This is a genomic window from Lysinibacillus sp. Y5S-8 (assembly GCF_036894365.1).
Taxonomy (GTDB): domain Bacteria; phylum Bacillota; class Bacilli; order Bacillales_A; family Planococcaceae; genus Lysinibacillus; species Lysinibacillus fusiformis_D.
The window spans coordinates 1388769-2311514 of the sequence record NZ_CP145889.1 but is presented as its reverse complement, the minus strand read 5'-3'; the positions used below and the strand labels follow the sequence as shown (position 1 = coordinate 2311514).

Here is a 922746-nt window from a genome sequence, read left to right as displayed (position 1 = left end):
ACAGATGAGCAAAAGCAAATCGCAGAGGCCTCAAAAGAAAAGCTTGCCAATAGTGGACGCTTTGATAAACCTATTGTAACCAAAATTCGCGATGCTGAACGCTTCTATCCAGCAGAAGACTATCACCAAGATTATTATAAAAAAGAGACGGAACACTATCAGCAAGATCGTGCCATTTCTGGCCGTGATACATTCATAACAAAGCACTGGGAACAATAATGAAAAGAGGTGTCTCACAATGGAGAGACACCTCTTTCTACGTAATAAGCACTATTACACGGAAGCTTCTAAAAACGATTGTAATGCGTCAAAGAATTGCTTACCGTACTTATCAAATTTTACCTCACCAATACCGCTCACCTGTCGTAAATCCTCCAGTACGGCTGGCTTCTTATCACATAAATCACGCAATGTTTTGTCAGAGAACACTACAAATGGTGGCACCTTTTCTTCATCTGCAATCTCTTTGCGCAATACGCGTAAATGTTCGAATAAAGGATCGTTGTCCACCAGCTTCTTCACTGCGACAGCTTCCTTGCGCATAACCTGTCGTTTGCCAAGCAGTACTTCCTTGCCATTCGCTGATACATATATGGTTGGGAATGTCCCATGCTTCACAGCAAGTAAACCTTCCGCAATTAAAAATTCAATAAAGTTCGAAACATCCTTTGAGGCATATTTTCCTTTTAAGATGCCATAGGTCGATAAACGTGCAAAGCCAAATTCCGCTATTTTTTGATTTTTAGAGCCAATCAACACCTGAGCCACCATGGTCTTGCCGAATTTTTGTCCCATGCGTACCACACAGGCTAACACCTTTTGTGCATCCTCAGTCACGTCTGTCACTGCTCGCCCATCATTGCAATTACTACAGCGCCCACAAGGCTCCTCTGGCTCTTCAGCAAAATAGGATAAAATCGCATTTTGTAAGCAGCCCTCTGTATGGCAATAATCGACCATCGTTTGGAGCTTGGCTAATTCTTGGGCTATACGTGCTTCATCCTGTGTTTGTTCAATTAGAAAACGCTGTGTTTGGACGTCCCCAGAAGCATATAATAAAATACAGGCACTCGGCAGACCATCACGTCCTGCACGACCCGCTTCTTGGTAATAACTCTCCATATTACGAGGCATTTGATAATGCAACACAAAGCGCACATTACTTTTATCAATCCCCATACCAAAAGCATTCGTTGCTACCATAATACGTGCTTCATCTTTTAAAAACCGCTCCTGCTCAGCTATTCGCAAGTCCTCTGACAGACCCGCATGGTATTTCGCAACCGCTTCACCAGAACGACTCAGCATGTCATAAATCGCGTCTACTGCTTTTCGAGTGGCTGCGTAAATAATGCCGACTTCCTGTTTATTTTGTTGTACATAATTTTTTACATAACGTTCTTTATTTTCACCAATTAGTACGGACAGCGCCAAATTTTCACGTGAAAAGCCTGTCATGACTGTCGCTTGCTCATCAATCGTTAGTAATTGGCGAATATCATCACAGACAGCTGGTGTCGCAGTGGCTGTCAGCGCTAAAACCGCGGGCTTTTGTGGCCATAGTGTAAACAGCTTTTGAATGGAGCGATAGCTTGGTCTAAAGTCATGCCCCCATTGCGAGATACAGTGTGCCTCATCTACCGCTATTAACGGCACAGGTAAATAGGATAGTGCTTGCAGAAAGGATACACTTTCCAATCGCTCAGGCGCAATATAGAGAAGTTTTAAATAGCCTGCGCTCGCTAGTTGCATTGTTTCATCTACTTCCTGTGCCGACAACGTACTGTTAATATAGGCGGCAGGAATGTTCGCCGCACGTAAAGCCTCCACCTGATCTTGCATCAGAGATATAAGGGGGGAAATGACAATAGTTAACCCATCTAGCATTAATGCCGGAATTTGATAGCAAATGGATTTCCCTCCACCAGTTGGCATGACACAAAGGCTCGACAGCCCTCTTAATGTTTGTTCTATAATTTGGGCTTGTCCTTGGCGAAAGGCTTCATAGCCAAAATGATGCTGTAGCATTTGTCTTGCTTGCTCCATGCAAAGTTCACTCCTCGTTTGTTAGACGAAGTAGCATGTACTCGCCCTGTTCATTTTTTTCGATTTCATACAGTATGATGGAATGGGCAAGTGCCTCCTGCCCTGCAGCATTCGTCAAAACATATTCCGTTTTGGCACGTAGAATAAGATGCTGGCCTTCTATACGAATAGCTTGAATATCCGTATTAGAGAAATGGATCTTGGCTTGTTTGGAAGCATAATAAGCAACCATGCTATTCAAGGTCTCTTGTAAATCCTCTGTTCCGACAATTGGTTTCATGACACTCGCATCCTGAATGGCCACAGCCGCCTTTAAATGCTTATGGAACGTATCTAAAAATAGCTTGATTTCATCTGTATTATACGCAAACACATTCTCACCATATTGCTCAATTGCTTGCTGTACAGCTTCTTTGTCACCTTGTTCTATATAGGGATATAAATTTTTGGATTGGGACAATCGTACACTTGCTTTCATACCATCTTCAATCCATTTATCCACGAATAATTGGATTTCCTTCATCGGCAATATGTATGGCTGGGACTCTCCTTGCTGTTGACGATTAAAATATAGTCCGACAATGGCTCCGTTTTCAGCCTCCATCACAGGACTTCCTAAAGGCATAGCTTGTTTCACATCTATATAATAGGCCGCTACCTTATCTTGATATTTCTGAATCGTGTAGGGCAAGCCATTCACATAAACGGCTAGCTGATTCAGCTCACCTTCATACGTTTTTGGCACATGCACATTCGCTTTATACGTTACTTGCAGAAGTGCTAGATTATGAGCTGTTGACATGACATGTACATTTGCTGCCATTAGCTTGTCCTGACCAAACTGAACAAGGGCCGTCGGTTTGGAAGCAACTAATGCACCATTTGTTAAAATATACAGCTGATCGTCCTGCTGCTTGATAATAATACCTGCCCCAACACCATACTCTCCGATGACTTTGACCTCTGGGACAATTTTTTCCTCTTGCTTGGTCACTGTCCCCTCAGTTTGAACCTCCGCATTTTTACTTTGAAACCAGCCTGTGCCTATTTGACTGTCACAGCCTGTAACGAGGAAAGCTGTCGCTCCTAACACGAGCATTTTTTTATACATACCTTCACCAAAACTTTCTATTCATCATTCTCTATTATCTATCATAATCAAGGATTTGTGATGTTTCAAGTTTACATAATATTATTATTTTTATAACAATGTTAGGGAAATGCGACAACACCGCTAAATATATTTCATTCTACCTATTATTATTTATGAAATACGAAATTTGCTATGAGGATTGGAGGATAACTGGACCTAAAAATAATTTTCACTAAAAAAGACATGCGCATTGCTTCACATGTCTTCTTCGATTATTTTTTTCTTAACAGTCCTGTCGATACGATAATGCCCACCATCAACAGTAAAAAGATGATATAAGTCCATGTATGATTGCCTGTGATATCATAGCAAACCCCAATCATAATGGGAATAATCGCACTCAGCATAAAGCCACCTGATAGCACCATGGATGACCAACTATTAGCCTCCTGATCATTTTTGGCTTCATCCAGCGGTAACAATAAGCCAATTGGAAATAGACCACTTAGAACAATGCCGATTAATAAAACAGCAAGCCATAAATAGGCACCTGACATAAGCCATAATAGCGTGAAACCAATTAATCCCACAAAGCCTAGTGCCAGTATCCATGCCATTCGACTTGACCATTTTTCCATGAGCATCGGCACTGCAATATTGCCGATCATTTGCACAATAGACATAAACGTCAGCATAGCACTTGCTGTTTCTAGTGATAAGCCTTTATCCTGCAACAGCGGTGTAAGCCACGCCATCATCGAAAAAAACAGCGAGGTTTGTAAGCCAAAGTACAGTAAGATTGCCCAAGCACGTCCAGATGTCCAAGGATTACGAGCATATTCAGTCGTCGTTATCTTCAGAACTTGTTTATTTTGCTGTGATGGTATGGCCCATAACCAAATAACTAGCGCCCCTAATGCAAGTAGAGCCCATATCCCAAGAGCGACGGTCCAGCTATTGCCGAACCTTTGATAAAATGTCACCGTTAAGGCCGCACTTAATGTAGCACCTACGCCAATGCCGAAGGAATAAATGCCAATAACGGTCGTAAAACGCTGTGGAAACTTTTTCTTAATAAAGGCATTTAAAATAGGACCAATCATCGCAATGGCTAAGCCTGCCGCAAAGCTTGTCACAATGAGCAAAGCATAGCTTTCTTGTAAAAGGCGTAGCCCATTGGCAAGGACGAGAATAGCCACTAAAAATGTTATGGCGGATTTCGTGCCAACCTTTCGCTGAAGCGGTACAGCCAATGGTGCAAATAACCCCATACAAAAAACGGGGATGGATGTCAGAAAACTCATACTTGTATTGGAGACATGTAAGGATGTCATCAGTACATTATAAAGTGGGCCAATCCCTGTTACTGCCGGTCTCATATTGAGTGCAACAAAAAATATACTGATGACCACTAGTATAAGTGAAAGGGTCCATTGTTTTTTTGCCATTTGTTCAATATCCTCTCTACTGCCACTCAACATTCATTGCTGAAAGAGTTTGTTTATTTATTCCTCTCTCCTTTTACCATGTTTTCGATAGACGGTCAATCTTGGGACAGTTTCTTGAAAATGGCTGTTTTTTATCTTGATTCAGTAGGTGTCACATATTTTCAGGTAATTCAATGCCCAATAAGGCGAATGATTCTTTTAAGACAATCGCAATACATGAACAAAGTGCTAGACGTGACGCTTGATATTCATCATCCGCTAATATTTTCTGTTGGGCATAATATTTATTCAATAAACGGGCCAATTGTAAGGCATATTTCGCTATTTGGGACGGGTCAGCCTGATCAAAAGACGTAGCTACCACTTTCGGAAACTGCTCCAGTAATAAAACAATCGCCCAAGCCTGCTCTCCTACTGGCTGGAAGGTTATCACTTCAGCTGGGGCGTTTGCTTTTTCTAAAATGGAGCAAAGACGGGCATACGTATACTGTACATAAGGACCTGTTTCACCTTCAAAATTCATCATTTGCTCGATCGAAAATTCAATATCATTGAGGCGATGGTATTTCAAATCATTAAATATAACAGCGCCAACCCCAACTTGCTGGGCTACTCGCTCCTTGTTAGGAAGATGGGGATTTTTCTCTTCGATATTACGCTTCGCCGTCGCAATGGCCTCTGCTAGCACATCTGCTAATAACACCACTTTGCCTTTACGGGTCGACATTTTTTTGCCATCCTTGAGCATCATCCCAAATGGGACGTGCTGTAGATTTTCGGCCCAAGCATAGCCCATTTTTTCGATGACTTGAAAAAGTTGTTTAAAATGGAGGGACTGCTCATTGCCAACAACGTAGAAAATCTTTTCTGGCTGGTAATGCTGTTGGCGATACAGGGCGGCAGCTAAATCGCGTGTCGCATAAAGCGTGGCTCCATCTGTTTTCGTCATTAAGCATGGAGGCATTTCCTCCATCTCCACAACATACGCCCCATCTGATTCCACTAGGAGCCCTTTTTCTTGTAGTTCTGTCACAACAGGTATCATTTTGTCATTGTAAAAGGCTTCTCCTGTAAAAGCATCAAAGTGAATTCCTAACAACTCGTATATTGATTGAAATTCTACTAATGATACATCTCGGAACCATTGCCATAATGCCAGTGCCTCTGCATCGCCATCTTCCAATGCTTTAAAGGCGGCACGTGCCTGTTCAATCAGTGCTGGGTCTTGCTCTGCCTCTTCATGAAACTGCACATAAATCTTTAATAGCTCCACAATTGGTGACGCTGTAATGGCTTGCTTATCACCCCAATATTGATAAGCCACAATAAGCTTACCGAACTGTGTACCCCAGTCCCCTAAATGATTGATGCGAATCGCTTGATAACCATTTTTTTCTGCCATATTGGCTAAGGCATTCCCAATGACTGTTGAACGTAAATGCCCCATCGAGAATGGCTTCGCAATATTAGGAGATGAAAAATCTAGGACGACAGCTCCCATCCCCGTTTGATTAGTTCCATATGATTGTTTTGCTTGCATGATGTTGCGTCACTTTTTGTTGATCTAGAAAAATATTGACATAGCCTCCAACAGCTTGCACACGCTGGATATTGTCATTGTTTAATTGACTTGCTATATCCGCTGCAATAGTTTGTGGTGACTTTTTCCATCTTTTGGCTAAGGTAAAACAAGGGAATGCCACGTCCCCAAGCTCCGAGCTTTTTGGTTTTTCTAATAATGACGCAATATCATCTGCTGTTAATTGATGATTGACTACTTCTGCCATACTTTCAGCGATTTGTTTATTCATCTTGATCCTCCTCCTGTCCAAATAAAAAAGCCCCCGTCTCTAAAATTAGAGACGAGAGCATCATAATCCCGTGGTACCACTCTAGTTGCCATTTAATATGACCACTTTCCATTGTTAACGAGGTGACGCCCCGCTATTCTCTACTACTTGTTCGAGAATCTTCTCCAAAGTGCGCTTCATTCATGGTTTCTGCATTAGGCTCACACCAACCCTAACTCGCTTGCCAGTTGTCCATCAATTACTCTCTTCTTCATTGAATTTTTATATGATTTTGACATATATTACAGGACTTCCTTATTGGCGTCAACCATTTTTAAAATATAATGTCGGTACTTAGCAATTGACATATCGAGATAATTCGATATATCATTGCGATATGGAACCAATTGAAATTTTCAAAGCGTTATCAAACGAGACTAGGCTAAACATCTTACAGTGGCTGAAGGAACCTGAGAAACATTTCCCAAAAGTGAGTATCGAAGGAGGCGTATGTGTTGGTGATATTCAGGAGAAAGCTAAAACTTCTCAATCAACCGTTTCTCACTACTTAAATATGATGCAAAAGGCTGGACTTCTCGAATCTTTTCGTCATGGTCAATGGACATATTATAAATTAAAAGAAGAAACGATTCATCAAATTGCCTCGTTTCTTGTATCAGATACCCAAAATGATTAAAATTGGGTTTCTGTTTAAAATGTCATATCGATTATTCACGATAAATAGATACGTTATAGTTATTAGGTTTCTTATACATTTGCACAATACATCGAAATTTCTCGATATATTGATATAAAGGAGTGATGTTTTTTGATTATGAATAAAGAAAATGCATTTAGCAATAAACATAAAATTTTAGCCTTCACATTAACCTTATTAACGTTTGTCATGGGAACAAGTGAATTTGTTATTGTAGGATTATTAACGGAGGTCTCTACAGATTTAAGTATACCAATTGCCACAGCTGGTTCCTTGATTTCTGGATTTGCTATCGCCTATGCGATTGGTACACCCATCTTAACCGGTTTTGTTAGTAGATTTGCAAAATATCCACTCATGTTAGTATTGATTTCCCTCTTTATACTTGGAAATATTGTAAGTGCCCTCTCTAGTTCCTATGGTATTTTAATAACTTCCAGAGTTGTTACGGCTGTTGTCAGCGGCGTACTTACAGCATTAGCCATGTCTATAGCGAATGATAGTATGCCAAAAGAAAAAAGATCCTCTATCATTGCTTTCATATTTGCGGGCTTTACCATTGCCAACGTCATGGGTGTACCTCTAGGAACAATGGTTGGACAATGGAGTAATTGGCACATGACATTTTGGTTAACAGCAGCTTTAGGCGGGATTGCCTTTATCATCAGCATGTTTGTGCTACCTCGAAATATCAAAGCAACAAAAAGTTCACTATCAGAGCAATTAAGTTTATTTAAGCAACCTAAAATCATTCTAGCATTCTTCATTCCTGTTTTTACGATTGCTGGAACATACACAATCTATACTTTTATTACGCCAATTTTACAACAAAAACTTGGTATTGAAACGAAATACATAGGTATTGTTCTCTTAATCTATGGCTTCTTTTCAATCTTTAGTAATCTTTTAGCTGGCAAAATTGCTCAGCATAATGGTTTAGGTAAATTGCGCTATACGTTCATTATTCAGGCCATTATCTTATTTACTCTGTATTTTACGATGTCCTCTATGTGGTTAGGGCTACTGACTATTATGTTAATGGCTGTCATGCTATATGCTGTTAATGCAACTGTCCAACTCTACTTCATGGATTTAGCTGAAAGATATTCTCCCTCTGCAAAAGACTTTGCATCCTCATTAACCCCTGTAGCTGTTAATGTGGGGATTGCATTAGGCTCTGCAATAGGAGGATTTGTCGTAGCTTCTGGCAGTCTAGACAAACTTTCGTGGGCTGGTGGAATCTTAGCGCTCATAGCCTCAGTGTTAACATTTATGAGCTATAGATTAAATCAAAAGGTTGCTTGAAACGAAGGGAGATCCCTGACTGAGTGAGGCTGCCCATAGTGGAAATCAACGGCTTTATATTATTGTAAAATAAAAAAACTGTAGGCAAACGCTCAAATTTTTCGAGCTTGTCTACAGTCTGAAACATTCCTCAAGAAGAGGAATGTTTCTTTTCTACATAATGAATGACATCAGCCATGATGGCGTACATCTCTTTTAATTTTAATTTCTTATTGTCTGAAATTTTCTTTGCTACTTTTTCAGTGACAATTCCTTTTTCCATTAATGTATCCCAGCTAGTCGTATTGGATTCACCAATGAGGACGTCAGCCAAATATTGAGCCATCTCATCACGTTCAATGGCTTCTTCGCCATTATTATAAACTTTATTGATGACAATTTCGAGCTGATCACTCATACCTGCTGCACTTTCTCCACCAGCTCGTAGCATACTCTCTTTTAACATTTTAGCAAACTTTATTTTTGTCGCCTGGCTGTCCACTTTTAAATCATTATCATAACCACCCACCACTAGGCCATAGTTAATGAGTGTTTGAATAGCTTCATCATACCATTTCCCTTGATATGGGTACTCCATAGAAAATGAATCAACGTAGGCTCCCTGTTTGTCGAGCTGTTTTCTTAACGTAGCAATTAACTGTTTATCCTTGCTCATATCTCTAAAGGCTACATCTTCTTTCATGGCTAGTGCAGCCGCAGTCCCTGCCGCTTCACCTGTCACCATCCCTGTCGGAACAATGCGCGCACTACCTGCCGCCAGTGATGAATACCCTGCAGAGCGTCCAACCACCAATAAGCCATCAATATCCTTCGGTACTAATGAACGGAAAGGAATAGCATACTGCTTTGGCGCTGCAATGACATACCCATAATCATGCGGCGTTTGTGCTTGCACATCGACTGGATATGAAGCAATCCCAATGCTATCCCATTGGTCACTATTTTTCCACAGGTCAGCCATCGTTAATTGATATTCCGCCCAAATATGTCTCGTTTCTCTTACATAAAGTTCCTCTGGATAGCTAACAATTTCAGCCTTTTCAAACCCTGGAAAATTCGCTTGTAAATATTCTAGAATGTGTAACGTTTCTTTCTTTCCTGCGACAATAGCAGCTTGTTTCGAATTGTCATTTAAGCCATCAATACCAAAAATCTGTAATGCATTAATAAAATATTCATCATCTACACGAGCTAAGTTTAACCCTCTTAATCTTGTACCCTCTTGCAAAGGCTTGTATTCATCATGGAGCTTTGTAAAGCCCCACATCACGGTATGATTCAAATTAGCACCGCCAAATACATCGGATTTAGCCGCTTTTTTTACTTCATCCCAATCGACATTTTTCAAATGTAGCATTAATGTCACAGCCATGCGTTTATCTTTTATGCCAATATCTTCTCCTCCCACAAAGAAAGGAACATTGGACATGGTCGCAAAATCAGCATCCTGCGTGGCATCTATAAATGATTTCCCTGTCACTACATATGTACCGTACTCATTTTTTAATTCCACTGACGTTAATTGTTGTTGATGAACATTCGCTTTCACGACCTCGGTTTGCACCGACAAGGTTAAATTAGGTTCTTCATCGATCAGTTTTTTAAAGGCAGCCTTAGCACCAACAATGCCAAACGCATCTTTCCCTGTCACCAGCTCATGCCATTCCTTAAAAATACCTTCACTAATTGAGTTGTTACGACCATCACGCGGAATATCAAGGAAATTCAACATACCATATGTAAATAATCCACCTAACTCTTGTCGTTTTTCTACCAGTAAAGTTTTAGCACCACTTCGTGCCGCAGCCACTGCCGCAGCTACCCCCTCAGGTTCACCACCAATGACAATGACATCATACTCTGTCTCTATATTTTTGATTGGCTCTGGCTTTTTATACTCATCCACTAATTTATTGTATGCCATAGAGTTCGTCATTTCTTTTATAAAATAGTAGCTTCCAAACCCAAGTAAAACTACTATTACACAAGTGGCTGTCCATAATAAGCCCTTACCCATAAAGTACCTCCGATAACTAATATTTCCACAAACATGTTTATTTTATCATCATTTCCGCCTCTTGGAAGAGCTGAATGTCCTATTTTCATGTGCATCCATATGAAAGCATGTCTGTAAAGCTAACTAAAACGCCTCATCTACGGAATTCTTTGGTTTGAAGGGATTCACCTAAACTCATGAATGTAATCATTTTTTGAGGATTGGGTGTTTTTTGTCCATCTGTTAGACAATGCTAGTTGCGAAAACTGGGATGATTGAAAGGAACGATCGGCTAATCGGGGATGACGTGCATACACACCTGTGATGATCAGGACGCTGTTTCCTTGAATGTAAACAATCAGCATTATTTTAGTTGATAGCTTTGTGAAGAAGCAAACAATATCCATGTGGTAAATGATGTCATTTTTCTATTCTTTTGCAAAAACAGTTAATCACACTACAATGTAGACGTCTCATCCTAAAAGAAAGTTACAGCAAGAAAAATTTTAAAAATGTATCTTTATTCAGTTTTTGTTTAACAAAAACTATTGAAAGAACGCCAAACCTTGATTTAATAATGTTTATAGACTATGGAACATATTTCATGCTATACTAGAGCCATTGTGAAAAAAGGAGGAACTTGCATGATTCAAGTTAGTAATGTAGGTCTTCGCTATGGCGATCGTAAACTATTTGAAGACGTAAATATAAAATTCACACCAGGAAATTGCTACGGTTTAATTGGGGCAAATGGTGCTGGTAAATCAACATTTTTAAAAATCCTTTCTGGTGAAATTGAAGCCCAAGAAGGTAACGTATCCATGGGCAAAGACGAACGTTTATCTGTCCTAAAACAAAACCATTTCGAATACGATGAGCATACAGTGCTCGACACAGTTATTATGGGGAATAAACGCCTCTATGATGTAAAAACGGAAAAAGACGCTATCTATGCAAAGGAAGACTTCTCAGATGAAGATGGCATGCGTGCAGCCGAGCTAGAAGGTGAATTTGCCGAGCTAAACGGTTGGGAAGCTGAATCAGAAGCTGCAACATTATTAAACGGTTTAGGTATCTCAGATGATCTTCATTACATGCTAATGGGCGATCTTGAAGGTTCTGACAAAGTCAAAGTTCTACTTGCACAGGCACTATTTGGTCAGCCTGATGTCCTTTTACTCGATGAGCCTACCAACCACCTTGACTTAAAGGCGATTCAATGGTTAGAGGAATTCCTGATTAACTTTGAAAATACAGTCATCGTAGTATCCCATGACCGTCACTTCTTAAACAAAGTATGTACACATATTGCGGATTTGGACTTCTCTAAAATCCAATTATATGTAGGTAACTATGATTTTTGGTATGAATCTTCTCAATTAGCGCAAAAAATGGCGCAAGATCAAAATTCGAAAAAAGAAGAAAAAATTAAAGAATTACAAGCGTTTATCGCACGCTTCTCTGCGAATGCTTCTAAATCAAAACAAGCAACATCTCGTAAAAAAATGCTGGATAAAATTGAGCTCGATGATATTAAGCCATCAAGCCGTAAATATCCATTTATCAACTTCCAAATCGGTCGTGAAATCGGTAATGATGTACTGACAGTAGAAGATTTGACAGCAAGTCATGAAGGCGCAACATTATTCAAAGACATTCGCTTCTCTATGAACAAAGAAGACAAAATCGTTTTACTTGGTAGCCCAATGGCGAAAACAGCCCTTCTTGATATCTTAATGGAAGAAAAAGAAGCAGATGCTGGATCATTTAAATGGGGTGTCACAACATCTCAAAGCTACTTCGAAAACGATCATGACAAGTACTTTGAAGGTTCTGAGAAAACATTAGTGGAATGGCTACGTCAATATTCTCCAGACGATGAAACAGAAAGCTTCCTACGTGGTTTCTTAGGACGTATGCTCTTCTCTGGTGAAGAAGTGAAAAAATCCCCTGCTGTTCTATCAGGAGGCGAAAAAGTTCGTTGTATGTTATCAAAAATGATGCTTGCGACAGCAAACGTGATTTTACTTGATGAACCAACGAACCACCTTGACCTTGAATCCATTCAAGCATTGAACGAAGGCTTAATTCGTTTCAAAGGTGCCATGATTTTCACATCACATGACCATCAGTTTATCCAAACAATCGCCAACCGTGTCATCGAAATCCGTGAAGATGGCTCAATTTTAGATAAACAATTAACATATGATGAATTCTTAGAGTGGAAAGACAGCCAAGGCTTAAGCTAATTTCCACCAAAAATCCTCTACCAGCGTTAGGTAGAGGATTTTTTTGTGTAGCGGATGCTGTCATAATTTATAGAATGCTATTAAGATACAAAAGATGATTTAAGATAAGAAAGATTGAAACAATTTTTTGTTTAGGTGATAATAAATAGTTTTGATTGAAACCTTGAAAAGCCCCTGATACAGCCACTCCCCCATGACATAGAGATTTGCTTGTCCTGCTGATAATTCTCTACCTCTTCCAATTACCATAATATAGCTTTTGATTGATTTATTATAAGAAAGGCTTATTGAATGAAACGATTTCTTAGGAGGGGCAAAAATAAAAGAATGGTAAGAAGCTAAATGCTCCTACCATTCTTTTCATCAACGATTACTCGATTTTTATTCCTCAACCTTTTTAAACGCTAGTACGGCATTATGACCCCCAAAGCCAAAACCATTGGATAACGCAATATTGACAGGTTGTTGCAGTGCCTTGTTCGGCACATAGTTTAAATCACACTCTGAATCTGGTGTTTCGTAATTAATGGTTGGCGGAATGATGCCTTCCATTATACTTTTCAATGTAATAATGGCTTCGATGCCCCCAGCCGCTCCAAAGAGATGCCCTGTCATTGATTTTGTAGAGCTCACCTTTAAGTGATAGGCATGTTCGCCAAAGACACTTTTAATTGCCTTTGTTTCAGATTTATCGCCCTCTGGTGTACTAGTACCATGCGCATTAATGTAATCGACAGTCGATACATCTATATCGCCCATTTTTAAGGCTAATTTCATCGCATTGGCAGCGCCCGTATAATCAGGTGCTGTAATGTGGTAAGCATCTGTTGTGACACCATAGCCTACAATCTCACCAAGAATCGTTGCGCCCCTTTGTTTGGCATGTTCATATTCCTCTAAGAACACGATGCCAGCTCCTTCTGACATGACAAAACCATCTCGCTCACTGTCGAAGGGACGGCTTGCTTTTGCTGGCTCATCATTTCTGGTAGACATTGCTTTCATTCGTGAGAAACCTGCAAAGCTAAGTGGATTGATGGGCGCCTCTGCTCCACCTGCTAAAATGCCATCCGCATAGCCATGTCGTATAGCTAAGAAGGCTTCTCCAATCGCTTGGTTTCCTGTTGCACAGGCTGAGACAGGTGAAAAGCTTGGCCCTTTAAAGCCTGTTTGTATCGCTAGTATTCCCGCAGCCATATTGCTAATCATCATTGGCACCATGAATGGGGACACCCTCCTAGGTCCATTATCGAGCATTGCCTGATGATTCTCTAAAATCGTCTCAATACCGCCAATGCCTGAGCCAACATAAACACCTAGACGCTCCTTATCGATCTGCTCCATATTTAAATTGGCTTGCTCTAAAGCTTGTTGAGAAGCGGCAACTGCATATTGCACAAATAAATCATACTTACTGATTTCTTTTTTATCCATATACTGTGTTGCGTCAAAATCCGTAATCGTCCCTGCAATTTGCGTATTAATACCGCTGAATTGCTCTCCTTGAATTTTTTGAATTCCTGATTTCCCAGTTTTTATATTCTCCCATAGGGCTGAAACTGTATTCCCTAATGGAGATATAACACCATATCCAGTCACAACGACTCTTCGTACCATGCACATCTCTCCTTCTTATTTAGAAAATTATTTTAATAACGCCTTTAATTGCTCCAGCATTTTTACAAAGAACGCTTCTCCTAAAACGCGTTTATATTGTAACGCACCCTTTGTACTAGAAATAAGCAATATGGCTAGAGACTCTAAATCATCCGTCGCTTGGAGTGCACCCTGTTGTTTGGCTTCCTTCAATAGGGCTACAAAAACATCGATTTCCATTTGACTAAGCTGCTGTAGCTTGTCTTGCATCAGTTGTGGTAATTCTTGATAATCTGCCTGTAAAGCTGAAATAGGACAAACACCCTCTTTTTCTAGGCATTTTACTCGTTGCAAAATAAAAGCGAAAGGTTTTTCCTCCACTGGTATAGCGGAGTCTTGAATCGTTTTATACGTCCCTTCTAGCCCTTGTTGAATCCTTTCGCAAACCGCAACCCCTAAGTCTCCTTTCTTTTCAAAATGATAATGAATACTTGCCTTCGTAACGCCAAGCTCTTTAGCTAAATGGTCATAACTAAATGATGTGAAACCTTTTTCCTGAATATGCTTCAATGATAATTCTATAATTTGCATTTTTCTATTTGTCATGGTTTTATACTAACTTACTAGTAGGTAAGTGTCAATTTTTAGAAATACAGCAGATAAACGATTTATCTGCCGCTTGCATAATTATTGCATTTCTTTTGTTGGTCCCATCACAGCAGGTACTGGTAAACCAGCTTGACGTAGCAAAACCGTCATTTGTCCACGATGATGTGTTTGATGGTCGATCAATACACGTAATAAAGCCCCTTTTGGCATTGGCGCTGTAAAGCCGTTGACTACCTCTAGTAAATCTTCGTTAGAAAGCTTTGCCACTTCCTCTTTAATACCGTTGGCAACATTTTCATAGGCTGTCACAATGTCAGCAGCTGTCGTTGGTACGGGATCTTCTTGTGGAATCATTGGCACTTTTAAGCCTGCCAGATAACTAAAATAGCCTGCAGCCCCAACTAAATGCCAGCCTAGCCAGCCAAGTGTACTGTGGCCCTCCACAATATTTTGATTTAGCTTATCATCTGTTAAAGCCTGTAATACTTGCAGTGTTCCTTTAGATGCATTCGACCATTCCTGTAAAAAATCATCAATTTGTCTATACATATCTTTGCCCCCACTTTTCAACTTCATTTCTATCATAGTTAATTTTCCCATTGGAGACAAGTTTCTGATTATAGTTTACATAATATTATTATTTGTATTCATCTCATATCACTCGTATAACGTCTCGCATTCACGTATAATGAAAGAAAATAGCGAAGGAGTATGCCTATGAGACACTATGTCCTAGTATTTTCTCTTGCATTTTTACTCACTGGTTGTAATGAAGAAGTAAAAGTAGAGCCCACACCAACTGCGGAAGACAAACAGCCTGTTGAACAGAAACACACATCGCTTCTCTCCTATTTTCCACCTAATGGGTCTACGGCCTATTTTCAAGGAGAAGGAAATGAGTTTGCTAGCTTCACACTGCGTACAACCTATCTCGATCCACAGCATATTGCACAAATAGAGGATAATGGTGGTGTGACTCTCTTAAAAATCTATCGTATAACGGATACAAATATTGACCTTGTCTATCGGGAACCAGTTGACAGCAATCCAAGTTTGCCAAGTGCAGCAGAGGCAGCTTCTTATCCTGTACTGGAAACAATTCTTCAAAAGCCATTACAAGTTGGGACAAGTTTTCAAGGCTGGACCATTCAATCAACGACCGCCACTGTTGATACAGGAACAAATATTTATCAAGATGTAATCCAGCTAACCCGCTCTAAAGATCAAATGACGACGACCAAATATTTTGTGAAAGATATAGGCCTAATTCGCATAGAGGATACGATGGAGGCAGATCAAGATGAACCATTTGTTGTAACATCCACCTTGCAAAAAATAGAATAGTTTGATGATAACAGGCGTCCAGCTTGGGCACCTGTTATTTTAGCTTAGGGGGTCTTATATGAGTGACATACATAATGCAACATCCAAGCAAGAAGAATTGACGGAAGAAGAATTCATTGAGCTCGTACTCGAAGAACAACAAAAAGCATTAGCACAAGAACGAGAAGAACGGTTTCATGGAAAAAAGCCCAAAAAACAAAAACCTCTTGTGCGCTGGATGGTGTGGGGCATGGCAATGGTCCTATTTTTCAATACATTTGCCTTAGTTTTTCAAATTTATTCCATTCCAGCGATTGAATTCATCAAAGTTTCAACTCGACTCTCGGCACAAGAGGATATACAAACCTATAAAAAGGCAGTCGTTGAAATCTCAACTGGCTCTAGTAAAGGCACTGGTTTTGCCATTTCTCCTGACGGGCTTATTGTCACCAATGCCCACGTAGTAGAAGATGCCAACTCATTATCTGTTGTATTTCCGGATGAGGGATTGATGGAGGCAACGTTAATCGAGAGCTATCCAGCAGTAGATTTAGCTCTAGTACAAGTGGAGGCCGAGCAACTCCCCTATCTCCCACTAGCAGAAGATCCACCTTTTTCTGCGGATGAACATATTTATTTTATTGGTAACCCTCTCGCCTTTACAGGTATTGCTAATGAAGGGACATTACTAGAATCCATTCAATTAGAGGATTGGCAGGAGCCCGTTATGATGCTGAAAGCCCCGGTTTATCGAGGGAATAGTGGTAGCCCTGTAATCGACCAACAGGGGAAGGTCATTGGCATTATCTTTGCGACGATGAAACATGAGCCGATTGGTCGTGTCGGCCTGTTCGTACCCGTTCAACAGCTCCATCATTTACTAGAAGCGCAACATAAAAAATGAACCTGCTTACCACAGGTTCATTTTTTTTCGGGCATAGAGTTTACATAATAATATTATTTATCCTTACTTTCTTGCTTCACAAACTGAGCGATGGGCGATTTCACAGGGATCTTACTGACTACCTCATCACTCACTTCTGCAACTTTTTGTAGCACATGTAACAGCTTATCATCCCCCGTCCAATGCTTTTCCACTACTTCCGGCCCCAATTTATTAATGATCGTATTGATCACAAAAGTCGCCAGCACCACATCATCTAAGTAGCCACCAAAGCCTAATAGTCCCTCTGGCATCAGATCAATCGGTAGCACAAAATATGCAATAGAAGCCCCTATTAAAGCTCGACTTTTCTTATCTACACCCGCATCGGTTACTGTTTTAATTAATAAATGAAATAAATCAGGCACAAACATTAAATAAGGCGTAAATTTATTCTTTTTCCCCTTCTTCGATCCAAGAAAAGCTACTAATTTCATGCGCAACTTCTGATAAAAATCTTGCTGCTCCTGTTCCTCAGGCAATTTTTCTACATTCTGCAAATCCATCTACCTCCTTCATTATTACAAACAATCTAGAATTTTTCCCATGGTATTCGCTACTATTAAGTGCAGTCTTTTCTCTACTTAGCTCGGTTGCTCCTTCGATTTTGCGGGCTATCCGTTACTTTGCTCATTCTATCCACTACTTTCATAAAGCTATCCTTCGCTTTACGCAGTCTATCCGCCACTTTTGCTATTCTATCCACCGCTTTGCTCAGACGAACTCCAATTTTGCGGGCTATCCTTCGCTTTGCTCATCCTATCCACTACTTTCATAAAGCTATCCTTCGCTTTGTGTGGTCTATCCGCCTCTTTTGCTATCCTATCCACCGCTTTGCTCAGATGCTCTCCATTTTTGCAGGCTATCCTTCACTTTGCTCATTCTATCCACTACTTTCATAAAGCTATCCTTCGCTTTGTGTGGTCTATCCGCTACTTTTGCTATTCTATCCACCGCTTTGCTCGGATGCACTCCAATTTTGCAGGCTATCCTTTACTTTGAAGATTCTATCCACTACTTTCATAAAGCTATCCTTCGCTTTGTGCGGTCTATCCGCCACTTTTGCTATTCTATCCACCGCTTTGCTCGGATGCTCTCCATTTTTGCAGGCTATCCTTCACTTTGCTCATCCTATCCACTACTTTCATAAAGCTATCCTTCGCTTTGTGTGGTCTATCCGCCACTTTTGCTATTCTATCCACCGCTTTGCTCGGATGCTCTCCATTTTTGCGGGCTATCCTTCGCTTTGCTCATCCTATCCACTACTCTATATATAACCTAAATGATGATTTGTAATCCCTTAAACTTTTAAATGCTACAAAAAAAGACATCCTATTTGCATAGGATGTCTGGGTTTAACGAAAGTATTTTTTAATTACTGAGAATTAAAGTTTAGTTACGTTAGCAGCTTGTGGTCCGCGGTTGCCATCTACAACTTCGAATTCCACTTTTTGACCTTCGTCAAGTGTTTTGAAACCTTCGCCTTGGATAGCTGAGAAGTGTACGAATACGTCGTTTTCACCTTCAACTTCGATGAATCCAAAACCTTTTTCTGAGTTAAACCATTTTACTGTACCTTGTTTCATTTAAGAAAACCTCCAAAAAATAAAAGTGAACAATATGTAATTTCTTCAAGGAATGAAAAAAATTCACATATTACAAAGAGTACCGAACTAACGCGATCACTTTTTGTAATATGTGAATTCATGTTTCCGGTGAAGCAATTAAATTGTTAACCTAAGTATAACCGCCATTCATAATTTTGTCAAATAAAGAAATTGTTTTTTTACTTTATTTCAAAATCTTTTTACAACTCTCCGATTTTACAGGCAATAATGCCATGATAAACTTGTGCATCGTCATCACAAGCCTCACAATAGAAGCTTTCGTCATCAGACCAAAAAGCCCAATACTGCCCTTCTTTCGTCATTTCATTGTCATGAGAGGAACGAAAGTGTGCTAATTTTTGCTGTAATGCACTTTCAAAAAGCTCCTTCGTTTCAAATGTATCTTGTGTTTGAATAAAAGCTTCCCAGCCTTCAAATTTCCACCAAGGCTCGTAGTCCGCTTTCATGTAAATAATTGTATACATATTTGCCCATTCCTTGCTGTCATTAGATAATTTCATTTTAGCAAACACATCTGAAATGTCTATTAAAACCACCTGAATTATGCTATTATTACCTTATTATACATACTTTTTGGGAGGAATTTTTATGTTTTCAAGTATTCGACCTAAAGCAGAGTTAGAAGAGCTTCTAAAACGTGGTACGGATTTGCATGCAACAGGCCGATTCCATCAAACACTGGCATTCAACCATTTTCATTCACAGGATGAGGAGCATTTGAGGACACTCTATCAAAAGCTAAAAGATATTACCCCCTCCATGAATGCCATTTTTCATCATTATTTAAGCGAGATATCCCCTACCTCTCAATTAACCATTAGTGAAGAAAATATCAATCAATACTTAACACAATTTTTCTTAGCAACACGTGATGATAATTATGTAGACGAAACTGTCAAATTTTTCAATCTATTTCGCAAGCACCAATATGAGCCTGGTAAACTAATTGTCGTATTTAATCAATTCGCATTCTATATTACGACATATATTTTACACAATTTTGGTATTAAGCCGAATAAGGCATTTCAATTTATGAAATCATTCCAATCCGCTGTCAATGTCGATCAAGAATTATTAGTGGAAGTCTTGACGGAGCGCATTATTGAAAATGTAGTGGGCGAAGTATCCTCTTTAATGGATGTTAATGCCAAAATTATGTACATGAAGGATTTGGTCTTTAGCTTAGATAAACAAAATGAGGAAATTCAATCCTCCACTGCTGCAACAGAACAGATTGCCGCTTCTATTAATGAGGTAGCGCGTATGTCTTCTCATATATCTGAGAAAACGACTGAATCTGTTGACCATGCAACGCAAGGGAAAAATGCGATTGAGCATGCCTTATCGGAGATTTTTAAAACGGAAGAAACGTTTACTTCTATCGTAGAATCATTTTCAGAATTGCAAAAGCGGGTGAATGATATTGAGCAGGTTGTCACGTTAATCAACCAAATTGCAGATCAAACGAATTTACTTGCTCTCAATGCCTCCATCGAAGCCGCACGCGCAGGTGAACATGGAAAAGGCTTTGCGGTCGTAGCACAAGAAGTACGAAAGCTAGCTGAAAACACGGTCTCTGCGCTAAGCGAAGTATCTGCGAATGTTCACCATTTAAAGAGTTATTCCAATGATGTGTCTCATTCCATTACGGAAACGACAGCCATCATTAAAGAAGCAACTGTCGAGGCAAAAGATTCATTACCATTATTAAATGCCATTGTGCATGCGATTGAAGGCATTAATTTAGATGTTACAAATACAGCAGCCATTTCACAACAACAAGCAGCTGCGATTGATGAAGTCTCTGCGAGAATGATTGAAATTTCAAGTTTGCAGGAAGATATTCGTGATTATAGCCATAATACATCCAGCGACATTCATTTATTAGGGAAAGAAATTAACCGTTTCCGTAATGATATTATTGCCAACAATAATGTGCAGCTTTCATCTATTGCTCTTTTACAATTATCGAAGGCTGATCATATTTTATGGAAATGGCGCATTTATAATATGTTCCTTGACCTAGAAAAAGTGGAACCAAGCGATGTTTCTTCCCATCGAGATTGCCGACTTGGCAAATGGTACACAGCGCCACGAACAGTAGAACGTTTCGGTCATTTACAGGACTATCATGAGTTGGATGGCTATCATTTACGTGTTCATGAATCAGCGAAGCTTGCTGCAGAAGCCCATAAAGCTGGCCATATCGAGCAAGCCGATGTCCATTTAAAGGAAGTAGATGAGGCATCTAAGCATGTTCTTTATTATATTAATAACTTAATTGCCTATTTAGAAAAAGAACGTGTCATGCAATAAACGGAGAGGCTCATCCCTCTCCCCCCATTAGCTAGGAGGTATTCCCTTGAACAAACGAGCAAGTATCAAATTTTTTGGTGATGTTTACGGCACAGGCTACCGTTTTTTCATCAAACAAAAAGCTATTGAATTAGGGTTAAAAGGCTACTGCCGATTGAATAACGCAGAGCAAATTGAAGTGGAAGTGGAAGGCTCTGAAAAAGCGCTTAATGAATTCCTCCTTTTTGTCCAAAAAGGCGTCAGCCCTCAAGCAGATTCCAATTCATTTTCATTAGAATTGTTTGATGAGTTAAAAGGATATGTACGTATGGAGTCAGACATTGTTTAGTCTGGCTCTTTTTTTAACGGTGTTGTAAAACTAAGGTTTATCAGGGTTTTGGCACTTTTAATTATAAAATGAATACGGTTTATCTTAAATGACGTTGCTGGGGGCAAGTTTATTAGGATTGGGGTTAATTCCCAAGTCCTTTTATTTTACCTTCCACACTCTTTTACATCGGTCGGAAATTGAGCATATCTATTTTACTCACTTTCTATAAAATAGGCCGGCTGAAAATTCAGCCACCAATTACTTCTGCTCAAAAATGAGGAGACGTCAAATTTCACGTCTCCTCATCTTTGAAGAATCCTGCCGAAAAGACAGTTACCTTATTAGGACAGTCCACTTTTGGTTTGACCGCCCTCAATTTGATGAAGGTTGCTAAATTTTGAGCAGGCTCTTATAGGTCGGCTGATTTTTCAGCTCACCTTTCTACTTCATATTTAGCGAATCATCAAATTGACGAATTGCGCCACTTCGAAAATATAGGATTTGCGAACAATACGGAAATTCCGTATCAGTAGTTAAAAACAAAAACGAAAAATAGGACTGGGGAAAAGTTACCTCACCTATTTGAATTATAGTGAGAGGACTGCACAATTTTGTGCAATCCCCATTTATGTGTTAAAATATTATTTAGATTTTTATTTAGTCGATGTTAGCGCATCGGTTTTTTTTATTTTTCCTCACTTTTAATCACCGTTTCAAATAATTTATCAGCATGAATATTAAGGGTTTTAACTTCTTCTGACATGTCCTTAAATAAAGGGTTGAATCCCGTATCAATCAAACGTACTGTATCTCTTAATTCTTCAATCGCAAGACGAGCCATACCTGGTTCTTTATGCCAACCTTTGTATACCATATCGTCAAGTTTTTCTATCAATCGTGCTACAGCACCCTGCACAACCTCTAATTGAATCATTTGTACTGATAAGTTATAGACATTGCAACTATTCTCATATACCAATGATTTTACCTTCGTCGCTACTTGTTCCATTCTGATTCCCTCTTTCATTCTTTATTTGTTTGCTACTGCATTTAAAAGTATTTGCTTATTATGGTCTTACATAGCACACCATTCTTTTGCCGTAACGTTCACTCTCTAACCCTTTTCTAAATGTCGGCTATTTCTAGTCCATTCACCGACTGACTATTGATAGTCATAAAACAGATTAATATCAACTTCATTGTATAATTAATTTAGGCGGGATTTATTTTGATAAAAATTATGTTTGACAGAAAAATTAAAGTTCCGCAATTAGTGGAGAAAAGTGTATTAAATAAGAATACTTTATACGCTTTACAAAAGAATGAAGTGACACGAATTGATTTAAATACTATGGAAGCCTTATGTGTAGCTTTAGATTGCGACATCTCTGATTTAATCGAATACACTCCAAATAAAAAGGGTGCCCAATAATTCGGGTGTCCGCTATATTTAGTAATATCAATGGAGGAAAAACTATGATTAAAATTCAAATTGATAATAATAGGGTTCAGGAATTACTTAAAGAAGTTATAAAAGAAAAAATAAATGAACATTCGAATGATTTGCTATTTTGGGATTCCAATGAACTTAAACGTAGAACGTGTATGAGTTGGAATAGCATTCAGGGAAATTTCTTCCATGATAAAGATTTTCCGAAAGCGAAAATTGGAGGCAAATGGTATTACCCTGCTAAGGACTAAGGAAACAGAGGAGTTTCTATATAAAATGGTTAAAAGAAAAAATGTTTTTTAAATGACATGAAAGACTTTTGTTTTTACTTTCCTTATACTAGTATCAGCTCAATTCTGTATTCGATAACCAGTTTTCTATGGTAATCCTATGAAATAAAATACGACCACGCACTTTTTTATGTGGAATTTCATTTCGACGAACCATAGTGTAAATCGTTGTATTGCTTATTTGTAATTCCTCTGCCAATTCATCTACAGTCATTGTCTTTTTTTATCAGGATTAGCAATAATATTTTTCGCTGCCTGTATTGGCCTTAGTCCTAAATCATCTGGTATCTGCTAACTCTAATTTTAAATATTGTTTCATATGCAAACTCCAATTGTTTCTTTATTATCATTGCCAATTTCTAAGCTGTATAAAAAAGAAAAAACACTCTCGACTGATCGTGCAGTTGAAAGTGTTTAACATATTTTTATTGTAGAAGTTGTATATCATAAATTTTTAACGTTAAAAGGATCTGTTAAATCCTTACCAGCGTTTCTTACTAAAAAATCATCAAGTTCAATAGTTGATTACTTTCATTCGACCAAGTTTTAACCCTATAAGTTGGCCACTTTTAATAAGTTCATAAACCTTATTTCTATTGCATTTAAGTCTTTTAGCTACTTCTGCAACTTCTAAAAGTTCGTTTATGAAAGATCACCTCTTTTAAATATTATTTTACAATCTAATCTGTTAATTTCAACCAACAATTGAATACTAATACAATATTTTATGCTTTTGTAAGCTCCATTGTTCATCCCTCCTTAATTCATATCAATAGTTTTTGATGAGCTCTAGCTTGAAAAGAAGTATCGTGTATTTTTTGCTCAATTTCCGTCAGTATTATTTGTAAAGCTCAATGTTAGATTTACAAACTAATAAAACTCTATTTCCCTTTTATATCTCCTGATCTGTCGTATCTTGTCGTTATTTTTGTTTTTATTATTCATATTTTTTAGTTTTTATATGATATTATATTTACTATAAAAGGGAATGGAGGGATAAAAATGAAAAAGAAAATCGGTTTTGTAATATCTGCTTTGTGCCTTTCTGTATTGGTATTAGGAGTAGCAGCTCCTTCTGCATCTGCAAGTTCAAAATGTCCACCCGGTGAATGGTGCTTAGAAAGACCCTAAATTCATTTAATAAACAAGTAAGAGGAACAGCCAAAACTAATTGGCTGTTCAGACTGTAGACAAAAGCCATCGAGAAGTTCACTCTCGATGGCTTTTGTCATTTTTCTTTCGCTTTCATTTTCAATATTTAGTAAATCACTGCCGATTCCAACATACTCTTCGAGCATAGTTGCTCTCTTAAGCTACTTGCCACGTCTAAGTAGCCAGTTTCTTTAAATTCATGGCAGCAAAAGTAAGCATCGCCTGCATGGACAATTTTTTCAGACCTCTTAAGGTTGTCCATCGCATACCATGCTTTTCCTTTGCATCCGCAAAGACACGTTCAATCGTTTCTTTGTGCTTTGCATAAATCTGTTTGATGTCATAGGAATGGCGTAAATGTTCAGCTTCCTCCACATAAGACTCCCAGATATGGCGTTGAATGAGTTTTTGATGATGCTTACTTTCTGTACATTGGGAAAGGCTTGGACACTTCGCACAAATCAAAGGATTCGATTTATATTGCCGATAGCCTTCCTTCGTCGTTGTCGCATACTTCAATATCTGCCCTTGTGGGCAAAGATAACAATTATAGTGCTCGTCATATATTTCCTAAAAAACAATGGGTATATTAGATGAATGGAAAAAAAGACAAAAACAAGATTACTTTAAATTAGGCTATAACACATTAAAACCAGACCAACTTGTATTTAGTAATAAGTACAACGAATATTTGCAGCTAGCCATTCCACAAAAATGGATGCTGTCGGTCAAAAAAAAATGAGTTGGAGAAAATCTCCCCTCATGGCTTAAGACATACTCATTGTTCATTGATGTTTGAAGCAGATGCTACTATCAAAGAAGTCCAAGAACGTTTAGGGCATAACAATATCAATACAACTTTAAATATCTACACGCATGTAACCAAAAAAGCAAAAAGTGAAGCAATTCAAAAATTCGCCAACTACATTAATATCTAGTTAGTTTTGAATACGACTTAATGAACTTTCATGAAACAATAAAACTTGAAATTCCCTTGAAATACAAGGCTTTCAACACTCATTGAGCCTAGATGAAACTGTGTTGTCAGACATTGTTTAGTCTGGCTCTTCTTTTTTGTACTGATATACCGGACGTCAAAAAGAGTAAAGAAAGCATTCCCTTTTTGCCCTACATTGATTTGAAACATTTCCTAAAACTAGTAACATCTTTTCATTTGAGTGTTACTTAATGTTCGTAATAGTCAGCAACAAACTAATCATATATTCCCCATTCAAATAAAAAATAATGACTATCAGATTTTCCAAATATATAATCATATGTATATCCCTTTTTTATTTGAATAATTTCGACATTATTCAATCTAGTTAACAGTTCTTTTACAATGGCCTCTTGAGCATTAAGGTATGCTAACTCATTTTTAAATCTACTGATAAAATCATCTTTGTTCACTAACTCCATATAACTGTATTTTTTTGGGTAATACTCATTAATCCAGCCCATTTCTAACGCCGTTATCCATTGTTCATCTGAAGGGTCTGGGTCATCATTAATTCTCCATTCCTCTCCATCAAACAATTCCTTTTTAAAGATCGCTGAAAATGCCTCTTGAATAGTATCAAATTGACTTTTTTCTGCAAATATTAAATCGACTTGCATAACATAATTATCTCTAAATTCATATACATCAAATGATAAATTCGATAACCTTACATTAGCAATTTGTCTCGCAAATAAAGTGTGATCATCAAGCAACTCTTGAATATCTTTCTTCATCAAATAATCTCCATACCTTTCTTCCTATTTCTATTAAATTAATACTACACCGCATTATTGTAAGAACTATAAAGGACAACAAAAAGCCACATCCAGACCTCTGACGATTATGTAATTTTTATTTTTTGAATCGTCGCAACATAGATAGATGCTTCATTGATTTTCACATATTGATTTTTGGATTCCTTCAAATATCCCTCTTTGCATAAGTACGCTTTTAGCTTTGATTTTTTCTCAAAGATCTTTTCTATCACCTTTTGCTCCCATACTTGTTCATCTATATTTTTAGTAATCGACATCATATAAATTTTTGTCATGCTCTTTCCCCCTTTAACTATTTTACGAATTTATTTGGGTAAAGTTTCAATTTAAAAAAGACGTGCCCTTGAGCTAAGACATATCATTTTGTTCCCATTCATAATGTTTTGGGGTTGGGTCGAACGGATGCTACAGTTTTAGTTAACGCTTGAATGGTTATTAGTACTGATAATTCGCTTTATTTTGAGGGTGAACCGCTCATGCCAATGCCACAATCGTTCATTAGGAGGACAAAATCGACGCATTTGGAGAAACAATTCACTTATTCTATGTATTATCATTGAGAAAGTTAACAAATAGCAGTAAAATTTATGTAAGGGATTATTTTTCAATGAAACTTTATGTCGATTATTTCGTATAAGAAGATAGACATATTGAAAAGCAAGGAGGATGAAACAATGCTTAGTGTCGGACAGTTTTTTTCTAGACATTCTGCCAGCTTTCTTATTTCGCTTACGACCGTTTCTATCGCAGCAATTGCGGCAAATCCTGGATTCTTCCTTGGTGGTTTACTGTTTGCGGGTTCCTATGCGACGAGTACAACGTTGCTGAAACATAGACAAAAAAAGAAAGTCATGCAAATAGCAGGTATTACAAAAGAAGAATTCAAGCATATTGAAACACAATTATCAGCAGCTAATAAGCATATTCAAACATTAAGTCAAAACTATTTACGCGTACGTTCTGTATCTGCGTTTAAACAATTACTTGAAATGACGCGTATTTCTAAAAATATCGTCAAAATTGTGAAGACAGACCCACGAAAATTTTATAATGTAGAGCCCTTTTTCTATGCACACTTACCTTCTGCTGTGGAATTAACAGATAAGTATACAATGCTTTCGAAGCAGCCTGTTAAGGATAAAGAAATTCAATTAACATTATCAAAAACACGTGAAACGCTAACTGATTTAAATGATACGATTCAAATTGATTTAAAGGACGCGCTTGCTAATGATATTGATACCCTACAAATGGAGATTGAATTCGCAAATCGTTCCAATCTTAGACGTAGAGAACAATTGGATTGGCGAGGGGACGATAAATGACAGCAAATGAACACGCATTTCAACTGAATACCATACCAGGACTTTCTCCACTAGTCCAATCCTATTTAGAAACAACTCCACAAAATGAGGCGATGGCGACTTATGAAACGCTATCGCCTCTTGCACAAAGTCGTGCCTTACTTTATGCTAGTCAAATTGATTTAACAGATTTTGAATCATTGCTGTCCCTTGGGCAAGATTCACAGCGAGCCCTGTCTCAATTTGCTGATCGCATGCTTGCGCAAGTGAAGCAAAAGGACGTCTCAAAAATCGGTCAAATGCTTGATTCCTTAATGCACACGTTAGATCGAATAGACCCGACGGCTTTAGAACCAAAGAAACAAACCTTTTTCAAAAAAATCTTTGGAAAAACAGAGCCGACTGTGAAGCAAACATTAACAGAATTTGAGCGTATTAGTATTCAGGTGGAACGTATTGGCGTTCAGCTAGAGCGTGCACAGCTTCAGTTGATCAAGGATGTCGAAAACTTAGAAGCACTTTATGCTCATAATCGTGGATTTTTTGAGGAGCTGGCTACTGCCATTGCAGCAGGTCAAATGAAAAAACAGCAAGCCATTGAGGTTGAGTTACCCACACAAATAACGAGTGTTCAAGCAACGAAACAACCGCTTGCTATTCAGCAGCTCAATGACTTTGCCGCACAAATTGAAAGGTTGGATCAACGTATTTATGATTTACAAGTATCACAGCAAGTAGCGCTGCAAACGGCTCCTCAAATACGCATGATTCAACAGGCGAATCAAACGTTAGCGGAAAAAATTGAATTTTCGATTGTCACTTTGATTCCTCTTTGGAAAAATCAGCTGGCGATGATGCTTTCTATGCATATGGATCATCACTATGCACAGCTAGAAGAACGATTAGCTCAGGCACATGATCGCTTCTCTAGTCCATCGTTTGAACAGCAGGTTTCGAAATTTAAAGAAACGCAGCGAGAACTGCAAACCGCGATTAAAGATGTGTTTGCCCTGCATACAGCAACTGAACAAGAAAAACAACAGCTACAAGATGTGGCAGGTGCCAGAGGCTATCAGCGCGATTAACAAAAAAAGGGGTGGCTCAGCACATAATCTGAACCACCCTGTTTTATGTTATTCAAAATAATCTTTATAGTAGCCACCGACATTACCTGTATTATCGATGATAAAAATGAACTCTTCTGTTTCATTTTTTACTTCATATTCTTTCCCTACTGTTAATACATTGGACACTAAGTATTTTGATGCATTTGTATGTTTGCAAGTTATCGTGCGTAGTGTTGGCGCATCTTTCCATTTTAAATGTAACATATTCTCTCTACCTCTCTTTACTAGCCTAAGCTAATGTCTATTGCTTATTTTATAATATTTTTGGGCTTTTGTGGAGAAAAAAGAAAGACTATAGCTATTCTATCCAAAAAAAATGACTATTTGAGGTGTTATGATGAGTTTTGGTGGTGTACCGCAATGGTTTTTTATTATTGCTGTAGCATTTGCAATCTGCTTTGTTCTTTATGCAGAATGGAATTCTAGAAAATAAGTGAGTCCAGTAAATCGGACTCACTTTTTTTATGCTTATTTTAATGTCCGCTTTAAAAATTCTTTTGTCCGTTCATGCTGAGGGTTTACTAATACTTGTGATGGTGGGCCTTCCTCGACAATGATGCCTTTATCCATAAAGACGACACGATCTGCCACCTCTTTGGCAAACTCCATCTCATGTGTCACGATTAACATTGTATTTCCCTCAGTAGCTAACTGTCGCATCACCTTTAATACCTCACCGACCATTTCTGGGTCTAATGCCGATGTCGGTTCATCAAATAGCATGACATCTGGATTCATTGATAATGCTCGAGCGATAGCCACACGCTGCTTTTGCCCCCCTGAAAGCTGACGAGGCTTGGCGTTCACAAATTGATCCATACCAACGATATTCAAATATTTAAGCGCCGTTTCTTCTGCTTCTTTCTTTGATCGCTTCAATACTTTGATTTGGCCCACTGTGCAATTGTTTAACACATTGTGATTGTTAAATAAATTGAATTGCTGGAATACCATTCCTAGATGTGTACGATATTCTTGAATATTGTGCTTATCATCTAAAATATCTTCCCCTTTATAAATAATTTGACCACCACTTGGCGTTTCTAATAAATTGATGCAACGAAGTAATGTCGATTTACCAGAACCAGAAGAGCCAATTAAACAAACGACTTCGCCTTTTTCTACTTGGAAATTTACATCTTTTAACACTTGGTTACGTCCAAATGATTTACTTAAATGTTCAATCTTAATCACTGCCATTTGTGCGTCCCCCTATACAGCTTCTTTTTGTTCTTTTTGATAGGCATCAGGTCCATCTAGACGTTTTTCAACATAGAGAAGGATGCGAGATGCGGTAAATGTCATGATAAAATAAAGAATACATGCGACAAAGAATGATTCAAAATAACGGAAGTTGTTACCTGAAATTGATTTTGTTTGGAAGAATAATTCCGTTACCCCAATGACATTTAAGACGGCTGTATCTTTAATATTCATAATTAATTGGTTACCTGTCGCTGGTAAGACATTACGTGCTACTTGTGGTAAAACAACATGCAGCATGATTTGGAAGTGATTCATACCAATTGCCGATGCTGCCTCGTATTGACCATTATCAATCGAGACAATACCACCTCGAACAATTTCTGCCATATAGGCCCCTGTGTTAAGGGAAACGACTAAAATACCTGCTGTAATAAAATGCATATCGATACCAAATGCGATATCTAGTCCGTAGTAGACTACCATAGCCTGTACAATCATTGGTGTACCACGGAAAAATTCAACATAGCATGTCAGGATAAAATTAATAAGCTTTAAGCTATAAAATTTTAAACCTTTTTTACGAACTGGAATCGTATGCATAATTCCAATGAAAAATCCGATGAATGCACCAATAATTGTACTAATAATCGAAATCAGTAACGTATAATACGCACCTCGTAAAAACATTTGCCAGTTGTTTTCAATAATTGAAAGTATCCATTCAAGACTCATGATGTTCCTCCTAACAATGTCATGTTGCTTGCTTATTTCCTTCGTGTCCTAGCTATTTCTACTATTCTATGATTTGTTACGCTAGGACATTATCATTATGTAGAGAGGTTCTCATTTTGATAATGATGAAATGATCATGCACGGACCAGCAACTAGCCCGTGCCTTGTCATTATTGTGCTGCTGGTTGTTGAGAAATCGCTTCTTCCATAATAGCTTGACGATCGTCTTCCGAAATACCTTTTAGGATTTCGTTGATTTTTTCACGGTTTGCATCGTCTTTACGTAAGCCTACAGCAATCGAAGTATTGGAAAGATCCGTATCAAAGCCTTCTTCAAATGCAACATATGTGAACTTATCGTTGGCAGCAGCAGCGGAAATACCTTCTGGACGTTCTGCTACATAGCCATCAATTTTGCCAGCCTCTAAAGCGACACGCATTGAGGGGAAGCTTTCCATTGCTGTTTGTTTTTCTACACCGTTAATTTGATCAATAACGTTATAGTTCGATGTATTTAATTGTGAAGTAATTTTAGCACCAGAGAAATCTTGAATCGATTTTGCATTTTCATACTTGCTACCTTTCTTAATAACCATAACGAAATCAGAAGTATAGTAGTTTTCTGTAAAATCAATCGTTTTCTTACGCTCTTCAGTTGGTGACATACCCGCGATAATGGCATCAATTTTGTTAGATTGTAGCGCTGGTACTAATCCATCCCATTCCATTTTGACAATGACTAGCTCTTTGCCTAAGCCTTCAGCAATTTTTTTTGCCATTTGGACATCGTAGCCGCCTGCATACTCTGCATTATCAGCAATTTTCACTGCACCATTAGCATCACCTTGCTGTGTCCAGTTAAATGGTGGATAGCCAGCCTCCATTCCGATTCGGAATTCACCGCCACTTGCTTCCTTGTCAGCACCAGCATCACCTGAACCGCCATCCTTTTTGTCGCTAGTGCCACATGCAGCTAGCACAATTGCTGTCATGATAGAGATCATTACTAACAACCATTTTCTTTTCATAAAAAACTCCCCTTTTCTGTAAAAAAATAAGACAACTGTAATAAAAAAGACCTAAGTATATTGAACTTAGGTCTTACCTTGTATGACAGTTGCCCAAATCCTCACTATAATTTCCATTTTCCGAGATAGCACAACCTAGTAAATCTGGAAATCCATTTACTAGGACAGTCCTGCACTTATTCACTGCAGACCCAGCATAAAAGTACGAGCTCCTTTTATACTTCGGCGATATTTCCTTCTTCATTGCGTCTTCGCTTGCTTGAACTCAACAATGAACTAATAAATACCGCGCCTCTACCTCACTGGTAAACGTTAGTGAGGTTTGTTTATTTAATTGATATTTAGATACTACTATAAAACTAGTACACTCGTCAAGACAGTTTTAACATTTTTCTGACTAATGACAATATTAGGATATTGTTCGTTCTCTATTCATTTTAAATCGTTAAGCTTCCATCGATATTTCTGAAAATTACAACAAATTTTTATTATAGAGTATGTGCTCTATGTGAGAAAAGTTGTGTTTATTTCTTTTTTGCTCCTCTAAACGATATAACATTAGTACTCTTTCAAACATAGAATCGGTCAAAATCTTTCGTCATGCATAAAAAAACCCTGCTGAACATTGTTCGCAGGGTTGAATGGCATTATGAATTTAATAGTAAATCTTCAGGATTTTCGATTAATTCTTTAACTGTTTTTAAGAATCCTACAGAATCTTTTCCATCGATGATACGGTGATCGTAAGAAAGTGCTACATACATCATTGGACGGATTTGAACTTCACCATTTACTGCAACTGGACGGTTAACAATTGAGTGCATACCTAAAATACCAGCTTGCGTACCGTTCATAATAGGAGTTGACATTAATGAACCGAATACACCACCATTTGTGATTGTGAATGATCCACCAGCCATGTCATTTAAGCCTAATTTTTTATCACGAGCTTTTGTCGCTAAGTTAGCGATATCTTTTTCGATTTCTGCAAAGTTTTTGCTGTTTGCATCGCGTACAACTGGTACAACTAAACCTTCTTCAGTTGATACAGCAATACCGATATCAAAGAAGTTATTTAAATGAATTTCATCGCCAGAGATTTGAGCGTTTACGTATGGGTATTTTTTTAGTGCCGCAACAACAGCTTTTGTGAAGAATGACATGAAACCAAGTTTGATGTCGTTTGCTTTTACAAACTCTTCTTGTTTACGTTTACGAAGTGCCATGATATTTGTCATGTCAATTTCGTTAAATGTTGTTAACATTGCTGTTGATTGTTTCACTTCTAATAAACGTTTGGCAATTGTTTGGCGACGACGGCTCATTTTTTCAATTGTTACACGGTCAGAATTAGCTGCTGGTGTAAATACTACTGGGCCACCTGAAGTTGCTACTGATGTAGGTGCTGCTACTGGTGCTACAGCTGGAGCTGTACCATGAGCTGCTACATCTTGTACACGTACACGTCCTTGTGGATCTACTGGAGATACTGCTGCAAGGTTGATACCTTTTTCACGAGCAAGACGACGTGCTGCTGGAGATGCGATTACTCGCTCACCAGACGTTTCTTCTACAACTGGAGCAGATGCTACTGGTGCAGATGCTGCTTGTGGCGCTGCTGGAGCCGGAGCTGCTTCAGCTGGAGCCGCTGCTGGTGCAGGTGCTGCGCCTTCGCCTGCTTCTACTACTGCGATAACTTGACCAACTAGTACAGTATCGCCTTCTTCAGCTAAAATTTGTGTTAATACACCTGCTTCTTCAGAAATGATTTCAGCGTTTACTTTATCTGTTTCAAGTTCAACGATGAATTCACCTTTTTCAACGCGATCGCCCACTTTTTTTACCCACTGTGCGATACTACCTTCTGTAATCGATTCTGCTAATTCAGGGACTTTAATTTCAGCCACTTTCATTTCCTCCTTTGATTAACGTGCATGACGCACATAAAAGGGCTACTGCTTAAGGGCAAGTAGCCCGGTTTTTTCAAAAATTTATATGTGATTATTTAACCTTCACTGGCTCAGCAACTGCCGCTTCAATTAATGCTGCTTGTGCTGCTTTATGAGAATCTGCATCCCCTTCAGAAGTTGAGCTCATTGCAGGACGACCTACATAGCGAAGTTTTTTACCTTCTGAAAGTTCATATAATGTTTCTAATGCATAATTCCATGAGCCTTGGTTTTTAGGTTCTTCTTGTACCCAAACAATTTCTTTCACATTTGGATACTTAGCAATAATACCAGCAACTTGCTCTTTTGGGAATGGGTAAAGTTGTTCTACACGAATAATGTGTAAATGATCGAAGCCTTCTCCGTCTTTTACGCGATCCGCTAAGTCGATCATCACTTTACCAGTTCCTAAAACGATACGCTCTACAGCTTCTGGTTTAGCGCCTAAACCTGGTTGTTCAATCACTTCTTGGAATGAACCATTTGCTAATTGTTCAGCATTAGCCGCTGCTAATGGGTGACGTAATAGTGATTTTGGTGATACGACTACAAGTGGACGTACCCCTTCTGTACCCAATAACGCTGCTTGACGGCGTAATAAGTGATAGTAGTTACCTGCGTTTGAACAGTTCGCTACAAACCAGTTATTTTCAGCTGACATTTGTAAATAGCGTTCCATACGGCTTGAAGAGTGCTCTGGACCTTGACCTTCATAACCATGTGGTAAAAGGATCACTAATCCAGATTTTTGGCCCCATTTAGAGCGTGCCCCTGAAATAAAGTTATCAAACATCACTTGTGCCATGTTCGCAAAGTCACCGAATTGTGCTTCCCACACTGTTAAGACATGACTATTTTCTAGGTTGTAGCCATACTCAAAGCCTACTACCCCCGCTTCAGTCAGTGGAGAGTTGTGTACTGAGAAGGATGCACTCGCACCAGAAATATGATGAAGCGGTGTGAAGACATTCCCATTGTTTTTATCGTGAAGTACTAAGTGACGTTGAGAGAATGTACCACGTTGAGCATCTTGACCTGTAAAACGTACTGGTGTGCCGTCTTGGATAATTGTCGCATACGCTAACGTTTCTGCATGGCCCCAGTCAATTTTTGCTGATGCATAGGCATCACGACGTTTTTCTAAAATTTTGCCAAGCTTTTTCTGTGGCTCGAAGTTTTCTTCAAACACTAAAAGCTCTTCATTGATTTTTTCTAAACGTTCCGCACCAACTGCTGTATCAATTTGTGGGAACTCTACTTTTAATTCTGCTGGCATTTCTAAATGATGATGATCATCTTTATCTGCCATTTCTCTTACATGGTCATAGGCTGCTTGCATTTCTGCATAGATTGCTGTATCTAAGGCAGCTACATCTTCAGCAGATAGAAGACCTTCAGCCACTAATTGTGCTCCGTATAAAGCACGCACTGTTTCATGTTTAGAAACCAATTTGTATGTTTCTGGGTTTGTCACAGTTGGGTCATCTGTTTCATTATGACCATGGCGACGGTAACCAACTAAGTCTACAATAATATCTTTGCCGAATTTTTGACGGTAGTTAGCAGCAAAACGACCAACTTGCGCTACTGCCTCTGGGCTATCTGCGTTGACATGGACTACTGGTACCTCATAACCTTTTGCTGGGTCAGAAGAGTACACAGAAGAACGAGAATCATAATGCTCAGTTGTGAAACCGATCATATTGTTCGCGATAATGTGGATTGTACCACCTGTTGTAAAGCCTTCTGTTTTAGCAAAGTTTAAAACCTCAGTCACAATCCCTTGACCTGGGAATGCAGCATCACCGTGCACTAAAATACCTAAGCCTTTTGTACGATCGTGTACCGCTTGCCCTGGTTTAGACGTATCATCTTGTGTTGCACGAGTAGCTCCAAGTACAACTGGATTGCCAACTTCTAAGTGTGATGGGTTGTAAGCCAATTTAACATTCATACCCGATTCACGGTTGTAAGAAGCACCCATATGGTATTTCACATCACCTGTCCAACCTTTTGTAATTTCAAGGCGGCCATGCTCAGGCATAAATAACTCATTTGAAACATGTGCAAAGTCAGAGAACATCATGTCATAAGGTTTGTTTAAGATGTGTGTTAAAACATTTAAACGACCACGGTGTGCCATACCAATACGTACATTTTCTACATTTTTGGCTTCTGCTATTTTAACGATTTCATCAAATAGAACGATTTGCGTATCTAAGCCCTCACCAGAGAAACGCTTTTGCCCTACAAAAGTTTTATGAATAAATTTTTCGAAATTTTCAACGCGAGTTAAACGATCTAATAAGGCTTTCTTCTCTTCAGAAGATAATGCTTGTTTAAATGAGCCTGATTCAATTTGCTTTTGAATCCAATCACGTTCTTCTGTAACTACTACGTGACCGTATTCAAATGCCACTTTATCTGTATAAACAGCTTTTAGATAGTCGATTGCATCCTTACCATTTTTCACGTTTGCTGGCACATCTTTGAAGAAGATTGCTGCAGGAATTTCAGCTAAATCCGCAGCGCTTAAGTTGAACGCGCTTTCTTCAATTTGAGCTGTTTGTAGTTCACGGTTTTTCAGAGGATAAATATCTGCCGCTAAATGACCGTGTGAACGGATTGCGTCTGCTAATTTCACAGCGGCTAACACTTTTTTGTAATCGCCAGCAGGAGCCGCTGCTGTATGACTAACTACAGCTACTTCACCTTCTACTACTACTGGTGCACCAAATTGTTGGAATAAAGAAACTAACTCCGGTTCTACTTCTTCAGGAGACTGTAAGAATAAGTCGTATTGCTCCATCACATATCCTAGGTTAGGACCAGAGAAAGCTGACCATGGAGAACTTACAGTTGTAACGTTGTTCGACATGAAAAATGACCTCCAAATTTTGCCTTTCGGCAGTTCCATTAATTAAATTACAATTAATTATATAATATTTAGCCGTTCTTTAAAAGAAAGTTTCACACTACTTTTCCATATTTTAAAGAACGTTTTTTCCATCTCAATCTTACTACTCTTCACAAAAAATACAACTCTTTTTAGCAAATTAAGCAATTTTTTTCGCAAAGGATAGAATAATGAAATAAAGCGTGAATTTTTCTTAATATTTTAGCGGTATTCTTAGCGAGAAAACGGTTCCAATATTAACCTCACTCTTGACTTCTACTGTCGCATTGTATTTTTCAAGTAACATCTTCGAAATGCTAAGTCCTAAGCCAGTTCCACCAATTTGACGATTTCTTGCTTCATCCACCCGATAAAATCGATCAAAGATAAACGGCATATTGTCTTCTGCTATTCCTATACCATTATCAGCAATTTTTAAACATGCAATTTTTCCAGCAGTTGTAAGAGAAATTTCAATCTCAGGAATTTTTTCACAATAACGAATTGCATTCTCTATTATATTACGAACGATTTGACTTAGTGCATTTTCGGTAATAAATAACGGACCGATTTCGCCATTTTTCGACAGCGATATTCGTGCTTGTGGATGGACAAGCTGTAGCTCCTCCATGACGGCTTCTATTACTACTAGTGCATTTGCCTCACTTGCCTCATCTTTTTCCTCACGTCGTGCAAGCTCTAATAATTCCTCAATCATTTTGCGCATCCGAGCAATTTCCGTTAGTGAAGTATCAATGGATTCTTCTAAAATGGCTGGATCATCTTTGCCCCATCTTTTTAGCAGGGAGAGATGCCCTTCAATGGCTTGAATCGGTGTTCGCAGTTCATGGGAAGCATCTGCGACAAATTGTTGCTGCTGGGTAAAGGAAATTTGCAGCTCATTCATCATCGCATTGTACATTTTTAACAGATCACCAATCTCATCCTGTGATGTATAGGTTAGCTGGATAGGCTGATTAAATCCTTGGTCTACCACCGTCTTCATGGATGCACGCAATTCATGTAATGGCTTCATTAAATAATTGGCCAAATAATAGCCAATGGAGCCTGATAGTATCAATGCCCCTATACCCGCTATTAGCATCGCTGTCAGAAGATAATGCATAAGGGATTGAAAGCTAGTCAAAGGATGAATAACTTGGATATAGCCTTGAAAAAAGCCGATCCTTATCGGTTCATTGATGACGAGTACATCCTTCTTATCGATGGTCATTTCCAGAACTTCTTGCATCGATTGTAGCGGTGCAGCAGCTGAAGTATCATTGATACGTAAAATATCCACTCCATCTCTATTAAATATTCTGACCGTTTCATCGCGATCGGCAATGGATTTGAGCAAACCTGTATTTTGTTGTATTTGCTGAATGGTAACATTAGGACCTTGTGATTCTAAAAAGGAGATAATATCGTCACTTGTACGTTTGACCTTACCTTCCTCATCGTTTAAGAGCCATGTATGAAGCGAAAGATAAACGACCATACAAATAATTGTAAAGCTAATAAAGATGACACTACTTGATGTCAGCATCCATTTTTTTTGTAAAGATTGGTGACGTATATAATTTTTTAATTTATTCATTCACGCATCACATACCCAACACCACGAACAGTTTCGATATAAGCGTTCATATCACCAGGGAGCTTTGTGCGTAAATGTCTGATATAAACGTCTACTACATTGGTCTCGATATCCGTATCATAGCCCCAAACTGACGTTAAAATATGCTCCCTCGTACACACTCTATTTTTGTGCTCGATTAATAGTTTTAGTAAATCATATTCTGTCTTTGTTAGGTCAAGTTTATTCCCTTGAACAAAAACTTCATAGGCTGCCACATCTATTTCAATATCTCGTAAACATAAAGATTCGCTGCTAGTAGGCTCTGATGTGACACGACGTAAAATCGTCCGTATTCTAGCAAGCAGCTCTTCAATAGCGAAAGGCTTGACGATATAGTCATCGGCTCCTGCATCTAAGCCCGCTACACGGTCCATTACAGCATCTCTCGCCGTTAATAAAATAATTGGCACCTGTGACTGCGTTCGGATACGGCGGCAAATTTCAATGCCATTAATGCCTGGCAGCATCACATCCAATAAGAGAACATCAAAATTTTCCGTAGTGGCCAAAGCCAGTCCATCCCGTCCATCAAACGCTGTTTTCACCTCATAGCCCTCATGCTGTAATTCTAGTTCAACAAAACGCGCAATATGCTTCTCATCTTCTACCAACAATATCTTCTTAGGCATTGTATCACCTTCTATTCTAAAATAACGATATAGGATATTTATCCCTCTCACGTTCTAGCATAACATCAAACAAAAAGTCTGTCTCACAAGGGAAACCTTGTGGACAGACTTTTTTATTGTGCTCCCGAAATGGAAAGATTATTTTTTCCCAACTCTTTTGATCTATATAAAGCTCGGTCAGCTAAATCCATTAACTCATCCAAAGTTTGTGCATGATCTGGATAATAGGCAATACCGATTGAGGCTGTAGGAGTAAAATGATGATCTTCAATCATCCAGCCTTCTGCTAGTTCATCGCGGATTCGACGAATAATATGCATAATTTGGTCATGTCTTTTATCAGCTTCTCTCGTTAAACCTGTTAGGATGACGATAAATTCATCGCCACCAATTCGAATGACCATGTCATGACTTCGAACCGTTTGATTTAAGGCATTACCAAAGCGCTGAATAAACGCATCCCCTGTGTCATGACCAAAACGATCGTTGACTTCTTTAAAATCATCGCCATCTAGATAGAGCATGGCAACACAGGTTTGATTTTCAGCTGCTTTAGCCAGTATTTTCGGAAACTCTTTTTGTAAATAACGTCGATTAGGTAGCTGTGTTAACGCATCATGATAGGCTAAATAGAGCAAATCATTTTCTCTTTCTTTGCGATGCGTAATTTCTCGAGACACCATCATAATTTGTGAAACCTTTTCACGTTCAGGGTCATGTACAACCGTGACATTGCCCTCTGTCCAAATCGGTGTACCGTCCTTCGCCTTTAGTAAAAGCTCAAACTGTGTTTCTGGCTGACCTGTAAAATTGTTTAAAAATGTTTGCCATTCGTTTTTACTTTCTTGATCTAAAATATCACTGTAAAACTGCCCAAGTAGCTCTTCATTTTCATACCCTAAATAAATCCCATAGGATGGAGACGCATAAAGAATAATACCATCCTCATTCGTAATCACGATTAAATCATTTGTGTTTTCCGTAATGAGTCGGAAAGTACGTTCAATATTTTTTAATTCTGTGAACATTTTTTTCTTATCTGTAATATTATAGTTAATGGTTAAAATTTGTTCGACTTTACCGAACTCATTTTTTAACGGCACAATGGTTGCCTCCACCCAATAATCGGCATGATATTTTGTGCGATAGCACAGTTCTCCTCGCCAAATCTCCATTGTATCCAGCTTGCCTTCGATTAATTGTAAAAAATTTTGTGCATTGAACCTTGGCTCCATTAATGAATAGGGCTGACCTATTAATTCCTCCGCAGTGTAGCCAGAAGCCTGTAAAAACATATCGCTTGCTTCCGCAATATAGCCTTTATGGTCCAATACAGCAATGGCTGTAGCTGAATTTAAGGCAGACTTAAAAACTTCTAATCCATGAGACTTCGAACGTAATTCTGCTTTTTGTAAAGTAAATTGAGTAAAATCCTGCATGATTAAAAAGATAGCAAACGAATTATCATCCTGCATTACAGGCGATAAGGACATTAAATACATGCGCTCCTGACCTTCTGACGTAAACAGCTTAATCAGCTTTTTATCAAGGTTTTCTCCTCTTGCTGCTTTTTGTAAACAAGCTTCAATGTGTTCAATCTCTTCTTTCGGGATGATCGGTAAATCAACAAACAATTTTTGCTTGACAGTTTCATTATCTAATTGGAAATCTTCTATAAAGCAAGAATTCACTTCGTATACCATACCTTCGGCCGATAAAATGACCGTGGAGAAAAAGGCATGGTCAAACATGGACCGCATAAATAAAAATTTATCCTCAATATTGCGGTCATAGAGAATTTCCTTTGTGATGGCTAATATATAGTCTTCATTATTATATTTCAACGGTCTGACAGACGTTTCGTATTTATGAACCTCCGACTGAAAATACGCATAATCTACATAGTCAACCTGATTATGCTCCCTAATCGCTTGATCGTAATTTTTCTGAATGGTCGAAAAAATGCGCTCTGAGGTAACGCTTGAAATCATTTTTCCAATCGCCTCATTTGATAACAGGTCACGAGCTGCTTGGTTTAAGCGAATATATTGATAATCATCCTCTACTTTTTTCATGAGAAAAGCAAAATCTTTGCCAATAAATAATGAATTAAAAAAATCTTCGCTTAAAAGATACTCCATGCTGTCACCTCCAGAAAAGCCATTGCAATCATGATAAAAATGCTAGTATGTATGTTTTGTTCGATTTTATATAATACTACTATTATAACATAAAAATCAAAAATTACCCTTACAGAATAAGATAAATTATATCCTTTTTAGGATATTTTTTGATATATTACCTATTGTAGAAACATTTAAATCCTACTAAAGAAGTGTATAAATGATTAATATTAGATAAAATTGATAGGATAGACTTAATGCTAAAAAACAACAATATTTTCGCCAATGCCTCTTCTTTTGTCGGAATTTACTGACTACTAAACTCAAATTTTGTTTTTTTCGAGCAAAATGATTGCATCAAACAGCTTTCGTGTTATATTATATTTAAAAAACTAGCCTTTTTTCGGTATGGTCGAAATCAGTAAGACAGCGGGAGATTATGGAATATCATAGTTATAACGTCTAGTTCTTTGGGTTTTAATTCCAGTACGAATTTTAGTTTTCTTCTTTATGCTTCAACGGAATTGTTTTAACTACCCTAGTAAAGGAGGCGTTTCGTATGCTTAAACATCGAGACCTGCATGAATGTACAGAGCTTTATGAGCTATTATCACACCCTTCTGTATTCCCTTTTGTCCGTCAGAAAGCCACATCCGCTGATGAGTATTGGTTTATGACAAAACAACTGATTGAAGAGGAAGCGAGAGGACTCGCTATCTCCAGGACCATTACTGATGATTGGGGTCAACCAATCGGCACCATTAGTATTCACGATGTGGAGGACGGTGCAGGCTTTTTAGGAACGTGGATTGGACTCCCTTACCAGGGTAAAGGCTATAATCAAAAGGCAAAAATGCTATTTTTGAATGAGTTATTTTTTGATTATAATTTCCATACGGTATTTCTCCGTATACGAGTTGAAAATTTAAAATCACAGCGTGCCGCATTAAAGCTACCTTATGTGGTGAGTGCCAATGAAAGTCATCCGACTTTATTAGAACAGGTCAATAGCGGTGAAGCTCAATTTAATTTATTCAAAATTCAAAAAGATTTATTCTACTTAATAACAGCACATCAAATGCAAGAAGGCGAAGAGCAAGCCATGTAATGTGTCATATATAATAAGAAGCTATAAGGTTTTGTCATCTTTGACCTGCCTCATAGCTTCTTTTCTTTTTTCAAAGAGCCTTTATTTTTTGTAGTGCAAAATTAATGTTGCCATTTCGTCTGGTGTTTTTGGTTTTTGCGTTTTTGACATCTTCTCGACCATTTCTGCCTTACACTCTGTTAATGTATGAACCGACTTCATAAAAGATTCCTTTGTTAATTCTTCTTCCTGCAACACTTCCGCATAGCCCTGTTTTTTAAACAAGTTGGCATTTAAAATTTGATCCCCACGGCTTTTTTGTGCAGAGAGAGGTACTAATAGCATCGGTTTGTGAAGCGCTAAAAATTCAAAGATGGAGTTAGAGCCTGCTCGTGACACGATAAAATCTGCTGCATGCAATAGATCAGGTAACTCTGTTGTCACATATTCAAATTGCTTGTAGCCAGGCATTGTCTCTAGTGCTTGGTCATAGTTCCCTTTCCCACACAAATGAATAATATGAAATTGCTTTAAAAGCTCTGGTAAGTTTTGACGCAATGCCTCATTTAGGACAACAGAGCCTAAACTTCCGCCCATCACTAGTAAAACAGGCTTTAATGTTGAAAAGCCACAGAATGATAACCCTTTTGCCCGTTCGCCCTCAAACAACTCCGGACGAATAATGGAGCCTGTGCAAGTTGCCTTTTCTTGTGGTAAATGCTTTAGTGTTTCTTCAAAAATCGTGAACACATGAGAGGCAAAAGGCAGGGCAATTTTATTGGCAAGACCAGGTGTCACATCAGATTCATGTATAACAACAGGCACACCTGCCAGTTTTGCTGCCATAACAACAGGTACTGAAACAAAGCCACCCTTTGAAAAGACAACCTGTGGCTTTACTTTTTTAATAATACGAAAAGCCTGCATCATTCCAGCAAGCACTTTAAATGGGTCTGTAAAATTTTTCATTGAGAAATAACGACGCAATTTACCACTCGCAATGCCATAAAACGGAACATCGGGGAAAGCCTCGCCTATTAATTCTTTTTCAATACCTTGTTCTGAACCAATATAGTGGACATCATAACCAAGTTCAAGTAAAGACGGGAGTATCGCTTGATTTAACGACACATGGCCAGCTGTCCCACCACCGGTTAAAATGATAGTTTGTTGTTTCACATTAATTCTCCTATTCCTTAAAAACCATTGTAGTCCGCACTACTTTTTGTTTACAGTGTTCTATTTTACTATATGCTGAAGAAAAGATATAGATGAAGCACGAAAATTTCAAGCTTTTCTCTCTTTACATATGCTATACTTGTTCATTATGTTCACGAAGGAAGTATCAAATATGTACCAAACATCCACAATTAAGGAAAAATATGCACTACTTTTAAAAATGATTGTTCCCATCTTAGTAACACAAGTAGCCATTTATCTTATTTCATTTTTTGATATTTTGATGTCCAGTCGCTATGGGACGGCCGATTTAGCAGGTGTCTCGATCGGCTCCTCCATTTGGATGCCGATTTATACAGGACTATCGGGTATTCTCCTTGCCATTACACCGATTGTCTCACAGCTAGTCGGAGCGAAAAAAGAGATGGATGCCAAAAAGGCCGTTCAGCAAGGCATTTATGTAGCCATTTTGCTGGCAATCATCATCTTCACAGGGCTCTTTTTTGGCATCGATTGGATACTTAGCAAGATGAATTTAGAATCTGCTGTACATAGCATTGCAAAAGGCTACATCTATGCGATGTGTGCTGGTCTTTTACCTTTATTCTTATTTTTTGTCATGCGTTGTTTCATTGATGCCCTTGGGCAGACACGTGTCACAATGATTATTACATTACTGACAACGCCGATTAATATCGTCCTTAACTACATTTTTATTTTCGGTAAATTCGGCGCACCGGAGCTTGGCGGGATTGGTGCAGGTGTCGCAACAGCAATTACGTACTGGCTCATTTTCTTGATCACTGTATGGATTATCGCCAAACGAGTACCGTTCGAACGTTTCCGTTTGTTCCACCATTGGCCGAAGCTGGAATGGCTTCGATGGAAGGAAATTTTACTGATTGGTGTGCCAATTGGTATCTCCTTATTTGCAGAAACAAGCATTTTTTCTGCCGTTACCATGATGATGAGTCATTTTAGCACAGAGATTATTGCTGCTCATCAAATTGCCTTGAATTTCACCTCCCTGCTCTATATGGTGCCGCTTAGTATTTCCATGGGCGTTACCATATTAGTAGGCTTTGAAATTGGTGCTAGTCGCATGCGGGATGCTCGTATTTATAGTTATCTATGTGTCGGCACAGCCATTTTATTTAGTTTTATTTCTGCTTGTATCTTATTTATTTTACGTGAGCCTGTAGCCCATATGTATTCAACAGATCCAATAGTACTTGAGTATGCTGTACAATTTTTAGTTTATGCAGCCATTTTCCAGCTATCGGATGCGATTCAAGCGCCCGTACAAGGGGCATTACGTGGCTATAAGGATGTCATGATTACATTTATGATGGCAATTATCTCGTATTGGATCATTGGCTTGCCAGTGGGCTATACCCTTGCTACGCATACTGATTTTGGTCCATTTGGATATTGGATTGGACTTGTTGCTGGTTTAACAATGGGCGCAATCACCCTACTTATTCGTCTGCTAATTGTTCAAAAAAGAGTGGCCGTCTAACGACAAAAAATCGCTTTTCTCCCTCCTGAGAAAGGCGATTTTTTAGCGTAAAATACCTGTACGAATGATTTTTATTTGAACAGATGGCACTAGCTGTAACGAAGCATACTCAGTATGCCAGTCCTTCTTAAACATCTTCGGGTGATAAGCGCGAAGGTAGCGGCCAATTCCTAATGCATCAGACTTTTGCTTCTGAAGAATATGTATAACCTCCTCAAATTCAGCCTGCACATGCTCTTGAATCATTTGTTGAACATCCTTAAAAATGGGTTCTTTATACAAATGGTTTTGGGCGAATTCTTCGATTTCCACCTCGATTTGGTAATCCAGCGTTATTCTTTTTAGTTCCTCATTCACTGTCCATTTACGCTTTATCTGGATGATATTTGCTGTAATCGGCATTTCTTTCCCGTCATGCTTCCACATATAGCTCATGCGTGCTTGTTTATTAGATCGATCCATTAAGAGAAGCATGATAAGAGATTGTTTTGGTGTTAATACTGCGCCTGTAAAAGTTGGACCTGAAAACAAGGCTAACCCAGCCGCCACAGCATGTTGTTTATCCTCACTTAGCCGAATATAAGGAAGGACGATATCAATGGTCTGTTCAAATAGCATGGAGCCAACCGTCTGTAAATTTAATTTCGGAAAAAAGGTATTTTCCTCTGTGCTTTCGATAAAGCGTTCATAATAAGATCCAGCACCTCCTGCTAAATCCTTTGTTAAGTCCATATATGGTTGGACATCCCCTTCTGTTATCGCTACTTTAATGGAAATTGGATTTTGAGGATCACGAAAATAAATGTCCAAAACATCATTAAGTGGCTTTCTCGCCGTTTGATCGGCTATTAGGATGGTTGACAGCTCCGATAAATCTAACGTTTGCTCAACTTTCAAATTGGCATTAGTGCGCACATCTCTCGGTGAAATCCCCTCCGCTTCGATCACTTCGTTTTGCTGTGTTGTTGTATTCGGATAGGCAAAATAACCTCTGTAATCCCCAACATAGCCATCCACACCAACGAGCGTCACAACAGAAGCGTTTTTATAAAGGCGTTCATCCCAGCAGCCCGCTAATAGTAATACAGATAAAATGATCATACTCCCTTTACGAAACACGTTTTCCCCTCCATTTATTCCAACACATAATGATCATTGGTAGTAAAAAAGTAAACACAAATAATACATAGTGTAAAGAATTTTTGATAAACTCAATGCGTTGAAATTGCATCACAAAGAGCGGCAGAATTGCCAGTAAAAGATGGTAGATGACAATACTCCGTTTCGGGTGCTTCCTCCTTTTTGAAAAATACAGCACTCGAAAGGACAGACCAAATATCATGACCGTGACAATAGACCATGATAGCCAAATATAAACGAAGAATATATCAAGCCGTTTAACAAAGGTCACTTCCTGGGATTTTAAAACATACATAATTGGCTCTGGGATTAAATTGATTTCATCTAGGGCAAAGAACATTTGCGTAAAAAGCACAGAAATCAAATAAAATACAAAAATGACCAATTGGTAAATTAATAAAGGTTTCCCTTTCACTTGTGTATCTGGTTTTAGAAACGGTCGATAAAGAAGGTACATTTCAATTCCAAAAAAAGCATAGGTACTATGAATCAAGCCCGCCATGATTTGTTTCGTATTGCTCCATTCAACGGGAAAAAGATTACTCCACGTTAAATCTGGAATCGCCAGCATTAAAAAAATCACGAAGAGAAAAATAATCGGTATGAGCATAACACCAATGTTGATGACCGTTTCTGGTCTTACGAGGTTGGCGTACAAGGATAGCCCTACAATCATCACAACCACAAACCATTCAGGTGTTTGTGGTAATACCCATGTGGCTAAAACATACCCCATATAGGCTATCAATACAGCGGTTAAAACTAACCAATAGATTTGATAGACCCAGCGAAAAAATCCGTTTAAATAGAAATACGGATAATACTGTTCAAACAAAAGTAACAGGCTATAATGAATGACACTCGCTAAAATAAAAACAACCCAAGCACTATGTTGACTGTTAATGATTAATGGTGTTTGGAAGGCAATGTAGACAACACCTGTTTGAATAATAAATAGTAGTAAAAAAAATTGCGCCTTGGATAAAGAAAAATTCATGGCGTATCCTCATTTTTTAGCTGCTCATCCTTCGGTGGTTGAAAGGAAGTGACTTGTGCTGTCGGTTTAATGAATGGCCAACGTAAAAAAATTTTATACACCGCTTTTGGCTGAAAAGGAACGATGGGTGAAAAATACGGCTGTTTGAGAGATGTTAAACTGATAAGATGAATGAGTAAAATAACAATCCCTACGACAATTCCTAAAAATCCAAACAAGGAGGCCAGTACCATAAACGGAAAGCGTAGCATGCGTATGGTACTATTCAATTCAACAGATGGCACGACATAGCTTGAAATAGCCGTTAAGGCAACGACAATGACCATTAAATTTGACACTAATCCCGCACTAACAATGGCATCGCCTATTACTAATCCTCCGACGATTCCAATCGTTTGCCCTACTGATTGTGGCAAGCGAATACTCGATTCTCGAATGAGCTCCATAATAATCTCAAGAATGAGCGCTTCGATTAGAGGTCGATAAGGAATATCGTTGACATCGTTTTTCACTTGGTTACTTAATTCTAAGGGCAGTACCTCAAAGTGAAAGCTAATCACTGCAATATAAAAAGCTGGTAAAAAAACCGCCGTTACAAATGATAGTAAACGAACCATTTTATAAAAAGAACCAACGACAACTCGACCATTATAGTCATCAGGTGTTTGATAGAAAGAGAAAAACGTCACGGGACCAATTAAGGCAGACGGTGAAATATTTGTCATGATCACGACCTTGCCCTCCACTAAATTGGCTACCACACGATCTGGATGCTCTGTATGTAATAATTGTGGAAATGGCGATAACACCGAATCCTCTAAAGCATCACTTAATTGACCAATACTATAAAAATAGTCGATTTGAATCGCTGCAATTCGCTTTTCGATCTCCTGTAAGGTCTCAGGCTGTATAACGCCATCCATATACAAATAGTAGGCTTTTGTTTTGGTTTGATGGCCAATCGAAAAAGATTTCACAATAAGGGCTGGGTTATTCACTCGCTTTCGTATCAAGGCTAAATTGGTGTCTGCACGCTCAATCAACCCCTCATGCGAGCCTCGAAGAATATGTTCGTTGTTCGGCTCTTCGAGATTTCGACGCACCTCATTCATGATGCTAAGTGTCAGCATCTCTCCCGTTTCAGGCAATATCACGATTGTTTCTCCTTGACAGACCCTTTCAATCGCTTGCGGTAAGGAAAAATTTTGCAATGTCGTAATTAAGGTTTCACTCCAAAAAGGTTTATCTGTATCTAAACGGGCATAAATGGTATCCAGTACTTTTTGTACTTCCTTCGCATCAACTAGAGAAGCATAAAAGCATAAAATAGCCGTATCCCCTTCATGCCAATCTACTTGTCTGACTGTCAAATCCGAGGAATGGTAGAATGCTTTTTGTAGGCTTTTCATCATATACTCCACTTTATCCATAAAACGCCCCCCTCTATTGGAGAGTATAAACATTTTTCTCCATTTTCAAACGCTTGCACAGTGGGATTCATAGCCATAAAAAAGATGCCCGTTAAAACAGAGGGGCATCTTTAAATGGATTATTTTTTAAAATAAGCTTCAATATCTTCATAGATAAAGGGCGTCCCCTCTATTTTTTCATGCTGATTATGCAAAGCTGTCATACGATTGATGATAGGGGCTAATTTCCCCTCATTCTCCTGCGTTAAATTGAAGGCTACTCCATATGAATAAATTTGATACTTTTCCTCTAATGTCCATCTAAATGTACCTTCTATATTAAATGGCTGGTTCATCAACACAAAGTTAAATTGAAACTTCATCGTTTGATTAATTGGTAGCTTCAGTGTAGAGCGAATCTTCATTCCCCCTAAGCTAATATTTTCAATCACGATTGGCGTATGACCGATAGCAAGCTTTTGCTGGTTCATTTCGATAATAGTCATAGAGCCCTTCACATAGGCTGGGAAATGAAAGCGAAAATACTTGCGACGCTCCACAGCTGGCTTGTGCTGGACAATCGCTTTCGGCGGTTCTAAGAAGCCTTTAGCTAGCATTTTTTCAAAAGCCTTCGCAGGAACTGCTTTTGAATAGATGCTACCTTGTAGATAATGACATTCATGCTGCTTTAAAAAAATATATTGATCATAGCTTTCGACCCCTTTTGCCACTACTTGAATACCTAGCATTTTTGCTAAATAGATTGTTGTTGAGATAAGCCCATTTTCAATAGGATGATCATGGCGAATTTGCCGAATAAACGCCTCATAGATATGAAGCGTTGTTGGCTGAAACGTGCGCAATGATTCTAACGATGAATAGCCTGTTCCAAAATCACCAATAGCAATTTTGACACCAAGTTCTTGCAACTCCTTTAATACCGTCATAACACTTGCACTATTTTTTAAAATGGTCCTTTCTGTAATTTCTAATTGTAAATAATGAGCAGGGATTTCATTGAGCTGCAATTGCTCTTGAAGAAATGGGACAAAGCCCCTTTTCATCAAACGAATAGGTGAAATTTTGATGTTAATCGTACGCAGTACATGCCCATCTTGCTTCCATTTCTGCAAGAAAGCACATGCTTTTTTAATGACCCAATCTGTAATAATATGGATCATATGATTTTCTTCCGCTAAAGGGATAAATTCACCAGGTGACACAAGCCCCCATTCTTTATGATGCCAACGAATTAACGCCTCTGCCCCATAAATATTGCCTTTTTGTGGCTCTACCAATGGCTGAAAATATAGCTCAAACTCTTCATTTAACATCGCTTGACGCATATCACGATCTAGCACGTATTGCTTATAGGAAGTAATATCTTCTGTAAAGGCATAAATATGAAAGCGATTGCGCCCTTGTTGCTTCGCATAGCACAAAGCAGAGTAAGCATTTTCTAATAAGATATTTCTCGCTCCACCTTCCTCAGGATAAAAAACAATGCCAATGCTAGCAGAGAGATGCAATTGATAGTCTTTAATCGTCAGAGCGGTATCAAAGATTTTCAGTAAACGATTAGCCGATGCGTAAATATGCTGTTTACTCACATATTTTTTCATTACCAAAATAAAATGCTGGTGATCTAGGCGTGCCAAGTAACTAGTATCATCGAGAAGCTTGGCAAAATGCTGGGTCACCACTCGAAGAAGCTCATCACCGATTTGTGAACCTAATGCATTATTTAGCACATGAAAACGATTAATGGAAATATAGAGAAGGGCAAATGGCTCGCCTGCCGAACAGAGCGTGTCCACTTTATCATGCAAGCTCAATTGATTTGGTAAGCCTGTCAATTCATCGTAGTACACTAAATAATTGAGCTTCTTTTCTCGTTCAACCTCCTTTGTAATATCCGTTACTAAGCCAAAAATTTGATTTACTTCTCCCTCCTCATCGAGTCTTGGTACAATTTGCTCAAGCAACCATTTTGTTTGGTTTTCACCTGAAAGAATACGATAAATCACTTGGTAGCTCTTGCCCATAGCAAGATAATCGGTGTACGCTAGTACCTCCTCGCGATGTGCAGGGTGAATCATGTTAATCCATACTTCGGCGTCTTCGTAAAGCTTCGCTAGTGGAATGCCTAAAATTCCCTCTAGCCCTTTTGAGGCAAAAAGCATTGTTCCTCGAATGGAATCTCGCATCCAAATCCCCGCATCTAAATGATTAAAAATATAATGATAGTTGGCGAGTGTATCATTTAATGCCTGCTCAAGCAGTTTAAAAGCTGTATGATCCTTTACAACCCCAACCATCTTAAAGGGCTTATTATCCTTCCAAGTTACTTCTGCGGCTGCTTGTAAATAACGCAAATCATGAGTTTCACCATGGTATATTCGAAATTCACTATTCAAGTTGATGCCTTTTCGGGCATTGTTAAATGCATCGTAGGTCTTTTCATGGTCATCTGGATGGATGAATTGGAAAGCTCGATCAATACCGTCGTTTTCTGAACGGCTAAAGCCAAAAATTTGATAAAAATTATCGGAGCAATACAGCTTGTCATGCTGAATAAAGTATTCCCAGCTCCCTACTGCGGCAATATGCTGAGCATAATTTAAATGCTTTTCATGAAGCAATAATTGATGCTTCATCGCAGAATAGGTGGACATATCTTCAATAATTAAATAAAGCCCCTCTGTCTGATCCTCACCATTTTTAATCGGTATAAATGTTAGTACAAGACTTAGCTGTTGACCTTGATGCTGTAGCCTTTCTATATCAATTTTGACCGATTTCCCCCGCAATGTTTGGTTGAATGCTCTTTTTAGCCGCTTATAATCAGGGACCGTCAAAATTCGCTTAAAATCCTCTGCATGGCTTGGTCGATAGTGTAATAGTTGATAGAGTGCCTCTTGATTTACATAAATAATTTCTCCATCCGCTGCAAAGACAATCATCATATCAGGGTGATACTTCGCAAAGGACATGGCATATGAGAATAAACGATGATCTTGAACTGTAGCCAGCGCTATCGCCTGTGTACTTTCTTCTCTTGCAAAAAATTGCTTTAATAAATTCGGCTTTTTCATCAACCTCACCCTTCCCTACTTTTTACCTACTACTAATTTAGTAATTCCCCAAAAACATAGTTTAAAAACTATCATTTTGATGGTTAGACGATAAAATTTAAAAGTTGGATGATAAAGGTTGATATATGAGTGATGAAGACTGTGATTTGCTCAATAATTAAGCAGTCCATTAGCATTTAAACTTTTGCAAATAAAAAAAGATACCCGATAAGCCATTAGAGACTTATCGGGTATCTTTTGTGTAAGAAGTGATTATTTTTGAATAAATTGTTGTGTCCAGTAGTTACCTGATTTCACGTAACCTACACCGATGTGCGTAAATTTACCATTTAAAATGTTCGCACGGTGACCTGGTGAGTCCATCCACGCTTGTACTACTTCTTGTGGTGAACGTTGACCTTGAGCAATGTTTTCTCCAGCACCTTTATAAGTGATGCCTAAAGCTTTCATACGATCAAATGGTGAACCGAATGTTGGGCTTGTATGTGAGAAATACTTGTTTGTTTGCATATCTTGTGATTTTTCACGAGCTGCAGCCATTAATTTCGCATCTGTTTGAAGTGGTGATAAACCAGCTTTTGTACGCTCAGCGTTTGTTAATTTTACTACTTCCTGTTCAAATGCGTTCACATCTGAAGTTGTTGTTGATGGTGTTGAAGTAGCTGGTGGTGTTGCTGGCTTTTCGTTTTGTGATGGTTGATTATTATTTGGCGTTGTTTGTGTATTATTATTTGTTGTTGGCACCTCTTTAGATGGTGTAGATGCCTGTGGTAATTTGATATTCCACTTATGATTGTTTGACCATTTATAATAATAAACTTTACAGTTCGTTGATTGCTGTACAGAATCCCCTTCTGTTGTATTAGCAGCAGCAGAAGCTATTTGAATTGGAGCTGCTAAAAGAATTGTTGCACAAATTGCAGTGAGTGTTTTTTTCATGTTTGCAATTCCTCCTTCTCTGCAACTAATCGTAAAGGATGATTTTCATAAAAATCTTACCAACATTTGCTAACGTCTCCAACGAAGAAAGAAATGCGCGAAAAATCGCGTTTTTTTTATACTATTTTTTACTAGTTTTCGCCAATCTATGAAATACTTACGTTTGAAAGAGGGTTGACACCCCTCTTAAACTCGTTACTATTTTCGAAAATACGCAATTAAAATGAATAAAAAATGATGGTTTTATGCACTAGATTCTCAGCCTATTTTCTTACCTTCAATTATGGAATAGACCTAGAGATAGCTAGTGTCGCGTGTTTATTACTATTTAATATTACAGTTGTGTTACAAAGGCATTACAATTCATTTACATAAAAATAAAATAACCTGCGTAAAGCTACATATGACGTACATATGCAAAATTTCGCAGATTATCATTTTTATTCATTGTCCCCCAATGATAGGTAAAGAACTGACATTTTCTCCAATAATGACAAGTTTTGCTGGCATTTTGATATACTCAGGGAGCCATTGGACCATTCCATAAGCATATTGAAACAGCATCGGATTTTTAATGCCCTCAATCGGCACATAGCCCTTCATACGATAAATCGTTTCTGGTAATGTACGAATCCAATCTTCAAATTGCTCCTGTGTAAATTCGCTATCTGTGAATTCCACTAAGCGTGAGCCAAGCTGCATGGAGGCTATTGGCGCTTTGACAATGCCAGCTTTATCAACCTGTGCCGTTGCCTTTAAGCCTTCAAGTAAGTGAAGTGGAACTCGCCCATTCGTTGTTTGCAAAATAAAAGCATGTGGGTTTAAGCCTTGGAGTTCGTAGACCACTTGTCCTTGCTCTGCCTCTGTTAATAAATCTGTTTTATTTGCTAATAATAAGTGCGCATGTCGAATTTGCTCCATAAATAAAGAGCGTACTTGCGGTGTTAACGTATCACGGTGCAGCCAGAGCTTGGAATCAGCCACTGTAATAATGCCTTTGACATTTAACTGATCTGCAAAAAGTGGTGAATACACAGCGTCTAATGCTTCCACAGGATGAGCAGCTCCCGTTGTTTCAATAATTAATACATCAAAATCACTATCTAATAGAAGAGATTGAATTTGTGCCTCCGTTTTTTCAGCACCTGAACAGCAAATACAGCCCTCCAGCATCTCCTTGAGCGGGATATCTTTCTCCACTGCCTGTGAGTCAAATGGCAGCTTTCCTAGCTCATTCATAATAACTGCAGGCTTTAGATTCTTTTCTTTTAATTGGCGAATGACATCCGTAAGCATGGATGTTTTGCCACTCCCTAAAAAGCCACTAAATAGGTATACATCTTTCATCATTTTTCCTCCTATAAAAAAAGCTGTCGCAAATGCCGTGAAAGACGACCGTTGCGACAGCTACATTGTTAGTTTGTTGTGTCCTCTGTTTTTTCGGCTGTTCCTGAAAGAAGCTCTTTCGCTTTTAATAACTGAGGATCATCGGCTTTCATTTTTGCACGTAAAGCATCCATTAACGCATACGTTGTATTGCCTGTTAAAATACCTGTTTCTTCAAGGTTATTTGCTGCTTGTAGTTTTTCTACAGCACGTGCAGTATTGTCATCGAAAATACCATCTACTTCACCAGGCTCATACCCTAGCACTTGAAGCATCTCCTCTGCTGCTTTTACAGAGTCCGACTGTAAGCCGGTCTTCATTTCTAAAGAGGCATTCAAGTAAGGTAAAGTAGCATACGATGGATAACCAACTTTGACATCAGGCTCAATGCCTTTTTCGTTAATCCAGTTCCCATTTGGTGTTAACCATTTACCTGTTGTAAATTTCAGATTAGAGCCGTCTTTTAATGGTGTTACATTTTGGACAGTCCCTTTACCGAAGGATGTTTCACCTACAACTTTGGCACCGACAGATTCTTTTAATGCACCTGCTAAAATCTCAGAGGCAGAGGCACTACCACTATCGACAAGTACTGTAATTGGTAGGTTATATTTTTTACCTGCAATGGCATTTGTAATCTGAGGCTCTGCATCTTTTTCTTGTACCTGAACAATCGCTTTTCCTTCTGGTACAAAGAAATTAGAAATATCGACAGCAGCCGTTAAATAGCCACCAGGATTTTGACGTAAATCTAACACAATGCCCTTCATTCCTTTGCCTTCATACTCAGCAAGGATTTTTTCAAGCTCTTTCGTTGTTTGTTCACTAAATGAGGTAATTTGAATATGGGCAATATTGCCATCGAGCATTTCCCCATAAACTGTTTCTACTGGGATTTCATCACGAACAATGGTCATGTGAATAGCCTCTGTGTTTTCGCCGCGTTTCACCGTTAATTTCACTGGTGTTCCTTTCTCACCGCGAATTAAAGCAACCGCTTCTGTTGCACTCAAGCCTTGAATGCTTTTCCCATCAACCGTTAAGATGATATCTTTTGGTAATAAGCCTGCCTTTTCTGCAGGAGAATTTTTGATAGGTGACACAACTGTAATATAACCATTACGCTCTTGGATTTCCGCTCCAATTCCTTGGAAGCTAGAAGATAAACCAGAATTAAATTGATCTGCTTCTTCCTTTACCATGAAGTCAGAATAAGGATCGCCTAATGCATCGAACATACCATTAATAGCACCATCGACTACTTTTTCATCATCAATATCTTGGTAATAGTTATTTTTCAGTAAATCAAATGCTTCATATAATTTTGTAAATTCCTCACGTTCAGTCGGAACTTTCACTTCTACTACTTTCTTATCACCAAACGTTAACGCAAAAATCGTTAACCCTGCCGTAATAAGGATTGTAAAGAACATTAGCATGATAAATTTAAACGGTTTCAGTTGTATAAATTGTCCTGCCGGCTTTATTTCTGCTGGAGTCGGCTCCTGCTGCTGTTCTGTACTTTCATTTTTCTGTTCATCCATCTTGATTGTCACCACTCTCATATACACTAACTTGTTGTCACACTACTACCATCTTAACAGGTTATCCAGAAGACGAAAAGAAAAAGACTGCCAAAACTTCATGACAAACCTTAACCTATCATGCTTCATCCTATCTAGCATCCTAGCACCTATTTACCCCATCATACTGTTAAGTTTAGGTATATAATGGTACTGCCTTTTAATTTTACTCATTTCCTAGTTGCAGTCAACCAAAAACTCAAAGAATCATAGAAATGCTATAAGAATATAACGTACAAGTGACGAAAAAAGTTGCAGCTCCTCAGCAACTATTCATTCTTTTTTTGCCATTTTTTATAAACGGAATGAACAGTTAATCGACGGAAGGAAAGCAGTTGCCCTTTATATACGACTGAAAAATTACCATACAGTGTAGGCGCTTTTTCCATCAGCTCATCTCTTGAAGCTCAATCAACTTAGGCTATAACCCTAACTTTCGTGCAGCCATTTGAATGTTTCCGTCGCAACGTCTACATAGGGACATTGAAAAAATCGTAAAAAGTTTTAAAAGTTTGCCAATCGCTCCTGCCCATTCTCTCTAGCAACGCACTATCCATTTCAACAAGCTCTACATTTGCCCATGCTATTTTCCCCAATAATTTTGCTGAGCTAACATTACCATTTTAGCGAATCATTCAAATGCCTCGTGAATCGCCTTTTCCATTGTTGTCGCATATGATGCAAGTAATGACAATTGTAAGGAGGCAGGAAAATGGGAAGAAATAATAAACAGAACCAGAACAATGATTCAATGGATATTTATATTGCAAAGTTAGCCTATATCGGCACAGCCATTTCAACTTTAGGGGATGGCATTCAGACCATCGCAGCTGGTCTAGCTCTAGAGGCACTACAAAATGCGAAGAACGATTCTTCTCCAACAAATAATGGTGATCAAACAGCCAAAGTCGATAACATGCAGAAACAAATCGATTATTTAATTGCTGAGCTAAAGCAAATCAAAAAAATGTTAAAATAACCTTTACATAAAGAGTAGCGTGGAAGCCAAATACCTACCACACTACTGTTTTTTTATCTTTTGATGAGTCCTTTGTAGTTCCATCAATTCAGAAACCGTCACAAACTGGTAGCCCTGCTTTTCAAGCTCTGGCAAGATTTGCTCCAATGCTTTGACGGTTTGGGCTCGGTTTCCGCCACCATCATGAAACAGCACAATATTGCCAGCCTTTACGCCTTTTAAAACCGTATTAACGATGCGATTGACCCCTGGATTCTTCCAATCGAGCGTATCCAAATGCCAGGACCACATAACGACTTTATAGCCTTTTTTGGCAATCGCCTCTATCATGGCATCGGTATATTGCCCTTCAACGGGTCGAAATAAGGTTGGCTGATAGCCCGTAATTCCTGCAATTACCTCATCTGTTTGTTGAATTTCCTTCATTAAATTAGGTACATTTGTTTTTAAAGGGTGTGTAAAGGTATGATTGGCCAATTCATGCCCTTCTTCATACATTCTTGCTATCAATTCGGGATTTTTTTCTGCATTTTGACCAACAATAAAAAAAGTAGCTTTCGCATTGTATTTCTCTAATACATCAAGAACATCCGCTGTATAGGTACGATGTGGACCATCATCAAACGTTAAGGCAATGATTTTTTCCTCTGTTTGGATTTCCCAAAGAATTTGTCCCGCTTCCTCATAATACTTTCTGCCCTTATTTTCAGAAGAACTTACTTTGACATAAAAAAACGACACCGTGATCAAACAAAGTGGTAGTAAAAACAGTAAAAATTTTTTCACATTTTCACGTCCCCAAATAATTTTCGTACTTTATTATTTGTGGATTTCATAAAAAAATGCTTATGTTTAGCTTTATTTCATTAAAATTTATCATGACGTATGTTTTCCAGCACTCATATAATTTTTTGTTGAAGCTTGTCCGAAACATTCAATCACACCACGGTGTATTTGTCGCAGACGCTTCACTTTCGCCGATTTCAGTTTTTTCTAGATAACGAATAGAGTTACCCGCAGATCGTTACATCTTGTGACAAGCTCACCGTTATTCCCACGTGGCGCTCACCCGCCAAAAAGCATTCATTGCCCCTATAGAGAAGGGAGTCTTCAATTGAATCATGAGGACAAGATTGTAGTACGTCATCAAGCAAAGTCAAGACAAAAACACTATGCATGAAACTATCATTTATAAAAGGACCTCCTTTTACTGGCCAAAAGCAAAAACAAGGTCTGTTTCACAAACGATTTCTCCATTCACTGTGGCAACCCCACTTCCTTTACCGACTGTCCCTTTCACACGGTTGATCACTACCTCAAGCCGTAGCTGATCACCAGGCTTTACTTGTTTTTTAAAGCGACAATGATCAATGCCCGCAAGCAAGCCTAACCGCCCCTCATTCCCTACCTTTGTCAGCATAATGGCTGCACTGACTTGCGCTAACGCTTCCACAATGAGCACACCTGGCATGACAGGATAATGTGGAAAATGTCCCTGAAAGAACTCCTCATGGATTGTCACATTTTTCAATCCAACTGCACGCTTCCCCTCCTCTAATTCCAAAATACGATCTACTAAAAGAAACGGATAGCGATGTGGTAATATTTCTTGCAATTGTTGACTTGTTAACATATTGATTCCTCCACAGCATTTTTATAACCTTATTCTAACACCAAATATTAGTACTTAGTAATAAAAAATGAAGTTAGTTAAAAAATGACTGTCCGACAATTACAAATAGAAAAATGGCCGTACCAAAAGAAAGAATACTAATGGCAGATCGTTTGGCTCTTTGCCACTCTCTCATACCAATGAGTAAAAATGTACAACCTAACAATATGAAAGTAACTGGTAAGAACGAAAAATCTTTTGTAATAAGACCATACATACTCGTCACCACGATTGGGATAAATATGAATAGTTGTAGACAATAGGACCATTTCATGCCGATCATCTCCTCGCTAAATCATTTTCTGAATTTTTTTTCATTCCTTTTTCAATATTTCTTTATCGACAGCCCTATAGTCGCTGGAATATAATATTCCATGCATTCACCTTAGATTGATTAGTTTATTAGAATAGGAAGGTTTCGCATGTTATCTTTTATCGCAATAGTACTTTTATTATTTTTAATCCCAGGTCCTGCTGTTATTATCACGATTACACAAACATTAAAAAGTGGGAAAAAGAATGGTATTTATACCGCTTTAGGCATCGGTCTTGGAGATTTAGTTCATACGTTAGCGGCTGTTTTAGGTCTTTCTGCTATTTTGATGAAATCAGCTACAGCCTTTGAGGTAGTGAAATATATTGGGGTGGCCTACCTTGTTTATTTAGGTATTCAGATGCTCCTCACAAAACCCAAAAAAATTGAACAACCAACTGTGGAACAAAGCCCTGCTAGTACATCATTCCGCCAAGGCTTTTTAGCAGAAATTTTAAACCCGAAGACAGCTTTATTTTTCCTTGCCTTCTTACCACAATTTGTACAGCACAATGAGCAATCTGTCACAAGCCAATTGCTAACATTAGGCATCACCTTTGTCGTGATGAGTGCTTTGTATACAATACTACTAGCGATTATTACAAGCTTCATTGGCGAAAAAATCTTTACGAAAACAAGTGGTAGCTCACGTTGGCTTGAAAAAACTGTTGGTTTTGTCTATATCGGTCTCGGTGTCCGTTTAGCACTACAGACACAAAGTAGATAATCTGGAGAGGAACACAAAAGAGTGTTCTTCTTTTTTTTGCAGGAAAATGGAGAATTCAAAAGCATGAACTATTTTAAATGGTTGCTTCGTTTCTGGATGTTCGAATGAAACCGTGATACTTTCAACATCTGGTTTTTCATCGGAAGGCTTTTCTGTTTGTGCACAGGCACTAAGCATGAAGCATAGCATCATTAATACGACAAAACCCTTTACATAATTCATCCTTTTCATCCGTCCTTTTCATCAATAAATAATTTAACCATGCTAACATTCATGAACGATATGCCTTGACGCTCGACAGTTTGTGTTTGAATGATTTGGTATCCTTTTCGTTCAAAGAAGGGTCTCGCTGTAAGACTAGCATCTGTGAAGATATGGGTAAGACCAAGCTTTTTTGCGTCCGCTTCTAGTAAATCTACTAAGGCTGCTGCAATCCCCTGTCTCTGAAAATCCTTATGGACATAAAGACGATCTAAATAACCTTCCAGCGTCATATCCCCAAAGCCAACAATTTGATCATGCGCCCTTGCGACATAGGTCTTATTATTTCTTAAAGTCTTTTGCCAAGCCGCTACGTTAACTCGCTGCATTGCTAACGGTGCCCAAGCCTCCAATTGTGCCTGTGAATAATCTTGAGCGTTCACACTATGTACAGTTTCGTAAAATAATTGCAGAATTTCTTCTAATCATCGTCATGATAGTTTGTAAAATCAAGCATCTATACACCCCTTTTCTCGCAATCTATTATACCAATTATATGATATTTATGTAAAATTATAGAAAGCTTATAGATCAAAGTAATCTATAAGCTTCTCTTCGTTTTACTGTTTCGGTGTATTGGCTGTCAGTGGATTCGCATTGGCGACTAGTTGTACAGGCGTCGTCGTTTGTTGAAAGCTATCCTTCTGTCCTTGATTTGATTTCCCATAGCCTTTCATGGCAGCAAACAGTGCTGCACCAACAATACCCCAGGTCAATAATTTCATTTAAAAACCTCCCTTCACCGTTAGTATTCGAGAACAATTACGGAATATAGCTGTAAAAAATTAGCTACCAATAGCCAATAACTATGGTAAAATATTGAAGATGCTAAAAACTCGAATACAGGAGGTTGACTACCATGAAAAAAGTCTTCACTGGACTATTGTTAACATCTATGTTTTTTGTGGCTTTTCCGGCTGATGCTGCCACTACACAAATTAAAATAGATGACGTAGTAGTAAAATCTGATACAGCACCTGAGCAAAGAAGCAATCGAATCATGGTGCCATTGCGTGTGATCAGTGAAAATCTAGGTGCGCAAGTGCATTGGAAGGATTCACAAATTACCCTTGCCATGAATAAAACATTGATTGTATTAAATCTCAACAACAAGACTGTCATGAAAAATGGCAAAACAGAGCAATTGGATGTGCAGCCATACATGAAAAATAATCGTACCTATGTACCGATTCGCTTTATTGCGGAAACATTTGGCAGTCAGGTCCAATACAATCAAGGTACAGTCAGTATCACTTCTGAACCACTACTACTTGACAATAAAAAAATAAAAGCCCTTCGCTATGAATATCAAATGACAATGGGTGGTGTTATTCAAGACATTAAAGGCAATGCTTATCATAAAGCGCTTTATCAAGTTTTCCAGCAAAAAGGAAACAAAGTAGAGGAACCTAAAGAATATTCATGGCAAATTAATTTAGACATACCTGGTTCCTATTCTAAACGTGGGCAATATCGTTTTATGAGCGATGATACGAACACAGTCAAACAATTTGATATTTATTCATTAAATACTGGATTCCCTGATGAACTATTACAAGGTCATCCCCATCATCTACTGCATGATGTGTTTGAAGATAGCTGGTATATTTTCACAGATCAAGCAGTTCAATCTATAGAACAGCTTATAAACAATGCTGCCACTAATGGCTTTAGTACCATTATTAGTAATACAGTAGCATAATTTTTTGTAAGCGATGTTCAACATATTCTGCATGAAAATGGACAAAATATTCATATCTACATCGAATATATGGAGGTTTGCCTCATGCAGAAGCTACTGTTATTAAGTTGCGTGCTATTATTCCTCTTAGCTGCCTGTTCTGCGGAAGAAGCTCCGCCTAGCGAAGAAGCGGAAGCTAAAGAACAAACCGTCAATGCGCAGCCACAAGAAAACCTGAATACTTTGGGATATGACCAACTCCCAGCAAAGGATGAATAACGAGAAAAGTAGATAGCATCCAAACACGCTTCTATAAAATTCTATCGTTGTATAACCTAAAAAGTATGCCACAAGTATCGTAGAAAACCCTTAATAGGTCATCCTGAAAACTAAAAAAACAGCAAGTTTGAGCCTAAAACTCACACTTGCTGTTTTCTTCTATAGGTAACACAGTAGAATATTTAATTTCCCTCAAGGATAAGTTCGTTTGAATTCTAGAAACCCCTAGCTTATTTAATTTGCGGATGAATTGATCTAATTCTTTGCGATCTCGAATGACAACCTTTAATAAATAATCATACGCACCTGTTAAACAATGACATTCCATGATTTCGGTCATCGTTTTTAAGCTGTCCTCCAATTCCTCGATTTCCTTCGCTTGGTGAATATTAGTGCTCATAAAGACATAGCACAGTAAATCAAATCCTAGCTTTTCTTGATTTAAAATAGCCACTTGCTGATCGATATATCCTTCTGTTTCAAGGCGTTTGACCCTTGTATGGGTAGCTGGCGGAGACAAGTTTACTCGTCTAGCCAATTCTGCATTACTGAGTTGCACCTCTCTCTGCAAAATCGCTAAAATTTGAAGATCCACACTGTCTAATGCTTTATTTTTAATCTCCTCCATTGTTATCTCTCCTTTTGATTATTATTCGGCAAGTACATATTAGACTCTATTTCAGAATATTCTTCTGAAATTTATTGAATTTATTTTAATTATTTCAAATTAGTACACTTATACAAAATATTATACAGCCAAAACCTCAATAATGCTATGATTCTTAATATACATAAAATCATAGGAGGGTTACATACCTTGGTCAAATTTTATATGGGCTTAATGCTCGTCACAAGCTTACTTTGGGGAGGCAATTTTGTTGTGGCCAAGACGCTTGTGGCGCATGCCTCTCCGATGACTTTAACGATGGCAAGATGGTTCATTGCGGTGATTGTCCTTGTACCATTAGTCTGGTGGAAAGAAAAGAAGCTAGTCCCTGCAAAAGCAGCGCTTGTGCCGTTATTGTTAATGGGTATTACAGGTGTCGCCTTGTTTAATATTTTTCAATTTTTAGCGTTGGAGCGAACAACATCCACGAATGCAGGGCTTATTTCAACGATGAATACGATGTCCATAGCTCTTTTTTCATTTGCTTTTCTCAAAGAAAAAATAAATGGCTTGCAGCTTTTGGCTATGACTCTTTCTTTCATGGGGGTGGTTCTCGTCCTTTCGAAAGGAGATTTGCAGCAGTTACTGGATTTTCAATTGAATATAGGGGATTTATGGATGGTAGCTGCGGTTTGTGTCTGGGGACTTTACTCGGTTTGTAGTAAGTGGGCTATGAAAACAACCTCTCCATTAATGGCCACATTGTATGCGGGAGTGTTTGGTGTTCTTACTCTTGTTCCGTTCACCAGTATGGAATTCACCTTCTCTAATATCAATCCATCTTTCATACTTTCTCTTCTGTATACAGGAATTATCTCTACTGTCGTTTGTATGGTCTTTTGGAATATGGGCGTACAGCAATTAGGAGCCACAACCTCTGGCATTTTCCTAAACTTCAATCCGATTTTCACTGCCCTGCTCGCGTTCTTCTTTATCGGAGAAAAGCTGAGTTGGCTTCAAGGCATTGGAGGACTGATCGTTATTATGGGCTGTTATTTATTTACGCACTTTAAAACCAAAATGCCTCAGAATCAAATTTGTCATTAACATAAGATGCCTTCCCCTCTCAGTATTCGCTGAGGGATAAGGCATCTAATTGATTAGTTGTTTTCTTTGGTAATACAACAAATGAAACAGCAGTTCCTTCATGTAGCTTGCTTGTTATGTGTAAGCCTTGACCGTAATGCTGTTGCAGACGTCTATGGGTATTTGATAAGCCAATACTTCTGGATGGATGTTTGTTCGGCTGTAGTAGCTTCGCCAATTGCTCTTCGTCCATACCAACGCCATCATCTGAGACACTAATTTCGATATGAGTACCACAATCAATGAGACGAATGTGAACGGTTCCCCCTTCAACACGCTTTAAAATACCATGCTTTAATGCATTTTCAACTAGCGGTTGAATGGTTAGCGATGGAATCCATACATTTGTCGCTGTATCTAAGTCCCATACGACGCGAATACGTTCACCAAAACGTTCCTGCTGAATATAGAGGTAGGCTTGAATTAACCGAAGTTCATTTTCTAATGGAACAAGCGCTTCTACGTTTTGAAAATTATAGGATTCTCTTAAAAAATCACTTAATGCCTCTACTAATTTAGCTGTCCGCTCACTGTCCAATTCACTTAACGTTAAGATAGCATTTAATGTATTAAAGAGAAAATGGGGCTCGATTTGCGCCTGAAGCCACGCTGCCTCCATACGATGTCGTTCTTGAATAGATCGCTTCACCTTTGTTAATGCCTCAACGCGAGATCGAAGCTCTAAGGCATCAACAGGCTTGACGACATAATCATTGGCCCCTGCTGAAAAGCCATTTTCAATATCATGTGGCTGACTACGTGCAGTTAGTAATAGTACGGGTAAATCCGTCATGAAGAATTGCTTACGGATGATTCGTACTAATTCATAGCCATTCATTTTCGGCATCATTACGTCTGAAATCACTAAATCCCATTCCTGGGACCGTATATATTCAAGTGCCTGCAAACCACTTGTCACCGTGACGACATCATACTGCTCATTCGCCAAGAGGGTTTCCACCACTCTTAAATTGATGGGCTCATCATCCACTACTAAAATTCGTGGCTGATTCCACGCATCTCCTACATCGTTCATTCCATCTTGCTGTACCTCAGGGCTTTCCTGTTTTTGATGAGCCTGCTGTGCAAGCGTTACCTCTTGAGCTTCCGCTTCGTCAGATAGTGGTAATGTGAAGGTAAAGGTGGTGCCTTGTCCCACCACTGATTGTACGTCCAATGTTCCCCTTTGTAGTTCAATCAGTCGCTTACAAATACTAAGCCCTAGCCCAAATCCGCCCTCTACTATCGTCTTACTGACAGTACCTTGCTCATATGGCTCAAATAATCGCTGCATGGTTTCCTCATCTATGCCAATGCCCGTATCTGCCACCACAATCTTCGCCATGCTAGCCTCGGTATAGCCCGAAATTGTAATAGTACCTTCATTAGTAAATTTCACGGCATTATGTACCAAATTAAAAATAATTTGGATTACCCGATTTTCATCTGCCAATACTTTTTGAAAGTCTGCTGGAATTTGCTGAACAAACTGAACCGGCTTTCCTTCAATCATAAAACGTAGCATATCGAAGACGCCAGCCACGATGGTATGAATGGAAACCGTGGTCAGATGCAATTTTTGTGTATTATCCTTTAGGCTCATCACATCAAGTAAATCGTTCAATAAATGCGACATTCGTTGCCCAACAGACAGCACCGTTTCTAAATCATGGACGCTTTTATGACTAAGTGCATGGGACTCGCGCTCTAAAACAGCCTTGGACATATTGATAATACTATGCAGCGGATTGCGTAATTCATGGGAGGTGCTTGCCAGAAATTCATCCTTTAGTTTATCTGTCTCTTGCAATTTTTGGGCAAGGTCTTTTGTATCCGCATGCACTTTTGCATAATCTTTAAACCACAATGTCGCTAAACAAGCAATGGTCATTATCAAATCAAAGGGATATGAAATCACCTTGATTCCTGAAATCAGTAGCAAAATATCCCAAAGAATACTATTGATAAATGCAAGGATTGCTAAAAGTAGAAAAACATGCTGACGGATATCTTTGAGCGCCTTTCCTAGCATCATCATCATGGTGATCACAATGGGAACGCCTAAAATGACAATATAAACACTTTGTATCGACACTACATATCGTGTTGGTAGTACAATAGCCAACACAGCTGCACAGGCACATACAAGGGCAAATCCCTGCTGATAACGGTGAAAATGGCGTGGTAGCCATGGATCGATACATTGTAGCAGGGAATAGCCAATGCCAATCATCGAAAGGTGAACCAATATAAACCCCCAATCATAATTGATTGGAAACCAAAATGAGAGAAGCTTATCGTCACTCCCTAATAGATAATAAAACATGATACTGACGGTTAAGAGTGAAAAGAACAATAAAGGTCTTTCCTTATTTCCAACCAAATATAGGATGATCGAGTAAATGGCATGTAAAAGTAAAACGACTGCCACTAATAGCTGCATGGTGATAGACAATTGTGTTTCGCGATAGATAACATCTTCATATCCGAATTTTATAGACCGCACAATTCCCCCATTACGAGGATCTTGAAAGTTAGCCACTTGCACAACAATGTCGATTTCACTTTGGCCCTTTGTGTCAAAAGAAGCTGTAAATGGAACATTTTTGGCCATCGTTTGCGCTCGATTTTCACCTAGCTCCCCAGCCTTCGCAACTAAACGATCATTTACATATATTTCTGCTGCACTACGAATGCTAGGCACCCTTATGCTAAATGTTTTTGTTTCTTCTGGATTAACCTGTATTTTCAAATGATAGGAGCCGTAGCCATATGGCGTCAGCTTACCTTCTTGAAAAATTTGGTCCCAACCATCTGGAACCTGTATGTACGTGGGGGGAGAAGGTGGTTGATTACTATCCATCAACCAGTGAGAGGAATAAAATGTCCATTCACCATCCAGCGTCAAAGCATTCTGTTGAAAATCAAAATCCCGTACATCGATTTGCCCTTTTTCTGCGTAGGGTTGGTCTGGCTGAGTAAATAAATGCAACCACAATATGCGTGTGCTCGTTAACAAAATAAAAAATAAGAGAATAATGATCGCTATTTTTTTCTTTTTCATAAGTGAATCTCGTCAAAGGGCAACATAGTATTTCTCCTTTGCGAACGCCACCTCCTAGGTCTTGATCGAGTAATGATCTTACAACCTTCCAATTCTACCAAGCACATCTCTACAAATTCTGAACAAATTCTTAATATAGTCCTAATCGAATAACGGGCTCTGATTTGGTTGAGCCATTTCGCTAAAACATTTCATATACTTCCACAACCCTTTCTATCCAATGCCTGTAAGTAAAGTCGGGTTTTTAGAACTTTTTGCCATAAAAAAAGCAGCTACTCCGATAAGGAATAGCCGACTTTTAATTTGAAGCTTTAAAGGTATAAGAGCAGTTAAATCAAGCCTACACAAGATATTACATGCTTTGAGGCGGAATGATGCCTGTTACAAGTAAAATAAAGAACACCAAACCAATGAGGAAAAATATGAACGAGGCTTTAAAAATGGGACCAAGTTTTACCTGGAATCGTTCTCGCTCATGAATGATTCCTGTTTGTGCACTAACCTGAGATGCATAAAGCCTAGACATGGCTCCACCACTGCTGGAAAAATAGAATGTGCCTAACGTAAAGGCAATACCAGTGAAAAACATCACTTCTATAAATCGGACAGAGAACATTGTGGCAATCCAATAGGTTAACGCTATCTCCACAATCCAGGCAATAACCATCATAATAAAGTGTTTCCGACGCATTTTTAGGAGCTCCCTTCCTTGTTCTTTTACTAGTTTTACGCATGTCTATTGGGAAAAGTTTCATTTTTTCTGAATGTATTGTCAATAAGAGATTAAGAAATCCCTTGTTTAAGAACATAAACTATAAAACGGTGTTATTTTCAGCACACAAAAAGACCAGAAACTCTCGAAAAATAGAGTCCTGGTCTTTTTGTGAAAAGTGAAACTTACTAGTTTGCTTTAGTTTTTGTATTCTACTATTACAGTAGTCGTGTCAGCTTTGAAAAGGTGACAGGTTTTTGAAGGAATTTTGAAAAAAATTAACCCTTCACGTTATCATACTTCTCTTATTCTTTGAACCGTTTAAAGTTTAACTCCTTCAAAAATGCGATACCGTAAAAAACAAGCAAAGTAGCAATAATCGTTTTCTTGTATAGAGAAGCAACATCCCTACATAAAGTACGAATTTGCTAGCTTAACGCTTCTTGCGTAAACTCGTGAACAATAGATAAATAACGATGAACAGGGCGAGGATTCCTAATGCTTTATAAAGATATAAGGCAATGTTTGCTTTACGTTGATACGTATATTCTCCATCATTCACCGCTTTAAGGTATGCTCCTTTGTCAACTTGTACCGAGATGGCGACCTTTGTATCGGTTCCCTTTATCGCAAAGTACTTGGTTCCTTTTGGATATGCATTTGAAAAATTGCCTCCATGTTGCTCCATATCTGAATACTTCGTTACCTTTCCTATTTCATTCTCAACTGCGTGCACTTTCTCGTCCGTTACTTCATATATATAACCATCCCAAACTACGAAAGGATAAACCCAAGTTGTTGCGACAGTGTTCACAGGTATTATTACGAGACATACTATACAAAACAAAAACATGCGCAGATAGCCCTTCATCACATCACCCCTTCCATCATCTTACATATTAGACTTAGCCTAGCAGAAAAAGTTACACTGCCATTTCTATTGACTTCTGTTTAGGTGAATGCTAAATTTACTAAAGCAGTAATTTACTAAATTACTAAATGCGAATAACAAGGAGTGCTTAACAATGAAAATTCCAACACATTTAAAACATAAACCTGTAATCATTGCTGAAAACTATGCCAATATCGATGGGCGTACAGCTTATCAAACTGATACACAAGGACTTTCACTTGGGTTGGCACAATGGAATGATCGAGGAAAGGTTGATATTTCTGCGAAGGTTTGGCGACATACAGGTGGCAAATGGTCACGTCAGTCAGAAGAACTACCCCTCCATCGTGTGCTTGACCTCGCTATTCTAGTATGTGAGACACAACTTTATTTTAAGGATGCATACCGCTACGAGCACTTATATGATGAAGCAGACCCTGTTATTAATCGAGTAGGCTTACAGGGTGATGCTATGACTGTGGAAGTTTGCACAGAAAATGAACAAATTAAAGAGGATATTCAGCTTTTTCAGCAAGCATTAAATAATGATGGTGAGCTAATCGGTGAACGCCTTCGCACACTATCACGAATCTTAAAAGAAATGGGTTATTAAAACTCAAGAGGATTTTAACGATGAATGAACAAATGTTACAGGATGATAAAAAACTACGAAAGGCCTTTTTTAATTTCTTAATCCCGGTGATGCTAGCGAATGTACTGCAATCTGTCGGCCAAGTATTTGCGATGTTTATCGTCGGGCGCAATTTAGGTGTAGATGCACTCGCTGCCATTTCCGCATTTTTCCCGTTTTTCTTCTTTTTAATGGCCTTCGCAATTGGCATAGGTTCGGGAAGCTCTATTTTAGTTGGGCAAACGTTTGGGGCTGGTCATCATGAAAAGATGAAAGAGGTAGTTGGGGTAACCCTTGCCTTTACTACAATTTTATCGATTATCGTGGCGCTCTTTGGCGGCTTTTTCATTGAATGGATTTTACGCTTTATGAACACACCAACAAATATTTTAGACATGAGTATTAGCTATGCACAAATTTTATTTTTCACATTACCCATTATGTTTTGGTATTTAGTGTATACAACCTTTATGCGCGGTGTCGGTGATTCGAAAACACCCTTTCTCTTTTTAGTAATTAGTGTGGTGTTAAATATCGCCTTCCTCCCACCGCTGGTATTCGGCTGGTTCGGATTACCCGCGTTTGGTTTAAATGGTGCTGCCTATGCTTCTGTGTTATCAAACTTAGTGACCATGATTTTATTATTAGCTTATTTGCATAAAACAAAGCATTTACTACGTTTTGATAAATCCATCTTACAGCATTTTAAATTAAAGAAAGATATTTTAACATCATTATTAAAACTAGCGATTCCATCAAGTATAAGTATGGTTGCCATTTCAGTTGCAGAAATTGCCGTTATTGGTTTTGTCAATGCCTATGGATCTGACGCCACTGCTGCTTATGGCGTTGTCAATCAGGTAGCTAGCTATGCACAAGTACCTGCAATGAGTATTGCCATTGCTACATCCGTTTTCGTAGCACAGGCTTTAGGAGCGAATTCTACAGAAATGATTAAAAAAATTCGTCAAATGGGTGTGCGTATTAACTATCTTTTAGGTGGCGCAATCATTCTCATCATGTATCTATTTGCAGAGCCGATTTTGGCTTTCTTTATCGATTCACATGATACTGTGCTCATTGCCAAAAATTATTTATATATCGCCTTTTGGAGCTATTTAATATTTGGACATACGCAAACCGTTTCCGCTACGATGCGTGCCACTGGTGTCGTACTATGGCCGACCATCTTCTTAGTCATAACGATTTGGGTTGTGCAAGTGCCATTAGCGTACTTCTTGTCCCACCATACGTCACTTGCATTAAACGGTGTTTGGTTAGCCTATCCAATTACCTTCTGCGTCCATTTCATTATGCAATATGCCTACTTCAAGCTAGGCTGGCAAAAGCGAACATTAAAAGCGATGCTTAGCGAATAAATGACACGGGACATGCAACAAATGCATGTCCTTTTTGTATCCAACAAAATAACCAGGCACTCAGAAATTGAGCCCTGGTCATTTTGTGAAAAGTGAATGTTACTATTTTGCTTTAGTTTTTTTGTATTCTACTAATAGAGTAGTCGTATAGCATTGCGAAAAGTTACAACCAATTTAAAATTTTTTTAGTTCTTTCCTGCAAATAGCGCAAACCATCGTCAGTTGATAAAAATTGACAAACACCAAAAAGGCGTTGGTATTTATGAATAGGATGCAAATAACAATCCTTTTGTAAGCTTTCATTCAGCTCTCTTATCTAAAGAGCTTTTAAATACTTAATCTTCCATTCAACACGAGAACGGCTGAACCCGCTATCGCTACTGTTTCGCGTTGGGGTGTTACGTATAAAATACCACCCCGTTTGGATAGCTGCTTGCTTACTAGCTGGTTTTTCAATAGTTTTTCACACCAGTATGGCCCAAGTGCGCCATGACTAGACCCATTAACATGATCTTCGTCAATCCCTTGTGCTGGAGAAAAAAAGCGGGATACTATATCAATGCCCTCTTCCCTCGACCTACTGGTCACACATATCCCCCTAACAGGAAATTGTTCCATCGCAGAAAAATCTGGTTCGAAATGTGCAATAAGGTCTTCATTGCTTAGTTCCACGATATAATCCAATTCGGTACTCCCTACATAGATCGGTTTACTTCCTAACCAGTCTTCCAATGCTGGAGGACACACTATTTCATCAATTGAATATTTTTTGATGGTAATTTCCACTCGCTCCTGTTGCCATCTTGCCTGCAACGGACCATTTGTTGATTGAAATGTGATGGTCTGATGCTTAGGCACGATCCCCTGCTGCCAGAGCAGAAAAGCACTAGCAAGGGTGCCATGACCACAAATCGGGATTTCTGTCTCTGGGGTAAACCATCTTATCGAAAAATCAAGCTGTTTGTTTTCAATAAAGACCGTTGTCGGGACAGGTACCTCCTGTGCAATTTTTTGCATCGTCTCCTCAGAAACATCTGCATCTACAAAACATATTGCTGCTGGATTCCCTTTATATAGCTCTGTTGTAAAGGTATTAATTATAGAATAGGAAATAGTCGTCATCTTATTCACCTCTTCTCTCATCATAACGCAAACAAGCAAGTGCTGAATATACACACTCAAACAAATAATCATTTTATAAAATAACCACCTTTTGTCTAAGCTAACATTATAAAATACAATGGTAGAGCTTTTGAGTGGAGAAACGATGAAACCATATTTCAAAATTTTAATGATTATTGGATTGACGACCTTACTCGCTGGATGCTGGGATATTACTGAACCACAGAGAATGTACTATATTAATGCAGTAGGTGTAGACTATGAAAACGAAGAATATGTTGTCTATTTACAGGTGATTAATTTTGCCGATGTTGCGAAATCGATTCAGCCCAGTGCAGATGTGGCTCCTGCGGAGGTGGGTCGTGCCACTGGCAAAACAGTAGAAGAAGCGATTTACAAATTATATCGCTCCTCCGATCAGGAAATATTTTGGGGTCATATGAGGTTTCTTCTCTTTTCAGAGCGGGCCATGGAAAATGAACATTTTATTCCAGTCATTGATACATTGATACGTTTTCGCGATACAAGATACCAAATTTGGGTGTACTGTACAAAAAATCCGGTAGATGAAGTGCTGCTTGTCACACCCATCCTAAGAAATTCTTTGTCCTCATCAAAATTAAGTAACCCGATTAACCCAACTGAACAAGAAACCTTTGTTGAACCCAAAAATATAAGAGATATCGTCATTGGTTTAAATGAACCAAGCCATGAAGTGACCATCCCATATGTGTCCATTAAAGAAGATTGGCAAACAGATGAGGATCGAACAGAAGAAACTTATTTTTCAGGGGTTGGTGTCCTATCAAAAGATGGCTTTAAAGGATTTTTGCAAGACAATGCAGCAAGAGGCAATCAATGGATGCATAACTATACAAATCGCGGTGAAATTACCTTCCGATTAAACACAAATGGTCAGGAAGAATTAACCGTGAGTATTGAAAAAATTCATGTCGATGTGAAACCACATGTCAAAAAGGAAGATGTTTCATTTGAAGTCGAATTAAAAATCAATGCGACCATTAATGGCTTTAAAGGAAAAACAACGGAAAAAGAGCTGGAAAAACATATAATCAAACAAGTGAAAAAGGAAATCCATGAAACCTTCAATGAAGGCTTAAAATTAGGTGTTGATATCTATCGATTATCAGAGTCTCTTTATCGGGACAACGTCAAAGCATGGAAAAGGTTAGAAAAGGATGGAAAAATTCCATTAACAGAGGATTCTATCAGTAAAATTCATGTGGAAGTAGCCAAAATCAATCCAGGTCGCAAAACATTCACAGAAACTATAAAAAAAGACCAGAAGCCCTAACTTAGGGAATCTGGTCTTAAAAAAATTTTTATTTTATGAGTGAATACATATATGTATCATGTGGCATATTGTTTTGATGCATATATTTTTTTAATAATCCTTCTTGTTCGAAACCTATTTTTTGCAATAGTAGCTGAGAAGCTTCATTTTCTGTAAAAACAATAGCCCCAATACGTACTAAATCCATCTCTTCAAAACCATAGGAAATGGCTCTTTTCACAGCTTCCTGAGCATAGCCCTTTCCCCAATAGTCAGGAAATAGTGCGTAGCTGATTTCTGCTCTCCGATGCTCCATTGACCACTCTTGAAAGCCAAGTGTACCAATAATTCCTTCTTGTTCTTTTAATGCAATACCCCATTTAATACCACGTTTTTCGGTAAAATTGTTTGCAAAATTTTTAATGATTTGTTGCACTTGTACTAAGCTCGTTAAGGGTTGTTGCCCATAATGGCGCAAAACTTCAGGATTCGAAAAGCAATCAAGAAGAGCTTGTGCATCAGGACTCCCTAATTCTCTTAACACTAATCGTTCAGTTTGTAATATAGGAAACATAGCATACCTCTTTTATCATAGATTTGTTAAACAAATTTTTTTCGACGAACTATTCCAATCTCCATTTCCATTTAATGGAACTTAAAAGAACAAAGCTAATTATCATGTTCTTTTGCTTGCCTATTCCTACAAGCTCTCCTCATCTTCTTTTGCATAAAATCTTACTTCATGTCCACAATAAGTTCTAAATCAGTCTACTTGAGGTGAGAGATATGGAGCATTTTCCGCTAATACATACAAATTTTTGGGATGCTGTCATTGCAGTCCCTGTCGTGATGATTGTTACGCAACTAATTAAAAAATTGGGTCATATCAAACCTTTTTGGGTTCCAACCATTGCATTAATCGTCGGCTTATTCATTTCCATTTTCATCAGCCATCGTCATAACCTTCTTGCTGGGCTTTTTATGGGCTGGTTTTATGGCTACGCAGCCATTGGTAGTTACGCTTCATTGAAAACATCTTATATTACCTACAAACAAAAGAAAATCAAAAAACAGAAACATAGCACTCCATAAGAATGTAGCGATTGCAGGAATAGAGACAAAATAATATACTAATATTAACAAATTTGGGGCTACTTATTAAAGTAGCTCCTTTTTAATCAGTTTGCACAATAATCCTTTGATTTTTAATAAGGATAAGAAAGGTTGTTCAGCTATGGAAATGTTTTTTTTCTTTAGTAATTTTTATTTAATGCCCCTCTACGCTTTTTTGTTTAGCTATTACCTTATTAAGCTACTCAAAAAATTCAGTAAGGGACAATACACGACAACGACTGAATCGAGGATTGTCATAATAACCTTTATATTAATTGTTTGGAGTATTAGTTATACACTCGCAAGCAGTCAATAGCTTCATAGGTAATGAGAAGAAAAAGCACTTACACACAAGGGCAATATTCGACCAATGGCTATTAAACATTAGAGCCTATGTGTAAATTTGTTTCCACATAGGCTCTATTTATTTTATAAGGTTTGAGCTGATAATAATGCTGCTTCTATGCCCTTCATGATGTTCATAGCTCCACTCGATTTATTTGAACAGACAACTACTTTGGTTGAGCAGTCAGGATAATAAGCTGAATGGAAGCACACACCTGGATCGTATCCCATCACATGATATTTTAAAATAGATTGTTCACTGTTCTTCTTAATCCATACACCATACCCGTAACTATCACTTTCATTCATCTCAACATGAGGCGTTAGCAGTTGTTTTGTGACAGCTTCACTTAAAAGGTCAAAGTTCATCAGCGCATCCCACAGCTTTGACATATCCTTCGCCGTTACAAATGCTCCTCCATCCGAACCTCCTTTTACAGGTAAGGAGTAGATATTTGTTTTCCATGTACCATTCGGGTTATCTATGTATCCTATTGCAGTATTAGATGGTAGAGAATCTAATGAGAAATAGCCCGATTCCTTCATATTCGCTGGCTCAAATACATTTTTTTGAATGTAGTCAGAAAAGTTCATACCAGAAATATGTTCAACAACTAAGCCTAATAAAATATACCCGGCATTGTTGTAATGAAATCTCTCCCCTACTCTATATTTCATCGGCCGATCCTGAAATAAAGGTAAGAAATCACACAATGTTCGAAGTTGATACATTGGATTTTCAACCCATAATTCTTCAAAATTCTCCATTTCTTCCTCATCAAAATAATCTGCAATTCCTGAGGTATGCGTTAGCAGATGTTCAATAGTAATCTGCTCATCCAAATGCTTAAAATGATGGTTTAAACAGTCACTTACTTTACTATCCAAAGAAAGCCTTCCTTTTTCGATAAGCTGACAAATAGCAATTGCAGTAAAAAGTTTACAGCCAGATGCAATACCAAAACGCGTTTTTGTGTTATTTTCGATTTGCTCCGAGCGATTTGCATAGCCAAAGCTTTGATTGACTAAGGCAGCCTTCTCTTGATTTTCTACTAGAATTGTTCCTGAAAAATCAAGATTCTGTTGTATGTCCACTATAATATTTTGTAATTTTGTATGCATAGTCATTCCCCTTATTTCTCCAAATTAACTAAATAATAACTTCTCTTACTAAAACAATACTCTACTACTGTTACCTTGTCGAGAATATTCGCATAATTATGAGGAGAAGGATGTGCATACTGAGGAATGGCTAAAGAGTCAATTGCTGGTATCCTATCTTTACAAGCACAGAAATGATTACTAGTGATTATTGAATTCACTATGCTTTTACATTCTCTTTAATCTATTGCAAATCAAGTCGTCTTTGTTATATGTCGATTGTCTATAAAGACATGAAGCTTGCGCTGAATATACCATTCCATCACGAATAAATTTGGCACCCAACATAACCACGCGATGACGGCATAACTATACTGGAAATTTTCAAAGCCAAATAATACAGTACATAAGGGGAGGTAGATTCGCAATGTCACTGCCGCAAAGGTTAAAGCATAATTTCTTAGCATCCATTTTTGATGTCCTTGGATGTTTCTTTGTTTAATGTTAGCCAGTGCTTGAAACATCGTGATGAGCCAGCCTATAGATAATAAAGCGAAGCCTAGCTGTGCTACCCATCCCCCAGTTGCGTGAAATGCTAAATAAAGTCCTGCCACACCACCGAACAAAATACTAATCATGTAGATGCTACCTAATCGTTTATGACGTTTCACATTTTTCTCTCTTAAGGTGGAGGACAATGTAAAAGGGCCGATTACGAGGGCTAACACACCAAAAATGATATGAATGTAAAGCATACTATACCAAAAGGAATTCAATGTAGCGCTAAGCATGAGCTTTAATTGAACAAACCCAGCCTGTTGTGCATGGAATACGATATATTGAACGACCGAATAGCCCGCTATCATTGTCGCCAAGCCACTTACAATGAACCACCATTTTTTTCTCATTCTGTAGCTCCTTTCTTTTGAAACCTAATATTGCAATTGACTACGTTCTGACATAAAAGTGGTCTGGAAAGTAGCCGTTACAGACTACTAGTAGTGCAGTTGTAAAGGCAGGCAAAACGCTCCACACCTGGGTATTTTTCACCTAAGCTTGTAATGTGAAACCCAATATTTTTATAAAAATGGACAGCTTCTTCGTCCGTTTCTGCATAAATCGTAGAAAATGAATAGTGTTCTTCCAAATATCGAATCATCTCACGTCCAATCCCTTTTCCACGATTCGTTGGTGATACGGCAAGATGTTTAATTTCACAGTGATTTCCATCCCTCTTTGCGATTCCAATACACCCCACCATGTCTTGCTCGATGCTATAGCCATATAACACTCTTTCTGGACTTTCCATATATAATTGGTACTCTCTATCTACTTTCTTTTCTGAGGTGGCATAGGATAATAGTACTTTCACTTCGGGTTGGATGTTGCTTGATTGAATTTGTTTCATAAAACGCTACCTCTCTATTTTAGTTAACCTATCAGTAGTCCTTGAATAATGTGTCAATTACTATCATATTCTACCATTTTAATTGTCACCTATTTTATCTATACGAAACCGTTGCTTATCTAATGAATTCAGCTCCTGACCAACCGTCTCTCTCCATTAAAAGCACCTCCATCTAACTACTTCTAAACATATTTAAAAATTCCTGTTACAATGATCGTAAAAATAGAAAGAAAGTGCATGATGGATCTATTGTTTGTCATTCTTATTTTTGCTGGGATTTTGCGATATATGATTCGATTAGACGAGTCAACCATAATATTCTGGAGCAAACGGAAGAAATAAAGAAGTTACGGCAGGAACTGAAAGACAAGATTAAAAAAGTAGAATGACTACTATTTTTGCTTTGGATAATCAATCGAATTGGCGATATCGATTAGGACTTTAGCCGTTACTTGATTTGCCACATCTCGATCAATACTAAAGACATATTGCCAATCCTCTCTTTCAAACACGAGTAAATGAAAGCCAATTCGTGGATTTTCAATATAGACTGCCTCACTGCCATTTTTTAATGTAAATACATCCGTAATATATTTTTTAAATGGCATTTTATGTTGAACTGGTCGAACCATGATTTTGAAATGATTTTGTGGCAATTGTTCACTAATCATTACCACCTCCAACTGATCGTTATTTTCCCCTTCTAGATCACTAAACCTTCCCACATGATGCGTAAAGCTAATGGGCGGCACTCGTAGGGGTAGTTTCAGTTCTTTATTATAGTGTTGTTCGAACTCTTTTAAGGCTACCTCTACTGTTTTATAGCCAATTTCGGGAAGAAACTCTTCTAAAGGTTGTGGAGAATTCTTTTCTTTGGCAGAAACGAAGTTAAGAATGGAAACATACGTAAATACGGCAGTAATCAGTAGTCCTATAAGAATACGTTTATTCATTTTACCGCTCCTCTATCCTGTTTAGGTCTATGTTATCCTACTGAATCGGAATTATGCCTTTTAGCTTTTGTACCTATTACATAAGAAAGGCTTGAGGATAAAAAATTCAAACGCAGATCACACATTAATATAGTGTGGTCTTATTGTTAAAAATTGAAGTAAAGTAGCTAAGTGTCGGTACAACATTATTCGCGTGAAACATCTTTTCAAGCGCTGACTTTGTGACCCATTTAATCGCTATCACTTCATCCTCTTGAAGTATCGTTTCGCTAATTTCAAAGCTTTGGTCAAATAACCACACATCGTAAAAATCATTGAAATGATCCCGGCGTTCACTCTTTATTAATTGTCCATTAGCCCTCAATAAATGTATCCCTATTTCCTCTTTCACTTCAAGTATACCCCCGTCCAGACTGCTTTCACCAGCTACTATAGAGCCACCTGGACATTCCCATAAATGAGGATAATGTTTATTATGATGTCTTTTTGTTAATAGGAATTCTCCCTTATTATTACGAATCCAAACGTGCACAACGATATGGTAATCTTCAGCTGCTAATATTGTCCCTCGTACATGACGCTTATTTGTTTTTTTGCGGTTTTTATCGTAGATATCCCAGACTTCCATCTAGCACCTCATTCCTGAATTTGAACAAGCACATACTGCTTAGTCCACATTTCTGTCGTAACAATGGAACGTTCTCCATTTTTTTCGAAAAACAGCCCGCTCCCCTCCTTTTCAAGAAATGCCCAACCCTCATTTGTCATCATTTGCTGAATGTCCTCGTCCAGCTTCTGTATTCCTCTAGCTGACATGTACCAAGTTACATTTTTATCATTGAAGAGCGCCACTAAATCAAAGGGAAATGTATTTAATTTTTGTATGGCTTCCTTTGATGTGAGGTAGTCGACTGGCAAAGGAGGGTAAAATAATTTATTACAATAAATAAAGATTGCACTTACTGCCAAAAGAGTTGCTACTAGTAAGCCTATTTTTTTCATCATCTCTCCTTCGGTAATATTTTGGTTGCTGCAACATCTCTCTACACTTATGAATATCTTTCTCTGTTATTCAATACATTCTACAAGATTTATTTCTCCTCACCCTTTAACACGGAATAATCGTTTTATTCATTGTACCGTAAATCTAACAACAATAAAGACCACTCATCACGAGCGGCCTTTAATGATTTATGTCATTCTCATTGTTTATTAGTCAACATTTTTACTACTTCTTTGATTTGCAGCTCTAATGATATTGGATCATTGCCCCAGAATAAATCTGGGTCCAGCTTGAACACTCGGTCATTCTTCACGGCGTCTAGTGACTTCCAAAGTCCCTCACTCTCACCCCATACTTCTGAGATTAAATCTCCCTGATCGATGAAAATATAATCGCCAGCATATTCAGGAATGACTTCGTACGAAACTTGTCGATAGGACTCTTTTCCAATCATTTCCTTCTGTTGTTTCGCTGGTGGCTTTAATTGAAGATGTTTGTAGATGGCTTCACCACCCCTATAGCCTCCGTCACCATAAATATAAAATCCTTTATCTACTACAAAAACGCCCATAAGTGCAAAAGTATCGTCGGGTTTAATAATGTTCGCAAGCTGTGCTCGTGCTTCCTCTGCGGTCTTATCTAAATGCTTAATCCATTGCTCGGCTTCATCTTTTTTGTCCAAAGCATCGCCCAAAAGACGCATTATTTCATAAATATCACCTGAAGAGCTATAAGGGAGCGCAAGCGTAGGTGCGATTTTCTCATACTGCTGAAGAATCTTTTCATCACCCACCCAAGTGATGATTAAATCCGGTTTCAGCTGAACGATTGTCTCCAATGATCTTTCCCCAGTTGTTTCAATGCCATCAATCTGATCTTGAATTACTTTGTTCTCCAAATCCCATTGGGTAGACCCGATTGGCTTGATACCTAACACAAGTAATTCTGGTAAATAGCCGTCTGTTACAATCCGCTTTGCTTGACGTGGTATTTCAATATCACCACGTTGTGTTTTGATTATTTTTGTAGCTGATTCTGTTGTTTCAGCTATTTTGGAAGTGTCCTTATTAGTATTGGAATCGGCGCTGTCATTGGCATTGCCACAAGCCGTCAGTATAGCGAGTAAAGCAAGAAATACTATTGATTTTAACACCTTATGTAAGTACAAGATTGTACCTCCTTGTTTGATAATGATTATCATTCGCGATGATATATTCATTATAGAGGCAGTCTTGTACAAGGACAACGCCTATAAATTGGATGTTACATAGGGAAAATTGTTGGATTTAACCTTGATTAGTGAACAATTTTACCATTACATCAAGTTGAATCTCCAAAGACAGACCATCATCAAACCAAAATTCATTAAGCTTAAGTAAGTGTAACTGGCAGCCTTGTTCATACACTAACTGTTGCCACACGGAACGCTGCATCAGTTTGGTGCGGAAAGATTCTGTATCATCGGTTGGTACAATCAAAAACATATGATTGGCCGCATACAGGGGCAAATCCTGCTCTTTAACTTTCAGATGTTTACCAGGTTGAAGTACCTCCTGTTGAATGGCCTGAGGAGCTCGTAGTCCTAATAGCTGGTATAAAGTGTAGGCGGAGCGCACCGATAGATAAGGGATCAGCCATAAGTTATCGTGACTTAATTCAAAGATACCTGCTGTTGAGCCTGACTGAAGAAATGGTGTGATGACTTTTCTTGCCTCTATGGCGGACTGCTGTAGCTGCGCAATCCAATCTTCAGCCTCTTGTGTTCGCCCAAGGAGTGTCCCAAGCAGTCGCACCTCTTCAAGCTTGTCTAACTGTCCCCATGGAATCGTCAGAACAGGAGCAATTTGTTCGAGTGCTTTCATTACTTCAGGGTAGTTATAAAAATAAGTTGGTGCCACGATTAACTCCGGGGCTAGTTGATGTATCACTTCTATTTGGTCAAAAGATTCTATCTCTACTATGTTCGGCAATCGTCTGTGCAATAGCTGGGATGATTGAAGCAGCTCTCGTGTTGTAGCGAGGGGCTGAATTCCCAATGCGAGTAATGCCCCGAGAAATTGTATACTAACGATACGGTTGCTATGCTTCCTCTTGCGAAAGCTGCTAGGTGAAAGATGAACATACTTGGTGAAAGTTTTTCCCAAATAGGAGCCGTCTGCAAAGCCAGTTTTCAACGCAATATCCTGCAATTTGTCATTTGTTCCAAGTAGCATAAGCTTCGCTTGGTCAATCCGAATTTGATTCACATACTCAGCAAAGCTCCACCCTGTTTCCTTCTTAAACAGCGAGGAGAAATAGCTTTCGTTAAAGCCTGTCATGTTGGCCATAAAAGAACGTGTTAGCGGTGCTTCAAAATGTTGTTTGATATATGTAACAGCCTGCTGAATAGCTTGATCGTTCGTCACAAAACTGTTATCAATACTCTTTCTTTCAAAAATCGTATCGAGGAACTCGTGCAGAAGCAAATGGAGCTTAGGGGCAGCATTTAGTTTCTGCGTTTGTGAAAACTGCCCTATCAAATTTTTCAGCAGCCCTTCCGCATACCGAGGAAATTCCATGACCTGCCCATGCGCAGGTAAATGGGCTGTATCAATCACATATAATAACGCTTCTTTCTCACGTTTAGCCAATCGATAACTATTAAATGAGATGCTGTAAACAGGCGCAAATCCTTCGCTAGTGCTCGGGACGATATGGCTGTCCTTCTCTGGGTACAAAAGCAAGACGAATTGCCCTTTTCCTATACGACAAGTACGTTGCTCTGCTCGAATGACTATCGGTTGTGTAGGAATGATAATCAATGGAAATAACCCTGTCAGCGTAGCGGGACTCAGCGTTCCCTCGTCCGCTAGAAGTCTTAAATCCAGAAGCTCATATGTTAGCATTTTCCTAGACCCTCCCCTGTCATATATAGTGTTGAATATTATTTTAAAACAACTAAACTATAATCTACCATAAAAAATCCAAAAGGCTTTTAAAATCGATCAGCTTTGCTTATATATACTGAAAGAAATCCCTTCACCTAATAGGCAAATGCTGATTTTGGAAGTTTATCTTTATCACTTTCATCAAACCATCCTATACAAACACCACATTTTTCAGAAGTATTTGAATTAGGTAAACGTACAATAAGCCCAATTCTGTACGCATATAGTATCACTATATGTTAGGGAGGGTGTTCGTGTGGAGAAAAAACATCGATCTTTAAAAAAATTCAAGCTAAAATCAAACCCAAATTGTCATTGCCGTTGTTGCTGTCCTTGTTGTCGTTGTAAATGTAAACCACCATTTTTACCGATACCACCAAGTTGTAACTATCTCGTATATGTGACAGACGCTGGTCAGCTAGTATCGCCTGATAATAGAGTATCTGTAATTGATACGGCGACAAATACGATAGTCGCAAACATACCCGTAGGATCTGCTCCTCTAGAAGTAGCGATTACACCAAACGGAGCATTTGGTTATGTTCCAGCGCTCTTCTCGGATAATGTTACGGTCTTTAGTACTGCCACAAACACACCAATCGCTACCATTCCAGTAGGGGTTAATCCTTTAGGTGTCGCCATTTCACCGAATGGAACACTTGCTTATGTATCCAATCATGGATCTAACACGGTTTCGGTCATCAATACAGCCACTAATACTGTAACCGCAACTATCCCAGTAGGGCTCCAGCCTCAAGGCATTGCTTTTACTCCAAATGGCGCGTTTGCTTATATTACAAACGAAAATTCAAATTCAGTATCTGTTATCAATACAGCTACGAATACGGTGGTCGCTACAATCCCTGTCGGCATTCGCCCAAGGTCCATTGTTTTCACATTGAGTGGACAATTTGCTTACGTGACAAATGAAAATAGCAACACTGTATCCGTCATTAATGCTGTAACCAATACAGTAGTTGCTACAATCCCTGTGGGAACAGGACCTGTAGGAACAGCCATTACACCAGATGGAACACTTATTTACGTTGTCAATAAAGGTAGCAATACGGTTTCGGTTATCAATATAGCTACCAATACAGTGATTGCTACAATTCCTGTAGGATCATCTCCTGACCAAGTGACGATTTTGCCTGATGGAACATTTGCCTATGTCACGAACCAAGTGGACAATACAGTGTCTGTTATCGATAGAGCGACCAATATGGTCATTGCTACAATCCCTGGATTTAACGGTCCTACTGGTATAAAAACGGGCACCATCTGCAACTAGCTTTTGACACCCTTGGCGAACAATAAGTAGCAAGTCATATTAAAGAAAAAGCAACCTACTTCAACGCCATCTTATCAAATGGTCTTCTAGAGTTGGTTGCCTATATCATGATGTAATGAGCGAATGCTAAAACGTTGAATGCTCATCTAGTTTTGGAATAGCAGTAAGTCTCATTCGTTTCATATTTACCATTTATATACTATTTTAAGTTCCTCTATGTTACCATCTATAATAGACAAAATGTTTATTTAGCAAATAAGCAGAATGACTAAAATCATTTATCAATAAAATTAGAGGGTGTGCAATTAATGGGGTTCTTTGATAGGTTTTTAAAAAAAATAGAGGCTGTTAATAAAGAAGAAGTTGCTGTTGCTGAACTTGAATCCGAGTTTTATTTAGAGTCTGCACTGGATGAAGCAAATCAATTTTGGGTGGAAATAGCACAAAATCTTATCGTGAACGCAGTTAAGGCAACTGATAACACTGTAGAACGTGCCTTTATATTAATAGATATGGGCGAACATCCATCTTTCAATATTTTTTACCAAATCGATGGGTGTCTAGTGATGTGGAATGAGCTTGAAAATCCTATTATGACAGAAAAAATTCAAAATGAGTTACTACCTCAAGCTTCTGATGTTGCTATCTCAGTAAATGATAAATTCACTCAAGTTGACCATCCTCGCATTTCATTTGCTGAACTGCAATTTGAATGGGCAACAGGGGCTTGGTTTTCTCATATCATTTGGGAAGATAATGACAATGTTAAGTTAGACAAAGCAGAAATTTTAAGTAAATGGTTCAACACTTTGAGTGAGGAAATAACCATGAAACCATTAGACAGTGATTCTAAACTTTCTTGGTATCCTTAAAGTACATCATTTTTTAAGAGGCATACGATTTTCATTAATCTTAGGACTTGTGAGTATGAGTCAACCTTATTGCACACAAGTTTTTTTATTATGCCTTCACAATTTAATAAGGATGCAACTATCGCCCTCAAATGGCTTTATAGCCTCATTTAGACAACCTGTGTCAAAGGTTTTTCTGCTCTTGATTCAACCGCTAAGGGGTTGTGATGGTTGTTATAAGTTAACTAAAATTGTAGCGATTTAGACCTTATCCTATTGTTAAATTTAACTCAACATCCATATTTACATATATGTTACAATTTTCATATCATCTTTTTAAGAAATAATACATTTGGAAGTGAAAAAATGAAACAAATTATGATTTTACTATGTTCAATTTTTTAGTAGCTTGTAGTGCTTCGAATGAAAGTATTAAAAAACAAAATATTGAAACCGAAAAAGAAACGATCTCTAATAGTTTGCCAAATAGCAAAGAAGTATATGATTTTGCTCAAAGAAAATTTGATGAAGTTACTAACTATGGGGAAAATTATGAACCTGAAATTCATGATGAATTAATATTAAAAGAGACAGCAACGCATTTCAATATTGATTATGACATGGCAAACACTCTCTATATGAAAGAAGAAATGGGATCTAACAATCATGCTTTATTTGAACCTAAACAAAAATTTATAACTATGGACTTGTTCAAACAGATTCAAACAGGCATGACATATGAAGAAGTAAAAGAACTAACGAATTTGGAAGGAACTTTAGTTCCAACAAGTTCTGATGAAGAAATAAGTGAATATAAATATGAAGCAGAGGGAAATGCTTCGGTCACTTTAATTTTCTCTAATGATATCTTATTTACTAAAAGCCAATCAGGCTTAGCAAAACCCGAAAAGATCACAATAGATCAGTATAATCAAGTTGTGAAGGGAATGTCTCTCGAAGAAGTAGAATCCATTTTAGGTATAGGTGAATTTGGAGGAGATATGACTACACCCAATGCTACAACAGAGACCTATTGGTATGAAGGAGCTAGTGGCGGTTCTGCTCAATTAATTTTTTATAACGGTACATTAGGCATGAAAGAAGAATTTGGTCTACAATAATGAGTTTTCTATTATTTAAACAGGACTTGCTAATGTGGGTGTATCCCAGTGCAAGTCCTTTTGTTATGCTCGCACACGCCCTCTCTCACATATCAGTCCATAAACCGCTTGCCCTGTCAATCCAATAAAGCCATTAATGCAAGGTTTTACTGTAACTAACTATCCATCTTAATGCAATGCTGTTCTGTGGCACTTGAAAAAGAAGAAGCATACCAGCTTATTGATACAACGGTTATTTATGGTAAAATTAGGTGGTATTTAGTTAATAATTTTATTCAAAAGGGGATTTAAAATGAAGAAACCGATTTTATCAATCGCTGTATTTTTACTAAGTTTTTTCTCATTACTCATTTCGCTTAAATTATTTTGGAATTTAGGTATTTATGTTGATGAGTATGGTACAAGCCCTTCTGTTGTTAGTGGTGGAGAATTTTGGCATTCCATGGATTGGTTAAGATTATTTTCACTGCTCCTGCTGTGCATAGTATCGTTTATCAGTATTTTTAGTACGAATCAAAATAAGAATCATTAAAGTAAAAAAACATTATGAAAAAAGGAGGAATAAAGGAATTATATGAATTTGTTTAGAGGAAGTTGGGGTATATTATTATGCTTATATGGTGTGGCTTTATTTATCAAATATTTCCAGAATGTCAGTGAAGGATGGAATATAATCCTTCATGCTTTATCTGGGAGTTTATGTCTTTTAGGAATTTTACTAATAATTAAAGCGATAAAAATGAAAGCGTAATCAGAAGTTACTTTCAACCTATCCAAAAATTAAAATAGCAGTCGTTACAGACAAGTCTTTTTGTAATGCTTCCTCAAATCACTTCGATTTAAAAAGCCCATTAGGCTCTGATTTACTCAGTCACCTAATAGGCCATTCATATAAATCTTTAAAGGTTAATCCTTTGAAATTTAGTCCAAACAATAAACCCTTGGTAAGCTTAGTCTTGAATCGCTGCGTCTAACGCAACCACGATCATGTCATTGAACGTTGTTTGACGTTCTTCAGAAGTTGTTACTTCGCCTGTGATAATATGATCACTTACTGTTAGAACAGCAAGTGCTTTACGGCCGAATTTGGCAGCTAATGTGTAAAGGGCTGCTGATTCCATTTCTACAGCTAGCACACCATATTGTGCTAGTTTTTCGTTTTGGTGCTCATCTGAGTAGAATAAATCTGCTGTGAAGATATTCCCTACTTGTAAGTTAAGACCAGCCTCTTTACCTGCGTTGTAAGCTTTTAATAATAAGTCAAAGTCAGCGATTGGTGCGAAGTCGATAGCACCACCCCAAATGATTTGGTTCATACGTGTATCTGATGTTGCGCCTTGCGCTAAAATGACGTCACGCACTTTAACATCCTTTTGAATTGCACCACAAGTACCTACACGAATTAATTTTTGCACATCATATTCTTGCATTAATTCTGTTGCATAGATAGAAATAGATGGCACACCCATACCTGTTCCTTGTACAGAAATACGTTTACCTTTATACGTACCTGTATAACCAAACATATTACGTACTTCATTGTAGCAAATTACATCTTCTAAAAATGTTTCTGCAATGTATTTTGCACGTAATGGATCTCCTGGAAGTAAAATTGTGTCAGCGATTTCACCTTTTTTTGCATTAATATGAATACTCATACTACAATCCCTCTTTTCTGTCAGTTATCACTATAAATAATACTGTGTTTCTGTCATTTACGCAATGCTAGACGTCTAGCAACTAAAAATATTTATCTTGATTCAGCGACGCAGTTCAGAACATGAAGCGCTTAGGTTAACTTCTACTCTTTTGCCCGAAAAATCTGGACGCCAATTCGCCGAGGCATCATCGATCTTTTCATACAATCAAGCTGATTCCTCATAAAGCGCCCATAAAGTATCGAATGTTTCGATTGTTAAGTTTTCCGTAGCGTAGGATTCAATATAGTCGGACAGCTCATGAAAGTCTGTGCTCTGTTTTGGAAAATTATGCTCCTGAAACATTTCCTCTGCAAAGCGGACTTTAGGGTCTGACCAATCACCTCCTCGGAATGTTAATACATACAAATAAAAACTTTTTTTCATGAAACAATTTCCCCTTTTTAAAACAATGGCTTTTCGCTAGTGTATCAAAAAAAATAGCTTTCGTCATAATTCCCACTACTAAGATATTCTACCTATTTATGCTTTTAGAACTATTTTCTCGGACAATCCTGACTTTAGTCATGGTTTATTTTATCTGAAAAATTTAAATTTTTAGAAATAATAATAGAAATATCTAGTAAAATAAGATAAAATTGAAATCGATTATTGAAAAAAATAGGAAGGTGATGGCGATGAAAAAAACTCAAAAAACTCGTAATACAGCGAAAAAACGCCCGTCTCTCTTTATGCTTAGCTTTTTGAGGAAAAGGCAAGCTGCTACAAAAGAGGAACCCGGGAACAATCCCCCTCCTATTAAAGTAAAACGACAACGTTTTTACCATTTAATTCGGGGCAAAGTGCTTATTATGTTTGCACTGCTTATTGTGATTAACGGTATCATGGGTATATTGTCTTATGTCAATATACAAAATTTGCAGCAGCAAATGGAAGACTTTACGAAGAAAAACGTTCAAGAGCAGTTAACCGTCAATCAGCTTGCGTATGAAATTGCTCGACTAACAAATTTAGAACAATCCTATTTAATTACAGGTAATGGTATTTATTCTACTTCTTATCATATGAAAATTGATACTATTAACAAAAAGCTGTCTGCCTTAAAAGAACAATTTCAAGAACGACAAGTAGAGCTAAGTCATATGCAGGCCATCGAGCAATATTATAAAAATTACCTAGATTATTCAGACAAAGTCATGACGATGCGCGACGAACTCGGACTTGAACAAGCCCGTAAGCTCATGATGGGTGCCACTGGGGAAACGATGAAAACACATATCGATAACAATATTGAATCTATTAATGTGGTCATGGACGAGTCGAATAAAACCAAATTATACAAGCTTAATCAACAGGTCAATCTTTCCATTACTACGTTCTTTATCGTGTCAATTGTTGGCTTTTTAGCAATCATCATTTTTGGTTATATGCTCTTTAAATCACTTAAACGAAATACACAGGCCATTAATGACTCCATCCTTGATATTGCACAGGCAGGAGGCGATTTGACAAGACGTGTAAAAGTACGTAATCGTGATGAATTTTCAATCATTGCGGCCTCGACGAATACATTAATCGAGTCAATTTCCAATTTAATTCGCCGTGTCAGTGAATTAGCGGATCATGTATCAAGCAGTAGCCAGGAGCTGATGTCGTTAGCTGATGAAAATGCACGAACGATTCAGGATATTGCGGATGCCACAGCTGATATTGCCAGTGATAGTGACAATACGATTTCAAGTATGAATAGTGCCCAACAAAAGATGAGCGACTTAGAGCATGCCGTCCATCAATTAAATGAACAAGCAAGTGCCGTCCATCGTGCCTCTGTCGCTATGCAGCAAGCAGCCGATGAAGGCAGTCGCTCTGTGGAACAATCCTCGCTTGTTATGCAATCCATTGAAGAAACGATGGCTTCCACAACGTCCACGGTCGAAGCATTAGGTCGTAAATCTGCCGACATCACATCGATTATCGGCACTATCACAGCCATTTCTGAGCAAACAAATCTTCTCGCATTAAATGCGGCCATTGAAGCGGCACGCGCTGGCGAACATGGACGAGGCTTCGCAGTTGTAGCAGATGAAGTTCGCAAGCTTGCAGAGCAATCACAAAGCGCAGCGAAGGAAGTAACAACGATTGTGACGTCCATCCAGCAGGAAGTTACGTCAATCATTGCCCAAAATCATGAAGGGGTAACAACTGTTATCCGAGGCGTGGAAGTAACAAATGAAACGAATCAATCCTTAGCCAATATTTTAACGCATACAGAGGAAACAACGACGATTATCGCAGCTATGGTAGATAAAATTGCGACTACACTTGACTCTAGCAATGCAGTAGCAAGTGACTTCGTGCATGTCAATGCCTATGCCGAGCAATCAGCAGCCAACACGGTAACCTCAGCGGCAGCCGCAACACAGGGCTCCGCATCCATGCAGGAAATCAACGCAGCAGCCACCGAGCTCGCCCAACAAGCAGATAGCTTACGTAACCTAGTGAGCGAATTTAAAGTATAAGCCACTCGAAGGAGGATCCAGCATTTTGCTGGTTCCTCCTTCATTTTGAGAGGCTGTCCTTTCAATTTGAAGACTCGATCATTCAAATAAAGGATTCTCGGTTGAAATGGTGGGCTATCCTTCATTTTGTTGATTCTATCCATCAATTTATGAGTTCTATCCATCGATCTGTGAGTTCTATCCTCTACTTTGCTGGTTCTATCCACCAATCTGAGCGTTCTATCCTCTACTTTGCTGGTTCTATCCACCAATCTGAGCGTTCTATCCTCCACTCTGCTGACTCTCCCCTCATTTTGTAAGGCTATCCTCCACTTTATTGGTTCTATCCATCAATCTATGGGTTCTATCCTCTACTTTGCTGGTTCTATCCACCAATCTGAGCGTTCTATCCATCAATCTATGAGTTCTATCCTCCACTTTGCAAGTTCCTCCTCATCAGTAAATTCATCACCTTAAGATAACAACAAAAAAATCCTAGCAAGAGCTACCTTGCTAGGATTGGATTATTTAAATAACGATTGATACTCGCCATAGCCTTCTTTTGCTAAATCTTCTTTGGGGACGAATCGGAGCGCTGCTGAGTTAATGCAGTAGCGCAAGCCTCCCTGCTCACTTGGACCGTCTGGGAAGACATGTCCTAGATGGGAATCCGCTTCTTTACTGCGCACCTCCACACGACGCATGCCGTGGGATGTATCGAAAAGCTCGGTTACTTGCTCTTTTTCAATCGGCTTGGTAAAGGCTGGCCACCCACAGCCTGAGTTGTATTTATCGAGTGAGCTGAATAATGGTTTCCCTGAGACAATATCTACATAGATGCCTTCTGCAAAATGATCATCGTATTCATTACGGAATGGGGGCTCAGTGCCATTTTCCTGTGTTACGTAATATTGCATATCTGTTAATTCTTTTAAACGTTGTTCTTTACTCATGTTTATTCCCCCAGTGATGCGCTTGGAACGCTCTGCGACCGGATCCAATCGAATAGCGCTCATAGTGCATTGGATTTTTCTTATAATAATGCTGGTGATAATCCTCCGCCGGATAAAAGGTGCTGGCTGGCAGGATTTTTACCATGATTGGTTTATCAAATTTCCCAGACGCTACTAAATCTGCCTTCGAGCGTTCTGCTAACTCACGTTGTTCCTCATTATGATAGAAAATGGCCGTTGTGTAAGACTCTCCACGGTCAAAAAATTGCCCCCCTGCATCAGTTGGATCAATCAATGTCCAAAAAATCGCAAGTAATTGCTCGTAGCTATATAATTCATCATCAAAAACGATTTGTACAGCTTCTACATGACCTGTCGTTTCAGAGCATACCTGTTCATAGGTAGGATTGACAACATGTCCACCTGTATAGCCTGATAGCACTGAGACAATGCCAGGTGTTTCGTCAAAGGGCTTGACCATGCACCAAAAACAGCCCCCTGCAAAGGTTGCGTATTGCTTTGCCATTGTTTTCACTCCTTATTCACCAGGAACAATAATTTCCAATAGAATTTTATCATTTGGTAAGTCTAATTCTTTGGCACGGACACGTGATCCTGAAGCGATGTTGATGCGAGATAAATCGATATAGATTTCCGCTTCATTCGGATCCACCGTAATCCATGAAGGAAATTCCACCGAATCGCGCATAATTTTCATAGTCGTTTCTGGTGGAATTTTCAGTAGTCCAACATTCATTCTAGTCTGCTTTAAAATAATATTGCCTTTGTCATCTACAATCGGTTCAAAATTCATGGAAATCGGAACTTCCGTATAAAATGCCGTTAGGGTACTTCGTAATTGAATATCATTGCCAATTGTAAAATCAAGCGGTAAAGGTGAGCCCTTCGCTGCATCCTTTAAATACTTTTTCGATATCGATTCTAATTCCTTTGTTGTTGTTTGCACAACGAGTACATTCCCTTTGCTTTCACTTTCACCTGCTGAACTCTTCGCAACGTTGACGCCATCCACTGGTCTAGTTGCTAAAAAAACGACGAGGAGGATTGCAAAAAGCACTGTGCCTGCTAAGGCGAAAAACGCGACTTTCCATTTATTCATTTTGTCACTCCTCGAAGCCTATTGCCTTGTTAATCTTTTTTTCCATACCACACTGCTCCATTGCTGCTAATATACGCTCTGTCATTTTTTCATATCCCTTTGCATTCGGGTGGAAAAAATCTGTATGATAGACGAGCTCTTCATTTGAATCAAATAAATCTTCTACTGATACATAGCAAGCATTGGAATCCTTGCTTGCTACTTCTTCAATCACATTATTCCATTCTGTGATAATTGTATCAAATTCATTCGCCTCATTGGTTACGATTGAAAATGGATTATAAAAACCAATGAGTAGTATGGGCACTGTCGGATTTTTTGCACGAATGCCTTCTACAATTTTGCTGTAACGTTCTTTATATGCTCGCAGTTCCTTATCAAAAGCGTCCCGCTTCAAGTTAAATAAATCTTGCTTGACGACCTTCATGACATCATTGCCACCCATTGTTAAGGAAATTAGCTGTGCTTCTTGCAACTCTTCATCATAATGCCCTTTTTTCACTAATTTTAGTAGTTGATCACTGCGTCTACCTCGTTTGCCTCGATTATCAACATCTACATCTGAAATCGAGGGCCATGCGAGCAATGAATCTGCTAATCTTCCAACATAACCGTCTTGACTATACTCATCACCGACACCATCTGTTAACGAATCTCCAAGTGCCAAGTAATGTAGTTGCTTTGCTTGTTCTTCATCAATTTGCGATAAATCCTCTGCTGATGGCTCAAAAAAATGTTCAAATATTTGTGTCAACATATTCTTAGAGGGTTTTTCCTCATCCTCTGTTTGTTGCTCATCCTGCGTCATATCTTGCTCCGTCCCTGCTTGCTCACCGTCGGGTTCTGCTTGCGGATTCGGTTCATCGATTGATATTGCACAACCACTTAGTACTAAGACGGTCAAACACGACAACATAAATCGCCAAATGTCCATTTGACCACCTTCCATCCCTTTCTATTACTTCTATTATAGAATAGTTCATGCCGCAATGAAAAGTGACTAACCCTTAGTTCTCCATAATTTTGTGCTCCCGCCAAGTTTCTTCACTGGGTAATGTGGCTTTGTGATAAGAATAGCTAGTGTTTGTTCATGATTGGTGGTGAAGTGTTTTTATTTCGAGTAAAGTCGCTCACCTTTGATGGCAGTATTCTCATCTGATTCGAAGTCGTTCAGCTTTGAGGCAAATGCGCTCATTCCTCATTCGAAGCCGCTCAGCCTTGAGGCAAATGCGAAGCTACTCTTCTTTAGCGGTAAAGCGCTCTTATTTAGAGTGTAGTCGTTCAGCCTTGCTACAAAACGCCCATCTCTCGAGTGTGTCCAATATGATCTAAGCATGAAAAAAAGCCACTACAATTACTTATGTAGTAGCTCCTCACTATTATTCTGCAAAATAAATAAAACCGATGGCTCCTGGGCCTGTGTGTGTCGAGATGATTGGGGATGTGAATGCAATTTCTACATCGTTAAAACCCGTCTCTTCGATTAAGGCTTTTAATGGATTGCCCATCGTTAATAGGCCATCTGCATGAGAAATGCCCACTGCCTTGACTGTTTTTCCAGCTGTGTCTTCTTGGAATTGTTTAAATAAGTAATTGACTACCTGCTTATGGCTACGTACTTTTGATACAGGGTTGTATACGCCGCCTTCAAGGTTGGCAATGACTTTGATGTTTAGCAGTGAACCGATAAAGCCCTTTCCTTTACCAATTCGACCGCCTTTAATTAGGTTTTCAAGCGTATCTACAATAACATATAGATAGGTATTGTCACGTACTTTGTCCAGACGTGCCACAATCTCCTCTACGGTTGCGCCCTCATCACGCATACGGATAGCTTCACGTAGTTGAATAGCGAGACCAATCGCTATAAAGCGTGAGTCGATGACCGTTACATCCGCGTCTGTCATCTGTGCCGCTTGGCGTGCCGATTCCACTGTTCCGCTCATACCACCTGTCATATGGATGGAGATAATTCGATCCCCATCTTTCCCAAGCTCATCATATAATTCTTTAAATTTCCCTGGTGCTGGCTGTGAACTTTTCGGTAAATTTTTAGCATTTTTCATTAAGCCTAAAAAAGACTGTGGCTCTAAATCCACACCATCTGTATATGTTTGACCATCAATTTGAATCGTTAAAGGCACGATATGTATGCCATGTTGTGCTACTTCTTCTTTTGTTAAATCACAAGTTGAGTCCGTTATTATATGAATTCGTCCCACTTCGACACATCCTTTTACTTCATTAAAATTTATTATATAGACTAATGAATCATTATGTAAACATGACATTTGTCATTAGGTAATGCCCTGTCCTAACTTGCATGTAAACGCTACCTTGGATACTATAGCGTTTTCGCCCACCTATTGTCTATCAATGCCCCTCAAAGAATATGACAGCCTTATGACATTTTTGATATGAAATATATGACAAATGTAAATGTTCAAGAATAAATTATTGGGGTATAGTAAATACATGAACGAAAGGAGTGTTTCAAATGGTGGATTCATTTGACTATAAATCATGGAAAGAAGAGCTATGGAATGCCATTACACACGGTATTGGTTTCGTTATTAGTATTCCGGCACTGGTTGTCTTATTGTTAGCAGCCGTCCAAACAGGAAATGCACTACATATTACAACCTTTAGCATTTTTGGTGCGTCTGTCATCATTTTATTTTTAATGTCTACATTGCTACACAGTATGCCAGGAAAATATAAACACTTTTTCGCTATTTTGGACCACTCGTCCATTTATATTTTAATTGCTGGCACCTATACGCCGTTTTTATTAATTGCCGTTGGTGGCTCACTAGGCTTGACGTTATTATGTATTATTTGGTCACTGGCTGTGCTCGGTGTGCTGTTTAAATGTTTCTTTATTAATCGTTTCGAAGTACTTTCCTTAATTTTTTATATTGGTATGGGCTGGTTAATTATTCTCGCCATTAAGCCCGTTTATCTCTACCTAGGGTTTTATGGCTTTGCTTTGCTGCTAGCAGGTGGGCTGTTCTATACCATTGGAGCAATGTTTTATGCATGGCGCTCCCTACCCTACAACCATGCGATTTGGCACCTTTTTGTACTGGCGGGCTGTGCTTCTATGTATGCTTGTGTCTATTTCTATTTATAAAAAAAGGCTCCCTTCATAAGGAGCGTTTTTTTATGGATTCTCGTAAAAGCGCAATGGCTTCCTTTACCTCTTTGTCATTCTCTTCATCATTCAATTTATGCCTAGCATGCAGTAAAATTGGCCTCAGGGATTCAACAGAACGCCCAAATCCATTCATCCACTCATAGCGAGGCACCATCCAAGTATGGAAGTGGTGTGTCGTATCTTCATTGTAAAAGTAATAAACATATTCTATACCCAATACTTCCCTTTGAGCCTTTCTGATTGTTGTTAAGAGGTTAATATAGTCCATTTTTTCATGTTCTTTTAATTCATCAAAGCCATGAATATGACGCTTTGAAGCTAAAATGACTAATCCCTTTATGGGGTACGCTACATCCTGGTGAGCGTGAAAATAATCCGTTTCAACGACAACACCTCCATTGGGTTCAATTTGTCCACTTGTGATTGCACAGCTCAAACAATCAACATGAGCCATTTCTCCACTCAATAATGTTATTTTTCCCATCGAATCTCCCCTAAATGCAGAATAAGCACGGTCTACTAAAACCGCGCTTGTCTCACCACTATTTACGTTCAAAAATTTGATATTGGAATGTATAGCCTTCTGGTGCTGTTTCAGGCTTTTCTGATGATATTTCAATAAAATCCTGCTCATAGCTTGGGAAATAGGTATCTCCTTGGAAGGCATGATTAATTTTTGTAATATATAAACGATCTGCCTTCTCCATTACTAAACGGAAAATTTGCTCACCACCAATAATCATGATTTCACGTACATCTCCAGCTTGTGCTAATGCTTCCTCTAAGCTTGTCACGATTTCAATACCATCCGCCTGATAGTTCTCATCGCGTGTAATGACAATGTTGCGACGCCCTGGAAGTGGACGACCAATGGATTCGAATGTTTTACGTCCCATTATCATCGGCTTACCCATTGTTTTCTGTTTAAAATACTGCAAATCTCCTGGTAAATGCCAAGGCATCCCGTTGTTATAACCAATGACATGGTTGTCATCATGTGCCACAATTAAAGAAATCATACTGTCCCTCCAAATACTTTCATCTCTTTTATTATAAACATAATGAGCGTATTTCACCTCATTTATGAATGAATTTTCTTTTTATAAAATTAAATCCTATTAAAATTATACGAATAGTTTATAATAGAGATATCCAATGTCACAATAAAGGAATGATGAAGATGACTACTTTAAGAAAAGAAGCTGTTCATTATATTGAAGCCCAGCATACGGGCACACCTTATTACCAAGTTACTCCACAGGAAGCAAGAGCAATGCGCACAGCTGCGCTTTGGCAATCACCACACAGACCAAAGCTAGCATCCATCAAAGATTACAATATTACGGTGCGAGATGGAGCTGACATTACACTTCGTCTCTATACGCCTGTCCTTGACAAAACATTACCTGTCATTGTTTATTACCATGGTGGTGGCTGGGTTTACGGCAATTTAGAGTCTGTCGATGCAGGCTGTCAGCTATTAGCAGACCAAGCACAGGCGATTGTCGTATCAGTAGACTATCGTCTAGCACCAGAATACCCCTTCCCAACTCCCTTATATGATGCCTACGATAGCTTAGTATGGGTGGCTGATCATATCAAAGCCTTTGGTGGAGATGTCAAACGCTTAACGGTTGCTGGGGACAGTGCAGGTGGTAATTTAGCTACCGTTGTTGCTTACTTAACTACTACATTGGGTGGTCCAGCGTTACAAGCTCAAGCACTAATCTATCCCGTGACAAATGTCAACTTTACAACGGAATCCTATCAGCTTTTTGGTGAAAACTACGGCTTAGATGCACAGGGCATGCAGTGGTTCTCTCAGCATTATACAGATGAAGCAAACTTTACAAACCCGCTCGTGTCCCCTCTTCAGCTAGAGAATGTTCGTAACATGCCTAAAACAATCATCATAGCTGCTGAGGCCGATGTTCTCTATGATGAAGGACTAAGCTATGCAGAAAAACTAAAAGCTGGTGGCGTTGTAGTAGAACATGTCACAATGCCAGGTTTAATTCATAGTTATTTCAGTAAAATGAATTATTTTGAAGATGCCACAAACGAAACGGTAGCAAAAATTGTGGAATTCTTGAAATAAGTTTGGCTATCCAGCTCAAACAGTGCGATAATAGAGCAAAACGTTTTTTAAAGGATGACATGATGACACAAACAATGACATTACAAATACAACTGCCCTATTCCGAGCAATTAAAAAAAGGCTATCCACTTATTTCAAAGGATGCGGTCGATGCAAGACGCCTACCTGCTGAGCAAGGTACGTTTCTCAAGCTCATGGATCACCATAATCGTTTTATTGGTACAGGATACTACGGTATTCAAAATAAAGGGATTGGCTGGGTGCTAACAACTGATGTGAACGAAACAATCGATAAGACTTTTTTCATGAAAAAATTCAAAAAAGCCATCGACAATCGTGCAGCATTTTTCAACAATGAAAACACAACAGCCTTTCGTGTATTTAATGGTGAAGGAGATGGCATCGGCGGTCTCACGATTGACTTTTTTAATGGCTACTACATGGTGAGCTGGTATAGTGAGGGCATTTACTCCTTGAAAGATGTCGTATATGAGGCGCTTGCTGAGACGGTGAACTACCAAGCTATTTATGAGAAAAAACGCTTTGATAGCAAAGGGCAGTATATTGAACAGGATGATTTTGTGATGGGCACGCCTGGTGAATTTCCAATCATGGTGAAGGAAAATGGTATGACATACGCAGTTCATTTAAACGACGGAGCGATGACGGGGATTTTCCTAGATCAACGCGAGGTACGTTTGGCTATTCGTGAGCGTTATGCAAACCATGCAAACATGCTCAATACATTCTCCTATACAGGAGCATTTTCAGTGGCAGCTGCTCTAGGAGGCGCCATGAAAACAACAAGTGTGGATGTAGCTAAACGCAGTCTTGCCAAAACCATTGAGCAATTCAGTGTGAATCAAATTGATTATGAAGCACAGGATATTAAAGTAATGGACGTTTTCCATTATTTTAAATATGCGCAGCGTCACGCCTTACAATTTGACCTTGTTGTATTAGACCCACCTAGCTTTGCCCGTACGAAGCAAATGACATTTTCAACAGCAAAAGACTACCCTAAATTACTGAAGGATGCCATTGCTATTACCGCTAAAAATGGCATCATTGTCGCTTCCACAAATAATGCTAGCTTTGGTATGAAAAAGTTTAAAGGCTTTATTGACCAAGCATTTAAAGAAACCCGTACACGCTATAAAATTGTAGAGGAATACGGTTTACCAAAGGATTTCCGTGTTTCACGTGAATACCCTGAATTTAATTATTTGAAGGTCGTCTTTATTCAAAAAATGGATTAACAGGAATTCAAGACAGAATCATTTCTTTATGATTCTGTCTTTTTATATAAAAAAGTGACCTAAGAAATTCATTTCTTAAGTCACCCCTGAATACTACTTATAGATAGTTCACAAACCAATCGCGAATATATTCAAGTCGATTGATTCTTAAAGTTGGTTTTCCGCTCCTTGACAGTTCATGATTGGACTCAGGGAAGCGCACGAATTTTGTTTCTTTTTTACGATGCTTTAAGGCGATAAATAATTGCTCCGCCTGCTCAATTGGACAGCGATAGTCTTTTTCAGCGTGTAAAATGAGCAATGGTGTTTCGATATTATTGACATATTTTAGCGGTGAATGATGCCAAAGCTTTTCGATATCGTCAAGTCCCGCAAGAATTTGCCAATCTGTAAAGTAATACCCAATATCACTGACACCGTAAAAGCTAATCCAGTTCGAAATAGAGCGCTGCGTCACAGCTGCTTTAAAGCGATTCGTCTGGCCAACAATCCAGTTGGTCATAAAGCCGCCATAGCTCCCACCTGTCACCCCGAGACGGTCTGCATCAATAAAATCATAGTGCTCCAGCACATAGTCCACAGCCGCCATTAGATCCTCATAATCATTGCCACCATAATCACCACGCACTGCATCAACAAACGTTTGACCATAGCCATGACTGCCACGTGGGTTCGTATATAGCACCGCAAATCCTTGTGCAGCCAGAATTTGGAACTCATTAAAATAAGTATTGGCATACATCGCATGTGGCCCGCCATGAATTTCAAGCACTAGAGGATATTTTTTCCCTTCCTCATAACCGACTGGCTTCATGATCCAACCGTTTACCTTCCAGCCTTCTGCTCCCTCAAATTCAATGGCTTCTGGAACAGCTAATGCTCTCGTCTTTAAAAATTCTTCATTGATGGACGTCAGCTGTTCTTTTTCACCCGTTTTTAGGTTGATGAAAAATAAATCGCCAGGATTCGTCGTTGTACTAATGGCTACGACTGCTTGATCATGTTGTGCATCAAGTGAAAAACCATAGACATATTGATCATCGTGAATAGCTGGATAGATTTCACCATCTATATTTCCGAAATAAATCGCAGCATTACCGTGATCTGTTACTTGGAAGTAGAAGCTATGATTATCATTCAACCATTGAACACGTGGTGACACCACACCTTGAAGAAAATCGCCGATTGCAAAATCACCAATAGGGGCGTCAAATTCACTTGTTACACATGTCAGCAGATTTTGTTGCAAATCATAGAGCCATAGCTTTGCTTGTGTAGCATTTTCAAATTCTCTTTCACTACCTACGAAAGAGATGAAGCGGCTGTTTGGAGACCATGACGTTTGGTAATACATACCTGTTCCCTCTGTTAACGGACGCGCTTGCTTTGTTTCTACATCTAATAAATAGATATCGCTCTTAAATGAAAAATCTGTATCCTCTGCTACATCAGCTAAGTACGTCATATATTGACCATCGGGTGACCATGTACCAAGATGGACATGATTGTTTCCTTCCGTCACTTGCTCTAACTCGCCCGATTCCAAATGGACGATCGCAATTTGACTAAACTGCTCCATATCCAAAAAGCCTGCCGCATCCGATTTATGTTTCATCTTGTCTATTTCTAAAGGCTTTAGTTCTTTTTCTTCTTTCTTCTCATCCGTTACCTTATCCAAAATCGTTTCATCTTTACCTAGCTTGATAGAAAAGGCCAATTTCTTGCCGCATGGTGACCACACAGGTGATGTCACACCATTTTTACAATATGTCACCTGCTTTGCCTCTCCGCCTGCTTTTGAAAGAACATAAATTTGCGACTTGCCTGTTCTTGTGGATAAAAACGCAACTTGACTACCATCAGGTGACCATATAGGAGAACTTATTCTATCCTCCCCAAATGTCCATTGCTGTGGTGTTTTGTTCTTCATGTTTATGTAAAACAAATTCGAGACATAATCTTTTTTCTTCTCATCAATACGTGTCTCAACATAAACTACCTCAGTCCCGTCAGGTGAGAGCTGTGGATCGGCTACTGATTTCAAGTGGTAAAGATCTTCTGGTTGAATCCCTTGTTTCGATGTCATGTTCTTGCTCCTTTGTATTGTCATTTTCTGTACTCTACTACAATACTTCGACACCCTAAGTAATATTCCTGCTAGTTAATTGATTTTTTTACTAATTCCCAATATTCGGTTGATTTTGTTCTACGATAAAATTTAAAAAAGGGTTCATTCGGACGAGCATGTTCCTTATAAAGGTTCATCATTTGTAGCAAAAAATCTTCAATGTGCTCGACACCTACCTTTTTCGCAAATAACGTGCCCGCCTGCGCCTTTGCCCCCATCGGTACAGCGCCTAAATAAACATCAAAGCTCTCCTGCTGATAAACAAGTCCAATATCATCATAGACTGCATTGTAGCAGGCTGACGCACAGCCATTGATGTTAACACGTACTCTTGCAGGTACCTCGATCCCCTCTAAAGCATGATAAAGCTGTTCGGTTATCGGAGCAGCCTCCATCTTTTCACCATCACAAAAATCACAGGCCTTCATGGCGATGATGGGTCCTGATGGTGCAACATAAAGACCCACTTCTCGTAAGGCTTGCATAGCCTCTGTCACGGCACTCGTTGGAACGGACACTAAAATACTATAGGAGGCCGAATACTTAATCGCCCCCTTTTCGCCAGCAATCTCTGCTATTTTTTGAAATTGTGCAGGCGTATAATGCTTATTAATAATACCCGGGCTGACAGCTAAGCGTGTAAATTCGCCATGACGATTAAGTGTTTCAAATGTTTGATCTGGTACGTTTTTCTGAAATGCATTCATTGATATCGCTCCTTATGAAAAAGGAGCTAGCACAATGCTAGCTCGGAATTTTAAAAGTTATCAGGATAGAAGCCCTTCGCTAAAATTTCAATAGCCTCTGCCGCACGAACGCCTTCAGACGCAGCTGACAGTGGTAGGATGACAAAGCGATCACTTTTAACAGCTTCCATCTCCTTTAATGCTGGATCATTTTTTAAAAATTGAATCTTTTGTTCGGCCGTTGTTTCACCATAATCGATCACGACAACTACCTCGGGATTACGGTCTACCGCATCTTCCTTCGACACGGTTGTCCAGCCTGATTCCACATCACCAAAAATATTTTGACCACCAGCGATTGACACTAGTTCATTCATAAAGTTTTGACCAGCTGTAAAGACATCCTTTTCACCGCTATCAAACACGAGAACACGTAATTTCTCACTATCTTTTGGTAATTTAGCTTGAATTGCCTCCACATCTTGCGTCATTTGCTCAATTAAGGCTTCTCCACGATCCTCAATACGGAAAATTTTTGCGATATTACGAATATCAGTGAAAATATCCTCTAGTGTTGGCTTTGTCATATTGGAAGCCGTATGTAAATACGTATGAATGCCTAATTCCTCAAGCTCTTCCGGTGTTCCAACACCCTTTTCACCAAAGCCACTCTTCCAGCCTGCATATAAGAAATCTGCCTCGGCATCAATTACTTGCTCCTTCGTTGGGTATTGATCAGAAAGCACAGGCACTTTATCGTATGCTTCTTGTAGGGGCTCGTAGATTTTATCATCTAAGTAAGCTGTCCCTACCATGGAATCCTCTAAGCCTAGCGCTAGCATAATCTCTGTCACATGCTGATTTAAACTAATCGCTTTTGTAGGTGCTTCCTTATATGTTTGAGTTGTTTCATTATTGTCAATGGTTACTTCCGTTGCTGCCTCAGATGGCTCAACCTTCTCACCTTGCGCTGCTGATTCAGGTTTGTCCTTTGCATTACAAGCCCCTAAAACAGCGACCAAGGCAATGACCATCACCAGCCATAAACTTTTCCATTTCTTCATGTCCTTTTCTCCTTTGTTGTTCATCTATAGAAAGAAATCAAAGACTTCTTTGCTACCAGGATTCGTGGGAAGGGCATAAAAAAACCCTCTTGTCGCCAAGAGAGTAGCATAGTGAAAAAACGGTACATTACCTTTATCACTATCCCCATCCTCGTGGTTCTTAGTCAAAAAACACATACTGGCAGGTATCCTGGCTTAGGTTCATCATCTATACGCCTTCCCATAGTTAAACTACAGTGGCATGCTGTACAGACTCCCCATTTACAGTTGCGGGACAGCATCGGAATTGCACCGATTTCCCTTTTAAGCAAATGACAAATGCCATTTGCACCAATACGTTCTATAATGGTTAATACTATTGATAGACTAGCAGAAGAAAATTTGTAGCTCAATCAGTAGTATATTGCTAAATATATAATCATCATTATATTAGCACTATTTCGACAAAAATACGAACTATTTTACAAGAAATATATAGGCTAGTATTCTGTTACAATGAAGAGATAGCTATAGATAGAAACGAGGATATGTTATGTACAAAACAATTGGTGTACTTGCGCATGTGGATGCAGGTAAAACAACCTTCTCTGAGCAAGTACTTTTTCATACACAAAGCATTCAAGCTCGTGGTCGAGTTGATCATCAGGATACCTTTCTCGATCATCATGAGCTAGAGCGCAAGCGTGGTATTACCATTTTTGCCGAGCAAGGTCGCATGAACATAGGCGACGATACATACACGTTGATTGATACACCAGGGCATGTCGACTTCTCCCCTGAGATGGAGCGTGCCATTCGTGTGATGGATTATGCCATTGTTATCATTAGTGCGGTCGAGGGCGTACAGGGTCATACGGAAACCGTGTGGCAGCTTTTACGCAAATACCATGTCCCAACATTCTTCTTTATCAATAAAATTGATCGCGAAGGAGCCAATGTGGAGGCCGTTATGACACAGCTCCGCAAGGATTGTTCCCAGCAGGTGCTGTTCGTCGATGAACCGCTTCGTACTGATTATGTTTCAAGCAGCATCATGGAATGGTTGGCTGAGCGTAATGAAGAGCTGCTCGATGCCTTTTTGAATGAGTCATTAGAGCATGAGCAGTGTCTTACTCAGCTACAGACCATGATTCAAAAGGAATGTGCCTTCCCCTGCTTTACAGGCTCTGCCTTAAAGGATGAGGGCATCAAGGAATTGCTTGCCCAGCTCCCTCTATTAACAGACACCCATTTTGAAGTGAATGCACCGTTTGAGGGGGAGGTTTTTAAAATTCGTCATGACGGCCACCAGCGTTTAACATTTATGAAGGCTGTCAAGGGAGTTTTACATGTTCGGGATGAATTTTCGTTTGAAGAAGTGACAGAAAAAGTGACTGAAATTCGCCTCTATAATGGCAGTCGCTTTGATACCGTCCAACAGGTTGAAGCGGGAGAGATTTTTGCTGTTAAAGGACTTAGTCAGGCCAATATTGGAGATCGCATCGGCACTACTATGCTGTCACAGCCCTATGAGCTTGTCCCAACGCTACAGGCAAAGGTTCAATATGAGGGCCATCAGCATATCAAGGAAGTGTTACAAATTTTCCGTTTACTAGAAGCAGAAGAGCCTTCCTTACGTGTGGTTTGGCAGGAAAAGTTCCAGGAAATCCATGTGCACATTATGGGCGTTATTCAGTTGGAGGTACTGATAGAGGTGTTAATGAAGCGTTTTTCATTAACGGTCTCCTTTGGCGAGCCCCAAATTTTATATATGGAAACCATTGCGACGACGGTGACAGGCTATGGTCATTTTGAGCCCCTCAAGCATTATGCAGAAGTTCATTTACTAATGGAGCCCAATCCACGAGGAGTAGGTAATACATTTAGCAATGCCTGCCATGCGGATCATTTATCAGTAGGCAACCAACGCCTTGTTGAAAAGCACCTGTTTGAGCGTGATCATCATGGCTTACTCACAGGCTTCCCTCTGACAGATGTTCATTTTACACTGCTAACAGGTCGCGGACATAATGAACATACATCGGGCGGCGATTTCCGAGAAGCTAGTTTCCGTGCGCTACGTCAAGGACTTGAGCAAGCACAGAACATCCTGCTTGAACCCTATTATCGCTTTAAAATGAAGGCTTCGAACGACTTTATCGGCCGCATGATGAGCGACATACAGCAAGCTGCTGGCACATTCGATGACCCCATCTTATCCGAAACAGATGTTGTGCTAACGGGACGAGCACCCGTTGCCACCCTAATGAGCTATAGCACAACCTTTGCGGCCTATACCAATGGTAAAGGCGCACTCACACTCCAATTTGATGGCTATGATGTATGTCATAATGCCGAGGAAATTATTTCGCACATGGGCTACGATAAAAATGCCGACCCAGAATACAGCTCCTCCAGCATCTTTTGTGCAAAGGGCAAAGGATATTCTGTTCCTTGGCACGAAGCACAAGCAGCCATGCACTTGTCTGTAAGTAGGTGATCCTGCCCGCGCGAAGCCGTTTGCTTGCGCGGGTGTTTACTTGCTTCGAGCGAGAGTATTTCATCTGTTTCCGCGAGTATTCGCTGTCCGAACGAGAGTATTTCATCTGCTTCCGCGAGTATTCGCTGCTCGAGCGAGAGTATTTCATCTGCTTCCGCGAGTATTCGCTGCTCGAGCGAGAGTATTTCATCTGCTTCCGCGAGTATTCGCTGCTCAATCGAGAGTATTTCATCTGCTTCCGCGAGTATTCGCTGCTCAATCGAGAGTATTTACCCCCTACCCTTCAAATAAATAAAAACAAGCCCTCCGTTTGATGGAGGGCTTGAGTTTATAATGCGCCTACTGCTTTCTTTGTAGGGCTGTGCACAAGGTATGCAGGCTCGACAATCACGTAGTCATGCGTGTTTGTGAAATCAACTAGCACTTTACCAGGATAACTTTTTAAAATTTGCAGTTGATCAATTAATTGCAGCAATAGCTCGTGACCGTTGCCACGTGGATGCCAGTTGAAATGGTAATCATTTAATGCCTGAACCGCTTCAATAAATTGGGCATATTCCTGCTGCACAAAGGCTATTAACTTATCATGTTGAGGCGCTAAATCATGGATATATGTTTCATAAAAACGCATCACAATCGAGCATAATACATCATTGACACGTGCTGCACTTAAAACAGGCTTTGGCTCCAGTGACAGACGGTCAAGGTTGGGCTTGGCACGTGTGGAATCAATGCGTGTAATTAAATGGTATGGCTCCCCGTTAACCTCATAGACAATCGGGTTAGTCGGCATATACATCATAAAGCTATTGGTCTTCGTTTTCAGTTGATCGGTTACCGCTGCCTTCGCGAAAAGATGCCCGTCCACATCCCCATTTTGTATCCAAATAATTTCTTTATTATATAAAATTTGCTCAAAGAAGCGATCATTGCGGATCAGCTTCGTTGCTAATAATTGGTCAATCAATGATTCGACCGCCATTCTTGTTTTCGCTTTCTTGGCAACTTCTGTGCGTGGCTGCTTACAAATGTTCATATCTAAAGAAGTCATACATGCATCCCCTTTGCGTACATAATGTCAAAACAAAAAGGACTTCCTACCATTTTTGAGGAAATCCTTCGCTTATCTTCGTTCATCACCCAATGCCAAACAAACCCTAAGTATGTGTAAATGAGCCCGCTTGCGAACCCCTTCATTTACTTTGGGCGTTTGACGTACCGTGACGAACAGAGCATTCTGTTTTGTCAACATGCCACCTCCTATTCCTCGTAGGTTACTGGTGTGTACTCGTAACAGGCAGGTATCCTGACTCATGGTCATTGCCACTTTTCTCCTTCCCATCATTTGACAGTGGTTGCTGAAAAGTCGCTCACATTTACAGTTGCGGGACAGTGTCGGATTCGCACCGACTTCCCTTTTAAGCAAATTGCACGCAATTTACACCTATTACTACACGCTATTCAGTTGGTAAGGAAATTTGCGAAAATTCTCTATTCCTTAGCTAATCATTGTAAAGTATTGTATGTCCAAAGTCAATTTATGCTAAAAAATACTAATTATTTCAAAATACTTCCATGTAAAATGGATGCATAAAAAACTAGGTTTTCCTCATGTCACACTGAGCATCGCTTTAATTGCTTTCTGTAAAGTGATAATAAAGTTATTTCTAATCAAAAAATATAAAAATTATATTATAAGAAGGCTCTTTAAAGTTGTTTAAATCTTGTTGAACTAGCCCCCGTTAGTTCAACAACTTCTTGAAATCAATTCTTGTGTAGGTTTTATTATAGGTCGTACCAACATCATTATAAAATACAGCTTTTTTTAAATATGGGTCAGAGATAGGTTCGTAACCGTGTTTGCTAATTAACTTTATCATTTTGGGATTTTCTATCAGGTCAACACTCACAAATATTTCAGAATGTCCTAAACTCTTTGCAATATTTTCTCTATACCTCATTAAGTTTGAACCTATACCATTACCACGATAATCCTCTTTTACATATAGGTCACTTAATTTAGGAAGCAAAGTACCTTTTAATTTAAGAACTCCAAAACCAAATATAAGTGCGTCTTGTTCAGCAATTACCAAATATAATTCCTTTTTTGCAAATTGCTTTAAATAATTCGTGAATAGATCTTTATTATTTCTACTATCACATAAACCCGATAAGTCGTTTTCATTCGCTAATCTGATTATGTAGTTCATGGTTACTGCCACTTCCCTATTCTTTAATAAATCACTATTATAAAATTCCTTCTTCAACAATCTGCACCGTTCGTTTAATAAACAAAAGGACGGTCAAGCGGCTTTTATTTTAGAATTTTCTCTATCTATTCTTAATCCCTCTCTACCATTTAGATATTGAAAGTTAAACTATTTAACAAAGTGGTTAAATTTGAGCCCCATTATTTATTCTTCACTTATATATGTATTGAACTGACCTCGATGTTATTGAAAAGCGACTGCTCTATTGAACGATTGCCCCCGTTAGTCTAATAAGAAGTTTTATGTGTGACGTATAGTAACTTTCCCTTCTTTATTTTCTTCGTGGTTCCATTCAACTTGAATCTCAAATGTTCCATCTTGAAAAAATAAAGGAAATCTCCTCCGTATCGATGGCTGCATAGGAAGTTTATATGCGTTCTCTATATCTACCCAAACCGCTTTCCCTTCTGGAGCATCTTTCAAGAGTTCACCCTCGAAATCCTTTGTTATGTAATTAAATATCATATATCTATCTTTTGCGACTGGATTAACATATTCATAAAGCCCTTTATAAATAAGGTTTCTAACTTCTAACCCGGTTTCTTCCCTTACTTCTCTGATAGCACTTTCTACAATACTTTCAGGAAATTCAACTTTACCACCCGGTGGAATAAAACCTTTGAAATTGTCGTGCTGTCTATCCAGAAGTAAAACCTTCTCTTCACTTTGAATCATACACACAGTCCATATTTTATAATTAATAGAATTACTCATAATTCACTCCATACTTTTTAAATAAATATTACCATATATGTGTCCTTCTTAGTTAAACAACTTCATTATCTCTTAACACCTTCTCTACATCATAGAAAATACATATGCCCGCATCTCTTTGTTGATTTTTAAATGTCCTGTAATTCTTTTTTTCGTAATCGGAACTGGAATCCCTTACACCCTTCACAAGGTAATTTCCTCATCTTTATCATCCTTTCTTTGCACAACAAAAAAGCCTCGCAAAATTGCGGGCTTTTAGTACCATACACTACGTCCCCAAAACATACTGTGCTAAAACACTTTGCACTTTGTATATATTCGTCGCCTTGTTGAAGTTTTTTTGAATCGGTAACGAACTGCCTGACACCCATATTTTGAGCTCTGCATCTAAATCAAATGTCCCGGCTGTTTCTACTGAAAAATGAACGATATTTTTATAGGGAATGGAATGATATTCGGTTTTCTTGCCAGTCACCCCTTGCTTATCGATAAGGATTAATCGTTTATTCGTAAAAATAAACGTGTCTCTTATAATTTTATAGGCATTTTTGATTGTTTCGTTTGGAATCAATAAATCACGGACCTCCTCCTGTAATTTTTCTAAATTCACCTCGCTCGCATTGCCGATTAATCCATCAAATAAGCCCATCTCCTGGCCCCTTTCATTGTCATTTATTTAATGTATTACAAAGAAGATAGCGCTACGACAGGAAATAATGGTTTTATTGAGTCTATAGAGGCGAAGCATTGCACGTAATCATAGGCTTGCTTTATAGTCTCTACTAGCTATTGTTTAGGCTGTGATGAAGAGAGGAAGCTGGTTAAGGTTAGCATCTCTTTTGGTAAGGTAAATAGCGATTTTTTTAAAGAGTATGGGAATGAAGAATCACTCATATTATTCCAAGAAGCGATTGCAACGGCAGTCAAAAATGAAGGTGTTGTCAATATGGCTTTACCTCAATTTGGTTAAGTGAAAAAGGGCAAATCAGTAGCTGAATGTAGGTTAAGAATACGCATACAATCTACACGATCTATAAGGATTTCACTAAGAAATTAATTGCATTGGTCCGCCAATAAAAAACACTTCCCATTCTAATGACAGGAAGTGCATTTCAAATTACTTATCTATCGCCTGAAACAACCTTTGTGCATAGCTGTCTGTGAAGGCAAAATCATCTTGTTCTTAGATAGCTATTTCAGGGCTAAAAAACCTTGAAAATATGTTTTTCTTGCTTAAACCTGAAATTGATTTGTTAGCTTTTGTAAATTATCAGCTTGTACGCTTAAATCCTGTGTCACATGATTGACAGCTTGCATTGAGGCTGTTTGCTCATCCATTGAATGTAAAACAGCCTCTGTATAATGCGATAGCTTACCCATACCATTAGCAATCGTTGTCACAGAGGAAGCTACTTCATTGGCACTGCTAGAAAGCTGTTCAGCTGTTGTTGAAATATCCTCAAGCTGGCTCGTCATTTGACTAACATGCTGTGAAATCGTGCCAAAGGATTTTGTTGCTTCATCAATGACATAGACACCCTGCTGAACATTTTTTAAATCCTCCTCCACTGAGGATGCTACCTGTTTCGTGTCAGTTTCAATGCCCACTACTAAGTCCACGATTTGTGCAGCAGAATGCTTGGATTGCTCTGCTAATTGACGCACTTCCTCTGCCACAACTGCGAAGCCTTTCCCATGTTCTCCAGCTCGAGCTGCTTCAATGGCGGCATTCAATGCCAATAAATTCGTTTGGTCCGTAATAGCTGTAATCATCTCAGTCATCGATTTAATATCTGTCATTTTATTGGATAATTGCTGCATGAGTCCGCTCGTTTTTTCGGTTGAAGAAGAAATAAATTTCATTTGTTCCTTCGCCACATGTAAAATATTTGCTCCATTTCCTGCAATCTCATTGGCATCTTTTGCATGATCAAACACATCCTGAGTGGCTACCGTAATTCGTCCGATTCCATCGACAGTTTCTTGCATAGCATTAGCACTATCATTGGCAGATTGTGCCGCTTGCTTCAAGCCCTCTGACGTTTTCTCCATTTGTTGATCGACTTCTTCCACAGCTACCGTAATTTCATTGGTACTTGCGGATAATTCTTCGATGCTTGCTGATAAATCTGTAGAGCTGTGCGCAATTTTTTGTGTCATTGTGCGTAATTGTTCCTGCATCTCTAAAAAGGATTGCGCTAGCTGAGAAATCTCACTCTTGTCACGAACCTCGATGACAACTGTATCTAATTGGCCTGCCGTAATGCCCTGTGCAGCCTCCGTTAACTGTTTGATGGGCTGTATCACTTTGTAATGAACATATACGGTGTAAGCTAATGTAATGGCTATTCCAACGATGGTTAATACAGTAGAAAGCCATTCTAATGTCGTTACATTGGCTAAATCAATAAATAGAATAATAATCATTAAGACATTTAAAACCGCAAAGCCAAGTAAACTCTTTTTTCGCAAACTCATTCCAAATTCCTCCAACTAAAATATGTCTTCCATACCATTATTATAGTTGAAAAATCCTAAAAATCATAAGGATACGCTCTCTTTTATAAGAACAAAGACACAATTCCATTGATGGCTGCATAAAAAAAAGACTATAGACAGCTCGTAAAGCATGTCTACAGTCTTGATGTTGGAATTATTTTAAATTCATGATACTAGAGCCAGCAATACCAGGGTGTGTCATTTCATATGGATCTAATATTAAGTCTAATTGTTCGTTTGTTAAGACACCTTCTTCAATGCAAAGCTCACGAATAGAACGACCTGTTAGAATTGCTTCACGCGCAAGACGTGCTGCTACTTCATAGCCAATATGTGGGTTGACAGCAGTTAGTACCCCTACACTTTTCTCTACGTATTCTTTCATGCGTTCTTCATTTGCTTCGATGTCTTTTAAGCAATTTTCCGTAAACGCACGGAAAACATTATTCATAATGCTAATGGACTGAACTAAGTTAAACACTAAAACAGGCTCCATTACGTTTAATTCTAATTGTCCAGCTTCAGATGCTAGTGAAATCGTATGGTCATTACCAATCACTTGGAAGGCAACTTGGTTCAGTACCTCTGGCATAACTGGGTTGACTTTACCTGGCATAATCGAAGATCCTGGTTGACGAGCTGGTAAAAGGATTTCTCCTAAGCCTGCACGAGGGCCTGAAGCCATTAAACGTAAGTCATTAGCAATTTTAGACATATTAATCATACAGATTTTTAAAGCGCCTGATACTTCTGTATAAGCATCTGTATTTTGTGTTGCATCCACTAAATGTGTCGCACCTTTTAATGGTAAACCAGAAATTTCAGCAAGATGCTCATCAACGGATTTAATGTAATCTGGGAAGGCATTTAAACCTGTTCCAACAGCCGTTGCACCCATATTCACATCATATAAATTTGGACGTGTTTGACGAATGCGTACGATATCACGGTTAATCACGCGGCAATAAGCTTCAAACTCTTGTCCTAAGCGAATTGGCACGGCATCCTGTAAATGCGTACGACCCATTTTAATGACATGTGCAAATTGCTCTGCTTTTTGATGGAAAACCGATTGCATATAATCCATCGTTACTAATAATTCATCTATTAAATTTAAAACAGCGATATGAATAGCTGTTGGGAACGCATCATTTGTTGATTGTGACATATTAACATGACTGTTTGGGCTTACTGTGTGATAGTCACCTTTTTCTTTCCCTAAAATTTCTAGGGCACGGTTGGCGATGACTTCATTAGCATTCATATTGATGGATGTACCTGCTCCACCTTGGATTGGGTCTACAAGAAATTCTGCATCCCATTTGCCATCAATTACTTCTTGTGCTGCTTCGACAATTGCCTCACCAATTTCTTTTGATAATAGGTGTACTTCCATATTACTTAAAGCCGCTGCTTTCTTCACAATCCCCATTGCCTTAATAAGGGAAGAGTGAATTGTGTAGCCTGTAATTGGGAAGTTTTCCGTTGCACGTAATGTTTGAATTCCGTAATAAGCCTCTGCTGGTAATACGCGCTCACCTAAAAAATCTTTTTCTATACGTTGTGTTGACATCATTGTCGTCTCCTTTTATGTAATACTCACACTTGATAGTAGCTAATAAAAGTCGTATTGTAAACAGTCATTTTTCTGTAAACGAAAAAAATCCTTCAAAAAAGCAAAGAAATCGCTAAAAACCGAGCGCATTTCCTACGCTCGGTTGCATTTATTATTTATTCGATGTCACTGTAAAACGGCTATTTACATGCTGTGGATTTTCTAATTCATCTACGACAGCAACCGCATAATCAGCATAGCTGACATAGCTTTCACCAGCGTCATTGACTAATAAATGGTCAACACCTGCTGTGTAGTGACCTGTACGTGGTCCTTCTGGATCAAAAAATGCTGATGGACTGATAAATGTCCACGTGATAGATGATTGTTGTAAATCCTCTAGATTTTGTCCTTGATTTTGCGCTGTCGCTAAGTACATTGCTGGGAAATCTGGTGTTTCCATCACACGCACTTTTTTCTCTGGATCCACAAATAAACTACCTGCACCACCTACAACAACTAATTTTGTAGCAATCCCTTTGAAAATCGAAATCAAATGACGACCCACTTTTACATGTAACTGTTCTTGTCCTGCTGGCGCACCAAATGCATTCACAACGACATCAAAGCCCTTCACATCTTCTGCTGTTACATCCAAGACATCTTTTTCAAGCACTGGAATAGCGGCTGTCACTTTAGCTGCTGAACGAACGATAGCTGTTACGTCATGACCTCGTTGTAACGCTTCCTCTACTATTTTTTGTCCTGCTTTCCCTGTTGCACCAATTACGGCAATTTTCATTATTTATTCCTCCTCAAATTTAGTTGTAACTATTTTAGTTACAGGTTAGATACAAAAAGACCATCTCCGTCTAAGCACGAAGTTGATCCAGCACATCCTGTAGCGTCTGTGCTTGTAATTGCTCCTCCATTGCCTGCCAAACAGATGTATATACACCTTCCAATGTATGTTGGATTTTCCGACCTACTGCACACGCTGGGTTTGGCTCATCATGAATCGCAAAAAGCTGCTCTGGCCCATTAATCGCCTGATAAATAGCTAAAAGTGTTAAATCCTTTGGCTCGACTAATAGCTCATAGCCAGCCATGCCCGAATGTGATGACAGTAAGCCAGCCTTTTTTAGAACACCAATCATACGTCTTACAACAACGGGATTAGTATTCACACTCCCAGCCATATAGTCGGACGTGAGTAAGCTTTTATCAGATGTTGTAGCAATGAGAGAAAGAATATGGATCGCCACCGAAAATCGACTGTTCACCATATGTATCACCACCTGTTGTAACCATTATAGTTACAGGTGCAAAAAAAAGCAAGCCCTTTTTGTCACCTGTATTTATTTTCTCCGTTTTGTTACATCAGATACGCCGTTTATATTTTTTTCACATATATCACTAATTCCTGACGTATTTGTCCATTGTCATCATAAAAATCTAAGTTATGAAATTCATATTTGAAATGACCGACTGGAAATGTCACACTTTCTCCCTGAGTTGCAGCCAATATACCTGCCACATCATGTGACACCGTATGTAATAACTCTTCTCCAGAAAATGAATCGACAAAAATTACATTCATAAAAAAACACCTCCACAGCCATTATAGCTTAGAAGACGCTTACATTTATAGTGTTTCTTTATAGCCTTTCAAACGAATTTCTTCGATGATTTGCATCATTTCGTGAATTTGCTGCTGTGATAATTTCTTCGTGTTACAAGAACACACCTGTTGTGTAGCACCCTGTTTTTGCCGTTGATGACTCGGCTGCCGCTCACATTCATCTGCTTGAAGTACTATTGTATTTTTCACAACTTTCACCTCTACACGATAATGGACTGACTCGCTCCAAATAATGCTAGTAATCCCATAATTACTATAATCAACTACTATTCGTCCAGTCATCCAACTGCTTACCTATTTAGTAAAACAAATCGTTAGACCTAGTGCTTCGTTTAAAAAAAACAGCAACCAAGACGGCTGCTGCTAGGATTATACGGCAATCGGTGCTTTAATAGCTGGATGCGGATCATATCCCTCAATGGATAAATCCTCAAGCTCTATATCAAAGATCGATGTTTTAGTTGGATTGATGTGCAATGTCGGTAGGTCCTTTGGCTCCCGTGATAGCTGTTCTTTCACTTGTTCCACATGGTTCGCATAAATATGAGCATCCCCAATGCTGTGAATAAATTCGCCAACCTCTAGTCCACACTCATGTGCAATTAAATGCGTTAATAAAGCGTAAGAAGCAATATTGAACGGACAGCCTAATAATGTATCTAAGCTTCGTTGCATTAATTGACAGCTTAATTTACCATTCGCCACATAGAACTGGAACATCACATGACATGGCGGTAATGCCGCTTTACTGCCCTTTGCCCCCGCATTGATAACATCCTCAGGATTCCACGCATTCACAATCATACGTCGTGAGTCAGGATTATGCTTAATTTGATCAATAACATCCTGTAGCTGGTCAAGGCTCTCGCCATCAGATGTAGTCCAATGACGCCATTGCTTGCCATAGACATTGCCGAGATCGCCGTATTGCTGCGCAAAGTCGTCATCCGTTAAGACACGCTCACAAAATGAAGCCAGCTCTTTTTGATACAAGGCATTAAACGACTCATCCACTAAACAGCGGCGGCCAAAATCGGTCATATCAGGTCCTGTATAGGCATCTGATTCCACCCATTTTTTAAATGCCCATTCATCCCATATATGATTATTATGTTGCAATAAATAACGGATATTCGTATCCCCTTTAATGAACCACAATAACTCACTCGCTACCAGCTTAAAAGGGACACGCTTTGTCGTTAAAAGTGGGAAACCTTTGCTTAAATCAAAGCGCATTTGGTAACCAAAGACACTGTATGTACCTGTCCCTGTCCGATCTTCTTTTTTCGTACCATTTTCTAATATATGTTGTAGTAAATTTAAGTACGCCATTTCTGGATGCATCATTTTTGTTCAACAACTCCTCACTTTTGCTGTTGACCATTATACCATTACATGGCGGATTTTCGTATGTCAAATGTTGAATAAAGCTGTCATCAGCCCGAATGATAGGAATTGTTATTGAGCTCCCGTGAAATTTCACTCTCGGTTGTGACGAAAAAAGTGGGCAGTAAAATAATATTCAATAAAATCGGTCCAACGATGACTAATAAATCAATGCCAGGGCTAAAGTAAAGCCCGAATGCCGTAATCAAGCCCGATAACACGAGGAATACGATTTGGGCAACTATAATCAAAATCGGTAACAATTGATACAGATAATTAAGTTTACGGAACTGGTGCATATTGTCTGGATTTTCGATGATTTTTCTTTTTAAACGCCTAGACAAAATCATGCAAGCAAGCAGTTGGACCGCCATAAAGCAAAAATAAATGATGCTGTATAATAGCAATTGACTTTTTTGTATCGTGCCATCAAAATGACCAACCCTCTGGTTTAATAAATCATTAACCGCTCCCTCATAAACATATTCACGCTCACTTAAAACAGTAAAAGGCTCCATAAAGCCAAACGCTGTCCAGTCCTTTGTATTGACAGTCCAACTCGATAATTTGCTCGCTAAAATACGCAATTGAATGGGATCTTGCTCCCCAAACATTCCTACTAAATTACGATATGGGATTGCTACTTTTAGCTGGCCATCTCGCTTTTCTTGAAATAAATCCTGAATATAAAAGGTATAGGCAACATCCGATTTATTGGCTTCGTAACGGGCCTCTTCAATGTTCCAATGACTAGCTAAGGAAGCTTGAATACCGTTTTTCATGTCTGTATAGGGCATATCCTTATGTAAATGCTTCGGAATCTTATAGACAAAATGATGATCACTACCAATGAGACCGATTTCTACCTCGACTTTATCTTGATTCACCATTTTGGCCTTCGTGGTCAATGGAATGGTAATCATAGCGATGAGGAAAAAAAGAATAAATGTACAAATGCCTTTTTTCACGCAATAGACCCCCTGTTCGTCACAATAATTAAATTTACCGTATCATAGCCATGTCCGAAAACACTATTTCGTTATTCCGAAAAGGCAATAGTGGTTTTCCGAAACACGTTATTTCGGTATTCCAAATTTATCAATAATTAGCGATAATATATAGGAGATTATTATCATACACAAATTTGAGGTTTCCCAATGAAAAAATGGACATATTTTATTTTTCTTACATATTTAATACTTGGCATTTATGTATTAGGCGTTACGATCAAAACACCCTTTATTAGCCTCACTCTCGATATGACAAACGGTCAACCAGTCATTATAGATAGCTACTATCCTCACTGGGCTGCGCAAAAAAATATTGAAAAAGGCGATATCGTTGTGGCCATTGATGGACAACCAGCGATGGAGAATCGCTTTGTTCAGTTATATGCCATCATTCGAAGTGCCAATACTTTAACGATTCAAAAGTCTGATGGGACCATTGAAAGCATTGCTGTTAAGCACAGTGATATGCCAGAAGAATTATATTTGCAAATTCTCTTTCCGATCTTTTATTTTCTTTTAGCTTTCAGCGTTGCACTTTATGTCTGGCGACGCAATCAAGATAACATCCCGACATTTTTATTGGTCTTATTTTTATTAACCTGCTCCATGGGCTATATAAGCACTGGCGCTTCGGCAAGAGGCAATCTGATTGGAATGATTACCATTGGCATTAGCATTGTGCTATGTTTAGTGCTCTTCATCCATTTTTTACAGCATTTTTTCCGTTACTTACAAATCAGATGGACCTATCCTCACAGCAAATGGCTTTATGTTCTACCGTTTATCATTCCTGGCTGTTCTCTTATTGAAAGCTACGTGCCAGCTTTACGTGAAATAATGCCTATCTTGAACTTAAGCTTATTTGCGGTTCTTGTGCTTTATGCTATTTATATTTTATTAACAAGTTATTTACGCACGAAATTGGCGAAAATTCGCTTGATTGCCATTGCTTTTATTGTACCGTTTTTACCCTTTTTATTATTTTTCGTCACACCTGAAATTTTAGGGCATAGGCCATTACTACATGCCGAAATTGCTGCGTTATTTCTATTATTTATACCGTTCTCGTTTCTGTTCATTCAGGTAAACGAACGATTATTTGATATTGAATACCAATTATCACGTTTGCGCTATTATTCCACACTGGCCTTTTTCAGCGCTCTGTTATCGACTGCGGGGATTGCCCTCTTATTCTTAGGTCAATTATCCATCGTCCATGTCACAAGTATATTTTTACTAATTTTCATGGTGATCATTGCTAGCTTCTATATTAAAGAACGCATCGATTTTAAGTATAGAAAAATTATCTTTTCTTCTACTGGAAATTATGTACATAATCTATATGCAGCAGTGCAACGTATGGGCAAAGCCAAAAACCAACAAGAGTTATTGGATCGTTTTAAATATGAAATTACCGAGAAGCTAGGCACAACTGCCTTCCATATCTGTACGATAACAGAAGAAACCCCTTCTCCAAAGTTTGGTAGTAACTATACCCAATTGTTGTTGCACGATGCTGGAGATGAAAAAATTTTACTAGAAATACGACATGCCCTTCAAAAGGAAGAGCTTCTTTGGTTAGAATTGCTGGCACTGTATGTATCGATGTTTATTAATAATTTACAGCAAATTGAAGATTTAGTACGCGAAATTCAGCATATGAAAAACACCAGTGATACGCCGCTTCCTTGGCTCGATAAATTGCTATGGAATATTATTGAGAAGGAAAAGAGTATTTTAGCACAGGAATTACACGATACCATTTTGCAGGAGCAACTGCATTTAGCCAGAGAACTCGATGTTCTTGCTAGCTCTCCTACTATTCAAAAGGAGACCGTACTAGCTATTCGGGAACAGCTATTAAATGCAACAAAAGACTTACGGGAATATTGCGAGAACTTAAGTCCCCCACTCCTGGATACCTTTGGCTTACAAATGGCCTTAAAAAAACTGATTCAAAAGGTAAAAATACGTGCTGACTTTTTATTAGACGCTCAAATTGACCGGGTGCACTTCCAGGATGTCACGCTCCACCTTGTGGTTTATCGCCTCGTTCAGGAGCTTTTCAATAATGCAATCAAGCATGCCGAAGCAACCGAGGTTTCACTAAAATTACAGGCAATGCCTCAGGGCTTTATCCTTCAATATGATGATAATGGAATTGGCTGTGACATTGACGATTTAATTCAGTCCTCTGCTTCAATGGGCATTAATGGCATTCGTGAACGTGTCCGTGCTTTTAATGGTGACATCACCATTCAATCGAGCCACAAGGAAGGCATGCATATTTTTATACAAATACAAGAGGACGGTGATTCATATGATGAACATACTTATTATAGATGACCATCCTGTCGTTTTAGATGGTACGAAAACATTGCTACAGGATTTAGCCAATGTTCAAATCAAAACGGAGCAGGATAGTGCCGCCGTTTTACCAAGAATGGAGACGGAAAGCTTTCAATTATTTCTTATCGATATTAATATGAAGCCTATTAACGGCATTCAACTATCAGAAATGATTAGGAAAAAGCAACCTGAGGCACTTATTATTCTTTATACAGGCTACGAGCTTTCTGATTACTATGAGCTGTTAATTGAAAAAAAGATTGATGGTCTATTATCAAAATTGGCGACAAAGGAGCAGGTCATCCAAACGATTCAGGCAGCTCTAAGAGGCGAAATATTACTGGCAGCTGATTTCTTAGACTTTGTCCAGCAACGAGCCAACCTACCTAATGTTCAACAAGAGGTATTACTGAGCGACAAAGAACAGGAAATTTTACAGCTCGTTGCCCAAGGCTGTACGAATAAAGCCATCGCCTCTGCTATCGGCGTCACACAGCGCACAGTAGAAAATTATTTATCGAAGCTATTTGTGAAACTAAGTGTTGAATCACGCGCAGAGGCTGTGATTGTTGCCAAGGAAAAAGCATGGATAGATTAGTGAGACGCTATCGTTATATTACTAACAGATGACAAATGTAAATTTTTTCTTACTAAAAACGGAATTTACTGGATATACAAACAATTCTGTACTATAATATAGTTAATAATTACATTACTTCATTGCGATGATTAAAAACGCAGATTCAACTGGTATAAGAGCTTTTGAAAACGTTTTTATATGTGATGGAAGCAATTGATTGTTGAATTTTTTTGGGAGGGTGTTTACATGACACAAGGTACAGTAAAATGGTTTAACGCAGAAAAAGGTTTTGGCTTCATCGCAGTTGAAGGTGGCAATGATGTATTCGTACATTTCTCAGCGATTCAAACAGATGGCTTCAAAACTTTAGAAGAGGGCCAAAAAGTTGAATTCGGAGTAGAAGAAGGCAGCCGCGGACCTCAAGCAACGAATGTAGTGAAACTATAATCTTCACTTAACATAGACGTGCGTATAAAAAGAGACATCCATTTTCGGATGTCTCTTTTTTGTTTGTCTTATGATTGCACAGGTACAGACATTTCTCCCTGATGGGCAATTGGAAACTGCCTAGCAAACAGCACCGTATCTACGGCAGTGCCCTAAACAAAAAGACAATGCCCAACCATGAAACCACCAGTTTATAAAATAAGCACTGTTCCACCAAAAGCGCCATTCACTGAACAACAAGCAAGAAATTATCCACTATGCCTCTTGAGCAGCCGATCTAATGGAACTGTCAACTCCACAGCATAAAAAAACAGCGGACATGACATCTAGTAACTAACAATATTCAATTTTAGAAAATAGGACACGGTTCCCTCATTAATTTCAGCACTATTTATATTTTTGGAGCTGGTTTTCTAAACGCTTTTCATACACTTTGGAGTCGCTCTGAGTACTTGACACACTCTTTAGAGCGATTCCCTCATAACTAGGATCACTTCATTCCCACAACGAGAATCATGTCACCCAAAACCCCTCCATAAAATCAAATGAAAGGCTCAGCTCACCCCGCCTACGCATAAGAATGTAAGCCGGCAATCACTAAATTGACAAACACTTGGTTGAACACAATAATGCCGAAGCCGATAATGGCTAACCAAGCCGTTTTCTCCCCTTCCCAGCCTTTGGATAGGCGGAAATGAAGAAAGGCTGCGTAGAATAAAAATGTAATCAATGCCCAAACCTCTTTAGGGTCCCAGCCCCAATAGCGACTCCAGGCAATTTGCGCCCAGATCATGGCGAATAAAAGACCGCCTAATGCAAATAATGGGAAGCCGATGACGACAGCGCGATAGGATATTTCATCCATTAATTGTGGCTGTACACGGCTTGTCCATGGTTTTAATACGGCACTGATCGATTTTCTTGTAATCAATCGAATCACACCATATAAAATCGTGCCGACGATAAATGCCCAGACAATTGAATTTAATTTCTTGGCATCTATTTTATTCGTTATTTCTACTATGCCTATTCCTTCACCATTTTTTGTGACTGCACCCTTGTTAACAATCAAGGGCATCATGGAGTAAGTAGCTTTTTCTTGCTGTCCTTGTGAATTGTCAAATTGAACTTGCACCTCTTCTGCGGCAACGCTGAAAACTGTTGATACACCAATAAAGCCAATCACGACAACTAAACAATACAAGACAAATTCTAAACTATATGTACTGATGGATTTTTTGGAAACATCCAACGTTCTTAGTAAATAAATCAAACCTGTGGCAAAGGATACCGATAAAATGGCACTGGAAAAAGCTACTGTCATGACATGAATGGTTAACCAGTGACTTTGTAGGGATGGCACAAGGGGTGAAACCTCCTTTGCGAAAACGCTTCCATAGCCAAGGATGATTAATGACACAGGAATGGTAAATAAGCCGACGACGAGCTGCTTATATAAAAAATGGATAATCAAATAACTTCCTGTGAGCATAATGCCAAAGAATGTCATAAATTCATACATATTACTCACGGGGGCATGGTCAACCGCCACCCACCTCACAACAAAGTACACAAGCTGTAAGGCAAAAGCTACAGAAGTGAGAAGCAGACCTAGCCTGCCGAACATTTTCCTCTTTGATTTGACAGCAAGTCCTAATGGCACAATTGCTATAAGCAAGAGAATAAAGGCAATAAATAAGGCATTGCTACTAATGGATAATAAGCTTTCTTGATTCAATCGAATCCCTCCAACGTCTCTATTTCGGAATTTGCTTCCAACTATTAAGAACGTTATAGATTGCAAGAAGTGTCATCTTTTCCCTTTAAATCAATTTATTTTTTTGAATTGTTACATTTTTATGACATTAGAGGAAAACAAATCTATCCATAGAAGGTATTAAATCAGCCTGTCATATGCTGGACTTCACTCCCATTCGCAAATGGACATTGGTGGATACTATAAACAGAAGTAGTGACTCAGTTGCTGCAAAGAATAGTGATAGTGAAGAAAAAAACAATGTAGGAAGCTCGGAGAAACTGCTCGACTTAGTTAGGCTGGACATCAATTAATTTTCATTAGTGCTCTCTAAAAAAATAAACCATCTAATTTGTAAATAGATGGAAATTAACTGTTATCAAAAATGATATGCCTCTATCTACATCTTACTAAAAATTGTAATAAAAGTCTATATCTTTTTATTGCCACATGAGACAATTGTAATGCGCACACTTGACATAACGTTATGTTTCACAAAATGGAGGTTATTAATGAAACAAAATATCTATGATAATCAGATTTTTTTCAACCAATACAAGGCTTTACGAGAAAAAACGTATAACTATAATTGTCTTTTGGAGCAACCCACTATGAAGTCCTTACTACCACCATTAACGAATTTACAAATACTTGATATTGGCTGTGGCATGGGTGAATTCGCACAATATTGTCTGGACCATCACGCTAAGCATGTGACCGCCTTAGACGTTTCGAGCAATATGTTAGCTATTGCCAAACAGAAGCATGCTCATCCACACATTGACTATCAGCTGCAAGCCATAGAGGATTATAAAGCGCCTTCCAATAGCTTTGATTGTATAACCAGCTCCCTTTCTCTTCATTATGTCCAAGATTTCGATAAGGTAATTAGTCAAATTGCGCAAATGCTTCGGCCAAATGGGGTATTTATTTTCTCTGTGGAGCATCCTATTGCTACGGCTCGTCACACAATGGAGGATAATTGGATTTATGACGATAGCCATAACCGTTTGCATTACGCAGTGGATCATTACCATGAAGAGGGCTTACGTCAGCAAACATGGTTGGTGGATGGCGTTGTCAAATATCATCGCACGATAGCAACGATGATTAATACCTTAATTACGCACGGGTTATCCATTGACAAAATCATTGAACCTATCCCAAGCAAAGAGGCCATTCAACGGCTTCCTTCTATTGAAAAGGAGCTACGCAGACCATCCTTTTTATTTATTAAAGTCAAAAAATAAACAAAAGCCTCACCCTATGCTTGTGGTGAGGCTTGTTTCATATAAATAATTTCTGGGTCTCCCTCATCCAAGTTGTCAATAACTCCACTTTTGACAAAGCCTAAATGGTGAAAAAGTTGTTGCATCCGCTTATTGGACTGATTTGTAGAGGAGAAAACTTTTGACGTTTTAGCCATTTGCATATAAGCCTTCATTAAGGCAGACGCGACGCCTTTTCTGCGCTCTGACGGCTTAACAATGACTAAGGAAATAAAGCTATAGTCAAAAAAGTCATTGGTAAATAGCAGAAACCCTGCAATATTATCGGTGGATTGGTATAGCAGACAGCGTTTCTCTTCGATTGCTTGCTGAATTTCTTCCGTTCTGGATGCATCTCCAATCACTTCTTGATCGATTGTGCAAAGTGCTTGTAAATGCTCCATTCTTGCTTCTTTTATATGGCTCAATTTTGAGTCTCCTTCATATAATAGCTCATTACTTTTAGCTCCTCTCGAATCCCCTTTGCCTGTCTGCCTTCATCCACAAAACCGCACCTCTTATAAAGTTTCTGAGCTGCTATATTTGGCACATTTACACCTAGCACTAGCTCATTGATATGTGGAAAATGCTTGCGAACAAAATCAGGTAATAATTGGAGTGCCATCTTAGCATAGCCTTTGCCCTGCTCATAATAATCCGTAGAAAAGGAGCGAATTAACAACGCCTGTTCATTGAAAGAATAAGGCTTCGCTCCTTCTTTTTCATGTAAGACAAAAAAGGTGACTAGCTTGTTACTGACCAGCGCTAAAATGGCATGTCGACTATTATCCTGCTTCGCAAGTTCAATACTATCTTTTGGGGACTTTGTATAACGTAGCTGTTCTTCTGTTAGGGTGTATTGTTCTACTAAAGTTTGTGCTTTGTCCTCATGGAACATGAGCAGCATGGTCATTCGAATTCCTCCTCGTAAATAGCAGTGAATTCATAACCTCCCTCTACAAGTTGCTGTAAATAATCTTCAAAGGAAGCGGCAATTACCTCAAAACTATCTGGGTCATGCACATAACGGACCACTTGCCCAACTTGTCCGCCTTCCTTTGGCGAAAAATCAATATACAGGCTAGAGGTTCCACCATTATTCATGCAATCAGCAAAGCATAAACGTTCATTTATCGGCACATGCATATTAATCTTGTCATTCACTTCGACATAATCTAAAAAATCTTGATAACGTTCATAAATCGTTTCACGCTTGTCATGATAGTCTGCCACGATTTGCTCCACTGACTTTAAATAATACGGATAATCCCCTAAATCAGAGCCAAGCACAAGGGCACAGATTGTTTCTTGGCCATGCCGACAATAATAAGTACCATTGACATCCCGTAATAGCTCCAGCAATGATTGCGGGCAAAGCGGAAATATCTCTAGCAATGATTCAATATGTGCGTCAGTTGCACCATTTGCCTGTTGCAATTGTTGTTGTTCTTCTTCAGGTAAGTGCTGTAATAAATTTTTAAAATAAGTGGTACGCATGGTAATCCCTCTTTCTCGTAATCTATGACATATTTTAGCATAAACATCTACCATTCTCTAAATGCTACCTGCTACTATGTAAGTATTCATAAAGAAGGCATTGTGCCGATGAGTGCAAACGTAGTAGAGGGGAAGTTACCAACACGAGGTTCTTCCACAAAGTCGAACATTATTAGCAATATTTCCTCTGGTGAAAAGATTTGTTAATGAAGACTCTCCCAGCGTTTAGAAACGCATCATAGCGCTCCCTATTTTCCAAGGATAAATCCGCTACACAGCTATATCGTCTGCATGTCATATACGATGATCGGTTCCTGTGAAGGCAACTCCCTTTTACATACGGCTAGTAAACTTGAAAAAATACGATATAAACATGTTTTTCACCATACTCCTCATCACCTCAAGCCTCTCATTTATTATTCCGTTAATTTCAAAAATTCTCAACATTTCACCATACAAAATGAAATGTCCACATTTCTAAACAACATCAAAGGGAATTTGCTAAAATGTGACAAGATATGAATAACACGCTGAATTATCGGAAAATTCGATCTCTAACAGCAACTTTTTGCATAGTATAAAAGGTTTAAAGTTTCTCATTTTTTCTCTTAATACTTTCTAAATTACAGCAAGCTAAAAACCCCACCATTTTCCACTGATAGGGCTTTAAGTCTCATATTCAATTCAATAAAGGGAGGAATTATTAGTATATTTTATCTATTATAGATAAAATTTTTCTTTAAAATCAAATAGGATGAAGGTTCTTATCTATGACTAAATTACGAATTTGAGAAACGATACACAATATGACATTTTTTTTAATATAAGTGATATACAATGAGAAAGTTGAATCGAGGTCATAAAAAATGTATTTCAAGAATATGGATAAAAAAATTAGGAGGAAAATATCTTGGTAAACTTATTACTTAAACAATTCTTGAAGGCGGAAATTGAGATCAAACGTAGAATTATGTATAAAAAAGCAAAGGATCTTGGTTTCACCCACCCTACCGTGGTAGATTACAGTCAAGAATTGGATGTCCTACTTAATAGATATTTAAAACAAGCACAAGCTTCCTAATCATAACGAGGCATATATATAGAAGAAAGAATAGATAGTGATAAAGCCAGACCAACTTTCTTTGGCTGGTTTTATCCAGGATGATACATGCATTCCCTCTAGCCAGCGTTTTTATGTATAGAGTAAGAAAAACTGGGCGATGTTTTTGATAAGAAAACATTTGGAGGTTGAACGATGCACGTATTTTTCTTAACTTTTATGGTTGTTTCCAAAATAATATTGCCACCTCAACATTCAGTAGACCATACAACACCCACACTTTGCACACCAACTGAAATAAACACACTATATCAATATCCAAACAACCAATTTCAATCGTTTCGTGATGAGGACGAATTTTATCAGCAGCTTAATCGTGCAATTTATGAGGAATATACCAATGCTTCATTGAATATTCGTCAAAAGATGGCTTTTAAAGATGTAGCAAATGCGACACAGAGCTTTTATTTACAAACAGATGGTAAACAGGAAACAATAGACCTCTCTCAACATACTTTTATTCATCCCAATCGACAAGTTTATTTTTTAGCATCCTTTCAGCACAATACCGATGAGACCTATCGCAAATTTCTTGTCATCGACGCTGAAACCCAGGAAATTTTACTGGGACATTCGCATTTTCAAGAAAGTACCAAGCACCTTTAATTCATTGTATGCACATCATGTAGATTCTAGTAGTCATTTCAAAAAATAGAAATAAATAATTTTAATAATTGAAAAGCTTGCTTCGAATGTTCTTCATTCAAAGCAAGCTTTCTTTTCTATAGCTGACTATTAAGATAAACTTTTTTGTTGGATGGCTGTCTTTATTTCATCTCGTAACTGCTGTAGTGTTTTGTCAGTGGAATCTTGCTGACCATGTCTACGTACAGCTACACTTTGATTGGCAACCTCTCGATCACCAATAACAATAATATACGGTATTTTTTGCAATTGGGCTTCGCGTATCTTTTTACCAAGCTTTTCTTGACGATCATCTAATTGCACACGAATTTGTTCCTGTTGTAAAGCTTCTACTACTTGCTTAGCATAAGCTTGATGCGCGTCTGCTACACCAATCACTAGTACTTGCTGTGGTGCAAGCCAAGTCGGAAACGCCCCGCTGAAATGTTCAATTAAAATACCTAAGAAGCGGTCAATCGAGCCAAACACTGCCCGATGAATAACAACAGGTCTTACTTTTTCATTATTTTCATTAATATACGTTAAATCAAATTTCTCCGGTAGCTGGAAATCGAGCTGAACCGTTGCACACTGATGACTGCGCTGGATGGCATCCTTAATATGGATGTCAATCTTCGGTCCATAGAATGCCCCATCGCCCTCATTAATCGTATAGGCAATACCTAAATTCTTGAGGACATTTTCCAGTGCCCCTTCCGCTTGATCCCACAAAGCCAAATCACCCATATAATCATCTGGTCGTGTCGATAATTCAATCGTATACTCGAAGCCAAAGACGTTGTACACTTCATCAATAATGTTTAATGCCAAGGCAATTTCATCTTCAATTTGCTGTGGTGTTACGAAAATATGGGCATCATCCTGACAAAATGAACGTACACGTAATAGACCATTCAAGGCTCCACTAAATTCATGTCGGTGCACTTGCCCAAATTCCGCCATACGAATGGGTAAATCTCTATAAGAGTGTAAGGAATTTTTAAAAATCAGCATATGACCAGGGCAGTTCATAGGCTTTAAGGCAAAGCTCTGATCATCGACCTGTGTAAAATACATATTATCCTTATAGTGGTCCCAATGTCCCGACTGCTCCCATAGACGTTGGTTCATCATCAGTGGAGTCCGTACTTCTCTATAGTCATACTTCGCTTGTAGATTGCGCAAATACGATTCCAGCTCATTGCGTAAAATTTGACCGTTTGCTAAATAAAAAGGCATGCCAGGTGCTTCCTCTGAAAACATAAATAACGATAGTTCTTTGCCTAGCTTGCGATGATTCCGTTTTTCCGCTTCCTCCAAAAATACAAAATGATTGTGCAATTCTTCTTTTGTGGCAAAAGCTACTCCATAAATACGCTGGAGCATTTGATTGTTGCTATCGCCACGCCAATACGCACCTGACACCTGCATTAATTTAAAGTGCTGCAACTTACCTGTCGATGGAACATGAGGGCCGCGACATAAATCGTAAAACTCTCCTTGCTCATAAATCGTTACCGTCTCATTCGCAGGTATTGCATCCAACAGTTCTAGCTTTAACGCATCATGCACAAATAATTGTTTGGCTTCTTGTCGTGACACTTCGCGCCTGTGAATCGGGACATTTTCCTGCACAATTTGTTTCATCTTTTTCTCAATTCGCTGCAAATCACTCGGTGTTAGCGTATCTGCAATCTCTATATCATAATAAAAACCATTTTCAATCACTGGTCCTACCCCAAATTGGGCATGGGGGTAAAGTCGTTTAATCGCCTGAGCTAATAGATGGGCTGTTGAATGGCGAATAACCTCGATCCCTTCCTTTGAGCTTGCATCGTACAATGAAATTTGAGCATCTTCTGTAATCGGGCGCGTCAAATCAACGATGGTTCCATTAACACTTCCTGCTACTGCCTTTTTGCGAAGCTCAGGACGAATAGCTTGCGCAATATCGGTTAGTGTCACACCTTTTGTAAAAATTTGCTGTTGACCATCTGGAAATTGAATGTGAATATCTTGATTTGACATGTTCTCTACTCCTTTTTTGTTATAAAATCATTTACGCCTCGGGGTAATTGTGTCCTCATTTTTTCAAGCAAGCTCGAAAAGCTACTCTTCAAAATCTAGGACATCCGCCAGAGGCTTTTTATCTTGATTCCATTTCCCTTCGGGAAGGGCCTTCTATATCTGCCGCTATGCTTTCGATACAAAAAATATTTGCTGAATCAAAATAAAAAAAACACATAACCGCCCCTAAGAAGGGACGAGTATGTGTTTATTACCCGTGGTTCCACCCAAATTCCCACTAGTTTATGCGCTAGTGGCTCATTGACTTTGCTGTAACGTAGCAAAATACGGTGCAAGTTTCCAAGCACAGCTCCAAGGTAGTAAGATGGGATCACAACATTAGGAAGCTTGCAGCCAGTGCTTCCCTCTCTGAAAATGGTTAATCGAATCTCTTGTCCTTATCATTGCTTATTTCATTTTTGTATGAAATTGTTAATTACTATAACGAATCATGGATTTTTTGTCAAACATGAAAATAAAAAAATTTAGCGATTGCCTGACAATGGGGAGTCTGGTCGTTGGACGCAGTAGGTGCAAATGCGGATCTTCACATGCCTCCTCAAGCCATTCATTACAGCTTGCACAAAAATAACTATCGAACGTGTCATCATAAATAATCTGACTTTGACATGTCGTGCATTTTTTGTTTTTTTGAATAGATCCACTAATCTCCAATCCATTTTTGATGACAACATCCTCGCGTTGTTCAATTCGCATATTTTTATTATCTCCTAATGATTTTTCACTTCTAAAGTCTCGCTATCAGATTGCCATTGCACATGAACCATTGGCTTTGTCTCTCGTTTAAAAATCTTCTCACTTTCTTTCTTTGTGAAGGAATAATAGCCATCTTTATTTAACTGAACATCGCTTAAACTTTGGGATTCTTTTGTCCCCTCAATCGTGATTTCTAAAGGTCCTAGATCATCATGATTCCCTAGATAAAATAAGCGTAAGCCCTCATCACCATTACTGTGATAGATCGCTTTCCAATGCTCACTTTTGGCAATATAGTGCACCTCTTGCTCAGGGCTTTGACAGGCCGCTACTAGAATGACTACGATGACCAATGGAAAAAGCCATTTTTTCATTGAACATTCCTCCTAACCATGTATGGTGACAGCCCATCCTGTAGGTTTTTCCTCAAAGACATCTTCGTATTGTGTAAAAACAAAATCAAATCCTTGGATGTCTTCTGGCAAGGGTGGCGTCACAATAAATGTACTGCTTTCATGCCCATTCGAGCCTCTTGTACCTCTAATTTGGCATTCATAGGACTCATCAATGAATAGACCAAGATGTTTTCGCTCTAATTTTTGTTGAATCGTTTGCTCTGGTTCTTGCTGCTCATCCCAATCAACTAATAACTGCATAATACTGGCATTTTCATATTGACGAATAGAAGAAAGCGTATACAATCGCCCTCCCTTTTCTACCGTTTGTAACACAGGGATATAGTGACGGAAGCCTGTTGGTTCTACTTTTGGATTATAGTATTTTTCTCTTCTCATTAAGTGAAATAACATAGCTAAAAAAGTGTGATCGAAACCATATTGCTGTGCCTATTCCGAAATGATTTCATCTGAGGGAAAACCTGGGGTATGACTGCATACCTCTTTACGTTGCTGTAAAAGTGCATATATTTGCTCATCGATTGCGACTAGCTTTAAGTCATAGCTATTGCTTGAACATTTGGACATCCATATCCTCCTTCACCCTACAAGTCCTTCCTCTTTCTATACGATATTCCCACCATTTGGTTCCATAAACGGCCTAAATTTACTGTTAAGCACCAAAAAAGCTATCCAATAAATTGGATAGCTAATGGACTACCACATCATTGTGCCAGCTGGTCGAGTCTGCTAATTGATAGGTAACCATATTGGCAGTGACAGCTAGTACAACACCTGCTCTGGACATATGAGAAGGATTCGGCTTTTCCAGTACAAGGACAACATAGCCCTCTCCTCGACCTTGTTCATCAATAGCATTCATCGCATTGATTTCAAAGGTAGAATAAGACTGCTCGTTCGTTGCATAGAGAAGTTTTTCCTCACGATAAACACCATGCTCTTTTAAGTTATAGCTGACAGGCATCCACCCTTCAGACCACTCAATACTACCTATGATGTCTCGTTTCCTTGTGACAAGACGACCAATGGAATACGCAAAATATATTTTCATAATTGCTTGATTGTCTTCATTTCTCCCTTCACAGGTGGCTGTCACGTCAAGCATAATATCATTTTTTGAAAACTTTTTCATAAACACTAAAGCCACAGTGATAACACAGATAAATAGTACTATACCACAAATGATAAATGCCATTAGGTCCCTCCTAGTATCACAATTGCTGTTACTATAAGATTACCATGATTTAGGAGGGATAGGTGCTTTTCATCAAACAATCTTAGGAATTGACACAGGCATAAAGGATAAGACAAAATTTGCTCTGCAATTGGTTATTTGTTTGCTTGTAGCTCAGCAGTTAGCGTAAAGGGTATTTTTAAATATTCATATTGAATCGTTATTTTCCTGATATCAGGAGCTTGGACTTGAACCGCATAATGCTGAGGCTCCTTGCCAATGGCTTGTGGATCTATGTATTGCCGAGGTAAAATCGTACGCTGTGATAACTTATGAAAGGATAGATGCTCATTTCCCTCTAGCTTAGTTTCCGCCTCAAATGGTTCTGACTTACTAATGACAAGCTCTGTACTCTCAGGAAGCCGGTCATTGACAAATAGCTGTGTTAGCTTTATATCACGCAAGCCCTTATTCTCAAGTGCAATGATTTTGACTGCCTCATTCCCCTGCTTACTTGTATAGCTTTCGATGGCGAGCGGTGGATTACTTTTGAGATAAATCATAAAAACAGCTCCGACCACAAGCACACTCAGTACTAAAATAAATAGTATTTTTTTCATGCCTTCCCTCTCTTTCCTCATCCACAGTATAACAAAAAACAACCTGACTTATTGGAAGTCAAGTTGTTTTTGTAAACGTATTTCATCTCGTATCGGAATGCCGTCATCGCCGATTAGTGGGATAGAAGGCTTATAGACCCTCGCTTTTTCAACTGCATTACGCAGTATTTCTATTAAACAATACCCTCGTTTTTGATAGAACTTTAAGGCATGTAAATTATCATTTGTGGTAATTAAAGAAATGTTTGCACAGTCTTGTTCCACCGCTGTCTGTTCGACAGCTTTCACAAGAGCTGTCCCAATGCCTTTGCCCTCGACTGTACTATCTAATGAAATGATTTCACAGTCCTTTTCTCGTATGATGTAGGTGATCAAACCAATCATTGCTTGTTGCTCATTTACAAAAACAAAGCCGTCTAATTCGCTACAATTATAGATACCACTGGAAATGACCATCTCGGTCGAACCCCAATGCTCCTGAAAAAATTGGTTTACCTCTTGTTTTGGCACTTGATGAATAGCCATAATTGTCATATAAAACTCCCCCTTTTACATCGAAATATGAAAAACACCTGCAATGGCCTTTTGAATGCTTAGGAACACAGCCCATGACAGCACACCGAGACCAATGGCGAGTACAATATGCATCGAGGATTTCATCGCCATATAAATAACAAAAAGCATACACATCGTTGCTGGTAAACCAACGATTACACCCACTGTAAAACGCTGAATATGCTCACTTGGCTCACTTTGCACCGTTAGCCAAATAATACTTAAAATACTGACCAATGGTAATGCGGCAATAATTCCGCCATAGGTAGGAAACCTTCGTGCCACCTCTGTCACAATACCAATGATGGCTGCTGAGCTCAGGATTTTAAAAAATGTATACATTATTTTGCCACCTCACTTAGACGTCGAAATGCCTGGAGGATGGCTTGCTGTTCTTGTTCAGTTAGCTGATTAAGGGCTTGCTGTAGCTTAGCATCATCTAACTCCGAGTTTTTCTTCAGCACCTGTAGACCTTCTACTGTTAAATGAAGTATCACTTTACGCTGATCGTCACGCCCCCGTTCTTTCGTCACCCAGCTATGACGCTCTAGCTTTTTCACATGCTCTGATGCTGTATTATGAGAAATATTTAATAATCCTGCAATATCACGCACCGTGACTTCCTCTTCCTTTTGAATCATCTGTAAAATACGTACGCTTTGATGGGAAATAACATCCTCATGTGTTGTATGTAGATGATAGAATATCGTTGTAAAATAGTCATTTATATCTTTAATCATCGTGCTAACTCCTTTAATATATATCGATTAATGCGATTATATCGTATAAAGCGATATATTAAAAGATAGCTTATTAAAGTTTATATTTTCAGATATTTCTTTTGAATAGATTGAGTGAGACACGCCTTCTCAGAAATATTCTCTCTATTTTTTGTCCCCATCTACCTTTCTGCATATTTTGCTAAATAGGATGAAGAGGTACTTGTACACAAACATTTTCCACAGTATTATTACTCTATTCTGAATTTAATTGAGGGCATCCTATGCTATACTTTCTCTATTTTTTAGTAGGTGGCACCATTATGGTGTTAGCGCTGCTACTAAGCCAATCTAAGTATTTTTGTCAGGCATCATTACAGCCTTGCCCATTCTCACGCTTATTAATAGGGGTATGCAAATGAAAAATAGGAAGGAAGATACCTTTCATACCGCTTACAAAACACCGTTTTTGGAGCGGTTGGCATGCTGTTATTTACTATGCTAGCCTTTCTCTTAACAAGCTGGTTTAAATCAGGCATTTCTGTCATGAGCACACTCGCTGTCTATGCTATCTGGCAAATATATTTTGTCGATGTTTGCTTAACAGGGAAAAGGAGCTATCGAATGGATAGCTCCTTTTATCTGGAGAAGAACTGTCATTTTATCTCGTAATAGCTTTTATCACAAAAACTCCACCACAATGCGATAGTGGATAAAATCTAAGCTGACAAATATCCTGTAACGAGGCTTTTAGCTCCTCATGGACAAAATAAAATTCATCATCATCCCAGTACCCCTTGCTGTCTTGACGGCATTGTTCAAGTTGTTCTCTTGTTTCAAAGGCAACATCGCCAATTAATATTTTACCAGTTGGCGTTAGGTGCTGTAGTAATTGTGTGATATACGTAATCTTCTGCTCATCTGTAAAATGATGAAGCGCATACGTACTAACAATGGCATCGTATGATTGCTGTAATAGCGCTGGTGGCAAGCCTTTCGTTAAGTTCCACTCGATTAAGTTGGCCTGTGGCATTTTTTCCTTCGCAATGGCGATCATATTGGATGAGAAATCGAGGCCATTGATGGCGTGCCCATGTTCATAAAGCTTTGCTGTTAATACACCTGTCCCAAAGCCAATATCTAAAACAGTGGAAGCGGGAACCTCCATTACTTCATTAAAAATTTTATTTAAAATCGCTTTATAGCCTGCAAATGGATATTGATTATTTTCTTCACTTAGTTGCACGGTTCGATCATATCCGTCCGCCCATAAATCAAAGCCTTGTTTATTGAGTATCATAATGCCTCCTACAATTGATAAATTCTCCAAGTAAGCGTTGTTTTACATGCAGTCATCTGTTTCATAAAAAGTCCCCCTCCGTCAATCAATTTAGACCATTATACCAATTTTCTACCTATCAAACAATTCAGAAAATAAGTAGAGCTTTAGCATTTATCAAAATGTCAAAAGATGTTATAATAATCGTAGTTTTCTTTCAAGGAGGAATCGACATGAACGCATTCACTTGTAATGCTTGCTCTAGAACGTCTTCTTTAGGTCAAAGAGGTCTAGATTAAGTTATACAAATAACCTAAAATTGAATGATCTCTTTAGGCCAAAAGTTTATAAAATAGCCTACTAAACAGGAGAGATTTCAAATGGAACAACAAACAACTCAGCCGTTTTTAACGGTCGCTAATTATCATTTACTAGAACAGCAATTAAATAAAATTTTACATGCTCTTACGACAACGAACGATAAAAACGTCATCCTAGCAGTTCGTGGCCTTGTGGATACAGAGGTAACGACAAAATTAGATTTATCAGCAACGGAAACAAAGCTGATTGAACAACTTTTTGCTATAACAGATCGGGCGCAAGGGGATGCCTTTTTAGAACAATTAAAGCCATATGTCATCCCGTTCAAGCCAGTGACAGCCAGTACGCTTAAAACCTTATTTAAAAAGGAGAAAAAGCTAAAGCTGCCAAATCTAGAAACACTCGATTTTCAGCAAATTTGTTATCTTGCATGGGATGACCCTGGCACACATCGAAAATACGTCGTCCTCGATCAAAATGGACAGCTAGCAGGTATTAAAGGCATATTTGCCAACAGCACTGTGCGCGGCATTTGCGCCATCTGTAATCGTCATGCAGATGTTGGCTTATTTACTACCTCGATCAAAGGTCAGGTCGTTGGCACATTTACCTCCCATAGCAATTACATTTGTGCGGATAGTAAGACGTGCAATGAACATGTTACAGATATGAATAAAACCGTCGAATTTTTCGAGCGCATTACGAAAAAATAGCGATTTATTAAGGGCAGAAATGTTGTGCAAGCAACATTTCTGCCCTTCCTTATGCCACAAGACAGCTATGAGTCTACACTCACATTCACCTGGAAATCCACCTTTAAGTAAGGATAAAAGCCTTCTCTCCAGTTCCTTAGTTCTTGATAGGAGAGCTGATTACGAAAGAGTTGTCCAAATCCGAAAATCTCCACCCCATTTGCTTGGGCTTGTTCAAACATATCATAAAACCGTTTTTCCATAAGCTTTGTTAGCTCTTTCGTGATTTGGTCATTTGGCACATCTTTTTTTCTCTCTAAAATATCGATTTTTAATTTTAAATGACTTGCCACAACGGGTTTATTATTCTTCAAGGAGGCTTTATTTTTAATGGAGCTGTTGACTACCATAATACTCGCTAAATCAAGGCTTTCGATTTTCCCCTTTGCATTTGCGTTTTGAAATAGCTTACTTAGCTGGCTTTCATCTGAATTAATTCTTGCCATTAATTCACCATTTTTCAACACCATAGAGCCTTCATAGACTAACACTGTATCATTCCCAGCACGAACAACTGGAACTGTAATATCTTTTGTATAAGAAAATAGACTTCGGTATACTTCCCAAATATGAATGCTTGTTATCTCAGGTGCCCACCCTGCCCCTTTGTTAAAGTAATTGTAAATGGAAGTCGCATTCACCCCTAATTTATCGTTAATGTTGGAAAGGACTTTGTCGATTTTATCATCAGTTATGGTTAACAATGCTCTCGATGGGATTTCCTCTGAATCCATTAAAAATTTTATGAGCTCCCTTAATTCCGCTTGATCGGCAGCCAAGTTGCTTTGAATGACAATTAATTCTATATGGGAGTAATCCACTGCTTCTTCAGAGTTTGTACGAACTTGCCCTAGCACCTTTAAAACCGTATCAGCTTTGCCTGTTACAATTCTTGATACTTCATTTTCCTTTTGTGTAATGGGGATTTGCAGCGTCACATGATAGTCCTCATTCTCCTTAGCAATACCTATAACCAAAGGTAGTAATCTTTTATCGATATCTTTCACATCCCAGCATCCGCCAAGAAAAGGTAATAGCAAAAACATACATATAATGAGCGTGCTACAAGGATGATTTTCTTTCATTGTTCGTCACCTTTCTCTTTATCACAACGCCATAGATATATACCGTTACAGGGATCATAAGCATAAAATAAACTTGAGCCCCTCTATTCAACAAAATCAATGTATTTGTCCAAACTTGATTCGGAATAAATAATCCTGCAGTATATCCAATAAGTGAAAAGATCATAATCCACCATGCTGATTTTACGTGAAGCCTGCTGAATAATTTCTGCATAATTTGACTAATCATCCAAAGCATCACAGCATTAAAAATTAACATAAAGCCAATTGAAGAAATACCAAAGAACATCGTTTGGCGGTTAAAAGCTAGCCAACGAATATCAACTGAATCCATCGCTACTACAAAGGGTAAGGACATGGTAACAACTGTTTCTTGTCCAAAAATAAAAAGTGGTATATAAACAAAGGCTAAGTAAACCATGATGACAGAAAACCAGGCTATAAAAATATCTCGAAATACCAATGGTTTTTTAGAAACCATAAATCCTAAAAATAAAAATGCTGAAAATCCAATGAGATAGTAAAAATGGATATCTAGTAAGAACTCAAACGATGAATTTCGTATTGGGAATCCATTATGAAAATCAAAATTTACTATGGAAGAAACAATGATAAACAGTATGAAAGGTGTAATCATAAAAAAAATAAATACGGAAGATCGCAATATTGTCCCTAAGCCTTTTGTTGCCGTATAAGCCGATATAAAATAAAGCAATAAGGCTATTGGCCAATGCGGTGTTCGTAATAAAAATAAGGAATTAATTACCTCTGTATAGGTACGGATATTAAGCGCAACAAGTACCGTTAAATTCAGGACAAATGGTAGCAGGATGATGCATGCAACCAACCGTCCCATTTTTAAATAAATATCAATAATATCTTGATTAGGAAAAAAATTCAAACCTTTAATGTAGAGTGAAATTAACATTAATTGCAATACACCCTGACACAAAATGACTAACCAATGCCCCGCGTCTGTCAACGAATAGATGAGATCAGGGTAAAGCAGAAAACCAAAGCTTAAATGGATAATAAAAAAAACTATACCAATTTGAAACCTATGGGTCACTTAGTATCTCCTTCTCTTTTCAAGCGAAATGTCGTATACGGAATATTAAATGAAGTTAAACTCGCCAAATAAATGCCAGTAAGTGCTAAACCAGTAAATATACCAAGAATGCCGAAAATAGATGCTAAAATTAAAATAGGATATTTTAATAAACGAATGTATAACGAATTTTGAATACCTGCTACGACCGAGCTTGAAATAACAATGGCTGTAATGACAATTACTAATAAGGTACTGACTAATTTTGCTTCAACCATTGCTTGGCCTAATATAACGCCTCCTACCATTGAAATGGTCGGTCCAATACTTTTCGGCAGTCTTACAATCGCTTCCAATATTAAATCAATTAATACGACCATGATGATCGTTTCAAGCAAAGCAGGAACAGGAATCCCTTCTCTGCTTTTTGCCACAAATAATGCAAGATCAAATTTGAATATCTCAGGATTGACAGATACTAACGCGACATACAATGCAGGCAGAATGAGTGTCAGTATAGCGCCTACGACCCGAAGAACGCGAAGCATAACTGATAGCACATACGGGAAGTTTCGATCATTCGCAATACTAAACATGTCTGGCAATAGATGTGGAAAAACTAGGGCGAAAGGGTAATTATCTAAGAAAAGGACAATTCTATTCTTTTTTAATGCATGAATGGCTTGTATCGGCACTTCTGTCGGGAAAAAATGACTAACAGGACTCCCTCTCCGAACACCAAAATGCTTGTTCAAATCATCAATGGATTCAATATCCGTGTCAATTTCTTTTAACTGCTGATTGACTTTTTCAATAAGATCACTTGATGCTCTTCCATTGATATATAACATGGACAAATTACGTTTTTCTAGCTCGCCCACTTGAAAGGTACAATGAGAGAGCCTTGCCGTTTTCAGCCTTTTTCGAATAAGTCCAACATTTACATGAATATCTTCAACAAATGCATCCATAGAAGCTTGAATAGGGCTTTCATTTTTCGGTTCTTCAATACTTCTTGTTAAATTGATGGAAATAGGATCGACTATCGCATTTTGGCGTCCTCCCTGAGATAAGACGATCAATTTCCCCTCCAACACAGCATTGACAATTTGTTCAATATCCATATCAAGTTGATCACTAAGGTTTGTAAAAAGCTCTCCTACTGAGGCAGATGAAGCAGCCATTTGCCGAATGTATAGATTGGACTTGGCAAAATCAATCAATGTTTTAAATCCCATAAGATAGATGGTTGTTTGATCTATTAGCTCCTCCTCCACGAAAAAATCATCATGATCTGCAAACTTAGAGCTCAGTTCCATCATCATATTCTCCATTAGAGTACCCCACGATCAATCAAATTTTCTTTTATTTTGAGAGTTAAACTATATTTTTATACAAAAACTTATTTCTACATTCAATATACAGAAAGCGCCTATAACTATTATGTCGGAAACAACAAAAAACCACTCTTCAAGGAGTAGCTGTCATCGCGAGTAACGGTTAGAATTCGGTCTATAAATTCCTTAATATCATCCGCTAATCTGTATACAAAGTTTGTCTGTCAATACACCATTTTGCATTTCGTCATAATGAAATGGATAATAATATCCTTCTATATCTCTTCTGGCAATTCCCGTGTAAAGGCGATGTGGGCTTACTAGTTATGTAAAACAAAATGTAGCAGAATCACATTCACACATATTTTCAATTCTGCCTCTCTATCCATTACTTGTGCTTGTCTAAAATCGTTGAGTTCCTTTTCTTCTACATGAATTATTTTTGCGATACTTGCTGTTGAAAATATGTAATCCTTAATGAGATCATTCAAGAGCAATGTTGCTCTTTCTTTTGCATCAAAACCTTGAAAACCAAAACATAACTTGGCTAATTTATGCTCTATTATTTCCTGCTGGTCAGCCATAATATTCCCCTTACCATTTAGCAAACTTTCCAGCTCATTTATCGGTAAACCAACTATTTTGGAAAGCTGAAGATGATTGAAATTAAATTTTTCAGCTACTTCTTGTAGTTGTTCTTTCAGGTAATCAAATGGGGATATATTCGTGACAAAAGATACTTCTGCCCTATTCTTAAATTCTGGCATCGTCCTAACTCCTTTACTTTTAGTCATATCCATTATATACCACATAAAAGTGGGGCAATGCATAAAATCAAGACGCTATTTAATCGAGAGCAACAGCGGAAGTATTAATAGAAAAATAGAGCCAGTAACTAAAATGTAAGTGATTTTTCTAGGTAGTTTTTGTTGCTTTGGGCCATCATAAAAACCTGAAAATTGTAGTTTATTACGATAGAGGACAAACAATAAAAAATATATGGCGATTCCTCCTAGCCAGCCTCCGTAAGTACCATCGACATTTATTCGTAAAGTAGTATAAATAAGCCTTTCGCCTCCCCACAGCAAGCATCCAAAAATGAGAAAAATCAAAACAATTCTTATTAATTCTAACAATACTTTTATTGTGGTTAACCATAATCCCCTTACTTTCATCACGACCTTTCTACATAAAGCTGTAATGTAAAATGCAAATAATATTTCCTGAATTAGTAATTGCAACGCCCTATTAATTTGGCCAAGGATAGACGAAAAAGACCAACTTTTGAGAAAAAGCTAGTCTGGTCATTATGCTTTGTTTGGACTTTTCATATAAAGCCAGAAAAGATTAGCGATTTCTTCCGCTTCATATTTATAAATCGTGTCAGAAAAAGAACTACGAAATGGTTGGATAATGAGTTCTAAAACGCTTATGCGCGGCTTTTCTCTATTCATTTCATCCAAAAGCAACGCCGTTAGTTCCGCTGATTTTTGCTGAAGCTCAACCGTCGATATTTTTTTATAAAACAGTTCTAGTTTCTTTTGAATTTGATCGTTTGTGATCGGCTTGTACGCTGAATCCATTTCAAGCAAATACATATCATTTGGTTCTAATAATATTTCTCCACTCTCAATCATTTCTGGAAGAAAACTTTCTACATACTTTATCGATCTGTAGACTACCTTTTTTATATCGATTGTTGTCTTAGTTGCTAAATTCCAATAAAAGGATATATACTGGAACGTACCAAAAAATATGATTGCACACTCATAATAATAAGGCTTTCCATCCTCTCCATAAATATTATAAAATCTATTTTTTAGCCATGTAATTTCATAAAAACGGTGTTCAGCAAGAATTTTTTGCAACTCTTCATCATGCAAAAAAGAGATTTCTCGAAATAAAGGCATTAAGTTATATTTTTCTTTAATCCTTAAGGAAGCAATTAATTGTTCAACTAAAACTTCTATATCATCTATTTTCTTGCCGACTAGAATTTCCTCTTTTAAAACATTTCTTTCTAGACGATTTTGTTCGAGCACAGCTGAAAGACATTCATTTTTGGATGAAAAATAGTTATAAAATGTCCCCTTTGAAATATTGGCTTTATCTAAAATATCTTGAACCGATGTATGCTGATACCCTTTTTCAGTAAATAATTGCAATGTTGCTTCGATGACTACTTGCTTACGATCTTTCATACATTTCTCCCATCTCAAAACACAATAACGAATATATTCCAATTATACTAATAAAACAAAATTTCTCAAAATCTAGCATAAGCTCTAACATGAATGCTACTAGGAGACAATTGGAGAAATCAAGGCACTGACTAACAGTATGAGTTGCACAAGTGGAATCATGGATGCATCTGTTGCACTCTGCAATCTCTTGCTCGTATGCCTTTATTTTATAATTTTGACCACTAAATAGGCTGCTGTAATTAACACTTGATCACTTGCATCCCTCTTGATTCCGTACATGGCTATCTTTGCATGAATATAGCTACTATTATCACCCATAAATGATCTGTAGTAGCTACCTGTTATCCTTTTAACATCATTTTGCTCTGCATTATGTTATAATGTCATATGACTAAACCAAAAAGAGCATTAACCGATTTGAGCTGTAGCGTGTAACAACGCTACAGCTTTTTAATTTTAGACAGATTTTTTACTCATCATTGGCTCACCACCTGTAATACTAAATATTTTTAAATGCACATTCTGTTCAAAGTAGTTCACTCAATCATTTCTTTCAACTTCCTCTCTAAACAAGAATCATCAAGGAGAGTGAAGAAGTAATAAACGAATAAAAAATTCATAGTATAGTAACGAATCATACATTAATAACAATGCCAAAATATAACAAGGGGTATGGCTATGAGTATTGAATTCATTACACTAGCACCAACATTATTGCATGTGTTTAAAGCAGGAGAATCGAATCCCAAAAAAGAAAGGCGCATTGTTTATGGGCAAGCTACATCAGACGTAAATGGTATAGCTACGTTTTATTTTACAGACAATGCATTAGCTAATGGCAATCCGCTATTATCAACGATTGACTATGCAGTGGCAAGCGTCTATTCTACAAATTCATCGATAAATGCAAGACCGAGAGTACAAATGAGAGAGAAAAATAGTACTGGAAAATATGTCTCTGCTAATATTACAAATATTAGTGGTGTCACAGTATTAGGAATTAGTGTATTAGGTTCTGAGAATCCAGTAAGTGGCGTTATTGTAGATTTTATGGTTCTAGGTAGTTTTGAAAGTTAGGAGAAAGCGACATATAACAATAAAGTCGTTTAAAAATGTAAGTTTTATTGAACAATTGCGCCCGATCGTAATATAAGGTTAGCCAGATTTTTCTTGTTGACCTTTTTGTGGAAGATTGGTTTTCAACTAAATTCCCCTTACTTTAAGTACAAAAATTCTCAAGCATATTAAAATTCCATAAAGATTCAGTTTTCATTTAGATTTTCCTTTAAATTGTCCTTACATTTAATAATTCTAAACCATTTCTGAAATCCCTGTCTTAATAATAATTATGTTTTTTGGCTTTAAGTCTTCTATATCTTCTATTTGCTACTCCGAAAAAATCAGGTAACTAACAATGTAAAGCAGCAAAAATTTTTTCTAGTCATTAACACAATCAGTAAAACTAGGTAAATATACTTACAAAGTAAATAAAAAATTCTTAAGGAGGTCGAATGAAATGATCGTTATTGTTAAATTGATGTCATTGGTAGTTACAACTTCAGTAAAAATGAAAATTACACATTCGACCAGATCGAAATGGATCGCTTAAGGTTTTTTGTAAATAAGCATACCCATACCGCGGGGAGAAGTGTGCCCCTGCGGTATTTTTGTGCCTTTTTTCACCATAGGGGAGTCTCTCTACGGTTTTTTTCATTTTCATGGGAATTTAAGGAGGTGATAATAAATGATATTAAATATTTTTGCTCTCACGATAACTATTACAAAACGTAAGATCTCTCTTGAGCAAGCACTTCATAATGAAAATGTGAAAAAAATCTTTGAAGAGAACCGAAGAAAAGTAGAAAATTATATTCGTATTCGTCAATATTAATTTTGTTAATTAAAAAACATGAAAGGTGGGAATTGAAATGATTTATAAGATCAAAAGACATCATGCAGTTTTATGGCTGGAGAAAGACACAACCACCAGATGAAGTAATAAAAAGTGACAATATAGCTGTTTAATTTTATAATCTCAATAAAGCTAACCCGTTCTAATCTAGGACGGGTTGCTTCAGGGGATATTTTGCACTTTTTTAAGCGTTATTTTAAACATACAACTTGATGTAATTTAAGAAAATGCGGAATTACAATGTTAGGGAAATTCTAATTCTAAAAAGCGTAAATCCTCGATACTAAAATTGAATTTAGCAATGTTTAGCTTCATTCCATTATTCTGCCCCGTTAGCCATCCATGTAGCGCAAAAACAGCGCCCTTTAATGGAATAACTTATATTTATCTTCGTGCAACATTTTTAGAACAAAAATTAGCATTTGATCTACTTTTGATGACATGCAATAAAAAAATCCAAATTATATATAAAATCCATAAATGTGACCGCACTTCAACCACTCGTTACCCCATAAAAATTGATGAACATGGTTTAGCTTTATAATAAAGATGATTCAAAACATGCTCATTATATAATTTTATGGAATCATTCTTTTATAAAAAAGTTTGATCATTTCTATAATATTTCCTCCATTAAAAAACGCTTTAATGGCGGAATAAACCAATAAATCCCTCAGCCAATTTCATGGATTGGGACAACCCCTTAATCCTTTAACTGATAGAAAACCTGTTTAATTTTGCCTCAGTGCCAAGTATCGTAGTATTAAGCTCATTCCCTCGGCTATCTTGTCCCCTTCTGAAATAGAGACTCCGTAAAAAATTTTTGCTGTTCACGCGAGCAATCACCTGACTGCGACTTCTCGGCAAACTGCAGCATTGCGCTAAGCAGCTAATCCAATCAGCGATTTCTTGATGAGGAAGTAACTCTTTGTCAATCATCGTATCCACGATATTGACCAACCGTTCATCATCCTCATCACTAAAAATATGTATTCCATTATGTAGCATGCCAGAAATAGCGACAAGAACCTCACGCAGCATTGCAACGCTGCTCTCCTCGCACTGCACCAACTCAACAAAAACATCTGCACCGTGTGATGCGCCGTGAGCCCAGCCTCCTACTGAAAGGTAGCCCCGCAAATCCTTCTCCTCATTGTAATAACGGAGCATTGCTTGCATTAATTGCTCAATTTCTTCTTGATTTAAAAATGAATTCTGTCTGTGGCGTTGTATAATCAAAGCGATAGGCAAGGCAGAAAACGTCCTTGTAAAAACTGACTGATCATCCTCGCTGCCAATATTATAGAACAAATGGTTCTCATCCGTCAGAACAGTTAAGAGACTACGCAACTCCTCTTCACTGAACCTATCTTGACGCTTCTTGCAAGCTCGGGTTTCTCAAGGGAGCTGATGTACATGAAAAACCGTTCCAAATCTTACACTCGCCATCAACGAAAGCGAATCATCCAAAAAAAGTTAACGATTTTAAAAACTGTCTTTCAAATGGAAGATGAGTCCCTGCCTGTACACGGAACATTAAGTAAAGGAAAGGTTCACTGTTCCTGTAGGATATGTCGTTATGAGCAGTATCATGGTATCCCTAAAGCGAAATATAAAATGAACTGGCGGGCCTTGCAGGAGGAAATAGACGATTAAGTCTATTTCCTTTTTCATCTTCTATTTATATCACTGCACTCTTATTCTCCTAGTACTACACAATTTCTTTCACTTGTTCATACTCCGTTCATATTGTCGTCACTGTGAGTACATCTTCGTCGTTTAGGCTTTCCTTAGGGCTCTTAAAGGTAGCCAAAACGATAGAATGAAAATACGAGAGGTGAAAAAATGGACTTGAACACAACAACAGGCAAAAAAACAGCTAATAAGATGAAAAAAATGTTGATCATTTTACTTAAAATTTTAGCAGCATTAGTTATAATAATTGTCGTTTTTATAGCCATTGTTTTTGTCATTGATAAGATCAGTAGTAAATTAGAAGCTGGAAAAATAAAACCTTATGGTCAGTATGTAACAGTAGATGGGAAAAATATGAATGTTTTGATTCAGGGACAAGGCACAGAAACAGTCGTGCTACTACCAGGTTTGGGGACAGGAACACCAGCACTGGATTTTAAGCCGTTAGTAGAAGAGTTATCGCCATTTTACAAAGTTGTAGTGATTGAGCCTTTCGGTTATGGATTAAGTGATATAACCGAAAAAGAACGGAGCACAGAAAATATTGTAAGTGAAATCCACGAAGCCTTACAGATTCTTAAAATTGACCGCTATATTCTAATGGGTCACTCCATTTCGGGCATTTACGCACTAGATTATGTGAATAAATATGAAAACGAAGTGAGTGCATTTGCCGGGATCGATAGCAGTGTTCCAAGGCAATATGGTGATAAGGTTGTTGAATCTCCGATACCTAATTCTGTAATTACACTACTCAAAGAATCAGGTCTAGGCAGATTGATAATGAAACTAAGTGCTGACCCATATGCTGCACTACCAGTTGATGATGCAACAAAAGAACAAATGAGAATTCTTTCTTACAAAAACTTTAGAAATCCAACTATTGTGAATGAAATAGAAAATAGATCTCCTAATTTTAAAGCAGCTGAAAATTTAACATTCCCAAAAAAACTGCCTGTTATTTTCTTTTTACAACCGAATAGTGCAGCGATTGAAGGATGGTCAACACTACATGAAGAACAAATAAAGGATTCTGTACATGGAAAAATGATGACATTTCAAGGAACACATTATTTACACCATACCAAATCAAAAGAAATCGCTGAAAACTTCAGAGCATTTATCGAAGAAGTAAAGTAAGACAGTAGATAATTTTAAAAATGAAAGTTTATTTGTAACTAGTTGATCTCTCAATTACGTTATCTATACACGGTCTATTAGCCTCCTGCATAATCGAATCACCTACACTACCCGCTTGCCTTAGGTAAGTTCCATACTGTGCCGTTTTTGGCCCTGTAACCATTTCTACAGGGTCTGTTTTTTTTGATTTGATGAAACCATTTTCTCAGAGTGTTCATTAGCATTAATCTTTGGAATCATTCATATTAGGAGAGTTGTTGGTTTTTCCCTATTTCAACTATTATAGTCGAAATTCCTAAATTTTCAGATGGATGGATACCACCTTCAGTACCTACACTAAATTGGCTGTTTAATCATGTGTATACGCATGAAGCATATCATGTTGAACAAATCTCGCTTATCGCCCGCATTAATGGATTTCAAAAGCCATTATTTTAACGATGAAATCATCACTTTAGATTCATTTAAAAAATTTAAGGAAATCAAAAAATGATGATTTTGGGGTACATATATTTCACTACCTCCCCCACTATATATATCTTTAAAAGACTATGACAAAAACATTTACTACAAACGTTGATATATCAATGTTTCCAAATAAAAAAACACTCGCATTGTAAACGAGTGTTTCACATCTTTTATGACAACCATTTAGGTGGTGTGTTTTTTTCCCAATAGATATCGCCAAGGTTGTGGTGTACCATGAATTCGTCCTCGGCACTGTGATAGTGGAAGTTATAGTAGTAGCCTTCCTGTGGTCTTTTTTCTGTACGCACATGGAAACGGATTACATCTGCTCCGTTTTCATTGTTAATGACATTGAAAATTTTTTCACCATAATGACCACTTGGCTTTTCAGAGATTGTTAATGATGCAGCGCTTTGATCACCAAGATTAGCCACTGTCATCGCAATTGCTTCCTCCATTTTGGGGAAGATGATGCTGTCGAATTCATTGCTAATTTTCGGACCGACTTTTGTGCCAAATTTTATGTACGATTGCTCTCTTGCTGCATCTAGGAGTAAGGCATTATAATCGATCTCTTCTTCTTGAATTTGTATCTGTTCGTCTTGATAATCATCATGCTCAGCAGCAACAGCAGTGCTTGTCCTCGGTTCAGGGCCGATGGATGCACGGTTCGAAGGATTGTGATCAAATGCTTCCCAAATTTCATGTGTAGGCGTTATTAAACCAAATGTTAAAAACGCAACCATGATAACTATACTTTTTTTAACCCACGTTTTCATTTTTTGTCACCTACTCTTTATGTACAAATTGGTAATTCTCCTATTATTATATACGTTCTCGCCATTAAAAGGTTTCATATTTCTATAATTCATTGTACAATATTTATGAATAATGTGTCGGTTTTTTAAAGGAGGTACAAATCATGAGCATCGTAATGGGTATTGGTCTTTTATTAATGTTAGGTTACTTATCATCTTTATGCTTCACGGACTAATTTTTATATTTTGTAATATGTACCCTACAAAGCCCTCAAAAGCCTGTTATTTGCAGCTTTTGAGGGTTTTCATTTTTCTTTACAATGCATATTGACGCAAAATAATGCACAAAGTTGGGGCTAGTCACTGTTAACTTAGCGAAATCTGAATCATGCGTACTAATAAGAATTTGTCTATTCTCTACTACCATTAAATTAGACATAACATCAATGAAAGAGCACGCATTAATATCATCTAAGTTTTGGAATGGATCATCGATACCTATTAAACTTAATTTACTCCCATTTTGAGATTTATTTAACGCTAAAAATATACTCATAGCTAAAATTGTTGATTGTGCTGCACTTAAAGTAAAACTAGCGTTTACAATATCCATTTCAATGTCTTCAGGCTCTATTTGTTGATCTTTTAAAAGAATGAATAATTCATTTCCATTATATTATAAAAAGGAGTAGCAAATTGTTACTCCTTTTGTCTATATTATTTATCAATTTCAAAATTTTGTTTTAAAAAGGACTAATTCTTCCTCCGCCTTCACATTGATTATCTCCCCCACCCTGACAAAGCGCATAAAGGAAATAGTAACCTGAATGTGGCGCTGGATAAGTCTCACTCTCATTTCCATTAGCTGGAGCATAGACAAATGGAGTAATTTTTGTAGTACCATTATAAACAGCAAAGGCAATGTGTTGTATACCAGGAGAGACATTTTGCCATTCATATTGAATTGTTTCCCCTTTACTAAAATACACGGTCTTAGAAGATACTTCTTTATCCATACCATAGTTTAAAAATGTGCTTGCACACCTAGTTTCGTTGGGACTGCAATAAAAATAGGCATCAGCTTTTTTAACCCTAGTAAGGACATTGCTACAAACTTGTAAACGAATTTCATATTATTCCCATCTGTGTGTAATTGAGATAATTTTTTATTTTTTCACCTTATATTTTTGAGTTCGACACAATATTAATAAACCCTTTAAAAAATGTCAATAATATAAATAAATATAACTACAAGGATGATTAAAATGAAAAAAATATTTGTGTTACTTCTATTTTCATTATGTATAGGAATGATAGATGTAAAAGCAGAAGTTATAAATGATTTAGAGGAAATTTATTTAGAAAGTGAAGATAGCTATACAGAAGTAAATACGGCAGTGAAAGAAAGTGAGGAATTTTTTAATAAAAAAATTGCATTACCAACTCGCCTTCCTTCAATTGCTTTCACACACAACTTTGGTAGGTTTAGTAATTTGTCAATCCCCAAATTAGAAATAGATTACTTAGATGAGAAATCAGGTTTTACGCATTATAAAATAGATATTGCATCTAATGAGTATAAAATGACGCTACCTAAAGATGCTAAAACGGTAAGTTTGGCAGATGGAAGTGAAGCTTTTTACTTCAGTAGAAGAAATTTCACTATGTTTGTTATCGAGAAGAATTAATTCCAATATACATTTACAATGGACAAAGAAAGTGCAGAAAAAATTACAATTGACGGTATGGTGAAAATAGCCAACTCAATGAGATAATTTGCTGCCTGTCCTACCCTATATACGTCGGGGACGGTTTATCGTTTCACAAAAAACACACTCCTGGCATTAGCCGGACTTGGTTCAGCTGATGCTCGGGGCGTTATTGATTTAAAGACTTCATAAAAAAAAGTGAAAAAGTTTGTTGTAACTCCTCAGCTTTCTTACTTCTATTTTGCTCATAATAAGGATTCACATAGAAAATACAATCTTCTATATTTGATGATTCATCCATGATCAAAATACCTTTATCTTCCTTTTTCTTTAAAGCCAATAATACATCAAATGGTCTTGTTCTTCTTCTAATGCCGTTAGGAAAATAATGGGTATATTAGATTGACTACGAATCATTTTGGCTACTTCAAATCCATTTAGATTTGGCATCATCACATCAAGAGGAATTAAATCAAAGGGTTGAGTATTTAATTTCTTTATTCCCTCCATCTGACGCCACCGCTAAAGTATAATTTTGTGTCTTCAAAAACTGCTTAATTAATTCTTGAATTTCTAAATCATCTTCTATTACAAGAATCTTGTAGTTCATTAAGATCTCCCCCTAGTTAGCCATTATAACCACGCAATCTGTAGTTTATGTGAAGATACCTCGTTTTTTCTAAAAAAATATAAATGAACCCTACGATTATAGTCATACTTAGATTTCATAAAAATAAGTTCCATCACAGGACAAAATTCCCCCAAATATCCACAGGCTTAATCTTGAATCTGCTGATTTTTTTGGAGGAATGTATTTTTCATCATGACGTGGAATTTTTATAATATGGAACTCTTTCATCTTCGTATAATCATTAAAGAAAAGGAGATGTTGCCCCCTGCTAAATATGAGTGGATTCTGCTAATACTGAATGTATGTTTGAAAAAATTTATTTTCATATCACCTTGATCGTCCAACTAAATTCGACCTATTTGGCGTCAATATGGAGAACGTGGAATTCTTATCTAGAGATATAATAAGGGAGTTTATGTGAGTCAATAGAAACTAAAACATGTCCACTTAGATTAGATGGCATCAAACAAGAGGAGTATCATTAGGAGGTGGTATAACATAAAATGACCAACGTTTTACAACCAATACAATTTGTTATTTTTCTCAGTTAGTTTTTAGCACATTTCGTTTTCATTCCTACCATTTGCACAGTGGTCGAACGTGAAGCATGGATAAGTGACTTGGCCAGTGTAATTCCAATATTCCTTTTCGCATTACTACTATTTTTTCTGACTTATGCAGTCCTCCGACTTCAAGATTTGACTTTCATCCAGCACGCATTTCTCCCTTTTGAAATCAGTTTAATTTCACCACCTACTTGTAAATCAGTTAAAGCTTTACTAATTGTACTTTCGGCTATATCAGGATAAATACTTCGAATGTATTCTTTTGTAAAGGGTTGTTCTTGATTAAGAATAAAATTCTGAATTCGCTCTATCTTAGTATGTCTGCATATAGAATCCCGTATTCTGTTATGTAGATTTTTATAAGCCTCTAAAATAATAGATAAGAATGTTTTTAACCAGAAGCTCATATTATGCCCATTACAATACCAATTTACTGATGATTGATAGACGGCTTCATAGTATTCTGCCTCTCTTTTCTTGATATATTCATCTAAACAAACATATTTAACAAATGTATGTCCGCTTTTTACTAGTAATAATTGCATTAACATTAGCATTAATCTACCATTACCTTGACTAAATGGGATTATACAATAAAGATTGAATATAAAACGAGCTATCAATATAAGTGTAGGTAACTCTTTTTTACGGTTTAATACATTGTACTGGTTGCATAATTGTTCTACAGCCATTGGGATATTTTCAGGAGGAAGAGGACGATAAACAATCGTGTGCATCCCCTTCTCCGGAATTCCCGGGATAGAGAATGGCTTTTGGCGCCATTTTGCACCGTCAGAGGTAATAAAATGAACTAATTGAAAATGCAATTCTTGTATAGTATCTGGACTAATAGAGAAAGCACTAGATCTTTCATGTACAAGTGTCAGCGTTTCATAATAACAAAATATCGCATCTTCTGAGATCGATTGGGGTATCATATCTTCTAAAATAAGTTCTTTTAATCGCTTATTAGAAACTTTTATATCCTCATATACAGAAACATAGTTTTTTATATATTGTAGTGGCATCGCTTTTGCAAGCCTAGTAAACATATCAGGTCTTTGCTCTTGATAAGCGGTCAACTTTCCTTTATATTCACTAATTTCACTAACTAAGTTTATTACTTGTTGCTCACCACTATTTATATATTGATCTTCGAAAAAATTTCTCATGTTGTTCCTCCTTTCTTGGAAATCATGTTGCTTTTCCTTTGTTACAATCATACAGATTATTATTTTCAATTGCGAATCTTCATTAAATTAAACAAAAATACTAAAAATAACATCGTTTATTATTCTATATTGGTTCATTCACTGTATAAATGTAGCGCAATTAGAAGATAAATACGCATAATTCTTATCGGTCCATTCGTTTAAATATTAAAATGTCACAAAAAATAATTCATATGCTTAAGGCAAGAATATCGAAGTATTTCTTCCAGGGTAAATTTCACAAAAAATGAAGTCAACCTGAACCATAAGGATTGATTTAGTGTTTTCCAAGAGCGTTTTGTTCACAAAGTAAAAATATGTTGCGGATTGGTTGGGACGTATATCTCGTATAACAAACGAAGGTATAGTGGTTACAGTTGATAACGTTAGAGGAGGTAAAAAGGATGCAATAAAATGATTGATGGTAGTATCAATTGTCACAATTTATTAATTTTTACCTATCATCATACGTTAGTAAGAAATTTGCAAAAAGCAGACGAGTTATCTATACATAGGAAATTGCGACAAGGGAAGGCTCTAGAAAGCAACTTTTAATGGGTTACTTTCTAGAGCCTTGTTAGGAATCTGTAAAGGGATTAAATTCATTTTAAATAATAGAGGAAAAACGAGATTATGAAGAAAACAATATTTTTCAGCTACTTAGCTTAAATAAGTCAGTTCTTACACTACAATATCTATTTTGTTTTGGCAGCTTCCAGAATCCAATTAGCTAAATTGTCTATTTGCCCTTCTACAGCAATTGGGTCTCGAAACCATGACTGGCTTTCAGTCCACAAGAATACTTTTCCATCGCGAATCGCAGGCAGGTTACCCCAAATCGGATCAGCCTGTAGTTCCTCCAATGTCGATTCTGTTGTTAAAACCAAATAATCTCCAGTATATTCAGGAAGCAATTCCAGTGAAAATTCATAAAATGATTCAGCTAGCATATGTTCGGGAATCGTAGCAGGCGGATTCGCGCCCAATATTTCATACATGATTCGCCCACCTCGTCCAGACTTCGGTCCGAATAAGAATACCTTTCCATCATACTCCTGCATGATGGAAACGGTCTCTCCCTCATCAAGTACAGCTTGAACTTCATCATGTAACTTACTTGTGCGACTCTCAAAATCGGTAATCCATTGTTCAGCGACATCCTTTTTGTCTAATAAATCACCGAAATATCGCATTTCCTCCTGAATACTTTCAAAGCTATTATAAGGCATAGCCACTGTTGGCGCGATGAGCGAATATTTGTCCACTGTTTCTTCTTTATTAATATTTGTAATGATTAAATCCGGTTTCAAATCAACCAGTGCTTCTAACGAATCTCCCACATTAGTGACACCGTCAAGCATCCCTTCTAAATACGGACTTTCCATCAATAAAAAATCAGATGCCACTGGTTGGACGTCTAGTGCCAACACGGTACCTAAAAATGCCGATGCTGCTACACGTTGTGGATGCGCAGGCACTTCCACATCTCCGAGAGAAGTCTTAATTGTTCGCATTTCGATATTGGCAGGTGCTTCTGCATTCACTTGATCAGACTTTGCTGCGCCACTATTTCCCTTTGCCCCTTCTGATGATGTCCCGCATGCCGATGTAACCATTGTTAGACACAATAGTGTCATCGCTAACATATTTTTTTTACTCATTGCCATATCATTTCCTCCATCTAGCATTAATTGATAATGAATATCATTACCATTTAAATGATACATGGCTGGATGTGGAGCAACAATGGATAAATCTGTCCAATTCATAGTATCTTTCGAACCTACAAACTGGTATTGCCTGCGATATTCCCCTGGAGTTATACCTGTTTGTTTCTTAAACATACGGTTAAAATAGACTGTGTCTGGATAACCAACATAAGCAGCTATTTCTTGTAGTGTCGCTTCGGTATCACACAACAAATTTCGTGCCAAGTCTATGCGTAATCGAATCGTATAATCAAGTGGGCTGCATCCCATCTGCTCTTTAAATTTCCTTGAAACATACTGTGGGGTGTAATTCATTTGATGGGCCAACTGCTCCATGGAAATCATTCCACGATAATTCCTTGCGATATAGCGGACAACTTGTTCAGCCAACGTTGGGGCGTGTGCAAGCTCCATCCGCTCCTGTAACGCTGCATGGACGAAACGGATGAACTCCCCCTTGGCCTTCAACCTTCTTAATTCATGGACATCCTTCATGTCTTTCTCTTTGTCTATTTGCCCATTGTCTATTTGTTGCCAATCGCTCAACATTGTTTCTAGCCTCTCCAACATAACGAGCGGTTCGGATGGCGACACTGCCCAACTTTTCATAAATGGATTGTCTGTTTGCATTATCATATGAAACTCCCGCAATGCTGAAGCTGGCAAAGAAGCATTGTATAAAATCATGTAGATGTCAAGAAAGTCAGTAGATTGAACCGTTATCCGCTGCCCCTTGCCGATATGTATTAAATGAAACCGTTCGGATAGCCATACTTCATCGTTTACCCACAGCTCAGCACGTCCATTTGCCACAAACATAAACGTGCTTGCTGGTGTTACATAATTACGAATTTCGTCACCACGCCCAAGTCGTCTTACCCGAATGTCCAGTACACGAATGACGACTTGATTCCACAGTTGAATTTCTTCGCTTATATTCATAATATTGCCACGAAATAAACGTTATTGATCCTGTCCATTAGATTGCTCCTTCCCATAGATCATACAGCTTCAATGATTATCATTCTCATTCAGATTTACAACATAACAAATACTATTTGAGGATGTCAAGGTGAGCAAAAATACTTTATCTAACTATACCTCTTGCAAAATTTTCTCCGCCTCAGACATATTTTTTGTCGGCTGCACAGCAATTCGCCTGTTTGAACAATCTCTTGAACACATAAGCTAGCCAGCTTTATCCTATTCTTCACCTAATCTCATTGTGATTCTAGAAGAGAAAATTCATCAGTCATAATAGATAAATCCGCTCTCCTTTTTAGTTTATAATGTCTCCTTCTTAATGCATTGATGCGTTAGATAATAACTAAAATGTTTATTCTATCCCCATATAACTACTTATACTACGTAGAAACCCGCGAACAACATAATGTCCGCGGGTTTCTATCGTTATTGCCAAGCCTGATTGTCAAAGTGCCACTGCTGGAAAAATTCATGCTCAGTCAATAGCACTTCATGAATTGGGCTGAAAAATTGTTTTAGTACGCCTGTTAATTCGAGTGTAGTGTTTAGCTCAATTGTAAAATGATGACGCTCAAATAATGCTTCTATATACGCCTGTAAGATACGTCCTTCTATGTTTTGCGTTTGCAACAATTGATTGACTTCCAACATTGCTTTCGATGTTTTCTCTAAGGCTGGATATTGATACATTTCGATAAATTTTTGTGCTATCACGAATTCCGTTGGATATGTATAAAGCACAGCCACCTCGCTGGCTAGTAAGGTTGGAAACATAATGGTTTTCGGTGTCACTGGCACACTTTCTTTATAGGTTATTCTTACTTCTATGTATGTTGTTGTTTGGCCTAATGTAGCTGGTATTGTGAAATGAATACCGTCTTCTGTTAAAGCACTCTCTATTTTTTCTGCGTTCCACTCAATGCCATCCTCTGGTACTGCAATCGAACAAATTTCTTTCAATGCTTGTTTCACTATTTCCTGTTGACGAGCACTCGGCTTCGCTAGCAGTGTGATTTCTTTTGTGGGCTTCACCAATCCCTCTGTTAATGCAAATAATAATAAATCCCCTGCTAAGTAAAATTGATCATTATATGATGAGACAGATAAACGATAAAGGAGCCTTTCTTGACAATAAAGTGATACTAGCTGTTCCCTATTTTCTTGCCGTGCTGCAGCCATTTCTGTTATTTGTGTAAACACATTCGTGGATGGTGTGCTCATTGTTTCCATAAATATCCCTCACCTTTTTGATTTTTCAGTTTTTTTATGTCGAAATTTAGATTCTTACTAAAATTCATGCTTTTATTATCACTTATTTAAGGTATAGAGTAAACGGTAATGTATACCAAAAAAGCCTGTCGTAGCTAGAGGGACGACAGGCTGGGAAAATTAGACAAGGGGCAGCCTCGCTATTGCGAAACTACCCCTTTAGTATTTATAGGTAACATTCTCGTAAATTGTAAAAGTCTCAACCCAATCGTCTGGGGAATATTATCTTGAAACCAGATTCGTTTCATCACCGCGGTAAAATTCCACTGTGTGCCTTCTAACTTAAGCAACGCAAACCCTACCATCTTTTGCGTCCTTGCAGCCCCAAAGCATGCGCCAGTGTGAATAAGTTTCTACAAAAACAAAAAGCAGAATGCCAGATTACAGAAATATGCTACCTAAAATAGCACGTCTCTTATTATAGCACAGTGAATTAAATAAGTAAAATATTTTATACAAAATACAATTTCACACTCTTTTTTCACTCTTTACTCTTTCTAATTAATATACCTAAAGGCTCATAAAAATTTCTCTTTAGAAAGGATCATATTTTAAATAACCAATGTTTTAGCTTTCCCCAAATGAACTGCCCATATTATCAAGCCTAATGTCAGTTAGTGAACTAGTATCACGAAATACTAATTTCTCCCGTTCTTCATTTCGTATATTTTAGTATAATGAGATTTTTTGTGAAATGAACAAAAAGCCCCGAATAGTGGCGTTTTCTTTTTAGCTAAGATTTTCATAAAAAAGTTTCATTCTTAACCTTAACTTATTTAATAAGGAGGAATTTCCTAGATGAGAATTAAGTGGTGCGTTTTTTTAAATGATTCTTCTGGAAACATGTGGAGCGGAGCATGAACAGCTCGAATAATACCCTTATGAATGTTCTGACTATTACAATTTGGACATGTCTTCAATTCCATAACAATCCCTCCATAAGCTTTTATATATTCTATTATAAACTTTATTAAGTCTTCATAAATAACCATCTCAACAAAAAAACTTAATGGAAAATTTGCGCAAGCTAAAATTGTTGAAAGGCTTGCTCTATCCGAGGATCATGGAGAGCGATATTCAGTAGCACTCACACATTTCAGATATTCTGATGCATTATAATGTCCTCTACTACTTCACTTCCGCAAAAATTAAAATGACAAAAGATGCCCAAGTCAGACATTTCGAACTGTTGGACATCTTTTGTCATATATTCTACATCTATTGGAGCTTAGTAGACTTCTAGCACACCATAATGAAACTTCGCGGTTACTCTCGTCAATTGCTGGAAACCGTACTGTGCAAACCACTCTGAACGAAAATGTGCCTTTAATACCACCCGCTTTTTCGCTACACGCTTGGCCTCATAGACCCATTCATCTGTTAATGTAACATGCTCACCCGCGAGCCGTAACGCCTGAAAATTATTCGCCTCTTCGATGACCTCCTCAAACATCGGGTCCATATAGACCACATCAAATGCCTTGTCTGGCAAGGTTTTTAAATAAGCAATCGCTTCAGCCTGAACTACCTCGATTCGTCGCATACAGGCGGTTAATGGTAACTCGGACGTATCATAGGTTTGCATCCCCCGACTGACAATAAACGCTACATTTGGATTTGCTTCCAGCCCTACTACACGGCCTGTCTCCCCCACGCTATAAGCCGCTAACATAGCATCTGCCGCAAGACCTAATGTACAATCCAACAACGAATCACCCTGTTGAAGCTGTGCCGCTTCCAAAAAGGGCTCTGCCTCACCACGGGCAACACGCTTTAGTCGAAATGCTGCAGAATTCGGATGAAAGAAAAAGGGCTCCTGTGCCCCATAGGCATAATATTCATAGCGATTCTTCCCCGCCACCATCACATGTGCCTGCAACTCCTGTGAAATCTTACGAACAGAGCGCTTTTTCCGTGGCTCGAATGTAGCGCCTAATGTTTGACACGTAAAAGCAGCGAGCGCCATCGATACTTCGTCTGGTCTGCCCGCTGTCGTCACAATCGTTTTTAGTTCTCGCATGTTTGCTCTAACACGCCAGTTAAATGAGAGACAATTTGCTCCACAGGGAATCCCTCGATTTGTTCACGTGGAATAAAGTAAGCCAATTCCCCGTCCTTTAAAATCGCCATAGATGGTGAGCTCGGTGGCACCTCTTCAAAATAACCGCGCATTGCTGCAGTCGCCTCTGGATCCTGCCCTGCAAACACCGTCACAAGATGGTCAGGCTTCACCGCAGCAATTGCCTCACGTGCTGCTGGACGAGCAAGTCCTGCCGCACATCCACATACCGAGTTAATGACCACTAACGAAGTCCCCTTCGTCTCTGCCATAAACTCATTCACCGCATCAGCCGTTGTCAACTCGGTAAACCCAGCCTCCACTAGCTCCTCACGCATCGGCTTCACAACCTGCTTCATATATTCATCATAAGCGTTCATGCTTTTCCCCTCTTTCCTATGTATTCGCAAACCTTATTATAGCAAGGTTTCGTGTGAATGTACAAAGACATGCTTTTTGTTTGATTTAAAGGGTTTTCGGGGGAAGTACGAATTTTTTGTGTAACGGATAATGGTTTTATTTAGGGTCGTTACACAATCATATTAACTTTTTTCATGAAAATAAAAAAAAGCCCCGGCTCAAAATTTGAAGTAACCACATAAAGTTAGAAACGGTTATTTTATTTGGGTATGGGTTCGATATTGTATCAGACACATGCCTTTTAATTTTGCCTTAATAAAGGTGGAATTTTCACTTGCCTATACTTTCTGGTTCTTCGTTTCCTTTATATCGATATGCAATTACAGTACATCCTCTTTCCGTAGCTTCAAAATACCTAGGATATGCAATCATACAGATATGCCAATCAGGAATAGCCTGTAATCAAGCTCTCGTTTATATTTTCAATAACTTTCATCTCATCCACTTTGTCTGTGTCAGGAATCGGTTGTGCTAACTTCATAGTATCTCTCCTTTCTTTTTGAGGAAATAAAAAAGATGACGACAAATGACAACAGCGTGTGCTACTATGATTTATTGTCCTCCAGAGGGTTGGTAGAGATATCAAGTATCTGTTGATTCCATATTTGTAATTAGCATTCTTTCCTTAAAAGAATTAGCATTTCTAATGTAGTTCAAGTACGTTACTCTTCTGCTATCCGTAATGTGTCTAACAAAATATAAAACAAACAGACCTATTAATAAAAACAGCGAACTCCATAAGAGTCCTTTAAACCCTTTTGTGTAAACTTGATCAAATAATCGATTAACTTCTTCGATGCCCTCACTATTCTGGATTTTAGCCTCAATTAATTTTATAGAGATACTATTAAAATAACCATATAACCCAGCAAACCCCACTCCTATAATTGAAAAAAGTATTGCATAAAATGAAATATTTATACTAAAAAAATCTTTACTAAATCTTAATGAATTCTCAGATGATGATGTAAGACCCTTTTCAAGATAATCTAATTCAACAACAGAGTGGTTTATTGCAATTTCTTCAATAAAATTCATCTCATCAATCATAGTTTTGCCAAGTAAACACTCTTTTTTTAATTTTCTCATGTAAGTGTAAGAACAATCTGAATTAATTTTAAGACGCTCTATCTGTTCTCTATCCATTTTTTAATATTCCCCCAAATTAAAATTTTTTGCTGATGAAATTAATTATAAAGTTTGCTTTGGCTTTCTCTAATAATCTCACTAACTAATCCTTTGTAAGTTCCAATCCCCTTCTATTTTTGGTTGACTCTAAAAAATGATAATAATTACCATTGATAGTGAGATTCCTATTGCAGTCTGATTAAGCATTTCTACAGTTTTCTTGAGCAATATTGTTGTAAAAAAGCTAGTAACAATCGTGGTACCCAAAAATTTCATACTATTAAAAATAACTATGTTGACTACTTCATTCAAGGTAGAATTTAAAAAGGTAAGAATCAGATCTTTACTTTTTTTCAATAAGTCATAAATATACTTTTCTCAAATTCTAAAGACATCCATTGATAAAGGCTCTTTTTCTTACGTCCCTTTTTTAAATCATTTTTTCTGACCTATTATTAAACTTGCTTACTCCTTGCACCATCAGTAACGCAAAATAAAGTGATATTGAAAAAGACAGAATACTTATTAATATTTTTTAATATCTTCATTAACTATATTTGAAATACACCGTATAGAAAAAGTCATAAAAAGGTAAGACACCAATTTGAAAATTATTCTAAAACTTTTTACCCTCATCCCATGTAGCTCGCTTCACTCACGGAGTGATGATCTTTGTCTCGGCGTAGACAGGGAGCTCGGCTACCCTTGCCACACCTTTCGAAAGAATTGTGACACAAGTCCCAGGTAGTTCTATTATATCAAGATAAAACTTTCCATCAACCCCCAGTATATAACTTTTATCAGATATAAGCTTACGTCTTTTTGACGTTATTCTTTGTTCTTCCCATCAAAATTCGTCTACAATTTGCTTAAATGACTCACCCCTTTCAAATGAAAAAGGAGGACAATAAATGGCAACAGCGTGTGCTGCTATCAATTGTTGTCCTCCAGTTTGCCAGTAGAACTTGAATTAATTAGTTTTAAATCCTAATTCTTTCACAGTAAATGTTCTGTTTTCATTTTCCCGATGTTTCTCAAAAAATTCATTTTCGATCCCTGTAAGTAAAGTTAAAAAGATTTGATCCACTTTTAATTCGTCCATAATCTCAGATACTGTGTATAATCCATTATCAAAAAGCAGTTGTAAAATACTCTTTATTTTTGTAGGTCGGTTTATTGGAATTTCTCTATCTAAAGGCTCAATAACTTTATAACCATTTTTATTTATGGACATATAGAAATAACGATATTTTTGATAATCAATAATGTTTAATTTAAAAGCTCTTGAAGCAATTGCTTGCAAAGATACCAGCCACTTTTGCTTTATATCAATGTAAGCATCTGGATTAGATCTTTTGACTATGGTACTACAATCTTTTCTAAATTGCTCTTCAGGCAATAAAAATGCAGATGCAAAATCATTCGCTTCATCCTCAAGAAGTTTGTATGCTTTTTTATCTTGCATAGTAAATTCGACTTTATAATGTAACAGTAAATGACCTAATTCATGTGCCAAATCAAAGTTTCTTCTCACAGCTGACTTCTTTATCGTACCTAGAAATATATAAGGTCTATTTTCTTCACTCCACAAACTATAGGCATCAATAGTTTCCCCAATTTCTTTTTCAAATATAAAAATCCCAGATTTTTCTAACGAAAATAGTAAATTTTTATTAGAATTAATATCCATTCCAATCTTTTCACGGGCTAATGCAGCAACATGATTTATCTGGGTATCTCTTTCCATATTCGAATTATTTCGCAAAAATGAAATTGTTTCATTTCGCAATTCCAACAATAAATTCTTTGGATAATTGATTTTAGTTTCAATTTTTTTTAGAAATGAATCAATAAACCTCACATGCATCGATTCACTTTGAGATTTATTTAGTGAATTAATAGTTTCGGAACGATATGCAATATGCTCTACATTAATATTATTCATATTCGTTTTTTTTAGCAAATCATCATTGTAAAAATATGAAGATTTGACTTTAAAAGTTGTCTTTAATTTATTTACTACCTCCAGTTTTGGAGACACATACCCATTCTCATACTGCCAAATAGCCTGTTCAGTTACACCAATTTTTTCCGCTAGTTGATTTCTGCTCAAGTCATTTAGTATCCGTATATTGGTCAAACTTTTCCCTACGAACACAGAATATACCTCCTTGGTTTTATAACATCAACCTTGGTCTTCCTTATCTTTCTCATCATCTTTTAATTCAATATCGAATTCTTCTGCATCACCTTTTAATGCAATATCGAATTTGAAGGCATCATAACTCTCATCTATATTTGTAGATAATGCATCTTTTAATTCATCATCAATAACAACATTATTCCAAGGAGTAACATATTTAATTAAATCATCAATTAGATATGCTTTATTATTAACAGGATTAGGCATCAGAAGAGAAATTTTAGAAATCAATTGATTTTCATCAATTTCATAAGTGATGATATAAAAACGATCGTATTTTGAATTTGTTTTCTCAATTTTAGTAGTATCTAGTTTACCCCAAAAAGGTTCTTCAATTAATTCTAATTGGACGGAATCACTAGAATTTTCTGTTTCAATGTTTCCGAAATCAATATCTAAATTAATTTCCATTAATTTAGTCATATAAGACATTTTTGTACTACGTGTCACACCCCTAGCATCTTTTCCTTGATCAACCTGCTCTTCATTGAAATATTTTGCATTTTTCATTATGAACATTATCTTCTCTTCATCTTGATTGAATTGCAAATATTGCCAAGTTAATCCTGCTTTAGCTAATTTACTTTTCACACCATAAGATTCACAGGACTTAGCTACTTGATCATCGATATGGTTCCCCTTTACCCAAGCGTAGGCACTACTTACTTTCATTGATCGAGATTTCTCTCTCCTAACTTCAAGATACTCACGGTACCCCTCCATTAACCCATCAACAATTTTTTGATTTAATTCATCTACTAACTTGTAATTTTCCAACTAACATACACCCCCGTATTTTTCTTTAAATAAATCAATGATATAATTTTATTAAAGAAAATATGATTTGTATACGTTTTTTTTAAAGTTTAGATGCTACTAGCACTTTTTTCTTCTATTCTCCCCAATTTTCCTTTCAGTAAACTATTTACTATTTGAGAAAACCCTAAGCTAAAACTCCTCACCCTCATCAAATTCAACTCGCTTCACCTTCCCTTGATAAGTGACAATCTCCATTTTAGCGTGTGCTGGAAGCACTGTGAACTTACGGATACCGTCTAAGAGTTCAATGACTCAACTCTCATGCAGTTCCATGATATATAGTTGTAGGATTGATTGAGATATACCCTGTAGTATCGAAGAAAAAAATGACGTTAGAGGAAGTTACCACTGAAGAAACAGCAAAGCTTTATTTAGAAATAGATGAACTGAAGGATTTTTTAAGCTATGTGGTTAAGCATCGCAATATTATGCATTTATACAATCGTATTCACAGGCATGCGACCAGGAGAAGCTGGTGTTTTAAAGTATGAGGATGTCGATTTAGAGAAGAAAATTATTCACATCAGCAAAACAGTATATGCGAAAAAAAGCATACGAGACGACTTCTCGATCACTCCCAAAAAACATTTGGAAGTATCTGCTCCGTTCATATTGATGATATTGTAGTGGAGAAATTAAAGCTGATCTATCAAATGGCGTGAAGATCGTCAATGGGTAGTATTCGGTGACAAAGAAGGCATCCCTCTGCTGTCAAGATGCTTAATCAAACCGTCCGCCGACTGGCACACTCACCGATATCAATAAACAATTTCGTACCTACATACTCCGCTACACACATATAAGTTTGTTGACAGAGGCTCGTTTCGATTTGAATTTCATTATGAATCGAGTTAGGCCACAAAAACTCTTAAACAACGACTAAGATATATTTACATGTTCGACTGGAATGCGGACTAATGCTTCGGAGAAATGCATATTTTGTTCACCAAACTCTTAAAAATTTAAAAGAGTACTACTCATATTACCTTCAGACTGTAGACAAAAGCCGTTGAAAGTGAACTTCTCGATGGCTTTGTATTTTTTCTTTCTCTTTTATTTTCAATATTTCACCATATTCAACATACTCTTGGAGCAGGGAAGCTCTCTTAGACCGCCTGCCACGTCTAAGTAGCCCGTTTCTTTAAATTCATGACAGCAAAAGTAAGCATCCGCAAAAACACGCTCAATCGACTCTTTATGCTTTGCATAAATTTGTTTGATGTCAGAGAAATGGCGTAAATGTTCAGCTTCCAGTTTATCACCTCAAAAATTTACTTTTCAACACCATATGTAGATGGAGTACTTTATGTAGAAGTTGATTGAAACGAAGAGCGGGCGCCTCCTGCAGGAAAAGTGGGAAACATCTGCTCGTAGTGGAAATCAACGACTTTACTTTATTTCATTGTAAAAGAAAAAAGACTGTAGGCAAACTCCCAAATTTTTTGAGTTTATCTACAGTCTGAAAGGACATGTTTGTTAGCATATCCTTTAAAACAACCCGTATATGTAAAATATATACTATATTGGATATTGTATATTCTTTTTGTAACGTTTATAGTTATATTTACGCAAGTCAAATGTACTTATGTTTATTAGGAGGTTTACATAAATGGGATTTCGTTTCAGAAAGAGCGTTAAAATTGCCCCAGGGGTTAAATTAAACTTAGGTAAGAGAGGTGCCAGTGTCACATTTGGTAATAAGTATGCTCGAACAACATTTGGAAAAAACAGAACTACCCTTTCCAGTTCAATCCCTGGAACTGGTATATCCTATTCTAAACAGATTACAAAAAGAAACAAGCGCCCACAAAGGATCGCATATGAAACTACCAATAATACATTACCTGACATAACGCCAAACTTACAAGAAGTCGAAAAATACAATGCTTACATTAATATGTTAACTTCTGTTCATTTAGAAGCAGAAAATGATGTTAACTGGCATTTAGTTGCTGAAGAAGACTTATCACATTTATTGAATGAAGGTCCCAACGTAACCTCTGTTATGAATGAAATAGCAAACTATAAGCCGACACTTCGCGATAAACTTTTTAATCGAATTACTGCTAAGAAAACGATAATTGAAAATAAATTACCTGAAGCTAAGGAGTTAGATTTTGAAATCTATCAAAAAAAGCAAAGATTAAAGGATGCTGCTCTTCAAATTTTGACTGGTAATAGTGATGCATGGATTCTTGCTATAACTGCATATGCGCCATTTGAAGATATTGAAAGCTTTGGAAGCAAAATAAGTTTTGATATTAATAATAATGAACTAATAGTAACTTTAATGGTTGGAAATGAAGAAGTAGTTCCTACTGATGTCTTAACCCTAACGGCAACAAATAAACTTTCTCGAAAAAAAATGACGAAAACGAATTATTTAGCTCTTTACCAAGACTATGTGTGTAGTTGTGTCATTCGAATTGCTAGGGAGATATTTGCAATCCTCCCTATCGATAAGGTACTTATCCATGTTTATGATTTCGGACAAGCTGACCCCCCTCCAAAGAAAGGTTGTATACTTTCAACACGAATATACAGAGGTAATCTAACTAATTTAGAATTTGAAAGTATAGATTGTTCTGACACTATTGAAACATTCGAACATAATATGAAATATCTTAAAACTAAAGGTTTTAGACTTGTGGAGGAATTGAAATGAATGGTTGTTTAACTTTAATTATTATATTAATTGCTCTAGCCATATTTATAAATTTCCCTTTATTTATAGTAGGTTTTGTTCTAATATGCTGGGGAATATATGAATACAAAATTAATAAAAACCTAAAAGCTAAATCTAAATTAATACCAACTATTTTTACACTCGGCTGTATATTATCTTTTTCAGGTTGTGCATTAAGTTTGACCAATGACACTGAAAAAGAGCATGCAGAAAGTACAAAAAAAGAGACTAAGAGAATTGTGGAGCAAAACGAGACGAAACAACCAGAAACGACCCCTGTAAAAAATACAATTGATTCACCTAATTCTAAATTGGATTCAAAACAAGAATCAGAGTCTACTACTCAAATGGAAAAGATAGAAGAAAAGAAAGAAGTTGAAGAAGAGCCCGTAGTAAGTACTGAACAAAATAAGGGAACAAATGATTCAACTAACTCAACTCCCAATCCAGATACAATCGGAACTACACCCGGTACTAATACTCAAGAAACTGTTAATACAGTTACAACGCCAAGTACTCCTCAAAAAGAGTACTTTAAAAACTGTACTGAGCTGAGAAAAGTTTATCCACATGGGGTACCTTCTGACCATCGTGCTTATGCATCTAAGCACGATCGTGATAAAGATGGTTGGGCCTGTGAAAGATAGTTGATTTAAACAAAATAATCCAGTATTCATTAGACTCATTCCAAATAAAATTCTCTTTTTTCAGTGCTAATCTGTATTTTTTAATATATTAAAAGAGTGAAATATTTTTTTCATCAAAATAAAAAACCCAGCCTCAAATCAATTCAATAAATGTACATATTTGTCTATAAAATATGTTCAAACACTAAATTATTCCTTATTTTGTTCGATAACAAAATGGATTCATAAATTATTTAATAGAAAGGAGTAAATTCAATTATGATCTCTTCTCAATTTTCAAACATGCAATATTTAATGGCACGCCGGTCTTCATCTAAGTATTATGGGTTAACAAAACAGACTGGCAATGAAGCTAATAACACCTCTACAAAGGGTCAAGAGAGAATTAACAGTGTGAGTAAAATTATTGAAGAAAGCAAAACCTCTAGACTCTCTGCTAAACAGATTGAAACACTTAAAAGTGCTGCTAAGGATGGTTTGTTAGGCTCTAGTGCAAAAACATTAGGACCATGGGGGAAATACAATCTCCAAAAAATTTTATCAAACACTAAGCACAATTCAACATTAAACGCTTATCGAAATTCAATCTAATTTTATTAGCATTCAAACACCCTCCAAATAATTAGAGGGTGTTTTTAAATTTACAAAATGGAATTTCTAATTTTCAAACCCTCTTTGAATAGCCTACATATGACTTGATTAATTAATTACCCAGTCTCATGTGTGCGGGTTTCAGGAAAAATGAACGGCGATATGCTTGAATTGGTGTCGTTCCACACCTGTCTTATTGATTAGATCCCCAAAACAGAAATGAACTGGGTTGTTGACCTTTTTTGCATGATCCAAGATTGAAATTCCGTTATCATGGTAATTAGCTGTTGGACATTAGTATCATAGTTTTCTATGAACTCCTGCTCTGAATAGCCGTATAGAAATCCTATAACCTCTTTTAATGAATTAGGATTGGGCTTACTATTTAAAAATTGTTTCATTCTTTCCAATTCCTGATTGATTAAATCCCATATACCCATCTCTATTTCATTGAAAGCAAAATAATCGAATTTCTTGTAATGCTTGTCGATCGCAGGCAAAATGTATCCGAAGTTGTCTTCGGTAAAGTAAATAGAAGAACTATTCCAGCATTCGCCCCTGTATTGATCTGGCAAAATCTCGATATAACATGAACCTTCGAGTGAATTCGTATCATAAATTATTTCAATCATTAAGCCTGCTCCCTCCCATTAGTGAAAGTAAAATTTATTGAGACTCTCTGATTATATCTGGTAATCTGAAACTTTCACTATATAAAAAGAGTCACTTTCCATTCAGTGGTCCTTTCACCAATTATTTAAAATTTTTCTGGTTTTACCACTTTAAAGGAAGCTACTTCCCCACAGTTTTTACAGAAAGTCATCAAAAGTGGTGACCCTACTGCCATTATTGCTCCTATAGGTCTTATATTACCTTGACTCGTAGTACCACCAACCTGCCCAGTTGTAAAGGTATCTCGACCGCAAACCTTGCAAACTAACTTTTCATCTTCCATTATCTCACCTCTTTATGTAATTAATGTAAATTATAACATAAATCACTCCATCTCGTTACACGCTCTAGCTAACGCTGAGGATCGTGTCAGTCCATTCAAAATTTCAACATTATGTATATAATCAAATGGAAAAGGACCAAAACGTTCTTATTATTCAGTTTGTTATTACTTGTAGGGTGTAATGTGAAAACTGAGTAACAATGTTTGCATTTCCTGATGAATGGTGACGGGACAAGGGGCAAATAGTGAAGGGAATAGACAAGAAATAGGACGTGCTGTGAACATCGAATTAAAAATGCCATGCAAAACGCCAACATTTTAATAGAACTTCAGACAGATGAAGGACCATTATATAAACTGGAAGGATTTGATTAAGGAAGGTTTTATTTATACGATATGTATTATTTGAATGAAGAAGTGGTTCCTGCTTTAATCGAACTGATTGATTCTTGAAACAACCCTACTTCTTCCGTTAAATCAAGACAAAGCTTTGAATGGACACATAGATTGAAAATAAAAATAGCCCGATTAGCAACCAACCATAGACTGTTCTCTGTTTTTGACATTCTTGAATGCCTAAGGTGAACAAGAATAAGCCTAAGAACAATATCATGAGGTAATTCAGTTGTAAATCACTTGTGATTATTCCATAAGCAGCGAGAGAAATACCAATGATTGAGAAAATAATTTTCAAACAATTTAACATTACTTTCCACCTCCTTTTTTAGTTTATCATACAATGTAAGATAACTAGATGTTCATGACACTTGAGAGGCTATTATGTAATATTGTTTCCTTACATTAGATGCTGACGTGAACCTCCTTTCCCATAGAAAAAGGCATGTGCTCGACCGTATATCGAACACATGCCTTTATTTCTTAAACTCGTAATGAGCCACGAAAGCCCCTTGCTGCGTAGTAGGATTCTGCTCCATTGTGATATATAAAGATCGTGTCATAGCGACGGTCGCAGAAGATAGCACCGCCGAGTTTTCGAATGTTGTCGGGTGTTTGTACCCAGCTCGATGTTTTTAAATCGAATTTGCCAAGCTCTTGTAGATGTCGATATTGTTCTTCTGTTAGAAGCTCAATGCCCATATCCTTGGCTACGTCCATCGCTGTATTTTCTGGCTTATGATTTTTTCTGGCTTCCCATGCTTCACGGTCGTAACATAAACTTCTGCGACCTTTAGGGCTTTCCACAGAGCAATCATAAAAGATGAACTCGTCTGTATTTGCATCATAGCCCACTACATCTGGTTCACCACCCGTAGTTTCCATTTCATGAAGCGACCATAGCTTCTCTATATTAGCCTCTAGCTTAGCCTGTACATTAGCCCAGTCAAGCCCTTCATGACGAGACGTATTTTTCTCAAAACGAACTTGCAAAGTATGGATTAGTTCCTCGCGTTGCTCTTGTGATAATTCCTTCGTTGTCATTATTGTCTTCCCCCTCGCTTATTTGAATGACAAGCCTTCTTCTTCCAATGAAGATCTCATAATGGGTAAGGAGGCTGGTCCAATTCCATGTATTTTTAATATGTCCTTTTCCGTATACGTAGATAGCTTTTTCAACGTGTCAATGCCTTCATGTACTAAAGCATTTCTTGCAGGTGCACTGAGTTTTGAAAGGAAGCCACTAATTGGTTTGTTTTCTTGATTACATGTAGGGCAACTTGGACAATCCGTGCTTTTGTAAAAGATATGTCCTTTTTCACATACTCTTAACTTTTTTTCTGCAGCCAAATTAAGTCCTCCCATCAAATCCTGCATCTAATTCTAACATACTTTACAACTCTAACTCGATTGTCAATACTATGTTTAGCATTTTCTAATTGCATACTCAGTTTCGACACCATTTTAAATAAAAATGTAAAATCTTTAGTTAAATTAAATAGCATTGGCTCTGAAAACAGAATAGAGGGCTTCAAAAAAGGCACTATTTCGCATAAGAATAGTGCTTTTTACTGTATTACTGTCTCTTTTCAACAAACAACAAAATGAGTGTTGCCAATGGACCTAATACAAGAGAAAGTAAAAACCAATTTAACCCCGATCTATTCTTCCCTTGTGCAAGTCCAGCATTTATCAACGCCAATGTGCCCCAACCTGCGAAATATTGGTTATCCATCTTCTGTCCTCCTGTTTCACTTAACTATGCTACATCTCTTCACAAATTTAATCATAACATATCCAAATAACATGCTTCCTGAAAGGTGTCAAAATTGTATGTAATGCCTCAACCATTTGCCATCACCGTGAGCAACGCTTCATCCAATAATTTTAGTCATCAACTTTGGTGTTTAATGAGACTCGCTCCTTCCTCAGTGGGTGAAAGTAAGATTTCACGCTTATCTAAAGGATTCTTATTTCTACGTATAAAGCCTTTAGTTTCAAGCGTCCTAGCAATATCTGAAATCATCATGATGTTTAACTTTGTGAATTCAACAAGTTTTTTAATTTATGAGCTCTCCGTGCGTGTGGAGGTAATCACATGTAGCTAATAGTATAAACTGTGCATATGTCAAACCGCCCTTGTTGAGTTCTTTTGTAATGTGTCACTTGCCATAATAAAAAATCCGTACTGTCCTTTGGGTCATTTAACTTAGTCTTTGGCGAATGATTTATTAACCAATCTCCTTTTAATGGAAAAAATCTCTTCTTACAAAACTGTGCAAACCCACCTTTTTATTACTATATAACGCTCAATTTGACTCTGGTGTTGCCTTAGTCATAATCAATTCCTCCATACATCAAATTAGCAAGTGCACTTATCAATGATAATAAGCACACTTATTATTATCAACAAGATTCAACTCCTTACTGCAACAGTAAAAAGGGAAGAAAACACATCTAGCATTTTATTACTTCATAGTTTGTCGACTTCAAAAAAGGCCACATCCTCAGTAGAATGTGACTTACTAAAAGTATATATGTAAAAACCTCAAAGAAGCATACCCCCGTTCAAAGTAGGAACGGGGTTAATAGTAAAACTGTATCAAAATTTTTTCTTTAACAATAGCATCCGTTTAAGCAGAATACTTCACAAGCTCTAGCTTTTCTCACGCAACTTAATTTCTTTTGGTTTTCTGCGTTTTAGCGAATACATAACCTGATAATCCTAGTGACGCGCTAATAACATAGCATTTATAATTATTTTTTTGTAAGTATTTTTCAAGTTCATTCGTATCTTCGTAACCAATCGGCCAAGCGTATAATTTATGTGATTCAAACTGCTCTCTGTTCTCTACGAAAAATGTATTCAAATCCATTTCATCAATATCGAATAAAATACTTCCTGCCATTACATGGTCGAAATCATGCGCTAAGTAATTCTCGAATGTAACAGTTACAATGTCATCTGCCATTGTTTCGATATGTACTAGCAATTCATTTTCTAGAAAATTTACTGAGTATCCAACTATCACACCATCGTGAATAGATATTGTCATTCACTTCCTCCTTAAAACGGTTGCGTTGTTTGAAAAAGAAATTAGCATTACCTATGGCAATCTCATGATACTTTAGCTAACGCACCCCATTAGTGTAATATCAATTTATTTTCTATCTCTTATTTCTTCTAGTATTTCTATTACACGATTGTTTTGTTTTTCAATCGATTTTAACCTTTTTTCAATTATGCTTGAAGAGAAAAATACAATTAGTACAATAGCTATTCCAATGATTAAATCCATTTCTATTCCCTTCATTTATATCTTGGTTTATCGTTTCTTACTACCACATACGTTTCAAAGCTACTTGCTAGTTCAAGTATTCTGCTCCATAAGTTTAAGAAGAACAGAGGTGTTAATTAAACAGTAGCCGATTTCAATACCATTAATCACTTTTTACACAATCAGTTTTCGGTCATATTACACGTGTAATATTTCATAACAGCCTGAAAGGTTAGAATGAAACTAATCAAAGTCGATAATAAAAGTTCCATAGTTTCGAGCTGATTAAATGGCAGTCCATGTCGTATAAACATAAAAAAACCACCTCCCAACGCATTACAAGCAAATAAACCTCCCCAGATTGCCGCTTTCGTCCTTTTATAAACGTTGTCGCCTCTTAAATATCTCATATACAAGAAACAAACAACACCGATCCCTATGATCAACAGTGATGTCTGAGCAAAGGAGGATGTCACAGTCATCGGCTCTTCCCACGACATATCCACATAGAGAAGGTTACCAAAGTGAATCATGTTGAAAATCAATAGACAAATCAGCACACAAAAAAAGAATAAGCATTCGGCTATCATCATAAACCATTTCATTATTTTTAACCCTTCCCTTCTATTCTAATAACCTTACATCCTCTTTATTTTCTAGAAAGCTACAAAAAGGGCAACAATGGTCTTTTGTTATAAAAATCGCTCGGTACATATCAGCCCAAAATATAGGTTCCTTACATCGTTCACACTCTGCATAATAATGTGGTAATAAAGCTTCTTCTAATAAGACATCCCATTGTGGAGCTGTTAAGCTTTCAGGGCCATTTGTAATGACCAGCATAATGACCTCCAGTATTTCTCCATCGTAAATTCGACGGGCATTCACTAGCTCTTTCAAATAAGTGATACAGCTAGATGATTCGTTTATGATTCGCTGTTTTAACTTTTTTCGTTGCATATTCTCCCTCTTTCAATTTATTAGTCATTCGACAAACAAAGGATTTTTCCTCTATTTATGTTTTATATTGTCATATAAATCTCTAGCAAATGAAAAGAAAAAAAGCTTTCATAGGGTAAATACCATTTCCCCTTTCTGCATCGATACATATTATAAGTTGTAGAAAGGGGGGATTTTCAGTGGGATACAGTGGAAACGTAGGTAATATCAACAACAGCTGCTATTATGGCGGCGACTCTGGCGGTGGCGGCTATTACGGATCAACATTCGTATTAATCGTCGTGTTATTCATTTTATTAGTTATCGTTGGCGCTTCTTTCATGTATTAATCATCCCAACTAGCACCTAGAACACCCTTTTACACGATATTAAGCCGTGTAAAGTTATTCTAACCATTTTATAAGGGTCGCTTTTACCAGCCTAGTGACCCTTTTATATTTCAAACAGACGTGCGATAATGAAGAAGAATTAGCTTTGTAACAATATCCCACCTAACTGAAAGGGCAAATTAAGGTGAACCCTACATGTTGAGAGTAATTAAAGTATTACTAGGAATCGCATTGATTATGGTTGGTCCTATGTTGATTGCCATTACGGTTGACGATACGATATGGCTCAAAAATATATGATTAAGAATCATTGGTGTCCTGTCCATTTTACAGGGCGTTCATTTAGTACATAGACAATTTCATCCGCAGGCATACAAAAGAAAACCCAGGAACTCAAAATAAAGAGCACTTGGGTATGCTTGATGATTTAGAAAAAATTATTCCTTCTCAAAATATTTTAGATCTAATTGAATAAGAGTTGTATTCATATCATAAAAATTTCCCGACTTAAATTTTTCCTCATGAGTAAATCCTTTTTGATTTTGAATAAATGCTAACCACTCCTTTTCTAACTCACCGCTATTCTTTCCATAAACTTCCTCTATTTTTTTTGCTAAATCTTTCTCATTGTAGATCTGTTCAAACTTTTCTAGTCTGTAGGTATCAATTAAATATTTTGTAAATGAAGCCGCATGTGTGTAGCTCAGCTCCATAAGGATTTGATTCTCTTTTATATTTGAAAGTTTTGGGCGAAAATAGGCATCATCTTGATTTGGATCAATTAATTTACTAATAGGAATTAACTTGTCTGAATCCATATAATGCTTCATGTATTTTTCAAAATATAATTTATTTTTTCCATATTGATCCTCCATATAACTCGCAAAACCCTCTTGCGTAAAATAGCCATGGTCAGATCCAAAATTATTGCCATAACCAAGTAAAGAATGTGTCATTTCATGGACAAGTGGATATATATCTTCTTTAACGCCAGTTAACTCGATTTTTGATGCTAAGCCCCATGATTGACCGTCTTCTTTAAGATAAATAGTTATCTTGTCAGATGGCACATAGGAAGGAAGTATGTATGGATTGCTGAATGTTATCATACGCCGTAAGGATTTCATCTTTTAAGATAGCTACTTTTTCTTTTGGAACGTTGATATCATTCTTAATCTCAAAAGTTATTTTGCCATCCTTTGTCACCACAATATTTTCATCGTTTTTTTCTTGTATTTGATCTTTAGGTTGAACGGTTACCGCTGTACAGGCTGTTAATAGCAAAGTACATAGAAGGATTGTGCCATGTTTACCTCCTAAAAAAGTATTTTCCAGTTTATACGAGACTTAAAATCCAAAAGTTTCATTTTAAAAAGAAAAATAAGGAAAATTAGACAAAATTATTTATAATATTATTAGACAAGGCAACAAGGAGGACTCCATGAGCAAAAGTAAATGTATCCATTACAACCCACGCTATGGCTGGGATTTAAATGATGATGCACATTTGGAAATGTGGTTATTTGCTAAAGCACAACGCAAACAAGTAACCATTCTTAGCTATGGATGTGACTTAGATCATCACACCATTAAAAAAATTGTTCGGCATTATCTCACTACGAAAAAACCTGACGCAGCAGAAGACACACTAGAAATAAGATATGATACATATGATGCTAATTCAAATCTTCATACAGAGAATCAATACTATTTTGAAACCTATTTCATCAGTGAAAACACATTAGCTGCTTTTGTCCAAGCGCTACATCGATTGCCTGGTACACATATTCGCTGTGAATTTAATGTGCGGGGACATTTTGAAGTGAACCTAAATGGTGTAGAATTTTCTACACGTGTATTAAAAGCTCTTGATTTTCCATCTATGTACAAGGAAGATTTAATCGGACGCTATCTTTTATTTATCGATACAGAATCACCTGACAATGAAATGATTCGTCACAAAATACACTTGCTCCCCAAAGAGTTGCAAAGTCTTTCTCTTCCTTTAGATAGCTCACCGCTACAGCGGGAACTATTCGTAAAGGAATGGATAACAGCCATTCTTCGATACGAAGTGTAAATTTTAGCTTACTCAGGATGATGGTCTATAAAACCAAGTAATCTTATCATATAAATAGTAGTGTTAAGCGAATTCGTTTAACATGGCACCTCCCGATTTGTTACTAAGGGGCACTTCTATCGAGTGTCCCTTCTATTTTTGGAATATTGCACACTTCATCGCCATCCATTACGATAGGCTTTATTCTTCATTATGGGGTGTGGATTTATGTTAGAAAATAGCTTTGATTTTTTAGCAAGTGTCTCTATTGGTCAAACAACTTTATATACAAGAAAAATGTACCGTAATATAGCAAGGCTATAGTACTACGATTGGTTTCACGACATTTACCTTCATGATCAATACCGCAGCCTATTTTTTGCGAATCGCCATGTCAGAAAATACCTTCAAAGTAATGCCCGGGTCAAGCGAATGATGAAGAATAAGCAAGAGCAAGAAAGGTTTCTCCAATTTTTACATAAGCAATCGAAGGGCATAAGCAATCGAAGGGACGGGGACAAAAGAATTGTAAGCAATGAAAATCCCGAACTATGACAAAACACTCCATACCTTAAGTGTTTTGTCATAGTTCGGGTGTTTTTTTCTTAGCTAATGAGTGTCAAAATATCCTTTGGCTCCTGTAGCACGTAATCTGCATTCTCAAATCCAGTAGTGGTTTTGGCTCCCCAGAGGGCAAGGGCAAATTTGGCTCCGGCTTGCTTGGCACATTGAAAATCATAGATAGAGTCGCCAATATAGATAGCATCTTCTGGTGCTACCTGCAATGTGTCCAGACATTTTAAAAGGGGCTCTGGATGTGGTTTATGCTTTTCCGTATCACTGGCACTAACAATATGTTGGAAATAACCACTTAGCCCAAACGGATCAAACTCATCTGCAACCTCTTGAGCTGTTTTAGAAGTCACAATGCCCATTTGTAGCGGTGTTCTTGCTAACTACTGGATGACCGCCTCTAGATTTTCAAAGACGGCCACCTCGTGTGAAAAATCAAGAACCGCCGCCGACCATTTCTGATGAACAGCCTCTATGTTGTCGACCTTGAGCCTCTGTAAGGCATCTTTCCCTGGGATACCTAAAGCAAATCGTAGTGCCTCAAATGAATACTCTTTTTGCGTTTCTTCCCGTAACGTTCTTTGCAATGACTGTAAAATCGCTTGTTCAGTATCCAAAATCGTTCCGTCTACATCAAAAATAATTGCTCTCAACATGAGTGTTCCTCCTAGTTAAAGCACGTTATTTACATACATGCATAATTGCTGATATAGTTCCGCTGCATAATCCTTCTGACCACGAATATATTTCTCTTTTAAATTATAAAAACAAATTTCAAGATATTCCTTATCATGATGCTGTTGAAACGGTTTCCTATCCTTTACTGGTCCCAAGCCATCAAAGTAACGATTCATTTTTTCATATGTTCTAATTTGATAACCGCGCTTCTTCATTTCCTCCATGACTTTTTCGGTATACACATACAGGTCCTCTTTAGGGTATTCGTAGACATAATTAATCAAAATATGCTGGTCTTCTTTAGCGAATATGCTATTTAGCTCTCTCCACTGTGAAAGTAGCTGCCCTTTCGGTAGATACTCGATTAAATCTACATGCCATAACCTCATTTGCCTCTCCTCTTCCCATTAATCAATCCTATCAATATGTTTTTTATTATGAATATTATATTAGCAAGGTCAAGGAATTGGATTCAAATGGCGCGTCGAACTTTCCTTAAAAAGGAAAACTAAATATAGCATGTTCATACTAGATCTGCATAATTCTTATATTAAAAAGTCATTCCCCCCATTCAAAATGTTCTTTTATTTTTCCCCGATTTTTCGTTACCACGCTTAAAATTACCCGTAATTTTAGCTAACAATAACTGGATTTCCTTTGTTTGACCCTTCACTTTATGAATTTTTGCTAAAAGACGCTCAGCCTCGTTCTCCTTCACAATTTTAATTTGTTTACCTTCATAATAAATAACAATAGTCCCTTTTTTTGTGATTTGATAAGTAAATGGTTCTTCGTTCAGCCTATTTCGTTTATCTATCTCGCTCACAACTCCACCCCGATTTCTTTCATTCAACGAAACTCTACGTTGATTTAAATTAAACCTTTAACACAACTCCTTTTGGTTTACTATCAAATAGCAGCAACTGAGCAATCTTTATTAATAGATAAGTTCCTCTCTGCTTGTTTTTGCCAGTAAACTCTTCACCATGCCCATTACCAATATGTTATTATTTACATATATTACACAATTACGAGATTTTAAGGCAACGAAAAGCTAATTTGTAATGCATAGGGAAATGATTCCTTTACTCAAGAGGAATTAGGCTGTTCTATGGTAAATGGGGGTGACAGGGCTTCATAAGTTTGTTTTTATTTAAGAACACTTCCAGCAAGGAGTCTCTCCACCATGATGGCTAACCAATATTTCATGAATGGGGTAGCTTTTACTAATTATTTTTTCACATCCACCGCACTTGTTTTCTTTATCCATGCTTTTACCCATATTGGACAATCCATATTATTTCGCTACTCCATTGTACTTTTTAAAAGAGCATCCCTACTATCTATGGATAAGATGGACAGGTAATATTTTATTTATCGTAGGCATTGTATGGATTCCATTTACTAAAGAAACGGATAAAAAATATGAAAATACTTAGCAGGTCTTATCCCCCTTCGAGTAGGCCTTCATCTAGCAGAAGTGAACCTTCTGCTTTTTTTGCTACAAATACTCCTACTATTCCATGATTACTATTATAATAATGTGATAAAATCAGATAAAAAAAGAAGGTCTTTGTATGTTAGAAAAATTAAATAGATTTCTCCAAAAATACATAGCGCTCCTGACACCATTCAGTTTAATTGTAGGTGTGTTCTTAGAAAGCGTTGGACATCATTTATTATTCCTTGTGTCATGGTTATTTGCATTCATGACATTCTCAGGAAGCTTATCCATGAAATTTAAAGATGTAAAGATTTTTACCAAGCATCCTGCATTCATTTTATTCTCCATCATTTTTCTTCATCTCTTGATGCCTTTATGGGCTTATTTTTTATCCACCGTTATTTTCAATGACCATTTGTTGACGGTTGGCTTTGTCTTAGCTGTCGCTCTCCCAACAGGTGTAACCAGTGTGATTTGGATTAATATTTGTAGAGGCAATTTACCGTTAGGCCTATCGATTATTTTAATTGATACGTTACTCGCTCCATTCATTCTTCCCTTCATACTCTATATCGTGTCGGGTGAAAAAATTGAATTGGATGTAGCCTCACTGATTGTGAATTTATTGCTGATGATTGTGTTACCTACGATTTTAGGCATATTGGTGAATGAGCTTTCCAAGGGGGAAATACCTAAAAAGTATGGCAAAAAGCTGGCTCCTTTTTCAAAGCTATGTTTATTTGCGGTCATCATGATTAACAGTAGTGCAATCTCGCCCTATTTAAAAAATATAAACTTACAACTATTTTTCGTCATACTTTTAGTGTTCTTGCTTGCTGTGTCAGGCTATGTTTTTGCTTATCTAATTGGTCGGACGCTTTTAAAAGACGCTCCTCAAATGGCGACCTTTGTCTTTACGGGCGGTATGAGAAATATAGCTGTCGGGGTCATTGTTGCCACAACATACTTTCCAGGTAAAGTCGCTATGCCTGTTGTGTTTGGTATGCTCTTTCAACAGGTGCTAGCTTCTGTTTTTAGTAAGTTGGTGACAAAAAGCTCCGTTGTATAAAAAGTTTAACTAGATAAGAACACTGTTTTATTGACGGTGTTCTTATTTTAGGTTTGCACTTATACTAAATAGGAAAATCTTTTTATTTTACATTTGAAGGGTGTGCTGATATGTCATTCAATTTCCACATTACATCACCAAAAATACCTACTAATCTTAAAAAGGCAAATTTTCAGGATATTTTTTATGATGAAGAACCGTATTTAACAAATGGCATGATTGCTGATACGGTCATTGATCACGAAGAAGTTGAACGATTCATTGTATCTAAAGTTATGTTTAAAAATGTCACATTCATCAATTGTACCTTTAAAAAAATTGATCTAACGGATGTCATTTTTGAAAACTGTGATTTGTCTAACTCAAACTTAAGTGAAGGCATCATTCATAGAGTGGCTTTTAAAAACTGTAAATTATTAGGGTTGAATTTTACTGAAGCTAATCTTGGCAATGTTTCATTTGAAAATTGTATTGCAAACTTATGCAATTTCCCTGAAGTGCGTTTTAAACAAGTATTATTTGATCACACCTCCCTACAGGGTACAAATTATTATGATTGTTTACTAAATAAAGTGGCGTTTCATGAAAGTGATTTAAATGATGTTGATTTTTCTCAAACTTCCTTAAAAGGGATAGACATCAGTACATGTAAATTTAAAAGACTTCAAGTAACTCCTGAAAGTTTAAATGGCTGTGAAGTATCTTCTGAACAAGCGATTGGCTTTGCTTCATTACTAGGCTTGAAGGTTAAATACTAGTTTAAATGCTTAAAAGTTCAGGAAAAAAATGGAGCGCTTATCCTTATTCATGGATAGCGCTCACTACTTTTTCAGTTTTATCCTGCACTTTTTAGAATTCTTTCCTCCTATTTGAGGGCTATCCCTCACTTTGAGCGTTCTATCCGCTACTTCTTTAGTTTTATCCTACACTTTTAGATTTCTTTCCTTCTATTTGAGGGCTATCCCTCACTTTGAGCGTTCTATCCGCTACTTTTTCAGTTCTATCCTGCACTTTTAGAAGTCTTTCCTTCTATTTTGAAGGCTATCCCTCACTTTGAGCGTTCTATCCGCTACTTTTTCAGTTCTATCCTGCACTTTTAGAAGTCTATCCTTCTATTTGAAGGCTATCCCTCACTTTGAGCGTTCTATCCGCTACTTTTTCAGTTTTATCCTGCACTTTTAGAATTCTTTCCTTCTATTTGAGGGCTATCCCTCACTTTGAGCGTTCTATCCGCTACTTTTTCAGTTTTATCCTGCACTTTTAGAATTCTATCCTCCTATTTGAGGGCTATCCCTCACTTTGAGCGTTCTATCCGTTACTTTTTCAGTTCTATCCTGCACTTTTAGAATTCTATCCTTCTATTTGAGGGCTATCCCCCACTTTGAGCGTTCTATCCGCTACTTTTTCAGTTCTATCCTGCACTTTTAGAAGTCTATCCTTCTATTTGAGGGCTATCCTTCACTTTGAGCGTTCTATCCGCTACTTTTTCAGTTTTATCCTGCACTTTTTAGAATTCTTTCCTTCTATTTGAGGGCTATCCCTCACTTTGAGCGTTCTATCTGCTACTTTTTTAGATTTATCCTGCACTTTTAGAATGCTGTTATAAAAGAAACTACAAGAAGTTACCTTGCAACAATTGAATTGCCTGAAAATCAATATGCCTATCAATTTTTAGCCGGATTTGGTCATAAAGTGAAGATTATAAAGCCACAGAGTTTTATTGAGAAATATGTAAACTTTTTGGAGGGAGCAGTAAAGCTTTATAAATAAAGTGTTCATAGATTTTCTACTCCAGAAATGCGCCCTTTCGTTGAAAAAATGCATCTACTTTGAATCCAAGTTGAATGATTGTCATGATCGTTTCTCAACAACTTTTAGAAATTTATCTAACATGATGCTTTATTGATAATCAATAGAGGATAACACCTAGGAAGAAATGATATAGATTACTTTTAATTTATTCGAGTCAGCCCTATACTTAAGTAACTAAAAGGAGGTTCGAAAATGAAACATAATCCTTTGCACCAATGGCAAAAAGAACATAATAAACGGGTCAAAGATTTCCATAAAAATCACGCATTAACAATAGAAATTGGCGAGAATGGAAATGGGTTGTTAGCTAGGTGGGAAAGATTTCTATATAACAAGGGAAAAGCTCTTTTTAAAGCTGTCAAATAATTTTTCAGCTGTTCTTTTTTGATTTTAAAATCCCTAATATCTTTCTATTGTTCATTCGTTTGCTGTATCTGCCGCAAAAGCCTCAACCTTTTTATGGAAAACGACAAATTGGTTTGTAAGGCTTCCGGTGGTGATGCTAGCACTTATGGCAATGTTAAACCTATTGGACCCTATTCGGCAGGATTCCCATTTATTTTTTGCTTTTGTAAGGATTGTGGAGAAGTAGCTTCCATTAAAGAAGTTCAAATAGTTTCGTCCTGAAGCTGTAGCGTGTCACAACGCTACGGCTTTTTTATTAGAAAATCGATAAAAAGATCGGTAAATGTGTATCTCGTCTAATTGGGAGATCATCTCTTTGGTAAGCTTCATGTACAAATTGCGGCATTCAATACTCCATCTGACAAAGCCCACTGTTTTTCCTTCTACTACAGCGAAAACTTGATATGTACTTCATTAAATACTTTATTTGAAGAATTGTTCATTATGTTTCTTCCACCCTACAGATTGATAAACCTTTTTTATCCTTACCATTTCTAGAGAGACACCGTTGTATAGACAGTGTTTTACTGCCTACTATTCTCTGTTTCTCCATATCAAATAAGGCACTGCCTTCATATAGATTAATTCTCCAACTAACTCCACCATCGTTTGTGTCACGATTACTGCTGCGGCGATAGTTGCCCATGATGCTGGTAAAGCTAATGCCAAAGGAAGAACAACAAGAGAGTTCCTTGTTCCCATACTAAAGATAAGTGCTCTCCCTGCTCCTGTATCCAATTTGAATGTCAATCCGATCAATCGGGAAACCACGGGCATGATAATTAAAAATAAAATATAGATGGGCATGACACGTACAATGACATCGAAATCACTGTAGACCTTGCCAATTTGGGACGCAACGACCACAATTAATACAAGTGCCATAAACGGTACTGGCAACCATGCTGTACTCTCTAAAACTTTTTCACCTCGCTCGTTCTTTTTAGCCCATAACTGTGTGATAACGGCAATAATCAACGGTAGCACGATTAATAATAGAAATGCTTCTAAAAAGGGTTCTACTTGAACGATTCCTACCATCTCTTCCCCTATAAATAACCATAGATACAAAGGAAGCAACATCATTTGTACGACAAACAATATTGGTGTGGCAGCTAACATTAATTTCTCATTGCCCTTCCCTAATTGCGTAAAGACGATGACATAATCAATACAAGGTGTCAATAAAACCAAACAAACGCCTAATAAAACAGGGGCTGATTGCGGAAACAATGCTGTTAAGATCCAAACAATCATTGGGACTGCAATGAAATTCCCAACTAATAAGGCACCCATAAATTTAAGATTTGAAATAGCTTCACGTAGCTTTAAAAATGGAATTTGAGCAAACATGCCGTACATTAAAATCGCTATTAATGGTGAGATCATCCAGTCTAAAGTAGCTCCGAATTCTTCATTTGTGAAACCTAATAGCCCACCGATCATTAAAGAAAAAACATAAATCCAAATTTGATGGTTTTCTAGCTGTTCCCTCGTCATACTCACTGCTTACTCCTCCTAATTGATGATCCGTCTTCCTCTACGGGAAGAAACCTTCCATCAGTATAACATGACAGATTGCTGTTCTACTTTTCTGAAAACAATCCATAAGCATATGACCAACATGCTATACTATTCAATAAAAGGGAATATAAAGGAGATGAAGGAGGCTAAGACCATCTTGTTAGATCAATTACTAGCGAATGCCAATGATTGTAGCTGGTATCTCTCATCCTCTGAAGCAGTGGATGGACTATCTGAAAAGGAGGCATTTTGGAAGCCAGATGCTACTAGTCATAGCATTGCTGAAATTGTCCAACATCTTATTTATTGGAATGAAACATGGCAATGTCGGTATAAGGAAAATCAAGTTCATGCCTGTGTACCCATCAATGATAATGCGGATACTTTTCTAGTTAGAGATGGGGACACTTTCTTTTCATTAAAAGAAAAGTTGTTAAACATATTACTCCACTGGCAAGAGCTTCTTGAGGAGGAGCAGCTACTGTCAATTGCCAATGGCTATCCAGTGCAGGCTGAATGGTGGGCCATCATATCGAATGCCGCCACTCATAATGCCTACCATATTGGACAATTAGCTTATATTCGTAAAATGGAAAAATAGGAAGCAAGTAAAGACAATGGAGGTGATTTTTTGACTGATAAGAATAGAGTAATACTTAGCTCGGTTAGTGGTTTGGCATTACTGACATTAGGAGCCTACAGAATCTTTACAAATAACTTAGCAGCGATGTCCCTACTAGTTGCCTATATGTTCTTGATTGGTGGAATGATTGGCTTTGTTTGTAGTGTTGTAAAGTTGTCTAGAATGGCTTGAATTTTGCATTACTTTTTTAAACAATCATAATCGCCACTATGAAAGTAATTAGGATTTCCTTATACTTATAAAAAATGACAAGAGGATGGTGTAATAAATATGATGTTTGCTCCATTATTTGAACAGGACGTACCAGCAATCCTTCTTCCTTAACGGTAGAAGCTCTTTTTCTCCGTTAAGGGCATAGGTATCTATGAAAACGGAGGAAAAAAACATGAGAAATAAAGGTATCGGCGCCATCTTTTTATCGCTTGCTGCGAGTATTTGGGGTGCCATGTATGTAGTAGTTAAAGTAGTGGTGGAGGTTGTGCCACCATTGGAGCTTGTTTGGATTCGTTATTTGATTGCGGTGATAGCACTCGGTATTATCGGCATCGTGATGAAGCAATCTTGGACAATCGCTAAAAAAGATTGGTTGATTATTTTTCTTGTTGGTCTCATCGGGAATACGATTTCGATTGTCACGCAAGAAATGGGGACAATGCTCTCCACTGCTCAAATGGGGGCGATGATTACTGCTACAACCCCTGCTTTTATGGTTGTCTTCGCTCGTTTCATTTTGCAGGAAAACATTACGATTAAAAAATGCTTGTCGATCGTCCTCGCGACCATTGGCGTTGGGATCATTGTGGGCAACGGCCAAATCGATATTACACAGCAATTAGGTGGATTCTACTTACTAGTCGCTGCTTTAACGTGGGCATTCATGTCGGCATTAGTAAAAAAAGTGCCTAGCCACTACTCACAAATTGTTGTGACAACCTATTCATCTATGGTAGCTGTGATTTTGTTGACACCTTTTATCCTGCCAAGATTAAAGGATTTGGCGCTAACAACTATTTTGCAGCCAACGATTTCAGGCGGCTTGCTTTACTTAGGCATTGTTTCTACAGCGGGTGGCTTTTTATTGTGGAATAAAGGGCTTCAATTAATGAATGCGTCAAGTGGCGGCTTATTTTTCTTCTTCCAGCCCATTGTTGGCACATTTTTAGGCTGGCTCTTATTAGGAGAGACGATAGGACTGTCCTTTTGGCTAGGCTCCCTGTTCATATTGAGTGGTGTTTTTATCGTGATTCGAGATGAATAAATGGACGTGCGTTTCTATTTTATATAGAGACGCACTTTTTATGTTGACATCTAGACGCTACCTTAGCTAGTCATGTTGACAATTGCAGGCTCATATATTGCAAAAGCCTAAAGGAGCTGATACTGTGATTACCTTTTTCGATAACTTAAAAGAACTCGCTTTGTTAGTCATATTAATTGCCAGTATGGTATATCGTCGACAGCTAAAATTAACGAAATGGCAAAGAACACTAACAATTGGTGAATGGACCATGTATATCATGCTTTCGATTGCCTTGCCTCTTTATGCGGTACTTTATATTGCTTTTATTTTGGGCACATAGCAAAATAAAACATCCTATGCTATTTGGGGGAGGATTTTTATGTTTCAGACAATGGACCATTTTTTACATTCTTGGACAGGTGAAGCTGCTGCTACACAAAAATTACTAGATTAGCTGACGGTTGAATCGCTTCAGCAAACCATAACACCTTTGGTCGCATTGCTTGGAGGAGATTACTGCACATCGAATCCTATTCTGATAAAACGTTCAAGTAATGATGAAGCAGTATTTGCATAAATTGATTTAGACTTAAACATTTCTATACAGGAAATAAAGAATTATGCTATAATACATGAGAATACTCAAAGGGTATCAACCAATTCTGAACTGTAGCGATTAACTTCGCTGCAGGTTTTTTTATATGTTGACGAGCTGAAAAAAGAGAGCAATCATTTAAAAGAAAATGAAAGGGCTCTCTTGTTTTATGTTTCTTTATCCTTCTTCCCCCATTGATAGGGCTTATTTGACCAATTCCACATGAGAATCAACAGATAGATGAAGAACATTAGGCCGATCATCATCATGACATTTTCTCCCCATATAATCGATTCTTGTTTTCTCCATTGATTGATTGTTCTAACAATGAAATAGGTACAAGGATAGATAAAATAATTTATTTGGTCTCGTCTCAATCTCACACCTCTATTATCCGTCTTACTGGTCAATCATTGTCACAAGCTTGTTCATCGTTTTCCAATTGCGCACCGTTGCAGGTATCTCCAGCTTGTGTAGCTGTTGACCCAGCTTGGCATTACGGATGCTCTCGTAAAATAACAGATAAACGTCTCTGCCCTTGATGAGACAACGCTCTTTTTCACTTTCGTAGGCTAATAACTTCCCAGCATTCACTTCAGTGGGTGCAACTGGTAGCATGGCGACATGGCGACTTTCCCCTGTAGCTGCGGTACTTGCCTCAGCCATATCTTGCTCTGAAAACGGACAATTATTGACGATTGATTGCAGTTCTTCGGCTGTTCTGATTATCACGATACTTGTGATATTGAAAACTGTTTGAATGGTTGCTTGTATTTGCTGTTGTAGGTATACCTCAGACTCACTTGATTCAAACAAGATATTGCCGCTTTGAATATATGTCCGAATGTTTTGTAATCCCAGCGGTATAAGCGCTTCTCTTAATTCAGCCATTTTCAATTTATTGTGTCCACCTACATTAATGCCTCTTAAAAATGCTATATATTTCGTCATGCCATTCCACCTTTCCTTTCATCCTCTAGTATAGCAACCTCTAGGGAATAATAGGAAAAAACTGCACCCTTTTATTCCAGGTGCAGTTCAATGATTAGGCTAATTGGTGAATGTCCTCTATCAAGCGATCCACTTGTTCCTTTTTTGTCGCCCAGCTTGTGCAAAAGCGCACAACGGTATGGTTGTCATCAAAGGTTTCCCAAGTAGAGAAGGAATATTTCTCAGCCAATGCCGTCAGCATGTCGTTTGGTAAAATCGGAAACTGCTGATTGGTTTTCGAATCATAGCGCAATGCAAAGCCTTTGTCGATAAACGCCTGTCGAATTAGCATCGCCATGTCTACAGCATGATGAGAAATAGCCATATAAAGGTCTTCTTCAAATAGGGTTTCAAACTGAATGCCTAATAAACGTCCCTTAGCAAGCAGCCCTCCTCTTTGCTTCATCATGTAGCGAAAATCCCTTTGGTACGCAGGATTCACTATTACGACCGCTTCGCCAAATAATGCGCCCATTTTCGTGCCACCAATATAAAAAACATCACAAAGCTTCGCAATCTCTGCTAAGGATAAATCGCTATCTTGCGCTACAAGCCCGTATCCTAATCGCGCCCCATCTAAAAATAGCGGTAAGCCACATTCTCGACAAACCTCACTTAAAGCCGTTAATTCCGCCTTGCTATACGTCGTGCCATTTTCTGTAGGATGAGATATGTACACTAAGCCCGGCTGCACCATATGCTCATGCGTGCTATCCTGCCAATGAGCATCATAGCATGCTTTCACCTGTGCTGCCGTTATTTTGCCATCCTCGCTCGGCAATGTCAGCACTTTATGACCAGTGGCTTCAATCGCACCTGTTTCATGCACCGCAATATGTCCCGTATGCGCGGCAATAACCCCCTGATGAGGACGCAAAATAGACGAGATAACAATTGTATTCGTTTGCGTACCACCGACTAAAAAGTGAATATCTGCTTGTTCTGCTGCAATTGCTTTTTTAATATAAGCTCTTGCTGTTTCCGAATGCTCATCCATACCATAGCCAGGTGTTTGCTCTTCATTTGTCGCCACTAATCGTTGCAAAATCTGTGGATGTGCACCTTCTGCATAATCATTTTCGAATCGTATCATATTAAGTCCCTCCAAATTCTCTCTATCTATTACTCTATCTTACGCCATGTTGCCCCATCTTCGCCATTTGTTTGTTCTTATGATAGGGTGATGCTTCTCATTGTGGTGTCCCTTTGTTCGACCCAAATGAATCGTCATTTTATCAGTCGAGACACAGCGCCATTAATAGCTATATTCATCAGCATTCACCGATGATTCTGCACAATTAATAGAGATTGTAGAAACAAATGCTCCGAATATTGATTATTTACTGGCTCCTCTATCATTCATACCGCGTCCTGTGTAAACATCAAGTACTCCTTTAATACTATCGCTCCGAGTGTCAATTTGGCTAACTAGATGATTGATGCAGAAACAAGACAATTAAGATAACCTTACATATGAATAAAGCTGGAGACCAGTCTACTACCGGTTTCCAACTTTTTCATGGTAGATGCTTATGCTCCGATTTTGAGACGGTTCCTGACAATTCGGTTATTTTATAACACGCTTTTGGCTGCGTTTTCTTGTGATTTTGTCTTTGAGCGGAATTACGAGGAAATATAGTAAATTACCTAAACCATTCCTTCATTCCCCTGATGAGCCACATGATGAATCACTAGTGGATGCGCTATAATCAGCACAATGATGGCTTTCCTGTGAGGAAATCTGTGCATCATTTGTTAGAAAATCGTTTGTTGGGTGACTATGGTGTGATTGTTCGCTCGATTTATTGTACGGTTGATTGAGCATACTGACTATACCGACGACAACGATGATCCCAATAAACAAAATAAATAAAGTCATTTTATATCAACTCCTCTCAACCATTTTATATATTATACCATTTATTGTTATTGTTTACAGTATACTATGGATTGTTTCTGGATTTTTTTTATTGCTAATGTGTTTTGTAGAAAGGTATCGGTCTTATGTATTTTATGTAATGATGGTATCGATTCTCTTTGGCATTGGTCTAATGGCCATGAAATGAAGGATAAAATAACACCACAATCACGATGATTGTGGTGTCAGTATTATGATTGCGATTTACGTGTTGCAGATTTTTTCGAGCGAGTACCTTCGTTCGAATTTTTCTTTTGCTCTTGTGTTAAAGCATTTTCTTCACGCACATCTAAATCATCTGGACTTAAATCTGTCGCTAATTCTGCCAACTCTGACTGACGTTTATATTGCTTGCCCTTCGACAAAATGATCACCTCCAAGTAGTCTTACATTGCCCTATTTGATTTGATCTATTCCCAGTACAGTATGAAATGATTATTTCTAGCTAAACTAATTTCACTGTCTGCTGGTTCAAAAGATGGTCATACAGTTGCTCATATAATTTATGGTAGGTCGCAAGGCTATGCTGCTTGGTATAGTCAAAGTCCTTGTCAGAAACGAAATGATGTGCACAATTAGAATCCATGCGGTTTGCTCAAATTGAATATTCCTTTCATGTTCTTCAATGAGCATCAATAGAAGGTGTTCTTGGCGGTACATTTCTTTTATAGAATGTTGTTTTTTCATTGTAAAGATTTCAATTGTACGAGAAAGCGATGCCTAGTAGAATTCTTTTCATTGATAACTTTTAACACGCCAGAAAATCATATACAGTCCCCCTTTCCAATATAATCTATAACATGTCATTGATAAGGAAAGAAGGGCGATGGAATAATGACGATTATCACAAAGCCATCCATTGGCTTAACCCAATTTACAGACTTCACGATGAAGGGAAGTACAGCCAAGACGAAGTTTGTGAAAGATATTAAATATCAGGGAGATTATCATCCAATTAAAGATTATTGGAAGGCATTACGTGATGGTTTAAAAAAATACCATGAACAGGGTTTGCCTGACGATTATTTACTCGATATGATCGATAATGCCCTCCCTGCACGGCAAAAAAATTATCAGGATGTCGTAAAAGCTTATTTAAAATTTTTAAAAAATAAAAATGTTCAATGGTTTGCACCAGGTAAAGCTAATTGGTATAGTGATGCATTAACGGTGCGTTCCAATCCTGAACTTGGTTTAATCATCGACGATATCCCCTACTTGATTAAGCTGTATTTCAAAGGTAAAAATGAGCGCATTGATAAATATAAATGCCAATCTGCCTTAACCCTCCTGAAAAACTCTCACTACGAAATAGAACACCCTGACACTATTAAACATGCCATTTTAAACGTGCAAAAAGGTCGCCTGCTGACTGAAGATCAATCGACGGACGATCATCGAATTGCGCTGGAATCCGATGCAGCTCAATTTATGTTTATATGGAATAGGCTCTAGCCTAAGCAAGCTTCAACCAAGCTAAATCTTCCCAAAAGGCAGTCATCTAACATAAAATCATTATTATTACGCGATTTTATCTGTATCCTCCATGACAAATGAGCGTTTGTTATAGGATAATGGGCTTGTGTCTATTAAAGGTAAAGGAAGTGCTACTCGATGAATGCAGAAATGGTGATGCAGGAGCTGGAGGCTCTAGGCAAGGAACGGACGAAAAAAATGTATCTGTCAAATGGTGCACAGGAGCCACTGTTTGGTGTGGCAACGGGAGCCATGAAGCCTATTGCGAAGAAAATCAAAATCAATCAAGCTCTAGCAGAAGAACTTTATGCTACAGGTAACTATGATGCGATGTATTTTGCAGGCGTTATTGCTGATCCCAAAGCAATGACTGTGGAAGATTTTGGTCGTTGGATGGATGCGGCTTATTTTTATATGCTGTCTGATTATGTTGTAGCGGTTACGTTAGCGGAAGCACCTATTGCACAGGAGGTGGCGGATGCATGGATTGCCAGCGGTGAGGAGCTAAGAATGTCAGCGGGCTGGAGCTGCTATTGCTGGCTTTTAGGAAATCGCAAGGATAGCGAATTTTCTATGAGCAAATTAGCCGACATGCTGGAAGTGGTAAAAAATACAATTCATGATGCACCAGCACGCACGAAATCTGCGATGAATAATTTTCTATACACAGTGGCCATTTCCTATGTACCACTTCATGAGCAAGCCATTGAAACGGCACAGGCAATTGGTCCAGTGGAAATGAAAAGAGACAACAAAAAAAACACTACGCTAAATGCTTATGAAACGATTCAAAAGGAAGTAGAGCGAGGCAGACTTGGTTTTAAACGAAAATATGTAAGATGTTAAACATCGTGTCTAATAAGACATCCCTCCCACAAGGATGGATGTCTTTTTTAGATAAAAAACAATGAATTTTAAAATCAAGGTACCGTAACCAGTGAGGTGCTTTGAATGAAACAGAAACAAAGGGCAACCATTTTCTTAAAAATTGTCACTATTCTGCTAGGTATTTCTGCTTTAGCTTTAGGGCTATTTTGGTTACCTGACATGGCTAGTTGAGACGCAGTAGCACATCCCGAATCTGCCTATTTGTCCTATCTTTTTTAATCTATGTGTCTGCTCTATGTGTTCCCTACTACATTGCGTTATATCAAGCTTATCGTCTCTTAATCAACATCGACCAGCATAAAGCGTTCTCGGCATCGTCTGTAAAGGCTTTGAGAACTATCAAATATTGTGCATTCACGATTGTTCTCTTTCTTGCACTGGCATTGCAGCATCTATCATCATGTTTACTGACAAGGAAGACATAACTGGCATTATGATGCTGGCACTCATTTGCATCTTTACCTCAAGCATCATTGCGATGTTTGCGGCTATTGTGCATCAACTATTACAAATAACCGTTGAGCTACAATACGAAAATGGATTAACGGTCTAATCTAATACGACTCGACATAATCGCTTACGCTGCATCTACATTTTTTCGAGTTGCTCGAAAATCAGTGCCATCCGTCAAGGGCACAGGATATTGGTTTGCCATAAGACATGGTTTTATTGAGTTTCAACAACCGCTGAAGCAAAATAAATTGGCACTAACAATTAAAAGTTGTTAGTGCCAATTTATCGCCTATACACGTAGCTACTACTTCCGCTGTTTCGAAAATTCTTCGTAAAAGGGCTTCATTTTATACGCCACATGCCTATTGCTCTAGTCCCCTCCAACTTTTACAACTATTTTACTATAAAAATATATCAAAATTTACTTTTTAACAGTATAATAATTACATATTTCAATAATAGGAGGGTATTTATGAAGAAATTGGTTTTATTAATGGCGATGTTTACATTATTTCTCGCTACAGCCTCTATTGCGGAAGCACATCCTGGGCGTTTAGATGGCAATGGTGGGCATAATTGCTCGGACAAGTCCAAAGCGAAAGGGCTTTGTTCAGGCTACCATTATCATAATGGAGGGTCCTCCTCAGGTGGTCAAAGCCAATCTACACCGACACCAAAAGCAACTACAGCCCCAGTGTTGACAAAAGTAGCTGTCTATTTAAATAATGTAAAGCAACATTACACGCCTGGCGCTTATATGAAAAATGGCACAACATTAGTGCCGATGAAGGCCATTTTTGAATCACTTGGAGCAACAGTTGCTTATGAAAGTGCAACGAAAAAAGTAACGGCAACAAAGGGCAGTAAAAAAATTGTGCTTGGTGTGGGGAATAAAATGGCTTATGTTGATGCAAATGGTACTACATCCACTATCGCCCTCAGCCATCCAGCTGAAATTTATCAAGGAACAACGATGGTCCCTCTAAGATTTGTCAGTCAAGCACTTGGTGCAGATGTAACATTTGATGAGGCAGCATTGATTGTTTATATCTCGACCAATTAATGGATAGGCTTTACAGCAGCATTCCTCAGGATGCTGTTTTTTATTGTTGCTTAAAGTCAAAATCGTACTTCTTATTGATTTTCCCAGCAATGGTTTCTAAAAATGATGCCACTGTCATATTCTCGACTTCATTTGTATACCATGCTAGTTTCGCACCATAGTTCTTTTTATTATAATTCACTTCTAAGGGCCAGAAATTTTCCGTTTTATAAGTATAATCAAACTTCACATATAATTGTTTCCCCTCTGGACATTCCATTATCACCTTGTACAATGGTTTTTTTCTTTCTTGCTCAAATTTCACTTTTTTTATTTTCGTTAACATCAAAACCCCTCCTCTCTTCTACTACATTCGACAAAACTTTGAAAAAACCTTTATTTAATGAAAAAGGATAAAGCTCGCTTTTGCCTGCAAGCCCTATCCTGCCCAGTTAATTCGCTATAAATTTATCGTAATAACGTTTAAGCATTGTCGCCATTTGTTCCCGCGTGAGAGCGCCTGCCGGATTCATGTTCTGACTGCCATCGCCTCGGATAATTCCTTCGTTAACGGCCCATTCCCATGCCTCTTTATGAGATGCTCCTACTTCTCTGCTTGCTTGTAGGCTAGCTTTTTCAGCTAATAAGCTTTTTAACGTCGCAATTTCTTGTTTCAGCTCATTATATTGTGACACTGTTAATCCCTCCTCAAGTCCATTTTTAATATCTAGCTGGAACTGTGCTTCTGAAATCCCCATACTTTTTAAATAGGCAAAAGGATCTTTGTGTGTGGTACCTCCTAGATTTTCCGTAATCCATCGATGTGACTTAATGCCGTTACCATTGCCATCTAAAACAGTTGGGACTCCTGCCTCTATGGCAAGCTTACGTAACAGCCAAATATACGCTGCATAATCCTTTTTAAACTGTTCCTTATTAGCAGTCCGTGCCAGCTCCACCTGGGCATAGCTATATGGATTTCCTTTTGGACCACAGCCATATTGCACACGATTCACAGGGGCTACTTGTACGATTCGTCCACCACCGCCTACCCAGTGGGATACAAAAGCATTCGCTTTATTTCTATTCATATAGGCAATCTCGTTTTCCAATGCGTTTGGACCAGTATTGCTGCTATTACCTGATTCATGCGCCACCACATATTTTACAGCCGTGAGCGCTTGATTCGGTAACCCTGACATGATCTGTTTTTCAATAACATAACTCATACTACACCACCCTTTCCTATCATTTTTTTGTGAATGACAGCTATGTTATTCATTTCTACTATTTGTGATGTTCAGGGAAAACGATAATTAATCAGAGGTATTCCTTACGAGGCTTAACAGGTTCTTTTCTTGCATACGACTATTGCTATCATTTCACCTCTCTTTCTGAGTGTGAATGATACAAAGACATTCACTTATAGTTAATAAATGCTCCCATACCAGTGATTTCTAGTTAATTGTGCTCTTTTACTATTTTTTATATATGATTTTTTACCCCTTCCTACTATCCAAGACATTGACAAAGATTACTTCCTATAATATTTTGTATCTTCTAAAATATTGAAAGTGAGGGGATGACATGTGCGTATAGTAGATATATTTCAGCAATTACCAAGCTTAGATGGTTTTACGCAAATAACCAAAGTCCACAAAGGCTATTCTTCTGATACTAAGTATCTCGTAACTGTGGGAGAAACGCGCCATTTTGTACGATTAGCAGATGTAGCGCATCGTGAAAAACGCAAAAATGAATTTATGTTGCTACAAAACAGGGTGTAGAAACGCATAAAGCGATTGACTATAAGGTGCTGCAAGAAGCCCATTTAACCGCAACGGTTGTTCGTTTTTTAGAAGGAATACCCGCGGATGATGTCATCCAGCAATTCCATCTCGGTCTTGCTGCTGGGCAACAATTGAGAAAAATCCATCAAGTGAGTGCTCCACCAAGGCTCAATTGGGAGGCGACACAGCGCAAGAAATTCTCTGCTTATTGGAAGGGCTACTAGCAAGGTTCCTATCACATACCACAGGAAGCAAAACGATGAAGCTTTATTGAGGCACATCTGCCACTGCTAAAACAACGACCTATGACCCTTCTTCATGATGATTTCCACCTTGGTCACATCATTTGCCAACAGCACTCATATAATGGAATTATCGATTTTAACGGCTACGACTTTGGTGATCCTTATCATGACTTTTATAATCTTGCCTTATTTAGTAGACGTCACAGCATCCCCTACTGCATCGGGCAAATCAATGGCTATTTTTCGGCTACTCCAGACGATACATTTTGGCAGCTTTATGCCTTATATGCGGCAATGACGGTCTTTTTTACCATTGTTTGGACACGCCAATATGACCCACGTTCTTTTGACGATGCGTTAGCAAGAATTCACTTGATATTACAGGGTCATGATGACTTTTCATCAACCAAGCCTTTATGGTATTCGGACGATTTTACGCTCTCTAATAATGCTAATATTTTTTGACGTTCCGCTGCAAAATCCATTGTTGGCTGTTGATCACATAGTACTTCCTCTTCATGACGCTGATGAAACCACTTCGGAATGATTTCTTGACGTCTGTTAACTTGCTGCCGTGCCATCTGTTGCTTGCGTGCCTGAAATCGCTGCTGCTCGATGGCTATATCTGCCATGCTTTTTATTTTTTTGCTGTACCAATTTTGCAAGATCTTTTCTACATAGCGCCAGCGTAATACATTGTGTTCCACGGCTAGCTTCATCGCATGTATAACCATTTCCTCCGTACAAATAGTAAGCCAATGACAGATTCTCTCACCAATATGGGCAGTTTGTGCACCAAAGCCTTGTTGTGAAGTGCTCCCCGTCAAGTAGACAGTGGAAATAATAAAAATACTTTATGCGGCTTGATCCCTGAATTCCAAGGGGCTCAAGCCGTTTAATTTTTCTTGATAGCGCTCTAAATTATAAAACGAAATGTATCCTACAATTGCTTTTTTAAGCGCTTCATATGTATCATATTTATTTAAATAGTATTTTTCGCATTTGAGCGTACCCCAAAAAGCCTCAATTGGTCCATTATCGATACAACGTCCCACTCTAGACATACTATGTACCATCCCGGCATCATCTATCATCCGTTTGAAAAATTTTGAAGTATATTGATAACCACGATCGCTATGAATAAGTGGATGCTCATCCTCTTTTAATTTTTGTATAGCTGGTATCATCGTTTGAAAAACAAGTTTGTTGTTATTCGAATGTCCTAATACATAACTTACAATCGAATTATCGTATAAATCAATAATGGCGCTTAAATAAGCCTTTTTGCCATTTCCATATTTAAGCTCCGTGACATCTGTACACCATTTTTGATTAGGTTGATCTGCTTTGAACTCGCGACTGAGTATGTTTTCTGCTACATAATCTAGATTCGATTTACGATATTTTTTTCGTTTTCTACGGATCACCGATTTTAATCGACACATTTTCATCAAACGATAAATACGTTTTTTATTTACCATCGGTAAATCTACTTTTTCCCGATGGCGATTGATTGTAAGTGTGATGCGTCGATATCCATAAATCCCATCTACTTGTGCATAAAGGTACTGAATTGATTCTAGAAGCTGTTCATTCTCGATTTCTCGTGCTGATGGATGACGGTTCAACCACTTATAATAAGCAGCACGTGTAACACCGGCAATTTCACATAATAAAATGATTGGCAATGCTTCCTTCGCCGCTAGTTCTTGAATGACAATATAACGGTTATGTATACGACTTTTACTTAACGTCGCCTCCTTTCGATTTCCTCTAACTTTTTTAAGAAGAGATTTTCTGCACGTAATCGTTCATTTTCGCGTTCCATACGTTGGATTTCTAAACGAAACTTGTCTTCAGTGCTTAACTCTTCTTCTAACTTTGTACGGCCACGGCGATCTTGTAAACCTAATTCCCCGGATTTTTCGAATTTTTTTACCCATTGATATACTTGTTGGTAAGAAATCGCATATTGTTCAGCTGTTACTTGATAATTCTTTTCGTTGGCAATACAAGCTTGTACTATTTCAATGCGCTCCTGTACTGTTGTTTTTCTTCCTTTAGTCATAGTTTGGCTCATTCCTTTACTCGAATCTTTTAATTCACTATGACTAGTATACTTTTTAATCCAATTTCGCAAAACGGATGTGCCAGAAAGTCTATATTTTCTAACAGTTTCTCTTAATGAATAACTTCCTGAAATATAGTCTTGAACAGCTGCTAGCTTTATTTCTTTCGGATATGTATTATGATTTTCACTTCTATTAAGACTTTCCTCTCCAAAAAACAAGTAATTATTTTGCCAATCTTTGATTGTTCTTGAATCAACTTTATACAACTCGGCCACCTCATTAAGAGTGAAATGGCTATTTTCATAGAAATTTAGAATTTCTAATTTTTCTTCTTTTGAAAAGCTGTATTTTCTCATAAAAAAACCTCCCCAATAGGCAAACAGATTTTATTTTTTAATCTGTCTACTTATTGGGGAGCGTATCATTGCTCGTAAAAGTGATAGACAGAGGGTGCAGATTGTTTATCATCATCTATATTTTTTAGTAATTTATTATTTAGTAATTCATTATTTAGTAGTGTGGGCTTTTCCGTTTGTGGTGCTGCCGTTGACGGATTTCCCGTTGACGGCATGGCAGCAAGTGCCGGAGCTTCATATACGAGAAACTCCACCTTACCGAACTTACCATCTTTTGTTCTCTCTTGAATTTTTTGAAGATAACCCGTCTGTATCAGCTCGTCTACAATTCGTGCAGTCGCTTCTCGTCCACATTTACTGCGGGTTGCTAAATCGGCAAGACTGAAAAACCAATCATCTGGTAAGGACAGCATATAAGTAAGCAGCCCCTTCGCCTTCCAGCTTAATTGATCATCATTTAAAAACCCCTTGTCCAAGACAACGAAATTCTCCTTTTTGGCTACTCTATAAATCATTATGATCCCCTCTTTCTGTCAAATTCCCTTTCTTATTATATAAAGGGAATTTTTCGAAAAAGGGACATAAAAAAGAACATGCCACAACAGCATGTCCGAATTTTATTGATAAAGCTCTTGATAAACGATTACTTTTAACGCAGCAAGCTCTTCATCCGACAATTTTCCTTCAACCATTTGCAGGGCTTCTTCTTGTGTCATCGAGCCATCTTGCAATTTCACACGAATGTCGTTTAAATCCGTAATTCCCACTTTTTGAATTAATACTTTGGTCGCCTCTTCTTTTGTCGTAAACGGCAATGTACTGCTATCGACCGTTTTTGCCTCCTCCATATAGGCTTTCAATTGAGGGTCATTTTCAATGGCATTTTTGATTTCTTCCTTTTGTCCACTGCTTTCTAATTCCGTTGACAGGGTATCTACAATTTTTTCAGAGGCAAATTTTGTGCCGAAATGCAACACACCATACCCAGCCACGCCAAGGAAAATAATAATCACTACTAGAAATTTAATGAATCTCAAATTCTCACTCCTTTACCCACGTTCATCATACTATATGGAGCAGGTCGTTGAGAAATAATTCTCCCTAGAAATTATGTAAAAAAACCCCATCAATCGATGAGGTTTACTTCACATATTTCAAATACTTTCGCACAAATTCCACAATGTACAGAACTTCCTCCTCTGTCATCGTCAGAAGCTTACAAACACGTTGGAGCCTAGCAGGTGATGTTATTTGCTGGCGAACTTGATGAATATACATATATTTACATTTACGTGGATTTACTTTATCTCGTATTTGCTTGTAGCGAAGATAAGCATAACGTGCAAAGGCATTGAGCATCTCCCGCTCCTGCTCATCACGCTCTTTCTTTCTGGCAGCCTCATCAATGATGTCCGTGTCAAATGTCCGTGTACCATCTGTTAATTGCATAGTACCACCTCTCTATTACAAATGTACTCATCCACTATTAAATGCAATAAAAAAAGCCACACCTAGGGTAGATGTGACACGTTTTATGAATTTTATATGTCCGATTATTAAGAGCGCTTCCTTCGTTGATCTCGCTTCTTCAACATATAGCGCGTGATCCCAAGTGTGATTACAATTTCATTAATTAACAGGAATTGAAAACCATTTGCATGTGCATTGCGCCAATCATAAATACCCCAAATAATTAGTGTCAAAAGAACAACAGCAAGTGTGTATCTAGAAGCTTCTGGGTAATAATCTTTGTCTTCATCCATAGCACGCGACATCCTTTCTATTAGAGGTGAGTAGATTCTTATTTTGATGGATAGAACGCTTTTTTTTGAGCGATAGAACTACTCTAAGTGAAGTGTTCATCTAATCTGGTGGATAAAACGCATATATCGAGCGATAGAAACCTTTTTTTTGATTGATAAAACTTCTCTGATTGGATTGTTCATCCAGATTGATGGATAGAACTCTAAATGTAGTGGATAGAACACATATATTGAGCGATAGAAACCTTTTTTTGATTGATAGAACTACTCTCAGTGGAGCGTTCATCCAAACTGATGGATAGAATTCAACATGTGGTGGATAAAACGCATATATTAATCGATAGAAACCTTTTTTTGATCGATAGAACTACTCTCAGTGGAGCGTTCATCCAAATTGATGGATAGAATTCAACATGTGGTGGATAAAACGCATATATTGAGCGATAGAATACTTATTTTGATGGATAAAACTCTTTTTTCGAGCGATAGAACTGCTCTGGTCGGAGCGTTCATCTAGATTGATGGATAGAACTTAAAATGTAGTGGATAAAATGCATAAACTGATCGATAAAACGCTTTTTTTGATTGATAGAACTACTCTAAGTGAAGTGTTCATCTAATGTGGTGTATAGAGCATGTTGATCGAACCTCTATTTTGATCGATAGAACTACTTTGAATGGAGTGTTCGTTCAGACTGATGGATGCTTCAGAGATAATAGGCGAAGATGGCTACAATAATGTTGGGTAAGGCTAATAGTGACGCGTTAGTCATCATGCGATTACGTTCGTTTCTAGCTTCTTTTGTTTCTGTAGCGAGATTGGCTCGTATTCTATCTCCGCTCGCTATCGCTCCTGACATTACTATCGAGACAAAGATGAACACTCCGCCTAGTATCCCTGAGAGCAAATGCGCTTGCTCGGTACCCCATATGAAGATGGAACATACAACACCTAGAATCGATAATATCGTGCCAATGCCTACATACTTCATTTTCAGCCCCCCTTATTTTATTATACGGCTAACATCTCCTATTTGTTTCAATAATTCCAAAAATTACATGCATTATATAAATGAGAGTGGCCATCCTTTTACGGGCGTTTTTGCAGGAGACTTTCTGTACTTTAACTAAACGCTCCTTTATTACAAAAATACGCTATTTGATTGATGCTTAGTATAGTATAATCGCCAAACGTTCATAGTAAGTATGGTGTGAAATTCACACCGAATCATACGACGGAGGGATCAATTTATGAATGGAATTCGTGAAGGTTTAATCCCTACTATCCTAGGGTCGGCTGTTACTGCTGCTGGATATGCCATGAAGCAAAAGCATGGCTCTAACAAAATGGTGGCCAATACCATCTTTGGTTTTGGGCTAGCACACATTGTGTTAGGAGCTATTGACCTGGTAGAGCATCGTCGTTAATAAGAGAAGAGCACTGCACGTGCTCTTCTTTTTTTGAATATTTTTCTATTCAATGATAGTATTGTCATAAAATAAGAAGGAGTATGATTATGGCTACCATTGAAGATTTTATAGCACTTGATATACGAATTGGCACGGTTTTAGAGGCAGAGGAATTGCCAAAAGCGCGTGTTCCTGCGATTAAAATGACCATTGACTTTGGTGAAGAGCTTGGCATTAAACAGTCTTCTGCACAAATTACCAAGCGTTATACACCGGCGCAAATGATTGGGAAGCAAGTAGTGGCGATTGTTAATTTTCCTCCCCGTCGTGTCGCTGGTTTTAAGTCTGAGGTGTTAGTTATTGGTGGAGTGCCTGTAGAAGGCGATGTGATCCTGTTAACACCTGATCAGCAGATACCAAATGGCACAAAAATACAGTAAAGAGCCTTTGCATTACGCAAAAGGCTCCTTTTTATAAATGGGGATCCATATTTCACTTGTAAATGTTGGTGAGGAGAAATCGGTGCTTGCATGGCGTACGATTTCAGGGCCAGCTACTTGCTCATAGCCAGATGATGGGAACCATTCGGCATAGATGCGGCCCCACATTTCCTGTAGTGTTTGCGGAAATGGTCCGACCGCTTCAAATACGGCCCACGTACACGCAGGTACATCCAACTCTGTAAAGTGGTGGGTAACTTTTTCTGTTGTGGCTACTCCGATATAATGGTCGAGTTCCCCCTTTTCTTCCATTCTCCCTTCTGAAAAGTTGGTGGAGGCTTGGATTATCCCCTTTGGTTCGATATTGGACAGCTTTTTCAGTTGCTCAATGTCCGCCATTGTCAAAGAGCGAGCCAGCTCTGTTATTGCTTGATTTTCTCCTTGAAAAACAATTGGTACTCTTTTCATGAGTCCGATAATGTGAAATGCTTCTTTTTGCTCGAGTCGGTAATTCATTTCACTACCTCCTTTAATAGTAAGTTGGAAGGTCATCCGTGGAAAAGCTTTTAAGATTTGACCACTTTGCCTCGCCTCGGAAGGTGTGATGCCGTGCATTTGCTGAAAGGCTCTTGTAAAAGCATCTGCGGAGCGATAGCCATAACAAATGGCAATATCAAGGATTCTCCTAGAGGAATTCGACAGTTCTAGAGCGGCAAGTGTCAACCGCCTACGACGAATATACTCGGACAACGATACTCCTGCTAGAAAGGAAAACATTCGTTTAAAATGATAGTCCGAGCAATAAGCTATTCTTGCAGCCTCTTTTAAGTCTATTTCTTCTGTTAGATGAGCTTCAATATACGCTACTGCCTCATTTAATCTTGTTAAAGAATCCATATCCATCACCTTCCTTATCACTACCTTAACAGGCATAACAATACGACATCCGACAATTGATGCACCATTTAGTCGCCTTTCAAAAAATAATCTATCGAACAGGCAAATAACTAACTTTCGAAGCTATTTTCTCATATATATAATAGTGTAAAGCTAATTTTTTAGCCTTACACCTCCTGACTTGATACTTAGGGTCACTGCTCGCACGGTGGCCCTATCCATTGTAACCAGCAATAGCTTGCGTGGGAATATTTGTAAAAAATCCTTATAATAGAAGAAATCTTGATGCAATGTAATTTTTATAAATTAATCAATACATACCCATACTTCTATTAATTTTTAAATTTTCTGTATATACCATTTACTACTATTATTAAATATAGCCAAGCGATCTTTTTTCAAGCATACTATGCGCTTTATTTAAGGGGATTTTTGAATATTCAGGGGCGTTTTAGCATCGTATGTACTGTAGTAGGATGATTTTCAATCCTAATATGAAATGACCAAGAACCTAGATTCTTGGTCATTTTTTGTTAGCGATAATTATGATGTGTTGGTTTAAATAGTGCTTCATCGGCGTTGCGCACAAGTGAGAAATGATCCACATTGTAATGGCCATGTAAAATATCGTTATGATGTGCAATAATAGCTTCCGGTGATAAACAGTCGGAGCCGTTAGTGGAATGACCTTCTGCCACTAATGTGACATCAAAGCCATGAACGGTTGCTGTTTTTACTGCTGTATCCACACAATGCTCGGTTTTGCAGCCCATCATCACTAAATGTTTAATGTCATTGGTCTGTAGATAGTCCAGTAAGCCCGTTTTGTAAAAAGCATTCGTTGCCAGTTTATCAAAGAAGACAGCTGTCGTTGGAACTTGGATCGCTGGATGTACTTGAAAGCCTTCCCCTTCGCCACCTGCTACATCTTGGTCACGGACAAAAATAATATGTGCCTGGGCTTCGGCGGCCTTCTGGATGACGGCATTGATTGTCTCAAGTAATTCGTTTTTCTGATAGACGGCTTGTTCATCCTGATTACCCTCGATTAGTTCTTGCTGTGCATCAATCACCACTAGTGCTTGCTTCAAAAGCATCTCTCCCTTATTGTTTGCTAACAATATTTTACCATTAATAGTCAGTTAGTTATACTATTTTTTAACCTTGGAAACGGTTATGCCATCCCCAATTGGGAGAAGGATGGACTCAAGCTGTGGATGATTAGCGATCGTCACATTGAATTTTTTCATGATGGCTGTATAACGCTTTGGTGTAGCCTCAGGGTCTACTACACTGCCCCCTGCAAGGACATTGTCTGTCACAATTAATGCACCAGGGTTTGCCAGCTTGATGCACGCCGTTACATAATTTTCATAATTATCCTTATCGGCATCAATAAAGAACAAGTCAAAACGTCGTCCATCTGCTACTAGCTTTTCCAGACTGTTTAATGCAGGGCCCGTCAAATAGGTAACCTGCTTCTCAAAGCCTGCCTTGGCAAGATTTTTAGCAGCAAGCTGTGCATAGCTTTCATCTAACTCTAATGAAGTCAATGAGCCTTCTGCATCCAATCCTCTTGCCAAACAGATGCCACTATACCCACCGAGCGCACCGATTTCCAATAAAGCCTTAGCTCCTGTAATCGATACGAGCATCGTCAGCAGCTTCCCCGAGGATGGTGACACGGAAATGGCAGGCATACCTTTTTCTGCAATGGAGGAAATAACATCCTCTAACAGCGTATCCTGCTGATAAAATACCGTATCAATATAATTATTCATTTGTTTCATGCACATTTTCCTCCTGTAGACTGTCAGCTGCTTCCGTTGTTTCACCTTCCTGAATGTCAAATAGCTGGCTAAATTCTTGGATGACCATGTCAATCGCTTTTAATTCCCCTATCAAAATTTGCTGAATCGATTGAAACTCAGGCTGCTCTAATTGCTGTTTAATCGTTGCTCGCTTAACATGTAGCATTTCTAAAAATGAAATGGCCTTGCCTCGTCGGAATGTTTTCGCTCCTCGCTGTGCTGCACCATCCATGCCTCTATGACGTCCTCCACGGTGATGTCCTTCTCGCATATGTTCTCTAAATCCAGAACCTCTCATTATAAAAACCCTCCTTTTGTATACAAATGTATACATTTATTTAAACCAATTGTATACATTTGTATACGAAATGTCAATTAACATATTGCTTTGCTAGTCAGACATATGCTAGAAAATAGGCAGGTGGAAATGGAGGTCAGTTGATTGAAAAGGATTATAAAATATGTTTTGGGAATCGGTACTTTATTGATACTGTCAGGCATATTTTTGATTGGGGCACAATCTCACTATAATCAGCAGGAAATTAAGATTGCTAGTAAGCTATGTCTTGAAAATGGAGGCCAGCCAAAAATCGTACGAGATTATTTGGCATTGAATTATTCCTTTTCATGTCGAAAGGACTGAGGTTGTACATAATGCGGGCAGTGGTATGCTAGAAATTCAAGAAATTTTAATCTATTTCTCGGGCAAATGGCTAGCAAACAAAATTACTTTTTCATATGTATAGTAGTGTAAAGCAAATCTAGCCTTTCCAAAGCTCTCCTGTTTTGAGGTCACTTTCCCCTGAAGGTGGCCTTTTTGCCATTAAAAAAAGACGTCATGTAGACGCCTTTAATGTTTGATCGATATCCTCAATCAACCTATCCACTTGTTCCTTTGTGATCTTGATGACATATAATTCTGTCGTTTCGATTCCATCATGGCCTGTTAGGTGTTGAGGATATTGACAGTTATTTGATATTTCTTTGTCCATACAATCACCTCTTCAATGATATATTCGACATAAAGTATAGCAAACCTTCTATAAAAAGGAAAATATCAGTATATTTTTTCACTCATCTTGAATATTGGATTGACTGTTGATATGAAAAAAAGTTAAAGCAATAAGTTCATTTAGACTATTTGCTTACCAAATTTCGCAATTTTTTTGAGATAGAATGTACCCATAAAAACTAGAATACTTCCATAAACTTTCAGCATCACATTTCTAACAGGCGCCTCTTCAATCGTTGTACTGAGGAATGTAAGTCCCACGACAATGATAACCATACCCATGATGGTATGAATAATTTTCATCTCTCATTCCCCTTTTTAATACGCAATACCTACCCGTGTCTTCAAAAATTCCTCACTAAAGATTTGTTGATAGGCAAAGTCTGCAGTATCTGCTACTGAAATTTGAGTACCACCCTCTGGCAAGAAATCACGTTCGATTCGGTAGCTCCCTGTCAAAGCCCCATTAGGTAGATAAGTAGGACAGACAATCGTCCAGTCCCTATCAGACTGCTGTAATTGTTCGAATACATGTTGGTGCTCCTGTGCGGCAAACGTGGATTTTTGTTTAGATTCAGTCGATTGATAGCGGAGAATCGTCGGTGTAACACGACTTTGTAAAATCCCTGCTGTTCCAATTGTAATGATTCTTTTCACCTGTTGTTGTGTCATCGCCTCAAGTATTAACGGTAAACTGGCCGATAATGTATTGCCACCATCTGTATTTAATGCACTGACCACCACGTCCACATTAACCATTGCCTGCTCAACATCCTGCCTATTTAAAACATTTCCTTGAATAACACGCAGTTGTTGATGATGTTGCTGTATTTTATCAGGGTCACGGACCAATATAGTGACCTCGTGCTGATCCTTTAATGCCAGCTCAACCATATGGCTACCTACACGTCCACTCGCCCCTAATACTAAGATTTTCATTAATCTCACCTCTTTTCTAATTATAGCATGCTTTAATTTCCCTTTATATGTAAAAGGAGACACCTATCCAATGTGCCCCCCTCTCGGCTCATTTAGCCTCTAGTAGCTGGACATTAACCATAAATAGAGGGATATTGTTTTTTCTGGCTAGCTCATCGATGATGGATTGAATCTCACTTTCTGTACTTACATCAATTTCTTCGCCATTGTGTAATTGAATCGTGATGACCTGATGTTCTGGCGAGTCTATTAAATAGCCAACAGTACTATCAGGGGCGTAGCCTACCTCTCGTATCGCCTGCAACACCTTTTTCGTAAAATCTGTAGTCTGTAATTTTTCGCCAAGCTCCTCTGCATAGGGAGTTGAGCTATTGGCACTGGTCGCTGTGGTTAAAGGCTGCCTTTGTACAATCAGCAATGAGATCACTACTATTAAGCACATGAAAAGAAAGAAGATTTGCAGTATTCTCTTCATACATTCACTCCATTTCTTCATGAAATTAACAGGCAGAAGTCTAGCAATCTTTTATCCTGAAAACTGTTAGGGTTATCACAATTATCTATGGCTATCTCTCTCTTGATTTTTCAAAAAATAATTTTAAGCTGTCACAAGGGGCAATTACCAAGAAGTATCGTTCATCACTTCATAGATTATAAGTGTAAAGGTTAGCGCTACCATTACTAAAAAACTAACAAAAAGGGAGATTAAAAAATGCAAGATAGTAGATTTAGCCATTATATGAATTGGAATAAGAAAAAAGAAAAGTGCTGTGAACAGTATGTAAAATGTAATTGTCATTTACAGAAGAAATGTGAGCACAAAGTAGAAGAATGCAAGTGCAAGCATAAATATGACCAATATAAATGGGAACATAAACGGGATGGATGCAAGTGTTGGCAAAAAAATGTGCCATGTCAGCGGGAACAAAAGCATAAGCACTGCCATTGCAAAAAAGAGGAAAAATACTGTAATGAAGAAGATTATTACTACGAGGCGGAGCATGCTAAAGATCACCACTGTAAAGGCTGTATTTGTCATCAATTAAAATGCCTGTCTACTGGTGCTTTCGTAGATGTTATTTTAGCAGGTGGCGGTAGCTTTGCGGGTATTTATTTTATCAGCTTAGATCCTAAAACTTGCTGTGCAACATTCTTTGAGGTAGCCGGTGCAGCCGCGTCACCACTCATCATCGATTGCCAACAAATTATCGCCATTAGAAGCGCCAATCTGGCGTAAATGTTCGAACGCCCTATTGGATACCAATTCATATACTATAAATCCTACCACTACTAGCACATTTGATCTTCTGCCAGGTTATTTGACTCAAACCTGGCAGAATACATTTTTTTCTATTATGCATTCACAATCACTTTGACAATGGGCTCTAGTTTTCCTCTATTGACATCGCCAAGATAATCAACATCTACTACGACAGCTCGTGGCTCAAAACGTTGAATACATTCTATGAGGCGAGTTGTGTTCAGCTTCTTTATACGTTGGAAGGGTTTACGAGTTTCACACTTGATCGCATATTCTCGAAGCGGACAAGGGATCGTAAACGTTGATAAAATAAATGCTACATTTTGTAAAATGCCTTCCACTCCCGTAGCATTTCCATTAACATTACTTAAAGCCGTTACTTGATGTGTCATACTATCAACCTTTCTTCTACGTTCATACAGTTTAATTGGCCTTGGAAAAAGAGCACTTTGTTATTTATGCGGGCAAATCAAAAATTATGAACATTTGTTTTTATGTACCCTCAGTTATTTTTATTCAAACAACCTCTTCGTTGATAGTTTGACAGACAAGCTTAGCGAGTAATGGCATAGTATACAACATACAACCAACTAAAACAGCCATGGATGATTGCCCAAATAATCGAATGATGGACACTCCATGAAATCGTTATCGCTAAAACTGAACCAAAACCAATGCCATTTTTTACGACCGTTTTATGCTCCACTTTTTTCACCTTCTTTGTTCTTTTCACCTCTCCATCTTGCCAGCGCAACATGTTTTCCTCCTATCGTCAATGATGTTTATGCATGAGCGAACAAGGGCATCCTGAAAGAAAGGATGTGATGTTATGACCGTTTTCATGCTGGCTACCACTATTGTGATCCCGAGCCTTATGGTTTATCTACAGCTCAAATGGGCGACTTTTCGCCTGCTGTTCAACATAGTAGGAATCATCGCTGCCATACTTTTCAGCACGATTGCTGCTACTTCTATAACGCACATTATTGTTGAGGATGCGGTTTTTATGACAACGATTCATGCGGTTTTCTTAAACCCTCTTTTTCTATTGACAGGAGCGTATCTCGGCTTATACTTGATTAACCGAATCATCGATTGGACTGTTCGTGAAAAAGGCAAGCCCTCTTCCCTTCAGTAGAAATCGCAATAGACGCGCCAAGTCTGCGTTGTTGGATTGTAGAAAAAATAAAAATTGCCATGATCCACAATGTTCAATCGTGCCTTCGCATCCGAGGCAATTTGGAGGACAAATGGTGTATCCTCTCCAAAATCATAGCCACTCTGACAGAAGCTTGGGTAGCCACCGATTTTATGAAGCGGATAAAGGTCTTCTACGATATCCTCAAAATATTCCAGCTCCTCTTCACGCTCCAAGGTCAAAATATCTTCTTCTATTTGAAGCGGTATACCTCCCCCATCCCATACTGGATAGTCATTCGTAATAAGCTTTGGTTGGAGAGGAAATGCACGAATGCCATCATGCTGCCATTCACGCTTTACTAAACCTTCCAATGTCGTGTATGTTCTAATATGAAAATAAGGACTAAGATCATCCTCCATTAGATGATCCAAAAGACGTTCATCAACAAACAGTGTGACTAATTGAAAAGGTTTTAGCGCTGCTGGTACATAGGGTAGATCTTTTAAAAAGAAGGTAGCAAGCGGCTGATAGCCAGATGGTGGTTGTTCCTCCTCTGGTAAAGACCAGCCGACATAGCCAATCCAGCTTTCCAATAAATCATGTGTCGGTCGAATACCACCTGTTTGAAAAATCGTGGCCTGCTTTGCTAGTTGCGCACGAATATATTCAATTGTCATGCGCTAGCTCCTTCTGGCGACAGCAGCAGTCCGTTGTATGATCATTCACCATGCCAACTGCCTGCATAAAGGAATAGCAAATCGTGCTACCGATAAATTTAAAGCCGTCCTTCTTTAATTGCTTGCTCATACGATCACTAATTTCTGTCGTCACAGGTACATCTTTTATAGATGCCCATTCATTCATCAATGGCTGGTGATCAACAAAGCCCCAAATATAGTCAGAGAATGAACCGTATTTTTCCTTGATTTGTAGATAGGCTTTCGCATTTGTCACCACACTAGCAATTTTTAATTTATTGCGCACGATTCGTGTGTCTTGCTGTAATGCCTGTAGCTTGTCCTCTGTATAATGTATAATTTTTTCCACATCGAATTGATCAAATGCCTCACGGTAGCCTTCACGCTTTTGTAAAATCGTCCACCAGCTTAGCCCTGCCTGTGCTCCCTCTAGACAAAGCATTTCAAATAAATGCTGATCCTCATAGACTGGCACTCCCCACTCCTTGTCATGGTATGCCACATACAAAGGCTCATCTAACTTGACCCAATCACATCTTTTCATTTTATTCCCTCCATTTTATGTATCTCTTACTTAATGGCTGTCATACAGAGCCACCCTTTACTCGATTTTTCCGTCACATAGACTGTTTGAAAACCCGTCCGTTCTAATAATTGCTTCATTGCAGTTGGTGTTTGATAAGCTTCCATATGGTAATTCATTTTATATAGCTCTGCTATAATAATAAATTTCCCTCCGTTTTTCAGCACCCGCCATACTTCCTTGACATCCTGTTCCAATGATGGCCAAAAATAATGTGTTTGAAAGGCTGTAATGGCATCAAAAAATTGATCCTCGAATGGAATGCTTGTCACACTCGCCTCTTTAACCATCACTTTGCCACTGGCGACACGTGCTTCATTCAGCTTGATGGATTCCTTCACTGCCTGCTCAGAAATATCTATACCATAGATTATACCATTTGGATTCAAATTGGATAGAATTTGAAGTATTTTTCCGCCCCCGCATCCAATGTCTAACACACGATCCCCATCATTGATGGCGCCTTGCCGAATGAGCCATGCATACATACCTCGATGGGCAATATTCATCATCCGTAGCATCCATGAGCCAATCCAGCCATTAGGTTTTTTCGCTTGTTCAATTAACGTTTGTAAGAGTGACATTCAGTAGATTCCCCCTTTTTCAGTACTGGTGTTAAAATAGAAAATGTAACATTAGTGGAAGCTCTTACTAGTTTGTACGTGCTAAAAATCGTTTCGTTTCATTTTTTTCCAGGGGGGGATTTTATGATCAAGCAAGCAACACAACAGGATGCTCTAGCAACAGCCACATTAGCCTTACTGCTTTGGCCCAATCATTCACTAGAGGCATTTGCCGAACAGATGGCTCAGCTCTTAAAGGAAGACAACGCCGCTATTTTTCTTGCCTATGACCAGGATAAAGCCATTGGATTTGCTCAATGCCAATTGCGAACGGATTATGTAGAAGGTACTAACTCTAGCCCCGTAGGCTATTTAGAAGGTCTTTTCGTCATGGCAGATTATCGACAGCAAGGCTATGCAAGACAGCTTGTAGCGCACTGTGAGCAATGGGCAAAGAACAAAGGCTGTCAAGAGTTTGCTAGTGACTGTGAATGGCACAATGAAGAAAGTTTACGCGTCCATCTACAACTCGGTTTTACAGAAGCCAATCGCATTATCTGCTTCACAAAAAAATTATAAAAATGGCTGACAAAAAAATCACAGGTGCTTTGTGCAGCTCACCTGTGATTTTTCGTTGCTTTTTAGTTTAGATATGTATTGTTGGAAATATTTCGTTCGCGCTCATCTATGATTAAATGGATCATTAATGCGAGTTGTTGTTCGATTCGCATATTGTTTAAATGTAAGATATCAGCAATCACATTCTTTTGCTTTTCTGCTAACTCAATCCCCTCTAGCAGCAACATAATTTCTTCTTTTGTCAGCCCAAACATACTCATATCACCCCAATATCTCTGTCATTTTATTATTGTAAAATCATTACACACATTTCGCAAATAACGTATAATTATCTTATCCCATGAACCATTTTTACTAATTATAGGATAAAACATCGTAAATAATCAATCTCTTATCGATTATTATTTAATAATTTTTTTACATTTTATTTATACTTTATTATTTTTATCATAACTTTTACAAGGATTTGTATAGCTTTTCCATTAAAATATTCAAAATATTACAGAAATCGCAGGATGACATCTATTCTATTATAAAAATAATCATGCATTTTGTCGAATTATCATGTTTTTTTGCACAAACTCAAGGTTTTTTAACTGCGCAAACATATTCCTTTACCCACTTTTCATATGAATAAAACCTATTTTCTCCATTCCATAAAAAAAGTAATTTCAAAATTGAAACTACTTATCTTATTTGTATAATCGGCTTTTATATTATTTTTTTAATATCATGTTTCGGGATTTCTATCTTATTGTCTTTCATCACCTGCATACCCTCAATTGAGGAAACCTTGGACGCTGCATCCTTTTGCCATGTCCCTGTATGAACTTGCCCTTGCACAAATAATTGACTATTTTCCTGGACCACAGCCGGAGCCTTTACTGCATGAATATCCGTATGACGCATCTCCATTAATGATTTATTGGACAATGCTAAAAATGGTCGAGCTGCCTCATCCACCGTACAATGTTCAATACGTCCCATTGATTGATCTGACCAAATCATGGCATAAGGACTTTCTTGACCGTCTTTAAAATAGCTATGAGCTACTTCAAAAATGGCATCAATACAAGTAATGCCATTTCCTTGCATTTGTTCAAAGGTACAATACTGTGTAAATAAACGGGCATTGTTTATATAGATGTGATGGCTTTGCAGCTCTCGAATCATTGTATGCTGCATCATAATCTTGGCATGATCATTGCCATAAATACCACCCGATTGTCCGAATTGAATGGTAGATTGACGAAGCTGAAGTCCACTGGCATCCACAATGATATGGAATTGCTGATGATTTTGGATTTGACATTCCGTCAACGAAACATCTGCTTCATCGACAACCGCTACACCCACAGCCATGCCATTTCGGATGTGGCATTTACGAAATTCTACCTGGCTATTTTCAATCAGAATCTGTGCCTTCACATGTCGATAAAATTGACAATCATATAACTTCGCTTCCGTTTTTTCACCAAGGTAAAGACCGTGACCTTGCCCATCTGAAAAGATTGAATCAGCAATCATTAGCTCACTACGATGGACAACCATATTCGTATCGAGATGCTCTTTTATTTCACAGCCATCCATCCGCAAAGTCGTGCCGTCAAATAGCTGAATTCCTACCCCTTGCCCCTGATGAACCAGACAATTCGTCATAGCCATTTCACTCGCTGCTGCAATGATTTGTGCCTTGGCATGCCCATGAATCTCACAGTCCTCCAGCATCAGCTTCACATGACGAATGGCAAAAATACCATGCTTTTTCCCCTCCAGCAGCATACAATTCGTCAACGTCAGCTCACAATTTTGGGCAATGATTTGGGCCTTCACATGATGCTCAAATGTCGTGTCAACGAGGATCACACTTGAACCATTTGCCACCCGCAGCCCAAAATGATTTAGCGATGTCGCCAGCACAGCACAATTTTTCATCAGCAAACTACCATAGCTCACCATCATCTGTGTCCGAATCAATTGCTCCTCAATAATACAATTTTCTAACTGTAAATCCCCTTTGATATATAGCCCCTGACCTTGCCGAAACCGTAAATTCCGCATATCCACATGGGTTTGATAGCGAATAAAAACGCCACCCTTGATGGTCACATTCCCAACCCCATACAACGTCAGCCGCTTGGAAATATCCAAGCTCTCCTCATAAATTCCATCCCGAATCTCAATCATATCGCCAGGCATTGCCTCTTCAATTGCCTGCCCGATACTTTGATACCGATGCATAATACTCCTCTTCACCACAAGTACAGCCATTTGCACACTCCTTAGCCTAAAAAATGATCGTACCCTATTTATATACCGAACATGCTTATGGTTATTCAATTTTGTACAAAATTGCTGCAATATGCATGCATTCACATGAAAGGTTTGACATTTTAATGAATGTGTACGGTTTTTGGGGAATAAAAAATGAACAGCGATTGTAGGTCAACTGACCCCACCTTTTGCTGTTCACCTTTTTTATTTATCTGTGATGGCTATTTAGTTTTAAAGAATAGCACACTCTTTATGCAGTAAGTGACCGATTCACTCAGGCAGTTACGAGGGGCAGGAGATTTCAATCGACACTCTCCATACAGAGAGTGACCAAGAGGCAGTTATTGCAACTGAAAGAGCTATCATTTCAATCCACACTCTCCATACAGAGAGTGACGTAATTTAGTTATTCCAAATCCTCACCTTGTAGCTATTTCAATCCACACTCTCCATACAGAGAGTGACGTTTTCAATCATTTGCTCTAAAGCTAAAATAAGGATTTCAATCCACACTCTCCATACAGAGAGTGACAAAACTCCACTGATTGAAATAAAGCTTGCTATTAATTTCAATCCACACTCTCCATACAGAGAGTGACGGGACGTTTACTAAATGATGATGGCGTACCATATATTTCAATCCACACTCTCCATACAGAGAGTGACCAACCTATTACTTTGAAAAAATCAAATCTAATTGTATTTCAATCCACACTCTCCATACAGAGAGTGACGAAAATCAAATGTTCGCAGACACTGCACCTCGTATTTCAATCCACACTCTCCATACAGAGAGTGACCGTATCCGGATTGTTCGATCCCTTCTAACGTTTATTTCAATCCACACTCTCCATACAGAGAGTGACGGTCGTGTCAGACCTGTGTTACCACCACCAGCAACATTTCAATCCACACTCTCCATACAGAGAGTGACTCTTATATGGTCTTAGATAAATCCAAATAGCCTTTGATTTCAATCCACACTCTCCATACAGAGAGTGACCTACGGACAAAGCCTGCTAGACGGGTGTTTCAAATTTCAATCCACACTCTCCATACAGAGAGTGACGTATTAACAGATGTAGCCGTAGTCGGTAAGCTTTTATTTCAATCCACACTCTCCATACAGAGAGTGACACTTATACCACTTTAGATGGTAATGTATCTATCAATATTTCAATCCACACTCTCCATACAGAGAGTGACACTGGCGAGGATAGTTTTATATAAAGGATTATTAATTTCAATCCACACTCTCCATACAGAGAGTGACAGCGAAATTTCATTAAAAAATATTATTTTTAATATAATTTCACTAAATTATTTAAATATGATCTTTCTTTCTACTCATCAAGATAGTAATTTTGATTAAACTCTTAACAAAAATAGGTGCGGATCTTCTAGGGATTTTATGTTTGCTTTGCATCCGCACCGAAATGATATTTATAAAATTATGGTGTCCTCCACATTAAACGTTTCTTTGGCACCAATGTGCATGACTTTTGATTTGTAGTTGTTGCCAAGCTGATAAAAGCGTAGGCTATCCAAATCTACATCAATAATTGCCTGAAGTTCAAGTTGAAGTTGCTTAAATTGTGTTGCATCGACTACACATTCAAAAACGGAATTTTGAACACGTAGGCCATAATTTTCACAAGTTTTTGCTACTTTGCGTAATCGTTTTTGACCAGCAGCCGTTTTCGTGACTACATCATATGTGACTAATACTAGCATGATCAAACCTCACTTCCATAAAAAGGGTGGGTATTCTTCTAAATCACCTCGTAGATATCGTGCAAGTAGTATAGCTTGCGCATGTGGTACAAGACCCCAATTTATTTTTTCATTTAAGTAGGGATGTGTTAAGCTTTCTTGCTTTCGTTCTTGCCAAGCTTTGATAAATTTTTTGCGACCCTCATCTGTTAGCAAGACAGCACCATTTTCTTTTTGTACAAAATCAATTGGCTGCATAATCTTCTTATTAATAAGTTTTAACACAAAGCGATCGGCCATAACACTACGCAATTCCTCCATCGTATCAAGTGCAAGTGAAGCACGTCCTGGGCGATCACGATGTAAATATCCTACGTATGCATCTAATCCTACCGTTTCCAATGCAGACGCTACATCTGAAGCGAGTAATGTATAAGCTAGGGATAATAAAGCATTGACATGGTCTGTTGGAGGGCGTCGATTACGATTTTTAAAAACAAACGTCTCTTTTTGTTGTAATATCATTTGATTAAAGAGCTTAAAGTAAGCTGTTGCTGCCTGCCCTTCCAACCCTCGTAATCTCTCTAAATCCTCTGCCTGTAACACTTCTTTCATTGTGGTAGTAAAATCACGAGAAACCTGTTTAAAAACAGGAACATCTAATCGCAACGGATAATCACGGGCCATACGCTCTACTATCCATTTCTGGTTAGAAATTTTAGCAAAAATAAAATTACGAGCAATTTTGGCGCTTTCCATTTCACTTTCTGACAACCGATATTGTGTTTTCCGAAGGATTACATTTCCTTTGCTTTCTCCAACAATCCGTGCTAAAAATTTTCCAGACCGCGATAAAAAAGTTAAATTAATATTCAGTTCTGCACACGCATGCATTAATTTCGGACTTGCTCCTGCATATCCAAATGTACAGATGGCTTCAAAATTGTGTAAAGGAAATCTCCCTAATTGCTGTTCTTCCTGTGTAATGACCACATTTTCTCCTTTTAAAGATAGATAAATATCAGGGGTTGTAATAAATAGCGTATTTAATAATTTCCGCATTATAAATACCTCTCCATATAACGACGAACAGTTGTTGATGTCATTAACTCTGGTAGACATAAATTTTGTAGCGAGCAACTCACACAATGTTTACCAGTTTTAACTTTTGGTGTATGCTTCCGCTCGAAATAGCGATGCATCTCTTTAAACATAGACCTCACATCTTCCTTCATCTCATTCGTAATTTCGACTTTTACACGACGCTTTATTTCATCGTAAAATAAATAGGCAAAGGGAATCTCACAAACTAACATTTCCTCTAGACAAATAACTTGTGCCACTAGTTGGACAATATCTTCCTGTCCTTTCTTTTGTTTGCCACGTTTATATTCAATAGGTATAGGCAAATAACAGCCTTCCTCACCCTGGATAGGTACACCATTTGGATGTTCAAGAAATTCCACCACATCACATATGCCATTTGTTTTTAAAGAATGCGAGCGAATAGGCATCGCTCGCACAATTAATTTATTTCCACGTTTTTCACGCAAAAAGGGTTGATCTGCTTTTTCATGTACATGCTGACCCTCAATTGTCAAAACATTTTCAGCCCACTGTTGTTCAATGTGTATCAGCGCCCATTGTCTAGGACAAAATTGAAAATGTTGAATCCCTGACAGCATTAAATAGTCAGCATCATCATTTTCCATCCAACTCATAAACTTCTAACCCTTCTAAAGGTTCTACAGAAATTGTTAAATCACTTAATGACTGTCCTTCTACATGTAATGAGCGATGAACTTTGGCAGATGAGTATTGGCCAAGCTTAGAATTATGCTCCCACCAAATCACCTTATGTACTTCCAATGAGCCCTCTGGTCGGGCAGAAGAGGCATCATTTTCAAATAATGAAATCAGTGCTTCTTTTAATTTTTCAGCATCTGCATTCGAAAAGCCTGTTTTTTCTGCTAATTGTGTATTGATGCTGCCAAAAAATTTGTAAATTCCAAAGTCTACACGGTGCTTCATTCCCATTGTATCAGAGCCTTTTTTATCACCCGTCACTGAGTTAACACTTTTCGTAATCTGAATACTTGTAATATCAATTGGTGCAAGGCTCAATGCTGTATGGATAGAGACTGGTCCACGTACGCCAACTGATAGCGAATCCCCTTTAAAAGCAAAGACTTGTCCAAATGCCCTTACATCAAACCATGTCTGACTTGCAATCGTAGCATACACATCGGCATTTCCCTTTTTATCTGCTTTAATTTTTTTCAACTCGGGAATGGCTTCTGCCCGATCATTTAAACTTTTAAAACCATCGTTATTACGATCATCGGATTGGACAAATATAGCCTCTCCCATATCTTGAAGCCGATTGCGCAATTTCCTCTTTATACATACATCTGATACTTCACCGTAGCCATCATAATTTTGACGTGGTCGATTCCCGTTTAGTGGATCTCCGTTAGGGTTAGCATTTTGTACTGAAAACACTACTGCAAAATCAATTTTATGGTCTAATGTTGTCATGGATTATTCCTCCTCATTCTTCTCTTTTTTCGAATACAATGCCTGTCGTTGACTGTAGTAACCAAGTAAATATTTCCCAGTAAGTGGTGTATCAGTGAAGTCTTGAACCTCCATTTGAGCACCAATTTCATCTATAAGCTTTGTATAATAAATGCTTTTTTCTCTTAGTTTCATTTGGTAGGGTTGTAGGTTGCGTTGAATTGTAGCCCAAGTTCTTGCAGGATGGCGAGAGAATGCATTCATATAACGTAAAGCATTTGTTGGCCGATTTTCTTCCTTACCTAATGCATTACGCTCTAACACATCTGCAACTGCAAGCAAGCGACCAAATAAATAATCACGATCCGAATTTTTCGTATCAAGTGCCACTGTGTAAACCTCCTTATCTTTGTCATCGTAATGTTTTTTCACAACAGAACAGGCGACACCAAGTGCTTGCTCCCACTCCCATGATTGATCATAAAACTGTGGATTTGAAGCTCGTACTATAGCACTTCGCACAATATCCATCGGAATTTTCCGCCCATCCAGCACGCATGGCAACATCCGTTCCATAACCCCTTTAACGACTTTATCACTTGGTCTTGGTCCATAAGCAGCATGTGCAATCGTATAAAAAGAAGGCGCTCCGAAGTATCGTACCCACTCATCATTCTTTTTCCTTGTATGTTGCCAACTACAATCCTCGTGCCATTTTAATAGCCTAGTAAAATAGTCTTTGATATCTAAATCTCGATAATAAAGTACTGCTAGACGTCCCGGCGTTGCTGCATCTAGCGTTAAAATATAGACTTTTTCATCCTCATATTCTTGAATATTCATGTTCTTTTTTATACCACTAATGATTTGACTATGCTGGTCTGCCAGTATTTTTTTAGAATCTTCACTTTGGATAAGCAGTGTATCACGTTGCTCTAACAAAAAATTTAGACCTTGAAAAACGTCACTCGATAAATCATTCGAAACCTCTGGCATATCTGGATTTTTTGATCCCCAAACAAGAAAGATACGACCGTCTACTTGCTTACCTTGTCGTTCAATCAACCATTTCAAGGCATTATGTGCTTTTTGCGAGACTTCATAGCTAATATTAGCCGCCTCAAAGCTATTCTTAAATCGTCCACGATAAGTAAAACCTGTGCTATCATTTGCGGAAATTAACTTTGCTTTATCCCCTGAATTTCTCAATTTATTAGGATGGCGAACAGTAAAAGGCTTGTATTCACCTGTCACATAGCATAGGTCATTATCTTGTAATTTCGTTTGATAGAAATGACTGTATGCATCGTAGATTTCCTTATTTCTCCAAACTGGATCTATGACTTTCTCTGGTACATGTACATTGAAACGAACAAAGGCACTTTCTTGAGCCCCTGCTAACATTTGAAATATCAATGGTTTATCTCCATCTTGCTTTGTATCCCATTTCGAACGCAATAACCCTGACTCTGTAACATGTAGTATTGAGCGTTCCACAAGATCTTGAATAAGTGTCCCCTTTTTTACATATTCATAAATGGCTTGTACATGCGGATGACTATAAGCGGATGTACACCATTCACCAAGCTGCTCTAAATAGCATAAATGGGCATCACGCTTATCCTCTTCTTGAGTGTAAGTGACATAATCACCTGCAACATACATCAACTTATCTTGCAACATATGCGACACATAGTTTTTTCCTGAACGGCTACCAGAGCTTTCCGTAAACGGTAAAATGGTATTGATTTTTTCGATAACCTTCGCATCATATAATGTTCCATCTAAGGTAATCACCATTTCAATATGTGCCGTTTGCGTTGTATGAGAAATCGGCAGTAATGTATATTCGATTTCTTTCTTATCTTTCGCTTCTTTTGTAAAAACCTCTCCCGCTTGTGCTTCATGTTCCTCATATGTTATATACAAAGCACGTAAATAACTCATTCATCCACCTCCAGTTCCGCGTATTCTTCACCCACCGCGGTCATTGTTTCACCTAATTTAAATGATTTTGCTTGCATTTCTTTGATTGGACGAACAAGTGAACACTTTTCTGGGCGAATAAAAGTAATATACCCTTTTATCATTCGAGGCTGCCAAAGTCTTGTTTCTAGCAAATTGCGTCCCGTTTCATCAGGATAATTTAAACCATGCACCATCGTACCAAAATGTACTTCATCATAGTCATCATAATACCCTTCCCCAGTTCCGTATTTACACGGCTCGACATAGGCCTGACATTCCCTTGTGCCTAGAAAAACATCACGACGCCCCCCTCTTTCGACACAACGCTTAGCAATGTTATGATGTTTAAATTCATTGAAATCCTGCTGTAAATCTGAACGATTAGTATTGAACTCAAAATGCGCCCTTACTTGATAACGTACGTCACGCAAATAGCTGTAATTCGCCAATGTATTACCTCCTGCCATATCAATAGGGCGTACACCCTTTGATTCCATACGTATCGCATTCATGACACGGATTTCATCGATATACCAAATAATGGACGGTTTCCAATATACGGATTCAACGATCCCCTTTAGCGTTTGGTAGCTAGGAATTTGTGTCGTCATTTTCTCACCACCTAGCTTCATGAGTGGATCTGTAAATAATGCATAAGCACCATACACCTCAAACTCAATTTGATTGCGTATTTTTGTCATGTTCTCACCTCCTTATACTCCTTAAAGAATATTGTAAAAATTACCTTATAGATTTTAAGGGAGATCCACTATAGGAGGAATAGTATATCTCTCACCTAAAACCTTAGATAATTTCGAATTATCTAACCATGCAGCTCACTACCTGAAAAGCAATGAGCTGCTTTTCACTTTCTACACAATAAAATCCGTTAGCTGTGCTTCTCCCTGCGTACTAATGCCATACCGTTCATCATAAGCAGCATCTTTTGCTGCATAAATCGTTAATGAACCAAAATGTACAACAATCAACTGATTATTTTGCTTTAGAGCTTCAAACTCATGCTTAAAAACATTCACACTGTACTGCTGGGCTTTCTTCAAAAATAGTGGATAATCTGGAATTGGCTCACCACTCGTAAGCTGGGTTATAAGTTCTTCCCCCTCCCCATATGGTACAAGTATCCCTTGTGTCTTTGCGTCAATCACCTCAAAGTGTGAGGAAGCGGTTCTAAAGCTCGTTAGTATTGCTAATGGATTTTGTCTACCTTGTCCCTTCAGATAATTTTTATTCCAGTCCGTATCTACACGAAATAAAAGCTCATAAATAGAGGTTTGTAATGCTGGAATTGGATAATTTAACTTAGATTCAAACACTTGATAGAAGTTATTAAAATAATGTATCATGGACGCAGTCGACAATAGATTTCCCTCAAATAATGTAGGATCATGTTGTAAATCCTTCATGATGTAGTTGGCACATTCACCACCCTTTTTAATAGTAGGTAGTTTACTTAAAGATTCTTCTGCATGATTAATCACATAGACATCTCGTAACGCCACTTCACCATGACGATTGCATCGTCCAGCAGCTTGCGCAATGGAATCCAACCCTGACAATGAGCGAATCACACAATCAAAGCTGATATCAACGCCTGCTTCAATCAATTGCGTACTAATACATATGATTTTATCCTTTTTTCGTAGCTTCTCTCGCATCTCCTTTATTTTTTGCTTTCGATGTGCAGGACACATACCTGTGCTCAAATGTACGGCTTCAATATCATCATAAATAAAATGTTCAAATAAATCTTTTACCGCTTTTTTTGTATTTAATATGACTAATACATTGTTATTTTCGGTCAGTTTTACTTTAAGAAAATCGTACAATTCATCGGTACACCAGCCTTCGTTTTTTAACAAAGGCTTTATGGTCGTCCGTTGAAAAGCTTCTACAATCGAAGGTAAATTCTCCATCAGTTCCCCATCTATCTTTATATTATGACGTACATATTGGAGTGCTGGCTGGGTAGCTGTACAAAGTAACGATGTCGTTTGACATGTGTTTTTTAGAAAATTTAAGGCCTCATTAAATAAAGACACACAATGTATAGGCACAGCCTGCACCTCATCAAATATTAATATACTGTTCGCTAAGTTATGTAATCTTCTGGCACTACGTGATTTTCCACTATAAAAGGTCTCTAAAAATTGCACCATTGTCGTAAAAACAATGGGTATATCCCAATCGTCCTTAGCGGCATCTAATCTTCTTGTAGCCTGATATTCCCTGAAAGTCAAACCTTCAAGTTGTTCGGATTCTTCAATAACATTACTATGATGCTCCAAAACATAATTTTCTGCATGTAATACATCACGCACTTCTTGAGCATTTTGTTCAATGATTGTAGTAAAAGGCACGATATAGATAATGCGTTCTTTTTGTTGAAGCTGTGCATGTCTTAATGCAAAACGTAGACTAGCTAATGTTTTTCCACCACCTGTAGGCATGGAAAGTGTATAAATACCTGTAGGAAGAGCTGCCTTTTCTAAACAAGTCTCTGACATATGTTCACGTAAACGGGTAATCTCATTTGGTAAAGCTTGGCGTTGTTTTTCAACCAGTTCATTATTTAAATGTTGTTCAAATGTTGACCAAAGAACAGAAAAATCGTTATTAGAACACTCTTCCTGTTTTTCAAAATCTCGTGAGTTTCGACGATCTGCATCAATTAATGCACTAAATATATACATTGTGAGATAACTTGTTAACTTTTGCATAATACCAGCGGCTTCACTTGTAGTTTTCACATTTTTCAGTCTATTATTGAGATAAGTTTGCAATTCATCAACCGCTTTTTGAACATACATCTGCATATAATCAAGGTCATACATATGATGTAAAAAGTCTTGCTTCACTTGTGAAAATGAAATATCCTTTTCAGTCGTCCATCTTTTTACAAATGGCGATTGACCCTCACTGTCTACCATATCGAGTAATTGCCCATGATGTGTAAAAATGGCATTTGCCACACATTCCGTTAAAATCCGTGCTACTGGCCCACCTTGATGAAAATGCTCCAGTAAAAATTTCCCTCCTGCTGTAGAATGATCCACACTCCCCCGTTTTGGAGGATTATCGGGATTAGAGAAAGCTTCGCGAATATATTCCTGAAACGCTCTGCTAAACTTTCCCATATCATGTAACATTCCTGCAAGGCCAGTGACATGTGAAAGACCAATTTTCTGTCCAATTCTTTCTGCCAAAACTTGAACCTCTTTTAAATGATCCACCAACCGTTGCTCTGCACCATCACTTGATCGAATATGAGCAATAATATCTAAAGTAGTCATCTAATCCGCCTTTCTCTTGTATGTGGAATTGTAATATTTGAACAATTATACCAAACTTTCGACCGGATGTCTAAATACCCACAAAATATGGTTAACTCTTTTTCTACATACATAAGAAATGTTGTTGTTAAAAAAAACACATTTAATTTCAATTCATATTCTTCATACAGAGAGTGACGTAAAGTATTGGCATTATCAAAAGCACTTCACAAAATTTCAATCCAAATTCTGAGTGCTGTTTGCCAATATCATTCCATAAAATTTCAATCCACACTCTCCGTAGAGAGAGTGACGAATCAATAGAAAGCTTGTCCCAGTATTTTAAGAATTTCAATCCACACTCTATACAGAGAGTGACGTGTAATTTCCCCAAGTCACAAATCCATTCACATTTCAATCCACACTCTCTATACAGAGAGTGACATGCTTCAAGTGCTGGCTTTGCATTGATTTCTAAATTTCAATCCACACTCTCCATACAGAGAGTGACGATGTTTTTCAACGCGCCACCCTTTATAAATCTCATATTTCAATCCACACTCTCCATACAGAGAGTGACTTATTGAACGTGCCGCTCACCAGTATAGAGGTGAATTTCAATCCACACTCTCCATACAGAGAGTGACCCAACTGCCACAAACGTGTAATATTATGCTCTAATTTCAATCCACACTCTCCATACAGAGAGTGACCAGCGATAGTAGTAGACACAGGTTATAAAAAATTAATTTCAATCCACACTCTCCATACAGAGAGTGACTCGAGATTTCTTAGCTACGGTTGTCCTGGCTTTTATTTCAATCCACACTCTCCATACAGAGAGTGACAGCATTCTACATCCAAGAAATTAAAGGTGGAATGATTTCAATCCACACTCTCCATACAGAGAGTGACGTTTTCTTCTTACCAACTTTATGACCTGACATAATTTCAATCCACACTCTCCATACAGAGAGTGACTGCGAAAATAAATAAATTCTCAACAAAATATCCTTAATATTAATGTTTATAAATAAAAAATAGGTATTAATAATCAATACAGTTCTGTCCAAGCGGCATTTTCATCAATATTTTTGGTGCGAATCATGCTATGAAATCATGTTAGCTTACTATCCGCACTTTACTTTATTATAGCAATCATTTCCTTTTAAAAAAACCAACAATAACCGAATTTCCTCGATCATTGCTGGTTCCGATAAGTTGCTTTATTTTTTTCGTTTCACAAAAACAATAGCAAAAATGGCTGCTAGGACTACTAGGATGGCAATCATCCATACTGTATTTGAGTTGGATGTTGTGTCATCTGCTGCAGCTGTTTGTTGTTCTTTTGGCGTGGCATTCGATGACTGCACTTCTTTGGCGTCCTCTTTTGCTACTTGTGCGGAGCTAATTTGCACATATTGTAGAGTAGCTTCATTCGAGGCTGCTGCTTCGTGTTCATGGCTGTCGCCGTGCCCTTCGGCATGATCCCCGTGACTTTCTTCTTGACCACCGTCATGACCATGATGATGATCTCCTGCTGTTGTAAAAATAGAGCGTTCCAGTTGTTGACCTACCCAGCTTTTGGCATCTGTTGAATCAGCAAAGATGCGCGGGTGTCCTGACAGCATGTATGTTTTACCACCAATGATGATCCCTGTTTCGTCACCTGTTACGACATCTTCAATAGTACCTGTTGGTCCTTCTGCAAAGCCGCCCATTTGAATAAGCGTATGACCACCCATATCAAATGTTAGGTTCTCTGTTAAGAACGCAATGTACTCCTCTTTTGTCATGGTTGCATCTGGATTCGCTAGCTCTAGTTTATGATGAAAAAGGGCAGTATTAATTTCTTTGTACGTAAGGTCCCCCTCTAAGGAAGAAACGTAATCCTCTTTTTGTGCTGCTTGTGCTAGTTCATCTACAGTCGATCCTGCTAGGCCAAAGAAGCCACCTACCCAGCCTGCAAAATCCTTGCGTGATAAGTTGTCTGTTGGGTTTAAGGCCATATCTTTGCCATTGTACCCAAGAAGCCCGATACTGTGTAATACCATAATGTCCTGAATATTGGAGGCTGTTTCAGGGACATCTGTGAATAGTGTACTTTTATCCATCGTATGGGCATAGGCAACTGGTGCCATGAATAAAGTACTCATTAGTAATAAAAGTAAATATTTTCTCAAAATGATTCCACCTTCCAATGCAATAGTATACAGCGTAAATGTGTTGGAAGTTTGAAATCAAGCTCAATTTTCTATAGTTTGAATCGACGAATGAGGCCATTTAATTGTTCGGCCATTTCTGCTAAATGCTCGGCACTATGTTTCATTTCCTCCATAGAGCTTGCAGCCTGTTCAATGGTCGCCGATGTTTCCTGAATACCTGCCGCTGACTGTTCAGAGACAGCCGCAATATCATCGACAGATTGGTGAATCGTGACAGTATTGTGAACAACCCCGTGCAATTCTGATGACATCCCATCAATGCTTGCTGCAATGGCATCGATCGCATCTGCAATACGATAGAATGTTGTATTGGTCGTGGCAATTTGCGCTGTGCCTTTTTCTACTTCCCCATAGCCTTGCTCTAATGAGGAGGTCACTGTCCTCGAATCATCCTGAATGGCTCCTACAATGGCTGTAATATCATCAACGGAGAAGGCCACCTGCTCGGCTAATGTGCGAACCTCATCGGCTACCACCGCAAAGCCCTTTCCTTGTTCCCCAGCTCGGGCTGCTTCAATCGCTGCGTTCAGTGCTAATAAATTTGTCTGTGCCGCAATATTTTGAATGACCGCTACAAGCTTAGAAATTTCTTGTGTTTGTTTACTGAAACCAGTTACCTGATCCACCGCGTTCTTTACCATCTGCTGAATCGCTTCCATTTGCTTTGTGGAAGAGGTCATGGCATCTCTACCTTCTTCTGTTAAAGCTTTGACTTCCTGCGAATATTGTTGAACGTCTTTACTGCCGTCATGAACAGTCGTTACTTTGACAGCAAAGTCGTTTATGGAGGAAGCGACATCTGCTGCATGGTTTGCCTGTCGTTCTGTACCGCTGGCGATTTCTGTAACAGTATGGGCAACTTGTTCTGTACCTGCTTTTACCTCCGTGGTTGACTGCAAAAGCTCCTCACTGTGAGCCGCTACCTCATCCGACACTGTTTGAATATGTTTCAAGAGTTGATTTAAAATATCTGCCATTGTGTTGGTCGCTTCCATCAACTGGCCCACTTCATCCGTTGATTGAATAGGTAAAGGGGGCTCGCTTAAATCCCCCTTCGTCATTCGTTGCATACGCTCTGTTAATGTAATAATGGGTCTTGAAATACCACGGGCACTTAGTAGTTCAATCATCACGGCTAGCAGGACAATGAAAATACCTACGACAATCGCAATTAGCTGTTTATTTTCACCAGCAGTAATCATGTCCGTGCCTACCTCATTAATGGCTTGCTTTCGTTGCGCCGCTAACCCTTCATAGCCCTCACGAATCGCGGTTGCCGTGTCATCCATTTTCGTTAAATTTTGGATAGCAAGCTCGGTTTGACCCTTGTCATATACTGCAAATACTTGTTGTTCAATATAACGATTCCATTCCTTTGCCATTTGCGCATATTCCCCGAATTCACCTGAGGTTGTGAGTGCTGATCGTTTTTCCTCGTTGTCGGCTGCCTTCGCCACATTATCTTGGAAAATCTCTTTATATTTTTCATTACCAGACAGTACATAGCCTCTAACTGCCGCTATTCTTAAATCGATTGTTTGTGCTTGCTCAAAATCTGCAATTAATAATTGTAATTCTTGCTGAACAATTTGTTCTGTCGCATTGTTGCTTTGTGTGATGGCATAATAATTGTACGCAATGTAGCCTATCATGATGGCGATGACAATACTAAAGGAAAAAACAATGCGTCGACTGATTGTTTTGAACTTCATCTGCAAAAACTCCTTATTTTCCATATCTATTCCATAAATAGTAATCTACCATTTAACAAGAAGGATTGGTGGCTTTAGGAATTTTTACTAGATTTCCAGAAATAACTTGGTCAATATAGTGTTTTTTATAGCATCTTTCGTCTTGAGTATATTGAACTACGATCAATCCCAAGCATTAAACATAACGTCGCCAATCGTTTGGCTATTAAAATAAGCGATGTACTGCCATTCCGTCACTGATAAGCTATGTAAAGCCTGATCCTTTGATAGTAATGTCGTAAGAGTAGTCGCTTCTAAGCATTTACGCATGGGAAAATATTTGTGTAGCCGAGGCTTTGATAAAAATGTAAAGGGAAGCTCCTCATCCTGCTTGGCAAACGCAATATAGGGCATATATCGATGATGAAGAATTGTCAGCTTCTCCCCATCTAAGTCCACCATTGCCTGCATATAGACAAAGGGAGGTTCATCGATAAATTGTCTTACTTTTGCTCGCTGTTCACTTGTCACTAAATGGTACACCATTGACTGAAACGTACGCATATCCTGCTCGATTAAATGCTCGGCATCAAAACCAGTAATTCCTTTTGTTAAACGCAAACCATCACTCCTTTTTAGTTGACTCTATAAGGACCTTCTCGTTTGAACTAGTCATTTCCTGCCAATCTACCTTATTTCTTTCAATATGATAATCAATTTGTAAAAAAGGAATCCCCAATATCGTCATCCGATGCGAAGCGGTCAATGATGCCATTTTCTTTATGATGCTCCCCCTTGCTTTCTCCCCAGCCACTAACCTGTAAACCTGGTATGATCTTCGTTTCATAGGTAAAACGCTGTGGCTCCTCAGATGCTCTTTTCGGTATATATGTAATGGATGTAAACCGTAAATCCCATTGCTCATGCAGCTGAGGATTTTGTGTATAATCCCATGCTTTTTCTATAGGAGCATGGATGGCTATCTCGACATAAATAGGTTTTTTGCTCATAAACTCACTCCTTTTTTTCGATTAAACCACTATCATTATAGCAGTAAATTGATAACCTTCTATTAAATGGGTATGCTTATTAAGTTTCTTCCTAAAAATAAAAAACTTGAATCGAAATGACGACTTGCCGAGTCTAATAGTCGAAAAGGAGGCGATTTTCATTACAACCACGCAACAATCTCTTGTAGCCTTAGCCCAACATGGCGATGAGCAAGCTTTTTATCAGCTTATTGAGCAGGAGCAGCATAAACTTTATCGTATGGCCTATGTCTATGTACAAAATGAAAACGACGCCGTAGAAGTTTTTCAGCAAACGATTATTCGAGCCTTTGAGGGCTTAGCACAATTAAAGGAGCCGCACTATTTTACCACTTGGCTAACCCGCATTATGATCAATTGCTGTAAAACCTATATAGCCAAGAAAAAGAAGGTTCAGCTTGTCGAACCACAAACCTTAGAGGATTTAAAAAGTACATCTCCTACATATATCGAGGAAGAGCTGGATTTATGGCAGGCTCTTTGCCAGCTTGAGGAAAAGTATAAAACGGTGTTATTGCTACGATTTTATCAGGACTACTCCGTCAAGGATATTGCAGCGATTTTACAATGCCCTGAAGGCACCGTCAAAACACATATTCGCCGTGGCTTGCAAGCATTACGACAACAATTAAAGGGGGCATATCTTGATGAGTGGGTTCAATCCGTTGAAAGAAGTCATTAATGCAATACCCATCCCGGAAGGACGTTTAACGGAAGTGTTACGTGTTGAAGGGATGTCCAAAATTTATCAGCAAAAGCATCACACCGTGAACGCCTTAAAAAATATCCATTGCACCATTTATCAAGGAGAGATGGTGGCCATTATGGGGACAAGCGGCTCTGGTAAAAGTACCCTACTGAATATGATTAGTGCGATTGATGAACCAACAGACGGGGCATTATTTTTATTTGGTAAGGAGGCTCAGGATATATATCAAGAGCCCAAAGCATCGCAATTTCGTAAAGAAAATATCGGCTTTATCTTCCAATCCTTTCATCTGTTAAAAGATTTATCCGTGGAAGATAATATTGCACTCCCCCTTATTTTAAATGATGTTTCTAGTAAGGAAATTAAAGTGCGCGTGCAGCACATGATGGAAAAACTGAAAATCGACGCTTGGGCAAAGCATCGACCACATGAGCTATCCGGAGGACAAAAGCAACGGGTTGCTATTGCTCGTGCCATTATCGCAAATCCGCCTATTTTGCTAGCTGATGAGCCAACAGGAGCGCTGGACGTCAATACGACGGATGAGATATTGGAGTTGCTTGTTGAGCTACAAAAAAAGAGTCAACAAACGATTTTACTTGTCACTCATGACCCTTATGTTGCTACCTATGCCAATCGGGTGTTGTTCTTCCATGACGGTGCGATTGTAGACTCCTATCAAAACCAGCGAAATGAAGAGGATTTGGATTGTATTTTAATGAAATTTAAGCAGGCTACGAGGGGGGAGCGATAATGTTTACAATGCGTGCCGTTGCCCTAAAACTTTTTCGTGCTGCTTGGGCAAATGTCCTAACGAGTATTAGCATTATAACCATCTCCATTTGCCTTGTGATGACGATAAGTGTCTACGCTTTAAACGCCCATAATCAAATGAAGGCTGACATCCAAGCCTTGTACGGAGAAATGGATATAATGGTCGGCTATAATCCAGATCAACATCAGCTGTTAACGACACAACAAATAGAGTTACTTTCCAGCCTAGCAGGTGTCACCCAAGTGTCTAATGTATCTTTAGCTCACACAAAGGTTGAGCAAGAAAAAAGCACAACCTTTTATACCGTTGGCGTAGAAAATGATGACCTTGTGAAAAGCCGCTATCATTTTGAGATGAATCTTGGTCCGAACGATGCCATTATTTCAGAAAATGTGGCACGTATTTTCAAGAAGAACGTCGGAGACACCATTCATATTCAAACGAAGAATTTTATTGTCCGAGAAATTTTACCAACGATGAAAGGTACGGATAGCCCTACTATCATATTGTTGCCAAATACCATTGTGAAAACATGGATGAATAATAGTCAGCCACAAACTGCTGGTATGTTTGCACTTATTAAAACAGAGGATGGCCTTGCTAAGGCAGTTGGCACAGAAATCAAACAACTTGATGAAACTTTTCGTGTAGATGTCATGAGTGATTATGATTTGTTTAAAATAAATTTACAAAGCTTGATGATTTTTATGATTGTCCTAGCTGTCTTTATTTTACTCATTGCAAGTGTTTTATTACTGTCCACTTTCCAGCTATTATTTTATAAAATTAAAGAACAGCTGATGATTTTACGTGCTCTCGGTGCATCAGTGCAGCAAGTTAGGCGCATTGTCAAACTACAATTATCACTTATTATTTGCTTTGGGGTTATGCTCGGGACAACGATGAGCTTACTGGTAATAAAAATTTGGCTACCACAATTGATTAGCCTCTTACATTTACCAAATGCTAGAACAGAGCTTCCTCTTCCTTTTGTGATTGTGATCGCGCTTTCGAGCTTCTTGATTCTTCAGGTAATGACACAATGGCAAGTAGCAAAAAGTGCCAGATTATTGCCATTACAAATCGCAACAGACAACGAAAATTTACGTCTTCGTTGGACCAAATGGAAAACGATCATGGTTGGCATTGGAGGAATTATCGCTGTTTTGTTTTTGTTGCAAGCACAACTGACAGGAACAGGAAGCAATCAAGGAGCACTATTGATTTTAATCGGAACACTATTGATTTGTGGGATTTTACTTTTATTCATCCCCTATCTGTTTACAGCCCTCCTTCAGGTTGCATTAAAGCCGATTCGTGCAGTGCTTGGCAAGGAAGCCTATTTAGCGTGCCAGCAAGTCATGCCACAAGTACGCAAAAATAGGCCGATTGTGCTCAGCATTATTGGGTTAATGGTCATTTTAACCTTTGGTAGCTCGTTAATGAAAACGTTACAGCATAATGACCTAGCCTTCACCGAATCACAATACGAAACCGCTGTAAAAATCAATAATGAATTAAATGATCCAACCCTTACGCCCGCAGTTATTAAGGAAATGGAGGCCTTGCCAAGCGTACAATATGCTTATGCACAAAGTAATAATGCGTACATTGCCCTGCAACTCGGCGATGAATGGCTACCAGAGAACTATACAACCATTGATATCCAGAAATTTGGACAATTAGGGAAGTTGCCAAAAATCGAGGGCCCTTTACAGGATGGACTGTTAGTGACAAAAAGCTTGGCGAATCGTCATCATTTATCGGTTGGTGATCGTATTACAATAGGCTCCTATGATGTTGCTGCACAGCAGGATCGGCCAACAGGTGAATTACAAATTATAGGAATTATTGATGCACCTCTTCACTACGCAGAATTAATCGTGGATTGGTCATCCTTCCTCACTTCTCAGGACCACACAATCATTGAAGACATTATGGTCGAAACGACCAACCCTGAGCAAGCATTGTCTGACCTGTCATTCTTAGAAGAGCGCTGGCCAGCCTTGAAATTTACGGATAAAGTGACCATGATGGAGCAGTCCCGTGAAATGTTCTTCCAACGTTGGAGCCTATTTGTCGGCGTCTTTGTACTATTAATTGTCGCTACTGTCCTTGGTGTACTGCAAACATTACTGCATACCATTTATACCAAACGTAGTGACTATGTCATTCAGCGATTGATAGGCTTATCACCAAATGGTTTAATAAAACTTATTTTGACGCAAGTCCTATCGTTTGTGCTATATGGCCTCACTGTCGGCACGTTTATTGGGCTTATTTTAACAAGAATGCTGGGATTCATTGATGACAGCTCTCCGATGTCCTATGACTACTTAACATTAGGCATAACAAGCAGCGCCTTTTTAATAGCAACACTTATTGTCTTTACGCTCCAAGGCTATTGGATTAGCCGACAAAAGTTAGCGAATGAAATCGTGGAAATCTAAATAACAACAGCCCTTCTATTCAGAGGGGCTGTTGTTCATGTTGTTGAAAAAAGGTGATGTCAATAGCAGAAAAAGAACCTTTGGCAAGGTGAGCGGGTGATTTCCGTTCCGCCAGCGTCCTTTCCAGGGGGCGTCCGATGAGCCGTAGTGAACAAAATAGCCCATTATTTGTATGATGAGAGAAAGGATAGGCTCTTATTTTTCATGTGGAGAAGTGATGAGTGACAACACCCTTCCATAAAGAGTAATGAATACTTTCACTTTAGTTGAAAACCTTTGCTAAAAAGGTACCATTTTTGTGGGTTGAAGTGGAAGGCTACTTGACTCCCGCTCGCCCACAGGAAAGCAAGTAGCCTGCAACGGAAATCCTTTTTCACCTTTCACAAAAATGCTATGGATGGTTTTGTTTTTCAACACTATGACAACGAGGCTGGGACAAAAGTGTTTTCAGCCAACAAAAAACCGAACTATCCAATGAAACGCTCATGAAGTGTTTCGAAATAGTTCGGTTTTTCTATTTATCATGTTTTGTTAATTTAGAGTTCATTCGGCTTTAGGAAGGAACCATTTAGTTATGTCCCAGCCTCCTTGTCTTTGCTGTTCAAAATTCAGATTTTGAAGGGTTCTCATATTCGTTTCATCTCTTTTTCGACGAGGTGCTCATTCCATCGAAGGTTATGGTTTTTGGCAAGCAAAATTATAACCACCGATTTTTCTAGCCTCCGTCGCATTGGTTTGTCCATTTAAACCAGCATCATCTCTTGAGTCAATGATGGGGTTGCCACCCTGTGCAAAGCATTTATTCATGTAATTCATTTTTTCTTTATGTGTCAAGTATCGGTCCCAGAAGAAATAGCCTATGAAAGAAACCAAACCAATTCCGGCAAGCCATGCGATAACAGCATATGGTGTTACTTCTCCATCTTCATTCTCTTTATAAAGGATTGTACCATCGTAATTTTCCATGTCTAGCCCAAAGGTTAAAAGTTTATGGTGAACCTCATTAGGAGATAGTGATTCGAGAGATTCGTAATAATTTAATTCTTCATCTGAGAAATGATATAATTCCTGGGCAGCTTCTTCATCAAACTCTAATGTTTGTGTAGCCAAATTATAGTAGATGGATTCGGCTAAAGCACTTTCTTTACGTCCAAATTCATTAGCATTCGCAAAATTCGGAAAAATTGTAGCAACAATCAACGTAACAATCAAACCACAAATAAAAAATTGAAGCTTCTTCATCACAGCAAACCTCCTTGTTTTATTTATTTATGTTAAAATATTACATTAATGGATAATGTAATATTAACTTCATTATACATAATATCCAGATAAATGTTTAATATATAAAGAAAGTGAGGTGTTTTTTTGTATTTCTCAAATATACAATTATTAATGCTTGTATTTGCCTTTATTATTGCGATTTTCAGTGTGATTAAGGTGTATCAAATAAAAAAAGAGTATTTGATTAAACACAGAGAATTAGAGGTGGAATACGAAAGAATCCAACTGGAGAAACAAAAACAAAAGATCCTTTAATTTAGAAAGAAACATGCACCTCAGTCATTAGATTTTCCCTAACGATTGGGTGCATCTATTGGTTTTATCCTAACAATTGAGAATGACATTGGATGAAAAGGTGAAAATTCTAATTATGAGATAGGGACATCTTTCTAGCTATTCAATTAGCGCACCACGCTTGTTGAACAAGATACTTTGCTTACCCTTCAACAATTGCAAGATATTTTTTGATTTGTCCTTCAGATTCAACAATTAAAATATCTCCTCGTTCTTTGGTAGAAAAAATCTTTGTACCAACAGGAAGTTTATTCGACATCTCATCTCTAAAATCTGTATTAGCATCATTTTTTGTTTTTATTTCACTGATTTGAACATCTTTTGTTAAAGACAATTCTTCAACCCAATCAATATTAGTTTTGTAGATAACTCCATCATACTGGAAAATATCAGCATCAGAATCTAATGTTAAAACTTCTTCGGCATCTATACTGTCAATTGATACTGTTGTAGTTCCTCCTTGAATATTGCATCCTGTAATCATGAATAAAGCTAATGCGATCAAACCATAGAATAATTTTTTTATTTTCAATCCACCCACCTCTTTTATATAGACACCAATTGTCTACCAAAAGTTACATATTCAACTAAACTGCTTCGTTAGTTGAACTAGAATCCGTTCCACAACTCTTACGTTTTGGCCCAATACGAAGTCCCGTCAATACGATGAAATAGCATGAAGCCGTTTTTTCAATTTTTAAAAATGCCTAGTGAAAAAATAATGATAATTTAAAACTTCATTTTTTGAATTAGCTCGTCTCTCCAGTCTTGCAATTTTTCGATAAAACCTCTATCACTAGAACCAATTACAATATCGCCACCATAGCAGACAGAATCGTTTCTGTTCATTGTTATGAATTGCACATCAGGTTTTCAAAATGCTCTATTCAAGGGAAATTTTGATATTGGATGCACGCTCGAATCCCTGCTATAATCAACACAAGAACAAGCATTCGTGTAGAGGGGTTCAAAAAGTTAAGAACATGTTTAAATGGGGGGAACAATCATTTTGAAAAAGTTTCGTGGGAAAAAGCGTTATTTCCGTAACTTATGGCAAGAAACAATAGCAGAGCAATATGATTTAGACTTTGGCAAAGAAGATTGGTTTGATTTGTGGCACACCCATCTTGATTTTTATGGATTGGGGAATACTAGTTTGAAAATACGAAGAGCGCATATAAAAGCCTATATAGCCTTACATAATAGTTTATTAGAAAAGCTTGAAACACTCGGAAAACCATATCAATTGTGGATTGAGTTAGTAGATGAAGATTGTGGTTTAGATTCAGTCTATATTCATACGCCCAATCCTAATGAAGACAATTTTCCACTAAAAATAGAAAATATCAATTGGAATTGCCCTGTCCCAAAATACTTCAAGGATTTAATAAACCTGAATGAATTTCATGTAGGACACTTTAAGCGGGAATCAAATAACTGCTATTTAATCCTGTCTAAAAATAATGTGGTTACATTGTAAAATTTGTTACTTCATAAGAATAGGAAACCTGTAAAAATTAGGTTTCCTTCAAATTTTATCAAAAGCTATTGCATGTTTTTAAAATAATTATGTATTCTGTTGAAAACCCCTTCAATATAGAATTATTTTTCACAAATAGTCAAAAAAGGCATTCTGGTATGACCTGCAACATTCCTCCATTAGCATTTATTCCAAAAAATCTATTATCTCCTGTATGATTTCATCTTGGTCCCGGCCTAATGTCATCAAATGTTTAGCGTTTTCAAAGCCCCTCTTCTGCTTAGTGGAAGAGTGAACATGTTGATAAATCGTTTCAGCGCTTTGTGCATACGATGCATCGTCGTGTTCACCGTAGTAGATAGCGATAGGAACGGTAATTCTATCAAGCTGCTGCATTGTTGCTTGGATAAACTGTTGAAATGCGCTCATAGCATCTAACGCCATGTTGTGAAATGGCTCCATTTCCTGTGAAATTTGAGACGCTGATTTGCCCTCTATCGTTTTATAATTGTAGGCATAATTAATTATTCTTTGTTTTAATTGTGCTGGCTCCTTATCAATTGGTACTGATAAGACAATGATTTGTGATAGCTTTTCGAATTGGGCAAGCTTTAAAGTAAAAATGCCACCGATGGATAAGCCAATGACCGAAATCTTCTGATAGCCTTCATTCAATAAAAATTGGTGGGCATTGACTACATCCTGCCACCAGTCGTCTACCTGATAGTGTAATAACTGTTCTGGGGTATGACCGTGTCCTCGGTATAACGGTGCATAGCAAGTGTAGCCTTGTGCATGTAATGAAGTGGCTACTTTCTTCATATCTCTTGTATGACTCGTAAAAGAATGTAAAAGTAATACGGCATGCTCGTTTCCCTGTAAATAAATTTCTTTCGCTGGTAGTATCTTCAGCACACAATCAAGCCCTTTCTCGAATTAGTTTATGCCCCCACAAACAATACTGCCTGTCCTATCGCAATAAAAAAGGCTTCCTCCTGGATGGGACTACTGTCTTCAATTTCTAGCGTAATGTCAAAATGCGTCTCACAGAAAGTAGCTTGCCAACGTGCGATAGGCTGCTCATTCACTGTAAATACAGACCAGCCCTCCATTTCTTTGTTGAGCTTGATTTGCTGTTCACCATTTGTAATCAGTAAATCAGGAATCATGACTTGCCAGCCATCATAGGCAATCATATAGTCTTTGCCTGACACCAAATCCTTGCCTCTGAAATGTACGCGCCCACGACGGGATACTTTTTTACACGTAAAAAGTGGTCGACCGTTGCGATCATTGACATCAAAGCGAACAAAATAACGATAGTCCATTGTGCGGTCAAATGCTTTTTTTAGAGCATTGGAATAAACACGTTGAACAGTGGACGATACCTCCCCCGCTTCATTGATAATTTGGATGGCCTCTGTTGACTCGATGGCTGCTGGTTGCTTGTATGTATAAATTTTCACGACTTTCGCTCCTTCAAAACAATAACTTTCTTAAAGCTACCATAAAATAAGCGCCAAATACAAAGGATGTATTTGACGCTCCTATTATTGTACTGGTACTTCTACTGTAAATGGTTGGAACTTCACTTCTTTATAGGCTGATGGATTGAATGGGATATGTGTTTCTTTGCCATCAGCGTCTATTTGAACGCTCCCACCTCCTGATGGAATGGAAACATAAGGCGTAATGATTAATTTTTCAACGTGTTGTGCTATTGGATCAAAGGCTTTCGTGCTGCTTAATTTCCACAACCCATCATCAAATTGTGCTTTTCCACCGCCCGAATGAGAGGCAATCTCTCTGCCTTGCCCATCTGTTATGAAAAATTCTATAGATGCTGGTGGGTTATCGAGGATTCCGTTCATCGTTGCTTCATAGTCAAGGGAGATCCCTGATGGACTGAAGGAGATGTTGGATATATCAAGCTCAATGCCATCAACCTGCTGTCGATGGTTCACAGGAACATGGACAATCTCTGTAATCTTTTCAATGGGGGTCGAAAACATCCATTTTTCTCCCTTTTCTCCTTCTAGTGTTAAGCCCAAATGAAAGGAGTCTGGCATTTCCTCAACCTGTTTGACATCAAACGTCGCAATACCTGTCCGAACCGTAGGACTTAACCTATGTTCAGAATAGCTACCTGAGCTGACAGTTGGTTGGGCGCCATTAATGGTAAATTCCAAGCCTGCTCCAAAATATAGTTCACTCAATTCCTGCTCAGATTGCATCGTTACCCCAACCGTTATACGAGAATCATCATAAAGCACCTCATCTACTGTGACCGAAATCCCATTGATGGTTTGTGTTTCGCCAACAGCTTTGGTTAGCCCCTGTTCACTGGCTTGTTTTAGCCCAGGCAAGCCTGAGTCATTGAATACGGAACCGATAATTGGTAGCTTGGACAATGTGCTCGCAAATGTTGGTGATACATAGGCTGTGCCAATGGTTAAACTAAAAACGGCAACAGTACTGGCAATAAATACGAATGGTTTACGCTTGCTTCTTCTTTTCATTTGAATTGGTTTACCTTGTGCTTGTTGAATACCTTGTGCAATCGCTGCTCGTACCTCATCTCGTGGAAATTCAGGTAGGGTCACTGACTTTTTCATTGAACATTGCACTCCTTTCTAATTGTCGTTTTAGCTGTTTTTTACCACGATGCAAATAGGTTTTGATGGTGTTCTCAGGCTTTTCCATCATGTCTGAAATTTCTTTAATCGGCAAATCGCGATAATAAAATAAAATGAGCGCCATTTGCTGGGAATGGTTTAATTGTAGGATAGCTTCTGCTAAATCAATAGGATTCCCGATGACTTGCTCCTGTTCATGTAACCGATCTAATAATTCCCTCTCCTCATAGGGAATCATTTTCTTGCCCTTTTTCAGCAAACGATAGCATTCATGAATTAAAATGCGGAACAGCCATGTCGAGAAAAATGCTGGATTTTTTAGTTGATGAACGGTTAAATAGGCTTTACATGCCGCTTCTTGAATAGCATCTAGCGCATCCTCTTTTTGACCAACATACGATAGCGCCGTGTAATATAGTTTTTCTTCCTCTAGCACAAGTAGCTGTTCAAAGGCTTCCTTCTGCCCCGCAATCGCTTGTTTAACGATAGATAAATCATGTTCCATACTTGTTTCCCCTCCTTCCATATTTAGAGTCTTTTATCCAAGCAAAAGGTTTCACTTTGATTTATTTATTTATTTGGTCATACAAAAAGTAGACTACTGCATTTTAAGTAGCCTACTACATTTTCCTTTATTGATCTAATTTAAAGGTAATATCTCCGACACCCAATTCCGAATGAACCTCCAGCACAACATCTGCCTTGTCATAGGCTTCGTTGACATAGACACCCTGGCCTTTTGATACAAGACCCTCTATATTTGAAGATCCGATGCCCTTCTCTGTCGTTAATTTGACACCAACCTTTGATGGTAAAATAACGGTTGTTTGACCGACGCCTGTTTCAATCGATGTCTTAAAGCTTTTTTTCCAATCGCCACCTAAATTAACCGTTACATCACCGACACCTGCATCAATATCAAGCTTTTCCAGTTGGAGCCCCTGTAAATCTAGGTTTGCAAGGGATGCGCCTGTTTCAACTGTCAAATCCATCGGGATACTGTCATTCAGTTGGATTGCCCAAGTGTTTTTAATATTTGAGATCCCTAGCTTTGTAGAGCCTTTATGCTGAATATCCACTTCTCCCGTATCGCCGTGGACATCATAGTCTACCTGTGGGGCTAGCTTTTTAATATTATAGTCGGCCTTGCCCTCTACCCATTCCTTCGCACCGCTCGATACTGTCAGTTCACCGACACCTAGATCAATGTCTACCTCTAATGCTTTCACTTTATCCTTTTCTACCAAGATGGCCTCCTCTCGCATCTTGTTGTTTGGAATAAAGGAGAAACACCCCGATAAGACCAATACAGATGTACCCATTATGACACCTAAACCAACTAATTTTTTCAACATGATTTCCTCCCGCCATATAATCTACCAATAATTTCATTATATAGGAGTCAATCTTTTAAAATACGACCCTGCGCTCGAAATTTATCTAAGACCTAAGACGTAGGGTTCGCTACTGATAAGGGATATCTCCCCCTTCCAGCAATGCCTTTAAATTAGCCAGCGAAGCCTCATAGCCTGGTGAGTTAAAGCTTACAGTTGTCCTCTCGTGCTGTTGTGCTAGCGTAATGGCAATCAGCGTTTCCGGCACCTCTAAGTAAAAGGAAAACTCCTCATGTTTTTTTACGTGCTGAATCGTGAGCTGCATAGGTAGCTTTTCAGATAGCTGATTATGCGCATTGGGCATTAACGTAAACGTCATCTTTTCACCGGCTGCTAGATTAGGGATATCCCAGGTAGAGCCTGGTGCATACCATTGCGAGAGGAGTTGTTCCTCTGTAATCGCTTGCCACACGCTATCCATTTTCGCATCAATCCAAATCGAACTGGTCATTCACCATTACCACCTTTTTCTGTTTTCCATTATTTTACCGAATTTTCAAGCAATAGACTACTTTGGGATGTTCGGTATAAATGAAATGCCCCAATGATGATGAACATGGCCATGAAATCCAAGGCTATTTGATGACTTGAGAAAATAGCAACTAATAAGCCATACAACGTTGGTGCTAAGACAATAAAAAATTGATTAATCGTTAAAGCTGCACTCACAGTAAGTCCCACAGCTTGAGGATCGGAATGCTCGGTGACACAGGTAATATATAAGGAATACCAGCCGAGTGCTAAAAAACCAAACACACCACAAAAAATAATCATCAAGCTCTTCCCATGTATGACAAAGGGCAAACAGCCAATCATCATAAATGTGGCAACCATGACAAGCACTAACAATGACGCACGTTTATGAGCGAAATATTGGTCACCCAGCCAAGCAAGCACGATTCTCCCTAGCATGCCTCCTAGCAAAATCAAACTTAAATAGCTCCCTGCCTCTGTTAATGTATAGCCGCCCTCTTGATGTAAATAGCTCATAAAATGAGCAATGATGACCATTTGTAAGGACATCATGACAATGCCGACAAAAAATAGAGGATAGAGCGCTCGATTATGTTGAATAGCCACCATCTTCTCTTTAAAGGAAATAGGATTTGCGGCAACGATTACGTGCTGTTTTGGTTCATGATACAGCAGTAAAAATAAGAGTCCCCCACCTATCGCCACTAAGCCCTGTACCAAATGCACAGCGGACAGATGGTGCTGTTGATATAAATACGTTAGTACAATAGAAGAAAGTGCCCCACCAATGGGGATACCTGTCTGGCGAATACCAATAGCAAGCCCACGATGCTTATCTGGAAACCACTTCACAATAGCGGTACTGCCGCCAGTTTGTGCACTACCATACCAGATACCAACAACTATTAATACGAGTAGCAATGTCGTATAATGGTTCACAGGTATTAACAGGAAGGCTGACAGGCCCAGTATAATGGAGCCCCATCCAATAATCCGCTTTTCTCCTTTTTTATCCATAAGATAGCCAAATAACAGCATGGAGAAAATCGGCCCTATATTGACGGCTGAAACAATCAGTCCAGTTTGAAAGGACGTTAAGTGCCATTCCATTTGATAAAAAGAGGCAACTGGCCCCATCCCATAGGTGACAAAGGTTGCAGCTGTCTGTGACAGTGTAGCCACTAATAAAATAACCCATTGATAATATGTATGCATGTTAACCCTCCATCAGGTTGATACCGCTTTATTTATGCAGTATACCTTGTCGCTACCTAGAGTTTACGTTGACTGATAGCATACGTAAAATGGAGGAAAATGATAGCAGCTATCAAAAAATTTAATAGGTGTGTGACGAACAACATGAACATTGAAGACATTGCCTTAAAAATAGAGCTTTTAGAAAGGCAAAACTTAAGTAAATCCGCTGAAATCACCAATTATACACAATCTGCCTTAACTTCGAAGGTAAAAAAAATAGAAAGTGAAATTGGACAGGAGGTCTTTAAACGAACACCACAAGGTTTAAAGCTGACGGAGGTAGGCAGCCATTATTTACAATTTTTAAAACAGGTTGCCCAAAACTATGAAGAATTTTTACAAATGATCGGACCTACTCAAACGAGCCTCCATTTTGGAACTTCTCATACAACCATTAAAATTTATGGTGCATCCATTATGAACGAACTCCAAACGAGTCATAGCCCAATTGATGTCGATTTCACTGTCGAATCGAGTACATCTTTAAATCACAAAGTACACAATGCTGAGCTGGATTGTGCACTGACTAGTAATCCAACTAAACAGTATGCCAATTTAAACTATGATTTAATTGCGTCAGAAACATTTGAAGTCATTTCAAGCCCTTCTCATGTCATCGATTTTGAGCAACGAACGCCAGTAACACTACTCGTCTTAAGTAAAGGCTGTATGTATACACATGCATTGGCACAATGGCTCACAATGAAGCAAGTTCCTTTTACAATGAAAGAAATTAAATCCGTTAGTAGTATTCTTGATTTTCTAGAAATTGAGCATACGGTGGCGGTCTTAAATACGAAATTATTGGCACTTTATCATTGCCCTGACCTGCACTTTTATGACATGGATGATCTCAATAAAGTAATTGAAACGGTCTTTATTTATCATGAAAACGACAGCAAGCTTTCCTCTATTATGCAATTAAAGCAGGTAATAGAGTCCTTGCTTGAAACAGAATAGTATCGAATAAAGCAAGGCTTTGCTAGTCCTTGCTTATTCTATATTAATGAAGGTGTTAGAACGAATAATACGTGGATGCTGTCATTGCTTTTATTGAGGAAACGATGTCGAACATTCGGCGGGATCCGCACAACATCCCCTTCCAATAGCTCATACTCTTCTCCTTCTAGCTCTACATAACCTTGCCCCCTCATCATCACTGCTATCTCTTCTTTATCCTTGTGACAATAGTGACTTTCCGTGGTCACAGCGTGTGGATTTAATTCCATCATGAGCATGTCAATTCGAGCTTTCATAAAGTCAGGTGTTAATACATCATAGACAATATGATCCTTGTTTTCTCGATATATTTTTTTGCGGTTGTGCTTGCGTGAAATAAGTGTACTTGTATCGATATCATGAATAAAAAGTGTAAACAATGGGACATGTAGAGCCTTGGCAATTAACTCCAGCACACTTAACGATGGATTCGCTTGTCCACGTTCGATTTGACTAATTAAAGAAGTACTAATTCCTGCATAATCTGCAAACTCTCTAATGGTCATCCCATTTTTCTTCCGATAACTGAGTACGGTTTGTCCTAATTGATGATACTGCATGGCACGACCCCTTTTTTATCATAATGTGTATTTTTCGAGTTTTGTGCTGATATTCTAAAAACCCTATTTTATTGAGGAAGACTACACTATAATAGGTTAGGCAATATTATTAATCTTGTTTATTATTATAAACAAATACATAGGAGTTCATCATGTTTTATTACATCTCTTTATTTTTTGCTGTCTTTGCATTATCGACTTCAGCTATTTTTGTCAAGCTTGCCGATGCGCCACCAGCCATTACGGCCTTTTATCGATTATTTTTTGCGCTACTAGTACTACTTCCCTTTTTATTAGCGCAAAAGGGATTGCGACAGGAAATGACGAGCCTCTCCAAAAAACAGTGGGGACTGGGCATTTTATCAGGATTATTTTTAGCCTGTCACTATGTCTTATGGTTTGAATCATTAAACTACACATCGGTGGCTAGTTCAACGGTCATTGTGACGCTACAACCTTTATTCTCTTTAGTGGGAAGCTATTTTTTATTTAAAGAACGTTTTTCTAAAGGAGCAATTGTTGGCTGTTGTGTAGCCATTATTGGTTGTTTCATCATCGGCTGGCAGGATTTCCAGATTAGTGGACAAGCTCTTTATGGCGATATCCTTGCCTTTATAGCGGCAGGTATTATTACGGCCTACTTTTTTATCGGACAATTTGTTCGCAAGGATTTATCACTTGTTCCTTATTCGATCATTGGCTATGGAAGCAGCTCCATCTTCTTAGCGGTATACGCCCTCTTTATGCAGGAATCGTTCTTCGACTATTCAGCATCCACTTGGTGGTCTCTTGTAGGATTAGCCGTTATTGCAACGATTTTTGGGCAAACCATTTTTAATTGGCTATTGAAATGGTTAAGTACAACCGTTATCTCGATGAGCATTTTAGGCGAAACGATCGGTACATGTATATTAGCTTATTTTATTTTAGATGAGATGATTTCTATTCAACAAGGGATTGGCATTATCGTCATTTTACTAGGACTTGCGCTCTTTTTACTGCAACAACGAAAATCTCATTAAGACTAACAACGGCAAAGGCTGCCGTTGTTTTTTTATTGCGGGGACTTTTGGGCAAAGCCAAAGGAAGTCCCCGTGTCGTTTGATTGTAATGAAACGTCGATGTTCAATGTTTTGGCAATGTCCTGTATAATTTTGAGCCCAAGTCCTGCATGATCGGCATCAGGCTTGAAGCCGACTCCATCATCACACATGAACACTTGACCATTCTTTATCGAAACCTCTAGCTGAGTTGCTTGGGCATGCTTTAATGTATTTTGGAAGACATTATCAAATAAACGTTGTAGCCATAATTCATTGCTAATCCAACTAGCATGTGGGTCGTCACGGTGAAAATGCAGGGCCATGTTTTGCATGCGATATAAATAACGCCACTTCTTCATCATCGTTTCTAGTAGCTGTGCAAGCTGGATTTCCTCCTGGACAACAAAGGCATTTTCACTTGTATCAAAGGCTTGTAACTGAAATGCATTTGTTAAATTCGTTATATAGTGGATTTGTGCATTTAAGGATTCCACCAATTTCGGCTACCCTTGTAATTGATCTTCTAGAAAAAATAACTGTAAACGTATGGCCGTCAAGGGCGTATGGATGTCATGTCGTAATTTTTGCAGCAGCTCTTTTTGGAGCTCCTGCTGCTGCGCTAGCTCTAACTCTCGGTAAGTCGTCCGCTCAATTAAGAGATTGACAGACTGCATAAGCTGTCCTATTTCATCCTCACTACTAACTGTTAACGTATTTGGTATTCGCTCATTACTAGCTAATTCCCGTATCGTTTTATTGAGCATCGTGATTTTTGACAATAAAGAATGGATAGTTGTTGAGAATAATAATGCTAACAGTCCTAATGACAGCACAAACGCTACGAGCATAATAGGATAGGCAAAGGATTCATGAAACGGAATGCCTTCATTTTTCAATTTAAAGACCTTGTCATAAACAAGAGCTATAGCCACACTAATGCTTAATAACACAATTGGTACACTAGCAATCGCCAAAAATAATAAAGTACGGTATTTCGTTTTTAAGGTCATTTTTTGATGTAGGTATTCAAACGATACCCTTCTCCATAAATATTTTGTATAATGCTGCCTGCTGGATCATGTAGCTTTGCTCGAATCTTTTTAATATGGACATTGAGAAGATTATGATTGCGTTCATCCAGTGGCCAAAGATAGTCGAAAAAATGCTCCTTTGTTAACACTCTGTCTCGATTGTCAAATAAATAAAAGAACATTTTCCGCTCTGTCGCTGTCAATGCAATTTCATCATGAAGATTTTGATTAAACACTTTACGCCGCTCCCCATCAATAAATAAATGCTGGATTTGCGTCAATGTACCATATTGCTGTCTCAACATTTTTTGCATCCTAAGCAAAAGCTCACGCGGGTCAAATGGCTTTGTCAGATAATCCTCCCCGACCGTTAAGCCCTCTAGCTTACTATCGATATCATTCCGTGCCGATAGAAAAATAATGGGGATATTTAAGCCTAATCGTTTAATATTTTTGCTTAATTGATAGCCATCCTCTCCTGGCAGCATAATATCCATAATGACTAAATCCACTTGCTGAATGAGTGACATAATGTCCCGACCATCTGTTTTCCAAATCGCTTCATAGCCTTCTCGCTGTAGTATTTTTTGTAGCAAATCCCCAATCATTTGATCGTCTTCTACAATTAAAATGGTAAATCCTTTCATATTATCGACCTTTCTTATCAGCATTCGTTTTCATAAATGTCATGGCTAGTTGATAGATTTCATCGGGTTGATAAAGATAAATACTATGTGTGCCACTGACCTCTTCCACCTGTGCATAGATGAATTGCTGTGCAAAGTCTGCATAATCCTGCCTTTTCTGCTTCGTATATTGCGAATCTTTATTGTCCTCTGCAATGGCATCAATCAGCAAGATCGGCGTGTTTTGCGGCTTTGGAAGCTGTTCTGATTGTAAACTATTTTCATAGACCTGTAACAGCTCATTTTTCATATCCTCATTAAAAAATTGTCTAAAGGACAATGCCTGATACCTTTTCTTTTCCTCTGCTGTTAAAAAGGCCATTTTCAATACTTGCGGATTATAGACCTGTGATGGCAGAAGTCGGTGTAAGCCCATTCTAGTTGCTAGACTCATCCCCTTCACCATCCATCTATCGACGGTTCCCATTGGATGCTTTACATATTGACTAGGTAAACCAATGTCCAGCGCGATGATTCCCTTTACTTCCTCGGGGTATTTTTGTGCCCAGTAAATGGCTTCTAGCCCTGAAATGGAATGTGGTACGAGTATATAAGGAGGCTGAAGACCACTTTGTAGCAGTGCCTCTCGTGTTTGCGCTAGGATTGTCTCAATGTCTCTTGCATCATGGGCTACATCACTATAACCATAGCCAGCTCGATCCACTACTGCTATTTGATGGTGCTGTGAAAACTTACTGTACAGCCCCTTTAACTCATACACTGGGGCTGCAATGCCTGAACCTGCCATAAATACATATGTATCCTCGCCAACTCCCTCCTGATAGACATTGATTTGATGACCATCGACGTCTACTAGTGTGCCATTATTTTGTAAAATAGCAGATTCCTTCTGTACTAAATGATCATGGTAGATCCAAACGACCACCATTCCAAGCATGATTAATGCTCCTATGTATACCAATAATTTCTTTAATTTCTTCATACGTAGCTCCTCTCCATTCATACTTGCAAGGATATACGTTAAAAATAAATTTCTAATTAATTTTTGGAGAAAAATTATAGTTGCACACTTCCTAAAATGACTCAGCCATCTGACCTCGATTGAATATCGACACCAGATGGCTGCATAGTCTTTTTAACCTGTTACTCCATATGTTTTTCTATGAATTTGATTGTTGTTACAGTACTTTGAATGATTCATTATAAGTACCTGTAGTCCAAATGGCCACTTTATTCCAATAATAGGACACTGTTAAAGCATTTGGACTAGCGATCTCTAAATATCATCTGTTTACTTTTTCAGGAATATCCCAGAAAATTGTAATTAACTTCTCTGTAATATCTAGTATCACTGCTCTTACCACTTCCTTTTATTTAAATACAATGAAGGCCGCAATAAGGTTACACCCTCTTTTTGTTAGTATTTTTAGACGTATCCTGTATATATACGTTACAGTGATTCCATAAAAAAACTGCCTACATTGAGATAGGCAGCTTTCTTAGTATTAAGCATCTGGATAGTTTTTTTGTACAAAGTCGATGGTTTGTTGTATAAGGGCTTTTAGGATGTCTTCATCCACATCCGCAAGCTTATTAATATACACGCAAGCTTTCCCTGTTGTGTGCTTGCCAAAATGCTGTAATAGCTGCTCTCGCTCATCACCTGGGGCAAAATATAGGCTAATTTTTGCTTTGCGTGGGGAATAGCCAACACGGGGTGCATCCCCTTCATGGCCTGTTTTGTATTTGTAATGATAGCTACCAAAGCCGATAATACTCGGTCCCCACATTTTGGCTTCATAACCTGTGACCTCTGTAAAAATGTCCAATAACCGAAAGGCGTCTTCTCGTTTTTGTGGATGGTCCACATTTTCGATAAATTCAATGACACTTGCATCTGTTTCTTTCGTTTTTAATTCATACATGTCTATCCCTCGCTTTCTGGAAGATGTACCGTTATTATTCCCTATTCTACCTGCTCTAACAATAATTTTTGCTGGAGATGACGGTAAATGCCCTCCTGCTGCATTAACGTTTGGTGATTACCTTGCTCGACAATTTCCCCCTGTTGAATGACGAGGATTTGATCCGCATTCTCGATGGTTTTTAAACGATGAGCTATGACAAAACTTGTGCGTCCCTGCATTAAATGCTGTAAGCCTTTTTGAATATCGACCTCTGTTTGCGTATCCACACTCGACGTCGCTTCATCCAAAATTAAAATATCAGCATTCTCTAAAATAGCACGAGCAATGGCGATGAGCTGGCGTTGTCCCTGACTTAAATTAGCCCCACCTGCCTGCACAGGTGTATCGTATTGGGCTGGTAAATATTTAATAAAGTGATGGGCATTCGCAATTTTCGCTGCTTCCACGACCTCTTCATCTGTGGCATCTAGCTTCCCAAAGCGAATGTTTTCACGAATGGTGCCAGAGAACAAATACGTATCCTGTAAAACTACGCCTACTCTTTGGCGAATGGTCGCCATTTGATAGTGTTCGATATTGTGCCCATCAATCAAAATTTCCCCTTGATCGACGTCATAGAAACGCGTCAGTAAATTAATAATCGTCGTTTTCCCTGAGCCTGTTGGACCAACAAGAGCGATGGTCTCTCCTGCCTTGGCATGGAAGTGAATATTTTTTAACACAGGCTTATTTGGCTCATAGCTAAAAGATACTTGCTGGAATATAACATCTCCTTTGAGCGATGCTGCCTCGATGGCATGAGGCTGATCTGCTACCTCGGATGGTTCATCTAGAATCTCAAACACACGCTCTGCACCAGCAATGGCCGACTGAAAGGTGTTTAACAAATTCGATAACTGATTAAGCGGACGGAAAAATTGCCGTGTATACGTCACGAAGGCGGCAATGATCCCAACTGTAATGATGCTCTTCACGGCTAAAAAGGCACCAGTTCCGATAACGACAGCTAAGCCCAAGTTATTCATAAAATTATTAATCGGTCCTAATAAGCCAGAAGTAATTTCTGCTCGTTGGGCGGAGTTTCGCAGATTTTCGTTTTGCTGATGAAATGTATCAATCGTTTGCTGCTCCTTCCCAAAAAGCGTGAGGACCTCCGCACCCGTAATCATTTCCTCAATATAGCCGTTCAGCCTGCCAAGATCCCGTTGCCTTGCTGCATAGTTTTTACTACTGCGCTTAATAATTTGCTTGGTTGTGAACACAATAAGCGGAATAATAATCAATGTCACAATTGCTAATTGCCAGCTCAATGTGAACATCGCGATGCTGACACCAATGACAGTTAAAATAGATGACACGATTTGCGTCACACTTTGTGCAAGGGCCGTATTTAAATTATCAATATCATTTGTGACACGGCTCATTAAATCGCCCAGTGCACGCCGATCAAAAAATCGTAATGTGAGCGTTTGAAGCTTATGAAACAGTTCCAGCCGCAATGTCCGAATTGTTTTCATCGCCACATGAATCATGACATAGGTTTGCAGCCATGTCAGAATAGATGCTACCGTAAAAATAACAGCTAAGACGATACCTAAACGGATCGTGCCGTCGATATCCTTTTTCATAATATAATCATCAATAATATGCCCAATCAAATAGGGCCCTGCTAGACTTAAAAAGGTAGAAGCAACGACAAAAAAGATGGCTAAAAACATCCCTACTTTTTGCTGTTTGACATAATGCCATATTCGGAACAGTGTTGCTCTTTGATTTTTCGCCTTCTCAGATGGTCCTCCGATACGTGGGCCACGTCCAAAATTCATTTGCTTTGGTTGATTTTGACTCATTCTTGTTCACCAGCCTTTTGCTGCGACGCATAAATGGCTTGATAATGCGTATTGGCTTGTAGTAACTGCTGATGGGTTCCTTGCCCAACAATGTCGCCATCCTCTAAGACCAAAATCACATCAGCCTGCTGTATCGAGGCAATTTTCGACGCTACGATCAATGTCGTTGTGTCTTGATACTGTGTGGCAATAGCCTGCTGCACATGCTGCTCCGACGCACTATCGAGCGCGGAGGTAGTATCATCTAGCACTAGAATGGCAGGCTTGCGAATAAATGCACGACTTAAAGCAAGGCGCTGCTTTTGCCCGCCCGATAAATTTGTAGCTCCCTGTGACAATTCATGGGCTAAGCCTTTATCAAGTCGCTCCACAAATTCACTCGCACAGGCCGCCCCTATTGCCTGTTGTATTTCCTCGGCTGTCGCTTCATCCTTGCCGAGCCGAATATTTTCTTCAATCGTTCCAGAGAACAATAACGCTTTTTGGGAGGTAAAGCCGATATGCGCACGTAATGTAGCGAGGGCATACGATTTTAGTGGTCTGCCATCTAGGCGAATTTCACCATCTGTTGGATCAAATAAGCGAGGAAGCAGCTTTACTAGTGTTGATTTACCACTACCTGTTTTTCCAATGATGCCTACCGTTTGCCCAGGCTTTACAGAAAACGAAATTTTTTTGAGGACATCCTCTGCTGTATCATAGTATCGATAGCTCACCTGATCGAAGTCAATCGCACCTTGTATGGATGCAGAAACCGCCTGTTCCGATTCCTTCACCGCTATGTCTTTATTTAAAATATCCACAATCCGTTCTCCTGAAGGCAATGCTCGTGCAATTTGCATTAGCACCATACTAGAAGACATTAAACCATTTAAAATAATCGTTAAATAGTTAATAAACGCCAGAATGACCCCAACTTTCAAAGTACCCGCCTCTACCTTAATGGCCCCAAGCCAAAGTGCAGCTACAATGCCCAGATTGACAATAAACATCGTAAAGGGCACAAGTACCCCTACGATTTGCTCTGCAGTGATGAAACGCTTTGTCAGCGCCTCATTTAATTCTCCAAATTGTGCCACCTGCTGTGTCTCACGACGAAACGCTTTGACCACACGAATACCCGCCAAATTTTCCTGTAGCTTCGTATTGACCCCATCAATCGCCTCCTGAACACGGCGATACAGCACACCTGAATACTTCGTAAAAAAATACATGGCGATCATCAACAACGGCACGATAATGAGAAGGATGGAAAAAAGCTCACGCGCTGTCACAAACACGATAATCACTGCTCCGATAAAAAGCAACGGCCCACGCACAAAAATACGTAGCGTCATCATAAACGCGCGCTGAATACTTTCCACATCACTTGTTAAAATCGTAATCAGCTTCCCTGTCGTAAACGCATCCCGCTCCTTGGCTGAATACGTCATCATCTTCTCATAAAGAGCCTGTCGAACATCCGATGCAAAATGAATCGCAGCCTTCGAGCTGTAGTACGAGCAACCGACTCCACCAATAAGCCCCAGCACTGCGCTGCCAAGCATCCAGACAAACATAGTCAATACATAACGATTATCCCCATTGGCAATCCCTGTATCAATCATATGCTGCATGATGGTTGGCTGAATTAAATCCATCGTCACCTCTAGCACCATCAATAACGGCGCAATCAAAGTGAAAAATTTATAAGGCCCCAAATACTGCCCTAACTGTTTAACTACCTGCATACATTCGTCTCCGTTCTATTTAAATCCCATTCGTTCCTCATTATAACTGAAAATCATTCCCATTTGGCAATATTTTTTCGGGTCTCGTAATATTTACAACCCTATCAATCATGTAAGTTAGGTAGCTATCTAGCATATTTTTAGCCAGTTAATATTCAGTTCATTGATGTCATGTATGATCTGTTTGTAGATATAAGGGGAAATTCCATGGGAGCATCACTAGCAACGAATGTCGAGTGGGCAATTGAAGCCAATCGTTTGGTTAAGCTTTTTGGAAATAATCGTGCTGTTGATGGTGTCGATCTGAACGTACGGGCTGGAAGTATCTACAGTGTGTAGTGATGGTTGCAATCTTGGCACCTCTCACAATACGTGCTTATATGCGCAGGACATAAACCTTGAAAATAAAAGCTTTGTAAAAAATAAGGGAACGCCCGGATGTGGACGTTCCCATTGTTATGCCAATAAAGCTGCGTTTTCCTGGCCATGCTCCTTGCATTTACTTAGGATGACCATTGCTCGAAGCAAGCCCTGTTACAGTGTAGTGATGTGTAGTTTTTCGAAGCTTCGCAGGAAAAGTTTTTGTGCCTGTTGCTCTTTATCAGGATCAATGCCTAGCAAAATGACCGTGCAGGGCCCTGCGGATTTTGTACAATCAACAGAACTTTCAACACGCTGCCCCCTAAATAGACGGGCGAATTCTCCTTGCAGCCCCTTTGATCCAACGGGCCATACTTGCTGAACCATTTCCGCTCGCCATGCCTGAAAAATTGGCTGCAACTGTGCAACATCTTCAGGCTGCGCCAACACTTCCTCGCCCACAAGTGGCAAGCCATAGGTGTACCAGCTAAGCTGTTCATGGTCAAATGCACAGCGCTGTTGGCTCTCCCCTAGCATCGTAATAGCTAAACCTGATTGCAGTGTGGGCATATTGGATTCTGTACTGCCTGCAATGGCTGGACATGTAAGACCCGCCTCTTCAAACACTTGCTGAATGCCTTTCTCATAGCGTGACCACGCGGCATCACCAGAAAAATTAGCAAGCAGTATTTGGATGGGCAATGCCTGCGCGGCAAGTTGCTCTAAAAACGATACACGTGCCGTCATATAGGCTGTCAATTGATCGGATGCAGACACAATATCCTGAGGTTTTTCTCCAATGGCTGCCGCATTATCCATTGTCGCAACCAACGAGCCTACTTTCATCGCATTTCTCACTGTACACGACCTTCCTTACGCACAAAAACCTTTGACAAAACGGGCATAACTACAGCGACAATCACTAAATTGATTACCGTTGCCATCAAAATACTCCCTAACGCTCCCCAGAAAAATGCTGGGCTAATAATAAAATAAAACGGAAGTGGCGCCACAATGCCGTTTAATACTAGGGCAACGGGCCATTTCCAAAAATGCATGCCTTTTTTATGCATCACACCAAAGATCCAGACAACTATCAACATTTCTACGGCAATCAGTAGATGTAGAGGACCTAGTGGAAATCCAGCCGTGAGCGCTGTAATAAAATGACCAATCAGCCCAGCGACACCTGCTAGTAGCGGTGATAAAAAGACAACCCCTAAAAAGGCTGGAGCCGAGTCTAGAGCCGCCGTTGAAATAAATGTTGGCACTTTAATCATTGCCCCTACAGCACAAATGGCCGCTACCATTGCCGTCAATATCCATTTCCTTAATCTTTGTCGTTCCATGCCTTCTCCTCTTTTCTATTGAGTGTTTACCTTATTTCAGTTGTTCAGCCAATCCATACCAAATTCGTACAACTTGCTCTGCTTCCTTGAACAAAGCTTGGTATAAACGACCACATGTATCTCTTAGTAGACGTCCTTGCTTTTCCATCGGCACAACACCACGCCCCATATCCGTGACAATGAGCACTAATCTACATTGTTGTTCCAATGTCTGTACTGTTGCTAGCACCGTTTGAACCACTTGTTCATCTTCCTCCAAATTTTGTGTCACAAGCCATTTTTCTAAATTTTTTATGACGAGGACATCACAGGCTGGTGCCACCTCTGGTAATTCGCCATCAAGCATTACCATCTGATGCTGTTCATACAAACCCTTCACATAGTCGGTTTTGCCGTTATAGGCGCCTCCGATAAAGACATGCATCTTGCTCCCTCCTCCCAAGCCTTTCTTGAAAACGTTAAAACAAATTGTTTGTCATGTGGCACTTGATAGGACCAAAAAGGCTGCTCTGTTGGGGCAAAAGCAACGAGTAACGCACGAATGACCCCGCCATGAACAACTAAATAATAATGATCCTCATCCTTTGGTAAATGGTTGAAGCCGTCTACAACACGCGTTACAAAATCATCAAACGCTTCGCCTTGTGGTGGGGGCGTGTGAATCGGATCGTCAAGCCATGCACAATAATGGGCATTCATTTTTAATTCCTCATAAGTTTGCCCTTCAAACGCACCAAAGTTTGTCTCACGAAAGCGTGGCTCTGTCTGGTAGCTTGCATTCGGAAAATAATGAGCCGCTGTTTCTCGGCAGCGTAGTAAATCACTGCCATAAACCTTATCGACATTCGCATCTACAACAGCAAGCTCGGTTGTCGCTGCTAATGGTGCGTCCGTCCAGCCAAGATAGCGCTTTTCTAAATTTTCTTTCGTTGGTGCATGCCTCATTAAGCACACAGTAACAATGTCACCCATAGCACAACCTCCATTCCTTCAATCGATGCACCTAGTAAATCACCTGATACGCCACCAAAATTGCGCAACGTAAATTGGCGAAAAATAAAAAGCGCAATGGCTAAAACGATTACTAATACAATGGGTAGCAGAGAGAACTCAGTAAAGACAAATACAGCCGTCATAGCTAAGAGGAGCGATAACAACAACCATATTTGCAGTAGCTTGGCATTAATATGAGACTTAAAAAAATAGGCAAGACCTTTTTCCTTTGAGCAGTGGAGTGACATAAAATAAAAGCTCATACCCACCCTAGTTAGAAATGGCACAAATAACACCATCCATAAAGCGAATTGCTGCTGTACAAATAGCTCATGTAGAATGACAAATTTACCCATTAATAAAAACACGACAGACAATACCCCGAATGCCCCTACACGAGGATCATCTAAAATCTCCAATCGTTTCTCTCGATCTCGATAAGAAAAATAGGCATCGCCCATATCGATAAAGCCATCTAAATGTAAACCACCTGTCCATAAAGCCAATAGCCCTATGACAATAAAAGCTAGCATCACTTCACTGCTTGCGGTCCACTGCGTGAGACTATAAAGCACGGCTGCCACCGTCGTCCCCATCAAAGCCCCTATCCACGGTAAGCAAGCGAACATACCTGTGATGGTGAACCTCGTTAATGGTAGCTCTTTATGTACTGGCAAAACCGTAAAAAATTGAAATGCCAATAGCAGGCTATGCCAAAAATTTTTCATCGTCTTGCCCTCTTTCTCGATTTATTTCCACCTCTTCACAATACCGTCATTCATCTCATAGGCTTCCTGTGCCATTGCAACGAACCATTGATGGAATTGTCCGAGTGTTCGTCGGTATAATTCTACTTCATCACTATTATAAGGTGGCTCATCAAACAGTTCATTAGAGACAACAAAAAAAGTCACGTTCTTCTTTAGTAGTGACTGAATAGCCTGTTTAACAATCTGTAGCTTATTTTCTAAACACCCAGGCTGTTGTACACACGGTGTCCCACTGTCATAGCCTTCATAAAAAGCATTGGTCAGCCAAGTTGTGACGCAATCCCACAGCACCACATCCCCATCTTGAAGTGTCTCAAACACCTCTGCTATCGCATATGGGGCCTCCACCGTCAGCCATTGGATGGGCTGTGCCTGTCGATCTGCCTGATGACGATGAATCCGCTTCTCCATTTCACGATCTACAGCAAGACCAGAAGCCAAATAGATCAAGCGTTTTGCAGTACTAAACTGCGCTTGATATTGCTGCATCGCTGCTTGCTCAGCAAAATGAGATTTACCACTACGCACACCACCTGTAATAAAAATGAGTGGCATTTTCAGGCACCTCCTATTGTAAATGATGCAAATTACCGATATCTTGGACAAGCCATTGTTGAGCTTGTCGTTCAATCACTGTTACACTCGTCCCATGAATATATGGCGCTGTCCACAGCTCACTAATGCTACGCTGTAAAATAGCGTTGATAATACATTTAATGGTGACGGCATGAGAGACAATGAGGATCGATTCATCCCGATATTGGGCTGCTATTTTTTTGAGTGTAAACATCGCTCTTTCTGTCACAGCGCCGAAGCTTTCGGTATGAGTAGCAACAAACTGTGCTGGATAGTTTGTATATAGCTCATAATCCAGCTTATTCGTCGCCATTATCTCCTCAATGGTATGACCTTGCCATTCCCCTAAATAGATTTCTCGTAAATCATCTTCATAGGCAATAGGCAGTTGGCGATTGGCTGTGAGAATAGCCATCGTCTCCCTCGCACGACCACTTGAGCTACAATAAGCAGCAGCAAAAGGGATCTGTTGCAGTTGCTCGTGTAACCGTTCAGCCGCTGCCCTACCGTTTTCTGTTAATGATGAATCCAGCCACCCTTGTAGTCGTTGCTCTTGATTCCATTGTGTTTCCCCATGTCTTACTAGATAAAAAGTTGTCACTTTTCTCTCCCCTTATTTGCGCTAAACCAAGCTTGCAGACAATTATGTAAAGAAGTCATGGCCGCAATATCTTTTATTCCAATACGGAACCATTCACCCTGTAAACCTTGAAAATTTTTCGTATGACGCAGAACAATACCTTGTGCTAGACAATAGGTGAAAAAGGTATCTGCCTGCTGTGTTTTTGGTAGTGAGAAGCACACATAATTTGTAACGCTATTGGTTACTTGACAGCCGTTTTCTTGTAAATAACGATGCAGCCATTCTCTTTGCGCTGTCGCATAGCTAATGGCTTGCTGACAATAATGCTGTTCATCTAAACAGCTCGCACCAATAACAAGCGCAAAGGCATTTAAATTCCAATGCGGCAGCATGTCCTTTAAAGTGCTCACAATGGAAGCATGTGCAACTAAATAACCTAGACGTAAACCTGGAATCGCATACATTTTAGTCATCGAACGTACGACAATGACATGCGGTTGTTGTGCACTATTATGAATTAGCGAATACGCCTCATCTACCCAATCCATAAAGGCTTCATCAATGACAAGCTCACAGTTAACGGCAGCTCCGTGCTCTATTAAGGCAAGTAAATCTTCTTTTTTCGGCAGGACACCCGTCGGATTATTAGGTGTACAAAGATAAACGGCGTCTGCCTCCATCATTTCATGCTGTAGCTGCTCCATAGGTAATGTGTACTCGATGAAGTCTGTCACCAAAACGGGCACAATATCAGCACCCGCTGCACGCAATGTTCGCTCATATTCAGAAAAAGTCGGATGCACAATGATGACACGCTTTTTCGCATAGCGTCTTGCTAGCACACTAAAAAGCTCTGAAGCCCCGTTACCTAATAGAATCGTATCCTTTGCCACTTGATGAAAAGCTGCAACCTTCGTTAAAAAGGGCTCTCCATCAGGATCTGGATAACGTTGAATTAGCGGATAAAATGTACGCCACCGTGCCTCCACAAAGGATGGCGGTCCCGCGGCATTCACATTTTCACTAAAATCATACACTACTTCAGGCATAGTTAAGCCTAATTGCTGATACACATTATGCGGATTTGCTCCGTGATTAGGTAATGGCATAAATGAACACCTCCACTGCTAGCATGACAAGCGTAAAGAGAACTGTGGCAACGCGCATATGAAGAATAGATGTAGCAATATGCTCCTTCGTTAAAGGAACTAATTTTTCTCCCATAATTGCTCGATGAGAGACAACACCCTTATACGTATTTTTTCCACCTAGCTGTACACCGAGCTGCACAGCCGTCGCTGCCTCTAAATAGCCACTGTTTGGACTTGGATGCTTTTTCGCATCCTGTGCCCATCGCTTTAAACGCTTGCCAAGCGAATAATTTGTTTCATTTTTTGTGCCCAGCACGATAAGCAAGCCTGTAATACGACTTGGAATAAAATTCAGCACATCATCAAGCTTGGCAGAGAACATGCCAAAGTCTTTGTATTTTTCATTTTTATAGCCGACCATCGAATCTAATGTATTGACAGCCTTATAGCCCCATAACCCAATTGCCCCAAATAAAAAGGCATAAAAGAGCGGTGCTGTCACGCCATCGCTTGTATTCTCAGAAACCGTTTCTACCACACCACGCACAATTTCATCTTCATCCAGCTTTTCGGTATCACGTCCAACAATCCACGACAGCTTGACACGCGCTTCCGCAAAATCACCTTTGACAAGCGGCTCATAGACAGCCATAGCCGCCTCCCTCAAGCTACGCTGTGCCAGTCCAATCCCAATGAGAAGCCCTTCTACTAGAATGCCAAAAATGATACTTACCTGATAACTAAGGAGCAGAATCAATGTCACCATAAACATGGTCGTCCCAACAACAGCAAGTGCCATCACCATCCCACGCAGCTTTCGCCATTTGCCCTTATTCCATAGAGCTGTTTGCGATTGAATCAAATGTCCAATCCAGCGTACAGGATGGGGAAGCTTTGGAGGGTCTCCTACTAATAAATCGAAAACAAGCCCTATGATACAGGCAATTACGATAGCAATCATCAAGCTCTCTCCTCTTTATCTTTTTTGTATTTCCGCACAGCCTCACGCATCGTTTCATAGACGCCATAGCCAATGACCTTGCCGAGCATCGTAATGGGGCCTGCATACTGATGGTAGTCCCCTTCTTCTGTGGAGGCAATTAGCAAGCTATCGGTAGAAGTACCTGTAGCTTGCGTACCTGTTGTTGGGTCTGTAATAGCTTCATCCACTAACGCCTTCACCTTGGCTTCTGTTGTTGAAATCATTGCCTGAAATAGTGCTTCATCCGATAGCTTTCCGTTGATGAGCACCCATGTATTAATCGTCCCTGCATGGTACTGCTCCTCCCGATGAAAAGCACGTGTAATATCGACCGCATTACCTAGCCCCGCAGTAATCATAATGACAAGTTGGATTCCTTCAAATGTAAAGTCGCGAATGGTCGCAAATTGGGCCTGAACAGCCGTCATCATGGCTACAGTGTTATGGAGCGGAAAGCGCTGTGCCTGCAAAAATTGCTGTAATTCCTGATGGGGTTGCCGTTCATCATAAGTAATGGGTACTGTTCGATTCATGAGATGCGTATAATGTCCAAAGCCTGGATTATGCATGGCGGAGGATACGACCTTCAGAGGTGAAGCTGCTTGAAGGGCAACATAATGATCAAATAGTTGAATATGGTCTTTCGTCAGTATAGGCATTTCATCGCCTCCTCGCACGAGATAGTTACGGAACATAAAAAAACAAATTCTTACAAAGAAGAATTTGTACTGTCGATTCTTTATTCAAATTTGAACCTTCTGAACGTATGTACAGAATAACAACTTCATAATACTCAAATTATTTATTTTCTTTGAAATTGTATCATAACTTTGGCTATTGTCACAATTCCAATTTCAAGGCGTTATTGTTGCTTTTGTTTGAGATTTTTAAAGCGGATCACAGAGCCTATAATAATAAAGACCCAGCCAATGCCAATGTAAACAATTTTCATTGTTTTGGTCGATGACGGTAAAATATCCATAATCGTTAAACAGACAAAAAGTATCCCAAGGATGGAGAAAAGCATCCCAATTGTTAAATTCTTCACGAAAAACCCTCCCAACTTATGTACGCCCTCGATTTTACCGTATTCTAAGCAAAAAGAAAACACTAATCCAAGCAAGAAACACTTGGATTAGTGATGATTGTGTCATTTTGCTTTCGCATGGGCAAAAAACTCTTCATATAACGCTTGTAAAATACGGTTTTCATATTCCTGAAGGACCCCAAATACGAGGCTGACTTCAGAAGAACCTTGATTGATCATTTCAATATTTGCGCCAGTTTCTGAAATCGCTGTGGCAGCACGGGCAGCTAAACCTGTATTATGACGCATCCCTTCGCCAACAATCACGATCATAGAAAAACCGTGACGCATTTCTACATACTCAGCATGTAGCTCTTCTTTCACACGACTAATAATACGTGCTTCATTTTCTGGAGTTAGTTGATTTGAACGCATGATGACAGAAATATCGTCTAAGCCAGACGGTGTGTGTTCATAAGAAATATTCTCATCTTCTAAAATTTGGAGCAGCTTTCGTCCAAAGCCTACTTCACGATTCATCAAATATTTAGAAACATATAAAGTTGAAAAGCCACTGTCTGCCGAGATTCCTGTAACGGGACGACCTGTTGCAGGACGGCTTGGTACGATACGAGTACCTGGGGCTAATGGATTATTTGTATTTTTTATGTTAACGGGCACCCCAATCTTGTAGACAGGCATTAACGCTTCATCATGGAACACTGAAAAGCCTGCATATGATAATTCGCGCATTTCGCGATACGTAATTTCTTTAATTTCCACTGGATCATTGACAACTTTCGGATTCGCAGAGAACACACAATCCACATCCGTAAAGTTTTCGTACAGCTCCGCTTCAACGGCTGCTGCTAAAATGGAACCTGTAATATCAGAGCCACCGCGGTCAAATGTTCGCAATACGCCCGCTTTAGTGTAACCGAAGAACCCTGGGAACACAATAATTTCTTTTGTATCTTTTAAAGGGGCTAAATTAGCATACGCTTCGGGTAAAGCAAATGTGCGTTCAGGCAAATCATTGACCACTAAACCTTCTTTTGGACTAATGTAGCGTGCGGGCATACCAATGGCATTAAAGTAAGCTGCTATCAGCTTGGCATTATTATCTTCACCTGCTGCTTTAATACTATCGATGAATAATTCCACGTTCGTTTTGTCACCTTGTACACGTTCACGTAAATCTTCCGCAATTACGTCACAAATGGCATGGTCTAATCCCAAACCATCTGCAATCGCTCGAAAACGATTCACAACAGTTTGCAATTTTTCTTCCGTATTCTCATGTTGTAACGCTGCATTTGCTAATTGTATTAATAGGTCTGTTACTTTTATATCGTCATCAGAACGTTTCCCTGGTGCTGAAACGGCAACAATCTTACGTGCCGGATTAGATTTCACAATGTTTGCCACTTTTTGAATTTGTTCTGCACTTGCTACAGATGTTCCACCAAATTTACACACGATCATATCTATCAAATCCTAACTTTTCAAATTAATTGTATTCCTCCAAAAAACAATTGAATGTACACAGTGTACAAATTATCGTTTCCTACGTCAATACAATTTAAAAAATTCACGCAATTTATCGAGAAATATGGACAATTTTCGTACTGTTTGATTTATTATACGGATTTCGCATGAAATAGTTAAGGTTTTTATGAATTTTTTTTCGTGACATTCACATATTCGTGAAATTTTCCATTTTGACTTTCTTCTATATAATGAAGAAAACGCTTACTCCAACTATGATATGCACAAACAGCCACTATGTTTGTGCTATTTTGTATGTAAAAAAGGCGACTTGAGCAGAGTTCTAACGCTTGATTTCGGAGGAGTTATCGCTCATTCACAGAGTTTCTTGCCCTTCCGCGAGTATTCCTCCACCCTCCGCGAGTATTCCTCTACCTTCCGCGAGTATTCCTCCACCTTCCGCGAGTATTCCTCTACCTTCCGCGAGTATTCCTCTACCTTCCGCGAGTATTCCTCCACCTTCCGCGAGTATTCCTCTACCTTCCGCGAGTATTCCTCCACCTTCCGCGAATATTCCTCCACCTTCCGCGAGTATTCCTCCACCTTCCGCGAGTATTCTATTAATCATCGAAGTTCTCGCTCAATTGCTTGGATGCAACACTCTTTCGTGAGCAGCTGCCTTCTTCTACATAAAAAACTAGGCTCACGTTATGTGATGCCTAGTTTTACTTGTGCTATTGGATTACATGGCTGTCCAGCCGCCATCGATCACTAGCTCTGCGCCTGTCATGAAACGAGATTCGTCAGATGCTAGGAAGACTACACCATAGGCTACATCTTCCGGTTCACCGAAATATGGTAGTTGTGTGTAAGTTTGATAGAATGGCAGTGCGCCCCCCTCTACCATTGTTGGTGCTGTCATCGGTGTGACGATAATGCCTGGGTGCACAGAATTCACACGAATTTTATCTTTGCCGTATTCGATGGCAGCCGATTTAGAAAGTACACGTAGCGCACCTTTTGCTGCTGTATAGGGGCTTGTACCAGCCATCCCAACGATTCCGCCAATGGAAGAAATATTGATGATTGAACCGCCGCCCGCTTTTTGCATTTCAGGAATCACGTATTTCATACCAATAACACAGCCATTCAGGTTGATATCCATAATTTTATTCCATTCAGCCATTTCCATGTCAGCCATCGTTTTTGGTGATGAAACGCCTGCATTGTTGACAAGAATATCGACTTTGCCGTAAGCCTTTACAGCCTCCGCAATTACTGCTTTCCACTCGTCTTCTGAAGTGACATTATGTGAAAGCCCCATAATCTCTCCACCATTTTCTTTAATTTCTTTAACTAAGTTATGCAATGGCTCGATTTGCACATCTGTTGCAATTACCTTTGCGCCTTCTTGTGCGAATAATTTTGCTTCGGATGCACCCATACCCATTGCTGCTCCTGTAATAATTGCTACTTTCCCATTTAAACGACCCATAATAAAAACTTCCTTCCTTCTATATAAATGAACAATTCGTGAACATGTTAACAACTAGTTGTATTATCGACACTGTGTCGTTAATATAATTATAACTCGCTATTTAAAAAGGGCAAACAACACAAAAACCTATTGTGATGCTTACACAACATTCTCAATAAATCTGTTGTTTAAATAGAAAATTTGATACAAGGAGCATAAAAATGTCGAAAAAAATGGACCCCCGCGTCATCCGAACACGCCAATTATTTAGAGATGCACTGGTGGAATTAATTGATGAACAAGGCTATGAGAAGATTACAGTTCAAGATATTGCACAACGAGCTACATTAAATCGTGCCACTTTTTATTTACATTACCGTGATAAGCTGGACCTTCTCTATCAAAGCTCAGAAGAAACTTTGCATGAGCTTGTCAGTAGTATTCGTCCAAACTTTGAGGAGAAGAAGGATTTTGATTTATTACCAAATTATGACCAGCCTCACGAGACATTTATGCATTTATTTGAACAAATAGCGCTGAATAGTAAGCTTTATAAGGTTTATCTCACGGAAAAGAATATCTCTTATTTCTCTGATGGTTTGAAAAACATTATTATCAATTTCGTCTCAAGTGGCATTCAAATTATGGAGCCTAACGATCAAAAGCTAACAGTGCCCCGTGAGATGGCTGTACGGTTTTATGCCGCTGCCTTTCTTGAAGTAATTGTTTGGTGGTTGGAACATGATATGCCGTATACACCAAAATTTATGGCGACTCAGCTCATGCGTATTACCATTAAAGGGCCTTATATTGACAACCCCTTTGAAAAGTAAAGTAGATTTGGGTATAGGTTAAGCCCATACCCATAGGACTTGCTTATGCGCCATTTAGTAATCTTTCATCAAACATTAATTGTATTTGAATGCCGAACGGGTCTTCGATAATGCCATAAGCTTTACTAAAAACGTTACTGGATAACGGAACAATAATTCTTATTCTTTCATCGGACGTTAAGCTCTTGTAAAAATGCTCAATTTCTTCTAGGTCCGCACTCTGTATACATAATGAGGAGTGGTTTCCTACTACATAGTGTTCCATAACATCCATTGTAGCTTCTGCTAGCATTAGCTTTGTTTTGCCAATTAATAAAACAGCATGTGCTATATGCTGTTTATTTTCTTTTGTAAGACGCATCGTCTTGTCACGTTTTGCCATATCCTCATATGTCACAAGCAACAGTTCCTCCGCATTCAAATGTTCTTTGTAAAATTGGACAGCTTCGTTTGCCTTTCCATTCATGGATAAAAAAATAGCGACTTCAAGTGTGGCACTCATCGTATCAATCTCCCTTAGTAAAATAGTTAGATAATAACTCCATTGATATTACCTAACCCTTATTTTAGAATATAAAGGTATCAAAACATGACACCTTTTAAGGAGATGACCATGAAAAAATCAGAACGACTTAATGATATGATCAGATACTTAAATGGTCGGGAATTTTTTAATTTAACGGATTTAATGACTACCTACAATATTTCTAAAAGTACAGCGCTACGTGATGTTCATTCTTTAGAGCAGTTAGGCATGCCGATTTTTGCTGAACATGGAAGACATGGACGGTATGGCATCTTAAAAAACAGGCTATTGTCCCCTATTATTTTTACATTGGATGAGGTGTATGCTTTGTACTTCGCTATGCTAACATTAGAATCTTACCAATCAACACCTTTTCATCTAAGTGTTAATCAATTAAATGAAAAATTTGAAAGCTGTCTGTCTAAACATCAAGTAGAACAGATGCATCAAATGAAAAAAGTCCTGCAATTTGAAGCTAACCAGCATCATCATATTAGTCTTTTTTTAGATAAGATTTTAATGAGTATTCTTCATGAATATAGCTGTCAATTTCAATATCAAAAAAATAATGAGCAAAAAGATTACTATGTTCAATTTTTCAAAATATCTGCTAAATTTGGGCAATGGTATGTAACTGGCATAGAAGTGGATACGAAGAAGGTGAAAGTTTTCAGATGTGATAAAATAACGTCCATTAAAGTAATAGATAGTAGCATGCACTTTTCTCTAGACACACTAATCAATCGGTCATTAGAAATGGATCAACCAAAGAAACGTATTGCATTTGAGGTAGAAATTTCAGCACAGGCAAAGGATATTTTTTATAAAGAACATTACCCTTCTATGACACTAGAAATGGGTGATAAAACTGTAATTAAGGGCTTTTACAACCCAGGAGAAGAAACATTTATCGGCAATTATTTTATGAGGTATGGTCAGCATATTATCTCCGTGAAGCCCAAAGCATTACAACAAATAATCCAAGACCAAGTAGAGAATCTCCTTCATCACTATCAAAAATTAACCTCACATTAGCCCATAAAAAAACCCGAACTATATGATTTGACTAGCTCGGGTTTTCTGTCTATATTGCTCGATACGCATAAGACCGTTAGCAAAACTATAAAATGAATTCAATTGATCAGTTTTTTTGCGCCATAGATCATAAAGCTCTCCCACTTTTACTTTTCATTAAACTCAAATTCAATTTTCCCTTCTACCAAACGGAGTGACGCATTAAATTGTTTGCCATTCTTTGATTTAAACCCTTTCATCATAGCTGTTTTACCAATCTTACATAAATCATGAATGTTCTTCTCCGTTAGTTTTTTTCCTAATAGCCTTCCTGGAAACGTTTGCTTACAACCATTTTTATAATTCGAACAACCGTAAAAACTTTTACGCAAACCTATTTTTCCTACTTTACATGTCGGACACATCACAATATCTTTCACAACAGCTGGTTTAAACTGCTCCGCTTCAATTGTAAGTGACTCTAACTGTTTAGGCACTTCCGCTATTAATTGATTAATAAACTTGCCGATGCTTTCAATAAAATGTTTGGCTGACCCTTCTCCATGACCAATTTTATGTAAATAAATTTCCCATTTTGCTGTCATCGATGGACTTGACAGTAATGTTCCTTCAATTGCTCGACATAAAAGCGCCCCCTTAGGCGTAATACTCACAATATTTTTTCGTACTTCAATAAATCCATGCTTTTTAATCGTCTCGATAATGCCACTACGAGTTGCTTCCGTCCCAATACCTTCAATCGACTTCAGCACCTCGATTTCCTCTTCATCCTCAACCGATTTACCACATGTTTTCATCATCGTAATGAGTTGACCTTCTGTATAAGGCTTAGGAGCCGTTGTCGTGCCTTCTAAAATAGAAACCTTACTTTGTACCATCTCCTCTTGGAAAACAACAGGTAACGACTCTTCACGCTCCTGCAACTCTTTCTCACTTGAAAACAATTCTTGCCAACCTTTTACAAGCTCTGTTTTCCCTACCGTTTTAAACGCAACGTTTTTGACATTCGTTATGATCGTTTTTTCGTCGTATTGATAATCTTGGTGAAACATAGCGAGTGTCGTATTGACGATTTCAAAATAAATATTTCGTTCATCCGCATTCATGGATTGTAACGCTTTTTCTGTCGGCACTTTTTTCGTTGGGATAATAGCATAGTGCTCCCCAACGTTGGCACTATCGACGTAGCGTTTGTTATTCCCTCGGTTGATTGCATGAAATGACTTTCCCACGAGCTGCTGATAGTTGGCCAATGAGTCATTTAAATAGGCAAACTCATGATGTGTAATGAGCTGAGAATCGGTACGTGGATAAGAAACGAGCTTTTTCTCATAAAGTGATTGCGTAAGTTTCAACACATGCGATGGACTGTATTTCCAACGCTTATTGGCAGCAGCTTGTAATGTTGATAACGCATGTAGTTTAGGTGGTGCAATCCGCTTCATTTTGTTCGTTACACTTGTAATTAGACCCGTATCCTGCGGTTCAATCCCATGCTGTTGCAATAATTGCACAGCCTCTGCCCGCTCTTTTGTTTTTAAATTTGCCTTCCCTTTATATACACCATTTTGTGCTTTGAAAACCCCTTCAATTTCATAAAATTTTTCAGGCTTGAAATGTTCGATTTCCTGCTGTCTTTTATAAATTAAATAGACGGTTGGTGATTGCACACGTCCGATGGAGATACTGCCCCTAAAGCCCTTTTTTTGTAAAAGTAGCGTATAGAGACGACTACAGTTCATCCCTACTAACCAATCGCTAATTTGACGTGTTTTTGCTTCTTGGTACATGAGCAAATCACGCTCATTACTTTGCATATGATTAAAACCTTTTCGAATTTCCTCAACCTCTAATGAATTGATCCATAATCGTTTAACAGGCTTGTTGACTTTCGTCATTTTTAAAAGGGAGTAGAAGATATTTGAACCCTCACGTTCACTATCGCAGCCATTATAAATCATGGTTACTTGCGGATCATTAAAGATTTTTTTGACTGCATGAAATTGTGTATACATTTTAGAGACAACTTTATCTTCAAATTTTTGTGGAATGATCGGTAATGATCCCAGTGACCATTTCTCCCATTCCTTCTGATATTCTTTTGGTTCCTTTAATTCAACAAGATGACCCACTGCCCAGGTAATGACTGCACCATTAGGAAAAGTTGAACAAGGTTCCAGTTCAATAAATGTTTTCTCTTTTTTCTTTATTTTAAATGCATCTGCATAAGCCCTTGCTTGAGATGGCTTCTCTGCCAAAATGGCGATTTTCCCCATTGATCATCACATCTTCTTTAAAATAGTTTCGTAGCTTTTCTATAAAAACATAAAACTCAACTAATCAGATTAGTTGAGTTGATGGTGAATACCTTACTACTATTTTACTTTAAACAATTAAAAATATCACTTATTAAAATCTATGAACTAAAAGGACCCTTCAAATCGAGGAATCAGGCTGCTGTGATTTAACCAACTCAGCAGCCATATACCCCATCAGTATAAACAGCCTTACACTATATTTGCACCAACTGCAACGCCTTCTTAAGCTCTTGACTATCTTTTGCTAATACGCTCATCACATTCGATCCAAACCATTCCAATGATGCATCTACCTCCATCGTTGAAACTGCTTCTGCTAGGAATTCACCGTAATCAATGGCACCTTCAAACAAAGGAACCATTCCTTCCCTAGACCCTGCCGCCGCATACACATTGTTTGGTGAAAAAACATTTAGTTGAGCACGTGAGGCAATATTTTTCAAGTGAAAATGTGAGATATAAGGACGTAGTTGCTTCATGGCGACAATCGGGTTCATTCCTGATTCCCATATATGTAAAACGTCAAAGTTCACTCGTAGGCTGGAGTGATTCGTTTCTTCGAGTAACTGCATGGTTGAAGGTAGATTATCTGTTAATGTATTTGGATGAGTTTCTACCAGCAATTTTTGTCCTTGTGACTCAAGATAATCACAGAGCATTGTAAGTCTGACAATAAGTTCTGCCCTTTCTTTCTTACTCGTGTCTGAGCTGCCTTGCTTTCCTACAAATGTACGAATCTTATTTGTTCCCCAGCGCTTGGCAAGTGCAGATAATCTTTCTGTTTCAGCCATCATCTCCGAAACGGGTGCATCTAATGGCAAATAATCACTAAGCATGCTCGTTTCCAAACCGTAGGAGCTTAGCCAATCTGCTCCATAATGAAGTTCATCTGCCAAGTTCTTTGCATGAATACCCCAGAGCTCGATTCCTTGAAAGCCTTGTGTTTTTGCAAATTGAGCTAATTGCTCCATCGAGTGGAGATGGTGCCGAAACGAGATTGTACAAATTGATAGTTTCATAACATGACCTCTTTCTTGTGCTGTAATGTTAACCATGCTTGAAAACATTCTTGTAATCCTTGCTTGATTTTGAACTCAAGCTGATTTTGTTCTTCTAACTTCACAAATATATTTTCTGCCAATAACAAATCTTGCGTCATCGCCAGCTTCATCGCTCGATACTGAATCGTTGTATAGCCAGTCACTAGACGCTCAATTTCATCACACCATGTGTCAAAGCCTTCCTCTTCTCGCCCAAGTGCTTCCCAAAAAAATGCAAATGCATGCTCATATGCATACTTTCTAATCGCGATAACTGGCAATTGCTTTAAGGCAGTCGGTAGTTTTGACAGACGTTCTTTTCCTGCGATAGACTTTTTCATAATTTCGGTAACGGCATCTGTCAACGGATTACAATCAAGCTTGATGCATGTATTAAAATAGGCTTCAACCGTCTCTGTAGTAGGAGCAATAATCGTCTCAGAATCAAAGTAATAGCCACCTTTGACAGTTGGCTCTTGGATTGCAGCTAAAATTCGCTCCTTCGGTAAAATTCCTTCCCAGCGAAAATCAGGGTCATACATAAACCACTCTTCTTCATTTTCGGTCGATTCTAGCATCACATAATGAGGGAATGGACGTTGATGAAATTTATTCTCTCGCTCTGGCAGCATCGATAAATCCAGCATCACCATCACATGCTGATGTGGCGATTTATTCTCTACTAGCCCCAGCAATTTGTTTATATTTTCTTGTTTAGACTGCTTTTCGTCATACCATTTGTAAAGCTTGATGCCATAGAGCATTTCATACCATGTTTGAAAGAAATCATGATCGATTTGATCAGAATGGTATCTTAGCACACCATTATCAAGCACATCAAAATCTGCGTCCCATACCCCAAAATAGTAGGGCCTATGATCGACACCTTTCGTTTTCTTAATAACCTCACAAACACAGCTTACAAAACAATGAACTTTTATCATTTTTGGCCTCCGATTATTCTACCTTTTGCTGTTTTTCTAAAAAGCTTGCTAATGTTCCTACTGTTTTGAAATCTTTAGGAACGAGAACCTCATCGGGGATGGCAATGCCAAGATCCAGCTCTATATGAAGAATCAGTTGAAGGACCATAATGGAATCCATATACAAATCCTCATTTAATCGGGCATCTTCATTGAAAGAAGACAGTGTCGGCAACTCTAATGAATTGTCCATAATATCATAGATGCTCTGAATCAATTGTTGTCGCGTCATACTGGTATGCCTCCAAGTTTTTTTCTACTTATTTTTCCATTAGGCAGCTTTTCAATTTCTTGAACAGGCAAAAACTCTATTGGAACTTGATGTGGAGCTAGAAATTTTCGGCACCATTCTCGAAGCTCCATATTATCGATTGGTTCAGTAGACACATATAGTGCACATACCCGCTCTCCTGATAGGTTATCTTGTTTCTTATATACAACTGCTTCGACTATTCTTGGGTCATCCATTAACACGGTTTCCACTTCTTGCGGATACACATTCAAGCCTGCTACATTAATCGTATCATCTATTCTTGCTAGAAAAGAAAGAACATTATCTTCTATATAGCCAAGATCTTTCGTATAAATCGTTTGTGTAGACAATTCAATAATAATTTCGCTCGGTGTTTGTTTGTCACCGGCTGTTACCTTCACATGAGGAAGAGGGTAGCCCATTTCTTTCGGATCTTCCACATTAGGGTGAATCGCAACACAGCCTGCTTCAGAGCAGCCATACTGCTGGAGTACTTGGCGAGATTTCTCCCTTAATGTTGTCAGCCAGCTATGCGGCATCAAAGTTCCTGACGTCATGACACGATCAAATTGTTCACCCATCGGTAATAATCGACTTAATGTATAAAGTAACGCTGGGGCCCCATAGAGTATGTGTTGAGGATATTCTTTTAACTTTTTCAAAATATATTTAGGGTTATTATTCGTAATAATAACTGGCTTTGCTCCCCTTCTTATGCAAGCCAAGACACCACAAATGAAGCCATAGGAATGAGTTACTGGACAAGCAACAACCGAATTTGTCAAAGAATCGACAGGTAACATCGTCACATAACTTTCAATCTCTTTTTCCACGGAACTCCACGTTCGTTCAATACATTTCGGAGCGCCTGTCGTGCCTGAGCTCATTTGAACTAATACGCCCTCTTGGTTATTGCAATGATTTGATAGTTCAATGAAAGTATCAATCGATTGGAACAACAGCAGATGACTACCTGCTGAAGAAGCAAGCCGCACAGCTCCCTCTTTCGGCGTTGCTGAATGGATGGGGACAACTGATCCCCCTTTTTCGCGAATGTATAAACAAAGAGCTATATATTGGAAAGTATCATCCGTACAAATAGCTAGTCTGCGATTGTTACACTCCCTTAAATGAGGTAAGCTTCCATATATTTCAAATTGCTTCTCAATATCTTCTACTGCATAAAATTGATCATTGACATAAAACATCATCATTTCTCCTTTTTATCCGCTTGCGCCAACGTATTGTTGACGATATGTCGAAAATTACCTTCCTCTTGATTTTGAACTTTCTTAGTTAGCAAAGATTCAACATAAATATGTGTGCTAGTATGCTGAAGCTGTTCATGTCTTGCACATAACGATGGAAAGCGTTCCAAGTGCTTCTGTAAGCTGTCCTTAACTTGACACCAAAAATGTGTTTCTGCAAAGTCATACTGCTCCTCTAGCAAATACGATAGTTCACTTAAATGAAATACGAATAGTGTATCCATAATTAACTCTCGTAAAGCCTCTATAGAAGACATCCAATAATACTGATCGACAGGTGCATCTTTAAAACGTTCGTGTATCGTTGCAAAGTCTGGAACGAGGCTTCTGTCTGCAATGAATTCTTCCATATATTCGATACTGTCATGGAAATCCCTCAGTACAACCCGAGTCGGCCACCCATTTTGATGCAATAAAATCATGTTTTGCGCATGTGCCTCCACCGCAATACCATGAGCGACCAGCAAGTGCCACACAGGAATAACACTCACTTCGATCAAGCGTTTTACCCACTCCTCCGCTCCATATCGGGAAAGCCAATCATCAATAAATGGACGCCCATCTCTCTCCATCATCATTAGTACTGTAAAAGGAACCGCTTCCTCTTCATCCTTCATATACAAGCGCACACTTTCTCGCCATATGGTACCAAGCTGACCTTCTAGTTTGCTACTATGCTTTTGGGCATTCGGTTCAAAAATAATACCTGCATATTCTTCCAGTACAATAAGCGATGCTTCCTTTTGTAAATAGGCATCTAATTGAATCACCTGTTTAAGCCATGATGAAATAGGAGGAGCGGCACAAACAGCATGAGAATGTAACTTTCGCAAGGAAGAAGTATTCACCATATTCATTGCAAATTTTAATTGCGCCTTTTCAGGGTGTGAAACATTCCATAATGTTCGTACTGATTGGGTTGCCCTATAGTAATCTCCTTTCACATTTAGAGGGATTAAATCTTTTTGCTCAATTAATCCAGCTAGTTCCATTTTCAGGTTATGCCATTGCCAAGGATGCACAGGGAGGAACGTATAGTCGTCAAATTTTCCACCGAAAATCGCAAGCTTTGCTAGAAGGTCTTCCCACAGCAAATGTCCTAGCTCTCTTTTCCAAAAGCTCTCTTCCTCAAGAACTGTGATTCGTACGTAGCTTCTTCTCACCGCAACCCATTGAAGGGTAAATGATTGCTTTGCCTCAGGGCCATAGTTTTTATGGTCGTCAATTGTAAAACCGGTTCTAGATTTGAAACAAGGATGATAGGGATGCCCTTCCATGATTTCTGATTCTAATTCTTCATAGCTCGAATTTCTTCTCGACATGGGCATTTGGAGATGACGCTCATTCCATTGACAAAGCTTACTCGTTAAATGAAGTTCTTCCAGTAAACGAACCTTGTCTTTACGAGTAGAAAGTAATTCATCTACTAGATCCTCAAGCGTAGCTTCTAGTAACATCTCATCTTTTCCTACTAGAAAAATACTATCGCCCTTTATTCGGATGCGATCAAAGGCCATTCTTCGGCCTTCACAACGATAGGTACATTTCTGTCCAACAAGAATAAAAATAGAAGACCATTTATCTAGAGGTGTTTCTTCATATTTGATTAATCCTTCAAACATCATTGCTTCTACAAGCTGCTGCCTTACACGTAGCTCTCCTTTTTTAGTAACTAAAGGCTGTAGCTGCTTCATATTCTGCCTCCTCATACTGAACAACGAACGGATTTGGCACTTTCGTATATACCGCTTGTTCAAGCTCGGCTTCTAGTTCATCTACATCATGAAATCTTGTTAATAAATTTGCTTTGAACGCAAGCTCCTCTTGCTTTAGAATGTTACGAATAAATGCCTTCCCGAAACCTGTAAATTCTTTTTCTAATAAGTGCAGTTGATCGATAGACCACTTCAAAAGAATTTTTTCATCGATTAGCTGATCGGCTCCAAATCGGGAAATAACGGGAAACAATTGATTCATAAATAAATAATATGTAAATCTATCATGAATAAGGGCATCTTCGTAAAATAGCTCTTCTGTTTCATGTAAAGAAGGCTCTATTGAAAGAAGTACTTCTTTATATGTTTTTGATAAGTAATAACCTTGGTTATCACGATAATAATAAGTCGTTGGATAACTGGAAGAAATGTTTAACAAACTATTTTGCTGGTGTGCTTCGAGAGCTATTCCATTCTCATCGTATAATCTTAATAACGATTCAATAGAACATTTCCAATAAGCTTTAAACCAATCTAAGCTTACGCTCTCTAATGATCGGAATTCTGATTGAGCGATTTTCATGATGAGCTGACATAATTTTGATTTTTCTTTTGGTAGGGGCTCTTGCAAAAGCGTAGCGATCATGCAGATTCCTTCATCATGTCCTTCAGGAAATACATTTGAGCGAAAAATAACCTCAAACCCTGATTCCGTCTGATTTGGGAACTCTACAGTCATATAGGCTGGATCATCAATCATCCGGAAAGATGGATGGTTCTGTAAGAAATCAATCTTATTCATTAACCGAGCCATAACAATTCCAGCTTTTAATTCATGCGTTCTAGTCACCCGCAATGAATTCGTTATTTTTACTGGAATTGAAAACTTATACATCATTTCTTCATTTGTGCTATATACCGTTCTTATCGAGGAGGTTGCTGTATAAAGTGCCCCAAGTGCACCTTCGTATTTTATCCATCCTTCAGCAAGCGCTTTTTTTACATGCGGTTGCTGCAAAAGCCATTGTGCTTGAAGCGGGTGCATCGGAATGAGGCAATCCTTCTCTGACATCACAAAATCAGGTTGTGATTTTGTTAAAGACTGAGAAATGAGTTCACTTGCACTTTTTTCTAATACAGAGGACTCTTTCACATTTTTACGGTCGACACGAAAATAGTGAAGCTGAAAAGAACCTTGTAACTCTGGAGCAAAACTCGTTTGCTGCCAATCTGACATCCCTTGTCTGCTTTTAGGTGTCGGATGGAGCCAATGTCCAAGTAAGAGTGATTGCTCAGCTTCAATAAACGTACCGTTAGCTCCATTTTGTTTCTTATCTTCCAAACGCTTTTCAATATAATTTGTCATCGTTTGATAGCTCTCAATTATGCGAAGAATGAGTTCATCAAAATGGGAGGAAAGTTCATGACATCCATCCTTCTTAGCCATAAAATGGAGTTCCTGAATAAACGTGATGAGTGTCGTTAATTTATCTTCGACAAGCCATTGTTTTTGTTTCGCACAATACTTCAACGAGACACCAAATTTATGTCTTCCAACAAGAGATTTGTATTCCATGCCAAATGCAAAACGTGTGTTTTGTAATGGCAACTCGATTTCTAATATATATTCCTCTGTCATCAGGATAGATAGTCGCTGTTCTTTTACCCATTCCTCCTTTCTGACCCAGTGTCCGCTACTCACCTCTCGTATATAACAATTCATAAACGCTTGAAACGTTGCATTTTCTGCAATCTGTTTAGCCATCTGTTGCATTCATTAACCATCCTTTCACAGAACCTTCTCCCTATCAAATGATAATTATTATCATTCACTGTTAAAAAAATGAGTCTTCCAAATTAAAAAGACTGATGAGATGATAAGAAGTAAATGGAAACAATTGAATTGTTGACAAAGATTGATAATGATTATCATTTTCAACAATAATTACATATTATAAGAAAGACAGAAATGACTCAACCGTCTAAAGACCTATATGGCAATTTAAACCATCGAAATAGGTAAAAGTGTAGAAGCGCTTGCCTTTTATTGGAGGATATTAAGAGGTTATTAATATGTGGTACTTTAAGAGGGGAAAATATTACAAGGAGATAAAAAGAATTTTCCCATATGTGAAAGGTCTATATGTTATGAATGTTCCTAGCCTTTTACGTAATATGCAAAAACCCTTTCTTATCAACGAAAGGGTTTTTGTCTGTTTATAGAGTTAAATCATTATCAAAATTTCGCTCATATCAGAAAGGTGGATGAGATGCTGAATAATTATCAACTTTCTAGCACCCACATCCTCTTTCCCTCGGGTCTATCTTGAACTTATAGTAAAAATTACCTATCCTCAATTTCCCATCATTATCTCTGGCATCATAGAGCTCTGAAAGATGAATAAATGTCCTAGAAATCAAATAGCCATCCTGTTTTTATTAGATATGTACAGCATCCATAATATTTTTCGCTACAGGTGGCTTCTCTGATAAAATAAGTTTCATGTATGGCAACACCCCTCACTCACTATTCGAATATTCGTTCTAAATCACAGAAAAAGGAACATACATTACTTGCTGTATGTCCCTCTCCATCTTTATTTATACATATTGAATACGTTTTCGATGTCAGTATTGAGCTTGTTGATATCAACTGCTGTCACGGGTTGATTGACAAGCTGATACTTTTGTTTTAGCTGCATGATTCGACGGACACTCTCATTAATGCGCTCCTCTGTTATGTCTCCATCATGGACGGCTGCCTTCACAGCTTTTATGGCTGATGCGACATTCGTGTACTCATGGGCGATTAATATAATATCACTGCCAGCCTTGATTGAATCTACAGCCGCTTGACCGATAGCAAAATGATTCGTGATAGCTTTCATCGTCATATCGTCTGTCATAACAACCCCATCGAAGCCTAGCTGCTCCCTTAACATACCTGTGATAATTTCCTTCGACATCGATGAAGGGTATTGTGGGTCAATCTTTGGTAATAAAATATGAGCAACCATGACCACATCGGCACCGTTATCAATGGCATCTTTAAAGGGTATAAGCTCCAGTTGCTTTAAATCGGCCAAACTTTTCGTCACCTTTGGCAATTCTAAATGGGAATCCACGGAAGTATCACCATGCCCTGGGAAATGCTTGATTACTGGAATTACTTGCTTGGACTCTAGCCCTTTCATTGTCTGAATGCCTAATTTGCTGACAATATCGGGATGATTCGAAAACGAGCGATCTCCGATAATCGGATTATTCGGATTGCTATTAACGTCTAGTACAGGGGCAAAATCAAGGTTAAAGCCAAATGCCTTTAATTGTTCCCCTAGCAATTGACCCACTTTAAATGACAATTGGGATTGATTGATATCCCCAATGCTTTTATTCGTTGGGAAGTTTTTTAAAGGCCCTGGTAATCTAACCACCTTCCCACCTTCTTGGTCGGTTCCTATGAAAAGGGGCACCTGATTATTGGTATTGGCAGCCATTAAGTCATTCATCAATGTGACTGTTTGCTGAGGGGTTTCAAGATTATTACCATAAAGAATCAAACCGCCCACTTTGTCATCTTGAATGAGGCTTGTTGTGTCCTGCTGAAGCGTCGTCCCTGAAACACCTGCAAACATCATTTGACCAATTTTTTCGTCCAATGTCAGCTGCTTGACCGTATCAGCTGCTTGTTGCTTTAATTCAGTATAGACCGAAATATGATGAACGACAGGATTAGGATCACTGTCAGTCGGTTTTGGTAAAATCCATTTTAATTGATAGTCGGCATTCACTTGGTAGACAAGAATGATTTGATTGGTCGTTGTATCCTGATAATAACGAACCTCATCGGGTTCACCTAACTTATTTTTAATATCTGCTAAATGAATTTTCTTGATATCCTCTTTAAATGAACGAATATCAAAAGCATGTGAACCTTGAAAGCCAATCGTCACATCCTGATAAGCTTCGTATCGTCCATTCACTGACTCCGTAACTTGCTGAGGCTCCCCCCATTGCTGATGAACTGCTTGTTGATCCGCCTCACCTGCTGCAAACGGCACATAAGGTACTCTTCCTTCTAGTGCTAAACTAGCTATGTCCTGTAGGATGACCTCCACATTTTCTGACACACCCTCTTGTTCAGATACTTCCTCTTGGACTGGGGATGACTCAGAATTTCTTGTCGTTTGTGTGGCTGGCCGCATTTTTGTGCCGAGAAAAAAGAACAAACCCAGTAATATCAGCACGAGAACTAGGAGCAAACCACGTCTTCTTTTATGCATGCAAAAACCTCCTTCACCAAACAAAATGGCGACTTCGAAACAAATCTATCAACTAACGTTATCATAACTGCCACTTGAATTCAAAGCTCACGCTATGAACAGAATCACAGCCTTCTATAGAAAATATTATCGTAAGCTAGCAAAAATGCAAAAGAAGATGTTAAAATATTCACATAAAGGGGGAAGCAAAGCATGGGGAAATTAAGTAAAAGGAATATATTGTGGATTGTGCCTATCGGTATTTTAGGGGTATTTTGGTACTTTTATGGCCCACAAAAGGATATTACAAACAATGAATATATTACATATGTACAAAACTATACGTATGAAAATAGTACAAAAACATTAGAGAGTGCCTTTGCCGCTGCCTGTGAAAATCCATATTGGGTTTATTTTGAAACACAAAAGGGACAGGACGTCGTAGAGTTCAAGGGGGATTGCCCCGTTGACAATGAAATAGCCAAGGTCAATGTGCAATTTCTTGTAGACAATGCCATCACAAGTGTCCAATCTGGTGCAATGCTTATTGATAGTAAAATGCAAGAGGAAACAGATCGCGATCAATTTTTACTGGTACTTGTTCAATAATACAATGTAGCAGGAAGGGAACGGATAAAATACGCGAATTGGTGGATAAAACAGACAGAGTAACGGATAACGCGTTAAAAGTAGCGGATATATCGAGTAACTAGAAGGATAGCTCTATGAAAGCGGTGCAATATTTTGATGCTGAAGTCTCAACTATACAACAATAAGATCTTCTATTCATCGATGTATGTTGCAATGTTTTCTCCCCTCTACAGATAAAAACCCATGCATGTACATGCATGGGTTGAGCTGCTATTAACTATTTCTTGAGGATTTTAAAATAGTTCGTTCAATCAGTCTTATTTCATTATTTAGCTTGGCAATTGCCGCTTCGATTTGTTGATAGCGCTCCATTTGGTTGACTTTCTCTGTTGATATTGAATCCTTTAAAGCGGCATGCCCTGCGTATAAGCTCGCTAGTAAATCTAGCTTTTGAAAATAAGCTGTGCTATATTGCTCCATAACACCCAGCCCCTCGTCAGATACTTTTTACACGAACAAATGAATTGGTGTTCATATTAGTACTATAGCCGAAAAAAGCAGCATCGAAACTCAGCCTAAATCATTATTTATCATCCTTTTTTCACTAAATATTATTCTTTTAAAATAAAAAAGTGGCATTATTCTTCCTTTTTTAATAAAGAATAAATAAATGTATCATAGGCTTGCCCATTTTGATACATATAGTCTCTTAGGATGCCTTCTTGTTGGAACCCTAGCTTCATCAGTAGTTGACTGGAAGCTTCATTTTCTAAAAAGACAACAGCTCCAATGCGATTCAAGTTCATGTCCTGAAAGCCATAGGCTATCACTTTTTGCCCGGCTTCTTTTATATAACCTTGTCGCCAGTAATCGGGATGAATTTCATAGCCAATTTCTGCTCGATGATGCGCAGCCGACCATAAATGGAAGCCAATCGTACCAATGACTTCATTCGAATCCTTGCGTTCAATGCCCCAACGAATCCCTCTTTTTTGTTCAAAGTTTTTAGCAAATTGCTTAATAGCCTGTTCAGCCTGCTGTGTATCGACAAAGGGTTCCTGCCCATAATAGCGTGTTACAGCCTCATTCGAAAAGCAGCGGAAAATGGCTGGTACATCCTCTAAAGTTAGCTCTCTTAACCTAAGTCTTGCCGTTTCTAAAACTGGAAACATTCCCTTCTCCTCCTCTACCATACATTACCATTTCTCTAATCCACCTTCAAAATCCTTTTTGACACTAGCTCTATCTCTTAAAAATTGATAAGATTAGCAATTATTACTATAAAGGTATTATAAAATAGCTTATAATAGTAATCAGACTATGCACTCCTACTACATGCATATCCATTACAGCTCAGCTGCCGTATTTTTCTTTATACCATTTCTGCTGAGTATAGATAAAGGTGATTTTCAACATGACATCCTATGAACGTATACTTATAATGGTCCCGCCGTTTCCCTAGCTACGCTATCTACTTGTAACGAACAAAGTAGATTTTGCTTGTAGGAGGGCAATATGTTGAAAAAACAGGCAGTACCATCTTTATTATTAATGATTGTTCTTGTGGCATTTCCACAAATTAGTGAAACGATATACACACCATCTCTACCGGATATTGCCGCTGCACTTGGTGTATCCAATAGTTCTGTCCAATTAACTTTAAGCATCTATTTTATTGGCTTTGCATTAGGAGTTTTTTGCTGGGGATGGATTTCTGATTTCATTGGCCGTCGACCTGCCATGTTAGCCGGTCTCCTTTTTTACGGTATAGGGAGCTTGCTCTGTGTTTACGCAGAGACGATTCCTTTTCTAATTGCAAGTCGATTTATTCAAGCGTTTGGGGCTGCCACTGGCTCCATTATTACACAGACCATTTTGCGTGAAAGCGTAGCAGGTAGCCAGCGACATGCTATGTTCGCACAAATTTCAGCTGTCATTGCCTTTACCCCTGCGGTAGGGCCGTTGATTGGTGGCTGGGTCGATCAAGCACTTGGCTTTCGAGCAGTGTTCTTTGTCCTTGTGGTGATGAGTATCTTGTTGTTCATGTATACTTATTACAGACTTCCTGAAACAACAGATCCAGCCGCAAGACAACGAATAGCGATTTGGCCTGTCGTCAAACGCATTGTTGCTTCGCCAACCGTTCTTGTCTATGGACTACTGATTGGGGGCATCAATGGTGTACTATTTAGCTACTATGCCGAAGCACCCTTTATCTTCATTGGGCATTTTCAGATGTCACCAGGCCTATACGGTTTTCTTGGCATCATCGTGGCACTGGCTTCTATCCTAGGGGCCATGATTTCAAAAAGACTGGTCATCAACCATCCACCGCAAAAAATCATTCACCTCGGCTGTCTGGTGATGCTTTTGGGTGCTGTGCTGTTGACTATCGTTTGTTTGATGCCACTGCATGCAATACTCGTAGAAATCGGCATCTTGCTGACCGTTTTCGTCCTACTGCTCGGCTCTGGCATGGCACTTCCTAATTGCCTAAGTCTTGCACTAGTAGACTTTCAGGATGTTATTGGGACAGCAGGCGCGATTTTTAGTCTCGGCTATTATCTATTAGTCAGTGCCATCACAACGGGTATGAGTTTACTACACAACGGTTCTTTATTAACAATGCCACTCTATTTCTTAGGTCTATCCCTGACGATGTGGCTTTGTGGGAGAAAATTTATACGATAATTGATGAAAGCGGGCATCTTATCGTCAGCATAAAAATGAGCCACCTTAAATAATTAAGGTGGCTTCTCCTATTGACGACATTATTGAAAATAATAATCCAATACTTCCTGTGCCGAATGAAAAACCTTATTGCTTTGCGTTTTATAAAGAAATGTTGGATTCGTACAGGCTTTTTCTAAACTTTTGGCTTGCTTTAGCTTATCGGTCATTTGCTCGATAATATCCGTGTAGCCATCGAGTTGATTAGATATTTTCGGTAGCATCATGGGTGACATGTCCAAAACAATGGATACTTGATCCTCAGCATAGCTATTTAAATTGATAAAAAAGCATTCTTCCAAATGCTTGGAATGTTTATCTACATTAATGACGGCTTCTTGATAATTGGCAATTACACCTGTGGATGTATTCGTAACCTTAAAGCCCTGCTTTGTTAAATGTTGTTCGACCATCTTTAAAAACTGCTCTACCTTTTCATCTAATTGCGGTGTAACAGTCTTCTCAATTAAATCATCACAACGCTGATAAATCGTATCGATTTCAGCCTGTTTTTCGACAAGTAGTTTAAAATTGGACATTGAATACACGCTTGATCTCCCCTTTTTACTAAGGTAGACATTCATGAAGCATTTTAGTCATGACCACGAAAAATAACTATCCAAAGGAGATACCTATGATTAGAAATTCTGTAAAAGCCATCATTATCGTTGATGGCAATATATTGCTAATAAAAAATCAAGATGACGAGGGCTATTTTTATCTTTGCCCAGGTGGTGGACAAGAGCATGGCGAGACATTCCCTAAAACACTGCAAAGAGAATGCCTCGAAGAAATCGGCTCCGCTGTTCAGATTGGAGAGCTTCTTTTTATCCGAGAATACATTGGAAAAAATCATGAGCATGCCGCCTTTGACGCAAATGTCCACCAGGTAGAATATTATTTTCACTGTCAATTCAATGGGCAAGTTTGTCAGCCAACCAATCCAGATCAACATCAAATCGGCACACAGTGGATACCTATAGAAGAGCTACACACTTATAGATTTTATCCTAAAGCATTCATCCGCCCTCTACAGCACTTTATCCAAGGACAACAAACAGCGATTTATTTAGGAGATGTCAATTAAAGCCGGCTTCTACCGCCATTGACCGCTCTTACACTAGACTTTTCACCATCGTATAATAACTACTCCCTGGTGGATAATCTTTAATTTCTCCTACCACTTGATAGCCTTGTGCCTCATAAAATGTGCGAGCTTGAAACTCGTAGGTTGTCAGCAGAGCTTTGGTAGCACCCATTTCCTTTGCTACTAACTCTGCCTTGGCTAGGAGCTTTGCGCCAATTCCTTTTCCACGATACTCTTCACTAAACCAAAACTTATGTATTTCCACCCATCCCCAGTAGACTTCAGCCGTTATACCACCTATCCATTGCTGCTGTAAATCTGTGACTATCAATTGCAATGGTTGGATTGCCCCCTGCTGTCTACTTTCACGATGATAAGAGGAATGTTCATTATTATAGGCGCGAATTTTTTCACTTAAAAAATTCGTAAACGCTTCATGCTGTTCATGTAAAACCTCAACTTGATATTCCATCGAGTTCCTCCTAGTCCTGATAGCGTTTTACTAGCTTGTCTTGATGAGCCGCAAATATTTCTTCTAATGGAATATCATATTGATTGGCAATGACAATAAGATTGCCTAGTACATCCCCTAGCTCTTCAATAAGCTCTTGTTTATGTTCCTCATAGGATTGTGTTTTTTCATCTGGTCGATCTCTACCAATCTCGATCGCTCGAATGGCTCTCGCTACCTCACCAGTTTCTTCTGCCAAGAAGCCAATACGTGTAAAAATATTGAGCTCTGACCAGCCTCGTGCTTCATAATAATCCTTTACCCAACGTTGAAATTCATTTAGTTCCAATTCCTTTTCCTCCATTTCCTTCCTCTTCAAAATAAATTATACTATTATTTGTGCCTCAGCCAAAGCCCTTGTTAAAATCTATGCTATTCATGGGAAGCTTTGGGGCAGCTTGATACTGTCAATGCTAAAGGCGTGGTGTTTTGACGCTGTTCCCTCAGTTCAACGGGGTTTACACTGCTTTTGGTACAAAAACAATTATTAGGAATTTAATCAGTTATGGAGGAAATCTACTATGAACAGTATTGCTGTATTTTGCGGATCAAGTCTTGGCGCCTCTGATGCTTATCGTGAAGGTGCGATTCTACTAGGAAAAGAATTAGCTAAAAGACAAATTACCCTTATTTATGGTGGTGCTTCAGTTGGCATCATGGCTACAGTAGCGAATACCGTGCTACAAGAAGGTGGCAAGGCTATAGGGGTCATTCCTACATTATTAGAAGAACGTGAAATTGCTCATCAGCACTTAACCGAGCTGATTGTTGTGAACACGATGCATGAACGGAAAAGTAAAATGATGGAGCTAGCTGATGGCTTTATTGCCCTTCCTGGTGGTCCTGGTACTTTAGAGGAATTTTTCGAAGTATTTACTTGGAATCAAATAGGGCTGCTTCAAAAGCCTTGTGCGATTTTCAATATGGAAGGCTATTTTGATTTATTAATCTCATTTTTTGACCATATGCAAAATGAACAATTTTTAAAAGCTCAAAATCGTGAAGCATTAATTGTCGCTGAAGACGCTGCAACGCTTTTAGATAAATGTGAAAGCTTTGTTGCTCCGGCTGTGAAAACCTATGAATTAAGCAAATAATGAAGTGGTAAGGTTGGCCCTAGGCGGGCTGATCTTACCACTTTGAAGTTTTTGACAACATTATTCCCCCACTTCCAAAATTAGCTTATCATTAATTTATATTGGCGCAAGAACTGGGAGGCAACCGCTATTCTTAAAAAAGATGGATTTGGTTATTTTTCGGATTACTATTTACTATCATTTTATCGTAGACCACTAATATGATGCTATATCTGAAATCACTACTGTATTAATTTCAGATACGAGGGAAAAATCGTATTATACTGATCCAGCGGAAACAGCGCAACTGATCTTGATATTAGATAACCTCGTGATGAAAAAGAAGTTCATTCCCTCATATAGATGCTTATATCATTTTTTCTTTAGCGAATCCAGAGGAACGCTATACAATAATTTTTGACTATGAAAGAAAGATCATTGGCATTATCGTAAATAAGAAGAATAGGGCGCAATACATTCTTGAGGACAATGCTGATTTATTTTTATTTGTTCAAAGCTACTTCAACGAATAAGGAGGTCTTCTTCGAATTTGTTCGATTTTCTCCTTGTTTTATTGATCCACCTTTTTTTCCCGCCTTTTAACAGCGATTACCGCAATAAGGACCATCATAAGCTTTATTACTACCACAATGACATACAAACTGAATGAGAGTATGGCTGGTAATAAAACGACCCACCACGACCAAGCAATCACATCTGTTAGCTTTAAAACGACAAAGACAATGGTCAACACTTCTGCAATGCCCATCTTTTCACCACCCTACAACCTTTCTTGACTATGTAGTAACTATATCCCTTACGATATGGAACAACGTAGGAAAAAATTTCACTATTTTCTCTAAATGATATAACAGGAGGTCGTACTATGACGAATATTTTTGTAAAAAGTGAGTTTGCTCCGTTAAAAAGAGTTGTAATGGCTCAATCAGAGTTTGCTTTTCCCGCTACAGGCAATCCAACAGATGACGAATTTTTAACAGAAGAAACGCTAGCCCTTTATGCAGGCGTTGATACGCTCGGTAAAAACTTCAAAGAGGTCTTTCCAGAAAGACAGCAGCAATGGGAATTAGAACGAGCAAATTTTAAAAAAGTACTTGAAAAATATGGTGTGGAAGTACAGACGCCACGACTTTTAACAGATTATGAAAAAGAGCTAGGACAAGAGGATGGCTATAGCAATTTCTTTGTTCGTGATCCCTTTTTCACTATCGGTCATTTTTTAATTGAAGGCTCCCTTCGATTTCCTCATAGACGGAACGAAATCTTGCCAGTGCGTAATCTTTTAGCTCAGGAAGCAAACGATAACCAATGTTTCTATGTGTCCATTCCAAAGCCTGATATTGCAGACGGGCTGGATTCTGAGGCTGGCCCATTTTTAGAGGGTGGCGATGTGTTAGTTCTAGATAAAACGATTTTCGTAGGAAATTCAGGGCTAGCCTCCAATAAAAATGGCGTGCAGTGGCTGCATAATTTAGCCAGACATTTTGATTTTACAGTGGTCGAGGTTCCACTTCATCCAACGATTCTCCATCTAGACTGTGCACTTAGTTTGGTAAGGGATGGTCTGATGATTGTCTGCGAGGATGCTTTCTTAGAGGGAATCCCCGAACAGCTGAAGGATTGGGATAAAATTCATGTTTCCCTAGAAGATGCCTCACGACTTGCAACAAACGGTCTCCCTATCAATGAAGAGGTTTACATTACAGATAAAGAATTTACATGGATTGGCGAGCAATTAGTACAAAGAGGTGTCACAGTAGAATACATTGATTTTAACATCTCCCGAAGCTTTGGTGGTTCTTTTAGATGTAGCACACAACCACTATTACGGACAAATGCATAGACATTATCCATCTCCCCTAAAAAATAATATGAATAATGAACAAGCTGAAATGGCACATTATTTGTAGGAGGTGGACAAAAAAATGGCTAGAATTATTGGTGTGGAACAATCATTATCTAATATCGAAGATGCTTTAAAAGCAAAAGGCTATGAGGTCATCCAGCTTCGCAATGAAGAGGATGCCAAAAAATGTGATGCTTGTATCATTACAGGTCAGGACAGAGACGTGATGGGCATTAGTGACCCTGTCATGGCAGGCCCTGTCATTGATGCGGATGGCTTGTCAGCAAATGACGTCATTCAGCGTGTCGAAAAATATTTCCACTAAAACAACAAGTGCTGTCACCATGTCACATTGACTGGGGTAGCACTTTCTTTTGTCATTCTCCTACATATTCTGTACTTATAATACCATGCGTTCTTGTCCAAACTACTATACATGAACTATAAAAAGTAGGGAGACATATGAGTCAAAAAAATATTGTGATTGTTATTTTAATGCTTACGACTACACTACTCATGTCAGGCTGTTGGGATGTTACAGAGCCTCAACGAATGTATTACGTGCAAGGTGTTGGGGTTGATTATAAGGATAATGAATATACTGCGTACTTACAAATTATCAACTTTGCCAACGTAGCGAAAACAGAACAATCTAACCCTCAAGCCTCACCTACAGAAATTGGTCAAGCGAAGGGAAAAACAATAGAAGAAGCGATTTACAAATTATATCGTTCCATGGACCAAGAAGTATTTTGGGGGCATATGACCTATCTTCTTTTCTCAGAGAATGCGATGAAGGATGAGCATGCCATTGCTGTAATCGATACTTTTTTACGCTTTCGTGAGACTAGATATCATATTTGGGTCTACTGTACACAAGACCCAATCGAGGATGTTTTATTAGTTTCTCCTTTATTAGAGAAGTCACCAACTGCCGCGAAATTAAGTAATCCTAAAAATACGGCTAAGCAGGAGTCTTTTGTAGAACCTGTTAATTTGCGACAGCTAGTGATTGGCTTAAATGAGCCAAACCATGAAATGAAAATCCCTTACGTAACTGTCAACGAAAACTGGGAAACCATAGATGGTACCAAAACAGAAACTGTTTTTGCAGGTGTCGGTATCCTCTCAAAGGATAGTTTTAAAGGCTATATTAAAGGTAAAGCCGCTCGCGGTATTGAATGGATGAACGATGAAACAAAGCAAGGGGAAATCACCGTTAAATTGGAAAATAACGAGAAAAGTGATTTCTTAACTGTCGATATTCAAAAGTTAGATGTCAATGTCAAACCAATCGTCCAAAACAATCAAGTCCAATTTGAGGTGTACTTAAAATTCAACACAATTTTAAATGGCTTTAAAGGGAAGCTGACACCCGATCAAGTAAGAAAAAAAGTAGAAAAAGCAGTCAAAGATGAAATTATGGCTACCTTCGAGGAAGGCTTGAAAATGGATGCGGATGTCTTTCGCTTATCAGAATACCTCTACCGCGATAATGTAAAGGAATGGAAGAAACTAGAAAAGGATGGCAAAATTCCATTAACGAAGGATTCCATCCGTAAAATCGATATTCATATTAATAAAGTAAGCCCTGGCCGTAAAACATTTGAAGAGACCATCGCCGAATAATGGAAGAGACCACCCTTCTTGGCGTGGTCTCTTTATCATGACAATATTTTTTTCATTTGTTCAAGGACTGCTCCCCTACTGATGCCTCCGTGATAACAAATCACCGCTTCAAGGTAGATATCTAGGCATTTCTGTAAAGACTGACGAGCTTCTTCTACGTCCAATGCAGTTGGTTCATGAACGCCCTCAATATGACCGTCTACACTATACATCGCGTCACCTGCCACCAATGTTTTACTCTGTGTTAAATACAGGCTAATATGACCTGGTGTATGCCCTGGTGTATGAATAACACGAATCCCACCACAAAATGGTAGTTCTTCGCCATCACTCAACACCACATCCACCTTACCCTTCGGGGGGTTCTCTAAATGTCCATCTTTTACTAGCGGAAGCTCTCCTTGAATATAAGGCTTGCCGAGAGCATGTGCATATACTTGAACATGTGACCCACACACCTGTAATAAATCAGGTAGACAGCCGATATGATCCACATCCTGATGCGTTAAGATAATCGCTTTGAGCTGATTTAATGACACACCCACCTGTACTATCGCCTCATGCAGCTCTTCCATTTGTCCAGGAAAACCGGTGTCAATTAACACCGCCATGTCCTGGTCCCACACCAATGTAGGATGAATCACAAAGCCCTGATAATGGAGTTCCAGCATTGCTATCCCGTTCGCCATTTGCATGACACGCGCCTCCTTCACCGTTTCTTATAAATTATGGCATCTAGCTAGTTTCTGTTTTTTAATCAGGATTCCCTGCTTGCTTTCTTTATTTTTATCATTAGGAAATGAATCATAGTAAAAGGACCAGACATTTGAGACTGGTCCCTATTATTATATTACTGGTTCATTTTCTTATTGGTAATGTAATCGCAGTATACTAACAGGACAACAATAAGAAAGCTTAAGCTAACAAGACGGAAAATCATTGCTATACTAATCCATTCTGCTAAAATCCCTAAGAAAAATGCACTAACGCCAACACCAACATCAAAGCTTGAAAGAAAAGTAGCATTGGCTGCACCGCTTTTGGCTTCACTTACTTTTTGAACAGTCCATGTTTGTAAACATGGCATAACGGTCCCATAACCTGCACCGAATAAAATGGCTGCGAAAATAAGAGTACTATTATTTGTTGTATAGGACAAGACAATTAGTGATAAGAAACCAAGTGTTGCTGACACAATGATAATAGACCATGGTCCATTCTTATCAAACCATTTTCCTGTAAATGGACGTAATAAAGTGGAAACAATTGCGTTGATAAAAAAGAATAGAAAAATATGATCTAATCCCTTTTGCTCTCCGAAAAGGACTAAAAATGTAATGACGGCTCCAAAACCAAGCGTCGTCACTACAGTCAATAAAGACTGAAACCATACTTCTTTTTCAAAAATCGCTTCCATAAATCGAAATGGCTGCTTGTCAAATTGTTTAGGTGTAGCTGAATGAATAAATGGAAGCATTATGACCGCAAATAAACAGAGTAATGCAGATGACCAAATCAGCGTATGGAAGGAAAAGGAATTATATATAAGGATACCTAAACTTGGTGCAACAATAGCTCCGACTGTTGTTGAAACCGAGAAATAACCCATTCCTTCTCCTAATCTAGCTTTAGGAATGATATCTACAGCCATTGTACTATTGGCTGTAGTAGAAATCCCCCACGCTGTTCCATGGAAAAACCGTAACAATAGGAAAATCCAAATCGTGCTAAGAAAAGGATATAATATTGTAATCATCAGCAACATGATGCCTGCACCAATAGCTAGATTTTTTCGCTTATGATCGATTAAATAATAACCTATAAAAGGTCTTATTATAATGGCGCCTAGTGTAAATACCGTCGTTACCAAACCTACTTGCATAGGAGTGGCGTTTATACTTAATAAATAGGCTGGTAAGATAGGCAGTAACATTTCAAATCCTATAAAAATGAAAAAATTACTTATAAATAGAAAAAGAAATGATGTAGTAAAAATGGGTTGTTTTTTCATAGTTAAAATTCCTCGCTTCTAATTGTTTTGCTAAATTAGAAGCGCTTGGAACACTGAAACATCCCTTAATTGCCTTAGTTTTTTCAGCAATTAGCTCACCCTCTCTAAGTTTAATCACAACAAAAAAGACGCCATAAAACCGGCGTCTAGGCATTACTTTGTATCGTTTTTAAAATACGTTTTTCACGAATGACATACAAAGGCAAAAAGCTTCCGGTTACTGAGTTCTATATGGTGTTTTTCTAAAAAATCACAGACTGGTCCCTTTGAACAGTAATCATCTAATTGTAAAAATGTCTTTACTTCAACGGCAGTTCTTCTGAAAACAGTTTCCATCACATTTTGCCTCCTCTCTAAAAATCGATGAATAGCTTATTATAATTTAATACAAGTAACTCATAAAAGCAACTACAGCGTTTTTATTTACGGTTACACGGCATGTTTTATCGCTGCACAATATAGCCCACCTTACGAGGTACGACTACATTTTTCTTTTCCACACTTTTGATAGCTTCATCTACGGTCTTTGGTGTTCCCAAAAGCTCAAACATAGACATTTGTTTACTCATCTACATCCTCCTCTATTATTTCAAAAGGAATACGTTCTCTACTATTTGTATATGTTGAACGAATCAATTTTATACTATAAAATTGTGTTCCCACACAGAGTGCTAGAGTAGTGATGATAACGAGTAAACTGTAATGTAGAAGCATTAATATCCACAATCCATCCTATCTGGTTCAGCTAAGGTTGCGACTGTTTGGAGTGGCTAACTGTTTAACTTTTATGCTTTAGAAACGCTAATACATAAGCGATCCAAATGACTGTAAAATGTAGCGCAAGGAAGGTCCATCCAGTAAAAAAAATAGAATTGGAATAAGTGTTCAACAATGGCATTTCAGCTATTTTCGTAACTAACTGATTATGTTCAAACACGAACACTCTTAGCTCTTGTGCTTTTTTCAAAGTCAATGAATAGACAATACTTGGAAACAGAAAGGATAGCACCATCATGCTGTAAAATGGCATCGTCTTCATCGTTTTTAGAGCCAGTCTATTGGCAAGTTTATATGTACCCATAATTGAAACAATGAAGAACGGTGTGAAAAATACTAAGGGAAAGAGTCCTGGATTACCATTACTTATACCATTGGAGCTTCCTATCACAATTGGTTCAGCGAAAACATGTATAAGACTAAAAATGATAGCCGTTATGATTAGGCTGGTAGAATAGTAAAACCATGATAATTTACTCATACTTTTCCCCCTCCTTGACTATTTATAAAGTTCTTTCATTGTTTCCATCCAATAATTTAACCTGCACATTGGACGAACCTCCACCATAAATAGGATGGGGAACTTTTGATAAAGCGAGTAATTTCTTCAGATGAATCGATTTTTCACGATTGGCCTCGATTGTCACATGATATGGACCTGCTCTATTCATAAGTGATGATATACGCACATCTTCTTTCGAGAATTGGCTATCTAAAAATACTAAATCAAATGACACAGCTTCATTGCTTCGATTATGTAAGACAAAGGTACAATCCCCATTCATTAAATCTTTGCTCACCATCTCAAAATCACAGTTGCCATCCCCTTTGTATGAAATGGCCATGATACCAGTAGCAAAGGTTTCTTGATACGCCATTATGAGAAAATGGGGTAAAAATGAATAGAGTAACACTACGAAAACGATTGTTGTAAGGTGATATTTGTTTAGGCTCCTAGCTAGTAAAATTATCGCAAATATAAATAAAATCGAGCCAATGATGCCGAGCAACACATAGCCATCTTGTGTTTGTATAGGAAAAGACATAAAAGAAGATTGGGCATGCATCACTTCATTAGAAGGATATGGAAAAAAAAGACACATACATATACCTAAAATTACGATTGAACTAATAAGCGCCCTTTTATTATTAATCATTTTCTCCCCCCTCTCCAGAAAGTGTTTTGAAATTGTGTGGGCATTGCGAAGTCTCCTCACTTGTTACCAGTGCTATAACCATTAAGTGATGGTTAGATGATTTCTTATGTAACATATTCTCTCTCCCTTTTATACCTAAATATTTACATATACCAAATTTACCATATATACCCTAAATAAGGAATAAAGCCTTTTTAGCTCTAAACAAATGAAAAAATTGTTTTACCTTCTACACACCAACCGAAGTTAATAAGTCAATCCGTCTCAAGGCGGAGAGGTAACACCGTCTAAAGTGTGTTTCCAAAAACAAACAAAAACAATATAATAAAACCATAAAAGGAAATTATAAATAGGAAGAGGATGTTCATTTTGTTTATGAAAATTATATGGTGGGTTATAAATATTGTATGGTTATTGATTTTTTCTGGCCTCGCAGTATTTATTGGGGTAAGAAATGTTGATGCTGCTGGGATGGTGCAGACTCCTGGCATTAAAATGGTCTCATTCGTTATTTTGGGCATCGTGTTTCTAGTTGTTATGCTCATTCAGCTCATTTTTCTATATTTTATTAGGAAAACCACCGCAAAGGTCTCTTGAAGAAGTGCTGGATTGTCATCCCTAAATGACATAAAAAGAAACGAGTGGCTATTTTAGCACTCGCTTCTTTTTCTTTCTCACCTTGTCCCACACAATTCTCTAAAATTACAACCTCGACAATGCCATTTTTCTTGCGTTTGTTCAAAGTCCTCGAAATCGACAGGCTCGTTGGAAAAGATATCGGCTTGGTATTTTTTCATTGCTAAGACACTGCGTTGAAACGTATGCAAAATATTCTCCATATCGTAGGCAGTAAACCTATATTTCTTCCGTTTTCCCGTTAATAAATATTCGTTATAGACCTCGATTTGTTCCAAGGATACACGGTATTTTTGCTGAACATAGTAGGCGTAGAGTGCTAATTGCTGGCGGTCATCATCAGACTCCCCGCCCGTCTTCCAGTCAACAATAATCCATTTATCTGCTAGTTCATCATAATAATGAAAGTCCATGACGACGAATACTTGGATGCCGTCTATTTTCATCGAGCGGAATTGCTCTGGTTCCCCAATACGGAGAGCGCCCTTTTGTGCCGTAATTTGCTGGAATGTTTCGCTCATCAAAAAATGGTCAAACATAAGCTGTAAACGTTCTTTATAGTCCTGCACAAGCTCAGAAGAAAGTGTGCCGTAATAATAAATTTCCTGCATCATATAGTATTTATTCGGCTTTTGCCTCCAAAACTCCACATGGCGTGTAGAATCAATAAAGGCTGCATTAAGCTGTCCACGTGCCCCTTGCATCAGCTCCTCTAGTGTAGAAGCTTTCCCTGTCTGTAGATAATCATTAATGGCCTGTTCAATATATCGGTGGACAATTTGCCCAAATAAAATAGGCATCGATTGTAGCTTTTTTAAGCGATACACCAGTTGATGGTAAGGCTCTACATTATAGCTGAGCCATCCGTTATGTGAAAAATAATATTCATAGCCATATTTGCGAGCGCAGCTTGTCAATGTTTTATGACGCGAGAGTGACCACGAAAAGGTTGGGTATGGTGTTATTTCAAACAGGACAATCGCCTCCTAAAGCTGATGGATAAAATCATAAAGAAGCTGTACAATCAGCACAATCGTTACAATCCGCAATAATAGCTTCACTTGATTCGCATTCACTTTTCTCGCAAGCACGAGCCCAATTTGTGCACCAATCGTTGAGCCAATCATCAAAATAAGTGTTAATGGCCATTCAATTTTTCCCGTCGCAATATACGTAATCGCCGCTCCTGAGCACATGGCAAATACCCCCACCCGTGAGAGCCCTACTGCTTTGATATAGGAAATCTTCTCATGTGCATATGTATAAAGAGCTAATGTGCTACTGCCGGGGCCAAACATACCATCATAAAAACCAACCCCAAGAAGGATTGGACCGTTTTTTCGATTCATTGTAAAGCATTCCTTGTCACCAAAATCAGCTCCACCCATAAAGGACATGATGAGTGCAAAGCCTAGTAACATAATGGCAATGAATGTCAATGTTTGACTACTCATGAACGAAGCGAAAAGTCCACCAAGTGTGCCTCCAATCAAGGATACAAGTAGGACAGCACGCATTTCTGTCCAGGCTAATTCTTTTCGTTTATAAATCGTATAAAAACTGGAAAAGGCACTCACCATATTGGACACTTTATTCGCGCCAATAGCCGAATGGACGGGCACGCCCATAAGCATCATGGTAGGCAAGGTAATTAAGCCGCCACCACCCACTAATGTGCCCACGACATTCCCAATGATGCCAATTAGTAAAAACAACAAGTATTCCATAGTATCCTTCTTTCTCTAACACAAAAAGCAATCATTCTATGTTACAGTATAACAGATTAACATTTTGAATGATGAGAAATGAGGGGCAAGGATGCATACACAACAAAAAACACCCACACCGCGCTTTTGTCACCAGTTGACTGTTATAGCGGCCACTATTTTTGGAGCTGGCATCACCGCCACCCTAATCCAATATTCAAAGCTCCCTGCAACGATTCCTGTCTTACAAAGCTTTACGAATGAGCAAGCCCAGTTTGGACCGAAAATTGCGATCTTTTATTTACCCTTTATCGCACTTATGCTATTTTTACTTTTACACTATTTAGAAATGAAAGCTGCCTACCCTGTCATGCGCAAAAATAAAGCAACCCTGTCCCATAGACAGCGACAAAGTGGCATTATGACGTTTTGTCTCATAAAAAATAGTATTTTATTGTATTTTACTTATTCCCTCTTCAATGACCTGACAGTAGCACTAGGTCACGAGCGTATTTTACAGCAGTGGCATGCCTACCTATTTCTTTTCGTGTTAGGCATCCTCTTTATTGGTGGCATCGTACGAGGCATTTTGTTGGAAAAGAAAATGCGATAATGTATCTCTTTATATAAGAATAAATTTGGGAGCATGTTGTTACACATGCTCCACCGAGACCTTAATTATTCAATGGAAGTCATTAATTCAAAATAGTCTTTTTTTTCATGCGTTTGATAAAGATTCAACCACGCCTGTAATGTTTCTGGTCTAAAGACGTCAAGCAGCCTCAAAACATGGACAGCAAATTCCAGTGGGGCTGTACCTGATGCCGTAACTAAATTTCCATCCGTTATAGCAGGGCCTTTCTGAAAATGTTTATCCCCTATATAATGTGGACAACACATTTTCAAGTATTCTAAATCATTGCTTGTATGTTTTCTTGAATCTAGCAAACCAATCTTTGCGAGACCCACAGTTGCGCCACATATTGCAGCTATGATAATTTCTTCGTTCAACGCTATGGATACTTTCTTCAATAGAGGATCATGAATAGACTCAAGCCATGTATTGCCTCCTGGAAGAATTAAGACATCCGTACTATTCAATTGACATTCATCAATGGAAATAGTAGGAAGTATTGTGATTCCTCCCATCGTAGTAACAGGACTTCTATCAATACCTACCGTAATTACCTCAAAAGCCGCTAATCCTTTTTTAAAATACCTTCCAGAATTCAGTTCAGCAATTAAATAGCCTATTTCCCAGTCTGACATCGTATTAAATACATAAAGATACACTCTTCTTGTATGCATAATAACCACTCCTTTTAAATGAATTTACGCTTATTATAAAAAAACTTCACTGACATTCTCCGTCAGTAAAGTTTTCAACTTGATAAAAATTAATTAGCTCATAAAGTACGTCAATCATTTTTTGCTTTAAGCTTATCGGTTCTACTATTTGTATTGATTTTCCATATGGTAATAGCAAATAAGGAACATATTTATGTAACGCTTCTTCCTCTACTAGAAATATCGCTTTCTTTGAGGTCCGTTCTTTGAGGTGATCCCTTAAAAACCAATGCTGACTTATGTCATCTACCGCATCCGTCTTACCACAAATGATGAAAGGCGTAAGTTCCCGTTTATCTTCTACTTGTGGTAGAATGCTTTTCATAAAAAAATCACTTGCCGAGAAAGGTTGTGGTCGCTGGAAGGTAATGGCTGTTTGGTTCATATTGATAATGCGGCTTACTTTAAAATTACGGATCTCCTTCCTTAAATGACAATAGGCAATGACATACCAGCTATTATTCCAATAAACTAAGCCATACGGGTTAATCAATCTATGTTTAGGTTGTTCTTCATTATTTGTACGGTACTCCATTTCAACAGATGTTTCGTTTACTATACTTTCCTCTATTTTTTTCAATATCGGCTCCATAGATGATTGAGCATTAGGGCTTACAATCTCGAATCCTTCTAAATGTTGCTTAATCATTTCTTCTTGCTCTTGATTTGAAAATTTTGTTAGCTTTGATGTTGCACTGTTTAATGCCTCATCTAAAAAATAACCAGCTTCTTTTGCAAAAATAGCAGCATGAAGTAATGCCGCTTTCTCATCAATCTCAAATAGAAGAGGACTTTTAATAAAATTATTCAACAGGGTATACCCTCCTTTATGACCTGCTTCTGCTATAATCGGTACACCACTGGCAGAAAGTGCGTCAATATATCGGTATACTGTCCTTATATTCATCTCTAATTTTTCAGCTATTTCTTTCGCAGTAATTTTCCTGCCTGAATGCAGCATCCATAGAATCTGCATCATATTATCAATTTTAGACAATCATTGTCACCTCATAGAATCATTTTTTCATTTATTGTAAGCTACACGAAAACAGGCTACTCGATACCGTATGTACTGGTTACCAAGTAGCCCAACTATTATTGAATGACCAAATCTTCTTCTATTTGCTTGAAATTATGTATAAGACCATATTTCTGTATGCCACGAGCGTGTTCTATGCTCACATCTGCAAATTGGCGAAACTTTGCTTGATCCTTTACTGTATAAGCATAGACTGCTTCGATTGCGGGTTGCATCCACGGCTGTGTTAGCTTATCACTTCTCATGTCAGCTGTTCTGCCTTCGAGAGCAGCGATATAACAATGTGCATAGCTAGCTAAAGGTTCTTTGCCAATTTTTGTTGCCGCTACTTTCGCGTCACCTAAGTTCTCTTCCATGATTGCTTTAATAAATTGATAATTATACTTTACGGCAGGTTGCCTGTAATAGTCGATGATAGCATCAACTGCACGAATCTGTTCTTCCTTCGTCTCATAAGCATTGGCATAAAGTGCAGCAAAGATGGGTTCTTTTCTATGTTTTTTCACCCATTTATCCACCTGCTCCATATTGTTGGTGCGATATAAAATATGTATATGACGATAAATTACCCCTATTGCGAATAACGCAAATATCCCGAGTGAGATGGATAGTCGAACACCGGCTAATGACAGCGTAATCGCTAAGATAATAACCGCTCCATAAAAGAATGTTAGATTTACAATTTTCATATTGCCTCCTACTGTAATTTTCTACGCATTTTACGAGAAAAAATATAGCCTGCCCCTATAAAAAAGATCAAGGCCATCACTTTCATGATTGGAATAATAAACAGCTTGCTAATAAGGAATACAACGATAATATAGTAGACAACCATAGCTAGTAAAAACAATGTTAGCTTATTCACGAGGCTCACTACCTTCCTTTAGAGCCGCTTCAATCGCCGCTAACGCTTGTTTCAATTCTGTATAACCCGCTGCCTGTAATGCACGAATTGCTGGTTTGGCTACTCCCTTAGGCCATTCTGTCATGCTTGCACGTCCCTTCACGAAAAAATCTTCTCTGCCCTATTATGCAAGCGTCCGCCAAGAAATGCAAATAAGTCAAAATGTCATCATGATAGCTTTGGCAACATAGAAAAACCTGCCGCTACCAAATGCGCGATACTATGAAGCCTTCTGTCATCCGTTCATTCATCTATCATATGACATAGCCCGCAAATGCTGTCATAAGCACGGCTAACAAGCTCACATGAACGGGAAGTGTCGCCCACAACATAGCTCCATGGACACAGCCAAACACGATGCCCTACATGAAATTGCTCATTTGAAAACCAAAAGGCTTCGCCAATCCCTTCAATAAAAAGCGATTTCTTTGTCCTTTCAATCATTTTCATTTATACTCAATTACAGATAATAAGGGTCTGCAATATATATAATAAAGCAATGGAGGCTATATCGATGGATAAACTATCAACACATTTATTAGAAAAGGCACGTACATATGAGCAAAGTACTCGTACTTCGGTGCCTGCCTATGACACATTATTTGCCGTGGCTCAAGCCTATTTCCGTTCTCATTTAGGTGAACAAGAGGCATCCCTGCTAGTTGTGGGGGCTGGCGGTGGCAATGAACTTTCCGCATGGGGACCAACGAACCCTCAGTGGACATTCACAGGCATTGACCCAGCTGAGGAAATGCTCCAAATCGCTCAACACAAGGCCGTACAACTCGAATTAGAAAGCCGAGTTCGACTGCTACAAGGAACTATTGAGAGCTTGCCACAAAACACGCCAAAATTCGATGCGGCCAGCTGTATCCTCGTCCTTCATTTCATTGTAGATCGTCAGGAAAAACTACATCTACTACAAAACATTCACGATCAATTAAAGCCCGGAAAACCGTTCGTCCTTGCTTGTGCCTACGGAGATCGAGAAAGTGACGAACTACAAGATCGCATCAAAATCTGGCAAAGTGTCTTTTTAGACGCTAGCTACACAAAAGAGAAAGTAGAAAATATGGGCAAAGTCATCATGAATATCTCTTTCATTTCCGATCAAGAAATCCAACAATTATTAAGTGAAGCTGGATTCAAAAACATTACCCGCTTTTTCTCCTCTGGTCTTTTCGCAGGCTGGATGAGTCTTGCCTAACACAAGGTCCCGCCATGTCTAAGTAGACATGGCGGGGTGTCTACTCCAGTTAGAGCACTTTCGTCCTTTTATGAGCAATCCCACCACCAACCATACAGCTTAATTACCAATAAATACTATAATAATAGACATTGTTATCAATCGTCATGCCCATCTTTTCATAGAGCTTCTGTGCATTGATGTTATCCGTTGCAGTTTCAAGCATCATGTAACGAGCATTTTCCTGCTTACAGTAGACGTAGCATTGTTCCATTAAAGCCTGTGCCACCCCTTGTTGTCTGGCTTGTTTGGCGACAAATAAATCGTTTAAGATAAACGCTTTTTTCATGGCTACGGATGAAAAGAGAGGAAATAATTGAGCGAACCCTACTGCCTCATCCTCCTGATACGCAAGAAAAATAATGGACTCTGCCCGTTCTATTCGCTCACGTATAAATTGCTCCGCTTTCTGTATATCAGACAGTTGCCCATAAAATTCCCGATAGGCATTAAATAAAGGCGCAACTTCCTCAATGGTTGCCTGTGTCACTGTACAAATTTTCATGTTTCGATTCCCCATTTCTTTTTCATTGTCCTTCTTATATGATGGTAGTAAATAATCTGACATTCCAAAAGAAACAATTTCAAATATTTCAACATGTCAAGGTGGTATCATATGGATGACTTTATCTTTCTATTAACAGAAAAAGAGGCTAAATATAAACAAGTGTATCAGCAAATGAAAATACTCATTACACAAGGAACACTTCAAACAAACGATTCTCTGCCCTCCATTCGAAAATTAGCAGAAACGTTACAGGTTAGCCGTAATACAACGTTAACTGCTTACGAACAGCTTGTAGCTGAGGGATATATACGTGGAGAAGGACGCAAAGGCTATTTCGTCAATGCATTAGAGCCAGTTTTCTTGCAGGAACAGGAACAGGAACAGGAACAGGAACAGGAACAGGAACAGCCAGTTCTATCACAGCCAACCAGCAACACAACATCACTGCTTGTAGATTTTCGTGCTGGGGCTGTTGACCAGACATATTTTCCTATGAAAACATGGCGTCAATTAGCCAATCAAGTATTACAGGAACCATCATGCTATCAATATGGAGAGCTATTTGGAGATCCCTTGCTCAAGGAGCAGCTTGTACCGTATTTACTACAAGCAAGAGGCGTATCGACAACGAGCGAAAATATCATGATCGGCAGTAGCACACAGCAAATGCTACTGTATGTGGGCTTTTTATTAAAAGATCATTTTCCAAGTGTTCTTTTAGAAGACCCTGGCTATAATGGGGCGCGTGAGGCCTTTCAGTTACATCGTTTTGTCATAGAGACATTGCCAGTAATGGAGACAGGGGCACAACTTGATATACTTAAACATTGTCAAGCACGCTTATTGTATGTCACCCCTTCACATCATTTCCCATACGGTGTGTCCATGACCATTCAGCAGCGACAAACCTTAATTCAATGGGCGCAGCAAGTCAATGGCTATATTCTTGAGGATGATTATGATGGCGAATTTCGCTATACACAACAACCATTTCCTGCCCTTGCCTCGATCGACCCTTCAAAGGTAATCTATCTCGGCACCTTCTCAAAATCGTTTTTACCTGGTGTACGATTAAGCTATATGGTATTGCCGAATACGCTAGTACAGCCATTTAAAGAGCGCTTTGCTCATTTTGAACAAAATGCCTCGTCCCTTCATCAACGGACAATGGCCCAATTCATGGCACAAGGGGAATGGACACGTCATATTAAACGAATGCGCTTGACGTATAAACAAAAAATGCAGCACCTTGTTCAGGAGCTGCAACGACAATTTGGTCCACAAATAGCCGTGTTGGGCGAGCAATCGGGGCTTTATATAGTAGTGAAGGTCAAGTCTCCCCTTTCAGAACAACAGCTCATCCAGCGAGCCGAGACTTATGGTGTGAAGGTTTATCCAACAAGCCCGTTTTTTATTAATCAAACAAGTGAGGACCCATTGCTACAATTAGGATTTAGTAAGTTAACAATGGAAGAAATCAAACTGGGTGTCGAACGGCTAAAAGAGGCATGGCAGCCATAACTGTCAACGTTATGGCTCTCCCCCTCGCGCACTAAAAGGCTTAAAAATAATCAATAAATGTTGGGATACCCACTGGTAGGACAGCTTCAAGCAACGCAATTTCCTCAGCACGACCCTGTAGACGTTCAATTTTTTCTAAATAATTTGGGCGTTTATAGCCTAACAGCATCGTAGCCAATGTTTGCACAGTTAAATGAACAGCATTATCGTTTAACGTCTCACTTACCTTTTGCACAGACAGGTTTCCATCTTTCATTTTAATGATGAATGTACCATTATTCCACGCCACAACGCGATCACTGACAGCAAGCTGAAGCTCGAAATCCTGACCGACAAATGGATAGCGTAGTAAAAACTCTTTGACATCGACAATTCTCGCCATGAAATAAGGAGAGACCTTTTGAATAATCTCGCTATCCTCTAATAAAAAGGCCACAGCTTCATTTCCCGTTGTTTTCCCGTAAACATTATAAACCATCGAGCTATGTGCCGAGACAAAGTTCCATAAGCCTTTACGAGCCTCTTCCTGTAAATAAACGATTTCATCAATGTAATAATTTTCCTCCATTATACGGTAGAACATATAGCCCTGCGCTACATCGTCTTCATCATAATAGACCGCTGCCTGTAGTTGGACATCGCTATCAATGAATTTCTCCTCCCAGAAATCCTCCTGAAATTTTTCATTCCACGCAATACTATTGCGCACCATCACTCCGTGCGTTTTCTGTGCGTAACGTGCGTAAATATCTACAACATCCTCATGTTTGGGATCAACACGACGAATTTTTCCATTGAGTCCCGCATAATGCGGAAGCTGTGTATCCTTCACCTGAAACTCTACAATATCGCTCATAATTTCCCATCCCTTTTTGCGATAATAAGGGATAGAATATGGAAATAAATAGGAAATACATTGTCCTTCATTTCGCATACTTTGCAGGCTTTCAATAATCAAGCTCTCCATTAAGCCATGCCCAGAATACTCAGGGTATGTGCCAACTGCTGTGATGCCGCCCATTTCATAAATTTTGCCATGTACATTAACCTCAAAAGGTAGACTTAAAATTTGGGATACAAGCTGTTTGCCATCAAACCAGCCAATGGCATGCCCTTCATTAAACTGCCTACTCTTGGCATTTACAAAACGGCGATCCTTGTGAATGGACATAGACATCTGAAATACATAATTCAGTAAATCAATGGACTGTGCCATTTCGTCTAATCGAATTTCTCGCATGACTAAGCCTTTTCGTTGATTCATAATTCCCTCTCCTCATCAAATAACTCACGTAAAATGGATTGCGGTGCATCTAAAAAACGTTTAGTGACGATGTAATGAATGGTATCCTCATAGCGAATCGATTCAATCTCTCCATCATCAAAACTATATATTGTAGCATTAGGATAGCCCAGTAAAATGGGCGAGTGTGTGGCAATAATAAATTGGGCTTCATGCTCTAGATCCTTGATAATTTTCAGCAGGCTTAGCTGCCTCGTTGGAGACAATGCTGCCTCAGGCTCATCCAATAAATAGATAGCTTTGCCATTAAAACGATTCATAAATAATGCAAGAAACGATTCACCATGAGATTGGTGGTGCAACGACTTCCCACCAAAAGCGTTATATTTCCTTGGATCTTTTAACAAATCAATATGACTGGCAAATTGATAAAATGTTTCTGATCGTAGAAAAAAGCCATTCGAAATTTTTGGCATCCACGACAAGCGGATATATTCACCCAGTGAAGACTCTGCCTTATGTACGTCATATAAATTCTGGCGACCACCACCCGCCGTATTAAAATCGCAGCGATCTGCAATTGCTTCAAGTAATGTTGATTTCCCCGACCCATTTTCTCCAACAAAGAACGTCACATTTGTCGGAAACTCCAGCTCATATAAATCCTGCAAGCTTGGGATATTAAAAGGATACATTTGTTTATTCGGAATCGTGTCCTGTAATACCTTACATGATTTTAAATACATCTCGTTTCCTCCTTTCTCTTATTATAACGAACATCGCCCTAGCTGAAACATAATACACCTATCTCACGAGTCAAAAGAAAAATAAGAATAGTCAATCAAATCATAAACACATTATATTTATCTAAAAGAACCCACCTGAATCCCTAATCAAATCATTGTCTGAAATAGCTTACGAAATCCTTACTATCCCTTCATAATCCTATGATATATTTCCCGAGAAATAAATAAAGGATATGTCGAAAGTTGCAATTCTCATACGTAGAATTATGTCATATTTTTGATTTTCAAATAAAATAAAACCTTTTGTTGGTGAAGTATTTCAGAATGAACCACGCTTTCTTCACAACAATTATTGGTTTTCCTAGCAATTGGTTCATTGCAATGATTTTATTGCGCAGAAATTTCGGGAGATTACTTATGGGGAATGCTTTATGAAGCATGGTTCTCTCACTTTATGAGCAATTTGGAAATCTCGGTGAGCGAGTCCCTTCAATTGATGAACGCTTGTAGAAGTTCCAATCTAATCAACCACTTCACCAAAAGTTCTATCTACTATGCCCCACTCATAAATTGAGTAACATCAAATGTTAGAAGGAGAAGAGCGATGTTTGTGACTCATTTTTATGAAAACAAGACGTCTGTTTTAAGCCAATTGCTCGTTAAACTGCCTACAGTGGAAGAGGATATTCGAATTAAAGGGCGCAAAGCCAAGGTGATAGAGGTACTTCAAATCGATGACCATAATTTTCAGGTAAAGGTTTTATTTGAAAAAATCCCTAAAAAACAACCGTTGAAAGAAATCGGAAAGAAAAAGAGATAACGCCTCAAAGCGCCGTTTATTTCTTAGAAATTCGGGAAAACCAAAGATAACGATTGCGAATTATTCTCATCATTAATTTCTTCAAGAAAAACCGTTGACTTTTTAATTGATAACAATTATCATTATCAGTAGATTATTTCTTTTCTCCAAATTGCTTAATTCAGAATCCCCCTCTTTTTTGAATAAGCATGTATCAAACGGATATTCTTACATCAGACTAAGAGTATCCGTTTTTATCTGTATATTAGGAGAGTTTTACATAATAAAGGAGCTGTTTGAACATGGATTATCGTATTGAAAAAGACACAATGGGTGAAATTAAAGTACCTGCTGATAAAATTTGGGGTGCGCAAACACAGCGCAGTAAAGAAAATTTCCAAATTGGTACAGAGCAAATGCCGATTGAGCTTGTGCAAGCCATGGCTATTTTAAAGAAAAGTGCTGCGATTGCGAACAACAAACTAGGCAAACTTTCTGATATTAAAACGAATGCCATCGTACAGGCTGCAGATGAAATTTTAAATGGTCAATGGGACGATCAATTCCCACTTGTTGTTTGGCAAACAGGTAGCGGTACACAATCCAACATGAACGTGAATGAGGTCATTGCCCACCGTGCAAACCAATTATTAAAGGACGCTGGCGAAGCTGATATTGTTCATCCAAATGATGATGTCAATAAATCACAAAGCTCAAATGATACATTCCCAACAGCATTGCATATTGCAGCTGTGTTAAAAGTGGAAGATTACTTATTACCACGACTTCGTCTATTAAAATCAACGTTAGAAGACAAAGCAGCTCAATTTAAAGACATTATTAAAATTGGTCGTACGCATTTACAGGACGCGACACCTCTTACATTGGGTCAGGAAATTAGCGGCTGGGCAGCCATGCTAGCAAAATCCGAGCATATGATACTCCAAAATATTGACTATATGAAGGAGCTTGCGATTGGTGGCACAGCTGTTGGTACTGGTATCAACGCTCATCCTGAATTTGGTGATCGTGTAGCAGCAGAGATTAGTGAACTAACAAGCAAACAGTTCACATCGGCTGCGAATAAATTCCATGCCTTAACAAGCCATGATGAAGCTGTTGTTGCTCATGGTGCATTAAAAGCATTAGCAGCTGATTTAATGAAAATTGCTAATGACGTTCGCTGGCTTGCGAGTGGCCCTCGTTCTGGTATTGGCGAAATCACAATTCCTGAAAACGAACCAGGCTCATCGATTATGCCAGGTAAAGTAAACCCTACCCAAAGTGAGGCTATGACTATGGTTGTCACACAAGTAGTCGGCAATGACGCGACAATTGCCTTCGCCGCTTCTCAAGGGAACTTTGAACTAAACGTCTTTAAACCCGTCATTATTTACAACTTCTTACAATCGACTCGCCTATTAGCCGATACAATGAAATCATTTAACGACCATTGTGCTGTAGGAATTGAGCCTAACACAGAAGTACTAGATCATAATTTACAAAATTCATTAATGCTTGTAACGGCATTAAATCCATACATTGGTTATGAAAACGCAGCAAAAATCGCGAAAAAAGCGCACAAAGAAGGCACTACTTTAAAAGCAGCAGCTATCGCAAGTGGTTTACTAACAGAAGAGCAATTCGATGAATATGTAGACCCAGCAACGATGATTTATCCAAACGTAAAATAAAATGAATGCAAGTTGATATATCAAAGTTTTAGATCATGTCCCCTATTTTGAGCCTCGGCTAGAAAATACGGTGTGATTGCACAAGAAAAAAGATTGGAGCTAAAAAGCTTTAATCTTTTTCTTTTTGAAGCCCATCGTTACTCTTTAATGATTTGCCGTTTTCTATAAAAAATTAGAGCTATACTCGTAACAATTAAAACAAACACACTAGCAATCAAAAAGAATAAAGATAAAATTCTCTTTTCTCCCCAGTTGTTAAATGCTTGTGAGAAGCCAATAAAAGCCATCAAAAAAGATAGTACCAATTGTAGCTTTGAAAATGCTTTAAACAATAGCATACCCACCTTCTTTTTCACCTGATAATGTGAGGTATTAAATGCAGATGGAAAATAATAAACCGTTGGAATGTGAGTCGGTGCCCTACCAACAGATGTAACTTAACTGTAAAAACTGATTTAACCTGTTAAGCTTTTGGAATTGGCCCTACTTAGTCAATTTCTTTTTAAGTAATTTATTATTAGATATAGCAACTTCTATAATATAAATCATACATATTGCTAAAAATAATAGAGACCAATTGATTTTTCCATCCAGTAAAAGCGTATAAATAACAGAAATCACACAGTATAATAATATAATACTAGCAATAACTATGCCTTTTTTATTCTTCATTTTCTCAACCACCTTCTCTTTTCTACAAGCTACTAATATCAAAATATCCTAACTTCATTATACAATATTTAACCATTTTTGGTATTATTAAACATGTTTTATTTGAGCATCGATAATGAAAAAAACACCTGCCGAAGCAAGTGCATTTTAAAACATCAATCCAAAATTGGGCACATTAATAAAAGCATTGTTCTCCAGAGTACACGCTTAAATGTTCAATGGCTAATGCTATTGCACCTTCCTCCGTTTCAACTAAAGTCAAATCTTTTTTTATTGGACGCCAATACTCATATCCATACTCTTCTTGCCACATAAATACTTCTATAGTATAGAAACCATCCTTACGTTTAATAATTTGAATTTTATATTGGTTACTCTGAGACATTATTTCCTTTATCAATTGTTCCATCCATTCACCAACTTACTAGTATTTCTTATACAACTTCTCTACACTGTCATCCTTTAGCTCGCTCGCCTACATTGTATAGCGCTTTCTTTTTCAGAAATCCCCTTTTGTATTGTCACTTTATTTATTTTCACTCCATTTTCTGGCGTATCAGTCAACATGATATGGATTCTATCAAAGGGAACATCACCATGATGTGCACTATAATTTAACGCACTTGCATGAACAATATGTCTCCTGGTATTGCCATCTATTGGCTCAACTTTATCGATTTTTGGACACATGATAAAATCTGCGTAAGTTTCATCGAGATAGGAAAAATATCTGCTATATAAAGTTTCTTCAAGCAACTCATCTTTTGGTGCCCCAACACTTTCATATTTCCAGCCAACTAAGAGCCAATCATAAAGTTCTACTGATTTCAATCGAAGCTTTTTATTATTACTTATATAGATAACCTCACCATCTGCAATCGTGCATGTTTTTACTTGGTTTTGGGATACACAATTATAAGCTGGTTCAATAACTGCAACATCTCCGTTTTTTAGTTTTATTTTCATTATCGAGACGATGGAAGTTTGATTTAACTCTAATTCATTTGCTCCTTCGGAAGGGCTTGATGTATTTATCCAGTTAACAATCTTATCGATAATCACTTCCTCATATCCATCATTTTCCTTAAATAAACGAGTTTCCCCGTTTAAACGACTTATTTGAATAAATGAAACATCTACTTTTTCCAATTTTGATTGAATACTCGCCTTTACTAATAGCAATTGCATCGGGAAAAATAATCCAAAAATCACCATGACTAGTATGACTAACCTTCTCAAGAATTATCGCCACCTCTAATGTAAATTTTGTAAGTATTTTTCCCTTATATTATAAATAAATACTTAAGCAATCCATCAGATTCCGATACAAAACAGAACGTCATTCAATAGCCTTTCTTGTTCCTCTAACCTATACTGAGCCTAAGCAACTCAATGCTCTTTAGTTAACGTCCCTGTTAGTATATTTTCACTCCTATATACTATTTTCGGAAAATTTGATAAATTAATAATAAGTAATTTTTAGAAGGTTACAAAAGAGGAGGCTATCCCAATGAGTAAAAAGGAACTCTTGCAAAATGGAGTCAATCAAGTTTTTTTCGAAGAAGAATGGTACCCACCATTATCAGAAGCATTAAAGAATCTCACTGCTGCACAAGCATGTTGGCAACCAGAAGGAAAGGCAGCTAATACGATTTGGGAAAATACTAACCATTTACTAACCTTTAAAGAGCGCTTACTTTCTCGCTTACATAAAGATGACTCATTTGTTGCTCCACAAAATAATGATGAAACGTTTGTCCAAAGTGGAGCGAATGATGAGGATGCTTGGCAAGAAACTGTGAAGCGAACACTTCATGTACATGATGCCTTACAATCTTCATTAGCATCCCTTCAAGAAGCAGAATTGGATCAACCTAGTCCTTCTCTTCCAGTTTGGCAACAATATCTAAATATCCTTTTGCACGATGCTTATCATACAGGACAAATTGTACAACTTCGTAAACTACAAGGTTCATGGCCAGACAAGCGCTCCTATTTATAAACGATGCTTAAAATTGCTTGACTATTGCATACAACAAAGCGATTTAAAAGCAGATCTAATTGTTATATCAAATAAAATCCCAATTTCCTAGTGTTCAAATTGAGAAATTGGGATTTTTTATTAACCCATAATAGCGCCTTATGGAATAACTAAAATATGACCTCAAAAATTTATAAAAGGCATCTAGGATGTTAAGTCACACTTTTTATAAAAGTTAGTTGCTTATAACTGCAAACTCATAGTAATCGTCCTAATGCTAAATCCCAATTTTTCATACAGTTTAATTGCTTGATTCCCTGCAAATGCACTTAGACGGATTTCTGAATATCCAGCTTGTTTCAGATGATCAATACCTGCTCCCATTAACATTTTGGAAATTCCATTCCCCCTAAACTCTTCTATAACAAATAATTCGTAAATAAATCCATTCATCCTATCAGTAAATTGGTCTTTGCTAGCCCCTATAAGAATCCAGCCAAATAATTTATCGTTTTCTGTTGCTATTAAATAATAGCTTCCCTTTTCCAAAAGTGGATTAACAAGTTGATCAATTTTTTCTTTCGTAGGTTCCACTTGACCTAATGTGCCATCAAAAACAGCTTGTGGAGAAAGAGATAATACCTTTTTTAGTTCAAAATCGTTAGGTTTTCTAATATCCATTAATTGAATCCCTCCTTCAATATCCTTTTAGTCAACTTAGCATAATTACCCATTATTTTCCTTATAAAGGAAATGATTCACTTGAATACTTCTTGTACTAACCTGCGCCATAAATATATTCATATACTTTGATATCAGCTGTACTGTAATCAACAATTACATCCTAGTAATTGTCTGAATCCATACCAAAAGTCAGAAAAAAATCGTCACCTTGTGTTTCAGTCTTTTTTTTCAATAAAATTCATGCATAAATATCCCCCTCTTATATTTAATTCATTTTTATGTAGGAACTAACTATTTTAACATATATTGTTCATTCATTTATTTAAATATTTATAATTTCTTTACTGAACAATTCTGCACCGTTTGTTTAAGTAGAAAAAGGCTCTACTCCTTATTGAAGTAAAGCTCCCGTAAGCTTAAGTATTTTCTTTCACAATCTTTTGCTTGGGGTTAATCCGATTTAATAACCTTTTGTTCAATTCCCATAACGCCGTTTTGTTGCTATCCCATTTCAAAAGCGTTACTGCCTCTTCAAAACATAACCATTTGTAGTTGAGGTGCTCTTTTGATAATGATATAGCTTTTGTAGGAACTTCAACACCAAAAGAAAATTCTTTTAATACATAAACATCTTCTTCCCAAAGAAAGTTCCCAACCACATCTTCTACTGGTAGTGAAGACATAGAATCTAATTCAATATATGGATAATCTCTTGTAATACCAGCCTCTTCAAATGCTTCTCGTTTAGCTGATTCAATAGAAGTCTCTCCCTCTTCTCCACCACCAGCTAACCCCTGCCAATATCCATCATCACTTCTCTTAAAAATTGCATATTCAATAGATTTATCAGTGATTATATAAGGAAATACCAAAACTTGATAAGGTGCCCTCATTGCTTATCTCCTCCCAAAAATAGCCTTAAAATAAATTTGCCCTGTCTTCAACCAAGCTGCTCCGTTAATTCAGTTAGCAGATAGATATTTATTGAAAGCTATTAATAATTAAATTGAAAAAAACCAAACATATTCGGTAATATAAAAATCAAAAATAGCCCTGTAAACGAGAAGGTTATAAATCTTTTTCTATCTATACCAACTCTTAATTCCCAGAGTCCCAGACATACTAAATACAAACCTAACAACATACTAATCATTGGTAATATCACTAAATAAATATCCATTTCATTTCCTCCTTTTAATTATATATATATCTTTGAACTGACATAGTCCCTTTACTTTAATACGTCTGAAATGAATATAAGTTCTAATTTTAAGTAAATTATCCTTTTAAAATTAACAAAAATCTTAAATTAATCTGCGCCGTTAGTAAAAAAGCGTCTCCACTTGTTGGAGAAACGCACCCGATCGTTGAAGCTTTCTATTAGCTACTTTTACGAAGTCATTTAGAAAACAAGCCACATCCATGAATTATTTCATCAGTGGTAGCCAAAGTTGCTTCATAAATCGTCTTATTATACCTTTTCATATAGGATTGAACAGCCTTGTATCCTACTGCATAGCCAGCACAGAAAGGAAGTCCTACAGATTGATACCCTTCTTGGGCAGCAATTTCATCACCAAACATATAGCTACTCACTTCAGCAAATCCTTTAATGTCAAGGACTTCGCCTATGACTTCCGTTGAGTACTCTAATTCTTCTTTATCCATGCTAGTAACCCAAGGCCCTAATTGCTCTATTCCGTATAATTCTTTTGCAAATGAATCAGCCAAGCCTTCTATAACAAGATAGTCTCCCACTGATACATTACCATGATCCCAATCAAAATAAGAAAAACGAATGTTGTGATGAAACTCATGAGCAATGACTGCGGGAAGTTTCGGTAAATTATAATCAGTGGGATAGATATTCACAGTAATAAACCCAGGAATACCTCCGAATCCTGAAAATCCTTTCTGTAGCTTTAATTTATCAGCGTCTGCAACATACAAGCCAAACGTTATTTCATCAGTATTTACTTTCAAACCCGACTTACTAGCGTTTTCTATACAATTTTTAATTGTATTTACCACTACGGTATATACGTTATTTTCTTCTAAGATGGATAACCCTTGTTGGATTTGTTTATTGTTTGTAACAGCTGCATACCCAAGCATTTTTGTAGCCATTAAAACATCATAACCATTTTCTTGTTTCGCCTTTATAGGAACATTGATTAATTTCCACATTTCCTCAAATGGTTTCATCATTGTATAACGGAAATAATTTTTTCTTTCTTCTAAATTTGTAATCGCAAGTAACTCTTGATATTGATTTAATGTGTCGATTACTTTATAAGGCATACCCATGTAATCACCTTTTTCGCAAATATTTAACATGATAGTTTTGAAGCAGCTTTGTGCTCTCCATAAGATTCTCCTCAGAATTGGTAAGATCTAAATGAATTGATATGTTTTCTAAGTTGGCAATCATTTCTTAATAAAGCCTAATGAAGGCTGTTGGCCAATTCAATCTTTAAGTTTATGACCTGCTAGCTTCGCTGAAAGAATGAGTACTATTTTTCTATGTTTGACTTTAATAAAACTAACTGGCTGTTATCATTCTTCTCTGCTTTTAATAAACCCAAATTCGAATCATATCGTATAGAGCGTTCAGTAATCCCTGTTCTTTTGTAAAGCTCTCCCGTTGTAAACAGCGTAATTCACCTCCATTCATTAAAACTAAGGTATTACGTTACATTAGTGTCAATTGTATTTGCGAAAAAACTGAAATTTATTTTTCCCTCGCCTTAAACTACTACCCATTCAGCAATCTGTCCCTTCCCCTAAAGAAAAGGCACAATTCTTTTAGCAGAATCGTGCCTGGTTGTTAAATTTTATTTTTAAGGGAGAACTGTTGATTGCTTTGGCTAAAGCGTTTCTATTATTCAAAAGCTGTAACAGCGATGCTCCATACAATTAATACAAAAGAGATTGTTAACCAAACTGTGTTAGCAGTAGTTGGTTGTTCTTTTTTTACTTTCTTTATTATTTCTACAAGATTTAGACAAAATATAATTGCTAAAATCGGCATTAAATAAATACTAATGAACACAAATACTATCATATATGAAACGTTCACCTCCAAAATAATCATACCAAATTCTAACAATTTTATTTAACCTTTATTGCACGATTATTAAACCAAACTGCTCTGGCAGTTTAATAATATCTAAACTCGTTTTATTTTAGGCTGGTTTCGTAAAGATTGTTGCTTTTTTATAAATCAATAAATGTGCAGTATAATAGAAACAGGTAGATTGAAATATCATATTTGACAATATATTAAAGATTAAGAAAGGAATGATGATCATGACGAAATTATCTTATAGTGGTTTAAAATATGGAGAAAGTGATGTGGAAATAAAATTATTGGTGGATGTACAAAATGATTGGTGCGAGATAACGCATACTAAGAAAGTGTCACAAGTAATGAATAAATCAACTGGGGAATATATCACAGTAAATCGAAACACCTTGAAATGTGAGATTGTTTCATAATACGAAACAAATAAACTTTTTGCAACTAACTATACCGATATACTAACACAATGTAGACAAGACAAGCTATCTGAGAAACGAGTTTCACGAATGTCTTTGAGTATCTTTGCAATATCCTAGCATTCTTCGGGAACGATTTTATTCCGATCGACTTCCAATAAACAATTCTAATAAAGGGTGAGGCTTTTCGCTTCAATCTTTATTAGAATTGATTTTTTATTGTAATCAAATATTTTTCATTCATTTCGAGCTGGTCGATTGGGAGCTGGTCTAGCAGGAGCTCGAATTTCTTTTCGCTATCCTCCCCTTCTTCCCCCTTCCAGCAAATGTAGATTTCGCAATAATCCCCTTTTGGCAGAAGTTTTTTCAGGAAGTTACAAACAAGAAGAAATGTGCTTTTGGATTTTTCGTAGTTATGTGGCGAATGCACTTTATTGTCGTTATGCATTTGCCAAATGGGACTCCCTTTTGCTTCAAGCTCATATAGGTATGGCGTTGTAAAATGTTGATGCTGAAGCATTTGACGCTCTTCGCTACTAAGGAACAAATCTGTTATTTCAACTACATCTCCCATATCGTCGTCATTTATTGCAGCTTGGAAATTTAATCCTATGTAGGTTGCCATGCTCATTTCATTCATTCTCCTTATCAAAAACACCCTGTAAATGTACAGGGTGTCAGCAACGTAGCTGTTGGTATCGTAAAAAGATGTGCTTTTGTGTACGATTTTCTAAATTCCTTACCTGTGTCACCATGCCATAGGTCACTCTCTGAAGCAATGGCTTGAAGGACATAGGCTTCAAGCGACGGGTTGTCCGCTTCTTTTTGTGAGGCTTGCTACCGTACCATGTTAACGGTAAAGGCTGATGCTTTGATGGTTTGATATTGCGGTGGTGTTTTTTGTTCAATATACAATGTTGTGTAATATGCATCCGCAATGACAATCAAATAAATAATGAATAATAATCGTTTTGTTCAATGGTTCAAAAAATATTTCTCCCTTTTTTAAAATCTGCTATTAAAACTTGTCTACTTAATCATACGAGCAGCACGAAAAAAGGTTTCAACATTTTATAAGGGAGACAAATTTTCGTCCCCCCTTACGTCTGCAAACTTCTGCCACCATCATTTTCCCAACGGTCAATGTCCCAATGATCCTCTTCTTTTTCTTTGCTACTTGCCATTGTACTCAATTGAACGAATGACATTTTGTCCCTCACCCTTTTCAAGCGTTCTTCTCTATTTTATGAAGGGGAGGAGGTTTTCGTTCCTCGTAAAAAAGGCTTAAATTGAAAGCCTAAGGCAATCGCTGCTCCTATACAGCTTGAGAGGCAGCCTATGATTAAATACAGATTAAGCGTAGATTCCCCTATGACAACAGAAGCAATCCCGCCAATCACAGGGAACAACGCAACCATGTAGCCACTCTTCGCCCCGCCAATTTTTTCTACTAGCTTTAAATAAAATAGCCAGGCAAGAAATGATGCGATGATCGTTAAATACAGTAGGGCTGATAAATAGGTAATGGATGTAGGCAAGACGATCTTTTGTCCTTGCAGCCAGACAATACCACACATGACTACACTGCCGACTGTAAAACCAATGGCATTGGCATAAATGGGGTCAATCTGACGCTTTGCATTTCTTGCAGAGCTTGCATCCCCGATTGCTGTTAGGACCGTACCGAGTAAAGCAATTAGGACCCCTTTTAAATCAGCCAAACCTGAAAAACTATGTAAAGTGGGATAGATTAACACCCCAACACCGATTACCCCTAAAATACCACCGATTAAAACGCGACGATGTAATGGTTCTTTCAGAAATATTCGAAGAGCGATGGGTGTTAAAATTACTTTTAATGAAAAAATTAAAGTGACAATCGCAGCAGAGCTCAACATCGTCGCATAATATAGAGCTAAATAACTGAAGGCAAAATTACAAATACCAAAGACGATCATAAACGGAAAATCGTGCCGCTGTGGCTTACCTTGTGGTTTCATCAACCAAGCAAGTAGGCCAAATAAAAAAGCAGTTATAACTAAACGATAGGTTAAAGATAATTCTAGACTGACTGGGGTTCCTTGAATCTTTACTGCAATAAAATTAAGTCCCCAGACAATTAAACAAAAAATATACATAAAATTGGTCATATCTGTTCCTTCTTAACTAGGGTTGCCATCTACCCATTATGATTGTGTGGTAGTATTTACCATCTAAAAGGCATTTATCATTTTTCAAAATACCTTCTACTGTAAAGCCCCATTTTTCATAAAGCTGTATAGCTTTTTCATTCGTTTCTAGCACTTCTAATGCCATTTTCCGTACATCATTGGCATCTGCCCAATCAATAGATACTTGTAGTAAAGCTTTTCCAATGCCATAGCCCCAAAAAGCCTTCCTAACACCGACGCCAAATGTTACTTTATGGGCAAGTCTCTTTAATGGAGATCCCTCACATCTGGAGTAACCAACGATTTGATCACCTACAACCGCTACTAAACACAGATTTTTCGGACTTTCTGTATCCTGCTGAATAAGCTGCTCGAAGCCCGCTTGATCAATCAATGCCTCCCCCTGCTCTCGGTCGAAGTTTTCTGTTTCACCGTCCAATTGCAGGCGCAGATCCGATAAAGCTTGAGCATCCTCAAGTTGTGCACAGCGAATAATATAGTCTAGCTCTTTTATATGAAATGCTTTTTGGTCAATGAGCATTTGGGAACTCCTCAACTGGCTGAATTTTCACAAAGCGATTACGCCATACGGATTCGTGATGCTGAATAATCTGAGGTGCTGCGAGTACTTGACTATTTAAGGTGCTATGTGCATCTTCGACTAAAATATTATGATGGTAGCCATGACTAAAAGCGCTGCGAATCGTCGTATCAAGACAAAACTCTGTTTGAGCACCTGCGAAAATCAACTGATCAATGTGCTGTTCGTTCAAATATTGTGCAAGCTCCGTTTGATAAAAAGCATCCCAAGTTGTTTTTTGAATCACTTTATCTTGTGCCTGTCTAAGCAGTCCATGATACAGCTCCCACCCTGGCTGACCCATTGCAAAATCAACATCATTGGCCTCTGTATGTTGAATAAAAATAATGGGGACTTCGTTATGACGTGCCCATGTGATTACCGTATTGATATTTTGAATAATCGTTTCATCATTCCATAGATTTTGTTGGCTATCCAAAAAGAAAGCCTCTTGGATATCAATAATAATGAGTGCTTGCTTCATCACGTTCTCCTTTATGCTTCGACTTTAACTTTATTATTGTACAGAAAACTATCTTCCATTAAAAGAAAATAATGATAAATAGAGGCACTTCAACAAATTAATAATGCTGAAGTGCCTTTACCCATCTATGTATGTAACCATCTAATACATGCCACTATTAGATGGCGTCATGCTCTTTCCTTATCTAATATATGCTAATGTTCGATAAACTTGGTGAACCGAATGGCTAAATGCTTGCTGTTCCTCTTCGTTTAAATGCAATTCAATCACACTTTCAATACCATCTCCGCCCAGTATGACAGGTACACCGATACAAGCATTGTTTACTTGATATTCACCTTGTAAATACGTAATGATTGGCAATACTTTACGTTGATCCTTGACAATCGCTTCAATCATTTGGACAATGGCTGCTGCTGGGGCATAGTATGCACTGCCATGACCGAGAAGTGCCACAATTTCGCCTCCACCTTTTCGCGTTCGTTCCACTATTTGTTCAATGTCTGCTTGGGGTAATAATTTTTCTAATGGGATCCCTCCAACATACGTATAACGCACAAGTGGCACCATCTCATCTCCATGACCACCCAATACAAAACTCGAAATATCCTCCACAGCAAGCTGAAGAGCTTGTGCGATAAAGGTATTAAAGCGTGCGGTATCTAAAATACCCGATTGTCCCATGACACGATTTTTTGAAAAACCAGTTGTTTCGAGACAAACATAGGTCATAGCATCGACAGGGTTGCTTAAGACTATAATATAACTAGCTGGTGCATAAACTTTTACTTGTTCACTTACAGCGCGGACGATTGCCGCATTGGTATGAATTAAATCCGCCCTTGACATGCCAGGTTTTCTTGCAATGCCTGCAGTGATGATAACAATATCAGCGTGTGCTATTTCCTCATAGTGTGAAGTAGCTGTCACCTGTACATTGAATTTTTCTATCGGTCCAGCTTGGAGAATATCTAGTGCCTTCCCTTTCGCTGCATTTTCTAATTCTGGTAAATCAACAAGCACAATATCTCCGATCTCTTTTTGTGCGACCATGAAAGCTATAGTTGCACCTGTATGGCCAGCGCCAATTATCGCGATTTTGGGTCGCCTAAAGCTCATCTGCCTCACCCTCCTAACGACATAGATTCAATGTTAATAATGCGACTACTTGTCTGCTGGGACATCCTTTATAGATGGTTGTTCTTTTTCTTGTGACTTTTGTCGAGTGGTTGTTTTCTGGACTCCTCTACCAATCGTTTTTGCTAGCTGTTTTTCACCAATAATCGTTGTAAAAACATCATTTGCAGCTCTAGCAATTACGTGAGCGCTTAGCAGCTTGCTCGTTCGTGCTGCCGCCTCTTTGCCAGCCTCAATAGCAGCCTGCACTGCCCCCACATCTCCCTCTACAATAACAGTTACAATACCACCGTCCACTAACTCATGTTTCACTAATTGTACATTCGAAGCTTTTAACATGGCATCTGCCGCCTCAATAGAGCCAATCATGCCATACGTTTCAATCATGCCCAAAGCTTCTTTCACTGTGCTCACCTCACGATTTCTCTGTACCATCAATAATACCGACAACGATCGCATCAATCGGACAAATACTTGTTGTTGAAAAACTTCGTACTGCAGCACTGCCCATCGTTACAATCACTTCATCCCCAACCCCTGCACCTATTCGATCAGCTGCAACAATTTGCTCGTTACTTAATTGACCATCCAGTTTTTTTGGTTGGATAATGAGTAATTTCAGTCCTTGTAGCCCTTCCTCTTTACGCGTTGCCCATATATTACCGACGACTGTTCCTATCCGCATGAATCCTCATCCCTTTTCGTGAAACTGTAGTTCTATTCCTAATTTTTCCACGGTCTCTGTCGCAAGCGCTGTCAATCTAGCATTTTTTGGGACCAACACTGTCTTTCCTTGATAATGGCTTAGATCTTTTGCTGTAATAATTTTTTCATTCATTTCAATTGCCGTACTGGGAAGCTTATGCAACGACTTTTCTTCCATCTTGTCTGTTATTAATGTACCTGTTACGCCTTGTTGTATAAAGCCAGCATTAGCTTCATCCGTATCAATATGCATTTCTAATTGATAGTGATGTGCCACACGAATTTTCACTTGCTCAAAGGTAATAGGACGTCGACCTTGCACCTTTACAGAGACGAATTGACCGTTTTGAACCCCTAAATACTGTGCATCATCTGGTGTCATATGAATATGGGCCTGCGCTATAATGACCCCTTCCTGTAAAACGAAGCTTCCTCTTGGTCCTACCAAAGTACAGCTAGCTGAGCCCTCAATATCGCCAGATTCTCGTAGAGGTGGTTGAATACCTAGTGTAATAGCATCGGTATGACTAATTTCTACTTGTGTCAACGTGCGAGCTGGACCTAATATACGTACATTTGTAATGCTTCCTTTTGGTCCCACTACCTGAACTGTTTCATTTGCTGCAAACTGACCAGGTTGCGTTAGCACTTTTTGAACGGTCAACGATGCGCCCTTGCCAAAGAGATGCTCGACATGCTCTTGTTTTAAATGGATATGTCTTGCAGAGATACCTATCGGGATTTCATTCTGCTTAAGAGCTGCTTGTTTCTTAGGTAGTAACTCGGCTATAACATCATTAACAATTTGCATGATTGCCTGTTCATTCATAAAGCCACCTCACTAATTATTGCCCTTTTAGCATTGCTTCCAACTCTGCATGTGGTCGTGGAATCACATGCACAGATAATAGCTCCCCAACACGTTGTGCTGCTGCTGCACCTGCATCTGTTGCTGCTTTCACAGCCCCCACATCCCCACGGACAAGCACAGTGACAATTCCTCCACCGACATGTACTTTACCAACGATATTGACATTTGCGGCTTTCACCATGGCATCCGCAGCCTCAATAGAGCCTACTAAACCCTTTGTTTCAATCATCCCTAAAGCTCCTAAATTCATACGTTGTCACTCCTTCTGTTAAAATGCTTCTGCATCTTCTGGTAATGTTTGACCGCCATCAATAATAATTGATTGACCAGTAATAAAACCTGCCTCCTTGCTACTTAGGAACAAGGCAGCATAGGCAATATCCTCTACACGGCCAAGACTGCCGAATGGAATCGCCTTTTCCATCTTCTGTAAATATGTTTCACCAAGTCCATCTAAGCCTTCTGTTGCAATATTTCCTGGTAGCACGGCATTAACCGTAATATTAAAAGGTGCTAATTCAAGAGCTGCTGTCCGCATAAATCCTAATTGTGCTGCCTTACTTGCCGCATAATGAGTCCATCCTGCATAGCCAGTCACCGGGCCAGTTATGGATGAGGTAATAATGACCCTACCATAATTCGCTTTCTTTAAATACGGCATGCATGCTTTGACAGCAAACATCGTTCCTCTGGCATTAACATTTAACACTTGATCCCACTGTGCTGGCGTCATCTCCTCAAGTTTCACGGAAGGAAAAATACCAGCATTGGAACATAAAATATCGATGGCACCGAAAGAGCTAGCAACTTCAGCAGCCATTCTTTCAACAGATTCATAGTTTTCAACATCCACTGAGGCTGCTGAAGCTGACAAACCTTGAGCTTGTAGTTGATGCGCTAAATTGGTGGCAGCCTCTAGCCCTCTTGCAGCAATCACCACATGAGCACCTTGTTGAGCAAATACAGTTGCAATACCCTTCCCAATTCCTTTACTACCGCCAGTTACTATAACAACTTTTCCCGTTAAATCGACCTTCAACTAGTTCATCCACCTTTCCTTTTTAGCATTTATGCACTTGGTTTTTTCGCAATTTCTGTTACTAAACCATTCACTGCGACATCTGGTCGTAAAATAGTCGTAGAAGCAATCCATTCGTTTACTGCTTTGGCAATTTGCGTACCAATGGTTATTGCTTCTCGAATGGCTGCTGTATCCCCTTCAATAGCGATCGTTACAAGGGCCAAATCGATGGTTTCTTGTCGGAGTATTCGAATATCTGCAGCTTTTAGCATGGCATCTGCGATGAGAATTGAAATCGCCAGCCCTCTTGTCTCTACAATACCAATCGATTTCGTCATGTAACAACACTCCTGCTAATGTCTTTGTATCGTAATCCCTTTTTCCTGAATTACTTCTTGTGCTAGTGGTGTAAGTTTTGTATGGGCATGCAATTTTAGCTGTTGCCCTTTGTATGATTGAAGCATGTCTGCCGTCAGATAGTTTGCTACTATATCCGAACGAGACGTTTCCTCTTGTTGCTTTAGTACACGAATAAGCTGTGCAAATAACTGAATACTACAGCCAAACTCCTTTAAACGTTCTATATGTTGTAGCAACATCTCCATATATGCATTTGGTTCTTTTGTAGATATAATGGCAGATAATTTTTCATCAGGCACTAATATAGCTGTTTTATTATTGATCAATAACTCAGACAGGTACAAGGATGTCGGAGAATTGGGCAAACCTTGTGCACTGCTGACAATAAATGCCTGATCTACTTCCAGAAAAACGATTGCATCATAAAACAATTGAGAGGAGCTAGTAGTTTCATTCATTTGCCACTCCTCGATTTGGAAATAGTTTCTTAATATTTCCAGCTGTTTTTTAGAAATTGTTGTATGTGGATGGACAATGAATAACCTCTTATGCTTCGTATTCATCAGAGAGGTAACTACTTCTTCAATGATTCTCTGTAATTCCTTTACATCCATACTTGTCACTCCATTTTTATGAGTTTACCAATTGAATGGGTATGAATGGCAGCGGCATTTGCTTCATCTGTATCTACATGCATCTCAAGGATAAATTCTGGCGAGATACGCACTACAACATTCATTAGTTGTAGTTGACGTACCTTCCCAGAAATCTCGACTGTCACAATCTCCTTGTCTTGTACATTGAAGGTAGCTGCATCTGACACTGCCATATGAATATGTGCTTGCGCAATAATCAATCCTTGCTTTTTATGGAGTATCCCATGAGGCCCAATCAAAGTGATGGATTCAGACCTATCTAAGTCACCCGACATACGAATTGGCGGTGTCACACCGAGCTTTATGGCATCTGTTTGACTGATTTCCACTTGTGTTTCAGTGCGAAAAGGGCCTAAAATCCGAACATTGTCAATTTGACCTCTGGGCCCTTTTATCGTTAAGATATGCTGTGAGGCAAACTGACCTGGTTGGGAAAGCTCCTTCCAATTCTGTAAAATCGCCTCTCTACCAAATAAATGATAGAAATCCTCCTCATTTACATGACAATGGCGAGCAGAAATCGCAATTGGAATATTTAAATTCATTGTATCAGTGGCATGCACTTGATTGTTTGACATCGCAAGCCCTCACTTTCACTTAGGTAAAATTGCGTATAATTCCGAATGAGGGCGTGGAATGACATGTACTGATAGTAGTTCACCTACACGACGTGCCGCTTCAGAGCCTGCATCCGTAGCTGCTTTCACGGCACCAACATCACCTGTCACCAGCACAGTAACAATGCCTCCACCGACATGCACTTTCCCCACGATATTGACGTTAGCTGCTTTCACCATGGCATCTGCCGCTTCAATTGATCCTATTAAACCTCTTGTTTCAATCATGCCTAAAGCTCCATTTATCTCTACACTCATTTCATATTCCTCCTCTAATTACGTAACTTTGTTAGTACTTGCTCTATGATTTTTTCAATGGTTGCCATATCAATCAGTGCTCCTTCATTCGCTTGAATCGATGTAGCCAGTAAATTTTGTGGCTGTTGTGGCTGTGGAATGGTTAATTCTTTTATGCCATATGCCACTCTTTTTTTATTCAATAAATGACGAGCAGAAATATTATCACTCGTAATATTTCCTCCATATGCCCCACATCCTAATGTAAAGGAAGGCGTTAAACTTGTAGTGCCACCCGCAGCTCCAATAGATGCTAAAGTATTCACTAAAATTCTAGATACTGGCATTTGAGCAGCAAACGCTTTGACAAAATGTTCGTCCTGGGCATGAATAGCTAAGCTATGTCCTCTCCCTCCTACATCGAGCAATTGACGACAAATCTTTACAGCTTCTTCTTGCGAATTAGCGGTATAGAGACCTAAGATAGGGGATAGCTTTTCCATTGAAAACGGAAATTCTTTACCAATTTCATGTTCCTCCGCCACTAGTACTCGTGTATGTGGAGGTACATCAATGTTGGCCATTTTAGCGATTACAGTTGCTGGCTTTCCGACAATTTGGCTATTTAATGTACGAGCCACTGGCGAAATCACCTTTGCCAATTTTTCCTTGTCCTGTCCACTTAGTAAGATCGCCCCATTGTCTGCTAAAGCTTCCATCACCTGTGCTTTTACCTCTTGATGCGCAACAATGGCTTGCTCTGTAGCACATATGGTGCTATTATCGAATGATTTACTATCAATAATTCGTTTCGTTGCCTCTTTAACATTTGCTGTCCGATCAATATAGACAGGGACATTACCAGGACCAACACCATAGGCTGGTTTCCCCGAACTATAGGCTGCCTTGACAAGCCCAGCCCCACCAGTCGCTAATACAAGCTGTACATCTCGATGGCGCATTAATTCCTCAGTACTTATTAGTGTTGGATGGGTGATCCATTGTATAAGCCCATCTGGTGCACCTGCACGACTGGCTGCCTGCTGACAAATTTTCAATGCCTCAATGGTGCAGTTTACTGCTGTTGGATGTGGACTAAAGACAATGGCATTTTGCGCCTTTAAAGCAATTAATGTTTTAAAAATGGCTGTTGCGGTTGGGTTAGTTACAGGTGTCACCGCTGCAATAACACCAAATGGATAAGCAATTTCAACCTGCTTTGTCATCCTATCCTCCTGAATAATACCAACTGTTTTCTCTTGTCGGATGGATTCATAAACACCTTGAGAAGCCAACTCATTTTTCATTTTTTTGTGCTCAATGATCCCCATCTTTGTTTCCGATACAGCTAATATCGCAAGATTTTCTGCTTGTTGATAAGCATCATGGGCAATTGCCTCGATAATTCGATCTACTTGCTCTTGTGTAAAGCTTGCATACTTTTTTTGCGCAATCGAAGCTGCTGCTATCCCATCCCTTGCCTCCTGTATGGAAAGCAAATCCTGGTCCTTTACCATATGACGAACCTCCCGTCATGTAAATTTTTTTAGAGCGATTAAGTCGTTTGTATTTGTTGTAGTGCCAATGAATTGCTGTTGCTGGTGCAAACTTTGCCAATGTTGTAGTTCATGTGTAGATAATGCTTCATAAACATGGACTTTTGGTTGTTGCTGCTGACCGTGTTGTTCTTGTATCAACTGAAATGATTGCCATTCCTGCAACTCTTCGCTTGTTAATGTTGAATAGGCTTGCTCAGACTGAGTGGCCTGTGTTAGTTTTTCCAATACCAATTCTGTAATTTTGGCAATTAGCTGATTGTCCATTTGCTCACTCCTTTTCACATAACATTGTGATAACAGATTCATCATACGCATCAATAATTTTTGTAGCATCAGGCAAATAGTCCTTCGGGTACATTGCTGTAGGGATTATGCCAATCGAAAAACACATCCCAGCATTTTTGGCAAAGAGCATATCTGCATTTGAATCGCCAATCATCACGGTTCGCTCAAGTGGTATTTGAAATTGTTTCTTTGCCACATAAGCTAAGTCTGGAAAGGGTTTACTGTAAACAGCTTGGTCACTTCCTAGAACAAATTCAAATAAGGTTAACAACTCTAGCTGTTGTAAATGTGATTTGGCACGTGCCGTTTGATCAGCTGTGATCACCCCTAATTTCATACCTTTATTTTTCAAGGTTATTAAAAGAGAGCGAATACCAGGTAATGCCTGCACCCTACTATTCTCTTGCTGAGATGTGGCTAAGTTGGAGGCTGTTCTCGCAAGTGTCACACCTTTGCTCCAAGAAATTCCTTGCTGATAGAGTAAATACGCCATAATCGTTTCAGCTTCTTGTATACTTCCAATCGCTAAAGGACTTGTTGGATCAATAGTGGTTCCATCGTTGTTGACACCTATATTTTTTAAAAAGGTTTGTAAGGAAAAATGTATTTCGAAATCAGAATTTTCAGTCAAATTAGCATATAAATTTTTGGCCCATGCTATCCATAAAGCATCCATCTCAATAATGGTTCCATCCTTATCAAAAATGACCCATTCCACTTGTGTCATAGTAGTACCCATCCCTTTTATTCTATTCTCGTATTGCTTCTGTCGATGGTACTGGAGCTTGTACCTCTACATGTGCTAAAGCATCCTTTGCAAAGCGTTCCTCTGGTGCATCCTCGTTAATGCGATGTCTTGCCCAAACCCAATAATAAATACTCGCCATAGCAAAGACAGCTAAACAAACAATAAAAAAAGTCAAATTCGCAAAGAAGCTTGCAAAAATAGCAATCACAGCCAGCACGAGTGAGAAAATTGGTGTAAAGGGATAAAGTGGTGTCTTAAAAGAACGTACTAAACTAGGTTCTTTTTTACGCAGTATAAGCACCGATAAATTCATCGTAATATAGGATACTAAGGCACCGAATGTAGAAATTAAAATCAAATCATCTGGATTAAACAAAATAACTAACACTAACCCGATAAAACCTGGCAAAATAATGGCCATATAGGGCGTCTGACGCTTTTTATGCATCTTCGATAAAATGCTTGGTAAATAGCCTGCTCGTGATAGTGCATACACTTGTCGAGAGTAAGCCAAAATGACACCAGAAAAACTTGCAATTAAGCCTACTAAACCAACCGATGCCAATATTTGAGCTAACCAATAAGTATTCCCAAAGGCTGCCGCAATCGCTGCTGGCAATGGATCTTCAGCGACTGTCATAACATCAATACCAGCCAGTCCTATTGCAACAGTTGTTGTCAAAATGGATAAAATCAGCAATGTCACCATACCTGAAATCAAACCTCTTGGCATATCCTTTTGCACATCTCTCGTCTCCTCAGACAGCATAGGCAACATCTCAATTGCTAAGAATAACCACATCGCATACGGTAATGCAGACCATATCCCTTTAAATCCACCTGGTATTAAAGCACCATTCTCAGGGAATAAATTTCCAACGTTAATTTGCGGTAAACCAACAAAATACATTAATACTAATAATCCTAATGCGATAAAGACAAGCACCATTTCGATCGTAGCATATTCCTTAATGCCAATAATGTGAACGCCCATGAAAAGAGCGTACATAAAGGCTGCTGCTACAACTGTTGGTACAGCTGGGAATAAAAAGCTAATATACCCTCCAATACCGATGGCAATAATTGGTGCAGCAATGACATATTGGAGAACAACACCGATCCCTGTAATAAAGCCGATATAACGCCCCATCGCTCGTCGAGCAAATGAGTAGGGGCCACCTGCATAAGGTAACATCGTCGATAATTCAGAAATGCCTAAGGTCATCGTTAAATACATAATCGCCATAAATAATGTTGCAATGAGCATTCCTAAAAAACCAGATTGACTTAAACCAAAATTCCAGCCAAAGTAGTTTCCTGAAATGACAATGCCAACGCCAATTGTCCATAAATGAATGGGTGTAAGGGCTTTCTTTAATACGATGATTTCATCCTTTTTCGAAGACATGTTATTCGCCACCTTTTTATCGTTATTTAGTTGTTACAGTTCCGATACTTTTCTAAATAAGCTGTTACTAAGGCATCACTTTGAAGTGTATAGTTTTCACCAAGTAAGCGCGTAGTGTCATTATCACGGCTACCAATCCAAGAAATAAGCTGTAGTCTTCTCATTAATATAAATGTCGGAATCATCTCTTTCTCTTCATCTGTTAATGTCCTAATTTTGCTATAGCCCTTTATCCATGAAGCGATCAAATCATCCAGATAAGGCATATGCTCAATAAAGCTAACAGATGTTGCTACATCATATAAAAACCAGCCAAAACCACAATCATCAAAATCGATCACCTTGATTTCATCCCCGTAAATGAGTAAATTGGCTAAGCGTAAATCAGCATGAATCAGACCAAATCGTGTTTTACTTTTTCCAAAAGCCTCTAACTTCTTTTGTATGACGAGTGAGGCTTCTTCGTATAAAGCGATTCGTGATGGTGTCATCCCAAGTCCATCCTGCCATCTTGCCCATTTTGGACATTGTCCTAAAATTGTGTCATAATCCCACGTCATGCGTTGAAAAGCATGGTAATAATCGTGCTGCTCGATTGTATGCTTGTGAAATATCGCTGTTATTTCACCTAATGTTTCAAATTGTTGAATTAGATTTTCTTCATTGTTTTCATCAGGAGCATTACCCTCCAAAAATGTAAATAATGTGCTATAATAAATTGTGTCATGATACTGATGAGCATGTACGTAGTCACCGTCATCTGCTCGAATGGGTAATGATACATCAATAGGAGATTGCTCATGGAGCGAATTTAACCAGGCAATCTCCGCTTCTATCTCTTCTTTTTTATGATAGTTAGGTCGACTAATTCTCAAAATATATTTTTCGCCCTGTGTGTCTTCTACGAGATACGTAGCATTTTCTGAATAATCAATCATTTTACAAGATGCTTCTACTAAACAACTAAACTCCTTCAACGCATCGTTAGCTGCTTGATGAAAATTGGAAAGTACCACTTCTAAATCTATGAAATCCATGTGACCCATCTAGAAAACCCCCTTGTTTACTAAAATGATAAGCTTTCTCCCCATTTAATGGCGCGCAAATTTAACAAGTTGTGCTGCTTCCTTAATACCTGCCTCACATTTTTCAAGCAATTCATCACAATACGCTTTGTCACATAATAACCCTGGCTTAAATTGTAAAACACGTGTATCAAGCATAGAATAAATGGCCCACACACCATGCTTGTACAAGGAACTCATCACATATTTTGCCCCTTCAGGATGATTAAACTCTAAGCCCATAACAACGCCAAGCTGACGAATCCCCACAAAGAAATCAGGATATTGTTGTTGAATACGCTCTAAGCCACTACGAAGATAACGCGCAACATATTCTACATTTTTTACCACTTCAGGTCGTTGCGAAATTTCTAATACTTTCATCGCCACTACACAGCCAAGTTCCGCACCACCAAAAGTAGAAATATGTGCCAGACCATCTTCCACCATCCAACCCCCTGCTCGTTCATTGACCACTGTTGCCGCAATTGGATAAATGCCTCCACTCAGCCCCTTTGCCGTCACCAAAATATCTGGCTTCACACCATAATGCTCAATGCCCCACAGCTTACCTGTCCTCATTAAGCCCGTTTGCACTTCATCCGCAATATATAAGGCCCCATAGCGCTCGCAAAGCGATTTGACACCAGCTAAATAATGGGCATTTGGTAATGGGAATCCATAGGTAGCAGGAATCGTTTCGATAATGACGCTTGCTACATCTCCTTGCGCAAGTTCATGCTCCATCGCAGCTAGGTCATTGAATGGCACATGAACAAATTCATGTGGGCTACCTTCACTTAAAAATGGCTTAGAATAGCGGTCATTCCCAAGTGAAACTGCAAGACCTGTGTGCCCATGATACCCATTTTTAATAGAAATCGTTTTTTTACGCTTCGTAGCATAACGGGCACATTTTAAGGCAACATCAATCGCTTCGCTTCCTCCGCTGGAAAAAATCGAGTATGTTAAGCCATCCGGTGTGCAGGCTACTAATTTTTCTGCTAATTGAGCACGTGCAGTTGATGGAAAATGATGGTTACCAATATCAAAATAATTTGTTCCTTCTATTAATGCTGCAATGACTTCAGGATTACGGTGCCCCAAGTTATACGTGCCGCCATTTAGATGAGCATTCATTAATTTTTTACCATCCACATCGTAAAAATAATAGCCTTCTCTTTTTCCTATGACGACATCTACGCCATCGATTTGCCATTGTTTTGTTTTTCCTGGATTCCACCAGTCAATTGATTTTTGCAAGGTTGCTTGTTTGTTCGCAAAGTAATCCATATTTTCCACCTTCCTATACATTGACTTCATCCCAAATTTCACTTGCTATTAATAACTCAACTTTTTTCTGTGCTAGGCGTTCCTGCCATTGTCTAGAGCTTTTTTGATCTGTGATGACCATGGAAACGTCCTCTAAATGACAAATATGTGCAAATGTAGAGATACCAAATTTCGTATGGTCAGCTAAAATAATCGTATTTTCAGCACGTTCGATTAATTTTTTGGAAATTGCTGCACCAGTAATATCATAATCTGTAATACCATCCGCTAAGGAAATCCCACCAGCAGCAACAAAAGCTTTATTAGCCTTTAATTGATTGAAAAATAAATCAGCTAATGGACCACCCATAAACTTTTGGCGATGTTCATATTCACCTCCTGCAAAAAGCACCTTGCCTTGAAAGCATTCTGCTGCTAATGATAGGACTGGGAGAGAGTTTGTTACTACTATTACATTTGGTTTATCACTTAAAAAACGCACGACTTCGTAAGCTGTTGTACCATGACCAATAAAAATAACGTCTCCATCCTCCACAATACTTGCCGCAGCCTTACATATCCGTCTTTTCTCTAAGTTGTTAAGTGACGTTTTCTGCTCAAAAGTCCGTTCATACTTTTCTTTCGCCTTTACGGCACCTCCATAGACTTTGTGTAGGAGCCCTTCCTTCTCCAATCGATCCATATCTCTACGTATAGTCTCACCTGATACGTTCAATAGATGTTCGGCATCACTTACCTTCACTTTTCCTTCTAAATCTAAAATATCTAAAATTACTTTTTTACGTTCCTCAAATGAAAGGGACATACACAATCACTCCAAACACAAAATATAATCCAACAAAATCCACAAATCATTTCTGTATTTATGTGGATTCATTTTGAATTTTAAAGAATAGTTAGATAATTGTCAATACTACAAACATTATATTTATCTAAATAATGATCATTTTTTCTCCTTTAAACTATATTTATCTACAAAAATATAGTCCCCTAGTTATTTCACTATAACTTGGGGACTTATTTTCACTTCTTCAAAATACAATATCAATCCAAATTAATCCAAACACTCTTCACTTCTGTATAATTTTGCAGAGCATAGGAGCCCATTTCTCTGCCGATGCCTGACTGCTTATATCCTCCAAAAGGAGAAGCAGGATCCGTCATATTATAGCAATTAACCCATACGGATCCCGCCTTTAATTTTGCAGCTAATGAATGCGCGTTTTTTAAATTCTGTGTCCAGATACCTGCCGCTAATCCAAAATTAGAATTATTCGCTCTCTCTATGAGCTCTTCCATACTATCATATTCTATAACAACGACTACAGGTCCAAAGATTTCTTCCTGTGCAATTGTCATTGTATCTGTAACATTCGTAAAAATAGTAGGCTCTATAAAATATCCACTGTCAGCAGATTTTCCACCACAGGCTACTATTGCTCCCTCTTGAACACCTTTTTCAATATAATTTTTAACACGGTTTAACTGTTTTTCAGAAACAAGCGCACCCATTTGTGTATCAAAATTTAAAGCATGGCCTTGTTGGATTTTTGAAGCATAGTTCACCATTTGTTTGATAATCTCCTGAGACTGGCTACGATGAACAAATACTCTTGATCCAGCGCTACAGACTTCACCTTGATTGGCCATGATACCTGAAAGAACTCCTGGAATGGCTATACTTAAATCAGCATCCTGTAAAATAATATTTGGAGACTTTCCACCAAGCTCTAAAGTCACACGTTTCATTGTCTCAGCAGCCTTTTTCATAATGCTTTTCCCTACCTCTGTAGAGCCGGTAAAGGCAATTTTATCAATTTTTTCATGTACAACTAGTGCCTCACCTGCCACCAGGCCAAAACCAGGAACGATATTAATAACCCCTGGTGGAAAACCTGCCTCTGTCACTAATTGAGCAAAATAAAGAGCAGACAGCGGCGTTTGTTCGGCTGGCTTAAGCACAACGGTACACCCAGTTGCTAATGCAGGTGCAATTTTCCAAGAAACCATCATAAACGGAAAATTCCAAGGGATGATTTGCCCCACTACACCTACTGGTTCATGCCTTGTATAATTTAGAAAATTACCCGCAACAGGCAGGACTTGGCCCATATTTTTAGTTGCCCAACCAGCAAAGTATCTAAATTGCTCAACAGCATTCGGAATATCATTACCCAAAACTTCATTAATTGGCTTACCGTTATCCAAGGCATCAAGCTGAGCAATTTCCATTTTATGTTCTTCAATTAAATCCGCTAGTTTTAGCATCAATAACGCTCTTTGAGCAGCGTCCAGCTTTGACCATGATCCACAATCAAAAGCAACTCTAGCTGCTTCGACCGCTGCGTCTATGTCCTCTACTTGCGCTTCATATACATCTGTTATTTTATCTCCAGTGGAGGGATTTATTGTGTCAAAGGTTTTACCTGCTCTAGATGGAATAAATTCACCATTAATAAATAACCCCTTTGTTTCCTCTAAAAAAGCTTGCACCTTAGGTAACAATTCAATTGCTTGTGGTAGTTTCATCTCTAGCATACTAAAACCTCCTTGTTAAATTGATTGATCTAAAATATGATATATATCCTGTCGAGACATTTTACGGGGATTTGGCACCATGTACTGAGCGTCATGAAAGGCAATATCGACTAAAACATCAATATCCTCTTTACGAACCCCAATGGCACTTAATTTCTCAGGAATTCCAGCTTCTTTTGTCAAATTCTTCACATATGCCACTGCTGCTTTCGCTGCATCCTCTACCGAGAGGCCTTCTATATTGACACGCAATGCCTCTGCAATATCTTTAAATTTCTCAGGATTAGCCATCCAATTGTAATCTAATAGGTAGGGTAATAGGATCGCATTGACAATGCCATGCGGAGCATCATATTGCGCACCAATAGCATGTGAAATGCCATGAACCATTCCTAAGCCTGAATTAGCCATCCCTAAGCCTGTAATAGAACTAGCTAATAACATGCCATGCATCGCCTCTGTATTTTCACTATGAGCTATAGCAGGCAATAGTGATTTGCCAATCACTCGCACTGCATGTAAGTTAAGTGCATCCGTAAAATGTGAGCTCCAGATAGATACATAGCCTTCAATAGCATGTGTTAAAGCATCCATACCTGTTGAGGCAATGAGGCCACTTGGCATTGCACGTAATAGATTAGCATCCAATATGGCAGCTCTAGGAAATAGATCCTCTCCAAAAACTAATTTTTTTGTTTTTAAGCCATCTGTTTCATCCGTAATAACTGCTGCATTGCCACTTTCACTCCCTGTTCCTACGGTTGTAGGAACAGCGATGATGGGAAGTGCTTTTTTAGTATATTGATCGAAACCATAGTAGGCGGAAATAGAGCCCTCATTTGTTAATACGATCGCCAAGGCTTTTGCGCTATCTATGACACTTCCTCCTCCTACAGCTACTAAAACGGAAATGCCTTTTTCTCTATACATATTGGCAGTGTGGTCAATACTTGCAACATCTGGATTCGGTTTGACCTCGTCATAGATCAAGACTTCTATTTCCTCAGGGATTTCCACAAGCACATTTTTTAATATACCAGAGTGCTTAATACCTTGATCTGTCACCATCAAAATGCATTGAGCACCGATTTTCTGTAAGGCAGCACCTAAATTTTTAATAGAAGAGATACCCGTAAAAATCTTTGTTTTCGCATTAAAAACAGTTTCTGAATAAGCATTCATATTTAATCCTCCCTATCAAGTTAAATATCTTTCTGCAAAAGCACGATAAAATTCAATAGCATCAAAAAATTCGTTCATTTCAATATGTTCATTTGGCTGGTGTGCTAAATTTTCATTGCCAGGGCCATAGATAATAATGGGTGCATTCGTAGCCACTGAAAAAACGGAACCATCTGTATAATAATTAACGCCCTGTTCCATTAAGTTCACATTGAACAATTCATTTTTCACCTGTTTCAATTGTGCTAATAAGTCATAGCTGCTTGAATAATCAATTGAATCTAAATCATGCATCACGTTGATCTTTGCCTTGCAGTCATCGTTCATTTTTTGAATGTCTCTAATAATTTCTTTAATATCCTCTACTATTTCTTGATGGGATAGTAAGGGGGTGGATCTAATATCTATACGAATAGCACAATAATCTGGTATTACATTGGTAGTGACACCCCCTTTTATCGTACTAATGACAAGAGTTGGCCGACCTAATAAAGGATGTTCTTTCACTTTTCTAAATGAATAGGTCTGCAAAGCACTTATAATTTTATGCATATGCGCAATAGCATTTATGCCATTTTGAGGCATTGAGCTATGTGCCGTTTTACCAAAGGTTTCGATCTCCAGCCATAAGACACCCTTATGGGCACAAAAAATCTCCCCACTACTCGGTTCTGCAATAAGAATGGTACCTGCCTTTTTGACAATATCTGATTCAATGGCTTGTTTTGCTCCTATGCAATCAACCTCTTCTCCAGCTGTTCCTAAAAACAATAGATCGCCTTTTAAAGGAATCTTTTTTTCCTTTAAAATAATCATCGCCTCTAGTAAAGCAGCTACTCCCCCTTTCATATCTGCCGTTCCCCTACCATACATTTTCCCGTCAACTATATCTGCCGAGAAAGGTTCGTAATGCCAAGGTACATCACCAACAGGAACTGTATCCAAGTGACCACTAAATAACAAAGACGCGCATTTTTCTTTTTCATTACTTAATAACTTTACAATGATGTTTGCCCTCGCCTCATCAATCATTTGGATATCTACTTCTAAGCCGTAGCTAGTACAATGCTCAGCTATTTTATGGGCTACTACTAGCTCATTAGCAGGTGGATTGACACTGTTTATTTGTACTAATGCTTGTAAAAATTGTGTCGCTCTTTCCTTATCGATCAAAAAAACACCTCCCTCCCTTGACCGTTGTCACACTAGACATGTAGCCGATTTTGCAGCGATTCAAATTTCCAAAAATACCCTCAAGCTACAGATTATAAAAATGAGTGAAAATTACAAAAATTTAATGTATCATACTAGTAATCTCACCTTTCACTTACTATAGCATTGTATTTATTGGCTAAGAGCCAAAAAAATGCTTCCATTTTTTTATAAAATAAAATGACTTTTGCGTTGCTCTGCACATCCATGATCATCTTTTCATCAAAACATTTATGAGGTGATTAACTTGCGGATAAAAGATATTATGCTTTTACAACAATTTAAAAATGCCAAGATACTCGCTGGACACGATTTACTGGGAAAGGAAGTAACCGGGGCTACAATCGTAGATGCACCAGATGGCTTTTCTTGGGTTGAACGAGGAAATTTCATTCTTACAACTGGTTTTCCATTTCTTTCAAACAAAAAAAGTTTAGATGAAACATTAAAAAATTTAATTGTGACGCTCTCTGAAAAAGGAGTCAGTGGCTTAGGTATCAAAATTGGTCGGCATATCCCATCTATTTCTTTAGACGTGCGAAATTTTGCCGAGCAGTATGAGATAATCATGATCGAGCTGGACAACCATATTGCTTGGGCAGATATGATTATCCCCATTGTCAACCACATTAATAATGAACAAAGACTTGAGTTAGAAAAAGTAAAAAATATTTATGAAGCGTTTCAATATTTTTTATTAGCTCAATCTGATTTTCAACAATTACCGCTTTTAATCGACAAATTGACTTCCAACAAGGCAACTATTTATTTACATTCCATTGATAAATTTTATAGCTCTTTTGAATTGACACCTATGTATGAAGAAATCACTTCAAATATCATCCATATGATTAAAACGAAAAACCTAACAAAAGAAAGTTTCCAGGGACTTCCCATCCAAGTGTATGTCAAGCCGATTTATGAAAATCGACATCTTGAAGGCTGTATTATTCTTTGGGACTGTGAGGATATTCGTGCCCCTTGGAAAAAGGTAGCGATTTCACAAGCAACTGCGATTCTATTAACGGAGCTTCAAAAAATAAAAAGTATTATTTCACTCTCTCAGCAAAATAGAAGTAGCTTTTTATTAGATTTATTTCATGGGAAATTTAATAGTACAGAGGAGATTATTCGCGTTTCAAGAGAGGTAAATTGGGATTTGTCACATCATCCATACAGATTACTGTTAATTGAATTAAAATTCCCTGATTATAACAAACAGGATACACTTATATTAACGTCACAGTTTATCTTTTTATTAGAAAAATATACATTAACCAAGGTAGGCTTTGATTCCAATAATTATTTAGTTATGCTGTTAGATACTACGTCAGAAATTAATGTTGAATTTATTTGTAAAAAAATCGATTTCTTATTAGCTAAGTATAATGTCCACAACACTTATTTTGGAGGATTCGGTCGGGCCTATCCTTTACATTCCATTGTAAAAAGCTACAATGAGGCATTAATTTCCTTACATTTTGCACAAGCGAAGAAAAATCTGCTGTCGAAAGTAGTAAGTTTTGAACATTTAAACTTCGAACGAATTCTTTTCTCTAATCAACCAATAAAAGAAGCTTCCTTTCTTCAGCAGGAATACTTAATGCCCTTAAAGGAATTTGATGAGAAAAAGACAGCAGAGCTCTACAATACACTGAAAGTATTTATATTTAATAATGCCGATTTTAATAAAACAGCTGAACAGCTATTTGTTCATAAAAATACGGTCCGTTATCGACTTAGTTTGATTAAAGAGATCTCAAAGCTCAATCCTGAAAAACTGCAAGATCAAATTTTATTTTATATTGGCTTCTTACTTGAGGAGCTTCAACTACCTACCTATCAATAATTGCCATAACAAAAACAGTCTATTTTTATGCCATTGATTAAAATAGACTGTTTTTAGATTTTTTAAGTCGCTGTATAGCCGCCATCCACCGGTATTAATGCGCCTGTAATAAAGGATGCTTCATCAGAGGCTAAGAAGGAAATGGTATTGGCGATTTCTTCTGGTCGACCTAATCGCCCTAATAAATAGGCATTTTCATAGGCCTGGCGAATGGTCTGACCACCGCCATCCCCGTCGATTAGTTGCTTTGCCATATTTGTATCAGTTAAGCCTGGACATACAGCATTCACACGTATACCATACTGCCCAAGCTCTACTGCCGTACTTCGTGTAATACCCGCCACTGCATGCTTTGTCATGATATATAAATTATGATTTTTGGTACCGATCATGCCTGAAATAGAGGCCAAATTGATGATGGAACTGCCCTCTTGTCCTTTTAAATGTTGAATGGCATATTTTGTGCTTAGCATCACACCTTTAATATTGATGTTAGAAATTCTTTCATAGGTGATAACATCAAATGTTTCGGCTGTATTATTGACAAAAATGCCTGCATTATTAACAACTGTTGTAATATAGCCATATCTTTTCACTGCTTCATCATAAAGCTTTGCAATATGCTCTTCATCGAAGATATTACATACTACCGAATGAACATCAAAGCCACTTTGTTGCAATTGTAGAAAAGCCTCCTGTAATTTCTCCACATTCAAATCTGAGATAACTACTTTCGCTCCTTCTTGCCCACATTTTCTCGCTGTAGCAAAGCCAATCCCTTGTGCTGCTCCTGTAATAACGACAACTTTCTCCTGTAATCTACCTACCATTGGTTCCCTCCTTACATTGTTAAGTAACCTGCATCAACAGCAATATGTGAACCTGTTATATTATTGGAATCATCTGAAACTAGGAAAAGTGCTGCATTAATAACATCTCTTGGTGCAATAAAATCTTGATTTGGAAAAACATGATGATTTCCAAATGCAGGTGTTGCTTCGTCTCTGGTTGCTCCTTTTTTATTAGCCAAACGATCATAAGTTGCTTGATTGTTTGCCATTGTGGTGTCAACAGCGGTTGGACAAATTGCATTGACATGAATGTTGTAGGGACCGACCTCCATAGCTAATGATTTAACAAAACCTAAAACACCATGTTTAGCTGCTACATAGTGTCCTACATTTTGACCACCTCTTAAACCATTTACAGAAGAGACACATAAAATCTTGCCTGCTTGTCGTTCAATCATATGAGGAATGACGTGCTTGCAAGTTAACCATGTTCCCTTTAAACAAATATCAAGCATATCATCCCATTGCTCCTCTGGCATTTCCCATAATTTGTTATACGAAAGGATACCAGCATTGGTCACGAGAATATCTATTTTTCCAAAATGAGCAATTGTCTTGTGGACAGCTTCTTCCAGCTCTTTAGTATGCCGAACATCTGCTATAAATCCTAATGCATCCACACCCCTACTCTTTATCTCATTGACAGTTTCAGTTAATTCTCGTTCACCTGCCATTTCATAGGCAACACTCTGTAGGTTTCTGGCAATATCAGTGATAACAATTGCTGCCCCTTCTTCTGCAAATTTCAATGCATAGTCCTTTCCCATCCCACGTGCTCCACCCGTTATAAAGGCTACTTTTCCTGCTAATTTTCCCATATAAGCTCCCTCCTAAAACGTTTCCTCAATCCCACACCATTCCAAAGCTGTTAATGCATAAGTTTTTGCTGCTTTTATTAAATCCTCTACCAATACGTATTCATTCGCTGCATGAGCTACTAATATACTTCCAGGACCATATATAATAGAAGGAATTCCTCTTGCATTTAAAAACGCTGCATCTGCAACCGCTGCAAAACCATGTATCATCGCTTCCTCTCCCGTTGCTTCCTTATGAGCACGTGTCGTTGCTTGAACAATCGGGTGATCGATAGATACATTAAATGCTGGCCAATGCAATAAAAATTCAATGTCTGGTGGATTATTTCGCAGCCACAAATCATTTTGTACGGCTCTTTCTACATGTGCTAAAATTTCTGCTTGTACTTCCTCAAAAGATTCTAAAGGGTGATGCCACACTGCATATTGAATCGTACAATAATCTGAAACCACAAACGGTAAATCAACATCGTAGGACTTACCGTGAATAATGCCTGGATGAATGGAAAAATGACCTGGTTCAAAAAGATCATGTTTCTTTGTGAATCCCCATTCTTCCTCTAATTGTTGAAGTACTTGTACGACATACATCCCTTTTTCTACCGCGTTAATCCCCACCTCGCCATGCTTACCTCCTGCACGAATAAACTCTCTCCTCACAGAAGCATGTGTGGTTTTACCTTTAACTGTAATATGCATACGAATAACACCTGGACTTACAGGTACAACTGCTAAACTTTGTGGTGGCCCAGAAGGTTCAGATACTATCGCTGCATCTGCCTTATAGCCTCTTTCCACTGTCGCAGTTACGCCTAATTCATGATCCATCGTCTCTTCACCAACAACTGTTTCTAGCAATAAATCTCCTTTTAATTGAATGCCTAATTTTTTTAACGCTTTTGCAGCCATTATTTGAGCTGCTATCCCGCCTTTCATATCACAGGCCCCACGTCCATATAGTTTGCCATCTTCCACTCTTCCAGAGAATGGATCTTCAAATTTCCAGTCAGTGTTTGGACCTGGTGGTACTACATCTATATGACCATTAAAAATTAGTGACTTTCCATTACCTGTTCCTTTGATCACTCCCACTAGATTTGGTCTTTGTGCCTCCACTTCCCACATATCAACTTCATCACAGATTTCTTCAAAAACTGGCTTTAGAAACGCTTGGACATTCTTTTCGCCACCAATCACTTCATTTTTATTAACGCCATCATAATTCGGGTTGACACTCGGAATCTTTACCATATTACTTGCTAAGAGAATGATTTCCTCACGCATCTCATCAATAACCTCAATAAGCTCTTGCTTTATTTTTTCGGTAGACAATACATTTGTCATATTATTCCTCCTTGTTTACTCGTTTTTAGAACTGACATTTACCATGGAAGAATTAATTTCAGCAGGATTGAGTGGTACAGATTTTTTATTTCTTCTTGCGTTTTCAATATCTTCCCAAAGATTTTCTACATGTGCTTCTATTGGCTTTGCATAACCAGCAATAATCATAATGATCGTTGTCGTGATTAGGCCATATACACCAGCAGACCAGCCTAAATTTGTAATAAATGCAGGTTCTGTTACAGTGAAGGTCATCGAAACGATTGTTCCAATTATCATACCTGCAAGAGCTCCCTCTTTATTCGCACGTTTCCAATATAAACCTAAGATAACAACAGGGAATATCATGATAATTCCTTGATAAGAAAGCAATGCAATATTTATTAATGCCCCAACATCAACTGTTGCAAGGACGGCACATATTGCACCGATCATCAATACTGAAATTCTAGCTATTCTCATGGCCATTTTTTCAGAAATATCCTTCTTAATAACTGTAGCTACATCACGAGAAATGGAAGTTGACATTGCTTGAATGATGCCGCTTACCGTTGCAATACTTGTTGCCATTATGACAGTGGACATGAGCGCAAGTACGATTGGCCCAACCTCTCCGGCAGCCCACATATAGGCTTCCTCAGGATTATTTCTTGCCGTATCATTCATATATAAAATATTACCCAATAGTTGGAATATCACATAGAATATTCCACCGATAATCGGTGCTAATAATGCAGACTGTTTAATGGAACGAATACTATTTGAGGCAAATAATTTGTTATAAACCCATGGCCACATGAAACCTCCCAATCCACTTGTAATGATAATGGAAGTCCAAAATGCAGTAGGCAATTCCCAACCTGGTCCAGGGAATGTTAACGTTTCAGGATGACTCGCAACTAAAGAATCCATTCCTGCTGCAATACCACCAGAAAATTTAAAAATCATATACAGCATGACACCCGTCCCAATAAAAAACATAAATGCTCCTTGGAAAATATTTGCTGTAATAACCGATTTCATTCCACCTAAAGACACATAAGCAAGTACAACAACAATCCCAATAATCATACCGACTACAGGACTGATTAAACCATTAGTTGCGTAATTGAAAATCACTCCTTGTGTTATCCATTCCATTAATAGCCATGGTGCAGTAAAGACGATTCCAGCCATTCCAACAACTAAACGCACCATGCTGCTTTTATAGCGTAAATCCATAAGCTCTGCTTGTGTACCAATATGGTATTTCTTTCCCCAGATATATGTTTTTTCTGCAACTAAATACATGGAAAGCATCGTTAATGTTGCATAAGTCAATACATACAAACCAATAAAACCATAACCAACCGAGTATCCTGCAAACGCAGTAAATGTCGCGCCTACATACCACGTGGAAAAGATGGCTAATGAAATCGCTATCATACCAAAGCTGCCTCGTGCTGTTGCATACTCTTCAAAAGATTGAACACCGAAATTTTTGGCATTAATCGCAAACACAATTACAAAGAAGATCACAATAAAGATAATCGATAACATTAATCTTCCCCCCTTAATTCTTGCAATTGTGTTTTCGATAAAGGTTCAATATCAATATCTAAATCACCATACTTAGCATCTACAAAATACCAAGATATTAATAATATAAAAATGAAAATATTTAATAAGAATTGCCAAAAATATGAAAATGGCAAACTTAAAATACGTGGCTCAATTTTATTACTAAAATCAAAAACACCTGGAAAACAAGCTAATAATATTAACATAATAAAGCAAGCAGTAAAAAATAAATTTCTCTTCCCTACTGATCTCAAACAATCTCACCTCTTTTGATATCTCTTATATCAGTAATTTTTGCTTTAAAGCATTTAATCAATAACCGGTTAATGAACATCATATTTTCAGGTGAATAAAAAGTCAACTTATTATCTGATTTTTCAAAATCTTTTGAATATAACAAAAATCAAGTGACTCCTTTTGTTTATTCTCCAAAACTTTTTATAATTCTTTCCATTATAAAACCCCTTTATGGTAAAAAACATAAAGGGGTTTGAAGCGTTTATTTCATTAGTTCTTCTACTAATTCAACAGGTACATATGTTTTACCAGCTTCTAATAAAGCTGGTGCTACTTTAAATTGGCGAAGCGCTTTATTGTAGCCATATTCCTTTTGACCACGAGTAATGGTATAGGAAACGGCACCTTTCGAAACAATAGCACCCTTTGGCGTAACTTCTACTTTAAAGCCAAGTTCTTCTGCGATTAATCGTAGTGGCACCATTTTCGTCCCTTCTACTTCATAAAAGTCTTTCTTGATGATTTCTTGAACAGCTGAATCGGATGGTGCTGGTTCAGGAGTTGGCTCTAGGTCCACTTCAACCACCGGCTCTTCCTTCTCGATCGTGTCCAACACGATGACCTTTGAAGGTGGTGTCTGAGCAGGAATACTCATCGTAGCAATTGTGTAGAACACGGCTAAATGCTGCTCTTTTAAATCATCCAGTTTCACATCTTTACCGGAAGCACTTACTAATTTAGTGTCTTCTCCAACATTTAATTTTAAGTTGTTGTCTGTATCGATCAAATCTTTATTGAAGAAATCAACTTCCACGCTACCCATTGCTTCTGTTTCAACAATAATCACTTCTGGGTTATACTGCGGTGGATAAATCGCAAGCATAGGTTTTTTCGCATAAGAGTAAGCCGACACCTTATCCCCTTTTTGAGGCTTGACTTCTTTTCCTGTATTATCGAAAATAAGTGACTCTTTATTGGCGATTACAATATTCGTATTGTCGCCGTCTATTACTGTATAGTACGTTCCGTTTTCACGAACATCTACATTTTCCACTGTACCCGTTACTTTAATAAAAGTCGGCTGCACTTGTTGCACCGAAGTTTCTGCGTTTACCACAGCCTCACCTTCGTTAGCTGATGCAGTTGGAGCTCCGATCGCGCCCCCTAATAATAATGCTGACATAGCAAATGGTACGACTTTCGTCATTTTCATAAAAAAGCATCTCCTTCATTTCATGAATTCATAGAAGTAGTCGCCTCAGCATGAAAAAGGTTACAATCTGACCAATTTTTTTATTTTAAGCGAAGTCACACTGCTCTTGAACGGTTGCGTATGATGAAGAGCTTATGGTGTTCGCTTTGATTTGAGGGCATCTGGGTGTTCGCTTTACTTTCGCGGGTTGTCGCTTGCCTTCCGCGAGTATTCGCCTTCCTTCCGCGAGTATTCACTCTCCTTCCGCGAGTATTCGCCTTCCTTCCGCGAGTATTCACTCTCCTTCCGCGAGTATTCACTCTCCTTCCGCGAGTATTCGCCTTCCTTCCGCGAGTATTCACTCTCCTTCCGCGAGTATTCACTCTCCTTCCGCGAGTAATTCACTCTCCTTCCGCGAGTATTCGCCTTCCTCTGCGAGTATTCACTTCGCTCGCGAGCATTCACTTCGCTTCCTCAAAAGATAAATCGCAGTCGATTGAGGATGCGCTGTAAGAAGTATTGATGTTCGCTTTGTTGTGCTCTTAGCTCGCGGGCGACGTCGGGGTGGTCAGTTATGACGCCGCTGACGTTTTTTTCAATAAAGGTTTGCAAGGAACGGTCGTCATTGAGTGTCCAAACAAATAAGTCAGTTGGGTGCTGCTTTAATTCCTCAATAAGCTGCTCGGTTACCCAGGATTCCTCTAATGCGATAAAATCAACATTTTCCTCCATTGGTCCGATGTTGAGTGCATAGACAATGCCAACTCGCAAATTGGGCACCAATTTTTTTAATTGCGCCATTTTCTGTACATCAGCGGATTGCACATAGTAGGAATCCAGCACCTTGTATTGACGTAGCTTCTCGACTAATTTAGGTAAAACATCTTCCGTTTCTTGGCCGTGCGCCTTTAATTCGATTAATAACGCCACATCTAACGCTTTAGCAATTTCGATACAATCCTCTAAAGATGCAATTTTATCGCTGTAGCCATTTTGATGAATGGTTAATGACTTTAGTTCGCTTAGGGTCATATTCGCAATGACACCGTTTTTACCAGCTAGCCGTCTTAATGTTCGATCATGAAAGACAACAAATTCACCATCTACGGTTTGCTGAATATCGATTTCAATTAAATCTGCCCCCGCATTCGCTGCACTTACTAACCCGCTAATCGTATTTTCTACATTGCCTGCGACATAGCCTCGATGGGCAATAATTTTAGTATCTGGGGCATAAACACTTTTCTCTAAAGAATTGATGTTCATCATACTTAATACGATAAAAACGATGAAACTGATCAATAGTAATGGCTTATAGCGTCGCTGTCTCTTGGTGACCACTCTAACTTTGCCTAGCACTGGCGTGTTATACGTAATGGCAACCATGACTTGTGAAAACATAGCCTGTAATAAACTAAATAGCACTACAAAGACCATTTCCAACAAGGCAAGTGTAAGCCCAGCCGTGACCAATGCTGCGCTCGGCATTATGCGCTCTATTAAATAGAGCGGAAACGTACTGATGACCGTTATTCCTAGCATCATTAGCAAATGACCTGTTAAAAGCATCGCTAATAATACTAACAGTTCAAATAAACCTCGTTTAGAAAAATGCCAGCTTTGCTTGAAGGAACGTAGAATCGAGATGTTGGGCTGGATTGTAAAAATTGGTAACGTTAAAATACTACGAATGCCGATCATCACCACGAGACTTGCCACCGCAGCATATGCTAGCCTACCAGCTCGACTGCTCATTATTTCGTCTGTTAAAAAATGTGGCAGAGAAACGGATTGCGTTAAGGTGAGTGGTAGCATAAAGGAAGCTAATGGCATTAATAGTGCAAGATAGACAATTAAAAATAAGACTTGGACACTAAAAAAATAAATAACCTTTCGATTCAATTGCTGCCATAAAGGAAGAAAGCGATAGTGCATCCCCCTTTGCTGATGAAAGGCCATGAGAAAGAGGAAGCCCATTTCATAATAAACAAATAATAAAAACAGCAAAATTAATAGACAAATCATCATGATGACAAAGGGATGCGCCACAAAGCTTTGCCAATTTTGCTCAGTAATATGTGTATACCCTGTTACTCGGAGCATGAGCTTCAAGACGATCGAGGTTACAGGGATTATCAATAAAAACTGAAAAATTCTAATCAATGCGAAAACTTGTACATAATCTAACCGATACGCATAAATATTGTGGACAGCCTGTCGCATTACTTGTCCTGCCTTGTGCACGTACTCACCCCTGTCATGCTGTTAAAATAGCTCTCTTCTAACGTATGTTCAAACAGCTATAGCACAGTACTGAAAGCCGCTAAAATAGCAATTTGTTCAAGTATCCTATGCATCAAAGTAAGAGAAGATTTGTGTATTTATCGTGACTTTCTCCATTTTTTTGAAACTTTTTATGTTGCTATCCAGTATATAACTAGATACCCACTAGAGAAAGGAGCGCAAACATGAAATTCACTCTTGGCGATATCATTAGTACAACTGTTCTTTTATGTATGTTTCTAGCTATCTTTTTCGTGATGATTCATATGATTAAAAAAATGAAGTCAACCGTCCCTGTGCCTCCTCCACCAACCATGCAACAGCAAGTAGAGGACTTAACAAAACGTGTATCGAGCTTAGAGCAGCAAGTAAAAAATTTTGCTGACAAACAATAGACCGAGAAAAAAATCGCTGCAAAGGTTATCCTTCACAGCGATTTTCATATACCATCTTCCCATCCACCACCGTACAAGCTACTTGTATATGTGGTAGTTGTTCAATATCTACAGTAAAAAGATCCTCCTGTAAAACCGTAAAATCGGCTGCATAGCCTGCTGCAATTTTGCCACGCTTATGTGACTGACCGATTATTTCGGCTGCTCCTACGGTATACAGATGGACGGCCTCAAACCGTGAAATTTTCTCCTGCGGATTATAGCCCTCATGGCTTTCGCCAATATTTCTTCTTGTGACAGCAGCGTAAATGCCTTGTAGCGGATTGGGAACCTCAATCGGGGCGTCACTGCCTCCTGCCACAATCAGCCCTCGGTCAAGAAGCGACTTTAAAGGATGTAAGCCTTGAGCGCGCTCCTCTCCAAGTCTCGATAGCTCTGCTTGATATTCTCCCTGTACAAATTGCGGCTGCATATCTACCGCAACAGGTAAAATAGCTAGCCTGGCTAATAGTTCATCATCGACTAAGCTACAGTGAATCACTCGATCAAACTGACCATCCTGCGGCGGATAGGCCGCAAAAACGTCTAAAATCGTTGCTATTGCTAAATCTCCAATCGCATGCACGGCCACAGTTTGTCCGTACTGACGAGCAAGCTGAACATAGGTCGTTAATTGCTCTGTTGTATGAATGAGCATCCCAGCATTGTTAGGGTCATCACTATACGGTTGACGTAGCGCCGCCGTGCGACCGCCAAAGGCTCCGTCAATAAAAATTTTCATAGCGCCAAACTCTAAAAATGGTGATGGGGCTAAATCCATTTTTGCGACCTCTTCAAAGACCGTATGATGCTGTAATAAATGAACTTTAAAGGATTGCTGTGCCTCCACGATTTTACGATAAGCCAGAATCGGTTGGCTGGGTGGTCCGTAATAGCTTAAGTCCTCAGAATGCCCTCCTACTAAACCATAGGATTGGAGCGAGGCAATCGCTTTTGCCAAAGCATCCTCGATATACGCAGGTGTAATATGCGGCATATGGTTGACAATTAAATACAATGCTGCGTCCTTTAGTACACCTGTGAGCTGACCGTCGACTTTGTCAATGACACCGCCCTCTGGTGAAGGTGTATCATTGGTAATGCCAGCAAAGGCAAGCGCCTTGGAATTCGCTAAAATTAAATGATGACAGCTCCGTTTAATGATTAAATAGGCTTCTCCAAGTGCATCCAGCTCCGCTAATGACGGCAAAATCGGTTCATCAAATTGGTTTTCATTTAGCCCGATTGCAATGACCCATTCCTGTGCTGTGGCCTTGGACATTCGCTCTTGAAGCTTCTTAAGTAATGCCTCTTTACTTGTAATTGTGGAGACATCAATATGCTTGAGCTTTTCACCGTAACCAATAATATGTAAGTGACTATCGACAAAGCCTGGATACATTACATGTCCTTGTAAATGTTGGATAGAAGCAGCTAATGGCGACAAGCTCTCCACTGAGCCTGTCGCCACAATTTTTCCATCTTCTACAAGGACTGCTTCCACTGTTTCACCAACCTGAGCCATCGTGTAAATCTTGCCACCTGTCCATAATGTTGCCAAAACAATTCCTCCCATGTCCTATGCTGTTGCTTCAATTAAATGTGCGCTCTCTAAGCGACGACGGACAATGACACCAATCCACGCTGCAAGTACCGCTTTGACGATCCCCACTACGATAAATGGTGCAACACCACCCATAAAGGCAGCTGTCCACGTGTATTCTGCTACAATTTTTAACCACACTGTTCCGAACGCTAATGTGATGATCATGCCAATAATATTCGCAATAATAGCGTGAACAAATGTAATACCAAATTGATCTAAGTATAAGCCCATAATAATCGCTGTGACAAGGAAACCGACGATATATCCGCCTGTTGGACCAACTAAAATCCCGAGTCCGCCTGACATCCCGCTAAATACAGGTAAACCTACTGCGCCTAATAGTATATAAAGCAGGACAGATATCGTCCCTAATCTTGTCCCTAAAATGGTTACGACAATTCCAACCGCTAAAGTTTGTCCTGTAATCGGAATAAGTGGTAGTGGAATCGTTACTTGTGCTAGAACGGCGATAATCGCTGCTCCAAATGCTGCTAACACGTATTGATATGTACTTCCTTTTTTCAATGTAAAAAGCCTCCCCTTGTGCGTTAACCAATAATTAAAATAAGTTAACACAAAGATAAAGCAAATAAAAACCGTTGTCAATCTATTTTCGAATAAAAAAAGAAATTGCTAGATTACAATAGCAATTTCCTTTCAAAATGATTACCATAAAGGTTCATTCATTGGATCTTTTTCTTGCAGCTTAAACACATATGGCGCAATTTGATGATGATAAAAGAACATGCCCACTAAAAAGAAAATAAGTCCGATAACAAAATGTTGGAAAACATGCTGCAGCATAATCAATAAAGGCACTGGCATCGTCATCACACCACTGATTTGAATGGATTTTTTTGTGCGATATTGTTTTTGTCCACAATGAGGGCACACAATTTCACCATTTTTGCGATACAACTTACGTGTATCTTTCTCAGACCAGCTCTCCCCACATTCAATACAAACAGGGAGGCCATATCCTTTTTTCACTAACAAACGCTTGACAATAAAAGCTGCTCCGATAAATATACCAAGCAATAACATGCCTCTTACATAATCGGAGTCAAAAAGTGACCACCAGTGCCATGTATCTGATGATGTACTAGCTGCTTGCTGTCCTGTGGTACGCTGTTCCTTTTGCTGTGTCAAAATATAGCTAAAACCAATGACGAAAACAGTAAAGGTAGCCAGCACGAGACGATATGTCCATTCCCCTCCTGTTTTACGTTGCCCTTTTCGTCGTGCTTTATCAGCGATTAATTGCTTGTGCTGTTGTGAGAGCTTGACATCCTGTAGCTCCTTAAGCAAATCCTCTTTAAATTGATTCATGACGTAGCCCCTCCCAATCAAAGTCACCCATTGCTGCTGCCAGCTGTTTACGGGCTCGCTGTAGTCTTGTACGAATTGTTGCTTCTGGACAATGCACGAGCTGGGCAATTTCCACAGTCGACATCTCCTCAAAATAATACAAAATCAAGACCTCTCGATAGGCGACTGATAACGTAAACAATGCCTCCATTAGCTCTTTTTTGACGGATTTCTCTAGCATCTCCTTTTCAGGTGTAACCGTTGTCGTGCGCCCTGTAATCTTTTCAAACAGTGTCAGCCGTTTGCTTTTCCAACTCCGTAAATAATCATGACTTCGATTAACCGTCATTTTCACTAAATATGTACGCAATGATGCTTCCTGGCGAAACTGTTCCTGCTTTTGATAAAAGGCGATGAACACATCCTGCACAATGTCTTCTGCTGTCGTCTTATTTTTCACATATAGATAGGCGACCTTTAGCAAGTAATCACCATGCTCCTCGATTATCTGTTCAATATCCACCATTGCTCTCACCTTCTTTCTAACACTACTGACGGACGTCACTGCCATGGCGATTCAATTTTTACAAAAAAAATCCGTAATTTTTTAATCATTACGGATTCTCATCTATTTAAATACCTATTTCTCGCATAGTAGCGGCTACTTTGGCCATTCTATCGTCTAAATCTATGCCTGTAAAGGTGGGCAATCGTAGCTCATTTACGATGGCTCCATCACACATAAAGAGAATACGCTCCGTTCTGGCAGCAATTTTCGGGTCATGTGTCACAAGCATGATCGTTGTACCCTCGCTATTGATGACAGTGAATAAATCCATGATTTCCTGTGCAGATGTTGAATTTAGAGCACCTGTTGGTTCATCTCCAAAAATTATTAAAGGATCGCTAATCAATGCACGACAGATGCCTGCTCGTTGCAATTGACCGCCAGAAACTTGTGTCAAATCTCGCTTTGCTAAGTCCGCAATCCCCATTTTTTCCATGATGTACAGCGCTTTGTCTGTTAAGGTGCTCACATTTCTTCGCTGATCACGCATCACAGGTAACAAAATATTATCAAGGATATTTAAGTTTTTTAGAAAGGTCGGCTGCTGAAACACAAAGCCCATTCTTGTTCTGCGCAAATCTGCAAGTTCATTGTCACGAAGTGAGGCTAAATCCATGCCATCAAAGATCACTTGCCCATGATCGATAGTGTCCATCCCACTAAGTGCATACAAGAGTGTCGATTTCCCACAGCCAGAGGGCCCCATAATAGCAACGAACTCCCCTTTATTTATTGTAACGGATATATTCATTAACACATTATACTGTTCATTGCCGACCTGAAATGACTTTACTATTTGCTCACCACTCACTAGTTTCATAAGGTTCTACTCCTTTATATGGTCCATCATTTTGACATGCCCCGCCCTGGACGTACCTATTAGTGTAGCTAGCAGAACAACGCTTGTAAGCGCTAATGGGCAAAAAACATAAGCCGCTAGAGGTTGAATCGTAAACTTAAATGAAGCCGCACCAAATGATGCGATAACTGTACTTGTCACAAGCTCACCCAGCGTGTTGGCGAGGAACGTCCCCATTGTTATAGCCAAAAGTAAAACAAACACGGATCGAGCCGCATATTGTGTAGCGATATCTCTGTTGGTAAAGCCTAATGCCTTCATAATAGCGATAGATGTTTGATCCTTCGCCATTAGCATGTTCATAAATAACAGTGTGACAAGCAAACACAGCAAGAGGGCTATGGCAAGTGCTGCATGAGATGCTTTTTCAATGGCATGGATGGTCGTGCTAAAGGTTTGGTTGATATAATCATCAATGCCTGAGACCTTTGCAAAATAAAACGTTTCTGCATATTCCTTTCGCTTCTCCTCGACCTGCGATGGCTTAGACATCATTCCATAGATGACACTCCACATACTTTCTGTAGAATGGTCAAAGAAAGCTGCCTTTGCTGTCTTGCCACCATTCGTAATATCAGAATAAATGCCGCTAACAATCAAATCCTTCACTTCACCATGAATGATCAATGACATAGCATCGCCAACCTTTTTGTGAAGTTCTTCAGCATTTAGCACAGAAAGCGCGATTTCATTGTGGGCAATTGGTGCCCTGCCATGTGCATATTCTACTGGGAAAATGGTATGGTCGCCCAGCTCTATTTTTAAGCTTGCTTCCGAGCCATCATCGGCCATTGTCGTGAATTTTTTTGTCGTCAACACACTATAATTCTCGATTGCTTTGTCTTGTTCAAATGTCTTAATGACAGCAGCCACCTGCTGGGCAGTTTGCTTGCTTTGTGGGACATCTATTCGAATATCACTATTGCCAATGCCCATATACGTCATAAAGCTTTTGGTGGCAATCGTATTGTGTAAATTATGAGGTACAATGATGATAAATGTTGCCAGGAGTAAGACAGCCAGCATAGTGGCATACAGCCTTTTCCGTGACAGGACATCCTTCACCCCAAGAAAGAGATTAATGGGAAGTCTTTTATTTGAGCTGAGGTTCAACCATTTTGTATGCTGTGTTTTTCCTTGTGTTGTACCAAAACGCAGCGTCTGAGTGGCTGATAGCTTGCGAAATTGTTTCAGAACAGATTGTACATAGCCCATTATCACGATAAATACGAGCAATAGCCCGATGAAGGTGAACAGCCAAATCAGTGAGGTATTGCCCGTTTCCCCCATGAACAAACGGATATTTTCAAGTAGCCTATCTCGAAGCAAGAAAGAGCTAGCAAACCCTAGCATACAGCCTATTACCGTGATTACGCCATATTTGGCAAAATACATCTTTTGAATATCCGCAACTCGAATGCCAATCGCTTTCATGACACCAATTTCGCGATAATCCTCTTCCATCTTCGTGAGTAATGTAAAACGAATACACATAAAAGCAATGAATACTACAAGAAGGCTGATTAATAAAATGACAGCAATCATTAGCCCATCCGATAGTGCATTTAGCATTTTGAATAGCGGGAACGTAATGGATGGTCCATTTGCTTCTAAGCCTGCACGTGTGTAGGCTTCTTCAAAATCTTTTAATTCAGCCAAATCGTTTAACCGAAATTCAATCAAATATTCAACCGTGCCCGCTCCCTGGATGGCTGCATAGTCCTGTTCACTGACAAGAAAGCGTTTTGAAGAGGCCAGCATAGCATTCATTTGTGAATCTCGTAAAAATCCTGCAATCGTCAAGTGCTTATCTTGAACAATCACGGTGTCACCCAGTTTAGCTGTACCATCCTTCCAATAGCCTACTGGCACATAAATATCGCCATTCGCCACTTCAATTACAAGACCATCCAAGTCCAGTAAATAATCGAATTTCTCACTTTGCGTACTAAAGCCATTGTCCTGTACACTATGTGCTAGTGTGGTGCCAGCAATATGGATCTTGGCCCCATCTACATTGAGAAATTCATTGACCTGAAATTCGTCTACACGTTCATCACGTTCCGCAAACTCAGTGAGCCGTGCTTGATCAATTTTGCCTGCATGCATCTGTAAAAAATGAGACGTTTCTGCTTGCTCCATCATCGTTTCCATTGCACTTGTTAAATGGACGATGAGCATTGCCGAGAGCGTGACAAGCATAGCAGCAGCTGCCACAAACAGTATCGTGATGCCTGCTATAAGCTTGCTCTTTGCCATGTCATTTCGCACAATTTTCCAACACATAGGTCACCTCTTTGGAAGTTTTTAACTACCGTCAAACCTAACAAGACCCTCATTCGTATTTATGTCGTACTACCTTCGCCATCCTTGCCAAACATTTGCATCATATAGAGCAAACTACCACTTTCCACTCCAAGCATTCGTTCGACATTAAAGATAAATGCTGGGATGCGTGCCGCTCGTTCTTCATCTGTCATCAGCACTAAATCATCATCGAATACAGCATTGGTATAAGCGATAATCATTTCCATACACTCATATGGATAGGGGGTATGATAAACGCCCTGTTCAATACCATCACGAATAATGGCCGTAAGGATTGGTGGCACTTGATTCATCACCACCTGCTGTATTTTTCGATGCATTAATGCATTTTGTGGCTTATGCACATGCTCCATAATCTCCTGACCACCATTTTCATGCTGTATGTTTAATGCCATCACAACACGTAGAATGCGCTCATTCACAGCAATGCTTTTGTCTTCTGCAATCGCTCTTGCCTTTGCGAGCATCGTACTTGTATAACGCTCAATGAGGGCATCCATAATATCTTCCTTAGACTTAAAGTGATAATAAAGTGTGCCCCGTGCAATGCCTACTTTTTCAAGAATATTGCTGGTGCTAGTACCGTCAAACCCCTTCTGTGTAAATAATTCGTCTGCTGCATCTAATATTTCATTACGACGCTCTTCCGCCTTCTTCATTTCCCTCATTATCACAACCCCTTACATTTGACCGACTGCCTGTCGATATATCTTTCCTTTATCGTATCATAGGACGACTATTACTGGCAATAATTCCTACAAAAAAAGAATCTGCATGAAGCAGACTCTTATTTTTGCGTGTCCTCGTTCTTTCGATATTCCAAAATATCGCCGGGCTGACAATCCAATGCCTCACAAACGGCCTCTAAGGTTGAAAAACGAATGGCTTTGGCCTTGCCGTTTTTTAAAATAGAAAGGTTTGCCATCGTGATGCCCACTTTTTCTGAAAGCTCTGTTACGCTCATTTTTCGTTTTGCCAGCATTACATCAATATTGATGATCATTGCCATAGTATTCACCTCAAACCGTTAAATCGTTTTCTGATTTGATATCGATGGCATTTTTTAGAAGCTTTTGCAGCACAGCAGCAAAGACTGCCACGACAAAGGAAGCAAAAATAATAACCATTCCGATAATAATAAGACCAGGGGCATCATCTACTTCCGCCACATAGTATATCAGTGGCATGCCTACCACGTATACACCACTAATGATAATTGCACAATATTTAATATTGATTAAAGCTTTCACGGATCGTTCTGAAAACGCAATATTTTGATCGATATAGCTTAGTAGTTTAATCGTCGTATACAGAGCAACAAAATAGGCGATGGCCGTTGCATAAACACCTAGTAAAGCAAAAATGGTTGTTTTCGGAAAATGCTGTGCTGCCCCTATCGCTACACGAGGAACTACCAATAGACATAAGGCAAGAACCGGTATTCCCATTAGAAAAACAGCTATCTTTAAAAAGAGCGTTTCTCGTTTCATCTGACGCACCTCTTTTATTTATTCTCCTGTACAATTTATCATATTTTTTATCGTTTTTCAATAAATATTTATTCTGATTCAAGATGTATTTTTAACTGTCATTTGGTTTATTTTCCCTTTTATTGTGCTATAATCGATTCATCTTCTCAAGCTTTAAAAAATATCGCTGAAGACAAAGGAGGAATTCGATGATTTACCGAGCAGCAGAAAAAACAATGGAGACTGAGCGTTTATTACTCCGCCTTTTTACAGAAGCAGATGCACCTGAGGTAAGTGTTTTATGTAACAATTATGCCATTTACAAAAGCACACTGAATGTACCTTATCCCTATACAATAGATTGTGCATTGTCATGGATAGCCACTCATCAACAAAACTTTGAGGAGAATCGCCTCTATGAATGGGCTATAACAGACAAACACAGTGGGCAATTATACGGGGCGATAGGGTTGTCCAATCAGCAGCCACATCAAAGGGGTGAAATCGCCTATTGGATTGGGGAGCCCTATTGGGGAAATGGCTATGGGACAGAAGCAGCCCAAGCAATCATCGCCTTTGCGTTTCAAGAGAAAAAGTATCATCGTGTCTATGCTCAGTATTTTCAATCCAATCCTGCATCCGGCAAAATCATGGAGAAATGCGGGATGCATTATGAGGGAACCCTAAAACAGCATGTGTATAAAAATGGTGCTTTCGAAGATATTGTTTATTATGGCTTAATCAATCCAAACCATTAGTTGACAACTTACACAAAAGAGGCACTTCCTATGCAGATATGCCTCTCCCTCGTTTATATACCATTTCCCACATCGGAATAATGATTATAGTGCGTAATTTGGTTGCGACCATTGCGCTTGGACTTATAGAGCGCTTCATCTGCATGTTGGATTAGTTCTTCCACTTTTACAATGCTGCCCTGCTGATTGGTACTTACTCCAATGCTAAATTCCAAATGAACCTTTTCATTATTCACTACCAGAGACAATGCCGTTAATGCGTGATAAAGATTATCAGCCAATATTTGCACCGATTCCCCTTCCTTAACCTGACTTAGCACAATAAATTCATCCCCACCAAAACGAGCAACAATGGACTCAAACGGTTCAAAATAGTCCTTTAATGCTTTGGCTGTACTCGTCAACGCATCATCGCCAATTAAATGTCCATTCATATCATTGATTTCTTTAAAATGGTCTAAATCCACCATCATTAAAGCTAGTTGCTGATTACTTTCGGCCGCTTTTTCAACCATCTTTTTCGCCTGTTCATCAAAATAGCGTCGATTGTAGATATTTGTCAGCGGATCCATATAGGCATTTTTTTCAAATTGCTTCTTATGATCGTTGTATTCCATTTCAAACAATACATGTGAATAGTTTTCACGTTGAATTTCTAATAAAATATTAATAAATTCTTTTTGTATAGCACATAACACAATTTTATTACCCTGTGCCTCAATTAATTTCACTAAAGAATTATAAATGATTTGCAGCAAGGACAGGTCATTGTTTTGCAGGGCATAATGTTTCGTCTTTTGATATAAATCAATGGCTTCACTGATACGCCCTTGTTTTTCACATAGGAAGGCGTACGCATTGAAAACCTCTAGTTGTACTTTCGAATAAGGCGGATCTTGAATCGTTGCCAGCAACTCTAGTAAGAGTTCGTTCGCTTCATCAAATTCTTCCAGCCAAATAAGTGCAACAGCTAGGTTCGTTTTAGGATACATAACCCCTGTATAGGGCTCTTTATGCTTCACTTCAAATGCATTCGAATAGTAAAGACTTTTTAGGGCAAATTCCTTGGCTGTGCGATAGTTACCCATCGAAATTTCTAAATCACTTAGGTTATTGTAAATTTTCCCCATACTCTCCACATGATGAATCGTTTCAGCTATTTTTAAGCCCTTCAGCATTAACTCTTCTGATTTCTTTAAATGACCAAATGTTCCCCAATAAATAGCGGCTAAATTATAGTATTGAATTAAATCAATATCATTGCCATGTTGAAAGGTTAGCTCACGATATTGTTCAAGGACACTGATGGAAAGCTGTAGATCACCCGTTTGAAAATAACTAGCACAGCTATAGCGCAATAGCAGGATAGCCTTATCATACATTCCAAGCTCAATGGCACTCTCAATTGCGGCACTACTTATTTCTATATATTCTAAAAAGCGATCAGCATTATATAATTCATTGAGCGTAATCCATAATTCTTCAAATTCTTGTGTGTTCATACCGCTCCCCCTTATTTTCACCCTTACTTCTTTAATACTACCTTTGCACACAAAATATTACAATTCTTTGGACTCATTTAATTTCCCATCATTAAGCAATTATTCCTAACAACAAATATCCCTATGTATTTTATCCTAGATGTAATGAAAAGTTATTTTAACATGGTACTTTCACTATAATTTTCTCCTCAACAAAAAACAAGCCTCTTTCAAAGAGACTTGCTAAGATTCCTGTAAACCTATTAGCGCTTTTAACTGCATTGCTCTTTTAGCATTCAGTTGGATTTCTCCACTCCCTACTTTTTGAAGATAAAGAGATCCACCATAGCCCTTCCACATTTCGATACGCACGCCATCAACCTGAAAAGAATAATCGGGAGGTCTTGCTATCTTATTGGCTGACTGCCACGGGATATCCTGCAAAAACTGAGCGACTTCTTTGTCATTTTCCAGCTCAAGCACCTTTGTAATGGTTGGCTCTAGTTTTTCCAATTTAGTTAATAAACCATATTTTCTTACGACTCCGTTTTCCTCAATGCTCCCTGTTCCCATTGAAGTGAAAGTAATATAATCCCCCTGCTCGACAGGAAATTCATCCAGCACAGGATACCAATCGGCTTGTTCATATTTTTCCGCAAGCTGTCCCTTCGTCATATGATTAAGATCCTCAGGAATCACTCCTTCTATAAATAAGAAAACATTCGATTCGACCTTCGCAACTGTGCCGACCATTGAAGAGCCATGTGCACTGGTACGTATTTCGATGTTATGCTCCTTTTGAAAGGTTCTTGCCTGCTCAGCAAAATGCGCTTGGAAATACCGTTTGGCATCAATATTGGCTACCTCTTGATAAGCATAAAAGGTTGGATATTTTTCTTGATACATCGCATACAGCTTCGTCCTAGCGGTATACATTGGCAGGAGGGGTTCAAGGTATGTTTTCACATATTGTTTCGGCTCTAGTCCGAGAAAAAGAGCTTCAGATTCAGGCGATTGCTGTAGCATTTCCAATTGCTCAACCTGTTTCTTTCTTTCTGCCTCTAACTCTTTCTTAGAATAGGTAACCCCTAATGATTTCGCAAAATAGTAGGAGGCAACAAGCTTTTCATATGAAAAATACGCCTCCTCTTTATAATATGCCTGCTCTTGCCCTAACCATATCATATGGCTAATACGCTCAAAGTGCTCCAGTTGCATTTCACGGAATAGGGCGGTCGTCTGCTTTGTTTCGTTCGTTAAAAGCTGCATCATTATAAAACCCACAACACAAAGAGTGAGCACAACCGTTAATAGCGTGAATCGTACAGATTTTTTTCTGTTAGTCGGCTGTTGTAACACATGTTTTTTGACTCTTTCTTTGCTCACTGTCACATCCCCTGCTACATTGACTAATTCCTTCTGTATATCATTCATGCCCTAGCACCTCCCATTCCTCCTGCTTTAGATGGGGCTTTAACGCTTCTCTTGCCCGTTTCAGCCTTGTTTTCACCGTATTTTCTGCAATTCCTAGTAGCTGAGCAATATCACGAATCTTCATTTCTTCAAAATAATAAAGAATGACGGGCTCACGATAGGCTAAGGACAATTTTAAAATGGCTGCCCCAATCTGAGATCGTTCCTCTGCTGCAACGAGCTCATCTCGTTGTTTATTCCCCTGTAGCGGAAATAGTTTTTCTTGGAATAGTAATTTCCTATAATGCCAGCTTTTTAAATAATCTTTGCTTTGATTAATCGTTAACGTGGATAAATAAGCACGTAGCTGCCCTCGCTCCTCATAGCCACGCTGAGAAAATTTAATAAAGACCTCTTGCACAATATCCTCGGCTGTTTGCCGGTTTTTCACGTAAAAATAGGCGAGACGTAATAAATGTTCTGCATGTTCATCGATTATTTCTTCAAGTATGCCGTCCACCTCCCCTTCTTACACTATAAACGACTGCCACTAAATAACCGTTTCATTTTTTTAACTATTATCCAAAAAAACCTTGACCTTGGAGCATACTCCAATGTTAGGATTAATTTAGGAGGTGCTCGTATGAAAATTAAACAATTCGCCGAAAAATTTCACTTAACAACTGATACAGTCCGTTACTACGAAAAAGAGGGTCTTTTACATCCCCGAAAACAGGACAATGGCTATCGTGTGTATGATGCCGCATGTGAGCAGACAATGAAATTCATCATCGTCTTACGTCAACTCGGCTTTACCTTACAAGAAATTAAACATTTACTGACATTGGAACAAAAGCCTATCTCCACAGCTTGTAATGAAGAAACCGTACAGCTATTTTCAGTCAAAATAGCACAAATCGAGCAACAATTACGTTTTTATCAGCACGCACTGCAATCATTACAATTGACTAAGACATTAATGGCTGACGGACAATATGAAAAAAATCAAGAAAAAATTGCCTCCCTCATTGAGGGGATGTATCAAAATTTATTGGAAGGTCGTGACTTATGATGAAATTACGTAAAATCATCTCTTTAGAATATGTGATTGCCTTGATTATCACCGTCTTTTTCTATGGGCACTTGGATTTTTCATGGCTGTATTTTATGGTGTTTTTATTACTCCCTGACATCACTATGATCGGCTATCTCCTCAATCCGAAAATAGGCGCTGTTTTCTATAATATTGGGCATAGCTTTGTATTGCCTGCCCTCCTTCTAGTAATAGGCTTTATGATGTCTAGCTCTATACTTCTGATGATTGCTTTAATTTGGCTCGCACATATTTTCTTAGATCGCGCACTTGGCTACGGTTTAAAATATGAGGAAGCCTTTCAGAAAACGCATTTACAACAAATTACGTAAGTATTACAAGAAAAACAACCACTCTACATGGTTCAGTGATAGAGTGGTTGTTTTTAAACTAATAGATCATCCTATTTATAAATCATCAACCTGCTACGTTTACTATGTACGGTTCACTTTATCCCCTCATCATGAAGATAAGAAAGTTGTAAATAAACGGTAATATCAAAGCAAGCGCTAAGCACAGCACCGCTGCCCATTTTGTGTTCTTGATGCCCCTGTCATCACCTATCTTTAGATGATGAAAATAAGTTAATGTAAAATAAAAGCATACAACTATCAACAGAGGTGAGGTCAATTGTTGGAGTGCACCAACTATAAATGTAGACATCGTCAAAAACCTCCTTTTTTAAATTAAACCATAAAAAGGCAGGATCATCCATCTGTGATCCTACCACTGTTCTATAATTAGATGAAACGTTTTAAGATGGATTCATAAAGCCCTACCATAAATAGGCCAATCACGATGGGAATCAGGGATGTAAAACTAAAATAAAAACCTGCATCATCATACTGACCTAAAAAGTGAAATTGTAGCCAAGATACTCCATAGGTTTCCCCTACTCCATATAAGAAAATAGTGGTAAATAAAAACAATGCAAGACATTTCAGCCCTTCTGCTCTTTTCATAGCATCACCTCATTGAACAAGTGTCATTTGTTGCACAAAGCTTAAAAGATCCTCAAGCGTTAACTCTGGATTTTCCCCAACGATATTGTATTGATAGCCATTTTCCTGCCAAGAAATGGAACGGAAATTTTCATCATCCATAACAGTTCCTTTTTGCCCTCGAATAACCATCTCTTTTTCATTTAATATTGGCTCAATTTCTGCCAAACTCGGATCTGCCTTGAAAATAGTAACAAAAAATGCTGGCTGCCCATCTAATCCATAGTCAAACGAATACTCAGGCCGATCTTCTAATCCTTTAGCCATAGAAATCTTGTCTAGCGTAAGATCATTTTCTTGTGGGACTACTAAAAAAGCTCCTAGTTTTTCTTTGGCAACTGCTAACGAAACAGATTCTGAAGTATCCTCTCCACTAATTTCTTCAATCGTTACATCCTTAGGTAGATCTAGTGTAAATTGTTGATCATCTATTTTTTTACCCTCCTCCATCTTTGTAAATTCCGTGATCATTTGATTTCCTGCATTATCTGTCTTCGTTTTTAATGTCAGCCATGTTTTCTTATCAATCCATACTTCGATATCCCCAAATAACGATTCGCTTTTTTTCGTTTTGGCTACAATTTTATACGTGTCTCTACCAGCTACCTTTTCCTCACCTGCGATCTTAATCTCATGTGTATCCTTGATTAAATTAAAAATAAGCTGTACTTGATCTCTAGGTGATTGAAGCCCATCTAGTCCACCTTGTGGAAAGGCCATTTTATAGGCTGTATTTTCAGCAACATCATAGCTTATCACTTGTGAATCAGTCATGACTGAGATGACGTGTTCACCATTGTCACCGGTCATCTCCATACGTCTATTGCCATCCTTGACCCACTCTTTCACTTGGGCTTTACCACCAAGCTCTCCCATATCTAACGTGTATTCGCCATAATAAGTTAGTGGTTCCTTGGATTCTTGTAGTGCTTGGTCAATAATTTCCTGTGGTGAATACGATGCCTCCGTATTACAGCCCACTAAGCTAAATGTCATCACAGCGATTAAGCCCGCTGCTCGGCATGTTTTTTTCCATTTCATTTTTGATTTGCTCCTTTATAAGGTGGTAGCCAGCATACTACAGCTGTTCCGATGTTCTCCTGCGAAAACAGCTCTACTGTACCACCATGTTTTTCGATAATTTGTTTTGTAATATTTAAACCTAGACCTGTCCCTCGTTCTCCAGCCTTCGTTCTTGCACGATCTGCTTGATACATGGGCTCGAATAATTTTGTGATGTCCTCCTTCAAAATGCCTTGACCATTATTTTGCACAATGATATATACACCTTCTTGCTTGTTCAAGGTTGGCTTCAGGAAATCAAAACTCCATACTGGATAACCCCCAGCATTGACGGCCGCTAAGCCAATAGATGTACCGATATCTCCATAGCGCCATGCATTGCTCATTAAATTATCAATCACGCGCTGTAATTGTTTCGGGTGAACCGCATATAGCCCATCTACATCGCAGAAAACGTTTAAAGTAAATCCTTGTTCCTCACATAATGGTTCGTAGTCAGACAATGCCATCTCAAAAAATTCTGCAGCTTCAACAGCAACCAGCTCTAATTCATAATTCGTTGATTGGAGCAATGTATACATGAGTAAATCCTCTAGCATATGCTTCATCCGATCAGCCTTCGTTACGATGACCTGCTGATATTCCTCTTGTTGCTGTTCTGTAAGCCCCCTGCTTTGTAAGGATTCTGCATAGGCTTGAATGGCAGTCAGGGGCGTTTTTAAATCATGGGAAATACTTGCAATCATCAACTCTTTTTGTAGCTGCTCCTCTTTTAAGGAAGCTCTTGTCTTTTCAATTTCATTCTGCATGGCCACAAATGATTGAGCTAATTCTCCAATTTCATCTTTCCTTGCGCTAAGATTTGTTTCCACATGGCTACCTTTTGCAAAAATGCGCATTTGCTGCATCAGCTCTTTTAATGGTCGATTTAGTCTACGATTAAGCACGAACAGGACAGCTAAATAGATGGCAAGGAATAGTAGAATGGAACCTGTTATAACAAGCCATGAACGATTTTCAACACCCTTTACCCAATCTGCCCTAACTAATTGAATTTCATAGACACCCAATAAATCACCCTGTTGATAGACAGGCTCCTTATAGGTAAAAGCGTTGTATGTTTGTTGTAAATCAAATAATCCTTTAAACATGCGCTCTTTTCCAACATAGCCTGATAACAAAGGATTGGAGGAATATAAAATAAAGCCAGATTTTGTATAAAGGGTAATCCCTAGCTGCTCATTTGTCAGCTCTTCTAAATCTTGTAAATCCGCGTTTTTTTGATAGAGCGCTGGATTGTCAATGGTTGCTTTTATTTGATTCAGCTCAGTCCACTTATCAAAGTATTCCGCAACATTTTTATCTTGATAATAAGCATTTATCCACACATAAAGGCTATATGCTCCTGCAATCGGTAACACCATGACAAGAAAAAATGTAAGGAGTAACCATGTTTTAATTTTCATAATGGTTCACCTATAAAACGGTATCCCTTGCCCCATACAGTTTGAATAAAATGGGGGCTTTTCACAGAATCATTTAGCTTTTCACGCAATGCCTTGATATGTACTGTGACCGTATGTGTGTCCTCTATACTCGCCTGCTGCCAAATATGCTGATACAATTCCTCTTTTGTAAAGGTTTTACTGGGATTTTTAGCAAGTAGCCTGAAAAGAGCAAATTCTTTTTGGGTTAGCGCTAGCTCTTGCTGATTAACACTCACTATCGCTCGTTGCCAATCAATCATTAATCCAAAGGCATAGGCAGTCCGATCTTCTACTTCCTCTAGCTTGTTATAACGTTTCCAGCGCCTAAGATGGGAAGCCACACGTGCCTTCAACTCCTCTAAACTAAACGGCTTTGCAATATAATCATCTGCCCCTTGCAAGCCCTCCACCTTATCCGCTTCTTCCTTACGAGCACTCATCATGATGATGGGCACATCACTTTCCCAGCGTATATTCTGACAAACCGCAAGCCCATCCATCTCTGGCAGCATCCAATCAACCAACACTAAATCGAAGGAATCTGCCTGAAAATCTGCTAACCCTTCAAGGCCCGTAGTCGCCCACGCCACACCATACCCCTCCTGCTCTAGCGTCTCTTTGACAATCCGACCAATAGCGACATCATCCTCAATCAGTAGTAACTTTTCCTTCATTCGTTCTCCTCCTGTCTCCACCTTACTATGGAAAAAGTGATTTTCTCCGAAGTTTATACTTTCTTTATAATTAACCTTAGAGGGAATCCGCTCCTCGCACAAGTAGGAGTGTTCCCAGCATTCTACTAGGTTGTAACCTTTACTTTGTGCGTTGTATCCACCGCTTTTCTCGTTTTATCCACCACTTTGCTCTTCCTATCCACTTCTTCTTCTCTATCCTGCTTTCTTCTCTCGCTATCCTCCACTTTGAGCGTTCTTTCCACCGCTTTCTTCGTTTTATCCTCCACTTTGCTCTTCCTATCCACTTCCTCTTCTCTATCCTGCTTTCTTCTCTCGCTATCCTCCACTTTGAGCGTTCTTTCCACCGCTTTCTTCGTTTTATCCTCCACTTTGCTCTTCCTATCCGCTTCTTCTCCTCTATCCTGCTTTCTTCTCTCGCTATCCTTCACTTTAAGCGTTCTTTCCACCGCTTTCTTCGTTCTATCCTTCACTTTGCTCTTCCTATCCACTTCCTCTTCTCTATCCTTCATTCTTCTCTCGCTATCCTTCACTTTAAGCGTTCTTTCCACCGCTTTCTTCGTTCTATCCTCCACTTTGCTCTTGCTATCCACTTCTTCTCCTTTATCCTGTTTCCTGCTCTTGCTATCCTCCACTTATCTACGCACATAAAAAAAGAATGCACAATTGCTGTGCATTCCTCTTATCGTACTAGAAAAATAAACTTAAAATATAGTAAATCAAGGCTGCCATAACGGCTGAGATTGGCATTGTGATGACCCAAGTTGTGACGATTTTGCGTGCCATGCCCCATTTAACGCCTTTGACGCGGTGCGCTGTTCCTACACCCATGATGGATGAAGAAATAACATGTGTTGTAGATACTGGTAAGTGGATCAACGTCGCACCAAAGATGATAGAAGCAGAAGCTAAATCTGCCGCTACTCCATTTACTGGGCGGATTTTCATAATCTTACCACCAACTGTTTTGATGATTTTATAGCCACCTACAGATGTACCAAGACCCATCGCTGTTGCTGCTGCAAAACGTACCCAGAATGGGATATCGTCCCCATGGTGTAGGCCGCCCGCGATTAGAGCTAGTGTAATAATCCCCATCGCTTTTTGAGCATCATTTGTTCCGTGTGTAAAAGATTGTAAGGCAGCTGTCCCAATTTGCATGGTACGGAAGCCTTTATTTGTGCGATATAAATTCATGTCTTTGAAGATAATCTTCAATATTGTCATCATTAGGAAACCAGCTGCGAATGCTAGCAATGGTGAAAAAATAAGTGCTTGAAGAATTTTAATAAACCCAGCATAGTTCAAAATATCAAATCCTGCAGCGGCAATGGCTGCGCCTGCAACAGAACCAATTAATGTATGAGAAGAGCTGGATGGAATCCCAAAGTACCATGTTAACAAGTTCCATGTGATGGCAGATAATAAAGCTGCTAAAATCACTACAGAACCTGTAATATCGCCATCATAGGCATTTAAAGTAAACGGGTCCACAATATCCTTTGTTAATGCTTTCGCTACCCCAACGAAGGTAATGGCTCCAACGAAGTTCATTACCGCTGCCATGTAAACCGCAGTACGTGGCTTTAAGGCACGGGTTGATACAGAAGTGGCAATGGCATTTGCTGTATCATGGAAGCCGTTAATAAAATCGAACACAAGTGCGAAAATAACGACTAGTATGGTGATTAATAATATCGTATCCATTTCGTACACTCCATCTTACGCATTACGCATAATTATTGTTTCAATTGTATTAGCTACTGTTTGACAGCTATCGGCAATATCTTCAAATTGCTCATAAATATCCTTGAAAACAATCAGACGCATTGGATCTTTTTCCTGGATAAATAACTGCTTCATGGAAGAACGGAAAATTTCATCACATTCACGTTCATTATCTTTAATTTGAATAGCATGTTTACGCATTTCTACAAGCTTTTTACTATTTAACAGTTCCATGGCTTGTACCATTTCATCTGTGCTTTTTGCAATATATGTGAGGAATTGGCGCATTGGCTCAGTCACTTCCGTTAAGTTGTACATATTGAAGTGAGCAATACAGCCCTCCATTCCGTCAATCACATCATCTAGCTTATTCGCTAATGCTAAAATATCCTCACGCTCGATAGGCGTCATAAAGGATTTATTTAGCATCACAATAAGTTCATGAATTAGTTTATCGCCACTTGTTTCATATTGCTTCATTGTATCGGCAATTTCTTTTAACGCATCTATATCTTGAATGCGAGCATTATGTGCATAATAAATACCTTCATTCACGTTTTTTGCGATTTTTAGTAATGACTGAAAAAATGGATCTTGCTTATTTGAGTTGAACATCCTGTTCCTCCTGTGAAATAAATATTGTCGATTTCTGAATCATCATAACAAAACATTTACACAATTCAACAAAATTTTAAACATGAAGATGTTGATTTTACAAAAATGTAATATAAATTTTGCCACATTTATTTTTAAGCTGTTTTTCAAGTTGCAAACGTTGGAAATCAAATATTAAAAATCACCGTTTTTTCTTTAAATATAACCATTTTTTCTGTTATTTTTATAAAAATACTTGAAATAAACTTTTTTCCGCTTATTTATTTATGATGTGAAATGTTAAGGAATTGTAAAGGAAATTTACATGAAAATGCTGGAATTTCATTGTTATTTTTTGTATTTTATCGTACGCACAAACGTATTCCTTCTTGTTATGCTCGTCCTTAGAGCTGCTTATACAATAAATGCATGAAAACATGTGGACCTTCTGTTTTCAGTCAATTGACAAATAATATTAGCGTGCTATAATACTTTTGGGCTTCACCGCATTGAAGCGCAGAAGTATTTATTCGTATTAGGAGGATTCACATGTTTCGAATAGAAGCAAAGAGTAACCCTCGATTTATAGAGGCATTCTTTATTATACTGTTAATTATTATCACAATGGCTTATAGTATTGGCTATTTAAAAGCAGCACCCCACATCCCGATTTTTTTAGTGATTGCCATTTTGCTGGCTTATGGGTTATGGAAGAAAGTATCCTTTCGTGACCTGGAAGGCGGTATGATTGCTGGTGCTAGTGCTGGACTTGGTGCCGTTTTTATTTTCTTCTTCATTGGTATTTTAATTTCGAGCTGGATTATGGGTGGAACGATCCCAACGCTCATCTACTATGGTTTTTTAACCGTTTCACCGAACTTTTTCTTTGCGATTGTTTTCCTTATATGTAGCATCGTCGGCATCTCTGTTGGAAGCTCGTTAACAACGGTGGCAACAGTTGGTGTGGCATTTATGGGCATTGCTGGTGCGATGGACATTTCATTAACGATCACGGCTGGAGCGATTGTTTCTGGTGCCTTCTTTGGTGATAAAATGTCTCCTTTATCGGATACAACCAATCTTGCTTCAGGTACGGTTGGTGTAGATCTTTTTGAGCATATTAAAAATATGGGTTGGACCACTATTCCTGCTTTCATCATTTCCTTTGTGCTGTACGCTATTTTATCGCCATCTGGTGCTTCAACATCGTTTGAGACTGTGGAGCAATTTAAAGACGGATTACTGTCGACAGGATTGATTCATTGGTATACATTATTGCCAATTGTTGTTCTTGTAATCATGACATTTTATAAAGCACCTGCTGTCATTACTTTGGCAGTCGTATCCATTATCGGTGTAGGTCTTTCCTATATGCTTGACCCGTTACCAGCTGCAGATGTTTTCAAAATTCTCTTTGATGGCTATGTCTCTCAAACTGGTAATGAGGAAGTAGATGCCTTGCTAACGCGTGGTGGCATGAATAGTATGCTCTTTACAATCGCGCTTGTCTTACTTGCTTTAACAATGGGTGGATTACTATTTACACTCGGCATTATTCAAAGTATTTTAGGGAAAGTTGAAAGCTTATTTAAAAGTGCTGGCTCCGTTATAACAGGTGCTGCGATTACGGGCATTGGTGTCAATACATTAATCGGTGAGCAGTATTTATCCATTCTGTTAACTGGTGAAGCCTTTAAAGCGCAATTTGCCAAGGTAGGTCTTGCGCCGAAAAACCTTTCTCGCGTTATGGAGGATGCTGGTACGGTCGTCAATCCGCTAGTCCCTTGGAGTGTTTGTGGTATTTTCATCACAAGTGTCCTCGGTATCTCCACACTGGATTATCTACCCTTCACCTTCTTCTGCTTACTAGGTCCCATTCTAACGATTATTTTTGGTTGGAGCGGCAAAACGTTAACAAAGCTTGATCAATAACAAAAGGTAGCTGATCAACACATCAGCTACCTTTTTTAACTTATCTAGCATTACTTGAAATGTTGGGCTTGTGGAATCTGTACATGGGGACATCGCTTTGTTAAAATGCCCATTTATCCTGTGGCAACATCTTTAAACTCACTTGAGCTGGGGTTTTATAGAAAAGTTCTAACCCCTTATCAGCTGTAGAAATCTGATAACCCGTAAATTGGGCAGTTGTAGGAGCAATCTTTGTGATGCCTTGGTACGGAATTTTACTTTTAAATGGACCACTTTTCACTAATAGATATTCTTCATCAAAAACAAAGTGAATAGATGTGGCGTACCACCAGACGACGCTTGCTGAAAGAATAAAACATACCGACATGATCATGACCATTAAGAATGTTGCGAAGGGCCACAGTGCCATAGCCACCATGAGCCACACCATTAAGAAGCTCAATATAACCGGAACCTTGTTTACTTTTGCAGGATATACCATAACCATTCATCCCCCTTTCACTCAACCATCTTATTAGTAATTACCATGAAGAGACTAATCGGTATATTGCCAGCATCTGCATACGCAAAGATGATGACATGATATGGTAAAAAACTAAATTTCGTTGCCAAATTGGGTATGTGTTTAATCGAAAATCTAGCTCTGCAAAAATCGAGTATATTTAAGATGTCACTTTGGCACAGTCGATTTACCTTATTGTTTCCAAGCAAAAACACTCGACTATGTTCTCTTTATCCTTATAATCCCCAATATGTAATCGTGTCTATCATGCCGACTAATAGTAATAATAAACCAGCAATCATTTGCATACTTCTCCCCATCTTCATGCTTGTCCGTACAATAAGACGTTTGGCATTAAAAACATATAGCAAGAGGAGCATGATTATAAGCGGTACAGCCGTTGCCACGCCAAAAATACTTGGTAGGATGAAGCCATAGGAAGTGCTTGCTACAATGGGCATGAGCCACACAAAGAACAAGACAAACATGGTCGGACAAAAGGCAATCGAAAAACTAGCACCCATCAAAAAGGCACCCAATTTCCCTTCTTTTACTATAGCTGGTAATTTCGATGACAAGCGTTGCAGAAAGGTGAATTTCACTAAACCGATTAGCACGAATCCTGTTAATAGCAGCATTGGTCCGATCGCCTGACGAAAGATTGGAAAATATAGCGTCATCTTCGTTTCAAACGATTGACCCAACAGCCAAGCTAGCAGTCCAAGCCCACTAAAAACAACCACTTTGCCCATCATAAAAAACATAATCTCCTGCCAAATACTGCTCCTATGAAGCGTTCGACTGCCATAAAACGTAATGGCACTCATATTCCCTGTTATTTGACATGGAGCAAGTGCACCTATCAAGCCAAGCAGAACGGCCATCATCCATGCAGAATGCTCATAGCCATGTAATAATTGCGTAATTGGCTCACTAATAAACTGACTAATGGTGGACATCACACTATACATTTCAACACCCTCTATCTTTCATCATTAGGAAGACCTACATTCATTTAGTATAAAAGCTAAATATGAATAATCGGTGCAGAAACCATTACTTACCTTAGTATTCTTACAAAAACAACACGCATTTAAAAATTTCATTTTCCAACTAGTATAGCGAAAAATTTGCCAGTCTTGAAACCTTTTTTCAACACGAGCGTATGTATAGCTAACCATGTCAGTAGGAGGAATGAAAGATGTCTTTTTTTCATAAAGCATTAGCAAGTTTTGGAATAGGTGCAGCAACGGTGGATACAAGATTGGCAAAGGATGCTTATCGCGCTGGAGAGGTTATGCAGGGGGAAATCATCGTGCGTGGCGGTCAAGTTGACCAACAAGTTGATGCTATTTATCTGTCAGTTAATACGACCTATATTCGCGAGTCCAATGATCATAAACATACAGAGGTTGCTGCTCTACAAAAAGTCAAAGTAACAGAGCCTTTCACACTGGCGGCTGGTGAAGAAAAGGCCTTTCCTATTTCGATAACACTGCCATTTGAAACACCGATTAGTGCTGGTAAAACACAAGTCTGGATTCAAACGGGACTCGATATTAAAAATGCTGTCGATCCAAGTGATAAGGATTATATTCGTGTGGAGCCAACAATGCTTGCAGGCCATATACTGGATACAATTCAAGGCCTAGGTTTCCGTTTACGGGAAGCTGAATGCGAACAAGCCCCTTCCCGCTTCCGTGGCTACTATCCATTTGTACAGGAATTTGAATTTGTACCAACTGGACAATATAGAGGGCATTTAGATGAGCTGGAAATCGTTTTCCTCTCCCAGTCTAATCATTCAGCGGAAATTTTAATGCAAATTGATCGCAAGGTAAGAGGCATTGGTAGCTTTTTTGCAGAGGCATTAGATATGGATGAACGCTATGTCAGAACAACGATTACGATGCATGACCTACCTGTTCTCCAAGCTAAGTTACAGCAAATTATTTCAAAGCACGCATAACTCTCAGAAAAAGTAGTTGAAGCTTATCTTCAGCTACTTTTTATTTAAATTCTATTTAGAATAGAACTATTGTGAAAGGTAAAAAACTACTTATTTTATTGATGTTATGTCTAATCCTTTCTCGACATTTATACCTTTTAGAAATAATAAGCTATCGTATGAGTCATTTTGGTAGCATGGTTGATTAGAGTGTAATATAACTTCTACGTGCTCACTGGAAAGGACGCTGGTGGAACGGAAATCAACCGCTAGCCTTGCTATAATGGTTTTTAACGTTATTTTTTTAACAACATAAACCCATCTACCATAATTGTGTATAGGTAGATGGGTTTTTGTCTATCTTATTTCACAGCCAGCTTTACTTTTTCCAGCACTTCCTCGGCTGTTGCTAATTGGAGGGCTTGTGCTGCTAAAGCTTGCATTTCTGTGGCAGATAATTGCTTCAGCAAGGAGCGTGTTTTTAAAATAGATGTAGCACTCATGGAGAATTCATCTAAGCCTAAGCCTAGCAATAGTGGAACAGCAAACTCATCGCCTGCCATTTCACCACACATCCCTACCCATTTTTGTTCTTTATGGGCAGCTTCGATAACCATTTGAATTAAGCGTAAAATGGCTGGGTTATACGGTTGATATAAATAAGAAACCTTTTCATTCATACGATCCGCAGCCATTGTATATTGAATTAAATCATTGGTACCAATGGAGAAGAAATCCACTTCTTTCGCAAAGATGTCTGCCATTACGGCTGTGGCTGGAATTTCAACCATCATTCCGATTTCCATGTCTGAGCTTACAGCAATACCTGCCGCTATAAGCTTTTCTTTTTCTTCCAGCAAAATGGCTTTTGCCTCCCGAAATTCTTGGATGGTCGCAATCATTGGGAACATAATTTTTAAATTACCATATACCGAAGCGCGTAATAAAGCGCGTAATTGTGTACGGAATAGCTCTTGTTGCTCTAAGCATAGACGAATGGCACGATGACCAAGAAATGGGTTCATTTCTTCTTGCAACGGCAAATATGGTAAGTGTTTGTCACCACCGATATCCAGTGTTCGAATAACTACTGGCTTACCCTTCATTCCTTCAATGACTGTTTTGTATGCGGTGAATTGTTCTTCCTCTGATGGCAAGTTTTCTCGACCCATATATAAAAACTCTGTACGATACAGGCCAATTCCTTCAGCACCATGACGCAGCACACCGTCCAAATCACTTGGTGATCCAATATTCGCAGCTAGTTCAACATGTACGCCATCCTTGGACACAGTCTGCTCGTTTACTAAAGTGGACCACTCCGCCTGCTGTGTACGATAATGTTGTGCCTTTTCTTGATAATTAGCAATGACATCTGCTGTTGGATTTACAAGCACTTGACCAGATAAACCATCGACGATTAACCAATCGCCATCTTGAATCGTTGTCGTTGCCGTCCCTGCCCCTACGACTGCTGGAATTTCTAACGAGCGTGCCATGATGGCTGAATGGGATGTACGACCACCGATATCCGTAATAAAACCAAGGACATAATTACGGTCTAATTGGGCTGTCTCTGAAGGGGTCAAATCATTCGCAACAATAATCACCTGTTCGTTAATACTGCTTGGATTTGGCATATGTACATCGAGCAAATGTGCTAATATGCGGTTTGTCACATCTTTAATATCGGATGCACGCTCACTCATGTATTCGTTATCCATACCTTCAAATAATGCCACAAACATAGACGATACTTCATGTAAGGCATACTCTGCGTTAACCGCCTCATCTGCAATTTTTTGATTGATCGGCCCAATTAATTCTGGATCATTCACCACTAATAAATGCGCCTCAAAAATCGCAGCCTCTTCAGCACTAAATTTTTTCAATGTTTGCTGTTGAATGACCACCAGCTCTTGCTCTGCTTTGGCAAGAGCGGCTGCTAAACGTTGTTGCTCAGCCTCGATATCTTGAACCGTTGTTTTCGTGAATGTTAAATCTGGTTGGACAAAACGATATGCTTTGGCAATGGCAATGCCGTCTGAAGCGGCAATACCAGTGAGTTGTGTCATTGTGCAAGCCCCATTTCTGTTATGAGTGTCGTTAAAGCTGTTAATGCTTGCTCTTCATCTTCCCCATCTACAACAAGTGTAAATTGTGAGCCTTGCTTCAAGGCTAATCCCATCACACCTAAAATGGATTTTAAATTAGCTGCTTTTTCTTCTGTACGCACTTCAATTGATGAAGTAAATGGTGTTGCTTTTGCCACAAGTTGGCTTGCTGGACGTGCATGAATTCCTAAAGGATCGACTACTGTAAATTGTTGTGTTTTCATTATATATTCTCCTCTTCTTGTAAGTCTGTTAAAATGATAACGTTTGGGTGTTTGGACAACACACTTGCTGGAACATCTTCTGTATAATCAGATGCCAGCACGCGCTCTAAAACCTCACGCTTAGTTTCTCCCACTGCGATTAACAAAATGCACTTTGCACGCATAATTGATTGAATCCCCATCGTGTATGCCTGTGTCGGCACCTCATCAATGGATGAAAAAAAGCGAGCATTGGCTTGGCGAGTAGATTCTTCCAATGTGACAAGATGTGTCAAAGAAGCAAATGACGTGCCTGGTTCATTAAAGCCGATATGACCATTTTGACCGATCCCAAGCAATTGGAAGTCTAAGGGATGCTGTTGCAGTAAGGCTTCATAGCGAGCTACCTCCTCTAAAGGATTGGCTGCTAGACCATTCGGCAAATAGGATGCTCGAAAGGGTTTTTGCTGAAATAAATGTTTGTTCATATAATAGGCATAGCTTTGCTCGTGAGTTGCCTCAAGCCCCACATATTCATCTAAATTAAAGCTAATGCAATGTGAAAAATCGAGATCTGTTTTGCAGATTTTAGCATATAACGGTTCCATTGTTCCACCAGTAGCCAATCCGAAAGTTGTCGCCCCATTATTTTTAGCTTCAACGATTGTTGTCACGGCTTGTGCATATAAATCATCAATTGAGGAAAATCTTTTTAATCTCACCGTTCATCCTCCTTCATTCGTGCCTTAAAAATGAATACGCTGACCATATTGATCAATGAGCGCATCGTTATTATTTTCACCTAGATTATTACTACCAAACACTGGTATATTTGTGCCCTGTTCATGCATTAGCTCAATAATTTGTGCGCATAAAGCATTTAATAATGTCGCACCTAAGACGGTGGACACAGGTGCATATTGCAACTGATCAACAGTTAATACCCCATCCCCTAATGGAACATGCGTATTCAATACTTCATCAACCACATGCTCTAAACGCTTGCCCGATGAATGTCGTGATGGCTGTTGCTGATACTCCAGTGATTGCAGAGATATGGTTAAAGCACCCGCTTCCTTAGCGTAGATAGCCATATCAATTGGTGCTGGATTATTGGCAGATGTCGAAATGATGATACAAACATCGTGGTCATCAAACTGTAGCTGATCCTTGTATGAGGCTAAAAATGCCTGTTTTTTTTCATTTTGCGAGGATTGCCGTGCACCCTGATGCAGCATTAACGATTCAATGTGTATCGGTTTAACAGGCACTAAGCCACCCGCTCTGTAATAGCATTCCTGTGCTAATAACATGGAATGACCAGAACCGAACAGCTGGATAATGCCTCCCCTTGTGAGACGTTTAACAATTTGCTGGGCAACATGTCTAATTTGTTCACTTTCCTGCTGTGCCACCATTGTTAAATATCGATTGACTTGTTGAAAATAGGTATTCATGTTCTATCACCTTTTCATTTCGATCGTTCCATGCTAGATGTTCGCATGCCTTCTGACGTTAACGGTCATTGCCTATTGCATGGCATCATATAAGACCTTGCCTGCCTTAATTGTTTGATAAAGCTTTAAATGTTCATCCATAATCACAGCATCTGCATCATAGCCTTGCACAAGCTGCCCTTTATTGGTTAATTTCAATTGCTGAGCAGCATTGAAGCTTGACATTTTCACAAGCTCCTCCATTGTACATTTCGTAATATGACGCATATTTCGTATAGCTTGATCCATTTTTAAAATACTACCCGCTAAAGAACCGTTTGATAAATGAGCGCCCGCTTCAGTCACATGAACTATTTGGCCGCCTAAATCATACTCACCATATGGCATACCCTTTGCGCGCATCGCATCGGTAATTAATATAAGACCGTCTGCTCCCTTTAACCGATAGGCCATTTCCACTGCCCCTTCATGCATATGAATAAAATCAACAATGAGCTCAGCCTTGACGGCATCGAGCAACAAGACGCCACCAACGACACCTGGGTCACGATGATGGAATGGACGCATTTGATTGTATAAATGTGTCCCCTGTGAAGCACCTAATTGAACCGCTTCTTGCATTTGCTCAAATGTTGCATCTGAATGACCAATCGATACGATGACACCGCTTGCAGAAATACTTTGCACTGCCTCCATGCCATTCGGTTCTTCTGGTGCTAGCGTAATTTGCTTAATTTTATGGCCACTCAATTCCTGCCATTTTGTCCATATAGCCCTATCAAGCGGGACAATATAGTCAAGCGGTTGTGCTCCCGCCCGCTCTTTCGAAACAAATGGTCCTTCAATATGAAGTCCCAATATTTCCGCCTCGTCTGACTGTGGCTGGAACTGTGCCACATTGGCAATGGCCCGCTCAATTTTGTCATAGCTTTGTGTCATAGTTGTTGCTAAAAAGCTTGTTGTACCTTCTTTTAGTAACGATTGTGCCATTATATGAAGTCCCTCATCTGAGGCATCCATTGTATCCATTTGAGCAGACCCATGAATATGCATATCAATAAATCCAGGTAATAAAAATTTCCCTGAACCATCTAGCTGTTCCACATGATTGACATTGAGCTGTGTAGCAATTTGTGCAATTTTGCCATCCTTCATCCACACATCCACTTGCTCATCTCGACCATTTGCGTTGACCACTGTGATGTTCCGAATTAATAAACTCAAGAAAAACATCTCCTCTTCTTGAACAAGGGCTGTTGAAAAGGCGTCCATTTGCAATTTCCTATTGCCTATGTGTAGCTTTTGCAAACAGCCCTATTTGTTGTTACTTTTTCATTGTAATAATATTGGTAGAGCCCGCTCGTTGGTAGCCAGATTTTCCGAGTGTAATCTCTTGACCCATTAAACTTGTGAAAACAACTGGTGTGATCACGGAAGGTACTTGGTCTTTAATCTGATTGATATCTGCCTTTAAAAGCATATCTCCACGCTGAATTTTTTGACCATCCGTGACGAACAGGTCAAAGCCTTTACCATCAAGTTTGACTGTATCTAAACCAACATGAATTAATACTTCCAGACCTGCATCTGATTTCAAGCCAATCGCATGCTTCGTTGGGAAAATCATCACCACTTCACCGTCAAACGGTGCATAAACTGTGCCATCCATTGGACGAATACCAAACCCAGGACCCATCAACCCTGCCGAAAATGCCTCATCTGGCACTTCTGATAATGGCAATAAATCACCTGTCATGGGCATTTCAAAATCATGGAAGTTCATTGTTTCATTTTTGACTGCTTCTTGCACTACAGGCTGTGCTGTTGGCACTTGTGTATTTGTAGGTGCTGGATTGCCTTTTTTCAAACGATCTTTGATGGCCTCTGCTAAAAACTCAACAGATGTACCAATAATCACTTGAACATTCGTTTTACTAATGCGCATTACCCCTCGTGCACCTGTTTGCTTCAATGTTTTTTCATCTACAACATTGGCATCCTGTACAGACAGTCGTAAGCGAGTTGTACAGTAATCCACTTGCTGAATATTTTCTTTTCCACCTAATGCTTCAATTGTATAGTAGGCACGTAAATCAACATCGTCAGAAATGGCAGCATTTGCTTCTCCATCCTCTTCCTCGTCGTCTTCACGTCCAGGTGTTTTTAAGTCTAATTTTTTGATTAAGAAATAGAATACAACAAAGTAAATCGCACCAAAGCCTAAGCCTAAAGGCAGTAAGAGCAATGGTTTATCTGCTAGACCTAAGTTTAACAAATAGTCAATTAAACCTGCCGAGAATCCAAAGCCATCACGGAATCCAACGATATAGGCCACAGCGAGTGCTATACCTGTTAGTACAGCATGAATACCATATAGAACTGGTGATAAGAACATAAATGAAAACTCAATCGGTTCTGTAACACCTGTTAAAAAAGCTGTCAAAGCGATGGAAAAGAACATCCCACCAACGACAGGACGTTTTTCTTTTTTCGCTGCAAAGTACATCGCCAAACATGCTGCTGGTAACCCAAACATCATGATTGGGAAGAAACCAGCTTGGAAATGTCCAGCTGATGGATCTCCCGCTAAGAAACGGTGGATGTCCCCTTTCACCACTTCGCCCGCAGCATTCGTAAATTCACCAAAATCAAACCAAATGACCGTGTTAATTACATGGTGTAAACCAACTGGAATTAATAGACGGTTGAAGAAACCATACATTCCAACACCAAGTGATCCTGCGCCAATCATCCAATTGCCGACAGAATCAATACCACCTTGAATTGGTCCCCACACAATCGCTAAAATACTAGCTAAAATCGCCATGGTAATGGACGTAATAATCGGTACAAAGCGCCGTCCGCCAAAGAATGATAACCATTCTGGAAATTTCACATTATAATATTTGTTATATAATAAGCCTGCCGTAATACCGGCAATAATACCACCAAACACACCCATATCTAATTCTTCATTAACAGTTCCTAAAACGGCCACTAATACAAGATGAGCAATCGCACCTGCAAGTGCTGCGCCCCCACTGCTATCATGTGCAAATCCCATCGCAATCCCAATCGCAAAAATGATTGGTAAATTGCCGAGTATAGCATTGCCCGAAGCGGCCATAATACTAGCAATGTACTGGATTGCTTCATTCGGTACGGCTCCAAGCATATCCCCTGAACCTAAACGCAATAGTAATGCTGCTGCTGGTAATGTAGCGATTGGAAACATGAGAGACTTACCGATTTTTTGTAAGAAAGCAAACATTATTTATCCCCCTTTGGTATAGTTGTCTAGACCACTTTAGTAAAAAAAAAGCGTTTTCACTAAGTTGCTATTATTATAGGCGCAATTCAAAAAAAAATAAATACTTTTTTAATATTTCGTGTTGCCCAATAAAAAAACCGCACCCTAATTCAATTAGGGCACAGTTCTTATTTTAGATTATGCAGTTATATCACGTTTCATAAAGGTTGTATAACTAATCACAAGGAACAAGAATGCATAAACAGCAAGCACAGTTAAAGAGAAAGGCATCGTAACATCCGCGATCATGGAGCCACCACCATGTTCATACTGTGTTAAATCTGAATGCGTGAGCCAAATGTATTTGACAATGTCGTATCTACTCAAGAACATAACAATCATGCCACCTGTAAAGGAGAGGAACATCGTTAAACCAATCGCTAATGAGCTTGAACGGAACACCGAACCTACTAAAAAGGCAAATAATGTAGACATAACAAAATCACCACTAGAAAGTAGATAATGATACGCTAAATCCCCCCATACAGCCTTTTCAACTACTACACCATTGACGATTTCTAATTCGACACCTGTTCCCATACCAAACAAGACCAAGCCCACAAGAGCACTTACCACCACATTCACAGCATATAAGAATAAACCAAATAGGAAGGTTGACAGTAGTTTGGACGTTAACACTTTCGCACGAGACATCGGACGTGTTAACAGCATTTTAATCGTACCCGTTGAAAATTCGCTCGACACAATACTAGCCGCTGTAATGACCGTAAATAAAGTAACAAGTGTGAGCATACCACTTGTAAAGGACATAAAGCTCGCAAGACTATTATCCTTTTGACTAGGCGCATCATTGGCTAAACGATATTCAGAAATAGCGATTTGCTCTTCATAACGGGCCTTATCTTCCTCCATTAAATCATCACTTGCAAGCATCTCCTTGTTCGCTTGGATTGCTTGCTGCTCCAGCTCCTGCCAGGAGCCTTCATCTGTTGATTTTACTTCATAATATTTCATGATAGCACCAGGAACAAGAATAACAAGAATGAGCATCGCCACCATTGCCCAGGTTCCTTTTTTATGCCATAATTTCATCCACTCATTTTGAATTAGCTTCAGCAATTTGTCCGCCTCCAGTCATTTCTAAGAATTGATCCTCTAATGTTTTTTGATGTGGCTGTACAGCAAATAGTTGCATACCCGCTTGCACTAATTGTGACGTCAATGCAGGAACATCCTCTTTCTTCATTTCCACTACATAGCCTTCATTTTCAGCAACGAAATGGTAATCATGCTGTTCAAAATGAGCAGACAGCTGTTCTTTTGGCTGTGCCTCCACATAATAAAAGGATGAGCTTTCATTGTGAATATCACGGAGGTCAATGAGTTGCCCATTTTGGATCACTGCCACGCGATCACACATTAACTCAATTTCAGATAATAAATGACTCGATACAAAAACGGATACGCCATCTTCCGAAGCAATCTTGCGCAGGTACATACGGAACTCACGAATACCAGCAGGGTCTAAGCCATTTGTTGGTTCATCTAAAATTAAAAACTTTGGTCGATGTAGCAGCGCCTGCGCTAATCCTAATCGTTGGCGCATACCTAGTGAATACGTAGAAACCTTTTCATGTATACGATTTTCAAGACCAACCTGTTGAACGACCTCTTGAATTCGTTCTTTCGTCACGTTTTTATGCATACGTGCAAAATGGAGTAAATTTTTATAGCCTGACATAAATTTATACATCTCTGGATTTTCGACAATTACGCCAACCTTACTAATGGCTTCCTCATAATGCTCTTGTAGGGAAAGCCCATCAATAATGACATTGCCCTCTGTTGGATGCATCAGCCCGGTCATCATTCGTATGGTCGTTGTTTTCCCCGCTCCATTCGGTCCTAAAAATCCTGTAATCTGCCCTGGATATAAATCAATGTTTAACTGTTGAATTAATTGCTTGCCTCGAATTGTTTTCGATAAATTTTGCAATTGTACAATTGGTTCTGTCATTTTTTTCACCCTTTCTTATCGATTTCGCCTTGGCATAATGGCGTCCAGATTTTGATTGTCCTTACACAATCAAAATCCATGACATCTGCCCGCGGCTATATCCTCAATCAGTAGATGCTATTGAAGCAACACTGCTAAAATGCTTACTGACGATCCTTTCTTCACTTTGAGAGGTTGGTATCTTGTACTCAAAGACGATAAAATCCCTTCATCCACTCGACTGCGTCCTTATTTGCCACATCGCGTAAGGTTTCGACTTCTTCATAAGCCGTGATGGTCCCCGCCTGCAATAAAATAATTTGATCTAAAATAGGTTCTACCTCATATAATTCATGTGTTGATAGCAAAATCGTTTGATTTTCGATATCTGTAAATTGAATTAAGCCCTTAATCAACTGTTCTCTCACAATGGGATCAAGCCCAGCAAATGGCTCATCCATGACATAAAAAGGAACCTCTCGACCAAGCGTAGCAGCCATTTTCATCCGACCACGATTACCCTTTGATAATTGACGTAGCTTCGTATTTTTATCCACCTGTAAAAATTGTGCGACGATACAGGCCTTATCATAGGAAAAATCTTCAAATTGAGAGGCATAATACTGGAATAGCTGTTCGCCCGTATAATACTCAAAAAACAAATCCGTATCGGGTAAATAAGCAATTTGATCCGCACTTCTACGTGTGACAGGCTTGCCATTCAGTGTGACTTTACCAGCAGAAGGTCTTAATAAACCCGCTAATACTTTCATTAGCGTAGATTTACCACTTCCATTTTCCCCTACAAGCCCAATGATTTGTCCAATCGGGAAGGAAAAGGATATATCCTGTAAAATCGGCTGTTTCTTATATTGAAAAGACACATTTGATAGCTCTAACATACCCTTCACCTCACGCTTTATTTTTCAAAACATCAAGCATTTCTTCCTTTGAAAAGCCTAATGCCTCAATCGATGTTAAAAAGTTTTCAGCTAGCTGATTTTTCATTTCTTCTCGTAATAATTCAATGCGTTCCTCATTGCTTGTAATAAATGTACCCTGGCCTCGTTTGGTTTCCGTTATCTTCATCGCCTCTAACTCCTTATAGACACGTTGCACCGTATTGACATTCACACCTGTTTCAACTGCATATTCTCGAACGGACGGCAGTCGATCTCCCAGCCGTAACTTTCCCTTCAAAATGTCCCCACAAATTCGATCGACAAGCTGGCTATAAATCGGTTTATCACGAGAAAAATCCATTGTCATCGTAATACCACCTTTTCAAGCCATTTAGATGCTGCTAAAAAGAGCAGTAGCATGAATAACGTCATTGCCACTTCTTCGACAACATAAAACGAACCTAGCATCCATTCCATTGTCATCTCTTTCCCTTTTGGTAAGTACTGTTCGATATGGCGAAGTGAAACTTCTCCACGGAGGAAGATCGTTTGATACAGCTCACTTTCCGTCACACGCACCCAACCAGCTGTCGTTAAATAAAATGCAGCCATTGTCAGCACAATCGAAAAACGACCTATTACGCGCTTCAACTGCAAATAAAAAGCTAAAAAGAATAAAAGAAGGATAAATAGCATTAATTGGAAAATCATTAACACAATAACAACTAATACCAAAGTCAATAAAATTTGTCCAGTACTTGCAATCAGTTCATCTTTGATATTGTAGATGGCTATACTCGTAAAAAGTGTATTGAAGAAGACATAGCCTATTAACGAGCATACCAACTTTGCACCGATAAGCTTCGTGATAGAGCTTGTTGAATGTAACCAGCTCTCCTTTGCTTTAATATCCAAACGCAGCGTCGCTAAAAATTGTAAGACAGAATAAAATCCGCCTAGAACAAGGACAAGCATCGTAAAGGCAAATGCTAGTTGATTCTCATGCGCAAAGAGATCAACATATTGATGTAATACATAGGGAACGATCCAAGATAACATGAGACCAATAAATATCCCCACTAGAAACCATGATCGGTAAAGTACCCATTCTTTTTTTAAAAGCCCTGCAAAACTTTTCACCCTCAACACCTCATGTCATAGTGTACTAGTCAAATAGTACACTATGACTTTTTAATTTTCAAGTGGCAAATACAAGAAAAAGGAAAAAACTTTTTCTTTAGGCCTGTCCTTTTAAAAAGCCTTCCATTCCTTTATTCTTTTGCAATATGAATAAATAGTTAATTGAATAAACGGGGCTCATTTGTGCATGCAGAAACACTTCTTTTCTAAACGCTGCTTCTCGAAAGAAGGTATTCGTATGTGAAAAACAGAATATATTGATAGCATTCTAAGAGGTAAGGTGGTATTTGAATGGAGAAAAGAGTTGTCTTTGACTTTGAAATTGAGTTTACAAATGGAGGTGGCATACAAGGGCAGGAATTCCGTCTTGATCTTAATGGAGATGATATATCGGACGAAGAGCTAGCAAAGTATATTGTGGAAGATATGCGCTTACTTATGGTAGGTAAGGTGCAAATCCTCAATAAGAAAATTATTACTGAAAAGCATAAGCGAAGCACTCTTAATGAGTAATAAGAAAGGATATGAAGTTAGTTGAAAGCGATACTTTTTGATTTAGACGACACATTACTGAATCGAAATCAGGCCGTCGATAACCTTTTTCTCATTATTTTAGAAAGGTTTTATAAGGATATTCAGCATTCTGTAAAAGTGGATATGCTGAAAAAATTCAAAGAATACGATAAAAGAGACTATGGCCATCCTGATAAAACGAACATTTTAACGTCATTTTTTGATGAATTCCCACCAAACAATCGAATGCCTCGACATGATATACAAGACTTTTGGAATCGACAGTTTCCTTGTTGCTTTTCTATCAATCAAAATACGTTGAATATTATCAATTCTATCAAGAAGCATGTACACGTTGGCATTATCACAAACGGGTCGGCTCAGAGACAAAAAGCAAAAATCATGCACACTCATTTAACTAGCTGTTTCGATCTCCTCATTATTTCTGAGGAAGTGGGCTACAGCAAGCCTGACAAGCGCATTTTTGAACTTGCCTTAAACAAGCTTCAAGTGCAACCAGAAGATGCATTATTCGTTGGAGATGACTTAGAAAAGGATATCGGCGGCTGTCAGCATGCAAAGATCAAGGGTATATGGTTCAATCCATATAGGCGCAAAAATGATACTGACATCAGACCCTATGCAGAGATTCATTCGTTTGATCCATTAGCAAAAGGAAGAGCCCTGTTTGACTAGGACTCTTCCTTTATGTGTTAGACCATTTTCCCTACTACTTTTACCTTTAATCTTGTTGCATTTTCTGGATGATATGCTAGTGGTGTTTCTTCTACTTCTACCAGCTCAATTGTCTCCTTAATGGCTCCTGCTAATACTGCTTGTTTCACCGCTTTACTTTGGGCATCCTTTAATGATTCCTCGCGAGGTTCCTTGGCATAAATATAAATTTGCTCATATTGACCACTAATTTGCGCAATAGAGGCACCGATGGCATTCGCCACACCACCATATTCATTTTTCACAATAGTGGAAACGCCTCGAATCTGCTCTGGCACGATAATCCCCCCACCGCCTACTAAGACCAGTGACACATCCTCTGAGGAGGTTTTCATCTTATCAATGGCCTGCTCCAGTAAGGAAGAAATTTCTTGTTGAACGGCTTTGGCAAATGCTTCATCTATATGTGTGACTAAAGTGGGGTCGCCTACTTCTGCTAAGCCTAGACGGACAGCGATATCCGTTGTTGTTAAAGTCGAGCCACCAAAGACAAGTGCCTCCTCACTAATTTGATAGCCTACACTATCTGGTCCAACTGTAATTTTGTCACCGTTCACACGAACAATACTACCACCGCCAAGACCAACTGAAATAATATCTGGCATCCTAAAGTTTGTCCGAATGTCTCCTACTTCCACAGCAACTGAAGATTCTCGTGGGAATCCATCCTGTAATACGCCTATATCTGAAGTCGTTCCCCCAACGTCTAGCACCATTGTATTTTGAATTTGGGATAAATACGAAGCTCCACGAATACTGTTTGTTGGCCCACAGGCAATCGTTAAAATTGGGAATTGTTTTGCATAATCGATGGACATTAACGTACCGTCATTCTGACATAAATAAACGTCTACATTAAAAATACCTTCCGTTTGAAGCGCCTGGACAAAGCCCTCTGTTGTTGTCTCAATGACCTTACATAATGCCGCATTTAGAATCGTTGCATTTTCACGTTCAATTAGCCCGACAGAACCAATTAATGATGAGCAAGAAATAGGAAATTTCTCGCCATAGACCTCTTGAATCCATTCACGAACCTGTAATTCTTGATCGTTTTTAATAGAAGAAAAGACACCAACAATTGCAATCGATTCTACTTGGTCGTGCCATTCCTCTAATAGTTTTTTAATTTCTTCTTGATTAAGAGCACTTAATAATTGACCATCGTATTCATAGCCACCATGTGCAATCGCATAATGACCCGACAATTGATCAATCATATCCGCTGGCCAAGCTGTATAAGGAAGTACTGATGTCGTTGCTGGATAGCCTAACCGAATAACACCGACTTTTGCTAGCTTTTTACGTTCAACAATGGCATTTGTACATTGGGTTGTCCCTAACATTGCATGTGTTATTTTTGCTTTATCAATATTTGCACCCTTGAGTAATTGTTGCAAGGACTTTTCAATACCCGTTTTAATATCTAAGCTTGTTGGTGATTTCACACTGTAAATAAGTTGACTATTATGGTCTAAAAGGATGGCATCCGTATTTGTTCCGCCTACATCAATTCCAATTTTATACATGTTCTGCTACCTCCTTTTTCACCATTTCCTCAATTGGCATGTAATCATAATCATAGCCAAAGTATCTTGGTCCTGCTGTTTCAATGCCTTTTGCTGTACGCCACTTTTCATGTGCTGGTAAGCCAATCACACGCACACGTTTACCATATTTTAAGCTTTCTGTTGTAACAGGCAATAATGTTTCATAATCCACCAAACAAATTAAGTCTGGCGTCATCGCAACAACCTGCTCGTTTTTCTCTGCTAATAAGTTTTCATTTTGGAAATGAACCTTCATTTGATCGTTTTTATAGGAATCAATCCCTTCAAGATTCATTTTACCTAGATTAAAGCCACCTTTTGTTTCACGAATAACATCTACTATTTTTCCTTGGAATAGCTCATAGCCCCCTACAAGCGTTAAAAGATTTTCTAGCTTATCGTTCACCTCTTGATCTTTAGAGGCAATAATTTCACCGATTTTTTCAGAAAGCGTCACAATATGATGCACACCACTTTTCTTAATTTGTGCACCGGTCGTAGGATACAGGCTCACTAGAGAACTTGCGCCCATCTCTACCGTTGCAGTTCGTGCGAGACGCTCCGTCCATTTATTATCAATCGTTTCAAAAATACCAATATTCCCTTTTTCATCTGTAATCGCCATTGGGGTTGCCGAAATTCCATCTAGGTTAAAGGTCACCATTTGTAATTCCGGGAATGCACGACCCATCCCGTCACAATCAATCAGCGGTAATCCAAGCTGTGCAGCTACTACAATCGGAATCATCGAATTGACGCCGCCTGCTTCCATTGGATAGGTGCCTGCAATTTTTTCTTTCCCTAAATATTGAGCAAGCTTTTGGAATACCTTGACAAATTCATCCCCACGTGGAAATTTCTCTACTAACACGGAAGGTGCACCCATCATCGCTGCTGGAATGAAAAAGTCATCATCTCCAATTTCATCCACCGAATACAACTTCACAGGTCCATTTTTTTCGATGGCAGAAAGCGCCATAAGTTTCCCAATGTATGGATCTCCGCCTCCACCTGTTCCTAGAAATGCTGCACCAATGGCAATATGTTCAATAGCTGCTTGATCTAAATATCTCATCTATGTTCCTCCAGTATGACCGTTTTTTGTATGGATAGACGATACCCAATATAATAAATAACGAATGAAATAATAATGCCAATCATCGGTTGATTTGGCAGTGATGGCAACCCAGGGAATAAAGAGAATACCACTGGCATACAGGCAATCATAGCCCCTACTAGCCAAGAAAATACGCCTAATCGATTGACCCCTTCCACCTCATGCCAGCTAGCTGCTTTGCCTTTATGAATCACCCAATATGAGGCAATCATCACCCCTGCAACAGGTGGAATCATGGCCGATAAGATCGACATAATGGGTGTAAAATAATTTAATATCCCAACTACTGCTAAAATTGTGCCAATTGTTCCTGCAACCCCAATCGCTAAGCGCTCTTTGTTTTTGGCCACATCGAATACATTAATTAAAGCGATACCACCAGAAATGGCATTGACCAAATTCGTTTTCCATGTCGCTAAAATCAAGCCAACCCCGCCAATAAACGGTGTTGCGATATGCAGAAAGACAGCTGTAATATCACTTGTTTGATAGGCAATCGTTAAGATGGCTCCTACTGCAATCATTAGTACGCCAGCTGGAATAATGCCCAATGCAGCGGCCTTGACTACATCTGAACGTTTTTTGGAAAATTGCGAATAATCTCCCGCTATGACAGCCCCTAAAGCAAAAGATCCAATCGTTACAGCTAAACCATCCATAAAGTTCATATTCCCCTGTGGCTGATAGTCTCGAATAAGCTGTAGCTGATCGCCCGTTAATGTTTGCCCTAAACCGTATAGGCAAATGATGACAAGTAATGGTACGGCGATATAGCTTAATACACGTAACACTTTCATTCCATAAAGAGCGGATACGACCATCACCATACCACTTATCAATGAAGCAAGCGGAATAGGTATATTCAAATGATAGATTGCTAGTAAATTCGCTAAGGCAACGCCACAAACATTGGCCTGAATACCAAACCAGCCTAAGCAAGCAATGGCTAAAATAATGGACAAAATAGTACGAGAGCCTTTTTTACCAAACACTTGCCCTGCCACATGAACAGTTGGTTTTCCTAAATCACTGCTTTGCATTCCTTGTAAAATCATAATGAATACGACAATCGCGTAGCCTACAAAAGCGACAGCAAGTGCCTTTGATAGACTCATATTTGTTATGAGTGCGTTACCTACTAGTAAACTGGGAATACAAATCATGGCACCCGCCCAAATAATGCCTAAGCTATACCATGATTGACCTTTGTTTTCGTTTTGCATATGACTCCCTCCTTGTTATTGCTTGATTGGTTAATGTTCTTCATTATAAAAGAAAGGGTGGTTTCACGTCTTTTGCGTAAATGAAAAAAATAATCTGAAATTTTGTTCAAAATGACAAAATTTCAGATTATTCTAATCAATCATTAATCAATCGATACAGCATACAAGCCATATACACATCGTAAAATTCTGCGTATACTGTGACATCTGTGCCAATCAACTCACTAATTTTTTTAATGCGATATTTCACTGTATTTTTATGAATATAAAGTAGCTCTGCACAGCGCTCCACACTAGCATTTGCGTCTAATAAAAAAGTAATTAAGGTCTGTAAGGAATCATGATCGCGCAAGATAGGTTCAATGACAGACAAATACTCTTCAATCATTTCTTCTCCCTGTATACTGACATCCATCGCCCTTTTCATGGAGCGTACTTCCGCTGCCGTAAACAGCTTTCGCATTGGATAAATGGTATGGGCCTTGTCCCCCACCTGATTGACCAATTGATACATTTGACGAACAGACTTTGTATTTCTCATTTTGGGCGCATAAACAATTTCCGCTATTTGAGCAGCATAGCTTGTAGTATCGTTAAATTCAGTGGCAATTTCAAATTCATGATGCTTATACAAACAATTCCCTAGTAACACAATCATACAATGATCAATGCATTGTATCACTCTTGTTTGGTAATACTTGGACAGCTGCTCTTCTAATTCATCGCGAATTCTTTTTTCGTCCGCTAAATCATGCATGTAGACGAGCCACATCATTTGAATGGCGGAAACATCTATATGAAGGAGATTGGCTAATCTTCTCATTTTTTCACTTTCATCATTAATAATGGCTTTCACTAAGGCATACTCACTTACCTCATCATGCTTGTCCCCCCATAAATTAATGGCTACTTGCACAACCTCACTTACTTTTTCAATCGTTTTGGCAGGCAGTTTTGTATTTTCTTTTATTAAGAATAAAAAGAGGGGCTCGCCATTTTTCTGATGCACTCTTTTATAGTCAACGACACAGGAGACATCACTTCTTTCTAGCTCTAGCTTTCCTGTTTCGTGCTGGAAGTTGGCCTGCGAGCATTCTTCAATAACGTTCGCTACATCTAATGATGAATTTCGTGGCCACATCACTTGATTCACAATATCAAAATGATTATTTGTGAGCACAATATTGGCTTTCAAACGATCTGAGAGCATTTTCAGCGTAATTTCAACACTTCTTAAATGCTCTGGCAGTAAGGATACCTTTTCCAACGTTTCTTTCACAAAATGATCATTCACACCTTGATTGCTAACAATTGCCTCCATTACCTCATAAATTACCTCGTTATAACGCAGTGAATAATCATTTCTTGGCATACAAATGATAATAAATCCTTGCGCCTCCGCTAAGTCAAGCACTTCCTTTGGAATATCGGGCAAGACAATACCGACATAATATAAAATAAGACCAAGCTCTCCTAAATCATGTAAATGCTGAATCGTTTCGCATTGCTGCTCCACACTATCTCGTATGGAGTAAAAAGAGCTAATGACAATCTCTTCTGCATACCATTCCTCTTGCACACGATTAATAATTTTAGAATAAAAATCAACATTGGATACCTCTAATACAGATAAGGAAGATACCGTACGATGTAAATTATCTCGACCTGTTAGCACCTCTGCCCCACGAAAGGATGGCAATTGTAATAATTCATTGACCGTTACCCCATGCTCCACCACCACTTTTCTTCACAACTCTTTTGAAGAAGAATACCATATCCCCTACGATCTTTCAAAATACAGTTTTATCCTTATTTTAACTGCTAGCCTGCCGTTAATGATAAACTATTAACTATATTAATGAGGTAAGAGAGGAAAATGAGGATGTCACATCAGACAAAAGAGCTACCTCTGTTGGCAAAAAAATCCGTGAAAGCTTACAGGCGGATTGCGAAAGCTGTTTCGGCTTATGCTGTACCGCTTTAAATATCGTTGCTTCCAGTGACTTTGCCATCAATAAACCAGCTGGCTCGCCATGCCCTAATTTACAGGATGACTATAGCTGTCATATCCATAGCAAGCTAAAAGATACAGGCTTTAAAGGCTGTACGGTTTATGATTGCTTGGGTGCTGGGCAGCAAGTGTCACAGATCACGTTTCATGGACAAGATTGGCAACAATCCCGTGAGCATGCTGACAAGATGTTTCGGGTTTTCCCAATCATGGAACAGCTTTACGAAATGCTTGCTTATGTAGCTGAGGCCTTATCCTATCAGGTGAACAGCACGCTTGATGAGCAACTCCTAACGCAATTGGAGCAGCTACAACAAGCAAAATCACTTGATGCCGATGCCTTATTAGCACGCGATATGATGGCTATTCGTATGCCTGTCAATGCGCTATTACTACAAACGAGCGAACAAATTCGTCAACAGAGGCTGAAAGGCAAAATCACTCGAAATTTGAACCAGCGTGGAGCTGATTGGATGGGCAAAAATTTAAAAGGCAAGGATTTACGAGCGACTGATCTAAGGGGTAGCTATTTAATCGCGGCCAATCTTCAAGATGCTAATTTACAAGCAGTAGATTTCATCGGGGCTGATTTACGTGATGCCAATTTACGTGGGGCTGACCTTTCGACAAGTCTGTTTTTAACACAAATGCAAATGAACGCCGCACAAGGTGACCGCTCTACTAAATTGCCTTCCTATCTGAAACGACCTGCCCATTGGCAATAAAAAAGGTAGATGGCGGTTTACGTACGCTCATCTACCCTTTATCGTTAGGCTCGTTTCTTTTTATAGATTATAGTAGCTGCCACTAACACAAGTAAGATTGCCTGCCCAATGATGGTTTCCGCTGTTGGATAGAAGCCAATCAGGCTAATGACAGGTAAGCCATCAACAATCGTCGTGGACAGATTATCCGTAAGCTGCAATGTATGCAAACTGACACCAATAATTTTAAAGGCTAATACATAAATAAGCACCGTTGCGACAGCAAAAAATTTATGAATGGGGATTTTGCCACTTGCTTTAAATAATACAATAGCCAGTACAGCAAGTATAAGCAGTGCTACAACAATCCCAAGAATAAATTGCGAAGTCTCCATTCTCGGTGCAATACCCGCGTAAAAGACTAGTGTTTCGGCTCCTTCACGGAAGACCGATAAGAAACTAATGGCAGCCATCGCAAAAATAGAACCACTGGAAATGGCATTGCCCATTTGTTTCGAAATATAGCGATTCCAGCTGACTACACTTGATTTACTATGTAGCCAAATACCAACACCGATCATCATCGCTGCTGCAACTAACCCAACATAACCTTCCATTAATTCTCGATTCGTATCAATTGTTGCTGAATTCAAAATCGTGGACATGAGGATGGCAGCAATGGCTGATAATAGAACGCCGACAAACGCTCCAACATAAATCCATTTGCGCATCTTATTCTGTCCTGATTTATTGAGGAATGATACTAAGGCTAAAATAATCAGTAACGCCTCTAGTCCCTCACGCAGCAAAATTAATGCAGCATCCCAAATTGTATAATCTGAATCCCCTTGAATCAGTTCGATTTCAGTACGGAAAGTATCTAATTTTTTTGTGATCGCTTGCTGATCGACGTTGGATTTTAATAAATCACTTGCGATAATCGGCATATCACTTTCGATTTTCGTATAAAGGCTGCCATTACGTGTGGAAATTTCAATCTCTACACTTGGCCAAATGGTAATAAACTCACGTATTTTATCAGAAGCTGCCTGATAATCACCAGCATCAACAAAGTCCTTTGCCTCATCGATATAAGCAATCAATGTCGCTAACGAATAGTCCCCTTCAACCACTTCAGCTGTTTCGTTACCAGCCACAAAATCCTCAATCGTTTGCTGTAAATCCGCAAATTGAGATTGCATAAGGGCTATATCTGGCTCCTCTGCCGAAATGGCGATACGTAGAAACGCCATTTGTGTTTCGATTTGCCCATACATCGCAATGCTTTGCTCACGCACAGGGCGCTCATTTTTATTCCATTTGCTATTAAAATCTTTGTAGGCTTCATCAATAGCCTGAATGTCCCCACTGGCTAAAGCTTTTTCGAAGTCTGCCATGATCGGCTTAAACTTTTGCCCAAACTCTGCTCGCTGTGCCGCTTCGTCCACTGGATTTTCAAGCTTTTCTAGGGCACGTAATGCATTCGACAGTGCCGACAACGCCTCTAAACGCTCGTCTTTGGATGTTGCTTCAGTAGCCTGCGCAAGCATTTCATCGACCTTTGCTTTGGCATCTTTCTGCTCTGAAGAAACTTTAGCCCAGTCCGCAGCAAATTGTTCGAGCGCCTGCTTGGCCTCCGTCTCTTTATCCTGCTTCGTATTCATCAGTGCATCACTAATCGCAATATATAAATGACTATAAGATTGCGCTGCCTGCACAGGTAGAGCTAAAGTTAGGATTAAGGCAATGATGATACTACAGCGCGTTAAAAAGTGCTTCACCTAAATAACTCCCCTTTTGTACACCAGGGAAGCAAGCAAACACGGCACTGCCTCGATGGGTAATGTACTCATTCATTTTATCCATACGCCCTAAGCTATTTTGGATCGTTGTAAATTGGGCTGGGTCTTTTTGAAAAGAAATAAAGATCAGCCCTGCATCATGGGTTCCTGTATTCGACATGACACCCGATGCATACGAGTAAGAACGTCGTAAAACACGTGCACCCGATTTACGTGCTAAATGAACATGTGACGTATCAGGCATAATATAATTGCCCTTGTCATCCTTTGCCTCTACATCAAAATCATCAAATTCCTTTGTTTGGCCAAATGGTGCACCACTGTCACGATAACGACCAAATGTAGCCTCTTGATCCTTCAATGATGTGCGATCCCATGTTTCAAGATGCATTTGAACTTTTCGTGCGATTAAATAAGAGCCGCCCTTTAGCCAGCCTTTATCCACCCACACAACCTTATTTAAGTCTTTTTCATCCGTAATGGCTGGATTCACCGTACCATCCTTGAATGCAAAGAGATTTCGAGGTGTCCCTCCACCAGCTGGAAACGAGTTAAAGCCAGCCTGTGACCATTTAATCTCTACTTTACCAGAAGCAGCTCGTACTAAATTGCGCACTGCATGGAATGCCACCTGTGGATCATCTGCACAGGCTTGAATACACAGATCACCACCTGTATATTCCTTCTGTAGCTGATCTTTAGGGAAATGTGGTAAATCCTTTAGCTCCGCTGGTTTTACATGCTGCATTCCCAGTTTATCGAATAGTGAAGGACCTACACCGATAGTAATCGATAAATTGGCTGCATCTAAGCCCTCTGCCTCTCCTGTATCACCTGTTGGTACTCTCGTATTCGTCGAAACATCAACCATTAATTCACCATTCATTAAACGCACAACAAGAGGTGTCCATTGCTGGAACAACTCTTGTAGTTCCTTCTTCGATGTCACTAACACATCTAAAGAAGCAAAATAAATATTCGTTTGAACTGGTGTCACGATACCCGACTGGTGCTCGCCATAGAAATTGATCTTATTGCTAGCCGCCGTGCTATCTGCTGCTGTCTCAAAAACATCATAGCCCATCGCTTTCATGACACCACCCAAACCAGAGGCACCGATGGCAACACCTGCCACACCGATGCTTGTCAGCTTCAACATATCACGTCTAGAAATTTTTTTATTAATCAATTTTTCTTCATTGGACGTTGTCATTTTTTTCACTCCAAAATGATCCCCATTTGACTTAATGGTTCTCCAAGCTGATTCACCGCTGCCGCAAGTGCTTTCGTATTGTCTTCCGTTAATTCCTCATAGGATACATAACCACCATCAGCCGTTGCATGCTGCGCTAATAAATCGTCCACCGCTTTAAATTTTTCATCAAGTGTTGACACTAATGTTGAATCTTTCGCTTCTAATTTTGAACGTAAAATTTCAAAGATTTTTTCTGCGCCTTCAATATTCGCTTTAAAATCATACAGGTCTGTATGTGAGTAAATTTCTTCCTCACCAGTAATTTTAGATGTTGAAACTTCATTTAATAAATCTACCGCACCAGTAATCATTAAATCAGGTGTCACTTCCACCGTTTGCACTAGTGCATGTAATTCCTTCGCATCCGCAAGCAGTTGATCTGCTACAGCCTCATAACCTTTAGTTGTATTTTCTTCCCATAATGCATACTCAAGCTTATGATAGCCTGACCATTCTTCCTCGCCTTTTCCTTCTTCTTGAATATCCGCTAAACGTCCATCGATGCGAGGGTCAAGATCACCAAAGCTTTCTGCGATTGGCTCTGAGCGCTCAAAATACATACGTGCTGGCGCATACGCTGCTTTAGCACCTTCAATATCGCCCGCCTTGAATAAATTCACGAATTTTTCTGTGTCCAGTAAAAATTGATCCATTTGCTCTAAAGCAAATTGCTGATAGGCTGATAGTTCAGCAGATAAATCCACCTCTTGTGTCGCTTGCTCTGCCTGTTCTGTTGCCGGCTTGTCCTCTTTTTTAGCTTCTTCTGTATTGCCACAGCCAGCCATTAAAATGCCCCCTGCTACTAATACCGACAAAAATGATCTGTTTTTCATACTTAGTACCTACTTCCGAATTAGTTTTATATTTGTGATGATAATGATTATCATCATCTATTGCAACAACTATTTTTTGAAATAGAAAAAAACGTCATTTTTCAGTTGATCTGTATACACAACTAGAAAAATAACGTTTTTTCTACAATATAATGATTCTAATCTACAAGATTTTCGCTTGTTTCAAATTTTCATGTTTTCCATGTAAGAAATAATAAAGCACAATCGATACAAAAATGACAAAAACCATAGCAAAGAAGATCACACTGTAGCCCATAGAAGGAACAAATAACCCTAAGAAATAAGGCCCAACACCTAAACCTAAATCATAAAATATAAAATACGTAGATGTCGCAAGTCCTAAACGCTCATTCGGTGTCACTTTAATAGCAATCGCCTGCGCAACGGAGTTGAAGTTTCCATAGCCAACCCCGATACAGGCAGCAGCGATTAAAAAGGCGATCGTTGTTGTCGCTGAACTAAAGGCATACATGCCAATCGCAAAAAGCACTAAGCAAGGATAAATAATAATATTAGCCCCTCGCGTATCTAATAATTTTCCTGTAAATGGGCGGGTAGCCAAAATGACAATGGCATAAATAATAAAGAAATAGCTTCCTGCTGATACTAAATGTAGCTCTTTTGCATAAAACGTCATAAAGGACATAACACCTGAGTAGGCAAAGCCAATAACAAGTGCAACAAAGGCAATCGGCACCGCACGCATTTCAATAAAGTTTGTCACCTTAAAGCCTGCCTTCACAGCTGTATCCGTCGCTTTTTTCGGTGCATCTGGCACGGTCACTATGAAGTACATAAAAAAGCAAATAATAGCTAAAACCGAATCGACTGCAAAGATCATGCGATAATCCTCAAACAATTGTGTTAATAAAATGCCAATGAATGGACCAATAGCTGTCGCTAAAATCGCACTTAAGCTATAATAACCAATCCCTTCGCCACGTCGTTCCGGCGGTAAAATTTGTGCAATAATGGTTCCCGTTGCTGTACTAGCTATCCCAAGAGCAATCCCTTGTATTAAACGATTAACCATTAGCAGTGGTAAATTGCCTGCTACAAAATAAGACATCGTGGATAACATAAATAACAGCAAGCCACAAAACAATGTTTTTTTGCTACCCCAATCACCAATAATACGCCCTGTACCAAGCCGCCCTAACAATGTTCCGATAATAAAAATACTCGATACCAGCCCCGCTGTACTTGTAGAAGCATTAAAATGCTCCACAGCATAAGCCGCGATGGTCACCATTAATAAATAAAAGATTAACGTAATGGTAAAATTAATAAGTGAGACAATTAAAAAATCCTTTGTCCAGAGTTTCTTTCTAGTTGCTTCCACGTTACTCTCTCCTACTAATTGATATTCATACAAATTCTTGCTAAAACCTGTGTCGCAATGTCAATATCTTGCTTCGGCACACCTGCCAATGCCTGCTCAAAAAACGGATTTAGATGCGACTTTATTTCCAGCACAAGCTCTTCCCCATGCTTTGATAGATGTACCAGTTTTTCACGCTTATCCTTGCCCGTCATCGTTTCCACATAGCCTAGCTCCACCAATTTATGTACAAGCTTCGTGACACTTGGCTTCTCTATAGACATGAAGTTAGCGATATCTACAAAAGAATGTGGACCCTTATCCTTCAAGAAACGAAGCACTGCCCACTGCGAGCTATATAACTGATAGGGTTCAAGCTGCACATTCAACTGATTAATAAATGGCCTATACATTAAGCGGTACTGATTAAAAAATTCCTGTTCAATTGTCACACTATCACTTCCTTTTAAATTAGTTAGCCTAGCTAACTATATACCTAAAAAATCCATTTGTCTAGTAGGAAATAAGCGAACCCTCGCTCAGCAAGACAGGTTATAGCGCTCTTTTTGGGGTTCTATCCTGTCAAATTGAAGCAAGCGCATACGCTTCTTTTTCTGGTTTATGCAACAACCTCACGCGTATCCTCCTCTTTCTCCGCTCTATCCATCACTTCGCGCGTTCTATCCACTACTTTCTCTGTTCTATCCAACACTTTTCTTTTCCTATCCACCATCCTCATGCGTATCCTCCTCTTTCTCCGCTCTATCCATCACTCTGCACGTTCTATCCGCTACTTTCTCTGTTCTATCCAACACTTTTCTTTTCCTATCCACCATCCTCATGCGTATCCTCTACTTTCTTCGCTCTATCCATCACTCTGCGCGTTCTATCCACTACTTTCTCTGTTCTATCCAACACTTTTCTTTTCCTATCCACCATCCTCATGCGTATCCTCCTCTTTCTTCGCTCTATCCATCACTCTGCGCGTTCTATCCGCTACTTCCTCTGTTCTATCCAACACTTTCCTTATCCTATCCACCATCCTCATGCGTATCCTCCTCTTTCTTCGTTCTATCCATCACTTCGCGCGTTCTATCCGCTACTTTCTCTGGTTTATCCAACACTTTTCTTTTCCTATCCACCATCCTCATGCGTATCCTCCTCTTTCTTCGCTCTATCCATCACTCTGCACGTTCTATCCGCCAAGCAACACAGTCAGACCGCTTGAATGGTTGCTAAACTTTTAAATCCTTAATCTATAATCCAGTACTTCCTATGCTTTTTTTCACCCTCTGCTTTCAAAGGTAGTTGCTGCAACAACTTGTACGCTAGGTTTGGGGATTCAATGGCGAAGAATTCACGAAAGCTTCGATTGGTCAGCTGTGGTCCGACTAGTAATCGGTAGTCCTCCAATGTTCGATTTAATGCATTGTGATCCACCAATCCACAGCGAGGGCAAGTCCATTTTCTATAATGATACTGTAATCGCTGTCCATTCCCACAACGAGGACATACTACGCCTTTCATCATTTCCTTAAAAGGCACAGTCATCTCTTTTTTTAACCTTGTGTGCATCGACAATAAACGTGTCGCAAAGGGTAAGAGGGTTTCTGCCTTTACGGGTTGATACATCTCTGTCCATCTTTGGATACAAGAACGCAGCCCCGTCACATGAAATATAGGCTGCCCCTCAAACCCCTTTGTTAAAATTCCATTTCTCGTTGCCAGTACAACTGCATGCACAATTGGTAAATGAAAACGTTCACGCTGTAATAATTTTTTCATCCAGGTCACATGCCGCTCCAGTTGAAGAAATGGATCAGCCATCCCTTCGACCGTACCCTCTATAGTCGTGCGTGTTAGTTGAGCGAATGAAGCATCATATGAGAGAATGCCTGTTATATTTTTGATTTCTAGGATAAGTAAGAAATGGGGACAGAGAAAGATGGTGTCCATTTGATGTGTTGAACCGAAGTCATTCATTGTTTGAAAATCATGGAGTAAATAATGTGGGGTTGGTAAGTCCAGCTCAAGCCATTCTGCATCGACACGCTGTTCACCAGCGAGCCCTGCTTTGACACGTCCTAAACGCTCTCGTACATACGCGTATTCCTTGTGTGTCTGAGGCAATCTTTGTAGCATCGCCTCCAGTATTTTCTGCGAATCTGATGGTTGCCGTGCTAATAGAATCATGTATTCACCTCCTGCCCTGATTATATAAAAAAAGAACCACAACAAATGAGGTTCTCAAAAACTTGAAAGGTCGATGTTGTAAAATTAATTTTTCACAGTTTTTATTAGATCAAAAGTCTGTTCTTTCGAGCAGCAACTAACATTTGCTAATACTTTTCTAGTCATGCTACACCATCTGTTATAGAGACAGCAGCAGTCACTAGCGCATCCTACAAATCAGAGCGAGCCTCTCTTTCTTTTTACATCTTTCCATGCTATGCTATTCACAGTTTAAAATGATAATCATTATCACTAGATTTAGTCTAGTTTCTGATAAGAATTTGTCAATTACTTTTTACTATTTTTTAAGGATGTGGCAATAAAAATGCAACATGTATATGATGTGACAATTATTGGTGGCGGCCCTGCTGGCTTATATAGTGCCTTCTACAGCGGTCTGCGTGGATTAAAAACAAAATTGATTGAGAGTCAATCACAGCTTGGTGGAAAAGTATTACTTTATCCTGAAAAGCTGATTTGGGATATTGGCGGACATCCTCCTGTTTTAGGCGAACAATTTGTCAAACAATTAATCGAGCAAGCCAAAACATTCGATCCTACCATTTTGACAGATACAAAAGTAGATTTGATTGAACGCCAGGATGATGTTTTTATTATCCATACAGCAGCTGGTGAAAAGCATTATTCTAAAACGGTGCTGCTAGCTGTAGGTGGTGGTATTATTAATCCTCAAAAGCTGACGCTTGAGGGCGCTGAAAAATATGAAATGTCAAATTTACATTATACCGTTCAATCCTATAAACGTTTTGTCGACAAAGATATTATGATTTCTGGTGGTGGTAATGCAGCCATCGATTGGGCTGTTGAGTTAAGCCCAATTGCTAAAAGCGTGACCCTAGTTTACCGTAAAGAGCATTTATCAGCGCATGAAGCAACGGTACAGGAAGCACTTGATGCGGGAGTAAATATAGAGTGCAATACGACGATTACAAAGCTGTCAGCTAATGTTGATAAAACGGCTATTCAATTAGTAACATGTGAAAATACGAAAACGCAGCAAAGTTATACCCGTCAAATCGATGAGGTGATCGTTAGTCATGGCTATAACCGTGAGGCATCTCTCGCATTTGATGAAGCCATTGCTATTCCGAAAAAGGATGATTATTATTTTGAAGGGAAAGCAACAGGTGAAACGGCACAGCCAGGTATTTTTGCGGCTGGTGATATTTTATCATTTGAAGGAAAAATCCACTTGCTACTTGGAACATTCCAAGATGCAGCCAATGCGGTCAACTCCATTAAAACGTATTTAGAGCCAACAGCCTATCGTCATGGCATGGTATCGTCTCATAATGAGCTATTTAAAGAAAAGAATCGCTCGATTATTGAAAAACAACTTGTCCAAGCCGATTAAGCACGAACATGAACCCTCTTAAGATATTTTCTTAAGAGGGTTTCTAGCTTTATCTAAATAAACTTAGTAACGATCCCATCTGCCTCAACATATTGACTCCATTTGTAATCGTCCCAGCATGCCCCATAATCGTATTTAAATGATCTGGCAAACTGCCTAATCTGGATCCTTGTTGTTGTTGATAGGGAGAATAGTAAGGTTGCACCATTCTACCTCGAAAAGGTGGGCCAAAATATTGTCTATTGCTTGGCGGATAGGGACCCCTTCTAGCATTCGGCTGAAAATATGGCATTTATACACCTCCTGTCTGAAAGCTTCTAACTAGTATATGTGGGAATTTTAGTAGTGAAATAGACTTTTGAAGAAGACTGTAAAAATATTCTCTTCCGCACTCAAGATGTTTGAGGGAACAAGACTAGTTTCCCTGTCATACTATAAGAAAAAAGAAGGTGATACGCATTCAAGGCTCACATTATCTTACCTTTTTAGCTCAATTCGGCATTGGAGGAGCGCATCCAGGAGGAATTAATCTATCAAAGGCTCTCGTTTCAACAGAGAATATTACGCCAGGCGCCGATATTTTAGATGTAGGGTGTGGTACAGGACAAACGGCTGCTTATTTGGCGACTGCCTATCAAGCTAGTGTCACAGGCATCGATATTCACCCCATCATGATCAAAAAGGCGCAGAAACGAATGCAAAAAGCGCGTTTACCCGTCCGTCTATTGCAAGGCTCAATTGAAAAAACTTCGTTACCAAATGAATCATTTGATTTGATTCTAGCTGAATCAGTACTAGCCTTTGTAAATCAGCAACAAGCTTTGCAAGAAATTTATCGTTTATTAAAGAAAGGCGGACGCTTCATTGCCATTGAATTCACTAAACCTATAACTCTCGCCCCTGAGCTAGCAGACGACATCCAACAATTTTACGGATTCAAGTCCCTCCTTATGAAAAAGGATTGGGTAAAGCTACTGCAACAGGCTGGTTTTCACGATATTCGCATACAAAAAAATCAATCCATCTCCTCCAAGCCTGAATTTGATGTTTCCGCAGCGATTGAATCCGAGTTTTATAAGGTCATGGATCAGCATCTTGCCATGAACGAAAAATACCAGCCATTTTTAGACTATCGTATCTATACCTGTACGAAATAAACGAACCAGCACCCAAAGCGTTGCTGGTTTTTTATGTGGTCCCAATCACTTTATGACACCTGTCATAAAATTCCTTTGACTGGTGTGAATAGGTTTTTTCTTCATATTTTCTTATTCTGAAGGTAAGAAAATACAGAAAGAGTGATTGAACATATGCAAATGCAACAAAGACTTCCCTTTATCGATATGTTAAGAGGCTTCGCCGTTTTAGGAACGCTCGGCACCAATATTTGGATTTTTGCTTATTTAGGTGATTTATCGTATATCACAACAAGCAACTACTCAGGTTGGTGGTCCTTCCAGGATTTTTTACGAATGGTAGTCTTATTTTTCGTCAACGGTAAGCTACTTGGTCTGTTAACGATTATGTTTGGGGTAGGTTTACAATTAAAATATCAGCAAGCCCTACGCAGAGGCAATGCTTGGCCTGGGGTCTATCTTTGGACAATCGTCTTTTTAGGGCTAGAGGGACTGCTTCATTATACCCTTGTCATGGAATATGATATTTTAATGAGCTATGCTGCTACAGCCTTCATCGTTGCCTTTCTCATCCGATTAAGTAACAAAGCCATGACATGGACTTTCTATCTTTTTGGCAGCTTTCATGTCTTACTGATCCTCCTTATTTTTATCAGTACGTTACAAGGTGTTGGTGTTTCCTTAAATGGGATGGAGAGCGTTGCCACATTGTATGAAAACGGCTCATGGCTAGCACAAGTACAGCATCGTCTGACAAATTTTTTATTCTATCGATCAGAGGCTATTTTCATTATCCCTATGAATATCTTTTTATTTTTACTTGGTGTGAAGCTTATGCGCAACGATGTATTTTCACAAACAGACAGAGGACGGCAAATACGCCAAAAGGTGTTTATGATTGGTATGTACATTGGCATTCCCCTCAATTTACTTATCTTTATACCAGGAGGGCTTTTTGATTTTCCTGTTCGCTATTTATGTGCCCCTATTCTATCGATTGGCTATATTGGAATTTTAGGGAAGCTGGTAGAATATAAGAGGTTCAATTGGCTTTGGCAACGTTTTGCACAAGTCGGTAAAATGTCTTTAAGCTGTTATGTCCTTCAAAACATACTTGCATCATTTATTTTTTATGGTTGGGGCCTTGGCTTAGGAGGGCATGTCAATAGCGTGATCGTCATTTGCATTTGGCTAACTTTGTCATTCCTACAACTGGTCATGGCGTCTATTTGGTTACAGTATTTTCAATTGGGTCCTATGGAATGGATTCGTCAAAAATCCATTCGAGCAATGACGCAACAATTTGCAACAAAGGAAGGTGTAGGCAATAAAAATATATCCTAGAGAACAAATAAAGCATTATTTAATCATCGATGTAGCTTCTGTGATTTTTCTCATCGCAATAGTACTATGGTCTGGATCACTTCCTTTAGCTATGAAAATAACATTGCTCCTTTTATACTTAGGAGCTTTCTATAATGCTTTATGGCATAAAAATGGGAGACTCCTTGTCGCATCATTAGTAGGCTTCATCGTTATCACTATACTAAGTATTTATATAGAGCCCTTTATGCTTATTTTTGGCTTTACCTTTGCCGATTTACTTGGACGGGCGAAATCAAAATGGCATATTAGCTGTGGAATATTAGCCATCGCGATCATGTTTTTGACGGTCATGTATCTGGCGACAGACTCCTTTTTACAGAAGGAATCACAGGTGTTAGTACCTATCATGATGTTTCAGCTAGTATTGCCAATTCTTATTTACTTTGTGGAAAAGTCGAAAAATCTGCAAGCTGAATTGGCAGACGTCAATATGCAGCTTGTTCAGCAGGAGGAACGACAGCGTATTGCTAGAGACCTTCACGATACAATTGGTCATACACTCACAATGATTAAGATTAGAACGGAACTAACGACAAAACTAATTGACCGAGATCCTTCAAGGGTGAAGCAAGAATTGGATGATATATTAGCCACTACACGTACAGCCTTAAAACAAGTGCGTGAACTAGTATCTGATATGAATTTCATTTCGTTACAGACGGAGCTGGTGCATTGCAAACAGCTTTTACAAAGTGCAAATATCACAGCAAGCCTTCACAATCAATGCCCTCAAATTGTTCTTTCTAGTGTGGAGGAAACGATGCTCGCATTATGTGTAAGAGAGGCTACGACCAATATACTCAAGCACAGTCAGGCAAAAAAATGCCACATCATCATTCAATATCACATGGGACAATACACGCTAATCATGAAAGATGATGGCATAGGCTTACAGCAAAAAGGATTTGGCAATGGCATCCACTCGATGAAGGAAAGAATGCATATCCTGCAAGGTTATGCCACGGTTAACAGCAACACACCTACAGGCACGAGCGTAACTCTTACGCTACCAATTCAAGACGGAAAGGAGCCCACATCATGATACGTGTATTACTAGCGGAGGACCAACAAATGCTACGTGGTGCCTTAACATCACTCTTATCGTTTGAACCAGATATTGAAGTCATAGCCGAGGTGGCAGATGGGCTAAAAGCATGGGACTACATCCAACAGGAGCTACCAGATGTTTGCCTCGTAGATATTGAAATGCCCCATCTGTCTGGGCTAGAGCTAGCTGAAAAAATTAAACAGGCTAACCTACCGTGTAAAGTGATGATTGTCACAACTTTTGCTCGTCCTGGCTATTTACAAAAGGCTATGGATTGCGAGGTACACGGCTATCTATTGAAAGATGAACCAATCGATTATTTAATTGCTACTATTCGAAAAATCATGCAGGGAGAAAAGGTGGTTAGTAAGGATCTAGCCGCTACCTTGTTTATGAAGGAGCAAAACCCTTTAAACGAACGAGAAATTGCAGTACTACAGCTTGTCAAAGAGGGTTTGACCACAAATGAAATCAGCAAGCAATTGTTTTTAACGAAGGGGACCATTCGCAATTATTTATCTACCTCTATTCAAAAGCTGCAAGTGGAATCAAGACAGCAGGCTGCTCAGATTGCAAGTGACAAAGGCTGGCTATAACAAAAAATAAGATACTTCGCTAATAAGCAATATAGGTCGTACTACAGCAATAAATTTAATATTTTAGCTAAAGGTACAGATTTAGTTGAAGAACTGAAGAAATATTAATGGTTTACCCACTTCACGCAATTGTTGGTTTGAAGTGGGGATATTTTTAGCCACACAATCAATGGATAATTATAAATGATGTCAGACCTTCTTTAATTAGTATACACTCCTATAAAACCATCATCATTACCGTTGTTAATCAATTTTATTTCCTCAAATGGATGCTTGTTTTTACTTTCTATAAGGAATAGCGTTTTTTTATTTGTAACACCTTCTTCTGTAGTTGTATAGAAAAGTGTTAGAATTTTATTTTCCTTATCTAATTTTAAACGAATAATCAGCATAATTTCTAGTATTGGAATTTATCAGGATATAGGTTTTATGCTTATTCTCGTCATAAGCATAAACGCCATCCTTTAAATCCCCTCCAAATACGTTAAGAATCTTATTATCTTCGTCATTAATGTCCAGTTCTAGTACTCTTACATTTTCTAATTGCGCGGTTTCCGAAATTACAAATTCCTCTTCATAATCAACTCTCACACCGTTGCTACAAGCCGTTTGCGTAAACAATAGTCCAAGTAAAACACAAAAAATCCGCCTGTTTTTCGCCACTCTTATGCCACCTTTTTTAAAATCTTCGTTATCGCTGTATCCTAATAAATATAGCCGTGTTGGTGTAAAAAAAGACGTACTGAAACTGAAACTCCAATTGGTAATACGTATACTGAATTAATGTTTCCAAGCCCACTACAAAATTTGTAATGGGCTTTCATAAAAATCCCTACAGTTTGCATTACTTCGCTCCCACTGCAATCAGGATTTGTTCAATCTCGTTAAATCCTCGCTGTCTCGCATGCTGTAATGGTGTCACATTATTTTGATCCGGAATATTCACATCAGCACCATGCTCAATCAATAACTGAATTACTGTTTGCTGTGTTGGATTGCCGTTATTTAACACAATCGCCTCCATCAGCGCTGTCCATCCTAAATGATTCACATGATTGACGTCGATGTCGCTGTTACTCAACAACTCCTCGATGACCTCCACATAACCATGCTCTGCTGCTGGGATTAATGCTGTTCCTCCATATCGGTTCAAAATAGTAGGATCAGCACCAGCCTGAATCGTCATCTTTAATATATCCAGATAGCCTTCTGCTCCAGCATAAAGAAAGGGCGTATTTTGCCTATTGTCCTGTATATTGACATCGGCCCCAGCATTTATTAATAATTGTGCTGCCTCCACATTCTGATTATAGGTTGCAATCATCAAGGCTGTTCTGCTGTTTGAATCTTGGACATTGATATCAACCTTTTGATCCAAAGCACGTTGTAACGCTTCCATATCTCCCATTTCGGCTGCTTTAAACAGTTCACTCTTCCAATTTGATTTCACCACTTCACTCTCCCCTTTATCAAGCTGTATCGCCTCTGATTCGTTGGAGGCACATCCTTGAAGCAAAAATGATAATGCGATCATAACCGTTTGTATTTTTTTCACCCCTTGCACCACACTCTCTGATTTATTGCTGTCTTCCTCATTTTAGTGTAAGTGGTAATGCTAAATATTCCATTAACCATTTCTTAAAAAAGTCTAAAAATTGGCGAAAAAAATACCTCGCCACATGGACGAGATATTTTGCTCTTAAACATTGAAACGATAGCCTGCTCCCCATACCGTTTCCAAAAACTTTGGCTGTGCGGGATCACGTTCAATTTTTTCACGTAGCTTGCGAATATGAACGGTAACGGTCGAAACATCTGCAGCTGATTCATAGCCCCAGTTTCGCTCATATAACTGCTCTTTACTTAATACTTGATTTGGGTGTTTAACAAAAAAAACGAGTAAATCAAATTCCTTTGTTGTAAAGGCAATTTCATCCCCATTGACAAAAACCTTTCTAGCAGATGTATCGATCGTAATGCCGTGAATGGACATCGTATGGTTTGTTTGCTGATTTGTAGCGAGGCGCTCATACCTGGCTAAATGTGCCTTGACTCTTGCTACTAGCTCACTTGGACTAAAGGGCTTCGTAATATAATCATCTGCCCCTAGACCAAGGCCACGAATTTTATCAATATCCTCTTTTTTGGCTGAAACAAATAAAATGGGCATATTGTGCACTGCTCGAACTTGTTTACAAATATCAAAGCCATTCATCCCAGGCAGCATAATATCCAAAATGATTAAAGCATAATCACCTTTTAGTGCCTGCTTCAGACCATCGTCTCCGTTATGCTGGATATCTACTGAAAAACCATTAATCTCTAAATAATCTCGTTGGAGCTCTGCTATGCTCACTTCATCTTCAATTAGCAGAATTTTTTTCATGATGACTCACCTTCTCCTCAGCCTTTTTCAATGAAATGAATATGCTCGTTCCCTTCGTTAATTCGCTCTTCGCCCAAATGTCGCCGCCCATTTCAAGGACGATTTGTTTCGCAATCGCTAACCCTAAGCCACTGCCTCCTGTTTGCGAATTACGGGAAGGCTCTGCACGGTAAAAACGATCAAAAATATGAGGTAACGCAGCAGGATCAATGCCCGTACCATTATCTGTTACCTGAATAATCGCATCCTCAGTTCGCTCGTGCAACGAAATAATAATTTGCTTATAGGATTTATCCATATATTTTTCACTATTGCTTAGTAAATTTGACAGGACACGTCTTAATTTATCACGATCAGTCATGGCCAAAAGAGGAGAACCTGCTGATATATATTGTAAGTGAATGTCTCGTGCAATAAAATCAAAGCTCGCATCCTCTACATAATCATGCATATATTGCTGGAGATTGACACTTTCCATTTGGAACGGAATCTTTTTTAAATCCAATTTAGAAAATAAAAACAGCTCATCAATTAATACATCCATATCCTTCGCTTTTGTATAGATGGTTGTTAAATATTTATCCATCTTCTCCTCTGTATTCGCCACGCCATCTTTAATACCCTCTACATAGCCGATAATGGAAGTCATAGGCGTTTTTAAATCATGGGAAATATTCGATAATAGCTCTTTCCGATTTTCCTCATATTGAAGCTGAAGCTGGATTGATTCTTTTAGCTTAACTCTCATTTCCTCAAACGATCGATTCAACTGACCAATTTCATCATTGGAATGAGACGTAATTTCAAAATCTAAGTCGCCCGATTTAATGCGTTCAGCCCCATCCTTTAAAGCTGAGATTGGATTAATAATACTTCTTGAAACTAAATAATTTAATAAGCCAATAATCATCATAAATAGTACAAATAAGATTCCTAAAAGAATGGGCAACAGTTCACGCGTTACTTCCGCATGAGAACTAACCTCTCTTAAAACGAAAATACTTCCCTCGGTTTTATCTGGAAAATAAAAATCAAATTTTACATACGTATAAAAGGCTTGATTAATCATGATGGTATCACGCGAATTAATATTGGTCGCTTCAAAGCCAGGTAAGCTTTGAAGTAATAATTGTTCATGCTCTTTCTGCGTTGAATAAACAATTTGATGATCTTTTCGTACCACAATCTCAATCGAAGGTGCATTGATTTTTTCTAGCTGTTCGAGATCTAAAAGCTGCTGGGGATTATTTTTAGCTAGTAATTTTAAATCTAGAAAAGCGTTTTCTTCTACCGTCGTCAAAGGCTTTTGTACATAGGATTTTTTATAAAAATGCTCTATTGCTTTGATATCACCCGTAATCGCAAAGGAAAAAAGAAAAACGGCTGCAAGTAAAAGCGTGATAGCAATGATAATAACACCCACATAAGATAGCAAAAACCTCGTTTTAATTGACATCTACACTCCCCCAATAAGCTGAAACTACTAGCAATGTACCATACAAATCTTAAAACTTTATAAAATTGGGCTGAAAAATCTATAAACATTTTTGCAGCTTCAGTATAGTATTGCGTTCATATAAACGAAATAAACAAAAAAGATACGGCACAATCCTGTTGTACCGTATCCATTCGCATTATTTAGTTTCTTCTGCTCTTAATTTCTTCTTTGTTTGCCAGCCTATAACGATGAGCTCCATCAATACGACAGCGATCAAGGAGGCGCCAAACAACGGCATTATAATGCCTAAAATAACAAGGAAAATGATAAACGGCATGGACATTTTATGAGAAATTTGCGGCGGTGCAGAAAGCTCCCCTTTTTTTCTACGTAAAATCCATGTGCGAATGCCCCACATAATGACGGCTAAAAAGGCTAGACAAACCACTAAGTTTAGAATCTTATTAGGCCAGCCAAATAAGTGACCTTCATGTAAAGGAATGCCCCATGTAAAGAATTTAGCCAACATGCCATAATCATCATAATTTACTTGATCGATAAACTTCCCACTATATTGATCGAAATACATCGTTGCTTCTGCTGAAGGCTTCACATCCAGACCTGTTACACCTGAATTACTCGCCTTCGCCACTGTATATACGCCCTCCTCATTTGACGGGTAAATAATCGAATAAGGTTTTGCGATATTCATGGCATTGATTTCTTTTTCAAGATCAGCAATCGAAATTTGGCTGTCATTTGTATAACGGACAGCTCCGCCTCCATGATGCTGCGCATGTTCACCTTCTGATGTAGGCGCCTCTAATTGTCGAGTGGCCCATGGAATTTCAGAGACATCCGATGTTGGTGGCTTTTGCTGTAATAATGGGTAACCAAAAGTTGGACTTTCTGAAGCTATATTCACAAGAATCGAACCTTGAAAAGCAGACCATAATAGCCCTGTAGAAATAAACAGCACCATTGGAATTGTAATGATTGTCCCAATGAGTGCATGCAATCTCTTACTTTTTTGTCGTTTATTCTCTGTCTTTGGCTTCTTCAAAAGATTTCCTTTAAATGTCATATAAAGTCCTGACAATAATAAAAAGATCGTCCAGCATGCCGCCAGTTCCACTAAATAATTGACAAAGGTACCGCCAATAAATAGGGAGCTGTGTGTATTTCTCATAATATTAGAAAATGTATAATTCGCATCCTGACTACCAACCATTTGATTGTGATCATCTAAAAATACGTACTTCTGTTCTTTGCCATTTGATAAAGTTAAACGCGTATTATAAGGCTCTTCCAGCATAATGACTTTCGTAGTGGAGTAGCCTGCAAATGCCGCTTCCGCTTTTTCCACGGCTTCATCAATCGTTAAAACCTCTTCTTTATGGCTTTCGCCAAAGAAGTAATCATCATATAATCGATTTTCTACATCTGTGAAAAATAAATAGCCAATCCCGCTTAATGTGAGAGACAGCAGTAATGGTGTAATAAAAAGTGCTGCGAAAAAATGCAATCGCCAAAACCTTGAATAAAGCAGATTTTTCATATTTGATCTCCATTCTATTTATAAATAGCAAATTTATTATATAAAGTAAAAGTGAAATATGAATGAAGTCCTAAAGACAGTTTTATGACAAATAAATGTAATCCAATTGGTATTATGCTATTTAATAGACCAAAAATAATGATAGCCAAACCTGTTTTAACGCAAGTTTGGCTACGAGTTTCAGTAAGATTTATAGATTCATATTGACAAGAATTTTACATTGACTACGGTCTTTCGTTAATGCTTCAAAACCTTTTTCCACAATATCCTCTAAAGCGATTTGGCTTGTCATAACAGCTTGACCATCAATGACCCCACGAGCGAGTAGACGAATTACTTCGGGGAAAATATTAACATAAGCAAAGGAGCCACTAATTTTCACTTCCGGAGAAACGACCGCATTTGGATTAAATTCTACTGGTCTTTCCCAGACGCTAACGATTTTAAATTCGCCGCCTGGATGAACCGCACTGACACCACTTGTAAAGGTTGCCTGCACACCTGCTGCATCATACGCAACATCCACCCCACCATTTGTTTTTTCACGAATAAACGCGACAGCATCTGTGTCAATTGGATTGATGACATAGGTCGCACCTAATTCAAGTGCTTTTTGGCGTCGTTCATCAGAAACCTCCACGACAAAAATCTCACTTGCCCCCGCTGCCTTCACAGCCTGTAAGACTAATAAACCAATAGGACCTGCGCCAAAAATAGCTGCTGTATCGCCCAGCTTTAATTGACTTTGACGCACTGCATGAACGGCTACTGCTGTAGGTTCAACAAGTGCGCCTAGCTCTAGGCTCATGTCATCCGGAAGGTGGTGAATATTTTCTTCCTGCACAATAGCATATTCAGCAAATCCACCTGAAATGGTATAGCCATAGGATTGTCCACGTTTACATAAGTTAGTATACCCACGTCGACAATTATCACATTTACCACAAGGAATCGGTGGCTCCACTGCTACACGATCCCCTATTTTTATTTGAGTAACGCCTGCTGCGACCTCTACAACAACACCTGCAAATTCATGACCTAATACAGGTTGTGTACGAAATGCATAGGCACCCCCTACATATTCATGTAAATCACTACCACAAATTCCTGCAAATGCGACTTTTACTTTTACCATACCTAGTTCTAGTGCTGGCAATTGTGCTTCCTCTACTCGAATATCTTGAATACCGTAAAATTTTGCTGCTTTCATTAGAATTACCTTCTTTTTATGATTTAGTTTGAAGACCGTGTAACACAAAGTTGACTGCATGTTCTGCAATTTGTTCAGGTGTTGATTGTAAGGAAGAACGATTTAAAAATGGATTGTTCAAGGAGTACATTAACGTCCCCATAATAAAGTTCAGCGCAACATCAAGCGACTCAAAGCGAATGGTCTGCTGCCCCTGACAAGCTAATAAAATCGTCCGAAGTTGCTCCCAGGAAGGTAAAAAAACATCTTTAAGCATCTCTAACCTCGGACTATTCATAACAATCTCTTGCTGTAAAATATCAATTAATTCATGCTCATGAATGCGATAAAGCACAAAGTTTCGGCAAAAGCTACGAAGTGCACCAAGTGAATCATGGATATCATAATGGGCATTCATAAAGGTATGGCGTAGCGGTTCAAATAATGCATTAAATACATTTTCTTTGCCACCAAAATGATAGGAAACAAGCGCAAGTGACACATTTGCCTCATCACAAATTTGTCTCACCGTCGTCCCATCATAGCCTCTGGACGAAAACAACGATTTCGCAGCCTGTAAAATTTGATCCTTTACCTCTTTATTTTTTTCTTTTGATACGTTTTCTTTCTGATCGACTGTACTCACCTCTTTTTTGAACAAACGTTCAAAACAATTGTTCAACGAAATTTTACGCCTCCTCGTACTAATTGTCAAAGCATGCGCTTATTAAAAATGGCTACTTCGAAAAACGAAGTAGCCAAAACCATTCTATCCAAGTAATTCTTTTAAAACATTGGTATACGCTGCTAAAATGGATTGCTCATGTGCAGCATCATGCCCAACATATTGTTCAACAAGCTCCTTTAGAGGCTTTGCAGCATAAGGCTCTTGCATAATTTCAATTTTTAATAGGCTCTCATAATACTCAACAACTTGTGGATTCATGTGGACCGCTCCTTTAATGTTTTACATAAAAAAGACATCTTTCTCTTATTAGAAAGATGTCTACTATGACAAATACATGACATAATACGGTGATTGCCAATTGGAAATAAGCTTTCTATTAAACATAGAAGCTACCTTTTTAGCAGTCATCGTACTATGAGCATGCAGGAGAATTTCTCTAGTCACACTCAACACCCCCTATCCGCGTAGGTTTTTTGGCTGTACTAGATAAAGGCAGGTCTCCTGGCTTATGTTCATCACACCTTTCACCTTCCCATTACGACACGTAACAGTGGCCTTTTGAAAAGTGCTCCCATTTACAGTTGCGGGACAGCGTCGGAATTACACCGATCTTCCCTTTTAAACAAATCCTAAAATCGGATTTGTACCTCTATCCTATTATTCCGTTTTTATTATTATACCATAAAGATTTGTATGCACAGACCCGATATCCATAAAATACTGTGATAGATGTAATGACTTGATTGGCACTTCCATTTACACTTAACTTTCTTCTATTTTATTACTATGTTACCATATAAAGAAACATAGATTTCAGGAGGAATACATATGAAACGCAATAAGACCGCAATACTACTATTGAAAAGTTTAGTCTTTATCTTACTTTTATCTGGCTGTAGTAAAGAAAATGAGACCGGCTTCGATGATCAATTTATCGCTGATTTAAAAGACTATATTCAAGTAGAAGCGAAATATAAAAACATAGAAGAAAATAATATAAATAACTTGAATAATTTATATGAATCACAAACATATTCAATGGCCCACTCCAGCGATGGAATAAAAAAAGCACTCTCACAGCAGCAAGCATATTATGAAGATGCAATAGACTATTCACATAATAAAATAGATTTCAAACCTAAAACAAGCTCCCCAGAAGAAAAAGAACTCTATAATGCGATAATTGACTTTAAAGAAAAAAAAAGCTCTCATGACTTCCCAACTATTAGATTAGTCGATGCAACATACCAAATTGATAGAGTAAATGCTAAAGAAGAGTATGAGCAATCTTTACAGGAACTAAATAAATCATGGAATACTATCATATCCCTTTCAGAAAAGTATAATTTGAATCTTTTTGGAGCTGAAGAATAAGCGAATATGTAGGTGTTGTATGAGTGACTATCCTTTGCTTTTTGGGGGGCTCTATCCCCCTTTTTTGAGTTTTCTATCCATACTTTGAGGGTTATCCTTCTCTTTGCAGATTTTATCCACTTCTTTTGATAGGTTATCCTGCACTTAGAAGGTGCTATCCTCCTGTTTGAAGGTTATCCTTCTCTTTGCAGATTTTATCCACTTCTTTTGATGGGTTATCCTTCTCTTCGAAGATTCTATCCTCCTGTTTGAGGGTTATCCTTCTCTTTGAAGTTTTTATCCACTACTTTTGATGGGTTATCCCTCTCTTTGCAGGTTTTATCCACTTCTTTTGATAGGTTATCCTTCTCTTCGAACGTGCTATCCTCCTGTTTGAAGATTATCCTTCTCTTCGGGAGTTCTATCCACCAGTTTGAAGGTTATCCTTCTCTTTGTAGGCTCTATCCACTACTTTTGATGGGTTATCCTTCTCTTCGAAGATTCTATCCTCCTGTTTGAGGGTTATCCTTTTCTTCAGGGGTTCTATCCACCTCTTTTGATGGGCTATCCTTCTCTTTGCAGATTTTATCCACTTCTTTTGATAGGTTATCCTTCTCTTCGAAGGTTCTATCCTCCTGTTTGAGGGTTATCCTTCTCTTCGGGAGTTCTATCCACCTCTTTTTATAGGTTATCCTTCTCTTCGAACGTGCTATCCACCTCTTTTGAGAAGTTATCCACCACTTTCAAGGTGCTATCCATCACTTTCCCATTGCTATCCGCCAACATTTTAAATATTCAAAAATTAAACTATACTTAAAGAAAAAGGGGGCATTATGAGATGATTATCGGTTTACATCATGTGCAAATTACCATTCCACAAGGATCAGAGGAGCAGGGGAAAGCTTTTTATTGTCAGGTTTTAGGTTTGCAGGAATTGGAGAAGCCTGAGTCGCTGAAGGGTCGAGGCGGATTCTGGTTACAGCTTGGACAGCAGGAGGTTCATGTGGGCACGGAAGATGGCTTTGATCGCTTGGCAACAAAGGCGCATATTGCGTATCAAGTAGAAGATATTGAGTACTGGAAGAGGAAACTAGCAGAACATCAATTAGACATACTAGATTCTGTGCCAATCCCTCATTATGAGCGATTTGAATTTCGAGATCCGTTTGGTAATCGCGTAGAAATGATTCAAAAATTAAGATAAACTGCCCTGCTATTAGGGCAGTTTTTTCATGGAACTGTTCCATATTACATCTTGCTGAAACATTTGTAATAAAACTGTAAATTCCCTTGATAAAGCCTTTTATAGCAAGTGTTGAAGCCCTCCCTCTAGTTACCCTGGTAACATTTACCTCCCGGAAGCCCTATATTTTCATGCTACGATTATTTCCATGGCAAAGCTATACAGGAGAAATTCTACTAGATGCTTCAGGAGGTTATAACAACATGAATAAACGATTTTTATCTACAACACTTGCCTTAACAATTGGCTTCAGTTCATTCGGAATGGTGCACACAGCCATCCAGCCGATACAGGTCGAGGCTGCTACAACAAATGCTCAAAACAATGCGCAGGCTGTTGCAGCGAAAGCAGATCAACTCATTCAGACAGGGAAAAGCTTAATGGGTCAAGCGACATATAGCAATTCGGTTTACAAGTCTACATATCCATATAAATTTTCTTGTGCTTCATTTTTAATGTACATCTTTGAGAAAAATGGTGTAGACCTTGGTACATATAATGAAAATTATATGATTCAGCAAGGGACATATGTAGCAAGGAACCAATTACAAAAAGGCGATTTAGTGTTCTTTAAAAGTAAAAAAACAGGGACTGACCCCGATCATGTCGGCATGTATATCGGTGACAATAAAATCATCCACATGGCTGATTCCAAACAAAATATTGTCATTTCTGATTTAAACAGTAAGCCGTATTATACAGAAAACTATGTATCTGCACGTAGAGTATTGCCTACCCTACTATCAGCCAATCCTGCAACAAAAGGCGATAAAATTGTAGAGAATGCCCTGACGTATAAAAACAAAGTAACGATTGGCACTTCAACAAGCGAGTCAAGCCTACGCTTCACAGCTCCAGCATTTGTTGATTTCATCTATCGTAAAAGTGGCGTGACACTCGGCGCTACTACGTTAAGCAATTTAATGAACCAAGGATCAACAGTGGCTCGTGCTAATTTGAGAAAGGGCGATTTAGTCTTCTTTAATAGTGTCAAAGGCTCTAAGACACCTTCGCTTGTAGGGATTTATGCGGGCGATCACCGAATCATCATTCCTAATTCAGACGGTGTGATGACAAGAGTGTTATTTGTAGATTATTATACTGAACATTATATTACAGCGAAGCGCGTTTTCTCTGATTCCAACTCATCTCCCAGTGTAAGTGCACCTTCAGCTAGTACTTCAGCCGATCAAATTATTGCAACAGCTACCGGGTTAACAAGCAAAGCAAAATTCGGCTATACGTACAACGAAAGTGCACTGACTTTTACAAGTGCTGGTTTTACGTACTATGTCTTTAAAAAGCATGGTATTGATTTAAAGGATAAGCTAGCAAGTAAGCAAGCTTTAGTAGGGACACGTATCCAAAAATCACAGCTTCAAAAAGGTGATTTACTGTTCTTCTCAACGAATAATGGTGGACAAGATATCACGCAAACTGGTATTTATTTAGGAAATAATCAATATATTAGTATGACTACTAATGGTATTGTCAAACAAAACATTTCTTCCACTTGGGCACAAAAGAATTTTGTAACAGCTCGACGTGTTTTAAAATAAGAATGGTTGGGTGTCTCAATGAGGTTGAGACACCCTTTTTTGCTAGGATGAGTTTTTAAGCGTATTGGCAAATTCAATCATTGATCTACTCGACATCGGTCCTTTTATTAAAACAATCGTGTCTGCATCGAGCTTTGGTTTCAATAATTCTAAAACGCCTGTTACCTCTTTAAACGTATGAACCTCTGCGCTGGTTCCATCTTTTTGAGCTTGATCGGCAATCTTTTCTGCCCTTTTGCCGATGGTAATTAATGTATCAATCTTTCTTTCTGCTACCATGGAGCCGATTTCGCGATGGTATTTTTCTTCAAAATTACCTAATCTTTTAATATCTCCTAGAACGAGAATGACTTTCTTCTCTTTTCCTACCGTATCTAGCACTTTTAGGGCTGCCTCTACAGATGTCGGGTTATTTGTCCACGTATCATCAATAATCGTACTGTCACCAAGCCCTGTCGTAAATTCTAAATGTCTTGCCATCTGTTTAAACGTTCGTAACCCAGCTATAGCCTGACGAATTGTCAGCCCCATTTCACGACAAGCTGCAATCGCTGCTAATGCATTATAAACTTGATGCTCACCGTAGCCAGGGACAAATACATTGTACGTGATAGCATCTACTTCTAAAGTAAACTTCATGCCCGTATTGGCAAACTCTACATTCGTCGCTTTAAAGTCTGCCGTCTCATGTAAACCAAACTTAATAATTTTCCCCTTAAACTTTTTCAGTGAAATTTTTTTGATGTTGGTATCATCAGCATTAATAATTAACGTACCATCTTCCTTAATGCCTTCCACAATTTCTGCCTTGGCCTTTATATAGCCATCTAGGTTGAGACAGCCATCTAAATGATGCACACCAATATTTGTAATAATACCAATAGTCGGTTGATAGATCATACACTGATGTTTAATATTCCCTGTGTTGCCTAAACCTAATTCAAAGATAGCGGCTTGTGTTTTTTCTTCAACCCCCGTTAAATAAGGCAATGATTGCCTTGGCTCGTTTTTACTGCTAACGGATGCCTGCACTTGCCAATGCTTACTAGCGATATGTTTTAGCATCTCTTTTGTCGTTGTTTTACCACAAGTTCCTGTTAAAGCCACAACAGGAATTTGAAAAAGACCACGATAATACTCGATAAATGTCCAGTAGGCCTGTGCAACACTTTTCACTTGTAAAACGGTTGTATTAGCTAAAGCGCTTTTTAATTCTGTAGACGGTTTATCGGAGATGATTAAAGATGGTCCTTTCCGATCAACCTCTTGCCAGTTGATTTTATCATTTCGACTAACAAACATGAGGGAATGACTTTTTGTTAGGTCATGCCGATTATAGTAAATGGCCTGCTGCACAGACCATTGTTCTGATCCATGAATGAGCTTTCCTTGTAGAACGGTTCTAAGTTTTTGCACACTAATGGGTTGCAAGTGTACTGCGCCTCCTCTCTTTATCAATCTTGTACATGACTTACTCCTTCTCTTGATTCAGCGTGTTATACTCTGACCAATTACTATACCTTATTAGAATGTTCTTCTATGTGGCACAGTCAATATCCTATATAGTAAGAAGCTGGCTAATCAGCAGGTGGAGTAGGCTTCAGCTTTAGCTCCGCTGCTAGTTTAGAAACCTGTTTGCTATACATGTCTCCCTTTATGAGCACAATCGTATTTTCATCGACAATCTTCTGCAATAACGGATAAACGAGTGTACTATTTTTAAATGCATAGACAGACTCACTAAATCCTAACTTGACTGCATGATCAGCCATAATCCTTGCATGCTCCCCAATGGTAATCAAGACATCCACGCCAATGCGTTTTATTAATTCCCCCGCTTGCTCGTGAATAATATATCCCCATGAACCTAAGTCGGTAATCGTACCAATGACAGCAATCTTTTTCTTGCCATCTCCTAGCTCATTCAACACTTTTAAGGCAGCCTCCAAGGAAGTGGTTGTAATACTCCAGGTATCATCCAATAGCATGGAATGATTGATGCCCTCAAAAAGTTGTAATTGTTTTTTCAATTGACGGAATGATTGGAGAAGTTTGGCTGCAACTGGAATGGGCATTCCCATATCATAGACGGCTGCGATGGCAGCAAGCGCATTATAGACCTGATGTTCTCCAAATCCTGGCACAAGAATGTCATAGCTTTTTTTATTGTGCTGAAGAACGAATTTCATCCCCTTTTGATAGTAGTGGATATGACTTGCTCGAAAATCACAGGACTCATGCTTCCCTACTTTAAGCAAACGACCACGGAATCTAGAAATATCTAGCTTCTGCGTATTGATATCTTCCGCATTAATAATTAATGTGCCTTTGGGATGAATGATATCTAGCATTTCTCCCTTTGCTTGTATATAGCCTTCTAATGTTTTGCAATAGTTTAAGTGGTGAGCTCCGATATTAGTAATAATCCCTATGGTCGGTTTAAAATATTTTCCCGCATTCGTAACATCTCCTGGCGAGCCAACTGCTGTTTCAAAGACGGCTGCCTCTGTTTCTTCCTCAATGCCCAATAAATATTGCAATGAAGCGGTTCTAGAATTACTGCTTAATGTCGTTGCTGTCACTTTCCGATCAGCAGAAAGAAGATGTTTAATCATCTCTTTTGTCGTTGTTTTACCTGAAGTACCTGTAATCGCTACAATCGGAATATGAAACTGATTGCGATAAAAATGAACAAATTTCCAATAGGCCTCTTCTGCATTCGCTACCTGTATAATAATGACTTGGTTTGGAATGTCATTTGGCCGATAAGCTCTATCGGTCACTAGCACTAGAGGAGAAAGTGGCTCAAGACTTTTCCAATTCACAATGCGCTTACTTGTAAATAGTGCCGTATTGGACTTTTTCACTTGTTTTAATCGATAAGCCCCATGCTGAATCAGTACATCCTCTGACCCTTGCACTAGATAGCCTGCCGTAATCATTGCTAAATTTTTCACCGAAAGAGGCTTCATATCTTTTCTCCCTCCTTTCTTTTCTAGTATATGTAACCTCTTAAAAGTTGCCTGGATGTAGACAAGATACATAACTAGAAGAAAACTATTTCACTGCATATATATAAAGGTGATTAAGTATCTAAGTACCAATAGAAGGAGTGATATACCTGAAAGCCATTGTATTTATCGGTACAAACAAATCCGGGTCTAGTCGTGAAGCAACAAGAGCAGCAGAAAAACTAGGCTACTTCACAGTACTTTTCACAAATAATGAAAAACAACTTCAGCAGCGACGTGCCTACCCCGACATCCACAAAATGATACTCATTGATACTTTGAATATAGAGAGAATGAAAGAGGAAATTGATAAACTAGGAAAAACCGGATTAGAGATTAAAAGTATCGTTAGTTTTGTTGATCCATTTGTCCATGTTGCTTCTATGCTATGTGATGAATTTTGTCATAACTATGCATCCTCCACTGCTATTGAAATGATGGAGGATAAAGAGAAAACAAGAAATTTTTTAAAAGACCAACCATACTCACCAAAGTTTTCGCTTCTGAAGCCCCAGGAACCTATTGCTAAAAATTTGACCTTTCCATTAATCGTGAAATCACCAAAATCAACAGGTTCAAAAGATGTATTATTAGCAACAAATGCAGAGCAATTTAATGATCACCTCAAAGCATTACGCAGTAAAAACCCCTACGAATCCATCATGATCGAAGAATATTTGGATGGTCCACAATATTTAGTAGAAGCGGTTGTGTACCAACGACAACCACATGTCATTGGCATTATTGAGCAGGAAATTACGCAAGGAAAACGATTTATTATTACAGGCTACGGTGTTTTAGTTAAAGCTCCGTCAGACATCCAATCAGGAATCGAAGAGATACTCCATTCTATTGTGAAGGCCTTTGATATCGAAAATGGAGCACTCCATTTAGAGCTTCGATTAACGCAAAATGGTTGGAAGCTTATCGAAATAAATCCACGGATTTCTGGTGGTGCCATGAACAATATGCTACAGGCAGCGCTAGGATTTAGTTTAGTGGAAGAAACATTGAAACTATTACTTGGTGAACAGCCTAATCTCGAGCCAAGACATAAAAAATTTGTTTATACAAAATATGTTATTGTGGAAAGTAAAGGCATTTTAGAGAAGGTGATTGGCAAGGCAAGAGCGACAAGATCAACAGGTGTTGTAGAAGTGTATGTCAAACCGAGAAAAGGGACACTGCTAATGCCACCTTTATCGATGGGACACCGTTATGCTTATGTAATTGCAGAAGGGTCAACATTGAGGGAAGCTAGAAATCATGCAACAAATGCAGCAAAAGAAATTAAATTTATTTTGAGAGTTTGAAAAAAATATCCCGAATAATTGCCGCTTGCCAGTGGACAGTTACTCGGGCTTTTTTATCTTGATTTGACAGATATCATGAAAGAGAGACCTGCACGATGCAGGTCTGTTCATTATTCAATATGAAGTTGGACGCATTATTGTATCTGCACGGAAGCGAAGCGTCAGCGGCAATTACATCAGAGCATACTTCATTCTTCCTTAAACGTTTCGTCTAAAAATTTCACAGTTTCAAACATATTCGTTTTACTAGCACCTTTTACAAGAATGGTATCATGAGGCTCTACCAATGTTTCTAGTAGGACATGCAATTCGTCTTTATTGATAAAATGATGTACCTTGGATGGGTCCATGCCCTTCGCAATGGCGGCATTGCTCATTTCTTCCGTCCTAAAGCCATAGGTAATGAATTCATCAATGTCTACCTCGTAAATGTACTCCCCAACCTTTTTATATTCTTCCTCCCTCAAGACGCCGAGCTCTCGCATTTGTCCAATAATCGCTACTTTCCGTTCCTTCGCGATATTCGTTAGTACATCAATCGCAGCTCGAACCCCTTGTGGATGAGAGTGAACCGTATCATCAATGACCGTAATATCATCACGCAAGTTATAGATCGTTAAACGTCTTGGTGGTTTTTTAAAGTTGAGCCCCGCCTGAATTTCAAAGGGCGTGAACCCTAAAATATCTGCCACTGCCACTGCATTGAGCGCATTGTAAACATGGTGTTCCCCTAAAATTGGAATATACATTTCGATTTCTTCCCCATGTAGCTTCATTTTAAAGGACATGCCAATATCTTTATACTGCAGATCATAGGCACGGTAATCGGCTTCTTTTTTAATGCCCACCGTCAAGATTTTCCCTTTAAATTGCTCTGTCTCTAAGTATCTGGAATTGTCATCATCTTGATTGACAATAAGTAAGCCTTGTTGATCCATACCATGAATCAATTCGGACTTCGCCTTGGCAACGCCTCTTACATCCCCATCAAAGTTCCCTACATGCGCTAAGCCAATATTCGTTACAATACTAATATTCGGCTGAATTATGCTACAGTGGTTGGTAATAATACCTGGGTAGGCCATACCATACTCTAATACGACAGCCTGATGTGTATCATTGATTTCTTCCTTATGCTTTTTCGTATGCTCAGTCGTATTCCAATAATCCTTCGACTCAAAAACATTCCACTTTTTCGATAAAATCGAGCCGACAAATGCCTTTGTTGTTGTTTTGCCTGCACTTCCCGTAATGGCAATAATCGGCAAGTTTTTCTTGTCAGCCTGTTGCTTACTTTTTTGTTGGACAATTTTCTTTTTTAGAGGTTTTTGATTTTTCGCAAGATACATCGCATAGCGGATGGAATGAATGACCACATCTAGCTCCAAGTAAAAGGCAGGAGGACAGCCTGGTCGCCAATTGACCTCATACATCCAAATTTTTTGCTGCTGATCTAGGCCAACATCAATCCCAATTTCATCAATCACTTCCCCAAACTTCACCATTTGAATTTCATCCAGGTGATGAGCTAGCGCTAAGGAGAAATGCTCAAGCATTCGCCGAATATTATAAGCCTCTTCCTTAAATTCCTGTTCTAAAAATGGATCTAAATAATTCGTATAGCCCCCATTATTAATATTCGGTATGATGGAACCATTTGGTGCAATTCGTGGGTACACTGTCGTCACTACCCATTTCCCTTCACCATTTTTCTGAACATGCAAACGGAAATCATAAACCTGACCCGACTTTGTGACCGATTGAATATAGGGCTGCATAATAAACGTACCAGACGCAAGCTGCTCCTTTATCAATGCATCTAATTGAGGCTTTGAATAAACCGTATTGGTGCTATCCTTTCGAACCTCGAAATGCTTAGTTCCCGCCTTCGTAATAAAATAAATGCCCTTCCCCTTACGTCCATCAATCGGCTTGAAGACAACCCGTTTATAATAATTAATGAACTTGTGAAATAAATCGACATCCTTTACAATTTCCGATGGAATCAAATACTGTTCAAATTCCTTTGCTTCCTTCAATCGCTTCATGACATTCCATTTATTCCCTATCGAATAGGTCGTAAATGGAATCTCTTCTTTTAAACGATCGATAATATCTTTAGAAACAGATAATTTCTCTGGGCTCCCCGCATTATAGATCACATCAGGAAAGGGCATCGTTTTTTCCTGCCACTCGCCATTCTCATAGACCTTTGCTTGAATGGAGCGTTTGGCAAAGTCAACACTTTTAGGGGTGAAGTAAAAAAACTGTGCCCCTTCTGCTTTCGCAACTGCTGCATAGGCATATGACTTGAGAACTGTAGTTGGATCAAGTCGATGATGCAGCATACCAATAATCGTCATAGTTAAACTTCCTTTCATTAGATTCTCTCTCTATTACATTCACTTTGTATCCCTCACATATAGACAGATGCTCTAGCTTTAGTAGTTTAATATGGCGCTACCATTTAGGCTCAATGATAAATTTCCCCTTCAACATGTCTGGCTTTAAGAGCTGAATCGCCGATATCCCACTAAGTTCAATCGATTTGTGCGTACTTGTTTTTTCTAACCTCACCACGTCAGCAATCGAATTGGTATCATTTCCTTCATAATCAAAAGCGCGCAACAACGACACTGTGCCACGGCAACGCTCTTTATCAATCGCCTCGATACGGAAATACTCCGTTTCAAATTGTTTCACTGTATCCATTAACCTTAAATGAGCGCCACTATGTGTAATTAAAAAAAATGGAATCGTATCACTACCGACTATTTTGACAAGTAGCTGACCGAAATATTTAGAATGAAAATTCATCATAATATCCTGAAGATCCTTCAAATCACTTAAAGCTTCGCATAAAAAGTGATTTCTTTTCTTCTCACTATTCAAATTGTAGCCCCCTCTCTAGTTTGAATATGTCTGTTGGTCCATGTAAGTTGCCCTCTCGTTATAATATGTAGCGACAAAAAATATGACGACTTTTTCACACAGAAACTAAAAAAACCTCTACCATAGAATGGAGAGGCTTTCTTCATGAGATCATTGAGAGAAACGTGTCAGCAGTTCTTGTACATTATTCGGTTCTAATGTATCCATTGTATGATGCCCTGTGCCGAATGGTAATTGCTTCGTAATAGCATTTGGGATAACCACTGTATAAAGGCCCGCCGCCACAGCTGCTTGTGCGCCATTCGGTGAATCCTCAATCGCTATCGCTTCCTTGCCCTTTACACCTAAATGTTCAAGCGCCTGCAAGTATAGCTCTGGATCAGGCTTAACATTTGTCACTGTGTCCGCGGTACAATAGCAACCAAAAAAATCTCGAATGCTAAGCTTATCAACATACTGATCAATCCATTGACGACTCGAGCTACTAGCAAGACCAATTTGTAAACCCGCTTCCTTTGCTTGCTGCAGCAGTGTTAATATACCCGGTCTGAGCGTTTCCTTTTCCATTAATTGTGCATGACTTTGTTGAATAGATGCTCGAAATGCCTCCACATCCAATTTGATATGATGATGTGTAACAAGATATGTATAAGGATTAAAAGCTTGAAGATTTGTACCAAGGCATTTTGCATACATTTCCAACGATAACGCAACACCATAATGAGCATAGGCCTCCTTGAAAACGGTATACCACGCCGTTTCTGTATCAATAATCGTACCGTCAAAATCAAAAATAATCGCTTTCAACATCCTACTTTCCCCCTTTGAACTAATCCAACGCTATCGTACTTCTATACAGCATGTTATCCTCTGCTTTTACTGTTCTATCCGTTGCTTTTGTATTTCTATCCACCACTTTTGCTGTTCTATCCATTGCTTTTGCATTTCTATCCACCGCTTTCGCTGTTCTATCCACCTTTTTTTGCAACTCTATCCTTCTTTTCCTGCAATCCAGTACTTTTGTAACTCTATCCATCTCTTTTGCTGTTCTATCCGTTGCTTTTGCATTTCTATCCACCGCTTTTGCTGTTCTATCCACCTTTTTTTACAACTCTATCCTTCTTTTCCTTCAATCCAGTATTTTTATAACTCTATCCATCTCTTTTGCTGTTCTATCCGTTGCTTTTGCATTTCTATCCACCGCTTTCGCTGTTCTATCCACCTTTTTTTACAACTCTATCCTTCTTTTCCTGCTATCCAGTACTTTTATAACTCTATCCATCTCTTTCGCAACTCTAACCATCTACTCCTGCAAACTATCCATCACCTTGTCACGTTTATCCCCTTGATTTAACAAAATCACGCCGCCGATAATGAGGGCTATGCCAAGTGCAGAGTAGAGATTAAACATATCGTGCCAAATAATCATACCTACGAGAACGGTTAAAGCTGTCCCAACACCTGACCAAATAGCGTAGGCTAGGCTTAATGGCAATGTTTTTAGACATAAGGATAAGCTATAAAATGAAATGCCATAGCCAAGTGCCACCGCTAAAGAGGGACCTAGCACGGTGAAGCCTTCAGAAAGCTTGAGCATGGTTGTCGCAAAAACCTCACTTATAATCGATAATGTTAAAAATAAATAGCCCTTCATGCTGTTCGCCTCCTAATGTCCACCTGCAAGATTGAGTACTACGACACCCAAAATAATACATAGAATCCCGATGACCTTCTTGCGATTAAATTGTTCCTTATAAAGGACAACCCCGACAATAGCCGTTAACGCTGTCCCTAAACCTGCCCATATGACATAGGCTGTGCCGATAGGGATAACCTGTAATGTCAAGGCTAAACAATAAAATGCCGCTGCGTAGCCAACCACTACACCAACAGATGGCCAAATGCGCGTGAAACCTTCTGTGCGCTTTAGCATGGAGCTTGCAAAAACCTCTGCTACAATGGCGATCAATAAAAAACTAAAAACCATCATTCTTGAAAATCCTTTCTAGTTCACTTCTATCTGTCATCTTCTTCCTCTACATACTCCAATATATTGCGCTTTACAAACCGTATTACCTTACCCGTTTTTAAATTAGAGAGATTGACCATCTTCTCTGCCAGCTCACTTAGCTGCGTTTTACGATCCGCTTGCATACAATCTAAGAGAATCATTATGGTTATGTTCTCACTTCCTAAGCTGTTGCATCATCAGATAGGGGAAATAGGTATGGAATGCATTAGCTATCAAGCTCAACACGATCACACAGTATGCAATTCTTGCTATTTTTTTACTATTAGCTAACGAAAATAGGATACCTTTTGTAAATTAGACAACAATCAATAAGACAATAGCTATGTATATTGTAGCAGTAAATAAAAAGGTCATGACATCTTTTTTGCATAATGCATATCCTTGCCTACCTAATCGGACAACAGCATTTCCAACCCTTCAAAATGAATAGAAGCCGCCATACTCCCCTTGGCTACTAATTGTTCCGATACCTTCATTGCTCCTACCAAAAGAATCACAAGCATCGTCAAGCCAAAAATCAGCATCCCCTTTCCTTCCTTTTTTATCCCTATCAATAATTATCGATAAAAATAAAACCCTCTAATGCTAGAGGGCCTGGCTTTTATTTTAATAATCCTGTCTCTACTAAAAATGCTTTAGCTACGTCTGCTGCGAGCTTTCCTTCCACATTTACTTGATAATTCATTTCTCGCATTTCATCGTCTGTAATATGGTTTGCTAGTTGATTTAATGCCTTTTCAATCTCTGGATAGTTTGTTAGCGTTTCTTTTCTTAGCAATGGTGCTCCTTGATAAGGTGGAAACAATGCTTGATCGTCCTCCAATACATGTAGCTTGTATTGACGAATTTCACTATCCGTTGAATAGGCATCTAGTAAATTGATATCGCCCGATTGTATCGCCTGATAGCGAAGCTTTGGCTCCATCGTTGCAAGTGTTGGAAACACAATCCCATAACGTTTTTGAATGCCAACATAGCCATCTTCACGGTCATTAAATTCTAATGTAAAGCCTGCTTTCACCTTCTGCTCTATCGCTTGCAGATCAGAGATTTTTTGCAATTGATACGTCTCCGCCAAATCCTGTGATACGGCCAATGCATACGTATTGTTATAGTTCATGGGGCTTAGCATGACCATATCAAATTGCGCCAGCACGCCATCTTTTGCCTGATGGTAGACATCCGCTTGGTTATGATTGATCGCTTCCTCTTTTAAAAATTCCGTAATAACTGTCCCCGTAAATTCAGGGTAAATATCAATACTCCCCGATTTTAACGCATTGAATACAAACGAGGTTTTACCAAGCCCTGGCTTTAGCTGCACAGTTAAGTCCGTTTCCTGTTCAATCAATAATTTATACATATTGATGAGTATCTCAGGTTCAGAGCCTAGCTTTCCTGCTATCACGATTTCATCTTGTGGTTTATTACTAAATAGCGGGAAGAAAATAATGATGAATGCCGTCAAACTAACGAGACTCAATGTGGTCAATGTTTTTTTAAAGGACAGGGATTCTAGTTTTTTGAGCAACACATCAAAAATCAATGCTAACATGGCTGCCGGTATAGCTCCTATTAAAATGAGGGCTGTATTATTACGGTCAATTCCAAGTAAAATGATGTCTCCTAATCCCCCAGCACCAATTAAAGCAGCTAATGTGGCGGTCCCCACAATTAACACCATCGCTGTTCGAATACCTGCCATCATGACAGGCATGGCCAGTGGTAATTCTACTTTCAATAAACGCTTCGGTCTATTCATTCCCATGGCTAATGCCGCTTCCTTTAATGATGGATCGACTTCATTAATGCCCGTATAGGTGTTTCGCAAAATAGGCAATAGCGCATAGACGACTAACGCAATAATGGCGGGAACTTTCCCAATACCAAATAGAGGTATTAATAAGCCGAGTAAAGCTAATGAAGGAATCGTTTGCAAAACGGCACTGATGCCGATGATACTTTCAGCTATTTTCTTTTTATTGGTTAAATAGATACCTAGAGGAATGGCAATGAGAACAGCAAAAAATAAAGCGATGAAGGATAGTTGGATATGTTCTAGCAATGCCGCTAGCAGTTGTGCCTTCCGTTCTTGAAACATCTCCATCACATTAGTCATGCGCAAGACCTCTTTCCTTTGAATCCTTTGCTAAATAGTGCAGCATAGAGGCTCTTGTCACCATACCGATGAGCTTGCCATCCTCCTCGACACCTAATAAGTCATGCTGGGCTAGCTTGTCAAAAATTGTCGCAAGCGAAGCATCCACAAGTATCGTATCCTGGAACTCACTTGTTGTCATGATTGGTTGCATGATGGCATGGATAGTAAACGCATGCTCTGCCTGATGCTTGCTACCAATAAACTGTTGTACAAAGTCATTGACAGGGTTTTGTATCAACTCTTGTGGCGTACCTATTTGGACAATTTCGCCATCTTTCATAATACAGAGGCGATCCCCTAACTTCAGTGCCTCCTGCATATCATGTGAGACAAATACAATGGTTTTCCTTATCGTACGTTGCATCTCCAGTAAATCATCCTGGAGTTTTGTACGACTGATGGGGTCTAAGGCACTGAACGGCTCGTCCATTAAGATAATCGATGGGTCAGCCGCTAAGGCACGAATAACGCCCACTCTTTGTTGTTCGCCACCTGATAACTCCTGTGGCTTACGCTGACGATATTTTTCTGGTTCAAGCCCAACCATCTCCAGCAGTTCCTCCACACGCTTTTGAATTTTTGTTTGATGCCAATGTTTCAATTCTGGCACAATCGCAATATTTTCTTCAATCGTCATATGTGGAAACAGGGCGATCTGCTGTAATACATAACCGATACTCCAACGTAACTCATGGATATTATAGTCACTGATTCTTTTACCATTGATCCAAATCGTTCCTTCTGTTAATGGAATTAATCGATTAATCATCTTCAATAAAGTAGTTTTGCCACATCCACTAGGGCCGATAATGACAAAAAATTCACCCTTTTTAATTTCTACATTTAGAGCTTTGACAGCTGTATGGTCGTTATCATATTTTTTTGAGACATTGTCAAATGTAATCATCTGTCATCTCCTTTTAAATTTGCGAATGAAATGAGAATAAGTTCACTTCTATATTTCACCAACAACAGTTCTTTCAAACATTTGCAGGTAGGTTTGGCTATTTCATTCTAAATACTTCGCCTTTTGGCACAAACGGTAGCTTGGCCCCTTGTGGCAATACGAAGGCATGCTCTCTTTTTATGGTTAAACGATCACATTGACCATCCGTAATAATAAGGATAGGACCATCCTTTGGAAAATCCTGCGCTTCTTCTAGTAAACGGACACCAGGCTGTAGCACGGTGCCTCCTCTGCCTCTTACTTTCACTTTAGACAATAGCTCTTCAGGTGCTAGATAGCCTGCATCATAGGCAACGGCATCACAAAATATCACTCGTACAAGGGGAACATCTCTGGCAATACTATAGCTCGCGATTGTGCCAAGTGCTTTTCCTAGTAAGAGACGATCCATAGAGCCTGAGGTATCAATAAGGACTGCGAAAGTACGTCCATCTTCCTCTCCGCTTTGATGAACCCATCTTGGTCTAGCTATATCAGGTGTCGATGCTTGCCTTCTACTTGGACGGGCATATGTTCTGACCTTTTCTATTGGCTGAAACATGCGATCAAACCATTTGGCTAATGCCACATCCCAAGCAATAGGTGGCTGTGCTAGACTACGAATTTCCTCAATGAGTCCTTGTGGTAAGTATCCTCTCTCCTGTGCCATGTGATAGCCTAATCCTTGACTCAATGCTCTTCTATAAAAAGCATCCAAATCCATGCCTGCCTTACCTTCCCAAAAGTCTGGTGGATTCATTTCAATCATATCTACTGTGCCTTGCCCTCGAAAGGTTCTTAATTTGCGATACATCCTGATATCCGTAACAATGCGATCATAAATAGATTCTGCCGAGAGCCCTTTTAAGGCTGGATCATATAGCCCGCCAAATGCTGGCATCTCGCCAATTTTCATATCGATGAGCCAGCCATTGATGACATAATCACAAGCAACATTCCATAGATAGGGATCACGTCCTTGTCTGCGCGTAGCATGGCTTAATCCCGCATGCAGCAGTTCGTGTGCCATTAAAAAGCGCATTTCCTCATCGGTCATGCCTACAGCCGTATTCAAATAAATCTCTTTCGTTTCCACTGCGATGGCGGCAACAGAGATATCCATTCTTGTACAAACAAGTGGGTCTTCAATTATGGTAAAATCCGCAGCTAAAGCACCAAATAAGGGATATGAGCTCATAAACCAAGCCTTTGCGCGTTGTGCTTGTGTTACCCTCGTTGTTCCTCCAAATGTATTTTCTACCCCACCTGCTACACGAATGGCGCTTTGCACTGCTTTCGATAAACCTTCTGCAAATAACGCAGCGTAATTGCTAGCGCCTCTAAGAACATTTGTTTTATTTTGTGAAATAATAAAGTCCACTTGTCCTGGCATTGTACTATAGCCTTTCAAATCGTCTGGCACACCTTCGCGTAAAAATCTGTCATACAATTTTTCCTCCGAGCTAAAGGCTTCAAAAAGCGGATTACTCATTTCTTTAGGTGCTTGACCAAATTTTAGCTCTGCTAAAAACGTTGTAATATAGCAGTCACAGGCGATATTCCACAGTTCCTGCTGCTCTTTTGGTTGATGATGATGTAAGCCAAGGTGTAGCAAACAATGCGCTATGACATAGGCCCATTCGTTGGGCTGTCCTTTTTTATCTTGATTAACACAGATGACACCCGCGCTTGTGACGTAAGCCCAATCCTTTTGTGGCATCCTTTCATATTGCATGTACACAGCATGACATAACGCCTCGAACAAGGGATGTGTACAGACAATCTCATGCCCACGCGCGATCGCTTTCTCATTTTTCTGCTCCTGCTGTGATGCTTTCTTTTTTTTGGCCATATGTTAACCGTCCTTTTTGGCTACTAAACGTGGTAAATCCCGAATAACCTCCAGCATAAACCAAGCGGGTAAAGCTTCACCCTTTTGCTCTGACACAACCATCTGTGCAATTTCTAAGCTAATGGACGCTAATTCCTTGATCAAATCTTTGGCACGAAAGGCTAATTGTCGTTGATTCCCTTTCAATGTCGTATGCTCGTTTGGAAGCTCCTTCAGTAACTGCGCACGGAAGGATTGCGCCATGAAATAAAGCAAATCTCTTTCTTCCGGTCGATCTGGCCAACGCAATTCACCATTGATAATTTTGGCTAGATCATATTTACTTTGCACTTGTTTGATAAAGGCTTTAAATTGACTGGCAATATGTGCAGATAGGCAGCTGCTTGCTAATAGATCGATTGTTTGTTCTGGCAAGCTATTGCCGTATGCATACAAGCAATCACTTAGCATATGCCATGAACGTGGTGTAGAGAATGGTTCCTCTGTTTTCGGCGGTTCGCTCCATAAATGGTCGGGACGCATTTGAATATACTCAATCACATAGGGATGTATTTCATGCGCATAGGCCCATTCAAGCCAATCTTTGTGCGATGCCCTTAGCTGAACATGGACCATACGATTGATTAATGCTGAGGACATCGGTTTAACAATCGCATTATCCTGAGCACGATTGCCTGCGCCAATGACAATCGTGCCCTCTGGCAACGTAAACTCTCCAATTCTGCGTTCATGAATGAGACTATAAAAAGCTTTTTGTACTTCCTGTGAGCAAGCATTTAATTCATCTAAAAAAAGGCAATAAGGCTCATTGCGCGCAATCATTTTAGGTGGACAAAAAACACTGTAGCCATCCTTAATTTGCGGAACGCCAATGATATCCTCGGGTGCTAGCTGACTGCCCAATAACGAAACACAGGGCAAGCCTAATTCGCTAGCAAAATTTTCAACAATCGCTGATTTCCCTATGCCAGGTGCTCCCCAAATAAAGACAGGTCGTATCGTCGCTACATTCAGTAGAAAATCGTATAGTTGTTTTTGTGTAACACTAAAAATCGTATTCAATCAAAACTTCCTTTCAACTAATCATTTTAAAGGTTCATAATACCATTTTCTATTAAATTGTGCTTGTCTCTACCAATCTATGAAATTGACTGCCAATCACTCGCTGTGAGAAGATAAAAAAAAAGCAATAGAGAGGTCGTGACGTATGCACAATGTCTATCAATTCATGGCGATTTCCCATCTAGCTGAAAGATTTCCAGCAGGCTCTTGGTGGGCAAAGTTTTACAAGGATTTTAGTGAGGATGATCTAGTAGCGTACTATGAGGGCGATTTAACACTTCCCTCTCTTGATTTGGATTGGGGTATGCCTTTTCCACAGCAAGATAAGACCATTCTTATTTTCATCAATGGCCATTTAACCGTTGACAACCTATACAATTTAGAAACAGATGGCGCAATTGGGCTGATGGTGATGGGCAATTTAATGGCTAAAAATATAGCGGTCGGTGGTCAGGAAATCTATGTACATGGAAATCTGACGGTCGAGAATATTTTATGTGGCTCATACAATCATGGAGAAGCTATTGTTAACGGCAATCTTCAAGCAGCAACATTAGTTCAGGATGACGAGTATCGCATCAATGTAAATGGCCAGAGGTCGCTTCAGTGTATCGTAAATATTTGGCACGGAGACGGTATTTTTCAAGAACTCCCCATTCGTATTCAGGACATATTAATCGATGAAGTATTTTTAGACGAGGATGAAGATGAAGATGAGGTCGGCTTTTCATTCGCTTCACTGGTGCAAATTTTTAAAGAAGGACGTTCCGCACTCACTCATTTTACAAGCGTTCCTCAAAGGACGATAGCATCTTCTGTTTATTTCACGCACCATTCGATTAATGCGGAAAACATACTGAAACTGACTACATGTATTTTGATGACACCAGACAAGCCTTCTTTTGATTTGACGGAACAGGATGTTTATTTCATGATCCAGCGCGCACATACCAATGCTGATGGAGACAAACGCAATGATAGTGTTTATATGAAGACTTCTCAGTATCACTATTTTATTTGGCTTAATGAGGATCAATCCGTCTCCCTCTTGAGAAAAACACTAGAGGAAGAAGCTGAATGGTGGGATATTACAGAATCATCGCAGGCGCATTTAGTGGCTATTCACGATCACTGGCTCATGCTTTTAACGTGCATCAATGTAGCAGAGCTTTACTTGCATACTATCGAGATACAATATGTACGACAAATTTTCCAGCAGTCAGCAATCCAAGCATTAGAAGAAGACCATGAGGGTTTCTGGGATGGTTCCAAATGCTATAGTTTCCGTCAAGCCTATCTGGATGAGGATGGTGATAGGATACATGCTCGCATTGAAATTCAGACGCCTGACGAAGCGTATTATTTTTATACACTTGAAAATCAATCCTATGTTTCCCGTTATTATCAGCCTCCTCATTATTATGGTCTTCAAGAGCTATCTTATTTGAACACTAGACAATGGGAAGCCTCCGAGCAATATTTTGAGAGATTCAAACAATTTATGTCCCAAAATTTTAAAGTATAAGTGAGCAATAACGAGGAACTAATTAGCACTGGTAGCGTTCTATTAATGATGAAATCTATTTATTTAGACTGCTCTTTATTTCTTTTAAACTCTCTGTAATAATGAGAGATAGCTAAACTTTTAATAGAAGGGAGGGAGATGTGGTCACGACCAACATCCAGCTACAATGAAATACGTGCTAAACTTTTTTAAAGGACTTATGATTACCATTGTTGTTATTTGTATTTCGTTTTATATGGTAACACAGTTATTGAATACGACTGACAGAGAAGAGCCTGTCGTCATTGATAATGGCCCAAGTGTGGAGGAGTTTATTGGTGAAATCGCCGAAACTGCTCGGGACCTTGGTGCTGATAATGACCTATACGCATCCGTCATGATTGCCCAAGCGATTCTAGAAAGTGAGCATGGTCAAAGTGGACTAGGTTCTGCACCCAATTATAATTTATTTGGCATGAAAGGTAGCTACCAAAATGATTCCGTAACACTCGAAACATCAGAGGATGATGGTTCAGGTAATCTTTCCACAATCATGGCTGCCTTCCGCAAATACCCTTCCTATGAGGCATCCATGCAAGATTATGTAAAGTTAATGCGTAATGGAGTTTCATGGAACAAGGATTTTTACGCGGGCGTTTTCAAAAGCAACACAAAGGTCTATACAGATGCGACGGCGTTTTTAACAGGCTCCTATGCTACTGATTCATCATATAGTGAAAAATTAAATGCACTAATCGCAAAATATGATCTACAACAATATGACACCCCTGTGAAAGATAAGAAAACGATTACGGTGGCTGATGGGGATTCACTTTTGAAGATTGCAGAGGTCTATAATGTAAAGGTGACATCGATTAAACAATGGAATCAGCTGCGATCAGATCGCCTTGAAGCGGGCCAACAACTTAATATTTATCATTATTAATCCAAAACCCTCCGTACTCAGCCAACAAGCGTATGGAGGGTTTCTTATAGTGGACGAAACCCTTTCTTTTTTCAAAACGTCTTTATGTAAAAATACGGAAAGGGTAGACATATCATGACGCGCATACAACTGCTCAGTGTTATCACCATCAACTTAATCCTTTTGCCAGTCATGCAGCTAAGCTATAACCTATTTTTCATCACGACCATAGCTGAAAGTATGTTTCAACTGTTGCTGTTTCCGCTACTTATCCTTTTGCTAAATTTAGCGCTTTGGTGTTGTCGACTCAAAATAGCATCCTCTATCCATTGGATCTTTATCTATGTCGGTCAAGGAACAGCTTTAGCCTGTTATTTTGTGTTGCATTATTGGCAATTAGAGCCCTATCCAGACATGCCTCCAGGTGAAGCAGCCTTTGATTTATGTATGATTACTTTTTTTATCGGTGTGTGGCAGCTAGTAGCGTTACTGCTTGTGAATGTTAGTACATTAGTTATCACCAAAATTGGGATGTCCTTAAAAAAACTGGATCGAATTAAATCTCACTGTTGATTGGACAGACATGCCATCGATTTTTCTCTTATAAAAATTCAAAGAGAAGCCTAAATATTTGGCTTCTCCTGAAAAAAAGTACCTACTGCTACTATCGTCGTAGCTAAATCCTGTCGAAAGAGTGGATGTTTTTCATCTAGACTATTAATGGTCACTTCATTGCCTCCTAGTGATGAGTGGATATAAAGCTGATCGCCCATATATAAAGCAATATGACCAGGGAAATAGATTAAATCACCCTTTTGCATTTGGTCTTGGTCTATTTTGACAATCGGAAAGCCCTCTATTATTTTGGCATCCCGAAAAATATAAACGCCGTTTAACATATAGGCCATTGAACATAAACCTGAACAATCAATCCCTAAAGGCGATTTACCACCCCATCGATAGGGTGCTGTTAAATAGCTAAGTGCCGTTTCCACAACGTTTTCTCGAAACTGCGCCTCCGATAATGCCTGAACTGAAATTTTCGGCTGCAGCCATTTTGTCCGAACATACCCTGTTTGTCCCGATACGAGTTGAATGGCCGACCATTCTTCTGGTACATCCTTTAAAGACATGACTTTGACGGACGAGCCCTTTACAAGCGTGAGTCGTTTGGTGCTTTGGATACGCGGTTGCTGCAAAACATCTGCAAAGCTTTGACGAATGACATGCTGTGCTTCCCGTTGCCACGTAGAGGCGATTGCTGCATCTAACAGTAAATCTGTCTTCTGACAATAGCCTTCATAGCGATAGGCTGTTTGGACATATACCCAAGCTTCATTCACCTCTTTGACAATATTTACTGTCATCCCATAAAATACCTCATCGACTAATTCAGAAGCTGCGTCTGGCTTAGCCTGTAAATTGGCAACCATTGCTGTCACGATAGCCTTCAACTGTGTCCCTCCTTTCCCTCCACCAACTGCGCATAAACAACCTTTGATAGACGACCGATTAGTTGGCGAGCCTGCTCATTATCCATCACGTTTGTCATAAAAACACCGATACTATAATCGATTGTGCTACTATAAACGATCCCGACATCATGATCGACCGTATCAAGCCCGCCTGTTTTATGTGCCAGTTTCACATCCTCCACAAGATAACGCTTTAAGGAGTCGTGCACACGCTGACGGCTTAAGATATCAATGACTAGTTGACTGTAAGGGGCTGTTAGTAGCTCTTGCTGATAGATACGCGTAAAAAGATGGGCCATATCCCGTGCTGACGTGCGATTGTCTATGCCCTGAGCTAGCCGTTCTACATCCATCATTTTTCGCTGTAACACCGTGTCCTGTAACCCAATATGCCGAAAATGGTCATTCAAAAAATCCATCCCTACTTCATCAATTAAGATATTCGTAGCTGTATTATCACTCGTAATAATCATCCACACAAGAAGGTCATATAAAGTGCTTTGGGTAAGCCGTTGCTCACTTATCACGCTAAAATCCACCCAATCGTCTGGTGAAATCGGCAGCGTAGTATCAAGCGATAATTTGTTATGCTCTATATATGAGAGCAAGGCTATTAGAATTGGAACTTTTATGACACTGGCACTAGAAAATGCAGTCTCTAGCTGATGACTCGTAAGCAATTGATTGGTTGTGAGATTGTGAACAAATAGATGTACGTTGTAAGGGGATTCCTGAATCATTTTTTCAATAATCTGCTCCATATAATACCTACTCAATCACACGGATTCGCTGGTTGTCCGCATCTATTGAGATCGTTCTTCCTAAAGGCAGCGACATCGTTGGTAAGCAATGACCACATGCCATTTCGGCTATAATTGGCTTACCTAGAGGCACTAGTATTTCTTGGAAAATCATGTATAGTGATAAGCTATGCTCTGGCCTTTGAAGATTTTCAGGCCCACAATTAGTCCATGCTCCTAACAAAATACCTGCCGCGTCATCCAACTTCCCTGCCAGTTTTAATTGTGTCAGCATACGATCGACCTGTTGTTGCGTTTCATCGACATCTTCTAAAAACAGAATTTTACCTCTTGTATCAATTTCATAGGGTGTGCCAAGTGACGCTGTAATCAATGTTAAATTACCACCAATTAGCTGACCTGTAGCATTCCCGCTGACAAGTGTTGACATGGGCTGGTTAGAGGGATTTTCTAAGTAGAACGACGTTTTGTCATTGTCCATAATCTGCTGCCTGAAGGATTGCCATGTGTAGTCGTCCATTTCCTGTCTAATAAATTCCGTGGATGGCATCGGGGTATGATACGTAACAAAGCCACATAGCTGTTGAAAGGCTATATGTAAGGCAGTCACATCACTATAGCCTGCAAATACTTTAGGGTTTGCTCGAATCAGCTCAAAATCTAATTGTGCTAAAATTTTCGTCGCCCCATAGCCTCCACGTATACAAAAAATGCCGTCAATAGTCGGATCACCAAACATACGATGGACATCTGCCGCCCGCACATCATCAGCACCTGCTAAATAACCATGCCTTGCGTGACAGGTCTCCCCAACGACCACCTTGAGCCCTAGCTTCTCAATACTCGCAATAGCAGGTTGCAGCTTTTCTGGTGGTGTTGCCCCAGAAGCACTAATAAGACCAATAGTGTCACCTTTTTTCAATGCCTTTGGACGAATCATGTTTTTCCCTCCATTTTCAGTGAAGTACGATAATGTGTTAGTTCCTCTTCATTGGCCAAAATAAAATGACCTTCCTCTACTTCAACAAATGAAGGAGGGTTTTCCTCATAACAATGCTGTGACGGATCATACACTTCGACGATTTTCCCTCGTTCCTTATAGGGATTCGGCTCTGGTACTGCAGATAACAGTGCTTTTGTATAAGGATGCAGCGGCTGGGCAAATAGCTTTTCTGTGTCTGCCAGCTCAACCATTTTCCCTTTATAAATGACCGCTGTCCGATCGGTAATAAAACGGACAATTGATAAATCATGGGCAATAAATAAATACGTTAAATGATTACGCTGTTGCAGACTAGCTAATAAATTCAATACTTGTGCTCGAATGGACACATCTAGGGCAGAGATAGGCTCATCTGCAATAATAAACTCGGGGTCCATCACTAAAGCACGAGCAATGCCAATACGCTGCCGTTGTCCTCCTGAAAACTCATGAGGAAAGCGGCTAGAGAACTCTGGCAGCAAGCCTACATTTAATAAAGCATTGCGAACCTTTTGCTGACGGTCTGCCTCATCCTTATATTTCTTTGAAGAGTATAATCCTTCCGAAATAATATAATCCACTTTTGCTCGCTCATTGAGGGAGGCCATCGGGTCCTGAAAAATCATTTGGATTTTCTGCGTAATTTCTCTATCCCACTCTTTCGAAATTTTGCCCTGTATACTTTTGCCATGATACAAAATTTGTCCTTCTGTCACCTCATTAATGCGCATAATAGCCCGACCAATCGTTGTTTTCCCAGATCCTGATTCACCTACAATGCCAAATGTTTCACCTTTAAAAATATGAAAGCTGACATCATCAATCGCTGTAAATTTATGTTTCCCTTTACCAAATACGACAGATACATTTTGCACTTCTACTAGCACTTCTTTATCAGTCATTAGCATACTGCCTCCCCTCTACAAAAAATGCTTGTAAAGCGGCTGGCGGCTCTATTTTTGGTGCAAGTGGATCTAATAACCATGTGCGCGCATAGTGGGTGTCACTGACCTGAAAAAAAGGTGGACGCTCCACAAAGTCAATTTTTAATGCATATGGATTGCGTGGTGCAAAGGCATCACCCTTTATTTCCTGAAAAAGATTCGGTGGCGTGCCCTTAATTGAATATAATTGTTCCCCCTTTGAACCAAGCTGAGGTAAGGAGGAAATAAGTGCCCACGTATAAGGATGCTTACTATTAAAGAAAATTTCATGCGTTTCCCCGACCTCAATGACATCACCCGCATACATCACGGCAATACGATCAGCCACCTTTGCGACAACACCCAAATCATGCGTAATATAGACAATCGATAAGCCATATTTCTGCTGAAGATTCTTTAATAGTTGTAATATCTGAGCTTGAATGGTCACATCTAAAGCGGTTGTTGGTTCATCACAAATTAAAATATTCGGTTTACAGGCAATCGCAATAGCGATGACAATACGTTGGCGCATGCCTCCCGAAAATTCATGTGGGTATTGCTTATAGCGTTTTTTCACATCTGTAATACCTACATCTGTTAGCAACTTTAATGTTTCTTCATAGGCTTCCTTGCCTCTTAAGCCTTGATGCATGACGACACATTCCTCAATTTGCTTCCCAATGGTTTTGAGCGGATTCAACGATGTCATTGGGTCCTGCGTTACCATCGCAATTTCCTTACCTCGAATACGCAACCATTCTTGCTCTGTTGTAAACTGAGTTACATCCTGTGCATTGTAAATGATTCGTCCTTGCTGAATGCTGCCATTTTTATCTAGCAAGCCCATAATGGATTTCATCAGCACCGATTTGCCCGAACCTGATTCACCAACAATGGCTAAGCTTTCTCCCTTGTAAAGGTCGAGTGAAATATCGCGGATAGCTGTTAAGACACGACCCCGTAGCGTAAACTGAATGACTAAATTTTGTATGACTAATATGCGCGATTTTTTCAATGTCACTTATTTCCTCTCCTTACACATGGTTTTTCGGATCTGCTGCATCTGCGAAAGAATTACCAATAATATAGAATGCTATCGTGATGACACTTAACACAATACTTGGGAAAACCAGCTGATAACGTAAATCTGGTGACATCATGAGTACGCGTCCTTCATTAATTAAATTTCCTAAGGACGGCTCGCTGATTGGTAGCCCTAAACCAATATATGTTAGAAATACTTCAGCTCCTATCGCAAAGGGAATAGCGAGGCTCATACGCAACATAATCACTGAAATTAAATAAGGTAATAAATTTTTTAGGATAATACGATAATCAGGAGTGCCTAAACATTTTGAGGCTAGGTTGTATTCACGATCACGTAAAATAACAATTTGATTGCGAATAAATCTCGCCATTTCCACCCATCCCGTTATACACATAGCTATAATGATCGTCGAAATACTTGGGCGTAAAATATAAGACATTAAAATGAGCACAATGGTTGTGGGGATATTATCGACAACATTATAAAGCTGCGTTATCGGTGCTTCTAATTTTCGTGAAAAGCCCCACAGTGTACCGATTGTAATACCGACTACTGCCTCTACCAAGGCTACGACACAGCCAATAAAGAGAGATGTTCTTGTGCCCGCCCAAATACGAGACCATAAATCCTGACCAATGGAATTCGTGCCAAACCAAAACTCTGCATTGGGGGTAATATTGCGTGCTTGCATCCCTGTTTGTTCATCCAAGTAAATTTCAGTTGGTGATTTTTGCGCTGGTAAATAAGGCTGGAGAATGGTGAAGCTGACAATAATAAACACTCCCACTAATAAAAAAACGGCTAGTCTATTTTTTAAAAAGGATTGCCATGTAGACCGCCAATAAGAGTAATTGGAATAGCCAGTTTCCTCTGCTTGTCTTGCGTCAACTTCAGCAAATTCAAACAATGTTTGACGGGACTTATTCGAAATATTATTGATTTCATCTGTATACATACCCATTAGCGCACACCCCCTCCCTTGCCTAATTTAATGCGTGGATCGACAAGTGCCATGGCAATGTCTCCTAAAATAAGTCCGATGATGCCAAGAGAAGAGAACACTAGCACTAAACCTTGCACAATCGTATTATCCTGACGCTGAATGGCATCCACGAGCAAGCCCCCCATCCCTGGAATGGAATAGAGCGATTCGATATAAATAGAGCCTGTAATCGTAAATAGAATGGTGGCAGGTAAGTATTGTGCCATTGGAATAAAGGCATTTCGCAGTACATGCTGGAACATCAATGTCCGCTCCTTCACACCCTTCGCCCTTGCTAGCTTAATATAGTCCTTGTTCAGTTCATCTACCATATAACGTCGCATCCACATCGCATAGGAGGCAGTCGGCGCCAACGCCATGGAGGTAAGTGGCAAAATCCAAGTAATCGGCCTGTACGCATCAAACAGCATCGGTAATTGAAAGAGTTCCGTAATATACATTTGAATGACTAAGTAGTAGACTGCTGCAGGGACAGCAACGACAAAGACGATATAGCCTGTCCCTAGCCGATCTAGCCAACGCCCCTTACGATAGGCCATCAAAATCCCTAACGGCACACCAATGAGTAGCGATAAAGCTACTGCCCCCAAACCAAAGAGCAGAGAATACATAATTTTATCCGCAATAATCGTCACAACCGGTACATCCGTACGATAAGTGACCGATTTGCCTAAATCCCCTTGCAACAAATTTTTATAAAAATTTCCTAGCTGAACAAGCAATGGATCACGCAAGCCAAGATTTGTTAAATAAACTTCTTGCTGAGCCGGTGACATTTTATCGGCTGCCGCTCCTAAATATCCTTCCTCCGGCATTAATCGTAATAATGAAAAGACGATCGTGATGATAATAAAAAGGGTGAACACGGATTGTAAGAGACGTTTTCCTATATACTGCAACATGGCGCCATCCTCCTTTATCCAAAAGACTAAAGGAGATGCCGACTATTCTTTCGGTATCTCCTTTTCCTCTACGAAGTCATACTACTTTTCAGCATTCGCTAACGCTTCCGCACGTTCTTGCTCCCACTGCGCGAGCGCCTTTTTAAATTCTTCATTACTCATTGGCTTCTCCAGCACTTGCTGTCCTTTAAATTTCTCTGCCGTTACACCAAATGGCGAATATTGCGCCTCAAATGGATTTAATTTAGACGCCACATAGCCACTCCCCCCTACTGAATAAGGGATCACAAAGGCTTCATCAATTAAAAAGGCCTCTGCCTTCGCAAATAGCTCATAACGTTTTGCGGCATCAATCGTTTCTTTCGCTTGATCCACAAGGTTTTGGTACGTCGTTTTGCCATTTGCCTCTTTATAGCCTTCTGCTAATTCTGGTTTATTGTAAGTACCGTCCACTGTGAATGGATCTGTATACGTAGAGGGATCTGCAAAGTCAGGACCCCAGTTCGCTTCTAAAAGCGCAAACTTGCCAGGACGACGCACCTCTGATAAGAAGCCTGTCGATGGACCAGCCTCTACAATAATGTCGACATAATCTGTCCCTAGTAATTTTTCAATCTGCTGTTCCACTACTTGAGAACGATTGGCCCAATCTGGACTGCCTGCATTATAGGGCATTAATACTTTTACAGGGAACGTGGCTTTACCTGCTAATGCTGTTTTCGCTTTTTCTTTGTACTCTAGAGCGAGCTCTTTATTGAAGGAATCTTCATTGGAAATGGTCGTAAGTGGCGCTAATTGGGTATAATCCACCCCTTCCACATCGACAAAGTTTTTCGGTGTAACAGTATTGCTCAGCAAATCTGCTGGATTATAAGGCTCAACCGTCAGCATTGCGGACACCCGATCCAGTGTATGGAATAAGGATTTACGGAAATCTTTATTGTTGACTGCAACCTTCCAGTTATCTGGCTCATATTGGGCGTCAAATTGTGGATTAAAGTTGAGTGCATAGAAGTAGGTATAGAAGTTATTTTGTGTTTGACGAACCTGAGATTTTTTCTTCTCGTCTTTAAACCATTCATCAATAATAGAGGTTGGAATACTAGCAGCATCAATTTCTCCACGTAAAAACAGCTCTGGTGCCACTGTTGCCGCTTCTTTATTGTATTTATAGCGAATGCGATCAATCAGCACCTTGTCTTTATCCCAATACGACTCATTTTTCACAAGAACACGCTCATTTTGCGGTTCAAATTTATCTAAAAGATAAGCGCCATTATAAAGGAAATTTTCACGCGTCGTGCCAAAATCCTTCCCTTTCTCGGCAATGAACTTGCCATTCACCGGGAAGAAACAAACATAGTTCAACATAGAAAGGAAATAGGGTGTCGGGGCTTCTAAAGTATATTCTACTGTATGTTCATCTAGCGCCTTTATGCCAACCTCCTTGAAATCAGCCAACTCGCCGTTATAGAAGGCCTCCCCATTTTTTACGACCGTCGCAATCCAAGCCGTCGATGATTCATTTTTAGCATCAAGCACATAATGTAAGCCATCCACAAAGTCTTGTGCCACAACATCTGCATAGTCCTTACCCTCATGTGTGACCCATTTAGCATCATCACGTAGCTTGAACGTCCAAACAGTAGCATCCTCATTAGCAGACCATTCCTTCGCCAATCCTGGCTGAACGACTCCATATTGATCGTATTCTATGAGTCCATCCACCATATTTGCGGCCACCGCAAATTCATTTGTTTCAGACGTCTTTAAATAATTTAACGTTTTAATTTCTCCCGAATATACAACACGATATTCCGATGCCTTTTCACTCGATGATTCATCATTGCAGGCTACACAAAACAATACGACCAGACATATGAACAGCAACCAAGACTTTCTCACAAGCATCCCCCTAATCATCTTTTTATAATGAAAATCCTATTGCAAGGACGGATGCACCTTCAATAGGATCTTTCAAACATAAGCTAGGTCCTTCTAAATCGACCCACTATCGGTGAAATGCACAACGATTCCATGCTCGTTGTCACGGTAATGAGATAAATTTGTAGGTTCTATCAAATCAAACATATTGGACAGCGTGTCCCACTGCTTTTTGACTACATCTTTGAGTGGTGGCTTCGCTGGAATGAGCAAATTCTTCACTCGGGTGAGCGCCTCTCCTCTTTCTGAGCGAGCTCATCGCTTCGATGAGCGCTTTTCACATTTCCATGAGTAAGACTTTTCCTGGATGAGCCCCCTATTCCTATTTTGGAACGGAGCTATCACTATTGATCATTCATTGATAAAGCAAGCTCAGTAGCATCATGTTAAAAATTGTAAAATACGAAGCACCTCATAAAAATCATCGGTGATAAACTCTACGGTATTATGTGGTTTGAATGTGGCATTTGGATAGAAAGAATTGCGATAAGCCCGTGTATGGTCTCGATAAATAATCTCCACCACAAAGCGTTCTGGTAACGTTACCTGCAAATCGGCACGTGGCACTTTCATTGCAGACTCTACCAGACGTTTGGTTTCCATAATGGTTAGCTGTGGACTGACACTAATCGTTGCATTTCCGATGCCTTCCTTTGTGGCAAATGTAATCATGTGTTCATTCAAGGCCTGTATTTCCTCTGTTAGCCCCACATCCCCACTAACGAAGGATACAGGAACATCATGTAAAGCCGCCGCATACGTATTGATTAAAAATTCGCTTGCATAATCACCATTAATTTTGACGTCGGCATATGTGCAAAGTGTATGGGCAAGTGGATTGCGCTCACTTCCTCCTTTACTGTGGTAGCCAATAAAAATGGCACGGTCAAAGCTTTGATCGAGACCTGCCACCATACACATTGGATCATATGTCCAGCCACGGATGACTTTACAATTGATTGGTAAATTGGAAATGTCGAGATTGCGAGCAGAATCGTGGGCATCCTTTAATAAAATTTCTGTGGCGCCTCCTGCTATCGCTCCTTCAATGGCTGCTTCTACTTCTCGTGTCATTTGTCTTTGGAAAAACAGATAGTCCGGTGCGTTTAACTCGGTCTCACTCCATGATGTTGTACCTGTAATCCCTTCAATATCTGCGCTAATATAAACCTTCATAGAAATCGCAACTCCTTTACATTATGATTTTGTATTGTTGCGTGTACTGCTCCATAATGGGCTACCTGCGCTTGCACACGTCTTGCCCATGCCACATTGTGATAATCGTAATGCCACCATTCCTCTGCATAATTCGTGAATCCAGCAAGTGACAAGCAGTTGTACAGCAGACGCCGATGCTGACAGGCCAGCGGATTTTCCTTCAAGTGCTGTTCAAAATAACGTGTCGCAGATTTTTCATGCATTTCGTCAAAAGCTGTACCAAGATCCAATGCTTTACCGTGGACATCAGCCAGCGTGACATCAATTGCACCACCTGTTAAATGTGGGGCTAAATGGGCGAATTCTTCACTTGGTAAAGCTACATATTTTTTCGTAGCCTGCACAAGCTCCTGTGGTGTTGCCTGTGGCATTTGTTGTGCTAATTGCTTTGAAAAATGGGTAAACAAATATTGCTGTACTTGAAACGGACGATACCCATCATAAAGTAAGAGACTATATTCCTGTGGTAATAACGTTAACGCCTGCTGCAAACGCTTATAGACCCCTTTTCGCACATAAATAACTTGCAAACTATCAGGAATCTGTTGCTGATAGTAGATAGGTTCCATGAATAGTCTCGGATGTGTAGCTGTGACCTGGATAAGCGGCTCACCGTTTTCACGAACAAACGGAGATAGAGGTGGATTCCTATTTATAGCTGCCGCTATTGGTTGAAATAGGTTGATGATATTGGCACACCTCCGTAATTTTTAGATAATTCAGTTTTTTAAAATGAATGTTATCACAACTCTCTAGCATTGACTAGATAAAAAAAGAATAATTACAATATAATAGTTTTTCTCTTATAATGATCCATATTCCAGCAAAACACTGTCGAAAAATCACTTTTGTCCTCTAGTTAAGGATTTTATTCATCGCATTGCTTGCTCATGCTAACGAAGTACAAAAAAAGCTATCGAAACATGGATGATGTCTCAATAGCTTTAATCGTTATGCCTTATGAAAAGCGTAAGCTTCCACTGTATGGCCATTACGCCCCGTTGTAGTCTGGGCCTGAGATAATGAATTGAGTATCGCTTCCTCTGTCGCTTCAGCTGCGGCGGCAAACAACTGATTCATGACGGGATGATCCTCACGTAGCTGTGTTCTTGTTTCCATCAGCTGATCTGTCGTATGAGGGATACTGTGTGCCGTTGTAAAACCAATGACTACATCCCCACTACCATGTGAAAAGTGACTACCTGTCCGACCGAGACCGATACCACAGCGTTTAATGACGCGCAGCAATTGGCGGCTACTCAACGGGGCATCCGTTGCAAGAATAATAAGTATTGAACCATCTGTAGGAGATAATGTTGATTGGCTTTGCCTATTGGAAGCGTTGTAACGCTCGGCTAAAAACTCAGTGCTTTGACCAAAATTACTGAGAACTAGACAGCCAACTGTATAGCTAATTTCCTGTTGTTCAACTTTAACAAGGCGAGAAGACGAACCAATCCCCCCTTTATAGCCAAAACACATCATGCCTTTCCCTGCTCCAACGGCTCCTTCCTGTGCTATATCCGTAGAGGCTTGACGAATGGCTGCTATTGCATGTTCTGGTGTCACGGGACAAGCTCGAATCGAATTTAAATAGCTATCATTACATTCGCCTACAACAACATTAATCGTTCCTGTTGTGAGCCCAATATCTTCATTCAAGTCCAACATGTAGCTTAGTGTCCCTTGTGTAACGGCTGGCACGCCAAAGGTATTCGTTAACATAATAGGTGATTCGAGCACACCAAGCTCATTGACTTGCACAAGCCCCGTTGTTTTCCCGAAACCATTTAACACATAGCTTGCTGCCGTTACCTTTTGCTGAAATAAATTACCACCATGCGGTAAAATGGCTGTGACACCTGTACACGCATAAGCACCGTCCTGATCTAATGGCTCATCCAATGTGATATGTCCCACCTGAACTCCCGCTACATCGGTCATACAGTTTTTTGGTCCAACTGGTAACCTGCCAATCTTGATACCCATTTCTCGTACCTTGCCTGGCATATTACAACTCCTCCTGAATCGCCATGGACACCGCAGTTTGTGCATGAATGGCTGCTGTATCAAACACTGGCACACTAATATCCTCCTGCTGAATCAATAAACCAATCTCCGTACAGCCTAAAATCACTCCTTGTGCCCCCGCTTGCACAAGCTCCTCAACAACTTGGATATAGTACGATTTGGCGTCTTGCTTAATGATACCTAAACACAGTTCTTCATAAATAATGCGATTTACTTCCATTCGTTCGCGGCTGTCTGGCACAATAACCTCAATACCGAAGCCCTCCACTCTTGCTTTATAAAACGCCTGCTCCATCGTATACTTCGTGCCAAGAAGGGCTATTTTCTGTAGACCTGCCTCTTTAATTTGTCTAGCTGTTGCATCCGCAATATGTAAAATCGGGATGGTAATCGCTGCCTCTATAACATCAATGACCTTATGCATCGTATTCGTACAAATAATAACAAAATCTGCACCTGCACGCTCAAGTGATTGCGCTGCTTGTGCCAGAACATTCCCCGCTTTGTCCCACTCTCCTTTCGCTTGAAAATGCTCAATTTGTTGGAAATCCACACTATATAAAATACATTTGGCAGAATGTAAGCCTCCTAGTCGTTGTTTGACCTGCTCATTCATGAGCCTGTAATAGGCAGCGGAGGATTCCCAGCTCATCCCACCAATTAAGCCGATTGTTTTCATCAATATCACACTCCTTTTCTATTATTATACGCATAACTCGCAATGAAATAAGAGAATTTTCAAAACTTAACGCTTTATTTCCCTATCGAATATGACAGAAAAATAGTATGTGAAGCAAACTCTATCCATTTAAATATTTTAAAACCTCAAAATATTATGATTATTTCCATTATTTTAGAAATGTTGATTTATTATAAAAAAACAGTGTAGACTAAAGCGTATTGTGAAAGGAGGACAACTTATGGAATGGATTTCAAGTATTGTAAATAGTGGAAATAATGTTTTATGGACATATATCCTAATTATCTTACTGATCGTAGCAGGACTATATTTTTCATTTGGTACGAAGTTTGTACAAATTCGTCTGTTTCCTGAAATGTTTCGTTTAATTGTAGAAAAAAGAGAGGGCGAATCAGGTGTATCACCGTTCCAGGCTTTTACTATTAGTGCTGCTTCACGTGTCGGCACAGGGAATATTACAGGTGTTGCCTTAGCCATTGGTGTAGGGGGACCAGGTGCTGTTTTTTGGATGTGGATCATCGCTATTTTAGGGATGGCTACTGCCTTCATTGAAAGTACCTTAGCACAGGTTTATAAAGTGAAGGATGGTAATACCTTCCGAGGTGGACCTGCCTACTACATGGAAAAAGCGTTAGGTCAACGAAAGCTAGGAATTATTTTTAGTATTTTATTAACATTTAGCTTTGGGTTTATTTTTAATGCTGTACAGTCCAATACAATTGCCACGTCAGTTGGAGAAGCATTTGATATCAAACCAGCGATCATTGGGATAATACTTGTCGCCTTAACAGCCTTAATTATTTTTGGCGGTGTTCATAGAATTGTGAAGGTGACGCAAATTCTTGTACCTGTCATGGCGATTTTCTATTTACTTGTAGCCCTTTTTGTTGTAGTGACAAATTTCTCGGAAATCCCACATGTTTTTAACTTAATTTTCACGCATGCATTTGGCCTACAGGAAGCTGTTGGTGGTGCAATTGGGGCGGCTATTATGCAAGGTGTCCGTCGTGGTTTATTTTCCAACGAGGCTGGTATGGGGAGTGTACCTAATGCGGCGGCAACTGCCAATACCTCACACCCTGCCAAACAAGGGCTAGTTCAAAGCTTAGGTGTCTTTTTTGATACGATCATGATTTGTACAGCGACTGCCTTTATCATTATTTTAGCTGGCTTATATGATAAAGGTGAAAGTGACGGCATTATTTTGACGCAAAATTCTTTAGCTGTTCAAGTTGGGGACTGGGCTCCTTACTTTATTGCTATCGCCATCATCTTCTTTGCCTTCAGTTCGATCATTGGAAACTATTATTATGGTGAATCCAATATTGAGTTTATGGATGCGCATAAAGGTTGGATGTTTAGCTATCGTATATTAGTGTTAGCTATGGTCATGTTTGGCTCTGTAGCTCAGGTACAGCTTGTATGGAATTTAGCTGACCTATTTATGGGTCTGATGGCACTCATCAATATAGCCATTATTATTATTCTCGGTAAAATTGCCTTCCTTGTATTAGATGACTTTACACAGCAACGTAAAGCTGGTAAAAATCCTGTCTTTTATGCAAAATCAATTCCAACCTTAAAAAATACAGATTGTTGGGAAGAAGATCGATAAACAGCTAACGCCACTCCTTTTGATAGGAGTGGCGTTTGTGCTTTAATATTTAAATTGACTAATGAGTTGCTTTAATTCATCCGCCATATGTGCGAGTGCTTGCGCTGATGCATTGATTTCTTCCATTGAGGCTAATTGTTCCTCTGTTGATGCCGCTACATCCTCGGATGCAGAAGCATTGCCTTTTGCAGAGAATGCCAAATCTTCTGTTACGGCTGCCACCTCTTGGACACCTGCTGACATTTGCTCAGAGGCTGAAGAGACTTCCTCCATTTTAGGTGTAATTTCATTCATGCTTGTCATAATGACTTGGAATTTTGCAATGGCTTCATCCGAAATATGCAGACCACTTTGCACATCCTCCGTTACCTTCGCCATAATACTGACAGATTGCTCCGTCTCTTGCTGAATACCTCGAATAAGCTCAAATATTTGTTTGGCCGATTCTTGTGATTGTTCTGCTAGCTTACGAACTTCATCTGCCACAACGGCAAACCCTTTCCCATGCTCACCCGCTCTTGCCGCCTCAATAGCTGCATTTAATGCAAGTAAGTTCGTTTGATCGGCAATGCTCGTAATGACATCTAAGATGGACGTAATTTGCTGAGATCGTTCATGCAAGGTTTGGATTTTCGCATTGGAATCTGCTACAGATAAATGAATGGATTGCATTTGATCCTTCGTATTCTGCACAGCTTGTCCACCCTCATCTGCTTGTGATGTTGCATGCTGCGAAAGGTCTGTCACAGCAGAGGATATTTCGGCAATATGCAAAATAGCTGTTGAAAGCTCATGCAGTGATTCTGCATTTTTATTGGCACTGATCGTTTGCGAATCAGCACTTGAGGCAACATCCTGAATAGAAATCGCCACTTTTTCTGTTGCAATGCTTGTTTGATTCGCGTTGGCTGTTAGCTCCTCTGCTGACGAAGCCACTTCCTCTGCATTTTGCTCAATTTTTTGAATAAGTGTCCGTAAGCTTTCTTGCATATCATTAAAGGCTTGTCCTAATTGACCAATCTCATCTTTCGACGTAACCGTCACCGTTTCTGTCAAATCGCCTTTACTGATCGTCACAGCACTATCCTTTAAAGCTTTAATTGGCTTTAACACAGCCCTCATAACAAAATAAAAGACAATCGTACTAATAACAATAGCCGCAATCAGCACTAAAATCGTATGGTATAAAATTTTAGATGCCGATTCATCAATTTCTTTGGCAAAAATGGTCCCTGTGATTTTCCAATCAGTCAGTTCATTTGTTGTATAGAACAGGATTCGGTTATCACCGTCAAAGACATATTTATAGGTCCCAGAAGGATTTTCGTACATTTGATCGAGGAAGCTTTCTTTTAGTTTTCCTCCAGCTTCAAGCGTAGGGTGTGAGATAACCATATTTTCTCCACCAAAAATAGAAGGATAACCATTTTTCCCGATTCGGATGGAATCTGCAATTTTTTGAAGGTCTGTCAGTTTAATATCAATAGCCACAACCCCAGCATGATCCTTAATCTGTTTGGCAACTGTCACAACCATATCGCCAGTTCCTGCATCTTTATAAGGATTTGTGATTAACGTTTCTCCTTTGAGGGCTGTTGCCTCTTTATACCAATCTCGATCTAGTGGATTATAGTCTGCATCATTTAATTTTGGCTCTTGTGTAAAGGAGCCATCGTTCATGCCAATATAAATACTTAGCACATCTGGATTTAGCTCTACATACTGATGCAAATTCGTCTCAATAGAGGCTTGGGATTGCTGATATTTTCCTGCATCTAATTCACTGCTAAATACATTGATATCATCCATTTTTTCGCTAATGGTTTTATCAATAAGCTTATTTAAAATGCCCACACTTTCATTGGCACTAAATAATATTTCTTCTTCTATTGAGTCTTTGGCAGATAAATAAGATAAACTCCCAACAGAAATGACAGGAATTAGTAATACTAGCGCAAATAAAGTATAAAGCTTGCCCTTAAAACTGCTAAATAGTTTCTTCATATATCAATCTCCTTTTGATTCTTGTCGTGAAAAAATAGCAAGCTATTTTCCACAGTATTTCCCTCTCTTTATCTGCTTCACATTTCTCCCAAAGCTTTTATCGGATGAAATATTATTTTTCAAACATATTTTTGAATTTCTTATTATTCAGGCTTTGCAGACAACTAGAAAACCCCTGTAAATATACAGAGGTAGCGTTTATTTAATATTTAAATGACTGTATAGACTCTTGCAAATCTATCGCCATTTTCGCTAGATGTGTAGAGGAAGCTGCTACCTCCTCCATTGCTGCATTTTGTTCTTCTGAAGAGGCTGCAACACTTTGTACATGGCGACTCGATTTCATTGAGACTTCACTAATATAATCAATTTCTTTGACTAACTTTTCTACATCCTGATGAATAGTCCGAATGGCTGTTGTCACTATCTCAGTTTGTGCTTGTACATCATTAATGGCATCATCAATCTGTATAAAATTATCTCTTGCCACATTGACCTTTTCACGTCCTACATGGACCGAATCATTGCTATTGACCATATCCTCTTCAATGACTCTCGTGCTATCGGTAATTTGTGCTACTACTTTTTCAATGTCCCCTGCTGCAAGATTGGACTCATCTGCTAGCTTGCGTACTTCCTCTGCAACAACCGCAAAGCCTTTTCCATGTTCACCGCTTCTTGCCGCTTCAATCGAGGCATTGATTGCCAGTAAATTAGTTTGTGTCGCAATACTTTTAATGACATTCACGGCTTTTACAATCGCCGCTGTATTGTCATCTAAATCTTGCACACGGGTATTTAACTCGCTTGTATTGGCAGAAATTTCATTCATTTGTTCCGTCACATCATGCACAGAAGAACGCCCTATACTCGCCATATTTTTCGTTTCGACGGTTGCATGATTCACGTTATGGATACTTGTAGAAATATCATTCATTTTCTTTAAAATATGAGCTGATAAATTCCGTACATCGCTTGTTAAAGTGTCCTGCTGGTCAATTCCTTGTGCAATATCATGAATAGATGCCGTCACCACTTCTGTCGCCTGTGTAACCTCCATGCTACTAGCCGTCAGTTGTTCTGATGTGGCTGCAACTTGTTCGGAGGAGTTGCCTACTTGTTTCATCATCAGTCGAAGCTTTTGTGACATACTATTAAAGGACTCGGCTAAATGGGCGAATTCATCCTTGGTTTTAAATTGTAAATGCGTGTGCAAATTACCTTCAGAGAATTTATCCATTTCTATTACAGTTTGCTGAATGTTTTTAGCGATTCGTCTCCCAAATACTGTTGCAATGATGATACTAACAATCAAAGAAATAACGGCTAGTATTGTAATTTCTACCCCGCTTCTTTCTCCTTCTTGCTTGATTGCTTCAATATGAGCTTGCATCTCTTCCTGTTGAGCCGTTGCCATCGTCTTGCCAAAGACAACTAACTTCAGAGAACCTTCACCTAAAATTGGCAATGCTTGCTGTTGGGCTTGTTGATGATCTCCCCGTTGATAAAGTGGCACTATCTGCCCATCTATCGCCTTTTCCCAATCTGCTAGTTGCTGTAAAAACTGCTCAAACTCTTCATTGCTATCGCCTTTTTCTTGGAGACGATTAATCGACGTATGTAAGGTCTCGCGGATTTCATGGTGGTTGTTAAGCATTTCTTCCTTGCCATATAATATATACCCACGAATAGCTGCATTTGCTCGAACTGTTTGGAACGAGATATCTTGATATAAATGAATAAATTCTGTCTTGTCTTCAATTTCTGCTAGAGTCTGATTATTATGATTCAAGTAGTATAATGCAATACCTGAAATAAGCAGTAAGAAGACGAGTACAATGCCAAAAGCAATTTGTAGTTTTCGTTCCACAGTTAGTCTCATATGATTCCCTCAATTCTACTATAATCATATTGAGTATAGCCTACCTAAACCTATTAACCTATATAATATGTATCCATCCTCATAAATTATCGCTAAAATTTAACAAAAATAAGAACTCCACGCTCAATCTATTGACAATAATATCCACTATATCGCTAGTTTAAATAGGTAGAAAGCATTTGGAAACCGTAGAGGTAAACCCAAAAGAGTGGGAGCAACAGAACCATTTTAAGAAAAAGCCCTCTTTTTTCAACATATTCTCGAATGCCTGAAGTAAGCATAATGGCACTTAGTAACAATAAGCTATGCTGAGCCCCATAGATCTGCAAAGAAAATGTAATAACTAATGGCAAGGCGGCTGGAAAAATAAAATCTGCTAACGGTCTCTTGCTCTTCGCTTTGTTTAAATATATGGGAGGAGCCGTTTCTTTTTCTATCGATTTAGCCCCTGTAAGTTTCTTTGCTAGCATAAAGGCTAGACTGAAAAATATAATTGTATACACAATAAATAATAGAAACGGCATTCTACTTTCTTCATTCAACAAATGAAAATAATCCATCATGTCTTGTGGCTTTAGTTCATAATACTGCATCGTTTTCTGATCCATTAGGAATAATCGTTCATCCTTGCTAATCACCTTCACGGCCATTTCCTTGCCATTATAAAGGCGTATATATAAATCGCTTACCGTAGTAGCATTAGCTTGTCGACTAACCGGATTTTTTTGGGACTGTAATGCTTGTTGGAGATGTTCCTTGTCTTTCACCTCATAACGGTTAATGTAGAACACTTGCTTTAATGGATACAAATATTGCTCCTTGCTATCACTTCCAGACAAATACCAAGCCTCTTGAATTGTTTGAAATTCACTATGATGCAGGGATACTAGCTCCTCTCGCTGCCTTTCATTGTAACTGAAAAGTAGAAGTGTACTTATACTAAGAATAATGCCTAGTAACAGTGTATAAATATGGCCTCCCTTGTGCATCCCTACGCCTCCTTTACAGACTTTTATATATAGTAATTATTGTAATATATGGTTTACACTCCCAATAAGTTTCATCTATACTAATAATAGAGGTGAAGCAAATATGAGTAAACCAGCATTATACGTACATTTAGTCATTGGACCTGATTGTGATTTCGAATCCATGGCCATCAGAGCGGCACTAGAATCCTTTGATGCACGGGTGACAATTCATTTAATCGGAAGACCAAATGATTTGATTGATGTCTTGTCTGGAGAGGATCTGCCAAGCAAAATGGACTATCTTATTTTAAATTTCCACGGTAATGAGGGACGCTTTTGTTTACCCGAGTTAGGCGAAGATGTATATGAAGACAATGAACCTAAAAGTATTTACTTTGAACGACAGGATGTCCTATCCTATTGTCAGCTACAGGATGTCAAGGTGATAGCAGCTGGCTGTACATTAGGCTGGCAACAGCTAGCGACAGCCTTTTTAGAAAGTGGCTGCCACTCCTATTTAGCACCCCATGATTATATAGAAGGTAACGCGAATCTCATGTTTCTAATTCGCTTTTTCTATGAGATTATCACGAATCAAAGAAATCAGCAGGAAGCATTCGAACTCGCCCAAGCTATTGATGCAGAAACGGCCATGTACAAGCTATATTTAACATAAAAAGATCGTAGCATATGTTATTGGCTACGATCTTTCTTTATTAACGTTGCTGTTTATCTAGCATGGATTCTGTAAAAGCCTGTGACTGTCCTTTTGGAATACTAAGCGTTTGCCAAGCAGAGCCCTTAACTTGTTTCGCAATATAAATAATTTGACCGACATGCTGTGCATAATGCGCCATCTGTCTTTCAATGGCATCAATGACTGCTAGCTGCTCTCCTCTAATTGTGACATATCGCTGCAAATCAGATTCTGTTAAACTCGCTAAGGCGTCTAAAAACACTTGCCAACCCTTTTCCCAAGCTACGAGCATGGCCTCTTTCGTGTGAAGACTATCCATAAACTCATCATCTCGATTACGCGTAGACTTCTCACCATCCGTCGTTAAAAAATCTGTCCAGCGTGAAATCATATTGCCACTAACATGCTTTACAATAACTGCGATACTATTGGATTCCTCATTATACGCCCAATGTAGCTGTGCCTCTTCTAATTGGGCAAGCGCCTTATCCCCTTGCTCTTTCACATTGTTAAATCTTTTTTGAACAACTTGTAAATAAGTGTGTGCGATTGTCATGATTGTACCCATCCCCTCTTTTCTATCATTCTATAATAGGTCAAAGGGATTGTCTCATCTGTGAGACCATTTTTTTGCCTCCTTCCACACTCTAAACGATTCCCAACCAGAAAAAGATTATTTTTCCAGCTTAAAATGACATAAAAAAACCGCCTCAAAAGTTCGAGACGGTTTATTGCTTTTTTATAAATTTTCATCAATATATGTTTCGATATCGGAAGCTATCGTATCAATTGGTACATCTTCAATATTTTCAGCAAAGCCATTATACATTTTGACCATTACACCATCTTTGTCCACTAAGAAAAATTGATTGCCATGAATGACTTGGTCACTGTTAGGGTCGTTTTTCACTAATATCTTTGTATTTTTCACTGCAAACTGTTCAATATATTTTTGTGAATAGCCTGTCAGAAGATTCCACTTAGATTCATCTGGCACATTGTATTTACTGATATAATTAGCTAACACTTCTGGTTTATCAACGTCTGGATCTACTGAAAAGGCAACGATGTGATAATCCTCTACTCCTTTTTTCTGGAGCTTTTCTTGCACTTGTGCCATGTTCAATGACATCGGCGGGCAAATCGATATACAGTTCGTGAAAATATACATACCGATCCAAGGCTTACCTTTTAAACTTTCGAGCGAAACGGTTTCACCACGTTGATTAATATGTTCAAAATCGGGTATTTCTAGGCTGTAGTCTGCTTTAAATTTTGAATTTCCACATGCGCCAAGCACAGATGCACAGGCTAAAAGTAGAACTAGCCCTATTAACTTACGTTTCATGTCAACACTCTCCCTAACCTACACTACCCTCATCCTACAGTAGGTTGTAAGCGTTGACAAGAACTTCTACGTGACAGCTTTCGTACATCTTTGTGAAATAAATTTCATTTTAACGAAACGAGCGCCGCATGAATCGCATCAAGCTTTACTTCGACACGGTGCAATAAATAAAATGACACTAAAATCGGAAAACCAATATCAGATATCATGTTCAGCCACGGTTCCATTTGTCTCCCCTCTCTCCTACAGTAAAACAGGTCTTTGCGGTTTCATTGCAAAGACCTGTTTTGAATTATTCTGTTGCTACATCAAATTCTGTTACTTGGCGATCTACCATGCGTGCACCCTTGATGGAAGATAAAGCACCAGTCTGTCCAGCAAAGACATTTTTACCTATGATCGATGTCATAGCCTGCTGAATTTCAGCCGCTGTGATATGCGGCTTTGGTGCATCAATTGTAAGTGTTGTCGTTTTCCCATCAGTCGTTGCAAAGAGTAACTCTAAAACTTGTGTCATGTTTGATTCCTCCTTAAGATAACTCGTTTGTTTCTTGCTTGACAATACTAGCCAGTGTCTGTGATGAAAGACTAGCAATGACATGTGCAACCGCTACTAAGTCGCCCTCATTATGCGAGGGGCTAATATTTCGATACGATTTTGTGATGAATATTGGTTCATTTTGTTCATCATAGCCCGTCACATACTTAAGGCGCAGTGTTGCATTTAAAAAGTGAACGTCTACCATCGAGTCTCACCTCCCTTCTGCACACTATATAATGGCGAATTGCTAAAAAAGGGACATTATAGGATGAATTTTTTTTCGGAAGCTCTTATAATAGAATGAGAGAAGGCAAAGAGGTGAACGATTTGTTACAAGGTTGGTTTTTATGGTTTATTTTATTTTGGGTTGTCGTCCTCATTTCATTGATGGCTATTGGCGGATTCTTCATGTTCCGAAAATTTTTAAAGGCACTCCCTAAACAAGATGGAAAATCAGATTTAGATTGGCAAGAATATTATTTAGATAGAACGATTCACTTATGGGGACAAGCTGAAAAAGACTTACTCTATGAGCTAGTAAGCCCTGTACCTGAGCTCTTTAGACAAGTAGCAAAGGAAAAAATTGCAGGAAAAATTGGCGAGCTCGCATTAGAAGAAAAAGCTGCTGCCATCAATAATGACCTTATTATTCGTGGATATATCCAGGCCACACCAAAACGCGATCACAAATTTTTACGCAAAAAATTAGAACAAATGCACATTGACATCGCCCCCTACGAACATTTATTTGATTAAAAAAACGCTGCACGAAGCTATGTGCAGCGTTTTTTTCTTATTTATAATGTGGGTGTTCGTGGCTATCCGCTACTTTTGTGGTTCTATCCTCTGCTTTTGAAAGGCTATCCTTCACTTTTGAGCTTCTATCCACGCTTCTGAATTCTATCCTCTTCTTTCGCAAAGCTATCCTTCACTTTCCTCATTCTATCCTCTACTTTTGCTATTTTATCCACCACTTCTGAGCTTCTATCCACGTTCGAGGTTCTATCCTCTTCTTTCGCAAAGCTATCCTTCGCTTTCCTCATTCTATCCGCTACTTTTGCTGTTTTATCCACCACTTCTGAGCTTCTATCCACGCTTCTGAATTCTATCCTCTTCTTTCGCAAAGCTATCCTTCACTTTCCTCATTTTATCCGCTACTTTTGCTGTTTTATCCACCACTTCTGAGCTTCTATCCACGCTTCTAAATTCTATCCTCTACTTTTAAGCTTCTATCCACCACTTTTGCTGTTCAAGCACAAAAAAACTACACTAGCTTCTGCACTAGTGTAGTTGTGGGATTGTTTTTTTGACTCTTTTAAACTGGATCAGCATAGCGATTCGCCAAGGTAATAACATGGCGAAGGCTAGTATCCAGAACATACCTGCTAATTCACCGACATCGATGGAACTACTTAAAATCATTTTCGCTACGACTCGGAATATTAACAAACCGAATAAAATAAAAACGAAGGCTTTGGAACGTTTTAAATAGATGTCTCGTCCCTTTACTTCAAATTTTGAAGTAGCAATTAAGATTGTCGAGAACAACATGCCCACCGCGGCTGCTTCTAAAATTTGCATTGCTGGCACGCGGAATTGCTCAAATAAAAACATGAGTGCGCCAGAAGACATGGCAATTGGCGGGATAATAATTTTCTTCTCATTTGTCGGCTTTTTGGAAGCTCTCATTCGTATGATCATCACAAAGCCGCCCATAAGAATGGCCATGATAGTTGACCCTATAACATAATAGTGAGAAGGGATACTGCTCAACATAAAAATCCTCCTCTAATGTCTAATTAGCAATTTTGTCCAAGTAATTGATCGGCGACAGCCTTTAATCTTTCTGGCTCGAAAGGTTTTGTAATAAAATCCTTGGCGCCGCTTTCAATCGCTTCTACGATTAATTTTTGCTGGCCTAATGCTGTCACCATAATAATTTTTGCATTTGGAAATTCTGGGATGATTTTTTTTACTGCCGCAATACCGGTCATAACGGGCATCGTTACATCCATTGTGACTAAATCTGGTTGTAAATCACGATACATCGCCACAGCTTCTTTGCCATTGGCTGCTTTACCGACTACCTCATAACCCCATTCTGAAAACATATTACTGATTGCAACACGCATGAATAGCGTATCATCCACTACTAAAACTGTAGGCACATGTTCATCTCCCTCCGCGTTAAAGTTCGGTATGCCTTTTAGTTTAACAAATTAAAAGCCTGTAAATCCACCGAAAATAGGCTGTAAAACGCGGGTAATATACGTTAAGCCGTCAAAGAATAATAAAATCCCCACGGCAATCATGACATAACCACCGATTTTCACAATTTTTTGGCTGTGTGTACGAATCCATGTCATACGTGAAATAAAGAAAGATAGCACAAAGAATGGAATGGCAAATCCTAAATAATACGCAAGCATATAGCTAAAGCCCGCACCAGGATTTGTACTAGCTAACATAATAATAGACGCAAGGATTGGTCCCGTACATGGTGTCCAACCTGCCGCAAAGGCAATACCAATTAAGACAGATCCAAAATAGCCAGACGGTCTATTTTTAAATTGGAACTTTCGATCCTTCATTAAGAAGTCTACTTGCAATAATCCGACAATCATTAAACCGAATACTACAATTAAAATAGCGCCAACCTGTCGTAATAAAGTTTGATAATTTAGGAAAAACTCCGCTGCAAATGAAGCGCTTAGTCCAATAATGATAAAGATAATTGAAAATCCTAGTAAAAAGAATAATGTGTGGAAAATGGCACGTTTTTGAAGCATGCCTTTTTCTGATTTTAGCTCATCTAGTGTCATACCCGTTATGTACGATAAAAATGCTGGATATAGTGGAAGAGTACATGGTGAAATAAAACTTAAAAACCCTGCACCAAAAGCTAAAAATACGTTAATATCAGATCCCATATTTTTTAATCGCTCCTTACAGTTACTGCATTCATCGTACCAAAAAAAAGGCTAAAAAGCGTCCTTTCTGTTTGTGAACGTTTCATGGCAAAATAATGAGGTTTTTAAGAAGTTCCATCAAGCTCCTTCTGCATTATGCCCTCCTCTTGATTTTCTGTCAACATAATCCGCCATTCTTCTACCCTATTATAGAGGTTATCGCTCACTCCTTTCCTCTAGCCTTGACATTGTCGATTGCTTGACGTTATTGTTGAAAGAAGCTTTAGTAGTGAAATCCTCATGTTATTGTAGTAAACTATTCAGTTGAACAGACTCATCATAACACCAAATCATCTGATGACCATATCATAGGGTGATATTAACAATATTATTAGCTTACATTTCGACAAATATCCCCTACTCCACAAAGTGTTCATGTTAACCATGAGTATATGACTACTTTTCATGTATAATATTGATAACCGATGTGCAATGGATCGAAAAAAAGAGGTGTAGCCCTTGAAATTAAGAAAAATTAAACCAAAAAAGATTTATGAAGAAGTATCCGAAATCCTGCATGAAAAAATCAGGGCTGGTGTCCTAAAACCAGGCGATCGACTGGACTCTGTAGAACAGCTTGCCGAACAATTACAAGTGAGTCGATCCGCCGTTCGAGAAGCGCTTTCTGCATTAAAAGCTATGGGGTTAATTGAAATCAAGCAAGGCTCTGGAACTTTTGTCAAAAGTGTACCAGCCAAGCAACTTGATTTTCCTTTATCCACTGCCATGTTAACAAATAAACAGAATATTGCGCATTTATTAGAGGTGCGTAAAATAATTGAAGTAGGAGCAGCAGCAAGTGCAGCAATCCATCGTTCAGAACAGGATGTACAAGCGATGTTACAAATTTTAGAGAACATGAAGCAAGCACATGGGGATGGTGAACTCGGTGAAAAAGTAGATTATCAATTCCATGCAGCTATTTCCACTGCCTCACAAAACCCTCTACTCGCTACAATCTTAGATCAAATTTCTGGCCTAATGATAGACACGATGAAAGAAACGCGACGAATATGGTTGTACTCCCAGAAAACAACGAGTGAACAATTATATGACGAACATATGCAAATCTTCCTCGCAATTAAACAACAAAATGAGGAGCTAGCCAAACATGCCATGGCGTCTCATTTAAGCAATGTTGAAAAAGTGCTCTTACAATATTTTGAAACAACTGAGTCTCAATCATAGTAAACTGCCTAGCACCCACTAGGTAGTTTTTTTATTTTCCGAAAATTCATGAAAAATAGTTTTATTCTCTGTAAAATTTGTTGTATGATAAAATCACCGATAAGTCATCAGATGACCAGTTGTTTTTTAAAAAGGAGCGATAAAGATGAAAGTCACACTATTTGCCACTTGCCTAGTGGATTTGTTTCAAGGGGATGTAGGGAAAGCCGTTGTTGAGGTGTTAGAGAGACTTGGCTGTGAGATTGATTTTCCAGAGGATCAAATTTGCTGTGGTCAGCCTGCCTACAATAGCGGCTATGTGAAGGAATCAAAAAATGCGATGAAAAAAATGATTACAGCCTTTGAGCATGCTGAATACGTCGTCTCCCCCTCAGGTTCTTGTGCTTATATGTTAAAAGAATATCCTGAGGTTTTTAAAGAAGACCCGATCTGGGCAACAAAGGCACAAGCATTAGCAGATAAAACCTATGAATTTACAGAGTTTATTGTCAACGTTTTAAAGATAAACGATGTCGGAGCTCATTTAGAAGGCAAAGCTACTTATCACACATCCTGTCATATGACACGATTGCTTGGTGTAACAGATGCACCTTTTCAATTATTAAAAAATGTCAAGGGCTTACACTATGTGGACCTCCCTGGCAAAGATCGATGCTGTGGGTTTGGTGGTACATTCTCAGTCAAAATGGGCAATATTTCTGGAGAAATGGTCAATGAAAAAGTACACAATGTGGAAGATACAGAGGCAAATATTTTAATTGGGGCAGATGCTGGCTGTTTAATGAATATTGGTGGCCGCATTCACCGTCAAGGCAAGCCGATTAAAGTGATGCATATTGCAGAAGTCTTAAACTGCCGTTAAGAGGGGGAAATTAGAATGGCTATGAAAACAAGTGATGATCGCTTTCATCAACGTGTAACGAAAGAGCTGGAAAATCAATTTATGCGTCATGCTGTTTCGAGTGCCCAAGAACGTTTCCAAACACGTCGCCTTCAACAGGCAAGAGAATTGGGACATTGGGAAGAATGGCGCTCGCATGGTGAGGAAATTCGCAAGCATGTTTTAGCAAATTTAGATTATTACCTCTATCAATTAAGTGAAAATGTTGCTAAAAGAGGTGGACATGTTTTCTTTGCTCAAACCGCACAAGAAGCAACAGCGTACATTCAAAGTATTGCGAAACAAAAAAATGCGACAAAAATTGTGAAGTCAAAATCCATGGTGACAGAAGAAATTAACTTAAACACGGCTTTAGAGGCGCTTGGTTGTGAAGTGATTGAGACGGACTTAGGCGAATATATTTTGCAGGTCGCCGATCACGAGCCGCCATCCCATATTGTGGCGCCAGCCCTGCATAAAAATAAGGAACAAATTCGCGATGTTTTTAAAGAAAAACAAGGCTATCGTCAAACCGAGAAGCCTGAGGAGCTTGCTCTCTATGTGCGGGAAAAATTAAGACAGGAATATTTAACCGCAGATATCGGTATTACAGGCTGTAACTTTGCCATCGCAGAAAGTGGTTCGATTACACTCGTCACAAATGAGGGCAACGCAGATTTAGTAACAGCGCTACCGAAAACGCAAATCACAGTCATGGGGATGGAAAGAATTGTTCCTACATTTGAAGATATGGAGGTCCTTGTTAGCTTATTAACTAGAAGTGCGGTTGGTCAAAAGCTAACAAGCTATATTACTACACTAACAGGGATTCAAGGCGAGGGCGAAACGGATGGACCTGAGGAATTCCATTTAGTCATTGTTGATAATGGGCGCTCTGCGATTTTAGGTGGCGAATTTCAACCTATTTTACAATGCATTCGCTGTGCTGCCTGTGTCAATGCTTGTCCAGTCTATCGACATGTTGGCGGGCATACCTATGGCTCTATCTATTCTGGTCCTGTTGGGGTTGTCCTGTCTCCGTTATTAGGAGGCTATGATGATTTTAAAGAACTGCCATACGCTTCTACATTGTGCGGTGCTTGCACGGATGCATGCCCTGTTAAAATTCCTTTACATCAGCTGATTCATCGACATCGTCAAGTTATTGTAGAGAATGAAGGCAAAGCACCCGTGTCTGAAAAGCTTTTAATGAAGGCTTTCGGTTTAGGGGCTTCCTCCCCTACTCTCTATAAAATGGCAACAAAAATAGCTGCTCCAGCTATGTCCCCTTTTACGAAGGACCATACCATTTCAAAGGGGCCAGGCCCATTAAAGGCTTGGACTGAAGCAAGGGATTTCCCAGCACCAAATAAAGATAGTTTCCGAGATTGGATGAAGCAGCGTACAAAAGGAGGTAAGCACGAATGACAAGTATGATTCAACACCGAGAGAGCTTTTTAGCTAACATTGCTAAACAGCTTGGACGTTCTCCTAAAACAGAACTTCCACGCCCAACCTGGCAGTATCAGCCACAAGATCGTGTGCTCAAGGAGGCGACACAGGATGAATTAGTAGAGGTTTTAATCAAGCAATGTGCTAACATTCATACGGATATTAAAATGTCTAGTACGTCCACACTTCCCCAGGATTTACAAGCTATTGTTGACCATTATGGGGGTCAGTCCGTCATTACATGGAAGGACGAAAGATTGAAAGATTATGGACTATCTCCACTAATGACCGAACAATGGCCACAAGCCAATATCGAACTCTATGAATGGAATGCACAGCAACCTGAGGAAAATATTAGGCAAGCGGAAAAAGCAAATATTGGCATTACGATAAGTGAAATGACTTTGGCAGAATCAGGAACTGCTGTGCTTTTTAGTAGTAAGAATCGAGGGAGAAGCGTTAGCTTTTTACCAGAAAAATCGATTATTTTAATCCCGAAAAGTACGATTGTCCCTCGTATGACACAAGCGGCACGTTGGATTAGCGAAAAAATCCGTCGTGGTGACAACATTGCTTCCTGCATTAACTTTATAACAGGTCCCAGTAACTCAGCAGATATTGAAATGATTCTCATCGTTGGTGTACATGGCCCTATTCAAGCTACTTATTTGGTTATTGAGGATCGTTGAAATGGCTTCATCAAAAAACCCAAACGATCTACAAAACGCTGAAGTGTTTTTGATCGTTTGGGTTTTCAATTCCTCGAGCTATGTTGTTGTATTTGGAACGTTTTCCCTTAAGCTTTCTTTTTTATAATACTCTGGATGTGCTTCCTTCAAGATAGATGGACGTAGCAGTGCTAGCGAAAGGATAATAATAATGATGCTTGTTACTGGTAAAATAATGGTTGCTGGTAATGTATCATATAACATTCCATAGACCACCATACCAATTGGCATCATGGACATCGCCATTGTCTCCATTAAGCCAAAGACACGCCCACGATATTCCTCTGCAATAATTTTTTGCATATACACCCCAATTGGCATATTAATGCCCATTTCGAAAATTGCGAAAATAAAATAGATGATTAAATAAAAGATGATGATGGCTATATAGGAAAAGCTTGTGAGTAATGGGATAATTGCTAAGGCAACACTTCCAGCCAATAGCAATAAGCTCATTTTCGAAAAGCGTAACGGCACCTTCACTTCTGGTCTTGTTGCGAAATAAAGGGATGCCACAAGCATACCCGCTGCTCCTGAAGCCTCAATAAAACCAAAATGCATGGATTTTACTTTTAGCAATTCAATAATAATGTATGTTCCACCTACAGCGATGGCAGAAAAGAACAAATTAATCCATAAAGCCACCCACATAATGGTTTTAATAACTGTACGTTGCTTGATGTAATGAAACCCATTTTTCAGTCCATCCCACATCTTTTCTTTTGTCACATCTGCCCCTCTTGTACTATAAAGATTAAAATCCATCGTAGCCTCTAAACAAAAGGCAATCGTATAGGCCACCATATTGAGCATTAAAAATACATCCATGTTAAAAAATCCATACATCATACCACCGATGACTGGTCCCCCAATCGCAGCCACAGACATCGACAATTGATTAAAGGACATCGCACGCTGTAAACGCTCTGGATTGACTAGCGTTGCAATGGCAGATGAGAACGTTACACCAGAAAATGCTGAGCAAATCGTATTAAAAACAGTAGCTATGTAAATGGCATAAACAGACATTCCTACTGTTTCTGTATAGAGCAGCAACCCCCCTACGGTCAAAATAGTCCCTGCCTGTGCGATTAAAATCGTTCGTTTTTTCGAAAAATTATCCGCAACATAGCCTGCTAAAGGGGCTACAAGTGCACGTGGTAGTACAGAACAAATCATATTCGTTGCAAAGCTCATCGCCGATCCTGTCATCGCTAAAATATACAAGCTGAAGCCAAACGCCATGACATTTGCTCCTAGCATGGCAATCATTTTGCTTGCCGTAAATGTCCATAAATGGTAGGTCGCCTTCTTTAATTTATTCGCTTCATTCATCCATAAACCCCTCCGTTTTTTAACTAAATTAAAAAGTTTAATTACATTAAACAAAAATATACCACAGCTCCCCCTTTTCACGCAACAAAAAGTTTAATATAATTAAACAAAAGGAGGCGAGGCAATGGACTCTTTAGGCACACGAATTCGCAAATTAAGGAAAGAACAAAAATTAACATTAGAGGCGCTTGCAGGTGACCGTCTAACAAAAGGAATGCTAAGTCAAATAGAAAATGATAAGGCCAAGCCTTCCATGGAAAGCCTTGACTATATTGCTGAGCGTTTAGGTGTAAAGGCTAGTGAATTATTGGAAGAGGTAACCTCATCCTCCATTCGCCAGCTTTTAGAGCAGGTTGAAATTTTATTTGCAGAAGTAAAACGTGGTGATGCAGACCATCATCAAAAAATTGTAGATTTGATTAGGCCGTCTATAGAGGGGCTTCCGCTTAGTTATGAAGCAGGCCGCTTATTGTATATTTACGCTGATGCACAGTATGAAGCGGGATTAACGACATGGGAATCCCCACTTCAACAAGCACGCATCATCTTTAAAGAAATTAACTTACTGAGCCATTGGTTTAAAACCTTCGTTCTACAAATGACCATTTTCGCTGAAAAACGTCAATATAAATTGGCTTATAGCTGTATTTTACAGGCAAAAGAAATCATTGAACACGAGGACTATCAGCTTGATTCACGAGATGCCCTGTTAATGACTTATTATACAAGTGTTTTACAGCTTGCCATTGGAGAGCATGAGGAAGGGAAAAAGTTAATAAACGAGACAATTGCCAATGCACATAAAAACCAACTGTTCTATAAAATTGATGATATGTATCGTATTGGTGCGTATTGTGCCATGATTGATCATGACTTTGAACAAGCGGAGCATATGTTTATGAAGTTGGAACAGTATCGGGCATTTGCCGAACGTGTTCAAGTAGATGCTTTAATTTTTATTTTACGAGCACATTATTATAATAATTACAAACTTAATTATGAGCAGGCTCTGATAGAAATAGAGCGTTTTAATGAACTCATACATGAAGATTTTGAAATTTTGGATGCAAACTATTATTATGCTGAAAAAGGAAAGTCCTTCTATTTACTTGGTCATTATGGGGAAGCGAAGGCCGCATTTGAACACTTTACAAAAAAACCGATCTTTATTAGCCATCCGTATGACATCCTAGCTTTAAATGAGTGCTTTTCCTATAAAGCCCTTTGCTATGCCCATTTTGGGGAGCTGACAACAGCCTATGACATTGCGAAAATGGCCTACACGGATTCACTGGAATTAGTTGATTTACCCTATAAACACAAAATTGAGGAAGTCTATCGGACGATTAAGGCACAAATTGATTCCATATCCTAAAATAAAGGGATTGCACAGCCTCGTGCAATCCCTTATTTTTACTGCGGACGATCGTTCTTCATTTGTTTATGGATTTTACGCAACGCCTTTTTGGAGCCTCGTTGGATATCATGCTGAAGCTTGCGTTCATGATAGTCTACAAATAATGTCTCGAGATCATATCCCTCAGGGTATAGCTCCTCTGCTGGTAATTCCAAGGTAAGTCGTTTGACATGCACCTCTAGCATTTGCCCCTTATAGAATACGCTGACATTATTGTATGGATTCATTTCTTCGTATACAATGCCTACATCATCATAATCCAATAATTTTACACGGTCACCTTTGGCAAAGGCATATGTCGCCCCCATGCTCGTTTTCTCTGCTTGTGGCTTACGAATTTTGCTGTCTTGAACGAGTGTTAGCTGATAATCCTTATTATTCAAATAATCCTTTGCCCTTTGTAAAACCGTTTCACGAACATTCATTTTTTTAGAAATCCATAGGGCATTACTCTCTCCAGACGTGCCAATTAGTAATTGATACAAAGGCTCTAGTGTTTCACTATTAAAGCGCATTGCCGCATTCATAAAATCAGGATGCATCTCTGAAAATCGTTTAATTTCGCCATAATGTGTTGTTGCTACGGTGATACAGCCCATCTGGTAAAATTCCTCTAGCATTGCAATTGCCAGTGCAGCTCCTTCATTTGGTTCTGTTCCACTGCCTATTTCATCGAACAGTAAAAGTGTATGATTATTTGCTGCCCTCATAATGTCGGACAGATTTTTCATATGGGACGAAAACGTACTTAAGGCATTTTCTATACTTTGATTGTCGCCAATATCAACAAAGATATGATCAAATATCGCCATTTCAGTTCCTTTATCCGCCACGATATGAAAGCCTGACATCGTAGCTAATGTTAAGAGACCAATTGTTTTCAACACGACCGTTTTCCCTCCAGCATTTGGTCCTGTGATAATTAAGCTACGGTAGTCCCTCGCGATAGAAAACTGTAGAGGTACTGCATTTCCTGGTAGTAAAGGATGCTTGCCATTGATTAATTGGATAAAGCCATAATCATTAATACGTGGCTCCATACCACCAATTTGTCTACTGAACTTTGCCTTGGCAAAGACCATATCATACTGGCTAATCAACTCCATGTTAATATGGATGGCTTGTAGATGTTCCATTAAAAGCCCAGATAAAGTTGCTAAAATTTGATACTCCTCAACCGCTTCCTCGGCTTTTAAGGTCGCCAATTCCACATTTAATTTAGCCACTACACTCGGCTCCATAAAAACGGTTGCCCCTTTTGAGGAAATTTCCACTACTGTCCCCTGTACATGGTTTTTATAAGAAGCCTTTATCGGAATAGTATAACGATCATCTTTTTGACTAATAAAAAACTCCTGAATGTATGTTTTATTGGCACTGTTATTCAAAAACTTCGTTAAGCGTTCTTTCATTTTTTCCTCTGTCGTCTCCATATGATGGCGGATACGCTTTAATTCGCGACTAGCAGCCGAATCCACACGATTGGCTTTAATTGCAAAATTAATTTCTTCTTCAACGCTTTTAAATTCAACCATAGAATGGGCATAAGATGAAAGAACTGGTGCAAAAAATTCCTTATCCAGCATGAATTTTTTGATGTTACGACAGCCTCGTAAAAAGTCTGACATACTGACTAGCTCACTTGGATCAAGAATCATGCCCTTTTCAAGCTTCGTCATCAAATGCTCTATATTCGATACCCCTAAAAAGGGTATATGACCCTCTGCATCTAAAATCGCACGAGCCTCTGTTGTTTCATTCAAGCGCGTTTTGACTACCTTTAAGCTTGAGCTGGGCATTAATTTATCTAAAAGTTGTTTTCCTAATCCGCTAACACAGTAGGATTTAACAATATCTTTTAATTCATCATATTGTAATTTATTAAGAGTCGTACTATTCATTTGTTGATGCTCCTCATTGTGATGTTTTATCATACATGAAGATACCTACCCAATATTAGATAGCAATGATGGTTTTTAAACATAGCAATTGCGTCTCTAAGTAATGGACGCTTCACTTTCGGCACAAAAGCATATGGGTACAGCAACATAAAAAAGCTGTGAGGATTCCCCACAGCTTCATCTTTAAAAGGCGAGTTTTTTAGCATCACAAATAAAACCTCATCTAATTGAAGTTCCAACCATGTGTGCCACGCTTAATAAAGTATTGTAGGTATCTACATAGGTTTTTGAAATAAATCCATGACAAATTAAGGGGTGTGTTCATGACATATATCCCCTGTCGTCATAGCCTTTATTTCATTCAATTTTTACCTAGTTAGAACCTACCGCACTCACAAACATGCACCTCGCATTAAATTATCATTGTTATCTAATTATTGACATTTTACTATATGCTAGCATGGAAGTAAAGGTTGAAAAGGAAAACTTCCTCCAATTTAAAACACCTCTTTTTCTACTTCTCCATTATTGTTATCGTGGACGTCATAATTCCATCACAAAAAAAGACCTGTAGAAACTCTACAAGTCTTTTACGAAACGGATTTATGATGGGCCTTCCTTGTTTCTATGATTTTAGACCCTGAGAATAGTAGTAAAGCCGCCCAAATAATGCTGAATGCGAGGAACTCTACTTGACTAAACGGCTCTTTGTATAGCACGATGCCTAAAATCAAGACAATGGTTGGCGCCACATATTGAATAAAGCCTAGTAAATATAAAGGAATATTTTGTGCGCCCTTCGCAAATAAAATAAGCGGCACAGCTGTGACTAACCCACTGAAGATCATCAAAATGTCTGTTTTGACATTGACATGTAAAAATGAGGCCTGATGGGTTGTAAACAGATAAATGTAATAGCCTAATGCAAACGGTAAAATCAATAATGTTTCAATGGCTAATCCCCTTGTAGGGTCCAGTGTAATTTTCTTTTTCAGTACACCGTAAATAGCGAAAGATAGCGCGATCAACAATGCTACCCATGGCACAGAGCCATAATTAATCGTTAAAATAATTACCGCAATAAAAGCAATTCCCGTCGCTACCCATTGTGCACGACTTAGCGATTCTTTAAAGAAAATCACCCCAAAAATAACAGACAAGAGCGGATTAATATAATAACCTAAACTCGTTTCAATTAAATGGTTATGTGTGACTGCCCAAATATACAAATACCAGTTCATTGAAATAACAAAGGATGCACCCGCAAGCTGCCAAAAATGCTTTTGATGAGACCATAAATATTTTAAATCTGCAACAAGATCCTTCCGCATTCGGAAGACGATGACAGCCAGTACCGTAAAGACAAAGGACCAAATGACACGGGATAATAAAATTTCCATACTTGGTACATGTTCAAGTAGTTTCCAATATAAAGGGAATGCTCCCCAAAAGGCATAGGCTAAAATAGCAGCCAAAACCCCTTTTTTCTCATTTGACATGGCCAATAACGCTCCTACTCTTATTGAAATCGATGAACGACTTCACATACTCTTAAACTAGTTAAAGAATAGACTCATTATAGGACTTTGTGTGGCAACTGTAAATGCCAAATTTCAAGTGCCTGACAATAGCTGTTAGCCTTTTGGCTCAGATTCTAGCTCGGAAATGTATCTTCGCACGGTGCTATAGCTAATATCTGGATTGATCTGGCGTTTGATGCGAATATGGATTTCTTTAATTCCAACCCCTTGTTCACGCATATCTCGAATCATCGACTTCAAAGGACCCGTCAGTGACTCTCTAGACATAGCTGTATATTTACTTAATTCAATCAGTAGCTCCGTATTTTGTTGGCGGAGCACCTTCATTTCCTCTATCACACAATTGTATTCGGTTACCTTTTTCTGTAGCACCATGTTTTGCTGCTTGACCTTTTGCAAATCCTCTGTAAACTGAGCATTTTGTTTTTTTAGCATTTTTCGTTCTCGTTCTAAACTTGTTTGCTTGTTATCTAAATCTGTATGCATAGTATTATACAGTTCTTCCATATGCAACAGTTCTAAATAGCGATTTTGTGGAACGATCATTAAGCTATCTGTCGTATAGAGAGCAATCGTGCCATCTTTAAAAGGCTCATACGACAATGTAGAGGGCTTTAGTTTATTTGGCATTCGTTTTTCACTCCTCCACGAATCAATTCATGTAATCCTATTGCTTGAAGTAACATTTATCCGCTTCCTTTTTCATTTGATAATCATTCTCATTTAATTTTATCATAATCAGTATTTTGCTTTTTGTCAAAAAACAATTTTCACTTGGCGTAATACTTCCATTTGAGACAGAGTCACGTCATACATTGCATAGAAAAAGCTTCCTACAAAATGATTGCAGGAAGCTTTAGACTTACATTTTTTTCAGTTTTTCATATTCCAATTGCAAACGTTCAATTCGTTTACGACCTTCTTCACGGTTTCTAGCTGTTTCTGCTTGAATTTGCTTCGTTTCTTGAATACCAGCCATAATCGTTTGCCATGTTGTTTCAATCGTTTCGATTTTAATGCTCGGGCTACCAGCTTGACGTGCAATATTCACACTGTTTTTACTAATATTTTCAGCATTGCGGACAAGCATTTCATTTGTACGACGGTCCAGTTCAACCATCGAATCGGAAATTAGCTTTTGACGTTTCAATGTGACTGCATGAATTAACCCTTGTTTAAAGATGGGGATCGTCGTCACAAAGGCAGAGTTAATCTTACCAATTAAATGGTTATTCCCCTGCTGCATTAAGCGAATTTGAGGTGCTGATTGGAATGATACTTGCTGTGCCATTTCTAAATCATAGCGACGTTGCTCTAATAATTCTACAGCGCGTAGCATTGTTTCATATTCCATTGCTGCCAGTTGATCACCTGTTTGTGCCTTTTGCTCAAGTGCAGGTAATGATGCGCGAACCTCTTCTGTTTTTACTTCAATCGCTGCAACAAATTTACTTAATGACTGGAAGTAGTTTAAATTTTGGTCATACAGATTTTCAAGGTCGATGGTATTACGCTTCATTTCACCTTCATATTTTTGAATTTCACGATAAATAACATCTACTTCTTTGTTCATGCTGTCATATTTAGATAAGAACCTTTCCAATTGCTCTTTCCCTTTATTAAAGAGCTTGGAGATGAAACCGCCCTTTTTCTCTTCCGCAAAATCTTGTGGATCGAACTTATCCATAATTTTATTAAGATTATTTAATAGCACACTCGACTCTTCCAGCTTACTGGCTTTCATCGTTGCGAGCATTTTATCTGAAAAGGTAGAAATGCCACTTGCTGTTTCTTTACCAAGCTCAAGCATAGCAATTTGATCTTTCACATCAATTTTTTGTGCCAGTGCATGAACCTCAGGATCTTGCTTTAACACTAGCTGATTTTGTGCAATTTGCGATAACTCCTGCTCTGACACAAGTACCGGCTTTTGCTCAGATGCCTGTTGAACTAGTGGATTTGGCTGTAATAAAGGATTTTCTGAAGCGAATGGGTCCTTGGATTTTAAAAGATCATTGTTGAATTCAGACATACGTTTTACCCCCTGCAATTTATCTCTACTAATTACTTACGATTACCATGTAAAAAAGTTTCATTTCCTACAGTATGAAAAAATACGAGTTTGTTACATTATAGTCATTCTGGTGAAGCCCATATTGTAAGCTATATTGGTTAGGGTGAGCATTATGAATAAAAACCTCTATCTGGGCATGATGAAGGAGAATGTCTTCCATTTCTTTATTGATGGGACATCGCTGTTGAAGTTTTTGAAAGAACTGAGCTTTTTCCTCAGGTGTTGTTAAACGACACTTTGGCTTTAGGGCAAGAAGCGCGTCCACCTCTGATTTAGTTAACATAGTCTCACCCCTTTTTTAAATTATAGCTTCTTTCTATACAAAATTCGACTGATTCCGTAAATTCCTTTGCATTGTTTGCTAGCAATGACATCTAATGACCAAAAAAACAGCTACATTATCCATGTAGCTGCTTTTGGTCTTGTGTTATGTTGTTACCTTTAATACCGTTTTAATTTTTTGAATGACGCCGCCAGAGCTATATGTCAATACACTGCGTTTATAGAACGATAAACTAAATAGGTACACGACAACAATCGTTGCGATTAAAATACCTAAGGATAATAGTGGAACAATACCTCCGATATCTGTAGCACCAATTCGCATTGGCATGATCATACCAGAAGTTAACGGGATATAAGAGAAAATTTTAATGATTAATGTATCCGGATTCCCCATGCCTGTAAGCATGACATAGAAGCCAATGATCGTAATAATCATCGCTGGCATTAAAACTTGACCCGCTTCTTCTACCTTTGATACCAATGAACCAAATAATGCACCAATGATTAAATACAGAATGACCGTTAACAACAGGAATACGATAGCATAGATTACATAGCCAATAGATAACTCCTTGATGATGCTAGCAGCCGCATCCCATACCATGCCACCTTTAATAAATTTCGCATAGATGAGGAAAACTGCTGCAATAATACCCATCTGTGTTAAAGCCAGCAATAACACACCAGCAATTTTCGCTTTAAAATGTGTCGCTGGTTTGACACTTACTAGGAGCATTTCCATTGCTCGTGAGCCTTTTTCAGAGGCAATTTCAGTCGTAATCATCGATAGGAATGTAGAAATGAAGAAATAGATTAAAATGCCGACAGCATAGGAAACAACTAACCCTGATTGCTTTTCTTCCTCACTTTTCCCACCTGCTGATTCCTCATTTAAGTTTTTCGTTGAAATCGTTGTTTGAGCCGCCATAATTTGTGCTGCTTGCTCAGGTGATAACGATAATTGCTGTACGGCATAATGCTGACCAGCATACTGCAATAAGGATGACAATGTGGATTGATCGTTCAATTTCAATGGTGTGAACGTCGCTATTTCTGCTTGTAGCTGACCATCTTGATCGTTAATCGTCACAATCGCATCAAGCTTGCCATCCTTTACTTTTTTTTCAAGTTTTGAAACATCCTGCTCATCCTGAATAAAGGCCATATCCCCATTGGAGACAAAGATGCCACTTAAATCTGCAGAAGTTTCATTAATAATGGCGATTTGCTGTGCTTCATCATCACCCGTAAATAGCTCTTTAATTTCTGACCAGAATACAGCGACAGACATGACAAGTACATATAAACAGGTCATTAAGATAAACGATTTGGACTTGATTTTAGATTTATATAATTGCTTCATTAGTAAACTAAACTTCGACAACATGGCCACCTACCTTGTCTTTAAAGATTTCATCTAACGATAAATAATCCAAGCTGAATTTTTCAATATATTTCCCATTGGACAGCTGCTCAAAAATACTTTGAGCAAAGCTTTCGTCTGCTAATGTAAGAACCGTTTGCTCCTTCTCTACACGCACATCCTTGACGCCTTCTAGTGCCAATAGCTGTGTCGTCGACCAATCCGTACGAACTGCAAGCTTTGTTTTGCCATATTGTTTCTTTAAATCTAGTAAGCTTCCAGAAAATAAAGAGACACCTCGTTTTAATAAGCACAAATGATCACAAAGCTCCTCGACATTATCCATTTGGTGACTGGAGAATAAAATGGTCGTGCCCTGCTCTTTTAATAGTAAAATCGCATCCTTCAGTAAATCTTTATTAACTGGATCTAGTCCACTAAATGGTTCATCTAAAATTAAAAACGCTGGTTTATGGATAAAGCTTGCAATGAGCTGAACCTTTTGCTGGTTCCCCTTTGATAATGTTTCTGCCTTATCTTTGCGTTTTTCTTCCAGTTCAAAGCGTTGAATCCAAAAATCTATTTCTTTTTTTAGCGCTGCTTTTTTCATACCACGTAGCTCACCAAAAAAGTACAACTGCTCCTCTACCTTCATCGTTGGGAAAATACCTCGCTCCTCGGGTAAATAGCCAAGGATGTCTCGGTTAATGGCATTGACTGGCTGACCATTCCAAGTAATTGTACCCGCCGTCGTTTCCTGTAAATCTAAAATCATTCGGAATGTCGTTGTCTTCCCTGCACCGTTTTGTCCAATCAGACCAAAAATTTCACCTTTTTCAATGGTAAAATTCAAATCATCCACAGCTGTAAAATCCTTGTACTTCTTTGTAACACGCTGTAACTGTAATGTCATGTTGTCATCCTCCTTATCCTTCAAATATATGTAAGTCTTGTTTCAAGCCCTTTTTCCGGTTTTCATTTTTCACAATAGGAATGACCAGCAGCAAGGCTACGATCAAGCTCATGCATCCTACACTAGTATTCACTAGTCCTGCAGCAGATTCCCATAAACCTAGCGCTATATTATAAATACCAGTCATTAAATTTAACAGTAACACGAGTATAAAAAAGCGATTCATTGATTTTATATAGTTAAATTTAGAAGTGGTATCTGTAAATATTTCAAAGGGTCCCTCTGATTTTAGTTTTCGATAATAGGCCCATCCACCAAATTTGGACACACACTCGATATTCATCGCGTCTAGAAACTCAAAATAATCCTTTGATTTTCTACTCACAAATTCATTTCGATAAATATATAGTTCTGGTGTGCCTTTTTCAAATACAAAGTAACCTGCCACTGTTTTTTTTAGATTCCACCCCCGATCTGCCATATTATTGACCCATCGTTCTTCCTTTTCGTAATCCATAAAAAAACGATACATCCTTTTTTTCATCTAATCTCACCTCTACTATAAAGTCATGCTTAAATTTTCATTATTTTCTGATTTCCCGGAAAATAATGCTCGCTTGTTAATCTGAAAATACATTTAATTCTCTCTTTAATCGATTACGTACACGCATAAGCTTATAGAGTGGGAGAGAGAATAATACGACAACAACTAGATTCAGCGTATTCAATGTGAAACCAACCCAGTCAGTCGTTTGCTCCGAAAAATCGCCCATTAAACCGATGATACCAATGAACAAATTAAGTAGAATAAGGGAAAACAACAGTGACATCTTTTTTGACAAGTTTCCAATTTTGGTTTTTTTATCTGTATAGAGTTCAAATGTACCTTCCTGTGCTACTTTTCTAAAAAACACAAAATTGCCAGAGCGATCAACCTGTTCAATGCCAGAGGATTGAAGAAATTCCAGGTAGTCCTCTTCATAGTGACTGCCAAATCGCTCCAATTCATCGTGGCGATAAATATAGCGACCTGGTTCTCCTCGTTCAAACGTAAACCGAATCCATGTGAATTTTTTTAAATGCCAGCCCTGACAAGCCATGTCATTAACCCACTTCTCTATTGCATAGGGATTAATCATCAAGCGATATTTATGCATATTATTCAACTCCTTTTGTTATACGGATACCATTGTCAAAAAGTTCCCTTAATCTCAAAATTTCATATTCAATGACCGTTTTTCCAGTAGCGGTAATGATATATTCTTTCTTTCGCCCATCTTCATCAAGCGCCTCTATCCAGCCTCGTTCTAGCAATGTTTTAATCGCACCATAAATGGTACCTGCGCCTAAACGCACTCGCCCATTGCTCATTTCCTCCACCAATTGCATAATGCCATAGCCATGCCTAGCCTCGTATAATGCTAATAAAATATAATAAACGCCCTCTGTTAATGGCGGATGTTCCTGTGTCATCTAAATCCCCCCTTATATCGCCCATCAATATATCGTCAGTCGATATAATTAAAATATATCAGCAGTCGATATAGTTGTCAATGCTCTTCCATTATGTTGCAAATAAAAATATAGTTCGTTAGCATGTAAGTAATTACTTGCACGAAAGGAACTGCACAACGAATTATCGAAGCTGCTCTACAATTGATAAGTGAAAAGAGCTATACAGCTCATCATCCTTGTGACAATCGTTGTCGCTCTGAAACCTGTTCCAATTCAATAATTCAAATAAGCGATGGGCTATGTTGCTTGTAGCCCATCGCTTTATCACTTTGAAAGAGATAAGCTATCCTTCATTTTGAGCAGAGTATCCTCTGCTTTTCCGGTTTTATCCTACACTTCTCTCTCTATCCTCCACTTCAAGCGTTCTATCCTCCGCTTTTCCTATCCTATCCTCCACTTTCAGCAGGCTATCCTCCGCTTTTCGGGTTCTATCCTACGCTTCTCTCTCTATCCTTCACTTTTAGCGTTCTATCCACCGCTTTTCTTTTCCTATCCTACACTTTCAACAGGCTATCCATCTCTTTTCGGGTTCTATCCTTCACTTCTAGCATTCTATCCTCCGCTTTTCCTATCCTATCCTACACTTTCAACAGGCTATCCACCGCTTTTCGGGTTCTATCCTACACTTCTCTCCCTATCCTTCACTTCTAGCATTCTATCCACCGCTTTTCCTATCCTATCCTCCACTTTCAACAGGCTATCCACCGCTTTTCGGGTTCTATCCACCTCTTCTCTCTACCCTTCACTCCGAACATTTTTTAAAATCGAAGCTAGTTGCTTGTTTAGAACTGTTACACTATCGCTAAAATCACCGCGATACCATTGGATGATGAGTCCGATGATGGCGTTTGCTTGATAAGCACTATAATAGTCGATCGAAATATGGTCCGCTATGTGATGCTCATGGTGTGTAGTAATATCCCGCTTTAACAGTGAATAAATCCCGTCAAATAGCATGTAATAGTAGGTCAACGGGACATTTTTAGAAAATACGATACGATAAAACATTTTAAAGCGTTCAATATGATGAAAAATCCGAATGGTTGTTGGATCGAGTTGATGGGTGTCCAAGGTTGGGACAGCACGGTAGGGTTCTTCATAGGATTGATATAAATCCTCCATAATTTCCTGAAAGTATTCTTCAAAGAGCCCCTCTTTTTGCTCGTAATGTAAATAGAATGTTCCTCGATTAATCTTCGCCTCTCTACAAATTTCTGCAATCGATATTTGCTCCAATGGCTTTTGGCTGAGCAAGGTCAATAAGGCGTTGTGCAGGGCTTGTTTCGTTTTAATAATCCGTAAATCGGTTGTACGCAATTTTTTCAGCTCCTTATTCAACAGTTTTTCCAAAAGTGTTGAATACTCAACACATCATGATAATTTGCATATTGAAATCGCTTTCATATTTATTATATGATTTTAATGAACAGATGTTCAATAACTATCGACATACATTGAGGAGGTCTTTGAGATGAGATTAGAAGGTAAAGTAGCCATTGTGACAGGTGCAGCTTCAGGCATGGGGAAAGCCATTGCTGAAGGATATGCAAAAGAAGGCGCTAAGGTTGTCGTTTCAGACTTAAATTTAGAAGGTGCCCAAGCAGTTGTGGACGGTATTCAGGCAGCTGGAGGTACAGCATTTGCCATTCAAACAAATGTCGCATCAACAGAAGACTTACAACGTTTATTTGACGAAACGAAAACGAACTACGGTCAATTAGATATTTTAGTGAACAATGCGGGCATTATGGATGGGATGGAGCCAGTTGGTGAAATTTCTGATGAACGTTGGGATCGAGTATTTGCCGTGAATACTACAGCTGTTATGCGCTCTATGCGTATGGCTACAGAAATTTTCCTTGCGCAAGGGCATGGTGTCTTTGTGAATAATATTTCTGCTGGTGGCTTATACGGGGCACGCGCAGGAGCAGCCTATACAGCTTCAAAGCATGCCGTTGTCGGTTTAACAAAAAATACAGCGTTTATGTATGCTGATAAAAATATTCGTTGTAATGGGATTGCACCAGGAGCAGTTATGACTAATATCGCCTCTTCTATGACTAGTATGAGTGAAGCGGGTGCTGCACGCCAATCACTTGGACTATCGATTAATCCTCGTGCTGGTCAACCAGAAGAAATCGCACAATTAGCTATTTTCCTTGGTTCAGACGAAGCAAGCTTTGTGAATGGACAAGTGATTGCGGTGGATGGTGGCTGGACAGCTTATTAATCCATAAAAAACCACGCACAGTGAATTATGTCTGTGCGTGGTTTTTCATTTATATGACTTTTCTAGACAGGAACAAGCTCCCAATCACTGCTCCTACAAGAGCTGGTAGTATCCAACCTAATCCGATGTCATAAAAAGGAAGGATCGTTGAATATAGCTTCTCCACTGCGTCCAAAACGCCTAATTTCGCTCCTGGCACACTTTCCACCAAGGCTTTATAGCCATCAATTAAACTAATGAAAAATGTAAAAATCATCGCAATGGCATAAACTGTTTGCTTATTCTTAAAGAAGGATGAGCAAAGAGCAAGCAAGATTAATACAATGGCTAGTGGATATAAGAACATTAAAACAGGGATCGCAAATTGGATGATATTGTTTAAGCCGAAGTTTGCAATCGTAAAGGACACAAGACAAAGTAAAAACACAAACCATTTATAGCTGATTTTTGGAAACACTTCGTGAAAAAATTCACTACAGGACGTAATTAACCCTATACTTGTCTTTAAACAAGCGAGGACAATAATAAGCGCCAATAAAATGGCCCCAAAAGAGCCGAAATAGTGATCTGCTACTGCGGCAAAAATTAAACCACCATTGTCAAAAGTACCAACAGCATCAATACTAGAAGCTCCCATATACGTAATTAAGCCGTAAATAAGTGTCATTAAAGCCATCGCAAAAATACCCGATGTCCATGTAGCCTTGGCTATTTCCTTGCGATCTGTAATTCCTGCACTTTTAATAGCATTGATGACAACAATCCCGAATGCCAATGATGCTAGGGCATCCATCGTATTATAGCCCTCTTTAAAGCCTGTCATAAAAGCAGCATCCAAATAATCACCGACTGGCTGCTGGAAATCACCCATTGGCTTGATGATGCTTGTAATAATTATAATAAATAAGACGACTAAAAAAGCAGGCGTTAAATATTTACCGATGTAATCCATAATTTTCGCTGGATTTAAAGAGAAATAATAAACAACGGCAAAAAATACAAAGCTAAATACTGCTAGTAGCAGCGTTGCATGTTGTGGTTGAATGTATGGCTCAAAGCCTACTACAAATGGTACGGTTGCTGTACGTGGAATGGCAAAAAACGGACCGATTGTTAAATACAGTGCCAATGAAAAAACAATGCCAAATATAGGATGAACACGGTTCGCTAAATCACGTAAACCATTACTACCTGATAAACCAATCGCTAAAATTCCGAGGAATGGTAGCCCAATGGCAGTAACTAAAAATCCGATTAACCCAAACCAAAAATTAGTCCCAGCAAATTGACCCATTTGAATAGGAAAAATGAGGTTCCCTGCTCCAAAATACAGCCCAAATAACATTGTTCCGATGACTGCATAGGTTGAAAAAGGTATTTTTTGTTGCATAATTGATGTGCTCCTTAGAAGTTTTAGACCATAGCAAATTATTTTAATCGAATGATTTTTCACTATAATTTCATCATATTATCAAGCATTTATTATAATTACAATAGTTTTTTCGTTTATCTAGATGAATGCTACAAAGCTTAGTTGATTGAACAAAAAAAGAGCTGCCTGCTGACAGCCCCTCCCTAGTTTGCAACTGACCATTCAATATGATCTAAAAATTTATAAACATCTTCATACACTTTATCACGTTCTTTATCTAATGTAATAATGTGACCAGAATTTTCATACCAAATGATTTCTTTGTCGTCTGTTTCTACTGTATTTAAAATGAAAGGTGCGCTTTCTTGGTATAGGTCATCATCTAGTGAACCTTGTAACACAAGTGTTGGTGCTTTGATCGTTGATAATTCTTCACGAGTTTCAGTTGTTAAACGTGTTACGCCATCCAAAGAATCTTTTGGTGTAATGCGTAATTCATGTAATTCTGAAATGATTTGATCTTTTGATTTATTTTCAAAGTGTTTATATAAACGAGCATAATGGTACAAACGTGTAAATAAGCCTTTTGAATTATCACGTGTAATTGGTGCACACATCGCTACACACGCTTTCACTGGAAACGTCTCTGCTACTTTTAATGAGAAGACGCCACCCAGTGAAATCCCAACAACAGCGATTTCTTCATAGCCTTTCTCTTGGAGAAAGTTATAACCTTCCACTACATCGTTCCACCAGTCCTCTGGTTTCGTTTCTAATAATGCTTCTGGTTCTACACCATGCCCACTATAAATTGGTGCATGAACGGTATAACCTCGTTGAGATAAAAATTCTCCTAGTTTTTTCACATCTTTTGTGCTACCTGTGAATCCATGCAGTAATAGTACGGCTTTTTTGCCTCCCTCAATAGTTAGAGGTTGTGGCTTAGTTAACTTCATTTTATGATATCCCCTTCACGGAAATTTATAATTGTGTATTTTATGTGTCTATCTTATCACCCTTTATTCATAATGTATAATTTATAGTTTTTATCAAATCAATGTTTATCATGCATGAATGATGTCAACTTAACCGCTGTGCTATCACACTTTTGCTACTTAACTTTTCCATTCTGCTAATAAAATGCAACGTCCTTTTAAAAATAATTTGCAACCTATACTTCCACTCTGTTTCCCGTTATAATGCAGATAACTTAAAAATAACGAGAAAAGAGGTGAAAAAATGGAGTGGCAACAATTAGAATATTTTGTAACCGTGGCAAAGTTAGAGCATATGACACGAGCTGCTGAAGCATTAGCGATTTCACAACCAGCACTTAGTCGTTCTATTTCAAAGCTGGAAGAAGAATTAGGTGTACCGCTTTTCGACAGACAAGGGCGCTCAATTATGCTTAACCGATATGGTGAACTGTTTTTATATCGTGTACTGCGAATGCGCAAAGAATATGAAAAGGCTGTTTTAGAATTACAAGAGCTTAATAATCCAGAGCTCGGCGATGTATCACTCGGTTTTTTACATACGCTTGGAACGAGTATCGTACCAGACTTGATTCGTGCTTTTCGTCAGAAACACCCCCATATCCGTTTTCATTTCACGCAAAACTACTCTCACTCACAATTAAAACAATTGTTGGCTGGTGAATTAGACCTTTGCTTATTGGCAGCCATTGATACAGAGCCGCCAGTATGTTGGAAGGAACTATGGCGAGATGAGCTTTTTATTATGGTGCCAATTGACCATCCGCTTGCACATCGTAAAAGCATTAAAATGAAAGAGCTGGAGCATGAAAACTTTGTGCTCATGAAAAAGGGCTATGCACTGCGCCGCTCTGCTGATCGGTTGTTAAATGCTGCTGGCATAAAGCCTAAAATTTCTTATGAAGGGGACGAAGTATCGACCATTGCTGGTTTTGTAGGTGCGGGGCTGGGCGTTTCCTTACTTCCAGATGATGAGGATTTAAATCCGAAGAAAATCGTTAAAATCCATGTTGAGGATATGGTATGTGAACGAATTATCGGCATGGCTTGGATTGATAATCGCTATCTTCCTCCCTCTGCACGTCAATTTAAACAGTTTGTCTTCGATTTTTATGAAAAAAAATAGAAAAAGAGCGAGTAACAACATCACCTCGGTGTCAATGTTACTCGCTTTATTTTGATTTTTGGTTTGAACATAAAGATTTTTTACGATAACTGTAGAAAAACAATTTAAATTTCTAATTACAACTATACAATCTATCAACCTGTTCATCATGCTAAGGAGGTAATAATTTGCATTTATACCTTAACACTATTGGCTTCTTTGTATTTTTATTTACATTGCTATTATTTTTCATTTTTGTTAGCAAATTAATCATTTTCTTTTTTAAACGGAACCATTTCCCTAAAAAAACATTAACAGCATTTGTGGCAGGTTTAGTCCTGTTTTTTGGCCTATTTATATATAGCCAATACTTTTTTACGTTTAGAACTATAGATAAAAAACTTATGCAAAAAGGACCCAAATCTGTCTCATCCCCTTCTGGAAAATACACAGCGAACGCTTATTATGAACCCTATGGTGGTGCAGGTCCAAGTAGTGGTGTCAATGTATGGGTAGAAATTTCAAATAACGAGAATCATACAATCAAAACCATCTATTATGCAGATGCAAAAAGTCAATTTTCAATGGAATGGCTAGACGAGATTAAGTTATCCATTGTTAATCATGAGTCTAAGTATACAAATTCAAATAGAAGTATAGAATTAACCGTGGATAAAGAGATTTATCACGACAATGGTTTGGCTTGTCAAAGTTTGTTAATGAAAGATGAATATGAAACGTGCTATCAACATGACAGCACTTCGTATAACTATAATTAAGAGACTTAAATATTCTGTTATGCTTAGAACCAACTGTTTCATGAATTTGGAACAATAAAAAGATCAGGCTGTGTGCTCCTGATCTTTTTTATTGCTCGTTCATTTAGTTGTGTTATTTTCCATATGTTAACGTACTTTCACCTGATACGAAAAGATGTCCGTTATATCACCTTGAATCTCAAACAATCCTTGCTCGACGAGGGTCCGTAAGCGATACTCTACAAATTCATCCCCGACATAATGATCAATTGCCCCAAATGTTTGAGCCAAAATATGTGTAGGCATCAGCCATTCTTCCTTGTACTGGATCTGCAACTCTTTTGCACTAGCCATAATGAGTGCATCCAGCGCATCTTCCTCTACATGCACTAGCTCATTTTTCCACAATCGCAACGTACTTGGCTGCTTTTTGATATCTTCCCATTCCTTCGCGAGTTGTTGGCATGCTTGAACAGAAAATCGTTTGGCCTCAGGGCGAAGCTTCATGAGCATATTGGAGGAAAGCTCCCCTGTATGACGAATACTCATATTAGGCTGCAATCGTTTCAGACCCTCAGTTGTATCAATTCCATAAACCATACTACATTTATGAATCAACTCACTCATCACACAGCGCAGGCCAATTTGTTCGTGTGTGTTTTGACTATACCAAATCCATACATCCAAATCACAAGGTAAACTTGCGATTTTTTTCATCCAGTTCTCATACATATCATCATACAATTGCTGATCTTCATTATCCTTAAAAATATGAGTGTGTAACCAAGTTTTACGTTCTTCTAAGTGTTGAAGTGGCCCAATTGAGAAATCATCATGGACACTTAAAACCGTTTCATTACGCTGCAAATGATGCTGACGAATTGCAAACTTCAGGGAGCCCTGCGTTGCTAAGCTAAAGGTAATATGTAAAATAGCCATGACCATTCCTCCTACTGTTTGCTGATGGCAATTTGTATCCCGATAAATGTGAAGAGGATACCTTGAATCACATTTAATCGCTTCGCAATTGCAGGTTGACCAATAATGAGTTTTCTGACTTTCCCTGCAAATATACTAAATAACGAAAATAATACGAGTGCTTGCACTAAAAATACTATACCCAAAATAAGCATTTGAAACGCAACATGTCCCTGTGCGGGATTCACAAACTGTGGTAATAACGCTAAGAAAAATAATGATACTTTTGGATTTAAAATATTCATTAAAATACCTTTTTTATATAATGTAATATAAGCTTGTGTATTTTGTTGCTGTAAGGTAAATGGATCTCCCTTGGCTCGAAATGATTGCCAAGCTAAATATAATAGATAGGCTGCTCCTGCAAATTTGACAATTGAAAAAATGATTGTGGATTGATAAATAATCGCAGATATACCAAGTACTGCTGCACTAATATGGACAAGGAGCCCTGTACATAGACCAAGCGATGTAGCAATACCAGCCTTTTTATCTTGTGTAATGCTTTGGGCAAGTACAAATAAATTATCTGGCCCTGGCATAATGGTTAAAATAATAGCAGCCCCTAAAAACGCGAATAACGTTGAAATTTCCAAAACTTTCCCTTCTTTCAACTTCTTTAAAAAAACTATTTACATTATACTACATGACGTTGTACTCATTAGATGTAAGTTTATGACTTTATCAAAAACTTTTCACAAATTTTCATTTCACAAATTCTGCTCGTTCATGCGATACTTTTCTCCCCTAATCCATTATAATAGTAGAAACTCATGAAAAAATAGATAACTTCCATAAGAGGTGATTGTTAATGGCAGTAAGTGATATTGTTACGCAGTATGAGGATGAGCATGGACAGATTTACTATAAAATGAAATCACATGACATTGACGTCAAGGCCGCACAAAACGCAGGTCTTGCTCCAGTGATCACCTACTGGATGGGTGATCAAGAGATTACGGACTCCATTCGAAATTTACGCTTTAGTCCACGTCCCCCCTCCAGCTATATTCAAGATTACGAAGAATTTCAAGCAATGCTTTATTCGAAAGAGCAACGTGCCATTAACCAGCTTTATGAACAAATGAGTATTAAACCAAGAAATATGTCAACAGGTAAACAAGTTATTTGGAGTTTTTTTGTCATTGTTTTGGCTATGCTTCCCCTGTTCATTGCCATTTGGTGGTTTAAATAATCGAATAGGTTGCCTCTTTAGCATTTTTGAATCTCTCCTTCTTAATTTATCAAAACTTTCAAGTAATTTCACTATTCAACTTGACAGACTTTAGGAAGTAGTGCATTCTTTAGTCAATAGTTACCAACTCAATGATGAGAAAACGAACGGAGACTAGTAGTTAGCCACTGCTTGAAAAGAGAGCAATGCCCATCGGCTGTAAGGCATTGTACAAGGAAGACTGATGAACCTACTTCGTAAAACGTCCTGGCCAAACTAGGCGCAGTCTCTAGCGTTATGAGAAAAGTGGAATGTCGCATGATGTTCAATGTAGGTGGTACCACGGAAGGCAAGTCTTTTCGTCCTAATTTTTAGGATGAAAAGGCTTTTTTTATCTTGATTCAAAAATTTTGGTGTCAAAGGTGAAACGTCATTACTCTATTTAACAAAGCAATGACGAACATAAGACAACTGGAGGTAGTGTGATGGAGAGAAAAAGGATTGTTGTGAAGATTGGCAGTAGCTCTTTAACGAATGCAAAAGGCGAAATCGATAAAGTTCGTTTAATGGATCATGTGCAGGCAATTGCGGTATTAAAGAACCAGGGTCATGAAGTTTTGCTTGTATCATCAGGTGCAGTAGCCGCTGGTTTTAAACAACTTGGCTACCCTGCTCGTCCTGTAACGGTCAAAGGAAAACAGGCCGCAGCAGCTGTTGGACAGAGCTTGCTGATCCAAACATACAGTGCCTTATTTAGCATTTACGATATAACGCCTGCTCAAATTTTACTGACACGCACAGATTTTTCTAAAAAAGAATGCTATAAAAATGCCTATGCCACTTTCGAGGAATTATTAGAACGTTCCATGCTACCAATTATTAATGAAAACGATACAGTATCTATTAGTGAATTGACATTTGGGGATAATGATATGCTGTCCGCACTTGTAAGTGGTCTTGTCCATGCAGATCAGCTGATCATTTTAACAGACATCAATGGCTTGTATAATGCCAATCCTGCTAAAAATCCGCAGGCGGAACGTATTGATCGGTTAACAGCTATTACCGATGACATGTTAAGCTTTGCTGATGGTATAGGTTCAAAGATTGGCACGGGTGGCATGGCATCTAAGCTATTGGCAGCCCGAACAGCGCTACGTGCAGGTGTGAAAGTATTTATCGGAACAGGTCAAGGTGCACATAAACTACTCGCTATTTTAGCAGGCCATGGGGACGGCACCTATGTCGAGCATGATGAGCTTGCAATATTAACAAATCATAAACAGTGGATTGCACTTACGGAAGTTTCTGGTAAAATTTTTATAGATAGTGGTGCTGAAAAGGCGTTAATGGACAATGGCAAAAGCTTATTACCCGCTGGCGTATATCGTGTAGAAGGTGATTTTGACAATGGGGATGTTGTAGAAGTTTATAGTGAACAAGGTTTATTAGGACGTGGCGAAGTACTGTACTCTTCCCTAGAGCTAACTGTAGCAATGGGAAAACGGACGGATACATTGTCGAAATGCCCTATTGAGGTGATACACAGAGATAAATGGCTGAAAATTCAAACGAATAAGGGAGGGATGACGAATGACAAGTGAAATTCAAGGAAAAGGACAACGGGCAAAGGCTACCAGCTACATATTAAATATTAAAACGACCTGTGAAAAGAATGAGGCGCTAACAAAAATTGCAGAACAGTTAATCATTGACCAGCATACTATTATGGCTGAAAATGCCAAAGATTTAGCACTGGGTGAGAAACAGAACTTGCCTGCTTCTACACTAGATCGAATGATGCTCAATGAAGAACGAATATTGGCAATGGCTGATGCCATTCATTTACTTGTCTCCCTACAAGATCCAGTAGGTACAGTTATTGAGCAGATTGATAAAGAGAATGGCTTACACATCGAAAAGCGGATTGTACCACTTGGGGTCATTGGTATGATTTATGAGGCACGCCCAAATGTCACAGTAGATGCAGCGACTCTCTCTCTGAAAACGGGCAATGCCGTCATTTTACGTGGCAGCTCCTCAGCTAAATTTTCAAATACCGCCCTAGTGGCAAGTATCCACCGTGCACTTGCTAAAACATCTATTCCTATAGAGGCTGTGCAATTAATTGAGGATACAAGTCGTGAAACGGTGAAAGAATTATTTCATTTAAAAGAGTACTTAGATGTATTAATTCCTCGTGGCGGCAAAGCGCTTATTGATTTAGTTGTGAAGGAAGCAACTGTCCCTGTACTTGAAACAGGTGCGGGCAACTGTCACATTTACGTGGATCAAATGGCGGATTACATAAAAGCAGAAAAAATTTGCCTAAATGCTAAAACGCAGCGCCCTTCTGTTTGTAATGCAGCAGAAAGCTTACTCATTCACCCTATTTGGTTTAAATCTCATGGTATGCAACTGTTAACAGCACTACATGACGCAGGTGTGACCATCATCGGTGATGAACAAGTATGTCAGCTATTTGAGGCTGCTCTTCCAGCTACGGAGGAAGACTATGCGATGGAATATCTTGATTTAACAATAAGTGTTAAATTGGTGGAAAATGTCTATGAAGCAATTGAGCATATTCATCACTTTGGCACACATCATTCTGAAGCGATCATTACAGAAGATCAATTGGTCGCAGAAACATTTTTAAATAACGTCGATGCAGCGGCTGTTTATCATAATGCCTCTACCCGCTTCACGGATGGCTTTGAATTTGGCTATGGTGCAGAAATTGGCATTAGTACGCAAAAACTACATGCTCGTGGGCCAATGGGCTTGCCAGCGTTAACCTCAACTAAATATTTCATATATGGCAACGGCCAAATTCGTGAATAAAAGGAAGCCGCGCGTTACTTATTTGCTTTAATAATTTTACAAAAAATAGAAAGAAGGTGTCGTATGAACATCTCCGCAATGATTAAACTAACCGTCTCCATGGCACTGTTTGGTTCCATAGGCTTTTTTACGGTTCATACTGGTGTTCCTGCTACAGAGCTTGTCTTTGTTCGATGCATTTGTGCCACCCTCTTTCTAGGAGGAATGTGGCTTATTACAGGGGGTCATAAATCAGAGGTTTGGGATAAGAAGGAAATTCTCCAAACAATTATTTGTGGCGTCTTTATCGTTTTAAACTGGGTATTTTTATTTAAAGCCTTTGAAGAAATGTCGATTTCGATTGCCATTTCCATCTATAATTTAGCCCCTATTTTTGTCTTAATTTTAGGCGCTATCTTTTTAAAGGAAAAAATGACCATTCAAGCACTTGTAGCAACCATCACTTGCTTTATTGGCAGTATTTTCATCATTGGTCTCCATAATTTTGTGTCTTTCTCAGAGTTTATGCAATCTGGTTTTGTGTGGGCATTACTGTCAGCGGTATTTTATGCCCTCACCATGCTAACAAGCAAAACCATTACGAAGCTTAGCTCCTATGCGTTAACCTATATTCAAACAACGGTTGGTATCGTCATACTACTGCCTTTCATCGACTTCTCCTTGTTTGAGGGATTAACCACTTCCAATTGGTTTTATATTTTGGGCACAGGCTTTATTCATACTGGATTTGTTTACTATTTATTTTTTGATAGTATTCGCAATCTTACGACCATTCTTGTATCCGTATTAGTGTTCGTTGACCCTGTTGTCGCGATTTTACTGGATATGCTGTTGCTTGATTTTATGCCAAGCATTATGCAAACGTTAGGTATCCTGCTTATTTTCGGAGGTATTTTCTATACAGTTTACATTCCGAAGAAAAAGCGGCTGCCACAGGAGGCATCCTCATGAGCAAGCTCTTTACTATAGGGGAATTACTAATTGATTTTACGCCAACAGAGCAGTATGGCTCCCTTGCCGATATCGAGCACTTTACTAAACATGCGGGTGGTGCACCTGCAAATGTAGCAGCGGTCTGTGCAAAGCTGGGTCAGCAGGCAGCTCTTCTAACACAGGTCGGTCAGGATGCCTTTGGCGATTTCCTAATAAAAACGTTACAGCAAACAGGTGTAGACACGCAGTACATTCGCCAAACAACTGATGGAGAAACAAGTCTTGCTTTTGTCTCATTAAATGGTCACGGTGAGCGTGATTTTCAATTTTATCGCCGACATGCAGCGGACTTATTGTACAAGCAAGACTATCTCCCCTTACAATTACTCACTGCACAAGATATAGTTCATTTTTGCTCTGTTAATCTTGTGGAAAGCCCTATGAAACAAGCACATCTTGCTTTTATTGAACAGGCACATCAAGCAGGTAGTCTTGTTTCCTTTGATCCGAATGTGCGCTTACCTTTATGGCAGGATGAGACTGCGTGTCGGGCAACCATCCTCGCCTTTCTACCTAAAGCACATATTGTGAAGCTTTCAGAGGAGGAGCTATTGTTTTTAACAGCATTAGAGGAGGAACAGGCGGCTGTCCAAGCATTATTTCAGGGGCATGTAGCCGTCATCATCATTACACATGGCGCTGCTGGGGCTACTTTATATACGAAAAAGCTCCATGTAAAGGCTCCTGCTAAGGAGGTACAAACTGTCGATACGACAGGGGCTGGAGATGCATTTATTGGGGCTGTTTTAAGTAAATTCCTTCAACATCAACTAGCAGTAGCTGATGTTGAAACCTATTGCGAACAGCATGCGATGTCCCTGCTCACTTTTGCAAACCGTTATGCAGGGATTTCGACAACGAAGCATGGGGCCATTCCCTCTTATCCCGTATTGTCATTGGAAATAAATCAAGATTAACGCGAAACTTCTTGTCCTTATGTTTCGTATGTACTAGTGACAGAGTAATAAAGGAGGACATACATGGAGTCGATCACAAAAAGACGAACAGCAGCATTTTTAATCGATACAGCGATATCAACCGCAGTCACGTTGGGTGTTGAATATTTCCTACGAAAAAAAGTGAAAAACGAAGTCGTTCATGCGCTCGTTACGCCAACAGCCGTGCTATGGGCACTAGAATATGCACAGCTCCGTCAAAATGGACAAACCATTGGCTACAAAGCAATGAAACTGGCACTTGAAAATGAAGATGGCCATCCACTATCAGACGGTCAAATAATTAAACGAATGGCTTATCGAGACACCCTCAGTACGTTTGATTATCTAAAAAATCGCCAGACCTTTGAGCAACAGCATGGACAACGTCTACCTCATGACAATTTCGCAGGTACGATTGTCAAAGAAAAATAATTGAAAGCTGCCCAACTTTCTTTATGAAGGTAGTTTTTAATTGAAACTAGAATCCGTCGTGCAAAAAAATGGCTCCCCTTAGCTAAGGAGGAGCCTTTTCTAATGGCAGCTAAACATAAGTAGTGCCATTGTAATTGTATACTTTATCGAAAATAGATCTTCCCCCTTCTCCCTGCAAAATCTAGCACTAATGAGGAAGGTTATTGAAAAGACGCTTTCGTCCACTACCAATATTTTTTCATTAAAATATGTGGGATGCCACAATCCATGAATTCTTCGCCTTCACGCTGGTAGCCTAGTTTTTCATAAAAACCTTCTGCATAGGACTGGGCATTCAGCTTTGCTTTTGTTAAACCTTTGTCTCGTGCGATTTGCTCTAAGCCCATGATGATTTCTTTCCCCAGGCCAAATTTACGGTATTGTTCCAATATACAAATACGTTCTAGTTTGCCATAGCCCTCCACAATGCGAAGCCTGCCTGTTCCAACAGGTTGCTCCTTGTAATACACAAGAATATGATCACATGGTGCATCGAGCGAATCAAATTCATCGTACTCTTCTACCTCAGGTACTTGTTGTTCTTCAATAAAAACATGTCGACGAAAATCGAACGCTGTTTGTAATTCTTCTTCAGTTGTCACTTTTTTTATGCTCATGAATATTCCTCCTAGTTTCTCCTATTGACCATCTTCACTAGGTGCAATTTCACTTCGAAGATGATACTATTAGTATAGAATCATTTTTATTGCAAATACAATAAAAATTTCAGGAGGATCGACCATGAAAGAAATTTTACGTGAAATAGGTGCTATTGCACGGGCATTAGACTCAATTAGTAATATTGAATTTAAGGAGTTGGATTTAACAAAGGGACAATATTTATATGTCATCCGAATTTGTGAAAATCCTGGTATCATTCAAGAAAAGGTTGCAGAGCTATTAAAGGTGGATCGTACGACTGCTTCACGGGCTATTCAAAAATTAGAGACCAAGGGCTTTATTGAAAAGCGTATTGAACAAGGAAATAAAAAAAATAAATTGCTCTTCCCAACAACAAAAAGCTTAGAGATTTATCCTTTTTTGAAACGAGAGGGCGAATATTCCAATGCTCGTGCACTTGCAGGTTTTTCCACTGAAGAGATTGACAGCATCCACAATCTACTAACGCGTCTTTTGCATAACATCGAGATTGACTGGGAGGATGTGAAAAAGGGGCATAAACGACACTATTAAAGGCGATTCCTTGTGTTTCCACATGTTTGGAATCGCCACATACTAAACATTGGCTGCCAATACTCTTTTTAACACGGCTACCATAAAATCAAGATCTTCATCAGTACAGCAAAGTGGCGGACTTAATATAATGATATTATGATAGCCCTCTACTGTTTCGCCATTTCTCCCAACAATTAACCCGTTTGCTTGACAATCAGCTATAATTTTCGCTATTCGCTCTGGCTTTGCGGGTGCTTGTGATGGTTTATCTTCGACAAGCTCGATGCCTATGAGCAACCCAAGCCCTCGTATATCTCCAACAAAGGGTAGCTCCAATAAGTCTTGCAAATCATGTAGCAATTGTATACCCAAATCTCTTGCGCGCTGTACGAGCCCTTCCTCTTCTATGATTTTTATATTTTCTAAAGCCACTGCACAGGCTGCTGGATTACCGCCAAACGTATTAATATGCCGAAAATGACTATAGCCGTCCATCTCTTTAAATTTTTCATAAATGTCTTTGCGTACAGCCATGATGGATAACGGTAGGTAGGCACTTGTTAACCCCTTTGCCATAGTAATGACATCTGGTCGAATGTCAAAATGCTGATGACCAAATAGCATCCCTGTTCGTCCAAAGCCACATATGACTTCATCAATGATAAGTAATACCCCATGTCGTCTACAAATGCGCTCGACTTCCTTGACATAAGTAGGATGTGGAATAAGAACGCCACCACCAGTAATCAGTGGCTCCATAATAACAGCCGCTATTGTTTCTTTTTGCTCCCAAATGATCTTTTCCTCGATTTCATGAGCACATGCTAAACTATACGCCTCCACGGACTGCCCTTTTGGTCGACGATAATGATCAGGTGGGGCAACATGCAAAAAGCCTGGTGTTAAGGGTTCATATTTATATTTACGTAAGGCCTGTCCTGTGGCTGCCAATGCTCCCAGTGAACTGCCATGATAACCTCGATAACGAGCAATGATTTTATAACGAGTTCCTTCCCCATTTTGTTGATGGTATTGACGTATTAGCTTAAAGGCTACTTCATTCGCGTCCGAACCGCTATTGGAATAAAACACCATATAGTCATCTTCTAGTAAGCTGTTCATTTTTTCAGCGAGTCTGATGGCCGGTTCATGACTTTGGGTTAAAGGGGCATAACATAGCTTTTTCAATTGCTCATACGCAACTTTAGCAAGACGCTCACGGCCATAGCCTACGTTCACTGCCCATAATCCTGACATGCCATCTAAAAAGCGGTTGCCTAAACTATCGGTAATCCATGCTCCTTCTCCCTGTTCAATAATAGGGGGCGCATTGTCATTGTACATAGACATATGATGCCAAACATTTTCATGGTCTTTTTGCTGTAAATCATGTGTGAATTGATCGTTTTGCTCCATATCATGACCTCCAATCGTGATCATCGATGTCTTTTTATCTATCACCATTTTCCCTATTAAACTAGTTAATGTTGAAATTTTCTGATTTCTCTAACATAATGAAATAGACATTGTACATTCGAAGGGCAGGTGCTAATTGATGGCGAAACATCCTCTACTCGTACGTGATGTCCTCAAGCGCAAGCATTTTGAATCAGCGAAGCTTATCGCTGGGCAGCATGGTCTTGATCGCCAAGTTTTGTGGACACATATATTAGAAATCAAAGATTTTGATACATTAATTAATGGTGGTGAATTGATTTTAACTACTGGTGTTGGTTTACAGCTCGAACGTGAAACACAAATCGCCTACTTACAAAACCTTATTCGCAATGAAGCTGCTGGTCTTTGTATAGAAATTGGAGACTATTTCGATCATGTCCCTGTAGAATTGATTGCTATGGCGAACGCCCATCATTTCCCAATTATTATTTTTGAAGACATTGTACGATTTATTGATATTACGCAAGATTTACACACGTACATAATTAATCAACACCAGCAGGCACTAACACAGCTAGATACACTCTCCAAAACATTTATGGAATTATCATTAATGCCAAATGGAATTTTAAAAATATTACAAGTTCTCCACCAAGATACGGATGCGCCCTTTTTATTTGTCTCAGAAGATACAAAAAGCTTTTATTATCCTGTGGAGGCTAAAAAATACTTGCGTGTTATGGAGGAGCATTGTCAGCAGTTAGAAATACAAGAGCCTCTGCACCTTTTATCCATTGATAAGGATCATTTTGTCATCATCCCCGTGAATGGACTTGGACAAGTTTGGGGCTATTTATGTATGCATTCTGGACTGCCAAAGCCGAGTGATTACACCTTGTTGAATTTAGAACGGGCTACGATGTCGATAGCCCATATTTTAATGCGTAATCGCATGCTGCAGGAGCGACAGCAAAGCCGTGAGGATGAATTTATCCTTGCCTTAATTCAAGGACAGCCCGTTGATATACCATACTATCAAAGCTATTTGCCAATCGAGAGTCGTAATTTATTTTACCGAGTCGTCGTATTCAATCTTCATGATAAAGCTAATACAGTGTCTGAAGAAGAATGGCAGGAAATACAGCTCCAAAACGCCATGTATATTCGCTCAATTTTTAAAAAGCTCGGATTTTTCCCTACTGTTTCGGTACGACAGCATGAGATTATTATTTTAGCCTTTTTTATTGCCGCAGATTATATGAAAGACAATCGTGATTCCTTCGATCAAGCCATTTCACAGATTATAGCGAGAAAAGCAGCACAGTTTTTTGAGCAGCTTATCCTTAGCTGTGGCATTAGCAATGTCTATCAGTCGATTGAAAGTGTTCATCTTGGCTATAAAGAGGCGAAATCGGCCATTCAAATGCAACATCAGCAATTGGCTAGCTCCATCTATTATAAGGATCTAGGTGTCTATCGATTATTATTACAGCAGGATCAGACAGCTCTCCTACAATTTGTGAAAGATTATTTACAAGAGATATTGTTATTAGATCAAAAAAGTAGCCTTGATTTATTTCAAACATTAGCTGTTTATTTGGCCTGTAACGGGGCTAAAAATGACACGGCAGAACAGCTGTTTATCGTCCGTCAAACACTCTATAAACGAATTGAACGGCTAGAAAGTATATTAGGTGCTGAATTTTTACAAGCTCCCCATCGCCTCAATATTGAAATGGCTGTTAAGGCATATGAACTCTTACAAAAAACAGCACCTGATGTGTTACGATTTTGAACGTGGGTCCATAAAATCTCGTAAAGCATTACTGAGCATATATAAACCAAGAACAAGAATGGTAATGGCTCCTCCTGGCGCATACGTATACCAAGGAGCACCGATTAAATAGGCTTGTGAATCTTTTAACATTCTGCCCCAGCTAGGGTTTGGTGGTTGTACTCCAAGCCCTAAATAGCTTAGTGCTGCCTCGGCTAGCATCGCCGTCGCAAATGTCACGGTTGCAGCCACAATAATTTGCGACGAAATGTTCGGTAAAATATGGCGGAACATAATGCTATAAGGCTTGACCCCGATTAATTTCGCTGCCAGTACATATTCCGAATCACGTTGCTGCACAAAGCCACTACGTGCAATCCTTGCAATAGCTGGAATAGCGATAATGCCAAGCGCTATAGCGGTATTTGTAATCCCTGGACCGAATACTGCTACAAGCATTAAGGCTAAAATAATGCCCGGAAAAGCCATTAAAGCGTCCATCGTCCGCATAAAGATTTCATCGATCCAGCCACCAATATAGCCCGCAATACCACCGATAAGAATGCCAAACACCGTTCCAATTGCTACGGTTAATAGACCCACAGCAAAGGCTGTTTGTGTCCCCTTCATAATGCGGCTAAAAATATCACGCCCGAATTCATCTGTTCCAAACATATAGGCACCACCAGGTCCACGCAATTTTTCAGGTATATTCATCGCATTGACATCATGTGGTGTATAAAAGAAACTAACAAGCATGACGAGCAAAAAGCCGACAATAACGAGGAGACCAATGACTAAATTGATTTTTTTAGTATAGCGCTGTAGTTGTTTCATGGTAGCCACCTCTTAACGTAATCGAATTCTAGGGTCCAACACAGAATATAAAACATCAACGATAAAATTAATCATGACGACAGCTACTGTAATATACATGACAATTCCCTGTACAAGTGGAAAATCACGATTACTAATAGCCGTAATTAGTAGCTGACCGATGCCTGGCAAGGAAAACACCTGCTCCACAATAATCGTTCCTGCTACTACCTCTGCCATGATCAAACCAAAAACCGTTAAAATAGGGATCATCGAATTTTTTAATACATGCTTATACATCACATTTTGTTCAGACATCCCTTTACTGCGAATTGTACGGACATAATCGAGTTGGACTTGCTCTAGAATAGCTGTACGGACATAACGGAAATTCACCGCAATTTGTGGAATGGCAATCGTTAAAGCTGGAAGAATAAGCGTGCTAAGTGCTCCTGCTATACTTTCGGTCCAAGGAATATAGCCACTAATTTTAAAGAAGCTAAACTGTAAGCCAATGTAAAGAATAAGCATCATCCCTAGCCAAAAGGATGGTACTGCCATCCCAATTTGCGTCACAGTGGATAATGACACATCACTTAATTTATTTTGTCTTCTTGCAGCAAACATCCCTAAAGGTAAGGAAATGATTAAGACCATAATAAGGGTAAGCCCTGCTAATGACATGGTGACAGGAAGTCGATCAAATAATAATTCTTTTACTGGCATGGAAAATCGAATGGAATTCCCTAATTGCCCTGTCAATAAGCTCTTCATCCAATCTACATATTGTTCATAAAGAGGACGATCCAAGCCGAGCTCAGATCGTAAATTTTCAATTTGTGTGGAATCCGCCTCCGTCCCTAACATCGTGCGAACCGGATCACCAGGTAATATTTGAAAAACGCCAAATGTAATGATGGATACTAGAAGGATGGTGATTATTAACAGGATGATTCGACGTAGGATATACATCATAAGCATTCATCCCTTTCTAGTTTGAAAACTTAACCTCAGACATATCATGGAACCAGAATGGATAACTCTTAAGCCCCGTCACTTGTTTGTCAGTACCCCACACGATTTGATAATCAGCAATGTAAACCGCAGTGGCTTGCTCTGCTAAAATTTCCTGTGCACGATGGTAGTAGTCGATTTGTTTAGCTTGATCAGTTTCCTTCAAGACATCAGCCATAATTTTGTCGTATTCTTCGTTTTTAAACAGGAAGAAGTTTTCACTATCATTTGTGGAGATATAGTCATTCAAAATTTCAAAGGCAGATGCACGACCTGTTAAATCAATCGTTGTCATCTCATAGTCGCGACCAAAGTACACACGATCTAGCCAGATACCCCATTCAACTACTTCAATTTCTACATCAATGCCAATTTCCTGCAAATTAGCCACTACAATTTGGGCAATATTTGAGTAAATATCATTATGTGAAGACACCGTTATTTTTGTTTTAAAGCCATCAGGATAACCCGCTTCCTCTAATAAGGCTTTCGCTTTTTCCACATCTCGCTCATACATGCTTTCTAAGCCCTTCTTTTGGAAGTCTCCCATCGCTGGACTCATATTAGATCCAAGAGGAACAGCATAGCCCGCAAATACAGAATCAATAATATCGGATTTACTAATGGCGTAATTGATCGCTTGACGAACCTTCACATTATCGAAAGGTGCCTTTGTTTCGTTAAAAGTAACGATTAATGATGAGTTATTATTTTGATGGGATAAATTATAGCTACCCTCTACCTCACCAACACGATGCCAAGGAACACTCGTTAAATCTACCTCATTCGCCATCAAGCTCATAATGGCTGCCTGATCATCTGATTGGAAGGCAAAGGTTACTTTATTCAAATAAGGCAATCCTTCCTGCCAATACTGCTCATTTTTCTTGAGCTCTAAATTGGTGCCAGGTGCGTATTTTACAAAGGCAAACGGTCCTGTCCCAATTGGGTTTTCATTATGCTTACCATCATTACTTTTAGGAATAATAGCTGATTGTCTTGCTGTTAATGAATACAAGAAATTAGAGTTCGGCTCTTTTAGCTTGATAATAAACGTAGTCGCATCAGATGCCTCTGTAGAGGCTACATTATCAAAGTTATTGGACATTTTCTCCCCGCCATTTTTCCCCATTAAACGGTCAAAGGAATATTGAATATCCTCCATCGTCAAATCATCACCATTATGAAACTTCACACCCTGGCGAATTTTAAACGTATACGTTAAACCATCCTCCGAGATGTCGTAGCTCTCTGCAAGCCCCTCTTTCAAGGAACCATCCGTTTCAGGTGCCATAAGCCCCTCAAACAGATTAAGAATCATTTGATAGGAAATAGACGCTGTAGCCTTATGTGGATCTAAAAAATCTGGATCGTCATTGACACGTACAACGATTTCCTGTGGAACATCGGCTACTGTTTGACCATCTGTAGAACTTGAACCTGTCGTATTTTTCTTTCCATCACCTGAACATGCTGTCATAATAATTGCTAATAACAATGTAACGAGCATCAGTCCTCTTTTTTTCCATTGCATAGTCGTTCCCCCTTTTCCTATATGCCTATCTTTGAATGCTTGTATAGCTTTCAACATCTGCCAATTTATCAGCGCCTTTAATGCCAGCGAGAATAGCTTCCTCCATTACCTTTGTTGCTAAATGTCCTAGATAATCAAGTGCATAAGGTTGATCGCCTGTCCCTAGCACAAAAATCGTATCGCCATCCAGCATGGTATGAACGGGATAAATCGTTCGTGCTAAAGCATTTTGCGTAAGCTGTGCAATTTTTTTAGCCTCTGCCTTCGTTAACTTGGCATTCACTGCTACCACACCGATCGTTGTATTAGTGCCAGCTAATGCCTCTGATTGTGCATGCTGCTCTAAATAGGCACAGCAATCCACCCACTGACCAGAATGCGTATCTCTGGCTCCTGCTAAAATTTGCCGTGTAGCAGGGTCCTTGACATCTCCCACGGCATTCACTGCCACGATGGCTCCTGCTACGAGACCATCTTTCCCCGCATAGGAAGCACTACCAAGCCCACCCTTCATCGCAAAATTAGGTCCTGCTAGTTTGCCAATAGTTGCGCCATAGCCAGCACCTATATTGCCATTGGCAAATGGGCCAACTTGTGCTGCTTGTGCCGCTTCATAGCCCATTTGCGCAGTAGGTCGAGCATGAGGATCACCGATAAATAAGTCAAAGAGAACAGCACTCGGCACAATCGGTATTTTTGCCACACCTGCATCGACGCCAATTCCTTGCTCGGCTAAAAATTGCATGACACCTGTGGCAGCATCTAATCCGAAGGCGCTGCCCCCAGCTAAACAGATGGCGTGGACTCGATCAATTTCATTAATAGGGTCTAATGCATCTGTTTCACGAGTGCCTGGTGCAGAGCCTCGAACATCCACTCCACACACCGCCCCACTTTCTACTAATAGCACCGTGCAGCCTGTAATCCCTTCCTTATTTTCACGATGTCCGACTTTGACACCTGGCACATCCGTTATATTGCCAAACATCTGCAACACCTCCACATCAAAATAAATTTAATTTTCTGATTATTTACCATATAAAAAGCAAGCCACTCGTTGATGATCATTTTCATGTTGAAGCATCGGTCTTTCCTGATGACATCTTTCCATCACAAATGGACAACGGGTATGAAAGACACAGCCAACAGGTGGATTCATTGGACTTGGTAATTCACCTTGTAAAAGTATTTCTTGTTTCGGCTCATCAAAATTAACGACTGGTATAGCAGATAGCAATGCTTGTGTGTAGGGATGTAATGGATTGGCGTAGAGCTCCTGCTTTGTCCCAATCTCCACAACTCTTCCTAAATACAGCACTGCCACACGGTCACTAATATGCTTCACAACACTTAAGTCATGTGAAATAAATAAATAGGTTAATTGAAATTCATCTTGTAAATCCATCATGAGATTAAGAACTTGCGATTGCACCGACACATCCAGAGCAGATACCGGCTCATCAGCAATAATGAATTCTGGGTGTATCGCTAATGCTCGGGCAATACCAATTCGTTGTCGCTGCCCACCAGAAAATTCATGCGGAAACTTATGCATGGCATCCTCAGGTAGCCCTACCTTTTGTAAGAGCTCCTTCACACGCTCTTTTCGCTGTTCCTTCGTCAATGTTAATTGCAGTTTCATCGGTTCCTCGATAATAGAGCCGACCCGCATCCGAGGATTAAGGGAGGAAAAAGGATCCTGAAAAATCATTTGCATTTGATTGCGATAACTTTGTAGCTTACTGCCCTTTAAATGCTGGATTGGCTGCCCTTTATACAATACTTCCCCTGCTGTTGGTTCAACGAGCTTTAAAATCGTTCGCCCAAAGGTTGATTTGCCTGAGCCTGATTCCCCTACAATGCCCAATGTTTCTCCTCTAAAAATCTCTATTGAAATATCGTCAACCGCCTTGATGACCTTTTTTTCTTCCTTCATCGATTTGCGTTTCACAGGAAAGTAGGCTTTTAAATGATTAATTTCCAGCAAAACTTCTTTCTCCATCATGAGCCAGCTCCCCTTTCTCTGTGAATAAATGACAGCGTACTTTATGTGCCTCTTGAATGTAATGGGTAGCCGGTTGCTCCACATGACAATGTGCCATCGCATGTGGACAGCGTGGGGCAAAGCGACAGCCCTCAGGCAATGCATACGCTGGTGGTACAGTGCCAGGAATCGACGGTAGCCTTTTGACATCTGAATCAAGGCTAGGCATTGTTTTTAAGAGAGCGGTTGTATAAGGATGCTGCGGATTTAAAAAGAGCTCTCTCACTGGAGCTTCCTCGACAATTTGCCCTGCATACATCACCATGACACGATCGGCTGTTTCTGCGACAACACTCATATCATGTGTAATAAATAAAATGGCCGACTGATGCTCTTTCTTCATTTTCAGCATCAGCTTTAAAATTTGTGCCTGTACCGTCACATCCAGTGCTGTGGTCGGTTCATCTGCAATCAAGAGCTGCGGATTATTGGACATCGCAATAGCAATCATGACACGTTGCCGCATTCCCCCTGATAGTTGGTGAGGATATTCAGCAATCACCTTTTCCGCATTGGCAATTCCTACTTCCTGTAAAAGTAGTAATGCTTTCTTCCATGCCTCTTTTCTCGATACCTTTTGATGTCTGCGAATGCCCTCAATCATTTGATTGCCGATCGTAAAGACCGGATCTAAAGAGGTCATAGGCTCTTGAAAAATCATACTAATTTCATTGCCACGAATACGGCTCATTTCTTTCTGTTTATAGGCGAGTAGATTTTTACCGTTTAAGGCAATGGAACCTGCTGTAATTTCACCTGGTGGTATGGGCAGTAAACGCATAATCGCTAAGGAGGTGATACTTTTGCCGCTTCCTGATTCACCTACGAGTGCAACGGTTTCTCCTTTATGAATAGTAAAGTTTACATCTTCAACAACCTTCGCCTCTTTGCCATTTTTCAACTGGAATTGGATGGATAATTGATCGACCTCTAAAAGCACTTCTTTTTCTTTTGGCTGTTCCATATGCGTCCCTCCATCTCACTGTTGATTAGGTGGTGCATAGCGTATAGCGATGTTTTTCATTTGCGTATAGTTTCGCAGTGCAACAAAGCCCTTCTCTCGACCAATTCCACTTTTTTTATAGCCACCAAACGGCATTTGAATGCCACCTGCAGCCCCATAATTATTAATAAATACTTGTCCAGCCTGCACGCGACTTGCCACATAATGAGCCGTATCAATATGCTGTGACCAAACACCAGCGACTAAGCCATAGTCAGTGCTATTGGCTAATGCAATGGCCTCGTCTGCGCTGGAAAATGGCAGGACGGTTAACACAGGGCCGAAAATTTCTTCCTGCGCTAATGGATCATTTGGATCAACGCCATCCAGTATAGTTGGCTGTACATAAAAGCCCTTTTCATAGCCTTTTATCGTCACTGGTTCGCCACCCGTAATTACATAGCCATCTGTCTTTGCTTGTTGTAATAATGCCGTGATTTTCGTATATTGTCGTTCATTTAATAGCGGTCCCATATCCATATCCGCTTCCCCAGGTCCAACCTGAATTGCTTGGAATTTTTGCGCTAGTTGTGTAATGAATGCATCTTTAATACTTTCTTCAATGAGTAAACGTGCCCCTGCAGAGCAGGTTTGACCGGCATTTTGAATAATGGCACGTACAACCCCCTCTAATGCTTGCTCCATATCAGCATCTGCAAACACAATATTAGGCGATTTCCCTCCAAGCTCTAATGTCACAGGAACAATATTTTCTGCTGCCGCCTTCATAACCGCTATCCCTGTCGGCACAGAACCCGTAAACGTAATATGATTAATATCGGGATGTGATGTTAAATAAAGCCCAACCTCTCGCCCCAATCCTGTAATATGCTGGAAAATTCCTTTCGGCACTTTATTGGTAAACCATTCAGCGATGGCATGTGTTGTAAGGGGTGTATCCTCTGCACTTTTCACAATCACAGCATTACCAGTTGCTATAGCCGCTGCGACACTTCTTGCCGTAATTTGAATCGGATAATTCCATGGCACAATATGTACCGTAATGCCAACTGGCTCTAGCACTACCGCATTTAATAGTCCATCCTCAATCGGAATGGTATCCCCCATCACCTTATCCGCCGCACCACCATAAAATTCAAAATAGCGAGCCGCTGCTTCAATATCTGCTCTTGCCTGTGATAAGGGCTTTCCTACGTCTCGACATTCTAGTAAACTCCATTCCTCTGCATGCTGTCGAATATAATGGGCAAATTCAATTAATAACTGCCCCCGTTCATAGGCCTTCCATTGACGCCAGTCTTGTCCTTCAAACGCTAGACGGGCTGAATGTACTGCTTGCTCCACATGCGCTTTATTTGCATTGGTAATTTGTGCAATCACTTCCCCTGTCGAGGGATTTTTAACTTCTAGGTATGTCTCTTCTTCACCATGAACCCACTCCCCATTAATTAACATAGGAATTTTTCTCATCGTACCCCTCCTATAATCCACGGCCACCATCTACATGCAATGTCGTTCCAGTGACCATACTTGCCGCATCAGACAGCAAATAGCTGACTGCCCCTGCTATATCCGCTGGCTGTACTAAGCGCCCAAGTGGGACAGACTGCACAAACACATTTTGCTTCGTTTGCTCTATATCAGCATCCTGTGCAGCAAATTGACCAAGCATTTGTGTGTCAGCTGGGCCTGGATGAATCGTATTAACGCGAATTTGGCTTGATGCAAGTTCAATTGCAAGCCCTCTTGTAAAGCTTTCTGCCGCCCCCTTTGAGGCAATATAAGCCTGTAAGCCTGGTCTAGGACGTACGGCAGAAATAGAGGCTATTGTAATAATGGATCCCCCTTGCTGTTTTTTCATAAAAGGAACAACTGCTTTTGTCGTGATAAACAAGCTTTTTACATTGACATCCATTAAACGATTCCACTCATCCATCGTGACCTGCTCAATTGGTGTCGCTGACTGGGCAATCCCTAGTGCATTGACAAGACCATCCATTCTGCCATACTTGTCAAAAACCTGTTGGCAAATGCTTTGAACAAGTTCCTCCTGCAATACATTGACTTCAACACATTGTAATGAATCATGGGCGATATCTGATAGTGCATCTATTGATAAATCAAGCCCTACAACCTGATTCCCCTGCTTTAGCTGCTCTTGAATAATCGCTTTTCCCATACCGCCTCCTGCACCTGTAACTACGACCACCTTTTGCTCGACTGCCATCCTAAACACCCCCTGCTGTTAAAGTCCTATTAATGATTTCCTGACAAATTGCATCACCCATTTGTGCCGTTGTCGCTTGTCCACCAATATCTGCTGTCTTTACGATGCCTTCTTGTAGCACTGTTGTAATCGCCTTAACAATGAGCTGTTCTAAATCGCTTCTACCTTGATGTCCAAGAAGTAAGGCAAGCGACCAAATTTGTGCAATGGGGTTAGCAATGCCCTTACCTGCAATATCTGGTGCAGACCCATGAACAGGCTCAAACATCGATGGAAAATCCTTTTCTGGATTCAGGTTTGCCGATGGAGATAGACCAAGTCCCCCGACAATAGCTGAGCCTAAATCGGATAAAATATCGCCGAATAAATTGGACGCCACAACCACCTCGAAATCCTGTGGACGTTCGACAAAATAGGCTACCAAAGCATCAATATAAATGGATTTCAACTGTAGGTCTGGTGAGCTTTGTGCCACCGTTTTTTTTGTATGTTCATCCCAAAATTTCATCGAATGAATAATGGCATTTGATTTTGTCGCACTGGTGATCTTGGTTTTACCATGTTGCTTTGCATAATTACAGGCAGCTCGGACAATTTTTTCAATGCCCATCCGCGTCATAATGGTATTTTGAATGGTCATTTCCTGTGGCTGCTGCTGATACAGTCGACCACCACTATCCGAATATTCGCCCTCCGCATTTTCACGGAAGATGACAAAGTCAATGTCTTTGCCATTCGCTAAAGGAGATGCTATTCCTGGCAGCGATTTAATAGGACGGAAATTTACATACTGCTGGAAATGTTTCCGAATAGGCATAATTAATTGCCAAACCGTGACATCATCTGGCACGCGAGCATCGCCAATTGCACCAAATAAAATCGCATCATATGTTTGAAGTGTTTCCAATGCATCCTCGGGCATCATACAGCCGTGTTGCACATAATAATCAGAGCTCCAAGGAAAAATGGTCGTTTCGATGTGTAAGGAACTGTCCTGTTCCTGCAAACATGTCAGCACCTTTAATGCTTCCTGCATTACCTCTTTTCCTATGCCATCCCCTGGTATGACGGCTATTTTTATTGACGTCATTGTTCATCACCCGCCAAAAATTTTAATGCTGCTAAACGGTAAATAGCCGTTGTTTCTGCTAATTCTTCAAGCTCTACATATTCATTGATTTGATGAGGGATTTCTCGATCTCCAGCACCGACCGTCACAATCGGGATGCCATGAACATGAAGAAACGTACCATCTGTCGCACCCGGAACACCATTATATTTCGGTTCCTTCTCCGTCACCTCTGCCACTGCCTCATAAATAGCCTGTACCACAGGATCTTCCTTAGCCGTTGCAGTAGCCGGCCGATTATCAAGCACCGTTAGTTCGACTTTAAAATCAGGGTCATCTGCTTGTAATCGTTTAATAATGGCCTCGATTTTGCCTAATAGCTCATCATGATCCTGAGCAGGCACCGTGCGGATGTCGAGCGTCGTCATACAATGATCTGGAATGACATTGATTTGTGCATCACCTTTAACCGGCGCACGTAAAATCGTTGGTGTAATAGATGGCCAATTTAGCATTGGATCACGCCCTAATCGTGCTTGCTCCTCTTTTTCCAATTTTTCAAGCTCTACGATAAAACGCGCCATGCGCCAGTTTGGATTTATACCGCTCCACGAAATAGCACCATGCGCCATTTTACCGAAAATATCTACCTGTAAACGAATGGCCCCACGCTGTGCAATACATACATTATTTTCCTGTGGCTCACAGATAATCGCACCATCCACTCCATCAGCCCAGCCATTTTTAATAAAATGCTTAATGCCAAGCATAAGCCCCTCTTCATCACAAGGAATACATAAAATAATCTTGCCGGTAAACTCCTCTTGATCTAGTAGCAATGACTGGCAAGCCGTAATCATGCAAGCCAAATTCCCCTTTGTATCATTCGTTCCCCTGCCATACATACGCCCATCCACAATCTCTGCTCCAAACGGATCATAAGCCCAAGCCTCTCGATTGCCCTCTGTCACGACATCTGTATGTCCTTCGAAAAGTAATGTTTTCCCAGGCTTGCCCGAATCAATAATGCCAATTACATTCGGTCGCCCTGGCACAACTTCCTCTACATGCGTTTCGATGCCAATATCTCGTAAATAAGAGGCTACAAAAGTTGCCACCTCTTGCTCATTACCCTTCGGATCGTTCTCACGGTAAACGCTTTCAATTCGCACAAGCTTCTGTGTTAATGCAATGACCGCCTCACGATCACGCACATACGATTTCGTTGCTTTCAAACTAGTTACTGTCATGCAAAGGCCCCCTGTTTTTAGAGAATATTCTGAATTTATGTTATTTTATCATTGTCCTTTCTCTATGAAACTAGACAATATGTTAATGATTCCTAGAATGATCTTAACTTTTTGTTTAGCAATAAAACGCTAGAAAAGGACAAATTATTCTGCTTTACATGAATTTTTGATAGATTTTTCGAATAAAGAAGAGTTTATGGTTCGATTTTGGGGTGCTTAATTTTATAGTGAGTGAGTCGGTGCGTCCTACTTTTGAAAGACTTATTCTCCTTTTAGAGCTGAGCCTTACGCTACTTATGAGCGGCCTTCTCTTATGAGAGCGAAGCACCCTATCCCCTCCTAAAACGAAAAAAACCAGCAGCTGCTGGTTTTTTCCTGTTTATTGTTGACGGGATTCGGTCATTTGCTTCCAGACCGAGCCTTTTGCTTCCTCACCTTGTTCGATACGAGCAATAGCCATTTTCACTTGTAATTTCACTTCGAATTCTTTATCATCCTCAGCCGCTTTTAATGCTGGTAAAGATTGCTCCGTGCCGACCTCATATAAATACATCGCTGCACGCCAGCGAACCAATTTGTTTTTATCTTGCAAGGCTTGCTGCATGGCTTCTTCAAATTCTACAAGGCCAAGATCACTCATACAGTCGCCTGCTGTTCGACGTACCGCTGCACTTTTATCCTGTAAGGCTCTTTCTAAATAAGGCACAACAGCCACATCTTCAATCATGCCTAAGTAGACAGTCGCTAGTCGACGAATGGACATTTGTTCATCCTGTAAGGCCAAATCAAGTAATGGTAAATCATCTAGCTCTGGATCAGCCATTTGATCGAGCAACTGGAAGCGTTTCTCCCATTCTGGTTGATTGAACTGCTCCACTGTCACTTTTATTTTAGCTGTTTTAATAGCTGCTTTTTCATCATCATTATTAATAGCTGTGACAATTTCTGCTAAACGCTCCGCAGAATACGTGACATCGATCTCCTGCTTGACTGTTTCTGCTATTTCCTCAAGCTCGCCATAGCGTACACCATAATCAATCCATTTGCGTTGGAAAATATAGTTTTCATCTACTGCCGACTCAATAATTTGATTAAAGGCATCAACAAAGCGGTCACCACAGCTAACACGATATTCGCGCTGATTATCAAAAGCTTTTACTTGTAGTGGCACCTGCTTGTAAAACTGTACATGCACATAAACCTCACCATAAAATTCATTGGCTACAACGGTTTCATCTTGTGTTTGAACATCTTCCCCTAACACTTGACGAATGCTTGCGAGAATACCTTCCCATGCATATTTAGCATTACGCTCAACAGCAAAGAAATCGGCTACGTGGTAAACGCCCTTTACCCCTTCAATAGCTAAAATTGCTGCAGCCTCTCCAGTTGCCTCGTCTTTATTATCCTTTGTAAAATTATAGCTTTTCCCGAACGGTAGCTCTGTATCAACGACAATCTTCATCGAATTAGGACTTGGCGTCGGTTCAATTGTAATAATCTTCATGTCTATCGCTCCTTATCCGTTGACAATTTCATCTAAATAAGACCATCTTTCAATCAGATGCTCATAGTGAGCATTTAACTCATCCAACTTGGCTGTTAATTCCTGTAATTTTGTAAAATCTGAGCCCGCATTCGCGATTCCATCTTCGGTCTCCATAATGGCTGTTTCCGTCTTTTCAATGTCATCTGCAATCGTTTCCCATTCCTTTTGCTCTTTAAACGATAGCTTTTTCTTGTCTGATTTTGGCTTTTCGGTCTTCGCCTTTTCGACTTTTGGCGCCTCTGCTTTGACAGTAGCTGCCTGCTCGCGCTTCTCTAAATACTCACTGTATAGATCCAGCGTTTCCTCTACCTGTCCTTGTCCATCCAATATCCATAGCTTTTTCGCAATTCGGTCTAGGAAGAAACGGTCATGGGAAATCGTGATGACAACGCCAGGGAAATGCTCAATGAAATCCTCTAACACACCCAATGTTTCAATATCCAGGTCATTGGTTGGCTCATCAAGTAATAAAACATTTGGTTGCTCCATTAATAAACGTAATAAATGAAGACGTTTGCGCTCACCACCAGATAATTTTCCAATTGGTGTACCATGTGCGTGCAGTGGGAATAAAAAGCGCTCTAACATTTGAGCCGCTGAATAGCGAACGCCCTCTGCATCGGTAATATCATTAGAAGCCTCACGTATATATTCAATCATACGCTCATTTTCATTCATTTTCGGCAATGTTTGCTTGAAATGTGCCAGCTTCACTGTTGACCCTACAAGAATTTCACCTTGATCGGGTGTTAGCTCCCCTGCCAGCATGTTCAATAAAGTTGATTTTCCTACCCCATTCGCACCAATAATGCCGATTCGGTCCCCCTGCTGTAGTAAAAATGAAAAGTGTTCAAGAATTTTTTGCTGTCCGAAGGCTTTCGAAATATTTTCAGCCTCTAGCACTTTTCGACCAAGGCGTGTAGTTGCAAGGCCCAATTCCAATGAAACATCCTCTGATTTGCGCTCTAGGTTATCCTCCAGCTTTTCAAAGCGTTGAATACGCGCTTTTTGCTTAGTTGAACGTGCCTTCGCACCACGACGAATCCATTTCAACTCTGAACGATAACGATTGCGATCCTTTTGGGCAGAGGCAGCCTTCATTTCCTCACGAATAGCACGTGACTCTAAATAATCACCATAATTTCCTGTATGACGATACAACGTTTGATCTGCAAGCTCGTAAATATGTGTCGATAATTCATCGAGGAAATAACGATCGTGGGTGATGAAAATGACTGCACCCTTTAGACGTAGCACCATTTCTTGGAGCCACTCCGTTGACTCCACATCTAAATGGTTGGTAGGCTCATCCAATAAATAAAGATCTGCAGGCTCAATTAACACTTTGGCTAAGGCAACTCGTTTTTGCTGACCACCTGATAGCGTTAACACCTCTTTATCGAAAGTTTCGATGCCTAGCTTCGTTAATGCCGTTTTCGCAAGGGCATTAACATCCCATGCCTGCTCTTCATCCATGCGCTGTTGCAGACTAAACAATGTCTTTTGTAAACTTTCGGATGTTGGGTTGACAGCTAGTGCAGCTACTGTATCTTCATATTGGCGATTGAGTTGTAAAATCGGTGAATCGCCTGCAAAGACAGCCTGTAACACCGTTTCTCCAGCATTAAATGTCGGCTCCTGTGGCAAATAGGCAACACGGTATTTATTCGGGCGATCGACTGTCATCATATCTGCTTCTATATCTCCAGCTAAAATGGATAACAGGGTTGATTTGCCCGTTCCATTAATACCGATTAAGCCTGCTCGCTCTCCTTCATAAATGGTAAATTCAATATTTTGAAAAAGCGTTTTATCGCCCACCGTTTTGGTTAAATTTTGTACGATTAAATGACTCATTCCACTATTCCATCTCTTTCATGTTAGGTATTGTTCATGCCCACACGATTTTTATGTAGACGATTATTGATATCCATTATTCATCATAACATCATTTGACAGGTAAACAAAGAACAACAACCCGTACTTACGATGGGTGAATGTCCTGTAAATTCGTGTGCATAAGCTGACAAAGCTTGATGATTCCTTGTTCTATGTCCTGTGGTTTTAGATACGAATGTAATACAAGCAATGGTTTGCCGTTTCTACCGATGATGAATTACTATTTATTTCTGATAAAAATATTTGGGCAAACCTTTATTCCCTTACTGCGTTAGACATTGCGTATTTTGAGGAACAAGACTTGGATCGTTTTTTTGAATTACTAAAGTTAGTCAAACAGAGTGGGACAAACATTGACCATGTAAACGTAACAGATAGGAAAGAAGTTAGCGAAAGTACTGCTATTGGCTTTGATATGATGCTTGCTGAGAGCATAGACATAAAGGAAGAATTATTAGTTTCAATCAAGAAATCAAATTGGGAAGTTGCTAGTTTTTATGAAAATAAAAAATGAGTTGCAGAAAAAGAAAAAGTGCAAAATCGCCGTTTTACGTTTGATTCAAAATACAATGATTATTGGTTCAAATGTAGAGCAACAAATGACAAGGGCAAATGCACGAATATATTTGTCCAAATCTATTTCAAGGACCATAGCTTAACACAGGCAAATAGCCACCTAGAAGAAGAGTTCAACACGATATTTATGCTATTTGAAAAACGATACAGCTTTATAGAAGAGAGTTCAGATAATTCGATACATTTTACGGGTGCTGAAATTGCTCAATATGCAAGTACGGCCGATTTTATTAAGAAAATTTCAAATAATTCATTACAATAAAAGGGTTATGTCAACAACAACTATCCTATTTTTTAAGGGGAATTTTTTATGGAGCTTGCAGTCGTCATAAATTTAGTTTTATATATTGCCAACACTTTGTTTATTTTAGAAAAAAATGTAAAAAAATAGCGGTGTACTGAAGGGGAAAATTATATTTACCTTACTCAATTTCCTATCATTAGCTTGTGGTATATTCTTGATGCAATTTGCTTTTGCTATTAGCCAATTCGATGCTGTCATAGAAAATGATACGGCCATCGACGTGAAAACGAAAATGCTATTTGCGATAGAAGTCTTTTATTTTGTCATACTGAACGCACTCTTCACAGTTTTGGTGCTGCGAAAGAAATGCCCGAATGAACAAGAACCGCCCTTCTAATGAAAGGCGGTTCTTTGCGCTATTGACCGATTTCGTGCTGTAATTGCTTTAAAAAGCTTTCCATAAATTGATGACGCTCTAAGGCCATTTGCTTGCCCTTTTCTGTCACCATTAAATCTTTTAGTAGTAGTAATTTCTCATAAAAATGCGTAACAGATGCAGTGTTTTTTTGACGATATTCTGACTCAGACATATTTGTACGTGCATCTTCGTCCTTAGCATATAGCTTGCGACCTTTTGCTCCACCGTAAGCAAATGTTCTAGCAATGCCAATAGCCCCAATCGCATCTAAACGATCAGCATCTCTAACAATTTTTGCTTCCAATGAGGTTGCTTCTAGCTCATTACCACCATTAAACGACACTTGTGCGATACAGTCTCGAATATGCCGCTTTTTTTCCTCGCTAACAGGTAACTCTGCAATAAGCTGTTCTTCCTGTTCCTTGCTATCAGTATACTTTTTGTCACTAACATCATGCAAAAGCACCGCTATTTTGACCACCTCAGCATCTGCTGTAGGCTCGGTATGTAAGATAGCTAATGCGTTTTGATAAACGCGTTCAATATGTTGAAAATCATGACTAGCATCAAATTGTTCATACACTTCACGTACTTTATTCATTAAATGATCCATCACGTACTCTCATTCCTTTCCTATAAGATTATACTGTACTTTTTCGAGTAAAAGGTAATGTAGAAAAATAAAAAAACAACATCATTTCAATTGACAAATTTTTCTGAATATTATATGATAAACGTACAGAACAATCTATTTGTTCTGTATCTCATATTTTTTTAGTCGTGTACAACAGCTATGTGTTTGACAAATAGAACATCAACTTCAGCGGGCTTACAATTGAATAACCTGTTTTAAAGATGACGTGCGTATTGAAAACTAATCATCTAAACAAATAAAAGTGAACACTTTCCCTTAGAAATTCTTTGTTTAACTCGCATAGCCATATGTACATGCCAAAAAATATGAACAACAAGTTAGTTTGATGCATGACCAAAAGGATTTCACTAGATGTAGCAAAAGTGAATTGTTTTTTATTAATGGTTGTTACCTTCTTCTAGTCAATTATTTGAGTATGTATGAACGTAGCTCCTCCCATTAATGAAAATCGTGCACGATCATTGTTTACAGCTTGTGAACACCATGTTCAATGAGTTGTGCTCATTAGAATGAAAAACATGTAAGTCATAAATGTATGAAGCGATAAAGGAAGTAGGAACGATTTTGATAAAAAGTATGACCCTCCCGCTGAAGGACAAATAAAAGCTGCCCATCTTACAATCAAGTAGATGATGGCAGCTTTTACTGTTTTGTCTTCTTTCTTTACAGTACGTCTTGAATGATTGCATCAATTTCCTGTAAAAGGGCTTCATTTTGCATCGTTGAACTTAATTTCAAATTAGCTTGGTCTACATGGATAACTGCTACATGCATCCCCTCTTGAATACTTGCACTTGGCACAGGAATCATTTTTTCGATATCGAATGTCATAATGAGATCTGGAAATTTCGATTGCACCTGTCCTTCCTTCGATAACGTCATATATTCATTCCAGAAAGTTAGGTGATAATCACCAACTACTAATTTCCCAACATCAAAGCCATTTTCCTTCGTTAATGAATATTTCTTTACTGCACCTGAAACGATGTGTACTCCATTCAATTGCTGTAAAACATGAGCTAATTTTTCTTCAAAAGTTTGTCCCTTTAAAAAGCCATAGCCAAGCTCAATGGCCATTGTGATGGCATTTGGTGCACCATGCTTCTGTAGATAGTCAATCGTCACTGGATTTCTTGTTACGCCTACAAGCCCACCTGCTAAAATAGAGGCTTGGCGTGCTGTTTTTGCCGTATTGTGTAAAGTTCCTTCCACAAAGCCTTGAACTGCAAAATGAGCTTTTCCTCCTGCGTAAAATTGTACGGATTGATAATTTGGTTGTTCATGTAGATTTAAAGAACCCATAATACCTGTGGGATGTGCTCGTCCATTACAAGGAGCGTCAACGACTGGAACATTTAATAGGACCGACTGTAACCAGCCATTAATCGTCGTATTGGCACCATTTTCATTCGTAATGATGCCCTTCAGACGTTGATCACAATAGTGATTCATACTATGGTAGCTCCAACAAAGCTGCTCGCTAGAAATGTATTGATCGGCTGCTGATGGTGCGCCGACCATTGCCACACATGCCACTAAGTCCTCATGATCTAATTCAGAGATATCCATTAATTGAGGTGTCCCAGCAGCAAAGATTTCCTCCACTAGCTTAAGCCCTTCCTCTAGGAGACCACCTCCGCCACCACCAAGGATTGCTCCTCCATAAACTGCAGCAATCCCATCCTCATATGATAATACTTTTGCCATTCATCCTTACTCCTTTCTATTTCCCTATTTTTAGAATAGAAGAGAAGAAGCTATACAACGCATCCCCAGCAATGACACCCGCTGCAAAGACCGTCATTTCAGATTCTCTCTTGCCTTTCGTCACATACGTGAAAATAACACGAAGCAAGATACCCACTAATACAGCCCAACCAGCAATCGGGTTAATCAGTAATAAACCAGTAGCAAACAGGATACCCATTTGTCGTTTTGAACCACCTATTAATTGAATCAATGCACCAGGAATCGCCCAAATCATCAATTGTTTCGCTACATCGCCTGTAACACCTGATTGAATTGTCGCTGCATAGACATGATTCACAGGTGCCACTAAACCTTGTGCAAAATAAGATTTATAGGAAAGTAGAACAACTACTGCTGAAATCGAGAAGGCTAACATACCCGCAATCATTTGCTGCTTGCGTCCTTCTTTTTCTAAAGCTGGGTCACTACCATTTCCACGTAAAATGAAACCTGTTTTCAAATCATAGCCCATATCGGCAAATGCTACCCCCGTAGCGGCACTATAGCCTGCTAATAAAGCAAGTGCTGGTGCTGGGAAGCCTATTAAAATACCAACAATTAGTGTAATAAATGCCACTGCAAATGCTGGGAACCAACCTGCATGCATCGCTGCGATACCAACGATTAGCTCATGGACAAATGCTGCAATTGTTGCGAAAATGATGAAGCCTATTAACATACCGAATGACATATGTGTAATTATTCCGCCTAAAAGGGCGATTAATAATGCAATGACTAAATAAGCAATAAACCCTACACCAAAACCTTGGCGAATTTCTTTAGCATCTTTTGAATAGCTTAACTCTTCTGACTTTTTAGCAGAGCGTTTATTCATTAATGTAAACGCTACTTGGAAAAGAGCCACAATTCCGGCACCAATCATAATACCATGTGGAATATAATAGGCATTTAAATCAACATTAAATAATTGAACAGAATAGCCTCTTAGTAAAAGACCAATTCCAAACATCGTCAGCGCCCAAATATTGCCGATGAACGCCACCCCAAAAGCTGACATTGGAATTTTAAGAACAGCTCCCACGATACCGATTAATACACCACCAACTAATACCTTTGCATTTTTACCGCCTTTATCACCAGCTTTAATGGCTTCAGCAGTTGCAATCCCTGGTGGCCAAGTACCTGCTGCCGGGAAAATCTTTGTATCAAAAAATTTATATAATAATAAAGCATCAACAAACATCGCTAAAATAACACCGATAAACAATGGTAAAACTAAATTTTCATAACCTAAAACGTATGGAATACCGATTGGCAGCATTAAGCTACTTGCTGCACTAAATGTAGCCGATGAAATCGCCGTTTGAATAATATTTTGTCTGTGCACGGATTTGAATGCAATGAGCTTTCCTATTGGTATTCTTCCGAGAATCATCGCAAATATTGCCCCAACGATCGATGTATTAGCAGAAATCCCTAAAGTTGTAATCAGTTGAATCCCAATAATAGCCCCAACGACAGATGTTAAGACGATCATTAGTAACGTTACAGGCTCTAAAGCCCTAGGATGTAATACTTTATTATTCATAGTGACAGCTCCCCTATTGTTGTTATAGTTTTGAAATGTGTGATTGTATTTGCTGAGCTACTTTCACTAACTGTTCAAGCATATATTTCTCCCTTTGATCATTTAAATCATATACCAAACCAGAAATTGTAAGAGATGCGATGATTTCTTTTTTATAGTTAAATAATGGTACACTGATGCCAAATGCATGTTCATTATACTCCCCAACCGTTCCACACCAGTTGTTGCGACGGATTTGCTGCAGCTCTCCCTTTAATGATTCAAGGTAGGACTTATGTTCTTCTTTCGATTGTTCCTCTTGAAAGAAGGCTATTAATTCGAGCTGTCTGTTCTCCTCTAAATAGGCAAACATCACCTTACAGGAGGCACCGATGTAAAGGGGTGTCTTCGTTCCTAAAGACACCGCATACTTTACATTTTTATTGCTTTCGGCTATTTTTGTTGTGACACCATATTCATTGTCCATATAAGTAAGAAATACTGATTCATTCATTTCACTAGCAAGATTTTGCATTAATTCATAAATGGTCGAGTGTGGGTCTTTTGAATTCGATAGCACATCATAAAAAAGGTACATTTTGTAACCCAATTTATATTTTTTAGTGTATTCATCCTGTATTAAATAACCCGCTTCTGTAAATGTATTAATGGTTCTTTGCACAACACTTGTCGGCAACTTCATCATGCGTGAAATTTCACGAACACCTAATGCGTTTTCTGTCGTAGCAAAGCATTCTAGTATATCCAATGAGTTTTTTAATGTCTTGACAGTCATTTATTTCTCCCTTAAGCGTTTTGATAAGCGTATTGCTTTCTCGCCACTTCTTCAGAAATATATTCATTTAATAAATCACGTTCAATGGCTTCCGTGCTTCTTTCTAGTGGATTGCCGTAACCACCGCCAGTTGCTGTGACAAGCTCAATGCGGTCTCCTTTTTGCAATTCATAATTGGCAAGTACACCTACTGGTCCAACCTTCGTTCCATCCTTTTTATGAACGATTAAATAGTTGTGAGAGCCTTCCCCACCACCATTTAAACCGAATGGCGCAAATTGATGTCTGCCTAGGTTAACAGAAACCTTTTGACCATCATGATTGACTATATAGACACGACGTACACCTAAGCCACCTCTAAATTGACCGACACCAGCACCATCGCAGTTTAAACTATATTCGTCAATTTGAATACCGTATTTTGTTTCTGCAATTTCCACAGGAAGGTTATAGGTTTCACCATCTCCCATGCAGTATTGCCCACTTTGACCATCCTCATCATTTGCTGCTCCCCAACCACCAACAGATGGTTCAACAATTAGGAACGATTCATCATTTTCAGGGTTTTTACCTGTTAAGATAAATGTACAAACGGACTGTAAATGCCCTGCCGATAATCTTTCTGGCAAATGCGGTGCAAGAGCTTTCCAAATTAAATCCGCAGCCCCAATACGTGCCTCAAAGTTCATGGATACAGGATGTGGACGTTTAGCGGAAACAATCGAATTTTCATCTGTGATAATCGTTAAGCGTTTAAAGACACCCTCGTTAATTACATCAATATCGCCAAGTAAAGCTAAGAACATAACGCGCACACTTGCCATTAAACCAAATTGTGAACAGTTCACTGGCACATTGACCGCAGGATGCGAGCCTCTAAAATCACAAATAAATTCTTCATCACTAATCGTTACTTTCACTTTAATTGGATAGGGTCCGCCCTTTAATGGATCCCCTTCAATAAAGTCTTCCGCATAAAATTCACCTTTTGGTAAATGTTGAAGCTCAAGCTCTACAATTTTCTCCCCCTTGTCTAATAATCTTTGAATGGACAATTTCACCGATTCAGCACCAAACTTCTGACAAAGCTCTGCAATGCGTTTTTCACCTGTTTTTAAGGCTGCCACTTGTGCAAACATATCGCCAATTGAAAGCTCTGGTAAACGAACGTTCGTTGATATAATTTCATAGACAGCGTCGTTCAACTCCCCTTTATGATAAAGTTTGACACCCGGTAGCTGTAAACCTTCCTGATAGATTTCATTAGAATTACTTGTAAACGAACCTGGGTCCATCCCCCCTACCTCTGTCCAGTGCGCTTTATTGGCAGAGTAAGCAATAATTTCACCTTTATAAAAAATCGGTAATACTAAGCCCACATCCGATAAATGCGATCCACCCCCAACATATGGGTCGTTAATAATAATGACATCGCCTTCATGCAACTTTCCATTATCGAATTTTTCAATAACACGTTGCACCATTGGACTTAGCATTCCAATAAAGCTTGTGACACCATTCCCTTGGCTAATTAAATTACCTTTGGCATCCGTTAAACCACAAGCGTAGTCTAATACTTCATAAATAACTGGGCTCATGGATGAACGTGCTAGAGCCACAAACATTTCGTCCCCTATGGCTAGCAATGAATCTTGAATAATTTCTACTGCAAAAACGTCTTTTTTCATGTTTTATTTCCCCTCCATCTCTACAATCAAATTGCCATATTTATCAATTTCAATGGATTGCTTGTCATTGATTACGACCGTAGATGTTGGATTTTCCACAATAGCAGGACCTGCAATGACATAACCTGGTACGAGCTTTTGTTGATCGTAGACATTGACCTCTACCCAACCTGTTCCCTTCACATATAAATTACGCTGTGCTTTGATACATGTGGAAGCGTCGACCTGTGAGAAGTCTAGCTCCTTAAACTCAACTGCCTCATCTTTTCCGTAGATTGTAAGATGTAAATTGACTAACTCAATGGGCGTAGCTGGTAAATCAAATGAAAACTCTTGTTTATGTTTAACATGGAAAGCCTCCGCTAATTCGCGTAGCCCTTCTTCAGTAATCGTGCTAGTCGATGCGTTCAATTTCACTGCATGCTCTTGTCCTTTGTATCGTAAATCATAATTAATCTCAAAATAATAATGATCCTTTGATAAAGGGGCATCCGCATAGGCATTGGCAATCGCCTGATCAATATTTCCTTGAATTGCCGCAAGTTGGTTGTCATCAAAGCCCATTAAACTTGTTTGAATATAATCTTGTCGGTATTCTGTCATCATCATACCTAATGCTGAAAAGACGGAAGAACCATATGGAATAATCACTTTTTTCATACCTAATTCTTCTGCTAGGTTAATCGCATGTAGTGGGCCACCACCCCCGAATGCTACCATTGTGAAGTCTTCTGGATCATAGCCTTTACGAATCGAAATCAACTTCAGTGCATTTAACATATTAGAGTTCGCAATATCTAAAATACCTTGAGCCGCTTCTTCTGCCGTTACATTAAACGGTTTCGCAATCGCTTCCACAAGAGCCTCCTCTATTTTGTCAATGGATACTGGATTATCAAAGTTTTCTAATGATAATCTTCCTAAATACACATTTGCATCGGTAATCGTCGGCTGTGTATTGCCTAAGCCATATGCCACTGGCCCTGGATTTGCACCAGCAGAATCTGGACCAACCTTTAACGAGCCAAATGGATCTACACGTGCGATGGAGCCACCGCCATTACCGATTTCAACAATATCCACTACAGGCGTTTTAATTGGATAACCCGCAAATTTTTCATTTCTTTCAATATAGTAATCTGTTGTCACATTTACTTTGCTATCTGTAATAAGGGAGCATTTTGCCGTCGTCCCACCAACATCGAACGCAATAATATTCGATTCATTGAGTAGCTGCCCTAATTTGGCTGCCCCAAACATCCCCGCAACAGGACCAGATTCCACTAAATTGATAGGTAGCTCCATTGCTTTATCAAAGCTTGTTGTCCCACCATTTGATTGCATAATTTTTAAATGGTCTGTAATACCAATCGTACTTAATTTTTCTTTTAAGCTTTTTAAATAGGCATGGGCAATCGGCTTTACATAAGAATTCAACACCGTTGTATTCGTTCTTTCATACTCACGATATTCTTTAATGGTTTCACTTGAAAGTGTGATATACACCTCAGGCCAAATTTTTAAAATTTCCTCTTTAAGCTGTTGTTCATGAATAGGGTTTTTATAGCCGTGAATGAATGAAATGGCAATCGCCTCAACACCCAATTTTTTAAATTTACGAACGATTTCATCGACTTCTTCGATATTAAGCGCTTTCATAATATTTCCTTTAAAATCGATGCGTTCATCCATTTCCTGTCGTAAGTAGCGCTCTACAAATGGTTGTGGCTTTTTATATTTAAAGTTATATAAGTCCGGTCGATTACCACGTGCAATTTCTATGACGTCACGGAAGCCTTTAGTTGTAATTAACCCAACTACGCCCCCTTTTCTTTCCGTTAATGTATTGATAATAACCGTTGAACCATGAATAAATGATTCAATCAGAGATTCTTCTGTAACATGTCGTCCTAATACATTTAATATGCCATCCTCAAAGTGACCAGGTGTTGTATGTCCCTTATCAAAATGAAGATTTCCTTTTTCATCTGTGAAAACTAAGTCGGTAAAAGTACCGCCAATATCTGTTGCGATTTTCAAGACTGCATCCCTCCGTGTTCCTATTATCGGAACAGTGTTCCGAATTAGAATTAAGTAAATTATATTTAAAATAAAAAGAAAATTCAATGTATTTTTTAAATAAAAATTCATTTGACAATTAACCTTCGTTGTAAAAATCCGCTCTATCTTTCCAAAATCAGAGAACTATTAATAAAAAATACCAAACACATTTATATAAGGAAAGTTCTCATAATTTTTTTGCAACACAAAAAAGACCCTAGTTTTCACTAGAATCTTAAAATCTTTTAAAAAAAATTAACTTTTATGAATTTTTACTCATGTAGTAGATGAAGAAATCAACTAAAATTTCACATTTATGCCACGCTTGAATTGTAAATAGACGATGAGTCGAGGAAGAAATAAATAGTAGCTCTCTTCCAAATTATGCAGAGATCATCTAGGAACCAAGTTTTCCCCTTTATCCATTAAAAAAAGCTGCCCATTTAAGTTGGGCAGCTTTAAAGAAGATATTAGAATAATCCTACCGCATGGCCTTCATTGTCAACATTCATGCGAAGGGCAGCTGGAGTTTTAGGTAGTCCTGGCATAGTCATAATATCGCCTGTCAGACAAACTAGGAAGCCTGCACCAAGCTTTGGAATAACTTCACGAATTGTGATCGTAAAGCCTTCTGGTCGGCCGAGTAAACTTGGTTGGTCGGATAAAGAATACTGTGTTTTCGCCATACAAACTGGCAGAGAGTCCCAGCCGAATTTTTCGATTTGAGCAATTTGTTTTTTGGCTTGATCAGTGAATTGTACATCTTTTCCGCCATATACCTTTTGCACAATCGTACGCACTTTTTCTTCAATGGACTCCGTTACATCATATAAAGGAGAGAAGTTGTTTTCTTCTTCAAGCACAGCTAATACTTGTTCAGCTAGCGCTAATCCGCCTTTCCCGCCCTCTTCCCAGACATTTGTACGGGCAATACGAACTTGATTTTCCTGACACCAGTTCAGAACAGCCTCTAGCTCCGCCTCTGAGTCTGTAATAAAACGATTTAACGCAATAATCGGTTCCACGCCGAATGTACGTACCGTATCAACATGCTTAGCTAAGTTTTCAATTCCTTGTAGCAAGGCATTCACATTTTCGTCAACAAGTGCTGTTTTCGGTACACCACCATGCATTTTTAAGGCACGAATCGTTGCTACGATAACTACTGCACTTGGTTTAAAGCCCGCTTTACGTGCTTTAATATTCATAAATTTTTCAGCACCTAAATCAGAGCCGAAGCCCGCTTCTGTTACCACAATGTCCGCTAGCTTGCGAGCAGTTTGTGTCGCCATAATGGAATTACAGCCGTGGGCAATATTCGCAAATGGACCACCATGTATAATAGCCGGAGTGCCTTCTAATGTTTGGACTAAGTTTGGCTTGAAGGCATCTTTCAATAATAATGTTAAGGCACCTTCTACTTGTAAATCACGTACAAAGACAGGCTCACGCTCAAATGTATAGCCAATCACAATGCTAGCTATGCGTTCGCGTAAATCCTCAATGCTTGTCGCTAAACAGAACACCGCCATAATTTCGGAGGCCACTGTAATATCAAAGCCGTCCTCGCGCGGCATGCCCTGAACAGGACCACCTAATCCTACAACCACTTTACGAAGAGCACGATCATTTAAGTCCATTACACGCTTCCAAATAATACGTCGTGGATCAATGTTTAATGCATTCCCTTGATGGATATGATTATCAATGAATGCGGATAAAGCATTGTTGGCTGTTGTAATCGCATGAAGGTCGCCAGTGAAATGTAAATTAATATCCTCCATTGGTACAACCTGTGCGTAGCCCCCGCCAGTTGCCCCGCCTTTTACGCCCATAACTGGACCCAATGATGGTTCACGTAAAGCGACCATTACTTTCTTATTTAATTGATGAAGAGCATCTGCTAGTCCTACAGTAACCGTCGACTTCCCTTCACCTGCTGGTGTTGGACTAATAGCTGAAACTAGCACAACCTTTGCGTCCTCACCCTGAGCTGTAATTTTTAAAGGATCAATTTTTGCTTTGTAGCGTCCATACTGCTCAAGAGCATCCTCTGGAATACCCGCAGCATTGGCAATTTCCGTAATCGGTTTGATTACTGCTTGACTAGCGATTTCTAAATCTGATAATGGTTGATTTTTCGTTGTCATTTGGCATCCTACTTTCTATGTTGTTCATTTCCATTATAGTCTTAATTGTGAAAAAAAAGAAAGCCAGATACACAAGCATTTCGACAATCAATTGACATCTTTGTTCAATTCATGTATGTTCTAAGAGAAAATGCAATTTTTCACATTTTCTCAATGATAGCACAACTTAGTTAACTTTATTTTACATTCAAGCGCATTGGAGGCGAATGCTTATGCAACAGGGGATCGTAAAGTGGTTCAATAATGAAAAGGGTTATGGCTTTATTGAATGTGATGATGGAGAAGATGTATTTGTACATTTTACGGGCATCCAGGAGGAAGGCTTCCGTACACTTGAAGAAGGTCAGAAGGTGTCATTTGATGTTGTGGAAGGCAATCGAGGACCCCAGGCATCAAATGTTGTAAAATTATAAGCTCCAAAATTGAAAGTGGATGAGGTAGATGAATAGTGCTCAATCCGCTTTTTGACATGTTTGCACATAAAAATCCACTTCAACAATTGAAGTGGATTTTTAATTTATCTATTAATCCAATAAAAAGCACCTGGACAAACTAATGTTTCCTTTGTTCGGTGTGGATCTTTCAATGTTACACCGATTGGGCCTTCTTTTAAATGCCCTAGCGTCATGGTAGATGCTGCCGCCTCCTCATAAAAATCCAAGCGCATATTTGGTAGCTGTAGTGACACAAATTGCTCATGCTGCTCAGAATCGGGTAGCTGTAATACCTTCTGCCAAAGCTGAACCGTCTCCTCCACATCTTTGACAAAAAACTGAATAGATTCCATTGTGATGGCTTGGTTTTCATCGATTGCACCACTAGCTTTTAATTGTGTCAAACGTTCCTCATCTTCATCTGCCCATTCAATTAAGAATGGAAAATCCAATGAAAGATTGGGCATGCCAAAATGCAATAGCTTCCATTCTAGTATCGTGCCATCTGGTCTTGTTCGGCTACAGGCATCGGGACCATATACGTCAAAGCCCATTGCACGCAATCGTTGACCCTCGTCTTCAATATTTTTGGTGCGCAAGGCAATTCGTGAAAATCCTTGGCGCTCACGATCACGTTTAAACGTATAATGTAGGGAATAAGGGTACAAAGCCGCTTGCTCAAATAAATCACGATCATAAATAGCGATTTGTTCAATATAGCTTAAGCCAAAATAGCTTAGCGTATTATAAGTCCCCCACATCGTGTGTTGACCACCGTTCACTGTACGGACATTTCGTTTATTGAAGAAAACCTTTATATTTTCTGGTGATTCTACTTGATGTACCAGATGATCAAAATATAAAGTCATGGCAATTCCCCTTTCTTTCCCCCATTAGCTTTACCTGGATGTTTAATTGATTTAAAATTTACTTAAGAAAAGGAGTTACTATATGGTATGAAAAAAAGTGCAATTTACCTACTAACTCCGTTAACTAATTTATTACTAACTATAAAGAGGTGATTTGAATGACAGATCAAGTAGCTGCTTTTAAATTGGCATTAGGTAACTATCCTACAGGTGTAACGGTTGTGACCGCATGTCATGAAACGAATCCAATTGGCTTAACAGTCAATTCTTTTGCATCTGTTTCCATTGACCCACTACTTATTTTATGGTCACTTGATAAAAAATCTCAGCTCCATTCTTACTTTATGGGTGCAGAAAAATTCGCTGTCAATATTTTAGCGAGTAATCAAGAGCATTTATGTACATTATTTGCAAGTAAAGTCCCGGATCGCTTTGCTCAAGCTAAATGGTCTACTTCTACTTTTGGGCTACCGATTTTACATGATACAGCAGCTATTTTACAATGTAAATCATTTCAGCAAATAGATGCAGGCGATCATACTATTTTTATTGGGCAAGTGCTAGACATTACAAATTCTCAAAAAGAACCCCTTCTCTATCATCGCCGTCATATCGGTCCAATTCCAAAAAGCTTTTATAGCTAATTTCCATAAAAAAAGAGCCACTTGTAAGCAATGGAAACCATGCTTATTGGTGGCCTTTTCACATCGTTCAACTGAAATGATCATTATTTCTTCTGTGGAAATCTCTGCTTTTCAAGCCTATTAATTTGCACAATCACACCATCTTGAATCGTAATATTCACTTCACCAAATTCAAGATTTTGAATTGCCTTAGCAATTGCCTCTAATTTTTTATCATCTACCTTTGCCGATTGAGCCATACGATACACCCCCTCTTTATTCTCCTAGTTGTACAAAAGAGGCCAACGCATCAAACCGATTGATAGCCCCTCCTATCTCTCAGGCACCATCTGTTGGATTTGGCACCTATCTTCTCGGTTGCCGAGGCTTCATGGGGCCAAGTCCCTCCACCTCTCTTGATAAGAGTACTGCGTTTCTTGAAAATAATTCTATAATTCTGTTATCCGAATGTCAATATAAAATATTAGAAAACCTAGCTGAATACTTTGTAATAGCATCCTCTCTGCTACAATTCACTCATAATCCTATCGTATTGTATGCTATGTCAGTCTATCTAACCACAATGGCAAAGAAAAAAACTGTGTAGAAGTATGACCTTCTCCACAGTTCATCACGTTATTCCCCATGCAAACATTCCATTAAAGTTTGTGCTGTCTGTTGCTTGCCCATCATCTTAATTGGTTGCCCCTCAGCAGGCACGATCCAATGAGGCTCATCCCCGCCATATAAAGACTGCGAGCTATTTGCAACCATAAATTGAGCATGCGCTGCTTCCATACGCAGTCTTGCACGAGCGAGTAAAAAATCCTCATCATTTGTAGCTTCTAGCTTAAAGCCCACTAACGTTACATTTGGTTGCCAGCCCTTGATTTGCCCTAATACTTTTGGTGCCTTTTTAAAATGGATAATAGGTGGTTCGTCAGAAGGCATTTTCCCCGCTTCCTCCATTAAATTACCGGATTGATCATAAACCTTGTCAATAACCCAATCGGAGCCAGCAGCAGCCATAATGACAATATCGACTTGTTGTAGCTGAACCGCATGACGTACCTTTTCTCCTAAATCCTCTATACCTTCAAATTTTACCAATGTCATTTTGTCGTGGTTTGCTGGAAGCTGTGCAAAGTAGCCATGCATATATATTACATTCGCACCCTTAGCCAATGCGGCCTCTGCTAAATAACAGCCCATTGTCCCTTTTGATAAATTCGTGTGCCCTCGTACACGATCCCATTTTTCAAGTGTTCCCCCACTTGTAATGAGTACGGTTTTGCCTTGTAATGTCCCCATACACTCACCTATTTTCTACAATATATACAAATTCTATTTTAACGTAATGTAAGGATGTGCTTCAATAGCCACAATCATAGCGTACTATTTTGCTCTTTTAACCAAGCACTTAATATTTCCGCAAATTTCTTAGTAACAGGGGAAGCGTGGTGCTTCATCGCAATTCCAATGGTACGGTAGCCTCCTTGCTTTAGCGGGATTGCTTTTAACGTTGCTGGTAAATGTTGAATGACCAATTGAGGCAAAATACTAATGCCTAAATGATGGGAAATCATTGAAAGAATCCCTACCTCCTCAGAAAGCTCAAAGCGAATATGGGGCTTTACATGATATTGCTCCAACAGTACCTTTACATCATTTGTCCCTTTATAGGAAGTCATGATAAAAGGCATATCTTCTAGGTCAACAATATCAATTTCTGTCTTATGAAATAAAGGGCTTTTATCTGAAACAATACATAATAAAGGGTCTTGTTGTAATTCCATAAATTGATATTGCTCTGATTTTTGACCATTCAAGAATCCTACCTCGACTTCCCCACTTAGCAGCCATTGTTCAATTTCGTAATAATCTCCCTCTCGTAACTCTACTTGTATCCCTGGAAATTGATGATCCATAATACGAACAATTTCTGGCATCCAATTCGAGGAAATACTTGAAATAACGCCAATTCGAACTTTCCCGCGTGTTACACCCAGTATATGGGCCGCTTCCTGCTGCAATAATTCCTGGGCATCCAGGACCTGACGCATCGCCCTTAGCATGGTCTGCCCCTCACTCGTCAGTGTTACACCTGCACGACTTCGATGAATGAGAGCAAAGCCAAATTCTTTTTCTAAACTAGACACGGCATGGCTCACAGCAGACTGTGTTAGTCCTAGTGCATCCGCTGCTTTTGTAAAGCTTGCTACCTCTGCCACCTTTGTTAAAATCTCATATTTAACTAAGCTCATTCGTCATCCCTCTATATACATGAATTTTTTTAATCCTATTCATTATAAACATTCGTTTTACTAATCACAATACAAGATATATAGTAAATTTTAGTATAAAAACTGTTTTAGTACACAGATGGTAGGTGAACATAATGAGTATCCAAGGAAAAGCAAATGTATTGATGGTTATTGTCACAATGTTTTGGGGACTATCTTATACCTTTATGGTCATGGGGCTTGAAACATTGGCAGTTTATAATGTGGTGGCATTGCGTTGTATCATTGCATTTTTCGTAGCAGGACTTATTTTTTATAAACGGATGATCAAAGTAAATGGTAAAACATTAAAATATGCGGCTATTCAAGGATTTTTATTATTCATTGTGTTCGCGTTAAGTTTATTTGGTTTACAGTCTACTTCTGCCTCAAATGCAGGCTTTATTTTAAGCCTAACCGTAGTATTAGTGCCGATTTTCAGCAGTTTCATTGAAAAAAAATTACCATCGAGAGCCGTTAGCTTTGCGGTCATTTGCACGATGATTGGTATTACAGTCTTAACAGCACATGGCTCATTCACCTTCCATAAAGGGGATTTATTAGTAGCCATTGCAGCACTATGCTATTCCATTTATTTACTATTGAATAGCTCATTTACACGAAATGTTGAATCCATTTCATACGGAATTTATCAGCTCGGCTTTGCTGGTATCTATGCCCTTGTCCTAACATTTATATTTGAAACACCGACATTGCCAAATTCAATGTCATCCTGGCTGGCTATTTTAGGGCTCGGTATCATTTGTAGTGCATTTTGCTTTGTTGGGCAAACTGTTGCACAACAGTATACTTCTGCTACACATACAGGACTTATTTTTTCATTAGAACCAATTTTTGCAGCCATGTTTGCCATGATGTTTATTGGTGAAAGTTTAACAGTGAAATTAGTGATTGGCGGTAGCTTTATCCTTATTGGTAATTTAGTGGCTCAATTAGAGCACTTCCATGCATTACGTTTTATTAAAAAAGAAGCACAGGAAAAAGTCATACAATAAAATAGTGTGTCGTGTCACTTCATTTACGAATGAAAAAGGAAGCTGAGAGTTATATCTCAAGCTTCCTTTTCTACTATGTATTGAATTTATAGCATCACTACATGTAAAATAGTTTACTATACAGTCTATTTTTTACAGAAACTAATTGGAGGAGAGTCATCTATGCAAATTCAACCCCGAAATACATCATACTATTTACCAGCTAAGGTCAATCAACCTATTAAAACAGAAAACCTATTGGATTTACTTAAATATGTGGATGACAGTGAAGAGGAAGACGCCAAAAAGAACAAATCGAAAATTGAAATCAGACACGAAAATGGCTATGTGCGTCAATATCTTGTTAAACCAAATGGACAAAGAGTACTCCTGATGGAAACTAAACAAAGCCATGACAATAAAGAAGCTAGCCATTTACATACTATGCCTCATAACCTGTTTAAGCAGCCATTTGAAGAGCCAGCAAATGACCCGATACTTTCGATTTTAAATGCGAAGGATAACATTGCTAAATATAGATATGGGATTTAAAGGAAAACAATGTTAGATAAAATAATAGACAAAGTCGAATAAAACGACTTTGTCTATATTTTAACCAGCAAGCCAGAGCCATATCTCACTGGTTTGATCCTTATAAAAATCTTCTATATTGCTCTGCCTCTATCATACGCTCTTGCTGTTTTAAACGTGCCTCTTGCTCGGCAACTGTCTCAGAATGTGCTTGTAGCGGATCTACATCATCCTCACGTTCCGCATATAAGACGATACTACCTTGCTCCACAAGGTGTGCATAATAAGCGATTTGTCCCTCTGATAGATTAAATCGTTTTAAGCCCTCTGTCACAGCCGAGTCACCTGTAAACCAAGATTTGAATTGGTCCACCCAATTACCAGCCTCATGTGTTTGGACATCAGCATCCCATTTTACATCCTCAAACTGTTCGGAATCTTTCGCAATAATATGAATATCCTCTTGTTGATAACCTTCTAACCGCATACTTTCTAAAATGTGAAGCATTTCATTCCTCGTATGGGCCACCTCAATTTGTGGGTTTTGTTCATTCATCATGTTCAATTCCTCCTAATTTATATGGCTTACTAGATAATTACCCTTGCTGTACACGAGCAAACGCTTTTTACCAAACTGTCATAATTGTTATGAACCCTTAATACATGTTATGTCTTTGACATCAAGCATTAATCGCAGAAAAAAAGCATGCCAGAGTACTTATTATCTCCAACATGCTGTAACTGTCGTTTTTACTTGTCAAGAAAGGCTTTTAACATCCATGTATGCTTTTCAAGAGATTGGTACATAGCGTTAAGTAAATCCTCTGTACGATCGTCCCCTTCTTCTGCTGCTAGCTCCATTGTGGAATTTAATGCTTTCATGAGCTTTTGGAAATCCGAAATTATCGTAGCGACCATTTCCTCAGTCGTCTCATTTCCTGCCGCCTCCTCTACATAGGAAAGCTCTAGATGTTCTTTTAATGTTGCGACTGGCTTGCCATCCTTTGAAAGAATACGCTCTGCAATTTCATCTAAATTCAAGGTTGTTTCATTATACAACTCTTCAAATTTTGCATGCAGTGTAAAGAATGAGTGTCCTGTCACATACCAATGATAATTGTGCAGCTTTGTATAAAGTACAGACCATGTAGCCACTAGCTTATTTAATTGTTTGTTTAAGTTTTGTGTCATAATCACTTTCTCCTCCAATATGTCTTGTTCTAGCCTTTAATATGTGTAACAAATGATGCCGGCTATACATCTATTGTTCCCGCCCGACAATATTTCAAACATGTCTTCGACAAACGATCTTCATTAAGAATATTGCAACTATTCTATGAAATTATTTCACTTTCCGAAATAGTTTCGTTATAATGAAATCACTTACATGTAAAGGGGTGTCTATGAATGGAAGTTTTACCATTACGAAAAGATGTAGCAGTAGAAGAAACTTGGGATTTAACAGATTTATTGAGCCATGATGCTGATTTTGAACCTACTTTAGCACAATTGGTGGAAGACGCACTTAGCTTCGAGCAGCAATACCAAGGAACGATTACAGATGCACAAAAAGTTATTGACGTGCTATCTGCCTTTGAAGAGCTACAAAAAAGGTTTGTTCCGATTGGCACGTATGCCAGCTTAAACCTTGAAACAGATCGTACAAATGATGGAGCGCAAATGCGAGCTGCAAAATTTGCTACAGCTATTGGAAAGGTAAGCAGTGCTCTCTCCTTCGTGCGCAGTGAGTTACTAGCGTTGGATGAAGCCATTTTACAAGAAGCGGCAGCATCAAGCCCTCTTTACAAACGTTATCTAGAGGAACTGTTAAAGCAAAAGCCTCACCAGCTACATCCTGAAGTCGAAAAAGCATTGGCAGCATTTAGTGCTACATTCGATGCACCATATGAAATATACAATATGACGAAATTAGTAGACATGAACTTTGGTCAATTTGAAGCCAATGGTGAAAAGCATCCACTTAGCTTCGTCCTTTACGAAAATGACTGGGAGTTTGAAGCGAATACAGAAATACGCCGCGCTGCCTTTAAAGCCTTTTCAAGCAAGCTACGCGATTACCAGCATACAACAGCACAAGTGTATAACACGCATATTCAGCAGGAAAAAACAATGGCAGACCTACGAGGCTTTAACTCGGTCATTGATTATTTACTCTTTGATCAGGACGTCGATCGTTCGCTCTATAATCGTCAAATTGATTTAATTACGACAGAGCTTGCCCCACATATGCGTCGTTATGCAGCTTTAATTCAAAAAGCCAACGGTATCGATAAAATGACATTTGCAGATTTAAAAATAGCGCTTGATTCTGATTATGATCCAAAATTATCGATGGCTGAGGCGAAAGAATATGTTGAAAAAGCATTAGCTGTTATGGGGGAAGACTATAATCATTTAATGGATAGAGCCTTCAATGAACGTTGGATTGACTATGCACCAAACAAAGGAAAATCTACAGGGGCATTTTGCTCAAGTCCGTATGGTAGCCATCCTTATATTTTAATGTCATGGAACGAACGCATGAATGAAGTCTTTACTCTTATTCATGAGCTTGGTCATGCAGGGCATTTTGCGAATACGCATGAACATCAATCTTATCTGAATAGCCGACCTTCTCTATACTTTATTGAAGCACCATCAACAATGAATGAAATGCTGTTAGCAAATTATTTACTAACACATAACGATGATTTACGTTTTAAACGTTGGGTGATTTCAAATATTGTGTCGAAAACGTATTATCATAACTTTGTCACTCATTTACTAGAAGCAGCCTATCAACGTAAAGTGTATGAATTAATTGATGCTGGTGAAGCTGTTAATGCAACAATTTTAAATCAATTAAAACGCTCTGTGCTAGAAGATTTCTGGGGTGATACAGTTGACATTTCTGAAGGTGCAGAACTTACATGGATGCGTCAACCTCACTATTATATGGGTCTTTACCCATACACATATAGTGCTGGGTTAACCATCTCTACACAAGTGTCTCAACGTATTTTAAAAGAGGGCGACACAGCTGTTGAAGAATGGTTAGCTGTCTTACAGGCTGGTGGCACAAAATCACCAGTAGAGTTAGCACAAATGGCTGGTGTCGATATTACAACAGACCAACCGCTTCGTGATACGATTGCCTATATCGGTCATTTGATTGATGAGCTTGAACGCCTAACTTTGGAAATTGAAGCGGTTCAGCAATAATCTAGCAAGAAAACGGTCCTGCATGTTAAAGGTGCAGATCGTTTTCTTTTTTTAGTTCTAAGTGAAAAAATACGTACATATAATAGAATCAGGGCGTCCCTCTACACTTTTTAGATATTTCAAAATAGACAATCATTTTTCTTCATACAAAAGTACCGTTATTATTAAGAGTACGCAAATTATTTAGCAATATACGATTAACAATTATTAAAGGAAGTGTTCTAATTATGGTAAAACGTAATGATCCATGCCCATGCGGTAGCGGCAAAAAATATAAAAAATGTTGTGAAGGCAAACAGCAAGTAACAGTGGAAACAGTTCAAATCGAAGAATTAGAGCGTGTGCTACAAACTTTTTACTTAGAATATCCCGAACGTAAAGATGTTCGTGCATATATTGAGCATGTCGGCACATGGCAGCCTAAATTAGAGAGTGTGCTACAGCGTGAGCTCATTGAAGCAATCGCTTTAGACGACTTTTTCTTCCATCAAGAGCCATCTATTTGGAAAAGTTACTTAAAGAAAACGAAGAAAAAGGCAGTAAGACCATCTACTGTCAAGGTACTTGAAGACTGGTCTCAGCCGGCTTTATTTATTGGTACGGTGTCTGTTGTTGAGGAAAAATATTTCAAGGCTAATCATTTACTTACGAATGAAGAGCTTTCTATTCGTCGTGAAAATAATAAACCGATTCCTGAAGGTATGCATGTATTTGCCTTTATCTTACCAGATGGAACGAAGAAATCGACACATTATTTAGCTGTGTCTACCCTTATTTTCTTCCCTGAGGATCATGCAAAAGTATTTGAGGAATTTAAAAAAAACTATGAGGCATCCGAGAAGAAGGTAAGCTCATTCTTAAAAGAAGAGCATCTAACATTCTGGGAGCTATTAGTATCGAATGGCTATAAAGGTGAGGAGTTTTCAAACTTCGAAAGCAATGTCCTGACACAAGTAAAAGATTTCTTAGAGCAAAATGAGCGCGAATCAGCTCCGATGCTTGAGCTTTTAGAGGACTATTTAATCGAAGGACAACCGACTGCTCGCAAAGAAGCGGCTATTGCAGCTGGTGCGATTCGTTATGGTCAAGAAAAAGAGCTATTCGAGTCCCTATCCATGACCGTAAAGGAAATTGCTGCAACTTTTGATATTTCTGCTTCGTCTCTGACAAAATATTACCAAGACCTAAGCAGTTATGCTGAAACAAAATAAAAGTAATGATGAAAGAAGCTACATTGACCAGCGGATTGCTAATCAATGTAGCTTTTTCTCATGAGGTTCGTATTTTATTTACTATACACTTTCAAAAGCTCTTCTCCCAAAAACTGTAACTTTTCCCCAACTGAACACGCCTCAATACAGAAACGGTGAGCTCCTGGTTTACCACGTTCTTTACGTAATTGCTTAATCACCAAGCAATCCGCACAATACGTATCATGCAGTTCGTCAATATCCCTCATAACCGTCACTTTATCCATGTTGAGCCCCCGCTCCTCTCACGTCCAAAATTCACTTCTTATTATTATGAAGCGTTCAATTTGAACAAGCAACTATTTTGTTTGTTCCATTTTTTACAGACTATGATTCTGATCCTTGTTGTACAATTATAGAGAAGTCACATTGCAAAGTAGGGATGGTATGTTAGAAGTTTATATAGACGCTGCCAGTGCAGGAAATCCTGGTCCAAGTGGAATCGGGCTATTTATTAAAGGTGAAGGCCATCATATCCAAATTAGTGAGTATATTGGCGAAACAAATAATCATATCGCTGAATTCACTGCATTAGTTCGCGGTCTTGAAGAAGCACAAAAGCTAGGCTCAACACTAGTATCCGTACGCTCGGATTCTAAAATTGTTGTCGCTTCTATGGAAAAAGAATATGTTAAAAACGAGGAATTTAAACCTTATCTTGAAAAAGCTTTAGCGCTAGCCGCTAGCTTTGATTTATTCTTTATTAAATGGGTACCCGACTCACAAAATAAAGCTGCCGATGCTTTGGCTCGAAAAGCAATTCAAAGTAAAAATACTTAATACTATTTCACGGGACTGTCCGTCATGTACAGTCTCGTTTTCTTTTCTCCACTTCTTCCATTGTTCACCATTTCCCCTATTCAAACTTTTTATGAAAATAAGCTTCATTCAAAAAATGCTAGGAAATGCAGCTAATTTTCTGATTAATCCAAAACGATATTGACATTGTTAAATCACGATGATATCCTTTAACACATTAGCAGTTTAGCAAACGAAAGTGATAGATTATAGGGGGAAACAAAATGAAACGAGTATTGACTTTATTCATGATGCTGACAGCTGTGATCGTTTTAGCAGCGTGTGGTACATCGAAAGAAAATGCAGCGAAGAAAGATGAAAAAGCTGCTGATGTAGAAAAAATCATTATTGGAATTGACGATAAATTTGCGCCAATGGGCTTCCGTGATGACAAGAACAACATCGTTGGGTTCGATATCGATTTAGCCCGTGCGGCAGCTGAGCATATGGGCGTCGAAGCAGAATTTCAACCAATCGATTGGAAAACAAAAGAGGCAGAATTACTGAGTGGACGAATTGATTTAATTTGGAACGGTTATACCATTACAGATGAGCGTAAAGAAAAAGTACTATTTACAAAGCCTTATCTTGAAAACGCTCAAGTTGTCATGACAAAAGCAGATTCAAAGATTTCGAAACTAAGTGATTTAGCTGGACAAGAAGTAGGTATTCAATCCCTTTCTTCTGCGGCAGATGCACTAAACGGGCATCCAATTCACAAAGAAGTGAAAAAAATTACAGAGTTTGCGGATAATGTTTTAGCTTTATCCGACTTAAAAACAGGTCGTGTTGATGCCGTTGTTATCGATGCGGTTGTTGCAGAATATTATATGACACAGGAGCCTGATACATTTAAATTATTAGAGGAATCACTTGCACCAGAACAGTATGGAATTGGCGTGAAACCAGGCAATGAGGCCCTACTGGAAAAATTACAAGCCGCATTAGACAAAATGAACGAAGATGGTACAGCTGCTGAAATTTCTACCAAATGGTTCGGTGAAGACAAAGTATTAAAGTAATGACAGGATACATCATTTGTAAGAGTTTCCTTTGTGAAACTCTTACTCTTTTTGGAGGGACATCTTTATGGCGGATTACTGGCAAACTATGATATGGCCGATGCTAGAAGGTGCGAAAACGACAGTGTTACTGTTTTTCATCGCCATTCTGGTTTCGATTCCATTAGGCTTTTTACTAACACTCGCAGTAAAAAGTCGCATTCAACCACTTTCTTGGCTTGCACATACGTATATTTATATCATGCGTGGTACACCACTATTACTACAATTATTATTAATTTGCTTCGGTTTACCTATGCTGCCAGTAATCGGTGAATACTTAGTACTTGATCGTTTTGTGGCCGCTTGCCTTGGCTTTATTTTAAATTATGCTGCCTACTTTGCAGAAATATTCCGTGGCGGTCTTCTTGCCATCGATAAAGGACAATATGAGGCAGCTCAGGTACTTGGCTTATCCAAGTGGCAAACGACGACGCGTGTGATTTTGCCACAAATGTTTCGCGTCGCATTACCCGCATTATCAAATGAATCCGTTACGCTTATTAAGGATACAGCCCTACTCTATGCAGTAGCTGTGCCTGAATTACTTCATTTTGCGCAAACAGCCGTAAATCGTGACTTCACGATTACGCCGTTCTTTATCGCGGGTGCTATTTATTTAATTATGACGCTTGTCTTGACGATGTTCTTTAAATGGCTTGAAAAACGTTTTACATTTGAATAGAGGTGACACATATGGCATTGATGCAAGTAACAAACTTAAAGAAATCTTTTGATCAGGTGGAAGTGCTGAAACAAATTACATTTACAGTGGAGAAAAACGATGTCATTGCTGTCATCGGCCGGTCTGGCTCTGGGAAAAGTACCATGCTTCGCAGCTTAATACATTTAGAAGAAATTGAAGGTGGCAGTATAGTGATTGATGGCGATTTTCTTGTTCAAAACGGTCAGTATGCTAAACCACAGCACATCAAAGCGATAACAGCTAAAATGGGAATGGTCTTTCAACACTTCAATCTGTTTCCCCACTTAACAGTCCAGCAAAACCTCGAAATGGCGCCGAGCTTATTAAAAACAGAATCAGCGGAGGCTATTACGAGCCGCTGTCAGGATTTACTGAAGAAAATTGGACTTGCCGACAAAGCAAAGGCCTATCCTGTCAATCTATCTGGGGGTCAAAAGCAGCGTGTAGCCATTGCCCGTGCCTTGATGATGAATCCTCAAATTTTATTATTTGACGAACCAACCTCTGCCCTAGACCCTGAACTGACAGGAGAAGTCTTAAAGGTCATGAAGAGCTTAGCTGAAGACCAGATGACGATGATTGTCGTCACACATGAAATGGGCTTTGCACGTGAGGTAGCGAACAAAGTCGTCTTTATGGATGATGGTCAGATCATTGAATCCGATCATCCAGACAACTTTTTTACAAACCCACAAAACGACCGCACCAAGACATTTTTACAGAAGAACCTTCATTAGTTGAAGGAGAGCTGGCTCATGTCGCTCTCTTTTTTATACAGGTCAAGACGTACGTCGATATAAAGAAAAGGAATAGGACACGCATGTATCCTATTCCTTTATGACATTATTCATTTGGAAATTTCGGTAGATAAATCATGACCTTAAATAAATCGCCATCTACTTGAACTAAGAACTTGCCGTTCTGGATGTGAATAAGGCTTTCAGCAATCGATAACCCTAATCCGCTACCTTGACTTGATCTCGATTCATCTCCTCGTTTAAAACGTTCCATTAGCTCATCGACTGAGATATTTAATTCGTATGCTGAAATATTTTTAAATGTCACAAGTATTTCATTCCCTAAATCTTCAACACTAATATATACCCTTGATGTAGGCAGTGCATATTTAAAAATATTCGAGAATAGGTTTTCGATGGAACGCCATAGAAGTTTACCATCAGCCTTCACATACACTTTTTCTGTTGGATGGGCTAACTTAAAATCTAATGACGAGGCTTCAATTTTTTCATCCATTTCTCCGATTCCTTGTGTTAGTAATGATACGATATCAATTCGCTCTAACTGGACAGGTATACTACCACTTGATGCTTTAGCAGCTTCAAATAAATCATCCGTTAAGTGCTGGAGTCTTTTTGATTTTTGATCTAACACGTCCACATATTCAGCAATCATTTCAGGATCGTTTTCTAATTTTAATAAATCGACATACGTAATAATTGATGTTAAAGGCGTTCTGATATCATGCGAAACATTCGTAATAAGCTCTGTTTTTAAACGCTCACTCTTGATTTCACTATCCACTGCCTTTTTTAACCCATCTGTAATACGATTAATATTTTCTGCAAGTTGACTAAACTCCCCTTTTCCGTCAACTTCAATTCGATGATGAAGATCCCCATTCTTAATTTGCTCTACGCCCTCTTTAATGAGATTAAATGACTCCACCTTTCGCATCGCCAACCAGGCAGCTATACCTATCGTAATGGGAAACATGAAAAATGTTGCCGCCACAACTAATGGATAGCCAATGACTAGTAGCACAATTTTCACGCCTGTACTACCACTGTCAAAAACATGTTTCACCCAAATAAATAGCTTTTTGAAAACTTGATAGAGAAGTGTATGCTGAAATAACGATCTATTTTTAATATGCTTTACGAGCGATAAAATCAATAGTAAGGCAATGATAAAAATAGGCACGGTGAAGAACATGTACATATCATGGAACACTTCAACAATCATGGTGATCCACATCGCTGTTAAGCAACCAACTAGCACAATATTGAAATCATTATAGAGTTTATCAATGACATGGAAATGAATTTCTTTATCTTTAAATGACCTTCTTCCAATAACTATGATTAAATACACAAAAGATAAAATAAACCCTGCTAGAAATACCATAAATTCATTCAGAAAGCTTTGGGCAGTCGCTTTATCTTTTTCCCATTCCGACATTTTTTGTTGTAGGTAAGAATCTTTAAACGCTACATACATAACATCTGTCTGTGGGTTCAACATGTCAGCTTCATGTGTAAAGTAATCCAAGTATTGACTTTCTTTCACTTCATTCGGATAAAGCTTTTGTTGATAATTTTCAAATAACATATAGGCATCAAAAGATTCAAATTGCTCTTTCTTATTGAGATCACTATTGGAGAACTCATGTTCACCGTCACTCGCATAAAACACAATTCCTTCATAGGCTTCTAACATACTGCGTAATCGATAAAAATTTCTTACCTGTTCATTCATACTTTTATCTTTTATTCTAGCAATGTCATTTGCATATATTTCTTGATAGTTATGCTTATTTTCCTCTTCACTCAAATTCGAATTATATCTATAAGAATTACGGAAATCATAATATAACTCTTCTTCGATTCTTCTATTATCCTCTTCTACTAGTGTCTTATCACTTAAAATATATTCTTCACTTTTGTATTTTCCGATTAATTGCGCTAAAGGAGCAATAATGCTGTAACTTTCATCTGCGAATGCTCGACTTTCAAAATAGTTATCTTGATTTATACTACTAAGATGAATCTCATTAAATTCCATGTTAATCATTACTCTCGCTATACCAGTTAAACAAGCGACAGCAATTAGAAACACAACTACTTTCGTAATAAGTGCATGACTAATACTTCTCAACTTTCTCAACCTTATACCCAACTCCCCATACAACTTTTAAATACTTCGGCTCTTTTGGATTAATTTCAATTTTTTCTCGAATCTTTCGAATATGAACCGAAACCGTATTTTCAGGATTAATAGCCCTAACATTCCATACCTTTTCATAAATCTCTTCTATTGTGAACACCCTACCAGCATTGGCTGTCAGAAGCTTTAAGATTTTATATTGCACTGGTGTCAAATGAACCTCTTGTTTATCAACAGTAATGACTTTTTGTTCATCATCAATCACAAGCCCGCCCGTTTGAAATACAGCACTACTCATCTCGAGACTTCCAAACGTCGTATACCTTCTTAGCTGCGATTTCACTCTAGCCACAAGTTCTAATGGATTAAACGGCTTGGCCATATAATCATCTGCTCCGATATTTAATCCGAGTATTTTGTCATAATCCTCCGACTTAGCAGAAAGCATAATTAACGGAATCATATTATCTTGCCGAATCTTCATCGTCGCCGTAATCCCATCCATTTTTGGCATCATAATATCCATAATAATGAGGTGAATAACGTGATCCCGAATAAGATCGATTGCCTCTATACCATTGTAAGCTTTGAATACTTGATAGCCCTCATTTTCTAAATAAATGCTAATCGCCCTAACAATTTCTTTATCATCATCACAAATCAAAATGTTCAACTACATTCACTCCTCCACCGCTTTAGGTTCATGTCATCACCCCTATAGGATTCGTATAAGGATATAATACTAATTAAATCTTAACAAACTCCGACATCAATTCTTAAGATTTTCTTAGTGTTTTTCTCTATGCATTCTTTATGCTAAATACAAAAGCTTGAAATTAAAAATTTAGTTAAGCTAAATAAATAAGAATATAAAAATGGAGAGCATGCTTGAGCGGCTCTCCTTTAATCGTCTAATATATAATTGCTATCATGAATCCAATAACAGTACTTCGGTTTGAGAAATCGATTAGAATTTATGACAATTGTCAACATTGTTAAAGGTAAGTAAAACAAAAAGTAGTTTTCGTTAGATTTAAAAAAGGACAAAAAGTAATACTTATTTTGAAAAAGGGCTCATTAAAACTTTTTATAGATCGTATCTTTCTTATAAATGAACAAAATTTATTTTAATGAGGCTGGGACAATTATAAAAACAGTTGGGCACAACCCCAACTGTTTGACTATATATGCACTACTTTTTTCGGTTTCATCTTTGCAAGGCGTAATAGATAAATAATAAAGACAACCCCCAGTAAGCCTGCACCCGATAAATAGACAGAAGCATAGCCTGCCTGTACAGCTACCATTCCTAAAATATACGAACCTAGTGCGATACCAAGGTCAAACATTGTAAAATAGGTTGCTGTTGCATAGCCGCTTCGTTGAATGGTAGTGGATTGGACTGCTAATGCTTGCAAGCTAGTCGTAACAGCTCCATAGCCAAAGCCTATAAAAATAGCAGCACTTAAAAATAACGTTGGTCCTTCAACAAATGCTAGCATGACTAGACCGATGGCAAAGGAAATAATGCCAGGAATAATGACAAATTGCGGTCCCTTCGTATCGTAAAGTTTTCCTGTATATGGACGTGTAATGAGCATTGCCGCTGCAAATACTGCATAAAAGAGACTAGCTACAGCCATTAAATCCTTTTGCTGTGCATAGACCGATAAAAAGGATAGCACACTGGCATACGAAAAAGCGACGAGGCTGGCAATTGCTGCAACAGGAAGCGCCTTACGCTCAAATAAATCATTCAATTTAAAAGTTAGTTTTCCTTCATGCACTGGCTTCGGTAAATCATCTGTATTGACCGTTAATGCTAAAATCCCTCCTGCTAGAATACATATACTCATGACTATGAATAAGACATTAAAGGTACTATATTGAATTAATAATAAGCCGATAAATGGTCCAATGACGACAGCTAGATTCGTAGACATCGTAAAGTAGCCTAACCCTGCCCCTTTTCGTTTAGCAGGAACGATATCAGCCGCTAAAGATCCAGCAGCTGTTGTGATAATACTAAAGAAAATCCCTTGAATAAAACGAAGACCAAGTAAAAGTCCAAAAGGATGAATAAATAAATATAAAACGGTACAGATAAAATAGCCCACTATAGATAGGACTAACAGTTTTTTCTTGCCAAAAACATCTAATAACTTACCTGAAAACGGGCGTACAATAATAGCTGACAATAAAAAGCCTGACAATAATAAGCCCGCTTCCTTATCTGTCTGATGTAGTTCACCAATCGCATAGAGTGGCAAAGTCGTTACAAGTCCATAAAAAACAAAAAATACAGAGATATTCGTTAAAAAGAGGCTAATGAAACGCTTCGTCCATATTTGTGTATTTTCTTCTTGCTGCATGTCCATCAACCTTTCATTTTTTCCAATAACTTCAGAAACTGCTGCTGCTCCTCAACAGTTAAAGAGCCAACCATTTCTTCCTCAAATGCTAATATGGTTACTGTGATCGCTGGTAAGCGCTCCTCCCCTAAAGCGGAAAGGGTCACAATTTTTTCTCGCTTATCCTCTCCATCCAATCGTTGGACCCAGCCCAATGTTTCTAGTCGTGTAATAGCTCTTGTAATACTGGGCGCTTCCACATTTAAATATTTCCAAATTTGTGTTAAGGTCATTGGCCCGTTTTTATGTAAGCAATATAAAATGGCCCATTGGGAGCTATATAAATGATGCTGCTTTAATACTTCATTTAAGCAGTTCGTTAAATACCGACTTTTTTGGAATAAAGCATGAAATATTGGATTCATATTGTTTACCTCCTGCGAATTTATTTACCTAGTTAAATAAATACTATACGCTTCATTTTTTCCTTTGTAAAGCAAGGAATTTGGAAAGGTAGCCCTACTGTAAGCAGGAAATTTTTTGCAAGTGTCGAATAAAACTTAGTAGATTTACAATGTAAAGGAGATGGAAGCATGGGGAAAAAGGTTTTAATACTCGCAGGAGATGCAGTAGAGGCTTTAGAGATTTTTTATCCTTATTATCGTTGTCTTGAAGCAGGGTATGATGTCACAATTGCAGCACCATCCGCTAAGAAATTACAAACCGTATTACACGACTTTGTAGAGGGCGTCGATACATATATCGAGCGTCCTGCCTATGGATTAGAGGCCCACTCTGCTTTTGCTGCTATTGATCCAACACAATTCGACGGGCTCATTATTCCTGGTGGACGTGCACCTGAATACATTCGTTTGAATGAGCATGTCCCAGCACTAGTAAGCCACTTCTTTGAAACGAATAAACCGATTGCAGCCGTTTGTCATGCAGCGCAAATTTTCGCGACCATTCCTGAAGTGCTAAAAGGGCGTGAGCTAACAGCCTATATTGCCTGCAAGCCTGAGGTGCAGGTGGCAGGAGCAACTTACATTGATGCCAACCTTCACACAGACGGTAATTTAATAAGTGGGCATGCATGGCCTGATTTACCAGGCTTAATGCGTGCATTTATTCAAAAACTAGAAGGTTAAAGAACAAGGATGCCTAAAATAGGGCATCCTTACAGACTGTAGACAAACTCGATGAATTTTGAGTTTGCCTACAGTCTTTTTTCTTTTACAATGAAATAAAGTAAAGCCGTTGATTTCCACTACGGGCGGACGCTTTCCGCGGGCGGGGTCGAGCTGCTTCCCTCGCTTCGCTCAGTCCAGGATCTCGACTTTCCCGCTTTTCCCGCAGGAGTCGCCGCCCTTCGTTCCAATCAACTTCTACATAAAGTACTCTATCTACATAGGGTGTTGAAAAGTAAACTTTTGAGGTGATGAAGCATGATGACGAAGAATCAAACCAATGAACGTGAACAATTAGAAATGTTAACGATTGATCAATTAGTTCCCAACGATCATTTAGTGAGAAAACTGGAGGCTGCTATTGATTTTTCATTTATCTATCCTTTAGTAGAAAATCTTTATTCACCTAATGGGCGTCCTAGTATTGATCCTGTCGTTCTCTTCAAAATGACGTTTATTCAATATGTTTTTGGCATTCGCTCCATGCGTCAAACGATCAAAGAAATTGAAACGAATATGGCGTATCGCTGGTTTTTAGGATTTGGCTTCCATACAGAAGTCCCGCATTTCTCTACCTTCGGTAAAAATTATGCCCGTCGCTTTCAAGACACCGATATATTTGAACAGATATTCTATCGTATATTAAAAGAGATTATGCATCAGGGACTCCTCCATGCAGACCATCTATTTATTGATTCCACGCATGTGAAAGCGAGTGCGAATAAACGGAAGTATGATAAAAAGGTCGTGCGAAAAGAAACACGAGCTTATGAAGAGAAGCTTCAATTAGAGTTAAATATGGACCGTGAAGAACACGGAAAAAAGCCCTTTCCCCCGGAGAAGTTTGAAAAGGAAGAATGGAAAGAAATAAAGGAAAGCACGACAGATCCTGAAAGTGGGTATTACGTGAAGGATGAACGTACGAAGCAGTTTGCATATTCCTTTCATGCAGCCACAGATGAAAAAGGCTTTGTCTTAGGTGCCATTGTGACTCCGGGAAATGTGCACGATAGCCATGTATTGCAGCCACTTGTTGAAAGGGTCATTCAAAACGTTCAAAAACCAATCGCCGTTGCGGCAGATGCAGCCTATAAAACACCAGCGATTACGAACTTTTTGTTAGAGAATCAAATGTTGCCTGTTCTTCCATATACACGTCCTAAAACGAAAGATGGATTCTTCCGAAAGCACGAGTATACATATGACGAGCACTATAATTGTTATCTTTGCCCACAAGGGCAGATATTGAAGTATGCGACAACGACGAAGGAAGGATATCGCCAATATAAATCGAATCCTTTGATTTGTGCGAAGTGTCCAAGCCTTTCCCAATGTACAGAAAGTAAGCATCATCAAAAACTCATTCAACGCCATATTTGGGAGTCGTATGTGGAGGAAGCTGAACATTTACGCCATTCCTATGACATCAAACAGATTTATGCAAAGCGCAAAGAAACGATTGAGCGTGTCTTTGCCGATGCAAAAGAAAAGCATGGTATGCGATGGACAACCTTAAGAGGTCTAAAAAAATTGTCCATGCAGGCGATGCTTACTTTTGCTGCCATGAATTTAAAGAAACTGGCTACTTGGACGTGGCAAGTAGCTTAAGAGAGCAACTATGCTCGAAGAGTATGTTGGAATCGGCAGTGATTTACTAAATATTGAAAATGAAAGCGAAAGAAAAATGACAAAAGCCATCGAGAGTGAACTTCTCGATGGGCTTTTGTCTACAGTCTGCAAGGATGCCTAAAATAGGGCATCCTTATTTTATGAAGTACTTTCTTGAAATTCAATTTTTTCTACTTCCTGCGTTGTGGTTTTGTAGCTGATTCTGACATGAACACCAAATTCCTTGTCAGGCTGCTTCAGCCAAAGCTTAAATTTCTCAATGGTTGATGCTCCCTGCACTTCCTTACCCTCATGCAAATAATCCACAATTTTAGCCGTAGGATATTTCGCCTTTACCTCTTTGATGGCCAACTGTCCCCATTTTGCATAAGCTGGTGTTTCTTGTTGTGCATTGGCAACCACTGGTATTTGTATAAACATAGCTAGAGAAACAAAAAGAAGCCCAAGTAAATAAAATTTTCTCACTTGAATCACTCCCTTTTTGACTGTATAAAGCAGCACAAACAGTAAAAAATAAGAGCTCCAAAAGACTTTGGAGCAGCTGGTGTTTATTGCTTTGGCTGTTGGGGATTATTATGAATGACCTGATTAAATTCTGCTGAGTATTCCTCACGATCATTCTTTTTGTGTGTATCTTCCTTCTTTTTCTTTTTAAAGCTTGTCTTATTCTTTTTTGCCATGATTTGTACCTCCACTATTTTGTTTTATTCGACTGTTGGTTTTTATCATGATTCGTTTTATTGTTTTTATTTTTAGCCTTTGCATCAAATTCTGCCGCGAACTCTTCATTCAAGTTGTCATTTGGGTTGTTATTATTGCTATTACTTCGATCGAGGTCTTTGCTTTTGTAAGTGCCAAAAGGATTATGTGTTCTCATATTCATGGTTTTACTGTTGTTTCGATTATTACGCTTTCCCACGTAGCTTCACCTCCTACTACCTAATTTGTTCAGTTAGAGATGTTTTCATGTAGGTAAGTTTCTTCGCTATTTGTAAAAAAAATGAACATGACCAATTTGATGTTAAATATATACCCAATAATCGGAATATTATGTATAATATAAAAATATAACATAAAAACTTTATTCTCCCCTTCTTCTTCAGCTAACAGAGCTATTTGGTTGTAGAAAAAATTAGTAGCAGCACAACTATTGAACTTAAAGAAGTACTTGGAATAACAATTGAGGAATGGAAAACAAAAGGAGAAGTAAGGTTTAAAACTACAACAGGAATGAGTTATGAGCAATGGTATATAATACTGATTAATTCTTCGATACCAATTGATTATCTTAAAAGTCCCAATGGTGAGATTTCTCATGGTTATGTATTTACAAGCGTTGGGATTAAATGATGGTGTTATTAATGGATTATGTAAAAATCGTTAGTAGCATGGAAGCTGTTAATAGTAGCTTACGGAGGAGTTATCAATACTTTCTTAGCTCAATTTTTAAATGGTGGAATAGGTTCAGGTAAAACAAAATTTCATAGGATATATTTTTTAAATATCAAAAAGAAAACCATTTTTCACGTTTACGATGATAGAGGCTGTGATTTACTTGCTACCTCACCTGAATCTATACGAGACATTTATTATACATACAATGACTGGATATTAGATTATGATAAAGACAAAATAGATAAAGTGTTTAAATAACATCTTATTGTAGTTGAATAACAAAGGACATAACTAGTTGTCATACAATATGTTATGTCCTTAAATCGTTAGACAATTGTATATTCTGTAATATTAAGTAATGCTCCGACAGCACCAGAAAAGCCATGGTCATTAATAAAGACAGGTGTATGCTTTTTCGTGCGTGTATAATTTGCAATCACTCGGGTAAGATGATCATTATTGCTTAATGTGGAGCCAATATAAACGATATGCTGTGCATTTTTTTCCTCCGCATATTGAATGCTGAGTGTTGTAATGACTTCGCCTACTAGTCCTTGAACGGTCGCAATAATATCCTCAGCAGGATGCTTTATCGACTTTGTAATGCCTACTTTCCCAAAGTTACTAGCCGTTAAATGACCGTCAATCGGTGTATCCATGCCTTGATAAATATCCTTGACCAATAAATCGATTCCTTCACGATTGCCATTGGCAGCCATTTCACGGATTTCATTGTAATCTGTAATGCCCGTTGTAAGCGCTGACAAACCAATTAGTGTCCCACCACCAACGCCTGTCCCACCAACGCGAATATGTGTATTACCTTCCATATAATGAATGGACGTACCTGTCCCAATATTGGTAATCATACTGCGCTCAAAAAAGTAGCCTTCTTTATTAAGCAAAAATCGGACACCTTTTAATGTAGCTTCAAATTCCACTATATAATGAATCGATTTCATTGTTTTAATGACATCAAGTAATTGCTCTGTACGTCCCCCCGTAACACCAATATCCTCAATATCTGGATGATCAATAATCCATTTTGTCACAGATTGCAAATCATTCGACGGAAAGGTTGTTAACACAAGTTCATTGTCTTGATCTAAATAAGCAACCTTTGTCAATGTGCCGCCTGTATCAATACCTATAGCCTTTGGCATACAATTCTCCTTTGTTTTTATTACGTAATATGACGGTTTACGCTATGATTCAGGCAATTCATCAAATTCATGCCCTCTTTGGTATCCAGGATTTTGCAAGGAGTTATGTATGCCAAAATCCTGACCCCTGATTTTATTCGTACAAAAGCTAAACGCTCAGTACAGTCCCCCAAATCGTGTAATGACATTTTTGCCCTTTCTAAACTTTAACGCTGTTGAAATGATTGTGCAATAACTTCGTACACTTTCTTGAAAAAATCACGAAAAATATCAAAATTTATCTAATCAATAGCTGTTTTTTGACGAATTTCTAAAGCTTTATCCTCATTCTACTAAAAAAACAAAAAAAGTGAAAATGCACTGCTTGAACAGGCATTTCCACTTTCCAATTACTATATTTAACTAGCGTGCTGAATAGCCACCATCAATTACAAGCTCGGCACCCGTAATGTAAGAAGCCTCGTCTGATGCTAAAAATAAAATAGCATTTGCTACTTCCTCTGGTTGACCAAGACGCCCCATTGGTGTAGCTCTTACTAACATATCCATTGCCTCTTTTGCTTCTGATAATTTGGCTGTCATTGGTGTTTCGATAACACCAGGGAATACCGTGTTCACACGGACATTGAAAGCACCAAGCTCTGAAGCTGCTGCACGAGCAATCGCACGTAAAGAACCTTTAGAGGCTGTATAGGCATTAAAGCCTGCCCCAATAATCGCTGTGTAAGACGATGTATTAACAATGGAGCCTTTGCCTGCTTCTTTCATATAGTGCGCAGCATGTTTAATGCCAAGAAATGGTCCAAATGCATTGATATTATGCATAATTGACCAGTCTGCCTGTGTAATTTGATCGGGTCCTTTTTCTGATGAAATACCCGCATTATTAATTAAAATATCAATGCGACCATATTTTTCAACAATTGCTTTTGTTACATCTGCCCAGTTGTCGTCAGAGGAAACATCTAATTTCATTCCCTCTACATTTTCTAGCTCAGAAATTTTTGCTAAGTTTTCTTCATTAATATCAGCTGCAATTACTGTAGCACCTTCTTGTGCAAACAGTTTAGCCATCGCTGCACCCATACCAGAAGCGCCGCCTGTAATCATAGCAATTTTATTATTTAAACGTCCCATTTCATTAAACTTCCTCTCATTTGAAATTGATGTAGCTATACTAGTATAAATCCACTCTTATTGACCATCATAAAAGTATAGATTTAAATAGTTTACTATTAAACTATATCATTTGTAGTAATCGTTTTCAAAGAATATCTCTCTAAATATGAACAATCTGTTTTATCTTTCCCTTTTTTTACGATACGATATACTATAGATATGGAACCATTTGAACGGAGGAATACAAGTGAACGAACAAAAAAGACTTTACAAAGAAGCGATGCAGGTTTTAAAAGATACAAGCCGCACGTTTTATATACCTATTACTTTTTTAAAAAATGATTTAAAGATATCGGTGGCTGCTGCCTATTTAGCCATGCGTGCCATTGATGAAATGGAAGATCATGAACAGCTTTCGAATGATGTGAAATTTGATTTATTGTCCGCAACAAGTGAATTATTAAAGGACACATTTAATAAAGAAGCTTATCAAGCATTATTAGCACCTTATGCCGATCAACTGCCAGAAGTATCCCTTCGATTAGCAGATTGGCTAACATTTTGCCCTGAGGAATCGCGAAAAATTGTTCAGGCTTCCACAAGCGAAATGGCTTTTGGTATGGCCAAATGGGCAAAGGCCAATTGGCAGGTGCATACACGCGAGGATTTAGATGATTATACATACTACGTGGCAGGGCTTGTAGGGACGATGCTGTCTGAGCTTTGGGCGTGGGGTGCCAACGTTCAAACTGATCGTGAGCTAGCAATAGGCTATGGTCGTGGACTCCAGGCTGTCAACATCTTACGTAATCAGCATGAGGATTTAGATGAACGTGGTGTCAGCTTCGTGCCTGATGGCTGGACACGCGAAGATTTGTTTGTCTATGCTGAAGAAAATTTAGCCAAAGCAGACCTCTATATGAAAGATATTAATAAACGTACCATTCTGCTGTTTTGCCGCCTACCACTTGCCTTAGCCCACAAAACGTTGAAGGCGATGCAAGAAGGTCGAGAAAAAATGACGCGCGCCGAAGTAGAGCAAACTGTGGAAGAGGTACAAGCTGACTAACATCAAAAGCCCCAGTAAACCAATACTGGGGCTCTTCTTAATTTATATCGAATCTATAAATTTGACAATCAATTCATAGCTCAAATAGATGGACAGCATCGAAAGCAACATAAGTACGATCCCTTCCACCTTGCTACCCGTTTTCGTTGTAAGTGGAAAACGAATGGATACAGTCGCTGGGAAAAATAGTTTAACGCCCTTTTTTGTACACATATCAAGTAGGATATGACTAGCCATCCCTATAATAATCCCAATGGATATTGCTTTGTAAGGAATCAAAGTATGTAACGCCACCATAACGAACAATAGGAAAAGCAAACTATGTGTAAAGGAACGATGCCCAAACACCGTATTAACCAGCTTCGCTAGGATGGGAAATGTTCGACCGATTTTACTACCTCTATGACATATATCTGGAAGTAATGCACCGATAACACCTGCCCCTACTAAGACAAGTGGGTTATCATTTGAAAACTGTGCAAAGGCGAGACTTGCTGTGATGCCCCCAACAATATGGGTATTCCCTTGCATAAATTACTTCCACTCCTTCTCTCTCTATTTTTTCCTTCTTACTGTACCATAATTCCGCCCGAAAGGGAACGTACATTCCGAACATACGCTCGAAAATATTTTTCAACTCATTATTTGTATAGCGATATAGAATATGGATAAAAATAGGGATGGAGGTTATATATGAGAGCTTATAAAGGACTACTTTTTATCTTTTGCATAATGGGCACTAGTGCTTTACTTTGGTATGTCGCTACACCTATGGAGCCCATCCATCCATTGGACATACTAAGCCATCTCATTGGAGGCTTAGCCATGACTAGTTTATTTCTTGTGTTCTTATTGGCTACCAGAATGAAACTGTTAGAGCGTTGGTTTTCTAGTCTTGAGCATGTTTATTTTTATCATAAATTACTCGCAATCCTTTCACTTGGATTCATCCTCTTGCATGGCCAGTTGCAAAAAATGATTCCTGATGAGGCAGACATACAAGAAACCTCACTAAAAGACTTCGCTAAAGACCTTGGTGAGCTTGCCCAATATGGCTTTATTGCCCTAATTGTCCTAGCGTTCATTGCAAAATTTTTAAAGTATGAGCATTGGCGCTGGCTACATCGTTTACTACTTGTACCCTATACTTTCGGTATTTATCATGCTTATTTTTCTAGCCAATATGATTTATTACAACCTTCTCCTTTAGGCATTTTCACAGCACTAACAACAACGATTGGTTTTATGTCTGCTCTGTATATGTTGACAATGTATCAAGATATGTTCTTTCCATATACAGGTCATGTTTCAGCCATTCAAAGGCTGAACGCCCATGTGATTGAAGTTGAGCTGACACTCACAAAAAAACTCGACTATCGACCAGGACAATTTCTCTTTTTAAAAATTTTTCAAGAGGGTATCGAAAAAGCGCCACACCCCTTCTCTATTACTGGTGGTAATGGCGAACAAATCACGGTAATAATCAAAGCCGTTGGAGATTATACGAAACAGCTCTACAACGATCTTCAATTCAATACACCAGTTGCCATAGCTGGGCCATATGGTCATTTTGACTTTGATCGAGTGGCCAATCAGCAAATTTGGATTGCTGGTGGCATGGGCATTACACCTTTTCTTGCCTATTTACAAACAAAGCCTGATAAGAAAATTGACTTGTATTATTCCTTTCATGGTCAAGACAATGCCATCTACAAAGATTTTCTACAGAGCTATGCTCGAATGAACGATCATTTCACTGTCACCTTTATTAATACAGCTCACGAAGAAAAGCTATCCTTCCATCAGCTGTCACTATCTGCTGAAACAACTGTTTTTATTTGTGGACCCCCCAAAATGATTAAACAATTCAAATCGGCTCTGCCTACAAAAAGCGTGGAGTGGGAAGCTTTTTCATTTAGATCCTAAAAAGGCGTACATCTTCCTATCGATGTACGCCCTACTATTAGACAGTAAATTCAGCTGTTTCTTCCTGCAAATTTTGAGCAAGCTGTGCTAACTGCTCAGAGGCTACAGCCATTTCATTCATGGTGGAGGCTTGTTCCTCAGTGATGGCGGAAACATTTAATGTATGATCATTTGTTGCCATCGCCTGTTGGTTAATCATCTGCACTTGTGCTGTCACTTCCTGCAAGTTTTTAAAAGCATCTGCTGTTGTATTACTCGTTTTTCGTATCGTCATTTGGAGCCCTTCAATGGCACTAGCAATCGTATCAAAGGTAGTACCTGCTTGCTGGACAGAACCAATACCTTGGCGAGCAATTTTTCGACTTTGCTCCATCATGTCCACCGCCTCATTCATTTGGTCCTGAATCGTCAGCACGACCTTCGCAATGTCTAAAGAGGCTCTGCTTGTCTGTTCAGCAAGTGCTTTAACCTCACCAGCTACAACGGCAAAACCTTTTCCTGCCTCGCCTGCTCGTGCCGCCTCAATAGCGGCATTGAGAGATAATAAATTGGTTTGGTCAGTAATAGCAGAAATAAGTTGACTCATTTGCTCAATTTGAGCGGATTGCACCTTCAGGCTACTCACCAGATTAGCACTGCTGTCTACCTGTGCATGAAGCTGGACAATGTCATCCACAAAAGCCCGTATTTTTTGCGAGCCCCCTGTAGCTAAATGAGAGGTTGTTACCGACTGTTGCACTGCCTCTTGTAAATCGTCCATGGCAGTCTTCATGTCATCCCCTAATTGTGTTGTGACACCTGCTAATTGACCACTCACCTGCTGCTGTGAACTCGTATTTTCAGCCACATTTTGCATAGAAACAGCTACTTCCGTGACGGTTTTATTAACCTCTTGTACACTGGCTGTTAATTCTTCGGCAGTGGAGGCAACTGTCTCCGTTTCAGCAACAATGCGCTGTATCATAGACCCTAACCCTTCCACAGACTCATTATAGTACTGTGCCATTTCACCAAATTCATCCTTTGTATGAATGGCCATTTGTTTCGTTAAATCACCCGTAGCAAGGTAGCCTAAATATGTATTCATCGTTTTCACTTCCGTACGTATATAGCGAGCAAGGAAATAAATAATGATGGTGATCAGGGCAATAAGCACCACACTAATCACGATTTGCTGCTGAAGCATCGCCTGTACCTCACTGTAAAGCTCATCTGTAGGAACAAGTAAAACCAATTTCCACGGCATGTTCTGAATTTGCTGATATTGTAGCGTAAAGTCATTCCCATCAATCGTTGTCTGTATTAGCTTTTTCTGCTCAGCTAGCTGCTCAACAGGAATATTTAAAAATTGCTGAATCGTCTCTTTATTTACTTTATCTACATCAGGATGCGTTAAAAAATTCCCACTATCATCTATTAAAAAGGCATAGCCACTCTGTCGAATTTGCACATCAGAGACAATGGATTGGATAGAATCTAACACATAATCCCCTGTAATAACCCCCAGTGGCTTAGAATCTTTCACAATTTGTGTGCCAAATGAAATAAACATTTCTCCTAAGGCCTCATCAAAATAAGGTGTTGTATGGACAATGCTATTCGAGTGGATGCTGTTGCGATACCATTCCTGCTCATGAAAATGATAGGCTGGATCTTCATACGTATCCGTAGAGACAATTTTTTCTCCTTCTTTATAGGCGTACGGGCCAAAAATTTCACCCTTTGCCACATCCTCCTCTAGCCATAACCCCATACCGTAAGTTTCCTTATTGTATGGCAATAGCTGCTGTACATAGCGAATAAATTGCTCTCTCGTCATCATACTGTCAGCTGATTCTATCGTTGTCTTTGCACTATAAATCAACTGAATATGCGCATGTAATTTGCTCTCAACAGAGCCTGTTACATCATCTGCCAGTATAGACATTTCATTTTCAATAGAGCTTTCAAGTTCATGTGATGCACTCAAATAATTAAGGAAGGACATACCACCTAGAAAAACAATAATAATAGGAATAAGTATCCCTATTTTTTCCATAAGATTTAAATTTCCTAATAGTTTTTTCATCTGTCTGTCACTCCATGCCTGTTATTTTTGCTCTATTTATCTTCTAGTATAAATGGATTACCTCTATAAAAATATATTTTTTTTGTAACTTTTTAAATGATAGGCAGATAATAAATCCTGTTTTCAAGACTCTTCAATTCGAGCAATTTACTTGGAAAATGGATGCGTTTATCGTATAGTAAAAAACGCATCATATAATGAAGGAGACAAAAAATTATGACAGTGACAAAAAGTTCTTTAAATAAAATTATGCATGAACGTAAATCTGTTCGTAAATACGACGAAAACTATAAAATCCCACAAGATCAATTAGAACAATTACTTGTAGAAGCGACTTCTGCTCCATCATCTAGCAACCTACAACCTTGGCGCTTTTTAGTAATTCAAGACGAGGCAATCAAAAAAGAATTACGTGCCATCGCAAACAATCAAGAACAAATCGAAACATCCTCAGCGATTATTGCCGTGTTAGGCGATACAAAAATGTACGAAAATGCCGAGGCTGTTTATACGAAAAACTTTGATCTTGGTTATATTAATGAAGCAACCAAAGATTTAATGATCAATAACTCGATAAACTTATATTCTCAGCTTCCACAAGAAGTGTTAAAGAATATCGTTACATTTGATGCTGGTCTAATTTCTATGCAAATTATGCTTTTAGCAAAAGACATGGGCTATGATACAGTCCCAATGGGCGGATTTAATAAAGAAGCCTTCGCTCAACATTTTGCATTAGAAGATAATATCGTACCCGTCATTTTAATTGCGATTGGTAAAGCAGCAGCTCCTGCATATAATTCTTCTCGTATTGAGCTAGAGCATATCGCTAAATTCATTTAATCCAAGCATAAGTGCCACCCTATATTTTAGTAGGATGGCTTTTTTTAGAATTCGATGGCATGTTCTGACCTTCTATCATCATAGGATAGTAATGTTTTGTATAAAGCAAATGAAAAACACTAAAAATGATTCTCCAAAACTAGCACAATAATTTTCACAAGGATATTTTTTGTTTTTTTTGTATTTATTACTCAAAAAATCATCATCAAAGACTTAAAAATAAATTATATTCTAGTACATTCGTGCGATTTCTACTAAATATTACATTAAATTCGTTGTAGCTTAAACAGGCTAGGCTTGTTATGATTAGTTGGTATTTTCAAATGAAGGGAGGTTTCACTGATGTATAATTACGATAGTTCTTATTACTCTAATGATTGGGATGCAGCTATGGGTGGTCTGTTTATAATACTTATTTTAGCAGCTCTTGTTATTGGTTTAATCGCCTACATTATTAGTGCACTCATTTATTTTATGACGTCTAAAACAAATGGTTTTGGAGATGTAGCCTATATCGCTTGGATTCCTATTATTAATGTATACAGTCTTTTCCTACTGACTGCTGGTGGGGATGATCGGGAAACGGTACGTGCCACAGCGTTAAAAAATACGCTTATTTATGCGGGCATGTTCATCGTTTCGTTTATTCCATTTCTCGGCATACTCGCTTCTCTAGGTATGGTAGGCTTTTCAATTTATTTCATGTATCGTCTATTCTATCGCTGGTGTGGCGAAACAGGTAAGGCTGTACTATACACAATTTTAACGGTTATTACGGGCGGATTATTCTTTGCCATTTATGGTTTAATGCGTATGAACAAACCATTCGTTGCCGCTTAATACAACTCGTTAAACCTCTTTATGCCTTAGGCTAAAGAGGTTTTTTGACGTAATCTCACCTGATAATGTCGCATGGATTTAGGAATCCCCTTTAATTCAAACTCCCCACTATAGACTAAAGTTCGAACTCTATACTCTAAAAAGAAGATATTTGGTGGTTCTTCCATTCTTACAAGTAGCTCTGAAAGGAATACGCCAGTTTGTATAAAATCGATACTTCCTTGTTCATGATGAAGTTGTCCTAGTATCGAGATAATGACGGAATCATAGTGATTCTCTGACACTCCTTGTATTCGCTGATGCCGCCATAAACGGCATACATCCTTTGTTTGGGCCAAATCTTGCCATTGCTGTTGAAACATCAGGTGTTCTTTAGTAGTCAATGGCTTTTTGTCATATAGCGCTATGTCCCATTGACGATTAATCGCATTCTGTTCACCCGTGTTAATGAGTATGATGTCATTGCTTTTATCGCGCAATAAACAAAGGAAAAAACGAAGGCCACATTGTTCTTCTGCATTATGTCCATACCAAATATAGATGGGTAAATGACTTGGAATATCCTGTATTTCTCTTATCGTATTCTTAAGATGATTGTCATTGACAAAATCGTCCAACCCATCATTTATATTTTCCCTTAACCATTCATGACGAAATACCTGTCCTCTTTCTTCATCGAGTTTCCAGAGAGGGCCGATCGACAAATCCTCTGGAAAACCGATAACATATTTCGGTGGAGCAAGGGCCCCTCGTAAAGAGCCAGCTACAGCTTCAGAGCAAACAATATGTACCGCTTGTGCAGTAGTTGTGATCATGACCTGCTGAATATAGTCATTAATCATTTCTACCAAAAGATAAAGCTGTTCCTGCTCCATCCAAAAGGTCCAACCCTCCTGCGGCTGATGTTGTTCATGGTGAAAAGCTGTAAATGATTCAGATGGCTGTAGTGCATAGCTCGACCATTCACCCTTTTCCATCACATCTGCAAGCGAGATATATTCAAATGTTTGAATTTTATATACCAATACCTGATTTGGTTTGTACAAAAAATAAATATATGGATAATGTGTGATTGTTTCCATCTGTACAGTCCCCTTTTTATTGTATCTTAATATTAATATCTTCCAATATTTTTCAAAATAGCAGCTAGCTATCATCCTAAATATGATATTATTATAGTTAGAAAATTTAGAATTCATAACGAAAGGGATTGATGAATGTGTATGAAAATATTTTAAGACATCCAGGGCCAACGCCGATACCAAAAAAGGTTCAGTTGGCGATGAATCGGGATATTTTTAGTCATCGGAGTCAAGAATTTGTAACGTTATACCGAGAAACAATCGAATTAGTAAAACCTGTTTTTGGTACGACACAGGACATTTTACTTTTGCCATCAGGTGGAACAGCTGCCTTGGAGGCTGCGGCAGTCAATACCGTCACTGCGGGTGATGAAGTTGTGGTCATTACCGTTGGAGCATTTGGTGACTATTTCGTGTCCATTTGTGAGCAATATGGTTTCCATGTACATAAGCTTGAAAAAGAATGGGGACAAGCTTGCACAGCCGAGGAACTACGAGCATTTTTACAGCCATTGCACAACATTAAAGCCGTTTTTGTTACGTACAATGAAACATCTACAGGCATTATAAACCCCGTTGCTGACTTAGCGCAGGTAATCCGCGACGAAACAGATGCCCTCGTTATTGTAGATGGCGTAAGCTGTATTGGTGGTGCCCCTGCTGAAATGGATGCTTGGGGCATCGACATTTTGGTGACAGGCTCTCAAAAAGCTATGATGCTACCTCCTGGACTTTCCCTTATCAGCGTCAGCGAAAGAGCTTGGAAAGTCATCGAGGACAATCAAACACCCGCATATTATTTAAACTTATTAAGCTATCGAAGCTGGGCCGAAAAGGGCATGACACCAAATACCCCAGCCATCACACTGATCTATGGATTACACGAGGTATGTCAACTGATTGAGCAGGAAGGCGGCTTTGCGCAAACTGTAGCTCGTCATGAACTTATGAAAAATATGGTACGTAGCGCTATGAAAGCCTTACACATTGAGCTATTAACAGAGGATCAATACGCATCACCAACCATTACAGCAATCAAGGCCCCTCAAGGAATCGATCTTGGCGAATTTTTAGCCCATCTGAAAAAGCACTATCATCTAGATTTTGCTGGCGGGCTTGGTCATCTACAAGGGAAAATTTTCAGATTCGGTCATATGGGCTACTGCTTCCCAAGTGACATTTTACAAGCCGTTTCCCTAATGGAAGCTGCCCTCCAAGACTTCTCCTACAATTTTGAGCCAGGGGCAGGCGTCCTTGCTGCACACGAAGTATTTCTAGCAGCACAACGCAAAGCATTGCAACGTTAAAACAACCAACAGGTGGAGAAAAATTTCTCCACCTGTTTTTTGGTTAGGTTCAACATTACTTTGAAATTGTAGTTACCGCTTTTCTTTCTTTGAGTGGGGTAACATCTTGGTGAGCATTTTGACCTTCTTTTTGTGCGGTTCAGTATACTTCTTGAGCACTCTCCCCTCCTCTTGAGCGGGTCAAGTACATTTTACAGGCATTCCCACTTCCTCCATCAAAATGGAGTGAATCTAATACCATCATGCCCCCAATCCAAACAAAGCACTGCCTTTAATCCAACTCCCTGCTCTTCGCCAAATAAGCGGCACGCATTGTGGCAGGGACCATGCTGCCACCTGTTGCCCACACAAGATGTGTGGCTTGCGATAGGTGGCTAACGAGGTTGTGCTTTTCGAAATAGGACGAACCGTTTTGGAGTAAGCGGATAGCGCCAAACATTCCGGCATTTGCCGATGGTTCTAAAAACAATGCTTCGCTGTCCATAGCTAACCGTAATGATGTAAATAACTCTTGATCCGACACTGTATAGCAGCCACTTATATAGGTTTCCATCACTTTGCCTACAAACTTAGATGCACGACCAACAGCTAGACCATCTGCTTCTGTTTTATTGTCAAGGCCAATATCCTCCACACTAATGGCATCATGTAAACCAGTCATTAGACCAATCGTCATACAAGGAGAGGCGACTGGCTCAGCAAAGAAAATATGCACATGCTCGCCGAATATTTCTCGTAATCCATAGGCCACCCCCCCTGGTCCTCCACCGACACCACATGGTAAATAGACGAACAATGGATGCTCTTCATTGACTGTAATATTCGTCTTTTCTAACTGGTCTTTTAATCGTTTTGCGGCTACTGCATAGCCTGCAAATAAATCCTTTGAGTTTTCATCATCAATAAAATGACACATCGGATCTTGCTCAGCTTCTTGTCGACCCTGTTCTACGGCTACACTGTAATCAGCCTCATATTCAATTACAGTAGCTCCCTTCTCTCGGAGCAAGGTCTTTTTCCATTCCTTGGCATCACTCGACATATGTACAACGACATTAAAGCCGAGCTTCTTGCCCATAATGCCGATACTTAAACCTAAATTACCTGTGGAGCCTACTGCAATCGTGTATTGCTGGAAAAACGACTGGAATGCCTCTGTTGCTAAAAGTGCATAATCATCCTCTACTTTGAGCCTTCCACATGCCACCGCTAGCCTTTCTGCATGTTTTAATACTTCATAAATCCCACCTCGTGCTTTAATTGAGCCTGAGATGGGTAGCGCATGATCACATTTTAATAGCAGATGACCTGGTATAGACACACCGTATTTTTGTTCAAGTGCCTTTTTCATTGCTGGAATCTCCTGAATCGTGGATTCAATTAGGCCATCACTTTCTACGAGCTCAGGAAATGCCACTTTTAAATAAGAAGAAAATCGTTGCAATGTGTTTTCTGCATCCTCGACTTCGGCCATAGTAAACAGTCTTGTTCCTGGTTTTTCCATCCGATTTGTATTTTCCCACAATACAGTGCCCTTATTTGCTATTTCCTTTAGCTGTGGATATTGCTGAAATAGTTCGCGTTTACGTTCATTTTTCACCTGTAGATTCCTCCATTTTATGAGCTAAAATTGCTCGTTCACAAATTTGTCGAAATTTCATTTCAAACGAATTATTGTTTTCTTGCGTCCTTTTTTTAGGTCCCTTTGTTCTTCCTCCTGCCCGTCTAATTTTTTGACCAACATGACGCATATCGAGCAAACGTTCGATATTTTCATCAGACATTTCTCGTCCATTTTGATCAATTGGATAGCCTCCTCTTGCTAAAACCATTGCAGCTAATCCGTAATCCTGTGTTATAACAATATCGTGTTTTGAAAGCGCGTTCACTAGCGTAAAATCAACTGAATCTGGACCTTTGGGTACAATAATTGTTATTACATTATCACGTTCCACCCGATGGGATGTATCGCAAAACAAGATAGTTTCAATCTCAAATTCAGATGATATAGATAGCGCCAAATCCACGACTGGACAAGCATCTGCGTCAATTAGAACCTTCACAATAAAGCATCATTCCTTTCTCATAATTAGATAAATCGCTTTAAATAAAATTATTTTAATATAATATTTTCACAACCTCTCTTGCTCAATTTTTCACAAACTTAAAAAGTATTTTATTGAATAGTTTGAAAAATAGATATACGATACACCTATCAACTAAATGGGGGTTTTAACTATGACAATGACAACTGTTAGCAACGAGCAATTAGCAAAAGAATACGTAGATGGCGTATTTGAGCAACTTAAACAACAGAACAGTCATCAAGCGGAATTTTTACAAGCAGCTGAAGAAATTTTCATCTCATTAGTACCTGTATTCACACAGCATCCTGAATATATCAAGGCCAATATTCTATCTCGTATCGTGGAGCCAGATCGCATTATTTCTTTCCGTGTAGCATGGCAAGATGATCACAACCAAGTACAGGTAAATCGTGGTTATCGCGTTCAATACAGCAATGTAATGGGACCATACAAAGGCGGTCTTCGTTTCCACCCTTCCGTGAATGAATCCATCATTAAGTTCCTAGGCTTTGAGCAAATCTTTAAAAATGCTTTAACAGGGCAACCAATCGGTGGTGGTAAAGGCGGTTCAAACTTCGATCCGAAAGGCAAATCAGACTCAGAAATTATGCGTTTCTGCCAAGCATTCATGACTGAATTATACCGTCATATTGGTCCAGATGTCGATGTTCCTGCTGGTGATATTGGCGTTGGTGCTCGTGAAGTAGGTTATTTATGGGGCCAATATAAACGTTTAACAAAAGCAAATGAATCTGGTGTATTAACGGGTAAAACGCCTGGCTATGGTGGCTCTTTAGCACGTAAAGAAGCAACAGGTTATGGCACGGTTTATTTTGTTAATGAAATGCTAAAAGATGCGAACGATTCATTCCAAGGAAAAACAGTAGTTGTTTCTGGTTCTGGTAACGTTTCTACTTATGCAATTGAAAAAGCACAACAATATGGTGCAAAAGTAGTTGCTTGTTCGGATTCTTCAGGCTATATCTTTGACCCAGAGGGCTTAGATCTAGAAGCTATTAAAGAAATCAAAGAAGTTAAAGGTGACCGTATTTCAACTTACGTTAATTACCGACCAAATGCTACTTTTACAGAAGGTTGTACAGGTATTTGGACAATTCCTTGTGACATTGCCCTACCATGTGCTACGCAAAACGAAATTAACGGAGAGTCAGCTCGTACATTAATTTCAAATGGTGTTAAAGCAATCGGTGAAGGTGCAAATATGCCATCAGACCTTGAAGCCATCAATGAATTCCTAAATGCAGGGGTTTTATTTGGTCCTGCAAAAGCGGCAAATGCTGGTGGAGTTGCTGTATCTGCTCTTGAAATGGCACAAGATTCAAGTCGCGTATTTTGGTCATTTGAAGAAGTAGATGCGAAACTTCACCAAATTATGAAAAATATTTATACAGACAGTAAAGCAGCAGCTGAAAAATATGGCTTCCCAGAGAACTTAGTAGTTGGTGCAAACATCGCTGGCTTTATCAAAGTAGCTGATGGCATGCTTACTGAAGGTGTCTATTAATAACATTCTTTTTTAACAGTTTCCTAACATTTGAATTGGGAATATTCTTAATTTCACACAAGATGGTAACGAACATTCGTTATCATCTTATTTTTTATTAGAAATTTCGTTATAAAACATGTAAATAAACGTTTTAAACGAACATTTTCATTATTAAACATTTGAAATATTCGTGTTATAATTTTGGAGTACTATGAAATATTGGAGGTTTTTTTGTGGAATTATTGTATACAGGTAAAACAAAAAATGTGTTCAAATTAGAAGACGGCCATTATTTATTAAAATTTAAAGATGATGTTACAGGAGAAAATGGTGTGTTTGACCCAGGTGCTAATACTGTTGGTTTAACGATGGACGGTGCGGGCTTAGCTGGTTTGCGCTTAACTTCTTATTTTTATTCGAAATTAAATCAACAAGGTGTACCTACGCACTATGTTGACGCAAACTTTGAGGATGCCACTATGACCGTGAAACCAGCAACTGTTTTTGGGAAAGGTTTAGAGGTCATTTGCCGCTTCAAGGCAGTCGGTTCATTCCTACGCCGTTATGGTGCTTATGTAAAGGAAGGACAAGAGCTGGACTCTTTTGTGGAAGTAACGATTAAAGATGATGATCGTTTAGACCCCCCTATTTCTGAAGATGCTTTAGCGATGTTAAACCTGTTAACTCACGAAGAATACGCCATTTTAAAACAACGTACAATTGAAATTTCAAAATTTGTGGCGGCAGAGCTTGCTAAAAAAGGCTTAACACTGTATGACATTAAATTAGAATTCGGTCGTGATGCTAAAACAAATGATATTTTATTAATTGATGAAATTTCTGGCGGTAACATGCGTGCTTACAAAGGCGAAGAATATATTGAACCGTTAGAGCTTGAAAAAATGATGTTAGCTGAATAATAGAAGCGATTATGAAAAAGAGTCGGCTGCGGCTCTTTTTTTATTTTTGACGAAACTTTTCCTCCCACCACTCGTATATTAACTATTGTAATAAGCAATTATTCTATAATTTTGGAGGTAGTTTAATGGAAAACTATACGGAGACACCGAAAGAAGAGAGGCCTAAACTAAATCCGTTTTTAGCAGTTTGGATGCATCCAAAACAAGCAGCTCGTTATATGATTAATGAAAAATCGATCGGCTTTGCCATTTTGGTTTTGTCTATTGGTTATATCGGCTCTCTTATGTCAGGGCTGATTGATTCGGAATTATTCCCTAATCTCTCACCATGGATTTTAGCCTTATTATGTGTTATTTTTGCGCCAATCGCTGGGATTATTGGTACGGCTTTTTCTGCCCTCATTTCATGGCTATTTGGTAAATTATTTAAAGGTACTGGTACTTATTCGGACTTATTTAAAGGATTGAGCCTTACAGCCATTCCATTTATTGTACTAATCCCACTTTATTTAATTTGGTTAATAACTTCCCCAGATTCTTTATTAGACCCAAACTTTATCGGTTCATTGCCGTGGATTTTTTGGCCAACTATTTTAGTAACCATCGTTGTTAGTATCTGGTCTTTTGTTATTTCAGTAGGTGTTGTTGCCGAAGCACATCAAATCTCTAACTGGATGGCCTTCTTCACTATTTTTATTCCAGGAATTATTCTTTTCGTTGTATTGTTTGTTCTTTTCTTTATCATTCTCATTGGCATTATCGGTGTTGGTATGATTTAAAAAAATCTCCCCTCTCTGAAGAGAGCGGGAGATTTTTGGCTATAGTTTGAACTGGGCAATCAACGCTTTCAATTGTAAGGCTAACTCTGATAATTGGGCAGATTTTCCTGCCATATCATCCATAGAGCTACTTGTCTCTTCCGTTGTAGCCGTTGTCTGCTCAACACCTGCAGCAGATTCCTCTGCTACCGCAGCAATTTCCTGAATCGAGTTGTTCATTTTACGGCCATCTTCTGTAACCTTCGATAAATTCGTTGAAATTAGTTTAACACTTTCTACTACATCATTGATGGAATAACTAATTGTATTAAACGTTTCGCTAGTAGCTTTTATTTGATTCGTTCCTTCTTTAACCTCTTGATAACCATCCTCTAAAGAGGTTGTGACAACATCAAAATCCTGCTGAATGTTCGTGACAATTGATGTAATGTCGTTAACTGAAAACGCTACTTGTTCTGCCAGCTTGCGTACTTCATCTGCCACCACTGCAAATCCTTTGCCCTGCTCACCAGCTCTAGCCGCTTCAATGGCAGCATTCAAAGCCAGCAGGTTCGTTTGATCTGCTATATCTTTAATAACAACGACCAGCTTTGAAATTTCCTGAGCTTGGGCATCTAAATTTTTCACTTTCTCTACCGCATTTTGCACAATGCTATCAATCTTCACCATTTGAGAATTGGAGGATGTCATTAGCTGACTTCCTTCATTTGTTAATGCTAATACTTCCACAGAGGATTGATGAATATGAGCACCATGCTGATTCGTTTCCTGTAAATCCGCCGTGAAGCGTTCCATCAAGGATGTTAATTCATTCGAATGATGAGCTTGTCCTTCTGCACCTGATGCTAATTCATGCATCGTAATCGCCACTTGCTCCGCTCCCATATTCACTTCATTTGCTGATTGTGTCAGTTCTTTACTAGAAGTATTAATCAAATCAGAAGCTTGCGCGATATTATGAATCATATCCTTCAATTTTTGTTGCATTTGATTCATTGCATTTGCCAGCTTGCCTATTTCATCCTTTGATCGAATAGATATGCTGTCTTGAGATAAATCACCCTGCGCAAACTGTTCCATAGCTTGAGCCACTCGGTTAATCGGTTTTGCCATACTACTTGCATATTGCCAAATCACAAATATCCCCACAATAACTGCAATAGCAATCACAATGATTGTTAATTTTAAAATACTTTCTGCTGGTTTATTGAAATCCATTAAATAAGTACTCGCACCAATAACCCATCCCCAATAAGGGTCTGTTTCTGTATAAACACCCTTTTCTTCCAATCGATCTGTATTTGGTAATGCCCATTCATAGCTTACAAAGCCACCACCATCATTCCCAACGGCAATGATTTCTTGCATATATTTAAAGCCACTATCATCCTGCTCATCCCAGACATTGGAGCCCTCTATGTTAGGGTGTGCGATGGAGTTCCCTTTTTGGTCTACGACGAATATATAGCCGTTATCGCCTAGCTTAATCTCTTTATTAATCGGTCGTTTTCCTTCGCTATCCTTCTCACCTAAAATCGCAATCTTTACTTTTTCTTGCGCTTCCTCTAAGGATAGATTGCCTGCCTCTACCTGTTGATTGAATTGCTCAATCATGGCAATGGTCATTTCTACACTGTTTCGTAAATTCTCTTTTCCTACTGTCTCTAAATTTGCTTTACTTTGTTGATAGCTTGAAAAGCCAAGAATAATAAGGGGAATCAATAAAAGCAGCAAAGAGAAAGCAATCAGCTTCGCCTTAATGGATCGAAATTGAAATAATGACTTCATATGGCCAACACCTCTTTCATTTTATATGTACTTTAGACCTAATTTTCACAATAAAATTGAAAAATTAAGCAGTTATTCCTCTAAAACAGAAAATGTAAATTATTACATTATTCATATTCATTTTATTACATAAAAAATCAAACAACAACATTTTTCGAGCATATTCGCCATTAAATCACAAAAAAAACAGCTAAAGAAAAGTTTATCACTTTTCTTTAGCTGTTTAGAAAGGGGTTATTCACTAGATTGATAGAGCTGTAGTTTGTTGGAATAGTTCCGATACGCCCGATTCAACAGCAGCGCCACTTACAGCTCGTGAAACGATTGCCACAACACGCTCATCTAAAGATTTCGGTACAATATATTCCTCTGTTAATTCGGCGTCACTTACAAGAGAAGCAATGGCTTCGACTGCCGCTAATTTCATCGTCTCATTAATATCCGTTGCTCGCACATCTAAGGCCCCACGGAAAATACCAGGGAATGCTAGAACATTATTAATTTGATTTGGATAATCCGAACGACCCGTGCCCATAATACGCACACCCCAAGCTTTAGCATTTTCATAGGTAATTTCAGGGTTTGGATTGGCTAGGGCAAAGACGACTGGATTTTCATTCATGGATGCAATGTGTGCCTCTGTTAATAGATTTGCGACAGAAACCCCAATAAAGACATCCGCACCTGTTAGCGCATCTTCGAGTGTGCCATGCAGTTTTTCTGGATTAGTTAAATGAGCTACAGCTTCTTTAATCGGATTCATACCTTCTGTACGTCCCTCATAAATAATGCCTTTTGTATCGCACATATAAATATTTTTGTAGCCCATTTGTACAAGAATTCGTAAAATCGCAATCCCCGCAGCACCAGCACCATTTATCACAACCTTCATCGTTGCAACATCTTTCTTCACAATACGGTTGGCATTAATCATCGCTGCTCCTACAACAATCGCTGTTCCATGCTGATCGTCATGAAATACTGGAATATCACATTCCTGACGTAGGCGATCTTCAATTTCGAAGCATCTAGGCGCTGAAATATCCTCTAAGTTCACAGCACCAAATGTCGGGGCAAGCGCCTTCACAATACTGACGATTTCATCCGTATTTTTCGTATCTAAACAGATTGGAAAAGCATCAACATTGGCAAAACGCTTTAGTAAAATCGCCTTCCCTTCCATTACTGGTAATGCCGCTTTAGGTCCAATATCCCCTAAACCTAAAACTGCCGTGCCATCCGAAACAACAGCTACCATATTGCCTTTCATCGTATAGTCATAGACAAGTGATGGGTTTTTCTCAATCTCCACACATGGAGCTGCTACTCCAGGTGAATAAGCCAAACTAAGATCATAAGAATCCTGTACTGGCACCTTCGAAATAACCTCTAGTTTTCCGCTATAGTGTGCATGCATTTCTAATGCTTTTTTCATTACGTCCATTCCATCCCATCCTTTTCCCTTTGTTTTTCATTATATTTCAGAATCATAATACTTTGTGAAAACATAGTCAATAAATTTTCTGTCAATTTATTTTATCCTTCAAAAATACAGTATTTAATGACTTTAAATATATTTTTCTGTCAAATTAAACATTTCACAATCAATTATTTTGAGATAATTAATGTTCTATATTACGTCGCATAAAATGTACAACTGTAGCCTTTTCACCTGTTCATCTTTTCACATAGTATTTTTCTTATGTAAATGAGAATTTTTTCACAAACTTATGTAAGCGCATCCATTGTCTTAATTGAATTTGTCACAATTTATTCACATTTTTTCACAAAGTTTTTTATTATGTATCTCAAAGTATTTATGTAAGTCACAGCTAACCAACAAAAAAAGAGCCCTTATGTTAAGGACTCCTGCGTAAAGTGATGGATAAAAGCCGTGATAATATGCTTGGAAGACCATTGTTCCCCAGATACTTTCGTAATCGGATAATCACGAGGAAAAATTGTTTTGGTCATTTCTTCAATCGTATAACCTTGCATAAACAATTGCTTTACTTTTCCCTCCATGTCTTCTAAATAAGCAATTTTTTCCTGTATTTTTGTTCGCCCATCCGCTATAAAGCCCGCATGACAGCAATAGACGACATCGAAATCGTAGTTGACTATTTTCCTCAAAGACGCCAAGGTATGTACGATGTTTTCTTCATCAAGCACAACCTTCGTCTTTGGCTGGATAAACAAATCTCCTGTAAACATAGCACCTGTTTCCCGATTGTAAAACGACAAATGATCTGTTGTATGCCCAGGTGTTTCAATGACATCCCATGTAGCTGATTTCGTTTGAATAGTATCGCCAATTGCTTGGGCAACAAACGCCGGTCGTTCCCCCCACAGTGCTTGACGATAAAGCGGATAATCTCCATCCACTGCACAAATGCTGACTGAATCTCGGTGTATATAGATAGGTACATTTTTATGATGGTGTTGAATCCATGCAGCATTGCCTGCATGATCCTCATGAGAATGCGTTAAGGCCAATTGCTCTATTGGTATTTCATTAAAAAAGGATTGGAATTCCTGCGACAGCGAATAGGAGCCTGTATCAATCAGTAACCCATCCACAAAAAAACTGTACACACTCATGCCAATCCCCTGAACTGCTACTTTACCATGTGCACATCGTACATCACGATGCTGTTCAATCTCTATACTTTTCTCACGTGTAAACATCCTCTTCCCCCTTTGCCCCTTGTACAAAAAAGTGTAGCATATAATGAATGGCGAGTCATTTTTGCGAATAGGTAACAACAACGGAATTTTTCTTTACATGTTTTCCGAAATGCTAATACATAAAGAAATAAACATATATTGATAGTCAGCAAAAGCAATGTATGACTACCTGCCAGTCATTTGTAAAAATTTCTAACTAACAATGATGAAAAGTTTTAACACTCTTACAGCTGCGTGTTTACTGGATTGGCTTACCTCCCTGTTAACACAAAAAATCCATTTATCTTAAAAAATACAATTTTATTACACTGAGTATCACGTAATTTGATTGTCAATATCTGATGTTTTTTATAGAATCTTATTTATATAAAGTGTAAAGGAGCAATACTTATGGAGACAAAAGAGGTTCAGCATGTATCCAAGCGACAACAGAAGAAAACGATCAATAGAGAAAATATTATTAATGCCGCTATCGAATTATTTAGTTCAAAGTCATTTGCCGAGGTGAGCATGCGGGCTATCGCTAAACATGCAAACGTTTCTCCAGGTCTAATCTATCAATATTTTGATGATCAACAACATTTATTTATGACGGCATTTAAAATTGAAAGCTCCAGCCTTTTAAACGTATTGCACCAAACCGTCGAGGGACAAGATCATCAACTCGAATTACTGGCAACAAAATATATAGAATACATGTATATGCACGATAATTTATATCATATGATGACCTATTTCATGCTAGAAAACGAACAACATGGCAATGTCTCACAAGAGCTACATGACATAATCGATGAGTTATTTTCACTTTTCAGAGAAGCTTTAAGACAACATCTCCCTGATGACCATCTTAAACATACTGTTCAACTTTTTTTCGCATCGTTAAATGGCCTATTAATTACCTATAAAAATTTACCTGGTCGTTCATCAGACTCCAATTTGCAACATATTAAGCAACTAACAAATCTTTTGGTCCATACAATAAAAAGGCAGGAAAAATAATACCTGCCTTTTATTTTTTTATGGTTGTTTGACTACCTGCTTTAACTGATGCTTGAGTAATTTTCCAACAGCATTGCGAGGAAGCTGTTCAACAAACTCTACTTCTTTCACTGCTTTATAAGAAGCTAAATTTTCTTTACAAAACGCCATTATCTCCGCTTCTGTTATCGATATGTTTGGTTTTACTACTATATAAGCTTTTGGAATCTCGCCCCACTTTTCATCTGGCATGCCAATCACCGCTACATCAGCAACAGCTGGATGGTTGGCAAGAGTTAATTCTAATTCTGCGGAATAAATATTTTCTCCGCCACTAATAATCATATCTTTTATTCGATCAACAACATATAAGTAGCCATCACGATCTATATAACCAACATCCCCAGTATGGTACCAACCATTCTTTAATACTTGCTTTGTCGCTTCCCTATTTTCGAAATAGCCAACAAACACTTGTGGGCCACGTAAGCGGATTTCTCCTACCTCACCTGCAGGTAACACTTCGCCTGATTTCACATCAACTACGGCTATTTCACCATGCATCATCGATTTGCCCATAGAATCATACTTATCTTTATTCATCTGCTCCTTCCACATTGTCACTGCCCCTGTGTATTCCGTAATACCATATACCTGCTGAATCGGAATGCCTAGTTGACGAAATCCTAAAATAAGTGGCACAGGCACAGATGAAGCACCACAGGTAATGTTACGAATAGAAGATGAGTCAGCGTTAGCAGCCTCATACGTTTTTAATAAGTATGCTAACATTGTCGGTACTGTCATCATGGTCGTAATCTTTTCTTGTTCGACAATTTTCCAAGCCGCCATAGGCTCAAACACTTCCATGAGTACCATTGTACAACCACACAGAATATTCGTGATGAGCGGAGCGATGCCACCTATGTGAAAAAATGGTGCAACCATTAAAAAACGATCATCCTCCCACCAATCGATGGTTTGCGATAACCCCATCCCAGCAGCCAATAAATTATTATGGGAAATCATCGCTCCCTTTGGCTTACCCGTTGTACCCGATGTATACATAATAAGCGCTACGTCATCATTACTTGCATCATAAACAGGTTCTTGACTGTTCTCTTCAAAAATAGCTTGCAAGGAAGGGACAGTTGCATGTGATAGAATGTCAGTATTGACACCTTGTACTTGTAATGCTTGCATCATTGACGCAAAATCAACATCATAAACAATGAGTTTTACTTTACTATTCTCCACAATATATTGAAGCTCCGGCACTTGTAGACGCCAATTTAAAACAACGGTGATGACACCAATTTTCGCTGCCCCCATTAACACTGCAATGAAATCCTCATTGTTTTTGGATAAAATCGCTAGACGATCCCCTTTAGCAAAACCTTGCTTCTTTAAAAAATGAGCAAAGCCATTGGCCCTCACATTCATTTGTTGAAAGGTCCACCGCTTGTCTTTGTGAATAAAAGCCTCCTTCTCCCCCATTAAAACTGCACGATCCTGTAATAACTTACCAATATTAATGTTCATAATTGTCACCCCTAAACAATTTTTGTCCACATATTAATCTAGTACAATTGGTAAATCCTTTATATCCTTTATCGTTTGCTCCTGGAATAAGGTAAATATCTCTTCCCAGATTTGTTCCCATTTCCTTGCTGCTTGTCGATTTTCAAAGTTTGGTAACGCGGTTAAATTCACTTGCATTAATTGTTCGATTTGCTCTGCAAACCGCTTTACTTCCTTCTCCGAGCTATCTACAAGAATACTACCAATTAAATCATAAATAGAAATTTGCGGTCTCATCTTCACAAGATCTCTATATATCTGAGATAATAAAACATTTCTTGGCCCCTCCCATAATTCATTCACTAGACTATCTCTAAACAATCTTGGAATGACTGAAAAATCTTCAATCGCCCCATGTCCACCAAAAATAGAAATAGCCAACCTTAGCTTATCTACAACTTCTTTAGAAGCATAAATTTTTTGCAATAAAATTAATTCACGCACAACGAACGCTTCAAGAGTATCAGGTTCTTGTTGTGTTTGAAGAAACGCTTGGTAAATATGAAAGGCTGAGCCTACAATACGTTTAGCGGCATATTCTAAATCCTCAAGCTGTGCTGCAGCCATTGGAAATTCATCAATGCGCCGATCAAATACTGATCTAAAGCTTGCGTATAGCTTAGCTTCTTGTGCTGCTCTCATTAAAAAAGCACCACTAGCAAATCCAATATCCAACCTTGAGCGGGTTAAAACAATACTAACAGCAAGAGCAACACCTCTATTTTGTGGGCCTACGCGATAAGCAATAGCTCCTTGATAATCGATTTCTGCTGATGGTAACTCTGCAGTACCAATTTTCCATTTCAAACGATTGATCACGTGATGATTTCTTTTCTCTTTTTCCTTATCCCCTTGAAGCCAAGTAGGTACAATAAACACCGCAATATCATCAGTGTGCTCGATGCGCGCAGTCACTACAGCATAATCGGCATGCACCGCTGAGCAGAAAAATTTATTGCCAAATAACCGATAATGATCGCCCTCAGGCTTAGCCATTAGTACATTCGCTGGAATGTTTGATCCCCCTTGAATCTCTGACATATACTGTGCACCGATGCCAAAATGTCCCTCATAGCCTTCTGTCACGTGCTCATATATACGCTTTACTTCATCAGGAACCTCCTCCTTGAAATGATCGATTAAAGCAACCAGTCCGTCTGTACATGCTAGTGGACAAGTAATACCAGCTTCTCCATTACCATGTAAAAAAAAGCGCTTAATGATCCCTTCATTTTTCAACTGTTCCTTAGAAAATAGACCCTGTCCAAATATGTCTTTCTCCATTTGTTGCATCTGGTTTGAACGAATAATGCGATCAATGCGCTCATTATATGCATTGTAATGTCTTATTTTAGGCTGATTTTCCGGACGTGCACTTTCAGCAGCTATTGCACGCCAGTCCGATGATCCTTTTTCCACAAAAGGCTCAAGTCTCGGCAGCATCTCATCCCATGTTTCATGACAAAACTGTTGCAAAACTTGTAATAAAAAAGGATTATCTAAATCATTCATAGCATCTCTTTTGTCAATAAATTCTCGAAAACTATATGTTTTTTCTCCAACATGCATCAATACATACACTCCTTTTCTAAATTTTAAGAATATTTTAACATCTTAAATTTAAAAAGTAAACAGTGTTCATTTTTGATTCTCTAGGTACGTTTTTCTATTTTAATCGTGCTATCTGATACTTCGAGCATTCTATCCACTACTTTTTCTGTTCTATCCATCAATTTATGCATTCTATCCACCTCGATGGAGCCTATCCTTCACTTTGAGCTTTCTATCCACCTCTTTTTCTGTTCTATCCTTCACTTTGCACATTCTATCCACCTCGATGGAGCCTATCCTTTACTTTAAGCTTTCTTTCCACCTTTTTTTCTATTTTATCCATCACTTTGCACGTTCTATCCACCTCTTTTTCTGTTCTATCCTTCACTTTCTACGTTCTATCCACCCACTCTAAGCGCTCTCCAAACAAAAAAACGCCCACCGAAGTGAGCGTTTCAATTTAATTATTCATTTGTGCCTTTTTCCACGTCATACGCGGTAATCCAATCACTGAAGCTACCTACATATAATTGGATGTTTTCATAGCCTTCATCTGCTAGCACTGCATATAACGGTGAGGCTGTCACGCCGCTACCACAGTAGACGACAATCTGCTCATCAGGCGTAATCTTTTGGCGTAATGCGTCATTCGCTTTTAATTGGCCGTCTGTCTTTAATTGCTCCCAATCAAAGTTTTTTGCGGTTGGAATATGGCCTGCTACCTTATCCAGTGGTTCCATTTCGCCACGGTAACGTTCAGCTGCACGTGCATCAAGCAAGGTTGCTTGTACTTCGCCGTCTACTATTGCCTTTACCGCTTGGCGTGGCGCATATAGTTCATCCTTCCAATCAAATTCTATAATCGTTGGGGGATATTTTATAATATCCTTGGTGAACGGAATTTTTGCCTCTAGCGCAGGGGCACCGCCATTGACAATCACTACATTTGGGAAACCAGCGTATGTCAGCATCCACCAGGCGCGCGGAGCGAACGGGGCTGCTCCCTGGTCGTAGACAACAATTTGATCTTCATAGCGTAAACCTAATTCTTGAAATACGGAAGTCAACTTTTCTTTGCTCGGCATCGGGTGACGGCCGTCCTTACTGTCCATATCTGATAACTGTTGTTCTAAATCAATATAAATAGCACCAGTTGCATGTCCTTCTTCAAATGCTTTTTTTCCAGCTTCTTTGTCCAGAAGATCGAAGCGAGCATCGATAAAACGGACGCCATCAAACTGTATTTCATCCACTGATTTGAATACTTTTCCCATATAAATCACCTCATGCGTATTGTAATTGTGCGTAAATTGCTTTCCAAGAAGCTAAACGGCTCTCTTCTTGTAAGGCAAGTCTTTCTGTCTCAATTTGTTCAAGCGCTTGATGATAAATATATAAACGTAATTTTTCGGCTTCCTCTGCAATAAACGTAATGGCCCATGTCATAAGAGAAACTTTCTGTGCATCTAAATAATCTTGTGCATCTGGTTTTGTTACAGCTTCCAGCGCCTCGCTCAACTTTATTTTTTCATTCTTCTCAAAGAAAGCTTTTTGATTGCGGAAGTGAGATTTTACGCTAGTATATTTTGAAATATCTGTGAATGGCCCTTCAAAATCCAGTAAATTTGGCTCTGAAGATTCAAATGTTAGGAACGAGAAGCTTCTATTCAACTCTTTCAGCTCACGTACCTCATCTTTGAAGCGTTGTTGCATTTTCTTGCTTATGAACTGTGATAAACGGAAGTTTGTGACACGCATTTCTTGTGTAAAATCAAAACGCAAGCTTTGCATCACTTCCTTCAGTGCATGCTCCAATGCTTGCTGCGCTGACATCGCAGCAAATGTCGAAGGATTATAACCTTCCTTAAAGAACTCAGGATAACGATAATAGACACGTTGGAGAACATAATACAGGAGCTCATCAAGCTCTTGCTTTGTTTCACTCTCTAGCATGCTTGTATTGAGCACGCTGAACTTCGATTGGATATGTTGTTCAAGTGTTGTTAATTCCTCTAAACGCTCATCTTTACGTTTTAAGTTTTCCTCCGTTTGTGCGATTAAATCGGCTAAACGTTGCTCTGTTTTATCGACTTCTTCTGCAAGAGCCTGTACTGCTAAGGCACTTAATTCATCATTTAAGAAGGTATGGAAGTCGCTTTCGAATGGTGGCATGCCAGATGTTAAATCGGCACCTTCTACTTTTTCTTTTAATGCTAAAAGACTTGATACCCCATACAGTCGTGGGAAACGAATGCCAAAACGTTGTAACTCTGAGCGAACATAGCCTTTTACGTCTTCCTGTTCTTCTTCTGTTGTTGCTAAATCAATGGCATTTACAATAAAGAACATTTTATCAAGTTCAAATGCATCCTTGACACGACCAAGCTGAATTAAAAACTCACGGTCAGCTTTAGCAAAGGCATGGTTATAGTACGTAATAAATAGGATGGCATCAGCATTGCGAATATATTCAAAGGCTACACCTGTATGACGAGCATTAATCGAATCTGCTCCTGGTGTATCAACAAGTGTCACACCCATGCGTGTCAATGGGCTATCGTAATAGAAATCAATATTATCAACAAAGCATGATTTGTTTTCTTGCGCCACAAATTTTTCAAATTCTTCACGGCCTACACGAATGATCGTACCAAGCTCAGATTTAAATGTTGGATAGCCTTCCTTATAGGCACGAATAAATGACTTATGAACATTTAAACGTTCATCCGTTAACTGAACGGCAAGCCCTTCATCAGCACGATTATAGGCTTCCTCCAACGAAGCTACAGACAAGCCAATTGCCGCATACGAGCCTTGAATATCCTCTAGCATTTGCTCCGCTGTTTTAAGCTGTACATCGGCCGTTTCATGTGGATGCTCTGGTGTTACTGGACGAATTTTATTGATGGCTGCTGTTGTTGGGTTCGGTGATACAGGTAACACCTTTGCTCCCATTAAGGCATTGGAGAAGGATGATTTCCCTGCACTAAATGCGCCAAACAAAGCAATCGTAAAATCTTTTTTCTGTAAACGTTCCACTTTATTTTCAAGGTAATGGGCAACTTCTGCAAAGCCTTGAACCTCTTTGACTGCATTGGCTGTATGCAGTGCGCGATTAATCACACCATCGATTGGGAGAGTCGTTGCACTGATGGCTTGCTGCGTTTCCTCTTGTTCGATGACCTGCTCTTTTGGCTTCAGCATGGACTCATCAAACAAACGAATATCGGCTAAATCTTGCTTAAATGACTGTGCCCAATTGGCTAGCTGCTGATTTGCAACTTTACGGATTTCATTGCTCGCTTGATGCATAATGCTTGCACTATATTGCTGATAGCCTTCGATTTCAAGCACTGCCTTAATTGCATCCACTTTGTCTTGCATACCCGCCATTTTTAATTTTGATGGTGCAGCCGTTTCTGTTGCCACAGCTTCAAGCGTTGTCGCTTGCGCATTTTTCCAGCTATCTGTTTCCTGAATAAAGTAGCGCTTTGTTGCCTCCGCGACACGATTGGCGAAGTTTAACACAGCATCACCTGTTAACAGGGCACCAGTTTGAACTTGCTGCTCAATCAATGAAAAAGGTAAGTCAAATACATAGGCATCAATGGCGGAGGCACGCTCTTCATTTAATGCACCTACATCTTTTAATGCTTTTTTCATAAGTCCTTTTAAATGCCCAGTAATTTGTGCATGAACGACGTTTTGATAGGCACTATATGCATCCTCTTTACGACGGTTACGCTCTTCCTCTGTTTTTTTCTTCGCTGTAAAGAGTCCCCCTACTTTAAAGCCCTCCTGCACACTTTCTAAATAAAGGCGGAGGCGATCACGTACATCAGCTGGCATGATGGCTGCATTGGCTAGTAGTTCCTTCCGTTGCTCCTCAAATGTTTCATTCCATGCCTCTACTGAGAATAATTCAACTTGACGATTTAATTTATTGTATTGCTCTAAAATATCTTGATGGTGTGCCCAGTCGTCCGCACTTAAAATTTCTTCATCAATAGTTAAACGATCCTGTCTTTCTTCCATTAAATAATTGTCATGCTCGCTTTGCAGTAAACGCAATGTATTCGTTGCCGTTTGTACAAGCTGCTCCTGCCAATCATTCATACTGTCCATCACGATTTTCTTTACGACCTCAAAATCATTATGTGGATGTTCAGGCTCTCTCAATGATGTGAAAAATACACCCTTCGGCACAACGCCCCATGCGGCAAAGGATTGATGAACCGTTGCTTTAAAGTCTTCAAAGCTCAATTCATTATCTTTATGCTTATCAATCATATTGACAATTAAATAAACGTTTGGATTGTATTTCATTAATTGCTTTGTAAATTGGAAATTCAGTTCCGACTGCACATGGTTATAATCCATTGTATAAAATACGATATCTGCAATATGGAGCGCCGATTCCGTTGACATGCGGTGTGCATCATCTGTGGAGTCTACTCCTGGCGTATCCATGACAGTAACGCCTAGTGGTAGTGTAGAGGCACTGTGCCCAATTTCGATTTGTGACACTAAATCCCCATTCTTACTAAGCTCTTTTACTGTTTTAAAATCATAGCCTGCCTCAAATTTCACAGGCTTCTCATTGTGCATATAGACAATTGCAAAATCTTCCTCTGATTTATGCACTTTTACGATATTCGCACTTGTTGGAATTGGACTAGATGCCAGTAAGTTTTCACCAGACAGCGCATTAATCATACTCGACTTCCCAGCAGAGAAATGACCCGCAAAGCCAATCACATACTCTTTTTGCTGAATTTTTCGAGCAAAAAGAGAGGTTTTATCCATGCGTTCTGTATCACCATTATGCTGATAGATTATGTATTGCAAAGAAGCTTGCTTTAATAGCTCCTCCAATTGTTGTTCAAAATCTTTCATGAAACCAGTTACCCCTTTATCGTTAATTATTCATAATTAGTATTCTACCTTATTCAACTAGCAAAGTATAACACTAATTTACGGTAAAAAGCATGCATGCCAACGTTTCTATCCTAATAAGTCCCTTCATAAAATCTTGATGATCCGAAATAATCTTCCTCAAATGATAGATGGTCAACTAGTTCTCTTGCTATTTTCTTCATATTTTATAGTAAATGTATTCGGGGCAAAGGTTATTTTTTAAGAATGGAGTGTGATCGCACATGCTGAATCCTAAGTCTCATCGAATCATAGAAAAAAGTTGTTCGTGTCACTGTGAGGATCGATTTTTCTGGCCCCGTATCAAAGCCACAAACGGTACGCCCATCGTCCCTCCTCCTATCGTACCAGAGGGCACTATTTTGCCGATTATCCATCGCTATTTTTATATCGTCACAGCCGATCTTGATCTAACAAATGGGGTCACGCTGCCAGCTACTCTCTTCTGGAATGACAATGCTGACAATATTACAGAGTTTACCCTCTTCTCGCCAAACGGTTACGTCAATCTTTATATTAATGCGGTGATGCAAGAAGGTGGCATTTACACCATAACACCAGCCACCTTAACAATCGTACCCTACAATGCCACTTTGTATCGAGGAACACCCATTATCATTGAATCGCTTGGCTTTATGACAAATTAATATCCAAGAAAGGAGGTGAATCATATGGCACTTTCCATTATTAATATTCATGTCAATGTCACAGGTACATCTACACGATTTTTTAACGTTTTAGCTGCACCACTTGCCATTACAGATGGTACTACAGTCGCTGCTACAACGTTTTTAGATGATAGCGGTACAGCGGCAACTGCATTTCCAGTAGTTACAAACGGCTACTATAATTTATATATCAATGGCGTTCTACAGGAGGGTGATGCTTATACAGTTTCTGCAACTGAAGTTACATTCAACACTGTTACAGCATCACTTTCTGCTGGTACACCAATTGTGCTTGAAGCAGTTGAATTAGTCACAACTACCTAACTAAAATAGATGCCCTAAACTCTCTTAGGGCATCTATTTTACAATTGTAGTAGCCCTCTGAGCGCTTACAATAGTCTAGCGCATGATGCCCATCTCCATGAATACATAGGGTTTAAGCAGCCACTTTTATTTTTTAGATTGCACAGACAGGCTTCACCATGAAATAAAGACCCTAAAGGGCGTAAATCGGTGGTACTTTCCATTATCAATGGTCATGTTAATGTAACAGGTACTTCTGCTCTGTCCATTGATTCACAGAAATCTAAGTCACTTGAAGAAAAATTTACAGGCAGTAGACTTCGAGCCAATACTTCTAACAAAATGAAAACTGTTCGGAAAATTGTACAAGGCAGTAGTTTGGATTCCCCTGTTAAAATAAGTAAAAAAATAAGGAAAACCGAAAGCTCCGATTCTTTGTCTATTAGGCTTGGATTGGGTCTTTTTTTTATTCCAAAATCGAAGGACACTTAATTAATACATTGTAAGTATATGAAACAAAACAATGGTGCTCAATAATGGACGAGTTTTTTTAAGTGGTATAACCATTGCTTTTTTGTCAACGATTTTAGGAAAACAGGCACCAATTGTCAACACAAATAATATGATATAAAAAAATAAGGGGTGTAAGCTGTGACTTGGTTAATCATTTTAGCTTTTACGCTTTCATCAAGTATAGACAATTTAGGTGTAGGGCTCTCTTACGGGATTCGAAAGATACATGTTCGTTTTGGGAAAAATTTATTAATAGCAATCATATGCTTTCTTATGAGTATGGGAGGCATTACGTTTGGGGTTTGGCTCTCGACTATTCTTCCAGGTATGCTTCCTGTAATCTTTGGAGCCTTATTGTTATTTATCATCGGGATTCGCATCATTCTTTTAGCTAAACCACGTAAAAATGAACCTTCAAAAGAGGTGTTACAGCCCAAAAATGGGCAAAGTATTTTTAAAAACCCTGAGGAAGCTGATTTTAATAAGTCTGATGAAATCGGCTGGGGAGAATCTATACTTCTTGGTATTGCATTATCAGCAAATGCACTTACAAATGGTGTGGGCGCTGGCCTACTCGGACTTTCACCTGTTGTCATTTCGTTAACAGCTGCAATCGGGAGCTTTATTACTGTTTGGGCAGGAGTCAAATTAGGAAGGAAGGTCGCTGATGTTCAGATTAGTTCATTTACTATAGGGCAATTTGGCACAGTAATTAGTGGTTTATTGATGTTACTGCTTGCTTTTGCAGCATTCTATTAATATTATGTTGACATTTTGTCAACATAATATTACACTCTGTACAACGGTAATTTTCCATTAGACAATTATTAAGGAACTATCAGAAGGGAGAATCGAATATGGCGGAAAATAGAGAAAGTACTACTCTAGGTTTATTGTTGAAAGAATTACTAAAAGAACGCTCATTATCCATGCGGAAGTTTAGTGAGCTTACAGGGGTCGATACAGCTACGATTTCACGGATTGTCAATAATAAACGAAAGGCAACACCTCAACATTTAGAAAAATTCGCTGAATGTCTTGGTATTCCTTTCATTAATCTTGTTGAAGCTGCAGGGTATCCTATCGAACAGAGACATGAAGAGTCGCAATCAGATATTCATACCTCTGTTGATGCAATACAGACTTTTCTTAAGGCTTCTAATGTTTATGACAATCAATTTTCAGTGCAAGATGTTGAAAAAAAATTAGACGATTATGGATTATTTGCTCAAACAGAAGAAGGAAAAAATACAATTCATAAGAGTTTTAACGAAAAGATTCAGAGTGTAGGTAGCGTTGGACCATTTATTAGCAAGTTGAAAGAGTTATATGAAAAATTTACAACAAATAAGGGTACACTATTTGAATTAACAATAATTGGAAGTACATTATTGTATTTTATTATTCCTGTGGATGTCATTCCGGATTATCTATTTCCTATTGGTTATTTGGACGATGCGATAGCTGTACAACTTACTGCAAAAGGTTTGTTAAAAAATAACTGATAGGTGGATTAATTAATTTATGAAACATAGTAAAACGAGCCGTAGATGGCTAAGAAATTCGTTTTTAGCATTTGCATTGATCATCTCAATAGGGATTGTTTATTGGATATATCAGTACAATAGTGGATTGGCTATGGCAGAAGATGATATCAATAAAGAAGATGAAGAGACTTTTGAGCCATTCAAAGGTGTAGACCCGCAATTTGGTGAGATTAATGTGCTATTGATAGGCAGTGACTCTAGAGGGGACGAAGGTAGATCTGATGCTTTAATGATTGCACACTATAATCAAACTACGAATAATGTAAAAATCGTTTCGATTATGAGAGATACGTATGTTGACATCCCAGATTACGGGATGAATAAAATAAACGCTGCATTTGCTTTTGGAGGCCCAGAACTTGTAAGGAAATCAATTAAGCAGAATTTTGATATTGATGTGAATTACTACGCTATCGTTGATTTTGAAGGATTCCCCAAAATTGTGGATCTTCTAGCACCGAATGGGATTGAAGTTGATATCCCTTATGAAATGTCATATGGAATTGGTATGACATTATTTCCTGGAGAACAAACTTTACACGGTGACCAGTTATTAGCTTATGTACGATTTCGCCACGATCGTTTAAGTGATTTCGGGCGAGTTGAACGCCAACAGGAAGTTATGACAAAGGTCAAAGAACAAATTAGCTTTCAAAGTTTAATAAATTTACCCAAAATACTTGGTGTTGCAGAGGCATATATCGATACTAATATTGACAATAAAACCATTCTTGCAATTGGGAAAGGTTTAATGGATGGGAAATCTAATGGTGTGGATACTTTACGAATTCCTGTCGCCAGTTCTTTTGACAACAAACATGTAAATGTAGGCGCAGTGCTAGATATTGATTTGGAAAAGAACAAAAGTGCATTAGAAGAGTTTTTATCATCAGAGGACAATGTACAAGTGACTAAATTAGAAGGAGTTTCATCTTAGAGAGAATATGAATATAGATTATCAACTTTTCAAACTACTAAACCAGTTTGCAGGAAAATATCCGATTTTAGATCAACTTGTCCTCTTGTTTTCAAAGTATGGGCCCATTCTATTTGGACTGGTATTTATATGGCTATGGTTTTCAAAATCCCAAAATCAGCAGGAAAATAGAAAAATAGTATTATATGCATTAACGATTGTCATTCTTACACTTGGTATAGATAAAATTATAGAAATGGTGTATTTTCGACCTCGCCCATTTGTCAATCATAGCGTAACATTATTACTCGAAAAATCAAATCTGGATCCTTCATTTCCAAGTAATCATGCTGCTGGTTCATTTGCCCTGGCATTCGCTTTGTTTTGGAAACAAAGAAAAATGGGCACTGTACTCATCCTGCTGGCCTGCTTAATGGCCATTTCAAGAATTTTTATCGGTGTGCACTACTTTCTAGATGTGTTAGCAGGCGCATGTATTGGATTAGGGGTAACTTACATAGTTATGTTACTAGGTCGTCTTTTTGAATCTACCTTGCTACGCAAGAAAATATATGCAAAGTAAGAGGTCTTTAGATTTAAAAAGTTCGCAATGGATGCGAACTTTTATATGCCCCAACCATCATTGCATAAAAAAACCTCGCTGCAATTATTGTGTTTGAAGCTGCAAACTATCTAAATAATATGGATGCCCTAAACTCTCCTTAGGGCATCCATTTTACTATTATAGTTGCTGTCTGAGCGCAGCAACTTTTTTTGCATAGTCTAGCGCACGGGGGCCATCTCCATGAATACATAGTGTTTGAGCAGCGACTTTTATTTTTTTAGATTGCACAGACAAGACTTCATTGGCCGTTAAAATACCTTTTACATGTATCAGCATTTCTTGCTCTGTTTGTATTAAGGCATTAGGCTCCTGCCTATCCACTAAAGTGCCATCATCGTTATAACGTCGATCCGAAAAAACTTCCTCATATACTTGAAGCCCTTTGCCTCTTGCAATCTCTACGATTTGGCTACCAGATAAACAATATAAAATAAGCTGTGGATTAAGATCATAGACTGCATCGACGACAGCTGACGCTTTTTCCCGATCATTTACGCATTGATTATAGAGTGCACCATGTGGCTTTATATGATGGAGCATGCCTTTTTCAATTTGAACGAAGGCTTGTAATGCACCAATTTGATAGACCATCATATCATAAATTTCTGCTGCGCTAAATGTCATGTTTCGACGACCAAATCCCTCTCGATCAGGATAACCTGGATGTGCACCAATATGAACATTTTTACGAATGGCACTGCGAACAGTTTGATGCATCAACGTATGATGCCCCGCATGATAGCCGCATGCTATATTAATGGATGTGACATAGTCCAATATTTCTTCCTCTTTTCCTGTTAGAAAAGCATCATCATATTCAGCTAAATCACAGTTAATATCTATTGGCATCCTCTTACCTCCAGTGCAAATCGTATCGTGTTAAACATACGCATTTGAGCTACTTTATGTAAATCGTCTTCATGTACCGTCGCAATAATAGGATAACCCCCTACCGTTTGGGCATCGGCCATTAAAATGATAGGATGACCGCTTGGCGGCACTTGAATGGTGCCGAACTGGGTCGCCTCTGACAAAATATCTTGCATTTCTTGCAGCTGTAAAACAGTTCCCTTTACGTAATAGCCCATGCGATTACCACCAATAAATTGAAAAGCATTTTGTAAAAAATGGCGTTGACTCTCTTCCTTAAATAAATGAAAATGAGGGCCTTTCAGCACTCTAACTGAAATAGCACGATCAAAAGTTGGACGATATGGCGCATAAAGACCTCGATTATAATGGAATGGCGCTGAGTCTTGCCCATACAAAATGCTACCTTTTGTGATGTTTGTTCCTAGTTGACCAAGTGACAGGTTTGAGCGACTACCAAGCTTAACTTGTGAAGTAAACCCTCCCAGAGGTGTCAAATAAACAATCGCTCCTTGATTCACATGTTTAATCACCAACTGATCGCCATTCATTAAGTGGAATGTTTTCCACATCTCTATCGGTGTATTATTGACCAAGCATGTACAATGTCCACCTGTTAATACATAGACTCCATCAGCCAATGCCTCAAATTCAAAGCCACCCACAAACATTTCAAAGGAAGTTTGGTCATGAGGATTTTCTAAGATTAGCTGGGCTGCTTGAAACGATACTTTGTCCATCGGTCCAGATAACGGAATACCAAATGCCCGATAGCCAAATCTACCTTGGTCCTGTAGGCTACCATAGACACCTTGTTTAGTGACGAGCAGAAGTGGCTTCAATCGCTACACTCCTTTGCTTTTCATTTCCCAAAACTGTTGTTTAGTTATTTCATAAAATTGAACTTCATCCCCAAGTGCCAATAAAAATGGCTCTTGGCGATCAACATTAAATAAATCTAGAGGGGTTTTCCCGATAATATTCCAGCCACCTGGTGACTCAACAGGGTAGATGCCTGTTTGCCTACCGCCTATACCAACAGAACTAGCTGAAACAGTAGCTCGTGGCTTCTTTAAGCGTGGTACACACAACTTAGCATCCAATTCACCTAAATAAGGAAAACCTGGTAAAAAGCCCATAACATAAACATAATAGCTTTTCGATAAGTGTAATGTTTTAAAGTCTTCAAATGATAAACCTGTATAGTTCATGACTCGCTGCTTATCTAAGGCAAATTCCTCATCATAGCAAACGGGTATTCTTAAAATTTTCTTCGTTCCTTCTGCCATTGTTGTGAGAGTTTGCATCTCTAGCCAATGCCCTCTCAATGAATCAACATCAAGAGGCTGTTTGACATAGGCTGTAACGGTATGATAGCTTGCAACACTTTCGACGAGATTATGCTGTAACTGCTGTTTCAGAAACCGATTAAATGCTTGGACTGCCTGAAAGTTGGCGTGGGAGATTTCCTCCTTGAATGCAAAGCGAATAGTATGTTGGCTAATCCACATCGCATGAGGAAATTCAATGATTGGTTGCACGTATGCTCTCCTCAATACAAAGCTTTACCGCAGCTATTAAATCTCGGATATGCCAGCCAGGAATTTTGCCATGTTGGATGGCCAGGTCAAATGATGCTGGAATATGAATAAAGCCAGCACGAACCCCTTCGTGTTGCTGTGCATAAACAAGTCCTTCATACATAATATTATTGCATAAGTACGTACCTGCAGTATTTGAAATTTCTGCTGGATACCCCGCTGCCTGTAAGCAATTCACCATATTGCGAATCGGTAAATTCGTTAAATAAGCATCCGCTCCATCCTTATCAATGCTTTCATCGACCGGCGTGTAGCCATTATTATCAGGCTCGCCATCTTTCACATTAATGGCAATGCGCTCTGGCGTTATTTTAAAACGCCCTCCTGCTAATCCTAAAGAAATAATAATTTGTGGCTTTACTTCCTCTATATACTGCTTTAATTGTTCCGCCGATTGCTGAAAATCTACAGAGAGAATTCTTCCAACAATGCGATAGTCTCCTATTGTTTCTCCATCTAAATTTTCGACAATTTGCATCGTTGGATTTATTTTATAATGAAGAAATGGCTCAAACCCTGTTACTAATAGTTTTGTCATGTTAGTCACCTGATTTCTTTATGTATAACCCTAAAGGATTGGCTTTATTTTACAACAATTTTCTGAAAAAATAAATATTTCTCTTCATTTGGGCAAGTAAAAAGAGTATGAAGTGCTGATGCTCCATACTCTTTTGGCTGTAATTATTTCAAATGTGCAGTCGCCTGTTTCATGACGTATTTCCCAACACCAATATAGATCACTACAGCTGCTCCAATCAATACGAATGTCATTGCTAACCGCTCCTTTTCATATAAATTATGTATTTTTTTATTAGGCTTTCAGACCATTGCATTGAATTTGAAAATCATTCTCATTATTATATTATAAATTTCACGTTAATTCGTCAAGACATACTTTCATCTTACCCTTTTTACATGGTAAGATGTAGAAAAGTCGGAAAAAGGATGCGGTAATGATGAGTAATTCGAAGTACTTTCAAACTATTTTAAACGGGACTATTCACGCTTTAAAATCCATTCTTCCTATGGATATAGAAGTAAAGTCGCCCAGTATTATTTCTGAACCCTTTCAACAGCAGCAAATGGGCGTATTAATTGGTTTAATTGGAGATGTAAAGGGTCGCGTTATCATTGATTCATCCCCCGATGTGTTTAGCGGGATTGGGAGTACCATGTTCGGTATGCCACTGGAGGGAGAAATGCTAGAATCCTTTACTGGAGAATTTGGTAACATGATTGCAGGAAATTTATGTACAACTGTTGGGCAAGAAAGCTTAGAAATTGATATCACTCCGCCAACGGTGATGGTGGGCAATACAAAATTATACGGCTTTGAAAAAGCATTTGTTCTCCCAGTCTCGGTTCCAAGCATTGGTGCATTAACAGTTCTATTAACCATCGAGGAAGAAGGATAAAAAACTAGAATGGATCATTGTATGCAAAAGCCTACAGCCTTCATGTATAGGTAGAAAAAATGGGAAGGAATGTGCAAGTCTTTCTCCATCTATTGTTTTTATTAAAATTAAGCAAAATATAATAAGATAACAAGCTCTCTCAATGACTTTTGAGATGGCTTGTTTTTTTCTTTTTTTAATTCTTCACACTTTCTTCACATAATACGTGTAGAAGTGTGATTTTTTTCACATCAAAATGATATGGATTTTTATATGATGACAGTAAGAAACACAACAATAAAAAGCGTAGGAGGGGCAAAAATGGCAAACAACAAAAAGAAGTCAGATGAAAATTTAAAAGGTTCACTCTATGCAGTTTTTGGAGTTGGTATTATCATCATTTTACTTTGGGTGTACTGCTTCGATTTGTTCATTGGAAGATTTTAATATATAAAGAAGGGACAGAAACATATGCACATACATAAGTATGAGAAGTATTGGCTTGTGTTCGGAGTTGCTACTTTAGTTGCATTCCTGATCATTCTCGGTATCGGGGCATTTCATCAAGGCTCCCATCCGAACAATGGTAAAAAAACACTAGATTACGAGAAAGTGAAAGAGACAGCACCTTTTGATAATCCAGGAGTCCATAAGGTCGAGGGAAAAGATTGGGATTATGAAGTGGTAGTAGTAGCTTCTGCATTCAATTATAATCCTCCACAAATTGAGGTACCACTTGGTGCAAAGGTGAAATTCATCGCAACAAGCGAAGATGTTATGCACGGTTTTGAGGTGGCAGGTACGAATATCAATATGATGCTTGAGCCTGGTTATATTTCGGAATACGTAACAGAAGTTAACAAAGTAGGCGAGTTTTTAATCGTATGTAATGAGTATTGTGGTACAGGACATACGATGATGCACTCTATGCTAAAGGTGGTGGATTCAAATGAGTCACACTAATTCGATGACAAAAGTAGATCGTCGCGATGCAAAGCTAGCAATGGCACATATTTATGTGGCATTCATCTCATTGCTATTAGGTGGTCTTGCAGGTTTATTACAAGTATTTGTGCGTTCTGGTCAATTTACATTACCAGCAGGCATTGGCTATTATCAAGTTTTAACAGTACACGGTGTATTACTTGGTCTTATTTTAACTACATTCTTTATTTACGGCTTCCAAATTGCTAGTGTAAGTCGTACATCTGGTACATTCACTGCTAGTCAACGTAGACTTGGCTGGATCGGTTTTTGGTTAATGACAATTGGTACAGCTGCTTCAGCAACCATGGTTTTATTGAACAAAGCAACTGTACTTTATACATTCTATGCACCCCTAAAGGCACACTGGATTTTCTATTTAGGCCTTACATTAGTCGTAGTTGGTTCTTGGGTTGGCGGCGCAGGTCAAATTTTACGTTATGTACAGTGGCGCAAAGAAAATAAAGGTAGCGGACAACGCAGCCCATTATTATCGTTTATGGTAGTTGTCAATAATTTAATGTGGTTCGTGGCAACACTTGGTGTAGCAGCTTCTGTATTAATCCAACTGTTACCATGGTCATTAGGTTTAATTGAACGTGTCGATGTTGCATTATCCCGTACCCTCTTCTGGTATTTCGGGCATGCACTTGTATACTTCTGGCTATTACCTGCCTACATGGTTTGGTACGTGATTATCCCAAAAGTAATTGGCGGAAAAATTTTCTCCGATTCTTTAGCAAGACTTTCGTTCATGCTGTTCTTACTCTTCTCTATTCCTGTTGGGATTCACCATCAGTTAACAGAGCCTGGTATTGATGGTACATGGAAGTTCATTCAAGTTGTATTAACGTTCGCTGTAATTGTCCCATCTCTTATGACAGCCTTCTCGATGTTTGCCATGTTCGAGTTACGTGGTCGTGAATTAGGTGGTAAAGGGCTGTTCGGATGGTTTAAAAAATTACCATGGAAAGATGCTCGTTTCTTCGTTCCATTTATCGGTATGGTGGCATTTATTCCTGGTGGTGCAGGTGGTATTGTCAATGCCTCCTATCAAATGAACCAATTAATCCATAATACCATTTGGGTTACAGGGCATTTCCATTTAACAATTGCTACAGCTGTTGTTTTAACTTACTTCGGTGCGGCCTTCTGGTTAATTCCACATTTAACAGGTCGTACATTGACGAAATCATTAAATAATCTTAGTAATTTCGCTGGTATCTTATGGGCTACTGGTATGACGATTATGTCTTCTGCGATGCATATTGCTGGTCTTATTGGTGCACCTCGTCGCTCAGATTACTCAGAATATGGTGGTGCTTCACAGGCCTATGATTGGATTCCTTATCAAATCGCACAAGCTGTAGGCGGAACGATTCTCTTTATCGCGATTCTAGTCATTATGTACATCGTCGTGAAATTAGCTTGGTTTGCACCTAAAGGTGAGGAAGAATTCCCTATTGGGGATGTACATGAGCTTAGCGGCCCAACACCAGCTATTTTAGAAAACTTCAAAGTATGGCTTGTTATTTTAGTAGCGTTAATTTTATTCGCTTACACAGTGCCTATTTTCGACATTATTTCGAATTCACCGGCTGGCTCCAAAGGCTATCAATTGTGGTAAGCATTTAGACATAAAAAGCGATTTCTCAGAAACGAGAAATCGCTTTTTTGATTTTATCCTTTTGATAAATTTATAAGAAATCATATGTAACAAGATATTGTATTTTAAAATTTATATTCGATAAACCACAAAAGGATAAGATGGGAAGGGTAAAAAAGGTAAGATACAATCTTACTAATTTTAAAATCAAACTTTTTCTGTAAGGGGATTATCAATACTGCTAAAATAGAAAACAATTGTATCATAGGATAATTATAAATAATTACCCCTACTAAAGTTAGAATCGTTACAGAACTTACCAACTTTATATTATTATCACAAAAATAAAAACAAATAATTAAAAGCACACCATAAATACCATATTCAAAGTTTAGAAGATCACTTATTAATGTTAATCCAACTATAATTGAAATTTTAATAGATATTTTAATGTTAGCCTTTAATATAATTAATGAAAATAGGCCAATAAATAAAGTAAATAAAACATTGAAATACCTAGTTCCAAATACTAATTGATACGGCAATTGAGAAATTAAAGCCAGTATTAATAATCGAAATCCATACTTTTTCACATCTTTTGTTCTTTTCATTCCTATTGCGATACCATATGCAAACAATGGAAAAGATAATCTACCTATCATCCTTAAGATCATTACATCAGGGAAAAAAATGTAACCTATATGATCGATTAACATTGTAAAAATTGCTATAAGTTTTATCATTTGAATAAAACAATTATTTTTTTATCAAAATCGATAAAATATTGCTTGCCTTCTCCTATTTTCTCTTTTGTAAATTGATTCTTATATACAAATATGTTTACATCACCATTTTGTGCATCATATTTAACCGTTAGAATATAGTCCTTATTAAGGGTAATTACATACTCTTCTGCTGGAATTGAAATTATAGTTTTATTTTCAGTGATACTAATAATTTCTTTAGTTCTGTCATTTTGCTTTGGATCAACAATTGTTAGACAATCATCGTCTACAGCATAAACAATATCATAAAGAGTATTGAATTGTTTTCTTTTAATTATTTTTGATTCTAAAATTGAATAATAGACTAATGTTGTTTGGTTATTAACAAAATCGTTAATTTGGAAACTCATAATACCATTAGTAATATCTCCTCCAAAATAAGGGTAACCGCACTTGTGATTACAAGTAGAAATTCGAGTGAAAGTTACATCTAATTTTAGTTTTAAATTATGAATTAACTCTGTTATAGGAAGAATATAAATACTATCATCTTCTTTTAAAGTCTTTTTGAAGAATTCGTGATTTGTTTCAGACATAAGGAAATGTTGCTTTTTGTCTTTCCAATTATATTTTCCATTTTGAACATATATATAATCAATTTCTCCATTTATAAAAGTGTCGATATAAGAATTGAAGAGTACATCATATTTATTCCCGGTATTATAGAAGACTTTTTCAACTGAATCAACTAAAATAATATCATCTAATACTTGTAATAAAATATGGCGTCCATCGAGATTGTATATATAGCTTCGGGAGTTTATATTCTGAAACTCTTTATATCTTTCTTTATCAAAATTAATTGAACAGATTTTTTCTTCTGTCCATAAAACGCAATCAAATTTGCTTATTTCTAGATTAATATTATTCTCATTACAACTTATTGAAAAATAAAAAAAATGAGTATCTTTTTTATTTTTCATTGTAATTTTATTGGCAAATTTATTGAATACTAACTTGGAAGTATTATTTGTGATCAAGTCGTAAAGCAATACTCCTTTATATACATTTCCAAACTCTCTTTCTCCTTTATTATCTTCGATAGAGAAAACGATTTTTTGTTCTAATGAAATATCTATTTTTTCACAATATAAAGTAAAATCTATTTTTTTAATTTCAAACATCATGTCACCTCTTATAAAATCCTATTAAATTTTGTAAAATCAAATAATAATTAACCAAAAAGCAGATAAATAAAGCAATAACTTCTTTTTATTATAGAAGCTATTGCTCTTAAATTACATGTAAAAAATATGATTATCTTTCTTTACATAGATTGCTCTACCTGTTCGTGGATCGATTTGAGTTTCTCTTAATGGATGCCAGTGTTTATAATAACCATCACCTTTACCAAAGGATTCTGTTGTGTGGTGAAGTGATGCAGGTGGGTTTCCATTTCCACCTTTCCTTGCAGCTTCATTTGACTTACTTTCTGTTTTAGCCCATACATCTACTTTTTCAGATCCTTTAATGGCTGCAAATGCAGAAGCATCATCTTTAAATGCAGAACCAATATAAACATCGCCACCACTAATGAAAGCTTGGTAATAGTTGTATGGTTGATTTTTATATTTTGACCAAACATGCGTTGCTAAATATGCAGTTACACCTGCAATAGTAATCGCGGCTGCATTGGCGGCTAACCAGCTTAATAAAGCGGCCCCTCCCCATTCAATAACAGGAAGTAAGCCTAGTAATGGTCCTTGCGCTACTACCTTTTCAGTAAATTCTACAGTTTCTTCGATTTTGAATTTTTCAGCTGAATTAACATCTGTAAATACAGCTTTAATACCGTCTTCTGATAATTCCTGTACATCAACCGTGTATTCGTATTCTTTATCACTACTAGCAAATTTTAGTAAACCTTCATCTTTTACAATAGCTTTTAATGTATATTCATTTGTATTTTTATCTAAAGTAGCGTATAACTCATCTCCATTTGGATGTACAGCTTGGGCAATAATAATATCTTCAGTATTTTCTATAATTTGAAATGCATTTTCAATTGGCTGATCCTCAAAATTATTCGCTAAAGCACCTGTACTAAAATTTGCAAATGCCAGGCAAGCAATCACAAAAACTAGAAAAAATTTCTTCATCATTTAACTCTCCCTTATCTATATCACTACTATTTTACTAATTTTTCCAATAGACAAATTACGTCTTTATAATTACGAGTTTGATATTGATCAATTATCAGTGCTATAAGACCCGTAATATGTGGAGTGGCTATGGAATTCCCTTCAGATACTATGTATTTCCCACCTATAGCTGTAGTAAAAATATTATTTCCAGGGGCAAAAAAATCTACTTCTTCAGTAGATAAAAGATTTTTCCATTCTAAAGAAGCTACAGCAATTACACCCTCATATAAAGCGGGATAACCAGGACCTCTTTCTTTGTTGTTATCAATAGCTGCTACGATAAATATGCCCGCATTAATTGCTTTATTAATTACATTAAAAAATTTTTGATCATTTTTGATTGTGGAAAAACTCATATTAATAATATCTATTTCATTGTCGATGCACCATTCAATTCCTTGAATAACATCTTCAATTTCCCCTTCACCAAATTCATCCAAAACTTTAATAGGATATATTTCCGCTGATGGAGAAATACCTACTACACCAATATCATTATTTTTCGCGGCTATAACTCCTGTTACTTTCGTACCATGTCCTGAGTCGTCAATAGGTAAACTATTATTGTCAATTGCATTGAAACCTGTGTTTATTTGGCCTTCAAAATCAGGATGTTCAAAATCAAGTCCGGTATCTAATATTGCAATCCTAATTTTCTCACCAAAATATCCTTTGTCCCATACCTCTTCAACTCGAAAATGTTCTATACCATCTGGATACGCTTGGTTTTCATATAAGTCTTCAATTGAAATATTTTTTTTATGTTCGTATAAGAAAGCCACACTTATAATACATATTGCTAGAAAAACATATTTTTTAAATCTCATATTCAAAATTCCCTTAAACTAGTTTATTTATACCAAACTTATAACCTAATATGATATTGGATTGGAACTGGTAAATAGGCAATTTATCTATTAACAATCAAGTAGTTACTCCCTCCTTATAAGTTATAATTACACAATATGGAACTATTTAATATTAATTGGTAAAAATGTAAATATCAATACAAGTAAATTATTGATTACTTTGAATAAAGAAAACAAGTATTATATGTACAAATAGAAAAACGTTTTTATCAAAATATCGTTAGCGATATAAATTATTTTTAAGACTCTTGAAAGTAACAAACTTATAAAATTGCTTTGTGATGTTCCTATATCTGTACATAAAAAATCATTTATCTTGACTCCTATTTATGGATAATTATGGATTATTTTAGCAGTAGTTTTCCTTGAGTTAATCCCTAACTTCCCCATAATTCTTTCATGGTTGATTTTAACGATGAATTTCTCTTAATCCCTAAATTGAAAATTGCACTAATCCTTGTGCCAAAAAAGCGCCCTATAATAAATTTCTGAACTGCACCCCAATTGTTAAACACATCTAACAATGAAGTGCTCCCCGTCAAGTAGACAGTGGAAATAATAAAAATACTTTATGCGGCTTGATCCCTGAATTCCAAGGGGCTCAAGCCGTTTAATTTTTCTTGATAGCGCTCTAAATTATAAAACGAAATGTATCCTACAATTGCTTTTTTAAGCGCTTCATATGTATCATATTTATTTAAATAGTATTTTTCGCATTTGAGCGTACCCCAAAAAGCCTCAATTGGTCCATTATCGATACAACGTCCCACTCTAGACATACTATGTACCATCCCGGCATCATCTATCATCCGTTTGAAAAATTTTGAAGTATATTGATAACCACGATCGCTATGAATAAGTGGATGCTCATCCTCTTTTAATTTTTGTATAGCTGGTATCATCGTTTGAAAAACAAGTTTGTTGTTATTCGAATGTCCTAATACATAACTTACAATCGAATTATCGTATAAATCAATAATGGCGCTTAAATAAGCCTTTTTGCCATTTCCATATTTAAGCTCCGTGACATCTGTACACCATTTTTGATTAGGTTGATCTGCTTTGAACTCGCGACTGAGTATGTTTTCTGCTACATAATCTAGATTCGATTTACGATATTTTTTTCGTTTTCTACGGATCACCGATTTTAATCGACACATTTTCATCAAACGATAAATACGTTTTTTATTTACCATCGGTAAATCTACTTTTTCCCGATGGCGATTGATTGTAAGTGTGATGCGTCGATATCCATAAATCCCATCTACTTGTGCATAAAGGTACTGAATTGATTCTAGAAGCTGTTCATTCTCGATTTCTCGTGCTGATGGATGACGGTTCAACCACTTATAATAAGCAGCACGTGTAACACCGGCAATTTCACATAATAAAATGATTGGCAATGCTTCCTTCGCCGCTAGTTCTTGAATGACAATATAACGGTTATGTATACGACTTTTACTTAACGTCGCCTCCTTTCGATTTCCTCTAACTTTTTTAAGAAGAGATTTTCTGCACGTAATCGTTCATTTTCGCGTTCCATACGTTGGATTTCTAAACGAAACTTGTCTTCAGTGCTTAACTCTTCTTCTAACTTTGTACGGCCACGGCGATCTTGTAAACCTAATTCCCCGGATTTTTCGAATTTTTTTACCCATTGATATACTTGTTGGTAAGAAATCGCATATTGTTCAGCTGTTACTTGATAATTCTTTTCGTTGGCAATACAAGCTTGTACTATTTCAATGCGCTCCTGTACTGTTGTTTTTCTTCCTTTAGTCATAGTTTGGCTCATTCCTTTACTCGAATCTTTTAATTCACTATGACTAGTATACTTTTTAATCCAATTTCGCAAAACGGATGTGCCAGAAAGTCTATATTTTCTAACAGTTTCTCTTAATGAATAACTTCCTGAAATATAGTCTTGAACAGCTGCTAGCTTTATTTCTTTCGGATATGTATTATGATTTTCACTTCTATTAAGACTTTCCTCTCCAAAAAACAAGTAATTATTTTGCCAATCTTTGATTGTTCTTGAATCAACTTTATACAACTCGGCCACCTCATTAAGAGTGAAATGGCTATTTTCATAGAAATTTAGAATTTCTAATTTTTCTTCTTTTGAAAAGCTGTATTTTCTCATAAAAAAACCTCCCCAATAGGCAAACAGATTTTATTTTTTAATCTGTCTACTTATTGGGGAGCGTATCACAACTAGAGGTGCATTTTTCATGACCAAATTTAAAAATAGAGGCTGTTACAAGATACCAGGTTGGTTCTGAGAGTATGAGAGACATCACAAAGCCTCTTGGTACTGAAGAGTCGGTAGTCTGTAATTGGATTAAGCAATTCAAATACCATGAGTTTTGGAACAAATATTGAGTTTAAGAAATATCGACAGGATGCTTTTTTTGATAAAAATTTAATTTTAGTTTTCTATGTTCAAATATTTTTCTGAATCCTTGAAAATATAAAGAGAATTGTACTTATAGCCGCCTAATTTAATAGACAAAGCCGAGGAAATGTTACAGTTAGCATTCATGCAGTTGTATTTGTGCAATGAATGTTTCATTTATCTTCTCCTCCTAATTTTAAATATAATAAAAAGCACTCTCTCAAGAATGCTTTATAAGTCAGGATATATTGTTTTATTGTGAAACTTTATATCTTTCTCAAAATATTGCTGATTTTTTGAAATAAACTTCCTTTAATCAGCTTGATTTTTACGATGAACCTCAGTAAGATCTTTTATATAAATTAATGAATAGTCATCTTTAATATCCACTTCTAAAAAGTAATATTTTTTAGTTACTGTATCTTTTACTTCTATTGCTAACACCCCCATTCCTCTTAGGTAATTGTTTTCTTCAGATTTTAAATTTTCTCTACCAATGCCATAGTTAGTTTCAATATAGTTTTCCACATAGTTGTATACGATAGCGTTTCGAGATTTAGAATTAAAATAATTATAATTAATAAAAATAGCTACTATACGTTTTTTTCGGAGCTTTTGGTGCTTTCCTTTTTGAAGGAGAACGGGTTTATAGGCACTTCTAAAAAAACTCGTAAGTTCAGCGATAGATGGTTTTAAAACTCAGTTGTCCCTGATAAAAGCGACCGACAATTTGTTCAGGCGACCAAGTATCCCGCAACTTTTCTTGAACAGTTTCTTTTACTTCTGGCGTACATTTTGACTTGGCACCACAGTTGGATTTATTTTTGTGGTAACGTACCTGTGCTTCGTCAGCCGTACTACCGGCGTGGTGTTTTATTTCTCTGGAAATCGTAGAAGGTTGACGATTTAAGAGTTTCGCTATTTTACGAGTCGGATAATCAAGTTCTAGGTATGATTCTATTTAATTTTAGTAGTCTTAATTATATTCGCTTACACAATTCCAATCTTCGAAATTATTTCAAATTCACCAGCGGGCTCAAACGGCTTTAAGCTTTGGTAAAGCAACAAGCGATTTCTCTACAATGAGAAATCGCTTGTTTTTTTATAGTTGATAGAGCTTCCTATATTTATCTTGTAAATAGTCTGCTAAGTATTTAGCATTTAAGCCTTCCCCTGTCGCTTCTTTAAGTAATTCGAATGGCTTTTTCAATGCTCCATATTGATGAACTTTCTCAGTTAGCCACTCTCGAATTGGCAGTAGCTCTCCCTTTTCTAGTAGCTCATCAAAGTTTGGAATATCCTTATCCATCGCATGCTTCCACTGTGCTGCATAAATCATTCCTAATGCATAGGATGGGAAATAGCCAAACATACCACCTGACCAATGCATATCTTGTAGCACACCTTGAGCATCAGACTCAGGACGAATGCCTAAATATTCCTCATATTTATCATTCCAAACTTGTGGCAAATCTTTCGCCTGTAAATTACCATTGAACAGATCACGTTCAATTTCATAGCGAATCATGATATGTAAAGGATACGTTAGTTCATCTGCTTCAATACGAATAAAGGATGGTTCGACCATATTGATGGCACGTAAAAAATCGCCTAATGCAACATCGCCAAATTGTGCTGGTGAGAAATGCTGAAGACGCTCGTAGTTATGCTCCCAGAACTTTTCATTTCTGCCGACAAAGTTTTCATAAAATAATGATTGAGATTCATGAATACCCATTGAAGTACCAGTAGCCAATGGCAGACCTGCAAGCTTTTCATCAATGTTTTGTTCATACATTGCATGACCACACTCATGAATTGTACCAAAAATGGCAGAACGGAAGTCATTTTCATCATATTTAGTGGTAATACGAGCATCTCCATAGTTTAAGCCAATCATGAATGGATGCACACTTTCATCCAAGCGCCCTGCATCAAAATCATAACCAAGCTGAGCAAGCAATTCTAACGATAATTCACGCTGTGCTTCACGTGGGAAATGCTTAAATAACATGCTTGTATCTGGTTTATTCGATGAATTGGCAATTTTTTGGACAAGTTCCACAATGGATGTACGTAGGTCACCAAATACTTGATCTAAAACATCAGTCGTCATATCTGGTTCATATAAATCGAGTAATGTATTGTAAGGAGATCCATTTTTAATTCCCCAATAGTGAATGAATTTTTTCTGCCATTGAATGATTTCCTCTAAATATGGAAGGAATAATGCAAAATTATTACTTGCCTTCGCTTCTTCCCAAGCAGTTTCAGACTTCGATTGAAGAATGACATATTTTTTATACTCGTCAGCTGGAATTTTTTTGTTTTGATCATAATTCTTTCTTACTTCTTCCACTAAACGCAATGTCACATAGTCAAGATTAGCTTTTTGTGACTCTAAAGCTACTAAAAGCTCCCCCAATTCTTCACTTGTTTGCATATCAAATAAAGAAGCAGATAACGTACCGATTACCTCTGAACGTTGTGCTAAACCTTTTTTCGGTGCACCTGTACGCATATCCCAATAAACGACATTGAGTGCTTCCTCATAATGCTGCATTTTCTTCACATAGTCTGTAAATTGTTGAACTGTCATGCATTCATCCTCCTTTTACATTATAAGTTTATCATATTTTCGAAAATTTTGTATATTGTGGACTTTTTAGTATTTTTATTCAGAATATTCGTCTTTTACTTTCTCTATTATTTTTAAATATTGACTATCTCCTAACCCATAGTGAGGGAAGAGAGAAAATAATTGCTTCATTAAATCCCCTAGCGGCTGCTCAAGATGCTTTTTTATATACGTCGTAATATCATTTTCTTCCTGTAGATAAATAAAATATAATTGAATGCCCTGATACATGACGGGTAAAAGTGTAGCCTTCGGAAAACGATGGTGCATGAAAACTTCTTGATAGACCTCTAGATAGCCTCCTAACTCCAGCTCTGTTTCCTCCACATCATAGGTCGTTTCCTTGACCATATGGAAATAGACTTTGCCTTGATATCCTTGTTGTTCGAGAAAAGCAAGCATGGTCAATAAATTCATCTGACAAAACATATCATCCCCAAACCATAACACAATGCATTGATAGTCTTTTGTCCATAGAGGCTTCAAAGGATTCAATGTCATTTGCTCGTATGCCTGTAATGACACTTGATGCCCAGCCGCTCGGATTTGATTGAATTCCTCGCTGAAAATCGGGCTAGCAGTCGGATTCGTACACATGGCTTCATTGAAAGGTACATAATCACTATTTCCCATTAATTGATGTTTTGCAAATTCTTCATACATCATCTGACCATTTAATACATTCAAAGTCTCTTGATCAAATTGCTCAAAAATCTTTTCCTGTAGTTCCTTAATTTTCAATTTTTGAGAAATATCCATTATAAACCAGCCTCTTTCATCATTTAAATTTAACTTCACAAATGTTTGCATAGGCTGAGGAGACCTCCTATAATCATACGGGCTTATGCCAAAGACCCTTTTAAATGCTCTTGAAAAGGATTCCTGAGATGAAAAACCATAGCAGAAAGCAATATCAATAATTTTCTCCTCTGTCTCTTTTAATACCAAGGATGCAAGATAGATTTTTCGTAATGACATATATTTTTTAATCGTCATCCCCGTCATCTGATGAAATTTGAAAGAACAATAATAAGGAGAATAGCCCATCTCCTTCCCTAATTGCTCTAACGAAAACCCTTCTAAGAGATGACCTTCAATCCAATCAATCATCTCCTGTACGATGTTGTTCATCCACATCCCTCCTACTTTGATTATAGTAGAAGGCATCATTGTTTTTATGATATAAGTTGTGAATGTGCAATAAAAAAACTGTAGCAAACTTTTGAGCTTGCTACAGTTTATCCTCTAACAAATAAGAGCTTTATATATTATTAGGGGGATTATAACTAGCTTTCAAGTCATGTTCGGTTTCCAATCAAACATTAATTAAGAGCAATAAGAAAGAAAGTTGGGGATACTTTCTTTCTATCAAAGAACAGAGTCTGTTTACCCTATTCAATGTTTTGGCAAATAGCAATCACTTGCTTCACAGCCTCAGCTGAATGCTGGAGAGCTGCTTGTTCTTCAGTTGTTAGGTGCAATTCAATCACAGATTCAATCCCATTGCCACCTAAAATAGTTGGTACACCTAAAAACAGATCGTTATAGCCATACTCTCCTTCTAATAGGGCAATAGAGGGGATAATTTTTCGTTGATCTTTCATAATGATTTCTACCATTTGTGCACACGCTGCTGCTGGTGCATAGTAGGCACTACCATTGCCTAGCAATCCGACAATCTCACCGCCGCCCTTACGTGTACGTTCAACGATTTGTTGTAGTCGAGCCTGGGGAATTAGCTTTTCTAATGGAATGCCTCCTGCATAAGAATAGCGAATTAATGGCACCATTTCATCACCATGTCCACCTAACACAAAGCCTGATACATCCTCTGGAGCAATTTGTAGCTCTTGTGCAACAAATGTATTGAAACGGGCTGTATCTAATACACCAGACTGACCGATAATCCGATTTTTGGCAAAGCCTGTTTCCTTATGACACACATAGGTCATGGCATCAACTGGATTACTTAACACAAGGACAATACTGTTGGGTGCATAGTGTTTAATCTGTCTTGACACTTGTTGAATGATTTTCGCATTTGTTGTGACTAAATCATCGCGGCTCATCCCTGGTTTACGAGGAATACCTGCTGTAATGACCACAATATCAGCACCAGCAATATCTTCGTAATGACTTGTCCCTTTAATCGACACATTGAATTTTTCGATAGGGCCTGTTTGTAGTAAATCCAATGCTTTCCCTTTTGTCGGGTTCTCCGCTTCTGGAATATCTACTAGCACCACATCGCCTAATTCTTTCTGTGCTAAAAATAAACTTAATGTAGCTCCTGTATGACCTGCACCAATCACAGCAATTTTATTTTTACGAAATGCCATTATGCGTCACCTCTATTATCTGTCGGTGATGTTGTGTCTGCTGTTTTTTTAGCACGCGTTGATGCTGTTGTAGTGGCAGGCTTTTTCTTTGATGCCTCTGGTCCTTTAATCATTTGGAATACTTCTTCATCAGGTCTCGGAATGACGTGAGCACCTAATAATTCACCAACACGCATGGCAGCAGCCTTACCAGCTTCCACCGCTGCTTGTACAGAACCTACGTCGCCCTTCACGACTATCGTCACAATACCACCATCGACGAATTCTTGTTTAACGATTGTCACATCTGACGCTTTAATCATCGCATCAGCCGCTTCATATGAACCAACTAATCCTTTGGTCTCAATCATACCAATTGCACTACTCATTGTCCTCACCTCTCATCACTTCAGTAGAATCAATAATACCAATGACCACTGCATCGATTGGTAACGGATTTTCTTTCATAATATAGCGTGATGACCCACCGCTTGTAATGAGTACATCATCACCAATACCCGCACCAATACGATCAGCTGCCACCATTTCTGTGCGAATCGGCTGTTGATTGGAGTCAATTGGTTGAATGATAAGTAGCTTTAAACCATTCAGCCCTTCCTCCTTGCGTGTTGCCCATACACTGCCTATCACTCTTCCCATTTGCATGAACTTCACCCTCTTTATGCGACACAGATTTTCTTATTACTCCGAACGAATTGTTAATGTTTTATTTAACTCTCGTAATTTATCATAAGCCAGTGCTGTCACAATCGTTTTCTTTGGGACCACAATTTCTTGTGCATCGATATCTAGCACTTCTATTTGTGAAAGTAGCTTTTTGTCATAATGATAGACGGATGGTTGCGCTACTTTCTGTATAGCTGGTGACTGTTCTTTCTCAGGTATGGCTGGCTCGCTTACTTGATGATGGACCATTTCAGCAAACGTTCCTTGTTGAATGAACCCTGCATTTGCTTCATCTGTATCAATATGCATTTCTAATCGATAACGCTCTGATACGCGGACGATCACATTCGATAAAATAATGGGGCGAATACCCCCTACCTTGATTTGTACAGACTGTCCATCTACTACATTGAATCTCGCACTATCCGCAGGGGACATATGGATATGTGCCTGTGCTACAATGAGTCCTTCATTTAACACAACACTCCCCTTTGGACCAATCAATGTAACAGGGCTAGAGCCTTGAATATCACCCGAAACTCTTAACGGGGGCTTCAATCCTATTTTCATTGCATCTGTCCAGCTTACTTCCACTTGAGACAAGGAGCGAGCTGGGCCCAGAATACGAACTCGCTCAATCGATCCTTTGGGACCAGCGATGACAACGGTTTCCTCCGCAGCAAATTGTCCTGGCTGTGAAAGCTCAAACTTTGGTGTAAGCTCATAATTCTCACCAAAAAGTTGCTCCACCTCTGCTTGTGCAAGATGGACATGGCGAGCGGATACGCCAACGGGAATTTTACCGTCATGTGGAGAGGAAGATTGATTTTTTAAAACTTGTTGCAGAACTTCTTCCACAATTTTTTGCACTAAATTTTCTTGCATCTTGCCTCCTCCTTACGATGATACTTTTACTAATCTACCTTGTGCTTGTTGTTCGATAAAGCCTGCATTTGCTTCATCTGTATCAATGTGCATCTCTAAACTAAAGTCATTTGAAACACGTACAACGACACCACGGAAAGTGACAGGTCGATCACTGATGACTTCCACTGAAACCAATTCATTATTGTGTACTTCCAATTCTTTGGCATCTTGTTCTGTCATATGGATGTGTGCCTGTGCAATAATGACCCCCTGCTGTATCTCCAACACTTTGTCTTGATAAAGTATTTTAATGCCTGCCGAGTTTTCAATATTTCCTGATTGCCTTAAAGGAGGGGTAACCCCAAGCTTCATCGCATCTGTGCGGCTGACTTCCACTTGGGTTGCTGGTCTTACAGGTCCAAGGACACGGACATTATGAATAATGCCCTTTGGCCCTTCGATTGAGACACGCTCCTTGGCAGCAAATTGCCCTGGCTGTGATAAGTCAAAATCCTTTGTTAACGTTGCATTTGGACCAAAAAGTGCTTGTAAATCCGCTTCACTAAGATGGATATGACGAGCCGAAATGGCCACTGGAAATGTTTTTGTCGCTGTTGTCACGTTAGCCACCTCTATATTTCGTAAATTGTTTTTGACTTGGACAAGATAAGAGCTTTCCTACGGTTAGGTCAGCTCTCATGCTGATCCATTACGTCTTGGCATAATGGCTTCTTATCCAGTACGTTTCTTGTAAATGAAAGCTATATTGGCATTTGTCTCACACCATCTATAGCAATAAGCGTCTCCTACTGAAAGAAGATAAATTATGCTTCTGCTTTTGGTAAAATCATTTCTAATTCGTGGTGTGGACGTGGGATTACATGCACAGATAATAGCTCTCCTACACGTTGTGCTGCTGCTGCACCTGCATCTGTTGCTGCTTTCACCGCACCTACATCACCACGTACAAGAACTGTCACGATACCGCCACCAACATGTACTTTGCCTACTAAATTAACACTTGCTGCCTTTACCATTGCGTCTGCTGCTTCAATTGCTCCTACTAAACCTTTTGTTTCTACCATTCCTAATGCTGTACTCATTTGTCATTCCTCCAAATTATTTATTTTGTAATGTGATTTGTTTTAATACTTGATCGACAATTTGCTGAACCATTGTCGTATCTAAAGAAGGTTCTTGCGCTACAACCGACTCGACAACGGACAGTACTTCAAATTCTGGTTTTGGCACTTCAACATCTTTAATGCCGTACGCCATACGTTTGATATTTAATAGATGTCTTGCTGTTATATTATCTGACGTAATATTACCGCCAAATGTACCGCAGCCTAATGTAAAGGATGGGGCTAGCCCAGTTGTGCCACCTACTGCACCGATAGATGATAATGTATTGACCACAATGCGTGATACTGGTAATTCAACGGAGAATTGCTCTGCTAATGCTGCATTTTCTGTGTGGATAGAGCATGTGTGTCCGCGTCCACCAATATTTAACAGATCAATCATGACTTGCTTTGCTTCTGTACTGTTTTCTACTACATAAAGGGCAAAGATTGGTGACAATTTTTCAAGAGAAAACGGAATATTTTTACCGATCATCGTTTCCAACCCAACGAGTACTTTTGTATCGTCTGGTACCGTAATGCCAACAGAATCTGCTAAGCAAGTAGCTGATTTGCCGACAATCTGTGGATTTACTTTTCCAGGAACAGGCGAAATCAATTTCTCCATTTTGGCCTTTTCTTCAGCATTTAATAGATAAGCACCATTTTTCTTTAATTCTGTCTGCACTTGCTCTGCAATCGCCTTATCCACAATAATGGCTTGCTCTGTTGCACAGATTGTGCCATTATCGAACGATTTGCTTTGCACTAATTGACGTACAGATTTTTGAAGATTAGCCGATTTTTCGATGTAAGCTGGTACATTCCCTGGCCCTACACCATAAGCAGGTTTGCCAGAGCTATACGCTGCCTTCACCAATGCACCGCCACCAGTCGCTAAAATTAAATGAATGTCAGGATGCTTCATTAGCTGCTGTGTTGCCTCCATAGAAGACATCGTTAAACATTGTAGTAAACCTTCTGGTGCACCTGCTTTTTCAGCAGCTACTCGACAAATGTCTAAAGCCTCTTTCGTACATTTCACAGCATATGGATGTGGACTAAGTACTAAGCCATTTCTTGTTTTTAAAGAAATAAGTGTTTTAAAGATGGCTGTAGAGGTTGGATTGGTCGTTGGCACTATACCTGCGATGACGCCAAAAGGACTAGCGATTTCGGCTACTTTTTTCATGCGGTCATAGCCCACAATGCCAACCGTTTTTAAGTCTTTGATATCCTCATAGACATCTCTTGAAGCCACTTCATTTTTCATCTTTTTATGGTTGGGAATACCCATCCCTGTTTCTTGCACCGCCATTTTTGCTAAACGGTCTGCTTCCTTAAAGGCAGCATCCGCAACAGCCTTCACAATGTTGTCTACTTGTTGCTGTGAAAATTGCATGTAGGCAGCCTGTGCTGTATTAGCATGTTTTACAGCATCTCTCATTTCCTGAATCGCTAATAAGTCTTTGTCTAATGTGGCCATAAAGCCGCCTCCTTTCTAGATCACTGGATTTCTAGCTACATTTTCAATAGCTTCTCTGAAAGCATTTGCCGCAGCCTCACATGACGATTGACTACCACTTAATAAGCCGCCACCAAAATTGGTTTCAGACGGAGGGCCAAAGAAAACCTTTAACTCCACATCTGCCGCTTTTAATGCTGCATCTAATCCAATCATTGCCTCTAATGGCGGTGCGATTAAATAAGCAAGAGGTGTGCCAACCTTTACATCTGCAAGCTCGGCAAGATACGTACCACAGCTTGCCACGGTATGGGCAAACAGAGCGTGATTGTCATTATGATTAATGGCTTCAAAGTACGTATCAAATTCAATTTTTTGTTGAATGGCATCAAGTCCACTACGAATTTCATCAGGTGAGCTTCCCGCAATGATGCCAATTACTTCACCTGACAATGGGCCAGATGCATGAGCCGCTCCCGCATAAAAACTTTTCGCATAGACAACATCGACATCTGCCTTTTTTGTTGCCTCGTCTAAGGCAACATAACCCACATCGTCGATTGTCAGTGTGACAAGTCCAATACTGTGTTGATATGGCTTCAAATCTAACTGCTCTGCTAGTTCACTGTTCACTCTTGGAATGGTTTGCATCGCTAAAATTTGCGCCATAATTTTTTGAGGATTCATGGTTCAGCCCCCTAACCTTCTTTTGCGACAAGCTCTACACCACTTGCCTGATAATGCAAGATTTTTTCTACAATGGTTCCTAGATAAGCACCTGCTTCTAATGGTGGGATACCACCTTTATGGATATTTGATATCACCATACGCTCCGCTTCCACTGTACCGATTCTTGGCTTGTAGCATAGATACGCACTCATCGATTCAGCAGATACAAGACCTGGACGTTCACCAATAAGATAAACAATCACTTCTGCCTGTAGCAGCTCACCAATTTCATCCATTAAAGCAACACGCCCTTTATCAATATAGAAAGTTGTGCCGATATCAATATTTAAATTGCTAAGACTTTGCTGAAGGGCTAAGTACACATCTTGCACATTTTCCTCAATCGCACTAGCACTTAAGCCATTCGAAATAATAATCTGTACTTTTGGTTGCGGCTTACATTTTTGCTGAATTAACGCTTTTGATTCGTCCGATAGACGACGACCTAAGTCAGGTCTTGTAATGTATTCCTCTTTATCCGTGACTTTCGTTGTGACCTGAAAGACATCAAGCTTTTGTAAAAGACCCTCGGACACTTCACCATACACGGCATCCACTGCAGCAGCATGATCGAGTCGGAATTTTAACCAAGTTTTTGTTTTTGGTCTTGTCCCCGCTCTTCCAACGCCAATTCGAGCAGGTGTATGTTTTTTAGCGGCTTGTACACTATCCGTTAACGTAGCTGCCTCAAACTGAAAAGGCTTAATCGACACAGCTACATTGATGGGTTGTTCGAAAGTAGCAGTAGGAGCTACCGTCGCCTGCTGTGGAGCTCCATGCTGATACAGCTGAATTAATGGCTCCTGCGATGTTGCTCTTGATGTTGTTGTTTCTGTTGCCTGATGTGCTGCTGTATCATAAAACGTAATAAGAGGTTGTTCTGTTGGAGTAGCTACCGTTTCAGGCACTTGGCTCTCGGTGCTTTTCTCCATCTTTTCCATAACAAGCTGTGTAATCATAGAGACTAATTGATCATTCACTGGACTCACCTACCTTTCAAAAATGGATAAATCGCCAGCTCTTGCTGAAAGTCGACCATTTTCATAAATGCCCATTTTCTCTAACCAGGCTAAATATTCTGGTGCTGGTTTTTTACCAAATGTTTGGAGTAATGTAGCCACATCATGGAAGCTCATTGATTGATAGTTGAGCATAACATCATCACCCATCGGCGCAGCAATAATAAAGTTAACGCCAGCTGCTGTTAGTAGCACACTTAAATCTTCAACATCATTTTGGTCCGCCTTAATATGGTTGGTATAACAAATATCTACACCCATTGGAATACCGTGCATTTTGCCCATGAAATGATCTTCTAGACCTGCTCGAATAACTTGTTTATTATTGTATAAATACTCTGGACCGATAAAGCCCACTACTGTGTTCACAATGTAAGGATTAAAATGTCTTGCAAATCCATAATTGCGAGATTCGAGTGTTACTTGGTCAATGTCCATATGAGCCTCTGCCGATAGCTCTGAGCCTTGGCCCGTTTCAAAGTAGAATAAATTTGGGCCAGTACCCGTTCCTTGCTTTTTAATGAGCTCCTCTGCTTCTCTTATTAAATCCGCAGAAATACCGAACGAACGGTTGGCAATTTCCGTCCCAGCAATACTTTGGAAAATCATATCTGCTGGTGCGCCTTGCTTAATTGCTTTCATCTGTGTTGTGATATGAGCTAGGACACAGTTTTGTGTAGGGATGGACCAGTCATTGATAAATTCTTTTGTAGCCGTAAGTACCTTTTTGACACTTTCAACTGAATCATCTACAGGATTAATACCGATAACAGCATCTCCAATACCATAAGACAGTCCTTCTTTTAGTGAGGCGATGATGCCATCAATATTGTCTGTTGGATGGTTTGGCTGTAGGCGAGAGGACAGTGTCCCTTTTTGCCCAATGGTAATATTACACGTTGACAGTATTTCTACTTTATTGGCTGCATGAACAAGATCTAGATTTGACATGAGCTTTGTGACAGCTGCAATAATTTCTGAATTCATGCCTTTGCTTAATCGCTTTAATTCACGATCCCCTGTGTCATTCGATAAAATATATTCACGCAGCTGCTCGATGCTCCAGTTTTTGATTTCTCCATAGATTTGCTCATTAATATCGCCCTCAATAATGCGTGAAACCTCATCATTTTCCTGCGGCACTAATGGATTTTCTCGGATATCTTTGACTAAAAGCTCACTTAATACAGCTTTAGCTGCGATTCGTTGTTGAACCGTCTCAGCTGCAATACCAGCTAGCCGATCGCCTGATTTTTCTTCATTGGCCTTAGCCATTACATCTTTTAATGATTTAAAATTATATTTTTCTCCACCAAATATCACCGATAGATTCACATTCATCCTCCTTACTTTGAGTGGAAGGCAAGGGTCTTCACCACAACAGGAACAACGCCAGATGGCAGAGCCTCTCCAATGTCGATATAATCGCCCGTCTCCACTTTAATTTGATCGATGCAAATAATTGGTACTGTCGCATGAATGGCTTGTATGGTCTGTCCAATAATCTTTGCATAATCTGATTGAATGACTATGATAATTGGTATGTCCTTGGAGCATCTTGTCGCCAAATGTTGCAAAATAGCCTGGCACAATGCATGTACATCCTGAAAGCTTAAATACGGCAATTCGCTAAAATAGAGTGCGAAAGGCGAACGATTATCCTGGATGGAAAATAAATCATCTGCTCGCTCTACTGCTGTCTTCACCGTAGTATTAAAATCTTTCGCTGGCTCCATATGGCAGTTGAAAACAGGTACATTTTTTAGTGGTAACACCTCGGCATCTACCTGAATGGTTGCCCCGCTAATTTCAGTTGTTTGTGTACCCGCTCCAGTGACTGTTGCACGTGCTGTTTCTTCTGGTCGTAGCCATAAAAACGATTGTAGTTGCTCATGTTGTATAAGCATTTTCGCTAATTTTTCGCCTATATCATCATATTGGCGCTGAGTACATTCATTTTCATAAATACAGGAAGCTACACCACCAGAAAAGACGATGGCATCCACTGGTTTATGCCAGTTCGGTAAATGCCCTAGTAATAATGGATGCTCTCCATCGGTACACTGTCCACTAAGAATCATGGCAAGTGTTCCAACCATTTCGTCAATACATTGTGAAACACGAGCATCATCGGCCGCATCACCGACAGCTAACGGATTAGCCCATTGTTCCATTAGTCGCATAAGTGGCGGAGAAATTGATTGAACCCTTCCATCCTTAAATTCAATCAATCTACCACCAACATGTAAGGTACATGTACCAATAACTTCTCCAAACTGCATCACAGCAATATTGGCAGTTCCTCCGCCAATATCAATATTGGCAATCACCTTGGCTGAATTCTTTGATTGCTGTAGGGTACCAGCCCCTTTAGCAGCAATGATGGCCTCTAAATCAGGACCAGCGGTAGCAACTAAAAAATGACCTGCACCATCGGCAATGGTATGGACAACCTCGCTTGCATTTTCCTTCGTGGCCGATTCGCCTGTAATAATAATGGCACCTGTTGAAATGTCAGTTGGTGCGATTTGTGCTAATTGATATTGCTGAAAAATAAATTCTTCAATTTTTTTCATATCAATGATGTCTCGATTAATAAAAGGTGTTTTAATGATTGGACTTTGATGTAACACCGTTTTCTCAATAATTTCAATCCTTGGCACATGTGTCACACCAGCCACATTCTTTAACAGAAAACTACTGACCACCATTTTGGTAGTACTTGTCCCAATATCAATGCCTGCACTAAATATTTTTTCAGTTTTCACCCTATACCTCCCTCTCGCTACTGTGAGCAATACATGAGATACGGACTATCGCGATCCTTGACAAATTGACGAATTTCTTCCTGTGTCGTAAGTTGAATCAATGGTTCAATCAACTCGATGCCTAACTTTTGCCAGGAAGAGGTTTTCACGATGGGCCCATGTGTCATCACATTTTTTAATAAGGCTATAGCCCTTTCCATATTGGCATTAGGGGCATCTATCTTGGTAATAACACCGATCTGTATTTTAGGAATCCCTAAGCTAAATTGCGGAGGGAACACACTTCTTGCAGAGGTGGCATCCTGCAAGTAAATGACATGGGTTACTTCCAATGATGTTGCCATAATATTCCTGTAATACATTGGATTTTCAACATATTCACCTGGTGTATCAACAATCCAGTCATCATAAACGAGTGCTTGTGTTTTATTGGCACTGCTTTCTTTACCCAACAACGTATTCATCAATGTTGACTTTCCTGCCTGCACACCGCCTATTATCATTACTCGATTTTTCATATGACACATCCTATGATTTCGTTATTTTTGATGGTGTATAACCTAATACCTCAGATAAAAAACGATTAATTTCTAACATTGCCATTTCCACCTCTGATACACTACCAACAATAACGAGACTACCTGTAAAACGATCTAAAAATCCTAGTCTGACATTGGCAGCCTTTGTCGCTAAATCTCCTGCGATAATCACCGTTTCACTTGGGGTACACGTCATAATGCCCAGTGCACCCGATTCTTGGATACCCAGCTTTTGAAACATATCGGGATCAGGATTAGCTATAAGGTGACTCAATGTTAGCTGTTTACCCGGCACAAACTCCTGAATAAATCTTTTTTTCTCTTCACTCACACGTCATCACCTCACTTTTTAATCAATTAAGATTTTTGATCTGTTAAATATTCGCCTTCTTTAATAATGCCTGCCTTGCGATCCTCAATTTCCAGCCTTAATGCAGTTGGTACAGAAAGCTTATAAGCTAAAATAATCGCAATAACACCGGCTAAAAACTTCCCAGCGATTACAGGTAAAATAATGGTTGGCTGGAAGTTAGCTGTGAATGATAAGTGATCGCCTAATAAAAAGGCTGAACATACACCAAACGCGATGTTAATTACTTTATCCTTCGGTGGCATATGGCGAATCAATGTAAACATTGCCAAAATATTAGCAATTGTTGCTAATATCCCCGCACTTCCTACAGATGATAAACCTAATTTTTTACCAGCCGCTTCAAGTGGTTTGGAAGCATATTTTCGAATTAAATACACCATTGGGAACGCACCCGCTAGCATAATTCCAATATAACCAGCTGTTTCTAATGCCCGGAATTGGTCGATTTCATCAGCCATGATTGGATCGAAGCCCCACGCACCAAATATCTTTGTAAAAATACCTGTAAAAATCTCTACAATCGAGAACACTAACACTAATTTAATCCCCGCATCCATCACGCGTCCGAATATCATGAAGCCTGCAATCATACCGTTCGGAATAAGCTTTAAGCCTAGTGCGATTAAAATAACGAAAATGAATAACGGTAGTAAATTAATTAATATTTGTAAAACAGAAATGGCAAACACATATGTAGGTGCCTCTGTTGTACTAATAACTTCACGTACTTCTGTGTTAAATAGCACGATCATGATCGAAGAAATAAATGCACCAATCGGAATTGTTAATACGCCAGCCATAATACCTAGCGCCATATATTTATGATCACGCTTATCTAACATCGCAAGACCCATTGGAATTGAGAATACAATGGTAGCACCTGACATAAAGCCAACAACAAGAGCCATTACCCATCCCTCATAAGACTCCTTTAACGCATTGGCTAATTGGTAACCACCCATGTCCGAGGCTAAAATCGTCGTCGCTGCAATCGCAGGATCTGCACCAATTAACTCAAAAATCGGACTAATAAAATGACTAATAAACCATGTTAAGTAAGGTATAGCTGCCATGATCCCTGCTGCTGGGACAAAAATATGCCCAACGGTATGAATCCCATTCATAAATTCTTTCCCAATCCCATACTCAGCATCTCGGATAGCCCCGATTGCCCCTAAAACAGCACAAATCATAATAATATAAACGATAATCGTTCCTATCATTGCCATCTTACTCATCACCCCTTTTTCATTATTAAATTTATATAAAAAAAGGCACTTTAAAGAAGAAATCTCTTTAAAGCGCCTTTGCTTCAACTATTGACTTGTAAGGTGTTTATAATTTGCTGTGCAATGTGTACCATTTCCTGTTGTGTTTGCATGCTTTCATTGCGAATCTTACGATAAGCCTCGTCCTCACTAATGTTTTCAGCCTGCATGAGCAAACCCTTTGCTCGTTCAATGATTTTTCGTTTTTCCAATTGTGTTTGCTTATGTAAGATCTCGCCATTGAGTCGGTTAAATTTATCAATTTGATGAAAAGCAACCTCTAATACAGGCAACACATTTTTCTCAGAAAACGGTTTCATGACATAGCCTAATATATTGTCTTGCTTCATGTAGAGCAACAATTCTTTTTCACTGTATGCCGAGATGAAAAGAACGGGTATACCAAGCTGTTGTTCAATAATTTTACTTGCCTTCAACCCATCAAGTTTAGGCATTTTAATGTCCATTAAGATTAATTGCGGTTTATGTAAAAAGGCTAATTCAATGGCTGTTTCCCCATTACTTGCCTGTGCTACTACTTCGTAGCCATTGTCTTCTAACATAAACTTCAAATCAATCGCAATCAGTGATTCATCTTCGACAATCATAACTTTCCTAGTCATTTACGATAAATACCTCCTCACTTACAGGAAACTGAATTTGAGTATGTGTACCTTCTTCACTAGGGATAATTGAAAATGAGCCAGCTAAATCATACTCTACAAGCCTTGTGATAATTTCCATCCCAAAAGATGCCTTCACCTCTTGCATTCCAACGCCGTTGTCAGAAATATGGAGTGAAATAGCAGACTCTTCCTGAATGAATTGAATATCAATGGTTCCTTCATCACGACCGATAAAAGCATACTTTAATGCATTTTGCAGGAGCTCGCAAATAATGAGTGCGAGAGATACCGCTTTTTTTGAATGACAGAATAGCTGCAAATTATCATGTTGAAAGGCTAGTTGAATAGTTGCTGTATTGGACGTATCAATCATTTTATGACCAATTTTTTTAGCTAACGCGATAACATCTACTTTTTCTTCAGCGTTATCCTCATTTTCTAAAATAAGCTCATAAACAGATGAAATACTATATATTCGATTTAATGCCTCTTGAAAAGCACTTGCATTCGCAGCAGACCGATCATTGCGCATTTGCAGGCGTAATAAGCTTGTCACTGTCTGAAGATTATTTTTCACGCGGTGGTGAATTTCTCGTATCGCAAAGGTTTTCATCATTAGCTCATTTTCTTTCAGTTTAAGCTCTGTTAGATCATGAATAATGAGTAGAGTGACCTTCTCGTTTTGACTGCGAATCGGAATTTTTTTTACAATAAAGGATTTACGATCAATTGTAATTTCTAAGAAAAAGACATCATCGCCTTTATCATAGACTTCCTGTAAAAAAGGTAAAATTTTATCCAATGCAACATTGTCAAAGTTCTCTAATCCCGATAGCTCAGAAATAAAATGATAGCCAGCAGGATTGCTATAAATCACTTTATTTTCATGATTGGTGAGAATTATTGACTCTACAAGTAAATCAGAAACAACGGGTATCGGTTGCGGATTCGGTTCTACAATATGCTCAATTAGAGCAAAAGGCATATTTTGAAAATCATCTTTCGGTGTCGTTTGCATCTTCACCATTTTTTCCTGAATCAACACAGCAATCACTTGCTGTTGCTCATTAAAAATAGGCATCACATTTTGCTCTACCGTAATCCCTTCCTGCGTAATCGCTCTGGAAATAGAAGATTTTTCTTGATGTTTGAATGCAGCAAATACAGCTGGTTCAAAACTTTCAAATACGAATTTTCCGATAACTGATTTTTCATATAAACCAATTTCCTTTTTCGGGAATGCCTCTGCCACAACAATTGCATGCGGTAAATTTTCCAGCAGGCAATCTATGAACATATAACAATCAGTCAACTCAGCATAATACGTTAGCGTAGCTTCAATTTCTATTAACTTGTCAATATCCGTTGCCGATAGATTTGTATATTTTCTACACAATGATTGAATGTTCGACAGGTTTAAGCCCCCTATCAAGGAATAGTCAGCAAGCAATTTGACTATTCTTAAAAATTCTTGTCATTATTATAAACCTTTTGTGAAATTATTTTCAATACAAAAAATATTTTCTTTCACCAAATTTCGTTGCATTACAAAGAACTATATAGCTTAAAAGAGAAATATTCAACAGTTTTTTAAAACACCGCATTATATCCATACCCATAATATTATTTTAATATATTAAAAAAGCGAGCTTACCTTTATGGCAAACTCGCTTTTTTCTATTTTATTTCTGGTACAACCGCTACTATATTTTCAAAGGCTGCACGTTGTTTTTGTTCTTCTTCATTTAATAAAATATGAATATCTCCATGGTCATTAGATGTACGGATTAAGCGACCCATCCCTTGCTGCAAGCGTAGTTGCATGAAAGGTAGTTCCACTTCTTCAAATGGATTTTCAGCAAACGTACGTTTCGCATCAAATAATGGATCTTGTGGAGGAAATGGTAAATCATAAATAATCACACGTGTTAAGGCTTCCTCAGGTAAATCTAAGCCTTCCCATAAATGATAGGAGCATAATGTTTTAATAGTCCCTTGCTGGAAATCTCGAACAATGGCCGATAGCTCTCGATCTCCTTCAAATGCTACATACATACGCTCCATAATCGGCAATTCTGCCTTAAAGTTTAGCATGGCTTGCTTTGATTTAAATAAAATCAATGTTTGCTCGCCATCCCGCAGCAATTGCTGAACACGCGCTGTTTTGTCACGTTGCGTAAGCTCATGTAAATAAATTTTCATCACTTCTTCATAATCGAATGGAGAAGGCACAGAAAATGATTGGTAATCGCGAATACCTAAACTGTAGGCAATGTAAGAAAAGTCCTTATTGACCGATAATGTGGCAGAAGAAAAGACGATTGGAAGCTTTTTAGAGAATAATTTTTCTGCTAAAACTTCTGTGATTAAACGAGGCATAATGACAAGCGTTTCCTCGCCATCTGTTTCCTCTAACCAATCCACCGCATCTCCCTGTGCTATGAAAATACGTAAGGAAGCCTCATATTGTTCTAAGTATTCTTCTGCCATATTTAACTCATATTCAGGAATCATATACATTTCTGATTCAAAGACGAATTCTTCCATCAAAACTTCAACATCATTTATTAGCTGCTTCCCATAAGCAAGCAATGCTTTCGATTTGTTTATACGTTTACGATCCTCATTTGAAGCAACGATATCATCACGAAGCTGATCAAAAAATAGCTCATGATCATCCTGTAGTTTTTCCATCGCATACAGTGTACGCTCGCGTACGCCATCTACCATCAATCGCTCTAATAATTGTACGATGGTAGTTGCTTGAACTTTATATGTCATTGCCTTTTGCGCAGCATATTCCAATAAATGCCCTTCATCTAACACAATCATCGATACCTCTGGCAGTAAAGCAAGCTGACCTTCACGCTCACGAGATTCCTTTGTAGCCAAATGCTCCATTAAAAAATCCTGAGAACAAATGACAAGATCTGTTGATTTACGATAATGGGAGCGATGCAACGTTTGCCCGCAGCGATTACGCAGCTCACAAACAGAACATTGCATAATGGCATTGTAATTCACTTTTTGCCAATCCTCATCACTAACCGTTGGATAGTCACTACGTTCTCCATATGGCTGTAAAGCAATCATAGAGCCTTGTGCATAGACGCCATCAGGGATGGAAAAGGCAATATCATCAATCCATTCATCAGTCTCCACTTTTTCTGCTTCCTCAAAACGTTTTAAGCATAAATATTGGTCTCTCGATTTTGCAAGACGAACATCAATATCGAGCCCTAACGTTTTTTGGAGTTTATAAATATCGCCCCCCTCTTTCACGAGTTGGTCGATTAATGTTTCATCTGCACAAGCAATTAGCGCAGGCTTCCCTGTGTAGCGTGCATAAGAGATGGCTGGTAATAAATAAGCGATCGTTTTCCCAGTTCCTACGCCTGCCTCTGCAAAGAGGATATTTTTTTCTTTCAGTGCTTGCTCTATTTGATAAGCCATAAAAATTTGCTCATCACGGCATTCAAAGCCTTTTTCAGGTAATTCATCATAAAGGACATCGCCCATCCAGTCACCTAATGATTCAAAAAATGAACGGTCCTTTGATAATGCAAATGGTAAAGATTTACGCAATTGATGTTCCCCCTCTAACTATCTGGTGCTATTATACGCGACGAAACGGAAGATAAGAAAAAATCTTATCTTCCGTTACTATTCGTTAATCTCTTTTAGACTTTTGACCCCAGAACTGATAATAATTTGTTTCAATAAAACCATTAAATAATTTTCGTTTCTTCGTCGCTTGGCGTCCATATAATTCTTCAAAATTTTTCATGGAGGATAGCATATACACAGACCAAGATGGATAGTTTTTCATGACTTTCCCGACATCACGGATTACCTGCTCCACGACTTCTACATCACCAATACGTTCTCCATATGGTGGGTTCCCAATCATGACACCATCCGTTAACTGTGTTGTAAAATCGCGTGCTTGCATTTGCTTAAACGTGATTAACTCACCAAAGCCCGCTTCTATTGCGTTTTCTTGTGCAATGCTGACCATACGATGGTCAATATCAGAACCAATAATTTCTAATGGCTGATCGTAATTGGCTAAACTTTCCGCTTCATCACGGACTTGATCCCAGATGGCCGCTTTCATCCAAGGCCAATCCTCAGAAATAAATTCACGGTTATACCCTGGCGCAATATTTTGTCCAAACATCGCCGCTTCAAGTGTGATGGTACCAGAGCCACAGAATGGGTCAACGAACGGACGATTTGGATTCCACTTCGAAATTTGCACAAGTGCCGCCGCTAATGTTTCCTTTAACGGTGCCTCCCCTTGTGCCTGACGATAGCCACGCTTATGTAAGCCGGCGCCAGATGTATCAATAGTCAGTGTCGCCACATCTTTTAAAATCGAAACCTCAATTTTGTAAGTCGCACCCGATTCATCTAAAAAGCCAAGTCGTTTATAATGCTGTTTCATTCGTTCAACGATTGCTTTTTTGGTAATTGCTTGGCAATCCGGTACACTAAATAATTTCGATTTTACAGATTTCCCTGAAACCGGAAAAGCCGCATCCACAGGTAAATATTTTTCCCATGGTAATGCTTTGACACTTTCGAATAATTGCTCAAAAGACTTTGCTGGGAATTGTCCAACGACTATCTTGACACGATCCGCTACACGCAGCCATAAATTGGTGCGTGCGATAGCCGTTTCATCGCCCTCAAAATATACTTTGCCATTGTCAACAGTTGTTTCATAGCCAAGAGCTTTTACTTCTTGGGCCACAATAGACTCTAAGCCCATTGCTGACGTAGCTACTAATTGATAGTTTGCCATAACTTATTTCCTTCCTTGATGCTCAATTTCCCAAAACTCCATAAACTCAATGAGATCGTTTAATGGTAATGGTTTGCTGTAATAATAGCCCTGGATAATATCACAGTTCATTTTACGTAGTATATCCACTTGTTGTGCCTGTTCTACACCCTCAGCAACAACTTTCATTTTTAGGCGATGGGACATTTGAATAATCGCATCTACAACTGCCTGTTTTTCATCGAGTGAGCCAATATGCTGAATAAAGCTTCGATCAATTTTTAAACAATCTAATGGGAAGCGAACTAAATAGCTTAGGGATGAATAGCCTGTCCCAAAATCGTCGATCGAGATTTTAAAGCCTAATTGTTTCAAACGAACCAATTTACTAACCGTCTCGTTCGCACTGTTCATCACCGTTCGCTCTGTCACTTCTATTTCAAAATTATTAGCTGGCATATTATAGCGCTCTAATATGGCTTGTATCGATTCTAAAAAATTCTGCTGTTTAAAGTGTATGCTCGATATATTAATGGCAACAGGTATTTTCCAACCTTGTTGCTGCATTTGAATAACTGCCTCACATGCTTTTTCAATAATAAGCTCACTTAACGGAATGATTAAACCAGTATCCTCCGCATAAGAAATAAATTCCGCAGGTGACACAAAGCCTAACCTCTCGCTATTCCAGCGAGCCAGTGCCTCTAAGCCTTGAATTTGCTCATCTTCCATCGAAATCTTCGGCTGAAAATGCAGCTCAAATTCACGGTTTTCTATAGCTTTTCTTAGCTCTGAATCTAGCAATAAAACGCGCTGTGCGTCTGTTTGCAGTTCATCAAAATAAAAGGAATAGCCGTTTAATTCATTCTTTTTGGAATAGGTCATTGCTCGATCTGCACAATTGATGAGCTGTTCTGTGTTTTTACCATCTACTGGATAAACACTAATACCCACACTTGTCGACATAAAAACTTCCTGACCGTTAATCATCATCGGTTGTTCGATACAACTAATGATTTGATCAGCAAATTTTGCAGCCTCTTTCACATTTTTCACATTGGTTAAGGTAATGACGAATTCATCGCCACCATATCTAGCAATAATGTCTTTGTTTTTTAGTAGCTGTTTTAGACGATTTGCTACTTCTTTCAAAATTAAATCTCCAACAGCATGGCCTAATGTATCATTAATTTGCTTAAATCGATCCAAATCTAAGAAATAGATCGCATGCTGCACTGAATGAGAAATAGCAGAAGTCGATTCTAAGAGATTATCCATTCTTTCAATATAGGCAAAACGATTGGATACATCTGTTAATGAATCCGTAAGCAACCGCTTTTCTAATTCGTTTTCTACTATTTTTCTTTCAGACAAATCTGTGAAAATACCACAGTAATTTGTAACCTCACCCTCATCGTTGGTTACACAAACAATTGTTAACCATTCAGGATATACGTCTCCAGTTTTACGACGATTCCATATCTCACCTTGCCAAATGCCTTCTTGTCGTATCTGTTCCCACATCTCTAAATAGAATGGCAATTCATGTACACCTGATTGTAATACGGCTGGCGTTTTTCCAACCACCTCATCACGTGTATAGCCTGTAACAAATTCAAAGGCAGGATTGACCATTACTATCTTTTTGAATTCATCTGTAATCATGATACCTTCAGATACATTTTCGAAGATTTTAAGTATTAAGGTAGTCGGATATTTAGAAATCAGCTTTAGTTTATCCATACTTTCCCAATTGTTTACTCCGTTCATGTTTCCGCTCCATCCTATCTCTCTATACTCCCCCTCAAAGGGCATTTATGTCAGGTTAACCGGTATGTAATCCATTCCACCTCAGCTAATTGTGTCCAGATATTTTCGAACTTACATGTTCTGTAAATTACTAAAATCTGCGACATTCGCCAGAGGCTTTATCTTGATCAACGGGTGTTTGGACACCCGATAAAATATGCCATCAAGAGCAATACATCACGTGGATGCGATAGCCGTTTTCAGATGTTATGACTTAGAAGCGGTAGCGATATATTCGCCATTTTCAAACGTATCGCGCATACCAAGACTTGATTAACAAGGTTACTTTTTCCTCATGAACTCAAAATAAAAGCTCTCCACCGAATTGGAGAGCGTTTGATATTTCGTAGATAAGCATCAAAAAATTCCATAAGCCATGTTTTGTTCCTGAGTACTCAAACAGCTTGCGCCTCGTACGATCAGGTGGTAACCATCTATCTACAGAGCATACTCTGTCCCTCTATCCGTTCAATTCCTTCAAGAGAGTGCCCCTACCATAATTTGGGTTTCTCACTCGTGGGGTTTACCTCGTTCCACCTTGCATGTTTCCAAGCAAGCTTCGTCACTGTGGCACTTTCAGGAAGTGTCAACCATATCCTAGGACTTAGGTTTTCCTTCCGCCGTCAGCTTGAACAGCTGCCTTACCTTATTTTTTCAGTAAGCACGAACACTACGGACATCTCAGAACCGTGTGAGCATGGACTTTCCTCTACGACGTCTAGCGCCGCAGCGATTACCAGAATTTCATGATGATACGAAAGATTATACTAGAGTTTTATGTTAAATACAATATAATTAATAAAAATTATTCGTATAGCTTGCTGCCAAATACATGCTTTTCCAAATTAGAAAGACGTTTTAAAATATCAAAATTAGTTGTACCAGCAGCTGCTGATGCAACTGGTTGTCTCTTTGGGGTACTATCAATTTCTTCTTTTAACTGTCTATTTTCTTCACGTAGTTGGGCCACCGCTTTTTCAAACGTTTCATAGTCTTGAATAATTTCATCAAGAAAAGAATCTACTTCTTCTACATTGTAGCCTTTAAAGTTCTTTTTAAATTCCTTTTCAAGGATCATTTTTGACGTTAATTTAATGTCCATTCACATCGCCCTTCCTCACACTACATACACGAATACATTATAGCATACTTCATCACATTATATCGTCTGAAAACACCAATTGTAAGGCTAAACTTGTCGTTTCTTGCACTTCCCCAGGAAATTATTTCTTATTTCCTAATCTGTGTAATCGCTTTTCCCACGAAATTTCCCATTTTTGTTTTTGTTCTATTCTCCATTGCTCATGATTTTGAATAAGACGTATGCCTTCTTGCGTATAATAAAGGGCCTGGTCATAGTCTTTCATTTGATGCTCATAAAGTATGGCTAACTGCTCAAGGGCATGTAACTTTGTTCTTGGTTCAACAAAATGGAGAGAGGCCACAAATGAGTCAATAGCTTCATTATAGCGTTTTCCCTTTTTATGCTGTAACGCTAAATAATATTGAGCATTCCCCGCTTCTAGTGCATCAAATTGCATTGTCACCTTTTCTAAAACCCTTACGCTTTGTGTGCTTTCTTTTAAATCGCCATACCATTTCCCAATATTGGTGAAGGTTTTTGCTGATTCCTCATGGTCCTCTTCAAACAATAATTGCGTCGAATGACTATAAAGTGTGATGAGGGACAGTAAATCCCACTCATTATGAAGCAGCACCTTCATAAGGGCGTCAGGTATGCCACTTTTCACAGCATCTAAATAAATAATTGGTGCAAGATGGCCTGGAATATCTCCTATACGAGAAAAACCAAGTTTCTCTTCCTCCACAGATTTTAATTTTAAGCGCTCCATATCATTTTTCCATAAACGCTTCGAACTATGCAACAAATCAATCTGTCGCTGCGCTCGTAATTTTGGTAATGTTTTTTGATGGAGCGTCCATCTCGTTTCAAGTTGCGGCCAATCAAAGCTTTTCCCATTGTAGGTAATCACAGTCGCTGATTTTTGCCAAAGCTTTGATTCAAACAAGAAAGCTACCTCATGTGCAGGATCTGCAAGAATATATTGAGTCAATTTAAAACATTCTTCGTCTACCTCTAAAAACCCAAGCAAAAAAATATGCGTACCAACACCTTTTAAGCCCGTCGTTTCCGTATCAAAAAATAATACAGGCTCCTGTAAATCAAGTGCATAAGGATGGTCAAACTCGGCACCCTGCCATTTTTTCAAGGCATCAAAGAATGACTGTAGCTGATAATGACCATGCTGATAAGAAAACGGGTACTGCACATGGCGCTTAAACACAATCCCAAAATCATTTTCTACAACCGTAAGCCCCGCCTTTTCCCAGCGCTCGGTATAGCTCGGCTTAGCTGGCTTTTGATAAGCTAGTTCTTCTACCTTTTGTTGAGCTGCCGTTGGTTTTTTACCAAGCATTTTTTTCATTTGTAGTATTTTATTTTCGTAAGACATGCATTTCACTCATTTTCTGCTTATAGTATAAGACTCTCTTGCAAGATTACCATGATTATTAGACTCATTCAAAGTATTCTTTGCTGCAACTACTTAAGTAGGAAGCTTATTTGTGATTCATGGCTTAATACTCGCGGTTCACTAAAAAAGAGATGATTTTTATCAAAATTTATTTCAAATTAATATTTTTTCACATCCAAAAGGTTCAAGCTCCTTTTGTTGGCAATCTAAATTTTGATCAATAGAATTAACCCTCGCATAACCAAAAAGCATTATGTATCGACTCCATTAATTTACTACATTTCTTTTCGCTCAACTAAAGTCTACTTAAAACGAACATTTTTTGAAGTGATAATAAAGTTATTTAATAAACCATTATCTATTTTGTTAAATAGTGTTAAATATTATATTTTTTATACGATAATTATAATGTAAAAGGAGAAGCTGTATATGAAGAAATATTTACTAGCTGTTGGAATTATAACTAGTGGATTGTTAGGGCTAAATACAGCTGAAGCTTCAGAGATAGAAAAAGATAGGATTGAAGTAGATCCATTCATTAAAAATTTAAAAACAAAACATCCCAGTCACTTTTAATTCAGACTTAAAAATCTCAAGTGAAACTTCTGCATTATATAAGTTTAGATTTACTTCACAAAATTCCCCTTGGAATATCATTGAAAGAACTATACATATTCCACATTTATAATTTAGGAATACTTTGAAGAGAGGTGTATTTAAAAATGGTTTCTATGGAAGATATGAGTATAAGGTTAACTATCCTTCGAGGAGCTTACGGATATAAAGGTTTTACTGAACAAGTTGGCGAGAATATGTATAAAACTGATTTGAAAGCTTTTCAAGAAACAATAGAAAATGCAAAAGAACCGATTGATACTAGTAAAGTTTCAAAGTTATCATCCGATCAAATTAAAGTGTTACAAGGTGCTCCAAGTGGTAGTTGGTTGATTCCTTTACTGAATAGAATGGGACAATTAGGGATGATGGATTTACGTGAGGGACTAGTCAACCCTAAAATATTCCAATATACTTCGACAATGAATGCTTATAATAGATCTATTTAAGCTAAGTAAAAATAAAAGGCATTAACTATAAGGATTTTTCCTTTCTTGTTAATGCTTTTTTCAGTTGTTCTGTAAACCATTAATATTATTGAATACTTCCACCCTGCAATTACCAAAACTTAGTACAGTATACTACTCGATCTTAATCGTGTTGACAATGTATTGTGTGCAAATGCTTGGAATTGGTCGAACTTCGCATCTTGCTTTCTTTCTCTGAAGACTGTTTCTACAAACGCCAATTCGTACATACCTTCTAACTCTTGTTCAACTTGCATCAAACTATTCTTTTCATAGACACGTTTCAGCAAGTGGACGAAAATTAGAGGAATTAACTCATATTAACCGTAAAATGATTTATAAATTAATCAAAGAAGAGGGGTTGAAGATTTAATCTACAGCCCCCTTTCCTCTTTACTAATCAGGATAGTTTAATATGTGAAGCAATTTAATGACTTTACTTTTTGCATTAAATATAGAATCCTGTGCACCAATACAAGAAGGGCAGCCTGACTCACATACACAATTTGTGACATGCTGATATGTTTTGGTTATCAGCTCTTCCCACAAATCATAGACCTTTTCACTTAAGCCGATGCCACCAGGATACTTATCATAAACAAAAAAAGTTGGCTGCTCGTTATGTGTCGCCTTCACCTGTGGTACTACTGCTACATCACTGCTATCACATTGGATAAATAAAGGAATGAACGCATTCATCGCATAGGCTACCCCAGTCATCGCATCTGTTAGCTCTTCCTCCGTCCATTTTTCTGGTGCTTTGAACGAAAGCCACGAAGCACTTGTATGCATTTCATCTGGGGGAAGATGGATAGGGCCTGAACCGATATTGTCATGTGTGCCGAAGCGGATTTTCTTAAAAATCGTTGCTTGTGCGACTAAGCCAACATCGCCAAAGCTAATCGTACCACTCCCATAAGGACGGCTACGATCCTCCTCTAGCACTTTCATTTCAACTGCTAGATTGGCATCTGTATAGTAATCCACATCTACTTCACGTACAAAGGCTTTCTTTTCTTCCCAGTCGAGCTTCTCCACTTGAAATTGAATACCTTGGTGTAGGTAAATGGCTTCTTCATGTAAAAGGGTCATGGCACTATGACGATCCATTTCTCCAATCACCTTTGTCTGTGCAGGGACGGACAGATCAATTATGACCACATTTTCCTGTGACGCAGAGCGCAGGCTAATATCATGCGCAGGGAAACGATCACTCATCCAATGCCATTTGTCACTCGTCTTAAAGACAACCCCTTCCTCCGCCAAGTAATCCAACAATTCCTGTATGTCATATTCTCCATACGAATCGCCTGTTGAAAAGGGTAGCTCGAAGGCAGCACATTTCAAATGATCCATTAAAATCAACATATTTTCTGGATAGATACGCGCTTCCTCTGGCGTACTACCAAGCAAAAACAAAGGATGATTGACCACATACTGATCTAATGCAGAAGATTGTGCAACATATATAATCAATGCCTCATCCTGACGTCTTCCCGCACGTCCTGCTTGCTGCCAAGCACTCGCAATATTTCCCGGGTAACCTGTCATAATACAAGCTTGTAATTGACCGATATCAACACCTAGTTCTAATGCGTTGGTGCTAACCACGGTTTGTATCGTACCCTCACGCAAGCCTTTTTCGATGACACGTCGCTCAGAGGGCAAGTATCCACCTCGATAGCCACGAACAGATTCATCGAGTAGCTTATTGCGAGTGAGCTCCTTTAAGTACGTGACAATCATCTCGACTCGTACTCGACTTTTGGCAAAAATGATGGATTGAATGCCAGCTATGTACAACCTTTTGGCTAAATCACTAACCTCTAACACGGCACTTCTACGCACCCCAAATGTTTTATGAATAATTGGTGGATTATAAAAAAGGAAGGTTTTTTTGCCAACAGGTGCACCTGAATCGGCAATTAGTGCATGTGATTCATTCGTCAGAAGCTCAGCAAGTTCTTTCGGGTTTTTAATGGTAGCTGATGTACAAATAAACACCGGCTTACTACCATAAAACTCACAAATACGCTTTAGTCTTCGAATAACATGGGCAACATGCGAACCAAATACACCTTTATATGTATGCAATTCATCAATAACGATATACTGCAAATTTTCAAAGAGTGAGACCCATTTAGTATGATGTGGCAAAATTCCGGAATGCAGCATATCGGGGTTCGTCATAACGATATGCCCTGCCTTTCGAACCTTTTGGCGAATGCCTGGCGCCGTATCTCCATCATACGTATAACTTAAAATTTCCTCACCACTTTGCTCAATGAGTTCATTTAAATCATTTTTTTGATCCTGTGCTAATGCCTTTGTTGGAAATAAATAAATGGCCCGCGCATTTTTATCTTCTATTATTTTTTGCAGCACTGGTAGGTGATAGCAATAGGATTTACCCGAAGCAGTTGGCGTAACCGCTGTAAAAGATGTACCATCCTGCGCCAAATCAAAGGCTTCTCGCTGGTGTGTATATAGTTGCTCGATACCCCTTGCCTGTAGTGCTTTCACTAGGGATGGGTGTAAATTTCCTGGGAAAGGTGCATATCTGGCTGGTCGACTTTCTAGTGTTTGCCAATGTAAAATACGCTCTTTTAATTCTTCATCGTATCTCCATTCCTGTAAAAGCTCACTAATCGTTCGTTTCTTCGATAGCATTCGTTTCCTCCTCCTTTATTAATCGTTCAAAGGTTTTTAAAGTATAGGAGGTAGAATGGGTCGCATCTAAAAAACGTTTTTTACTAGTTTCTTTATAAAAAGATTGCACAACAAATTGCTCCATCGATTCTACCACTGAAGCAATTTGCTGCGTATGCATATATTTCGGTTTATTTTTTTGAATCCATGTATTGGCCTCTTGCTGCCATTCCTTCAATAGTTGATGAATTTCATCAGCGTGTGGTTTCACCTCTTGGAAAAAATCAGGTGTCCGATCTTCCTCACGCATTTGCCAGAACCGTAAAACACATTGTTCACATTCATCTATTAATTGGGATGTTTGCTGAATCACTAACAATTTTGCACCTCATCTCTCATCAATTACGCATAAGCAAATATATTTCGTAGTCACTGCATATACATGGTGAGTATATTTTGTCCAACAAAGCAACTATGGAAATATCACTGCTCTTGATCTTTATTCACCGCTATTTTATGGTAAATAATGTATCAATTTTAATGCTATTGTGTTAGTTCAATTGCTTATGAGATAAGTGTACCAAAGTCTATCATTTTTCACTACTAATAGGCGAACAAGCATTCTTTACTTGCCAGTTCTTTTCTGCTAAGCTTACTTTCTGGCTAACCGCTTGAAGCTGCATAAAAAAGTGCAAACTATGTGCATTGTTTTCCAGGGACACTCTCGTGAAAAGTAATTGATTGACCAGATCTAACTGCGCAACTAATTGTTCTAACTTGTTCAATATAACGCCTCCTTTGCTTTACTTTAGTATTCCTCGTATGTATAGAATTACCTTCAAGCGTGACAAAATAAGCGTAAGTTAGCTGAAAGAAGAAGATTTTCGATAAATTTTTAAAAATGAACCTTCAACCTAAAAAAACGTCTTCTATGAAAGGTCTGAAAGGGACATATTTTCAGCCAATTCATGACTAAAATTAATCAGTTATTTTGACGATTCGAGTAAAATAGAAGCTAGAGATTTTTCGACGTAATTTGTTTCTACTTACCATCTGTTCTCTACGATTCTATTAGCAATAACATGACTGATGGAGGTAGAGAATAGCCGCTAAAACATGGTAAACTAGTGTATAGAAAAGCAGTATGATAAAGGGTGAGTTGAATGACAATTCGTTATCCAAACGGAAAATTGTATACGCCGAATGTGTCTGTACAGAAAACAGAAAAAAAAAGGAATAGCAAAGATTTGTCTTTTAGTAATCGTGGCAAGACTCTAGAAGATGAAATTAATGAAGCAAACGACTATTATATAAAAAGGCGACTTGCTATCATTCATAAGAAACCTGTTCCTGTGCAAATCGTCAAAGTAGAGTACCCTTCACGAAGTGCTGCTGTTATTCGTGAAGCATATTTTCGAACACCCTCTACAACCGACTACAATGGTGTTTGGAATGGGCATTATATAGATTTTGATGCAAAGGAAACGGCTTCCAAAACGAGCTTCCCCTTAAAAAATATTCATGAGCATCAAATGATCCATATGCAGCAAGTGACGGAACAAAATGGTATGGCTTTTATTATCGTTCGCTTTTCTGCCTTTGAACGATATTTTATTGTGCCCTACGAAGTTTTACAAAAGGCCTGGCAAGCAATGGAGAATGGCGATCGTAAATCGATACCCTTTTCAACGATTGAAGAAGAGGCATATGAAATTCCTACAAGTTATTATCCACGTATCGATTATTTACCCATTATCCAACAATGGATCGATGCAACATGCTTCAGGTCTGAAAGTGAGGAGAAATAAGAATGACTGAACGTCGTCGAACACGTGGAGAGCACCAAAAAGCTCTCGCTGAAAAAAATAAAAAAGGTAAGAAAAAAACAACAGCAGCTTCACCTGCTAAAACGTGGTTTAAACGTATTTTCTTAACACTCTTAGCAATTGGTGTGGCGGGCTTCATTGGAGGTGCTGGATTGTTTGCCTACTATGCAAGCACAGCTCCAGAGCTTGATGAAGAATTATTAAAGGACCCTGTTTCTTCAGAGTTCTACGATAAAAACGGTGAACTATTTGCTACAATCGGTGCTGAAAACCGTAAATATATAAAGTATGAAGATATACCTGAAGATATGGTCAATGCTATTCTCGCAACGGAAGATGTGCGCTTTTTTGAGCATCACGGCATGGACTTTTATCGTCTAGGCGGTGCTATCTTGGCAAACTTCCGTGATGGCTTTGGTGCACAAGGTGCGTCTACCCTGACACAGCAAGTTGTCAAAAACTCATTTTTACAAAACGAGAAAAAACTAAAGCGTAAGGCACAAGAAGCTTGGCTAGCCTTCCAACTAGAACGTAAGTATTCAAAAGAAGAGATTTTTGAAATGTACTTCAATAAAATGCTCATGTCGGGTCGTATTTACGGGTTCGGAACAGCAGCACAATATTTCTATGGTAAAGAATTAAAAGATTTAACATTAGATGAAGAAGCATTATTAGCAGGATTAGTACAACGACCAAATGCTTATAATCCATTAAAAAACCCTGAGCTTGCGAAAAAACGTCGTAATACGGTTTTAGGCTTAATGCATCAACATGGAAAAATTACAAAAGCTGAGATGGAAGAAGCAAAACAAATGGAAGTCCAATCAGGTCTAGCGGATGATGCAACACGTCAATCATTTGCAGGTTCGAAATATGATGCCTTCCTCGATATTGTGATTAATGAATTAGAAAATAATGGTGATGGAACAGCGATGGCAGAAGGAATTAAAGTTTATACAACACTTGATCCGAATGCCCAACAAGTTGTAGAAAACGTAATGAACGACGACAGTAATTTCCCTACTGAAGAAATTCAGTCAGGTGTAGCTGTCATCGATACAAAGACTGGTGCCATTCAAGCCGTTGGTGGTGGTCGTCATTACGGTGCTGAGCGTGGTTTCAACTATGCAGATGACCTAACAAAAAATCAACCTGGTTCCACAATGAAACCATTAGTTGACTACGGTCCAGCAATTGAATATTTAAAATGGTCTACAGGTCAAACACTTGTCGATGAACCAATGAACTATACAAATTCAAAACAAACAATCACGAACTGGGATGGCAGATATATGGGGGCCATGACGGCACGTAAAGCGTTATATGCATCACGTAACGTACCAGCTGTCAAAGCATTACAAGAGGTTGGTACTGACAAAGCAAAAGAATTTGTAGGGCGTTTAGGAATTGAAACGGAAAATCTATATGAGTCAGATGCGATTGGTGGAGGCGCCATTACAATCTCCCCTATTCAAATGGCTGCTTCCTATGCTGCTTTCGGCAATAACGGGGTCTATACAGATCCACATGCCATTACAAAAATCGTCTACCGTGATGGTAAAACATCTAAAAATTACACACCTGAGCCTAAAGTGGCTATGAGCGATTACACAGCTTATATGGTGACAGATATGCTACGTGATGTCGTTGGCAATAAACCAGACGCATCCGGTACTGCTGCCAATGTACCTGGCTTAGATATCGCAGGTAAAACAGGTACAACCAACTACTCAGCAGAAGATTTTAGCAAATATAATTTACCAAATACAAGTGTACCAGACTCATGGTTTGCTGGTTACACAACAAACTACTCCATTGCTATCTGGAGTGGTTATGAAAAACACTTTGATCCAATTACAACGTGGGAAGAACGTCGATTACCACAAAATTTATTTAAATCAATTATGCAAGATATCTCATCAAATGTTGAAAATACAAGCTTTAAAAAGCCAAATACCGTTGTAGAAGCAACGATTGAAGTTGGCTCTAAACCACTTAAATTAGCAAGTGATTATACACCTAGCGAACTACGTCAAACAGAACTATTCGTTCGTGGTACTGAACCAACAGAGGTGTCGAGTGTGTACGAGGCTCCAGAATTATCTACACCTTACAATGTATCAGCAAGCCTAGATTTAGGAGCACAGTCTATTAATATCTCTTGGGAACATGATGCGATCCTAGATCCAAAAACAGATGAACCATTACCAACTTCATTTGAAGTAACTGCCAAACGTGATGGCGGAGAATCAATAACGCTTGGTACAACAGACAGCAAAGGCTTAACTGTTGGCAACAGGCTTGAAGATGGTAATTACACAATCTCTGTCGTAGCCATTGTAGATGGCACACGCAGTGAACCTGGCACAACTACCTTCCAAATCACAAGTACGCCTGAGGAAGATTTAGAAACAGAAGACCCAGATGAGCCAGAAATCGATTTACCAACAGATCCTGGTCAAGAAGACAATGACAACGGTAATGACGACAATGGCAATAACAACAATAATAATGGCAATGGGCAAGGTAATAACGGTAACGGTAGCAACAGTGGTAACAATGATGGCAATCAACAGCCAACCCCTCCTACCGAACCAACCAACCCAATAGAAGAAGACCAAAGCTCAGAATAAACACAAAGCCGAGAAGCAGCAATTTGCTTCTCGGCTTTTAAATTAGTTCTTAACACTTTGTTGCACTTTAGTGCTCTATCGATCAATTCTGGCACTCTATCAATCACTTTGCTCATTCTATCCGCTACTTTTGGCATTTTATCCATCACTTCTTGCTCTTTATACGCTACTTGGCACTCTATCCATCACTCTACTCTCTCTATCCATCACTTTGCTCATTCTATCCGTTACTTTTGGCTTTCTATCCACCACTTCTTGCACTTTATCCGCATCTTGGTGCTCTATCGACTCCTAGCTTTTGCTAGCTTGAATTCGCAATCGAGCTGTGCGCTTTTTGGTTTCTTTGAATAATTCATCTAGCTGACGGTAGCATGCATATTGGCCTGGCTTGGCTTTAATAAAGGAAAGTCTTTCAACACCATTGATCGGTAGCACCTCATCGCCTGCTGCCTGTACAAGTTGTTCAAATAGCTCGATGGCTTGTTCCATTAGCCCTTTAGCTGTACCGTTTCTCGCATCGTGGGCTGTATGGATCGCTGCTTGCAAGGTTGACCATTGAGCAAACCATGCATCTACTTTATCTTTTGCGATAGCCTCATTGTTCACGCTTCCTTCACCAAGCCTTTCTTTAAGCGTTTTTGACCTTCACGACAATCAGCGAGTAAAGGGCAGGCATGACACCCAGGATTTTGTGCCTTGCAATGATAACGTCCAAAGAAAATTAACTGGTGATGTGTTTTCGACCATTTGTCCATAGGTGTTTTTTTCATAATCGTTTCTTCTACTTCAAGCACCGAATCTTTCCATCGACAGAGCCCTAGCCGTTTTGAAACTCGCTCCACATGCGTATCTACTGCAAGTGCTGGAATATCAAAGGCAACGGAAAGCACGACATTGGCTGTTTTTCGCCCTACGCCCGGTAATGTCACAAGTGCTTCACGTGTTGCAGGTATTTCACCACCATACTCAGTGAGCAATCGTTGACATAATGCCTGAATATTCTTTGCCTTATTACGATAAAGACCGATAGAACGAATATCCTGCTGTAATTCCTCTAAGGATACCGCTAAATAATCTTCTGGCGTTTTATATTTTTGAAATAATGTTTTCGTTACTTTATTGACTAGTACATCTGTGCATTGTGCGGATAATAATGTCGCAATCGTCAGCTCAAAGGCATTGTCATGCACGAGCTCACAATGTGCATCGGGAAACATTCGATCCATCTCTTCCAGACAATGCTCCCACTGTTTTTTTGTTAACAAACCAGATGCCCCCCTATTCTCTTTCCTCTAACCAATTATAAAATGGTACTTTATTCGTTGGTTGCGTTGTTTCTTGTTGAGCTGTCCGCGCTGGTGCTCTGTTAAATGTCTGTTTCTCACGGAACTGCTCGCTTTGCTTTTGTGCGGCTTGTGGTGTCGTAATATTTTTCTTTTTCCACTCTAATAAAATGCGATCAATATAACGAATACTCAGTTTCCCCGCAAAGACAGCCTCCTTTAGTGCTTCCTTAATGAGCGCTGGACTATGCTTGTCCTCATCAAGCCAACATCCTATTTTTTCAAGCTCTAAAGGAGATAAAAGACGCCCCATTTCCTCTTCAAATAGACGGAATAGCTCGCCTTCTTCTTGTCGAAGTGTCACTGCCGTTTTTTGCTGCTCTTTCATATCCATCATCTGCACAATGCGCTCCCATAGTGGGTACACGGAATATTTTTCATATAGCTTGCCTCCCGCATCAACATCGCGTGAAATTTCAAGAAAACCTTTTTGCATTAAGCGTTGTAAACGTGATGTGATGTCATGGTCAGACATTGTGAGGCGATTTTTGAGATCATTAGGTGTTGGGAAATCATTTCCTTCCATATGAAAGGCTAATAAGTGCATAACAATGAGTGCCTCTTCATCCTCCATATTTAACTCCTTATAAAACTGAAAAAAAAGCTGAGGAATGGGAATCATTCTCTGCTCAGTCCATGTACGGAGTCGATGATTATTTACGTTCATGTTTCTCCAGACTCCTTCTTTAGTAAGTAGAAAAGCCGCGTAGATATTTCACTACGCGACTTTTAAATTGATTAGCTTATGGATATAAGCGGTTCAGTAAACGTGGGAATGGAATCGTTTCACGGATATGCTCTGTGCCAGAAATCCATGCTACAGTTCGCTCTAATCCAAGACCAAAGCCTGAATGTGGGACAGAACCATGTTTGCGAAGCTCTAAATACCATGCATAAGCATCTAATGATAGATTATGCTCTTCCAAACGTGATTTTAATAATTCATAGTCATGAATACGCTCAGAACCACCAATAATTTCACCGTAACCCTCTGGTGCGATTAAATCAGCACATAAGACAACATCATCACGCTCTGGATGTGGTTGCATATAGAATGGTTTAATGCCTACTGGGTAACAAGTAATAAATACTGGTTTGTCAAATGAATTCGCAATAGCTGTTTCATGTGGCGCACCAAAATCATCGCCCCATTCGATATCGTCGAAGCCTTGTTCATGTAAAAGTTTGATCGCATCATCATATGAAATACGAGGGAATGGCGCTTTGATGTTTTCAAGTGTCGATGTATCACGGCCAAGTCGCTCTAATTCTAATTTGCAGTTTGCCAGTACGGATTGTACGATGTGCGCTACATATTGCTCTTGTACTTCTAAGTTTTCTTCAAATTCTACAAATGCCATCTCAGGCTCAATCATCCAAAACTCGATTAGGTGACGACGTGTTTTAGATTTTTCAGCCCGGAAAGTTGGACCGAATGAGAATACTTTTCCTAACGCCATTGCAGCCGCTTCCATGTAAAGCTGACCAGATTGAGATAGATAAGCATCTTCATCAAAATATTTTGTATGGAATAGCTCTGAAGTACCTTCAGGTGCAGATCCTGTTAAAATTGGTGGGTCCATTTTTGTAAAACCATTACTGTTGAAAAATTCGTATGTGGCACGAATAATTTCGTTACGGATTTTCATAATGGCATGCTGTTTACGAGAGCGTAGCCATAAATGACGGTTATCCATTAAAAATTCAGGACCATGTTCTTTTGGTGTAATTGGGAAATCTGTTGCTGCATGTAGTACCTCAATACCTGTTACAGCAAGCTCACAGCCAAAGCTTGAGCGTTCGTCAGCTTTCACTTCGCCCGTAACGTACATAGACGTTTCTTGCGTCATTCCTTTTGCCGTAGCAAAGATTTCTTCGCCTACTTCTTCTTTCACGACAACGCCCTGTACAAAGCCAGAACCATCACGTAGCTGTAAGAACGCGATTTTTCCACTTGAACGTTTGTTAGCTAACCAAACGCCAATTTTGACTGTTTCACCGATATGCTGTGGCATATCTTTAATCATAATTTTTTTCATAGAAATCCTCCAAAGTCGACTAGAGGGATTAGTCTTGCCATTTTGATTTTACAAATGCATCAATACGACGGACTGCCTCTTCTAATAATTCTAAAGATGTAGCATAGGATAATCGCATTGTAGTTGGTGCACCAAAGCCAGAGCCTGGGATCACTGCTACGTTTGCTTCTGTTAAAATATCCGCAGCGAATGTATCTACTGAATCATAGCCAGTGTGAGCCATAGCTTCTGCTACGTCTGGTAATAAGTAGAATGCACCCTGTGGTTTTAAGACATGGAAGCCAGGAATTGCACTTAACTGTGGATAAATTTTTTCAAGACGAGATTCAAATGCTTGGCGCATTTCTTCTACTGCGTCCTGAGGGCCATTATACGCCTCCACAGTTGCATATTGTGCTGTTGTTGTCGCATTAGATGTTGAGTGTGATGCAAGGTCAGTCATTGCTTTAACAATGTCTGCGTCACCTGCAGCATACCCAATACGCCAGCCTGTCATAGAGTGAGATTTTGCCACACCATTTACAACGATTGTACGTGCTTTCACTGCATCAGAAAGTTGTGCAATTGAAAAATGCTCAATACCATTGTATACAAGCTTTTCATAAATTTCATCTGACACGATTAAAATATCTTTTTCTTCTGCAACAGCTGCAAGTTCTGCTAGCTCCTCACGAGAATAAATCATGCCTGATGGGTTGCTAGGTGAATTGATAATAACGGCTTTCGTTTTATCTGTCACAGCTGCTCTTAGTTGATCCGCTGTAATTTTATAGCTTTGTTCACGTGTACCTTCAACATATACAGGTACGCCACCAGCTAATTTCACTTGTTCTGGATAAGATACCCAATAAGGAATTGGAATGATAACCTCATCGCCCTCGTTTAAAATAACTTGGAATAGCGTATATAAAATATGCTTTGCCCCTACGCCGACAATGACTTCATTTGATTGATAGGCAAGATTATTATCACGTTGAAGCTTATCAATAATAGCTTTTTTCAAAACTGGAAGTCCGCCAGCAGGTGTATATTTTGTTAATCCTTTTTCCATTGAATCAATGGCTGCATTTAAAATATTTTGAGGTGTGTTAAAGTCTGGTTCACCAGCCCCAAGACCAATAACATCAATACCTTGCTCTTTCAATGCTTTTGCTTTCGCAGTAATAGCTAATGTTGAAGATGGTGTTAAAGTTTTTACACGTGTTGCTAATAAATTTTTCATCTGGGATCTACTCCTCTTATAAATTCGTAATGCGCTTCCACCAGTCGCCATCCTTAAACATGATATAGACATAGTTGAGCTGATCATGGTTGTTTAGATAGGTAATCTCCCAAACAGCGCCAGGTTCCTCATAACCTAATTTCATGTGGAGGACTTTTTGTACATTTCCTTCATTTTTAAAAACCGATAATGCTTGCTTTTCCGTAATACCATCTTCTAATAACACTTCCTGAATGGAATCCTCATCTAGATTCGTTGGAACAAAGACAGCTTTTTTATCACCGTATTCGTCTACCCCGAACACAGTAACATACGAATGTTTGCCATTATATGTGTAGGACTCCGAGACAATTGCGAGGGCTTTGGCATCGAGTGCCAACTGTTCAGCCTTCTCTTCAATTGAACGGAACGGAGCCTCGGCTTTCCAGAGTACTAAAATGCTAATGACAAGTGACAATGAAACAATAAAGACAGAAATGAAAATTAACCAGTTTTTCATCTATTCACCTTATGTTTCCTATCGAGCTGTTTTGGCATAACACATAGCTGAAGCTTGTGTATGTCTATCACTGTATAACCATTCATTTTGCTTTCCATTTTGTCAACCTGCTTTCTTTCCTCATACCACAACATTATACAACAATTTTGTACTGTCGTGTTTCCTAATTTCATATATTGTACGTTGCTAGAATAACGTTTTCAAATGATTGGTATAGCAAATTTTATTCCATTGAAAAATTCCTATTCAACCAAGTAAATAGGAATGCGTAAATTTATGATAGTTCGCACAGAACATAGCTGGCACGACCTTTATCTTTCGCTTCGTACAAACAGCTATCTGCTCGCTCAAATAACTCTTTATACTGATAATTTTGCTGATCGTTGACACAAGCACCCATACTCACCTTTAACGGATAGCTTTGATGCTCTTGTTCTAGCTTTAAAGTGAGTAAATAAGCATGCGTGTTGTTGACAAGTGTTTTGATATAGTCCTTTTGTTGATGCTTGATACAAAGGATAAATTCATCTCCGCCATACCGAATAATTTTCACATCTTCCTTATGTAAAAAGTTCTTCAAGCCTTTGGCTAAAAGCTGTAAAGCCATATCCCCAAACAGATGACCATGCATATCATTAAACAATTTAAAATGATCAATATCTAGTACCGTAATACACACATATGATTGCGTCATTTCGGCTATGTTTAACCATTCATGTAGCTCATGATCCAAAAAATGACGATTTAACACGCCTGTTAATGGATCATAATGGGCTTTTTTCTCAAGCTTCTCCTTTTGACGCTTAAATTCCAAGTTCATGACTTGCTGTAGTAAATTCGCAACACTCATTTTTTCTGTAAGATCAATATATTCACGCTGTACATCAAAAATTTCATCCCGCCAATTCAATTGATACAATACATCTAACAGTAAACGCATGACTTTTTTCGTTGTCGGTTTATCCCCGTAGGATTTAGCAAGCTCTACAGCCTTTTTATAATAGGGAACGGCTTCTTCAAGCTTTTGCTGCTTTTCATATAAAAAGCCATAGCCAAACAACACAGCTACTTTTTCGCGTTTATGCTGATGAATAATGTCAGAGGATAACGTGCTGTCCAGCAAGGCCTTCCCCGTTTTAAAATCCCCTTCTAAAATATAAACATCTGCTAAATTATTATTAATACGAATATCATGTAATTTTGCAAGATCGGGCATTGTCTTAGATAAGGACTGATTATATGTTCTAGCTAAAAGCCCTGCTTGAAGTGCTTCCTTCGTACAGCCCTTCTCCACCTCTAAATAACATAAATTATTATGACACCGAACAAGCATGATGGAGTCCTGCAACTCTTGTGCATAGTCGATCGATTTCTTCGTCATCTCTACTGTTTTTTCACGTATGCCTACCAAGTCATAGATTAAAGACATGATTAAATGATAATGCATTAAATCTTTGCTAGAACCATATTTTTGACAAATCGCCTCATAATCATGCATAAGACTGACCATGCTTAATGTGTCACCTAAAGAATGGTGAACTAGTATTTTTTGATAGTACAAATCCAATACATATGCATAATTTTCGCTCTCTAATGCGACTAAAAGACCTTGATCCGCTAGTTTTAGTGCTTCCGTTAAAAACCCCTTCGTGCGCATTTCCATAATCGTTTTATTTAACTCTTCTAATGTTAATTTCACCGTTTCACCACTTCTCCAAGCCCTATACACTTTGTGCTTTCTCAATTATAAGGTATATTTATTCACTCCGTCCGCCCTTTTCATTAGATAACCAACTATTTCCTGCATTTCAAAATCTCTTACTAGGTCCAACCATCTTTTTCTTGCGCTACACCTTCAAAATGAATCATCGCTTTCCATTCATAGTTGTCGTTAAATTTTTATTCCTTCACACACTTTTCTCCATCATTGTCCCCGTTACCTATTGTTTTTACCCATATGATGAAATAATTAGCCATTTTAAGTATTGAAAAAGGACGTGATGTTGTGAGTATGCAAATTAACCCTTCTGATCCAGCAACTATTCCAAAATTTGTAGATGAACTTCCAAAACCAATGATAGCTAAACCCAAATATAGTAGAGGGCAACAAAAAAATGATTATTACGAATTAGTCATGATGGAAGGCGAGCACCGTTTTCATAAGCATTTCCCCAAAACATACATTTGGGGCTATAACGGGCTTTATCCAGGACCAACCATTGAAGCTACTAAAGACAAAACCATTTACGTGAAATATAAAAATCAGCTACCCTTACAGCACTTTTTGCCCGTAGATTTTACACTTCATGCCGCCAACGATTCTCAAGAGGTAAGAACCGTCACTCACTTACATGGCGCCAATGTGGATTGGGAGAGTGATGGTCATCCAGAAGCATGGTACACAAGAGACTATCGGCATACTGGGCCAAAATTTAATAAGGACATACATGAATATACAAATCATCAGCCTGGCACTACCATGTGGTATCATGACCATGCAATGGCCTTAACACGTTTAAATGTCTATGCAGGGTTAGCAGGCTTTTATTTACTGAGAGACGCACTTGAGGAACGCGCTAATTTACCATGTGGAGACTACGAATATCCAGTTTTAATACAAGATAAATCGTTTAATGAGGATGGCTCGTTGTTTTATCCTGATGAACCACCATTCCCAGTCCCCGTTCACCCCTCCATTACACCTGGTTTTGTTGGTAATACAATCGTAGTGAACGGAAAATTATGGCCTTACTTAGATGTAGAGCCACGTAAATATAGATTTCGTTTTCTTAATGGTTCCAATCGGAGGGGCTATGTTATCAGCCTGTCAAATGGTCAGCCAATGTTTCAAATTGGTACAGATGGCGGTTTCTTATCCGCCCCCCAACTGATCCAATCTGTCGAGTTGCTGCCAGCCGAACGTACAGATGTGATTATCGATTTTTCAAACTGTGCGGGACAGGAAATCACCTTAATCAATGCGGATACAGATTTCAGTAATGAACACACAAATGTCATTATGCAGTTTAGAGTTACAGTACCTTTAAAAAGTGAAGATACAAGTGATATTCCTGAAAGGCTAGCCGTTACGATGGATCTCCATACACACCATGCACATATTGAAAGACAACTGCCCTTGACAGCTACAACTGATGAATTTGGACGCCCCATGTTATTATTAAATGACCGTATGTACCATGATCCAGCAACAGAAAAACCATCTTTAGATAGTGTGGAAATATGGAATTTTATTAATGCTACACCTTTTCTCCACCCTATTCACTTACATCTCATTCAATTTAGAATTTTGGAGCGAAGACCCTTTAATCTGGAGCTTTATCAAAATGAAGGTATTATAGAATTCACAGGGCCACCTGAGGAACCACGTGACTATGAGCGAGGCTGGAAGGATACAGTGAAAGCTGATGCAGGTAAGGTAACGAGAATTATTATGCATTGGAAAGATCATATTGGTCATTATATGTGGCATTGTCACTTCCTTGAGCATGAGGACCATGATATGATGCGGCCAATCCTCGTCATGAAAGACGTCCATGCAGTCCAGCAGCCACATGCTACCATCGAACATCCAGCACAACATCAAGAAGCGACTGCTACAACAAATCCTACTGAAACTACCAGTACTACACATCATAACGAGTCTCCAGCACCGCTATTAAACGCCATAGCACATGAGGAAGAGAGTGCGACTCCTATGAGTGAAAAGGAATCGCTGGCTGTCCATGTAGGCAATAATGCACAGTTTAGGCCACCACTTCTGTTCCCATTCTTGCCTACTCAGGCTCCTACTAACAGACAGAGGCGTCATAGAGCGAGAAGATTTTAAGCTCTACAAAGAAAACTACCATTAAAAAGGTGGTTTTCTTTGTTATAACAAATCATTTAGTCTCAAAACGCCATACTCTGTTCGTTATGAACGCTAACAATAGTACACATACAGCTATCATGAGAACAGGTACATAGATCCTACCTTGAAAGACCTCAAACAACATACCATACCCTATTTGCCCAAGTGGAGCCATACATTGTGATACTGCCATCATAATTGCCATGACCTTCCCTAATTTATCATTTGGTGTTTGCTTTTGGACAAGGGTCATCACGTAAATGGAAATGATCGTCATCATCATCGCAATCACAACGGCACACCCAATAAAGATGCCGTATGAAGGATAATAGCCTACTAGCAACATTCGAGGCAACACAGCCATCGCCATAGGAATGACTAATAATGCCGACAGCAACACCCAAATGTAGAGGTTGTGAATACGAAGCTTTTGTGCAAAATAGCCCATCGTTAATGCTCCTAAAATGGTTGCCAAATCAATGATACCCATACCTATTCCATATAATGCATCACTACTTTCCATTGTGACGCGAAGGATAATCGGCACGCCCACAACAAAAAGCGGTGTCAATAATAAATTCAATAAAGCAGCTAGTAGGGTGCATTTTAAAATAAATGTTTGCTTCACGACATAGGTAAAGCCCTCTTTCATATCCTTCATTAATATTTGCACCAAATGCCCATCGTAGTCCCGCTTTATAAAGGGAATCGTCATAAACATTTCTACAATAGCTGTAAAGAAGAATAAAAAACCACTTACAATGACCAGTATTTTTAGGCCGAGCACACCGTATAAAATTCCCCCTAGTACAGGTGCAGTCACACCTGCCAAAGCCTGCACTCCGTTGACAATGCCATTGGCTTGCTCTAGTTTCTGTTCACTAACCAATATAGGGATACTAGCCATTACGGCTGGTGTATACATTGCACTGACAAGTGATAACAGCACCATAACAAACCCTATCGATAACACGGAATGATTGTCTGTCAGTAACACGAAAAAGAAAATAAAGACAATAGCACTACTGATAAAATCAAATAGGACCATTAAATTACGTCGATTGAATCGATCTGCTATAGCACCACCAAATGGCGTAAGTAAAATAGGTAGGCATGAAATAGCAAAAAGCAAAGCGAAAAGATCTGCGCGTCCTGTCATATCTAACACAAAAAGTGACAAAGCAAATCTTAAAAGTGCAGAGCCCAAAATAGAAATAATTTGCCCAACTACCATTATAAAAAAATCTTTCGAATAGCCTTTTTCTTTTATTGTTATTTCCATTTAATGACCACCTCTTCAATTTATTAGACCGACTGTCGGTCATCATTTGTGTAAAAAAAGTGCAGGCACAAGTGAAGCTTTACACGCTTCTTATCTTGCCCTACATGAATTAGACTGACTGTCGGTTTATAAATAGTATATGTAATCTCACCAAAAAAAGGAACTTTATTTTGACAATTTATCTTCTTAACCGTTTGCTTCAAGCCTTGAAATATTCTTTAATTTGTTTAATAAATGCTGTTGTTGCTTGGCTGACATAGCGATCTACTCGGTAAATTATAGACAAGCTACGGCTAGGTGCTCCATCTGAAATACGTATACTACACAAAGTAGGATCATTTATTTGTTGGATTAAATGGTACGGTTGCACTGTCGCACCAATATTGGCACGAACAAGATTCATAATCGACGTGACAGAGCTTGTTTCAAGAATAGAATGAAGCTGAAAACCATGTTTTTTTACAGCCTCCTCTACAATCTCTCTGCCAAAGAAGCCTTCTGGATACATCACCATAGGCAGGCCTTTCAATTCAGCAATGGTGATAGCGGTTTGATTCGCCAATGGGTGCTCCTGTGAAACGGTCAGCACATACTCCTCTCTACGTAAAGGAATGATTACCAAACGATCATCTGGCTCCACATTCGTCCCAATGCCAATATCCACTTCATTTTCAAGAACCTGCCGCATAATATCAATAGAAGCCAGTATCTTCAGTTTTACTTTCGGAAATTTTTGATGAAAGTCAATGACAAGCTGTGTAATCCGATAATCTAAATCAGATGGCATAATGCCAACACTTATTTGTCCACTTTGCAGCTCCTGTAAATCATTGATAGCATCTTTAACATTTTGTAATGTCGTGAACATTTCCGTAGCATAGCTAAATAATAGAGAGCCAGCCTCTGTTACAACAATCTTTTTCCCAATCCGATCAAACAATGGCATACCTAACTCGTCCTCAAGCACGCGTATTTGCTGACTTAAAGTTGGCTGAGAAATGCCAAGTTTCTCAGCAGCTTTTGTAAAATGTAACTCCTCACAGACTGCCATAAAATAGTGTAAATGACGTATTTCCACACCGATCACACCCAATCATAGTTTTTATCTATTATTGTAATAGTAATAATAGTATTGTTCAATCATCCTGGTTGGTATAGACTTCAATTTGAACTTACTATGAATTGTATCGGAGTTGAAATAACATGAATGCAAAGCAAACAATTATACCAATTATCGCTATTATTTTAGCTTCATTTAATTTACGTCCTGTGATCACTTCGGTCTCACCTTTGTTAGGCACCATCCGCGAATCTTTACATATGAGTGCGGCTACTGCAAGTTTATTAACATCTTTAGCTGTGCTATGTATGGGCTTGTTTGCTCCTTTTGCGATACAACTAGCCAATCGTTGGAGCATTGAGAGAGCCATTGCTTACTCCCTTATTCTTATTGGACTAGCAACAGCTGCAAGATATTTTGCTTATTCTGCCTGGGTGATGCTAGTTACGGCTTTTTTATCAGGCATTGGTATTGCTATAGCGGGTCCTTTATTATCGGGCTATATTAAGGAGAAGTTTTCGAATCCGTCTCGTGTAATCGGTCTTTACTCGTTAGCACTTGTTGTAGGCGCTGGACTTGGTTCAGGGCTTTCCATCCCATTGAGCAATCTCTTTCATTCATGGCAAGCTTCTGCCGCTTCTTGGGCTATACTTGCCCTTATTGCTTTAGTCTTTTGGTGGAAACCAGTCGAACAAAAATCAAGCGCTGCTAAACCTTCTAGTACTGATATGAATGTAAAGCACATGCTAACGAATCAAAAGGCTTGGCTTTTAACAGGCTTTTTTGGTTTAATGGCCTTCATGTTTTATACCATAATGGCTTGGTTACCACCAATCGCTGAAAATATGGGCTACAGCAAACACGTTGCTGGCATGATGCTGACACTATTAACCGTCGCCCAAATGCCTGCCACGTTTTTAGTGCCTATCTTAAATAATCGTTTTCAGCATCGAGCTGTATGGCTAATCAGCAGTTCATCATTAGAATTAATTGGGTTATTGATGCTACTGTTTTCTTATAATCCTTGGTTAAGTAGTATTTTGATTGGCATTGGTGCAGGTGGGCTATTCTCATTAGGATTAACATTGCCTATCGATGAAGCCAAGGATATGAGCGAGGCAAGCTTCTTGGCAGCCATGACACAATCAGTTGGTTTCGTATTCGCTGCCCTAGGTCCATTTTTTGTTGGTCTAGTACGAGACTTCACAGGCAATTTTTCAGTTGCGATTATTGGCATGATTATCATCGTTCTAGCTATGGTCCTGATTCAACTAAAAATTGGCAATCAGAATCAACCTCATATCCATATGAAAAAGACGACTTTCTAGCAAGGAAGGTCGTCTTTTTATTTTTGAATCGTTTGTTGGCCTTCATTAAATGGGTACCCTTGCAATTCATATTGCATCTACATAAATATGAATATTAGCGAAACCGCCAAGGAAATGTTAATTTATCGTATCGAATAGATTAAAGAAATTTTATAAACTGATTTAAAAAGCTATGAGGAACTTTTACAAATTCAACTAGCGCTTAGAACCTATCGCTTGCTTGAGAAGTCTTGCTACCATGATGAATTCGCACACTAATAGCAAAAGATGATGGTGACATCACCTTTTATCATGACGATTCATTTCATATTCAGTTCATAATCGCATGCTATAGTAAAGCCATAGAAACGAAAAACATTGTTTTCGAACAATGAAGGAGGCTTATTTCTTTGCAAGAGACATCAAAAGATACGACAAAACAAAAAGATTGGCGACGCTTTATACAATTAATAAAACGAGCTGAGCCGCCGATTTGGCTACTCGTCATCGCTTTAGTGATGAGTTTAGCGACAACGGGTGTAGGTTTTATTGTTCCATTATTTACAAAACAATTAGTGGATGGCTTTTCTTTAGAATCACTTAATTATTGGCAAATCATTGTGCTAGGTATTGCCTTTATCGCACAAGCTGTTGCGAGCGGCTTATCTATTTACTATTTAAATCGAGTTGGTCATCATGTTGTAGCAAAATTACGCGATCAGTTATGGAGAAAACTGCTACACTTACCAATCCCCTATTATGATGAACATGATACAGGGGAAACCTTGAGCCGTGTTACAAATGACACAGCTGTTGTGAAAGAACTGATTACAGAGCATTTAGCAAACTGTTTATCTGGTGTTATTTCGATTATTGGTTCGATCATCATTCTGTTATTTTTAGATTGGAAAATGACGCTAGTGATGCTGATTGCTGTACCACTGGCAATGATCATTTTAATGTTGCTTGGTCGACGCATGTTTGTCATTTCAAAAGGTATGCAAGATGAGACAGCGAAATTTACATCTATATTAAATCAAGTTTTACCCGAAACACGTCTAGTCAAGGCTTCCAATGCTGAACAAATTGAATATGCGCGTGGAAAAAAAGGTATTTCTAATCTCTTTACATTTGGCTTAAAAGAAGCAAAAATCCATGCATTGATTTCACCGCTCATTTCATTTGTGCTGATGTCTGTGCTTGTAGCCATTATTGGCTATGGCGGTGTCCGTGTTTCCTCTGGGGAGCTGACGGCTGGCGATATGGTGGCATTTATTTTATATTTAATCCAAATCATCATGCCAATGACGCAATTGACAATGTTCTTTACCCAACTACAAAAAGCAATGGGTGCAACAGAACGTATTAGTGCATTGCTTGAACATGAAGAGGAACATATTGAAGAAGGCTTAACAGTTGAAAAAGTAAATCAACCCATTTATGTTAAAAATGTCGATTTCTCTTATGGGGAAGAACCCATTTTATCTGATATAAACTTCACGATTGAACCAGGCAAAGTAACAGCCATCGTCGGGCCAAGTGGTGGTGGTAAAACAACCACATTTTCACTGTTAGAAAGATATTATCAGCCGACGAGCGGTAGTATTACGCTAGGAGATATACCAATAGAAACATTCTCACTCCATTCTTGGCGCAGTCAAATCGGCTATGTGGCGCAGGAAAGTGCCCTATTATCAGGAACGATTCGAGAAAATATTTGCTATGGTATTGAGCGAGATGTGCAAGATGATGAGCTAGAAAAAGTGGCGAAAATGGCCTATGCCGATCAATTTATTAACGAGCTGCCAGATAAGTTTGACACAGAAGTTGGAGAACGAGGCATTAAGCTTTCAGGAGGACAACGTCAACGTATCTCTATCGCAAGAGCGCTTTTACGTAATCCACAAATATTAATGTTAGATGAAGCAACATCGAGTTTAGATAGTAAGTCAGAAATTTATGTACAAAAAGCATTAGACAACTTAATGGAAGGTCGCACAACATTGGTTATTGCGCACCGTCTATCAACAGTAGTAGATGCCGATCAAATACTATTTATTGAGAAAGGGCATATTACAGGATGTGGCACACACGAAACGCTCTTTGAAACACATGCTATGTACCGTGAGTTTGCAATGCAACAATTACGTATTAAAGAGGATGAATAAAGGGGTTTGTTGAGATGACAAAACTATTAGTGGTGGATGATGATGCACATATTCGAGAATTAGTAAAAGTCTTTCTACAAAATGAAGGCTTAGAGGTGATCGAGGCTATGGACGGTGTGGATGCACTGTCCCAATTAGCCACTGAAAAAGTGGATATGGTCATAATGGATATTATGATGCCCAATATGGATGGCTGGGCATTATGTGAGGAAATACGTTCATTCGATACAGACCTCCCTATCCTGATGCTGACAGCGAAGGGCGAGACTTCTCAAAAGGTCAAAGGCTTTCATTTAGGGACAGATGATTATCTCGTGAAGCCATTCGAGCCAGCCGAGCTAATCGTGCGTGTAAAATCGATTTTAAAAAGATATCGCATTTCTCTCTCTCAGGTTGTCGAAGCAGGTAACGTCAAACTCAATCGCCATACACATGAAGTAGATATGAATGGACAGACTATTCTACTTCGCTTAAAGGAGTTCGAGCTTTTATTTACCCTAGCCAGCTATGTTGGTAAAACCTTTTCAAGAGAACAATTAATTGAAGAAATATGGGGCTATGACTATGAGGGAGATGAGCGAACAGTCGATGTTCATATTAAAAGAATACGCGAGCGTTTTCCACAAGAGCTGAGTGGCTTTGTCATTCGCACTATTCGTGGTCTTGGCTATCGTTTGGAATTAATGTCATGAGAAAACGAAGATTCCTTGTAAGATTGGCAATGGTCTTTTGCCTGTTCCTCATTGCCAATACTGTATTTGCTTTTATTGCCTATCACGCAACCACTTGGCTGTATGCTCGATTAGGGACAGAGCCACATGGTTTCTGGCTACAATTAGGCACGGTAATTGGTGTATTTGTACTCTTTGCCTGTTCTGCAGCAATTATCTTTTTAATTGGACTGAACCGACAACGTAACTACTGGGATAAAATCGTTGATGCATTAAGTCGCATGGCAAAAGGTGATTTTGATGTCCAGTTAGACTTGAAAGCAGATGAAAAAGACCAATTTGGGCAATTAATCCATGGCATCAATCATATGGCCGTTGAATTAGGTGAACTTGAAAGAATGCGTCAAGAGTTCATTTCAAACGTCTCTCATGAAATTCAGTCACCTTTAACGTCTATTAATGGCTTTGCGAAGGCACTTAAAAATATTAATTTGCCCGAAGAAAAGCGTCAGCATTATTTAGACATTATTGAATTGGAAAGTAATCGTCTATCAAAAATCAGTGATAATTTACTCAAACTAACATCCTTAGAATCACATCACCATCCCTTTGAGCCTAAAAATTATCGGCTTGACAAACAATTACGCACTGTTGTCCTAGCTCTTGAACCGAATTGGCTAGCCAAACAGCTTGACTTTGACCTCCATCTTGACAATATAAGCATCACAGCAGATGAGGATTTAATGAATCAAGTCTGGATGAATTTGCTGACGAATAGCATTAAATTTACACCTGCTAAAGGGACCATCACGTTGTCTATGAAGAAGCAGTTAGATTCGATCACTGTCATTATTCAAGATACTGGCATTGGTCTAACAGAAGAACAACAAATGCATATTTTTGAAAGGTTTTATAAGGCTGATCAATCACGAACATCGGCTAATGGTGGCAGTGGCTTAGGATTAGCCATTGTCAAAAAAATTATTGATATGCACCATGGAACTATTGCTGTGGAGAGCAAGCTCGCTGAATTTACAAGCTTTTTGGTTACAGTGCCCATCGATAGTACATCAGCTCGTGCAAACGACTAAAAGCGGTCTGCACGAGCTATTTTTAACTAGTAAGCAACTTTTCTAAAATAGTGATATACTTTATCCAATTTTTGCTGCTGTTTCCCCTTTTTACTTTCCATATTCCCAAACTCAAAAAACTTTACTTTTTTCATCCCAACAAACTTAAACAATGCTCTCTTCATTAAAATTTTATGCGCATTATTCAACCATAAAAACGGATAATTGGTTGGTCCCTTCATCGTCGACACACAAACAACCGACTTCCCTTTTAAAAGTCCCTCTGGAAATAACCCCTTTGTATCCCGATAAGCAAAGTTAGCTGCAAACAATTGATCAATATAACCTAACAACATTGCTGGCGGTCTTCCCCACCAGATCGGATAAACAAATACCAGCTGATCCGCCCAGGAAAGCTGTTGTCGATATTTTTCCAATTTCGGATCCTGATACATATCACGACGTCGTTTATGCTCATGGAAAATTAAACGTGGATCAAATTCCTCTTCATATAAATCTAGTATCTGTATTTCTTCAATGGCAGGATTCTCTTGACAACCTTTTAATACTTTCTGTAAAAAAGCATAATTTAAACTTTTATGATTTGGATATGTATAAATAATTAACGTTTTCATCATGTGCCCTCCAATTACTTATCATTTGATAACAAAATAATAAACTATCCCTTTTTAGTTGTCAAATGATAATTGTTTTAGGACAAGTTATTTGTTATCTTTTCAGTAGAGGTGATCCCATTGAATAAAAGTACTTTATTTCATCAGTTTGTATCATTCACAGCCACAATCCATCAAGTGACACATGATCTCACACAAAATGTAACCACAGCTAATATCACACCGCTTCACTATAAAATTCTTGAATATATTAAAGTAAGCCAACCTGTCACACCAACCGAAATCAGTGAATGTCAGCACATGTCCTTACCGAATACAAGTCGTGAATTACGAAAACTACAAGAACGCCATTTAATTGAAAAATTTAGCGACATGGAGGATCGAAGAAAGCAATATGTACGCCTGTCCCCCGAAGGTGAAAAAATGATGGCAGAGGCATTCGCCTGTATTGAGGAACGCTTTTTAGCGCTTATTCAGCATGCCACATCAGATGATTTAAAGGACATCCAGCATGCCCTAACCATCCTTGAGCAAAAGGTCTTTCAACAAAAAGACTAAGCCTCGATTGTGTGTTAGCGGCTTGAATCACTCTTTCTGAGGTTAAAGTCGCTCTTAATTTTGATTTAAGCGCTCTCTTGGCTCAATACCGCCCATTCTTTGACTCAAAGCGCTCACCCAGGATTCAACACCGCTCATACCTTTACTCGAGGCACGCTCTCTTGGCTCAATTCCACTCATATCTTTGCTCGAAGTGCTCTCTTTTGCTTCAAAACCATTCTTTCCTTTGCCCGAAGCGCTCGCAACAGCCCAAACCTCTGCAAAAGATGATGATTTTTAGCTATTTCCTTAATCAAAGCAATCCCTTAACTAAAAATTGATTATTGATGATTTACCTTAAATCTTTAAAAATCTCCTTAAAAAGAACATCCTTGCACACTGCACGGCGTCGTAACCCATTTGCTTTTTCTTTAATAGAATAAATGTGAGTAAAAGGAGGAGTTTCCAGTGGAAGTAGTCGTGTTTGATCGGAAGTGGATTGAGGAACATTTGGAAACATTGCCGTTGTGGCAACAGTCAGCCTATACTGACTTTGCTGCCACAATTGCCGATGAAGGGAATACGTTTCCTTGTGTACCAGCCAGAATGGGGTTTTTATCGAACCATTTACGCTATAGCTTTATAGAGGATCCACGGGAGGAGCAATCGATTCAGATATTAGCTGAATGCTTAAAGGAATATGGGAACACAGCAAGATCTTATGGAAAATATACAACGCTCACGGTGTTCTTTCATACCCCTCATGATATGCTTGATAGCTATAAAGTGTCGGATTACCAGCAATTATTTTGGTCCATCTTAAATATTTTAACCAACATGGATGAGTTGGATTGGCCTGAGGCAATACCGACAAATCCAGACCATCATGAATGGGAGTTTTGCTTTAATGGAGAACCCTATTTTATTTCTTGTGCAACACCAGCTCATCAATTGCGAAAGAGTCGTCACTTTTCTACTTTGCTAATGGCTATTCAGCCACGTTGGATATTTGATGATATAAACGACACTACTGCATTTGGACGAAAAATCAAAAAACTTATCCGCCAGCGCATCGCAGAATATGACGAGATTCCAGGGCATCCAGATTTAAAATGGTATGGTCAAGAGGATAGCTATGAATGGAAGCAGTATTTTTTAAGTGATGACAATCGTAGTCCATCCGAATGCCCTTTTTTACGGATGTCACAGGAAAATAGGACATTACGCAATGTTTTTTTGCCTTTTCACAACGATGCAGGTCGCCACACCGATTAGGACAATAAAGAGCAGGCTCACGCAAAAACCGAGTCTGCTTGTTTTTTCGCCTAAAGTACCAGACACGGTCACAACAATAAGCAACATGCCTAGACTGTTCTTAATTTGCTCCCACCTCGATAGCTCCATTAGCTTTCTATATGTTATTAAAATAAAGAGCCAATTATAGATCAACATTAAACCTGCTGCCGTTATCAAATATTCAAAGATTTTTTCGGGCATCAAAAAACCAATGACAATCGTAATTACTAAGCCACTTGTTAAAAATAAAAAGGCAGGAAAAGGAACTTTCATCTTCCCCTTTTTCGCTAAGATGGCAGGCGCATCATGATCCTCGGCAAGTGTAGTGAGAATGGTAATGACCGCGTAAAGCGAAGCAACCATTGTTGAAAAACCAGCAATGATTAAAACACCGTTAAAAATATCTGCCACAAAAGGGATATGATAACCTTGAAGCGCTGTAATAAAAGGACTTTCATCTATCGAAAAGTCTTTCCAGGAAACAAGTGCCAACGCAAGCGCAATAGCCATGATAAAAATAATAGTAATGACAATGAGCATAATTCTCCCTGCTTTTGGCGCCTCTTTTGGATTTTTTAAATCGATGACCATTAAGCCCATCACCTCAATTCCACCATAGGCATAAAATGCATAGAGCAGGCCAAGCCAAATTCCTTTGATTCCTTGTGAGAAAAATCCTTCATAATTTGACTGTAATGATTCGATTGGAGCTGATTGTGTAGCTCTTATAATGATGATGATCGCTACGATAATAAACATGACAATCGCAGCGGCTTTTAATGCCCCGAAAATATTTTGAAAGTTTTCAAAGCCCTTCATGCCAGTAAGAATGACGACTAAGCCAAGGACAGCATAAATCGATGCAGCAACCCAGAGTGGCAACGCTGGGAACCAAAACCTCGTAAATATACCGAGTGCCATCAGCTGGCTACCCATGATTAATAGCTCGGAAATTAAGTACACCCAGCCATTACTAAATCCTGCCCATCGCCCAAAAGCCTGCTTGGCATAAGTACGGAAGGAGCCTTTATCAGGATTTTCCACAGACATTTTGACAAGTGCCTCATACACAATATACGTACATATAGCTGCTAACAAAAAAGGAATGAGCACAGCCGGTCCACTTTTATGAATGGCCATACTTGTCCCAAGAAAAAAGCCTGTTCCCAGTGTACAACCGATACCGAGAAGCGAAAGTTGCCACCAAGACAACCTTCCTTTATTTGAAGTAGAAGTCATGTTTATCAGTCCTTCGTTACGTTCTTACCAATGGCAATGTCATACAACGAATGCCATCGCCACCCTTTTCAAGCTCTGTGACGTCGACTTCAAGCACGTTCTTTTTCTTTAGACGTGGATGCGCCAAGAATTGCTGCTTCGTTGCCTGCTTACTAATCAATAGTGTTTCTGGATTAAGGTTGATGAAATTAATATCTGGTATTGTCTTATAGGTGTCACGCCAGTAAACATCAAAACCATGACGCTTTAAAAATGGCTCAATCATGTCGAAACGGCTGCTTTGTGCTGTCAACACCTGTACAGGAAAAAGGCGCACAAAGCTTTTAGCGATGACCAAATTAACGTTTACAACATTACAATTCATATCTAAATGCAGTGTGTCATTACTTTTCGGTAAATCAATAACGGCAATTTCCGAAAATCCCTCTTGAAAAATGCTTTCTTTTATCTTGTCGATGGCCTCTAATGTCGTTCTCATTCCGAGATTAATGAGCACAGCATCCTTGTTTAAAATCAACAGATCACCACACTCAAATGAATGAAGTGCTTGCGATTGTGCCGTAAATTGTTGAGGAAACCATTTCTCTAAAAGGGCATGGGCTAGAGGATATTCTGGTCTCCTTAATGAGCTCCCAGCCCTTCCAGGTAAAAGTCGATTACCAATGACACAGGCGAGATCACGCACAAAATAACGATTTATAAGCTGCTCACTTAACAATTGCTGCTCATGGGCTAGCTTATTTGCATAATCTAGAACCTTTACTCCAGTGTTTTCTAAAATTGTTTTGAGTGCTATGAAATTGTCCATCGCCTTATTATGGTTGACTGTATCACTCCATCCGACCTGTTCCGCTATTGTGCTATCTGTTATATCTACTATTGATGGAGCACAAAGCATCACAACCCTCAGTTCATCATATTCTGACCAACAATTTACTTGAAATGAGTCCATCCAGTACTCTCCCCTTCTTATTCGATCTCTGTTAGCGTTGCCATTGACATTTGGATTATACAAGCACAATAAATAAGAAGAATTTTCTAGATAAATTCATATAAATATAAAAGGGGTGTCATCATGTTAAATAGTGAAAACTTAGTATTATAACAATAGAGATATAATAGTGGCTGGGGCTTCCAGGTGACATGATGGAATTAGTGGAAAGCTTCAAGGTTACTGCCAAAGGAGAGATATCAGAAGAAACAGGACTAGCCATCACAGATTTACAGTTAATCGGTATTTTTTCTAGACTTGATTACTATCTAATGGTGATGAAATTTACTTTGTGACTGCGGTTTATTTTTACAATAAATATTACAAATGATTTAGTCATTAATTACCGTGAATCAGAGACAATGTGGTATTTTTCATTATTAGATTTACCAGATGATTTAACATACACGATTAATAAGTTAGAGAGAACACATTGTTCCCTCTTATTGTCACGTAAAATATTCTAATTTTGCTTGAGGGAAGAATTTTTGCATATAGCCATACAAGTGTTCCTTTATATCTTCCTCTTCTTCTTTTTGATAAATATATTTACCAATCCCATATTTGCCCCATTTATACCTTCTCACAGTTTCATCAAGTTCTAGCTTCGTCATGGGATAATTTTTTTCAATTACGCGTTTGGCAGGCTTTGTAAAACGATGTTGAATAAATTCAAATGTGATGTCGTCACGTACATCCTTTGGCAATTCCGCATCCAAACGCTCAAACATCTCATAATAGCCCTCCTGCCAGCCCTCATGAAGATAAATTGGGGCAACAATAAATCCAAGCGGATATCCAGCCCTTGCCACTTTACCCGCAGCCTCTATACGCTTCACTAATGGTGATGTTCCTGGCTCAAAATGTTTAATGACATAATCAGCGTTGACGCTAAAGCGGAACCTCGTTTTACCATTATGTTTGGCATCCAATAGGTGATCTACGTGATGGAACTTCGTCACAAATCGTAATTGGCCTAACTCACTTTGTCCAAAATGTTCAATAGCGCGCTTCAATGTATGTGTTAAATGATCAATCCCTGCAATATCTGAAGTACAGGATGCCTCAAAGCGAGTGATATCAGGAGCTCGTTCTGCCATATAAATATCTGCTTGCTCCAAAATTTCATCAACATTCACATACGTACGAATATAAGGTTTGCTGCCCATTGTTGTTTGTAAATAACAATAATGACAATGTCCCATGCAGCCTGTTGCAAACGGAATCGCATACTCTGCTGAGGGCTTAGATGTATCAAACTTTAACGTTTTTCGAATGCCTACTACTAATGTCGATTTCGCTACTCGATACTTTTGAAAATCATTGTCGCCAGGAAGATTTCTTACTTGATTGTGCGAAGTCGTATAGCGAATTTCAATCCCCATTTGTTCAAATTTGTCTTTTAGCTCCTGACCTAATGGATACTGGAGCGCATCAGGCTCAAAATAGACAAGCTGAGGGATAAACGGTTTGATCATAGTAGCCCTCCCTCAATGAAAATACTGATGATAGGCTTGCTCAGCCGCCATCTCGCTTGAAAAAATTAACATATCATTTGAAATTGGATAATATGTTTCAAATAAAAATAGAGCCAGCTCCTCTGGTTGCTCTGGATGATAAACCACTGCGGCTTCCTGTATATTCGCTACATCCTGAATATGAGGATTCCGATAAAAAATATAAACGATATCACCGACATTATATGGTTGTTGCATTTCTTCACCTTCCTCTTTCTTTCCGTTAGTGTGGTGAAATGGTTAGAGAAATATGTCATAAAAAAATTTTTTAAGTACTATACATAATTTTATGTGACCATAACTTCAAATCTGAGAAAATAGTATAATACAGAATTTTTTAACTATTTGGTACAATCAAGAAAAGGAGGAAGATATATGATTAAACAATCCATTATTGAAAATGTACTTGAAGCCGCGCTAGCAACTGGTGGGGATTTTTCTGAAATTTTTATTGAAGATAAATATGTAAATGACTTTGTCTTACAAAGTGGCAAGATTGAACAAAGTATTTCTGGGCGTGATTTTGGAATCGGCATCCGTATTTTTTCAGGACTTCAAAGCATTTATACTTACACCAATGATTTTTCTGAGGAAGGTTTACTAGCAGCAGCAGAACGTGCAGCCCTAGCCATCAAAGGTGGTGGATCGGGTACCATTCACCCTCTTCACAAAGAAATCATCACGCCTATTCATCAAATTCTCTACATGCCTCATACAGTGGAGCACACAAGAAAAACAGCGGTCATGCGACAAGCAGATGCTATTGCAAGACATTATGATCCTCGGATTCACCAAGTAAAAGTTCGATATATTGATGAGCAACAAAACGTCCTGATCGCAAATTCAGAGGGTAAATTTGTAGAGGATACGCGAGTTCACAGTAGACTTAGTATGCAAGCGACGGCTACAGAAGGGACTGAAGTACAAACAGGATTCTATGGCCCAGGTGCACATGCAGGCTTTGAATTTATTGAAAAGCTAGACCTTAACCATTATGCAGGAGAAGCTGCACGTATCGCTGTCACAATGCTTCATGCAGATGAATGTCCAAGCGGTAAATTCCCTGTCATTATTGATAATGAATTTGGTGGTGTCATTTTCCATGAGGCTTGTGGACATGGCTTAGAAGCAACTGCTGTTGCCAAAAACAATTCGGTCTTCGCCAATCGTATCGGTGAAAGAGTCGCTCCTGAAATTGTTACATATATCGATGATGGCACACTACCGAACGAGTGGGGCTCCCTAAATATCGATGATGAAGGAGAAAAAACAAGGAAGAATGTTTTAATTGAAAATGGTATTTTAAAGGGCTACTTAATCGATAAATTTAATGCTCGACGCATGAATGCTCAGCCCACAGGCTCTTCTCGTCGACAATCTTATCGATTTAATCCTACATCACGTATGACAAATACGTATATCGCACCAGGTACATCGACGCCAGCCGATATTATCTCATCGACAGAGTATGGTATATATGCAAAATATATGGGTGGTGGACAAGTTTCCCCTGCTACTGGCGATTATAATTTTGCGGTGATGGAGGCCTATATCGTCAAAGACGGAAAAATTGAACGCCCTGTACGTGGCGCAACACTCATAGGCAATGGTGCAAAAACATTGCAGCTTGTTGATCGAGTAGGTAATAATCTCGCCCATGGAGCGGGTATGTGTGGTTCACTTAGTGGGAGCCTTCCTGTCAATGTAGGTCAGCCAATGATACGTGTAAGTGAAATAACAGTTGGTGGAACGAAGGGGGAATAATTGATGAACATAGCTAAATTTCAAGAAAAACTATTAGACAAGGCGCTAGAAGCCGGTTTTATAGAAGCTGAGGTTTATTATGAACAAAATAAATCTATTGGATGCATGCTCTACAATGGCGAGATTGATAGCTACGAAACGTCTGAAGACGGAGGTCTAAGTCTACGAGGACTTTACAACGGAAAAATGGGCTATTCCTATACGGAAAAGTTAGACGATGATTCGATTTCCTTTTTAATTAATAGCGCAAAAGCAAATGCAAACATACTTGATGAGGATGAGGGCATAGTTATTTTTGATGGCAGCTCTGAATATCCATCTTATGAATATTACAATGAAGAATTAGATACTATCGGAATTCCAGAAAAAATAGAGTTTCTTCGTTCCATCGAAGAAAAGATTCGTGCATACGATTCACGCATCATTGCTCTTGATTATTGTTTACTGCAAGAATATACGGCTGAACGTTCATTAGTAAATAGTAAAAGTCTTACCTTATCACATAAAGAGAACGGCCTAGTGATTTTCCTCTCCACAGTTGTAAAAGAGGGTGAAGAAATGAAAACAGGCCGTTATTTGAAAATGACACGTGATTTTCATTCTCTTCATGCTAATGATATTGCAAAAGAAGCAGCTGAGGAAGCCCTTGCCTATTTAGGTGAAAAATCGTTTCTGGGTGGAAAATATCCAATCGTTTTCCGCTCTGATGCATCAGCCTCTTTATTAGACACTTTTATGCCAATACTATCAGCTGAAAATGCTCAAAAAGATCAATCTCTACTAAAAGGAAAAGTCGGACAAAAAGTGGGATCAGAAGCAGTTACATTGCTGAGTACGCCATTCCATCCTGCCGCATTGTCTGGAGCAAACTTTGATGGTGAAGGTGTTGCAACAAAAGAGCAGGAAATTATTTTAGAGGGTACACTCCAAACACTTTTGCATAACAGGAAAACAGCTAAAAAGGATAACTGTGAAACAACAGGGCATGCCCATAAAGATTCTTACAAAGGAACATTAACGATTGCGCCCCAAATTTTATATATTTCAACTGGCGAGAAATCTCTTGATGAGTTAATTCACTCGGTTAGTAACGGGGTATTTATTACTGAATTATCTGGGCTTCACTCTGGTACGAATACGGTTACAGGTGATTTTTCAGTCGCTGCAAAAGGATTTCATATTCAAAATGGAAAAATTGCCTCCCCTGTTAAGCAAATGACAATAGCCGGAAATTTTTTCGAGTTCTTAAATGATATCAAAGAAACTAGCTCTGAGCTTTACTTCCTGCCAAAAGGCTATGGCTCCTCTTCGCTACTTGTAAAGGAACTTTCAGTGACAGTGGAATAAAAACTAAAAAGTAAACACTTCTATAGTTCAAGCCATAGTATATGATATTTCTCGGCAATTCTTTTGTCTATAGTCACGTCAAACACCTCTGATTCAGTTGACAAAATGAAACTGATGATAGAATCCACAACCTTTAGTGGAAACGACTATGGGCAAGGGAGTTGCTTCCTTTGTTTCGTAAAGACTCTAAGTATAATCCTCGTTATTAACCGATCCTTCTACATCGAATAGTTAGGCACCTCCCCTCAAAATTCTCAATCTTTGTTACGGTAAGTGAATCAGAAAATAGCATCGATACAGCCTAAAATGGTTAAATTTTCTTTACGAGGTAAAAGGATGAAACTTTTAGCCCTTTGATACGTTAAATTAATTGTCATGCTGCGTCAGTCATATGGCATGAAGAAGGGTGGAATTTATGAAAAAAATATGGACTTTATTTTTCGCAGCAATGCTTATTGTACCGCTATTGCTGCAACCGGCAACCGCACAAGCGGCAAAAGCCATCACAATTACTGTGGACGGGGTTCAATTGAAGACCGATCAACCGCCAGCGATGATTCAAGGGCGTGTTATGCTGCCACTTAGAGCAATCTTTGAGGCATTGGGTGCCAGTGTAAATTGGGATTCAAGGAGTCAAACGGTAACAGGGTATAAAGAAGATACAACAGTAGTGCTCAAGATGAAATCGAAGGTAGCTACTATTAATGGCAAGTCAGTTACGCTTGATGTACCAGCACAAATTTTAAGAGGCAGAACAATGGTACCAGTCCGCTTCGTTAGTGAAGCGCTTGGTCAGGATGTTGACTGGAACTCAGTAAATCAGACCGTAACGATTCAATCTGAAACTCCAAGCAATCCAAACATTCCAAGCAATATCAGTATCGCTCCTGCGAGCCATGTATCCGTTCGCGATGTTAATGATCAGGGAGATGGACGTGACATGGAGGTTAGCTTTTCCAGATCGTCTACAGAATCATACGTCGATCATTATCGCATTATGGTTGTGAAGGCTTCAAAAAGCTTTAATTTAGCATCTGCCTTGAAAGTCTCCCCTTCCAATTATACAGTGGTAACTACTTCAAGTTCGAACCGTACCATCAATTTATCGCAGAATTCACGAGATGTGGACGGAGACTACATTAGAAATGATCAGCCTTATGTGGTTCGTATACTTGCTGTTGGGAAAGGTTCTTATTCTAGCGTTTTATCGACTTCTTCTCCGAAGATGACCTTAACCAATTTGTCTTCTGTTACAGAGGTAACAAATGTAAAGATTAACGATATTAACGATTTTGGCGATGGACGCGATGTCTCAGTTAGCTTCACTCGTCCCCAGAATGATAACAATATTTCCAATTATCGTGTGTTTATCGTAAAAACCAAGGATGCTAGCAATTTTAGTCTTACTACTGCGAATAATTTATCAAGCAGCTACTATACAACTGTAAGTAAATCGGGAAGTAACGGCAGTACGTTAGTAGGAACTTTGTCTTCCTCAGCACGTGATACCTCTGGTGAGTTCATTAGAAATAACGTACCTTATACAGCGGTCGTTCTGTCTGTAAGTAATACGAATTCAGTAAGCAATAAACTGTCGTCTGCCTCATCATCAGTAACACTTAGTCAAAATACAATGTCTACTCCGATTATTACACAAGTGAGTGATGTCAATGACTTTGGGGATGGTCGAGACCTAAGAGTTAGCTTCAATAATGTGTCCAATGAATCTAATATCAATGCTTACCGAATTTTTGTTGTAAGAGCTAACAACTATTCGAACTTTACATTGACGAAGGCGAACAGTTTATCTAACACTTATTACACACAAGTGAACAAGACAGGCTACAATATTACGCAGGTGCTCTCTTCAGGGGCAAGAGATACTGATGGTTATCCCATTCAGAATGGAGTTAGCTATCGTGTATTCGTTATGGCCGTAGCAAATAACTCAGCGAATAACGTGTTGTCTTCAGCCTCCAATACGATTACGCTATTTAGCAGCAATGCGGGTGCAGTATCGAATCTCAATGCAAGCGATGTAAGTGATTATGGCAACGGGCGTGACCTCTTTGTTTCTTTCAATAAGGCTGTAGACGAGTCAATTATTAGTCACTATCGAATTCTAGTTGTACCAACAGCTTATTACAATAACTTCAGTCTGACGGAAGCAAATAATGTATCCAGCAACAATTACACGACTGTCTACAAATCTGGAAAGTCCACATATGATCAGGCGTTAGCTGAAAATACTCGGGATGTGCGCGGTAATACGATTAAAGAAGGTACTAGCTACCGTATCTATGTTTTAACTGTAGCGAATGGAATAGGAAGCAATGCACTATCTGCACCGACGTCTACGATTACGCTAAATAAGAATTTTAATGTGCAAGCTGTAACCAATCTGAATGTGGCGGATATAGCTGATAATGGAGATGGGCGTGATGTGCAAGTAACGTTCACGAAGCCCTCTAATGAAGCAAATGTCAATCATTATCGAATTCTAATCGTACCTACAGCTTATTACAGCAGCTTTAATCTTTCACAAGCCAATAGTAGCAATTATTACATTACAGAAAGCAAAGGTGGGAATATAGCTGCAACTAGAACGTTGGATGGAGTTAGGGATGTGCGCGGTAATTTTATTACGGAAGGAACTAGCTATCGCGTCTATGTACTAACTGTAGCCAATGGAAATACTCCAAATACTTATGCCCTATCCTCTGCTTCGCCTGTGATTACACTTAGTAAAAGTAAAGCTGTTCAGGCGGTAAGTAATATTAATGTAAGCGATATTGGGGATTATGGAGATGGTCGAGATTTACAAATATCATTCTCGAAGCCTTCTGATGAATCCAATATAGGTAATTACCGTATTCTTGTCGTACCCGCATCAAAAGCAAATGGCTTTGATGTGAACGCAGCTATTAAAGTCACTGATTATACAGATATAAATAAAGGCCAATATAGTATGAGTTTGGGAACTGGTAGTAAAGATACGGATGGAAAACTTATAACAAATGGCCAAGAATATCGCGTGTATATATTGTCCATAGGTAATGGAAATTCCAAGGCAATGTATAACTTATCGTTCGCATCTTCTGCTATTACTTTAGTGGATCATTCAGCACCTGTAGCGGTGGAGAATGTGAAACTGAGTGTTCAAGGGGACAAAAATAAATATTCCGATATTAAAATTGGCTTCGATGTCAAAAACGGACAAAACATAACGGAGTATAGAGTGTTTATGTTACCTAAAGATGCAGCAGATGGTTTCAAAGAAAGTGATGCAATTAATAATAATAATAGTACTAGAATTTATCAGAATGGACTCTCCAATGTAAGTCAAGATCTAAGCATAGAATTGGATGCATTTGGTAACCCACTCACTTCCTCCACAGAATACGTTGCTAAGGTTTTAGCTGTGGTAAATGGAAATTATATACTATCAAACTCGTCTATTAATTCGGTGCAGCTTCTGGTAAAGCCTGATAATATCAATGTTGAGCCGTCCCAAGACAGTCCAATTAATCAATAGGACAAAAAATTTCTTTATAGTAGGGACTCCCAATGCTTCTTTATGGATCATCGGGAGTCTCTTCTTGTTGTGGGCTGCACAATACATTGTCTCTAGACCCTCCGACAAGTGATTGGTCTGACAAGCATAGATAGCAATCAAGTCATTGTGAAAAACAGTTTAGTAATATGTAAAATGTGCTTATCTCCTTAAGGATTATAGAAATAAGGTAATTGTGCTCTAGCAGTTGGATATGTTGTTTGGCATAAATAGCTTGGAAGTGACCTAAAATCGGCTTATAAGGAGTTAGCTATGGGTTTGCGATTTGGGATGCCTTGTTGCTATCTGGCTATTGGCCGTGAGGAAATAAATAAAAGCCCGGATTTTGTTCTGAAAATGCTAGACAAAATCCGGGCAAAGAGGCTTTTTTGATATTCAGTGAAAAATACTATATTAAGTAGATGAAGTAATAGCTAAAGCGGTTGTTTTGAACGGATAACTCAGCCGAAGTGTTAGAGTTATTCTAAATTCGATACTCTCACCCTTACGCTGATAATGTCTTTTTTATTCATCAAATTTATTTAGATAAATCAATTTTTTTATTTAATAAGTAAATAGTCAGTCCACCAACAGTCATAGACAATAATTCCCCAACGCCCACTGTGAACCAGGTCGCCCAAAATGGTAGATCGTAAAGGATAGTTAATTGACCAGCCACTGTAAACATGGAGACAGCAAAAATCAAAGCAGTAACAACCATTTTTGCAATGTCATTTGTCATATGTTTTGTGACGCTTCTACAAAGTAATAAGACAAGAAAGGTCGCAATTCCACCGATTGGCACATCTAAAATCCATGTTGGTGACATGAAGTTTGCGAGTATGACGCCAATTGTCACCGCAACCACATAGCGCTTATTGTACAGTGCCAGATAATTAAACATTTCTGATAAACGTAGCTGAACAGCGCCAAAGCTAATGACTGACAACAAAACCGTTACAGCGACGTAAAGGGCTGCAACAAGTGCCGTTTTTGTAAGTTCACTTACAGAAACACGGCTAGAATCTTTTACAATAGATGTATTCAATTTTATTCTCCTTTGTAAAATAGCTAGTTGCTATTTTAGTAATAACTACGACCAAAGGAAGAGAGCTTCACGCCCTATCTGAAGTGCCGTAGTGCAAGCCGTTTTTGCTTACCTGCGTATTATAGCAGAAGAATATCGAATTGAACAATGCTATTTTGTCAGCCAACCACCATCAATCGGCATCACTGCCCCATGAATATAATCGGCAGCCGAGCTTGCTAAAAATAAAGTCAAATTCGCCACCTCATAAGGCTGTGCCCATCGACCTGCTGGCGTTTCTTCAGCTACCCATTTAGCCATTTCCCCGTCCCCTTCAAAATCAGCCTTATTCATCGGTGTTTGGATGGCTCCAGGCGCAATCGCATTCGCACGAATACCCGCTCGACAATAATCTAAGTCTAGCTGCTTCGTATAACCGACAATGGCATGCTTAGAAGCTGTGTAGGCTGCACCACCACCACCAGCAACAAGTCCAGCAATCGACGCCATATTGATGATTGTACCAGTGCCACGTTCTACCATATGCGGTAAGATCGTGTTCGTCACAAAAAACGTGCCCTTCACATTCGTGTTCATAATTTTATCCCACAGCGCTTCGTCTGTATCCAAAGTTTTCGCAAAACCATCTAAAATCCCAGCAGTATTACATAAAATATCAATTTGCCCAAATATTGAAATAGCTTCTTTGTACGACTGCTCCACATCTTGTTGGCTACTTACAGAGCCAACCTTATAGGCAAAACGATCAGGATATTGCTGCTGTAACTGTATTAACCCCTGCTCCTCTACATCCAATCCAAAAACAGTTGCTCCATTTTCTAAAAATGCAATAACTTGAGCATGTCCAATGCCTGAAGCGGCCCCCGTAATAAAAACCATCTTTTCTCTATATTCATCAAACTTCATATTGTGTCTCCTTACAGAAAGAAGTCATCTCACTAGAAGAGATGACTTCACTCATTATGATTCTACGATTATCCAATCTTCCGCTAATAGATCACATACTGTAGGTGTGAACATTGTATAGCCCTCACCACGAACGTTAATTAAAAAATAAGGATTCAATGTCTCGCCATCATGTTGGCTTTGACCAACCAGCTTCACATATAGCTCAGCACCACCCCAGCCATTGCGAATTACTTTTTCTCCTGCTTTTAAGCGTGGTAATACTTCTTCAAAAGTCATCTAATTCATCCTTTATTTCCATTCTTTATCGCATTAGTATACTGGATTTTTAGGAGGTTGGCAACCATGCCTAGAATCTCCTTGTCATCTGTACCTGCTCTGTTGTCACCTTAAGCCCATTCTTTAATAAATAGCTTGTTACTGGATTGCTAGCTAAAAAGTTCACTGTCGTTATCTGAACTTTATGTGTTGTGACGCTGGCTAAAAATTGCGGTATTAAATCTATATGACTTTCTGCTAGGATCACCAATTGATAGAGTAGAATACGCTCCATCTCACCGCTGTCATTCCACACAGTTTTGTATAGCATATAGCCTAGGGCTTCATTGTTGTCATGATAGAAAACCTTGGCTTCCCCCTGCTTCACACTCTGCCAGCCACACTGCCAAGGAACATCTTCCTGATAAAAAGAGAGATATGCTAGCTGCTCAGGGCGAATGGTTGCAACATGAATGGCGGCTGTAGGCTCTACGTTCGCTCCATATTCGCCACTTAAAAAAAATAATGAAGAAGCAACCTCATAGCCATATTTTTCATACAAAGCAATAGCTACCTGATTTTCTTTAATTGCCTCCAGCGTAGCGATTTCTACATGTTCTCGTTTATAGATAGCTAAGGTTTCCTCCATTAATAAGCGTGAGACGCCTTTACCACGATAGGCTGGGGAAATACCTGTACCACCGTTCCAAGCTGTTTTCTTGCCATTCATGATACGAAAACCGTTCATGACAATTGCAATCGGTTCATCTTGGTCAAAAATGACAATGGAATGTTTAGGAGACAGCCCCTCCCCAACCAGTCGATGTAAAAACATTTCGGCCGTCATATGGATATCCACAAAATAGCCTTCAAAGCCTTTGTTCCATGCTTTCAATACTTCCTCTAATGTGCATTGTTCAACTGTTTTGACCTTCATATTTTCCCTCTTCTCAAATGGAATCTAATGTCGCTAAATCTTCTAAGGTTATTTTTTTCACGATATCATAGCCACGCCCTGGACCTTTAGGCTTGATGACAACCGTCCCCATATTCGAAAGGATACCAAGGCCCACGTCTCTCGGAAAGCTATGACCAATCATTACATTATTCATGCCTTGTGATGGTTTTATTTCCAGCTTGGATGTCAGTTTCGTTAAAATGCTAGTTTGCTCAGCACTGGTAAGATTGCCACCTAACATGAAGATATCAAACAAAAAAGGGTCAATTTGTACACCGTTAGTTGGAAATGCAAGTAGAGCCGTTTCCCTTGTTCGGCAGAACGGACTTGCTGTAATGGGCGAAAGGATGGGAATTTGCCAATAACGTAGCATTTGACCATAGTAAACAGCCTCCCTACGACCATGCTCTGATAGGTTTCTTTGATAGCGGCAACTGTGAAACGTGCCATATACCTGATCTACACCAACTGTTGCCATTCCATGCCTTACATATAAATGAAGCCCACCCTTTCTCAATAAAGTCAGGAGATCCTTTTCCATTTTTTTCATCCCCTTCATCATATCACTTTCTACTTTGTAATGTATGTCTAACAAATAGAAAAAAGCTCCCTACAATTTGTAGGAAGCCTATTTTCAGTTATTTAATGGGAATATGGACAATAGCGGTTGTTTCTAAATGTTTCGATGAGTCGATTGAAATATGACCATTGTATTTATGGACAATTTCTTTCACAATAAATAACCCTTGTCCTCTTATGCGACCCTGCTCATGCCTTTTCGTTGAAAACCCTTGCTTAAATATGTGGTCAGCATCCACGATATTTGGCCCTGTATTAGTAATTTTAAATTCATACTGTACTTCATCTGCTGTACAGCAAATCATAATTTTACGTTGTCCCTCAGGTAATTCAACCGCAGCATCAATGGCATTATCAATTAAATTGGATAGAATCTTGATTAAATCTGTCGTTTTAATCTTATTAAAGTCATTTTGAGAAATGGTAAAGTCCATATCAATATTATGATTTTGAGCGGTTAATTTTTTCGTTTGTAATAAGATGGACAGACCTGGATGGTCAATATTTAATTTTAAAGACTTAATCGCTTGAACTTCTTTAGATAGTGAAGACAAATATTGTTTTGCTTGCTCTGTTTTTTCTAATTGTAAAAGACCATGTAGCACTTGAATATGATTAGTGAAATCATGACGTAATGATGACACCGAAGTAATCAAAGTTTTAATTTCTGCTTGATATGTGTCCTCTGTAGCGCCAACTTCTTTCGCTACCTCTTTTTGATACCATCGTTGTAAAAATAAAAAAGAACCAATGACAATTAAAATAAATACACCATTAAAAATAAAAATAAATAAATTGTCTTCAATGACTTTTCCCTTAATGCCATTTAATGTGTCTGCGCTGATATCAATGCCTAGATACCCAATAATTTTACCATTCTCATCTTTGATAGGTGTACCAACCGATAAATAAGAACCATGTACAGAATCATGAATAACCTCTGTAACATAGGTTTCACCTTTGTAGGCTTTTTCCACTTGCTTTGCTGGGACAGTACAAACCTCTCCTATATCAAAGCCTTTTTTCAGTTCATTTGGCAGCCCCATAATCATCGCACTTGATACTTCTGGATTATCCACCTTCAACGTATAAACAAACAATGCACCTAGTTTTACTCTGGCATCATTTAAATAGCTTCTTACTTCCCAATAATAATCATTCTTCTGTGGATTCTTCAAAAACTGCTGATAAGCAGCTGTATCAATAGAAGAAGCAATGGAGTTGGCAGCCTCTAAGCTTTGATTGGCAATTGACTCTTCAACGGTCTTTTTAATTTTCACATAGGATGTAATGATGTTTAAACTTGTAAACAAACATAATAAAAGCGTTGATAGAATTAATATTAGTTTTATTTTTCGATTTTTCATATAAAACGGGACTTCCTCACCTATAAATATTCTGGAATATCATTATATAATAATTAACTCTATTTTTTGTTTGTAAAGTGAACATTTCTTAATTATCCTACAGAAATGAAAACAGAAAATCCATTTTACTTAAACTCTACTAAAATTACACACCGTAACCAATAGTTTAATAATCCTTTACAAGAAAGTAAACTAAAAAGGTAACTAATAACATTTTATGTCTCATTTCCTATCCTACAGGCTAATGTAATACCTTCCTAAAGCAAAAGTCACAAAAAAGATCAGGTACCTACTACAATACCTGATCTTTAATGAAATTTGTTTATTTTTTTCTCGAAGTACGTGTTCGATCCTGTGGCTTTAAAAAGGAAGGTCGTCTACTGTAGCCCTTTGATGAAAGTCTTAATAATGATTTTTTTAGATTTTCCTTCTTCAAATGTGCACTAAAATTTAAATAGGGTACACCTAGCACACGCATATTCGCTGCGTATAAGATGATGAAAAATACTGCAATAAAAAAACCAAATAATCCAAAAAAGGCAGAGGCTATAATAATGATTAGTCGAAAAATACTCATGGCTGTTACAAATGATTGGTTAACCAATGTAAAAGCCGCAATACTCGAAATCGCAATGACAACAATCATTGAAGGGCTCGTAACGCCAGCTTTTATCGCTGCATCTCCGATAATTAAACCTCCCACAACACTAATTGATCCACTAATTGCACTCGGAAGACGTAAGTTGGCTTCACGAAACATTTCAAACATAAATAGCATCATTAGTATTTCAAGAATCGTTGGGAATGGCAGTCCCGTTCTCGACTCAACAACTGTTGCTAGAAGAAGAAAAGGAAGTTGTTCTTGATGATACGTCGTCAGCGCAAGCCAAAAGCCTGGTGTTAGCATACTAATTAATATCCCAACAATACGAAGCAATCTTTCCATTGAACTGACAATGACAGGAAAATCATTATCCTCTCCCGATTTAAAGAGCAACATTATATTCGTAGGTGTAATCAATGCGTAGGAAACACCATCAATCATTATTAGTATTCTTCCCCTAATTAATGCCTGCATAGCAAAATCCGGTCTCCCGGTATAATCATGCCTGGGCAGTACTTTGGCTGTTTGTTCAATTGCTTCCATCAATAAATCACCATTGACGACAATATCCGTATCAATCTTTTGTAATTGTAGACGGATTTGTTCTAGCATATTTAAATTCACAATGTCATCCATATAGAGTACCGCTACAGTGGTTTTGGAACGTCTCCCAATTTCTAATGTTTCTACACTAAAAGAATTAGTGGGCAAACGCTTTCTTAATAAAGCAATATTAATAAAAACATCTTCTATAAAGTCATCTCTTGGCCCTCTGACCACTAATTCTAGCGATGTTTCTCCGGGCTCTCGATTCGGTTTTTTAGAAATATCACTAGAAAATAGTAATTGATTTTCTTCAAAATACAATAATACATGCCCTTTATAGACTCTTGTTATGGCATCCTCTTGCGTTAAAACCTTTTGTAAATAGGGAATGTGTAAATGCTGGTCGATTTGTTCCTCTAACATGTCATCAGCGACATCACTTAATAAGGATTGGACTCGCTGAACAACTACCGTCTGAAGTATTTGTTCGTTGATCATTGCATCACAAGTTATCAAATGTACTGTATATTGCTGAAATTTATATTGTTGAAAAATCACATCAGCAGAGCGTTGAAATAGTGATTTCAACATTTTCAAATTGATCATTTGTTCCATTGATGAAATACTTCTCATCTCCTACTGAGCCAGCTCCAGATTAGTACATTTATGAAAAACGATTACCTTCAATAAATACACTTAAGCATATTTTTCCCATGGATGTGCAAAATATTCAAAGAAACATTTGGTCATTATCCAATCATTTTCTTTAGATTAGCCATCTCAATGGCAGACATGGCAGCATCGTATCCTTTATTACCAGATTTTGTACCAGCACGTTCAATCGCCTGCTCAATATTTTCCGTAGTCACAATACCGAAAATAACAGGTACATTGGTTGATAACGATACATTGGCAATACCTTTTGCTGACTCATTACAAACATAATCATAGTGTGTTGTAGAGCCGCGAATAACCGTACCTAAACCAATAATGGCATCATAGTTCTTTGTTTCTGCTAGTTGTTTCGCAATAAAAGGAACTTCAAAAGCTCCTGGAACCCATGCAACATCAATAGACGCTTCATCAACACCATGTCGTGTTAAGCCGTCCATTGCACCGTCCAATAATTTGCTTGTGATGAACTCATTAAATCGACCTACCACAACTGCAATTTTTAAACTCGTTCCAATTAATTGTGCTTCAAATGTTTGACCCATTGTTCTTTCTCCTTTTTAAATAGAAATTTTATTTTCAGTTGTAAGCAATTGACTGCGATATGCTACAAGTGCCTCTATCGATATCATTTTCAAGTCATGCTGTGCTGCGTACTTTATCAATTCCTCAAAGCGTAGCATATGACCATCATCGCCCATGATCTCGCAAATAACACCCACTGGCACACTATGACAAAGCTTCGCCAAATCGACAGTCGCCTCCGTATGCCCTCTTCGCTCTAAAACACCATTATCCTTCGCAATGAGCGGAAAAACATGACCAGGTCGACGAAACTCAGTTGGCTTTGCTTGCTTTTCAATCATTTTTTGTATCGTAAATGCTCGTTCATAGGCACTAATTCCTGTCGTTGTATCCTCATGGTCGATACTTACGGTAAACGCTGTTTGATGATTATCCGTATTGTGCTGAACCATCGGATGTAAGTCTAGCTGCTGTGCAAGCTGCTGTGAAATCGGTGTACAAATTAATCCTCTACCATAGGTTGCCATAAAGTTTATAGTTGCTGGTGTCATGAATTCAGCGAGTGCCAGAAGATCTCCTTCATTTTCCCGATCCTCGTCATCAACCACTACAATCATTTTACCTTGCTTTAAATCCTCAATGGCCTCTTCAATTGCATATAGCACTTTTGTCATCTCCTCGTTCAGTTTGTTAAAAACCATGTTGTGCTAAGTAATCTCTCGTAATGGTTGGTGTTGCTTGCCCTTTTTTCAGGTGCTGTAAAATATATTTACCAACTAAATCCGTTTCGATATTAACAATCGCTCCAGCCTTCTTCATGCCTAATACGGTTTCTTTGTACGTATGGGGAATTAGTGAAATCGTGACACTATTCGTGTCAACATGAAAAAGGGTTAAGCTTGTGCCATCAATCGTAATAGAACCCTTCGGAATACAAAATTTGGTTAGTTCCTCTGACAATTCGATATCAATATAGACTGCGTTGGCAACTGGACGTTTGCGTAAAATTTTACCGACCCCATCCACATGTCCAGCAACAAAATGACCGCCAAATCGCCCATTAGCAGGCATGGCACGCTCTAAATTCACGAAATCCCCTACTACGAGGTGCTGTAAATTGGTTGCGTTGACTGTTTCAGGCATCACATCCATCGTAAGCGTCTGTTCCGTAAAATATGTCACCGTTAAACAAACACCATTAACCGCGATACTGTCTCCAAGCTTGACATCTTCTGCTATCTTGGCTGATTGAACTGTTATTTTCATACTGTCCCTATCGCTTTGCATGGATTTCAGAATGCCAATATCCTCTACAAGCCCTGTAAACATTCCATCACCTACTTTTCATTGATTTAGGCTTCTATCCTTCACTTTTGAAGTCTTATCCATCAGTTTCGAAGGTCTATCCGTCACTTCTCCAGTTTTATCCGTCTCCTCCTTCTCTAGCTCTAGCTATCGATAAAAAACAAAAACCCCTTTCAGCAAAGGGGTTTGGGAGTATAAGACATCAACAAATAAGCCTAATTGAAAACTATTTTTTCCATAGACTGTCATCTCATTTGTTCTTCTCCCATCCAGACTATAACTGTCGGTTTTGGATTTGCACCAAATCAGCTTGCGCTCACGGACTTTGAATTACTTCATCACCGCCGATTGGGAATTTCACCCTACCCCGAAGAACATCTTCTATTCGATTGGCACTAAATAAAAAAACTTCCCAACAAGCTTGTGGGAAGTAGTGTAATAAATGCATAGGCAAATAAACCTTCTAAATTACAATCAATTTAAAAAGCTCGCATTTTTACCCTTCTCCCATCCAGACTATAACTGTCGGTTTTGGATTTGCACCAAATCAGCTTGCGCTCACGGACTTTGAATTACTTCATCACCGCCGATCGGGAATTTCACCCTACCCTGAAGGATTTTTTATTTAGCTAATCTTACGATAACACTATTTTATTCTATTATCCATCCTTCTTTTTAAAAATTTTTCAAAAAGAATTATAGCAGACCAACAATGCATCCAAATTTTTTCGCGTTTGTGAGATCCGCCTGAGGCTTTGAGCAACATAATGTTGGTCACAACGTTATTGCCTGCCACAGGAGGCAGCGTTTTTTGATGGTGTTCCTCTATTTCAGCGGGTGTTTAATCACTCGCCAGCAAGGGAGTCTTCAGCTTAATATAACAATGACTTGATAAATGTAAACGAAATCATTAAACTGATAACATTTAAACTGTGCATGGAACTTCCCTTTCACTAAAACGTTCCTTTACAAGTGACAATTCAGTCCAGTACTTTGGAGGTCATTTACTTGCTATTTTTTAAAAACATCCCATTGGGGCAAGGTGTTTTCTATGCCTTATTAATGCTCTGCTGCGTGCTTTCGATTGTGTTCGTTCATCATAATGAATCATTTTATGATCGACCGATTGCTGAGGTGATAAAAGCTGATGTAGCAGAATCAGAACCAATGACAGATATGTATGATAATGATGATTATTTATTTACACAGCATATTACAGCAGTGATACAAAATGGGCCATATAAAGGGCAATCCATCCATTTGACGAATGACTATTCCGCCTCTGGAGCTTTCGACCAAGAATACCGTGTAGGCAATGAAATCTTTGTCTCCGTAGATAATGACACATTACAGTCAGGGCTAACTGGTACCATTCTTGATTTAAAACGAGATCAAACCCTTCTCATGATTGCGTGGATTTTTATTTTTGTCTTACTCCTTATAGGGAAAAGACAAGGCTTGTTTTCCATCATTAGTTTAATTGTCAATGCATTGATTTTATCATTCGCGTTAGATTTATATGTGAAACATGGTAACCTCAGCTTATTAGTCATCAGTGGTATTTGCGCTCTTCTATTTACGATTATTTCGTTGTTACTTATTAGCGGCTTGAACACGAAAACGTATGCAGCTATTGTGTCTACACTTTTAGGAACCGTTATGGCACTCATCATTAGCTCTGTCGTGATGTGGTTAACTGGTGAAAACGGTCTTCGCTATGAAGAAATGCAATTTTTAACACGCCCCTATCGTACAGTCTTTATGGCTGGCTTATTTATTGGCTCACTTGGGGCTGTCATGGATGTCTCTATCACAATGGCTTCTTCAATCTTTGCTTTATATGAACAAGACCCTACTATTTCTGTGAAGGCACTTAAATCTTCAGGGCATGAAATCGGGAAAGATATTATGGGCACCATTACGAGTATTTTATTCTTTGCCTACCTTTGCGGCTCCATACCGATGGTTATTCTTTATTTGAAAAATTCTTCTACTTTAGGACTCACGCTGTCCTTGAATCTTTCTTTAGAATTAGCTCGCGCCTTAGCAGGTGGTATTGGCGTTGTCCTCACGATTCCGATCAGTCAGTATACTGCTCTATTTTTCATTAATCGAAAGAGGGTTCAAGAATGAATGTAATTGTGTTATTAGCTTTTATTTTATGTCTATTGATGGTCGCGATTGGCGGGAAGCAAGGTGTACGTTCGTTTCTTTCTTTATTCCTAAATTTCGGTGTGCTCTTTGTGACGATCTTTTTAATGACCAACCCTAAAAATAGCCCCATTATCTTAACGTTCGTTGCCTGTACAATTATTAGTTGTATTAGCCTTTTCTATATCAATAAAACAAACAGTAAAACCATTACAGCATTTATCTCCACTATGGTGACAATTGTTGTCTTACTTCTTTTTATTACATTTGTAACGAAAAAATTGATGATTCAAGGATTTGGTGAAGAATCAACAGAAGAAATAAGCATCTTTTCCCTTTATATTGGTGTTGATTTTGTGCAGATTGGTGCTTCCGTCATTATTATGAGTACGATTGGAGCAATTATGGATGTGGCTATTTCCATTGCTACTTCCATGCATGAGATTTTTTATCGTAATCCTTCGATTAGTAGAAAGAAATTATTTACATCCGGCCTAAATATCGGGAGAGATATTTTAGGAACCGATACGAATACGTTATTCTTCGCTTTCTTTGGTGGCTATTTAAGCTTATTAATATGGTTCAAAGATCTCTCCTATTCGATTGGTGAAATCGTCAACTCCAAGGTTTTTAGTGCTGAAATGACGACTATTTTTTGTGCAGGCATCGGCATTGCACTGATTATTCCGATCGCCTCTTCCGTCAATGCCTATTACTTAATTCGAACACGTGAAAAAGCCGAAAAGCTCTCATAAAAGAGTCCAGACCTATCACTCGTTTGTAATAGGTCCGGACAAATCTCCTCCTCTCCTTCAAAAAATGAATGCTATCTCAAAAAAATGTGTCTAAATTATGAAATCGTATAGTAATCGCTCAAATTAGTACTTACATTTGAGAATTTTTTTTTGCTATAGTAAAAAACAGAGCAGTTAGTATCGCGGAGGTGTACTAGCTAAAAGGAATCATGATCGCTGATAATCGACATCACGATTATATCTTCATAGACTTTTTTATAATGCAGAACATGAACTAGTAGAAGCATTGCATCTTATTTTTCTAAATATTCTGTATTTAGATATTCTATGAAAGTCGAACATTTTTGAAGGAGTTTTTTACAGTGAATAAGGAAATAAAAACAGGTCCAATTATGGCTGCTCTCTTAGTAGCCGGCTTTGTAGGGCTATTTAGTGAGACAGCATTAAATATTGCACTAGGGGAGCTTAGCCAACTTTTTAGCGTGGATGCCACAACTATCCAATGGCTAGCAACAGGCTATTTTCTCACATTAGGCATTTTAGTACCTGTTACAGGCATTTTAATGCAAAAATTTACCACTCGCCAAATGTTTATAGTCTCTTTACTCTTTTCAATAATTGGTACCATACTTGCCGCTGTTGCACCAATCTTTGCTGTCTTACTTATAGCACGTGTTATTCAAGCTGCAGGTTTAGCGATTATATTACCATTAACGCAAAATGTGATTTTCACGATTTTTCCAGCTAATAAACGTGGTGGTGCTATGGGGATTATGGGTCTCGTCATTTTAGCAGGACCCGCTTTCGGCCCGACATTAGCAGGGATGATTTTAGATACTCTATCCTGGCACTGGATATTCTGGGTTACCATCCCCTTCTTATTATTCTCGATCATTTTTGGTTTTATCTTTATTCCCAATGTGAATGAAATAAAGCAGCTTGCTATAGATATATGGTCTATTATCTTATCTACGATTGGCTTTGGTGGCATCGTCTATGGTGTAAGTAGCGGTGGAGAATTGGGTTGGACAAGCATCAACGTACTTAGCATCATTTTACTAGGTGTAATTGCCTTATGTTTATTTGTGTTGCGTCAATCGAAAATGGATCATCCTATGTTAAATTTAAGAGCTTTCCAGTATCCAATGTTCGTATTGGGTCTTCTGATGAACATGATTACCTTCTTCAATATGCTGTCTATGCTAGTGGTGCTCCCGATGTATATGCAAACGGCACTGTTGGTGTCAGCCTTTGTAACAGGTTTAATGATGCTCCCAGGTAGTCTACTAAACTGCCTATTAGCACCAAGCATCGGTAAATACTTCGATAAATACGGACCACGTGCAATCATTACCCCCGGAACCATACTTGTTGTGATTGGCTATGGACTTTATGCTTTAAATGGTACCGAAACAGCTACTTGGGCATTAGTGATAACACATATCATCATGATGCTTGGGGTTGGTATGGTATTAGCCTCTGTCCAAACGAATACGCTCAATGCTTTGCCAAGACAATATTTTCCTGATGGTATTGCGATTACACAAACCTCTCAACAAGTATCAGGTGCCATAGGCATTGCTGTAATGGTCTCGTTGTTCTCAGCTAAGCAACAGCAATTCTTAACTGACAGTACAACGAATGCTCAAGAGGCGGCGGCTTCAGGCTCTGCATTTGTCTTTACAATCAGTTTTGCTCTGGCAATCATCAATGTCATGCTCTCTTTCTTTTTGAAAAAAACTCAATAATTTTAGTATAGAAGGGAGGTGTCTCGAAGGAATTTTAAGGCACCTCCTTTTGTTATGTCATTTCCGTTGCAATCGCAGTATTTTCTGATAATATTTACCATAAGATGTTTACGTACGCTCAAAATAGTTGTTGTTTCATGATGCACTAGGTCGTCCATCCTATGTAATATCTTTAAACATCAATTATGCCTTTGACGTAATTGCCGCTGATTTTGCGTTTTCGCGCAGATCAACTTTGCGCCCAGTTTTTTCGAGCTAATGAGTAGATAGTTAACCTCAGACCATCACGTCCTGTGACAGTTAACTGACTTGCATCGTGCAGGCCAACTTCAAAATCTGAGACTTCCGCCGAGGCTTTGGGTTAACATGATGATGGTTACTCAGATATGGCACAAGATGTAGCGTTCTTAACCTGAGTTCAGCTTTTTTAGCGGGCATTTGAACACCCATTGGAGAAAAACAACACAAGTAATTTTCTTTCTCTATAGTACTGCTTCACTTTTGGTACAAAAAACACTTGCTGAATTAAGATAAAACGTCAATTACAACGAGATGGAAAAGGAGAAAATTAGCAATGAAGCATATTATCTTTGATTTTGATGGAACACTGGCAGATTCAACCGCAGTGTTTGCATCAGCATGGAATACATTAGCGCAAAAATATAAATTTAAAGGCATCGAATTAAAGGAAATTGATACACTGAAAAAATTATCGATTTCTGAACGCAGTAAATTATTTGATTTCCCAATGTATAAATTGCCCATGATTTTACCGCAATTTTATAAATTGTATCGTCAATCATTAAATGATGTTCATCTTTTTGATGGAATGAAGGAAGTCCTGATGGAAATTGATAAGAGAGGCTATAAAATCATTATTATTTCCTCTAATTCTAAGGAAAATATTTTAGAATTTCTTAAAATGAACGGTATTCACTGTGTAACAGATGTTCTTTGCTCCAATCGAATTTTTGGCAAGGATAAAGTGATGAAAAAGTTTTTAAAGGACTCAAATGTCAACTCAGCTGACGTGTTATATATTGGGGATGAACAAAGGGATATCGTGGCTTGTAAGAAAGCAGGTGTCCCGATTGTATGGGTAGAATGGGGCTATGATGCCATAGAGGTCGTGCAAAACGAAAATCCTGAATATAAGGTCGCTACACCACAGGAAATTTTAGAGATTATTTAATTATGGGGAAGGATAATAGCATGTTACCTGTCTATTATCCTTTTTTTATATTATTATCCTTTCATCTCACTAATCTGCATGAGCTTTTCTGCCGTGCTATTAACCCCTTTATAGGCATCTGTTAATTCATGTATACTCGCAGCAAATTGCTGTGTAAACGCAGAAATTTGATTTGCTGACGCATTGACTTGATCGATGGATTGTTTAATATTTTCTAGTTGCACTGTAATGCTATCAGCACTTTCTGTACTGCTTTGGGACATTTTTTGTATTTCTGAAGCAACCACGGCAAAGCCACGACCATGCTCACCTGAACGTGCTGCTTCAATGGATGCATTCAAGCCAAGAATTTTGGATTTCATAGCCAAATCCTTTACTAAATTCACAATGTCATTAATCTGCTTAATATCACTTGCCATCGATTCCGAGAAGTTCGATAATTCCTCTAAACGATTGGACACATCCATACTGGAAGTAGCTAATCCTTCATTGGTAGTCGTCATTTCTTCAACAGCACTTGAAAGCTCAGTTGCCAACAAGCGCATACTATCCATTTTTTCATTGGAAATAATGGCACTCACTACACCAATTACCTGACCACCGTCAAAAATAGGCTGTGCAGAGGCAATGTATGCCATGCCAAACCCTTCCGCCCCGCGCTCTTCTTTCACAAAGCGGCCTGAGCTTAAGGCTATTTCCGTTGCAGTCCCTCGATATTTATGTACTGGTTCACCAACCCCTACTTTTAAATCAACACGTTTCCCCGGTTTATAGGCAAGAACTTTCTCTCTATCTGCCACGATGACACAAGCATCCTCTGGATAAGTTGCTTGGTATAAATCAATCGAATCAATAGCTGCCTGTAGTTTTGGATGCATTGTCTTTCCCCTTCTCCCAAAGCTTTTGTAAAATATCTCAATTTAACTATATCATGTCACCTAAAAAAAGACACCAACGTCTAGTGGTGTCTTTTCATGCCATTATGACTTTGTCAATTTTTCTACATATTTCGCTGCCGTTCTGATTTCAATTGTTAGAAAATCATTGCCATAGGTAGCCTTTATTAAAAATGGTACATCATTCGTGTTTTGGAACCTAAAGTCTAAACTGCCGTAGGAAACAGTAGCATCTCTTCCTTTAGGTACATACCCCACATCTAAGGAATGGTGATGACGTTCCACATAGTTAATTGAAATTTGATCGACAGCATTAAACAGGGTTGAAGACGTTTGACAGATTCCACCGCCAATCCCCATAACTACCTTCTTATTAATAATTTCCGGTGCAGGTTGATAGCCATTCGCTTCATCCCTCGGACCCACAATCGTATTAAAAGAAAAATAATCCCCACTACCTACAATAACATTATCGATCGCCCTGGCCGACAGCTCGATGTTTTTATTTCTTCCACTATCTGTGCTATTGAAATATGTCGTATAGGATGCAACAACGACTTCCTCTAATAAAGGAAGATCCTCTAAATAATAGCCACTTTCTGTTACATAGAGCGGCATTTCCACTTGACCACCCGTCGTTGAAGCCTCTAGAATTCGCTCTACTAATTCACTTTCTTTTAAAATAGTTTGCGGTCTTCCTTTGATTACTTGCCCCTCTTCTCCCAATCGATCGAGGACCATTCGTTGATCATAGCCAGTCATTGTGTCTGTTCCTCTCGCCAATTCCTTTGCTAATTGTTCCAGCTGCTTGTGATAGGCTTGCGGATCTGTGTCAAAGCCAAATTCCTTTGGAGAGATTGTTTGAACCATCTGCTGAGTAACGGGATCAATAAGCTCTACAATAGGCTCGATTGGTTGCTCTTGTTCATACGTAACAGACTGCTGAGCTTCTTCATGTTGTTGAATTTCTTGTTCTAGCTTGTTATCATTTACCGCTTTGTCCTGACATCCTACTAGCCCCAGTATACAGATAATACCGCATGTAGCCAGCCACTTCTTTCTCAACCATAAACACCTACCTCTATCTTCATACTACAGAGACATCTTATTCGTAGATTGCTCATAGTGTGTTGTTTTTCGATGATTTTTATTTGTCAATACTGCAAAAACACGCTATATGAAGGCTACCATTGCCATCATTTCCTGTGAAATTTTATGATTGAATAAACCTTTGTACGATATAGAATTGTAAGTACTATATGGGGCAGCTATTTTCTCTTCGCTATCTTTATTTTAGATAAGATTATTCCGCATTTATCATTTATACAGCCTAAAAACATTACTTCTCAAAGAAATAAAATGGCATATAAGGCTAAAGTTTAGTAGAATGATTCTTTAGATTAAAATAAATGACTAAATTTTGTTTTATATTAAAACACTACTTATAACTACATTTCCCACAAATAAAATCTGGAATTTAAAGGAAGAAAAATAAATTGACTAATGATTTAAAAATACGTGATAAGTATATCTACACTTATATTCATCATATTGATGAATATGATTTATGTAGAATGGAGATGCGCTCATTTTTTGGAAAAGATTCTGACTCAAACTATTTAATTAGCGATGTTAAAGTTGATCCAAGCCGTAGCCCATTTATTGAAGAGAGACTTGAGATATTATATGAAGAAAATGATTTAGACGTATTAAAGGATCGTCTTAAGCATTTCAATGTAGGAGAAAACACTTACAAAGTAATTAGTTTAAATAAAATGGTCATAAATACTACTAATAAGATAAACCATGCAGAGCGTCGTAAAATTGAAAGAGAAATTGGATTGTCGATTAACGGAGAACCAGATTTAGACAATCCGGAAATTATCTTGGGGATTATTACTTTAGACGGTCGTTGGTATTTTGGCAACTATACAAAAAGTGAACCCATTTGGCTTAAACATAAACAGAAGCCACACAATTATTCAACTGCACTGAGCACAAGAGTTGCTCGTGCCATTACTAATATTGCAGTTCCACATATTGAAAATGTACGTGCTATCGACCCCTGTTGTGGGATAGGAACTGTCATAATTGAGGGACTTTCAATGGGAATTGATATTGAAGGTCGAGACATTAATTATCATGTATGTCAGGGTTCCAGAAGTAATATCACTTATTTCGGACTAGAAGGCAAAATTACACTAGGACCGATTTCAGAGGTAACGGAGCACTATGATGTAGCGATTGTTGATTTACCATATAACTTATTTACTCACGCATCAAGGGAAGAACAAAGTGAGATACTAAAGCATGCTCGACGAATTTCAGATAAAATTATTATTGCCACAATTGATACGATTGATGACTTAATTGAAGAAGCTGGATTCGAGATAGTTGACCGATGTATTGCTAAAAAACAGTCTTTTTTACGTCAAATTATTTTATGTAAATGAGAAACACCTATTGGTGAAGAATAATAAAATGATGTTAACCCTGTCCTAATTTTAGAACAGGGTTAACATATTGTTGTTCAACTTTTAATATAGAATCTTAACTGAAAACCCTCGTCCATTCTAATTTATAAGAGAAATCATCGGAATTTTAATTATCAACTTTCATCCGTATCGCATGAAAAGTTATTTCTACTAATTAGCACACCTTATTGTCTATAAGCAAGATGAATTCCCGTGAAGAAAGGGGATTACTCGCGAAGCAACAGAAATTACGCTCAAAGTTTACATAAAAAAGAGCATCTACTAGCTATCTAATTAGTCAGTAGATGCTCTATCATTTTCAACTCTTGTAAAAAGCTCAAGTACAGAACAGTGTCCTATTTTATTTTTGAATAAACATTTGTGTCCAATAATGACCATCCTGCACATAGCCTACACCGATATGGGTATAGCTTTTATTGAGAATATTGGCACGGTGTCCTGCACTGTTCATCCAAGCTGTTACAACTTCTTGAGCTGAGCGTTGACCTTTAGCAATATTTTCACCAGCAGCTTTGTACATAATACCAAAGTTTTTCATCATGGTAAAAGGTGTACCATATGTTGGGCTTGTATGGTCAAAGTACTGTTTATCATGCATATCTTGAGATTTATATTTGGCTACTCGGGATAGCTCCCAATTTTCCTGTAATGCTGGCAGACCTGCTTTGGCGCGTTCTGCATTAACAAGTTTAACAACCTCTTGCTCAACCGTTGCCTGTTCCTTTACAGGGATATTGATTTTTTGCCCAGGGGAAATTTGATTCGGATTGGCAAGCTGTGGGTTGGCATCTATTAATTCTTGTACGCCTGTCTCAGTTTTCAACGCTATTTTCCAAAGTGTGTCACCAGATGTCACTGTATAGGATTCAGCTGCCATTGCCGCTGCTGGTACTAATAATGAAGCTGCAATTACTGAAGCGAGTGTTGCTTTTTTTATTTTTTTGAACATGTTCATCATCCTTCCTGTTTGCTCTACTATTATCGTAAATAGTTTCAGAGCCATAATCATCACAAAATATTTGGAAGGATTTTTACAATTGTATGACATCGACACAACACAAACGAACAAAACCCTTTATTACGCTATTTTGCATCATAAGCTTTGTCATCAAGTTGCAATCTTTTTGTAATTGGCATACATTACTAATACATTCAGCTATTTAAAATTACCCAAAATAGCCTATTTTGCTAATTGTTTACGCTTTAATCGATAAATTAGTAGAATATAGAGTCCATCATAAAAGAGCGTTGCCATGGAAATAATGGTAATCAATGGCGTACGGAAGTAGAGATAAAAGCCAACCGCAGCAAACAATGTACCTACCATTTTACAGACGGCAATTCCCATTGATTGACCAGCTAAGTTCCCTCTTTGCAACAATAAAGCGATAAATAACCCTGACATCATAAGATTTTGGAAAAATGCTGTGTACTTCCCTTCAAAATCCTGAAACTCATAGATGATGCCAAAAATCATCAACATGCTGAAAAGTAACGTAACCAAAAAGGAGCCATACAATAACTTTTTACTAAGTATCCTACGATATTCACTTGGCGCATAGCGTAAAAACTGCATTAAAATAAAGATATCCAATACGAGCCAAATGAGTGTAATGTATCGTTGGAGATCATTTTGTGGGTAGATAAAAGCAAAGATAAACTCCCATGAAATATTGGCACAAATAGCGGCCATAGGCATTCCATATTTTTTATCTTGCCACCCTTTATAGATCACCAGTATGTATGTAATTATCCAAAACAGACCCATTCCTAATTGGCAAATTAATAATAGGTTTAGTTCAGTCAATGTTCGCTCTCTCCCCTATATAGCATTCCTCCTACTATATGTGAGGAAATCGATTCATTATGTCTAAAAGTTTAATAGAAGGGTAAAGGAGTAACTAAATATCAAATACATGCAACCTATCCATTCCATAAGTAATCCTATATAGTAAAACGAGGTGATTGAATGAAAACAAAAATTTATGTGGATAATGAACAATTTATCGCTGGGACTACCTTGAAAGATGACATGGAACTAGAGCAAAACAATATGGCTTTGCATATTTGTGATAATGTTCAAGCTATCATCGACAATCGTCAGCATTTAGCCGCTACGTTGAACTGTGATTTGCAGCATTTTATTTGCACCGAGCAAACACATAGTGCGAACTTTCATAAAGTCACATTAGCCGATAAAGGGCGAGGTGCTGAGCAACTCGATACAGCAGTTAAAAATACCGATGCCCTTTATACCATAGAGCCGAATTTATTATTATGTAGTTTTACGGCTGATTGCGTTCCCGTTATTTTTTATAATGCTGTGAACGGACTAGTTGGCGTTATTCATTCAGGTTGGCAAGGAACTGTCAAAGAAATAACGCCCAAATTGTTTGAGCATCTGATGAACGAAGAACAATGTCGACCAGAGGATTTTCATGTCCAAATTGGTATGGCGCTGAGTCAGCAAAAGTTTGAGGTGGACGCAGATGTCTACGAAAAGTTTCACAGCCTTGGTTATGCGGAAGACTTTATGTACTACAATGCAGAAACGAATAAATATCATATCGATAATCAGCAAACAGTAAAAAAACAATGTGAGCTTGCTGGTATTCCAGCTGACCAAATTCAAATTGATGAAACTTGTACGTTCCTTAGCCCAAATGGCTTTTCCTACCGTCAGGACAAACAGGCAGGAAGACATTTAAGCTTTATTATGCGGAAAACATCCTAATAGCAAAGGCCAATTCTTGACGAATTGGCCTCCATTTATTTTAATGTACCTGTACTAATAATGGACGTTTTCACATGGACTTTAACGTCTAATTTACTAATAAGCGCTCTCGTTTTTTCCGTCGTCCATTTCCCATGAGAGTACATTCTAAATTCCTCACTTAAGCCAGCTGGGTCCACCTCTGCTTTATTTAATCGCTCTAAAAAATTACCAATATCCTGTTCAAGCTGTTTATTCACATCTTTTTCTAAATCACTAATGCTTTCAACTGTAAACAAATGAGATTCTCTTTTACCCTTATACTCACTTAATGTACCCTTGATTGTTAAGAAAACCGTTAATTTTGGTGAATTCACGTTCTTATTACTCTCTTTTTTTACACTGCTCTCAATTAAATCAATCATGAGTTTCTCTTCCCCATGCCCTGCGTTTAATTCCAAGTGTAACGGAGCAAGATTTTTCCGTCCATTCAAAGCTTGAATCACCAGTGCTTCCTCTGGTTTAATCAGTTCATGCATCTGATTTCCTTTGAAAATTGCAACACCTTCCACCTCTAATTTATCCCCTCGCTTTTCAATATAAGGTAAAATGGTATCAATTACTGGATTCGTAATTGTATACATAAAATCATGGATATTGGTGTTTGGATTAAAGGCTGTATTAATACTAGGCTCTAATAGGTCATTCAAATAAAAGTTAATATTAGGCTTATCAGGATAGTCTCCCTTTAGAATAGCTTCTGCGTTATCTTTTACAACAGCGATGAGCACTTTATTTCCCACCTCTGCATTGCGATATAAATGCTGAATAATCTTTCTGACATTTCCTTTTCGTGCAAAATCCTCATTGACTAGTACCACACGCAATTGATTGAAAACAATCTTTTTATCTGATTGTTTTTCTATTTTGACTATGCCACTGGACACTAGATCTGTCGTAATGGAAAAGTTTTGCGTATCCTGCTCTGCCTCCGGGGAATATTGGGGAATAGCCACCGTAAGCCTCATTTCATTTTCATCAATGTAATCAAATGCCATCGAATCAACCATTCCGATATCCTCTAACGGCACTTTTAGCTCTTTTCGAGAACAGCCCACAAGTAAAATTAAAACAATCAAACTGAGTATACATAGACGTGTTTTCATACTTGCACCTGCTTTTTCCTTAATAAGTAGATCATGATTAAAAATATTGGCCATATAATTAAGATATAACCTATATAGTTACTTGCCAAAAATAGTTTATCCTGAACTTCTCTCGAAACAGGCATTTTTATAATGACAAAGATCAGACAGGTAATCATATATAAGTAATAATTCTTCTTTTTTTTAGGTAATGGAAATAATGCACGGGCACCTTGTTTGGCACACCATACATAAGCAGTTACAGAAGATAAAATCAGAAATACCCAAAGCGTAATGCCAATAATATCAATACGCTCTATAAAGGTAAATTCCCCTGCTTTAAATAAATTCAACACCGAAAACTCTACATTTTTCAATTGCCATTCCGAATAATACATCACACTGATAAGTGTTGTGATAAAACATAAAAAAACACTAATCCAAACACCTAATAAGGAATGTCGAAAAGCATTCTTTTTATCAATGATAAAAGGAAAATAAAATATAATTAATTCATATCCAAGAAATGAAAAATAGCCTTGCTTGAATGCTGCATAAAATTCTTTAGTTGTAAAATTAAAGAGAGGAAGAAAATGACTTACACTTCCTTTATCAATCGCCCACCTTGTAAAATAGAACATCCAAATCGTAATAAAAAATGTCATGATACAAAACCTTGCAATTGATTTTATACCGCCATTTACGATATAAATAAGCAAAAGTAAAAAGCAAAGTACAGGTAATGTAATCGTTTGTTCCTGTAAAGCTGTACTTTGTATTAAATGCATATAGTTACTTATAATCCCTGCACTAAAAACAGTACTTTGTAAAATGATGAAAAAATTAATGGCTTTCCCAATATATTTGCCTAAAAGTATTTCGTTCATCTTAAATAAATCATCATTAGGAAATTTTGAACACAGCCATACCATTGCAAACAGTGTAACTGTCGCTATCAGACCAAATAAAAGTGGCATAAATGTTTGAGAATATCCCATAGAACTTAATTTTTGAGGTAGTGAAAGGATTCCCGTACCAAGCATTACACTTTGAGCTAAAAAAATGACATGATAGCGATTTAATACTTTGTCTTTCGCTGTACTCAAAGTTGACCACCTCATTCTTCTAGTTCTATTTTTTCTGTGCTTTTGAAAGACCTGATTTACTTTTTAGGTATTTAGTTGGGAATCGGATGACACCATCCAATAAATCGCTTGGCTTTCTTGGAATGCCTGGAGTCATATAATGCGTCCCTAACGATTTTAAACTTAATAAATGATGAATTAACCAAGCAAAAGCGAGCATCTGGCCAAATAAGCCAAAGAGTCCCGCTGATAAAATAAAAATATAGCGCACAAAACGGCTAGTATTACTCATTAAGAAAATCGGCGGTAGGAACGATAATAAGGCAGATGTCGCAACTAGTACGATGAGAATATTACTGAGTAACCCCGCTTCTACAGCAGCAGTCCCAATGACAATACCTCCTACGATACCAATTGTTTGACCGACTTTGGCAGGCATTCGAGAACCCGCTTCTCGTAACACTTCAATAATCAGCTCGATAAATAGCACTTCAATCAGCGGTGGAAATGGTACTTTACTCCTCGACTCTTGAAGATTTAATAATAATTCATAGGGCAATATTTCTGGATGAAAGGTTAGAGCTGATATATACATGGGGGTAATCATAATCGTTAAGAAAAAACCAAAAAAGCGTAACATCCTCAGTAAAGTTGCCGTTGTCCATCGGTTGTAATAATCTTCAATCGACACAAACATTTCAAAAAAAGACGTAGGGCAAACAATGGCTAACTGACTATTATCCATAAAAACGACGATTCTACCATCTAGAAGATAACGGCAAATACTATCTGGACGAACTGTCATATAATATTGCGGAAAGGGTGATAAAGGATTATCCTCAATTAATTGCTTCAGCACAGATATATCCGTAAATAATGGATAATCTACTTGATCTATCCGATTTCTTAAATCCTCTAAATTTTTATGACTCACAATATTATCCATATACATAATCGAGATTTTAATATTGGCTTCAGACCCGACAACACGGTTTTCGTTTTTAAGCATAGAGCTTTGTATGCGTCTTCTCACCAATGAAATATTTGTTTCTAATGATTCTGTAAATGCATCCTGTGGACCGATTACTGTGGACTCCGTTTCAGTATCTGTAATGGCCCTTGTCGGTGCACTATACGTATCCACGCTTAACAACGCATTCGTTTCATGAAAAAAAAGGAGGGTTTGCCCAGCATTCAATTTTTTAACGGCTCCCTGGACATCCTTTGGGTCCACGTATTGAGCGACTTGATGAATTTGTTTTAAATTATTAGCCAACGGAATCGTCACCATGGTTTGTAGGGTCATTTTTTCAATGAGCGAGGAGAAATAAATGACCGTGACATCTCCCTCTTCTGTCGCCACCATTTTCAGTTTTACATCATCGATTTCGTTGATTTCCTGCGTCAATTTGGCTACAATTTGTTCCGGTATCTCGTTCATTTCATTCAACCCCTTTAATTCCGATGAATACCAGTCATTGTCATTCATTTTTTAGTAGTTTGGCTTTTATCCCTTCATTTATGTAAAAATTGTGCTAGCAAAAATAGACAAAAAAAGGATGCATCTCACGTTGAGATACATCCCTCTAGCTTATTCTATAGAATCTTTACTGTAACGGTTTTTGCCAATCCCAAACGCATAGTAGCTAACTGTTACGAGGATTAGGAAAATAATACCGACAATTAATGATATACGTGTATCATCATTAAACCACATACCAACTAGCACCATGATTAAAAAGATAATCGTTACATAGTTTGTAATTGGTGCGAAAGGCATTTTGAAAGGATGCTTAGCCAGTTGCGCGCCCTTCTCTTTTCTAAATCGAATTTGACTAATTAAAATGATAAACCATGGAATCATCCCTGGTAAAACACTCGCACTATATACATAAACAAATAAATTTTCAGGGGCAATATAGCTTAGGATAACACCAACGACTAGCCCTACTAACACACCTGCTGTCCCAAATAAAGGTACGCCATTATTTGAAAGCTTGGCGAAAAATTTTGGTGCTTGTCCATTCATTGCAAGTGTATATAACATACGTCCTGCGCTATAAATCCCACTGTTACAGCCTGACATGGCTGCTGTGATTACAACAAAATTAATGATACCTGCAGCAGCTGTAATACCTACCTTAGCAAATGTCGCCACAAAAGGACTACCTATTGTCCCAAGTTCATCCCAAGGATACACCGTAACAATGACAAAGATTGCACCGATATAGAAAATCAAAATACGCCAAATGATACTTTGAATGGCTTTAGTAATCGTTTTTTGTGGATTTTTTGCTTCTCCAGCCGTAATCCCAATAAGTTCTACCCCTTGATATGCAGCAACAACTAAAGATAAGGCAAAGAAGAAGCCTGTCCAGCCACCTGTAAAGAAGCCACCGTGACTCCACAAATTAGATAAACCAATGGCAATACCGTCATTGCCAAAACCAAAGAAGATCAGTCCTACCCCTGCTACAATCATTAAAATGATCGTGACAATTTTAATCATCGCAAACCAAAATTCAAATTCCCCAAATGATTTGACAGAAATAAAGTTCGCCAAACCTAAAATAATCATTGCAATAAGACCTGGTATCCACGCTGGTAATTCTGGATACCAGTATTGCATATACGTTCCGACTGCTATAATTTCAGACATCCCAACAATAACCCATTGGAACCAGTTACTCCACGCTGTTAAATACCCCGCTAAAGGATGGATATATTTATAGCCAAACGTTGCAAAAGAGCCTGTACTCGGCTCCATATAAAGCATCTCACCCATTGCCCTCATAATGAAAAAAATAAAAATACCTGCAATACCATAGGCAAGGAGTACAGAAGGTCCCGTCCATTGAATTGCACTGGCCGAGCCCATAAATAGCCCTACACCAATCGTACCGCCAAGTGCAATCATTTGGATATGACGTGCTTCTAATCCTCGTTTTAATTCCTTATTGGCCACTCGTTAACGCCTCTTTTCTGATGTTCTCTCTACGTTGAATACCTTTAAAATCATAATCAATTTTTATAAAAAAGACAAATGTATTTTTAGGAAAAACAAAAAATAATGATATTTTGATAGATTTAGCTCATACTGCTCTTTCATTTTATAACTTTACTAAATAATGCAAAGAAGTCTCCACTAGGTTAGTAGAGACTTCTCATGTTGTTGAAAAAAGATGATGTCAACGGCAGAAAAAGCAAATTTGCAAGGTGAGAGGTTGATTTCCGTTCCGCCAGCGCCCTTTCCAGGGGGCGTCCGATGAGCCGCTTCACTCACTTACGCTCGCTCCAGGGTCTCATCTGTGACGCTAAATCCCCTAGGAGTGAAGCTGGCTCCACTCCAATCAACCATTCTGCAAAGTGTCTTTACTTTTTTCATAGTAGTATAGCGATCAAATCGCCGATTATCTGTATTCTTAGAGGGGATAGCCTCTTATTTTCAATATGGAGAAGTGATGCGTGACAACACCTCTTCATAAAAAGTAGTGAACACCTTCACTTTATTTGAAAACTTTGCTAAAAAGGTAACACTTTTGTGGGTTGGAGTGGAAGGCTACTTGACTCCCGTGGGATAGCGAGACAGGCGAGCCCCTGCACGGAGCGGTAGCGGAGGAAGCGGCTCGGCGCTCGCCCACAGGAAAGCAAGTAGCCTGCAACGGAAATCCATTTCTCCCTTTCAATTGACTGTTTTGTTTTTCAACACTAAGAGGAGTCTCCACTAGGTTAGTAGAGACTTCTTTTAACGCTTAATTTGATTAATAGGCTAGTATAACTTTTCCCTAAATTATCAACATTAAAAATACCTAATAATCCATTCGATAGTACAAGTAGCTTCTCTTTCCCATATGTATCAAAAAACCAGTTATCCATATATCACCAATAATTAAAGTATATAGCTAGAAATCACTTGTTCTATTTTTGTGGAAATTGGATGAATAGTTAAGCAAAATAATCTGAAGTCAAATTTATTACCCCATTATGTCGCAACCTTCCATAGTTACCAATCGTTATCGTTAATAGTTGCTTCTAACAAAGGGGAGATATTTGAATGTTACATTTCAATAAATTGGATAAAAGTTTAGTAATTAGCTTGATGCTACTAGGTATGATTAGTTGTCTCTTTGTCCATTCCAGTAGTACGGTGTTCGAACAGTATTCAAGCTCATTTATTATAAAGCAGTTTATTTATTACATAATCGGATTTTTAACTATGTATGGGATAGCCATACTTGATATTGAACAGCTTAAAAAAATTGGCTGGCCGTTTTATTGGATAATGGTGTTATTAACATTTAGCTTATTCATTGCACCTGAAAGTATAGCTAGAACTATAAACGAGGCGAAGCGCTGGTACCAAATTCCTTTGCTAGGATCATTTCAGCCGTCAGAGTTTTTAAAGTTCGCCTTTTTAATAGTTGTCAGCAAGGTTATCGTCGCACATCGAGAGAAATACGAACGTCCTACCTTTTTCACGGATATGAGGCTTCTCTTCATAATTGCTATTATATCTCTTCCACCGATGCTCGCCGTTTACAAGCAACCTGATACAGGCATGGTCATGCTTTATATGTCGATGATTTTACCAATGATTTTCTTTTCAGGTATACAAAAAAAATTGCTTGTCATCTTTACAGCCGTCCCTATATCAATTATTAGTGTTGTGGTACTTTTATATGTAAAATCCCGCGATTTTTTTACAGATAAAATTTTAAATAAATTATCAGGGCATCAAATTTCTCGAATTCATGGTTGGTTACAGCCATATGAATATCCAGATTCTTCTTATCAAACAAGGCAGGGGTTTTTAGCAATTGGTACAGGTGAGTTTACTGGGAAAGGATATATGAACAATAATGTTTATGTCGTGGAGAAACATACTGATTTTATTTTTGCGAATATTGCCGAGGAGCTAGGCTTTATTGGAGGATCATTTATAATTGCACTTTTGTTTTTTGTTATTTACCGTATTGTAGTTATTACAGTACAAGCAAGGGACCCATTTATGACACTGATGGGTGCAGGAATTTCTAGCTTATTGGCTTTCCAAATCACCCAAAATATTGGTATGACCATTGGACTTCTACCAGTAACTGGTATGACACTGCCATTTTTAAGCTATGGTGGAAGTTCACTAATATCAAATTTTATGCTAATGGGTATTGTGATGATTATCTACAAATCCTATAGCGGCTATATGTTTAAAGCAACAAAGGAATAAATAATGATACGTATAAGCTTTTAGCATTACTACTTCTAGCAGGAGTAGCTTTCTTATGCTTACCCATTATCTGGCGTAAAACTTTACCTATATCTGCTTTGATTTGCCCATAAATAATCTGTCTTCTATACTGGGGAGCAAAAACGATTTAATACTTACAATTCCATGTTGTGTGCTAAACTTTTATAATCCATTTGGATTCCCTTTCGTACGAAGTTGATTGACCAGACCTCATTGTACGAAAGGGGATTTTTTCTTGTCTATAGCTAGAAGCTCTTTGGAACCCTCGCATCGTTTCAAAAGATACAAAAAACTCTATTCCCATCTCATTGAAAGGAATAGAGTGTAGGTCATTATTGTAATAATGTTTGTTCTTGTAATTTTGCAGAGAAGTATTTACGTGCATCTGCTGTCAGAATTTGCAACAATGTCACTTCTTCCTGACGAGCAAATTCTACAAACATCCCACTTAAATTTTCGTAGACATATTTGATTTTAAAGCCACGATCTAAATAATGATCTACTTTTTGGATTTCCTCTGTGCTTTGTTGGAATTCAGACATGTCATCACCTCACCTTCTTTTGAAAATGTCTTGATGTAGTCTATCTTACTCGGCGCCCTTCATTTCTAACAGAGGATCTGGTTGCTCCACAAGTTCTTCCTCCTCTAGGGCCGACGTTGGAGCAGATGCTGGTTGCCCAAATAGTTCATCCAAATTATGCCCGACTGTAATGCCTAAATATTTGGCATCACTCGGGTCTTCTAGCTCCGCCTGTGGATACTTTTTAAACCACCAATACTTCGCTAATACATAATATACAGCCGCTCCAACAACAAATCCTACTAAAGAGGAATAAGTTGCAAAAATATTCGCGACCACTCCCCCAATGACCCAGGCAATTAACCCGGCCATATTAAAGCCCTTATAATATTTAAATTGCCCATCTAACTCATAAAGCTCTTTAACATGAACACGGCGTTTACGAATTAGGTAATAATCAGCAAATAAAATACCTACAATCGCTGTTAAAATACCGCCAATTATTAATAGGACATTGACCATCACATCAAATAGGCTCCAAGGCTGTGCAATAATACCAATAATTCCTGCAATGACAACTCCTACCCAAAACGGTACTTTAGGTCCGCCAATATTAGAGAAAATCGTCGCAGCTGGCACAACATTGGCAGAGGTATTAGTCGACCATTGCGCTAACACAATCATCAACAATAAAATACCTAAAATAAAGCCGCTTGCACTTTGTTGTAGGGCGTTGATCGGATCAGCCGATGCAACAGCCATATAACAAACTGCTCCAATTGCGACAATGAATGTATTGGTAATTGGCATAACAATTAATGAGCCAACAAGCTGTGTTTTATTACGCTTAAACCAATTTCGCTCATTTTTAGGTGCCTTAAAGAAACGAGATAGGGAAGGCATATCGGCTGCGAGTGTTGCCCAAAAGCCCATATTTGCCATCACGACTACCATAAAAGCGGTAAAAGCAGCAATGCCTGTTGTTGGGGTTTCCACCCACGTCCAAATATTTTTTCCTTGTGACGTTGCACTATCTGCTAATGTGTAGTACATCCAACAAGAAATTAAAATAATGACAGGTGCTGCTAAATCAGCAAAGCGCTCAATGGATTTAATACCTAGGGATGTATTAAAAAGTTGAAGAGCAGCAAATACAAGAAAACAGATAAACCAATTATTAAAGCCAAACATTAAATTTAAAATACCATTTATCGCTAAAGCACCGAAATACGTATTCAGACCAAACCAACAAGCAGCTGTGACACCACGTACAAGGGAAGGTATATGTGTGCCGAATGTGCCAAAAGGTGCACGCATATAGACTGGGAATGATAGCCCATGCTCAATTCCTATATCACCAATTAACGTCATAAAGACACCGATTAAACAAGAGCCTACCAATGTTGCTACAATAACCATTGGTAGTGATAAGTTCATAATGGCTGAGCCACCAATGGCAAAAGCCGCTAAAACAATCGCCATGCCAATCCAAATCACTGCAAAACCAAATGTTCCAATATTTCTTTGTTGATGTGTCACTGGAAGTAAATCTGGGGATTTCAAATAATTCCCTTCACGTTCCATCCTACTTCTCTCCTTTTTCTCTAATTTCCGTGACAACCTACTTGAAGTTATGCCTTCCTCCACCAAATGCTGAAGGAAGGTGGAATTTCGATTTTAATCATCTGTTATCTTATATTCAGTATTGAGCTAAAGAGGCCATTATTTTGACAGACTGCTCAGAAGGGCTTGACGTTCATTCCATGTCATTGGCGGAATCGTTGATGGACGTTCTACCATTGTAATGGCACCGTCGACAGGACAAACAATGGAGCATAGGTTACAGCCGACACAGTCTTCCTCACGAACCTTTAGCATTGGACGATCACCCTCTGTATAGAGATCAATACATTGATGGGAAGTATCCTCGCACGCAATATGGCACTTATTACAATTGATACAAACATCATTATTAATTTCTGCAACAATTTTATAATTTAAATCCAAATCACCCCAGCTTGAATATCTTTGCACAGAGCGACCTACTAAATCCATGACCGAAGCTAAGCCTTTATCATCTAAATAATTATTCAGTCCATCAACCATATCCTCCACGATACTAAAGCCATGATGCATCGCTGCTGTACATACTTGGACGCCTGTGGCACCCATTAAAATAAACTCTGCTGCATCTTGCCAGTTCGAGATACCACCAATGCCCGAAATCGGTACATTGACTAATGGATTACGGGCACATTCTGCAACCATATTGAGGGCAATCGGTTTAACTGCTGGACCACAATAGCCACCATGTGCCCCTTTGCCAGCTACATTAGGCACTGTATTCCACGAATCTAAATCGACACCTGCTAAACTATTAATCGTATTAATCATACTAACTGCATCTGCTCCACCTCTTGTCGCTGCCTCCGCCGTTACAGTAATATCTGTAATGTTTGGTGTTAGCTTCACAATAACAGGTGTACGCGCTGCTTCCTTTACCCAGTACGTTTGTTTTTCCACCAACTCAGGGACTTGACCAGAGGCAGAACCCATGCCTCGTTCTGCCATCCCATGTGGACAACCAAAGTTAAGCTCAAGACCATCAACCCCCACATCTTCTACGCGCTTCACAATTTCATGCCACTTTTCCTGCTTTGGCTCTACCATTAACGAGGCAATAATCGCATGATTCGGAAATCTCTTTTTCGTCTCATAAATTTCTTGTAAATTTACTTCTAATGGTCGATCTGTAATTAACTCAATATTGTTGAAGCCTGCGACACGTTGACCATTAAAACTAACTGCTGCAAAACGAGAGGACACATTTAAAATTGGTTCCCCCAATGTTTTCCAAACAGCACCACCCCAGCCTGCTTCAAATGCACGCTGTACTTGATAACCTGAATTCGTTGGTGGTGCGGATGCTAGCCAAAATGGATTAGGTGATTTGATACCCGCTAAATTAATGCGTAAGTCAGCCATATAAGTTCCCCCTCTATCCCTTATTAACAAGCTATTTTGTATCGAAAGCATAGCATCAGGTATAGGCTGTAAGACCCCGACTTTAGAATGTAAACGTGTGCCCAAACATTCAAATGGTGAATCAACAGCCTGTAAAAACCCGATTGGTGAAACTAACAATCCGTGGAGGATGAAAAACCTCCACGGATTGAAGGTTCACTTTATCCCGTATTAACAGGCTGTAAGACCACTACTTCCCAATGTAAAGTAATGCTAAAGTATTCAAATGGTGAATCAACAGCCTGTAAAAACCCGATTGGTGAAACTAACAATCCGTGGAGGATGAAAAACCTCCACGGATTGAAGGTTCACTTTATGCAATCTCACTTGGTTTTCTTAAACGTTCATGAATCTTATATGCTGCGTCTTTTCCTTGTTGTACAGCGGTCACCACCATCGCTTCCCCCTGTCCATTACCAAAGACAACATCTCCACAAGCAAATACTTTGTCATGAGACGTTTGCATTGTCGTTTCATCAATATCGACAACCCCATTTGTATGGGCTAAACCAAAGGCTTCAATTAACGATACAAAACGCGTTTGTCCAATGGCTTTAATTACCGCATCCACTTCGATGATAAAATTGGAGCCTTCAACTTCTTCTGGTCGTTGTCTCCCATCAGCACCAGCCTCACCAAGCTTCATTTTCACACATTCAATGCCTGTCACCTTGCCCGCTTCATTGCCAATAATTTTCTTCGGTGCAGTTAGCCATTTAAATTCCACGCCATCCTGCTTAGCAAATTCATATTCAAATTTGTACGCTGTCATTTCTTTTTGCGTTCTTCTGTACAGAATTTGCACATTGTCAGCACCTAAGCGCACTGCACTTGTAGCACCATCAATGGCTGTATTTCCTGCTCCAATCACAGCTACTCTTTTTCCTACAATATCATTTGTAAGCGGTCCCATTTTTGTTTTTCGAACAAAGTCAATGGCATCATGTACACCTTCTAGGTCTTCACCTTTAATGCCCAGATTCGGCACAGCCCCCATACCGACAGCTAATATCACACTGTCATATTGCGCCAAAATTTCAGCTGCTGTAATATCCACACCTACAGCTGTATTGGTTTGAATGTCCACACCGAGCTGTTCAATTTGGTCCACTTCCCAATCTACAACTTCATTTGGTAAACGGAACGCTACAATGCCATAGCTACCTAAACCTCCAGCCTTTGCCTCCGCCTCATAAATCGTTACATGATAGCCTAAGCGGCTGAGTTCACGTGCTGCCGATAAACCAGCAGGGCCTGCTCCAATAATGGCTACTTTCTGTCCATTATGCTGGCCTGGTTGGAATAGCTGGGCATTTGTTTCCATTGCCCAATCCGTTGCATAACGCTGTAACTCACCAATTTTAATTGGCTTTGTTGAAGAATTTAAGACACACGCCCCTTCACATAGTTCTTCTGTTGGACAAACCCTCGCACAGCTTGCACCAATAGGATTTGCTTCTAATATAGTCGTAGCAGAACCCTTCATATTACCAGATGCAATTTTTTTTATGAAATTCGGGATTTGAATACTTGTTGGACAGGCTTTAATACATGGAGCGTCATAGCAATATAGACAACGATTGGCTTCCTCAACAGCCTCATTCTTTGTCATCTTTCCTTTTAATTCCATGAAATTACGTCTAAGCTGTATGGTCATCGCATTTTCTTGAATCGGAACCATTTCCACATCCCCCTCATGTGATCATTTTTTCCGTGAATCAATTACTAAACCGATTGTTTTGTTCTCCAGTCAAAACAATCGGTCGTCTACTGAAGGAAGCTAAATATTTAACGCTTCCGCAACTACTGTTCTTAATGGACGTTTAATGTATTGTCCACTGCCAAGTATACCTACAAATTCTTTATTTTTAATGACATATTCCCCTCGGACTAGGACACTAACAGGCTCCCCTGTCACTTCCCAGCCTTCATATGGGTTATAGTCAACATTCATATGATGCGTTTTAGCCGAAATTTGGCGTTTTACCTCTGGGTCAAAAATAACGATATCCGCATCAGAACCAATCGCAATCGTTCCTTTTTGCGGGAATAAGCCAAATATTTTTGCCGCACTAGTAGAAATCATATCCACAAATTCATGGATCGAAATTCTCCCCTTTGCTACGCCCTCCGAATATAAAATACTGAATCGATCTTCAATGAATGGCCCGCCATTTGGAATTTTCGAGAAATCATTTAAGCCTAGCTGCTTTTTGCCCTTAAAGCTAAAGGAGCATTGATCTGAGCCAATGGTCTGAAGCTGTTTCGCCTTTAATGCATGCCATAAATGCTCTTGATGATACTTCGGACGAAGTGGTGGCGACCATACATATTTGGCTCCCTCAAAGCCTGGCTGTGCTAAGGCTGATTGATCGAGTGTTAAATATGGCGGACAAGTTTCACCATAGACGTCATAGCCTTTTTCACGAGCAGCAATAATTTCATCCACTGCTTCTTTACATGTCACATGCACCACATAGAGCTTTGCTCCAGCAATATGGGCTAATTCGATGGCACGCTTTGTTGCCTCTCCCTCTAATTCGGCTGGACGAGTCAGTGCATGATAAATGGGTTCCTTATGACCAGCACGTCGAGCTTCTTCTACCAGCTCATCAATAACAGAGCCATTCTCACAATGTACCATCACCACAGCACCAAGATCTTTAGCGATTTTAAAGGCTTTAAATAAAGTACGATCTGTCGCTTGGAATTCTTTTGCATACGCCATAAAGACTTTTACAGAGGTAATGCCCTCTTGCTCCAGTAGCTTCGGTAATTCAGCTTCCGTTTCAGGTGTTAAGTCGCCAATCATTAGGTGGAAACCATAATCAATAGCTGACTTTCCTTTAGCCTTGTCATGCCATTTCTCCACCGCTGTAGACAATTTTTCTTCCCCAGCTGTTAAACAGAAATCTAAAATAGTAGTTGTCCCACCATAGGCCGCTGCAATTGTACCTGATTTCCAATCATCATCTGTCACCGTATTATTGAATGGCATATCTAAATGCGTATGGGGATCAATGCCACCAGGTAATACGTACTTACCTGTTGCATCAATTATTTCAGCATTAGCATCCGTTAAATTTTGTCCAATCTGAACAATTTTACCGTTATCAATTAAAATATCTGCCTCAAATACGTCAGCAGCAGTTGCAACTCGTCCACCTTTAATGATTTTTTTCATTGTGCCCCTCACCCTTCATCACAAAATTAGAGAATCCTTGATGTTTAATGCAGTGTATATGTCTCGCCCAGACTAAACTTTGTTTGTAGCGTTAACACCGTTTCTAATAGAATATCTGCTCCCTTTGCACAATCCTCAAAGGTTGTTTCCTCTTCCTCACAATGACTCTTGCCTTCGATACTTGGGACAAAAATCATTGCGGAAGGAACCATACTTGCCATATACTGTGCATCATGACCAGCGCCGCTAAACATACGATGAGCTGAGTAACCAAAGCTTTGACATGCTCTTTCTACTTCATTGCAAATGGCGCTATCGAAATGCACGGTATCTCTTCCCCATAGCTTGACAGGCTGTATATGGCATCCGCCTGCTGTCTCTGGAAGTGCATTGAGAATATCCTCAACCTGTTGCATGACCTCTGGCTTTTGGTGACGGGAATCAATTGTAAATGTCACCTTATTCGGGATAACTGTATGAATATTTGGAGAAACATGCATACGACCAAAGGTAAACACAAGCTGTTCATCCACCTTGCCTAATTGCTCATGGAGCTCTGTCATGATCGTCGATGCAACAATCATCGGATCTTTGCGCATTGACATTGGCGTTGTCCCTGCGTGATTCGATTGCCCCGTAATGGTAATTTCGTAGCAGACCATGCCTAGTACACCTTCAACAACACCAATCTCACGTTGTTTTGCCTCTAATACTGGCCCTTGCTCAATATGCAATTCAATATAAGCCAGTGCTTCTTTTAGACGATTGATCTGCTCTCCTTCATAGCCACTTGCTTGTAATGCTTCTTGAAAGCGAATGCCATTTTTATCTGTGGATTGCAGCATTTTTTCTTTATCAAACTTCGAGGTGATGACCCCTGAACTCATCATGGCTGGATCAAAACGTGCCCCCTCTTCGTTCGTGAAATTGACAATCATGAGTGGAATATCCACTTCAATGTCATTTTCCTTTATTGTTCGAATGGCCTCGATAGCTGTTAGTACGCCTAACACGCCATCAAATCTCCCACCTTTTTCAACAGAATCTAGATGGGAACCCATAACGATGGGCGGCACATTCTTTTTCCCAGGAAGCGTGGCATAAATATTCCCCATATCATCTACCTGAATGTTCATACCTAACGTCTCACAACACTTACAAAAATAGTTTCTTGCTAAAACGTCCTCATCCGAAAGAGACAAACGTGTGACACCACCATTGTCAGTGGCGCCAAATTGACTAAATTGTTCAATTAACTCTTGCAATCGTCTACTATTACATTTATACATATGCAAGTCCTCTCTTTCACAGTAGTTATTAAACATTCTAAAATAAATAAAACTTGTGAGATATGGATAGTAAACTAAAAAAATATGTGCAACTGCACATCATATATGGTAAGTTATGTTCATAATTAAGGGGGGTAAATATGGGGACGATTCGTAAAATTGTAGAGGGTGTTCAATTCCCAATGCTCACATTAGTCGCTGGACATAGTGGTACGTATCGCAGAGTTACTGGTATTAACGTTGTGGAGAGCAGTGATTTAATCATGTTTTGTAGACCTAATGAATTAGTCGTCACAACAGGCATTCATTTAGATGCACAAGCAGCTTCCTTAGAACAGCTTGTCAAACAAGCCTACACAAAAAAAGTAGCTGGCTTTATCATTAATACAGGGCCTTTCATTCCTGATATTCCAGAAGCCGTCATCTCTTTCGCTAATCAACATGATTTCCCTATTTTTCAAATGCCATGGAATTATCGTATTGCCGATCTATTAAAAACTACTTTTCAATTTATTGCCAACCATCATCAAGAGCTCTCCATCGAAGAAAAGGTACTTTTCAATCTACTATTTCACTACAAACAAAACGCTAACACGATGAAAGATCAACTAGCACAGCTAGGATTTCCCCACGGGAGAGAATTAGCGATCATTACTTGCACAACCATTGGTACCCAAGCCTCTATTGACCGTTATGAGGTGATGATGCAATTCGCTTTTCAAAATCGCTATCAAAGCTTCTTAAAATTAAAGCATAAAAATCACCTCATTTTTCTAATTGATAAAGCTCAAATCATAACACCGAATGTACCCTTCTCAAAAGTCGTGGAAGAAATCTATGAAAAAATCACCTTAAAAAACGGTTTCTTAGATATTATTATCGGAAAAGGGAACTATTATAAAGAGCTAGAAAATGCTCGTAAAAGCTATGATGAGTCATTAACTGTCATTCATTTAGCACAGCTTCATAACAACCGTTACTTATACAAATATCAAGAAATTGGTGCCTATAAAATACTTATGGCTGTGCAAAATCAGCCCTTGATGAAGTCCTTCAGTCAGGATATTTTAGGACAGCTTTATCGCTATGATGAATTGCACAACACAGATTACGTTCCTTTTTTACGCATATTTGTTGAAGAAAATGGCAGTACAAGTAGGATTAGTGAGCGTCAATTTATTCACCGTAATACGGTTCTTTATAAAATAAAGAAAATCGAAATGCTATTGGACATGGACTTAAGTAATCCCTTTACGAAAACTAACCTGTATATTGCCTTTTTAATTGAGGATGTTTTAACACATCACTAGATTACTTAATTATCTGATTTTTCAATCTTTTCACTTCTGCTGTTTTTCCAAGTCATTTCAAAAAAACTCGGCTACAAAATTTGCGACATCCTCCAGAGATTTTGAGGCAACATGATATTGGTCACACCGTCATTGCCACAGAACGTGGTGTTTTTTGACGGTGTTCTTTTCTTTCAGCGATTGATTGGATACCCACTGCAAACACTCATCTCCCTCAGTGTAGGAGGAAATCTTCAGTTCAATTAAGATAAATACCCCTTCTAAAACACTTAAGGCATACATATAAAGTACAAATGGGGTCAACTGTGCATTTTCGTTGTCCACATCTGATACAAACATATGCATGCTATTCAACCACCTATACAGAGGGAGTGAAGCTTCGTGACTAATGTAACAAGCCCAAATTGGCAAGTGAAAGATGAACAATTTGTTTGGCACTCTATGAAGCCATACAATCCGAATGCAACGATGATTGTCCAATCTTCTAAAGGAGCATGGCTTACCGACATTGAAGGAAAACGCTATTTAGATGCTATGGCTGGTTTATGGTGTGTGAATGTTGGCTATGGACGAGAGGACATTGCCAAAGTTGCCTATGAGCAATTGCTTGAAAATACGTATACACCATTATCTGTTGGGCATATTCCTGCCATTAAATTAAGCGAAAAAATTAGTGAGCTTTTAGAAGATGATTATGTCGTCTTTTTCTCCAATAGTGGCTCTGAAGCAAATGAGGCTGCCTTCAAAATCGCTAGACAATATCATCAACAAAAAGGTCATGCCAATCGAACGAAAATTATTTCTCGTTATCGTGCCTATCATGGGAGCTCAATGGGTGCTTTGGCAGCTACTGGACAAGCTCAGCGAAAATATAAATATGAGCCACTGGCACCTGGTTTTCTTCACGTCACACCGCCTGACACGTATCGTGCAAATGAAGATCATATTAAAAGTAAGGACCCTTGTGCATTACCATCCGTTCAAGCGATTGATCATATTATGACATGGGAAATGTCCGATTCCATTGCAGCTATCATTATGGAGCCGATCATCACTGGTGGTGGCGTGCTTATGCCCCATGACCATTACTTACAAGGGGTCAAAGCTATTTGTGAAAAGCATGGTGCATTGCTTATTGTCGATGAAGTAATTTGTGGTTTTGGACGTACTGGCAAAGCTTTTGGATTTCAAAATTACGGCATCCAGCCTGACATTGTGACAATGGCGAAAGGATTAACAAGTGCTTATATGCCTCTGTCAGCTACAGCTGTTCGCCGTGAAATTTATGAGGCTTTTGCAGGGAGTGAGGAATATGACTTTTTCCGCCATGTCAACACATTCGGTGGATCACCAGCGGCATGTGCAGTAGCACTAAAAAATATTGAAATAATGGAGCGGGAAGATTTATTTGCCCAGTCTGCTTCGCTAGGAGCAACTCTTCTGACTACCTTACAGGAGCAATTAAAGGAACATCCATATGTTGGGGATATTCGTGGGAAAGGCTTATTAATTGGCGTTGAGCTTGTTCAAGATAAAGACAGCAAAACACCACTCGATGTTACGCTTGTAAACAAAGTGATTGCGCAATGTAAGGAACTCGGATTAATCATTGGGAAAAATGGTGTAACCGTTGCAGGTTTCAATAATGTACTGACATTATCTCCGCCACTGATTGTCTCCTCAGATGAGAAAGATTTTATTATTGAAAAATTTGTGCAGGCATTACAATCTATTAAACTGTAGGAGGAATGACTAGATGGTAACGAATACCGACATAAAAGAGCTAGGTCATTTTATCAATGGACAAACGATTTTAGGGAAAAGTGGCCAGTTATCAGATGTTTACAATCCAAGTACTGGCACTGTCATTGCTCGTGTTCCTTTAGCAACAACAGAGGAGGTGCAGGATGCGATTACAGCTGCCAAAGCAGCCTTCCCAGCTTGGCGCGCTTTATCTATTGGAAAACGAGCAGAAATCGTCCTAAAGTTTCGCCAACTATTAACAGAAAATATGGATGAGTTAATCGATATGATCTGTACTGAAAGTGGCAAAACAATGGAGGATGCAAAAGGCGAAATTATACGAGGTTTAGAGTCAGTAGATTTAGCTATTAATGCCCCACATCTACTAAAAGGTGAATATTCCGTTAATGTGGGTGGTCATATCAATGCCTATTCGATGAAAGTACCATTAGGCGTAGTGGCGGCTATCTCACCATTTAATTTCCCTGCAATGGTTCCACTAGCCATTACAAGCATGGCGATAGCCGTAGGAAATTGTGTGATTTTAAAGCCATCAGAGCGTGTTCCTTGCTCCGCTCTATTTTTATCAGAGCTATGGAAAGAAGCTGGTTTACCAGATGGTGTCTGGACTGTCATTAATGGCGATAAAGAGGCTGTCAATGAGCTGTTATGCAACCCAGCCATTGAAGCAATTTCCTTTGTAGGCTCTACACCCGTCGCAGAAGCTATTTATGCCACAGCCTCTAAACATGGGAAACGTGTGACAGCGTTAGGTGGTGGTAAAAATAATATGGTGGTTATGCCAGATGCTGACTTAGAGCACGTTGCCAATGCCTTTCTAGGTGCTGCCTATGGAGCTGCCTCTCAGCGTTGTATGGCGATTTCAACTATTATTCCTGTAGGTGAGGATACAGCCAATAAATTAGTCAGTATTCTTGCTGATAAAATTGCCAAATTAAAAGTGGGTCCGTATACAGACTCTGAAGTCGATTTTGGACCAGTTATTACACAGCAGTCCAAGGATGCCATTATTGGTTTTATCGATCGTAGCGTGGAAGAAGGTGCTACAATCGTCTGTGATGGAAGAAAACCTAATATCGCCAAGCAATCGAATGGTTTCTATTTAGGTCCTACCCTACTCGATCATGTAAAGCCTGGGATGGAAATTTATGAGCAAGAAGTATTTGGACCTGCACGGAATATTGTTCGAGTAGCTACATTGGATGAAGCAATTGCTCTTATTAATGCCCATGAATTAGGGAATGGTGTGACAATCTTTACAAACAATGGTGCGGCTGCTCGGAAATTTACCACTGAACTTGAAGTTGGAATGGTAGGTGTCAACGTGCCCATTCCTATTCCAGTAGGCTATCACAATTTCGGTGGCTGGAAACGTTCAAGATTCGGTGAAGGGCATATGTTTGGCCCTGACCAAGTACGTTTCTTCACTAAAGCGAAAACCATATCAGAAAGATGGATGGAACAAGGAAATGATGTAACCTCATCCTTTGCTTTTCCGAGTAATCAAGACTAATCACTAAAATAAACATTCGTGTTGCTTCTTAAAGGAGCCATGCGAATGTTTTTGCTCTATATAAAAAAACTGACGAACCAAATTGGTCACCAGTTTTTGCAGATTGATTAGTCGTTCTCTTTTTTCTCCACTTTTTTCACTTCTGTCTTTGTTACTCCAGTGAAATCCGCTTCCTCCCCAGCCTCCATGCCATAGCTAGGATTTCTGTCCATACGAGTGAATGTATCTACATCATCCTCGTCTTCAAATCGCTTCACAAGAATTGGTATGGTGATTAGACCCGCAAGTCCAACAAGGGCATATATCCATCGAGATAAGACCGCAGTTTGTCCACCAAACAAATAAGCAACTAAATCAAATCTAAAGAATCCAATGAGTCCCCAGTTGATTGCACCTATAATGACTAATACTAAGGCAATTCTATAAAGCACGCTCATGCGTACACCTCCTTTATCGTCTTTACTCCAAGCTAAATTTTCAAGCAGGGAGATGTCATAAGAAGCGATAAAATGACAAAGACTAGTCATTAAAACCGCCATTTTGACGGTCTTATTTTTTGCAATAACCACTTTTTTATACAGCATGGAATTGCAGTGATGCTATTATCACAAAGAAAGGTACGACGATGAACGAACATTACTTGGATAGATTTTTATAGGTTTGCTCATGCTGAAGTAGCCATTCTTTGCGCCACATCCCGCCACCATACCCTGTCAACGTTCCATTAGAGCCAATAATTCGATGGCAAGGAACAACAATGCTTATATTATTTTTGCCATTGGCACTACCGACAGCTCTTACAGCTTTTTCATTGTTAATGGCCATTGCAATATCTTTATAAGAAGCTGTTTCACCATAGCCTATACTAGGTAAGGCTTGCCAAACTGCTTGCTGAAAATCAGTACCTTTAAAGGTGTAGGGAAATGAAAACGCATGACGTTCACCAATAAAATACTCATGCAATTGCTTAGCACATGTTAGTAGCACTTGAGGAGTATCTTGTTGAGGGACATTGACAATCTCCCCTCGCTCTGCAAAATTAATCCCATCAATAGCTGTTTCACTACCTTCGATTTCAATAATTCCAATGGGCGATTTGTAATCTAATTTATACCGTTTCATATAGTGACCTCCATAAATAAAAGGTGGCATAAGCTTGCCAGCCTTGCCAATGTTTCGCATAGTGATGAATTTCCTCAAGCGTTGGTTTTCGCTCTAATGCTAATTGTGTTTTTATTGCATTATGCAATCCAACATCCGCAATAGGGAAAGCAGCTGGCTCTTGTAAACATTTCATCAACACATAGTCGGCTGTCCATGCACCAATGCCTCGAATAGCCATTAAACTTTTTTTCATGTCCTCGTAGCCGTCTTTTTGACGCAATAAACCTTTTGTCAATTGACCATTTGCTATACTTTTCGCAATATCAATAATGTACTCTGATTTCCTCAATGTAAATTGAAGGCTTCTCAAGTCCTCTACCTGAATGGCTGCTATTTTTTCTGGTGTCGGAAAGAGCCAGTAGCTTTGTCCCTTAAAGTGAACATGCTCTCCAAAATGTTCTACAAATCGTTTTTTTAACGTATAAGCGAATGTTAAATTGATTTGTTGTCCAATAATAGCCCACACCAGTGCTTCAAATAAATCAGGAATTCCGATTAAGCGTAATCCACTATATTTTTTCGTAAGTGAACATAAAATTTGATCCTGTTCAGCCATCTGGTAATAGTCCTGCAAATTCCTGTTTAAATCAAACCACTCTGTTATATATTGTACGATGATTGCTCGTTCATGGACAGCTGGCTGATTCATCAGAAAGGATACTTTTATTTTATTGTCTTGCTTGGTGACGGTACATAAAATAAGCCGTTCATTTATCTTTAATAATTTGAAGAGTGTGTCCTTTTTTATATGATGCAAGTTTTCTTGATTGGAGCGCTTTAAGAACAGCAAACACTCCATATAATTGAATTCTTTTGGTGGTTCGATGACTAAATAACAATCGGCATTTATCCAATTCATAATAGGTCTCCTTTCTATGAAAGGTGTCGATATTGTGTAGGTGAACAATTTTTCAACCGTCGAAAAACTTTATAAAAATTGGATGGACTTTGAAATCCTACTTCATAGCAAATTTCTAAATTTGTAGCATCTGTATGCTTTAATAAGTGGGCAGCTTTATCAATTCTTATTTTTTCTAGATATGTTCTGGGAGTCTCTTCTGTTTCTTGTTTAAATAATCGTTCAAGATGAAATGGACTGATGCCGACATGCGCCGCCATATCCTGTAATGTCAGCTTTTGTTTATACTCGTTGATGATAAATGCTGTAATATTTTTAATCAATTGGGTATGTGGTGAATGTTCTATTTCAGGCTGACAACGTTTACATGCACGATAGCCGACTGCCTCTACTTCTTGAATATCTTCATAAAATTCAACATTCACCTTTTTCGGTTTTCTTGATTTACAGGAAGGACGGCAATATATTTTAGTGGTTTTAACTGCCGTATAAAATAGCCCATCATAAGTTTGATCACATGCTATGATTTTTTCCCACTTTTCCTCAAAGGATAAATTGATTGGATTGTCCACGAATGAACCACCTCGATTTCATAGATTACACAAATAAAGAAGAAGTATCTTGGTCTTTTACTAATTGTGCAGCATGCTGTGATAAATAGGCAATGATTTTATCTGAAAGTGCATTGCCAAAGCTCAAACGCCTTACCCTTAATTCTTTTAATAGTTGGCAATTTGTTAATCCTGGTAAAGAAAGAAGATTGATGGGTGCATCCACATTGCTTGTGATAGCACTTATTTCATTGATATCTATTAAGCCTGGGATAAAGACCCCGCTTGCTCCGCTCTCGCTATAAGCTTGTGCTCTCGTCATGGTTTCCTCGAACGGATGCTTTAGCAGCAAATACGTATCTGTTCTTGCGTTAATAAAGAAATCTTTATAGCCATGATTATCTAGCCTTGCCCTCATATTTGTTAGCAGGTGACAGTGTTTTGTTATATTTCTTAATCCAGTTTGCTTTTTAAAGGAATCCTCGATGTTAATTCCTGCTACTCCAACATCTGCTGTTCTTAACACATTGTCGATAATACTTTGTTCATCATGACCATACCCCGCTTCAATATCCGCAGATACTGGGATGTTCACCTGCTCTGCAATAGCTTGAATAATATTTAGATGGTGTTGAAAGTCTATCCATTCACCGTCAGCATAGCCTAATGAATTCGCTATACCCCAGCTAGTTGTGCCAATCGCCTGAAAACCTGCTTTTTCTAATGCTAATGCCGATAATACATCCCAAGCATTTCCTAAAAACAACAGCTCTTGTGAACAATGTAAATCATTGAATTCCTGAATTTTTGACATATCGAAAGCCTCCATACTGTTTGATTGACCTCATATTATCAGGAATTCTCCACTTATTTCGTCCTCAATCTTGCTATTATGGTCTCGTTGGACGCAATAGGAGCATACAAAAAAAGACGTCCAAAACAATCGCTTTGTCCTGACGTCTTTTCATGTTATTTCAAATCAAACTACATTAAGTAAGCGCCTGTTCCTTTGCATGCTTACGCTGTAAGGCAATCTCTTGTCGTTTTTCTTTCGTTACACGTTGCCAAATGACCACTGTAATAAACCCAATAATGGCTAAGCCTAATAGAATACCAAAGAATACTTTGTAGCCCGCTGTGCCACCCCAATAATCTAAACAAGCACCTGCAATAATCGGCATAAAAATTTCTCCACTATAGCCAATAATCATCAATGGCATGGAGACAGTTCCTGTTGATTCCACAGGATAATCGCCTTCTACTAAAATCGCAAAATGCATAGCTTGCAGGGCATACATGGATGTATAGATGATCCCAATAAATATCAAAAGCATAAGGATAAAAGAAGCTTTTCCTGGCAATAAAATAAGCCCCACTAAACCTAGCGCTAATAAAATATAGCCGATTAATACCATATTAGACACGCCAATTCGATCGCCTATGATTCCTGCACTAAAACTACCAATTGGACGACAATATTGAGAGAAGTAGCCTAAAGCAGCAGCAATTAACGTAGACGCACCGAATGCAGCTGTTGCATAAGGTGTGATGTAATAATAGCTAATAATCATCGCATAAGACGTAAAAATAAGAATTGTTGCAAGCCAAGTAGTTGGCATTTTTAACACTTTCCAAAGAACTGCCCAATCAAATGATTTACTGCCTTCCTTGTCTTCACGACTTACAGTTGTTTGGTCAGGATCTTTATAAAGCATCATAATCATAAATCCTAACAAAAGACAAATCACGGAATACACCGTAATAACTGCTGAGAGAGCCATTTTATCGCTCATATGTTTGGCAAAAAAAGCAAAAACTCCTAAAATCAAAGCAGATTGAATGATATTGGTTACGCCACGACCCCCTTCAAAAAAACCGAAAGCTTTTCCTTGTTCATTTTCAGAGCCTAAAGAACGAACAGCTTTTACTAATGCTCCCCAGAATGTCATAATCGACGTGATTCCCCAAGCAGCATGGATCAGTAGCAGCACTGGATACGGTGGATACAATAATAAGGTAAAACCTAATAATCCTGTGGCTACTAAAGAAATGGTTAATAAATATTTTGTTTTCCAACGGTCTGCACAAAACCCTCCAAAAATATAGGAAATCAAACAACAAACACCATACGCACTACCAAGTGTCCCCATTTGTGTATTAGTTAAATGAAACGCCTCCAGAAAGACATCATAATAATAGTTTCTAAAATAAGGCAATGCGTAAATTAATGCACCTGAAACAGCTAAAATAACTAATGTAGCTGTATTCTTTTTTAACTTAGCTTCCATATATTTACCCCTTACATGTTATTTATAAGCCACGACGTTTAATTTTTTGATCCCATTCCTTAAGGAAAACTTGTTTGTCATTTTCTTTGATCGCCATTTCCCCAACAATTTGGAAGTTTTCTCGATCCGATGTTTTCGTAACAGTAATATCAGCGTCAATCCACCAATCCTCACGACCGATTTTCATTTTTTGATAGATTGTATACTGAGCAGACAGTGGATCAGCATTCGATAAAGTTAATTCTCGCTTTAAATTATGTTCTACAGTGACATCAATATCATCAAAGCGATAAATTCCTTCACCAAATACGCCTCCAACCCCATCTGTAATACATGTCCATGTATCTGTTAAAATATCGTATGAAATAGAACGATCAACTCTTCCTTCTTGTAGCGTTGTAATTGGTGTTAGTGGTGCGCTTTCAGGATTCATATTTGGTCCAACTACTTGTTGACCATGGAAGGTTGGCAATGATAAGGTAGCTGTTTCGAGATTCAATGTCAATGTAGCATCTTCTGGCATCGGCCAAAACATCGGCCAAAACGTTGTAGCTAAAGATAAGCGTAAACGATGCCCTGCTTTAAATTGATGTCCACAGCAATCTAACTGGACAAATGCCTTCACTTTTTCACCTGGTGTTAACAGGTCCACACAGTCATGTCCATTTAAGTGTGTTAAATTCATCACGCCATAGGACACACGTGTTACAGCCCCATCTGGTGCTACGTCTGATAGCTGCGCAAACAGCATCGCATGTGGTTTATCGCTCATTAATTCCACTTCAAATTTTGGATAGCCCACAATCTCTAGTGGATTCTCTAGCCTATCCGTTTCAAAAACCATCGCCATTCCATCATCTAATCGTTGGTCTGCTGGACTTTCTCCTAGAACACCAGCTCCCATCCATTCTCCTGATAATAAACCATGATTTTGTGGTGTTTTTAATTGTACTTGCTCTTGTTGATTACGGCGCTGTTCTAATAATTTACCATGTGTCAATTGATACACCTTTGTTTGTACCGCTTCCGCTGCTGGCCATGATTCTAGTCCAACCCAGTATCCTTTGCTGATTGGTTTCTTAACGGATGGTTCCATGCTTTCTTCTACCCAGACATTCACCATCGGTCCATCCATTACATCATTGGCTATTCCTTTTAACCAATGATCCCACCATTTCACGGCTTCTTGTAAAAAGCCCATTGCTGGACCAGGGATCCCGTCCTGCGGGTAAACATGTGCCCATGGGCCAATAATGCCCTTTCTAGGAACAGAAAGCCCTTCCATTAAACTTAAAACAGTATTTGTATAGGAATCTTCCCAGCCATCTAGCGCAAAAACAGGAATTTCTATGTCATTATAATTCTCACAAACTGAACCATGTTTCCAATAGTCGTCTCTTGTTTGATGCTCCATCCACTGTGCCATCCACAAAGGCATATTTTCTAATCGTTCCATCCATTTATCACGCCAGTTATCACCGACAATATGTGGATCAATTGGACGTAGCTGATAGGCTAACATAATAGCCCCCCACCAGAAGTTATCGTTTAATAAACACCCACCCTTATAGTGAATGTCATTGTTATAACGATCATCTGTAAAGCCTACTGTAATAATCGCCTTTAACGCCTTCGGTCTACGAGCTGCTACTTGCAGAGAATTAAATCCACCCCACGATTTCCCCATCATACCGATATTGCCATCACACCAACTTTGATTGGCTATCCATTCAATTACTTCAAGTGCATCATCCTGCTCTTGCTTTAAATATTCATCTTTTAGTAAACCATCTGACTCACCTGAACCTCGCATATCTACTCGAACAACAGCATAGCCATGTCCCGCAAAATAACCATGCATAGGCTCATCTCTCGCTCTTGTACCATCTGTTTTACGATAAGGAATATACTCTAAAATAGCTGGTACTTTCTGTCCTGCCTCCACTGTTGGTAGCCAAATACGACTAGAAAGCTTTGTGCCGTCTGCTAACTGAATCCATGTGTTTTCGATTGTTTCATATGTACACTCAAATTGTGTCACGATTTTTTTACTCATTGAATAAATCCTCCCCTTGTGTCTGAATCCATTGCTCTTTGTTCTAACATCCACTTCATCTAATTATTCAGAATCTTAATTATTCAGTAATCATGATTATAAAATAATTGTGATTAGTATATCACCTGAAAAACCAATGCACAACTCTGAAAATGCCAAAAGCTAATGCTATAATGGAAGAAGGAAATTGAAATTGTTATGCTATAATAAGTTTAAATTAGTTAATAAAAGGTAAATATATACATTTAAATAATGATTTTACATTATAATTGTGCGTCAGGGGGATTTTACTTTGAAGAAAAAGGAAATACAAAGGAGCCGTATGTGGAAATACTTTGTAGACGCCACAGCGGATATTATTGAAGAAGAAGGACTGGAAAATGTCACGATTAGAAAGGTTGCTGATAAAGCTGGTTATAATAGTGCAACCATCTACAATTATTTTTCAGAAATCTCTCATCTTCTATTTTTTGCATCGATGAGATGTATGCAAGACTATACCAACGAAGTTGCTCGTTACATAGAAAGAGGCAAGGATCCCATTGAAAAATATTTATTAGCATGGGAATGTTTTTGCCAATACTCTTTTAAACAACCACAAATTTTTCATGCGGTCTTCATCATGGACTTGGGAGAAACGCCAGAAAAACTATTGGAAAACTATTATAATTTTTACCCTAATGATTTAATCAATATTCCCGAAGATTTAAAGACCATTCTATTTCAACATAGTCTGACAAAACGGGGGCGTTCTATGTTAGAGATCGCTTTAAAAGAAGGTTACTTAACCGAGGGTAATGTAGATGCCATTAATGAAATCACACTATTAATTTGGCAAGGCATGTTTACCAACCTATTAAATAATCGAAAAAGCTATGATGTTCAACAAGCAACGGAAATCGTCATGAACTATATTACTGAGATTGTTCGAAACGCCAACCTTTTTGATGTGCAAAATAAAAATAAGTAACAGTGATTATGATAGCAAAATAATATTATCAAACCCTTCAATACAATAGTTAAACCCCTTCTAGCTTATGCTAAAAGGGGTTACTGTTATTTTTGCCAATGATTTAGTTCTTTTAACAATTCGGGTAGCTGTAATTTCCTTACGTCGATGGGCGGTAATGCCTTAATAAACTCTTTTCCATAGGACTTACTAGTAATACGACGATCTAGTACAATAAACGCACCTTTATCTTGAGAAGAACGAATTAATCGACCAAAGCCTTGCTTAAAGCGCATAATGGCCTCTGGTAAGGAAAGCTCTGTAAAGGAATTACGGCCTTGAGCTGTTAGATGCTTTGCTCTCGCTTTAAAGACGGGCTCTTCTGGTGAAGAAAATGGTAAGCGTACCACAATGACAGAGGCAAGGGCATCCCCTGGCACATCCACACCCTCCCAAAAGCTATTTGTGCCAAAAAGCACGGCATGGCTAAATTTTTGGAATGATTTTAAAATGCGCATACGGCTACCGCCTGTCACACCTTGTGCAAAAAGCATATAGTCATCTAAAAGCTCACTATCTTGAATAAGCTCGACCGTTTTTCGTAGCATATCCTGTGCCGTAAAGAGCACAAAGCAACGCCCCTCTGTCATACGAACTGTCCGTGTAATAGCATGGGCAACAGCCTCAATGTATTCTTCTTGGCTGACATGCTGAATATCTGGCATATCAGTTACAATAAATGCCTTAGCGCCCGCATAATAGGCCGGTGGTGCTTGTAGTTTCATAACTTTGACTTCATTTGAGATGCCTAGCTGACGTGTAATAAAACGTTCATTGCCAGGTACCGTTAATGTACCTGATGTCCAAACAATACTTGCTTGCTGACGTAGAGGTGCTAACACTTGTTCAATAATTGGTGTGACATTGACGGGCTTTTTAAAGACATGGAGACTGCCTGGAACACTTCGTACATCAAATTCTAACCAAACAGAATTGCCGTCCTGCGGGGAGAGAAAAATATCTTCCCATTCTGCAATTTTTATTTTCACTTCTCGAATCCAATACTGCCATTCAGACAATACAAAAAGGTCATTTTTATCTAATTGCTCAATATTATTTTCGAATGCCTGCGTAATTCCACTAGCTAGATCCAACCATTGCTGTGTCAGTTTACTGACTAGCGCAAATGGCTCTTTCGCCAATGAAACATCCTCTAAAAACAAGGTACATTTACTACCAGTTTGCTTCCCTTTAACTTGCTGTTGCATTTTTTGAATCGCTTGCTGAATTGTTTCATCAAATGTTCGTTGTAGACGGATAAATTGTGCATCCAGTCGCTGTAAATTTTGCATAGCTACTCGCTGTTTTTTCTTTGCTGCCTGGCAAAACTGTTGAAATAAAGCACTGTCCTCCATCGTGCCGATTTGGCCGAAAATATACTTCCATTGTGTATAGGAGAACACAACCTCATCTTGCTGCATTGCTGCCTGAATAAATTGATGTGCCTCATCCATAATCCAGCCATCAATTTGTGTAAAGAGCGGTGTTTGACGCACTAAATCGCTCAATACCATGGCATGATTCGTCACAATACAGTCCGCAACAGTGCTATTCTTTAACGCTCGTTCATAGAAATCAAAGCCCTTTGAAGGCTTGTCACTCGGTATTTTGCGGATTTTCTCTAAAAACAGTTGGCCGCCACCAGAAACATTGAGCTCACTTAACACACCTGTCTCTGTTTTTGTCAGCCAAACGAGTATTTGTAAAATAGTAAATGTATCATCATAGGATTCATCAGCATGGGCCATACATTGCTCAAAGCGTTCCAGATCAATGTAATGCTGCATTCCCTTCAGCACACATAAATTCACTTTTGTCCCAAGGATTTTTTCAATCTTAGGTAGCTCTTCCTCTACAAGCTGTTCCTGTAGATGAGAAGTATAGGTGCTAATGGCTATCTTTTTATGGACAGCACGTGCATACAAAATCGCAGGAAGTAAATAGCCAGCGGTTTTGCCAATACCTGTAGAAGCTTCAATCACACACTCTTTTTGTTCATGTAATGCCTGCCAAATCGTGTCCATCATCTCAAATTGTGCAGGTCTTACCTCAAAATTTGGGAGTGCCTTTGCCATTAATGCCTTTTTTTCATCCACCGTTTGCGGATAGTCCATCGTTTGTGATTCATTCTCATGCTGATTACGACCATTACAAATGGCAAAATTGCGGTAATAATGCACATTTTCATGACCTGTCAGATGCTGACGTTTAATTTGTAATGCCTCGAAAAAAAGCTGAGAAATATTTGATTTCATGCGAAATGAACGCTTGTGCATCTGTTCTAGCGTTAGCTGTGGGAGATTTAACAGCTCCTTCCAGCAATATTTGAATAGCTCTGCCGTAGCAAGAGCATCGTCGTCTGCTCGATGTGCGTTGGCTAGCTCGATATTTAAATCTGCTGCTAAATCCCCTAGCTTAAAGCTGAGGGACATCGGAAACAAAATTTTAGCTAACTCCACCGTATCCATTTTTTTACCCTGCCACTTCAATAGTCCGGCACGTTTAAATTCTGCTTGTAAAAAGGATAAGTCAAAATCTGCATTATGTGCGACAAACACACAATCAGTTAAGAGTTCATATATGTAATCCGCATGTGCCTCAAATGGTAAGGCATCCTTAACATCTTCATCCGTGATATGCGTTAAATCTTGAATGAAAGATGGAATGGTTTTTCCTGGATTAATGAACTTCGTATAGGTACGCTCAATTTCCCAATCTTTCATAATAACAATCGCGATTTGAATCATCCGGTCTCCATTTGCTGGTGAATGACCAGTTGTCTCCAAATCTACAATTGCATATTTTTGACTTTCCATCATACATCTCAACTCACAGTTCACATTAGATAAGTTGAATTTTATCATAGATTTGTCTTTACGGCATCCTTTCTCCTCCTTTGGTGAGCCACTTCATCCATACAAAAAACGCAACCTTAGAGGAAGCCCCTAAGGTTGCGTAAAAGAAAATACGATTACCTGTTTACCTAATCAATCAGAAGTTTATTGTTTTTTAGCTAGGTCAACAATACGACCTTCTGTTGTTGTTTTCACTTCTTTTAGTGATAGTAATTGCTCTTGAAGGTTTTCCCAGTCAGACAAGCCTAAATCTGTAACACGACCTTCTTCATATGCTTTCGCAAACATATCAAAGCCATCTCCACCTTTAGCCGTGTATGCATTCGTTGCTACTGTATACCGTTTATCATCCTGCAACGGAATGTACTTACCTGTCGCTTTGTCGAAGTACTCCACAGATACAACACGTGAGCCTGCTTCTTTCGATGAATCATATTGTAATTTTGCCCCAGCGATGTGCAGGAAGCCACCATTTTCATTCGGTACATTTTTCAATGATACTTCAAACGCAGCTTTTAGCTCAGCACCAGTTGCGTCCATTAATGCTAATGTATTACCAAATGGTAAGACTGTAATGACCTGACCGACAGTAATATTACCTGCTGGAATTGCTTCTCGGATACCTCCTCCGTTTTGCAATGCCATTACAACTGTTTTATCTGTAAATTTTTGTGCTTTTGCTAACATACCATCAGTAATAATATTACCGAGAGCTGTTTCATTGCTACGCACACTTTCAAGACTAGTTTCACTTGAACGAGGGTTGGCTAATGCTTCTTTCAGTGTTACACCAATTTCTTTGTTGTTCACTTCATCTACTTTTGCTTTATAAGGTGCAAGCAGCTTCACTAATTTCTTATCTTCCGCTACTTTACCAAGGTCAATTAATTCACCTTTATACTTTGTGACAACACCATCTCCATCAAATGTTACATCGAGTGTACCTAAATATTTTACATACTCATTTGCTTGTACAATTAATGTAGCATCTTTTGCTTCGCCAACCGTGTTTGTGTCAACTACAAATGGCTCCTCTAATTTTGTATGATCATGACCACCAACAATGACATCAATGCCTGGTACGTTTTGTGCCAGTAAAATATCATTATCCACATTGGGGTTATCATTATAACCGATATGTGTTAAAGCGATAATTTTGTTGACGCCCATTCCTTCAAAGGCAGCCACTGCTTTTTCCGCTTCATCGATATAGTTTGTAAATTTCACTTTGTTTGGAGAAGCAATATCTTTCGTTTCTTCTGTCGTTAAGCCGAAAATACCTACTTTTTCTCCATTGATTTCTTTCACGATACCTGAATAAATTTTACCGTTTTCAGGCTCACTTGAAATTAAATCTGTAAATAAACCAGTGAATTTGTCATCTGCTGAGAAATCTGTATTGGCATCCACAAATGGGAATTTAGCGCCTTTAATAAAGTCTACTAGTGCTTGATGGCCTTCAGGTGATGAACCTAAATCAAATTCATGGTTACCAAATACCATGGCGTCAAAGCCGATTTCATTTAATAATGCTAAGTCTGCTTGTCCATGGAATTCGTTAAAGTATAGTGTACCGCTAAATGCATCACCAGCATGTAATGTTAGAACATTCTCCTTTGCTGCACGTTGCTCCTTTACAGCTGTTGCTAATTTAGGTAGTTCATTTGCACGAGCATGTGTATCATTTACATGTAAAATTGATAAAGTAAATCCATCTTCTGGCGTTGATTTTGTTAGGGCTTCTGCAATCACAGTTGCTAACTGTCCACGTGTAACATTTTCGCTAGCCGCATGGTTTTTTACACTTTCTAGCTCTGGTAATGTTGGAATAGACAACAAGATTTTTGCTAAATCACCATGTGTAATTGTTTGGTTTGGACGGAATGTTTTGTCCCCATAGCCTGAAATAACTTTTAGCTCTACAAGCGCTGCAATGGAACCATAATATGGATTGGATGCACCAATATCTGTAAAGTTAGGATTCTCGACATCTTTCGTATCCAGCTTTAAGGCACCTGCAATCATTTTAGCAGCTTGTCCACGTGTGACATTTGTATCAGGTTTAAATGTACCATCTGGGTATCCGCTAATAATCCCCGCTGCATAAAGAGTAGCAATGCCATCAAAATCTGCATGACTTTCTTTTACATCTGAAAAAGGACTTGCTGCCGATACTGGTGCTACTGCTACCGCTGTTACAGCTAACGCTGCGGCAGTTGCTGTTAAAAATTTGTTACGTTTATTTTCCATTACAAATGATACCTCCACTAGTAAAATGATGTACTAACAACTAAATTCTACATAAATATGACACAAAATACTAGAACATTCGAATTTTTTTACAAAATTATAATCTTAAAACTAATTTAATAGTAAGAAAAGAAAAATTTTTCCAAAACTTTTGTAATGGATACGAATACAGAAAAAAGGAGGATTGGCTATACTTTGCCATCCTCCTATCTGATATCAAATTATAAATTGCTGCGTCCATCTTAATGAATGCTACACAGCAAAACTCACTTCACTACATCACTGTTGCTTCTGGCTCATGTGCAATCATTTCTTTAATAGTGTTGCCCTCTCCCATAATCGCCACTGTTGGTTTATGCTCTTTGGCTTCATGATTATCCACATAGACATAGGAAATAATGATCACAATATCGCCACGTTGCACAAGTCGTGCTGCTGCACCATTCACACAAATTACGCCTGAACCTCGTTCACCAGCAATGATATATGTTTCAAAACGGGCACCATTATTATTATTCACGACATGTACTTTTTCATTTGCTAGCATACCTACTGCATCTAAAATATCTTCATCAATTGTTATGGAGCCGACGTAATTTAAATCCGCCTGTGTCACTGTTGCACGGTGGATTTTACTATTCATCATCATACGTAACATATTTACAGTCCTTCCTTCACAGTAAAGATACAATTATCGATTAAACGTGTTTTACCTATATAGACAGCTGCTGCCAACAGAGCTTGCTGTGTCGTAGCAGTCACGGGTGTTAAATCTGGGTAAGCTAATATTTCAATATAGTCAATCTGACCATGCGTTCGTGCATGAATATGAGCTTTTGCTTTAGCCAGTGCACGCACAGCATCACCATTCGCTAGAAAGCTATCACGTGCCAATTGTAATGCTTCATTGATGGCTGGAGCCTCCTGTCGCTCTGTCTCACTTAAATAGACATTGCGAGAAGATTTCGCTAAACCGTCTTCCTCACGGACAATTGGGACAACACGCATTTCTAATGGGAAATTAAAATCACGTACCATCGTTGCAATAATGGCAACTTGCTGTGCATCCTTTTGTCCAAAATAAGCCCGAGTTGGTTGTGCTAAGTGAAATAATTTCGAGACAATCTGTAACACGCCATCGAAATGGCCTGGACGACTCGCACCACAAAGAATGGTTGCTTGCTCACCAGCCTGTATACGGATGCCACCATCGTGGGGATACATTTCTTCCACACTTGGTGCAAACACAATATCAACACCAACAGACTGTGCCAATGCTGTATCTCTAGGTAAATCACGTGGATAGCTTTCAAAATCTTCATTTGGTCCAAATTGTGTTGGGTTGACGAATATACTCATAACGACTACATCATTTTCAGCACGAGCTGTTTGTGCCAATGTTAAATGGCCTTCATGTAAATAGCCCATCGTCGGAACAAGTCCAATGGTTTGATGAGCCTGCTTGGCTGCGTTTATTTCTTCAGCTAATGCTTGTATGGTAGTTACGACTTTCATGCTTGGACGCCCCCATATAATTTATCTAATGCTTCTTCTTTCATCGTAAAGAAATGCTTTGGTGCAGGGAAAGTACCTGCTTTCACAGCTTCAACATAGCGAACCATGCCAGCGCTTGCTTCTTTGCCCATATCGGCAAATTGTTGAACAAACTTCGGCACATGATGTGAGCCGTAGCTTAACATGTCATGATACACCAGCACTTGTCCATCAGCTTCTACTCCTGCACCAATGCCAATGGTCGGAATCATTAGACTAGCGGAGACAACCTCAGTCAGCTGGTGAGGGATACATTCTAATACGACTGCACAAGCACCCGCTTCTTCGCATTGTTTTGCTTCTTCAATTAACGTGGCAGCCTGTTCAGCCGTTTTTCCTTGTACTTTATAACCGCCTAGCACCCCTGCTGATTGTGGCAATAAACCTAAATGAGCAACGACTGGAATACCAGCTGATGTTAATTTACGAATGACAGCAATAACCTCACCTGCTCCCTCTACCTTTAAGGCGTCAGCCCCAGTTTGTTGCATCATCGCAATGGCTGTTGTTAATGTTTCATTGACATCGCCATGATAAGAACCGAATGGCATATCCACGACCATAAATGTATCCTTTGCTCCACGTCGAACCGCTTTAGCATGATGAATCATATCCGCTACAGTCACTGGCATTGTAGAATCATAGCCAAGCACGACCATTCCAAGTGAATCACCGACCAGTATCATATCGACACCAGCGTCTTCAGCGAATGTAGCAGCCGGATAATCATAGGCCGTCACCATTACGATTTTTTCGCCTGCTGCTTTCATCTTTAAAAAATCTGTCGTCGTTTTCATGTTGTAGTCCTCCTTTTTTAAGGGAAGAAAACAGAAAAACCCCTCTGTGCCGAAAAAGGACAGAAGGGTAGTGTTTCGTTCATTGGAAAAAACCTCATCAAGAGGCAATAGCTTACAAAAAGAAAGCTATTTGAACGTATCGTTTTCTTCCGTCCCTGTCTAAAAAGATCAAGGCAGATATTGGTTAATATGGGATCTTGCGCTTTTGAAGGTGCCGTTCACAATGGATACTGCCCTTCAGCTCATACTATAACAGATTCTCCTACTAATCTTCAAATATAATTTTTTTACAATATCATCGTTTAACGACATTGGTAAAATTTATCTTTCATTAGAATTGACAATTAATGCTATACGTCATATACTATCCACATACTATACGTCATATAATATAAAATGAAGTATAGGTACTATATGTGAGGTGGAGAGATGACATTTCAGCTTGGTTCAGCTTTACTTGATGCTTGTGTATTGGCTATCGTCGATAAAGAGGACGCCTATGGCTATTCTTTAACACAGGAAGTACAATCGGTCATGGAGATTTCGGAGTCTACACTGTACCCAGTATTACGCCGCTTACAAAAAGCACATTACTTAACAACATACGATCAGCCCTATCAAGGTAGAAATAGACGCTATTATCAAATTACAGAGCAAGGACGTATACGATTATTAGAGCTATTAAAAGAATGGCAAGTGTATAAGCAAAAGGTTGATTGTGTACTTTTAGGAGGGAATTTAGATGGATAGAGCAAGCTATTTGAAACAGCTACGAGGAAAATTACGTCGGCTTCCTGCGCATGAGTTAGATGCTGCGCTTACTTATTATGAAGAATACTTTGCGGAAGCTGGAGAGGAAAATGAGCAACAGGTCATGTCGCAACTTGGCTCCCCTTCTCATGTCGCCTCACAAATATTAGCTGATTTCGCACTAAAGGATTTGGAAACCTCCTCAGCCAAATCAACGAAAAAGAATATGTCAGCCATTTGGCTCATTATTCTAGCCATATTGTCTGCGCCACTTTCACTGCCATTACTGGCAACAGCTATTGCACTTATTTTTTCATTCGGCGCAGTCATCGTCAGCTTGATCCTGGCTATTATCGCGACAGTCATTAGTATTTTTGCTGGTGGCATCGTAGCCCTTATTTCAGGCTTCTTGATTTTAACAGAGCATTGGCCTACTGCACTGCTCTTTATGGGTGCGGGATTGGTTGTAACGGGCTTAGGTGTCCTACTCTTTCCTTTTGTCACACGTTTTATTAAGAAAACGGTTCTTGTTTCTGTTGAAGCATTAGGAAGACTATTTCACAAAATAACGAAAAAACGGAAAGGGGGCTTCTAAATGACATCCAAAAATACCCTTATCGCCATGACAATGATTGCATTAGGTATTTTACTTGCATTGGTTGGTTATTTTTCGGGCGGTCGCTGGCTTATTTTCAAAGATGCCGACGGTCTTCACGTCCCAAGCCATACAAATCTAGTGAGTCAATCACATGAGTTAGATGCGTTTACAAGTATTAATATAGTGAATGACTATGGAGATATTGAAATTATTGCGAGAGATAACGACTATAGATTAGAGACGCAGGTCTTTGAGCAGCAAGACGTAACCTATCATATAGACAATGGCGTTTTAACGATTGAAACAAAGGCGAAGAAAAGGGATGGTTTTCAATTTGGCTTTAATAACTTTTCTTCTCCCTCTATCAAGCTCTATGTCCCGAAAGATGCAAAAGTAGAGTCAGTTGTAATAGACAGTGATTTTGGTGATACAGCTGTTCGTGGATTACATTATGAGGAGCTTCAACTCATGCAAGATTACGGAGATATTACCTTCACTAACACGACTGGTGACAAAACAGAGATTACACAGTCCTTTGGTGATTTGACGCTCCAACAATATGCTAGTAACGGCATTAGCATTGAAAGTGAGCATGGTGACATCACTATAGATGGTACATTAAATGGTCAATCCACCATTTCTTCTAGCTTTGGCGATATGACACTTCACTTACAAAACAAACAAAGTGATTTAGGCTATGACTTAAAAACTAGTTTCGGTGATATTACGATGGATGGTGAAGAACAAAGTGGCAAGGTGACGCAAGTAAATAATGGTGACCATCAACTGCATGTTTCCTTATCACATGGTGATTTAGATGTATCACTGAAGTAAAGCTGAATTCAAGAAGCTGCAAGAAAAATTCCTTGCAGCTTCTTTTCTATAATATTTTGATGTCCCCTGCATAAATCGTTCGGATTATCCCATTGTCCTGAGTAAGCTGTAGAACGCCATCATCTGTAATTCCACTAGCAATCCCTTCAAAACGTTCACGTAATGTCTTCACCTCTATACGTTGACCAATTGTACAGGATAATTGCTGCCATAGCGTTTTGATACTCGCGAAGCCCTCTTTCACATATAACTCTGTAAATTGTTCTAAATAGTGCAAGATAGATGCCACAAGGGCTGCGCGGTTGATTTCTTCTCCAGCCTCTAATCGTAATGAAGTAGCTATATCTGCTATATCAGGTGAAAAATCAGCTGCTGCTTGGTTCGCATTTATGCCAATCCCAACAAGTAAAGCTTGCACAAGATCAGCCTCTGCCTGCATCTCCGTTAAAATACCTGTACATTTTTTGCCATTAATTAATAAATCGTTGGGCCATTTAATGGCTGGTTCTACATGCTTATATAATGTTTTGATAGCCATTGTAACTGCTACTGCCACCACAAGTGTATAGGAGGATGCCTGTTGGGGGGTAACATCAGGTCGTACAATAATGGTCATCCAAATCCCAGTACCATGTGCAGATTCCCAAGGACGCGCCATACGGCCACGCCCCGCTGTTTGTTCCTCACCAATAATGATCGTACCGTGTGGGGCTCCTTCTTGAGCTAGCTTATGCGCAATCGTTTGTGTAGAATCTACCACATCATAATAATGGATTTCACGTCCAAAATGCGCTGTCTTTAAAAAGAGCTCAATTTGGGTTGGATTCAAGCTATTAGGTACACCCGTCAATACATACCCCTTTTTCTTGATGGTTTCAAATGTATACCCTTCCTCCTGCAATGTCTGCATATGCTTCCAGACAGCCGTCCGAGAGACACCCAAAGAATCTGCTAATTCCTGACCTGAAACTGCTTCACCATCAGCAGCCAGTATTCTTTTTAAAATTTCGTCTTTCATGGAAATTGTCATCTTCACATCAATCCTTTAGTCAACTATGCTATTTTTTATGTAACCTATTTTGTCTTTATCATACTGTAAATCAGTCTAAATGACCACCAAAGATAAAAGCCGTCCCATGTTTCTGAGACGGCTGCTTGTTGTATATTGAGTTAGCCAGCCATAAGTCAGCCACGCTTTCCTAGAAATAGTGCTGCTCTAGCCAGTTTTTAATCTGTTGTCGATCATTTTGGAGTTCATGATGAATAATAGCGGTCAACATGTCCTCCAATGCATCTTTTAGCCATGGTCCACCTTTTTTTCCAGACCATTTCAATAAATCCGCCCCATTCACCACTAAATCTTGCTTTTGTTGAATAGGCAACATTGCCTGTAATTCTCGAATAGACAGCTGTGGTAGCGCTGCGTCCAATTGGCGAAGCCGTGCAAAATATTGGGCAGCCTCTAACTCTTGTGCTGTGTACATAAAATAATGGGTATTTGTCCATCCCTCTTTTAACGCTTCATATGCGCTCAAAACCGATTTGACAAACGCCATTTCTTTATTAGATAGGCGGTAATCTCTCACTATCTCTCGCCAATCTGTCCCTTGCAGTAAGGCAAAATAAGCCCAGCCCAAGAGCTTGTCCTCTGTATGAAAGCCACGCCAATACTCAGCCTGAAAGTCACCTGGTAAATAGGCAGCCAAACCACTTTCCTCTAATTTTCGAATACCACCAAAAACTGCTTGTCCTACCCATAGCTTATCGAGCTCTGCTTTGATCCGTTCCCTTGCGATAAAAGCAATATCAGATGCTCTAGTTTGAATTGCAGACATTGTATCTGCTGCTATGGCAAAATCAAGCTGTGCTGAAAAGCGTACTGCTCGCAGCATGCGTAAAGCGTCTTCTGAAAAACGTTGTTGTGCATCTCCTACCGCTCGAATCATACGCTTTTCAATATCTTGGTAACCACCGTAATAATCCACATAAGAGCCATCAAGACGCATTGCAATAGCATTCATCGTAAAGTCTCGACGTTGTAAATCTTCTTGCAATGAACGTACAAATTGTACTTTTTCTGGACGACGGTGATCCGTGTATTCCCCGTCTGTCCGATAGGTAGTCACTTCAATAGGTCCAGCGGGTACGATAACAAGTACCGTCCCATGCTGAATCCCAATATCTACTGTTCGTGGAAATACCGATTTCACTTCTTCAGGCAAGGCATTTGTAGCAACATCTACATCATGAGCAGGGCGATTAAGTAAAGCATCCCTTACAGCGCCACCCACAATAACTGCCTCATAGCCAGCCTGTTCTAGTTGTTCAATGACTGAATAGGCTGCCTGCCATTCTTTATTGTTTTGCATGATTTCTTTCCGCAACCTTCTCATACAGTTTTTCATATTGTTCAACAATTTTAGATGAGTGGAATTTGTTATCTACTGCACGGATGGCCGCTTCTCGGAAACGTAATAATAGTTCTTCATCCTGCAGTAAATGAGTCGCATACGCTGCAACTGCCTCTGTGTCCCCTAATTCCACAATATAGCCATCTACACCATGTTCAATGACTTCTGGTATACCGCCTACATTTGACCCAATACAAGGTACGCCACAAGCCATTGCTTCTAATAAAACCAGTCCAAACGATTCCTGCTGTGAAAGTAATAGTTTCATATCGCTAATCGCATATAATTCTGCTAAATTTTCCTGTTTCCCTAAAAATAAAACATCCTTCATATACAGACTTTCCTTTACTTGATCCATGACACGATGCTTTTCTGGACCATCTCCTACCAATAAGAGTTTCGCCTTCATATTAGCACGAATTTTCATAAAGGCATCTATAATATCCGGAAGATTCTTAATTTTACGGAAGTTTGACACATGAATAAGCACTTTTTCATCTTCTTGAATACCAAATTGCTCTTTTAAATTTCCGGAATTACGAGGATAGTACTCACGCTCATCCACAAAGTTATAAATCGTTTCAATTGGTTTTACTGTATCAATCAATTCATAGGTTTGTTCTTTTAATGCATGTGACACCGTTGTCACAATATCAGATTTATCAATTCCATACTTAATGGCTTGTGACAACGTAGAATCTTGCCCAAGCACCGATATATCTGTGCCATGAAGGGTTGTGACGATGCCAACATCTCGACCACTCATTTCACGTGCTAATACCGCACATACCGCATGTGGGATGGCATAATGCACATGCAACACATCCAACTCTTCATCCTTAATGACGTCTGCCATTTTACTCGCTAATGCAATATCGTATGGAGAATATTGAAACACTGAATAATTATTAACTTCGACTTCATGGAAAAAGACGGTTGGATAAATTTTATTTAATCGAAATGGTACGCTTGAGGTGATGAAATGAATTTCATGTCCTCTTTCTGCAAGCATTTTGCCTAATTCTGTTGCAATGACACCAGAGCCACCAACTGTAGGATAACAGGTAATGCCGATTTTTAGCTTTTTCATTCGATGATCATCCTTTCTAAATCACGTCTTTTATTAGTTACGTCTTTCTTGTATCAGTCTCCAATCCACAAAGCCCTCTTGTAGGCCTTTTAATAATATTTCTGCTGTTCCCATATTTGTTGCCAGTGGCACTTGGTAAACATCACAAAGACGGATAAGTGCAGAAACATCTGGCTCATGTGGTTGTGCTGTTAATGGATCACGGAAAAAAATAACCATGTCCATATCGTTATTGGCAATCATAGCACCAATTTGTTGGTCGCCACCAAGCGGCCCCGAACGAAAACGTGTGACTTCTAAACCAGTAGCTTCAATGACACGTTGTCCCGTTGTTCCAGTAGCATATAGCGTATGTTCAAGTAAAATATCTTTGTAAGCAATAGCAAACTGTACTAAATTGTCTTTTTTACGATCATGTGCAATCAATGCGATTTTCATATAGCTTCCATCCCAATCTTTAGATGATGTTTTCTAAACCATAAACAAGCTGATCCATTTTCATAACCTCTTCTATGCAAAATGCAATGCCTGACATGAAGGAGTTTCGGTTTAATGAATCATGGCGAATCGTCAGTAGCTGCCCATCTCCTCCAAATAATACTTGCTGGTGTGCCACTAAACCAGGTAAACGAACGGAGTGAATGCGCATGCCATCAAAGTCTCCACCTCTTGCACCTTTAATGGTTTCCTTTTCCTCTGGATGTCCTTGAGTCTTTTGCATACGGGCCTCTTGTATTAGCTGTGCTGTTTTTAACGCTGTCCCAGATGGTGCATCGAGCTTTTGATCATGGTGCATTTCAATAATCTCTACATCTGGTAAGTATTTGGCCGCTTCTTTTGCAAATTTCATCATTAGGATAGCGCCAATCGCAAAGTTTGGTGCAATAATGCAACCCAACTCTTTTTCTTTGGCCATGGCTGATAATTCTTCTAGTTGTGTATCTGTAAATCCTGTTGTACCAATTACAGGTCGTACATTTAAATTCAATGCTTCCTTAGTATGCTTATAGACTGCATGTGGGTTGGTTAAATCTACTAATACATCTGGTGCAGTAACTTCTACAAGATCATGCATTTCAGTAAATATAGGTACCGTATAGCTTGCTGGAAACATGTCTAAATCAGCTAATGTTTTTCCTACTTCCTTATAATCTAGTACAGCTACTAATTCCATTTTGTCATGTTTCATGACCGTATGTACAGCCTCAGCCCCCATTTTTCCTCTTGCACCCGCAATGGCTACACGAATCGACATCATTCTTCATCCTTTCTAGTCCAACGATCCTTATCTCTAGTTTCAAATTTATGTATGACGCGTAAAAGTGCTTCATCTAGTTTAATACCTTGTGCATTTGCAAAACATACTAGTACAAAGAAAAAATCTCCTAGCTCTTCTTCAATGCTATTTGTGTCCTCTGTGCTTTTTTTCTTTTTTTGGCCATATACATCCTGAACCTCACGTGACAGTTCACCTAATTCTTCTGTTAAACGCGCAAGTAGCTCAAATGGTGGGAAATAGCCTTCTTTAAATTGTCCTATATAATCATCAACACGCTGTTGCAATGCTTACATTGTTAATTGATCTGTCATTATCATCACGCTCCTATTTACCATCCTATAAAATTTACACCATTGTTGTCAAAACCAATAAAATGTCAGATAATAGATAACATTACTTCATTTGTTTGGAACTACAGGAGGTCAAATGCTAAAACAGATTAAAATTCGTAATATTATCGCAATTATGCTCGGAGCCGCCGTTTTCAGCTTCGGTTTTGTTCACTTCAACATCCAAAATCAGCTGGGTGAAGGTGGGCTAAGTGGGATTACACTCATACTGTACTTTACATTAGGATGGGACCCCGCCTTAATGAACCTATTATTAAATATTCCCATGTTTATCATAGGTTATCGATTGCTTGGAAAGAAATCATTTATCTATACACTTGTCGGCACTTTATCTGTTTCTCTTTTTCTAAAGATTTTCCAAAAATATCAATTTACCATTCATTTAGAGGATGACATGTTACTTGTGGCACTTTTTGCTGGTGTCTTCGTCGGACTTGGACTTGGTATTGTTTTTCGCTTTGGCGGCACTACAGGTGGAGTCGATATTTTGGCTCGGCTTGGTCATAAATATTTTGGCTGGAGTATGGGGAAAACTATGTTTGTCTTCGATGCCATTGTCATTATCCTTTCGTGGCTAACATTCTTAGATGCTCGATCGATGATGTATACATTAGTAGCTGTATTTGTAGGTGCTCGTGTTATTGACTTTGTCCAAGAAGGTGCCTACGCTGCACGTGGTGCTCTTATTATATCTGAAAAGTCTGGTGCAATTGCTGAAACGATTGCGCTACGAATGGAGCGAGGGATAACGATCTTAGAAGGTCATGGTCATTTTACCAAACAGCCTAAAGAAGTGATCTATTGTGTCATTGGCCGCAATGAAGTTGTACGATTAAAATCAATTGTGCATGAAGTCGACCCGCACGCCTTTGTTTCCATTATAGAAGTACGAGATGTGGCTGGAGAAGGCTTCACCTTAGACGATCAAAAGCAGCCACTGCATTAAGCATACGAAGATAAAAAACTTGCTATAGTGGTGTACCACTATAACAAGTTTTTTCTTAGTCGTCGCTACGCATATTTGTAAAAATTAACACTAAACGTAATAACTCAAGTACAGCTACTGCTGCCGCCGCTACATATGTTAGCGCTGCTGCACTTAACACTTTTCGTGCCGGACGTTCTTCTTCATTTGTAACAATACCTAATGAATTCATTTGAACTAAGGCACGTTTTGAAGCATCGAACTCCACTGGCAGTGTCACTAATTGGAAAACAACACCTGCTGCTAATAATATGATACCTAACAGCAAGAAATTCGTACTACTTGCAAAAATACCAATCATTACAAAAATCCAAGACATATTAGACGAAATATTCGCTACGGGAACGAGCTTACTACGTAATGTAAGCATAGAATAAGCTTCTTTATGTTGGATGGCGTGACCTACCTCATGGGCAGCAACCGCAGCACCTGCAACACTCGCTTCATAAAAGTTACTTTCTGATAAAGCAACTGTTTTTGTTGCCGGATTATAATGATCAGACAACACACCTTGCGTTGGCACAACTCGTACATCATATAAGCCGTTCGCATCTAAAATCGCACGCGCTACCTCTGCACCAGTCTGCCCCTTCATTGTACGTTGTTTTGCAAACTTCTTATACGTACCCTTTACCTTCATCTGTGCATAAAGTGGAAGCAGCATAATAATGGCAAAATAAACAATATACATGCTAGTTGACAATTTTCTAACCCCTTTCTACCTCAATACTATAATTCTATAATTTATACCTTAATTCGGCAAATATTTGCGCTGCCTAATTGAGAAAATCGCAAGAAAAATACACGCAATGGATAACCAAAACGTAAAGTAACCAATATAGCTTGTGTATTTAGCTAAATCTCGATACATAGGCATTTGACCAAACACATAGTCAATGACATCATTATGCAATGTCCACACTGCTGCTATAGCTACATGCCAATAAGTGAAGACATACTTCTTCAAATACAGTATAGCTTGGACTGCCATAGCAAAATGTGATCCAACTAACATCCAGCCCTGCCAGCCAATGGTACCAGTTTCAATCAATGTCCAAATATTCATAACATCTGCCCAAAGACCATACTTCACCAATGTAACGAGAGCGAGCACCTCCATTAGTGGCCAGCTTTTTCCCATAATCCACGCAATCAGCACAAAACAGAAGAATAGGCTAGCTGTCGGGCTATCAGGAACAAAAATATAAAAAATCGGCTTGGTAATAGCCAGCTGCCAACCGTACCAATAATAGCCGTAAATTGTCCCTAATAGATTAATAATGAGCAGTGCTATTAAGAATGATTTATGGGTCAGAAGATACCAAATATTTGCTCTTGTTAGTTGCATGATGTCAACTCCTTCCGTTCTTAAAAAACATTCGTTATGTATTGTTCTGAATTCCTAGAGCAATTCCTCTACATTCAATTGTTCCTCACCATCAATATGTGTTAGTTTGTTGATTTAATGCGCTTATTTGTCCCATTAATTTTGCCGCTGATGCTTCACTTTCGATACAACTAATACTTGCTGAATCCAGACAAAAAATATTTTTCGACATTTTTCGCTAAAAATTCTTATACCAGGGAACCTTTTAACTTGGCTCTCAGTCCCAATAGTATAACAAGGTAGAAAAAAAGAGCCAGTTCCCTGACTCTTTTACTATTACTCTGCTTTTAAACTTTCGATGAATTCAGCAAGTTTTTGAAGATCTTCATCTGAACCTGTCCATAATCCTGGTGGCATTTTACCGCTCTCAGTACCGTTATGAGCAATGTCCTTAATTTGATCAGCAGTTAAACCTGTGTTCATTAGAGTTGGCGCTCCAGCTCCACCTTCTAAACCTTCACCGTGACATGTAATACATGCTGAACCAGCGTAAACTTTATAACCTTCTGATTCTTTGTCGAACTCAACTGTTTCTACGATCGCACCCATAGCTTTTTGAGCTTCCCAGTCGTGGTTAACAACTGACTCCCAAGTTAGGTAGAACATAGCAGCTAAAGTTAATAACATGAACGCTGTTGGTAATGGACGTTTAGATGGACGACGTTCTGGACCCTTGTCTAAAAATGGCATTAATAATAGCGCTCCAAATGCAAGACCTGGAATTACAATAGCTCCGATTACATTGTATGGACCAGAAGCAAATGAGTATTTTAAAAGTTGATACATAAATAAGAAGTACCAGTCCGGTAGCGGTGTATATGCTCTAGTTGGATCTGCCGGCCCTTCAAGTGGTGACGGGTGAGCGACAGTTAATAATAAGTATCCAATTAAAAATACAGCACCTACCATCCATTCCTTCAGTAAGAAGTTCGGCCAGAAAGCTTCCGTCTTACCTGGATATTCGGAATAATCCTTTGGAACATTCGGCATTCTGTGATTCGCTTTAATACGAGAATCGCCGACAAATTTCATTCCTTTTCCGCGATGCATAGTGTCCCCTCCTTTTAAAGATCATCGAACCGTCAAGACAATTACAACGGTCCTGAAATTCCTTGACGACGAATCATGATAAAGTGCGCTGCAAGTAACCCAAACAATACTGCAGGTAAGAAGAATACATGAATCGCAAAGAATCGAGTTAACGTTTGAGCACCAAGAATCGTAGTGTCACCCGCTAATAATATTTTAATCATCCCACCGATAAACGGTACAGATGCAGCAATTTCGATACCTACTTTAGTAGCGAATAATGCTTTCATATCCCATGGTAATAAGTATCCTGTAAAGCCAAGACCCATCATTACACCAAAAATACCTACACCAACCATCCAGTTTAACTCACGAGGTTTTTTATAAGAACCTGTGAAAAATACACGAAGTGTATGTAAGAACATCATTACGATAACTAATGAAGCTCCCCAGTGGTGCATACCGCGTACGATTTCACCAAATGCTACTTCGTTTTGTAAATAATAAACTGATTTCCAGGCATTCACAACGTCTGGTACATAGTACATTGTTAGGAACATACCAGATAGAATTTGAATTACTGTGATGAAGAATGTTAATCCACCAAAGCAATAAACGAATGCTGAAAAATGATGTGCAGGGTTAACGTGCTCTGGCACTTCGTGGTCGGCAATATCACGCCAAATCGGTGTAATATCTAGGCGTTCATCGACCCAATCATAAATTTTATTTAGCACTGTTGTCGTACCCCCTTACTTATTTAACTAGAGTATTTGCTTTTGCTGGACCAATCATTAAATAGCCATCTTTTTCTTGTACTTCAAATTCATCCAACGGACCTAGAGGCGGTGTACCTGCAACGTTTTTCCCGTTTTTCTCGTAACGACCTGCGTGACATGGGCAGAAGAATTGATCTGGGTGTCCAGAATCTCCACTCCAATCAACCATACATCCTAAATGCTTACAAACAGGTGATAGAGCAATGATTTGATCGCCATTTTTATAAACCCACGCTACGTTTGTAACATTCGATTTGTACCATGCATCCACTTGCTCGAATGAAAAGTCAACTTTGACAGGCTCTTCAGTGAGGTCAGCGATTTTATGCTCTGTTTCTACAAAATCTCCACCATCATGCTTTTGTAACACTGGATCAATTGCAAAGCGAAGCATCGGCATTAACATACCTGCCGCCATAAATCCACCTACACCAGTAAGAGTATAACTTAGAAATTGACGACGTGAAACTCGATTATTACTCATTATTTTCCCCCCTCTAACTTAAAGGTCAGTCCAACGGACATACTTTTACAAATAGTAATACTAGGACATATATATGATATATCAAGTCCATAGCTTGGTCAATATAGCATTCTGTGGAAAGCTGGAGAATGTGAACATTTATTGAAACTAATTGTTAAATCTGTGCCCATTTAGTCGAAAGCATTGGTATCACCTGGCGTAATTGATCTTCTAAAATAGATTTTTTCACACTTGCATCCATGCTTTCTAACGGAATAGCTGGTAACCAAACTATATTGACTTTCTCTTCACTCTTTGTCCAATAATGGTCACAAGTAATGAAGAACACATGCTTAAATCCAGCATTATGTAATTGTGCTTCTAATTGCTGTGGAAATTCATCGTTTTTTAAATTTGTCATATAAGAAAATGGTGGCATAACTAATAAACGGCCTTTGAACTGTTGCTCTATAAACGAAGTTAAAGACATAACAAAATCTACTTCGGCACCACTCTGTTTCATTTTTTCAGAAGAGAGATCGATGGATACAAGCGGAACAATGGCGGTATCAATGAAATCCTTCTGTGCCAGAAACGATGTCACATCGTTTGCATTAAAATACATTCAACAAACCTCCTTTATCGCAAAATAAAAAATGCCCTTATCCACTCTAAAATAGGATACCCAATTAAAAGTGAAAACAATCATTCATTCACTAGTAATGTTACCATATTGAAGTGGATAAAGGACATTCAATTTTTACCTATGATTAACGTAAATTAGCCGTTTCCTTTAATGCTTGTAACAAATTAGACAATTCATAAAAGCGTTCTTCATCTCCCTGGTCGAGGGCTTCATCGATTTGTGCGAGTAATTTTTCTTCTTGGAATACGAGTAAGCTATTGGAAAGCAGCTCTTCTGCCAGTAAACGATCTTTTTCACTGACTAGCAGTGTTTCTGGCATATAAGGGTTTTCTTCGAGAACTGCTAAGTATTGTGCACTTGGTGGTATATTTGGAAAATTCAATTGTATATACATATCTTCTTGTTCATGTAAGCGTAAATCATGGAAAGACTTCTCGGCATCTGCTGTCATCACATTGCCTTTGTAGAAACGAAAAGGTACACCTGTTGAGTCTACTGTCGACATCACCATCGCTCTAGGACAATAGTGAGCTTCTTCCACAAATCGGATTCTTTTTAGTAAGTCATCATTACTTAATAAATAATTTAAAATCCATACACACTCACGACGTTTCAATTGATAATTTTTTAAAAACCATCGAACAAATGCTTTTTTATCAACAACTGATACAGAAGCAGTCATACCCACTCCCTCCTTTACTCAAATTCTAAGGCTTCTAACTTCTCTTGCCACTCTGGTTCACTCGGTTGAATGTTGATTAATTGTCCAAGAACCTCTTTTGCCTCTGAACGTTTTCCTTCCTCTAATAAGAAGTAAACATATTTTTCTAAAAATGTTGCGTCTTCCTTAAAATCATTATATGCCAAACGGTAAAATTCGTATGCACGGTCGTACAATTCTAAATTTTCATATGCCTCTGCTGCAAATGGATATAATGTGCTCCATTCAAAATCATTTTCCTGTAGCGTTTCAAATAATTCGATAACATCCTCATGACGCTCCTGTTGTCCCAACACAGAAATAAGGGCTAGTACCGCCTCCATGTACTCAGGATCCAGCGCTATAGCTTCTCGCAGATGTTGCTCCGCTTCTTCTGGCAAACCATTTTTCAACGCCATTTTACCAGCAAATAAATACAGTGATTTATCATATTCATCGCGTTTTAGCCCCTCTTGAATGGCCGCATAAGCTTTTTTATTATCCTCTGTCATAGCATAGCTTTCCGCAAGCAATAAATAGGCTGAGAAGTAATCTGGATCTAATTCTTTCAATTCCTCTAGTTGTTTAATAGCCATCTCGTACTTTTGTGATTGGAAAGCGGAATAAGCTGCTCCAAATAAAATATCTGGCTTTACCTCATCCTCAAGGGCCTTGACATAGTAATCAAAAGCCGTTTCATAGGCAGCCCCTGCACGATACACCTCTGCCAATCGTTCAACAAGTTGAATACCTGCAAATTCATTTTGCTGCTCATATAAGTCTTCGTACAACCTTGCAGCTTCTAAAAAACGACCTGTTTCAAATAAAAGTTCTGCTTTAGCAAAATGTAATAACGGCTCGTCAGGTAAAATCGCTAATGCTTCATTTATACGTTTTTCTGCAACCTCAAATAACCCCTGCATTTGATAATAATCGGCTAGAACTAATAAGGCTTGCGGATATTCTGGTGACGCTTCTTCAATTTCTAATAATAAATCCAATGCTTCATCTTCATCACCAAGCTCCATTAATACATTTGCACGATCTATTTTTAACTGTGCCTCTTCTGGGAATAAAAATTGTAAATGCTCCAGCACACGGTCAGCTTCTTTCATGTACCCATACTGCATAAAAATCTCAGCGAGTGCATAAATCTCCTCAGGTAGCTCCTTCGTTAAAAATGATTCTAGTAGCTGATCTATTAATGCTAAGTCCCCTTGTTCAAGTGCTTGCATCATTTCAGTCATCGCATTGTTCACAGTCATTCACCTATTCTTTCATTAATACCTTTATGCTACAAAACATTTACCATTGAAACAAGAAAAAACTCCCCAAAAGCTGGAGAGTCTATCTTGAATTGTTATTTCACTGCCTCAATATGATCAAAGAACGATGGGTAGGATACAGCAATGCATTGTGCATCATCTAATGTTACGGCTCCATCCGAAATTAGAGCTGCGACAGCCCCCATCATACCAATTCGATGATCGCCGTATGTGCGAAGACTTGCACCTTTTAATGGTGTTGGTCCATTAATGATCATTCCATCTTCTGTTGCTTCTATTTGTGCACCTAGCTTTTTCAATTCAGTTACAACCGCCGTGATGCGATCCGTTTCCTTCACTTTTAGCTCCTCAGCGTCTTTAATGATTGTTTGACCATGTGCTTGCGTAGCGAGTAAGGCAAGGATCGGAATTTCATCAATTAAACGAGGAATAATGTCCCCCTCAATTGTTGTACCTGTTAAAGTAGATGTGGCCATTTGAATGGTTGCTGTAGGTTCAGCTTGATTATCCTCATTTGGTGTCACGGTCATTGTTGCGCCCATTTTTTCAAGTACCTCGACAATGCCATCACGCGTTGGGTTGATACCAACATTTTTTAACGTTACGTGACTATGCTCACAAATGGCTCCTGCCACTAAGAAGAAGGCTGCTGAGGAAATATCCCCTGGAACAGCAACATGTGTCCCGCTGAGAGACTGTCCGCCTTCAATGGAGACAACGCCATTGTCTACTTCTACCTGTGCACCAAATTGTCGCAGCATTCGCTCTGTGTGATCTCGTGAAACTTCCATTTCTCTAACAATCGTTGTTCCTTCAGCACGCAAGCCTGCTAGTAAAATAGCAGATTTCACTTGTGCACTTGCTACAGGCATCTTGTAATCGATGGCCTGTAATTTTGTACCTTGTATAGCAAGGGGTGTGTACTGCCCGTTAGCACGCCCTGTAATATGAGCACCCATTTGACGCAGTGGGTCTATCACACGTCGCATTGGTCGTTTGCCGATAGACGCATCTCCCGTCATCACGGAATGAACCGAAGAACCAGCTAAAATACCCAACATTAAGCGTGTTGTTGTGCCAGAGTTACCCGTATACAACACGTCTGTTGGCTCCTGCCAGCCATCCATGCCTGGACTATGAATCGTTACATTAGTTCCTTCGACCTCAATTTGAACGCCAAGCTTCTGGAAGCAATCGATTGTACTTAAACAATCTTCCCCTAGTAAAAAGCCCTCTACTGTCGTTGTCCCACTAGCAATGGCTCCAAACATGACAGAACGATGGGATACAGATTTATCGCCTGGAATGGTTAAAGTGCCCTGTAAAGAAGGCTTATTGTATTGCAAAATTTTTTCACTCATAAACTTTCTTCCCTTCAATATGAAGATAGAAAGCGCCGAAATACCGACGCTTTCTTATGCTATGAAATATACGTTTCGAAATTTGCTCGTTGTTGGATACATGCCGCAGCACGTTCGCGATCATTTTCGCTTTGGAAGCTAATAACAAGAATACCGAAAACATCTTCACGTGATTCAACGATTCGTAGATTCGTAATACTGATCGCTTCATCCGCTAACAAGCCCGTCACTTCTGAAATAACGCCTGGATAGTCAGGAACATCAACATATAAGTCAAATGGCGTATACATGGCCCCTGCACTAATCGGCAATTCATCTCTCAGCTCTTTGGCAACAGAAAAATAGTTTTCAATAGCCTGTGAAGAACCATCCGTCAGCAGTTCCTTAATGCGAGTCATTTCTTTTTCCCAGCCTTCTAACTGAGTAAGTAGCTCCTCACGATTTTGTAGCGTAATATCTCGCCATAAAACGGGGTTCGAGGAAGCAATTCGTGTAACATCACGAAAACCGCCTGCTGCAAGTGAGCGTGTCATCGGGTATTCTCCATTTTCCTCACCTAATTGATGGACCAGTGAGGCCGCGATAACATGTGGAAAGTGACTCACCACAGCTGTCATATGATCATGTTCACTCGCAGATACACTGACTACTTTTGCATGTGTAAATTTGAGCAAACTTTCAAGCTTTGCCATATGAACGATTTCTTCTCCAGCAAGCGGCGTCAGCATATAATACGCATTTTCAAAAAGATGCGCCTTTGCAGCCAACACACCACTTTTATGAGAACCTGCCATTGGATGTCCACCAATGAATGTAATGCCAAGCTCACGTAATTCGCTGGCCTTTTGCATAATTAATTTTTTTGTACTCCCAGTATCTGTTACAATGACTTTATTTTTTAATGGCCATGATTTTAATTGCTCCATCCACACAAGTGTTGCATTAACAGGTGTACCAAAGATAATGATATCGACATCTGCCGCAACAGCCTGCGGATCTGTGACAATCTCATGCACAATATTTAATGTTTTTGCATGCTCACGTGTTTGTGTATCCATATCATAGCCAATAATTTTTGTTTCGGGTGCTTTTTGCAAAGCAAGGGCAATCGAACCGCCGATTAAGCCTAGCCCAATAACGAGTACTTTGCGTGTCATGCAAATACTCCTTGCTGTGTTAATACTTCGTCAAGCTGGCTAAGTAATGCTGCATTTTGTGCCTCTGTACCAATTGTAACACGGATAAACCCTTGTAATCCTAGAGCATTGCCACTGCGGACAATAAAGCCTCTTTTCATCAGCTCTTGGAATACAACATCACTATCAGCTTGAGTATCAAAGAAAATAAAGTTCGTATCAGATGGGAAGTATTTTAAATTATGCTTTTCACAGAATTCTACATATTGCTTTTTGCCGTTTTCATTGGCTTCACGACATGCTTCAATGTAAGCTTGATCGCTGAGTGCAATAGCTGCCACAGCTTGACTTAAGATTGTATTATTAAATGGTGCGCGAACAGGATCAAGCTTAGCAATAACGCCAGCTTGCCCAATCGCATAGCCAACACGGAATGAAGCTAGTCCATAGGCTTTAGAAAATGTACGTAATAAAAGTACATTCGGATATTCATCGATGATTGGTAACGTATCCTTATGGCCAGGATGTGTTACATATTCAATGTAAGCTTCATCCAAAACGACAAGGACATCGCTTGGTACTTTTGCAAGAAAAGCACGTAATGCCGTATCAGGTATGACAACTCCTGTAGGATTATTTGGACTACATACCCAAACAATCGATGTTTGGTCATCAATTGCAGCTGCCATGCTATCCAAATCGTGGGCACCTTCAATACAAGGAATTTTTCGTACCTCAGCACCTTCAATTTCAGCGTTGTGCCAGTATTGAGAGAAGGAAGGATCCGCCATAATCGTATTTACTCCTGGATACAACAGTGCACGCGTAATAATAGCAATAATGTCGTCAGAGCCGTTGCCAAAAAGAAGCTGTGTTTCCTTGACACCTAGATGATCCGCAACAGCTGTACGTAAATTTTGTGCATAGCCATCTGGATAAAGGGCATGATTCACTGCATTATTTTGTAAATAAGCTGTTACCTTAGGTGAGCACCCAAACGGATTTTCATTCGATGCCAATTTAATGACTTCCTTTAAGCCGTATTCACGTTGTACTTCTTCAATTGGTTTCCCTGGTTTATATGCTTGCATACCGTCCAATTGTTGTTTCCACTTCATCTAAAACATCTCCTCTACTTATTTAGCCTGCGCCAAATCTGGTCTTAATTTCACTGCATCGTTGAGATACAAGTGCTTTACATCTTTTTGGGCTACCTCTACGTTCGCATGAATTAATACACGAATACATAAAGGTAAAGCGTTCGGCACATCCATTTCATGTGTACACATCACAGGGACATATTGCCAGCCGTCCATCAAGCGTACTGCACGGGCAGGAAATGCAGAGGTAATATCTGGCGTTGTAGAAATAAGGATTGATGCAATATCATCGATCTCCACATGATTTGCTGCCACAACCTCACGCACTAATCTTGCTGTCTCATCCCATACAAGCTCTGGCCTGTCAGATTCAATTGTTATTGCTCCTCTAAGTCCACGAATCATACAAGCACCTCCGCTAATAACTGTCTATATTCGGCATCTACTTCTCTGCATTCTTCTAAATCAACGGCTCTCACAAAGGGTTTACCTATTTCTTCCAAAAGAACGAACTGTAAAATACCGTATTCCACTTTTTTATCTTTCATTAAATAACTAGTTAACTGTTCAAATGAATAATCATTCACAGGCTCAAATGGATAGCCATTTTTCACTGCGAACTGTAAAAATGTCTTGGTGAACGCTCGCTCCAGCTTTCCGTAACGCTCGCTTAACAATAGGCTATAGACCAACCCCATCATTACGGCTTCTCCATGTGCTACTTTGCCATAACCAGCTGCCGCCTCAATTGCATGTCCATATGTATGGCCTAAGTTTAAAAATTTCCGAACGGACTGTTCTGTTTCATCCTCAGCTACGATTTGAGCTTTCACTTCAATTCCTTTTTTCAGCTGCTTGGCCAGCTCATTTTGATTAAAATGAATCACTGAATCAGCTGTCATTAATTCCTCTAACCAAATAGAATCAGAAATCATCGCATGTTTAATTAACTCTGCTGTTCCTGAACGCACTTCACGCTCGGATAAGCTTTCGGTAAGAGCAGTATCGTAAATAACACCTTCAGGCTGATAAAATGCACCAATCATATTCTTTCCTAACGGATGATTAATAGCTGTTTTACCGCCAACTGCAGAATCATGGGCTAAAATGGTCGTTGGAATTTGAATAAAAGGAATTCCACGCATATAGGTTGCCGCAACGAAGCCTGTTAAATCGCCGACAGCTCCACCCCCAAAAGCAAAAACAAATGATTTTCGCGAGCATTTTTGTTCCAATAAAAATGTTTGAGCAGCATTGTATTGTTCAAAGGTTTTACAGGCTTCACCACCAGGTAAAATAAAAACCTCAAAATCATATGGGAAATTTGCCTTGAAATAATCTCCCTGTGCAGCCCAAACATTGCTATCTGTAAATACGATCAGCTTATCTGCTTTTTGAAGTTTATCTGCAAATGCTTGAACAGCTTCAGTTAGAAATTGATGACCGAGAACAACTTCATACTGATGCGATTTTGTTGCAACTGGTACACGCATAAATCAGAACCCCTTTGTATATTGACGATGCTCGTCAATTTGAGCTTGTAATTGAGGTAGTTGATCACTATGGAATTGCTCCAAAATAGCATTCGCTATTTCCCAGGCAATAACATGTTCTGCGACTACAGATGCTGCGGGTACTGCACAGCTATCAGAGCGCTCAACGCTTGCTTTAAATGGCTCTTTTGTTTCGATATCCACACTTTGTAATGGTTTGTATAATGTAGGAATTGGTTTCATGACACCACGGACGACAATTGGCATTCCTGTTGACATACCGCCCTCTAAGCCACCGAGTCGATTCGTTGCTCGTGTGTAGCCCTCTTCTTCAGACCAAATAATTTCATCATGCACTTCAGAGCCTTTACGTCGTGCCATTTCAAAACCTAGACCAAATTCTACACCTTTAAATGCATTGATAGATAGCATGGCTGCTGCTAGTTTCGCATCAAGCTTACGATCATAATGCACATAAGAGCCGACACCTGCTGGCATACCTTCGACAATGACTTCTACAACACCACCGATAGAATCTCCAGCTTTTTTCGCCTCATCAATAGCCTCTACCATTTTGGCAGACGCTACAGGGTCAACACAGTAACAAGGATCTGCTTCAACAATAGCACGAATTTCTTCTGTTGTTTTTCCTTCTAGTACAGATGTATCTGCCTTAATTCCTACGATTTCAGTCACATGTGCAACAATGGAAATGCCTAATTCATTCAGTAAAGCTTTTGCCACAGAGCCAACTGCTACACGCACAGTTGTTTCACGTGCAGAAGAACGCTCTAATACATTGCGTAAATCACGGTGACCATATTTCATGCCCCCAACTAAATCCGCATGACCTGGACGAGGTCGTGAAATTTGACGCTTAATATCTTCAGGATTGATATCATCTGCTAATGGCTCAGCACCCATAATTTTAGTCCAGTGCTTCCAGTCATCATTTGTTACAACTAGTGCGACAGGAGATCCAAGTGTTTGACCATGTCGAACACCAGCAACAATCTCTACTGTATCTGTTTCGATTTGCATTCGGCGCCCCCGTCCATGACCTCCTTGGCGTCGTTTTAAATCATGATTAATTTTTTCTGCTGTAATGGGTAAGAGTGACGGTAAACCCTCAATAATTGTCGTTAATTGAGGTCCGTGTGACTCTCCTGCTGTTAAGTAACGCATAAACACTTTCTCCCTTCAACTCGCTAAAGTATGTATTTTTCACTATAACATATATTCTTTAAAAAAACAGTCCTTTTACAAATGTCTTTTCAGTACACCCCATTTCCATCATTCTAAATGCGAATATTCTGAACGACGTCTATAAAGGAAATCGGTGTACTACTGAAATATGGCGTGCTGAATTTTATCCATTACGCTACAGCATAATTGCCGCTGACGTTTCGCCTTCGATACAACATGCATTTGACAAAGTACTCGTTGCACTACTAAAGTGAAGTGCTAAATTTTATAAAAAATACGCCTTTGCTTATGATAAGCGAAAAGCGTATGAAATATCTATGTTTAATGCTTGCTTACTATATGTACAAGACTATTTTGGTCATTTGTACAAAGCTTTTCATCCATATTATTAGCTATTTTTCCGATAGAAGAACGTGTCCTCTACATCAAATTCATAACGTGCTGGATTAAAAATTTGCTCTGTTGAGCCAACAAATAAAATACCATCTTTGCGCAGGGCTTTACTAAAATTATTATAAATTTGATCTTTTGCATCTTCTGTGAAATAGATCATGACATTGCGACAAACAATTAAATCATAATGGCTGTCGTAGGAATCATTCAGTAAATTATGTTTCTTAAAGGTTACACAACGCTTAATTTCATCCTTCACTCGATAGTAGGAGCCCTCTTGTTCAAAATACTTTGCTTTAATGTCACTTGGCACCTCTGCTAAAGAACGTTCAGGATAAACACCTAATTTCGCTTTTTGTATGACATTCTCATCTAAATCAGTAGCAATAATTTGAATTTGAGATAAAGGCACCAATTGAGATAATACCATTACTAAAGAATATGGCTCTTCTCCTGTTGAACAAGCAGCACTCCAAATTTTTAAACGCTTATTTGTTTGTAACAGCTTCGGCAAGATTTTCTTTTGTAATACTTCCCAACGCTTTCCATTACGATAAAATTCAGAAACATTAATCGTCATACGATCTAAAAATTCATTCATTAAATCACGATCTTGTTCAAGTGCCTTTAGAAAGTCTACAAAATTACGATAGCCTTTTTTCTCATAAAGAGAGGTTAATCGTCTTTTCATTTGCGCTTCTTTATATAACGCTAAATCTATTCCTGTTTTGCGCTTAATACCTTCTATAAATTGTTCATAATCAGACATATGGTCATCTTCCCCTCTAGCGTCGTATTTCCATTATAGCGGAAAAGTCCCAATCCTGAAATAGTCTTTCTTGGGTAAGCCAATCTACTTGCTTGCATTTTGTTTTTCTTCTAATAGTAACACTTTCGACTGTTCTAATTCTAGGCGCATTTTTTCTGTTTCTATCGTATACGTTTCCAATCTAAGCTTTTCTAACTCTACTTCTTTCTCAACAGCCTTCAGTTTAATTTTTTGTTGTCTTGTGCGAGCGTCTGTAAAAATCCCCGCTAATGAAATAATGACGCCTCCAATAATCGCTACAATGGCAATTGACAATCCATCCACATCCTTTCGTTACTAAGATTATACGGCAAAATGGAAAAAATAGTTTCATTTTTCAGGAATTTATCTCCTCTCAATACAATATTTTTTGCATTAGTCAGTAGTTGTTCAGACGCGCTGATATATAATAAATTCCGCACAAAAAATGAAGGTAGTTTTTCACTACCTTCATGCTAGCCATTGTATTAAACTTGTACGCGATACGCCTTTAAATCTTCTCGTAATTTGGCCTTTAGGAATTTACCTACTGACGTTTTCGGTACCTCTTCAATGAAGACGATATCATCAGGAATCCACGTTTTATGGAATTGCTGCTGTAAACTCTCTAGTAGCTCTGCCTTGGTAATCGATTCTTTAAATTCAGGCTTCGCTACCACACAGGCTAATGGTCGCTCCAACCATTTTTCATGCGGAATAGCAATAACAGCAGCCTCAAATACTTTTGGATGGGACATCAATGCATTTTCAAGCTCTACGGAAGAAATCCATTCGCCACCACTCTTAATTAAATCCTTTGTACGATCGGTAATTTTTATATAGCCATCTGCTGTCATCACCGCGATGTCGCCTGTATAGAGCCAACCATCTTTAAAGGCTTCATCTGTGCGCTCATCATGATAGTACTCATTAGCAATCCACGGACCTCGAATCGTTAGTTCTCCCATCGTTTTGCCATCCCATGGCACTTCACCATGTTCATTGACCACCCGTGTTTCAATTAGAGGCATGGTCATACCTTGCGTAATTCGAACATGCATTTTCTCATCATCTGTGTAGTCTTGCATATGGGTTAAATAGGTGGAGAGACTTACGAGCGGTGATGTCTCGGTCATACCATAGCCTGTCATGTAAGGGATATTGAGTTCTTGTTCAAAGCCTCGAATTAGGCCAATTGGTGAGGCAGATCCCCCACAAACAATTAATCGCATCGATGATAAGTCACGCGGATTTTGACGTTGCTCCTGTAAAACTCCTAGCCATATCGTAGGTACTCCTGCCGTCAACGTTACTTTATATACGTCAAATAACTCAAGTAAAAGCTGTGGTGTAAACATCGGACCTGGTAAGACCTGTGTAGCACCAAATGCAACACTGGCAAAAGGTAATCCCCATGCATTAGCATGGAACATTGGGACAACTGGTAACACTACATCCGATTCACAAATAGCAATACTATCAGCAAGGCCTGCCGTTAAACTATGAAGAACGATGCTACGATGAGTATAAACAACTCCCTTGGGCATGCCTGTCGTTGCACTTGTATAGCACATGCCAGCAGGTGTATTTTCATCTAAATCTTCTGGGAATACGAAATGTTCATTGGCCTCAGCGAGCAAAGCCTCATAGGAAAGAGCATTTGGAATGGGGATAGATTCGACTGCAACAGCATCTCCCATAATGATAAAATGTTTTACCGTTTTCAGCTGTGACACGATTGGTGCAATAAGTGGTACTAGATTATCATCAATTAGTAATATTTCATCCTCTGCATGATTGATGACATAAGCAATGTGCTCAGGTGCTAACCGAATATTAATCATATGCAGTACTGCCCCTGCACATGGGACTGCAAAATAGGCTTCCAAATGTCGATGGTGATTCCAAGCAAATGTGCCCACCTTCATACCTCGCTCCATTCCAAGCTTGGTAAGTGCATCGGCTAATCGGCGCGTTCGTTTGACATATTCTTTATACATAAACTCATGAATAGTTGTCGCACTTGTTCTAGAATAAATTTTCTTCGAATGAAAAAATCGTTCTGCGCGATTCAAAAAACTTGTTAATAATAAAGGTGTGTCCATCATATGCATTATACCGCGTCCCTTCATACATCAAATTTTGAAACGACCAAGACTACTAGCTGCGACAAACCAATTCAAAAATTAAATATTGTTGTTGTTACTTAGGCTGCATACGGATCGCACCATCCAGACGAATGACCTCACCATTTAACAAACCATTATGGATAATACTTTCAACTAAAAGGGCATACTCCGAAGGTTTTCCAAGTCGCTTAGGGAATGGTGTCATTTGAGCAAGAGCTGTTCTTGCAGGCTCAGGTAACGAAGCAAACATCGGTGTTTCAATTAAACCTGGCGCGATGGTCATCACACGTACACCGATCTCCGCAAGTTCTCGTGCAATTGGCAATGTCATCGCTGCCACTCCACCCTTTGACGCACTATAAGCTGCTTGTCCAATTTGACCATCAAATGCGGCCACGGACGCAGTATTAATAATAACACCTCTCTGCCCATCCTCATTCGACTCATTGTGCTGCATTTTCTCCGCGACTAGACGGATGACATTGAATGTACCAATTAAATTAACAGTGATCACTTTTTCAAATAAAGCAAGGGCATGTACGCCTCGCTTCGAAATCACTTTACTCGCATCAGCAATGCCAGCACAATTCACTGCTACATTAATCTTGCCAAATGCTGCAATGGCCTGCTCAAGACCTGTTGCCACCTCCTCCTCCTTCGTAACATCCACTCGTGCATAGATGACATTTTGCCCTAATTCCTCTACTAGAGCTTGTCCACGTTCATCATTGACATCAAAAACAACCGCTTTGCCACCTCGTTCAACAAGGTGACGGACAGTTGCCTCCCCTAAACCTGAAGCACCACCCGTTACTACCGCTACCACTTCATGATGTTTCATCAAACATATCCCCCTTACATTTTTTCGATGATCGTGGCATTTGCCATCCCCATACCCTCACAGATTGCCAGTAAGCCGTAACGATAATTCTCTCGCTCCATGCGATATAACATAGTCGTTAACAATTTTGTACCAGTTGCCCCTAATGGATGCCCTAATGCAATCGCTCCCCCATCAGGATTGAGCTTCTTCGGATCTCCACCCATGTCCTGTAGCCATGCGAGCGGTACTGGTGCAAAGGCTTCATTTACCTCATATGTGTCGATATCCTCTATGTTGAGACCTGATCGTTCTAGCGCTTTTCTCGTAGCTTCGATTGGCCCTGTTAACATTAATGTTGGATCAGAGCCTACGACCACTCTTGTCACAATTTTAGCAAGTGGCTGAATACCAAGTTCCTGAGCTTTATCCAAGGACATCACCACTACCGCTGATGCCCCATCACTCATCTGACTTGCATTGCCAGCAGTAATAACACCATCCTCTTGAAAAACAGTTTTTAGCCCATTTAAAATATCGACTGTTGTTTCTGCACGAGGACCTTCATCAACAGTAAATGTTGTCACTGATCCATCTTCCTGTGGAACTCGAATAGGTAGTATTTCATCTTTGAAATGACCTGCTTCAATAGCAGCGATTGCTCGTTGATGGCTTTGATAAGCATAGCTATTGAGCTGTTCTTTTGATAAAGACCATTGTGAGGCGATTTTCTCTGCTGATAATCCTTGATGGATAATATCATAATTCTCCTGTAAGCGTTTGCCAGCATGTGCATTTTGCATGTTTGACCCCATCTGTACCCTTGACATACTTTCCACGCCACCAGCAATGACAATATCCATATCCCCTGCTAGAATGGCCTGTGCTGCAAAATGGACGGCCTGTTGGCTAGAGCCACATTGACGATCAATGGTTACCCCTGGCACACTATCTGGAAAGCCAGCCATCAATAAAGCTGTCCGTGCAATATTCCCCCCTTGTTCAGCTGTTTGCGTTACACAGCCTAATATGACATCATCCACTTGTTCCTTGTCAACCCCTGCTCGCCTTACAGCCTCCTGTAACACATCTGCTGCTAAATCATCCGCTCGAACTTGACTTAATGCTCCCTTGCTACGCCCTACAGCAGTTCGTACAGCTGCTACGATTACCACTTCTCTCATATCCATAACCCCTTTTCCTTGTCATCCTTCACAGTTTATTGACAGCCCTATCAATCTATTCCTAACTTAATTATCAGAATATTACATCTTTAATTGTACAGGAGGACAAAGCTTTTAACAATTCTATATCTATCTAGAAATAGATAATTCCCCTATTGCCCTCTATCCTTACTTTTTAGGCAATAAAAAAAGCAATCCCAAGTAAATTGAGACTGCCTAATCTATTCTATTCACAAATTAAACTAAATCTTCACCGAAGAATAAAGCGATTTCGCGCTCTGCAGAAGCAAGAGAGTCAGAACCGTGGATGATGTTGTGAGAAACAGTTGTTGCGTAGTCACCACGGATTGTACCTGGGTTAGATTCTTCAGGTTTAGTTGCACCCATCATTGTACGAGCAAGCTTGATTACGTTCTCGCCTTCCCATACCATAGCGAATACAGGACCAGAAGTGATGAAATCAACTAATTCACCAAAGAATGGACGCTCAGCATGCTCAGCATAGTGCTTTTCTGCTAATTCTTTAGGAATTACCATTAATTTAGCACCTTTCATTACAAAACCGCGACGTTCGAAACGGTCAACGATGTCTCCAATTACTTGACGTTCAACGCCGTCAGGCTTAACCATTAAAAAAGTTTGTTCAATTGCCATGTTTAAAACACTCCTTAAATTCGTCTAACAGGTTTTACACCTACCGATAAATATTAACAAAAAATGAGCCTTTATACAACAAAAAGCTAGAATTTGCGCTTACCCATGAACAATGCTACATCACGCAGTTTTTTCTTTACGGGATGTTTTGGTAAAGCATCAATTTCCTGTAAGGCCTTTTTCAAATATTTATCACTCATACGATTAGCTTGCTCAATTGCATGAGATTTACGCACATATTGCAACATATTTTGACGTTCCGGTTCTGTTAATGTGCCTGCAAATACTTTGACTAAGTATGGCTGCATCTCTGGTTCATCTTTCAGCAATAGAATCGGCAATGTAATATTGCCCTGCAATAAATCACTACCTGCAGGCTTCCCTAGCTCCTTATCCGTTGCCATGATATCTAACACGTCATCGATAATTTGGAAGCTCATGCCTACAAAGTAGCCGAAGCGTTTTAAATGTCGTACTGTTTTAGCATCAACACCTGCCGCTACAGCCCCTAGCTCACAGCTTGAGGAAATAAGTAATGCTGTTTTGCGTTTGATTCTTCTAAAATAATCTTTTAAGCCTTGATCTAATCTAAATTTATCTTCAATTTGAATAACTTCACCGTTACAAATCTCTACCATGGTACGAGCTAAAATTTGATGAACAAGCGGGTCTTCTAGCTTTGTAATATATTCCAGTGCACGCGCAAAAATAAAATCGCCCGTGTACATGGCTACTCTGTTATTCCATTGTGATTTGACAGTCGGGCGTCCTCTTCGCATATTCGAATCATCAATGACATCATCATGCACAAGTGATGCCATATGAATGAGTTCTAAAGGCACTGCTACATCCTTCATCTTCTCAATGTCATAATCGCCAAATTTTGCACCTAGTAACACAAAAATTGGTCGTATCCGTTTGCCACCAGCTTGTAATAAATGGAGAGAAGCATCGTTGATCAAATATGAAGACGAGTCCACCGCTTTTTCTAACTCTCGTTCAATGATATCGATATCTGATTTCAAATCGGAATAGAGTAGTTTTAACTTCATCTTTTCCACGTGTGAAAACCTTCCCCCATTAACGTACCTTTTTAAAGCCCATATGCATTGCCGCAGCCCCGCCACTGTATGCTTTGTACGTTACTTTTTCTAATCCTGCCTGCTCGAACAATGCCGCTAACTTCTTCATACCTGGGAAATCATTCGCAGATTCCTGAAGCCAAGAATATTCCTTATAGCTTTTCGCAAATATTTTACCAAATATCGGCATTATATATTTAAAATAAAAACGGAACAGTTGACGATAACCAGGAATTTCAGATTGAGATGTTTCTAAACATACCACCATACCACCTGGTTTTACGACACGATGCATTTCCTTCAAGACTTGTAAATAATCAGGTACATTGCGAAGACCAAAGCCAATCGTCACATAATCAAACGTATCATCTGGAAAAGGTAACTCCATCGCGTTTCCATGAATTAGTTCAATTTGCGGGTATGACTGTACCTTTTGTTCGCCAACTTTCAGCATGTTTTGACTAAAGTCGAGACCTTTTACTTCTCCACTTTCACCTACTGCCTCTGCTAAAGCGATTGTCCAGTCTGCCGTGCCACAGCATACATCCAGTGCTTTTGTTCCAGGTTTTACAGCCATATGCTTCATCGTATCGTTACGCCAGCCAACATGCATCTGGAAACTTATGACACCATTCATTTTGTCGTAGTTGTCCGAAATACTCTCAAATACTTCGTGAACGTGTTCTTCTTTCGTTTTAGCCATTTTGAAAAACCTCTCTTATCCGTTAGTAGAAGCAATGGATGCCTCTACGTGTGCATGTAAAGCTTGTTTGATATCACTTTGTAAAAAAGTTGAATGATTGATGATCTGTGATAGCTCTGTTTTTAAATGCACAATTTTTTCCTGAATGACACTATTAAAGGTTGCGCCATTTTGTCTGACACTTGCTTCAAGTGCCTTACCCATTAAAGACATTTGCCCACGCTGATAAGCCGCCCATTCTCTTTCTAAACGCAAGATTAATAAGCTTTTTTCTATAAGTGGTATATAGTCACCGAAAGAATAAAGACCGAAAAATTGAGCAATTAATCCTGCTTCAATATTGCGCATCGACGCATACCATTGCTCGATTGTTCGTTGCTCTGCTTCATAAACTTTAATCTGGTGTTCACAACGAGCCACTATACCTTGTGACAAATTTCGGATCAATGCGACATTTCCTGACATCGCTAATATTTCATAATAACGACCACTATAAAAATCTCCAGCTAAAACGGTAAGCTGCTGTTCTTTTGATGTTGCATCTATTTCTTTTATATGATCGTGAGCCGCTAATGCTGCGTATACAATGCCAACAGTAATTGCAGCCTCTTGTTGCTCTTGTTGCCACTCTTCACCATTCAAAAAAGGGATTAACAAATAAAACAATTGATTTTCATCTATCACAGGAACTCCTGTGTATTTTTGCAAAGTTCTATGACGAACATCCATGAAAATCTCTGTTTTTAACTGTGCAATTGAATTTTGAATGTATGTTGCATTCATAGACCTTACTCCATTTCACTTTCAGATACGCTAGTCCTATCTAAGACTTAACGCTTGCTTACTGAGTCATTATAGCATATGCAACGATGTGGAATAAAAAAAATTTGCTTTCTTCATAGGACAGGCAGTAAAGCATTCCCATTATTTGATGTGGGAATACTAACTGCCCAGAAACCTCATACTCAGTTTTTCACAATGATTGTTTTTCTATGTGCCTGTCGTACTTAAAACAGGACAAAACCTGATCGAAAGAACTCTTCATTATTTTTTTGCTTCGCTATTGATCACACCATGTGCTGTATGAATTTGTGCTTTACCACGTATTTTCATGGCAGATGTGTGTTCTGTAAATTGAGCAATCATTACTTCGCCGGCATCTAGCTTTTCTGAATGATGGAATTTTGTATCTGTTCCACGAGTTAAACCAATGACATGGACACCATCTTCTTCTGCTTGAATAACAATATAATCTTGTGACATCTTTGTACACTCCTTAAATCCGACAAATTCTTAGTACATCATAACATAATTAGACATGCAATTTAAGACATTTGAATAAATGACAGTACTTCTCTTCGTTTTACTTCATCTTCTTCGTAAATACCACGAGCAACAGATGTTACCGTTTTGGAACCCGGTTTTTTTAGTCCTCGCATTGTCATGCACATATGCTCAGCCTCAATGACCACATAAACGCCTTTTGGTGCAAGCATCTCCATAATTGTTTCCGCTACTGAAGAGGTAATACGCTCTTGCAATTGCGGTCTGCGGGCAATCGTTTCCACTGCTCGTCCAAGTTTACTAAGGCCAGCTACAACGCCGTCATTTGGTATGTATGCGACATGTGCTTTGCCATAGAAAGGTACTAGATGATGCTCACACATCGAATAAAAAGGAATATCTTTGACAAGCACTAATTCTTCATGATCCTCATGAAACACCGTTTTAAAATAATCTTTTGCATCCTCATGCAAGCCGCTAAACATCTCAGCATACATTTTTGCTACACGTTTTGGTGTATCTAATAAACCTTCGCGATTTACGTCTTCACCTACTGCTTCTAATATCATTTTTACTGCTGCTTCTATTTTCAATAAATCTATATTCGACATTCGAAAAAACCTCCTGCGTATCAAAACATTACACATTTCCCTATGCATCGTAGCATATCCAAAAGGGAAGCGCAAAATGACTTACCTGATTCATTAGAAATTCATTTCTAGCTCAGCAAATTCCCGTATTAATGTTATGTAAAATGAATTTTAACGTTAAAAAGAGCAGCCTTCATGTTCGTTAACATGAAGACTGCTCTATGTAACTACTAGACGTGTATTATTTTACCGCGTCTTTAAGCGCTTTACCTGGTTTGAAAGCAGGCACCTTGCTAGCAGCGATTTCGATTTCTTTACCAGTTTGTGGGTTACGACCTTTACGAGCCGCACGTTCACGTACTTCAAAGTTACCAAAACCAATTAATTGTACTTTGTCACCCTTTGCAAGAGCATCTTGAATTGTATCAAATACAGCTTCAACTGCTTTAGAAGCGTCTTTTTTAGAAAGACCTGCAGCTTCAGCAACAGAGTTTACTAATTCTGTTTTATTCACACCATTCACCTCCTCTCAAAGGGTCATGAACCAATTCTGTAAAAAGAGTAACACATAGAAAACCGCTACGCAACTGTATTCATACATGATTATAACCAAAAAATCAGTTTTTCACCCAAAAAACAAAAATAAAAGGACTTTTCGCATAAAAACGAAAAGCCCTTCACCTATTTTTCGTACTTTTTTTTGATTTTTATCACTATAAAATAAATGTCACTAAACCTCGATCACCTTCGTTGACCATACGTTCAATCGTTTGACGCATACGTTTTTTAGCAGTAGATGGAACTGCATCCATTTTGTAGCGTATTCCTTCTTTTAATACTTCGTGTAATGGCGTCCCAAAAAGCTGTGTATTCCATAATGCATCACGATCATGTAAATAAGCATGATTTAAATCTTTTAGCAGTTGCTGACTATGGAATTCCGAACCGATTAACGGTGCAAACTCTGATTCCATATCTACACGGATAATATGGTAAGATGGCGCCTTTGCTTTCATTCGTACACCAAAGAAATTATTTTGCTTAATGAGCTCTGGTGCTGTTGGCTCAAATTCCTGCATCATCGGCAATGTCACACCATAACCTGACGTATCAGCATCATGAATCGCACTTTTGAAGCGTTTTTGGGCTTCTTTTGCCTCTGCCGCCTCTTTAATAAAGAGCAGCCAATCCTTTTTCGTTTCAATTGGCTCTTCTAGCCATTCATTGCAAACCGATTTGTACAATTCGCCCTGTAGGGATACACGAATTACCGCCGTTCCTACACCAGCATCTACATAAACGACTTCACTTTGATCGATAAAATCAATGGCTTTAAAGGCATCTGACGCCTGTTGCACATCCCGAATTTTCATCACAGATGAGAGTACTTCCTCCATGGAATCAATCAAGGCAACATTTAATGGGTGTGTAGCATCTAAAACGTCCAGCCAATCTGGTTTTTCCACCTCAATTGTACGGATAGGGAACTCAAATAACGCCTCTTGTAAAATATATTGAATATCCGTTTCCCTCATTTGATCAATGGCCATGGCAATAACAGGCACATTGTAACGTTCAAACAATTCATTGCGAAGCTGAACCGTTTCCTCTCTCGCTGGCATTTGGCAATTCAGAAGGATGACAAAAGGCTTGCCGATTTCTTTTAACTGTTCAACAATTTCCTCTTCTGCCTTCTCTGCGGCACGGCGACTGATTCCGTTAACGGTACCATCAGTCGTAACAACAATACCGATATTCGCATGGTCACGAATCACCTTATCTGTGCCAATTTTAGCGGCTTCCTGAAATGGAATTGGCTCTGTATGCCAAGGCGTATGAACATATTTAGGACCGTTTTCATCTTCATAGCCCTTTGTCCCATCAATAATATAACCAACACAATCTGCTAAACGAATTTGGAATGGCATCTCATCTTCGCCGACCACAATACGGGTTGCTTGAGCAGGCACAAACTTCGGCTCAGCAGTCATAATGACAGGCCCCGGAGAACTTTGTGGCAACTCATCTTGTGCTCGCATTCTTTCTGTTTCATCCACAATATTTGGTAACACGACTGATTCCATTACCTTTTTTACAAATGTTGATTTACCTACACGTACTGGACCGACAACACCAATATAAACATCGCCATTTGTGCGCTCTGCAATTTCTCTAAATACTGCTTCACTCAAGGTTTCTGCCTCCTTTATCTACGCTTTTTCACTATATGCAAGCTTGTAGACAAATATGAAAAAGCCCCTCACAAATGTAAGGAGCTTTGTTTCTTATTCTTCTTTTTTCTCAGCGGCTTCTGCCTCTTGTTTTTGTCGTTCTTTCGCCTTTTGGACATCTACACTATACGTTTCCATATCATAAATTGGCTCACCATTATCATCCACTGTATAGGGAACAGAATAAGCAGGCACTACAGGATATTTGTCGACAAGTAACTGACGAATATCATCACCAGGTTTGACATCAGGCTTGTCTTCTTTTAAAAGTTGTCCTAAATCCACAGAATAATCCACATGCAATTCACCGTCACCTGTCATAAAGAGCGGTAATTCGACGCCAGAATAAGGGCTTTTCACTGTCACATCTGTTTTATAGCCCAAATCTTTATAATTAATTTGATAAACATTATCGGACATTGAACCTTTGATTGGCAAATACTGTGTAGATAGTTTACGAATACCTATTTCACGTATACGCTCAGCCGCATTTAAATCTACTAATTTGACCGTCGCTTGATCTTCAGGATCCCAAATAATATATTGATATATACCGCCTTTTTCATAGGCATTACCAGGAATTGTCGTCAAATACTTCGGCATAAGCTTTTCAAAGTCGATTAAGTATTTGATATAAATGTCTGTATCAAGTTCACTATTTTTAATTGGTACTAGCCCACCAGTTGCTTCGCGGTATTCATTCACGGCACGTTGAACTGCAGCTAGCTGGTCGACATCAGGCGTGACCTTTGCCCTTTTTTCGTCTTCTGGGTACGCACACCCTACTAACAGTATGGCAGTTGCAAATACCAACAGAAAAGCACTTAGTTTTTTCATGTTACTGAACACCTCATTAATTTTTTATGCTGGCCATGTGGCAACTATTAGTACCATTAAAAATGTGCCAAGTCCAAACAGTATGTATGCACATAAATTTACGATTGTTCGTAAAAATACATTTGAAATCTTATTCCGAGCTAAATAAATTAAGCCGACTGATATTATCATAAAGCCTATACAATAAAACGACACCCACATTACATCCAGTGCAGGCATATGAGCTAACGGGCCCATTTCAAATAACCACCTTTCGTTCAATGTCAAGAAACAATCAAAGTATATTATACTATGTGCCTTCGCTAAAAAGAAATAGTTGTCCCATAACTATCAAGAAATGGACAACTCTTTTACAGTGCTTGCACTATTCAACTAATAGCACACAATAAGGCGTCTCAACAGATTCGTTGAGACACCTTATTTATGTCCGTTTTATGACAGATTTAATCAAAAAATTAATATTAATGCTTCATATCATCTATTTCTCGTTTTTTCATACGCATCATTAATGCGTCAACCGCCACTTTCGGTTCAACATCATTAAATAGAACACTATAAAGCTCTGTGGAAATCGGCATAGCCACACCATACTTTTCTGCTAATTGATAGGCTGCCTTTGTGGTACGTACACCTTCTACAACCATGCCCATTTGATCTAACACTTCTTGTAGCTTCATCCCTTGCCCTAGCATATTCCCAGCTCTCCAGTTTCGGGAGTGAACGCTTGTACAGGTTACAATTAAATCTCCCATGCCTGTAAGCCCTGAGAACGTAAATGGATTACCGCCCATTTTTACACCTAAACGTGTAATCTCCGCAAGTCCTCGTGTAATAAGTGCTGCTTTCGCGTTATCACCATAATTCAAGCCATCTGTAATACCTGCAGCTAATGCAATGACATTTTTCAGTGCCCCACCAATTTCTACACCGATCACATCATCGTTTGTGTAAACACGGAAAAATTGATTCATAAATAAATCCTGAACTTTTTCAGCAGCGTCTATGTTAGCACAAGCAGCAGTAACCGTTGTCGGGTGGTGCAGCACAACTTCCTCGGCATGACTTGGTCCGGAAAGAACGACAATTTCTTCCACATTTTCAGCTGGCAAACTTTCCGCTAAAATTTCAGAAATTCGTTTTAATGAATCTGGCTCAATCCCTTTAGAAACATGGACAAATAACACTTTTCTAGCTAGTTTAGCCGTTAATTTCTCACAAACTTCTCGAATAGCTTTCGTAGGAACAGCCACAACAATAGTCTCTGCATGCGTAGCTGCCATTGCTATATCACTCGTCGCATGTAAATTTGCAGGCAGAACGGTCTCTGGTAAATATTTTTTATTCGTATGCAGATGGTTGATTTCTTCTGCCTGATTAGCTCTATGTGTCCATACAAGCGTATCATGTCCATTTTCCGCTAGTACCATCGCCAGTGCAGTACCCCATGAGCCTGCCCCTAACACACAAACTTTTTCCATAAAAAATCCTCCCTTTGTTGGGTTGTCTGTCATCATTTCTGTTCTTGTAAAAAGACGCCACCCAACAAATATGTCGGGTTGGCGTATTGTATGTGTATAGCTAGTACCTTAAGCACGAGCACGTGTAATTAAACGAATTGGTGTTCCTTCAAAGTCAAATGTTTCACGAATTCGATTTTCTAAGAAGCGTTCGTATGAGAAATGCATCAGCTCAGGTTCATTCACGAACACAACAAATGTCGGTGGCTTAATCGCAACCTGAGTAGCATAGTAAATACGTAAACGACGACCTTTATCCGTCGGCGCAGGATTACGTGCTACGGAATCCTCAATCACTTCATTTAAGATAGAAGATTGAATACGCATCGCATGATTTTCACTTACACGTTGAATAATCGGTAAAATTTGATGCACACGCTGCTTTGTATTAGCCGAAACAAAAATAATCGGTGCATAATCTAAAAATAGGAAATGCTCGCGAATTTGCTGCGTAAAGACATTCATCGTTTTTTCGTCTTTTTCAATGGCATCCCATTTATTGACAACAATCACAACGGCTTTTCCAGCTTCATGTGCATAGCCAGCGATTTTTTTATCCTGCTCCTGAATACCCTCTTCTGCATTCATTACCACTAAAACAACGTCTGAGCGTTCAATGGCACGTAGCGCACGTAAAACCGAATATTTCTCAGTGGTTTCATAGATTTTTCCTTTTTTACGCATGCCGGCTGTATCAATAATGACATATTCCTGATCGTCATACTCATATGGCGTATCAATAGCATCACGTGTTGTCCCTGCAATATTACTAACAATAACGCGTTCTTGCCCTAAGAAAGCATTTACTAATGAGGATTTCCCAACATTCGGACGACCGATTAAAGAGAATTTAATCACATCATCTCCATATTGTTCTTCATCTTCTTTCGGGAAATGCTTTGCACATTCGTCTAATAAATCCCCTAAACCTAAGCCATGCGAACCAGAAATCGGCCAAGGCTCTCCGAAGCCAAGTGCATAAAAATCATAAATCATTTCACGCATATCAGGATTATCAATTTTATTGACTGCTAATACGACTGGTTTTTTTGTTTTGTATAAAATTTTAGCAACTTGCTCATCTGCTGCCGTTACCCCTTCACGACCATTAGTCATAAAAATAATAACGTCCGCTTCATCAATGGCGATTTCAGCTTGTTGACGAATTTGCTCTAAAAACGGCTCGTCTCCAATTTCAATCCCACCTGTATCAATAATATTAAAATCGTGTGTTAACCACTCTGCCGAACTATAAATACGATCACGCGTTACGCCTGGGATATCCTCCACAATCGAAACACGCTCTCCAACGATACGATTAAAAATCGTCGACTTACCTACGTTCGGACGACCTACGATGGCTACTACTGGTTTCGTCATCTGTACTTCATCCTTCCAACTTCTTGTCTTTCGCTATTATACACGAAAAATGCCATTATATCATATCATATCCATAATGTAGAACGCTATGTATGGCAATAACGAGACGTTTGATGAATTTTATTTGATTCTATCCTCGGATTTTTGAGTTTTATCCTTCGATGCGAAGTTTTTATCCGCTTTTTATGTGTTAGCCTTCAATTTGAAGATTCTATCCTTCGCTTTTTTTGTTCTATCCTGCGATTTGAGATTCTACCCACCTCTTTATAAGTTCTATCCCTCGATTTGAAGGTTCTATCCATCACTTTATGTACTATCCTTCGATTCGAGGATTCTATCCATCACTTTTTTAATTCTATCCTTCGATCTGAAGTTTTTATCCGCCTCTTTATATGCTATCCTTCGATTTAAGGATTCTATCCATCGCTTTTTCAATTCTATCCATCGATTTGAAAATTCTATCCACCGCTTTAAGCGTTAGCCTTCGATTGGAGAGTTCTATCCATCGCTTTTTCTGTTCTATCCTTCGATTTGAAGATTTTATCCAACACTTTATAAGTTCTATCCTTCGATCTGAAGTTTTTATCCGCCTCTTTATATGCTATCCTTCGATTTAAGGATTCTATCCATCGCTTTTTCAATTCTATCCCTCAACCTGAAGATTCTATCCGCATCGTCAACATAAAAAAGCGAGGATACCTTTATGCATCCTCGCTCCATACATTATTATTTAAAGTTTTTTAGTTGATCGCCAATCACATCGCCAAATGAGAAACCTGTGTTTTCTTCAGGTAATTCATAGTCGATCACTTCTTCTGCTTCGGGATTTTCCAGTAATTCTTTAATGCTTAGCGCTAAGCGGCCTTCTTCAGCATTGACATCAAGCACTTTTACTTGTACTTCTTGTCCCTCTTTTAACGCTTCATGTGGCGTGTTAATATGCTTATGTGCGATTTGTGAAATATGCACTAAGCCTTCCACACCTGGGAATACTTCCACAAACGCACCAAATGAAGTAAGACGCTTCACTCGACCATCTAAAATAGTGCCTTTCGCTGCACGTTCTTCGATACTTGACCAAGGTCCTGGCATCGTTTCTTTGATGGATAATGAAATACGTTCATTTTCTGGGTCCACTGACAGAACTTTTACTTTTACGTCTTGTCCTTCAGCTAAAACCTCGCTCACATCACTCACATGCTCATGTGACACTTGTGAAATGTGTACAAGGCCATCAATACCGCCAAGGTCGATAAATGCGCCAAATGATGCTAAACGCTGTACTTTACCATCTAATACCTCGCCAGCTTTAATTTGATTGATGACATTTTTCTTTTGAGAAGCTTTTTCTGCTTCTACTACTGCACGGTGTGATAAGATAAGGCGATTTTTGTCCTTATCTAGCTCAACAATTTTGAAGCTTAATGTTTTTCCTTTATAGCCTTCAAAATCATCAACAAAGTAGTCTTCTACAAGGGATGCTGGTACAAAGCCACGTACACCTAAATCTACGACAAGACCACCTTTAACAATATCCTTTACTTCCGCTTCGAAAATTTCCTCTGCGGCAAATTGCTGCTCAAGTGTATCCCATGCTTTTAAAGCATCAACTTTACGTTTTGATAAGACAAAGTTCTCTTCTTCAACCTTTGTAATCATCAACTCTAATTCATCCCCTACAGAGATGACATCAGAAGCTTTCTCAATGTGTAAGCTTGATAATTCACTAATCGGTACAATTCCATCAAACGGTGCACCTGGAATTGACACAGATACTGCCTTTTCATCAACTTGCGCTGCAATACCTTTGACGATATCACCTTCGTTAAACGTTTGTTCTGCATAGTTCATTTCTTCAGACATATGTAACCCTCCTTCGCATCTTCCCTTACTATTTTATTCGATATTGAAGACAAAGACAAAAATAAATCCTTTAAATTCTAAAAATGTCTGAAATTTTAGGATTTATAGCATTTTTTCTTCTGCTAATTTTAAAATAGCTTGTGCTGCATCATCAATGGATAATGCTGTCGTATCTAAAAATAGGGCATCTTCCGCTTGAATCAGTGGCGATGCTTCACGCTCACTATCTTTTTTATCACGGAGCGCAATTTCTTCTTGAAGTTTTTCAAGAGAGGAGTCAATTCCTCTTTTTTGATTATCAATCAATCGACGTCTAGCACGTTCTTCTACTGTTGCAGACATAAAAATCTTGAGCTCTGCATGTTTTAATACATGTGTCGCAATATCACGACCATCCATGACAACTCCACCATTAGCTGCCAGCTTTTGCTGTTGCGCAACCAATAGCTCACGAACTTTCGCATGGGCAGCAACTTGAGAAACGGATGAAGTGACTTCATTTGAGCGTATTTCCGCTGTCACATCGTGACCATCTAAAAAGACTAGCTGTCCCTGTTGGGATGGTTTCAATTCGATTGTGCTAGCCGCTAGCATCTCTGCTAATTTTGCTTCATCATCTAAATGTATGTTTTGTTGCATCGCTTTATACGTAACTGCTCGATACATTGCACCTGTGTCAATATAAGTAAATCCAAGTGCTTCTGCAACAATTTTCGCGATTGTACTTTTACCAGCACCAGCCGGTCCGTCTATCGCAATTTGAATGTTTTTTTTCATATTCTTCCCTACTTTCTATCGCTTTTTATTGTACCATATAACCTAAAAAAAGCCCTCTGCTAGGAGAGGGCTAAATAAAAATATTCATCATGAACATTAAACATTAAATGGATTCAATTCCTTACGACGATTGACTAACTGACGCTCAAAGCAAAAACGCACAATATGCTGTTGGTCGACGTCATCTGTATCCGTTAGCTGGATTGTCGCAATGCGTTTACCCTCTTTTTCAAAAATGCGCACGACGGTAGCTTCTGTAATAACGTATTTGACTTCTCCATTAGTAAACGGCAATGCGATCGTTAATTTTACCTCATCATCATCTTTGAAAGCTACTGTTCCCTTCAAGATGATTGCCAAGCCTCCTGCGCTAATGTCTGCTGACACAAGTTGATATTTGTGATCCTTGAATTGGACCGCTACATCCACTGGTGTTTCCACTCGGACATATTCTCGTCGTTGAATTTTTATAAATTCCTCCGGCTTTGGACAATGCAACATAATCATCGGTATATTACCTGCTTTACGACCAATGACCTCTGTTTTAAAAGCAAAGGAATGTTTATCTTCGGTTCGAAAAGTCGCTCTAAATTCTGAGCCATCTATTAAAAACGCCGTTTTCTTCGTTGCCGTATTAACTGGATAGTCGATATAAAGAATATTGTCTTGCTGCTCTACCACTTTACATTGGAATTTCTCCACACGCTCAGTATAAGTAGGTTCAAGTTGTAATTGTGTACCAATTTTTATTTCCATGAGCATCTCCCCGTACGAAAATTATAGTTTAATTATCTCATGAGATGTTTATTTTGGCTATAAAAATTGGTAGTATTTTCTTATTACTAAGTGAGATATTCCACTTTTAATACATTGTGATTTTCCGCATCAATAACGATTCGGAATGTTTCTTGTGTATTTCCGTCACGTAATGCAATGACCTCATAGCAAAGACGTTGTTCAAATTGTCCATTATCTGTATAAATATTTTTTACTTCTTGTACTTGAATATCGTCCTGGAAGAACGTTTTCCAATCAATAGGCTTAGCTGTTTGCGGTTTGATATTCTCTTCTTGAATATATTCCATCGCATTAGCACCTAATAGCTCACCTGTATCTTTTGCTAATTTTAATTGCACACCGTCAGCATAAATTAACGCATTATCGCCTGGATTTACACGGGCAAATGTCACATGCCATGCTTGGTGGTTTTCACGTGATTCCACATAGGCTACATCCTTCATGCCTAATTTCTTAACATAATCTTGTGCCTTTTTAAGAACTTCCTCTTGTGATAGCTTAGCTTCATCAACAGGTCGTTCTACTAAATAGGATAATAAATGTCCACCCTTTTCTGTTAAATCAACATACCCTAGACGTATCCCTTGGTGGAATTGGATATGATAGAAAGGATATGGTGCTGTATCACTACTTTTTGTGACAGTGAATGTAGCATCTTTAATGACTGGGAATAAATACTTCACTTTTTCTAGTGCTTCTTTTTCGGTAATAACGGCATCCTGCAATGCCTTTAACTCAATTTTTTTCTGCCAATCAGATTCAGATAAAGTTAATGGGAAATCCTTTTCACCATAGCCTTTTAACGTATCTTTCACAGTATCAAATTGTGTATTTGGATTTTTATTATCTACTTGCTGTAGCCAAATATCCATTTTTCCATCATGCTTATAAAAATCAACGGTTGCAGCTGTCCATTCATCAGAAAGAGACTGTAAATTGGTTGACACCTGTGGCATCTTTTCACGCCAAGCATCATAATCACCTGTTTTTGCTGTTCTTTTAGCTTCATCGCCAAGTCGCCCTAAGTAATTCATCCATTGATTCGATAATTCTTGTCCAATCGGAATATTTGCAATAGAAGAACGAACTTCTGAGCTTAAACGCCAAACTGAGTCTAGCTCATTGTGAATCGCCTGCTCGTCTTGAAACAAGAGGGATTGCGATACTGAACGCTGAAGATGGGACAGTTTTTCAGAAGCATCTGTTAACTTATCTGTATACTGTGCGAGCACGGTACGTTGTAAATCTTCTTTATCTCCATGTAAATCAATACTATATGCTCCTAATCCAATGACAGCGATTGTTAAGACCACGAGCCAAGTTTTCATCTATGTTCCTCCTTTCTATGAACAGAAAATATGCTCTCCTATTTGTTTAATTTGTGGGCGTGACCAAATCCATTTACTTGTTGCTGTTTTAGGATTGAAATAATACAATGCATTTTCAGATGGGTCCCAGCCGTTCATAGCATCAATAACAGCTTCTTTTGCACGTTCATTTGGTTCTAGCCAAATTTGACCATCTGCTACTGCTGTAAACGCTAACGGTTGGAAGATAATACCTGAAATAGTATTCGGGAAATCTGGACTTTCCAAGCGGTTCAAAATAACGGCCGCTACTGCTACTTGCCCCTCGTAAGGTTCTCCCCTAGCTTCTCCATAAACGGCATTGGCTATTAATTGTAAATCTCGTTCCGTATATTTTGGTGGAACCTGTGTCTGTGTACCATTCTTATTGCTACTTCCACTGCTATTACCACCGCCAGTGCCTTTTTTCACTTGTTGATCAAGTGGCTTACCACCATAGTAAGTAAATTGATTTCCTGCATTCAATTGTGCCTTAACCCATTTTTCATCATAATCAGAATTGCCCGCTAATGCCTTTTTTGTCTTAGTGCCAGCAATCCCATCTACTGGTAAACCATAATTCTCTTGGAAAATACGCAAAGCCCAGTATGTGTTATAGCCAAATTTGCCATCGATTTTACTCTTATAAAAACCTAAGTATTGTAGCCTAGCTTGTAATTCAATGACATCATCTCCATAGGCACCACGAGTAATTTGCTGATCGCTAAATGCATTGGCATCGTTTTGAGGAATCGCAATTATACTAATTCCTAATATCAAAGCAAAAAGTATGCTTACTAAACGCACTTTTATCACTCCTTTTTTTTATAGCTTGAAACAAAAGGAGTAATTTATACATGCTAAAAAAGAAATAAAGCGTAGAAATCTTTGACGATTTCTACGCTTTAAATTTTCTTTTGCATATGGAGATGTTGCACCAGATGGTAATGAGCAAGCTTTACTTTGCGCAAGCCAAACCACCATAAAAACAACATAAAAGGGATCATTAAATAAATCCAGTGACCTTTGAATGATAATATTGTATTGTATAGAATGTGAAGTACAACGGGTGCACAGAGCGCCATAGCAATCATTTCTTTCGTCTTAACAAGCTTTGAAAACTTAGCCCGTCCATAATAATAGCCCATTACGACACCAAACAATGCATGGCTCGATACTGGTAATAAGGCTCGCATGAATGCCGTGTCCAAGCCAAAGGACAGTAAATAGAGAACATTTTCAATCGTAGCAAAACCAAGTGATATGCTGGCACCATATAATATACCATCGTATGGGTCATCAAATTCTACATGATTATAGATTGCAATTAATAGCACAAACCATTTAAAAAATTCTTCAATGACACTAGAAAAAAGAACGTCTTGAAGATAAAGATATCGAAAAACCCCTTCCTCTGTTAATACATACTGTAAAAACATGATTGGGAACGTTAAGAATGCACCGTATAAAAACGTTTGTAGTAAAGTTCTTCTTGGCTCCGTAGCCATCTGATTGCGCAAATAGAAATAACTAAAAAGCGCTAGACCGGGAGCAATGGCAGCAGATAATAAAATGATCATGATGCCGGCTCCTTTCAACAATTAGACTGCTATTATTATACCATGTAATGACAAAAAAACTTTTTAAAAGGAGATTTTATTTTTTATGAAAAAAACAATTTTATTAATTCATACTGGCGGCACAATCTCCATGGCTATGAGTGCTGAAGGAGCAGTCATGCCGAATGAAGAAAATCCCCTTATGAAGGAAAGTAATAAACTAGCTTCACTTGCGAGCATCATCGAAATAGAAGCTTTTAACCTTCCTTCCCCACATATCACACCGAAGGAAATGCTACAATTGCGCAACGTGATTATGGAGCAAATGACAGCACAGCCAATCGATGGTGTTGTCATCACACATGGTACGGATACTTTAGAAGAAACTGCCTATTTCTTAGAGCTAACAACGAACTTAGACATTCCCATTGTACTGACAGGTGCCATGCGCTCTTCTAACGAACTAGGGGCAGATGGCATTTATAATTTAGTGGAAGCAGTCCGAGTAGCCGTCGATGAAGAAGCACGTAATAAAGGGGTACTTGTTGTCATGAATGATGAGGTTCACCTTGCTGTTAACACAACTAAAACAAGCACGAGCTCAGTGAATACTTTCCAATCTCCACAGTATGGGCCGATTGGATTAATTACAAAATCACGTATCCTATTCCATCATGCACCCATTCGTCGACAATATGTAGATGTTAACAATTTATCCAAACGTGTGGCGATGTTAAAAGTGTATGCTGGAATGGAGGAAGATTTACTAGATATCGTGCTTGCATGCAAATATGATGGCGTCGTACTGGAAGGACTAGGTCAAGGGAATGTCCCCCCATCTGTAGTAAAAGGAATTGAAAGCCTTTTACAGCGAGACATTCCAGTAGTGCTCGTATCCCGCTGCTTCAATGGGATTGCAGAGGGTGTTTATGGCTACATTGGTGGAGGGAAAATGCTGGAAGACTTAGGTGCAATTTTCGCCACAGGTATTAATGGCCAAAAGGCACGCTTAAAATTGTTAATAGGTCTAAACACTACAGGCACGCCTATTAACTTAAAGGACTTTTTCCTGTAAAGGCAATATATTTTTAGCTGGTACTTTGCTCTGCCGCTATCACTTGTTCATAGTAGTACAATATTTCACGAAGACGAGCTAAGGCTTCGTCGAAATCTGGTTGTATTACAGAAAATTGAATGAATCCCCTTTGTTGTAAATAATGACTTTCACCATGAACCAATAGCCCATTTAATGCTAGATCAATGGGTAGGTTAGAATAAGTACTTGGCAATCGAACGGTTACAAGCATTGGATAGTGGACTGTTCGGTATTGATATTGCATGATGGGAAGCTGCAGCAGTGCCTGAAAGCGTTGCTGCAGCTGCTCATAGCGTGCTGGATAGGCTTGTAATGCCACCTCAACATTACCCAATAACACTGCAGGTAGTGTAAATGGTATGGCACCTTGCTGATAATTTGCTAAATCAAGATAAGCAGGTAATGTAGCAGCTGATGGTACAAGGGATTGTGAAAACACAAATGCTAGCCCGCTTAACGCACCGATGGCTTTGCCACTCACTGCTGTAGCCAAATAACAGTCGTGTAAAGAAAATGGCATGGCACCAAACGTACTGATACTATCTATACATAGCTTTACATGGTATTGCTTAGCTAGCTCACTCAAATGCTCTAAATCATTACAAGTCCCTGTGGAAGTCTCACCATGCACTGCCAGCATCCACTGATAAGCCCCTGTTTCAAGCAGTGACGCCACTTCATCTCCATCAAACGCTGTCCCCCAGTCTTTCTCCATTGCATCAAACGATAATGACCAACGAGTGGCTTGCTTCCGTAAACGTTCACCAAATTCACCATTTGTTAAAATAAGCCCTTTCCCTAATTGTTGCGCCTTTAATTGGGCCAGCATCACTTCATTTGCCAATGTTCCCGTACCAACGATTACACCTATATAATTGGCATTCGATAAATGCAGTAGTTTTTTATGCACTCGTTCATAAAGTGCATAAAATGGTAACGATCGGTGTGATAAATTTGAATAATCAATCATCTCCAATTGCTTCACAGGTCCTGGATAAAATGTAAACTGTTCCGTCGCTAGTCTATGTTGTAATGATCGTTCAAATTCATGTCTTGTTAGCACCATCGGTAAAAATATTGCATCTTTTACTCCTACAGCTGGTGCAAATTGTTTAAAGCCCATCTGCTTATACAGCTTTTCTTCTCTTGTTGTCCCTGAAATTACTGCTGCTGTATAGCCTTTTTCGTAGGCAAAGATAGTTAAAGCTTGTGTAAGTTTCAATAGTACCCGCCCCGTTCGATAACCCTTTTTCACTGAAAGTAATCGAATTTCGCAAGGTTTTACACAATTTTCTTTAGGTAAATATTCCTCAATCTTGCCAATTTTTTCATCAATCGAGAACGGTCGTTGATCTCTAAACGCGACCATTCCAATTAATTCTGTTTCCTTATACACAACGACATATGTATTCTCCTGATGAAATCGATCAACTTTTATTCTTGTCGAATTCGCTTCATGCTGTGGAATCTCTTCAACAAATGTTTCATAATTCAATCGAGCGATAGTCTCGAACTCGTCATTTGTTTGAGCAATTTTACACCAATACATCTCTTCACTTCCTTCTTTTTAACGACTCCTGAATATTAGACATATGCTTGATGAGCATGCACATGATTGCTATAATGAGCAGTCCATATGGCTCTAATTTCCCCGCCTGAATAATAGCCCCTATATAGAAAATAAAGCCTCCAACCATACTAAGTGTCAAACTTCTTGTAAAGATAAGCGAAAGCATGGTACCAATAATCATCCATGAAAATAAGCTCGGTGATAAGGCGATTCCAACACCGATAAAAGTAGCCACACCTTTTCCGCCATTAAATTTCAACCATATAGGAAATAAATGTCCAGCTATCACCCATGCAGCTCCACCAATCATGACCCAATCTTCTAATTGCCACAAATACCCTAGCCAAACGACTAGTACTCCTTTCAGTGCATCGCCAAGAAAAGTCCAAACAAAGGCCGCTTTTCCAATGACACTTCCCGCATTACGTGCGCCCAAGTTTTTACTACGCTCTGCCTGCAAATTGACACCATATACCTTACCAACGAAATAAGCTGTCATGAAGTTTCCCATTAAATAGCTAAGGGCCCAATACAACCCAATCAATGTGATTCCTCCCTACTAAAAAGGCTGTATAAGCTAGATGCCTATACAGCCTCGGTCATTATTTTTTTCTTTGCTCAATAATTCGAGCAATACATTCACCATGGAAACGCCCATTTTCGATAAAAATTTCATTGGCATTATTCCCTGCTGCAATAACTCCCGCAATGAATAAGCCCTCGACATTAGTTTCCATCGTTTCCGGCGTAACAAAAGGACGCCCTGTTTCTTCATCAATTTCAACGCCCATCGCTTTGACAAAAGTGTGATCTGGATGGTAGCCAGTCATAGCAAAAACGAAATCATTTTTTACTACTTGCTCTTGCCCAGCTACTTCTAAAACCACTTCATGCTCACGAATTTCTAGCACATTCGTATTAAAACGCATGTCAACTTCTCCCGTTTTGACTACCCCTTCAAATTCAGGTAAGACCCACGGTTTGATGCTTGAAGAATATTCACTACCACGATAGACAACTGTTACACGAGCGCCTGCTTTATTTAATTCCAACGCAGCATCTATAGCTGAATTTTTGCCACCAATAACAAGTACATCCGTATCAAAAAATTCATGTCCCTCTTTAAAGTAATGGAATACTTTGGGTAACTGTTCACCCTTAATATTTATATAATTCGGGTGATCGTAATAGCCTGTTGCAATCACTACATACGGCGTTTCATACGTATCTTTATCAGATGTGACAGTAAACACATCGTTATTTTTTACAACATTTCGCACTTTTTCGAAGCGATTTACTTGTATATTTTTCAAGCGGACAACCTCTCGGTAGTAAACAAGTGCTTGGTTTCGTTTTGGTTTACGGCCTTCAATAATAAAAGGCACGTCACCAATGGCTAAACGTTCACTTGTACTGAAAAAAGTTTGATGTGTAGGATAGTGATAGATGGCATTCACGATATTGCCCTTTTCGATCACAATAGGTTGTAATCCAATATTTTGCAAAGCTATTGCTGCTGCTAAGCCACATGGGCCACCTCCAACAATAATTGCATCTGCTTGCTGCATTTCTTGACACTCCAATCGAATTTGAACAACATTAGTTGCTGCTTCATGCTTTCACATAATTATAGAATAGACGATACCTTTTTATTATACGCCTTCTCACAAGAATTGGTTGGTTATTTACTCGAAATATCAATGTCAATAATATGACATTGAGGTTTTGCGCCAAGTCGAAAAGGCACTAATGTCGTGCCATAGCCATTACTTACTAAGGTCATGACACCATCACGCTGTCGATAGGAACCGTTGGGATGAACACCGTAAGGACCGAATCGAATCTGCCCTCCATGTAAATGTCCCCCCATCATTAAATCTGCTCGGAACTTTGCTCGAACTTTGGCAAAAACACCTGGGTTATGTGCAATGAAAACAACTAAATCCTGCTCTCCTACCTTTTCAAAGGCCTTTTCAAAGCTATATTCTTTCACTGTTGTATCTTCAATTGCACTTAACCAAAAACGATTTTTTATAGGAAGTAGCACAGCATCATTGACAATGATTTGAACCTGATAGGCCTGTAAAATGTCCTTTAGCCTTTCTTCTCCAATTTCTCTGTCATTATTACCCCACACAAAATAGATTGGTGCGATAGACTTTAATAAAGTCAAATTTTCATGAATCCGTTCAATAGGTGTGCGGCTATCTGCAAAGTCACCACCAATAATCACAGCATCAAAATGTCCCTCTAATTGTGCAATCATTTTTTTATTTATTTTACGTAAATGTACATCTGAAATAAAAAATAATCGTACCTGTTCCTGTTCACCGTATAATGAAAGCTGGTGATGTAATACATTATTTTCATGCGCTACCTTCCACATATAAAGTAGAAAGGCAATGACAACTAAAAGAAATAGCCCTATATATAGCATTTCCTCACTTCTCCTTACGACAGCAAAAAGGCGATTCATTTCTTAAGAAGAATCGCCTTTTCGCTAAATCAGACGTACGTTTTGGTGTGAACGTTTGTCTGTTATTTTATACTAGAAAAACTATATAACCATTAAAAAATCTTATTAAGGTAGCCTAATTACTTGCCCAACCCTGACCGTATTTGAAGACATACCATTGAAAGCACGAATTTTAGCTAATGTCGCCTCACTACCATCGCCATAATGATTCAATGCGATTCGGTATAAGTTCTCGTTCGCTTTGACAGTATGTGTAGTGGCTTTAGCATTTTGTTTCGCTTCTTCTGCTTTTTTCGCCTCTTCTGCTTTTCTTGCTGCCTCTGCCTGTTGTTGTGCTATTCTAGCTTCTTCTGCTTTTTTAGCTTCCTCAGCTTTCTTTGCTTCTTCTGCTTTTTTCGCTTCTTCCGCAGCCTTTTGTTCAGCTGCTAATTTGTCTGCATCTTTTTGAGATTGCTCCTGTGCTTTTTTATCTCCTTGATCGTCTTGTCCCTTACCTTTCTCTTTATCTTTATCAGATGCAGATGACTCGGAAGGATCTAATTCGACGACCTGTTCTGCTGTATCTTTTTCAGCTTGTTCAATCGTTTTTCCTGGCTCATAAAATTTCCAAAAATAAATAAGAATTGTTAATGGAATCAGGATAAAAATAACAAACAAAATCGTCATTAACGGTGTTTTCCGTCTTGTATTTTTTGGCTTTTTATTTTTATTGCCATTTTTATTCATTCTGGAAACTCTTGATAAGGATTGCTGTTCATTTTGTTCATCTTCAAATGATTGACGATGTTCTTCTATTTTATCGCGATAATCTTCTTTATTCATTCGCCTTTCCCCCAACCTTACTACGCTTTCTATCATTTCTATTATGACGAATTTTATGAAAAAAGTAAATGACCGTCAGTTTTAGTCTAAATACCCATTAAAAGTTGCTGCAATCGACTTTCCCACGAAACCATTTCAATTTTCTTATCTTCTTGTAAGCGTGTTTTCTTGATTTCATCATAATCGATTCCACAATTTTCACAACAGTTTTGCGGCTTTTTCTGCAATTTTTGCCCAAAATACCCGACTAAATGTTCACGAATACAGTCTTTTGTCTGAATGATTTTTAGCATTTCGTTCACCGCATGGTATTTCTCTAGGGCTAAATGATTTAATCGAGCTTTCACTTGATCAATAGATTCTTGTTGCACCCAATAATCCAGCACACGAAAAGCTGTCTCACTCAGCTCACCATTTTTCAGCATCTGCGTTGGCTGTATTTGCTGGGAAAGCAGCTCCTGATAGCGATCAACATGGTGTGGTGTCGGTAAATCACCTGTCACAACAAATTTCGCTAGCTCTTCATCCCCTTCACTATACAGCAAAATGGCAAGTGCAGACTGACCATCACGACCTGCACGACCTATTTCCTGCATATAATTCGCTATGTTGGCAGGCATCGATTCATGTATAACCTGACGTATATTAAGTTTATTGATACCCATCCCAAAAGCATTCGTGGCGACTATCCAATCCAGTTCACCATCTATAAACTGCTGCTGAATAAACTGACGGTCTTCTGCTCCATAGCCTGCATGATATGCTGCGGTGCGAATACCTGCTTGTAAAAAGGCTTCACTATATTGCTGCGCACGTTTGCGTGAAGATACATACAAAATACCTGGCCCTGCTGTTTCTTTAATATGCTGCATGAGCCACCTAGCTTTATCAGCCTTTTCCTCTACTACAATACGACCTAAGTGAATATTTGCGCGGTCAACATTATACATAAATTCAAATGGCGTCTTGAGTGATAGGGTCTCACGTATATCTCGAACGACCTTATCCGTTGCTGTGGCGGATAGGGCCAATATTGGCGGACGATTTTCCCTCGAAAACCATTCACCAATTCGTAAATAATCCGGTCGAAAATCAAAGCCCCATTGCGATATACAATGCGCTTCATCCACTACGATTAAGCCAAGCTTCATTTGCGCTAATTTCTCTTGTACCTGCTGCTGTAATAACATTTCTGGTGAGGTAAAGATAAACCGATACTGCTCTAGATAATGTAGTCCATAGCGTTTTTCTGTTTGGGATAAAAAAGAATTTAAAGCAATCACTCTCTTTTCTCCAAAACGCTTCAGCTCTTCTACCTGATCCTGCATTAATGAAAGCAAAGGTGACACAATTAAGACAGGCTTTTCTAATATATAGGCTGGGAGCTGGTAGCAGAGTGATTTCCCCATTCCTGTCGGCAATAAGGCAATAACATCTTGCTCTTGCAGCAAAGCTTCAATGACTTCTTTCTGCCCTGGTCGAAATGATGAATAACCAAAATGCTTGTGCAATAATTGTTCAAGTTCCATTTAAACTTCTCCTTTCGCAAGGACAAGCCTTAATTGAAAATAACTCATGTCATTTAATGCTTCATGTAATATTTTCAATTTTTTTGTTTGATATTGCTTGGATACCTGCCAAACTTTTTGTGCTTCTTCATATGAGACGAATGGTCCAATAGAAAAGTTCGGTTCATACATGGCTAATTCTACAAAATGATCCTCAATTGTACTTTGTTTTAATTTTCGCTTTTGTACAATTTCCTCCATTGAATAGCCTTGCACATATAACTGTGCTGTTTGCTGGGCAGAATCAGTTAATAAAATTGTCACTTTTAACCCTTCAGCCACTCGACCAAGCAATGGGTAATCATTTAATTTTTGTTGCACTTCATTTAATAATATATGTAGTGTTTCTATAAATGCTAATTGACTGTCTAACACGTTTTCCTTCCGTTCAAATGCAAGTTGTTGCCAAGTCCAGCCTGGTAATCGATAACCACTGAGGCGGTAAAGAACAAGCTGTTTGTTGGCATCTGAAACAGGGATCGTTTGGAGTACATTTGTACATTCTACCACTAATTGTTGCTGCAAATGACCTTCCTTGTAATGATGCTCCTGTAAAAAAGAGCGCACCCATGCTTGAATTACTGGATCCCTACTGATTGGTGAAAAAGAACGAACTGTTGCAGTTTGATGTGACAAGCTTTGGACAATGAGAGAAAGCCTTGCATAAAACACATGCTCATTCCCTCGATAATGCCAACCATCAAAGAAAAAGGTCGGTGTTTGCTGTGCACGCTGCAATCCTAGCTTTTCCATGTAAAAATGACCGGATTCCTGCACGTTTAACCAACTATATTGCATAAATAAGGTAACCGCCTCGTCAAATGTGGCACGAGGTAGTTTCGGCAACAGACCAAAATATGGATGCAACTGAAAAAGGCCAATATCTTGAATTGTCTGGCCTGAACGCTTTCCTCTTAGGACATGATAGGCTGCCGAAATTGTCCGCTCCTTATGGAGTTTTTGAAAGATTTGCAATAAAATTTGATGAAACATTGACGCAAATTCCTCCAATTTAATAGTATTTAAGTTGAAATGTAAGATAAACATCTTTAAAATGAGTATGAAGCTTTGTAGGAACATCGTTAAAGGAGAGAAAAAAATGGCTAAATACACAATAGTTGATAAAGATACATGCATCGCCTGTGGCGCATGTGGAGCCGCAGCGCCAGACATTTATGATTATGATGATGAAGGGATTGCCTTCGTTATTTTAGATGATAACATGGGAACTGCTGAAGTACCAGAAGATCTATTAGAAGATATGCAAGATGCTTTTGAAGGTTGTCCAACAGACTCCATCAAAGTAGCCGACGAAACTTTCGATGGCGATTCATTAAAATTCGAATAGTCTTCAAGTAAATGTATACCCTAAAAGGCATCCTACTTTGGGTGCCTTCTTATGTGTATTAAATATTTGCATCAAGAGATAATCATATGGTCTATTGCTATACATACCAATCTATTGGAGGAATGATAATGTTTAAGCAGCTACAAGTTGAACATAGTTTATTTCTTATTAATCAAGACCATATGAATTTATTTAAAAATCTTGCTGCTAAATGGCAACCAGTTTTTCCAGATGTTTGTGCTAAATGTTTGAATACACTAGATTCATGGGCCATCGTGTTAAACAACTGGGTTTTCTTAAAATCTCAGTTCAACGATGAACTCATTCTCAATCCTTCTAAAGCAATTAACTATTCCATCAATACATTTTTAATAGACGAGCTCAAAAAAATTCAAATAATTCAAAAAACAAAGGAATTTGAGAATGATGATTTACAGTATTTTGTCGCTTTCCAATTAGGAAATGCAATAGACCTGTGGGTGTACAATACGCTTGAAAAAAGCTCTGAAGCTGATTTGTTACTCCCTCAACACCTAAAACCATATTTTCTCGCTCATTTAGAGGATGATTTTCAAACAGACAATGCTACATTCCACCGAGATCAAACTAGAGCAATCAAAATACTAGCTCAAGTCATTCGCTCACAAAATAGCTTTAGAATCACCGTCAGCAGTGCTGTTAACCGAGCAGTAGATCTGTATGAACAGCATGGTAACAAATAAAATAGGACTATCTTTAATTCGTCTCTCATAAGAAAGAGATGAATTTTTTTTGCTTATGCAACGACTTCTCTTTTCATCTTGTTATTGCAACGATATTTTATGTATGATAAGATTTTAGTAGTTGGTACTAATAACAGATATTATCTCGCAAAGGAGTTCTTTATAATGATGGATAATTTATTACAATTAAAAGATAAAAACATTGTAGTTATGGGTGTAGCCAATGATCGTAGTATTGCTTGGGGCATTGCGAAACGCTTATTTGACGTAGGTGCAAATGTTATTTTCACCTATCGACAAGAACGCTCATTAAAGAAATTACAAAAGCAATTAGACACAATTGGACATTCTGATTCACTCATCGTGCAATGCGATGTAAATAGTGATGACAGTACAAAAGCAGCTTTCGATGAAATCGGCTCAAAGGTTGGCGTTATTCATGGTATTGTGCATTCAGTAGCTTTTGCCCACGCCGAAGATTTACACAACCGCTTCCTTGAAACAACTCGTGAAGGCTATGCATTTGCACAAGATACAAGTGCTTATTCACTTATTTCAACAGCAAAAGCGGCTCATCCGTATATGACAGAAGGTGGCTCTATTGTCACGATGAGTTACTTAGGGGCTGAACGTGTGCTTGACGGCTATAATGTTATGGGTGTAGCAAAGGCTGCATTAGAGGCTTCCATGCGCTATCTTGCTGCTGATATTGGTCAGGATAATATTCGTGTCAATGCCATTTCAGCTGGAGCTATTCGTACACTTGCTGCAAAAGGTGTACCTTCTTTTAATACAATTTTACACAAAATTGAAGAAACGGCTCCATTAAAACGGAATGTTCAACAAGACGAAGTAGCCGATATGACGATTGTTATGTTATCTCACCTTTCACGTGGTGTAACTGGTGAAACAATTTACATCGACGCTGGCTACAATATTATGGGTTAACTATATAGCAAGACAGGTAAGCTTCTAAACGGAGCGGTAGCGGAGGAAGTAACTTGGCGCTCGCCCACGGGAAAGCAAGTAGCCTGCAACGGAAATCCATTTTCACCTTTCACAAAAATGCTATGGATCATTTTGTTTTTCAACACTATGAGAATGGAAGATAAATATTCTCTTCCATTCTTTTTATAGCATCGTCCATATAGTTTGTATCAATAAAATCATACCTGCTGCTACTAAAAGAAGATAAATTAATGATTTAAATAGCTTTTGATTGAGCCTAGTAAACAAGATTTGTCCCAAAATAAGGCCGATGAAAACAATAGGCAAGGCATACAGACTATAAATCCAAACCAGTTTACTTGTACCCTCAACAGTGACTTGAGATAGTAAACTAATAAGATAGATAAAAATATAATAGGCTAGTGAAATAGCTCTAATGGTTTCCTTATTTCGATGAGTGCTCGCAAAATACAGCAACAATGGCGGCCCTGCCATACCAATACTTGTTGTAAACATTCCTGAGATTAAACCAACGCCATAATCTCTACCACTTGTTTGTTGAATGGAGAGATTTTTCATCAAGAGAAACGTAAGACCTATTAAGAGGATGGCGATAATAAGTTTAAATGTCGTGACATCGACTAAAGCAAATAAAATGCTGCCAAAAGGAGCGCCCACAACACTACCGATTATTATCTTCTTCAGCAAAGCGACATCAATATCATGCCTCACCTTCCAAATGAGAGAACATGAAATAACGAGGGACAGTACGATATTTATTTGCATTGCCTCTTGTGGAGAAAAGAGCAACAGTAAAAAAGGGGTGGCCATGATAGAAAAACCAAACCCCGTACTTGTTTGCAAAATGGAAGCTGTTAGTATAATAAAAAAGTACAAAAGTAATTCCTGCAAAACGACACCTCACATCATTTAGTACTATAGAGTGGTTATAGCATGTTGCTTAGCAATCAATTCCTTCAATAAGAAAGATAACACGCAAGCAATTAGTAAAAATAGAGCAATCATGGCGATCACACCTCCCCAGCCATACTTCATCCAAAAAACACCACCTACTGTCCCACCAACACTCGAACCAACATAATAAAAAAATAAATAAAGGGATGATGCTTGTGCTTTATCATGTGTTGCCCGTCTACTCACCCAGCCACTCGCGATAGAATGAGCTGCAAAAAAGCCAAAGGTAAACACCGTAATCCCTATAATTTTTAAAGTAAGGAGCCCATTGAGTGTTACTATCGCTCCTGACAACATAATGGCAATGGCTAGTAATAGCATTTGTTGGCGTCCGTAACGATCGGCTAGACTACCAAACCATGCTGAACTAAATCTCCCTACTAAGTATATGACAAATATCCAGCCTACAATGGTCGCGCTCAAATTATAGGGAGGGGCGATTAATTGAAAGCCAATATAGTTATAAAGTGTGACAAAGCTTCCCATTAGAACAAATCCAATACCATATAGACACAACATAGAAGGGTCCTTCAGATGTTGCAACAGCGTTTTAGTTAATGCTTTTAATTGTAAAGGACGTGGGCTAAAATGCTTGGAGCTTGGCAGCATCCAGACAAACAACACACTGACAAAAAGGCTAATTCCTCCCAGCACCATCATCCCTATATGCCAGTTATAATGGTCCGTTAATGTCCCGATAATGACTCGTCCACTAAGCCCTCCCACAGAATTACCACTAATGTATAAGCCCATGGCAACACCTAAGCTTGCTGGTTCCATTTCCTCCCCCAAATAAGCCATGGCAATTGCTGGTAAACCTGCAAAAACGATGCCTTGAAGCACTCGCAATCCTAAAATTATTTCAAAGTTTGGTGAAAACGCAAGTGCCACTGTCAATACAGAGGCTGCAAAAATAGAAATCGTCATCAATGATTTTCTTCCCCATGCCTCAGATAACGAACTAACAATAATTAAACTCACTGCTAAGGCAAAGGTAGTAACAGAAAGAGATAAACTTGCTACAGCTGGCGAGACGTGAAACACATCTGCAAATGTCGGCAGTAATGGCTGCGTTATATAGAGATTTGCAAAAGTAATAAAACCTGCCAAAAATAAGGCCCAGTTTGCTTTCTGAAACGCTCTCGTGCCTTTTTGTATATATTCCATGACTCTCTCTCCTTCAGCTCTTCAACATACTACTATTATTCTAATACAATATTTCGTGAAACACACGACCTCTCCGTCAAACAATAGACAAATTCATCACCATTTTCACCAGGAAAAAGCAAATTTTAATTGACATTCAAAACACGCCAACTCTCTTTTTAAAAGCTATTTATAAAAAGGAATTTACTATTTTGACTTGGCAAATATTATGCTACAGTAAAGGTAATCATCTAGAACCATTGTCACAATGAATACAGATGACACAACCATTTTTCATTGACTAGACTTGGAGGAATTTTTATGAAAATTATTGAAGCTTTAGCCCTTGCAGCACCTTATATTCACCTTGCATTAAAGCAAGAAGCCATTGTAGCTGTTATTGAAAAGGACAGTGAGACGGTCATCAAGTATTTAGCAGGGAAACGTGTAGATTCAGGCTATCATGATGGACAAAAAGTAAATGCTAATGACCAAAATGTTTACATTGCCTTTAACGGACAAAATGCAGATGTGGTTATACCAAAGGATGTTTACGGCGTAGCAATCAATGCTTTTTCATTTCCCATTCGCGAAAATGGTCAAGTAGTAGGTGCCTTAGCATTTGGCCTACCAATAGATAATGAACTTAAACTTGAAGATTATATGAGTACTATGGATAATATCGTCAATAGCCTACAAGATAAAGTCCACACAATCGCTTCCCATTCAGAGGAATTAGCGGCTACTAGTGAGGAAATAAATAAGCAGGCACAGCATGCCCTAGAGGATTCAGAAAAAACCAATGCCGTAACGGATTTAATCAAAAGCATTTCCCGCCAAACCAATTTACTTGGTTTAAATGCATCCATAGAGGCTGCTCGCGCTGGACAGCATGGTGCTGGCTTTAATATTGTGGCACAGGAAGTTCGAAAATTGTCCTTTGAGACATCTAGTGCTACCGAAAATATAGAATCTTCCTTACGTAATATTAATAGAAATCTTGAAAACTTAAAGCAAAATATGGGACAAATCAATGATGCAACGAATGAGCAAGCACAGCTTGTACAGGATTTTAGCGAAATCATTGAAGAGCTGACTGTACTAAGCCGCGAAATGAAGGGCTTTATGCACGATGCATTAAAATAATTGGGAGGTGCACAAGATGCAGATAACCATTGCCCAAGATCTATCTTTACGTACAATCACCCTGGAGGATGCAGAAAAGGTTTTTACTTTAACAGATGCCTCTAGAGAGTATCTAAAAGAATGGCTACCATGGTTGGATTACACGAAGGAAGTGGCAGACACGAAAGCTTATATTGAGGGCTGTATTAAAGGACATGAATCCAAAAGTAGTCTCTCCCTCATTATTCTTTTTAACCATGAAATCGTCGGCATAGCTGGCTTTAATGCCATTAATCCGAATAATAACATTGGTACGATCGGCTATTGGCTAAGTGAAGGTGCTCAGGGACATGGCATTATGACAAAAACGGTAAAAGCCCTCTTACAATATGCCTTTGAAACATTGCAGCTGCATAAAGTGGAAATTCGTGTTGCTGAAGCCAATCACAAAAGCCGTGCAATACCCGAACGACTTGGCCTAATAAAAGAAGGTACGATTCGCTCAGCAGAATGGCTCTATGACCATTATGTGGATCATGTTGTATACGGCATGCTTGTAAGTGAATGGCAGCAACAAAAATAAAAGTAGCGTCCTGATGAATCAATTCGGGACTGCCCCCTATATAAGACAGGGATCAAAAAGCATTATCCAATCAGTTGTCGGTACTGAATCGGCGACTGGTTGTTTAGTTTCGCTTGTATTCAGATATCATAATCAAAATTTATGTAGTCTTTGACAGTTTGTTTGACGATTGCCGTCATAGTACGCTTTCAATTGTCTATATAGAACGTTTCAGATTTTAATGCAGAAGAAACGATTCAATAAGGGTATTATTAGCGGGTGATTAATTTCCCCATTTCTCTATAGCCTTCTTTGCCGTTTAAATAGCGTAAAACGGCTCCCAATTTTTCCTCAGCAGTAAATTTATCCATAGAAAAACTGCACCTCTAATTGTTAGAGTGGATCTAACAATTGGGCGCAGTTCACTTTTGAATAGGAGAATCAGCCAGATCAATTTCCCCTAATCGAACTCTTGTTGCATACCTATCACCGGTTTATTTATCTATGCTTTTAACAATTCAACAGAAGAACGATCATTATATCAAATTTAAGGTCTCCTCCGCTGATTTTGTTTTTTCTTTCGGCACATAGATAGAAACATGCAGAGTAAAATAATGGAAAATACTTACTTTACTATTTCCACAGCTCATAGCCGTTTTCCTTACGTGTGTAGGTATGCTCTGTAGACGCTTCTATGATGTGGCAATATGCCCAATGTGTTTTATTTAAATCCTTGTATTGCGGCGCGTCCGATGGAATATCGTTAAGTTCGATTTTGCGGTTTAAAATGGTGTTTACAATTTTCACAACTTCCGCGCGGGTGATTGAACTTGCAGGTCTAAAGCTGCCGTCAGGATAGCCATTAATCCAACCCTTAGTATACGCGCTGTCAATATACTCTGCCGCCCAATGATTGATTGGCACATCATTGAACGAAGTGTTTTCGCTTGTTAACAGGTTATCAAATCTTGAGGCTATGGCTGCAAATTCCGCTCTTGTGATTGTCTGTCTAGGTTTGAACGTGCCATTCCCATACCCTTTCAGTATACCTTGACTTGCAAGGTAATTGACCGACTGTTCATACCATGTGCCGCCACCGACATCGCTGAATTTTCCACTTACAGCCGTATTCTTATTTTCGTCTTTTATCAGTCTGAAAAATATTGCCGCTGCTTCCGCTCTTGTGATTGAGCTTTCTGGCTTTACGCTGCCGTCAGGGTAGCCATTGATATACTTGATATGCTCACCAGTTTCAAGCTCGGGAATAGCGACTGTGTTCTTGTTATAGTAGAATACAACCTTGTTTTCACCTGATTTGATCGTTATCGTTTCCGTCCTTTTACTGCCTGCATCCAAGTGATAACTCTCAATAGCCGGGGCGTTTATAGTTTCTGTGCTGCCAGCTGTAATACTTGAACTTTTACTATAAATAATTTCCCCAGTTTGCTTGTCTATGCCTTGAACTAGTAATGTCGCCGTAGGTGTGCCGCTGCCATTGCCACTACCACTGCCGCCTCCACCTTTACTTATCCATTTTGCGTATAACGTAATGTTGTCGGTAACAGTATCTATAGCAAAGTCCCATGCATTGGTTAGGGAATCTTCTTTATACCAACCGCTGAACGTATAGCCACTTTTGGTCGGTAACGTTGGCTCGGTTATAAGGCTACCTAGGGGTATATCCGTTTTTTCTGCCACTACAGAACCACCGTTGGAATTAAAGGTTACCGTATAAAGTGACTTTGTCAAATATTTAAATTCTCCACCTGCAATGCCGCTTACCGCTTCAGTAGCAGTGCTCATATGATAACCTGCTGGATAAATTACAAGGGATTCATCATTAAAAATACTGCCTCCGTTTCCCCAAAAACGCGCTACCCCCTTATTAGTAATTAAAGTAGGCTCCAAAATTAACGGATTGGCTAGTTTGATAGCTACAAGGCTTGCACCACCTGTTGTTTGGGCGTAAAAAACGCCTCCCGATATAGTGCCGATTTTTGCAGGAGAAGTGCTGCTTGATGTAGTTGAATTGATTGCATAGAATCCACCAGTGAAAATGCCGCCTGAAATCAAGTTTACCGTGGTTTCGTTTAGAAAAGCTTCCCCAGATGCGCTAACGGTGGTAAATTTGCCCCCACTGATGAGCTTGATAAGAGCATTTGGATTATTCGACGCATAGTTCCAAAGGGCAAGAGAATCTCCGGTGATTTCTGTGCCACTGCCGATTTCATTAATCGTACCAACATTCAGAAGACCAATGTTCGTTGAAGTAATAACGGCATTGTTAATGGTACCAATAGTTCCGCCAATATCATTTTGGAGGCCAGATTGTCCACCTGAAAAATTTCCTCCGCTTATCGTGTTAATATAAGCGCCGGCTTGGATTAGCAGAACACCTATCTCTCCATCAAAAGTTCCGCCTGATATTTCATCTATACCTGACGGATAGTCCAATGCTACAATGTCAATTCCTCTTCCTTCTTTATTAGTAGTAAGTCCCGTATACGCACAAACAAATCTCCCACCGCTAATTTCCCCAATTTTCCCACCTCGAATCAGGCGAAGAGCGGAAATCTCATGTTCCGCAAAAAAATCCCCGTTGGAAATCTCACCAATTTGTGCCTTACCGTCCACCTGGACATTTGCCCACCTATCTGGAGCAGCAGCCAAATTTCTGAAAGTGCCACCCGAAATTAGATTGATTTTTGTACCTTCGTCATACATATATAGCGAGTGCGTTTTACCAATGATAGTTCCGCCACTGATTTCCTCCAGTGTGGCACCATTCGTCATCGAAATGGCGATTGATCCGGAAGATTCCAAATGTCCGCCAGTTATTTTTCCGGACGCCTTCGGATCGTATAAATCCAGTACCATATTCCCAGTGCCAGTCGCTAAAAGCTTTGCTCCATTGTTTACTTCAATATTGCCATTTGCAACAGATATAATTGTTCTCTGGGAACCCGTAAGCGTAAGTACTTCAGTATCCGAGCCTCCGCCCAAAGTCAAATCAAAGCCATTCTGGACCCAAAAACTAGCATTAATACCCAATGTAATTTTGTAATTTCCTCCACTAGCTATTAGCGTAATATCTTTCATAATTGAAATTGCCGTTGACATCGTTATATCTTCTGTTACAGCAATCGTATCATTGTCCTGGGCTGCATTTATCGCCCCCTGCAGCGTGGCATAGGTTGCGCCATCCACTCTAGGGGCAGTATCGTTGGAAACTGTACTGGGTGATACAAACAGGGTAACTTCGCTATCCGCATTTGCCGACAACATAAACTGTGGCATGAGTGAAAAAAACATTGTCAGAAATAACAGCAGTGAAACCATCCGCTTATTGCCTATTGCTTTTACAGTACCCGTTATTCTTTTAAAATAATTCATTTTTCATTACCTCCAATTTGTTACTAACTTCCTTCTGAACAACTTTAAATTTGGATTAGTATTACTTTTGTGATGAATTCTGTTAATAAAAAGATCGTATAAGTTTGTGTTAATATGCTTCTCCCCCCCAGCCGCACCAGTTCCTTTACCTACATATCTTTTTATTTGAGTTGCGATAAATATAATTATCGCAACTCAAAAAGCTTGCAAAACCCTTCTAAGAAGGAGCTTTGCAAGCTTTGAAATTTTTTTGTCGATTTGTTCAAATAATGAAATAATTGTAGGGTTTACTATGCCCATTATAGTTTATTATAAAACTAGTAGTTGCGATAATTATATTTATCGCAACTATGTTGTAAATTGTAATACTTGCTGATATACTCTTGTCAAAGTCAAAAAGGAGTATATTATTTTTATGCTATTAAACAAGCTAAAGGGTGGTTTGCCTAAATTCATTAAACATTTAACATACAATGAATACGCAAAAAATAGTATCAGAAGCTATCAAAAAGATATTTTGAAACTGATTGATTTTTTAGAGGGAAAAGACGGAAAACTGCAAAAGGAATATTTAATAGAGTATAAAAAATCAATGGAAATAAGGCTGAAACCTTCAAGCGTCAACCGCAGCATTGCGGCGGTCAATAAATTTTTTAAATTTATGGGGATGGATGATTTCACCCTAAAGGCTCTGAGAATTCAAGAACAGACCACCGCTCAACATGAGCTTACCCAAAAGGAATTTGACAAGTTGATTGAAAGCGCCTTCACGAATAAAAAGACGAAAACTGCGATGATTATGCTAACGCTTGCCTATACAGGAATACGTATAGGGGAACTGCAGTTTATCACCGTTGAGGCTATCAAGAGCGGTAAGGTTCTTATTAACAATAAAGGAACTGTACGTACGATTGTCATACATAAGGATTTACAAGGCCATTTATCCTTATATTGCAAGGAAAAAAATGTGAAAAGCGGTATTGTTTTTACGGGCAGTAAAGGCAGCCCTATAAGCCGTTCCTATATTGCACGTGCAATGAAAGAAGTAGCAGAGAAATGCGGAGTTGATCCAGCAATGGTTTTCCCCCACAATCTACGGCACTACTTCGCCCGAAGCTTTTTAGACTGCGGCAATCCACTGTCGGATTTAGCGGACATTTTAGGACATAAAAGCATTGACACCACAAGACGTTATTTGAAAACCAGTGCCGAAACGAAACAAAAGCAGTTGGCAAAGCTGAAAATCATCCCGAACTGGCAAAAAAATTACGGGTTTCCTCAGGAAAAAATAATGTGACAACTTGTAAAACTAAATATGAAACATAATTAGCGCAATTTGAAAAGATTGGGCTTTTTTGCATAAAATGTGGATGTAGTGCTCCCAGTCAAGTAGACAGTGAAAATAAAAAATTCTTTATGAGTGTTGATCCCTAAATTCTATTAAATTTTCTTGGTAGCATTCATTGTTGTAAAACGAAATATTTGTCTCAATGTTATTTCTTCAGAGTAGGTTTCTGTTGGTTTAATCTCTCAGACCCCTTCTTTAAAATAAAGATCATTATTATACCAATCTTTTTTTGTATTTTGGTGTACATCTAAAATTTTTGCTACTTCATTTAATGTGTAATGCTCCTCCTGCTAGAATTATATAATCGCTAACTTCTTCAGTGAAAGAACATTTTGTCATAAAAAAATCCCCATTAGATAAACAGATTTTATTTTTTAATCTGTCTACCTAATAGGGAACCTATCACAATTGGAAATGCCATTTTTCTTTGGGTAAATTTATTTTTACTAGGATTGTTCTACAGTTTCTTTTGTTTCTACTGCTTCAACAGGTGCTTGCTTTTTTTCTAAACCTAGGGCAATTTGCTCTAATTCTGGACGCAAAGTGTGCTTACCAGCATAGCTTTCGATCAGTTCCTTCACATCGATACCAGAAGTTTCTTTTAATGTTTCTTGTAGTGTAGACATTAAATTAGTTGCATAAGACGTAACCTTATTTGCTCCACTGCCTTCGCCACCACCAGTATCGACCACTGTAATTTTATCAATATTACCAAGAGGGCTCGCAAGCTCTTTTGCATATTCTGGCATCATGCGCACTACCATATCCAGCACAGCTGCTTGACCATAGTATTCAAAGGCTTCGGCAATTTTACGTTTAGCCTCAGCTTCTGCAAGACCTCGTAGGCGAATAATATCTGCTTCTGTCTCACCTTGCGCTCTTTCGGCATCTGCTTTGGCAAGACCATCCAAACGAATTTTCTCCGCCTCTGCTTTCGCTAACGATTCAATACGATATTTTTCCGCATCTGCCTGCGCTAGCTCTCGCATTTTTTCGGCAGCGGCATTTTGTTCCACTGCATAACGATCCGCGTCAGCCTTTTTCTTCACTTCAGAGTCATATTGCTTCTCACGACGTAAAATCTCTTTTTCTTCTAATTCAATTTGCTTTTGACGCTCAATAATGCGAATTTGCATTTCTTGCTCAGTAACTTCCTGCTTAGCACGAGCTGTTTCAAGCTCATAGGCTTGGTCAGCACGGGCTTTTGCAATATCCTGCTCACGACGGAACTCAGCTACCTTTAATTGATTTTCTTTTTCTGCTTCTGCAATTTCTGTCGCACGTTCTAGCTCTGCCTTTTGTGCTTCCTTAGAGGCTTCTGCACGTTTGATACGTGTTTCTTTCTCTGCATCTGCCGTCGCAATATCTGCATCTCGTTTTACCTGTGCAATTCTTGGTTTACCAAGTGAATCTAAATAGCCATTTTTATCTCGTACATCTTTGATCGTGAAGGATACAATCACAAGACCCATCTTAGCTAAATCCTGAGAAGCAACACGTTGAACTTCCTGTGAGAATTTATCACGGTTTTTGTAAATCTCCTCAACCGTCATGGAGCCTAAAATTGAACGTAAATGGCCTTCTAAAACTTCGCGTGCTTCCGCTTCACGCTCCGTTTTTTGCTTTCCTAAAAACTGCTCTGCTGCTGTTGCAATTTCAGAAATGGAGCCGCCAATTTTAATAATGGCTGTACCATCAGCCATAACAGGTACACCTTGTTCTGTATAAACTTCAGGCGTTGTTACCTCTAGTTTACTAGATAGTAAACTTAATGGCTGTGCTTGCTGGAAAATAGGGAATACAAATGTACCGCCCCCACGAATTATTTTAATGCGATTCCCCGACTCATCTTTATGTACATTTTTTGAGCCGAGATAGCTACCTGTCACAATCAGTGCTTCATCAGGACCCGCCGTACGATACTTTGTCACATATAAGCCGACTAGGGCGATTAATACAAATGCTACAATTCCTAAAACAATTAGAATATCAGTTGACATAGATAGATCTCTCCTTTATACAAATTTTTTCTCATACATTCTGACAAAAAGTGTACCATCCTTCACATCTACAACAAGCACGGTCTCATCATAGTCAATGGCTTCATTATCATAGCCTGTTGCCCGTTTCGAAATCATACCACTTGTCGTTTCGATAACAACCTCACCAAAACCATTTACAGGAATTGGTACAATGACTTTTCCCAATTGCCCCCCTAGTGATTCCTCCGTATAAGCCAATGAAACATCAGCTGATCGCAGCGGAACGAGGATGAATAAATAAAAAAAAGTACTTAAAATAACGCCGATGATACATGCAGCAATAATGTTCCAAACGCTAGAGAACCAGGCTAGTTTTTCTAAAATAAATCCTGCTGCTGACATCAACGTAATGAAAGATAGAATGACACTCGGATTAAAAATGGGCAGTCCTTCACCAATACCTTCGACAGCATCACCAAAAAACATAACGAGTATTGTGGCAAGGCCAGCAAAAATCAAAACAACCAAAAAGATCTGTTCGAGTGAATAGCCAAATAGCGTCAAGTTGCTCACCCCTTTCATCATATTACCTACTATACGGATATACCCCTGGAAAAGTTTCGAAATTTTTCGCATTTTTCAAACAAAAATGGAGCAAGTCACCAGTTTCTTTAAATTCAGGGCAGTAAAAGTACTAATTGATCAATCGTTAATATTTCTAATTGTTCACGTTCATAGGTATGATTCATGGATTATCACCTCAAAGGTTTACTTTCATCAACAAGTATATTGAGTACTTTATGTAGAAATTGATTGGAACGAAGAGCAGTGACTCCTACTGGAAAGTCGAGGTCCTGTACTGAGCGAATGCTTTCTGTACGAAAGCAAAGCGGAAGTAACGAAGCGAGGAAAGCAGTTTGCCCCTCTCGTGGAAATCAATGACTTAGCTCTATTTCATTGTAAAAGAAAAAAGACGTTAGACAATTCAATTTTTTGAGTTTGTCTAACGTCTGAGCAGAGTATAATTAATCTATACTCCGCAATAATATTATGTATACTATCATCATTTATTTTATGTTACTTTTTGATTGAGGAACCCAACACTATGACTTGCGATTACTAATAAATATCTAATACATCTATTTTTTCTAGTAAACTGTCTATAATTCTCTGTGCCTCCCTTTCTAAATGATCCATTTCCATTGAAATATGTAAATTTAAATCACCCATTTCTTGATAAGCCAAAGCCATAGCATGACTATCAATTTTCAAAGAAGGTGTTCTTTTGTTTTTTACTAAGTTCATTTAACTCATTCCCTTCATTAAATGAATAGAATTTTGTTTTTTATAACTACCAACAATTTTAGTTGTCTCTATTTTTCATCATCTGATTCACTATTTAATGCAAGTTGAGTTTGTTCAGCTTTTTGGATCTCCATAAATGTCCATTCAATAAGTTTAATTGAATTCATTAACTCTACCTGGAGTCTCTTACATTTATTTATACATTCATTTAAATTATTTTCACTTTCAAACGCCCTACCCTGATTCATAATGCGAAGAACTTTTCCAAAATGGCTCATCATTTCTTTTATTTCACCTAAAACAATTTTCTCCATATATACATCCCTCCTCCAGCAACTCTACTTATTTAATACATAACCTCTCAACTTTTACCCCTACACTGAATAATCCACTTTAAACAATTACTTGGATTAACATTTTTCTTTTTTGATATGTAAACGATTGCTAATGCTTCGGCATCTACCATATTAATTCTACCTTTTGATTTTTCAATTATTTCAGAGGCAAACTCTTTCACAACATATTTGTCCATCTAAACACCCCATTTTTTTACATTAATCTATCTATTAGAAAACTGTGACACTACAACTTTATGTACTCAGTTCATTCTTTCTAAAATTTTATGATTTGGATAATGTATTTTTAAATAATCTTTAAGACTCTCCAAACTTGTAATCTGGTTATTGATTATAGATTTTCTTTGAAACCCATTATATAGATAAATAGTACTTTGGAATTCCGCAACACAAAAAATATTATCTTTATTATCATCTAACTGAACTAAACTATCGTAGTGGATTTCCATTTCTTGTGATTTTTTATAAATAAATTTTGTATCACCTATCTCCTTAATAAGTTCAACCTCATCATCATTAAATTTATCCATAAGAATTAAACTCGAAAGAGAACTATCCATACATTCACACATTAAAGCATTCCCTCCCTCGTCATTTAACACTACATTTGAAATACTGCCATAGAAATTATTCATTAATTCAAAAGAAATATCACTATCTTTATAAATAACAAGCTCTACTATTGCAGTTGTCTCCTTATTATCCATTTAAATCCCTCCTTATTGCGAAGATTAAACAATTATATTGTTTTTATATTAACACGAACAGACGTTCGTTTTCAAGCGAATTACTTGAGAATATTTACAAATTTTAGCCAACAAATACTTTTTAGCAAATAAAAAAACTGGTATTCACCAGTTCTATAACTCAATATGGAAAAAACCGTAATTTGTTTTCATAAAATCAAAATCAAGCTTATGTTGGAGGATGGAATAACTAACATACTTACTATCTTTATTTACGTATCCTGTATCATATTTACTAGCAACTTTCTCTAAAACGTCCTTATTAAGTACTTTTACCTCCTGATGTTTGAGCAATTCCCATATGTACCACATCATCCCGGAGGTTTGAATTGTACTTGCTATCAAATTACCATTGTCAAAAACAGATTTTGCTAAATCCAAAGCTCTATTTCCGAATGAAGCCTTCAGCTGTATATCTTCGCCCTTAGCATTTGCTTTTTTAAATATATAAGTACTATCTGAAAAATATTTTTGCCCTTGCTTTGGTTGTGCACTTGTTGAGGATACTTTATCTAACCTTTCTAACCTCCAGTATAAATCTTCGGATATTTCAATTGTTCTAGTATAGCCCTTATTATTTAGTAATTTTACTTGACATTCTCCATTTCCAAGCTTTAAATCATCCATTTTTAAATTTAAAATCTCACTATAGCCCTCTCCTTTAATCCCCTCAAATAAGCAGAGAAGAAATACTGCATGTCTTTGGTCATCAAATAATTGCAGATTGCTTAATAATTGCTCTCTTGTATATCGAACTATAGATGCTTTAAAGATAAATTTACTACAATATTCCATATCAATAATACTTGGTAGTCTTTGTGATCGATTATCTGTATAGCCATTCATTATAGCCCAATCTATATATCTCCCAATAAAACCGATAGATGCACTAATTGATTGTGGACTTGGTGATTTTAAACTGTAAAATAACTCTTCTAATTCTACTTTATTCATATCAAATATATCTTTATTTTTTTGATTTTCTAGCAATGTTGCTTTATTAAATAGCGATAAATAAGTAGTAAGGCTGTTTTCCTGTACATCTAATGATTGCAAATACCATTCCATAAAATGTTTAATAAATACATTTTCTTTCAGCTCCTAGTACACCTCATTTTCAAATTAATTGTTGAAATAACTTTTGAATTTTAGCTCTATTATGCAAGCTCATACTACCATATTTAAGAATTCCAACTTCCTCCCAAATAGGATTACCCTTTGTAAAATCAATTTTGTCTAAATGCTTATTTAAATCTTCAAATGGGATATTACTTTCAAACATTTTAGCAGCTAATTCGATGTGACCAATGAACATTCTACTCTTAAACATTAACGAATCTTTATCAACTAAATTTTCCTTATAGTACGCAAAAAGATACATCATATATTCATTAATAATTTTGGCAATTTTAATGATTTCAATGCGATTTTCTATAATAAAGCTTTTATCAATGGCATTGGATAACTCCGAAAACGTTACTACTTCACCATATGAATATTTAACGTTGGCGTTCGATGTAATTCTCCCTTTTAATTCACCTTCAGCTTTTAGTTCGATGACAACTTCATCGGATAATTTATCTTTTGCTAATTCTTGTAATCTAGGTTTGGGAATTGGATTAGCTTTTGCCATGTCTACTTGGACTCGCTTACATTGAGCCTCCGTCATATTTGAAAAAATGACAATCATAGCTCCTTTTAAATCAACCTTTTTCATATAGGCATTATAAATAGAAAAAGTTCGATGCGCACCATCCAGAACATCTAATAACGCGCCTTCTAATAGGGTTAGTGATTGCTCTCGTTCATCATAAATATATTCAATCCCATTCACTCCAGAGCCCACTCTAGCATTGTAGCGTAAGGTAGAAGTTATTAAATCTCCTTCCAATGTTTGTTTTTCAATATCTCGTAAAGATTTAGGATTTAAATTCATTACCTCTATAATTGCGTCTTTTACCCTTTTCTTTTTTGCCTGGCGTTGGATATTTGGATTATACATTGTAATACCACTCATCCAGAGCTTTCCTATAATTGTATTTGGGATTATCGCTACATACTCATTGTGTCCAGTTTTTAGCACACTCTCAAAGGTATAAGGCAATCTAATAATTTCTTCATATGGAGATTCTTTTCTATACAATCTCAACTCCTTGACCTCTGATGGATTTAGCCATTCTGCTGACCAATCACCATCATCATCATTAAATTTTAAATATAACTGCTCTGCTAGGAGTAGTAGTTCTTGAATGTTCGCTTCGTATAGCCTCCCCTCATCATTTATTAATTCAAGTATATTTCCTATACTTATGTTATGTTTCTGAAGCTGTATAGCAATCTCATCTAATATTAGATCATTTTGAACTAACAGAGGAATTTTGGCTTTGATATCCTCTATCAACAATTCTTTCGTTTTCCCAACCTTCACCTTTCTACACTCCCTCTTTTTTCCATTTTAAATAGATTTATTTTAATAGTAACATACGCTATTTTATAATGTAACATTTTAAATTAATTTATTTAATATTAATTTAACTGCTTTTCTTAATACATCATTAAACTATAGATAAATTAATTTAAAATAATCATTGATTTATCTGATGATAGGATTATAATATAAAAACATAAATATGGAAATGCAAAAGGAGATGGATGCTATTATGGTTTTCCAAACAAGTAAGGATACAAAATACAAGCAATTAGTATTATCAGATGTAGCCGTTATTAAAGAACTGTTAACTTTCAGAGGATCAATTGACGATACAAACATCAATCAAGGAGCTTGTGCAACTAATTCTTTAAAAATGAACACAGATGTTATTACTTTGTTCGCAGATTTAGATAAATTAATTGAAAAATCCTTAAATGAAGAGCAAATTAAATTAATAACATATATTTCAAAAGACTACACCTATTATACTATCGGAAAAATATTAGGGATACCCGCAAAAACAGTTGGAAGTCGATTCAATACAATTTGTCTGAAGATTAAACAAGAGAATGATAGACAATGGAGAAAAGTAACTTATATCAATACATTAAAATTAAAAACAAAAACATGTAGTAAGTGTTATGATGTTCTCCCAGCTACAGATGAGTTTTTTAGTTTAAATAGTAGCAGCAAAGATTTATTTCATTCACAATGCAAAAAATGTAAAAAATAATCATATTATACGTTTGGGCGAAAATCGTGGATTTTAATCTACACCAGTCACCCTAATAAGTAGAAGGAGAATTAATATGAAAATACAATTACCAAATACGATAATTGAATTAAATTTAGAGCTCCCAATTGAAGAGAGAGTTCAATACATACAGTCCATTTTAGAAAATGAGAAAATCGTTTATCGAGGTGAAGAGATCTCTTTAGAAATCTATTTAACAGCTACCTCACAAGTTCATCATACGATCGTTATATTGGATATCCTAGGCTACTACATGACAAAAGGTTATTTTACTAAAGAAGAACTTTTTTTAGAGGAAGAAAATTTAAAGTATATTAAAGAAGCTAAAAAACGTAATAAAAGACGGAGAGAACTAACAAAATTACTAAAGAATCAAAGCACAACGCATCGATTACAAGATAATTACGTACTCTCCCACTATAAACAGAAAGAAATTAAAAAAGGCTCTAGCAGACATAATACATTTTCAAATACTTCCTATTATGAAGCTCTTGCTCTTGGCATTGAAGATATAGATGAAGAGTCTATTCAATAAGTTAATTAATTTAAAATACATAAAATAAATGAATTTTTCAAATAGGTCTGTCAGTTACATAAAATTTTTTATACAGGCCTATCATGAAGGTTTCATTTAAAAAGTGTAGCCTACTTTTATGCAATCTATTTATTTGCTTAGTATGACTACTATCTATATGAATTGAAAGAAGGTGATGCCTATTGTATGGATGAATTAATGTGAAATATTTTTAATGATGAAACCTTCAAAATGACACTCTTAGGAGGCTACAGATAAAGGAGAATGAAAATTGTAAAAAACATAACTGAATTTTATCATTCATTGATAAAAAATGAAAAATTGCTTCGTTTGCTATACTACATACCACAGGATCCTTCAGATGATCCACTTGACGAATTAAAAATGGATGTTTCTCAATTACCCGAGAAAGAACATATACTTAACAATTTAATCGTTATTGGTGATAAAACTAGTGATTTATCATTAGAAACAAAATTTTGTAGAATTTGCTTATATACAGGATCTCGGATGCCTCAAAAAAACTATATCAAAAACATCAATCAATTCTCTGATAACCCTTATTCAAGCACTCAACAATATATTTTTGATATGTATACACCTGATTTTGTCAATAATATTGATTTTCGCCTTGATTGGCTTGGTGAAGTGCTAAATGAAGTATTATTTCAAGAGGATATTGAAGAATTTGGGGATTTAAGATTCCATAGCGGACTCCCCATCACCAATTTACCAAATGGTTTTATAGGTTATCGATGGATTTACATTATGCCTTCAGGGCAACAGCCTATAGGTTATAGATCATGAAGATTACTACTAAAAAGGCTTTCGGAAAACCCATTTATTATAAAGGTTTAAATATTTATCCTGTAAAAATGAAGGATGCAGATGAATTTTATGATGCTGTGCAGTGCTTACTTTTACCTAAGAACGATTTTCAACAGCCTGAAATAATTAGAATGTCTTACTTCTTTTTTTTAATTTCCATATCTCAGAACGATGGCGGACATGAAATATTAGAGAAATTAATTTCATTATACCGTTTAGTTTTTAAGACTGAGGATATTCAAGTTTCAATGAATGAAAAAGGTATGGTATTTATGGTTGTCGATGGTATCACTTTAAATGAGCGTGATTTTGATAAAATCAAAACCATTATTAGTGAACAAAATCTTATTGATTTAGATGATGAATTTATCGATCCTGGTACAAAAAAAGCCATTCAAGAAGCACGTGCATTTATGGCTAAAAGAAAAACAAAACAGGCAGATTTTGAGCAACAAATAATTGCTTATCATTGTAAATCTGGCTTACCCTACCATGAAATTGAACATTTAACTTTATATCAATTCCATAAAGGTTTAATTCGCATGGACTATATGGTAAGTAGCGATGCCATTCTGAATGCTCGCTACTCTGGGATGATCGAATTTAAAAATGACCAAGATCTCCCCCATTGGTTAGGTTATATTGAAGAACCAAAGAAAAATGAAGATGTCATTATAACAAAATCAGCATTTGATCAACAAATGAAAAAGCTAGGTCTTGAGCCTAGTTCCAATACAAATAAAAAATAAAAGGATGGTAATTTTTATGTCACAACAAAATCAATTTTTAACTTCAGTAGCAAATGTTCGTTTATTTGACCGTTTAACAAATGAATTAATTTTAAATGGTAAAACATTACTTAATTCATCTATGACTCAAGCAATTCAAACACAGGCTATTCATGCAGGGAAAGGCTCTAAAAAGGTATACGAGCTTAACTATCAAAAGGAATTAACATTCTCCATTGAAGATGCCGCTTTTGATACTGCTTATATTGCTTTACAAAATGGTACAGAAATCAATCATCAACTAGCTGAATACTATACAGATGAAATTATTTTACTTGATGCAGCTGGGAAAGGCACATTAGCTGAAACACCTATCGGTATGGTGCATGTAGAGCAACTAAACGGGACATTCACACAATATACGCCTACTGGTAAAGAAATTAGTGTTCCTGCATTAGCTGGGAAAGAAATTCAGGTTGTTTATGCTGTTCAGGAAATGATGGACACGATTGAGATTTCTGCTGACTCATTCCCTAAAGCTGTTCGTATGGAATTAAACGTAGATATTCGATCAAATAACGGGAAAACTGGGGAAGTTATTATTGAAGTGCCGAACTTTAAACCGAATGGTGCTGTTGAAATTTCAATGACACATGAAGGTGTAGCTTCTTCTTCCCTAGCTGGTAGCTCGCTTGCCGATAAAAAAGGTAATTATGCTTATATTAAACTTCGTAATTTATCAGAGGAAAAAGTACAATTTACGGCACTTGCTGCAAATCCATCTCATGTAGTTCTTGATTCCACTGTCGTTGGAGATTCACAACGAATTTCAGTATTAGGTATTCGTGGCGCAGGCTATAGCAATGTTTTACTACAAAACACTGATTTAACTTGGACATCAAAGGATTCATCCATTGCAACTGTAAGTGCAGATGGTGTCGTTGCTTTAGGAGCTTCTTCAAAAGTCAACGATCAAACAATTATTGAAGTAACTGATGGTACATACAGCGAAAAAATTATTGTAGATATCGTATAAATGAATTAATTAAAAAGAGCAGATTTTTTCTGCTCTTTTTTTATCTCAGTAAAGGAGCGTAATTATGACAAAACGTGAGACGAAATTAACATTAACTGACATACGAAAAAATGTTGAGGAACTAAATAAAAAACAAAAATTTTACATTGATAAAGATCAAGGAAAATTTATTTATTACTATCCTAAATTTAGTAAGCGTAAAATAACTATTTTAATCAATGAGCTATCCCATACGATGTCCTATGTTGAGCAGCATAAGCTCGATTTTTTCAAAAATGATGGCGAATTAAATAACTATATTTTATTTTTAATTATTAAACACTTCACTGACTTACAAGCTGAATTAAAAGATAAATCAATAGAAACACATTTTGCTATTATGAATGAGCTAGTTGATATCGGCTGGTATGAGTTGTTCCTGATAGAAATGTTCACACCTCATGAAATTTCAAATGTTTTAGATGAGCTTAGTAAACGACTAAATTTAAGTATTAAATATTTGACATTAGAAAAAGAGCTCAAAGGTGAATAACCAAGTGTTGATTTCAATATTTAATACTAAAAACCGTTAGAATTTTGAACTACTCCCCTACTTATTAGGAGGGTATTTGAACATTTTATGCCTTATAAAAAATATAAGAATGAATGATTATCCAGCTGCCAATTTAAATTAGTAGCTGAATTTTCAGTTATCTTAATTAGGAGGGAAAATCGATTGAGTACTGGTGGTGAACAAAAAAAACCAACAGAGCTTTTAGTCGCTCTAGGAATCAACGATAAAATTTCGAAGCAAAATATATCTACATACATAAAAAAATTAAAAAACATCCCTAATCTAACAATCAACTTAGATGTTAAAGGTCATAATACTCAAATGTTTATTGAGTATGGAAAACAAATAAAAGCATTGGAGCAGCAATTAGAAGCGTTTACTTTAAAACTGCAAAATGTAGGAACTGAAACCGCCGCTCCCCTTTCCATCTTCAAAGATTTCAAGCAGCAAATTTCGGATTCTATAAAATCGATTGATACTCTTAATGACACATTTGATGAGTTAAAAATAAATGTTAGTGCATTTTATAAACAGCTGTCCAAAATCCCTACTGGCGATCTCCATTCTCTTAAAAATTTTGTAACACAAATGAAAGTAGACATGGAAACAATCGCTACAAACCAATTTAAAATCTATGGCATCGAAGAAACACAGCAAAATTTACAGGCTCTAGAATCTAATTTATATAATATTTACGAACTTCAAAAATCCTATGCAAACACCACTGACTTCGAACAATTAGCATCTCAAATCACCGATTTAAATACCCAACTGAGCAATATGCAGCTGGGCGAAGGCTTAAACATAGCAGGCATTTCCGATATTTCAAGCCAATTAGAAAAGATGAACCAAAGTATAGTGACATTTGGGAAAAATACGGCTGAAGCGGGTCTAAGTTCCACAGCATTTGCCTCTGCCATTATGGATGGCATTGGCCTCGCCTCTACATTTAAAACACTTGGCGAAGATATTTTAGGCACAGGTACTGCATTTGCTGGTAGAGCATTATTTGGACTCAATGCAATAGGAATCGCAATAAGTGCTGGTGGGTTGATTATAGGTAAAATACTTGAAGAAAGAAAGAAACAGATTGAAGAGCTAAAAACTGAGGAACAAGAAATATTAAAAGCATATACTTCGAATGCTAGTGAAATAGATACTCAGTTTGAAAAATATTATCAATTAGAAAATGCTATAGAATTGGGAAATACAGACCCTTCTGTTATTAGTGAATATCAAGAAATTTCTAATAGACTTGGCGAGATTCTACCTAACCTTGTTACACAAGAGGATGAATTTGGTAACAAGATTATTGGCTCAGCAGAAGCTTTGAAAGTGAAAATCGGACTGCTTAAGGAGCAGCAAGCTATAGAAGCAGAAATTACTAATCAGGCAATCCAAGATAAGCGAAATGATGATATTGATATTCGGAAAAGGTCAATCTCTGGCCTAGAGGACTCACTCAATACAAACATAGATTCAGCAGCTAGAGTTCTTAGCAATCATGCTAATAGTTCCTTCATTGTAGGTGATGTTAAATTTTATGATGATAATTTTAAACCTCTTCTTAAATCTGCTGAGGATTTTGAAAAAAAATTAAAAGAATTAGATCATCTACAATCAAAAGCTGAAAAAAATGGTGATACAGTTCTTGCTAATTATTATAAGGAATTAAGTACTATCGCAAAAAGCCAAAAAGATATTATTGTTCAATCTGATAACGAACTACAACAAGAAATACTATCGCAAAAAAACGATTATATAGCTAATATTGCAGATGTTATCAATGAAAATAATAAATTGACCGATAGTGTTAAAAACAATTCCGAAGCCTTTGCAGCTCAACTAATTGCTTCTGCTGATATGGATGACCTAGATACTTTACAAAATTCTTTAACATCATTATTTTCAAACACAAACGCCAATTCGATTATAAATGAAATAGCAGATTCATTCCAAAATATGGAAAATGCTACTTCTGAAACTTTTGAATCCATGGCAAATAAAACTAAAGATAATATGGAGAGTATTTCTACCGATTTATCCAAGCTTGGTTTAAGTAAAAAAGAAGTAAGTAGCATTATGGGATCTTTAAATCAACATTTCGAGGATACTACTCAAAAACAAAAAGAATTATCTGTTGAAATGAAGGTTAACAATTTAACATTTGCTGAAGCAAAAGCAAATGTAGAAAGCTACAAAGATGAAGTTAAAAATCTTACCACTACTCACGAAAGGTTAGCAGGAGTTTCACAGAAAAGAGTGAATGATACTTCTGATCTTTTATTTAATTATGAAATGTTAACGAATCGCTTAAACGGATTTACAGAAGAAGAGATTCGTAATCTAAATCAAAAAAGCAAATTAACTGCAGAAGAACAATATCTTGTAGATACTTTGAATTCTCGAGATTTAATTTTAAATAGCTTAAATACTCTTTATCCATTACTACTTGACCAAGACGGTAAAGCAATCAAACTAAGTGAAGAAAAAATTAATGCAATTCAAGCTGAAAACCATGCAAACGAAACATTATTAAAAGCTTATAAGTTAACACGAGATGGTAAATTAACTACAGAGCAACAAATGACAGTGGATGCTGCTAAAGCCGCAAAAGATAGAATTGAGATTAAGAAAAGTGAAATCCAAGCTCTATTAATGTCAAATACATATTTACAACAATTTATAGATAATCAAAACAAAGGCTCCAAAATGACTGATGCTGAAGGTCGTGCAGCACTGAGAGCTACAATGGTCAAAGCTGCCAATGATACAAAAGTTGAAGATTTAACAAATGAGTTGAATATCGATCAAAAGCAATTAGATAGTTATATATCTTCAATAGATAAATTTATAGATGCTAAAAGCTATTCCCAAAAGGCAAACAATAATGCCAATAAAACGACAACAAAATCAATTTATATCACAGATAAATACAAACAAAAACTAGAAGAATTAAACTTTGAAATTGAAAAACAACAAAGATTACTGTCTAAACTACCAGAACATTCCAGTGAGTATCGCAGTGCTTTAGAAACTCAAATTAAGTTTGAAAAAGAAAAACTTAATGTGATGCAGCAGCAAGAGGCTTCTTTAAAAAATCAGATTGCCTCAGGGCAAATTCAGAAAACCGGTAATGTAACAAGCAATTCCACTACTTCCTCTACAACTACGAATTTAAACGGTTGGTCTGGTAAAATCACTAGCCCATATGGAAGTCGTAAAGACCCGATTTCAGGAAAAACAGATTATCATCTAGGGATGGATATTTCAGGTTCTAAAGGAACTCGCTTAGATGCGAATGTTGCAGGCAAAATAATAGCAAGTGGTGATGCTGTTAAAAATGGCGAAGATGCTTCATACGGAAATATTGTTATCGTGCAAGATGCAAACAATTTCAAACATCTTTATGCCCATCTAGATAAAGCTGTCGCTAAAATTGGTGATTATGTTGAGATAGGAACACAAATAGGTAATATCGGTGCTTCTGGTAGAGTGACGGGTCCACATTTACATTACGAAGTGAAAAATGCCAAAGGTCAACGTATAGACCCTAAAAGTTACTATACTGAAGCAAAAGATGGAAAAGTCACCTCCTCTACTTCATCTGCAGTTGACACGACACAACAAGCTATTGATCAAACTAAATCTGAATTAGTTAGTTTACAACAACAAATTTTAAACCAAAAAGATTTAATAGAAGATCTTGAGCGCGGCATTATAGATAGTTACCTTGCCTCGTTTGAAAACAAAAAGACAACGATTGATAACTTATTAGAGACTAGTGATAACAAATTAAGGAAACTCACTGTCACATCAGAGTCCTATCGTAAGGAATTAGATAAACAAAAAGCTGCTTTAAATGATAAAAAGAAAATTAACCAAAATGAAATTACTTATCTTGAAGGCGTTATTAAGAGTGGCACTGTCTCGAAGAAGGTTGTTGCTGAGTATACCCAACGTCTACATGAACTGAACAATGCAAATAGTGAGATAGATTTTGCCATTTGGGATGTAGGTACAAAAAAAGTTGAATCATACATGTCAAAATATGAGCAGCAACGGCAAATACAAGAAAACGTTATTGCATATGAGAAAGCTAGACTTGAAGAATTAGATACTTCCTCAGCTAGGTATGTAAAATCGCTCGTGAATATTAATAACGCGATGAAGGAAAAACAAAATGCCAATCTTTATGAACTGACTCAATTAAAAAATCTAGTAAATGGAAATAAAGTGTTTGGCGATGGATTACAATCTGCGAAGCAACGAATTGAAGAGCTAACGATTGGTATGAAAGAGCTACAAGTAGATATTCAAAACAGTGATTATGACATTTTAATCAATATTAAAACACAATCAGATGACAAAATAAATGTTATAGAATCAGAATTGAATCGAGCTGAGCTAATTCGGAAAATGTTTGATGAAGGTTCTGCTGACTACGAAAAATACACAAATATCATGATTAATGCTCAAGAAAGAATTGCTCAACAGCATTTGGAGACCAGAGATAACTTGCTGGAGGAATTAAAACAACGTGATATCACTGCAGAACGCATCAAAGAAATTACAAAATTAATAAATGATGAGTATAATGGCTATTTAAATGCTACTTTGGCTATTAAAGATTATACAAAGCAAAAAGAAGATGCCAAAAAATCGCAACTTGAACAAATTGCAGATAAAGCTATAAATGCTTATAAAGATTATTATCAAGAACTTCGAGATGAACATATCAAGCAACTTGATGAGGAAATTGAGCGCGAAAATAAAAAACATGAAGCAATCATGAAAAATCTTCAAGAAGAAATGGACTTATTTAGAAAAAGTGTTGAAGATAAGCTAAGGCTCATTGACCGAGAAGAAGCTCAAAGAAGCTATGATATGGAGATTTCCGATTTAGAGAAAGAACGTTCCAATATACAAGGCAAGCTTAATATATTAGCTTTAGATAATTCTCATGAAGCAAAGGCAAAGAGAAAAAATCTTCAAGAACAATTAGATGAGATCGATAAAAACATTGCTAATAAACGTCATGATCGAGAAACTGAACTACGCAAAGAGTCATTAAATGATGCGTTAGAGAAGAAAGAGGAAGAAATAGATGGAAAAATAGAGCTTCAAGAATCAGAGCATGAGAATTTAATTAATAAGATTAATCTTGAAAAAGAATACTGGGAATCACATTATAGTGATTTACTAAATGATGAACGTAAATTCGCTAAATTGAGAGAAGACATCATCAATGGTCATTTAAATAATGTTGAGGCAGAATTCAATCAGTTTCATGATAAATTAAAAGCTTCTCTACCAGAAATAGGGGAAAACTTAAGCGGTACTATGGAAACAGTGGGTAAGGCAATTCGTGACAATGTTATTTTAGAATTAGAAGAGGCTCTAGAATTAATAAATAAGTTTAATGAAAGTCAAAAATCTAAAGATAATGGTTCATTCGAATCCAATCTTTCTAATCCTCCAACTTCTAAAGGTAATTTGTCTGATGCCGACTTACAAGTTCTATTAGGTAAGTTCTTATATGACAGAGTTTTGCCGAATGTTTCAGGGAAGGATCAGAGTGCTGTTAGTGAAATGGCAAAAAAATTAGCTGAAGAGGGTCGCGCTAATGCCGATACACGATTTACTAAAAATGGTACTAATTTTAATGATTCTACACAGGTGCTTACACAAGCAGAAATGGACTCCTTATATGAGTATTTTAATAGCAACAAAAAAATACTTGGTGGGAAATATAATAGCTTCTTTGAGCAGTTTTTTAACGAAGTTTCAGGTAATAAACAAGAGAATGGAAGTCGATTGTCTGAGGGGGATATGCAAGTTATGTTAGGTAAATTCATTTACGAAAAACTTGTACCTGAGCCATCCTTAAATGCAAATACGAAAACTGCTCTAAAAAGCAAAGCTGATACTATTGCTCAAAAAGGAAGAGACAATGATTCGAAAATCACCGAAAACGAAACATTTGATTCCATTAAAAATAAATACTCTACTGAACAAATTAATCAATTAAAATCATTCTTTAATTCCAAATTAGATATGATTGATAATAAAACAACACGTGAATTAATGAAGAAAAAAATTGCCTCACTTGACACTGGTGGTTACATGAATTGGACTGGAATTGGTATTGATGGTAAAGGAGGAAAGGCTATTATTGCTCACCCACAAGAAATTATGTTGAATAAAGCTGATACACAAGGTTTGTTTAATTCAATCAATATCATGGATAGTATAATGAGTAACCTCTCCCCTTTCCTATCAAAATTTGCTCCATTCCAAAAAATATCCTCTGCTCCAAATGGAGATACTTATGGAGACATCAAGATAAACTTCCACATTGATAAAATGAATGGTGATAAAAATGACTTAAATCGATTTAGCAAGATGATTGACGACGATTTATTGCGTAGGAAGGGAATGAGAAAGTAATGTTGGAATCTATTCATTTTATGTATGACAATATTTCATCGAAAGATATGGGTATTCAAATTGCATGGTCGAGAGGAGGTTTATTCGAAGAGAATTTTCTTCCAAGACGGAGGATTATGGAGAAAAAAATTGCTAATAATGAGAAACCGTACTTTCAAAGAGTTGAACATGAGCCACTCTCTTTTAACTTATCTTTTTATTTAGAGAAATGGCTCGATGCTCATGATATAAGAAAAATTGCTCGCTGGTTATTCCAGCCATACTACAAACCCTTAATTTTTGACAATAACCCAAATAGAGTATTATATGCCCTTGTAGAAGGCGATTCCACCTTATTACATAATGGTTTAAAGCAAGGCTATGTTGAATTAAGTATTAGATGTGATTCTCCCTACACCTATTCTCACGAATTTAAATTTAACAATATGGAATTTAGAGATTCTAATACGGGTTATCAAATTATCGATGACATAAATAGCTTTGAACAAGGAAGTTTTTTTAATACGAAGATTACATCTAATGGTTTAACGATTGATAAAATTGATAATTCTTGGGGAGCACTATATGCCAATATCAAAAAATGGAGTGAATTTTAACTATGGAAACAACAAATATACTTAAATTAAATATCACCACTGAATCCTCGTTTGAAGATGATGATATAAAACAAACCGTTATTGAATATGGTAGTAACTTTGTAAAATTAGAAAAATATCTAAAAGATGCTACCCCATCAATTGAAGATCTAAGTGATAATAAATATTATCCGATTGGTCATATTTTATGGAATAAGGCACCTGTTACAGGCTCGTTTATCGGGTGGGTAGTCACTAGAGAAGGCATTCAAGCAAAAAAGTGGTTGCCTAACAAAAATTACAGTATAGGCAATTTAGTAAAGCCTCCAACAGATAATGGCGGTCTTTATGAATGTGTGGTCAATGGTAAAAGTTCTACTACTCCCCCCACCTTCATCACTTCATTAAACCAAGAATTTCAAGAAGTTACAGGAAAAAGCTGGCGCAATGAATTCAATTATGAAGTAGGCGATTTAGTTTTCCCTACTAGCGGCAACAAAACTTATTATTATATTTGTGAAACAGCCGGTTACTCCTCCCCTCTAGAACCTGAATGGTCATCTTTTCAAAATGATACGGCATTTATTGACGGTTCAGTTGTATGGCGAAAGGCAAAAAATATAATTTGGAAAAAGGTCGGCACTAATTGTGAGTTTCGACCATTTGGAAAAATAGAATAGGGGTTTTTAGAATGAAATGGGGTTCCTTGATAAATTCGACTGGCTCTTATGTTTCGAAAAGCTATGAAATATCCAATATATCATCTAAGTATTTAACAACAATTCTTGCCAATATCATCAATATACATAATCAGAGAGTAGAGTTTTTCTATTCTCTTTCCTATGACTACATTCATTGGACTGATTGGAAAACGATCAACTTTAACGATAACTACTTATTAGACGGAAACGATTTAAATGGATTAATTTTTAGATATAGAATTGTTCTTCATGCTCAAAAAGATAATGAAAAGCCTTTTGTCCAATCCTTCTCGATTGCCTTTGACCCTTGTGAATCTTTAGAAAACTTGGGCGACTTTGTTGTTAAACCTAAACTATGGATTAGGAAAAAGAATGGAAATGGCAGCATTGAAATCACTAACATCCTAACAAATCAAACACTAGTTATAGAGAACCTTATTGATCATGAAGAAGTGTTTATTGATTGTCAAAAAGAAGATATTGTTTCTGATAGGCAGCATCTAGGCGTTTATCGATACGATGATCATAATGATGAGTACTTAGAATTAGTGGTCGGTCATAATCTCCTAAAAGGAAAAGGAGATTTCGATATGGACATTAGACATCAATATGTCTTTATACAGGAGTGAGGTGAATTTTATTGAAATTAGGGGAAATAAACTACAATTTAAAACCAGATGATGTAAGAATCTTTTTATGTAGACCTGATAAGAAAACAATTGCCAGGATTAGTGAGGCATATGATATTACGTACAGTACAAAACTCTCCGTACTTAATGAGATTTCATTTAAAATACCAACTGTCCTTATGGAAGATGGTATTCCTTTTGATAATACAAATATTGATAAAATAAAGAATAGATATTTATTTAAGTTGAGATATGGACAAATCACTGAGTACTTTTTAATGAATGAATCGAGTAAGTCATATAGTGATAATGAATATATTAGTTATACCGCTTTATCTCTAGGTGTTCAATTAAGTGATAAAAATATAAGACAATTTGAAGTTATCAGTAAAACATTGTCTCAAATTACAACTGAAATTTTATCCTCCGTTAATACGAAATGGACATTGGGTTATGTTGATAGCTACTTTGAGGAGATTTATCGAAGTTACGAGGTTGCTTCAAATAATGTATTAGAAATAATCTATGAGTTAGCAAACCTTTGGAATGCTCTAATTGTATGGGATTCTGTAAAATACGAAATCAATTTCTATAAACCCGAAAATATTGGTAAGGATAAAGGTTTCTACATACGAGATGGTAAGTATTTAGAGTCTTTCAATTTAGCTACTAACACAATAGATACAATTACCCGTTTAAAAGTATATGGTCAAGATGGTTTATCAATACATCGTTTGAATCCAACAGGTCAATCATATCTCGAAGATTACAGATACTACCTCTACCCTTTCAATCGCGAAAATGGAGTTATTGTTAGTCATTCCAAATATTTGTCAGATAGCTTGTGTATTGCGTTAGAAGATTATAAAGCGTTGGTTGAAGCCTTATCAGAGAAATTCACTCATCTAACGGAAATGGTCACTACACAAAATTCAATTATTCAAACCGAAGAACAAAAACTTAGTGCTCTAAACACACAAAGAGTCATTATTGAAGATGAACTAGATTTATCCAATGCTAACTTTCAATCCTCCACCCTTAAACATCAAGATATCATTCAACGTTTAGAAGCCAAACGATTAGACATATCAAAGCAAGAAGCTTTTATAAGGGATTTAAGCTATCAGCTATCTGATTTTGAAAATGAATTGCAAGATTTACAAGAAAAATTAGCTAGGGAAAATAATTTTACGGTAGAACAATTAGCAGAGTTATCAGATTTTGAAATAGAAAAAGAGTATATTAACGATTCCATTGTTGATGACGAGGATTTAATTGAAGTTGGTAAAGAAGTATTTAGACAATACCTTGAACCTAAGATCAAGTTAGATATGAATTTAATTGATTTTAGATCTATCGTCGAATGTCAAAATGATTGGGATAAGTTAGGTTTAGGTGATATTGTACGAGTTAAGTATGATAGATTGCAGGTAGATGTAAAAGCCAAAATTACTGAAATTACGCATGATTTTGAAAATGAAAGTATTTCTGTTGTTATAGAAAATGAATTTGATGAAGACAATAATTGGTTAGAGCAGCTTAATAAAGCGGGTAATACTTCTACTATTGTTCAGATGGATAAGTGGAAATGGAATTTGTCTGAAGAAAACAACGGTGCCATCAATGATATTATTAATAATAAATGGGATGCCTTAAAAAATGCTGTCATGGCGGGCTATAATCAGAAGATTGAAATAAGTGAACGTGGCATTATTGTTAGAGATTTGGAAGACCCTTTAAGTTGGCTTGTTATTCAAAATGGATTTCTTGCTATTACCAATGATAATGGCGAGTCATGGAAGCATGCTATTTCTAAGGATGGGATATTTGGTGAGCGTATTTTCGGAAAAATTATTTCTGGAGTCAATTTAATTATAGAAGATGAGTCTGGTATATGGGTAACGCAAGGATCTAGAACTACGATTTATAATCGACATGGCGAAGAAGTAATGTATGTAGGCTTAGTTTCTGAGAATACAAAAGATGATGATGGAAACTTAATTCCTCAGGCCAATGAATGCTTTGGACTTGTATCTTGGAATCATATAACAAGAGTTGCACTAACTACTTGTGAAGGATTTTCTGTTAGTAAAAAAGATGATGAAGAATGGAAAAAAGTGTTATGGGCTAATACAGACGGTACTCTCTATTCTAGAAACATGATAGCTGAGAATATTAAGATAGTAAATAATCTAGATGAAGTCATACTGGATGCTGAGAATAATTATTTTAATATTGGATTACTAGACAAGATTGTGGCAGATGGTAAATTAACTACGTTAGAGAAGCTTGAACTAATTAAAGAATTGTATAAAATTCACTCCGACTATAAATTACTCCTTCAACAAGCACAAAAATATATAAAAAGTGAGAGAGATAATGTAACAGATATTGAAGGTGCTTTTAATACATCAACACAAACCTTCCCTACTGTACATTCTACTACTGATAGATATTCAACAGATGCATTAAAAAATGCTTATTTAGAACTGATAAACTATATGTCCAGTTACATCAAGATTATTAACAATGGTTACCTGGATTCATCAAACTTAAATATCGATATGACAGACCCTATTACAGAATCCACGAGTCAAATTGAGAATCGTGGTATTTTTGTGCAAAAAATTAAAAATTACTATGATGAAGCGACTAGACTACGACAAGAAATTGAGGATTCTCTATTCTATTCGGGTATCACAATGGGCAGATATCACAACAATCTCATTATGAATGATTTTGGTTTTATCGCTGTTCGACATGACGGTAAATATAGAGCCTATCTAAATGCAACCAATGGACTTGCATTACAAAAGTGGGAAAATGATCAATGGGTTAGTAAATTATTTGCCACATTAGGAGATTCTAAATGGGAAGACGGAACCCTCTATGCTGAAGGATTGGTAACGAAAAATCTTCGAATTGTAGATGGGGACTTAGGCGATGCTATTACTCTCGACTGGAAGGATGGTATCACTATTCATGGTAAAAATGATGAGGAAATTAGATTAAATGCTAATGAGGCTATCTCCATATATGTTAATAAACAAAAGAAATTTTACGTAGGTATTGATGGAAGACTTTATGCAAAGGACATTACTACTCACAATCTAAAAATAGTGGATGGTTTCTTAGGTGAAAAAATTATCTTTAATGAAAAGGATGGTATCACTATTAATGGGAATAGCGGTGAGGAAATCCGCCTGAACGCTAATGAAGGTATTGCGATTGATGTCAATCATGAGCCTAGATTTTGGGTAAGTAAAGACGGACATTTGTATGCACGAAAGCTTTTCATTATGAATGGTGAATTAGATGAGTCTATTCTTGAAGGATTAGATGAAGATGATAGTTTTATCTCTGATTTAACAGTTACTAGATTAAGAACTTATGATCCTACTGACTCCGATAATTACGTTCATATTAAACAAAAATTCTTGAGATTTATCACCAAAAATGGATCCTCGGAAAATGTTAAATATGAAATGTATTTTGAGGGTTCAGGAGCTCAAGCCTACCCTATTGCTATTTGGGGTAGTGGATCTGGGAATAATACAAACAACAATAAAGCTAAACAGTATAAAACACAGGAGGGCTTCTTTACAGAATATGTTGATGAATATGGTGACAAGCATTCCCTAAACCTGACAACAGATCGCTCAAAATCTATCGAGATTAACTCACCTAGAACAGTGTCCATAAAAGGAGGTGGTGGCAGTATTATAATGAATAATACACAATTAGAATTAAAATTTGGTAGCAATACGATTACTATGTCGACAGCTGGCATTAAATTAAATGGTACTCGTATTGACCTTAACTAAGGAGAGTAGATATGCCTGGTGTATCAGTGAAAGGAAATAGAATGAGTAGCTCTGTTGCTAGTAACCACGTTAAAGTTAGCAAACCTAATGAAGTTCAATGTGTTCCTGGTTATATAGATGGTCAATATTACTCAGGATCATGGTCTGGTGGTATTTGTTATGGTATCGAAATAAGACCTAGCTCACCTTATGACTACCAAGATATTGAGGCAACTGTGGAAGGAACCGTTCATGAAGGAATAGCTAATGTTTTTGTAAATGGTCTAGAAGTTGCTTTCTCGGGAGCAAAAACACAAGAGAATGATTCCTATCGCCTTCCTAGTGGATGGTCTTATGTTAGTGGTGCCCATTCTAATATGAATGGTTCTGTTAGTAATGGAAGTACCACCGTATTTGTGAATGGGAAACCTCTTGCTAGAAAAGGAGATTCTGTTACAACACATGCAAACACAACATCTTCTATACAAGAAGGTTCCTCTAACGTGTTTGCCAATTAATCATAGATTGAAAGGAGGTGAAAAATTGTCACTACCTATTAATTATTTAGAGTTTAACAACCCTATTCATATTGTTTGGCGAAAAGGAACACCAAATGACCCTTATATCGATCGGCTTGATATTACTCGCGTTGTCAATCAACGTGTTTTTTTATTAGAAATTCCAGACGAAATGTATAAGGTTAGAATTTCAGGTATGTTTGAGATTAACTACGAAAAGTTCATCAAGCACAACTTAGAAAAAAATGAATTTTATGTAGACTATACAAACGGTTTTGTTTATTTTCATGCAACCAAAGAAGCAGAAACCCTATCAATTGTGTACAAAGGAAGAGGTTTAATTCTTTATCCTTCTACACGAATTGTACATTATGATGGAACGGACTCTACCGAGACACTTCATGAAATTATTGAAAGAAGCAAAATACAAGTTCAAGAACTAATTGTTCAAACAGATAACTATGAAGAATACTTAAAAAAGCTGGTCATTGCTATTAATGAATCAAATCATGCTACTGACCAGGCTTTAATTGCCGCTCATAATGCTAATGAAGCAACCGAACTAGTAAGAGATGCATACGAAACAACCGTTTTAATTTATCAGCCATTCGTTAATACATATGATGACATTGTAAAAAAATTCCCCTACCCTGAAGTTGGGTGGACAACACAGGTTTATGATACGGGTATACGTTATCGTTGGAATGGAAAGGCATGGATTCCTATCGATGCCTTAGGTGGGAATGTGCCATTAGCCAACGAAGTAATAAACGGATTAATGAGTAAAGAACAATTCGTTAAGGTTCAAAATATAACTGAATTTGTCAATGAGAAAACAATCGTTTTCATTATTCCAAAGGATGTTTTGCAAGGAATCCAAGATCCACATGTAGTTTTTGACTGGGACGGCGAAGTTATTGATGTAAAAGCACTAGCTTCTACTAAAGGAATACAGTCTACGCCTATTCAAATACAAAAATCTTCAAATTTTAAAGATTGGGTAGATATAACGGATAGTCCAGTAATAATCGAAGCAAATAGTTATTTTGATATGAAAACATATAAGTTAAAACATACTAAAGTGAAGAAGGGAGATGTATTTAGACTATACATCCCTTCTTTTTCTGTAGATGCACAAAACTTATCGGTGAATGTAAAAGTAGCAATAGAATGATCCTTTTGAAGAGATCAATTATATCCTATAACAATTTATTAGAAAGAAGGAATTTAATTATGACAAAAGCACCTGTGGTTTCATGGTATGAAGGAACTAATGAAAAATCAAGCGAAGTTACACAAACAGTAAACTATGGTACAGTCGACGCTGATTCACAATCAGCTATCAAGGTTTTCTACATTTGGAATAACAGAGGCGAATCAGAAGATGCCTCTAAAATGGAAGAAGTTGTTTTTACAACTCGTGATCGAAATGGTGGCGATGGGGGCTCAACAGGAAATATTGTTGAAGCTGTTCGTGATAACTGGTTCCATGTCAGAGTTGATTCATTGAATGAATCCTCTTTCACAGCTGTTGGTAAAGGTGGCGTAGGTACAAAAAATCCTTCTGGGACAAAAGAATTGGGTACAAACGGAACTACAACAAATGTGAACGCTTCTACTGCTCAAGTTTGGTCTGCTTCTAAAACTTTAACATTAGATACTTATATTCAACCAACGGAAGGTAATGGTTTCATCTATAAAGTCACTAAAGCAGGTACAACGGATACCAATGAGCCAACAACATGGATGACTGTTGAAGGAAGTCCTGTTTTTGATGGCAGTGTCGAATATGTGGCTATCAAAATCGACAAGACTCCTAATGCTAAAGAGATTCTCGGTTTAGCCAACAACACTGACGTTAATGGTGATAATGCTAATTTAGCAGGCGGTAATTTCGTTCAGGTTTCTGTGTATGCAGATGTGCCTATCACAGCGTCAGCAGGTAAAAACCTGTTAGTTCAACGTGTTTCTTATCGTTATGTTTAAAAAGATTCAAGACATAATATAACAGCTTAACAGGGTAAGGGAACTTCTCCCCTACCCTTTTTTTAAAAAGAAAAACTTCAATGCAATGAAGGAGATTGATAAAAATGCTATTCGAAGATTTGAGAAACACTCAAGCAATCGCTATTCCCTTCAACTGGAACGCTGATTATGCTAATGGTAAAAACTATGCCGAGTATGACCTTCTCACGCATAAGAAGAATGATTTTTATTTAATTCAGAAAAACCAGGTCATTCGTTTTGGTTTGTTTGGTCAAGGAATGAAATTTTTTTTCGAAATGTCTGATGGTTCTTTCAACCTGAATGGTCGAAGAATTGAAATTGATTATATTGATGAAAATGGAGAAGTTTTTCATTTAACAACAAACTTTGAATATAAAGACCTTATTACATATAAAGAAGCTTACGCTGATTACAATAACGTGCAAGGTATTCAGCAATCAAACTTAAAGTCAATTAATTTTGGCTACAAAACAATTTACAAGAAAAATGATATTAAGCTATTCTTTCAACCTCTCGTTTCACTTCCTTTTAATGAGAGTGCTTGTATGGAGATAAAGCTAACTTCCAACAAGCTCCTGAATGGATACTTAGTATTCAAATCAAGAGGTATTGAAGTAGAACGCTTTTATGCCCCTTTGGAAGCCGATAGAGCAGGTCAGATAAATTGGACAATTAAACACTAATGCAGGCGAGGAAAAACATGATGAAAAGATTTTGGTTACATCTACCTAATAAAAATGATTCCTTAGAAATAACAACGACTAACAATAAATTATCTTTATTTGAATCTGCTAATGAGAAAGTCTACACAATAGACACAGGGAAATACTCACTTAAAAATCTAATAGACAATCTTGTCAGCAAAGGATTAAACGCTAAAATTGGAGAAATTAAATCACCTAAAAACTTGAAACTAATTGTATTATTTTTAGATAATTCATTTACAAACGTAAGTGGTAGTTTTATTAACTTCATTGATGGTATTGAGTCGATAGATACAGGAGATAGACAAGAAGGTAATATAATACATATTTAATAATAAGAAAGGAAAATGCTCATATGGCTCTTATAGGTGGCAATACAGAGAAGAAAAAAATAGGTTTATCTATTGGTGTCTCTGGAACACACGATAAAACAAAAATCAACAAAGACACAGGTTTTTTAGAGTTAGTTGATATTGATGTAGATGGTGAAGGAAACCCTATCTATGTAGAGCAAGGTTCTTGGACTTCTGATGTAATTGATTTAGGAGATATTTTTCAAGACTTTGAGAAAGTGTTTACAGACAGCACAGAAACAGGTGCAAGCTCATTCGCTGTGTTAACGAGGGTTTCATCAAATAATTATGATTGGTCTGATTGGGTTGCTATTGCAGAAGATGGAACTATACAGTCTGAAACTAAACAGTACATTCAGGTTAGAATTGACTTGTTTGCAGGGTTTGTGACTGATACTTTTATTATTGCTAAATCAGATTTCAATATTAATGAATTTCTTGAGGAAAAAGAAATAAGAGTAAGTAAATATGTTGTCCCTAAATTAACATCAAACACTTCGTCAACAGAAGGTTATGCATTTGCTGAGACAAGATATAATTCTTCATATGAGGCGTGGTACGCATTTGACAAAGCAGATAGAAATGAAGGATATTGCTCTGCTAATGGAGTTAAAACAGGGTATTTAGGTTTTTGTTTTAAAAGAGGTGTAGTAGCTTCTAAATACAAGATTAGAAGTTGCAATGCTTTATCAACAATGATTAAGTCATGGGTTCTACAAGGCTCAAATGATACAACAGATGGCACTAATGGAACTTGGATTGACTTAGATAAGCAGACTAATCAGGTTTGGACTACAGGATACACTGATAAAGTATTTGAAGTACCAATGTCAAAAAGGACTAGCTATCTTGCCTACAGAATTAAGTTTTCTGAGGTAAATGGTGGCAGTTATGCAGGTGTAGGAGAATTAGATTTCTATGAGGAAGGAACAACGTCATTAAATCTTAAACATGATTACATTTATGACAAGGAATTAGATTCAAATTGGTCAAATTTAGGTAGTTTACACAAAAAGAAAATTACTCGTAATGATTTTATAAAAATTGATAGATTGTATATTACTGATAAGTAAGAGGTGAGAAAATGGAGACAAGAGCTATAAAAAGTGGAACTATTAAGTATGATGTATCAACTCCTAGTACAAATACAGTTGAGTTTTGGATTAAATTAACAAATGAATTTTCACAAGCATTTCGCCTATTTAGTGATAACAGAAGTAGCACTCTTGCAGAAATAGCTATTGACGCAACAGGTAGAATAGGCGTTAGACATGCGGTAAATAATTATGGAAATTCAGGTTCAATTTACTACGGAAGCACGAGACTAGAGAAAAACGAAGTACATTATATTGCAGTTACTATGGGAGGAAGTGGTTGTAATATATATATCAATGGTGTAATTGATTATTCAAGCACTTCCATACTTTCAGAAAGTAGAAATGTTAACAAACTCACTATAGGGCAAAGTAATCATGCCATAGTTGAGTTTCCTAAATATTGGAATAGACAACTAACTCAGGATGAAATTGTTGAAAGCTATAAAAACAAAAGAAAACTTATTTCAAACACAAGTGGACTAATTATGTATGACCTGTTTGATGAAGCCACAGGCTCTAAAAATGAAGTAACCAGTACCCCAACAAATGCTTCTATTACCTACCACTCAAAAAAATCAATCCTTTATGATAGCAAATCTTTTATTTACCATGAGGGATTATACAAAAAATACAGTAATGGAACTTTGACAGGAAATGTTATACCTACTTTGACTGATAATAATGTCTCTACTGATGGTATTGCAAGAGCTAGTAGTGAGTTGGGTGGAACAACATATTACGCTTATGCCTATAAAGCTTTCAACAAAACTAATGCTGCTTATGCTTCATCTGATATTGACGCTTGGCACACTAGTTCAGGGATAGTTACTAATAGTTGGTTATCCTATGAGTTCAAATTACCAAAAACTATAATAACATATTCACTAGTTCCATTCAACTACGCAGAAGGTTCTGCAAGGATGCCTAAGAGTTGGGTTTTTCAAGGCTCAAACAACAGCACAGATTGGGAAAATTTGCACACTGTAAACAATTCAACAGGTTGGGGAACAACTGAGAAAAGAACTTTCACTTTCAGTAATAACAAAGCTTATAAACACTATAGAATATATATTTATAGCAACAATGGTAATTCAACATACATTGCTATTGGCGAACTAGAGATGTTTGAGGTTGAGTTTGCTAAGGGATGGACAGCGATTTCAGATACTCTCCCTAAACCACAGCAATTCCTTGAAAAAGGTATGAACAATCTATCTCCCCTACTTGACCGTAGAGTAGAAGCCCAACCACCTACTGCAATGACACAGAAAAGTGACATTTTAGATGTTGGTGAAGTTGGTAAGGTATTTAGTGGAACAATTGATTTAAAGAAATCCATTGACATTAGGTCAATTAGAGTTGAGGTGAGATAAATGGTCATTAAAATTGATGGTAATTGGAGCAATGGAGCTTTAAGAACAAGTGTCTCTAATCTTGGAGGTGCTACTACACAAGGAATTAGAACTTTAGGTGATGGCATATTTTATTGTGAGCTACTATCTGAAAATTCACCAAGTTATAAGTCAATAGGTGTTGCTACTACTCTTAATCAAAGTTGGGTTAGCTCAGGTCAATTTACTAACGCTTTATATCCTATTCCCAACACCTCTGTCACAATTGACTCAACTTACGGTATTCTCCTAGATTTAACAGGACTGGTTGGGAAGTTCAGTTGGAACAAAGATGGTAGTGAATTCTCTAATTGGACTGACCTAATTGATTCACAAGGGAAGGTAATTAAAGATTTTAGAATCGGAATAGTTGGAAGTTCTTCGGTTGGAGGTACACAGTCCTTCACCCTTAACTATGATACAAAAACATTTAAGACAAATCAAAATAATATTTTAAAAATGGTTGATGGAGAGGTTTATACATTTGATGGTTCTAGTAAAATTCGCTCAGAAAAAATTTTACTTAAAGCAAATAGTAAGATTTACTCCCCTACGGTTATCCAAAAAGCAACAACAGAAAACTTATCTAAGTATGTAAAGTCTGTTACTGCTAGTGGTGGATTAACCCCTGAAAAAACAATAGATGGGAACTCAGGTGGTGCTTCATCATACGGTTGGTCTAGTACAGGTCTTCCTAGTGCTTGGATTAAGTATGAGTTTAACAGCGCTGTATCTATTGATAGATTTAGCATTTTCTCATTTTACCACAGTGGATATGAAGCGATTAAAGACTTTGTAATTGAAGCTTCGAATACAGGACAATTCTCAGGAGAACAGAGTGTCTTATATACAGGAACGCACCCCAACGATACTACAGCTAGTTTTGTACAATATAGTTTTAATAACAATATAAAATACAAATTCTATAGAATAGATGTTAAAAACATTTACTATGGAAATGGAGCTGACAACCTTTCTATCAATGAAGTTCAATTTTGGAAGGACATTGACACTATAAGTTTATTAAGGCTAGACTCTTTATCACAATATGTTTTTCCAAAATATGGTAGTTATAGCAATTCACATGTAGGTGGATTATTGAGTAGCAAACAATACTTATTGCAAGAAAATGATTTAGAAACCACAAGTGGACTACTAGTAAAAAAAGTAGATAAAAAACCACTCAGCATTAGTTTTAATTAGTGCTGATTTTTTGTTTGTTCTTAATACAACAAGAAAGGATTTAGTTATATGAAAAAAAATCCAATACCAATAATGACATCAAATACTCAGCCTAGTGGAGAAGCATTTGGTAGCTCAACATGGACAAGCACAAGTGAATATTTTTACGCTTTCAATGATAGCTTAAACCAAAATTTCACATCTAATTCTTCGCTACCACAATACATTGGCTACAAGTTTACAAAATCCTATAAAGTAGTTGGCTACTCAGTTACTTCAAGAAATCTTAATAATGACGATTTAGCTATTGCCCCTACTGAATGGGAGCTTCAAGGGTCAAATGATAATTCAGTATGGGAAACAATAGACAAGAGAATTGGTGTTGTTTGGACTTCTAAGCTAGAAGAAAAATACTACGGATTAAAAAATCAGCAATTTTTTACTTACTATAGATTATTAGTAACAAAGAACAATGATTTTGCAACCTCTATTTTTGGTATAAATCAACTAAAGTTGTTTCGTGAGAGAGAGAAACTAATAATCCATAATCCAAATTCAACTAATACGAAACATTATTCCCTATCAGACAACACTCTTATTCACCTTCCTGATAACACAACTGAAAGCATTATTGAGCATGGTATTGAGCAAGGTAGATATATTCAATTAGATGTACCTTTCACTAAACATAAGTACTTTAACGAAAACCCTGTTGCTAACGCAAGTGGTAAAGTGTTTACACAAGATATTGGGGTAATTAATACTTTGAGTATCAAAGAGTTGGTAGAGAACAAGGATTTTGAGCCTTTATACACTTGGTATGACACAAGAATGACTTCTAATACTGCTCCTTCTCCATTGGTATCAAGTGCTAGTAGTGAATACAATGCGAACTACGCTCCGTTCAAAGCATTTAATGCTATTATCAGTGGAGAAACAAATTCGTGGGTAACTTCGTCTGGAGTTAATAATGGTTGGATTCAAATTAATTTTAACAAACAAATTAAAGTAAATATGTTCAGTATAACATCAGGAGATTATTCTTCATCTGTCGGTTCTGAACCAAAAGATTTTATATTATACGGTTCTAATAATGGAACTGATTTTGATGAAATAATAACTATTAACAATCAAACAAACTGGAAATTGGGAGAGGTAAGAACATATTTATTAAATCAAAGCGCAAATTACTCTATTTTCAAGTTGCAAGTTGGCAGTAACAATGGTTTTACTTATCTTAGAATTGCCGAATTAAAACTTGGCTATAAAAGAGAGGTGAATTAATTTGGCAACTACAGAGCAATTAATGGCACAATATGGTGTCGCATGGTTTGGTTTTGATGAAGTCGGTGGTAATGTTTATGATAAATTGGGATTGAATAACTATATTGGCACAGTCACAAGAGCTACAGGAACTCAAGGGTGGAATGGAGAAGGTTCTGCTATTGAATTATCAGGAAACCCACAATTTATTTCTTTTAATAGCCCTGTTATTCCTGTTGGAGAAAAAACGATTAGATTTAAGCTTTTCCCTTCTTCTGTAATGAAAGGCAATGCAACACGAAGACTAATTGATTGTAGTATCAACAACACAAGTGGTGGATTCTCTTTAGTATTAGGTAATGATAGCATACGTCCCATTATTCGAAAAAATAATGCAACTTATTTTATTGACTCAGTTAATAAGGTGAATTATGACCAATGGAACGATATTTTCATTTCATACACAGGAATAAATGAAAAGGCACATTTAAAAATAGGTATTAATGGTGAATTTCATAATTATTTTATAAATATTGATGATTCACTTGCATACGGAAACCTGTTTATAGGAAAAATGAATCCTTTATTATCAGTGACAACAACGGGAGAATTTCTAGTTGGAAAGATAGATGATTTACAAATTTACAATAAAGCTCTATCCCCTTCTGATTTCACTCAAAAACGCTTAGTCGTTAAAACGACAGACAATAAAAACCTTGTTTTATCCCCTAACACAACTCGTGTAAAAGAGATTCCTAACACAACAGAATATATGATGTTAGCTCAAGGTGGAGTAGTTAGAGAGATTGACTCAGCAGTCGATAGACCACCAATTGATTTTACTAAGCCTACAACTGAATATGAGATTGTGAGCAATAGTAAATCAGTATTAGGAAAAGGCAGAATGTTTACAATTCCTATTGGTACTGATTTTAAAACAGCAATGATTGAGGACAACTATTAATTTGGTTGTCCTTTTAATATGGAAAAATATTGGAGGTCAATACAATGGCTAATAGTAAAGATAATTTAAGTAAATATGGTAAATCCTTTATCGGGTTTGATGAAGCTAGTGGTAATGTTATGGATTCAATTGGTGGATATACAGGAACTTTAAACAATGTTCCTACTCGTGTAACAGGTTGGAATGGGAAAGGTTCTGCTATGAGTTTTAATGGAACTAATCAATATGTGGATTTTAATAATCCCATCATAAATAGCTCAGTAGGAAGCGTTCGATTGAAAGTCAAGCCTAAAACTAACACAGACCCTCAAATAATTTTTAGCAACAGAAATCCAGCAGGTATCGGGTTTCAAATTTGGTTTAGTGTAGATATGAAGCTGAATGTTGGTATATCAACAAGCAAAGTTTGGGACTTACAGATAACTTCACCAAACGCAGTACAAATTGATAAATGGTCTGACATTCTAGTAACTTGGGATGAACAAGGCTTATTTAAAGTTTATGTTGACAATATGAATAACTCATTGATGGAAGGTAATTTAGGGTATTTGTATGTTCCTACTAATGGTCTTTTCACTGTAGGAAGATTACCTACAAACTTATCTACTTCTGGATATTTTAAAGGAGAACTAGACTCAATCGAAGTCTACAGCAGAGTAATCTCCCCTACCCCTGATAAATACCTAGTTCAACACAACTCAGACTACAAATACCATAATGGTACTGCATGGCAATTAACAACACCAACAGAAGAAAATTTCATTCAATTTGGTATGAACAACCTAAACCATATCACAGAAGCTCAATGGAAAGAACTTTCAGGGGATAAGTCAGTGATTATGTGGTCTGACTTTGAAGATAAGCAATTCACATCTGTTGTGTTGAACAAAGAGAGCTTCAAAGCACAAGATTTATTAGGTGATACAGCTCAAGCAATTTACTACACTGATTCAGACACTACTAAGATTGCCGTAGAGACAGGTGTTGAGCCTTATAGTGTTTATGACTATATTGGTGAACTACCTACAGTAGCCATTTATACAGAGTCTAATGAAGATATTATTGTATCAACAAACGTTGAGCCTTTTGATATTTATGATGAATTTGGTGAAAGTGTTGAGGTTCTTTATTACACAGATGATGAAGCTGTAACAAATGCTGATTTAATCCTTGAAGCTAATTGGTCGCCTATAGATGATATTGAAGGTGACTTTGAAATTGTCACATGGACGGATGAAGGCTCTGATACTGCTCAAAGGGTGCTTGATATGAAAGCTGTACCACAACCTCAATTCATCAAATTGGTCAACCCTAAACGCTTATATGGCTCTTTAGATAATGTGTTCGTTCATGATATTTCTCAATCCTATCGTGATGAAGCTCGTTACTTTGTTGGTGGAGAAACACCTGATAAATGGTATGTATGGGATAAAAAAGATAAGAGATTTGTTGTTGCTGATACTTCAAATCTACAAACAATCATGTCAACAGGTATGACTTACAAAGACTTAAACAATATCACTGATATGCAATGGAGAACATGGACTAGTAAATATATTAATATTGGTATGTTTATAACAGATAATCCTCGTGACACAATCAAAACAATTGTTGAGACAATTTCATTTGAAGACTATCTTCCTCGTGATACTACAACTATTGCAGATACAAGCTTATATATTTTAAATACTACTGCTAAGATTGATATTTCATTTGACGCTAATGTTCTTAAAGGCGTGTTAAGTGATGATGATTTAACGCGTGTTCAATATCGTGTATTACTAAACAATGGTTACTACTACCCTTCTGATGGAAGCTTTACTAAACTAGGTGAATCCCCTCAGAATATTGAATTAGCAATTGGTAGTAAGGATATTAAAATTGATGATTGGAACACGCTTAAAGTAGAGTTCCAAGACTTCTTTGGTACTACTGATTATTGGTCTACGCAGTTTATGGGATCATATTCAGGTCTTATGTTCAAAGATGTTTATGGTCAATACTTCTCAAGTGAAATCGGTGAAGTTCTTCAATATCTTGATTTTGGTATCATCATCGCAGGTCAAACTACAATTGAGCATGAGGTTATACTTAAAAACCAATATGGCTATGACATTAAGGATATTCACTTGTATGCAAACACAGCAGACTTCCCTACTGGAATGACATGTGAATTTAGCACAAGTCTTTCTCCTTTCGCACCTCAGCCAGATTTAAGACTAGGTGGTGTACTAAAAAATAACGAAGAAATGTCATTCTTCATTCGATTAAAAACTGAATTAGGTTCAACGCCTGACGCTAACGGTTCATTTGACATAATCGTGAGAGCAGACAAAGCCTAATCACAATACAATGTGATAGGAAGTGAATTTATGGAGGATCGAGATTTTAAAAATTCCTCGTTCAAAGAAGATTCAAACTTAATATTTAAAGAAATGAATCCTAAATATCAATGCTCCGTTGATACAGAGATTGATATAGTTGGGATTGGAAGGCAAAGTCTATTTTCTGAGATTGAGGTGAAGCCTAACAACCGTTTTAATGCAAAATACAAACTTATTGCAGTAGGAGAACTAGAACATGATGTTGAAATTATTGCAAGACCCCAAAGAGAAAGTTTTACACAAACAGAACTTATTTCTCGTGCTTTAGATACTTCTCAAAAAGATACTTATTTGAACATCATGTATCGTGGAAACTCCGATATTTACACAGAAATTCAACCAATTGGTTATAATTTCTTAGAGACTGAAATAGAAGTACCTCCTCACAATAGAATGTGGGCTATCTATGAAGTGCAACAACCACCTATCGTTACAGATGTGTTTAATCCTACTCAAGACGCTTTCACAAGAGAAGATGTGTCTTACCAATCTATTAACTATGGTGAAAATTCATCAATGGTTGTTGGACGTAGCCAAGACGATATTTGGCGCTCATTTGTTCAATTTGACTTATCTTCCATCAATAAATCCTATGTGTTAAAAGAATCCTATTTGCGCTTATTTTACAAAGGTTCAGTCCCCCAGAACATTAAGCTAGAAATTTTAAATGCCAATAGCCAATGGTATGAAACGAACATTACTCACCTGAATAGGCCAATCCCTATTGATTTAATTGCAGACGATTTCACTATTAATAAAAACCTTGGATACATAGAATTTGATGTACTTAAAATTGTTGAATCATGGGTTTCGCTCAAAAAAATTAATAATGGCTTTATTATACGTTTATCTAATGAAACCGAATATGGTCAGACTATATTCTATACTAGAGAAACCATTTCACCACCTGAATTAATTGTAAAATACTTCGATTCAAGAATATTCTCTCAAGGTAGAAGCCAACACTTAACTGAAATTTTTGCATATAGAAAAAATAATGCCGATAAAACAGTGGAAATTACTGTTGATTCAGTATTCAAGTTAGAAAAAACTATAGCTGAAATTTATGTTCACCGAGCCGAAGTTCCCATAGACGCTGAGGTTCTCACTGAAATCATCGCAACTAAGCCCTATGTAGAGACTGAAATCATTTCTGCAATTCGTGATAAGAGTAAGATTCTAGTTGAAGTTGGTGCTAGAAGGCCTCTTGTTAGTAGAAAATTAGCTGAAGTCACAATTAATAAACCTTTTACTTTAGCTGAAATCACATGTGTTAGAAAAGACAATAATACAGTTGATACAACTGTTTCAGTAACAAGACCTTCAATTAACGTTGAAATCAGTGTTCCTCGATACGGACAAAAAGAAGTGTTCACAGAAATTGATATTAACGATATTTGGGTTTCTCGTGTTAATACTGAAATTTGTGTTAATAGACCCCAAATAGCTATTGAAATCACACCAAAAGTTGAAAAAGCAGGTAATCTTCAAACTGTAATTCATATCTCAAAACTAAAAATTGAAGCAGAAGTTGAAGTAAAACATAGAAATGATATTTTGGCAGAAATTGAAGCGAATATCAAATCTGATGTTGTAACTGAAATAATTGTAACGAAGCCTTGTATTGATGTAGTTTTAACTGTGCAACAGTATGAAGAAGCAGAGAAAGACACAGAAATCTTCGTTAAATACATTAATGATGCTTCCACTGAAATTGATATAAAATCTGTCACCCAAGTTGATACGGTAATTGATATTAAAATTGTGTCACAAGTTTATGCTGAAATATCTGTAAACAGACGTTTAATACATACTGAGATTAACATTCCAACATGGGTTAATTATGAGGTACCAACTATTATTGAACCGCGTATTCTAATGGTAGATAATGTGACAACATTAATTATCGTTAATGGTACAGTGTCTGGATACGCATTTATTATGTAAAAAGGGAGTATAAAAAATATGATGATGAAAAACTATGAAATCGGAGAGCTACAATCTTTTCTTTTTAATTTAATTCTCAAAGGCAAGGAATCAAGAATGCGCACGAGATTCATTAAATTATTGGAAGATCAAATAGATCTTATTAAAATGGAAAGACAACAGCTAATTAATGACTACGCTTTAAAAGATGAAAGTGGCAAAATAGTTACAGATACAAAGGAAATACATAATAAAGAAGAAGAGGTTGTTGTATTCCCTTCTGAAGAAGCAGAAAAAGAAGCCCAAATGCAAATTATGTTAATGATGGACGAAGATTTCATTATGGAAGAAACGGCAGATAAAATTGAAATGCTGACAACTTTACAAAACATTATTTTGAACTGTGAATTAGAATTTACAGGTCAAAAAGCGGTGCTCTACGATAGATTTTGTGAAATTTTCGAAGATATCCAATTACTCAATGCTCGTGAGATGACTAAGTAATTTCATACTTTAAAGGATAGATGGATTCATCATCTATCCTTTTTTAATTTAGATAAAAGTCGGTGATTACATGGAAAATGCAAAATTTGGTGAAAGATTGGCTAGTGCGGAAGTGGAAATAAAGAATCAGGAAAACCGAATTTCAAAATTAGAGGGTAATCATGAATTATTGTATCGCTTAACATTAGTATCTGAACAACAACAAGAAATGAATAAACATCAGCAAATACAATTGAATAGAATGGATAAAACTTTTAACAACATCAACGTAAATTTAACAAAATTAAATATGTCTCAAGTTGAATTACAAGAAGACGTCAAAGATATAGGAAGACGTGTTGACAGCATTGAAGACGATTTAAAACATGAAACGGCTAAGGACAATATTTCAATTAGCGATATGATAAAACAATACCTTCACTGGTGGATTCTCATTCCCACGATAATAATTGGTGCTTTCATTTTAAAAACTTTTGGTCTATAGGAAAGGACTTGATATTTATGAAAATCAATTGGAAAGTTCGCATTTATAATCCTCAATTTTGGATTACATTGGGCTTATCTATCATTACCCCTCTATTCGCTTATTACGGTATCACAGGAGCTGATTTAACATCTTGGTATAGTGTTTGGACCTTGATCGTCAACGCAGCTTCTAATCCATATATATTAGCCTTAATGGCCGTAAGTACATATAATGCCATTTTAGATCCAACAACAGCTAGCGTAAGTGATTCATCACGTGCCTTAATGTATAAAAAACCGAAACGAGATGAACGATAATGGTAAATTTTATTTGTCCTGTAAGAGATGCAAGATTAACAAGCAAATTTGGTTGGAGAAATATAGGATTTGGACAAGAATGGCATCAAGGTATTGATCTTGCTTCAACAGGAAAAGTCCCAATTTATGCTAGTGCTACAGGGGTCATTAGTCGTGCCCAAGCGTTAAGTAGCTATGGGAATGTAGTGATGATTAAGCATATCATTAACGGCAAAACTTACGAAACGAATTATGCACATTTAGATTCGTATTGTGTTCATGTGGGTCAAAGAGTTTTGCAAGGACAGCAAATTGGTGTGATGGGTAAAACTGGTCGAGCATACGGGATTCATCTTCATTTTGAAATTCATGACGGCCTATGGGCAAAAGGTCAGCCAAATGCTATTGATCCGATGAAATTTATTTCTTTAACAAATACTATCTTAGCTAATAAAGGAGAACTAACAATGTCACAATATACAGAATTACTCAGTAAAATAAAAGAGCTTGAGGAGGCTTTAAAAACAAAGCAAGCTATTATCCCTGCTCGAAAAACCTCAAACATGCATAATGCTGCGTGGGAGTGGTTAAGAAATAAAGGTATTACAGATGGCACTCATCCTCAAAATTTCTTAACACGTGAGCAATTTGCGACAATGCTAAAAAGATATCATGATTCTTTCAATAAAAATTAATATTTCCTACACCATACATAATTTTCGCTTCAATATATCATAATTTCATTTTTCTCTAACTGAACCATGTTACAATAGAAAAGAATTTTGGCAACTAAGGAGATATGGCATGAAACTTTCAACGATCTTAAATTTTTTAATTCTAGTATTTTTCACATTATTATTCGTGAATGATTTTTTCCCTGACACAACGATTGCAGCAGTCTTAACTAAAAAAATCATTCTTCTTCTATTAGTCGTGTTAGTTATCATACAGCTAGCTATCGATAAAGGTAGATATAAAAAATTGTCCAAAAAAGCCTATATTGGTTTGACGCTGTATACAGTTGGTTTATGGATTGTTTTAACACTGCTTGGTGGCCAGTCGCAAATCGGTTTATCGTTTACTAGCCCTCTTTTCTATATCATTGTCGTATTGCTTGTACTTGATTTACTGCGTATTTCACGCCAAACCAAACGCGATCAAAATGAGGAAAAGTAAAGCAAGAGTGGTGCTATCCGTCACTTCTATGGCTTAATCCAGCATTTTCTCATTTCTATCCTTCATATCAAAGGTTCTATCCGTCACTTTGGCGTTTCTATCCGTCTACAGCATAAAAAGCATGTCTATCGACTGGCACTCCAATCGGTAGACATGCTTTTCTTATGATTCTAGGACATTTAAAATTTCATCCAGTTCATTCACAGCTAGATCTAAGCGTTCCTTCGCCTCGATATTTTGCTGTTTTAAGTGATTAAACTCTAGTAAATTTTTCTCATGCTTTAATTTGATAGAAGATAAACGTTCAATGCGGGCTTCTACCTTTTCTATTGCTTGCTCACAGACTGTTGTCCAGAGCTTTTCTGATTGCTGCATTTCAGTCGTTGATGGGTTGTGTTGACGCATAATTCGGGCATAGACCATTTCAATTTGTTCAATTAATTCCGAATAGAAATGGCGCTCAACACGTGTTGTTTGGAATGTTGGATGCTCCACATCTTTTGCATAAGGGGTAATTTGACGCAATAGCTTTCCAGCATTTTCTCCAAATGCATGCGATAAATTCAAGACATTCATTAATTGTAATAATAAACGAATTTCTTCTAGATTAATAAGTTGTGAATCGATGCTTTCTTTTAACTTTAATGATTCCATATAACGTCGATCAAAATGTTCAATTTCGCCGTTGCGTTGCTCTACTAAATGTACACTTGCATTGTCTTTTAAGCTTTTAATATAGCGAATGGCATGGTTTTTCAGCTCTTCTTTTGACAGCAAGTTAACATTGTCTTGTTGTGGTTTTCCTCGTTGAACATACGCAAATGCATCCATTTTTTTGGGCCATTGTGCTGCTTGGGTTTCTTCTGAGACATTATAGCGTATATAAATTCCGTGCATTTTATATCCTCCAAGTCCATTAAACAAGTATCTCTAAAGACAATAAATCGAATACGACATTTTTTCAAGTAAAAAACTTTTAATAATTGAAAATCCTTCTTTTTAACAATAAATGAAAAACCCTGAATAGTCGATACTATTCAGGGTTTTACTAGTTTTCATCAATTCATACTTACCCTTTGACAAGCTTCGTACGTATGCGATTCGAAACATACTCCACGAGTAAAATAAGCAGGACAAGTCCCAATAAAATGGACCCTACCTCAGACCATTTATATGCGTTCATCGCAAAAATTAATGGCGCACCGATTCCACCTGCTCCAACTAAGCCGAGTACGGTTGCATCTCGTAAATTCATATCAAAACGATAGATTACAATGGATAAAAATAATGCTGTTAGCTGTGGCCAAATACCGTAACGTATTTTTTCCAGCAACGTACAACCAATTGCTTCCATTGACTCTAGAATACTTTTATCTAAGTCCTCAATAACATCAACATAGAGCTTTGACAGCATTCCGATAGAAGTTAATGACATCGTCAGTACACCAGCAAATGGACCAGGACCTGTCACTCTGATGAACATAAGACCATAGACAATGGCAGGAATCGTACGAATGATTATTAACAGTAAACGGACAACAAAAGCAATAGGCTTTGGCACAATGTTAGAAGCCGACAAAAAGGCTAAAGGGATGGCTAGCAATGCGCCTACAATGGTTCCAAGAAATGCTATGGCCATCGTTTCGATTAATAAATAAGGTACGCCTGCTGTTGTCGTATTGACTAATAATGACCAATCGGGATTCAGCAATCCTACAAATATATTTTTAGCGATTTTTATCCCATTTACTGATATATTCTCAAAATGAATCGTTGTTATAGACCAAATAAATAAAAGACAAACGATCACAATTATCATGATGTATGACATGCGTCGATTTGGTTGTAACTGTAATTGTTTTTCGATTGCATTCATAACATCACCTCTACATTAATTTTTTACGGAAATATTCGCTCGTTGTTTCAATGATAAAAACAGTACCAACAAGCATTAAAAGAATCATGCCCACATTCTCATAGCTTCTCCAGCCTAAACTTTCATTGAGCAGCAGGCCGATTCCCCCTGCACCGACGTACCCTAAAATAGACGCATAACGAACATTCCCTTCAAAGCAAAACAATGATGTCGACAAGTAGTTAGGAAGGATTTGTGGCAGGATGGCAAAACGAAAGGCTTGAATGGTCGTTAGCCCCATCGACTGCATGGCCTCGTAGGCTTCCATATTAGCGTTTTCTATTTGCTCATATAATAGCTTTCCAACATATGCAATGGTAAATAGGAAAATGGCTACTGTGCCAGCCATCGTTCCAAGCCCAAAAATAAATGTCGCAATAAGTGCAATAATCAGTGTTGGTAATGTTCGAAGTAGGCTTAAAATAAACTTACTTACCAGCGCAATTCCTCTATGCTTGGTTATATTGGTCGCTGAAAGAACGGCTATTGGTAACGCACATATAGCCCCCGCAATAGAGCCAAATAACGACATTTTAATCGTATCAAAGAGCGGCTGCCATAGCTTTGATAAGTAGGCCCAATTCGGTGGAATCATCTGTTGTAGGATGACAAAAAATTGTTGAATTCGGTTCACTAAAATTTCTAAGCTAAAGCCTGTAATACGAATGGCAAGCACAGCTAATACGAATAGAATAAGCCACACGATTGGCATGAATGACCGTTTTTCCAGTACTTCTTTGCCATTAGGCAATACTATTTTTTTCGGTGATAGCAGCTTCCATTGCATGGCTCGTTACACCTCTTTCCTGATTCGTATTGTGATAGATGAACGCAAGCGTTTCCTCGTTGATTTCATCGGCTTGTCCATCAAAGACAATTTCACCGCCACGTACACCAATAACACGTGTTGCGTAAGCTAATGCCAAATCAACATGATGAATGTTAATCAAAATGGTCATGCTTAGCTCTTGGTTAATCCGTTTAAAATCCTCCATAACCTGCTTTGCTGTTACAGGGTCTAACGATGCAACAGGCTCATCAGCTAAAATGATTTGAGGATTTTGAGCAAGCGTACGAGCTAAGGCAACACGCTGTTGCTGTCCACCCGATAACTGATCGACACGTACATAGGCCTTATCTAAAATACCAACCTGATCAAGTGCCATTAATGCTTTACGCTTTTCCTCTTTCGTAAAAATGCCTAAAATTTTTCGCCAGGCAGGCATAGTCGGTACAAAGGAAACCAACACATTTTGCAAAACTGATACACGAGTAACAAGGTTAAAGGATTGAAAAATCATGCCAATATTACGGCGTAGATGGCGAATACCCTTGCCTTTGAGTCGATGCACATTCACATCATTAACATGCAATGTTCCCCCCGTAATATCATGCATTTTATTAATACAGCGCAACAGTGTTGATTTTCCTGCACCCGATAAACCGATGATAGCCACAAATTCACCTTGCTCAATTTGAAGATTAATTTGCTGTAAGGCAAGATAACCATTTGGATAACGTTTTTCTACTTCCTTGAACTCAATCATTGTACCGCTCCATTTCTAAAAAAGAATCTCACCGAATGAATGAAAGAAGAATCTGCTTTCTGCGGGATAACCGCAAGCCACAGATTCTTCACCTTCGAGACTGACTATTAGTTCGAACCTAGATTTTGCACTAATTCCTGTGCTTTACGCTCATTGTCATAGTCACTGTCCTTTGCAGCCTGATAGCCTTCATGGCTATATATAGCAATCACTTCTTTCCCTTTTTCAGTGTTGCCAATATTTATGAATGCCTGTTGAACTGCCTCTTTCAACTCTGCTGTCATAACCTTCGAGTTTTTACTCACACTAATCGTGTCATTATAAATAGCGGGCATGACACCAATCAAATCTGTCTCCTCCCAAATGGAAGCAGAGCGGGCAAATTCGCCTTGCCAGCTTTCTTCATAATCGCGACGTGCATCTGCATATGTGACCAAAACATCCGTTTGACCTGCTGCTAAACGGGCAAAGGCACTCCCATAAGAATCCGCCTGAACAACCTTCGTTAAATCAGGAATCGTTTTATCAAAATTCTCATGTAACCATAATGTTGGATAAATATAGCCTGCTGGTGAAGAAGAGGACATGACGTTCCAAGTAGCATCATTTAAATCTTCAAACGTTAATTTTTCACCGTTATTGACTTTCGCTGCTAATGCTTTCCCTTTTTCAGATGGCCCTGCCACCAAAATGGCTCTATAAGAAGTGGCCTGTGTTGTTGTCGGAGCAGTTGGCTTGTTTTTATTCCAATCATTTGGATGATCAGAGTCATTATTTAAGCCTGCACGTGTAGCTGTTAAAATTACTTCTGCGCCATCATCATAGAGCACATAAGTTCCCCCAGGAATTAAGCCAATATCTGTCGTACCTGCAGATAAGGCTTCACCCACTGCTTCAAAATTTGTTCCTACTGTAATATCGATCTCACCTACATCAAAGCCTAATTTTGCGAGCTCGTCCTTCAGCAACCCCTTTAAAGGTTCTGTTGCCGTAATAATTTCATCTGGATTACGTGAAGGCACAAAGCCAATCGTTAATTTTTCTACTGATTCATTGCCACTTGCCTCAGTAGACGTCTCTACAGTTTTATCAGCACTTGATGTACTAGTAACTTCATTTCCACATGCCATTAAGAACACAGAAAGCATGCACGTTAACGTTAAAAGTAGTAATTTCTTCAAAGTGTTATCCTCCCCATTTTTGAAATGCTTCCTCAGTATATACAGTAAATATTTTCCTAGTGTTAAAAGAGCGTAAATCTATGTATCTAATTCGTAAAATAGTATTTTGATATTGTAAATACGCTATTTTCCCGGCTATTACTTTATATACTGTGGATATACTACTAATCGGAGGATCACTTATGACGATAAAAACCATACAAATACTTGCAACTAGCGATATTCACGGCTATATTATGCCAACTACTTTCCGAAACAATCATAATGAAGCAATTGGCTTAGCAAAGCTAGCAACCATCATCGAGGAAAAACGGCTTGAAATGCCTACCCTCTTAATTGATAATGGTGACTTTATTCAGGGAAGTCCCATGACTTTTTATCACCAGAAATTCCAAGCACAAGAACCGAATCCATTGATTCAAGTTGCCAATGAGCTTCAATATGATGCCATGGTATTCGGCAATCACGAATTTAATTATGGTCAAGAGACGTTACAATCTATTAGGAGCCAATCCAATTTTCCATGGTTAGGAGCAAATATCGTTACAGAGGATGGCAAGCCATTTACGAAGCCTTATATACTAAAAGAAGTAGATCGTGTTCGATTTGCTATTTTAGGTGTGACCACGCATTTTGTAACAAAATGGGAAGAACCGCTCCATATCCAAGGTCTTCACTTTGAGGATGCCTTTTCGAGTGCTAGCTACTGGGCAAAATGGATTCGGGCTAATGAACAAATTGATGTTCTCATTCTTTGCTATCACGGGGGATTTGAGCGAAATCTTGAAACGGGAGAATTACTTGAGACAGAGGACGGAGAAAATCAAGGGTACCGCATGTGCGCAGAAATTGATGAAGTCGACATTATTATTTCTGGTCATCAACATCGTGAGATTTGCACAACTATTATGGGAAAATCCGTTGTTCAACCTAGTACTAAAGGAGTTTGTCTCGGTAGCATTCAACTCGAAATCGAGATGGATGACCAGCATACGATCCAAACGATTTCTCATATACCATCTCTTATTTATAGCGCTGAAAATACAATACCTAATGCAGCTGTTTGTCAGCTTATCTCTCCTATATTTGAAAAAACCGAAGCCTGGTTAGATGAAACGATTGGTGTGATCCAAGGAGATTTACAAATCGAAGATCCGTTTCTAGCACGCATTCAAGAGCATCCTTATATAGAGTTTATCAATCGCATTCAAATGGCGGTATCCGGAACTTCTATTTCTTGTACGGCTCTTTTTCATGATGAACGAGGTGGCTTAAAGCAAGCTGTCACCATGCGTGATATTGTTACAAACTACATCTATGCCAATACATTAAAGGTACTTCGTCTATCAGGACAGGACATCTTACTCGCACTTGAACAATCTGCTAGTTATTTTACGGTCGAGGCGGGACAATTAAAAGTTGCAGAGCCATTTCTTTATCCTAAGGCACAGCCCTATAATTATGATATGTGGGAGGGTATCGAATACATCTTTGACATATCCAAACCGATTGGTGAACGTGTGACGAAACTTTTGTACAATGGTAAGGCTATCAAAATGGATGAGGAATTTGATGTCGTAATGAGCAGCTATCGTGCTACAGGAGCAGGAAATTTTGACTTTTTAAGAACTCGCCCCGTTGTAAAAGAAATACAAATTGATATGACCGAAATAATGGCTGAGTATATTTTAAAGCATCCCTTCATCAAAGCAACTTGTAATCAAAATTGGCAAGTACAGTTCTAAATAAAAATGCCAAATTCCTTGTAAGCATTACAGGAATTTGGCAATCTTTATGTGTATCTATTTAAGCCTGTTGGCGAATGTCTTGAATGCTCTTCCCTTCAGTAAACGCATGAATTGATGCAATGGAGCCCACCGATTTAAAATTTGCCTTGCCATAGACGTTGGCAACCTGCTCAGTAATCGGTAATATCCAAAGATGCTCTAATGCCTGTTTTACTGACTGCTGTTGGATATGTTGCAGCATATAGCCGATTAAACCTCGGCCACGATAGCTTTCAGTTGTTGCAACACTTTCGATCCTTCCTTGATTTCCTGACACAAAAATATTTGCCGAGCAGCACGCCACCCCATCTAGTCTTAATAGATAATACGTAAAATGTGACGAATGATAGGTTTGCTCAAATGCCTTTTTTATTAATGATGGCTCCCCAAATGCAGCAATGCTCATTTCTACTGCTAATGCTTCCTCCATATTTGCATCCGTTACACGCTCAATTTGAATGGCAGGATTAGGTGGAAGTATCGCATATTCACCGTTCCAGTATTGAATTTCGTTGACAAAATGCTCATATTGAAAGCCATGTGATTCTAATGCTTTCATACATAACTGATTTTCTTCAAGATTATATAAATAAATCCGTGGAATCAGAGATTTTGATTGATAGAACGCTTTGATAGCTTGTAAAAACGCATCTGGCTGTGCAATCTTTCTCCAAATCTGTGCATGATTTGCATCATAATAGGTTGGAATAGACTGATTGTAAAATAAGACCCCCTCCTTACAAAACTCCACTTCACTGAAACTCTTCACATACTCTATATCTAGCTGCATAATGCGTTCTAAATTAAACATGCTCTGCTTCCCCCTCTAACCATCTTTCATATAAATGTTCTAATTGTATTTCAAGCTTCTGCCGTTGTTCTTTAGCAAGCGATGGTTGTTGTAGTTTTATCTCTAATTTTTCAATTTGTTGTTCAATCAGTAGTTCTTTTTTAGGTGGCTGCGTTTTATTCGCTGGTTGTTTTTCAATCATTTTCTCTGTGAATTCCTGTCTTTTTTGTTTAGCCCACTCATAATCTCCCTCAAAAACCTGAATTGTTTGATTATCTATCCATGCCGTTTTTGCGAAAATTTTCTGTAAGAAATAGCGGTCATGGGACACACCGATGATTGTGCCTTCAAAGGATTCTAGTGTCTCTTCCAAAACTTCTCTTGCTTCAATATCTAAATGGTTGGTCGGTTCATCTAAGATTAGTACATTAATATCCTCATGCATTAGTTGTGCCAAACGTAGACGCATTTTTTCTCCACCACTTAAGTCTTTCACTTTTTTAAAGACATCATAGCCATAGAATAAAAATCGTGCGAGAATATGTCGGGCTTCAGCCTCTGACACTGCAACACTTTCACGAAAGGCATCAATTAATCGGATAGAAGGATTTTGATGTTCAAATTGCTGTGAGAGATAGCCAAATTTCACATTGCTACCAACATAACAGATTCCACGCTTCGGAACGATTTCCCCTAGCATCATTTTTAATAACGTTGACTTTCCACTACCGTTGCTCCCAACAATCGCCAATCTTTCTCCAAAATAAACAGCGAGGTTGCTGTCCTTCAATAAAGGTTTACCATATCCATGATGAACCCCTTCTAATAGCACTACCTCTTTACCACTACGCTCAGCCATTGTTAGCGCTAAATTCATTTTCTTTTTGGTGATTGGCTTCTTTACTCGCTCGATACGTGCCAGTGCTTTTTCCATACTCTTAGCACGTCTATGCATAGATGCATTTGGCGGGTTCGCTTCATTCGCCCACTGCTTTAAACGTTTAATCGTTTCTTGCATTTTTTTAATTTTCTTTTGTTGCTCCTCATAATTTGCAAACTGTTGTTCAACCTTTGCTTCTTTTTGTGCTATAAAAGCATCATAATCGCCGTTATACGCAAAAGCCTCTCCATCCTCAATTTCGATAATCTTTTGCGCTACTTGATTCATAAAATGCCGGTCATGAGAGACGACAATGACAATGCCCTCAAAGTTTCGTACATAGTTTTCAAGCCACTCAATTGCCTGCATATCAAGATGGTTCGTTGGTTCATCTAATAACAATATAGAAGGCTTTTTCAATAAAATTTGCCCAAGCATTACCTTTGTTTTTTCTCCGCCACTTAAACTGTTAAATGGCTGTTCTAGCATATCCGTAATACCTAGTCCATTTGCGATCATGGCTAACTGGGTGTCTACTTCATAGCCCCCCAGCAACATAAACTGCTCCTGCAGTTGCCCGTATTGCAATAATATTTTATCCGTTACCGTTGACTGCATTTCTTGCTCAAGTGCTGTCATTCTTGCTTTCATTGCATAAATATCCGAAAATGCCTCCTCCAGCACTTCTTTCACAGCATGTTGTGGATAGTGGGGAATTTGATGTAAATAGCCAATCGTTGCTTCCTTACTTTTAATAATTCGCCCCTTTTCAGGTATTTCTACACCTGCAAGTAGCTGTAGGAGAGTCGTTTTACCACTGCCGTTCACACCGACAATCGCCACATGTTCGCCACTATTTACCTCTAGCTGTAAATTTTCGAATATTATATTGCCACCCATAATTTTTTGTAGTTGTTCAGCTTTCATTTGCATCGTTTTTTCCTCCAATGAAACGTGCGAAAACATCTTTAGAACACAAAAAAGACTGCTCCTTAACAAGCAGTCTTCTTCTCATATAAATGTGTGAAAAAGAATGGTTAATTCGCTACGTTTGTTATTTGATTTTGCTTAAAAATGGACAGACCTATCCCGTTGTTCGCAAAATCAAAAGTAATCACACGTGCAAAATACATAGCTGTATCCACTTTTACACATGTTTTCGTAGCGTTTTTATTCATTCCTTTTCACCTCCGTTCATAATAGTTATAGGTATCATAACATTAGTCAGATTATTTGGAAAGGAAAAAATTCACTAATCATTAAATTTTATAAATATACAAATAGACATTGTAGTTATATACTAATATAAAATAGAAATTATTTACCAATTAGTTTCAATATTTAGGTTATTGGTAATGGTTTTTCATGCATGTTTTATGATGTAGCTAAAAATGTGGAGGGACATTTAATGAAAAAGCTAGGAATGCAAAGTAAAATGAGCTTATTAATTGTAGTTATCATTGGGTTTGTGCTAATTGCCATCGGTCTCATGAATACAAGCGAAATGAAAAAAACTTTAGAAAGTGAGTACCAAACAAGGCTCAATCAAATTTTAGATGTAAGTATACATAATCTTGATCAAACACACCCAGGTGATTGGCAAATAGAAAATGGGGAACTGTACAAAGGAAACGTCAACATCGCAAAAGAAACAGCTCTTATTGATACATTAGGAGAATTATCACAGGCTGCGATTACGATTTTTTCTGGAGAAACACGTATTAACACAAATATTGTCATTGACGGTCAACGTGCTATTGGCACAACTGTCGATCCAAAAGTAGCGGACACAGTTTTAACAACAGGGAAAATATATTCTGGTACAGCTGAAGTTGTGGGCAAACCCTACTTTACAAAATATAAGCCCATAAAAACTAAAAATGGAGAAATTATTGGCATGATTTTCGCTGGCGTACCTTCTTCTGACATTGATGTAGTAGCTCAAAAAATGTTGCTAAAAACGGGCATTATAGCTGTGATTTCTGCTATCATTGCTGTGCTTGCGGGCATGCTCTTCGTACGAGGTATTGTCAAACCTTTGAAACAATTAAATCACCAGCTAGAAACCATTTCAGCTGGGAAAGGCGATTTAACTCAGCAAATTGTGGTGAACTCGCAAGATGAAATTGGCCAAGTCGCAAAATCCTTTAATGCCATGCTTACCACCTTACGAAGCATGATGCAACAAGTAGATGAAACGGCCAATCAAGTATCCGCATCCTCTTTGGAATTGTCTGCCACTGCGGGATCAACTACGGCAACGACAGAAAAATTAACAGCTAATATGCAGGAATTAGCGAGTGGTGCGAGTACACAAAAGCATAGTGCTCATGAGAATGCTGAAGCAATGCAAGATATTGCTGGAGGGATTCAGCTCGTTACGGAAACAAATGGTGAAGTATCCTCCTATGCATCCGATGCTTGGGACACAGCTAAACATGGAGAAGAAGCAGCACAAGATATGCAGCTTCAAATGCGCAGGATGTCAGAGGCTGTTCAAGAAAGTGCTAATTCCATTGCAGCCCTTGACACTCATGCTAATAAAATTGATGAAATTGTGGAAGTTATTCATGCCATTGCTGAGCAAACGAATTTACTAGCACTCAATGCATCCATTGAAGCAGCACGCGCTGGTGAACATGGCAAAGGCTTTGCTGTCGTTGCAGAGGAGGTTCGTAAACTTGCGGAACAATCCAAAACTTCTGCAGCAGAAATTACAGACACAATCCATACTATGCAACAGCTTTCTAAGGAAGCCCGCGTTCACATGCAGCAAAGTAAGCAAGAAGCCACAACAAGTGCCGAGGTGGTTCACACGACAAGTAAAGCCTTTGAAGAAATTACAACCAAAGTGTCGCTTGTAACGAATAAGATTCAAGAGGTTTCAGGAATTGCTGAGGAGTTATATGCAAGAATTGAACAAGCCAATGCTTCCACACAAATTATGGCCGAAATTGCCATAGATGCTCGTGAGCAATCAAAAGTCGTTACTCAGATTGCGGAAACCAATCTATTATCAATGGATGATATTAATGATGCTGCGTCACAGCTAACGAGAAATGCTGAAACATTACAGGATTTGATTCATCAATTTAAATATTAAATAAAAGAAAAACATGAGGGTTTAGTGTACTACTATCCCCTCATGTTTTCACTTTTTTCACAAACATTTTTACCACGGGCACAAGGAAGATCGAGACTACTAGTACACGGAATAGCTGAAAAGCCGTCACGATTGCCACGTTTGCATGTACAGAAGCGGCGATAATTCCCATTTGATCAAGTCCCCCAGGTACAATGCTTAAAAAGCCTGTCCTAAAGTCGAGACTGTACAACACTGTCATCACAAATGTTAGACCATAAGCTGCTCCGATAAAAATACCTGCTGAGACAAACGCATAAAAAATATGCTTCTTCGATAAATGGAGATCCTCTTTTTTCAACAATAAGCCGATATAAATTCCTAGCATGAGTTGAGCAATATGCAGTAATGATAATGGTAGCTTGGGTACCTCTACCCCTGCCATATTAATACCCATTAGTAAAAACACTGGTCCAAGCATATAGCCTGTTGGAATTTTTAACTTTTGTGCTAGCCACCCTGCTACACCACATACCACAAGTATACCAACAAGATTCCATGTATACATTCCATCAATCATAGAACTGCTACTACCAGCGCCTGCTACCATTAAAGGAACAAAGCCGACGATTAAAAGGACACGAAGGATTTGAAAGAACGTAATAACTACCATATCCATCTCCTCTTGTTCTTCAGCAAATGCCACAACCTGTGACATGCCACCAGGGACACAGCACGTCAAGGCGGTCGCAAAATCCAAATCGGTGCGCTTTGCTACAAGAAAACTAACAGCGAAAAATAGCAAAATAAATAATATATTTAAAATGACCATGCTCCCTAAAAAAAGCTTAATATCCTGAACAGCCTCTGGTGTAAAAGCATAGCCAATGGAATACCCCGCTACGATTAAACCAATATTACGGAAAGAATGATGCCATTTCAATTGTACGTTGGTTGACAGCTGCACGATGAGCACCGCTGTAATCGCACCTAGCAACCAAGGCATCGGTATATGTAAAAATTGAAAAATCACAGCACCTATTAAACCAATACATAATGTGATGAACATATGCTTATCAAAAACAAACATGGTAGCAACCCCTTCAACTCGATAAGCCTATTATGACGTTTAAGCATCTTTTTTTCTACCGGGCCGACTTGTGAACTGTATCGCTTAAAAAGAACCCGTTATCTATAAAATAAAACCTCTTATCGAAGATTTTATCCTTGTTAAAATTTTCTATGCTACATTAGTAATACCTGATTCAGTGTTTTAAAAGGAGGCCTCCTATGAAAATTCATTTAACCATCAATCATGAACTTGAAGAAACAGAGGTTCATATTCATGCCAAGGAATATAATGAGCAAATTGAAAGATTGATGAAGCAGCTTCAAGCATCCCAAACGACGATGCTAGACGGGTATTTCCAACAAGAAATTCATCTATTAAAAATTTCTGATATTTATTCCATTTACGCGGAGGGTGCCAAAGTATTTTTGCAAACGGATGAGCAAGAGTTTGAGTCAAAGCGAAAATTATATGAGCTAGAGGCACAGCTAGCCAAAGATTTTGTACGCGTGAGTAAATCTACACTTGTCAATATCCATAAAATCGCCTCTATTCAAATGGGCAAAATCGGCACTACACAACTATTACTCGAAAATGAAGTAGCCATTCATGTCAGTCGAAAATACTTAAAAGAATTAAAGAGACATTTAGGTATTGGGAGGGATCTATAGCATGAAGTATTTACGCATGATGATTATTGGACTACTCATTTCCCTTAGCTCTTCTTACATCTTAGTCACATTAAGCGTCCTTTCAAACAATGCGGTTATGTCAGGGGCAGAATTACTGGAGGAGATTATCATTGCTACCCTTCTTGGTATTGCGATTGGACTATTTTCCGCCATTTTTGATATCGAGCCAATACCTTTTACGGTTCAGCTACTTTTACATTTAATAGCTGTCACAGCATGTGTATTAACGGCAGGCTACTTCGGGAATTGGTTTGAGCATTCAGGTGTGACATATGTGCTGCTATCGGAAGCCATCATTTATTCCATTGTTTGGTGTATTATATATGTTTTTCAAATAAGGGATATTGAAAAAATTAATCGAGAAATTCAAAAAAGAAAGGATTAACAAAGATGACCATTGCAATAGAAGTTGAAAATTTATGTAAACACTATGGCGAACAGCAAGCTGTCAAAGGCATTTCTTTTACAGTTGAACAAGGCACTCTATTTGCTTTTTTAGGGGCAAATGGTGCTGGTAAATCTACTACCATTGAGATACTTTGTACATTATTAAAAAAATCCAGCGGTCAAGTAACCATTAATGGTTTCACTCTTGACGCAAGCAATGATAATGGGGATATTCGCAAATCCATCGGTGTCGTTTTCCAGCAAAGTATATTAGATGAACGATTAACTGTGCGCGAAAATATCCTGCATCGTGGTCAAACATATGGTTTATCAAAAACACAGCTCACAGAAAACTATCAATTTGTCTCCACCTATTTGCATTTAGATGATATTGAAAAGCAAAAATACGGAACATTATCTGGTGGACAAAAAAGACGAGCAGATATCGCTCGTGCACTTATTCATCGCCCTAGTATTTTATTTCTAGATGAGCCTACAACGGGTTTAGATCCACAAACGCGACAATTCGTTTGGCAGGCTATCAAGCAGCTTCAACAGGAAACTAATATGACCGTTTTTTTAACAACTCATTATATGGAGGAAGCAGCAGTAGCCCATCAAGTCCTTGTCTTAAAGCAAGGGACAATTGTCGCGCAGGGTACACCCGATGCGCTGAAAACAAAATATGCCTATGATTCAATGGCTCTCGTTTTTCACAATCCATTGAAAGGTGTAAGGTGGCTAGAGGAAAATGCGCTCTCTTATATAGAAAAACAAGGGATATATACTATTCGTTTATCCTCTACCCTACATGCGCTGACCCTATTAAAACAAGCAGAGAAACTCATTGCTTCCTTTGAGGTCATTAAAGGATCGATGGATGATGTCTTTCTTCATATTATGGCAGAGGAGGAGATCGCGTAGTGGAAGCATTAATTAGTCTAGTTCAGCGGAATAATAAAGTATTTAGAAGAGATAAAACGCAGGTATTCTTCTCCCTACTGTCAGTCATTATTGTCATTGTGCTGTACGCTGTCTTTCTCCAAAAAATGCAGGTAGATGCCATTGAGCGACTAACAGAAGCAACACCAGAATTAATGACGATGGTCAATGAATGGCTTGTAGCAGGATTACTGTCCATGATTGCTGTTTCTACTACACTCGGTGCATATGGCATTGCCGTTAAGGATCAGGAGTCAAAAGCACAAGCAGATTTTTTAACAGCGCCCCTTTCCCGTTCAACGATTCAGCTAAGCTATGTCATCAATGCGTTTATCATCGGCAGTATTTTTTCCTTTATCGCACTTATCGGCTGTGAAATCTTTCTTGTAGCAACAGGTGGTAAGCTCCTAAGCTTTGGGGATTTTGTTCATGTACTCGGCATTTTGTTTTTATCTGTCCTGCTAGCGAGTGTCTTTAATTTATTTCTTTCATTATTTGTGTCCACGCAAAATGCTTTTTCAACACTCGGCACAATCGTCGGGACAGTACTCGGCTTTTTATGTGGTGTCTATGTACCTCTTGGTGCTCTACCAGGCTTTGCTCAAAATTTAATCATGTATTTCCCCATTAGTCATACAACATTACTGTTACGCAATGCATTTATGGATAGCTCTATTGGCGATGTTTTTGAAGGTGTGCCTGCTTCCTATGTGGAAGACTATAAAATCAATTATGGCATTGTCTATGAGCTTCATGGAAAAATACTCGGTACTTCGGCTAGCCTCATCATTATCGTTTGTACAATCGTCATACTTGCGCTAGCATCTATGATGTTATTTAAAAGAACATATAAATAAATTTTAGCCAACAGATTTACACATCGTTTAGGAAACGATGTGTTTTTATTGCATTTAAACAAACAATTTGTTATTTTAAATATAAATTAATAAACAAAAATAAATATCGTTTGTATTTACGGAGGGTTCCCCTATGGATGTAAATGAACTATTTTGGCAAGCTCCTATCGATGACCTCAAAAAGGGTTATACCAATGAGGGAACACATTTCATCTGCCTTCTGTGCGGTGAAAAAGTAGAGAAAGGGATTATTTATCCTTATGAAGGCTTATTGTACGAAGCCGAAAAAATGATGCAGCAGCATATTACAATGACACATCAATCTGTTTTTCATTATTTAAACGGCCTCAATAAAAAAATGACAGGCTTAACAGAACATCAAAGCCATATTTTACGCTTATTTTATGAAGGTAGAACAGATCAGGAAGTAAAAGAGGAATTAGAGATTGGTAGTGCCACGACCATTCGCCACCATCGTTTTGCTTTAAAGGAAAAGGAACGCCAAGCGAAAACATTGTTGGTAATGATGGAATTACTGAAGGAACAAGATCGAAAGGAGGAACCATTTGTGTCTATTCATAAAACAGCTACAATGGTTGACGATCGCTATAATGTCACTCTCTCAGAGGAACAGCAATTATTGGCGAAATTATTTCCACATGGTGTTGGCAAGGAGCTAGTTCGTTTTCCTAAGCGTGAAAAACAAAAAATTATAGTACTTCGTGCCATCACAATGCTTTTTGACAAAGAAAAACAATATACAGAAAAAGAATTAAATGAAATCATCAAACCGATGTATGAAGACTACGTTCATATACGTCGCTACTTAATTGAATACGGTTTTCTGGACCGCAAAGCTGACGGTAGTGCTTACTGGGTTAAAAAATAAGAAGGCAGGTTTTGGAAATGGATCATAAAAAAGAGTTAAAAGAGATGTATAAGGACATGAAAATTGAAGCGGGCGTTTTTACGATGACTAATACAAAAACTGGGAAAGTGTTTGTGGGGAGCTTTAATAATTTAAAACGTTTAAATGGTTTTCAGTTTATGCTCAAAACGAATACACATACGAATAAGGAGCTTCAAGCAGATTACAATTCATTTGGTCAAGATGCTTTTGAGGTGAAAATTGTTGAATATTTAAAGAAAAAAGAAGATGGCTATTTCGATGACAAAAAAGAGCTTGAAAAGCTAGAGCAAAAATGGCTCAACACGCTAAATCCTTATGGTGAGCGCGGTTATAATTCTTAGTATTTATCCAATAGTTAGCTGAGTAAACAAGCAAATGAAAATTTAACTGTCTCCTCAGCTATTTTTTATTCATCCACACGATTCCATCTTAAATTATCAGCATCATCATAGCCATAATAATAGATTGGGCGATCGTTCTTATCATAAGCAACAGCTTCCAATAAATCAATTTGCTGCGCATAAGGTATATAAAACGAAACTAGTTTACTATGTTCAATGGATTTTTTGATAATTCCTTGCTTTGAGTTAATTGTTATATAGGAAACATTTTCATCATGAGATAATACAACAAACAAAGTTCCTTCATGATGCAAACGATAGCTCATGCCTCCTATTGTCTCTAAAGAATCATTCGTGGAGGAGATACCCGTAGCATAAACCCTTTTATATAGAAGTACGTTTTTTGTACCAAAACAGTTTGATAGATTTCTTTTTTATCACTCTTAAACAAATAAAAAATATCGTTTTCTTCTTGAATCTTTTCAACAATCTTATACTCAGGTGTCATAAAAAAATTGGCTTTTACAGCGCTTAATGCAGTTAAACGATAGCCTCCTAACAATAATAAAGCACTTAAAGTGACTATTGCTAATAACAAGAATTTTCTCATCTATTTTCTCCACCCTATAGCATTTTCAGTTGGATTGAGACAGTTTAACTTTCTTTGTTTATTTTGTCACTTCTAACAACTGAATTTCTTGCTGTGCTTTTTTCGTTAATTTACTGAAAACAAGCTCATACGAATGCTTAATAAGATTCTCTACCAAATCCATCGGGACATCCTCAGCATCCATATAAATGGAGTTCCAATGCGTTTTATTCATATAGTAACCAGGTATAATACTGACAAAGGATTCTCGTAATTCCTCTGCTCGTGCAGGCTCGCATTTTAACGTTAATACAGGCTTACCTGTAGCATTTCCCCCAATCATGGCATACATTTTCCCACCAATATGATAACGGTCTGCTTGCCATTCCTCCTTATAGTCATAAATCGTTCCCTGTAGTTGTAGACAATGAGCATGGATCATTTCTTTTTCCATCTATTTCTTCCCCTTTCGGCACAAAATAAAACACACGTTCGATTATGGTTAGTATAACCTAAAACGTGTGTAGGGACTAGCCTTATTTAGTTCGTACTTCGATCAAACATTCCCATAACCTCTGTTGTCTGTAGGATATTCACAAACGACTTTGGATCGGTTTCCTTAATCGTACTTTTTACATCCGCGAGTTGATAACGCGTAATGACAGTGATTAACACTTTTCGCCCTTCACCAGAGTAGGCTCCCTTCGCATCGATAATCGTTACACCACGATGAAGTTTTTGCAACAGCTGTTGCTTGACTTCTTCCCCTTTACTCGTAATAATCATCAACGTTAATTTAATATGGCTTGTATGAATCGTATCCACCACTTTTCCCGTTGCATAAATGGAAACAAGCGTTAATAATGCCGCGTCCCAGCTAAAGACAAAGCCAGAAGCTGCCACTACAACACCATTCATAGCAGCAATTAATGTACCGAGTGGAAAATCTCGTTTACGACTTAGTAGCATGGCAATAATATCAAAGCCCCCAGAGGAGCCTGCTGCACGAAAAATCATACCCATCGCAAAGCCTACAATAACTCCTCCAAATAGGGATGCAAGGATAGGATCTTGTGTTGCCTTGTGAATTGGAATAACATATAAACTCACGGACAAAACGGCTACAGAAAGAATCGTATAGCTAATAAATCGCTTACCAAGCTTCATCACACCTAAAATCAGTAAAGGCAAATTAAGCAGTAAATTTAATACCCCTGTATTCCAAGGGGTAATAATGCCAAGCATGATGGCGATACCACTCAATCCACCACTCAAGATTTCATGGGGAATTAATAAATAATTATAGGCAAAGGCCACTACAATGGAAGAAAGAGTAATTATAATCACATTACGCATAATGATATCCCCTATCAATCAACGACCAAATTTTGATATATCTTTCTCATAGATTACCCAATTTCTGCTGATGAAAAACCTATATTCCTACTTTTTCTTCTGTTCTTCCTTTAAAGGGGCAGTCTGTTTGTGATCACCTGTATCTGCCACCTTATAAATACGCTCTAGCATCGGCGGATGTGTATAGCGGAACCATTTAACAAGAAGCGGAGGGTTGACCTCACTTAATCCTGAAATCGTTAGTTTTTGAAAAGCTGTTACGGCCGCTTCACGATCATTCATGAGGTTAATCGCATACTGATCTGCTCTTGTCTCCTGATATCTTGAGATGAAGTTCGACACTGGATTAGAGGCAAATAACAATATAGAGGTAATGAGCAAAAATAATGGATATGAGCTAATGCTGCCAACTTTATTAATTTTCAGTACCTGTCCATAGCGTCCAACCAAACGTCGCATAACCTTCGCTGTAAACCATAACCCAACCAACGTAAGCAATAAATAACCTGCAATGCCAAAATAAATATGCTTTTCTACATAATGGCCCATCTCATGCGCCATGATAAATAAAATTTCATTGTCCGTCAGTCTATTTAATGTGGTATCCCACAGTACAATTCTCGAATTGCTACCAATCCCTGTCACATAAGCATTTAAGGAGTTGGTCTTTTGTGCCATATTGACCTCATAAACATGCTCTGCTGGTATATTCGCCTGCTCAGCAATTGAGAGTATCTTCGTTTCCAGCTCTTTATTTTTTAACGGATAAAAATCATTGTACAAAGGATCAATGACAACTGGCTGGATGAACATCACAAAGATTGTAAAAGGGATGGTTAATAGCCAAGCGTAAAGCCACCACCGTTTCTCGCTCTTTTTAATGAGCCAATAAATAACGGTCACAATGATGAAGCTCATCCCAAAGTTCACCCAAAAATCAATAACACCATCTTTCATCCAAGACGCAAATGCTTGCGTACTGATGCCATAGCTTTTGCTGAGGTAATAGCGATAATAATCAAGCGGGAATAAAACAATATAGAGCAATAGGGATAGCAGGAATAGGTAGCCTGCATTTTGCAATAGCTTCCACTTCGTTTGGGAGGTCGTCACTTTTTCAAAATAACGGGAGATGCCCAATAATAAAATCAAAAAGTAAATAAGCCATTCCAAAGGAGTCGCTACAAAGAATAAAAAATTCCGTATTTTTGAATATTCACCACTTAAAAAAAGCTCCTTACCAGACATAAACATTACTGGATCTGCCACCGTTCCTTGTAAGGCACTAGGTATTTTTCCTCCGCCGCTATGGAATATATACCAGTACATACAAAGCACGTAAACACCGAATAATAGCAGCGTAACAATGCCCATTTTCTTCGCTATGTTAATTCCCCCTCATATCATCCAAAGTTCGTCCTATAGTAAGTGTAAGCGAAAATATCAAAGTTAGAACAACATAGACCTACTTTTTTAATATCTCTGTTCACAAAGAAAAAATTCGCCCCATTTCTATATGAGACGAAATCATTATATTTCTATTTATTTATCCATGACAAATGCCGTTTTACCACGTTGATCTCCACTCAAATAGCCTGCGGATAATAGTTGCTCATACCATTGCTTTCCAATAGCAGCTGCTTGAGCGGCATCATCTACCTTTGTAGAAAGTTCAACCATAATGTCTCCTTTGTACTGCCACACTTCAATATCCGCTTCATGTCCTAGAAAATTCCCTTTATAAGTTATGGCATTAGCAGGTCCATATTCTACTGCCTGAGCTAACGTATTTTTATACCATGCTTCTGAATGCCAATTTACAATTTTCTTTGGCGAATTTTCGAGAATCAATTTTTTGGCAGCACTCGTATCAACCATATCGTAAGAGACATTAGAAGTTGTCTTCAAAGATTCCTTACGACTAATTGTAAAAGTATGATGGTCTCCCTTCGTACTCCCTGCTACCATACCCCAAGCAAAAAGAGGAGAGGCAATTATTTTATAAATATAATCGTATTATTTTCTTTAATATAATTTACTGTTGGATGAGAGCTTTCCATTGAAGCAACTTCTTTGTTATGAATTAAATCATAAACAATCCATTTCATATTAAAACTATTAGTTGGAGTTTCAAAGAAAACAACCCATTCTTTGTTTCCATAATAGAAATAACTTGAATTTCCTATTGTATATAACTCCTTATTATTACTGGCATCATATAATACTTGTGTATGTTCGCTTTCTTTTACTCCATATAAATCATCATTAAAGAAATAGATGACATCATACTTCCCATCAATAATTCTTTCTTGATAATTTTCACTGAATGGATTAAACATTTTCAAAATATATGTTTCATCTCTAAGATTATGTTTATACCAATAAACACATTCGTTTTTATTATTTTCCAATACAAAGCTTTCACTATTATCACATTGATCTACTATACAAGTCTCTGAAATTGGCAAATCATTTTTTATTTGTTCTATAAATAAATTATAGTCAATGATTACAAGGCTCTCAGTAAAATTTGAATTTTCCTTTTCCCTATGATTCCATGCATTTTTTTTATTACTGTAGGATAATGAACCAGTTGTAAAATAAACGAATTTTTTATTTTTTTTATCAATTACTTTTATGTTATTTACATTTAAAAAGGTATCATGTTGTCCTATTTTTTCGGGTATTATGTAATATTTATTTTCTAAAAAATCTACGAGTATACAATTTGTGTGCCTAGTAAGTTTTTGCGATTCTATCTGTGGTACACATACAATTAAATATCTTTCTCCCAAACCATATAGCTCTGTTTCAGATAATGAAGAATGCTCAGGATTGGAACTATTATCCTCTATTTTTAATGTTATTGAATCTTTTAAAATTAAGTTTTTGCAATCAATTTGGTTTAATATTAAATTTGCAGTTTTTCCTTCCCACATCAATCTGCTGCAATAAAAATATTCATTATAAAAAGAATTACTTGATAACTGAAATCCATTCGGAATTAGCAATTTATCAACTTGATTAAGTTGATAATTATAGCGAACAATACCTTCATAATATCCAGTTAAATAGCTCCAACTTTCACTTATATCTCTACTCATAATATACATATTATATGGTTCTACTTTTGATTGTGTCGTAATAAGTTGGCGATTTTCAAATCCTTCTAAAATAACTGTTTGCACCATATTATATCCTCCTCTTAATTACCATAAAATCACTCTTCACTATTCAAAAATATTAACATAAAAATAGATCTCTTCTCGATATAGCTGTCTTCGTACTGAAGGGACAAATAAAATAAAAACACCTTTCGTTGGCAGGAGAAGACGTATATCACGATATGTTTTGGGGCAAGTGGCTTACCTGCCCATATTTTTATGCCAGATTTAATTCATCAAGTGTCAACAGCTTATCCTGATATTCGCATTTCATTAGAAGTAAAAACAGCACCTGAAATTGAAAAAAAAGTAGCACTCCAAGAATTAGATTTCGGGCTTATTATGGAGACCCAACAGGAAAATCCCTTCCTGCATTACGAAACGATTGGGGAAGATGCACTTGTTTTGGCCTTTAGCCCCTCACACGAGTTAGCGACTAAACAGGACATTACCAAAGAAGATATTCTTAAAAATAAGCTATTATTGCATACCTCTTCTAGCTCTACTAATCACTTCATTGAGAAGTGGATGGACCCTTTCCAGCCTTCTACTTATACGATTGAACTGGATTCTGTGAGCACGATAAAAAAAATGCTGACCTTTGGAAAAAACATGGCTTTTCTATCTATTGCCTTAATAGAAGAGGAATTAACATCGGGTGTACTGATGAAGAAGGATTTAGATGATGTGACGCTTCACAGAAAGATTCAGTTGATTTATCCGAAAACGCGTTTAGATCATACCCTTGATGAATTTGTCAAAACGTCGGTTTACGATGTAGCAAAGCAATTAAAAATGTCCCCTGTTATGACATAATTCCACAGGTAGTCGTAATAACATGGAATGGGAGGATATTTTTAAGAAAGGAGGGTTGTCCTTGCTAACTAGGCTTCTGACAAAGGATTGTATACAGCTTGCAAACTTTGTCCATTCGTGGCAAGAAGCGATTCATTTAGCTGCAAGACCATTAGTACAGCAAAATAAAATTGAGCAACGCTATGTCGAAGCCATGATTCAATCTATTGAGCAATATGGCTCCTACATCGTCATTACACCAAAAGTGGCCATTCCCCATGCACGGCCATCTGATGGTGTTCATGAGCTTGCCATGAGTTTGCTTCGGTTACAGCAACCTGTTTTTTTTAGCCCTAATCAGCCTGTTTACTTACTAATTGTGTTAGCTGCCATCGACAATACGTCACATCTACAGGCGTTAGCTGATTTGGCAGCAGTATTACAAGACCCTGACCAGATTGAAGGCCTGATTGCCTGTCAGCATGCAGACACGATTTGTGAAAAAATCAAACAATATACGACAAAGGAGTCACCAGGATGAAAATTTTAGTTGTGTGTGGAAATGGTTTAGGTAGTAGCTTGATTTTAGAATGGAATGTAAAAAAGGCATTAGAGGCATTGGGTAAAAATGCTGAGGTAACCCATACAGATTTAGCATCTGCAAAGGCGGAGAAAGCAGATATTTACTTAGGGGCAGCAGACATTGTGAATGAATTAGCGAAAGACAATGGAACCATTGTGAGCATCGTCAATATGATGAGTATTGTGGAAATAAAAGAAAAGCTAGAACCTTTGCTTTAAGTACGGAAAATTTGGATAGGATGAGGTGTTGATATGTTGGATGTTATCATGCATGACATTTTAGGAACACCAGCTATACTAGTCGGCCTATTCGCTTTTATTGGTTTACTCATTCAAAAAAAATCTAGCTCCACTGTTCTTTCAGGTACATTCAAAACAATTATGGGCTTTGTCATTCTTGGTGCTGGTGCCACTGTCTTGATTGGCTCGTTAGACCATTTTAGTAAAATGTTTGATCATGCCTTTCAAGTACAGGGAGTCATTCCCAACAACGAGGCCATCGTGGCAGCTGCTCAGACTAATTTTGGTACAGCTACAGCATTAATAATGGTATTTGGTATGATAATGAATCTATTATTTGCGCGATTTACGCCATTAAAGTATATCTTTTTAACTGGGCATCATACATTATTTATGGCTTGTTTAATCGCGGCTTCATTGTCAGTTGGTGGAATGAGTGGTACACCTCTTATTATCATAGGGTCTATCATTCTTGGTCTTTGTATGGTAGTGTTCCCTGCCATTTTACAACCCACTGTTCGGCAAATAACAGGTAGTGATGATTTTGCTGTAGGTCACTTCGGCAGTGTTGGCTACTATGTTTCTGCAAAGATTGGTAAGCTCTTTGGTAATAAAACGAAATCAACTGAGGACATACAGGTTCCGAAATCATTAGGCTTTTTAAGAGATACCTCTGTCGCTATTTCTTTAACAATGAGTGTATTCTTTGTCGTTGTTGCCCTTTTCGCAGGCCCCTCCTATATTGAGGCACAATTATCAGCTGGCTCTAATTTTATTATTTTCGCTATTATGCAAGCGATCACATTCGCTGCAGGTGTCTATATTATTTTGGCGGGTGTCCGTATGTTAATTGCTGAAATTATTCCAGCCTTTAAAGGCATTGCTGATAAGCTTGTCCCAAACACAAAACCAGCACTAGATTGCCCAACTATTTTCCCCTTTGCACCAAACGCTGTCATCATTGGTTTCATCTTTAGTTTTTTAGCAGGACTTGTCTCTATGTTTATCCTCCCCTTCATTGGTTTAAAAGTGATTGTTCCTGGCCTCGTTCCCCATTTCTTCACGGGAGCTGCAGCTGGCGTCTTTGGCAATGCTACAGGCGGCAGAATCGGTGCCATGTCTGGGGCCTTTGCTAATGGTCTATTAATTAGCTTTATTCCAGCCATACTCCTAATCTTTATGGGCGACATCGGCTATGAAGGCACAACCTTTGGCGATTCAGATTTCGGTGTTATCGGCATTATTATTATTAATCTATTAAAATTATTCGGAGCTGTTTAGAACATATAATAAAGAGGCTGGGACAAAACCCACCTCTAAATTAAAAAGCCTGTGAAATTTTACGATCAGTAAAATTTCACAGGCTTTCATTAATTTTTGAATAAAAATAAGGACCGCTTCTGATAAAATTAAGTCACCACAACAAAATTATACAGAAAGAAGGATCCTTATGTTTAAAAATTATAACATGAATCAATTAGTTTTGCCTTTAGATTTAGAAGTAACATTACAAAAAAGCGATATTGCCTTCCATGTCCACCATTTAGTTGAAAGTATCTCGCCTGAAGCGTTTGAACCATTCCTTCGAAATGAAGGCTGTCCCGCCTACCATCCACGCATGATGCTTAAAATTATCTTATGTGCTTATACACAATCTGTCTTCTCAGGGCGTAAAATTGAAGCCCTATTAAAAGATAGTCTTCGGATGATGTGGCTAGCTCAAGGGTATGAACCAAGCTACCGCACAATCAACCGTTTCCGTGTTCAACCAGAAATGAAAGAGTTGATCCGCCAATGTTTCGTCCAATTTCGTTGCCAGTTGGTTCAAGAAGAATTAATTGATCAGGAAGCTATTTTTATAGATGGAACAAAGATCGAAGCCAATGCGAACAAATTTACTTTCGTGTGGAAAAAATCCATCGAGAAATACCATAAAGGATTAATTGAAAAATCAAACCAGTTATACGATGAGCTACTCGAAAAAGAAATCATACCCGAAATTGAACGAGAAAATGTAGAAGAATTAGCAGTAGAAGAGCTCGCCCAGATGGTAGAAAAAGTAGACGAAGTGATTGCCGAGTATGATCAAAAAATAGAGGATTCATCGGATGTAGCTGAAAGAAAAGCTTTAAGAGTTGAACGGAAATTCCCAAAGCAAGCTCGCAAACAATTAATCGACTATATTGTACGTAAACTAAAATATCAAAAAGACTTTGAAATCTTTGGCATGCGAAATAGTTATTCCAAGACGGACTCAGATGCCACATTTATGCGAATGAAAGATGACTATATGAAAAATGGTCAATTGAAAGCAGGTTATAACATCCAAGTCGCAACAGAAGGTCAATATGTACTTGCCTACAGTATCTATTCGAATCCAACAGATACACGTACCTTAATCCCGTTTTTAGATGAAATCGAACAACATTATTTTGAGTTACCAAAACACATCGTCGCAGATGCTGGATATGGCTGCGAACAAAATTATGATGATATCCTTTCGAATCGTAAACGAGAAGCCTTAATTACATATAACTTGTATTTAAAAGAACAAAAGCAAAAGTATAAACAAAACGAATTCAATACAGCCTACTGGAATTATGATGAAGAAAATGATCAATACACTTGCCCGAACCAACAACAGCTCGTATTTAAATATCGTACCACGAAAACGGATCCATATGATTTCACGCGTGAGTTTAAGGTATACGAATGTGAAGACTGTTCCGGATGCCCATTCCGTTCATTATGTACAAAAGCAAAAGAGGGAAATAATCGTAAGTTACTAGTGAATGAGAAGTGGGAACAGCAAAAAGAATATGTAAGAACAAAGCTTTCAGAAGAAAAAACGAGTACCATTTATCGTCAACGCAAAATTGACGTGGAACCAGTTTTTGGATTCTTGAAGGCTAATTTGCGTTTCACTCGATTTTCTGTTCGAGGAAAATCGAGTGTAGGAAACGAAATGGGGCTCGCATTACTGGCCGTGAATTTAAGAAAATTCACAGCCAGTAGCTAAGGACTATCTAGAGACAACATAAAAAATAGAGAAATCCGAATTTGAATGAATTCAAATTCGGATTTCTCACTAATTGAAGCTAGTTTTGTCCCAGCCTCTTTATTATTGATTAGGCATACAGAGCTTGCTGTAGAAGCCTTCATAAATATATTACTTAATTAGTCATCTAGGTTTATAATATTAACTTATTATGTATATAGAAATGACTATTTATTCTTATGCTCTACATAAAAATTTATTTTCATTGTAGTCTGACATCAGACTAAAAAAATTCACATTTTGCCGATATATAGGCTATAAACAACAGGAGGTACAAACATTTTGAAGAAATTGATGATTACTTTTCTTTTGATGGGTCTATTGCTAACAGGCTGTTCATCCGCACAGACAGAGACATCAACTGAAGGATATAAGATAGGCGTTTTACTATCAGACGCGGGACTAGGCGATGAATCATTTAATGATTCAGCTTTTAAAGGGCTCGAAAAGGCTCGAGATGAGCTTGGCATTTTGTTTGATTACAAAGAGGCTCCTGATGGTAATTATGAGGACAAGCTGAACGAGCTTGTAGCAGAAAAATATGATATCATCATTGGTCTTGGTTTCTCTGTACAGGAAGCACTAGAGAAAACTGCGAAACAATATCCCGACCAACAATTCATATTGATTGATGGGCAATCTGATGTTGACAACATTATTTCGATTACCTTTAAAGAACAAGAAGGCAGTTTTTTAGTTGGTATGGTTGCTGCTATGACAAGCAAGACAGGGAAAATTGGCTTTATTGGTGGTGCAGATGCCCCTGTTATTCATCACTTTGAAAATGGCTTTATCGAAGGAGCTCGTTATGTACAACCAACTATTGACATTATGAGCGAATATGCGGGTACCTTTGATGACACGCAGGCTGGTGCAGCAATAGCAGATCAATATATAAAAAATAACGTTGATTTTATTTATCATGCAGCTGGCTTTACTGGTTTCGGCGCAATTAAAAAGGCCGAGGAAATGGGGATTTATGCAGCGGGTGTTGATATCGATCAATTTTTTGTTGCCGAAAAGACGGTTGTCACATCCATGCTAAAAAATGTTGATCTTGCTGTCTATCAACTTGCTAAAACATTAGTAGAGGACGGAAAAATTACCCAAAAATCGTTTGCATTAGGGCTAGCAGATCAAGGTGTGGGACTAGCTGATATTCGTGTCATTCAACTAACATCAGAGCAACAGGCTGCCATTGAAAAGGCACAAGAAGCCATTATCTGGGGCAAGATAAAAGTTACTGCAGAAAAGGGGAATGGCCAGTGACATTACGTAAAAAATTATTTATGAATACACTCATCCCAATCGTACTGGCTATGGCTATGATTGGCTTTATTATCATTCAAACATTTAATATCCAAACAACCGCACAGGATGACACTAAACTTTTGCTTGCAGTGAAAGAGCTGGAGCAAAGTTTGGTTGTGGCCAGCCAATCATTAAATAATTATACCTATTTAGATAGTGAAGCGAATAAAAATGAAGCACTTGCTATTTTACAAGAAACAAAAAGCAATTTAGAAGCATTGGCTGCTCTCACAAGAATACCTGACCATCAACAGATTATCGACAAAATTTCTGATAAATTCGAAGACCTAGAAAAAGCTACAGAAAGCGGCTTTCAAGAAAACAACCGCTCTGAAATAAAAAAGCAATCTATCCGAATTAAAGGTATTTTAAACGATATGCATTTGCTCAAAAAAGAAACGAACGAATGGTATCAAGAGATGATACAAGTGACGAAGCAAAAAATTGGTTTTATTACAACCACTACAATCATCGGCAGTGTGCTATTAATTTTGGCAACGATTATTTATTCCTATGTGGCAGCAAAAAGAATTACCAAACCGATTAATCAGATTGTAGAGTGTGCACAGGGAGCAGCTACAGGAGATTTAACTATAGATACCTCTACACTCTCCTATCAACCAAACAGTCGATACGAGATTGATCAACTATCGGAAAGCTTTTCACAGATGATGAATAATTTGAAAAGTACTGTACAATCCATCGATCATATCGGTAAGGATGTTAACGTATTCACACAAGATGTAACAAGCCATATGAGAAATATTCATGAAAGCAGTAATCAAATCGCCACATCTACTGACGAATTAGCAAAAGGTAGCTATACGATGTCAGAAGATATTCAATCTGTGGCCATCCTTATGAATAATATGACAGACCAATTTAAGGGGGTTATGCAAACAAGTGAGCAATCCGCTAACAATGGTAAACAGGCATTAGAGGCTGTTCAAAATGGTCAGTATTCATTAGAAAAACAATCGACCATTGCAAAAGATATTTCGACGACATCACTTGATATTAAAGAGGCTGTTACGCAATTTTCGCAATTTACTTCAGAAATTGAAGGAGCGGCCAATGCTGTCCACACTATTGCTAGCCAAACAAATCTATTAGCTTTAAACGCTGCCATTGAGGCTGCCCGTGCTGGAGAAGCCGGTAAAGGGTTTGCCATTGTCGCAGAGGAAGTGAAAAAGCTTTCTTCTGAAACGGAGAATGCAACAAATTTAATCACTTCTATGGTCACACATATACAGGATGGCATCTCACATATTCTTACTACGGCTGAGCGAGGATATCAGCTTTCAAATGAACAGTCCCATTCAATGGTAGAAACGGAACAATCATTTGCTGTCATTGCGACACATATCGCAGACATTCATCATGATTTACAAAGCCTTACAAAGGAAATGGTTCAAACGAACGAAATGAGCCAGCAAGTGAATAGTACGATAGAAAATATTTCAGCCATTACAGAAGAAACAGCAGCAGGTACAGAAGAAATTTCAGCTTCGACACAGGATCAGTTACTTGCCTTCCAAAAAATTAGCGCTAAAATTGACGATCTACAAGGTATGACAGATACATTGATGCATGAGCTGAAAAAATTCACCTTATAATATCTTTGCCAAACAAAATCCAGTGAATGAATGTTCACTGGATTTCATAGTGTTGAAAAACAAAACCATCCATAGCATTTATGTGAAAGGTGAAAATGGATTTCCGTTGCAGGCTACTTGCTTTCCTGTGGGTGAGCGCCGAGCCGCTTCCTCCGCTACCGCTCCGTTTAGAGGCTCGCCTGTCTTGCTATCCCACGGGACTCAAGTAGCCTTCCACTCCAATCCATAAAAATGTTTCTTTTTAGCAAAGGTCTTCAAATAAAGTGAAGGGTATTCACTACGCTTTATGGAGTGGTGTTGTCATTCATCACTTCTCCGCATTGAAAATAAGAGCCTATCCTCTCTCTTATAATATAAATAAAGGGCTATTTTGTTCAGGAAAAGACGCTTTTGCAGAATGGTTGATTGGAGTGGAGCCAGCGTCACAGAGGAGACCCTGGAGCGAACGCAGTGAGTGAAGCGGCTCATCGGACGCCCCCTGGAAAGGACGCTAGCGGAACGGAAATCAACCCCTCGCCTTACAAAATTGCTTATTATGCCGTTGACATTACCTTTTTTCAACAACATGAAATCCAGTTAATAATGTTCACTGGATTTCCTCTTTTTATTATAAAGTTAAGCCTCCATCAACTACCACGATTGAGCCTGTCATATAGCTTGCTTTGTCTGATGCTAGGAAAACAACCATTTCAGCCAGTTCCTCTGGTTTTGCATAGCGTCCCATTCTCATATTTGGAATTTCTTCTGGAATATAGCCACCTGTTTCAAACATAGTTGTTACACTGTTTGTTAACGCTGTCTCTACGCCACCTGGACAAATACCGTTGATTCGAATCCCCTTTTTTACATACTCTAAGGAAGCTGCTTTTGTTAAACCTACTACTGCATGCTTACTTGCAGAGTAAACAGCCATACTATGCTCACTACGAATTCCAGCTGTTGAAGCCGTATTAATAATAGAGCCGCTACCTTGTTCTTCCATTACCTTTAAAACATATTTTAAGCCAAGGAATACACCTTTCACATTGATAGCCATAATACGTTCATACTCTACATCCTCAATCTCTGTTAATGGAGAAATTTTTTGAATAACTCCTGCATTATTGAAAAATATATCAATGCGTCCATAAGTATCAACAGCAACATTTACATATTTTTGAACATCTTCGTTTCTCGAAACATCTGCCTGAACGAAGATACCTTCTCCACCTTGCTTTTTAATCAAGCTTAATGTCTCTTCCCCTGTTGCTTTGTTGAAATCAACGACTACCACTTTTGCACCATTGCTAGCAAGCTTCAAACTGCTGGCTCTTCCAATACCGCTTCCAGCACCCGTTACAACTGCAATTTTATTCAAAAGATCCATCTTCTATTCCTCCCTAACATTTTGAAGTCATTGTCTATTTTATTGCTACTTCTCTCTTTTTTATTGTATTATTTTACACAAAATAGTACTTTCTCATTGTCTATACAATAAAAATTGAAACTGCTTTCATTTTGATAGTATTCTTACGAACGGAGGTGCAGAAACGTGAAAATATCCACTATCGATCTTCAATATATAAGCCAACTAATTTCTGAAATACATCATCTCCCTGTCTCTTATATTAATTTAGCGGGAGAAGTAGTTTTTGAATATTCATCAGCAGAATATACTAGTAAACCATCCTATATTTCTCTAAAGGAACAGCTAAAAACATACCCATATCATACGGCTTCAAATAGCTATCCTATTTTTTTCTCTATAGCTGAATTCAATTATTTTTATATTAACTTAACAGTAGACAATCAATATTTAGGGGCGCTTGTAGTTGGACCGTCCCTTTCACAAGTAATAGAAGACACTATAAAATCAACTATTTATCATGAGCCTGATTTGTTTCCTACTCTCCATTATCAGCAATGCTTAGCCATAAGTTTATTTGTTTATTATTCAATCTACCAAAAAAAAATATCTAAAACAGCTGTGATTCACCACAACCACGCGTTAAAGCCCCTTATTCGTCATGAGGGACATACCGCGCTTGAACTTTCCTATGCAAGAAGAAAAGATAGTGTGCATACAAATCTTTACTATGAAAAAATATTGTTAGACAATGTGAAAAATGGGCGGATGGAGAAATTAAACGAAGTCTTGAACTATTCCATTGTCGGACAAGCACAACTTGGAGTACTTTCAAAGCACAATCATTTAAGAAGTGTACAATATTTGATGATTACAGGAATTGCACTTATTTGTCGTGCTGCTATTGAAGGTGGATTAAATGAAGAAACAGCCTTTACATTAAGTGATTTTTACATTCAAAAACTTGAGGATCAAAGCAGCTTAATCGACATTCTTTCGTTAATGGAGGAAGCTATTTATGATTTTACACGTCGTGTGTCACAAGCTAAGCAAAACAAATATTCAGCACCCATTACAACCTGCATTCATTCGATCGAAAATCAACTATATAGTGAAATAATACTCAATCAACTTTCAGCAATTTGCCACTTAAGCCCCAATTATCTTTCTTCCTTATTTAAAAAGGAAGTAGGGATTTCCTTTAGTGAATATATTCAGCAACAAAGGATTGAAGAGGCAAAAAAGCTATTAATCTATACAAGCTACCCCATTTTAGACATTGGTTCATTACTTAATTTCACAGATCAAAGCTATTTTATTAAAGTTTTCAAGAAATTTACAGGTATCACCCCTAAGCAATATAGAAATAAGGATGTTCATCAATAATAAAGAAAGTAAAAGAATGTTCGTGACCAGCTTTTACTTTCTCTTTACATAGTAAAAGTCATACTTGCAGTACCACTTGCATATTTTAAAACGTAATCATTACACTTTAAGGAGGTACATGTGGAACGTCTCCATCTATCAAGATATGTATTGAATTTTTGGTTCATCTTCATGCTATTAGGAAGCTTGCTACCATTCCTGTTATTCAATATCTCAGCATTAAGTGATTTAAGTTCCTCTTTACTCAGTCTGCATACTATTTTTTTAAGTATTTTAATTGAGGCATTACCGTTTGTGTTAATTGGTATCATCATTGCGGGCTTTATTCAGATTTTTATCACAGAGGAACATATTCAAAGGTGGATTCCTCAAAATGCGGTAATGGCCGTTGTCATGAGCTGTCTTGTAGGTGCATTATTTCCAGCCTGCGAATGTGGAATCGTGCCTATTGTGAGAAGATTGATTGCCAAAGGTGTACCGATTCATGCAGCTATAGGCTTTATGTTAACTGGCCCACTCATTAATCCAATCGTTATTCTCTCTACCTATATGGCATTTGGAAATGATTTGAAAATAGCCAGCTTACGAATGCTACTAGGTTTTGTTATCGCTATTGTCGTAGCATTACTCATTAGCTTGTTTTTTAAAGGTTCACAATTTAAAAGCTCCTTACAACCTGATTCATTGGCAACAGCTAACCAACCAACATCCTTTGTCACAAAACTATTCAATATGTTCAAACATGCCATTGATGAATTTTTTGATATGGGCAAATACTTAATTATTGGGGCATTTTTAGCTGCATTTGTCCAAACCTATGTATCTACCAAAACACTCGTAGAAATTGGAGATGGCGTATCCTCCTCTATTTTGGTCATGATGGGCTTAGCCTTTATTCTTTCACTTTGCTCGGAGGCAGATGCCTTTATTGGGGCATCCTTTAGTGCTACTTTCTCAACCCCATCCATTCTTGCATTTCTTGTTTTTGGTCCTATGATTGACTTGAAAAATACCATTATGTTAATGAGCGTATTTCGCTTCAAATTTGTCTTCTGGTTAGCCGCCTTAGTGGCTATCATTGTCTATATTAGTATATGGATTCTTTCACCGTATCTCTAAGGGGGAAAACCATGAAATTTCACGTTCAGCAAGCGCTAAGAGCCCTTATTCTACTTGCTTTCTCAGCTATGATTGCAAGCTTGCATTGGACCGGGGAACTAACAAAATTCATTAACCCCAAATATGAAAGTCTTAGCCAAACAGCTGCCATTTTATTTTTTATACTGTTTCTTGTTCAGCTAACAAGAGTCATATCATTTACTCAGACGACCCATCATTGTGACGACAGTGGACATGCTTGCTGTTCACATCATGACCATGGTCATTCAGTCTTTACACGCAAAAAATGGCTAGCCTATCTTATTATTATGACACCGATTTTGACGGGCTTCTTCGTGCCTGCCAAAATTTTAGATGCTGCAATCGCTGATAAAAAGGGTGGGGCCTTCTTTCTCACTCAGCAAAGTCAACCATCCAAAATTGAGGATTACCTCACTTCAAATGAAACGATTGATGAAAATATCTATGACGAGCATGATCCTGACCCTAAACTAATGGAGGAAAAGCAGGAAATGACAAAAAAGCAATATGAACAATTAAAGCAACAGCTATCTCAACAAACTATGCTGAAAATGACAGATGAGGAGTATACGATTTATTACGAGGACATGCATCAACATCTAGCAAACTATTTAGGGAAGCAAATCCAGTTAAAAGGCTTTGTTTTGAAAGAAGATAGCTTTACAGAAAAGCAACTAGTGGTTTCCAGATTCCTTATTACCCATTGTGTTGCTGATGCAAGTATCGTAGGCTTTTTGACAGAATTCCTTGAGGTTCCAACTATCAAAGAGGATACATGGATTGAGGTAATCGGTACAATCGGTCAAACAACTTATGAGGGTGCTAGCCTACCCGTCATTCATATTGATGATTGGGTAACAATTGAACAGCCTGAATCACCATATCTTTACCCCATAAATATTCGAATGAGTTTCTAGCAACATGAAAGGGCAAAGTTTACATCTTTGCCCTTTCATAGTGTTGAAAAACAAAACGATCCATAGAATTTTTGTGAAAGATGAAAAAGGATCTCCGTTGCAGGCTACTTGCTTTCCTGTGGGCGAGCGCCGAGCCGCTCCGTTTAGAAGCTCGCCTGTCTTGCTATCCCACGGGAGTCAAGTAGCCTTCCACTCCATAAAAATTTTTCTTGTTAGCAAAGTTTTTCAAATAAAGTGAAGGTATTCACTACTAGTGTTGTCACGCATCACTTCTCCACATTGAAAATAAGAGTCTATCCTTTTACCACATGGTGATTGGAGCAGCGGCTTATCGGACGCCCCCTGGAAAGGACGCTGGCGGAACAGAAATCAACCCCTCGCCTTTCAAAATAACTGTTTCTGCCGTTGACATCACCTTTTTCATCTATTAATTGGGTAATAGTACATCTAGACCTAAATGGGAACGTAATGTGCTCCCTTCATATTCAGCACGGAATAGCCCCCGCTCTACTAGCATAGGGATCACATCACTAAAGAATAAGTCTAAAGATTTCGGAGGTCCACCTGGTACAGCAATAAAGCCATCCAATGCACCCTCCTCATAAAAAGTAATGATTTGATTGACAATGTCCTGCGGCGTGCCGATTGCCACAAGGTGAGCTGAGCCAATTACTTCTGGACGTGCAAGCAATACCTCAACAGTTGGTTCATTGTCGATAATATAACGACGCACCAAATCGGCATGTGTTTTACTACGTACTTTTTGATCTTTTGGCGGCAGCATATCAGCCGTTATCTGATCTTGCAGTGCCAAATGACGAATATCCATGCCTATCACTGATTCTAGAGCACTATAGCGACGCTCAAGTGTTAAATGTGCATGTGCTTGACGGTACATTTCGAGTGCTTCCTCATATGTATCGCCTATAAAGAAATAGAGCCCTGGTAATAACCGAATATCATCGGCTGAACGACCAACCTCAACCGCACGTTTACGCAAGTCATTACGCATTTCAACACCCACCTCCATAGCAGGTGTCGCTGCAAAAATGGCATTGGAAACAGTAGCCGCAAATTGACGACCTACATCCGATGCACCTGCTTGGAAGAATGGTATATCTCCTGCTGGATGCATAGGTAGATTTAAAGGGCCATTAATATGGAAAAACTCACCCTCATGCTCAATCGGCTTGACAAGCTCGTTTATTTTCTCTAAATTCCCATTTGTTTCTAATACTTCATAGGGATGACTATGCCATAGCTGTTTCACGACCTCTATACATTCTGCGGCTTTAGCATACCTCTCCTCTGATGAAGCCATAGGTTCATTACCGAAATTATTGGCCCCATCAATGGAAGTGACGATATTCCAGCCTACTCGTCCCTCACTAATCCAATTCAACGATTGCAATTGACGTGCAATCAAATATGGTGGTATAAAGGATGTCGAGATGGTAGTCACTAAACCAATTTGCTTAGTTTCTCGTGCCACCGTTGCCATTAAGAAGCTAGGATCTAAGCCAACCGTTCCTTTTGTTTTAGCCATTAATTCTGGATGTGCTACTAAATAATCAGCCTTAAATAAAAAATCTAATTTAGCCGCCTCAGCACGCTGTGCAAATGCAATATGTTCATCAAGTAACGCACCCTTCTTACCATGATTACCATGTACAGCTATATGCATGCCAATAATAAGATGTCTTCTCATTGTTATATTCTCCTCTCTTTAATTGAAAATGATTATCATTTTCATAATAGGCTTACTTTTTAAATATTGCAACCAAATCCTTTACATACAAAAAAAGACAGGTACCTAATGAATGAGGACCTGTTATTTTGATTGATAGTTATTACTTTTCGTTTAATATGCCTCATGGAAAATCATGAGTCTCTCATTTGAGTTGCGACGACTTTTTACATGATAGTTAGATAGGATTTGCGAAAATTTGTTTTTCTGTTGGCTCCCATAGAACAATTCCCACATCCTTCTTCTGATCAATGATCCGAACGGTAATGGGGATATACTCAAATAAAATCGTATTTAATTTTGTACTAATCAGCTGTAACAAGCCTACTAATTCCGTATCATTGATTAGCGGCGCGTGTACTTCCATTTTAATATCTGTTAATTTGCCCTCTTCATAGCGAAGTCTCCCTATAATTTTAGGGTTTAAATGCTTAAACCCTGCTTGAATATCTTCTTTAAAAATTAATAATTTATTATACATATTTTGATCTAAGCTATATAATGCCTCTGATGGAAATGAGTAATACTTTTTATCAATCTCAGACCACTTTGTTATAGTATTTTCTCCTTTTGCAATAAAGGTTTCAGCTAAAAATAAGCCAGGAATAATATCATTTATGTTGGATTCCTGATATAAAGTTAAATAAATAGGGACTTCCGGTATCTTTTTATTGTTTCTTATATCCTGAATGATCTTGCCAGCTATTTTTTTGCCGTAATTTTTCACATCATTGCTATCATCATCATTTTGATCTACTTTCACTTGTCCTGTGTAAATTAACCCTTTGTCATCCGATACACGTATATCATAAAATTCATTTAACGATATCGCGATTGACATTCCCTCTAGCTTGTTATTTTCCTTATGAATAAAATTATGTTCTACTACATGAGAGAGAATTAGCGGATACTTTTTCTCATCCTCTAAAACATCACCAGTTCTAGTTTCAATGGTTGGGTTCAAGCCAATACCTTCCTCTGTTTTTCTAGCTAACCATTGCTTAATCATTTGCTCATCCAAATATTGACCTTCCTGCAAATAATACTTTTCAGTTGCAAAATGATTCACAGATAAATCCATGAGTCCCCTCTCTATTTCATTTATATTTAACGCATTATTCATATTGTTAACCATTAAGCCTCGCGCAATATTACTTTTTGCAGGCTGTTGAATTTCATAGGCTTCCTTTTTTTGAATAGATGAAATATACATTTTTTCATTCGTCGTATCAGGCTCAACCTCACCACTACTACAAGATGCTAATAACCCTATGGATGCGATTAAACTAAATAAACACTTTCTCTTTTTCATCACAAATACTCCTTAATCATATGTAGATATTTAATATTTCCATAATTTAACCATACCAAATTTTACAAAACAAAACATCATATATTTACAAATATCACCATTCTATAGCAAGATCAAAAAAGACCTATGTTCAAGAAAAAATGAACATAGGTCTTTACTATTGTAGATGATTGTGAGAAAAGTTTATTTTTGATCAGGTGCAGTCTTCTAGCTTTTGAGTGGTTTCTTCATGTTTATAAGGAGGTCGCTCTTCCAATGAGCCGAGACCAATCTTTTCTAAGCTACTTCCTCACTTTCTCAGCACAACCTCCAACTGAAGCGGCTTCCCCATTTTTGAGCATTACCCCTCAACTATGGAGCGAATGCTACTTTGCATTTTTATCAGGTTGGTGAATGCCAAAAATATTGCCTTCTGTATCGATATAATAGCCTTGCCATGCCATCCCAGGTAAAGCATGTTTCGAGATAGCTACTTTGCCACCATTTTCAAGAATTTTGGCTTCTGTTCCATCGTAACTTTCGACACCCATGGTACAAGCAAAGCCATTCAACGCTTGATTGACTTCTGGTGGTGGGCCTTGGCGTTGCATTAACGCACCATTAATACCAAGTTCATCTTCCTCACCTGTCACTGCTCCAAAGTACGGCATGCCTGCATAGTCACTCCAGTCTTGAAATGACCAGCCAAATACTTTCCCGTAAAAATGCTTTGCCCGCTCCATATCATTTACATGGATTTCAAAATGAACTAATCTTCCCATAGTACCCTCTCCTTCAAGGTGAATATATTCACTATATAGCATTTTCAAAAAGATTGAAAATTAAAACATATAGAAAATAGTCACCAGTTTTACAATTGACTATACACAGAAAATGCATCCGTAATGTTATATTGCTCCGTCCGAGGACCTCCTTCAGCTCCTACTGTCACTAACACATATTCTTGTCCATTAACAGTTGCTAAACTTGCTAAACATAATCCTGCATCCTCTGTATAGCCCGTCTTGCCACCTAGGATTTTCCCTCCTGGCAATACACTTGATGTCATATGTTGAAACATTCGACTAGTAAATGTAATACCCTCCGGATGAAGGTTCGTTGACTTAATAGAATATCTTTCTGCTGTATAAACATTTCGAAACTCATCATTTGTTAAGGCATATTGTAAGAGTAGTGACATATCTTTCACAGTTGTATAATGCTCTGGATGATGCAGTCCTGTTGTATTCATAAAATGAGTATTTTTCATTCCTAGTTGCTGCGCTTTAGCATTCATAAGCTCTACAAATTTCCGTTCTGAACCAGCAGCATATTCAGCTAAACCAATAGATGCCTCTGCACCTGATGGCAGCATGGAGCCATACAATAAATCCTCTATCGTCAACCTCTCATTCGGAAGAAAACCTGCCACTGAAGCATTTTCCTCGTATAAATCATTAAAGATGTTTTTGGGTAAAACGATTTCATCTTGTAAGCTTGAAATTTGCTCAATCGCGACTAAAACAGTCATCATTTTCGTCAAAGATGCAGGATAAATGACTTCCTCACTATTTTTATCTAATAGTACTTGATTTTCATCTAAATTCACTAAAATGGCATTAGAACTATATAAATCGATATTGAGCATATCGCTACTCATCGTCGGTATTACTTTTGGTGAATCAACCATCTCCTGACGTAATGTTACAGGTGTTTCCTTCAATATCAAATAAACAAATACTATCATGAACAGGAACAATATACTTACAATACCTTTTCTTGTGAACATAAAAACAACTCCTTCTCTTTATGCTTTTATTGAACCATAAAAAAAGGAGCTTATTTTTAATTAACTATTAGTGAATTCTTAAGGTTTCTTAAGAATTGGTTGGAATCATAACTATGAACACGGTTTGATTTTGATGAGAAGTAGCTGTAATCGTCCCTCCATGGGCTTGCACAATTTCATTTGAAATGGCTAAACCAAGTCCGGCACCACCCGTTTGTGTAGACCTTGCACTATCTAAACGGTAAAACTTTTCGAATATCATCTCTAATTTTTCAGGCGGTATGGTCTTCCCTGTATTCTTAAATGAAATAAACGTTTGATTGTTTTCACTTTGTGCACTAATTTCGATTGTACTATTGGGTTCACTATAGGCAATTGCATTTTTTAAAATATTATTAAATACCCTTGCTAATTTATTTCTGTCTGCATAGATAGTCATCTCTCCATCTATATTGACGATGGCTTTTTGACCCTTTGGTGCTAACAATGGGTAAAATTCATCGGCTACTTGCATTAACATATAGTTAAGAGGAATAAGGTCTTTCTCTAAAACGATGGATTGTAAATTAAATCTTGTGATTTCAAAAAACTCATTGATTAATTGTTCTAGTCTATAGGATTTTTCTAATGTAATTGTTACATATTTTTCTTTCTGCTCAACAGGCATATCCCTTGCCTCATCTAAAAGGCTTAAGTAACCAATGATAGATGTTAAGGGAGTTTTAATATCATGGGCTAAATAAACAACCAGATCATTTTTACGTTGTTCTGCTTCTTGTGCATCCCTCGCACGCTTTTCTAATTTATATTTCACATCATTTAATTTCTTCTCTAAAAAATCGAGCTCTGTCGGAAGATGAATTTCCTTCTCTGACTCATCTGCAAGCATAGTGATACTGTTACTAATTTGATGAAAATAACGAGTAAAACGAGATAGGGCAATATAAAAAATGATCAACAATAATAGGATAAATCCTATAGTAAGCCAAAGAGGTTTATTTTGTTGAAATAACACATTGTAGGCATTTTGTGCAGCAAAGTAATCGAGCTGCAAGATATTTTCACAAAAGGCTATAAAAGCATCCGCAAAGGGAGCTTGTAAAACACCATCAATGAATGCAAAGTTGATTATAAAACCTATTATGATTGCTATAATAAGAATAAAAACGATTTGTAAAACCATCTTCCTCTTCAATCCGCCAAACTCATTTTTCAATGGTATACCCCACTCCCCAAACAGTTTTAATAAATTTTGGGTTTTCCGCAGAATCTTTCATTTTTTCCCTTAAATGTCGTATATGGACCATTACGGTATTATTGCTGTTAAAATACTTGTCCCCCCAAATTTCTTGAAATAATTGCTCTGAACTAATGACCTTCCCTCGATTTGTACACAAATACCATAGAATTGCGAATTCCGTAGGGGTTAGGGATACCTGTCTTTCATTTAAAAAGACCTGCCGTGTGTTCTGATTGATCATCAAACCAGCGAAATCAATGATATCTTCTGTTTGCTTCGAACCTTGGTTGTACAATGTAAATCTTCTTATTTGTGCCTTGACACGAGCAACCAATTCCAATGGACGAAATGGCTTTGTTATATAATCATCTGCTCCTAAAGAAAATCCATTTATTTTATCAATCTCTTCTTCCTTTGCCGTAAGCATAATCACTGGAAAATTGAACGTTTCTCGGATTTTTTGTAAAATGGTAAAGCCATCTATATCTGGCATCATAATATCGAGAACAGCTAAATCCACATTTTCCCGCATAATACACGCCAGAGCCTCTTGAGCTGTATAGTACTTAAATACATGGTAGTTTTCATTTTTTAAATATAACTCAATTAAATCTGCAATTTCTTTTTCATCATCAACAACTAAAATATTCAAATGAATTGTCCTCTCCTTCTACTTACACAATTTCCAATGATTTTTCACAGGCATTATAGCACTTACGAATAGCTATATCTATTAATAAGAATAGGTTATTTAAAGCGCAATAAAAAAGTAGAGATGGAAAAAACCTCTTTCCAACTCTACTTTCCATATTGAATCCCAAGCCTTATCGTTATTCGATATTTAATTTGTTCAATTGGTCGCCATAGTAGTAGATTTCTGATTCAAATCCTGTGTTACCACTCTGCCTGAATAATAGTGCATTTGTTCATTTAATTTATGCTCTTTTACGGTTAAATTGGTTGGCCTTACTTTCAGAACAAGCGTCTTACTCCCGAGTGATGATTGATACTTTTCGATATGTGTTTTCGACAAAGGGGCGTGATAATAACCTGGGACATATTTATCAAGCATTGCCTGCATTGCCACAGTAGCCTCATCTAAATCTGTGACAATTTCCACCAAACCATTTGCGATGACACTCATATAAGCTGTATCCGTGTTAGCAGGAATGGGATCTACCATTGTTCCATAATTCTCGCATATAGAGATACATGCATTTGGGTTGGCTGTTAGGATGTCTATTTTCCTGCCTTCATTGGCACCGTGGAAATAAAAACTCCCATCTTTGAAGACATAATTTAGTGGCAGAACATATGGTGTATGTTGATCCACTAAACCAAGAAAAGCGGTTTGTGCGTCTTTTAAAAATTGTTGAATTTGTTTTTCATCTGTACAAGCTCTTTGCAGCATTCGAATGTCTGTTTTCATCTTTTTATCCCCCTATCCTCTACTAAAGAGGAGTCTACAGCAGGATTGCCCTCTAAAAAAGGGACAGTTTTATGAAAAGGGATGGGTACAACTTTCAAATATTGAAATGAAAGTTAGTTATGCACTATCTTTATTCACCTGCATCTCGATAAAATAATTTAAGCTGTGCAACAATCAGAATGCTAATGACTACAAGTAAAAACCAAGAGCTTATTTTGCCAAAATGCACAATCGACCATGCTACCTCTTGATTAGGATATGACCATGCCCCAAAGAAAGTAGCGATATTTTCAGCAATCCAAATGAAAAAGCCAATCAAAAAGAAAGATGCAACGATGGGCATTTGATAGATTTTATTTCGCACCTTAAATTTGACCATAGTTCGATAAAACACCACAAAAAGTAATGCCATTAACAGCCATCTAAAATCATAAATAAAATGATGAGTGAAGAAATTGAAGTAAATCATAGCTCCTAGTGGAATGGCTACATAACTTCTTGGCCAACTCACAATTTTCAAATCAAATCTACGCCAGGCTTGGCAAATATAACTCGCCACACTAGCATACATAAATCCACTATATAATGGCACACCTCCTACTTTTGACCACGCCTCTTCAGGATAAGACCAAGAATTAAAATTCACTTTATACAGTTCTAGCACAAGTCCAATAATATGAAACAGACAGATGACTTTTATTTCATCCTTTGTTTCTAATCCAAATCTATACATCAAGTATTGCGTCAATAGACAGATGGCTAGAATGAAATCGTATCTTGCTACACCTGGTATTGGAACAGCTCTAGAAAATGCAAGTGTAATAAATATTACAGCAGGAAAAATACAGGATAACGATTGTTGATACGTAAAGATTCCTAAATCTTTAACAAAATTTTTTAACATGAATCCACCTCAGATTAGCTCAAAACTAAATTTATTCTTGTATGAAGAATAAACGATAAATTATCCTATTTCAATATTTTTTTATCGAAAAACGATAAATTTTTTCGTTTTATTTTGGAACTATTCTTTGGTAGTTTCGTCTTTGTTGTTCTTTATTAATAAAGAAAAGAGTAGCCATATAATACAGCTACTCTTATCACTTAAAGATACATTTTTTGATCTAATTTTAACTGGACTTCTTGTTGGTTTATTACTAAATTCGTAACTTTTTTCACTTTTAAATAATAAACAATATAACAGCCAATGAAGAAAGCTCCACCACAGTAAAGGGCTAATCGTTGAGCGGGATCAAAAGCCAAGCTTGCCATAACGATGCAGTTTGCCAATAATCCTAAAATAGGAATAACCGGATAGAATGGTGCTTTGAATTTTAAATCCTCCACTTTTTCTCCTTGGCGTAAATAGGAGCGTCTAAATGCAATTTGAGAAGCGGTAATTGCAATCCACCTGATTTGAGCACCTAAACCTGCTAGGGATAAAAGCCACACAAATACGGTATTAGCGGCAAATACGCTTGACAATAATGACAAACTCGACATTATTTTTAATTTTTATACAGTTTAAATTATTGAAAACATAGATATTTACTTGTATAAACGATTGCATAAACGCTATTTCAGTGAATATTAAAACAATTTTTTCCTATTTTAAGCGATTATTTTACATAAATTACTAAACAAAATATTAAAAATATTCTATTTCCATTGTTTTTTTTGAAAATTAAGACGGTAATTTTAGCAAAAAAGATAATATATTGATAAATAATTTCTAATTTATTCAAATTAACCCCTTTTTTTCTACATAAAAAAAGCCTTACTACAATAGTAATTAGGCTTTATTATCCCTATTTTAATAATTTCACAATACTATTCAAACAGGTTTCTTTATAAAATTTATGTTGTTCTTCTAAATCACAAGTTAACCATTGTATTAACGAACCATCAATCATTGCTCTCATCATTTTTGCAGAGGATAACGAATCAATGTTTGGGCTAAACACACCTTCCCTTTTTCCTAATTCAATAATTTCTTGACCAATTCCCCAGCAATTCTCATAAAATTTTAAGTTGATTCTTTTATAATCCTCATTGCCGTTTGCCTTGGCTAAAAAATCTAAATAGACTCTGTAAAACTTTTTATTATCTTGGGGCGACACAAAAACAGCGTTTAAGTAGGCTTGGAGCTTTTCTATAGCTGTTTGATATTTGCCTATTTCTTGTATTTCAACACTATAGATTTTGCTCGTAGTGGATTCCAGTAATGCCAATAATATATTTTGTTTACTTGTAAAGTAGTAGTGAACTACCCCTTTTGAAACATTGGCATGATCGGCTATGTCTTGTAGTGTAACTTTATCATAACCTAACTTTGAAACAGCATTAAAGGCTGCTTTCATAATTTGTTTTTTACGTTCTTCCTCTTTCTTTTTCATAGATGCCTCCGATGATTTAATCAATTACGCCTCAGTGTAATTGCCGCTGACGCTTCGCTTGTGCGCGGAGAAACAATGCGTCCAGATTTTTTTGATTTTGCTCGAAAGCTCATTTCTAAAAACTGTGACATCCGCTGGCGGCTTTATGAGGATTCAACGGCTATCTCCCATTATAAATGAGAGGGATTTCTGTACATAACAATACAAAAACATATACTGAATCAAGTTAAAGCTATTATACAGGAAGAATAGGTAAACTCCAATTTTATATTGACCAGTCAGAATAATTTTGTTACTGTTTATTGGAATTAAATGATAAGGGGATGTTTACTATGACAATAGGAAGTTTTAAAGCGTTAGTTGTCAATCAAGAGGAAGAATTTACAGTTAAAGTAAACGAATTGACTTTAGCAGACCTACCACAAGGTGAGGTATTAATTAAGATTTATTATTCAAGCATTAATTATAAAGATAGTCTTGCTTCTATTCCTGATGGTAAAATCGTTACTTCCTATCCTTTTGTTCCTGGTATTGATTTAGCTGGAGTCGTTGTTTCCTCTGAAGACCCTCGCTTTAACGAAGGTGATGAGGTCATTGCGACAAGCTATGAAATAGGGGTCTCCCATTTTGGCGGTTTTAGTGAATATGCTCGTATCCCTGCTAAATGGATTGTGCCACTTCCAAAAGGGCTTTCGCTCAAGGAAGCCATGATAATTGGTACTGCAGGATTTACTGCTGCATTGTCTATCAAAAAATTAGAGGACAATGGCATTAACCCTGAAAAAGGAAAAATTCTTGTTACTGGCGCAACAGGTGGTGTCGGTAGTTTTGCGGTCTCTATTCTTTCAACACTTGGTTATCAAGTAGAAGCAAGCACAGGAAAAAAAGCTGAACAGGACTATTTAAATAATCTTGGGGCTACTTCAATCGTTACTCGGGAAGAAGTTTATGATGGGAAGATTAGAGCATTAGGTAAACAAAAATGGGCGGCTGCTGTTGATTCTGTTGGCGGAGAGCCACTCGCCTCTTTATTAAGTCAAATTCAATACGGAGGTGCTGTTGCGATTAGTGGTTTAACTGCAGGCACACAGCTTCCTACAAATGTCTTCCCCTTCATTTTAAGAGGGGTAAATTTACTTGGAATTGATTCTGTTTATTGTCCAATGGATATTCGCTTGAACATCTGGCAGCACCTAGCGACAGATTTTAAACCAGCAAACCTTGACAATTTCATTCAGCAAGAGATTACATTACAGCAACTTCCAAATGTTTTACCTCTTTTACTAAAAGGTCAAGCAAGAGGAAGAATTCTTGTTACTTTATAAGCTATTCGACTTAAATTTTAAAAGGTTTGATACACTATCTCATTTCCCTTTTTATTTCCCAGAAAATATTGATAGTCTTCATCAATGATACAAAGGCTACTACGCATATAAAGCGTGGTAGCCTTTTTTATGGCTGACATCTTCCTGACATAATGGCCATTTATAGTAATTCATGAACGACCCACTTGCTCACTTTAGAGAAATTCAGACGATAATGTTTGTCTAATTTATCATTAACGAGCATACCCATAGAGTATGTAGGCAGCATTTTGGGAACTGAAAACTATAATCAACTTTTGGAGATGATCATATGAAGCGAGCACATATCAATGAATTAAATATTACACGTGCATTAGCCATTCTTGCTGTACTCCTCATCCATTCTACTAGTACACCTGTTACAGCATTATCTAATGAATCAAAATTTTATCCACTATATGTATTTCTCAATATTTTTCCAAAATTCGCTGTTCCTGTTTTTATTTTCTTAAGCGGATTCGTTTTATTTTACAACTATATACAAAAAGAACTCACGAAAGAGCTTATCATTCGTTTTTATAAAAAAAGAGTGACACAAATACTCGTTCCTTATCTCTTTTTTTCAATTTTTTATTATACAGCCATACAATTTTATGTAACACATGATTTAGTATCCACCTGGCATGCTTTATTTAGTGTTGAATTTCTCGAAAAACTATTAATAGGAAAAGCGTACACTCATTTATATTATATTTTTATTATTGTACAGTTCTATCTTATATTCCCTTTATTCTTATATGTTTTAAAGAAAAAGCCAGCCCTATCTCCTCATCTAATTTGGATTGGCTTCGTTCTTCAATGGGCCTTTATTCTATTAAATGCAGAGTTTTGGCAGTACCCCTATAGAGGGAGTATTTCTTTCTCTTATATTTGCTATTTTTTAGCCGGTGCATTTTTAGGTATTTATTTTGAAAAATATAAAGGATGGCTTCAATTAAAAAAAGAAAATTTTCCTATCCCCCTCCTTTTTATATGGTGTATAGGGCTATTATCTACTATCTATAATGTTTATTTATATTACTATGTTTTTTCATCACAAACCTATTTAGTGAACAGCACCGTATTTGAACTAGTTTTTCAGCTACAATCTTTAACAGCCTGTATCGTCTTATTACAGCTTTCTTATTGGATCTATGATAAATGGAACCATACATGGGTCAACGGTTTCATAAACTTAGGGGTAGTATCATTTGGCGTCTATCTATTGCATCCATTTTTCCTTTTCCTTTACAGACAAATTAGTACTGGCGGCAATAGTGTCCTCTATCACCTATGGAGTGCTGGTGGCTTTATCTTTGCTCTATTTATTACATGGATGATTGTGCTGTTAATGGGTAGATTTTTCAAATACCATTGGATTGCTTTTGGACCTATTCCGAAAAAGTTTCCTTATAAATAAAATTCATAGATGAACAAGGGAATATTCCTATCATAAAACTAAAAGCCCTGTAGAGATATCTCTACAGGGCTTCTTATAATTGACAGGTTGAATTATTTTGAAATAGAACCGTCTTTTACTTTATTGTTATTCACATCAGCTAAGTTAGTCGATTTGAATTCTACTACAATGCTATCTGTTAAAGCATATTGATCTTTAGTTGTTACTTTAAGTTTACCGTTTTCTACAACAGCAGCAGTAATTTTCACAGTAGAACCAGCAATTTTCACTGTTAAACCTGTTGGTGTAGCTTCATTTACAATACTTTCAGAGAAGTCTACGATAAATGTTTTGTTATCTACTACTGTTACTTGAGAAGCTACAGGGACAATATTTTCTTTAAGTGTTACTTGAGTTGTAGCTTTCCCATTTTTAAGTGTATTTCCTTTTGTATCAACTACATTTTTAGCTTCAAGTACATAATTACCATTAGCAGTAATAGAACCTTCAGGTAAAGTGAATCGTACTTTTTTAGTACCATCTACAAATTGAAGTTGAGTTCCAGCAGGTAGCTCTTTTCCGCCAAGTGTGTAGTTAGCAGCATTTGTTGCTGTAACAGTCACATCTGTAGCATATTCAACAGTGAATACATTGTTATTTGTTACAACAACTGGTGTAGCTCCAAATACTAATGAATCTGTAGGCGTTTCAGGTGTAGCTTCGAACGTTCCAGTTGTAACATTAAATGTAATCGTCTCTGCAGTCACGTTTTTAGATAAATCTTTCACTGCTCCAGCAGATAATTCAAATGTGTATGTTGAATTGCTATCTAAATCAATATCAACTTTAACTGTGTTTTTCTCTGCACCCTCAATTTTGCCATTACCATCTACATCGTAACCAGTACCTTTAACGTCTTTTACTGCTATTTCTTTTCCAGCAGTGTAAGCAATACCGTTCTGAGTTTTAATTGTTAAAATACCATCTACTTTGACAGGCTCACTAAAAGTAAGGTATAAAGCATCTACATCTGTAGTTACCTTCACATCATCAGCTACTAACATTTTTGTAGAAGCAGAGACAAGTGTAGCAGGCGTTGTATCTTTAGTTAGAATAGCATTGAACTCAAATGCGTCTCCAGCATTTCCAGCAACATCTTTTTGTCCTTCTACTTTAATATTTGTATTAATAAATGTTGATGAACCTAACACTGCTTTCGCATCAATCGTGAATACAGTTTTATCAGCTACATCTTTCAAATCAGCATCTTTTAAGTAGAAAACAGTTGATCCTACAGTTACTTTCGCATACCCTTCAACTGAAGCATCCGCATCTCCAACAAATTTTTGTTTCATTAATTCTTCTGAGAAATCAAACGTAATTTCTGTACCGTTTACAGCTGTTGAAACAGTTGGTTTTGAATTATCAACATCTGCTTTAGCAACTGTGAAGTTCACAGCGATAGGATTCGCGATATTATTCGCGAAATCAGTTGCACCAACAATATCTACTTTATAAGTTTGCTCAGCTGTTAATCCAGTAATTGTTAATTTTTTGCCAGATAAAGTATAACGATCTTTTGACAGTTCAGTACCATTTAAGCTCACTGTTCCTTCATTTTGTACAAGCTCATCGAAAGTGATCACTGCTGTAGTACCTTTTGCTTCTACAGTATTCACGCTAACAGGTGTTGTATCTGCAAATGTTAATAGGTTATTAAATTCTTCAGTTAAAACTTTAGCATCTGCTTTTGTTTTGACTGGTTTTACAGTCACTTTCCCGTTAGTTAATTTTAACTCCTTATCAGTCGTTAAAGTAACAGACATGCCGTCTTCAGCCACTACTGCACTTGTGATAGCTACGCCTTCAATAGCATACTTCGTTGTGATTGCCGCATCTTTTGCATCAACAGCTGTGTTGAATTTTACTTCAAGCTCTTTTGCATTTAACCCTTTTACAGATGCTACAGCTGGTGTTACCTCTTTCACAGTTGCATCAATTGTACGTTTTACCATAGTAGCGAATTCTTCACGGCTGATTTTATCTTGTGGTGCTAATAATGAACCTTTACCATTGATTACGCCGTTGTCAACAGCCGTTTCTAAGTAAGATACAGCCCATTTAGAAGCTTTCGAAGCATCTGCGAATTGGCTAAGGTCTGCTTTACCTGTTAATTGGTAGCCTTGTACGATAACTTTCGCAGCTTGTTCTCTTGTTAATTGAGCTTTAGGTTCAAATCTGCCATTACCCATACCATCAAATAATTCTGGTGAAGTTGCAAGTACTGCATTATAGAACCAGTCATTTTCATCAACATCTGAAAAATCTTCTGTTCCTGTAGCTTTTAAATCTAAAGCTTTTGATAAAATTTCAGCAGCTTCTGCACGAGTAAGCGTACCAGCTGGGTTGAAGTTCCCTTTTTCATCACCTTGGATGTAGCCTTTGTCAGTTAAAAATTGTACAGCTTCTTTTGCCCAAGATGAAATGCTATCTGCATCATTAAATTCAGCAGCTGATGCTACTGGTACGATTGCTGATGCTACAAGTGCTGCTGTTGCAGTAGTTGCGAAAAATTTACGACCTTTGTTTTGTTTCTTCATAGTATATTCCTCCAGAATTCTAATAAATTATATTATTCTGTGAGAACAATATTATCGCGCTATTCAATTGTTAAAATATGTATAAATTGTTCTCGCAAATAATAATTACAACCAATTATAGGGAAAGCAAACTTCTAAATTTACCAAGATTAAATATCCCAATCAAACTGTAATTTGCTTTACAAGACAATAATATAACTAGATTACCAATAAATAAATGCTAAAAATAAGGTAATTTTACTACTAGATTGGTTATATAGGTAATATTTTCATAGAAAATTTCTATAATATAGAAAAATAGATAGAATAGGCATAAAATTCACCTACTTAAAGGGATTATATGTAATCAGTTCTTTTTCATTTAAATTTGTTTTATTACTTTCTTAATATAATAGCTGAACAAAATTAAAGCTCTATCAGTGTTAAATTCTAGGTTAATAATTAGTTGATTGCTAAAATTATTTTGTTTAAATAGATTAAATGAATATTAGCCCCATTCCCCTAAACTTTATTCACCAAAATATTTAAAAGCTATTTTCTATCATCGACTAACTATCTCGCATTTATTAGCAATATTATTTAAAAACGGCGCAAGGAATAGTAATAGAAGTGTGCTTAAACTGTATCCGCTGCTTTTCTAATTTTAAAACAATAAAGCCATCTGACACCAATTCAATATCGGCATCAGATGGCTATATCTTCTTATTTTTAATGACAGGGCGAACGACTATTACACAATGTTCATCCTTTAAAGCAGTTTGACGCGCCAGTAATTTTGCTCCAGTGAGTAACTTCATCTTCACTAATATTTTGCTGCTTCAGACGGTGGATTTAAAGCGTCTTTTAGTTGTTCGTCAGTTACATCATAGTCATAAAATTTGGCGTTATAATACAAGAAACTCCATTAAACTAAGGTATGTTGTCGCCTTGGCTAAACCACTACATCCGTAGGAGCGCTTCGGTGTTGTAAATAATTGAGCCTTTATTATTGTGCCGCTGGAATAAATGATTCAACAATGGTAGCTAATGCTTGAATGGTATCGTAGCTGTCACCTGGAAATTCCGCTTGGGCAAAATCAACTTGAAGTTCTTCACAGATTTTTTGACATTCACTTCCGATTTCAAAATAGGATTCAATATCCGCAGAAAGTGAAAGGAGTTCACATGTGACAAAACCTTGAGCACCTTCTGCATGTAATGTTTTAATCTTTTCCTTTACATCTGGAGCAAGCCAGTCACCTTTGCCATGACCACTTCGATAGGTAATATGCCAGTTATCAATTTGAGCAGCTTTTGAGATGGCCTCTGCTAATTCGGAGAATTGGCGTACATACATTTCATTACGTTCAGGATTAATTGGGTGACTATGCACGGTATATAAAACATGAGTGTGCGTTCGTTTTTCAGTGGAAATCCATTCATAGGCACGATGAACACGATCTTTATAAACAGCAAGTAATTCTGTATTTAAATGCCAATTTTGACCACTTATAATAGTAACATCATGAGAAGCTAGCAATGCACTTACTTCATCATGAAACGCAGCAGCACCTGAAGACATAATCGGATTTACAGGTAGCGTAATAAAAGTTGAGATACCATCTTCAAGCATCGTGTTAACAACATCTGGAATGTAAGGTTCTGTATGTTTGTAAGCATTATATACTTTTACAGGCTGGGCTAAGCGTTGCTGTAAAGCATGTTCCAGCCCTTTAGCAATACGGCTCGTATTGGCTGCTAACGGATCAACACCACCTAATTTTTTAAATTGCGCTGTAATATTTTCAATCACATGAGGAGGTGGCGTTTTACCATTCATAATATGTGAAAAATAAGGTGTAACATCGTCTAAAGATTTTGGTGCGCCATAAGCGTAATAAATTATACCAATCATTTTTATAAACTCCTTTAAATGGAATAAGTTAATTTTATATGTGCTACAGATGCCTCATAAATTTCAAATTACTATTTCTAACAGAAGCATCTTGTGACCATAGAAAAATACGTTCATTTACAAGAACTTGAACACAATTTTACTGGGGTAAAGATCGGATTTCCATGCTGCATATAAATTTCAGCATCAATTTCAAAAATGGATTGAAACATTTCTTTACATATTACACAATGAGGTGAATCATCATAATGAATTTTCCCATTTTTTAGTACAATTAGACGTTGGCTATTTTGTGCAGCTTGGTTAATATCATGCAACACCATGATAACGGTCATATTGTATTTATGATTTAACTCTTTTACAAGCTCCATCACTTCTAATTGATGAGCAATATCTAGATATGTTGTTGGTTCATCTAATAGCAAAACTTTGGGATGCTGTGCTACAGTCATTGCAATCCAAGCACGTTGGCGTTCTCCTCCAGACATCGAAGGTAGTACCCGATTTTGCATGTGATTCAATCCAGTTACATCAATTGCCCAATCGACAATTTTTATATCCTCTTTTGACAGCGATGTTTTCCCTCCACTATGCGGATGACGCCCAAACTCAACTAACTCACGCACAGTTAAATCTAATTGATGATTATTCATTTGTGGGAGCATCGTTAATGTTTTAGCCACTTCTTTAGACTTCATTTCATGAATATTCCGCTCATCTAAATATACTGCCCCACTATTCGGCTTTAAAAGACGTGAAATTACACGTAATAAAGTTGATTTTCCCGAGCCATTTGGTCCTATTAAACTAACAACTTCTCCTTCATTGATTGTCAAGGAAATATCATCTAACTGGAAGTTGGTGAACTCATGTTGGTAATTGATGTGCTCAGTTCGTAGCAATGGAATTCCCCTTTCTATGAATTAAATACAGGAAATATGGCCCTCCGATAAATGCTAGTAAAATGCCAACAGGAAATTCAATAGGATCAAATACAGTTCTCGCAATTGTATCTGCGAAAACAACAAGTAAGCCTCCAGCCAATGCAGAAGTAGGTATTAAATACTTATGATCTCCACCGATAATTAATCGTAAAATATGTGGTACTACCAAACCTACAAAACCAATTAAACCAGCAACACTTACTGCAATCCCTGCTAGTAACGTACTTAATACAATTAAAAAAAATCGACTGCGTTCAACATTGTGTCCTAAAAGGCTTGCCATTTCATCGCCTAGACGCATTATACGAATATGTTTAATCGCATAAATTGATAATATAATAGCTACAAGGACATAGTAGAAAATCATCTCTAATTGCATCCAACCAACACCCGTTAAACCGCCTGACAACCACGGCAATACAGATTGTACACGATCGCTATAAAGAATCATTAGTGCATTTGTTCCTGCACCACAAAGTGCATTGATGGCTACCCCAACTAAAATAATTCGCATTGGGGATGTACCACCTTTTTTCACCGATAATGAATACACAATCATTGCCGCTACAAAAGCACCTAAAAAAGCTGCAATAGGTAAGTATATAATATAGCCAGGAAACACAACCATAACCGCTACAGCCATAATTCCAGCGCCAGAAGTAATTCCAATAACTCCTGGATCGGCTAATGGATTTTGCATGACTCCTTGTAAAATCGAACCCGCAATAGCCAAACAAACACCAATAATCATACCCGTTAGTATACGAGGCATTCGGATTTCCCAAACAATGCGTCGCGCCATAGTATCTTCTGAACTAAAAATTCCATTAAACACTTCACTTACTGAAAACGAAACTTGTCCTATCATAAGACTGCCAATACTCACAATGATTAATAGTATAGGTAACACAATTAGCGCTATTTTTCGTTTTTTAGCAAGTGGATGTGCATATTTTTCCGCTTCTGCTATCATCGTTATTTCCCCACAATAAAATTATTTAACTGCTTCTTCAGCTGTCTTTAAAAGCCCGCGCATATAGTCAATAGCTTCTACAACTTGTGTACCAGGATTATCAAACAATTCTGCTGGTAAAAAAATAATCTGACTATTCTTTACTGCATCTAAGTTTTTCCACGCTGCGTTTTCTTTCAATTGTTTTTCAAAACCTTCTTTTACTGTTGCTGGATTGGCGTGCGTAATTAGCATAATTATTTTTGGGTTACGCTCAACAATTTTCTCAACACTTAAAGTTGCGTATGTTGGAAACTTATCTGTCGCTGGTAAATCAGCTGCTATATTTTTACCACCTGCCTTATTTAAAATATCTCCGTATAGTGAATTATCAAGCGCGGCTAAATATGTACCTGGTGCACCGTAAACAATGAGAGCATCTAACGTTGATTTTGTTGAGCCTTTTGCAATTTCCTCATCAATTTGTGCAACTAACTTCTCCGCTTTTGCTGTGTTATTAAATAATGCTCCATATTTTGTAATCGTCTTTTTTATATCATCTACTGAATTCATATTTGAGTACACAATTTTCGTACCTGTAGCTTCTACCGTTTTAGCGAACTGCTGGAAGCTAAGTGGCACTATAAGTATTTCCGCATTCAATGCAGCAATTTGCTCAAATGATGGTTCATGTGGGTTACCTATTTCTTGAATAGCTTTTACTTCTGCCTTCATATCGGATGTAATCGTTGGTCGACCAGTAACATTTGCTCCTAATGCAAGCAAAATATTCATCATTCCTGGATTTAATGTAGCAACTGAACTCGGCATTGCTTCAAATTCATGCTTATTTCCAAGGTCATCTATTAATGTTACCGCCCCCCCTATTTCAACTTGTTGTTCTACTTCTATTTTATCTGTTGAAGCATCCACATCTGCTGGTTTACTTTCCTCTCCACATGCTGCTAATAATAATGCTAACGCACCTACTAATAGAAATTTAAACTTCTTCATGGTAACTACCAACCCTTTCTTTTTTTAAAAAAACCAAATTGAAATTGATAATCATTCTCACGCAGTTGTTTATGATTCTATTTGAAATAAAAATAATTGTCAACAAACGTTTTTAATGTTATTTTTTAAATTTTTTTATTGCATAGCCAATTAATGTATGTTTTAATTGATAATGAAAATCAATATCAATTAAAAATGTCATAAAGGGGTCAATATAATAGATGATTACAGTAACTAACCGTTTTTTGGTAAAAAAAGGTTTTGCTCATAAAATGGCACCATTATTTATATCTGATAAAACTTTATTGAACTGGGAAGGGTTTAATAAAGTTGAAGTGAACGTTTGCTCTGAACCAGAAGATCACGATGAAATGAACGTTATGATGTTCTGGGATACAGTCGAGCAATTCAAAGCATGGCGCGAATCAGATGACTTTAAAAATTTACACCGTCGTGAAGAGATTGGTAACAAAGAAAACAATGAGTCTTCCCCAATAATTGGTAACCGGGTTGTTATTTCAGAAATTGCTGCAACTTTAGTAAAGTAGCAGCAATTTCTGTACAAGGATTTCTTAAAAGGATAGAGATGTGCCAGCGCCCTCTTCCATCTGTAAAATTAACATTACACATATCAGTAAAAATACAAGAATAATAACTATACGTTCTTAGACGTTTTTCATCGAGTTTACAGCCTGGCATTTCAAACTCGCATCGTTTAAGAACGTTTTTTAAATTATTTTATAAAACCTCCACAATAATTTATTGTGGATCCCTCTTCTAAGACAACAGTTTTTATGAACTATTTTCAAAATAAATCACTGTATTTCTACTTTTACAGTTAATATTGGCCAAATTTTATGTTTAAAACGCTTCCCTTAACATTCGCATGTCTTCACTATAAGATTAGCCTAGAAAAGTAAACGCTTGTTTTAGGCAAACTAAAAAAATCGGATGTATAAATGTTTAAAAAATGCAATTCAATTTCTACTTGAATTGCATTTTTTTATTGGATGAGTCACCTAGTGCAAGACCCTCTTCGGCAATAGCCCATCTCATAGGAGCACATGATATAGTCACCTCATCCAACTGTTAGAGGAGTTTATGGGATAGTAATAGTATCTTGCTTTAATTATTAATCAATTAAATTGACTAATTCTAGTGATCGTTTTAAAACCTTCGCCATTTGAGCACGTGTTAAATTACTTTCTGGATTTAAATAGCCATTAGACCCTGTCATAATGTCTAGTGCCTGTAATTCCGATACCGCTTGCTTTGAGTAGTCAACTACTTGATTAGCATCTTTGTAGGATAAGGCATTTTTATCAACTGTTACTTTATAGCCTTTATATTCAAGCATGCGTAAAATCATTGCCGCTGCTTGCTGACGTGTAATATTTGCTGTTGGGTTAAATGTTGTGGCATTTACACCTGTTACAATACCTACCTCTGCAAGTGCTTGTACTTCATTTTCAAACCATTGACCTTTAACATCTTTAAACTTGGTTGCTTTAGCTGATTGAATATTTAAAGCTCGAGCTACCATTACTGCAAATTGTGCACGAGTTATATTTTTATTTGGACTAAATGTTGTAGCTGTTGTACCTGTTGAAATTCCAGCAGCGTATAAAGCTAAAATTTCATCTTTGCTGAATATATTATCGATATCTGTAAAAGGATTTTTAATATTATCCGTTTTCTCTGTATTATTAGAGTTTGTTGTTTCTTCCTCTAAAGCTGGCACATCAAACGTAAAGAATAATGTGTACGCCCCATAACCTAAACTACCTGAATCTACAAATATTTTCGTTACGCCATTGCGATCTTGAATTAATGGTAAACGTACAACACGTACTTGATCCATTTTTTCGCCTGTAGAACTTATCACTTCGATTTTTTGTTGCTTACCATTTTCATCAATATAAGCAAGTGTTTCAAAACCATAAGCTTTACCGATTAGTGTCATTTCAATATAACGTTTGCCGTCAAGTGTTACTAATTCAGCTTTCGTGAAGTATGGTGCTAAATAGTTTGTAATAAAATCAGCCATATTACCGTTTGGATCAGCCACCATTTTATACGTAATGGACTGACGAGTATTCTTTTCATTTGTCTTTGTTGTCGTTGCTGATACATTTGTGGAAATTGTCTTATCCGCCGTTATTGCTTCAAAAACAAGATTATCTAGTGTAGCAATTTCAAATGAAAGTGTTGTTGTTTTTGCAGTTGCAATCGGTACTAATGAAGCTACTTTATTCGACCATTTTGCAATTTCTTTACCGTTTTGTTTGACAATAAAATTTTGTAAGTTATTTTCAATATTTAATGAAAGCGTAACTTTATATTTGTTATTTTCAAATACTGTTTTTGCTTTTTGTAGGAATACAGCTATCTCTTTTGTATTGTTTGCAAATTCAAATTTAACTACTCCCTCTTGACTAAAGTTCCCTGTAGTACTTGTATTTGTTCCACTATTAGTTGAACTACCATTTGTTGAACCACTATTAGTCGAACCACCTGTACTTGGGAATGTTGAACTATCATTAATCTTTGAAAGTGACGCTTCTTCAAATTTTAATAGAATATTATAGTCATGATGATAGTTAAGATCCGCAATATCGACTTTTACCCACGCATTTTGAAGAGTAGCTAAATTCGATACTGTAAATTGCACTACTCGTACATCATTTGTATCGCTAATTGTACTAGGTGTTGCACCATTCACTGTAAATCCAGTAATCCATGAACTATTTTTTAGTGTTAATTGAACTTGATAAGAAGAGCCATTTTTCACTACATATGCTTGATTATCTACATATGTGTTCATAATAGAGCTACCCGTACCTGATTCATTTAAGAACGTAAAGTTCACTGTATATAGTCCATTAGTTGATTGTTCATTGTTTTCAGTGTTAGAATTGTTATTGCCACCGGTATTTGAATTATTATTGTTCTCCCCAGAACCTGATTCACTGCCGTTGGTATTTCCTTCCGAACTATTCTCCTCTTGCTTAGCAATCTCACCCGTTAATAGTACTTTTTCAACTGTCGTACTCATTGTGGAAGCATTCCCATTTCGCTCAGTTATTGACGTGAATGCTAAATTTTCTAATGAATCTACTGTAAATTTAATGGCACTTTTCGTATCCCCTGCTGTCCATTCTGCAATCATTTTATTTCCTTGTTTTACAGAAAAGCCCTTCGTTGTACCATTTACAACTAAATTAATTGTTACAGCAATTTTATTGTCTGCTGTTTTTGTAGCATATGCTTGTCCTAAAAGGGATGCGATTATTGTATGAGCAGGTGCACCAAAGCTAACAGGTGTCAGTCCAAACTCAATTACTTGATTGTTCGAGTTGAAATGCTCAGGTAAATATACAATTTGTTCTTTTACCGGTGCAAAATCAAACGTAAACGGTGTTGCTGGATATTTGTCACCTGACATAATCACTGTAGCCTTTAAATCAGCATCTAATTTTACCTTTATAACACGTACTAATGAATTGCCTTCTCCTTCAGAGCTTACGATTTTTACGTCTTCTCCGTTTTCATTGCCTACTTTTAGTGTCGTAAATGCATATGTGTGACCTGTTAGTTTAATATAGGCATATTTTTCTTCACCAATTGCCGCTAAATCAGCATAATTAATATAACTTTTAAAATACGTATCATATGTTTTATTATTTGTTAAAAATGTGAAAGGAACGTTTTTTGTAATAATTTCATCTTTGTTATCTTCTGGTTGTTCTGTTGCTTCATCACATACACGATTAACTTCCGTAACATCAGCAATTTTTAAATACACAATATAGTCATGATCATACGATAGCATTGGAATATAAACATCAACCCATGCCTTAATTGTTTGCTCATATTGATCGACTACGAATGTGTAAATATCGTTACCATTAGTGTCTGTTGTTTTTTCAATAGCTTTTTTTAATTCTCCACCAGATTCTACTTTAAAATCCTGGTACCACGCTGTATATGCTTGTGGCACAGTAATGTCTACTGTAAATTGACTATCTTTTTGTTGAACAGTAGCTTCCTTTTGAACATAGCTATTCATCATTGAATCTGCTGTTTGCTGTTCGTTGAGCATTTTGATATTTGCCGAATAGTCAACTACGCAGCTAGATCCGGTATTCTCTTCCGCCTTTACTTCCATTCCCAAGCCCGGTAATACTGCACCTAACATCAACACTATCATTGCTACATATTGTAAAAATTTCTTCAATACTCTAACCTCCTGAATTTTTTAATTATTTCAACCTATCCTACGAGTTCTTACCTCCTTTTGTATAAACAATTTAACTAGTACTACCACAAACTCAAATGATTCTCATTCTCAATTAAAATTAAAAGAAAAACATCTATTAATTACATGGATGTTAGTGAGTAAATACCTCTTTTTTAATTGATTATGATTCTCATTCTCACCAATTATAACTCACAAACTATTATTGTCAAGAAAGTTAAAATATGTTTTGATATTTTATTTTGTGTAAATAATTCTAAATAACATACTGCCATTGAAATATTTACTGTAAATTTAAAAGGATTAAAAATTTAACTTCATTAACTCTAAGAAGCTTCTAATCTGCCTTATATAATTTTCCTAAATGCTTAATGGAATCATATATGTACCAACACTTTCATGCGTTTGAATAATCACTTCTACACCATACACTTCTTTCATACGTTCTGCTGTTACGGTTTCTATAGGTGCACCTTCGCATAATATTTTACCGTCTTTCATCAAAATAATATGATCGCTATATTTTATTGCTTGATTAATATCATGCAACACCATCACAATTGTTAGAGCATGTTCTTTGTTCAATTTCTTCACTAACTCCATTAATTCTATTTGATAAAAAATATCTAAATATGTTGTTGGCTCATCTAAACAAAGAATGGATGATTTTTGAGCAAGTGCCATGGCAATCCAAACACGTTGACGTTCACCACCCGATAATGCATCCAATTTACATGTACGTTTCTGTGTTAAATTTGTTGCTGCCAGTGCCCAATTGACTGCCGCCTCATCTTCTTCAACATTTTTTTTCATTAATTGTTGATGGGGTACCCGTCCATAAGCAACTAGTTTTTCAATCGTGATATCTTGCGGCACTGAATTTTGCTGATAAACAATGGCTAGTTTTTTCGCAAATTCCTTGGCCTTGTATGTCATTATATCCTTCTGTTCTAACGTTACTGATCCTTGTTGCGGCATATTATTACGTGAAATAACACTTAATAATGTTGTTTTTCCACAACCATTCGGGCCAATAATCGTCGTGATTTTTCCCTTTTCAATAGTTGTCGTAACCCCATCTAAATGATTTTGCTTCTGATCATAAGATAGTTTAATTTGAGAAACGTTCAATACACTCACCTCTCTTTACTTATCTTTTCGAATTAAGAAGATTAAGAATGGTCCACCGATTATCGCCATGATTGTGGATGCTGGTATTTCCAGTGGCGCAACTAATATTCTACCTAATGTATCGGCAGTCAAAATTAGCAGGGCACCAGCTAATGCTGAGAATGGTATTAACCATTTATGATCTGATCCTACTAACCTTCTTGAAATATGCGGTACTAATAAACCGACAAATGCAATAACACCAGCTGTAGCAGTTGAAATAGCCGCTAGTAATACCGCTATCGCTGCAATAAATAGTCGTGCACGTGTTACATTAAAGCCTAGACTCTTGGCCGTTTTATCTTGTAAAGCCAATAAATTGCACCAAGAGGCTACTAGAAGAGCAGCTAGCAAACCAATCAAACCGTAAAATGAAATTAAACGTACATCACTCCAAGTTCGCATCGATAAATTAGAGCCACCTACACCGCCAACCATCACATTCATATAGCTACATAGCGTAACAAAGGCTTCTGTTAGACCAGTAAACATCGCATTAATCGCAATACCCACTAAAATTATTTTCAAAGGATTTAATCCTGATTTCCAGGACAACATAAATACTAAAAAGCAAGCAAAGGCTCCTCCAAAAAAAGCTAATAATGGCGTAAAGAAAAACATCATTGGAAATAATGTAATGATTAATAATTGTACAAATGATGCTCCTGCTGAGATGCCAATTACACCTGCATCGGCTAATGGATTACGCATAACTGCCTGCAATAATACGCCGGAAATGGATAAAGATGCTCCTGCAAATAAAGCAACAATAATCCGTGGAAATCGTAAATCTTTAATGACTGTGTAATTTGAGCTTTCTTCCCCAAAAAGAGCCCTAATAAACTCCATCGTATCCATTTTAATAGAGCCAGTAATGGCTGAATATATAATAACGACTAAAAGTAATAGACTTACAACTAAAAAACTACTTATTTTTTTATTCATCTCAGTCCTCTACATTTCTCATTATGGATACATAATGTTAATTAATTCTTCTAGCGCTTGAGGTACTGCAAGCGTTGCTGTTGTACCAAATAACGGTTCATCTAAATCATAAACACGTCCATTTTTTACTGCGTCAAAATGCTTCCAAATATCATTCGTAGTAAATTCCTCATTAAACATTTCCACAACTTGTTCAGGCAGACCATGTGCCAGACGAATAATAATATCTGGATTGCTTTGTTGTAAAAATTCCGTATTAGACGGTAAATACTCCGGTTCTTGCCCGCTCATCACATTTTGACCTCCAGCCAATCTCACTAAGTCTCCAATATATGAATTTTCTGTTGCCACCAAATAGCTACCTGGAATGCCTAATAAAATCAGCACCTTTGGTGATTCATTTAATTCTGCCTTCATTGAAATGGCTGTAATCTTTCCTTCTAGCTCCGTCACTAGCTTCGTGGCCTCTTCTATCCGTTTATATTTTTTTCCAATTTCTAAAATGGCAGCTTTCATACTATCAATACTCTGTAAATTCACATATGAAGCATTAATACCAACTTCATCAAATGTCTTTTTCAAATCTGCCTCCAACGTAGTCACTGAGAAAACCTCTGTTGGATTCAAGGATTTTACAACTTCCATATCAGGTGACATCGGACTACCAACCTCGGGTAAACCCTCATATCGTTTAGGTAAATCATATATCGTCGTAGGAATAGCGACGGCATCTAAATTTAGTGCATCTAGAATATGAGCAACTGCAACTGTCGTTGGAATAATTCGATTTTCATCTTGAACAGTTGTCTTATTTTCATCCTTTTTTTCTTTTACCTTATTTTCATTTTCCTTAATTGAATTAGTACATGCTGAAAGAACGACAAAAATAATACATAGCACCACCATATGTAACTTTCTACTATTTACTTTTGTTTCTTTTATCATGTCCATTCACTCCTTTTAAAAAGCACCCTACTCCTACCTGAGTGAAGTAGATGAGGGTGCTTCCAAAATATTTCAATGGATTTCTTCCTTCATGCGTTTTTTAAAATTAAATAGGATAAATCCACTGACACAGAACAATAAAAGTATACCTATTGGAAAAGCATCACTTGTTTGTGGATTTATTTCTTTTTCTTTAACTGACGAAATATCTGTTTTACCAGTATTATCTGTTTTTTTAGTCGTGTTAGTGTTATTTTGTACTGTTGTAGCTGCTACTGCACTACCATCTTCGTTTTTCAATGATGCCGCATCCCATACAAAATCTACTGTATATTCATGATGATAATTTAAGTCATCAATGTCCACCTTCATCGTAACAGCAGTTTTTGATGTATAAGCAGGTAATGCAAATTGTACGATACGTGTATCCTCTGCCTTATTTTCGCTTACGACTTTATTACCGCCTGTACTTGATTGAAATTTCGTTATCCACGTACTTTTTTTCATCTTCAGTTGTACAACCGAAGTGCCATTCTGAACAATAATTGTTGCAGGCTTCAAAAAGTAATCATTTGCCATCGAAGCAGATGAAGAATCTGGTTTATTCACTTGGTAATTAATTGTATATTTCCCATCTGCAAGCGCGGCAGATGCATTTAAATTAGGTGTAACGAAAATTGTTACAAATGCGACTAACATTACTGAAATTAACCTTTTGATAGTAAAACCTCCTTTCAATTGATAATCATTATCAACACTATGTATATAAAAAGGGATATTAAAAAATATCCCTTTTTATTATTCTGCGTGTTCGACATATTAATTATGATAATGATAATCATTATCACTAATTGAATGATATTATGTATGCATTAATTTGTCAATACTAATACAAAATAGATTATTTTTCCTAAACAAATTTATAAGTAAAGTAAGATTCGAAAAGATCTATGAAGCAATGAAAACAGATTGATAAGAACAAAATCCCTAAAAGTGGTGCCTCAAAATAAAACTTCCATTGACATATTTTAAAATTGATTATCTCTTGTTTTTTCGGGTCATCTCCTGCTGTAGCTTGATTAGGGAATGTGCTTTTAATTCGTGCAGTGTTACTAGAATTAGATGAATCGAATATGGAGTCTTTTATCAGTTATATAAAATCAATAATAAAGAAACGGATTTGAAAGTTATGCACTTCCAAAACCGTTAAAAAGTTCATTATGTTTTTATTTCATTGTAGCTGCTTGAATTTCAAAGAAGGCCCAATGTTCTTTTGGTATATCCTTGAAGATTGGCTCTGAATCTAAAGTTGGTATTGGACGATTAAAAATTCGATTTAATACCTTTACTGCTTGTGCACGTGTCAGCTTTTCATCTGGGCTAAATTGTCCATTTCCAGAACCTATCATGATCCCCATCTCGCTAATAGCTTCTATTGCCTGGGCAGCCCAATGCGTAGAAGCTACATCATGGTATTTCTTATCACCTATCTTTAGATTGCAATAAGGAGTAGCAGTCGTCTCCTCTGAGCATTGCTTATTAAGCCAACGCATAGCAATAACTGCCATTTGAGCTCTTGTTATTTCATCATTGGGGCCAAAAGAATGATCTTGTCGTCCCTCCATGATTCCTTGTGTACGGATATACTCAATATCATGTTTAGCCCATGAATGAGCTGTATCTCTATAAAAAGTTCCAGTTACTTCTGGTACATTATTATTACTCAAACTTCTTGCCAACATTGCGGCCATTTGTGAACGTGTAACACTTTCATTCGGACGGAAAGTACCATCTTCATAGCCTTGGATGTAAGGGACGGATGTTCTCTCTAGCTCTTTTTGTTCTAAATGTACTAAAGAAAAAGTAGAGAAATGCTGTACATCAAAAATGATACCGGTCTGCCCTTTATCGAATTCTACCAATCTTCCAGACAATAATTCCGATGTACCATTACTATGTTCTACATAAACCCTTATATTTCTTTCTTGCACGGATGTCAGGTTCTTTGGCAGTGGTAGTAGCAATGACACTTGACGATTTTGCAAGTTCGTTTCAATTGTTAATGGTTGGCTGATAACTTTCACTTTCGAGCCTTTTGTTAATCCCAATGCCCTTTCACGCTCTTCAATATCTTCCTGCGAGATTGTACTCTTAATCGGTACAATTCGGAAATAAATATCTTCGTTGAAATCTGACATTGAACTATATGGAATTTCGATTTTAACATTCCTCATATCTATCCCAAAGCTAGATTTTCCTTCTACTAATAGTTTAGCTGCCTCTTTAGCAAGTATCACCTTTGTTTCACTTGCAGATGGTTCCATATTTGGTATGACAATTCGAGATTGTTTTTCTTCCAGCCTCGCTAATTTCCGAAGAAACTCTTGTGCATTGGCAATTGAAAACGCTACCGTATCTTGTATCTCACCGTTGATATATAGACGTGTTAACACTGTTTGAAGAAGAACCTCGTTTGGCTTATTCGGATCTACAACATTCACCTTTACTTGATTACTTGGCAGACCTGGTTCAGGTGCTGGACTTGGAGTGGACGATCCTCCATCTCCCGGTACAATGTTTTTTGTCCATACAGCATACAACATCAAATTCACTTTCCCCATTTGAATGGTTTGCCCCTCTTTGTAAGTAACACCTTTTCCATCAGACCTTGTATTCCATCCTATAAATGTATAGCCGACTTTCATTAAATTACCTGTATTTCCTGTAACTTTAATTAATTCGTGAGCAATATACTGCTTCGAATCAATTGGCACTTTACCTCCTTCAGCTCCGTTACCGTCATACGTAACTGTATATGTTGGCAGTGCGCCCGTTGTAAAATTCCAGGTAGTATTATCAGTAATACCTTCATACACATTACCCGCTAAATCAGTAAAGGCACCTGCATCAATTTGAATACTGTAAGCTGTATTTTGGGTTAATTCTAATGTAGGATTAATTGTCACAAATTCATTAATGATAGAGACGTTTGCTTGCGTAACTTCAATTGTTTCAACAACTTGATTGTCTGAACTATTACGAATGACAATATTTCTATTCGTTACAGGTAAAACCTTTTCATTAAATGTTAATACGAGATTTTCTGTAAACTGTACATCCATTGCTTGATGTATTGGGAAATAAGCTGTTACTTCTGGAGATTTTTTATCAAATATCACAATTGATCCTGATGAAACCTCCGTTACCTGTATGCCCTCATGCCCCATTAAATCCCGATAATTAATTGTAAAGCTAATTGGCCCCTCTGTGTCTCCAGACTTCAGTGTATAGCTTGCTTGCCAAGTTTTAGCATCTCCATCACCTTTATCGGTTATGTTGGCTGTTTGTCCGAGAATCATTACATTGGGTGATTGAATGTCCTCACTTGTCACAAAATCTATTGTGATAATATCATCTACCTTCGCGACTAATGGATTGGCATTATTAGATGCCATCGTCACCTGCTGAACAATTGGCTTCATACTATCAACTATGACATAGCTTCCATCAGTTACATCAGTGACCTCTGTTGCTGGAGTGCCTAGTAAATCTTTAAAATTTATGGTAAAGGATGTTGTTCCCTCCAAATCTCCATTTGCTACCATATATGTTGCTTGCCAGTTTGTTGCAGCTCCATTGACAGTTGCGGCTTTTCCTGCAATCTTAACTGTAGGTGCTTGAATACTTTTATCTGTCTTAATTGTTAATGTAATAGTATCCCCTATCTTAGCCTTTGTCGGATCATGATTATTCGACTTAATCGTCACCTCTACAGCTTGTGGCATCGTTTTATCAATCACAAATGAAACTGTTGTTGTATTACCTGCGTTATCTGTTGCTACCAAAGTATAATTTCCAGATGTACTTACAATGCTTCCACTTGTAAAGAGAGCACCATTTAATGTCGCTGTTCCTTCATTGAAACTGATTGTTACGTCTGTATTATAAACACCGTTATTTGTCACTCCTGTTATGATAGGAGGGGTCGTATCTAACACAATTGTATTTGATAATGTATTCGATATATTGCCAGCAATATCCCTTAGTTGCATATAAACGGTTTTACTACCCTCACCAGGTGACAATGTCCAATTTCTCGAAGATAAATCCGGCTCCCAACTGGACCAAGTAGTACCATCATTCGAAAAGCGCATTTCTATCGCTTCTCCTTCTAAATCAATTGCAGTCATTGTTAAAGTAACATTAGTAGAATTTGTATAAACTGCTCCACCATTAATTATAATATTGCCTGTTGGGGCATGATTTTTAGTAATCTGAATTGTAAATTCCTTATTCAACGTATTGCCAGCAGCATCTGTTACTCTTATCGTAATGTTATAACTATTTTTTGTATCATAGGCAAACAGGGCATTTGTCTTTAATACATTTCCATCAATCGTAAAGAAGCTTGTATCCCCAGATAACAGTGAATACGTAAAAGTTTGTACGCTTCCTGAGTCTGTTGCCGTCAATGTTCCCACAGTTGTACCAATGGGCTTCATTTCTTCTATAGTAGTATTACTGAGTTCAATATTCGTAGGTGGTGTACCATCATAGATTATTTGATATTCCGCTGATGCTTTATTCAATGCGCCACTGCTATTAGCAACTACATTTTCAGGAATTTTGATTTTCACTACTCCATCCACACTTGGTGATATTTGGGCAGTATATGTGGCACCACTTCCTGTGATAGATTGAATAGTTCCATTTGTAACAGTTATATCTCCAGCCGCAAAACCAGTCACTGACTCACTGAAAACAATAGTTACAGAAATTGGATTGCTATTTGTTGGGCTAGATATAGTTGTTGGAATTGTCACGGAAGGACGTGCGTTGACAACTAGATTCATTGTATAAACTGTACTATAGTCAATACCGTCACTTACCTTAAATGTAAAAGATGCAGAAGAGCCATTTTCCGTCATATATTTTAATTTACCCACATCTAAGTCAGCTTTACTTATTGTCTCACCATTTGCAATAGCTTCCCCTGCGTCAAATTGCTGATTATAATTGTTATCGAGAAAGAGCTGTCCGCTATTAGGAATTGTAGAGATTTGAATCTGTTTCAAAGTATCTCCAGCATCTTCATCATAAAAAGCGAAGGAAGTACTATCTAATGTATACACTTGACCCTCGTTTACATTTACCGTTCCATTACTAGATGTCGGTGGGTTATTAGGAGGATTATTATTTGGAATATCTATCGTAAATTCCGTAAACGTTAAATCCCACAACCCCGCCTGTACAGTATTTATAAATTGCACACTTGCAGTAATGATAAAAGAGTTAATACCCTCAAGATTAATAGGTATATCATAAATAGGGTCATGCCTTGCAACTGTCTTAAAAATAACTGGATTCCCTTTTGGATTTCCTGCTTCATCATACCCTTGAATCGTCAGAGACAATGCATCATTTTCGGCATGTGAATTGATAGTATTAATCTTTAACGTTTTTAAATCAAAGACACCACCTGAAAAACTTTCACCTGCAGAAATTCTAATCGATTTTGGTGTTGAATATTCATCTGCATCAAAATAATAACCAGCTGGAAATTGTGCATCATTACTATATGTGAATAAATGAATACCATCATTCCCTGCAATGCCAGACACTTCAAATCCGTTCGTTGTATCACTTAGCCAATTTGCTTGTGTTAAATCTTGAACACAAGTTGGATAATTAGACGTTCCACAATTAGCCGCCTCTGCTTTTAAAGGGGCAACAAACAATATGATTGTCAGTTGACTATAAACTACTAACATAAAACACAAGGTTATGGCTATTATCTTTTTCCCCATTCTCTACACTACTCCTTTATAATTGTTTCACATCCTTCATTTCATTCATTCTTAACTCCTTGGAGGCCATTCTCCAGCTAAGCAAATGATAAAGTTCAACCCAAGATATGGTTGCATATTATTATGTTGTTGATTCCCACCTGCTACATCAATTGCTAATGTACTCATTTGTGTATTTACTTGTGTCGTATAGACAGGGACAGAGCCTCTTCCCTGTTGCTCTGTCCATATTGCTCCAGTTGGATCATTATTTGAAGTTTGAACATTGTTACAAGCAGCTATATGATGATGACTAGGCATTTGAGTTGTTAATAGCGTAACAGTAGCTTCACCCCCTGATGATCCAACACTCCTCGGTGTTAATCCAGCTCCTGTTCCTTGATGAAGCGCTGCCCTACCATTTAGATTCGGTAAAGCAAAGGTGGTCCTTCCATCTCCTCCATAATTCGTACCTAAAATGGCAAATAATGCTGTATTGGAAGTAATTGATAAGAGCTGACCATTACATAAAGCCCAATCTTTTGGTGCGAAATTACCGCCAAATATTCTGATTTCTCCAATATAGGCTTCTGACATTTTCCTGCATCTCCTTTTTTCTTAATTTCTTGATGGATAAATTCCAACTAGAGCCATACAATAATTTGCCACACTGTAAGGCTGCATATTTTGATGGGGCAGTGAATTTCCTGATGTTGACAATGCTTGTGTGTTCATATAAGTATTCAGTTGATTATCAGAATAGATATTATTAGTGGATGCTCCCCATACATTACCCGAAGCCGCTTTCACCGTAGCACTGTCCGAGCTACCGTTGACTACATGTGTATGAGCTGGCATTTCGTTTATAGTTAATACATGTGTCTCTTCTCCCGCCTTTTGTCCTAGTGGGACACCGTTACCTACATGAACGGGAACTCTCCCCCTTAAATCAGGCAATGCAAATGTCGTTCTGCCATCTCCACCATAAGTTGTTCCCAATATAGAATACAGGGCTTGGTTTGTATTAATTGGCAAGACTCGACCGTCGCATAATGCCCATCCCCTTGGGACTCTTCCAAAGCTAAATAATCTGATTTCACCTACATATGGCTCATTCATCTTTTCATTCCTCCTAATCAAATGATGGGTATATACCGTAAAGAGCGATGATAAAACTAATTGTCAGAAACGGCATTACATTGTCATGAGGAGTATTTCCTCCAACACTTGATACGACTGTTGCATTCATTGTGCTATTTGCTGGTTGTGTTGAATATTGTATATTTTTTGCCCAAACAGCTTTTTCTGGGCTCAGTGTTGTACCTTCAAGTGAGAGAGCATTTACTTGATGCGTATGAGCTGGAAGCTGTGAAGTGTTTAAAGTGACAGTCTCCACCCCTCCCATTTGACCTATAACATAGTTCGTACCAGTTGCTTGGTTCTGTCCTTGATGGACAACTACTCTACTTTGAAAATTTGGTAACGCGAATGTCGTTTGTCCATTCCCGCCATAAGTTGTACCAATTAAGAAATAAAGTACTTCATTTTCTGCAATGGATATGAGTTGCCCATTGCACAATGCCCAGCCATCTGGAGCATAATTACCTGCAAACATTCGAATTTCTCCAACATATGGTTCCAATCAAAACACCTTCCTTTAATGATGTATCTCTTACACTAAATTAATGTAGAAAGGTTAAAATCAGGTTAAAAAAATGGCATTAAATGAAAATAATATATTTTACCTAGAATGAATTTCAATCTTTCAAGTTTAGCTACTCACTAAAATCAATCGAAAAGAATCAAATAAACAATCTCATTTTACTGTTGCATATGCTATAGCAAAGGTAGATAATCAGAGTCCCGAAGATAGACCACATATAATGAAGTGAAGTATAAATATAAGAAAAACAAAAGGAGACCGTTTAATTAACACGAACGGTCTCCTTCATTGTATGTTGCCTCTTGTCCTACTTATTTATCTAGAGGTTAATTCTACGATTTGCGATACAGCAATTTAATCCATTTACTGCCTATTCAGCAAGGCGTGAATTATTTTCTCAAATATTGAATTCGGACTAATGACAAACATTAGATCCTCTGTAGCATTTGATGCCGTTTATTTAGACTCAATACCGCCAGTGTTTACAGCAACTTTAGGCTCAACCAACATAATATGACATTCCTTTTCAGCGAAAGGCTTTTGCTCTGCTCCTCCTGGAACAATAAACATCTCTCCCTTAGAAATTTTTACCTGGCCATCACGAAAAGCAATGAACATTTCTCCTTCTAGCACAATAAATACCTTATCGGCACCTTGATGCTCGTGCCATATAAAATCTCCATCAATCTTAATTAGTTTGAATTGAAAGTCGTTTATTTCACCTACAACTTTCGGAGACCAGAGCTCATTTATTTGAGACAAATTTTCTTTTATATTTATAACTTGGTAGGGCATAATCATCTCTCCTTATCATCTATTGACCTTCTTAACACTATTTGTTTCTCGAATTAAATTCTTCGTTTTATTGTTTTTGCAGGGCATTTGTTATATTTTGCAAAGCGTATTCGATAGCTAATGGACCACCAGTAATAGCGGAAGTATCCATTAAATGAATATTCCCTTTCTTTACGGCGTTCATATTATTCCATACATTACTTTGTTGTAATTCACTCATTAATGTTTCCTTTTTTGTAATGTCACCTATCAGGAAAATATGGTCTGCTTGAATTGTTGAAATTCCTTCGAATGCAGTAAACTGATTATTTTTTCCTTTAAATGTGATATCTGGTGTAAGCCCCAATCCCTTTTCTTTATCAAACGCAAGAATATATACAGGATTTTCTTCACCTAGAACATTAAAAGTTTTTCCATCCCAAGACAACACAAGTGCTACTGACTCTCCTTGAATCGACTTTAATGCTTCACGGCCAATTGTAATTTCTTGCATCATTTTATCAATTACTTTCTCCGCTTCGTCTTCCTTTCCAATAATCTCGGCTACTGTACGAAGGCCATATTGCCAGTCATCATAGATGTCCTTAGATTTCAGCGTAATGACTGGTGCAACTTTTTCTAGTGACTCATATAATTTTTCATGATGTTCCGTTGCTAAAATATAATCAGGCTCAGTCGATAAAATTTTTTCAATACTCGGAGACAATTTATCTCCTAATTCTTCAGTTGAATCTAGCTTTCCATTTAAATAAGATAAAGAAGATAGATACTCTTTGTCAGTAGAAGCTGTAGGCGGCTCACCTAATGCAACTAGTATTTCAGGATAAAAATACCATAGGGAAACTATTTTTTCTGGTTTTTTCTCGATAACAATTTCTTTACCTAAAGCATCCTTAATGGTTCTTGGCCAATCAGTTGCATCTGCATTAACCGCCAAGGTAGAAGTGTCTTCTGTTACTCCTTTCTTTGCAACTGATGTTTCATTGCAACCTGCTAGTATGCCTGCTAATAATAGCGTTGAGAATAACAGTCCTTTGATCTTGTGCATCCGAAATTCCTCCAACAAATTATCTTTGATATGCAATTAGTATAGTAAAGGAATTTTCAGATTTGAATGGATGCTTGTTGAAATTAGCATGGATTATTGATGAACTTCTCTCGATATTCAGTAGGAGAAAGACCGAATTGTTTCTTAAACACTCTACTAAAATAAAAGGGATCAGCAATTCCAACAGTTTGCGCAATATATTGGACAGGCGCATCACTTGTAAAAAGCATTTTTTGCGCCATGTTGATACGATATTTTAATAAATATTCTGCTGGTCCCATACCTGCATGTTTTCTAAATACATAAGAAAGTCGATTTCGATTCACGTTATATTGTTCTGCAAGCAAGGGGATTGTAAGGCTTTGATGATAGTATTCATGAATATAAGAAGATACCCGTTCGAATAAAGTATGTGATTCACAGCTATTTTGCCTATTAGCAACACATAATAAGGCTTCATTCAGTACATCGCGAAACAGCATTTCGGTCTGAAACATTGAAATGCCTCCGCGCTGATTATACACATGCCAAAGACGCATAATTAATTCAATAAGACGAGGAGATTGTCCAGTCGATAATTCAAAATGTTGATGAGAAAAACTGGACTCTTGTAGTTCTGAGTTACATATTCGGTATAAAACAAGAATATATTCCCAGTTTGCATTATCAAAATTTTTTTGATCTAGTTTCATTTTTGCACCACCATGCACAACTTTTCCTGGTGAAAAGATATAAGGCGTGCCATTGAATTGAAATTGTATTTTCCCTGTAAGTGGAAAAATAAATCCAGGAAAGGAATCTGTATAGTCAGCGTACGGCACACCTAAATAACTCGTATATCGATATATTCCTTCTACTTGGAAAGGAATATGTGCTAAATGTTCTGCTAACTGATTCACATCGATTTTCAAATTGCATACCTCATTTCAAAAATTGTTTACTAGTAATGACTTTTGACAACAAATAGCATGGACCCTTCAACAAGCTGCTGTTCAAAGTAAGTTTCAGTGGCATCGAGAACTGATTTTAAGGATTCCATAATCGGCGGGTTGAGTCATCTCTGCCAAATTACTGATCATGTTTAGCCCCTGAAATGCGAAAAGATGGGCATGATGACTTTCGTCTATCCCCACCTTATCGATAATGATTATCATTGTCAATTTGAAATAGAACCACCCATTTACCAATTGGTGGCTTGCACTACGCATGAAAAGCTCGGAAACTGACCCATGTCTAAAGAATTTTGAAAGGTCCGCTAATTGCCCTTAGTTTTCGCACACCGCTATAGTGGCTTATTTGTTAAACCTTATTGTAAACTTAATAGCTTTTTATCATTTTATATATTCTTCTTCTCCTTCTTTTGTTTTCTTACTCAAAATTAACTCCTTACAAATCATCTCTATTTCTTGTGAAAAAGATTTTATTTGAAAGGCATCAGAAAAGATTTTATTCTTAGATGAAGCCACAACTTGTTGTAGCTTTTCTTCATAGGTTTGTACAAAATAATCAAGCGTCGGGCTTTTCAATTTCAGGGCATGCGCAATCCCTTGAATGATCTTCATACGAAAATAGTCCTCTTTTGGCATTCTAGGAATATCCCATTCTCCATCAAGATTTTTATAAATACCTCTAAAAGGAACGGCAGAAAAATCAAAGTATCTTCCTTCTTCATTTGGTATAGAAAATGGATCAATTAATAAAGATGCATAACGAATATAGAGCAGATATTCTTGATGTATAGATTCGAGTTTATTAAAATTCTCTATTTCTTGTCCGTCTATACTTGCTGGCTGCAATGGATAATTATCGTCTACCATAAATTTTAATAGATTGAGAGGTTGAATATCGAAGTGTTTCACAATTTCCATCATTTCTTTCCAATAATTTAATAGATGCCGAATTATTGTATAAGTAATAGGACCCTCAGGATAAAGCTTATACACATACTTTGTTATACTATCCTCATCAAATATTGCCTTTAATGAAAAATCATTCATAAATAAGGGAGGATGTACGTATAAAGAAATATTTCTTGTTTCTGCCTCAAGGGGAGAAGCTAATTTTTTTAAATGAACCCCTAAATGATGAAATAATTCAGATAATTTATCCAGTCTATATGATTTTGAGTAAGTTGAACCTACATAAACTGTTTTCTTCACTCCTGTTGTCAATACTTCATTTGATGGTATTCCACCTATCCATCTAGTATCCCCATAATATGTTGAAAAACTAATGATCTCTGCCTGAGGAGTTAGATTCTTTAGGAAATTCGCTATTAAATGACTAGAACCCAATGTAGGTGAAATTAATATATAGCAGCTAGCCTCCTTCAACACTTTCGTATCAATTTGAGCTAATACTGAAAGATAAGAGTCTGTAGTAACACAAAGAACTACGGTATCCCAATTTCCAGATATTTTATGATAACCCTTAAAAAACGCATCAATCGTACATTTTCCCGCAACAGACTGATGTTGTGTATTTTGGATAGATACTTTGAGTGCAAGTTGTTGCTGAACGATCGTATCAAAGAAAATGTTGGAGCGTAAAGATTCTCGACCTGCAATAGCTACTTTACTATTACAATAATTTTTGAAATTCACAGCTAATTGAACTACTGTAGGCCCCGTTCCTAACAGTAATACCTTATTAAAATAAGACATAGTCTTCTCCTCACCTATTAAAATCATTGTACCTTTTGATATAAAACAACATCAAAGACATGTTGAGGGTGGATAATTTCTTCTATTATATGCCATTTATTTTTATTTACCTTCTGCATTGGATAGTTAAAAAGAGACTTTAACCCATTTCCATAACGCATAGCAATCAGTACATCTTTATTTGTTACATCATATAATTGGTCTAATATGTCATATTTCCTGCTTACAGTTGAACTAAATATAATATGACTAATCTGTTCCATAACTGCGAGCTCCTCTACTGTCTTCTTATCAATCTGAATGGATAAATGACTCCCTAATTTATTTACTACATGTTTCCCCAACTGAATCGCCTCATCATCAATATCAATTCCAAAAACGTCTGCTCCTGTTTGTTCCGCAACCATTAATAATGTTATAGGAAAAGACCCAGATCCTATTAAAAGCACCTTCGATTGACTAGTAACTTGAAAACCTCCGAATTCCTTGCCAATACAGTCTCCTATATTACGAAAGTAATCCGTCATCTCCTTTTCTTCATGATTTAATAATAAAGCCCGGTATTTCTCCATGATTTGGACACAAACAGAAGAGTTCTTTCGTAGATTTTGAACTAATGATACTATTTCAATTGACCGCCCTAAATTATTCCATTGTGTTTCATTGTCATGATTTATAATAAAAGAAGAATACTCATCAATTAACGCACACAACTCTAAATAATCAACTAGTAGATGATCCTTGTTTTGATAAATAAATAACTTAAATTTATTATCAAAGTAATGTAATTTCTTTAAAAACAACTCTATATCCTTCACTTGCCCCACTCCTATATTTGAGGATTAAAGTTCAATATATGCATACACTTTTAATACTATTTCAACACTTCCTTGGTTATGTAAATAATTTGATGTCCTGAATAAATTCTTATGATTCTACATAAAAAAGACCAGAAACTCACTTGTTATATGAGTTCCTGGTCGATCGTTAAATAGTTAAATGTAAATACATTTCGTGTGAAATACTATAGTAACATTTAATACTAATTTATTAGCTTATAGTTCATAATGTCTGTTTATCAAACCATTTTATCTTTGCCTAAGAACTTCAAATAAATCATACACGTCATACTTTGAACATATTTGTTTTATTTTGTAATTCCTCTGCCATTTTAGAAAGTGTAAAAGTAGATGCTGTAATTTCTTCCATTGAGGCTAGCTGTTCCTCTGTAGCTGCAGAAATATTTTGTGTTCCTTCTGCAGAACTTTGGGCGATTCCATTGATTTGCTTCATCGAATCAGTCATATTATTCATTTCTATAGCCATATGTTCTACCGAAGTAGAAATCCCCTGAACTTGAACAGATACTTGTTTGGTAGCATGTTGAATTTTTTTGAAGGCTTCTCCTGCGGTGTTCACACTATTCATGCCTATAACTACTTCATTTGTTGTGAACTGCATTGATTCCACTGCTCTATTCGTTTCCGTTTGAATTCCATCAATTAACACAGAAATTCTCTGTGCGGATAAAGAGGATTCTTCAGCTAATTTTCGAACTTCTTCTGAAACAACAGCAAAACCTTTACCATTTTCCCCTGCTCTTGCCGCTTCAATCGCTGCATTTAATGCTAGTAAGTTAGTCTGTTCAGCAATACTTGTAATAACTTCTACGATTTGTCCAATCTCTGAAGAGCGATCACCTAAACCAAAGATCACATTATTTAGATTATCGATAGATGTTTGGATTTTGTCCATTTGTTGAACAGCGTTTTTAATGATTTCATTCCCATCCACTGATATTTGTTCTGCGTGGATAGCTGCCTCTGATACGCTAGTTGAATTATTTTCAATTGTTTGGACATCTTGTACCATTTGTGTAACAATATCCTCTGTTTCTATTATCGTTCTAACTTGATGCTCTGATCCGCTTGCAATATCTAACGTAACAGTCGCAATATGCTCGCTAGCTGAATTTGTTTGTTCTGTACTTGCCGTGAGTTCTGTAGAAAACGCTACCATATGTTCAGAGGATTGCTTTACCTGACCAATTAAATCTCGTAATTGAGCAATCATACGATTAAGTGAGGAAGATAATATCCCAAATTCATCCTTAGAATCATAATCTACACTAAAATTCAATTCCCCCGCTTCTGCTCGTTGAACGGCAGTTTTTATTTTTTCTATTGGAGCAGTTATATATTTTCGAACACCAATAAACCCAATTACAACATACAGTATGCTTAATACCATTGAAATGATCATTGTATTTCTGGTATTTTTATCTACTTGGTCTACACTATCTTTATATAAAGAACTTGCATAATCTCTATTCAATTCTGTTAACTCTAAACCTTTTGATAAAATGCTATTATACTCAGGCTCACCTATAGAATAATAGAGGTTTAATGCCTCCTCATTCTTATTGGCAAGACTCAGTTGGAATACTTCCTCCATAGTCTCTTTAAAAATTGGATATTGTTCCACCAGTTCACTTATAATTTCTGCTTCATCTGACTTCAAATTGGTGTCATTAAGTAATTGAAGATTCATTTCATTATCTTCAAAAGCCTTGTTGACCTCATTATTGATTAATTCAATCGTTTTTTCATCAGTATAAAGGAAGGATCTATACATATCTGTTAAAATAATACGATTATTTAGCCTGTAATCAGTCAATATAATCCCTGGTTCTAAGCGGTCCTTAAATATATCCTCTATATTATTTTTTAAAGATTTCATCGTGTTGTACCCAACCACTTGAATAATACCAACTGTAGATATGGATATTAACATTAAGATTAATAATTTTTTCATTGTGGAAAGATTGCGTAACATCATAATTATCCCCTCTGATTCGAAAATGTAGTAAACGAAAATTTGTTTGTTTTACTGGTTATTCATTTAATAACAATAGGTAATAAGCTGGTCTTACTTTATCATTGGTTCGTTTCTCTATTATCCAAACTATTATATATAGCACGGTAGATTTTTTATAAACATACAATAATTTCTACCATTCTAACCTCTGATGTATAGTCTGCTCTGTCTAACTTTTTATCATCTATGAGTCTAGTATCCTTTCCCCCAGTAATTTTCAAGAAAACATCAAACCCAACAAAAGTATGTATTTTAATAAAGAAGCAATCAATGATAATAGATTTATATCAATAATATTTTTCATCATGTATAACTTAGTTTTATATTCTTCTACCATTTTTAAATTCAATATTCTAAATAATCCAATAATTTTTGCCCCAGTATCCTTTTCTCAAGATCAATTAAATTCCCCCACTCTATACTTGACTTAATAATGTTTTTAAAAGTAGTTGGTCTGGCTGTTGTTCTTTAGTAAAATAAATTTTTTGAAGTCTTTTACCTAGTCTGAAAAAATCCTCCCTCTCAGGTATAGAATTCCACACAAAAATATCTTCTTTATCTTTAGCAATATTTAAGTATAGGCGATCAGTGATTATCAATTCGGCTTCTTCATCTTTTGTACAATAATCAACATGCGAAAAAACGCGTTTGACCTTATCAAATAAATAAGGAACATCATTTATCACAGAGTATATTTTTACCTTTATTGTGCTTCTTTTAAGTACGTCGATTGATTGTTTTAGTAACCGATGATATCTACCAATTAAAAGCTCCCTATGTTCAAAAATCTTATAAAATGCTTCATTTTCTAAGAGATAGTCATAAAATTGATTCATAATTTCAATTTGTATAGTGGCATGACTATCAAATCTCTTTTTATAAAGATCCTCTTTAAATAGAAATGCAGGACCAGAAAAATTCAACGTATAATAATGAAGGTTAAGTAAGTTTACAAACAATACGCCATACTCCTCTATATCTAAAGTAATGGAAAAAAACTCCCTGAATTTCTCCATCCAATACAAAGTAGCTTGCACAAATAATTCTTGATTATGGTATTGAGCAAAATTCATCATTAAACTTATTGTACTTTCATTTTTCTCATAACGATGTTGAGATTCTAGAAATGAAAATGAAAACTTTATCTCTTTTTCTATTGCTTCATCATTAAGGGCTGTGAATTTTTTAAATAAAGAACTAAATGTTTGTGAAAACTTTTCATATTGATAATGATGTTCTGTGTATCTTGTATATGCTACGTCTTCTTCTATTACAAAACCCATTTTAGCTCGTATTAAGCAAATCGCCAGCAAATATAAAACAGATATTGGAAGTTCTCGATTATACCCCTTAATTACTTCTAATATTTCTTCTCTAGATATTCCTGTGAAAGGCCAAATTTCTCCCCAACATGAATTCCAATAGAACAAATAATAGAAATAGCGGAATTGTTTTTCAGATCCTTCAAGTGTAATGAAATCCTGAGAAGTATATTTTAATTGAAATTCCTTTAATAAAGGTTTAATCTTATTTATTTGGCGATATATAGAAGCTTGACTTGTAAAATTCTCTATAATAAACATATTAAAATCGACTAATTTATTGTAGAAAATATCATTAAAGATTTTATATGCTAAGGAATTTTGTAAGTAATATCTTTCTATTGCTTTAATCGAAAAATAATCTTTACAATCTAATTTAAATTGCTTATGTTTAATTTCTTTTAAAAAAGTAGCTTCATCAAATTTTTGTAAATCACCTGAGAGTTCTGTTACTATTTTTAAGATGGTTCTTTCAGATAAATCCATTTTTTTAGCCAACTCCTGACTAGAAAAGAAACGTTTTTCATTATGGATATGATCTAATAATTGCACCTTTTGTAAAGTGAAACGATCTAAAAAATTGTACATACTCTCACCTCTATTTCTTACTAATTTGTCTATCAATACGCCGAAAATACACATATATAGAACTGATAACTACATTATGGTTTATTGCACTTTTTTTAAAACCTATCGAGCAAAGAATCTCTATAAAATTCATTTGAAATAATCAAAAATACCTATGTTAGGTACCTCTTTATCTCTAATTAACAAATACCATAACATCTATTCACATGTCTTCAAAATCAACATTTGTTTCAAATGAAGCATAATTTGATAATTAGATATAAGAAAAAAGAAGTATTTGTAATATAAGAAATTTGGATATGGCAATTGACGATTTTGATGTCAAAGGCTTTATGTAGATACAAATCAAAATGAGCAAGCTGCTTAAAAGGGAGTATTCCCCAATAAAATAAAATTATCCGAATATAAATAATATTCGGATTTCTTATATTATAGTAATGCACGTTTTTTATTATGATTTACATATAAATTAGATATAGCTAAATTATAAGGAATCCACCTGTTTTTAACTGCTTTATCTATTGCTTGAATACGAGTCTTCACTGATAATTTATTATAAATTTTATTAATATTTATATTGATCGATTTTTCCGAGATATTAAGTGTTTGACTAATCTCTTGTACATTTTTACCTTCTGCAAGCATTAGCAAAATGACATATTCACGCTTTGTAAAAAGATGCGATATGATTTCCTTCGAATCAAAAAGTTTTAAATAGCTTTTTATAAAAATGGTCATTGTCGAACTATTAAAGTAGTATTCACCTTTGGAAATTAAATCTATTGCCTTTCTTAATTCTTTTGATTTTATATTATATAAAAAATAACCTGAGACGCCAGCTAACAAAGCCTCATGAATTTCGTCCTCTAAAATAATTGAAGTAAGAATAACAACATACGTATTCGGATATTCGGATCGAATCCGTTTTACATGTTTTAGGTTATTTTTACTTAGATCATTAATGACAATAATATCTGGCTTGTAATGATTCATTAAATCATAAAGATTTTTTGATAAGTCAATGTCTGAATAAATATTGTAATCACTTTCCAGTATTTTTACTAAACCCATTTTCAAATAAAGATTGTTTTCTAAAATGATCATATTCTTCTTAAGCAAATTGAAAAAGTCCCCCTTTTCATTTAAATCATAAAAATATTCATTAAATTTTATAATCTATGTAATTTTTTTAATAATTTATAAACCTTTTCTCAGTTTCGCACTGTTAAAAAAGGCTTTAATATAGTTAAATCTTAGCAGTTATATAAAATAAATCAAAATCTACTTTTGATAGTTTTTTAACTTGCTTTGATAATTAGTAGCATCATTGTTAGATTAATTATTTATGCACCTCATTTTAACTTCCAGGAAGAGAGTGAAATTTTGAGCTAGAGCTATAACTGGGTTCATGTGTGTCAATAATAAAAAGAAGTCCATTTAGATTAGATGACAACAAACATGGGGAGTATTGTTAGGAGGGGGTTTAAGATAAAATGAACAAAGTTTTACAACCAATACATGTATATTGTTTGTTATTCTTATCAGTTAGTTTTTTAGCACATTTCGTTTTAATTCCCACAATTTTCACAGTGGTCGAACGTGAAGCATGGATAAGTGCATTAGCTAGTTTAATCCCAATATTCTTTTTTGCCTTACTTATTTCTAGAATTACAACAAATAATACTTCATTCCTTGAATTAACATCTGTCCAGACTAGCAGACCACTCTATTTATTCATCATTACTTCATATATAGTTTATTTTATTTCATCCACTTTCGTCTCACTCAAATTTACAATTATTTGGGCAGATGAAAGTTTTAACTCTGATTATCCATATTTTATAACAGTTATTTTATTTATATTATTATGCTTTTATGGTTCCTTAAAAGGAATCAAAACCATAGCTATCCAGTCCATAATTATTTGTTCACTATACATTTTTTTGTTTGTACTCCTCAACTTAGGGAACTCAATGAACAATGAATATGAACTATTATTACCAGTATATACAAGTAATACTCCGTCCATTTTATGGGGAATATTATACATATGTATTGGTATTTTAGAAATGGGTTTTATTTTAATTGTTTTAAATGGTTATGTAAAAGAGAGAATGAAAAGAAAAGGAATACTCGTTTTTTCTATTGTATTTGTCCTATTGGTTTTTATTTCCATTACGACAGCTATATCTGAATTCGGCATTTATATAACCCAGAAAATGCTCTTTCCTCTAAACGAGCAATGGAGGGTTTTATCATTTGGTAAGTACTTTACAAGATTGGATTCTTTATCTGTTCTCCAAATATTATCAGTGGCTTTTATTCGCATATGTTTATTTATGTATATTGTATCTTCCTTTTTTAAAAACCGAAAATTAATATTATTTATTTGTTATCTATGTTTAACAATAGGATTATTAATTCCTTGGTCTGTTTCTGATTTTTTGTCATTTATAAAAAGCACTTATCTCCTTTCTATTTTTGTATTTTTATTCTTATTTATGACTGTTTTCTACGTATTAGAAAAAAAGCAAAAGGGAGTTCATAATCTTGACTGAAAATAGGGATTTTTTTTATAAAGAATTAAGTCACCAATCAGATATAACGGTAAGTAGTAAATTCTATATTTTTAATAACGAAAAACATGAAGTTATATTTATCTATTGCCATAGTTTAATTGATAGTGTACTTTTTTTGAATTCATTATTACCAAATATTAGATTTTTGGCTGAACAAGGCCATTTACACGATGTCGAAATTATAAATCGCTATTTAGAAGTACAGGAGAGAAAAGAGTTCAGAACGAAGACAGATGAAATAAATAGCAAAATTTTCTCAGGTTTTTTATATTTTTTTCATGTTCCATCAAACAGCTTATATTCAACCAATTTAGCTAAACTACCTGAACGATCCATTGAAGAATCAAATATGGAAGTCTCATTAAGAGGACCCAGAGACGGGTTTATTGAAAATATAGATACCAATTTTTCTTTAATAAGAATGAGATTAAAAAGTAAAAATTTATCAAGTGATCAGTTTACAATTGGTGATATAAGTAAAACAAAAGTTTTATTGCTCTACATTGAGAACAATATTGATCAGACCACTTTAAAGAATGTACAAAACAAACTAAATAAAATAAAAGTAGATAATATTGCAAGTAGTTATCATATTGAAGAATTACTTTATGATAAGTTGACCCTCTTCCCTCTCCTTGATTATTCAGGAAGACCCGACTTTGCAGTAAGTTCTCTCAATAAAGGCCGTTTTGTCATATTGGTAGATGGAAGTCCAAGCTGTTTAATTGGACCCGCAAATTTACTACTTATTTTGAAAGCCCCGGAAGATGATCAAACTAATTTTTTATTTGTGAGTTTTTCACGAATTTTAAGGATTAGCTCTTTATTAACAAGTATATTTTTACCTGGGTTTTGGATTGCATTAACTGTCCATCAACTTAACCAGTTACCCTTTCCCTTACTAGTTTCAATATCTGCATCTAAAATTGGACTACCCGTCTCTTCTTCGTTCGAAATTCTTATTATGCTCGTTTTTTTTGACCTCTTTCGAGAAGCGGGCATACGTTTACCTAAAGCTGTAGGTCAAACTGTTGCAGTTTTAGGAGGCTTAATAGTTGGTGATGCTGCCATAAGAGCAGGATTTACATCACCATCAACTTTAGTAATTGGAGCACTTACCGTTATATCTAGCTATACATTAATTAATCAAAATATACTAGGAAATGTATTTTTAATAAGAGTTGCTACATTAATAATTGCCTCCTTTTTTGGAATGTATGGCTTTGTTTTAAGCGTCTTATTTTTCTTAACATATATCTCATCATTAGAAAGTTTTGGGCATCCTTACCTTTCTACATTTTACAAAGTAAGTATACCCAATCTTATTAAAGGTTTTTTAAAAATGCCATTTAGAATTAAAATAAAAGACTGACTGCTTTTTCAGCAGAAGGGAGATTATAAATGTCCCATTATTATACTTGCATATTCAAAATAACATTAATTTTTTCTTTATTATTTATACTAGGCGGTTGTTTAGGCACGAAGGAAATACAAAGTGAAGTTTATATTACCGCTCTTGGTATAGATTATTCTAATGATGTGTATCATTTATATTTTCAAGCTTTCGGATTTACGAATGTTGCAGGCTCAGATCCTGGCATTTCATCTGAGCCTGCTCCAATTGTTGTTGGCCATGGAGAAGGTGAAACAATTCAGGGAGCAATCGATGATATAGAAAAGAATTCTGTTAACCCTTTGTATTATGGACATATACAAACTTTCTTTATTTCCAAAAACATATTGGATGGACATCTAGATGAATTTTTTGATTTTTTTAGTAGGGATTATTATTTACGTTACAATACTTTAGCTTATGGATTTGAAGATGATGATATTAAAGAGATAATGAATGTACATGGTCTCTTTTATAAACCACCTATCTTAACATTTCCTTATGATCCAAATGAACAATTATTCTTTAATTCGTTCATCTCAACCAGTACTGTACAAGACATGATTAAAAGATATTATGAACCAGTTGGATCAATAATGGTTCCTTCCATACAGATTAGTGAAGATTATTGGATGGAGGATAATACATCTAAAGATATATTAAAAGTAAGTGGTGCCTATTTTCTTTCACATCAAAAATTCAATGGCTGGATAAAGGAAGAAGAACTATCAGGGTTAGATTGGTTTAATAAGGATTTTAAAAACATGAAATTATCAATAAAGGATAAGTCTGTTTCGATGTTTATTGATAATATAGATTATCATATAGAAATTGTGGATAATTCGATTCCTAAATATATACTAAATTTAGAAATAAAAGCTTCTATCCGAGAAAATCCAAAAAATATTGGAAAAGAAACAATTGAAAATGATATTAAAAATATTATTTTATCACAGTTTCAAAGTACATTTAATAAAGGGTTGGAAATAAACTCTGATGTCTTCAATTTCTCAGAAAAAGCTTATCGTTTCAAGCCCCAATCATGGACTGTAGATGAATTAAACTCCATTACTGAAAATTCAATTAAAAAATTTAATATAAATGTTTTCATAAAGAATGAAGGAGCTAAAAAATAAGAAAATTACCTTCACCTTGTTGAGCACATGATATTATCCCCTTTTATTAGACAACGTAAAAAAACTACAGTACGTTGAAATAACATCTAACTTAAAGGGGATTTTTGTATGTCAAAAAAATCGTATCTATTCGTATGAATTTAAAGGAAGTATGCAGGTGGTGAAAATAAAATATCTGTTTATTCCCCTTACTTTCCCGATGTTATCGAAGCGAATATTCAACTTAGTCATCCGCTATGAACAAAATGTTCAAAATGAACTTTTTACTCCTATTAATTTTATTTCACATAACTTTCTTTATATTGACCCTCCGCATTGAACATTCTATTATAATCCCTGTTAATGATTATCATTTTCATTTACATTACCAGAAAGGAATGGTTAGAATAATGCAAGGATTTACCAAGTTAGGGAAATTGAGAGGTATAACGTTATTACTGTTATTAACAGTCATGATGGTTTTAACTGGATGCAATGCTGCTCAAAAAAATACAGAAACAGAGAAAAAGGAACAAACTTCTACGGAAGCAAAAGAATCAAATAGTAGAACAATTAAACACGAGATGGGAGAAACTGTTATTACTAATACCCCTCAAAAGATAGTTACTCTAGAGCTATCTTTTGTTGATTCTTTAAATACTTTAGGAATTAATCCTATAGGAATTGCGGATGATAATAAAAAGGATATGATTGCCAAGCTGGTTGGTCGTGACATAGATTATACCTCTGTAGGGACTCGTGAACAGCCTAACTTAGAGGTTATCAGCTCTTTACAGCCAGATTTAATCATTGCAGATGCTGAGCGACACAGTGCTATTTACAAAGATTTGCAGCAAATAGCTCCTACAATTGTCTTAAAAAGTCGTGAATCAACATATCAGGATAATTTGGACTCTTTTAAAACAATTGCAGAAACATTAGATCAAAAGGAAGCTGCTGAAAAGAGATTAAATGAACATAAACAAATTATAAACGAAATTAATTCAAAGCTAAGCCATGATTCGAATCTAACTGTTTTACCTGCGGTTGTACGAGATACATCATTTCAAGCACATACTACTTCTTCTTATGATGGAGAATTGCTTGAACAATTAGGTCTGAAGGTGGCCATTCAGAACGAACAGCCTTATGTTGAAATGAGTCTGGAACAACTTGTAGAAATCAATCCAGATGTACTACTTTTAGCTAATAATGAAGGCAAACTGCTTACTGATGAATGGAAGGCAAATCCACTTTGGAAAGACTTAAAAGCAGTAAAAAATGAACAGATTTATAGTGTTGATAGAGATTTATGGACAAGATTCAGAGGCATTATTTCAGCAGAAGCAATTGCTAAAGATACATTAACAAAGCTGAATGAAAAATAAAATAAATAAAAGAGGAGTAAGTAAGGTATTCTACTTACTTCTCTTTCTAGTAAGTCTTATCTTTTGTAAGAAAGTGTGTTGTAGTTAATGGAATCTATAATTAAAGGTAAAGTAAAAATATATAGTACAGCAATAACTGCAATCGTTTTATTGATTTTAGGAATTATCATTAGTGTCTCTGTAGGGGTAGCAGATGTCAATCTATTAATGATTTTGAAGTCCTTCTTCGAAACAAATCCATCAAAAGATCAATTAATTATTCAGACCCTTCGATTGCCCCGAGCTATCATCGGAGCATTAGTTGGTGCTAATTTAGCCGTAGCAGGTGCTCTTATGCAGGCGATTACTCGAAATTCATTAGCTTCTCCACAAGTATTTGGTGTGAATGCAGGTGCTTCATTGTTTATTGTCACTACTTTTGCCCTCTTTCCTTCTCTCTCTTCCCCATCGCTTGTTTTCTCTGCTTTTATCGGGGCAGCAATAGGAGGAATAACAGTCTATTCCTTTGCTTCTGGAGGGGGAATGACTCATGTAAAACTGGCTTTAGCTGGAATGGCCGTACATTTTCTTTTGTCCTCTTTAACTCAAGGAATCATTATTTTTAGTGAGCAGGCAAAGGATGTTCTGTATTGGCTAGTGGGGTCAATTAATGGAAAATCATGGGCACATGTTATGATCATTCTTCCATGGTCTATTTCTGGGCTATTCATTGCCTTATTACTTTCTCGATCTATTTCTATACTTGTCCTTGGAGAAAGCACTGCCCAAGGTCTCGGACAACAAGTAAATCGCATCCGTACTCTAGCTGGCATACTGGTCATTATTTTGGCTGGCTCTTCTGTAGCTGTCGCAGGTCCGATAGGCTTTGTAGGATTAATTGTTCCTCATATTGTTAGGAGAGTGCTAGGAGGAGATTATCAAAGAATCATTCCATTCTCTGCACTTTTTGGGGCTATACTTTTAGTTTACGCAGATATTCTCGCTCGATTTATCGCTTACCCTTTTGAATCGCCAGTTGGGATTGTTACAGCTATCATTGGGGCACCATTCTTCCTTTATTTAGCAAGGAAAGGAAGGCATATTAAACAATGAATAATAGACAACAGTTTAGGCAAAAACAACATTTTCATCCTAAGCTTATTCTTCCTGTGCTTTTAATCATCATCTTCATTTTATCAATAGTAAGTCTAGGTTTAGGAGCTATTTACATTACACCATCAGAAATCATTCACAATTTAATTGGGGAAGGAACACAAAGTCAAAGATTTATACTAAACAATTATCGTATTCCTCGTATTATAATCGCTATCATTGTAGGAGCTGGACTAGCAACAGCTGGAGCAATTTTACAAGGAATTCTCCGTAATCCATTAGCCTCTCCAGATGTAATCGGCGTTACGAAAGGGGCTGGTTTAGCAGCCGTTATCATCATTGTTCTATTCCCAACGTCACCTATTATTTTTCTTCCCCTTTCAGCTTTTATTGGAGCAGCTATCATTGCTGCCATTCTAATGCTGTTTGTTTATAAAAAAGGCGCTCAACCAAATACATTAGCTTTAGTGGGGATAGCTCTAGGAGCAATATGTCAAGCAGGGATAGAATATTTAATGATTAAGTTTCCAGATGATGTAAGCATGACTCTTTTATGGTTGACTGGAAGTCTTTGGGCAAGAGGCTGGGACCAAGTGTATATTTTGCTGCCATGCCTCATTCTTATCCCAATACTATTTGGATTAACTGCTAAATTGGATATTTTGAGCCTTGGTGATGATATAGCTACAGGTCTTGGAGAACGTTCAAGATTTTTGCGATATATTTTACTAAGCGTTTCCGTTATTTTAATTGGCGTATGTGTTGCCACAGTAGGATCAATCGGATTTATTGGTTTAATCGCTCCTCATATTGCCAGAAGAATTGTAGGATCTAAATTTAATGTTTTACTTCCTGCTTCTGCTCTCTTCGGTGCTGTCCTTCTCTTAGTCGCTGATAGCCTAGGTAGAGGTCTATTTCCTCCAATAGAAATACCTGCTGGTATTATTACAGCAGTGATTGGTGCACCATATTTTTTATATTTATTACGTGCTGAACGAAAAAAGGCATAAGAAAGGTGAACATTTATGACAACATTATCAGCCGAGCATCTTTCACTGTTCTATGGATCAACTCAAATCCTTGATGATATAAATTTAGTCATTCCTGAAGGTAAGATTAGTGTTATTATTGGGTCGAATGGTTGCGGCAAATCAACTATTTTGCGCTCCTTAGCTAGATTATTAACACCTCAAGAAGGAATAGTCTATTTAGATGGAAAAGCCATTCATCAGCAATCTTCTAAAGAAATTGCAAAGAAATTGGCTATTTTACCTCAAGGTCCAGAAGCTCCGGAAGATATAACTGTTAAGGACCTTTGTTATTATGGTAGACATCCACATAAAGGTTTATTGTCAAGACAAACGCTGGAAGATGATGCGATTGTAAACCGTGCGTTAATGGCCACCAAAATGACCGATTTTGTAGATCGTACATTGGATGAGCTATCTGGAGGGCAAAGGCAAAGGGCTTGGATTTCAATGGCTTTAGCACAAGACACAGATCTTTTATTATTAGATGAACCAACAACCTATTTAGATTTGGCTCATCAAATTGAAATACTAGAATTGTTACGCAATTTAAACGTAACTCATGGTCGAACAATTGTTATGGTTTTACATGATTTAAATCAGGCAGCACAATATGCGGATCATCTTATTAGCATTGTTAAAGGAAAAATTTATCGAGAGGGGCCGCCTGAAAAAGTATTTACCAAAAGCATGATTAGAGAAGCATTTGGACTTGATTGCTGTATTATTGAAAATCCTGTTGATCAAACACCACTGTGCATTCCTATAGGCTTATCATTAAGCTAGTACTAAGTACAAGGGACCGCTACTTTTAAGATGTAGCGGCCCCTTTATTTACGAATCCATATGAATACCCATTAATTGTTCATACATCCTACTTTGATTTTCTAGAAAAATAATCGTTTCTCTTCTATTTTTATAAAAATCATTCCACATATACATTTGAAGCGTTTTCTTCCATTTCTCAGTCTTCACCATTTTTTCGATTGTTGCATCCCAAAATTCAATTTCAGCATTTGACATGTTCGGAGGCCCCATCACTCCTCGCCAATGTTCAAAAACTAAATCAATTCCTTGCTCAGCCCATGTCGGAACCTCTGGTAACTCCTTTAATCTTTTTTCAGAAGAAATCACTAGTAATTTTATTTGATTTGATTCAGCATATTTTTTCGCTTCTGATAAAGACATCGTGGCAACATCGATTTGTTTTTTTAATAATGCCTCCACCACTTGTTCACTATTTTCATAAACATAAAAGTCGAGCTGTTCCGTTCTCAGCCCAACCTGTTGACTAGCTAATACAAAGGAAAGTTGATCATCATTTCCGAGCCTTGGGGAAACACCGATTTTATAAGCATGCGGATCTTTCTTGAGATCGTCCATTAACTGTTTAGCACTGGATATTTTCGAACCTTTTGAAACAATGGTAACTTCCCATTCAGTAGCTAAGGTGGCAATTGGTGTAAAGTCTTTATACGTTAATTTACTTTGACCCAATAAATAATTAGTGATAAGTAGACTTGAATTAATGGCTATTACCGAATCTGTTTGATCCTTTGTATATTTCCAGCCTAATTCCCCGCCAACACCGACTTTATTAATGACAGAAATATTCTGATTCATCAAATTTTCACTTACCAATATATCTTGCATAGCCCTAGCTGTTACATCCCATCCCCCACCAATTGAGCTAGGTGCAATAATCGTTACCTCTTTTGTGATTGGTTCCTGGATTTTAAATTCATTTGTAGAGCAAGTAAAGAGAATTATCATGAACAGTAGGAATAACATGAGTTGTTTCTTCTTCATTCGTTAGACCTTTATCATAAATTTACAGTGTTTTGTCATAGGTAATACTTCCTTTCAGGTCTTCCGACAATTCCATAATCATGTTTAGCTGTACAGACGTTGATTGAAACCAAATACTCTAAGTATCTTCTTGCCGTTGTTCTAGATGCCCCCATCTTTTCCCCCATCTCCTCAATTGAAACGCCACCTTTAAGCTCAAACATTATTTCTTTAACTTTTTGCAAGGTTAAACGATCCACCCCTGAAGGAAGGTCCTTTTGATTCATCACAGCTTGGACAGAAGTGCCAAAGAAACTATCAATAATTGACTGATCGACTTCATCCCTGCTATTAAAGAGCTCTTTTTTCCTTTTATATTCCTCGATGATTTCAATAAACTTTTCCATTGTTACCGGCTTTAAAAGATAGTGGAAAACGCCAAAACGCATAGCCTTTTCTAGCATAGCTTTTTCAGTTGCTGCCGTAACCATAATAACATCTACATTTGGATAGTTTTCTCTTATTTTCTGAAGTAATTCAGTTCCAAGCTCATCAGGCATATAAATATCTAATAAAAGTAAATCAACTTCTTCTTGCTCAAGCAGTTTTAATGTTTCTTTAGCATTTAACGCCTTCCCGACCAAGCTTACACCAGGTACTTTCTTCAAAAAACCCTCTTGTATTTGTGCAATTCGAAAGTCATCCTCTGCAATCACAACTTTTATCACTGTATTTCTCTCCTCATATGAAAGCCTTTTTTGGCAGGTATACTGTAAAAATAGCTCCTCCACTCTTATCATTATGCACTTCAATTGTGCCCCTTAATGACTCCACAATTCGTTTAACATTGAATAAACCATATCCCCTATTCTCCCCTTTAGAAGAATAGCCCAAAGTGAATATAGTATCTATGTGTTCCTCAGGCAGCCCTTTTCCGTTGTCTGTTACTTCTATTATGATGTCATTGCCAAAGCCAGTAATTGAAAACAATACCTTCTTACTTTGTTGATTAGCGACCGCATCAAAGGCATTATCAATGAGATTTCCGATAATTGTAATAATATCTGTTACCTCAATATTGCTTGGCAAAGGATCGACATGACTATCAGGGTCAATTTCTAATGTTATTTTCTTTTCAGAAGCTTTCCCCAGTTTCCCTAACAAAATTGCTTGCACATTAGCATCATGAATTTGATTAAATAATATTTGATTTCTATGTTGATAGGTGATTGACTCCTTTTGAATAAAGTCAAAAGCATCCTTATATCGTTCTAATTGGAGCAAACCAGATATTAAATATAATTTATTGGTGTATTCGTGAGTTTGCGCTCGTAAACCTTCTGAATAAGCTCTAACCTCTGATATAGTATTGATTAAATTCTTTAATTCAGTCTTATCACGGAAACTAGATACAGCCCCCATAATTTGATTGTTTTTTATAATAGGAATAACGTTAAAGATAAAAACGATATCATTCAAGAGAATCTCAACATTGTGCATCGTTTTTCCTGTTTGCAAAACCTCTTCAATTTTTGAATTCTTTAGAACGTCATTAATATGCTGACCAATTAACCTTTCTTCATTAAGATTCATCATTTCCTTAGCCGAATGATTGATTAATGTTAACAATCCATTTTGATCAATCGCAAGAATTCCTTCTTTAATAGACAAAAGAATTGCGCTTCTTTCTAGGTATAGCGATGAAATCTCGTGTGGTTCTAAACCTAAAGTATCCTTTCTAATACTTTTTGTTAGAAAAATGCCACCTATGATACCGAGCATTAGTATCACAAAAGAAGCAATGACAATGGTCTTAATTCTACTAATAATATTTCGATAAATGTCTGTTTCCAAAAACTCTACCGAAACGACTCCAATTATGCGCTGGAAATCACCATAGTCGGCCATTATTGGCACTTTCCCAACAATAACGGAGCCACCACTTCGCTCAACTTCAAAAATATTTGAGCCTCCAAATAGCAGTGCTAGATCATTGGTATCATCTAAACCACTTTCCTCAATATCATGTTCTACATGAGAATAAATGATCTTATCACGATTTTCAATGAGAATATTTGCTGCGTTTACCTGATCTATCACTTGCTCAGCGATAGGACGAAATTGAGTTTCTAAGTCCTCTTGTTCAATTGCATCTCTTAATTCAGGCATAAGTGAAATCGATTTTGCCGCTTGTAATGCTAATTGTTCTACTTGATTTCTAGTATCTACTGCTTGTAAATAAGCAAAGACACTTGCAAGCAGCGTAATAATGAGAAGTATAAGGGAACTAATTAACCCTAGTATTTTCGTTTTTAATGTAATCCTTTTATTTTTAAACATTGTATTTAACCCTTCTAAATTAGAGAGACAGAATTATATTGAATGAAGAAAATAGTAGATGACTCACGTAATGAAATTTAGCCTATGAGTATCCCATCTTATTGTACTTTACAACCACTATTTTATACATCATTTCAAGCATCCCTTAGGATATCGTGAATGCTCACATTTAAACAAAGAGTTACAGTTAGTACGCCCATTTCTGTCATCCATTCTTTCGAAATTGCTTACTGTATAAGCATCAAATAATCCTCACCGTTCATAATCAAATGGGGATTGAATTCTCTTTAGATTTCTACCAGTAGAAGAAGTTATTCATATAGTAATATGATTTACCCTGTTCATAAAATTAATGTTGTATTCCTTAGTTTCCCTCGTACGAAAGATAAAACAAACAGCATCTTCAACTACCATGCACTGTTCCTTGAAGTGCATTTCTTTACATTCAAAACATCTTCGTTTGCTATTCTCCTTAATAGTCACATCATTTTACTTATAGTTGGTGTTAAAGGATGTATTTTTTCGTCTGTCCTGCATTTTGAATTTTTGCAATATTATTATTAAATCTACAGTGGATAAGATGATAAATTAGATTTAGCAACAACCATATACCGCCAATTATAAACAAATTCGTTTGAAACGGTATATAATCACCCGTTTTTATCGAGAGGCTTTTTTGTATGAACTGACAAACTATAACACTTAATGAAACCATAATGATAAATGCCACATTTAAAAGAGGTTTATAAATACTGATTAACATTTTGTTAATGGAATTTGCAGAATACCCTAACATATTTAAAATAAGAATATTTCTTGTGCAATCTTGAAAATTTAGCAGTATGACAAGATAAAGAAGCAAGCAGCCAATAATACATCCTAATAGTTGATTTATCACTGCACTTATTTTATTTGAAACATTATTTTTTTGTAAATAAGCTAAACGTTCCTTTTCTGTTATTATTGATTTATTCTCATACTGTTTAGGAACAGTGTTTGAAAGTATTCCGTTATAGCTTGACTCTTTTATGGATAACATACTTGCTAATTGCGGTTCTGAAAGATAAATAGTCTTATTCTCTGCATTTCCCACAATAGCAGCAACTTTTAGTTTATAGATTTTATGTTTAATGTTTACTTCAATATAATCATTTTGTCGTATTCCATAGAGTTCAGATAAAGCTTCATTAATATACACCTCTTTTTCTTTAGGTAAGAAAAGCTTCTTGTGATCTAATGTATAAAATTGAAACAAATTTGTTTTTTTATGAAATCCTATTGCTTGTTGATTAATTTCATTTCCTTTCCATGAAATCTTCACATTACTTCTTAAATAGAAAGTACTATCTTCTTCTAGTGGATGATACGGCTGATAATTTTCAAACTGAATATCATATTTATAGGACCTACCAAGTGTCTGGGTTTCATAAATATATTGACTGCTGAAATGAAGTGACATGCTCATAATCGATAAAACTGTAAAACAGCCTACTGACAGGAATAGTAAAGACACTGCTAATGGCTTACGTAAAGCTATGCGAAATGAGCGCCGATATTTGGTTGGAACTGCATTGGATAGTTTATTACTAATGAAAACTATCCATTTATTTTGGTGTTCTTCAGGGAAATTACGTAATAATGAGGAAATATCAAATTTTAAAAACTTATAGTACGGCACTATTGCCATGATTCCCGATAATACAACAATAAATAGGAAACCTATTGCTAAATTTGAAGGGAGAATTCCCTTATGAAGTGATTCAATATCAAAAGATGAACGATATAATTGTAATAATACATCCGAGCAAATCCATCCTAATATGAAGCCTACTATAAAGGCAATAAAAGAAAGACTACTATTAATGAAAAACATAACTGCGATTATTTGTTTATTTGAACGTCCGAAAGCCTTATAGCAACCAATTTCTTTCATATGATTACGGTAATATTTTAAAAAAAACATATAAAATGCAAAGGCTGCAATTACAGAAAAAATGATTAAAAAAGTAGCTGCTAAAATTTGATTAGAATGTAATGCAATCAAAAGCTCTTTTTGCGAACTATTAATTAATAGTCCATTTGTTTTATTGTAAGCCAGATGTTTTAGATTCCCATCTATAGATACTTGAACAAAAAAGTACATAAATGAGCCTAAACAGCTCAAAAAAAATAACACAGACATAGTCGCTTTTTCATAAAATAAACTCTTGGAAATTTGTTTAAACATACTACTCATTATAGAATCTCCGTGGAGAAGTATTTAAATAATCATCCTCAATAAGGCCGTCCTTCATGACAATAATACGGTCTGCCACTGTAGAAAGTTTGAGGTTATGTGTAGAAAAAATAATGAGTGTACCATAGGTTTTATTTAATTCCTTTAAATAGTCCACAACTTGTTTGCTGTTATGTTCATCCAATGCTCCTGTTGCTTCATCACAAAACAAAATTTCAGGATTTTTAATCATTGCACGTGCGATAGAAACTCGTTGTTGCTGACCACCAGATAATTCATTGGGGAATCGATCTGCTAATGTTTCGATCCCTAACCTTGCTATAAGTTCACGGTATTCTAAATCATGAGCATTCCCTGTTTTCCCTAATTCAATATTCTCCCGTACCGTTAATTCCGACAATAGTAAATAGTCTTGGAAAATATTACTGAAATTATAGCGTCTGAATTGAATCATCTCTTTTTGTTCCGCATGAGAAATATCTAAATCTTTATAATAAACATTTCCTCTTGTTGGCTTCATTAGTCCTGACATGATATTGATGAGTGTTGATTTCCCACAACCACTTTGTCCGAATATCACATTAAACGTATGGGCAAAAAATGAAAGGTTAATTTCTTGTAAAACTGTATCAAAATCATTAAATTTTTTGCTTATATTTTGTAATTTTAAAACAGCTTCCATTTACCAATCTCCTTTTTAGTTAGTAAAAAAGCCAATATTATCAGTTGTTCCTAAACCTTTATTTATCAATTCTTCATAAGCTGTTATTTTATATGGGATGGTTTCTGGATCCCAATGAAATAAATCTTTATCTAAATAAAAATTTGATAGTGTCAATAACATTTCAGCTATTTCTAAGGGATACTTTGTGCAAAAAATTTTTTCCTCCACTCCCTGTTCAATGATTTCTGCAAAATACGGAGCAAGATATTTAGTTAGACCTATCATCAGTTTTTGATGGAATACAGCATTTTCAGGTTGATTCATCATTCGATCTTGCTCTTTATTTTGATGAAAAAGAGAAATACTATTTTGAACTGCCATTTTAAGTCTTACATCTGCAGATAATGTCTTATTATCCATCGCCTTTATTTCCACTACCGCATTTTCAACAAACAATTTAACAGCTTCATCTACACATTCTTCTTTTGACTGAAAATAATGATAAAAGGCCCCTCTTGATATGCCCAATTCCTTTATGATTATCGGAAGTGTCATTTTTTCATAACCATATTGCAGAAGAACCTCCCAAATTCGAATTAAAATGTCGTTTTTTTTATGTTCATAGTTTTTATTTGTCCTTGCCATCATAAACCTCCTATAAATAAACCGACCAATGGTTTATTTATATATTTCCATATTTTTCTTATGAAGTCAAGGAAATTGGCATAAAAAATTTAGAAATATCAAGGAGATGAAATGAAGAACTTTAAACTTTACCTTTCCTCCATATTTTTTTGTTGGAGTAATTATTTTGTAATCAACACTTCGATGCTTATCGAAATCTTTATATTTTACAATGAGTTATGACAGCGAAAACATTTAGTAGGAGGAACTTAAAATGACAATAATAAAGAAAATACCAAATACAAAAATGATAAATCCTAAAATTTTATATTATGGATTTCCTGTAATTTTACTGAGTACATTAAATGAGGATGGAACAGTGAATATTAGCCCTTTGTCATCTTCTTGGGCATTAGGAGACTGTATTGTCTTAGGTATTGGTCTTGGTGGAAAAGCAATAGAAAATTTAGAACGACATCCTGAATGTGTCATTAATATTCCTGATCCCTCTCTATGGGAAAATGTGGAGCAGTTAGCTCCTTACACAGGAAAAAAACCAGTTCCAGATTTTAAGAAACAAATTGGTTTTACATATAGAAAAGAGAAATTTGATATTTGTGGATTCACACCTATCAATTCTACAACGGTCATTCCTACTAGGATTATGGAGTGTCCCATCCAAATCGAGGCAAAGGTAAAACATATTCGTATCCCAGATTATTCTCCTACTTTTGCAATTGTTGAGACACAAACGATACATGTACATGCTCATGAGGAAATTATTATTGAGGAAAATCATATTGATCCAAATAAATGGAGCCCACTTATTTATAATTTTCGGCATTATTTTGGTCTGGGAAGCAAGCTAGGTAACAACTTCCGTTCAGAGATCTAAACATAATCAAGTTGTACTAGATACAGTATAAAAGTAAACCCATACTCTATTAAGTAAGTAGTTGGTTAGCGCTATTTATGCCATTACAGGGCTGTTCCCTATGATTTTTGCCATGAGCCGCCTGATGAAGGTTTCAGCGTTATCGTTACACCTTTCAGAACCTTTTTTAACACTTTTAATACTGCATAAAAAAGGCCAGGTACTCATATGAGCGCCTGGTTACTCGTTTCAAGAACTTTATTTAATTGGCTTCAAAATAGATACTGGCTGTTCATACGCACAAAATAATTAACTACAACAAATATATTACACTTAATCGGAGGCACTTAGTTGGCTCACCCTAATTTCCCCAATCGAGATAGGCGCTTACTGACCATTAATATAAGATAAAATAAAGGATCTTTCTCAGTACCTTCACTGTACTTCCTTCATAAATTCTCTGAAGCCTTCAACGATTTCTTTTGCTTTGGTACGATATAAATAATGATCCCCTTCAAATGTCATCACTTTCCCATTTATAGAATCTTCTATTTGTTTTTTATGCTCTGGTATCCATCTGTCAGTTACTGGATGATTTTCTTGTATAAAGAAAATCACAGGGAGATTTTTTGGGAACGATCTATTTTCAGCTGCTTTAAAATTTTCATACATCATTTCAGCTTCATTTAACTGGCTTGGGTTATACATGTTTTTGTGTTTAAGAATTCTCAATTGTTCTTTTGTTTTATCATCATATGCTAGTACGGCGTATGGGTCATCCCCTAGCTTTACTTGCAATCTAGCTAAACCCGATTTTTTAAGTAGTTTTATAGTTCTTATTATAGAAGAATCAATCTTTTTCTCGCTTATCGTTGGAACACTGCTATCAAGCCCGACAAATGCACTCACCTCTTCTGGATATTTGTTCACATAATCCAATCCATAAAGGCCTGAAATGGAGTGCCCCATCAGAATATAACGTTCAATATGAAGACGCTGTAAAGCTTCATGTATTTCACTAACAATATTCTCTGTGCTACGTTCTTTTTCAGTTAGATCACTTAACCCATAACCAAAAGGCTCGATGACAACCACTTTGTAAAATGGAGATAATTCATCTACTAGAAATTTAAAATCAAGTGCTGGTGCTGCTGTTCCATAACCAGGTAAGAGCACAACAGTTTCTTCGCCTTCTCCTTGAATGAAGACATTCATCGCTTTCCCGTCCACTGCTATAGACTGCCCATAAGTTTCTATTTTTCCTTGCTCTATTTTAGAGCAGACAATATTCACTAGGAAAACAATCGCTAAAAAAAGTATGATGGCTACAGCAAAAACTGCTATTAATTTACTTAAAATGATGATCATTTTTTTCATTATGTTTGCACGATAGTATAGAAAGGCAAGCGATTACCGTTTTCACCTTTGTTCTCGTGCCACACCTCCCCTTCGTTATCTCTAAGTGGATTCCGGCTACTTTCTATAAACCGTTAAGGATAGCTTATACAATGAAGGTGTACTACCTATGACAGCAATATGAACGGAGTATGAACAAAAAAATTTACAGCATTGCATAAAAGGAGTAATTGAATCTACTAAAGAGGACGTTAAATTCGTATCAGAAAACCCAATTGTTATCACATTGCTTGATTGTCATGAAAAAAAGGATCTTCAAATCGAAGACCCTTTTGCTACTTCTTTGCTGGATTTTTTGTACTTAGTTTTGACGCTACTTAACAATCCATCTTTATCTAGCAATGTTGGTAAACTTATACCGATAACGATCGTGACGATACCTGCTATTTGCAACATGGTAACCGTTTCGCTTAATAGGATAACAGATACCATCACGGCGATTGGCAATTCAACAGCACTCAATATAGAGGACATACCTAATCCAACTTTAGGAACTGCAATAGTGAATAAGAAAACTGGGATAATCATGCCAAATAACCCTAATGCCAATCCATAAATCCAAAGCCCCTCATTAAACAAAGTACCATTCCAAATAATTTCTGGAGACTGAAAAGCCGCCGTAATCATAAAAGCAAAGAAAGAAACTAATACTAAACGGTTAGAGGTTGTCATACTTGCAGTTGCCTTACCGTTCACATATAAAAATAAAGAGTAACAAAGAGCAGCTGCTAGCCCCCATAACCATCCCTGCAAAGGTATTTGGGATAAATCAACATCAATTATTCCAGCAGCTGGTATGGTTCCAGCTACCAATATAATTAAAGAGATTAATTCAATTCTGCTTGGAAATTGCCGTTTTGTAATACAAGAAATCAACATACCAATCCATGTAAATTGAAACAGTAGTACTACTGCCAAGGAAGCAGGCAAAAAGTTCAAAGAATGACCATATAAAATATTTGTTAACCCAGTTAAGATACCTGCAAATAGAAGGATTTTAACACCTTTAAAGCTAAATTTTGACCTGTTTGTAACTAAGCAGATACATACTGCTATACAGAAACCGACAAAAAATTGACTTGTCACTGCCTCGGATACAGAAAAGCCACTACGCATTGCCAGTTTTATGATAGTTGAAACGATTCCAAAACTACTAGCTGCAATAATGACTAATAGGGGATAAAGATACATTTTGCTAATTCACTTCCCTCTTAAAACTTGTATATAAATTAAATTTCGATTATGATTTTGAGATTTTGAAAAAAAATCATAATCTCCAATATAAATCACTGATTGTTATTTTACAATCTTTTTTTCGGCAATAATGGTTTACAAATCGAGTTCTTCAGTAAAAAAAGAAAATTTTGGAAGTATCAAAAAAAGCCAAACCCAGACGTATCAAGGGTTTGGCTTCTATCCATGATATTTCATTAATACAGAAGGTTAAATTGGTGATATTTCTTTCTGTATTTGCTTAAGTATGTTACTTTACAATCTTTTTCAGTAGTAATCCTAGGCAAAAAAATCACCTTATCTATAAGAGTAAAGTGATTTTAATCAACATTTTATTCTATCAGTCACATAGAAAAAGCCTATTTCTCTTTAGTAAAAATTGGCAATATATTTAGCGTGACTCTTTTGGCGGTTGGCATACATCACATTTTCGTTGATTTTTATTTTTAAATTTCGTAAATGTTTTTTCAAAGTTACTACCACATGCACATTTAAATAATAACTTTTGAGAAAAACCATGATATTCAGTCGTTAGCAACTTACTTTCTGAATTGTTCTCAACAAACTTTTGAATTTCACTAATCGTCCAACGCTTATTCATTCTCTTACACCTCCATATTTTTCATTTTGCGGAGGCTTTTCTTGGCATCCGTTATAAAAAGGTCTTAATCATCTTAAGCTCTTCATTATAACATGAGCTGGCTAACAATAAAACAGACTTCCATTTACACTTAGCAGTAGTGCCTCAAAAAAGATATCATTATTTGTAAAATTTTCGAATCTGTTCTTTAATATTTACGTTACATAATCCTCCGTGGTAACAAACTACAGATTCAATGTCTAAGTCTAAATATTTCTTCAAAGATTGTCGAGCGACCTTTATATCCAAAGTAGTTGGAACATGAATTCCTCCCAGTGTACCGTTTACACTATACATTGAATCTCCAGCAACAAGTGTTTTATTTTGCTTTAAATATAAGCTGATATGGCCAGGCGTGTGCCCTGGAGTATGGATCACTCGAATTCCGCCACAGTACGGTAGTTCTTGACCGTCTTTCAAGGCCACATCCACTTTCCCCTTGGGTGGATTCGCTATGTGCGCGTCTTTCAAAAGTGGTAAATCCCCCTGGATATAAGGCTTATCTAGTTCGTGCGCATAGACTTTTATATTACTTCCACAATTTCGCACTATTTCCGGGAGGCTGCCTATATGATCTATATCCTGATGTGTCAAAATCACAACCTTTAGGTTATCGAACGACACGCCTACCTTATCCATTGCTACGCGCAAATCTTCCATTTGACCTGAGAATCCAGTGTCTATTAAAACAGCCATTTCCTGATCCCATAAAAGAGTTGGATGAATGATGTTCCCATTAAATTCAAGTTCCAGAATCTTTACTCCCTTAGAAACTTTCATAGCTTCATTCTCCTTTTAAATTAGATTTTATCAATGTAGAATAATAGATTTTCTTACCTCTCTTATTCAAGCTATATTAATTTTTCACATCCTGATGCATAGTCCTCTTACGCCAAAGCAACTCTCTCAATGTTTCGAAATTAACTAGAACCGTTCCAACAATAATTGTCAGAGTACCTATGCCTGTTAGCCAAGAAATATATTCATGATAGAGGGTCACACCTAATGTAACGGCAATGACTGGTGAGATATACAGCCATGTAGAAGGAAAAACAGGATTCGTCCGGGAAACAAGCCAATAATAAATGCTATGGCCGATCATTGAACCAAAAATAATTAAATAAAGAAGAGAGCCAATTGAAGCTGGGCTTAAAAGATAATGAAGCTGAATGTTCTCAGTAAAAAGTGACAAAACGATTAATAAAATCCCACCATGCATCATTTGCGCTGCATTTAAAGCAATTGGAGATGTCTTTTCAAATTTTCGGATGACATGCTTCGTATAAATCGTTCCAGATGCATAAAAAACTTCCCCTAGTATTATGGCAAAACAACCAACCATCCAGAAGGGACTAATCTCAATTGAAAAGCTAGGTAAGATCAAGAACGTAACACCAATGACTCCGACAACACAACCAATAAATGATTTCCGATTTCCTTTTTGCTTCAATAGGAATGTCTGTATAATAATGATCATCATTGGACCTGTAGCAGATAAGACAGCTGCAATCCCTGATGTCACATACTGTTCTGCCCAATATAATGTGGCAAACGTCCCAAAGGTTAAGCCCACTCCTGTAAAAAACATCTCTTTACGAAATAACACCCGTATTGTCGTTCTTTCTCTCCAAACCATAAAACTAAATAGCAGTAAACCGGCAATAAAAAAACGGAGGCCAGCTGATAAAAACGGAGGCATTCCTGCATCAACACCAATTTTAATCGCTAAAAAAGTCGTTCCAAAAATCAAACACATGAAGAAATAATTAATAAGTACCATATAAACCTCCTCCTCTTTTTCTATCATAAAAGAAAGACAATAGAACAGATTAAAAGGGATAGAACAGATTAGATAGGTTCGTGGTACAATCGTTTTGAATAGGAGGAATCAATATGGGCAAAGCAAATCAAAATGAAGATTATCTTTTTAAGAAAGTTTACGATTATGTACTGCACCGTATAGAACGTAAAGAATGGAAAGAACATGACAAGATTCCCTCCGTCCGACAATTAGCATCTGAAATGAATGTTCATCGATTAACGGTATTAAAGGCTTATCAATTACTAAAACAGCATGACAAAGTTTATGTAAAAGATAAAGCAGGCTATTATGTCCAATCAACTGTAACGAAAAATCTTGAATATCTAGATCAGGACAATCCCATTGTTTCTGCATACGTAAAAAAAAATCATTTATCCGAAATCCATCAACCCTCTGTTTCCTATCATTTTTCTCAGGCGTTGATTGATCCAAATCTTTTGCCTAATCATTATTTTTCAGATTATGTGAAGGAAGTGTTTGACCTTTATCCTAAAGTACTTGCCACCTACTCAACTGTACAAGGTGATCTAGAGCTGCGTGAAACACTCACTCACTATTTTATCAACCAGTATAAAACTCATTTGAGTGCAGAAGATTTGTTAATCACTTCTGGCTCACAGCAAGCGATTCACTTAATCGCTCAAGCTTTTATTAAACCAAGAGACGTCGTTTTATTTGAACGTCCAAGCTACAGTGCTGCGATTGATATTTTTAGAGCACAAGGAGCACAGATTGTAACGGTTGATATCCATCCAGAGGGCTACGATTTAGAACAGGTTGAATACTATATTAAACAATACAAGCCGCGCCTATTTTATCTCAACCCCACATTCCATAACCCGACTGGTTATACTGTTTCTGTCGAGCAGCGCAAAAAATTAGTAGAACTAGCTGAACAATATCGATTGCTATTAATTGAAGATGATGCCTATCACGACATCTATTTTGATCAAGCCCCACCACCACCCATTTACACGTACGATAGTGCTGGAACAGTCATTTATATCCGAAGCTTTTGCAAATATATCTCTCCTGGCTTGAGAATTGCGACTGTGATTTGTCAATCATCATTAATGAACTCACTCCTAACAGAAAAATCATTGGCTGATAATGGCTCACCACTTCTCAATCAAAAAATTTTTCTCCATTACTTTTCATCCCTAAGATTGCAACAGCACTTGGAGAAAATTAGGATCGCCCTACAGATTCGAAAGGAAATCATGGAAGAAGAGCTAGCCGTAACAGGTTGGCGATGGACTAGCCCAAAAGGCGGTCTGAATTTATGGGTACAGCTCCCAGATAATGTTCCAACTGAATTATTACTATCTAAAAGTATTGAACAATCTATATCCTTTGTACCAGGTCAAATTTGTGATCCATTAAAACAACTATCATCCTGGATACGTTTAAGCTATTCTTATGCAAATGAAAAACAACTAAGGGAAGGAGTAAAAAGGTTGGTTGCAGTGGCGCAATCTCTTTCTACGTGAGGGGTACTTTTTTGAAACCAGGTACTCACTTTCAAATGAGCCTAGGCTTTTAAATTTACTTTAAAAGCCTTTTTATTAGCATTTAGATACAATTGTTGCAACTGACCAATTTAATTTCAACCATAAGTCAGGTATTACACAGCTTTATTTATGCCTTAGCTATTATCAACCATTTAAATTATTTCGTTCATTGTTCGTCAATAACAGTGGGCAAAGCAACAATAGGCAGCCACATCTACCTAACATATTCAGCTGTCTATTTGAATAAAATGAAAAAAAGTTATACACCTAGTTCTTATCGGTACAACAGATTCCTGCCCCTAAAATGTAATTGCAACAAAGGACAGAAAAAATTGATCTCGGGGTAAAGCGCAAATTTACCAAGGAACAATAATCGTCCCTTTAAATTTGATGAAGCCACATTGACTATCTATATTGCAGCAATATAACGGTCAAGTATAAAGCCGCTTCCTTCAAAGAGGGTTGCTTTATTACTGAAAAGCCAGTTTTAGAGAAATTTCTGTTCTCATCACATCCCTGTAGAATAAGAATGTTTTGATACAGCGATAGAAGGAGGAGAAAGATATTGTCTAATCAAAATGAGACTTCATTAGATAAGGGAAAACAGCCTGATCCGAAAATAAAAGTAGAAAGGAAAGAGGGAGAACCGACTGCTGCTTTCAAGGGTGCTTCCTGGGCAGCACTGTTCGTAGGTGTTACTGCTTATCTTATAGGCCTATTTAACGCAACGATGCAACTAAACGAAAAAGGATATTACTTAGCTATTTTAGTATTCGGGCTCTATTCAGCAGTATCTTTACAAAAATCAGTAAGAGATAAAGATGAAGGAATACCAGTTACTACTATTTATTATGGTATTAGTTGGATTGCACTTATTGTATCTATTTTATTAATGGGGATTGGTTTATATAATGCTGGAAGTATTGTTTTAAGCGAAAAAGGATTCTATGGTATGTCATTTGTCCTTAGTTTATTTGCCTCCATAACAGTTCAAAAAAATATTAGAGACACACAGAGGGCAAGAGAAAGAAATTAAGCTGTATGACAAAAAGAATCGTGAAATTTATTCTCGATTCTTTTTGTCATTTTTTCTTCTCTTATTATATTTCAAAAATACTATTCGAGTATAAACGCTTTCTTAAGCTGCAACGCCCCTCTTCTCCTCAATGAAGTTCAGCAAATCCTTTAAAAAACAGTTTTGAATCATCAAACAGGCTATAAGAAAAGAGCATGACTGTAATAAGCCATACTCCCTTTGTTAGGATAGATTTATTTTAATCTATCCATGTTGTTAATTTTCTCCACTTATCGCAACTAAAATTTTAGATTGTGATTTGTCGTTTGTTAACGTTTTGAATCCTTTGTCAACAATGTCATCTAATTCAATTTGACTTGTGATGATACCCTGTGGATTTAGTTGACCAGAGCTCATTGCATCAATTGTTCTTTGGAAAATTGACGGTGTATAAACAATTGATGACAGTACATTAACACCTGTGTTTGTAAGTTGCATTGGATTCCATTCGATTGGTCTTGCAAAAATCGAAACGATCATCATGTTACCGCGTGGTTTTGTAACATCAATTGCTTGTTTAAAGGTAGGAGCTACTCCCGCAACTTCAAAGGATACATCAACCCCATCTGCTACAATCGATCGAACTGCTTGTACAGGATTTTCTTTACCAGAGTTAATGGCATGGGTTGCACCTAATTCTTTTGCCTTTTCTAATCGATCATCGGATAAATCTAATACGATAACTTTACTTGCACCAGATGCTTTTGCAGCGATTACTGTTAACAATCCAATTGGTCCAGCACCAAATACGGCTACAGAATCTCCTAATGTAACCCCAGCATCTTTGACTGCTTGTACAGCAACAGCCATTGGTTCTACTAGTGCACCATCTTTTAATGTTAAGTTATCGGCTAAACGGTGTACATTTGTTACAGGGACATTGACATATTCCGCAAATCCACCGTTTCCATGTAGTCCGATGAAATTAAATCCATCATATCGATCGACATCTTCATGTTTGTTTCTATAAGTTAATGTAGGATTGATGACAACTCGATCTCCTGCCTTTAAGTCCGTAACCTTAGAGCCAACTTCTTCGATAATCCCAGCAAATTCATGACCCATTGTAAGCGGGGCAACTTCACCTGTTAATTCAGCTTTTACATCAACTGGTACAAAAACTGGACCTTCTTCGTATTCATGCAAATCACTTCCACAAATACCAGCCCATGCTACTTTTACTTTCACTTCTTCTTCTCTTAAAGCTCGTAATTCAACCTCTTCGACTCTAATATCTTTCACATCATGCCAAACTGCAGCTTTCATTTATGTTACCCCCATAAAATTATTTAAATTGGTACCATAAAATAACATCTTTAATAGCCACTCGTGCATGATTAAAATCCGACACTTCTATACACCTGATAAACGTGTTGATGGACAGATGGTAGGATTCAACTAGATCCATTTTCCATTTTGTTTGTGCAGCTACATTTGTAACAAATATGGTTTCTTTAAAGAATCGTAGCATCGCAATATTTCCTGTAACATCAAAAAACAATTGTAACAAGTGCGCAAACGAAACAACATATTCATAAATATTTTCAGCAGACTTTCTTTGTTTCATCGCTTCAAAACGAAGTAATAGTTCATTTTGCAAATCGGCATTCCATTTAGGTTCACACTTTGTGAGTGCAGAATCCAATAGGTAATAAAGCGCTTCCAAATAATCCTTCAATTCCTGATCCGATATAGTCTTAACTCTTACACCTTTATGTTGTACTTTTTCAACTACACCATCTTTTTGTAAAAGATAAAGAGCCTCACGGACAGGTGCATGACTTACTTGTAACTCTTTTGCAATTTCCGCTTCGATTAAGCGCTGACCTTGTTCATAATAACCAGAAAATATGCGAAATAATAATCGTTCAGCTATTTGTTCAGAAATTGTTTTTTTTGAAATTGAACTTTCATCAAACCCCATCAAACCACTCCATTAAATTTATATCCTTTATTTTAACATAGTTTAGTGTATAGGGTGATTAGCTATAGGTGTTATATATTATGGATTATAGATTATCGATAATCTATAAAAGTATTTTAATATAAAAATTCATTTCTTTCAATTATCTTGTTTGAGGTGTAGTTTTCGGCCACTATTGTATAACATCAAGTATCTTTTAAGAGACCCTTTAATTTGCTAAGAAAGTGGTTGTTAAGTTGATTACTTGTTTATAATAAGAGGCATTTCATTGAGATAGTTTGCAAAGATGCAGATAAAGACACTAGAAAATCCTATAGTTTAGATTGCTTAAAGTTCTCCTTACAATAGGAGCACTTCATTAATAACTTAATTTTCCATCATTATTAGTTAATTATTTCTATTATCAATTCACATAACATTTCACCTAGGTCAAAATTTTTCAAAATCATCACCATCTTTTTTTCTCTTCATATTCTATAGAATCAGAATATTGAGGGGGAAACATATGGGGATTGAATTCACAGCTCTCCATTGGATTTATGTTGTTTTTATTGTACTCATCATCGGATTTATGGTTAAACGTCGCGATACCACCCTCATTTGTGTAGTAGGCATCTTTATGCTAGCGATTGTTGCGACTGGCGATTTCACTTCGTCCATAAGTGGTGTGTTTAACAGCTTTATTTATGCTATTACAGAGCTGTTATCAACGATTCTTATTATTTCGATTATTGTTGCCATGAGTCGAGTGATGATGACTTCTGGTATTAATGAGGTTATGGTTGCACCTTTCACGAAGATTATTAAAACACCAGCACTCGCCTATTGGACGATTGGTCTATTAATGATGTTTATCTCATGGTTTTTCTGGCCATCTCCTGCAGTGGCACTGTTAGGGGCGGTGCTATTACCTGTTGCGATTCGGGCTGGCCTCCCAGCACTTGGCGTTGCCATGGCGATGAACTTATTTGGGCATGGTATTGCGTTATCAAGTGATTTTGTCATACAAGGGGCTCCAAAACTAACAGCTGATGCTGCTGGAATTCCTGTTGGTGATGTCGTTTCAGCTAGTATTCCGCTCGTCATTACAATGGGGATTGTGACGACAATTGTTGCTTATATTTTCTTACGACGAGATATGAAACGAGGAACCTTACTTTTGAATAATGTTGGTGAAGCTGGTGAAGATAGACATGAAATTGTGGAAAATTTACTGTCTGTCGGGCAAAGACGATTTTTTGCTGTACTCATTCCCATTGCTTTCGTCTTAGATGTCATTGCAATGGCTGTCTTTAAATTGCAAGGTGGCGATGCAACAGCTTTAATCGGAGGAACCTCTGTTTTCATCTTACTTTTGCTTAGTGTTGTTACTCACAAAGCTGAGGGGCTCGAAAAGACGACAAGCTATTTGATTCAAGGATTCCAATTCGGCTTTAAAGTGTTCGGACCTGTCATCCCTATTGCCGCCTTTTTCTATCTTGGAGATGCTGGCTTTACACAAATTCTCGGTGACCATTTACCCGCTACCTCACATGGAATTGTCAATGATCTTGGTGTTGGTCTTGCTGCGGTAGTACCTTTAACAAAGGAAATTGCCGTGGTCACTTTAGCAGTGGTAGGCGCTATTACAGGATTAGATGGCTCAGGCTTTTCCGGAATTTCCCTAGCTGGCTCTGTCGGCAGTCTATTTGGCAATGCCATTGGTGAAGGAACCGCAACATTAACTGCTTTAGGACAAATCACAGCTATTTGGGTTGGTGGCGGAACATTGATTCCTTGGGCATTAATTCCAGCCGCTGCCATTTGTAATGTGAGCCCATTTGAGCTAGCAAGACGAAACTTAATCCCTGTAGTCATTGGGCTTGTTGCGACGACGATAGTTGCGGTGTTTTTGATTTAAATAAGGCTCCTTGATGTCCCCAAAAGTTAGAGTCAAAAATCTAACTTTTGGGGTACAGGACTATATCGGTAGTCCTTTTTCCTCGAGTCAATTTATTGCATGTACTATTAAAAATTCAAACATGGCAAGTGTACACAGAAAAAACGAGCTCTAGATTGCTCGTTTCAAAGTAATTTTATTAACATACAAATTAGCCATCTATCTAAAAAATTCCAGACAGATGGCCTTTAGTGATACGTATAATCTTAAACTTGGAAGTAATAATAATGAGCGTCTTTTGCTGCTCTATTCATTGATATTGCATAATTGTAAGCAGCACCAGTTACTCCAGCTGCAGCTAATCCGACTGCAATCCCTGCACCTCCATTTATAGCACCAACTATTAGCGCAGCTATAGCTAATATGCCAGCTCCAGATGCTGCACCAATATACTTCCATTCATAATCATTTAAATCGTTAACAGCATTTTTAAACTTTTCTAGGTTAGTTGCGTTACCAGTTGTTTTCTTTACATCTTTATACAACCAGTTTATTGGATTATCAGGATTTGGTCTGCGTAATTGCCATGATTCAGGTGAAGTAAATTCAATAGTATATTCATAGTTTGTGAAAGTATCTTGTTTCATCGAAGATGCGAAAGCGCTAATATCTCCAGATATCGATTCTTTCAATGACTCTTCTAAAGCTGCAAGTTCATTCAAATCTATTACTAATTTGGATGAATCATCACCCTTAATTTGAGTTGTTAAAACATTCGAATTTTTATCAAATATTGCGACCATTGGTTTGCCATTTTCAATTGACTCTACTATTCTAAAATTCTCATTATCTTCAATTACATTTATTTGAAGACTATCAAGGTATTCAATTGCTTCCTTATCAATCATACCTAATTCTGAATTAAAGTCCGAATTATCAATTAATTTTTTTGACGAAGATAGGAAGTTATTCTTTTCCATTTCGTTAGCGTTTGCTAGAATTGGAGCGAAATTTGAAAATATAAGAACAGCAGTAATCACAAAAATTAAACTTTTAATAATTTTTTTCATTTTTTATTCTCCATTCAAGTTATTTAGGGAATAGTTAAATTCCTCACATCTCCCTCACTCTCCTATCCTTTATTAATTTCCCCTATATTTCCATATTACTATATAATTGGTTATATATATAGTTTTAGGGAATGTTATTCTAATTATTAATCGAGCAAAAATAATAAATTTAATATTAATAGGCATATCCCTACTAATAAAAAAATAAAAGCTAATATATTATTATGCGCATTTTTTTCCTTTTTATTTTTAAGTAATAAGTATATACTGCAAGTTATAAATATTATAAAGAGTAAAAAAAATCCGACAATTGCTAACCATGACATTACAATATCACTCCATTCTTTTTATTATTAAAGTCTTGATTATAAAGAGCAAAAAGAGATAATTCTCAGGTACTTTATTTTCCTACTCTCCATAACACTAATTTGTTAATTATATCCTTATTTTAAACATTATACCTTAATAATTTAAAAAACTTTCATGGACTTGACCTACTTAATATGTCTAAATTGGAAACAGCTCAGGGTAATAATAATGACGCGGTTTCAATTAGAATGTCCTAATATGTTTTATATCGGTGGCGGAACATTGATTCCTTGGGCATTAATTCCAGCCGCTGCCATTTGTAATGTGAGCCCATTTGAGCTGACAAGACGAAATTTAATATCTGTGGTCATTGGGCTTGTTGCGATAGTTGCTATGTTTTTAATCTACCATCTTAGTAGAGAGTGATACAATGAATTATTCCTGTTCCTTCTATAAAAGAGGAAAATTCACTTGCCATATGACTGTACATCTTAAAAAAAATATATTATATTTGATAACGTTCTCATTTTGATAATATTACTTTCTTTCCTTAAAGCCATCTCATTTTTAGAAGGAGGAGAATTGATGCACAGCAAAGCAGATGTCTTAATACATCCTGTGAGAATGAAGATTTTACAAGCTCTGTTGCATATGAAAAAGGAAGGCTTAAGTACTTTAGAGATGATTACAATCATTAAGGATGTGCCACAAGCTACTTTATATCGCCACATTCAAATCCTTATGGACGAAAACATCATCAAAATTGTTAGGGAGCGAAAAATCCGTTCAGTTACAGAAAAATTTTATGCCTTAAATGAACATACGGCAAAATTTAGCGAGGAGGATTGGCGAAAACTAACGAAGAAGCAAAAATTAACGTATATGTCCTATTATCAATTAACATTACTGTCTAAATATCAACATTATTTATCTTCACTTGAAGAAAAAGGCAGTGAAAGCGATTTAGCTACTTTTTCTTTACATGATTTAACCTTAACTACTGATCAATTTGTAAGCTTCGAACATGAGCTTAACAATTTACTCACTAAATACTATAATATGGCCGACTCAAATAAAGGTTCTGAGACTAAAACAATTGCGATAAATATTATTCCAAAACCTTAAGTACTATTGACGTAAAGAAATGGAGAAGATTTATGAAAAAAGGAAAGTCACTAGAAAATATACGAAAATTAATTATGATTATTATTGGAGCAGTGATTGCCGCTTATGGACTAGAAGCTGTATTAATTCCAAATGCTGTCATTGACGGCGGTGTAACAGGTCTAAGTATTATGGGGGCTCACCTCTTCGGAATCCCGTTAGGCATACTGCTCTTTGTCTTAAATATTCCGTTCATTTATATCGGTTATAAGCAAGTTGGAAAAACCTTTGCCTTAATGAGTAGTGCTGGTATCGCAGCATTATCCATTTCTACGGTGCTTTTACATGATGTTAAAACCATTTTAGGCCCAAATGATCCCTTACTGATTGTCTTATCTGGTGGTATGCTGCTCGGTGTGGGTATCGGGATTGTATTACGTAACGGTGGTGCTTTAGATGGTTCTGAAGTTTTAGCTGTACTATTATCACGTAAAATTCCATTTTCAGTCGGCGATATTATCTTATTTATCAACGCCTTTATTTTCTTAGGGGCAAGCTTTATCTTTGGCTTAGAGAGTGCTTTATACTCAGCTTTAACATATTATATTGCAAAAAATGTTATTGATATTATCCAAGTTGGTTTAGAGAAATCAAAAGAAGTTCGTGTGGTTAGTGCAAAATCTGAGGAAATTGGGGACGCGATCCAAGCTCGTCTAGGACGTGGTGTTACTTATACACATGGACGTGGTGGTTTCTCTAACGAACCAACGGAAATTTTAAACTGTGTCATTAACCGTATGGAAGAAAATAAATTAGTTTCAATTATAAAGGATATCGATGAAGGTGCTTTTGTTGTCATTTCTGATGTTTCAGAAGTTCGTGGTGGGAACTTTAAGAAACGAGATATCCATTAATGTAAAAGTAAGTAAGACGCAGATAGGTCTTACTTACTTTTTTTATTTACTTATGGGAGCAGTCGTCCTATCATATTTTACCCCACCAATTAAACATAGAGCCCCAAGCACTACTACGGCGGCAGCGCCTATCAATACATACTGATAGCTATTCGTCATATTCGCCATTGTCCCTGCTATGGATGGGCCAATCATTTGGCCAAATGCATAACCAGCAGTTAAATAGCCTATAATTTGATGACTGTTTATCGGTACAATATGTCTTGCTAATGTTGTGCCAACTGTTGTAATGCCCATAAAGGTTGCACCAAAAATAAAGGCACTGGCATAAAGGGTAAGCGTATTCGTTGTAAATGCAGGTAACACGATACCAAATGCTTGCAATAGCATAGAGATCAGTAATGTTCTTACATAGCCATAATGCTGTGCTAGCTTCGACCATACAATACATGAAGGAATCGCCGCAACGCCCACTACACACCATACAAAGGCTGCATCTCCATGAAAGCTTGTTGACTCCTGTGCAATCGACACAATAAAGGTGCCTGTGACAATATAGCCAAGCCCCTCAAGGCTATAGGCTATGATTAACCATTTTAGCCACGTCTTCGGTGGAGCTTTCTGGGGCGCAATGACTTGACTTACTAAGTGTTGTTCATACGGTGGGATCGGTTTAATAAATCTTATAATCAGCACAAACAATACGACACAAAACAGAGCTAAAGCAATCCAAGTTCCATTCCATTGAAAAATGGCATGTATTGGTGAAACAATGATGGCACTTAAAGCAATACCTGTCCCTACCCCACTATAGAAAAGTCCTGATAGATGCATGTTACAACTGCTAGCTAACTGATCGAGGACAAGGCTCGCAATGACGACAAAAATAAAGGCACTCATTACACCTGAGATAAACCGCAGTATGTACCATATAAGGATTGCATTCGTAATGCCCATGAAGGCAGTAGTTAAAATGCTAATAACGAGTGCTAGATGTAAAAAAGGAATGCGTTTATTTGCTATAGGTAAACGCCCTGCCACCAATGCTCCTACTAAATAGCCTAAATAATTGCTTGTGGCTAAATATCCTGCTGTTGCACGGCTAAATTCAAATGTTTCTTGCATATACGGTAAAATAACTGTATAGGAGAAACGAGCGATGCCCATGGCGATTACCAATGCAAAAATTCCACCAATTACATATTGAATCGTTTGCTTGTGCATAGAATCACTCCTTCCAATTCACTATAACAAATATCCAGATATCACAAATAGATTCAATTCGTTATAATAGGTATCAAAAAAACTGATAGTTGGAGGATCTATGAATATTATTGATTTAACGATCTTTCGGACAGTCGTCCAAACAGGTAGTTTTTCTAAAGCTGCCACTGCACTTAATTACACGCAATCCAACATCTCTATGAAAATTCAAAGTCTTGAGACGCTGTATAGCACAACATTTTTTTATCGCGGACATCGTGGAATACGGCTTACACCGAAAGGAGAACAATTTTACGAGCTAGTCTTAAAAATGCTTCACCTCTATGAAAAATCCTTTGAGATTGTTCAGGATACAGGAGAACCAAAAGGTGTATTACGAATTGGATCAATGGAAACGACTGCAGCACTACACTTACCAGCGTTATTAACCATATTTCATCAAGCTCATGAACAGGTGGATATTACCATTTTGACAAGCCCTTCACAGGATAATATTGACCGGTTAGAAAATTATGAATTAGATGGTGCATTTGTCACTGGACCTGTTTATAAAGAAAATTTATTGGTAAAGGAGTTTGTCTACGAGGAGCTTGTTATTATCACATCTAGCAAGCATAAACCAATTAAGCAGCTGCGAGATTTAGCGAGTAGCACTGTAATTACATTCCGTCATGGCTGTTCCTATCGGGCTATTTTGGATCATTGGTTACATGAGGATGGTGTACGCCCACAAAATCGAATGGAGTTTGGAACACTTGATGGAATCTTAGGCTGTGTTGCTGCTGGGTTAGGTTTTACCTTACTTCCTCGTACCATCGCGGAAAAATATAGTGCCGCACAAGCATTGGCACTGCATGCGATCACGAACAAGCAAGCACAAATTCCTACGTGGTTTATTTATCGTAAGGATGATGTACAGTCTCCTATACTACAGTATTTTTTAGAATCTCTTGATGCTTACCAACGTTGCGAGAATACTAGCCAAAAGTTTTGAAATGCTTTCTATCACTTTGGTATTGCTATCCACGGTTTTGATAACGCTATCCTTCACTTTGGTATTGCTATCCACCACTTTGGTAACGCTATCCTTTACTATCCACCTTCTACTAAAAAAGCTGTTCAGCACATAATCCTTGGCTGAGCAGCTTATGTTTTCTTTTGACGACTGAATACATTTCCTTTAGGCTGTAATTAGATACTGAAGGGAGCTTTTTATGGATATTTTTATCGCTAGTAATCGACAATTACCTATCCGCTACTATGTGCAGGAGGCGGTCTGGATTCGTCGTGGAGGGAGCACAAAATTGCCAGAGTTAACACTGCCGTTTTTCGTCGAGGTAGAGATTCAAAACCACTATAACTTACAAATCATTATAGACTATATTTTTAACTTTCAAAAACAATACAAGCAAACAGAAATTCAACTATTCATCAAGGACACAGCTCTCCTAGCAACCATTCAGGAAATGCTGGCTCATCACAAACAGAGACAACATGCTATTTACATTCTTCCACTGTAATTGAACTTATGAAGCTGCTAATGGCAATGTAATAATAAAGTACAATGTCTCGTTTTTATATTTAGCGTGAATCGTTCCTCCATGAAGCTCTACGATGCTTTTGGCAATCGCTAACCCAAGTCCCGAACCTTCTGTAACATTTGTTCTCGCTTGATCCTTTTTATAAAATCTCTCGAATAAACTATCAAGCTCCTCCGTTGTAAAGGCATCACTTTGATTTGCCACGCAGATACGCACATGATCGTCTTGCCCTTCAAGAGAAACCATAATTTTTCCATCATCAGCGCTATAATTAATAGCATTGATGAGTAAATTATCAAACACACGAACAATTTTTTCCGAATCAAGCGCCACAAAAATTTTTTCTTCAGAAAAGTGTTTCATAAAAATACGTTGTTTTTCCTCTGCTAAGGGTACTAATTCCTCCATTAGTTGATCGAGTAGCTCATTCACACAAACCTGTTGTCGTACTATTGTATTTTTATCATTCGTTAGCTTGGTATACTCAAATAAATCATCAATTAAATTTTTCAATTGCTCAGATTTAGAAAAAGCTATTTTCAAATATTCGTCATACTGCTCTTTCGTCTCATACTTCTCTTCGCTTAATAAACGTAAATAACCCATAATAGAGGTAAGAGGTGTTCTCAGGTCATGTGAAACATTTGTAATAAGCTCATTTTTTTGTTGCTCGATTTTTCGCTCCATTTCGATGCTTGTCATAATTTCTTCCGCCATTTGGTTAATATTATCGGTTAGTAATGCAATTTCATCTTGTCCTTTTTTCTCAATACGATAAGCTAAATTTCCTTTTGCGATGACCATAACCCCCTCTGCCAATGCCTCAATTTGATTCATTTTACGCTTGGTACTATAGAAAAAAGATACGATAAACAAAATAACCCCAATGAAAAAAGGTATAGGCCCTTCACTTGTACTAGTTATCGCTTCACCTTGTGGAAGCCCACTCACGAAGAAATAATAATTTTTATCTTGCAGGGTTAGCGGCACTAACGTGGTAAATGCCTCTCGTGATGTTTCTATCGCACCTGGATACGTATGGTTAAACGGTTGATTGATTGCAAAATCCATGACATTTCTTATTTCTTCATGCAGATCAATTTCTTGCTCTTTGACCTGCTTGGTTTTATATAAAATCTTCCCGCCCTCATCTGTCACAATAATTTGTAAAGCATTCTGGTCACTGTCCACCTTGTCATTTTCTTGGTCAATCCATTGCTTTAACACATTAACACTATTTTCTTGGATCGCTAATTCTGCTGTATCTTGTGCCTGATAATACATCATCTGCATACTGGCACTATAATCCACCATCACGGTCTCATTGATATTCTCAAACAATGGGAGGACTGCACGTGACACCAAAAAGCTGCCCAGCGCACATAGGATAAACGTTGTAAATAGTTGAATTCGAATGCTACGCTGAATATTGTTTTTTATCTTCGTACCGATTTGTTTGAAGAGCCCTATGAGCTTACATAAAAACCTAAAGATCTTTTTCAACTTTATATCCTACTCCCCATACTGTTTTGATATATTGAGGATTTCTTGGATTTGTTTCAATTCGCTCTCGAATTTTACGTATATGGACCATCACTGTATTTTCTGATTGAAAAGCCTCCTCTTTCCAAACCCTTTCATAAATTTGCTCTGCACTCATCACGATGCCTGGATTACGGACAAGCAATTCTAAAATCGCAAACTCTCTTGGTGTTAACTTGACTTTTTCATTATTGACAAAAACCTCATGTGTTGCAGTATTAATACGTAAATCACCGATTTCCAGCTCTTCATTATTGCTGCTATTCATGCCATTCATTTTCAGATAGCGACGAAGCTGTGATTTAATGCGGGCAATTAACTCTAACGGATTAAAGGGCTTTGTCACATAGTCATCAGCGCCTATTGTTAAGCCAACAATCTTGTCCATATCCTGAGATTTTGCTGTCAGCATAATAATAGGCATTTCCGCAATTTCTCTTACCTTCATACACATTTCAGTACCATCCACTTTAGGCATCATTAAATCCAATACAATTAAGTGCACCTGATGCTTCTTTAATAGCTGCAAGCCTTCATCCCCATCACAAGCCTCTAGCACATGATAGCCTTCATTTTTTAAATAAATAGCGATAAGATTTCGTATCTCTTTTTCATCATCTACAATTAAAATGGTTTCTTTACTCATCTAACCCCACCAATAATCAAATATTTGTCAATTATAACGTTTCCTCATTTTAACTATTTTTTTAATTTTCGTATATAAAAATAATAAAAACTGCTGATGATTACGCTGATAATTCCAAAATAAATACCATATTTAGTAGCCAGCATCGAAATAACTTCCATTTGACTGCCAAATAATAAACCAAGTGTAAAATACATCAATGTCCAAACAAAGCCTGTTGTATAGGAAAACAAGGCATACGTTTTAAAGGGCATATTATTCATCCCCACCAAGTACGGCAAGATATGTCGAACAATCGGAATAAAATAGCTCAGAACTAATGCAAAGCGACCATATTTATTTAGTAATTCCTTTGATTTTACAAGGTATTTTGCCTTGTTCTTTTTGATAAGTTTGTCGAGCACTCGATGTCCAAAGATTTTACCAAGGAAATACCCTAGTGAAAGCCCCGAAACAACACCTAAATAGGTCAGTAAAAAGGATTTCCATACGACCATTTTTTCTAACGAAGATAAAAAGCCACCACTCATCACAATCATCTCATCTGGTAGCGGCCTCCCTATAATGCCTAACCATAAACTAAAAAACAAAGCAAAATAGCCATATTGTTCAATGAATCCTAAAAGATCCTGTAGCTCCATTAACTAGCCCTCGTATGACCAAGTTTACAGCTTAGTACATATGCTGGCGGCATATTCATCCATACTTTTTCATGAGAAATATCCTCAAAATATGTTTGAAAGAATGCTTTTTTCACAAGTGAATATTGGAATGTTATAAATTTTCCATTGTGTAAACAATCCTTCACATTGCTTAAAATACAACATGATACATCAGACTTTAAAGAGGTAAATGGCAGCCCAGAAATGACATAATCAATTTTTTCTATATGGAGTTCGTCCATAAACTGCCTTAAGTTTTCTGCTGAGCCATTGACTACCACAACATTGGCTTCATGTGCAAATTGATGACGTAGCTTTTCACAAAAAATCGCATTATGTTCAATGAGAATAAGCAATGTAGCTGGCTGCTTTCTTTTCACAAGCTCTGTAGTAAAGGAACCCATCCCTGGTCCAAGCTCGACAATACATTGAGCCGTTTCAAAGCAAATGGGTTGTACCATTTTATGAGCCAACTTTTTGGAGCTAGGTGATATTGCTCCAATTGTTTTCGGATGTTTGATAAATTCAGTTAGGAAGGTAATGAGCTGCATGTCGTTTTCTCCTCGCTTTGCTTACATTGTTGATGGTTCTAACTATAAAGAGCATTTCTTAAAGATTTGCAAGGAGAATTCTTAACTTTTTCTTAAGGTTTTACAATATTTGGTCGATATCAATTCCATAATGGTTACATCTTTGTATGAAATATTTGTAGGTTCATATAAAAAAATTACTCATTCTTTGAGATGAGTAATTTTTGACAAATAGCTATATGGAGTGATCTATCACAACATCTTCCATTACTGATATAATTTAACAGAATAACGAATTATGTAAGGAGACAACATTTATGAATAAACCTTTTTATAAAAAATGGTGGTTTATTTTAATCATCACATTCATTGTAATTGGTGCTATTGGAACTACAATGATTGGTGACGATCAGAAAACTTCTGAAAAGGAATTAAAGGAGAAAAATGATACCATCGTTATTGATATGAAAGCTGCAAATGATACAAGTATCCCCCTAGAGGAACGTATTGCCAAGATAGCTGCTGATTTATTTGGAAATACTACAACTGATGGTAGCGATCGAGATATCAGGGTTGAAAGCATGGGAGATACCTATTATTTAAAGCTGATGATTGATGATTCCATAACAAAAAAGAAAAAGCTAAATGATGCTCAACAAAATACAGTTAAATTACTTAAAATTTTAAAGGATGTAGAGGATATGGGTAATATCCACATCAATTGGCAAGAACACCTCAAAGATGATTATGGTAACCCTACTACTGGGTCTGCAATGACCACGGTCATTAAAAGGACGGATATGGACAAGATTGATTTAGCTAATTTCCAAGCATCTGACTTGAAAAAGATAGCTTCATATTACTATAGTACATAGTGTTTTTAAGTAAAATCGGCTTTTCAAATATGAAGTATACAATGAAAAGTCCTTTTTAAATTTATTTTGGTGACTTACAAATAACTCCTTTAATTTTGAGGGAGATATAAAAAATAGTGTAATTAAAATTATGTACGATACTAGGATACGTATGATAAAAAAACAATTATCTTAGAAGTAAACAACACTCTATGATTACTACAAGAAATTCTACTATGAAATATCTAATAGTAAGAGGGTCGCACAAGTATAGCAGATATAAAAACTAGTTATATGGCCAAGAAAGCAATTAAGCTATCTTGGTCTTTTATACTTTAGTTACTACGTTGTGAAATAATGATTTTTATTCCTGCAAAATCACCGTCAGTCAATGTACCAGCATCAAATTTTTCTAGATGTGACTTTTCAATAAGCTTTTTATCTACTGCTTGTTTAATGTAGTCACGTACTGCGGCTTTAGTTGTCTCGTTTGTAAATCGCATTGTATCATCCTCCTTTTGTTTTTGTGTATCCTCTACAATAAACTGAACCTTTCCAGCGCTACTCGTTGGCACTACTACTTGTCCTTCTAATTTATAGCCATTAGGCATTTGCCATGTTGTAGGAATTTCAAAATGAGGTGCATCGTATTGCCCTGCTGGCCAAGAGCCTCCCCAAGTGATACCTAGCTTTTTAGCTATTGTCCCCACCTTCAATAGAGTAGAAATATCATATAGATTTCGTGGCGGTGCTACAGCGATATCCCATGCTCTACGTGATGTATGATTACTATTACGCGTCCAGGTAACTACTTGCCCTGGTCTTGTTCTTCCTTGTTCATATAGATAATTTTGGCGAGCTTGGCTGCGATATGTTTCTGTGACGAATATAAAATCAATACCCGCTTTACAACACTCCTGAAAGAGTAATCGACAGGCTGTTTGTGCAGCTACTGTTAATTCCCTTAAATCACGAAATGTTGTTACACTTGTACTCATTTTGTCTTCTCCTCCTTCGTATTGAAGATTTCTAAAGCTTTCTTAACTGGTGCAGGCATGTCCACCCCAAGCTTGGCTGAATTTTCTCCTAAGCTAACAAGCTCGTTCAAAATGAACAATAATACAACTGCATCAGGAATAATCTGTCCAATTGAAAACCCTTGATCTTGTAGCACTAAATAAATTAGATTGGCTACCACGATCCAAACCCACATCATGCCTTTTTTGATGATGCCTTGATAACCCCTCTTACTGTTAATCGTTCCCCAATTTGCTGCCATGCCTGATAAAAAATCAATTACATTCAATATTAACAATACTGTCATCAATAAACCCCATCCACCTACGAACCACGATACTACTCCACCTACTGTGCTAAGTAAAAATTTAAATGATTGTTCCATTTATCTACGTCCTTTGCGTTTTTTTAGTGTAAAAAAAGCCATGAGAAGCATCGAGGTTCAGTACAATGTACCGTTTGCCCATCTCGATTGCTCTCATAGCATAAAAAATAACGCTAGCTTATGCTGCGTTTACTTGTTTTCGTTATCGAGTAATGCTTTTACAGCTTCACGCCACATTAATGGCACTTGGTCAACTGTTCGCAAATTCATTTTAATTAAATCCCAATATAGTTTAGCCATTATAAAACCCCCTTATTTGTTAGTGTTTCTACTACTTCGGCAACAGCCAATTGATTCTCTGTTTTGTCTCGTTGTTGCGCCTCTGCCGATTCAGCTATAGCTAACTTCAATTGTTGTGTTTCCTCTTGTAATAGTTCTAATGCCGTTTTAGGAATATCAGTGTACTCATAATATAACGACTTTGTTTCTTTGTCGTAAAACAATTCGTACGTTTTACCTGGTATGTTTTCAGGTTGTGGAAAAGTGCTCATGTCATACGCTACCGCTATTTCTCCAAACGAAAACACTGCCGATACTTTGACTTTCGTTTCCTCTGAATTTGGAATAATTATCATGTTTGACCCTCCTTGTCAGTTACCAATATAAAATAATTCTACCGTCTCCTCCGTTACCGCCTACTTTATCTCCTGTATATGCTGCTGGGCTATAAGCAGAAGCACCGCCTCCACCTGATGCAAAATCACCGTTGTAACCAGTTGTCCCGTTAGCATTACCGCCTGAACCACCGCTTCCTCCTGCGTGAGTGTTACATATCGTTTGAGGGTTGCTGTTTGGCCCGATCGTAACGAATCCGCCGAAAGCATCAGAGTTCCCTCCTGCGCCTGCTCCTCCGCTATAACTCGTAGTATAAGAACCATCTGTACCGCCTATGAACGCTAGTATCTTGTCTTTCTCTGCATAGCCTCCCATACTCAACGGCAACCCTTGTTTTGGAGGTGATGCATTAGTAGGGCCGTTAGGTGAGCCTAAACCATCACGTTGCCCACCTCTACCGCCTCTGCCGTTATAATCGGGATTGTCAGAATCCCAATACGCACATGTCCCACCTCTGCCTCCGTAAACCGTAGGTCCGCCTTCTATTGAACTAGAAGTTCCAGAACCTGCTATAAAAAACAAGTCACCAGTAGTGGTATTTGGCGCACCTCCTATTCCGCCTGTGCCAACTCGTAACGATATTGTCGAACCTGGACTTACGTTAATGAACCCACTAGCATAAGCGCCGCCGCCTCCGCCACCTCCGCCAATGTACGGTCTAGACCTAGAAGAACCGCCACCACCGCCACCCGCTCCCCATATTTTGTACATAATTCGCGTGACGCCTGTTGGTACGATAAATGAGTAAGTTCCGGGAGTGCCGAATATCTGGGAACCGTTTGTTGGACTTGTCACCCCACTTTCACCCTGTAAGATAAAATTTGTGCCGTTGAACGCTACAGTGTATATGCCACCCGCAATCATAGTGCCGCTAGGGATTTGAGTGCCATTGCTTCTAAGTATAGGAATTGCATTACTGGTCTTAACCCCATCGCTGACTTTTAAAGTAACATTCCCTGTATGGGTGTAGTTAGAAAAAAATCTATAGGCAGACCCTAGTTTTGGCTTAGGAGGATTAGCATCATCCAAAATTATTTTATCAGACGTAACACTCATAGCGTTTATTGTCCCGCCACCACTAACAAACCAAACATGTCCTAAATTGTCTTTGATATGGGTATCTAGCTTCGTATTTACGTTGTTAATAGCATTAGTGTTATCAGTTACTTGTTCGTTAAAGCTCTTTGATTCATCTTCAATACGTTTCATTTCCGTATCGATCTTATCAAGATTGGCGTTAACCACATTTACATTATAAAAATCATCTTCATTATCCTTTGTAAAACCATAATTAGCAGTGTCAGTAGACATTACGATAACACTTCCTCTCTCAGTTGTTTATGTGTATAAGCAGCCAGTTGAGCGTGTGTAAAGCGCGCCAGTGCACTATGTTGGATGTATCTGATTTCCACATAGACCAACATGTTTTGAGGCGTTACTCGCTCAAGTAATACCTCGACAATTTCAAATTCACGAGAAACCGTTAACTCTAGCTTTACACGTACCCACTTTTCAGATGTACTGCGAGTAAGCACGTATTTTCCCTCTCCTAGCAAGCTATCAAGTAGCTGTTTCAGAACTGGAAAACTATAGGGCGCTTGTTCTTGATATCTTGATAAAATACGGAAACGACGTGTTTCGAGTGTTTCGGATTCACCAGTATCTAAACCGAGCATTCTCTCGTAACGATCGGCACCGCGTTCATCTAGGGTTAAGATAAATTGATTACCTAACAATGATTCAGTCAGTTCCCATATACGCTCTAGTGATGGATTTTCAAGTGATGCAATCTTTTGAAGTTCCTTGATTTCATGGAGGATAGGGGGAAAATAGCTTAAAACATCCACTTTTCTAGCCACTTATAGTCCCCCTTTTCGGTATAGCTTCTCTATCAAGTTCAAGGTTGCTTGCCTTGCCATTTAATGTTGTGTTGGCTATGTCGATGACTCCATTAATACCAAGAATACGTGTTTCAATTTGACTTATTCGGATAATCAACCCTGTTTCATCTTCTTGTTTAGTAACTGCAGATGCCCAAAATTCCGCAAGCTCCTCGAAGTATCCATCGATTACTTCTTGGATAGCATTCTCTACATCTTCAAAAGACCATCCAGATTGAAGCGTTATTGTTGTAACTATATTCACTACCGTTTCATTGACAGCTGAGATAGTAACGATATGATCAATAGGAGCAAGCCCGACTCCATCACCTTGAGCATCTAACGGATCCATTAGATGTTGTACTAACTCAACTAATTCAGTGGATGGCTTCGAAAAAGTAGAATCAATGATTGTAACACCAACAGTGCCACCTCCATACTTCGCTCGGTAGATGCGTGCACCTCCAACCCCAGGTATGTTTCCAACTCGCTCTTTGTAATCAGCGCGATTCCCACCAAACGAAATACTTTCAAAGCTATTGAAGTAACGTGCCCTAAAAGCTTCTGTATCTTCTTCGTTCTCTCCTGGAATCAACAAGTCCGTTAACTGTGCCGTCTCAAGACCTGCAATGTAATCAATCGGTATAAGCTGTCCTGTCTCGAAATTCCCAACTTCACCTTCTGTCTCACACTCCATCTTAAAAACACCTTTTTCAATTTTTTCAAGGGCTACGTAGTTGTATTCTTCCTGTGAAAATCGTGCGCCTAACGGAACATCAATATTGAATACTCCTTTTCGAATAGCTTTCGTTGCAAGGGTTGGACTAAGCCCTCGTTCAGCTGCACGCCTTACCAAATTTTCTCGTGAGGCCGTATCTGCGAACATTTGGTTTTCGTAGTTCAGCAATGTAAAAAGTATTTGAGCTGTCTCAGCTGTATTGGCTGCTGTTGCCTGATAAATCAACGATGTCTCTCGTTTATCCTGCGTTGGTACATTGGATAGTTTCTGAACTAATAAATCCTCATAGGAAGTATTTAAATCAAAGGCTACTGCCATCAATAATCCACCTCTTTCTCTGCTGTGATTTCACCAAATATGGTATGTGCTGTGTATTGAATATGCACTTTATTTTTATTTGTTGTTACTTCAAAAGTATCTACTTCCGTAATGCGATCATCCTGTAATAAAGCCTCTTGGATGCGTCGTTTTACTTCACTAGCAACATAGACAGTTGGTTGCCCAATTAAATCATTAGTTTCAAAGCCTGTGTTCCAGCTGTAAATTAAATGATTGTATCGCTCGATATTGAGCATTAAAAAAATCGCTTGTTTCAAGGCCTCTAGTTCATCAACGGTGCCATAACAGCGATCTAATTCGTTATTTATTTTAAAAGTATTAGAAGGTTCAATTTCTTCCTCAAAATCGAATGCCAGTCCATCATTTATGACCTGTGGAATCATCAAATCACCTCTTTATCTATGATTAAATATTGTTGACCACCATGCACGCGAATCATCGTCACTTTGTCACCTGTTATTAAGCCGTTAAAGACTTTAGCTTTCTGCTTTGCTCCACCATTCACACTCACCTCTACTTCATAATCCATAACAGCACGGGTGAGCTTCAATTGTTTTTCTTTTAAAGTCAATTTTTGATCGATTTGAACCTCTAAAGGACCTACACTTATTACATTGCCGTAAATAACCGTAGCAAGCTTCTGTGCATTGAGAACGCCCAGAACAAGTTTCTGAATTTCTTTTAAAATATCCTCCATACTACGCAATGAAATCACCGCCAATCAACGTTAAATCCATACGATGATTAGATTCCTTGAAGGTATGCTTAACACTTTCTACCATCATGAAATTGGCTACTGATACGTCACCAACATACAACAGCACTGCTACCTGACTTCCTCCACGCACAATTGGATTACCAAACACCTTATTGATGTGTAATTTTCGTGATTTACGGTTATAGAACTTGAGCATGCTTGCAGCTTTAGCTTTGCCGTTTTCACCTTCCTCGAACTTATCTGTTAACTGAAGTACACCCCACTCAGTTATCCTGCTATCGTCTTGGACAATGTAAGTATCACGTTCACCAGTCTCTTTATTCTCACGTTCTAACTTGATTTTATTGTACGTGTTTTCATCAATGGATGAGGTGTACTCAAATGATTCACCTGATTCTTCATCTATCAGTAAATCTGTTTGAAGTGTCTTAGCTTCACGTAAATTCAAAGCTCCAAAGTCATCATAGAGCACAAATAGCCTTTGAGTATTAAGAGTCGTTTCAGCCAAGGCATTATCCATGACAGTGAACAGTTCTTGATTATCCTCAACCATAGAAGGAATAACGTATTTTGTATTGTCTATAGTGCCTGTCTTTAATTTAAAGTCCTTTGCAATCATTTGAAGTACTTGAGCAGCTGTTTTATTCTCATACCTATACGTATCTTTATTTTTAAAGTAGCGGAGCTGATCGTAACAAGTAACCGTAATGATTCTGTTATTTGAACGTTTTTTGATAAAAACAAAACCATAGAAAACCTTGTGTCCGTCATATTCGAAACGGACTGCATCACCCTCGTGGAAGCTGAGCATATTATCCTTAATTACATTGAATGTCAACTTTCCTGGAGTACCTTTCCGATTTGTTTCCCACACTATACCTTCCTCTGCAACGCATTCGTATAGCTGCCCTTTACTCATGATATATAGTTTTGATTTAGCCAAGCTTTATCACCTGCCCTGCTTTAATCATGTTTGGATTACTAATATTATTGATTTTTGCTAACTCAGTGTATTTAGAGCCATCACCTAAGTACTTCTTAGCAATAGCCCATAATGTTTCACCTGATTTAACGGTATGTGTTTTTGGGGTTTCTTTGCCTGTAGTTGGCCGCTTCTGCTCTACTACAGCTTTCGATTCGGTTTTTGTTGTACTTCCTGCATTATTAGCTTTTGTAGCTGGCTTCAAGTTGATTTTTTTATTGCCGTACTCCCTGTATTGTTTTAACTGGATTCGTACAATAACATCAAAGCCATTATCGGCTGATTCCTTAATCTCATAATCCTCAAGTGATACTGTCATATTTGTGTCAAATAGTAAGTTCCCGTTCGGCATCATACGATTAACGATAAACTGAAAGGGTTTGTCAGAGATTTTTAATTTTTCTAGTTTATCAAGATAAAATGTAGCTGGTTGAAAACCATTCGGATAAACAGCAAACGGATAGTTGACGTTAGGGAGTAATACCTCAATATCTATATCCGTTAGCCCTGTTCTCTTTATTACATTTACTTCTCCTTCATTCATTAACACCATAGTTTCGTTTCTACCATTAATCTTTAGAGCTAGTTCAGAAGGCGCAATAGGAAACTGTAAACCATCTAGAAAAAAATTATACATCTTCGATTGAACCCCCTTCCGCTAGCATTCCTGAAACTTCTTCAACACGTTGACCAAATCTATCAATAATGCCATCAATATCTAATTCACTGTTGATACGGTTTTCATTTTTCATATCTACTTTGATTTCTGCCGTTGTATAACGATTAATCGCTTCACGTTCAGCTATATCACGGAGATACTTTAAATCCTCATTCATTATTTTAATACCCTCAGTTGCTTTTTCGGTATTGTCTGCTGTTTTCTTACCTAGCTCATTACCTTTATCGAGTTTGTCACCTAACGCTAGCGCATTATTAATGTCATTTTTCATCTTATCTTCTTTATTACTGTCGTTTTTTTCTTCACCCGATTTAAATAGATTGGCTCCCCAATTGTAGCCTTTATCCCAAGACTTACCAAGATCCTTAAATTCCATTTTCGGGGCTTCCCAATAATCATCAGGAGCTTCGCCAATCCAGTTATCCAAAACTCCTCTAAGACCTTTTAGATCACTTGTAATGGACTCTCGGTGACTATACTCTGTGCCCACTTTTAAACCTACAGAAGATGAAATATTCTCTGGTAATAGCTTCACAAACCAATTCCAAGCTCGTATCGCAAAGTTAACTGCGTCAACCATAGCATTAACAAAGCTTGTAGCAAATCCATCCCATCCACTAATCATTGAAATAATTAAATCTAACATATTGGTTGCTAGATTATAAAATAATTTCTTGACCGAATACATCGGATTTTTCCATACATTTACAAAGAATTCCACAAAAGAGGCCCACAAATTCCACATATAGGCTACTCTATTATAAATCCATGATCCTAGCACCATGAAAGCCCCAGCTATTATTCCTGTAGCACTAACCGAGGTCCCAGCAAAATAATTGAAAGCGGCTACCGCTAAATAGAAAAGACCAATAAGAATTACAATGGCTATTACTAAAATAAATATTGGATTGGCTGCTATCGCTGCATTTAAGCCCCATGCTGCGGCCGTTGCGGCTGATGTTGCAGACACACTCGTCCATGTAGTTGCTGTTAATAGTCCAATTGCAAGCGTTCTTAAACCAGTCCAAATCGTACTGGCTATTTCGGCTGCTTTTACTAGTAGTAAAGCGGACTCGTATACCAACATTGCCGCTGCAACAGTACTTATTATAGGAACTATAAACGACCAACTATCCTTTAAACTTCCATCGGGTATAAAAAAATTCAATGTACTCGAGGCAATTGAAGATAATTTCTCCATAGCAATAGCTGCATTTTGCACGAGCTCCTTAAAAAGATCGCTTTTTACAATCCCATCAAATATTCCCTCAAAAGCCAAACCAAGTACAGCATTCCTTATCTTGGCCATAGAAATTTCACCACTACTTGCTATTTCTCGTAATTTCTCAATGAAAGCATTAAGGTAATTCGTAGTATTTTGGACACCATTTGACGTAGACTGAAATACGTTATTTAAATCCTGGCCTTGAAGGTTTCCACTTCCCATTGCTTGTGTTAAAGGTTGCTCGGTTGTTTGTAAACCATTGTTGATTACATTTAACCCAGATGTGGTGTTATGTTCATTGGACAAGAGTACTCTCCCAACTACTTGAAAATCTAAATATTTCCCTGCTATCTCCTTGATTTTAGTTAATAATCCACCAACTGCTGTAGTACCATCCCTAATGTTGTTGCTAAAACTTTGTTGAGCATGATCAGCATTACGAATTTCCTTTTCAACTCTATTAAATTGCTCAGCAGCTCTAGCTAATTCTTTCTGAGCTAGTTGAACACTAGAGGTATCTATCATTTGCCTAGAAGCAGCATGCATAGCTTCCAACTGATTGACCATCCTGGAAACCATTTTATGCATGACTTTAATTGGTTTACTTAAACGATCTTCAATTTGAATTGCCGTACGGATTGTAGCCATGAACTCTCACCTCTTTATTAAAAAAGCATCCTACTCAAAGGATGCTTTTTATGGCTATTGTTTAATAATTTGTACTTTAACTTTCTCTATTTCTTAGTAAATTTATATATTTTCTGTTGTTTCCAACTACATTATCCATGGTTAAATTCACAAGACTCCAAAGTAACTGCCCATCCTTTTAATTGAAAACAGACAGAATTCAAATAAATAAATGTCCCTTTTTTATATCATTTCTTGTAAAGAAACATATAAAACAGCTAGCTTAACGATAGCCATTTAGGTTAACAAGCTACTTCCTAACGCTTTCTACCTTTTCTAGACCCTCGTTTTGCCTCTCGTTCTTGCTTCTTATCTTCTTCGATTTTGATCCTTAGAGACGCTATAATACAAGCTTTATCTGCCAAGGATAGTGACACATATTCAGACGGAAGGCGACGCATTTTGTGCACCCACCAGTGCATTATATTAGCCTCACCATCACCGTCGTCTATTAGTTTTTTATTTCTTCAACCATATCCTCTAGCTCAGCTTGATACCCATTGACTTCCTGTGCTACCGCTGAGGCATCTGCAATCTCACCGATTGTCAACATCTTTCCAAGTAAAGCATCTGCCCCCATTACACCATAAGAATCCTGTAGCTCTTTATCGTTTAAATTAGGATATACAATTGATTCTACAGTTAGTAAACGTTGGTATTTAAAATGATCAAAATCAGTATTATACTGCCCCTTACGCTTTCCTTGCATGATCATAGAACGCTTAGTAGATTCAGATTTTAATTCCTCGTCCCGTTCTGGCGAAATTGGCGCGAACTCCCATTCAATTGGATCGCCATGTTCATCCACGAATTTCTTTGAAATAGCATGCTTAATGTTTTCATTTTGCTTTTTATTGTGTGCAAAAAATGCAGTTAAGTTTGACATAATTAATCACCATATCCTTTTTATTTATATTTAAAAGAGCCCATATATAATGAGCTCTCGTCTTATAGCATTTCTTGTAAAGTTGTAAATTCTTCTGGCATATCCCAATCCTCGAAAGTGAAATCTATAGAGTCTTCTAAGTACTCCGCATCTGCATCTAATGCAGCGATGATCCCTCCATCCATATTACAATCAATTAGAATGGTTGTTTGACGGCCTACCGACGCTGAGCCATCTTCGTTAGTCACTTGGATATCAAAATAAATATCCTCCCCAGTGTCTTTGTAACGCTTTAATAACTTACGGAATATTGAAGTATTAAAGTGGAATGTAGCGCTGCCTGTATACTCTGCGCCAGTAGCTTTGTTACCCTTAGCAACACGCCCCATAATAGGAACTTGCGTTTTAGTTTTATCCATACGGGCTTCTAAATTAATTAATTGAGCAAATAAGTAACGACTGCCTTCAACCGTCACGTATGCTCGACCTTGTGCACCATGAATGGCATTGCGAGCATGCATAGTAGCATCCGCAAAATACTGTAGATTCAATGGAATTAATGTTTTATTTGATTTCATCTGTTTGCCCTCCCCTTAAGCTACTGTTGTTGTGATGTAAAGTTGTGACATCGCAACCGTAGGAATCACGACTTCATTTACTACAACAGCTTTCTTTGAATTACCTTGTGCAACCGTTAGTTCATCCTTGTTGTAATTTTGGATAGCTCTAATACGT

929 protein-coding genes, 1 other RNA gene, 16 pseudogenes, 2 CRISPR repeat arrays, 7 riboswitches and 1 other annotated feature (2 of these 956 running past the window's edge) are annotated in these 922746 nt (G+C 38.1%); of the genes and pseudogenes, 283 read left to right on the top strand and 663 right to left on the bottom strand.

Annotation, left to right across the window (positions count from 1 at the left end; translation table 11 throughout):
* A protein-coding gene (msrA, locus tag V6670_RS11245) for a peptide-methionine (S)-S-oxide reductase MsrA (protein ID WP_141904391.1) crosses the window boundary here: on the top strand, positions 1-219 show its 3' portion. It extends 303 nt beyond the left edge of the window; only the last 219 of its 522 coding nucleotides appear in the window; its start codon lies beyond the left edge, outside the window; it ends in the stop codon at positions 217-219.
* Between the two features lie 54 nt (positions 220-273).
* Here the strand turns inward: msrA (V6670_RS11245) and recQ are convergent, their stop codons facing one another.
* From recQ to argS, 4 genes and pseudogenes are all read right to left on the bottom strand, one after another.
* A complete protein-coding gene (gene recQ, locus V6670_RS11240; protein ID WP_338654393.1) occupies positions 274-2046 on the bottom strand; it encodes a DNA helicase RecQ in 1773 nt (590 codons plus the stop codon).
* Positions 2047-2053: 7 nt separating this feature from the next.
* Positions 2054-3157: a hypothetical protein gene (locus V6670_RS11235; RefSeq protein WP_141904393.1), complete on the bottom strand. Its 1104-nt coding sequence runs from the start codon at positions 3155-3157 to the stop codon at positions 2054-2056.
* Positions 3158-3411: 254 nt separating this feature from the next.
* Positions 3412-4620: an MFS transporter gene (locus tag V6670_RS11230; RefSeq protein WP_338654391.1), complete on the bottom strand. Its 1209-nt coding sequence runs from the start codon at positions 4618-4620 to the stop codon at positions 3412-3414.
* A 118-nt stretch (positions 4621-4738) separates the two neighbouring features.
* A pseudogene (argS, locus tag V6670_RS11225) lies at positions 4739-6398 on the bottom strand (arginine--tRNA ligase).
* A 44-nt stretch (positions 6399-6442) separates the two neighbouring features.
* Positions 6443-6661 (bottom strand) — a binding site (T-box leader).
* Between the two features lie 113 nt (positions 6662-6774).
* On the opposite strand from argS, the gene V6670_RS11220 reads away from it, so the two are divergent.
* On the top strand, positions 6775-7074 hold the full coding sequence (locus tag V6670_RS11220) for a metalloregulator ArsR/SmtB family transcription factor (protein WP_131520404.1): 300 nt from the start codon (positions 6775-6777) through the stop codon (positions 7072-7074).
* 138 nt (positions 7075-7212) lie between these two features.
* Complete coding sequence (locus tag V6670_RS11215) at positions 7213-8400, top strand: MFS transporter (RefSeq protein WP_141904497.1); 1188 nt, start codon at positions 7213-7215, stop codon at positions 8398-8400.
* A gap of 130 nt (positions 8401-8530) precedes the next feature.
* Here V6670_RS11215 and V6670_RS11210 read toward each other — a convergent pair whose 3' ends face one another.
* Entirely contained in the window at positions 8531-10417 is a 1887-nt protein-coding gene (locus V6670_RS11210; RefSeq protein WP_338654384.1) for an FAD-dependent oxidoreductase, read from the bottom strand.
* Between the two features lie 623 nt (positions 10418-11040).
* Here V6670_RS11210 and V6670_RS11205 point away from each other — a divergent pair.
* Positions 11041-12645 carry an ATP-binding cassette domain-containing protein gene (locus V6670_RS11205; RefSeq protein WP_036125988.1) on the top strand — a complete coding sequence of 535 codons (1605 nt, stop codon included), beginning with the start codon at positions 11041-11043 and terminating at the stop codon, positions 12643-12645.
* Between the two features lie 381 nt (positions 12646-13026).
* Here V6670_RS11205 and fabF read toward each other — a convergent pair whose 3' ends face one another.
* The 3 genes from fabF to V6670_RS11190 all read right to left on the bottom strand — a co-directional run bounded on the left by fabF (position 13027) and on the right by V6670_RS11190 (position 15399).
* Positions 13027-14262: a beta-ketoacyl-ACP synthase II gene (gene fabF / locus V6670_RS11200; RefSeq protein WP_338654382.1), complete on the bottom strand. Its 1236-nt coding sequence runs from the start codon at positions 14260-14262 to the stop codon at positions 13027-13029.
* Positions 14263-14289: 27 nt separating this feature from the next.
* The gene (locus tag V6670_RS11195; RefSeq protein WP_141904398.1) at positions 14290-14847 is read right to left on the bottom strand and encodes a TetR/AcrR family transcriptional regulator; all 558 of its coding nucleotides are present in this window, start codon (positions 14845-14847) and stop codon (positions 14290-14292) included.
* An 81-nt stretch (positions 14848-14928) separates the two neighbouring features.
* Positions 14929-15399 carry a DinB family protein gene (locus V6670_RS11190; protein ID WP_141904399.1) on the bottom strand — a complete coding sequence of 157 codons (471 nt, stop codon included), beginning with the start codon at positions 15397-15399 and terminating at the stop codon, positions 14929-14931.
* 168 nt (positions 15400-15567) lie between these two features.
* Between V6670_RS11190 and V6670_RS11185 the strand changes: the two genes are divergently transcribed.
* Both V6670_RS11185 and V6670_RS11180 read left to right on the top strand, forming a co-directional pair.
* The gene (locus V6670_RS11185; RefSeq protein ID WP_141904400.1) at positions 15568-16194 is read left to right on the top strand and encodes a hypothetical protein; all 627 of its coding nucleotides are present in this window, start codon (positions 15568-15570) and stop codon (positions 16192-16194) included.
* Between the two features lie 58 nt (positions 16195-16252).
* The gene (locus tag V6670_RS11180) at positions 16253-17077 is read left to right on the top strand and encodes a serine protease (protein ID WP_141904401.1); all 825 of its coding nucleotides are present in this window, start codon (positions 16253-16255) and stop codon (positions 17075-17077) included.
* 53 nt (positions 17078-17130) lie between these two features.
* Here V6670_RS11180 and V6670_RS11175 read toward each other — a convergent pair whose 3' ends face one another.
* The 5 genes from V6670_RS11175 to V6670_RS11155 all read right to left on the bottom strand — a co-directional run bounded on the left by V6670_RS11175 (position 17131) and on the right by V6670_RS11155 (position 19244).
* Positions 17131-17622 carry a DUF1232 domain-containing protein gene (locus V6670_RS11175; RefSeq protein ID WP_271913390.1) on the bottom strand — a complete coding sequence of 164 codons (492 nt, stop codon included), beginning with the start codon at positions 17620-17622 and terminating at the stop codon, positions 17131-17133.
* A gap of 316 nt (positions 17623-17938) precedes the next feature.
* Positions 17939-18070 carry a hypothetical protein gene (locus tag V6670_RS11170; protein ID WP_338654376.1) on the bottom strand — a complete coding sequence of 44 codons (132 nt, stop codon included), beginning with the start codon at positions 18068-18070 and terminating at the stop codon, positions 17939-17941.
* Positions 18063-18194 (bottom strand): hypothetical protein, encoded by a 132-nt coding sequence (locus tag V6670_RS11165; RefSeq protein ID WP_338654374.1) that lies wholly within the window; start codon positions 18192-18194, stop codon positions 18063-18065. Before V6670_RS11165 ends, V6670_RS11170 begins: the two co-directional genes overlap by 8 nt.
* Before the next feature lie 307 nt (positions 18195-18501).
* On the bottom strand, positions 18502-18702 hold the full coding sequence (locus tag V6670_RS11160) for a cold-shock protein (RefSeq protein WP_004230088.1): 201 nt from the start codon (positions 18700-18702) through the stop codon (positions 18502-18504).
* 221 nt (positions 18703-18923) lie between these two features.
* Positions 18924-19244: a DUF1033 family protein gene (locus V6670_RS11155; RefSeq protein WP_338654287.1), complete on the bottom strand. Its 321-nt coding sequence runs from the start codon at positions 19242-19244 to the stop codon at positions 18924-18926.
* Positions 19245-19332: 88 nt separating this feature from the next.
* Between V6670_RS11155 and V6670_RS11150 the strand changes: the two genes are divergently transcribed.
* Both V6670_RS11150 and V6670_RS11145 read left to right on the top strand, forming a co-directional pair.
* On the top strand, positions 19333-21060 hold the full coding sequence (locus V6670_RS11150; protein WP_141904404.1) for a methyl-accepting chemotaxis protein: 1728 nt from the start codon (positions 19333-19335) through the stop codon (positions 21058-21060).
* A 46-nt stretch (positions 21061-21106) separates the two neighbouring features.
* A complete protein-coding gene (locus V6670_RS11145; protein WP_141904405.1) occupies positions 21107-21388 on the top strand; it encodes an acylphosphatase in 282 nt (93 codons plus the stop codon).
* A gap of 667 nt (positions 21389-22055) precedes the next feature.
* Here V6670_RS11145 and V6670_RS11140 read toward each other — a convergent pair.
* The gene (locus V6670_RS11140) at positions 22056-22379 is read right to left on the bottom strand and encodes a hypothetical protein (RefSeq protein ID WP_141904406.1); all 324 of its coding nucleotides are present in this window, start codon (positions 22377-22379) and stop codon (positions 22056-22058) included.
* Positions 22380-22610: 231 nt separating this feature from the next.
* On the opposite strand from V6670_RS11140, the gene V6670_RS11135 reads away from it, so the two are divergent.
* Together V6670_RS11135 and V6670_RS11130 are read left to right on the top strand one after the other, a co-directional pair.
* The gene (locus tag V6670_RS11135) at positions 22611-22802 is read left to right on the top strand and encodes a helix-turn-helix transcriptional regulator (RefSeq protein WP_141904498.1); all 192 of its coding nucleotides are present in this window, start codon (positions 22611-22613) and stop codon (positions 22800-22802) included.
* A 44-nt stretch (positions 22803-22846) separates the two neighbouring features.
* Positions 22847-23071, top strand: a complete 225-nt coding sequence (locus V6670_RS11130; RefSeq protein ID WP_141904407.1) for a group-specific protein — start codon at positions 22847-22849, stop codon at positions 23069-23071.
* Between the two features lie 94 nt (positions 23072-23165).
* Here the strand turns inward: V6670_RS11130 and V6670_RS11125 are convergent, their stop codons facing one another.
* Both V6670_RS11125 and V6670_RS11120 read right to left on the bottom strand, forming a co-directional pair.
* Entirely contained in the window at positions 23166-23324 is a 159-nt protein-coding gene (locus tag V6670_RS11125) for a helix-turn-helix domain-containing protein (RefSeq protein WP_141904408.1), read from the bottom strand.
* 300 nt (positions 23325-23624) lie between these two features.
* Complete coding sequence (locus tag V6670_RS11120; RefSeq protein ID WP_338654589.1) at positions 23625-23756, bottom strand: helix-turn-helix domain-containing protein; 132 nt, start codon at positions 23754-23756, stop codon at positions 23625-23627.
* A gap of 356 nt (positions 23757-24112) precedes the next feature.
* On the opposite strand from V6670_RS11120, the gene V6670_RS11115 reads away from it, so the two are divergent.
* Positions 24113-24241 (top strand): hypothetical protein, encoded by a 129-nt coding sequence (locus V6670_RS11115; protein WP_338654282.1) that lies wholly within the window; start codon positions 24113-24115, stop codon positions 24239-24241.
* A 2-nt stretch (positions 24242-24243) separates the two neighbouring features.
* Here the strand turns inward: V6670_RS11115 and V6670_RS11110 are convergent, their stop codons facing one another.
* Together V6670_RS11110 and V6670_RS11105 are read right to left on the bottom strand one after the other, a co-directional pair.
* Positions 24244-24408: a hypothetical protein gene (locus tag V6670_RS11110; protein WP_338654279.1), complete on the bottom strand. Its 165-nt coding sequence runs from the start codon at positions 24406-24408 to the stop codon at positions 24244-24246.
* 28 nt (positions 24409-24436) lie between these two features.
* Positions 24437-24826, bottom strand: a pseudogene (locus tag V6670_RS11105) (transposase); the annotation flags it as partial.
* Between the two features lie 16 nt (positions 24827-24842).
* On the opposite strand from V6670_RS11105, the gene V6670_RS11100 reads away from it, so the two are divergent.
* Together V6670_RS11100 and V6670_RS11095 are read left to right on the top strand one after the other, a co-directional pair.
* On the top strand, positions 24843-25004 hold the full coding sequence (locus V6670_RS11100; RefSeq protein ID WP_338654276.1) for a hypothetical protein: 162 nt from the start codon (positions 24843-24845) through the stop codon (positions 25002-25004).
* 49 nt (positions 25005-25053) lie between these two features.
* Complete coding sequence (locus V6670_RS11095; protein WP_141904409.1) at positions 25054-25200, top strand: tyrosine-type recombinase/integrase; 147 nt, start codon at positions 25054-25056, stop codon at positions 25198-25200.
* Positions 25201-25474: 274 nt separating this feature from the next.
* On the opposite strand, the gene V6670_RS11090 is transcribed toward V6670_RS11095, so the two are convergent.
* Both V6670_RS11090 and V6670_RS11085 read right to left on the bottom strand, forming a co-directional pair.
* On the bottom strand, positions 25475-25996 hold the full coding sequence (locus V6670_RS11090) for a hypothetical protein (RefSeq protein WP_141904410.1): 522 nt from the start codon (positions 25994-25996) through the stop codon (positions 25475-25477).
* A 107-nt stretch (positions 25997-26103) separates the two neighbouring features.
* Positions 26104-26313 (bottom strand): hypothetical protein, encoded by a 210-nt coding sequence (locus V6670_RS11085; protein ID WP_141904411.1) that lies wholly within the window; start codon positions 26311-26313, stop codon positions 26104-26106.
* A gap of 399 nt (positions 26314-26712) precedes the next feature.
* On the opposite strand from V6670_RS11085, the gene V6670_RS11080 reads away from it, so the two are divergent.
* Positions 26713-27363, top strand: a complete 651-nt coding sequence (locus tag V6670_RS11080) for a 5-bromo-4-chloroindolyl phosphate hydrolysis family protein (RefSeq protein WP_338654272.1) — start codon at positions 26713-26715, stop codon at positions 27361-27363.
* Complete coding sequence (locus V6670_RS11075; RefSeq protein WP_058844434.1) at positions 27360-28427, top strand: toxic anion resistance protein; 1068 nt, start codon at positions 27360-27362, stop codon at positions 28425-28427. Before V6670_RS11080 ends, V6670_RS11075 begins: the two co-directional genes overlap by 4 nt.
* A 48-nt stretch (positions 28428-28475) precedes the next feature.
* Here the strand turns inward: V6670_RS11075 and V6670_RS11070 are convergent, their stop codons facing one another.
* From V6670_RS11070 to V6670_RS11030, 9 genes are all read right to left on the bottom strand, one after another.
* Entirely contained in the window at positions 28476-28673 is a 198-nt protein-coding gene (locus tag V6670_RS11070) for a DUF6501 family protein (RefSeq protein WP_036126026.1), read from the bottom strand.
* Positions 28674-28937: 264 nt separating this feature from the next.
* Positions 28938-29669 carry an amino acid ABC transporter ATP-binding protein gene (locus V6670_RS11065; RefSeq protein WP_141904412.1) on the bottom strand — a complete coding sequence of 244 codons (732 nt, stop codon included), beginning with the start codon at positions 29667-29669 and terminating at the stop codon, positions 28938-28940.
* A 12-nt stretch (positions 29670-29681) separates the two neighbouring features.
* On the bottom strand, positions 29682-30407 hold the full coding sequence (locus tag V6670_RS11060; protein ID WP_036126030.1) for an amino acid ABC transporter permease: 726 nt from the start codon (positions 30405-30407) through the stop codon (positions 29682-29684).
* A 170-nt stretch (positions 30408-30577) separates the two neighbouring features.
* Positions 30578-31435, bottom strand: coding sequence for a transporter substrate-binding domain-containing protein (locus V6670_RS11055; protein ID WP_141904413.1), 858 nt, complete (start codon positions 31433-31435; stop codon positions 30578-30580).
* Positions 31436-31553: 118 nt separating this feature from the next.
* Positions 31554-31740: riboswitch (Lysine riboswitch) on the bottom strand.
* Between the two features lie 342 nt (positions 31741-32082).
* Entirely contained in the window at positions 32083-33342 is a 1260-nt protein-coding gene (gene odhB, locus V6670_RS11050) for a 2-oxoglutarate dehydrogenase complex dihydrolipoyllysine-residue succinyltransferase (protein ID WP_338654265.1), read from the bottom strand.
* A gap of 94 nt (positions 33343-33436) precedes the next feature.
* Entirely contained in the window at positions 33437-36262 is a 2826-nt protein-coding gene (locus tag V6670_RS11045; protein WP_338654263.1) for a 2-oxoglutarate dehydrogenase E1 component, read from the bottom strand.
* A 232-nt stretch (positions 36263-36494) separates the two neighbouring features.
* A complete protein-coding gene (locus V6670_RS11040; protein ID WP_338654260.1) occupies positions 36495-37880 on the bottom strand; it encodes a HAMP domain-containing histidine kinase in 1386 nt (461 codons plus the stop codon).
* Positions 37877-38551 (bottom strand): response regulator transcription factor, encoded by a 675-nt coding sequence (locus V6670_RS11035; RefSeq protein ID WP_089933605.1) that lies wholly within the window; start codon positions 38549-38551, stop codon positions 37877-37879. Before V6670_RS11035 ends, V6670_RS11040 begins: the two co-directional genes overlap by 4 nt.
* A 113-nt stretch (positions 38552-38664) precedes the next feature.
* The gene (locus V6670_RS11030) at positions 38665-40692 is read right to left on the bottom strand and encodes a diguanylate cyclase (protein ID WP_338654258.1); all 2028 of its coding nucleotides are present in this window, start codon (positions 40690-40692) and stop codon (positions 38665-38667) included.
* A gap of 541 nt (positions 40693-41233) precedes the next feature.
* Here V6670_RS11030 and V6670_RS11025 point away from each other — a divergent pair.
* Positions 41234-41782, top strand: a complete 549-nt coding sequence (locus tag V6670_RS11025) for a GNAT family protein (RefSeq protein ID WP_089933612.1) — start codon at positions 41234-41236, stop codon at positions 41780-41782.
* An 81-nt stretch (positions 41783-41863) separates the two neighbouring features.
* Here V6670_RS11025 and V6670_RS11020 read toward each other — a convergent pair whose 3' ends face one another.
* Positions 41864-42940: an undecaprenyldiphospho-muramoylpentapeptide beta-N-acetylglucosaminyltransferase gene (locus V6670_RS11020; RefSeq protein ID WP_036126049.1), complete on the bottom strand. Its 1077-nt coding sequence runs from the start codon at positions 42938-42940 to the stop codon at positions 41864-41866.
* Between the two features lie 172 nt (positions 42941-43112).
* Between V6670_RS11020 and V6670_RS11015 the strand changes: the two genes are divergently transcribed.
* Positions 43113-44459, top strand: a complete 1347-nt coding sequence (locus V6670_RS11015; RefSeq protein ID WP_338654255.1) for an MATE family efflux transporter — start codon at positions 43113-43115, stop codon at positions 44457-44459.
* Positions 44460-44501: 42 nt separating this feature from the next.
* Here the strand turns inward: V6670_RS11015 and V6670_RS11010 are convergent, their stop codons facing one another.
* The 7 genes from V6670_RS11010 to V6670_RS10980 all read right to left on the bottom strand — a co-directional run bounded on the left by V6670_RS11010 (position 44502) and on the right by V6670_RS10980 (position 54969).
* Positions 44502-45578 carry a Ger(x)C family spore germination protein gene (locus V6670_RS11010; protein ID WP_089933620.1) on the bottom strand — a complete coding sequence of 359 codons (1077 nt, stop codon included), beginning with the start codon at positions 45576-45578 and terminating at the stop codon, positions 44502-44504.
* Positions 45568-46596, bottom strand: a complete 1029-nt coding sequence (locus V6670_RS11005; RefSeq protein WP_141904427.1) for a GerAB/ArcD/ProY family transporter — start codon at positions 46594-46596, stop codon at positions 45568-45570. The genes V6670_RS11010 and V6670_RS11005 overlap by 11 nt, the downstream gene beginning before the upstream one ends.
* A complete protein-coding gene (locus V6670_RS11000) occupies positions 46593-48026 on the bottom strand; it encodes a spore germination protein (protein WP_089933626.1) in 1434 nt (477 codons plus the stop codon). Before V6670_RS11000 ends, V6670_RS11005 begins: the two co-directional genes overlap by 4 nt.
* A gap of 119 nt (positions 48027-48145) precedes the next feature.
* Entirely contained in the window at positions 48146-51100 is a 2955-nt protein-coding gene (locus tag V6670_RS10995) for an EAL domain-containing protein (RefSeq protein WP_338654248.1), read from the bottom strand.
* A gap of 252 nt (positions 51101-51352) precedes the next feature.
* Entirely contained in the window at positions 51353-52039 is a 687-nt protein-coding gene (locus V6670_RS10990; protein WP_141904429.1) for a CAP domain-containing protein, read from the bottom strand.
* A gap of 444 nt (positions 52040-52483) precedes the next feature.
* Positions 52484-53386 (bottom strand): CobW family GTP-binding protein, encoded by a 903-nt coding sequence (locus V6670_RS10985; RefSeq protein ID WP_338654585.1) that lies wholly within the window; start codon positions 53384-53386, stop codon positions 52484-52486.
* A gap of 68 nt (positions 53387-53454) precedes the next feature.
* Positions 53455-54969: a S41 family peptidase gene (locus V6670_RS10980; protein ID WP_338654583.1), complete on the bottom strand. Its 1515-nt coding sequence runs from the start codon at positions 54967-54969 to the stop codon at positions 53455-53457.
* A 751-nt stretch (positions 54970-55720) separates the two neighbouring features.
* Here V6670_RS10980 and V6670_RS10975 point away from each other — a divergent pair.
* Positions 55721-55987 (top strand): hypothetical protein, encoded by a 267-nt coding sequence (locus V6670_RS10975; RefSeq protein ID WP_036126072.1) that lies wholly within the window; start codon positions 55721-55723, stop codon positions 55985-55987.
* Positions 55988-56029: 42 nt separating this feature from the next.
* Here the strand turns inward: V6670_RS10975 and V6670_RS10970 are convergent, their stop codons facing one another.
* The 3 genes from V6670_RS10970 to V6670_RS10960 form a co-directional block, all read right to left on the bottom strand.
* The gene (locus V6670_RS10970) at positions 56030-56773 is read right to left on the bottom strand and encodes a polysaccharide deacetylase family protein (RefSeq protein WP_036126074.1); all 744 of its coding nucleotides are present in this window, start codon (positions 56771-56773) and stop codon (positions 56030-56032) included.
* Positions 56774-57194: 421 nt separating this feature from the next.
* Positions 57195-57620 (bottom strand): 3-hydroxyacyl-ACP dehydratase FabZ, encoded by a 426-nt coding sequence (fabZ, locus tag V6670_RS10965; protein ID WP_141904431.1) that lies wholly within the window; start codon positions 57618-57620, stop codon positions 57195-57197.
* Positions 57621-57693: 73 nt separating this feature from the next.
* Positions 57694-57933, bottom strand: coding sequence for a DUF3953 domain-containing protein (locus V6670_RS10960; RefSeq protein WP_186436165.1), 240 nt, complete (start codon positions 57931-57933; stop codon positions 57694-57696).
* A 148-nt stretch (positions 57934-58081) separates the two neighbouring features.
* Here V6670_RS10960 and V6670_RS10955 point away from each other — a divergent pair, with 148 nt between their 5' ends.
* On the top strand, positions 58082-58699 hold the full coding sequence (locus V6670_RS10955) for a LysE family translocator (protein WP_036126079.1): 618 nt from the start codon (positions 58082-58084) through the stop codon (positions 58697-58699).
* On the opposite strand, the gene V6670_RS10950 is transcribed toward V6670_RS10955, so the two are convergent.
* The 3 genes from V6670_RS10950 to V6670_RS10940 all read right to left on the bottom strand — a co-directional run bounded on the left by V6670_RS10950 (position 58679) and on the right by V6670_RS10940 (position 59685).
* Positions 58679-58921 carry a hypothetical protein gene (locus tag V6670_RS10950; protein WP_338654240.1) on the bottom strand — a complete coding sequence of 81 codons (243 nt, stop codon included), beginning with the start codon at positions 58919-58921 and terminating at the stop codon, positions 58679-58681. The genes V6670_RS10955 and V6670_RS10950 overlap by 21 nt on opposite strands.
* 5 nt (positions 58922-58926) lie before the next feature.
* Positions 58927-59343, bottom strand: a complete 417-nt coding sequence (locus V6670_RS10945; RefSeq protein WP_338654238.1) for a GNAT family N-acetyltransferase — start codon at positions 59341-59343, stop codon at positions 58927-58929.
* A 177-nt stretch (positions 59344-59520) separates the two neighbouring features.
* Positions 59521-59685 (bottom strand): hypothetical protein, encoded by a 165-nt coding sequence (locus tag V6670_RS10940; RefSeq protein WP_180957800.1) that lies wholly within the window; start codon positions 59683-59685, stop codon positions 59521-59523.
* Between the two features lie 134 nt (positions 59686-59819).
* Here V6670_RS10940 and V6670_RS10935 point away from each other — a divergent pair, with 134 nt between their 5' ends.
* Entirely contained in the window at positions 59820-60662 is an 843-nt protein-coding gene (locus V6670_RS10935; RefSeq protein WP_338654235.1) for a copper amine oxidase N-terminal domain-containing protein, read from the top strand.
* A gap of 84 nt (positions 60663-60746) precedes the next feature.
* The gene (locus V6670_RS10930) at positions 60747-60920 is read left to right on the top strand and encodes a hypothetical protein (protein WP_338654232.1); all 174 of its coding nucleotides are present in this window, start codon (positions 60747-60749) and stop codon (positions 60918-60920) included.
* A 133-nt stretch (positions 60921-61053) separates the two neighbouring features.
* Here the strand turns inward: V6670_RS10930 and V6670_RS10925 are convergent, their stop codons facing one another.
* Positions 61054-61548, bottom strand: coding sequence for an Lrp/AsnC family transcriptional regulator (locus tag V6670_RS10925; protein WP_036126093.1), 495 nt, complete (start codon positions 61546-61548; stop codon positions 61054-61056).
* Between the two features lie 147 nt (positions 61549-61695).
* Between V6670_RS10925 and V6670_RS10920 the strand changes: the two genes are divergently transcribed.
* Positions 61696-62634 carry a DMT family transporter gene (locus V6670_RS10920; protein ID WP_186436167.1) on the top strand — a complete coding sequence of 313 codons (939 nt, stop codon included), beginning with the start codon at positions 61696-61698 and terminating at the stop codon, positions 62632-62634.
* Between the two features lie 19 nt (positions 62635-62653).
* Here V6670_RS10920 and V6670_RS10915 read toward each other — a convergent pair whose 3' ends face one another.
* From V6670_RS10915 to V6670_RS10905, 3 genes are all read right to left on the bottom strand, one after another.
* On the bottom strand, positions 62654-65737 hold the full coding sequence (locus V6670_RS10915) for an ATP-binding protein (protein WP_338654226.1): 3084 nt from the start codon (positions 65735-65737) through the stop codon (positions 62654-62656).
* 352 nt (positions 65738-66089) lie between these two features.
* The gene (locus V6670_RS10910) at positions 66090-66428 is read right to left on the bottom strand and encodes a hypothetical protein (protein ID WP_338654225.1); all 339 of its coding nucleotides are present in this window, start codon (positions 66426-66428) and stop codon (positions 66090-66092) included.
* 454 nt (positions 66429-66882) lie between these two features.
* The gene (locus V6670_RS10905; RefSeq protein ID WP_338654222.1) at positions 66883-67263 is read right to left on the bottom strand and encodes a hypothetical protein; all 381 of its coding nucleotides are present in this window, start codon (positions 67261-67263) and stop codon (positions 66883-66885) included.
* A gap of 211 nt (positions 67264-67474) precedes the next feature.
* On the opposite strand from V6670_RS10905, the gene V6670_RS10900 reads away from it, so the two are divergent.
* Positions 67475-67954: a DUF6530 family protein gene (locus V6670_RS10900; protein WP_338654221.1), complete on the top strand. Its 480-nt coding sequence runs from the start codon at positions 67475-67477 to the stop codon at positions 67952-67954.
* Positions 67955-67974: 20 nt separating this feature from the next.
* Positions 67975-69351, top strand: coding sequence for an MATE family efflux transporter (locus V6670_RS10895; RefSeq protein WP_338654220.1), 1377 nt, complete (start codon positions 67975-67977; stop codon positions 69349-69351).
* Between the two features lie 327 nt (positions 69352-69678).
* On the opposite strand, the gene V6670_RS10890 is transcribed toward V6670_RS10895, so the two are convergent.
* Positions 69679-70473: a PhzF family phenazine biosynthesis protein gene (locus V6670_RS10890; RefSeq protein ID WP_338654218.1), complete on the bottom strand. Its 795-nt coding sequence runs from the start codon at positions 70471-70473 to the stop codon at positions 69679-69681.
* 145 nt (positions 70474-70618) lie between these two features.
* On the opposite strand from V6670_RS10890, the gene V6670_RS10885 reads away from it, so the two are divergent.
* Complete coding sequence (locus V6670_RS10885; protein WP_338654216.1) at positions 70619-71788, top strand: Ger(x)C family spore germination protein; 1170 nt, start codon at positions 70619-70621, stop codon at positions 71786-71788.
* A 28-nt stretch (positions 71789-71816) separates the two neighbouring features.
* Here V6670_RS10885 and V6670_RS10880 read toward each other — a convergent pair whose 3' ends face one another.
* Positions 71817-72341, bottom strand: a complete 525-nt coding sequence (locus V6670_RS10880; RefSeq protein WP_036126121.1) for a GNAT family N-acetyltransferase — start codon at positions 72339-72341, stop codon at positions 71817-71819.
* Positions 72342-72553: 212 nt separating this feature from the next.
* On the opposite strand from V6670_RS10880, the gene V6670_RS10875 reads away from it, so the two are divergent.
* The gene (locus tag V6670_RS10875) at positions 72554-72859 is read left to right on the top strand and encodes a hypothetical protein (protein ID WP_036126124.1); all 306 of its coding nucleotides are present in this window, start codon (positions 72554-72556) and stop codon (positions 72857-72859) included.
* A 450-nt stretch (positions 72860-73309) separates the two neighbouring features.
* Here V6670_RS10875 and V6670_RS10870 read toward each other — a convergent pair whose 3' ends face one another.
* The 8 genes from V6670_RS10870 to V6670_RS10835 all read right to left on the bottom strand — a co-directional run bounded on the left by V6670_RS10870 (position 73310) and on the right by V6670_RS10835 (position 80575).
* A complete protein-coding gene (locus V6670_RS10870; RefSeq protein WP_338654213.1) occupies positions 73310-74347 on the bottom strand; it encodes a serine hydrolase domain-containing protein in 1038 nt (345 codons plus the stop codon).
* A 233-nt stretch (positions 74348-74580) separates the two neighbouring features.
* Positions 74581-75234, bottom strand: coding sequence for a DUF2306 domain-containing protein (locus tag V6670_RS10865; RefSeq protein WP_338654211.1), 654 nt, complete (start codon positions 75232-75234; stop codon positions 74581-74583).
* 77 nt (positions 75235-75311) lie between these two features.
* Positions 75312-75734 (bottom strand): GNAT family N-acetyltransferase, encoded by a 423-nt coding sequence (locus tag V6670_RS10860; protein WP_338654209.1) that lies wholly within the window; start codon positions 75732-75734, stop codon positions 75312-75314.
* Positions 75735-76126: 392 nt separating this feature from the next.
* Complete coding sequence (locus V6670_RS10855; RefSeq protein WP_141904447.1) at positions 76127-76687, bottom strand: hypothetical protein; 561 nt, start codon at positions 76685-76687, stop codon at positions 76127-76129.
* Between the two features lie 124 nt (positions 76688-76811).
* A complete protein-coding gene (locus tag V6670_RS10850; RefSeq protein ID WP_338654206.1) occupies positions 76812-77315 on the bottom strand; it encodes an NUDIX domain-containing protein in 504 nt (167 codons plus the stop codon).
* A gap of 8 nt (positions 77316-77323) precedes the next feature.
* Positions 77324-77692 (bottom strand): hypothetical protein, encoded by a 369-nt coding sequence (locus V6670_RS10845; protein WP_338654203.1) that lies wholly within the window; start codon positions 77690-77692, stop codon positions 77324-77326.
* Positions 77693-77889: 197 nt separating this feature from the next.
* Positions 77890-78858, bottom strand: coding sequence for an ABC transporter substrate-binding protein (locus tag V6670_RS10840; RefSeq protein ID WP_338654200.1), 969 nt, complete (start codon positions 78856-78858; stop codon positions 77890-77892).
* A 118-nt stretch (positions 78859-78976) separates the two neighbouring features.
* Positions 78977-80575: an AraC family transcriptional regulator gene (locus V6670_RS10835; RefSeq protein ID WP_338654197.1), complete on the bottom strand. Its 1599-nt coding sequence runs from the start codon at positions 80573-80575 to the stop codon at positions 78977-78979.
* A gap of 418 nt (positions 80576-80993) precedes the next feature.
* Between V6670_RS10835 and V6670_RS10830 the strand changes: the two are divergent.
* The 4 genes and pseudogenes from V6670_RS10830 to V6670_RS10815 all read left to right on the top strand — a co-directional run.
* Positions 80994-81908, top strand: a pseudogene (locus tag V6670_RS10830) (beta-propeller fold lactonase family protein); the annotation flags it as partial.
* A gap of 308 nt (positions 81909-82216) precedes the next feature.
* A complete protein-coding gene (locus tag V6670_RS10825) occupies positions 82217-82780 on the top strand; it encodes a hypothetical protein (RefSeq protein WP_338654194.1) in 564 nt (187 codons plus the stop codon).
* A gap of 368 nt (positions 82781-83148) precedes the next feature.
* On the top strand, positions 83149-83880 hold the full coding sequence (locus V6670_RS10820; RefSeq protein WP_338654191.1) for a hypothetical protein: 732 nt from the start codon (positions 83149-83151) through the stop codon (positions 83878-83880).
* Positions 83881-84172: 292 nt separating this feature from the next.
* Entirely contained in the window at positions 84173-84412 is a 240-nt protein-coding gene (locus V6670_RS10815; protein ID WP_141904451.1) for a hypothetical protein, read from the top strand.
* Positions 84413-84830: 418 nt separating this feature from the next.
* Here the strand turns inward: V6670_RS10815 and deoD are convergent, their stop codons facing one another.
* Positions 84831-85538, bottom strand: coding sequence for a purine-nucleoside phosphorylase (gene deoD, locus V6670_RS10810; protein WP_036126140.1), 708 nt, complete (start codon positions 85536-85538; stop codon positions 84831-84833).
* 207 nt (positions 85539-85745) lie between these two features.
* Positions 85746-85964, bottom strand: a complete 219-nt coding sequence (locus V6670_RS10805) for a YozE family protein (RefSeq protein WP_141904452.1) — start codon at positions 85962-85964, stop codon at positions 85746-85748.
* A 251-nt stretch (positions 85965-86215) separates the two neighbouring features.
* On the opposite strand from V6670_RS10805, the gene V6670_RS10800 reads away from it, so the two are divergent.
* A complete protein-coding gene (locus V6670_RS10800; RefSeq protein WP_338654184.1) occupies positions 86216-88057 on the top strand; it encodes a methyl-accepting chemotaxis protein in 1842 nt (613 codons plus the stop codon).
* 503 nt (positions 88058-88560) lie between these two features.
* Here the strand turns inward: V6670_RS10800 and msrB are convergent.
* The 5 genes from msrB to V6670_RS10775 all read right to left on the bottom strand — a co-directional run bounded on the left by msrB (position 88561) and on the right by V6670_RS10775 (position 92331).
* Entirely contained in the window at positions 88561-88989 is a 429-nt protein-coding gene (msrB, locus tag V6670_RS10795) for a peptide-methionine (R)-S-oxide reductase MsrB (protein WP_338654181.1), read from the bottom strand.
* Entirely contained in the window at positions 88982-89515 is a 534-nt protein-coding gene (gene msrA, locus V6670_RS10790; RefSeq protein WP_338654179.1) for a peptide-methionine (S)-S-oxide reductase MsrA, read from the bottom strand. The genes msrB and msrA (V6670_RS10790) overlap by 8 nt, the downstream gene beginning before the upstream one ends.
* Positions 89516-89527: 12 nt before the next feature.
* Positions 89528-90109, bottom strand: coding sequence for a YpmS family protein (locus tag V6670_RS10785; protein ID WP_141904456.1), 582 nt, complete (start codon positions 90107-90109; stop codon positions 89528-89530).
* Between the two features lie 4 nt (positions 90110-90113).
* Positions 90114-91025 (bottom strand): GDSL-type esterase/lipase family protein, encoded by a 912-nt coding sequence (locus V6670_RS10780; protein WP_338654176.1) that lies wholly within the window; start codon positions 91023-91025, stop codon positions 90114-90116.
* A gap of 463 nt (positions 91026-91488) precedes the next feature.
* A complete protein-coding gene (locus tag V6670_RS10775; protein WP_036126157.1) occupies positions 91489-92331 on the bottom strand; it encodes a DegV family protein in 843 nt (280 codons plus the stop codon).
* 275 nt (positions 92332-92606) lie between these two features.
* On the opposite strand from V6670_RS10775, the gene V6670_RS10770 reads away from it, so the two are divergent.
* On the top strand, positions 92607-93242 hold the full coding sequence (locus tag V6670_RS10770; protein ID WP_141904457.1) for a hemolysin III family protein: 636 nt from the start codon (positions 92607-92609) through the stop codon (positions 93240-93242).
* 13 nt (positions 93243-93255) lie between these two features.
* Here V6670_RS10770 and V6670_RS10765 read toward each other — a convergent pair whose 3' ends face one another.
* Both V6670_RS10765 and V6670_RS10760 read right to left on the bottom strand, forming a co-directional pair.
* Positions 93256-93750 carry a hypothetical protein gene (locus V6670_RS10765; RefSeq protein ID WP_058843199.1) on the bottom strand — a complete coding sequence of 165 codons (495 nt, stop codon included), beginning with the start codon at positions 93748-93750 and terminating at the stop codon, positions 93256-93258.
* 58 nt (positions 93751-93808) lie between these two features.
* Positions 93809-94285 carry a dihydrofolate reductase gene (locus V6670_RS10760; RefSeq protein ID WP_338654173.1) on the bottom strand — a complete coding sequence of 159 codons (477 nt, stop codon included), beginning with the start codon at positions 94283-94285 and terminating at the stop codon, positions 93809-93811.
* Positions 94286-94446: 161 nt separating this feature from the next.
* On the opposite strand from V6670_RS10760, the gene V6670_RS10755 reads away from it, so the two are divergent.
* Together V6670_RS10755 and V6670_RS10750 are read left to right on the top strand one after the other, a co-directional pair.
* Complete coding sequence (locus V6670_RS10755; RefSeq protein ID WP_338654171.1) at positions 94447-95364, top strand: alpha/beta hydrolase; 918 nt, start codon at positions 94447-94449, stop codon at positions 95362-95364.
* Positions 95365-95426: 62 nt separating this feature from the next.
* The gene (locus V6670_RS10750) at positions 95427-96623 is read left to right on the top strand and encodes a class I SAM-dependent rRNA methyltransferase (protein WP_141904461.1); all 1197 of its coding nucleotides are present in this window, start codon (positions 95427-95429) and stop codon (positions 96621-96623) included.
* 97 nt (positions 96624-96720) lie between these two features.
* Here V6670_RS10750 and V6670_RS10745 read toward each other — a convergent pair whose 3' ends face one another.
* The 3 genes from V6670_RS10745 to V6670_RS10735 form a co-directional block, all read right to left on the bottom strand.
* Positions 96721-98709, bottom strand: a complete 1989-nt coding sequence (locus V6670_RS10745; RefSeq protein WP_141904462.1) for a S9 family peptidase — start codon at positions 98707-98709, stop codon at positions 96721-96723.
* Between the two features lie 71 nt (positions 98710-98780).
* Positions 98781-99458: a precorrin-3B methylase gene (locus V6670_RS10740; protein WP_338654166.1), complete on the bottom strand. Its 678-nt coding sequence runs from the start codon at positions 99456-99458 to the stop codon at positions 98781-98783.
* A 50-nt stretch (positions 99459-99508) separates the two neighbouring features.
* Entirely contained in the window at positions 99509-100501 is a 993-nt protein-coding gene (locus V6670_RS10735; RefSeq protein WP_338654163.1) for an ABC transporter substrate-binding protein, read from the bottom strand.
* A 162-nt stretch (positions 100502-100663) separates the two neighbouring features.
* A riboswitch (cobalamin riboswitch) is annotated at positions 100664-100851 on the bottom strand.
* Positions 100852-101033: 182 nt separating this feature from the next.
* On the opposite strand from V6670_RS10735, the gene V6670_RS10730 reads away from it, so the two are divergent.
* Positions 101034-102980, top strand: coding sequence for a translation factor GTPase family protein (locus tag V6670_RS10730; RefSeq protein WP_338654160.1), 1947 nt, complete (start codon positions 101034-101036; stop codon positions 102978-102980).
* Between the two features lie 328 nt (positions 102981-103308).
* Here the strand turns inward: V6670_RS10730 and V6670_RS10725 are convergent, their stop codons facing one another.
* The 12 genes from V6670_RS10725 to V6670_RS10670 all read right to left on the bottom strand — a co-directional run bounded on the left by V6670_RS10725 (position 103309) and on the right by V6670_RS10670 (position 114014).
* Positions 103309-104031 carry a hypothetical protein gene (locus tag V6670_RS10725; RefSeq protein ID WP_141904467.1) on the bottom strand — a complete coding sequence of 241 codons (723 nt, stop codon included), beginning with the start codon at positions 104029-104031 and terminating at the stop codon, positions 103309-103311.
* A gap of 227 nt (positions 104032-104258) precedes the next feature.
* A riboswitch (cobalamin riboswitch) is annotated at positions 104259-104443 on the bottom strand.
* 279 nt (positions 104444-104722) lie between these two features.
* Positions 104723-105247, bottom strand: a complete 525-nt coding sequence (locus V6670_RS10720; protein ID WP_338654158.1) for a GNAT family N-acetyltransferase — start codon at positions 105245-105247, stop codon at positions 104723-104725.
* Positions 105248-105490: 243 nt separating this feature from the next.
* Complete coding sequence (locus tag V6670_RS10715) at positions 105491-105964, bottom strand: 8-oxo-dGTP diphosphatase (RefSeq protein ID WP_338654155.1); 474 nt, start codon at positions 105962-105964, stop codon at positions 105491-105493.
* A gap of 268 nt (positions 105965-106232) precedes the next feature.
* Entirely contained in the window at positions 106233-106613 is a 381-nt protein-coding gene (locus V6670_RS10710; protein WP_036122398.1) for a PH domain-containing protein, read from the bottom strand.
* A gap of 584 nt (positions 106614-107197) precedes the next feature.
* Complete coding sequence (locus V6670_RS10705) at positions 107198-108442, bottom strand: methyl-accepting chemotaxis protein (RefSeq protein WP_338654151.1); 1245 nt, start codon at positions 108440-108442, stop codon at positions 107198-107200.
* A 175-nt stretch (positions 108443-108617) separates the two neighbouring features.
* Positions 108618-110036, bottom strand: a complete 1419-nt coding sequence (gene aspA / locus V6670_RS10700; RefSeq protein ID WP_338654581.1) for an aspartate ammonia-lyase — start codon at positions 110034-110036, stop codon at positions 108618-108620.
* Between the two features lie 154 nt (positions 110037-110190).
* The gene (locus tag V6670_RS10695) at positions 110191-110820 is read right to left on the bottom strand and encodes an NAD(P)-dependent oxidoreductase (protein ID WP_338654148.1); all 630 of its coding nucleotides are present in this window, start codon (positions 110818-110820) and stop codon (positions 110191-110193) included.
* Between the two features lie 70 nt (positions 110821-110890).
* Positions 110891-111304 carry an Rrf2 family transcriptional regulator gene (locus V6670_RS10690; RefSeq protein ID WP_141904471.1) on the bottom strand — a complete coding sequence of 138 codons (414 nt, stop codon included), beginning with the start codon at positions 111302-111304 and terminating at the stop codon, positions 110891-110893.
* A gap of 107 nt (positions 111305-111411) precedes the next feature.
* Positions 111412-111618 carry a hypothetical protein gene (locus V6670_RS10685; protein ID WP_036122432.1) on the bottom strand — a complete coding sequence of 69 codons (207 nt, stop codon included), beginning with the start codon at positions 111616-111618 and terminating at the stop codon, positions 111412-111414.
* 45 nt (positions 111619-111663) lie between these two features.
* On the bottom strand, positions 111664-111942 hold the full coding sequence (locus V6670_RS10680; protein ID WP_231744951.1) for a hypothetical protein: 279 nt from the start codon (positions 111940-111942) through the stop codon (positions 111664-111666).
* A gap of 87 nt (positions 111943-112029) precedes the next feature.
* Positions 112030-113007, bottom strand: coding sequence for a thymidylate synthase (locus V6670_RS10675; protein ID WP_338654141.1), 978 nt, complete (start codon positions 113005-113007; stop codon positions 112030-112032).
* An 89-nt stretch (positions 113008-113096) separates the two neighbouring features.
* The gene (locus V6670_RS10670; protein WP_101966626.1) at positions 113097-114014 is read right to left on the bottom strand and encodes a hypothetical protein; all 918 of its coding nucleotides are present in this window, start codon (positions 114012-114014) and stop codon (positions 113097-113099) included.
* A gap of 189 nt (positions 114015-114203) precedes the next feature.
* Here V6670_RS10670 and V6670_RS10665 point away from each other — a divergent pair, with 189 nt between their 5' ends.
* The 3 genes from V6670_RS10665 to V6670_RS10655 all read left to right on the top strand — a co-directional run bounded on the left by V6670_RS10665 (position 114204) and on the right by V6670_RS10655 (position 117432).
* Positions 114204-116402, top strand: coding sequence for an ATP-binding protein (locus tag V6670_RS10665; RefSeq protein WP_338654137.1), 2199 nt, complete (start codon positions 114204-114206; stop codon positions 116400-116402).
* Positions 116377-117003: a response regulator transcription factor gene (locus V6670_RS10660; protein ID WP_036122449.1), complete on the top strand. Its 627-nt coding sequence runs from the start codon at positions 116377-116379 to the stop codon at positions 117001-117003. Before V6670_RS10665 ends, V6670_RS10660 begins: the two co-directional genes overlap by 26 nt.
* Positions 117004-117231: 228 nt before the next feature.
* Positions 117232-117432 (top strand): cold-shock protein, encoded by a 201-nt coding sequence (locus tag V6670_RS10655; protein ID WP_036122451.1) that lies wholly within the window; start codon positions 117232-117234, stop codon positions 117430-117432.
* A gap of 568 nt (positions 117433-118000) precedes the next feature.
* Here the strand turns inward: V6670_RS10655 and ccsB are convergent.
* Positions 118001-119170: a c-type cytochrome biogenesis protein CcsB gene (gene ccsB, locus V6670_RS10650; RefSeq protein WP_058843189.1), complete on the bottom strand. Its 1170-nt coding sequence runs from the start codon at positions 119168-119170 to the stop codon at positions 118001-118003.
* 530 nt (positions 119171-119700) lie between these two features.
* Between ccsB and V6670_RS10645 the strand changes: the two genes are divergently transcribed.
* Positions 119701-120438 (top strand): class I SAM-dependent methyltransferase, encoded by a 738-nt coding sequence (locus V6670_RS10645; RefSeq protein WP_338654132.1) that lies wholly within the window; start codon positions 119701-119703, stop codon positions 120436-120438.
* Positions 120439-120452: 14 nt separating this feature from the next.
* Here V6670_RS10645 and V6670_RS10640 read toward each other — a convergent pair whose 3' ends face one another.
* From V6670_RS10640 to V6670_RS10630, 3 genes are read right to left on the bottom strand one after another with little or no spacing between them, the layout of a single operon-like run.
* Complete coding sequence (locus V6670_RS10640) at positions 120453-120884, bottom strand: GNAT family N-acetyltransferase (RefSeq protein ID WP_338654131.1); 432 nt, start codon at positions 120882-120884, stop codon at positions 120453-120455.
* Positions 120881-121369, bottom strand: a complete 489-nt coding sequence (locus tag V6670_RS10635) for a GNAT family N-acetyltransferase (RefSeq protein ID WP_338654129.1) — start codon at positions 121367-121369, stop codon at positions 120881-120883. Before V6670_RS10635 ends, V6670_RS10640 begins: the two co-directional genes overlap by 4 nt.
* A complete protein-coding gene (locus V6670_RS10630; RefSeq protein WP_036122466.1) occupies positions 121366-121953 on the bottom strand; it encodes an SMI1/KNR4 family protein in 588 nt (195 codons plus the stop codon). The genes V6670_RS10635 and V6670_RS10630 overlap by 4 nt, the downstream gene beginning before the upstream one ends.
* Before the next feature lie 24 nt (positions 121954-121977).
* Here V6670_RS10630 and V6670_RS10625 point away from each other — a divergent pair, with 24 nt between their 5' ends.
* The 3 genes from V6670_RS10625 to V6670_RS10615 all read left to right on the top strand — a co-directional run bounded on the left by V6670_RS10625 (position 121978) and on the right by V6670_RS10615 (position 123679).
* Entirely contained in the window at positions 121978-122160 is a 183-nt protein-coding gene (locus tag V6670_RS10625; RefSeq protein ID WP_338654125.1) for a hypothetical protein, read from the top strand.
* Between the two features lie 703 nt (positions 122161-122863).
* Positions 122864-123034: an aspartyl-phosphate phosphatase Spo0E family protein gene (locus V6670_RS10620; RefSeq protein ID WP_036122469.1), complete on the top strand. Its 171-nt coding sequence runs from the start codon at positions 122864-122866 to the stop codon at positions 123032-123034.
* 174 nt (positions 123035-123208) lie between these two features.
* On the top strand, positions 123209-123679 hold the full coding sequence (locus V6670_RS10615) for a hypothetical protein (protein WP_058843184.1): 471 nt from the start codon (positions 123209-123211) through the stop codon (positions 123677-123679).
* A 129-nt stretch (positions 123680-123808) separates the two neighbouring features.
* Here the strand turns inward: V6670_RS10615 and thrS are convergent, their stop codons facing one another.
* From thrS to V6670_RS10565, 10 genes are all read right to left on the bottom strand, one after another.
* Positions 123809-125725, bottom strand: coding sequence for a threonine--tRNA ligase (thrS, locus tag V6670_RS10610; protein ID WP_338654120.1), 1917 nt, complete (start codon positions 125723-125725; stop codon positions 123809-123811).
* 471 nt (positions 125726-126196) lie between these two features.
* Complete coding sequence (locus V6670_RS10605; protein WP_338654117.1) at positions 126197-126481, bottom strand: hypothetical protein; 285 nt, start codon at positions 126479-126481, stop codon at positions 126197-126199.
* A 14-nt stretch (positions 126482-126495) separates the two neighbouring features.
* Positions 126496-126855: a hypothetical protein gene (locus V6670_RS10600; RefSeq protein ID WP_058843181.1), complete on the bottom strand. Its 360-nt coding sequence runs from the start codon at positions 126853-126855 to the stop codon at positions 126496-126498.
* 12 nt (positions 126856-126867) lie between these two features.
* Entirely contained in the window at positions 126868-127275 is a 408-nt protein-coding gene (locus tag V6670_RS10595) for a hypothetical protein (RefSeq protein WP_338654114.1), read from the bottom strand.
* Positions 127276-127326: 51 nt separating this feature from the next.
* Entirely contained in the window at positions 127327-127464 is a 138-nt protein-coding gene (locus tag V6670_RS10590; RefSeq protein WP_338654112.1) for a hypothetical protein, read from the bottom strand.
* Positions 127465-127585: 121 nt separating this feature from the next.
* On the bottom strand, positions 127586-128092 hold the full coding sequence (locus V6670_RS10585) for a hypothetical protein (RefSeq protein WP_141904480.1): 507 nt from the start codon (positions 128090-128092) through the stop codon (positions 127586-127588).
* A 134-nt stretch (positions 128093-128226) separates the two neighbouring features.
* The gene (locus V6670_RS10580; RefSeq protein ID WP_338654109.1) at positions 128227-128691 is read right to left on the bottom strand and encodes a hypothetical protein; all 465 of its coding nucleotides are present in this window, start codon (positions 128689-128691) and stop codon (positions 128227-128229) included.
* A 48-nt stretch (positions 128692-128739) separates the two neighbouring features.
* The gene (locus tag V6670_RS10575) at positions 128740-129225 is read right to left on the bottom strand and encodes a GNAT family N-acetyltransferase (RefSeq protein ID WP_338654107.1); all 486 of its coding nucleotides are present in this window, start codon (positions 129223-129225) and stop codon (positions 128740-128742) included.
* A gap of 15 nt (positions 129226-129240) precedes the next feature.
* Positions 129241-129588, bottom strand: coding sequence for a DUF3147 family protein (locus V6670_RS10570; RefSeq protein WP_036122492.1), 348 nt, complete (start codon positions 129586-129588; stop codon positions 129241-129243).
* Positions 129588-129986 carry a MarR family transcriptional regulator gene (locus V6670_RS10565; protein ID WP_338654104.1) on the bottom strand — a complete coding sequence of 133 codons (399 nt, stop codon included), beginning with the start codon at positions 129984-129986 and terminating at the stop codon, positions 129588-129590. Before V6670_RS10565 ends, V6670_RS10570 begins: the two co-directional genes overlap by 1 nt.
* A 462-nt stretch (positions 129987-130448) precedes the next feature.
* Here V6670_RS10565 and V6670_RS10560 point away from each other — a divergent pair, with 462 nt between their 5' ends.
* A complete protein-coding gene (locus tag V6670_RS10560; protein ID WP_338654103.1) occupies positions 130449-130637 on the top strand; it encodes a hypothetical protein in 189 nt (62 codons plus the stop codon).
* Here V6670_RS10560 and V6670_RS10555 read toward each other — a convergent pair.
* Positions 130627-131265, bottom strand: a complete 639-nt coding sequence (locus V6670_RS10555) for a class I SAM-dependent methyltransferase (RefSeq protein WP_338654102.1) — start codon at positions 131263-131265, stop codon at positions 130627-130629. The genes V6670_RS10560 and V6670_RS10555 overlap by 11 nt on opposite strands.
* 359 nt (positions 131266-131624) lie before the next feature.
* On the opposite strand from V6670_RS10555, the gene V6670_RS10550 reads away from it, so the two are divergent.
* Positions 131625-132278, top strand: a complete 654-nt coding sequence (locus V6670_RS10550) for a FusB/FusC family EF-G-binding protein (RefSeq protein ID WP_141904483.1) — start codon at positions 131625-131627, stop codon at positions 132276-132278.
* A 65-nt stretch (positions 132279-132343) separates the two neighbouring features.
* On the opposite strand, the gene V6670_RS10545 is transcribed toward V6670_RS10550, so the two are convergent.
* The 6 genes from V6670_RS10545 to V6670_RS10520 form a co-directional block, all read right to left on the bottom strand.
* Entirely contained in the window at positions 132344-133402 is a 1059-nt protein-coding gene (locus tag V6670_RS10545; RefSeq protein ID WP_338654100.1) for a Ger(x)C family spore germination protein, read from the bottom strand.
* Positions 133380-134471 (bottom strand): GerAB/ArcD/ProY family transporter, encoded by a 1092-nt coding sequence (locus V6670_RS10540; protein WP_338654098.1) that lies wholly within the window; start codon positions 134469-134471, stop codon positions 133380-133382. The genes V6670_RS10545 and V6670_RS10540 overlap by 23 nt, the downstream gene beginning before the upstream one ends.
* Positions 134468-135784: a spore germination protein gene (locus V6670_RS10535; protein WP_141904486.1), complete on the bottom strand. Its 1317-nt coding sequence runs from the start codon at positions 135782-135784 to the stop codon at positions 134468-134470. Before V6670_RS10535 ends, V6670_RS10540 begins: the two co-directional genes overlap by 4 nt.
* Positions 135785-136107: 323 nt before the next feature.
* Complete coding sequence (locus tag V6670_RS10530) at positions 136108-136554, bottom strand: HTH domain-containing protein (protein ID WP_338654096.1); 447 nt, start codon at positions 136552-136554, stop codon at positions 136108-136110.
* Positions 136555-136629: 75 nt separating this feature from the next.
* Entirely contained in the window at positions 136630-136923 is a 294-nt protein-coding gene (locus V6670_RS10525; protein ID WP_338654094.1) for a hypothetical protein, read from the bottom strand.
* A gap of 171 nt (positions 136924-137094) precedes the next feature.
* A complete protein-coding gene (locus V6670_RS10520) occupies positions 137095-137988 on the bottom strand; it encodes a TetR/AcrR family transcriptional regulator (RefSeq protein ID WP_338654091.1) in 894 nt (297 codons plus the stop codon).
* 681 nt (positions 137989-138669) lie between these two features.
* On the opposite strand from V6670_RS10520, the gene V6670_RS10515 reads away from it, so the two are divergent.
* Both V6670_RS10515 and V6670_RS10510 read left to right on the top strand, forming a co-directional pair.
* Positions 138670-139068, top strand: a complete 399-nt coding sequence (locus tag V6670_RS10515) for a hypothetical protein (RefSeq protein ID WP_338654088.1) — start codon at positions 138670-138672, stop codon at positions 139066-139068.
* A 667-nt stretch (positions 139069-139735) separates the two neighbouring features.
* Positions 139736-139882 carry a YrzI family small protein gene (locus V6670_RS10510; RefSeq protein ID WP_141904488.1) on the top strand — a complete coding sequence of 49 codons (147 nt, stop codon included), beginning with the start codon at positions 139736-139738 and terminating at the stop codon, positions 139880-139882.
* Positions 139883-140614: 732 nt separating this feature from the next.
* Here the strand turns inward: V6670_RS10510 and V6670_RS10505 are convergent.
* A pseudogene (locus V6670_RS10505) lies at positions 140615-141277 on the bottom strand (DUF2785 domain-containing protein); the annotation flags it as partial.
* 42 nt (positions 141278-141319) lie between these two features.
* Here V6670_RS10505 and V6670_RS10500 point away from each other — a divergent pair.
* A complete protein-coding gene (locus V6670_RS10500) occupies positions 141320-141559 on the top strand; it encodes a hypothetical protein (RefSeq protein WP_338654085.1) in 240 nt (79 codons plus the stop codon).
* Between the two features lie 189 nt (positions 141560-141748).
* Entirely contained in the window at positions 141749-142738 is a 990-nt protein-coding gene (locus tag V6670_RS10495; protein ID WP_338654083.1) for an alpha/beta hydrolase, read from the top strand.
* 638 nt (positions 142739-143376) lie between these two features.
* On the opposite strand, the gene V6670_RS10490 is transcribed toward V6670_RS10495, so the two are convergent.
* The 3 genes from V6670_RS10490 to V6670_RS10480 form a co-directional block, all read right to left on the bottom strand.
* Positions 143377-143985, bottom strand: a complete 609-nt coding sequence (locus V6670_RS10490; RefSeq protein ID WP_141903286.1) for a YpjP family protein — start codon at positions 143983-143985, stop codon at positions 143377-143379.
* 250 nt (positions 143986-144235) lie between these two features.
* On the bottom strand, positions 144236-144577 hold the full coding sequence (locus tag V6670_RS10485; protein ID WP_141903285.1) for a hypothetical protein: 342 nt from the start codon (positions 144575-144577) through the stop codon (positions 144236-144238).
* Positions 144578-144707: 130 nt separating this feature from the next.
* Positions 144708-144980: a hypothetical protein gene (locus tag V6670_RS10480; RefSeq protein WP_141903284.1), complete on the bottom strand. Its 273-nt coding sequence runs from the start codon at positions 144978-144980 to the stop codon at positions 144708-144710.
* A 249-nt stretch (positions 144981-145229) separates the two neighbouring features.
* Between V6670_RS10480 and V6670_RS10475 the strand changes: the two genes are divergently transcribed.
* Positions 145230-145652, top strand: a complete 423-nt coding sequence (locus V6670_RS10475; protein WP_338654078.1) for a hypothetical protein — start codon at positions 145230-145232, stop codon at positions 145650-145652.
* A gap of 190 nt (positions 145653-145842) precedes the next feature.
* On the opposite strand, the gene V6670_RS10470 is transcribed toward V6670_RS10475, so the two are convergent.
* The 11 genes and pseudogenes from V6670_RS10470 to V6670_RS10420 form a co-directional block, all read right to left on the bottom strand.
* A complete protein-coding gene (locus tag V6670_RS10470; RefSeq protein ID WP_338654075.1) occupies positions 145843-145974 on the bottom strand; it encodes a hypothetical protein in 132 nt (43 codons plus the stop codon).
* A 53-nt stretch (positions 145975-146027) separates the two neighbouring features.
* Positions 146028-146283 (bottom strand): annotated as a pseudogene (locus tag V6670_RS10465) (response regulator); the annotation flags it as partial.
* 712 nt (positions 146284-146995) lie between these two features.
* Positions 146996-148042 carry a Fic family protein gene (locus V6670_RS10460; RefSeq protein ID WP_141903282.1) on the bottom strand — a complete coding sequence of 349 codons (1047 nt, stop codon included), beginning with the start codon at positions 148040-148042 and terminating at the stop codon, positions 146996-146998.
* A gap of 734 nt (positions 148043-148776) precedes the next feature.
* On the bottom strand, positions 148777-150732 hold the full coding sequence (locus V6670_RS10455; protein ID WP_338654070.1) for an AraC family transcriptional regulator: 1956 nt from the start codon (positions 150730-150732) through the stop codon (positions 148777-148779).
* 468 nt (positions 150733-151200) lie between these two features.
* The gene (locus V6670_RS10450) at positions 151201-152004 is read right to left on the bottom strand and encodes a nucleotidyl transferase AbiEii/AbiGii toxin family protein (RefSeq protein WP_338654068.1); all 804 of its coding nucleotides are present in this window, start codon (positions 152002-152004) and stop codon (positions 151201-151203) included.
* A 1267-nt stretch (positions 152005-153271) separates the two neighbouring features.
* Positions 153272-154063 carry a class I SAM-dependent methyltransferase gene (locus V6670_RS10445; protein ID WP_141903276.1) on the bottom strand — a complete coding sequence of 264 codons (792 nt, stop codon included), beginning with the start codon at positions 154061-154063 and terminating at the stop codon, positions 153272-153274.
* Complete coding sequence (locus V6670_RS10440; protein ID WP_036122610.1) at positions 154051-154482, bottom strand: BrxA/BrxB family bacilliredoxin; 432 nt, start codon at positions 154480-154482, stop codon at positions 154051-154053. Before V6670_RS10440 ends, V6670_RS10445 begins: the two co-directional genes overlap by 13 nt.
* A gap of 622 nt (positions 154483-155104) precedes the next feature.
* On the bottom strand, positions 155105-155668 hold the full coding sequence (locus tag V6670_RS10435; RefSeq protein ID WP_338654064.1) for a hypothetical protein: 564 nt from the start codon (positions 155666-155668) through the stop codon (positions 155105-155107).
* A 952-nt stretch (positions 155669-156620) separates the two neighbouring features.
* Positions 156621-157808: an XRE family transcriptional regulator gene (locus V6670_RS10430; RefSeq protein ID WP_338654063.1), complete on the bottom strand. Its 1188-nt coding sequence runs from the start codon at positions 157806-157808 to the stop codon at positions 156621-156623.
* Between the two features lie 27 nt (positions 157809-157835).
* Positions 157836-158630 carry a hypothetical protein gene (locus V6670_RS10425; RefSeq protein ID WP_338654061.1) on the bottom strand — a complete coding sequence of 265 codons (795 nt, stop codon included), beginning with the start codon at positions 158628-158630 and terminating at the stop codon, positions 157836-157838.
* A gap of 171 nt (positions 158631-158801) precedes the next feature.
* On the bottom strand, positions 158802-158903 hold the full coding sequence (locus tag V6670_RS10420) for an XtrA/YqaO family protein (RefSeq protein WP_338654579.1): 102 nt from the start codon (positions 158901-158903) through the stop codon (positions 158802-158804).
* A gap of 1378 nt (positions 158904-160281) precedes the next feature.
* Here V6670_RS10420 and V6670_RS10415 point away from each other — a divergent pair.
* From V6670_RS10415 to V6670_RS10405, 3 genes are all read left to right on the top strand, one after another.
* Positions 160282-161337 (top strand): DUF4236 domain-containing protein, encoded by a 1056-nt coding sequence (locus tag V6670_RS10415; protein WP_141903272.1) that lies wholly within the window; start codon positions 160282-160284, stop codon positions 161335-161337.
* Positions 161334-162005: an excalibur calcium-binding domain-containing protein gene (locus V6670_RS10410; RefSeq protein ID WP_338654059.1), complete on the top strand. Its 672-nt coding sequence runs from the start codon at positions 161334-161336 to the stop codon at positions 162003-162005. The genes V6670_RS10415 and V6670_RS10410 overlap by 4 nt, the downstream gene beginning before the upstream one ends.
* Positions 162006-162287: 282 nt before the next feature.
* A complete protein-coding gene (locus V6670_RS10405; protein WP_338654058.1) occupies positions 162288-162596 on the top strand; it encodes a hypothetical protein in 309 nt (102 codons plus the stop codon).
* Between the two features lie 200 nt (positions 162597-162796).
* Here the strand turns inward: V6670_RS10405 and V6670_RS10400 are convergent, their stop codons facing one another.
* The 9 genes from V6670_RS10400 to V6670_RS10360 form a co-directional block, all read right to left on the bottom strand.
* Positions 162797-163228 carry a hypothetical protein gene (locus tag V6670_RS10400; RefSeq protein ID WP_338654057.1) on the bottom strand — a complete coding sequence of 144 codons (432 nt, stop codon included), beginning with the start codon at positions 163226-163228 and terminating at the stop codon, positions 162797-162799.
* A gap of 125 nt (positions 163229-163353) precedes the next feature.
* The gene (locus tag V6670_RS10395; RefSeq protein WP_338654056.1) at positions 163354-163551 is read right to left on the bottom strand and encodes a hypothetical protein; all 198 of its coding nucleotides are present in this window, start codon (positions 163549-163551) and stop codon (positions 163354-163356) included.
* A 472-nt stretch (positions 163552-164023) separates the two neighbouring features.
* Positions 164024-164257: a DUF3953 domain-containing protein gene (locus tag V6670_RS10390; protein ID WP_338654055.1), complete on the bottom strand. Its 234-nt coding sequence runs from the start codon at positions 164255-164257 to the stop codon at positions 164024-164026.
* A gap of 173 nt (positions 164258-164430) precedes the next feature.
* Positions 164431-164991 (bottom strand): DUF4256 domain-containing protein, encoded by a 561-nt coding sequence (locus tag V6670_RS10385; protein ID WP_338654054.1) that lies wholly within the window; start codon positions 164989-164991, stop codon positions 164431-164433.
* An 18-nt stretch (positions 164992-165009) separates the two neighbouring features.
* On the bottom strand, positions 165010-165297 hold the full coding sequence (locus V6670_RS10380; protein ID WP_338654052.1) for an RNA polymerase alpha subunit C-terminal domain-containing protein: 288 nt from the start codon (positions 165295-165297) through the stop codon (positions 165010-165012).
* 226 nt (positions 165298-165523) lie between these two features.
* On the bottom strand, positions 165524-165682 hold the full coding sequence (locus V6670_RS10375) for a hypothetical protein (protein WP_170829801.1): 159 nt from the start codon (positions 165680-165682) through the stop codon (positions 165524-165526).
* Positions 165683-166622: 940 nt separating this feature from the next.
* Positions 166623-167003 (bottom strand): hypothetical protein, encoded by a 381-nt coding sequence (locus V6670_RS10370; RefSeq protein WP_338654051.1) that lies wholly within the window; start codon positions 167001-167003, stop codon positions 166623-166625.
* A 105-nt stretch (positions 167004-167108) separates the two neighbouring features.
* Complete coding sequence (locus tag V6670_RS10365; RefSeq protein WP_010861357.1) at positions 167109-167246, bottom strand: hypothetical protein; 138 nt, start codon at positions 167244-167246, stop codon at positions 167109-167111.
* A gap of 603 nt (positions 167247-167849) precedes the next feature.
* Positions 167850-168185, bottom strand: a complete 336-nt coding sequence (locus V6670_RS10360; protein ID WP_338654045.1) for a hypothetical protein — start codon at positions 168183-168185, stop codon at positions 167850-167852.
* Positions 168186-168391: 206 nt separating this feature from the next.
* On the opposite strand from V6670_RS10360, the gene V6670_RS10355 reads away from it, so the two are divergent.
* Positions 168392-168514, top strand: coding sequence for a YjcZ family sporulation protein (locus V6670_RS10355; RefSeq protein ID WP_139149510.1), 123 nt, complete (start codon positions 168392-168394; stop codon positions 168512-168514).
* 437 nt (positions 168515-168951) lie between these two features.
* On the opposite strand, the gene V6670_RS10350 is transcribed toward V6670_RS10355, so the two are convergent.
* Entirely contained in the window at positions 168952-169584 is a 633-nt protein-coding gene (locus V6670_RS10350) for a hypothetical protein (RefSeq protein ID WP_338654044.1), read from the bottom strand.
* Positions 169574-169798: a hypothetical protein gene (locus V6670_RS10345; RefSeq protein WP_338654042.1), complete on the bottom strand. Its 225-nt coding sequence runs from the start codon at positions 169796-169798 to the stop codon at positions 169574-169576. The genes V6670_RS10350 and V6670_RS10345 overlap by 11 nt, the downstream gene beginning before the upstream one ends.
* A gap of 157 nt (positions 169799-169955) precedes the next feature.
* Here V6670_RS10345 and V6670_RS10340 point away from each other — a divergent pair, with 157 nt between their 5' ends.
* On the top strand, positions 169956-170594 hold the full coding sequence (locus tag V6670_RS10340; RefSeq protein ID WP_338654041.1) for a hypothetical protein: 639 nt from the start codon (positions 169956-169958) through the stop codon (positions 170592-170594).
* Positions 170595-171178: 584 nt separating this feature from the next.
* Here V6670_RS10340 and V6670_RS10335 read toward each other — a convergent pair.
* The 3 genes and pseudogenes from V6670_RS10335 to V6670_RS10325 form a co-directional block, all read right to left on the bottom strand.
* Positions 171179-171802 (bottom strand): annotated as a pseudogene (locus tag V6670_RS10335) (HAD family hydrolase).
* Between the two features lie 15 nt (positions 171803-171817).
* The gene (locus V6670_RS10330; RefSeq protein WP_141903261.1) at positions 171818-172213 is read right to left on the bottom strand and encodes a pyrimidine dimer DNA glycosylase/endonuclease V; all 396 of its coding nucleotides are present in this window, start codon (positions 172211-172213) and stop codon (positions 171818-171820) included.
* 182 nt (positions 172214-172395) lie between these two features.
* Positions 172396-172650, bottom strand: coding sequence for a hypothetical protein (locus V6670_RS10325; RefSeq protein WP_338654037.1), 255 nt, complete (start codon positions 172648-172650; stop codon positions 172396-172398).
* 751 nt (positions 172651-173401) lie between these two features.
* Here V6670_RS10325 and V6670_RS10320 point away from each other — a divergent pair.
* From V6670_RS10320 to V6670_RS10305, 4 genes are all read left to right on the top strand, one after another.
* A complete protein-coding gene (locus tag V6670_RS10320; protein WP_338654034.1) occupies positions 173402-174337 on the top strand; it encodes a bile acid:sodium symporter family protein in 936 nt (311 codons plus the stop codon).
* Between the two features lie 110 nt (positions 174338-174447).
* Complete coding sequence (locus V6670_RS10315) at positions 174448-175095, top strand: pentapeptide repeat-containing protein (protein ID WP_338654033.1); 648 nt, start codon at positions 174448-174450, stop codon at positions 175093-175095.
* An 844-nt stretch (positions 175096-175939) separates the two neighbouring features.
* Positions 175940-176107 (top strand): hypothetical protein, encoded by a 168-nt coding sequence (locus V6670_RS10310; RefSeq protein ID WP_338654576.1) that lies wholly within the window; start codon positions 175940-175942, stop codon positions 176105-176107.
* A 234-nt stretch (positions 176108-176341) separates the two neighbouring features.
* Positions 176342-176515 carry a hypothetical protein gene (locus tag V6670_RS10305; protein WP_338654032.1) on the top strand — a complete coding sequence of 58 codons (174 nt, stop codon included), beginning with the start codon at positions 176342-176344 and terminating at the stop codon, positions 176513-176515.
* Between the two features lie 573 nt (positions 176516-177088).
* On the opposite strand, the gene V6670_RS10300 is transcribed toward V6670_RS10305, so the two are convergent.
* Entirely contained in the window at positions 177089-178060 is a 972-nt protein-coding gene (locus V6670_RS10300; protein ID WP_338654030.1) for an arsenic resistance protein, read from the bottom strand.
* Positions 178061-178214: 154 nt separating this feature from the next.
* Here V6670_RS10300 and V6670_RS10295 point away from each other — a divergent pair, with 154 nt between their 5' ends.
* From V6670_RS10295 to V6670_RS10275, 5 genes and pseudogenes are all read left to right on the top strand, one after another.
* Positions 178215-178679: a DinB family protein gene (locus tag V6670_RS10295; protein WP_338654029.1), complete on the top strand. Its 465-nt coding sequence runs from the start codon at positions 178215-178217 to the stop codon at positions 178677-178679.
* Positions 178680-178709: 30 nt separating this feature from the next.
* A complete protein-coding gene (locus V6670_RS10290) occupies positions 178710-178892 on the top strand; it encodes a hypothetical protein (RefSeq protein ID WP_141903252.1) in 183 nt (60 codons plus the stop codon).
* Between the two features lie 214 nt (positions 178893-179106).
* Positions 179107-179979, top strand: coding sequence for a DMT family transporter (locus V6670_RS10285; RefSeq protein WP_141903251.1), 873 nt, complete (start codon positions 179107-179109; stop codon positions 179977-179979).
* Positions 179980-180076: 97 nt separating this feature from the next.
* Positions 180077-180301, top strand: a complete 225-nt coding sequence (locus V6670_RS10280) for a hypothetical protein (protein ID WP_058843081.1) — start codon at positions 180077-180079, stop codon at positions 180299-180301.
* 39 nt (positions 180302-180340) lie between these two features.
* Positions 180341-180412 (top strand): annotated as a pseudogene (locus tag V6670_RS10275) (hypothetical protein); the annotation flags it as partial.
* A gap of 543 nt (positions 180413-180955) precedes the next feature.
* Here V6670_RS10275 and V6670_RS10270 read toward each other — a convergent pair.
* The 4 genes from V6670_RS10270 to V6670_RS10255 form a co-directional block, all read right to left on the bottom strand.
* The gene (locus V6670_RS10270; protein ID WP_338654026.1) at positions 180956-181507 is read right to left on the bottom strand and encodes a DUF1697 domain-containing protein; all 552 of its coding nucleotides are present in this window, start codon (positions 181505-181507) and stop codon (positions 180956-180958) included.
* A gap of 94 nt (positions 181508-181601) precedes the next feature.
* On the bottom strand, positions 181602-182639 hold the full coding sequence (locus V6670_RS10265) for a low specificity L-threonine aldolase (RefSeq protein ID WP_141903248.1): 1038 nt from the start codon (positions 182637-182639) through the stop codon (positions 181602-181604).
* A 567-nt stretch (positions 182640-183206) separates the two neighbouring features.
* Entirely contained in the window at positions 183207-183425 is a 219-nt protein-coding gene (locus V6670_RS10260; RefSeq protein WP_080717073.1) for a hypothetical protein, read from the bottom strand.
* Between the two features lie 230 nt (positions 183426-183655).
* A complete protein-coding gene (locus V6670_RS10255) occupies positions 183656-183838 on the bottom strand; it encodes a hypothetical protein (protein WP_230593830.1) in 183 nt (60 codons plus the stop codon).
* 460 nt (positions 183839-184298) lie between these two features.
* Here V6670_RS10255 and V6670_RS10250 point away from each other — a divergent pair, with 460 nt between their 5' ends.
* The 5 genes from V6670_RS10250 (at position 184299) to V6670_RS10230 (ending at position 187344) form a co-directional block, all read left to right on the top strand.
* Complete coding sequence (locus tag V6670_RS10250) at positions 184299-184919, top strand: hypothetical protein (protein WP_058843202.1); 621 nt, start codon at positions 184299-184301, stop codon at positions 184917-184919.
* A 159-nt stretch (positions 184920-185078) separates the two neighbouring features.
* Positions 185079-185786 (top strand): DNA alkylation repair protein, encoded by a 708-nt coding sequence (locus V6670_RS10245; protein WP_338654021.1) that lies wholly within the window; start codon positions 185079-185081, stop codon positions 185784-185786.
* A 266-nt stretch (positions 185787-186052) separates the two neighbouring features.
* Complete coding sequence (locus tag V6670_RS10240; RefSeq protein WP_338654019.1) at positions 186053-186253, top strand: DUF2975 domain-containing protein; 201 nt, start codon at positions 186053-186055, stop codon at positions 186251-186253.
* Positions 186229-186381: a DUF2975 domain-containing protein gene (locus V6670_RS10235; RefSeq protein ID WP_338654017.1), complete on the top strand. Its 153-nt coding sequence runs from the start codon at positions 186229-186231 to the stop codon at positions 186379-186381. Before V6670_RS10240 ends, V6670_RS10235 begins: the two co-directional genes overlap by 25 nt.
* 372 nt (positions 186382-186753) lie before the next feature.
* On the top strand, positions 186754-187344 hold the full coding sequence (locus V6670_RS10230; RefSeq protein ID WP_338654016.1) for a copper amine oxidase N-terminal domain-containing protein: 591 nt from the start codon (positions 186754-186756) through the stop codon (positions 187342-187344).
* A gap of 40 nt (positions 187345-187384) precedes the next feature.
* Here the strand turns inward: V6670_RS10230 and V6670_RS10225 are convergent, their stop codons facing one another.
* The gene (locus tag V6670_RS10225; RefSeq protein WP_036122715.1) at positions 187385-187669 is read right to left on the bottom strand and encodes a hypothetical protein; all 285 of its coding nucleotides are present in this window, start codon (positions 187667-187669) and stop codon (positions 187385-187387) included.
* A 106-nt stretch (positions 187670-187775) separates the two neighbouring features.
* The gene (locus V6670_RS10220; protein WP_338654015.1) at positions 187776-188552 is read right to left on the bottom strand and encodes an N-acetylmuramoyl-L-alanine amidase; all 777 of its coding nucleotides are present in this window, start codon (positions 188550-188552) and stop codon (positions 187776-187778) included.
* A gap of 360 nt (positions 188553-188912) precedes the next feature.
* Between V6670_RS10220 and V6670_RS10215 the strand changes: the two genes are divergently transcribed.
* The 3 genes from V6670_RS10215 to V6670_RS10205 all read left to right on the top strand — a co-directional run bounded on the left by V6670_RS10215 (position 188913) and on the right by V6670_RS10205 (position 189823).
* Positions 188913-189110, top strand: a complete 198-nt coding sequence (locus tag V6670_RS10215; protein WP_338654014.1) for a hypothetical protein — start codon at positions 188913-188915, stop codon at positions 189108-189110.
* Between the two features lie 26 nt (positions 189111-189136).
* Complete coding sequence (locus V6670_RS10210; protein WP_338654012.1) at positions 189137-189337, top strand: hypothetical protein; 201 nt, start codon at positions 189137-189139, stop codon at positions 189335-189337.
* A gap of 81 nt (positions 189338-189418) precedes the next feature.
* The gene (locus tag V6670_RS10205; protein WP_338654010.1) at positions 189419-189823 is read left to right on the top strand and encodes a phosphotransferase; all 405 of its coding nucleotides are present in this window, start codon (positions 189419-189421) and stop codon (positions 189821-189823) included.
* Here V6670_RS10205 and V6670_RS10200 read toward each other — a convergent pair.
* The 7 genes from V6670_RS10200 to V6670_RS10170 all read right to left on the bottom strand — a co-directional run bounded on the left by V6670_RS10200 (position 189745) and on the right by V6670_RS10170 (position 194541).
* Entirely contained in the window at positions 189745-190185 is a 441-nt protein-coding gene (locus tag V6670_RS10200; protein ID WP_338654008.1) for a DnaD domain protein, read from the bottom strand. The genes V6670_RS10205 and V6670_RS10200 overlap by 79 nt on opposite strands.
* 27 nt (positions 190186-190212) lie before the next feature.
* Positions 190213-191786 (bottom strand): IS3 family transposase gene (locus V6670_RS10195; protein ID WP_141905954.1). Its coding sequence is split into 2 segments (ribosomal slippage): positions 190213-191144 and positions 191144-191786, totalling 1575 coding nucleotides; the frame shifts between segments, so codons are not numbered across the junction.
* Positions 191787-191851: 65 nt separating this feature from the next.
* Complete coding sequence (locus V6670_RS10190; RefSeq protein WP_338654006.1) at positions 191852-192301, bottom strand: helix-turn-helix domain-containing protein; 450 nt, start codon at positions 192299-192301, stop codon at positions 191852-191854.
* 102 nt (positions 192302-192403) lie between these two features.
* Complete coding sequence (locus tag V6670_RS10185; RefSeq protein WP_338654004.1) at positions 192404-192823, bottom strand: hypothetical protein; 420 nt, start codon at positions 192821-192823, stop codon at positions 192404-192406.
* 103 nt (positions 192824-192926) lie between these two features.
* Positions 192927-193235: a hypothetical protein gene (locus V6670_RS10180; protein WP_036122729.1), complete on the bottom strand. Its 309-nt coding sequence runs from the start codon at positions 193233-193235 to the stop codon at positions 192927-192929.
* A 107-nt stretch (positions 193236-193342) separates the two neighbouring features.
* Entirely contained in the window at positions 193343-193549 is a 207-nt protein-coding gene (locus V6670_RS10175) for a hypothetical protein (RefSeq protein ID WP_338654000.1), read from the bottom strand.
* Positions 193550-194256: 707 nt separating this feature from the next.
* Positions 194257-194541, bottom strand: a complete 285-nt coding sequence (locus V6670_RS10170) for a DUF5316 domain-containing protein (protein ID WP_271913176.1) — start codon at positions 194539-194541, stop codon at positions 194257-194259.
* A gap of 259 nt (positions 194542-194800) precedes the next feature.
* Here V6670_RS10170 and V6670_RS10165 point away from each other — a divergent pair, with 259 nt between their 5' ends.
* Complete coding sequence (locus V6670_RS10165) at positions 194801-194977, top strand: hypothetical protein (protein ID WP_004228639.1); 177 nt, start codon at positions 194801-194803, stop codon at positions 194975-194977.
* 89 nt (positions 194978-195066) lie between these two features.
* Entirely contained in the window at positions 195067-195399 is a 333-nt protein-coding gene (gene csaA / locus V6670_RS10160) for a chaperone CsaA (RefSeq protein ID WP_141903240.1), read from the top strand.
* Positions 195400-195411: 12 nt separating this feature from the next.
* Here the strand turns inward: csaA and V6670_RS10155 are convergent, their stop codons facing one another.
* The 4 genes from V6670_RS10155 to V6670_RS10140 all read right to left on the bottom strand — a co-directional run bounded on the left by V6670_RS10155 (position 195412) and on the right by V6670_RS10140 (position 198405).
* Positions 195412-196296 (bottom strand): AraC family transcriptional regulator, encoded by an 885-nt coding sequence (locus V6670_RS10155; protein WP_338653987.1) that lies wholly within the window; start codon positions 196294-196296, stop codon positions 195412-195414.
* A gap of 533 nt (positions 196297-196829) precedes the next feature.
* Entirely contained in the window at positions 196830-197387 is a 558-nt protein-coding gene (locus tag V6670_RS10150; protein WP_338653985.1) for an isochorismatase family protein, read from the bottom strand.
* A 60-nt stretch (positions 197388-197447) separates the two neighbouring features.
* Positions 197448-198086, bottom strand: coding sequence for an O-methyltransferase (locus V6670_RS10145; protein WP_141903237.1), 639 nt, complete (start codon positions 198084-198086; stop codon positions 197448-197450).
* A complete protein-coding gene (locus V6670_RS10140; RefSeq protein ID WP_338653981.1) occupies positions 198070-198405 on the bottom strand; it encodes a hypothetical protein in 336 nt (111 codons plus the stop codon). The genes V6670_RS10145 and V6670_RS10140 overlap by 17 nt, the downstream gene beginning before the upstream one ends.
* A gap of 144 nt (positions 198406-198549) precedes the next feature.
* Between V6670_RS10140 and V6670_RS10135 the strand changes: the two genes are divergently transcribed.
* Positions 198550-198750, top strand: coding sequence for a hypothetical protein (locus V6670_RS10135; protein WP_036128927.1), 201 nt, complete (start codon positions 198550-198552; stop codon positions 198748-198750).
* A gap of 193 nt (positions 198751-198943) precedes the next feature.
* Here V6670_RS10135 and V6670_RS10130 read toward each other — a convergent pair whose 3' ends face one another.
* The 4 genes from V6670_RS10130 to V6670_RS10115 all read right to left on the bottom strand — a co-directional run bounded on the left by V6670_RS10130 (position 198944) and on the right by V6670_RS10115 (position 200500).
* Positions 198944-199099: a hypothetical protein gene (locus V6670_RS10130; RefSeq protein ID WP_170829804.1), complete on the bottom strand. Its 156-nt coding sequence runs from the start codon at positions 199097-199099 to the stop codon at positions 198944-198946.
* 140 nt (positions 199100-199239) lie between these two features.
* Positions 199240-199422, bottom strand: coding sequence for a hypothetical protein (locus V6670_RS10125; protein ID WP_338653977.1), 183 nt, complete (start codon positions 199420-199422; stop codon positions 199240-199242).
* Between the two features lie 15 nt (positions 199423-199437).
* A complete protein-coding gene (locus V6670_RS10120) occupies positions 199438-200058 on the bottom strand; it encodes an SDR family oxidoreductase (protein WP_338653975.1) in 621 nt (206 codons plus the stop codon).
* An 88-nt stretch (positions 200059-200146) separates the two neighbouring features.
* Entirely contained in the window at positions 200147-200500 is a 354-nt protein-coding gene (locus V6670_RS10115; RefSeq protein WP_338653973.1) for a hypothetical protein, read from the bottom strand.
* A 270-nt stretch (positions 200501-200770) separates the two neighbouring features.
* Between V6670_RS10115 and V6670_RS10110 the strand changes: the two genes are divergently transcribed.
* Positions 200771-201295: a hypothetical protein gene (locus V6670_RS10110; RefSeq protein ID WP_338653971.1), complete on the top strand. Its 525-nt coding sequence runs from the start codon at positions 200771-200773 to the stop codon at positions 201293-201295.
* 116 nt (positions 201296-201411) lie between these two features.
* On the opposite strand, the gene V6670_RS10105 is transcribed toward V6670_RS10110, so the two are convergent.
* Positions 201412-201711 (bottom strand): hypothetical protein, encoded by a 300-nt coding sequence (locus V6670_RS10105; RefSeq protein ID WP_036128937.1) that lies wholly within the window; start codon positions 201709-201711, stop codon positions 201412-201414.
* A gap of 161 nt (positions 201712-201872) precedes the next feature.
* Positions 201873-202076 carry a hypothetical protein gene (locus V6670_RS10100; RefSeq protein WP_338653969.1) on the bottom strand — a complete coding sequence of 68 codons (204 nt, stop codon included), beginning with the start codon at positions 202074-202076 and terminating at the stop codon, positions 201873-201875.
* A 72-nt stretch (positions 202077-202148) separates the two neighbouring features.
* On the opposite strand from V6670_RS10100, the gene V6670_RS10095 reads away from it, so the two are divergent.
* Positions 202149-202457, top strand: a complete 309-nt coding sequence (locus tag V6670_RS10095; RefSeq protein WP_141903231.1) for a transposase — start codon at positions 202149-202151, stop codon at positions 202455-202457.
* On the opposite strand, the gene V6670_RS10090 is transcribed toward V6670_RS10095, so the two are convergent.
* The 3 genes from V6670_RS10090 to V6670_RS10080 are packed head-to-tail and all read right to left on the bottom strand — an operon-like array spanning position 202451 to position 204325.
* Complete coding sequence (locus tag V6670_RS10090; RefSeq protein WP_036128942.1) at positions 202451-203137, bottom strand: DUF1963 domain-containing protein; 687 nt, start codon at positions 203135-203137, stop codon at positions 202451-202453. The two genes, V6670_RS10095 and V6670_RS10090, sit on opposite strands and share 7 nt — an antisense overlap.
* Positions 203127-203702 (bottom strand): DNA-3-methyladenine glycosylase I, encoded by a 576-nt coding sequence (locus V6670_RS10085; RefSeq protein ID WP_271913157.1) that lies wholly within the window; start codon positions 203700-203702, stop codon positions 203127-203129. The genes V6670_RS10090 and V6670_RS10085 overlap by 11 nt, the downstream gene beginning before the upstream one ends.
* Positions 203703-203728: 26 nt before the next feature.
* On the bottom strand, positions 203729-204325 hold the full coding sequence (locus V6670_RS10080) for a class I SAM-dependent methyltransferase (RefSeq protein WP_338653963.1): 597 nt from the start codon (positions 204323-204325) through the stop codon (positions 203729-203731).
* 123 nt (positions 204326-204448) lie between these two features.
* On the opposite strand from V6670_RS10080, the gene aac(6') reads away from it, so the two are divergent.
* Positions 204449-204883: an aminoglycoside 6'-N-acetyltransferase gene (gene aac(6'), locus V6670_RS10075; RefSeq protein WP_338653961.1), complete on the top strand. Its 435-nt coding sequence runs from the start codon at positions 204449-204451 to the stop codon at positions 204881-204883.
* A gap of 62 nt (positions 204884-204945) precedes the next feature.
* Here aac(6') and V6670_RS10070 read toward each other — a convergent pair whose 3' ends face one another.
* The 13 genes and pseudogenes from V6670_RS10070 to V6670_RS10010 all read right to left on the bottom strand — a co-directional run.
* Positions 204946-205143 (bottom strand): hypothetical protein, encoded by a 198-nt coding sequence (locus V6670_RS10070; RefSeq protein WP_338653959.1) that lies wholly within the window; start codon positions 205141-205143, stop codon positions 204946-204948.
* Positions 205144-205594: 451 nt separating this feature from the next.
* A complete protein-coding gene (locus V6670_RS10065) occupies positions 205595-207124 on the bottom strand; it encodes a right-handed parallel beta-helix repeat-containing protein (protein WP_338653957.1) in 1530 nt (509 codons plus the stop codon).
* Positions 207125-207455: 331 nt separating this feature from the next.
* Positions 207456-208430: direct repeats of the CRISPR family, unit length 33 nt; unit sequence ATTTCAATCCACACTCTCCATACAGAGAGTGAC.
* 170 nt (positions 208431-208600) lie between these two features.
* Positions 208601-208891, bottom strand: a complete 291-nt coding sequence (cas2, locus tag V6670_RS10060) for a CRISPR-associated endonuclease Cas2 (RefSeq protein WP_141903225.1) — start codon at positions 208889-208891, stop codon at positions 208601-208603.
* A gap of 9 nt (positions 208892-208900) precedes the next feature.
* Positions 208901-209932 carry a type I-C CRISPR-associated endonuclease Cas1c gene (gene cas1c, locus V6670_RS10055; protein ID WP_338653955.1) on the bottom strand — a complete coding sequence of 344 codons (1032 nt, stop codon included), beginning with the start codon at positions 209930-209932 and terminating at the stop codon, positions 208901-208903.
* Positions 209932-210582 carry a CRISPR-associated protein Cas4 gene (gene cas4, locus V6670_RS10050; RefSeq protein WP_338654574.1) on the bottom strand — a complete coding sequence of 217 codons (651 nt, stop codon included), beginning with the start codon at positions 210580-210582 and terminating at the stop codon, positions 209932-209934. The genes cas1c and cas4 overlap by 1 nt, the downstream gene beginning before the upstream one ends.
* A complete protein-coding gene (gene cas7c, locus V6670_RS10045; RefSeq protein WP_338653954.1) occupies positions 210572-211408 on the bottom strand; it encodes a type I-C CRISPR-associated protein Cas7/Csd2 in 837 nt (278 codons plus the stop codon). The genes cas4 and cas7c overlap by 11 nt, the downstream gene beginning before the upstream one ends.
* A 3-nt stretch (positions 211409-211411) precedes the next feature.
* Positions 211412-213334, bottom strand: a complete 1923-nt coding sequence (gene cas8c / locus V6670_RS10040) for a type I-C CRISPR-associated protein Cas8c/Csd1 (RefSeq protein WP_338653953.1) — start codon at positions 213332-213334, stop codon at positions 211412-211414.
* Entirely contained in the window at positions 213331-214047 is a 717-nt protein-coding gene (gene cas5c, locus V6670_RS10035; protein WP_338654573.1) for a type I-C CRISPR-associated protein Cas5c, read from the bottom strand. Before cas5c ends, cas8c begins: the two co-directional genes overlap by 4 nt.
* A 180-nt stretch (positions 214048-214227) precedes the next feature.
* Complete coding sequence (gene cas3 / locus V6670_RS10030; protein WP_141903221.1) at positions 214228-216666, bottom strand: CRISPR-associated helicase Cas3'; 2439 nt, start codon at positions 216664-216666, stop codon at positions 214228-214230.
* Positions 216667-216926: 260 nt separating this feature from the next.
* A CRISPR array of direct repeats spans positions 216927-217626; the repeat unit is 33 nt; unit sequence ATTTCAATCCACACTCTCCATACAGAGAGTGAC.
* 245 nt (positions 217627-217871) lie between these two features.
* Positions 217872-218828, bottom strand: a complete 957-nt coding sequence (locus V6670_RS10025) for a hypothetical protein (protein ID WP_338653951.1) — start codon at positions 218826-218828, stop codon at positions 217872-217874.
* 71 nt (positions 218829-218899) lie between these two features.
* Positions 218900-220582: a methyl-accepting chemotaxis protein gene (locus V6670_RS10020; protein WP_338653950.1), complete on the bottom strand. Its 1683-nt coding sequence runs from the start codon at positions 220580-220582 to the stop codon at positions 218900-218902.
* 162 nt (positions 220583-220744) lie between these two features.
* On the bottom strand, positions 220745-221182 hold the full coding sequence (locus tag V6670_RS10015) for a hypothetical protein (protein ID WP_338653949.1): 438 nt from the start codon (positions 221180-221182) through the stop codon (positions 220745-220747).
* Between the two features lie 149 nt (positions 221183-221331).
* A pseudogene (locus tag V6670_RS10010) lies at positions 221332-221571 on the bottom strand (hypothetical protein); the annotation flags it as partial.
* A gap of 106 nt (positions 221572-221677) precedes the next feature.
* On the opposite strand from V6670_RS10010, the gene V6670_RS10005 reads away from it, so the two are divergent.
* The 3 genes from V6670_RS10005 to V6670_RS09995 are packed head-to-tail and all read left to right on the top strand — an operon-like array spanning position 221678 to position 225544.
* Positions 221678-222292, top strand: a complete 615-nt coding sequence (locus tag V6670_RS10005) for a sigma-70 family RNA polymerase sigma factor (protein ID WP_330493900.1) — start codon at positions 221678-221680, stop codon at positions 222290-222292.
* Positions 222258-223073, top strand: coding sequence for an ABC transporter ATP-binding protein (locus V6670_RS10000; protein WP_338653948.1), 816 nt, complete (start codon positions 222258-222260; stop codon positions 223071-223073). Before V6670_RS10005 ends, V6670_RS10000 begins: the two co-directional genes overlap by 35 nt.
* Positions 223073-225544 (top strand): ABC transporter permease, encoded by a 2472-nt coding sequence (locus V6670_RS09995; protein WP_338653947.1) that lies wholly within the window; start codon positions 223073-223075, stop codon positions 225542-225544. Before V6670_RS10000 ends, V6670_RS09995 begins: the two co-directional genes overlap by 1 nt.
* Before the next feature lie 675 nt (positions 225545-226219).
* Here V6670_RS09995 and V6670_RS09990 read toward each other — a convergent pair.
* Both V6670_RS09990 and V6670_RS09985 read right to left on the bottom strand, forming a co-directional pair.
* Positions 226220-226786, bottom strand: a complete 567-nt coding sequence (locus V6670_RS09990) for a hypothetical protein (RefSeq protein WP_036128987.1) — start codon at positions 226784-226786, stop codon at positions 226220-226222.
* 478 nt (positions 226787-227264) lie between these two features.
* Positions 227265-227663: a hypothetical protein gene (locus tag V6670_RS09985; protein ID WP_230594003.1), complete on the bottom strand. Its 399-nt coding sequence runs from the start codon at positions 227661-227663 to the stop codon at positions 227265-227267.
* Positions 227664-228131: 468 nt separating this feature from the next.
* Between V6670_RS09985 and V6670_RS09980 the strand changes: the two genes are divergently transcribed.
* Entirely contained in the window at positions 228132-228602 is a 471-nt protein-coding gene (locus V6670_RS09980; protein ID WP_338653946.1) for a hypothetical protein, read from the top strand.
* Between the two features lie 186 nt (positions 228603-228788).
* On the opposite strand, the gene V6670_RS09975 is transcribed toward V6670_RS09980, so the two are convergent.
* From V6670_RS09975 to V6670_RS09945, 7 genes are all read right to left on the bottom strand, one after another.
* Positions 228789-229517: an alpha/beta fold hydrolase gene (locus V6670_RS09975; protein WP_141903215.1), complete on the bottom strand. Its 729-nt coding sequence runs from the start codon at positions 229515-229517 to the stop codon at positions 228789-228791.
* A 26-nt stretch (positions 229518-229543) separates the two neighbouring features.
* Positions 229544-230068, bottom strand: a complete 525-nt coding sequence (locus V6670_RS09970) for a hypothetical protein (RefSeq protein ID WP_338653944.1) — start codon at positions 230066-230068, stop codon at positions 229544-229546.
* Between the two features lie 84 nt (positions 230069-230152).
* Positions 230153-231217 carry a DUF4179 domain-containing protein gene (locus tag V6670_RS09965; RefSeq protein WP_338653943.1) on the bottom strand — a complete coding sequence of 355 codons (1065 nt, stop codon included), beginning with the start codon at positions 231215-231217 and terminating at the stop codon, positions 230153-230155.
* Positions 231192-231743, bottom strand: a complete 552-nt coding sequence (locus V6670_RS09960) for a sigma-70 family RNA polymerase sigma factor (RefSeq protein ID WP_338653942.1) — start codon at positions 231741-231743, stop codon at positions 231192-231194. Before V6670_RS09960 ends, V6670_RS09965 begins: the two co-directional genes overlap by 26 nt.
* A 127-nt stretch (positions 231744-231870) precedes the next feature.
* A complete protein-coding gene (locus tag V6670_RS09955; RefSeq protein ID WP_230594005.1) occupies positions 231871-232593 on the bottom strand; it encodes a toast rack family protein in 723 nt (240 codons plus the stop codon).
* Positions 232594-232702: 109 nt separating this feature from the next.
* Complete coding sequence (locus V6670_RS09950; RefSeq protein ID WP_338653940.1) at positions 232703-233083, bottom strand: SRPBCC domain-containing protein; 381 nt, start codon at positions 233081-233083, stop codon at positions 232703-232705.
* Positions 233084-233112: 29 nt separating this feature from the next.
* Entirely contained in the window at positions 233113-234321 is a 1209-nt protein-coding gene (locus V6670_RS09945; protein WP_338653938.1) for an MFS transporter, read from the bottom strand.
* A gap of 144 nt (positions 234322-234465) precedes the next feature.
* Here V6670_RS09945 and V6670_RS09940 point away from each other — a divergent pair, with 144 nt between their 5' ends.
* A complete protein-coding gene (locus V6670_RS09940) occupies positions 234466-235323 on the top strand; it encodes a LysR family transcriptional regulator (protein WP_338653937.1) in 858 nt (285 codons plus the stop codon).
* A gap of 38 nt (positions 235324-235361) precedes the next feature.
* Here the strand turns inward: V6670_RS09940 and V6670_RS09935 are convergent, their stop codons facing one another.
* Positions 235362-235922, bottom strand: a complete 561-nt coding sequence (locus V6670_RS09935) for an XRE family transcriptional regulator (RefSeq protein ID WP_141903209.1) — start codon at positions 235920-235922, stop codon at positions 235362-235364.
* Positions 235923-236074: 152 nt separating this feature from the next.
* Here V6670_RS09935 and V6670_RS09930 point away from each other — a divergent pair, with 152 nt between their 5' ends.
* Positions 236075-236944, top strand: coding sequence for a DMT family transporter (locus V6670_RS09930; RefSeq protein ID WP_141903208.1), 870 nt, complete (start codon positions 236075-236077; stop codon positions 236942-236944).
* 32 nt (positions 236945-236976) lie between these two features.
* On the opposite strand, the pseudogene V6670_RS09925 reads toward V6670_RS09930, so the two are convergent.
* The 6 genes and pseudogenes from V6670_RS09925 to V6670_RS09900 form a co-directional block, all read right to left on the bottom strand.
* Positions 236977-237975 (bottom strand): annotated as a pseudogene (locus V6670_RS09925) (HAMP domain-containing sensor histidine kinase).
* Positions 237972-238643 carry a response regulator transcription factor gene (locus V6670_RS09920; RefSeq protein ID WP_338654570.1) on the bottom strand — a complete coding sequence of 224 codons (672 nt, stop codon included), beginning with the start codon at positions 238641-238643 and terminating at the stop codon, positions 237972-237974. The pseudogene V6670_RS09925 and the gene V6670_RS09920 overlap by 4 nt, the downstream one beginning before the upstream one ends.
* Position 238644: 1 nt before the next feature.
* Positions 238645-239625, bottom strand: a complete 981-nt coding sequence (locus V6670_RS09915) for an alpha/beta hydrolase (protein ID WP_338653934.1) — start codon at positions 239623-239625, stop codon at positions 238645-238647.
* A gap of 523 nt (positions 239626-240148) precedes the next feature.
* Positions 240149-240568 (bottom strand): DUF1801 domain-containing protein, encoded by a 420-nt coding sequence (locus V6670_RS09910; RefSeq protein ID WP_141903204.1) that lies wholly within the window; start codon positions 240566-240568, stop codon positions 240149-240151.
* A gap of 41 nt (positions 240569-240609) precedes the next feature.
* On the bottom strand, positions 240610-242421 hold the full coding sequence (locus V6670_RS09905) for an ABC transporter ATP-binding protein (RefSeq protein ID WP_338653931.1): 1812 nt from the start codon (positions 242419-242421) through the stop codon (positions 240610-240612).
* Positions 242418-244151 carry an ABC transporter ATP-binding protein gene (locus V6670_RS09900; RefSeq protein ID WP_338653929.1) on the bottom strand — a complete coding sequence of 578 codons (1734 nt, stop codon included), beginning with the start codon at positions 244149-244151 and terminating at the stop codon, positions 242418-242420. The genes V6670_RS09905 and V6670_RS09900 overlap by 4 nt, the downstream gene beginning before the upstream one ends.
* Positions 244152-244358: 207 nt before the next feature.
* Here V6670_RS09900 and V6670_RS09895 point away from each other — a divergent pair.
* Positions 244359-244487: pseudogene (locus V6670_RS09895) on the top strand (daunorubicin/doxorubicin resistance ABC transporter ATP-binding protein DrrA); the annotation flags it as partial.
* A 198-nt stretch (positions 244488-244685) separates the two neighbouring features.
* Here V6670_RS09895 and V6670_RS09890 read toward each other — a convergent pair.
* The 14 genes from V6670_RS09890 to V6670_RS09825 form a co-directional block, all read right to left on the bottom strand.
* A complete protein-coding gene (locus V6670_RS09890; protein WP_338653928.1) occupies positions 244686-245369 on the bottom strand; it encodes a hypothetical protein in 684 nt (227 codons plus the stop codon).
* On the bottom strand, positions 245366-245860 hold the full coding sequence (locus V6670_RS09885; protein ID WP_338653926.1) for an ECF transporter S component: 495 nt from the start codon (positions 245858-245860) through the stop codon (positions 245366-245368). Before V6670_RS09885 ends, V6670_RS09890 begins: the two co-directional genes overlap by 4 nt.
* Positions 245861-245891: 31 nt before the next feature.
* Positions 245892-246284 carry a bifunctional adenosylcobinamide kinase/adenosylcobinamide-phosphate guanylyltransferase gene (locus V6670_RS09880; protein ID WP_141903200.1) on the bottom strand — a complete coding sequence of 131 codons (393 nt, stop codon included), beginning with the start codon at positions 246282-246284 and terminating at the stop codon, positions 245892-245894.
* Positions 246236-246832, bottom strand: a complete 597-nt coding sequence (locus V6670_RS09875; protein ID WP_141903199.1) for a histidine phosphatase family protein — start codon at positions 246830-246832, stop codon at positions 246236-246238. Before V6670_RS09875 ends, V6670_RS09880 begins: the two co-directional genes overlap by 49 nt.
* Complete coding sequence (gene cobS, locus V6670_RS09870; RefSeq protein ID WP_141903198.1) at positions 246805-247581, bottom strand: adenosylcobinamide-GDP ribazoletransferase; 777 nt, start codon at positions 247579-247581, stop codon at positions 246805-246807. The genes V6670_RS09875 and cobS overlap by 28 nt, the downstream gene beginning before the upstream one ends.
* 21 nt (positions 247582-247602) lie before the next feature.
* The gene (locus tag V6670_RS09865) at positions 247603-248178 is read right to left on the bottom strand and encodes a bifunctional adenosylcobinamide kinase/adenosylcobinamide-phosphate guanylyltransferase (protein ID WP_338653925.1); all 576 of its coding nucleotides are present in this window, start codon (positions 248176-248178) and stop codon (positions 247603-247605) included.
* A 13-nt stretch (positions 248179-248191) separates the two neighbouring features.
* On the bottom strand, positions 248192-248800 hold the full coding sequence (locus V6670_RS09860) for a histidine phosphatase family protein (protein WP_338653924.1): 609 nt from the start codon (positions 248798-248800) through the stop codon (positions 248192-248194).
* Positions 248797-249891 carry a threonine-phosphate decarboxylase CobD gene (gene cobD, locus V6670_RS09855; protein WP_338653923.1) on the bottom strand — a complete coding sequence of 365 codons (1095 nt, stop codon included), beginning with the start codon at positions 249889-249891 and terminating at the stop codon, positions 248797-248799. The genes V6670_RS09860 and cobD overlap by 4 nt, the downstream gene beginning before the upstream one ends.
* Positions 249878-250834 (bottom strand): adenosylcobinamide-phosphate synthase CbiB, encoded by a 957-nt coding sequence (cbiB, locus tag V6670_RS09850; protein ID WP_141903194.1) that lies wholly within the window; start codon positions 250832-250834, stop codon positions 249878-249880. Before cbiB ends, cobD begins: the two co-directional genes overlap by 14 nt.
* Positions 250834-251514 (bottom strand): adenosylcobinamide amidohydrolase, encoded by a 681-nt coding sequence (locus tag V6670_RS09845; protein ID WP_338653921.1) that lies wholly within the window; start codon positions 251512-251514, stop codon positions 250834-250836. The genes cbiB and V6670_RS09845 overlap by 1 nt, the downstream gene beginning before the upstream one ends.
* Positions 251515-251717: 203 nt before the next feature.
* On the bottom strand, positions 251718-251903 hold the full coding sequence (locus tag V6670_RS09840) for a hypothetical protein (protein WP_036117327.1): 186 nt from the start codon (positions 251901-251903) through the stop codon (positions 251718-251720).
* Between the two features lie 102 nt (positions 251904-252005).
* Positions 252006-253367 (bottom strand): aspartate kinase, encoded by a 1362-nt coding sequence (locus tag V6670_RS09835; protein ID WP_036117325.1) that lies wholly within the window; start codon positions 253365-253367, stop codon positions 252006-252008.
* A gap of 375 nt (positions 253368-253742) precedes the next feature.
* Entirely contained in the window at positions 253743-253973 is a 231-nt protein-coding gene (locus V6670_RS09830; protein WP_338653917.1) for a hypothetical protein, read from the bottom strand.
* A 139-nt stretch (positions 253974-254112) separates the two neighbouring features.
* Positions 254113-254865, bottom strand: a complete 753-nt coding sequence (locus tag V6670_RS09825; RefSeq protein ID WP_036117323.1) for a glucose 1-dehydrogenase — start codon at positions 254863-254865, stop codon at positions 254113-254115.
* A gap of 203 nt (positions 254866-255068) precedes the next feature.
* On the opposite strand from V6670_RS09825, the gene V6670_RS09820 reads away from it, so the two are divergent.
* Positions 255069-255680 (top strand): TetR/AcrR family transcriptional regulator, encoded by a 612-nt coding sequence (locus V6670_RS09820; protein ID WP_141903190.1) that lies wholly within the window; start codon positions 255069-255071, stop codon positions 255678-255680.
* Positions 255681-255723: 43 nt separating this feature from the next.
* On the opposite strand, the gene V6670_RS09815 is transcribed toward V6670_RS09820, so the two are convergent.
* Positions 255724-256182 (bottom strand): VOC family protein, encoded by a 459-nt coding sequence (locus V6670_RS09815; protein WP_338653915.1) that lies wholly within the window; start codon positions 256180-256182, stop codon positions 255724-255726.
* 111 nt (positions 256183-256293) lie between these two features.
* Here V6670_RS09815 and V6670_RS09810 point away from each other — a divergent pair, with 111 nt between their 5' ends.
* Complete coding sequence (locus V6670_RS09810; RefSeq protein ID WP_338653914.1) at positions 256294-257241, top strand: WYL domain-containing protein; 948 nt, start codon at positions 256294-256296, stop codon at positions 257239-257241.
* A gap of 146 nt (positions 257242-257387) precedes the next feature.
* Here the strand turns inward: V6670_RS09810 and topB are convergent, their stop codons facing one another.
* The 8 genes from topB to nagZ all read right to left on the bottom strand — a co-directional run bounded on the left by topB (position 257388) and on the right by nagZ (position 269101).
* The gene (gene topB, locus V6670_RS09805) at positions 257388-259517 is read right to left on the bottom strand and encodes a DNA topoisomerase III (protein ID WP_338653913.1); all 2130 of its coding nucleotides are present in this window, start codon (positions 259515-259517) and stop codon (positions 257388-257390) included.
* Between the two features lie 236 nt (positions 259518-259753).
* Complete coding sequence (locus V6670_RS09800) at positions 259754-260578, bottom strand: sugar phosphate isomerase/epimerase (RefSeq protein ID WP_338653912.1); 825 nt, start codon at positions 260576-260578, stop codon at positions 259754-259756.
* Positions 260575-261543: a DUF6005 family protein gene (locus V6670_RS09795; protein WP_338653911.1), complete on the bottom strand. Its 969-nt coding sequence runs from the start codon at positions 261541-261543 to the stop codon at positions 260575-260577. Before V6670_RS09795 ends, V6670_RS09800 begins: the two co-directional genes overlap by 4 nt.
* Before the next feature lie 13 nt (positions 261544-261556).
* On the bottom strand, positions 261557-261814 hold the full coding sequence (gene asbD / locus V6670_RS09790; protein WP_338653909.1) for a petrobactin biosynthesis protein AsbD: 258 nt from the start codon (positions 261812-261814) through the stop codon (positions 261557-261559).
* A complete protein-coding gene (locus V6670_RS09785; RefSeq protein WP_338653907.1) occupies positions 261811-263049 on the bottom strand; it encodes an AMP-binding protein in 1239 nt (412 codons plus the stop codon). The genes asbD and V6670_RS09785 overlap by 4 nt, the downstream gene beginning before the upstream one ends.
* A complete protein-coding gene (locus V6670_RS09780; RefSeq protein WP_338653905.1) occupies positions 263046-264797 on the bottom strand; it encodes an IucA/IucC family protein in 1752 nt (583 codons plus the stop codon). The genes V6670_RS09785 and V6670_RS09780 overlap by 4 nt, the downstream gene beginning before the upstream one ends.
* Positions 264769-266592 (bottom strand): IucA/IucC family protein, encoded by a 1824-nt coding sequence (locus V6670_RS09775; protein WP_338653903.1) that lies wholly within the window; start codon positions 266590-266592, stop codon positions 264769-264771. The genes V6670_RS09780 and V6670_RS09775 overlap by 29 nt, the downstream gene beginning before the upstream one ends.
* An 823-nt stretch (positions 266593-267415) precedes the next feature.
* Complete coding sequence (nagZ, locus tag V6670_RS09770; protein WP_338653901.1) at positions 267416-269101, bottom strand: beta-N-acetylhexosaminidase; 1686 nt, start codon at positions 269099-269101, stop codon at positions 267416-267418.
* 192 nt (positions 269102-269293) lie between these two features.
* Between nagZ and V6670_RS09765 the strand changes: the two genes are divergently transcribed.
* Positions 269294-269689, top strand: coding sequence for a glucosamine 6-phosphate synthetase (locus tag V6670_RS09765; protein WP_338653899.1), 396 nt, complete (start codon positions 269294-269296; stop codon positions 269687-269689).
* Between the two features lie 255 nt (positions 269690-269944).
* On the opposite strand, the gene V6670_RS09760 is transcribed toward V6670_RS09765, so the two are convergent.
* Together V6670_RS09760 and V6670_RS09755 are read right to left on the bottom strand one after the other, a co-directional pair.
* Positions 269945-270151, bottom strand: a complete 207-nt coding sequence (locus tag V6670_RS09760; protein WP_141903179.1) for a hypothetical protein — start codon at positions 270149-270151, stop codon at positions 269945-269947.
* A 158-nt stretch (positions 270152-270309) separates the two neighbouring features.
* Positions 270310-270843, bottom strand: coding sequence for a GNAT family protein (locus V6670_RS09755; protein WP_338653897.1), 534 nt, complete (start codon positions 270841-270843; stop codon positions 270310-270312).
* A gap of 346 nt (positions 270844-271189) precedes the next feature.
* On the opposite strand from V6670_RS09755, the gene V6670_RS09750 reads away from it, so the two are divergent.
* Positions 271190-272362 carry a multidrug effflux MFS transporter gene (locus tag V6670_RS09750; RefSeq protein WP_338654567.1) on the top strand — a complete coding sequence of 391 codons (1173 nt, stop codon included), beginning with the start codon at positions 271190-271192 and terminating at the stop codon, positions 272360-272362.
* Between the two features lie 80 nt (positions 272363-272442).
* Here V6670_RS09750 and V6670_RS09745 read toward each other — a convergent pair whose 3' ends face one another.
* On the bottom strand, positions 272443-272940 hold the full coding sequence (locus V6670_RS09745) for a hypothetical protein (RefSeq protein WP_338653895.1): 498 nt from the start codon (positions 272938-272940) through the stop codon (positions 272443-272445).
* Between the two features lie 95 nt (positions 272941-273035).
* Between V6670_RS09745 and V6670_RS09740 the strand changes: the two genes are divergently transcribed.
* Positions 273036-273488 carry an NUDIX domain-containing protein gene (locus V6670_RS09740; RefSeq protein WP_338653894.1) on the top strand — a complete coding sequence of 151 codons (453 nt, stop codon included), beginning with the start codon at positions 273036-273038 and terminating at the stop codon, positions 273486-273488.
* 28 nt (positions 273489-273516) lie between these two features.
* Here the strand turns inward: V6670_RS09740 and V6670_RS09735 are convergent, their stop codons facing one another.
* Both V6670_RS09735 and V6670_RS09730 read right to left on the bottom strand, forming a co-directional pair.
* The gene (locus V6670_RS09735) at positions 273517-273960 is read right to left on the bottom strand and encodes a GNAT family N-acetyltransferase (RefSeq protein ID WP_338653892.1); all 444 of its coding nucleotides are present in this window, start codon (positions 273958-273960) and stop codon (positions 273517-273519) included.
* A 10-nt stretch (positions 273961-273970) separates the two neighbouring features.
* Entirely contained in the window at positions 273971-274288 is a 318-nt protein-coding gene (locus V6670_RS09730) for a MazG-like family protein (RefSeq protein ID WP_036127510.1), read from the bottom strand.
* 232 nt (positions 274289-274520) lie between these two features.
* On the opposite strand from V6670_RS09730, the gene V6670_RS09725 reads away from it, so the two are divergent.
* A complete protein-coding gene (locus tag V6670_RS09725) occupies positions 274521-275096 on the top strand; it encodes a TIGR00730 family Rossman fold protein (RefSeq protein ID WP_141903173.1) in 576 nt (191 codons plus the stop codon).
* 550 nt (positions 275097-275646) lie between these two features.
* On the opposite strand, the gene V6670_RS09720 is transcribed toward V6670_RS09725, so the two are convergent.
* Complete coding sequence (locus V6670_RS09720) at positions 275647-275844, bottom strand: transmembrane Fragile-X-F protein (protein WP_141903172.1); 198 nt, start codon at positions 275842-275844, stop codon at positions 275647-275649.
* 117 nt (positions 275845-275961) lie between these two features.
* Here V6670_RS09720 and V6670_RS09715 point away from each other — a divergent pair, with 117 nt between their 5' ends.
* From V6670_RS09715 to V6670_RS09705, 3 genes are all read left to right on the top strand, one after another.
* Entirely contained in the window at positions 275962-276939 is a 978-nt protein-coding gene (locus tag V6670_RS09715; RefSeq protein WP_338653889.1) for an arginine deiminase family protein, read from the top strand.
* A gap of 82 nt (positions 276940-277021) precedes the next feature.
* Positions 277022-277267: a YkuS family protein gene (locus V6670_RS09710; protein WP_141903170.1), complete on the top strand. Its 246-nt coding sequence runs from the start codon at positions 277022-277024 to the stop codon at positions 277265-277267.
* 137 nt (positions 277268-277404) lie between these two features.
* On the top strand, positions 277405-278571 hold the full coding sequence (locus V6670_RS09705) for a Ger(x)C family spore germination protein (protein ID WP_338653886.1): 1167 nt from the start codon (positions 277405-277407) through the stop codon (positions 278569-278571).
* A gap of 35 nt (positions 278572-278606) precedes the next feature.
* On the opposite strand, the gene V6670_RS09700 is transcribed toward V6670_RS09705, so the two are convergent.
* The 5 genes from V6670_RS09700 to V6670_RS09680 all read right to left on the bottom strand — a co-directional run bounded on the left by V6670_RS09700 (position 278607) and on the right by V6670_RS09680 (position 282516).
* Positions 278607-279266, bottom strand: coding sequence for an MBL fold metallo-hydrolase (locus V6670_RS09700; protein ID WP_338653884.1), 660 nt, complete (start codon positions 279264-279266; stop codon positions 278607-278609).
* Between the two features lie 155 nt (positions 279267-279421).
* Entirely contained in the window at positions 279422-280582 is a 1161-nt protein-coding gene (locus tag V6670_RS09695; protein ID WP_338653883.1) for an MFS transporter, read from the bottom strand.
* A gap of 443 nt (positions 280583-281025) precedes the next feature.
* Complete coding sequence (locus tag V6670_RS09690; RefSeq protein ID WP_255358833.1) at positions 281026-281151, bottom strand: hypothetical protein; 126 nt, start codon at positions 281149-281151, stop codon at positions 281026-281028.
* A 209-nt stretch (positions 281152-281360) separates the two neighbouring features.
* The gene (locus tag V6670_RS09685; RefSeq protein WP_338653881.1) at positions 281361-281840 is read right to left on the bottom strand and encodes a hypothetical protein; all 480 of its coding nucleotides are present in this window, start codon (positions 281838-281840) and stop codon (positions 281361-281363) included.
* A 22-nt stretch (positions 281841-281862) separates the two neighbouring features.
* The gene (locus V6670_RS09680) at positions 281863-282516 is read right to left on the bottom strand and encodes a hypothetical protein (RefSeq protein WP_141903165.1); all 654 of its coding nucleotides are present in this window, start codon (positions 282514-282516) and stop codon (positions 281863-281865) included.
* Between the two features lie 360 nt (positions 282517-282876).
* Here V6670_RS09680 and V6670_RS09675 point away from each other — a divergent pair, with 360 nt between their 5' ends.
* Complete coding sequence (locus V6670_RS09675) at positions 282877-283113, top strand: DUF3923 family protein (protein WP_338653879.1); 237 nt, start codon at positions 282877-282879, stop codon at positions 283111-283113.
* Between the two features lie 77 nt (positions 283114-283190).
* Here V6670_RS09675 and V6670_RS09670 read toward each other — a convergent pair whose 3' ends face one another.
* Positions 283191-284117: a PD-(D/E)XK nuclease family protein gene (locus tag V6670_RS09670; RefSeq protein WP_338654564.1), complete on the bottom strand. Its 927-nt coding sequence runs from the start codon at positions 284115-284117 to the stop codon at positions 283191-283193.
* A 21-nt stretch (positions 284118-284138) separates the two neighbouring features.
* On the bottom strand, positions 284139-284879 hold the full coding sequence (locus V6670_RS09665) for a sulfite exporter TauE/SafE family protein (RefSeq protein WP_141903162.1): 741 nt from the start codon (positions 284877-284879) through the stop codon (positions 284139-284141).
* Between the two features lie 91 nt (positions 284880-284970).
* Here V6670_RS09665 and V6670_RS09660 point away from each other — a divergent pair, with 91 nt between their 5' ends.
* Positions 284971-285471, top strand: a complete 501-nt coding sequence (locus V6670_RS09660; RefSeq protein WP_141903161.1) for a DUF1648 domain-containing protein — start codon at positions 284971-284973, stop codon at positions 285469-285471.
* A 65-nt stretch (positions 285472-285536) separates the two neighbouring features.
* On the opposite strand, the gene V6670_RS09655 is transcribed toward V6670_RS09660, so the two are convergent.
* The 5 genes from V6670_RS09655 to V6670_RS09635 form a co-directional block, all read right to left on the bottom strand.
* On the bottom strand, positions 285537-286166 hold the full coding sequence (locus V6670_RS09655) for a type 1 glutamine amidotransferase family protein (RefSeq protein WP_141903160.1): 630 nt from the start codon (positions 286164-286166) through the stop codon (positions 285537-285539).
* Positions 286167-286212: 46 nt separating this feature from the next.
* On the bottom strand, positions 286213-287202 hold the full coding sequence (locus V6670_RS09650) for a YafY family protein (protein WP_141903159.1): 990 nt from the start codon (positions 287200-287202) through the stop codon (positions 286213-286215).
* Positions 287203-287300: 98 nt separating this feature from the next.
* A complete protein-coding gene (locus V6670_RS09645; RefSeq protein WP_338653876.1) occupies positions 287301-287933 on the bottom strand; it encodes a hypothetical protein in 633 nt (210 codons plus the stop codon).
* 8 nt (positions 287934-287941) lie between these two features.
* Positions 287942-288109, bottom strand: a complete 168-nt coding sequence (locus V6670_RS09640) for a hypothetical protein (RefSeq protein ID WP_170829807.1) — start codon at positions 288107-288109, stop codon at positions 287942-287944.
* The gene (locus V6670_RS09635) at positions 288102-288233 is read right to left on the bottom strand and encodes a hypothetical protein (protein ID WP_338653874.1); all 132 of its coding nucleotides are present in this window, start codon (positions 288231-288233) and stop codon (positions 288102-288104) included. The genes V6670_RS09640 and V6670_RS09635 overlap by 8 nt, the downstream gene beginning before the upstream one ends.
* Positions 288234-288662: 429 nt before the next feature.
* Between V6670_RS09635 and V6670_RS09630 the strand changes: the two genes are divergently transcribed.
* A complete protein-coding gene (locus tag V6670_RS09630; RefSeq protein WP_338653873.1) occupies positions 288663-289355 on the top strand; it encodes a class I SAM-dependent methyltransferase in 693 nt (230 codons plus the stop codon).
* A gap of 103 nt (positions 289356-289458) precedes the next feature.
* Here V6670_RS09630 and V6670_RS09625 read toward each other — a convergent pair whose 3' ends face one another.
* Entirely contained in the window at positions 289459-289899 is a 441-nt protein-coding gene (locus V6670_RS09625) for a GNAT family N-acetyltransferase (protein ID WP_141903350.1), read from the bottom strand.
* Positions 289900-290010: 111 nt separating this feature from the next.
* Here V6670_RS09625 and V6670_RS09620 point away from each other — a divergent pair, with 111 nt between their 5' ends.
* The gene (locus V6670_RS09620; protein ID WP_338653872.1) at positions 290011-291423 is read left to right on the top strand and encodes a PLP-dependent aminotransferase family protein; all 1413 of its coding nucleotides are present in this window, start codon (positions 290011-290013) and stop codon (positions 291421-291423) included.
* Between the two features lie 40 nt (positions 291424-291463).
* Here V6670_RS09620 and V6670_RS09615 read toward each other — a convergent pair whose 3' ends face one another.
* Both V6670_RS09615 and V6670_RS09610 read right to left on the bottom strand, forming a co-directional pair.
* Positions 291464-292687 carry a GNAT family N-acetyltransferase gene (locus V6670_RS09615; protein WP_141903155.1) on the bottom strand — a complete coding sequence of 408 codons (1224 nt, stop codon included), beginning with the start codon at positions 292685-292687 and terminating at the stop codon, positions 291464-291466.
* Positions 292684-293412 (bottom strand): AAA family ATPase, encoded by a 729-nt coding sequence (locus V6670_RS09610; protein ID WP_338653871.1) that lies wholly within the window; start codon positions 293410-293412, stop codon positions 292684-292686. Before V6670_RS09610 ends, V6670_RS09615 begins: the two co-directional genes overlap by 4 nt.
* Positions 293413-294016: 604 nt before the next feature.
* On the opposite strand from V6670_RS09610, the gene V6670_RS09605 reads away from it, so the two are divergent.
* Entirely contained in the window at positions 294017-294232 is a 216-nt protein-coding gene (locus V6670_RS09605) for a hypothetical protein (RefSeq protein WP_141903153.1), read from the top strand.
* A 281-nt stretch (positions 294233-294513) separates the two neighbouring features.
* Positions 294514-295905 carry a class II fumarate hydratase gene (gene fumC / locus V6670_RS09600; RefSeq protein WP_058844968.1) on the top strand — a complete coding sequence of 464 codons (1392 nt, stop codon included), beginning with the start codon at positions 294514-294516 and terminating at the stop codon, positions 295903-295905.
* Positions 295906-296042: 137 nt separating this feature from the next.
* Here fumC and V6670_RS09595 read toward each other — a convergent pair whose 3' ends face one another.
* The 4 genes from V6670_RS09595 to V6670_RS09580 all read right to left on the bottom strand — a co-directional run bounded on the left by V6670_RS09595 (position 296043) and on the right by V6670_RS09580 (position 297726).
* Entirely contained in the window at positions 296043-296237 is a 195-nt protein-coding gene (locus V6670_RS09595; RefSeq protein WP_338653868.1) for a hypothetical protein, read from the bottom strand.
* Positions 296238-296388: 151 nt separating this feature from the next.
* Entirely contained in the window at positions 296389-296577 is a 189-nt protein-coding gene (locus tag V6670_RS09590) for a hypothetical protein (RefSeq protein ID WP_036127599.1), read from the bottom strand.
* A gap of 175 nt (positions 296578-296752) precedes the next feature.
* A complete protein-coding gene (locus V6670_RS09585) occupies positions 296753-296986 on the bottom strand; it encodes a hypothetical protein (protein WP_338653863.1) in 234 nt (77 codons plus the stop codon).
* A 53-nt stretch (positions 296987-297039) separates the two neighbouring features.
* Positions 297040-297726 (bottom strand): hypothetical protein, encoded by a 687-nt coding sequence (locus V6670_RS09580; RefSeq protein WP_338653861.1) that lies wholly within the window; start codon positions 297724-297726, stop codon positions 297040-297042.
* A gap of 361 nt (positions 297727-298087) precedes the next feature.
* On the opposite strand from V6670_RS09580, the gene V6670_RS09575 reads away from it, so the two are divergent.
* Positions 298088-298579, top strand: coding sequence for a DinB family protein (locus V6670_RS09575; RefSeq protein WP_338653860.1), 492 nt, complete (start codon positions 298088-298090; stop codon positions 298577-298579).
* Positions 298580-298801: 222 nt separating this feature from the next.
* Here the strand turns inward: V6670_RS09575 and V6670_RS09570 are convergent, their stop codons facing one another.
* The 4 genes from V6670_RS09570 to V6670_RS09555 all read right to left on the bottom strand — a co-directional run bounded on the left by V6670_RS09570 (position 298802) and on the right by V6670_RS09555 (position 301543).
* The gene (locus V6670_RS09570; protein ID WP_338653859.1) at positions 298802-299239 is read right to left on the bottom strand and encodes a GNAT family N-acetyltransferase; all 438 of its coding nucleotides are present in this window, start codon (positions 299237-299239) and stop codon (positions 298802-298804) included.
* A 419-nt stretch (positions 299240-299658) separates the two neighbouring features.
* Positions 299659-300135: an NUDIX pyrophosphatase gene (locus tag V6670_RS09565; protein WP_338653858.1), complete on the bottom strand. Its 477-nt coding sequence runs from the start codon at positions 300133-300135 to the stop codon at positions 299659-299661.
* A gap of 101 nt (positions 300136-300236) precedes the next feature.
* Complete coding sequence (locus V6670_RS09560) at positions 300237-300422, bottom strand: hypothetical protein (protein ID WP_338653857.1); 186 nt, start codon at positions 300420-300422, stop codon at positions 300237-300239.
* Between the two features lie 218 nt (positions 300423-300640).
* Complete coding sequence (locus V6670_RS09555) at positions 300641-301543, bottom strand: DUF2268 domain-containing protein (protein ID WP_338654560.1); 903 nt, start codon at positions 301541-301543, stop codon at positions 300641-300643.
* A 557-nt stretch (positions 301544-302100) separates the two neighbouring features.
* Here V6670_RS09555 and V6670_RS09550 point away from each other — a divergent pair.
* Positions 302101-302280 carry a hypothetical protein gene (locus V6670_RS09550; RefSeq protein ID WP_141903149.1) on the top strand — a complete coding sequence of 60 codons (180 nt, stop codon included), beginning with the start codon at positions 302101-302103 and terminating at the stop codon, positions 302278-302280.
* A gap of 271 nt (positions 302281-302551) precedes the next feature.
* A complete protein-coding gene (locus V6670_RS09545; protein ID WP_058844963.1) occupies positions 302552-302740 on the top strand; it encodes a hypothetical protein in 189 nt (62 codons plus the stop codon).
* Positions 302741-302772: 32 nt separating this feature from the next.
* On the opposite strand, the pseudogene V6670_RS09540 reads toward V6670_RS09545, so the two are convergent.
* The 25 genes and pseudogenes from V6670_RS09540 to V6670_RS09420 form a co-directional block, all read right to left on the bottom strand.
* Positions 302773-302877, bottom strand: a pseudogene (locus V6670_RS09540) (IS1595 family transposase); the annotation flags it as partial.
* 65 nt (positions 302878-302942) lie between these two features.
* On the bottom strand, positions 302943-303371 hold the full coding sequence (locus V6670_RS09535) for a hypothetical protein (RefSeq protein WP_141903147.1): 429 nt from the start codon (positions 303369-303371) through the stop codon (positions 302943-302945).
* 613 nt (positions 303372-303984) lie between these two features.
* Positions 303985-304890: a DMT family transporter gene (locus tag V6670_RS09530; protein WP_338653855.1), complete on the bottom strand. Its 906-nt coding sequence runs from the start codon at positions 304888-304890 to the stop codon at positions 303985-303987.
* Positions 304891-304906: 16 nt separating this feature from the next.
* Positions 304907-305452 (bottom strand): GNAT family N-acetyltransferase, encoded by a 546-nt coding sequence (locus V6670_RS09525; RefSeq protein ID WP_338653854.1) that lies wholly within the window; start codon positions 305450-305452, stop codon positions 304907-304909.
* Complete coding sequence (locus tag V6670_RS09520) at positions 305442-305975, bottom strand: cysteine hydrolase family protein (RefSeq protein WP_338653852.1); 534 nt, start codon at positions 305973-305975, stop codon at positions 305442-305444. Before V6670_RS09520 ends, V6670_RS09525 begins: the two co-directional genes overlap by 11 nt.
* Positions 305976-306155: 180 nt before the next feature.
* Positions 306156-307094, bottom strand: coding sequence for a malate dehydrogenase (mdh, locus tag V6670_RS09515; RefSeq protein ID WP_338653851.1), 939 nt, complete (start codon positions 307092-307094; stop codon positions 306156-306158).
* 45 nt (positions 307095-307139) lie between these two features.
* A complete protein-coding gene (locus tag V6670_RS09510; RefSeq protein ID WP_338653850.1) occupies positions 307140-307517 on the bottom strand; it encodes a BMC domain-containing protein in 378 nt (125 codons plus the stop codon).
* 10 nt (positions 307518-307527) lie between these two features.
* Entirely contained in the window at positions 307528-307797 is a 270-nt protein-coding gene (locus tag V6670_RS09505) for a EutN/CcmL family microcompartment protein (RefSeq protein ID WP_338653849.1), read from the bottom strand.
* 6 nt (positions 307798-307803) lie between these two features.
* A complete protein-coding gene (locus V6670_RS09500; protein ID WP_338653848.1) occupies positions 307804-308646 on the bottom strand; it encodes a phosphate propanoyltransferase in 843 nt (280 codons plus the stop codon).
* A gap of 16 nt (positions 308647-308662) precedes the next feature.
* The gene (locus tag V6670_RS09495) at positions 308663-308938 is read right to left on the bottom strand and encodes a BMC domain-containing protein (protein WP_338653847.1); all 276 of its coding nucleotides are present in this window, start codon (positions 308936-308938) and stop codon (positions 308663-308665) included.
* Between the two features lie 18 nt (positions 308939-308956).
* Positions 308957-309727, bottom strand: coding sequence for a 3-oxoacyl-ACP reductase FabG (fabG, locus tag V6670_RS09490; protein ID WP_338653846.1), 771 nt, complete (start codon positions 309725-309727; stop codon positions 308957-308959).
* A gap of 29 nt (positions 309728-309756) precedes the next feature.
* Positions 309757-310047 carry a BMC domain-containing protein gene (locus V6670_RS09485; RefSeq protein ID WP_338653844.1) on the bottom strand — a complete coding sequence of 97 codons (291 nt, stop codon included), beginning with the start codon at positions 310045-310047 and terminating at the stop codon, positions 309757-309759.
* 15 nt (positions 310048-310062) lie between these two features.
* A complete protein-coding gene (locus V6670_RS09480) occupies positions 310063-310683 on the bottom strand; it encodes a hypothetical protein (RefSeq protein ID WP_338653843.1) in 621 nt (206 codons plus the stop codon).
* Between the two features lie 5 nt (positions 310684-310688).
* On the bottom strand, positions 310689-311303 hold the full coding sequence (gene pduL, locus V6670_RS09475) for a phosphate propanoyltransferase (RefSeq protein WP_338653842.1): 615 nt from the start codon (positions 311301-311303) through the stop codon (positions 310689-310691).
* Between the two features lie 15 nt (positions 311304-311318).
* Complete coding sequence (locus V6670_RS09470) at positions 311319-311600, bottom strand: BMC domain-containing protein (RefSeq protein ID WP_004229005.1); 282 nt, start codon at positions 311598-311600, stop codon at positions 311319-311321.
* Between the two features lie 14 nt (positions 311601-311614).
* Positions 311615-313096, bottom strand: a complete 1482-nt coding sequence (locus V6670_RS09465; RefSeq protein WP_338653840.1) for an aldehyde dehydrogenase family protein — start codon at positions 313094-313096, stop codon at positions 311615-311617.
* A 15-nt stretch (positions 313097-313111) separates the two neighbouring features.
* On the bottom strand, positions 313112-313402 hold the full coding sequence (locus V6670_RS09460) for a hypothetical protein (RefSeq protein ID WP_338653838.1): 291 nt from the start codon (positions 313400-313402) through the stop codon (positions 313112-313114).
* A gap of 4 nt (positions 313403-313406) precedes the next feature.
* Complete coding sequence (locus tag V6670_RS09455; protein WP_338653836.1) at positions 313407-314150, bottom strand: HAD-IA family hydrolase; 744 nt, start codon at positions 314148-314150, stop codon at positions 313407-313409.
* Between the two features lie 22 nt (positions 314151-314172).
* Positions 314173-315579 (bottom strand): ethanolamine permease, encoded by a 1407-nt coding sequence (gene eat / locus V6670_RS09450; protein ID WP_338653834.1) that lies wholly within the window; start codon positions 315577-315579, stop codon positions 314173-314175.
* A 26-nt stretch (positions 315580-315605) separates the two neighbouring features.
* Positions 315606-316625 (bottom strand): phosphotransferase, encoded by a 1020-nt coding sequence (locus V6670_RS09445; RefSeq protein WP_338653833.1) that lies wholly within the window; start codon positions 316623-316625, stop codon positions 315606-315608.
* A 45-nt stretch (positions 316626-316670) separates the two neighbouring features.
* Positions 316671-317936 (bottom strand): aminotransferase class III-fold pyridoxal phosphate-dependent enzyme, encoded by a 1266-nt coding sequence (locus V6670_RS09440; RefSeq protein WP_338654557.1) that lies wholly within the window; start codon positions 317934-317936, stop codon positions 316671-316673.
* A 13-nt stretch (positions 317937-317949) separates the two neighbouring features.
* Complete coding sequence (locus V6670_RS09435) at positions 317950-318741, bottom strand: DeoR/GlpR family DNA-binding transcription regulator (RefSeq protein ID WP_338653831.1); 792 nt, start codon at positions 318739-318741, stop codon at positions 317950-317952.
* A gap of 239 nt (positions 318742-318980) precedes the next feature.
* Positions 318981-320465, bottom strand: a complete 1485-nt coding sequence (locus V6670_RS09430) for an aldehyde dehydrogenase family protein (RefSeq protein ID WP_338654555.1) — start codon at positions 320463-320465, stop codon at positions 318981-318983.
* Positions 320466-320489: 24 nt separating this feature from the next.
* Entirely contained in the window at positions 320490-321656 is a 1167-nt protein-coding gene (locus V6670_RS09425) for an iron-containing alcohol dehydrogenase (protein WP_338653829.1), read from the bottom strand.
* A 15-nt stretch (positions 321657-321671) separates the two neighbouring features.
* Entirely contained in the window at positions 321672-322829 is a 1158-nt protein-coding gene (locus V6670_RS09420) for a M20 family metallopeptidase (protein WP_338653828.1), read from the bottom strand.
* A gap of 286 nt (positions 322830-323115) precedes the next feature.
* On the opposite strand from V6670_RS09420, the gene V6670_RS09415 reads away from it, so the two are divergent.
* Positions 323116-324717 carry a PucR family transcriptional regulator ligand-binding domain-containing protein gene (locus V6670_RS09415; RefSeq protein ID WP_338653827.1) on the top strand — a complete coding sequence of 534 codons (1602 nt, stop codon included), beginning with the start codon at positions 323116-323118 and terminating at the stop codon, positions 324715-324717.
* A 62-nt stretch (positions 324718-324779) separates the two neighbouring features.
* On the opposite strand, the gene V6670_RS09410 is transcribed toward V6670_RS09415, so the two are convergent.
* The 8 genes from V6670_RS09410 to V6670_RS09375 form a co-directional block, all read right to left on the bottom strand.
* On the bottom strand, positions 324780-325547 hold the full coding sequence (locus tag V6670_RS09410; protein ID WP_338653825.1) for an SDR family oxidoreductase: 768 nt from the start codon (positions 325545-325547) through the stop codon (positions 324780-324782).
* An 11-nt stretch (positions 325548-325558) separates the two neighbouring features.
* The gene (locus V6670_RS09405) at positions 325559-326386 is read right to left on the bottom strand and encodes a mycofactocin-coupled SDR family oxidoreductase (protein WP_338653824.1); all 828 of its coding nucleotides are present in this window, start codon (positions 326384-326386) and stop codon (positions 325559-325561) included.
* A 12-nt stretch (positions 326387-326398) separates the two neighbouring features.
* Positions 326399-327730, bottom strand: a complete 1332-nt coding sequence (locus V6670_RS09400; protein WP_338653823.1) for an ArgE/DapE family deacylase — start codon at positions 327728-327730, stop codon at positions 326399-326401.
* A gap of 15 nt (positions 327731-327745) precedes the next feature.
* On the bottom strand, positions 327746-329269 hold the full coding sequence (locus V6670_RS09395; RefSeq protein WP_338653822.1) for a sodium:solute symporter family protein: 1524 nt from the start codon (positions 329267-329269) through the stop codon (positions 327746-327748).
* On the bottom strand, positions 329269-329496 hold the full coding sequence (locus V6670_RS09390) for a hypothetical protein (protein ID WP_338653820.1): 228 nt from the start codon (positions 329494-329496) through the stop codon (positions 329269-329271). Before V6670_RS09390 ends, V6670_RS09395 begins: the two co-directional genes overlap by 1 nt.
* Before the next feature lie 293 nt (positions 329497-329789).
* On the bottom strand, positions 329790-330740 hold the full coding sequence (locus V6670_RS09385; RefSeq protein ID WP_338653818.1) for a stalk domain-containing protein: 951 nt from the start codon (positions 330738-330740) through the stop codon (positions 329790-329792).
* 174 nt (positions 330741-330914) lie between these two features.
* Positions 330915-331184: a hypothetical protein gene (locus tag V6670_RS09380; protein ID WP_338653817.1), complete on the bottom strand. Its 270-nt coding sequence runs from the start codon at positions 331182-331184 to the stop codon at positions 330915-330917.
* 9 nt (positions 331185-331193) lie between these two features.
* Complete coding sequence (locus tag V6670_RS09375; protein WP_338653816.1) at positions 331194-332963, bottom strand: glycerophosphodiester phosphodiesterase; 1770 nt, start codon at positions 332961-332963, stop codon at positions 331194-331196.
* Between the two features lie 224 nt (positions 332964-333187).
* Between V6670_RS09375 and V6670_RS09370 the strand changes: the two genes are divergently transcribed.
* Entirely contained in the window at positions 333188-333397 is a 210-nt protein-coding gene (locus tag V6670_RS09370; protein ID WP_089932408.1) for a hypothetical protein, read from the top strand.
* A 25-nt stretch (positions 333398-333422) separates the two neighbouring features.
* Here the strand turns inward: V6670_RS09370 and V6670_RS09365 are convergent, their stop codons facing one another.
* From V6670_RS09365 to V6670_RS09325, 9 genes are all read right to left on the bottom strand, one after another.
* Positions 333423-334997 carry an amidohydrolase gene (locus V6670_RS09365; protein WP_338653815.1) on the bottom strand — a complete coding sequence of 525 codons (1575 nt, stop codon included), beginning with the start codon at positions 334995-334997 and terminating at the stop codon, positions 333423-333425.
* Between the two features lie 18 nt (positions 334998-335015).
* On the bottom strand, positions 335016-335567 hold the full coding sequence (locus V6670_RS09360) for a biotin transporter BioY (protein WP_036117296.1): 552 nt from the start codon (positions 335565-335567) through the stop codon (positions 335016-335018).
* A 141-nt stretch (positions 335568-335708) separates the two neighbouring features.
* On the bottom strand, positions 335709-336371 hold the full coding sequence (locus V6670_RS09355; protein ID WP_338653811.1) for a TIGR04104 family putative zinc finger protein: 663 nt from the start codon (positions 336369-336371) through the stop codon (positions 335709-335711).
* Positions 336358-336876, bottom strand: a complete 519-nt coding sequence (locus tag V6670_RS09350) for a sigma-70 family RNA polymerase sigma factor (protein WP_338653810.1) — start codon at positions 336874-336876, stop codon at positions 336358-336360. Before V6670_RS09350 ends, V6670_RS09355 begins: the two co-directional genes overlap by 14 nt.
* A gap of 106 nt (positions 336877-336982) precedes the next feature.
* Positions 336983-337738 carry an ABC transporter ATP-binding protein gene (locus V6670_RS09345; protein WP_338653808.1) on the bottom strand — a complete coding sequence of 252 codons (756 nt, stop codon included), beginning with the start codon at positions 337736-337738 and terminating at the stop codon, positions 336983-336985.
* 6 nt (positions 337739-337744) lie between these two features.
* On the bottom strand, positions 337745-340063 hold the full coding sequence (locus V6670_RS09340) for an ABC transporter permease (protein WP_338653806.1): 2319 nt from the start codon (positions 340061-340063) through the stop codon (positions 337745-337747).
* 59 nt (positions 340064-340122) lie between these two features.
* Entirely contained in the window at positions 340123-340773 is a 651-nt protein-coding gene (locus V6670_RS09335) for a TetR/AcrR family transcriptional regulator (protein WP_036117279.1), read from the bottom strand.
* 119 nt (positions 340774-340892) lie between these two features.
* Positions 340893-341114, bottom strand: a complete 222-nt coding sequence (locus tag V6670_RS09330; RefSeq protein ID WP_141903135.1) for a helix-turn-helix transcriptional regulator — start codon at positions 341112-341114, stop codon at positions 340893-340895.
* A 10-nt stretch (positions 341115-341124) separates the two neighbouring features.
* Entirely contained in the window at positions 341125-341595 is a 471-nt protein-coding gene (locus V6670_RS09325) for a DUF2975 domain-containing protein (protein ID WP_036117275.1), read from the bottom strand.
* A gap of 188 nt (positions 341596-341783) precedes the next feature.
* Here V6670_RS09325 and V6670_RS09320 point away from each other — a divergent pair, with 188 nt between their 5' ends.
* Complete coding sequence (locus tag V6670_RS09320) at positions 341784-342332, top strand: GNAT family N-acetyltransferase (RefSeq protein WP_141903134.1); 549 nt, start codon at positions 341784-341786, stop codon at positions 342330-342332.
* Positions 342333-342385: 53 nt separating this feature from the next.
* Here the strand turns inward: V6670_RS09320 and V6670_RS09315 are convergent, their stop codons facing one another.
* From V6670_RS09315 to V6670_RS09305, 3 genes are all read right to left on the bottom strand, one after another.
* A complete protein-coding gene (locus V6670_RS09315; protein WP_058843721.1) occupies positions 342386-343834 on the bottom strand; it encodes a GGDEF domain-containing protein in 1449 nt (482 codons plus the stop codon).
* A gap of 222 nt (positions 343835-344056) precedes the next feature.
* Complete coding sequence (locus V6670_RS09310; RefSeq protein WP_141903132.1) at positions 344057-345247, bottom strand: hypothetical protein; 1191 nt, start codon at positions 345245-345247, stop codon at positions 344057-344059.
* Positions 345240-345746 carry a sigma-70 family RNA polymerase sigma factor gene (locus tag V6670_RS09305; protein ID WP_141903131.1) on the bottom strand — a complete coding sequence of 169 codons (507 nt, stop codon included), beginning with the start codon at positions 345744-345746 and terminating at the stop codon, positions 345240-345242. The genes V6670_RS09310 and V6670_RS09305 overlap by 8 nt, the downstream gene beginning before the upstream one ends.
* A gap of 123 nt (positions 345747-345869) precedes the next feature.
* Here V6670_RS09305 and V6670_RS09300 point away from each other — a divergent pair, with 123 nt between their 5' ends.
* Both V6670_RS09300 and V6670_RS09295 read left to right on the top strand, forming a co-directional pair.
* The gene (locus V6670_RS09300) at positions 345870-346298 is read left to right on the top strand and encodes a MerR family transcriptional regulator (protein ID WP_338653804.1); all 429 of its coding nucleotides are present in this window, start codon (positions 345870-345872) and stop codon (positions 346296-346298) included.
* Positions 346295-346651 (top strand): DUF4260 domain-containing protein, encoded by a 357-nt coding sequence (locus V6670_RS09295; protein ID WP_338653803.1) that lies wholly within the window; start codon positions 346295-346297, stop codon positions 346649-346651. Before V6670_RS09300 ends, V6670_RS09295 begins: the two co-directional genes overlap by 4 nt.
* Before the next feature lie 408 nt (positions 346652-347059).
* Here the strand turns inward: V6670_RS09295 and V6670_RS09290 are convergent, their stop codons facing one another.
* The 7 genes from V6670_RS09290 to V6670_RS09260 form a co-directional block, all read right to left on the bottom strand.
* Positions 347060-347281, bottom strand: coding sequence for a hypothetical protein (locus tag V6670_RS09290; RefSeq protein WP_036117260.1), 222 nt, complete (start codon positions 347279-347281; stop codon positions 347060-347062).
* Positions 347282-347290: 9 nt separating this feature from the next.
* Positions 347291-348361, bottom strand: coding sequence for an outer membrane lipoprotein-sorting protein (locus V6670_RS09285; RefSeq protein WP_338653800.1), 1071 nt, complete (start codon positions 348359-348361; stop codon positions 347291-347293).
* Positions 348358-349809 (bottom strand): HAMP domain-containing sensor histidine kinase, encoded by a 1452-nt coding sequence (locus V6670_RS09280; RefSeq protein WP_338653799.1) that lies wholly within the window; start codon positions 349807-349809, stop codon positions 348358-348360. The genes V6670_RS09285 and V6670_RS09280 overlap by 4 nt, the downstream gene beginning before the upstream one ends.
* The gene (locus tag V6670_RS09275; protein WP_338653798.1) at positions 349806-350504 is read right to left on the bottom strand and encodes a response regulator transcription factor; all 699 of its coding nucleotides are present in this window, start codon (positions 350502-350504) and stop codon (positions 349806-349808) included. The genes V6670_RS09280 and V6670_RS09275 overlap by 4 nt, the downstream gene beginning before the upstream one ends.
* A gap of 125 nt (positions 350505-350629) precedes the next feature.
* Positions 350630-351157: a hypothetical protein gene (locus tag V6670_RS09270; RefSeq protein ID WP_338653796.1), complete on the bottom strand. Its 528-nt coding sequence runs from the start codon at positions 351155-351157 to the stop codon at positions 350630-350632.
* Positions 351158-351212: 55 nt separating this feature from the next.
* A complete protein-coding gene (locus V6670_RS09265) occupies positions 351213-352229 on the bottom strand; it encodes an inorganic phosphate transporter (protein ID WP_141903124.1) in 1017 nt (338 codons plus the stop codon).
* 15 nt (positions 352230-352244) lie between these two features.
* Positions 352245-352865 (bottom strand): DUF47 family protein, encoded by a 621-nt coding sequence (locus V6670_RS09260; RefSeq protein WP_004229078.1) that lies wholly within the window; start codon positions 352863-352865, stop codon positions 352245-352247.
* A 528-nt stretch (positions 352866-353393) separates the two neighbouring features.
* Here V6670_RS09260 and nhaC point away from each other — a divergent pair.
* Positions 353394-354776 carry a Na+/H+ antiporter NhaC gene (gene nhaC, locus V6670_RS09255; RefSeq protein WP_036117219.1) on the top strand — a complete coding sequence of 461 codons (1383 nt, stop codon included), beginning with the start codon at positions 353394-353396 and terminating at the stop codon, positions 354774-354776.
* A 100-nt stretch (positions 354777-354876) separates the two neighbouring features.
* Here nhaC and V6670_RS09250 read toward each other — a convergent pair whose 3' ends face one another.
* Positions 354877-355257: a PH domain-containing protein gene (locus tag V6670_RS09250; protein WP_338653789.1), complete on the bottom strand. Its 381-nt coding sequence runs from the start codon at positions 355255-355257 to the stop codon at positions 354877-354879.
* 257 nt (positions 355258-355514) lie between these two features.
* Complete coding sequence (locus tag V6670_RS09245) at positions 355515-356249, bottom strand: sulfite exporter TauE/SafE family protein (RefSeq protein ID WP_338653787.1); 735 nt, start codon at positions 356247-356249, stop codon at positions 355515-355517.
* A gap of 230 nt (positions 356250-356479) precedes the next feature.
* On the opposite strand from V6670_RS09245, the gene V6670_RS09240 reads away from it, so the two are divergent.
* Entirely contained in the window at positions 356480-357247 is a 768-nt protein-coding gene (locus V6670_RS09240) for a sporulation protein (RefSeq protein WP_338653785.1), read from the top strand.
* 341 nt (positions 357248-357588) lie between these two features.
* Here the strand turns inward: V6670_RS09240 and ptsP are convergent, their stop codons facing one another.
* The 11 genes from ptsP to V6670_RS09185 all read right to left on the bottom strand — a co-directional run bounded on the left by ptsP (position 357589) and on the right by V6670_RS09185 (position 368309).
* A complete protein-coding gene (gene ptsP, locus V6670_RS09235) occupies positions 357589-359301 on the bottom strand; it encodes a phosphoenolpyruvate--protein phosphotransferase (RefSeq protein ID WP_338653783.1) in 1713 nt (570 codons plus the stop codon).
* A complete protein-coding gene (locus V6670_RS09230) occupies positions 359298-359564 on the bottom strand; it encodes an HPr family phosphocarrier protein (protein ID WP_036117208.1) in 267 nt (88 codons plus the stop codon). The genes ptsP and V6670_RS09230 overlap by 4 nt, the downstream gene beginning before the upstream one ends.
* A complete protein-coding gene (locus V6670_RS09225) occupies positions 359564-360265 on the bottom strand; it encodes a glucosamine-6-phosphate deaminase (RefSeq protein ID WP_338653781.1) in 702 nt (233 codons plus the stop codon). Before V6670_RS09225 ends, V6670_RS09230 begins: the two co-directional genes overlap by 1 nt.
* 24 nt (positions 360266-360289) lie before the next feature.
* On the bottom strand, positions 360290-361000 hold the full coding sequence (locus tag V6670_RS09220; RefSeq protein WP_338653780.1) for an SIS domain-containing protein: 711 nt from the start codon (positions 360998-361000) through the stop codon (positions 360290-360292).
* Between the two features lie 72 nt (positions 361001-361072).
* Complete coding sequence (nagA, locus tag V6670_RS09215; RefSeq protein ID WP_338653779.1) at positions 361073-362224, bottom strand: N-acetylglucosamine-6-phosphate deacetylase; 1152 nt, start codon at positions 362222-362224, stop codon at positions 361073-361075.
* A 100-nt stretch (positions 362225-362324) separates the two neighbouring features.
* Positions 362325-364271, bottom strand: coding sequence for an N-acetylglucosamine-specific PTS transporter subunit IIBC (gene nagE / locus V6670_RS09210; protein ID WP_338653778.1), 1947 nt, complete (start codon positions 364269-364271; stop codon positions 362325-362327).
* Between the two features lie 177 nt (positions 364272-364448).
* Positions 364449-365390, bottom strand: a complete 942-nt coding sequence (locus tag V6670_RS09205; RefSeq protein WP_141903115.1) for an ABC transporter permease — start codon at positions 365388-365390, stop codon at positions 364449-364451.
* The gene (locus V6670_RS09200) at positions 365368-366288 is read right to left on the bottom strand and encodes an ABC transporter ATP-binding protein (RefSeq protein WP_338653776.1); all 921 of its coding nucleotides are present in this window, start codon (positions 366286-366288) and stop codon (positions 365368-365370) included. Before V6670_RS09200 ends, V6670_RS09205 begins: the two co-directional genes overlap by 23 nt.
* 188 nt (positions 366289-366476) lie before the next feature.
* Complete coding sequence (locus tag V6670_RS09195) at positions 366477-367169, bottom strand: ABC transporter ATP-binding protein (RefSeq protein ID WP_338653775.1); 693 nt, start codon at positions 367167-367169, stop codon at positions 366477-366479.
* A 10-nt stretch (positions 367170-367179) separates the two neighbouring features.
* Positions 367180-367536, bottom strand: a complete 357-nt coding sequence (locus V6670_RS09190) for a GntR family transcriptional regulator (protein ID WP_036117195.1) — start codon at positions 367534-367536, stop codon at positions 367180-367182.
* Positions 367533-368309 carry a hypothetical protein gene (locus tag V6670_RS09185; RefSeq protein ID WP_338653774.1) on the bottom strand — a complete coding sequence of 259 codons (777 nt, stop codon included), beginning with the start codon at positions 368307-368309 and terminating at the stop codon, positions 367533-367535. The genes V6670_RS09190 and V6670_RS09185 overlap by 4 nt, the downstream gene beginning before the upstream one ends.
* A 291-nt stretch (positions 368310-368600) precedes the next feature.
* On the opposite strand from V6670_RS09185, the gene V6670_RS09180 reads away from it, so the two are divergent.
* Both V6670_RS09180 and V6670_RS09175 read left to right on the top strand, forming a co-directional pair.
* On the top strand, positions 368601-368822 hold the full coding sequence (locus tag V6670_RS09180) for a cyclase (protein ID WP_338653773.1): 222 nt from the start codon (positions 368601-368603) through the stop codon (positions 368820-368822).
* 30 nt (positions 368823-368852) lie between these two features.
* A complete protein-coding gene (locus tag V6670_RS09175) occupies positions 368853-369518 on the top strand; it encodes an HAD family hydrolase (protein WP_338654552.1) in 666 nt (221 codons plus the stop codon).
* Between the two features lie 17 nt (positions 369519-369535).
* Here the strand turns inward: V6670_RS09175 and V6670_RS09170 are convergent, their stop codons facing one another.
* The 4 genes from V6670_RS09170 to V6670_RS09155 form a co-directional block, all read right to left on the bottom strand.
* On the bottom strand, positions 369536-371086 hold the full coding sequence (locus V6670_RS09170; RefSeq protein ID WP_338653772.1) for a hydantoinase/oxoprolinase family protein: 1551 nt from the start codon (positions 371084-371086) through the stop codon (positions 369536-369538).
* The gene (locus tag V6670_RS09165) at positions 371079-372182 is read right to left on the bottom strand and encodes a DUF917 domain-containing protein (RefSeq protein WP_338653770.1); all 1104 of its coding nucleotides are present in this window, start codon (positions 372180-372182) and stop codon (positions 371079-371081) included. Before V6670_RS09165 ends, V6670_RS09170 begins: the two co-directional genes overlap by 8 nt.
* The gene (locus V6670_RS09160; protein ID WP_338653769.1) at positions 372179-373447 is read right to left on the bottom strand and encodes a cytosine permease; all 1269 of its coding nucleotides are present in this window, start codon (positions 373445-373447) and stop codon (positions 372179-372181) included. Before V6670_RS09160 ends, V6670_RS09165 begins: the two co-directional genes overlap by 4 nt.
* 136 nt (positions 373448-373583) lie before the next feature.
* Complete coding sequence (locus tag V6670_RS09155; protein WP_338653768.1) at positions 373584-375185, bottom strand: PucR family transcriptional regulator ligand-binding domain-containing protein; 1602 nt, start codon at positions 375183-375185, stop codon at positions 373584-373586.
* A 248-nt stretch (positions 375186-375433) separates the two neighbouring features.
* On the opposite strand from V6670_RS09155, the gene V6670_RS09150 reads away from it, so the two are divergent.
* The gene (locus V6670_RS09150) at positions 375434-376183 is read left to right on the top strand and encodes a pentapeptide repeat-containing protein (RefSeq protein WP_338654549.1); all 750 of its coding nucleotides are present in this window, start codon (positions 375434-375436) and stop codon (positions 376181-376183) included.
* Positions 376184-376227: 44 nt separating this feature from the next.
* Here V6670_RS09150 and V6670_RS09145 read toward each other — a convergent pair whose 3' ends face one another.
* The 6 genes from V6670_RS09145 to V6670_RS09120 all read right to left on the bottom strand — a co-directional run bounded on the left by V6670_RS09145 (position 376228) and on the right by V6670_RS09120 (position 383587).
* Positions 376228-377943, bottom strand: a complete 1716-nt coding sequence (locus V6670_RS09145) for an FTR1 family protein (protein WP_338653766.1) — start codon at positions 377941-377943, stop codon at positions 376228-376230.
* Positions 377918-379177: an iron uptake transporter deferrochelatase/peroxidase subunit gene (efeB, locus tag V6670_RS09140; RefSeq protein WP_338653764.1), complete on the bottom strand. Its 1260-nt coding sequence runs from the start codon at positions 379175-379177 to the stop codon at positions 377918-377920. Before efeB ends, V6670_RS09145 begins: the two co-directional genes overlap by 26 nt.
* A gap of 5 nt (positions 379178-379182) precedes the next feature.
* Entirely contained in the window at positions 379183-380052 is an 870-nt protein-coding gene (gene efeO / locus V6670_RS09135) for an iron uptake system protein EfeO (RefSeq protein WP_036117171.1), read from the bottom strand.
* 163 nt (positions 380053-380215) lie between these two features.
* The gene (locus V6670_RS09130) at positions 380216-381415 is read right to left on the bottom strand and encodes an MFS transporter (RefSeq protein WP_338653762.1); all 1200 of its coding nucleotides are present in this window, start codon (positions 381413-381415) and stop codon (positions 380216-380218) included.
* A gap of 14 nt (positions 381416-381429) precedes the next feature.
* On the bottom strand, positions 381430-381846 hold the full coding sequence (locus tag V6670_RS09125; RefSeq protein ID WP_338653760.1) for a MarR family transcriptional regulator: 417 nt from the start codon (positions 381844-381846) through the stop codon (positions 381430-381432).
* A gap of 799 nt (positions 381847-382645) precedes the next feature.
* A complete protein-coding gene (locus V6670_RS09120; protein ID WP_338653758.1) occupies positions 382646-383587 on the bottom strand; it encodes an NERD domain-containing protein in 942 nt (313 codons plus the stop codon).
* A gap of 364 nt (positions 383588-383951) precedes the next feature.
* On the opposite strand from V6670_RS09120, the gene V6670_RS09115 reads away from it, so the two are divergent.
* Positions 383952-385001, top strand: a complete 1050-nt coding sequence (locus V6670_RS09115) for an NAD(P)/FAD-dependent oxidoreductase (RefSeq protein ID WP_338653757.1) — start codon at positions 383952-383954, stop codon at positions 384999-385001.
* 49 nt (positions 385002-385050) lie between these two features.
* On the opposite strand, the gene V6670_RS09110 is transcribed toward V6670_RS09115, so the two are convergent.
* The gene (locus tag V6670_RS09110) at positions 385051-385293 is read right to left on the bottom strand and encodes a hypothetical protein (RefSeq protein ID WP_036117161.1); all 243 of its coding nucleotides are present in this window, start codon (positions 385291-385293) and stop codon (positions 385051-385053) included.
* A gap of 157 nt (positions 385294-385450) precedes the next feature.
* Between V6670_RS09110 and V6670_RS09105 the strand changes: the two genes are divergently transcribed.
* From V6670_RS09105 to V6670_RS09090, 4 genes are all read left to right on the top strand, one after another.
* Complete coding sequence (locus tag V6670_RS09105) at positions 385451-386158, top strand: class I SAM-dependent methyltransferase (protein ID WP_338653756.1); 708 nt, start codon at positions 385451-385453, stop codon at positions 386156-386158.
* 153 nt (positions 386159-386311) lie between these two features.
* A complete protein-coding gene (locus V6670_RS09100) occupies positions 386312-387481 on the top strand; it encodes a DUF418 domain-containing protein (RefSeq protein ID WP_338653755.1) in 1170 nt (389 codons plus the stop codon).
* A 91-nt stretch (positions 387482-387572) separates the two neighbouring features.
* On the top strand, positions 387573-388565 hold the full coding sequence (locus V6670_RS09095; RefSeq protein ID WP_338653754.1) for a sensor histidine kinase: 993 nt from the start codon (positions 387573-387575) through the stop codon (positions 388563-388565).
* Entirely contained in the window at positions 388562-389167 is a 606-nt protein-coding gene (locus tag V6670_RS09090) for a response regulator transcription factor (RefSeq protein ID WP_058845269.1), read from the top strand. The genes V6670_RS09095 and V6670_RS09090 overlap by 4 nt, the downstream gene beginning before the upstream one ends.
* Positions 389168-389530: 363 nt before the next feature.
* On the opposite strand, the gene V6670_RS09085 is transcribed toward V6670_RS09090, so the two are convergent.
* From V6670_RS09085 to V6670_RS09045, 9 genes are all read right to left on the bottom strand, one after another.
* Positions 389531-389830, bottom strand: coding sequence for a hypothetical protein (locus V6670_RS09085; protein ID WP_338653753.1), 300 nt, complete (start codon positions 389828-389830; stop codon positions 389531-389533).
* Positions 389831-390011: 181 nt separating this feature from the next.
* Positions 390012-390722, bottom strand: coding sequence for an ankyrin repeat domain-containing protein (locus V6670_RS09080; protein WP_338653751.1), 711 nt, complete (start codon positions 390720-390722; stop codon positions 390012-390014).
* Between the two features lie 144 nt (positions 390723-390866).
* Positions 390867-391553 (bottom strand): response regulator transcription factor, encoded by a 687-nt coding sequence (locus V6670_RS09075; RefSeq protein ID WP_089932460.1) that lies wholly within the window; start codon positions 391551-391553, stop codon positions 390867-390869.
* Entirely contained in the window at positions 391531-393009 is a 1479-nt protein-coding gene (locus V6670_RS09070; protein ID WP_338653748.1) for a HAMP domain-containing sensor histidine kinase, read from the bottom strand. The genes V6670_RS09075 and V6670_RS09070 overlap by 23 nt, the downstream gene beginning before the upstream one ends.
* Positions 393010-393187: 178 nt before the next feature.
* Positions 393188-394549 carry a PepSY domain-containing protein gene (locus V6670_RS09065; protein ID WP_338653746.1) on the bottom strand — a complete coding sequence of 454 codons (1362 nt, stop codon included), beginning with the start codon at positions 394547-394549 and terminating at the stop codon, positions 393188-393190.
* 190 nt (positions 394550-394739) lie between these two features.
* Entirely contained in the window at positions 394740-395759 is a 1020-nt protein-coding gene (locus V6670_RS09060; protein WP_338653744.1) for a 2,3-butanediol dehydrogenase, read from the bottom strand.
* Positions 395760-395775: 16 nt separating this feature from the next.
* Complete coding sequence (locus V6670_RS09055) at positions 395776-396420, bottom strand: TetR/AcrR family transcriptional regulator (RefSeq protein ID WP_338653743.1); 645 nt, start codon at positions 396418-396420, stop codon at positions 395776-395778.
* Between the two features lie 87 nt (positions 396421-396507).
* Positions 396508-396684, bottom strand: coding sequence for a hypothetical protein (locus tag V6670_RS09050; RefSeq protein WP_170829809.1), 177 nt, complete (start codon positions 396682-396684; stop codon positions 396508-396510).
* Positions 396685-396747: 63 nt separating this feature from the next.
* Positions 396748-396870, bottom strand: coding sequence for a hypothetical protein (locus tag V6670_RS09045; RefSeq protein WP_338653742.1), 123 nt, complete (start codon positions 396868-396870; stop codon positions 396748-396750).
* Between the two features lie 29 nt (positions 396871-396899).
* Positions 396900-397092, bottom strand: a riboswitch (cobalamin riboswitch).
* Between the two features lie 162 nt (positions 397093-397254).
* Between V6670_RS09045 and V6670_RS09040 the strand changes: the two genes are divergently transcribed.
* The 3 genes from V6670_RS09040 to V6670_RS09030 all read left to right on the top strand — a co-directional run bounded on the left by V6670_RS09040 (position 397255) and on the right by V6670_RS09030 (position 400581).
* Complete coding sequence (locus tag V6670_RS09040) at positions 397255-397800, top strand: hypothetical protein (RefSeq protein WP_338653741.1); 546 nt, start codon at positions 397255-397257, stop codon at positions 397798-397800.
* 817 nt (positions 397801-398617) lie between these two features.
* Positions 398618-398983 carry a VOC family protein gene (locus V6670_RS09035; RefSeq protein ID WP_141903084.1) on the top strand — a complete coding sequence of 122 codons (366 nt, stop codon included), beginning with the start codon at positions 398618-398620 and terminating at the stop codon, positions 398981-398983.
* 242 nt (positions 398984-399225) lie between these two features.
* On the top strand, positions 399226-400581 hold the full coding sequence (locus tag V6670_RS09030) for an NlpC/P60 family protein (RefSeq protein WP_141903083.1): 1356 nt from the start codon (positions 399226-399228) through the stop codon (positions 400579-400581).
* A gap of 42 nt (positions 400582-400623) precedes the next feature.
* Here the strand turns inward: V6670_RS09030 and murF (V6670_RS09025) are convergent, their stop codons facing one another.
* Together murF (V6670_RS09025) and murF (V6670_RS09020) are read right to left on the bottom strand one after the other, a co-directional pair.
* Positions 400624-402012 carry a UDP-N-acetylmuramoyl-tripeptide--D-alanyl-D-alanine ligase gene (gene murF / locus V6670_RS09025; RefSeq protein ID WP_338653738.1) on the bottom strand — a complete coding sequence of 463 codons (1389 nt, stop codon included), beginning with the start codon at positions 402010-402012 and terminating at the stop codon, positions 400624-400626.
* A gap of 146 nt (positions 402013-402158) precedes the next feature.
* Positions 402159-403538, bottom strand: a complete 1380-nt coding sequence (murF, locus tag V6670_RS09020) for a UDP-N-acetylmuramoyl-tripeptide--D-alanyl-D-alanine ligase (RefSeq protein ID WP_338653737.1) — start codon at positions 403536-403538, stop codon at positions 402159-402161.
* Between the two features lie 155 nt (positions 403539-403693).
* On the opposite strand from murF (V6670_RS09020), the gene V6670_RS09015 reads away from it, so the two are divergent.
* The gene (locus V6670_RS09015; RefSeq protein ID WP_338653736.1) at positions 403694-404905 is read left to right on the top strand and encodes an ATP-grasp domain-containing protein; all 1212 of its coding nucleotides are present in this window, start codon (positions 403694-403696) and stop codon (positions 404903-404905) included.
* Between the two features lie 188 nt (positions 404906-405093).
* Here V6670_RS09015 and V6670_RS09010 read toward each other — a convergent pair whose 3' ends face one another.
* The 12 genes from V6670_RS09010 to V6670_RS08955 all read right to left on the bottom strand — a co-directional run bounded on the left by V6670_RS09010 (position 405094) and on the right by V6670_RS08955 (position 415850).
* Positions 405094-407286 (bottom strand): YheC/YheD family protein, encoded by a 2193-nt coding sequence (locus V6670_RS09010; protein WP_338653734.1) that lies wholly within the window; start codon positions 407284-407286, stop codon positions 405094-405096.
* Positions 407287-407365: 79 nt separating this feature from the next.
* On the bottom strand, positions 407366-407797 hold the full coding sequence (locus V6670_RS09005) for a hypothetical protein (RefSeq protein WP_036116879.1): 432 nt from the start codon (positions 407795-407797) through the stop codon (positions 407366-407368).
* A gap of 150 nt (positions 407798-407947) precedes the next feature.
* Positions 407948-408607: an HAD family hydrolase gene (locus tag V6670_RS09000; RefSeq protein WP_338653731.1), complete on the bottom strand. Its 660-nt coding sequence runs from the start codon at positions 408605-408607 to the stop codon at positions 407948-407950.
* 19 nt (positions 408608-408626) lie between these two features.
* Positions 408627-408896: a hypothetical protein gene (locus V6670_RS08995; protein ID WP_338653729.1), complete on the bottom strand. Its 270-nt coding sequence runs from the start codon at positions 408894-408896 to the stop codon at positions 408627-408629.
* Positions 408897-409100: 204 nt separating this feature from the next.
* On the bottom strand, positions 409101-409451 hold the full coding sequence (locus V6670_RS08990; RefSeq protein WP_036116874.1) for a multidrug efflux SMR transporter: 351 nt from the start codon (positions 409449-409451) through the stop codon (positions 409101-409103).
* A gap of 12 nt (positions 409452-409463) precedes the next feature.
* Complete coding sequence (locus V6670_RS08985) at positions 409464-409787, bottom strand: multidrug efflux SMR transporter (RefSeq protein WP_338653728.1); 324 nt, start codon at positions 409785-409787, stop codon at positions 409464-409466.
* 26 nt (positions 409788-409813) lie between these two features.
* Positions 409814-409969, bottom strand: coding sequence for a transcriptional regulator (locus tag V6670_RS08980; RefSeq protein ID WP_338653727.1), 156 nt, complete (start codon positions 409967-409969; stop codon positions 409814-409816).
* Positions 409970-410218: 249 nt separating this feature from the next.
* The gene (locus V6670_RS08975; RefSeq protein WP_338653725.1) at positions 410219-410353 is read right to left on the bottom strand and encodes a hypothetical protein; all 135 of its coding nucleotides are present in this window, start codon (positions 410351-410353) and stop codon (positions 410219-410221) included.
* A 77-nt stretch (positions 410354-410430) separates the two neighbouring features.
* A complete protein-coding gene (locus tag V6670_RS08970; protein ID WP_338653723.1) occupies positions 410431-411948 on the bottom strand; it encodes an ABC transporter permease/substrate-binding protein in 1518 nt (505 codons plus the stop codon).
* Entirely contained in the window at positions 411941-412897 is a 957-nt protein-coding gene (locus tag V6670_RS08965) for an ABC transporter ATP-binding protein (protein ID WP_338653721.1), read from the bottom strand. The genes V6670_RS08970 and V6670_RS08965 overlap by 8 nt, the downstream gene beginning before the upstream one ends.
* 97 nt (positions 412898-412994) lie before the next feature.
* Complete coding sequence (locus V6670_RS08960) at positions 412995-414788, bottom strand: peptidase (RefSeq protein ID WP_338653720.1); 1794 nt, start codon at positions 414786-414788, stop codon at positions 412995-412997.
* A 3-nt stretch (positions 414789-414791) separates the two neighbouring features.
* Positions 414792-415850, bottom strand: coding sequence for a MoxR family ATPase (locus V6670_RS08955; RefSeq protein WP_338653719.1), 1059 nt, complete (start codon positions 415848-415850; stop codon positions 414792-414794).
* Between the two features lie 145 nt (positions 415851-415995).
* Between V6670_RS08955 and V6670_RS08950 the strand changes: the two genes are divergently transcribed.
* From V6670_RS08950 to V6670_RS08940, 3 genes are all read left to right on the top strand, one after another.
* Positions 415996-417375, top strand: a complete 1380-nt coding sequence (locus V6670_RS08950; protein WP_338653717.1) for a hypothetical protein — start codon at positions 415996-415998, stop codon at positions 417373-417375.
* 166 nt (positions 417376-417541) lie between these two features.
* The gene (locus V6670_RS08945; RefSeq protein WP_338653716.1) at positions 417542-418300 is read left to right on the top strand and encodes a glucosaminidase domain-containing protein; all 759 of its coding nucleotides are present in this window, start codon (positions 417542-417544) and stop codon (positions 418298-418300) included.
* Positions 418301-418414: 114 nt separating this feature from the next.
* Positions 418415-418852 carry a hypothetical protein gene (locus V6670_RS08940; protein ID WP_338653714.1) on the top strand — a complete coding sequence of 146 codons (438 nt, stop codon included), beginning with the start codon at positions 418415-418417 and terminating at the stop codon, positions 418850-418852.
* Positions 418853-418902: 50 nt separating this feature from the next.
* On the opposite strand, the gene V6670_RS08935 is transcribed toward V6670_RS08940, so the two are convergent.
* The 13 genes from V6670_RS08935 to V6670_RS08875 form a co-directional block, all read right to left on the bottom strand.
* A complete protein-coding gene (locus V6670_RS08935) occupies positions 418903-419733 on the bottom strand; it encodes an SH3 domain-containing C40 family peptidase (RefSeq protein ID WP_338653712.1) in 831 nt (276 codons plus the stop codon).
* A complete protein-coding gene (locus V6670_RS08930; RefSeq protein WP_338653710.1) occupies positions 419730-420515 on the bottom strand; it encodes a serine hydrolase in 786 nt (261 codons plus the stop codon). Before V6670_RS08930 ends, V6670_RS08935 begins: the two co-directional genes overlap by 4 nt.
* Positions 420516-420522: 7 nt before the next feature.
* Positions 420523-421455, bottom strand: a complete 933-nt coding sequence (locus V6670_RS08925) for an LD-carboxypeptidase (RefSeq protein ID WP_338653708.1) — start codon at positions 421453-421455, stop codon at positions 420523-420525.
* Positions 421452-422399, bottom strand: a complete 948-nt coding sequence (locus tag V6670_RS08920) for an ATP-binding cassette domain-containing protein (RefSeq protein ID WP_338653707.1) — start codon at positions 422397-422399, stop codon at positions 421452-421454. Before V6670_RS08920 ends, V6670_RS08925 begins: the two co-directional genes overlap by 4 nt.
* Positions 422392-423444 carry an ABC transporter ATP-binding protein gene (locus V6670_RS08915; RefSeq protein ID WP_338653704.1) on the bottom strand — a complete coding sequence of 351 codons (1053 nt, stop codon included), beginning with the start codon at positions 423442-423444 and terminating at the stop codon, positions 422392-422394. Before V6670_RS08915 ends, V6670_RS08920 begins: the two co-directional genes overlap by 8 nt.
* Positions 423445-423457: 13 nt before the next feature.
* Complete coding sequence (locus V6670_RS08910; protein WP_338653702.1) at positions 423458-424432, bottom strand: ABC transporter permease; 975 nt, start codon at positions 424430-424432, stop codon at positions 423458-423460.
* Complete coding sequence (locus V6670_RS08905; RefSeq protein WP_089932476.1) at positions 424432-425376, bottom strand: ABC transporter permease; 945 nt, start codon at positions 425374-425376, stop codon at positions 424432-424434. Before V6670_RS08905 ends, V6670_RS08910 begins: the two co-directional genes overlap by 1 nt.
* Before the next feature lie 81 nt (positions 425377-425457).
* Positions 425458-427281, bottom strand: coding sequence for a peptide ABC transporter substrate-binding protein (locus V6670_RS08900; RefSeq protein ID WP_338653700.1), 1824 nt, complete (start codon positions 427279-427281; stop codon positions 425458-425460).
* Positions 427282-427374: 93 nt separating this feature from the next.
* Entirely contained in the window at positions 427375-427542 is a 168-nt protein-coding gene (locus V6670_RS08895; RefSeq protein WP_338653699.1) for a hypothetical protein, read from the bottom strand.
* Between the two features lie 159 nt (positions 427543-427701).
* Positions 427702-428496 (bottom strand): M55 family metallopeptidase, encoded by a 795-nt coding sequence (locus tag V6670_RS08890; RefSeq protein WP_338653697.1) that lies wholly within the window; start codon positions 428494-428496, stop codon positions 427702-427704.
* The gene (locus V6670_RS08885) at positions 428493-429107 is read right to left on the bottom strand and encodes a M15 family metallopeptidase (RefSeq protein ID WP_338653696.1); all 615 of its coding nucleotides are present in this window, start codon (positions 429105-429107) and stop codon (positions 428493-428495) included. The genes V6670_RS08890 and V6670_RS08885 overlap by 4 nt, the downstream gene beginning before the upstream one ends.
* Before the next feature lie 382 nt (positions 429108-429489).
* Positions 429490-430548: a P1 family peptidase gene (locus tag V6670_RS08880; protein ID WP_338653695.1), complete on the bottom strand. Its 1059-nt coding sequence runs from the start codon at positions 430546-430548 to the stop codon at positions 429490-429492.
* A gap of 1 nt (position 430549) precedes the next feature.
* Complete coding sequence (locus tag V6670_RS08875) at positions 430550-431248, bottom strand: aspartate/glutamate racemase family protein (protein WP_338653694.1); 699 nt, start codon at positions 431246-431248, stop codon at positions 430550-430552.
* Between the two features lie 241 nt (positions 431249-431489).
* Between V6670_RS08875 and V6670_RS08870 the strand changes: the two genes are divergently transcribed.
* Positions 431490-432884 carry an alanine/glycine:cation symporter family protein gene (locus V6670_RS08870; protein WP_338653692.1) on the top strand — a complete coding sequence of 465 codons (1395 nt, stop codon included), beginning with the start codon at positions 431490-431492 and terminating at the stop codon, positions 432882-432884.
* Between the two features lie 42 nt (positions 432885-432926).
* Here V6670_RS08870 and V6670_RS08865 read toward each other — a convergent pair whose 3' ends face one another.
* The 3 genes from V6670_RS08865 to V6670_RS08855 form a co-directional block, all read right to left on the bottom strand.
* Positions 432927-434888, bottom strand: a complete 1962-nt coding sequence (locus V6670_RS08865) for a methyl-accepting chemotaxis protein (RefSeq protein WP_338653690.1) — start codon at positions 434886-434888, stop codon at positions 432927-432929.
* A 202-nt stretch (positions 434889-435090) separates the two neighbouring features.
* Entirely contained in the window at positions 435091-436770 is a 1680-nt protein-coding gene (locus V6670_RS08860; protein ID WP_338653688.1) for a methyl-accepting chemotaxis protein, read from the bottom strand.
* Positions 436771-436925: 155 nt separating this feature from the next.
* The gene (locus V6670_RS08855) at positions 436926-437759 is read right to left on the bottom strand and encodes a hypothetical protein (RefSeq protein WP_338653687.1); all 834 of its coding nucleotides are present in this window, start codon (positions 437757-437759) and stop codon (positions 436926-436928) included.
* Between the two features lie 103 nt (positions 437760-437862).
* Between V6670_RS08855 and V6670_RS08850 the strand changes: the two genes are divergently transcribed.
* On the top strand, positions 437863-438417 hold the full coding sequence (locus tag V6670_RS08850) for a delta-aminolevulinic acid dehydratase (protein ID WP_338653686.1): 555 nt from the start codon (positions 437863-437865) through the stop codon (positions 438415-438417).
* Between the two features lie 40 nt (positions 438418-438457).
* On the opposite strand, the gene V6670_RS08845 is transcribed toward V6670_RS08850, so the two are convergent.
* The 5 genes from V6670_RS08845 to V6670_RS08825 form a co-directional block, all read right to left on the bottom strand.
* Positions 438458-438994, bottom strand: a complete 537-nt coding sequence (locus tag V6670_RS08845; protein ID WP_036129271.1) for a DUF1572 family protein — start codon at positions 438992-438994, stop codon at positions 438458-438460.
* 183 nt (positions 438995-439177) lie between these two features.
* Positions 439178-439786, bottom strand: a complete 609-nt coding sequence (locus V6670_RS08840) for an SCO family protein (RefSeq protein WP_036129262.1) — start codon at positions 439784-439786, stop codon at positions 439178-439180.
* A 104-nt stretch (positions 439787-439890) separates the two neighbouring features.
* Positions 439891-440013, bottom strand: coding sequence for a YvrJ family protein (locus V6670_RS08835; protein ID WP_080717186.1), 123 nt, complete (start codon positions 440011-440013; stop codon positions 439891-439893).
* A 65-nt stretch (positions 440014-440078) separates the two neighbouring features.
* A complete protein-coding gene (locus V6670_RS08830; protein WP_141903056.1) occupies positions 440079-440303 on the bottom strand; it encodes a DUF2922 domain-containing protein in 225 nt (74 codons plus the stop codon).
* A 13-nt stretch (positions 440304-440316) separates the two neighbouring features.
* The gene (locus V6670_RS08825; protein ID WP_058844042.1) at positions 440317-440532 is read right to left on the bottom strand and encodes a DUF1659 domain-containing protein; all 216 of its coding nucleotides are present in this window, start codon (positions 440530-440532) and stop codon (positions 440317-440319) included.
* Positions 440533-440654: 122 nt separating this feature from the next.
* Here V6670_RS08825 and V6670_RS08820 point away from each other — a divergent pair, with 122 nt between their 5' ends.
* Entirely contained in the window at positions 440655-441083 is a 429-nt protein-coding gene (locus V6670_RS08820; protein WP_141903346.1) for a DUF2621 domain-containing protein, read from the top strand.
* A 125-nt stretch (positions 441084-441208) separates the two neighbouring features.
* On the opposite strand, the gene V6670_RS08815 is transcribed toward V6670_RS08820, so the two are convergent.
* The 4 genes from V6670_RS08815 to V6670_RS08800 all read right to left on the bottom strand — a co-directional run bounded on the left by V6670_RS08815 (position 441209) and on the right by V6670_RS08800 (position 443257).
* Positions 441209-441421 (bottom strand): hypothetical protein, encoded by a 213-nt coding sequence (locus V6670_RS08815; protein WP_338653679.1) that lies wholly within the window; start codon positions 441419-441421, stop codon positions 441209-441211.
* Positions 441422-441608: 187 nt separating this feature from the next.
* On the bottom strand, positions 441609-442103 hold the full coding sequence (locus V6670_RS08810; RefSeq protein WP_338653678.1) for a cytochrome c biogenesis protein CcdC: 495 nt from the start codon (positions 442101-442103) through the stop codon (positions 441609-441611).
* A 23-nt stretch (positions 442104-442126) separates the two neighbouring features.
* The gene (locus tag V6670_RS08805; protein ID WP_338653676.1) at positions 442127-442495 is read right to left on the bottom strand and encodes a response regulator; all 369 of its coding nucleotides are present in this window, start codon (positions 442493-442495) and stop codon (positions 442127-442129) included.
* 51 nt (positions 442496-442546) lie between these two features.
* Entirely contained in the window at positions 442547-443257 is a 711-nt protein-coding gene (locus tag V6670_RS08800) for a cytochrome c biogenesis protein CcdA (RefSeq protein WP_058844721.1), read from the bottom strand.
* A gap of 498 nt (positions 443258-443755) precedes the next feature.
* On the opposite strand from V6670_RS08800, the gene V6670_RS08795 reads away from it, so the two are divergent.
* The 4 genes from V6670_RS08795 to V6670_RS08780 all read left to right on the top strand — a co-directional run bounded on the left by V6670_RS08795 (position 443756) and on the right by V6670_RS08780 (position 447505).
* Positions 443756-444484, top strand: a complete 729-nt coding sequence (locus V6670_RS08795; RefSeq protein WP_338653673.1) for a FadR/GntR family transcriptional regulator — start codon at positions 443756-443758, stop codon at positions 444482-444484.
* Positions 444485-444629: 145 nt separating this feature from the next.
* On the top strand, positions 444630-445346 hold the full coding sequence (locus tag V6670_RS08790; protein WP_338653671.1) for a (Fe-S)-binding protein: 717 nt from the start codon (positions 444630-444632) through the stop codon (positions 445344-445346).
* 15 nt (positions 445347-445361) lie between these two features.
* Entirely contained in the window at positions 445362-446792 is a 1431-nt protein-coding gene (locus V6670_RS08785) for a LutB/LldF family L-lactate oxidation iron-sulfur protein (RefSeq protein WP_338653670.1), read from the top strand.
* Positions 446789-447505 carry a lactate utilization protein C gene (locus V6670_RS08780; protein WP_338653668.1) on the top strand — a complete coding sequence of 239 codons (717 nt, stop codon included), beginning with the start codon at positions 446789-446791 and terminating at the stop codon, positions 447503-447505. The genes V6670_RS08785 and V6670_RS08780 overlap by 4 nt, the downstream gene beginning before the upstream one ends.
* 78 nt (positions 447506-447583) lie before the next feature.
* Here V6670_RS08780 and V6670_RS08775 read toward each other — a convergent pair whose 3' ends face one another.
* Entirely contained in the window at positions 447584-448879 is a 1296-nt protein-coding gene (locus tag V6670_RS08775; protein ID WP_338653666.1) for an MFS transporter, read from the bottom strand.
* Between the two features lie 124 nt (positions 448880-449003).
* Between V6670_RS08775 and V6670_RS08770 the strand changes: the two genes are divergently transcribed.
* Positions 449004-450254, top strand: coding sequence for a helix-turn-helix transcriptional regulator (locus tag V6670_RS08770; RefSeq protein ID WP_338653665.1), 1251 nt, complete (start codon positions 449004-449006; stop codon positions 450252-450254).
* A gap of 38 nt (positions 450255-450292) precedes the next feature.
* Here V6670_RS08770 and V6670_RS08765 read toward each other — a convergent pair whose 3' ends face one another.
* The 11 genes from V6670_RS08765 to V6670_RS08715 form a co-directional block, all read right to left on the bottom strand.
* Positions 450293-452197 carry an endonuclease MutS2 gene (locus V6670_RS08765; protein WP_338653664.1) on the bottom strand — a complete coding sequence of 635 codons (1905 nt, stop codon included), beginning with the start codon at positions 452195-452197 and terminating at the stop codon, positions 450293-450295.
* A 590-nt stretch (positions 452198-452787) separates the two neighbouring features.
* Positions 452788-453696, bottom strand: a complete 909-nt coding sequence (gene rarD, locus V6670_RS08760) for an EamA family transporter RarD (protein WP_338653663.1) — start codon at positions 453694-453696, stop codon at positions 452788-452790.
* 135 nt (positions 453697-453831) lie between these two features.
* Positions 453832-454368: a hypothetical protein gene (locus V6670_RS08755; RefSeq protein WP_338653661.1), complete on the bottom strand. Its 537-nt coding sequence runs from the start codon at positions 454366-454368 to the stop codon at positions 453832-453834.
* A gap of 232 nt (positions 454369-454600) precedes the next feature.
* Entirely contained in the window at positions 454601-455770 is a 1170-nt protein-coding gene (locus V6670_RS08750) for a toxic anion resistance protein (RefSeq protein ID WP_058844715.1), read from the bottom strand.
* Positions 455771-455837: 67 nt separating this feature from the next.
* Positions 455838-456095: a hypothetical protein gene (locus V6670_RS08745; protein WP_338653660.1), complete on the bottom strand. Its 258-nt coding sequence runs from the start codon at positions 456093-456095 to the stop codon at positions 455838-455840.
* Positions 456096-456239: 144 nt separating this feature from the next.
* A complete protein-coding gene (locus V6670_RS08740) occupies positions 456240-457460 on the bottom strand; it encodes an ABC transporter permease (protein ID WP_257982914.1) in 1221 nt (406 codons plus the stop codon).
* 7 nt (positions 457461-457467) lie between these two features.
* The gene (locus V6670_RS08735) at positions 457468-458373 is read right to left on the bottom strand and encodes an ABC transporter ATP-binding protein (protein ID WP_338653658.1); all 906 of its coding nucleotides are present in this window, start codon (positions 458371-458373) and stop codon (positions 457468-457470) included.
* 13 nt (positions 458374-458386) lie between these two features.
* Positions 458387-458890, bottom strand: coding sequence for a DUF2812 domain-containing protein (locus V6670_RS08730; protein ID WP_338653657.1), 504 nt, complete (start codon positions 458888-458890; stop codon positions 458387-458389).
* 103 nt (positions 458891-458993) lie between these two features.
* Complete coding sequence (locus V6670_RS08725) at positions 458994-459530, bottom strand: DUF2812 domain-containing protein (RefSeq protein ID WP_338653655.1); 537 nt, start codon at positions 459528-459530, stop codon at positions 458994-458996.
* Between the two features lies 1 nt (position 459531).
* Positions 459532-459846, bottom strand: a complete 315-nt coding sequence (locus tag V6670_RS08720; RefSeq protein ID WP_036129164.1) for a helix-turn-helix transcriptional regulator — start codon at positions 459844-459846, stop codon at positions 459532-459534.
* Between the two features lie 777 nt (positions 459847-460623).
* Entirely contained in the window at positions 460624-461205 is a 582-nt protein-coding gene (locus V6670_RS08715; protein ID WP_338653651.1) for a TetR/AcrR family transcriptional regulator, read from the bottom strand.
* 154 nt (positions 461206-461359) lie between these two features.
* Here V6670_RS08715 and V6670_RS08710 point away from each other — a divergent pair, with 154 nt between their 5' ends.
* The gene (locus V6670_RS08710; protein ID WP_338653649.1) at positions 461360-462118 is read left to right on the top strand and encodes an SDR family oxidoreductase; all 759 of its coding nucleotides are present in this window, start codon (positions 461360-461362) and stop codon (positions 462116-462118) included.
* Positions 462119-462167: 49 nt separating this feature from the next.
* On the opposite strand, the gene brnQ is transcribed toward V6670_RS08710, so the two are convergent.
* Positions 462168-463508, bottom strand: a complete 1341-nt coding sequence (gene brnQ / locus V6670_RS08705; RefSeq protein ID WP_338653647.1) for a branched-chain amino acid transport system II carrier protein — start codon at positions 463506-463508, stop codon at positions 462168-462170.
* Between the two features lie 185 nt (positions 463509-463693).
* Entirely contained in the window at positions 463694-464446 is a 753-nt protein-coding gene (locus V6670_RS08700; RefSeq protein ID WP_338653645.1) for an alpha/beta fold hydrolase, read from the bottom strand.
* Between the two features lie 283 nt (positions 464447-464729).
* On the opposite strand from V6670_RS08700, the gene V6670_RS08695 reads away from it, so the two are divergent.
* The gene (locus tag V6670_RS08695) at positions 464730-465611 is read left to right on the top strand and encodes a LysR family transcriptional regulator (RefSeq protein WP_089932495.1); all 882 of its coding nucleotides are present in this window, start codon (positions 464730-464732) and stop codon (positions 465609-465611) included.
* Between the two features lie 167 nt (positions 465612-465778).
* Positions 465779-466369, top strand: coding sequence for a DUF5412 family protein (locus tag V6670_RS08690; protein WP_338653643.1), 591 nt, complete (start codon positions 465779-465781; stop codon positions 466367-466369).
* 126 nt (positions 466370-466495) lie between these two features.
* On the opposite strand, the gene V6670_RS08685 is transcribed toward V6670_RS08690, so the two are convergent.
* Both V6670_RS08685 and V6670_RS08680 read right to left on the bottom strand, forming a co-directional pair.
* Complete coding sequence (locus tag V6670_RS08685) at positions 466496-467287, bottom strand: DUF1835 domain-containing protein (RefSeq protein WP_141903039.1); 792 nt, start codon at positions 467285-467287, stop codon at positions 466496-466498.
* 11 nt (positions 467288-467298) lie between these two features.
* Positions 467299-467922, bottom strand: a complete 624-nt coding sequence (locus tag V6670_RS08680; protein ID WP_141903038.1) for a LysE family translocator — start codon at positions 467920-467922, stop codon at positions 467299-467301.
* A 215-nt stretch (positions 467923-468137) separates the two neighbouring features.
* Between V6670_RS08680 and V6670_RS08675 the strand changes: the two genes are divergently transcribed.
* From V6670_RS08675 to V6670_RS08650, 6 genes are all read left to right on the top strand, one after another.
* Positions 468138-468521 (top strand): hypothetical protein, encoded by a 384-nt coding sequence (locus V6670_RS08675; RefSeq protein ID WP_036126554.1) that lies wholly within the window; start codon positions 468138-468140, stop codon positions 468519-468521.
* A gap of 464 nt (positions 468522-468985) precedes the next feature.
* Positions 468986-470104 (top strand): glutamate 5-kinase, encoded by a 1119-nt coding sequence (gene proB / locus V6670_RS08670; RefSeq protein ID WP_141903037.1) that lies wholly within the window; start codon positions 468986-468988, stop codon positions 470102-470104.
* Positions 470094-471344, top strand: coding sequence for a glutamate-5-semialdehyde dehydrogenase (locus tag V6670_RS08665; protein WP_141903036.1), 1251 nt, complete (start codon positions 470094-470096; stop codon positions 471342-471344). Before proB ends, V6670_RS08665 begins: the two co-directional genes overlap by 11 nt.
* A 63-nt stretch (positions 471345-471407) precedes the next feature.
* Complete coding sequence (locus V6670_RS08660) at positions 471408-472295, top strand: DMT family transporter (RefSeq protein ID WP_058844704.1); 888 nt, start codon at positions 471408-471410, stop codon at positions 472293-472295.
* A complete protein-coding gene (locus V6670_RS08655) occupies positions 472292-473254 on the top strand; it encodes a carbohydrate kinase (protein ID WP_141903035.1) in 963 nt (320 codons plus the stop codon). The genes V6670_RS08660 and V6670_RS08655 overlap by 4 nt, the downstream gene beginning before the upstream one ends.
* Positions 473255-473317: 63 nt before the next feature.
* On the top strand, positions 473318-473707 hold the full coding sequence (locus V6670_RS08650; protein ID WP_141903034.1) for an RDD family protein: 390 nt from the start codon (positions 473318-473320) through the stop codon (positions 473705-473707).
* A gap of 224 nt (positions 473708-473931) precedes the next feature.
* On the opposite strand, the gene V6670_RS08645 is transcribed toward V6670_RS08650, so the two are convergent.
* Entirely contained in the window at positions 473932-474363 is a 432-nt protein-coding gene (locus tag V6670_RS08645) for a GNAT family N-acetyltransferase (RefSeq protein WP_036126584.1), read from the bottom strand.
* Between the two features lie 124 nt (positions 474364-474487).
* Here V6670_RS08645 and V6670_RS08640 point away from each other — a divergent pair, with 124 nt between their 5' ends.
* Positions 474488-474940, top strand: a complete 453-nt coding sequence (locus tag V6670_RS08640) for a MarR family transcriptional regulator (RefSeq protein ID WP_338653639.1) — start codon at positions 474488-474490, stop codon at positions 474938-474940.
* Between the two features lie 42 nt (positions 474941-474982).
* Here the strand turns inward: V6670_RS08640 and V6670_RS08635 are convergent, their stop codons facing one another.
* A complete protein-coding gene (locus V6670_RS08635; RefSeq protein ID WP_338653638.1) occupies positions 474983-476338 on the bottom strand; it encodes an aspartate aminotransferase family protein in 1356 nt (451 codons plus the stop codon).
* A 139-nt stretch (positions 476339-476477) separates the two neighbouring features.
* Here V6670_RS08635 and V6670_RS08630 point away from each other — a divergent pair, with 139 nt between their 5' ends.
* Entirely contained in the window at positions 476478-478115 is a 1638-nt protein-coding gene (locus tag V6670_RS08630) for a PucR family transcriptional regulator ligand-binding domain-containing protein (RefSeq protein WP_338653637.1), read from the top strand.
* On the opposite strand, the gene V6670_RS08625 is transcribed toward V6670_RS08630, so the two are convergent.
* The 12 genes from V6670_RS08625 to V6670_RS08570 all read right to left on the bottom strand — a co-directional run bounded on the left by V6670_RS08625 (position 478104) and on the right by V6670_RS08570 (position 492418).
* Positions 478104-478931, bottom strand: a complete 828-nt coding sequence (locus V6670_RS08625; protein WP_249646014.1) for an ABC transporter permease — start codon at positions 478929-478931, stop codon at positions 478104-478106. The genes V6670_RS08630 and V6670_RS08625 overlap by 12 nt on opposite strands.
* Positions 478932-478943: 12 nt before the next feature.
* Positions 478944-479885 carry an ABC transporter permease gene (locus tag V6670_RS08620; RefSeq protein ID WP_338653636.1) on the bottom strand — a complete coding sequence of 314 codons (942 nt, stop codon included), beginning with the start codon at positions 479883-479885 and terminating at the stop codon, positions 478944-478946.
* A gap of 16 nt (positions 479886-479901) precedes the next feature.
* On the bottom strand, positions 479902-481458 hold the full coding sequence (locus V6670_RS08615; RefSeq protein ID WP_338653634.1) for an ABC transporter substrate-binding protein: 1557 nt from the start codon (positions 481456-481458) through the stop codon (positions 479902-479904).
* 25 nt (positions 481459-481483) lie between these two features.
* Positions 481484-482446: a P1 family peptidase gene (locus V6670_RS08610; protein ID WP_141903027.1), complete on the bottom strand. Its 963-nt coding sequence runs from the start codon at positions 482444-482446 to the stop codon at positions 481484-481486.
* Between the two features lie 39 nt (positions 482447-482485).
* Entirely contained in the window at positions 482486-483463 is a 978-nt protein-coding gene (locus tag V6670_RS08605) for a dipeptide ABC transporter ATP-binding protein (protein ID WP_338653632.1), read from the bottom strand.
* A complete protein-coding gene (locus V6670_RS08600) occupies positions 483432-484466 on the bottom strand; it encodes an ABC transporter ATP-binding protein (RefSeq protein WP_338653630.1) in 1035 nt (344 codons plus the stop codon). The genes V6670_RS08605 and V6670_RS08600 overlap by 32 nt, the downstream gene beginning before the upstream one ends.
* Before the next feature lie 15 nt (positions 484467-484481).
* Positions 484482-485936: an aldehyde dehydrogenase family protein gene (locus V6670_RS08595; RefSeq protein WP_338653628.1), complete on the bottom strand. Its 1455-nt coding sequence runs from the start codon at positions 485934-485936 to the stop codon at positions 484482-484484.
* A gap of 10 nt (positions 485937-485946) precedes the next feature.
* A complete protein-coding gene (locus tag V6670_RS08590) occupies positions 485947-486693 on the bottom strand; it encodes a glucose 1-dehydrogenase (protein ID WP_141903023.1) in 747 nt (248 codons plus the stop codon).
* Between the two features lies 1 nt (position 486694).
* Positions 486695-487783 carry a tartrate dehydrogenase gene (locus tag V6670_RS08585; protein WP_338653626.1) on the bottom strand — a complete coding sequence of 363 codons (1089 nt, stop codon included), beginning with the start codon at positions 487781-487783 and terminating at the stop codon, positions 486695-486697.
* On the bottom strand, positions 487780-489012 hold the full coding sequence (locus V6670_RS08580; protein WP_141903021.1) for a M20 family metallopeptidase: 1233 nt from the start codon (positions 489010-489012) through the stop codon (positions 487780-487782). Before V6670_RS08580 ends, V6670_RS08585 begins: the two co-directional genes overlap by 4 nt.
* A gap of 379 nt (positions 489013-489391) precedes the next feature.
* The gene (locus V6670_RS08575; protein ID WP_338653624.1) at positions 489392-490519 is read right to left on the bottom strand and encodes a virulence factor; all 1128 of its coding nucleotides are present in this window, start codon (positions 490517-490519) and stop codon (positions 489392-489394) included.
* A 12-nt stretch (positions 490520-490531) separates the two neighbouring features.
* Positions 490532-492418, bottom strand: coding sequence for an ABC-F family ATP-binding cassette domain-containing protein (locus V6670_RS08570; protein ID WP_249646006.1), 1887 nt, complete (start codon positions 492416-492418; stop codon positions 490532-490534).
* A gap of 343 nt (positions 492419-492761) precedes the next feature.
* On the opposite strand from V6670_RS08570, the gene V6670_RS08565 reads away from it, so the two are divergent.
* The 3 genes from V6670_RS08565 to V6670_RS08555 all read left to right on the top strand — a co-directional run bounded on the left by V6670_RS08565 (position 492762) and on the right by V6670_RS08555 (position 493677).
* Positions 492762-492974, top strand: coding sequence for a hypothetical protein (locus tag V6670_RS08565; RefSeq protein WP_141903018.1), 213 nt, complete (start codon positions 492762-492764; stop codon positions 492972-492974).
* Positions 492975-492992: 18 nt separating this feature from the next.
* Positions 492993-493298 carry a hypothetical protein gene (locus V6670_RS08560; RefSeq protein WP_338653620.1) on the top strand — a complete coding sequence of 102 codons (306 nt, stop codon included), beginning with the start codon at positions 492993-492995 and terminating at the stop codon, positions 493296-493298.
* Positions 493299-493494: 196 nt separating this feature from the next.
* Positions 493495-493677: a hypothetical protein gene (locus V6670_RS08555; protein ID WP_338653618.1), complete on the top strand. Its 183-nt coding sequence runs from the start codon at positions 493495-493497 to the stop codon at positions 493675-493677.
* A 19-nt stretch (positions 493678-493696) separates the two neighbouring features.
* Here V6670_RS08555 and V6670_RS08550 read toward each other — a convergent pair whose 3' ends face one another.
* The 7 genes from V6670_RS08550 to V6670_RS08520 form a co-directional block, all read right to left on the bottom strand.
* Positions 493697-494311, bottom strand: a complete 615-nt coding sequence (locus V6670_RS08550; RefSeq protein ID WP_338654547.1) for an HD domain-containing protein — start codon at positions 494309-494311, stop codon at positions 493697-493699.
* A gap of 705 nt (positions 494312-495016) precedes the next feature.
* Positions 495017-496060: a DUF917 family protein gene (locus tag V6670_RS08545; protein WP_338653616.1), complete on the bottom strand. Its 1044-nt coding sequence runs from the start codon at positions 496058-496060 to the stop codon at positions 495017-495019.
* A gap of 16 nt (positions 496061-496076) precedes the next feature.
* Positions 496077-497651 (bottom strand): OPT/YSL family transporter, encoded by a 1575-nt coding sequence (locus V6670_RS08540; RefSeq protein ID WP_338653614.1) that lies wholly within the window; start codon positions 497649-497651, stop codon positions 496077-496079.
* Positions 497652-497673: 22 nt separating this feature from the next.
* A complete protein-coding gene (locus V6670_RS08535; protein ID WP_036123024.1) occupies positions 497674-498426 on the bottom strand; it encodes an IclR family transcriptional regulator in 753 nt (250 codons plus the stop codon).
* 11 nt (positions 498427-498437) lie between these two features.
* Positions 498438-500114 (bottom strand): hydantoinase B/oxoprolinase family protein, encoded by a 1677-nt coding sequence (locus V6670_RS08530; RefSeq protein ID WP_338653612.1) that lies wholly within the window; start codon positions 500112-500114, stop codon positions 498438-498440.
* A gap of 3 nt (positions 500115-500117) precedes the next feature.
* On the bottom strand, positions 500118-502154 hold the full coding sequence (locus V6670_RS08525) for a hydantoinase/oxoprolinase family protein (RefSeq protein ID WP_338653610.1): 2037 nt from the start codon (positions 502152-502154) through the stop codon (positions 500118-500120).
* A 491-nt stretch (positions 502155-502645) separates the two neighbouring features.
* Positions 502646-504325, bottom strand: a complete 1680-nt coding sequence (locus tag V6670_RS08520; RefSeq protein WP_141903012.1) for a formate--tetrahydrofolate ligase — start codon at positions 504323-504325, stop codon at positions 502646-502648.
* Positions 504326-504537: 212 nt separating this feature from the next.
* On the opposite strand from V6670_RS08520, the gene V6670_RS08515 reads away from it, so the two are divergent.
* Positions 504538-504738 carry a cold-shock protein gene (locus V6670_RS08515; RefSeq protein ID WP_004269397.1) on the top strand — a complete coding sequence of 67 codons (201 nt, stop codon included), beginning with the start codon at positions 504538-504540 and terminating at the stop codon, positions 504736-504738.
* Positions 504739-504842: 104 nt separating this feature from the next.
* Here V6670_RS08515 and V6670_RS08510 read toward each other — a convergent pair whose 3' ends face one another.
* On the bottom strand, positions 504843-505628 hold the full coding sequence (locus V6670_RS08510) for a VOC family protein (RefSeq protein WP_338653593.1): 786 nt from the start codon (positions 505626-505628) through the stop codon (positions 504843-504845).
* Between the two features lie 158 nt (positions 505629-505786).
* Between V6670_RS08510 and V6670_RS08505 the strand changes: the two genes are divergently transcribed.
* Entirely contained in the window at positions 505787-506272 is a 486-nt protein-coding gene (locus V6670_RS08505) for a flavin reductase family protein (RefSeq protein ID WP_036123007.1), read from the top strand.
* Between the two features lie 83 nt (positions 506273-506355).
* Here V6670_RS08505 and V6670_RS08500 read toward each other — a convergent pair whose 3' ends face one another.
* The 3 genes from V6670_RS08500 to V6670_RS08490 form a co-directional block, all read right to left on the bottom strand.
* Positions 506356-506511, bottom strand: coding sequence for a YezD family protein (locus V6670_RS08500; RefSeq protein ID WP_080717081.1), 156 nt, complete (start codon positions 506509-506511; stop codon positions 506356-506358).
* A 69-nt stretch (positions 506512-506580) separates the two neighbouring features.
* A riboswitch (SAM riboswitch) is annotated at positions 506581-506677 on the bottom strand.
* A 210-nt stretch (positions 506678-506887) separates the two neighbouring features.
* Positions 506888-507562: a phosphopantothenoylcysteine decarboxylase gene (locus V6670_RS08495; RefSeq protein WP_338653592.1), complete on the bottom strand. Its 675-nt coding sequence runs from the start codon at positions 507560-507562 to the stop codon at positions 506888-506890.
* 74 nt (positions 507563-507636) lie between these two features.
* Positions 507637-508515: a LysR family transcriptional regulator gene (locus V6670_RS08490; RefSeq protein WP_141903009.1), complete on the bottom strand. Its 879-nt coding sequence runs from the start codon at positions 508513-508515 to the stop codon at positions 507637-507639.
* A gap of 134 nt (positions 508516-508649) precedes the next feature.
* Here V6670_RS08490 and V6670_RS08485 point away from each other — a divergent pair, with 134 nt between their 5' ends.
* Both V6670_RS08485 and V6670_RS08480 read left to right on the top strand, forming a co-directional pair.
* Positions 508650-509549, top strand: a complete 900-nt coding sequence (locus V6670_RS08485; RefSeq protein WP_036122999.1) for a DMT family transporter — start codon at positions 508650-508652, stop codon at positions 509547-509549.
* A 162-nt stretch (positions 509550-509711) separates the two neighbouring features.
* On the top strand, positions 509712-510080 hold the full coding sequence (locus V6670_RS08480) for a hypothetical protein (RefSeq protein ID WP_338653590.1): 369 nt from the start codon (positions 509712-509714) through the stop codon (positions 510078-510080).
* A 100-nt stretch (positions 510081-510180) separates the two neighbouring features.
* On the opposite strand, the gene V6670_RS08475 is transcribed toward V6670_RS08480, so the two are convergent.
* Positions 510181-510618, bottom strand: coding sequence for a general stress protein (locus tag V6670_RS08475; RefSeq protein WP_141903007.1), 438 nt, complete (start codon positions 510616-510618; stop codon positions 510181-510183).
* Between the two features lie 191 nt (positions 510619-510809).
* The gene (locus V6670_RS08470) at positions 510810-511250 is read right to left on the bottom strand and encodes a DNA starvation/stationary phase protection protein (protein ID WP_058844685.1); all 441 of its coding nucleotides are present in this window, start codon (positions 511248-511250) and stop codon (positions 510810-510812) included.
* Between the two features lie 216 nt (positions 511251-511466).
* On the opposite strand from V6670_RS08470, the gene pepF reads away from it, so the two are divergent.
* Both pepF and V6670_RS08460 read left to right on the top strand, forming a co-directional pair.
* Positions 511467-513281 (top strand): oligoendopeptidase F, encoded by a 1815-nt coding sequence (pepF, locus tag V6670_RS08465; protein ID WP_338653587.1) that lies wholly within the window; start codon positions 511467-511469, stop codon positions 513279-513281.
* 227 nt (positions 513282-513508) lie between these two features.
* On the top strand, positions 513509-514492 hold the full coding sequence (locus tag V6670_RS08460) for an SEC-C domain-containing protein (protein WP_058844684.1): 984 nt from the start codon (positions 513509-513511) through the stop codon (positions 514490-514492).
* 74 nt (positions 514493-514566) lie between these two features.
* Here the strand turns inward: V6670_RS08460 and V6670_RS08455 are convergent, their stop codons facing one another.
* Entirely contained in the window at positions 514567-514758 is a 192-nt protein-coding gene (locus V6670_RS08455) for a zinc-finger domain-containing protein (RefSeq protein WP_036127782.1), read from the bottom strand.
* A gap of 160 nt (positions 514759-514918) precedes the next feature.
* On the opposite strand from V6670_RS08455, the gene V6670_RS08450 reads away from it, so the two are divergent.
* The 4 genes from V6670_RS08450 (at position 514919) to V6670_RS08435 (ending at position 517833) form a co-directional block, all read left to right on the top strand.
* Positions 514919-515311: a ribonuclease HI family protein gene (locus V6670_RS08450; RefSeq protein WP_338653585.1), complete on the top strand. Its 393-nt coding sequence runs from the start codon at positions 514919-514921 to the stop codon at positions 515309-515311.
* 242 nt (positions 515312-515553) lie between these two features.
* Positions 515554-516351 (top strand): amino acid ABC transporter substrate-binding protein, encoded by a 798-nt coding sequence (locus V6670_RS08445; protein ID WP_141903004.1) that lies wholly within the window; start codon positions 515554-515556, stop codon positions 516349-516351.
* Positions 516352-516418: 67 nt separating this feature from the next.
* Positions 516419-517075 (top strand): amino acid ABC transporter permease, encoded by a 657-nt coding sequence (locus V6670_RS08440; RefSeq protein WP_141903003.1) that lies wholly within the window; start codon positions 516419-516421, stop codon positions 517073-517075.
* Positions 517076-517086: 11 nt separating this feature from the next.
* On the top strand, positions 517087-517833 hold the full coding sequence (locus V6670_RS08435) for an amino acid ABC transporter ATP-binding protein (RefSeq protein ID WP_338653583.1): 747 nt from the start codon (positions 517087-517089) through the stop codon (positions 517831-517833).
* Between the two features lie 106 nt (positions 517834-517939).
* On the opposite strand, the gene V6670_RS08430 is transcribed toward V6670_RS08435, so the two are convergent.
* From V6670_RS08430 to V6670_RS08415, 4 genes are all read right to left on the bottom strand, one after another.
* Positions 517940-519991: a HAMP domain-containing sensor histidine kinase gene (locus tag V6670_RS08430; protein ID WP_338653582.1), complete on the bottom strand. Its 2052-nt coding sequence runs from the start codon at positions 519989-519991 to the stop codon at positions 517940-517942.
* Positions 519978-520673: a response regulator transcription factor gene (locus V6670_RS08425; protein WP_141903000.1), complete on the bottom strand. Its 696-nt coding sequence runs from the start codon at positions 520671-520673 to the stop codon at positions 519978-519980. Before V6670_RS08425 ends, V6670_RS08430 begins: the two co-directional genes overlap by 14 nt.
* 508 nt (positions 520674-521181) lie before the next feature.
* Complete coding sequence (locus tag V6670_RS08420) at positions 521182-522378, bottom strand: MFS transporter (RefSeq protein WP_338653581.1); 1197 nt, start codon at positions 522376-522378, stop codon at positions 521182-521184.
* On the bottom strand, positions 522378-522776 hold the full coding sequence (locus V6670_RS08415; protein WP_036118202.1) for a MarR family transcriptional regulator: 399 nt from the start codon (positions 522774-522776) through the stop codon (positions 522378-522380). The genes V6670_RS08420 and V6670_RS08415 overlap by 1 nt, the downstream gene beginning before the upstream one ends.
* Positions 522777-522944: 168 nt before the next feature.
* On the opposite strand from V6670_RS08415, the gene V6670_RS08410 reads away from it, so the two are divergent.
* From V6670_RS08410 to V6670_RS08400, 3 genes are all read left to right on the top strand, one after another.
* The gene (locus V6670_RS08410; protein ID WP_141902999.1) at positions 522945-523499 is read left to right on the top strand and encodes a DJ-1/PfpI family protein; all 555 of its coding nucleotides are present in this window, start codon (positions 522945-522947) and stop codon (positions 523497-523499) included.
* 297 nt (positions 523500-523796) lie between these two features.
* Positions 523797-525146, top strand: a complete 1350-nt coding sequence (locus V6670_RS08405) for an IS1182-like element ISBsp5 family transposase (protein ID WP_338651864.1) — start codon at positions 523797-523799, stop codon at positions 525144-525146.
* Positions 525147-525156: 10 nt separating this feature from the next.
* A complete protein-coding gene (locus tag V6670_RS08400; protein ID WP_338653580.1) occupies positions 525157-525288 on the top strand; it encodes a hypothetical protein in 132 nt (43 codons plus the stop codon).
* Positions 525289-525305: 17 nt separating this feature from the next.
* On the opposite strand, the gene V6670_RS08395 is transcribed toward V6670_RS08400, so the two are convergent.
* The 3 genes from V6670_RS08395 to V6670_RS08385 all read right to left on the bottom strand — a co-directional run bounded on the left by V6670_RS08395 (position 525306) and on the right by V6670_RS08385 (position 526086).
* Positions 525306-525632 (bottom strand): DUF3889 domain-containing protein, encoded by a 327-nt coding sequence (locus V6670_RS08395; RefSeq protein ID WP_141902998.1) that lies wholly within the window; start codon positions 525630-525632, stop codon positions 525306-525308.
* Positions 525633-525715: 83 nt separating this feature from the next.
* Complete coding sequence (locus V6670_RS08390) at positions 525716-525847, bottom strand: hypothetical protein (RefSeq protein WP_255358822.1); 132 nt, start codon at positions 525845-525847, stop codon at positions 525716-525718.
* Between the two features lie 14 nt (positions 525848-525861).
* The gene (locus V6670_RS08385) at positions 525862-526086 is read right to left on the bottom strand and encodes a hypothetical protein (protein ID WP_004269369.1); all 225 of its coding nucleotides are present in this window, start codon (positions 526084-526086) and stop codon (positions 525862-525864) included.
* A 197-nt stretch (positions 526087-526283) separates the two neighbouring features.
* On the opposite strand from V6670_RS08385, the gene V6670_RS08380 reads away from it, so the two are divergent.
* Both V6670_RS08380 and V6670_RS08375 read left to right on the top strand, forming a co-directional pair.
* Positions 526284-526517, top strand: a complete 234-nt coding sequence (locus V6670_RS08380) for a hypothetical protein (protein ID WP_338653574.1) — start codon at positions 526284-526286, stop codon at positions 526515-526517.
* Between the two features lie 129 nt (positions 526518-526646).
* Positions 526647-526820 (top strand): annotated as a pseudogene (locus V6670_RS08375) (DUF3885 domain-containing protein); the annotation flags it as partial.
* Between the two features lie 68 nt (positions 526821-526888).
* On the opposite strand, the gene coaW reads toward V6670_RS08375, so the two are convergent.
* Both coaW and V6670_RS08365 read right to left on the bottom strand, forming a co-directional pair.
* Positions 526889-527725, bottom strand: coding sequence for a type II pantothenate kinase (gene coaW / locus V6670_RS08370; protein ID WP_058844672.1), 837 nt, complete (start codon positions 527723-527725; stop codon positions 526889-526891).
* Positions 527726-528127: 402 nt separating this feature from the next.
* Complete coding sequence (locus V6670_RS08365; protein WP_058844671.1) at positions 528128-528862, bottom strand: SDR family oxidoreductase; 735 nt, start codon at positions 528860-528862, stop codon at positions 528128-528130.
* A 229-nt stretch (positions 528863-529091) separates the two neighbouring features.
* Here V6670_RS08365 and V6670_RS08360 point away from each other — a divergent pair, with 229 nt between their 5' ends.
* Complete coding sequence (locus tag V6670_RS08360; RefSeq protein ID WP_082673757.1) at positions 529092-529913, top strand: squalene/phytoene synthase family protein; 822 nt, start codon at positions 529092-529094, stop codon at positions 529911-529913.
* 42 nt (positions 529914-529955) lie between these two features.
* Here V6670_RS08360 and V6670_RS08355 read toward each other — a convergent pair whose 3' ends face one another.
* Positions 529956-530444, bottom strand: coding sequence for a metal-dependent hydrolase (locus tag V6670_RS08355; protein WP_141902993.1), 489 nt, complete (start codon positions 530442-530444; stop codon positions 529956-529958).
* A 294-nt stretch (positions 530445-530738) separates the two neighbouring features.
* On the opposite strand from V6670_RS08355, the gene V6670_RS08350 reads away from it, so the two are divergent.
* Complete coding sequence (locus V6670_RS08350) at positions 530739-531839, top strand: ferric reductase-like transmembrane domain-containing protein (RefSeq protein WP_338653571.1); 1101 nt, start codon at positions 530739-530741, stop codon at positions 531837-531839.
* Between the two features lie 37 nt (positions 531840-531876).
* On the opposite strand, the gene V6670_RS08345 is transcribed toward V6670_RS08350, so the two are convergent.
* On the bottom strand, positions 531877-533907 hold the full coding sequence (locus V6670_RS08345; protein ID WP_338653569.1) for a methyl-accepting chemotaxis protein: 2031 nt from the start codon (positions 533905-533907) through the stop codon (positions 531877-531879).
* A gap of 216 nt (positions 533908-534123) precedes the next feature.
* On the opposite strand from V6670_RS08345, the gene V6670_RS08340 reads away from it, so the two are divergent.
* A complete protein-coding gene (locus V6670_RS08340; RefSeq protein WP_338653567.1) occupies positions 534124-534750 on the top strand; it encodes a nitroreductase family protein in 627 nt (208 codons plus the stop codon).
* 342 nt (positions 534751-535092) lie between these two features.
* Entirely contained in the window at positions 535093-535590 is a 498-nt protein-coding gene (locus V6670_RS08335; RefSeq protein ID WP_231745083.1) for a hypothetical protein, read from the top strand.
* A 26-nt stretch (positions 535591-535616) separates the two neighbouring features.
* On the opposite strand, the gene V6670_RS08330 is transcribed toward V6670_RS08335, so the two are convergent.
* The gene (locus V6670_RS08330; protein ID WP_058844665.1) at positions 535617-536672 is read right to left on the bottom strand and encodes a DUF1835 domain-containing protein; all 1056 of its coding nucleotides are present in this window, start codon (positions 536670-536672) and stop codon (positions 535617-535619) included.
* Between the two features lie 137 nt (positions 536673-536809).
* On the opposite strand from V6670_RS08330, the gene V6670_RS08325 reads away from it, so the two are divergent.
* Positions 536810-537979 carry an alanine--glyoxylate aminotransferase family protein gene (locus V6670_RS08325; protein ID WP_082673758.1) on the top strand — a complete coding sequence of 390 codons (1170 nt, stop codon included), beginning with the start codon at positions 536810-536812 and terminating at the stop codon, positions 537977-537979.
* A gap of 271 nt (positions 537980-538250) precedes the next feature.
* Here the strand turns inward: V6670_RS08325 and V6670_RS08320 are convergent, their stop codons facing one another.
* Entirely contained in the window at positions 538251-539579 is a 1329-nt protein-coding gene (locus V6670_RS08320; protein ID WP_338653564.1) for a D-serine ammonia-lyase, read from the bottom strand.
* Entirely contained in the window at positions 539569-540042 is a 474-nt protein-coding gene (locus tag V6670_RS08315; protein WP_036118254.1) for a YaiI/YqxD family protein, read from the bottom strand. Before V6670_RS08315 ends, V6670_RS08320 begins: the two co-directional genes overlap by 11 nt.
* Before the next feature lie 175 nt (positions 540043-540217).
* Here V6670_RS08315 and gdhA point away from each other — a divergent pair, with 175 nt between their 5' ends.
* The 3 genes from gdhA (at position 540218) to V6670_RS08300 (ending at position 543272) form a co-directional block, all read left to right on the top strand.
* The gene (gdhA, locus tag V6670_RS08310) at positions 540218-541591 is read left to right on the top strand and encodes an NADP-specific glutamate dehydrogenase (RefSeq protein ID WP_338653563.1); all 1374 of its coding nucleotides are present in this window, start codon (positions 540218-540220) and stop codon (positions 541589-541591) included.
* A 215-nt stretch (positions 541592-541806) separates the two neighbouring features.
* On the top strand, positions 541807-542493 hold the full coding sequence (locus V6670_RS08305; protein ID WP_338653562.1) for a phosphoribosylaminoimidazolesuccinocarboxamide synthase: 687 nt from the start codon (positions 541807-541809) through the stop codon (positions 542491-542493).
* Between the two features lie 125 nt (positions 542494-542618).
* Positions 542619-543272, top strand: coding sequence for a Yip1 family protein (locus V6670_RS08300; RefSeq protein WP_036118261.1), 654 nt, complete (start codon positions 542619-542621; stop codon positions 543270-543272).
* 39 nt (positions 543273-543311) lie between these two features.
* Here the strand turns inward: V6670_RS08300 and V6670_RS08295 are convergent, their stop codons facing one another.
* The 3 genes from V6670_RS08295 to V6670_RS08285 all read right to left on the bottom strand — a co-directional run bounded on the left by V6670_RS08295 (position 543312) and on the right by V6670_RS08285 (position 547748).
* Complete coding sequence (locus V6670_RS08295; RefSeq protein ID WP_338653560.1) at positions 543312-545060, bottom strand: methyl-accepting chemotaxis protein; 1749 nt, start codon at positions 545058-545060, stop codon at positions 543312-543314.
* A gap of 241 nt (positions 545061-545301) precedes the next feature.
* A complete protein-coding gene (locus V6670_RS08290; protein WP_141902987.1) occupies positions 545302-546504 on the bottom strand; it encodes a malic enzyme-like NAD(P)-binding protein in 1203 nt (400 codons plus the stop codon).
* Positions 546505-546914: 410 nt separating this feature from the next.
* Complete coding sequence (locus V6670_RS08285; protein WP_141902986.1) at positions 546915-547748, bottom strand: MBL fold metallo-hydrolase; 834 nt, start codon at positions 547746-547748, stop codon at positions 546915-546917.
* Between the two features lie 390 nt (positions 547749-548138).
* Between V6670_RS08285 and V6670_RS08280 the strand changes: the two genes are divergently transcribed.
* Complete coding sequence (locus V6670_RS08280; protein ID WP_058844658.1) at positions 548139-548750, top strand: TetR/AcrR family transcriptional regulator; 612 nt, start codon at positions 548139-548141, stop codon at positions 548748-548750.
* A gap of 18 nt (positions 548751-548768) precedes the next feature.
* On the opposite strand, the gene menE is transcribed toward V6670_RS08280, so the two are convergent.
* The 4 genes from menE to V6670_RS08260 all read right to left on the bottom strand — a co-directional run bounded on the left by menE (position 548769) and on the right by V6670_RS08260 (position 556757).
* Positions 548769-550271 (bottom strand): o-succinylbenzoate--CoA ligase, encoded by a 1503-nt coding sequence (menE, locus tag V6670_RS08275; protein ID WP_141902985.1) that lies wholly within the window; start codon positions 550269-550271, stop codon positions 548769-548771.
* Between the two features lie 33 nt (positions 550272-550304).
* On the bottom strand, positions 550305-551879 hold the full coding sequence (locus tag V6670_RS08270) for an acyl-CoA dehydrogenase family protein (RefSeq protein ID WP_338654544.1): 1575 nt from the start codon (positions 551877-551879) through the stop codon (positions 550305-550307).
* A 446-nt stretch (positions 551880-552325) separates the two neighbouring features.
* Positions 552326-553135 (bottom strand): sulfurtransferase, encoded by an 810-nt coding sequence (locus V6670_RS08265; protein WP_141902984.1) that lies wholly within the window; start codon positions 553133-553135, stop codon positions 552326-552328.
* A 10-nt stretch (positions 553136-553145) separates the two neighbouring features.
* Positions 553146-556757 (bottom strand): dynamin family protein, encoded by a 3612-nt coding sequence (locus V6670_RS08260; RefSeq protein WP_338653559.1) that lies wholly within the window; start codon positions 556755-556757, stop codon positions 553146-553148.
* A 401-nt stretch (positions 556758-557158) separates the two neighbouring features.
* On the opposite strand from V6670_RS08260, the gene V6670_RS08255 reads away from it, so the two are divergent.
* From V6670_RS08255 to V6670_RS08230, 6 genes are all read left to right on the top strand, one after another.
* Positions 557159-557443 (top strand): DUF4183 domain-containing protein, encoded by a 285-nt coding sequence (locus V6670_RS08255; RefSeq protein ID WP_338653558.1) that lies wholly within the window; start codon positions 557159-557161, stop codon positions 557441-557443.
* A gap of 24 nt (positions 557444-557467) precedes the next feature.
* The gene (locus V6670_RS08250) at positions 557468-557788 is read left to right on the top strand and encodes a DUF4183 domain-containing protein (protein WP_036118284.1); all 321 of its coding nucleotides are present in this window, start codon (positions 557468-557470) and stop codon (positions 557786-557788) included.
* A gap of 630 nt (positions 557789-558418) precedes the next feature.
* Positions 558419-559039, top strand: a complete 621-nt coding sequence (gene ytaF, locus V6670_RS08245) for a sporulation membrane protein YtaF (RefSeq protein ID WP_338653557.1) — start codon at positions 558419-558421, stop codon at positions 559037-559039.
* Between the two features lie 98 nt (positions 559040-559137).
* On the top strand, positions 559138-559785 hold the full coding sequence (locus tag V6670_RS08240) for a helix-turn-helix domain-containing protein (RefSeq protein WP_141902980.1): 648 nt from the start codon (positions 559138-559140) through the stop codon (positions 559783-559785).
* Between the two features lie 19 nt (positions 559786-559804).
* Entirely contained in the window at positions 559805-560764 is a 960-nt protein-coding gene (locus V6670_RS08235; protein ID WP_338653553.1) for an LCP family protein, read from the top strand.
* A gap of 7 nt (positions 560765-560771) precedes the next feature.
* Positions 560772-561326: a phosphatase PAP2 family protein gene (locus V6670_RS08230; protein ID WP_338653552.1), complete on the top strand. Its 555-nt coding sequence runs from the start codon at positions 560772-560774 to the stop codon at positions 561324-561326.
* A gap of 159 nt (positions 561327-561485) precedes the next feature.
* Here the strand turns inward: V6670_RS08230 and V6670_RS08225 are convergent, their stop codons facing one another.
* Genes V6670_RS08225 through pcp form a run of 4 tightly spaced genes read right to left on the bottom strand, consistent with a single transcriptional unit; the run spans position 561486 to position 564377 of the window.
* On the bottom strand, positions 561486-562217 hold the full coding sequence (locus V6670_RS08225) for a 5-oxoprolinase subunit PxpA (RefSeq protein ID WP_338653551.1): 732 nt from the start codon (positions 562215-562217) through the stop codon (positions 561486-561488).
* Positions 562208-563080 (bottom strand): biotin-dependent carboxyltransferase family protein, encoded by an 873-nt coding sequence (locus V6670_RS08220; RefSeq protein ID WP_338653549.1) that lies wholly within the window; start codon positions 563078-563080, stop codon positions 562208-562210. The genes V6670_RS08225 and V6670_RS08220 overlap by 10 nt, the downstream gene beginning before the upstream one ends.
* Positions 563081-563083: 3 nt before the next feature.
* The gene (pxpB, locus tag V6670_RS08215; protein WP_141902975.1) at positions 563084-563779 is read right to left on the bottom strand and encodes a 5-oxoprolinase subunit PxpB; all 696 of its coding nucleotides are present in this window, start codon (positions 563777-563779) and stop codon (positions 563084-563086) included.
* The gene (gene pcp, locus V6670_RS08210; RefSeq protein ID WP_141902974.1) at positions 563763-564377 is read right to left on the bottom strand and encodes a pyroglutamyl-peptidase I; all 615 of its coding nucleotides are present in this window, start codon (positions 564375-564377) and stop codon (positions 563763-563765) included. Before pcp ends, pxpB begins: the two co-directional genes overlap by 17 nt.
* A gap of 418 nt (positions 564378-564795) precedes the next feature.
* Between pcp and V6670_RS08205 the strand changes: the two genes are divergently transcribed.
* From V6670_RS08205 to V6670_RS08190, 4 genes are all read left to right on the top strand, one after another.
* On the top strand, positions 564796-565254 hold the full coding sequence (locus V6670_RS08205) for a chemotaxis protein CheX (protein ID WP_036118321.1): 459 nt from the start codon (positions 564796-564798) through the stop codon (positions 565252-565254).
* Between the two features lie 300 nt (positions 565255-565554).
* Complete coding sequence (locus V6670_RS08200; protein WP_255358839.1) at positions 565555-565680, top strand: hypothetical protein; 126 nt, start codon at positions 565555-565557, stop codon at positions 565678-565680.
* A gap of 24 nt (positions 565681-565704) precedes the next feature.
* Positions 565705-566196 (top strand): cytochrome b5, encoded by a 492-nt coding sequence (locus V6670_RS08195; protein ID WP_036118325.1) that lies wholly within the window; start codon positions 565705-565707, stop codon positions 566194-566196.
* The gene (locus V6670_RS08190; protein WP_141902972.1) at positions 566183-567844 is read left to right on the top strand and encodes a b(o/a)3-type cytochrome-c oxidase subunit 1; all 1662 of its coding nucleotides are present in this window, start codon (positions 566183-566185) and stop codon (positions 567842-567844) included. Before V6670_RS08195 ends, V6670_RS08190 begins: the two co-directional genes overlap by 14 nt.
* Positions 567845-567948: 104 nt before the next feature.
* Here the strand turns inward: V6670_RS08190 and V6670_RS08185 are convergent, their stop codons facing one another.
* From V6670_RS08185 to V6670_RS08035, 31 genes and pseudogenes are all read right to left on the bottom strand, one after another.
* A complete protein-coding gene (locus tag V6670_RS08185; RefSeq protein ID WP_180957763.1) occupies positions 567949-568539 on the bottom strand; it encodes a TraX family protein in 591 nt (196 codons plus the stop codon).
* 23 nt (positions 568540-568562) lie between these two features.
* Complete coding sequence (locus V6670_RS08180) at positions 568563-569735, bottom strand: hypothetical protein (protein WP_145991276.1); 1173 nt, start codon at positions 569733-569735, stop codon at positions 568563-568565.
* A 111-nt stretch (positions 569736-569846) separates the two neighbouring features.
* The gene (locus V6670_RS08175) at positions 569847-570710 is read right to left on the bottom strand and encodes a hypothetical protein (RefSeq protein ID WP_145991278.1); all 864 of its coding nucleotides are present in this window, start codon (positions 570708-570710) and stop codon (positions 569847-569849) included.
* A 26-nt stretch (positions 570711-570736) separates the two neighbouring features.
* On the bottom strand, positions 570737-571579 hold the full coding sequence (locus tag V6670_RS08170) for a S8 family serine peptidase (RefSeq protein ID WP_058845103.1): 843 nt from the start codon (positions 571577-571579) through the stop codon (positions 570737-570739).
* A gap of 611 nt (positions 571580-572190) precedes the next feature.
* Positions 572191-573764 (bottom strand): IS3 family transposase gene (locus V6670_RS08165; protein ID WP_141905954.1). Its coding sequence is split into 2 segments (ribosomal slippage): positions 572191-573122 and positions 573122-573764, totalling 1575 coding nucleotides; the frame shifts between segments, so codons are not numbered across the junction.
* Positions 573765-574328: 564 nt separating this feature from the next.
* Positions 574329-574544: a hypothetical protein gene (locus tag V6670_RS08160; protein WP_180957764.1), complete on the bottom strand. Its 216-nt coding sequence runs from the start codon at positions 574542-574544 to the stop codon at positions 574329-574331.
* A gap of 574 nt (positions 574545-575118) precedes the next feature.
* A complete protein-coding gene (locus V6670_RS08155; protein ID WP_338653542.1) occupies positions 575119-576615 on the bottom strand; it encodes a carboxypeptidase M32 in 1497 nt (498 codons plus the stop codon).
* Positions 576616-576690: 75 nt separating this feature from the next.
* Positions 576691-577785, bottom strand: a complete 1095-nt coding sequence (locus tag V6670_RS08150; RefSeq protein WP_338653540.1) for an AraC family transcriptional regulator — start codon at positions 577783-577785, stop codon at positions 576691-576693.
* A 260-nt stretch (positions 577786-578045) separates the two neighbouring features.
* Complete coding sequence (gene mdh / locus V6670_RS08145; protein WP_338653538.1) at positions 578046-578993, bottom strand: malate dehydrogenase; 948 nt, start codon at positions 578991-578993, stop codon at positions 578046-578048.
* Complete coding sequence (locus tag V6670_RS08140) at positions 578993-579361, bottom strand: BMC domain-containing protein (protein WP_036118362.1); 369 nt, start codon at positions 579359-579361, stop codon at positions 578993-578995. Before V6670_RS08140 ends, mdh (V6670_RS08145) begins: the two co-directional genes overlap by 1 nt.
* On the bottom strand, positions 579354-579638 hold the full coding sequence (locus V6670_RS08135; RefSeq protein ID WP_036118365.1) for a EutN/CcmL family microcompartment protein: 285 nt from the start codon (positions 579636-579638) through the stop codon (positions 579354-579356). The genes V6670_RS08140 and V6670_RS08135 overlap by 8 nt, the downstream gene beginning before the upstream one ends.
* Positions 579639-579674: 36 nt before the next feature.
* Positions 579675-580544 (bottom strand): phosphate propanoyltransferase, encoded by an 870-nt coding sequence (locus V6670_RS08130; protein WP_036118369.1) that lies wholly within the window; start codon positions 580542-580544, stop codon positions 579675-579677.
* A gap of 12 nt (positions 580545-580556) precedes the next feature.
* Positions 580557-581147, bottom strand: coding sequence for a phosphate propanoyltransferase (locus V6670_RS08125; RefSeq protein WP_338653536.1), 591 nt, complete (start codon positions 581145-581147; stop codon positions 580557-580559).
* A gap of 203 nt (positions 581148-581350) precedes the next feature.
* Entirely contained in the window at positions 581351-581629 is a 279-nt protein-coding gene (locus tag V6670_RS08120; RefSeq protein WP_004269321.1) for a BMC domain-containing protein, read from the bottom strand.
* A 16-nt stretch (positions 581630-581645) separates the two neighbouring features.
* Positions 581646-583136 carry an aldehyde dehydrogenase family protein gene (locus V6670_RS08115; protein WP_051891579.1) on the bottom strand — a complete coding sequence of 497 codons (1491 nt, stop codon included), beginning with the start codon at positions 583134-583136 and terminating at the stop codon, positions 581646-581648.
* Positions 583137-583151: 15 nt separating this feature from the next.
* Positions 583152-583802 (bottom strand): ethanolamine utilization microcompartment protein EutL, encoded by a 651-nt coding sequence (gene eutL, locus V6670_RS08110; RefSeq protein WP_036118375.1) that lies wholly within the window; start codon positions 583800-583802, stop codon positions 583152-583154.
* An 11-nt stretch (positions 583803-583813) separates the two neighbouring features.
* Entirely contained in the window at positions 583814-584824 is a 1011-nt protein-coding gene (gene eutC / locus V6670_RS08105; RefSeq protein WP_338653527.1) for an ethanolamine ammonia-lyase subunit EutC, read from the bottom strand.
* Positions 584825-584833: 9 nt separating this feature from the next.
* On the bottom strand, positions 584834-586204 hold the full coding sequence (locus V6670_RS08100) for an ethanolamine ammonia-lyase subunit EutB (protein ID WP_051891580.1): 1371 nt from the start codon (positions 586202-586204) through the stop codon (positions 584834-584836).
* A gap of 5 nt (positions 586205-586209) precedes the next feature.
* The gene (locus tag V6670_RS08095) at positions 586210-587631 is read right to left on the bottom strand and encodes an ethanolamine ammonia-lyase reactivating factor EutA (protein WP_338653526.1); all 1422 of its coding nucleotides are present in this window, start codon (positions 587629-587631) and stop codon (positions 586210-586212) included.
* A gap of 17 nt (positions 587632-587648) precedes the next feature.
* Positions 587649-588149, bottom strand: coding sequence for a EutP/PduV family microcompartment system protein (locus tag V6670_RS08090; RefSeq protein WP_036118397.1), 501 nt, complete (start codon positions 588147-588149; stop codon positions 587649-587651).
* Positions 588150-588159: 10 nt separating this feature from the next.
* Entirely contained in the window at positions 588160-588501 is a 342-nt protein-coding gene (locus tag V6670_RS08085; RefSeq protein WP_036118401.1) for a BMC domain-containing protein, read from the bottom strand.
* Positions 588502-588527: 26 nt separating this feature from the next.
* Positions 588528-589772: an ethanolamine utilization protein EutH gene (eutH, locus tag V6670_RS08080; RefSeq protein WP_141904141.1), complete on the bottom strand. Its 1245-nt coding sequence runs from the start codon at positions 589770-589772 to the stop codon at positions 588528-588530.
* 83 nt (positions 589773-589855) lie between these two features.
* Positions 589856-590434, bottom strand: coding sequence for a response regulator (locus V6670_RS08075; RefSeq protein ID WP_036118407.1), 579 nt, complete (start codon positions 590432-590434; stop codon positions 589856-589858).
* Positions 590427-591833 (bottom strand): histidine kinase N-terminal domain-containing protein, encoded by a 1407-nt coding sequence (locus V6670_RS08070; RefSeq protein ID WP_338653524.1) that lies wholly within the window; start codon positions 591831-591833, stop codon positions 590427-590429. The genes V6670_RS08075 and V6670_RS08070 overlap by 8 nt, the downstream gene beginning before the upstream one ends.
* 281 nt (positions 591834-592114) lie before the next feature.
* On the bottom strand, positions 592115-594022 hold the full coding sequence (locus V6670_RS08065; RefSeq protein ID WP_338653522.1) for an ATP-dependent DNA helicase: 1908 nt from the start codon (positions 594020-594022) through the stop codon (positions 592115-592117).
* A gap of 85 nt (positions 594023-594107) precedes the next feature.
* Positions 594108-595244, bottom strand: coding sequence for a class I SAM-dependent RNA methyltransferase (locus tag V6670_RS08060; RefSeq protein ID WP_141904138.1), 1137 nt, complete (start codon positions 595242-595244; stop codon positions 594108-594110).
* Positions 595245-595247: 3 nt separating this feature from the next.
* Positions 595248-596993: a GGDEF domain-containing phosphodiesterase gene (locus V6670_RS08055; RefSeq protein WP_036118414.1), complete on the bottom strand. Its 1746-nt coding sequence runs from the start codon at positions 596991-596993 to the stop codon at positions 595248-595250.
* Positions 596994-597397: 404 nt separating this feature from the next.
* An RNA gene (gene rnpB, locus V6670_RS08050) (RNase P RNA component class B) lies at positions 597398-597777 on the bottom strand.
* A gap of 60 nt (positions 597778-597837) precedes the next feature.
* Positions 597838-598134 carry a cell division regulator GpsB gene (gene gpsB / locus V6670_RS08045; RefSeq protein WP_036118417.1) on the bottom strand — a complete coding sequence of 99 codons (297 nt, stop codon included), beginning with the start codon at positions 598132-598134 and terminating at the stop codon, positions 597838-597840.
* A 121-nt stretch (positions 598135-598255) separates the two neighbouring features.
* Positions 598256-599506, bottom strand: a complete 1251-nt coding sequence (locus tag V6670_RS08040; protein WP_338653516.1) for a ribonuclease H-like domain-containing protein — start codon at positions 599504-599506, stop codon at positions 598256-598258.
* 183 nt (positions 599507-599689) lie between these two features.
* Positions 599690-599779: pseudogene (locus V6670_RS08035) on the bottom strand (recombinase family protein); the annotation flags it as partial.
* Between the two features lie 177 nt (positions 599780-599956).
* Here V6670_RS08035 and V6670_RS08030 point away from each other — a divergent pair.
* Positions 599957-600103, top strand: coding sequence for a hypothetical protein (locus V6670_RS08030; RefSeq protein WP_186436139.1), 147 nt, complete (start codon positions 599957-599959; stop codon positions 600101-600103).
* A 155-nt stretch (positions 600104-600258) separates the two neighbouring features.
* The gene (locus V6670_RS08025) at positions 600259-600591 is read left to right on the top strand and encodes a hypothetical protein (protein ID WP_338653512.1); all 333 of its coding nucleotides are present in this window, start codon (positions 600259-600261) and stop codon (positions 600589-600591) included.
* Positions 600592-600710: 119 nt separating this feature from the next.
* Here V6670_RS08025 and V6670_RS08020 read toward each other — a convergent pair whose 3' ends face one another.
* From V6670_RS08020 to V6670_RS08005, 4 genes are all read right to left on the bottom strand, one after another.
* Complete coding sequence (locus tag V6670_RS08020; protein WP_186436138.1) at positions 600711-600866, bottom strand: hypothetical protein; 156 nt, start codon at positions 600864-600866, stop codon at positions 600711-600713.
* A gap of 139 nt (positions 600867-601005) precedes the next feature.
* A complete protein-coding gene (locus tag V6670_RS08015; protein WP_338653510.1) occupies positions 601006-603279 on the bottom strand; it encodes a DEAD/DEAH box helicase in 2274 nt (757 codons plus the stop codon).
* Positions 603254-603637 carry a YppE family protein gene (locus tag V6670_RS08010; protein ID WP_141904135.1) on the bottom strand — a complete coding sequence of 128 codons (384 nt, stop codon included), beginning with the start codon at positions 603635-603637 and terminating at the stop codon, positions 603254-603256. Before V6670_RS08010 ends, V6670_RS08015 begins: the two co-directional genes overlap by 26 nt.
* A 211-nt stretch (positions 603638-603848) precedes the next feature.
* The gene (locus V6670_RS08005) at positions 603849-604043 is read right to left on the bottom strand and encodes a hypothetical protein (RefSeq protein WP_036118439.1); all 195 of its coding nucleotides are present in this window, start codon (positions 604041-604043) and stop codon (positions 603849-603851) included.
* Positions 604044-604421: 378 nt separating this feature from the next.
* Here V6670_RS08005 and recU point away from each other — a divergent pair, with 378 nt between their 5' ends.
* Together recU and V6670_RS07995 are read left to right on the top strand one after the other, a co-directional pair.
* Positions 604422-605066, top strand: a complete 645-nt coding sequence (gene recU / locus V6670_RS08000) for a Holliday junction resolvase RecU (protein ID WP_058845086.1) — start codon at positions 604422-604424, stop codon at positions 605064-605066.
* Positions 605067-605068: 2 nt separating this feature from the next.
* A complete protein-coding gene (locus V6670_RS07995; RefSeq protein WP_338653505.1) occupies positions 605069-607717 on the top strand; it encodes a PBP1A family penicillin-binding protein in 2649 nt (882 codons plus the stop codon).
* A 291-nt stretch (positions 607718-608008) separates the two neighbouring features.
* Here the strand turns inward: V6670_RS07995 and V6670_RS07990 are convergent, their stop codons facing one another.
* The 7 genes from V6670_RS07990 to V6670_RS07960 form a co-directional block, all read right to left on the bottom strand.
* On the bottom strand, positions 608009-608323 hold the full coding sequence (locus V6670_RS07990; RefSeq protein ID WP_036118455.1) for a YpoC family protein: 315 nt from the start codon (positions 608321-608323) through the stop codon (positions 608009-608011).
* Positions 608320-608982: an endonuclease III gene (nth, locus tag V6670_RS07985; RefSeq protein WP_036118459.1), complete on the bottom strand. Its 663-nt coding sequence runs from the start codon at positions 608980-608982 to the stop codon at positions 608320-608322. The genes V6670_RS07990 and nth overlap by 4 nt, the downstream gene beginning before the upstream one ends.
* A gap of 13 nt (positions 608983-608995) precedes the next feature.
* Positions 608996-609727: a DnaD domain-containing protein gene (locus V6670_RS07980; protein ID WP_036118461.1), complete on the bottom strand. Its 732-nt coding sequence runs from the start codon at positions 609725-609727 to the stop codon at positions 608996-608998.
* Between the two features lie 76 nt (positions 609728-609803).
* The gene (gene asnS, locus V6670_RS07975; RefSeq protein ID WP_338653499.1) at positions 609804-611099 is read right to left on the bottom strand and encodes an asparagine--tRNA ligase; all 1296 of its coding nucleotides are present in this window, start codon (positions 611097-611099) and stop codon (positions 609804-609806) included.
* Between the two features lie 28 nt (positions 611100-611127).
* The gene (locus tag V6670_RS07970) at positions 611128-612321 is read right to left on the bottom strand and encodes a pyridoxal phosphate-dependent aminotransferase (protein ID WP_036118468.1); all 1194 of its coding nucleotides are present in this window, start codon (positions 612319-612321) and stop codon (positions 611128-611130) included.
* A 16-nt stretch (positions 612322-612337) separates the two neighbouring features.
* Complete coding sequence (locus tag V6670_RS07965) at positions 612338-612820, bottom strand: DUF5590 domain-containing protein (protein WP_036118471.1); 483 nt, start codon at positions 612818-612820, stop codon at positions 612338-612340.
* 274 nt (positions 612821-613094) lie between these two features.
* Positions 613095-614519 carry a tetratricopeptide repeat-containing diguanylate cyclase gene (locus V6670_RS07960; protein WP_338653496.1) on the bottom strand — a complete coding sequence of 475 codons (1425 nt, stop codon included), beginning with the start codon at positions 614517-614519 and terminating at the stop codon, positions 613095-613097.
* A 312-nt stretch (positions 614520-614831) separates the two neighbouring features.
* Here V6670_RS07960 and V6670_RS07955 point away from each other — a divergent pair, with 312 nt between their 5' ends.
* Positions 614832-616667, top strand: a complete 1836-nt coding sequence (locus tag V6670_RS07955; RefSeq protein WP_141904156.1) for a multicopper oxidase — start codon at positions 614832-614834, stop codon at positions 616665-616667.
* Between the two features lie 52 nt (positions 616668-616719).
* On the opposite strand, the gene V6670_RS07950 is transcribed toward V6670_RS07955, so the two are convergent.
* Both V6670_RS07950 and V6670_RS07945 read right to left on the bottom strand, forming a co-directional pair.
* A complete protein-coding gene (locus tag V6670_RS07950; RefSeq protein WP_141904128.1) occupies positions 616720-617970 on the bottom strand; it encodes an MFS transporter in 1251 nt (416 codons plus the stop codon).
* 199 nt (positions 617971-618169) lie between these two features.
* Positions 618170-619048, bottom strand: a complete 879-nt coding sequence (locus tag V6670_RS07945; protein ID WP_141904127.1) for a LysR substrate-binding domain-containing protein — start codon at positions 619046-619048, stop codon at positions 618170-618172.
* 125 nt (positions 619049-619173) lie between these two features.
* Here V6670_RS07945 and V6670_RS07940 point away from each other — a divergent pair, with 125 nt between their 5' ends.
* The 4 genes from V6670_RS07940 (at position 619174) to V6670_RS07925 (ending at position 624267) form a co-directional block, all read left to right on the top strand.
* On the top strand, positions 619174-620358 hold the full coding sequence (locus V6670_RS07940) for an MFS transporter (protein WP_338653491.1): 1185 nt from the start codon (positions 619174-619176) through the stop codon (positions 620356-620358).
* 389 nt (positions 620359-620747) lie between these two features.
* The gene (locus tag V6670_RS07935; RefSeq protein ID WP_338653489.1) at positions 620748-622505 is read left to right on the top strand and encodes an ABC transporter ATP-binding protein; all 1758 of its coding nucleotides are present in this window, start codon (positions 620748-620750) and stop codon (positions 622503-622505) included.
* A gap of 14 nt (positions 622506-622519) precedes the next feature.
* The gene (locus V6670_RS07930) at positions 622520-623197 is read left to right on the top strand and encodes a response regulator transcription factor (RefSeq protein ID WP_036118499.1); all 678 of its coding nucleotides are present in this window, start codon (positions 622520-622522) and stop codon (positions 623195-623197) included.
* Positions 623194-624267 carry a HAMP domain-containing sensor histidine kinase gene (locus tag V6670_RS07925; protein ID WP_338653488.1) on the top strand — a complete coding sequence of 358 codons (1074 nt, stop codon included), beginning with the start codon at positions 623194-623196 and terminating at the stop codon, positions 624265-624267. The genes V6670_RS07930 and V6670_RS07925 overlap by 4 nt, the downstream gene beginning before the upstream one ends.
* A gap of 26 nt (positions 624268-624293) precedes the next feature.
* On the opposite strand, the gene V6670_RS07920 is transcribed toward V6670_RS07925, so the two are convergent.
* A complete protein-coding gene (locus V6670_RS07920; protein ID WP_141904123.1) occupies positions 624294-624881 on the bottom strand; it encodes an NAD(P)H-dependent oxidoreductase in 588 nt (195 codons plus the stop codon).
* Positions 624882-625001: 120 nt separating this feature from the next.
* Here V6670_RS07920 and V6670_RS07915 point away from each other — a divergent pair, with 120 nt between their 5' ends.
* Together V6670_RS07915 and V6670_RS07910 are read left to right on the top strand one after the other, a co-directional pair.
* Entirely contained in the window at positions 625002-625439 is a 438-nt protein-coding gene (locus tag V6670_RS07915; RefSeq protein WP_141904122.1) for a MarR family transcriptional regulator, read from the top strand.
* Positions 625440-625886: 447 nt separating this feature from the next.
* Positions 625887-626693 carry a YqcI/YcgG family protein gene (locus V6670_RS07910; protein WP_338653487.1) on the top strand — a complete coding sequence of 269 codons (807 nt, stop codon included), beginning with the start codon at positions 625887-625889 and terminating at the stop codon, positions 626691-626693.
* On the opposite strand, the gene V6670_RS07905 is transcribed toward V6670_RS07910, so the two are convergent.
* Positions 626640-627953 (bottom strand): amino acid permease, encoded by a 1314-nt coding sequence (locus tag V6670_RS07905; protein ID WP_141904120.1) that lies wholly within the window; start codon positions 627951-627953, stop codon positions 626640-626642. The genes V6670_RS07910 and V6670_RS07905 overlap by 54 nt on opposite strands.
* A 16-nt stretch (positions 627954-627969) precedes the next feature.
* On the bottom strand, positions 627970-628905 hold the full coding sequence (locus V6670_RS07900) for an arginine deiminase family protein (protein WP_338653486.1): 936 nt from the start codon (positions 628903-628905) through the stop codon (positions 627970-627972).
* 191 nt (positions 628906-629096) lie between these two features.
* Here V6670_RS07900 and V6670_RS07895 point away from each other — a divergent pair, with 191 nt between their 5' ends.
* On the top strand, positions 629097-629240 hold the full coding sequence (locus V6670_RS07895) for a hypothetical protein (protein ID WP_186436137.1): 144 nt from the start codon (positions 629097-629099) through the stop codon (positions 629238-629240).
* A gap of 153 nt (positions 629241-629393) precedes the next feature.
* Here the strand turns inward: V6670_RS07895 and splB are convergent, their stop codons facing one another.
* Together splB and V6670_RS07885 are read right to left on the bottom strand one after the other, a co-directional pair.
* Positions 629394-630422, bottom strand: coding sequence for a spore photoproduct lyase (splB, locus tag V6670_RS07890; protein ID WP_338653485.1), 1029 nt, complete (start codon positions 630420-630422; stop codon positions 629394-629396).
* Between the two features lie 12 nt (positions 630423-630434).
* A complete protein-coding gene (locus V6670_RS07885; RefSeq protein ID WP_036118524.1) occupies positions 630435-630659 on the bottom strand; it encodes a transcriptional regulator SplA domain-containing protein in 225 nt (74 codons plus the stop codon).
* A 177-nt stretch (positions 630660-630836) separates the two neighbouring features.
* On the opposite strand from V6670_RS07885, the gene V6670_RS07880 reads away from it, so the two are divergent.
* The 3 genes from V6670_RS07880 (at position 630837) to V6670_RS07870 (ending at position 637107) form a co-directional block, all read left to right on the top strand.
* Complete coding sequence (locus tag V6670_RS07880; protein WP_338653483.1) at positions 630837-632225, top strand: TldD/PmbA family protein; 1389 nt, start codon at positions 630837-630839, stop codon at positions 632223-632225.
* 3 nt (positions 632226-632228) lie between these two features.
* Positions 632229-633572, top strand: coding sequence for a TldD/PmbA family protein (locus V6670_RS07875; RefSeq protein WP_338653481.1), 1344 nt, complete (start codon positions 632229-632231; stop codon positions 633570-633572).
* 466 nt (positions 633573-634038) lie between these two features.
* Positions 634039-637107: a copper amine oxidase N-terminal domain-containing protein gene (locus V6670_RS07870; RefSeq protein ID WP_338653479.1), complete on the top strand. Its 3069-nt coding sequence runs from the start codon at positions 634039-634041 to the stop codon at positions 637105-637107.
* 556 nt (positions 637108-637663) lie between these two features.
* Here V6670_RS07870 and V6670_RS07865 read toward each other — a convergent pair.
* From V6670_RS07865 to ribE (V6670_RS07820), 10 genes and pseudogenes are all read right to left on the bottom strand, one after another.
* Positions 637664-638173: a QueT transporter family protein gene (locus V6670_RS07865; RefSeq protein WP_058845069.1), complete on the bottom strand. Its 510-nt coding sequence runs from the start codon at positions 638171-638173 to the stop codon at positions 637664-637666.
* 150 nt (positions 638174-638323) lie between these two features.
* On the bottom strand, positions 638324-639079 hold the full coding sequence (locus V6670_RS07860) for a 3-oxoacyl-ACP reductase (RefSeq protein ID WP_338653476.1): 756 nt from the start codon (positions 639077-639079) through the stop codon (positions 638324-638326).
* Between the two features lie 54 nt (positions 639080-639133).
* Positions 639134-639358, bottom strand: coding sequence for a DUF2829 domain-containing protein (locus V6670_RS07855; RefSeq protein ID WP_036118538.1), 225 nt, complete (start codon positions 639356-639358; stop codon positions 639134-639136).
* A 70-nt stretch (positions 639359-639428) separates the two neighbouring features.
* Complete coding sequence (locus V6670_RS07850) at positions 639429-640274, bottom strand: GNAT family N-acetyltransferase (protein WP_338653473.1); 846 nt, start codon at positions 640272-640274, stop codon at positions 639429-639431.
* A 13-nt stretch (positions 640275-640287) separates the two neighbouring features.
* Entirely contained in the window at positions 640288-640836 is a 549-nt protein-coding gene (locus V6670_RS07845; RefSeq protein ID WP_338653471.1) for a histidine phosphatase family protein, read from the bottom strand.
* Positions 640837-640933: 97 nt separating this feature from the next.
* Entirely contained in the window at positions 640934-642241 is a 1308-nt protein-coding gene (locus V6670_RS07840) for an ATP-binding protein (RefSeq protein ID WP_338653469.1), read from the bottom strand.
* A 322-nt stretch (positions 642242-642563) separates the two neighbouring features.
* Entirely contained in the window at positions 642564-644006 is a 1443-nt protein-coding gene (locus V6670_RS07835; protein ID WP_338653468.1) for a spore germination protein, read from the bottom strand.
* 134 nt (positions 644007-644140) lie between these two features.
* The gene (gene ribE, locus V6670_RS07830; protein WP_338653466.1) at positions 644141-644608 is read right to left on the bottom strand and encodes a 6,7-dimethyl-8-ribityllumazine synthase; all 468 of its coding nucleotides are present in this window, start codon (positions 644606-644608) and stop codon (positions 644141-644143) included.
* Positions 644609-644662: 54 nt separating this feature from the next.
* Positions 644663-645253 (bottom strand): annotated as a pseudogene (ribB, locus tag V6670_RS07825) (3,4-dihydroxy-2-butanone-4-phosphate synthase); the annotation flags it as partial.
* Between the two features lie 25 nt (positions 645254-645278).
* On the bottom strand, positions 645279-645917 hold the full coding sequence (gene ribE, locus V6670_RS07820) for a riboflavin synthase (protein ID WP_338653464.1): 639 nt from the start codon (positions 645915-645917) through the stop codon (positions 645279-645281).
* A 229-nt stretch (positions 645918-646146) separates the two neighbouring features.
* Positions 646147-646272, bottom strand: a riboswitch (FMN riboswitch).
* Between the two features lie 116 nt (positions 646273-646388).
* Positions 646389-646514, bottom strand: a riboswitch (FMN riboswitch).
* A 387-nt stretch (positions 646515-646901) separates the two neighbouring features.
* Between ribE (V6670_RS07820) and V6670_RS07815 the strand changes: the two genes are divergently transcribed.
* From V6670_RS07815 to V6670_RS07800, 4 genes are all read left to right on the top strand, one after another.
* Complete coding sequence (locus V6670_RS07815; protein ID WP_338653463.1) at positions 646902-648026, top strand: YibE/F family protein; 1125 nt, start codon at positions 646902-646904, stop codon at positions 648024-648026.
* Entirely contained in the window at positions 648023-648799 is a 777-nt protein-coding gene (locus tag V6670_RS07810) for a YibE/F family protein (protein WP_141904108.1), read from the top strand. Before V6670_RS07815 ends, V6670_RS07810 begins: the two co-directional genes overlap by 4 nt.
* A gap of 362 nt (positions 648800-649161) precedes the next feature.
* Positions 649162-650547 carry a DHA2 family efflux MFS transporter permease subunit gene (locus V6670_RS07805; protein ID WP_338653460.1) on the top strand — a complete coding sequence of 462 codons (1386 nt, stop codon included), beginning with the start codon at positions 649162-649164 and terminating at the stop codon, positions 650545-650547.
* A gap of 574 nt (positions 650548-651121) precedes the next feature.
* Complete coding sequence (locus V6670_RS07800; RefSeq protein WP_338653458.1) at positions 651122-651739, top strand: HAD-IA family hydrolase; 618 nt, start codon at positions 651122-651124, stop codon at positions 651737-651739.
* 53 nt (positions 651740-651792) lie between these two features.
* On the opposite strand, the gene V6670_RS07795 is transcribed toward V6670_RS07800, so the two are convergent.
* Both V6670_RS07795 and V6670_RS07790 read right to left on the bottom strand, forming a co-directional pair.
* Positions 651793-652617, bottom strand: coding sequence for a methyl-accepting chemotaxis protein (locus V6670_RS07795; RefSeq protein WP_338653456.1), 825 nt, complete (start codon positions 652615-652617; stop codon positions 651793-651795).
* Between the two features lie 102 nt (positions 652618-652719).
* Positions 652720-653700, bottom strand: coding sequence for a VanW family protein (locus tag V6670_RS07790; RefSeq protein ID WP_338653454.1), 981 nt, complete (start codon positions 653698-653700; stop codon positions 652720-652722).
* 509 nt (positions 653701-654209) lie between these two features.
* Between V6670_RS07790 and V6670_RS07785 the strand changes: the two genes are divergently transcribed.
* Positions 654210-655088, top strand: coding sequence for an RNA methyltransferase (locus tag V6670_RS07785; protein WP_338654539.1), 879 nt, complete (start codon positions 654210-654212; stop codon positions 655086-655088).
* 382 nt (positions 655089-655470) lie between these two features.
* Here the strand turns inward: V6670_RS07785 and safA are convergent, their stop codons facing one another.
* Positions 655471-656079 (bottom strand): SafA/ExsA family spore coat assembly protein, encoded by a 609-nt coding sequence (gene safA / locus V6670_RS07780; RefSeq protein WP_338653452.1) that lies wholly within the window; start codon positions 656077-656079, stop codon positions 655471-655473.
* A gap of 231 nt (positions 656080-656310) precedes the next feature.
* The gene (locus V6670_RS07775) at positions 656311-656937 is read right to left on the bottom strand and encodes a hypothetical protein (RefSeq protein WP_338653451.1); all 627 of its coding nucleotides are present in this window, start codon (positions 656935-656937) and stop codon (positions 656311-656313) included.
* Between the two features lie 162 nt (positions 656938-657099).
* Here V6670_RS07775 and pgeF point away from each other — a divergent pair, with 162 nt between their 5' ends.
* Entirely contained in the window at positions 657100-657864 is a 765-nt protein-coding gene (pgeF, locus tag V6670_RS07770; protein WP_338653449.1) for a peptidoglycan editing factor PgeF, read from the top strand.
* A 35-nt stretch (positions 657865-657899) separates the two neighbouring features.
* Here pgeF and V6670_RS07765 read toward each other — a convergent pair whose 3' ends face one another.
* From V6670_RS07765 to V6670_RS07750, 4 genes are all read right to left on the bottom strand, one after another.
* The gene (locus tag V6670_RS07765; protein ID WP_338653448.1) at positions 657900-659009 is read right to left on the bottom strand and encodes a Ger(x)C family spore germination protein; all 1110 of its coding nucleotides are present in this window, start codon (positions 659007-659009) and stop codon (positions 657900-657902) included.
* Positions 659006-660094, bottom strand: coding sequence for a GerAB/ArcD/ProY family transporter (locus tag V6670_RS07760; RefSeq protein ID WP_338653447.1), 1089 nt, complete (start codon positions 660092-660094; stop codon positions 659006-659008). The genes V6670_RS07765 and V6670_RS07760 overlap by 4 nt, the downstream gene beginning before the upstream one ends.
* Before the next feature lie 25 nt (positions 660095-660119).
* Positions 660120-661514 carry a spore germination protein gene (locus V6670_RS07755; protein ID WP_338653446.1) on the bottom strand — a complete coding sequence of 465 codons (1395 nt, stop codon included), beginning with the start codon at positions 661512-661514 and terminating at the stop codon, positions 660120-660122.
* 150 nt (positions 661515-661664) lie between these two features.
* Positions 661665-663038, bottom strand: coding sequence for an amino acid permease (locus V6670_RS07750; protein WP_338653445.1), 1374 nt, complete (start codon positions 663036-663038; stop codon positions 661665-661667).
* 1089 nt (positions 663039-664127) lie between these two features.
* On the opposite strand from V6670_RS07750, the gene V6670_RS07745 reads away from it, so the two are divergent.
* On the top strand, positions 664128-665297 hold the full coding sequence (locus V6670_RS07745; protein ID WP_338653444.1) for an FtsW/RodA/SpoVE family cell cycle protein: 1170 nt from the start codon (positions 664128-664130) through the stop codon (positions 665295-665297).
* A 67-nt stretch (positions 665298-665364) separates the two neighbouring features.
* Here V6670_RS07745 and V6670_RS07740 read toward each other — a convergent pair.
* The 7 genes and pseudogenes from V6670_RS07740 to V6670_RS07710 form a co-directional block, all read right to left on the bottom strand.
* Positions 665365-665445, bottom strand: a pseudogene (locus tag V6670_RS07740) (IS200/IS605 family transposase); the annotation flags it as partial.
* 205 nt (positions 665446-665650) lie between these two features.
* Entirely contained in the window at positions 665651-665860 is a 210-nt protein-coding gene (locus V6670_RS07735; protein ID WP_338653443.1) for a hypothetical protein, read from the bottom strand.
* 45 nt (positions 665861-665905) lie between these two features.
* The gene (locus V6670_RS07730) at positions 665906-667423 is read right to left on the bottom strand and encodes an NCS1 family transporter (RefSeq protein ID WP_338653441.1); all 1518 of its coding nucleotides are present in this window, start codon (positions 667421-667423) and stop codon (positions 665906-665908) included.
* Positions 667424-667561: 138 nt separating this feature from the next.
* Positions 667562-668824 (bottom strand): NAD-dependent dihydropyrimidine dehydrogenase subunit PreA, encoded by a 1263-nt coding sequence (preA, locus tag V6670_RS07725; protein ID WP_338653439.1) that lies wholly within the window; start codon positions 668822-668824, stop codon positions 667562-667564.
* Between the two features lie 352 nt (positions 668825-669176).
* Complete coding sequence (locus V6670_RS07720; protein ID WP_338653437.1) at positions 669177-670544, bottom strand: NAD(P)-dependent oxidoreductase; 1368 nt, start codon at positions 670542-670544, stop codon at positions 669177-669179.
* Between the two features lie 99 nt (positions 670545-670643).
* Positions 670644-672047 (bottom strand): dihydropyrimidinase, encoded by a 1404-nt coding sequence (gene hydA / locus V6670_RS07715; protein WP_338653435.1) that lies wholly within the window; start codon positions 672045-672047, stop codon positions 670644-670646.
* A 44-nt stretch (positions 672048-672091) separates the two neighbouring features.
* Complete coding sequence (locus tag V6670_RS07710; RefSeq protein ID WP_338653433.1) at positions 672092-673336, bottom strand: Zn-dependent hydrolase; 1245 nt, start codon at positions 673334-673336, stop codon at positions 672092-672094.
* A gap of 140 nt (positions 673337-673476) precedes the next feature.
* Here V6670_RS07710 and V6670_RS07705 point away from each other — a divergent pair, with 140 nt between their 5' ends.
* Positions 673477-674646, top strand: a complete 1170-nt coding sequence (locus tag V6670_RS07705) for a PucR family transcriptional regulator ligand-binding domain-containing protein (protein ID WP_338653431.1) — start codon at positions 673477-673479, stop codon at positions 674644-674646.
* A gap of 129 nt (positions 674647-674775) precedes the next feature.
* Here the strand turns inward: V6670_RS07705 and V6670_RS07700 are convergent, their stop codons facing one another.
* Positions 674776-674991, bottom strand: coding sequence for a hypothetical protein (locus V6670_RS07700; RefSeq protein ID WP_338653429.1), 216 nt, complete (start codon positions 674989-674991; stop codon positions 674776-674778).
* Between the two features lie 36 nt (positions 674992-675027).
* On the opposite strand from V6670_RS07700, the gene V6670_RS07695 reads away from it, so the two are divergent.
* Complete coding sequence (locus tag V6670_RS07695; RefSeq protein ID WP_338653427.1) at positions 675028-676389, top strand: aspartate aminotransferase family protein; 1362 nt, start codon at positions 675028-675030, stop codon at positions 676387-676389.
* Between the two features lie 13 nt (positions 676390-676402).
* Positions 676403-677923 (top strand): CoA-acylating methylmalonate-semialdehyde dehydrogenase, encoded by a 1521-nt coding sequence (locus V6670_RS07690; protein ID WP_338653425.1) that lies wholly within the window; start codon positions 676403-676405, stop codon positions 677921-677923.
* Between the two features lie 107 nt (positions 677924-678030).
* On the opposite strand, the gene V6670_RS07685 is transcribed toward V6670_RS07690, so the two are convergent.
* The 7 genes from V6670_RS07685 to V6670_RS07655 all read right to left on the bottom strand — a co-directional run bounded on the left by V6670_RS07685 (position 678031) and on the right by V6670_RS07655 (position 684841).
* Positions 678031-678360, bottom strand: a complete 330-nt coding sequence (locus V6670_RS07685; protein WP_058844635.1) for a DUF378 domain-containing protein — start codon at positions 678358-678360, stop codon at positions 678031-678033.
* Positions 678361-678559: 199 nt separating this feature from the next.
* A complete protein-coding gene (locus V6670_RS07680) occupies positions 678560-679045 on the bottom strand; it encodes a methylated-DNA--[protein]-cysteine S-methyltransferase (RefSeq protein ID WP_338653423.1) in 486 nt (161 codons plus the stop codon).
* A complete protein-coding gene (locus tag V6670_RS07675; RefSeq protein WP_338653421.1) occupies positions 679032-679946 on the bottom strand; it encodes a DNA-3-methyladenine glycosylase in 915 nt (304 codons plus the stop codon). The genes V6670_RS07680 and V6670_RS07675 overlap by 14 nt, the downstream gene beginning before the upstream one ends.
* Positions 679947-679960: 14 nt before the next feature.
* The gene (locus tag V6670_RS07670; protein ID WP_338653419.1) at positions 679961-680518 is read right to left on the bottom strand and encodes an Ada metal-binding domain-containing protein; all 558 of its coding nucleotides are present in this window, start codon (positions 680516-680518) and stop codon (positions 679961-679963) included.
* 25 nt (positions 680519-680543) lie between these two features.
* Positions 680544-681311, bottom strand: a complete 768-nt coding sequence (locus V6670_RS07665) for an isocitrate lyase/phosphoenolpyruvate mutase family protein (protein WP_338653418.1) — start codon at positions 681309-681311, stop codon at positions 680544-680546.
* Between the two features lie 175 nt (positions 681312-681486).
* Complete coding sequence (locus V6670_RS07660) at positions 681487-682785, bottom strand: MFS transporter (protein WP_186436136.1); 1299 nt, start codon at positions 682783-682785, stop codon at positions 681487-681489.
* Between the two features lie 22 nt (positions 682786-682807).
* Positions 682808-684841: a CocE/NonD family hydrolase gene (locus V6670_RS07655; protein WP_338653417.1), complete on the bottom strand. Its 2034-nt coding sequence runs from the start codon at positions 684839-684841 to the stop codon at positions 682808-682810.
* Positions 684842-685163: 322 nt separating this feature from the next.
* Here V6670_RS07655 and V6670_RS07650 point away from each other — a divergent pair, with 322 nt between their 5' ends.
* Positions 685164-685811 carry a TetR/AcrR family transcriptional regulator gene (locus V6670_RS07650; protein ID WP_141904153.1) on the top strand — a complete coding sequence of 216 codons (648 nt, stop codon included), beginning with the start codon at positions 685164-685166 and terminating at the stop codon, positions 685809-685811.
* 86 nt (positions 685812-685897) lie between these two features.
* Here the strand turns inward: V6670_RS07650 and dinG are convergent, their stop codons facing one another.
* From dinG to panB, 5 genes are all read right to left on the bottom strand, one after another.
* Positions 685898-688669, bottom strand: coding sequence for an ATP-dependent DNA helicase DinG (dinG, locus tag V6670_RS07645; protein ID WP_338653415.1), 2772 nt, complete (start codon positions 688667-688669; stop codon positions 685898-685900).
* Between the two features lie 180 nt (positions 688670-688849).
* Positions 688850-690955, bottom strand: a complete 2106-nt coding sequence (locus V6670_RS07640) for a 5'-nucleotidase C-terminal domain-containing protein (protein ID WP_338653413.1) — start codon at positions 690953-690955, stop codon at positions 688850-688852.
* A 274-nt stretch (positions 690956-691229) separates the two neighbouring features.
* Positions 691230-691613, bottom strand: a complete 384-nt coding sequence (gene panD / locus V6670_RS07635; protein WP_036124512.1) for an aspartate 1-decarboxylase — start codon at positions 691611-691613, stop codon at positions 691230-691232.
* Between the two features lie 2 nt (positions 691614-691615).
* Entirely contained in the window at positions 691616-692470 is an 855-nt protein-coding gene (panC, locus tag V6670_RS07630) for a pantoate--beta-alanine ligase (protein WP_338653411.1), read from the bottom strand.
* Positions 692467-693306, bottom strand: coding sequence for a 3-methyl-2-oxobutanoate hydroxymethyltransferase (gene panB, locus V6670_RS07625; RefSeq protein ID WP_271912793.1), 840 nt, complete (start codon positions 693304-693306; stop codon positions 692467-692469). The genes panC and panB overlap by 4 nt, the downstream gene beginning before the upstream one ends.
* A 429-nt stretch (positions 693307-693735) precedes the next feature.
* On the opposite strand from panB, the gene V6670_RS07620 reads away from it, so the two are divergent.
* From V6670_RS07620 to V6670_RS07610, 3 genes are read left to right on the top strand one after another with little or no spacing between them, the layout of a single operon-like run.
* Positions 693736-694056, top strand: a complete 321-nt coding sequence (locus V6670_RS07620) for a PadR family transcriptional regulator (RefSeq protein ID WP_338653405.1) — start codon at positions 693736-693738, stop codon at positions 694054-694056.
* Complete coding sequence (locus tag V6670_RS07615; protein ID WP_036124520.1) at positions 694049-694651, top strand: DUF1700 domain-containing protein; 603 nt, start codon at positions 694049-694051, stop codon at positions 694649-694651. The genes V6670_RS07620 and V6670_RS07615 overlap by 8 nt, the downstream gene beginning before the upstream one ends.
* Positions 694652-695488 (top strand): DUF4097 family beta strand repeat-containing protein, encoded by an 837-nt coding sequence (locus V6670_RS07610; RefSeq protein ID WP_338653403.1) that lies wholly within the window; start codon positions 694652-694654, stop codon positions 695486-695488.
* Between the two features lie 46 nt (positions 695489-695534).
* Here V6670_RS07610 and V6670_RS07605 read toward each other — a convergent pair whose 3' ends face one another.
* The 6 genes from V6670_RS07605 to V6670_RS07580 form a co-directional block, all read right to left on the bottom strand.
* Positions 695535-696518 carry a biotin--[acetyl-CoA-carboxylase] ligase gene (locus tag V6670_RS07605; RefSeq protein WP_036124524.1) on the bottom strand — a complete coding sequence of 328 codons (984 nt, stop codon included), beginning with the start codon at positions 696516-696518 and terminating at the stop codon, positions 695535-695537.
* 169 nt (positions 696519-696687) lie between these two features.
* Complete coding sequence (locus V6670_RS07600) at positions 696688-697857, bottom strand: CCA tRNA nucleotidyltransferase (protein ID WP_338653402.1); 1170 nt, start codon at positions 697855-697857, stop codon at positions 696688-696690.
* The gene (bshA, locus tag V6670_RS07595) at positions 697844-698989 is read right to left on the bottom strand and encodes an N-acetyl-alpha-D-glucosaminyl L-malate synthase BshA (RefSeq protein ID WP_036124528.1); all 1146 of its coding nucleotides are present in this window, start codon (positions 698987-698989) and stop codon (positions 697844-697846) included. The genes V6670_RS07600 and bshA overlap by 14 nt, the downstream gene beginning before the upstream one ends.
* Before the next feature lie 33 nt (positions 698990-699022).
* Complete coding sequence (gene mgsA / locus V6670_RS07590; protein WP_036124530.1) at positions 699023-699427, bottom strand: methylglyoxal synthase; 405 nt, start codon at positions 699425-699427, stop codon at positions 699023-699025.
* A gap of 19 nt (positions 699428-699446) precedes the next feature.
* Entirely contained in the window at positions 699447-700244 is a 798-nt protein-coding gene (gene dapB, locus V6670_RS07585; protein ID WP_338654537.1) for a 4-hydroxy-tetrahydrodipicolinate reductase, read from the bottom strand.
* On the bottom strand, positions 700244-700552 hold the full coding sequence (locus V6670_RS07580) for a nucleotide pyrophosphohydrolase (protein WP_338653398.1): 309 nt from the start codon (positions 700550-700552) through the stop codon (positions 700244-700246). The genes dapB and V6670_RS07580 overlap by 1 nt, the downstream gene beginning before the upstream one ends.
* A 142-nt stretch (positions 700553-700694) precedes the next feature.
* Between V6670_RS07580 and V6670_RS07575 the strand changes: the two genes are divergently transcribed.
* A complete protein-coding gene (locus tag V6670_RS07575; protein WP_338653396.1) occupies positions 700695-701564 on the top strand; it encodes a YitT family protein in 870 nt (289 codons plus the stop codon).
* A 55-nt stretch (positions 701565-701619) separates the two neighbouring features.
* Here the strand turns inward: V6670_RS07575 and V6670_RS07570 are convergent, their stop codons facing one another.
* The 37 genes from V6670_RS07570 to prsW all read right to left on the bottom strand — a co-directional run bounded on the left by V6670_RS07570 (position 701620) and on the right by prsW (position 736144).
* On the bottom strand, positions 701620-702294 hold the full coding sequence (locus V6670_RS07570; protein ID WP_058844265.1) for a zinc metallopeptidase: 675 nt from the start codon (positions 702292-702294) through the stop codon (positions 701620-701622).
* Between the two features lie 60 nt (positions 702295-702354).
* Entirely contained in the window at positions 702355-702951 is a 597-nt protein-coding gene (locus V6670_RS07565; protein WP_338653394.1) for a DUF1405 domain-containing protein, read from the bottom strand.
* Positions 702952-703266: 315 nt separating this feature from the next.
* Positions 703267-704040, bottom strand: coding sequence for a menaquinol-cytochrome c reductase cytochrome b/c subunit (locus tag V6670_RS07560; RefSeq protein WP_036123182.1), 774 nt, complete (start codon positions 704038-704040; stop codon positions 703267-703269).
* Positions 704041-704081: 41 nt separating this feature from the next.
* Complete coding sequence (locus V6670_RS07555; RefSeq protein WP_036123184.1) at positions 704082-704756, bottom strand: cytochrome b6; 675 nt, start codon at positions 704754-704756, stop codon at positions 704082-704084.
* Positions 704757-704775: 19 nt separating this feature from the next.
* Positions 704776-705282 carry a ubiquinol-cytochrome c reductase iron-sulfur subunit gene (locus V6670_RS07550; protein WP_036123187.1) on the bottom strand — a complete coding sequence of 169 codons (507 nt, stop codon included), beginning with the start codon at positions 705280-705282 and terminating at the stop codon, positions 704776-704778.
* Positions 705283-705436: 154 nt separating this feature from the next.
* Positions 705437-705886, bottom strand: a complete 450-nt coding sequence (locus V6670_RS07545) for a YpiF family protein (RefSeq protein ID WP_036123190.1) — start codon at positions 705884-705886, stop codon at positions 705437-705439.
* Positions 705887-706031: 145 nt separating this feature from the next.
* On the bottom strand, positions 706032-706589 hold the full coding sequence (locus V6670_RS07540; protein WP_036123193.1) for a ReoY family proteolytic degradation factor: 558 nt from the start codon (positions 706587-706589) through the stop codon (positions 706032-706034).
* A 14-nt stretch (positions 706590-706603) separates the two neighbouring features.
* Positions 706604-707872, bottom strand: a complete 1269-nt coding sequence (locus V6670_RS07535; RefSeq protein ID WP_141904074.1) for a tetratricopeptide repeat protein — start codon at positions 707870-707872, stop codon at positions 706604-706606.
* Positions 707873-707967: 95 nt separating this feature from the next.
* On the bottom strand, positions 707968-709254 hold the full coding sequence (aroA, locus tag V6670_RS07530) for a 3-phosphoshikimate 1-carboxyvinyltransferase (protein WP_338653386.1): 1287 nt from the start codon (positions 709252-709254) through the stop codon (positions 707968-707970).
* 59 nt (positions 709255-709313) lie between these two features.
* On the bottom strand, positions 709314-710411 hold the full coding sequence (locus tag V6670_RS07525; RefSeq protein ID WP_141904072.1) for a prephenate dehydrogenase: 1098 nt from the start codon (positions 710409-710411) through the stop codon (positions 709314-709316).
* Positions 710408-711508, bottom strand: a complete 1101-nt coding sequence (gene hisC, locus V6670_RS07520; RefSeq protein ID WP_338653384.1) for a histidinol-phosphate transaminase — start codon at positions 711506-711508, stop codon at positions 710408-710410. Before hisC ends, V6670_RS07525 begins: the two co-directional genes overlap by 4 nt.
* Positions 711509-711526: 18 nt before the next feature.
* Positions 711527-711895, bottom strand: coding sequence for a chorismate mutase (aroH, locus tag V6670_RS07515; protein ID WP_036123206.1), 369 nt, complete (start codon positions 711893-711895; stop codon positions 711527-711529).
* A complete protein-coding gene (gene aroB / locus V6670_RS07510) occupies positions 711892-712983 on the bottom strand; it encodes a 3-dehydroquinate synthase (RefSeq protein ID WP_141904070.1) in 1092 nt (363 codons plus the stop codon). Before aroB ends, aroH begins: the two co-directional genes overlap by 4 nt.
* Before the next feature lie 3 nt (positions 712984-712986).
* Positions 712987-714168 carry a chorismate synthase gene (gene aroC, locus V6670_RS07505; RefSeq protein ID WP_141904069.1) on the bottom strand — a complete coding sequence of 394 codons (1182 nt, stop codon included), beginning with the start codon at positions 714166-714168 and terminating at the stop codon, positions 712987-712989.
* A 409-nt stretch (positions 714169-714577) separates the two neighbouring features.
* On the bottom strand, positions 714578-715351 hold the full coding sequence (locus V6670_RS07500; protein ID WP_036123217.1) for a protein-glutamate O-methyltransferase CheR: 774 nt from the start codon (positions 715349-715351) through the stop codon (positions 714578-714580).
* An 84-nt stretch (positions 715352-715435) separates the two neighbouring features.
* Positions 715436-715666, bottom strand: a complete 231-nt coding sequence (locus V6670_RS07495; protein ID WP_016994411.1) for a hypothetical protein — start codon at positions 715664-715666, stop codon at positions 715436-715438.
* Between the two features lie 191 nt (positions 715667-715857).
* Positions 715858-717483, bottom strand: a complete 1626-nt coding sequence (locus tag V6670_RS07490) for a long-chain fatty acid--CoA ligase (protein WP_338653381.1) — start codon at positions 717481-717483, stop codon at positions 715858-715860.
* Positions 717484-717571: 88 nt separating this feature from the next.
* Positions 717572-718339 (bottom strand): 3-hydroxyacyl-CoA dehydrogenase, encoded by a 768-nt coding sequence (locus tag V6670_RS07485; RefSeq protein WP_141904067.1) that lies wholly within the window; start codon positions 718337-718339, stop codon positions 717572-717574.
* A gap of 14 nt (positions 718340-718353) precedes the next feature.
* Positions 718354-719502, bottom strand: a complete 1149-nt coding sequence (locus V6670_RS07480) for a thiolase family protein (protein ID WP_338653379.1) — start codon at positions 719500-719502, stop codon at positions 718354-718356.
* A gap of 237 nt (positions 719503-719739) precedes the next feature.
* Positions 719740-720156, bottom strand: coding sequence for a nucleoside-diphosphate kinase (gene ndk / locus V6670_RS07475; RefSeq protein WP_141904065.1), 417 nt, complete (start codon positions 720154-720156; stop codon positions 719740-719742).
* A gap of 86 nt (positions 720157-720242) precedes the next feature.
* A complete protein-coding gene (hepT, locus tag V6670_RS07470) occupies positions 720243-721217 on the bottom strand; it encodes a heptaprenyl diphosphate synthase component II (RefSeq protein WP_036126761.1) in 975 nt (324 codons plus the stop codon).
* Between the two features lie 19 nt (positions 721218-721236).
* On the bottom strand, positions 721237-721941 hold the full coding sequence (locus V6670_RS07465) for a demethylmenaquinone methyltransferase (RefSeq protein WP_036126763.1): 705 nt from the start codon (positions 721939-721941) through the stop codon (positions 721237-721239).
* A 15-nt stretch (positions 721942-721956) separates the two neighbouring features.
* On the bottom strand, positions 721957-722724 hold the full coding sequence (locus tag V6670_RS07460) for a heptaprenyl diphosphate synthase component 1 (protein WP_338653377.1): 768 nt from the start codon (positions 722722-722724) through the stop codon (positions 721957-721959).
* A gap of 261 nt (positions 722725-722985) precedes the next feature.
* Positions 722986-723204, bottom strand: a complete 219-nt coding sequence (gene mtrB / locus V6670_RS07455) for a trp RNA-binding attenuation protein MtrB (protein ID WP_004232621.1) — start codon at positions 723202-723204, stop codon at positions 722986-722988.
* 62 nt (positions 723205-723266) lie between these two features.
* On the bottom strand, positions 723267-723836 hold the full coding sequence (gene folE / locus V6670_RS07450) for a GTP cyclohydrolase I FolE (RefSeq protein WP_338653376.1): 570 nt from the start codon (positions 723834-723836) through the stop codon (positions 723267-723269).
* Between the two features lie 220 nt (positions 723837-724056).
* A complete protein-coding gene (locus V6670_RS07445) occupies positions 724057-724329 on the bottom strand; it encodes an HU family DNA-binding protein (protein WP_004232618.1) in 273 nt (90 codons plus the stop codon).
* Positions 724330-724528: 199 nt separating this feature from the next.
* A complete protein-coding gene (spoIVA, locus tag V6670_RS07440) occupies positions 724529-726007 on the bottom strand; it encodes a stage IV sporulation protein A (protein ID WP_141904064.1) in 1479 nt (492 codons plus the stop codon).
* Between the two features lie 93 nt (positions 726008-726100).
* Positions 726101-726883, bottom strand: coding sequence for a hypothetical protein (locus tag V6670_RS07435; RefSeq protein ID WP_058844244.1), 783 nt, complete (start codon positions 726881-726883; stop codon positions 726101-726103).
* A gap of 24 nt (positions 726884-726907) precedes the next feature.
* Positions 726908-727054, bottom strand: coding sequence for a DUF2768 family protein (locus V6670_RS07430; protein WP_338654535.1), 147 nt, complete (start codon positions 727052-727054; stop codon positions 726908-726910).
* A 290-nt stretch (positions 727055-727344) separates the two neighbouring features.
* On the bottom strand, positions 727345-728361 hold the full coding sequence (locus V6670_RS07425; RefSeq protein ID WP_058844243.1) for an NAD(P)H-dependent glycerol-3-phosphate dehydrogenase: 1017 nt from the start codon (positions 728359-728361) through the stop codon (positions 727345-727347).
* 108 nt (positions 728362-728469) lie between these two features.
* Positions 728470-729780, bottom strand: coding sequence for a ribosome biogenesis GTPase Der (gene der, locus V6670_RS07420; protein WP_036126778.1), 1311 nt, complete (start codon positions 729778-729780; stop codon positions 728470-728472).
* 726 nt (positions 729781-730506) lie between these two features.
* Positions 730507-731643 (bottom strand): 30S ribosomal protein S1, encoded by a 1137-nt coding sequence (gene rpsA, locus V6670_RS07415; protein WP_141904063.1) that lies wholly within the window; start codon positions 731641-731643, stop codon positions 730507-730509.
* A 102-nt stretch (positions 731644-731745) separates the two neighbouring features.
* A complete protein-coding gene (gene cmk, locus V6670_RS07410) occupies positions 731746-732420 on the bottom strand; it encodes a (d)CMP kinase (RefSeq protein ID WP_141904062.1) in 675 nt (224 codons plus the stop codon).
* Between the two features lie 96 nt (positions 732421-732516).
* A complete protein-coding gene (locus V6670_RS07405) occupies positions 732517-733176 on the bottom strand; it encodes a flagellar brake domain-containing protein (RefSeq protein WP_058844239.1) in 660 nt (219 codons plus the stop codon).
* An 86-nt stretch (positions 733177-733262) separates the two neighbouring features.
* Complete coding sequence (locus V6670_RS07400; RefSeq protein ID WP_141904061.1) at positions 733263-734546, bottom strand: PepSY1/2 domain-containing protein; 1284 nt, start codon at positions 734544-734546, stop codon at positions 733263-733265.
* 15 nt (positions 734547-734561) lie between these two features.
* Positions 734562-735371 carry a spore cortex-lytic enzyme gene (gene sleB / locus V6670_RS07395; RefSeq protein ID WP_141904060.1) on the bottom strand — a complete coding sequence of 270 codons (810 nt, stop codon included), beginning with the start codon at positions 735369-735371 and terminating at the stop codon, positions 734562-734564.
* 98 nt (positions 735372-735469) lie between these two features.
* Positions 735470-736144 (bottom strand): glutamic-type intramembrane protease PrsW, encoded by a 675-nt coding sequence (gene prsW, locus V6670_RS07390; RefSeq protein WP_141904059.1) that lies wholly within the window; start codon positions 736142-736144, stop codon positions 735470-735472.
* Between the two features lie 85 nt (positions 736145-736229).
* Between prsW and V6670_RS07385 the strand changes: the two genes are divergently transcribed.
* On the top strand, positions 736230-737198 hold the full coding sequence (locus V6670_RS07385) for an asparaginase (protein ID WP_036126794.1): 969 nt from the start codon (positions 736230-736232) through the stop codon (positions 737196-737198).
* Between the two features lie 13 nt (positions 737199-737211).
* Here V6670_RS07385 and V6670_RS07380 read toward each other — a convergent pair whose 3' ends face one another.
* From V6670_RS07380 to V6670_RS07350, 7 genes are all read right to left on the bottom strand, one after another.
* Positions 737212-738768, bottom strand: coding sequence for an aminotransferase class V-fold PLP-dependent enzyme (locus V6670_RS07380; protein WP_338653373.1), 1557 nt, complete (start codon positions 738766-738768; stop codon positions 737212-737214).
* Positions 738769-738772: 4 nt separating this feature from the next.
* On the bottom strand, positions 738773-739333 hold the full coding sequence (locus V6670_RS07375) for a glycerol-3-phosphate acyltransferase (RefSeq protein WP_338653371.1): 561 nt from the start codon (positions 739331-739333) through the stop codon (positions 738773-738775).
* Between the two features lie 58 nt (positions 739334-739391).
* Positions 739392-740357 (bottom strand): YpdA family putative bacillithiol disulfide reductase, encoded by a 966-nt coding sequence (locus V6670_RS07370; RefSeq protein WP_338653370.1) that lies wholly within the window; start codon positions 740355-740357, stop codon positions 739392-739394.
* A gap of 113 nt (positions 740358-740470) precedes the next feature.
* Positions 740471-741226, bottom strand: coding sequence for a metallophosphoesterase (locus V6670_RS07365; protein ID WP_338653369.1), 756 nt, complete (start codon positions 741224-741226; stop codon positions 740471-740473).
* A 144-nt stretch (positions 741227-741370) separates the two neighbouring features.
* A complete protein-coding gene (locus tag V6670_RS07360) occupies positions 741371-742087 on the bottom strand; it encodes a LysM peptidoglycan-binding domain-containing protein (RefSeq protein ID WP_141904054.1) in 717 nt (238 codons plus the stop codon).
* A gap of 86 nt (positions 742088-742173) precedes the next feature.
* Positions 742174-743616 carry an ATP-dependent DNA helicase RecQ gene (locus V6670_RS07355; protein WP_338653367.1) on the bottom strand — a complete coding sequence of 481 codons (1443 nt, stop codon included), beginning with the start codon at positions 743614-743616 and terminating at the stop codon, positions 742174-742176.
* Positions 743617-744648 carry a helix-turn-helix domain-containing protein gene (locus tag V6670_RS07350; RefSeq protein WP_141904052.1) on the bottom strand — a complete coding sequence of 344 codons (1032 nt, stop codon included), beginning with the start codon at positions 744646-744648 and terminating at the stop codon, positions 743617-743619. It lies immediately after the preceding gene.
* Positions 744649-744754: 106 nt separating this feature from the next.
* On the opposite strand from V6670_RS07350, the gene V6670_RS07345 reads away from it, so the two are divergent.
* The 3 genes from V6670_RS07345 (at position 744755) to V6670_RS07335 (ending at position 746673) form a co-directional block, all read left to right on the top strand.
* Positions 744755-745003: a ferredoxin gene (locus tag V6670_RS07345; RefSeq protein WP_004232564.1), complete on the top strand. Its 249-nt coding sequence runs from the start codon at positions 744755-744757 to the stop codon at positions 745001-745003.
* A 128-nt stretch (positions 745004-745131) separates the two neighbouring features.
* The gene (locus V6670_RS07340) at positions 745132-745725 is read left to right on the top strand and encodes a hypothetical protein (RefSeq protein ID WP_141904051.1); all 594 of its coding nucleotides are present in this window, start codon (positions 745132-745134) and stop codon (positions 745723-745725) included.
* 165 nt (positions 745726-745890) lie between these two features.
* A complete protein-coding gene (locus V6670_RS07335; RefSeq protein WP_080717138.1) occupies positions 745891-746673 on the top strand; it encodes an SDR family oxidoreductase in 783 nt (260 codons plus the stop codon).
* Positions 746674-746856: 183 nt separating this feature from the next.
* On the opposite strand, the gene V6670_RS07330 is transcribed toward V6670_RS07335, so the two are convergent.
* Positions 746857-747585, bottom strand: a complete 729-nt coding sequence (locus V6670_RS07330; RefSeq protein ID WP_141904050.1) for a sulfite exporter TauE/SafE family protein — start codon at positions 747583-747585, stop codon at positions 746857-746859.
* Between the two features lie 24 nt (positions 747586-747609).
* Positions 747610-748815: an MFS transporter gene (locus V6670_RS07325; RefSeq protein ID WP_141904049.1), complete on the bottom strand. Its 1206-nt coding sequence runs from the start codon at positions 748813-748815 to the stop codon at positions 747610-747612.
* Between the two features lie 300 nt (positions 748816-749115).
* On the opposite strand from V6670_RS07325, the gene V6670_RS07320 reads away from it, so the two are divergent.
* Positions 749116-749940, top strand: coding sequence for a methyl-accepting chemotaxis protein (locus V6670_RS07320; protein WP_036126881.1), 825 nt, complete (start codon positions 749116-749118; stop codon positions 749938-749940).
* Between the two features lie 16 nt (positions 749941-749956).
* Positions 749957-750502: a GNAT family protein gene (locus V6670_RS07315; protein WP_338653365.1), complete on the top strand. Its 546-nt coding sequence runs from the start codon at positions 749957-749959 to the stop codon at positions 750500-750502.
* Between the two features lie 612 nt (positions 750503-751114).
* Here V6670_RS07315 and V6670_RS07310 read toward each other — a convergent pair.
* Positions 751115-753874 (bottom strand): S-layer homology domain-containing protein, encoded by a 2760-nt coding sequence (locus V6670_RS07310; protein WP_338653363.1) that lies wholly within the window; start codon positions 753872-753874, stop codon positions 751115-751117.
* A 415-nt stretch (positions 753875-754289) separates the two neighbouring features.
* On the opposite strand from V6670_RS07310, the gene V6670_RS07305 reads away from it, so the two are divergent.
* A complete protein-coding gene (locus V6670_RS07305; RefSeq protein ID WP_141904046.1) occupies positions 754290-755171 on the top strand; it encodes a tyrosine-type recombinase/integrase in 882 nt (293 codons plus the stop codon).
* 497 nt (positions 755172-755668) lie between these two features.
* On the opposite strand, the gene V6670_RS07300 is transcribed toward V6670_RS07305, so the two are convergent.
* The 8 genes from V6670_RS07300 to V6670_RS07265 all read right to left on the bottom strand — a co-directional run bounded on the left by V6670_RS07300 (position 755669) and on the right by V6670_RS07265 (position 762039).
* Positions 755669-757222 carry a flotillin family protein gene (locus V6670_RS07300; RefSeq protein WP_058844285.1) on the bottom strand — a complete coding sequence of 518 codons (1554 nt, stop codon included), beginning with the start codon at positions 757220-757222 and terminating at the stop codon, positions 755669-755671.
* Positions 757223-757237: 15 nt separating this feature from the next.
* The gene (locus V6670_RS07295) at positions 757238-757768 is read right to left on the bottom strand and encodes a hypothetical protein (RefSeq protein ID WP_338653362.1); all 531 of its coding nucleotides are present in this window, start codon (positions 757766-757768) and stop codon (positions 757238-757240) included.
* A gap of 555 nt (positions 757769-758323) precedes the next feature.
* Positions 758324-758509 (bottom strand): hypothetical protein, encoded by a 186-nt coding sequence (locus V6670_RS07290; protein ID WP_141904043.1) that lies wholly within the window; start codon positions 758507-758509, stop codon positions 758324-758326.
* Between the two features lie 68 nt (positions 758510-758577).
* Entirely contained in the window at positions 758578-758823 is a 246-nt protein-coding gene (locus V6670_RS07285; RefSeq protein WP_338653361.1) for a hypothetical protein, read from the bottom strand.
* A gap of 47 nt (positions 758824-758870) precedes the next feature.
* A complete protein-coding gene (locus tag V6670_RS07280) occupies positions 758871-759041 on the bottom strand; it encodes a hypothetical protein (protein WP_186436135.1) in 171 nt (56 codons plus the stop codon).
* A 66-nt stretch (positions 759042-759107) separates the two neighbouring features.
* On the bottom strand, positions 759108-759572 hold the full coding sequence (locus V6670_RS07275) for a hypothetical protein (RefSeq protein WP_338653358.1): 465 nt from the start codon (positions 759570-759572) through the stop codon (positions 759108-759110).
* Positions 759573-759725: 153 nt separating this feature from the next.
* Positions 759726-760679: a hypothetical protein gene (locus V6670_RS07270; protein WP_338653357.1), complete on the bottom strand. Its 954-nt coding sequence runs from the start codon at positions 760677-760679 to the stop codon at positions 759726-759728.
* A 49-nt stretch (positions 760680-760728) separates the two neighbouring features.
* Positions 760729-762039, bottom strand: a complete 1311-nt coding sequence (locus V6670_RS07265) for a hypothetical protein (RefSeq protein ID WP_338653356.1) — start codon at positions 762037-762039, stop codon at positions 760729-760731.
* Positions 762040-762241: 202 nt separating this feature from the next.
* Here V6670_RS07265 and V6670_RS07260 point away from each other — a divergent pair, with 202 nt between their 5' ends.
* The 28 genes from V6670_RS07260 (at position 762242) to V6670_RS07125 (ending at position 794865) form a co-directional block, all read left to right on the top strand.
* A complete protein-coding gene (locus V6670_RS07260; RefSeq protein WP_338653355.1) occupies positions 762242-762775 on the top strand; it encodes a hypothetical protein in 534 nt (177 codons plus the stop codon).
* Between the two features lie 76 nt (positions 762776-762851).
* Complete coding sequence (locus V6670_RS07255; RefSeq protein WP_338653354.1) at positions 762852-763331, top strand: hypothetical protein; 480 nt, start codon at positions 762852-762854, stop codon at positions 763329-763331.
* Between the two features lie 264 nt (positions 763332-763595).
* Positions 763596-764138, top strand: coding sequence for a hypothetical protein (locus V6670_RS07250; protein WP_141904036.1), 543 nt, complete (start codon positions 763596-763598; stop codon positions 764136-764138).
* Positions 764135-764908: a hypothetical protein gene (locus tag V6670_RS07245; protein ID WP_338653353.1), complete on the top strand. Its 774-nt coding sequence runs from the start codon at positions 764135-764137 to the stop codon at positions 764906-764908. The genes V6670_RS07250 and V6670_RS07245 overlap by 4 nt, the downstream gene beginning before the upstream one ends.
* A 16-nt stretch (positions 764909-764924) precedes the next feature.
* Positions 764925-765923, top strand: coding sequence for a hypothetical protein (locus V6670_RS07240; protein WP_338653351.1), 999 nt, complete (start codon positions 764925-764927; stop codon positions 765921-765923).
* 64 nt (positions 765924-765987) lie between these two features.
* On the top strand, positions 765988-766455 hold the full coding sequence (locus tag V6670_RS07235; protein WP_338653349.1) for a hypothetical protein: 468 nt from the start codon (positions 765988-765990) through the stop codon (positions 766453-766455).
* Between the two features lie 183 nt (positions 766456-766638).
* Positions 766639-772926, top strand: a complete 6288-nt coding sequence (locus V6670_RS07230) for a peptidoglycan DD-metalloendopeptidase family protein (protein ID WP_338653347.1) — start codon at positions 766639-766641, stop codon at positions 772924-772926.
* A 20-nt stretch (positions 772927-772946) separates the two neighbouring features.
* On the top strand, positions 772947-773522 hold the full coding sequence (locus tag V6670_RS07225; RefSeq protein WP_338653345.1) for a distal tail protein Dit: 576 nt from the start codon (positions 772947-772949) through the stop codon (positions 773520-773522).
* Positions 773523-773524: 2 nt separating this feature from the next.
* The gene (locus V6670_RS07220) at positions 773525-774181 is read left to right on the top strand and encodes a hypothetical protein (RefSeq protein ID WP_338653343.1); all 657 of its coding nucleotides are present in this window, start codon (positions 773525-773527) and stop codon (positions 774179-774181) included.
* Positions 774182-774192: 11 nt separating this feature from the next.
* Entirely contained in the window at positions 774193-774831 is a 639-nt protein-coding gene (locus V6670_RS07215) for a hypothetical protein (protein WP_338653341.1), read from the top strand.
* 11 nt (positions 774832-774842) lie between these two features.
* The gene (locus V6670_RS07210) at positions 774843-778655 is read left to right on the top strand and encodes a phage tail spike protein (RefSeq protein ID WP_338653340.1); all 3813 of its coding nucleotides are present in this window, start codon (positions 774843-774845) and stop codon (positions 778653-778655) included.
* An 11-nt stretch (positions 778656-778666) separates the two neighbouring features.
* On the top strand, positions 778667-779152 hold the full coding sequence (locus V6670_RS07205) for a PAAR domain-containing protein (protein WP_222423543.1): 486 nt from the start codon (positions 778667-778669) through the stop codon (positions 779150-779152).
* A 25-nt stretch (positions 779153-779177) separates the two neighbouring features.
* Positions 779178-780326 carry a hypothetical protein gene (locus V6670_RS07200; protein ID WP_141904027.1) on the top strand — a complete coding sequence of 383 codons (1149 nt, stop codon included), beginning with the start codon at positions 779178-779180 and terminating at the stop codon, positions 780324-780326.
* A gap of 59 nt (positions 780327-780385) precedes the next feature.
* Positions 780386-781138, top strand: a complete 753-nt coding sequence (locus tag V6670_RS07195; RefSeq protein WP_338653338.1) for a hypothetical protein — start codon at positions 780386-780388, stop codon at positions 781136-781138.
* Between the two features lie 104 nt (positions 781139-781242).
* On the top strand, positions 781243-781842 hold the full coding sequence (locus V6670_RS07190) for a hypothetical protein (RefSeq protein ID WP_141904025.1): 600 nt from the start codon (positions 781243-781245) through the stop codon (positions 781840-781842).
* A 17-nt stretch (positions 781843-781859) separates the two neighbouring features.
* Positions 781860-782195: a hypothetical protein gene (locus V6670_RS07185; protein WP_338653337.1), complete on the top strand. Its 336-nt coding sequence runs from the start codon at positions 781860-781862 to the stop codon at positions 782193-782195.
* Positions 782196-782218: 23 nt separating this feature from the next.
* Positions 782219-783289, top strand: coding sequence for a hypothetical protein (locus V6670_RS07180; protein WP_338653336.1), 1071 nt, complete (start codon positions 782219-782221; stop codon positions 783287-783289).
* A gap of 11 nt (positions 783290-783300) precedes the next feature.
* Positions 783301-784686, top strand: a complete 1386-nt coding sequence (locus V6670_RS07175) for a LamG-like jellyroll fold domain-containing protein (protein ID WP_141904022.1) — start codon at positions 783301-783303, stop codon at positions 784684-784686.
* Positions 784687-785907, top strand: coding sequence for a discoidin domain-containing protein (locus V6670_RS07170; protein ID WP_141904021.1), 1221 nt, complete (start codon positions 784687-784689; stop codon positions 785905-785907). It abuts the gene before it with no gap.
* Between the two features lie 48 nt (positions 785908-785955).
* Entirely contained in the window at positions 785956-787170 is a 1215-nt protein-coding gene (locus tag V6670_RS07165) for a discoidin domain-containing protein (protein WP_141904020.1), read from the top strand.
* 1 nt (position 787171) lies between these two features.
* Positions 787172-788113, top strand: a complete 942-nt coding sequence (locus V6670_RS07160; protein ID WP_141904019.1) for a LamG domain-containing protein — start codon at positions 787172-787174, stop codon at positions 788111-788113.
* Between the two features lie 44 nt (positions 788114-788157).
* Positions 788158-790455: a LamG domain-containing protein gene (locus V6670_RS07155; protein WP_338653334.1), complete on the top strand. Its 2298-nt coding sequence runs from the start codon at positions 788158-788160 to the stop codon at positions 790453-790455.
* A gap of 30 nt (positions 790456-790485) precedes the next feature.
* Positions 790486-792444 (top strand): DNRLRE domain-containing protein, encoded by a 1959-nt coding sequence (locus V6670_RS07150; RefSeq protein ID WP_338653333.1) that lies wholly within the window; start codon positions 790486-790488, stop codon positions 792442-792444.
* A gap of 18 nt (positions 792445-792462) precedes the next feature.
* Complete coding sequence (locus V6670_RS07145) at positions 792463-792927, top strand: hypothetical protein (protein WP_141904016.1); 465 nt, start codon at positions 792463-792465, stop codon at positions 792925-792927.
* 70 nt (positions 792928-792997) lie between these two features.
* A complete protein-coding gene (locus V6670_RS07140) occupies positions 792998-793411 on the top strand; it encodes a hypothetical protein (protein WP_141904015.1) in 414 nt (137 codons plus the stop codon).
* A gap of 17 nt (positions 793412-793428) precedes the next feature.
* Entirely contained in the window at positions 793429-793710 is a 282-nt protein-coding gene (locus V6670_RS07135) for a phage holin (RefSeq protein ID WP_141904014.1), read from the top strand.
* Positions 793710-794384 (top strand): M23 family metallopeptidase, encoded by a 675-nt coding sequence (locus V6670_RS07130; RefSeq protein ID WP_141904013.1) that lies wholly within the window; start codon positions 793710-793712, stop codon positions 794382-794384. Before V6670_RS07135 ends, V6670_RS07130 begins: the two co-directional genes overlap by 1 nt.
* Before the next feature lie 109 nt (positions 794385-794493).
* Entirely contained in the window at positions 794494-794865 is a 372-nt protein-coding gene (locus V6670_RS07125; protein ID WP_036126979.1) for a hypothetical protein, read from the top strand.
* Positions 794866-795027: 162 nt separating this feature from the next.
* Here V6670_RS07125 and V6670_RS07120 read toward each other — a convergent pair whose 3' ends face one another.
* The 5 genes from V6670_RS07120 to V6670_RS07100 form a co-directional block, all read right to left on the bottom strand.
* Entirely contained in the window at positions 795028-795762 is a 735-nt protein-coding gene (locus V6670_RS07120; protein WP_338653329.1) for a hypothetical protein, read from the bottom strand.
* 172 nt (positions 795763-795934) lie between these two features.
* A complete protein-coding gene (gene phnE / locus V6670_RS07115; protein WP_141904011.1) occupies positions 795935-796741 on the bottom strand; it encodes a phosphonate ABC transporter, permease protein PhnE in 807 nt (268 codons plus the stop codon).
* Positions 796742-796751: 10 nt separating this feature from the next.
* A complete protein-coding gene (gene phnE, locus V6670_RS07110) occupies positions 796752-797567 on the bottom strand; it encodes a phosphonate ABC transporter, permease protein PhnE (RefSeq protein WP_141904010.1) in 816 nt (271 codons plus the stop codon).
* Positions 797524-798327, bottom strand: a complete 804-nt coding sequence (gene phnC, locus V6670_RS07105) for a phosphonate ABC transporter ATP-binding protein (protein WP_141904009.1) — start codon at positions 798325-798327, stop codon at positions 797524-797526. The genes phnE (V6670_RS07110) and phnC overlap by 44 nt, the downstream gene beginning before the upstream one ends.
* 107 nt (positions 798328-798434) lie before the next feature.
* Complete coding sequence (locus tag V6670_RS07100; protein ID WP_338654533.1) at positions 798435-799475, bottom strand: PhnD/SsuA/transferrin family substrate-binding protein; 1041 nt, start codon at positions 799473-799475, stop codon at positions 798435-798437.
* A gap of 215 nt (positions 799476-799690) precedes the next feature.
* Between V6670_RS07100 and V6670_RS07095 the strand changes: the two genes are divergently transcribed.
* Positions 799691-801253 carry a bifunctional UDP-sugar hydrolase/5'-nucleotidase gene (locus V6670_RS07095; protein WP_338653328.1) on the top strand — a complete coding sequence of 521 codons (1563 nt, stop codon included), beginning with the start codon at positions 799691-799693 and terminating at the stop codon, positions 801251-801253.
* 61 nt (positions 801254-801314) lie between these two features.
* Here the strand turns inward: V6670_RS07095 and V6670_RS07090 are convergent, their stop codons facing one another.
* From V6670_RS07090 to V6670_RS07080, 3 genes are all read right to left on the bottom strand, one after another.
* Positions 801315-802106, bottom strand: coding sequence for a GNAT family N-acetyltransferase (locus tag V6670_RS07090; protein ID WP_141904007.1), 792 nt, complete (start codon positions 802104-802106; stop codon positions 801315-801317).
* A complete protein-coding gene (gene abc-f, locus V6670_RS07085; protein ID WP_338653326.1) occupies positions 802099-803898 on the bottom strand; it encodes an ABC-F type ribosomal protection protein in 1800 nt (599 codons plus the stop codon). Before abc-f ends, V6670_RS07090 begins: the two co-directional genes overlap by 8 nt.
* 104 nt (positions 803899-804002) lie before the next feature.
* Positions 804003-804143 carry an RAxF-45 family protein gene (locus V6670_RS07080; RefSeq protein WP_004232534.1) on the bottom strand — a complete coding sequence of 47 codons (141 nt, stop codon included), beginning with the start codon at positions 804141-804143 and terminating at the stop codon, positions 804003-804005.
* 230 nt (positions 804144-804373) lie between these two features.
* On the opposite strand from V6670_RS07080, the gene V6670_RS07075 reads away from it, so the two are divergent.
* Positions 804374-806068 (top strand): methyl-accepting chemotaxis protein, encoded by a 1695-nt coding sequence (locus V6670_RS07075; protein WP_186436134.1) that lies wholly within the window; start codon positions 804374-804376, stop codon positions 806066-806068.
* Between the two features lie 40 nt (positions 806069-806108).
* Here the strand turns inward: V6670_RS07075 and V6670_RS07070 are convergent, their stop codons facing one another.
* Complete coding sequence (locus tag V6670_RS07070) at positions 806109-807137, bottom strand: AbrB family transcriptional regulator (protein ID WP_058844275.1); 1029 nt, start codon at positions 807135-807137, stop codon at positions 806109-806111.
* A 200-nt stretch (positions 807138-807337) separates the two neighbouring features.
* Between V6670_RS07070 and V6670_RS07065 the strand changes: the two genes are divergently transcribed.
* The 6 genes from V6670_RS07065 (at position 807338) to V6670_RS07040 (ending at position 811245) form a co-directional block, all read left to right on the top strand.
* Positions 807338-807787, top strand: coding sequence for a LytTR family DNA-binding domain-containing protein (locus V6670_RS07065; protein ID WP_036127005.1), 450 nt, complete (start codon positions 807338-807340; stop codon positions 807785-807787).
* 1 nt (position 807788) lies between these two features.
* Positions 807789-808193, top strand: coding sequence for a DUF3021 domain-containing protein (locus tag V6670_RS07060; protein ID WP_141904004.1), 405 nt, complete (start codon positions 807789-807791; stop codon positions 808191-808193).
* Positions 808194-808198: 5 nt separating this feature from the next.
* Complete coding sequence (locus V6670_RS07055; RefSeq protein WP_338653324.1) at positions 808199-809119, top strand: ABC transporter ATP-binding protein; 921 nt, start codon at positions 808199-808201, stop codon at positions 809117-809119.
* Complete coding sequence (locus V6670_RS07050) at positions 809119-809994, top strand: ABC transporter permease (RefSeq protein ID WP_338653323.1); 876 nt, start codon at positions 809119-809121, stop codon at positions 809992-809994. The genes V6670_RS07055 and V6670_RS07050 overlap by 1 nt, the downstream gene beginning before the upstream one ends.
* A gap of 133 nt (positions 809995-810127) precedes the next feature.
* A complete protein-coding gene (locus V6670_RS07045; RefSeq protein WP_141904001.1) occupies positions 810128-810883 on the top strand; it encodes a DUF2087 domain-containing protein in 756 nt (251 codons plus the stop codon).
* Positions 810884-810900: 17 nt separating this feature from the next.
* Positions 810901-811245: a GIY-YIG nuclease family protein gene (locus V6670_RS07040; protein ID WP_141904000.1), complete on the top strand. Its 345-nt coding sequence runs from the start codon at positions 810901-810903 to the stop codon at positions 811243-811245.
* Positions 811246-811310: 65 nt separating this feature from the next.
* On the opposite strand, the gene V6670_RS07035 is transcribed toward V6670_RS07040, so the two are convergent.
* The 7 genes from V6670_RS07035 to V6670_RS07005 form a co-directional block, all read right to left on the bottom strand.
* Positions 811311-811571 carry a hypothetical protein gene (locus V6670_RS07035; RefSeq protein WP_141903999.1) on the bottom strand — a complete coding sequence of 87 codons (261 nt, stop codon included), beginning with the start codon at positions 811569-811571 and terminating at the stop codon, positions 811311-811313.
* 14 nt (positions 811572-811585) lie between these two features.
* Positions 811586-811855: a hypothetical protein gene (locus V6670_RS07030; protein ID WP_338653319.1), complete on the bottom strand. Its 270-nt coding sequence runs from the start codon at positions 811853-811855 to the stop codon at positions 811586-811588.
* A gap of 58 nt (positions 811856-811913) precedes the next feature.
* A complete protein-coding gene (locus tag V6670_RS07025) occupies positions 811914-812288 on the bottom strand; it encodes an MmcQ/YjbR family DNA-binding protein (RefSeq protein WP_141903997.1) in 375 nt (124 codons plus the stop codon).
* Between the two features lie 86 nt (positions 812289-812374).
* Entirely contained in the window at positions 812375-813190 is an 816-nt protein-coding gene (locus tag V6670_RS07020) for a YitT family protein (protein WP_141903996.1), read from the bottom strand.
* A gap of 87 nt (positions 813191-813277) precedes the next feature.
* Positions 813278-814576 (bottom strand): M48 family metallopeptidase, encoded by a 1299-nt coding sequence (locus tag V6670_RS07015; protein ID WP_308302772.1) that lies wholly within the window; start codon positions 814574-814576, stop codon positions 813278-813280.
* 156 nt (positions 814577-814732) lie between these two features.
* Positions 814733-815158, bottom strand: coding sequence for a hypothetical protein (locus V6670_RS07010; RefSeq protein ID WP_338653316.1), 426 nt, complete (start codon positions 815156-815158; stop codon positions 814733-814735).
* Positions 815159-815184: 26 nt separating this feature from the next.
* The gene (locus tag V6670_RS07005) at positions 815185-816381 is read right to left on the bottom strand and encodes a hypothetical protein (protein WP_141903995.1); all 1197 of its coding nucleotides are present in this window, start codon (positions 816379-816381) and stop codon (positions 815185-815187) included.
* Between the two features lie 147 nt (positions 816382-816528).
* Between V6670_RS07005 and V6670_RS07000 the strand changes: the two genes are divergently transcribed.
* From V6670_RS07000 to V6670_RS06970, 7 genes are all read left to right on the top strand, one after another.
* The gene (locus V6670_RS07000) at positions 816529-817170 is read left to right on the top strand and encodes a LysR substrate-binding domain-containing protein (protein WP_338654528.1); all 642 of its coding nucleotides are present in this window, start codon (positions 816529-816531) and stop codon (positions 817168-817170) included.
* A 61-nt stretch (positions 817171-817231) separates the two neighbouring features.
* A complete protein-coding gene (locus V6670_RS06995; protein ID WP_338653313.1) occupies positions 817232-817690 on the top strand; it encodes a PTS sugar transporter subunit IIA in 459 nt (152 codons plus the stop codon).
* On the top strand, positions 817687-817950 hold the full coding sequence (locus V6670_RS06990; protein WP_141903993.1) for a PTS sugar transporter subunit IIB: 264 nt from the start codon (positions 817687-817689) through the stop codon (positions 817948-817950). The genes V6670_RS06995 and V6670_RS06990 overlap by 4 nt, the downstream gene beginning before the upstream one ends.
* Before the next feature lie 33 nt (positions 817951-817983).
* Positions 817984-819252 carry a PTS ascorbate transporter subunit IIC gene (locus tag V6670_RS06985; protein WP_141903992.1) on the top strand — a complete coding sequence of 423 codons (1269 nt, stop codon included), beginning with the start codon at positions 817984-817986 and terminating at the stop codon, positions 819250-819252.
* A gap of 169 nt (positions 819253-819421) precedes the next feature.
* A complete protein-coding gene (locus V6670_RS06980; protein WP_338651340.1) occupies positions 819422-820990 on the top strand; it encodes an IS1182 family transposase in 1569 nt (522 codons plus the stop codon).
* Positions 820991-821311: 321 nt separating this feature from the next.
* Positions 821312-822298, top strand: coding sequence for a BMP family ABC transporter substrate-binding protein (locus tag V6670_RS06975; RefSeq protein ID WP_338653312.1), 987 nt, complete (start codon positions 821312-821314; stop codon positions 822296-822298).
* Entirely contained in the window at positions 822295-823956 is a 1662-nt protein-coding gene (locus tag V6670_RS06970) for a methyl-accepting chemotaxis protein (protein WP_141903990.1), read from the top strand. Before V6670_RS06975 ends, V6670_RS06970 begins: the two co-directional genes overlap by 4 nt.
* Before the next feature lie 607 nt (positions 823957-824563).
* Here V6670_RS06970 and V6670_RS06965 read toward each other — a convergent pair.
* Positions 824564-825322 carry a glucose 1-dehydrogenase gene (locus V6670_RS06965; RefSeq protein WP_036127043.1) on the bottom strand — a complete coding sequence of 253 codons (759 nt, stop codon included), beginning with the start codon at positions 825320-825322 and terminating at the stop codon, positions 824564-824566.
* A 165-nt stretch (positions 825323-825487) separates the two neighbouring features.
* Between V6670_RS06965 and V6670_RS06960 the strand changes: the two genes are divergently transcribed.
* From V6670_RS06960 to V6670_RS06950, 3 genes are all read left to right on the top strand, one after another.
* The gene (locus V6670_RS06960; protein ID WP_338653309.1) at positions 825488-826687 is read left to right on the top strand and encodes a helix-turn-helix domain-containing protein; all 1200 of its coding nucleotides are present in this window, start codon (positions 825488-825490) and stop codon (positions 826685-826687) included.
* Positions 826688-826807: 120 nt separating this feature from the next.
* The gene (locus V6670_RS06955; protein WP_141903989.1) at positions 826808-827806 is read left to right on the top strand and encodes a permease; all 999 of its coding nucleotides are present in this window, start codon (positions 826808-826810) and stop codon (positions 827804-827806) included.
* An 11-nt stretch (positions 827807-827817) separates the two neighbouring features.
* A complete protein-coding gene (locus tag V6670_RS06950; RefSeq protein WP_338653307.1) occupies positions 827818-828744 on the top strand; it encodes a TIGR03943 family protein in 927 nt (308 codons plus the stop codon).
* A 427-nt stretch (positions 828745-829171) separates the two neighbouring features.
* Here the strand turns inward: V6670_RS06950 and V6670_RS06945 are convergent, their stop codons facing one another.
* The 10 genes and pseudogenes from V6670_RS06945 to V6670_RS06900 all read right to left on the bottom strand — a co-directional run bounded on the left by V6670_RS06945 (position 829172) and on the right by V6670_RS06900 (position 838636).
* A complete protein-coding gene (locus tag V6670_RS06945; RefSeq protein ID WP_338654526.1) occupies positions 829172-830428 on the bottom strand; it encodes an NtaA/DmoA family FMN-dependent monooxygenase in 1257 nt (418 codons plus the stop codon).
* Positions 830429-830669: 241 nt separating this feature from the next.
* Positions 830670-831803, bottom strand: a complete 1134-nt coding sequence (locus tag V6670_RS06940; RefSeq protein ID WP_141903986.1) for a CamS family sex pheromone protein — start codon at positions 831801-831803, stop codon at positions 830670-830672.
* Between the two features lie 365 nt (positions 831804-832168).
* Positions 832169-832564 (bottom strand): VOC family protein, encoded by a 396-nt coding sequence (locus V6670_RS06935; protein ID WP_036127069.1) that lies wholly within the window; start codon positions 832562-832564, stop codon positions 832169-832171.
* Positions 832565-832653: 89 nt separating this feature from the next.
* On the bottom strand, positions 832654-833571 hold the full coding sequence (locus V6670_RS06930) for a serine hydrolase (RefSeq protein WP_338653305.1): 918 nt from the start codon (positions 833569-833571) through the stop codon (positions 832654-832656).
* A gap of 88 nt (positions 833572-833659) precedes the next feature.
* Positions 833660-834754: a HAMP domain-containing sensor histidine kinase gene (locus tag V6670_RS06925; RefSeq protein WP_338654524.1), complete on the bottom strand. Its 1095-nt coding sequence runs from the start codon at positions 834752-834754 to the stop codon at positions 833660-833662.
* A 22-nt stretch (positions 834755-834776) separates the two neighbouring features.
* Positions 834777-835469 carry a VanR-ABDEGLN family response regulator transcription factor gene (vanR, locus tag V6670_RS06920; RefSeq protein WP_222423544.1) on the bottom strand — a complete coding sequence of 231 codons (693 nt, stop codon included), beginning with the start codon at positions 835467-835469 and terminating at the stop codon, positions 834777-834779.
* A 192-nt stretch (positions 835470-835661) separates the two neighbouring features.
* Complete coding sequence (locus V6670_RS06915) at positions 835662-836240, bottom strand: pyridoxamine 5'-phosphate oxidase family protein (protein WP_338653304.1); 579 nt, start codon at positions 836238-836240, stop codon at positions 835662-835664.
* Positions 836241-836370: 130 nt separating this feature from the next.
* The gene (locus V6670_RS06910) at positions 836371-837144 is read right to left on the bottom strand and encodes a DUF817 domain-containing protein (protein ID WP_141903981.1); all 774 of its coding nucleotides are present in this window, start codon (positions 837142-837144) and stop codon (positions 836371-836373) included.
* 200 nt (positions 837145-837344) lie between these two features.
* A pseudogene (locus tag V6670_RS06905) lies at positions 837345-837743 on the bottom strand (amino acid permease); the annotation flags it as partial.
* A 305-nt stretch (positions 837744-838048) separates the two neighbouring features.
* Positions 838049-838636: a TetR/AcrR family transcriptional regulator gene (locus tag V6670_RS06900; RefSeq protein WP_141903980.1), complete on the bottom strand. Its 588-nt coding sequence runs from the start codon at positions 838634-838636 to the stop codon at positions 838049-838051.
* A 332-nt stretch (positions 838637-838968) separates the two neighbouring features.
* On the opposite strand from V6670_RS06900, the gene V6670_RS06895 reads away from it, so the two are divergent.
* Positions 838969-839961: an acryloyl-CoA reductase gene (locus tag V6670_RS06895; RefSeq protein WP_338653302.1), complete on the top strand. Its 993-nt coding sequence runs from the start codon at positions 838969-838971 to the stop codon at positions 839959-839961.
* A gap of 310 nt (positions 839962-840271) precedes the next feature.
* A complete protein-coding gene (locus tag V6670_RS06890) occupies positions 840272-841399 on the top strand; it encodes an acyltransferase (protein ID WP_338653300.1) in 1128 nt (375 codons plus the stop codon).
* Positions 841400-841491: 92 nt separating this feature from the next.
* Here the strand turns inward: V6670_RS06890 and V6670_RS06885 are convergent, their stop codons facing one another.
* From V6670_RS06885 to V6670_RS06865, 5 genes are all read right to left on the bottom strand, one after another.
* Complete coding sequence (locus tag V6670_RS06885; RefSeq protein ID WP_338653299.1) at positions 841492-843978, bottom strand: S-layer homology domain-containing protein; 2487 nt, start codon at positions 843976-843978, stop codon at positions 841492-841494.
* A gap of 985 nt (positions 843979-844963) precedes the next feature.
* A complete protein-coding gene (locus V6670_RS06880; RefSeq protein ID WP_338653298.1) occupies positions 844964-845872 on the bottom strand; it encodes a ferrochelatase in 909 nt (302 codons plus the stop codon).
* A gap of 113 nt (positions 845873-845985) precedes the next feature.
* A complete protein-coding gene (locus V6670_RS06875) occupies positions 845986-846756 on the bottom strand; it encodes an ABC transporter ATP-binding protein (protein ID WP_338654520.1) in 771 nt (256 codons plus the stop codon).
* Positions 846757-846760: 4 nt separating this feature from the next.
* Complete coding sequence (locus V6670_RS06870; RefSeq protein ID WP_141905535.1) at positions 846761-847789, bottom strand: iron ABC transporter permease; 1029 nt, start codon at positions 847787-847789, stop codon at positions 846761-846763.
* Positions 847790-847810: 21 nt separating this feature from the next.
* Positions 847811-848782, bottom strand: a complete 972-nt coding sequence (locus V6670_RS06865; RefSeq protein WP_338653297.1) for an ABC transporter substrate-binding protein — start codon at positions 848780-848782, stop codon at positions 847811-847813.
* Between the two features lie 221 nt (positions 848783-849003).
* On the opposite strand from V6670_RS06865, the gene V6670_RS06860 reads away from it, so the two are divergent.
* Entirely contained in the window at positions 849004-849330 is a 327-nt protein-coding gene (locus V6670_RS06860) for an antibiotic biosynthesis monooxygenase (RefSeq protein ID WP_141905537.1), read from the top strand.
* Between the two features lie 584 nt (positions 849331-849914).
* On the opposite strand, the gene V6670_RS06855 is transcribed toward V6670_RS06860, so the two are convergent.
* The 17 genes from V6670_RS06855 to V6670_RS06775 form a co-directional block, all read right to left on the bottom strand.
* Complete coding sequence (locus V6670_RS06855) at positions 849915-853019, bottom strand: NEAT domain-containing protein (protein WP_338653294.1); 3105 nt, start codon at positions 853017-853019, stop codon at positions 849915-849917.
* A 381-nt stretch (positions 853020-853400) separates the two neighbouring features.
* Positions 853401-854171, bottom strand: coding sequence for an ABC transporter ATP-binding protein (locus tag V6670_RS06850; protein WP_141905539.1), 771 nt, complete (start codon positions 854169-854171; stop codon positions 853401-853403).
* A 15-nt stretch (positions 854172-854186) separates the two neighbouring features.
* On the bottom strand, positions 854187-855155 hold the full coding sequence (locus V6670_RS06845; RefSeq protein WP_338653293.1) for an iron ABC transporter permease: 969 nt from the start codon (positions 855153-855155) through the stop codon (positions 854187-854189).
* Between the two features lie 21 nt (positions 855156-855176).
* A complete protein-coding gene (isdE, locus tag V6670_RS06840) occupies positions 855177-856100 on the bottom strand; it encodes a heme ABC transporter substrate-binding protein IsdE (protein WP_338653292.1) in 924 nt (307 codons plus the stop codon).
* Positions 856101-856172: 72 nt separating this feature from the next.
* Complete coding sequence (gene isdC, locus V6670_RS06835; RefSeq protein ID WP_338653291.1) at positions 856173-856838, bottom strand: heme uptake protein IsdC; 666 nt, start codon at positions 856836-856838, stop codon at positions 856173-856175.
* A 488-nt stretch (positions 856839-857326) separates the two neighbouring features.
* On the bottom strand, positions 857327-861871 hold the full coding sequence (locus tag V6670_RS06830) for an S-layer homology domain-containing protein (RefSeq protein ID WP_338653289.1): 4545 nt from the start codon (positions 861869-861871) through the stop codon (positions 857327-857329).
* Between the two features lie 87 nt (positions 861872-861958).
* The gene (locus V6670_RS06825; protein WP_338653287.1) at positions 861959-862483 is read right to left on the bottom strand and encodes a tail fiber protein; all 525 of its coding nucleotides are present in this window, start codon (positions 862481-862483) and stop codon (positions 861959-861961) included.
* 21 nt (positions 862484-862504) lie between these two features.
* Positions 862505-863005 carry a tail fiber protein gene (locus V6670_RS06820; protein WP_338653285.1) on the bottom strand — a complete coding sequence of 167 codons (501 nt, stop codon included), beginning with the start codon at positions 863003-863005 and terminating at the stop codon, positions 862505-862507.
* A gap of 13 nt (positions 863006-863018) precedes the next feature.
* Positions 863019-863528: a tail fiber protein gene (locus tag V6670_RS06815; protein ID WP_338653283.1), complete on the bottom strand. Its 510-nt coding sequence runs from the start codon at positions 863526-863528 to the stop codon at positions 863019-863021.
* A 477-nt stretch (positions 863529-864005) separates the two neighbouring features.
* Entirely contained in the window at positions 864006-864344 is a 339-nt protein-coding gene (locus tag V6670_RS06810; RefSeq protein WP_036127180.1) for a cupin domain-containing protein, read from the bottom strand.
* A 67-nt stretch (positions 864345-864411) separates the two neighbouring features.
* Complete coding sequence (locus V6670_RS06805; RefSeq protein ID WP_338653282.1) at positions 864412-865392, bottom strand: ABC transporter substrate-binding protein; 981 nt, start codon at positions 865390-865392, stop codon at positions 864412-864414.
* 83 nt (positions 865393-865475) lie between these two features.
* Positions 865476-866303: an AraC family transcriptional regulator gene (locus V6670_RS06800; protein ID WP_141905547.1), complete on the bottom strand. Its 828-nt coding sequence runs from the start codon at positions 866301-866303 to the stop codon at positions 865476-865478.
* 420 nt (positions 866304-866723) lie between these two features.
* Entirely contained in the window at positions 866724-868055 is a 1332-nt protein-coding gene (locus tag V6670_RS06795) for an opine metallophore biosynthesis dehydrogenase (protein WP_338653281.1), read from the bottom strand.
* Positions 868056-868078: 23 nt separating this feature from the next.
* Positions 868079-868873 carry a nicotianamine synthase family protein gene (locus V6670_RS06790; protein WP_338653280.1) on the bottom strand — a complete coding sequence of 265 codons (795 nt, stop codon included), beginning with the start codon at positions 868871-868873 and terminating at the stop codon, positions 868079-868081.
* 307 nt (positions 868874-869180) lie between these two features.
* Positions 869181-870890, bottom strand: coding sequence for a methyl-accepting chemotaxis protein (locus V6670_RS06785; RefSeq protein ID WP_338654519.1), 1710 nt, complete (start codon positions 870888-870890; stop codon positions 869181-869183).
* A gap of 458 nt (positions 870891-871348) precedes the next feature.
* A complete protein-coding gene (locus V6670_RS06780; RefSeq protein ID WP_186436234.1) occupies positions 871349-872842 on the bottom strand; it encodes a helix-turn-helix domain-containing protein in 1494 nt (497 codons plus the stop codon).
* Positions 872843-873271: 429 nt separating this feature from the next.
* Positions 873272-873946, bottom strand: a complete 675-nt coding sequence (locus tag V6670_RS06775) for a response regulator transcription factor (protein ID WP_141905552.1) — start codon at positions 873944-873946, stop codon at positions 873272-873274.
* Between the two features lie 389 nt (positions 873947-874335).
* Between V6670_RS06775 and V6670_RS06770 the strand changes: the two genes are divergently transcribed.
* The 7 genes from V6670_RS06770 to V6670_RS06740 all read left to right on the top strand — a co-directional run bounded on the left by V6670_RS06770 (position 874336) and on the right by V6670_RS06740 (position 882223).
* Positions 874336-875400, top strand: coding sequence for a GerAB/ArcD/ProY family transporter (locus tag V6670_RS06770; RefSeq protein WP_338653277.1), 1065 nt, complete (start codon positions 874336-874338; stop codon positions 875398-875400).
* Positions 875393-876793: a spore germination protein gene (locus V6670_RS06765; RefSeq protein WP_141905554.1), complete on the top strand. Its 1401-nt coding sequence runs from the start codon at positions 875393-875395 to the stop codon at positions 876791-876793. The genes V6670_RS06770 and V6670_RS06765 overlap by 8 nt, the downstream gene beginning before the upstream one ends.
* Positions 876794-876822: 29 nt before the next feature.
* Positions 876823-877950 carry a Ger(x)C family spore germination protein gene (locus tag V6670_RS06760; protein ID WP_141905555.1) on the top strand — a complete coding sequence of 376 codons (1128 nt, stop codon included), beginning with the start codon at positions 876823-876825 and terminating at the stop codon, positions 877948-877950.
* Positions 877951-878339: 389 nt separating this feature from the next.
* Entirely contained in the window at positions 878340-879317 is a 978-nt protein-coding gene (locus V6670_RS06755) for a Fe(3+) dicitrate ABC transporter substrate-binding protein (RefSeq protein WP_338653275.1), read from the top strand.
* Positions 879318-879404: 87 nt separating this feature from the next.
* On the top strand, positions 879405-880409 hold the full coding sequence (locus V6670_RS06750; RefSeq protein ID WP_338653274.1) for an iron ABC transporter permease: 1005 nt from the start codon (positions 879405-879407) through the stop codon (positions 880407-880409).
* The gene (locus tag V6670_RS06745) at positions 880406-881419 is read left to right on the top strand and encodes an iron ABC transporter permease (protein ID WP_338653272.1); all 1014 of its coding nucleotides are present in this window, start codon (positions 880406-880408) and stop codon (positions 881417-881419) included. Before V6670_RS06750 ends, V6670_RS06745 begins: the two co-directional genes overlap by 4 nt.
* Before the next feature lie 15 nt (positions 881420-881434).
* Entirely contained in the window at positions 881435-882223 is a 789-nt protein-coding gene (locus V6670_RS06740; RefSeq protein ID WP_338653270.1) for an ABC transporter ATP-binding protein, read from the top strand.
* Positions 882224-882271: 48 nt separating this feature from the next.
* Here the strand turns inward: V6670_RS06740 and V6670_RS06735 are convergent, their stop codons facing one another.
* The 6 genes from V6670_RS06735 to V6670_RS06710 form a co-directional block, all read right to left on the bottom strand.
* Entirely contained in the window at positions 882272-883246 is a 975-nt protein-coding gene (locus tag V6670_RS06735; RefSeq protein WP_338653268.1) for a tripartite tricarboxylate transporter substrate-binding protein, read from the bottom strand.
* 35 nt (positions 883247-883281) lie between these two features.
* Positions 883282-883953: a response regulator gene (locus V6670_RS06730; protein WP_338653266.1), complete on the bottom strand. Its 672-nt coding sequence runs from the start codon at positions 883951-883953 to the stop codon at positions 883282-883284.
* A 13-nt stretch (positions 883954-883966) separates the two neighbouring features.
* Positions 883967-885565 (bottom strand): sensor histidine kinase, encoded by a 1599-nt coding sequence (locus V6670_RS06725; RefSeq protein ID WP_338653264.1) that lies wholly within the window; start codon positions 885563-885565, stop codon positions 883967-883969.
* Positions 885566-886070: 505 nt separating this feature from the next.
* The gene (locus V6670_RS06720; protein WP_338653263.1) at positions 886071-887801 is read right to left on the bottom strand and encodes an ABC transporter permease; all 1731 of its coding nucleotides are present in this window, start codon (positions 887799-887801) and stop codon (positions 886071-886073) included.
* Complete coding sequence (locus V6670_RS06715; RefSeq protein ID WP_338653262.1) at positions 887794-888483, bottom strand: ABC transporter ATP-binding protein; 690 nt, start codon at positions 888481-888483, stop codon at positions 887794-887796. Before V6670_RS06715 ends, V6670_RS06720 begins: the two co-directional genes overlap by 8 nt.
* A 15-nt stretch (positions 888484-888498) precedes the next feature.
* The gene (locus V6670_RS06710) at positions 888499-889113 is read right to left on the bottom strand and encodes a TetR/AcrR family transcriptional regulator (RefSeq protein ID WP_338653260.1); all 615 of its coding nucleotides are present in this window, start codon (positions 889111-889113) and stop codon (positions 888499-888501) included.
* Positions 889114-889363: 250 nt separating this feature from the next.
* On the opposite strand from V6670_RS06710, the gene V6670_RS06705 reads away from it, so the two are divergent.
* Positions 889364-889984, top strand: a complete 621-nt coding sequence (locus V6670_RS06705; RefSeq protein WP_338653259.1) for a flavin reductase family protein — start codon at positions 889364-889366, stop codon at positions 889982-889984.
* Positions 889985-890398: 414 nt separating this feature from the next.
* Here V6670_RS06705 and V6670_RS06700 read toward each other — a convergent pair whose 3' ends face one another.
* From V6670_RS06700 to V6670_RS06680, 5 genes are all read right to left on the bottom strand, one after another.
* Complete coding sequence (locus V6670_RS06700; RefSeq protein WP_338653258.1) at positions 890399-891340, bottom strand: alpha/beta hydrolase; 942 nt, start codon at positions 891338-891340, stop codon at positions 890399-890401.
* Between the two features lie 294 nt (positions 891341-891634).
* On the bottom strand, positions 891635-892570 hold the full coding sequence (locus V6670_RS06695; RefSeq protein ID WP_338653256.1) for a DMT family transporter: 936 nt from the start codon (positions 892568-892570) through the stop codon (positions 891635-891637).
* A 433-nt stretch (positions 892571-893003) separates the two neighbouring features.
* A complete protein-coding gene (locus V6670_RS06690) occupies positions 893004-893213 on the bottom strand; it encodes a hypothetical protein (protein WP_338653254.1) in 210 nt (69 codons plus the stop codon).
* A gap of 159 nt (positions 893214-893372) precedes the next feature.
* Positions 893373-894032, bottom strand: coding sequence for an MBL fold metallo-hydrolase (locus V6670_RS06685; protein WP_338653253.1), 660 nt, complete (start codon positions 894030-894032; stop codon positions 893373-893375).
* Positions 894033-894108: 76 nt separating this feature from the next.
* Positions 894109-895032, bottom strand: coding sequence for an EamA family transporter (locus V6670_RS06680; protein ID WP_338653251.1), 924 nt, complete (start codon positions 895030-895032; stop codon positions 894109-894111).
* A 113-nt stretch (positions 895033-895145) separates the two neighbouring features.
* Between V6670_RS06680 and V6670_RS06675 the strand changes: the two genes are divergently transcribed.
* Together V6670_RS06675 and yiaA are read left to right on the top strand one after the other, a co-directional pair.
* Positions 895146-896564 carry a PLP-dependent aminotransferase family protein gene (locus V6670_RS06675; protein ID WP_338653249.1) on the top strand — a complete coding sequence of 473 codons (1419 nt, stop codon included), beginning with the start codon at positions 895146-895148 and terminating at the stop codon, positions 896562-896564.
* A gap of 586 nt (positions 896565-897150) precedes the next feature.
* Positions 897151-897621, top strand: coding sequence for an inner membrane protein YiaA (yiaA, locus tag V6670_RS06670; RefSeq protein ID WP_141905569.1), 471 nt, complete (start codon positions 897151-897153; stop codon positions 897619-897621).
* Between the two features lie 255 nt (positions 897622-897876).
* On the opposite strand, the gene V6670_RS06665 is transcribed toward yiaA, so the two are convergent.
* Positions 897877-898926 carry a 2,3-butanediol dehydrogenase gene (locus V6670_RS06665; protein WP_338653246.1) on the bottom strand — a complete coding sequence of 350 codons (1050 nt, stop codon included), beginning with the start codon at positions 898924-898926 and terminating at the stop codon, positions 897877-897879.
* 19 nt (positions 898927-898945) lie between these two features.
* A complete protein-coding gene (locus tag V6670_RS06660; RefSeq protein WP_036127231.1) occupies positions 898946-899584 on the bottom strand; it encodes a GntR family transcriptional regulator in 639 nt (212 codons plus the stop codon).
* A gap of 505 nt (positions 899585-900089) precedes the next feature.
* Here V6670_RS06660 and V6670_RS06655 point away from each other — a divergent pair.
* Positions 900090-901484: a hypothetical protein gene (locus tag V6670_RS06655; RefSeq protein WP_141905571.1), complete on the top strand. Its 1395-nt coding sequence runs from the start codon at positions 900090-900092 to the stop codon at positions 901482-901484.
* A 245-nt stretch (positions 901485-901729) separates the two neighbouring features.
* Here V6670_RS06655 and V6670_RS06650 read toward each other — a convergent pair whose 3' ends face one another.
* Complete coding sequence (locus tag V6670_RS06650; protein WP_338653244.1) at positions 901730-902533, bottom strand: geobacillin-26 family protein; 804 nt, start codon at positions 902531-902533, stop codon at positions 901730-901732.
* A gap of 537 nt (positions 902534-903070) precedes the next feature.
* Here V6670_RS06650 and V6670_RS06645 point away from each other — a divergent pair.
* From V6670_RS06645 to V6670_RS06635, 3 genes are all read left to right on the top strand, one after another.
* Positions 903071-903268 carry a hypothetical protein gene (locus V6670_RS06645; RefSeq protein ID WP_139149502.1) on the top strand — a complete coding sequence of 66 codons (198 nt, stop codon included), beginning with the start codon at positions 903071-903073 and terminating at the stop codon, positions 903266-903268.
* 159 nt (positions 903269-903427) lie between these two features.
* Complete coding sequence (locus tag V6670_RS06640) at positions 903428-903967, top strand: helix-turn-helix domain-containing protein (RefSeq protein WP_338653242.1); 540 nt, start codon at positions 903428-903430, stop codon at positions 903965-903967.
* A 32-nt stretch (positions 903968-903999) separates the two neighbouring features.
* Entirely contained in the window at positions 904000-904860 is an 861-nt protein-coding gene (locus tag V6670_RS06635; protein ID WP_036127272.1) for a YitT family protein, read from the top strand.
* A 42-nt stretch (positions 904861-904902) separates the two neighbouring features.
* On the opposite strand, the gene V6670_RS06630 is transcribed toward V6670_RS06635, so the two are convergent.
* On the bottom strand, positions 904903-906084 hold the full coding sequence (locus tag V6670_RS06630) for a YbfB/YjiJ family MFS transporter (RefSeq protein ID WP_141905573.1): 1182 nt from the start codon (positions 906082-906084) through the stop codon (positions 904903-904905).
* A 100-nt stretch (positions 906085-906184) separates the two neighbouring features.
* On the opposite strand from V6670_RS06630, the gene V6670_RS06625 reads away from it, so the two are divergent.
* Positions 906185-907078: a LysR family transcriptional regulator gene (locus V6670_RS06625; RefSeq protein WP_338653240.1), complete on the top strand. Its 894-nt coding sequence runs from the start codon at positions 906185-906187 to the stop codon at positions 907076-907078.
* A 220-nt stretch (positions 907079-907298) separates the two neighbouring features.
* Positions 907299-907604 (top strand): hypothetical protein, encoded by a 306-nt coding sequence (locus V6670_RS06620; RefSeq protein ID WP_141905576.1) that lies wholly within the window; start codon positions 907299-907301, stop codon positions 907602-907604.
* Positions 907605-907610: 6 nt separating this feature from the next.
* Here V6670_RS06620 and V6670_RS06615 read toward each other — a convergent pair whose 3' ends face one another.
* The 4 genes from V6670_RS06615 to V6670_RS06600 are packed head-to-tail and all read right to left on the bottom strand — an operon-like array spanning position 907611 to position 911026.
* Complete coding sequence (locus V6670_RS06615) at positions 907611-909119, bottom strand: HAMP domain-containing sensor histidine kinase (protein WP_338654516.1); 1509 nt, start codon at positions 909117-909119, stop codon at positions 907611-907613.
* Complete coding sequence (locus tag V6670_RS06610; protein ID WP_036127280.1) at positions 909112-909813, bottom strand: response regulator transcription factor; 702 nt, start codon at positions 909811-909813, stop codon at positions 909112-909114. Before V6670_RS06610 ends, V6670_RS06615 begins: the two co-directional genes overlap by 8 nt.
* Positions 909814-909866: 53 nt before the next feature.
* The gene (locus tag V6670_RS06605; protein ID WP_338653239.1) at positions 909867-910454 is read right to left on the bottom strand and encodes a DedA family protein; all 588 of its coding nucleotides are present in this window, start codon (positions 910452-910454) and stop codon (positions 909867-909869) included.
* Positions 910454-911026, bottom strand: a complete 573-nt coding sequence (locus V6670_RS06600; protein ID WP_089932113.1) for an rRNA adenine N-6-methyltransferase family protein — start codon at positions 911024-911026, stop codon at positions 910454-910456. Before V6670_RS06600 ends, V6670_RS06605 begins: the two co-directional genes overlap by 1 nt.
* Before the next feature lie 296 nt (positions 911027-911322).
* On the opposite strand from V6670_RS06600, the gene V6670_RS06595 reads away from it, so the two are divergent.
* On the top strand, positions 911323-911880 hold the full coding sequence (locus V6670_RS06595) for a hypothetical protein (protein ID WP_338653237.1): 558 nt from the start codon (positions 911323-911325) through the stop codon (positions 911878-911880).
* A 314-nt stretch (positions 911881-912194) separates the two neighbouring features.
* Here V6670_RS06595 and V6670_RS06590 read toward each other — a convergent pair whose 3' ends face one another.
* The 15 genes from V6670_RS06590 to V6670_RS06520 all read right to left on the bottom strand — a co-directional run.
* Positions 912195-912857, bottom strand: a complete 663-nt coding sequence (locus V6670_RS06590) for a M15 family metallopeptidase (protein WP_141905578.1) — start codon at positions 912855-912857, stop codon at positions 912195-912197.
* Positions 912854-913261, bottom strand: coding sequence for a phage holin family protein (locus V6670_RS06585; protein WP_141905579.1), 408 nt, complete (start codon positions 913259-913261; stop codon positions 912854-912856). Before V6670_RS06585 ends, V6670_RS06590 begins: the two co-directional genes overlap by 4 nt.
* A 129-nt stretch (positions 913262-913390) precedes the next feature.
* Entirely contained in the window at positions 913391-913501 is a 111-nt protein-coding gene (locus V6670_RS06580; RefSeq protein WP_338653235.1) for a CD1375 family protein, read from the bottom strand.
* The gene (locus V6670_RS06575) at positions 913501-913836 is read right to left on the bottom strand and encodes a hypothetical protein (protein ID WP_141905580.1); all 336 of its coding nucleotides are present in this window, start codon (positions 913834-913836) and stop codon (positions 913501-913503) included. The genes V6670_RS06580 and V6670_RS06575 overlap by 1 nt, the downstream gene beginning before the upstream one ends.
* Before the next feature lie 19 nt (positions 913837-913855).
* Positions 913856-915085: a glycine-rich domain-containing protein gene (locus V6670_RS06570; protein ID WP_338653234.1), complete on the bottom strand. Its 1230-nt coding sequence runs from the start codon at positions 915083-915085 to the stop codon at positions 913856-913858.
* Positions 915086-915186: 101 nt separating this feature from the next.
* Complete coding sequence (locus V6670_RS06565; RefSeq protein ID WP_338653232.1) at positions 915187-915735, bottom strand: putative phage tail protein; 549 nt, start codon at positions 915733-915735, stop codon at positions 915187-915189.
* A complete protein-coding gene (locus tag V6670_RS06560) occupies positions 915728-916813 on the bottom strand; it encodes a baseplate J/gp47 family protein (RefSeq protein ID WP_338653230.1) in 1086 nt (361 codons plus the stop codon). The genes V6670_RS06565 and V6670_RS06560 overlap by 8 nt, the downstream gene beginning before the upstream one ends.
* Entirely contained in the window at positions 916813-917217 is a 405-nt protein-coding gene (locus V6670_RS06555) for a DUF2634 domain-containing protein (RefSeq protein WP_058843304.1), read from the bottom strand. The genes V6670_RS06560 and V6670_RS06555 overlap by 1 nt, the downstream gene beginning before the upstream one ends.
* The gene (locus V6670_RS06550; protein ID WP_089932169.1) at positions 917217-917531 is read right to left on the bottom strand and encodes a DUF2577 domain-containing protein; all 315 of its coding nucleotides are present in this window, start codon (positions 917529-917531) and stop codon (positions 917217-917219) included. The genes V6670_RS06555 and V6670_RS06550 overlap by 1 nt, the downstream gene beginning before the upstream one ends.
* Position 917532: 1 nt before the next feature.
* A complete protein-coding gene (locus tag V6670_RS06545; RefSeq protein WP_244504803.1) occupies positions 917533-918495 on the bottom strand; it encodes a hydrolase in 963 nt (320 codons plus the stop codon).
* Complete coding sequence (locus V6670_RS06540) at positions 918488-919171, bottom strand: LysM domain-containing protein (protein ID WP_141905583.1); 684 nt, start codon at positions 919169-919171, stop codon at positions 918488-918490. The genes V6670_RS06545 and V6670_RS06540 overlap by 8 nt, the downstream gene beginning before the upstream one ends.
* Positions 919164-921086: a phage tail tape measure protein gene (locus V6670_RS06535; protein WP_141905584.1), complete on the bottom strand. Its 1923-nt coding sequence runs from the start codon at positions 921084-921086 to the stop codon at positions 919164-919166. The genes V6670_RS06540 and V6670_RS06535 overlap by 8 nt, the downstream gene beginning before the upstream one ends.
* A 490-nt stretch (positions 921087-921576) precedes the next feature.
* Positions 921577-922011 (bottom strand): hypothetical protein, encoded by a 435-nt coding sequence (locus V6670_RS06530; RefSeq protein ID WP_036127646.1) that lies wholly within the window; start codon positions 922009-922011, stop codon positions 921577-921579.
* 62 nt (positions 922012-922073) lie between these two features.
* A complete protein-coding gene (locus tag V6670_RS06525; RefSeq protein WP_141905585.1) occupies positions 922074-922589 on the bottom strand; it encodes a phage tail tube protein in 516 nt (171 codons plus the stop codon).
* Positions 922590-922604: 15 nt separating this feature from the next.
* On the bottom strand, positions 922605-922746 hold the final stretch of the coding sequence (locus V6670_RS06520) for a phage tail sheath family protein (RefSeq protein WP_141905586.1). 1181 nt of this gene lie beyond the right edge of the window; only the last 142 of its 1323 coding nucleotides appear in the window; the start codon falls outside the window, past its right edge; its stop codon occupies positions 922605-922607.

Excerpts from the sequence above, each read along its gene's own strand:
- V6670_RS10250 (WP_058843202.1), top strand. The coding sequence starts at position 184,299 with ATGACGATTATCACAAAGCCATCCATTGGCTTAACCCAATTTACAGAC.
- V6670_RS06680 (WP_338653251.1), bottom strand. The coding sequence starts at position 895,032 with ATGGTACTTATTAATTATTTCTTCATGTGTTTGATTTTTGGAACGACT.
- V6670_RS08470 (WP_058844685.1), bottom strand. The coding sequence starts at position 511,250 with ATGACACAAAACTTAAACAAACAATTAAATAAGCTAGTGGCTACATGG.
- V6670_RS07970 (WP_036118468.1), bottom strand. The coding sequence starts at position 612,321 with ATGAAAAATTTATTAGCAACACGTGTAAAAACTTTAACACCATCTTCA.
- V6670_RS09825 (WP_036117323.1), bottom strand. The coding sequence starts at position 254,865 with ATGGGTCGTTTAAATGGGAAAGTAGCAATTATTACAGGAGCAGCAATG.
- V6670_RS07545 (WP_036123190.1), bottom strand. The coding sequence starts at position 705,886 with ATGTATTTTAATGCAAACGATGTGACATCGTTTCTGGCACAGAAGGAT.
- V6670_RS07465 (WP_036126763.1), bottom strand. The coding sequence starts at position 721,941 with ATGGCTAAAACGAAAGAAGAACACGTTCACGAAGTATTTGAGAGTATT.
- V6670_RS09665 (WP_141903162.1), bottom strand. The coding sequence starts at position 284,879 with ATGGAATACTTGTTGTTTTTACTAATTGGCATCATTGGGAATGTCGTG.
- deoD (WP_036126140.1), bottom strand. The coding sequence starts at position 85,538 with ATGAGTATTCATATTAATGCAAAAAAAGGTGAAATCGCTGACACAATT.
- V6670_RS09700 (WP_338653884.1), bottom strand. The coding sequence starts at position 279,266 with ATGCAAATGGCGAACGGGATAGCAATGCTGGAACTCCATTATCAGGGC.
- V6670_RS07290 (WP_141904043.1), bottom strand. The coding sequence starts at position 758,509 with ATGAACTTAGTAAAAAACAAAAGAACACCTTCTTTGAAAATTGATAGT.
- V6670_RS10730 (WP_338654160.1), top strand. The coding sequence starts at position 101,034 with ATGTACAAAACAATTGGTGTACTTGCGCATGTGGATGCAGGTAAAACA.
- V6670_RS09195 (WP_338653775.1), bottom strand. The coding sequence starts at position 367,169 with ATGTTAGAGCTATCAAATGTGTCTTTTCAATATAAGAAACAGCCGATT.
- V6670_RS08400 (WP_338653580.1), top strand. The coding sequence starts at position 525,157 with ATGCTCGAAGAGTATGTTGGAATCGGCAGTGATTTACTAAATATTGAA.
- V6670_RS06720 (WP_338653263.1), bottom strand. The coding sequence starts at position 887,801 with ATGAGTAGTATGTTTAAACAAATTTCCAAGAGTTTATTTTATGAAAAA.
- V6670_RS10460 (WP_141903282.1), bottom strand. The coding sequence starts at position 148,042 with ATGAGAAATTTTTTCGAAGATCAATATATAAATAGTGGTGAGCAACAA.
- V6670_RS10495 (WP_338654083.1), top strand. The coding sequence starts at position 141,749 with ATGGACTTGAACACAACAACAGGCAAAAAAACAGCTAATAAGATGAAA.
- V6670_RS07800 (WP_338653458.1), top strand. The coding sequence starts at position 651,122 with ATGAAGCATATTATCTTTGATTTTGATGGAACACTGGCAGATTCAACC.
- gpsB (WP_036118417.1), bottom strand. The coding sequence starts at position 598,134 with ATGGACATTAAATTAACGTCAAAAATGATCCTTGAAAAGGAATTTAAA.
- V6670_RS06625 (WP_338653240.1), top strand. The coding sequence starts at position 906,185 with ATGAATATTATTGATTTAACGATCTTTCGGACAGTCGTCCAAACAGGT.
- V6670_RS11185 (WP_141904400.1), top strand. The coding sequence starts at position 15,568 with ATGAGACACTATGTCCTAGTATTTTCTCTTGCATTTTTACTCACTGGT.
- thrS (WP_338654120.1), bottom strand. The coding sequence starts at position 125,725 with ATGTCAAATCAAGATATTCACATTCAATTTCCAGATGGTCAACAGCAA.
- V6670_RS09920 (WP_338654570.1), bottom strand. The coding sequence starts at position 238,643 with ATGAAAGGATTTACCATTTTAATTGTAGAAGACGATCAAATGATTGGG.
- V6670_RS08660 (WP_058844704.1), top strand. The coding sequence starts at position 471,408 with ATGAACATCTCCGCAATGATTAAACTAACCGTCTCCATGGCACTGTTT.
- topB (WP_338653913.1), bottom strand. The coding sequence starts at position 259,517 with ATGGGGAAAATCGCCATTTTGGCAGAGAAGCCATCTCAAGCAAGGGCT.
- V6670_RS10230 (WP_338654016.1), top strand. The coding sequence starts at position 186,754 with ATGAAGAAATTGGTTTTATTAATGGCGATGTTTACATTATTTCTCGCT.
- V6670_RS06985 (WP_141903992.1), top strand. The coding sequence starts at position 817,984 with ATGTTGGATGTTATCATGCATGACATTTTAGGAACACCAGCTATACTA.
- V6670_RS10105 (WP_036128937.1), bottom strand. The coding sequence starts at position 201,711 with ATGACACATCAAGTAACGGCTTTAAGTAATGTTAATGGAAATGCTACG.
- V6670_RS10645 (WP_338654132.1), top strand. The coding sequence starts at position 119,701 with ATGAAACAAAATATCTATGATAATCAGATTTTTTTCAACCAATACAAG.
- V6670_RS08675 (WP_036126554.1), top strand. The coding sequence starts at position 468,138 with ATGGCAGTAAGTGATATTGTTACGCAGTATGAGGATGAGCATGGACAG.
- V6670_RS09200 (WP_338653776.1), bottom strand. The coding sequence starts at position 366,288 with ATGACAGAACCAATTGTACAATTGCAAAATTTATCGAAAACAATTCGA.
- fumC (WP_058844968.1), top strand. The coding sequence starts at position 294,514 with ATGGATTATCGTATTGAAAAAGACACAATGGGTGAAATTAAAGTACCT.
- V6670_RS09685 (WP_338653881.1), bottom strand. The coding sequence starts at position 281,840 with ATGAGTAAATTATCATGGTTTTACTATTCTACCAGCCTAATCATAACG.
- V6670_RS07535 (WP_141904074.1), bottom strand. The coding sequence starts at position 707,872 with ATGACTGTGAACAATGCGATGACTGAAATGATGCAAGCACTTGAACAA.
- V6670_RS10400 (WP_338654057.1), bottom strand. The coding sequence starts at position 163,228 with ATGATTGAAATAATTTATGATACGAATTCACTCGAAGGTTCATGTTAT.
- V6670_RS10760 (WP_338654173.1), bottom strand. The coding sequence starts at position 94,285 with ATGATTTCTTTAATTGTGGCACATGATGACAACCATGTCATTGGTTAT.
- V6670_RS10750 (WP_141904461.1), top strand. The coding sequence starts at position 95,427 with ATGACACAAACAATGACATTACAAATACAACTGCCCTATTCCGAGCAA.
- mdh (WP_338653538.1), bottom strand. The coding sequence starts at position 578,993 with ATGGCATTTCGTAAAAATAAAATTGCTGTGATTGGTGCAGGTCATACA.
- V6670_RS07335 (WP_080717138.1), top strand. The coding sequence starts at position 745,891 with ATGATGGATAATTTATTACAATTAAAAGATAAAAACATTGTAGTTATG.
- V6670_RS09480 (WP_338653843.1), bottom strand. The coding sequence starts at position 310,683 with ATGGATGTAAAGGAATTACAGAGAATCATTGAAGAAGTAGTTACCTCT.
- V6670_RS08710 (WP_338653649.1), top strand. The coding sequence starts at position 461,360 with ATGAGATTAGAAGGTAAAGTAGCCATTGTGACAGGTGCAGCTTCAGGC.
- V6670_RS09705 (WP_338653886.1), top strand. The coding sequence starts at position 277,405 with ATGAGTCAAAAAAATATTGTGATTGTTATTTTAATGCTTACGACTACA.
- V6670_RS09245 (WP_338653787.1), bottom strand. The coding sequence starts at position 356,249 with ATGTATAGTGTGATGTCCACCATTAGTCAGTTTATTAGTGAGCCAATT.
- V6670_RS10605 (WP_338654117.1), bottom strand. The coding sequence starts at position 126,481 with ATGCGAATTGAACAACGCGAGGATGTTGTCATCAAAAATGGATTGGAG.
- V6670_RS10960 (WP_186436165.1), bottom strand. The coding sequence starts at position 57,933 with ATGAAATGGTCCTATTGTCTACAACTATTCATATTTATCCCAATCGTG.
- V6670_RS09345 (WP_338653808.1), bottom strand. The coding sequence starts at position 337,738 with ATGAAACTAGTGAGTGGTGAGCAAATAGTAAAGTCATTTCAGGTCGGC.
- V6670_RS06910 (WP_141903981.1), bottom strand. The coding sequence starts at position 837,144 with ATGTTAAAAAATTTTGTTAAAGATTTAGGAATCTTTACGTATCAACAA.
- V6670_RS06915 (WP_338653304.1), bottom strand. The coding sequence starts at position 836,240 with ATGAAAACAGACATTCGAATGCTGCAAAGAGCTTGTACAGATGAAAAA.
- V6670_RS10085 (WP_271913157.1), bottom strand. The coding sequence starts at position 203,702 with ATGAAAAGATGTGATTGGGTCAAGTTAGATGAGCCTTTGTATGTGGCA.
- V6670_RS08495 (WP_338653592.1), bottom strand. The coding sequence starts at position 507,562 with ATGGGGACATTACAAGGCAAAACCGTACTCATTACAAGTGGGGGAACA.
- V6670_RS07835 (WP_338653468.1), bottom strand. The coding sequence starts at position 644,006 with ATGGAACAAATGATCAATTTGAAAATGTTGAAATCACTATTTCAACGC.
- V6670_RS08330 (WP_058844665.1), bottom strand. The coding sequence starts at position 536,672 with ATGGAAACAATCACACATTATCCATATATTTATTTTTTGTACAAACCA.
- V6670_RS08625 (WP_249646014.1), bottom strand. The coding sequence starts at position 478,931 with ATGAAACAACTACAGCGCTATACTAAAAAAATCAATTTAGTCATTGGT.
- mdh (WP_338653851.1), bottom strand. The coding sequence starts at position 307,094 with ATGAGCTTTAGGCGACCCAAAATCGCGATAATTGGCGCTGGCCATACA.
- V6670_RS07140 (WP_141904015.1), top strand. The coding sequence starts at position 792,998 with ATGGAAAATGCAAAATTTGGTGAAAGATTGGCTAGTGCGGAAGTGGAA.
- V6670_RS10370 (WP_338654051.1), bottom strand. The coding sequence starts at position 167,003 with ATGACAATATCTATTCACGATGGTGTGATAGTTGGATACTCAGTAAAT.
- V6670_RS08280 (WP_058844658.1), top strand. The coding sequence starts at position 548,139 with ATGGAGACAAAAGAGGTTCAGCATGTATCCAAGCGACAACAGAAGAAA.
- V6670_RS09350 (WP_338653810.1), bottom strand. The coding sequence starts at position 336,876 with ATGGTGGATATTGAACAGATAATCGAGGAGCATGGTGATTACTTGCTA.
- V6670_RS09955 (WP_230594005.1), bottom strand. The coding sequence starts at position 232,593 with ATGTTGAAAAAATTAGTTGGTTTAGGTGTCATAATGGGTACATCTGTA.
- V6670_RS08130 (WP_036118369.1), bottom strand. The coding sequence starts at position 580,544 with ATGCAAGAAAATTTAGTGCAAAAAATTGTGGAAGAAGTTCTGCAACAA.
- V6670_RS07425 (WP_058844243.1), bottom strand. The coding sequence starts at position 728,361 with ATGGAAAAAGTTTGTGTGTTAGGGGCAGGCTCATGGGGTACTGCACTG.
- V6670_RS09500 (WP_338653848.1), bottom strand. The coding sequence starts at position 308,646 with ATGAATGAACAGGCAATCATGCAAATTGTTAATGATGTTATAGCCGAG.
- V6670_RS09990 (WP_036128987.1), bottom strand. The coding sequence starts at position 226,786 with ATGAAGAAGCTTCAATTTTTTATTTGTGGTTTGATTGTTACGTTGATT.
- V6670_RS10630 (WP_036122466.1), bottom strand. The coding sequence starts at position 121,953 with ATGCGTACCACTTATTTTAAAAATTTATTACAGCACTTACCTGAAGAA.
- V6670_RS08485 (WP_036122999.1), top strand. The coding sequence starts at position 508,650 with ATGAGTATCCAAGGAAAAGCAAATGTATTGATGGTTATTGTCACAATG.
- V6670_RS09250 (WP_338653789.1), bottom strand. The coding sequence starts at position 355,257 with ATGGTATATCCTGCAAAAGTAAACAAGGTTCCGGTTATATTGAGCTTC.
- V6670_RS08265 (WP_141902984.1), bottom strand. The coding sequence starts at position 553,135 with ATGGGAAAAGTATTCAAATCAGTGGATGAAATACAGTTTGATGGCGTC.
- V6670_RS10655 (WP_036122451.1), top strand. The coding sequence starts at position 117,232 with ATGACACAAGGTACAGTAAAATGGTTTAACGCAGAAAAAGGTTTTGGC.
- V6670_RS06725 (WP_338653264.1), bottom strand. The coding sequence starts at position 885,565 with ATGTTTAAAAATAAAAGGATTACATTAAAAACGAAAATACTAGGGTTA.
- V6670_RS07180 (WP_338653336.1), top strand. The coding sequence starts at position 782,219 with ATGGCTCTTATAGGTGGCAATACAGAGAAGAAAAAAATAGGTTTATCT.
- V6670_RS06940 (WP_141903986.1), bottom strand. The coding sequence starts at position 831,803 with ATGAAAAAGAGAAAGTGTTTATTTAGTTTAATCGCATCCATAGGGTTA.
- V6670_RS09390 (WP_338653820.1), bottom strand. The coding sequence starts at position 329,496 with ATGTTAATATTATTAGCTTGTTTTCCAGGTGTTTTTGATTTTAGTAAT.
- V6670_RS09605 (WP_141903153.1), top strand. The coding sequence starts at position 294,017 with ATGTTTGTGACTCATTTTTATGAAAACAAGACGTCTGTTTTAAGCCAA.
- V6670_RS07370 (WP_338653370.1), bottom strand. The coding sequence starts at position 740,357 with ATGCAGCAAGCAGATGCAATTATTGTTGGAGGTGGCCCATGTGGCTTA.
- V6670_RS07380 (WP_338653373.1), bottom strand. The coding sequence starts at position 738,768 with ATGTATTGGTGTAAAATTGCTCAAACAAATGACGAGTTCGAGACTATC.
- V6670_RS11005 (WP_141904427.1), bottom strand. The coding sequence starts at position 46,596 with ATGAATTTTTCTTTATCCAAGGCGCAATTTTTTTTACTACTATTTATT.
- V6670_RS09460 (WP_338653838.1), bottom strand. The coding sequence starts at position 313,402 with ATGGACAATCAGCTAATTGCCAAAATTACAGAATTGGTATTGGAAAAA.
- V6670_RS07795 (WP_338653456.1), bottom strand. The coding sequence starts at position 652,617 with ATGCATCCAAAACTACAGGCAGCTATTGATTCGATTGATTTATACCAA.
- V6670_RS07875 (WP_338653481.1), top strand. The coding sequence starts at position 632,229 with ATGAACATAGCTAAATTTCAAGAAAAACTATTAGACAAGGCGCTAGAA.
- V6670_RS09775 (WP_338653903.1), bottom strand. The coding sequence starts at position 266,592 with ATGCAACAGATGGCTAAACAGATTGCAGAAAATGCAACGTTTCAAGCG.
- V6670_RS09655 (WP_141903160.1), bottom strand. The coding sequence starts at position 286,166 with ATGCATACAAGAAGAGTGTATCTTTATGTATTTAATACGATGTCAGAC.
- hisC (WP_338653384.1), bottom strand. The coding sequence starts at position 711,508 with ATGAAGTGGAAACAACAATTGGACGGTATGCAAGCATATAAACCAGGG.
- V6670_RS10575 (WP_338654107.1), bottom strand. The coding sequence starts at position 129,225 with ATGACAATTATGGCTATTCATCAAGTGCCAAAACAAGAGGTAAACCAA.
- V6670_RS11195 (WP_141904398.1), bottom strand. The coding sequence starts at position 14,847 with ATGACAAATAGAAAAATGCAAATTATAGAATTATCATTGAAGCATATT.
- V6670_RS06870 (WP_141905535.1), bottom strand. The coding sequence starts at position 847,789 with ATGATAGCAGAAGCGGAAAAATATGCACATCCACTTGCTAAAAAACGA.
- splB (WP_338653485.1), bottom strand. The coding sequence starts at position 630,422 with ATGATCAAACCGTTTATCCCTCAGCTTGTCTATTTTGAGCCTGATGCG.
- V6670_RS07245 (WP_338653353.1), top strand. The coding sequence starts at position 764,135 with ATGAAGATTACTACTAAAAAGGCTTTCGGAAAACCCATTTATTATAAA.
- V6670_RS09075 (WP_089932460.1), bottom strand. The coding sequence starts at position 391,553 with ATGAAAAAAATTCTGCTAATTGAAGATGAAGTGAGCATAGCAGAGCTC.
- V6670_RS06780 (WP_186436234.1), bottom strand. The coding sequence starts at position 872,842 with ATGTACAATTTTTTAGATCGTTTCACTTTACAAAAGGTGCAATTATTA.
- V6670_RS07165 (WP_141904020.1), top strand. The coding sequence starts at position 785,956 with ATGAAAAAAAATCCAATACCAATAATGACATCAAATACTCAGCCTAGT.
- pduL (WP_338653842.1), bottom strand. The coding sequence starts at position 311,303 with ATGTCAAACAATCAAGTGCATGCCACTGATACAATGAATTTAAATATT.
- V6670_RS10860 (WP_338654209.1), bottom strand. The coding sequence starts at position 75,734 with ATGAAACAAATTCAATCAAGCAACATCCAACCCGAAGTGAAAGTACTA.
- V6670_RS09435 (WP_338653831.1), bottom strand. The coding sequence starts at position 318,741 with ATGTCCCTTTCATTTGAGGAACGTAAAAAAGTAATTTTAGATATTTTA.
- V6670_RS08490 (WP_141903009.1), bottom strand. The coding sequence starts at position 508,515 with ATGAGCTTAGTTAAATATGAGATTTTAACAAAGGTGGCAGAGGTAGCA.
- V6670_RS06990 (WP_141903993.1), top strand. The coding sequence starts at position 817,687 with ATGAAAATTTTAGTTGTGTGTGGAAATGGTTTAGGTAGTAGCTTGATT.
- aroH (WP_036123206.1), bottom strand. The coding sequence starts at position 711,895 with ATGATTCGTGGACTTAGAGGAGCAATAACAATTGAATCTGACAGGCCA.
- V6670_RS07700 (WP_338653429.1), bottom strand. The coding sequence starts at position 674,991 with ATGCATATGTTTGTATCAGATGTGGACAACGAAAATGCACAGTTGACC.
- V6670_RS09115 (WP_338653757.1), top strand. The coding sequence starts at position 383,952 with ATGCAACATGTATATGATGTGACAATTATTGGTGGCGGCCCTGCTGGC.
- V6670_RS10110 (WP_338653971.1), top strand. The coding sequence starts at position 200,771 with ATGCAAGATAGTAGATTTAGCCATTATATGAATTGGAATAAGAAAAAA.
- V6670_RS10560 (WP_338654103.1), top strand. The coding sequence starts at position 130,449 with ATGCTGTTATTTACTATGCTAGCCTTTCTCTTAACAAGCTGGTTTAAA.
- V6670_RS07045 (WP_141904001.1), top strand. The coding sequence starts at position 810,128 with ATGGATGTAAATGAACTATTTTGGCAAGCTCCTATCGATGACCTCAAA.
- V6670_RS09425 (WP_338653829.1), bottom strand. The coding sequence starts at position 321,656 with ATGAATGCTTATTCAGAAACTGTTTTTAATGCGAAAACAAAGATTTTT.
- V6670_RS09590 (WP_036127599.1), bottom strand. The coding sequence starts at position 296,577 with ATGAAGAATAAAAAAGGCATAGTTATTGCTAGTATTATATTATTATAC.
- V6670_RS06930 (WP_338653305.1), bottom strand. The coding sequence starts at position 833,571 with ATGTTCACAAGAAAAGGTATTGTAAGTATATTGTTCCTGTTCATGATA.
- V6670_RS09260 (WP_004229078.1), bottom strand. The coding sequence starts at position 352,865 with ATGTTCAACTCAAATAAGCAAGATCCATTTTTTCAGTCATTACTAAAA.
- V6670_RS08075 (WP_036118407.1), bottom strand. The coding sequence starts at position 590,434 with ATGACTAGGAAAGTTATGATTGTCGAAGATGAATCACTGATTGCGATT.
- V6670_RS07845 (WP_338653471.1), bottom strand. The coding sequence starts at position 640,836 with ATGGAAAAGGATCTCCTGACTTTATTGAGAAAGGGTGGGCTTCATTTA.
- V6670_RS09885 (WP_338653926.1), bottom strand. The coding sequence starts at position 245,860 with ATGGAACGACAAAGATTAAGGAAATGGATATTGACGGCAATGGTAGCG.
- mgsA (WP_036124530.1), bottom strand. The coding sequence starts at position 699,427 with ATGAAAATCGCATTGATTGCACATGATCGTAAAAAAGACAATTTAGTA.
- V6670_RS09560 (WP_338653857.1), bottom strand. The coding sequence starts at position 300,422 with ATGGATATTTATTTAGTGATATTACCAATGATTAGTATGTTGTTAGGT.
- V6670_RS08340 (WP_338653567.1), top strand. The coding sequence starts at position 534,124 with ATGACAGTGACAAAAAGTTCTTTAAATAAAATTATGCATGAACGTAAA.
- V6670_RS08405 (WP_338651864.1), top strand. The coding sequence starts at position 523,797 with ATGATGACGAAGAATCAAACCAATGAACGTGAACAATTAGAAATGTTA.
- V6670_RS07480 (WP_338653379.1), bottom strand. The coding sequence starts at position 719,502 with ATGAGAGAAGTGGTAATCGTAGCAGCTGTACGAACTGCTGTAGGGCGT.
- V6670_RS10735 (WP_338654163.1), bottom strand. The coding sequence starts at position 100,501 with ATGAAGAAATGGAAAAGTTTATGGCTGGTGATGGTCATTGCCTTGGTC.
- panD (WP_036124512.1), bottom strand. The coding sequence starts at position 691,613 with ATGTTACGTATGATGATGAATAGTAAAATCCACCGTGCAACAGTGACA.
- dapB (WP_338654537.1), bottom strand. The coding sequence starts at position 700,244 with ATGTCGATTCGTGTAGCCATTGCGGGTGCAAGAGGAAAAATGGGGGCT.
- V6670_RS08455 (WP_036127782.1), bottom strand. The coding sequence starts at position 514,758 with ATGGATAAAGTGACGGTTATGAGGGATATTGACGAACTGCATGATACG.
- V6670_RS08025 (WP_338653512.1), top strand. The coding sequence starts at position 600,259 with ATGGAAGATATGAGTATAAGGTTAACTATCCTTCGAGGAGCTTACGGA.
- V6670_RS10550 (WP_141904483.1), top strand. The coding sequence starts at position 131,625 with ATGGAACAACAAACAACTCAGCCGTTTTTAACGGTCGCTAATTATCAT.
- V6670_RS09385 (WP_338653818.1), bottom strand. The coding sequence starts at position 330,740 with ATGAAAATGACGAAAGTCGTACCATTTGCTATGTCAGCATTATTATTA.
- V6670_RS10220 (WP_338654015.1), bottom strand. The coding sequence starts at position 188,552 with ATGAGTTATGTTATTGAAAAACAGATCATGTCAGGGTTACCGAATCAA.
- V6670_RS07010 (WP_338653316.1), bottom strand. The coding sequence starts at position 815,158 with ATGGTAGCAGGGAGTACGAAGGGAGACCATCATACTTTTACAATTAGT.
- V6670_RS10375 (WP_170829801.1), bottom strand. The coding sequence starts at position 165,682 with ATGGATAACCAATATTTCGCAGGTTGGGGCACATTGGCGTTGATAAAT.
- V6670_RS08790 (WP_338653671.1), top strand. The coding sequence starts at position 444,630 with ATGAAAGTCACACTATTTGCCACTTGCCTAGTGGATTTGTTTCAAGGG.
- V6670_RS09495 (WP_338653847.1), bottom strand. The coding sequence starts at position 308,938 with ATGAATTTAGGAGCTTTAGGGATGATTGAAACAAAGGGTTTAGTAGGC.
- V6670_RS10995 (WP_338654248.1), bottom strand. The coding sequence starts at position 51,100 with ATGAAAAAGCCGAATTTATTAAAGCAATTTTTTGCAAGAGAAGAAAGT.
- V6670_RS07615 (WP_036124520.1), top strand. The coding sequence starts at position 694,049 with ATGGATAGAGCAAGCTATTTGAAACAGCTACGAGGAAAATTACGTCGG.
- V6670_RS08515 (WP_004269397.1), top strand. The coding sequence starts at position 504,538 with ATGCAACAGGGGATCGTAAAGTGGTTCAATAATGAAAAGGGTTATGGC.
- V6670_RS06755 (WP_338653275.1), top strand. The coding sequence starts at position 878,340 with ATGCAAGGATTTACCAAGTTAGGGAAATTGAGAGGTATAACGTTATTA.
- V6670_RS06760 (WP_141905555.1), top strand. The coding sequence starts at position 876,823 with ATGTCCCATTATTATACTTGCATATTCAAAATAACATTAATTTTTTCT.
- V6670_RS07155 (WP_338653334.1), top strand. The coding sequence starts at position 788,158 with ATGGCTAATAGTAAAGATAATTTAAGTAAATATGGTAAATCCTTTATC.
- V6670_RS06595 (WP_338653237.1), top strand. The coding sequence starts at position 911,323 with ATGAATAAACCTTTTTATAAAAAATGGTGGTTTATTTTAATCATCACA.
- V6670_RS10990 (WP_141904429.1), bottom strand. The coding sequence starts at position 52,039 with ATGAAAAAAACACTCACTGCAATTTGTGCAACAATTCTTTTAGCAGCT.
- V6670_RS09710 (WP_141903170.1), top strand. The coding sequence starts at position 277,022 with ATGGCTAGAATTATTGGTGTGGAACAATCATTATCTAATATCGAAGAT.
- V6670_RS06580 (WP_338653235.1), bottom strand. The coding sequence starts at position 913,501 with ATGGCTAAACTATATTGGGATTTAATTAAAATGAATTTGCGAACAGTT.
- V6670_RS07995 (WP_338653505.1), top strand. The coding sequence starts at position 605,069 with ATGACTGAACGTCGTCGAACACGTGGAGAGCACCAAAAAGCTCTCGCT.
- V6670_RS10940 (WP_180957800.1), bottom strand. The coding sequence starts at position 59,685 with ATGAAATTATTGACCTGGGGTATTGTTGGTGCAGCACTGTTTGCTGCC.
- V6670_RS09050 (WP_170829809.1), bottom strand. The coding sequence starts at position 396,684 with ATGAATCCACAAGTTGTTGAGTATTATGAGAGCCTATTAAAAATTGAA.
- recQ (WP_338654393.1), bottom strand. The coding sequence starts at position 2,046 with ATGGAGCAAGCAAGACAAATGCTACAGCATCATTTTGGCTATGAAGCC.
- V6670_RS09695 (WP_338653883.1), bottom strand. The coding sequence starts at position 280,582 with ATGAAAAAACAACCCATTTTTACTACATCATTTCTTTTTCTATTTATA.
- V6670_RS08780 (WP_338653668.1), top strand. The coding sequence starts at position 446,789 with ATGACAAGTATGATTCAACACCGAGAGAGCTTTTTAGCTAACATTGCT.
- V6670_RS08885 (WP_338653696.1), bottom strand. The coding sequence starts at position 429,107 with ATGGAACCTATCTACTATCAGCAACAGATTCCTGATAGTTTGCAAGTT.
- V6670_RS08600 (WP_338653630.1), bottom strand. The coding sequence starts at position 484,466 with ATGGAACAGCCAAAAGAAAAAGAAGTGCTTTTAGAGGTCGATCAATTA.
- V6670_RS08970 (WP_338653723.1), bottom strand. The coding sequence starts at position 411,948 with ATGACTAATGTGATGGAGATGTTTCAAGAACGGAAGGCACAACTGCTA.
- dinG (WP_338653415.1), bottom strand. The coding sequence starts at position 688,669 with ATGATGGAAAGTCAAAAATATGCAATTGTAGATTTGGAGACAACTGGT.
- V6670_RS06560 (WP_338653230.1), bottom strand. The coding sequence starts at position 916,813 with ATGGCAGTAGCCTTTGATTTAAATACTTCCTATGAGGATTTATTAGTT.
- V6670_RS08460 (WP_058844684.1), top strand. The coding sequence starts at position 513,509 with ATGGTAAAACGTAATGATCCATGCCCATGCGGTAGCGGCAAAAAATAT.
- V6670_RS09575 (WP_338653860.1), top strand. The coding sequence starts at position 298,088 with ATGAGTAAAAAGGAACTCTTGCAAAATGGAGTCAATCAAGTTTTTTTC.
- V6670_RS06600 (WP_089932113.1), bottom strand. The coding sequence starts at position 911,026 with ATGCAGCTCATTACCTTCCTAACTGAATTTATCAAACATCCGAAAACA.
- V6670_RS09845 (WP_338653921.1), bottom strand. The coding sequence starts at position 251,514 with ATGCCTATACTGACGAAAGACCATATTCAACTATTTGATCATTATGTT.
- V6670_RS07150 (WP_338653333.1), top strand. The coding sequence starts at position 790,486 with ATGGAGGATCGAGATTTTAAAAATTCCTCGTTCAAAGAAGATTCAAAC.
- V6670_RS07710 (WP_338653433.1), bottom strand. The coding sequence starts at position 673,336 with ATGTATAAATGTAATAGTAGACGATTGCAAGAGTTAATTGAACAATTT.
- V6670_RS08040 (WP_338653516.1), bottom strand. The coding sequence starts at position 599,506 with ATGTCTTACGAAAATAAAATACTACAAATGAAAAAAATGCTTGGTAAA.
- V6670_RS10985 (WP_338654585.1), bottom strand. The coding sequence starts at position 53,386 with ATGAAAGATGTATACCTATTTAGTGGCTTTTTAGGGAGTGGCAAAACA.
- V6670_RS08980 (WP_338653727.1), bottom strand. The coding sequence starts at position 409,969 with ATGATTCTCTTAGATTGTATGCAAGCGGATCGTAAAACGCAGCTAAGT.
- V6670_RS06590 (WP_141905578.1), bottom strand. The coding sequence starts at position 912,857 with ATGAGTACAAGTGTAACAACATTTCGTGATTTAAGGGAATTAACAGTA.
- V6670_RS07980 (WP_036118461.1), bottom strand. The coding sequence starts at position 609,727 with ATGAACGTAAATAATCATCGACTCCGTACATGGACTGAGCAGAGAATG.
- V6670_RS09915 (WP_338653934.1), bottom strand. The coding sequence starts at position 239,625 with ATGAAGAAATTAAAGAAATTATTGGTATACATAGGAGCATTAATCATG.
- V6670_RS09485 (WP_338653844.1), bottom strand. The coding sequence starts at position 310,047 with ATGACGAAATCGATTGGTATTGTAGAGACAAGAGGGCTGGCGATTTCA.
- V6670_RS11025 (WP_089933612.1), top strand. The coding sequence starts at position 41,234 with ATGCTTAAACATCGAGACCTGCATGAATGTACAGAGCTTTATGAGCTA.
- V6670_RS09090 (WP_058845269.1), top strand. The coding sequence starts at position 388,562 with ATGATACGTGTATTACTAGCGGAGGACCAACAAATGCTACGTGGTGCC.
- V6670_RS10555 (WP_338654102.1), bottom strand. The coding sequence starts at position 131,265 with ATGATACTCAATAAACAAGGCTTTGATTTATGGGCGGACGGATATGAT.
- V6670_RS09910 (WP_141903204.1), bottom strand. The coding sequence starts at position 240,568 with ATGTATGAATTAAAAACGAAAGAAACAGATGCAAGTGTCATTGAATTT.
- V6670_RS09740 (WP_338653894.1), top strand. The coding sequence starts at position 273,036 with ATGATTAGAAATTCTGTAAAAGCCATCATTATCGTTGATGGCAATATA.
- V6670_RS08960 (WP_338653720.1), bottom strand. The coding sequence starts at position 414,788 with ATGGCCAAAAAAAAGAAAGCATCACAGCAGGAGCAGAAAAATGAGAAA.
- V6670_RS10585 (WP_141904480.1), bottom strand. The coding sequence starts at position 128,092 with ATGGCATTTATCATTTGTGGTATAGTACTATTTATCTGTGTTATCACT.
- V6670_RS11045 (WP_338654263.1), bottom strand. The coding sequence starts at position 36,262 with ATGTCGAACAACGTTACAACTGTAAGTTCTCCATGGTCAGCTTTCTCT.
- V6670_RS08200 (WP_255358839.1), top strand. The coding sequence starts at position 565,555 with ATGGCAAACAACAAAAAGAAGTCAGATGAAAATTTAAAAGGTTCACTC.
- V6670_RS11150 (WP_141904404.1), top strand. The coding sequence starts at position 19,333 with ATGTTTTCAAGTATTCGACCTAAAGCAGAGTTAGAAGAGCTTCTAAAA.
- V6670_RS09585 (WP_338653863.1), bottom strand. The coding sequence starts at position 296,986 with ATGGAACAATTGATAAAGGAAATAATGTCTCAGAGTAACCAATATAAA.
- V6670_RS07320 (WP_036126881.1), top strand. The coding sequence starts at position 749,116 with ATGAAAATTATTGAAGCTTTAGCCCTTGCAGCACCTTATATTCACCTT.
- V6670_RS10285 (WP_141903251.1), top strand. The coding sequence starts at position 179,107 with ATGAGAAATAAAGGTATCGGCGCCATCTTTTTATCGCTTGCTGCGAGT.
- V6670_RS09930 (WP_141903208.1), top strand. The coding sequence starts at position 236,075 with ATGTTTTATTACATCTCTTTATTTTTTGCTGTCTTTGCATTATCGACT.
- V6670_RS10925 (WP_036126093.1), bottom strand. The coding sequence starts at position 61,548 with ATGGAGGAGATTAAAAATAAAGCATTAGACAGTGTGGATCTTCAAATT.
- V6670_RS07260 (WP_338653355.1), top strand. The coding sequence starts at position 762,242 with ATGGAAATGCAAAAGGAGATGGATGCTATTATGGTTTTCCAAACAAGT.
- proB (WP_141903037.1), top strand. The coding sequence starts at position 468,986 with ATGGAGAGAAAAAGGATTGTTGTGAAGATTGGCAGTAGCTCTTTAACG.
- V6670_RS07255 (WP_338653354.1), top strand. The coding sequence starts at position 762,852 with ATGAAAATACAATTACCAAATACGATAATTGAATTAAATTTAGAGCTC.
- V6670_RS10180 (WP_036122729.1), bottom strand. The coding sequence starts at position 193,235 with ATGCAATTAACAGATGGTACACGGACATTTGACACGGACATCATTGAT.
- efeO (WP_036117171.1), bottom strand. The coding sequence starts at position 380,052 with ATGAAAAACAGATCATTTTTGTCGGTATTAGTAGCAGGGGGCATTTTA.
- V6670_RS08170 (WP_058845103.1), bottom strand. The coding sequence starts at position 571,579 with ATGAGATTTAAAAAATATGTTTTTCTAGCAATATGTATTATAAGTGTG.
- V6670_RS06610 (WP_036127280.1), bottom strand. The coding sequence starts at position 909,813 with ATGAGTAAAGAAACCATTTTAATTGTAGATGATGAAAAAGAGATACGA.
- V6670_RS07060 (WP_141904004.1), top strand. The coding sequence starts at position 807,789 with ATGAAGTATTTACGCATGATGATTATTGGACTACTCATTTCCCTTAGC.
- V6670_RS09505 (WP_338653849.1), bottom strand. The coding sequence starts at position 307,797 with ATGCGGATAGGAACAGTCGTCGGTAATATATGGGCAACGCGTAAAGAG.
- V6670_RS10320 (WP_338654034.1), top strand. The coding sequence starts at position 173,402 with ATGTTAGAAAAATTAAATAGATTTCTCCAAAAATACATAGCGCTCCTG.
- abc-f (WP_338653326.1), bottom strand. The coding sequence starts at position 803,898 with ATGCAAATGAAAGCTGAACAACTACAAAAAATTATGGGTGGCAATATA.
- V6670_RS08415 (WP_036118202.1), bottom strand. The coding sequence starts at position 522,776 with ATGAATCCAATATTTCATGCTTTATTCCAAAAAAGTCGGTATTTAACG.
- V6670_RS07355 (WP_338653367.1), bottom strand. The coding sequence starts at position 743,616 with ATGGAACTTGAACAATTATTGCACAAGCATTTTGGTTATTCATCATTT.
- V6670_RS10260 (WP_080717073.1), bottom strand. The coding sequence starts at position 183,425 with ATGACTTTATTTATTTTGTTTATTGGGATCATCGTTGTCGTCGGTATA.
- V6670_RS10500 (WP_338654085.1), top strand. The coding sequence starts at position 141,320 with ATGAAAAACCGTTCCAAATCTTACACTCGCCATCAACGAAAGCGAATC.
- V6670_RS07705 (WP_338653431.1), top strand. The coding sequence starts at position 673,477 with ATGGGGACGATTCGTAAAATTGTAGAGGGTGTTCAATTCCCAATGCTC.
- V6670_RS06660 (WP_036127231.1), bottom strand. The coding sequence starts at position 899,584 with ATGGGGTTTGATGAAAGTTCAATTTCAAAAAAAACAATTTCTGAACAA.
- V6670_RS10845 (WP_338654203.1), bottom strand. The coding sequence starts at position 77,692 with ATGATGAAAAAAATAGGCTTACTAGTAGCAACTCTTTTGGCAGTAAGT.
- V6670_RS06810 (WP_036127180.1), bottom strand. The coding sequence starts at position 864,344 with ATGCCCTACCAAGTTATAAATATAAAAGAAAATTTGTCTCAAATAAAT.
- V6670_RS06550 (WP_089932169.1), bottom strand. The coding sequence starts at position 917,531 with ATGGAGGATATTTTAAAAGAAATTCAGAAACTTGTTCTGGGCGTTCTC.
- V6670_RS08945 (WP_338653716.1), top strand. The coding sequence starts at position 417,542 with ATGAAATACGTGCTAAACTTTTTTAAAGGACTTATGATTACCATTGTT.
- V6670_RS08890 (WP_338653697.1), bottom strand. The coding sequence starts at position 428,496 with ATGAAGGTTTATATTAGCGCAGATATTGAAGGGATTACAGGTACAACA.
- V6670_RS09680 (WP_141903165.1), bottom strand. The coding sequence starts at position 282,516 with ATGATTAATAATAAAAGGGCGCTTATTAGTTCAATCGTAATTTTAGGT.
- V6670_RS10510 (WP_141904488.1), top strand. The coding sequence starts at position 139,736 with ATGATATTAAATATTTTTGCTCTCACGATAACTATTACAAAACGTAAG.
- V6670_RS07205 (WP_222423543.1), top strand. The coding sequence starts at position 778,667 with ATGCCTGGTGTATCAGTGAAAGGAAATAGAATGAGTAGCTCTGTTGCT.
- V6670_RS08590 (WP_141903023.1), bottom strand. The coding sequence starts at position 486,693 with ATGGCAGTCGAGCAAAAGGTGGTCGTAGTTACAGGTGCAGGAGGCGGT.
- V6670_RS09940 (WP_338653937.1), top strand. The coding sequence starts at position 234,466 with ATGAACATTGAAGACATTGCCTTAAAAATAGAGCTTTTAGAAAGGCAA.
- V6670_RS07430 (WP_338654535.1), bottom strand. The coding sequence starts at position 727,054 with ATGATAATATCAGTCGGCTTAATTTATTTAGCTCGGAATAAGATTTCA.
- V6670_RS08510 (WP_338653593.1), bottom strand. The coding sequence starts at position 505,628 with ATGACTTTATATTTTGATCATCTGGTACATCAAGTAGAATCACCAGAA.
- V6670_RS08870 (WP_338653692.1), top strand. The coding sequence starts at position 431,490 with ATGGAATGGATTTCAAGTATTGTAAATAGTGGAAATAATGTTTTATGG.
- csaA (WP_141903240.1), top strand. The coding sequence starts at position 195,067 with ATGGCTACCATTGAAGATTTTATAGCACTTGATATACGAATTGGCACG.
- V6670_RS11000 (WP_089933626.1), bottom strand. The coding sequence starts at position 48,026 with ATGGATAAAGTGGAGTATATGATGAAAAGCCTACAAAAAGCATTCTAC.
- aroC (WP_141904069.1), bottom strand. The coding sequence starts at position 714,168 with ATGCGTTACTTAACAGCAGGAGAGTCACACGGACCTCAATTAACGACA.
- V6670_RS07055 (WP_338653324.1), top strand. The coding sequence starts at position 808,199 with ATGACCATTGCAATAGAAGTTGAAAATTTATGTAAACACTATGGCGAA.
- V6670_RS10445 (WP_141903276.1), bottom strand. The coding sequence starts at position 154,063 with ATGCGAGAACTAAAAACGATTGTGACGACAGCGGGCAGACCAGACGAA.
- V6670_RS08595 (WP_338653628.1), bottom strand. The coding sequence starts at position 485,936 with ATGAGAAAAATTCCTATGTTAATTAATGGGGAGTGGGTTCATGGTGAA.
- V6670_RS10880 (WP_036126121.1), bottom strand. The coding sequence starts at position 72,341 with ATGTTTCCTATATTACAAACTGAACGATTAGTGTTAAGAGAATTAGGG.
- V6670_RS11055 (WP_141904413.1), bottom strand. The coding sequence starts at position 31,435 with ATGAAAAGAAAATGGTTGTTAGTAATGATCTCTATCATGACAGCAATT.
- V6670_RS09240 (WP_338653785.1), top strand. The coding sequence starts at position 356,480 with ATGTCTTTTTTTCATAAAGCATTAGCAAGTTTTGGAATAGGTGCAGCA.
- V6670_RS11215 (WP_141904497.1), top strand. The coding sequence starts at position 7,213 with ATGAATAAAGAAAATGCATTTAGCAATAAACATAAAATTTTAGCCTTC.
- V6670_RS07755 (WP_338653446.1), bottom strand. The coding sequence starts at position 661,514 with ATGAACGAGATACCGGAACAAATTGTAGCCAAATTGACGCAGGAAATC.
- V6670_RS10695 (WP_338654148.1), bottom strand. The coding sequence starts at position 110,820 with ATGAAAATTGCCGTAATTGGTGCAACAGGGAAAGCAGGACAAAAAATA.
- V6670_RS06830 (WP_338653289.1), bottom strand. The coding sequence starts at position 861,871 with ATGTTAGTAGTTTATAGTCAACTGACAATCATATTGTTTGTTGCCCCT.
- V6670_RS07185 (WP_338653337.1), top strand. The coding sequence starts at position 781,860 with ATGATGAAAAGATTTTGGTTACATCTACCTAATAAAAATGATTCCTTA.
- cas1c (WP_338653955.1), bottom strand. The coding sequence starts at position 209,932 with ATGCGGAAATTATTAAATACGCTATTTATTACAACCCCTGATATTTAT.
- V6670_RS10755 (WP_338654171.1), top strand. The coding sequence starts at position 94,447 with ATGACTACTTTAAGAAAAGAAGCTGTTCATTATATTGAAGCCCAGCAT.
- V6670_RS07300 (WP_058844285.1), bottom strand. The coding sequence starts at position 757,222 with ATGTCAACTGATATTCTAATTGTTTTAGGAATTGTAGCATTTGTATTA.
- V6670_RS07785 (WP_338654539.1), top strand. The coding sequence starts at position 654,210 with ATGGAGATGCGCTCATTTTTTGGAAAAGATTCTGACTCAAACTATTTA.
- V6670_RS07220 (WP_338653343.1), top strand. The coding sequence starts at position 773,525 with ATGGAAACAACAAATATACTTAAATTAAATATCACCACTGAATCCTCG.
- aspA (WP_338654581.1), bottom strand. The coding sequence starts at position 110,036 with ATGTCAACACAACGTATAGAAAAAGATTTTTTAGGTGAGCGCGTATTA.
- V6670_RS07965 (WP_036118471.1), bottom strand. The coding sequence starts at position 612,820 with ATGAAAAACTGGTTAATTTTCATTTCTGTCTTTATTGTTTCATTGTCA.
- V6670_RS08930 (WP_338653710.1), bottom strand. The coding sequence starts at position 420,515 with ATGGAGCAGATTATTGAAAAAATGATTCAGGAATCCCCTTACAACGTA.
- V6670_RS08180 (WP_145991276.1), bottom strand. The coding sequence starts at position 569,735 with ATGATGTTTGAAATTAAAAAAATAGATTTTACTTTATATTGTGAAAAA.
- V6670_RS11110 (WP_338654279.1), bottom strand. The coding sequence starts at position 24,408 with ATGCTCGAAGAGTATGTTGGAATCGGCAGTGATTTACTAAATATTGAA.
- V6670_RS09635 (WP_338653874.1), bottom strand. The coding sequence starts at position 288,233 with ATGACAGAATGGCCTAAGGGAGTAGCCAAACCAGCAATTCGTGCATTA.
- V6670_RS09935 (WP_141903209.1), bottom strand. The coding sequence starts at position 235,922 with ATGCAGTATCATCAATTAGGACAAACCGTACTCAGTTATCGGAAGAAA.
- V6670_RS07025 (WP_141903997.1), bottom strand. The coding sequence starts at position 812,288 with ATGGAAAAAGAAATGATCCATGCTCATTGTCTACAACTACAGGGAACG.
- V6670_RS07905 (WP_141904120.1), bottom strand. The coding sequence starts at position 627,953 with ATGACTTCTACTTCAAATAAAGGAAGGTTGTCTTGGTGGCAACTTTCG.
- V6670_RS06700 (WP_338653258.1), bottom strand. The coding sequence starts at position 891,340 with ATGAAAAAAATGATCATCATTTTAAGTAAATTAATAGCAGTTTTTGCT.
- V6670_RS07005 (WP_141903995.1), bottom strand. The coding sequence starts at position 816,381 with ATGGTGCAAACAGTTATTTTAGAAGGATTTGAAAATCGCCAACTTATT.
- V6670_RS10130 (WP_170829804.1), bottom strand. The coding sequence starts at position 199,099 with ATGGACAAAGAAATATCAAATAACTGTCAATATCCTCAACACCTAACA.
- V6670_RS11035 (WP_089933605.1), bottom strand. The coding sequence starts at position 38,551 with ATGCCTAAGAAGATATTGTTGGTAGAAGATGAGAAGCATATTGCGCGT.
- V6670_RS10515 (WP_338654088.1), top strand. The coding sequence starts at position 138,670 with ATGAGTATTGAATTCATTACACTAGCACCAACATTATTGCATGTGTTT.
- V6670_RS07460 (WP_338653377.1), bottom strand. The coding sequence starts at position 722,724 with ATGAATGCAACATACATTCAAAATTCAATTGCACAGTTAAAAACAGAG.
- V6670_RS08520 (WP_141903012.1), bottom strand. The coding sequence starts at position 504,325 with ATGACAACGAAAAATCAACCATTATCAGATTTAGAAATCGCTAGTCAA.
- V6670_RS10980 (WP_338654583.1), bottom strand. The coding sequence starts at position 54,969 with ATGGATGAACAGAAAAATGAAAGTACAGAACAGCAGCAGGAGCCGACT.
- V6670_RS09315 (WP_058843721.1), bottom strand. The coding sequence starts at position 343,834 with ATGAACACACAAGAATTTGAAGAATTATGGATTACGCTCAATGAATTA.
- eutL (WP_036118375.1), bottom strand. The coding sequence starts at position 583,802 with ATGAATCCTCAAAAAATTATGGCGCAAATTTTAGCGATGCAAACCATT.
- V6670_RS09340 (WP_338653806.1), bottom strand. The coding sequence starts at position 340,063 with ATGTGTTGGAAAATTGTGCGAAATGACATGGCAAAGAGCAAGCTTATA.
- V6670_RS11230 (WP_338654391.1), bottom strand. The coding sequence starts at position 4,620 with ATGTTGAGTGGCAGTAGAGAGGATATTGAACAAATGGCAAAAAAACAA.
- V6670_RS10955 (WP_036126079.1), top strand. The coding sequence starts at position 58,082 with ATGTTATCTTTTATCGCAATAGTACTTTTATTATTTTTAATCCCAGGT.
- V6670_RS09355 (WP_338653811.1), bottom strand. The coding sequence starts at position 336,371 with ATGAATCAATTTAAAGAGGATTTGCTTAAGGAGCTACAGGATGTCAAG.
- V6670_RS09725 (WP_141903173.1), top strand. The coding sequence starts at position 274,521 with ATGAACAGTATTGCTGTATTTTGCGGATCAAGTCTTGGCGCCTCTGAT.
- V6670_RS06770 (WP_338653277.1), top strand. The coding sequence starts at position 874,336 with ATGAACAAAGTTTTACAACCAATACATGTATATTGTTTGTTATTCTTA.
- V6670_RS07075 (WP_186436134.1), top strand. The coding sequence starts at position 804,374 with ATGAAAAAGCTAGGAATGCAAAGTAAAATGAGCTTATTAATTGTAGTT.
- nagE (WP_338653778.1), bottom strand. The coding sequence starts at position 364,271 with ATGTTTGCTTTCTTACAAAAAATCGGTAAGTCTCTCATGTTTCCAATC.
- V6670_RS07885 (WP_036118524.1), bottom strand. The coding sequence starts at position 630,659 with ATGCAACAACCATATAATGTCGGTGATATCGTTTATATTTTTTATCGG.
- V6670_RS08260 (WP_338653559.1), bottom strand. The coding sequence starts at position 556,757 with ATGAAAGATTTTGAACAACAATTGGAGGAGCTATTAAAGCAAGCTTCT.
- V6670_RS10115 (WP_338653973.1), bottom strand. The coding sequence starts at position 200,500 with ATGTGCTTAATAGTAGTGATCTCATTGCTGATTGTACAAAGGCAGCCT.
- V6670_RS10910 (WP_338654225.1), bottom strand. The coding sequence starts at position 66,428 with ATGCGTCGGAAACACTTTATTATGATGGTTATTGCCTGGATTGTGGAG.
- V6670_RS07175 (WP_141904022.1), top strand. The coding sequence starts at position 783,301 with ATGGAGACAAGAGCTATAAAAAGTGGAACTATTAAGTATGATGTATCA.
- V6670_RS08060 (WP_141904138.1), bottom strand. The coding sequence starts at position 595,244 with ATGGCAAACTATCAATTAGTAGCTACGTCAGCAATGGGCTTAGAGTCT.
- V6670_RS07310 (WP_338653363.1), bottom strand. The coding sequence starts at position 753,874 with ATGAATTATTTTAAAAGAATAACGGGTACTGTAAAAGCAATAGGCAAT.
- V6670_RS09180 (WP_338653773.1), top strand. The coding sequence starts at position 368,601 with ATGGAGAAAAGAGTTGTCTTTGACTTTGAAATTGAGTTTACAAATGGA.
- V6670_RS10330 (WP_141903261.1), bottom strand. The coding sequence starts at position 172,213 with ATGAGGTTATGGCATGTAGATTTAATCGAGTATCTACCGAAAGGGCAG.
- V6670_RS07250 (WP_141904036.1), top strand. The coding sequence starts at position 763,596 with ATGAAAATTGTAAAAAACATAACTGAATTTTATCATTCATTGATAAAA.
- cmk (WP_141904062.1), bottom strand. The coding sequence starts at position 732,420 with ATGAAAAAAAACATTCAAATTGCGATAGACGGACCGGCTGGTGCTGGT.
- V6670_RS10410 (WP_338654059.1), top strand. The coding sequence starts at position 161,334 with ATGAATGGTTGTTTAACTTTAATTATTATATTAATTGCTCTAGCCATA.
- V6670_RS09285 (WP_338653800.1), bottom strand. The coding sequence starts at position 348,361 with ATGAAATGGAAAAAAACATGCCGAGCAGCGGGCTTAATCGCTGTGATG.
- V6670_RS07690 (WP_338653425.1), top strand. The coding sequence starts at position 676,403 with ATGGTAACGAATACCGACATAAAAGAGCTAGGTCATTTTATCAATGGA.
- V6670_RS10080 (WP_338653963.1), bottom strand. The coding sequence starts at position 204,325 with ATGTCACTCTTACAAACGTTAATTGAACAAGCGAAAAAACCTAATGGC.
- V6670_RS07565 (WP_338653394.1), bottom strand. The coding sequence starts at position 702,951 with ATGCAACTAACAAGAGCAAATATTTGGTATCTTCTGACCCATAAATCA.
- V6670_RS10530 (WP_338654096.1), bottom strand. The coding sequence starts at position 136,554 with ATGCCAGAATTTAAGAATAGGGCAGAAGTATCTTTTGTCACGAATATA.
- V6670_RS07850 (WP_338653473.1), bottom strand. The coding sequence starts at position 640,274 with ATGAAGGTCAAAACAGTTGAACAATGCACATTAGAGGAAGTATTGAAA.
- V6670_RS11235 (WP_141904393.1), bottom strand. The coding sequence starts at position 3,157 with ATGTATAAAAAAATGCTCGTGTTAGGAGCGACAGCTTTCCTCGTTACA.
- V6670_RS10570 (WP_036122492.1), bottom strand. The coding sequence starts at position 129,588 with ATGTATACATTTTTTAAAATCCTGAGCTCAGCAGCCATCATTGGTATT.
- V6670_RS11155 (WP_338654287.1), bottom strand. The coding sequence starts at position 19,244 with ATGAAATTATCTAATGACAGCAAGGAATGGGCAAATATGTATACAATT.
- V6670_RS09325 (WP_036117275.1), bottom strand. The coding sequence starts at position 341,595 with ATGAAACGAGAAACGCTCTTTTTAAAGATAGCTGTTTTTCTAATGGGA.
- V6670_RS08355 (WP_141902993.1), bottom strand. The coding sequence starts at position 530,444 with ATGCAAGGGAATACCCATATTGTTGGGGGCATCACAGCAAGTCTCGCC.
- V6670_RS06630 (WP_141905573.1), bottom strand. The coding sequence starts at position 906,084 with ATGCACAAGCAAACGATTCAATATGTAATTGGTGGAATTTTTGCATTG.
- V6670_RS11040 (WP_338654260.1), bottom strand. The coding sequence starts at position 37,880 with ATGAATAAATTAAAAAATTATATACGTCACCAATCTTTACAAAAAAAA.
- V6670_RS09945 (WP_338653938.1), bottom strand. The coding sequence starts at position 234,321 with ATGCATACATATTATCAATGGGTTATTTTATTAGTGGCTACACTGTCA.
- V6670_RS08725 (WP_338653655.1), bottom strand. The coding sequence starts at position 459,530 with ATGCATAAATATCGCTTGATGATTAATCCCTATGCAATAGAGAAGTGG.
- V6670_RS08755 (WP_338653661.1), bottom strand. The coding sequence starts at position 454,368 with ATGCCAAATAAACTAAAGCCCTCTACATTGTCGTATGAGCCTTTTAAA.
- V6670_RS07525 (WP_141904072.1), bottom strand. The coding sequence starts at position 710,411 with ATGACACGCAAAGTACTCGTTATTGGGCTAGGCTTAATCGGCGGTTCG.
- V6670_RS06710 (WP_338653260.1), bottom strand. The coding sequence starts at position 889,113 with ATGATGGCAAGGACAAATAAAAACTATGAACATAAAAAAAACGACATT.
- V6670_RS07305 (WP_141904046.1), top strand. The coding sequence starts at position 754,290 with ATGCTATTAAACAAGCTAAAGGGTGGTTTGCCTAAATTCATTAAACAT.
- V6670_RS09630 (WP_338653873.1), top strand. The coding sequence starts at position 288,663 with ATGGATAAACTATCAACACATTTATTAGAAAAGGCACGTACATATGAG.
- V6670_RS11160 (WP_004230088.1), bottom strand. The coding sequence starts at position 18,702 with ATGAAACAAGGTACAGTAAAATGGTTTAACTCAGAAAAAGGTTTTGGA.
- V6670_RS07810 (WP_141904108.1), top strand. The coding sequence starts at position 648,023 with ATGAATGTAATTGTGTTATTAGCTTTTATTTTATGTCTATTGATGGTC.
- V6670_RS08290 (WP_141902987.1), bottom strand. The coding sequence starts at position 546,504 with ATGGACGTAATGAAAAAAGCATTAGAAATGCATGCACACTATAGCGGA.
- V6670_RS07190 (WP_141904025.1), top strand. The coding sequence starts at position 781,243 with ATGCTATTCGAAGATTTGAGAAACACTCAAGCAATCGCTATTCCCTTC.
- V6670_RS08500 (WP_080717081.1), bottom strand. The coding sequence starts at position 506,511 with ATGGCTCAATCGGCAAAGGTAGATGATAAAAAATTAGAGGCAATTGCT.
- V6670_RS07650 (WP_141904153.1), top strand. The coding sequence starts at position 685,164 with ATGTGGAAATACTTTGTAGACGCCACAGCGGATATTATTGAAGAAGAA.
- V6670_RS08845 (WP_036129271.1), bottom strand. The coding sequence starts at position 438,994 with ATGACAATCGCACACACTTATTTACAAGTTGTTCAAAAAAGATTTAAC.
- V6670_RS06925 (WP_338654524.1), bottom strand. The coding sequence starts at position 834,754 with ATGGTTTTACAAATCGTTTTTATTCTTATTATAGCAATCATAATAGGT.
- V6670_RS08100 (WP_051891580.1), bottom strand. The coding sequence starts at position 586,204 with ATGAATGTGAATCTATCGGTGATATTTGGTGGAGAAAAATATAATTTT.
- V6670_RS07385 (WP_036126794.1), top strand. The coding sequence starts at position 736,230 with ATGAAAAAAACAATTTTATTAATTCATACTGGCGGCACAATCTCCATG.
- V6670_RS10710 (WP_036122398.1), bottom strand. The coding sequence starts at position 106,613 with ATGGGCTTATTTGATGGATTAATCGGCAATGCGAGCGAGGTGAATTTA.
- V6670_RS08155 (WP_338653542.1), bottom strand. The coding sequence starts at position 576,615 with ATGACAGTTCAACAATTTACAGACTATGTGAAGAAAATGCAGCATTAT.
- V6670_RS09300 (WP_338653804.1), top strand. The coding sequence starts at position 345,870 with ATGAAAATTAAACAATTCGCCGAAAAATTTCACTTAACAACTGATACA.
- hydA (WP_338653435.1), bottom strand. The coding sequence starts at position 672,047 with ATGAAAAAAATCATTAAAGGTGGACGAGTTGCAACTGCTGCTGACGTA.
- V6670_RS10470 (WP_338654075.1), bottom strand. The coding sequence starts at position 145,974 with ATGGATGAATCATCAAATATAGAAGATTGTATTTTCTATGTGAATCCT.
- V6670_RS09660 (WP_141903161.1), top strand. The coding sequence starts at position 284,971 with ATGCATACACAACAAAAAACACCCACACCGCGCTTTTGTCACCAGTTG.
- V6670_RS09160 (WP_338653769.1), bottom strand. The coding sequence starts at position 373,447 with ATGCAAAACGAAAACAAAGGTCAATCATGGTATAGCTTAGGCATTATT.
- rarD (WP_338653663.1), bottom strand. The coding sequence starts at position 453,696 with ATGTCAAATGAGAAAAAAGGGGTTTTGGCTGCTATTTTAGCCTATGCC.
- V6670_RS10900 (WP_338654221.1), top strand. The coding sequence starts at position 67,475 with ATGAAAATTCCAACACATTTAAAACATAAACCTGTAATCATTGCTGAA.
- V6670_RS07285 (WP_338653361.1), bottom strand. The coding sequence starts at position 758,823 with ATGGAGAAAATTGTTTTAGGTGAAATAAAAGAAATGATGAGCCATTTT.
- V6670_RS08860 (WP_338653688.1), bottom strand. The coding sequence starts at position 436,770 with ATGAGACTAACTGTGGAACGAAAACTACAAATTGCTTTTGGCATTGTA.
- V6670_RS07500 (WP_036123217.1), bottom strand. The coding sequence starts at position 715,351 with ATGTCTGATTATGAACAATTTATAGAAGGTATTAAGCGCAAAACAGGA.
- V6670_RS08140 (WP_036118362.1), bottom strand. The coding sequence starts at position 579,361 with ATGAGTAGTGCAATTGGTATGATTGAGACCAAAGGATTAGTTGGTTCA.
- V6670_RS10565 (WP_338654104.1), bottom strand. The coding sequence starts at position 129,986 with ATGATTAAAGATATAAATGACTATTTTACAACGATATTCTATCATCTA.
- V6670_RS08435 (WP_338653583.1), top strand. The coding sequence starts at position 517,087 with ATGGCATTGATGCAAGTAACAAACTTAAAGAAATCTTTTGATCAGGTG.
- V6670_RS08865 (WP_338653690.1), bottom strand. The coding sequence starts at position 434,888 with ATGAAGAAACTATTTAGCAGTTTTAAGGGCAAGCTTTATACTTTATTT.
- V6670_RS09280 (WP_338653799.1), bottom strand. The coding sequence starts at position 349,809 with ATGAAAATTAAAACATGGTTACTCCTTACATTTTTTCTTGTCATGGTG.
- V6670_RS10435 (WP_338654064.1), bottom strand. The coding sequence starts at position 155,668 with ATGGATAGAGAACAGATAGAGCGTCTTAAAATTAATTCAGATTGTTCT.
- V6670_RS09610 (WP_338653871.1), bottom strand. The coding sequence starts at position 293,412 with ATGTATTTAAAATCATGTAAGGTATTACAGGACACGATTCCGAATAAA.
- V6670_RS11220 (WP_131520404.1), top strand. The coding sequence starts at position 6,775 with ATGGAACCAATTGAAATTTTCAAAGCGTTATCAAACGAGACTAGGCTA.
- V6670_RS09520 (WP_338653852.1), bottom strand. The coding sequence starts at position 305,975 with ATGAAGCAAGCACTCATTATTATTGATATCCAAGAGGCTTTCTTTTTG.
- ribE (WP_338653466.1), bottom strand. The coding sequence starts at position 644,608 with ATGGGTCAAACATTTGAAGCACAATTAATTGGAACGAGTTTAAAAATT.
- V6670_RS08475 (WP_141903007.1), bottom strand. The coding sequence starts at position 510,618 with ATGATGAATGAACAAAACCCACAAATTGAGGTGGCCCATACGAGGAAT.
- V6670_RS09070 (WP_338653748.1), bottom strand. The coding sequence starts at position 393,009 with ATGTCAATTAAAACGAGGTTTTTGCTATCTTATGTGGGTGTTATTATC.
- V6670_RS08235 (WP_338653553.1), top strand. The coding sequence starts at position 559,805 with ATGAAACATAGTAAAACGAGCCGTAGATGGCTAAGAAATTCGTTTTTA.
- V6670_RS09675 (WP_338653879.1), top strand. The coding sequence starts at position 282,877 with ATGTTCATTTTGTTTATGAAAATTATATGGTGGGTTATAAATATTGTA.
- V6670_RS10480 (WP_141903284.1), bottom strand. The coding sequence starts at position 144,980 with ATGGATAAAGAAGTATCTTCTAAGACCGTGTATTTTAGTAAAGGGGAA.
- V6670_RS06785 (WP_338654519.1), bottom strand. The coding sequence starts at position 870,890 with ATGTTACGCAATCTTTCCACAATGAAAAAATTATTAATCTTAATGTTA.
- V6670_RS09570 (WP_338653859.1), bottom strand. The coding sequence starts at position 299,239 with ATGGATATTAGAAAACCTAACGATTTTGAACTAAAAAAGGTATTATCT.
- V6670_RS10000 (WP_338653948.1), top strand. The coding sequence starts at position 222,258 with ATGAGTGGGTTCAATCCGTTGAAAGAAGTCATTAATGCAATACCCATC.
- V6670_RS08620 (WP_338653636.1), bottom strand. The coding sequence starts at position 479,885 with ATGATGTATATCCTACGTCGAATCATCCTGTTAATAATCACCATCCTT.
- V6670_RS08230 (WP_338653552.1), top strand. The coding sequence starts at position 560,772 with ATGAATATAGATTATCAACTTTTCAAACTACTAAACCAGTTTGCAGGA.
- V6670_RS09545 (WP_058844963.1), top strand. The coding sequence starts at position 302,552 with ATGACGAAATTATCTTATAGTGGTTTAAAATATGGAGAAAGTGATGTG.
- V6670_RS07605 (WP_036124524.1), bottom strand. The coding sequence starts at position 696,518 with ATGACAATTTCCATGAAAGACGAAATTTTAAAAAGAATACTGGCTGCT.
- V6670_RS10205 (WP_338654010.1), top strand. The coding sequence starts at position 189,419 with ATGACCCTTCTTCATGATGATTTCCACCTTGGTCACATCATTTGCCAA.
- V6670_RS10890 (WP_338654218.1), bottom strand. The coding sequence starts at position 70,473 with ATGACGACTATTTCCTATTCTATAATTAATACCTTTACAACAGAGCTA.
- eutH (WP_141904141.1), bottom strand. The coding sequence starts at position 589,772 with ATGGCAATGATAGGAACGATTATCGTTTATATTATTATGATTTGTGCT.
- V6670_RS10175 (WP_338654000.1), bottom strand. The coding sequence starts at position 193,549 with ATGGATGAAGACAAAGATTATTACCCAGAAGCTTCTAGATACACACTT.
- V6670_RS10625 (WP_338654125.1), top strand. The coding sequence starts at position 121,978 with ATGACATATTTTAGCATAAACATCTACCATTCTCTAAATGCTACCTGC.
- V6670_RS10885 (WP_338654216.1), top strand. The coding sequence starts at position 70,619 with ATGAAACCATATTTCAAAATTTTAATGATTATTGGATTGACGACCTTA.
- V6670_RS09060 (WP_338653744.1), bottom strand. The coding sequence starts at position 395,759 with ATGAAAGCAGCAAAATTTTACGGTATTCAAGATATTCGAGTAGAGGAA.
- phnC (WP_141904009.1), bottom strand. The coding sequence starts at position 798,327 with ATGATTGAGTTCAAGGAAGTAGAAAAACGTTATCCAAATGGTTATCTT.
- V6670_RS08765 (WP_338653664.1), bottom strand. The coding sequence starts at position 452,197 with ATGAATAGTACGACTCTTAATAAATTACAATATGATGAATTAAAAGAT.
- V6670_RS11100 (WP_338654276.1), top strand. The coding sequence starts at position 24,843 with ATGGGTATATTAGATGAATGGAAAAAAAGACAAAAACAAGATTACTTT.
- V6670_RS10120 (WP_338653975.1), bottom strand. The coding sequence starts at position 200,058 with ATGAAAATCTTAGTATTAGGGGCGAGTGGACGTGTAGGTAGCCATATG.
- V6670_RS07955 (WP_141904156.1), top strand. The coding sequence starts at position 614,832 with ATGCAAATTAACCCTTCTGATCCAGCAACTATTCCAAAATTTGTAGAT.
- V6670_RS09275 (WP_338653798.1), bottom strand. The coding sequence starts at position 350,504 with ATGAAGGAAAAGTTACTACTGATTGAGGATGATGTCGCTATTGGTCGG.
- V6670_RS07365 (WP_338653369.1), bottom strand. The coding sequence starts at position 741,226 with ATGCTATATATAGGGCTATTTCTTTTAGTTGTCATTGCCTTTCTACTT.
- V6670_RS08910 (WP_338653702.1), bottom strand. The coding sequence starts at position 424,432 with ATGGGTATGTATACAGATGAAATCAATAATATTTCGAATAAGTCCCGT.
- V6670_RS07345 (WP_004232564.1), top strand. The coding sequence starts at position 744,755 with ATGGCTAAATACACAATAGTTGATAAAGATACATGCATCGCCTGTGGC.
- V6670_RS06575 (WP_141905580.1), bottom strand. The coding sequence starts at position 913,836 with ATGATAATTATTCCAAATTCAGAGGAAACGAAAGTCAAAGTATCGGCA.
- V6670_RS10490 (WP_141903286.1), bottom strand. The coding sequence starts at position 143,985 with ATGAAAACGTGGGTTAAAAAAAGTATAGTTATCATGGTTGCGTTTTTA.
- V6670_RS10245 (WP_338654021.1), top strand. The coding sequence starts at position 185,079 with ATGAATGCAGAAATGGTGATGCAGGAGCTGGAGGCTCTAGGCAAGGAA.
- V6670_RS10485 (WP_141903285.1), bottom strand. The coding sequence starts at position 144,577 with ATGGATATTGTAAACGCTAGTTTTACTTTAAGTGCAGCACAATCAACA.
- aroB (WP_141904070.1), bottom strand. The coding sequence starts at position 712,983 with ATGCGTGTACCAGTTGCAACAAAATCGCATCAGTATGAAGTTGTTCTC.
- V6670_RS07735 (WP_338653443.1), bottom strand. The coding sequence starts at position 665,860 with ATGTCTGAATTCCAACAAAGCACAGAGGAAATCCAAAAAGTAGATCAT.
- ribE (WP_338653464.1), bottom strand. The coding sequence starts at position 645,917 with ATGTTTACAGGGCTTGTAGAGGATATTGGCATTCTGAAATCCATGCAA.
- V6670_RS08205 (WP_036118321.1), top strand. The coding sequence starts at position 564,796 with ATGAGTAATTCGAAGTACTTTCAAACTATTTTAAACGGGACTATTCAC.
- V6670_RS09960 (WP_338653942.1), bottom strand. The coding sequence starts at position 231,743 with ATGGAACATGATTTATCTATCGTTAAACAAGCGATTGCGGGGCAGAAG.
- V6670_RS08740 (WP_257982914.1), bottom strand. The coding sequence starts at position 457,460 with ATGAAGCAATTATATAAATCTAAAATCAAGTCCAAATCGTTTATCTTA.
- V6670_RS11095 (WP_141904409.1), top strand. The coding sequence starts at position 25,054 with ATGTTTGAAGCAGATGCTACTATCAAAGAAGTCCAAGAACGTTTAGGG.
- V6670_RS10315 (WP_338654033.1), top strand. The coding sequence starts at position 174,448 with ATGTCATTCAATTTCCACATTACATCACCAAAAATACCTACTAATCTT.
- V6670_RS07040 (WP_141904000.1), top strand. The coding sequence starts at position 810,901 with ATGGATCATAAAAAAGAGTTAAAAGAGATGTATAAGGACATGAAAATT.
- V6670_RS08545 (WP_338653616.1), bottom strand. The coding sequence starts at position 496,060 with ATGGCAAAAGTATTATCATATGAGGATGGGATTGCTGCAGTTTATGGA.
- V6670_RS06950 (WP_338653307.1), top strand. The coding sequence starts at position 827,818 with ATGAAATTTCACGTTCAGCAAGCGCTAAGAGCCCTTATTCTACTTGCT.
- V6670_RS09780 (WP_338653905.1), bottom strand. The coding sequence starts at position 264,797 with ATGAAGCAGCTACAGCCTTTAGTTACTAAAAAAGGAGAGCTACGTGTA.
- V6670_RS09615 (WP_141903155.1), bottom strand. The coding sequence starts at position 292,687 with ATGAATCAACGAAAAGGCTTAGTCATGCGAGAAATTCGATTAGACGAA.
- V6670_RS07940 (WP_338653491.1), top strand. The coding sequence starts at position 619,174 with ATGAATGCAAAGCAAACAATTATACCAATTATCGCTATTATTTTAGCT.
- V6670_RS11080 (WP_338654272.1), top strand. The coding sequence starts at position 26,713 with ATGCTTAGTGTCGGACAGTTTTTTTCTAGACATTCTGCCAGCTTTCTT.
- V6670_RS09765 (WP_338653899.1), top strand. The coding sequence starts at position 269,294 with ATGGGGAAATTAAGTAAAAGGAATATATTGTGGATTGTGCCTATCGGT.
- V6670_RS09760 (WP_141903179.1), bottom strand. The coding sequence starts at position 270,151 with ATGGAGCAATATAGCACAGCTTATTTTCAAAAGCTAGATTTACTAGCG.
- V6670_RS09900 (WP_338653929.1), bottom strand. The coding sequence starts at position 244,151 with ATGCAGGTAGTTAAACAGTTAGGGCAGTATTTGGGGCCTTATAAATTT.
- V6670_RS07145 (WP_141904016.1), top strand. The coding sequence starts at position 792,463 with ATGATGATGAAAAACTATGAAATCGGAGAGCTACAATCTTTTCTTTTT.
- V6670_RS08700 (WP_338653645.1), bottom strand. The coding sequence starts at position 464,446 with ATGAAGTTAACTAAGCCACAACCTCTAACTATTGAGGGAGGCAAAAAA.
- V6670_RS08825 (WP_058844042.1), bottom strand. The coding sequence starts at position 440,532 with ATGGTAGACGTTCACTTTTTAAATGCAACACTGCGCCTTAAGTATGTG.
- V6670_RS08580 (WP_141903021.1), bottom strand. The coding sequence starts at position 489,012 with ATGACAGTAACTAGTTTGAAAGCAACGAAATCGTATGTGCGTGATCGT.
- V6670_RS10815 (WP_141904451.1), top strand. The coding sequence starts at position 84,173 with ATGAAGAAACCGATTTTATCAATCGCTGTATTTTTACTAAGTTTTTTC.
- V6670_RS06745 (WP_338653272.1), top strand. The coding sequence starts at position 880,406 with ATGAATAATAGACAACAGTTTAGGCAAAAACAACATTTTCATCCTAAG.
- V6670_RS07680 (WP_338653423.1), bottom strand. The coding sequence starts at position 679,045 with ATGAAACGGTATAAATTAGATTACAAATCGCCCATTGGAATTATTGAA.
- V6670_RS06645 (WP_139149502.1), top strand. The coding sequence starts at position 903,071 with ATGACGCGGTTTCAATTAGAATGTCCTAATATGTTTTATATCGGTGGC.
- V6670_RS10020 (WP_338653950.1), bottom strand. The coding sequence starts at position 220,582 with ATGAAGTTCAAAACAATCAGTCGACGCATTGTTTTTTCCTTTAGTATT.
- V6670_RS07675 (WP_338653421.1), bottom strand. The coding sequence starts at position 679,946 with ATGAATTGGATAAATGCCGATTGTTATTTAGTCATCGAACCACCAAAA.
- rpsA (WP_141904063.1), bottom strand. The coding sequence starts at position 731,643 with ATGTCTGAAGAAATGAACTATGCAGAACAAACGTTTAACGAAGGTGAT.
- V6670_RS10765 (WP_058843199.1), bottom strand. The coding sequence starts at position 93,750 with ATGGGAAAAATAACATTATTGAGTGGAGAAATGGCTCATGTTGATTGT.
- V6670_RS07080 (WP_004232534.1), bottom strand. The coding sequence starts at position 804,143 with ATGAATAAAAACGCTACGAAAACATGTGTAAAAGTGGATACAGCTATG.
- V6670_RS09430 (WP_338654555.1), bottom strand. The coding sequence starts at position 320,465 with ATGAAACTACCACAAGCAATTGAATTGTTACCTAAGGTGCAAGCTTTT.
- V6670_RS09690 (WP_255358833.1), bottom strand. The coding sequence starts at position 281,151 with ATGAGTAAACAAATGTCTATGTTTGAGCTTTTGGGAACACCAAAGACC.
- V6670_RS07095 (WP_338653328.1), top strand. The coding sequence starts at position 799,691 with ATGACGATAAAAACCATACAAATACTTGCAACTAGCGATATTCACGGC.
- V6670_RS08655 (WP_141903035.1), top strand. The coding sequence starts at position 472,292 with ATGAGCAAGCTCTTTACTATAGGGGAATTACTAATTGATTTTACGCCA.
- V6670_RS07490 (WP_338653381.1), bottom strand. The coding sequence starts at position 717,483 with ATGCATATGATGGACACACCTTTATTATTAACAAGTTTTTTGAATCGC.
- V6670_RS07540 (WP_036123193.1), bottom strand. The coding sequence starts at position 706,589 with ATGACTGCTTCTGTATCAGTTGTTGATAAAAAAGCATTTGTTCGATGG.
- V6670_RS07035 (WP_141903999.1), bottom strand. The coding sequence starts at position 811,571 with ATGAGCTATCGTTTGCATCATGAAGGAACTTTGTTTGTTGTATTATCT.
- V6670_RS09320 (WP_141903134.1), top strand. The coding sequence starts at position 341,784 with ATGATTTACCGAGCAGCAGAAAAAACAATGGAGACTGAGCGTTTATTA.
- V6670_RS09735 (WP_338653892.1), bottom strand. The coding sequence starts at position 273,960 with ATGGAATATCAAGTTGAGGTTTTACATGAACAGCATGAAGCGTTTACG.
- V6670_RS09100 (WP_338653755.1), top strand. The coding sequence starts at position 386,312 with ATGCAAATGCAACAAAGACTTCCCTTTATCGATATGTTAAGAGGCTTC.
- V6670_RS10870 (WP_338654213.1), bottom strand. The coding sequence starts at position 74,347 with ATGCATACAAAATTACAAAATATTATAGTGGACATACAACAGAATCTT.
- V6670_RS10125 (WP_338653977.1), bottom strand. The coding sequence starts at position 199,422 with ATGAAAATTATTCATACCATCATGGGTATGGTTATCATTGTCGTGGGA.
- V6670_RS11070 (WP_036126026.1), bottom strand. The coding sequence starts at position 28,673 with ATGTTACATTTAAAATGGAAAGATGCGCCAACACTACGCACGATAACT.
- V6670_RS09165 (WP_338653770.1), bottom strand. The coding sequence starts at position 372,182 with ATGAGATATTTAGATCAAGCAGCTATTGAACATATTGCCATTGGTGCA.
- V6670_RS07135 (WP_141904014.1), top strand. The coding sequence starts at position 793,429 with ATGAAAATCAATTGGAAAGTTCGCATTTATAATCCTCAATTTTGGATT.
- V6670_RS09465 (WP_338653840.1), bottom strand. The coding sequence starts at position 313,096 with ATGGTAAAGGACCAGGATTTGCTTTCCATACAGGAGGCAAGGGATGGG.
- V6670_RS08770 (WP_338653665.1), top strand. The coding sequence starts at position 449,004 with ATGGACTCTTTAGGCACACGAATTCGCAAATTAAGGAAAGAACAAAAA.
- V6670_RS11205 (WP_036125988.1), top strand. The coding sequence starts at position 11,041 with ATGATTCAAGTTAGTAATGTAGGTCTTCGCTATGGCGATCGTAAACTA.
- V6670_RS10070 (WP_338653959.1), bottom strand. The coding sequence starts at position 205,143 with ATGAGTATGTTTGGGCTGACAAAAGAAGAAATTATGTTGCTGCTAGAG.
- ndk (WP_141904065.1), bottom strand. The coding sequence starts at position 720,156 with ATGGCAATTGAACAAACTTTTTTAATGGTTAAGCCTGACGGCGTTGAA.
- V6670_RS06965 (WP_036127043.1), bottom strand. The coding sequence starts at position 825,322 with ATGGATCTTTTGAATAAAATTGCAGTTGTAACGGGTGCTGGAAGCGGT.
- V6670_RS06805 (WP_338653282.1), bottom strand. The coding sequence starts at position 865,392 with ATGCACAAGATCAAAGGACTGTTATTCTCAACGCTATTATTAGCAGGC.
- V6670_RS09330 (WP_141903135.1), bottom strand. The coding sequence starts at position 341,114 with ATGGCAATGATCATCAATATTGATGTAATGCTGGCAAAACGAAAAATG.
- V6670_RS06880 (WP_338653298.1), bottom strand. The coding sequence starts at position 845,872 with ATGATTGGTATAATTTATTACGCTTATGGCGCACCAAAATCTTTAGAC.
- V6670_RS10665 (WP_338654137.1), top strand. The coding sequence starts at position 114,204 with ATGAAAAAATGGACATATTTTATTTTTCTTACATATTTAATACTTGGC.
- V6670_RS08030 (WP_186436139.1), top strand. The coding sequence starts at position 599,957 with ATGAAGAAATATTTACTAGCTGTTGGAATTATAACTAGTGGATTGTTA.
- V6670_RS07730 (WP_338653441.1), bottom strand. The coding sequence starts at position 667,423 with ATGGAACGTGAAGGGAATTATTTGAAATCCCCAGATTTACTTCCAGTG.
- V6670_RS08855 (WP_338653687.1), bottom strand. The coding sequence starts at position 437,759 with ATGCACAAGGGAGGCCATATTTATACACTGTTACTAGGCATTATTCTT.
- V6670_RS09800 (WP_338653912.1), bottom strand. The coding sequence starts at position 260,578 with ATGAAACTATCAATTTGTACAATCTCGTTTCGGCACCATCTCCACTCG.
- V6670_RS07225 (WP_338653345.1), top strand. The coding sequence starts at position 772,947 with ATGTATGACAATATTTCATCGAAAGATATGGGTATTCAAATTGCATGG.
- V6670_RS08570 (WP_249646006.1), bottom strand. The coding sequence starts at position 492,418 with ATGAGTCATTTAATCGTACAAAATTTAACCAAAACGGTGGGCGATAAA.
- V6670_RS07130 (WP_141904013.1), top strand. The coding sequence starts at position 793,710 with ATGGTAAATTTTATTTGTCCTGTAAGAGATGCAAGATTAACAAGCAAA.
- V6670_RS09820 (WP_141903190.1), top strand. The coding sequence starts at position 255,069 with ATGTCGAAAAAAATGGACCCCCGCGTCATCCGAACACGCCAATTATTT.
- V6670_RS08295 (WP_338653560.1), bottom strand. The coding sequence starts at position 545,060 with ATGAAGTCATTATTTCAATTTCGATCCATTAAGGCGAAGCTGATTGCT.
- V6670_RS10270 (WP_338654026.1), bottom strand. The coding sequence starts at position 181,507 with ATGACGAAATATATAGCATTTTTAAGAGGCATTAATGTAGGTGGACAC.
- V6670_RS06675 (WP_338653249.1), top strand. The coding sequence starts at position 895,146 with ATGGGCAAAGCAAATCAAAATGAAGATTATCTTTTTAAGAAAGTTTAC.
- V6670_RS10975 (WP_036126072.1), top strand. The coding sequence starts at position 55,721 with ATGGGAAGAAATAATAAACAGAACCAGAACAATGATTCAATGGATATT.
- fabZ (WP_141904431.1), bottom strand. The coding sequence starts at position 57,620 with ATGTTAACAAGTCAACAATTGCAAGAAATATTACCACATCGCTATCCG.
- V6670_RS07235 (WP_338653349.1), top strand. The coding sequence starts at position 765,988 with ATGACAAAACGTGAGACGAAATTAACATTAACTGACATACGAAAAAAT.
- V6670_RS08410 (WP_141902999.1), top strand. The coding sequence starts at position 522,945 with ATGGGGAAAAAGGTTTTAATACTCGCAGGAGATGCAGTAGAGGCTTTA.
- V6670_RS06635 (WP_036127272.1), top strand. The coding sequence starts at position 904,000 with ATGAAAAAAGGAAAGTCACTAGAAAATATACGAAAATTAATTATGATT.
- V6670_RS08965 (WP_338653721.1), bottom strand. The coding sequence starts at position 412,897 with ATGATTACATTTGACAATGTCTCAAAAAAATATGATAACGACCATACA.
- V6670_RS08810 (WP_338653678.1), bottom strand. The coding sequence starts at position 442,103 with ATGTTGAGCAGTATCCCTTCTCACTATTATGTTATAGGGTCAACTATC.
- V6670_RS09170 (WP_338653772.1), bottom strand. The coding sequence starts at position 371,086 with ATGTATAAAATTGGAATTGATGTAGGCGGAACAAATACGGATGCCATC.
- V6670_RS10935 (WP_338654235.1), top strand. The coding sequence starts at position 59,820 with ATGAAAAAAGTCTTCACTGGACTATTGTTAACATCTATGTTTTTTGTG.
- V6670_RS08730 (WP_338653657.1), bottom strand. The coding sequence starts at position 458,890 with ATGGATTACGAAAAGGAAGAACGATGGGTCAATAATATGGCAGATCGG.
- V6670_RS10950 (WP_338654240.1), bottom strand. The coding sequence starts at position 58,921 with ATGAATTATGTAAAGGGTTTTGTCGTATTAATGATGCTATGCTTCATG.
- V6670_RS08650 (WP_141903034.1), top strand. The coding sequence starts at position 473,318 with ATGGAGTCGATCACAAAAAGACGAACAGCAGCATTTTTAATCGATACA.
- V6670_RS07880 (WP_338653483.1), top strand. The coding sequence starts at position 630,837 with ATGATTAAACAATCCATTATTGAAAATGTACTTGAAGCCGCGCTAGCA.
- aroA (WP_338653386.1), bottom strand. The coding sequence starts at position 709,254 with ATGAGTGAAAAAATTTTGCAATACAATAAGCCTTCTTTACAGGGCACT.
- V6670_RS08185 (WP_180957763.1), bottom strand. The coding sequence starts at position 568,539 with ATGTTAATCGATCATATAGGTTACATTTTTTTCCCTGATGTAATGATC.
- V6670_RS07270 (WP_338653357.1), bottom strand. The coding sequence starts at position 760,679 with ATGGAATGGTATTTGCAATCATTAGATGTACAGGAAAACAGCCTTACT.
- V6670_RS09965 (WP_338653943.1), bottom strand. The coding sequence starts at position 231,217 with ATGAAAAAGTCAGTGACCCTACCTGAATTTCCACGAGATGAGGTACGA.
- V6670_RS09065 (WP_338653746.1), bottom strand. The coding sequence starts at position 394,549 with ATGAAAAATCTGCTTTATTCAAGGTTTTGGCGATTGCATTTTTTCGCA.
- V6670_RS08750 (WP_058844715.1), bottom strand. The coding sequence starts at position 455,770 with ATGTCTGAATTCAACAATGATCTTTTAAAATCCAAGGACCCATTCGCT.
- V6670_RS10475 (WP_338654078.1), top strand. The coding sequence starts at position 145,230 with ATGAAAAAAATATTTGTGTTACTTCTATTTTCATTATGTATAGGAATG.
- V6670_RS11190 (WP_141904399.1), bottom strand. The coding sequence starts at position 15,399 with ATGTATAGACAAATTGATGATTTTTTACAGGAATGGTCGAATGCATCT.
- V6670_RS09815 (WP_338653915.1), bottom strand. The coding sequence starts at position 256,182 with ATGAGTGCCACACTTGAAGTCGCTATTTTTTTATCCATGAATGGAAAG.
- V6670_RS08800 (WP_058844721.1), bottom strand. The coding sequence starts at position 443,257 with ATGGGATCTGATATTAACGTATTTTTAGCTTTTGGTGCAGGGTTTTTA.
- V6670_RS06640 (WP_338653242.1), top strand. The coding sequence starts at position 903,428 with ATGCACAGCAAAGCAGATGTCTTAATACATCCTGTGAGAATGAAGATT.
- V6670_RS08635 (WP_338653638.1), bottom strand. The coding sequence starts at position 476,338 with ATGGAGCAAAACGATCAATTCACACATGATTTACAGCAAAAAGACCAT.
- V6670_RS07400 (WP_141904061.1), bottom strand. The coding sequence starts at position 734,546 with ATGAAAACTTGGCTCGTGGTCTTAACAATCGCTGTCATTGGATTAGGA.
- V6670_RS10820 (WP_338654191.1), top strand. The coding sequence starts at position 83,149 with ATGTTCAATTTTTTAGTAGCTTGTAGTGCTTCGAATGAAAGTATTAAA.
- V6670_RS10930 (WP_338654232.1), top strand. The coding sequence starts at position 60,747 with ATGCAGAAGCTACTGTTATTAAGTTGCGTGCTATTATTCCTCTTAGCT.
- V6670_RS08840 (WP_036129262.1), bottom strand. The coding sequence starts at position 439,786 with ATGAAACGTAAGTTAATAGGGCTAGTTCTACTTTTAGCCTGTGCATCT.
- V6670_RS10065 (WP_338653957.1), bottom strand. The coding sequence starts at position 207,124 with ATGCATCGGTATCAAAGTATCGGGCAGGCAATTGAAGAGGCAATGCCT.
- coaW (WP_058844672.1), bottom strand. The coding sequence starts at position 527,725 with ATGCCAAAGGCTATAGGTATTGATACAGGCGGCACATTGACAAAGGTT.
- V6670_RS08880 (WP_338653695.1), bottom strand. The coding sequence starts at position 430,548 with ATGCCAGGCAAGGTACGAGAAATGGGTATCAAGATTGGCAGGTTACCA.
- V6670_RS09455 (WP_338653836.1), bottom strand. The coding sequence starts at position 314,150 with ATGACACAAGTGGAATGGGTCATTTTTGATAAGGATGGAACCATTATT.
- V6670_RS06825 (WP_338653287.1), bottom strand. The coding sequence starts at position 862,483 with ATGTCAGAAGCCTATATTGGAGAAATCAGAATATTTGGCGGTAATTTC.
- V6670_RS08480 (WP_338653590.1), top strand. The coding sequence starts at position 509,712 with ATGCAAATTCAACCCCGAAATACATCATACTATTTACCAGCTAAGGTC.
- V6670_RS07485 (WP_141904067.1), bottom strand. The coding sequence starts at position 718,339 with ATGAAACATCATGAAGTGGTAGCGGTAGTAACGGGTGGTGCTTCAGGT.
- msrA (WP_338654179.1), bottom strand. The coding sequence starts at position 89,515 with ATGGCAAAGCAATACGCAACCTTTGCAGGGGGCTGTTTTTGGTGCATG.
- V6670_RS07640 (WP_338653413.1), bottom strand. The coding sequence starts at position 690,955 with ATGGAAAATAAACGTAACAAATTTTTAACAGCAACTGCCGCAGCGTTA.
- V6670_RS10305 (WP_338654032.1), top strand. The coding sequence starts at position 176,342 with ATGAAACATAATCCTTTGCACCAATGGCAAAAAGAACATAATAAACGG.
- V6670_RS07895 (WP_186436137.1), top strand. The coding sequence starts at position 629,097 with ATGATGGAATTAGTGGAAAGCTTCAAGGTTACTGCCAAAGGAGAGATA.
- V6670_RS10745 (WP_141904462.1), bottom strand. The coding sequence starts at position 98,709 with ATGACATCGAAACAAGGGATTCAACCAGAAGATCTTTACCACTTGAAA.
- V6670_RS08240 (WP_141902980.1), top strand. The coding sequence starts at position 559,138 with ATGGCGGAAAATAGAGAAAGTACTACTCTAGGTTTATTGTTGAAAGAA.
- phnE (WP_141904011.1), bottom strand. The coding sequence starts at position 796,741 with ATGAATGCAATCGAAAAACAATTACAGTTACAACCAAATCGACGCATG.
- brnQ (WP_338653647.1), bottom strand. The coding sequence starts at position 463,508 with ATGCAACAAAAAATACCTTTTTCAACCTATGCAGTCATCGGAACAATG.
- cas8c (WP_338653953.1), bottom strand. The coding sequence starts at position 213,334 with ATGAGTTATTTACGTGCTTTGTATATAACATATGAGGAACATGAAGCA.
- V6670_RS09370 (WP_089932408.1), top strand. The coding sequence starts at position 333,188 with ATGAAATTCACTCTTGGCGATATCATTAGTACAACTGTTCTTTTATGT.
- V6670_RS10895 (WP_338654220.1), top strand. The coding sequence starts at position 67,975 with ATGAATGAACAAATGTTACAGGATGATAAAAAACTACGAAAGGCCTTT.
- V6670_RS09880 (WP_141903200.1), bottom strand. The coding sequence starts at position 246,284 with ATGCATGTCTTTATCGGAGGCGCCTATAACGGCAAAACCGACTATGTG.
- recU (WP_058845086.1), top strand. The coding sequence starts at position 604,422 with ATGACAATTCGTTATCCAAACGGAAAATTGTATACGCCGAATGTGTCT.
- nhaC (WP_036117219.1), top strand. The coding sequence starts at position 353,394 with ATGTTTCGAATAGAAGCAAAGAGTAACCCTCGATTTATAGAGGCATTC.
- V6670_RS09095 (WP_338653754.1), top strand. The coding sequence starts at position 387,573 with ATGAAAATAACATTGCTCCTTTTATACTTAGGAGCTTTCTATAATGCT.
- gdhA (WP_338653563.1), top strand. The coding sequence starts at position 540,218 with ATGACAATGACAACTGTTAGCAACGAGCAATTAGCAAAAGAATACGTA.
- V6670_RS08190 (WP_141902972.1), top strand. The coding sequence starts at position 566,183 with ATGAGTCACACTAATTCGATGACAAAAGTAGATCGTCGCGATGCAAAG.
- V6670_RS10855 (WP_141904447.1), bottom strand. The coding sequence starts at position 76,687 with ATGAATAAACGTATTCTTATAGGACTACTGATTACTGCCGTATTTACG.
- V6670_RS09810 (WP_338653914.1), top strand. The coding sequence starts at position 256,294 with ATGAAAAAATCAGAACGACTTAATGATATGATCAGATACTTAAATGGT.
- efeB (WP_338653764.1), bottom strand. The coding sequence starts at position 379,177 with ATGACAACGTCCAATGAAGAAAAATTGATTAATAAAAAAATTTCTAGA.
- panB (WP_271912793.1), bottom strand. The coding sequence starts at position 693,306 with ATGAAAACGACGACAGATTTTTTAAAGATGAAAGCAGCAGGCGAAAAA.
- V6670_RS09010 (WP_338653734.1), bottom strand. The coding sequence starts at position 407,286 with ATGAAAGGAAGTTTAACTATGACGATTATTGGTATGCTGCATCATCGA.
- V6670_RS07765 (WP_338653448.1), bottom strand. The coding sequence starts at position 659,009 with ATGAAAACACGTCTATGTATACTCAGTTTGATTGTTTTAATTTTACTT.
- V6670_RS10450 (WP_338654068.1), bottom strand. The coding sequence starts at position 152,004 with ATGGAAACAATGAGCACACCATCCACGAATGTGTTTACACAAATAACA.
- V6670_RS08195 (WP_036118325.1), top strand. The coding sequence starts at position 565,705 with ATGCACATACATAAGTATGAGAAGTATTGGCTTGTGTTCGGAGTTGCT.
- V6670_RS10635 (WP_338654129.1), bottom strand. The coding sequence starts at position 121,369 with ATGACCATGCTGCTCATGTTCCATGAGGACAAAGCACAAACTTTAGTA.
- V6670_RS07665 (WP_338653418.1), bottom strand. The coding sequence starts at position 681,311 with ATGTCAAAAATTCAGGAATTCAATGATTTACATTGTTCACAAGAGCTG.
- V6670_RS06735 (WP_338653268.1), bottom strand. The coding sequence starts at position 883,246 with ATGAAGAAGAAACAACTCATGTTATTCCTACTGTTCATGATAATTCTC.
- V6670_RS07620 (WP_338653405.1), top strand. The coding sequence starts at position 693,736 with ATGACATTTCAGCTTGGTTCAGCTTTACTTGATGCTTGTGTATTGGCT.
- V6670_RS08685 (WP_141903039.1), bottom strand. The coding sequence starts at position 467,287 with ATGGCTATTTTACATATTACCTTTAGCTTAGCAACGCAGGGCTCCCTG.
- V6670_RS06885 (WP_338653299.1), bottom strand. The coding sequence starts at position 843,978 with ATGAAGAAACAAAACAAAGGTCGTAAATTTTTCGCAACTACTGCAACA.
- V6670_RS07925 (WP_338653488.1), top strand. The coding sequence starts at position 623,194 with ATGAGAAAACGAAGATTCCTTGTAAGATTGGCAATGGTCTTTTGCCTG.
- V6670_RS08505 (WP_036123007.1), top strand. The coding sequence starts at position 505,787 with ATGACAGATCAAGTAGCTGCTTTTAAATTGGCATTAGGTAACTATCCT.
- V6670_RS07655 (WP_338653417.1), bottom strand. The coding sequence starts at position 684,841 with ATGAGTAAAAAAATCGTGACACAATTTGAGTGTACATATGAAACAATC.
- V6670_RS09190 (WP_036117195.1), bottom strand. The coding sequence starts at position 367,536 with ATGACAATGGATTTTTCTCGTGATAAACCGATTTATAGCCAGCTTGTC.
- V6670_RS09950 (WP_338653940.1), bottom strand. The coding sequence starts at position 233,083 with ATGACCAGTTCGATTTGGATTGATGCGAAAATGGATAGCGTGTGGCAA.
- V6670_RS08950 (WP_338653717.1), top strand. The coding sequence starts at position 415,996 with ATGCACAATGTCTATCAATTCATGGCGATTTCCCATCTAGCTGAAAGA.
- V6670_RS11140 (WP_141904406.1), bottom strand. The coding sequence starts at position 22,379 with ATGGAACAAGTAGCGACGAAGGTAAAATCATTGGTATATGAGAATAGT.
- V6670_RS08270 (WP_338654544.1), bottom strand. The coding sequence starts at position 551,879 with ATGCATGTTGGAGAAAAAACATATAGTTTTCGAGAATTTATTGACAAA.
- V6670_RS06740 (WP_338653270.1), top strand. The coding sequence starts at position 881,435 with ATGACAACATTATCAGCCGAGCATCTTTCACTGTTCTATGGATCAACT.
- V6670_RS08830 (WP_141903056.1), bottom strand. The coding sequence starts at position 440,303 with ATGACACAAGTTTTAGAGTTACTCTTTGCAACGACTGATGGGAAAACG.
- panC (WP_338653411.1), bottom strand. The coding sequence starts at position 692,470 with ATGAAAGTCGTAACTACCATACAAGCATTAGCTGAAGAAATAAACGCA.
- V6670_RS07660 (WP_186436136.1), bottom strand. The coding sequence starts at position 682,785 with ATGGAAGCTAAGTTAAAAAAGAATACAGCTACATTAGTTATTTTAGCT.
- V6670_RS11085 (WP_141904411.1), bottom strand. The coding sequence starts at position 26,313 with ATGACAAAAATTTATATGATGTCGATTACTAAAAATATAGATGAACAA.
- V6670_RS09530 (WP_338653855.1), bottom strand. The coding sequence starts at position 304,890 with ATGACCAATTTTATGTATATTTTTTGTTTAATTGTCTGGGGACTTAAT.
- V6670_RS07215 (WP_338653341.1), top strand. The coding sequence starts at position 774,193 with ATGAAATGGGGTTCCTTGATAAATTCGACTGGCTCTTATGTTTCGAAA.
- V6670_RS06865 (WP_338653297.1), bottom strand. The coding sequence starts at position 848,782 with ATGAAGAAGTTTAAATTTCTATTAGTAGGTGCGTTAGCATTATTATTA.
- V6670_RS06525 (WP_141905585.1), bottom strand. The coding sequence starts at position 922,589 with ATGAAATCAAATAAAACATTAATTCCATTGAATCTACAGTATTTTGCG.
- V6670_RS09035 (WP_141903084.1), top strand. The coding sequence starts at position 398,618 with ATGATTATCGGTTTACATCATGTGCAAATTACCATTCCACAAGGATCA.
- V6670_RS10520 (WP_338654091.1), bottom strand. The coding sequence starts at position 137,988 with ATGAAAGATCGTAAGCAAGTAGTCATCGAAGCAACATTGCAATTATTT.
- V6670_RS10145 (WP_141903237.1), bottom strand. The coding sequence starts at position 198,086 with ATGAAACAAATGAATAATTATATTGATACGGTATTTTATCAGCAGGAT.
- V6670_RS06540 (WP_141905583.1), bottom strand. The coding sequence starts at position 919,171 with ATGTATAATTTTTTTCTAGATGGTTTACAGTTTCCTATTGCGCCTTCT.
- V6670_RS08390 (WP_255358822.1), bottom strand. The coding sequence starts at position 525,847 with ATGGCAAAAAAGAATAAGACAAGCTTTAAAAAGAAAAAGAAGGAAGAT.
- V6670_RS07570 (WP_058844265.1), bottom strand. The coding sequence starts at position 702,294 with ATGTATATTGTTTATTTTGCCATTATTATGCTGCTTCCACTTTATGCA.
- V6670_RS09785 (WP_338653907.1), bottom strand. The coding sequence starts at position 263,049 with ATGATGATGTTTTATGTCAATGATCAATTTTATGCAGTAGAAGATATT.
- V6670_RS10440 (WP_036122610.1), bottom strand. The coding sequence starts at position 154,482 with ATGAACGCTTATGATGAATATATGAAGCAGGTTGTGAAGCCGATGCGT.
- V6670_RS07070 (WP_058844275.1), bottom strand. The coding sequence starts at position 807,137 with ATGTTTGTTTTTGATAAGCATATGTTCATCACATTATGTATTGGTTTA.
- V6670_RS06665 (WP_338653246.1), bottom strand. The coding sequence starts at position 898,926 with ATGAAAGCTGCAGTTTGGCATGATGTGAAAGATATTAGAGTCGAAGAG.
- V6670_RS08925 (WP_338653708.1), bottom strand. The coding sequence starts at position 421,455 with ATGATTCGTCCAAAGGCATTGAAAAAAGGTGACACTATTGGTCTTATT.
- V6670_RS10455 (WP_338654070.1), bottom strand. The coding sequence starts at position 150,732 with ATGAATATAAGCGAAGAAATTCAACTGTGGAATCAAGTCGTCATTCGT.
- V6670_RS11030 (WP_338654258.1), bottom strand. The coding sequence starts at position 40,692 with ATGGAGTATCTTTTAAGCGAAGATTTTTTTAATTCATTATTTATTGGC.
- V6670_RS07195 (WP_338653338.1), top strand. The coding sequence starts at position 780,386 with ATGACAAAAGCACCTGTGGTTTCATGGTATGAAGGAACTAATGAAAAA.
- V6670_RS10725 (WP_141904467.1), bottom strand. The coding sequence starts at position 104,031 with ATGACTTCTTTAGATATGAACATTTGTAAGCAGCCACGCACAGAAGTT.
- V6670_RS07030 (WP_338653319.1), bottom strand. The coding sequence starts at position 811,855 with ATGAGAAAATTCTTGTTATTAGCAATAGTCACTTTAAGTGCTTTATTA.
- V6670_RS06685 (WP_338653253.1), bottom strand. The coding sequence starts at position 894,032 with ATGAAAGTTTCTAAGGGAGTAAAGATTCTGGAACTTGAATTTAATGGG.
- V6670_RS10100 (WP_338653969.1), bottom strand. The coding sequence starts at position 202,076 with ATGTTGCGCTGGCAAGATGGAGAGGTGAAAAGAACAAAGAAGGTGAAA.
- V6670_RS09410 (WP_338653825.1), bottom strand. The coding sequence starts at position 325,547 with ATGGTAGGTAGATTACAGGAGAAAGTTGTCGTTATTACAGGAGCAGCA.
- V6670_RS10405 (WP_338654058.1), top strand. The coding sequence starts at position 162,288 with ATGCAATATTTAATGGCACGCCGGTCTTCATCTAAGTATTATGGGTTA.
- V6670_RS08665 (WP_141903036.1), top strand. The coding sequence starts at position 470,094 with ATGACAAGTGAAATTCAAGGAAAAGGACAACGGGCAAAGGCTACCAGC.
- asnS (WP_338653499.1), bottom strand. The coding sequence starts at position 611,099 with ATGAAAAAAATTATGATTAAAGATATGCCACAGCATATCGGTGAAACA.
- V6670_RS09335 (WP_036117279.1), bottom strand. The coding sequence starts at position 340,773 with ATGAGGGAAATGAAGAAGGCGGAAGAGCGTCGTAATGAAATATTAGAT.
- V6670_RS09565 (WP_338653858.1), bottom strand. The coding sequence starts at position 300,135 with ATGAGGGCACCTTATCAAGTTTTGGTATTTCCTTATATAATCACTGAT.
- V6670_RS08875 (WP_338653694.1), bottom strand. The coding sequence starts at position 431,248 with ATGAAAACAATCGGCTTAATTGGTGGGATGAGCTGGGAATCCTCCGCT.
- V6670_RS08250 (WP_036118284.1), top strand. The coding sequence starts at position 557,468 with ATGGCACTTTCCATTATTAATATTCATGTCAATGTCACAGGTACATCT.
- V6670_RS07550 (WP_036123187.1), bottom strand. The coding sequence starts at position 705,282 with ATGAGTAATAATCGAGTTTCACGTCGTCAATTTCTAAGTTATACTCTT.
- V6670_RS07125 (WP_036126979.1), top strand. The coding sequence starts at position 794,494 with ATGAAACTTTCAACGATCTTAAATTTTTTAATTCTAGTATTTTTCACA.
- V6670_RS08645 (WP_036126584.1), bottom strand. The coding sequence starts at position 474,363 with ATGAGCATAAAAAAAGTGACAACTGAAGAAGAATTACAAACAGCGTTC.
- V6670_RS08225 (WP_338653551.1), bottom strand. The coding sequence starts at position 562,217 with ATGCCAATAGATATTAACTGTGATTTAGCTGAATATGATGATGCTTTT.
- V6670_RS08640 (WP_338653639.1), top strand. The coding sequence starts at position 474,488 with ATGAAAGAAATTTTACGTGAAATAGGTGCTATTGCACGGGCATTAGAC.
- V6670_RS07950 (WP_141904128.1), bottom strand. The coding sequence starts at position 617,970 with ATGGAAATAACAATAAAAGAAAAAGGCTATTCGAAAGATTTTTTTATA.
- V6670_RS09645 (WP_338653876.1), bottom strand. The coding sequence starts at position 287,933 with ATGAAAATTGTAAATCTAACATTCTTTTATGGAGCGGTTATTATCTTA.
- V6670_RS10590 (WP_338654112.1), bottom strand. The coding sequence starts at position 127,464 with ATGTCCAAATGTTCAAGCAATAGCTATGACTTAAAGCTAGTCGCAATC.
- V6670_RS11065 (WP_141904412.1), bottom strand. The coding sequence starts at position 29,669 with ATGGCAGTGATTAAGATTGAACATTTAAGTAAATCATTTGGACGTAAC.
- V6670_RS11175 (WP_271913390.1), bottom strand. The coding sequence starts at position 17,622 with ATGGATTTGCAGAATGTAGAAAAATTGCCTGAGGAACAGGAGCAGCAA.
- V6670_RS09470 (WP_004229005.1), bottom strand. The coding sequence starts at position 311,600 with ATGAGTGTAGAGATAAATGGAGCTTTAGGCATGATTGAAACAAGAGGT.
- V6670_RS08350 (WP_338653571.1), top strand. The coding sequence starts at position 530,739 with ATGACTAGTTTATTTCTTGTGTTCTTATTGGCTACCAGAATGAAACTG.
- V6670_RS10920 (WP_186436167.1), top strand. The coding sequence starts at position 61,696 with ATGATTCTTAATATACATAAAATCATAGGAGGGTTACATACCTTGGTC.
- V6670_RS07610 (WP_338653403.1), top strand. The coding sequence starts at position 694,652 with ATGACATCCAAAAATACCCTTATCGCCATGACAATGATTGCATTAGGT.
- V6670_RS09295 (WP_338653803.1), top strand. The coding sequence starts at position 346,295 with ATGATGAAATTACGTAAAATCATCTCTTTAGAATATGTGATTGCCTTG.
- V6670_RS07840 (WP_338653469.1), bottom strand. The coding sequence starts at position 642,241 with ATGAAAAATCGAAAAATAAAACTAATATTAATTCTATCAACGCTTTTA.
- V6670_RS09405 (WP_338653824.1), bottom strand. The coding sequence starts at position 326,386 with ATGGGAAAATTAGCAGGAAAAGTAGCCTTTATAACGGGTGGAGCACGT.
- V6670_RS08365 (WP_058844671.1), bottom strand. The coding sequence starts at position 528,862 with ATGGGACGTTTAAATAATAAAATTGCTATGATTACAGGCGGCGCTTCT.
- V6670_RS07575 (WP_338653396.1), top strand. The coding sequence starts at position 700,695 with ATGCTAAAACAGATTAAAATTCGTAATATTATCGCAATTATGCTCGGA.
- V6670_RS06935 (WP_036127069.1), bottom strand. The coding sequence starts at position 832,564 with ATGGGAAGATTAGTTCATTTTGAAATCCATGTAAATGATATGGAGCGG.
- V6670_RS10390 (WP_338654055.1), bottom strand. The coding sequence starts at position 164,257 with ATGTTAAATTGTTTGAAAATTATTTTCTCAATCATTGGTATTTCTCTC.
- V6670_RS08530 (WP_338653612.1), bottom strand. The coding sequence starts at position 500,114 with ATGAAAAAAGACGTTTTTGCAGTAGAAATTATTCAAGATTCATTGCTA.
- V6670_RS10265 (WP_141903248.1), bottom strand. The coding sequence starts at position 182,639 with ATGATACGATTCGAAAATGATTATGCAGAAGGTGCACATCCACAGATT.
- V6670_RS08610 (WP_141903027.1), bottom strand. The coding sequence starts at position 482,446 with ATGTTTGGCAATATAACGGATGTGCCAGGTGTCAAAGTCGGACATCGT.
- V6670_RS09230 (WP_036117208.1), bottom strand. The coding sequence starts at position 359,564 with ATGAAAACACAACAATTTACAGTAGTCGATCCTTTAGGAATTCATGCA.
- V6670_RS07685 (WP_058844635.1), bottom strand. The coding sequence starts at position 678,360 with ATGAGCGTGCTTTATAGAATTGCCTTAGTATTAGTCATTATAGGTGCA.
- safA (WP_338653452.1), bottom strand. The coding sequence starts at position 656,079 with ATGTTCAAAAAAATAAAAAAAGCAACACTCGCTTCAGTAATTGCAGCT.
- V6670_RS08055 (WP_036118414.1), bottom strand. The coding sequence starts at position 596,993 with ATGAACGGAGTAAACAATTGGGAAAGTATGGATAAACTAAAGCTGATT.
- V6670_RS11115 (WP_338654282.1), top strand. The coding sequence starts at position 24,113 with ATGAAAAAGAAAATCGGTTTTGTAATATCTGCTTTGTGCCTTTCTGTA.
- V6670_RS10090 (WP_036128942.1), bottom strand. The coding sequence starts at position 203,137 with ATGACAATTGAATATATTCGTGCGCAACTAGCAAAGCAGGCCACGATT.
- V6670_RS10535 (WP_141904486.1), bottom strand. The coding sequence starts at position 135,784 with ATGGAGAATATGATGATGGAACTGAGCTCTAAGTTTGCAGATCATGAT.
- V6670_RS06795 (WP_338653281.1), bottom strand. The coding sequence starts at position 868,055 with ATGTCTTATTTTAATAAGGTATTACTGTTAGGAACGGGGCCTACAGTA.
- V6670_RS10675 (WP_338654141.1), bottom strand. The coding sequence starts at position 113,007 with ATGATGCATCCAGAAATGGCGTACTTAAATTTACTACAACATATATTA.
- V6670_RS09865 (WP_338653925.1), bottom strand. The coding sequence starts at position 248,178 with ATGCCACTCATTTTTATTACAGGTGGTGTGCGTAGTGGTAAATCTCAT.
- V6670_RS09395 (WP_338653822.1), bottom strand. The coding sequence starts at position 329,269 with ATGTTATCGATTATCTTTATTGTGATCTTCTTTGTAATTGTGTTTGCG.
- V6670_RS09875 (WP_141903199.1), bottom strand. The coding sequence starts at position 246,832 with ATGGGTGACATTGTTACTGTGTGCTTAATGAGGCATGCACCAACGAAA.
- V6670_RS10235 (WP_338654017.1), top strand. The coding sequence starts at position 186,229 with ATGTTTACTGACAAGGAAGACATAACTGGCATTATGATGCTGGCACTC.
- V6670_RS06980 (WP_338651340.1), top strand. The coding sequence starts at position 819,422 with ATGTTTAAAAATTATAACATGAATCAATTAGTTTTGCCTTTAGATTTA.
- V6670_RS08120 (WP_004269321.1), bottom strand. The coding sequence starts at position 581,629 with ATGAGTACAGCATTAGGAATGGTAGAAACAAAAGGTTTAGTAGGAGCA.
- V6670_RS11060 (WP_036126030.1), bottom strand. The coding sequence starts at position 30,407 with ATGAGTCTTGAATGGATACTTTCAATTATTGAAAACAACTGGCAAATG.
- V6670_RS06555 (WP_058843304.1), bottom strand. The coding sequence starts at position 917,217 with ATGATTCCACAGGTCATAAATGATGGACTGGCATTCGATTTTGAGGAA.
- V6670_RS08445 (WP_141903004.1), top strand. The coding sequence starts at position 515,554 with ATGAAACGAGTATTGACTTTATTCATGATGCTGACAGCTGTGATCGTT.
- V6670_RS06530 (WP_036127646.1), bottom strand. The coding sequence starts at position 922,011 with ATGTCAAACTTAACTGCATTTTTTGCACACAATAAAAAGCAAAATGAA.
- V6670_RS06750 (WP_338653274.1), top strand. The coding sequence starts at position 879,405 with ATGGAATCTATAATTAAAGGTAAAGTAAAAATATATAGTACAGCAATA.
- V6670_RS06900 (WP_141903980.1), bottom strand. The coding sequence starts at position 838,636 with ATGAAAAAGAAAGAGGAAGAACGTAAAAAACAAATTATGAAAGCAGCC.
- V6670_RS07560 (WP_036123182.1), bottom strand. The coding sequence starts at position 704,040 with ATGCATCGCGGAAAAGGAATGAAATTTGTCGGCGATTCTCGTATTAAA.
- V6670_RS08345 (WP_338653569.1), bottom strand. The coding sequence starts at position 533,907 with ATGAAAAAACTATTAGGAAATTTAAATCTTATGGAAAAAATAGGGATA.
- V6670_RS07435 (WP_058844244.1), bottom strand. The coding sequence starts at position 726,883 with ATGAAAAAACTAAGTGCTTTTCTGTTGGTATTTGCAACTGCCATACTG.
- V6670_RS10800 (WP_338654184.1), top strand. The coding sequence starts at position 86,216 with ATGAAAAAAACTCAAAAAACTCGTAATACAGCGAAAAAACGCCCGTCT.
- V6670_RS10580 (WP_338654109.1), bottom strand. The coding sequence starts at position 128,691 with ATGAAAAAAATACTATTTATTTTAGTACTGAGTGTGCTTGTGGTCGGA.
- V6670_RS09220 (WP_338653780.1), bottom strand. The coding sequence starts at position 361,000 with ATGAATACCTATTTTCAACAAGTCAATCGATATTTAACAATGGTGGCA.
- V6670_RS10385 (WP_338654054.1), bottom strand. The coding sequence starts at position 164,991 with ATGACAACGAAGGAATTATCACAAGAGCAACGCGAGGAACTAATCCAT.
- V6670_RS10225 (WP_036122715.1), bottom strand. The coding sequence starts at position 187,669 with ATGTTAACGAAAATAAAAAAAGTGAAATTTGAGCAAGAAAGAAAAAAA.
- V6670_RS08535 (WP_036123024.1), bottom strand. The coding sequence starts at position 498,426 with ATGACTGTCAAGACATTAAAAAACTCATTGGATATACTAGAATGCTTT.
- V6670_RS11015 (WP_338654255.1), top strand. The coding sequence starts at position 43,113 with ATGTACCAAACATCCACAATTAAGGAAAAATATGCACTACTTTTAAAA.
- V6670_RS10875 (WP_036126124.1), top strand. The coding sequence starts at position 72,554 with ATGGAGCATTTTCCGCTAATACATACAAATTTTTGGGATGCTGTCATT.
- V6670_RS10615 (WP_058843184.1), top strand. The coding sequence starts at position 123,209 with ATGCACGTATTTTTCTTAACTTTTATGGTTGTTTCCAAAATAATATTG.
- asbD (WP_338653909.1), bottom strand. The coding sequence starts at position 261,814 with ATGACGCGACAACAATTGATTCAGAGCATCTATGATATTATGGACAAT.
- V6670_RS06690 (WP_338653254.1), bottom strand. The coding sequence starts at position 893,213 with ATGAATAAGCGTTGGACGATTAGTGAAATTCAAAAGTTTGTTGAGAAC.
- V6670_RS07340 (WP_141904051.1), top strand. The coding sequence starts at position 745,132 with ATGTTTAAGCAGCTACAAGTTGAACATAGTTTATTTCTTATTAATCAA.
- V6670_RS07600 (WP_338653402.1), bottom strand. The coding sequence starts at position 697,857 with ATGCAAAACAATAAAGAATGGCAGGCAGCCTATTCAGTCATTGAACAA.
- V6670_RS08735 (WP_338653658.1), bottom strand. The coding sequence starts at position 458,373 with ATGACATTACAGTTACAGCGTGTTACAAAGAAGTACAAGGATTTTACA.
- V6670_RS10850 (WP_338654206.1), bottom strand. The coding sequence starts at position 77,315 with ATGGAAGTCTGGGATATCTACGATAAAAACCGCAAAAAAACAAATAAG.
- V6670_RS07280 (WP_186436135.1), bottom strand. The coding sequence starts at position 759,041 with ATGGACAAATATGTTGTGAAAGAGTTTGCCTCTGAAATAATTGAAAAA.
- V6670_RS08575 (WP_338653624.1), bottom strand. The coding sequence starts at position 490,519 with ATGAAGATTATTACAATTGAACCGACGCCAAGTCCTAATTCGATGAAG.
- V6670_RS07920 (WP_141904123.1), bottom strand. The coding sequence starts at position 624,881 with ATGAAAACGTTAATTATTTATACATATCCAAATCATAAAAGTTTAAAT.
- V6670_RS10780 (WP_338654176.1), bottom strand. The coding sequence starts at position 91,025 with ATGTTGTCGTGTTTGACCGTCTTAGTACTAAGTGGTTGTGCAATATCA.
- prsW (WP_141904059.1), bottom strand. The coding sequence starts at position 736,144 with ATGATCATTTTATTATCTGCTGCCATTGCTCCCGGTCTAGCGCTTTTT.
- V6670_RS09120 (WP_338653758.1), bottom strand. The coding sequence starts at position 383,587 with ATGATTCTATTAGCACGGCAACCATCAGATTCGCAGAAAATACTGGAG.
- V6670_RS06585 (WP_141905579.1), bottom strand. The coding sequence starts at position 913,261 with ATGGAACAATCATTTAAATTTTTACTTAGCACAGTAGGTGGAGTAGTA.
- V6670_RS09535 (WP_141903147.1), bottom strand. The coding sequence starts at position 303,371 with ATGAGCATGGCAACCTACATAGGATTAAATTTCCAAGCTGCAATAAAT.
- V6670_RS08585 (WP_338653626.1), bottom strand. The coding sequence starts at position 487,783 with ATGACGTCAATAAAAATAGCCGTCATACCAGGGGATGGCATAGGAAAA.
- V6670_RS06695 (WP_338653256.1), bottom strand. The coding sequence starts at position 892,570 with ATGTATCTTTATCCCCTATTAGTCATTATTGCAGCTAGTAGTTTTGGA.
- V6670_RS10095 (WP_141903231.1), top strand. The coding sequence starts at position 202,149 with ATGACCGTTTTCATGCTGGCTACCACTATTGTGATCCCGAGCCTTATG.
- mtrB (WP_004232621.1), bottom strand. The coding sequence starts at position 723,204 with ATGTCACAAGATTATATTGTTATTCAAGCAGAAGAAGATGGTGTCCAT.
- V6670_RS08920 (WP_338653707.1), bottom strand. The coding sequence starts at position 422,399 with ATGACTGATAAAGAAGTGCTAGTAGAAGTGCAAAATGTATCTGTCGTA.
- V6670_RS07325 (WP_141904049.1), bottom strand. The coding sequence starts at position 748,815 with ATGGAATATATACAAAAAGGCACGAGAGCGTTTCAGAAAGCAAACTGG.
- ptsP (WP_338653783.1), bottom strand. The coding sequence starts at position 359,301 with ATGACACAACTCACTGGTATTGCCGCTTCAGACGGCATTGCCATTGCC.
- V6670_RS08850 (WP_338653686.1), top strand. The coding sequence starts at position 437,863 with ATGAGTAAACCAGCATTATACGTACATTTAGTCATTGGACCTGATTGT.
- V6670_RS10415 (WP_141903272.1), top strand. The coding sequence starts at position 160,282 with ATGGGATTTCGTTTCAGAAAGAGCGTTAAAATTGCCCCAGGGGTTAAA.
- pgeF (WP_338653449.1), top strand. The coding sequence starts at position 657,100 with ATGAAAACAAAAATTTATGTGGATAATGAACAATTTATCGCTGGGACT.
- V6670_RS10365 (WP_010861357.1), bottom strand. The coding sequence starts at position 167,246 with ATGGATTTAATCATTGGAATAGCTATTGTACTAATTGTATTTTTCTCT.
- V6670_RS08695 (WP_089932495.1), top strand. The coding sequence starts at position 464,730 with ATGGAGTGGCAACAATTAGAATATTTTGTAACCGTGGCAAAGTTAGAG.
- V6670_RS11180 (WP_141904401.1), top strand. The coding sequence starts at position 16,253 with ATGAGTGACATACATAATGCAACATCCAAGCAAGAAGAATTGACGGAA.
- V6670_RS06715 (WP_338653262.1), bottom strand. The coding sequence starts at position 888,483 with ATGGAAGCTGTTTTAAAATTACAAAATATAAGCAAAAAATTTAATGAT.
- V6670_RS08135 (WP_036118365.1), bottom strand. The coding sequence starts at position 579,638 with ATGCAAATGGGAAGAGTGATAGGCAGTGTATGGGCAACACGCAAGGAG.
- V6670_RS10660 (WP_036122449.1), top strand. The coding sequence starts at position 116,377 with ATGATGAACATACTTATTATAGATGACCATCCTGTCGTTTTAGATGGT.
- cas2 (WP_141903225.1), bottom strand. The coding sequence starts at position 208,891 with ATGCTAGTATTAGTCACATATGATGTAGTCACGAAAACGGCTGCTGGT.
- V6670_RS10865 (WP_338654211.1), bottom strand. The coding sequence starts at position 75,234 with ATGAGAAAAAAATGGTGGTTCATTGTAAGTGGCTTGGCGACAATGATA.
- V6670_RS09995 (WP_338653947.1), top strand. The coding sequence starts at position 223,073 with ATGTTTACAATGCGTGCCGTTGCCCTAAAACTTTTTCGTGCTGCTTGG.
- V6670_RS08115 (WP_051891579.1), bottom strand. The coding sequence starts at position 583,136 with ATGGCCACATTAGACAAAGACTTATTAGCGATTCAGGAAATGAGAGAT.
- V6670_RS06650 (WP_338653244.1), bottom strand. The coding sequence starts at position 902,533 with ATGAAAAAAATTATTAAAAGTTTAATTTTTGTGATTACTGCTGTTCTT.
- V6670_RS10805 (WP_141904452.1), bottom strand. The coding sequence starts at position 85,964 with ATGAAAAAAAGTTTTTATTTGTATGTATTAACATTCCGAGGAGGTGAT.
- V6670_RS09110 (WP_036117161.1), bottom strand. The coding sequence starts at position 385,293 with ATGCCATATTTTCAGCCGAATGCTAGAAGGGGTCCCTATCCGCCAAGC.
- V6670_RS10685 (WP_036122432.1), bottom strand. The coding sequence starts at position 111,618 with ATGAATGTAATTTTTGTCGATTCATTTTCTGGAGAAGAGTTATTACAT.
- V6670_RS08940 (WP_338653714.1), top strand. The coding sequence starts at position 418,415 with ATGACGCGCATACAACTGCTCAGTGTTATCACCATCAACTTAATCCTT.
- V6670_RS11125 (WP_141904408.1), bottom strand. The coding sequence starts at position 23,324 with ATGACTGTAGATGAATTGGCAGAGGAATTACAAATAAGCAATACAACG.
- V6670_RS07275 (WP_338653358.1), bottom strand. The coding sequence starts at position 759,572 with ATGGATAATAAGGAGACAACTGCAATAGTAGAGCTTGTTATTTATAAA.
- V6670_RS09555 (WP_338654560.1), bottom strand. The coding sequence starts at position 301,543 with ATGCCTTATAAAGTAATCGACACATTAAATCAATATCAAGAGTTACTT.
- V6670_RS10545 (WP_338654100.1), bottom strand. The coding sequence starts at position 133,402 with ATGAAAGAAAATCATCCTTGTAGCACGCTCATTATATGTATGTTTTTG.
- V6670_RS10785 (WP_141904456.1), bottom strand. The coding sequence starts at position 90,109 with ATGAATAAATGGAAAGTCGCGTTTTTCGCCTTAGCAGGCACAGTGCTT.
- V6670_RS08985 (WP_338653728.1), bottom strand. The coding sequence starts at position 409,787 with ATGATGGTTTTTAGTTTTTTATTGATCGCCATTGTAGCAGAGGTTTTT.
- V6670_RS10295 (WP_338654029.1), top strand. The coding sequence starts at position 178,215 with ATGAAGGAGGCTAAGACCATCTTGTTAGATCAATTACTAGCGAATGCC.
- V6670_RS10835 (WP_338654197.1), bottom strand. The coding sequence starts at position 80,575 with ATGCTAACATATGAGCTTCTGGATTTAAGACTTCTAGCGGACGAGGGA.
- V6670_RS09720 (WP_141903172.1), bottom strand. The coding sequence starts at position 275,844 with ATGGGCATTGCAGAAGTGTTGACCATTGTCTTTGTCGTTTTAAAGCTA.
- V6670_RS09715 (WP_338653889.1), top strand. The coding sequence starts at position 275,962 with ATGACGAATATTTTTGTAAAAAGTGAGTTTGCTCCGTTAAAAAGAGTT.
- V6670_RS09745 (WP_338653895.1), bottom strand. The coding sequence starts at position 272,940 with ATGTCCAATTTTAAACTACTTGTCGAAAAACAGGCTGAAATCGATACG.
- V6670_RS08975 (WP_338653725.1), bottom strand. The coding sequence starts at position 410,353 with ATGCTGATTTTTGGCTTGACGATGCTTGTGATTCTTTTGGTAGGAGCA.
- V6670_RS09265 (WP_141903124.1), bottom strand. The coding sequence starts at position 352,229 with ATGGATACGATATTATTAATCACCATACTAGTCGTTATTTTCGCACTT.
- V6670_RS08905 (WP_089932476.1), bottom strand. The coding sequence starts at position 425,376 with ATGTTGCAGTATATAGGAAAACGTCTCTTACAATCCGTGTTCACCCTT.
- V6670_RS07720 (WP_338653437.1), bottom strand. The coding sequence starts at position 670,544 with ATGGTTCCGATTCAAGAAAATGCGATGACCATACAGCTTAGACGTAAT.
- V6670_RS10155 (WP_338653987.1), bottom strand. The coding sequence starts at position 196,296 with ATGGATTCTTTAACAAGATTAAATGAGGCAGTAGCGTATATTGAAGCT.
- V6670_RS06620 (WP_141905576.1), top strand. The coding sequence starts at position 907,299 with ATGGATATTTTTATCGCTAGTAATCGACAATTACCTATCCGCTACTAT.
- cas7c (WP_338653954.1), bottom strand. The coding sequence starts at position 211,408 with ATGACAACATTAGACCATAAAATTGATTTTGCAGTAGTGTTTTCAGTA.
- V6670_RS08300 (WP_036118261.1), top strand. The coding sequence starts at position 542,619 with ATGGAAAACTATACGGAGACACCGAAAGAAGAGAGGCCTAAACTAAAT.
- phnE (WP_141904010.1), bottom strand. The coding sequence starts at position 797,567 with ATGCAATGGAAGCTGCTATCACCGAAAAAAATAGTATTGCCTAATGGC.
- V6670_RS10690 (WP_141904471.1), bottom strand. The coding sequence starts at position 111,304 with ATGGTGAACAGTCGATTTTCGGTGGCGATCCATATTCTTTCTCTCATT.
- V6670_RS10340 (WP_338654041.1), top strand. The coding sequence starts at position 169,956 with ATGAGCAAAAGTAAATGTATCCATTACAACCCACGCTATGGCTGGGAT.
- V6670_RS07100 (WP_338654533.1), bottom strand. The coding sequence starts at position 799,475 with ATGCTTTCTGTGTTCTTAATGGCATGTGGAAATGAAGTTACTAGTACA.
- V6670_RS07120 (WP_338653329.1), bottom strand. The coding sequence starts at position 795,762 with ATGCACGGAATTTATATACGCTATAATGTCTCAGAAGAAACCCAAGCA.
- V6670_RS08835 (WP_080717186.1), bottom strand. The coding sequence starts at position 440,013 with ATGGAACCGTGGCTGAACATGATATCTGATATTGGTTTTCCGATTTTA.
- V6670_RS06860 (WP_141905537.1), top strand. The coding sequence starts at position 849,004 with ATGATTACAGTAACTAACCGTTTTTTGGTAAAAAAAGGTTTTGCTCAT.
- V6670_RS07930 (WP_036118499.1), top strand. The coding sequence starts at position 622,520 with ATGACAAAACTATTAGTGGTGGATGATGATGCACATATTCGAGAATTA.
- V6670_RS08540 (WP_338653614.1), bottom strand. The coding sequence starts at position 497,651 with ATGAATAATAAAGTATTACATCCTAGGGCTTTAGAGCCTGTAACGTTA.
- msrB (WP_338654181.1), bottom strand. The coding sequence starts at position 88,989 with ATGAGTAAAGAACAACGTTTAAAAGAATTAACAGATATGCAATATTAC.
- V6670_RS10395 (WP_338654056.1), bottom strand. The coding sequence starts at position 163,551 with ATGGAAGATGAAAAGTTAGTTTGCAAGGTTTGCGGTCGAGATACCTTT.
- V6670_RS11075 (WP_058844434.1), top strand. The coding sequence starts at position 27,360 with ATGACAGCAAATGAACACGCATTTCAACTGAATACCATACCAGGACTT.
- V6670_RS08785 (WP_338653670.1), top strand. The coding sequence starts at position 445,362 with ATGGCTATGAAAACAAGTGATGATCGCTTTCATCAACGTGTAACGAAA.
- V6670_RS10825 (WP_338654194.1), top strand. The coding sequence starts at position 82,217 with ATGGGGTTCTTTGATAGGTTTTTAAAAAAAATAGAGGCTGTTAATAAA.
- pepF (WP_338653587.1), top strand. The coding sequence starts at position 511,467 with ATGGAAGTTTTACCATTACGAAAAGATGTAGCAGTAGAAGAAACTTGG.
- V6670_RS08990 (WP_036116874.1), bottom strand. The coding sequence starts at position 409,451 with ATGAAGGGCTATTTATTTTTAACATTATCGATTATAAGTGAGGTTTTT.
- V6670_RS08150 (WP_338653540.1), bottom strand. The coding sequence starts at position 577,785 with ATGAACAACATCGTACAGGAGATGATTGATTGGATTGAAGGTCATCTC.
- V6670_RS08335 (WP_231745083.1), top strand. The coding sequence starts at position 535,093 with ATGTATAATTACGATAGTTCTTATTACTCTAATGATTGGGATGCAGCT.
- isdE (WP_338653292.1), bottom strand. The coding sequence starts at position 856,100 with ATGATAAAAGAAACAAAAGTAAATAGTAGAAAGTTACATATGGTGGTG.
- V6670_RS08440 (WP_141903003.1), top strand. The coding sequence starts at position 516,419 with ATGGCGGATTACTGGCAAACTATGATATGGCCGATGCTAGAAGGTGCG.
- V6670_RS07315 (WP_338653365.1), top strand. The coding sequence starts at position 749,957 with ATGCAGATAACCATTGCCCAAGATCTATCTTTACGTACAATCACCCTG.
- V6670_RS08175 (WP_145991278.1), bottom strand. The coding sequence starts at position 570,710 with ATGATGAAGAAATTTTTTCTAGTTTTTGTGATTGCTTGCCTGGCATTT.
- V6670_RS08285 (WP_141902986.1), bottom strand. The coding sequence starts at position 547,748 with ATGTTTACACGTGAGAAAAGTATAGAGATTGAACAGCATCGTGATGTA.
- V6670_RS11130 (WP_141904407.1), top strand. The coding sequence starts at position 22,847 with ATGATTAAAATTCAAATTGATAATAATAGGGTTCAGGAATTACTTAAA.
- V6670_RS08615 (WP_338653634.1), bottom strand. The coding sequence starts at position 481,458 with ATGCAATGGAAAAAAAGAGGACTGATGCTCGTTACATTGTTATTAGCA.
- cobS (WP_141903198.1), bottom strand. The coding sequence starts at position 247,581 with ATGAAAAATTTTTGGCATAGCCTGCTATTGGCATTTCAATTTTTTACG.
- V6670_RS11135 (WP_141904498.1), top strand. The coding sequence starts at position 22,611 with ATGTTTGACAGAAAAATTAAAGTTCCGCAATTAGTGGAGAAAAGTGTA.
- V6670_RS10680 (WP_231744951.1), bottom strand. The coding sequence starts at position 111,942 with ATGACTGGACGAATAGTAGTTGATTATAGTAATTATGGGATTACTAGC.
- V6670_RS06535 (WP_141905584.1), bottom strand. The coding sequence starts at position 921,086 with ATGGCTACAATCCGTACGGCAATTCAAATTGAAGATCGTTTAAGTAAA.
- V6670_RS07860 (WP_338653476.1), bottom strand. The coding sequence starts at position 639,079 with ATGAAGTTTGATGAATATAGAGAAAAGATGGTTTTTATTACGGGGGCC.
- V6670_RS08745 (WP_338653660.1), bottom strand. The coding sequence starts at position 456,095 with ATGTTAACTAAATCAGAGGTGGACGCGCTTCTTGCCCTAAAGCCAAAG.
- V6670_RS06775 (WP_141905552.1), bottom strand. The coding sequence starts at position 873,946 with ATGATCATTTTAGAAAACAATCTTTATTTGAAAATGGGTTTAGTAAAA.
- pcp (WP_141902974.1), bottom strand. The coding sequence starts at position 564,377 with ATGACAAAACTATTAGTAACAGGGTTTGAGCCATTTCTTCATTATAAA.
- V6670_RS10715 (WP_338654155.1), bottom strand. The coding sequence starts at position 105,964 with ATGAGTAATTCTATTAATTATAAAATATGGACTGTGTGTATGATTCAA.
- V6670_RS07090 (WP_141904007.1), bottom strand. The coding sequence starts at position 802,106 with ATGTTTAATTTAGAACGCATTATGCAGCTAGATATAGAGTATGTGAAG.
- V6670_RS08420 (WP_338653581.1), bottom strand. The coding sequence starts at position 522,378 with ATGGACATGCAGCAAGAAGAAAATACACAAATATGGACGAAGCGTTTC.
- V6670_RS07350 (WP_141904052.1), bottom strand. The coding sequence starts at position 744,648 with ATGTTTCATCAAATTTTATTGCAAATCTTTCAAAAACTCCATAAGGAG.
- V6670_RS09625 (WP_141903350.1), bottom strand. The coding sequence starts at position 289,899 with ATGAAAATTTGTACAGTGACACAGGCAACCATTGAGGAAGTTGCGCCT.
- V6670_RS09795 (WP_338653911.1), bottom strand. The coding sequence starts at position 261,543 with ATGATAAAAGTTCATTGTTTTGTAAGCTGTGTTTGTGAGGTTATTAAG.
- nagZ (WP_338653901.1), bottom strand. The coding sequence starts at position 269,101 with ATGCATAAAAGAAGACGTGGTTTGCTCCTAGTTCTCGTGCTGATATTA.
- V6670_RS08630 (WP_338653637.1), top strand. The coding sequence starts at position 476,478 with ATGGCGAAACATCCTCTACTCGTACGTGATGTCCTCAAGCGCAAGCAT.
- V6670_RS10705 (WP_338654151.1), bottom strand. The coding sequence starts at position 108,442 with ATGAGTTTGCGAAAAAAGAGTTTACTTGGCTTTGCGGTTTTAAATGTC.
- V6670_RS07240 (WP_338653351.1), top strand. The coding sequence starts at position 764,925 with ATGTCACAACAAAATCAATTTTTAACTTCAGTAGCAAATGTTCGTTTA.
- V6670_RS09310 (WP_141903132.1), bottom strand. The coding sequence starts at position 345,247 with ATGAATGATATACAGAAGGAATTAGTCAATGTAGCAGGGGATGTGACA.
- V6670_RS07900 (WP_338653486.1), bottom strand. The coding sequence starts at position 628,905 with ATGGACTCATTTCAAGTAAATTGTTGGTCAGAATATGATGAACTGAGG.
- V6670_RS09905 (WP_338653931.1), bottom strand. The coding sequence starts at position 242,421 with ATGAGTCAAAATCAACCAAAGCAAATGAATTTTGGACGTGGCCCACGT.
- V6670_RS09440 (WP_338654557.1), bottom strand. The coding sequence starts at position 317,936 with ATGGATTACTTTGCGAACAAACAAGCAACCTTGCAAAAATCAATTGAC.
- V6670_RS08775 (WP_338653666.1), bottom strand. The coding sequence starts at position 448,879 with ATGAATGAAGCGAATAAATTAAAGAAGGCGACCTACCATTTATGGACA.
- V6670_RS06570 (WP_338653234.1), bottom strand. The coding sequence starts at position 915,085 with ATGAAACGTATTGAAGATGAATCAAAGAGCTTTAACGAACAAGTAACT.
- V6670_RS10165 (WP_004228639.1), top strand. The coding sequence starts at position 194,801 with ATGAATGGAATTCGTGAAGGTTTAATCCCTACTATCCTAGGGTCGGCT.
- V6670_RS06705 (WP_338653259.1), top strand. The coding sequence starts at position 889,364 with ATGACAATAATAAAGAAAATACCAAATACAAAAATGATAAATCCTAAA.
- V6670_RS10190 (WP_338654006.1), bottom strand. The coding sequence starts at position 192,301 with ATGATTTATAGAGTAGCCAAAAAGGAGAATTTCGTTGTCTTGGACAAG.
- V6670_RS10600 (WP_058843181.1), bottom strand. The coding sequence starts at position 126,855 with ATGAAAAAATGGCTTTTTCCATTGGTCATCGTAGTCATTCTAGTAGCG.
- cobD (WP_338653923.1), bottom strand. The coding sequence starts at position 249,891 with ATGCCATTACCTAATCACGGAGCAAATCCGCATAATGTGTATCAGCAA.
- V6670_RS09000 (WP_338653731.1), bottom strand. The coding sequence starts at position 408,607 with ATGTTGAAAGCGATTATTTTTGATTTTGACGGTACGATTATTGATACA.
- V6670_RS09030 (WP_141903083.1), top strand. The coding sequence starts at position 399,226 with ATGAATAAACGATTTTTATCTACAACACTTGCCTTAACAATTGGCTTC.
- V6670_RS08020 (WP_186436138.1), bottom strand. The coding sequence starts at position 600,866 with ATGCAAGTTGAACAAGAGTTAGAAGGTATGTACGAATTGGCGTTTGTA.
- V6670_RS07405 (WP_058844239.1), bottom strand. The coding sequence starts at position 733,176 with ATGGAAATAAAAATTGGTACACAATTACAACTTGAACCTACTTATACT.
- V6670_RS08015 (WP_338653510.1), bottom strand. The coding sequence starts at position 603,279 with ATGCTATCGAAGAAACGAACGATTAGTGAGCTTTTACAGGAATGGAGA.
- V6670_RS08720 (WP_036129164.1), bottom strand. The coding sequence starts at position 459,846 with ATGACACAGGAACATCCGCCATTAACAGAGGGCGTTTATTATATTTTA.
- V6670_RS09525 (WP_338653854.1), bottom strand. The coding sequence starts at position 305,452 with ATGCTCATTGACCAAAAAGCATTTCATATAAAAGAGCTAGACTATATT.
- V6670_RS10360 (WP_338654045.1), bottom strand. The coding sequence starts at position 168,185 with ATGCAACGAAAAAAGTTAAAACAGCGAATCATAAACGAATCATCTAGC.
- cas4 (WP_338654574.1), bottom strand. The coding sequence starts at position 210,582 with ATGGAAAATGATGATGCTGACTATTTAATGCTGTCAGGGATTCAACAT.
- V6670_RS07855 (WP_036118538.1), bottom strand. The coding sequence starts at position 639,358 with ATGACTTTTGAAGAAGTATTACCACGCTTAAAAGCAGGAGAAAAAGTA.
- V6670_RS06895 (WP_338653302.1), top strand. The coding sequence starts at position 838,969 with ATGACAATAGGAAGTTTTAAAGCGTTAGTTGTCAATCAAGAGGAAGAA.
- V6670_RS08450 (WP_338653585.1), top strand. The coding sequence starts at position 514,919 with ATGTTAGAAGTTTATATAGACGCTGCCAGTGCAGGAAATCCTGGTCCA.
- V6670_RS09290 (WP_036117260.1), bottom strand. The coding sequence starts at position 347,281 with ATGAAAAGAGCAGAAGGGCTGAAATGTCTTGCATTGTTTTTATTTACC.
- V6670_RS07360 (WP_141904054.1), bottom strand. The coding sequence starts at position 742,087 with ATGAATAAAGAAGATTATCGCGATAAAATAGAAGAACATCGTCAATCA.
- V6670_RS06655 (WP_141905571.1), top strand. The coding sequence starts at position 900,090 with ATGGGGATTGAATTCACAGCTCTCCATTGGATTTATGTTGTTTTTATT.
- V6670_RS09445 (WP_338653833.1), bottom strand. The coding sequence starts at position 316,625 with ATGGGTCACATGGATTTCATAGATTTAGAAGTGGTACTTTCCAATTTT.
- V6670_RS10170 (WP_271913176.1), bottom strand. The coding sequence starts at position 194,541 with ATGAAGTATGTAGGCATTGGCACGATATTATCGATTCTAGGTGTTGTA.
- V6670_RS06945 (WP_338654526.1), bottom strand. The coding sequence starts at position 830,428 with ATGCATATAGCTGTACATGGTAATCATGGTAAGAAGGGTGCGTTACTT.
- V6670_RS07020 (WP_141903996.1), bottom strand. The coding sequence starts at position 813,190 with ATGCGTAATGTGATTATAATTACTCTTTCTTCCATTGTAGTGGCCTTT.
- V6670_RS06820 (WP_338653285.1), bottom strand. The coding sequence starts at position 863,005 with ATGAATGAGCCATATGTAGGTGAAATCAGATTATTTAGCTTTGGAAGA.
- V6670_RS06605 (WP_338653239.1), bottom strand. The coding sequence starts at position 910,454 with ATGGAGCTACAGGATCTTTTAGGATTCATTGAACAATATGGCTATTTT.
- der (WP_036126778.1), bottom strand. The coding sequence starts at position 729,780 with ATGACGAAACCAGTAGTAGCCATCGTAGGTCGTCCGAACGTAGGTAAG.
- V6670_RS10770 (WP_141904457.1), top strand. The coding sequence starts at position 92,607 with ATGGTGGATTCATTTGACTATAAATCATGGAAAGAAGAGCTATGGAAT.
- eat (WP_338653834.1), bottom strand. The coding sequence starts at position 315,579 with ATGTCTTCGAAAAAGGATGAAATCATCGTATTAAAGAAAGCCCTTACA.
- V6670_RS10140 (WP_338653981.1), bottom strand. The coding sequence starts at position 198,405 with ATGAGAGGTTCTGGATTTAGAGAACATATGCGAGAAGGACATCACCGT.
- folE (WP_338653376.1), bottom strand. The coding sequence starts at position 723,836 with ATGTCGAATATAGATTTATTGAAAATAGAAGCAGCAGTAAAAATGATA.
- V6670_RS07065 (WP_036127005.1), top strand. The coding sequence starts at position 807,338 with ATGAAAATTCATTTAACCATCAATCATGAACTTGAAGAAACAGAGGTT.
- V6670_RS06890 (WP_338653300.1), top strand. The coding sequence starts at position 840,272 with ATGAAGCGAGCACATATCAATGAATTAAATATTACACGTGCATTAGCC.
- V6670_RS08090 (WP_036118397.1), bottom strand. The coding sequence starts at position 588,149 with ATGAAAAATCGAGTAATGATAATAGGCGGTGTGCAGGCAGGAAAGTCA.
- V6670_RS10740 (WP_338654166.1), bottom strand. The coding sequence starts at position 99,458 with ATGAATGCATTTCAGAAAAACGTACCAGATCAAACATTTGAAACACTT.
- V6670_RS09620 (WP_338653872.1), top strand. The coding sequence starts at position 290,011 with ATGGATGACTTTATCTTTCTATTAACAGAAAAAGAGGCTAAATATAAA.
- cbiB (WP_141903194.1), bottom strand. The coding sequence starts at position 250,834 with ATGATTGCTATCGTAATTGCCTGTATCATAGGGCTTGTTTTCGATTTA.
- V6670_RS11090 (WP_141904410.1), bottom strand. The coding sequence starts at position 25,996 with ATGAAGAAAGATATTCAAGAGTTGCTTGATGATCACACTTTATTTGCG.
- V6670_RS09400 (WP_338653823.1), bottom strand. The coding sequence starts at position 327,730 with ATGACAAATGTATTGTCTACCGAAAAAATAAAGCAAGAGCTTATTGAG.
- menE (WP_141902985.1), bottom strand. The coding sequence starts at position 550,271 with ATGAACATTAATATTGGTAAGTTATTACAGGATCGTGCAGTTTTAATG.
- V6670_RS10915 (WP_338654226.1), bottom strand. The coding sequence starts at position 65,737 with ATGAAAAAGAAAAAAATAGCGATCATTATTCTCTTATTTTTTATTTTG.
- fabF (WP_338654382.1), bottom strand. The coding sequence starts at position 14,262 with ATGGTACGAAGAGTCGTTGTGACTGGATATGGTGTTATATCTCCATTA.
- preA (WP_338653439.1), bottom strand. The coding sequence starts at position 668,824 with ATGGCTGACTTACGCATTAATTTAGCGGGTATCAAATCACCTAATCCA.
- V6670_RS07170 (WP_141904021.1), top strand. The coding sequence starts at position 784,687 with ATGGTCATTAAAATTGATGGTAATTGGAGCAATGGAGCTTTAAGAACA.
- V6670_RS08550 (WP_338654547.1), bottom strand. The coding sequence starts at position 494,311 with ATGGATCATTTAATGAATAAAGTACGTGAAGTGTATGAACAATTTGAT.
- bshA (WP_036124528.1), bottom strand. The coding sequence starts at position 698,989 with ATGAAAAAGCTAAAAATCGGCATTACCTGTTATCCTACAGTTGGTGGC.
- V6670_RS11210 (WP_338654384.1), bottom strand. The coding sequence starts at position 10,417 with ATGGGTAAGGGCTTATTATGGACAGCCACTTGTGTAATAGTAGTTTTA.
- cas3 (WP_141903221.1), bottom strand. The coding sequence starts at position 216,666 with ATGACTACTTTAGATATTATTGCTCATATTCGATCAAGTGATGGTGCA.
- V6670_RS07745 (WP_338653444.1), top strand. The coding sequence starts at position 664,128 with ATGTTACATTTCAATAAATTGGATAAAAGTTTAGTAATTAGCTTGATG.
- V6670_RS06845 (WP_338653293.1), bottom strand. The coding sequence starts at position 855,155 with ATGAATAAAAAAATAAGTAGTTTTTTAGTTGTAAGTCTATTACTTTTA.
- V6670_RS09755 (WP_338653897.1), bottom strand. The coding sequence starts at position 270,843 with ATGTTTCCAGTTTTAGAAACGGCAAGACTTAGGTTAAGAGAGCTAACT.
- V6670_RS08605 (WP_338653632.1), bottom strand. The coding sequence starts at position 483,463 with ATGATGGAGAAAGAAGTTTTGCTGGAAATTAATCATTTAAAAGCCTAC.
- V6670_RS09835 (WP_036117325.1), bottom strand. The coding sequence starts at position 253,367 with ATGATCGTGTGTAAATTTGGTGGAACATCTGTAGCAAGTGCAGAACAA.
- V6670_RS10595 (WP_338654114.1), bottom strand. The coding sequence starts at position 127,275 with ATGAGAAGAGAAAAATACTATAATCCAAAAGTAGAACCAACAGGCTTC.
- V6670_RS09040 (WP_338653741.1), top strand. The coding sequence starts at position 397,255 with ATGAAACGCAATAAGACCGCAATACTACTATTGAAAAGTTTAGTCTTT.